The 922,746-nt window shown below is 38.4% G+C and carries 976 protein-coding genes, 2 tRNA genes, 2 other RNA genes, 11 pseudogenes, 9 riboswitches and 2 other annotated features (2 of these 1002 cut by a window edge); of the genes and pseudogenes, 540 read left to right on the top strand and 451 right to left on the bottom strand.

What is annotated here, in order from left to right:
• From L2716_RS04290 to lpdA (L2716_RS04310), 5 genes are all read left to right on the top strand, one after another.
• On the top strand, positions 1-501 hold the 3' portion of the coding sequence (locus L2716_RS04290) for a YkyA family protein (protein ID WP_236332117.1). It extends 168 nt beyond the left edge of the window; the window shows 501 of its 669 coding nt (coding positions 169-669); its start codon lies off the left edge, out of view; its stop codon occupies positions 499-501.
• A gap of 441 nt (positions 502-942) precedes the next feature.
• The gene (gene pdhA / locus L2716_RS04295) at positions 943-2,028 is read left to right on the top strand and encodes a pyruvate dehydrogenase (acetyl-transferring) E1 component subunit alpha (RefSeq protein ID WP_236332119.1); all 1,086 of its coding nucleotides are present in this window, start codon (positions 943-945) and stop codon (positions 2,026-2,028) included.
• Positions 2,029-2,031: 3 nt separating this feature from the next.
• Positions 2,032-3,009: an alpha-ketoacid dehydrogenase subunit beta gene (locus tag L2716_RS04300; protein ID WP_236332121.1), complete on the top strand. Its 978-nt coding sequence runs from the start codon at positions 2,032-2,034 to the stop codon at positions 3,007-3,009.
• 57 nt (positions 3,010-3,066) lie between these two features.
• A complete protein-coding gene (locus L2716_RS04305) occupies positions 3,067-4,395 on the top strand; it encodes a dihydrolipoamide acetyltransferase family protein (protein ID WP_236332123.1) in 1,329 nt (442 codons plus the stop codon).
• Between the two features lie 2 nt (positions 4,396-4,397).
• A complete protein-coding gene (gene lpdA / locus L2716_RS04310; RefSeq protein WP_236332125.1) occupies positions 4,398-5,810 on the top strand; it encodes a dihydrolipoyl dehydrogenase in 1,413 nt (470 codons plus the stop codon).
• Between the two features lie 125 nt (positions 5,811-5,935).
• Here lpdA (L2716_RS04310) and L2716_RS04315 read toward each other — a convergent pair whose 3' ends face one another.
• Positions 5,936-6,325 carry a thioredoxin domain-containing protein gene (locus L2716_RS04315; protein WP_236332127.1) on the bottom strand — a complete coding sequence of 130 codons (390 nt, stop codon included), beginning with the start codon at positions 6,323-6,325 and terminating at the stop codon, positions 5,936-5,938.
• A gap of 196 nt (positions 6,326-6,521) precedes the next feature.
• Here L2716_RS04315 and L2716_RS04320 point away from each other — a divergent pair, with 196 nt between their 5' ends.
• Entirely contained in the window at positions 6,522-6,755 is a 234-nt protein-coding gene (locus tag L2716_RS04320) for a hypothetical protein (RefSeq protein WP_236332129.1), read from the top strand.
• A gap of 47 nt (positions 6,756-6,802) precedes the next feature.
• Here the strand turns inward: L2716_RS04320 and L2716_RS04325 are convergent, their stop codons facing one another.
• The gene (locus L2716_RS04325; RefSeq protein WP_236332131.1) at positions 6,803-8,302 is read right to left on the bottom strand and encodes a glycine betaine uptake BCCT transporter; all 1,500 of its coding nucleotides are present in this window, start codon (positions 8,300-8,302) and stop codon (positions 6,803-6,805) included.
• A 232-nt stretch (positions 8,303-8,534) separates the two neighbouring features.
• On the opposite strand from L2716_RS04325, the gene L2716_RS04330 reads away from it, so the two are divergent.
• A complete protein-coding gene (locus L2716_RS04330; RefSeq protein ID WP_236332132.1) occupies positions 8,535-9,392 on the top strand; it encodes a polysaccharide deacetylase family protein in 858 nt (285 codons plus the stop codon).
• Positions 9,393-9,478: 86 nt separating this feature from the next.
• On the opposite strand, the gene L2716_RS04335 is transcribed toward L2716_RS04330, so the two are convergent.
• On the bottom strand, positions 9,479-9,892 hold the full coding sequence (locus L2716_RS04335; RefSeq protein WP_236332135.1) for a DUF1885 family protein: 414 nt from the start codon (positions 9,890-9,892) through the stop codon (positions 9,479-9,481).
• A gap of 216 nt (positions 9,893-10,108) precedes the next feature.
• On the opposite strand from L2716_RS04335, the gene L2716_RS04340 reads away from it, so the two are divergent.
• Together L2716_RS04340 and L2716_RS04345 are read left to right on the top strand one after the other, a co-directional pair.
• Complete coding sequence (locus L2716_RS04340) at positions 10,109-10,408, top strand: DUF3055 domain-containing protein (RefSeq protein WP_236332137.1); 300 nt, start codon at positions 10,109-10,111, stop codon at positions 10,406-10,408.
• A gap of 229 nt (positions 10,409-10,637) precedes the next feature.
• Positions 10,638-10,760 (top strand): GapA-binding peptide SR1P, encoded by a 123-nt coding sequence (locus L2716_RS04345; protein ID WP_236332138.1) that lies wholly within the window; start codon positions 10,638-10,640, stop codon positions 10,758-10,760.
• A 69-nt stretch (positions 10,761-10,829) separates the two neighbouring features.
• On the opposite strand, the gene L2716_RS04350 is transcribed toward L2716_RS04345, so the two are convergent.
• Positions 10,830-12,305 carry an aminotransferase class I/II-fold pyridoxal phosphate-dependent enzyme gene (locus tag L2716_RS04350; protein WP_236332140.1) on the bottom strand — a complete coding sequence of 492 codons (1,476 nt, stop codon included), beginning with the start codon at positions 12,303-12,305 and terminating at the stop codon, positions 10,830-10,832.
• Between the two features lie 136 nt (positions 12,306-12,441).
• Here L2716_RS04350 and L2716_RS04355 point away from each other — a divergent pair, with 136 nt between their 5' ends.
• Complete coding sequence (locus L2716_RS04355) at positions 12,442-13,431, top strand: NAD(P)H-dependent flavin oxidoreductase (RefSeq protein WP_329610126.1); 990 nt, start codon at positions 12,442-12,444, stop codon at positions 13,429-13,431.
• A gap of 204 nt (positions 13,432-13,635) precedes the next feature.
• Here the strand turns inward: L2716_RS04355 and L2716_RS04360 are convergent, their stop codons facing one another.
• Positions 13,636-14,277 (bottom strand): YktB family protein, encoded by a 642-nt coding sequence (locus L2716_RS04360; RefSeq protein WP_236332144.1) that lies wholly within the window; start codon positions 14,275-14,277, stop codon positions 13,636-13,638.
• 194 nt (positions 14,278-14,471) lie between these two features.
• Here L2716_RS04360 and L2716_RS04365 point away from each other — a divergent pair, with 194 nt between their 5' ends.
• A complete protein-coding gene (locus tag L2716_RS04365) occupies positions 14,472-14,660 on the top strand; it encodes a hypothetical protein (protein ID WP_236332146.1) in 189 nt (62 codons plus the stop codon).
• A gap of 114 nt (positions 14,661-14,774) precedes the next feature.
• Positions 14,775-15,542 carry an inositol monophosphatase family protein gene (locus L2716_RS04370; protein WP_236337791.1) on the top strand — a complete coding sequence of 256 codons (768 nt, stop codon included), beginning with the start codon at positions 14,775-14,777 and terminating at the stop codon, positions 15,540-15,542.
• Positions 15,543-15,627: 85 nt separating this feature from the next.
• On the opposite strand, the gene L2716_RS04375 is transcribed toward L2716_RS04370, so the two are convergent.
• Complete coding sequence (locus L2716_RS04375; protein WP_236332148.1) at positions 15,628-15,810, bottom strand: DUF5325 family protein; 183 nt, start codon at positions 15,808-15,810, stop codon at positions 15,628-15,630.
• Between the two features lie 149 nt (positions 15,811-15,959).
• Between L2716_RS04375 and typA the strand changes: the two genes are divergently transcribed.
• The 3 genes from typA (at position 15,960) to L2716_RS04390 (ending at position 18,536) form a co-directional block, all read left to right on the top strand.
• The gene (gene typA, locus L2716_RS04380) at positions 15,960-17,804 is read left to right on the top strand and encodes a translational GTPase TypA (RefSeq protein ID WP_236332150.1); all 1,845 of its coding nucleotides are present in this window, start codon (positions 15,960-15,962) and stop codon (positions 17,802-17,804) included.
• A gap of 22 nt (positions 17,805-17,826) precedes the next feature.
• Complete coding sequence (locus tag L2716_RS04385) at positions 17,827-18,147, top strand: YlaH-like family protein (protein ID WP_236332152.1); 321 nt, start codon at positions 17,827-17,829, stop codon at positions 18,145-18,147.
• A 119-nt stretch (positions 18,148-18,266) separates the two neighbouring features.
• Entirely contained in the window at positions 18,267-18,536 is a 270-nt protein-coding gene (locus L2716_RS04390) for a hypothetical protein (RefSeq protein ID WP_236332154.1), read from the top strand.
• Between the two features lie 11 nt (positions 18,537-18,547).
• Here L2716_RS04390 and L2716_RS04395 read toward each other — a convergent pair whose 3' ends face one another.
• Positions 18,548-18,748: a YlaI family protein gene (locus L2716_RS04395; protein WP_236332156.1), complete on the bottom strand. Its 201-nt coding sequence runs from the start codon at positions 18,746-18,748 to the stop codon at positions 18,548-18,550.
• A 158-nt stretch (positions 18,749-18,906) separates the two neighbouring features.
• On the opposite strand from L2716_RS04395, the gene L2716_RS04400 reads away from it, so the two are divergent.
• The gene (locus L2716_RS04400; protein ID WP_236332157.1) at positions 18,907-19,371 is read left to right on the top strand and encodes a pyridoxamine 5'-phosphate oxidase family protein; all 465 of its coding nucleotides are present in this window, start codon (positions 18,907-18,909) and stop codon (positions 19,369-19,371) included.
• Between the two features lie 90 nt (positions 19,372-19,461).
• On the opposite strand, the gene L2716_RS04405 is transcribed toward L2716_RS04400, so the two are convergent.
• The gene (locus tag L2716_RS04405; RefSeq protein ID WP_268963938.1) at positions 19,462-20,082 is read right to left on the bottom strand and encodes a YhcN/YlaJ family sporulation lipoprotein; all 621 of its coding nucleotides are present in this window, start codon (positions 20,080-20,082) and stop codon (positions 19,462-19,464) included.
• A gap of 110 nt (positions 20,083-20,192) precedes the next feature.
• Positions 20,193-20,687 carry a peptidyl-prolyl cis-trans isomerase gene (locus L2716_RS04410; RefSeq protein ID WP_236332161.1) on the bottom strand — a complete coding sequence of 165 codons (495 nt, stop codon included), beginning with the start codon at positions 20,685-20,687 and terminating at the stop codon, positions 20,193-20,195.
• A 150-nt stretch (positions 20,688-20,837) separates the two neighbouring features.
• On the opposite strand from L2716_RS04410, the gene glsA reads away from it, so the two are divergent.
• The 5 genes from glsA to pyc all read left to right on the top strand — a co-directional run bounded on the left by glsA (position 20,838) and on the right by pyc (position 27,556).
• Positions 20,838-21,767, top strand: coding sequence for a glutaminase A (gene glsA, locus L2716_RS04415; protein WP_236332164.1), 930 nt, complete (start codon positions 20,838-20,840; stop codon positions 21,765-21,767).
• Positions 21,768-21,854: 87 nt separating this feature from the next.
• Positions 21,855-22,133: an Fpa/YlaN family protein gene (locus L2716_RS04420; protein WP_236332166.1), complete on the top strand. Its 279-nt coding sequence runs from the start codon at positions 21,855-21,857 to the stop codon at positions 22,131-22,133.
• 180 nt (positions 22,134-22,313) lie between these two features.
• Positions 22,314-22,793, top strand: coding sequence for a site-2 protease family protein (locus tag L2716_RS04425; protein ID WP_236332167.1), 480 nt, complete (start codon positions 22,314-22,316; stop codon positions 22,791-22,793).
• A gap of 109 nt (positions 22,794-22,902) precedes the next feature.
• A complete protein-coding gene (gene ftsW, locus L2716_RS04430) occupies positions 22,903-24,105 on the top strand; it encodes a putative lipid II flippase FtsW (RefSeq protein WP_236332169.1) in 1,203 nt (400 codons plus the stop codon).
• A gap of 13 nt (positions 24,106-24,118) precedes the next feature.
• Positions 24,119-27,556, top strand: a complete 3,438-nt coding sequence (gene pyc / locus L2716_RS04435) for a pyruvate carboxylase (protein WP_236332171.1) — start codon at positions 24,119-24,121, stop codon at positions 27,554-27,556.
• Positions 27,557-27,660: 104 nt separating this feature from the next.
• Here pyc and L2716_RS04440 read toward each other — a convergent pair whose 3' ends face one another.
• Positions 27,661-28,548: a COX15/CtaA family protein gene (locus L2716_RS04440; RefSeq protein WP_236332173.1), complete on the bottom strand. Its 888-nt coding sequence runs from the start codon at positions 28,546-28,548 to the stop codon at positions 27,661-27,663.
• A 332-nt stretch (positions 28,549-28,880) separates the two neighbouring features.
• On the opposite strand from L2716_RS04440, the gene cyoE reads away from it, so the two are divergent.
• From cyoE to L2716_RS04470, 6 genes are all read left to right on the top strand, one after another.
• The gene (gene cyoE, locus L2716_RS04445) at positions 28,881-29,819 is read left to right on the top strand and encodes a heme o synthase (protein WP_408005288.1); all 939 of its coding nucleotides are present in this window, start codon (positions 28,881-28,883) and stop codon (positions 29,817-29,819) included.
• 88 nt (positions 29,820-29,907) lie between these two features.
• Entirely contained in the window at positions 29,908-30,957 is a 1,050-nt protein-coding gene (coxB, locus tag L2716_RS04450) for a cytochrome c oxidase subunit II (protein ID WP_236332175.1), read from the top strand.
• 35 nt (positions 30,958-30,992) lie between these two features.
• Entirely contained in the window at positions 30,993-32,852 is a 1,860-nt protein-coding gene (ctaD, locus tag L2716_RS04455; protein ID WP_236332177.1) for a cytochrome c oxidase subunit I, read from the top strand.
• On the top strand, positions 32,852-33,472 hold the full coding sequence (locus tag L2716_RS04460) for a cytochrome (ubi)quinol oxidase subunit III (RefSeq protein WP_236332179.1): 621 nt from the start codon (positions 32,852-32,854) through the stop codon (positions 33,470-33,472). The genes ctaD and L2716_RS04460 overlap by 1 nt, the downstream gene beginning before the upstream one ends.
• Before the next feature lie 3 nt (positions 33,473-33,475).
• Positions 33,476-33,808, top strand: coding sequence for a cytochrome C oxidase subunit IV family protein (locus tag L2716_RS04465; RefSeq protein ID WP_236332181.1), 333 nt, complete (start codon positions 33,476-33,478; stop codon positions 33,806-33,808).
• A 150-nt stretch (positions 33,809-33,958) separates the two neighbouring features.
• Positions 33,959-35,155 carry a GNAT family N-acetyltransferase gene (locus L2716_RS04470; protein WP_236332183.1) on the top strand — a complete coding sequence of 399 codons (1,197 nt, stop codon included), beginning with the start codon at positions 33,959-33,961 and terminating at the stop codon, positions 35,153-35,155.
• Positions 35,156-35,268: 113 nt separating this feature from the next.
• Here the strand turns inward: L2716_RS04470 and ytvI are convergent, their stop codons facing one another.
• Both ytvI and L2716_RS04480 read right to left on the bottom strand, forming a co-directional pair.
• A complete protein-coding gene (gene ytvI / locus L2716_RS04475) occupies positions 35,269-36,330 on the bottom strand; it encodes a sporulation integral membrane protein YtvI (RefSeq protein ID WP_268963939.1) in 1,062 nt (353 codons plus the stop codon).
• A gap of 256 nt (positions 36,331-36,586) precedes the next feature.
• Positions 36,587-36,949 carry a YugN family protein gene (locus tag L2716_RS04480; RefSeq protein ID WP_236332184.1) on the bottom strand — a complete coding sequence of 121 codons (363 nt, stop codon included), beginning with the start codon at positions 36,947-36,949 and terminating at the stop codon, positions 36,587-36,589.
• 161 nt (positions 36,950-37,110) lie between these two features.
• Here L2716_RS04480 and safA point away from each other — a divergent pair, with 161 nt between their 5' ends.
• From safA to L2716_RS04495, 3 genes are all read left to right on the top strand, one after another.
• Positions 37,111-37,728: a SafA/ExsA family spore coat assembly protein gene (gene safA / locus L2716_RS04485; protein WP_236332186.1), complete on the top strand. Its 618-nt coding sequence runs from the start codon at positions 37,111-37,113 to the stop codon at positions 37,726-37,728.
• 8 nt (positions 37,729-37,736) lie between these two features.
• Positions 37,737-38,174 (top strand): CBS domain-containing protein, encoded by a 438-nt coding sequence (locus L2716_RS04490; protein ID WP_236332189.1) that lies wholly within the window; start codon positions 37,737-37,739, stop codon positions 38,172-38,174.
• Positions 38,175-38,341: 167 nt separating this feature from the next.
• A complete protein-coding gene (locus L2716_RS04495) occupies positions 38,342-39,394 on the top strand; it encodes a CAP domain-containing protein (protein ID WP_236332191.1) in 1,053 nt (350 codons plus the stop codon).
• 56 nt (positions 39,395-39,450) lie between these two features.
• Here the strand turns inward: L2716_RS04495 and L2716_RS04500 are convergent, their stop codons facing one another.
• Positions 39,451-39,954, bottom strand: a complete 504-nt coding sequence (locus L2716_RS04500; protein ID WP_236332193.1) for a PaaI family thioesterase — start codon at positions 39,952-39,954, stop codon at positions 39,451-39,453.
• Between the two features lie 148 nt (positions 39,955-40,102).
• On the opposite strand from L2716_RS04500, the gene ylbD reads away from it, so the two are divergent.
• The 4 genes from ylbD (at position 40,103) to L2716_RS04520 (ending at position 41,870) form a co-directional block, all read left to right on the top strand.
• Complete coding sequence (gene ylbD / locus L2716_RS04505) at positions 40,103-40,513, top strand: YlbD family protein (RefSeq protein ID WP_236332195.1); 411 nt, start codon at positions 40,103-40,105, stop codon at positions 40,511-40,513.
• Between the two features lie 18 nt (positions 40,514-40,531).
• Positions 40,532-40,759: a YlbE-like family protein gene (locus L2716_RS04510; protein WP_236332197.1), complete on the top strand. Its 228-nt coding sequence runs from the start codon at positions 40,532-40,534 to the stop codon at positions 40,757-40,759.
• Between the two features lie 142 nt (positions 40,760-40,901).
• Positions 40,902-41,321: a hypothetical protein gene (locus tag L2716_RS04515; RefSeq protein WP_236332198.1), complete on the top strand. Its 420-nt coding sequence runs from the start codon at positions 40,902-40,904 to the stop codon at positions 41,319-41,321.
• A 108-nt stretch (positions 41,322-41,429) separates the two neighbouring features.
• Positions 41,430-41,870, top strand: a complete 441-nt coding sequence (locus tag L2716_RS04520) for a YlbF/YmcA family competence regulator (protein ID WP_236332200.1) — start codon at positions 41,430-41,432, stop codon at positions 41,868-41,870.
• A 115-nt stretch (positions 41,871-41,985) separates the two neighbouring features.
• Here the strand turns inward: L2716_RS04520 and L2716_RS04525 are convergent, their stop codons facing one another.
• On the bottom strand, positions 41,986-42,306 hold the full coding sequence (locus L2716_RS04525) for a hypothetical protein (RefSeq protein WP_236332202.1): 321 nt from the start codon (positions 42,304-42,306) through the stop codon (positions 41,986-41,988).
• Positions 42,307-42,400: 94 nt separating this feature from the next.
• Between L2716_RS04525 and L2716_RS04530 the strand changes: the two genes are divergently transcribed.
• A complete protein-coding gene (locus tag L2716_RS04530; RefSeq protein WP_236332204.1) occupies positions 42,401-42,676 on the top strand; it encodes a YlbG family protein in 276 nt (91 codons plus the stop codon).
• A 5-nt stretch (positions 42,677-42,681) separates the two neighbouring features.
• Here the strand turns inward: L2716_RS04530 and L2716_RS04535 are convergent, their stop codons facing one another.
• Positions 42,682-43,059: a DUF7147 family protein gene (locus L2716_RS04535; RefSeq protein WP_236332206.1), complete on the bottom strand. Its 378-nt coding sequence runs from the start codon at positions 43,057-43,059 to the stop codon at positions 42,682-42,684.
• A gap of 407 nt (positions 43,060-43,466) precedes the next feature.
• Here L2716_RS04535 and rsmD point away from each other — a divergent pair, with 407 nt between their 5' ends.
• Positions 43,467-44,045 (top strand): 16S rRNA (guanine(966)-N(2))-methyltransferase RsmD, encoded by a 579-nt coding sequence (gene rsmD, locus L2716_RS04540; RefSeq protein ID WP_236332208.1) that lies wholly within the window; start codon positions 43,467-43,469, stop codon positions 44,043-44,045.
• The gene (coaD, locus tag L2716_RS04545; RefSeq protein ID WP_236332210.1) at positions 44,038-44,523 is read left to right on the top strand and encodes a pantetheine-phosphate adenylyltransferase; all 486 of its coding nucleotides are present in this window, start codon (positions 44,038-44,040) and stop codon (positions 44,521-44,523) included. The genes rsmD and coaD overlap by 8 nt, the downstream gene beginning before the upstream one ends.
• Before the next feature lie 22 nt (positions 44,524-44,545).
• Here coaD and ylbJ read toward each other — a convergent pair whose 3' ends face one another.
• Entirely contained in the window at positions 44,546-45,757 is a 1,212-nt protein-coding gene (gene ylbJ / locus L2716_RS04550; RefSeq protein WP_236332212.1) for a sporulation integral membrane protein YlbJ, read from the bottom strand.
• A 132-nt stretch (positions 45,758-45,889) separates the two neighbouring features.
• Between ylbJ and L2716_RS04555 the strand changes: the two genes are divergently transcribed.
• Both L2716_RS04555 and L2716_RS04560 read left to right on the top strand, forming a co-directional pair.
• Positions 45,890-46,684 carry a patatin-like phospholipase family protein gene (locus tag L2716_RS04555; RefSeq protein ID WP_236332214.1) on the top strand — a complete coding sequence of 265 codons (795 nt, stop codon included), beginning with the start codon at positions 45,890-45,892 and terminating at the stop codon, positions 46,682-46,684.
• A complete protein-coding gene (locus L2716_RS04560) occupies positions 46,671-47,693 on the top strand; it encodes a SepM family pheromone-processing serine protease (RefSeq protein WP_236332216.1) in 1,023 nt (340 codons plus the stop codon). Before L2716_RS04555 ends, L2716_RS04560 begins: the two co-directional genes overlap by 14 nt.
• A 50-nt stretch (positions 47,694-47,743) precedes the next feature.
• Here L2716_RS04560 and L2716_RS04565 read toward each other — a convergent pair whose 3' ends face one another.
• Complete coding sequence (locus tag L2716_RS04565; RefSeq protein WP_236332217.1) at positions 47,744-48,970, bottom strand: nucleotidyltransferase; 1,227 nt, start codon at positions 48,968-48,970, stop codon at positions 47,744-47,746.
• A gap of 195 nt (positions 48,971-49,165) precedes the next feature.
• Between L2716_RS04565 and L2716_RS04570 the strand changes: the two genes are divergently transcribed.
• The 4 genes from L2716_RS04570 (at position 49,166) to L2716_RS04585 (ending at position 51,551) form a co-directional block, all read left to right on the top strand.
• Positions 49,166-49,693 (top strand): YceD family protein, encoded by a 528-nt coding sequence (locus tag L2716_RS04570; RefSeq protein WP_236332219.1) that lies wholly within the window; start codon positions 49,166-49,168, stop codon positions 49,691-49,693.
• Positions 49,694-49,753: 60 nt separating this feature from the next.
• Positions 49,754-49,927 (top strand): 50S ribosomal protein L32, encoded by a 174-nt coding sequence (gene rpmF, locus L2716_RS04575; RefSeq protein WP_236332221.1) that lies wholly within the window; start codon positions 49,754-49,756, stop codon positions 49,925-49,927.
• Positions 49,928-50,057: 130 nt separating this feature from the next.
• On the top strand, positions 50,058-50,825 hold the full coding sequence (locus tag L2716_RS04580) for an enoyl-CoA hydratase/isomerase family protein (RefSeq protein WP_236332224.1): 768 nt from the start codon (positions 50,058-50,060) through the stop codon (positions 50,823-50,825).
• 114 nt (positions 50,826-50,939) lie between these two features.
• A complete protein-coding gene (locus L2716_RS04585; protein ID WP_236332225.1) occupies positions 50,940-51,551 on the top strand; it encodes an RsfA family transcriptional regulator in 612 nt (203 codons plus the stop codon).
• A gap of 84 nt (positions 51,552-51,635) precedes the next feature.
• Here the strand turns inward: L2716_RS04585 and L2716_RS04590 are convergent, their stop codons facing one another.
• The gene (locus tag L2716_RS04590; RefSeq protein ID WP_236332227.1) at positions 51,636-52,166 is read right to left on the bottom strand and encodes an N-acetyltransferase; all 531 of its coding nucleotides are present in this window, start codon (positions 52,164-52,166) and stop codon (positions 51,636-51,638) included.
• 168 nt (positions 52,167-52,334) lie between these two features.
• On the opposite strand from L2716_RS04590, the gene L2716_RS04595 reads away from it, so the two are divergent.
• The 47 genes from L2716_RS04595 (at position 52,335) to L2716_RS04825 (ending at position 101,672) form a co-directional block, all read left to right on the top strand.
• Positions 52,335-53,681 carry an acetyl-CoA carboxylase biotin carboxylase subunit gene (locus L2716_RS04595; protein ID WP_236332229.1) on the top strand — a complete coding sequence of 449 codons (1,347 nt, stop codon included), beginning with the start codon at positions 52,335-52,337 and terminating at the stop codon, positions 53,679-53,681.
• Positions 53,682-53,693: 12 nt separating this feature from the next.
• Positions 53,694-53,906, top strand: coding sequence for a biotin/lipoyl-containing protein (locus L2716_RS04600; RefSeq protein ID WP_236332231.1), 213 nt, complete (start codon positions 53,694-53,696; stop codon positions 53,904-53,906).
• Positions 53,907-53,953: 47 nt separating this feature from the next.
• A complete protein-coding gene (locus L2716_RS04605; protein ID WP_236332233.1) occupies positions 53,954-55,492 on the top strand; it encodes an acyl-CoA carboxylase subunit beta in 1,539 nt (512 codons plus the stop codon).
• Between the two features lie 194 nt (positions 55,493-55,686).
• Positions 55,687-56,571 carry a 2-dehydropantoate 2-reductase gene (locus L2716_RS04610; RefSeq protein ID WP_236332235.1) on the top strand — a complete coding sequence of 295 codons (885 nt, stop codon included), beginning with the start codon at positions 55,687-55,689 and terminating at the stop codon, positions 56,569-56,571.
• A 19-nt stretch (positions 56,572-56,590) separates the two neighbouring features.
• Positions 56,591-56,974 (top strand): DUF3397 domain-containing protein, encoded by a 384-nt coding sequence (locus tag L2716_RS04615; protein ID WP_236332237.1) that lies wholly within the window; start codon positions 56,591-56,593, stop codon positions 56,972-56,974.
• A gap of 88 nt (positions 56,975-57,062) precedes the next feature.
• Positions 57,063-58,682: a bacillithiol biosynthesis cysteine-adding enzyme BshC gene (gene bshC, locus L2716_RS04620; RefSeq protein WP_236332239.1), complete on the top strand. Its 1,620-nt coding sequence runs from the start codon at positions 57,063-57,065 to the stop codon at positions 58,680-58,682.
• A 283-nt stretch (positions 58,683-58,965) separates the two neighbouring features.
• Positions 58,966-59,397, top strand: a complete 432-nt coding sequence (gene mraZ / locus L2716_RS04625; RefSeq protein ID WP_236332240.1) for a division/cell wall cluster transcriptional repressor MraZ — start codon at positions 58,966-58,968, stop codon at positions 59,395-59,397.
• Positions 59,398-59,444: 47 nt separating this feature from the next.
• Positions 59,445-60,374 carry a 16S rRNA (cytosine(1402)-N(4))-methyltransferase RsmH gene (gene rsmH, locus L2716_RS04630; RefSeq protein WP_236332243.1) on the top strand — a complete coding sequence of 310 codons (930 nt, stop codon included), beginning with the start codon at positions 59,445-59,447 and terminating at the stop codon, positions 60,372-60,374.
• A 14-nt stretch (positions 60,375-60,388) separates the two neighbouring features.
• Positions 60,389-60,748, top strand: coding sequence for a cell division protein FtsL (ftsL, locus tag L2716_RS04635; RefSeq protein WP_236332245.1), 360 nt, complete (start codon positions 60,389-60,391; stop codon positions 60,746-60,748).
• A 15-nt stretch (positions 60,749-60,763) separates the two neighbouring features.
• Positions 60,764-62,947, top strand: a complete 2,184-nt coding sequence (locus L2716_RS04640) for a penicillin-binding protein (protein WP_236332247.1) — start codon at positions 60,764-60,766, stop codon at positions 62,945-62,947.
• 67 nt (positions 62,948-63,014) lie between these two features.
• Complete coding sequence (locus tag L2716_RS04645; RefSeq protein WP_236332249.1) at positions 63,015-64,946, top strand: stage V sporulation protein D; 1,932 nt, start codon at positions 63,015-63,017, stop codon at positions 64,944-64,946.
• 157 nt (positions 64,947-65,103) lie between these two features.
• Positions 65,104-66,576, top strand: coding sequence for a UDP-N-acetylmuramoyl-L-alanyl-D-glutamate--2,6-diaminopimelate ligase (locus tag L2716_RS04650; protein WP_268963940.1), 1,473 nt, complete (start codon positions 65,104-65,106; stop codon positions 66,574-66,576).
• 53 nt (positions 66,577-66,629) lie between these two features.
• Positions 66,630-67,601, top strand: coding sequence for a phospho-N-acetylmuramoyl-pentapeptide-transferase (gene mraY, locus L2716_RS04655; protein WP_236332251.1), 972 nt, complete (start codon positions 66,630-66,632; stop codon positions 67,599-67,601).
• 1 nt (position 67,602) lies between these two features.
• A complete protein-coding gene (murD, locus tag L2716_RS04660) occupies positions 67,603-68,955 on the top strand; it encodes a UDP-N-acetylmuramoyl-L-alanine--D-glutamate ligase (protein WP_236332253.1) in 1,353 nt (450 codons plus the stop codon).
• Positions 68,956-68,991: 36 nt separating this feature from the next.
• The gene (gene spoVE / locus L2716_RS04665) at positions 68,992-70,092 is read left to right on the top strand and encodes a stage V sporulation protein E (RefSeq protein WP_236332255.1); all 1,101 of its coding nucleotides are present in this window, start codon (positions 68,992-68,994) and stop codon (positions 70,090-70,092) included.
• 263 nt (positions 70,093-70,355) lie between these two features.
• The gene (gene murB / locus L2716_RS04670) at positions 70,356-71,267 is read left to right on the top strand and encodes a UDP-N-acetylmuramate dehydrogenase (RefSeq protein ID WP_236332257.1); all 912 of its coding nucleotides are present in this window, start codon (positions 70,356-70,358) and stop codon (positions 71,265-71,267) included.
• Between the two features lie 163 nt (positions 71,268-71,430).
• Complete coding sequence (locus L2716_RS04675; RefSeq protein WP_236332259.1) at positions 71,431-72,213, top strand: cell division protein FtsQ/DivIB; 783 nt, start codon at positions 71,431-71,433, stop codon at positions 72,211-72,213.
• Positions 72,203-72,898, top strand: coding sequence for a DUF881 domain-containing protein (locus tag L2716_RS04680; protein WP_236332261.1), 696 nt, complete (start codon positions 72,203-72,205; stop codon positions 72,896-72,898). The genes L2716_RS04675 and L2716_RS04680 overlap by 11 nt, the downstream gene beginning before the upstream one ends.
• A gap of 4 nt (positions 72,899-72,902) precedes the next feature.
• Entirely contained in the window at positions 72,903-73,607 is a 705-nt protein-coding gene (locus tag L2716_RS04685; protein WP_236332262.1) for a DUF881 domain-containing protein, read from the top strand.
• A 1-nt stretch (position 73,608) separates the two neighbouring features.
• Complete coding sequence (locus L2716_RS04690; RefSeq protein WP_236332264.1) at positions 73,609-73,968, top strand: small basic family protein; 360 nt, start codon at positions 73,609-73,611, stop codon at positions 73,966-73,968.
• Positions 73,969-74,132: 164 nt separating this feature from the next.
• Positions 74,133-75,416 (top strand): cell division protein FtsA, encoded by a 1,284-nt coding sequence (gene ftsA / locus L2716_RS04695; RefSeq protein WP_236332266.1) that lies wholly within the window; start codon positions 74,133-74,135, stop codon positions 75,414-75,416.
• 42 nt (positions 75,417-75,458) lie between these two features.
• Positions 75,459-76,613 carry a cell division protein FtsZ gene (gene ftsZ / locus L2716_RS04700; protein WP_236332268.1) on the top strand — a complete coding sequence of 385 codons (1,155 nt, stop codon included), beginning with the start codon at positions 75,459-75,461 and terminating at the stop codon, positions 76,611-76,613.
• Positions 76,614-76,937: 324 nt separating this feature from the next.
• Positions 76,938-77,861 carry a sigma-E processing peptidase SpoIIGA gene (gene spoIIGA / locus L2716_RS04705; RefSeq protein ID WP_236332269.1) on the top strand — a complete coding sequence of 308 codons (924 nt, stop codon included), beginning with the start codon at positions 76,938-76,940 and terminating at the stop codon, positions 77,859-77,861.
• Between the two features lie 60 nt (positions 77,862-77,921).
• Positions 77,922-78,641 carry an RNA polymerase sporulation sigma factor SigE gene (gene sigE, locus L2716_RS04710; RefSeq protein WP_236332271.1) on the top strand — a complete coding sequence of 240 codons (720 nt, stop codon included), beginning with the start codon at positions 77,922-77,924 and terminating at the stop codon, positions 78,639-78,641.
• 93 nt (positions 78,642-78,734) lie between these two features.
• A complete protein-coding gene (sigG, locus tag L2716_RS04715) occupies positions 78,735-79,517 on the top strand; it encodes an RNA polymerase sporulation sigma factor SigG (protein WP_236332274.1) in 783 nt (260 codons plus the stop codon).
• Positions 79,518-79,736: 219 nt separating this feature from the next.
• The gene (locus L2716_RS04720) at positions 79,737-80,024 is read left to right on the top strand and encodes a YlmC/YmxH family sporulation protein (RefSeq protein WP_236332275.1); all 288 of its coding nucleotides are present in this window, start codon (positions 79,737-79,739) and stop codon (positions 80,022-80,024) included.
• A 109-nt stretch (positions 80,025-80,133) separates the two neighbouring features.
• Positions 80,134-80,937 carry a peptidoglycan editing factor PgeF gene (pgeF, locus tag L2716_RS04725; RefSeq protein ID WP_236332278.1) on the top strand — a complete coding sequence of 268 codons (804 nt, stop codon included), beginning with the start codon at positions 80,134-80,136 and terminating at the stop codon, positions 80,935-80,937.
• Between the two features lie 18 nt (positions 80,938-80,955).
• Positions 80,956-81,636, top strand: coding sequence for a YggS family pyridoxal phosphate-dependent enzyme (locus L2716_RS04730; protein ID WP_236332280.1), 681 nt, complete (start codon positions 80,956-80,958; stop codon positions 81,634-81,636).
• Between the two features lie 43 nt (positions 81,637-81,679).
• A complete protein-coding gene (locus tag L2716_RS04735; protein WP_236332282.1) occupies positions 81,680-82,105 on the top strand; it encodes a cell division protein SepF in 426 nt (141 codons plus the stop codon).
• A 31-nt stretch (positions 82,106-82,136) separates the two neighbouring features.
• Positions 82,137-82,391, top strand: a complete 255-nt coding sequence (locus tag L2716_RS04740; protein WP_236332284.1) for a YggT family protein — start codon at positions 82,137-82,139, stop codon at positions 82,389-82,391.
• Between the two features lie 8 nt (positions 82,392-82,399).
• Complete coding sequence (locus tag L2716_RS04745) at positions 82,400-83,179, top strand: YlmH family RNA-binding protein (protein ID WP_236332286.1); 780 nt, start codon at positions 82,400-82,402, stop codon at positions 83,177-83,179.
• Positions 83,180-83,248: 69 nt separating this feature from the next.
• The gene (locus L2716_RS04750) at positions 83,249-83,773 is read left to right on the top strand and encodes a DivIVA domain-containing protein (RefSeq protein ID WP_236337795.1); all 525 of its coding nucleotides are present in this window, start codon (positions 83,249-83,251) and stop codon (positions 83,771-83,773) included.
• Between the two features lie 42 nt (positions 83,774-83,815).
• Positions 83,816-84,046 (top strand) — a binding site (T-box leader).
• Between the two features lie 142 nt (positions 84,047-84,188).
• Positions 84,189-86,948 (top strand): isoleucine--tRNA ligase, encoded by a 2,760-nt coding sequence (ileS, locus tag L2716_RS04755; protein WP_236332288.1) that lies wholly within the window; start codon positions 84,189-84,191, stop codon positions 86,946-86,948.
• Between the two features lie 127 nt (positions 86,949-87,075).
• Positions 87,076-87,753, top strand: coding sequence for a TraR/DksA C4-type zinc finger protein (locus tag L2716_RS04760; protein ID WP_236332290.1), 678 nt, complete (start codon positions 87,076-87,078; stop codon positions 87,751-87,753).
• 128 nt (positions 87,754-87,881) lie between these two features.
• Positions 87,882-88,346, top strand: coding sequence for a signal peptidase II (gene lspA / locus L2716_RS04765; RefSeq protein ID WP_236337796.1), 465 nt, complete (start codon positions 87,882-87,884; stop codon positions 88,344-88,346).
• A 1-nt stretch (position 88,347) separates the two neighbouring features.
• A complete protein-coding gene (locus L2716_RS04770; RefSeq protein WP_236332292.1) occupies positions 88,348-89,265 on the top strand; it encodes an RluA family pseudouridine synthase in 918 nt (305 codons plus the stop codon).
• Positions 89,266-89,454: 189 nt separating this feature from the next.
• Entirely contained in the window at positions 89,455-89,994 is a 540-nt protein-coding gene (pyrR, locus tag L2716_RS04775; protein ID WP_236332294.1) for a bifunctional pyr operon transcriptional regulator/uracil phosphoribosyltransferase PyrR, read from the top strand.
• 145 nt (positions 89,995-90,139) lie between these two features.
• Positions 90,140-91,465, top strand: a complete 1,326-nt coding sequence (locus L2716_RS04780; RefSeq protein ID WP_236332296.1) for a solute carrier family 23 protein — start codon at positions 90,140-90,142, stop codon at positions 91,463-91,465.
• 35 nt (positions 91,466-91,500) lie between these two features.
• Positions 91,501-92,415, top strand: coding sequence for an aspartate carbamoyltransferase catalytic subunit (locus L2716_RS04785; protein ID WP_236332297.1), 915 nt, complete (start codon positions 91,501-91,503; stop codon positions 92,413-92,415).
• On the top strand, positions 92,399-93,682 hold the full coding sequence (locus L2716_RS04790; protein WP_236332299.1) for a dihydroorotase: 1,284 nt from the start codon (positions 92,399-92,401) through the stop codon (positions 93,680-93,682). The genes L2716_RS04785 and L2716_RS04790 overlap by 17 nt, the downstream gene beginning before the upstream one ends.
• Positions 93,682-94,782 carry a carbamoyl phosphate synthase small subunit gene (locus L2716_RS04795; protein WP_236337797.1) on the top strand — a complete coding sequence of 367 codons (1,101 nt, stop codon included), beginning with the start codon at positions 93,682-93,684 and terminating at the stop codon, positions 94,780-94,782. Before L2716_RS04790 ends, L2716_RS04795 begins: the two co-directional genes overlap by 1 nt.
• Positions 94,767-97,976 (top strand): carbamoyl-phosphate synthase large subunit, encoded by a 3,210-nt coding sequence (gene carB, locus L2716_RS04800; RefSeq protein WP_236332301.1) that lies wholly within the window; start codon positions 94,767-94,769, stop codon positions 97,974-97,976. Before L2716_RS04795 ends, carB begins: the two co-directional genes overlap by 16 nt.
• 11 nt (positions 97,977-97,987) lie before the next feature.
• On the top strand, positions 97,988-98,749 hold the full coding sequence (locus L2716_RS04805; protein ID WP_236337798.1) for a dihydroorotate dehydrogenase electron transfer subunit: 762 nt from the start codon (positions 97,988-97,990) through the stop codon (positions 98,747-98,749).
• Positions 98,746-99,684: a dihydroorotate dehydrogenase gene (locus L2716_RS04810; RefSeq protein ID WP_236332303.1), complete on the top strand. Its 939-nt coding sequence runs from the start codon at positions 98,746-98,748 to the stop codon at positions 99,682-99,684. The genes L2716_RS04805 and L2716_RS04810 overlap by 4 nt, the downstream gene beginning before the upstream one ends.
• Positions 99,657-100,379, top strand: a complete 723-nt coding sequence (gene pyrF / locus L2716_RS04815) for an orotidine-5'-phosphate decarboxylase (RefSeq protein WP_236332305.1) — start codon at positions 99,657-99,659, stop codon at positions 100,377-100,379. Before L2716_RS04810 ends, pyrF begins: the two co-directional genes overlap by 28 nt.
• Complete coding sequence (gene pyrE, locus L2716_RS04820; protein WP_236332306.1) at positions 100,360-100,995, top strand: orotate phosphoribosyltransferase; 636 nt, start codon at positions 100,360-100,362, stop codon at positions 100,993-100,995. The genes pyrF and pyrE overlap by 20 nt, the downstream gene beginning before the upstream one ends.
• Before the next feature lie 29 nt (positions 100,996-101,024).
• Entirely contained in the window at positions 101,025-101,672 is a 648-nt protein-coding gene (locus L2716_RS04825) for a class I SAM-dependent methyltransferase (protein WP_236337799.1), read from the top strand.
• 276 nt (positions 101,673-101,948) lie between these two features.
• On the opposite strand, the gene L2716_RS04830 is transcribed toward L2716_RS04825, so the two are convergent.
• On the bottom strand, positions 101,949-103,658 hold the full coding sequence (locus tag L2716_RS04830) for an Rqc2 family fibronectin-binding protein (RefSeq protein WP_236332308.1): 1,710 nt from the start codon (positions 103,656-103,658) through the stop codon (positions 101,949-101,951).
• Positions 103,659-103,864: 206 nt separating this feature from the next.
• Here L2716_RS04830 and L2716_RS04835 point away from each other — a divergent pair, with 206 nt between their 5' ends.
• The 17 genes from L2716_RS04835 (at position 103,865) to spoVM (ending at position 121,843) form a co-directional block, all read left to right on the top strand.
• Entirely contained in the window at positions 103,865-106,561 is a 2,697-nt protein-coding gene (locus L2716_RS04835) for a calcium-translocating P-type ATPase, SERCA-type (protein ID WP_236332310.1), read from the top strand.
• A gap of 161 nt (positions 106,562-106,722) precedes the next feature.
• Entirely contained in the window at positions 106,723-107,604 is an 882-nt protein-coding gene (locus tag L2716_RS04840) for a YicC/YloC family endoribonuclease (RefSeq protein WP_236332312.1), read from the top strand.
• A 68-nt stretch (positions 107,605-107,672) separates the two neighbouring features.
• Positions 107,673-107,933: an extracellular matrix/biofilm regulator RemA gene (gene remA, locus L2716_RS04845; protein ID WP_225065642.1), complete on the top strand. Its 261-nt coding sequence runs from the start codon at positions 107,673-107,675 to the stop codon at positions 107,931-107,933.
• Between the two features lie 24 nt (positions 107,934-107,957).
• Positions 107,958-108,572, top strand: a complete 615-nt coding sequence (gene gmk / locus L2716_RS04850) for a guanylate kinase (protein WP_236332314.1) — start codon at positions 107,958-107,960, stop codon at positions 108,570-108,572.
• Positions 108,573-108,779, top strand: coding sequence for a DNA-directed RNA polymerase subunit omega (gene rpoZ, locus L2716_RS04855; protein ID WP_236332316.1), 207 nt, complete (start codon positions 108,573-108,575; stop codon positions 108,777-108,779).
• A gap of 96 nt (positions 108,780-108,875) precedes the next feature.
• Positions 108,876-110,090, top strand: coding sequence for a bifunctional phosphopantothenoylcysteine decarboxylase/phosphopantothenate--cysteine ligase CoaBC (gene coaBC, locus L2716_RS04860; RefSeq protein ID WP_236332318.1), 1,215 nt, complete (start codon positions 108,876-108,878; stop codon positions 110,088-110,090).
• Positions 110,087-112,510, top strand: coding sequence for a primosomal protein N' (priA, locus tag L2716_RS04865; RefSeq protein ID WP_236332320.1), 2,424 nt, complete (start codon positions 110,087-110,089; stop codon positions 112,508-112,510). Before coaBC ends, priA begins: the two co-directional genes overlap by 4 nt.
• Before the next feature lie 35 nt (positions 112,511-112,545).
• Entirely contained in the window at positions 112,546-113,481 is a 936-nt protein-coding gene (gene fmt, locus L2716_RS04870; RefSeq protein ID WP_236332322.1) for a methionyl-tRNA formyltransferase, read from the top strand.
• Positions 113,478-114,830 carry a 16S rRNA (cytosine(967)-C(5))-methyltransferase RsmB gene (gene rsmB / locus L2716_RS04875; protein WP_236332324.1) on the top strand — a complete coding sequence of 451 codons (1,353 nt, stop codon included), beginning with the start codon at positions 113,478-113,480 and terminating at the stop codon, positions 114,828-114,830. Before fmt ends, rsmB begins: the two co-directional genes overlap by 4 nt.
• 61 nt (positions 114,831-114,891) lie before the next feature.
• A complete protein-coding gene (rlmN, locus tag L2716_RS04880; protein ID WP_408005320.1) occupies positions 114,892-115,938 on the top strand; it encodes a dual-specificity RNA methyltransferase RlmN in 1,047 nt (348 codons plus the stop codon).
• A gap of 15 nt (positions 115,939-115,953) precedes the next feature.
• Positions 115,954-116,709 (top strand): Stp1/IreP family PP2C-type Ser/Thr phosphatase, encoded by a 756-nt coding sequence (locus L2716_RS04885; RefSeq protein WP_236332329.1) that lies wholly within the window; start codon positions 115,954-115,956, stop codon positions 116,707-116,709.
• Entirely contained in the window at positions 116,706-118,694 is a 1,989-nt protein-coding gene (gene pknB / locus L2716_RS04890) for a Stk1 family PASTA domain-containing Ser/Thr kinase (RefSeq protein ID WP_236332331.1), read from the top strand. The genes L2716_RS04885 and pknB overlap by 4 nt, the downstream gene beginning before the upstream one ends.
• An 8-nt stretch (positions 118,695-118,702) precedes the next feature.
• Positions 118,703-119,581 (top strand): ribosome small subunit-dependent GTPase A, encoded by an 879-nt coding sequence (gene rsgA / locus L2716_RS04895; protein WP_236332333.1) that lies wholly within the window; start codon positions 118,703-118,705, stop codon positions 119,579-119,581.
• 2 nt (positions 119,582-119,583) lie between these two features.
• Positions 119,584-120,231 carry a ribulose-phosphate 3-epimerase gene (gene rpe, locus L2716_RS04900; protein ID WP_236332335.1) on the top strand — a complete coding sequence of 216 codons (648 nt, stop codon included), beginning with the start codon at positions 119,584-119,586 and terminating at the stop codon, positions 120,229-120,231.
• Between the two features lie 26 nt (positions 120,232-120,257).
• Positions 120,258-120,366: riboswitch (TPP riboswitch) on the top strand.
• 92 nt (positions 120,367-120,458) lie between these two features.
• Positions 120,459-121,007, top strand: a complete 549-nt coding sequence (gene thiT / locus L2716_RS04905) for an energy-coupled thiamine transporter ThiT (RefSeq protein ID WP_236332338.1) — start codon at positions 120,459-120,461, stop codon at positions 121,005-121,007.
• A gap of 1 nt (position 121,008) precedes the next feature.
• Positions 121,009-121,650 carry a thiamine diphosphokinase gene (locus L2716_RS04910; protein ID WP_236332340.1) on the top strand — a complete coding sequence of 214 codons (642 nt, stop codon included), beginning with the start codon at positions 121,009-121,011 and terminating at the stop codon, positions 121,648-121,650.
• Positions 121,651-121,762: 112 nt separating this feature from the next.
• Positions 121,763-121,843 (top strand): stage V sporulation protein SpoVM, encoded by an 81-nt coding sequence (gene spoVM / locus L2716_RS04915; protein ID WP_007202502.1) that lies wholly within the window; start codon positions 121,763-121,765, stop codon positions 121,841-121,843.
• A 186-nt stretch (positions 121,844-122,029) separates the two neighbouring features.
• Here the strand turns inward: spoVM and rpmB are convergent, their stop codons facing one another.
• Complete coding sequence (gene rpmB, locus L2716_RS04920) at positions 122,030-122,218, bottom strand: 50S ribosomal protein L28 (protein WP_226551145.1); 189 nt, start codon at positions 122,216-122,218, stop codon at positions 122,030-122,032.
• 225 nt (positions 122,219-122,443) lie between these two features.
• Between rpmB and L2716_RS04925 the strand changes: the two genes are divergently transcribed.
• The 11 genes from L2716_RS04925 to rnc all read left to right on the top strand — a co-directional run bounded on the left by L2716_RS04925 (position 122,444) and on the right by rnc (position 133,186).
• Positions 122,444-122,806, top strand: coding sequence for an Asp23/Gls24 family envelope stress response protein (locus L2716_RS04925; protein ID WP_236332342.1), 363 nt, complete (start codon positions 122,444-122,446; stop codon positions 122,804-122,806).
• A gap of 16 nt (positions 122,807-122,822) precedes the next feature.
• On the top strand, positions 122,823-124,496 hold the full coding sequence (locus L2716_RS04930; RefSeq protein WP_236332344.1) for a DAK2 domain-containing protein: 1,674 nt from the start codon (positions 122,823-122,825) through the stop codon (positions 124,494-124,496).
• A 298-nt stretch (positions 124,497-124,794) separates the two neighbouring features.
• Positions 124,795-125,457 (top strand): L-serine ammonia-lyase, iron-sulfur-dependent subunit beta, encoded by a 663-nt coding sequence (gene sdaAB, locus L2716_RS04935; protein ID WP_236332345.1) that lies wholly within the window; start codon positions 124,795-124,797, stop codon positions 125,455-125,457.
• A gap of 45 nt (positions 125,458-125,502) precedes the next feature.
• Positions 125,503-126,390, top strand: a complete 888-nt coding sequence (gene sdaAA, locus L2716_RS04940) for an L-serine ammonia-lyase, iron-sulfur-dependent, subunit alpha (protein WP_236337800.1) — start codon at positions 125,503-125,505, stop codon at positions 126,388-126,390.
• A complete protein-coding gene (recG, locus tag L2716_RS04945) occupies positions 126,390-128,426 on the top strand; it encodes an ATP-dependent DNA helicase RecG (RefSeq protein WP_268963943.1) in 2,037 nt (678 codons plus the stop codon). The genes sdaAA and recG overlap by 1 nt, the downstream gene beginning before the upstream one ends.
• Before the next feature lie 81 nt (positions 128,427-128,507).
• Positions 128,508-129,080, top strand: coding sequence for a transcription factor FapR (gene fapR / locus L2716_RS04950; protein ID WP_236332347.1), 573 nt, complete (start codon positions 128,508-128,510; stop codon positions 129,078-129,080).
• An 8-nt stretch (positions 129,081-129,088) separates the two neighbouring features.
• Complete coding sequence (plsX, locus tag L2716_RS04955) at positions 129,089-130,087, top strand: phosphate acyltransferase PlsX (protein ID WP_236332349.1); 999 nt, start codon at positions 129,089-129,091, stop codon at positions 130,085-130,087.
• Between the two features lie 3 nt (positions 130,088-130,090).
• A complete protein-coding gene (gene fabD / locus L2716_RS04960) occupies positions 130,091-131,032 on the top strand; it encodes an ACP S-malonyltransferase (RefSeq protein ID WP_236332351.1) in 942 nt (313 codons plus the stop codon).
• Between the two features lie 4 nt (positions 131,033-131,036).
• Positions 131,037-131,777, top strand: a complete 741-nt coding sequence (gene fabG, locus L2716_RS04965) for a 3-oxoacyl-[acyl-carrier-protein] reductase (RefSeq protein WP_236332353.1) — start codon at positions 131,037-131,039, stop codon at positions 131,775-131,777.
• Positions 131,778-132,077: 300 nt separating this feature from the next.
• Positions 132,078-132,311, top strand: coding sequence for an acyl carrier protein (acpP, locus tag L2716_RS04970; protein ID WP_236332354.1), 234 nt, complete (start codon positions 132,078-132,080; stop codon positions 132,309-132,311).
• A 116-nt stretch (positions 132,312-132,427) separates the two neighbouring features.
• Complete coding sequence (gene rnc, locus L2716_RS04975; RefSeq protein ID WP_236332356.1) at positions 132,428-133,186, top strand: ribonuclease III; 759 nt, start codon at positions 132,428-132,430, stop codon at positions 133,184-133,186.
• A 55-nt stretch (positions 133,187-133,241) separates the two neighbouring features.
• On the opposite strand, the gene L2716_RS04980 is transcribed toward rnc, so the two are convergent.
• Positions 133,242-133,457: a DUF1128 domain-containing protein gene (locus L2716_RS04980; protein WP_408005289.1), complete on the bottom strand. Its 216-nt coding sequence runs from the start codon at positions 133,455-133,457 to the stop codon at positions 133,242-133,244.
• A gap of 233 nt (positions 133,458-133,690) precedes the next feature.
• Here L2716_RS04980 and smc point away from each other — a divergent pair, with 233 nt between their 5' ends.
• From smc to hfq, 119 genes are all read left to right on the top strand, one after another.
• A complete protein-coding gene (gene smc / locus L2716_RS04985) occupies positions 133,691-137,257 on the top strand; it encodes a chromosome segregation protein SMC (RefSeq protein ID WP_236332361.1) in 3,567 nt (1,188 codons plus the stop codon).
• A gap of 14 nt (positions 137,258-137,271) precedes the next feature.
• On the top strand, positions 137,272-138,267 hold the full coding sequence (ftsY, locus tag L2716_RS04990; RefSeq protein WP_236332363.1) for a signal recognition particle-docking protein FtsY: 996 nt from the start codon (positions 137,272-137,274) through the stop codon (positions 138,265-138,267).
• Positions 138,268-138,366: 99 nt separating this feature from the next.
• Positions 138,367-138,696: a putative DNA-binding protein gene (locus L2716_RS04995; RefSeq protein ID WP_236332365.1), complete on the top strand. Its 330-nt coding sequence runs from the start codon at positions 138,367-138,369 to the stop codon at positions 138,694-138,696.
• 13 nt (positions 138,697-138,709) lie between these two features.
• The gene (gene ffh, locus L2716_RS05000; RefSeq protein ID WP_236332367.1) at positions 138,710-140,062 is read left to right on the top strand and encodes a signal recognition particle protein; all 1,353 of its coding nucleotides are present in this window, start codon (positions 138,710-138,712) and stop codon (positions 140,060-140,062) included.
• A 71-nt stretch (positions 140,063-140,133) separates the two neighbouring features.
• Positions 140,134-140,406: a 30S ribosomal protein S16 gene (gene rpsP, locus L2716_RS05005; RefSeq protein WP_236332369.1), complete on the top strand. Its 273-nt coding sequence runs from the start codon at positions 140,134-140,136 to the stop codon at positions 140,404-140,406.
• A 16-nt stretch (positions 140,407-140,422) separates the two neighbouring features.
• Entirely contained in the window at positions 140,423-140,650 is a 228-nt protein-coding gene (locus L2716_RS05010) for a KH domain-containing protein (RefSeq protein ID WP_236332371.1), read from the top strand.
• Positions 140,651-140,899: 249 nt separating this feature from the next.
• The gene (gene rimM / locus L2716_RS05015; RefSeq protein ID WP_236332372.1) at positions 140,900-141,421 is read left to right on the top strand and encodes a ribosome maturation factor RimM; all 522 of its coding nucleotides are present in this window, start codon (positions 140,900-140,902) and stop codon (positions 141,419-141,421) included.
• Positions 141,418-142,152 (top strand): tRNA (guanosine(37)-N1)-methyltransferase TrmD, encoded by a 735-nt coding sequence (gene trmD, locus L2716_RS05020; protein WP_236332374.1) that lies wholly within the window; start codon positions 141,418-141,420, stop codon positions 142,150-142,152. The genes rimM and trmD overlap by 4 nt, the downstream gene beginning before the upstream one ends.
• Positions 142,153-142,308: 156 nt before the next feature.
• Complete coding sequence (rplS, locus tag L2716_RS05025) at positions 142,309-142,656, top strand: 50S ribosomal protein L19 (protein ID WP_236332376.1); 348 nt, start codon at positions 142,309-142,311, stop codon at positions 142,654-142,656.
• Positions 142,657-142,815: 159 nt separating this feature from the next.
• Entirely contained in the window at positions 142,816-143,367 is a 552-nt protein-coding gene (gene lepB, locus L2716_RS05030; protein WP_236332378.1) for a signal peptidase I, read from the top strand.
• 9 nt (positions 143,368-143,376) lie between these two features.
• Positions 143,377-144,231, top strand: coding sequence for a ribosome biogenesis GTPase YlqF (gene ylqF / locus L2716_RS05035; protein WP_236332380.1), 855 nt, complete (start codon positions 143,377-143,379; stop codon positions 144,229-144,231).
• A gap of 98 nt (positions 144,232-144,329) precedes the next feature.
• Complete coding sequence (locus L2716_RS05040) at positions 144,330-145,109, top strand: ribonuclease HII (protein WP_236332381.1); 780 nt, start codon at positions 144,330-144,332, stop codon at positions 145,107-145,109.
• A gap of 60 nt (positions 145,110-145,169) precedes the next feature.
• On the top strand, positions 145,170-146,678 hold the full coding sequence (locus L2716_RS05045) for a hypothetical protein (protein ID WP_236332383.1): 1,509 nt from the start codon (positions 145,170-145,172) through the stop codon (positions 146,676-146,678).
• Complete coding sequence (locus L2716_RS05050; RefSeq protein ID WP_236332384.1) at positions 146,675-146,950, top strand: EscU/YscU/HrcU family type III secretion system export apparatus switch protein; 276 nt, start codon at positions 146,675-146,677, stop codon at positions 146,948-146,950. The genes L2716_RS05045 and L2716_RS05050 overlap by 4 nt, the downstream gene beginning before the upstream one ends.
• 56 nt (positions 146,951-147,006) lie before the next feature.
• Positions 147,007-147,165, top strand: coding sequence for a hypothetical protein (locus L2716_RS05055; RefSeq protein ID WP_236332386.1), 159 nt, complete (start codon positions 147,007-147,009; stop codon positions 147,163-147,165).
• Positions 147,166-147,377: 212 nt separating this feature from the next.
• The gene (sucC, locus tag L2716_RS05060; protein WP_236332387.1) at positions 147,378-148,538 is read left to right on the top strand and encodes an ADP-forming succinate--CoA ligase subunit beta; all 1,161 of its coding nucleotides are present in this window, start codon (positions 147,378-147,380) and stop codon (positions 148,536-148,538) included.
• Between the two features lie 18 nt (positions 148,539-148,556).
• A complete protein-coding gene (gene sucD, locus L2716_RS05065; RefSeq protein ID WP_236332389.1) occupies positions 148,557-149,462 on the top strand; it encodes a succinate--CoA ligase subunit alpha in 906 nt (301 codons plus the stop codon).
• 202 nt (positions 149,463-149,664) lie between these two features.
• Complete coding sequence (dprA, locus tag L2716_RS05070; RefSeq protein ID WP_236332391.1) at positions 149,665-150,558, top strand: DNA-processing protein DprA; 894 nt, start codon at positions 149,665-149,667, stop codon at positions 150,556-150,558.
• A gap of 70 nt (positions 150,559-150,628) precedes the next feature.
• Complete coding sequence (topA, locus tag L2716_RS05075) at positions 150,629-152,698, top strand: type I DNA topoisomerase (RefSeq protein ID WP_236332394.1); 2,070 nt, start codon at positions 150,629-150,631, stop codon at positions 152,696-152,698.
• An 11-nt stretch (positions 152,699-152,709) separates the two neighbouring features.
• Entirely contained in the window at positions 152,710-154,017 is a 1,308-nt protein-coding gene (gene trmFO / locus L2716_RS05080) for an FADH(2)-oxidizing methylenetetrahydrofolate--tRNA-(uracil(54)-C(5))-methyltransferase TrmFO (RefSeq protein WP_236332396.1), read from the top strand.
• Positions 154,018-154,111: 94 nt separating this feature from the next.
• Positions 154,112-154,999, top strand: a complete 888-nt coding sequence (xerC, locus tag L2716_RS05085; RefSeq protein ID WP_236332398.1) for a tyrosine recombinase XerC — start codon at positions 154,112-154,114, stop codon at positions 154,997-154,999.
• 35 nt (positions 155,000-155,034) lie between these two features.
• On the top strand, positions 155,035-155,577 hold the full coding sequence (gene hslV / locus L2716_RS05090; protein ID WP_236332401.1) for an ATP-dependent protease subunit HslV: 543 nt from the start codon (positions 155,035-155,037) through the stop codon (positions 155,575-155,577).
• A 16-nt stretch (positions 155,578-155,593) separates the two neighbouring features.
• Entirely contained in the window at positions 155,594-156,994 is a 1,401-nt protein-coding gene (hslU, locus tag L2716_RS05095; RefSeq protein WP_408005291.1) for an ATP-dependent protease ATPase subunit HslU, read from the top strand.
• A 19-nt stretch (positions 156,995-157,013) separates the two neighbouring features.
• Entirely contained in the window at positions 157,014-157,793 is a 780-nt protein-coding gene (gene codY, locus L2716_RS05100; RefSeq protein WP_236332403.1) for a GTP-sensing pleiotropic transcriptional regulator CodY, read from the top strand.
• 359 nt (positions 157,794-158,152) lie between these two features.
• Complete coding sequence (gene flgB, locus L2716_RS05105) at positions 158,153-158,539, top strand: flagellar basal body rod protein FlgB (RefSeq protein WP_236332405.1); 387 nt, start codon at positions 158,153-158,155, stop codon at positions 158,537-158,539.
• Positions 158,540-158,986 carry a flagellar basal body rod protein FlgC gene (gene flgC / locus L2716_RS05110; protein ID WP_236332407.1) on the top strand — a complete coding sequence of 149 codons (447 nt, stop codon included), beginning with the start codon at positions 158,540-158,542 and terminating at the stop codon, positions 158,984-158,986.
• A 14-nt stretch (positions 158,987-159,000) separates the two neighbouring features.
• A complete protein-coding gene (gene fliE, locus L2716_RS05115; protein ID WP_236332409.1) occupies positions 159,001-159,294 on the top strand; it encodes a flagellar hook-basal body complex protein FliE in 294 nt (97 codons plus the stop codon).
• Between the two features lie 106 nt (positions 159,295-159,400).
• Positions 159,401-160,984, top strand: coding sequence for a flagellar basal-body MS-ring/collar protein FliF (gene fliF, locus L2716_RS05120; RefSeq protein ID WP_236332411.1), 1,584 nt, complete (start codon positions 159,401-159,403; stop codon positions 160,982-160,984).
• An 11-nt stretch (positions 160,985-160,995) separates the two neighbouring features.
• Entirely contained in the window at positions 160,996-162,009 is a 1,014-nt protein-coding gene (fliG, locus tag L2716_RS05125) for a flagellar motor switch protein FliG (protein WP_236332413.1), read from the top strand.
• A complete protein-coding gene (gene fliH / locus L2716_RS05130) occupies positions 162,002-162,805 on the top strand; it encodes a flagellar assembly protein FliH (RefSeq protein ID WP_236332415.1) in 804 nt (267 codons plus the stop codon). The genes fliG and fliH overlap by 8 nt, the downstream gene beginning before the upstream one ends.
• A complete protein-coding gene (gene fliI / locus L2716_RS05135; RefSeq protein ID WP_236332417.1) occupies positions 162,771-164,081 on the top strand; it encodes a flagellar protein export ATPase FliI in 1,311 nt (436 codons plus the stop codon). Before fliH ends, fliI begins: the two co-directional genes overlap by 35 nt.
• 70 nt (positions 164,082-164,151) lie before the next feature.
• The gene (fliJ, locus tag L2716_RS05140; RefSeq protein ID WP_236332419.1) at positions 164,152-164,598 is read left to right on the top strand and encodes a flagellar export protein FliJ; all 447 of its coding nucleotides are present in this window, start codon (positions 164,152-164,154) and stop codon (positions 164,596-164,598) included.
• A gap of 7 nt (positions 164,599-164,605) precedes the next feature.
• On the top strand, positions 164,606-165,166 hold the full coding sequence (locus L2716_RS05145) for a MotE family protein (RefSeq protein WP_236332424.1): 561 nt from the start codon (positions 164,606-164,608) through the stop codon (positions 165,164-165,166).
• 31 nt (positions 165,167-165,197) lie between these two features.
• Positions 165,198-166,418, top strand: coding sequence for a flagellar hook-length control protein FliK (locus L2716_RS05150; protein WP_236332426.1), 1,221 nt, complete (start codon positions 165,198-165,200; stop codon positions 166,416-166,418).
• Between the two features lie 6 nt (positions 166,419-166,424).
• On the top strand, positions 166,425-166,850 hold the full coding sequence (gene flgD / locus L2716_RS05155) for a flagellar hook assembly protein FlgD (protein WP_236332427.1): 426 nt from the start codon (positions 166,425-166,427) through the stop codon (positions 166,848-166,850).
• A 25-nt stretch (positions 166,851-166,875) separates the two neighbouring features.
• Positions 166,876-167,247, top strand: a complete 372-nt coding sequence (locus tag L2716_RS05160) for a TIGR02530 family flagellar biosynthesis protein (protein WP_236332428.1) — start codon at positions 166,876-166,878, stop codon at positions 167,245-167,247.
• An 81-nt stretch (positions 167,248-167,328) separates the two neighbouring features.
• Complete coding sequence (gene flgG / locus L2716_RS05165; protein ID WP_236332430.1) at positions 167,329-168,120, top strand: flagellar basal body rod protein FlgG; 792 nt, start codon at positions 167,329-167,331, stop codon at positions 168,118-168,120.
• A gap of 41 nt (positions 168,121-168,161) precedes the next feature.
• Complete coding sequence (locus L2716_RS05170; RefSeq protein ID WP_236332432.1) at positions 168,162-168,383, top strand: flagellar FlbD family protein; 222 nt, start codon at positions 168,162-168,164, stop codon at positions 168,381-168,383.
• Positions 168,373-168,807, top strand: coding sequence for a flagellar basal body-associated FliL family protein (locus L2716_RS05175; protein ID WP_236332433.1), 435 nt, complete (start codon positions 168,373-168,375; stop codon positions 168,805-168,807). The genes L2716_RS05170 and L2716_RS05175 overlap by 11 nt, the downstream gene beginning before the upstream one ends.
• Before the next feature lie 31 nt (positions 168,808-168,838).
• On the top strand, positions 168,839-169,837 hold the full coding sequence (gene fliM, locus L2716_RS05180; protein ID WP_236337803.1) for a flagellar motor switch protein FliM: 999 nt from the start codon (positions 168,839-168,841) through the stop codon (positions 169,835-169,837).
• Positions 169,830-170,990, top strand: a complete 1,161-nt coding sequence (gene fliY / locus L2716_RS05185) for a flagellar motor switch phosphatase FliY (protein WP_236332434.1) — start codon at positions 169,830-169,832, stop codon at positions 170,988-170,990. The genes fliM and fliY overlap by 8 nt, the downstream gene beginning before the upstream one ends.
• Positions 170,991-171,008: 18 nt before the next feature.
• Positions 171,009-171,374 (top strand): response regulator, encoded by a 366-nt coding sequence (locus L2716_RS05190; RefSeq protein ID WP_236332437.1) that lies wholly within the window; start codon positions 171,009-171,011, stop codon positions 171,372-171,374.
• 12 nt (positions 171,375-171,386) lie between these two features.
• Positions 171,387-172,049 carry a flagellar biosynthetic protein FliO gene (locus tag L2716_RS05195; RefSeq protein ID WP_236332439.1) on the top strand — a complete coding sequence of 221 codons (663 nt, stop codon included), beginning with the start codon at positions 171,387-171,389 and terminating at the stop codon, positions 172,047-172,049.
• Positions 172,042-172,716: a flagellar type III secretion system pore protein FliP gene (gene fliP / locus L2716_RS05200; protein ID WP_236332441.1), complete on the top strand. Its 675-nt coding sequence runs from the start codon at positions 172,042-172,044 to the stop codon at positions 172,714-172,716. The genes L2716_RS05195 and fliP overlap by 8 nt, the downstream gene beginning before the upstream one ends.
• 24 nt (positions 172,717-172,740) lie before the next feature.
• Positions 172,741-173,013 carry a flagellar biosynthesis protein FliQ gene (fliQ, locus tag L2716_RS05205; RefSeq protein WP_236332443.1) on the top strand — a complete coding sequence of 91 codons (273 nt, stop codon included), beginning with the start codon at positions 172,741-172,743 and terminating at the stop codon, positions 173,011-173,013.
• A 7-nt stretch (positions 173,014-173,020) separates the two neighbouring features.
• Positions 173,021-173,794 (top strand): flagellar biosynthetic protein FliR, encoded by a 774-nt coding sequence (gene fliR / locus L2716_RS05210; protein ID WP_236332445.1) that lies wholly within the window; start codon positions 173,021-173,023, stop codon positions 173,792-173,794.
• A gap of 1 nt (position 173,795) precedes the next feature.
• Complete coding sequence (gene flhB / locus L2716_RS05215; protein WP_236332447.1) at positions 173,796-174,878, top strand: flagellar biosynthesis protein FlhB; 1,083 nt, start codon at positions 173,796-173,798, stop codon at positions 174,876-174,878.
• A gap of 34 nt (positions 174,879-174,912) precedes the next feature.
• Positions 174,913-176,949, top strand: coding sequence for a flagellar biosynthesis protein FlhA (flhA, locus tag L2716_RS05220; protein WP_236332449.1), 2,037 nt, complete (start codon positions 174,913-174,915; stop codon positions 176,947-176,949).
• Positions 176,946-178,082, top strand: coding sequence for a flagellar biosynthesis GTPase FlhF (gene flhF / locus L2716_RS05225; protein ID WP_236332451.1), 1,137 nt, complete (start codon positions 176,946-176,948; stop codon positions 178,080-178,082). The genes flhA and flhF overlap by 4 nt, the downstream gene beginning before the upstream one ends.
• The gene (locus L2716_RS05230; RefSeq protein ID WP_236332453.1) at positions 178,075-178,944 is read left to right on the top strand and encodes a MinD/ParA family protein; all 870 of its coding nucleotides are present in this window, start codon (positions 178,075-178,077) and stop codon (positions 178,942-178,944) included. Before flhF ends, L2716_RS05230 begins: the two co-directional genes overlap by 8 nt.
• The gene (locus L2716_RS05235) at positions 178,941-180,011 is read left to right on the top strand and encodes a protein-glutamate methylesterase/protein-glutamine glutaminase (RefSeq protein ID WP_268963945.1); all 1,071 of its coding nucleotides are present in this window, start codon (positions 178,941-178,943) and stop codon (positions 180,009-180,011) included. Before L2716_RS05230 ends, L2716_RS05235 begins: the two co-directional genes overlap by 4 nt.
• A gap of 14 nt (positions 180,012-180,025) precedes the next feature.
• On the top strand, positions 180,026-182,014 hold the full coding sequence (locus tag L2716_RS05240) for a chemotaxis protein CheA (RefSeq protein ID WP_236332455.1): 1,989 nt from the start codon (positions 180,026-180,028) through the stop codon (positions 182,012-182,014).
• Positions 182,015-182,027: 13 nt separating this feature from the next.
• Entirely contained in the window at positions 182,028-182,513 is a 486-nt protein-coding gene (locus tag L2716_RS05245) for a chemotaxis protein CheW (protein ID WP_236332456.1), read from the top strand.
• Positions 182,510-183,148 carry a chemotaxis protein CheC gene (locus L2716_RS05250; protein ID WP_236332458.1) on the top strand — a complete coding sequence of 213 codons (639 nt, stop codon included), beginning with the start codon at positions 182,510-182,512 and terminating at the stop codon, positions 183,146-183,148. The genes L2716_RS05245 and L2716_RS05250 overlap by 4 nt, the downstream gene beginning before the upstream one ends.
• The gene (locus L2716_RS05255; RefSeq protein WP_236332460.1) at positions 183,141-183,644 is read left to right on the top strand and encodes a chemotaxis protein CheD; all 504 of its coding nucleotides are present in this window, start codon (positions 183,141-183,143) and stop codon (positions 183,642-183,644) included. The genes L2716_RS05250 and L2716_RS05255 overlap by 8 nt, the downstream gene beginning before the upstream one ends.
• Positions 183,645-183,687: 43 nt before the next feature.
• Positions 183,688-184,455 carry a FliA/WhiG family RNA polymerase sigma factor gene (locus tag L2716_RS05260; RefSeq protein ID WP_236332462.1) on the top strand — a complete coding sequence of 256 codons (768 nt, stop codon included), beginning with the start codon at positions 183,688-183,690 and terminating at the stop codon, positions 184,453-184,455.
• 180 nt (positions 184,456-184,635) lie between these two features.
• Positions 184,636-186,009 carry a flagellar assembly protein A gene (locus L2716_RS05265; RefSeq protein WP_236332464.1) on the top strand — a complete coding sequence of 458 codons (1,374 nt, stop codon included), beginning with the start codon at positions 184,636-184,638 and terminating at the stop codon, positions 186,007-186,009.
• Positions 186,010-186,051: 42 nt separating this feature from the next.
• A complete protein-coding gene (locus L2716_RS05270; RefSeq protein WP_236332466.1) occupies positions 186,052-186,540 on the top strand; it encodes a DUF6115 domain-containing protein in 489 nt (162 codons plus the stop codon).
• A gap of 181 nt (positions 186,541-186,721) precedes the next feature.
• Positions 186,722-187,450: a 30S ribosomal protein S2 gene (gene rpsB / locus L2716_RS05275; RefSeq protein WP_236332467.1), complete on the top strand. Its 729-nt coding sequence runs from the start codon at positions 186,722-186,724 to the stop codon at positions 187,448-187,450.
• A gap of 276 nt (positions 187,451-187,726) precedes the next feature.
• On the top strand, positions 187,727-188,611 hold the full coding sequence (tsf, locus tag L2716_RS05280; protein ID WP_236332469.1) for a translation elongation factor Ts: 885 nt from the start codon (positions 187,727-187,729) through the stop codon (positions 188,609-188,611).
• Between the two features lie 182 nt (positions 188,612-188,793).
• Positions 188,794-189,516, top strand: coding sequence for a UMP kinase (gene pyrH, locus L2716_RS05285; RefSeq protein WP_236332470.1), 723 nt, complete (start codon positions 188,794-188,796; stop codon positions 189,514-189,516).
• A 1-nt stretch (position 189,517) separates the two neighbouring features.
• Positions 189,518-190,075 (top strand): ribosome recycling factor, encoded by a 558-nt coding sequence (gene frr, locus L2716_RS05290; protein ID WP_236332472.1) that lies wholly within the window; start codon positions 189,518-189,520, stop codon positions 190,073-190,075.
• Between the two features lie 221 nt (positions 190,076-190,296).
• A complete protein-coding gene (gene uppS, locus L2716_RS05295) occupies positions 190,297-191,064 on the top strand; it encodes an undecaprenyl pyrophosphate synthase (RefSeq protein ID WP_236332474.1) in 768 nt (255 codons plus the stop codon).
• Between the two features lie 15 nt (positions 191,065-191,079).
• Positions 191,080-191,877 (top strand): phosphatidate cytidylyltransferase, encoded by a 798-nt coding sequence (locus L2716_RS05300; protein WP_236332476.1) that lies wholly within the window; start codon positions 191,080-191,082, stop codon positions 191,875-191,877.
• Between the two features lie 18 nt (positions 191,878-191,895).
• A complete protein-coding gene (locus tag L2716_RS05305) occupies positions 191,896-193,044 on the top strand; it encodes a 1-deoxy-D-xylulose-5-phosphate reductoisomerase (RefSeq protein WP_236332478.1) in 1,149 nt (382 codons plus the stop codon).
• A gap of 14 nt (positions 193,045-193,058) precedes the next feature.
• The gene (rseP, locus tag L2716_RS05310) at positions 193,059-194,318 is read left to right on the top strand and encodes an RIP metalloprotease RseP (RefSeq protein WP_236332479.1); all 1,260 of its coding nucleotides are present in this window, start codon (positions 193,059-193,061) and stop codon (positions 194,316-194,318) included.
• A gap of 442 nt (positions 194,319-194,760) precedes the next feature.
• On the top strand, positions 194,761-196,470 hold the full coding sequence (locus tag L2716_RS05315; protein WP_236332481.1) for a proline--tRNA ligase: 1,710 nt from the start codon (positions 194,761-194,763) through the stop codon (positions 196,468-196,470).
• Positions 196,471-196,573: 103 nt separating this feature from the next.
• On the top strand, positions 196,574-200,869 hold the full coding sequence (locus tag L2716_RS05320; RefSeq protein WP_236332484.1) for a PolC-type DNA polymerase III: 4,296 nt from the start codon (positions 196,574-196,576) through the stop codon (positions 200,867-200,869).
• A 212-nt stretch (positions 200,870-201,081) separates the two neighbouring features.
• Positions 201,082-201,552, top strand: a complete 471-nt coding sequence (gene rimP / locus L2716_RS05325; protein ID WP_236332486.1) for a ribosome maturation factor RimP — start codon at positions 201,082-201,084, stop codon at positions 201,550-201,552.
• 17 nt (positions 201,553-201,569) lie between these two features.
• On the top strand, positions 201,570-202,670 hold the full coding sequence (gene nusA, locus L2716_RS05330; RefSeq protein ID WP_236332488.1) for a transcription termination factor NusA: 1,101 nt from the start codon (positions 201,570-201,572) through the stop codon (positions 202,668-202,670).
• 15 nt (positions 202,671-202,685) lie between these two features.
• Entirely contained in the window at positions 202,686-202,958 is a 273-nt protein-coding gene (rnpM, locus tag L2716_RS05335) for an RNase P modulator RnpM (protein WP_236332490.1), read from the top strand.
• Entirely contained in the window at positions 202,959-203,261 is a 303-nt protein-coding gene (locus L2716_RS05340) for a YlxQ family RNA-binding protein (protein WP_236332492.1), read from the top strand.
• A 16-nt stretch (positions 203,262-203,277) separates the two neighbouring features.
• A complete protein-coding gene (gene infB, locus L2716_RS05345) occupies positions 203,278-205,476 on the top strand; it encodes a translation initiation factor IF-2 (protein ID WP_236332494.1) in 2,199 nt (732 codons plus the stop codon).
• A complete protein-coding gene (locus tag L2716_RS05350; RefSeq protein WP_236332497.1) occupies positions 205,473-205,751 on the top strand; it encodes a DUF503 domain-containing protein in 279 nt (92 codons plus the stop codon). Before infB ends, L2716_RS05350 begins: the two co-directional genes overlap by 4 nt.
• Before the next feature lie 79 nt (positions 205,752-205,830).
• Complete coding sequence (gene rbfA / locus L2716_RS05355) at positions 205,831-206,181, top strand: 30S ribosome-binding factor RbfA (RefSeq protein ID WP_236332499.1); 351 nt, start codon at positions 205,831-205,833, stop codon at positions 206,179-206,181.
• Between the two features lie 69 nt (positions 206,182-206,250).
• Positions 206,251-207,165 carry a tRNA pseudouridine(55) synthase TruB gene (gene truB / locus L2716_RS05360; RefSeq protein WP_236332502.1) on the top strand — a complete coding sequence of 305 codons (915 nt, stop codon included), beginning with the start codon at positions 206,251-206,253 and terminating at the stop codon, positions 207,163-207,165.
• Positions 207,166-207,183: 18 nt separating this feature from the next.
• Positions 207,184-208,128 (top strand): bifunctional riboflavin kinase/FAD synthetase, encoded by a 945-nt coding sequence (gene ribF / locus L2716_RS05365; protein ID WP_268963946.1) that lies wholly within the window; start codon positions 207,184-207,186, stop codon positions 208,126-208,128.
• A gap of 134 nt (positions 208,129-208,262) precedes the next feature.
• Positions 208,263-208,532, top strand: coding sequence for a 30S ribosomal protein S15 (gene rpsO, locus L2716_RS05370; RefSeq protein WP_236332504.1), 270 nt, complete (start codon positions 208,263-208,265; stop codon positions 208,530-208,532).
• Positions 208,533-208,789: 257 nt separating this feature from the next.
• Complete coding sequence (gene pnp, locus L2716_RS05375) at positions 208,790-210,895, top strand: polyribonucleotide nucleotidyltransferase (RefSeq protein ID WP_236332506.1); 2,106 nt, start codon at positions 208,790-208,792, stop codon at positions 210,893-210,895.
• A 321-nt stretch (positions 210,896-211,216) separates the two neighbouring features.
• On the top strand, positions 211,217-212,209 hold the full coding sequence (locus L2716_RS05380) for a polysaccharide deacetylase family protein (protein WP_236332508.1): 993 nt from the start codon (positions 211,217-211,219) through the stop codon (positions 212,207-212,209).
• A gap of 93 nt (positions 212,210-212,302) precedes the next feature.
• On the top strand, positions 212,303-213,547 hold the full coding sequence (locus tag L2716_RS05385) for a M16 family metallopeptidase (protein ID WP_236332510.1): 1,245 nt from the start codon (positions 212,303-212,305) through the stop codon (positions 213,545-213,547).
• Between the two features lie 178 nt (positions 213,548-213,725).
• Complete coding sequence (locus tag L2716_RS05390; RefSeq protein WP_236332513.1) at positions 213,726-213,983, top strand: YlmC/YmxH family sporulation protein; 258 nt, start codon at positions 213,726-213,728, stop codon at positions 213,981-213,983.
• A gap of 101 nt (positions 213,984-214,084) precedes the next feature.
• Positions 214,085-214,978 carry a dipicolinic acid synthetase subunit A gene (gene dpaA, locus L2716_RS05395; protein WP_236332514.1) on the top strand — a complete coding sequence of 298 codons (894 nt, stop codon included), beginning with the start codon at positions 214,085-214,087 and terminating at the stop codon, positions 214,976-214,978.
• 6 nt (positions 214,979-214,984) lie between these two features.
• Positions 214,985-215,566 carry a dipicolinate synthase subunit B gene (gene dpaB, locus L2716_RS05400; RefSeq protein ID WP_236332516.1) on the top strand — a complete coding sequence of 194 codons (582 nt, stop codon included), beginning with the start codon at positions 214,985-214,987 and terminating at the stop codon, positions 215,564-215,566.
• Positions 215,567-215,739: 173 nt separating this feature from the next.
• Positions 215,740-216,789 (top strand): aspartate-semialdehyde dehydrogenase, encoded by a 1,050-nt coding sequence (asd, locus tag L2716_RS05405; protein WP_268963947.1) that lies wholly within the window; start codon positions 215,740-215,742, stop codon positions 216,787-216,789.
• Between the two features lie 13 nt (positions 216,790-216,802).
• Complete coding sequence (gene dapG, locus L2716_RS05410) at positions 216,803-218,029, top strand: aspartate kinase (protein ID WP_236332518.1); 1,227 nt, start codon at positions 216,803-216,805, stop codon at positions 218,027-218,029.
• A gap of 273 nt (positions 218,030-218,302) precedes the next feature.
• A complete protein-coding gene (dapA, locus tag L2716_RS05415; protein ID WP_236332520.1) occupies positions 218,303-219,184 on the top strand; it encodes a 4-hydroxy-tetrahydrodipicolinate synthase in 882 nt (293 codons plus the stop codon).
• 170 nt (positions 219,185-219,354) lie between these two features.
• Positions 219,355-220,125, top strand: coding sequence for a ClpP family protease (locus L2716_RS05420; protein ID WP_236332522.1), 771 nt, complete (start codon positions 219,355-219,357; stop codon positions 220,123-220,125).
• Positions 220,122-220,358 (top strand): YlzJ-like family protein, encoded by a 237-nt coding sequence (locus tag L2716_RS05425; protein ID WP_236332524.1) that lies wholly within the window; start codon positions 220,122-220,124, stop codon positions 220,356-220,358. Before L2716_RS05420 ends, L2716_RS05425 begins: the two co-directional genes overlap by 4 nt.
• Positions 220,359-220,601: 243 nt before the next feature.
• Positions 220,602-222,983, top strand: coding sequence for a DNA translocase FtsK (locus tag L2716_RS05430; protein ID WP_236332526.1), 2,382 nt, complete (start codon positions 220,602-220,604; stop codon positions 222,981-222,983).
• A gap of 331 nt (positions 222,984-223,314) precedes the next feature.
• A complete protein-coding gene (locus L2716_RS05435; RefSeq protein WP_236332528.1) occupies positions 223,315-224,043 on the top strand; it encodes a GntR family transcriptional regulator in 729 nt (242 codons plus the stop codon).
• Between the two features lie 101 nt (positions 224,044-224,144).
• Positions 224,145-225,221, top strand: a complete 1,077-nt coding sequence (locus L2716_RS05440; RefSeq protein WP_236332531.1) for a BMP family lipoprotein — start codon at positions 224,145-224,147, stop codon at positions 225,219-225,221.
• 241 nt (positions 225,222-225,462) lie between these two features.
• Entirely contained in the window at positions 225,463-226,989 is a 1,527-nt protein-coding gene (locus L2716_RS05445; protein ID WP_236332533.1) for an ABC transporter ATP-binding protein, read from the top strand.
• 6 nt (positions 226,990-226,995) lie between these two features.
• Positions 226,996-228,045 carry an ABC transporter permease gene (locus L2716_RS05450; RefSeq protein WP_329610127.1) on the top strand — a complete coding sequence of 350 codons (1,050 nt, stop codon included), beginning with the start codon at positions 226,996-226,998 and terminating at the stop codon, positions 228,043-228,045.
• Positions 228,046-229,008 carry an ABC transporter permease gene (locus tag L2716_RS05455; protein WP_236332535.1) on the top strand — a complete coding sequence of 321 codons (963 nt, stop codon included), beginning with the start codon at positions 228,046-228,048 and terminating at the stop codon, positions 229,006-229,008.
• 164 nt (positions 229,009-229,172) lie between these two features.
• Complete coding sequence (gene yfmF / locus L2716_RS05460; protein WP_236332537.1) at positions 229,173-230,456, top strand: EF-P 5-aminopentanol modification-associated protein YfmF; 1,284 nt, start codon at positions 229,173-229,175, stop codon at positions 230,454-230,456.
• Positions 230,456-231,745, top strand: coding sequence for an EF-P 5-aminopentanol modification-associated protein YfmH (yfmH, locus tag L2716_RS05465; protein ID WP_236337808.1), 1,290 nt, complete (start codon positions 230,456-230,458; stop codon positions 231,743-231,745). Before yfmF ends, yfmH begins: the two co-directional genes overlap by 1 nt.
• Positions 231,746-231,815: 70 nt before the next feature.
• On the top strand, positions 231,816-232,538 hold the full coding sequence (ymfI, locus tag L2716_RS05470; protein WP_236332539.1) for an elongation factor P 5-aminopentanone reductase: 723 nt from the start codon (positions 231,816-231,818) through the stop codon (positions 232,536-232,538).
• Between the two features lie 77 nt (positions 232,539-232,615).
• Positions 232,616-232,879: a DUF3243 domain-containing protein gene (locus L2716_RS05475; protein WP_236332541.1), complete on the top strand. Its 264-nt coding sequence runs from the start codon at positions 232,616-232,618 to the stop codon at positions 232,877-232,879.
• A gap of 264 nt (positions 232,880-233,143) precedes the next feature.
• Positions 233,144-233,917 carry a DUF3388 domain-containing protein gene (locus L2716_RS05480; RefSeq protein WP_236332542.1) on the top strand — a complete coding sequence of 258 codons (774 nt, stop codon included), beginning with the start codon at positions 233,144-233,146 and terminating at the stop codon, positions 233,915-233,917.
• A 14-nt stretch (positions 233,918-233,931) separates the two neighbouring features.
• Positions 233,932-234,831 carry a helix-turn-helix domain-containing protein gene (locus tag L2716_RS05485; protein WP_236332544.1) on the top strand — a complete coding sequence of 300 codons (900 nt, stop codon included), beginning with the start codon at positions 233,932-233,934 and terminating at the stop codon, positions 234,829-234,831.
• A 130-nt stretch (positions 234,832-234,961) separates the two neighbouring features.
• Complete coding sequence (gene pgsA, locus L2716_RS05490; protein WP_236332546.1) at positions 234,962-235,540, top strand: CDP-diacylglycerol--glycerol-3-phosphate 3-phosphatidyltransferase; 579 nt, start codon at positions 234,962-234,964, stop codon at positions 235,538-235,540.
• Positions 235,541-235,632: 92 nt separating this feature from the next.
• Positions 235,633-236,880, top strand: a complete 1,248-nt coding sequence (locus L2716_RS05495) for a competence/damage-inducible protein A (protein ID WP_236332548.1) — start codon at positions 235,633-235,635, stop codon at positions 236,878-236,880.
• Positions 236,881-236,972: 92 nt separating this feature from the next.
• Positions 236,973-238,022 (top strand): recombinase RecA, encoded by a 1,050-nt coding sequence (gene recA / locus L2716_RS05500; RefSeq protein ID WP_236332550.1) that lies wholly within the window; start codon positions 236,973-236,975, stop codon positions 238,020-238,022.
• A gap of 778 nt (positions 238,023-238,800) precedes the next feature.
• Positions 238,801-240,369 carry a ribonuclease Y gene (gene rny / locus L2716_RS05505; protein ID WP_236332552.1) on the top strand — a complete coding sequence of 523 codons (1,569 nt, stop codon included), beginning with the start codon at positions 238,801-238,803 and terminating at the stop codon, positions 240,367-240,369.
• A 150-nt stretch (positions 240,370-240,519) separates the two neighbouring features.
• Positions 240,520-241,314 carry a TIGR00282 family metallophosphoesterase gene (locus L2716_RS05510; RefSeq protein ID WP_236332554.1) on the top strand — a complete coding sequence of 265 codons (795 nt, stop codon included), beginning with the start codon at positions 240,520-240,522 and terminating at the stop codon, positions 241,312-241,314.
• 241 nt (positions 241,315-241,555) lie between these two features.
• The gene (gene spoVS, locus L2716_RS05515; RefSeq protein ID WP_236332556.1) at positions 241,556-241,816 is read left to right on the top strand and encodes a stage V sporulation protein SpoVS; all 261 of its coding nucleotides are present in this window, start codon (positions 241,556-241,558) and stop codon (positions 241,814-241,816) included.
• 255 nt (positions 241,817-242,071) lie between these two features.
• On the top strand, positions 242,072-242,992 hold the full coding sequence (locus L2716_RS05520; RefSeq protein ID WP_236337809.1) for a dipeptidase: 921 nt from the start codon (positions 242,072-242,074) through the stop codon (positions 242,990-242,992).
• Positions 242,993-243,200: 208 nt separating this feature from the next.
• Complete coding sequence (locus L2716_RS05525; protein WP_236332558.1) at positions 243,201-244,937, top strand: 2-oxoacid:acceptor oxidoreductase subunit alpha; 1,737 nt, start codon at positions 243,201-243,203, stop codon at positions 244,935-244,937.
• A gap of 1 nt (position 244,938) precedes the next feature.
• Positions 244,939-245,805 (top strand): 2-oxoacid:ferredoxin oxidoreductase subunit beta, encoded by an 867-nt coding sequence (locus L2716_RS05530; protein WP_236332560.1) that lies wholly within the window; start codon positions 244,939-244,941, stop codon positions 245,803-245,805.
• 330 nt (positions 245,806-246,135) lie between these two features.
• Complete coding sequence (gene tdh, locus L2716_RS05535; RefSeq protein WP_236332563.1) at positions 246,136-247,176, top strand: L-threonine 3-dehydrogenase; 1,041 nt, start codon at positions 246,136-246,138, stop codon at positions 247,174-247,176.
• A 97-nt stretch (positions 247,177-247,273) separates the two neighbouring features.
• On the top strand, positions 247,274-248,452 hold the full coding sequence (locus tag L2716_RS05540; protein ID WP_236332565.1) for a glycine C-acetyltransferase: 1,179 nt from the start codon (positions 247,274-247,276) through the stop codon (positions 248,450-248,452).
• A 199-nt stretch (positions 248,453-248,651) separates the two neighbouring features.
• Entirely contained in the window at positions 248,652-250,172 is a 1,521-nt protein-coding gene (gene miaB, locus L2716_RS05545) for a tRNA (N6-isopentenyl adenosine(37)-C2)-methylthiotransferase MiaB (RefSeq protein ID WP_236332567.1), read from the top strand.
• Entirely contained in the window at positions 250,172-250,591 is a 420-nt protein-coding gene (locus L2716_RS05550; RefSeq protein WP_236332569.1) for a YlbF/YmcA family competence regulator, read from the top strand. Before miaB ends, L2716_RS05550 begins: the two co-directional genes overlap by 1 nt.
• 556 nt (positions 250,592-251,147) lie before the next feature.
• On the top strand, positions 251,148-251,714 hold the full coding sequence (locus tag L2716_RS05555) for an outer spore coat protein CotE (RefSeq protein WP_236332571.1): 567 nt from the start codon (positions 251,148-251,150) through the stop codon (positions 251,712-251,714).
• Between the two features lie 193 nt (positions 251,715-251,907).
• A complete protein-coding gene (mutS, locus tag L2716_RS05560; RefSeq protein WP_236332572.1) occupies positions 251,908-254,523 on the top strand; it encodes a DNA mismatch repair protein MutS in 2,616 nt (871 codons plus the stop codon).
• A complete protein-coding gene (mutL, locus tag L2716_RS05565) occupies positions 254,502-256,379 on the top strand; it encodes a DNA mismatch repair endonuclease MutL (protein ID WP_236332574.1) in 1,878 nt (625 codons plus the stop codon). The genes mutS and mutL overlap by 22 nt, the downstream gene beginning before the upstream one ends.
• A gap of 19 nt (positions 256,380-256,398) precedes the next feature.
• On the top strand, positions 256,399-257,340 hold the full coding sequence (miaA, locus tag L2716_RS05570; protein WP_236332576.1) for a tRNA (adenosine(37)-N6)-dimethylallyltransferase MiaA: 942 nt from the start codon (positions 256,399-256,401) through the stop codon (positions 257,338-257,340).
• A 33-nt stretch (positions 257,341-257,373) separates the two neighbouring features.
• The gene (gene hfq, locus L2716_RS05575; RefSeq protein WP_236332578.1) at positions 257,374-257,610 is read left to right on the top strand and encodes an RNA chaperone Hfq; all 237 of its coding nucleotides are present in this window, start codon (positions 257,374-257,376) and stop codon (positions 257,608-257,610) included.
• Positions 257,611-257,704: 94 nt separating this feature from the next.
• On the opposite strand, the gene L2716_RS05580 is transcribed toward hfq, so the two are convergent.
• Positions 257,705-258,676 carry a tyrosine-type recombinase/integrase gene (locus L2716_RS05580; RefSeq protein ID WP_236332580.1) on the bottom strand — a complete coding sequence of 324 codons (972 nt, stop codon included), beginning with the start codon at positions 258,674-258,676 and terminating at the stop codon, positions 257,705-257,707.
• A 109-nt stretch (positions 258,677-258,785) separates the two neighbouring features.
• Between L2716_RS05580 and L2716_RS05585 the strand changes: the two genes are divergently transcribed.
• From L2716_RS05585 to L2716_RS05630, 10 genes are all read left to right on the top strand, one after another.
• Positions 258,786-259,349: a YhcN/YlaJ family sporulation lipoprotein gene (locus tag L2716_RS05585; protein WP_236332582.1), complete on the top strand. Its 564-nt coding sequence runs from the start codon at positions 258,786-258,788 to the stop codon at positions 259,347-259,349.
• A gap of 184 nt (positions 259,350-259,533) precedes the next feature.
• Positions 259,534-260,943 carry a PTS system trehalose-specific EIIBC component gene (gene treP / locus L2716_RS05590; RefSeq protein WP_236332584.1) on the top strand — a complete coding sequence of 470 codons (1,410 nt, stop codon included), beginning with the start codon at positions 259,534-259,536 and terminating at the stop codon, positions 260,941-260,943.
• Between the two features lie 96 nt (positions 260,944-261,039).
• A complete protein-coding gene (gene treC, locus L2716_RS05595) occupies positions 261,040-262,719 on the top strand; it encodes an alpha,alpha-phosphotrehalase (RefSeq protein WP_236332587.1) in 1,680 nt (559 codons plus the stop codon).
• Between the two features lie 29 nt (positions 262,720-262,748).
• Positions 262,749-263,468 (top strand): trehalose operon repressor, encoded by a 720-nt coding sequence (gene treR, locus L2716_RS05600; protein ID WP_236332589.1) that lies wholly within the window; start codon positions 262,749-262,751, stop codon positions 263,466-263,468.
• A 411-nt stretch (positions 263,469-263,879) separates the two neighbouring features.
• A complete protein-coding gene (spoVK, locus tag L2716_RS05605) occupies positions 263,880-264,818 on the top strand; it encodes a stage V sporulation protein K (protein ID WP_236332591.1) in 939 nt (312 codons plus the stop codon).
• A 98-nt stretch (positions 264,819-264,916) separates the two neighbouring features.
• Positions 264,917-266,191: a GTPase HflX gene (gene hflX / locus L2716_RS05610; protein ID WP_236332593.1), complete on the top strand. Its 1,275-nt coding sequence runs from the start codon at positions 264,917-264,919 to the stop codon at positions 266,189-266,191.
• On the top strand, positions 266,188-267,456 hold the full coding sequence (locus tag L2716_RS05615; RefSeq protein WP_236332595.1) for a methionine gamma-lyase family protein: 1,269 nt from the start codon (positions 266,188-266,190) through the stop codon (positions 267,454-267,456). Before hflX ends, L2716_RS05615 begins: the two co-directional genes overlap by 4 nt.
• Before the next feature lie 143 nt (positions 267,457-267,599).
• Positions 267,600-267,989, top strand: coding sequence for a MerR family transcriptional regulator (locus L2716_RS05620; RefSeq protein WP_236332597.1), 390 nt, complete (start codon positions 267,600-267,602; stop codon positions 267,987-267,989).
• Between the two features lie 60 nt (positions 267,990-268,049).
• On the top strand, positions 268,050-269,387 hold the full coding sequence (glnA, locus tag L2716_RS05625) for a type I glutamate--ammonia ligase (protein ID WP_236332599.1): 1,338 nt from the start codon (positions 268,050-268,052) through the stop codon (positions 269,385-269,387).
• A 224-nt stretch (positions 269,388-269,611) separates the two neighbouring features.
• A complete protein-coding gene (locus L2716_RS05630) occupies positions 269,612-270,958 on the top strand; it encodes a murein hydrolase activator EnvC family protein (RefSeq protein WP_236332601.1) in 1,347 nt (448 codons plus the stop codon).
• Positions 270,959-271,169: 211 nt separating this feature from the next.
• Here the strand turns inward: L2716_RS05630 and lexA are convergent, their stop codons facing one another.
• Entirely contained in the window at positions 271,170-271,787 is a 618-nt protein-coding gene (lexA, locus tag L2716_RS05635; RefSeq protein ID WP_236332603.1) for a transcriptional repressor LexA, read from the bottom strand.
• Positions 271,788-271,945: 158 nt separating this feature from the next.
• Between lexA and yneA the strand changes: the two genes are divergently transcribed.
• The 13 genes from yneA to L2716_RS05700 all read left to right on the top strand — a co-directional run bounded on the left by yneA (position 271,946) and on the right by L2716_RS05700 (position 281,286).
• Complete coding sequence (gene yneA / locus L2716_RS05640) at positions 271,946-272,254, top strand: cell division suppressor protein YneA (RefSeq protein WP_236332605.1); 309 nt, start codon at positions 271,946-271,948, stop codon at positions 272,252-272,254.
• Positions 272,255-272,284: 30 nt separating this feature from the next.
• Positions 272,285-272,938, top strand: a complete 654-nt coding sequence (locus tag L2716_RS05645) for a YneB family resolvase-like protein (RefSeq protein ID WP_236332607.1) — start codon at positions 272,285-272,287, stop codon at positions 272,936-272,938.
• A 60-nt stretch (positions 272,939-272,998) separates the two neighbouring features.
• On the top strand, positions 272,999-273,226 hold the full coding sequence (locus L2716_RS05650; RefSeq protein WP_236332608.1) for a DUF896 domain-containing protein: 228 nt from the start codon (positions 272,999-273,001) through the stop codon (positions 273,224-273,226).
• A 107-nt stretch (positions 273,227-273,333) separates the two neighbouring features.
• Positions 273,334-273,615 carry a HesB/YadR/YfhF family protein gene (locus tag L2716_RS05655; protein ID WP_236332610.1) on the top strand — a complete coding sequence of 94 codons (282 nt, stop codon included), beginning with the start codon at positions 273,334-273,336 and terminating at the stop codon, positions 273,613-273,615.
• Between the two features lie 180 nt (positions 273,616-273,795).
• A complete protein-coding gene (tkt, locus tag L2716_RS05660; protein WP_268963948.1) occupies positions 273,796-275,802 on the top strand; it encodes a transketolase in 2,007 nt (668 codons plus the stop codon).
• Between the two features lie 170 nt (positions 275,803-275,972).
• Positions 275,973-276,413 (top strand): sporulation inhibitor of replication protein SirA, encoded by a 441-nt coding sequence (sirA, locus tag L2716_RS05665; RefSeq protein WP_268963949.1) that lies wholly within the window; start codon positions 275,973-275,975, stop codon positions 276,411-276,413.
• Between the two features lie 115 nt (positions 276,414-276,528).
• Positions 276,529-276,744, top strand: coding sequence for a YneF family protein (locus L2716_RS05670; protein WP_236332614.1), 216 nt, complete (start codon positions 276,529-276,531; stop codon positions 276,742-276,744).
• 178 nt (positions 276,745-276,922) lie between these two features.
• The gene (gene mnmH, locus L2716_RS05675; RefSeq protein ID WP_236332616.1) at positions 276,923-277,960 is read left to right on the top strand and encodes a tRNA 2-selenouridine(34) synthase MnmH; all 1,038 of its coding nucleotides are present in this window, start codon (positions 276,923-276,925) and stop codon (positions 277,958-277,960) included.
• 91 nt (positions 277,961-278,051) lie between these two features.
• On the top strand, positions 278,052-278,606 hold the full coding sequence (locus L2716_RS05680) for a TVP38/TMEM64 family protein (protein WP_236332618.1): 555 nt from the start codon (positions 278,052-278,054) through the stop codon (positions 278,604-278,606).
• A gap of 18 nt (positions 278,607-278,624) precedes the next feature.
• Positions 278,625-279,491, top strand: a complete 867-nt coding sequence (locus L2716_RS05685; protein WP_236332620.1) for a M15 family metallopeptidase — start codon at positions 278,625-278,627, stop codon at positions 279,489-279,491.
• Between the two features lie 40 nt (positions 279,492-279,531).
• A complete protein-coding gene (locus tag L2716_RS05690) occupies positions 279,532-280,245 on the top strand; it encodes a cytochrome c biogenesis CcdA family protein (protein ID WP_236332622.1) in 714 nt (237 codons plus the stop codon).
• Positions 280,246-280,370: 125 nt separating this feature from the next.
• Positions 280,371-280,820 (top strand): Na(+)/H(+) antiporter subunit B, encoded by a 450-nt coding sequence (locus L2716_RS05695; RefSeq protein ID WP_236332625.1) that lies wholly within the window; start codon positions 280,371-280,373, stop codon positions 280,818-280,820.
• A gap of 1 nt (position 280,821) precedes the next feature.
• Entirely contained in the window at positions 280,822-281,286 is a 465-nt protein-coding gene (locus L2716_RS05700; RefSeq protein ID WP_236332627.1) for a CcdC family protein, read from the top strand.
• Between the two features lie 70 nt (positions 281,287-281,356).
• Here the strand turns inward: L2716_RS05700 and L2716_RS05705 are convergent, their stop codons facing one another.
• Together L2716_RS05705 and cudC are read right to left on the bottom strand one after the other, a co-directional pair.
• Positions 281,357-281,785 (bottom strand): DUF2621 domain-containing protein, encoded by a 429-nt coding sequence (locus L2716_RS05705; protein WP_236332628.1) that lies wholly within the window; start codon positions 281,783-281,785, stop codon positions 281,357-281,359.
• 242 nt (positions 281,786-282,027) lie between these two features.
• Positions 282,028-282,582 (bottom strand): choline uptake/conversion transcriptional regulator CudC, encoded by a 555-nt coding sequence (gene cudC / locus L2716_RS05710; RefSeq protein WP_236332630.1) that lies wholly within the window; start codon positions 282,580-282,582, stop codon positions 282,028-282,030.
• A 274-nt stretch (positions 282,583-282,856) separates the two neighbouring features.
• Here cudC and betB point away from each other — a divergent pair, with 274 nt between their 5' ends.
• From betB to L2716_RS05730, 4 genes are all read left to right on the top strand, one after another.
• On the top strand, positions 282,857-284,332 hold the full coding sequence (gene betB / locus L2716_RS05715; RefSeq protein ID WP_236332632.1) for a betaine-aldehyde dehydrogenase: 1,476 nt from the start codon (positions 282,857-282,859) through the stop codon (positions 284,330-284,332).
• Positions 284,333-284,381: 49 nt separating this feature from the next.
• Entirely contained in the window at positions 284,382-285,590 is a 1,209-nt protein-coding gene (gbsB, locus tag L2716_RS05720) for a choline dehydrogenase (RefSeq protein WP_236332634.1), read from the top strand.
• Positions 285,591-285,734: 144 nt separating this feature from the next.
• Positions 285,735-286,067 (top strand): hypothetical protein, encoded by a 333-nt coding sequence (locus L2716_RS05725; protein ID WP_236332636.1) that lies wholly within the window; start codon positions 285,735-285,737, stop codon positions 286,065-286,067.
• A gap of 130 nt (positions 286,068-286,197) precedes the next feature.
• A complete protein-coding gene (locus L2716_RS05730) occupies positions 286,198-286,629 on the top strand; it encodes an SRPBCC family protein (protein WP_236332637.1) in 432 nt (143 codons plus the stop codon).
• A gap of 50 nt (positions 286,630-286,679) precedes the next feature.
• On the opposite strand, the gene L2716_RS05735 is transcribed toward L2716_RS05730, so the two are convergent.
• Positions 286,680-286,776: transfer RNA gene (locus L2716_RS05735), tRNA-Sec, on the bottom strand.
• Positions 286,777-287,576: 800 nt separating this feature from the next.
• Here L2716_RS05735 and L2716_RS05740 point away from each other — a divergent pair.
• The 6 genes from L2716_RS05740 to phnC all read left to right on the top strand — a co-directional run bounded on the left by L2716_RS05740 (position 287,577) and on the right by phnC (position 293,593).
• Positions 287,577-288,158 carry a recombinase family protein gene (locus L2716_RS05740; RefSeq protein WP_236332640.1) on the top strand — a complete coding sequence of 194 codons (582 nt, stop codon included), beginning with the start codon at positions 287,577-287,579 and terminating at the stop codon, positions 288,156-288,158.
• An 81-nt stretch (positions 288,159-288,239) separates the two neighbouring features.
• Positions 288,240-290,171: a selenocysteine-specific translation elongation factor gene (gene selB / locus L2716_RS05745; protein ID WP_236332641.1), complete on the top strand. Its 1,932-nt coding sequence runs from the start codon at positions 288,240-288,242 to the stop codon at positions 290,169-290,171.
• The gene (locus L2716_RS05750; RefSeq protein WP_236332643.1) at positions 290,146-291,174 is read left to right on the top strand and encodes a glycosyltransferase; all 1,029 of its coding nucleotides are present in this window, start codon (positions 290,146-290,148) and stop codon (positions 291,172-291,174) included. The genes selB and L2716_RS05750 overlap by 26 nt, the downstream gene beginning before the upstream one ends.
• Before the next feature lie 5 nt (positions 291,175-291,179).
• Complete coding sequence (gene phnD, locus L2716_RS05755; RefSeq protein ID WP_236332645.1) at positions 291,180-292,076, top strand: phosphate/phosphite/phosphonate ABC transporter substrate-binding protein; 897 nt, start codon at positions 291,180-291,182, stop codon at positions 292,074-292,076.
• Between the two features lie 6 nt (positions 292,077-292,082).
• Positions 292,083-292,841 carry a phosphonate ABC transporter, permease protein PhnE gene (phnE, locus tag L2716_RS05760; RefSeq protein ID WP_236332647.1) on the top strand — a complete coding sequence of 253 codons (759 nt, stop codon included), beginning with the start codon at positions 292,083-292,085 and terminating at the stop codon, positions 292,839-292,841.
• Positions 292,841-293,593, top strand: a complete 753-nt coding sequence (phnC, locus tag L2716_RS05765) for a phosphonate ABC transporter ATP-binding protein (RefSeq protein WP_268963950.1) — start codon at positions 292,841-292,843, stop codon at positions 293,591-293,593. The genes phnE and phnC overlap by 1 nt, the downstream gene beginning before the upstream one ends.
• Before the next feature lie 34 nt (positions 293,594-293,627).
• Here the strand turns inward: phnC and selD are convergent, their stop codons facing one another.
• Positions 293,628-294,680, bottom strand: coding sequence for a selenide, water dikinase SelD (selD, locus tag L2716_RS05770; RefSeq protein WP_268963951.1), 1,053 nt, complete (start codon positions 294,678-294,680; stop codon positions 293,628-293,630).
• Positions 294,681-294,871: 191 nt separating this feature from the next.
• On the opposite strand from selD, the pseudogene L2716_RS05775 reads away from it, so the two are divergent.
• A pseudogene (locus L2716_RS05775) lies at positions 294,872-295,063 on the top strand (Rdx family protein); the annotation flags it as partial.
• Positions 295,064-295,141: 78 nt separating this feature from the next.
• Positions 295,142-296,539 carry an L-seryl-tRNA(Sec) selenium transferase gene (gene selA, locus L2716_RS05780; RefSeq protein ID WP_236332652.1) on the top strand — a complete coding sequence of 466 codons (1,398 nt, stop codon included), beginning with the start codon at positions 295,142-295,144 and terminating at the stop codon, positions 296,537-296,539.
• Between the two features lie 79 nt (positions 296,540-296,618).
• Here the strand turns inward: selA and L2716_RS05785 are convergent, their stop codons facing one another.
• Complete coding sequence (locus tag L2716_RS05785; protein ID WP_236332655.1) at positions 296,619-296,759, bottom strand: small acid-soluble spore protein P; 141 nt, start codon at positions 296,757-296,759, stop codon at positions 296,619-296,621.
• 126 nt (positions 296,760-296,885) lie between these two features.
• On the opposite strand from L2716_RS05785, the gene L2716_RS05790 reads away from it, so the two are divergent.
• Positions 296,886-297,143 carry a hypothetical protein gene (locus tag L2716_RS05790; protein ID WP_236332657.1) on the top strand — a complete coding sequence of 86 codons (258 nt, stop codon included), beginning with the start codon at positions 296,886-296,888 and terminating at the stop codon, positions 297,141-297,143.
• A gap of 45 nt (positions 297,144-297,188) precedes the next feature.
• Here the strand turns inward: L2716_RS05790 and sspO are convergent, their stop codons facing one another.
• A complete protein-coding gene (gene sspO, locus L2716_RS05795) occupies positions 297,189-297,338 on the bottom strand; it encodes a small acid-soluble spore protein SspO (protein ID WP_236332659.1) in 150 nt (49 codons plus the stop codon).
• 229 nt (positions 297,339-297,567) lie between these two features.
• Here sspO and acnA point away from each other — a divergent pair, with 229 nt between their 5' ends.
• The 4 genes from acnA to L2716_RS05815 all read left to right on the top strand — a co-directional run bounded on the left by acnA (position 297,568) and on the right by L2716_RS05815 (position 302,668).
• On the top strand, positions 297,568-300,279 hold the full coding sequence (gene acnA / locus L2716_RS05800; protein ID WP_236332661.1) for an aconitate hydratase AcnA: 2,712 nt from the start codon (positions 297,568-297,570) through the stop codon (positions 300,277-300,279).
• A gap of 66 nt (positions 300,280-300,345) precedes the next feature.
• Positions 300,346-301,047, top strand: a complete 702-nt coding sequence (locus L2716_RS05805; RefSeq protein ID WP_236332663.1) for a thermonuclease family protein — start codon at positions 300,346-300,348, stop codon at positions 301,045-301,047.
• A 154-nt stretch (positions 301,048-301,201) separates the two neighbouring features.
• Entirely contained in the window at positions 301,202-301,810 is a 609-nt protein-coding gene (locus tag L2716_RS05810) for an IMEF encapsulin system ferritin-like cargo protein (RefSeq protein WP_236332665.1), read from the top strand.
• A 6-nt stretch (positions 301,811-301,816) separates the two neighbouring features.
• Positions 301,817-302,668 (top strand): family 1 encapsulin nanocompartment shell protein, encoded by an 852-nt coding sequence (locus L2716_RS05815; protein ID WP_236332668.1) that lies wholly within the window; start codon positions 301,817-301,819, stop codon positions 302,666-302,668.
• A 31-nt stretch (positions 302,669-302,699) separates the two neighbouring features.
• Here L2716_RS05815 and L2716_RS05820 read toward each other — a convergent pair whose 3' ends face one another.
• On the bottom strand, positions 302,700-303,170 hold the full coding sequence (locus tag L2716_RS05820; protein WP_236332670.1) for a hypothetical protein: 471 nt from the start codon (positions 303,168-303,170) through the stop codon (positions 302,700-302,702).
• A gap of 128 nt (positions 303,171-303,298) precedes the next feature.
• On the opposite strand from L2716_RS05820, the gene L2716_RS05825 reads away from it, so the two are divergent.
• From L2716_RS05825 to L2716_RS05855, 7 genes are all read left to right on the top strand, one after another.
• Entirely contained in the window at positions 303,299-303,694 is a 396-nt protein-coding gene (locus L2716_RS05825; protein WP_236332671.1) for a 2Fe-2S iron-sulfur cluster-binding protein, read from the top strand.
• 287 nt (positions 303,695-303,981) lie between these two features.
• Positions 303,982-304,110 (top strand): FbpB family small basic protein, encoded by a 129-nt coding sequence (locus tag L2716_RS05830; RefSeq protein WP_236332673.1) that lies wholly within the window; start codon positions 303,982-303,984, stop codon positions 304,108-304,110.
• 82 nt (positions 304,111-304,192) lie between these two features.
• On the top strand, positions 304,193-304,333 hold the full coding sequence (locus L2716_RS05835; RefSeq protein WP_236332676.1) for an acid-soluble spore protein N: 141 nt from the start codon (positions 304,193-304,195) through the stop codon (positions 304,331-304,333).
• A gap of 341 nt (positions 304,334-304,674) precedes the next feature.
• The gene (locus L2716_RS05840) at positions 304,675-305,184 is read left to right on the top strand and encodes a hypothetical protein (protein ID WP_236332678.1); all 510 of its coding nucleotides are present in this window, start codon (positions 304,675-304,677) and stop codon (positions 305,182-305,184) included.
• 133 nt (positions 305,185-305,317) lie between these two features.
• Positions 305,318-307,657 carry an AAA family ATPase gene (locus tag L2716_RS05845; RefSeq protein WP_236332680.1) on the top strand — a complete coding sequence of 780 codons (2,340 nt, stop codon included), beginning with the start codon at positions 305,318-305,320 and terminating at the stop codon, positions 307,655-307,657.
• Positions 307,658-307,668: 11 nt separating this feature from the next.
• Positions 307,669-308,091, top strand: coding sequence for an acyl-CoA thioesterase (locus L2716_RS05850; protein WP_236332682.1), 423 nt, complete (start codon positions 307,669-307,671; stop codon positions 308,089-308,091).
• Between the two features lie 11 nt (positions 308,092-308,102).
• On the top strand, positions 308,103-308,405 hold the full coding sequence (locus L2716_RS05855) for a hypothetical protein (RefSeq protein ID WP_236332684.1): 303 nt from the start codon (positions 308,103-308,105) through the stop codon (positions 308,403-308,405).
• Between the two features lie 58 nt (positions 308,406-308,463).
• Here L2716_RS05855 and L2716_RS05860 read toward each other — a convergent pair whose 3' ends face one another.
• Complete coding sequence (locus tag L2716_RS05860; RefSeq protein WP_236332687.1) at positions 308,464-308,760, bottom strand: HesB/YadR/YfhF family protein; 297 nt, start codon at positions 308,758-308,760, stop codon at positions 308,464-308,466.
• A gap of 139 nt (positions 308,761-308,899) precedes the next feature.
• Here L2716_RS05860 and L2716_RS05865 point away from each other — a divergent pair, with 139 nt between their 5' ends.
• The gene (locus tag L2716_RS05865; RefSeq protein WP_236332689.1) at positions 308,900-309,772 is read left to right on the top strand and encodes a GDSL-type esterase/lipase family protein; all 873 of its coding nucleotides are present in this window, start codon (positions 308,900-308,902) and stop codon (positions 309,770-309,772) included.
• A gap of 10 nt (positions 309,773-309,782) precedes the next feature.
• Here the strand turns inward: L2716_RS05865 and L2716_RS05870 are convergent, their stop codons facing one another.
• Positions 309,783-311,186, bottom strand: a complete 1,404-nt coding sequence (locus L2716_RS05870; protein WP_236332691.1) for a Na+/H+ antiporter NhaC family protein — start codon at positions 311,184-311,186, stop codon at positions 309,783-309,785.
• A 136-nt stretch (positions 311,187-311,322) separates the two neighbouring features.
• Here L2716_RS05870 and dat point away from each other — a divergent pair, with 136 nt between their 5' ends.
• Together dat and cshA are read left to right on the top strand one after the other, a co-directional pair.
• The gene (gene dat, locus L2716_RS05875) at positions 311,323-312,171 is read left to right on the top strand and encodes a D-amino-acid transaminase (protein ID WP_236332693.1); all 849 of its coding nucleotides are present in this window, start codon (positions 311,323-311,325) and stop codon (positions 312,169-312,171) included.
• A 350-nt stretch (positions 312,172-312,521) separates the two neighbouring features.
• Complete coding sequence (gene cshA, locus L2716_RS05880; protein ID WP_236332696.1) at positions 312,522-314,036, top strand: degradosome RNA helicase CshA; 1,515 nt, start codon at positions 312,522-312,524, stop codon at positions 314,034-314,036.
• Between the two features lie 195 nt (positions 314,037-314,231).
• On the opposite strand, the gene L2716_RS05885 is transcribed toward cshA, so the two are convergent.
• Positions 314,232-315,833, bottom strand: a complete 1,602-nt coding sequence (locus L2716_RS05885; protein ID WP_236332698.1) for a Na+/H+ antiporter — start codon at positions 315,831-315,833, stop codon at positions 314,232-314,234.
• 180 nt (positions 315,834-316,013) lie between these two features.
• Between L2716_RS05885 and L2716_RS05890 the strand changes: the two genes are divergently transcribed.
• From L2716_RS05890 to L2716_RS05910, 4 genes are all read left to right on the top strand, one after another.
• Positions 316,014-319,631 carry a dynamin family protein gene (locus L2716_RS05890; RefSeq protein WP_236332700.1) on the top strand — a complete coding sequence of 1,206 codons (3,618 nt, stop codon included), beginning with the start codon at positions 316,014-316,016 and terminating at the stop codon, positions 319,629-319,631.
• Between the two features lie 190 nt (positions 319,632-319,821).
• A complete protein-coding gene (locus tag L2716_RS05900) occupies positions 319,822-320,079 on the top strand; it encodes a DUF2533 family protein (RefSeq protein ID WP_236332704.1) in 258 nt (85 codons plus the stop codon).
• Between the two features lie 97 nt (positions 320,080-320,176).
• Complete coding sequence (locus L2716_RS05905; protein ID WP_236332706.1) at positions 320,177-320,509, top strand: thioredoxin family protein; 333 nt, start codon at positions 320,177-320,179, stop codon at positions 320,507-320,509.
• Positions 320,510-320,585: 76 nt separating this feature from the next.
• The gene (locus tag L2716_RS05910) at positions 320,586-321,035 is read left to right on the top strand and encodes a CBO0543 family protein (RefSeq protein ID WP_236332708.1); all 450 of its coding nucleotides are present in this window, start codon (positions 320,586-320,588) and stop codon (positions 321,033-321,035) included.
• 96 nt (positions 321,036-321,131) lie between these two features.
• On the opposite strand, the gene L2716_RS05915 is transcribed toward L2716_RS05910, so the two are convergent.
• Positions 321,132-322,298: an aminotransferase A gene (locus L2716_RS05915; protein ID WP_236332710.1), complete on the bottom strand. Its 1,167-nt coding sequence runs from the start codon at positions 322,296-322,298 to the stop codon at positions 321,132-321,134.
• A gap of 159 nt (positions 322,299-322,457) precedes the next feature.
• Here L2716_RS05915 and L2716_RS05920 point away from each other — a divergent pair, with 159 nt between their 5' ends.
• The 12 genes from L2716_RS05920 to L2716_RS05975 all read left to right on the top strand — a co-directional run bounded on the left by L2716_RS05920 (position 322,458) and on the right by L2716_RS05975 (position 335,588).
• Positions 322,458-323,294, top strand: a complete 837-nt coding sequence (locus L2716_RS05920; RefSeq protein WP_236332712.1) for a sulfurtransferase — start codon at positions 322,458-322,460, stop codon at positions 323,292-323,294.
• Positions 323,295-323,445: 151 nt separating this feature from the next.
• Positions 323,446-324,051 carry a trimeric intracellular cation channel family protein gene (locus L2716_RS05925; protein WP_236332714.1) on the top strand — a complete coding sequence of 202 codons (606 nt, stop codon included), beginning with the start codon at positions 323,446-323,448 and terminating at the stop codon, positions 324,049-324,051.
• A 172-nt stretch (positions 324,052-324,223) separates the two neighbouring features.
• Positions 324,224-325,084, top strand: coding sequence for a putative beta-lysine N-acetyltransferase (gene ablB / locus L2716_RS05930; RefSeq protein WP_236332716.1), 861 nt, complete (start codon positions 324,224-324,226; stop codon positions 325,082-325,084).
• A gap of 71 nt (positions 325,085-325,155) precedes the next feature.
• Entirely contained in the window at positions 325,156-326,571 is a 1,416-nt protein-coding gene (locus L2716_RS05935) for a sigma-54 interaction domain-containing protein (protein ID WP_236332718.1), read from the top strand.
• 180 nt (positions 326,572-326,751) lie between these two features.
• Positions 326,752-328,143 carry a lysine 2,3-aminomutase gene (kamA, locus tag L2716_RS05940; RefSeq protein WP_236332720.1) on the top strand — a complete coding sequence of 464 codons (1,392 nt, stop codon included), beginning with the start codon at positions 326,752-326,754 and terminating at the stop codon, positions 328,141-328,143.
• An 11-nt stretch (positions 328,144-328,154) separates the two neighbouring features.
• Positions 328,155-328,427, top strand: coding sequence for a YokU family protein (locus L2716_RS05945; protein ID WP_236332722.1), 273 nt, complete (start codon positions 328,155-328,157; stop codon positions 328,425-328,427).
• Between the two features lie 88 nt (positions 328,428-328,515).
• A complete protein-coding gene (locus L2716_RS05950) occupies positions 328,516-329,886 on the top strand; it encodes an aspartate aminotransferase family protein (protein ID WP_236332724.1) in 1,371 nt (456 codons plus the stop codon).
• A gap of 48 nt (positions 329,887-329,934) precedes the next feature.
• Positions 329,935-330,648 (top strand): CoA transferase subunit A, encoded by a 714-nt coding sequence (locus L2716_RS05955; protein ID WP_236337812.1) that lies wholly within the window; start codon positions 329,935-329,937, stop codon positions 330,646-330,648.
• Entirely contained in the window at positions 330,579-331,241 is a 663-nt protein-coding gene (locus L2716_RS05960) for a 3-oxoacid CoA-transferase subunit B (protein WP_236332725.1), read from the top strand. Before L2716_RS05955 ends, L2716_RS05960 begins: the two co-directional genes overlap by 70 nt.
• 38 nt (positions 331,242-331,279) lie before the next feature.
• Positions 331,280-332,536 (top strand): peptidase, encoded by a 1,257-nt coding sequence (locus L2716_RS05965; protein ID WP_236332727.1) that lies wholly within the window; start codon positions 331,280-331,282, stop codon positions 332,534-332,536.
• A 126-nt stretch (positions 332,537-332,662) separates the two neighbouring features.
• Positions 332,663-334,072, top strand: coding sequence for a hypothetical protein (locus L2716_RS05970; RefSeq protein ID WP_236332729.1), 1,410 nt, complete (start codon positions 332,663-332,665; stop codon positions 334,070-334,072).
• Between the two features lie 19 nt (positions 334,073-334,091).
• Positions 334,092-335,588 (top strand): hypothetical protein, encoded by a 1,497-nt coding sequence (locus L2716_RS05975; RefSeq protein WP_236332731.1) that lies wholly within the window; start codon positions 334,092-334,094, stop codon positions 335,586-335,588.
• Between the two features lie 107 nt (positions 335,589-335,695).
• Here L2716_RS05975 and L2716_RS05980 read toward each other — a convergent pair whose 3' ends face one another.
• The gene (locus L2716_RS05980; RefSeq protein ID WP_236332733.1) at positions 335,696-335,956 is read right to left on the bottom strand and encodes a DNA alkylation repair protein; all 261 of its coding nucleotides are present in this window, start codon (positions 335,954-335,956) and stop codon (positions 335,696-335,698) included.
• Between the two features lie 90 nt (positions 335,957-336,046).
• Between L2716_RS05980 and L2716_RS18290 the strand changes: the two genes are divergently transcribed.
• Positions 336,047-336,178, top strand: coding sequence for a hypothetical protein (locus L2716_RS18290; RefSeq protein WP_268963952.1), 132 nt, complete (start codon positions 336,047-336,049; stop codon positions 336,176-336,178).
• A 137-nt stretch (positions 336,179-336,315) separates the two neighbouring features.
• On the opposite strand, the gene L2716_RS18295 is transcribed toward L2716_RS18290, so the two are convergent.
• From L2716_RS18295 to L2716_RS05995, 3 genes are all read right to left on the bottom strand, one after another.
• Positions 336,316-336,717 carry a DUF192 domain-containing protein gene (locus L2716_RS18295; RefSeq protein WP_268963953.1) on the bottom strand — a complete coding sequence of 134 codons (402 nt, stop codon included), beginning with the start codon at positions 336,715-336,717 and terminating at the stop codon, positions 336,316-336,318.
• On the bottom strand, positions 336,659-336,823 hold the full coding sequence (locus L2716_RS05990) for a hypothetical protein (RefSeq protein WP_236332737.1): 165 nt from the start codon (positions 336,821-336,823) through the stop codon (positions 336,659-336,661). Before L2716_RS05990 ends, L2716_RS18295 begins: the two co-directional genes overlap by 59 nt.
• A gap of 403 nt (positions 336,824-337,226) precedes the next feature.
• The gene (locus L2716_RS05995; RefSeq protein WP_236332738.1) at positions 337,227-337,568 is read right to left on the bottom strand and encodes a helix-turn-helix domain-containing protein; all 342 of its coding nucleotides are present in this window, start codon (positions 337,566-337,568) and stop codon (positions 337,227-337,229) included.
• Positions 337,569-337,830: 262 nt separating this feature from the next.
• On the opposite strand from L2716_RS05995, the gene L2716_RS06000 reads away from it, so the two are divergent.
• The 15 genes from L2716_RS06000 (at position 337,831) to L2716_RS06070 (ending at position 348,666) form a co-directional block, all read left to right on the top strand.
• Entirely contained in the window at positions 337,831-338,022 is a 192-nt protein-coding gene (locus tag L2716_RS06000) for a Flp family type IVb pilin (protein ID WP_236332740.1), read from the top strand.
• Between the two features lie 60 nt (positions 338,023-338,082).
• Positions 338,083-338,511: an A24 family peptidase gene (locus L2716_RS06005; protein WP_236332742.1), complete on the top strand. Its 429-nt coding sequence runs from the start codon at positions 338,083-338,085 to the stop codon at positions 338,509-338,511.
• Between the two features lies 1 nt (position 338,512).
• Positions 338,513-338,890, top strand: coding sequence for a TadE/TadG family type IV pilus assembly protein (locus L2716_RS06010; RefSeq protein ID WP_236332744.1), 378 nt, complete (start codon positions 338,513-338,515; stop codon positions 338,888-338,890).
• Positions 338,891-339,799 (top strand): pilus assembly protein TadG-related protein, encoded by a 909-nt coding sequence (locus tag L2716_RS06015; protein WP_236332746.1) that lies wholly within the window; start codon positions 338,891-338,893, stop codon positions 339,797-339,799.
• 23 nt (positions 339,800-339,822) lie between these two features.
• A complete protein-coding gene (cpaB, locus tag L2716_RS06020) occupies positions 339,823-340,386 on the top strand; it encodes a Flp pilus assembly protein CpaB (protein ID WP_236332747.1) in 564 nt (187 codons plus the stop codon).
• Between the two features lie 15 nt (positions 340,387-340,401).
• Positions 340,402-341,604, top strand: a complete 1,203-nt coding sequence (locus L2716_RS06025; protein WP_236332749.1) for a CpaE/TadZ family protein — start codon at positions 340,402-340,404, stop codon at positions 341,602-341,604.
• Positions 341,601-342,950: a TadA family conjugal transfer-associated ATPase gene (locus L2716_RS06030; RefSeq protein ID WP_236332751.1), complete on the top strand. Its 1,350-nt coding sequence runs from the start codon at positions 341,601-341,603 to the stop codon at positions 342,948-342,950. The genes L2716_RS06025 and L2716_RS06030 overlap by 4 nt, the downstream gene beginning before the upstream one ends.
• Before the next feature lie 138 nt (positions 342,951-343,088).
• Positions 343,089-343,925, top strand: coding sequence for a type II secretion system F family protein (locus L2716_RS18390; protein ID WP_236332753.1), 837 nt, complete (start codon positions 343,089-343,091; stop codon positions 343,923-343,925).
• 3 nt (positions 343,926-343,928) lie between these two features.
• Positions 343,929-344,849 (top strand): type II secretion system F family protein, encoded by a 921-nt coding sequence (locus L2716_RS06040; protein WP_236332755.1) that lies wholly within the window; start codon positions 343,929-343,931, stop codon positions 344,847-344,849.
• 31 nt (positions 344,850-344,880) lie between these two features.
• Positions 344,881-345,132 (top strand): hypothetical protein, encoded by a 252-nt coding sequence (locus tag L2716_RS06045; protein ID WP_236332757.1) that lies wholly within the window; start codon positions 344,881-344,883, stop codon positions 345,130-345,132.
• Positions 345,119-345,352: a helix-turn-helix domain-containing protein gene (locus L2716_RS06050; protein ID WP_236332759.1), complete on the top strand. Its 234-nt coding sequence runs from the start codon at positions 345,119-345,121 to the stop codon at positions 345,350-345,352. The genes L2716_RS06045 and L2716_RS06050 overlap by 14 nt, the downstream gene beginning before the upstream one ends.
• A 94-nt stretch (positions 345,353-345,446) precedes the next feature.
• A non-coding RNA gene (ssrS, locus tag L2716_RS06055) (6S RNA) lies at positions 345,447-345,634 on the top strand.
• A 108-nt stretch (positions 345,635-345,742) separates the two neighbouring features.
• Positions 345,743-346,618, top strand: coding sequence for a 5'-3' exonuclease (locus L2716_RS06060; RefSeq protein ID WP_236332761.1), 876 nt, complete (start codon positions 345,743-345,745; stop codon positions 346,616-346,618).
• Between the two features lie 76 nt (positions 346,619-346,694).
• Positions 346,695-347,660, top strand: a complete 966-nt coding sequence (locus L2716_RS06065) for an ABC transporter permease subunit (protein ID WP_236332762.1) — start codon at positions 346,695-346,697, stop codon at positions 347,658-347,660.
• Positions 347,650-348,666 carry a hypothetical protein gene (locus L2716_RS06070; protein ID WP_236332764.1) on the top strand — a complete coding sequence of 339 codons (1,017 nt, stop codon included), beginning with the start codon at positions 347,650-347,652 and terminating at the stop codon, positions 348,664-348,666. The genes L2716_RS06065 and L2716_RS06070 overlap by 11 nt, the downstream gene beginning before the upstream one ends.
• On the opposite strand, the gene L2716_RS06075 is transcribed toward L2716_RS06070, so the two are convergent.
• Complete coding sequence (locus tag L2716_RS06075; protein WP_236332766.1) at positions 348,663-349,055, bottom strand: reverse transcriptase-like protein; 393 nt, start codon at positions 349,053-349,055, stop codon at positions 348,663-348,665. The two genes, L2716_RS06070 and L2716_RS06075, sit on opposite strands and share 4 nt — an antisense overlap.
• A gap of 154 nt (positions 349,056-349,209) precedes the next feature.
• Between L2716_RS06075 and L2716_RS06080 the strand changes: the two genes are divergently transcribed.
• From L2716_RS06080 to L2716_RS06095, 4 genes are all read left to right on the top strand, one after another.
• Positions 349,210-349,743 carry a type 1 glutamine amidotransferase domain-containing protein gene (locus tag L2716_RS06080; protein ID WP_236332767.1) on the top strand — a complete coding sequence of 178 codons (534 nt, stop codon included), beginning with the start codon at positions 349,210-349,212 and terminating at the stop codon, positions 349,741-349,743.
• Positions 349,744-349,852: 109 nt separating this feature from the next.
• Entirely contained in the window at positions 349,853-350,047 is a 195-nt protein-coding gene (locus L2716_RS06085; protein ID WP_236332769.1) for a zinc-finger domain-containing protein, read from the top strand.
• Positions 350,048-350,135: 88 nt separating this feature from the next.
• The gene (locus tag L2716_RS06090; RefSeq protein WP_268963954.1) at positions 350,136-350,414 is read left to right on the top strand and encodes a DUF6123 family protein; all 279 of its coding nucleotides are present in this window, start codon (positions 350,136-350,138) and stop codon (positions 350,412-350,414) included.
• Between the two features lie 60 nt (positions 350,415-350,474).
• The gene (locus L2716_RS06095) at positions 350,475-351,119 is read left to right on the top strand and encodes an HD domain-containing protein (protein WP_236332774.1); all 645 of its coding nucleotides are present in this window, start codon (positions 350,475-350,477) and stop codon (positions 351,117-351,119) included.
• A 67-nt stretch (positions 351,120-351,186) separates the two neighbouring features.
• On the opposite strand, the gene L2716_RS06100 is transcribed toward L2716_RS06095, so the two are convergent.
• Positions 351,187-351,507, bottom strand: coding sequence for a 2Fe-2S iron-sulfur cluster-binding protein (locus L2716_RS06100; protein ID WP_236332776.1), 321 nt, complete (start codon positions 351,505-351,507; stop codon positions 351,187-351,189).
• Between the two features lie 94 nt (positions 351,508-351,601).
• On the opposite strand from L2716_RS06100, the gene L2716_RS06105 reads away from it, so the two are divergent.
• The 5 genes from L2716_RS06105 to L2716_RS06125 all read left to right on the top strand — a co-directional run bounded on the left by L2716_RS06105 (position 351,602) and on the right by L2716_RS06125 (position 356,009).
• Complete coding sequence (locus L2716_RS06105; protein ID WP_236332778.1) at positions 351,602-352,015, top strand: VOC family protein; 414 nt, start codon at positions 351,602-351,604, stop codon at positions 352,013-352,015.
• A 56-nt stretch (positions 352,016-352,071) separates the two neighbouring features.
• On the top strand, positions 352,072-352,932 hold the full coding sequence (locus L2716_RS06110) for a CvfB family protein (RefSeq protein ID WP_236332780.1): 861 nt from the start codon (positions 352,072-352,074) through the stop codon (positions 352,930-352,932).
• Positions 352,933-353,318: 386 nt separating this feature from the next.
• Entirely contained in the window at positions 353,319-355,007 is a 1,689-nt protein-coding gene (locus L2716_RS06115; protein ID WP_236332782.1) for a formate--tetrahydrofolate ligase, read from the top strand.
• A gap of 134 nt (positions 355,008-355,141) precedes the next feature.
• On the top strand, positions 355,142-355,708 hold the full coding sequence (locus L2716_RS06120) for a cysteine hydrolase family protein (protein ID WP_236332784.1): 567 nt from the start codon (positions 355,142-355,144) through the stop codon (positions 355,706-355,708).
• Positions 355,695-356,009, top strand: a complete 315-nt coding sequence (locus L2716_RS06125; RefSeq protein WP_236332786.1) for a DUF4085 domain-containing protein — start codon at positions 355,695-355,697, stop codon at positions 356,007-356,009. The genes L2716_RS06120 and L2716_RS06125 overlap by 14 nt, the downstream gene beginning before the upstream one ends.
• A 32-nt stretch (positions 356,010-356,041) precedes the next feature.
• Here the strand turns inward: L2716_RS06125 and L2716_RS06130 are convergent, their stop codons facing one another.
• On the bottom strand, positions 356,042-356,536 hold the full coding sequence (locus L2716_RS06130; protein WP_236332788.1) for a GNAT family N-acetyltransferase: 495 nt from the start codon (positions 356,534-356,536) through the stop codon (positions 356,042-356,044).
• A gap of 105 nt (positions 356,537-356,641) precedes the next feature.
• On the opposite strand from L2716_RS06130, the gene L2716_RS06135 reads away from it, so the two are divergent.
• The 3 genes from L2716_RS06135 (at position 356,642) to L2716_RS06145 (ending at position 361,054) form a co-directional block, all read left to right on the top strand.
• Positions 356,642-357,253: an RsiV family protein gene (locus L2716_RS06135; protein ID WP_236332790.1), complete on the top strand. Its 612-nt coding sequence runs from the start codon at positions 356,642-356,644 to the stop codon at positions 357,251-357,253.
• A 235-nt stretch (positions 357,254-357,488) separates the two neighbouring features.
• On the top strand, positions 357,489-360,515 hold the full coding sequence (locus L2716_RS06140) for a DEAD/DEAH box helicase (RefSeq protein WP_236332792.1): 3,027 nt from the start codon (positions 357,489-357,491) through the stop codon (positions 360,513-360,515).
• Positions 360,512-361,054: a hypothetical protein gene (locus L2716_RS06145; RefSeq protein ID WP_236332794.1), complete on the top strand. Its 543-nt coding sequence runs from the start codon at positions 360,512-360,514 to the stop codon at positions 361,052-361,054. The genes L2716_RS06140 and L2716_RS06145 overlap by 4 nt, the downstream gene beginning before the upstream one ends.
• A gap of 360 nt (positions 361,055-361,414) precedes the next feature.
• On the opposite strand, the gene L2716_RS06150 is transcribed toward L2716_RS06145, so the two are convergent.
• Positions 361,415-361,555 carry a hypothetical protein gene (locus L2716_RS06150; protein WP_236332796.1) on the bottom strand — a complete coding sequence of 47 codons (141 nt, stop codon included), beginning with the start codon at positions 361,553-361,555 and terminating at the stop codon, positions 361,415-361,417.
• A 207-nt stretch (positions 361,556-361,762) separates the two neighbouring features.
• On the opposite strand from L2716_RS06150, the gene L2716_RS06155 reads away from it, so the two are divergent.
• Entirely contained in the window at positions 361,763-362,896 is a 1,134-nt protein-coding gene (locus L2716_RS06155) for a conserved virulence factor C family protein (protein WP_236332798.1), read from the top strand.
• 69 nt (positions 362,897-362,965) lie between these two features.
• Entirely contained in the window at positions 362,966-363,400 is a 435-nt protein-coding gene (locus L2716_RS06160) for a BrxA/BrxB family bacilliredoxin (RefSeq protein WP_236332800.1), read from the top strand.
• Between the two features lie 103 nt (positions 363,401-363,503).
• Here the strand turns inward: L2716_RS06160 and L2716_RS06165 are convergent, their stop codons facing one another.
• On the bottom strand, positions 363,504-365,645 hold the full coding sequence (locus L2716_RS06165) for an MMPL family transporter (RefSeq protein WP_236332802.1): 2,142 nt from the start codon (positions 365,643-365,645) through the stop codon (positions 363,504-363,506).
• A 226-nt stretch (positions 365,646-365,871) separates the two neighbouring features.
• Entirely contained in the window at positions 365,872-366,012 is a 141-nt protein-coding gene (locus L2716_RS06170) for a YjcZ family sporulation protein (protein ID WP_236337813.1), read from the bottom strand.
• Between the two features lie 222 nt (positions 366,013-366,234).
• On the opposite strand from L2716_RS06170, the gene L2716_RS06175 reads away from it, so the two are divergent.
• From L2716_RS06175 to sleB (L2716_RS06215), 9 genes are all read left to right on the top strand, one after another.
• Positions 366,235-367,008 (top strand): class I SAM-dependent methyltransferase, encoded by a 774-nt coding sequence (locus tag L2716_RS06175; protein WP_236332804.1) that lies wholly within the window; start codon positions 366,235-366,237, stop codon positions 367,006-367,008.
• A 264-nt stretch (positions 367,009-367,272) separates the two neighbouring features.
• Complete coding sequence (locus L2716_RS06180; RefSeq protein WP_236337814.1) at positions 367,273-368,583, top strand: MDR family MFS transporter; 1,311 nt, start codon at positions 367,273-367,275, stop codon at positions 368,581-368,583.
• A 96-nt stretch (positions 368,584-368,679) separates the two neighbouring features.
• On the top strand, positions 368,680-369,699 hold the full coding sequence (locus L2716_RS06185) for a threonine aldolase family protein (RefSeq protein WP_236332806.1): 1,020 nt from the start codon (positions 368,680-368,682) through the stop codon (positions 369,697-369,699).
• A 170-nt stretch (positions 369,700-369,869) separates the two neighbouring features.
• Positions 369,870-370,787, top strand: a complete 918-nt coding sequence (trhO, locus tag L2716_RS06190) for an oxygen-dependent tRNA uridine(34) hydroxylase TrhO (RefSeq protein ID WP_236332808.1) — start codon at positions 369,870-369,872, stop codon at positions 370,785-370,787.
• 172 nt (positions 370,788-370,959) lie between these two features.
• Positions 370,960-371,160, top strand: a complete 201-nt coding sequence (locus L2716_RS06195; protein ID WP_236332810.1) for a PLD nuclease N-terminal domain-containing protein — start codon at positions 370,960-370,962, stop codon at positions 371,158-371,160.
• A 2-nt stretch (positions 371,161-371,162) separates the two neighbouring features.
• Entirely contained in the window at positions 371,163-372,071 is a 909-nt protein-coding gene (locus L2716_RS06200; protein ID WP_236332812.1) for an ABC transporter ATP-binding protein, read from the top strand.
• Complete coding sequence (locus L2716_RS06205; protein WP_236332813.1) at positions 372,068-372,844, top strand: ABC transporter permease; 777 nt, start codon at positions 372,068-372,070, stop codon at positions 372,842-372,844. The genes L2716_RS06200 and L2716_RS06205 overlap by 4 nt, the downstream gene beginning before the upstream one ends.
• Positions 372,845-372,963: 119 nt before the next feature.
• Positions 372,964-373,152: a glutaredoxin family protein gene (locus L2716_RS06210; RefSeq protein ID WP_236332815.1), complete on the top strand. Its 189-nt coding sequence runs from the start codon at positions 372,964-372,966 to the stop codon at positions 373,150-373,152.
• A gap of 165 nt (positions 373,153-373,317) precedes the next feature.
• Positions 373,318-373,971, top strand: a complete 654-nt coding sequence (gene sleB, locus L2716_RS06215; RefSeq protein WP_236332817.1) for a spore cortex-lytic enzyme — start codon at positions 373,318-373,320, stop codon at positions 373,969-373,971.
• Positions 373,972-373,988: 17 nt separating this feature from the next.
• On the opposite strand, the gene L2716_RS06220 is transcribed toward sleB (L2716_RS06215), so the two are convergent.
• Positions 373,989-374,507, bottom strand: coding sequence for a D-glycero-alpha-D-manno-heptose-1,7-bisphosphate 7-phosphatase (locus L2716_RS06220; RefSeq protein ID WP_236332819.1), 519 nt, complete (start codon positions 374,505-374,507; stop codon positions 373,989-373,991).
• Between the two features lie 115 nt (positions 374,508-374,622).
• Here L2716_RS06220 and trhO (L2716_RS06225) point away from each other — a divergent pair, with 115 nt between their 5' ends.
• The 9 genes and pseudogenes from trhO (L2716_RS06225) (at position 374,623) to L2716_RS06265 (ending at position 381,314) form a co-directional block, all read left to right on the top strand.
• Positions 374,623-375,519: an oxygen-dependent tRNA uridine(34) hydroxylase TrhO gene (gene trhO, locus L2716_RS06225; RefSeq protein WP_236332821.1), complete on the top strand. Its 897-nt coding sequence runs from the start codon at positions 374,623-374,625 to the stop codon at positions 375,517-375,519.
• A 12-nt stretch (positions 375,520-375,531) separates the two neighbouring features.
• A complete protein-coding gene (gene kapB, locus L2716_RS06230; protein ID WP_236332822.1) occupies positions 375,532-375,915 on the top strand; it encodes a kinase-associated lipoprotein KapB in 384 nt (127 codons plus the stop codon).
• 143 nt (positions 375,916-376,058) lie between these two features.
• On the top strand, positions 376,059-377,240 hold the full coding sequence (spoIIP, locus tag L2716_RS06235) for a stage II sporulation protein P (RefSeq protein ID WP_236332824.1): 1,182 nt from the start codon (positions 376,059-376,061) through the stop codon (positions 377,238-377,240).
• A gap of 116 nt (positions 377,241-377,356) precedes the next feature.
• Positions 377,357-378,004, top strand: a complete 648-nt coding sequence (locus tag L2716_RS06240) for a YpjP family protein (protein WP_236332825.1) — start codon at positions 377,357-377,359, stop codon at positions 378,002-378,004.
• A 117-nt stretch (positions 378,005-378,121) separates the two neighbouring features.
• Positions 378,122-378,619 (top strand): annotated as a pseudogene (gene thyA, locus L2716_RS06245) (thymidylate synthase); the annotation flags it as partial.
• A gap of 269 nt (positions 378,620-378,888) precedes the next feature.
• Positions 378,889-379,185, top strand: a pseudogene (gene thyA / locus L2716_RS06250) (thymidylate synthase); the annotation flags it as partial.
• Positions 379,182-379,667, top strand: coding sequence for a dihydrofolate reductase (locus L2716_RS06255; protein ID WP_236332826.1), 486 nt, complete (start codon positions 379,182-379,184; stop codon positions 379,665-379,667). The pseudogene thyA (L2716_RS06250) and the gene L2716_RS06255, both read left to right, overlap by 4 nt.
• An 80-nt stretch (positions 379,668-379,747) precedes the next feature.
• Positions 379,748-380,722 carry an HD domain-containing protein gene (locus L2716_RS06260; RefSeq protein WP_236332828.1) on the top strand — a complete coding sequence of 325 codons (975 nt, stop codon included), beginning with the start codon at positions 379,748-379,750 and terminating at the stop codon, positions 380,720-380,722.
• A 79-nt stretch (positions 380,723-380,801) separates the two neighbouring features.
• Positions 380,802-381,314 (top strand): 2'-5' RNA ligase family protein, encoded by a 513-nt coding sequence (locus L2716_RS06265; protein ID WP_236332829.1) that lies wholly within the window; start codon positions 380,802-380,804, stop codon positions 381,312-381,314.
• A gap of 30 nt (positions 381,315-381,344) precedes the next feature.
• Here L2716_RS06265 and L2716_RS06270 read toward each other — a convergent pair whose 3' ends face one another.
• Positions 381,345-381,794 (bottom strand): hypothetical protein, encoded by a 450-nt coding sequence (locus tag L2716_RS06270; protein ID WP_236332831.1) that lies wholly within the window; start codon positions 381,792-381,794, stop codon positions 381,345-381,347.
• Positions 381,795-381,850: 56 nt separating this feature from the next.
• On the opposite strand from L2716_RS06270, the gene L2716_RS06275 reads away from it, so the two are divergent.
• The 4 genes from L2716_RS06275 (at position 381,851) to L2716_RS06290 (ending at position 384,469) form a co-directional block, all read left to right on the top strand.
• Positions 381,851-382,174, top strand: coding sequence for a hypothetical protein (locus L2716_RS06275; RefSeq protein WP_236332833.1), 324 nt, complete (start codon positions 381,851-381,853; stop codon positions 382,172-382,174).
• Between the two features lie 2 nt (positions 382,175-382,176).
• Positions 382,177-383,439: a glutathionylspermidine synthase family protein gene (locus L2716_RS06280; RefSeq protein ID WP_236332834.1), complete on the top strand. Its 1,263-nt coding sequence runs from the start codon at positions 382,177-382,179 to the stop codon at positions 383,437-383,439.
• Positions 383,440-383,466: 27 nt separating this feature from the next.
• Entirely contained in the window at positions 383,467-383,853 is a 387-nt protein-coding gene (locus L2716_RS06285; RefSeq protein ID WP_236337815.1) for a DUF350 domain-containing protein, read from the top strand.
• Between the two features lie 91 nt (positions 383,854-383,944).
• Positions 383,945-384,469 (top strand): acyl-CoA thioesterase, encoded by a 525-nt coding sequence (locus L2716_RS06290; protein ID WP_236332836.1) that lies wholly within the window; start codon positions 383,945-383,947, stop codon positions 384,467-384,469.
• 76 nt (positions 384,470-384,545) lie between these two features.
• Here L2716_RS06290 and L2716_RS06295 read toward each other — a convergent pair whose 3' ends face one another.
• Entirely contained in the window at positions 384,546-384,890 is a 345-nt protein-coding gene (locus L2716_RS06295; protein WP_236332837.1) for a hypothetical protein, read from the bottom strand.
• A 205-nt stretch (positions 384,891-385,095) separates the two neighbouring features.
• Here L2716_RS06295 and L2716_RS06300 point away from each other — a divergent pair, with 205 nt between their 5' ends.
• Both L2716_RS06300 and L2716_RS06305 read left to right on the top strand, forming a co-directional pair.
• Entirely contained in the window at positions 385,096-386,931 is a 1,836-nt protein-coding gene (locus L2716_RS06300; protein WP_236332839.1) for a PAS domain S-box protein, read from the top strand.
• A 15-nt stretch (positions 386,932-386,946) separates the two neighbouring features.
• Entirely contained in the window at positions 386,947-387,576 is a 630-nt protein-coding gene (locus L2716_RS06305) for an NUDIX hydrolase (protein ID WP_236332841.1), read from the top strand.
• Positions 387,577-387,606: 30 nt separating this feature from the next.
• Here the strand turns inward: L2716_RS06305 and L2716_RS06310 are convergent, their stop codons facing one another.
• Positions 387,607-388,662 (bottom strand): M20/M25/M40 family metallo-hydrolase, encoded by a 1,056-nt coding sequence (locus L2716_RS06310; protein ID WP_236332843.1) that lies wholly within the window; start codon positions 388,660-388,662, stop codon positions 387,607-387,609.
• A gap of 168 nt (positions 388,663-388,830) precedes the next feature.
• Between L2716_RS06310 and L2716_RS06315 the strand changes: the two genes are divergently transcribed.
• Positions 388,831-389,517: a GDSL-type esterase/lipase family protein gene (locus tag L2716_RS06315; RefSeq protein ID WP_236332844.1), complete on the top strand. Its 687-nt coding sequence runs from the start codon at positions 388,831-388,833 to the stop codon at positions 389,515-389,517.
• 42 nt (positions 389,518-389,559) lie between these two features.
• On the opposite strand, the gene L2716_RS06320 is transcribed toward L2716_RS06315, so the two are convergent.
• Together L2716_RS06320 and L2716_RS06325 are read right to left on the bottom strand one after the other, a co-directional pair.
• On the bottom strand, positions 389,560-390,411 hold the full coding sequence (locus L2716_RS06320) for a metallophosphoesterase (protein WP_236337816.1): 852 nt from the start codon (positions 390,409-390,411) through the stop codon (positions 389,560-389,562).
• 56 nt (positions 390,412-390,467) lie between these two features.
• Entirely contained in the window at positions 390,468-391,043 is a 576-nt protein-coding gene (locus L2716_RS06325) for a YkoP family protein (RefSeq protein WP_236332846.1), read from the bottom strand.
• Positions 391,044-391,219: 176 nt separating this feature from the next.
• On the opposite strand from L2716_RS06325, the gene L2716_RS06330 reads away from it, so the two are divergent.
• Positions 391,220-391,663 carry a YhcN/YlaJ family sporulation lipoprotein gene (locus L2716_RS06330; protein WP_236332848.1) on the top strand — a complete coding sequence of 148 codons (444 nt, stop codon included), beginning with the start codon at positions 391,220-391,222 and terminating at the stop codon, positions 391,661-391,663.
• A 141-nt stretch (positions 391,664-391,804) separates the two neighbouring features.
• Positions 391,805-392,407, top strand: coding sequence for a TVP38/TMEM64 family protein (locus tag L2716_RS06335; RefSeq protein ID WP_236332851.1), 603 nt, complete (start codon positions 391,805-391,807; stop codon positions 392,405-392,407).
• Here the strand turns inward: L2716_RS06335 and L2716_RS06340 are convergent.
• Positions 392,404-392,655: a hypothetical protein gene (locus L2716_RS06340; RefSeq protein WP_236332853.1), complete on the bottom strand. Its 252-nt coding sequence runs from the start codon at positions 392,653-392,655 to the stop codon at positions 392,404-392,406. The genes L2716_RS06335 and L2716_RS06340 overlap by 4 nt on opposite strands.
• 88 nt (positions 392,656-392,743) lie before the next feature.
• On the opposite strand from L2716_RS06340, the gene L2716_RS06345 reads away from it, so the two are divergent.
• Positions 392,744-393,397 carry a ribonuclease H family protein gene (locus L2716_RS06345; RefSeq protein WP_236332855.1) on the top strand — a complete coding sequence of 218 codons (654 nt, stop codon included), beginning with the start codon at positions 392,744-392,746 and terminating at the stop codon, positions 393,395-393,397.
• A 220-nt stretch (positions 393,398-393,617) separates the two neighbouring features.
• Here the strand turns inward: L2716_RS06345 and gltC are convergent, their stop codons facing one another.
• A complete protein-coding gene (gltC, locus tag L2716_RS06350; RefSeq protein WP_236332857.1) occupies positions 393,618-394,523 on the bottom strand; it encodes a glutamate biosynthesis transcriptional regulator GltC in 906 nt (301 codons plus the stop codon).
• A 179-nt stretch (positions 394,524-394,702) separates the two neighbouring features.
• On the opposite strand from gltC, the gene gltB reads away from it, so the two are divergent.
• The 9 genes from gltB (at position 394,703) to L2716_RS06395 (ending at position 406,738) form a co-directional block, all read left to right on the top strand.
• Positions 394,703-399,232, top strand: a complete 4,530-nt coding sequence (gene gltB, locus L2716_RS06355; RefSeq protein WP_236332859.1) for a glutamate synthase large subunit — start codon at positions 394,703-394,705, stop codon at positions 399,230-399,232.
• 14 nt (positions 399,233-399,246) lie between these two features.
• Positions 399,247-400,728 (top strand): glutamate synthase subunit beta, encoded by a 1,482-nt coding sequence (locus L2716_RS06360; protein WP_236332861.1) that lies wholly within the window; start codon positions 399,247-399,249, stop codon positions 400,726-400,728.
• A 110-nt stretch (positions 400,729-400,838) separates the two neighbouring features.
• Positions 400,839-400,982: a hypothetical protein gene (locus L2716_RS06365; RefSeq protein WP_236332863.1), complete on the top strand. Its 144-nt coding sequence runs from the start codon at positions 400,839-400,841 to the stop codon at positions 400,980-400,982.
• Between the two features lie 205 nt (positions 400,983-401,187).
• A complete protein-coding gene (egtB, locus tag L2716_RS06370) occupies positions 401,188-402,447 on the top strand; it encodes an ergothioneine biosynthesis protein EgtB (RefSeq protein ID WP_236337817.1) in 1,260 nt (419 codons plus the stop codon).
• 154 nt (positions 402,448-402,601) lie between these two features.
• Positions 402,602-403,549 (top strand): S8 family peptidase, encoded by a 948-nt coding sequence (locus tag L2716_RS06375; protein WP_236332865.1) that lies wholly within the window; start codon positions 402,602-402,604, stop codon positions 403,547-403,549.
• A 168-nt stretch (positions 403,550-403,717) separates the two neighbouring features.
• The gene (locus tag L2716_RS06380; protein ID WP_329610100.1) at positions 403,718-404,371 is read left to right on the top strand and encodes a nucleotidyltransferase domain-containing protein; all 654 of its coding nucleotides are present in this window, start codon (positions 403,718-403,720) and stop codon (positions 404,369-404,371) included.
• An 80-nt stretch (positions 404,372-404,451) separates the two neighbouring features.
• Positions 404,452-405,306: a chemotaxis protein gene (locus L2716_RS06385; protein ID WP_236332867.1), complete on the top strand. Its 855-nt coding sequence runs from the start codon at positions 404,452-404,454 to the stop codon at positions 405,304-405,306.
• Between the two features lie 83 nt (positions 405,307-405,389).
• Positions 405,390-406,217 (top strand): aldo/keto reductase, encoded by an 828-nt coding sequence (locus tag L2716_RS06390; protein WP_329610128.1) that lies wholly within the window; start codon positions 405,390-405,392, stop codon positions 406,215-406,217.
• Positions 406,218-406,264: 47 nt separating this feature from the next.
• Positions 406,265-406,738 carry a glycine/sarcosine/betaine reductase selenoprotein B family protein gene (locus L2716_RS06395; RefSeq protein ID WP_236332871.1) on the top strand — a complete coding sequence of 158 codons (474 nt, stop codon included), beginning with the start codon at positions 406,265-406,267 and terminating at the stop codon, positions 406,736-406,738.
• 8 nt (positions 406,739-406,746) lie between these two features.
• Here L2716_RS06395 and L2716_RS06400 read toward each other — a convergent pair whose 3' ends face one another.
• The gene (locus L2716_RS06400) at positions 406,747-406,989 is read right to left on the bottom strand and encodes a hypothetical protein (protein ID WP_236332873.1); all 243 of its coding nucleotides are present in this window, start codon (positions 406,987-406,989) and stop codon (positions 406,747-406,749) included.
• Between the two features lie 115 nt (positions 406,990-407,104).
• Between L2716_RS06400 and L2716_RS06405 the strand changes: the two genes are divergently transcribed.
• The 3 genes from L2716_RS06405 (at position 407,105) to L2716_RS06415 (ending at position 408,627) form a co-directional block, all read left to right on the top strand.
• Positions 407,105-407,713: a DUF502 domain-containing protein gene (locus L2716_RS06405; protein ID WP_236332875.1), complete on the top strand. Its 609-nt coding sequence runs from the start codon at positions 407,105-407,107 to the stop codon at positions 407,711-407,713.
• Positions 407,706-408,227 carry a G/U mismatch-specific DNA glycosylase gene (gene mug, locus L2716_RS06410; protein WP_236332877.1) on the top strand — a complete coding sequence of 174 codons (522 nt, stop codon included), beginning with the start codon at positions 407,706-407,708 and terminating at the stop codon, positions 408,225-408,227. Before L2716_RS06405 ends, mug begins: the two co-directional genes overlap by 8 nt.
• Positions 408,228-408,297: 70 nt before the next feature.
• Positions 408,298-408,627 carry a four-helix bundle copper-binding protein gene (locus L2716_RS06415; RefSeq protein ID WP_236332879.1) on the top strand — a complete coding sequence of 110 codons (330 nt, stop codon included), beginning with the start codon at positions 408,298-408,300 and terminating at the stop codon, positions 408,625-408,627.
• A gap of 103 nt (positions 408,628-408,730) precedes the next feature.
• Here the strand turns inward: L2716_RS06415 and L2716_RS06420 are convergent, their stop codons facing one another.
• Positions 408,731-408,916, bottom strand: coding sequence for a hypothetical protein (locus tag L2716_RS06420; protein WP_236332881.1), 186 nt, complete (start codon positions 408,914-408,916; stop codon positions 408,731-408,733).
• Positions 408,917-408,969: 53 nt separating this feature from the next.
• Positions 408,970-410,337: an MATE family efflux transporter gene (locus L2716_RS06425; protein WP_236332883.1), complete on the bottom strand. Its 1,368-nt coding sequence runs from the start codon at positions 410,335-410,337 to the stop codon at positions 408,970-408,972.
• A gap of 144 nt (positions 410,338-410,481) precedes the next feature.
• Between L2716_RS06425 and L2716_RS06430 the strand changes: the two genes are divergently transcribed.
• The 3 genes from L2716_RS06430 (at position 410,482) to L2716_RS06440 (ending at position 413,179) form a co-directional block, all read left to right on the top strand.
• Positions 410,482-411,495: an NADP-dependent oxidoreductase gene (locus L2716_RS06430; RefSeq protein ID WP_236332885.1), complete on the top strand. Its 1,014-nt coding sequence runs from the start codon at positions 410,482-410,484 to the stop codon at positions 411,493-411,495.
• A gap of 149 nt (positions 411,496-411,644) precedes the next feature.
• A complete protein-coding gene (locus L2716_RS06435; RefSeq protein WP_236332887.1) occupies positions 411,645-412,265 on the top strand; it encodes a LysE family translocator in 621 nt (206 codons plus the stop codon).
• A gap of 194 nt (positions 412,266-412,459) precedes the next feature.
• A complete protein-coding gene (locus tag L2716_RS06440) occupies positions 412,460-413,179 on the top strand; it encodes a class I SAM-dependent methyltransferase (protein WP_236332889.1) in 720 nt (239 codons plus the stop codon).
• 40 nt (positions 413,180-413,219) lie between these two features.
• Here the strand turns inward: L2716_RS06440 and L2716_RS06445 are convergent, their stop codons facing one another.
• Positions 413,220-413,999, bottom strand: coding sequence for a DeoR/GlpR family DNA-binding transcription regulator (locus tag L2716_RS06445; protein WP_236332891.1), 780 nt, complete (start codon positions 413,997-413,999; stop codon positions 413,220-413,222).
• Positions 414,000-414,298: 299 nt separating this feature from the next.
• Here L2716_RS06445 and L2716_RS06450 point away from each other — a divergent pair, with 299 nt between their 5' ends.
• From L2716_RS06450 to L2716_RS06460, 3 genes and pseudogenes are all read left to right on the top strand, one after another.
• Positions 414,299-415,162, top strand: a complete 864-nt coding sequence (locus tag L2716_RS06450; protein WP_236332893.1) for a GNAT family N-acetyltransferase — start codon at positions 414,299-414,301, stop codon at positions 415,160-415,162.
• A 112-nt stretch (positions 415,163-415,274) separates the two neighbouring features.
• Positions 415,275-415,589: pseudogene (locus tag L2716_RS06455) on the top strand (thioredoxin family protein).
• Positions 415,590-415,823: 234 nt separating this feature from the next.
• Positions 415,824-416,048: a hypothetical protein gene (locus L2716_RS06460; RefSeq protein WP_236332895.1), complete on the top strand. Its 225-nt coding sequence runs from the start codon at positions 415,824-415,826 to the stop codon at positions 416,046-416,048.
• 52 nt (positions 416,049-416,100) lie between these two features.
• On the opposite strand, the gene L2716_RS06465 is transcribed toward L2716_RS06460, so the two are convergent.
• Entirely contained in the window at positions 416,101-417,465 is a 1,365-nt protein-coding gene (locus tag L2716_RS06465) for a YjiH family protein (protein WP_236332897.1), read from the bottom strand.
• 354 nt (positions 417,466-417,819) lie between these two features.
• Here L2716_RS06465 and L2716_RS06470 point away from each other — a divergent pair, with 354 nt between their 5' ends.
• Both L2716_RS06470 and L2716_RS06475 read left to right on the top strand, forming a co-directional pair.
• Complete coding sequence (locus L2716_RS06470; protein ID WP_236332899.1) at positions 417,820-417,918, top strand: YjcZ family sporulation protein; 99 nt, start codon at positions 417,820-417,822, stop codon at positions 417,916-417,918.
• Positions 417,919-418,076: 158 nt separating this feature from the next.
• Entirely contained in the window at positions 418,077-418,298 is a 222-nt protein-coding gene (locus tag L2716_RS06475) for a spore germination protein (RefSeq protein ID WP_236332901.1), read from the top strand.
• Positions 418,299-418,376: 78 nt separating this feature from the next.
• Here L2716_RS06475 and L2716_RS06480 read toward each other — a convergent pair whose 3' ends face one another.
• The 6 genes from L2716_RS06480 to L2716_RS06505 all read right to left on the bottom strand — a co-directional run bounded on the left by L2716_RS06480 (position 418,377) and on the right by L2716_RS06505 (position 420,583).
• Complete coding sequence (locus L2716_RS06480) at positions 418,377-418,805, bottom strand: Hsp20/alpha crystallin family protein (RefSeq protein ID WP_236332903.1); 429 nt, start codon at positions 418,803-418,805, stop codon at positions 418,377-418,379.
• A 21-nt stretch (positions 418,806-418,826) separates the two neighbouring features.
• Positions 418,827-419,060 carry a spore germination protein GerPB gene (locus L2716_RS06485; RefSeq protein WP_236332905.1) on the bottom strand — a complete coding sequence of 78 codons (234 nt, stop codon included), beginning with the start codon at positions 419,058-419,060 and terminating at the stop codon, positions 418,827-418,829.
• 11 nt (positions 419,061-419,071) lie between these two features.
• Positions 419,072-419,446, bottom strand: a complete 375-nt coding sequence (locus L2716_RS06490; RefSeq protein WP_236332907.1) for a spore germination protein GerPE — start codon at positions 419,444-419,446, stop codon at positions 419,072-419,074.
• Between the two features lie 4 nt (positions 419,447-419,450).
• The gene (locus tag L2716_RS06495) at positions 419,451-419,630 is read right to left on the bottom strand and encodes a spore gernimation protein GerPD (protein WP_236332909.1); all 180 of its coding nucleotides are present in this window, start codon (positions 419,628-419,630) and stop codon (positions 419,451-419,453) included.
• A complete protein-coding gene (gene gerPC / locus L2716_RS06500; RefSeq protein ID WP_236332911.1) occupies positions 419,620-420,255 on the bottom strand; it encodes a spore germination protein GerPC in 636 nt (211 codons plus the stop codon). The genes L2716_RS06495 and gerPC overlap by 11 nt, the downstream gene beginning before the upstream one ends.
• Before the next feature lie 103 nt (positions 420,256-420,358).
• On the bottom strand, positions 420,359-420,583 hold the full coding sequence (locus L2716_RS06505) for a spore germination protein (RefSeq protein ID WP_236332913.1): 225 nt from the start codon (positions 420,581-420,583) through the stop codon (positions 420,359-420,361).
• Positions 420,584-420,725: 142 nt separating this feature from the next.
• On the opposite strand from L2716_RS06505, the gene L2716_RS06510 reads away from it, so the two are divergent.
• Together L2716_RS06510 and L2716_RS06515 are read left to right on the top strand one after the other, a co-directional pair.
• A complete protein-coding gene (locus tag L2716_RS06510) occupies positions 420,726-420,950 on the top strand; it encodes a spore germination protein (RefSeq protein WP_236332914.1) in 225 nt (74 codons plus the stop codon).
• Between the two features lie 28 nt (positions 420,951-420,978).
• Positions 420,979-421,443: an Hsp20/alpha crystallin family protein gene (locus L2716_RS06515; protein ID WP_236332916.1), complete on the top strand. Its 465-nt coding sequence runs from the start codon at positions 420,979-420,981 to the stop codon at positions 421,441-421,443.
• A gap of 59 nt (positions 421,444-421,502) precedes the next feature.
• Here the strand turns inward: L2716_RS06515 and L2716_RS06520 are convergent, their stop codons facing one another.
• Positions 421,503-422,894, bottom strand: a complete 1,392-nt coding sequence (locus L2716_RS06520) for a S8 family peptidase (RefSeq protein ID WP_236332918.1) — start codon at positions 422,892-422,894, stop codon at positions 421,503-421,505.
• A gap of 308 nt (positions 422,895-423,202) precedes the next feature.
• Between L2716_RS06520 and gvpA (L2716_RS06525) the strand changes: the two genes are divergently transcribed.
• The 14 genes from gvpA (L2716_RS06525) to gvpU are packed head-to-tail and all read left to right on the top strand — an operon-like array spanning position 423,203 to position 429,771.
• Positions 423,203-423,460, top strand: a complete 258-nt coding sequence (gene gvpA, locus L2716_RS06525) for a gas vesicle structural protein GvpA (protein WP_236332920.1) — start codon at positions 423,203-423,205, stop codon at positions 423,458-423,460.
• A 50-nt stretch (positions 423,461-423,510) separates the two neighbouring features.
• Complete coding sequence (locus tag L2716_RS06530; protein WP_236332922.1) at positions 423,511-423,900, top strand: hypothetical protein; 390 nt, start codon at positions 423,511-423,513, stop codon at positions 423,898-423,900.
• Positions 423,901-423,936: 36 nt separating this feature from the next.
• Positions 423,937-424,380: a gas vesicle protein GvpQ gene (gvpQ, locus tag L2716_RS06535; RefSeq protein WP_236332923.1), complete on the top strand. Its 444-nt coding sequence runs from the start codon at positions 423,937-423,939 to the stop codon at positions 424,378-424,380.
• A 25-nt stretch (positions 424,381-424,405) separates the two neighbouring features.
• Positions 424,406-424,666, top strand: a complete 261-nt coding sequence (gene gvpA, locus L2716_RS06540; RefSeq protein WP_236332925.1) for a gas vesicle structural protein GvpA — start codon at positions 424,406-424,408, stop codon at positions 424,664-424,666.
• 52 nt (positions 424,667-424,718) lie between these two features.
• Entirely contained in the window at positions 424,719-424,985 is a 267-nt protein-coding gene (gene gvpO, locus L2716_RS06545; protein ID WP_236332927.1) for a gas vesicle protein GvpO, read from the top strand.
• 23 nt (positions 424,986-425,008) lie between these two features.
• On the top strand, positions 425,009-425,923 hold the full coding sequence (gene gvpN / locus L2716_RS06550) for a gas vesicle protein GvpN (RefSeq protein WP_236332929.1): 915 nt from the start codon (positions 425,009-425,011) through the stop codon (positions 425,921-425,923).
• Positions 425,924-425,945: 22 nt separating this feature from the next.
• The gene (locus tag L2716_RS06555; RefSeq protein WP_236332931.1) at positions 425,946-426,716 is read left to right on the top strand and encodes a GvpL/GvpF family gas vesicle protein; all 771 of its coding nucleotides are present in this window, start codon (positions 425,946-425,948) and stop codon (positions 426,714-426,716) included.
• Positions 426,713-426,970 carry a gas vesicle protein GvpG gene (locus tag L2716_RS06560; RefSeq protein WP_236332933.1) on the top strand — a complete coding sequence of 86 codons (258 nt, stop codon included), beginning with the start codon at positions 426,713-426,715 and terminating at the stop codon, positions 426,968-426,970. The genes L2716_RS06555 and L2716_RS06560 overlap by 4 nt, the downstream gene beginning before the upstream one ends.
• Entirely contained in the window at positions 426,940-427,782 is an 843-nt protein-coding gene (locus L2716_RS06565; RefSeq protein WP_236332935.1) for a GvpL/GvpF family gas vesicle protein, read from the top strand. The genes L2716_RS06560 and L2716_RS06565 overlap by 31 nt, the downstream gene beginning before the upstream one ends.
• A 17-nt stretch (positions 427,783-427,799) precedes the next feature.
• Complete coding sequence (locus L2716_RS06570; RefSeq protein ID WP_236332937.1) at positions 427,800-428,048, top strand: gas vesicle protein; 249 nt, start codon at positions 427,800-427,802, stop codon at positions 428,046-428,048.
• The gene (locus L2716_RS06575) at positions 428,035-428,319 is read left to right on the top strand and encodes a gas vesicle protein K (protein ID WP_236332940.1); all 285 of its coding nucleotides are present in this window, start codon (positions 428,035-428,037) and stop codon (positions 428,317-428,319) included. The genes L2716_RS06570 and L2716_RS06575 overlap by 14 nt, the downstream gene beginning before the upstream one ends.
• 52 nt (positions 428,320-428,371) lie before the next feature.
• Positions 428,372-428,701, top strand: coding sequence for a gas vesicle protein (locus tag L2716_RS06580; RefSeq protein WP_236332942.1), 330 nt, complete (start codon positions 428,372-428,374; stop codon positions 428,699-428,701).
• 17 nt (positions 428,702-428,718) lie between these two features.
• Positions 428,719-429,321 (top strand): GvpT/GvpP family gas vesicle accessory protein, encoded by a 603-nt coding sequence (gvpT, locus tag L2716_RS06585; RefSeq protein WP_236332944.1) that lies wholly within the window; start codon positions 428,719-428,721, stop codon positions 429,319-429,321.
• A 33-nt stretch (positions 429,322-429,354) separates the two neighbouring features.
• Entirely contained in the window at positions 429,355-429,771 is a 417-nt protein-coding gene (gene gvpU, locus L2716_RS06590) for a gas vesicle accessory protein GvpU (protein WP_236332946.1), read from the top strand.
• Between the two features lie 378 nt (positions 429,772-430,149).
• On the opposite strand, the gene L2716_RS06595 is transcribed toward gvpU, so the two are convergent.
• Together L2716_RS06595 and L2716_RS06600 are read right to left on the bottom strand one after the other, a co-directional pair.
• A complete protein-coding gene (locus L2716_RS06595; protein ID WP_236332948.1) occupies positions 430,150-430,428 on the bottom strand; it encodes a hypothetical protein in 279 nt (92 codons plus the stop codon).
• Between the two features lie 333 nt (positions 430,429-430,761).
• The gene (locus L2716_RS06600; RefSeq protein ID WP_236337818.1) at positions 430,762-432,381 is read right to left on the bottom strand and encodes an ABC-F family ATP-binding cassette domain-containing protein; all 1,620 of its coding nucleotides are present in this window, start codon (positions 432,379-432,381) and stop codon (positions 430,762-430,764) included.
• A gap of 292 nt (positions 432,382-432,673) precedes the next feature.
• On the opposite strand from L2716_RS06600, the gene L2716_RS06605 reads away from it, so the two are divergent.
• Both L2716_RS06605 and L2716_RS06610 read left to right on the top strand, forming a co-directional pair.
• Positions 432,674-433,369, top strand: coding sequence for a SatD family protein (locus L2716_RS06605; protein WP_236332950.1), 696 nt, complete (start codon positions 432,674-432,676; stop codon positions 433,367-433,369).
• A 2-nt stretch (positions 433,370-433,371) separates the two neighbouring features.
• Entirely contained in the window at positions 433,372-434,262 is an 891-nt protein-coding gene (locus L2716_RS06610; protein ID WP_236332952.1) for a DUF3307 domain-containing protein, read from the top strand.
• 60 nt (positions 434,263-434,322) lie between these two features.
• On the opposite strand, the gene L2716_RS06615 is transcribed toward L2716_RS06610, so the two are convergent.
• On the bottom strand, positions 434,323-434,820 hold the full coding sequence (locus L2716_RS06615) for a DoxX family protein (RefSeq protein ID WP_236332955.1): 498 nt from the start codon (positions 434,818-434,820) through the stop codon (positions 434,323-434,325).
• 217 nt (positions 434,821-435,037) lie between these two features.
• Here L2716_RS06615 and L2716_RS06620 point away from each other — a divergent pair, with 217 nt between their 5' ends.
• A complete protein-coding gene (locus tag L2716_RS06620; protein WP_236332957.1) occupies positions 435,038-435,226 on the top strand; it encodes a hypothetical protein in 189 nt (62 codons plus the stop codon).
• 58 nt (positions 435,227-435,284) lie between these two features.
• Here the strand turns inward: L2716_RS06620 and L2716_RS06625 are convergent, their stop codons facing one another.
• Both L2716_RS06625 and proC read right to left on the bottom strand, forming a co-directional pair.
• A complete protein-coding gene (locus L2716_RS06625; protein ID WP_236332959.1) occupies positions 435,285-435,662 on the bottom strand; it encodes a PH domain-containing protein in 378 nt (125 codons plus the stop codon).
• A 14-nt stretch (positions 435,663-435,676) separates the two neighbouring features.
• On the bottom strand, positions 435,677-436,480 hold the full coding sequence (proC, locus tag L2716_RS06630; protein WP_236332961.1) for a pyrroline-5-carboxylate reductase: 804 nt from the start codon (positions 436,478-436,480) through the stop codon (positions 435,677-435,679).
• A gap of 144 nt (positions 436,481-436,624) precedes the next feature.
• Here proC and L2716_RS06635 point away from each other — a divergent pair, with 144 nt between their 5' ends.
• The 8 genes from L2716_RS06635 to L2716_RS06670 all read left to right on the top strand — a co-directional run bounded on the left by L2716_RS06635 (position 436,625) and on the right by L2716_RS06670 (position 444,538).
• Positions 436,625-438,799, top strand: a complete 2,175-nt coding sequence (locus tag L2716_RS06635) for a beta-propeller domain-containing protein (protein ID WP_236332963.1) — start codon at positions 436,625-436,627, stop codon at positions 438,797-438,799.
• Between the two features lie 91 nt (positions 438,800-438,890).
• On the top strand, positions 438,891-439,310 hold the full coding sequence (locus tag L2716_RS06640) for a DUF4395 domain-containing protein (protein ID WP_236332965.1): 420 nt from the start codon (positions 438,891-438,893) through the stop codon (positions 439,308-439,310).
• A gap of 108 nt (positions 439,311-439,418) precedes the next feature.
• Positions 439,419-439,937: a DinB family protein gene (locus L2716_RS06645; protein ID WP_236332967.1), complete on the top strand. Its 519-nt coding sequence runs from the start codon at positions 439,419-439,421 to the stop codon at positions 439,935-439,937.
• A gap of 501 nt (positions 439,938-440,438) precedes the next feature.
• Positions 440,439-441,854, top strand: a complete 1,416-nt coding sequence (locus tag L2716_RS06650; protein ID WP_236332969.1) for an alanine/glycine:cation symporter family protein — start codon at positions 440,439-440,441, stop codon at positions 441,852-441,854.
• A gap of 266 nt (positions 441,855-442,120) precedes the next feature.
• Positions 442,121-442,276, top strand: coding sequence for a hypothetical protein (locus tag L2716_RS06655; protein ID WP_236332970.1), 156 nt, complete (start codon positions 442,121-442,123; stop codon positions 442,274-442,276).
• Between the two features lie 118 nt (positions 442,277-442,394).
• Positions 442,395-442,595, top strand: coding sequence for a hypothetical protein (locus tag L2716_RS06660; protein ID WP_236332972.1), 201 nt, complete (start codon positions 442,395-442,397; stop codon positions 442,593-442,595).
• A gap of 111 nt (positions 442,596-442,706) precedes the next feature.
• Positions 442,707-443,873 carry an acyl-CoA dehydrogenase family protein gene (locus L2716_RS06665; RefSeq protein ID WP_236332974.1) on the top strand — a complete coding sequence of 389 codons (1,167 nt, stop codon included), beginning with the start codon at positions 442,707-442,709 and terminating at the stop codon, positions 443,871-443,873.
• A gap of 158 nt (positions 443,874-444,031) precedes the next feature.
• Positions 444,032-444,538, top strand: coding sequence for an N-acetyltransferase (locus tag L2716_RS06670; RefSeq protein WP_236332976.1), 507 nt, complete (start codon positions 444,032-444,034; stop codon positions 444,536-444,538).
• A gap of 74 nt (positions 444,539-444,612) precedes the next feature.
• On the opposite strand, the gene L2716_RS06675 is transcribed toward L2716_RS06670, so the two are convergent.
• On the bottom strand, positions 444,613-445,530 hold the full coding sequence (locus tag L2716_RS06675) for an IS3 family transposase (RefSeq protein WP_329610129.1): 918 nt from the start codon (positions 445,528-445,530) through the stop codon (positions 444,613-444,615).
• On the bottom strand, positions 445,461-445,793 hold the full coding sequence (locus L2716_RS06680; RefSeq protein WP_236332978.1) for a transposase: 333 nt from the start codon (positions 445,791-445,793) through the stop codon (positions 445,461-445,463). Before L2716_RS06680 ends, L2716_RS06675 begins: the two co-directional genes overlap by 70 nt.
• A gap of 206 nt (positions 445,794-445,999) precedes the next feature.
• Here L2716_RS06680 and L2716_RS06685 point away from each other — a divergent pair, with 206 nt between their 5' ends.
• Positions 446,000-446,548, top strand: coding sequence for a sigma-70 family RNA polymerase sigma factor (locus L2716_RS06685; RefSeq protein WP_236332980.1), 549 nt, complete (start codon positions 446,000-446,002; stop codon positions 446,546-446,548).
• Positions 446,545-447,246, top strand: coding sequence for a hypothetical protein (locus L2716_RS06690; RefSeq protein WP_236332981.1), 702 nt, complete (start codon positions 446,545-446,547; stop codon positions 447,244-447,246). The genes L2716_RS06685 and L2716_RS06690 overlap by 4 nt, the downstream gene beginning before the upstream one ends.
• 66 nt (positions 447,247-447,312) lie before the next feature.
• On the opposite strand, the gene L2716_RS06695 is transcribed toward L2716_RS06690, so the two are convergent.
• The gene (locus tag L2716_RS06695) at positions 447,313-448,797 is read right to left on the bottom strand and encodes a flavin monoamine oxidase family protein (RefSeq protein ID WP_236332983.1); all 1,485 of its coding nucleotides are present in this window, start codon (positions 448,795-448,797) and stop codon (positions 447,313-447,315) included.
• A 151-nt stretch (positions 448,798-448,948) separates the two neighbouring features.
• Here L2716_RS06695 and L2716_RS06700 point away from each other — a divergent pair, with 151 nt between their 5' ends.
• The gene (locus L2716_RS06700) at positions 448,949-449,776 is read left to right on the top strand and encodes an Nmad3 family putative nucleotide modification protein (protein WP_236332985.1); all 828 of its coding nucleotides are present in this window, start codon (positions 448,949-448,951) and stop codon (positions 449,774-449,776) included.
• On the opposite strand, the gene L2716_RS06705 is transcribed toward L2716_RS06700, so the two are convergent.
• Positions 449,773-450,216, bottom strand: a complete 444-nt coding sequence (locus tag L2716_RS06705) for an OsmC family protein (RefSeq protein WP_236332987.1) — start codon at positions 450,214-450,216, stop codon at positions 449,773-449,775. The genes L2716_RS06700 and L2716_RS06705 overlap by 4 nt on opposite strands.
• A 195-nt stretch (positions 450,217-450,411) precedes the next feature.
• Here L2716_RS06705 and L2716_RS06710 point away from each other — a divergent pair, with 195 nt between their 5' ends.
• The 3 genes from L2716_RS06710 to L2716_RS18480 all read left to right on the top strand — a co-directional run bounded on the left by L2716_RS06710 (position 450,412) and on the right by L2716_RS18480 (position 451,506).
• Positions 450,412-450,945, top strand: coding sequence for a zinc dependent phospholipase C family protein (locus L2716_RS06710; RefSeq protein ID WP_236332989.1), 534 nt, complete (start codon positions 450,412-450,414; stop codon positions 450,943-450,945).
• 36 nt (positions 450,946-450,981) lie between these two features.
• A complete protein-coding gene (locus L2716_RS18475; protein WP_236332991.1) occupies positions 450,982-451,221 on the top strand; it encodes a carboxymuconolactone decarboxylase family protein in 240 nt (79 codons plus the stop codon).
• 129 nt (positions 451,222-451,350) lie between these two features.
• On the top strand, positions 451,351-451,506 hold the full coding sequence (locus tag L2716_RS18480; protein WP_236332993.1) for a carboxymuconolactone decarboxylase family protein: 156 nt from the start codon (positions 451,351-451,353) through the stop codon (positions 451,504-451,506).
• Positions 451,507-451,607: 101 nt separating this feature from the next.
• Here L2716_RS18480 and L2716_RS06725 read toward each other — a convergent pair whose 3' ends face one another.
• Entirely contained in the window at positions 451,608-452,189 is a 582-nt protein-coding gene (locus tag L2716_RS06725) for a CDP-alcohol phosphatidyltransferase family protein (protein WP_236332994.1), read from the bottom strand.
• A gap of 195 nt (positions 452,190-452,384) precedes the next feature.
• On the opposite strand from L2716_RS06725, the gene L2716_RS06730 reads away from it, so the two are divergent.
• Genes L2716_RS06730 through L2716_RS18400 form a run of 6 tightly spaced genes read left to right on the top strand, consistent with a single transcriptional unit; the run spans position 452,385 to position 458,332 of the window.
• Positions 452,385-453,611 (top strand): ABC transporter substrate-binding protein, encoded by a 1,227-nt coding sequence (locus tag L2716_RS06730; protein ID WP_236332996.1) that lies wholly within the window; start codon positions 452,385-452,387, stop codon positions 453,609-453,611.
• Entirely contained in the window at positions 453,592-454,458 is an 867-nt protein-coding gene (locus L2716_RS06735) for an ABC transporter permease (RefSeq protein ID WP_236332998.1), read from the top strand. The genes L2716_RS06730 and L2716_RS06735 overlap by 20 nt, the downstream gene beginning before the upstream one ends.
• Positions 454,459-454,461: 3 nt before the next feature.
• On the top strand, positions 454,462-455,256 hold the full coding sequence (locus tag L2716_RS06740; protein ID WP_236333000.1) for an ABC transporter permease: 795 nt from the start codon (positions 454,462-454,464) through the stop codon (positions 455,254-455,256).
• 18 nt (positions 455,257-455,274) lie between these two features.
• Positions 455,275-456,228, top strand: coding sequence for an ABC transporter ATP-binding protein (locus L2716_RS06745; RefSeq protein WP_236333002.1), 954 nt, complete (start codon positions 455,275-455,277; stop codon positions 456,226-456,228).
• 12 nt (positions 456,229-456,240) lie between these two features.
• The gene (locus L2716_RS06750) at positions 456,241-456,915 is read left to right on the top strand and encodes a TVP38/TMEM64 family protein (protein ID WP_236333004.1); all 675 of its coding nucleotides are present in this window, start codon (positions 456,241-456,243) and stop codon (positions 456,913-456,915) included.
• The gene (locus L2716_RS18400; RefSeq protein ID WP_329610102.1) at positions 456,902-458,332 is read left to right on the top strand and encodes a dihydrolipoyl dehydrogenase family protein; all 1,431 of its coding nucleotides are present in this window, start codon (positions 456,902-456,904) and stop codon (positions 458,330-458,332) included. The genes L2716_RS06750 and L2716_RS18400 overlap by 14 nt, the downstream gene beginning before the upstream one ends.
• An 86-nt stretch (positions 458,333-458,418) precedes the next feature.
• Here L2716_RS18400 and L2716_RS06765 read toward each other — a convergent pair whose 3' ends face one another.
• A complete protein-coding gene (locus L2716_RS06765) occupies positions 458,419-459,096 on the bottom strand; it encodes a Crp/Fnr family transcriptional regulator (protein ID WP_236333006.1) in 678 nt (225 codons plus the stop codon).
• Between the two features lie 122 nt (positions 459,097-459,218).
• Here L2716_RS06765 and L2716_RS06770 point away from each other — a divergent pair, with 122 nt between their 5' ends.
• Positions 459,219-459,467, top strand: coding sequence for a glutaredoxin family protein (locus L2716_RS06770; RefSeq protein ID WP_236333008.1), 249 nt, complete (start codon positions 459,219-459,221; stop codon positions 459,465-459,467).
• Between the two features lie 92 nt (positions 459,468-459,559).
• On the opposite strand, the gene L2716_RS06775 is transcribed toward L2716_RS06770, so the two are convergent.
• Positions 459,560-460,228: a TVP38/TMEM64 family protein gene (locus tag L2716_RS06775; protein ID WP_236333010.1), complete on the bottom strand. Its 669-nt coding sequence runs from the start codon at positions 460,226-460,228 to the stop codon at positions 459,560-459,562.
• 71 nt (positions 460,229-460,299) lie between these two features.
• Positions 460,300-460,821, bottom strand: a complete 522-nt coding sequence (locus L2716_RS06780) for a hypothetical protein (RefSeq protein WP_236333012.1) — start codon at positions 460,819-460,821, stop codon at positions 460,300-460,302.
• A 244-nt stretch (positions 460,822-461,065) separates the two neighbouring features.
• On the opposite strand from L2716_RS06780, the gene L2716_RS06785 reads away from it, so the two are divergent.
• Positions 461,066-461,500, top strand: a complete 435-nt coding sequence (locus L2716_RS06785) for a hypothetical protein (protein ID WP_236333014.1) — start codon at positions 461,066-461,068, stop codon at positions 461,498-461,500.
• Positions 461,501-461,567: 67 nt separating this feature from the next.
• Here L2716_RS06785 and L2716_RS06790 read toward each other — a convergent pair whose 3' ends face one another.
• The 3 genes from L2716_RS06790 to L2716_RS06800 form a co-directional block, all read right to left on the bottom strand.
• The gene (locus L2716_RS06790; RefSeq protein WP_236333016.1) at positions 461,568-461,852 is read right to left on the bottom strand and encodes a DUF3817 domain-containing protein; all 285 of its coding nucleotides are present in this window, start codon (positions 461,850-461,852) and stop codon (positions 461,568-461,570) included.
• Positions 461,853-461,958: 106 nt separating this feature from the next.
• Positions 461,959-462,441, bottom strand: coding sequence for a DUF4489 domain-containing protein (locus tag L2716_RS06795; RefSeq protein ID WP_236333018.1), 483 nt, complete (start codon positions 462,439-462,441; stop codon positions 461,959-461,961).
• The gene (locus L2716_RS06800) at positions 462,434-463,456 is read right to left on the bottom strand and encodes a DUF4489 domain-containing protein (RefSeq protein ID WP_236333020.1); all 1,023 of its coding nucleotides are present in this window, start codon (positions 463,454-463,456) and stop codon (positions 462,434-462,436) included. Before L2716_RS06800 ends, L2716_RS06795 begins: the two co-directional genes overlap by 8 nt.
• 420 nt (positions 463,457-463,876) lie before the next feature.
• On the opposite strand from L2716_RS06800, the gene trpD reads away from it, so the two are divergent.
• The 18 genes from trpD to L2716_RS06890 all read left to right on the top strand — a co-directional run bounded on the left by trpD (position 463,877) and on the right by L2716_RS06890 (position 480,865).
• Positions 463,877-464,899: an anthranilate phosphoribosyltransferase gene (trpD, locus tag L2716_RS06805; protein WP_236333022.1), complete on the top strand. Its 1,023-nt coding sequence runs from the start codon at positions 463,877-463,879 to the stop codon at positions 464,897-464,899.
• Entirely contained in the window at positions 464,892-465,653 is a 762-nt protein-coding gene (gene trpC, locus L2716_RS06810; RefSeq protein ID WP_236333024.1) for an indole-3-glycerol phosphate synthase TrpC, read from the top strand. Before trpD ends, trpC begins: the two co-directional genes overlap by 8 nt.
• Positions 465,650-466,297, top strand: a complete 648-nt coding sequence (locus L2716_RS06815; RefSeq protein WP_236333026.1) for a phosphoribosylanthranilate isomerase — start codon at positions 465,650-465,652, stop codon at positions 466,295-466,297. The genes trpC and L2716_RS06815 overlap by 4 nt, the downstream gene beginning before the upstream one ends.
• Complete coding sequence (trpB, locus tag L2716_RS06820) at positions 466,278-467,480, top strand: tryptophan synthase subunit beta (protein ID WP_236333028.1); 1,203 nt, start codon at positions 466,278-466,280, stop codon at positions 467,478-467,480. Before L2716_RS06815 ends, trpB begins: the two co-directional genes overlap by 20 nt.
• Positions 467,473-468,273 (top strand): tryptophan synthase subunit alpha, encoded by an 801-nt coding sequence (trpA, locus tag L2716_RS06825; protein WP_236333030.1) that lies wholly within the window; start codon positions 467,473-467,475, stop codon positions 468,271-468,273. Before trpB ends, trpA begins: the two co-directional genes overlap by 8 nt.
• Positions 468,191-469,222 (top strand): aldolase catalytic domain-containing protein, encoded by a 1,032-nt coding sequence (locus L2716_RS06830; RefSeq protein ID WP_236333032.1) that lies wholly within the window; start codon positions 468,191-468,193, stop codon positions 469,220-469,222. Before trpA ends, L2716_RS06830 begins: the two co-directional genes overlap by 83 nt.
• An 80-nt stretch (positions 469,223-469,302) precedes the next feature.
• Positions 469,303-471,480, top strand: a complete 2,178-nt coding sequence (locus L2716_RS06835) for an anthranilate synthase component I (protein WP_236333034.1) — start codon at positions 469,303-469,305, stop codon at positions 471,478-471,480.
• A gap of 153 nt (positions 471,481-471,633) precedes the next feature.
• Positions 471,634-471,879, top strand: a complete 246-nt coding sequence (locus L2716_RS06840) for a hypothetical protein (RefSeq protein ID WP_236333036.1) — start codon at positions 471,634-471,636, stop codon at positions 471,877-471,879.
• A gap of 28 nt (positions 471,880-471,907) precedes the next feature.
• Positions 471,908-473,041: an amidohydrolase family protein gene (locus L2716_RS06845; RefSeq protein ID WP_236333038.1), complete on the top strand. Its 1,134-nt coding sequence runs from the start codon at positions 471,908-471,910 to the stop codon at positions 473,039-473,041.
• A gap of 111 nt (positions 473,042-473,152) precedes the next feature.
• Complete coding sequence (locus L2716_RS06850; RefSeq protein ID WP_236333040.1) at positions 473,153-473,488, top strand: MGMT family protein; 336 nt, start codon at positions 473,153-473,155, stop codon at positions 473,486-473,488.
• 118 nt (positions 473,489-473,606) lie between these two features.
• Complete coding sequence (locus L2716_RS06855) at positions 473,607-474,218, top strand: superoxide dismutase family protein (RefSeq protein ID WP_236333042.1); 612 nt, start codon at positions 473,607-473,609, stop codon at positions 474,216-474,218.
• A 134-nt stretch (positions 474,219-474,352) separates the two neighbouring features.
• On the top strand, positions 474,353-474,541 hold the full coding sequence (locus L2716_RS06860; RefSeq protein WP_236333044.1) for a hypothetical protein: 189 nt from the start codon (positions 474,353-474,355) through the stop codon (positions 474,539-474,541).
• Positions 474,542-474,731: 190 nt separating this feature from the next.
• Positions 474,732-475,493: an NRDE family protein gene (locus L2716_RS06865; protein ID WP_236333046.1), complete on the top strand. Its 762-nt coding sequence runs from the start codon at positions 474,732-474,734 to the stop codon at positions 475,491-475,493.
• Positions 475,494-475,571: 78 nt separating this feature from the next.
• The gene (locus L2716_RS06870) at positions 475,572-477,155 is read left to right on the top strand and encodes a multicopper oxidase family protein (protein ID WP_236333048.1); all 1,584 of its coding nucleotides are present in this window, start codon (positions 475,572-475,574) and stop codon (positions 477,153-477,155) included.
• Positions 477,156-477,428: 273 nt separating this feature from the next.
• Positions 477,429-478,259, top strand: a complete 831-nt coding sequence (locus tag L2716_RS06875) for an electron transfer flavoprotein subunit beta/FixA family protein (RefSeq protein ID WP_236333049.1) — start codon at positions 477,429-477,431, stop codon at positions 478,257-478,259.
• Positions 478,256-479,290 carry an electron transfer flavoprotein subunit alpha/FixB family protein gene (locus tag L2716_RS06880; RefSeq protein ID WP_236333051.1) on the top strand — a complete coding sequence of 345 codons (1,035 nt, stop codon included), beginning with the start codon at positions 478,256-478,258 and terminating at the stop codon, positions 479,288-479,290. Before L2716_RS06875 ends, L2716_RS06880 begins: the two co-directional genes overlap by 4 nt.
• The gene (locus L2716_RS06885; protein ID WP_236333053.1) at positions 479,274-480,569 is read left to right on the top strand and encodes an FAD-dependent oxidoreductase; all 1,296 of its coding nucleotides are present in this window, start codon (positions 479,274-479,276) and stop codon (positions 480,567-480,569) included. The genes L2716_RS06880 and L2716_RS06885 overlap by 17 nt, the downstream gene beginning before the upstream one ends.
• Positions 480,569-480,865 carry a ferredoxin family protein gene (locus L2716_RS06890; protein WP_236333055.1) on the top strand — a complete coding sequence of 99 codons (297 nt, stop codon included), beginning with the start codon at positions 480,569-480,571 and terminating at the stop codon, positions 480,863-480,865. Before L2716_RS06885 ends, L2716_RS06890 begins: the two co-directional genes overlap by 1 nt.
• 182 nt (positions 480,866-481,047) lie before the next feature.
• Here the strand turns inward: L2716_RS06890 and L2716_RS06895 are convergent, their stop codons facing one another.
• Together L2716_RS06895 and L2716_RS06900 are read right to left on the bottom strand one after the other, a co-directional pair.
• Positions 481,048-481,374, bottom strand: a complete 327-nt coding sequence (locus tag L2716_RS06895) for a hypothetical protein (RefSeq protein ID WP_236333057.1) — start codon at positions 481,372-481,374, stop codon at positions 481,048-481,050.
• Between the two features lie 146 nt (positions 481,375-481,520).
• Positions 481,521-481,664 (bottom strand): YjcZ family sporulation protein, encoded by a 144-nt coding sequence (locus L2716_RS06900; RefSeq protein ID WP_236333059.1) that lies wholly within the window; start codon positions 481,662-481,664, stop codon positions 481,521-481,523.
• Positions 481,665-481,805: 141 nt separating this feature from the next.
• Between L2716_RS06900 and L2716_RS18435 the strand changes: the two genes are divergently transcribed.
• From L2716_RS18435 to L2716_RS06915, 4 genes and pseudogenes are all read left to right on the top strand, one after another.
• Complete coding sequence (locus tag L2716_RS18435) at positions 481,806-481,919, top strand: TlpA family protein disulfide reductase (RefSeq protein WP_408005292.1); 114 nt, start codon at positions 481,806-481,808, stop codon at positions 481,917-481,919.
• Positions 481,920-482,207: 288 nt separating this feature from the next.
• The gene (locus L2716_RS06905; RefSeq protein WP_236333061.1) at positions 482,208-482,567 is read left to right on the top strand and encodes a tetratricopeptide repeat protein; all 360 of its coding nucleotides are present in this window, start codon (positions 482,208-482,210) and stop codon (positions 482,565-482,567) included.
• A 31-nt stretch (positions 482,568-482,598) separates the two neighbouring features.
• The gene (locus L2716_RS06910; protein ID WP_236333063.1) at positions 482,599-482,841 is read left to right on the top strand and encodes a DUF3179 domain-containing (seleno)protein; all 243 of its coding nucleotides are present in this window, start codon (positions 482,599-482,601) and stop codon (positions 482,839-482,841) included.
• 18 nt (positions 482,842-482,859) lie between these two features.
• A pseudogene (locus tag L2716_RS06915) lies at positions 482,860-483,456 on the top strand (DUF3179 domain-containing (seleno)protein); the annotation flags it as partial.
• A gap of 48 nt (positions 483,457-483,504) precedes the next feature.
• Here L2716_RS06915 and L2716_RS06920 read toward each other — a convergent pair.
• Complete coding sequence (locus L2716_RS06920; RefSeq protein WP_236333067.1) at positions 483,505-483,774, bottom strand: phospholipase; 270 nt, start codon at positions 483,772-483,774, stop codon at positions 483,505-483,507.
• Positions 483,775-484,001: 227 nt separating this feature from the next.
• Between L2716_RS06920 and L2716_RS06925 the strand changes: the two genes are divergently transcribed.
• A complete protein-coding gene (locus L2716_RS06925; RefSeq protein WP_236333069.1) occupies positions 484,002-484,094 on the top strand; it encodes a YjcZ family sporulation protein in 93 nt (30 codons plus the stop codon).
• Positions 484,095-484,263: 169 nt separating this feature from the next.
• On the opposite strand, the gene L2716_RS06930 is transcribed toward L2716_RS06925, so the two are convergent.
• Both L2716_RS06930 and L2716_RS06935 read right to left on the bottom strand, forming a co-directional pair.
• Positions 484,264-484,407 carry a YjcZ family sporulation protein gene (locus tag L2716_RS06930; protein WP_236333071.1) on the bottom strand — a complete coding sequence of 48 codons (144 nt, stop codon included), beginning with the start codon at positions 484,405-484,407 and terminating at the stop codon, positions 484,264-484,266.
• 168 nt (positions 484,408-484,575) lie between these two features.
• The gene (locus L2716_RS06935; protein WP_236333074.1) at positions 484,576-486,336 is read right to left on the bottom strand and encodes a Rieske (2Fe-2S) protein; all 1,761 of its coding nucleotides are present in this window, start codon (positions 486,334-486,336) and stop codon (positions 484,576-484,578) included.
• A 175-nt stretch (positions 486,337-486,511) separates the two neighbouring features.
• Between L2716_RS06935 and L2716_RS06940 the strand changes: the two genes are divergently transcribed.
• Genes L2716_RS06940 through L2716_RS06955 form a run of 4 tightly spaced genes read left to right on the top strand, consistent with a single transcriptional unit; the run spans position 486,512 to position 490,597 of the window.
• The gene (locus L2716_RS06940; protein WP_236333076.1) at positions 486,512-488,032 is read left to right on the top strand and encodes a spore germination protein; all 1,521 of its coding nucleotides are present in this window, start codon (positions 486,512-486,514) and stop codon (positions 488,030-488,032) included.
• A gap of 12 nt (positions 488,033-488,044) precedes the next feature.
• Positions 488,045-489,244, top strand: coding sequence for a Ger(x)C family spore germination protein (locus L2716_RS06945; RefSeq protein ID WP_236333077.1), 1,200 nt, complete (start codon positions 488,045-488,047; stop codon positions 489,242-489,244).
• Between the two features lie 6 nt (positions 489,245-489,250).
• Positions 489,251-489,484, top strand: coding sequence for a hypothetical protein (locus tag L2716_RS06950; RefSeq protein ID WP_236333080.1), 234 nt, complete (start codon positions 489,251-489,253; stop codon positions 489,482-489,484).
• A gap of 15 nt (positions 489,485-489,499) precedes the next feature.
• Complete coding sequence (locus L2716_RS06955) at positions 489,500-490,597, top strand: GerAB/ArcD/ProY family transporter (protein WP_236333082.1); 1,098 nt, start codon at positions 489,500-489,502, stop codon at positions 490,595-490,597.
• A gap of 8 nt (positions 490,598-490,605) precedes the next feature.
• Here the strand turns inward: L2716_RS06955 and L2716_RS06960 are convergent, their stop codons facing one another.
• Complete coding sequence (locus L2716_RS06960; protein ID WP_236333084.1) at positions 490,606-491,670, bottom strand: DUF2515 family protein; 1,065 nt, start codon at positions 491,668-491,670, stop codon at positions 490,606-490,608.
• Between the two features lie 73 nt (positions 491,671-491,743).
• Between L2716_RS06960 and shc the strand changes: the two genes are divergently transcribed.
• Positions 491,744-493,624: a squalene--hopene cyclase gene (shc, locus tag L2716_RS06965; RefSeq protein ID WP_236333086.1), complete on the top strand. Its 1,881-nt coding sequence runs from the start codon at positions 491,744-491,746 to the stop codon at positions 493,622-493,624.
• Here the strand turns inward: shc and L2716_RS06970 are convergent.
• On the bottom strand, positions 493,617-494,216 hold the full coding sequence (locus L2716_RS06970; RefSeq protein WP_236333088.1) for a hypothetical protein: 600 nt from the start codon (positions 494,214-494,216) through the stop codon (positions 493,617-493,619). The two genes, shc and L2716_RS06970, sit on opposite strands and share 8 nt — an antisense overlap.
• Positions 494,217-494,357: 141 nt before the next feature.
• Positions 494,358-494,543: riboswitch (cobalamin riboswitch) on the top strand.
• Between the two features lie 150 nt (positions 494,544-494,693).
• Between L2716_RS06970 and L2716_RS06975 the strand changes: the two genes are divergently transcribed.
• The 14 genes from L2716_RS06975 to L2716_RS07040 all read left to right on the top strand — a co-directional run bounded on the left by L2716_RS06975 (position 494,694) and on the right by L2716_RS07040 (position 506,270).
• Complete coding sequence (locus L2716_RS06975) at positions 494,694-495,665, top strand: ABC transporter substrate-binding protein (RefSeq protein WP_236333090.1); 972 nt, start codon at positions 494,694-494,696, stop codon at positions 495,663-495,665.
• Positions 495,628-496,689: a FecCD family ABC transporter permease gene (locus L2716_RS06980; RefSeq protein ID WP_236333092.1), complete on the top strand. Its 1,062-nt coding sequence runs from the start codon at positions 495,628-495,630 to the stop codon at positions 496,687-496,689. The genes L2716_RS06975 and L2716_RS06980 overlap by 38 nt, the downstream gene beginning before the upstream one ends.
• 2 nt (positions 496,690-496,691) lie before the next feature.
• Positions 496,692-498,167 (top strand): adenosylcobinamide amidohydrolase, encoded by a 1,476-nt coding sequence (locus L2716_RS06985; protein WP_236333094.1) that lies wholly within the window; start codon positions 496,692-496,694, stop codon positions 498,165-498,167.
• Between the two features lie 59 nt (positions 498,168-498,226).
• Positions 498,227-498,787 carry a bifunctional adenosylcobinamide kinase/adenosylcobinamide-phosphate guanylyltransferase gene (locus tag L2716_RS06990; RefSeq protein WP_236333096.1) on the top strand — a complete coding sequence of 187 codons (561 nt, stop codon included), beginning with the start codon at positions 498,227-498,229 and terminating at the stop codon, positions 498,785-498,787.
• Positions 498,784-500,277, top strand: a complete 1,494-nt coding sequence (locus tag L2716_RS06995) for a cobyric acid synthase (protein WP_236333097.1) — start codon at positions 498,784-498,786, stop codon at positions 500,275-500,277. Before L2716_RS06990 ends, L2716_RS06995 begins: the two co-directional genes overlap by 4 nt.
• A 3-nt stretch (positions 500,278-500,280) precedes the next feature.
• Entirely contained in the window at positions 500,281-501,072 is a 792-nt protein-coding gene (gene cobS, locus L2716_RS07000; protein WP_236333099.1) for an adenosylcobinamide-GDP ribazoletransferase, read from the top strand.
• Positions 501,030-501,659 (top strand): histidine phosphatase family protein, encoded by a 630-nt coding sequence (locus L2716_RS07005; RefSeq protein WP_236333101.1) that lies wholly within the window; start codon positions 501,030-501,032, stop codon positions 501,657-501,659. The genes cobS and L2716_RS07005 overlap by 43 nt, the downstream gene beginning before the upstream one ends.
• Positions 501,590-502,021: a bifunctional adenosylcobinamide kinase/adenosylcobinamide-phosphate guanylyltransferase gene (locus L2716_RS07010; RefSeq protein WP_236333103.1), complete on the top strand. Its 432-nt coding sequence runs from the start codon at positions 501,590-501,592 to the stop codon at positions 502,019-502,021. The genes L2716_RS07005 and L2716_RS07010 overlap by 70 nt, the downstream gene beginning before the upstream one ends.
• Before the next feature lie 12 nt (positions 502,022-502,033).
• A complete protein-coding gene (locus tag L2716_RS07015) occupies positions 502,034-502,621 on the top strand; it encodes a cob(I)yrinic acid a,c-diamide adenosyltransferase (RefSeq protein ID WP_236333105.1) in 588 nt (195 codons plus the stop codon).
• Positions 502,614-503,105, top strand: coding sequence for an ECF transporter S component (locus L2716_RS07020; protein ID WP_236333107.1), 492 nt, complete (start codon positions 502,614-502,616; stop codon positions 503,103-503,105). Before L2716_RS07015 ends, L2716_RS07020 begins: the two co-directional genes overlap by 8 nt.
• Entirely contained in the window at positions 503,102-503,806 is a 705-nt protein-coding gene (locus L2716_RS07025) for an ATP-binding protein (protein WP_236333109.1), read from the top strand. Before L2716_RS07020 ends, L2716_RS07025 begins: the two co-directional genes overlap by 4 nt.
• Before the next feature lie 239 nt (positions 503,807-504,045).
• Complete coding sequence (locus tag L2716_RS07030; protein ID WP_236333111.1) at positions 504,046-504,591, top strand: ribonuclease H-like YkuK family protein; 546 nt, start codon at positions 504,046-504,048, stop codon at positions 504,589-504,591.
• A gap of 83 nt (positions 504,592-504,674) precedes the next feature.
• Entirely contained in the window at positions 504,675-505,130 is a 456-nt protein-coding gene (locus L2716_RS07035) for a PCYCGC motif-containing (lipo)protein (protein ID WP_408005293.1), read from the top strand.
• Positions 505,131-505,250: 120 nt separating this feature from the next.
• Positions 505,251-506,270, top strand: coding sequence for a serine hydrolase domain-containing protein (locus tag L2716_RS07040; protein ID WP_236333113.1), 1,020 nt, complete (start codon positions 505,251-505,253; stop codon positions 506,268-506,270).
• Between the two features lie 82 nt (positions 506,271-506,352).
• On the opposite strand, the gene L2716_RS07045 is transcribed toward L2716_RS07040, so the two are convergent.
• Positions 506,353-506,661 (bottom strand): hypothetical protein, encoded by a 309-nt coding sequence (locus tag L2716_RS07045; RefSeq protein ID WP_236333115.1) that lies wholly within the window; start codon positions 506,659-506,661, stop codon positions 506,353-506,355.
• Positions 506,662-506,821: 160 nt separating this feature from the next.
• On the opposite strand from L2716_RS07045, the gene L2716_RS07050 reads away from it, so the two are divergent.
• Entirely contained in the window at positions 506,822-508,027 is a 1,206-nt protein-coding gene (locus L2716_RS07050) for an MFS transporter (protein ID WP_236333117.1), read from the top strand.
• Positions 508,028-508,035: 8 nt separating this feature from the next.
• Here the strand turns inward: L2716_RS07050 and L2716_RS07055 are convergent, their stop codons facing one another.
• Positions 508,036-508,467, bottom strand: a complete 432-nt coding sequence (locus tag L2716_RS07055; protein WP_236333119.1) for a hypothetical protein — start codon at positions 508,465-508,467, stop codon at positions 508,036-508,038.
• Between the two features lie 360 nt (positions 508,468-508,827).
• On the opposite strand from L2716_RS07055, the gene L2716_RS07060 reads away from it, so the two are divergent.
• The 11 genes and pseudogenes from L2716_RS07060 to L2716_RS07110 all read left to right on the top strand — a co-directional run bounded on the left by L2716_RS07060 (position 508,828) and on the right by L2716_RS07110 (position 533,895).
• Positions 508,828-509,946, top strand: coding sequence for an MBL fold metallo-hydrolase (locus L2716_RS07060; RefSeq protein WP_236333121.1), 1,119 nt, complete (start codon positions 508,828-508,830; stop codon positions 509,944-509,946).
• 328 nt (positions 509,947-510,274) lie between these two features.
• Positions 510,275-513,145 carry a 2-oxoglutarate dehydrogenase E1 component gene (locus L2716_RS07065; RefSeq protein ID WP_236333123.1) on the top strand — a complete coding sequence of 957 codons (2,871 nt, stop codon included), beginning with the start codon at positions 510,275-510,277 and terminating at the stop codon, positions 513,143-513,145.
• Complete coding sequence (gene odhB / locus L2716_RS07070) at positions 513,142-514,428, top strand: 2-oxoglutarate dehydrogenase complex dihydrolipoyllysine-residue succinyltransferase (protein WP_236333125.1); 1,287 nt, start codon at positions 513,142-513,144, stop codon at positions 514,426-514,428. Before L2716_RS07065 ends, odhB begins: the two co-directional genes overlap by 4 nt.
• Positions 514,429-514,831: 403 nt before the next feature.
• A complete protein-coding gene (locus L2716_RS07075) occupies positions 514,832-515,767 on the top strand; it encodes an NADP-dependent oxidoreductase (RefSeq protein WP_236333127.1) in 936 nt (311 codons plus the stop codon).
• Between the two features lie 240 nt (positions 515,768-516,007).
• Positions 516,008-518,452 carry a M4 family metallopeptidase gene (locus L2716_RS07080; RefSeq protein WP_236333129.1) on the top strand — a complete coding sequence of 815 codons (2,445 nt, stop codon included), beginning with the start codon at positions 516,008-516,010 and terminating at the stop codon, positions 518,450-518,452.
• Between the two features lie 132 nt (positions 518,453-518,584).
• Positions 518,585-518,911 carry a VOC family protein gene (locus tag L2716_RS07085; protein WP_236333131.1) on the top strand — a complete coding sequence of 109 codons (327 nt, stop codon included), beginning with the start codon at positions 518,585-518,587 and terminating at the stop codon, positions 518,909-518,911.
• A gap of 18 nt (positions 518,912-518,929) precedes the next feature.
• Positions 518,930-519,355: a DUF1801 domain-containing protein gene (locus L2716_RS07090; protein WP_236333132.1), complete on the top strand. Its 426-nt coding sequence runs from the start codon at positions 518,930-518,932 to the stop codon at positions 519,353-519,355.
• Positions 519,356-519,367: 12 nt separating this feature from the next.
• A pseudogene (locus L2716_RS07095) lies at positions 519,368-519,613 on the top strand (alpha/beta fold hydrolase); the annotation flags it as partial.
• 318 nt (positions 519,614-519,931) lie between these two features.
• The gene (locus L2716_RS07100; RefSeq protein ID WP_236333135.1) at positions 519,932-530,227 is read left to right on the top strand and encodes a carboxypeptidase regulatory-like domain-containing protein; all 10,296 of its coding nucleotides are present in this window, start codon (positions 519,932-519,934) and stop codon (positions 530,225-530,227) included.
• A 120-nt stretch (positions 530,228-530,347) separates the two neighbouring features.
• The gene (locus tag L2716_RS07105; protein ID WP_236333136.1) at positions 530,348-533,029 is read left to right on the top strand and encodes a UvrD-helicase domain-containing protein; all 2,682 of its coding nucleotides are present in this window, start codon (positions 530,348-530,350) and stop codon (positions 533,027-533,029) included.
• A gap of 98 nt (positions 533,030-533,127) precedes the next feature.
• Entirely contained in the window at positions 533,128-533,895 is a 768-nt protein-coding gene (locus L2716_RS07110) for a nucleotidyltransferase domain-containing protein (RefSeq protein ID WP_236333139.1), read from the top strand.
• Between the two features lie 209 nt (positions 533,896-534,104).
• Here L2716_RS07110 and L2716_RS07115 read toward each other — a convergent pair whose 3' ends face one another.
• The 6 genes from L2716_RS07115 to L2716_RS07140 all read right to left on the bottom strand — a co-directional run bounded on the left by L2716_RS07115 (position 534,105) and on the right by L2716_RS07140 (position 537,344).
• Entirely contained in the window at positions 534,105-534,473 is a 369-nt protein-coding gene (locus L2716_RS07115) for a hypothetical protein (RefSeq protein ID WP_236333140.1), read from the bottom strand.
• 286 nt (positions 534,474-534,759) lie between these two features.
• Positions 534,760-535,002 (bottom strand): hypothetical protein, encoded by a 243-nt coding sequence (locus L2716_RS07120; protein ID WP_236333142.1) that lies wholly within the window; start codon positions 535,000-535,002, stop codon positions 534,760-534,762.
• Positions 535,003-535,021: 19 nt separating this feature from the next.
• Positions 535,022-536,092, bottom strand: coding sequence for a homocysteine S-methyltransferase family protein (locus tag L2716_RS07125; protein WP_236333145.1), 1,071 nt, complete (start codon positions 536,090-536,092; stop codon positions 535,022-535,024).
• Positions 536,093-536,314: 222 nt separating this feature from the next.
• Positions 536,315-536,422, bottom strand: a riboswitch (SAM riboswitch).
• 59 nt (positions 536,423-536,481) lie between these two features.
• A complete protein-coding gene (locus L2716_RS07130) occupies positions 536,482-536,760 on the bottom strand; it encodes a hypothetical protein (protein ID WP_236333147.1) in 279 nt (92 codons plus the stop codon).
• A gap of 111 nt (positions 536,761-536,871) precedes the next feature.
• Positions 536,872-537,141, bottom strand: a complete 270-nt coding sequence (locus L2716_RS07135; protein WP_236333149.1) for an SRPBCC family protein — start codon at positions 537,139-537,141, stop codon at positions 536,872-536,874.
• Positions 537,132-537,344, bottom strand: a complete 213-nt coding sequence (locus L2716_RS07140) for a hypothetical protein (RefSeq protein WP_236333151.1) — start codon at positions 537,342-537,344, stop codon at positions 537,132-537,134. Before L2716_RS07140 ends, L2716_RS07135 begins: the two co-directional genes overlap by 10 nt.
• A 336-nt stretch (positions 537,345-537,680) precedes the next feature.
• Here L2716_RS07140 and L2716_RS07145 point away from each other — a divergent pair, with 336 nt between their 5' ends.
• Positions 537,681-537,869 carry a hypothetical protein gene (locus L2716_RS07145; RefSeq protein WP_236333153.1) on the top strand — a complete coding sequence of 63 codons (189 nt, stop codon included), beginning with the start codon at positions 537,681-537,683 and terminating at the stop codon, positions 537,867-537,869.
• Between the two features lie 38 nt (positions 537,870-537,907).
• On the opposite strand, the gene L2716_RS07150 is transcribed toward L2716_RS07145, so the two are convergent.
• From L2716_RS07150 to L2716_RS07160, 3 genes are all read right to left on the bottom strand, one after another.
• Entirely contained in the window at positions 537,908-538,543 is a 636-nt protein-coding gene (locus tag L2716_RS07150) for an FMN-dependent NADH-azoreductase (protein ID WP_236333155.1), read from the bottom strand.
• A gap of 130 nt (positions 538,544-538,673) precedes the next feature.
• Positions 538,674-538,901 (bottom strand): DUF3892 domain-containing protein, encoded by a 228-nt coding sequence (locus L2716_RS07155; protein WP_236333157.1) that lies wholly within the window; start codon positions 538,899-538,901, stop codon positions 538,674-538,676.
• Between the two features lie 137 nt (positions 538,902-539,038).
• The gene (locus L2716_RS07160; RefSeq protein WP_236333159.1) at positions 539,039-539,419 is read right to left on the bottom strand and encodes a VOC family protein; all 381 of its coding nucleotides are present in this window, start codon (positions 539,417-539,419) and stop codon (positions 539,039-539,041) included.
• Between the two features lie 250 nt (positions 539,420-539,669).
• On the opposite strand from L2716_RS07160, the gene L2716_RS07165 reads away from it, so the two are divergent.
• A complete protein-coding gene (locus tag L2716_RS07165) occupies positions 539,670-541,040 on the top strand; it encodes an LVIVD repeat-containing protein (protein ID WP_236333161.1) in 1,371 nt (456 codons plus the stop codon).
• 59 nt (positions 541,041-541,099) lie between these two features.
• On the opposite strand, the gene L2716_RS07170 is transcribed toward L2716_RS07165, so the two are convergent.
• The 7 genes from L2716_RS07170 to L2716_RS07200 all read right to left on the bottom strand — a co-directional run bounded on the left by L2716_RS07170 (position 541,100) and on the right by L2716_RS07200 (position 548,547).
• Positions 541,100-541,396 (bottom strand): hypothetical protein, encoded by a 297-nt coding sequence (locus L2716_RS07170; protein ID WP_236333163.1) that lies wholly within the window; start codon positions 541,394-541,396, stop codon positions 541,100-541,102.
• A gap of 12 nt (positions 541,397-541,408) precedes the next feature.
• Positions 541,409-541,945: an HAD-IIIA family hydrolase gene (locus L2716_RS07175; RefSeq protein WP_236333165.1), complete on the bottom strand. Its 537-nt coding sequence runs from the start codon at positions 541,943-541,945 to the stop codon at positions 541,409-541,411.
• A 23-nt stretch (positions 541,946-541,968) separates the two neighbouring features.
• The gene (locus L2716_RS07180; RefSeq protein ID WP_236333167.1) at positions 541,969-542,850 is read right to left on the bottom strand and encodes an alpha/beta fold hydrolase; all 882 of its coding nucleotides are present in this window, start codon (positions 542,848-542,850) and stop codon (positions 541,969-541,971) included.
• Positions 542,851-542,985: 135 nt separating this feature from the next.
• The gene (locus L2716_RS07185; RefSeq protein WP_236333169.1) at positions 542,986-543,258 is read right to left on the bottom strand and encodes a hypothetical protein; all 273 of its coding nucleotides are present in this window, start codon (positions 543,256-543,258) and stop codon (positions 542,986-542,988) included.
• A 164-nt stretch (positions 543,259-543,422) separates the two neighbouring features.
• Positions 543,423-545,858 carry a DNA topoisomerase IV subunit A gene (gene parC / locus L2716_RS07190; protein ID WP_236333171.1) on the bottom strand — a complete coding sequence of 812 codons (2,436 nt, stop codon included), beginning with the start codon at positions 545,856-545,858 and terminating at the stop codon, positions 543,423-543,425.
• Between the two features lie 3 nt (positions 545,859-545,861).
• Positions 545,862-547,835 (bottom strand): DNA topoisomerase IV subunit B, encoded by a 1,974-nt coding sequence (gene parE, locus L2716_RS07195; RefSeq protein ID WP_236333174.1) that lies wholly within the window; start codon positions 547,833-547,835, stop codon positions 545,862-545,864.
• A gap of 301 nt (positions 547,836-548,136) precedes the next feature.
• Complete coding sequence (locus L2716_RS07200; RefSeq protein WP_236333175.1) at positions 548,137-548,547, bottom strand: CoA-binding protein; 411 nt, start codon at positions 548,545-548,547, stop codon at positions 548,137-548,139.
• A 196-nt stretch (positions 548,548-548,743) separates the two neighbouring features.
• Here L2716_RS07200 and L2716_RS18305 point away from each other — a divergent pair, with 196 nt between their 5' ends.
• Positions 548,744-548,869 carry a hypothetical protein gene (locus tag L2716_RS18305; protein WP_268963958.1) on the top strand — a complete coding sequence of 42 codons (126 nt, stop codon included), beginning with the start codon at positions 548,744-548,746 and terminating at the stop codon, positions 548,867-548,869.
• Positions 548,870-548,894: 25 nt separating this feature from the next.
• On the opposite strand, the gene L2716_RS07205 is transcribed toward L2716_RS18305, so the two are convergent.
• From L2716_RS07205 to L2716_RS07285, 17 genes are all read right to left on the bottom strand, one after another.
• On the bottom strand, positions 548,895-550,418 hold the full coding sequence (locus L2716_RS07205) for a carboxypeptidase M32 (RefSeq protein ID WP_236333178.1): 1,524 nt from the start codon (positions 550,416-550,418) through the stop codon (positions 548,895-548,897).
• A gap of 183 nt (positions 550,419-550,601) precedes the next feature.
• A complete protein-coding gene (locus L2716_RS07210; protein WP_236333180.1) occupies positions 550,602-550,793 on the bottom strand; it encodes a hypothetical protein in 192 nt (63 codons plus the stop codon).
• Positions 550,794-550,846: 53 nt separating this feature from the next.
• Positions 550,847-551,998, bottom strand: coding sequence for a THUMP domain-containing class I SAM-dependent RNA methyltransferase (locus L2716_RS07215; protein WP_236333182.1), 1,152 nt, complete (start codon positions 551,996-551,998; stop codon positions 550,847-550,849).
• Positions 551,999-552,148: 150 nt separating this feature from the next.
• Positions 552,149-552,542, bottom strand: an RNA gene (rnpB, locus tag L2716_RS07220) — RNase P RNA component class B.
• A 69-nt stretch (positions 552,543-552,611) separates the two neighbouring features.
• Positions 552,612-552,917, bottom strand: coding sequence for a cell division regulator GpsB (gene gpsB / locus L2716_RS07225; protein ID WP_236333185.1), 306 nt, complete (start codon positions 552,915-552,917; stop codon positions 552,612-552,614).
• 102 nt (positions 552,918-553,019) lie between these two features.
• Entirely contained in the window at positions 553,020-553,589 is a 570-nt protein-coding gene (locus L2716_RS07230) for an SLOG family protein (RefSeq protein WP_268963959.1), read from the bottom strand.
• A 155-nt stretch (positions 553,590-553,744) separates the two neighbouring features.
• Positions 553,745-554,044: a CotD family spore coat protein gene (locus L2716_RS07235; protein ID WP_236333187.1), complete on the bottom strand. Its 300-nt coding sequence runs from the start codon at positions 554,042-554,044 to the stop codon at positions 553,745-553,747.
• Positions 554,045-554,408: 364 nt separating this feature from the next.
• Positions 554,409-555,650, bottom strand: a complete 1,242-nt coding sequence (locus L2716_RS07240; RefSeq protein WP_236333189.1) for a ribonuclease H-like domain-containing protein — start codon at positions 555,648-555,650, stop codon at positions 554,409-554,411.
• Positions 555,634-557,928, bottom strand: a complete 2,295-nt coding sequence (locus tag L2716_RS07245; protein WP_236333191.1) for a DEAD/DEAH box helicase — start codon at positions 557,926-557,928, stop codon at positions 555,634-555,636. The genes L2716_RS07240 and L2716_RS07245 overlap by 17 nt, the downstream gene beginning before the upstream one ends.
• A 139-nt stretch (positions 557,929-558,067) precedes the next feature.
• Positions 558,068-558,919 (bottom strand): enoyl-CoA hydratase/isomerase family protein, encoded by an 852-nt coding sequence (locus L2716_RS07250; protein ID WP_236333193.1) that lies wholly within the window; start codon positions 558,917-558,919, stop codon positions 558,068-558,070.
• A gap of 18 nt (positions 558,920-558,937) precedes the next feature.
• A complete protein-coding gene (locus L2716_RS07255) occupies positions 558,938-560,434 on the bottom strand; it encodes a sodium:solute symporter family protein (RefSeq protein ID WP_236333195.1) in 1,497 nt (498 codons plus the stop codon).
• A gap of 100 nt (positions 560,435-560,534) precedes the next feature.
• Positions 560,535-562,514 (bottom strand): AMP-binding protein, encoded by a 1,980-nt coding sequence (locus L2716_RS07260; RefSeq protein ID WP_236333197.1) that lies wholly within the window; start codon positions 562,512-562,514, stop codon positions 560,535-560,537.
• A 110-nt stretch (positions 562,515-562,624) separates the two neighbouring features.
• Positions 562,625-562,771, bottom strand: coding sequence for a YezD family protein (locus L2716_RS07265; protein WP_236333199.1), 147 nt, complete (start codon positions 562,769-562,771; stop codon positions 562,625-562,627).
• A 116-nt stretch (positions 562,772-562,887) separates the two neighbouring features.
• A riboswitch (SAM riboswitch) is annotated at positions 562,888-562,992 on the bottom strand.
• A gap of 89 nt (positions 562,993-563,081) precedes the next feature.
• Positions 563,082-564,422 (bottom strand): aspartate aminotransferase family protein, encoded by a 1,341-nt coding sequence (locus tag L2716_RS07270; protein WP_236333201.1) that lies wholly within the window; start codon positions 564,420-564,422, stop codon positions 563,082-563,084.
• Positions 564,423-564,545: 123 nt separating this feature from the next.
• Positions 564,546-565,952 (bottom strand): YjiH family protein, encoded by a 1,407-nt coding sequence (locus L2716_RS07275; RefSeq protein WP_236333204.1) that lies wholly within the window; start codon positions 565,950-565,952, stop codon positions 564,546-564,548.
• Positions 565,953-566,067: 115 nt separating this feature from the next.
• Positions 566,068-567,435, bottom strand: a complete 1,368-nt coding sequence (locus L2716_RS07280; protein ID WP_408005294.1) for a sigma-54 interaction domain-containing protein — start codon at positions 567,433-567,435, stop codon at positions 566,068-566,070.
• Between the two features lie 833 nt (positions 567,436-568,268).
• Positions 568,269-568,469: a cold-shock protein gene (locus tag L2716_RS07285; RefSeq protein ID WP_236333207.1), complete on the bottom strand. Its 201-nt coding sequence runs from the start codon at positions 568,467-568,469 to the stop codon at positions 568,269-568,271.
• Positions 568,470-568,762: 293 nt separating this feature from the next.
• Here L2716_RS07285 and L2716_RS07290 point away from each other — a divergent pair, with 293 nt between their 5' ends.
• Both L2716_RS07290 and L2716_RS07295 read left to right on the top strand, forming a co-directional pair.
• Positions 568,763-569,398: an SIMPL domain-containing protein gene (locus L2716_RS07290; RefSeq protein ID WP_236333209.1), complete on the top strand. Its 636-nt coding sequence runs from the start codon at positions 568,763-568,765 to the stop codon at positions 569,396-569,398.
• A 117-nt stretch (positions 569,399-569,515) separates the two neighbouring features.
• Positions 569,516-569,755 carry a helix-turn-helix domain-containing protein gene (locus tag L2716_RS07295; protein ID WP_236333211.1) on the top strand — a complete coding sequence of 80 codons (240 nt, stop codon included), beginning with the start codon at positions 569,516-569,518 and terminating at the stop codon, positions 569,753-569,755.
• Positions 569,756-569,771: 16 nt separating this feature from the next.
• Here the strand turns inward: L2716_RS07295 and L2716_RS07300 are convergent, their stop codons facing one another.
• Positions 569,772-570,113 (bottom strand): Mpo1-like protein, encoded by a 342-nt coding sequence (locus L2716_RS07300; RefSeq protein WP_236333213.1) that lies wholly within the window; start codon positions 570,111-570,113, stop codon positions 569,772-569,774.
• A gap of 27 nt (positions 570,114-570,140) precedes the next feature.
• A complete protein-coding gene (locus tag L2716_RS07305; protein WP_236333214.1) occupies positions 570,141-570,434 on the bottom strand; it encodes a YciI family protein in 294 nt (97 codons plus the stop codon).
• Positions 570,435-570,666: 232 nt separating this feature from the next.
• Between L2716_RS07305 and L2716_RS07310 the strand changes: the two genes are divergently transcribed.
• Positions 570,667-571,998 carry a cytochrome ubiquinol oxidase subunit I gene (locus L2716_RS07310; RefSeq protein WP_236333216.1) on the top strand — a complete coding sequence of 444 codons (1,332 nt, stop codon included), beginning with the start codon at positions 570,667-570,669 and terminating at the stop codon, positions 571,996-571,998.
• Positions 571,999-572,009: 11 nt separating this feature from the next.
• The gene (locus tag L2716_RS07315) at positions 572,010-573,026 is read left to right on the top strand and encodes a cytochrome d ubiquinol oxidase subunit II (protein ID WP_236333219.1); all 1,017 of its coding nucleotides are present in this window, start codon (positions 572,010-572,012) and stop codon (positions 573,024-573,026) included.
• An 80-nt stretch (positions 573,027-573,106) separates the two neighbouring features.
• On the opposite strand, the gene L2716_RS07320 is transcribed toward L2716_RS07315, so the two are convergent.
• From L2716_RS07320 to L2716_RS07335, 4 genes are all read right to left on the bottom strand, one after another.
• Complete coding sequence (locus tag L2716_RS07320; protein ID WP_236333221.1) at positions 573,107-573,313, bottom strand: hypothetical protein; 207 nt, start codon at positions 573,311-573,313, stop codon at positions 573,107-573,109.
• Between the two features lie 132 nt (positions 573,314-573,445).
• Complete coding sequence (locus L2716_RS07325; protein WP_236333223.1) at positions 573,446-573,808, bottom strand: YppE family protein; 363 nt, start codon at positions 573,806-573,808, stop codon at positions 573,446-573,448.
• 63 nt (positions 573,809-573,871) lie between these two features.
• Positions 573,872-574,408 (bottom strand): MerR family transcriptional regulator, encoded by a 537-nt coding sequence (locus L2716_RS07330; protein WP_236333224.1) that lies wholly within the window; start codon positions 574,406-574,408, stop codon positions 573,872-573,874.
• 399 nt (positions 574,409-574,807) lie between these two features.
• Positions 574,808-575,803, bottom strand: coding sequence for a DUF2515 family protein (locus tag L2716_RS07335; protein WP_236333226.1), 996 nt, complete (start codon positions 575,801-575,803; stop codon positions 574,808-574,810).
• A gap of 195 nt (positions 575,804-575,998) precedes the next feature.
• On the opposite strand from L2716_RS07335, the gene recU reads away from it, so the two are divergent.
• Positions 575,999-576,625, top strand: a complete 627-nt coding sequence (gene recU, locus L2716_RS07340; RefSeq protein ID WP_268963960.1) for a Holliday junction resolvase RecU — start codon at positions 575,999-576,001, stop codon at positions 576,623-576,625.
• A gap of 70 nt (positions 576,626-576,695) precedes the next feature.
• Positions 576,696-579,335: a penicillin-binding protein 1A gene (locus L2716_RS07345; protein WP_236333227.1), complete on the top strand. Its 2,640-nt coding sequence runs from the start codon at positions 576,696-576,698 to the stop codon at positions 579,333-579,335.
• A 48-nt stretch (positions 579,336-579,383) separates the two neighbouring features.
• Here L2716_RS07345 and L2716_RS07350 read toward each other — a convergent pair whose 3' ends face one another.
• The 20 genes from L2716_RS07350 to L2716_RS07445 all read right to left on the bottom strand — a co-directional run bounded on the left by L2716_RS07350 (position 579,384) and on the right by L2716_RS07445 (position 598,656).
• Positions 579,384-580,655, bottom strand: coding sequence for a glycoside hydrolase family 18 protein (locus tag L2716_RS07350; protein WP_236333229.1), 1,272 nt, complete (start codon positions 580,653-580,655; stop codon positions 579,384-579,386).
• Between the two features lie 45 nt (positions 580,656-580,700).
• The gene (locus tag L2716_RS07355; protein ID WP_236333231.1) at positions 580,701-581,087 is read right to left on the bottom strand and encodes a YpoC family protein; all 387 of its coding nucleotides are present in this window, start codon (positions 581,085-581,087) and stop codon (positions 580,701-580,703) included.
• A gap of 130 nt (positions 581,088-581,217) precedes the next feature.
• The gene (gene nth / locus L2716_RS07360) at positions 581,218-581,877 is read right to left on the bottom strand and encodes an endonuclease III (RefSeq protein ID WP_236333233.1); all 660 of its coding nucleotides are present in this window, start codon (positions 581,875-581,877) and stop codon (positions 581,218-581,220) included.
• 18 nt (positions 581,878-581,895) lie between these two features.
• On the bottom strand, positions 581,896-582,615 hold the full coding sequence (locus L2716_RS07365; RefSeq protein WP_236333235.1) for a DnaD domain-containing protein: 720 nt from the start codon (positions 582,613-582,615) through the stop codon (positions 581,896-581,898).
• Between the two features lie 158 nt (positions 582,616-582,773).
• Positions 582,774-584,066: an asparagine--tRNA ligase gene (gene asnS / locus L2716_RS07370; RefSeq protein ID WP_236333237.1), complete on the bottom strand. Its 1,293-nt coding sequence runs from the start codon at positions 584,064-584,066 to the stop codon at positions 582,774-582,776.
• Positions 584,067-584,159: 93 nt separating this feature from the next.
• Positions 584,160-585,344 carry a pyridoxal phosphate-dependent aminotransferase gene (locus tag L2716_RS07375; RefSeq protein WP_236333239.1) on the bottom strand — a complete coding sequence of 395 codons (1,185 nt, stop codon included), beginning with the start codon at positions 585,342-585,344 and terminating at the stop codon, positions 584,160-584,162.
• Between the two features lie 27 nt (positions 585,345-585,371).
• The gene (locus L2716_RS07380; RefSeq protein ID WP_236333241.1) at positions 585,372-585,872 is read right to left on the bottom strand and encodes a hypothetical protein; all 501 of its coding nucleotides are present in this window, start codon (positions 585,870-585,872) and stop codon (positions 585,372-585,374) included.
• An 8-nt stretch (positions 585,873-585,880) separates the two neighbouring features.
• Complete coding sequence (locus L2716_RS07385; protein WP_236333243.1) at positions 585,881-586,051, bottom strand: YpmA family protein; 171 nt, start codon at positions 586,049-586,051, stop codon at positions 585,881-585,883.
• A gap of 260 nt (positions 586,052-586,311) precedes the next feature.
• Complete coding sequence (locus tag L2716_RS07390) at positions 586,312-587,220, bottom strand: ComEC/Rec2 family competence protein (protein WP_236333244.1); 909 nt, start codon at positions 587,218-587,220, stop codon at positions 586,312-586,314.
• Between the two features lie 58 nt (positions 587,221-587,278).
• On the bottom strand, positions 587,279-590,077 hold the full coding sequence (gene dinG / locus L2716_RS07395) for an ATP-dependent DNA helicase DinG (RefSeq protein ID WP_236333246.1): 2,799 nt from the start codon (positions 590,075-590,077) through the stop codon (positions 587,279-587,281).
• A 676-nt stretch (positions 590,078-590,753) separates the two neighbouring features.
• Positions 590,754-591,137: an aspartate 1-decarboxylase gene (gene panD, locus L2716_RS07400; protein ID WP_236333248.1), complete on the bottom strand. Its 384-nt coding sequence runs from the start codon at positions 591,135-591,137 to the stop codon at positions 590,754-590,756.
• Between the two features lie 17 nt (positions 591,138-591,154).
• Positions 591,155-592,003: a pantoate--beta-alanine ligase gene (panC, locus tag L2716_RS07405; RefSeq protein ID WP_236333250.1), complete on the bottom strand. Its 849-nt coding sequence runs from the start codon at positions 592,001-592,003 to the stop codon at positions 591,155-591,157.
• Positions 592,000-592,836: a 3-methyl-2-oxobutanoate hydroxymethyltransferase gene (gene panB, locus L2716_RS07410; RefSeq protein WP_236333252.1), complete on the bottom strand. Its 837-nt coding sequence runs from the start codon at positions 592,834-592,836 to the stop codon at positions 592,000-592,002. The genes panC and panB overlap by 4 nt, the downstream gene beginning before the upstream one ends.
• 234 nt (positions 592,837-593,070) lie before the next feature.
• The gene (locus L2716_RS07415; RefSeq protein WP_236337823.1) at positions 593,071-594,057 is read right to left on the bottom strand and encodes a biotin--[acetyl-CoA-carboxylase] ligase; all 987 of its coding nucleotides are present in this window, start codon (positions 594,055-594,057) and stop codon (positions 593,071-593,073) included.
• Positions 594,030-595,223: a CCA tRNA nucleotidyltransferase gene (locus L2716_RS07420; RefSeq protein ID WP_236333254.1), complete on the bottom strand. Its 1,194-nt coding sequence runs from the start codon at positions 595,221-595,223 to the stop codon at positions 594,030-594,032. Before L2716_RS07420 ends, L2716_RS07415 begins: the two co-directional genes overlap by 28 nt.
• A gap of 14 nt (positions 595,224-595,237) precedes the next feature.
• Positions 595,238-596,383 carry an N-acetyl-alpha-D-glucosaminyl L-malate synthase BshA gene (gene bshA / locus L2716_RS07425; RefSeq protein ID WP_236333256.1) on the bottom strand — a complete coding sequence of 382 codons (1,146 nt, stop codon included), beginning with the start codon at positions 596,381-596,383 and terminating at the stop codon, positions 595,238-595,240.
• A gap of 2 nt (positions 596,384-596,385) precedes the next feature.
• Positions 596,386-597,090: a bacillithiol biosynthesis deacetylase BshB1 gene (gene bshB1, locus L2716_RS07430; RefSeq protein ID WP_236333258.1), complete on the bottom strand. Its 705-nt coding sequence runs from the start codon at positions 597,088-597,090 to the stop codon at positions 596,386-596,388.
• Complete coding sequence (mgsA, locus tag L2716_RS07435; RefSeq protein ID WP_236333260.1) at positions 597,087-597,503, bottom strand: methylglyoxal synthase; 417 nt, start codon at positions 597,501-597,503, stop codon at positions 597,087-597,089. Before mgsA ends, bshB1 begins: the two co-directional genes overlap by 4 nt.
• A 9-nt stretch (positions 597,504-597,512) precedes the next feature.
• Positions 597,513-598,319: a 4-hydroxy-tetrahydrodipicolinate reductase gene (gene dapB / locus L2716_RS07440; RefSeq protein ID WP_236333262.1), complete on the bottom strand. Its 807-nt coding sequence runs from the start codon at positions 598,317-598,319 to the stop codon at positions 597,513-597,515.
• Positions 598,312-598,656 (bottom strand): nucleotide pyrophosphohydrolase, encoded by a 345-nt coding sequence (locus tag L2716_RS07445; RefSeq protein WP_236333264.1) that lies wholly within the window; start codon positions 598,654-598,656, stop codon positions 598,312-598,314. The genes dapB and L2716_RS07445 overlap by 8 nt, the downstream gene beginning before the upstream one ends.
• A 204-nt stretch (positions 598,657-598,860) precedes the next feature.
• On the opposite strand from L2716_RS07445, the gene L2716_RS07450 reads away from it, so the two are divergent.
• A complete protein-coding gene (locus L2716_RS07450) occupies positions 598,861-599,733 on the top strand; it encodes a YitT family protein (RefSeq protein ID WP_408005295.1) in 873 nt (290 codons plus the stop codon).
• Positions 599,734-600,334: 601 nt separating this feature from the next.
• Here the strand turns inward: L2716_RS07450 and L2716_RS07455 are convergent.
• The 30 genes from L2716_RS07455 to L2716_RS07600 form a co-directional block, all read right to left on the bottom strand.
• The gene (locus L2716_RS07455) at positions 600,335-601,009 is read right to left on the bottom strand and encodes a zinc metallopeptidase (RefSeq protein ID WP_236333266.1); all 675 of its coding nucleotides are present in this window, start codon (positions 601,007-601,009) and stop codon (positions 600,335-600,337) included.
• Positions 601,010-601,032: 23 nt separating this feature from the next.
• Positions 601,033-601,845: a sporulation protein YpjB gene (gene ypjB, locus L2716_RS07460; protein ID WP_236333268.1), complete on the bottom strand. Its 813-nt coding sequence runs from the start codon at positions 601,843-601,845 to the stop codon at positions 601,033-601,035.
• A 98-nt stretch (positions 601,846-601,943) separates the two neighbouring features.
• Positions 601,944-602,537 (bottom strand): lipoprotein heptaprenylglyceryl N-acetyltransferase LhaT, encoded by a 594-nt coding sequence (gene lhaT, locus L2716_RS07465; RefSeq protein WP_236333271.1) that lies wholly within the window; start codon positions 602,535-602,537, stop codon positions 601,944-601,946.
• A gap of 72 nt (positions 602,538-602,609) precedes the next feature.
• Complete coding sequence (locus L2716_RS07470) at positions 602,610-603,368, bottom strand: menaquinol-cytochrome c reductase cytochrome b/c subunit (RefSeq protein ID WP_236333273.1); 759 nt, start codon at positions 603,366-603,368, stop codon at positions 602,610-602,612.
• Positions 603,369-603,398: 30 nt separating this feature from the next.
• Positions 603,399-604,073, bottom strand: a complete 675-nt coding sequence (gene qcrB / locus L2716_RS07475) for a menaquinol-cytochrome c reductase cytochrome b subunit (RefSeq protein ID WP_226549444.1) — start codon at positions 604,071-604,073, stop codon at positions 603,399-603,401.
• Positions 604,074-604,088: 15 nt separating this feature from the next.
• Positions 604,089-604,586: a ubiquinol-cytochrome c reductase iron-sulfur subunit gene (locus tag L2716_RS07480; RefSeq protein ID WP_236333275.1), complete on the bottom strand. Its 498-nt coding sequence runs from the start codon at positions 604,584-604,586 to the stop codon at positions 604,089-604,091.
• 127 nt (positions 604,587-604,713) lie between these two features.
• Positions 604,714-605,202 carry a YpiF family protein gene (locus L2716_RS07485; RefSeq protein WP_236333277.1) on the bottom strand — a complete coding sequence of 163 codons (489 nt, stop codon included), beginning with the start codon at positions 605,200-605,202 and terminating at the stop codon, positions 604,714-604,716.
• A 212-nt stretch (positions 605,203-605,414) separates the two neighbouring features.
• Positions 605,415-605,951, bottom strand: coding sequence for a ReoY family proteolytic degradation factor (locus L2716_RS07490; RefSeq protein ID WP_236333278.1), 537 nt, complete (start codon positions 605,949-605,951; stop codon positions 605,415-605,417).
• 162 nt (positions 605,952-606,113) lie between these two features.
• The gene (locus tag L2716_RS07495) at positions 606,114-607,376 is read right to left on the bottom strand and encodes a tetratricopeptide repeat protein (protein WP_236333279.1); all 1,263 of its coding nucleotides are present in this window, start codon (positions 607,374-607,376) and stop codon (positions 606,114-606,116) included.
• Positions 607,377-607,394: 18 nt separating this feature from the next.
• Entirely contained in the window at positions 607,395-608,303 is a 909-nt protein-coding gene (locus L2716_RS07500; protein ID WP_236333280.1) for a hypothetical protein, read from the bottom strand.
• 236 nt (positions 608,304-608,539) lie between these two features.
• Positions 608,540-609,829 carry a 3-phosphoshikimate 1-carboxyvinyltransferase gene (gene aroA, locus L2716_RS07505; RefSeq protein WP_236333281.1) on the bottom strand — a complete coding sequence of 430 codons (1,290 nt, stop codon included), beginning with the start codon at positions 609,827-609,829 and terminating at the stop codon, positions 608,540-608,542.
• A gap of 140 nt (positions 609,830-609,969) precedes the next feature.
• The gene (gene hisC, locus L2716_RS07510; RefSeq protein ID WP_236333282.1) at positions 609,970-611,100 is read right to left on the bottom strand and encodes a histidinol-phosphate transaminase; all 1,131 of its coding nucleotides are present in this window, start codon (positions 611,098-611,100) and stop codon (positions 609,970-609,972) included.
• A 13-nt stretch (positions 611,101-611,113) separates the two neighbouring features.
• Entirely contained in the window at positions 611,114-612,217 is a 1,104-nt protein-coding gene (aroB, locus tag L2716_RS07515; protein WP_236333283.1) for a 3-dehydroquinate synthase, read from the bottom strand.
• Position 612,218: 1 nt separating this feature from the next.
• Positions 612,219-613,391, bottom strand: a complete 1,173-nt coding sequence (gene aroC / locus L2716_RS07520) for a chorismate synthase (protein ID WP_236333284.1) — start codon at positions 613,389-613,391, stop codon at positions 612,219-612,221.
• Between the two features lie 26 nt (positions 613,392-613,417).
• Positions 613,418-614,191, bottom strand: a complete 774-nt coding sequence (locus L2716_RS07525; RefSeq protein WP_236333285.1) for a CheR family methyltransferase — start codon at positions 614,189-614,191, stop codon at positions 613,418-613,420.
• Between the two features lie 262 nt (positions 614,192-614,453).
• Positions 614,454-614,897: a nucleoside-diphosphate kinase gene (ndk, locus tag L2716_RS07530; protein WP_236333286.1), complete on the bottom strand. Its 444-nt coding sequence runs from the start codon at positions 614,895-614,897 to the stop codon at positions 614,454-614,456.
• A gap of 87 nt (positions 614,898-614,984) precedes the next feature.
• Positions 614,985-615,953, bottom strand: a complete 969-nt coding sequence (gene hepT / locus L2716_RS07535) for a heptaprenyl diphosphate synthase component II (RefSeq protein ID WP_236333287.1) — start codon at positions 615,951-615,953, stop codon at positions 614,985-614,987.
• 27 nt (positions 615,954-615,980) lie between these two features.
• Positions 615,981-616,694, bottom strand: coding sequence for a demethylmenaquinone methyltransferase (locus tag L2716_RS07540; RefSeq protein WP_236333288.1), 714 nt, complete (start codon positions 616,692-616,694; stop codon positions 615,981-615,983).
• Between the two features lie 4 nt (positions 616,695-616,698).
• On the bottom strand, positions 616,699-617,517 hold the full coding sequence (locus L2716_RS07545; protein ID WP_236333289.1) for a heptaprenyl diphosphate synthase component 1: 819 nt from the start codon (positions 617,515-617,517) through the stop codon (positions 616,699-616,701).
• Positions 617,518-618,141: 624 nt separating this feature from the next.
• Positions 618,142-618,369 carry a trp RNA-binding attenuation protein MtrB gene (gene mtrB / locus L2716_RS07550; protein WP_236333290.1) on the bottom strand — a complete coding sequence of 76 codons (228 nt, stop codon included), beginning with the start codon at positions 618,367-618,369 and terminating at the stop codon, positions 618,142-618,144.
• Between the two features lie 15 nt (positions 618,370-618,384).
• Positions 618,385-618,942: a GTP cyclohydrolase I FolE gene (folE, locus tag L2716_RS07555; RefSeq protein ID WP_236333291.1), complete on the bottom strand. Its 558-nt coding sequence runs from the start codon at positions 618,940-618,942 to the stop codon at positions 618,385-618,387.
• Positions 618,943-619,055: 113 nt separating this feature from the next.
• A complete protein-coding gene (locus L2716_RS07560; protein WP_236333292.1) occupies positions 619,056-619,328 on the bottom strand; it encodes an HU family DNA-binding protein in 273 nt (90 codons plus the stop codon).
• Between the two features lie 462 nt (positions 619,329-619,790).
• Positions 619,791-621,269 carry a stage IV sporulation protein A gene (spoIVA, locus tag L2716_RS07565; RefSeq protein WP_236333293.1) on the bottom strand — a complete coding sequence of 493 codons (1,479 nt, stop codon included), beginning with the start codon at positions 621,267-621,269 and terminating at the stop codon, positions 619,791-619,793.
• A gap of 258 nt (positions 621,270-621,527) precedes the next feature.
• Positions 621,528-622,250, bottom strand: coding sequence for a hypothetical protein (locus L2716_RS07570; protein WP_236333294.1), 723 nt, complete (start codon positions 622,248-622,250; stop codon positions 621,528-621,530).
• A 40-nt stretch (positions 622,251-622,290) separates the two neighbouring features.
• Complete coding sequence (locus tag L2716_RS07575; protein WP_236333295.1) at positions 622,291-622,491, bottom strand: DUF2768 domain-containing protein; 201 nt, start codon at positions 622,489-622,491, stop codon at positions 622,291-622,293.
• A 300-nt stretch (positions 622,492-622,791) separates the two neighbouring features.
• Entirely contained in the window at positions 622,792-623,049 is a 258-nt protein-coding gene (locus L2716_RS07580) for a stage VI sporulation protein F (RefSeq protein ID WP_236333296.1), read from the bottom strand.
• Positions 623,050-623,111: 62 nt separating this feature from the next.
• A complete protein-coding gene (locus tag L2716_RS07585; RefSeq protein WP_236337825.1) occupies positions 623,112-624,170 on the bottom strand; it encodes an NAD(P)H-dependent glycerol-3-phosphate dehydrogenase in 1,059 nt (352 codons plus the stop codon).
• A complete protein-coding gene (plsY, locus tag L2716_RS07590) occupies positions 624,170-624,775 on the bottom strand; it encodes a glycerol-3-phosphate 1-O-acyltransferase PlsY (protein ID WP_236333298.1) in 606 nt (201 codons plus the stop codon). The genes L2716_RS07585 and plsY overlap by 1 nt, the downstream gene beginning before the upstream one ends.
• 9 nt (positions 624,776-624,784) lie before the next feature.
• Positions 624,785-626,098 carry a ribosome biogenesis GTPase Der gene (der, locus tag L2716_RS07595; RefSeq protein ID WP_236333300.1) on the bottom strand — a complete coding sequence of 438 codons (1,314 nt, stop codon included), beginning with the start codon at positions 626,096-626,098 and terminating at the stop codon, positions 624,785-624,787.
• Positions 626,099-626,290: 192 nt separating this feature from the next.
• A complete protein-coding gene (locus L2716_RS07600; protein ID WP_236333302.1) occupies positions 626,291-626,893 on the bottom strand; it encodes a YphA family membrane protein in 603 nt (200 codons plus the stop codon).
• A gap of 163 nt (positions 626,894-627,056) precedes the next feature.
• On the opposite strand from L2716_RS07600, the gene L2716_RS07605 reads away from it, so the two are divergent.
• Entirely contained in the window at positions 627,057-627,191 is a 135-nt protein-coding gene (locus L2716_RS07605; protein ID WP_236333304.1) for a YpzI family protein, read from the top strand.
• Between the two features lie 197 nt (positions 627,192-627,388).
• On the opposite strand, the gene rpsA is transcribed toward L2716_RS07605, so the two are convergent.
• From rpsA to prsW, 8 genes are all read right to left on the bottom strand, one after another.
• The gene (gene rpsA / locus L2716_RS07610) at positions 627,389-628,543 is read right to left on the bottom strand and encodes a 30S ribosomal protein S1 (protein WP_236333305.1); all 1,155 of its coding nucleotides are present in this window, start codon (positions 628,541-628,543) and stop codon (positions 627,389-627,391) included.
• Positions 628,544-628,718: 175 nt separating this feature from the next.
• The gene (locus tag L2716_RS07615) at positions 628,719-629,309 is read right to left on the bottom strand and encodes a lysophospholipid acyltransferase family protein (protein WP_236333307.1); all 591 of its coding nucleotides are present in this window, start codon (positions 629,307-629,309) and stop codon (positions 628,719-628,721) included.
• A gap of 6 nt (positions 629,310-629,315) precedes the next feature.
• A complete protein-coding gene (gene cmk / locus L2716_RS07620; RefSeq protein ID WP_236333309.1) occupies positions 629,316-629,993 on the bottom strand; it encodes a (d)CMP kinase in 678 nt (225 codons plus the stop codon).
• A gap of 204 nt (positions 629,994-630,197) precedes the next feature.
• Entirely contained in the window at positions 630,198-630,410 is a 213-nt protein-coding gene (locus L2716_RS07625) for a YpfB family protein (protein WP_236333311.1), read from the bottom strand.
• Between the two features lie 63 nt (positions 630,411-630,473).
• Positions 630,474-631,133: a flagellar brake protein gene (locus tag L2716_RS07630; RefSeq protein WP_329610104.1), complete on the bottom strand. Its 660-nt coding sequence runs from the start codon at positions 631,131-631,133 to the stop codon at positions 630,474-630,476.
• Between the two features lie 108 nt (positions 631,134-631,241).
• Positions 631,242-632,591 carry a germination protein YpeB gene (gene ypeB, locus L2716_RS07635; protein ID WP_236333315.1) on the bottom strand — a complete coding sequence of 450 codons (1,350 nt, stop codon included), beginning with the start codon at positions 632,589-632,591 and terminating at the stop codon, positions 631,242-631,244.
• A gap of 15 nt (positions 632,592-632,606) precedes the next feature.
• Positions 632,607-633,467 carry a spore cortex-lytic enzyme gene (gene sleB, locus L2716_RS07640; RefSeq protein ID WP_236333317.1) on the bottom strand — a complete coding sequence of 287 codons (861 nt, stop codon included), beginning with the start codon at positions 633,465-633,467 and terminating at the stop codon, positions 632,607-632,609.
• A gap of 159 nt (positions 633,468-633,626) precedes the next feature.
• Complete coding sequence (gene prsW / locus L2716_RS07645; protein WP_236337826.1) at positions 633,627-634,322, bottom strand: glutamic-type intramembrane protease PrsW; 696 nt, start codon at positions 634,320-634,322, stop codon at positions 633,627-633,629.
• A gap of 156 nt (positions 634,323-634,478) precedes the next feature.
• Between prsW and L2716_RS07650 the strand changes: the two genes are divergently transcribed.
• A complete protein-coding gene (locus L2716_RS07650) occupies positions 634,479-635,453 on the top strand; it encodes an asparaginase (protein WP_236333319.1) in 975 nt (324 codons plus the stop codon).
• A 35-nt stretch (positions 635,454-635,488) separates the two neighbouring features.
• Here L2716_RS07650 and L2716_RS07655 read toward each other — a convergent pair whose 3' ends face one another.
• The 6 genes from L2716_RS07655 to L2716_RS07680 form a co-directional block, all read right to left on the bottom strand.
• A complete protein-coding gene (locus L2716_RS07655) occupies positions 635,489-636,475 on the bottom strand; it encodes a YpdA family putative bacillithiol disulfide reductase (RefSeq protein WP_236333321.1) in 987 nt (328 codons plus the stop codon).
• A 128-nt stretch (positions 636,476-636,603) separates the two neighbouring features.
• Positions 636,604-637,869 (bottom strand): Glu/Leu/Phe/Val family dehydrogenase, encoded by a 1,266-nt coding sequence (locus tag L2716_RS07660; protein WP_236333323.1) that lies wholly within the window; start codon positions 637,867-637,869, stop codon positions 636,604-636,606.
• 549 nt (positions 637,870-638,418) lie between these two features.
• Positions 638,419-639,018, bottom strand: a complete 600-nt coding sequence (locus L2716_RS07665; protein ID WP_236333325.1) for a genetic competence negative regulator — start codon at positions 639,016-639,018, stop codon at positions 638,419-638,421.
• Positions 639,019-639,139: 121 nt separating this feature from the next.
• Complete coding sequence (locus L2716_RS07670; RefSeq protein ID WP_236333326.1) at positions 639,140-639,904, bottom strand: metallophosphoesterase; 765 nt, start codon at positions 639,902-639,904, stop codon at positions 639,140-639,142.
• A complete protein-coding gene (locus L2716_RS07675; RefSeq protein ID WP_236333328.1) occupies positions 639,901-640,296 on the bottom strand; it encodes a hypothetical protein in 396 nt (131 codons plus the stop codon). Before L2716_RS07675 ends, L2716_RS07670 begins: the two co-directional genes overlap by 4 nt.
• A 49-nt stretch (positions 640,297-640,345) precedes the next feature.
• Positions 640,346-640,978 (bottom strand): CBS domain-containing protein, encoded by a 633-nt coding sequence (locus L2716_RS07680; protein ID WP_236333331.1) that lies wholly within the window; start codon positions 640,976-640,978, stop codon positions 640,346-640,348.
• 217 nt (positions 640,979-641,195) lie between these two features.
• On the opposite strand from L2716_RS07680, the gene L2716_RS07685 reads away from it, so the two are divergent.
• A complete protein-coding gene (locus L2716_RS07685) occupies positions 641,196-641,414 on the top strand; it encodes a hypothetical protein (RefSeq protein WP_236333332.1) in 219 nt (72 codons plus the stop codon).
• 8 nt (positions 641,415-641,422) lie between these two features.
• On the opposite strand, the gene L2716_RS07690 is transcribed toward L2716_RS07685, so the two are convergent.
• From L2716_RS07690 to L2716_RS07710, 5 genes are all read right to left on the bottom strand, one after another.
• Complete coding sequence (locus tag L2716_RS07690) at positions 641,423-641,890, bottom strand: DUF2663 family protein (protein ID WP_236333334.1); 468 nt, start codon at positions 641,888-641,890, stop codon at positions 641,423-641,425.
• 67 nt (positions 641,891-641,957) lie between these two features.
• Complete coding sequence (locus tag L2716_RS07695; RefSeq protein ID WP_236333336.1) at positions 641,958-642,245, bottom strand: hypothetical protein; 288 nt, start codon at positions 642,243-642,245, stop codon at positions 641,958-641,960.
• Between the two features lie 30 nt (positions 642,246-642,275).
• Positions 642,276-642,884, bottom strand: a complete 609-nt coding sequence (locus tag L2716_RS07700) for a CPBP family intramembrane glutamic endopeptidase (protein ID WP_236333338.1) — start codon at positions 642,882-642,884, stop codon at positions 642,276-642,278.
• Positions 642,884-644,380, bottom strand: coding sequence for a RecQ family ATP-dependent DNA helicase (locus L2716_RS07705; RefSeq protein ID WP_236333340.1), 1,497 nt, complete (start codon positions 644,378-644,380; stop codon positions 642,884-642,886). Before L2716_RS07705 ends, L2716_RS07700 begins: the two co-directional genes overlap by 1 nt.
• Positions 644,370-645,458, bottom strand: a complete 1,089-nt coding sequence (locus L2716_RS07710; RefSeq protein WP_236333343.1) for a YpbB family protein — start codon at positions 645,456-645,458, stop codon at positions 644,370-644,372. The genes L2716_RS07705 and L2716_RS07710 overlap by 11 nt, the downstream gene beginning before the upstream one ends.
• Positions 645,459-645,750: 292 nt before the next feature.
• On the opposite strand from L2716_RS07710, the gene L2716_RS07715 reads away from it, so the two are divergent.
• On the top strand, positions 645,751-645,999 hold the full coding sequence (locus L2716_RS07715; RefSeq protein ID WP_236333345.1) for a ferredoxin: 249 nt from the start codon (positions 645,751-645,753) through the stop codon (positions 645,997-645,999).
• 59 nt (positions 646,000-646,058) lie between these two features.
• Here L2716_RS07715 and L2716_RS07720 read toward each other — a convergent pair whose 3' ends face one another.
• Positions 646,059-648,440 (bottom strand): immune inhibitor A domain-containing protein, encoded by a 2,382-nt coding sequence (locus L2716_RS07720; protein WP_236333348.1) that lies wholly within the window; start codon positions 648,438-648,440, stop codon positions 646,059-646,061.
• A gap of 274 nt (positions 648,441-648,714) precedes the next feature.
• Between L2716_RS07720 and L2716_RS07725 the strand changes: the two genes are divergently transcribed.
• On the top strand, positions 648,715-649,200 hold the full coding sequence (locus L2716_RS07725) for an inorganic diphosphatase (RefSeq protein WP_236333350.1): 486 nt from the start codon (positions 648,715-648,717) through the stop codon (positions 649,198-649,200).
• A gap of 116 nt (positions 649,201-649,316) precedes the next feature.
• Positions 649,317-650,891: a phosphoglycerate dehydrogenase gene (serA, locus tag L2716_RS07730; protein WP_236333352.1), complete on the top strand. Its 1,575-nt coding sequence runs from the start codon at positions 649,317-649,319 to the stop codon at positions 650,889-650,891.
• A gap of 65 nt (positions 650,892-650,956) precedes the next feature.
• Here serA and L2716_RS07735 read toward each other — a convergent pair whose 3' ends face one another.
• The 13 genes from L2716_RS07735 to L2716_RS07795 form a co-directional block, all read right to left on the bottom strand.
• A complete protein-coding gene (locus L2716_RS07735) occupies positions 650,957-651,769 on the bottom strand; it encodes a histidinol-phosphatase (protein ID WP_236333354.1) in 813 nt (270 codons plus the stop codon).
• 42 nt (positions 651,770-651,811) lie between these two features.
• Positions 651,812-652,501, bottom strand: a complete 690-nt coding sequence (locus tag L2716_RS07740; protein WP_236333357.1) for a peptidoglycan DD-metalloendopeptidase family protein — start codon at positions 652,499-652,501, stop codon at positions 651,812-651,814.
• A 156-nt stretch (positions 652,502-652,657) separates the two neighbouring features.
• Positions 652,658-654,457 (bottom strand): ATP-binding protein, encoded by a 1,800-nt coding sequence (locus tag L2716_RS07745; protein WP_236333358.1) that lies wholly within the window; start codon positions 654,455-654,457, stop codon positions 652,658-652,660.
• The gene (locus L2716_RS07750; protein WP_236333360.1) at positions 654,454-655,173 is read right to left on the bottom strand and encodes a response regulator transcription factor; all 720 of its coding nucleotides are present in this window, start codon (positions 655,171-655,173) and stop codon (positions 654,454-654,456) included. The genes L2716_RS07745 and L2716_RS07750 overlap by 4 nt, the downstream gene beginning before the upstream one ends.
• Before the next feature lie 86 nt (positions 655,174-655,259).
• Positions 655,260-656,447 (bottom strand): c-type cytochrome biogenesis protein CcsB, encoded by a 1,188-nt coding sequence (gene ccsB, locus L2716_RS07755; protein ID WP_236333362.1) that lies wholly within the window; start codon positions 656,445-656,447, stop codon positions 655,260-655,262.
• A gap of 22 nt (positions 656,448-656,469) precedes the next feature.
• Positions 656,470-658,092: a cytochrome c biogenesis protein ResB gene (resB, locus tag L2716_RS07760; protein ID WP_236333363.1), complete on the bottom strand. Its 1,623-nt coding sequence runs from the start codon at positions 658,090-658,092 to the stop codon at positions 656,470-656,472.
• Between the two features lie 12 nt (positions 658,093-658,104).
• On the bottom strand, positions 658,105-658,632 hold the full coding sequence (gene resA, locus L2716_RS07765) for a thiol-disulfide oxidoreductase ResA (protein WP_236333364.1): 528 nt from the start codon (positions 658,630-658,632) through the stop codon (positions 658,105-658,107).
• Positions 658,633-658,714: 82 nt separating this feature from the next.
• The gene (locus L2716_RS07770; RefSeq protein WP_236333366.1) at positions 658,715-659,434 is read right to left on the bottom strand and encodes a pseudouridine synthase; all 720 of its coding nucleotides are present in this window, start codon (positions 659,432-659,434) and stop codon (positions 658,715-658,717) included.
• Positions 659,435-659,792: 358 nt separating this feature from the next.
• The gene (locus L2716_RS07775; protein WP_236333369.1) at positions 659,793-660,323 is read right to left on the bottom strand and encodes a spore maturation protein; all 531 of its coding nucleotides are present in this window, start codon (positions 660,321-660,323) and stop codon (positions 659,793-659,795) included.
• Positions 660,324-660,325: 2 nt separating this feature from the next.
• Positions 660,326-660,919, bottom strand: coding sequence for a nucleoside recognition domain-containing protein (locus L2716_RS07780; RefSeq protein WP_236333371.1), 594 nt, complete (start codon positions 660,917-660,919; stop codon positions 660,326-660,328).
• Positions 660,912-662,072 (bottom strand): D-alanyl-D-alanine carboxypeptidase family protein, encoded by a 1,161-nt coding sequence (locus L2716_RS07785; RefSeq protein ID WP_236333372.1) that lies wholly within the window; start codon positions 662,070-662,072, stop codon positions 660,912-660,914. The genes L2716_RS07780 and L2716_RS07785 overlap by 8 nt, the downstream gene beginning before the upstream one ends.
• A 94-nt stretch (positions 662,073-662,166) precedes the next feature.
• Positions 662,167-662,772 (bottom strand): isoprenylcysteine carboxyl methyltransferase family protein, encoded by a 606-nt coding sequence (locus L2716_RS07790; protein WP_236333374.1) that lies wholly within the window; start codon positions 662,770-662,772, stop codon positions 662,167-662,169.
• Positions 662,760-663,839, bottom strand: coding sequence for a type III polyketide synthase (locus L2716_RS07795; protein WP_236333376.1), 1,080 nt, complete (start codon positions 663,837-663,839; stop codon positions 662,760-662,762). The genes L2716_RS07790 and L2716_RS07795 overlap by 13 nt, the downstream gene beginning before the upstream one ends.
• A gap of 146 nt (positions 663,840-663,985) precedes the next feature.
• Between L2716_RS07795 and L2716_RS07800 the strand changes: the two genes are divergently transcribed.
• Positions 663,986-664,084 (top strand): YjcZ family sporulation protein, encoded by a 99-nt coding sequence (locus tag L2716_RS07800; protein ID WP_236333378.1) that lies wholly within the window; start codon positions 663,986-663,988, stop codon positions 664,082-664,084.
• Between the two features lie 98 nt (positions 664,085-664,182).
• Here the strand turns inward: L2716_RS07800 and L2716_RS07805 are convergent, their stop codons facing one another.
• The 3 genes from L2716_RS07805 to L2716_RS07815 are packed head-to-tail and all read right to left on the bottom strand — an operon-like array spanning position 664,183 to position 665,936.
• Complete coding sequence (locus L2716_RS07805; RefSeq protein ID WP_236333380.1) at positions 664,183-664,569, bottom strand: hypothetical protein; 387 nt, start codon at positions 664,567-664,569, stop codon at positions 664,183-664,185.
• 3 nt (positions 664,570-664,572) lie between these two features.
• On the bottom strand, positions 664,573-665,175 hold the full coding sequence (gene scpB / locus L2716_RS07810) for an SMC-Scp complex subunit ScpB (RefSeq protein WP_236333382.1): 603 nt from the start codon (positions 665,173-665,175) through the stop codon (positions 664,573-664,575).
• Complete coding sequence (locus L2716_RS07815) at positions 665,172-665,936, bottom strand: segregation/condensation protein A (RefSeq protein WP_236333384.1); 765 nt, start codon at positions 665,934-665,936, stop codon at positions 665,172-665,174. Before L2716_RS07815 ends, scpB begins: the two co-directional genes overlap by 4 nt.
• A 153-nt stretch (positions 665,937-666,089) precedes the next feature.
• On the opposite strand from L2716_RS07815, the gene L2716_RS07820 reads away from it, so the two are divergent.
• Complete coding sequence (locus tag L2716_RS07820; RefSeq protein ID WP_236333385.1) at positions 666,090-666,617, top strand: DUF309 domain-containing protein; 528 nt, start codon at positions 666,090-666,092, stop codon at positions 666,615-666,617.
• 13 nt (positions 666,618-666,630) lie between these two features.
• Here the strand turns inward: L2716_RS07820 and L2716_RS07825 are convergent, their stop codons facing one another.
• The 28 genes from L2716_RS07825 to L2716_RS07960 all read right to left on the bottom strand — a co-directional run bounded on the left by L2716_RS07825 (position 666,631) and on the right by L2716_RS07960 (position 690,822).
• Positions 666,631-667,005: a GNAT family N-acetyltransferase gene (locus L2716_RS07825; protein WP_236333387.1), complete on the bottom strand. Its 375-nt coding sequence runs from the start codon at positions 667,003-667,005 to the stop codon at positions 666,631-666,633.
• A gap of 249 nt (positions 667,006-667,254) precedes the next feature.
• A complete protein-coding gene (ribH, locus tag L2716_RS07830) occupies positions 667,255-667,725 on the bottom strand; it encodes a 6,7-dimethyl-8-ribityllumazine synthase (protein ID WP_236333389.1) in 471 nt (156 codons plus the stop codon).
• A gap of 84 nt (positions 667,726-667,809) precedes the next feature.
• Positions 667,810-669,003 carry a bifunctional 3,4-dihydroxy-2-butanone-4-phosphate synthase/GTP cyclohydrolase II gene (locus tag L2716_RS07835; RefSeq protein WP_236333391.1) on the bottom strand — a complete coding sequence of 398 codons (1,194 nt, stop codon included), beginning with the start codon at positions 669,001-669,003 and terminating at the stop codon, positions 667,810-667,812.
• A 64-nt stretch (positions 669,004-669,067) separates the two neighbouring features.
• Positions 669,068-669,715: a riboflavin synthase gene (ribE, locus tag L2716_RS07840; RefSeq protein ID WP_236333393.1), complete on the bottom strand. Its 648-nt coding sequence runs from the start codon at positions 669,713-669,715 to the stop codon at positions 669,068-669,070.
• Between the two features lie 3 nt (positions 669,716-669,718).
• Positions 669,719-670,810, bottom strand: a complete 1,092-nt coding sequence (ribD, locus tag L2716_RS07845) for a bifunctional diaminohydroxyphosphoribosylaminopyrimidine deaminase/5-amino-6-(5-phosphoribosylamino)uracil reductase RibD (protein WP_268963963.1) — start codon at positions 670,808-670,810, stop codon at positions 669,719-669,721.
• Between the two features lie 188 nt (positions 670,811-670,998).
• Positions 670,999-671,146: riboswitch (FMN riboswitch) on the bottom strand.
• A 145-nt stretch (positions 671,147-671,291) separates the two neighbouring features.
• Positions 671,292-671,726 carry a peptidylprolyl isomerase gene (locus L2716_RS07850; protein WP_236333395.1) on the bottom strand — a complete coding sequence of 145 codons (435 nt, stop codon included), beginning with the start codon at positions 671,724-671,726 and terminating at the stop codon, positions 671,292-671,294.
• Between the two features lie 81 nt (positions 671,727-671,807).
• Positions 671,808-673,133: a diaminopimelate decarboxylase gene (gene lysA, locus L2716_RS07855; protein WP_236333397.1), complete on the bottom strand. Its 1,326-nt coding sequence runs from the start codon at positions 673,131-673,133 to the stop codon at positions 671,808-671,810.
• Between the two features lie 109 nt (positions 673,134-673,242).
• Positions 673,243-673,415, bottom strand: a riboswitch (Lysine riboswitch).
• A gap of 63 nt (positions 673,416-673,478) precedes the next feature.
• A complete protein-coding gene (locus tag L2716_RS07860; protein WP_236333399.1) occupies positions 673,479-674,951 on the bottom strand; it encodes a spore germination protein in 1,473 nt (490 codons plus the stop codon).
• Positions 674,920-675,507, bottom strand: a complete 588-nt coding sequence (gene spoVAEA / locus L2716_RS07865; RefSeq protein WP_236333401.1) for a stage V sporulation protein SpoVABEA — start codon at positions 675,505-675,507, stop codon at positions 674,920-674,922. The genes L2716_RS07860 and spoVAEA overlap by 32 nt, the downstream gene beginning before the upstream one ends.
• A 6-nt stretch (positions 675,508-675,513) precedes the next feature.
• A complete protein-coding gene (gene spoVAE, locus L2716_RS07870) occupies positions 675,514-675,864 on the bottom strand; it encodes a stage V sporulation protein AE (RefSeq protein WP_236333404.1) in 351 nt (116 codons plus the stop codon).
• On the bottom strand, positions 675,864-676,886 hold the full coding sequence (gene spoVAD, locus L2716_RS07875) for a stage V sporulation protein AD (protein ID WP_236333406.1): 1,023 nt from the start codon (positions 676,884-676,886) through the stop codon (positions 675,864-675,866). The genes spoVAE and spoVAD overlap by 1 nt, the downstream gene beginning before the upstream one ends.
• Positions 676,887-676,907: 21 nt before the next feature.
• On the bottom strand, positions 676,908-677,357 hold the full coding sequence (gene spoVAC, locus L2716_RS07880) for a stage V sporulation protein AC (protein WP_236337828.1): 450 nt from the start codon (positions 677,355-677,357) through the stop codon (positions 676,908-676,910).
• Between the two features lie 42 nt (positions 677,358-677,399).
• Positions 677,400-677,822, bottom strand: a complete 423-nt coding sequence (locus L2716_RS07885; RefSeq protein WP_236333408.1) for a stage V sporulation protein AB — start codon at positions 677,820-677,822, stop codon at positions 677,400-677,402.
• Positions 677,803-678,435, bottom strand: coding sequence for a stage V sporulation protein AA (locus L2716_RS07890; RefSeq protein WP_329610105.1), 633 nt, complete (start codon positions 678,433-678,435; stop codon positions 677,803-677,805). The genes L2716_RS07885 and L2716_RS07890 overlap by 20 nt, the downstream gene beginning before the upstream one ends.
• 212 nt (positions 678,436-678,647) lie before the next feature.
• A complete protein-coding gene (sigF, locus tag L2716_RS07895; protein WP_236333410.1) occupies positions 678,648-679,406 on the bottom strand; it encodes an RNA polymerase sporulation sigma factor SigF in 759 nt (252 codons plus the stop codon).
• Positions 679,407-679,419: 13 nt separating this feature from the next.
• A complete protein-coding gene (gene spoIIAB / locus L2716_RS07900) occupies positions 679,420-679,860 on the bottom strand; it encodes an anti-sigma F factor (RefSeq protein ID WP_236333413.1) in 441 nt (146 codons plus the stop codon).
• The gene (spoIIAA, locus tag L2716_RS07905) at positions 679,860-680,210 is read right to left on the bottom strand and encodes an anti-sigma F factor antagonist (protein ID WP_236333415.1); all 351 of its coding nucleotides are present in this window, start codon (positions 680,208-680,210) and stop codon (positions 679,860-679,862) included. The genes spoIIAB and spoIIAA overlap by 1 nt, the downstream gene beginning before the upstream one ends.
• 164 nt (positions 680,211-680,374) lie before the next feature.
• Positions 680,375-681,547, bottom strand: a complete 1,173-nt coding sequence (locus tag L2716_RS07910; protein ID WP_236333417.1) for a D-alanyl-D-alanine carboxypeptidase family protein — start codon at positions 681,545-681,547, stop codon at positions 680,375-680,377.
• Positions 681,548-681,903: 356 nt separating this feature from the next.
• Entirely contained in the window at positions 681,904-683,205 is a 1,302-nt protein-coding gene (locus tag L2716_RS07915; protein WP_236333419.1) for a pyrimidine-nucleoside phosphorylase, read from the bottom strand.
• A gap of 18 nt (positions 683,206-683,223) precedes the next feature.
• Positions 683,224-684,045, bottom strand: a complete 822-nt coding sequence (locus tag L2716_RS07920; protein ID WP_236333421.1) for a purine-nucleoside phosphorylase — start codon at positions 684,043-684,045, stop codon at positions 683,224-683,226.
• Between the two features lie 15 nt (positions 684,046-684,060).
• Entirely contained in the window at positions 684,061-684,879 is an 819-nt protein-coding gene (locus tag L2716_RS07925; RefSeq protein WP_236333423.1) for a purine-nucleoside phosphorylase, read from the bottom strand.
• 10 nt (positions 684,880-684,889) lie between these two features.
• Positions 684,890-686,074, bottom strand: coding sequence for a phosphopentomutase (deoB, locus tag L2716_RS07930; protein ID WP_236333424.1), 1,185 nt, complete (start codon positions 686,072-686,074; stop codon positions 684,890-684,892).
• 212 nt (positions 686,075-686,286) lie between these two features.
• Positions 686,287-687,177: a site-specific tyrosine recombinase XerD gene (gene xerD, locus L2716_RS07935; protein WP_236333427.1), complete on the bottom strand. Its 891-nt coding sequence runs from the start codon at positions 687,175-687,177 to the stop codon at positions 686,287-686,289.
• A 14-nt stretch (positions 687,178-687,191) separates the two neighbouring features.
• Positions 687,192-687,422, bottom strand: coding sequence for a YqzK family protein (locus tag L2716_RS07940; RefSeq protein ID WP_236333429.1), 231 nt, complete (start codon positions 687,420-687,422; stop codon positions 687,192-687,194).
• A gap of 365 nt (positions 687,423-687,787) precedes the next feature.
• Positions 687,788-688,264 carry a ferric iron uptake transcriptional regulator gene (fur, locus tag L2716_RS07945; protein ID WP_236333431.1) on the bottom strand — a complete coding sequence of 159 codons (477 nt, stop codon included), beginning with the start codon at positions 688,262-688,264 and terminating at the stop codon, positions 687,788-687,790.
• 114 nt (positions 688,265-688,378) lie between these two features.
• A complete protein-coding gene (gene spoIIM / locus L2716_RS07950; RefSeq protein WP_236333433.1) occupies positions 688,379-689,029 on the bottom strand; it encodes a stage II sporulation protein M in 651 nt (216 codons plus the stop codon).
• A gap of 82 nt (positions 689,030-689,111) precedes the next feature.
• A complete protein-coding gene (locus L2716_RS07955; RefSeq protein ID WP_236333435.1) occupies positions 689,112-690,278 on the bottom strand; it encodes an endonuclease Q family protein in 1,167 nt (388 codons plus the stop codon).
• 1 nt (position 690,279) lies between these two features.
• Positions 690,280-690,822: an NUDIX domain-containing protein gene (locus tag L2716_RS07960; protein WP_236333437.1), complete on the bottom strand. Its 543-nt coding sequence runs from the start codon at positions 690,820-690,822 to the stop codon at positions 690,280-690,282.
• A 101-nt stretch (positions 690,823-690,923) separates the two neighbouring features.
• Between L2716_RS07960 and mciZ the strand changes: the two genes are divergently transcribed.
• Entirely contained in the window at positions 690,924-691,061 is a 138-nt protein-coding gene (gene mciZ, locus L2716_RS07965) for a Z-ring formation inhibitor MciZ (RefSeq protein WP_236333438.1), read from the top strand.
• A 118-nt stretch (positions 691,062-691,179) separates the two neighbouring features.
• Positions 691,180-692,088 (top strand): aldo/keto reductase, encoded by a 909-nt coding sequence (locus tag L2716_RS07970; protein WP_236333440.1) that lies wholly within the window; start codon positions 691,180-691,182, stop codon positions 692,086-692,088.
• Between the two features lie 72 nt (positions 692,089-692,160).
• Here L2716_RS07970 and L2716_RS07975 read toward each other — a convergent pair whose 3' ends face one another.
• The 5 genes from L2716_RS07975 to L2716_RS07995 all read right to left on the bottom strand — a co-directional run bounded on the left by L2716_RS07975 (position 692,161) and on the right by L2716_RS07995 (position 697,358).
• Positions 692,161-693,345 (bottom strand): thiolase family protein, encoded by a 1,185-nt coding sequence (locus L2716_RS07975; RefSeq protein ID WP_236333442.1) that lies wholly within the window; start codon positions 693,343-693,345, stop codon positions 692,161-692,163.
• A 102-nt stretch (positions 693,346-693,447) separates the two neighbouring features.
• A complete protein-coding gene (locus L2716_RS07980) occupies positions 693,448-694,764 on the bottom strand; it encodes a short-chain fatty acid transporter (RefSeq protein WP_236333443.1) in 1,317 nt (438 codons plus the stop codon).
• 17 nt (positions 694,765-694,781) lie between these two features.
• On the bottom strand, positions 694,782-695,456 hold the full coding sequence (locus tag L2716_RS07985; RefSeq protein ID WP_236333445.1) for a 3-oxoacid CoA-transferase subunit B: 675 nt from the start codon (positions 695,454-695,456) through the stop codon (positions 694,782-694,784).
• 13 nt (positions 695,457-695,469) lie between these two features.
• Complete coding sequence (locus L2716_RS07990) at positions 695,470-696,159, bottom strand: CoA transferase subunit A (protein ID WP_236333447.1); 690 nt, start codon at positions 696,157-696,159, stop codon at positions 695,470-695,472.
• A gap of 20 nt (positions 696,160-696,179) precedes the next feature.
• The gene (locus tag L2716_RS07995) at positions 696,180-697,358 is read right to left on the bottom strand and encodes an acetyl-CoA C-acetyltransferase (RefSeq protein WP_236333449.1); all 1,179 of its coding nucleotides are present in this window, start codon (positions 697,356-697,358) and stop codon (positions 696,180-696,182) included.
• A gap of 198 nt (positions 697,359-697,556) precedes the next feature.
• Here L2716_RS07995 and L2716_RS08000 point away from each other — a divergent pair, with 198 nt between their 5' ends.
• The 5 genes from L2716_RS08000 to L2716_RS08020 all read left to right on the top strand — a co-directional run bounded on the left by L2716_RS08000 (position 697,557) and on the right by L2716_RS08020 (position 702,723).
• Complete coding sequence (locus L2716_RS08000; protein ID WP_236333451.1) at positions 697,557-698,465, top strand: hydroxymethylglutaryl-CoA lyase; 909 nt, start codon at positions 697,557-697,559, stop codon at positions 698,463-698,465.
• 127 nt (positions 698,466-698,592) lie between these two features.
• On the top strand, positions 698,593-700,164 hold the full coding sequence (locus tag L2716_RS08005; RefSeq protein ID WP_236333453.1) for a spore germination protein: 1,572 nt from the start codon (positions 698,593-698,595) through the stop codon (positions 700,162-700,164).
• Between the two features lie 14 nt (positions 700,165-700,178).
• A complete protein-coding gene (locus L2716_RS08010) occupies positions 700,179-701,381 on the top strand; it encodes a Ger(x)C family spore germination protein (protein ID WP_236333455.1) in 1,203 nt (400 codons plus the stop codon).
• A gap of 1 nt (position 701,382) precedes the next feature.
• Positions 701,383-701,616: a hypothetical protein gene (locus L2716_RS08015; RefSeq protein ID WP_236333457.1), complete on the top strand. Its 234-nt coding sequence runs from the start codon at positions 701,383-701,385 to the stop codon at positions 701,614-701,616.
• Positions 701,617-701,628: 12 nt separating this feature from the next.
• A complete protein-coding gene (locus tag L2716_RS08020) occupies positions 701,629-702,723 on the top strand; it encodes a GerAB/ArcD/ProY family transporter (protein ID WP_236333459.1) in 1,095 nt (364 codons plus the stop codon).
• Between the two features lie 7 nt (positions 702,724-702,730).
• Here the strand turns inward: L2716_RS08020 and L2716_RS08025 are convergent, their stop codons facing one another.
• Entirely contained in the window at positions 702,731-703,273 is a 543-nt protein-coding gene (locus L2716_RS08025; RefSeq protein ID WP_236333461.1) for a PadR family transcriptional regulator, read from the bottom strand.
• A 169-nt stretch (positions 703,274-703,442) separates the two neighbouring features.
• Here L2716_RS08025 and L2716_RS08030 point away from each other — a divergent pair, with 169 nt between their 5' ends.
• The gene (locus tag L2716_RS08030) at positions 703,443-706,532 is read left to right on the top strand and encodes an efflux RND transporter permease subunit (protein WP_236333463.1); all 3,090 of its coding nucleotides are present in this window, start codon (positions 703,443-703,445) and stop codon (positions 706,530-706,532) included.
• A gap of 199 nt (positions 706,533-706,731) precedes the next feature.
• On the opposite strand, the gene L2716_RS08035 is transcribed toward L2716_RS08030, so the two are convergent.
• The 7 genes from L2716_RS08035 to L2716_RS08065 all read right to left on the bottom strand — a co-directional run bounded on the left by L2716_RS08035 (position 706,732) and on the right by L2716_RS08065 (position 713,636).
• Positions 706,732-707,820 carry an FAD-dependent oxidoreductase gene (locus L2716_RS08035; protein ID WP_236333465.1) on the bottom strand — a complete coding sequence of 363 codons (1,089 nt, stop codon included), beginning with the start codon at positions 707,818-707,820 and terminating at the stop codon, positions 706,732-706,734.
• Positions 707,821-707,843: 23 nt separating this feature from the next.
• A complete protein-coding gene (locus L2716_RS08040) occupies positions 707,844-708,506 on the bottom strand; it encodes a haloacid dehalogenase type II (RefSeq protein WP_236333467.1) in 663 nt (220 codons plus the stop codon).
• Between the two features lie 24 nt (positions 708,507-708,530).
• On the bottom strand, positions 708,531-709,193 hold the full coding sequence (locus tag L2716_RS08045) for a TVP38/TMEM64 family protein (protein ID WP_236333469.1): 663 nt from the start codon (positions 709,191-709,193) through the stop codon (positions 708,531-708,533).
• Positions 709,194-709,746: 553 nt separating this feature from the next.
• Positions 709,747-710,277 (bottom strand): RNA polymerase sigma factor, encoded by a 531-nt coding sequence (locus L2716_RS08050; RefSeq protein ID WP_236333470.1) that lies wholly within the window; start codon positions 710,275-710,277, stop codon positions 709,747-709,749.
• A 15-nt stretch (positions 710,278-710,292) separates the two neighbouring features.
• Complete coding sequence (locus tag L2716_RS08055; protein WP_236333472.1) at positions 710,293-712,281, bottom strand: DUF6449 domain-containing protein; 1,989 nt, start codon at positions 712,279-712,281, stop codon at positions 710,293-710,295.
• Entirely contained in the window at positions 712,256-713,155 is a 900-nt protein-coding gene (locus tag L2716_RS08060) for an ABC transporter ATP-binding protein (protein WP_236333475.1), read from the bottom strand. The genes L2716_RS08055 and L2716_RS08060 overlap by 26 nt, the downstream gene beginning before the upstream one ends.
• A 1-nt stretch (position 713,156) precedes the next feature.
• Positions 713,157-713,636, bottom strand: a complete 480-nt coding sequence (locus tag L2716_RS08065; protein WP_329610106.1) for a GntR family transcriptional regulator — start codon at positions 713,634-713,636, stop codon at positions 713,157-713,159.
• 173 nt (positions 713,637-713,809) lie between these two features.
• Here L2716_RS08065 and L2716_RS08070 point away from each other — a divergent pair, with 173 nt between their 5' ends.
• Positions 713,810-714,226, top strand: a complete 417-nt coding sequence (locus tag L2716_RS08070; protein WP_236333479.1) for a DUF1284 domain-containing protein — start codon at positions 713,810-713,812, stop codon at positions 714,224-714,226.
• A 104-nt stretch (positions 714,227-714,330) separates the two neighbouring features.
• Here L2716_RS08070 and lepB (L2716_RS08075) read toward each other — a convergent pair whose 3' ends face one another.
• From lepB (L2716_RS08075) to L2716_RS08105, 8 genes are all read right to left on the bottom strand, one after another.
• The gene (lepB, locus tag L2716_RS08075) at positions 714,331-714,876 is read right to left on the bottom strand and encodes a signal peptidase I (protein WP_236333480.1); all 546 of its coding nucleotides are present in this window, start codon (positions 714,874-714,876) and stop codon (positions 714,331-714,333) included.
• 445 nt (positions 714,877-715,321) lie between these two features.
• A complete protein-coding gene (locus tag L2716_RS08080; protein WP_236337830.1) occupies positions 715,322-715,765 on the bottom strand; it encodes a GNAT family N-acetyltransferase in 444 nt (147 codons plus the stop codon).
• Between the two features lie 210 nt (positions 715,766-715,975).
• A complete protein-coding gene (locus tag L2716_RS18310; RefSeq protein ID WP_268963965.1) occupies positions 715,976-716,110 on the bottom strand; it encodes a hypothetical protein in 135 nt (44 codons plus the stop codon).
• Positions 716,111-716,147: 37 nt separating this feature from the next.
• Positions 716,148-716,822: an HAD family hydrolase gene (locus L2716_RS08085; protein WP_236333483.1), complete on the bottom strand. Its 675-nt coding sequence runs from the start codon at positions 716,820-716,822 to the stop codon at positions 716,148-716,150.
• Between the two features lie 64 nt (positions 716,823-716,886).
• A complete protein-coding gene (locus L2716_RS08090) occupies positions 716,887-717,774 on the bottom strand; it encodes a GNAT family N-acetyltransferase (RefSeq protein ID WP_236333484.1) in 888 nt (295 codons plus the stop codon).
• Positions 717,775-718,211: 437 nt separating this feature from the next.
• Positions 718,212-719,141: a VanW family protein gene (locus tag L2716_RS08095; RefSeq protein ID WP_236337831.1), complete on the bottom strand. Its 930-nt coding sequence runs from the start codon at positions 719,139-719,141 to the stop codon at positions 718,212-718,214.
• A gap of 81 nt (positions 719,142-719,222) precedes the next feature.
• On the bottom strand, positions 719,223-719,555 hold the full coding sequence (locus L2716_RS08100) for a YolD-like family protein (RefSeq protein ID WP_236333486.1): 333 nt from the start codon (positions 719,553-719,555) through the stop codon (positions 719,223-719,225).
• A gap of 17 nt (positions 719,556-719,572) precedes the next feature.
• Positions 719,573-720,835 (bottom strand): Y-family DNA polymerase, encoded by a 1,263-nt coding sequence (locus L2716_RS08105; RefSeq protein WP_236333488.1) that lies wholly within the window; start codon positions 720,833-720,835, stop codon positions 719,573-719,575.
• A 353-nt stretch (positions 720,836-721,188) separates the two neighbouring features.
• Between L2716_RS08105 and L2716_RS08110 the strand changes: the two genes are divergently transcribed.
• Both L2716_RS08110 and L2716_RS08115 read left to right on the top strand, forming a co-directional pair.
• Positions 721,189-722,667 (top strand): flavin monoamine oxidase family protein, encoded by a 1,479-nt coding sequence (locus tag L2716_RS08110; RefSeq protein WP_236337832.1) that lies wholly within the window; start codon positions 721,189-721,191, stop codon positions 722,665-722,667.
• Positions 722,668-722,843: 176 nt separating this feature from the next.
• Positions 722,844-723,278, top strand: coding sequence for an SRPBCC family protein (locus L2716_RS08115; protein WP_236333490.1), 435 nt, complete (start codon positions 722,844-722,846; stop codon positions 723,276-723,278).
• 80 nt (positions 723,279-723,358) lie between these two features.
• On the opposite strand, the gene L2716_RS08120 is transcribed toward L2716_RS08115, so the two are convergent.
• From L2716_RS08120 to L2716_RS08130, 3 genes are all read right to left on the bottom strand, one after another.
• Positions 723,359-723,625, bottom strand: coding sequence for a hypothetical protein (locus tag L2716_RS08120; protein WP_236333492.1), 267 nt, complete (start codon positions 723,623-723,625; stop codon positions 723,359-723,361).
• Between the two features lie 38 nt (positions 723,626-723,663).
• The gene (locus tag L2716_RS08125) at positions 723,664-724,179 is read right to left on the bottom strand and encodes an NUDIX hydrolase (protein WP_329610108.1); all 516 of its coding nucleotides are present in this window, start codon (positions 724,177-724,179) and stop codon (positions 723,664-723,666) included.
• A gap of 91 nt (positions 724,180-724,270) precedes the next feature.
• A complete protein-coding gene (locus L2716_RS08130; protein WP_236333494.1) occupies positions 724,271-724,834 on the bottom strand; it encodes a GNAT family N-acetyltransferase in 564 nt (187 codons plus the stop codon).
• A gap of 368 nt (positions 724,835-725,202) precedes the next feature.
• Here L2716_RS08130 and L2716_RS08140 point away from each other — a divergent pair, with 368 nt between their 5' ends.
• Both L2716_RS08140 and L2716_RS08145 read left to right on the top strand, forming a co-directional pair.
• On the top strand, positions 725,203-725,637 hold the full coding sequence (locus tag L2716_RS08140; RefSeq protein WP_329610130.1) for a peroxiredoxin-like family protein: 435 nt from the start codon (positions 725,203-725,205) through the stop codon (positions 725,635-725,637).
• 325 nt (positions 725,638-725,962) lie between these two features.
• The gene (locus tag L2716_RS08145; protein WP_236333498.1) at positions 725,963-726,826 is read left to right on the top strand and encodes a hypothetical protein; all 864 of its coding nucleotides are present in this window, start codon (positions 725,963-725,965) and stop codon (positions 726,824-726,826) included.
• A gap of 33 nt (positions 726,827-726,859) precedes the next feature.
• Here the strand turns inward: L2716_RS08145 and L2716_RS08150 are convergent, their stop codons facing one another.
• Positions 726,860-728,911 carry a bifunctional 2',3'-cyclic-nucleotide 2'-phosphodiesterase/3'-nucleotidase gene (locus tag L2716_RS08150; protein WP_236333500.1) on the bottom strand — a complete coding sequence of 684 codons (2,052 nt, stop codon included), beginning with the start codon at positions 728,909-728,911 and terminating at the stop codon, positions 726,860-726,862.
• Positions 728,912-729,317: 406 nt separating this feature from the next.
• Between L2716_RS08150 and L2716_RS08155 the strand changes: the two genes are divergently transcribed.
• Positions 729,318-731,420: a lamin tail domain-containing protein gene (locus L2716_RS08155; RefSeq protein ID WP_236333502.1), complete on the top strand. Its 2,103-nt coding sequence runs from the start codon at positions 729,318-729,320 to the stop codon at positions 731,418-731,420.
• Between the two features lie 165 nt (positions 731,421-731,585).
• On the opposite strand, the gene L2716_RS08160 is transcribed toward L2716_RS08155, so the two are convergent.
• From L2716_RS08160 to L2716_RS08180, 5 genes are all read right to left on the bottom strand, one after another.
• Complete coding sequence (locus L2716_RS08160; RefSeq protein ID WP_236333504.1) at positions 731,586-732,548, bottom strand: NAD(P)-dependent alcohol dehydrogenase; 963 nt, start codon at positions 732,546-732,548, stop codon at positions 731,586-731,588.
• 182 nt (positions 732,549-732,730) lie between these two features.
• The gene (locus tag L2716_RS08165) at positions 732,731-733,624 is read right to left on the bottom strand and encodes a 5'-methylthioadenosine/S-adenosylhomocysteine nucleosidase (protein WP_236333506.1); all 894 of its coding nucleotides are present in this window, start codon (positions 733,622-733,624) and stop codon (positions 732,731-732,733) included.
• Positions 733,625-733,799: 175 nt separating this feature from the next.
• Positions 733,800-733,904: riboswitch (purine riboswitch) on the bottom strand.
• Between the two features lie 75 nt (positions 733,905-733,979).
• Positions 733,980-734,540 carry a GNAT family N-acetyltransferase gene (locus tag L2716_RS08170; RefSeq protein ID WP_236337834.1) on the bottom strand — a complete coding sequence of 187 codons (561 nt, stop codon included), beginning with the start codon at positions 734,538-734,540 and terminating at the stop codon, positions 733,980-733,982.
• 53 nt (positions 734,541-734,593) lie between these two features.
• Entirely contained in the window at positions 734,594-735,811 is a 1,218-nt protein-coding gene (locus L2716_RS08175) for a SpoIIE family protein phosphatase (RefSeq protein WP_236333508.1), read from the bottom strand.
• Positions 735,811-736,656, bottom strand: a complete 846-nt coding sequence (locus L2716_RS08180; protein WP_236333510.1) for an alpha/beta fold hydrolase — start codon at positions 736,654-736,656, stop codon at positions 735,811-735,813. The genes L2716_RS08175 and L2716_RS08180 overlap by 1 nt, the downstream gene beginning before the upstream one ends.
• 331 nt (positions 736,657-736,987) lie before the next feature.
• Here L2716_RS08180 and L2716_RS08185 point away from each other — a divergent pair, with 331 nt between their 5' ends.
• Positions 736,988-737,254, top strand: coding sequence for a hypothetical protein (locus L2716_RS08185; protein ID WP_236333511.1), 267 nt, complete (start codon positions 736,988-736,990; stop codon positions 737,252-737,254).
• A gap of 68 nt (positions 737,255-737,322) precedes the next feature.
• On the opposite strand, the gene L2716_RS08190 is transcribed toward L2716_RS08185, so the two are convergent.
• The 3 genes from L2716_RS08190 to L2716_RS08200 form a co-directional block, all read right to left on the bottom strand.
• Positions 737,323-737,844 carry a GNAT family N-acetyltransferase gene (locus L2716_RS08190; RefSeq protein WP_236333514.1) on the bottom strand — a complete coding sequence of 174 codons (522 nt, stop codon included), beginning with the start codon at positions 737,842-737,844 and terminating at the stop codon, positions 737,323-737,325.
• 39 nt (positions 737,845-737,883) lie between these two features.
• Entirely contained in the window at positions 737,884-738,336 is a 453-nt protein-coding gene (locus L2716_RS08195; protein ID WP_236333515.1) for a GNAT family N-acetyltransferase, read from the bottom strand.
• A gap of 422 nt (positions 738,337-738,758) precedes the next feature.
• On the bottom strand, positions 738,759-738,995 hold the full coding sequence (locus tag L2716_RS08200) for a hypothetical protein (protein WP_236333517.1): 237 nt from the start codon (positions 738,993-738,995) through the stop codon (positions 738,759-738,761).
• Between the two features lie 112 nt (positions 738,996-739,107).
• Between L2716_RS08200 and L2716_RS08205 the strand changes: the two genes are divergently transcribed.
• The gene (locus L2716_RS08205; RefSeq protein ID WP_236333518.1) at positions 739,108-739,398 is read left to right on the top strand and encodes a DUF6958 family protein; all 291 of its coding nucleotides are present in this window, start codon (positions 739,108-739,110) and stop codon (positions 739,396-739,398) included.
• A 115-nt stretch (positions 739,399-739,513) separates the two neighbouring features.
• Here the strand turns inward: L2716_RS08205 and L2716_RS08210 are convergent, their stop codons facing one another.
• Positions 739,514-740,272, bottom strand: a complete 759-nt coding sequence (locus L2716_RS08210; protein WP_236333520.1) for a class I SAM-dependent methyltransferase — start codon at positions 740,270-740,272, stop codon at positions 739,514-739,516.
• Between the two features lie 946 nt (positions 740,273-741,218).
• Here L2716_RS08210 and L2716_RS08215 point away from each other — a divergent pair.
• Positions 741,219-741,713, top strand: coding sequence for a GNAT family N-acetyltransferase (locus L2716_RS08215; RefSeq protein ID WP_236333522.1), 495 nt, complete (start codon positions 741,219-741,221; stop codon positions 741,711-741,713).
• A 349-nt stretch (positions 741,714-742,062) separates the two neighbouring features.
• Here the strand turns inward: L2716_RS08215 and L2716_RS08220 are convergent, their stop codons facing one another.
• The 7 genes from L2716_RS08220 to L2716_RS08250 all read right to left on the bottom strand — a co-directional run bounded on the left by L2716_RS08220 (position 742,063) and on the right by L2716_RS08250 (position 749,230).
• On the bottom strand, positions 742,063-742,944 hold the full coding sequence (locus L2716_RS08220) for an aminoglycoside phosphotransferase family protein (RefSeq protein ID WP_236333524.1): 882 nt from the start codon (positions 742,942-742,944) through the stop codon (positions 742,063-742,065).
• A gap of 248 nt (positions 742,945-743,192) precedes the next feature.
• Complete coding sequence (locus L2716_RS08225) at positions 743,193-743,744, bottom strand: GNAT family N-acetyltransferase (RefSeq protein ID WP_236333526.1); 552 nt, start codon at positions 743,742-743,744, stop codon at positions 743,193-743,195.
• A 126-nt stretch (positions 743,745-743,870) separates the two neighbouring features.
• Positions 743,871-744,767 (bottom strand): GNAT family N-acetyltransferase, encoded by an 897-nt coding sequence (locus L2716_RS08230; protein ID WP_236333528.1) that lies wholly within the window; start codon positions 744,765-744,767, stop codon positions 743,871-743,873.
• Positions 744,768-745,237: 470 nt separating this feature from the next.
• Positions 745,238-746,374, bottom strand: a complete 1,137-nt coding sequence (locus L2716_RS08235) for a restriction endonuclease (protein WP_236333530.1) — start codon at positions 746,372-746,374, stop codon at positions 745,238-745,240.
• A gap of 584 nt (positions 746,375-746,958) precedes the next feature.
• Positions 746,959-747,480: a GrpB family protein gene (locus tag L2716_RS08240; RefSeq protein ID WP_236333531.1), complete on the bottom strand. Its 522-nt coding sequence runs from the start codon at positions 747,478-747,480 to the stop codon at positions 746,959-746,961.
• A gap of 92 nt (positions 747,481-747,572) precedes the next feature.
• Positions 747,573-748,334, bottom strand: a complete 762-nt coding sequence (locus L2716_RS08245) for a GNAT family N-acetyltransferase (protein ID WP_236333533.1) — start codon at positions 748,332-748,334, stop codon at positions 747,573-747,575.
• Between the two features lie 431 nt (positions 748,335-748,765).
• Complete coding sequence (locus tag L2716_RS08250; protein WP_236333535.1) at positions 748,766-749,230, bottom strand: GNAT family N-acetyltransferase; 465 nt, start codon at positions 749,228-749,230, stop codon at positions 748,766-748,768.
• A 339-nt stretch (positions 749,231-749,569) separates the two neighbouring features.
• On the opposite strand from L2716_RS08250, the gene L2716_RS08255 reads away from it, so the two are divergent.
• Entirely contained in the window at positions 749,570-750,769 is a 1,200-nt protein-coding gene (locus L2716_RS08255) for an IS110 family RNA-guided transposase (protein ID WP_236333537.1), read from the top strand.
• A 55-nt stretch (positions 750,770-750,824) separates the two neighbouring features.
• On the opposite strand, the gene L2716_RS08260 is transcribed toward L2716_RS08255, so the two are convergent.
• The 6 genes from L2716_RS08260 to L2716_RS08285 form a co-directional block, all read right to left on the bottom strand.
• Entirely contained in the window at positions 750,825-751,163 is a 339-nt protein-coding gene (locus L2716_RS08260) for a hypothetical protein (protein ID WP_236333539.1), read from the bottom strand.
• A gap of 94 nt (positions 751,164-751,257) precedes the next feature.
• Complete coding sequence (locus tag L2716_RS08265; protein ID WP_236333541.1) at positions 751,258-751,566, bottom strand: DUF7668 domain-containing protein; 309 nt, start codon at positions 751,564-751,566, stop codon at positions 751,258-751,260.
• A 253-nt stretch (positions 751,567-751,819) separates the two neighbouring features.
• Positions 751,820-752,395 carry a DUF2812 domain-containing protein gene (locus L2716_RS08270; RefSeq protein ID WP_236333543.1) on the bottom strand — a complete coding sequence of 192 codons (576 nt, stop codon included), beginning with the start codon at positions 752,393-752,395 and terminating at the stop codon, positions 751,820-751,822.
• Positions 752,382-752,699, bottom strand: a complete 318-nt coding sequence (locus L2716_RS08275) for a PadR family transcriptional regulator (RefSeq protein ID WP_236333545.1) — start codon at positions 752,697-752,699, stop codon at positions 752,382-752,384. Before L2716_RS08275 ends, L2716_RS08270 begins: the two co-directional genes overlap by 14 nt.
• Before the next feature lie 313 nt (positions 752,700-753,012).
• The gene (locus tag L2716_RS08280) at positions 753,013-753,855 is read right to left on the bottom strand and encodes a nucleotidyltransferase domain-containing protein (RefSeq protein WP_236333547.1); all 843 of its coding nucleotides are present in this window, start codon (positions 753,853-753,855) and stop codon (positions 753,013-753,015) included.
• Positions 753,856-754,227: 372 nt separating this feature from the next.
• Positions 754,228-754,524 carry a DUF5516 domain-containing protein gene (locus tag L2716_RS08285; protein ID WP_236333549.1) on the bottom strand — a complete coding sequence of 99 codons (297 nt, stop codon included), beginning with the start codon at positions 754,522-754,524 and terminating at the stop codon, positions 754,228-754,230.
• Between the two features lie 310 nt (positions 754,525-754,834).
• On the opposite strand from L2716_RS08285, the gene L2716_RS08290 reads away from it, so the two are divergent.
• A complete protein-coding gene (locus tag L2716_RS08290; RefSeq protein WP_236333551.1) occupies positions 754,835-755,539 on the top strand; it encodes a hypothetical protein in 705 nt (234 codons plus the stop codon).
• A complete protein-coding gene (locus L2716_RS08295) occupies positions 755,539-756,147 on the top strand; it encodes a hypothetical protein (RefSeq protein ID WP_236333552.1) in 609 nt (202 codons plus the stop codon). Before L2716_RS08290 ends, L2716_RS08295 begins: the two co-directional genes overlap by 1 nt.
• Before the next feature lie 297 nt (positions 756,148-756,444).
• Here the strand turns inward: L2716_RS08295 and map are convergent, their stop codons facing one another.
• Both map and L2716_RS08305 read right to left on the bottom strand, forming a co-directional pair.
• A complete protein-coding gene (gene map / locus L2716_RS08300; RefSeq protein WP_236333554.1) occupies positions 756,445-757,191 on the bottom strand; it encodes a type I methionyl aminopeptidase in 747 nt (248 codons plus the stop codon).
• A gap of 371 nt (positions 757,192-757,562) precedes the next feature.
• Entirely contained in the window at positions 757,563-758,540 is a 978-nt protein-coding gene (locus tag L2716_RS08305) for an NAD(P)H-dependent flavin oxidoreductase (protein ID WP_236333556.1), read from the bottom strand.
• A gap of 117 nt (positions 758,541-758,657) precedes the next feature.
• Between L2716_RS08305 and L2716_RS08310 the strand changes: the two genes are divergently transcribed.
• Entirely contained in the window at positions 758,658-759,596 is a 939-nt protein-coding gene (locus tag L2716_RS08310; RefSeq protein ID WP_236333559.1) for an AEC family transporter, read from the top strand.
• On the opposite strand, the gene L2716_RS08315 is transcribed toward L2716_RS08310, so the two are convergent.
• The 9 genes from L2716_RS08315 to murQ form a co-directional block, all read right to left on the bottom strand.
• The gene (locus tag L2716_RS08315; RefSeq protein WP_236333561.1) at positions 759,585-760,658 is read right to left on the bottom strand and encodes a serine hydrolase domain-containing protein; all 1,074 of its coding nucleotides are present in this window, start codon (positions 760,656-760,658) and stop codon (positions 759,585-759,587) included. The two genes, L2716_RS08310 and L2716_RS08315, sit on opposite strands and share 12 nt — an antisense overlap.
• A gap of 1 nt (position 760,659) precedes the next feature.
• Positions 760,660-762,378, bottom strand: coding sequence for a beta-N-acetylhexosaminidase (gene nagZ / locus L2716_RS08320; protein WP_236333563.1), 1,719 nt, complete (start codon positions 762,376-762,378; stop codon positions 760,660-760,662).
• Positions 762,379-762,398: 20 nt separating this feature from the next.
• Entirely contained in the window at positions 762,399-763,571 is a 1,173-nt protein-coding gene (locus L2716_RS08325) for an anhydro-N-acetylmuramic acid kinase (RefSeq protein WP_236333564.1), read from the bottom strand.
• A 9-nt stretch (positions 763,572-763,580) separates the two neighbouring features.
• Entirely contained in the window at positions 763,581-764,420 is an 840-nt protein-coding gene (locus tag L2716_RS08330) for a MurR/RpiR family transcriptional regulator (protein WP_236333566.1), read from the bottom strand.
• Between the two features lie 49 nt (positions 764,421-764,469).
• Complete coding sequence (gene nagZ, locus L2716_RS08335) at positions 764,470-766,053, bottom strand: beta-N-acetylhexosaminidase (RefSeq protein ID WP_236333568.1); 1,584 nt, start codon at positions 766,051-766,053, stop codon at positions 764,470-764,472.
• The gene (locus L2716_RS08340; RefSeq protein WP_236333570.1) at positions 766,053-767,018 is read right to left on the bottom strand and encodes a carbohydrate ABC transporter permease; all 966 of its coding nucleotides are present in this window, start codon (positions 767,016-767,018) and stop codon (positions 766,053-766,055) included. The genes nagZ (L2716_RS08335) and L2716_RS08340 overlap by 1 nt, the downstream gene beginning before the upstream one ends.
• Positions 767,019-767,030: 12 nt before the next feature.
• Positions 767,031-767,966 (bottom strand): carbohydrate ABC transporter permease, encoded by a 936-nt coding sequence (locus L2716_RS08345; protein WP_236333572.1) that lies wholly within the window; start codon positions 767,964-767,966, stop codon positions 767,031-767,033.
• Between the two features lie 121 nt (positions 767,967-768,087).
• Positions 768,088-769,404: a sugar ABC transporter substrate-binding protein gene (locus tag L2716_RS08350; RefSeq protein ID WP_236337835.1), complete on the bottom strand. Its 1,317-nt coding sequence runs from the start codon at positions 769,402-769,404 to the stop codon at positions 768,088-768,090.
• 18 nt (positions 769,405-769,422) lie between these two features.
• Positions 769,423-770,337, bottom strand: a complete 915-nt coding sequence (murQ, locus tag L2716_RS08355) for an N-acetylmuramic acid 6-phosphate etherase (protein ID WP_236333574.1) — start codon at positions 770,335-770,337, stop codon at positions 769,423-769,425.
• Between the two features lie 240 nt (positions 770,338-770,577).
• On the opposite strand from murQ, the gene L2716_RS08360 reads away from it, so the two are divergent.
• Positions 770,578-772,140 carry a SpoIID/LytB domain-containing protein gene (locus L2716_RS08360; RefSeq protein ID WP_236333576.1) on the top strand — a complete coding sequence of 521 codons (1,563 nt, stop codon included), beginning with the start codon at positions 770,578-770,580 and terminating at the stop codon, positions 772,138-772,140.
• Positions 772,141-772,205: 65 nt separating this feature from the next.
• On the opposite strand, the gene L2716_RS08365 is transcribed toward L2716_RS08360, so the two are convergent.
• The 25 genes and pseudogenes from L2716_RS08365 to L2716_RS08485 form a co-directional block, all read right to left on the bottom strand.
• Complete coding sequence (locus tag L2716_RS08365; protein ID WP_236333578.1) at positions 772,206-773,018, bottom strand: GNAT family N-acetyltransferase; 813 nt, start codon at positions 773,016-773,018, stop codon at positions 772,206-772,208.
• 13 nt (positions 773,019-773,031) lie between these two features.
• Positions 773,032-773,577 (bottom strand): GNAT family N-acetyltransferase, encoded by a 546-nt coding sequence (locus L2716_RS08370; RefSeq protein ID WP_236333580.1) that lies wholly within the window; start codon positions 773,575-773,577, stop codon positions 773,032-773,034.
• Positions 773,578-773,613: 36 nt separating this feature from the next.
• Positions 773,614-773,880 carry a DUF4190 domain-containing protein gene (locus tag L2716_RS08375; RefSeq protein WP_236333582.1) on the bottom strand — a complete coding sequence of 89 codons (267 nt, stop codon included), beginning with the start codon at positions 773,878-773,880 and terminating at the stop codon, positions 773,614-773,616.
• 165 nt (positions 773,881-774,045) lie between these two features.
• Positions 774,046-774,237, bottom strand: a complete 192-nt coding sequence (locus tag L2716_RS08380) for a hypothetical protein (protein ID WP_236333584.1) — start codon at positions 774,235-774,237, stop codon at positions 774,046-774,048.
• Complete coding sequence (locus L2716_RS08385) at positions 774,222-774,731, bottom strand: GNAT family N-acetyltransferase (RefSeq protein WP_236333585.1); 510 nt, start codon at positions 774,729-774,731, stop codon at positions 774,222-774,224. Before L2716_RS08385 ends, L2716_RS08380 begins: the two co-directional genes overlap by 16 nt.
• 191 nt (positions 774,732-774,922) lie before the next feature.
• Positions 774,923-775,450, bottom strand: coding sequence for a P-loop nucleotide/nucleoside kinase family protein (locus tag L2716_RS08390; RefSeq protein ID WP_236333588.1), 528 nt, complete (start codon positions 775,448-775,450; stop codon positions 774,923-774,925).
• A gap of 118 nt (positions 775,451-775,568) precedes the next feature.
• Positions 775,569-776,036 carry an NUDIX hydrolase gene (locus L2716_RS08395; protein ID WP_236333590.1) on the bottom strand — a complete coding sequence of 156 codons (468 nt, stop codon included), beginning with the start codon at positions 776,034-776,036 and terminating at the stop codon, positions 775,569-775,571.
• A gap of 721 nt (positions 776,037-776,757) precedes the next feature.
• Positions 776,758-777,198, bottom strand: a pseudogene (locus tag L2716_RS18405) (SMI1/KNR4 family protein); the annotation flags it as partial.
• Positions 777,199-777,338: 140 nt separating this feature from the next.
• Complete coding sequence (locus tag L2716_RS08405; protein ID WP_236333594.1) at positions 777,339-777,572, bottom strand: hypothetical protein; 234 nt, start codon at positions 777,570-777,572, stop codon at positions 777,339-777,341.
• 153 nt (positions 777,573-777,725) lie between these two features.
• On the bottom strand, positions 777,726-777,911 hold the full coding sequence (locus L2716_RS08410) for a hypothetical protein (protein WP_236333596.1): 186 nt from the start codon (positions 777,909-777,911) through the stop codon (positions 777,726-777,728).
• A gap of 238 nt (positions 777,912-778,149) precedes the next feature.
• A complete protein-coding gene (locus L2716_RS08415; RefSeq protein ID WP_236333598.1) occupies positions 778,150-778,608 on the bottom strand; it encodes a 2-thiouracil desulfurase family protein in 459 nt (152 codons plus the stop codon).
• Positions 778,609-778,701: 93 nt separating this feature from the next.
• Positions 778,702-779,022 (bottom strand): hypothetical protein, encoded by a 321-nt coding sequence (locus tag L2716_RS08420; protein ID WP_236333600.1) that lies wholly within the window; start codon positions 779,020-779,022, stop codon positions 778,702-778,704.
• A 73-nt stretch (positions 779,023-779,095) separates the two neighbouring features.
• On the bottom strand, positions 779,096-779,857 hold the full coding sequence (locus L2716_RS08425) for a class I SAM-dependent methyltransferase (protein ID WP_236333602.1): 762 nt from the start codon (positions 779,855-779,857) through the stop codon (positions 779,096-779,098).
• 92 nt (positions 779,858-779,949) lie between these two features.
• Positions 779,950-780,123 carry a hypothetical protein gene (locus L2716_RS08430; RefSeq protein ID WP_236333604.1) on the bottom strand — a complete coding sequence of 58 codons (174 nt, stop codon included), beginning with the start codon at positions 780,121-780,123 and terminating at the stop codon, positions 779,950-779,952.
• A gap of 380 nt (positions 780,124-780,503) precedes the next feature.
• A complete protein-coding gene (locus L2716_RS08435; RefSeq protein WP_236333607.1) occupies positions 780,504-780,962 on the bottom strand; it encodes a GNAT family N-acetyltransferase in 459 nt (152 codons plus the stop codon).
• 358 nt (positions 780,963-781,320) lie between these two features.
• Positions 781,321-781,576, bottom strand: a binding site (T-box leader).
• 148 nt (positions 781,577-781,724) lie between these two features.
• Positions 781,725-782,267 (bottom strand): annotated as a pseudogene (locus L2716_RS08440) (nucleoside/nucleotide kinase family protein).
• A gap of 73 nt (positions 782,268-782,340) precedes the next feature.
• The gene (locus tag L2716_RS08445; RefSeq protein ID WP_236333609.1) at positions 782,341-783,141 is read right to left on the bottom strand and encodes an alpha/beta fold hydrolase; all 801 of its coding nucleotides are present in this window, start codon (positions 783,139-783,141) and stop codon (positions 782,341-782,343) included.
• 185 nt (positions 783,142-783,326) lie between these two features.
• Positions 783,327-783,734: an NUDIX hydrolase gene (locus tag L2716_RS08450; RefSeq protein ID WP_236333611.1), complete on the bottom strand. Its 408-nt coding sequence runs from the start codon at positions 783,732-783,734 to the stop codon at positions 783,327-783,329.
• A 49-nt stretch (positions 783,735-783,783) separates the two neighbouring features.
• Positions 783,784-784,188, bottom strand: coding sequence for a hypothetical protein (locus tag L2716_RS08455; RefSeq protein WP_236333613.1), 405 nt, complete (start codon positions 784,186-784,188; stop codon positions 783,784-783,786).
• Positions 784,189-784,317: 129 nt separating this feature from the next.
• Positions 784,318-784,944: a histidine phosphatase family protein gene (locus L2716_RS08460; protein ID WP_236333615.1), complete on the bottom strand. Its 627-nt coding sequence runs from the start codon at positions 784,942-784,944 to the stop codon at positions 784,318-784,320.
• A gap of 149 nt (positions 784,945-785,093) precedes the next feature.
• Positions 785,094-785,567 (bottom strand): Imm26 family immunity protein, encoded by a 474-nt coding sequence (locus tag L2716_RS08465; protein WP_236333617.1) that lies wholly within the window; start codon positions 785,565-785,567, stop codon positions 785,094-785,096.
• Between the two features lie 147 nt (positions 785,568-785,714).
• The gene (locus L2716_RS08470) at positions 785,715-786,161 is read right to left on the bottom strand and encodes a GNAT family N-acetyltransferase (RefSeq protein WP_236333619.1); all 447 of its coding nucleotides are present in this window, start codon (positions 786,159-786,161) and stop codon (positions 785,715-785,717) included.
• A gap of 363 nt (positions 786,162-786,524) precedes the next feature.
• Positions 786,525-787,067 (bottom strand): DJ-1/PfpI family protein, encoded by a 543-nt coding sequence (locus L2716_RS08475; RefSeq protein ID WP_236333621.1) that lies wholly within the window; start codon positions 787,065-787,067, stop codon positions 786,525-786,527.
• Positions 787,068-787,174: 107 nt separating this feature from the next.
• Positions 787,175-787,744 (bottom strand): nucleotidyltransferase domain-containing protein, encoded by a 570-nt coding sequence (locus L2716_RS08480; protein ID WP_329610131.1) that lies wholly within the window; start codon positions 787,742-787,744, stop codon positions 787,175-787,177.
• 75 nt (positions 787,745-787,819) lie between these two features.
• On the bottom strand, positions 787,820-789,043 hold the full coding sequence (locus tag L2716_RS08485) for an MFS transporter (protein ID WP_236333625.1): 1,224 nt from the start codon (positions 789,041-789,043) through the stop codon (positions 787,820-787,822).
• Between the two features lie 478 nt (positions 789,044-789,521).
• Here L2716_RS08485 and L2716_RS08490 point away from each other — a divergent pair, with 478 nt between their 5' ends.
• Both L2716_RS08490 and L2716_RS08495 read left to right on the top strand, forming a co-directional pair.
• On the top strand, positions 789,522-790,679 hold the full coding sequence (locus L2716_RS08490; RefSeq protein ID WP_236333627.1) for a processed acidic surface protein: 1,158 nt from the start codon (positions 789,522-789,524) through the stop codon (positions 790,677-790,679).
• A gap of 81 nt (positions 790,680-790,760) precedes the next feature.
• Complete coding sequence (locus tag L2716_RS08495) at positions 790,761-791,315, top strand: class D sortase (RefSeq protein WP_408005296.1); 555 nt, start codon at positions 790,761-790,763, stop codon at positions 791,313-791,315.
• Positions 791,316-791,353: 38 nt separating this feature from the next.
• Here L2716_RS08495 and L2716_RS08500 read toward each other — a convergent pair whose 3' ends face one another.
• From L2716_RS08500 to nagA, 6 genes are read right to left on the bottom strand one after another with little or no spacing between them, the layout of a single operon-like run.
• Positions 791,354-792,304: a GNAT family N-acetyltransferase gene (locus tag L2716_RS08500; protein WP_236333631.1), complete on the bottom strand. Its 951-nt coding sequence runs from the start codon at positions 792,302-792,304 to the stop codon at positions 791,354-791,356.
• A gap of 14 nt (positions 792,305-792,318) precedes the next feature.
• Positions 792,319-793,467: an exo-beta-N-acetylmuramidase NamZ family protein gene (locus L2716_RS08505; protein WP_236333633.1), complete on the bottom strand. Its 1,149-nt coding sequence runs from the start codon at positions 793,465-793,467 to the stop codon at positions 792,319-792,321.
• Position 793,468: 1 nt separating this feature from the next.
• Positions 793,469-794,434, bottom strand: coding sequence for an N-acetylglucosamine kinase (locus tag L2716_RS08510; RefSeq protein WP_236333635.1), 966 nt, complete (start codon positions 794,432-794,434; stop codon positions 793,469-793,471).
• Positions 794,415-795,173, bottom strand: coding sequence for a GntR family transcriptional regulator (locus L2716_RS08515; protein WP_236333636.1), 759 nt, complete (start codon positions 795,171-795,173; stop codon positions 794,415-794,417). The genes L2716_RS08510 and L2716_RS08515 overlap by 20 nt, the downstream gene beginning before the upstream one ends.
• On the bottom strand, positions 795,166-795,921 hold the full coding sequence (nagB, locus tag L2716_RS08520; protein WP_236333638.1) for a glucosamine-6-phosphate deaminase: 756 nt from the start codon (positions 795,919-795,921) through the stop codon (positions 795,166-795,168). Before nagB ends, L2716_RS08515 begins: the two co-directional genes overlap by 8 nt.
• Positions 795,905-797,071 carry an N-acetylglucosamine-6-phosphate deacetylase gene (nagA, locus tag L2716_RS08525; RefSeq protein WP_236333641.1) on the bottom strand — a complete coding sequence of 389 codons (1,167 nt, stop codon included), beginning with the start codon at positions 797,069-797,071 and terminating at the stop codon, positions 795,905-795,907. Before nagA ends, nagB begins: the two co-directional genes overlap by 17 nt.
• A gap of 187 nt (positions 797,072-797,258) precedes the next feature.
• On the opposite strand from nagA, the gene L2716_RS08530 reads away from it, so the two are divergent.
• Positions 797,259-798,782, top strand: a complete 1,524-nt coding sequence (locus tag L2716_RS08530; protein WP_236333643.1) for a glycine betaine uptake BCCT transporter — start codon at positions 797,259-797,261, stop codon at positions 798,780-798,782.
• Between the two features lie 49 nt (positions 798,783-798,831).
• Here the strand turns inward: L2716_RS08530 and L2716_RS08535 are convergent, their stop codons facing one another.
• The 11 genes from L2716_RS08535 to L2716_RS08585 form a co-directional block, all read right to left on the bottom strand.
• Positions 798,832-799,554 carry an alpha/beta fold hydrolase gene (locus L2716_RS08535; protein ID WP_236333645.1) on the bottom strand — a complete coding sequence of 241 codons (723 nt, stop codon included), beginning with the start codon at positions 799,552-799,554 and terminating at the stop codon, positions 798,832-798,834.
• A gap of 97 nt (positions 799,555-799,651) precedes the next feature.
• Positions 799,652-800,122: a tetratricopeptide repeat protein gene (locus L2716_RS08540; protein ID WP_236333648.1), complete on the bottom strand. Its 471-nt coding sequence runs from the start codon at positions 800,120-800,122 to the stop codon at positions 799,652-799,654.
• A gap of 62 nt (positions 800,123-800,184) precedes the next feature.
• The gene (locus L2716_RS08545; RefSeq protein WP_236333650.1) at positions 800,185-800,520 is read right to left on the bottom strand and encodes a hypothetical protein; all 336 of its coding nucleotides are present in this window, start codon (positions 800,518-800,520) and stop codon (positions 800,185-800,187) included.
• On the bottom strand, positions 800,513-800,710 hold the full coding sequence (locus tag L2716_RS08550) for a hypothetical protein (RefSeq protein ID WP_236333652.1): 198 nt from the start codon (positions 800,708-800,710) through the stop codon (positions 800,513-800,515). The genes L2716_RS08545 and L2716_RS08550 overlap by 8 nt, the downstream gene beginning before the upstream one ends.
• A gap of 67 nt (positions 800,711-800,777) precedes the next feature.
• The gene (locus L2716_RS08555) at positions 800,778-801,122 is read right to left on the bottom strand and encodes a hypothetical protein (protein WP_236333654.1); all 345 of its coding nucleotides are present in this window, start codon (positions 801,120-801,122) and stop codon (positions 800,778-800,780) included.
• Positions 801,123-801,169: 47 nt separating this feature from the next.
• Positions 801,170-801,826 (bottom strand): zinc dependent phospholipase C family protein, encoded by a 657-nt coding sequence (locus L2716_RS08560; RefSeq protein ID WP_236333656.1) that lies wholly within the window; start codon positions 801,824-801,826, stop codon positions 801,170-801,172.
• A 48-nt stretch (positions 801,827-801,874) separates the two neighbouring features.
• Positions 801,875-802,345 carry a GNAT family N-acetyltransferase gene (locus L2716_RS08565; RefSeq protein ID WP_236333658.1) on the bottom strand — a complete coding sequence of 157 codons (471 nt, stop codon included), beginning with the start codon at positions 802,343-802,345 and terminating at the stop codon, positions 801,875-801,877.
• A 192-nt stretch (positions 802,346-802,537) separates the two neighbouring features.
• Entirely contained in the window at positions 802,538-803,794 is a 1,257-nt protein-coding gene (locus L2716_RS08570; protein ID WP_236333660.1) for an MFS transporter, read from the bottom strand.
• Between the two features lie 103 nt (positions 803,795-803,897).
• Positions 803,898-804,500 carry a TetR/AcrR family transcriptional regulator gene (locus L2716_RS08575; protein ID WP_236333662.1) on the bottom strand — a complete coding sequence of 201 codons (603 nt, stop codon included), beginning with the start codon at positions 804,498-804,500 and terminating at the stop codon, positions 803,898-803,900.
• Complete coding sequence (locus L2716_RS08580; RefSeq protein ID WP_236333664.1) at positions 804,475-805,386, bottom strand: GNAT family N-acetyltransferase; 912 nt, start codon at positions 805,384-805,386, stop codon at positions 804,475-804,477. Before L2716_RS08580 ends, L2716_RS08575 begins: the two co-directional genes overlap by 26 nt.
• Before the next feature lie 92 nt (positions 805,387-805,478).
• Positions 805,479-805,655, bottom strand: a complete 177-nt coding sequence (locus L2716_RS08585; RefSeq protein WP_236333666.1) for a hypothetical protein — start codon at positions 805,653-805,655, stop codon at positions 805,479-805,481.
• A gap of 113 nt (positions 805,656-805,768) precedes the next feature.
• Here L2716_RS08585 and L2716_RS08590 point away from each other — a divergent pair, with 113 nt between their 5' ends.
• Positions 805,769-805,993 carry a YqzH family protein gene (locus L2716_RS08590; RefSeq protein WP_236333668.1) on the top strand — a complete coding sequence of 75 codons (225 nt, stop codon included), beginning with the start codon at positions 805,769-805,771 and terminating at the stop codon, positions 805,991-805,993.
• 273 nt (positions 805,994-806,266) lie between these two features.
• Here the strand turns inward: L2716_RS08590 and L2716_RS08595 are convergent, their stop codons facing one another.
• From L2716_RS08595 to L2716_RS08605, 3 genes are read right to left on the bottom strand one after another with little or no spacing between them, the layout of a single operon-like run.
• On the bottom strand, positions 806,267-807,052 hold the full coding sequence (locus L2716_RS08595) for an SDR family NAD(P)-dependent oxidoreductase (RefSeq protein ID WP_236333670.1): 786 nt from the start codon (positions 807,050-807,052) through the stop codon (positions 806,267-806,269).
• Positions 807,039-808,022, bottom strand: a complete 984-nt coding sequence (locus L2716_RS08600; RefSeq protein ID WP_236333673.1) for an MBL fold metallo-hydrolase — start codon at positions 808,020-808,022, stop codon at positions 807,039-807,041. The genes L2716_RS08595 and L2716_RS08600 overlap by 14 nt, the downstream gene beginning before the upstream one ends.
• A gap of 16 nt (positions 808,023-808,038) precedes the next feature.
• The gene (locus tag L2716_RS08605) at positions 808,039-809,655 is read right to left on the bottom strand and encodes a M20/M25/M40 family metallo-hydrolase (RefSeq protein WP_236333675.1); all 1,617 of its coding nucleotides are present in this window, start codon (positions 809,653-809,655) and stop codon (positions 808,039-808,041) included.
• Positions 809,656-809,903: 248 nt separating this feature from the next.
• Here L2716_RS08605 and L2716_RS08610 point away from each other — a divergent pair, with 248 nt between their 5' ends.
• A complete protein-coding gene (locus tag L2716_RS08610; RefSeq protein ID WP_236333677.1) occupies positions 809,904-810,695 on the top strand; it encodes a glycerophosphodiester phosphodiesterase in 792 nt (263 codons plus the stop codon).
• Positions 810,696-810,979: 284 nt separating this feature from the next.
• Here the strand turns inward: L2716_RS08610 and L2716_RS08615 are convergent, their stop codons facing one another.
• The 4 genes from L2716_RS08615 to L2716_RS08630 all read right to left on the bottom strand — a co-directional run bounded on the left by L2716_RS08615 (position 810,980) and on the right by L2716_RS08630 (position 814,376).
• Entirely contained in the window at positions 810,980-812,212 is a 1,233-nt protein-coding gene (locus tag L2716_RS08615) for an aspartate kinase (protein ID WP_236333679.1), read from the bottom strand.
• Positions 812,213-812,386: 174 nt separating this feature from the next.
• Positions 812,387-812,578, bottom strand: a riboswitch (Lysine riboswitch).
• A gap of 141 nt (positions 812,579-812,719) precedes the next feature.
• A complete protein-coding gene (locus L2716_RS08620; RefSeq protein ID WP_236333681.1) occupies positions 812,720-813,274 on the bottom strand; it encodes a histidine phosphatase family protein in 555 nt (184 codons plus the stop codon).
• Positions 813,275-813,296: 22 nt separating this feature from the next.
• Positions 813,297-813,932: a pyridoxamine 5'-phosphate oxidase family protein gene (locus tag L2716_RS08625; protein ID WP_236333683.1), complete on the bottom strand. Its 636-nt coding sequence runs from the start codon at positions 813,930-813,932 to the stop codon at positions 813,297-813,299.
• 21 nt (positions 813,933-813,953) lie between these two features.
• A complete protein-coding gene (locus L2716_RS08630) occupies positions 813,954-814,376 on the bottom strand; it encodes an SRPBCC family protein (protein ID WP_236333685.1) in 423 nt (140 codons plus the stop codon).
• Between the two features lie 145 nt (positions 814,377-814,521).
• Here L2716_RS08630 and namA point away from each other — a divergent pair, with 145 nt between their 5' ends.
• On the top strand, positions 814,522-815,538 hold the full coding sequence (gene namA / locus L2716_RS08635; protein WP_236333687.1) for an NADPH dehydrogenase NamA: 1,017 nt from the start codon (positions 814,522-814,524) through the stop codon (positions 815,536-815,538).
• Between the two features lie 23 nt (positions 815,539-815,561).
• Here the strand turns inward: namA and L2716_RS08640 are convergent, their stop codons facing one another.
• Genes L2716_RS08640 through L2716_RS08655 form a run of 4 tightly spaced genes read right to left on the bottom strand, consistent with a single transcriptional unit; the run spans position 815,562 to position 820,165 of the window.
• Positions 815,562-816,815 carry a hypothetical protein gene (locus tag L2716_RS08640; RefSeq protein WP_236333688.1) on the bottom strand — a complete coding sequence of 418 codons (1,254 nt, stop codon included), beginning with the start codon at positions 816,813-816,815 and terminating at the stop codon, positions 815,562-815,564.
• Complete coding sequence (locus tag L2716_RS08645) at positions 816,812-818,020, bottom strand: DUF58 domain-containing protein (RefSeq protein ID WP_236333690.1); 1,209 nt, start codon at positions 818,018-818,020, stop codon at positions 816,812-816,814. Before L2716_RS08645 ends, L2716_RS08640 begins: the two co-directional genes overlap by 4 nt.
• A complete protein-coding gene (locus tag L2716_RS08650; protein ID WP_408005297.1) occupies positions 818,017-818,967 on the bottom strand; it encodes an AAA family ATPase in 951 nt (316 codons plus the stop codon). The genes L2716_RS08645 and L2716_RS08650 overlap by 4 nt, the downstream gene beginning before the upstream one ends.
• A complete protein-coding gene (locus L2716_RS08655) occupies positions 818,942-820,165 on the bottom strand; it encodes a DNA polymerase IV (protein ID WP_236333692.1) in 1,224 nt (407 codons plus the stop codon). The genes L2716_RS08650 and L2716_RS08655 overlap by 26 nt, the downstream gene beginning before the upstream one ends.
• 109 nt (positions 820,166-820,274) lie before the next feature.
• Between L2716_RS08655 and L2716_RS08660 the strand changes: the two genes are divergently transcribed.
• Positions 820,275-820,499: a hypothetical protein gene (locus L2716_RS08660; RefSeq protein ID WP_236333695.1), complete on the top strand. Its 225-nt coding sequence runs from the start codon at positions 820,275-820,277 to the stop codon at positions 820,497-820,499.
• Here the strand turns inward: L2716_RS08660 and L2716_RS08665 are convergent.
• From L2716_RS08665 to L2716_RS08685, 5 genes are all read right to left on the bottom strand, one after another.
• A complete protein-coding gene (locus tag L2716_RS08665; protein WP_236333697.1) occupies positions 820,496-820,987 on the bottom strand; it encodes a MarR family transcriptional regulator in 492 nt (163 codons plus the stop codon). The genes L2716_RS08660 and L2716_RS08665 overlap by 4 nt on opposite strands.
• Positions 820,988-821,258: 271 nt before the next feature.
• Entirely contained in the window at positions 821,259-822,383 is a 1,125-nt protein-coding gene (locus tag L2716_RS08670) for a M20/M25/M40 family metallo-hydrolase (protein ID WP_236333700.1), read from the bottom strand.
• A 24-nt stretch (positions 822,384-822,407) separates the two neighbouring features.
• Complete coding sequence (locus L2716_RS08675) at positions 822,408-823,955, bottom strand: acyl-CoA carboxylase subunit beta (RefSeq protein WP_236333702.1); 1,548 nt, start codon at positions 823,953-823,955, stop codon at positions 822,408-822,410.
• 2 nt (positions 823,956-823,957) lie between these two features.
• Positions 823,958-824,800, bottom strand: coding sequence for a methylmalonyl-CoA epimerase (mce, locus tag L2716_RS08680; RefSeq protein WP_236333704.1), 843 nt, complete (start codon positions 824,798-824,800; stop codon positions 823,958-823,960).
• Between the two features lie 39 nt (positions 824,801-824,839).
• Positions 824,840-826,495 carry an acyl-CoA mutase large subunit family protein gene (locus L2716_RS08685; protein WP_236333706.1) on the bottom strand — a complete coding sequence of 552 codons (1,656 nt, stop codon included), beginning with the start codon at positions 826,493-826,495 and terminating at the stop codon, positions 824,840-824,842.
• Between the two features lie 237 nt (positions 826,496-826,732).
• On the opposite strand from L2716_RS08685, the gene prli42 reads away from it, so the two are divergent.
• Positions 826,733-826,822: a stressosome-associated protein Prli42 gene (prli42, locus tag L2716_RS08690; protein WP_236333708.1), complete on the top strand. Its 90-nt coding sequence runs from the start codon at positions 826,733-826,735 to the stop codon at positions 826,820-826,822.
• Positions 826,823-827,064: 242 nt separating this feature from the next.
• Here prli42 and L2716_RS08695 read toward each other — a convergent pair whose 3' ends face one another.
• Together L2716_RS08695 and L2716_RS08700 are read right to left on the bottom strand one after the other, a co-directional pair.
• Positions 827,065-827,577 (bottom strand): L,D-transpeptidase, encoded by a 513-nt coding sequence (locus L2716_RS08695; protein ID WP_236333710.1) that lies wholly within the window; start codon positions 827,575-827,577, stop codon positions 827,065-827,067.
• A 64-nt stretch (positions 827,578-827,641) separates the two neighbouring features.
• Positions 827,642-828,598, bottom strand: coding sequence for an aromatic acid exporter family protein (locus tag L2716_RS08700; RefSeq protein ID WP_236333713.1), 957 nt, complete (start codon positions 828,596-828,598; stop codon positions 827,642-827,644).
• 187 nt (positions 828,599-828,785) lie between these two features.
• Here L2716_RS08700 and L2716_RS08705 point away from each other — a divergent pair, with 187 nt between their 5' ends.
• Positions 828,786-830,141, top strand: coding sequence for an arsenic transporter (locus tag L2716_RS08705; protein WP_236333715.1), 1,356 nt, complete (start codon positions 828,786-828,788; stop codon positions 830,139-830,141).
• 49 nt (positions 830,142-830,190) lie between these two features.
• On the opposite strand, the gene L2716_RS08710 is transcribed toward L2716_RS08705, so the two are convergent.
• The 4 genes from L2716_RS08710 to L2716_RS08725 all read right to left on the bottom strand — a co-directional run bounded on the left by L2716_RS08710 (position 830,191) and on the right by L2716_RS08725 (position 832,647).
• A tRNA-Arg gene (locus L2716_RS08710) sits at positions 830,191-830,265 on the bottom strand.
• Positions 830,266-830,380: 115 nt separating this feature from the next.
• Positions 830,381-830,812 (bottom strand): BrxA/BrxB family bacilliredoxin, encoded by a 432-nt coding sequence (locus L2716_RS08715; protein ID WP_236333717.1) that lies wholly within the window; start codon positions 830,810-830,812, stop codon positions 830,381-830,383.
• A gap of 257 nt (positions 830,813-831,069) precedes the next feature.
• Positions 831,070-832,002, bottom strand: coding sequence for a metal ABC transporter solute-binding protein, Zn/Mn family (locus L2716_RS08720; protein ID WP_236333720.1), 933 nt, complete (start codon positions 832,000-832,002; stop codon positions 831,070-831,072).
• Positions 832,003-832,152: 150 nt separating this feature from the next.
• Positions 832,153-832,647 (bottom strand): lactoylglutathione lyase family protein, encoded by a 495-nt coding sequence (locus L2716_RS08725; RefSeq protein ID WP_236333722.1) that lies wholly within the window; start codon positions 832,645-832,647, stop codon positions 832,153-832,155.
• A 121-nt stretch (positions 832,648-832,768) separates the two neighbouring features.
• Between L2716_RS08725 and L2716_RS08730 the strand changes: the two genes are divergently transcribed.
• Positions 832,769-833,110 (top strand): winged helix-turn-helix transcriptional regulator, encoded by a 342-nt coding sequence (locus L2716_RS08730; RefSeq protein ID WP_236333724.1) that lies wholly within the window; start codon positions 832,769-832,771, stop codon positions 833,108-833,110.
• Between the two features lie 151 nt (positions 833,111-833,261).
• Here L2716_RS08730 and L2716_RS08735 read toward each other — a convergent pair whose 3' ends face one another.
• The 9 genes from L2716_RS08735 to L2716_RS08775 all read right to left on the bottom strand — a co-directional run bounded on the left by L2716_RS08735 (position 833,262) and on the right by L2716_RS08775 (position 840,620).
• On the bottom strand, positions 833,262-833,897 hold the full coding sequence (locus L2716_RS08735) for a nucleoside/nucleotide kinase family protein (protein WP_236333726.1): 636 nt from the start codon (positions 833,895-833,897) through the stop codon (positions 833,262-833,264).
• A gap of 32 nt (positions 833,898-833,929) precedes the next feature.
• Positions 833,930-834,730: a class I SAM-dependent methyltransferase gene (locus tag L2716_RS08740; protein WP_236333727.1), complete on the bottom strand. Its 801-nt coding sequence runs from the start codon at positions 834,728-834,730 to the stop codon at positions 833,930-833,932.
• Positions 834,727-835,212: an HIT family protein gene (locus tag L2716_RS08745; protein WP_236333729.1), complete on the bottom strand. Its 486-nt coding sequence runs from the start codon at positions 835,210-835,212 to the stop codon at positions 834,727-834,729. Before L2716_RS08745 ends, L2716_RS08740 begins: the two co-directional genes overlap by 4 nt.
• Entirely contained in the window at positions 835,212-835,562 is a 351-nt protein-coding gene (locus tag L2716_RS08750; RefSeq protein WP_236333731.1) for a hypothetical protein, read from the bottom strand. The genes L2716_RS08745 and L2716_RS08750 overlap by 1 nt, the downstream gene beginning before the upstream one ends.
• A 159-nt stretch (positions 835,563-835,721) precedes the next feature.
• Positions 835,722-837,920, bottom strand: coding sequence for a YhgE/Pip domain-containing protein (locus L2716_RS08755; protein ID WP_236333733.1), 2,199 nt, complete (start codon positions 837,918-837,920; stop codon positions 835,722-835,724).
• Between the two features lie 104 nt (positions 837,921-838,024).
• Positions 838,025-838,600, bottom strand: a complete 576-nt coding sequence (locus tag L2716_RS08760; RefSeq protein WP_236333735.1) for a TetR/AcrR family transcriptional regulator — start codon at positions 838,598-838,600, stop codon at positions 838,025-838,027.
• 152 nt (positions 838,601-838,752) lie between these two features.
• The gene (locus L2716_RS08765; protein ID WP_236333737.1) at positions 838,753-839,754 is read right to left on the bottom strand and encodes a phosphotransferase; all 1,002 of its coding nucleotides are present in this window, start codon (positions 839,752-839,754) and stop codon (positions 838,753-838,755) included.
• An 84-nt stretch (positions 839,755-839,838) separates the two neighbouring features.
• Complete coding sequence (locus tag L2716_RS08770; protein ID WP_236333739.1) at positions 839,839-840,111, bottom strand: hypothetical protein; 273 nt, start codon at positions 840,109-840,111, stop codon at positions 839,839-839,841.
• A gap of 38 nt (positions 840,112-840,149) precedes the next feature.
• The gene (locus tag L2716_RS08775) at positions 840,150-840,620 is read right to left on the bottom strand and encodes a non-canonical purine NTP pyrophosphatase (protein ID WP_236333741.1); all 471 of its coding nucleotides are present in this window, start codon (positions 840,618-840,620) and stop codon (positions 840,150-840,152) included.
• 525 nt (positions 840,621-841,145) lie between these two features.
• Between L2716_RS08775 and L2716_RS08780 the strand changes: the two genes are divergently transcribed.
• Both L2716_RS08780 and L2716_RS08785 read left to right on the top strand, forming a co-directional pair.
• Positions 841,146-841,340 carry a helix-turn-helix transcriptional regulator gene (locus L2716_RS08780; RefSeq protein ID WP_236333742.1) on the top strand — a complete coding sequence of 65 codons (195 nt, stop codon included), beginning with the start codon at positions 841,146-841,148 and terminating at the stop codon, positions 841,338-841,340.
• 2 nt (positions 841,341-841,342) lie between these two features.
• Entirely contained in the window at positions 841,343-841,777 is a 435-nt protein-coding gene (locus L2716_RS08785) for a hypothetical protein (protein ID WP_236333744.1), read from the top strand.
• 90 nt (positions 841,778-841,867) lie between these two features.
• Here L2716_RS08785 and L2716_RS08790 read toward each other — a convergent pair whose 3' ends face one another.
• Both L2716_RS08790 and L2716_RS08795 read right to left on the bottom strand, forming a co-directional pair.
• Positions 841,868-842,515, bottom strand: a complete 648-nt coding sequence (locus tag L2716_RS08790; protein ID WP_236333746.1) for a DUF1801 domain-containing protein — start codon at positions 842,513-842,515, stop codon at positions 841,868-841,870.
• A gap of 97 nt (positions 842,516-842,612) precedes the next feature.
• Positions 842,613-842,849 carry a DUF3977 family protein gene (locus L2716_RS08795; protein WP_236333748.1) on the bottom strand — a complete coding sequence of 79 codons (237 nt, stop codon included), beginning with the start codon at positions 842,847-842,849 and terminating at the stop codon, positions 842,613-842,615.
• Positions 842,850-842,983: 134 nt separating this feature from the next.
• Here L2716_RS08795 and L2716_RS08800 point away from each other — a divergent pair, with 134 nt between their 5' ends.
• Entirely contained in the window at positions 842,984-843,307 is a 324-nt protein-coding gene (locus L2716_RS08800) for a hypothetical protein (RefSeq protein WP_236333750.1), read from the top strand.
• 54 nt (positions 843,308-843,361) lie between these two features.
• Here L2716_RS08800 and L2716_RS08805 read toward each other — a convergent pair whose 3' ends face one another.
• The 10 genes from L2716_RS08805 to L2716_RS08850 form a co-directional block, all read right to left on the bottom strand.
• Positions 843,362-844,123, bottom strand: a complete 762-nt coding sequence (locus L2716_RS08805; protein ID WP_236333752.1) for a class I SAM-dependent methyltransferase — start codon at positions 844,121-844,123, stop codon at positions 843,362-843,364.
• Positions 844,124-844,136: 13 nt separating this feature from the next.
• Positions 844,137-844,679, bottom strand: a complete 543-nt coding sequence (locus L2716_RS08810; protein ID WP_236337837.1) for a cysteine hydrolase family protein — start codon at positions 844,677-844,679, stop codon at positions 844,137-844,139.
• A gap of 289 nt (positions 844,680-844,968) precedes the next feature.
• Entirely contained in the window at positions 844,969-846,309 is a 1,341-nt protein-coding gene (locus L2716_RS08815; RefSeq protein ID WP_236333754.1) for a dihydrolipoamide acetyltransferase family protein, read from the bottom strand.
• A gap of 20 nt (positions 846,310-846,329) precedes the next feature.
• Positions 846,330-847,313 (bottom strand): alpha-ketoacid dehydrogenase subunit beta, encoded by a 984-nt coding sequence (locus L2716_RS08820; RefSeq protein ID WP_236333756.1) that lies wholly within the window; start codon positions 847,311-847,313, stop codon positions 846,330-846,332.
• Between the two features lie 12 nt (positions 847,314-847,325).
• On the bottom strand, positions 847,326-848,318 hold the full coding sequence (locus L2716_RS08825; RefSeq protein ID WP_236333758.1) for a thiamine pyrophosphate-dependent dehydrogenase E1 component subunit alpha: 993 nt from the start codon (positions 848,316-848,318) through the stop codon (positions 847,326-847,328).
• Between the two features lie 26 nt (positions 848,319-848,344).
• Positions 848,345-849,766, bottom strand: a complete 1,422-nt coding sequence (gene lpdA / locus L2716_RS08830; protein ID WP_236333760.1) for a dihydrolipoyl dehydrogenase — start codon at positions 849,764-849,766, stop codon at positions 848,345-848,347.
• A 17-nt stretch (positions 849,767-849,783) separates the two neighbouring features.
• Complete coding sequence (buk, locus tag L2716_RS08835; protein ID WP_408005299.1) at positions 849,784-850,902, bottom strand: butyrate kinase; 1,119 nt, start codon at positions 850,900-850,902, stop codon at positions 849,784-849,786.
• 102 nt (positions 850,903-851,004) lie between these two features.
• On the bottom strand, positions 851,005-852,108 hold the full coding sequence (gene bcd, locus L2716_RS08840; protein ID WP_236333764.1) for a Leu/Phe/Val dehydrogenase: 1,104 nt from the start codon (positions 852,106-852,108) through the stop codon (positions 851,005-851,007).
• Positions 852,109-852,167: 59 nt separating this feature from the next.
• Positions 852,168-853,061 (bottom strand): phosphate butyryltransferase, encoded by an 894-nt coding sequence (gene yqiS, locus L2716_RS08845; protein ID WP_236333767.1) that lies wholly within the window; start codon positions 853,059-853,061, stop codon positions 852,168-852,170.
• 151 nt (positions 853,062-853,212) lie between these two features.
• On the bottom strand, positions 853,213-855,261 hold the full coding sequence (locus L2716_RS08850; RefSeq protein WP_236333769.1) for a sigma 54-interacting transcriptional regulator: 2,049 nt from the start codon (positions 855,259-855,261) through the stop codon (positions 853,213-853,215).
• 135 nt (positions 855,262-855,396) lie between these two features.
• Between L2716_RS08850 and L2716_RS08855 the strand changes: the two genes are divergently transcribed.
• Positions 855,397-855,645 (top strand): DUF2627 domain-containing protein, encoded by a 249-nt coding sequence (locus L2716_RS08855; protein ID WP_236333771.1) that lies wholly within the window; start codon positions 855,397-855,399, stop codon positions 855,643-855,645.
• Positions 855,645-855,848, top strand: a complete 204-nt coding sequence (yvfG, locus tag L2716_RS08860) for a protein YvfG (RefSeq protein ID WP_236333773.1) — start codon at positions 855,645-855,647, stop codon at positions 855,846-855,848. Before L2716_RS08855 ends, yvfG begins: the two co-directional genes overlap by 1 nt.
• A gap of 442 nt (positions 855,849-856,290) precedes the next feature.
• On the opposite strand, the gene spo0A is transcribed toward yvfG, so the two are convergent.
• The 28 genes from spo0A to L2716_RS09000 form a co-directional block, all read right to left on the bottom strand.
• Complete coding sequence (gene spo0A, locus L2716_RS08865; protein ID WP_236333774.1) at positions 856,291-857,088, bottom strand: sporulation transcription factor Spo0A; 798 nt, start codon at positions 857,086-857,088, stop codon at positions 856,291-856,293.
• A 518-nt stretch (positions 857,089-857,606) separates the two neighbouring features.
• Positions 857,607-858,920, bottom strand: a complete 1,314-nt coding sequence (spoIVB, locus tag L2716_RS08870) for a SpoIVB peptidase (RefSeq protein ID WP_236333776.1) — start codon at positions 858,918-858,920, stop codon at positions 857,607-857,609.
• Positions 858,921-859,042: 122 nt separating this feature from the next.
• Positions 859,043-860,770 (bottom strand): DNA repair protein RecN, encoded by a 1,728-nt coding sequence (gene recN / locus L2716_RS08875; protein ID WP_236333777.1) that lies wholly within the window; start codon positions 860,768-860,770, stop codon positions 859,043-859,045.
• A 17-nt stretch (positions 860,771-860,787) separates the two neighbouring features.
• A complete protein-coding gene (gene ahrC / locus L2716_RS08880) occupies positions 860,788-861,237 on the bottom strand; it encodes a transcriptional regulator AhrC/ArgR (RefSeq protein WP_236337838.1) in 450 nt (149 codons plus the stop codon).
• 160 nt (positions 861,238-861,397) lie between these two features.
• Complete coding sequence (locus tag L2716_RS08885; protein WP_236333779.1) at positions 861,398-862,228, bottom strand: TlyA family RNA methyltransferase; 831 nt, start codon at positions 862,226-862,228, stop codon at positions 861,398-861,400.
• A gap of 1 nt (position 862,229) precedes the next feature.
• Positions 862,230-864,122 (bottom strand): 1-deoxy-D-xylulose-5-phosphate synthase, encoded by a 1,893-nt coding sequence (gene dxs / locus L2716_RS08890; protein WP_236333781.1) that lies wholly within the window; start codon positions 864,120-864,122, stop codon positions 862,230-862,232.
• Between the two features lie 9 nt (positions 864,123-864,131).
• Complete coding sequence (locus tag L2716_RS08895) at positions 864,132-864,746, bottom strand: hypothetical protein (RefSeq protein ID WP_236333783.1); 615 nt, start codon at positions 864,744-864,746, stop codon at positions 864,132-864,134.
• A 785-nt stretch (positions 864,747-865,531) separates the two neighbouring features.
• A complete protein-coding gene (locus L2716_RS08900; protein WP_329610109.1) occupies positions 865,532-866,419 on the bottom strand; it encodes a polyprenyl synthetase family protein in 888 nt (295 codons plus the stop codon).
• 2 nt (positions 866,420-866,421) lie between these two features.
• Complete coding sequence (locus L2716_RS08905) at positions 866,422-866,655, bottom strand: exodeoxyribonuclease VII small subunit (protein ID WP_236333785.1); 234 nt, start codon at positions 866,653-866,655, stop codon at positions 866,422-866,424.
• Positions 866,642-868,000: an exodeoxyribonuclease VII large subunit gene (xseA, locus tag L2716_RS08910; protein WP_236333787.1), complete on the bottom strand. Its 1,359-nt coding sequence runs from the start codon at positions 867,998-868,000 to the stop codon at positions 866,642-866,644. Before xseA ends, L2716_RS08905 begins: the two co-directional genes overlap by 14 nt.
• The gene (gene folD, locus L2716_RS08915; protein ID WP_236333789.1) at positions 868,001-868,867 is read right to left on the bottom strand and encodes a bifunctional methylenetetrahydrofolate dehydrogenase/methenyltetrahydrofolate cyclohydrolase FolD; all 867 of its coding nucleotides are present in this window, start codon (positions 868,865-868,867) and stop codon (positions 868,001-868,003) included.
• A 14-nt stretch (positions 868,868-868,881) separates the two neighbouring features.
• Entirely contained in the window at positions 868,882-869,274 is a 393-nt protein-coding gene (gene nusB / locus L2716_RS08920; protein ID WP_236333791.1) for a transcription antitermination factor NusB, read from the bottom strand.
• 188 nt (positions 869,275-869,462) lie between these two features.
• Positions 869,463-869,870, bottom strand: a complete 408-nt coding sequence (locus L2716_RS08925; protein ID WP_236333794.1) for an Asp23/Gls24 family envelope stress response protein — start codon at positions 869,868-869,870, stop codon at positions 869,463-869,465.
• Position 869,871: 1 nt separating this feature from the next.
• Positions 869,872-871,245, bottom strand: coding sequence for an acetyl-CoA carboxylase biotin carboxylase subunit (gene accC, locus L2716_RS08930; protein ID WP_236333796.1), 1,374 nt, complete (start codon positions 871,243-871,245; stop codon positions 869,872-869,874).
• A 10-nt stretch (positions 871,246-871,255) separates the two neighbouring features.
• On the bottom strand, positions 871,256-871,756 hold the full coding sequence (accB, locus tag L2716_RS08935; protein WP_236333798.1) for an acetyl-CoA carboxylase biotin carboxyl carrier protein: 501 nt from the start codon (positions 871,754-871,756) through the stop codon (positions 871,256-871,258).
• Positions 871,757-872,032: 276 nt separating this feature from the next.
• Positions 872,033-872,575 carry a SpoIIIAH-like family protein gene (locus L2716_RS08940; protein ID WP_236333800.1) on the bottom strand — a complete coding sequence of 181 codons (543 nt, stop codon included), beginning with the start codon at positions 872,573-872,575 and terminating at the stop codon, positions 872,033-872,035.
• Between the two features lie 2 nt (positions 872,576-872,577).
• Entirely contained in the window at positions 872,578-873,234 is a 657-nt protein-coding gene (gene spoIIIAG, locus L2716_RS08945; RefSeq protein WP_236333802.1) for a stage III sporulation protein AG, read from the bottom strand.
• 6 nt (positions 873,235-873,240) lie between these two features.
• The gene (gene spoIIIAF, locus L2716_RS08950; protein WP_236333805.1) at positions 873,241-873,849 is read right to left on the bottom strand and encodes a stage III sporulation protein AF; all 609 of its coding nucleotides are present in this window, start codon (positions 873,847-873,849) and stop codon (positions 873,241-873,243) included.
• Between the two features lie 15 nt (positions 873,850-873,864).
• Positions 873,865-875,064, bottom strand: a complete 1,200-nt coding sequence (gene spoIIIAE / locus L2716_RS08955; RefSeq protein WP_408005300.1) for a stage III sporulation protein AE — start codon at positions 875,062-875,064, stop codon at positions 873,865-873,867.
• A gap of 9 nt (positions 875,065-875,073) precedes the next feature.
• Positions 875,074-875,463, bottom strand: a complete 390-nt coding sequence (gene spoIIIAD, locus L2716_RS08960; protein ID WP_236337840.1) for a stage III sporulation protein AD — start codon at positions 875,461-875,463, stop codon at positions 875,074-875,076.
• A gap of 13 nt (positions 875,464-875,476) precedes the next feature.
• Positions 875,477-875,683, bottom strand: coding sequence for a stage III sporulation protein AC (spoIIIAC, locus tag L2716_RS08965; RefSeq protein ID WP_236333808.1), 207 nt, complete (start codon positions 875,681-875,683; stop codon positions 875,477-875,479).
• A 20-nt stretch (positions 875,684-875,703) separates the two neighbouring features.
• Complete coding sequence (gene spoIIIAB, locus L2716_RS08970; protein WP_236333811.1) at positions 875,704-876,216, bottom strand: stage III sporulation protein SpoIIIAB; 513 nt, start codon at positions 876,214-876,216, stop codon at positions 875,704-875,706.
• A complete protein-coding gene (spoIIIAA, locus tag L2716_RS08975) occupies positions 876,213-877,160 on the bottom strand; it encodes a stage III sporulation protein AA (protein WP_268963966.1) in 948 nt (315 codons plus the stop codon). Before spoIIIAA ends, spoIIIAB begins: the two co-directional genes overlap by 4 nt.
• 75 nt (positions 877,161-877,235) lie before the next feature.
• Positions 877,236-877,517 carry a YqhV family protein gene (locus L2716_RS08980; protein WP_236333812.1) on the bottom strand — a complete coding sequence of 94 codons (282 nt, stop codon included), beginning with the start codon at positions 877,515-877,517 and terminating at the stop codon, positions 877,236-877,238.
• A gap of 146 nt (positions 877,518-877,663) precedes the next feature.
• Positions 877,664-878,221, bottom strand: a complete 558-nt coding sequence (gene efp / locus L2716_RS08985; protein ID WP_236333815.1) for an elongation factor P — start codon at positions 878,219-878,221, stop codon at positions 877,664-877,666.
• An 18-nt stretch (positions 878,222-878,239) separates the two neighbouring features.
• Positions 878,240-879,307, bottom strand: a complete 1,068-nt coding sequence (locus tag L2716_RS08990; protein WP_236333818.1) for a M24 family metallopeptidase — start codon at positions 879,305-879,307, stop codon at positions 878,240-878,242.
• The gene (aroQ, locus tag L2716_RS08995) at positions 879,304-879,750 is read right to left on the bottom strand and encodes a type II 3-dehydroquinate dehydratase (RefSeq protein ID WP_236337841.1); all 447 of its coding nucleotides are present in this window, start codon (positions 879,748-879,750) and stop codon (positions 879,304-879,306) included. The genes L2716_RS08990 and aroQ overlap by 4 nt, the downstream gene beginning before the upstream one ends.
• A 270-nt stretch (positions 879,751-880,020) precedes the next feature.
• The gene (locus tag L2716_RS09000; RefSeq protein ID WP_236333820.1) at positions 880,021-880,539 is read right to left on the bottom strand and encodes a YqhR family membrane protein; all 519 of its coding nucleotides are present in this window, start codon (positions 880,537-880,539) and stop codon (positions 880,021-880,023) included.
• Between the two features lie 237 nt (positions 880,540-880,776).
• Here L2716_RS09000 and L2716_RS09005 point away from each other — a divergent pair, with 237 nt between their 5' ends.
• Both L2716_RS09005 and L2716_RS09010 read left to right on the top strand, forming a co-directional pair.
• Complete coding sequence (locus L2716_RS09005) at positions 880,777-881,736, top strand: DUF1385 domain-containing protein (protein WP_236333822.1); 960 nt, start codon at positions 880,777-880,779, stop codon at positions 881,734-881,736.
• A gap of 22 nt (positions 881,737-881,758) precedes the next feature.
• Positions 881,759-882,151, top strand: a complete 393-nt coding sequence (locus L2716_RS09010; protein ID WP_236333824.1) for an SA1362 family protein — start codon at positions 881,759-881,761, stop codon at positions 882,149-882,151.
• On the opposite strand, the gene L2716_RS09015 is transcribed toward L2716_RS09010, so the two are convergent.
• From L2716_RS09015 to L2716_RS09050, 8 genes and pseudogenes are all read right to left on the bottom strand, one after another.
• Positions 882,146-883,087 carry a patatin-like phospholipase family protein gene (locus L2716_RS09015; protein ID WP_236333826.1) on the bottom strand — a complete coding sequence of 314 codons (942 nt, stop codon included), beginning with the start codon at positions 883,085-883,087 and terminating at the stop codon, positions 882,146-882,148. The two genes, L2716_RS09010 and L2716_RS09015, sit on opposite strands and share 6 nt — an antisense overlap.
• Before the next feature lie 148 nt (positions 883,088-883,235).
• Positions 883,236-883,670: a transcriptional regulator MntR gene (gene mntR, locus L2716_RS09020; protein WP_236333828.1), complete on the bottom strand. Its 435-nt coding sequence runs from the start codon at positions 883,668-883,670 to the stop codon at positions 883,236-883,238.
• A 102-nt stretch (positions 883,671-883,772) separates the two neighbouring features.
• Complete coding sequence (gene splB, locus L2716_RS09025; RefSeq protein ID WP_236333830.1) at positions 883,773-884,801, bottom strand: spore photoproduct lyase; 1,029 nt, start codon at positions 884,799-884,801, stop codon at positions 883,773-883,775.
• A gap of 121 nt (positions 884,802-884,922) precedes the next feature.
• Positions 884,923-886,041: pseudogene (locus tag L2716_RS09030) on the bottom strand (vitamin B12-dependent ribonucleotide reductase); the annotation flags it as partial.
• Between the two features lie 60 nt (positions 886,042-886,101).
• The gene (locus L2716_RS09035) at positions 886,102-887,037 is read right to left on the bottom strand and encodes a PDDEXK family nuclease (RefSeq protein WP_236333832.1); all 936 of its coding nucleotides are present in this window, start codon (positions 887,035-887,037) and stop codon (positions 886,102-886,104) included.
• A gap of 217 nt (positions 887,038-887,254) precedes the next feature.
• Positions 887,255-887,875 (bottom strand): annotated as a pseudogene (locus tag L2716_RS09040) (vitamin B12-dependent ribonucleotide reductase); the annotation flags it as partial.
• Between the two features lie 763 nt (positions 887,876-888,638).
• A pseudogene (locus L2716_RS09045) lies at positions 888,639-889,430 on the bottom strand (ribonucleotide reductase N-terminal alpha domain-containing protein); the annotation flags it as partial.
• Between the two features lie 371 nt (positions 889,431-889,801).
• Positions 889,802-890,635 carry a lipoate--protein ligase family protein gene (locus L2716_RS09050; RefSeq protein WP_236333834.1) on the bottom strand — a complete coding sequence of 278 codons (834 nt, stop codon included), beginning with the start codon at positions 890,633-890,635 and terminating at the stop codon, positions 889,802-889,804.
• Positions 890,636-890,856: 221 nt separating this feature from the next.
• On the opposite strand from L2716_RS09050, the gene L2716_RS09055 reads away from it, so the two are divergent.
• On the top strand, positions 890,857-891,189 hold the full coding sequence (locus L2716_RS09055) for a rhodanese-like domain-containing protein (RefSeq protein ID WP_408005321.1): 333 nt from the start codon (positions 890,857-890,859) through the stop codon (positions 891,187-891,189).
• 74 nt (positions 891,190-891,263) lie between these two features.
• Here L2716_RS09055 and L2716_RS09060 read toward each other — a convergent pair whose 3' ends face one another.
• The 4 genes from L2716_RS09060 to gcvT all read right to left on the bottom strand — a co-directional run bounded on the left by L2716_RS09060 (position 891,264) and on the right by gcvT (position 895,926).
• Positions 891,264-891,701 (bottom strand): cell wall hydrolase, encoded by a 438-nt coding sequence (locus L2716_RS09060; protein ID WP_236333837.1) that lies wholly within the window; start codon positions 891,699-891,701, stop codon positions 891,264-891,266.
• 307 nt (positions 891,702-892,008) lie between these two features.
• Positions 892,009-893,472 carry an aminomethyl-transferring glycine dehydrogenase subunit GcvPB gene (gene gcvPB, locus L2716_RS09065; protein ID WP_236333839.1) on the bottom strand — a complete coding sequence of 488 codons (1,464 nt, stop codon included), beginning with the start codon at positions 893,470-893,472 and terminating at the stop codon, positions 892,009-892,011.
• Complete coding sequence (gcvPA, locus tag L2716_RS09070) at positions 893,469-894,812, bottom strand: aminomethyl-transferring glycine dehydrogenase subunit GcvPA (protein WP_236333841.1); 1,344 nt, start codon at positions 894,810-894,812, stop codon at positions 893,469-893,471. The genes gcvPB and gcvPA overlap by 4 nt, the downstream gene beginning before the upstream one ends.
• Positions 894,813-894,831: 19 nt before the next feature.
• Complete coding sequence (gene gcvT, locus L2716_RS09075; protein WP_236333843.1) at positions 894,832-895,926, bottom strand: glycine cleavage system aminomethyltransferase GcvT; 1,095 nt, start codon at positions 895,924-895,926, stop codon at positions 894,832-894,834.
• A gap of 194 nt (positions 895,927-896,120) precedes the next feature.
• Positions 896,121-896,209, bottom strand: a riboswitch (glycine riboswitch).
• Between the two features lie 250 nt (positions 896,210-896,459).
• Between gcvT and L2716_RS09080 the strand changes: the two genes are divergently transcribed.
• Positions 896,460-898,139, top strand: a complete 1,680-nt coding sequence (locus tag L2716_RS09080; RefSeq protein WP_236333845.1) for a DEAD/DEAH box helicase — start codon at positions 896,460-896,462, stop codon at positions 898,137-898,139.
• Positions 898,117-898,920 carry a YqhG family protein gene (locus tag L2716_RS09085; RefSeq protein WP_236333847.1) on the top strand — a complete coding sequence of 268 codons (804 nt, stop codon included), beginning with the start codon at positions 898,117-898,119 and terminating at the stop codon, positions 898,918-898,920. Before L2716_RS09080 ends, L2716_RS09085 begins: the two co-directional genes overlap by 23 nt.
• Before the next feature lie 82 nt (positions 898,921-899,002).
• On the opposite strand, the gene L2716_RS09090 is transcribed toward L2716_RS09085, so the two are convergent.
• From L2716_RS09090 to comGA, 9 genes are read right to left on the bottom strand one after another with little or no spacing between them, the layout of a single operon-like run.
• Positions 899,003-899,179: a YqzE family protein gene (locus tag L2716_RS09090; protein ID WP_236333850.1), complete on the bottom strand. Its 177-nt coding sequence runs from the start codon at positions 899,177-899,179 to the stop codon at positions 899,003-899,005.
• Between the two features lie 27 nt (positions 899,180-899,206).
• Positions 899,207-899,713: a shikimate kinase gene (locus tag L2716_RS09095; protein WP_236333852.1), complete on the bottom strand. Its 507-nt coding sequence runs from the start codon at positions 899,711-899,713 to the stop codon at positions 899,207-899,209.
• Positions 899,713-900,090, bottom strand: coding sequence for a competence type IV pilus minor pilin ComGG (comGG, locus tag L2716_RS09100; RefSeq protein ID WP_236333854.1), 378 nt, complete (start codon positions 900,088-900,090; stop codon positions 899,713-899,715). Before comGG ends, L2716_RS09095 begins: the two co-directional genes overlap by 1 nt.
• A complete protein-coding gene (gene comGF, locus L2716_RS09105; RefSeq protein ID WP_236333856.1) occupies positions 900,087-900,539 on the bottom strand; it encodes a competence type IV pilus minor pilin ComGF in 453 nt (150 codons plus the stop codon). Before comGF ends, comGG begins: the two co-directional genes overlap by 4 nt.
• Positions 900,502-900,816, bottom strand: a complete 315-nt coding sequence (locus tag L2716_RS09110) for a hypothetical protein (RefSeq protein ID WP_236333857.1) — start codon at positions 900,814-900,816, stop codon at positions 900,502-900,504. Before L2716_RS09110 ends, comGF begins: the two co-directional genes overlap by 38 nt.
• A gap of 4 nt (positions 900,817-900,820) precedes the next feature.
• Entirely contained in the window at positions 900,821-901,267 is a 447-nt protein-coding gene (comGD, locus tag L2716_RS09115; RefSeq protein ID WP_236333859.1) for a competence type IV pilus minor pilin ComGD, read from the bottom strand.
• Entirely contained in the window at positions 901,245-901,565 is a 321-nt protein-coding gene (gene comGC, locus L2716_RS09120) for a competence type IV pilus major pilin ComGC (protein WP_236333861.1), read from the bottom strand. Before comGC ends, comGD begins: the two co-directional genes overlap by 23 nt.
• A 20-nt stretch (positions 901,566-901,585) precedes the next feature.
• Complete coding sequence (gene comGB / locus L2716_RS09125) at positions 901,586-902,617, bottom strand: competence type IV pilus assembly protein ComGB (RefSeq protein ID WP_236333863.1); 1,032 nt, start codon at positions 902,615-902,617, stop codon at positions 901,586-901,588.
• Positions 902,604-903,713 (bottom strand): competence type IV pilus ATPase ComGA, encoded by a 1,110-nt coding sequence (gene comGA / locus L2716_RS09130; RefSeq protein WP_329610132.1) that lies wholly within the window; start codon positions 903,711-903,713, stop codon positions 902,604-902,606. The genes comGB and comGA overlap by 14 nt, the downstream gene beginning before the upstream one ends.
• Before the next feature lie 245 nt (positions 903,714-903,958).
• Between comGA and L2716_RS09135 the strand changes: the two genes are divergently transcribed.
• The gene (locus L2716_RS09135; protein WP_236333865.1) at positions 903,959-904,204 is read left to right on the top strand and encodes a DUF2626 domain-containing protein; all 246 of its coding nucleotides are present in this window, start codon (positions 903,959-903,961) and stop codon (positions 904,202-904,204) included.
• A gap of 48 nt (positions 904,205-904,252) precedes the next feature.
• Here the strand turns inward: L2716_RS09135 and L2716_RS09140 are convergent, their stop codons facing one another.
• Together L2716_RS09140 and L2716_RS09145 are read right to left on the bottom strand one after the other, a co-directional pair.
• Positions 904,253-905,281 carry a class I SAM-dependent methyltransferase gene (locus L2716_RS09140; protein ID WP_236333867.1) on the bottom strand — a complete coding sequence of 343 codons (1,029 nt, stop codon included), beginning with the start codon at positions 905,279-905,281 and terminating at the stop codon, positions 904,253-904,255.
• Between the two features lie 89 nt (positions 905,282-905,370).
• A complete protein-coding gene (locus L2716_RS09145; RefSeq protein WP_236333870.1) occupies positions 905,371-906,006 on the bottom strand; it encodes an MBL fold metallo-hydrolase in 636 nt (211 codons plus the stop codon).
• Positions 906,007-906,135: 129 nt separating this feature from the next.
• Here L2716_RS09145 and L2716_RS09150 point away from each other — a divergent pair, with 129 nt between their 5' ends.
• Positions 906,136-906,609, top strand: coding sequence for a hypothetical protein (locus tag L2716_RS09150; protein ID WP_236333872.1), 474 nt, complete (start codon positions 906,136-906,138; stop codon positions 906,607-906,609).
• A 137-nt stretch (positions 906,610-906,746) separates the two neighbouring features.
• Positions 906,747-906,932 carry a DUF2759 domain-containing protein gene (locus L2716_RS09155; protein WP_236333874.1) on the top strand — a complete coding sequence of 62 codons (186 nt, stop codon included), beginning with the start codon at positions 906,747-906,749 and terminating at the stop codon, positions 906,930-906,932.
• A 108-nt stretch (positions 906,933-907,040) separates the two neighbouring features.
• Here the strand turns inward: L2716_RS09155 and L2716_RS09160 are convergent, their stop codons facing one another.
• The 10 genes from L2716_RS09160 to L2716_RS09205 all read right to left on the bottom strand — a co-directional run bounded on the left by L2716_RS09160 (position 907,041) and on the right by L2716_RS09205 (position 917,098).
• Complete coding sequence (locus L2716_RS09160) at positions 907,041-907,349, bottom strand: MTH1187 family thiamine-binding protein (protein WP_236333877.1); 309 nt, start codon at positions 907,347-907,349, stop codon at positions 907,041-907,043.
• A gap of 15 nt (positions 907,350-907,364) precedes the next feature.
• The gene (locus tag L2716_RS09165) at positions 907,365-908,135 is read right to left on the bottom strand and encodes an ABC transporter permease (RefSeq protein ID WP_236333879.1); all 771 of its coding nucleotides are present in this window, start codon (positions 908,133-908,135) and stop codon (positions 907,365-907,367) included.
• 2 nt (positions 908,136-908,137) lie between these two features.
• Positions 908,138-908,839: an ABC transporter ATP-binding protein gene (locus L2716_RS09170; RefSeq protein ID WP_236333881.1), complete on the bottom strand. Its 702-nt coding sequence runs from the start codon at positions 908,837-908,839 to the stop codon at positions 908,138-908,140.
• 142 nt (positions 908,840-908,981) lie between these two features.
• Positions 908,982-909,311, bottom strand: coding sequence for an HIT domain-containing protein (locus tag L2716_RS09175; RefSeq protein WP_236333883.1), 330 nt, complete (start codon positions 909,309-909,311; stop codon positions 908,982-908,984).
• 83 nt (positions 909,312-909,394) lie between these two features.
• The gene (locus tag L2716_RS09180) at positions 909,395-910,585 is read right to left on the bottom strand and encodes a M14 family metallopeptidase (RefSeq protein WP_236333886.1); all 1,191 of its coding nucleotides are present in this window, start codon (positions 910,583-910,585) and stop codon (positions 909,395-909,397) included.
• A 128-nt stretch (positions 910,586-910,713) separates the two neighbouring features.
• On the bottom strand, positions 910,714-912,591 hold the full coding sequence (locus L2716_RS09185) for an LTA synthase family protein (protein ID WP_236333888.1): 1,878 nt from the start codon (positions 912,589-912,591) through the stop codon (positions 910,714-910,716).
• A 458-nt stretch (positions 912,592-913,049) separates the two neighbouring features.
• Positions 913,050-914,021 carry an ROK family glucokinase gene (locus tag L2716_RS09190; protein ID WP_236333891.1) on the bottom strand — a complete coding sequence of 324 codons (972 nt, stop codon included), beginning with the start codon at positions 914,019-914,021 and terminating at the stop codon, positions 913,050-913,052.
• A 12-nt stretch (positions 914,022-914,033) separates the two neighbouring features.
• Positions 914,034-914,234, bottom strand: coding sequence for a YqgQ family protein (locus tag L2716_RS09195; RefSeq protein ID WP_236333893.1), 201 nt, complete (start codon positions 914,232-914,234; stop codon positions 914,034-914,036).
• A 200-nt stretch (positions 914,235-914,434) separates the two neighbouring features.
• Positions 914,435-915,895, bottom strand: a complete 1,461-nt coding sequence (locus L2716_RS09200) for a spore germination protein (RefSeq protein WP_236333895.1) — start codon at positions 915,893-915,895, stop codon at positions 914,435-914,437.
• A gap of 150 nt (positions 915,896-916,045) precedes the next feature.
• Positions 916,046-917,098, bottom strand: a complete 1,053-nt coding sequence (locus tag L2716_RS09205; RefSeq protein ID WP_236333897.1) for a M42 family metallopeptidase — start codon at positions 917,096-917,098, stop codon at positions 916,046-916,048.
• Between the two features lie 93 nt (positions 917,099-917,191).
• Here L2716_RS09205 and L2716_RS09210 point away from each other — a divergent pair, with 93 nt between their 5' ends.
• The gene (locus tag L2716_RS09210) at positions 917,192-918,067 is read left to right on the top strand and encodes a hypothetical protein (RefSeq protein WP_236333899.1); all 876 of its coding nucleotides are present in this window, start codon (positions 917,192-917,194) and stop codon (positions 918,065-918,067) included.
• A gap of 10 nt (positions 918,068-918,077) precedes the next feature.
• On the opposite strand, the gene L2716_RS09215 is transcribed toward L2716_RS09210, so the two are convergent.
• The 5 genes from L2716_RS09215 to nhaC form a co-directional block, all read right to left on the bottom strand.
• On the bottom strand, positions 918,078-918,254 hold the full coding sequence (locus tag L2716_RS09215; RefSeq protein WP_236333901.1) for a hypothetical protein: 177 nt from the start codon (positions 918,252-918,254) through the stop codon (positions 918,078-918,080).
• 125 nt (positions 918,255-918,379) lie between these two features.
• Positions 918,380-919,483, bottom strand: coding sequence for a M24 family metallopeptidase (locus L2716_RS09220; RefSeq protein ID WP_236333903.1), 1,104 nt, complete (start codon positions 919,481-919,483; stop codon positions 918,380-918,382).
• Positions 919,484-919,523: 40 nt separating this feature from the next.
• The gene (locus tag L2716_RS09225) at positions 919,524-920,918 is read right to left on the bottom strand and encodes a sodium:solute symporter family protein (RefSeq protein WP_236333905.1); all 1,395 of its coding nucleotides are present in this window, start codon (positions 920,916-920,918) and stop codon (positions 919,524-919,526) included.
• A gap of 532 nt (positions 920,919-921,450) precedes the next feature.
• A complete protein-coding gene (locus tag L2716_RS09230) occupies positions 921,451-921,651 on the bottom strand; it encodes a hypothetical protein (RefSeq protein WP_236333907.1) in 201 nt (66 codons plus the stop codon).
• Positions 921,652-921,748: 97 nt separating this feature from the next.
• Positions 921,749-922,746, bottom strand: the 3' portion of a protein-coding gene (gene nhaC, locus L2716_RS09235) for a Na+/H+ antiporter NhaC (RefSeq protein ID WP_236333909.1). It continues 391 nt past the right edge of the window; the window shows 998 of its 1,389 coding nt (coding positions 392-1,389); its start codon lies beyond the right edge, outside the window; the stop codon is at positions 921,749-921,751.

Below are 922,746 nucleotides of genomic sequence, written 5' to 3' on the forward strand. Positions count from 1 at the left end.
CAGAAAGAGCAGAAATTATTTAACGAGATCCTAGCATTAAGCATGAAGGATATTGATCAGATTACAAAACTTGCGGATCAAGCCATTGTATCAGCCGAGACACGTCAAAAACATATTAAACAAGAAAAGGAAAGTATACAGAGTGCATATAACAATTTCAAAACCGTCAAGGAATTGTCTAAAGAAATCGAAGATGAAAAAGTTCAAACAGCTGCAGATCATCTAATTGAGACGATGGACCAACGATTTGAAAGCTATCAGGGTTTACATAAAGCATATGTTAAAGCACTGGAAAAGGATTTAGAGTTATATGAATTGCTAAAGAAAGAAGACTTGTCTTTAGATGAATTAAAGAAGCATACAGAAACTTTGAATAAACATTATGAGGAAGTATTAACAAAACAAGATAAGTTTAATTCCTTAACAGATCAATATAATGAGAAGAAGAAATCCTTCTACAAACAAGCTGGATTATCAACAGGAAAAATCAAGGACTCCTAATTAAAAATGAAATGTGCAAAGCCGGTCCAAGTGGATCGGTTTTTTTCGTTTGTGTAGTAGTACAGACTGTTGTTCTATATTAGTACAGTTCGACTTATTCTTGTGTTGATTTGCGATATGTTGGATAAGGTGAAATTATGTACATATTATAATTGACGTTTCAATTTCTATTGGTGTACACTTGTGAAGGAAAGAGGTTGTACTAGTTATTAGCATGTTATTAACTAGTACAGTTGTCGTATTCTACATGAATGATGTGGAATAGATGACGATTATTTAATTTAGAAAAAGGGTAAAACATGATGTAGTTGACTTATTGTGCAGTTCAGTCATGCTTTACATGAAAAATGGACAATCTAAATACTGTGTATATATTGTCTGGGATGATTAAAGTAGACACATCATGAAACTTTTTAAATAGGAAAGGAAGAGGTGACCTTCATGGGTACAAAAACCCTATCACAAATTGAAGAGGAATTTGAAACATTCCAAATTCTGAATGAAGAAGGCGAAATCGTAAACAAGGATGCAATGCCGGATTTATCTGATGAAGATTTGCAAGAACTAATGACACGTATGGTCTATACAAGAATATGGGACCAACGTGCGATTTCCCTAAACAGACAAGGACGTCTTGGATTCTATGCTCCAGTAGCAGGACAAGAGGCTTCTATGCTTGGGAGTCAATATGCCTTAGATAAGGAAGACTTTATCCTTCCAGGATACCGTGATGTTCCACAAATTGTTTATCATGGACTTCCTTTATATCAAGCGTTTTTATTCTCTCGTGGGCACTTCCAAGGTAATCAAGTACCCGAAGGCGTAAATGTGATTGCCCCACAAATTATCATCGGTGCACAGATCACTCAAACTGCTGGTGTTGCATTAGGATTGAAGAAACGCGGAAAGAAAAATGTAGCGATTACTTACACAGGAGACGGCGGAGCTTCACAAGGTGACTTTTATGAAGGTATTAACTTTGCGGGAGCATTTAACGCGCCAGCATTGTTCGTTGTTCAAAATAATCGTTTTGCCATTTCTGTACCTGTAGAGAAACAATCAGCAGCAAAAACAATAGCTCAAAAAGCTGTTGCTGCCGGTATTCATGGCGTTCAAGTTGACGGGATGGATGTACTAGCTGTTTATGCTGTTACAAAACAAGCTCGTGAGCGCGCGCTTAATGAAGAAGGACCATCTTTAATTGAAACACTCACATATAGATATGGACCTCACACGATGGCTGGAGATGATCCAACACGTTATCGTACTGAAGATATGGATAATGAATGGGAAAAGAAAGATCCTCTTGTTCGTTTCCGAAAGTTCTTGGAAGGAAAAGATCTTTGGTCTGAAGACAAAGAAAATGAAGTCGTTGAAAAGGCGAAAGAAGATATTAAAGCTGCAATCAAAAAAGCCGACGATGCTCCTAAGCAAAAAGTAACTGATTTAATTGACATCATGTACGAAGAGCTTCCTAAAAATTTACAGGAGCAAATGGAAGAATATAAAGAAAAGGAGTCGAAGTAAGCCATGGCCCAAATGACGATGATTCAAGCGATTACTGATGCGATGCGCATTGAATTAAAAAATGATGAAAACGTTTTGATCTTTGGGGAAGACGTAGGTCAAAATGGAGGCGTATTCCGTGCGACAGAAGGTCTTCAAAAAGAGTACGGAGAAGATCGCGTTTTTGATACTCCGCTTGCAGAGTCTGGTATAGGTGGTCTTGCAATTGGTCTAGCATTGCAAGGATACCGCCCTGTTCCTGAAATTCAATTCTTCGGTTTCGTATATGAAGTAATGGATGCAATTTCTGGGCAAATGGCTCGCTTGCGTTACCGTTCTGGCGGACGTTACAACGCTCCAATTACGGTTCGTTCTCCATTTGGAGGGGGAGTTAAAACGCCTGAACTGCATGCGGATAGCCTTGAAGGATTGATGGCTCAACAACCTGGACTTAAAGTGGTAATACCTTCAACGCCTTATGATGCAAAAGGTCTTCTGCTTGCATCCATCAGAGACAACGATCCTGTTATTTTTCTTGAACATATGAAGCTTTATCGCTCATTTAGAGGAGAAGTTCCAGAAGAAGAATATACAGTTGAAATTGGTAAAGCTGATGTGAAGCGAGAAGGAAAAGACATCACAATTATCTCTTATGGTGCAATGGTTCATTCTTCTCTAAAAGCTGCTGAAGAACTGGAAAAGGAAGATATTCAAGCTGAAGTTATCGACTTGATGACAGTCAGTCCTTTAGATATTGACACTATTATTGAGTCCGTAAATAAAACAGGTCGAGCAATTGTCGTACAGGAAGCTCAAAAACAAGCGGGTATTGCAGCGAACGTTGTAGCGGAAATTAACGATCGTGCAATTCTTTCATTAGAAGCACCTGTATTACGCGTTACTGCTCCTGATACAGTATTCCCATTCTCTGCTGCAGAGGATGTTTGGCTACCTGATTATAAAGACATTGTTACAAAGGCAAAGCAAGTTATCGAATTTTAATTAATTATGAAATGAACACTCCAATCTGAGTATATACAAAATAAGGAGGCGAACCCTGTGGCGTTTAAATTTAAACTGCCTGATATCGGTGAAGGTATCCATGAAGGTGAAATCGTAAAATGGTTTGTCAAGAAAGGCGACGAAATCAAAGAAGACGATATACTTCTTGAAGTTCAAAACGATAAAGCTGTCGTTGAAATTCCATCACCATACGATGGCACTGTTACAGATATTAAAGTAGAAGAAGGCACAGTAGCGGTTGTAGGCGATGTTCTTCTAGAAATTGATGCTGAAGGTTATGAAGGCGAAGAGGAAGAGGAAGAAGAAGAGGAAAACTCTGAGCAACCTGAACAAAAGGAAGAAAAGAAGGAAGAATCGAAGAAGGAAACAGAAGCTGATCAGAGCTCAAAACAAGAAGATTCTGAATCTGAACAAGAAGAACAAGATCCTACAAATCGTGTTAAAGCGATGCCTTCTGTACGGAAGTATGCAAGGGAAAAGGAAATTGATATCAAGAAAGTTCAAGGATCAGGAAAGAATGGTCGCATCTTGAAAGAAGATATCGACGCTTATCTTGATGGTGGACAAGATTCAACATCTCAAGAAGAATCAGCTGCTCCTTCATCCGAAGAGAAACAACCTTCATCTTCTGATCAAAGTAAGCCTGCTGCTGCTCAACAGCAACAACTTGAAACACGCGAGAAGTTGAAAGGCATGAGAAAAGCCATCGCTAATGCAATGGTTAACTCGAAGCATACAGCACCACATGTCACGCACATGGATGAAGTTGTAGTAACAGATTTAGTTGCGCATCGTAAGAAGTTCAAACAAGTTGCGGCAGATAAAGGAATTAAACTTACTTATCTACCATATGTAGCAAAAGCTTTAGTTTCTGCATTGCGTGAATATCCGATTTTAAATGCTTCTATTGATGATCAGAACGAAGAGATCGTCCACAAGCATTATTACAACATCGGTATTGCAGCAGATACGGATGCCGGATTAGTTGTTCCAGTCATTAAGGATGCTGATCGTAAATCGATCTTTAACCTATCGAATGAAATCAATGAATTGGCAAAGAAAGCCCGAGATGGTAAGCTTACAACGGATGAAATGAAAGGAAGCACTTGCACGATTTCAAACTTAGGTTCTGCAGGTGGACAATGGTTCACTCCTATCATCAACCATCCTGATGCTGCAATTCTTGGTGTTGGACGCATCCAAGAAAAGCCTGTTGTTGAAAATGGAGAGATTGTCGCAGCTCCAGTATTGGCAATTTCAATCAGCTATGACCACCGTCTAGTTGACGGAGTAACAGCACAGAATGCATTGAATCATGTGAAGCGTCTGTTGAACGACCCACAACTATTGATAATGGAGGCATAAAAATGGTAGTTGGAGATTTTGCAGAAGAAATTGATACACTTGTCGTAGGTTCAGGTCCCGGAGGATATGTAGCGGCAATTCGTGCTGCGCAAATGGGACAAAAAGTGACAATCGTTGAAAAAGGAGAAATCGGTGGTGTTTGTTTAAACGTTGGATGTATTCCATCAAAAGCAGTGATTAATGCAAGTCACCGATTCGAACATGCTCAACATTCTGATGACATGGGAATTACCGCTGAAAATGTAAAAGTTGACATGAGTAAGGTCCAAGAATGGAAAGCTGGTATCGTGAAAAAATTGACTGGCGGAGTTGAAGGACTTCTAAAAGGCAATAAGGTCGATATCGTTAAAGGAGAAGCTTATTTCTCTGATACGAACACTGTACGTGTAACAAAGGATGAATACACTTCTCAAACGTATAAGTTCAAAAATTGTATCCTAGCAACTGGTTCAAGTCCAATCGAGCTTCCATCTTTCAAATGGAGTGATCGTGTGATTTCTTCAACGGGTGCTCTTGCTTTAACTGAGGTTCCTAAGAAAATGGTAGTGATCGGTGGAGGCTATATCGGTATTGAGCTTGGTACTGCTTATGCTAACTTAGGTACAGAAGTAACAATTCTTGAAGGCGGAAAGCAAATTCTTCCTGGATTTGAAAAGCAAATGAGCACGCTCGTATCTCGTCGACTTAAGAAAAAAGGTGTAGAAATCATCACGGATGCTATGGCTAAAGGCGTAGATGAATCTAAAGATGGTGTGAAAGTTACGGCTGAAGTAAAAGGCGAAGAGAAGTCATTTGATGCGGATTACGTACTCGTTACCGTTGGACGTAAACCTAACACCGAGGAACTTGGTCTTGAGCAAATTGGTGTGAAGATGACAGATCGTGGCTTGATTGAAATTGACAAAAAGGCTCAAACGTCTGTTGAAGGTCTTTATGCAATTGGAGATATTGTTGAAGGTCCAGCACTTGCTCATAAGGCCTCTTATGAAGGTAAGATAGCTGCAGAGGCAATTTCAGGCGAAGCGGCTGAAATTGACTACCTTGCAATCCCAGCAGTCGTATTTAGTGATCCAGAACTAGCGAGTGTTGGATATTCTGAAGCAGAAGCTAAGGAAGCTGGATTCGACGTAGTAGCATCTAAATTCCCATTCGGTGCAAATGGTCGCGCGCTGTCATTAAACGACGCAGAAGGCTTTATGAAGCTTATTACACGTAAAGAAGATGGTTTAGTGATCGGTGCACAAATCGCAGGTCCTAATGCATCTGACATGATTGCAGAGCTAGGTCTTGCAATAGAAGCAGGAATGACTGCTGAAGATATTGCAATGACTATACATGCCCACCCAACTCTTGGTGAAATTACAATGGAAGCAGCTGAAGTGGCAATCGGCCTACCCGTTCACATTGTAAAGTAACATAACATCAAAAATCCCCATCGGATAATCTTCCGATGGGGATTTTTTGATGTACTAGTCAAGGTCGGAAAATAACCCCAAAAAAAAGACTCGTCTCTTATGACGGTCTTCTTCAATGCATGCTTTTAATTCGAATACGCTTTTTCCAGATGTTTTTGTATGACCGAAACCTTCCTCTTACCTTCAAGGCGAGCAATTTCTTCCTTCCCATTCAAAACAATAATAGTAGGAAATATGCTGACTTTATAACGTCTTATTAAATGATCGTTGCTTTTCTGGATCACTTTAATTGAATCAAGTTTATTAGGATATTTCTTTTGCAAAGCTAAGAGTGCATCGTAATAAATACGTTCATCATCTTGTTTATTTTTTGAAGAGAAAACAAATGTATGTATTTCCTCAGTGTCCAGATTTGCTGGTGAGTTCTCATCTGCCGATTGTAGTTGACAACTACTCAAAATACTAAGTATTGAAATAAGAGTAATAGAAAGAATTCCAATTGACCTGAATTTCATGGAAGTTCACTTCTTTCATTTGGTGTGTGACATGTACTAAAAGAGTTTAACATGAAATTCGGAGTATTCTTTGTTCGTTGTTGATTCGTAAATAAAATGTTACAGGATTGAAACGAAAAAGGGGAATTATTGTGGTCGTAACAACTTTGTAATGAACATATAAATAGGTAGTGAAGGTTAGGGAAAGGAGAGGAATATGTATATCGCGTTGATTTTATCGTCTGTTCAACTGATTATTTGGAGCTTTTATGCTTTGGTTACTTATTTATCTCATCGTGATCCTTCTATATTCGAATATATTTTATTAGGTGTTTTCTGCTATTTTGGATATCTTTTCGGCGTGTTTTTGAAAAGTCCAAAAGTTCATTCTGGGATTTCTAGCTTCCTAGGGGCTGGTAGTTATCTTGTATTCCATCATTTTATACAATAAGCCAAATAAAAAAGAAGAGGCGCATGGCCTCTCCTCTTCATTCATATCTATTTCTTATATGATTTATAATCCGCCTTTAGCGCCTTCATGATGGCAAAGACAATGAAGATCATAATAAAGGTGAACGGGAATGCGGCTATAATAGAAGCTGTCTGTAAGGCTTGCAATCCGCCTGAATAAAGAAGAATTGCAGCAGATGCAGCTACGACACCACCCCAGATAAATTTAATATAATTTGAAGGGTTTAAACTACCGTTCGTTGTTTGCATACCTAATACGAATGTTGCGGAATCTGCTGAAGTAATAAAGAATGTACTGATCAACAGAATTGCGATTACAGACATAATAGAACCTAGAGGGAATTGTTCTAGTAATGAGAACAATGCTACCTCAGTTCCTTGGTCGGTCATGAGTGAGTATAAAGCAGTTCCTTCCATACGCTCTTTAAAGATAGCTGAACCACCAAATACAGAGAACCAAAGACCGCCGAAAATAGTAGGAACGAGTAGAACACCTAATACGAATTCTCTTATCGTACGTCCTTTAGAAACACGGGCAATGAACATACCAACGAATGGAGCCCATGCAATCCACCAAGCCCAATAGAAAACTGTCCAAGATTGAATCCATCCTTGTTTCGTCTCACTATATGGTCCAAGCGTAAAACTCATACTAGGAAGGTTTTGAATGTAAGAACCTAACGTTTGTGTAAACACGTCCATAATGAAATTCGTAGGACCAGCAAATAGGAGGAAGAACATCAGTCCTATCGCTAGTACGATATTTACGTTACTTAAGTATTTAATACCTTTGTTTAATCCTGTTGAAGCAGATATCGTAAATAGTACGGTAACTGTTGCGATTATGATCAGTTGCGTCATTTTTGTGTTCTCAATACCAGTGAATACATAGGATAATCCACCACTAATTTGAGCTGCTCCAAAACCTAGTGACGTTGCGACACCAAATACTGTAGCGAATACCGCAATTACATCAATCATAATTCCTATAGGTCCGTTAACTCGGTCACCTAATAATGGTCTGAAAATCGCGCTAATTAAACCAGGTGCACCTTTGCGGAATTTGAAATATGCTAATGCTAGACCAATAACCGTATAAATGCCCCAAGGGTGTAATCCCCAGTGGAAAAATGCATAACGTATCGATGCACGAGCAGATTCGACAGTTTCTCCATTACCTGAAGGTGGGTCATAATAATGGAATAGAGGTTCAGCGACACCCCAGAACACAAGTCCAATACCCATACCTGCACTAAATAACATTGCAAACCAGGTAATCAAATTGTAGTCTGGCTCATCGTCATCTTTACCAAGTTTAATTTTCCCATATCTACTGAAAATGAGGTAGATGGAGAAAATCAAGAATGCTGTAGCAGACAGAAGGTAGAACCAACCAAATTTCTTTTGAAGGAATCCTTGTATCGCTCCAGTCTTTTCCTGTAATCCTTCTGGAGAAATAACGCCCCAGGCTATGAAGATTACTGAAATAATAAACGATATAATGAATACTGTAGTAAACTTCTTCATTAATCTTCTCCTTTCAATTTTTATTAATTTTTAAACACGTTTTCCATTGTACTGAAAAGTACTATGAACTTTCAAGGATTTTGATAGTCTAATTATACTAATGCAATTTAGGTTTACCCTATTTTGTACCTATGTAACCAATTTATACTTATTTTTAGGCGTTTCGCCTCTTTAAATACATTTATAGTCAATTTACACTAAATAAAGACAATTAGATAAAAGGGGAGTCACCATGAAAAAAATACTATTACTTTTGTTGGTCGTCTTAATTGCAGGGTGTGGCCCACAGACCACAGATCAATCTAAAGAGAAAAAGAAAGAGCAATCAGAAAATACAGATACGGTTCATTCCGAAAAGGAATCACCTGAGGAAGATGAAAATGATGAAGGTTCAGGGAGTCATGACGAAGAAAAAGACAGCGAAGAAGACCCTGCTGCTGAAGATCAAACTGTCCAATATACTGTACACCCTGCAAATTGGACTTTAAAAACAGAAATGGAGACAGATTCTGAAAAGAAAACAGTATTATTAACGATTGATGATGCACCTGATCAGCACGCACTTGAAATGGCCAAAAAGCTGAAAGACTTGAATGTGCCAGCCATTTTCTTTGTGAATGGACACTTTATGGACACTGAAAAAGAGAAAGAAGTTGTAAAGGAAATATATGATTTAGGCTTTGAAATTGGTAACCATACAATGAGTCATTCAAACCTCTCAAAATTATCAGAAGAAAAACAAAGGGTTGAGATCGTCCAACTTTCAGAAGAGATAGAATCCGTAACTGGAGAAGCACCTGCTTTCTTCAGAGCGCCATTTGGAGTTAATACGGATTTCTCAAAAGAATTAATGAAAGAACAGGAAATGATTTTTATGAACTGGACTTATGGATATGACTGGGAAAAGGAATATCAGACGAGTAGTAGTATTGCAGATATTATGGTTAATACCCCTTTACTGACGGATGGAGCCATCCTATTAATGCATGACCGCACATGGACAAATGAAGCATTAGTTGAGATAGTTAAAGGCCTACGTGCAAAAGGGTATTCCTTCGTAAACCCTGATCAAATTATTACTGGTAAATAATTAGAGGAAATCAATAAAGGGCTGGTAGCTAGTCAATATCATTGACCTTTTACCAGCCCTACTTTTTATCTTTCAAATTAGCTATATCAACGTTTGTAATAATACATGATTCTCCCATTAAATAAATGGAGTTCACCACTTAACTGCTTAGCAAGAAACTTACAAAATTCATTTGCTTTACCTTTATCTCCATGGGTAGATCCTTCAGGGAGAACGATTTGTATCTGTTCATCGTTGTCTTTTCCTCGTGCATTAGAAAGTCCAACAATTATGTATTGATAATCTGCTTCTATTCCTTTTAATAGATAAAACTTTTGTGAATCCTTTTCATGATACTCGACCTTGTAAGGGAACGCTGCAGCTCCGTATTCCCAACTTAATTGATCCCCAGTTTTGGTTGTGATTTCTTGATAATACTCAATTAATTTCTCAACCTCTTCAAGTGTAATCGCTTGCTGTTTTGATTTTTCTACAAGCTTCACATACGCACTTCTAGACAAGTCGGTTCACTCCAGTCACCTAAATGTTTAATTATATTCAATATATCATTTGGATGAAGAAATTGACAGAATTGTACTAAGATTTAATTTGTAGTTTATGTTTGCAAAATATGTCATAGAAATGAAAACGATTATTTTGTCGAATACGTTGTTAAATCTCAACGAACTGAGTATAATTAATTATAATATTCTAAAAATTCAGAAGGAGGGCGTGGTATGGACCTTTTTGACAAACTATATGATGAAGATGAGACGGTTAAAGTTAGGTTTGTTGGATTTACAACTGAACACGTTCGTTATGATTTCGGTATTGTTTTTACGAACATGTTCTTTGGGAAACCGCTCGTCGTATGCATGCAAACCGGGCGCTCCGCATTATTGGATGCAACCGATTTGAAGAACACAGACAGTATTCAAAAAGCGTTTAATATTCAATCAAAGAAGGAGGCAGAAGAACTGTCGTCTTTCTTTGAAGAATCAATTCCGTTCTCTCCAATTGCTGAACAATATGATTGATCCTAAATGTAGCAAACTCAGATAATTCTAATCACTCCCAAGAGCATTTACTAAAATGTATTAGGAGTTGTAACAGAGTTGGGTTTGCTACTTTTTTGTATTACTGATAAAAACCTAATAATCATAATTATGACATACAAATTAACCTTGACAATTTAAATGTGACATCATATTATGGTGTTAACAATAATAATAGCGCTTACATTTTAAGCGGGAGAGAGGGATAGAAATGGGAACGTTAATCTGTCAAACATGTGATACGACTATTGAACACTTTGAAGTCAATAAGGTAACGACTCTATATGCAAACTGTCCGGAATGTAAACGTAAAAGGAAAAATCTAAAAAAATAAGTATAACCTAAATGCAAAAAGACCGTTCCGATGAAGGGACGGTCTTTTTGGTGAATTCATTTGATCAAGTTAAAGAATAGGTTTGTGCTCTTTAATGACCTGAATCATTTGTAAAGTTTCATCTTCAGGTCCTTGTACTGGTAAACCTGCGTTAATATTTTCGAAAATATAGTCAATATTTTCTTGTGTAATAATTTCCCCTGGGATAAAGATCGGGATTCCTGGAGGGTAAACCATAACAAACTCTGCTATAATACGACCGACTGACTCTTCAAAAGGAATACTCTCAGTGTCGGCGTAAAACGCATCTCTCGGTGATAATGACAGGACAGGAATACTCGGAACGCTAACTGGTATTGCTTTCTCAGAGCTTTCGATAGGTTGCTTGTGTAATTTGGAAAGCTGATCTAAAGCCTTTATTAATAAGAGTACTTCTTCTTCACAATCTCCAGCTGTTATAATGCACAGAATGTTATATAGGTCAGAAAGCTCAACTTCAATATTATGTTGTTCTCTTAACCACAACTCAACATCATACCCTGTAATATTCAATTCTTTCACTGAAATGATTAATTTAGTCGGATCATAATCATAGGTCGCTTGAGTACCTAAGATTTCTTGTCCGATACAATGAATGTTAGGTATTTCATTGATTTGCCTTCTTGCAAATTCGGCTAAATGAATGGACTGTTCTGCTAATTCGTACCCTTGGGTTGCTAATCTCCTTCTTGCTACGTCAAGTGAAGCAAGTAAGATGTAAGAGGTTGAAGTAGTTGTCATCATACTTAGAATAGATTGAACTCGTTCAGGTGAAACAAGAGAACCTCTAACGTTTAATATTGAACTTTGTGTCAACGAACCTCCAAGTTTATGCACACTTGTGGCTGCCATATCTGCTCCTGCTTGCATAGCAGATAAAGGTAGTCGATCATGGAAATGGATGTGTACCCCATGAGCTTCATCAACAAGAACAGGAATATGATAAGTATGTGCTAAGCTCACAATTTCTTTTAAATCAGCACTGATGCCAAAGTATGTCGGGTTGATCACAAGCAATCCTTTCGCATCAGGGTGCTGTTCAAGTGCTTTCGACACAGATTGAGTTGTAATACCATGTGATATACCAAGATAAGGATCGATATCCGGGTGAATGAAAACAGGAACTGCCCCTGAAAAAATAATGGCTGACATCACAGATTTATGAACATTTCTAGGGACAAGGATTTTTTCGCCAGGTTTGCAGACCGCAAGAATCATCGTCATAATGGCTCCACTTGTGCCTTGTACTGAAAAATATGTGTAATCAGCCCCGAAAGCTTCTGCTGCAAGCTGCTGTGCCTCTTTAATCATGCCATGTGGATGATGTAGATCATCTAATGGACCGATATTTATTAAATCGATAGATAAGGCGTTATCCCCAATGAAGTCTCTAAATTCGGGGTCCATACCTCTTCCTTTTTTATGCCCTGGTATATGAAATTGAATTGGATTTCTTTTTGCATGATTCAATAGACCAGTAAATAATGGTGTTTCATTTTGAGACAATAGGTACACCTCATTTAATTAAAATAATCGTTATGACATCGATATGATAGAATGATAAAACAAAACAAAGTATATCAAATTTATGGATGGTTGCAAGTGATTTTTTTTGAAACTTTCCTATGTACCTGCATTGTACATAAAATCTTTAAGCGTTTGGAGTGAGAGTATGAATTGGGAAACACGTCTTACGTCATTATTAGAAATTGAATATCCAATTATTCAAGGTGGGTTGGCTTACTTAGCTTATTCTGAATTAGCAGCAGCTGTATCAAATGCAGGGGGTCTTGGACAAATTACAGCGATGTCCTTACCCTCTCCAGAATCATTAAGAGAAGAAATACGAGCAGTCAAGAAGTTGACAAACAAACCTTTTGGAGTAAATTATGCAATCGGTCAGCATGGTCGACCATTTGAAGATATGTTACAAGTTGCAATTGATGAGAAGGTACCAGTCATTTCTATGACGGGTGGGAACCCTACACCAGTATTCGAACAACTTAAAGGCACAGCTATTAAGAAGCTTGTCCTTGTCGCTTCTAAAAGGCAAGCTATTAAGGCTGAACAATTAGGTGCAGATGCAGTCATGGTAGTAGGTCAAGAGGGCGGAGGACATATTGGCAAAGACGACGTAAGCACAATGGTCTTGACACCTCAAGTTGTTGATCATATCTCTATACCTGTAGTCGCCTCTGGGGGAATAGGAGATGGAAGAGGTCTAATGGCAGCTTTAGCTCTAGGAGCGGAAGGGATTGAAATGGGGACGCGTTTCATTGCGACCAAAGAATGTACACATGCACACCCATCTTATCAACAAGCATTAGTCAAAGGGAATGAAACGGATACGATGCTGATAAAAAAATCGATAGGTGCACCAGGTAGAGTGGTTCAAAATGAATGGGCAGAGCAAATTGTGAAAATTGAAAATGTAACACCTACCTATGAAGCAATCAAAACTTATATTTCTGGAACGGCGAACCAAGCCTTTGCGAACAAAGGGATGATTAATGAAGGGTTTGGCTGGGCAGGTCAAGTGATGGGACGGATTAATGATGTGCCATCTGTTCAGGAGTTATTCGATCGAATATTTTCTGAAGGAAATCGAATAAGAAGTAAATGGAGCTTGTAAAGGGTAAGTTTGAAAGATAGACGATAATTGAAATGAACGAAAGTAAATATAATGAAAAGAGCTACCATTTCCATATATGGCAGCTCTTTTCATTAACTTTAAAGATTATAAGATAGGTTGGATTGAAGAATTATTTCAAATGTGATGATAAATACCTATACGTATGATTCATTACGTTAATATAATACATTAACTTTAAATGGATCAGCTTGAAGCGTAAGCATTTTGCGCATATCGATATAAAGGTAAAAGTGTGTTGAAAGTCTGATCTATTACTGAAAGTAATGCTTCTCCGTCTTTTAGTCTTTGGTCATTTTTCGGAATGTGAATGCCACAAAGTAGTTCAGCTTTCTTAATGTTTTTCAAGCGAGTAGTCATTTCAGAAAATCTTTCTTTATCAACTTTCTCATGTGGAATGGATTCAGGCTTTGTATGATCAATGGACCAAACAAAATGTTTAGGAATTTCATTTAAAATGTCACTCTGGTGTTTCTGCAATTCTTCAGCAAAGTCCTGTTTAATTGGAGATTCATAAATGACCGCAAACCATACGAACAGGTGACTCTCAAATAACCCGATTTGAAAGTGGGGATGTTTCTTATACCCACGATTACTCGTCGAGAAAGCAACCCAAGTATCATCAGGAGGATTTACTGTTCTCCGAGCATGCTTCGCCGTGTGGTAAAACATTTCTTCTCCAGTGGCTGCTGAAAGAGATGGAGTAAAGTACTCACCAAGTTGTTCTAGTTTAGGTCGTATATGATCTTGAATGCCTTCCATCCTTGCATCTAAGCCTTGTATGTTGAATACATTAAAATCTTTTTTTGAAAAGCCATTGAAATTCATGCGTTTCACCTCAATCAAAAGTTAAGTAGAGTTTACCACAGCGAAGTATGATATCAAAATTCATTTCGATCTAGACCAAACGTGACTAGAACACCGTAATAAGAAATAATGATGGAATATTTAATTAAATATTCTGAATAGTATGATAATACAAGCGTGAAGCAAGCAAAAAAAGAAAAGGAGTGTGAGTTACCATGAAACAAGTGATTCAAACGCTAAAAAATACAGAGGCGGAGCGACGAATCCCAGTTCTTCGATTAGAGATTGATTATGAATTGGCAACTCTACACGATGCACTCGTAGAAAAAAACCCAGAACAAATCAAAAGGTCAAAGAAAAAATTAGAACGTCTAAGACAAGAAATGTTACAATTAGAGACATAATAGTATAAATTGGATAGAACGAACCTACACTTTGAGGGGTTCGTTTTTTGTGACTAAAATACATAAGGGAGTGACACGGTGTCTAATAATTGGGAAATCATATGCGATCAAGCGATGGATTGGGCATATCAAGCCGGGTCGATTATTCGAGAGTCGTTTAAAAAGCAATTAACGATCGAAACAAAATCTAATGCTGATGATTTAGTTACGAACATGGATAAAGATGTGGAAAGATATTTCATAGATAATATTAGAAAACATCATCCAGATCACCAAATACTAGGTGAAGAAGGAAGTGGAGATGATGTCAATTCTTTAGAAGGTACGGTTTGGATCATTGATCCAATTGATGGAACAATGAACTTTGTTCATCAACAAACAAACTTTGCGATCTCAATTGGTGTTTATCATGAAGGGGTCGGAAAAGTTGGAATTATTTACAGCGTGGTAAATGATGAAATGTTTCATGCAATAGCGGGTAGTGGTGCATTCTTAAATGATTATCCATTATCCAAACTTTCCGAAGTTGAACTCGAAAAGTCTCTTATTGCAATTAACGCGACTTGGATTACTAAGAATAAACTAATGAATCCATCAAAGCTAATTCCTATTGTAGATGGATGTAGAGGAACAAGATCGTATGGATCAGCTGCAATAGAGCTTGCATTTGTTGCCGCTGGTAGGCTGGATGCTTATATTACAATGCGACTATCGCCTTGGGATTTTGCAGCAGGAAAAATATTAATTGAAGAAGTTGGTGGAACGATTTCTACATTAGATGGAACGCCTTTAAATCTACTTGGCCAAAATTCCATTTTCGCAGGATCTACTAGTCTCCATCATCACATTTTAAAAGATTACCTGCATGACAGTAAATCCTGATAAAAAACAGAACAGGTCGATTCATCCACAATAAATGAATCGACCTGTTTTCATGTTTGAATAAGCATATTTGTATCTAGTCTTCCTATTGGTTATTTTCTCTAAATTTTTTCTTTAACGTGAAACCTAAGCCCATTAGGATAAATACACCAACTAGAGCAAGAATAGCTAAAGTAAGGCTTTGTTCGCCAATGGCAACACCGATTAATGCAATACATAAAGTGACAGATATAGATATTAAAATAAAGATTAATGATTTCATGTTCATAGACTTACCTCCTATATGTAGTGTATCGAAAAATGAAAGAAAGAAAAAGATTTCATTTTGTGTTATAATAGAAAAGTTGAAATTTGATATGTGATAACCATCATGAGGTTCAAATTTAATTTGGACTCACATTTTAAGGAGAGATTTAATTGAATCTTCGAGAAGAGATCAGAAACATAGCCATTATTGCCCACGTAGACCACGGAAAAACAACATTGGTGGACCAAATGTTACATCAATCCGGAACGTTCCGTGATAACGAACAAGTCAGTGAACGTGCTATGGATTCTAACGACTTAGAAAAAGAACGCGGAATTACGATTCTCGCTAAGAACACAGCGATTAACTATAACGATAAACGTATTAACATCATGGATACACCTGGACATGCTGACTTCGGTGGAGAAGTAGAACGAATCATGAAAATGGTTGATGGTGTTCTTTTGCTTGTAGATGCATATGAAGGCTGTATGCCTCAAACAAGATTCGTACTTAAGAAAGCACTAGAACAAAAGCTTACTCCAATCGTTGTGGTTAATAAGATAGACCGTCCGTTTGCTCGTCCTTCAGAAGTTGTTGATGAGGTCCTCGATTTATTTATCGAGCTAGGCGCAGACGACGATCAATTGGAATTTCCTGTCGTATATGCATCCGCCCTCAATGGAACGGCAAGTGAAGATCCTGAGCCAGACAATCAAGATGAAGATATGACGGCAATCTTCAATTCAATTCTAGAACACATCCCTGCACCTGTAGATACAAGCGAAGAACCTTTACAATTTCAAGTAGCGTTGCTTGACTATAACGATTATTTAGGGCGAATTGGGATCGGTCGAGTATTTAGAGGAAAGATTAAAGTAGGACAAAGTGTAGCGCTTATGAAGTTGGACGGTAGTGTGAAGAATTTCCGTGTAACTAAATTGTTTGGATTCCTAGGTCTTAAACGAGTTGAGATCAATGAAGCAGTTTCTGGAGATTTGATTGCTGTTTCAGGAATGGAAGAAATTAATGTAGGGGAAACAGTATGTCCTGAAAATCACCAAGATCCCCTTCCAATCTTACGTATTGATGAGCCTACTATTCAAATGACATTCCTAGTGAACAACAGTCCGTTTGCAGGCCGAGAAGGTAAGTACGTAACTAGTCGTAAGATTGAAGAGCGTTTGAGAGCGCAATTAGAGACAGATGTTAGTTTACGCGTTGATAATACGGATTCACCGGATGTTTGGACAGTTTCAGGTAGAGGTGAATTACACTTATCAATCCTCATAGAAAATATGAGAAGAGAAGGGTTCGAGCTACAGGTTTCTAAACCTATCGTAATCATCCGTGAAATTGATGGGCAAAAATGTGAACCTGTAGAGCGCGTTCAAATTGACGTACCTGAAGACCATACTGGAGCGATTATGGAGTCACTAGGCGAGCGAAAAGGTGAAATGGTTAACATGGTCAATCATGGTAATGGCCAAGTTCGTCTTGAATTCTTAGTGCCAGCACGTGGTCTAATTGGATATACGACAGAATTCCTTACCTTAACAAGAGGTTATGGTATTTTAAATCATACATTTGATAGCTATCAGCCAGTCATTCAATCCAAAATTGGTGGTCGTAGAGCGGGCGTACTCGTTTCTATGGAATCAGGTAAATCTTCACAATACGGAATTATCAACGTAGAAGATCGTGGAACGATTTTCGTTGAACCGGGTACTGAGATTTATGAAGGCATGATTGTTGGAGAACACAATCGTGAAAATGACATAACGGTAAACTTGACGAAAGTGAAACAACTGACAAACATGCGTTCGTCTGGAAAAGATAACACCGTATCAATGAAGAAGGCTCGTGTAATGACTCTTGAAGAAGCACTTGAGTATTTGAATGATGACGAGTACTGTGAGGTTACTCCAGAATCAATTCGATTGCGCAAAAAGATACTAAACAAAAGTGATCGTGAGCGCATTGAGAAGAAAAACAAGTTAGAACAAAATTCATAAATGAGAAAAGGAGACGGTACTTTTGAGTGTCGATGTAAATGAACGTCTTCAATTCTTTGCTAAGCTATATAATGTCACAGGTGAAAATGGACAAATCGGAATGTGGTATTTGTATTTCACAATCCTCCTCTTATCGATTGTCGTTTTCAAGCTAGGTTTCTCAAGGAAGCTCCCTTTACTAAAGGCAGCTGTTGTTTATTTGTTCTTAGCACTTGGATGTACGATTTTAACCTTTTTCGCTGTTTTTCTTCCGGTAGCAGAAGGATTAATGGTGGCATCAGCCATCTTAATCATATATAAAATTAGGTTATATCAATCGAAGAAAGAACAAAGCGAATCATAAAGAACATGACAAAAAAACAGCTCAGTTGCGACTGAGCTGTTTTGCTATTAGAGTAGTTAAATGAAGACCATTTATAACCAAAAGTGTACAAATTCAAAGGATAAATGGGGGTATTCAACGTGAATTTGCAAGATACTCTGTATAATTGGTTAAGTATCCGAAAGGTATCACAAGAAAGGGCTGACGACAAAGCTGCTATAGAAACTTTTGAATTTTTCGATTTGATGTTAAGAGAAGATCATCACGTTAGCGATATTGATATTGTAATCGATCCTCCCATGTACATCGTTCATTACACGATCGAAGGGGAGAAGCAAAAAACACAGTTTCCGATCGAACTCATTGACTCATTATTTGAATCCATTCATGCTGAACCTAAATACAATTGATATAGTGAACCTTACCAAGTATCATCAATAGATGAATCTCTATAAGTCACAAAATTTCCAGAAGCTTTGCGTTCTTCTGTTCTATCTTTAATTCGGGAATTGCACGCTTCACACATATACGTATGAATGGGTCTGTTACGTAGTTTCTTTGCTAACGGACTTTCATCTTTAATTTTTTCTATTTTATCGCATAGTACACACTTTACTCGCATAGGATTCACCTCTTTCTAGGGCTAGTATACCATGAAAGTCCTTTGCTGTATAAAACAGTACTGTGCAGGGATAAAATGATATTTGTCGAATGTATTTTTATCTAAGTTCGTAATCTTACAAGATTTCGATGAAATTCAATACGTGATAGGAGTTGATTATGGTGGCGACCAAAAGTGTATCATCATTGAATGAATTACAGTATCAATTATTGCAAAAGGAATGTTATGTGGTGGTCAATTCCGTTGATCCAGTCGCACATACACCATACGTGAATGCAATATCTTGGGTGTATGCTCCAGATGTTGAAACCATTGTGTTCGCTGTGGACAACCGTTCGAAGGCTGTAAAAAATATTGAAGAAAATGAACATATCTCAATAACGTTGATTGAGGATGAAACCACTTCTGTCATTAACGGAACTGCAGAAATCATTGACAGACAAATTGATTCTGTCCCAATTAAACTTGCTTTAATTAAGGTTCATATTAATGAAATTAGAGACGCGATGTTCTATGGAGCGAAGATTGCTCAACCCCCTAAATATGAGAAGACATACGATCCTCAGGCTGCAGCCAGGTTAGATAAGCAAGTCATGGATGCTCTTAAAAGAGCCAGTTCTTAAAGTAGGCTATGCAATAAAAAAAGGATGACCGATAAGGCTTGTTACCTTGTTGGTCATTCCTTTTTTGTATTACTTGAGTAATTTGAAATCTTATTGTTCTTTAACTTTGTCAGGATCGCTAGGTTTACTCTTTCCTTGTTTTTCTTGTTGGTCTTGTAACTTATCCTCTTCTTCTTGAGGCAAATTTTTATCATTCTTACGTATCGGATCAGGTTCTTTTTTATTAATTTTCCCCGGTATTTCTGGTATGAGTCGACCTGTAATGGCAGCAAGTTCTTCTAAAATGCCAGATAAAGGTTTTCCTTCTCCTATTTGTTTACCCATCTCTTTCAAGCGAGAAAATATGTCGGGGTCTGCAGTAATTGCGGCATTCGCGCCATATGGATCATGCTGTAATGCTTCAGCAACACTATACTTGATTGACCCAACCCTAGACCGATCAAGATTATCATCCACGTCGATTCCCACGATTGCATATTTCCCGATTACGACTGCAGTTGCATCCTTAACATCAGGAACTTTTGTTGCTAGATCCACTAGTCTCTTAGAAATTTGTCTTGAACTCTTTCGCTCTTGCTTATTGTATTCCACACTTTGCTTAACTTCAATTGGTTTAGTGTCATCAGCAATGCTTTCATCATGTTCGTTATTTTGACATGCAATTAGAATCATGAAGAAAGACAAAATTAATAAACGAGGAATAATCCGCAAATTTGTTCATCCTTTCGTCTAAATCAAGTTACGGTTATTCTTCGTTTAAACGTCTATCTTTATTCAGAAGTTCATACATATAAACGTATTCACTAGCGTTTTTCGTATTGTTATTTTACAACCATTCTTACGATATTTCGGAAAGGTTGTTGACGGTTTGATCCATCAGCATAATAGAAATGAACTGGACCGTCACTTAATGGTTTTCCATTTTTGGAAAACCCGAGTATCCCTGCCTTAGCTTCATCAAGGCTCATGATTAATGATTCATCAGTTGAAGTTTGAAATTCAACTTTAGAAGCACTTTCATTTGGGCTGGCATTTTCTAAAAATGGTAAGAAAGGAATCCCATACGACTTAGAAAATAATTCTTCTTTATCATATTGAATTTTGTTTTGATTTGTATTTACAGGACCTTTAGCACCTTCTTTTCGTTCACGCTCCCAATGTTCAGCTACACGTTTGGCATAATGGTCTTCCACCTTTAACGGTTGTTCATCAAAATATGTGTCTAAATCAACTTTTCGGTCATCAAAGATCCATACACCAGGATCTAATGTGATTGTATAATTTACATTCCCTTTAATAAATACGATAGATTCCAAAAGTCTCACTCCTTAAAAAATTCCGTAATAAGTATATCGTTCCATCTTCATTTTGTCACATTAGGGTATAGTACTACAAAGGAAGATGTGCAAAAGTGGCATATTTATTTGCGCATCGGTAAAATGTGACCAATGGAGGTGGATCGAACAATGTATTGTGAAACAGACGATGAACTATTAGAACTAGTGGAACGCGCACGTAAGTATACTGAAAAAGGAAAAGTAGCTAGTTATATTCCAGCACTTGAAAGAGCGAATCAAAATGATTTATCAATAGCCTTGTACTATGATGATGGCAGATGTGTGAGGGCAGGTGATGTTGAGAAGAAATTCACACTGCAAAGTGTTTCCAAAGTATTAACACTTGCACTTGCGATTATGGATCGCGGTGAAGAAGAAGTTTTCAGCCGTGTTGGGATGGAACCGACAGGTGACCCTTTTAATTCAATTGCCAAATTAGAAACACAAATACCTGCAAAGCCATTAAACCCAATGATTAACGCTGGTGCACTCGTTGTTACAAATATGATTGCAGGTGACTCAGTTCATCAGAAACTTGGGCGACTTTTATCGCTCATTCATGACATGACGAATAATACGGATATTGATATTGAGCATGAGGTGGCACAATCAGAATATGACACAGCAAATTTAAATAGATCTCTTTGCTTTTTCATGAAGCAACATGGCATTATTCAAGGTGATGTAGAAGAACTCATCGATCTATATACGAAACAATGTGCAATTCAAGTTACCTGCTATGACTTAGCTCGTATAGGTGTAGTGTTAGCAAATAAAGGTTTAGACCCCCAATCGAATAGAAGGATTTTACCAGAGAGAATTGCAACAATCGTTAAGACCTTCATGGTGACATGTGGCATGTACAATGCTTCAGGCGAATTTGCAATCCAAGTTGGAGTTCCTTCGAAGAGTGGTGTATCTGGTGCAATCCTTGCGCTCGTCCCACCCTCAATTGGTGTAGGCGTGTATGGTCCAGCTTTAAATGAAAAGGGGAACAGCATTGGAGGTGTAAAGCTTTTAGAAATGCTTTCTCAACGTTATGATTTAAGCATCTTTTAAGCGCACAAGTCTTATTTATGTTGCAATTTCAAGTATGAAACGGTACTATAAGAATAGAGAGAGGCACTTGGAACGGAGGGATTCGATTTGTCGACAGAGATGGTTACGGGTCATCGTGAAAAAGCGTTTGCGTTGTTAAAAGCAGATGCTGAAAAAATCCTAAAGTTGATCGAGGTTCAGATGGAAAATTTAACAATGCCGCAATGCCCTCTCTATGAGGAAGTACTCGATACACAAATGTTCGGACTTTCTAGAGAGATTGATTTTGCAGTACGGTTAGATTTAATTGAAGCTGAACAAGGTAAGGCTTTGTTGGAATCATTAGAACGTCAGCTGACGTCTTTATACGATGCCTGGTCTAAATAAATCTCAATGATAGAGGACATACACTTCAAATATAAAACTCAAGCTGAGAATGATTCAGCTTGAGTTTTTTCATTACATACCACATTTAACGGAAAGAACGGTTACTAATAATCATTAAATATTCACGAATATTCAACTAGGTGTATGATACGATATTAAATAGTGTAGGGGGGAATAGCGATGCTACTTATGTTGATTATTGTTTTCGTTTTGTTTCCAATCGCAACACTCCTACATGAATTAGGACACTATATAACCGCTCGCTTAACCGGGATAAAAATAATTCAGATTAAAATGGGTATTGGGAACACGATATTAAAATTAAATGATGGACCTCTCCGTCTAGAAGTTAGAGTGTTGTTCTTTATTGGAGGTAGTACAAGCTGGGAATGTACCACTCAATCAAGACCTATCCAAAGAATGTTCATAGCTTTAAATGGTCCGATAGCGAATCTCCTGCTTGCATTCCTTGCATTTCATTATATGCATTACGTTGGGCTCCCTCTCATGGAGCAAACGTTACATATGTTCATGCTAGTAAACTTTTGGATCGCAATTGGTAACTTGATCCCTTATAAACTTAATAACAGAACATCTGATGGTTGGTTAGTGGTTCAAAATTTATCTGCACTTATGAATCGCAGTTCGAGTCACCATTAGCGGTCTATTCAAACGATTAATTTTCAAGAAACAAATACTGTGAAGGAAGGAAAAAGGTTGTTTTTCTCGAATAGTTTTAATAATTACAATTTATGTGGGGTTGACCAACATGTTTAAAAAAATGTTTAAGAATTATGATTATACAATGATTGTAATTGTGTTGTTATTATGTGCGATGGGTCTAGTTATGGTCTACAGCGCGAGTATGATTGAAGCAGTGGTTGAATATGGAAGGGAAAGTGATCATTTCTTCAACAATCAACTCATATGGATTTTTCTTGGCATTATTGTGTTCGTTGTGTTCATGATTCTTCCATACAAGGTGTATCAAAAATTCATCGTACCCATCACATTGCTCATGTTGTTGTCCTTAGGCTCAGTATTGTTATTTGGTAAAGAAGTGAACTATGCAAAATCATGGTTTTCCATTGCAGGATTCAGAATTCAACCTGCAGAATATGCAAAATTAGGTATTATTCTTTATTTATCATCTGTCTTTTCTAAGAAACAGAGCTACATATCAAATTTTAGGACAGGTATTGTTCCTCCGCTCATTGTACTATCATTAGTTTGTTTTTTGATCTTCGTTCAACCTGACTTAGGGAGTATGATGATCATTGCAATGACGGCAGGAGTCATTTTATTTTGCTCAGGGATGAAGTGGACACATTTAACGATAATGAGTTCAGTCTTATTATTCCTAGCCTTCATTGGCTTTAAATTTTTTCTGAGTAACGAGCAATTGTCCAGGTTTGCAGCAGCCTATCATCCATTTGAGGATCCGGTAGATAGTGGATTTCAATTGATAAATGGCTATTTAGCATTAGGTACAGGAGGCATGTTTGGAAAAGGACTAGGCCAAAGTGTCCAAAAATATGGCTTTCTTCCTGAACCTCATACAGATTTTATCATTACAATCATTGCAGAAGAGCTTGGTTTTGTCGGTGTCTTTGTCATTATCGCGATGCTCATGTATATTGTTTTCAAAGGAATGTATACAGGTCTACATTGTAAGGATGCCTTTGGAAGCTTGCTTGCAATTGGGATATCGGGAATGATAGGGATTCAAACTATTGTTAATTTAGGTGCGGCTTCTGGCATACTACCTGTAACGGGTGTTACGTTACCATTCATTAGCTATGGTGGTTCTTCACTCATCTTATTAATGATGAGTGTAGGGATTCTAGTCAATATCTCTATGTTTGTAAAATACCGAAAGCAGCAAACGCCTCCGGCAGACCAATCATCAGACCACTCATCAAAGCAAAAAACAAAGCTTAAAGTTGTATCACAGCATCGTGTATCTCAATAAGGAGGAATCAGAAATGCAAAAGATCAACAAAGTACTTGTAGCAAATCGAGGGGAAATAGCAATACGTATTTTCAGAGCTTGTACAGAATTGAATATCCGAACTGTAGCGGTATATTCTAAAGAAGATTCTGGATCGTTTCACCGTTACAAAGCGGATGAAGCTTACCTGATTGGTGAAGGGAAAAAGCCGATCGATGCATATCTTGATATTGAAGGGATTATCGAAGTGGCAAAACGTTATGGCGTGGATGCCATTCATCCCGGTTATGGTTTTCTTTCTGAAAATATTCACTTCGCAAAAAGGTGTAGAGAAGAAGGAATCACTTTTGTAGGTCCTGAAACTGAACACCTGCTCATGTTTGGAGATAAAGTTAGAGCAAGAGAACAAGCAATTAAAGCAGACATTCCAGTTATTCCGGGTACTAATGGTCCCGTTGAAACAGTTGATGAAGTAAAAAGATTCGCGAACGAAAATGGGTTTCCAGTGATCATTAAAGCTACCCTTGGTGGTGGCGGTCGAGGGATGAGAATTGTTAGGAATATGGCTTCTCTTGAGGACGCATACGACCGTGCAAAATCTGAAGCTAGAGCCGCTTTCGGTAAAGATGAAATCTATGTAGAAAAGTTTGTAGAAGACCCAAAACATATTGAAGTACAAATCATAGCGGATAGCTATGGTAATGTTGTCCATTTACATGATCGAGATTGCTCTGTACAAAGACGGCACCAAAAGGTTGTCGAAGTTGCTCCTAGTGTTTCATTAACGGAGGAGAAAAGGGAAGAAATATGTGAAGCAGCTGTTAAATTAATGAACAAAATTCAGTATGTGAATGCGGGTACCGTTGAGTTTCTTGTATCACCGGATGGTTCATACTATTTCATTGAAGTAAATCCCCGTGTGCAAGTAGAGCACACCATTACAGAAATGGTCACCGGTATTGATATCGTTCAGACTCAAATAATGATTGCTCAAGGCTATCAATTACATCAGGCGCCTATTTCTATACCTGCACAAGATCAGATTGCATGTCACGGTGTGGCCATACAGTGTCGTGTTACTACTGAAGATCCAGCTAACAATTTCATGCCAGATACCGGTAAGATTATGGCCTATCGTACAGGTGGTGGATTTGGTGTTCGCCTGGATGCAGGAAATGGGTTCCAAGGTGCTGTTATTACGCCACATTATGATTCTCTACTCGTTAAATTATCAACCTGGGCGCTTACGTTTGAACAAGCAGCGTCGAAAATGGTCCGTAACCTTAAGGAGTTTAGAATCCGCGGAATTAAGACGAATATTGCATTTCTTGAAAATGTGATCAAACATGAACAGTTCGTTTCTGGTGAATACAATACGTCATTTATTGACACGACTCCTGAACTCTTTGTATTCCCTAAGCGTAAAGACCGTGGTACGAAAATGCTATCATACATCGCAAATGTTACAGTTAACGGTTTCCCTGGTCTAGGAATTCAAAGTAAACCGACAGCTAATAAACCTAGAATACCTTATGTAGACTTTACAAAAGCTCCTCCAGAAGGCTCTAAACAAATCTTGGACCGAGAAGGGGTACAAGGTTTAACGAATTGGATTAAATCGAGAGAAGAAGTTTTATTAACAGATACTACTTTCAGAGATGCGCATCAGTCGTTATTAGCTACACGTGTACGAACACATGACTTATTGCAGATTGCTGAACCGACGGCAAAACACCTACCTGAACTCTTTTCAATGGAAATGTGGGGTGGCGCAACGTTCGATGTTGCGTATAGGTTCCTAAATGAGGACCCATGGGAGAGGTTGATTCAGCTAAGGAAGAAATCGCCTAACGTTTTATTCCAAATGTTATTAAGAGCTTCAAATGCAGTTGGATATAAAAACTATCCTGATAATGTCATTAAGGAATTTGTAAATAAGTCTGCATCAGCTGGAATTGATGTCTTTCGAATTTTCGATAGTTTAAATTGGATTGATGGCATGAAGGTTGCAATCGAGGCGGTTCGTGATACCGGTAAAGTAGCTGAGGCAGCAATTTGTTATACAGGTGATATACTAGATTCTTCTAGAAGTAAATACGACCTTAACTACTATTTGTCAATGGCGAAAGAACTTGAACAAGCAGGGGCACATATTCTTGCCATTAAAGATATGGCAGGACTCCTTAAGCCTCAAGCGGCGTATGAACTGATTTCGGCGTTGAAACAAGAGATTAATATTCCAATACACCTTCATACTCACGATACGAGTGGAAACGGAATCATGACTTATGCTAAAGCTGTTGATGCTGGTGTAGACATTGTAGATGTTGCAATCAGCTCTATGTCAGGATTAACTTCACAGCCAAGTGCTAATTCCTTGTATTACGCACTAGAAGGTAGCGGAAGACAACCGAATGTTTCTATCCCTAAATTAGAAGAATTATCTCACTATTGGGAAGATGTTCGTAAATATTATAAAGGTTTTGAAAGTGGAATGAACTCACCACATACTGAAATATATGAGCATGAAATGCCTGGAGGACAATACAGTAACCTACAACAACAAGCGAAGGCGGTAGGGCTTGGTCACCGTTGGGATGAAGTGAAGAAAATGTATCGTAGAGTGAACGACCTCTTTGGTGATATTGTGAAAGTAACACCTTCTTCAAAAGTAGTTGGAGATATGGCCTTATATATGGTCCAAAATGATTTAACTGAAGATGATATTTATGAAAAAGGGGAAACACTTGATTTTCCTGATTCAGTCGTTGAAATGTTCCAAGGATATTTAGGACAACCATACCAAGGGTTTCCAAAAGATTTACAGAAAATCATCTTAAAAGGAAGAAAGCCTTTATCAGCTAGACCAGGGGAACTACTTGAACCGGTAGATTTCCAAGAGATGAAAGAGATGTTATACCATAAATTAGATAGACCTGTTACAAGCCACGATTTAATTTCATACGCTCTTTACCCTAAGGTGTATATGGATCGTGAAAAAATGAATGAACAGTTCGGTAATATTAGTGTGTTAGACACACCTACGTTCTTCTATGGAATGAGATTAGGTGAAGAAATTGAAGTTGAAATTGAACAAGGAAAGACTTTAATCGTTAAATTAGTTTCAATAGGAGAACCACAAAATGATGGTACGAGGACTGTATATTTCGAGTTGAATGGACAACCTCGTGAAGTTGTCGTTAAAGATGAAAATGTTAAAACAAATGTGGTTGCAAAGCCTAAAGCCGATAAAGCAAATGAAAAACATATCGGAGCTTCAATGCCGGGGACAGTCATCAAAGTCCTTGTAGCAAAAGGTGAAAAAGTCAAAAAAGGTGACCATTTGATGATTACAGAAGCGATGAAAATGGAAACAACCATTCAAGCACCTTATGACTCAGAAATTAAAGATATCCACGTTGAGAATGGTACTACTTTACAACCAGGTGATTTGTTAATTGAATTAAATTAATTAATGATTTCATAGAAAAAGCTATCCGGAACTTGAGTTCCGGATAGCTTTTTTGCTGGGCGTGTAAAATTATTTGGTTTGTTTTGTTCATAGCCTATTAATAATCATGACTTTCGTAGGAGTAACATAATTACGTAGCTTAACGTTGCAAATAAGATTGAAATAAACAAACCATGCATTAATCCAATGAATAGATTTAATTGAGTAAATATCATCAATGCACCAGATGTTACTTGCAGGGAAACTAGTATAAGTAGGATGATGAATGATATATAGATCGGTTTGAGGTGCTTATAATACTTATGAATTTGGATGAAACTCAATAAAATCCATAGGAAGAACAATCCTGCCAAAAATCTGTGCGTATAGTGAATCAATTCCAATTCATTTGTTGGAGGTAAGAACTCCCCATTACATAGAGGCCAACCTGAACATGCCAAGCTTGCTTTTGTGTGTCGCACGAGAGCTCCTGTGTATACGAGTGTGTAAAGATAGATAAATAATAGATATACATTCCATTTAAAGCCTCTGTCTAAATTTAAGACAATTCGTTGTTTGCTACTTTCAAAAATTACCACCGCCAACAATACGACACTCGCAAACGAAATGAGAGAAAACCCAAAATGGAGTGCGAGTACAAATGACGATTGTCCCCACACGACCGCTGCAGCACCTAGAAGGCCTTGAAACAAAATGAAGAACACAGATAAGAAGGAAAGAATCTTTACTTCTTTCGATTTTCGGAATGTTAACCAAGCCCAGACTGCGAGAATGGTAACCATTAAGCCTAAAGTCGCAGAAACAATTCGATGACTATATTCAATTATAGTTTCTAATTCTGGTTGAGAGGGAAGAACTTCACCATAGCATAATGGCCAAGAATTTCCGCAACCCTCACCAGACCCTGTTGTCGTAACAATTGCCCCCATGAGTAAGACGAGTAGCATACCTAAACTGGTCAGAACACTGTACAATTTTAATAAACGAGTCATATGTGACACCTTCTCTTTACGGTTTACAAAAGTAATTATTCCCTATTGAAGCATATATTTCAATGCTGTAGAGAAACTAAACTTATGTCGAATCAAGTCTAGTGTAAGTATACAAAATAATTGAATTCGTTTATAATGTTAAAGGACATTTCAATCGTGAATATCGTAACATATGTCTATGAAGCAATTCATTATAAATGTGAACAACCATAGACAATTTACGAAAACTGTTTTCACGAAGCCTATTTACTGATAAATTAGAATAGGTGTTTTCCTATCGCTTATGATTGATGTAAGATATGGAAATAGAGTTTTATAAAGGAGGTGGAAGCATGAGCAAAACGAATACAACAACTTATGAAGCATCAAGCAGAGTTATGGAGCCAGGTCCTTTATCTGAAGCTAATCCGACTGGAACATGGAAAGACTTTCTGACGCTTGCGAAAATGGGAATTGTCATGTCGAATCTCATTACAACTTTTGCAGGTTTTTGGATTGCTTTGCAAGTTACAGACGCTAACCTGATTGCGCACATCCCAACAGCAATATTGACCCTACTTGGATCAGCGCTTGTCATTGCCGGAGGTTGTAGTTTAAATAACTATATTGATCGGGATATCGATCACTTAATGGAACGTACACATGAACGTCCGACGGTTACTGGTAAGATCGATGCCAATCAAGTACTATGGGTCGGGATTACACTATCAGCAATCGGTACACTTCTATTAATGTTCGCCTCCTTGATGGCTGCACTACTTGGTGTGATTGGACTCTTTGTGTATGTCATCGTTTACACGATGTGGCTGAAGCGTACTCACTCAATTAATACAGTAGTGGGTGGAATTTCTGGGGCGATCCCACCGTTAATTGGTTGGGCCGCGGTAGATCCAAATCTTCATATGACGGCATGGCATTTATTCTTGATTATGTTTTTATGGCAGCCGCCTCACTTCTTGGCATTAGCTATGAAAAGGTGTGAAGAATACCGCAAAGCCGGAATTCCTATGCTTCCTGTTGTTTCAGGTTTTAAAATGACGAAGCGACAAATGGTAGTTTATGTAGCAGCGTTGCTTCCGGTAAGTTTATACCTGTATCATTTTGGTACAATTTATGTAATTGTTGCATCAGTTCTTGGAGTAGGTTGGTTAGCTCTTGGTATATCAGGATTCTTTATGAAGAACGATATTAAGTGGGCTAGACTGATGTTTGTCTATTCCTTGAATTATTTAACCATTATGTTTGTGGTTATGATTCTCGTCAATCACTAAGGGCGAATATTGTTTGCCCTTAGCGATTACATAAAGTTTGAAAAATCGTTCTTAAAGTACAACAGAGAAAGCGGGGTTTAATTTAGTAATGAAACGATGGCTACGTCTAGGGCGCATAGTTCCACTATTAGGAATCATGATGCTCGGCTTAATGGGTTGCGGTAACGAACAAATATCCGCACTTCAACCACAAGGTAAGGGAGCAAGTGCAGTATTTGATTTAATGATCTTGAGTCTTGCTATCATGGTTGTCGTACTTGTAATCGTATTTATTCTATTTGGATATGTTTTGGTGAAATTTAGAGAACGAAAAGGTGACGATTCAATTCCAGAACAGGTTGAAGGTAATCACCTGCTAGAAGTACTTTGGACAGCAATTCCAATTGTATTGTTAGTTGTTCTTGCAGTACCAACCGTCACAGCGACATTTGATTTATCTGTCAGTGAGAAGAGTGCAGAGCAATCTGCAGACGGTGCTGAAGAAGATAAGGGTCCTATGACGATTAATGTAACCGCTCACCAATATTGGTGGGAGTTTGAGTATCCTGATCAAGAAATTGTAACGGCTCAGGAACTTTACTTGCCGGTTGACGAAAGAGTAAATGTTAATCTCTCCTCTGCAGATGTCATTCATTCTTTCTGGATTCCAACAATCTCAGGGAAAATGGATACAAATCCAGGAGACAAGTTGGAGAACAAAATGTGGTTACATCCTGAAAAAGTAGGTACATACCAAGGTGCATGTGCTGAGCTTTGTGGTGACTCGCATGCTTTAATGTACTTCAAAGTCAAAGTTCTTGAAAAAGACGACTTTAATGCTTGGGTGAAGAGCATGAAAGAAACGAAATACGATGATGCTCCATCACAAGTAGCACAAGGACAAAAGATCTTTGAAAGTAACTGCTTACAATGTCACGCAGTTGGTGACAAAGGTGGTAATGTTGGACCGTCTTTAACAGGTTTTTCTGATAATGAAAAGGTTGCAGGAATTCTTGAGCATAACAAAGACAATATTAAAAAGTGGATTAATGATCCACAAGATGTTAAACCTGGTAACAACATGCCAGACTTCGACTTTAATGAAAAACAGTTAGATGCACTAGCAGACTATTTATTGGAACTTAAAACCGCTGAGTAAGCGTAGTTTCAATCGCTTAATAAGGAGGTACTAACGTGAGTAACGCACATGCAGCGAATAAAAGCGTGCTATGGGATTGGCTGACAACAGTCGACCATAAGAAAATTGGAATACTTTACCTCATATCCGGCGGATTCTTCTTCTTAGTCGGTGGTTTAGAGGCAGTATTGATTCGTATTCAACTCATGAGCCCCGAAATGGCTTTCTTAACAGGGGACATGTATAACCAAGTATTGACGATGCACGGTACAACCATGATTTTCTTGGCGGCCATGCCGGTGATTTTTGCATTTATGAACGCCGTTGTCCCCTTACAAATAGGGGCTCGAGATGTTGCCTTTCCTTTTGTTAACTCATTAGGATTTTGGTTATTCTTCTTCGGAGGGGTTCTTTTAAACTTAAGTTGGTTCTTAGGTGGCGCACCCGATGCGGGTTGGACCGCCTACGCCCCATTATCCACTCAATCAAGTGGTCATGGTGTCGATTTCTATGTATTAGGATTACAGATTGCAGGTGCGGGTACATTAATGGGGGGGATTAACTTCCTCGTAACCATTATTAACATGAGAGCACCTGGGATGACGTTTATGCGCATGCCATTGTTTACATGGACAGCATTCGTAACGTCTGGACTCATCCTATTTGCATTCCCTGCATTAACAATCGGATTCTTCTTATTGATGTTTGATCGTGTATTCGAAGCAAATTTCTTCGATGCAAACATGGGTGGTAACGCCGTTATTTGGGAACACATCTTCTGGATTTTCGGACATCCTGAAGTGTACATCTTAATCTTACCAGCATTCGGAATCATTTCTGAAGTCGTTGCTACATTCTCGAAGAAGCGTTTGTTCGGATACAGTGCAATGGTATTTGCAACTGTATTAATCGGTTTCTTAGGATTCATGGTTTGGGCTCACCATATGTTCACAGTTGGACTTGGTGCAGTTGCGAACTCAATTTTTGCTGTCGCTACAATGGCGATTGCGATTCCTACAGGTGTTAAGATCTTTAACTGGGTCTTCACAATGTGGGGCGGTAGAATAAAGTTCAACACAGCGAACTTATTTTCCGTCGGATTTATTCCAACGTTTGTAATGGGTGGAGTAACTGGTGTTATGCTTGCAGTAGCACCTGCTGACTATCAATACCACGACAGTTATTTCGTTGTCGCTCACTTCCATTATGTTATTGTTGGTGGTCTTGTTCTAGGTTTATTCTCTGGACTTTATTATTGGTATCCTAGAATGTTTGGACTAATGCTTAATGAAGCATTAGGGAAATGGAATTTCTGGACGTTCTTTATTGGTTTCCACTTGACGTTCTTCCCTCAACATTTCTTAGGTTTGATGGGAATGCCACGCCGTTACTTTACTTATCCAGCTGAATTTGAGCTAGGATCACTAAATATGATTAGTACTGTCGGTGCAGGATTGATGTCAATTGGTACAATTATTTTCTTAATTAACATCGTAGTTACACATGTGAAAGGTGAGAAGGTTAGTGGAGATCCTTGGGATGGACGTACGCTTGAATGGGCTATTCCAAACCCAACTCCTCATTACAACTTCTTGCAAACACCACTTGTACGAGGACTAGACGCACTATGGATTGAAAAGATGGCTGGTAATAAGAAAATGACGCCTGCAGAACCAGTTGGCGACATTCATATGCCAAACAATTCAATATTGCCGTTTGTCATGTCTCTTGGTTTCTTTATTGCAGGATTTGGCTTCATTTACTTCAATACAGCTGGTACACCAGCACTTATTGCGGTCATTGTAGGGTTAGGAATCGGTCTTGCTTGTATGTTCTTGAGATCATGGATTGATGACCATGGACATCATCTGCATAAAGAGGATTTATTGAAAGAGGATAAGGGGGTAGACGTATAATGAATGTAGGCGAACGCTTAACAGATGAAAACTTCCCTGAATCCCCTGAAAAAGCTACCCTGGAAGGTAAAAATAAATTTTTAGGATTCTGGTTGTTTTTAGGTGGAGAAACCGTACTATTTGCAACATTGTTCGGAACGTACCTAGGATTACGTAATTCATTCGGTAAAGGCCCAGAAGCATCTGAGATTTTCCAATTGCCGATTGTTTTCATTGCTACCATGATTCTACTTACTAGTAGTTTGACAAGTGTGTATGCTGTGCTCGCTCTGAAACAAAATAATGTTAAGGCCATGAGAGCTTGGTTCTATGTTACGTTGTTACTCGGAGTTGCGTTCCTTGGGCTTGAAATTTATGAATTTGTACATTATGTACATGAAGGGCATACGTTCACATCAGGCGCATTCGGTTCAGCTTTCTATACGTTGGTTGGATTCCATGGTGGTCACGTACTTTTCGGAGTCCTTTGGATTGCATCATTGCTAGTACGTAACAGCGGTCGTGGATTAACATTGTACAACGCACCTAAATATTATCTCTTTGCCCTCTATTGGCACTTTGTAGACGTTGTTTGGGTGTTTATCTTCACAGTCGTTTATCTTATGGGAAAGGTGGGGTAATTGATGGCTAGTAATGAGCAAACAAATTCAGTCCATCACCACTCGTCCTTACAAAAGAAAATTAAGTTGAAACAAGAGCGTCGTCAACACAACGTTTCATTCGTTATGATGATTTTGTTAACAATTGTTGCATTTGCTGCAATTACAAGTGACGCTGTTTCAGACAAACTTGCTATTCTTTTCATTCTTGTACTCGCAGGTGTACAGGTATTCTTCCAACTTTACGTTTGGATGCACCTAGGTCATAAAGGACATGAATTCCCAATGTGGGGAATTGCAAGTGGCCTGATGATCGCAGTTATTACTGTAGGTACTTTGATGGGACTTATTTGGTAAGATGGATGAAAGGTTGGCCCGATACGGGTCAACCTTTTTTATATGTAGAATGTTGGATATCTGCATGGTGTTTAATGATCCTTTAAAGGAATTTGTCTATTTAAGGATAAATAGTAATGAGAGGCAGATTTTGATCAAGGGGGTATAGATATGGAGATTAGAACAATTGAAGAAAGTGAATTCAGGGATTTCTTAAAGATGGGGGAATTTGCTTTTCAATATAAACTATCTGAAGAAGCGATAAGTAAACGCAAGACTTTTATGCGTTTAAATGATTGCTGGGCACTTTTTGAAAATGGAGAAATGGCATCTAAACTTACTATTCATCCGATGGAGATTTGGCTTGGTGGGAAAGTAATGCCAATGGGAGGAATAGCAGGTGTGGCTACCTGGCCTGAACAACGACGAAAAGGCTTTGTAAAAGCTCTTATGAAAAAAGCACTGGAGCAAATGAAAATTAAAGGTCAATATGTTTCTATGCTTCATCCGTTTTCTTTTTCATTTTATAGGAAATATGGGTGGGAAATGACCCATACAACTATCAAGTATGAGATTAAGACTGATCAATTACCAAGATTGTCGTCTCAGTCTAATGGATCTATCGAAAGAATTAAAAAAGAAAGTGATCGTCTTGATCAAATATACAACCGAATGGCGTGCAAGTATTCTGGAATGTTGAAAAGAACTGACGATTGGTGGCATTACTCTATATTGGATAATGAATCCGATATGATAGCCGTCTATAAGGATGGAGACGGCGTGGACCAAGGGTATATGATATACAAGGTGAAAGAAAATCATATGGTGATTGATGAATGGGTATCGCTAACAAATGAGGCTAAGCTAAACATGTTGGATTTTGTAAGTAAGCATGATTCTATGATGAATAAAATCACTATCCACGCTCCAGTGGATGAATCGTTTGCTTTCCTCATGGCAGATCCCAAGATTAATCAAGAAGTAAATTCATATTTCATGAGTCGTATTGTAGATGTAAAGAGTTTTTTAGAGGAGTATCCATTTAAAGTTGAAAAGCTAAATCAACCGATCATCTTACAAGTTGTTGATTCATTTGCTGAATGGAATAATGGAATTTTTATTATTAGAATAGATGAGGGTGGTGGACATAAAGTGGACTACCACCCACTTAAAGAGCATGCTACATGTTCACATGAGCCGAGTAACGTCATCCAATGCGATATCAATACATTGAGTACGATGTTCTTTAATTATATGCGTCCATCAGATTTAGCCTTACAAGGTAACCTTTCAGGTAGCAAAACAAAAATTGAGCAAATTGAGATAGTGTTGGGAAATGCTAAGCCGTTTCTTTATGACTTCTTTTAAATGTACTCTAGTTAGCAAAGCATCACTAGGTGTATTCGCATTCCACAAACTACAATAAGAAAAATCCGGTAGACGATAACGTCTGTTAAACGTTGTCTACCGGATTTTTACGTTCAAATTTTGAAATTCGTCTTAACGATTCCTGCTTCCCTCGCAGAGTTAAAGAGAATGATGAGAAGAGGTCCAACGATAAACCCAATTGGTCCAAGAATTTTCAAGCCTAAGTACATTGCAATTAACGTTGAGAGTGCAGATAATCCTATATGGTGGCCCATTACTTTCGGTTCTACAGTTCTACGTATAATGAGCAGAATGACTGCCAGGACTGCGAGCTTAGTTCCTAATACAATATTACCGATTAATAAGTAATAGATTGCCCAGGGCCCGAGTATGATAATTGATCCAATGATAGGTATAAAATCAATGATCCAAATGATAAAAGCCATTAAAAGTGCTACTTCTGGAACAATAATATACAAGCCAATTAAGGCTGCAACAAAGATCACAATGCTTAAAAGAAATTGTGCTTTCATAAATCCAAAAATGACATAGGAGAGTCGAGTCGTCATGAAATGGACTTTCTCCGCAGACTTTTCAGTTAAATGAGCATAGAATCTTCGATGCAATCGTGGAAATTCTAGAAGGAAGAGAAATAAGGTAATTAAATATACTAGGATACTGACCAAATAACTTGGAATCAATGAGACAACTGAGGTGAGGGACTCGACATAATTTTTTTCTAGTATTTTCCCTCTAATGGATTCAAGAAACTGGTCGACTTGACTGTTAATTTCACTCACAAACTCTTCTGGAAGGTCTTGTGCAGCATTTTCGAAATTTTGCTGTATATCCTCCCATACATTGTTCATTTCAGTTATATAGGCAGGTGAATTTTCCACAAAGTTTATAGCTGATGTAACAACTTTTGTTACCAAAACATAACTGCCTAACCCCATCAAAACGACAAATAATGTGAAAACTATGAATACAGATAAGTTACGTTTGATAGGGAACCTTTTTTGAAACATTCTAACAGTAGGTTCTAAGATAAATGCTGTTATAAGGGCAAATACTATCGGTAAAGATATTGGTAATATCCATATGAATGCTGCAATTACAATTAGTGAGATCAATCCATATATAATCCAACGTTTTCGTGCTGAAAATGGTTTCAATATTGTCCCCCTTCCCTAAATAATCCTTACTTATATTATATGTGCAATGTGAAATAATGAACAGGTATCTGTAACAAAAAAATTCTCTAATCATTAAATGACTGCTTCATGATTAACATAGGACTCTGTGTACTCAAAAATTCTAAAAAAAAGGTCTGACGTAAGTAGCCAGACCTTTTTCATACGTAGAAAAGTATTTAAATTCTTATAAGTTGTCACACATTATTCACGACTACCTTAAGTTATGGGTAGCTTATTAGTTCGTATGGTGCTTGTCGATCTCTTCTTTTAATTCATTGAGTAGTTTCTTACAAGCGTTCACAATTTGTTTCGGAAAGTCTTCATCATACTCTACACCATGAGGGTAATAATGCTTCCCTAAGTATGGCTCCATCACTTTAATCATAGCATGAGAAGTTTCAACTTCACCTTCCACTGCATAACAAGGAACGCGTAAATAGAATACTTCACCATTGTCCATATTTTCAAACTTATAATCGTATGTAATTCGTTCGTAGTCCCACTGTCCTGCACGAACAAATCCTACTTCATTCATCAAATGCTCAAGCATTTCGAAATCCAGCATTTTACCGGCTAAGCCGATTTCTTCAAATTTCATGAGATATCCTCCACATCCTTCGATATGTTCTTTCCTTCATAATAATAGTACGAAACTGATAAAGATGCAATCTTTCCAGGCAGTATTTGAAATAAATTGTAATGAAATTTGAAAAGAAAATGAAAAATTGGTCAAACTAACGATGAAATGGAGGAGATGATATGAAAAAATGGTGGATAATATTATTAGCATTACTCGTCAGCTTGTCACTTTATTCGCCTACACAAGCTCAGAGTCAATCCGTTCACATCGTTAAGTCTGGTGATACACTATGGAAAATTTCAAAGTGGTTTCAAATAGGTTTATCTGAAATCATTAATGCTAACCCGCAAATTAAGAATCCAGATTTGATTTATCCTGGTGATAAAGTGGTTGTACCTCGGAAACAACAGATTAAGCAGGTTGAATATGAGGTAATCAAACTAACGAATCAAAAACGGGCAGAAAATGGGTTAGGACCATTAAAAGCTGATTGGCAATTATCACGTGTAGCGAGATATAAATCCAATGATATGAAAAATAATGGATACTTCTCTCACCAATCCCCAACGTATGGAAGTCCATTTGAGATGATGCGAGAATTTAATGTAAATTATTCATCAGCAGGAGAAAATATTGCAATGGGACAAACTTCTGCACAAGCCGTTGTTGATGCTTGGATGAAAAGTCCAGGTCATCGGAAGAATATCCTGAGCTCTAACTATACTTATATTGGCGTTGGGTATGCAAAGGGTGGCTCCGGGAGGTATTACTGGACACAAATGTTCATTAGAAAGTAGGAGTGAAAGTGAAACAACTAAGTGAAATAATGACGACTAAGGTTGATTACTGTACAACTTTGGATAATGTTTATGAAGCCGCTGTCAAAATGAAGAATGATCATGTTGGTGCGATTCCTGTTTGTGAAAATGAAAAGTTAGTAGGTATGATTACTGATAGAGATATTGTAATCAGAGGCGTAGCCGAAAAAAGACCTAACGCATCTAAAATCACAGACGTAATGAGTGACCAAATAATTACGGGGACCCCAGACATGTCGATTGAAGAAGCTATGCAATTAATGATGGAGCATGATATACGTAGGTTACCTGTTGTTGAGCAAAGTCAATTAGTAGGTATTGTATCGTTAGGTGATTTGGCTACCCATCAAGAAAGTAATCAACAAGCTGGAATTGCACTTAGCGATATTTCAAGCGCAGAACCCGATCAACATAGTCACCATTAAACTAAGGTTAACTCTTCCTCTTTAGGAGAGTTAACCTTTTTGTATGTAAACGTGCGTTGCTGAATAGAATGTATAACAAGCTTACTCAGCTTCAATGGATAGACATATGAATTGCTTTCATGTAATGTTTAAGTAACTATACTTATGTACGTAATGGGGAGGATAATATGAGGAGCATTGGCTTGATTATCGTTATAGCAGTGATCATGTTCGGTATTAGTATCGTTTACGATGATCTAAAATATCTCCCAGAAATATCGGAATCATATGAACAGGAAAGACAAAATAAAAGCAAACAAAATGTAGAAGATGAGAAGAATATAGATCTCCCCAAAGAGGGTATGGTTCAGTTCATGTCTATGAATCAAGACGAGCTCATTACCAAAATTGGTGAACCCGATCAAATCGATCCAACAAGATATGGCTATCAATGGTGGACTTATCAAACCGAAAGCTCTGATCAATACATCCAATTCGGAATGGATAAGGGAGTGATTGTATCGATATTTGTACTAGGTAATGGTGTAGATATTTCACCATTGAAAATCGGTCAAAAAGTGTCAGAGATCAAAAAGTTTGTAAATATTGATAATCAAGTTTCAATGAATGTTGACGGAAATCATCTTCGATTTGATTTAACAAAGGAAGAGGTTCGTTCTAGACCTTTGGTTGAATTTGACGGCGTATGGGCGCAGCTATACATTGATACGTTCAAAAATTCTTTAGTCGGTGTAAGATACATGAATCCGAACGTACTGGCGGTGCAAAGACCTTATTCGCTTGAATATAGAGGAGAATTAATAGAGAGTCCTAAATTAACGGATGAAGACATAGTGAAAGTGCAAAATGCGGAAAAGAAGCAAGTGTTTAATATAACGAACATCATTCGAAAACAATATGGAGTATCACCATTAAAGTGGCATGAACAGGTTGCTAAAGTTGCCTTTGGACATAGTAAGGAAATGAATATAGAACAATACTTTTCACATGAGTCTCCTATATCGGGGACATTATCTGACCGATTAGAAAAAGGAGATGTGAAATATGTTCAGGCAGGTGAGAACATAGCCGCAAATTATATTGATGGGATTGCGGCTGTGTATGGTTGGTTGAATAGTGAAGGTCACAGGAAAGCAATGTTAAGTGAGGACTTTACCCATTTAGGAGTAGGAGTATATGAGAAACATTATACTCAAAACTTCATCGTGCCCTTTGAATAAACAAATGACAATCATAAAGATCAATGAAGGAAAGATTGACCTATTATTTGAAATGGTTAATCTTTCTTTTTTGTTCTAGGAATTAAATAGAAGCTTCCAGACGCTGCAACTATAAGTGTCCCTTTATCATTATATATTTTAGCTTCTGTTACAGACGTTTTTGAACCTAGGTGAAGAATTTTTGCTTCACATCTTAGTTCATTCCCTACTCCGGGAGCTATGTAATTCAATTTCATTTCAGACGTCACAGCAACCACTTCATGCGATATTTTACGATTGACGAGGGTACCCATAGCTGTATCAGCTAATGTAGCTGTGAATCCCCCATGAACGATGTCCACTGAATTATGAAGAAATGGAGAAATCGGAATGCTCATAATTAGAACATCGTTTCTTATCTCCATGCTGGTTTTCATGAAGCTGGTAATGTAAGTTGTGTAAAGGCCTTCATTCTTGTCATGAATGCCTTCTAATATTTGATAAATAACACCTTTATCTTCATCTGAAGCATGAGTAAGTAGTCCATTCATTTTCTTTATAATTTTATTATCCATTCCCATATCATTTCCTCTTTTCTATACATACACATAAGGATAGTGTATCAATGAAAAAATAACTTCCGCAACTATAAAATAGGCGAACATATTACGGTCTATCAATGTACTATATACTGTAGGCTTGAGTTGAACGTAATGGGGAGGCATTATGGTGAGTAAGCAAGCGAACAATAATGAAAAGGTCGAACAATTCAAGATGTTTGTACGCTCACACCCTGGATTAATCGATCATGTTAAGAACGGTGACCAGTCATGGCAAGATGTTTTTACTGAATGGAACCTATTAGGTGAAGACCATGAACAATGGGGGAAATATATTGAGCGTAAGATTGGCGTAGCAAGCAAGAAAGCCAAGAAAAAAACAAATAGTGTCAATGATTTATCTGTCGGTGAATTACTAAACATGTTCAAAAACCTTGATATTGAAGAGGTTAGAGACTATGTTTCTCAATTTAGTTCCGCGGTTACTGGCATTCAAGATGTGCTATCACAATTCCAATCCAAAGGACCGACAAGGCCACCAATGAACAGTCATCCATTTAATCAATATTTTAAAGATTAAGGTAAGGGAGCCTGAAACATGCGTAGGGAAATCATTGATTACTTAGATCAACGTCCAGATTTGAAATATATGATAAGGGAACAACCTGACTGGTATAGGAAGTTGTCGAGAAATCCAGCATCAATACAAGAACTTGATGAAGAAGCGAAAACGTTCTATGGTCAAACCTTTGGTCAGAGAATTGACAAATTAAGTGGACAAATCGAATCCATTTCTCGTCTTGTACAGTTATTCGGCAAACAATAATCAAGGTTGACTCAAAGTAAAGTGTTTAATACCTAGTTGGTATTTAGCACTTGTGAGTCAACCTTTTTGCTGTTGTACAAGCTATATGGATATTTTACTATCATCTCGTGAAAAATACCGGGTGAGGAGGTGTCACCCGTTCATGGTTAAACGTTTATTTGCGAGTTGTATATGTTTAGGGCTGTTAGTAGGATGCCAATTAGGCAATCAAGAAAAGTTGCAAGTGGTAAATGTGAATGGTAATCCAGACTCATTTCAAGCATTGGCGGTTACAAATTCAAAAGTATCGATGACACTACGACATATGATTACGGACAATGATCTCTTTGTAGAGTGTTATATTCCTGACTTTAAGTTTACGGATCATAGTAATGACCAATCTGAAGGTGCAGGGTATCTCAAAGTGTCAGTTGACCATCAAAAAGCCTTTTCCGTTAATAAAGCAGCATTCATTGTAAAGGACTTATCGAAAGGGAATCATCATATTAGTGTTATGTTGGTTAATGCCAATGGAAAGAAAATTAAAGGTATGGAGAAACAATTTTTTGTAAACATACCATAAACCCTTGGGCGTTGTTCGGGCAACAAATTTAGTCAGAAACATGGAAATGTATACCTTAAGTATGGCATAATGAAAGCAGACCCAAAGATAAGGGTGGAGGTGTACGTAATGCTTGCAACAATTGAAGGAATTGAAATATTAGATGGAGCAGATGAATTAGCATCCATTGTCGTTCAATCAGATACTGCAAAAAAATATAAAGAAGCGAAGAAAAATCTTCTCCAAGATAAAGAAGCACAGAGGTTGATCTACGAATTTAGTAAGATGAAAGAGAAGTATGAAGAAGTACAACGATTCGGTAAATATCATCCTGAGTATAAAACAGTTTCAACAGACATTAGAGTGTTGAAACGTGACATTGATTTGATTCACACTGTGTCAGATTTCAAGAAGGCTGAGAAGGAATTAGAGAAGCTCCTAAATGAAATTAGTGGCATTTTAGCTGGACAAGTATCTAAGAACATTAAAGTACCAACAGGGAATCCGTTCTTTGATAATATGTCCTGTGGCGGAGGCTGTGGCTCCGGTGGTTCTTGCGGGTGTGGTTAATCCAATATGAAAGAAAGAGGAAGGGCTACCAAGCACCTTCCTCTTTCTTATTGTGGTTTAGTTATAGGCATTGTCGACTTTTCTACAAGACTTCAACAGTATTCTTTACCGGGGCTTAATTTCTAAATCGAATACAATCATGGCAGAAGTTTCCACAACAAAACATTTTTTCTTGTGGAACAAAGAACCTACATCGGTAAACATGGCTATGCTGATCTTTTCGTACAAATATTGCTTCAAAATGCAATCTCTTACCTTTCATTGATTGAACAGCAGCTGTCTCAATGATCTTCTTCATCTCTTTATTTTCAATTTCGTCGGATACACTTAAATATAAGAATGGCGTACCAGCCATATGTGTTTTTTTCACATCATCAATAGGTTGTGCTTGATTTAAGTGATCAATAAATGTTGCCCAAACCTGATCTAGAACCATTACACCACTCACCTTGAAAAATCTAAATATAAATTGCCTATACATTGAATTTCGTGCTAGACTGAATGAAAAAAGTAATAAAGGAGTTTGGGGTATGCTAACGAATCGAACTGGATTAGCAATATGGCTTCACTCATTAAAATATATTAAACAACTTCGTAAATTTGGAAATATTCATTATGTTTCCAAGCGAATGAAGTATGCCATACTTTATTGTGACACTTCACAAAAAGAGCGGATTATTGAAAAGATTGAAAAGCTACACTTTGTTAAGAAAGTTGAACCTTCTCATAAAGCCTATATTAAAACCGAGTATCAGAATGCTATGCCTGATAAAGCGAAAGAATACGATTATAAAATCGGTCTTTAAAAGACTTATTGCCATTTTGGTATGATATTTTGTAATCTAAGTATTCCGGTAAGGTATTGATAATAAAGTTCTATTTCATTGAAGCCATTTGACGGTCTTACTTCTAAAGTATGGACTTCTTTACCGAGTTGTTCAGCACATTGGAGAAACAAATCCCATCTTTTTGATTGCTCCCGAATTCCTTCTCTACAAATATAAATGGGTTGGAAATTGGAATCCCCAGCCGGCTGAAGAACAATTGAGAATGAGCAGACGGTATGGTCTTTTTTATTTGTTTTCAAGATAACCATCTTGCTCAGTCGATTCGCATTTGTTTTGGCTAATTCGATTAGCTCGTACAGGTCTGAGTAACCTTCACCTAATTCGATAAAACGTTGTATCATATGTATTTCCCCTTTCATTACATACTTTAGCATGAATGAAACAAAATGTGCACTTACTGTCCTTCAAGCGTGTACTGTAAGGCGAAGACCCTTGAGACTTTTATAGAATCAACAGTATTAAAAAAATGCCCGCAGGTAGGAATGCCTGCGGGCTGTTCCATATCCTTAACATGCTAGAAACATCATTGTAATGTTTTTTTGCCGAAGGAATAGAACAATGGGAGAGGAGAAACCGGAGTTAAGCCTATGGGGAAATAAGCTTACTCCGTGGTTCAACTAACAACATCACAAGGATGTTGTTGTTTCTATTATTGGACAGAACAAATGCAGATATACACGTGATTTAAGATTTATGCAGGTTTGTGGTAGGATAGTGGAGGAAAATAAAACGATGTGAGGTATAAATAATGAGAATCATTTCTGGTGATTTAAAAGGCAGGAAGATTAAGGCTGTCCCCGGAACTGGGACAAGACCAACATCAGATAAAATACGTGAATCTATTTTCAATATGATAGGACCATTCTTTAATGGGGGGCAATCCCTTGATTTATACGGTGGAAGTGGAGCACTTACAATTGAAGGGGTAAGTAGAGGAATTGAGCAATCAATCATCATTGATGTTGATTCGAAAGCGATTGATACGATTAAAGAAAATGTAAAGTCATTAAATCTAGATCAGCAAATTGATATTTTCAAAAACGACTCGTACAGAGCGTTGAAAGCGCTTAGAAAAAGAGAGATGAAATTCAAGTATGTATTCTTAGATCCACCTTATAAGAAGCAGAAAATACAAAAGGAAATAGAGTATTTAGCAGAACATCATTTACTTGAACCACAAGCTTTAATTGTGACAGAACATGATGCTAAACTCATTTTACCTGAACAAATATCAACCTTGAAAATCATGAAACATGAAAAATATAATAGTACAACAGCGGTTACAATATATGTGAATGAGAACGAAGGGACGGAAATTGATGAATAAGAAACAGGCAATATGCCCAGGAAGCTTTGACCCGATTACATATGGACATTTAGATATTATTTCTAGAGGAGCAAGTGTATTTGATGAAGTGATTGTTGTCGTTGCGAATAATCAAAGCAAAAGCTCTCTATTTTCAGTGGAAGAACGGATGAATCTCATTAAAGAAACAACGAAAGATATTCCGAATATTAAAGTAGATACGTGCAACGGACTACTGATGGACTATATCCGGACTACAGACGCAAGAGTTATTTTAAGAGGATTACGTGCAGTTTCAGATTTTGAATATGAAATGCAAATTACGTCCATAAATAGAAAGCTTGATGATTCTGTAGAAACATTTTTCATGATGACGAACAATCAGTACTCATTCTTAAGTTCGAGTATCGTTAAAGAGGTTGCTAAATACCATTCTCCGGTTTCCGACCTAGTACCGAAGATTGTTGAAGAAGCATTAAAGGAGAAATATGCAAAGTAACCATTCACAAATACATAAATGTTTAATTCATAATTGTTCTCCATTTGAGGACGATATAGATGAGCAGGCTTAAAAAAGTAATAAGTGTTCCAATAGACAGTAAATGATCCCAAGCATGATAAATCCACGATATCGATGGATGTGAAGCGAAGGTTTCAACTACTGTAGGGGTTGTGCGATCATTTACATACAAAGGTCTCCATAGCAAAATAGTCAATAAGGATGCAATAAATCCATGTAAAATCCTTGCGATAAAGAAGGGCTTAAAGCGAATGTCAGTTTCAGCTAAGATGCTCGCAACTTGAGCCTGGACTGAAAAGCCATTGAAGGCAAGAATGAAACTGACGATGATGGCTTGGTGTAGTAGGTTTGAACTTGAAATATCGCTTATGAGCTTACTACCGAGTGTAATCTCAAACAGTCCAGAGATAAATGGGGAAATTATATCTGTTGAAAACCCAATTACACTTGTAAACGTAGCGAGAAATGTGGCTAAAATACTCGTAATGTTGAACTCTGTAAGCATTCGATTTAGTACAGAGAATAACAATATGAACCCGCCAATCATTAATAACGTTTGTATGGAATGTTTAACAGCATCCCCTAATTGTTTACCAATTGGTCGAGGATCTTGTTGTTGTACTTGATTCATTCGTTTTATTGCATAGACCACCAATGAACCTTTTCTATGTTTCTGTCTAATCGGTTGATTGGATTGATTAGTACCGTGAAAACGCATAATTAAACCTACCACGATATTCCCTAAATAATGTGCCGCAGCGAGCAAGATACCCAGCTCAGCATTATGGAAAAAACCGACTGACACTGCACCGAGAATAAAGAGGGGATTAGAACAATTCGTGAAAGATACGAGACGTTCTGCTTCTTCGCGGGTGATTTCATGATCAATTCTTAAGCGTGCAGTAAGCTTCGCTCCAGCAGGAAATCCAGAAGCTAACCCCATCGCCCATACGAAGCCTCCAGAACCAGGCACCCTAAATAATGGTCTCATAATGGGTTCCATAATTACACCAATAAAGCGAACAACTCCAAAACAAATTAATAATTCGCTTATAATAAAGAAGGGCAGTAATGACGGAAAAACAATTCCCCACCACATTTCCAATCCTGTTAAAGAGGATTCGAAGGCCGCTTTTGGGTATATCATAATAGAGAAGGCAAAAAGGGTAGTTGAAATTGCAATAATTAGATTTTTTGTTTGTGAAAGGTACAATCGAAAGCCTCCTCTTGAATAGTCTAAGATAAGAGTAAATATATGAAGGTTGTCCTTATCATTTATACGTATACACGATCAGATTAGACCAGGATGCAAATGAATCGTTTGATTTCTTAAGGAGGTCTGACTGTGAAAAACCCCAAGGTAGGCTTAGCTCTTGGTTCTGGAGGAGCTAGAGGGTTTGCCCATATAGGTGTATTGAAATCGTTACACCGAGCAGGTATTCCAATTGATATGATTGCAGGAAGTAGTATGGGGGCACTTGTAGGTGCATTTTATTGTACGGGGCATGAACCAGATACGATGGTGAAAATGGCACGGATGTTCCGTAGAAGGTATTATATGGACTACACCGTTCCCAAGATGGGTTTTGTATCGGGCAATAAAGTTGAACAACTCATGTACGTATTAACCCAAAATAAGAAAATAGAGGATTTAGAAATCCCGTTTTCAGTCATTGCGACAGATTTGCTTAAATCAGAGAAAGTGATTATTCGAGAAGGTTTAATATCAGAAGCCGTTCGAGCGAGCATAGCAGTTCCAGGGATATTCGTTCCCTTCAAAAAGGACGGAAGATTGCTTGTTGATGGAAGCGTGATCGATCGAGTACCCGTTTCAGTTGTAAGAGAAATGGGAGCGGATGTCACGATTGCAGTTGATATTTCACACATTAAGCAAAATCCTGAGATCAATACGATATTTGATGTTATTATGCAAAGTATTGATATTATGCAACGCGAACTCGTAAAAACGCATGAACTTGTAACCGATGTGCTGATTCGACCACACGTAGAGAACTTCAGTGCCTCTGCTTTCAAAGATATTGAAGAAATCATTGAAATTGGAGAGAAAGAGACAAATAAGCGAATCGATGATATTGAAGCAGCAATTCAAAACTGGAGGAAAGAGAATGAAAAGACTTAGAACGCAGTGGCCATGGGCGGTATTGTTATTAGTGATTTTAATCGCGTTTTTACCAATTCCATACTACTTTACCCAACCGGGAGATGCTAAAGTTCTTTCACCTATAATTAAGGTGGAAGAAGGGAATAAATCAGAGGGTTCATTTATGTTGACAACAGTATTAATTGGTAAAGCGAACGCGGCTGAATATTTATGGGCACAGGTCAGTGATTATCGTGAAGTGATCCCAGAAGACCATGTGCGTGGATCTGATGAAACAGAAGAGGAATACCAATCTAGACAGCTTCAGTTAATGCAGAGCTCTCAACATGCTGCAACAATTGTCGCTTATAAAGAAGCGAATAAAGGAATAGAAATTACGAATAAAGGTGTCCTGATTACAGGTGTCATTTCAGGAATGCCCGCAGCAGACCTACTTAAGATAGGAGACTTAATTACAGAACTGAATGGTTCGCAGATCAAAACAGCAGAACAATTAGTTGATCAATTGAAGAAATTTAAGGCTAATGATGAAGTTGAATTAACGGTTTCAAGAGATTCGAAGGAAAAGAAAGTGACCATCGCTTTGAAACCCTTTCCTGAGAAAGTAGTTAATAAGGATGGAGAAGAACGTGCGGGTATTGGCATTACTTATCCAGTTACTTTTACTGAAATAGAAACAAACCCTGAAATAAAAATTGAAACGAATCAGATAGGCGGCCCGTCAGCAGGACTGATGTTTACGCTTGAAATCTATAATCAATTAACGAAGACGGACTGGACGAAAGGCCGTCAAATTGCCGGCACAGGTACGATGAACGAAGCAGGAGAAGTAGGTCCAATTGGAGGCATTAAGCAAAAAGTGGTTGCAGCAGACAATGCTGATGCAGTAGTATTTTTCGCTCCTGTAGCAGCTGATAATTATAAACATGCAAAGGAAGCGGCCGAAGATATTAACACTGACATGGAAATCGTCCCTGTCAAAACATTTACTGATGCATTGGAATATTTAAAAAAAGAAAAGAATTAAGCATATGGGGACTGCTCAGAATGAAAACGAATCTTCTAGCAGTCCTTTTACTATTTTTGGTGTAAACGAATCGGGGTGTTCGAATATTCTTGTTTATATAGCACCTTTTGAGCTTTATATGGGAATCCTAGAATATAAGTGTTGGTCGATTGCTTGTCTAATTCAAAGAATGGGTCTTTGTATTTAGAAAGCGTACTGACAAGTGGCAGATTGAGGTCTTTTTTGATCCCACTTAAGTAGTGTTGGCCGGTTTCAGTCATCCCAAGTAACCTAATGTATGTAGGGGGTTCTGTTAAGGCTCTTTCCATTGTATTTTTCTTCGCATTTGTTAAGATGTGGGTGCAAAGTCTTTGTATACGTGTCCATGTATAACGCTTCGTCTTAACGGATTGCATGAAAGAGGTGAAGTCTTCCGCTTGAGTGATATATTCCTTCAAACGATTTTCCAAGCCTTCTTCGCAATCATAAATATCTCTTAGTTCCTCGGGTGTTGAAGTAATGAGTCTGTGCTTCAATAATAAGAAGAATCTGTCCCAGTTGAGAAAGTGTCCAAATGAGTTGAAATGATCCTGTAGTCTATTTAACGTTGATTTAGGAACATAGCTTGTTATTGCTGAAAGATCGCTACCATGCTCAAAAAGCATTTTACGTATACCTGTGGCACTTGCGATATTGTTTACGCCAACTCCCTCATCATGATAACCTGCGCCAGTACGTTGAATAGTGTTGGCTTTCATGTTTGAATGGATTTGTCGAATTGATTGTACATAATGATAGCCGAGGATATTATTTGGTTTAGATAAATCAATTGTTTCTTGAGGTCGATTGGATAGTTGTTTGAAAGCTTCAGAAGTTGCTGATGGATAACTTACACCTGACTTAACTTTTTCTTGAATGAGGAGATTGTATTCTTCTTCATTCTTGTTTAAGAAATCAACCGTTTCGTTAAAAGGACGTATATTTCCAGATTCACTGCCGAAAATAACTTCATCTGTCTTTAACGCGTTTAATATTGTAATCGCACCATATGCAAAACGATCAGCTCTTTGGGTCGCAAAAGCATAAGGAAGCTCTACAACAAGGTCAACGCCGGCTTCTAATGCCATTCGCGTCCTAGTCCACTTAGATACGAGTGCTGGTTCGCCTCTCTGTAGGAAATTACCACTCATGACCGCAACCGTAACATCTGCATTTGAAGTTTTCTTAGCTTGTTGCAAATGGAACAAGTGTCCATTATGAAAAGGATTGTATTCAACCACAAGACCTAATGATTTCATATTTTGACTCCTTAATATTTTGTAGTAAAAATAGGTTTGAGTTAAACTAGTAATACGTTCTTTAAAATGAAGATCTTTGTTGAGTTCTATTGTACCAAATTCTACTGAAAGATTAAAAACGACTGTAAAGAAAAAATGTTGACAATTTTTTTGTGGAAAGCTATAATTACTACTGTTGCCTTGAGGTGATGACAAATGAAATGGTCTATACAACAACTGAGAAGTTTTCAACGTAAAGGACTTGAAATTGATGAAACGATAGTGTTGGAATCAATACACGATTTTGAGCCTGAAATACGTGAAATAACACCGGTTCATGTAACTGGAAGTGCTGAAATCAATCAAAATCGTGCTGTATTTCACTTGAAGATGTCAGGAGAGATGACGTTACCTTGTTCAGTAACATTACAAGACGTCCGCTATCCATTTGTTCTTCATTCTACAGAAATTTTCATGTTTGATCCAGATCATGGAATGGATGCAAATGAAGAAGACATTCATCTCGTCGAAGGAAATACAGTTGACCTGAAACCTTATATTCAGGAAAACATTTTGTTGGAAAAGCCGTTGAAGGTTATCAGCTCTGAACCGACAGACAACCCACCTGCTCCTCCATCGGGAAATGGATGGGAAGTCGTAGAAGAAGACCCTGATCAACAAGACAAAGTTGATCCTAGGATGGCCGGATTGGCCAAATTATTGAACGACAATGAAAAAAAGTAAAGAAGCGTCAATAAATTGACCTTCTCTAACTGAACAATTCCTTCAAGGAGGTGGAAAACCATGGCAGTACCTTTTAGAAGAACCTCTACTACTCGTAAGAACAAGCGTCGTACTCACTATAAGTTGAAAGTACCTGGAATGGTAAAATGCCCTAACTGTGGCGAATACAAGCTATCTCACCGAGTATGTGGCGAATGTGGCCAGTACAAAGGAAAAGAAGTAGTTGAAAAGTAAGCTTTACTCAAACAAGGAGGTAACTAACCTCCTTGTTTTTTTGTATTTTACGAGAATCGGAAGTATAAGGGAATAATCCCAACATATTTAGATGAAATCGGGAAAATAAGTTGTGAAAATGGAGGAGAGCATGGTGAAAAAGGCAGTACATATTGAAATTCGAGATGAAATCGGTTGGGTCATTCTGAATCAACCCAATCGGTATAACGCAATAAATTTTGAGATGATTGATTTATTAGAAGAAGGAATTGCGAGATTGAAAAATGATGAATCTGTAAAGGCTCTCGTCATAACCGGAGCTGGAGAGAAAGCATTTTGTTCAGGTGGTGACCTTTCTGCATTCCATCAATTACATTCAGAACAAGAAGCCTATTCGATGCTCTCTAGAATGGGCAAGGTATTACTGGACCTGTTTCAGTTTCCTAAACCTACTGTTGCGTTATTAAATGGTGTTGCGGTAGGGGGAGGATGTGAAATTGCTACAGCTTGTGATATCCGTATAGCGAGCGACCATGTGAAATTCGGTTTTATCCAAGGGAGTTTAGGCATTACAACAGGTTGGGGTGGGACGACGTTTCTGATGGAGCGAGTCCCAAAGGATGCAGCTTTTGAGTTATTAATCCGTGCAAACAAAATACCTGTCACAACAGGTTTGCAAATCGGTTTTATTCAACAGGTTTTTGCAAAAGAAACGATCCAAGAAGATTTTCAAAATTGGATTCGTCCTATGTTGAAAAATACAAGAGGCGTACTTGAAGCATATAAGCAGAGACGTCTTGACCAAATCGATTACAAAACGATCAAGAAACGAATGAATCAAGAAATCAGTGAATGTTCTCGGTTGTGGGCATCAGACGAGCATCATCAAGCAGTGGCTGCATTTCTAAAACGTCAATAAGAATCTAAAGTATAAGAAAACCAAAGAAAACCAATCAACTAGTAGAACGAGAGTCTATCTTATCTATCAACTGCATATGTTGTAAATAAAGTAGTCATGTATGGAGGGATGTTGATGGGCTCTACACGGCAAGATGCTTGGAATCATGATGAAGATCTATTGTTAGCAGAAGTTGTATTGCGTCATATTAGAGAAGGTGGGACTCAATTAGCAGCATTTGAGGAAGTAGGGAGAAAGCTATCCCGTACGTCTGCCGCATGTGGATTTAGATGGAATTCATTATTACGGAAGAGGTACGATGCAGCAATAGCGATCGCAAAAAAACAAAGAAAGACTATGAATCAAACTAGTAAACCGAAGAAAGCGAACGAGAAACAAAGGGATCAAGTCAAAGTTATGAGTAACAATGCAGTAGAATTGAGTTTGGATGAAGTCATTCAATACTTACAAACACTTCAAGAAACTGAGGCGCATTCACAAGCCATATTAAGTGAGTATCATCAACTCCAGGATGAGAATGCAAATCTAATTAAACAAAATAAGGCACTTTCCATTCAATACGATCAATTACAAAATGAGTATGAGAAAATACATGAGGATCACAAAGTCTTATTGAATTTCATGGATCGCGCAAGGAAGATGGCGATCAGTGATGACGAATCAGCTGCTACTCAAGTCAAATTCCAAATGGACTACAATGGTAATCTCGAAAAGATAGAAAAGTAAGCAAGGAAAAAGTGGTCGATCATTCAGTGATCGACCACTTTCCGTATTGGAATAAATTTAATTTGTTATTTTACTTCTTATACTCTAAGACTCAATGCTTTCAGACGACAGGTCAGTTTCCTTAATTAAGCTATTATCTGTGGTAGGATCCTGTTGTTCATGAACGCCATCTGGATACCATACATATGGATTTTCTCCTCTGTCACGATTTGGATTGTACGTTACAGAAGAAAAGTTCATTTTTTCCCAAAATTCACTAGAACGTTGTCTTGCGTTCGTCTTAACTGGAAGATTATATGATTTCGCATACTGAACAAGCGCACTACCGAATCCTTTTCCGTGATAATCAGGCAATACTTCTAGCTTCCATAGCTCAAGGTAATCTTGTGGCGGATCGAAATATCGATCATAATGGCCATCGATTCGATATAGACTCATTCGAGCTACTAGCTTATTACCATAATAAATACCATAGAATGGTGATTCACTATCATTTTCAATGATATTTTCCTGAAGGTCTTCTAACATAGATAGCTCTTGAACCCCGTATTCCTTGAACTTTTTAAATTCCTCAAGGGTTTTATAGTTTACGAGAAGTTTTTGCACTTTATACATATATAAGCATCCCCCTTCAATTACTCTCCCTTTCTATCTCATTTTATTATATAATAAAATTACGAAAAATTCTGCAAAAGTGAAAAATTTCTGCAAATTTCTACAGGAATCTTGATTATTCATGTTGAAACTAGTAGATTGTAGCCCATGTAGTTAGGAGGAGATTATTTGAAAAAGTTACTTATTGCCAACAGAGGAGAAATTGCAGCAAGAATTGTAAGGACATGTGAAAAACTAGGTATAGAGCCTGTTATTGTGTATTCACAAGCTGATAAGGATCTACCCTACGTGAAGAATGCTAAGATTGCACATGAAATTGGAGAACCTCCAGTTGCGAAGTCATACCTAAATAGTGATAAAATATTAGAGGTTGCTCGTACTGAACAAGTAGATGCAATCCATCCAGGTTATGGTTTTCTATCCGAAAATGCAGATTTTGTTCGCAATGTTGAAAACGCTAACATGATCTTTATCGGACCAACAGCAAATGTTGTTGAAGCCATGGGAGATAAAGTGAAAGCGAGAAAGACCATGCAAGAAGCGAATGTCCCGGTTGTTCCAGGTAGTGATGGGGCTTTAAAGGATGTTGAAGAAGCTGTTCAGTTAGCAGGTGAAATCGGATATCCGGTTATGATTAAAGCTAGTGCTGGTGGCGGCGGGATCGGTATGCAAAAGTGTGAAGATGAAAAAACATTGAGAACAGCATTTGTTTCAAGCCAAAACCGAGCAAAGGCGTACTTTGGAAATGATGAAATGTTCATGGAGAAATTTATAACGAACAGTCGTCACATCGAAGTGCAAATTTTTGGAGATGAGCACGGGAATGTCGTCCATTTATTTGAGCGGGATTGCTCGATCCAACGTCGACATCAAAAAGTAATTGAAGAAACCCCGTCTCCTTTCTTAAGTGAGGAAGTACGCACTGAAATTTGTAATGCGGCTGTACAAGCTGGTAAACATGTAAAGTATACGAATGCAGGAACAGTTGAATTTATCGTTGATGAAGAAGAGAACTTCTATTTCTTAGAAATGAATACTCGTCTTCAAGTGGAACATCCTGTAACAGAAATGGTGACAGGGTTGGATTTAGTAGAATGGCAAATTGAAATTGCGCAATCTAAACCTCTACCAAAAAGTCAAGAAGAATTAACTAAGAAGGGTCACAGTTTTGAGTTTAGAATTTATGCGGAAGACCCAACAACATTTTTACCATCACCTGGTAAGATCGATACATTCGAGTATCCCACTAGAGAAGGTGTACGTGTTGACACAGGGTTTGCATCACAAACTCAAGTGACACCATTTTATGATCCTATGATTGCCAAAGTCATTATTTATGGTACAAACAGACAAGAAGCGATTACGAAATCGATTCAATTCTTTGACGAGTGGAAATTGGATGGAATCAAGCATAATGGTCCTTTGTTCACGACTGTACTTAACGAAGAATCGTTTCAAAAAGGAAATTACACTACACTTTATTTAAATCAACTAAATACAAAAGTAAAAAACTAGGAGTGGTCCAACATGAAGGAAATTACAGCATCAATGGCAGGAACGGTATTAAACGTATTAGTATCTGAAGGTGAAAGTGTCACTTCAGGTCAATCTGTGTTAACGCTTGAATCAATGAAAATGGAAATCCCAATTGAGACAACTGAAGCAGGGGAAGTAAGCTCAGTAAATGTAAACGTTGGAGATTTCGTTAATGAAGGTGACGTATTAGTCGTTATGAAGTAAATATGAATGAGCGCTCGTTCTCTCATAAGCAATGAAGGAGGATTTAGATGTTGAAAACAATTAATGAGACATTGCAAGAGACGAAAGCAAGAGTTGAAGCTGGTGGTGCCGAAAAGTACCACGAGAAATTGAAAACTCAAAATAAGTTGTTTGCTAGAAAACGTCTCGAACTATTATTTGATGACGGTACTTATACAATTGAAGATGGTAAGTTTGCGAACAACCAAGCAGAAGGTTTACCTGCAGATGGTGTCGTAACCGCTATTGGTAAAGTAAACGGTCAAAAGGTTTGTGTAATGGCGAATGATTCAACTGTTAAAGCGGGCTCATGGGGAGCGCGAACAGTTGAAAAAATCATCAGAATTCAAGAAACAGCAATGCGTTTGAAACTGCCAATGTTTTATTTGGTGGATTCTGCAGGTGCAAGAATCACTGACCAAATAGAAATGTTCCCGAATCGTAGAGGGGCTGGGAAAATATTCTATAATCAAGTGAAAATGTCTGGTATGGTTCCTCAAGTTTGTGTTTTATTCGGACCTTCGGCAGCAGGTGGAGCTTATATACCTGCCTTTTGTGACACAGTAATTATGGTCGATCAAAATGCGTCTATGTATTTGGGATCACCACGTATGGCTGAAAAGGTCATAGGAGAAAAGGTGACACTAGAAGAAATGGGCGGAGCAAGAATGCATTGTAGCATAAGTGGATGTGGAGATGTACTTGCACATGATGAGGAGGAAGCGATCGCTTCAGCTAGAGATTATATATCTTACTTCCCATCAAACTATAGAAACAAACCTGAGAAGCTGGAAGGCGTATCTCCTGTAAAAGGTAGAGCGCTATCTGATATTGTTCCAGAGAACCAAAATGTCCCATTTGATATGTATGAGTTCATCGATGGTCTAGTTGATGAAGGTAGCTTCTACGAAATGAAAAAGCTCTTTGCACCTGAGATGATAACAGGATTTGCAAGAATGGATGGGAAGGTCGTAGGAATTGTTGCGAACCAACCGAAGGTTAAAGGTGGAGTCTTGTTTGTAGATTCAGCAGATAAAGCAGCGAAATTCATTACATTATGTGATGCCTTCTCGATTCCGTTGCTATTCCTTGCTGACGTTCCAGGATTTATGATCGGAACGAAGGTTGAGAGAGCTGGTATCATTCGTCACGGTGCGAAATTGATTGCGGCTATGAGTGATGTGACAGTTCCTAAGATCTCAGTTGTTGTTCGTAAAGCCTATGGTGCAGGACTTTATGCTATGGCAGGACCTGCTTTCGAACCGGATTGTTGTATAGCTTTACCGACAGCTCAAATTGCAGTTATGGGTCCTGAGGCAGCTGTAAATGCTGTATACTCTAATAAGATTAATGAGATTGAGGATCCGAAGGAACGTATGAAGTATGTTCAAGAGAAACATCAAGAATATAAGGAGCATATCGATATTTATAAACTTGCTTCTGAAATGATTGTGGATCAAATCGTATCTGCAGATGACCTACGTGAAGAATTGATGGATCGTTTCGAAGTATATGAGTCGAAAGAAATGATATTCAGTGAACGTAAACATCCTGTTTATCCGGTGTAAATCAAATGAATTCATATCAACCAAAGGATTAATCCCAGTTTAGTTTGGGATTAATCCTTTTTTTAAAGCGCATATTGAATACAGAACAATCACCTACCTGAGCAGGAGATGGTTTGCTTGCGAAAACGATGACATAAACATGCGAGTTATGTGCTACTATTAAATAAAATTAGGAAGAAAGTAGGGGGTAGCTCATGAAGGCTTCTATTATAGGAGGTGGCTCGATTGGACTTCTTTTCGCAGCCTATTTACTTCGAAGTGGAATGGATGTTTCTTTGATTGTGAGACGAAAGGAACAGAAGGGCGCTATCCAAAATGACGGACTGAAGTTAAAATCGAGAAATGGTCAATTTACATATAAACCTGATGTTCATATTTTAAGTGAAGTAGAGTCTATTGAGGCTGATATATTGATTGTAGCTGTAAAATCTTATCAAGTTGCCGATATTAAATCAGAAATCTTAACTAAATTTGAACAAACTAAATCCATTTTATTTGTACAAAATGGGATGCATCATATTAAATTTTTGCCAGACCTAAAGAACCATTCCGTCTACTTAGGAATTGTGGAACATGGGTCTCTTAAGGAATCCGATACATGTATCCGCCATACAGGGGTAGGACAAACGAAAATTGCTCCTTACATTGATGGTCATTCCGGAATCAATTGGGAACAATACTCCACTGACTCCTTTTCTTTTGTTCATCATCATGATTGGTATGAAATGTTGAGTAAGAAGCTTCATATCAACTCAGTAATAAATCCTTTAACGGCTATTTTAGGTGTCGAGAATGGTAGGTTGTTAGATCATCCTGACTGGATAGATTTAATGAAGAAGCTAAGTGCTGAATCTTGTCGAGTACTTCATATAAATGAAAACGATGCATGGGAGGATTTATTAACGGTCTGCAAGAATACATCTTTAAACAAATCATCTATGTTAAGAGATATAGAAAGTCGTCGAAAAACAGAAATAGAGGCGATTAATGGGTACTTGGTTGAATTGGCTAGTCAGGACCAGATTGAGTTATCGAATCACGAATTTGTTTACAAAATGATAAAGGGTATGGAAATGTAAAGGGGAAGAGGGGGAAGCAATGTTAGGTGTCTTGCTTGGTTCGATTGCAACATTTGTTACTGTTCCGTTTTTAGTTTGGGGTGTCGTATATGTTGTGACAAGAAAAATCTCAAGAAAGAAGAAGTTTTCATTCATGTTAGCTACAGATGTGACGACATTCTTTCTTATTATTTCGGTATTGGTGACGATGTACACGATTTGGAGTAGGCCCTTCATCTGGCCAGTGATCATTTTATTGTTATTGATTGTTATAGGTATTACCTTTCTATTTTGGAAACAAGATAAGGACGTTGGTATATCTCATATTATCAAAACATCCTGGCGCTTTAATTTCCTATTGTTTTCATCCGGTTATTTATTTCTTTGCGTTTATGGGTTAGTACAAAGAACATTGGAGTTGTAATCTCAAGCAGAATTGTTTAAGAGTACCCCATAAATTTGCTATACTCATATTCGCAAAGTGACGGTGTGACTTAGAAAGGAAGAACGTTATGAATGTGCATGATTTACCATATACGAAAAAAGATGACCTATATACCGCTTACCTTTCTGGGGATGAAAGTGTACGGAGTTTGTTTCACTATGACCCAATGGATGAGGAAAGCTATTTTCAACGTTGGAAAGCTCTAAAAGAAAGAAAATTCCAAAGAGAAGCATTACATAATCACCTTAAGGCTTTCCATCTTCATCTACCAGCTTCTGAGAAAACATTTGATAATATTGACCGTTTGAAAAATCCCGATACAACGGTTGTCGTTACCGGACAACAAGCAGGACTTTTAACAGGTCCTCTCTATTCAATACATAAATGTATGTCTGCGATCCTGTTTGCTAAAGAAAAAGAAAAGCAACTTGGTGCACCAGTAGTTCCAGTCTTCTGGATTGCTGGAGAAGATCATGATTTTGATGAAGTGAATCATATCAATGTTATTCAGAAAAATGACATCATCAAGAAGAAAATATTAATGAATGAAGGTAAGAGGTCGGTTTCTAACATACGACTTGAGAAAGACAGACTGCGTCAATGGGTCGATGAAGTCATTCGTTCATTCGGGGAGAAGAAACATACGCAAGACTTGAAACAATTGATGGAAGATGCAGTTGATCATTCAACTTCGATGACAGATTTTTTCGCTTACCTTATGTTAAAACTGTTTGAAGATCAAGGTCTTGTCATGATGGACGCTCACCATCCAGAAATAAGAAAACTTGAGTCTGCAACATTCCAAGCAATGATTGCAAATACTGAAGAAATTGATGGGGCATTTCAGAAAGGTAGTGAGCAATTACATTCACTAGGATATCCCTCATTAATTGAGTCTGAAGAGAACAATTCGCACTTATTCATTGAAGAACAAGATGCGAGAGTATTGCTCATTAGAGAAGATGGTCACTTTCGTGGTAAGAATAATGAATGTCTATATTCGAAGGAAGAGTTGTTAAACATTGCAAAAGAGACGCCTCACCGACTAAGTAACAATGTGGTTACTCGTCCTTTAATGCAAGAGTTGATTCTCCCTACACTTGCGTTCGTTGCGGGACCGGGTGAAGTTTCTTACTGGAGTATGCTTAAATCAGTCTTTGAAGTTCATAATGTTACGATGCCTCCAATTGTACCTAGGTTATCACTAGCGCTAGTAGACAGAACCACTCAAAAAATGTTAGATGAAACAAAACTTGATTTGAAGAGTGTGTTGAAAACGGGTACCCAAAAAGAGAAAGAAAAATGGTTGTCGGATCAAGTATCTTTTGATCTAGATGCTCAAATAACGAAGTCATTACAGATATTTAAAGAAGAGCATGATCAGTTGAAGCATTCTGCTTTATCCTTGGACAAAGGATTACAACAAGTAACTGAGAAGAATTGGACCATTATAGAGAACCAGATTAACTATCTCAAAAAAAGTATGGAGCGTTCTATTCATAGACAACACGAGGTGGAGCTAAGAAAATATGATTATATACAAGCGCATTTACTGCCAAATGGTCAGCCTCAAGAACGCATTTTGAATATATTTTATTATATTAACGAATATGGTATGGAAATGATCCAAGAATTGATTGCACAACGGTATAAATGGAACGGCAATCTACAAATTGTTTGTATTTAATCGGTACATGATTCTTCAAAAAAATTCATTTGTATATTTCAAAAAGTGGTATTTCGGTCAATTCCACCAAGAAGTAGAAAATGTGCTGAAGTTTTATCGTTCAATTCGTATGTATATGTCAGAAAAAAGTTGCCGATTGTGTAGTAAATAATCGATGAAAACTTTTCAAAATCCTGCTGGGAACAGCAGGATTTTTTTATGTTCAAACGAATACTAAAACAAGTGGTGAAAAGTGGGGAGTTGTGGTAGACTTAGGGATGAAAGTGGGGAGGGGGATCCGTCTATGTTCATGGGAGAGCATTTACATACCATTGACGATAAGGGAAGAATGATTATCCCCTCGAAATTCCGTGATGATTTAGGATCCACTTTTGTACTAACGAGAGGATTAGACCAATGTATTTTTGGATACCCTCTTGAGGAATGGAAGCAGCTTGAAGAGAAATTAAAAGCTCTCCCATTTACGAAAAAGGATGCACGTGCATTTACACGATTTTTCTTCTCTGGTGCAGCAGAATGCCAGTTAGATAAACAAGGTCGTGTGAACATTGCATCTACACTACGACAATATGCAAAGTTGGATAAGGACTGTGTCGTCATAGGTGTAAGTAATCGAATTGAGATTTGGAACAAGCAAGTTTGGGAAGAATACTTTGCCAAGTCTGAAGACTCATTTGGTGAGATTGCTGAAAGTCTTATGGATTTTGACCTTTAGAACAGGACACAACAGCTTTGCTTACATGTAGAAATTGAGGGAACACAATGTTTGAACATGAAACCGTATTAAAAGAAGAAGCAATTAAAGGACTAAACATTAAAGAAAATGGCATTTATGTGGACTGTACTTTAGGAGGAGCAGGTCATACAGAGGAAATTGCGAAGCGCCTCACTACAGGCCATGTATATGCATTCGACCAAGATATCACAGCAATTAACCATGCGAAAGAAAGACTTTCTCAATTCGAAGGTAAATTCAGTATCATCCAGTCTAACTTCAGGCATTTGAAACAAGAACTTATGGAACAAGGGATTAGTGGTGTTGACGGAATATTGTTCGATTTAGGTGTTTCTTCACCTCAATTAGACGAAGCGGACCGTGGATTCAGCTACCACCAGAACGCACCCTTAGATATGAGAATGGATCAATCAAGCGAATTAACGGCTTATCGAGTTGTGAATGAATGGCCTTATGAACAAATTGTCTCTATATTATTTAAATATGGAGAAGAGAAATTCGCGAAATCCATTGCAAGGAAAATTGAATCTTACCGAGAACGTCAACCAATTGAAACCACGGGAGAATTAGTTGATATCATTAAAGAAGCGATTCCGGCAAGAGCGCGTAGAAAAGGTGGTCATCCTGCCAAGAGAACCTTCCAAGCCATTCGGATCGCGGTTAATGATGAAATGAATGCATTTGAAGAGGCACTCAGGGATGGAATTGAACTGCTCAATCAGAACGGTAGAATTTGTGTCATTACGTTCCATTCGTTAGAAGATCGGTTGTGTAAAAGAGTCCTAAAAGAAGAGAGTAGTGTACCAGATCTACCACGTGGAATGCCTGCTATTCCAGACGAGTACCAACCCAACATGAATTTGATTACTCGTAAACCAATAACACCTGAAACAGAAGAAACAGAGAAAAATAGAAGAGCGAGATCATCAAAATTGAGAATCGCTGAGAAAAGATAGAAAGGGGAGAGGGTATGAGTAATTTAGCCCATCAAGTACAGAGAAATACAGAAAGTGTTCAAAACCCACAACCGAAAACACATGTTAAACGTAAACTTTCGAGGTTTACAAAAGGTGAAAAGGTACTTTGGTCAATAGCGGGGATCCTTATGCTTGTCACGTCTATTTTCATCATTTCTAACTATGCTGAAATGTACACTGTAAACAAAGATATTCAAGTTATTGAACAGAAGATTGATCAACAAAACAAAAAAGTGAATGACCTGACACTTGAAAAATCCGAATTAAGTGAGCCGTTAAGAATCATGAATTATGCCGAGGATAAACTTGGCATGAAATTTGACGATAAGAACGTTAAAGTAGTCAATAATTGATTAGGTGTGATTCGGATGATTGAAAAGAAGAATTCAAATATTAACAAAGGAGCAGTGATATTATCTTTGATATTTGTCCTGCTCTTTTTCTTATTAATCGGTCGTTATTTCTATTTAGGTTGGACAGGAAAAGCTGAAGGTGTGGATTTAGAAAAGTGGGCTGAGAAAAAGTGGACAAAAAGTGACCGTCTTGATGCAAATCGAGGGACAATTTATGATCGGAACGGTAAAGCAATTGCAGAAGATATTCCTTCCTATACGGTCATCGCGATTTTAAATGAAGACTACTCGAATCACATTGAGGACCCAGCTGAAGCAGCTAGCAAACTTGCTCCAATCTTGAACATGTCAGAATCAAGACTCAGAGATTTAATGAGTCGAGATGCTTTCCAGGTTGAATTAGGTCCGGGTGGTAATAAGATTAGTCACTCAAAGATGGAAGAAATTAAGGCACTTGAAATTAAAGGGATAGACTTCAATAGGGAGACGAAGCGTCATTATCCAAATCAAGATTTTGCTTCTCATATCATCGGTTTTGCTACGAACGATGAGGATGGCAATCGCAAAGGCGCGATGGGTCTCGAGAAAGCATTAGATAAATATTTACAAGAACAAGACGGCATGTTGAAGTATCAAAGTGATGGAGAGGGTTTAAAGCTACCAGACCCGAAAGAAGTCATTAAAGAGCCTAAGCATGGCGCTAGTGTTTATTTAACAATCGACGAGAAAATTCAACTATTTCTTGAAAAAGCAATGAATAATGTAGATGAGGAATATCACCCAAAACGGATGATTGGAATCGTGGCGGATCCGAAAACAGGACAAATTCTCGCCATGTCCAATCGCCCAAGCTTCAACCCAAACGTACGTGACATTACAAACTATACGAACTATGCAGTGAGCTCAGCATTTGAGCCTGGTTCTACGATGAAGATATTCACCTTAGCTACCGCTATTGAGGAAGGCGTTTATAATGGAAACGCCGAGTATCAATCAGGGGTTTATAAAACTAAATATGAAAAGTATAGGGATCATAACAGCGGAAGAGGTTGGGGGAAAATCTCATATAATGAGGGAGTACGGAAATCATCTAACGTTGCATTTGCAAAAATAGCGAAAGAGCAATTAGGATTTGAAAAGCTCTACGAATATATCAATGAGCGTTGGGAATTTGATGAGAAAACAGGTATTAACATTCCTGGAGAAGGAAAGCCGATTATCCAAGACCGTTATGAATCTGATAAAATTACTACTGCATTTGGACAAGGTAGTGCCATCACTCCAATTCAACAAATTCAAGCAGCTACTGCCATTGCGAACGGTGGGAAGATGATGAAACCATATGTAATTGAAAAGATGGTAGACCCTAGCACGAAGAAAGCCATTCAAAACGCAAAACCTACTGTCGTTGGTGAACCGATATCATCTGATACAGCAAAAGAAGTCAGGGATCTTTTAAGGACTGTAGTAACAGAAGGAACAGGAAAAAATTATGACATTGATGGATATGACGTTGCTGGTAAAACAGGTACTGCTCAATTGTGGGCAAAAGAAGATGGTGTGAGTAGTTGGGATAATTACATGTTCTCGTTCCTCGGCATGGCACCTGCTGACGATCCTAAGCTTCTCGTATACGTTGCGATTGATCGTCCAGATTTAGAAGATGGAAGAGAGTCCGGCTCTGTCCCTGTTTCAAAAGTGTTCAACCCTGTTATGAAGGGGGGGCTTCAATACTTGAACATTAATCCTGAAGAAAGCTCTGAAAAATCAGAGGCGTCTATTAAAGGCGTTGAGGTTGCGGATCTAGTCGGGGAGTCATCGATTTCGACTAAACGGGATTTAGAAGAAAAGGGATTGAATGTTCATGTATTTGGTCAAGGTGATCAAATTATTAGTCAAGCACCGTATGCCGGAACAAAACTATTAAAAGGCGAAAGAGTTTTCCTTAAAACAAAAGGTAAGGTGAAAATGCCTGACCTCACTGGGATGAGTCGATCAGAAGTGCTAAGGCTTGCGAAAGCATTAGATTTGAAAACACCAGAATTTACCGGGAACGGTTATGTAAGTTTACAAAGTCTTGCAAAAGGGGCGACCGTAAAAGAAGGCGCTCCACTCGTTGTCGAATTGAAATCTCCTCAAGAACTAAAAGAAATGGAGGACGTACCTCAGTCGGATAAGAAAGAGAAGAAGAATAACTGATATGTTCTAGCTGTCTCTGTACAAGCATATATTTGGAACGAGCTTAACAGCCAAGGAGGTTGGTTTTGTGCGCGTTTCAAATGTAACAGTGCGGAGGCGGCTTATTTTTATATTTGTAGCCGGTCTCATCTTTCTATTTATCATACTAGGTCGTTTAGCTTATGTTCAGTTCGTAAAAGGAGACTGGCTAACAGGGCTAGCATTAGATTCTTGGAGCAGAAATGTTCCGTTTGAACCGAAAAGGGGAGAGATCTTAGATCGCAATGGCGTCCCGATTGCGATGAATGTAAGCGCACCAACGGTTTTTGTCGTGCCAAAACAAGTTAAGGATCATGCATCCACCGCTAGGAAGCTAGCAGCGGCCCTTAATTTAAGCGAGATGAAAGTGTACAAGACAATTACCCAAAAAGAATCCATTGTTAATATTAAAGGTGCTAAGAAGATTAGCAATGAGAAAGCGAACGAAATTCGAGGGTTCGATCTCCCAGGTGTTTTTATCGGTGAAGATAGTAAGCGTCATTACCCAAATGGCAGTTATTTATCACATGTCCTCGGCTTCGTAGGAATTGATAACCAAGGATTAACAGGTCTTGAACTTCAATATGATAAATACTTAAAAGGCGAGAAGGGGCATGTTTCTTTTTATACAGATGTAAGAGGGAATAGAATGCCTTCACTTTCAGATGAATACGAGGCTCCTAAGGATGGTATGGATTTAAAATTAACTATTGATTCTAAAGTACAGTCCATCATAGAACGAGAATTAGATATTGCGGTTGCGACGTATAACCCGGACGGAGTCGTCGCCATTGCAATGGATCCAAACACGGGAGAAATTCTAGGGATGTCGAGTAGACCGGATTACAATCCAGAAGAATTCAGAGATGTTCCCCAAGAGATCTATAATCGAAATAAGCCTGTATGGAGTACGTACGAGCCTGGATCTACATTTAAGATCATTACCTTAGCAGCCGCTCTTGAAGAAAATAAAGTAGACCTACAAAAAGATACGATCCACGATCCTGGATCCATCGAAGTAGCAGGTAGAAAGCTAAGATGTTGGAAAAAGGGCGGACACGGAAGTGAAACGTATCTAGAAGTGGTTCAGAATTCATGTAACCCTGGGTTTGTTGTATTAGGGCAGCGGTTAGGAAAAGAGAAATTATTTTCTTATATAAAAGATTTTGGTTTTGGAACGAAAACTGGAATCGATCTACAAGGTGAAAGTACAGGGATCTTGTTTAATTTAGATAATGTAGGTCCTCTAGAACTTGCGACAACTGCTTTTGGTCAAGGGGTATCTGTGACGCCTATTCAACAAGTAGCAGCTGTAGCAGCTGCAGTAAACGGAGGATATTTGTATACACCATACGTTGCAAAAGAATGGCTTAATCCTCTAACTGGAGAAACGGTAATGAAATCTGCACCTGAAATGAAGCGTAGAGTCATTTCAGAGGAAACTTCTAAGGAAGTCAGAGCAGCTCTTGAAAGTGTAGTTGCTAAAGGTACAGGGAAAGGGGCCTTCGTAGACGGTTACCGTGTAGGAGGCAAGACAGGGACGGCTCAGAAAGCAGTAAATGGAAAATATTTGGAGAACAATCATATTGTTTCATTCATCGGCTTCGCACCTGCTGACAATCCTCAAATTGTCGTTTATATTGCGGTTGATAATCCGAAAGGTACAGTTCAATTTGGAGGTGTAGTGGCGGCTCCAATTGTAGGGAATATCATTGAAGACAGTCTGACAGCTATGGAAGTACCCAGAAGGAAAGAGCAAATAGAAAAAGAACTGACTTGGCTAGATCAACCTTTAATTGAAATTCCGGATTTAAAAGGAAAATCAAGGCAAGATATTCATAAAGCTTTTTATGAGCTTAAAATTATTACTGTTGGAGAAGGGGATACGGTTATTGACCAAGCTCCTGAACCTGGCATTAAGATGGCAGTAGGTTCAACGATACAGCTCTATATGGGTGACAAATCCCCTACAGAAGATTAAAATGTTATCTATGATAATCAATTAAGCGAAATAGTGTCTGACATTCTTTCATTTCAACAATCTCTGCAGTATACTTCAGAAAGAGACTGTTGTAGGAGTGTTCGACACTTCTTTTTGCATAGGAAATCAAGATTTGAAAAGGAAGGATATTTAATTGATGAAGAAATTAAGCGCAATATTAAAGAAATTAATGGTTTATGAATTACACAACGAAAGTGATCCTGAAATCACGAATATTGAAATGGATTCAAGGAAAGTAGAAAAGGGAAACCTGTTTATATGCATTAGCGGTGAGAACTTTGATGGACACAACTATGTTGGAGATGTTGTAGCGAAAGGCGCAACTGCCATTGTTGCAGAAAGAATGGTTGATACAACAGTACCTGTTATTTTAGTATCTGATAGTAGACATGCGATGGCGATTTTGTCTGATGAGTTCTATGATCAACCGACTCATAAGCTCCAGTTGATTGGGGTAACAGGGACAAACGGTAAGACAACAGTCACACATATTATGGATACTTTGTTCCAAAACCAAGAGAAAAGGACAGGGGTAATTGGTACAATTGAGATGAGAATTAATAATCAAAAGTACCCTGTTGCAAACACCACACCTGAGGCACCATTCCTTCAAAAATCATTTGCGAAAATGGTTGATGAACAAGTGGACAGTGCTTTCATGGAAGTTTCGTCCCATGCATTGGAGATGGGGAGAGTAAGAGGTTGTGATTATGATATTGCGGTCTTTACTAATTTGTCTCAAGATCACCTTGACTATCATGAAACGATGGAGAAATATTTACATGCAAAAGGGCTTCTGTTTTCTCAACTAGGTAATACATATGATAAAAAGAAACAAAAGCTAGCCATATTAAATGCTGATGATTCTGCTACTACTGAATTGAAAAAGATGACAGCTGCACAAGTGATGACCTACGGGATACAGAATGTTAGTGATATTATGGCAAAAGATATTAAGATATCCGGTAAAGGAACAGAATTTAAGCTTAAGACACTTAAGGGTATGTATGATGTCAAAATGAAATTAGTTGGAAAGTTTAGTGTGTATAACATTCTTGCTTCGTTTTCAGCTGGAATTGCAGCAGGACTTGATGAACATAAAATGGTAGAAACAATCGAACATTTGGATGGTGTTCCTGGCAGATTTGAAGTTATTGACGAAGGACAACCATTTACAGTAATCGTTGACTATGCACATACACCAGACAGTTTAGAAAATGTTCTTACTACAATTGGTGAGTTCTCTGAAGGGGATGTGCAAGTCATTGTAGGTTGCGGTGGAAATCGCGATCGTACGAAGCGGCCGATCATGGCCCAAATTGCGGTTGCCAACTCTGATTATGCCATATTCACATCAGATAATCCTAGAACTGAATCACCAGAACAAATTTTAGCCGATATGGAATCAGGGGTAGAGGATCAATCATTCACATCCATTACCGATCGAAAACAAGCAATTGAGACTGCTATTCGTAAAGCCAAAGCAAATGATATCATTCTCATTGCTGGGAAAGGTCATGAAACCTATCAAATTATAGGTGACAAAACGTTTGATTTTGATGACCGAGAGGTTGCTCGCCAAGCGATTCTTCAACAAAATCATCGCTAAGTGGTATAAGGAAAACAACTTTATTCAATAAATATATGGAGGGGTTAAAAGAAATGGATACAGCACTAATTGTTACCCTTCTGGCTTCGTTTGTTGTAGCTGTCGTTCTTTCTCCGATTTTCATACCGTTCTTGAAACGTTTGAAGTTCGGGCAAAGCATTCGTGAAGAAGGACCTAAATCGCATCAAAAAAAGTCAGGGACACCTACTATGGGTGGAATTGTTATTATCGTATCATTATTATTATCTACATTATTAATCTCATGGTTCTTCGGTTTATTATCAGTCGAAATCATGATCTTGCTATTCGTTACATTTGGTTACGGTCTTATCGGATTTATCGATGATTATATTAAAGTGGTCAAGAAAAGAAATTTAGGCTTAACCTCTAAGCAAAAGTTGCTTGGTCAGCTTGTCATTGCAATCATCTTTTATTTTGGTATGAAACAGGCAGGTATTTCAACGACTCTTTCTGTTCCTGGTACAGACTTGTCTATTGAATTTGGATGGTTCTACTTCATCTTAATCATTGTCATGCTTGTTGGCGCATCTAATGCGGTTAATTTAACAGACGGACTTGATGGTTTACTAGCTGGTACTGCAGCCATTGCTTTTGGTGCGTTTGCAGTGATTGCGTCTAGCCAATTAGATCTTGATGTTGCTTTATTCTGTCTAGCTGTAGTTGGTTCATTGTTAGGTTTCCTCGTATTCAATGCCCACCCAGCAAAGGTATTTATGGGTGACACAGGCTCTCTCGCATTAGGTGGTGCGATTGCAGCAGTTGCAATTTTAACGAAAACCGAACTTCTGCTTGTCTTAATTGGTGGAGTATTTGTTATGGAGACACTATCAGTCATGATACAAGTCGTTTCATTCAAAACAACTGGGAAGCGAGTCTTTAAGATGAGTCCTCTTCATCATCACTATGAGCTGAATGGTTGGAGTGAGTGGCGAATTGTTGTCACATTTTGGGCTGCAGGGCTGTTGTTAGCTAGTCTTGGAATCTATATCGAGGTGTTGATGTAAATTGAGCCGATCGCATGAATTACAAAATAAGAGCGTATTAGTTGTAGGACTGGCGAAAAGTGGTTCTGCAGCAGCTAAGCTATTAAACAAGCACGGGGCCAAGGTCATAGTAAATGACAAGAAAGAATTTGAACAAAATGAAGAAGCTAAGGCATTACATGCAAGAGGGATAGAAGTCCATTGTGGTGGTCATCCATTACATTTGTTAGACAGACAACTCGATTTCATTGTAAAAAACCCTGGTATCCCATACAGTAATCCACTTATTCATACTGCCCTCGAAATGAACATACCAGTCTATACAGAAGTTGAACTCGCATCCTATTTAACTGATGCATTAATGATTGGCATCACAGGTTCTAATGGTAAGACGACAACAACTACTCTAGTGGGGAAAATGCTAGAAGGTGGGACAAGACCTACACATATTGCGGGAAATATCGGTACAGTATTGAGTGAAGTTGCGGATAAAACGAACGCAGATGAAACCATCGTTGCAGAGCTTTCTAGTTTCCAACTGATGGGGATTGATACTTTCAAGCCGCATATCGGTATTTTGTTAAACTTGTTTGAGGCACATTTAGACTATCATGGGACGCTTGAGGATTATGGCAAAGCGAAGGCACGTTTGTTCAAGAATCAAACCCCTGACGATTATTGTATTTATAATGCCGAGGATGAGTATGTAGAAGCACTTGTCCAAGATGTTAAAGGGACAAAGGTTCCATTTAGTACAAAGCGTGTATTAGATCATGGTGCATATGTAAAAGATGGACAGATTTTCTTTAATAATGAGTTAATTATTTCATTAGAAGATGTAGCGTTACCCGGAGAACACAATTTAGAGAATGTATTGTCAGCTGTAGCTGCAGCTAAATTAGCTGGTGGAATAAATGAACAAATTATCAAAGCTTTGAAAACATTTGGTGGAGTGAAGCACCGGCTACAGTTCGTTACTACTCATAACAGCGTGAAATATTATAATGACTCTAAAGCAACCAATATACTTGCAACTCAGAAGGCGCTTGCCGCTTTCAAAAACCCGGTTATACTCTTAGCAGGTGGTTTAGATCGTGGAAATGACTTTGACGGTCTTATCCCTTATTTAAAGAATGTTAAAGCGGTGATTACTTTTGGAGAGACCGCCCCTAAATTAGTGAAAACTGCAACAGCTGCAGGAATAAAGGTCGTCCAACATGTTGATAATGTTGAGAAAGCCGTTCCTGTTGCAGATGAAATAGCTGAATCTGACGATATTGTATTATTATCTCCAGCTTGTGCGAGTTGGGATCAATATCCTTCTTTCGAGCAAAGAGGGGACATGTTTATCAGTGCAGTGCATAAACTTAGGTAATAGGACGGATAAACCTTTAGATTCGAGGTGTCTTGATTGCCTAAGGCTAAGAAAACACCAGATTTTGTGCTAGTAAGTGTGACGTTGACACTTCTAGCGATTGGAATTATTACTGTGTATAGTGCAAGTGCTCAGTGGGCTGAAATTCGATTTGATGATGCATTCTTCTTTGCTAAGCGTCAACTTTTGTTTGCTGGTCTAGGTATATTTGCAATGTTTTTAATTATGCAAGTGGATTACTGGAACTGGTCCAATTGGTCAAAGTTACTTCTATTAGGTTGTTTTATTCTATTGGTTGCTGTCCTTATTCCTGGCATCGGATTGGTGCGAGGTGGTGCAAGAAGCTGGATCGGTGTGGGAGCTTTCTCAATCCAGCCCTCAGAATTCACCAAACTAGCGATGATTGCATTTCTTGCACGGTATTTAGCCATGAATCAGAAGAAAATCACTTCATTTAAGAAAGGGTTAGTACCTTCTCTTGGAGTAGTCATGCTTGCATTCGGCATGATCATGCTCCAACCGGATCTTGGTACTGGTGCAGTACTTGTTGCCACTTGTGTTGTTATGATTTATGTTGCTGGAGCGCGTGTGAGTCACTTTGTTTGGCTAGGTTTCATAGGTCTAATTGGCTTTGTGGCTCTTATTATTTCTGCACCATACAGAATCAAGAGAATTACGTCTTTCCTAGACCCATGGAGCGACCCTCTCGGTAGTGGTTTTCAAATTATTCAATCCTTATATGCAATTGGTCCAGGTGGATTATTAGGCCTTGGACTCGGACAAAGTCGCCAGAAATTCGGATATTTACCAGAACCACAAACCGATTTTATTTTTGCAATTTTAACCGAAGAATTAGGCTTTATAGGTGGATCACTCGTATTGTTGCTGTTTGGGCTTCTCCTGTGGCGTGGGATCAGAATTGCCCTTGGTGCGCCTGATCTATTTGGTAGCCTTTTATCGATAGGAATCATTGGTATGATTGCCATTCAAGTGATGATTAATATCGGGGTGGTTACAGGTTTGATGCCAGTTACCGGCATTACACTTCCCTTTTTAAGTTATGGAGGTTCGTCGTTGACACTTATGCTCATGGCATTAGGCGTACTTTTGAACGTAAGTCGATATGCTCGGTACTGACATTGGACATCAACCTACCATTCAATTAAAATTGAGAAGTACGTATGCTCGAAGAACGATTAGCTTGGCTCATGCCAAGTTTCTTTTTTTGTACGTATGGAAAGCTATCTTTAGGGGTATAGAAAAGGGTTGTCTCATTTCAAATGATTCAGTGCCTTTTCTTGGTTTATAGCGATTGCGGATTTCTTTTCTATACCATGTTTAGCTATGTACATGTTTAGTGCATATCATATTATAGAGATATTTAAGGTGGTGTCGGTGAAATGAAGGATATTATAAAGAAATTAAATGATGAAAATATAGGTAAAGTGACTGAGAATGAACCACTTGCCAAGCATACGACGATGAAAATTGGTGGTCCAGCAGACCTACTAATTGAACCTAACACAATTCAAGATTTGGAAAAGGCAATTCGTATCATTAAAGAAAACCATTTACAATGGACAGCAATTGGCAGGGGATCTAACCTTCTCGTATCAGATGGTGGTATTGAGGGTGTTGTCATTAAGCTTGGTAAGGGGCTTGACCACTTAGAGGAAAATGGCGAAGAAATCACCGTCGGTGGTGGATATTCATTAGTTAAACTTTCTACGATAATGAGTAGAAAAGGGTTATCAGGATTAGAATTTGCAAGTGGTATTCCTGGTTCACTTGGGGGAGCAGTGTTTATGAATGCTGGTGCTCACGGCTCTGACATGTCCGAAATACTTGTTAAAGCACATATCCTTTTTGAGGATGGGACTATGGAGTGGCTTTCTAATGAGGAGATGGAATTTTCTTATCGGACATCAATCCTTCAGAGAAAACCCGGAATATGCTTGGAAGCTGTCTTAAGTCTTAAAGAAGGGAACCGGGAACAAATCACAGCAATCATGCAAAAGAATAAGGACTATCGTAAAGAGACACAACCGTGGAATTATCCATGTTGCGGTAGTGTTTTCCGTAATCCCCTTCCTGAACATGCAGGTCATTTAATTGAAAGTTCTGGTTTAAAGGGGCATTCGATCGGAGGGGCTCAAATCTCTGATTTGCACGCTAACTTTATTGTGAATACAGGTGATGCAACAGCAAAAGATGTTTTAGACCTCATCGATTTAGTGAAAAACACTATTAAGGACAAGTATGACATTCATATGGAGACAGAGGTCGAAATGATTGGTCGAGAAAAAGAATAAAAAGGAAAAATGAAGCAGAAAGATGGATTAATGTTCCATTTTAATATGCTATAATACTAATGAATAGATGTATATTATAATAGTGGACATGTATGTAAGAACGGCATAAAAGCGTTATGCCGTTTTCAATCTTTCTAAGTCCTCGATTAATGGAGGAGACCTTATGGAAAATAAGAAGGTTACGACACTTGAAGATCGAATTCCCAAACTGAAGGAACAACGTAAACAGAAGGCTAATCGTAGAATGATATTCTATGTTTCTTTTTTCTTTTTGCTCATCTTGGTTATTGTTTATTTCCAATCTCCTTTAAGCAATGTGAAAACGATTGAAATTAAGGGGAATGAGGTTATTCCTGAAGAAAAAATCATGTCCCAAATAACCCTATCAACAAATACAAATTACTGGTCAGTCAATGAAAAAGCTGTTGAAGCTGAAGTGAAAAAATTTGTTCAAGTTGAGTCTGTGAACGTTGATAAAATCTTTCCAAACAAGGTCAAAATTCAGGTGACAGAATTTGAAAAGGTAGCCTTTGCCGTGAATGAGGGGAGTTATTACCCTCTATTACAGAACGGGAAAACATTGCCGAAGGTCTCAGAGTCAACTGTACCTACCAATGCACCTATATTGATTGGATGGGGAGACAACGAATTGACAGAAAGAATGGCTGCTGAACTTTCGGACTTATCAGCTAGTATTCGAATTCGAATTTCAGAAATTCATCATTCTCCAACGGAAAACGATAGTCAGCGGATTACGTTATATATGAACGATGGATACGAAGTGCAGTCGAGAATTCATAATTTTGCGGAATATATGCAGTACTACCCATCCATAGTAGACAAGCTTGAAGGTAGCAAAGAAGGCATCATATATATGTCAGAATCACCTAGATTTGAGCCTTTTGAAAAGGAAGACGGGAAGGAAGAAAGTACGGATGAAGGTTAGAGGTAAGTATGTAATCTACTCCCTAGTACTGCTCGTCACAGGGTTTATGATCTCTTTTTCCTATCAAATTGCAAACGAAGAGGATCAACGTCCAACGAATGATCAATGGCGTAGAGAAGATCAATTAAGGACATCGATTCTATCCTTACAAAGGGAAAACCGCAAATTGCAAGACGAGCTTGAAGGTACTCTAAAGTCAGTGAATAAAATGGAAAGCCAATTAGCCAATCAAGAAAAGAAGTCTTTTAATATGGTAGAAGAAGCGAAGAAACTAAGAAAGGTTGTCGGGGAAGTTCCTGTTCAAGGACAAGGTATACGTGTATCCCTTGAAGACAGCTCCTATATTCCTGCAAGTGAGAACCCAAATGATTATATCGTACACGAAGAACATATTCGTATGGTCATACATGAGTTATACGTAACAGGTGCAGAAGCAATTGCTATTAATGGACAGCGCATTTCTCATACGAGTAATATCAATTGTGTGGGTCCTGTGGTGAATGTGGATGGCGTTAAACATCCTGCGCCATTTGTCATTACAGCGATTGGTGATTCAGATGTTTTCTGGAGTTCTTTAAATTTATCAGGAAGTATTACGGACCAGCTCGTTGACGATGGCGTCGAGGTTCGAATGGAAAAGGAAGCTGATGTCGAGATTCCTCCGCACATTGCCCGGGAAGGATGACCATATGATGCGCAGAAATCTGATTTTGGCCTTAACAACAATGACAATCGGATTCATGGTAGCTGTCTTATTTCATACTACCAGCGAACCAGTCGTTCGAGACACAAGGGATATATGGGAATTGAGACAAGATCTAGAACAGCAAAAGAAGGTTCAACAAGAGTTATACAATGAAATTATTAAAAATGAAAAGCTAATTGATCAATATTCAGGTGAAAGTAAGGAAGACCAAATAAAAGCACTTGAAAATACTTTAGCAGAATTAAAAAAAGATGCAGGTTTAACTGAAGTTAGCGGTCACGGAATTGTTTTGACAATCGAACCATTATTAGACGATGAAAATTTACTTGGAACAAGCACTGGAACTGTTCACCCTGAGCTCATACGTAGATTGATCAATGAACTTAATACGTATGGAGCACAAGAAATATCTATCGACGGTGAACGGATTGTTAATACTACGCCAATACGCGAAGTAAATGAAAAAACTTATATTAATGAAGAGCCTTTATCTCCATTTCCAGTTAAGGTCAAAGTTTTATCCAAAAACTCTAACAAGCTCCATACTGAAATGCAGACATCTCAATCAGGTGAAGATTTTGCAAGAGAGAATCTTCTCTTAACTTCTAAACTTGTAGATAACGTAACGATTCCGCCTTATGATCATCAGATCCGTGTTAAATATATGAAAGAGAAGGGGGATTCCTAAAATGTGGTTACCAATTTTGGGTTTAATGATTGGCCTCCTTCTAGGCTTCATGTCAGACCTACGCATACCAGATGAATACTCTAGTTATTTATCTATTGCGGTGCTCGCAGCACTTGACACGTTGTTCGGTGGCATTCGTGCACAGTTACAAAAAACATTCGATGATCGTGTGTTTGTGTCAGGCTTTTTCTTTAACATATTGCTAGCAGCAGGTTTAGCTTTTCTAGGTGTCCATCTTGGTGTAGACTTGTACTTAGCGGCAATTTTTGCTTTTGGGGTGAGATTATTCAACAACATTGCTGTCATCCGTAGATTAATTCTATCTAATTGGAAGAAAACAGAAGCAAAAGAGAGAAATTAATACGAAAAACTTATAAAAAATAAAGGGAATACTTGCTTGGTGTTGAATACATTCCTTAAATAGGCTTTTTTCCTAGAAATATGACTTTAAATAATGCATTATAAGGATATTCAATCTAGTAGTGGACTAAGCAAGAATCGATATTTTGAGGGAGGTGCCAAAGAATGAACAGCAGCGAAGTTATGATTAGCTTAGACATCGGTACATCCAATATTAAAGTAATCATTGGAGAAATGTCTGATGAATCCTTTAATGTAATTGGAGTAGGGAATGAGAAATCAGAAGGAATCAAAAAAGGTTCCATTGTTGATATTGATGAAACTGTTCGTTCAATAAAGAAAGCGGTTGAACAAGCTGAAAGAATGGTAGGGGTTAAAGCGAACTCTGTCATTGTAGGAATTACAGGGAATCATGTTCAACTACAACCTTGTCATGGAGTAGTTGCAGTATCTAGTGAAGACCGTGAAATTAGAGATGAAGATATTACAAGAGTCATAGATGCTGCACAAGTTATGTCTATTCCTCCTGAACGAGAAATTATAGATGTCATTCCAAGAGAATTTGTCGTTGATGGTTTAGGTGAAATCAATGATCCTAGAGGAATGATTGGTGTAAGACTTGAGATGGAAGGCATTCTAATAACTGGATCAAAAACGATTTTACATAATGTACTCAGGTGTGTAGAACGTGCTGGCTTAGAAGTAGCGGATATTTGTCTACAGCCTTTGGCAGCAGGAACAGTATCTCTTAATAAGGATGAACGTAACCTAGGTGTTGCTTTAGTAGATATGGGGGCAGGATCTACGACTTTAACAGTCTTTGATCAAGGGTCCATTCAATTTACGAAAGTATTACCAATCGGGGGAGACTTTGTTACTAAAGATATTTCGATTGGTCTACGAACGACCACAGAAGATGCAGAACGTGTTAAGGTAAAGCATGGACATGCTTTTATTGACCATGCATCTGATGAAGAAACTTTCGAAGTGGCTCGTATTGGTTCCTCTAATGAACAGCAGTTCTCTCAATATGAACTGTCACATATTATTGAACCGAGATTAGAAGAGATTTTCGGCTTAATTCTTGAAGAATTAAATCGAAATGGTTATCAAGATCTACCTGGCGGATTTGTCCTAACAGGTGGGGTTGTTGCCATGCCAGGAGTTCTCGAGTTGGCAAGGGAAGTTCTTGACCAAAACGTACGAGTATCGATGCCAGATTACATTGGTGTACGCGAAGCTCAATATACAACTGGTGTCGGTTTAATTCAATTCACGTTTAAAAATGTTAAGGTTCAAGGGAAAGAAGTTGCTGCTTCAATCTCGAATGAGCACGAAGAAGAACAACCGGTCAAGAAGCGTCGTAATACTGAACAACAGAGAGTAGAAAAGGACAAGCCGGGTGTGAAGAATAGAATGAAGGACTGGTTTGGAACATTCTTCGAATAATCCCGAAAATGACAAAAACCAGAAGATTAGGAGGATCGCAAAATGCTAGAGTTTGATATGAATATGGATGGCCTTGCAAAGATTAAGGTAATCGGTGTTGGCGGCGGCGGAAGTAATGCTGTCAATCGTATGATAGAAAATAACGTTCAAGGTGTAGAATTTATTGCAGTAAACACAGATGCTCAAGCTTTAAACTTATCTAGAGCACAAGTGAAAATGCAAATTGGATCAAAGTTAACAAGAGGTTTAGGTGCTGGAGCTAATCCTGATATTGGGAAGAAAGCTGCAGAAGAGAGTAAAGAACAGATCGAAGAAGCACTAGAAGGTGCAGATATGGTCTTTGTAACCGCAGGAATGGGTGGCGGTACAGGTACTGGAGCTGCTCCAGTCATTGCCGAAATTGCAAAGGAAATCGGTGCGTTAACAGTAGGTGTCGTTACACGACCATTTACATTTGAAGGACGAAAACGTTCTACTCACGCGGTCGGTGGAATTGAGACACTAAAAGAAAAAGTAGATACGCTAATCGTCATTCCTAATGATCGGCTTCTTGAAATTGTTGATAAAAATACCCCTATGCTGGAAGCGTTCCGTGAAGCAGATAACGTGCTAAGACAAGGTGTACAAGGTATTTCAGATCTAATCGCAGTTCCTGGACTCATTAACTTAGACTTTGCTGATGTGAAAACAATCATGACTTCTAAAGGATCTGCTCTTATGGGAATAGGTGTAGCTGCTGGTGAAAACCGTGCAACGGATGCTGCTAAGAAAGCGATCTCCAGTCCGTTACTTGAAACATCTATTGATGGAGCTAAAGGTGTGTTAATGAATATCACTGGCGGCTCTAACTTAAGTCTTTATGAAGTGAATGAAGCTGCTGATATCGTTTCATCCGCATCAGATGAAGATGTGAATATGATTTTCGGATCTGTTATTAATGAAGATCTTAAAGATGAAATTTTAGTTACAGTCATTGCGACTGGTTTTGATGAAGTGCAAGGTGGTCAACCTAAAGCACAACCACGTCCAAAGCAAAACGTGAATAATCAGAATCAACAACCAGCTCAAAAGAGCAGGGAAGAACAACCGCAAAGACAACAAGAAAGTCAGCGTACAACGAACTCTTCTCCTCAATCGGATATCAACGATACGCTTGATATACCAGCATTCTTGAGAAACCGTAATCGTCGTCGCTAATTTATATGTAAATTTAACAGTCCTCCAATCGGAATGTATTCCGACTGGAGGACTGTTTTGTATTATAAGATTTTATTCGTACATCTTTTGACTAGCTGGAATGGAGTCTCTAGCGTGTCTTCAAATTTAGATTTCAGGGTGCGCAAGTCTCACTTCTGAGTGATGACGTGTAATAAAGAGGGAATAATTGCAAATCCTCCTCACCGACAAAACCTCTAGTAATCCTCCAAAATAAATGGGTTGTACTCCTCATAAACCGACAGACAATTTCCTAATATCTGAGCTATACTTATTTCACAGTTCTACCTTAGAAAGGAGCAGCCAATGACGATATACCTCGATGTCATTTGGTTACTAAATTTCTCAATTGATTTCATGCTGTTATGGCTGACATCGGTTATTTTGAAAAGGAAAATCACTTTCGTAAGGTTAATGATCGGAGCTTTTTTTGGTTCTTTGTACGTACTTATGCTTTTCTTAGAATCAAGCCTCGTATACCATCCTATTGTAAAATTTATTTACTCAGTCTTTATCATTTATTGTACTTTTGGCTACAAACGTTTCGGTTCTTTTGTACAAGGTTTATTTATGTTTTACTTTGCATCGTTTATCACTGGAGGAGGGATATTCGGGATACATTTCTTTCTTCAAACTGAAGCTGAAATTATGAATGGAGTTTTGACCACCCAATCTACTGGGATGGGGGATCCTGTAAGTTGGCTATTCGTTATATTGATGGTGCCAGTAATGCTCTATTTCACCAAACGAAGAGTAGGCGATATTGAAATCCGAAAACTTCGTTACGACCAAATCATGAATTTCGAATTAAGGATTGAGACAACTATTCTTAAAGGACAAGGGCTGTTAGATAGTGGTAATCAGCTACACGAGCCTATTTCGAAAACGCCTGTAATGATACTAGACCTGACTGTGTTTAAAAACGATCTTCCTGAAGAAGTAATCAGCCATGCCACTAGCCTTGAAAATATAGGGGAAGTAGTGGATGAAGAAAACCCATGGATTGATCGTATGAAAATTATTCCGTATCGTGCAGTAGGTAGTAACCATCAATTCTTAATGGGCGTTAAAGCAGATCATATGGCTATTTGGTCAGAAGGTGTGAAATATGAAACAAAAAATGTAATTGTTGGCCTCTCTTTTACGAATGTTTCAGGAGAAGGAGATTACCAAGCTATTTTGCATCCTAAAATGTTGTCCCATGCTAGTGTGACTTCATCTGCATCTTAATCTATTTGATATTTTAAATGTGAAAAATAAAAATCCATCAGAATTTGAGGGGGATAAGGAATGGGCAAGTTAAAACTAAGAATTACTTTATTCTGGTACAAACTGCTAATCAAACTTGGGGTGAAGACAGAGGAGATATACTACATAGGCGGAAACGAAGCGCTTCCATCACCCCTCTCGAAAGATGAAGAAGCTTTACTTCTTAAGAAGCTACCAAAAGGAGATAAAGCTGCAAGAGCGGTGTTAATTGAACGAAATTTAAGGTTGGTTGTGTACATCGCTAGAAAATTTGAAAATACCGGTATTAATATTGAAGATCTTATCAGTATTGGAACAATTGGGTTGATTAAAGCAGTTAATACTTTTAATCCGGAAAAGAAAATAAAACTTGCAACTTATGCTTCTAGATGTATTGAAAATGAAATTCTCATGTACTTACGAAGGAATAATAAAACACGTTCAGAGGTATCTTTTGATGAGCCACTTAATGTTGACTGGGATGGCAATGAATTGCTTCTCTCAGATGTATTGGGTACTGATGAAGACATCATAACGAAAGGGATTGAAGCGAATGTAGATCGAAAGCTCCTGACGAAAGCATTATTTTCGTTATCACCACGAGAAAAACAAATTATGGAGCTCCGATTTGGACTTGCTGGTGGAGAGGAGAAGACACAAAAGGATGTAGCTGATTTACTTGGGATTTCCCAGTCCTACATTTCAAGACTTGAAAAACGCATTATTAAGCGATTACAAAAGGAATTTAATAAAATGATGTAACCTTTGAATTTCTACATTTTCATAGCTTGTGCATAAAATTCCCTCCTGAGGAGATACTTACTTTTACAGTTACTCCCAATTGGAGGGGAAGATATGACCCGTAATAAAGTTGAGATTTGTGGTGTGGATACATCTAAGCTTCCAGTTTTGAAAAACACAGAAATGAGAATTCTGTTTAAAGAAATGCAGAATGGAGATTTAACAGCAAGAGAAAAGTTAGTAAACGGTAACTTAAGACTTGTTTTAAGCGTCATACAGCGATTCAATAATCGCGGAGAATATGTTGATGATCTATTCCAAGTTGGATGTATTGGTCTAATGAAATCAATTGATAACTTCGATCTAGGTCAGAATGTAAAGTTTTCAACTTACGCGGTACCTATGATCATTGGAGAAATCAGAAGATACTTAAGGGATAATAATCCTATTAGAGTGTCTAGATCACTTAGAGATATCGCCTATAAGGCACTTCAAGTACGGGATAAGATTGTCAGCAAAGAATCAAGGGAACCTAACCCTACAGAAATTGCTCGTGAGTTAGATGTTACGAAAGAAGAGGTTGTATTTGCATTAGATGCGATTCAAGATCCCGTTTCATTGTTTGAGCCTATCTATAACGACGGCGGTGAGCCGATTTTTGTGATGGATCAAATTAGTGATGATAAACAGAAGGATTATCAGTGGATTGAGGAAATTGCGTTACGTGAAGCAATGACTAGATTAAACGAACGAGAAAAGTTGATTCTTACGATGCGCTTCTTTCAAGGTAAGACACAAATGGAAGTTGCTGATGAAATCGGAATCTCCCAAGCACAAGTTTCACGTTTAGAAAAGGCAGCAATTAATCAAATGAACAAAAGTATACAAAGTGGTTAAGAACGATTGACAAATACCTAGAAAATAAAGCACTTGCTATCTTCTGCCTGACATAGGCACAAGGGAGTTGGGTGCTTTATTTTTGTTTCAACACTGTGTTCCTTACAAATACTTGTGTTTTTTCTGTTTATTTTTTGTTCATATAAAATTCTATGCTCATATATTTAATAGAGAGTCTTGTTTAAATGATGACTATCATGAAAGGTGGGGGAATCTCTAGTGATAAAAATATCTGAATTTCAAGTGAAAGATGTAGTGAATGTATCTAATGGTAGGAAGCTTGGGCATATTGCAGATCTAGAAATCAACCTAGGAACTGGAAAAATAGAAGCGATTGTCATCCCTGGGGCAGGTAGAATGATGGGATTTATGAGAAAAGAAAATGATATCATCATCCCGTGGAGAGATATTGTGAAAATCGGGAAAGATGTTATACTTGTTCGGTTTGAGGACCATGCCGAGAACCAACTTTCACCGCAGGGGTTCCATAATTCATCGAAAAGTTAAATAGCTGAGTTCTCCAACAATTCAACAACTTGTGATAAAATAAGTCTATCGCAACAAAATGCGACACTAAGATTTGATTTGAGGGTTGAATTTGGTAGAACCATTTCATATGAAACATGAATGCTATTATACGATAAATGAAATGTTACGATCTAACCGGAATGTCGTTGCAGGCATATCAACAAGACATGGAGGGGTTAGTCATCAACCTTTTCACGCATTAAATCTAGGGCTTCATGTTCATGACCAATCATCTGATGTGATTGAAAATCGAAACCGTTTGGCAAATGCATTAAATACAAAATTGAATCAATGGGTTTTTGCTGACCAAGTCCATGGGAAACAAATTTCAGAAGTGAAACGTGTAGACGCAGGGAAGGGTTCAAATCTCTACCACACGGGAATAATAGGTACGGATGGGTTGTATACCAAAGATTCCAATATTGTTCTTGCTTTGGCATACGCTGATTGTGTACCCATATATTTTTCAGCCAAGAATCTTAACATAGTGGGAATTGTACACGCTGGTTGGAAAGGGACTGTTTCTAGAATTGCCCAAGAAATGATTCACACTTGGAGTAAGGAAGAAAACATACCTTCTGATGAGATAGAGGTTTGGATCGGTCCTTCTATACAACAGTGTTGTTATGAAGTAGATCAACATGTGATTGACCATGTAGACGACATAATGGAAGATAAGGTTAAGCCTTATACCACAACGACAGTTACAGGGAAGTATATGCTCAATCTGCAAGAATTGAATAGACAACTTCTTATTAAGGCTGGTGTTCCATCAACTCAAATCCATGTAACCACTTTGTGTACAAGTTGTTCCGTTAATCATTTTTTTTCACATCGTAAAGAGAATGGACAAACAGGTAGAATGCTTGGTTTTATCATGTTTAACGAATAGGAGGTGTAACCTGTAATATTGAGAATTTCAGACAACTTACAGAGCATCAATCAACAGATTTCAAAGGCTTGTGAACGATCTAATCGAAATCCAGAGAATGTATCCATTATTGCTGTAACTAAATATGTTAGTGTTGAAACAACCCAAGAAGCTGTCGATTCGGGTATTGTTCATTTAGGAGAAAATCGAGATGAAGGCTTTATACATAAATATGAACAGGTTACCGGTCATGTTAAATGGCACTTTATTGGAACTCTCCAATCTAGAAAAGTGAAGTCCATTATTGATAAGGTTGACTACATACACTCTCTTGACCGACTTTCTTTAGCAAAGGAAATTCACAAGAGAACGAATCGAAAAGTGAAGTGCTTTGTTCAGGTCAATGTATCAGAAGAAAAATCCAAACATGGTGTTTCAGCTGATGAATTGATTGAATTTGTTCAACAACTTGAGAAATATGATTCAATTGAAATCATCGGCTTAATGACAATGGCTCCCCATATTAAAGATGAAAAAGTATTAAGGCGCATTTTCCAGAAAACGCGCCATTTACAACAGAAAGTGCAGCACTTGAACCTATCCAATGCACCTTGTACTGAGCTATCTATGGGCATGTCGAATGATTATTCAATTGCAGTAGAAGAAGGAGCAACTTTTGTTCGAATCGGTACTTCATTAGTAGGAAACGAACGTAAATAAGTGAGACGTACTTTATTCTAAGTTCATGTTAAGGAGGCTCAACATGGGAATTAAATCAAAATTAAAGAATTTCTTTGCTTTTGATGATGATATGTATGAAGAAGAACTTTATGAATCTGAACAAGAGCGTGATGAGGAAATCGAACCGATGAGTCGATCTCGTCGAGACCAGAAGAGTCAAAACATTGTTAGTCTTCAAAGCGTGCAGCAACAAGTAAAAGTCGTTCTCGTAGAACCTAGGACCTACTCAGAGGCGCAGGAGATTGCTGATCAATTAACGAATCGAAGAGCTGTTGTGATGAACTTGCAACGGATTCCTCTCGACCAAGCAAAACGTATAGTAGATTTTTTGAGTGGTACTGTATATGCTATTGGAGGAGATATACAAAAGCTAGGCCCCAATACATTTATGTGTACGCCAGATAATGTAGACGTCTCCGGTGCCATATCTGAAATGACCGGAGAATAGAATAATAGTAGAACAAAGGGTGGTTTATAGAATGTTAGAAGATATCCTTATATTTGCAATCGGGGCTTACAGGTGGCTCATAATTATTTACATTTTCATGTCATGGGTTCCAAATGCAAGGGAATCGTCGTTTGGACAATTTTTAGGCTCTATTACTGAACCGTTTCTAGCGCAGTTTAGGAAGATCATTCCGCCGCTAGGGATGATTGATTTGTCACCGATTGCTGCATTATTTGCGTTATATTTTGCGCAAATTGGTGTAAGTTCGTTATTTAGCTACTTGTAGGTGGTTGTATGTCAATTTATGATCATTTTAGAACCGAAGAACAACCATTCATAGATCAAGTTCTAGAATGGAGAAAAACAGTGATCGATCAATACAGAATGAAGGCGACTGACTTTCTAGATCCAAGAGAGCAATTTATCCTACGTTCATTGATTGGCACAAGTGATGAATTACAACTAGATTTCTGGCAGGGGTACGAGGGGGCAGAAAGAACGAGAGCCTTAATGTACCCCGTTTATTATGAACCAAATGATTCGGATTTTGCCGTAAAATGTTTAGAACTCGAGTACCCAGTTAAATTTGTTACATTGAAACATTCAGATATTCTGGGTGCCTTGATGAGTTTAGGCGTGAAGAGAAAGAAGTTTGGTGATATCCTAATGGGTGATGGTATATGTCATCTTGTTGTAGCAGAGGAAATTGCGGACTATGTCCGATTGAACCTGACTTCAATAGGGAAATCTACTGTGAAGATTAAGGAGTTACAACCAGAGCATTTAATAAGACCGACCGATCAGTGGTCTAATGAACAAAGTACAGTATCTTCTTTACGCCTAGATGTCATTCTTTCAGAAGCATTTCGGTTATCAAGGTCAAAAGTGACACCCTTTATTACGAATAAAAAGGTAAAGCTCAATTGGAAAACTGTTGAGCAGCCATCCAGCCTATTACAGGAAGGCGATCAAATTTCTGTCAGAGGGTTAGGTCGTGCTAAACTAATAACTGTGGATGGACAAAGTAAAAAAGGAAAGTGGAAAATTACATACGGAACAAAAAAATCGAAATAAGAGCAGGAATTGTTAGGTAAAATGTCGAAAAAAACAAGTAGTAAAGACATCGATACGGGGGGTGGCGTCATGCCTTTAACACCATTGGATATTCATAATAAAGAGTTCAATCGTGGTTTTCGAGGATATGATGAGGATGAAGTTAATGAATTTTTGGATCAAGTGATTAAAGATTATGAGACCGTGATCCGAGAAAAGAAAGATCTGCAAGAAAACTTAGCGAAGATGGAAGAGAAATTAGCGTACTTCACCAATATTGAAGAGACGTTGAACAAGTCGATTGTTGTCGCCCAAGAAACTGGCGAAGAAGTGAAGAGAAATGCGAATAAAGAAGCTCGACTAATTGTGAAAGAAGCAGAAAAGAATGCTGATCGAATCATTAACGAATCACTTGCAAAATCACGAAAAGTGATGTTGGATATTGAAGAACTGAAGAAGCAATCTTCTGTTTACCGAACTCGTTTCCGGATGTTGATTGAAGCTCAATTAGAGATGTTGAAAACCGAAGACTGGGATCACCTCATGCCTCCAGAAGATGAGGAATCAGAATATGAGCTGAACGAGTCCAAAACAGAAAACGTGAACGTCACTTGACGAACTGATCTCATATCTTATATAATTTTAAAACAGTTATAAACGTAAACTAAGATGGGGAGAGTACGTTTCAGTTTCTTTCATAGCGAGTTAGGGTTGGTGTGAGCCTGACATAGAACTGATACGGAAAATCACCCTTGAGTTCTAAGCTGAACGATCAGTAAGCTATAGCGAATCATTCTCGTTACGAATGCTTGAGTGGGTTATATAATCTTAGGATAAGGATTATATGCCTATTAGGGTGGTACCGCGAGCAACCTTCTCGTCCCTATTGGGATGAGGAGGTTTTTTTATTTTTCTGGCTTTTTCAACCTGAAGTAGCTGGATACTTAATTAGATTAGATATTGGCATGAAACTGAACAATCGCTCAAAACGATTTTTTTGAAAAAGAAAATGAGAAAGGTGGAAAATTTAATGAATTATAAAGATACACTCTTAATGCCGAAAACAGATTTTCCTATGCGGGGTGGACTTCCAAATAAGGAGCCAAATATCCAAGAGAAATGGGAAAGCGATCAAATTTATCAGAAGGTACTTGAAAAGAACAAGGATCTACCTAAATTCATCTTGCATGATGGACCTCCATATGCAAACGGAGATATTCACCTAGGTCACGCAGAAAACAAGATTCTCAAAGATATCATCGTCCGTTACAAATCGATGAACGGTTTCAATGCACCGTACATCCCAGGTTGGGATACACACGGTTTGCCGATTGAAACAGCGTTAGCGAAGAAGAAAAAAGTCAACCGTAAAGAACATAGTATTGCTGAATTTCGTAAAATGTGTGCAGAGTATGCGCTAGAACAAGTTAAACTACAAAAAGAACAATTTAAGCGTCTCGGAGTACGTGGAGATTGGGACAATCCATATATTACATTGAACAAGGTATATGAGGCAGAACAGATCAAGGTGTTCGGTGAAATGGCAAATCGAGGTCTGATCTATAAAGGGAAAAAGCCAGTATACTGGTCACCATCTTCTGAGTCTGCATTTGCTGAAGCGGAAATCGAGTACCAAGATAAGCGCTCACCGTCCATTTATGTTGCATTTCCTGTGAAAGATGGTAAAGGTGTGTTGGAACAAGATGTTTCGGTTGTCATTTGGACGACGACACCTTGGACGCTCCCTGCAAACCTGGGTATTTCTGTACATCCTGTATACACTTATGTTGTTGTTGAGGCGGATGGCCGTAAGTTTGTAGTCGTTGAAGATTTACTTGAACATTTAACGACTTCACTTGAATGGGAAAACACAAAAGTGTTGAAGAAAATGAAAGGTGCAGAGCTTGAACATGTTGTCACAACAAACCCATTGTATGACCGTGATTCACTTGTCGTTTTAAGTGATCACGTAACAACAGAATCTGGGACAGGTTGTGTGCATACAGCTCCTGGTCATGGTGAAGATGACTTTAAAGTTGGAAAAAGATATAATCTTGGAATTCTTTGTCCAGTAGATGGAAAAGGTGTTATGACTGACGAGGCACCTGGTTATGAAGGCATGTTCTATGATACTGCGAACAAACCGATTACGGAGAAACTAAAAGAAGTTAATGCGTTATTGAAGCTCGAATTCATCACGCACTCTTATCCGCACGACTGGAGAACGAAGAAACCAATCATTTTCCGTGTTACAGACCAATGGTTTGCATCTATTGAAAAAATTAAAGATCAAATACTATCAGAAATCAAAGATGTGAAATGGTATCCTAGCTGGGGCGAAACTCGCCTTCACAACATGGTAAAAGATCGTGATGACTGGTGTATTTCTCGTCAAAGAGTATGGGGCGTACCGATTCCTGTCTTTTACGGTGAAGATGGAGAACCGATTATCACGCCTGAAACGATTGATCATATCTCAAATCTTTTCCGAGAACATGGTTCTAATATTTGGTTTGAGTGGGAAGCAACGGAACTTCTGCCAGAAGGATTTACTTCGGAACATAGTCCGAACGGCACATTTACGAAAGAAACAGATATTATGGATGTTTGGTTTGATTCAGGATCATCTCACCAAAGTGTATTGAATGAACGCCCTGAACTTGACCGTCCAGCAGACGTCTATTTAGAAGGAACAGACCAATACCGAGGATGGTTCAACTCTTCTCTTACTACAAGCGTTGCTGTGACAGGGAAAGCACCATACAAAACGATCATCACGCACGGATTCACATTAGATGGTGAAGGCAAGAAGATGAGTAAATCTCTCGGAAATGTCATCGATCCAATGAAGGTCATGAAACAACTCGGAGCGGACATCATCCGTCTTTGGGTCTCGTCAGTCGATTACCAGTCTGACGTTCGGGTATCAGATGATATCTTGAAGCAAGTTTCTGAAGTCTATCGTAAAATCCGTAACACGCTTCGATTCATGCTTGGAAACTTAAACGGATTTGATCCTACACAACACCGTGTAGCATATGAAGATATGAATGAATTAGATCAATATATGGCCGTAAAAGTGAATAAGCTCGTAGAACGTGTTAAAGATGCATACGATGATTATCAATTCTTGTCAGTCTATAATGCAGTCCATAATTTCTGTACCATCGAATTAAGTTCATTTTATCTGGACTTGGCTAAGGATACGTTATACATTGAGGGTGAAAACGATCATAAGCGTCGTTCAATGCAAACGGTACTATACGATAGCGTCGTATCTTTAACGCAGCTTGTTGCACCAATTTTAGCTCATACTGCTGATGAAGTTTGGGCTTACATTCCAGGCGTGAAAGAAGAAAGTGTTCAGTTATCCAACATGCCTGAAGTAAAGCAATATGACAATGCTGAAGCTCTTATTGAGAAATGGGATGGCATGCTTGAAATCCGTGATGAAGTTCTCAAGGCTTTAGAAAATGCAAGGAATGAAAAAGTAATTGGAAAATCCCTGGCAGCATCTATTGAACTTTATCCTTCAACTGAAGCAAAAGAACTATTGAACGGTGTAGCAGAACTTGATAAATTCTTTATCGTTTCAAAAGCTTCAATTGCTGGGGATAAGGATCATGCTCCAGAAGAAGCACATGTTTATGATCAAGTGGGGATTGTCGTTAAAGCCGCAGATGGTGAAACATGTGACCGCTGTTGGACTGTGACAACTACAGTCGGAACGGATGCTGATCACCCAACGTTATGTGAACGCTGTGCGACTGTCGTAAAAAATAATTATTAATATTAATTGGTAAGTACTGAAACTGGTCTGATTATAGGCCAGTTTCTTTTTATGCACAAAATAATGGTGTAAAAAGAGATGCTCTGGTCAAACTATAATGAGGATTGTATAGGAAGGGGAGTGTGACATGAATTTTGATCACTTAAAGAAGCAACTAGAAGCAAGGAAACAAGAAATTGTACATGAATTTGAGCAAAATGACCATTACGGTTTAAATAGAGGCTTTGGAAGTGATAATGCTTCTGGTGAGTTATCACAATACGACAACCATCCGGCTGACTCTGGGACAGAACTGTTTGAACGTGAGAAGGACATGGCGCTAAATGAACATTTAAAAGAAGAGCTTTCAGATATTGAATATTCTCTTAATCAAATTGAACTAGGAACGTATGGCACATGTGAAGTTACTGGTCAGGCGATACCGATTGAAAGACTAGAGGCTCTGCCGACGGCAAGAACGATAAAGTCTGTATCTCCTAATCAGCAAATATCTACCGATCGTCCAATAGAAGAAGAGGTTATCACTTCAATGGAAGAGCATTATTCTGAAGAAAGGGATAATGATATCCAAGATCCAAATGCATATGATGAAGTTGCTTCCTTCAACGAAAATAGTATGACCTATGAAGACACTTCTTTAATTGATAATAAAGATAAAACGGGGTATGTAGAAGACTATGAACAGTTTGTTTCAACAGATATTGAAGGTTATACTGGACCAGATGACGTCCATATAGAGCGGAATGTTCAATATGATGAATATATGAACGAACAATCAAACATCGATGAAGGAGAACAGTCATGAGGTTGGCTGTTCTTTTTTTGTCAAAAGACGCTACTTTAGCCTTCAATATAGTCCTCTGATTGATTGTGAAAGAACCTTTATTATGCTAAAATCAAACGGATAGAAATAAAGGTGGGGGACAAATGAAGATTGTTAGATATTACCTTTTAGCTTTATTCGTTTTAATTACAGACCAACTAACTAAATGGCTAATTGTACGGAATATGGAATTGGGCGAGCAAGTCACGATTATTGAGAATTTATTTTACATACAATCTCACCGCAATAGGGGTGCAGCATTCGGTATTCTCCAAGGACAAATGTGGTTATTTATTATTGTAACGATTGTAGTGATGATCGCTGTCATTTATTATTTACATACAGAAGCAATTGGGAACGATTTGCTGAGTACGTCATTAGCACTCATCCTTGGAGGAGCAGTTGGGAATTTCATCGACCGTTTATTTAGAGGAGAGGTTGTTGATTTTCTAGACTTTTATATTATTAATTATGATTTTCCAATTTTTAATATCGCTGACTCAGCATTAGTGATTGGTGTTGGACTTATTGCAATTGCTTTTCTATTAGAAGGAAGAACATCGAAGGAGAATTAGTATGGAACAAGTATATATTAAAGTAACTGGATTAGAAGGTCGAGATCGACTTGATAAAGTCATTTCTAATGAGCAGGGGGATACGTCACGCTCTCAAGTTCAACAATGGATTAAAGAACAACGGGTGAAGGTGAATGGAAACATTGTTAAAGCGAATTACAAATGTACTGATGGTGATGAAATTATAATTGAAATTCCAGAGCCAGAACCACTTGAGGTCATCGCTGAATCAATGGTATTAGATATCATTTATGAGGACGAGGATCTCCTTGTCGTTAACAAACCAAGAGGAATGGTCGTTCATCCGGCTCCAGGTCATATGACAGGGACATTAGTAAATGGATTAATGGCGCATTGCCAGGATCTTTCAGGCATTAATGGTGTATTGCGTCCGGGCATTGTGCACAGGATTGATAAGGATACGACTGGTTTGCTCGTCGTTGCTAAGAACGATCATGCACATCAACACTTAGGTCAGCAAATGAAAGATAAATCGACGACAAGAAAGTATGAAGCGATTGTTCACGGTGTCATTCCACATAATAAAGGAACGGTTGATGCACCGATTGGAAGGGATGCTCAAGATCGTCAGAAAATGGCTGTAACTGATAAAAATAGTAAAGATGCGGTTACGCATTTTAATGTTCTTGAACGATTTAACGCATATACCTTTGTGGAATGTATTTTGGAAACAGGTAGAACACATCAAATACGTGTCCATATGAATTACATTGAGTATCCTGTTGCAGGTGACCCGAAGTATGGTCCAAAGAAAACGTTGCCGATTTCAGGACAAGCTCTTCATGCAAAAACATTAGGATTCATCCACCCTAGAACTGAAGAAGAAATGGAGTTTACTTCTGATCTTCCTGAAGATATGACGACGCTTTTAGACGATTTACGTCGAAATGAGGCTTGACAGTATTCAAAGCGTTTGAGATAATCATTTCAACAATTACAAAGACCTTTAAGATCAGTCCCGTGAGGCTGAGAAGGTATCGGTTCTTAACACAAGGCATTGCAGTATGCTTGTGTATTCATTAGGAGACGTATAACCTCTCGCCGTAAGGGTGAGAGGTTTTTATATTACAAAAGGGGGTGAAGGGCTGTGGAACAGACCGTATTACTGGACGAGCAAGCAATTAAACGAGCACTTACAAGGATCGCTCATGAAATACTAGAGAGAAATAAAGGCACTGAAAATTTAGTCCTTGTTGGGATTAAAACGAGAGGTGTTTATCTGGCTGAACGATTGAGCAAACGGATCGAGCAGATTGAAGGTGAGAAAGTCATTAAAGGTGAAGTTGATATTACACTTTACAGAGACGATCTTTCCAAAAAGACAGATAATGAAGAACCGATGCTTAAAGGAACAGATATACCCGTTGATATAACAAATAAAACCGTCGTTTTAGTTGATGATGTCCTTTACACCGGAAGAACAGTCAGAGCTGCCATGGATGCTGTGATGGATCTTGGTAGACCAGAACAAATCCAGCTTGCAGTACTGATTGATAGAGGACATCGGGAGCTTCCGATACGACCAGATTTCATAGGTAAAAATGTACCGACTTCCCGAGAGGAAATCGTAAGTGTTGACCTAAGAGAAGTTGATCATCAAGAGCAAGTGTTAATACAAAAAAACTAATATGGCCCTTTTTAAGTCAGTCCCGTGAGGCTGGCAAAGGGGAATGAATTTGGCGAAGCATATACACAATTCGTCTAGTTCATCCAACCTCTTTGCATGCCTGCAAAGAGGTTTTTTTTGGGCCTCAATCTGAGGAGGAAACATAATGAATCAAAAAGAAGTTGGCATTAGAGAAATACCTAGTAAAGGAAAGTGGCTTGTACTAAGCTTTCAACATTTGTTTGCGATGTTCGGTGCGACCATCCTCGTGCCATTCCTAGTTGGATTAAACCCAGCAGTCGCACTCGTTTCAAGTGGATTAGGGACACTAGCATACTTGTTAATCACTAAAGGTCAAATCCCGGCTTATCTCGGTTCATCGTTTGCATTTATTGCACCGATTATTCTTGCCAAGTCATTAGGTGGAATGGAAGCAGTGATGGTCGGTAGCTTCTTAGCAGGACTCGTATACGGTGGCGTAGCTGTTCTCATTAAAACGCTAGGGATTAAATGGTTGCTTCAAATATTACCACCAGTCGTTGTAGGTCCTGTAATCATCGTAATTGGTCTAGGCCTAGCAACAACAGCGATCGACATGGCGATGTATATTCCAGGATCGGATCCAAAGGTATATAGCCTACCACATTTTTCAGCAGCATTAGTTACATTAGGAATCACTATTATTGCTGCAGTATTTCTTAAAGGTTTTCTGAACCTGATACCTGTCTTAGTAGGTATTATTGGAGGTTACCTTTATGCATACTCGATAGGGTTAATTGACTTCACGCCGGTCCAAGAAGCGAGTTGGCTTCAAGTTCCAGACTTGATGATACCGTTTGTGTCTTACAGTCCGACCTTCTCATGGCAAATCGCTCTGATAATGGTTCCGATAGCAGTCGTCACGATTACTGAGCATATAGGGGATCAAATGGTATTAAGTAAAGTTGTCGGTAAAAATTTCATCGCAAAACCAGGACTTCATAGATCAATATTAGGTGATGGCGTTGCAACGATTATCGCTTCATGCCTAGGAGGACCTCCAAATACGACATATGGTGAAAACATTGGTGTTCTCGCGATTACGAGAGTATTTAGTGTATTCGTAGTCGGAGGAGCAGCACTACTCGCAATTGCTTTTGGTTTCGTCGGTAAAATCACTGCACTGATCAGTACAATTCCAACCCCAGTTATGGGTGGCGTATCCATTCTGTTGTTCGGAATTATTGCCTCATCTGGCTTAAGAATGTTGATTGATAACAAAGTAGATTTAGGAAAAAAACGCAACTTAGTCATATCATCAGTCATCTTAGTTCTTGGAGTAGGTGGGGCCACACTCCAAATTACTGACGAGTTTCAAGTAGCGAGTATGGCACTTGCAACCATAACCGGAATCTTGTTAAACCTCCTCATACCTGGGAGAGATAAAGATGTTCAAAATACATCCATCTTCAAGGAAGACAGTCAAAATCAATCAAAAGAACCCGCTGCTTAAAATAGCGATAAAAATCTTGTTTAAGGAGGGTCATAATGAACCATTTACTGACGATCGATACACTTGAGCCTGAACTCGTCGATCACCTATTACAACGCGCGCAACATGTTATCGATGACAACTTCAACTTTCCAGTACCGAAAGAGAAACGTTTCGTAGCCAACCTTTTCTACGAACCGAGTACGAGAACGAAATTTAGCTTTGAGATTGCAGAAAAACGACTTGGACTACACGTTCTAAATTTCGAAGCAGAAGGGTCCAGTGTACAAAAAGGCGAGAGTTTGTACGACACCGTTAGAACACTTGAGGCAATAGGAGCAAATGTAGTTGTCATCCGACATAATCAAGATCAGTATTTCAACGAATTAAAGGGGATTGGCATTCCAATTCTAAATGCAGGAGATGGATGTGGAAATCACCCAACCCAGTCACTGTTAGACCTTCTTACGATTAGACAAGAATTTATTGTCCTCCAAGGTTTAACTGTAGCAATCATAGGTGACGTTCGTCATAGTCGTGTTGCTAGATCAAACGCAAGTTTACTTAGGAAAATGGGTGCAAATGTTTTGTTTTCAGGCCCGGAGCAGTGGATGGATGATGAAATGGAAAACGGTTATTATGTCCCAATAGATACAGCTGTTAAAGAAGCGGATGTCGTTATGATGCTTCGTATACAACATGAAAGACACCGTAATGGGATGGACCTAATGAAAGAGGAATATCATCAGCGATATGGTCTAACCGTAGAACGGGAAAAGATGATGAAATCTCAGAGCATTATCCTTCACCCCGCTCCCGTTAATCGAGGAGTTGAAATTGCTTCTGAACTAGTTGAAAGTGATCGATCTAGGATTTTTAAACAAATGAACAATGGTGTCGCAGTCCGAATGGCGGTTCTAAATTGGTCGCTACAATTTGAGGAGGTAGGTAGCAATGGGATTATTACTTAAGAATGCTCAATTATGTAATCAAATGGAAGGACCTTTGAAAGATGTATTGATTCAAGATTCGAGAATTGCTGAGATTGGATCCAACATCGATATGAAAGATTATGAAGTGATTGACTTGGAAGGTAATCTATTAGCACCAGGCTTTGTTGATTTACATGTCCACTTAAGAGAACCAGGTGGCGAGCATAAAGAAACCATTGAAACTGGTACCCAAGCCGCAGCCAAAGGTGGTTTTACAACAATTGCTGCAATGCCAAACACCCGACCAGTTCCCGACGATGTCGACACTATGCGGAATTTACAAAAACGAATTAAAGAGTCGGCTTGCACGAGAGTATTACCATATGCCGCAATTACGACAAGACAAATTGGTGAAGAGCTTGTAGACATGAAAGGGTTGAAAGAGGAAGGGGCTTTTGCATTTACGGATGATGGCGTCGGTGTCCAAAATGCAGATACGATGTTAAAGGCGATGCAAAAGGCTGCATGTTTAGACATGGCGATTGTCGCGCATTGTGAGGAGAATACACTTATTCATAAGGGATGTGTCCATGAAGGTGCTTATTCAAAGGCACAAGGCTTAAGCGGTATACCTTCAGTTTGTGAGAGTGTTCAGATCGCTAGAGATGTTTTACTAGCTGAAGCGACTGGTGTACATTATCATGTCTGTCATATTAGTACAAAGGAATCTGTAAGAGTTGTGCGTGATGCGAAGAAAGCGGGCATACATGTTACCGCCGAAGTAACTCCGCATCATTTATTATTATGTGAAGATGACATCATTGATCGATCGTCTAATTTCAAAATGAACCCACCACTTAGAAGTAAAGATGACCGAGTTGCACTCATTGAAGGGCTGATAGATGGAACCATCGATTTTATAGCGACAGATCACGCCCCTCATACAGAAGAGGAAAAAGGGGTTGGCATTGAAAGAGCTCCTTTCGGAATTGTTGGGTTAGAGACTGCTTTTCCACTTTTATATACGTACCTCGTCAAACCCGGTATATGTGAGCTGACTTTCCTTATAGACCGCATGACCTCAAGGCCATCTGAATGCTTTAATCTACCGTACGGAAAAATTGAAAAAGGCGCACCAGCAGACCTTGTCGTGATAGACCTTGAACATGAGAAGCCGGTCCAACCAAAGCATTTTATGTCTAAAGGACGCAATACACCTTTTGAAGATCGTATTTGCAACGGCTGGCCCACGTTAACACTTGTTGCAGGAAAAGTAGCCTATAAGAATGGGAGTGTATTTGCATGATGAAAAGACAGCTGATTCTAGAGGACGGAAGTATATTTGAGGGAACTGCAATCGGTAGTATGCGTGATACCAGAGGGGAAGTTGTTTTTACAACAGGGATGACTGGATACCAAGAGACATTATCTGACCCATCATACTGTGATCAAATTATTACATTCACTTATCCGCTAATAGGTAATTATGGGATTAACCACGAAGACTTTGAATCTATTGAACCAGCTTTAGCAGGTATTATCGTCAGTGAGGCGACAAGTGAACCGAGCCACTGGCAATCTAATAGTACGATTGACGAATTGTTGCGTGTAAAAGACATCCCTGGATTATCAGGTATAGATACGAGAGCCCTTACTAGGAAGATCAGAACACATGGAACGTTGAAAGGGATGATGTGTTCCCTGGATGTAAATATAGACGAAGTCATTGAAGAATTAAATCGCACTTCGCTACCTACTAATCAAGTGCACAAGGTTTCTACCACGACTCCATACACACTACCAGGGAGAGGAAAACGTGTTGTACTCGTAGATTTTGGTGCGAAACGAGGAATTCTAAGAGAACTCATTGAGAGAGGGTGTAACGTTACAGTTGTACCTTATCATATTAGCTCGGAAGAAATCCTCCGTTTACAACCTGATGGAGTTATGTTGAGCAATGGACCTGGAGACCCTACTGATGTTCCAGAAGCGATTCATATGGTTGAAGATATTCTTGGGAAAGTACCGATCTTCGGGATCTGCCTAGGTCATCAGTTGCTTGGTCTAGCATGTGGGGCAAGTACCGTTAAAATGAAATTCGGACATAGAGGTGTCAATCATCCGGTAAAGGATTTAGAAACAGAGAAAGTGATGATTACTTCACAAAATCACGGTTATACGGTTGAACCAAATGGACTTGAAGCGCTCGGGTTGAAAGTAACTCATACAGCCATTAATGATGGAACCATAGAAGGATACCGCCATAAAGAATATCCTGCATTTAGTGTTCAATTTCACCCGGAAGCTTCACCTGGACCAACTGATTCCAACGATTTGTTTGAACAATTCATGATGCTCATGTCTACTTCTAAGAAAGCGGGGAATGTGTTATGCCAAAACGTTTAGATATCCATAAAATACTAGTTATCGGGTCTGGTCCGATTGTCATTGGGCAAGCTGCTGAGTTTGATTATGCAGGAACACAAGCCTGTCAAGCATTGAAAGAGGAAGGATATGAGGTCATACTCGTCAATTCTAACCCTGCAACCATCATGACGGACACAACAATGGCTGATAAAGTATACATTGAACCATTGACGGTAGAGTTCGTTAGTCGAATCATCCGTAAAGAAAAACCAGATGGCGTTCTTGCCACTTTAGGTGGACAGACTGGTTTGAATTTGGCAGTGGAATTGTCTGAAGCGGGTGTTCTAGAAGAACATGGAGTTGAGCTCTTAGGTACCAATTTAAATTCTATACAAAAAGCCGAAGATAGAGACTTATTTAGAACATTAATGAATGAGTTGAATGAACCTATACCTGAAAGTGAAATCATAAGGTCACAGGGTGAAGCCAATGAATTTGTAAAGAAAATAGGTTTTCCAGTTATTATAAGACCTGCGTACACACTTGGCGGTACAGGTGGGGGCATTGCTCATAATCAAACAGAACTGAAGGAATACATTTCAAGCGGTTTAAAATACAGTCCTGTATCTCAAGTTTTGTTAGAAAAAAGCATCGCGGGTTATAAAGAAATTGAATATGAAGTGATGAGAGATGGTAAAGACGGGGCAATCGTCGTTTGTAACATGGAAAATATTGATCCTGTAGGTGTTCATACAGGAGATTCATTTGTTGTCGCGCCAAGTCAAACGCTCTCAGACCGGGAATATCAACTACTTAGAAATGCAAGTTTGAAAATTATTCGTGCGTTGGAGATTGAGGGTGGATGTAATGTTCAACTTGCTATTGACCCGGAAAGTTCCAATTACTATATCATTGAAGTCAACCCAAGAGTAAGTCGTTCTTCAGCACTTGCTTCTAAAGCAACTGGGTACCCTATTGCGAAGTTAGCTGCGAAAATTTCAGTTGGCTACACGTTAGATGAACTGAAAAATCCGGTTACAGGTAGAACATATGCATCATTTGAACCTGCACTCGACTATGTCGTCACGAAAATACCTAGATGGCCATTTGATAAATTTGAGGCAGCGAACCGAACGCTTGGTACTCAAATGAAAGCGACTGGCGAAGTTATGGCGATTGGGCGTAACTTTGAGGAGTCATTACTAAAGGCCGTTCGCTCCCTTGAAACCGATCTCTCTCATTTACAATGCACTGAAGAGGTAAAGAAAGGAGATAACTGGGAGTCTACACTGAAAACAACCGATGACCAACGCTTATTCAATGTAACAGAAGCTATAAGGTCAGGCGTTCCAATCTCTGACATATATGAATGGACGAAAATTGACCACTTCTTTTTAAATAAATTGAAGTATATTACGGAGGTTGAACAGAAACTTGTTTCAAAACCGTTTGACCTAGACATCTTAAAAGAAGCTAAAGTCCGTGGTTTCTCTGACACTGTAATTGCTGAATTATGGAACGTGAAAGAGATAGAAGTTTACCAATATCGAGAACAACAAAACATTTTCCCGGTCTATAAAATGGTAGACACATGTGCAGCGGAATTTGATTCTGAAACACCATATTATTACGGCACATATGGACAAGAAAATGAAGTTGTGGATAGTAAGAAAGAAAGTGTACTTGTACTTGGATCAGGTCCAATAAGAATTGGACAAGGGATTGAATTTGATTATGCAACGGTTCATACTGTCTGGGCGATTCAAGAAGCAGGGTATGAAGCGATTATTATTAACAATAACCCTGAAACGGTATCTACCGACTTCAGCACATCAGACAAATTATACTTCGAACCATTAACGATCGAGGATGTCATGCACGTTGTTCGCCAAGAAAATCCAATGGGGGTTGTCGTTCAATTCGGAGGGCAAACAGCAATCAACTTAGCATCTGAATTAAGTGCTAGAGGTGTGAAGATTCTCGGAACAAGTTTAGAGGATATGGATCGTGCGGAGGATCGTGATAAATTTGAACAAACATTACACACGCTCGGCATTCCTCAACCACCAGGGAAAACCGCTACTTCAGTAGAGGGAGCCATTAAAATAGCGAACGAAATTGGCTATCCTGTCTTAGTACGACCCTCTTATGTACTTGGTGGTCGAGCGATGGAAATTGTCTATCAAGAACAAGAATTGCTTCAATATATGAAGAATGCTGTGAAAATCAATCCGGAGCATCCCGTTTTAATTGACCAGTATTTATTTGGAAAAGAAATCGAAGTGGATGCAATATCAGACGGTGAAACAGTATATATCCCAGGTATCATGGAGCATATCGAAAGAGCAGGGGTACATTCTGGTGATTCCATTGCTGTATATCCACCTCAATCCATTACTGAGCATATGAAAAATCAAATTATTGATTGCACGACAAAGTTAGCAAAAGGATTGAAAATAGTAGGCTTACTTAATATCCAATATGTGATTTGTAAAGATGAATTGTATGTTTTGGAAGTGAATCCTAGATCAAGTAGAACCGTTCCATTCCTAAGTAAAATTACTGGCGTCCCAATGGCAAACATTGCAACAAAAGTGATTTTAGGTGAAGGGTTAAAGAACCTAGGATATGATTCAGGATACCACCCAGAACCACAAGATGTGTTCGTAAAAGTCCCTGTCTTCTCGTTTGCAAAATTACGTCGTGTGGACATTACACTAGGTCCTGAAATGAAATCTACAGGTGAAGTTATGGGAAGAGATCGGACGTTAGAGAAAGCACTTTATAAAGGGTTGATTGCTTCAGGAATGAAAATTCCTACCTTCGGCTCAGTATTATTTACGATTGCAGACAAGGATAAAGAGGAAGGCTTGACTTTAGTACAAAGATTCTATGACATTGGTTATCAAATTCTAGCAACAGAAGGGACAGCAAAATTCATTGCTGAAAACAATATACCAGTAACTGTAGTAAACAAAATTCAAGAAGGCAGCCCTAGCCTATTAGATCGAATTCAACAAGGTGAGGTGCAATTTGTAGTCAATACATTGACGAAAGGAAAGCAGCCTGCAAGAGATGGATTCAGAATTCGTAGAGAAGCGGTAGAGAATGGAGCCGTGTGCTTGACTTCATTCGATACGGTCAAAGCTTTGTTGAATGTAATCGAATCAATGACATTCTCTGCTAACGAAATGCCTTCTTTTGAAAAGAAGAAGGTAGGTGTCCTTACTTGAAGAAAGAACGGATGACTATTGTCCACAATAGACAGATTGCTAATCAAATTTTTGAGATGACATTCACAGGAGAATTGGTTTCGAAGATGACAGAACCAGGGCAATTTCTCCATATTCGGGTAGGGGATCAGGTTATCCCCCTCCTTAGGAGACCAATAAGTATATGTGATGTGGACCTTGAAGAGAAAAGATGTACAATACTCTACCGAGCTGAAGGGGAAGGTACAAAGCTATTATCAAACAAAAGGGTTGGTGACAGCCTGGATGTACTCGGCCCTCTAGGCAATGGTTTTCCATTACATTCGGTAGTAGAAGGGGAAACTGCGATATTAATAGGGGGTGGCATAGGGATCCCCCCTCTCTATTATCTTTCCAAACAACTTGTTCAGCGAAATGTTCGTGTGAAACATATACTCGGGTTCGCTACTCGTAAAGATGCATTCTATGTCAATAAATTTGAACAACTTGGTGAAACAGCAGTAACGACCATTGATGGTTCATTAGGTTATCAAGGCTTTGTTACTGATTACGTTAATCATGAAAATCCAGCTTTTGATGTACTATTTACTTGTGGTCCGACACAGATGATGAAAGCAATTGAAGAACAAATGAATCCAAACCGTGGTTATTACTCATTTGAAGAACGAATGGGTTGTGGGATCGGCGCATGTTTCGCTTGTGTCTGTCCGGTTAAGAATGATTCCACTGGTCATGAATACAGGAAAGTGTGTTCAGATGGACCAGTATTTCCACAAGGGGTGATTCAGCTATGAGTAAACTAGCCATCCAGTTACCTGGACTATCCATGAAAAATCCAATCATGCCTGCTTCGGGATGTTTTGGGTTTGGTAGAGAATTTGCCGATTTATACAACCTTAACCAGTTAGGGGCAATTGCTATAAAAGCTACAACCGAGGAAATGAGATTTGGGAACCCGACTCCACGTGTCGCTGAAACACCAGGAGGTATGCTAAATGCAATTGGACTACAAAACCCTGGCTTAGAAAATGTTATTAATAAAGAATTACCCTTTCTATCAGAATATGATGTGCCGATCTTAGCAAATATTGCGGGGACAAAGACTGAAGATTATGTAAGAGTAGCAGAACAAGTATCTAAAGCTCCAAATGTGACTGCCATCGAGTTGAATATATCTTGTCCAAATGTAAAAGAAGGCGGTATTTCATTTGGCACGGATCCAAACATTGCTGCTGCCTTAACAAAAGCTGTTAAAGAAGCCTCTGAAGTCCCTGTTTATGTCAAACTATCACCGAATGTATCAGATATCACTGAGATAGCTGTAGCAGTGGAGCAAGCAGGTGCAGATGGATTATCGATGATCAATACTTTGTTAGGGATGAGAATTGACTTAAAGTCGGAAAAACCGGTAATTGCCAACCGTACTGGTGGTTTGTCAGGACCTGCAATTAAACCTGTAGCGATTCGCATGATTTATGAAGTAAGTCAGCGCGTATCTATACCGATTATTGGAATGGGTGGGATCCATTCCGCAGAAGATGTGCTGGAATATTTCTTAGCTGGTGCTAGTGCAGTTGCAGTAGGCACCGCTAATTTTGTTAATCCATACGTTTGTCCAGAGATCATTGAGGAGCTACATGAAATCATGTCTGAGAAACGGATCGATCACATTAGCGATTTGATCGGAAGGAGCTGGAAATCTTGCTACAGCCCATCATTATCGCGCTAGATTTTTCATCTAAAGAGGAAGTGAACCGGTTCCTTTCTTCTTTTCGTGGCGAGGAATTGTTCGTTAAAGTTGGAATGGAATTATTCTATCAAGAAGGTCCCGATCTCCTTCGAATGCTTAAAGATCATGGACATCATATATTTTTGGATCTGAAGCTTCATGATATACCGACAACCGTTTATAAAGCGATGAAAGGCTTAGCTAAATTAGAAGTAGATTTAGTTAATGTTCATGCGATGGGTGGGGTAGAGATGATGAAGCGTTCAATAGAAGGTCTTGAAGAAGGATCACTTCACAATCGCCCCAAATGTATCGCTGTGACGCAATTAACGAGTAGCACGACTGCGTTCATCAACAGTGAGCTATCTATTCAAGGAACTGTTGAACAATCTGTGACTAAACTAGCATCTCAAGCAGAAATAGCTAGATTGGACGGAGTCGTTTGTTCGCCTCTTGAAGTACCACTCGTAAGAAGGAATTGTCGCGAATCATTCTTGACGATTACACCAGGAATACGTACGGAGAGAGATCGGTTAGATGATCAGAAGCGGGTAACCACACCTTTAGAAGCAAAAAAACTAGGGAGCAATTTCATTGTTGTAGGTAGATCGATAACAAAAGCAAAAGATCCATTTCAAACCTACCAATTCATAAAAGAGGAATGGGGGACTTCTTATGAAACGACAAGTCGCTAAATATTTACTTGATATTGAAGCGGTGACATTAAATCCTGATGCACCGTTCACGTGGTCATCAGGCTTGAGATCACCTATATATTGTGATAATCGTTTGATTATCTCACACCCTGAGATCAGATCCAGAATTGCAGACTACTTTGTTCAGATAATCCGCTCTAATTATGCGGAAGTGGATGTCATTGCAGGTACAGCTACTGCAGGGATTCCTCATGCAGCACTTGTCGCAGAACGGATGAACCTACCTATGGTCTATGTTCGCTCAAAACCTAAAAGCCACGGAACAGGGTCTCAGATTGAAGGGAAAATAAACAAAGGGGACAAGGTAGTCATCATTGAAGATTTGATTTCTACAGCAGGAAGCGCTCTAACGGCTATGAAAGCTTTAAATGAAGCTGAAGCTAGTGTGCTAGGATGTGCTGCAATTTTCACTTATGAATTGCAAAAAGGTAAAGAAGCAATCAAAAATGCTCAAATGGACGTGCAAACCATTACAGATTTTAGTACATTAATACATGTAGCCGTCAATGAAAAGAAAGTTTCTGAAGAATCAGTAGAGCATTTGCATGTTTGGTGTAATGATCCAGAATCTTGGTCGAGAGCGGTTGCGAAATAAAGTTTCTGGAGTGAATAGACTTGAGAAAAATGAACGGAGAAGAATTTGATCAGCTTGTATCCTTTTTTGATAGCATGGCTAGAACGAGCTGGTTAACTTCAATCCATAATCGTTTGAAGGAACAATCTGGTAGCTGGAAAGGTGCACAAGTACTTGATATTGGGTGTGGTACGGGCCGTTTACTGCTTAAAGGAGTAGAAGAGGCGGAGCATTTGACTGGCGTAGACCTGTCATCAGAAATGATCAAAGCGAGCAAACAGAACTTCTTTCTACATAATCGAGCTAATAAATCTAGCTTTCTATTAGCAGATGCATATGATTTACCGTTTAAAGATGCGAGCTTCGATGTAAGCTTATCAACATGTGTCATGTTTTTATTACCAGAACCTGAGATCGGATTAAAGGAAATGGTTCGTGTAACAAAGACTGGTGGCACGATTACGATGTTAAACCCTAGTGTGAACATGAATCAACAGAATGCTTTTATGTACAGTAAAGAGCATGATATCAAAGGATTTGAGCAAACTGCACTTCTGAAATGGTCAAATGTCTCCACTAGAAGACATCGTTATTCTAAAGAACAATTAACAGATATATTAAAGGGTTTAGGTGCAAGTAGTGTTTCTCATGAAGAGGTTCTAGGTGGCCTAGCTATGATAACGACAGCAGTCATCTAAATGAAAAAGGATGATCGTCTACCAGTAGATTAGGTAACGATCATCCTCTTTTATTTTTAGAAGTTATTGATTATAACATGTTTACAATAAAGCTAATAACAACAATTGCTCCAATAATCATTAAGATGGTACGAATCATAATAAAACTTCCTTTCTGAGATCGGGTTTTGAATTTCACTTATCGTTTATCTTAAAAGTATAATTCACTTAATAGCGGAAATTTAAACCTATTCGTCAATGATTTCCTTCCACGATATCAGTCAAGGTGAAAAAGTATTACTTATGACGCAGGTTATAGACTAGATTCTCATCGGGTGTAATATGGACGGTTTTCTGATTGTCATACGTTACAAAACCAGGTTTCGCACCACTTGGCTTTTTAACATGTTTGACATGTGTGTAGTCCACAGGAACAGAACTCGAATGCTTAGCCTTACTGAAGTAGGCTGCTATATTCGCTGCTTCCATAATGGTCGTTTCATCTGGTTCACTATTTCTGATGACGACATGTGATCCTGGAATATCTTTCGTATGAAGCCATATGTCATACGCATTTGCGAATTTGTTTGTTAAGTAATCATTTTGTTTGTTATTTTTCCCTACCCAGATCTCTACATTGGAAGAAGAAAGATATTTTTCAATGGATGGTTTGTCATTCTTCTTTCGCTTACGTACGTTTTTGCGTTTCTTCAAATAATGTCCTTCTTCAAGTTCTTCTCTTATTTCTTCTACATCACTTGCTGATGCTGATTCTAGTTGTTGTAGTAGAGATTCAAGGTATCGAATTTCATCATCGGTCTCTTTCAACTGTTGTTGAATATATTGAATTGAATTCTTAAGTTTGTTGTACTTCTTGAAGTAATGCTGTGCATTTTCAGAAGGCGTTTTTTGAGTATCCAATGGTACGGTAATTAAAGGTGCTTCTTCCTCATAAAAGTTTTGAACCTCAGCCTTATTCATTCCCCTGTCTAATTGATAAATATTTGCAGTAATCAATTCTCCGTAAAGCTTGAATTGATCAGCTTTTTCCGAATTTGATAATGTTGATCTCAGCTTCGGAATCTTATGTTGGTTCTTCTTCAATTCATTTCGTAAAAACTTTTCTAGATCTGATGCTCTTTGCTTCACCCTATCTCTTTCGGCTTTTCCAAAATAAAAACGATCTAACATTGTGCTGACACTTGTAAACTCTGATCTTTCACCTTTAATGTGAGTGAGCTCCACAACCGAAAAATATTCTTTCGTTTCAGTTAAGATCATTTGAGGCTTATAAACATGCTCATTCACGTTATTCATTAGTTCTACAAAAGATCGTGACAAGGACTGGCGATCACCAAGTTTTGTTCGAGCGATGATTTCGTTTGCGACAAGCGGTGCAATCCCTTCAAACTGTTGAACAATTTGTTTATCGATCTTTCCAGAATTGAAATCTAGCTTTCTAATAAACGTTTCTTCATCTGTTTCAAGTGGATTTAGTTTATCCTGTTCAGGTGGAAACATATATGTGCTACCAGGCAGCATTGTACGGTAGCGATTTTGGGATGGTGGAATATGTTTGACACAATCAAGTATTTGATTTGTGTCTGCGTCAATAACAGTAATATTACTATGTCTTCCCATAATTTCGATAATAAGGCGCTTATGAGTAATATCGCCAATTTCGTTTCGTGCAGCAACATGGAAGATAATCATCCGTTCCATGCCGGGTTGTTCAATTTGGTCAATAACGCCTCCTTCTAGATGCTTCCTTAACAGCATGCAAAACATAGGCGGGACTTTTGGATTTTCATATTGTTGTTCGGTCAAATGTACCCTCGGATAACTGGCGTTCGCTGAGAGCAGGATTTTGTGGCTCTTTCCTTTAGAACGAACTACAAGGATGAGTTCAGTAGGGAAGGGTTGATAAATTTTTGTGATTTTTCCTTGAGCGACCTGCTCTTTTAATTCGTGTGTGATCGCTCTTGTCATAATTCCGTCAAAAGACATATTAGGTTCACTCCAATGGTTGATTTATAGAGCTAAGATTGCGCATTATCGTGCAAAACTCTAATTTTATCGTGCAAAGCCAATATTATATCAAACATCCTAGTTTGTAAGTGGTGAATCATAAATATCCGTTCCATTATAGCATTTTTTGGGACAATCCTGAATATAGATGGCTTGTATAAGAAGGTTTAAAACGGGGTGGAAGGATGAAATGGTACACTTTCTCGGCAAACGAGTTGGAGAATGAGCTTCAGACAAATTTAAGTACGGGTCTAACAGAAAAGCAGGCTAAGAAGCGATTGAACGATTATGGTCCCAATGAACTTCAGCAAGAAGAACGGTTGTCACCGATCATCGTTTTCTTATCCCAGTTTAAAGATTTCATGGTGCTCGTGTTATTAGTGGCTACATTAATTTCAGGTATTCTTGGGGAGTACATGGATGCCATTGCGATTATGCTTATCGTATTTGTGAATGGTATTTTGGGGTATGTCCAAGAACGAAAAGCAGAGCGATCCTTGCATGCATTGAAACAATTATCCAGTCCAAAAGTACAGGTCTTGCGGCAAGGTGAATGGAACACCATACTTTCTAAAGAGGTTGTACCTGGCGATATGATCAGATTTTCAGCTGGTGACCGGATCGGAGCAGATATCCGTCTTATTGAATCGAAGTCGCTATCTGTAGAGGAATCAGCATTAACCGGAGAATCCATTCCTTCACAAAAAAATGCACACACCTCATTACAAGGTGATCAATCATTAGGTGACCAGGAAAACATGTGCTTCATGGGGACGATGGTGACGAGTGGTCGAGGTGTTGGTATTGTTGTGTCGACTGGTATGAACACCGAAATGGGTAAGATCGCTCATCTGCTAACGAGTGAAGAAGGACTACAAACCCCTTTACAAAAAAGACTCGAACAACTTGGTAAAATTTTAATACTCGTTGCGTTAGCATTGACTGCACTCGTCGTCGTGGTGGGGGTTCTACAAGGACAAGACTTATATACAATGTTTCTAGCTGGAGTCTCACTTGCAGTAGCGGCGATTCCAGAAGGGTTACCAGCCATCGTTACCATTGCACTTGCACTCGGTGTACAGAAGATGATTAGAAGAAGAGCGATTGTAAGAAAGCTTCCTTCCGTGGAAACATTAGGCTGTGCCACCGTCATATGCTCAGACAAAACGGGCACGCTTACACAGAATAAAATGACGGTTACTGAAATGTGGAGTGGAGGGAAGTCTTGGAAGGTTTCGGGGACTGGTTTCGATCTAACAGGTGACTTCACAACGAATAACCAATTGATTGATGTTGAACAATCTCCTGCACTTAAACAACTACTCACATTTGGAGTACTTTGTAATAATGCGTCTATTAGCAGGTCTACAAACGACATTCAGGGTGACCCTACCGAAGTTGCCTTGTTGATAGCAGGTTTGAAAGCAGGTCTTAGTAAAGAAAGTTTAACTCAAACTTATGAGATCATTGAAGAATTTCCCTTTGACTCGGAAAGAAAAATGATGAGTGTATTGGTGAAAACGAGTGATCATCAAAGATACATTGTTACGAAAGGTGCACCTGATGTTATTCTATCGAGAAGTGAACGGATCTTATGGAACGACAGAAGTTCTATTATGGATGACCATCGGAAGAGGGATGTCCATCATACAATTGAAAATATGGGAAATAAAGCGCTTCGGACAATTGCAGTCGGTTACCGTGCTTTAAAGAATGGAGAACAAGTATCAACGGCATTTGAAGCAGAAACAAATCTGACACTTATAGGCTTACAAGGTATGATTGATCCACCGAGACCTGAGGCAATTGAATCCATTCAGGATTGCCAACAGGCAGGCATTAAGACTGTAATGATTACAGGAGATCATATTGTAACTGCCAGAGCGATTGCGCAACAATTAAACATGTTACCTGATCATGGGAAGGTCTTAGAGGGTAATGAACTTGCTGCGATGTCTGTAGAAGAGCTTGAAAGCGTTGTGGATGAGGTATATGTGTTTGCGAGAGTTTCTCCAGAGCATAAATTGAAAATTGTTAAAGCGTTGCAGAACAATGGTCACATTGTTGCTATGACCGGTGATGGGGTAAATGATGCACCCGCAATCAAGGCTGCAAATATTGGGATTTCAATGGGGAAATCAGGGACAGATGTTGCAAGGGAAGCGTCTTCATTAATATTGTCAGATGATAACTTTGCTACAATTCGTTCAGCGATTGAGGAAGGAAGAAACATTTACGAAAATATCCGGAAATTTATTCGATATCTCCTTGCATCTAATGTTGGGGAGATACTGGTTATGTTATTTGCGATGCTGATGTCATTACCATTACCACTAGTCCCAATACAAATTCTTTGGGTTAATTTGGTGACAGATGGTTTACCAGCAATGGCTCTTGGCATCGACAGTGCCGAAGAAGATGTGATGAAACGCTCTCCTAGGGGGACGACCGAAGGTGTTTTTTCAAGAGGTTTAGGATGGAAAATCATTAGTAGAGGTTTTCTAATAGGCGTTGTTACCATAATTGCATTTGCAATTGCTTATTACGAAAATCCTGAAAACCTTGTTCGCGCACAAACGATTGCATTCTCAACTTTGGTTATGGCACAACTTATCCATGTATTTGATTGTAGGAGCGAGAAATCAGTATTTCACAGGAATCCATTTGGCAACATTTATCTCGTGTTAGCTGTATTGTCATCAATTGCGTTATTAATCGTTGTCATTTATTATCCGCCGTTACAGCCTATCTTCCACACAATTAGTTTGAATGTACGAGAATGGATGCTCGTTATTGGTATGGCAGGTCTACCAACCTTTGCCTTAGCTGGTTCACATATATTCAATCAAACGAAACAAGCTAAGTATAAGTTTACAAAGTAAATAAAGTGTCTCGTGGTCGGCCAATCCCCAAAGTATTAATTGTGGGGATTGGTCTTTTTGTTGGAGGAATTATCTTCATTTTGTATTCTCTTTCTCTATTTCTTTCATATTCTTGTTCACTGATGTAAAATTGTATAGAATAGTACAATGGAAGTGATAACGTGATAAAGAGCATGACGGGATTTGGAAGAGCAGTTAATGAAAATGAGCACTATTCGATCACAACAGAGATTAGGTCAGTTAATCACAGATTTTCTGAGGTGCATGTCCGCCTACCAAGGCAACTTTCAATTATTGAAGATAAAGTAAAACGATGTGTGAATGAATACATAAATCGTGGTAAAGTAGATGTTTGGATTAGTGTCGATGGTGAAAGAGGGATCGAAAGGGAACTAAGAGTAGACTGGAACTTGTTAGATCAATACATATCTGCCCAGGGGAAATTACACAATCGGTATGGTGTGAAAGAGTCTATCCCTTATAATCAAATGCTAACTTTACCAGATATCGTCACTATTCAAGAGAAAGATCATGTTTCCGATTCATTCGCTAAACAAGTTTTGGATTGTGTTACTCAAGCGACAAACAAACTCTGTCAGATGAGAGAAGAGGAAGGGAAGCATCTCCATGCTGACCTCCAGAATAAACTGAAATTTGTAGCGGAAATTCTAGATGATATTGAAAACCATGCACCAGAAGTTCAAAACGTATATAAAGAACGCCTTTATAAACGTATGAAAGAAATGACCGATGCCTACGTGGATGTTGATGAATCCCGTATATTATCTGAAATTGCTTTGTTTGCTGACAAAAGTAATATTGAAGAAGAATTGATTAGATTAAAAAGCCATGTGAATCAGTTTCATGATATATTGAGGGAGAATGGTACAGTTGGTAGGAAGTTGGATTTTCTTGTACAGGAGATGAATCGAGAAAGCAACACAATTGGTTCGAAAGCGAATGACTATTCAATAAGTAAGAATGTTGTACAATTAAAGAGTGAGATAGAGAAGCTTAAGGAACAAGTACAAAACATTGAATAACAACACTACTTAATGATTGTAAGCTTTGAAACTTGGATACGCTAGATATAGATAGCCAGGAGGTAACCATGAATATTAAGTTAATCAATATCGGATTTGGGAATATCGTGTCGGCCAATCGAATCATTTCAATTGTTAGTCCTGAGTCTGCGCCTATTAAAAGAATTATTACAGACTCTAGAACACAGCATAAATTAATCGATGCAACGTATGGAAGAAGAACACGTGCAGTGATTATTACAGATAGTGATCATGTCATATTATCAGCTGTCCAGCCTGAGACTGTGGCACAACGTTTATTGAATAAGGAAGATCTGACTGAAGAATAGAGATTGACAGAGGTGTAGGGAGAAATGAAAAAAGAAAGAGGCATTTTATTTGTATTATCAGGACCTTCCGGAGTAGGAAAGGGTACTGTTAATCGTTCTTTACGTAAACAATGGGACGGGTTAGAATTTTCAATATCTGTTACAACTCGTAAGCCTAGGGAAGGCGAAGAAGATGGGGTAGATTACTTCTTTAAATCCCGTGATGAGTTTGAAAAGATGATTGAGCAAAATGAATTGTTAGAACATGCTGAATATGTAGGGAACTATTATGGAACGCCACTTCAATATGTAGAGAAAACATTAGCGGATGGTAAAGATGTATTACTTGAAATTGAGGTGCAAGGTGCACTGCAAGTTCGAAAGCTTGTCCCAGAAGGGGTATTTATCTTCTTAGCTCCACCTAGTTTAGACGAATTACGCAATCGAATTGTCGGTCGTGGAACTGAAACAGAAGAATTAATTGACAACCGTATGAAGGTTGCTAAGGAAGAATTAGAAATGATGGATCACTACGACTATGTCGTTGAAAATGATGAAATCCAAGCTGCTTGTGACCGTATCAAAGCGATATCGATTGCTGAACATTGTAAGAAAGATCGAATTAAACAACAATATTTAAGAATACTGGAGGTAAAATAAATGTTATATCCATCAATTGATTCTCTAATGGAGAAGTTGAATTCAAAGTATACATTAGTAACGTTATCAGCAAAGCGTGCACGTATCATTCAACAATCACCAGAAACAAGTATAGTCCAGTCTCAATCCAATAAACCTGTAGGGAAGGCATTAGAAGAGGTTATAGAAGGAACATTAACCTGCGATTTCACTACTGATGATGATTGATCAACAACCTATTTTATAGGTTGTTCTTTTTTTCACAAAACGTTTAAGGAACGGTAATAATATTATGTATACAAAAGATACCGGGGGATGGTTGCATTGACTGATCAGAAGAAACTATTGTTATGTGTAACAGGTGGTATTGCTGTGTTTAAAGCGGCAGCGTTAACAAGCCAAATGAGACAAGCAGGATATGAAGTGAAGGTAATGATGACAAGTTCAGCTATGAAATTTGTAACGCCTTTAACATTCCAAACGCTTTCTCGAAATCCTGTACATTATGATACTTTTGATGAAAAGGACCCATCAGGTGTTGCACATATTGATTTGGCTGATTGGGCTGATCTTGTTGTCATGGCACCAGCAACAGCCAATAGTATTGGAAAACTAGCAAATGGGATTGCTGATGATATGATCTCGACAACCTTGCTTGCGACGACAGCTCCAATAATGATTGCGCCAGCCATGAATGTACATATGTATGAGCATCCAGCTGTATTTTCCAATATGGAGCGTTTAGCTGACTTTGGGTATCGCTTTATTGAACCTGGAGAGGGTTTGCTTGCATGTGGTTATGTAGGAAAAGGAAGATTAGCAGAGCCTGATGAAATTCTTAACGCCATACATCAATTCTTTCAAGAAGAAGATCATCAACCTTTGAAAGGAAAAAAGGTGCTTATAACGGCAGGGCCAACTCGTGAATTTGTTGATCCTGTAAGATTTTTCACGAATCGATCTACTGGAAAAATGGGATATGCCCTAGCCGAGTCTGCTGTGGAACTTGGAGCAGACGTTACGTTAGTTAGTGGACCATCCAATTTAAAGCCCCCATACGGTGTTCAATTCATTTCCGTCCAAAGTGCTGAAGAGATGTATGAGTCTGTCTTGAGTCATTTTGACAATGTAGATCTTGTTATAAAATCTGCGGCTGTTGCTGATTACAGACCACGAGAGAGACATCAAACTAAAATGAAGAAGAGTGACCAAGATCTATCGATAGAAATGGACCGCACAAAAGATATTCTAAAAGAATTAGGCAATCGTAAGTCCAAACAGATTTTAGTCGGATTTGCGGCAGAAACAACGAACGTGAAACATTATGCCCAACAAAAGCTGGAAAAGAAAAATCTAGATTTGATTGTTGCGAACGATATATCACAACAAGGATCAGGGTTCGAAGGAGACACAAACCAAGTTTATATCTTTGACCGTTACGGTAAAGAAATAGAAAGTACTCTACTATCTAAAAAGCAAGTTGCTGATATGATTCTGAATGAAAGCTGTCGACTCCTAGAAGGATTGAATAACGAATGATTGCTGGTGTAATAGTCGATGTACCGGCATTTGGTACAGACAAGACATTTGACTATCGTATTCCAGAACATCTAGAAGAAACAATAGAAGTTGGAATGAGGGTTGTTGTACCATTCGGGCCTAGGAAGTTGACAGGTTTTGTCATTGGTTTGAAAGAAACTTCCGATCTTAAACGCTTGAAAAAGATTGAAGATATCGTCGATCCTTCACCTGTCCTCAACCAAGAATTAATAGGGCTTGGGAAGTGGATTGCTAATTCTACGCTTTGCTTTCTTCATTCTGCTTACCAATCGATGTTGCCAGCTGCCATGAAAATGAATTACTCCAAGAGGATCTATTCGATCAACGAGGCAATTGAACTACCAGATCTCCCAGAGCAAATTCGTATTCAATTAGATTCAGATAAAGGGTTAGACTGGGCAGAAGCTCAAAAGAGTGGGAAACATATTGTGCGATCTATTCAATCTGCAATTCATAACGGTAATCTTGAAGTGAAGTATGAAATTCGTTCCAAAGGGAAAAAGAAACGTCATAAAGTCGTTATGGTGAATATTCCCACCATGGAATTAAATGCTATTTATGATGACATTTCAAGGAAAGCGCCCAAACAAGCGGAAGTAATCCGGTACTTCATTGGAAACAACGAAACGAAAATCCCTACACAAAAACTAATGGATGAAACGGAAAGTTCTAGAGCGACGATAAAAAGTCTAATCGATAAACAAATTCTCTTGGAAACTGAAGAAGAAATTTATCGCGATCCATATAAAGATAGACAATTTGAAAGAACAGTTTCGTTAACATTAACCGAAGAGCAGAAAGAGTCGATTAAACCGATACTGTCGGATATCGAAAATAATCAACATGAAACCTTTCTTATTCACGGAGTAACAGGAAGTGGAAAGACAGAAATATATCTTCAATCGATTGAAGCAGTCATACAAAAAGGGAAAGAAGCGATCATGCTGGTACCCGAAATCTCTCTAACTCCACAAATGGTCCATCGCTTCAAGGGACGATTTGGGTCCGAAGTTGCGGTACTTCATAGTGGGTTGTCCGTCGGAGAGAAGTATGATGAATGGCGTAAAATTCAACGGAAAGAAGCTAAAGTCGTTGTTGGTGCGAGATCGGCGATTTTTGCACCGTTCCAAAATATAGGGATTATCATTATTGATGAAGAGCATGAGTCAAGTTATAAGCAAGAGGAAAACCCACGATATCATGCTCGAGATATTGCGATTGAGCGAGGACGATTCCACCAATGTCCAGTCGTCTTAGGTAGCGCAACTCCTACTTTGGAATCTTATGCACGTGCGAAGAAGGGCGTATATACTTTATGTACTTTGCATGAACGTGTAAATCAAAAAGCCCTACCGACAGCTGAAGTGGTGGATATGAGGGAAGAGTTGCGTTCAGGTAATCGTTCCTTGTTTTCAACTGCTTTATTTGATCGATTAAAAGACCGGGTTGATAAAGGTGAACAAAGTGTTTTGTTGTTAAACCGCAGAGGGTATTCAACTTTTGTGAATTGTAGAGATTGTGGTTATGTCGCGCAATGTCCTCATTGTGACATTTCACTTACGTATCATAAACGGTCAAATCAATTGAAGTGTCATTATTGTGGATTTGAAGATAAACAGCCGACAGAGTGCCCTGAATGTACATCAGAACATATTAGGTTTTTTGGTACAGGTACTCAAAAAGTAGAAGAAGAACTGAACAAATTAATGCCTGAAGCAAGCGTAATTCGAATGGACGTGGATACGACGAGTAGAAAAGGGATGCATGAGAAGCTTCTCAATGCCTTTGCAGAACAGAAAGCAGATATTCTACTAGGTACCCAAATGATTGCGAAAGGGCTCGACTTTCCGAATGTCACACTTGTCGGGGTGTTAGCAGCAGATTCGATGCTACACTTACCTGATTTCCGTTCAGCTGAACGTACTTTTCAATTACTAACACAGGTCGGTGGTCGAGCGGGGCGCCATATTTTATCAGGGGAAGTAGTCATTCAAACGTATACACCTGAACATTATAGTATACAGCTCGCCCAACAACATGACTTTCTCACTTTTTATGATAAAGAGATGCTAATGCGAAAGCTTCATCAATACCCACCGTTTTATTTTCTAACACTCGTAACGATTTCTCACGAAGAATTAATGTACGTTGTGGATGTTTGCGAAAAGATCACGGAAGTCCTAAAAGAGGGACTTAGTGAACAAGCCGTTATTCTTGGGCCTGTGGCTTCACCCATACCTCGTGTGAAAGATAGATATCGCTATCAATGCGTGATAAAATACAAAAATGAACCAACCTTAAAAAACATATTGAATGAAATTCTTGCGCATTATCAAAAACGGATGCAACAGGATCAATTGACGATTAACATTGATATGCATCCACAAACCATTTTATAATGATAGATTCGGATTCTAACAAGATAGGTGATAATATGAAAATCGTATTTATGGGTACACCTGATTTCTCGGTACCCGTACTGCAGAAATTAATACAAGATGGTTATGAAGTAGTGGCTGTCGTTACGCAACCTGATAAACCAGTAGGGAGGAAGAAAGTCATCACTCCACCACCGGTTAAGCGGGAAGCCTTAAGACATGAAATACCAGTTCTTCAGCCGAAGAAAGTACGTCATGAGTATAAGGAGATCTTAGATTATAAACCTGATTTGATTGTTACAGCAGCATATGGTCAAATCTTGCCAAGTGAGCTATTGGAAGGACCAAAGCTAGGATGTATTAACGTACATGCATCTTTACTTCCTGAATATCGTGGAGGTGCACCTATCCATAAAGCAATCATTGATGGGAAGAAAGAATCCGGCATCACGATTATGTATATGGTCAATCAATTGGATGCAGGCGATATATTGACACAAGTTCGTGTACCGATTGATGAAGATGATCATGTAGGTTCATTACATGATAAGTTAAGCATCGCTGGCGCTAAGTTATTAAGTGAAACAATACCTAAGCTTATCGCAAATGAAATTGAGCCAAAAAAGCAAGAGGAATCGCTTGTGACATATGCACCTAATATCTCAAGAGAGATGGAGGAAATCAATTGGGAGTTAGATGGGGAAACAATCTATAACCAAATTAGAGGTTTACATCCTTGGCCAGTTGCTTATACTACGTTGAATGGTAAACCGTTAAAAGTATGGTGGGGACATAAAGTTAACGCACCGAAAAAAGGATTACCGGGTCAGTTGGTACATTTTGATCGAGAAGGAATAGTTGTTGCAACTGGGAACGAAACAGCGATAAGAATTTCAGAACTACAACCAGCTGGGAAGAAACGTATGCAAGCGTCTCAGTTCGTAGCTGGCGCACAGCTAAGTACAGATATGAAGCTGGGTGAAAAAGAATGAGTAATGTAAGAGAAGTAGCCATGGATTTATTATTGAAGATTGAGCGTTCACAAGCATACAGTAATCTTTTACTCAATCAAGCCATCCAAAAACATAATTTCTCCCAAAAAGATTCGGGATTGTTAACAGAAATCGTTTATGGGACTGTCCAGCGAAAGAACACACTAGATTATTATTTGAATTTCTTTATTAGTAAACCATTGTCTAAAATTGATGATTGGGTAGTCGTTCTCCTTAGGTTATCTGTTTATCAAATGGCTTATTTAGATCGTGTTCCTGACCATGCAATTCTTAATGAAGCTGTTACCATTGCTAAGAAGAAAGGTCATAAGGGCATTTCTGGTTTCGTAAACGGTGTATTGAGGAATGTCCAGAGGAAAGGTCTTCCATCCCTTGCATCTGTAGAGGGAAAAGCGTTACAATTAGCGCTTGAGTGTAGTCATCCTCAGTGGTTACTAGAACGGTGGATTAATCAATTAGGTGTACAAAACACAACAGACATGTGTACCATCAATAATACACCACCCTCAGTAACAGCAAGAGTCAATTCACTTAAAATGACTTCGGTTAATGAAGTGATTCAACAACTTGAAGAAGAAGCTGTATATGCTGAACCTAGTTCTGTTACACCTGTAGGCATAAAGATGCGAACAGGAAATCTTCCGAGGACAAACCTATACAAGTCAGGTTCTTTGACAATTCAAGATGAAAGTTCAATGTTGGTTGGTTATGCAGTTGATCCTCAACCTGGTGAGAAAGTGTTAGATGCATGCGCTGCTCCAGGTGGAAAGACAACACATTTATCTGAAAGGATGAAGAACGAAGGAGAAATTACTGCAATTGATTTGCATGAACACAAAGTAAACTTGATCGAAGAGCAAATTGAGCGTTTAGACTTAGCAAACATTAATACGATTACAATGGACACCCGGAAGGCTGCAAACTTATTTCAAGAAGGCTCTTTTGATAGAGTGTTGTTAGATGCACCTTGTACTGGATTCGGTGTCATTCGAAGAAAACCCGATATTAAATGGTCTAAACAACCTTCTGATATCGAGCGAATCCAAAAGGTACAATACGAACTTCTTGAGTCTGTTGCTCGTGTAATCAAACCAGGTGGATTATTAGTGTATAGTACCTGTACAATAGAAGCAGAGGAAAACGGAAATCAAATAGAGCGGTTTCTACAAGAGCACCCAGAATTTGAATGGGATGTTTCATTTTATGATCGAATGCCTACATCCGTACAGCCTTATATATCAAGTACAAAAGGAGAACTCCAAGTACTCCCACAGTATTTTGATAGCGACGGGTTTTACATTGCATCATTAAGAAAAAAATCAAACTAACAGAAAAGGCGGTGATGGACCATTGTTAAAACCGTTAACAGATAAACAAACGAATCCTGACATTAAATCGTCCATTTTTTCATTAGGATATGAGGATTTGAAGAATTGGTTGAAACAAGAAGGTGAACCTTCATTTCGTGCAAAACAAATATATGAGTGGCTCTATCAGAAACGTGTAACAAATTTTGCGGAGATGTCGAATCTCTCGAAGGAATTACGCGAGAAGTTGGAGAATGAGTATGTTATTACACCACTTAAGCAAGTGGTCAGACAAGAGTCAAAAGATGGAACAATTAAATTTTTGTTTGAATTAGAAGATGGTTATTCCATCGAAACTGTACTGATGAGACATGAATACGGAAATAGCGTCTGTGTTACAACACAAGTAGGCTGTAGGCTAGGTTGTACGTTTTGTGCATCAACTTTAGGTGGATTGAAACGTAATCTGAAAGCTGGAGAAATTGTAGCGCAAGTATTAGAAGTTCAACGCGCAATGGATGAAACAGATGAGCGAGTTAGCTCTGTTGTCGTTATGGGAATTGGAGAACCATTTGATAACTATGAAGGATTGATGTCATTTCTACGGATCATCAACCATGATGAAGGACTGAACATTGGTGCTCGTCACATAACGATTTCAACGAGTGGAGTCGTTCCGAAGATTTATGACTTTGCTGATGAAGGTATGCAAATTAATTTTGCTATTTCCCTTCACGCTGCCTCAACTGAAATTAGGAGCCGGTTAATGCCTGTCAACCGTATGTATCCATTAGATGACTTGATGGATTCTATTAGGTATTATATTCGAAAAACCGGTCGTCGCGTTACATTTGAATATGGACTATTCGGTGGCGTAAACGACCAAGTTGAACATGCAGAACAATTGGCTGATCTAATTAGTGACATCAAATGTCATGTCAATTTAATTCCTGTAAACCATGTGCCAGAGAGAGATTACGTCCGTACGCCTAAGAATCAAATATTTAAGTTTGAGCGTACCCTACGCGAACGCGGCGTCAATGTTACGATCCGTCGAGAACAAGGGCACGATATTGATGCAGCTTGTGGTCAGCTGCGTGCAAAAGAGCGTAGTGACGAAACGACGTAAACGAGGTGAAGAAGGTTGTTAAAGGCATTCTTTCAGACAGATCAAGGTAAAGTAAGAGCACACAATGAAGACAACGGGGCAGTGATTCATATCTCTGCCTCGGATGTTTTTGCTGTTGTCGCAGATGGAATGGGTGGACATAATGCTGGTGATGTTGCCAGTCAAATGGCAGTCAATTATATGAACGATCATCTCCATACATATATGAACGATCATGATGATACGAAAAGCACGATTCATTCATTAATTGAAGGCGCTAACAATAATATTTATAGCTATGCAGAGAAAAACCCAGAATGTCGAGGCATGGGGACGACAATAGTCATCGTTCGTGCAAATCAAAGTGAATTACATATTGGACATGTAGGAGATAGTAGGTGCTATAAGATAGAGGGCAGTACGATTACTCAGTTGACAGATGATCACACGTTAGTAAATGAACTTGTGAAATCGGGTCAAATCACACATGAAGAGGCGGAGTATCACCCAAGAAGACATGTTGTTCTCCGGGCACTAGGTACCGATCCATCAGTTGATATTGATGATTTACATTATGAATGGCAAAGTGGGGACTATCTACTACTTTGTTCTGATGGATTGTCGAACAAAGTGTCGAATCAATCTATTGTCGATGTCGTAACGAGTTCAGCATCACTTGAGGACAAAGGGAATCAATTAGTGTCAATGGCAAATGAAGCCGGTGGGGAAGACAACATAACCCTTATTTTGCTTTATAATGATGACAATTCTGAAGAGGGTGCATCACAATGATAGGCAGAAGAATCAGTGATCGTTATAAGATTTTAGAGATCATTGGTGATGGCGGTATGGCTGTAGTCTATAAAGCTGAAGATTTAATATTAGACCGCTTTGTAGCTGTTAAAGTACTCCGATCAGAATATTCAACAGACGATGATTTCATACGTAGGTTTCGTAGAGAAGCTGAATCAGCGACAAGCCTAAACCATCCTAACGTCGTTAATATACTAGATGTAGGTGAAGAAGATCTAACGCACTTCATTGTTATGGAGTATGTCGAAGGTCGGACGTTGAAGCAAATTATTAGAGAAGAAGGTCCACTTTCATCTGAACGAACTGTAGAAATTATGAAGCAAATTTCTTCAGCGATTGCTCATGCGCATGAACATCACATCGTTCATAGAGATATTAAACCACATAATATATTAATAGATAAGAGAGGAAATGCCAAAGTAACAGATTTTGGGATTGCATTAGCCGCTACTTCTGCAACAATTACCCATACGAATTCGGTACTTGGAAGCGTGCATTATTTTTCGCCTGAACAAGCAAGAGGCGGCATAGCAAACAACAAATCTGATATTTATTCTCTAGGAGTCGTTTTGTACGAAATGACGACTGGGAGGCTTCCTTTTTCTGGTGAGTCGGCGGTTTCAGTTGCTTTAAAGCATTTACAGGATCAATTTCCGGAACCTAAACTAATTAATCCAGACATTCCACAAAGTATTGAAAACATTATTATGAAAGCGATGGCGAAGGATCCAAATAAGCGATTTGATAGTGTACAAGAATTTGAAGAACAGCTGATTACAGTTTTTGACCGTTTTGATGAGCCTAAGTTGTATATAGAAGAAGATGAAGAAGCGACAAAGGTACTGACTCCTATTGGAGGATCTATGGAGCAGGTTCAAACAACAAAGATCCCACCCAATGAAAATCATGATGAAAAATCGAACAAGGATAAGAAGAAAAAGAAGAAGAAGAATTGGATTGCAATTCTATTTACTATTCTATTATTTCTTGGTATTGCTGGAGTTGCTGCATTAACAATATGGCCTGAAATTTTGCAAACTGATGATGTGCCTGTACCAGATGTCATCAATATGCCTTATATAGAAGCCTATGAAAAACTGAAAGATGCAGGACTCAATCCGGAGAAGGAAGAACAGCCGAGTGCTGAAGTGAAAGAAGGAAATGTCATTAGACAATCGCCTTCAGCAGGTACGAATGTTAAAGAAAATCACACAATAAAGTTAATTGTCAGTACAGGTCCTGAAAAGTTTGAAGTGGAGAATTATATAGGTAAAGAAGAAGATGATGTAAAACGTACGAAGGTTCAAGACTTGTATAAAAGTGTAGAAACATCTAGACGTATTAGTGAAGAATATGATGAAGGTGTCATTATTGATCAATTTCCGGAAGCGGGAGAATCAGTTATACCAGGACAAGAGGTGCTCATCTTGTATGTAAGCAGCGGACCACCTCCATTCGATCTCGCTGATCTTGAAGGGAAAACCCTAGATGAAGCGAAAGCATATGGTGATCAAAACGGGATAACGATTAAAGAGGCAAGTGAACGTGAAATATCAGACTCTGTAAAAGAAGGAAGTATTATCAGATCAGACCCAGCAGCCGGAGAATCTGTCAGAGCTGGAGATGAGATTACCGTTACGTTATCAAAAGGTGTACCTGATCCAATTACAATTAAGGATAATGTGGAAATCGAAATTGATAATGAGAAACCTGGTAATGGTAATGATAAAGATAAGGAAAAAGACAAGAAGAAGCAATCGAAGAAAGTTAGAATCGTAACAAAGGATGCGAATGGTGAACAAACGATCATTGAAGAAGAAATATCTGAAACGAAAATGTACGATATTCCATTGACTGTTGCTTATGACGGTACAGGAAGCTATACAGTTTTTGTAGATGATCAGGAATTTACTAGCAACTCTTTTACATTTGAAGAAGCGAAAAACTTTCAGAATGGAGAGTAGAGAATTGCATGGCAAAAGGAACAATTATTAAAGCGTTGAGCGGTTTTTACTATGTAAAAAGTGAAGGTGAGATTTATCAATGTCGTGGGAGAGGGAATTTTCGGAAACGGAAATTAACCCCTCTTGTTGGTGATGATGTTGTATTTGAGTCCAGCAATAAGACGGATGGTTATGTTCTAGAATTAATGGATCGAAAAAATGAACTAGTCAGACCGCCTATTGCAAATGTGGATCAAGCGCTGATAATATTCTCTGCTCTCGAACCTACCTTTAGTACACTTCTTTTGGATCGGTTTCTTGTCCATATAGAAGCTAATGAGATTCTCCCTGTTATTTGTCTAAGTAAACTGGATTTACTGAAAGAAAATGAAAACGTTAATAAAGAGTTAAGTGTTTATCGTGACATCGGTTATAACGTACTTGAAACATCTTCCATAGAAGAAAAGGGATTAGAGGATGTTAGAAGTATATTCGAAGATAAAGTTACTGTCATTGCAGGGCAGTCTGGTGTAGGCAAGTCAACCTTGTTAAATGCATTGAATCCGGAACTCAACTTAGAAACGAATGCAATTTCCAATCATCTTGGTAGAGGGAAACATACAACGAGACATGTTGAACTGATACCTTTTGGTGAAGGTCTTGTAGCAGACACCCCTGGATTCAGCTCTCTAGATTTTGTGAATATGGAACCTGAAGACTTATCGATTTATTTTCCAGAGATGCGCGACTTACGACCAAATTGTAAATTTAGAGGTTGTACCCATACTTCTGAGCCTAAATGTGCGGTGAAAGATGGATTATCAAACGGAGAAGTTTCGCAATTCCGTTATGACCACTACGTACAATTCTTAGAGGAGATTAAAGACCAAAAACAACGGAGGTACTAGACATGACGAAAATAGCACCGTCGATTCTATCAGCTGATTTCTCCCGATTAGGAGAAGAAATTAAAGATGTCGAGCAGGGAGGAGCGGATTATATCCATGTTGATGTCATGGATGGTCATTTCGTTCCAAACATAACGATAGGACCACTGATTGTGGATGCAATCCGTCCCATTACTGAATTGCCTTTGGATGTACACCTGATGATCGAGAATCCAGATCAATATATCCCTCAATTTGCTAAAGCGGGTGCAGATATTATCTCAGTTCACGTAGAAGCTTGTCCTCACCTACATAGGACCATTCATTTGATTAAGGAAAATGGCGCTAAAGCAGGTGTCGTGTTAAATCCACATACGCCTGTAAGTACGATTGAAAACATCATTGGAGATGTTGATCTTGTCTTGCTAATGACTGTCAACCCAGGCTTTGGAGGTCAATCGTTTATTGAACAAGTACTACCGAAAATAAAATCGGTCTCTGATCTATGTAAAGAAAAAGGGTTAGATATTGATATTGAGATCGATGGTGGTGTAAATCCTGAAACAGCGAAATTATGTGTAGAGCATGGTGCGAATGTGTTGGTAGCAGGTTCAGCGATTTATAAGAAGAAAAACAGAAAAGATGCAATTGACGCCATTCGTGGTGTATAATTAACGTTAGAAATTAAATATTGTAAAGAAACCACTAGGGGAATCTCCTTAAGAGATTGAGAGTGAAGTGTATGCTTCTGACCCTGATAACCTGAACAGGATCAAACCTGCGGAGGGAAGTTGGCTTTCAACGACTTCAAGATATACGAAAGCGACTGTACTCTATGCAGTTGCTTTTTTTGTTTTACTCTAGATACTATAGAAATAAGAGGGAGAGATTAATGGTCATGAAGAATAGAACATTGATGATGGCTGAAGTAGCTATTATGGCTGCATTAGGTATCATACTAGGTTTCATCAAAATAGGTGGACCATGGGCATTTGGGGGCTCAGTGTCATTAGAAATGGTTCCGATTTTCATTATGGCTTTTAGAAGAGGATTGGGTGCTGGTATTTTAACTGGCCTAATGATTGGATTGTTACAATTATTGATTAATCCATATATATACTATTTCTTGCAAGTCCTATTAGACTATCCGTTAGCGTTTATGGGTGTTGGATTAGCAGCGCTAGCTAGACCTGATTGGAATCATACTTTTGTGAAAAGGGTTATATTCATAATAATAGGGACATTTATTGGAAGTCTAATGCGATTAACAAGCCATGTGATTTCTGGAATGGCATTTTTTGCTGATCAAGCACCAGAAGGAACACCTGTATTCATTTACTCATTTTCTTATAACATTTCATACATTGCTCCAACCTTTATACTAACCGTCATATTACTAGTCCTATTATCCAAAACGGCACCTAAACTGATCCATGGAGGCTCATAATATGAATGCCATTTGTCTTGTCGCTGGTGGTCCACGTCATCTGCTCCCTGACACATTGGAGCAGGGAGATGACCGCAATTACGTAGGAGTTGATGAAGGCGTCATCTACCTTTTGAATCGTGGCATTACACCAAGTGCTGCTTTTGGAGATTTTGACTCCATTTCTAAACAAGACTTGAACATGTTGTCGAGTAAGAATATTGATATTCATTCATTTGAAAGTGAAAAGGATATGACGGATTTAGAGTTGGCGATACACTGGGCGTTGGACCAAAACCCAAGCGAGATCTTATTGTTCGGGGGGACTGGTGGTCGTCTTGATCATGAACTGATTAACATCCAATTGTTGAAGCTAGGACTTGACAGGAACGTGGAAATGAAAATAGTGGATCGGAATAATCAGATATTCTTGAAGAAACCAGGAGCTTATACAGTAGCGGAAAATCAACAATATCCATATCTCTCTTTCCTACCTACCACTCAAGTTGTCAACGGGATTACATTGACTGGATTCAAATATCCATTAACAAATACAACGTTGCACTGGGGTTCAACTTTATGTATTTCAAATGAGCTTGTAACAAAAAAAGGTACTTATTCATTTGATGACGGCATAATTATGGTGGTAAGAAGCAAAGACTGAAATTGAAATTAAAACTCCGGGTACTATTTCTAAGTAGACGAATATACTTAAATAGAATGTTATTTTTCCGGTAAGGTTACTTACGGAAACTAACGTTGGAGGAGGCGGAATTATGAAATTTTATACTATTAAGCTGCCAAAATTTTTAGGGGGATTCGTTCGAGCGGTCCTAGGGTCATTCAAGAAAGGATAAACAAAAAAGCACCAACAGAGGTGCTTTTTTGTTTGTATTATTTTAATCGTTGTATGAAAAGTATTATACAAACTAACTCTGTTAAAAATATAATTGATTTTCGAAGATATCACCAATAACTTTCAATAAAACGATACAAATAAAAAAAGAACCCTTCAGTGGGTTCTTTTTCGCGTATTATAGAAATTAAACGCGTTCTACTTTACCTGATTTCAAGGCACGAGCAGAAACGTATACTCGCTTCGGTTTACCGTCAACTAGGATACGAACCTTTTGTACGTTCGCTCCCCATTTACGTTTTGTAGTGTTCAACGCGTGAGAACGTTTGTTTCCAAAGCTTGTCTTTTTTCCTGTAACAACACATTTTCTAGCCATTGTGAATGAACCTCCTTTATTGCAAATAAAAGAATTAATGCAGTTTATCGTTTATTCGAAAACACTACACTATATTAGCATGAGAAATATAAGATTGCAACAAGGTTTATCAAGTTTATTTACTTGACATGATAATAGGAAAAGATGATATATTCTTTCAAAATGTAAGATATTATAGTAAAATGACACTAGTCATAGGTCATTAAATCCAAGGGAGGATTCTACATGTCTATAGAAATGAAAACAAAGTATGGAGAAATTGATATTTCAAACGATGTGATCGCTACAATTGCAGGTGGAGCCGCGATTGATTGTTATGGTATTATCGGAATGGCATCTCAAAAGCAAATTAAGGATGGCATAACTGAGCTTCTAAAGCGGGACAACTTCAGTAGAGGAATTGTTGTTCGTCAGGAAGAGGATGAAGTTCACATAGACATGTACATCATTGTAAGCTATGGAACGAAGATATCTGAAGTAGCTCACAACGTTCAAACAAAAGTGAAATATACACTTGATCAAATGCTCGGATTGTCAGTAGATTCGGTAAACATTTTTGTTCAAGGTGTAAGGGTGACAAACCCGTAACGAGGAGGAAGAATTCGTGACTGTAAAGAAGTTAGGCGGGAAACAACTTTCCCAGATGTTTATTTTCGGGGCTGAAAACCTGAACAAAAATGTAAAAATGGTGGACGCCCTAAATGTTTTCCCTGTTCCAGATGGTGATACAGGAACAAATATGAATTTAACCATTACTTCTGGAGTGAAAGAAGTAAAAGGATTGGATACAGACGATGCTAATCAAGTAGCATCCTTGTTTTCGAAAGGTCTATTAATGGGGGCAAGAGGTAATTCAGGCGTTATTCTTTCCCAGTTGTTTAGAGGCTTTTCAAAAGCGATAGCAGGTAAATCCTCCATTGATACAAAGCTGTTTGCAGAAGCGCTTGAATCAGGTGTTGAGACTGCCTATAAGGCTGTAATGAAACCGGTAGAGGGAACGATTCTCACAGTTGCAAAAGACTCTGCTAAGAAAGCAACAAAAGCTGCTCGGAAATCAGACGATTTAATTGATGTGATGGAACAAACGTTACTAGAAGCGAAAGCTTCATTAGATCGGACCCCTGATCTTCTACCTGTGTTAAAAGAAGTAGGCGTTGTCGACTCTGGTGGACAAGGACTCGTTACAATTTATGAGGGCTTCTTAGCGGTACTTGAAGGAAAAGAATTACCTGAAGAGAGTATTTCTGGTCCGTCTATGAATGAATTAGTCAACGCAGAGCACCATAAAGCACAAATGCATATGAAAACTGAAGATATTCACTACGGATATTGCACAGAGTTCATGGTTAAATTTAAAGAAGAAAAGACGAGGAATGCACCATTCTCTGAAGAGGATTTCCGTAACAAATTAAATGAACATGGTGATTCACTGCTTGTCGTATCTGATGAGGAGTTAGTTAAAGTTCATATACATACCGAAGAGCCGGGTGATATGCTAACTCTTGCACAAACGTATGGCGATTTGATTAATATTAAGATTGAAAATATGCGGGAGCAACATTCTGCGATATTGGAAAGTGACCATCAACCTGCAGAAAAGGTTAAGGTTCAGGCGAAAAAGAAGCCATTCGGAATCATTACCGTTTCTATGGGAACTGGAATTGAAGAGTTATTCAAGAGTCTTGGTGCAACAGTTGTTATAGCTGGTGGTCAGACGATGAATCCAAGTACTGAAGATATTGTTAAAGCGATAGAAGAAGCCCATGCAGAAAAGCTGATCGTACTTCCAAATAACGGGAATATCGTTATGGCGGCAGAACAAGCTGCTTCAGTTGTTGATGAAGATGTAGCTGTCGTTAAGACGAAAACAGTACCTCAAGGAATTTCTGCATTGCTTGCTTTTAATCCAAGCTCTTCTCTTGAGGATAATCAAACAACCATGTCTGAGGCTGCTGGACATGTTAAGTCAGGTCAAATTACATTTGCAGTTCGTGATACATCTATTGATGGTGTAGAGATTAATAAAGATGATTTCATGGGGATCTTTGATGGCAAGATTGTTACCTCTAAGAAAACCCAAAAAGAAGCCGTAGAATCTCTTCTAAATGAAATGATGAGTGACGATGATGAAATCGTAACGATAATTTATGGTGAAGATGCTAACGAAGAAGAAGCTAATGAACTTGAAGCATGGATTGGCGAAGCTTATCCAGATGCTGAAGTTGAGATCCACCCTGGAAAACAACCGATTTACTCGTATATCATATCTGTCGAATAGTAAGTGTTATTTAATATTCCTATCATGATCAAACCATAATCAATTGATCAGATAGGAATATTCTTTATACTTTGGCTTTGTTGCATTCGATTGTAGATCTTCATTTAAATGATTGAAGCTAAAGGGGTGCGAGACTCCTGCGGAAAAGCGGGTCAGGGGAGGCTCAGAAGGGTCAAAACAAGCGCTTCCTAAACAATTGAGGCTCCCGAACCGTCCGCGGAAAGCGAGTATCCCTGTGGCGAAAATCAGCTATACATTTAAGAGGCAATCCATTTACGCTTGAATGGAGGAATTGAAAATGAAATTTAAAAGTGTCTTTGAGATCATTGGCCCAATTATGATTGGACCTTCAAGCTCGCATACTGCTGGTGCAGCTAGAATAGGACGGGTAGCTCGTTCTCTTTTCGCTAGGAAACCCGAATGGGTACATATTTCATTTTACGGGTCTTTTGCAAAGACTTACCGAGGACATGGCACTGATGTGGCAATTGTTGGTGGTGTTTTAGATTTTGATACATTTGATGAGCGAATTAGTGATTCGTTGAACATTGCAAAGAAAGAACGTATCAAAGTAAAAATGACCGAGGAAGATGCATTGACCGATCATCCGAATACAGCCCGAATTCGACTTGGCGACAAAGATGGTGAACTTGAAGTTGTAGGTATTTCAATAGGGGGAGGAAAAATTGAAATTATTGAATTGAATGGTTTCGAACTTCGCTTATCAGGGAACCACCCCGCTCTCCTTGTCGTTCATAACGATCGGTTTGGTGCTATTGCCGCTGTTGCAAATTTACTAGCCAAGCTTGAAATTAATATAGGACATATGGAAGTAAGTAGGAAAGAAGTAGGAAGTGAGGCTCTTATGACGATTGAAGTCGATCAAAATTTAGAAGACGCCGTTATTCAAGAAATTGAGAAACTTCCTCACGTTACAAGAGCAACAAGAATTAACGATTAATCACAATTATAAGGGTAATCACAATTATAAGGGGTGGTATGTATGATGTTCCGTAATGTCAGTGAATTAGTTGAACGAGCGGTTTCACAAGATATACCTATTTCAGAAGTGATGATTCAACAAGAGATGGAAGTAACCGGACGCACCCGAGATACTGTTATTGAATTAATGGAGAAAAACCTTAATGTAATGGAACAAGCTGTTGAAAAAGGGATTAAGGAAGGTGTCAAATCCCACTCTGGATTAACAGGTGGTGACGCTGTCCTGCTACAAAAATATATTGAAAGCGGAAAGAGTTTAGCTGGCAAAACTGTATTGGATGCAGTAAGTAAAGCGGTTGCAACGAACGAAGTAAATGCTGCAATGGGAACGATCTGTGCTACGCCAACTGCTGGGTCTGCAGGGGTTGTACCTGGAACGTTATTTGCGCTAAGAGATAAGTTAAATCCGAGTCGAGAAGATATGGTACGTTACCTATTCACTTCAGGCGCATTTGGTTTTGTAGTTGCGAACAATGCATCCATCTCTGGTGCTGCAGGTGGTTGTCAAGCTGAGGTTGGATCAGCGACAGGTATGGCGGCGGCAGCAATTGTAGAACTGGCAGGTGGGTCTCCAGAACAATCGGCTCAAGCGATGGCGATTGCGTTGAAAAATATGCTCGGGCTCGTTTGTGATCCTGTTGCAGGACTTGTGGAAGTCCCATGTGTGAAAAGAAATGCAATTGGTGCAAGTATTGCAATTACTGCGGCTGACATGTCTCTTGCAGGCATTACAAGCAGAATTCCATGTGATGAAGTCATTGACGCAATGTATAAGATCGGTGAATCAATGCCGACAGCACTAAAGGAAACAGCACAAGGAGGATTGGCGGCTACTCCAACTGGTAGAGAATTAGAAGCAAAAATTTATGGAGTGCCGTTAAATAAAAAATAATGGATTTGAAACAACCTGTCGTACAAGTAAAAGGAATCGGTAAGGCAAGAGCAGAGGAGTTAACCGACCTGAAAATTTACACTGTGGAAGATCTCCTCATGTATTTTCCTTATCGGTATGAAGATTTTCAGGTCAAAGAAATAACAGATTTGAAACATGATGAGAGAGCGACATTAGAAGGGAAGGTTCATAGTGAACCTTCTTTACGTTATTTCGGAAGAAAGAAGTCCAGATTGACTGTAAAAGTCCTAGTAGGAAAATATCTTGTGAATGCAGTGTTTTTTAACCGTGCATTTCTTAAAAAACAATTTTCTATTGGACAACCTGTTACCATTACAGGCAAATGGGATCAACACCGACTAACAGTTACAGGACAGCATGTCACTTTTGGTCTCCAAGAAAGCACAGATAAAATTGAACCGATCTATTCCATTAAAGGAGACTGGACTGTAAAGCGAGTCAGAAATGTAGTGCATCAGACGGTTCAGCAATACAGTCAATATGTTAAGGAAGTTCTGCCGAGTGATTTGAAAGTACAATATAAGTTAATTGACAGAAACAAAGCATTACAGTGGATTCATATGCCTGAAACTCATGATCACCTGAAACAAGCAAGAAGATATTTTGTTTATGAAGAACTCCTTTTATTCCAATTACGGATGCAGTGGTGGAGAAAGCAAGAAAAAGAGAAGACGGATGGTAAGGCTAGACATTTAAACGAAACGCAAGTCCAAGAGTTTATTCAATCATTACCATTTCCGTTAACTGGCGCACAACAACGGGTTACAAATGAAATTCTCAATGACATTCAATCTAAGTTCAGAATGAACCGCTTGCTCCAAGGGGATGTAGGGTCTGGAAAAACGATTGTAGCAGCAATCAGTATGTATGCATTAGTAACGGCACGTATGCAGTCAGCATTAATGGTTCCTACTGAGATATTAGCTGAACAGCATTATGAATCTTTGAAGCAATTATTTGACGACATGGATATAGAAGTAGAGATCCTAACAAGCTCTGTCAAAGGAAAAAGAAGGGCGTTAGTTCTAGAACGTGTTGCGGACGGGTCTATCGATCTACTTGTAGGGACGCATGCACTCATACAGGACGATGTTCAATTCGATAATCTTGGCTTAGTGATTACAGATGAACAACATCGCTTCGGGGTTAACCAACGGAAAGTTTTTCGGCAAAAGGGAATCACACCTGATGTACTATTTATGACAGCTACACCGATTCCGAGAACATTGGCAATTAGTGCTTTTGGAGATATGGATGTATCAACAATTGATGAAATGCCTGCTGGTAGAAAACCTATTGAAACTTATTGGGCGAAGCATGGCATGCTAGAACGTGTACTTTCTTTTATCTTAAAAGAATTAGAAAATGGCAGACAAGCGTATGTAATTTGTCCGCTTATTGAAGAATCGGATAAAATGGATTTTCAAAATGCAGTAGATGTTCATTCACAATTACAGCTTTATTTTACCGACTACAATGTCGGTTTAATGCATGGAAGGTTGCATGTAGAAGAAAAGGAAGAGATGATGACCAAATTCAGCAGAAATGAAGTTCAAATTCTCGTTTCCACTACTGTTGTAGAGGTAGGTGTGAACGTACCTAATGCAACAATTATGGTTGTTTATGATGCTGAAAGATTTGGATTATCTCAGCTCCACCAACTTCGAGGACGTGTAGGAAGAGGGGACGCACAGTCTTATTGCATACTGATTGCTGATCCAAAAACGGACGTTGGGAAAGAAAGAATGCAGATCATGACGGAAACAAATGACGGATTTGAACTTTCTCAAAGAGATTTAGAGCTTAGGGGACCAGGAGACTTCTTTGGGAAGAAACAAAGTGGTTTGCCTGTGTTTAAGGTTGCTGACCTTGTTCATGACTACCGTGCATTAGAAGTAGCTCGTCAGGATGCCTCCGCGATGGTGAACTCTACAGCGTTCTGGGAAGATCAAAAATACGAACCACTACGATCTTGGCTTTTGGAACAAATTGAGCATTGGGAGGAACTGGATTAACCGACTAATCCTTGAAAATAAGTATTTAAAACTATATACTACTTTTAGTACCTACTCATAAGAGTAAGAGATGGTGAAGCAATGAAGCGAAATAAAAAGGAAAGACAGCAGTTGCTGAAAGAGACAATTTTGATAAACCCATTCATCACAGATGAGGATTTGGCTAATCAATTTCAAGTTAGTGTGCAAACGATTCGACTAGATCGTTTGGAGTTATCGATTCCAGAGCTTAGAGAACGAATAAAGAGTGTAGCTCAACAACAGCTTGATGAGGTAAAGGCACTTTCAATTGAAGATGTCATTGGTGAGATTGTTGATTTGCAACTTGATGAATCAGCCATTTCCATTCTGGATATAAAAAAGGAACACGTTTTCTCAAGACATGATATTGCAAGAGGCCATCACTTGTTTGCACAAGCCAACTCCTTGGCTGTTGCAATCATCAATGATGAACTTGCGTTAACGAATAAAACCGAAATTCGTTTTACAAGACAAGTGAAAGTTGGAGAACGAGTTGTTGCAAAAGCGTCCGTTAAGGAACATAAATCTGATCGGACGATTGTTGAAGTGAAGAGCTATGTTGAACAAGAGCTTGTATTTGAAGGTATCTTTACAATGTTCCGCTCCAACAAAAGCAACATAGAAAGGACGTAAGAAGACTGATGAAAATTGCAATAGATGCTATGGGCGGTGACCATGCACCTGAAAAGATTGTCCTAGGTGCTTTAGAAGCCGTTCAACAGTATAAAGACTTAGAAATCGTTCTTGTTGGTGATGAAACTGAAATCAACAAACATATGGATAGTACCGACCGTATTACGATCATACATACATCAGAAAAAATAACCAGTGATGATGAACCTGTTAGAGCTGTTAGGCGAAAGAAAGATGCTTCAATGGTTCTTGCAGCACAGGAAGTGAAACAAGGCAGAGCAGATGCATGCATTTCTGCAGGTAATACAGGTGCATTAATGACAACGGGTCTATTGAATGTCGGTCGAATTAAAGGGATTGATCGGCCAGCACTTTCACCAACTCTCCCAACTTTGGATGGGAAAGGGTTCGTATTGCTAGATGTTGGATCAAATATGGATGCGAAACCTGAGCATTTGCTTCAATATGCATTAATGGGCACAGTTTACAGCCAACAAGTGAGAAATATTGATCGCCCTAGAGTCGGTTTGTTGAATGTAGGAACTGAGGAAGGAAAAGGGAATGAACTTTCGAAGAGAGCCTACGAAATGTTACAACAGTCCGAACAAATACATTTTGTCGGCAATGTCGAAGCGCGTGACTTACTAGATGGTATTGCAGATGTTGTCGTATGCGATGGGTTTTCAGGAAATTTAGTATTAAAAACAATTGAGGGTACTGCGATGTCAATCTTTGCGATGTTGAAGGAACAACTTATGAGTTCCGTAAAAAGCAAACTAGCGGCAGCAGTGCTTAAGCCTCAATTCAAAGCACTTAAAAGTAAATTAGATTATAGTGAATATGGCGGAGCTGCATTGTTCGGTTTAAAAGCACCTGTAATTAAGGCACACGGATCTTCAGATGAAACAGCCGTTTTGAATGCAATACGTCAAGCTCGTCATATGGTTGAACACGACATGGTGTCTATTATTAGAGAAAAAGCAACGCAACATGAAGGAGATGAATAGAAAATGGGGAAAATAGCATTTCTATTTCCTGGACAAGGCTCACAACAGGTAGGGATGGGACAAGATTTGGCGAACGAAAACGAACGTTCTGAAGCCGTCTTTAAAATTGCCGATCAACGTCTTGATTATGATTTATCAGATATCATTAAGAATGGTCCTGAGGAAACATTGAAACGTACAGAAAATACACAACCTGCATTGTTGACGACAAGTATTGCGATTCTAAGGGCACTAGAACAATATGACATCAAGCCTGATTATACAGCTGGACATAGCTTGGGTGAGTATACAGCTCTTGTTGCTTCAGGTGCGCTCTCATTTGAAGATGGTGTGTATGCGGTGCGAAAGCGCGGTATGTTTATGGAAGAAGCCGTTCCAGCGGGCAAAGGTGCTATGGCTGCCATTCTTGGCATGGACTCTGATACACTTCAAAGCATTACAGATCAAGTAACAGAACAAGGAAATTCAGTACAATTAGCGAACTTAAATTGCCCGGGTCAAATCGTTATATCTGGCACGAAGAAAGGCGTTGAACAAGCTTCTGAGATCGCAAAAGAACAAGGTGCTAAACGAATTATCCCACTACAAGTAAGTGGACCGTTCCACTCAGAGCTCATGAAGCCAGCTGCAGATAAAATGAGTGAAGTACTTGATGAATTAACGATTACGGATGCTAACATACCCGTTATTGCAAATGTTTCTGCTAAAGCAGTTACGGAGGCAACCGAGATTAAAACAAGATTAATTGAACAAATATATTCACCCGTTCGCTGGGAAGAAACCGTCCAGTACTTGTTAGATGAAGGGGTAGATACATTTGTTGAAATAGGGCCAGGTAAAGTTTTATCCGGTCTCGTAAAGAAAGTACACAGACGTGCAACGACAATTGCCATTTCTGATTCTGAATCATTAGAAGCGGCAGTGGAAAAACTGAAGGAGGTATGATTCAATGCTTAGTGGAAAAACGGCCTTAGTAACAGGGGCATCAAGAGGGATTGGTAGAGCAATCGCGATAGATCTTGCTCGACAAGGTGTTTCAGTAGCTGTAAACTACTCTGGAAGTGAAGAGAGAGCAAGGCAAGTCGTTGAGGAAATACAAGAGCAAGGCGGAAAGGCTTTCGCTATCCAATCAGATGTAGCGAGTGTAGATTCTGTCACATCCATGATCAAAGAGGTTGTTTCCACATTCGGATCACTCGACATTCTCGTAAACAATGCAGGCATCACACGTGATAATCTAATAATGAGAATGAAAGAAGAAGAATGGGATGCAGTAATTAATACAAACCTAAAAGGTGTATTCAATTGTACGAAAGCAGTAACGCGTCAAATGATGAAACAACGTTCAGGAAGAATCATCAATATTGCTTCCATTGTAGGTGTCTCAGGTAATCCAGGACAAGCCAACTATGTCGCTGCTAAAGCAGGTGTCATCGGTCTAACCAAAACCACCGCCAAAGAATTATCTAGCCGTGGGATCACAGTAAACGCCGTAGCACCAGGATTTATAGAAACAGACATGACAGAAGCACTCGAAACCAATGTGAAAGACGAAATGATGAAGCAAATCCCACTATCACGCCTAGGACGTCCAGAAGACATCGCATCAGCTGTAAGGTTCTTAGCAGGGGATGAGGCGAGTTATATTACGGGGCAGACTCTTCACGTCGATGGCGGCATGGTGATGTAACTAAAAATTTCCGGGAAACAGCTCTCTCGAACTACCGACGCACAGGACGTGCTAGTACTGCCGTTGTCACAGGACGTGACGATTTTAGGCAGTGAGCGTCACGTCGCTACTCCGGTCCTCCGACGTACAGGATGTACTAGTACCGGCGTTGTCACAGGACGTGACGTAATTAGCGGTTACATTACTAGGCTCTCGTAGCTCCCTGTTCGCTTGCGGAATAAATTTTAGCTATTATTGTTTTTAGATGATTTACGAGGACGTGTACTTCTCGTATAATAACTTGAGAGGAGGTGAACGGACATGGCAGACATTCAAGATCGTATCACGAAAATTATCGTTGACCGTTTAGGGGTTGATGAGGAAGAAGTGAAGATTGAATCTTCTTTTAAAGAAGACCTAGGAGCAGATTCTCTAGATGTTGTTGAACTTGTTATGGAACTAGAAGATGAGTTCGATATGGAGATTTCTGATGAAGATGCTGAAAAGATTGCTACTGTTGGCGATGTAGTAACATACATAAACAGCCATCAATAGTTTTTTATCAGGGTTGATCCGTGGATTGGATCAGCCCTTCATCTTATTTTTGCACTATTTATACTACACGTTATAATAATATATTATGATCATGCGAAAGGATTATGGAGGTCACAATGTCCAACCGTACACCATCAAAGAAATTTTCACGAGCGAAACGAAGACCTTTTACCAAAGAAGAGTTATCAACTCGATTTAGTGCATTTCAAAAAGGATTGGATATTCAATTTCAGAATGAGAAATTGTTATATCAAGCATTTACTCATTCATCCTATGTGAATGAGCATCGTAAACGTCCAAGTGACGATAACGAACGCCTCGAATTTTTAGGAGATGCTGTTCTCGAATTGACGATTTCACAATACTTGTATAAGAAATATCAGAATATGTCCGAAGGTGAATTAACGAAGTTACGTGCTGCTATTGTGTGTGAACCATCACTTGTTATTTTTGCCCACCATTTGGATTTTGGTGAACTTGTCCTATTAGGGAAAGGTGAAGAGAACACAGGTGGACGAACAAGACCAGCGCTTTTAGCGGATGTGTTTGAAGCCTTTATCGGAGCGCTTTACCTTGATCAAGGGCTAGAAGTTGTAGAGCGTTTCTTAACCAAGTACGTGTATCCTAAAATTAATGAAGGTGCTTTTTCCCATGTGATGGATTTCAAAAGCCAACTACAAGAATTTATACAGCGTGAGAATCATGGTACGCTTGATTACCGCATTGTCCAAGAGACAGGCCCCGCTCATAACAGGGAATTTACTTCGGAAGTGTACCTGAGAGATGATCGTCTTGGCGTTGGTCATGGACGTTCCAAGAAAGAAGCTGAACAACAGGCTGCTAGAGAAGCACTAAAGCACCTGAATTCAAAATAAGACAAAGTAAAGGGTTGCCGACTTCGATACTACTGAAGACGACAACCCTTTTCAATTATTTACTTTTGCGTAATTCGCTTAACTCCTCAATAATTCCTTCTGTTTCGTTAACGCTGAAGTGACTCTTTTTCATCACAAAATCATACAAATCCTTCAAGTCCTCATATTGTTCAAGATTAAAGTCATCAGACCGCATTACCCCTGTGTTGACAACTTGCAATTGTTTTTTGATTTGATCTAGCATATATGCCATATTTTCATGGCTCTTCACACTTAAATTCACCGAATCATCCTTTCTACAATTAATTTTCCAACTCCCATTGTAGCATGAATTAAACACACTTGCGGAATTTGAACACGGTTCTTCTTCAGTGTTCATCTTTATGATAAAATAACTAAGTATGTATTCAGGCTTGGTGTTACTGAGTTTTCGTGATTTGATAACGTAATTTACGAATTTATATATATGACTAAATTATTGAATAAAATGAAGGGGGATTTAAGATGTTCCTCAAACGCTTGGATGTCATTGGGTTTAAATCATTTGCTGAACGAATTGGAATAGAGTTTGTTCCTGGTGTGACAGCTGTTGTCGGACCTAACGGTAGTGGGAAAAGTAACATCTCAGATGCGGTACGTTGGGTTCTTGGTGAACAATCTGCTAAATCATTAAGAGGGGCGAAAATGGAAGATATTATTTTCGCAGGTAGCGATTCCAGGAAGCCACTTAATTTAGCGGAGGTCACGCTGACACTCGATAATGAAGACCAACATATCCCGATTGAATATAATGAAATAAGTATTACGAGAAGAGTTTATCGATCTGGGGATAGTGAATATTTAATTAATAAACAACCATGTAGATTAAAAGACATTATAGATTTATTCATGGACTCAGGGTTAGGGAAAGAAGCTTATTCCATTATTGGACAAGGTAAAGTGGAAGAAATTTTAAGTAGCAAACCAGAGGATCGGCGTAGAATCTTTGAAGAAGCTGCAGGTGTGTTGAAATATAAAACACGTAAAGTGAAAGCAGAACAAAAGCTACGTGAAACAGAAGAGAATCTTAATAGAGTTGAAGATATCCTCTATGAACTAGAAGACCAAGTGGAACCATTAAAGATACAAGCATCAATCGCAAATGATTTTCTAGAGAAGAAAAGTGATCTTGAAGTCATAGAGTCTGCCTTAATTGTATATGAAATTGAAGACCTACATATAAGATGGAATGAGAAATCAATAGAAATTGAACAACTTAAGGAAAAAGAAACGGCATTAAATGACAAAATCCAATCGAAAGAACAAACGATAGATACGATCAGGGAAGAACTCTCTGCTTTAGACGAATCAATAGATGAACTTCAGGACGTATTATTAAATGTTAGTGAAGAGCTTGAAAAGCATGAGGGCAAAAGAGATGTCTTGCGTGAACGGAAAAAGAATTATCATCAAAATAAAGAACAGCTGACAATGAAAATTAAGCAAGAAAAAGATAAGAAACAAGACATTGAAAAGACATTGGCTGAAGAGACGCAACTATTAGAAACGCATCACACAAAGATGAAAACTCTACAAAAAAAGCTCAAGGAAGAACAAGGTCAACTTGACTTAATGGACAAAAACATTGAGCAAGAACTTGAAAATTTAAAGAGTGAGTATTTTGATCGATTAAACGAACAAGCTTCGATGAAAAATGAAATAAGGTACTTAACTGAACAGCTTGAACAGCAATCTAACAAAACTTCTCAGTTAGATGAGCGTCATAGTCAATATATCAAAGAGCGGGAAACGATTAGTCAACGAAAGAAAGAGTTGACTCAAAGGTTAGCAGAGATTCAAAAAGAGCTTGAAAGTAAAATGGATGGTTTCAAGACGTTGAAAAACCAAATTGAAAAGGATGAATCTAGTTTATCTGATCAAGAGTCGAAATTATATAAAGCTTATCATTTTATCCAGCAGTTCAAATCTAAGAAGGAAATGCTTGAAGAGATGCAAGATGACTACAGTGGATTTTTCCATGGGGTTAGAGGCATCCTTAAAGAGCGCGGAAGACGGTTAAATGGGATTGAAGGTGCAGTCGCTGAGCTTGTAAATGTAGATAAAGAGCAAGAAACTGCAATAGAAACGGCACTAGGCGCAGCTACACAAAATATAGTCGTTCATACAGAAGAAGATGCAAGAGCTGCTATTTCATTTTTAAAACAAAATCGACTTGGAAGGGCTACTTTCTTGCCAATGTCGGTTATCAAAAGTAGGAAATTACCCCAAAATGAAGAAGATAAGATCAAGAGTCATCGGTCATTCGTAGGTATGGCTTCAAATCTTGTCGGGTACGAAGAACGTCATCGTAATATTATAGAAAATTTATTAGGTAATGTCGTGATTGCTATTGATTTAGAAGGTGCCAATGAGCTAGCAAGCATATTAAATCACCGGTACAGAATCGTTACATTAGATGGTGATGTCGTTAACCCAGGTGGTTCAATGTCCGGTGGGAGTCAAAAGCAGAAGAATAACTCTCTATTGTCGAGGCAACGCGAGCTAGAAACAGTTGTAGAGAAATTATCAACAATGGAAACGCAGACAGAGAAGCTTGAAATTGCCGTTAAGAATGGCAAGGAACAATTGCGTGAAGATAAGTTGAAAATGGAAACATTGCGTGAACAAGGAGAACAAATTCGTCTTAAAGAACAAGAGATGAAGGGTGAATTAAGGGAAATTGAATTAGAACATCGAAATGTTGATGAACACTTGTCTTTATACGACCGAGAAAAGGGTGCTTTCACGTCTCAACGTGATACTACCAAAAAGCGAGTGTCCACCTTGAAAAAGGACTTGGACAAATCAGAAAAACAAGCGATTGAACTCGAAAAAGAAGTCAATCGTTTAACGCATCAGAAGGAAAATGTACAAACCACCAAAGATGATCTTAAAGAGTCTATTACATCTCTAAAAGTAAATTTAGCGCAATGTGAACAACAGTACACGAATTCAAAAAACACTGTGTCGCGATTAAAGAACGATTTGGAAGAAACGAACAAATCGTTAAATAAAGCAGAAGAGGAATTTTGGTTGTTAGAGGAAGCGGTTAATACAAGTGCTTCAGATGAAGAAAGCTTAGATGACTTGATCATACAACACCGTAAAGACAAAGATGCGACGATTCAGTTGATTGGTGACCGTCGTAAAGAACGTTCTCAAAGACAAGAAACGACTGAAAAGCATGAGCTAGAACTCAAAGAGTCGAAACGAATATTCAAACAAATGACGGATGGCATTCACCATGAAGAACTGCGGTTGAATAGATTGGACGTCGAACTAGAGAATCGTTTAACTCATTTGAGTGAAGAATACCACCTTTCATATGAGCGAGCAAAAGAGAAATATAAACTCGAAATGGACCCAGACGAAGCGCGGACAAAAGTAAAACTAATTAAACGTGCGATTGAAGAGTTAGGTACGGTGAATCTCGGTGCGATCGATGAATATGAAAGAGTGTCTGAGCGGTATCATTTCCTTACAGATCAGCGAGACGACTTAAATGAAGCGAAAGCAACACTTTATGGCGTTATCGTTGAAATGGACGAAGAAATGACGAAACGCTTTAAAGAGTCATTCTTTGAAATTCAAGGGCATTTCAGATCGATATTCAGTGAATTGTTTGGTGGTGGACAAGCCGACCTTGTCCTTACAGATCCTGATGATTTATTGAATACTGGTGTAAACATAATGGCACAGCCACCAGGGAAGAAACTTCAGCATCTTGCATTATTGTCAGGTGGAGAGAGAGCATTAACAGCAATTGCTCTCCTATTCGGTATATTGAAAGTGCGACCAGTACCTTTCTGTATTTTAGATGAAGTTGAAGCGGCGTTAGATGAAGCAAACGTTAGTCGATTTGCAAGGTTCCTAAGGGCGTTTAGTGAGGAAACTCAATTCATAGTTGTTACGCACAGAAAAGGAACGATGGAAGAAGCAGATGTATTGTACGGTGTAACGATGCAGGAATCAGGCGTTTCTAATCTTGTCTCAGTTAAAATGGAAGAAACGAAAGAACTAGTGTCAACATAAATGAGGGGGATCATATGAGTTTATTCAAACGAATGAAAGAAAAGTTCACGACTCAAAGTGAGTCTGTTACAGAGAAATTTAAAGACGGATTATCGAAAACGAGAGATTCATTTTCAAACCGCGTCAATGAATTAGTGAAAGACTACAGAAAAGTGGATGAAGACTTCTTTGAAGAATTAGAAGAAATCTTAATTGAAGCTGATGTAGGCGTGGCAACCGTTATGGATTTGATCGATGAGCTTAAGGATGAAGCGCGAAGACAGAACATTAAAGATTCTGAAAAACTCCAGTACGTCATATCTGAAAAGCTTGCCGAGTTTTTACAAAAAGAAGATGATGATACTGCTTTAAACATGCAAGATGGAGAGTTAACTGTATTTCTCTTCGTAGGTGTTAATGGTGTCGGTAAAACGACTTCAATCGGAAAGTTAGCACATAAATTGAAACAAGAAGGTAAGTCAGTCATGATGGCGGCAGGAGACACGTTCCGAGCAGGGGCTATTGATCAACTCCAAGTATGGGGAGACCGTGTTGGGGTTGATGTCGTAAAACATAGCGAAGGCTCTGACCCGGCTGCGGTCATATTTGATGCTGTTAAGTCTGCTAAATCTAAAGGAGTAGATGTCTTGCTATGTGATACGGCTGGCCGTTTGCAAAATAAAGTCAATCTAATGAACGAGCTAGAAAAAATCAAGCGCGTAATAGGTAAAGAAATTCCGAATGCTCCCCATGAAGTATTACTTGTAGTGGATGCGACGACCGGGCAAAACGCGATGAGCCAGGCAAAAACGTTCAGTAAGTCTACAGAGGTTAGTGGAATAGTATTAACGAAATTGGATGGAACTGCAAAAGGAGGAATCGTACTAGCGATTCGCCACGAATTAGAAATACCTGTAAAGTTAGTAGGGTTAGGAGAAAAAGTAGAAGATCTGTATGAGTTTGACCCGGATCAATTCGTTTATGGATTATTTTCAGACCTTCTATTAGAAGAAGAACATAACAACAAATAAGGTCGAAAACTGATGTTAAGAAAAAAACTTGACAAAGGTTTCTATGGGGTGTAGTATGATTATTCGTAAAGGGATTTCGCTTAACAAGGGGTGGAAAGAGTGCTAGAAAAAACAACACGCGTCAACTTATTGTTTGATTTCTATCATGCGCTTTTAACTCCAAAACAGCGAAATTACATGGCGCTTTATTTCCTCGATGATTTGTCCCTTGGAGAAATCGCTGAGCAGTATAATGTAAGCCGTCAAGCGATATACGACAACATTAAACGAACAGAGTTAATGCTCGAAGAATACGAGGAAAAGCTTGAACTTCTCGATAAATATCAAAGACGCGAGCAACTAATGAAGAAGTTACGTCAACAGGTTGCTGAAGAGAAGGATCAGAAAAAATTGCTTGATACGATTGAAAGTATCGAGGATTTGGATTAGGAGGCGGCACTTTATGGCATTTGAAGGTTTAGCCGACCGACTTCAACAGACACTTCAAAAAGTCCGCGGAAAAGGTAAGGTTACTGAAGCGGATGTAAAAGTCATGATGCGAGAGGTTCGACTAGCGTTATTAGAAGCTGACGTTAACTTTAAAGTTGTAAAGCAATTCATTGCCAAGGTTAAGGAACGAGCGATTGGTCAAGAAGTGCTTGAAAGTTTGACACCTGGTCAACAAGTTGTCAAAGTCGTCAATGAAGAGTTGACTGCTTTAATGGGTGGAGAACAAAGCAAGATTGCAGTGGCAAACAAGCCACCGACCGTCATTATGATGGTAGGATTACAGGGTGCAGGTAAGACAACCTCTACAGGAAAGCTTGCCAATCACCTTCGGAAAAAGCACAATCGAATGCCTTTGCTTGTGGCCGCCGATGTTTATCGACCTGCAGCGATTAATCAGCTACAAACCCTTGGTAAACAGCTTGGAATGCCTGTTTTCGATCTTGGTACAGATACAAGTCCGGTTGAAATTGCGAAGCGTGGTATTGAGAAGGCGAAAGAAGAGCACCATGATTATGTCATTATCGATACTGCCGGACGATTGCATATTGATGAGGGATTAATGGATGAATTAGCTCAAATTAAAGAAATAACGAATCCAGATGAAATTCTTCTTGTAGTCGATGCAATGACTGGACAAGATGCAGTGAATGTCGCACAAAGTTTTCATGACCAATTAGGACTTTCAGGAGTCGTTTTAACTAAGCTGGATGGAGACACACGCGGTGGTGCTGCACTTTCCATTAAATCTGTAACCAATACCCCGGTGAAATTTATCGGTATGGGTGAAAAGCTGGATGCACTCGAGCCATTCCATCCTGAACGGATGGCCTCTCGAATTCTCGGAATGGGGGATGTATTATCCCTTATTGAAAAAGCTCAAACAAATGTTGATGAAAAGAAAGCAAAAGAGCTTGAAGAGAAAATGCGTACAATGAGCTTTACCTTTGAAGACTTCCTTGAGCAGTTGACTCAAGTCCGCAGTATGGGACCACTCGATGAAATACTAGGGATGTTACCCGGTGCTGGACAGATGAAACAACTGAAAAATCTTAAGGTAGATGACAAACAGCTAAATCATGTTGAAGCGATTATCAAGTCCATGACAAAAGGTGAGAAGCTTCAACCAGAAACGATTAACGCAAGTCGAAAGAAACGTATCGCAAAAGGAAGCGGTCGTTCCGTTCAAGAAGTCAATCGACTATTGAAGCAATTTGAGGACATGAAGAAAATGATGAAACAAATGTCCAATATGCAAAAAGGCAAGAAAAAAGGCGGAATGGGTGGCATGAAATTCCCATTCATGTAACTAAAAGTATGGCCCGGTATTTCATACCGAGAAAATAACCATAATTAAAAATATTAGGAGGAATTATAGATATGGCAGTAAAAATTCGTTTAAAGCGCATGGGAGCAAAAAAATCTCCATTTTATCGTTTGGTAGTAGCAGATTCTCGTTCACCTCGTGATGGACGTTTCATCGAGGAAATTGGATACTACAACCCAATTTCTCAACCAATCGACGTTAAGATTGACGAAGAAAAAGCACTTGAGTGGATGCTAAAAGGTGCAAAGCCATCTGACACAGTTCGTACTCTTTTCTCAAACGCTGGTCTTATGGAAAAGCTTCACAACGCAAAAAACCAAAAATAAGTAAGGTGTGACGATAATGGAAGAGTTAATCGAAACCATCGTTAAGGCTCTTGTCGATCACCCAGAAGAAGTACGCATAGAAGAGGTTAAGACTGATCACGCCATTACCTATCAACTCAGTGTTCATAGCGAAGACATGGGTAAGGTAATCGGAAAACAAGGACGAATTGCCAAGGCAATACGTACAGTCATTAACGCAGCAGGAACAAACGAAAGTAAGAAGATTAATTTAGAGATTGTGTAGAGAGGTGGGGGCAACCCCGCCTTTTCTTTCATCTTTGACTAATAATGAACTACGGATTTCCGACGCACAGGACGTGACTGCACTTAGTCGAAGATCGTTTCTCGATATTTTCAATCATCGGTCCTAATTCTTTAATGTCAGTTGTTCAAGTAGTTTTGGGGTGCTGATTGGATCTTATGCTTAGATGTATAGGTTATTCTTATTTTCATCAAGATAGTATCATTACAAACTTTAAATGGGGGAAGACGAATGAGTGAATGGTTGAACGTTGGTAAAATTGTGAATACGCACGGTATAAAGGGAGAGGTCAGGGTTATTACGCGTTCAGATTTTCCGGATGAGCGATATCAAGTAGGCTCCGAGCTTTTTTTGTTTCTCCCAAATCAAAAGGATCCGGTTTCTTTGACTGTGCGGACCCATCGTAAACATAAACAATTCGACTTAGTTTCATTTGAGGGTTATCCTAATATTAACGATGTTGAATCATTTCGAGACGGTTTGTTAAAAGTGCAGAAAGATAAGCTTGAAGATTTGCCGGAAGGCGAGTTTTATTATTATGAAATTATTGGTTGTGAAGTATTTACGGATCAGGATGTTCTCCTCGGTTCTGTTAAGGAGATTTTATCACCTGGTGCAAATGATGTATGGGTGATCCAGTCTAAGGAAACGAAGAAGGAGATTCTTATTCCGTATATAGACTCTGTCGTAAAAGACGTTGATATTGACAATCAGAAAATCACAATTACACCAATAGAAGGTCTTTTGGAATGAAGATAGATATTTTAACCCTTTTTCCCCAAATGTTTGATGGTGTGCTTAATAGTTCGATATTAAAAAAAGCACAGGATAAAGGCGCAGTTGAATATGGAGTTACGGATTTTCGAAACTATGCAGCTAATAAGCATTACAAAGTGGATGATTATCCTTATGGCGGTGGAGCGGGTATGGTTCTTGCAGCACAGCCGTTGTTTGACGCTGTGGAAGCTTTAACAGAAGAAGCTGAGACAACTAACCCTCGAATCATACTCATGTGCCCGCAAGGAGAACGCTTAACGCAAAGGAAATTAGAAGAGCTTGCTGAAGAGGATCATTTAATTTTTGTTTGTGGTCATTATGAAGGATATGACGAACGTATTAGAGAGTATCTCGTTACAGATGAAATCTCAATAGGTGACTATGTACTAACTGGAGGCGAGCTCGCTTCCATGGTTGTGATTGATGGCGTGACTCGATTACTGCCAGAAGTTTTAGGAAACCAAGAATCTGCGTTAAAGGACTCACATTCATCTGGTATGCTTGAGCATCCACATTATACGAGGCCAGCTGATTTCCGAGGTATGCAAGTGCCTGATATTCTATTATCTGGACATCATGAGAAAATAGAGCGTTGGCGTTATTTACAATCTTTGAAACGAACATATGAGCGTAGACCTGATTTAATTGACTTTGAATCCTTGTCAGAAGAAGAGCAGCAGTATTTGAAAGACAGCTCTGGAAAATGATAAATAATCTAAAGAAATCTTCATAGAAATATTGCCTCTTTTAGGACGATATGCTATGATAATCTTTGTGGCTTGTGCCACTTGATTACGATGTTCCGCTGTTATGATGGTAAAAAGGCATAAACAAGAACATTTGTAAGGAAGGAGGAATACCCGATGCAACAACTACTTAATGATATTACTAAAGAGCAGTTGAAAACTGATTTACCTGAGTTCCGTGCTGGAGACACAGTACGTATCGACGTAAAGGTTGTCGAAGGAACTCGTGAGCGTATCCAGGTATTCGAAGGTGTTGTCATTAAACGCCGTGGATCTGGCATCAGTGAAACATTTACTGTACGTAAAATTTCTTACGGAGTTGGAGTTGAACGTGCTTTCCCAGTACACTCTCCAAAAGTCGCTAAGATTGAAGTAGTACGTCACGGTAAAGTACGTCGTGCTAAGCTTTACTATCTACGTGCACTACGTGGAAAAGCTGCACGAATCAAAGAGATTCGCAGATAAGAGAATTAAACACAAGAAGGAGCTTGGAAACAAGCTCCTTTTTTCATACATTAAGATATCGTTTTCAAATACATATACAAATGAATGGATTAGAAAGTTATAATGATAATAATTATAGGAAAATGAAAGATTTTGCAATGAGTAAAACGAGGTGGAGAAATGGCAAAGGGAAAAAGTGAATCCTGGGAATGGATGAAAGCGTTAGTTATTGCGCTACTGATTGCAGCCGGCATTCGATACTTTTTATTTGCTCCGATCGTAGTAGATGGTGAATCTATGATGCCAACCCTACAAAACGGTGATCGGATGATCGTTAATAAGGTCAGCTATGATATTGGGGAGCCGAAGCGCTTCGATATCGTCGTATTTAATGCACCTGAAGGGAAAGACTACATAAAAAGGATCATCGGTCTGCCAGGGGATGAAATTGAGTATAAAGATGACACTTTATATGTGAACGGAAAAAAGGTCCCCGAACCTTATTTAAAGGCTTACAAGGAATCTAATCAAAACGGTAACCTTACTTATGATTTTCAATTGAGCGAACAAATCGGTACACAAACTGTTCCAAAAGGACATATTTTCGTTATGGGGGACAATAGACAACATAGTAAAGATAGCCGAAACATCGGTGCTGTACAAATGGATGCAATAATAGGCAAAGCGAACGTGGTTTTCTGGCCCGTTGCGCACTTTAATGTATTAGAGTAGGTGAAAAGTATGAAGCAAATTCAATGGTTTCCAGGTCATATGGCAAAAGCAAGAAGAGAAATCACTGAAAGATTGAAGATGATTGATGTTGTATTTGAACTTGTAGATGCAAGAATCCCATTGTCTTCAAGGAATCCGATGATTGATGATATCGTTGGGAATAAACCGAGGTTAATTCTATTGAATAAAGCAGATATGGCTGATCCTGCTATTACAAAACAGTGGGAAGCATACTTTGAAGAACGAAACGTGCGTACTGTAACTGTAAATTCAAAATCAGGACAAGGGTTAAATCGTATACCTGAAATAGCAAAGGATCTAATGAAAGACAAAATAAATAAAATGATTGAAAAAGGGGTCAAGCCAAGGGCTGTTCGTGCATTGATTCTCGGAATTCCAAATGTCGGGAAATCGACACTTATTAATAGACTAGCAAATAAGAAAATGGCTAAAACAGGCGACCGACCTGGTATCACACAACGTCAGCAGTGGATCAAAGTTGGCAAAGAGTTAGAGCTCCTAGATACACCTGGAATTTTATGGCCGAAATTCGAAGATCAAACAACGGGCTTTAGATTAGCCGTAACGGGTGCTATAAAGGATGAAATTCTTGATTTTGGAGATGTTGCTTTCTTTGCAGTACAATATTTAAAAGAAGTTTATGGGGATCAATTAAGAGAGAGATACAAGCTTGAAGATTTGACTGCTCCACCTATTGAAGTTTTTGAAGAAATCGGAAGGAAACGCGGTTGCCTACTAAAAGGCGGGGAAATTGATTATGATAAAGCTGCTGAAATTATCCTTCGAGACATTCGTTCCGAAAAACTAGGGGCGTTGTCATTTGAAAGACCCTCTGATTTCTAATTTATATGGGTTCTGAAAGATTATATAAAACATTTAAATAACAATTTAGTGACCTTGTTGAATCATTTGACAAGGTCACTTTTGTAAAGGGGATAACGATGAAAGATCAATCAATTGATGAGATCAAAAAGCTTCTAAATACATACGAAGGAGATCTTCCTTCACAAATGATTGAACAAATAGAGAGTGATAGCCGAAAAGGCGTGCAAAAGCTCTGGAATCAGTATTGTAAGCGAAAAAGTAAAGAACAGAGCCGCTTGAAGATGTACATAGAAATGTCTCAGTTCGAGGAGAAACTTGAGAAAGAAGGATACCGTAGGATTGCAGGAGTTGATGAAGTAGGAAGGGGACCATTAGCAGGACCGGTAGTAGCTAGTGCTGTGATCCTTAATAAGGATACGAAGATCATCGGGTTGAATGACTCTAAGAAATTATCAGAGCGAGTTAGAGAGCAATTGTACGAAGAAATTATTGAGCAGTCGATTGCAATAGGTGTAGGGATCGTTTCTGCTGAAGAGATTGATCAAATCAACATTTATCAGGCTAGTAAATTAGCGATGAAGAAAGCGATTGAAGATCTGCCTATTGATCCTGATTATTTGTTAATTGACGCAATGAATTTAGATGTGGACTTGCCACAAGATAGTATTATTAAAGGGGATGCAAAAAGCGTTTCGATAGCAGCAGCCTCTATCATCGCCAAAGTAACGAGAGATCGCTACATGAAGAAAATGGAAGATATTTACCCTCACTACTCGTTTGGTAATAATGTAGGGTATGGTACCGCTGAGCATCTGCAAGCATTAAGTCATTACGGGATCACTCCTGAACACCGTAAATCATTTGCACCGGTTGCTGAATTAATACCAAACAAATGATAAAAACGGACGATATTATGTATAAGTAGATTTTGAAACGAGGCGGAAATCGTGAAAGCAATGCCAGTTGAATCAGTCATGAGTAGAATAGGGAAATTTAATACAACGATAGAACTGAAACCTGGTCAAATATTCTCTGGTAAAGTATTAGCGCTCTATCCAAATGATTTTGCGAAAATCCAATTAGCTGGGCGTAAGGTAAATGCACAATTGTTGACTGGGTTAACCTTAGGGGGGAAATATTGGTTTCAAGTAAAACCAAACTCGCATGGAACACTCCCTCTACTTTCCGTAGTGGAAAATAATAGAGTGCATCAGCCTCCATTACAGTCTTTGGGGATTGGGAAATTGCATCCGAACCTATCTAAATTAGTGCAGTCATTAGCCAATGAACAACTGCCAATGACGAAAGATTTGATGGCGAAAGCTGATCAATGGATGAATCAAGTGTCTTCAGTGAGTAAAGGTATACAAGCGATTAAGACAATGGTTTATCAAAATTTACCTCAAACTGATGCTGTATTTAAAGCTTTGTACCACGTTCAAGATGACCAACCATTACATGCTCAATTGAATACACTAAAGCAATTGTTACATGGTCATAGTAAGACAAATAAGGGGTTTTCAAATGTCGAGCAAATCATTAGTCGGATCTTAACAAGTTCACACCAAACAAGCGGGATTGATACGCTTAAACAATTGGTACACATACATAATAGAACAGACATTGACCCATCGACACAAAGTCAGTTGAAAGAAATCTTTCGTTCACTCGATCTTAACCTACCTGCAGTAAATAAAGGCTCTAATACCATACAATCGGATGCACAATTCCTTAAAGCACTGAACTTACCGATGAATAAAGCAACTGCAGAATTACAAATTCAACATAAATTAAGTCAGATGAGTGACGCATTACAAAAGACGGTTCAGTCTCTTACAGATAATGAAGTGGCAAAGCCTCAGCTAAAGTTAATTGAGACAATGAAAAGCCTAGGACTTACCCTTGAAAGGGATATGATTCATAATCAACTAAACGTACGAGATCAATTTACACAATTAAAGCCTAGTCTAGTGAATCTGTTATCGGAAGAAGTCTCATTACAGGTACGAGAAAAGGCTGAAACGCTTTTACATCGTATAACCGGTCAACAACTGGTTCATTCGAATGAAAATCATTCATTAACCTCACTGTTCTATCAAATACCGATTCATTTCAAGGAATGGAAAAGTGATCTATTGATGAAGTGGGATATGAAAAAAGACCAATCCGGAAAAATAGATGAAGATTTCAGTCGTATTTTATTTTACCTCGATCTACAGAATATGAAAGAAACAGTGATCGATATGAATGTTCAAAATCGTATCGTATCAATCAAGATTGTGAATGATCATGATCTAGCTAATCAATTAATTCCAGCATTTAAAGACATACTGAGTGATCGCCTCGGAGAAATCGGATATCAATTATCGAGTGTGAAAGTTGAACTTACTGAAAACCAAGGGGATGCTTTGTTTCGACATAAGTCTATTGATCAGACGAGGCAAGGAGTGGACTTTACCATATGAGTCAAGAATATAGAAAGTCAGCCGTTGCACTAAAATATGAACAAAATGGCTCTACCGCACCAAAAGTAATAGCAAAAGGAAAAGGAGATACAGCTGAGGAAATATTAAAGCGAGCGATGGATCATGGTATTCCAGTACAAGAGGACGCCTCACTTGTTCATTTATTGTCTCAATTGGAGATTAACAAGGAGATCCCACCCAACCTATATCAAGCGGTTGCAGAAGTATTTGCGTTCATCTACCAATTAGATAAATCCTTAAAGCCAAAATGAACATAAGGTAAAGGAGTTTTCCACATACTATTGAAAAATAGTGAGGTGAAACGTAAATGAAAAGGAATGCATTAGACGTCCAAGGCTGTGATCAAGCTGTAAAAGGTTTTCGTGAGGAGTTTGCTGAAGAGTTCGGGATATATCGCCCGGCAGCAGAGCGGGAATCCATTACAAAAAAAATAGTAGACGAAAACCAAAAAGAGAAAGATTGTTAATTTTGAAAGGGCTGACCTGGATTTAATCGTCAGCCTTTTTACAATTCCATAATTATCAGTATTATTCCAACATTTGTGTCATAATTGATGAGAATGTCGGGAGAATTCTTGTTTTTCTGAGGATTTACAACACAACGGTAGACATAAGAGCGGTTTATTTATACAATAATAACGGTGTTGCATAGATTAGACACATGATAGGAGGATGGAGAATGAATATCCACGAGTATCAAGGAAAAGAACTCTTGAGAAAGTACGGGGTATCAGTTCCAAATGGAAAGGTTGCATATACGCCCAAAGAAGCGGTAGATGCAGCAAAAGAACTCGGTACTGAAATCAATGTAGTTAAAGCTCAAATTCACGCAGGCGGACGAGGGAAAGCCGGCGGTGTAAAAGTTGCTAAAAATCTTGATGAAGTGCGTACATATGCTGAAGAGATTTTAGGCAAAACTCTAGTTACCCATCAAACAGGTCCTGAAGGTAAGGAAGTAAAGCGCTTACTTATCGAGGAAGGCTGTGACATCAAGCAAGAATATTATGTTGGTCTAGTAATGGACCGTGCTACTTCACGTGTCGTCATGATGGCTTCAGAAGAAGGCGGAACAGAAATTGAAGAAGTAGCAGAAAAGACACCAGAAAAAATCTTTAAAGAAGTGATCGATCCTGTTGTCGGCCTTAGTGCATATCAGGCTCGTCGTCTTGCTTTTAACATTAATATGCCTAAAGAACTTGTCAACAAAACTGTTAAGTTCATGATGGGCTTATACACTGCATTTGTTGAAAAGGATTGTTCAATTGCTGAAATCAATCCTCTCGTTACAACTGGAGATGGCAACGTCATGGCACTAGATGCGAAATTGAACTTCGATCCAAATGCGTTGTTCCGTCATAAAGATATTGTCGAGTTCCGTGATTTAGATGAAGAAGATTCGAAAGAGATTGAAGCTTCTAAATATGACCTTAGCTATATCTCTCTAGATGGAAATATCGGTTGTATGGTTAACGGTGCAGGTCTTGCTATGTCCACAATGGATATCATCAAGCATTACGGCGGAGATCCCGCGAACTTCCTTGACGTTGGGGGCGGTGCAACTGCTGAAAAGGTAACTGAAGCATTCAAAATCATTCTTTCTGATAAGAATGTTAAAGGAATCTTTGTCAACATTTTCGGTGGAATCATGAAATGTGATGTCATCGCTGAAGGTGTTATCGAAGCAACAAAACAAGTTGGTCTCGAGCTTCCACTAGTTGTCCGTTTGGAAGGAACGAACGTTGACCTTGGGAAGAAATTGTTGAGCGAGTCCGGATTGAATATTACCGCAGCTGAGTCAATGGCTGACGGTGCAGAAAAAATCGTTTCACTAGTGAAGTAGAAAGGTGGGGAAAACTCGATGAGCGTTTTTATTAATAAAGATACGAAAGTTATCGTTCAAGGGATTACTGGTTCTACAGCCCTTTTTCATACAAAACAAATGCTTGAGTACGGTACTAAAATCGTAGGTGGAGTAACACCTGGTAAAGGTGGAACTGAGGTAGAAGGAGTACCTGTTTTCAATACTGTTGAAGATGCAGTTAAAGAAACAGGTGCAAATGCTTCTGTAATCTATGTACCAGCACCATTTGCAGCAGATGCGATTTTGGAAGCTGTAGATGCGGAGCTAGATTTGGCAATCTGTATTACTGAACATATCCCTGTGTTGGATATGGTTAAAGTTAAGCGTTATATGGAAGGTAAGAAAACACGCTTGGTTGGGCCGAACTGCCCAGGTGTTATTACGCCAGATGAGTGCAAGATTGGAATCATGCCTGGATACATCCATACAAAAGGACATGTCGGGGTTGTTTCACGTTCTGGTACATTAACATATGAAGCTGTTCATCAGCTTTCTGAGGCAGGCATTGGACAATCCACAGCAGTTGGTATTGGTGGAGATCCAGTCAATGGAACAGACTTCATCGACTCTCTAAAAGCCTTTAATGAAGATGATGACACATATGCAGTTATCATGATCGGTGAAATTGGCGGTACTGCTGAGGAAGAAGCTGCGGAATGGGTGAAAGCAAACATGACCAAGCCTGTTGTAGGCTTTATCGGTGGTCAAACTGCACCTCCAGGAAAACGAATGGGACATGCAGGTGCTATCATTTCTGGTGGTAAAGGTACAGCTGAAGAGAAAATCAAGACGATGAACGCTTGTGGCATTAAAGTGGCTGAAACGCCATCTGTTATGGGTGAAACACTTATTTCAGTTTTGAAAGAAAAAGGACTACTTGAAAGTTGTATGACTGTTAAATAATACATCTTCAAAATATGAAATTGGGGCTGACTCTTAGGGTCAGTCCCATTTCCTTTCATTTGTTTATTTAAACAAATCTGTGTAACAAAAAAAGGATTTAAGGACATACATATCGAACGAAAGGTGAAGGTGTATTTGTCACCTTTGTCTTAACAGCGTACATAAACCTTAACATGCTAGTTTATTGAAAAAGGAGAATGGATTGTTAGAAAATCGTGAAGTACGGTTCATGTATTTATCTAATCACAAAGGTATTGGCAAAAAACTGTTATATCAATTATTGGACGAAGATCCTTCTTTAGAGATGATTTTTAAACTTAGCCCAATGCAATTAATGAAGAAAATTCATATCAATTCAAGTGTTGCGGAAAAGATCTTAAACGGTAGGAATCAAGAAAAATTTTTGAAACAGCTAGAATCATATGAAGAAGAAGGCATTCAAGTCATATCCATTTTGAACAACGTTTACCCTTCTCTATTGAAAGAAATTTATGATCCACCAATGGTGTTTTATGCAAAAGGCGATGTTCAATTATTGAATCATCAATCATTACTCAGTGTAGTAGGTACGAGATACCCATCGAAAAATGGACAAGAAAGCTTGAAGAAGATCATCAATCCTTTAATCAATAACGGCTGGACCATCGTCAGTGGTTTAGCATACGGAATCGATATATTATCACATCAACAAGCTGTTCTACTATCAGGGAAGACGATTGCGGTGTTAGGAAGTGGATTTCATCATATTTATCCTAAAGAGCATATTGAAATTGCTAATGCGTTAGCCTCTCATCATCTCATTATTTCCGAATATCCACCTGACTGGAAACCTGCTAAATGGCAATTTCCTGCACGCAATCGGATTATAAGTGGTCTTTCTAGGGGAACATTGATAATAGAGGCTCGGGAAAGAAGTGGATCGCTCATTACAGGTGATCAAGCTTTAAACCAAGGCAGAGAAGTTTTCGCAGTACCAGGATCGATAATAGAGCCAAGGTCTGCTGGCACCAATCGCTTGATACAACAAGGGGCGAAGCTGACAACCTGTGCACAAGATATTTTAGATGAACTAGATCAGGTTACGACTTACGTTTGACAAACCAACTCTGTTTATACAATAATAGGGAAGATTTTAAAATAAGAGAAAAGGGGGAGACATAAAAAATATGGCAGATTATTTAGTAATAGTAGAATCTCCCGCTAAAGCAAAAACGATTGAAAAATACTTAGGGAAAAAATATATCGTCAAAGCTTCAATGGGACATGTACGAGACTTACCTAAAAGCCAAATGGGTGTTGATGTAGAGGCGGATTTTGAACCTCGTTATATTACGATTCGCGGTAAAGGACCAGTTCTCAAAGAATTGAAAACGGCCGCAAAGAAAGTAAAGAAAATCTATCTAGCAGCTGACCCGGATCGCGAAGGGGAAGCGATTGCTTGGCATCTCGCTCATAGTTTAGACATGAAAGACCATTCGAATTGTCGAGTTGTATTTAATGAAATTACAAAGCAAGCAATCAAAGATTCATTTAAAAAGCCAAGAGCTATTAATATGAATCTTGTTGATGCCCAACAAGCGAGACGTGTGTTGGATAGACTGGTAGGGTATAACATAAGTCCGTTATTATGGAAGAAAGTTAAAAAAGGTTTAAGTGCAGGCCGCGTTCAAACCGTTGCCCTTCGTATGATTGTTGACAGAGAAAAGGAAATTCAAAACTTCAAGCCAGAAGAATACTGGAAAATTAAAGGGATATTTGATAAGGGTAGTGAGGAATTTGATGCTTCCTTCTTCGAACTAAATGGTAAGAAAGTAGACCTTTCTACAGAAGAAGATGTGAAAGGTGTCTTAAAACATATTAAAGGCAAGGATTTCGATGTGAAATCGGTTCAGAAAAAAGAACGAAAACGAAATCCCGCAGCTCCTTTTACAACTTCATCCCTCCAACAGGAAGCAGCAAGGAAGTTGAACTTCCGAGCAAAGAAAACGATGATGATCGCTCAACAGTTATATGAAGGGATTGCTATTGGAAAACAAGGAACGGTCGGTTTGATTACATATATGAGAACTGACTCTACTCGTGTGTCTGACGTTGCAAAAGACGAGGCAAAACAGTATATTCAAGATACTTATGGATCTAAATTTTCTGCAAATCGCACGACTAGTAAAAAGTCCGGCAATACGCAGGATGCTCACGAAGCTGTTAGACCGACGTCAACATTAAGAGATCCAAAAGTTGTAAAGCAATTCTTGAGTCGCGATCAGCACCGATTATATAAGCTAATTTGGGAACGATTTGTAGCAAGTCAAATGGCTCCAGCGATTATGGATACTATGGCTGTAAATCTGGAAAATAACGGTGTGATGTTCAGAGCGAACGGCTCAAAAGTTAAGTTCCCGGGATTTATGAAAGTGTATGTTGAAGGAAATGATGATAACAAAAAAGATGAAGACAAAATCCTTCCTGACCTTAGGGAAGGAGATAAAGTTAAATCGAAAGAAATAGAACCTAGCCAACACTTTACACAGCCACCACCAAGATATTCAGAAGCACGATTGGTCAAAACTATGGAAGAACTAGGTATAGGTCGACCATCCACCTATGCGCCGACTCTAGACACCATTCAACGACGAGGTTATGTGGCGCTTGATGCACGGAAATTTGTTCCAACTGAATTAGGAGAAATTGTTTTAGACCTTATTCTTGAATTTTTCCCAGAAGTCATTAATGTTGAATTTACAGCAGAAATGGAAACGAGTCTTGACCATGTCGAAGAAGGTACAGAAGAATGGAAGAGAGTTATAGAAGCCTTCTATAAAGAATTTGAAAAGAAATTAAAAATTGCAGAAGAAGAAATGAAAGAAGTTGAGATTCAAGATGAACCTGCTGGGGAAGATTGTGAAAAATGTGGCAGTGAAATGGTTTACAAAATGGGTCGATATGGAAAATTCATGGCTTGTTCTAATTTTCCTGATTGTAGGAATACAAAACCGATTGTCAAAGACATAGGTGTGAAGTGTCCGACGTGTAAAGAAGGGAACATCGTCGAGCGTAAGAGCAAGAAGAAACGCATATTCTATGGGTGCGATCGATATCCTACATGTGATTTTGTATCATGGGATAAACCGATCAATAGACCTTGTCCGAAATGTGACAGCTTACTTGTCGAGAAGAAAGCGAAGAAGAGTACGACAATTCAATGTACAAATTGTGACTATAAAGAGAAACAAAATTAGGGTGATTGAAATTGACAGTTAAAGAAGTAAATGTTGTCGGTGCTGGATTGGCTGGCAGCGAAGCAGCTTGGCAATTAGCCAAAAGAGGAATACATGTTCATCTATATGAAATGAGACCGAAGAAACAAACCCCAGCTCATCATACAGATAAGTTTGCTGAATTGGTTTGTAGTAACTCATTGAGATCCAATGCACTTACAAATGCAGTAGGTGTCCTTAAAGAAGAAATGAGACAATTAGACTCAGTTATTATACAAAGTGCAGATGAATGTTCGGTCCCGGCCGGTGGTGCACTTGCTGTTGATCGACATGAATTTGCAGCAAGGGTCACTGAAAGAGTGAAAGGTCATCCGAATGTCACTGTGCACGATGAAGAAATAACTGAAATACCAAATAGTCCTACGATTATTGCGACGGGCCCTCTAACCTCTAAAGACCTATCTAATTCATTGAAAGCATTGACGGGTGAGGAGTATCTATACTTTTACGATGCGGCAGCACCAATCATTGAAGTGGACAGCATCGATCGTGACAAAGTATACTTGAAGTCTCGTTATGATAAAGGCGAGGCAGCGTATTTGAATTGTCCGATGACTGAAGAAGAATTCGATCGTTTCTATGAAGCGCTCATCAGTGCAGAAACTGTACCGCTGAAAGAATTTGAGAAAGAGGTCTTCTTCGAAGGATGTATGCCAGTCGAAGTCATGGCATCACGAGGTAGAAAGACATTATTATTCGGACCGATGAAGCCAGTAGGATTAGAAGATCCTAAGACTGGAAAAACACCATTTGCTGTTGTACAGCTACGCCAAGATAATAAATCTGGAACGCTTTATAATATTGTTGGTTTTCAAACGCATATGAAGTGGGGACCTCAAAAAGATGTGATCCGCTTAATTCCAGGGCTTGAAAATGCTGATATTGTTCGTTATGGTGTTATGCACAGAAATACATTTATTAATTCTCCTAATCTGTTAAAGCCGACATATCAATATAAAGACAGAGACGATTTGTTCTTTGCTGGACAAATGACTGGTGTCGAAGGGTATGTAGAAAGTGCAGCATCAGGGCTGATTGCTGGTCTAAACGCAGCACGATTTATGAGTGATGAAGAGCCAGTTGTATTCCCATCGGAAACAGCATTGGGGAGCATGGCTGAATATATTACAACAGCAAATCCGAAGAACTTTCAACCGATTAATTCTAATTTCGGTCTATTCCCTCCGTTAGAGAAGAGGATTAAAAATAAGAAAGAACGAAATGAAAAGATTGCTTCCAGAGCATTGGAAACAATTCAGAATTTTTTAACAAAGATGTGAATATATATTGTCAAGGCCTCTATGTTGTGATACTATGTAGGGGTCTTTATGCTAATTGTAATACTATTCAGAAAAATAGGAAGTTGATTGGAATATGGAAGATGAGATTCGACTGTTTATCGAATATTTACAAATTGAGAAAAACAGTTCTTCACATACCGTCATTAATTACCAAAAAGACATCGGAGATTTTGTCGTATTCATGAAGCAGCAAGGCTTGGACCAATTTGCTGCTGTTTCTTATGTTCACGTACGTCATTATTTAACCATTCTCCATGAAAAGAAATTTGCAAGGAATTCTGTGGCAAGAAAGATCTCATCATTAAGAAGCCTCTATCGATTTTTACTTAGAGAAGATTTGGTGCCTCAGAACCCATTTCAAATGACTTCTTTACCGAGAAAAACAGAGCGACTCCCCAAATTCTTTTATCAGGAAGAAGTTGAGGAGTTGTTTAAGGTTTCAGACCTTCATACACCTCTCGGCCAGAGAAACCAAACCTTACTTGAGTTTTTATACGGTACAGGTATCCGTGTCAGTGAATGTTGTGATTTAAACGTTCAAGATATAGATACGACAATTGAAACCATTTTGGTCCGTGGTAAAGGTAGGAAGGAACGTTATGTACCAATAGGTGTATATGCTTTGGAGGCATTAGACCGTTACTTGAAAGATGGAAGGCAAGCCTTAATGAAATCCCAAACACACAATAAGCTATTTGTGAATTATAAAGGAGACCCACTCACGACAAGAGGGGTTCGTAAAGTATTGCAAAAGATCATCAAGTCAACCTCTTTAACAATGAAAATAACACCTCATATGATGCGTCACACATTCGCGACTCATTTATTAAATGAAGGAGCTGACTTAAGGGCTGTCCAAGAGCTGTTAGGCCATGCGCAATTATCTTCAACGCAGGTTTATACACATGTTACAAAAGACCGGTTGCAACAGCTTTACCGATCTTATCATCCAAGAGCCTAGCAATAGAAAGACAATGTGAGGAGGTTGTTAGTGATATGAATACATTTCACGCTACTACAATATTTGCAGTGCAGCATAACGGGGGATTCGCAATGGCGGGAGACGGCCAAGTGACCTTCGGCAATGCGGTGGTCATGAAACATACTGCACGAAAAGTCCGTAAACTTTATGATGGAAAAGTACTAGCAGGATTTGCAGGTTCTGTTGCAGATGCATTTACATTGTTTGAGAAATTTGAAGCGAAATTGGAAGAGTACAATGGTAATCTTCAACGTTCTGCTGTTGAACTTGCGAAAGAATGGCGAGGAGATAAAATCCTCAGAAGGCTTGAAGCGATGTTAATTGTAATGAACCAAGAGACGATGTTACTTGTATCTGGTACAGGTGAAGTAATTGAACCAGACGATGGCATTCTTTCGATTGGTTCAGGGGGAAATTATGCACTTGCTGCTGGAAGAGCTTTGAAAAAGCACGGAGAGCACTTAACGGCTAAAGACATCGCCAAGAGCGCTTTAGAAATTGCTGCTGATATTTGTGTATATACGAATGATCAAATCATTGTTGAACAATTAACTTGAAACGGGGGAGTTTGGCATGATGAACATGAATTATACACCTAGACAAATTGTCGAACGATTAGATCAGTTCATTGTCGGACAACACAGTGCGAAGAAAGCTGTCGCGATCGCCTTAAGAAACCGATATCGTAGAAATCTAATTGATGAATCGATAAGAGAAGAAGTCGTTCCGAAGAATATCTTAATGATTGGTCCAACAGGCGTAGGGAAAACTGAAATAGCTAGAAGGTTGGCTAAAGTTGTAGGAGCACCTTTTATTAAGGTGGAAGCAACTAAATTTACTGAGGTTGGTTATGTAGGTCGTGATGTTGAATCAATGGTACGTGATTTAGTTGAAACATCAATTCGGATCGTAAAAGAAGAAAAAATGGTCGGTGTTAAAGAGAGAGCAGAAGAAAATGCGAATAAGCGCATAGTTGAGTTACTCGTCCCATCCAAGAAGCCTGACCAAAATGCATACAAAAATCCACTTGAGATGTTGTTTGGAAATCAACAACAGACGAACACGTCAACAGAAGCAGATGTCGAAAAAGATCAAATTGCAACACGTAGGAAACAAATTGCTCATCAGCTTGCATTAGGTGAGCTTGAAGACCGATATATCACGGTTGAGGTTGAAGAACAAAATCAGAATATGATGGATATGTTTCAAGGTTCAGGTTTAGAACAAATGGGTATGAATATGCAAGATATGCTAGGCAACTTAATGCCGAAGAAAAAGAAGAAAAGAAAACTTACCGTAAGGGAAGCGAGAAAAGTCTTGACCCATGAGGAAGCTCAAAAATTAATAGATATGGATGAAGTTAGTCAAGAAGCAGTTATAAGAGCAGAACAAACGGGTATGATTTTTATAGATGAGATTGATAAAATCGCAGGAAAGGGTAATCAATCAGCAGATGTGTCTCGTGAAGGCGTTCAAAGGGATATACTACCGATTGTAGAAGGGTCTACCGTTGTCACAAAATATGGTCCTGTAAAGACAGACCACGTGCTTTTTGTTGCTGCTGGAGCTTTCCATACTGCGAAACCATCTGATCTTATCCCTGAGTTACAAGGGAGATTTCCAATCCGAGTGGAGTTAAATAGTTTGACAATCGATGATTTCGTCTCTATTCTGATAGAGCCTGATAATGCACTCACAAAGCAATATGAAGCCCTTTTGAAAACAGAAGGTATAAACATAGAATTTTCTGACGATGCTATTCGTAGAATTGCTACTATCGCAACAGAAGTGAATCAACATACTGATAATATCGGAGCAAGACGTTTACACACCATTTTGGAAAAGCTACTAGAAGATCTATCGTTTGAAGCGCCTGATATATCACTCGAAACGGTTACCATCACACAAAAATATGTTGATGAAAAGCTAGGAGCCATAGCAAAAGACCGAGATTTAAGCCAGTACATTTTATAATCATAGGAGGAGTTACAAAATGAATTTATTAGAGAAAACACGTAAAATTAATGCCTTATTACAAGAGTCTGGTGGTAAACCAGTTAACTTTAAAGAAATGGCCGGTACACTTCGGGATGTCATTGAAGCGAACATTTTCGTCGTAAGTCGCCGTGGTAAGCTATTAGGTTATTCTCTCAATCAAGAAATTGAAAATGAGAGAATGAAAAAGATGCTCGTTGAACGTCAATTTCCAACTGACTATACAAAAAACTTGTTCAATATAACTGAAACATCGTCTAACCTAGATATCCACAGTGACTATACAGCTTTCCCTGTTGAAAATAAAGAGCTATTCAACCGCGGATTAACGACGATTGTTCCGATTGTTGGGGCTGGTGACCGCTTAGGAACGTTAATTTTGTCAAGATTAAATGATTCATTCCAAGATGATGATCTGATTTTAGCTGAATATGGAGCTACTGTTGTTGGTACAGAGATTTTACGTGAGAAAACCGAAGAAATAGAAGAAGAGGCTCGTAACAAAGCTGTTGTTCAAATGGCGATTAGTTCTTTATCTTATAGTGAACTTGAAGCAATTGAACATATCTTTGAAGAGTTAGACGGAAACGAAGGATTACTTGTTGCAAGTAAAATTGCTGACCGAGTTGGAATTACCCGCTCAGTCATTGTCAATGCGCTACGTAAACTAGAGAGCGCTGGTGTAATTGAATCTCGTTCGCTCGGAATGAAAGGTACTTACATTAAAGTCTTAAACGACAAGTTCTTACACGAATTATCTAAACTTAAAGCAATGTAACTTTCTAAATATAACAAGGGGCTGTCCAGAAATCAGTGATAACTGATTCTCTGACAGCCCCTTGTTTTTTGTTTTTCACATTTTGATAAGATGACAGGAATGACAGGAAATGAATTTTTTGTCGAAATATCAGATTTATTGGCAGGAATTCGCCTGAATAACGAGGAATTAATAGTAATAGATTACTACAAAAATGCTATGAGTATAAAGTACTGTATAAATAATGGGGCTTTATATCGAAAAAAATCGAAATATCGTAAATAACATAGACAGTACGGTTAATATTCTATAAAATACATCTGAAAGCAGATAAGTAAATTGTTGGTTTTTAAGGAAATTTTACTATTAGGAGGATGGATATGCTAAATTCAAGTACAATACAAAAACTTGAACATGCATTAAACTATCGTTCTTTAAATCATAAGACGATCGCAAATAATATAGCTAATGCAGATACGCCTAACTATAAAGCGCAATCTGTTCAGTTCAAGGATGCATTAAATACCTCAATGAAAGCATATCGTACGGACGCTCAGCACATCCCATTCTCATCTGAAACTACAGTTAATCGCCCTTTTAACGTTAAGACTAATGCGAACACGTCATACTCCCACAATGGAAATAACGTTGATACGGATAAGGAAATGGCAAAAATGGCAGAGAACCAACTTTACTATCAAGCTCTTATCCAACGCATGAATGGGAAATTGAGTTCTATGAAAATGGTGATAGGAGGAGGAAGGTAGATGGGCATGTTTAATTCAATCAATATTTCAGCTTCTGCACTTACAGCGCAGCGATTAAGAATGGATGTTGCCTCTTCAAATATCGCCAATGCTGATACGACAAGAGGAAAATTAGTGAATGGTGAGTGGGAGCCCTACAAACGGAAAATGGTCGTATTTCAACCGAAATCCGAAGGCTTCCAGTCGATGCTCTCAAAAGCCCAAAATCATTCAAAAACCAATGGTGTTCAGGCAACTGAAATGAGAGATGACAAGCAACCCTTTAAATTGGCCTATCAACCAGATCACCCTGATGCAGATGCGCAAGGTTATGTAAAATTGCCGAATGTCGATCCTCTTAAGGAAATGGTAGATTTAATGAGTTCAACACGATCCTATGAAGCGAATGTAACAGTAATGAATGCGGCTAAAGGTATGTATATGAAGGCGCTCGAAATAGGGAGATAGAGGTGGTTTAGAAGATGAATTCAATACAAATGAATAAGATTATGCCTACAACGACACAGATAAAGCCAGTCACGCCTGACCAAGCACGATCAGAAATGGCAACTTCTTTTAAAGAGATGTTACAACAAGTAAATGATGCACAGTTAAAATCGGATGCTGAAACAGAAAAACTCGTTTCAGGTAAATCTGACAATTTACATAATGTAATGATCACAGCAGAAAAAGCTAGTATTACATTGCAAACCGCTGTTGAAGTAAGAAATAAAGCAGTTGAGGCATATCAAGAAATTATGAGGATGCAAGTGTAAATTTGTGCTATAAAAATATTATTTTCGTACATAACTTTCGAAAAGTGAAAATGTTTTTTGTCCATTGAAATGAAACTTTTTCAATGACTGACGACCGGGGGATAAAATGAACGAGAAGATCACGTCATATAAGACACACATCACACAATACTGGAAAGAACGTACCACGAAACAAAAAACGTTGATCATAGGTTCTATTATTGGATTATTCGCCTTCGTCACAATACTTACGGTCATCATTTCAAATGATCAATATGTACCTTTATATACCGGACTATCTCCTGAAGAGACTGGGCAAGTGAAAAGCAGTCTTGAAGCAAAAGGAGTCAATTATGAAATCTCAAGTAATGGAACAGTAATCAGTGTTCCTAGTCAACGAGTTGATGCGCTGAAAGTGGAGCTTGCTGCAGAAGGAACGCCCAAAAGCGGAGCAATCAATTATGAGTTTTTTGGAGAGAATAATGGGTTTGGTATGACAGATAAAGAATTCGGTGTTCTTGAGCGTGCTGCGATGCAGAATGAACTCCAAGGACTGATCGGAAGTATTGATGGCGTTCAAAATTCAAAAGTGATGATTAATCTACCTAAGGAAAACGTTTGGGTTACAGATGCCGAACAATCCGCTTCAGCATCTGTAGTTCTGGACTTGAAACCAGGATATACAATGAAACAACCTCAAGTAAATGCTTTGTATCATTTAGTTTCAAAAAGTGTTCCTTCATTGCCTATAGATAATATCGTCATTATGGATCAATTTTTTAATTATTTTGATTTGAAGAATTCAGATCAACAAACGACAACATTAACTGCATATGAACAACAGAAAACGATTAAGGAAGATATTGAGAAAGACTTACAAAGGAATATTCAAAGAATGCTAGCAACGATGATGGGTCCTGAAAAGGTTGTTGTATCTGTTACGACAGATATTGATTTTACAAAGGAAAAACGGAAAGAAGAGTTAGTTGAACCTGTTGATCCCGAGAAAATGGAAGGCATTCAAATGAGCGTTGAAAGGATTAGAGAAACTTACACTGGAAATGGTTCACCTCCGGGTGGTGTACCAGGAACTGGTGAAGATGACATTCCATCCTATCAAGGTGAAGATGGTCAATCGGGAGATTATCAACGAATAGAAGAACGAATAAACAATGAGGTTAACCGTATCCATAAAGAAGTTGAGGAAGCGCCTTATGAAATTAGAGATATCGGTATCCAAGTTATGGTTGAGCCTCCAACACCAGATGACGCGAATTCATTACCAGCAGATCGAATTAATGATATCGAGCAAGTGTTAAGTAGTGTTGTTCGAACGACCATATCCAAATCTCAAATAGACCAGATCACGGACGAAGAAATCGAACAAAAAGTTTTCGTTTCAGCTCAGCCGTTCAAAGGTAAGGTAGAAATGCCAGAACCGAAAGCTTCGATTCCACAATGGACCTATATTGTAGGAGGCATCCTATTAGTCTTTATCATCATTCTAGTCTTTATGTTATTAAGAAATAGGAAGCAAAAATCGGTAGAAGATGAGGATTATGTCCCCCTTCAATACCAAGTAGAAGAGGTACCAGATATACAGCCTCAACGATCGGAAGAATCAACTCGAAAGCAACAACTAGAGAAACTGGCTAAGGATAAACCAGACGAGTTTGCAAAATTACTTCGTTCTTGGCTTTCTGATGATTAGGAGGTGGCTACGTGGCAAGAACACTACAGAAATTATCCAGTAAACAAAAAGCTGCGGTCCTTTTAATCTCATTAGGACCGGATGTCTCTGCTGAAATATATAAACACTTGAGTGAAGAAGAAATTGAGCGGCTTACACTCGAAATATCTAATGTACGTAAAGTTGAAACAGTTGTTAAGGAAGAAATTATTGATGAATTTCATCAAATAGCTCTAGCGCAGGAATATATTACACAAGGTGGTATTGGATACGCGAAAACGGTTCTTGAAAAAGCTTTAGGGGCTAATGAAGCTTCTAGTATTATTTCTCGACTGACATCGACCTTGCAAGTAAGGCCATTTGATTTTGCAAGAAAAGCAGACCCAGGACAAATATTAAACTTCATCCAAAGTGAGCATCCGCAAACGATTGCTCTTGTCCTATCGTATCTTGAGTCAACTCAATCTGCACAAATACTTTCAGAGCTTCCTCAAGAGGTTCAAGCCGATGTGGCAAAACGCATTGCTCTGATGGACCGGACATCACCTGAAGTGATTTCTGAAATTGAACAAATACTTGAACAAAAACTATCAACAACGGTTACTCAAGACTTTACCCAAGCCGGGGGTATAGAGGCAGTGGTTGAAGTGTTAAATGGAGTGGACCGAAGTACAGAACGAACAATTTTGGATGCATTGGAAATTCAAGACCCTGATTTAGCAGAAGAAATTAAAAAGAGAATGTTCGTGTTTGAAGATATCGTTACACTAGATAATCGTTCGATTCAACGTGTAATACGTGAATTACCAAATGAAGATTTACTGCTTTCTCTCAAGGCTGCAAGTGAAGAAGTGAAAGAAATTGTATTCCAAAACATGTCGAAACGAATGGTAGAAAACTTCCAAGAAGAAATGGAGTATATGGGTCCTGTTAGATTGAAAGATGTTGAAGAAGCACAATCAAGAATTGTATCCATCATTCGTAGATTGGAAGAGGCTGGGGAAGTAGTGATTGCCCGAGGTGGAGGAGACGATATCATTGTCTAAAGTTATTAAGTTCTCGTCCTCCTTACAACCTGAAGGGAAACCAGTTGAAATAAAGAAATTAAACACGTTCCCTAGCTTCAGTAAGGACCTAGATGATGATCAACCAACTGTGAGTCCGGTGGATAAGGTCGAGCAAGAAGCGGAAACCACATTAATGAATGCGAAAAAAGAAGCGGAACAAATTCTAGCTGATGCCCATAGAGAAGTGCAATTAAAGTATGAAGAATTAGAACGGAAAGAAGCTGAAATAGAGCAAGTTGTCAATAAAGCACAACAACAAGGCGCACAAGATGGATTTGAAAAAGGTTATAAACAAGGGTTACAACAAAGTGAAGAAGAGTATCGAGGTAAGTTAGATGAAGCGACAAAAGTGATCTCTGTAGCACAGTCCCATTATCATAGGAAACTTACTGAAGCTGAACCTCAAATGATTGAACTCAGTGTAAAAATTGCTAGTAAAATTATCGGACAGGCACTTCAAATGGACGATAACTGGAGAGTGTTCGTTACAGAAGCGCTTAACCAAGTAAAGAAAGAGGAGGACCTAAAGGTTTTCGTTCCTCCAATACATTACGAAACAACAGCTGAGTTAGCTCATCACTTATCAAAAGTGTTCAACTGTGAAATTACTGTCTATCCTGACAGCACAGCGACAGAGAACAGTTGCATAATCGAAACCCCATATGGGCGAATTGATGCAACAATAGATAGTCAATTACTTGAATTGAAAAATAAATTAATAGAGCTTGTAGGTGAGGGTTTTGAACATCAAGGGGATCCTAGAAGAAATCGATAGAATTGACACATATAAACGATTTGGAAAGGTCAATCGTGTAATTGGTTTGATGATCGAGTCGATAGGACCAAAAACCTCTATTGGTGATGTTTGCTACATCTATCCTAGCGATACCTTGGAAAAGCGTATACCGGCTGAAGTCGTTGGCTTCCGAGAACAGCATGTACTGCTAATGCCGCTAACAACCATTCAAGAAATTGCTCCAAATAGTTTAGTAGAAGCAACAGGTAAACCGTTACAAATTAAAGCAGGAGATGCTTTAGTAGGTCAAGTTCTTGATGGTCTTGGTAAACCGCTCAACGGTCAATCCTTACCCCTTGGGTTACATTCTCGACCAACTGAGGCAGCGCCACCAAATCCAATGAATAGGCCACGTATTCAAGAGCAAATAAGCTGTGGTGTAAGAGCAATTGATAGTTTCCTCTCTATCGGCATTGGTCAAAGAGTAGGGATATTTGCAGGAAGTGGCGTTGGTAAAAGTACGCTTCTTGGCATGATTGCGAGACAGTCAAGTGCAGATATCAATATCATAGCCCTAATTGGAGAACGTGGACGAGAAGTAAGAGAGTTTGTTGAACATGACCTCGGAGAAGAAGGGCTTAAGAAAACCATCGTCGTAGCAGCTACATCTGATCAACCAGCTTTACTTAGAATTAAAGGTGCTTTAACTGCTACAACACTTGCTGAATATTTCCGAGACAAAGGTATGAAAGTGATGTTAATGATGGACTCAGTAACAAGGGTTGCAATGGCGCAAAGGGAAGTTGGGCTAGCGGTTGGTGAACCTCCTGCAACAAAAGGATACACGCCTTCTGTCTTTGCACAGTTACCTAAGTTACTTGAACGATCTGGGACAAGTGAAAATGGAAGTATTACTGCATTTTATACGGTACTTGTTGATGGAGATGACATGAATGAACCAATTGCTGATACAGTAAGGGGGATTTTGGACGGACATATTGTTTTGGATAGAAACTTGGCAAATAAAGGGCACTTTCCTTCCATAAACGTTTTGAAGAGCGTGAGTCGAGTAATGAACAATATTTCGAATCAGAATCACTTAGAACTTACATCTAAGGCGAGAGAATTACTTTCTTCTTATCAAGAATCAGAAGATTTAATTTCAATCGGAGCATATAAGCAGGGCACTTCTAAGAAGGTAGACGATGCGATTTCTTTCTATCCAAAAATTATGGATTACCTGCGTCAAGCGACATATGAAGATGTAACAGCTGATCAAGCAGTAAATGAATTATCCCAAATATTCAATGAATAATGATGCGTGAACTGTCCGGCGAGTCCATTTTAGAGAATTGGTAAGAACATTTTATTGGGAGTGTTGGATAATGACTTTTCAATTTCGGATGGATCAAGTCTTAGACTTTAAACAACATGAGCAAGAGCTTACACAAAAAGAGTTTAATGACCATCAAACACAATTTGAGGAAATCGGCTATGAGTTATACGGGATATTAAAGAAGAAAGAGCTATTGCAAGAAGAGCAGAATCAAAGAATTCAAACAGGCGAACAGATTAAATCCATTCAACAAATTAATATTTATATCGATCAGTTAGACCAGAGACTAAAAGTCTTGCAAGTGAAGTTAAATCACGCGAGAGAGACAATGAATACTACACACGAACGTCTTATTACTCAAACGATCGATGTTAAGAAGTATGAAAAGTTGAAAGAGAAACAGTTTAACCGATATCAACAACATTTGTATCAAGAGGAAATCAAACATACAGATGAAATTGCAGTTCTTAGGCATTCTAGAAATGAAATCAGGTGAGTTGCTTTTGGAAAAGAAAACAAATAAAGCTTTATGGTTCTTACTTGTCATAGTCGTTCCACTATTATTTGCCGCTTCATTAGTTGTTATCATATTTTCGCTCAACGGTGTAAATGTGATCGATAAAGGTAAGCATTATGCCGCTCAAATTCCTATTGTTTCAAACTGGGTATCCACAGACAATGTGCAAGAAAGATCTACGGAAGAAATGATTTTGTCACTTGAACGACAAGTTCAATCGTTAAAGAAGAAAAATGAACAAGCCCAAGCTGAAGTCGTTCAAAAAGAAGAGACGATTACTCAACAACAGTCTGACCTTGTTCGTTTGAAAGATCAGCTCCAAAAAAAAGAAGTTGAAGCCGAGAAAAAAGATGATGCACTAAATAATATCACTGAAGTTTATGGGACGATGTCACCAGGCAGTGCAGCAAAAATCTTTGAAACGATGGAGACTTCTGAGTCAGCACTTATACTTACGAATTTGGATACAGAAATACAAGCGGAAATTCTGGCTGAAATGGAGCCTTCTCTCGCTGCAGATTTAACAAAATTATTAGCTGAAGGTTGATCAAATAAAAACATTGAAAGGGGGTGAAACAATGAATACGACAACCATCATGATGAACCCAGTTAAGTTTCAAGGACAAATTAAGGCACAAAGCGGGAATGGTACGGAGAGCAAAGGCGCTTTTCAAAGTATGATATCCGAGCAACTATCTAATTTAACAAGCATTGAATCATCTGTAGAAGGATTAAATCTTGAGCAAATGATGAATATGCTTGAAGAATTTAGACTTGTTTATAATCAAGAAACTGGAGAGAACTTAAGTTTAGATCAATTAATTCAACAAATAAAAAAAGAGTTGGGTCAAGCTGATCTAAGTTCTACTACGTCATTACCTGATGTTAGTATACTCATACAACAAATGGGAATTTCTAAATCTTTAATCAGTAAAGAAACTACAATGAGTTCTGTGACAAGAGAAGAAAAATTAATATCTAAAATGCAGTTAGCAGCCAATAATCAGAGTACAGCAAACAATGGGGTTCTCCACGAGTTGATGAAATTTATGAAGAATACGAGTATCGATCGTCCACTTCCTATTCTACAAAATATCAAACAACTGTTATCTCAGATACAAGAAAAGCCGAATCAATCTCCTCAATCTATGAACCGTATTAGGCAAACAGCTATTTCAAATGCGAATCAACCGTCGTTATACATACATACAAAGAATCAGCAACTCATTCAGAATACGAATTCACAGATGAATAACAACGGGACTCTACTATCCAATGAACCCACATTAACTCAAGGGGTCTTGACATCGACAACACCTTCTTTAATGAGCAAAGTGGAACAACTAGTCATACATGCTCCTCAAGATGGTGATTCACACGCTCGATTTACGAATGAAATTGCAAAGGTCATGAATAGGGGAAGACTGTTGACTCTACCGAATGGGAGTACGCAAATTTCCATTAAACTATTTCCTGAAAACTTAGGTGCACTTGACGTGCAAATTGTGCAACGTAATGGTGAAATTGCTGCAAAGATTATTGCTTCTACTGCACAAGCTAAAGAACTTATTGAGACGAACTTAAATCAACTTAGACATGTCCTGCAAGGTCAGAATGTAACAGTCAACCAAATTGAAGTGAGTAGTCAGACGCCTGATTGGATGAATGATAGTAGAGAAAAGGGTGAACAACACGCTTCGTCAAATAAAGACCGAGATGAAAGTCGGGATGAAGAAGAAAATGAACCCCAATCCTTCCAGCAATGGTTGGATGAAATGGAGATCGAAGTGGAGGTTTAATCCAAAATGGATAATAAGATTGATCAAAGCCTTTTTTTGCCAGAAACACAAATTCGAAAGACTGGTAGCTCTAATCTAGGAAAAGATGATTTCCTAAAAATACTTGTAGCACAGCTAGCTAACCAAGATCCATTAAAACCGATGGAAGATAAAGAATTCATTTCACAGATGGCTAATTTTTCAAGTCTTGAGCAAATGGTGAATATGAATCAAACATTAAATAGTTGGGTCGCTCATCAGAATAATGGACAACTCCTACAGTATAGCGAGTTGATCGGCAAGCAAGTGACATGGTCTGAATCGACTGATGATGGTACCGTCACACATACTGGCACAGTTGCTAAAATCCATTTTGAACAAGGTGAAACAACAATCGAATTAGATGATGGAACAAAAGTAACGCCTGCTCAAGTAACTACACTTTCTGCCTGAAAAGCAAACGTAATGAGGTGATCCAATGCAACGAATTTATCAATCGCCGATCACTTCAAGCATACAACCAAATAGTAAAGTGGTCGCAAGTAATAAACGAGATACTTCTACATTTAAAGATTATTTGCATGGTCAAGTTAAAGAATTAAAAGTTTCAAAACATGCAGGGACAAGATTAGCTGAAAGAAATATCAATATTGATCAACCAACTTGGGACAGAATTAGTATAAAGTTATCAGAAGCAAACGATAAAGGGATAAAAGACTCCTTAGTTCTCGTAGGTGAAGCCGCACTTGTCGTAAACACAGACAATAATACAGTCATCACTGCAATGAACCGTAAAGAAGCTTCTGATCATATATTTTCAAACATAAATGGTGCGATCGTCTTAAATTAAGAGCTGGACCTTTTAAGGAAGCTCTATTACTACTGACCGACTGAAGTAGTAATTCTTTGAAATTCGAAAGGGGAAAAAAACATGCTTCGATCAATGTATTCAGGAATTAGTGGAATGAAAAATTTCCAATCAAAGTTGGATGTTCTAGGAAACAACATTGCAAATGTAAACACATATGGTTTTAAAAAAGGAAGAACGACATTTAAGGATCTTGTATCTCAACAAATTTCAGGTGCTAGTGCACCAAATGCAAACCGTGGTGGAGTGAATCCAAAGCAAGTAGGGCTAGGTTCACAACTATCAACAATCGATACCATCCACACGCAAGGAAGTTTACAAACAACAGGACGTCCCCTTGATCTTTCAATTTCAGGTGACGGATACTTTATTGTTTCTGATGGTACAAACGAATTCTACACGAGAGCTGGAAATTTTTATTTAGATGAACAAGGAACCCTTGTAAACTCTGATGGACTAAAATTACAAGATTCTAACCGAGCCAACATCACGATCCCGACTGATGCAGAAAGCTTCAGTATTGGTAGCGATGGAAGTGTCACTTATATTCAAAATGGAACACTTAACGCAAATCCACAACAAATCGCCATCTCTAAATTTGCGAACAATGGTGGACTAGAAAAGGCAGGTAGTAACCTTTACCAACAAACAACAAACTCAGGAGCATCAACAATTACTACACCAGGGCAAAATGGCTCAGGGGAAATCGTAGCTGGGACACTAGAAATGTCTAATGTAGATCTATCGGAAGAATTTACTGAAATGATCGTTGCCCAACGTGGATTCCAAGCTAATACGAGAATCATAACGACATCTGATGAAATATTACAAGAGCTCGTCAATTTAAAGAGATAAGTGAGGTGAATAGGGCTGGTGGGAGCTAGCCCAATAATCTTATGATTGAACTCACAAAATTAAACGGACAGAGATTTACACTCAACGCCATTTATTTTGAACAAATACAAGCCTTTCCAGATACGACAATTACATTAACAAATGGAAGGAAGTTTGTGGTAAGAGATTCCGTTGAAGAAGTCCAGGAGGCAGTGAAAGAATTTTACCAACATATTTCTATAATTGGTTGGCCTGCCCAAAAGGAGAAAGATGATGAAAGGTAGTTTAGTAAAAACGATGGTGGTTATGCTATCAGCTATTACGATCTTAGCTATTGCTGGTTTCGTTATTTACATAACCTTATTCTCAACAGATAAAGAAAAAGCGACAGATAAAATGACTGCATCAGAAGTTGTAGACTTATCGATAAACACTGATGAAATTATGACGAATTTGGCAGACGAAGGGTTTGCAAAGGTTACATTCCGTATTCAAGTTGACAATAAGAAAGCAAAGGAAGAACTAGAGACACGCATGTTTCAAGTTCGGAACTCAATCATTTATCAATTGTCAGCGACAAATAGCAGTGACCTTCAAGGTCCAAAAGGGATAGAAGCACTTGAAAATAATTTACAAACAACGATCAACGGCTACTTGGAGAGTGGAAAGGTCGTTCGTGTTTTCACAACAGAGAAAATTGTACAATAACTCCACGAATTAATGCAGAAAAGGGGTGAGGCTGATGGCTGAAGTACTCTCACAAAATGAAATTGATGCACTATTATCAGCATTGTCTACTGGAGAAATGGATGCAGAAGAGCTAAAAAAAGAAGAAGCAGAAAAGAAAGTCAAAGTTTATGACTTCAAACGCGCCTTGCGATTCTCCAAAGATCAGGTAAGAAGTTTAACTCGAATACATGAAAATTATGCGAGACTTCTAACCACCTTCTTCTCAGCCCAGTTACGTACATATGTACAAATTTCTGTTGCATCTGTCGATCAAATACCATACGAAGAATTTATTCGTTCTATACCAAAAATGACGATTCTGAATTTGTTTGAAGCACCTCCACTAGAAGGTCGTTTACTTATTGAAGTCAATCCAAACATCGCTTACGCAATGCTTGATCGGGTACTTGGTGGACAAGGCAATGGAATGAATAAGATTGATAGTTTAACAGAAATTGAAACAAAGATTATGAATCAGTTGTTTGAAAAGGCATTAGACAGCTTTGGTGAAGCATGGGGGACAATTCAAGAGGTGGAACCTGAAATGGTGGACTTTGAAGTGAATCCACAATTTCTACAAATGGTCTCACCTAATGAAACGGTAGTGGTCATCTCTTTCACAACTACAATTGGGGAAACGAGTGGAATGATTAATATTTGTTTACCTCATGTTGTGTTAGAACCTATCATACCTAAACTTTCGGTTCATCATTGGATGCAAAAGAAGCAAAGAGAAAGATTGCCCGAAGAAGTTGAGAAACTGGAGAGTCGTGTCAAGAATGCGGTGCTACCACTTACCGCGGAGTTAGGCAAATGCGACATATCGGTACAAGAATTCCTTTCCCTTGCTAAACATGATGTGTTAGAACTTGACCAAAAGATTTCTAATCCGTTGACGATTAGCGTACAAGGTAAAAACAAGTTTATAGGTCAGCCAGGAAAGGTGAGGAATCAAATGGCGGTTCAAGTGATAGACGTTTACGAAAAGGAGGAGTTATTCAATGAGTAATGACATGCTCTCCCAAGAAGAAATAGATGCATTATTGAATGGTGGGAACAAAGATTCCCAATCAGACGTTGAAGAACTTTTGACTAGTATTGAAAAAGATGCAATCGGTGAAGTCGGTAATATATCATTTGGTAGTGCGGCTACTGCATTATCGACATTATTGAATCAAAAAGTTGAAATAACAACACCAACAGTCGAGGTTGTTAAGAAGGAGGATCTACAGAATGAGTTCCCGAAACCGCATGTTGCGGTAAATGTAAGCTATACGGAGGGCTTTGATGGATCCAACCTACTGGTAATCAAAACAACTGATGCACAAATCATTGCAGACCTTATGCTAGGTGGTGATGGTACCAATCCCCACGGAGAACTTGGTGAACTACATTTAAGCGCAGTGCAAGAGGCGATGAATCAAATGATGGGTTCAGCTTCTACGTCAATGTCAACTGTCTTCAATAAAAGAGTGGACATATCTCCACCAAGTATCGATTTAATGGATATCCATACTGATGATGGGACAGATCTTATACCTGATGTAGATATGTTAGTGAAGGTTGCGTTCAAGTTGAAGGTTGGAGATCTAATAGATTCGCAAATTATGCAGCTTGTACCACTAGAATTTGGTAAGGATTTAGTTGATCAACTTATGAATCCAGAACAAAATACAGAAGCTGCAGTTGAAGTGAATCAAGTGGAACGACAAGAAGAGAAACAGCAACCAGCAACACCTGCCGCATCGCCACACAGAGAGGCACAACCACAAGTGAATAGCCAACCACCTGCCAGAAGAGAGGAACACCGAGAGCAGCCTACTTATCAAAATACTAGAAATGAGAATGTTCACCCAGCTGCTTTTTCAGACTTTTCATCACATGAGCCTGTATCTGTTGATCAAAGAAACTTGGATATGCTATTGGATATTCCGTTGCAGGTTACAGTTGAACTAGGTCGCACAAAACGATCAGTAAAAGACATATTGGAATTATCTCAAGGTTCTATCATCGAGCTTGATAAATTAGCGGGTGAACCAGTAGATATACTTGTGAATCAAAAGTTAATTGCAAAAGGTGAAGTAGTGGTCATTGATGAAAACTTCGGTGTCAGAGTCACAGAAATCATGAGTCAGAGAGACCGCTTAGAAAAACTACAATAACATTAGGGGGAAAATGTAATGGCAAATCGTATTTTAATAGTTGATGATGCAGCATTTATGAGAATGATGATCAAGGATATCTTAAGCAAAAATGGATTTGAAATTGTAGGTGAAGCAAGTGACGGAGCGCAAGCCGTTGAATTATATAAAGAACACACACCCGACCTCGTTACAATGGATATCACAATGCCAGAAATGGATGGTATTACTGCATTAAAGGAAATTCGTGGTATGAATCCAGATGCTAAAGTGATCATGTGTTCTGCAATGGGGCAGCAAGCGATGGTTATCGATGCGATTCAAGCAGGTGCAAAAGACTTCATCGTAAAACCATTCCAAGCGGATCGTGTTATCGAAGCAATTAAGAAAACTCTTGAAGCATAAGTAGGTGCTATTTTGAGTTGTAAAATATGGACGAGTGTTCTCCTGGTAATTGCCGTATTATCAGGGGGACCAACATACATCTATGCAAATACAAACGATGCTCCAGAGGATTGTAAGACAGTCGCAGAATGTGTACCTAAGGAAACAAAAGATGACTCATCTAAGGAACATCAAGAACAACAAGAACAACCGCAACTTAAACAGAGCTCTGATGTGTCTACGGTCGGAACAACTCTAAAAGTATTGTTCGCGCTTGCCTTTGTAGTGGCTTTACTCATTATTATCTTGAAATTATTGCATAAACGTACCCAAGTTATACAACAGGGTAAAGGCATTCAAACGTTGGGTGGTGCGATGCTTGGCAACCAGCGATCGGTTCAATTAGTGAAGATTGGTAAACGAATTCTTGTAGTCGGGGTTGGGGATAATGTCGAGTTAATTAAAGAAATAGAGGACCCGGATGAAATTGCAACATTCATGCAAATGAATGAAGGAATATCTAACAGAGCAGTGGAAAGTGAAGGCTTGTCTAGCTGGATTAATAAATTATTAACGAAACAAGATGGGTCACGAAATTCTGATTTCAAACAGATTCTGAACAAACAATTAGCAGATTCCAAGAAAAATCGGAAATCGATACTCGAATCGTTGAGGAAAGGTCAAGACAATGATTGAACTTCCTGGCATTAGTAATGAACTGTTTAATAGTAGTCCTGAGAGCGTAGCAACGACTGTTCGCTTACTTGTCTTGTTAACAGTGCTTTCACTAGCTCCAGCATTTCTAGTATTAATGACCTCATTTACAAGAATTATAGTCGTTCTATCATTCGTAAGGAATGGGCTTGCTACTCAGCAAATGCCACCTAACCAAGTACTAATCGGCTTAGCACTTTTTCTTTCATTCTTTATAATGGGTCCTGTCCTATCTGATGTGAACGATCAAGCTTTGACACCTTTTCTTGAAGGGGAGATTTCTCAAGAGGAGGCAATGGAAAATGCAAGTGTGCCGATGAAAGAATTTATGGCCCAGCATACGAGACAGAAAGATTTAGCGTTATTTATGAACTATACAGGTGAAGAGCGACCTGAAACGATTGAAGATATTCCGTTAACGACTCTGGTTCCTGCTTTTGCCATAAGCGAGCTGAAAACGGCATTTCAAATGGGCTTTATGATTTTTGTTCCATTTTTGGTCATTGACATGATTGTAGCTAGTGTTCTGATGGCTATGGGAATGATGATGCTACCACCTGTAATGATTTCATTACCCTTTAAAATATTGTTATTCGTACTTGTGGATGGCTGGTATCTAATTGTTCGGTCATTACTCGAGAGTTATTAGATTACGTGAAGAGGTGCTACATCATTGGATACACAATTTGTTATTTCACTTGCTGAAAAAGGTGTTTACACCATACTACTCATAAGTGGACCGCTTCTCATCTTGGCTCTTGCAGTAGGACTGTTAGTCAGTATTTTCCAAGCGACAACACAAATTCAAGAGCAAACGTTAGCGTTCATACCAAAGATTGCAGCTGTCCTCGTATCATTAATATTCTTTGGTCCATGGATGCTTTCACAAATGATTTCATTTACACATGATCTTTATAGTAATTTAAATCAATATATTGGGTTGTAGGTAGACGATGGAATTTGTAAATAGTATACCTGTCTTCTTATTAATCTTAGTTAGAGTTACTGGATTCATGGCTACTGTACCGATATTTTCGTACCGAAACATTCCTGTCATTCATAAGATCGGATTATCAATTATTCTCTCATTTTTTATTTTGACAACATTACAATCTCCACTTGTTGCCTTAAACGGAGAATATTTTCTATTAATTATTAAAGAGATGATGATCGGATTAAGTATAGGATTCATTGCATCTATTATTTTATATGCACTTCAAGTTGCCGGAGGGTTCATAGATTTACAAATGGGATTTGCCATAGCCAACGTCTTCGATCCACAGACGGGTATACAATCCCCATTAATCGGAAGGTATCTTTATATCTTTGCTATTTTATTTCTACTAAGTATTGATGCACACCATATGATTTTAAATGGCATATATGAAAGCTATCAATTTGCCCCAATCGATGAATTCGCATTCATGTTTGCAGATGGCAATGTAGCTCGTCTCGTATCAGATACAGTAGTCACGATGTTTTATATCGCTTTTCAAATGGCAATACCAGTTGTCGGTTGTTTATTTTTAGTCGACCTTGCGTTAGGAATTGTGTCTAGGACAGTACCCCAAGTTAACGTTTTTATTGTAGGTTTACCTTTGAAAATATTTGTCAGTTTCTTCGTTCTATTGCTTGTCTTACCCATCATGTTTCAAATGATTGAGGGTTTAGCAATCGATATGCTTGAAGTAATGAGAAAAATGACGAAACTATTAGGTGGTCAATAAAATGAATAAACGGTTCCTTGACCTACAATATTTCTCACAAGAAAAGACAGAACAAGCTACACCTAAGAAACGACAAGATAGTCGCAAAAAGGGTCAAGTTGCTAAATCTAGCGATGTAAATACAGCAATTATTCTCTTGATCGTCTTTTTGTTTCTTTGGCTCATTGCACCATTTATGTTGAATTCATTACTTGGCATTTATCAGACGAGTTTCCGGGAGTTTATCCATTTTGATTTTACGACGGAAAATATTCAACAAGTTATGGCGTCTTTATCTTTTGAAGCAGCCAAAGTTGTAGCTCCCATCTTACTTATCGCAATGGTTGCTGGGGTTGCTGCCAATTACCTTCAGGTAGGTGTATTGTTTTCTACGGATCCTTTGAAAGCAAAGTTTGAACGGATAAATCCATTGAAAGGTTTCAAACGTATTTACTCAATGCGCGCGATTGTAGAATTGCTTAAGTCAATATTAAAGATATCCTTAATCGGATTCGTCACTTTTGCAATTCTTTGGTTAAAGCGTGATGAAGTGCTTACTCTTTCAAAAGGTACTGCTGAACATTCCTTAATGGTAATTGGTGAATTAACCATACAGATGGGGTTAGCCGCCTCGATACTATTGATTCTTCTTGCTGTGTTGGACTATACATATCAGAAGTTCGATTTTGAAAAGAGCATCAAGATGAGTAAACAGGATGTAAAGGATGAACATAAGAAATCTGAAGGAGATCCTTTGATAAAGTCCAAGATTAAGGAAAAACAAAGACAAATGGCGATGCAGAGAATGATGCAAGAAGTACCTCAAGCAGATGTTGTCATTACAAATCCGACACACTATGCGATTGCTTTAAAATATGACGAAGATAAGATGAATGCACCGGTGATCGTTGCTAAAGGTGTCGATTATGTCGCGTTAAAGATTAAAGAAGTTGCAAAACACAACAAAATTGAAACAGTAGAAAACCGGTTATTAGCAAGAAGCCTATACGCACAAGCTGAAATCGGAGATGCCGTTCCTGAGACGTTATTTAAAGCTGTGGCAGAAGTACTAGCGTACGTATACCGATTAAAGAAATTAGTCTAAGCAATACTTTGAACTATAGAAGGAGAGTACAACGATGAAGGCTAGAGATCTGACAGTCCTGCTTAGTGTCATACTGATCATCACGATGTTGATCATCCCGCTACCTACTTGGATGCTCGACTTTCTCATCATTACGAATATTTCATTAGGACTGTTGATCATTCTTATTGCTATGAACACGAATGAGCCTTTGCAGTTTTCGATATTTCCGTCTTTATTGCTCCTTGTAACATTATTTAGGCTTGGATTGAATGTATCCACAACAAGGTCAATCCTTAGTCAAGCTAAAGCAGGGAATGTGATTGATACTTTTGGCTCGTTCGTTGTTGCGGGGAATGTACTCGTAGGATTTGTCGTATTCGTCATTCTCATCATCATACAGTTTGTCGTTATTACGAAAGGGTCAGAGCGTGTTTCTGAAGTCGCTGCAAGATTTACTTTGGATGCGATGCCAGGTAAACAAATGAGTATCGATGCTGATTTAAATGCAGGTTTAATATCTGAACAACAAGCGAGAGAAAGAAGACAAAAGATTGAACAGGAAGCAGATTTTTACGGGGCAATGGACGGAGCGAGTAAATTTGTTAAAGGGGATGCCATTGCTGGGGTAATTATCGTAATCATTAATATGATATTCGGTATTATTATCGGAATGGTACAACAAGGTATGCCTCTTGGAGAAGCAAGTGAGACCTATACATTATTAACAGTAGGTGACGGTCTAGTCAGTCAAATACCTGCTTTAATCATATCAACCGCAACAGGAATCATTGTGACCCGTGCAGCATCAGATGGTAACTTAGGTCAAGATATAAGTAAACAATTACTTGCCTACCCTACAATGCTATATGTTGCTTCTGCGACCATTTTTTTATTGGGCGTTTTTACACCAATTCAAGATATATTTACCCTACCGATTGCTTTATTGCTAGCATTTGGTGCCTTTCAATTAAGTAGAGTTGAAAAGCAAAGAATCGTATCAGAAGAAGAAGTGGAAGAAGATATACAAACAGAAGAATTCAAAAGCCCTGAAAGTGTTGTAAGTTTGCTTCAAGTGGATCCGATTGAATTTGAGTTTGGATATAGTTTGATTCCATTAGCTGACACAAGTCAGGGCGGAGACTTATTAGATCGTATTGTTATGATTCGAAGACAATTGGCGCTCGAGTTGGGTTTGGTTGTCCCTGTTGTTCGGATTCGAGATAATATCCAGCTCCAACCAAATGAATACCGGATCAAAATTAAAGGGAATGAAATTACGAGAGGTGAGTTGTTGTTAGATCATTACCTTGCCATGTCACCTGGTGTAGAGGATCCAGAAATTGTAGGGATCGACACAGTTGAACCAGCATTTGGATTACCTGCTTTATGGATTCCTGATGATTTAAAGGAGCGTGCTGAATTATCTGGGTATACAGTAGTGGACCCTCCCTCAGTAGTCTCCACTCACTTAACTGAGATTATAAAGAAACACGCACACGAATTGTTAGGTCGTCAAGAAATTAAACAGTTAATAGAGCATTTGAAGGAATCACACGCTGCATTAGTAGAAGATGTTACACCTGATCCTTTATCGGTCGGTGAGATTCAAAAAGTATTATCAAAACTATTAAAAGAAAATATCTCAATACGAAATCTCCCGACGATATTCGAAACGCTTGCTGATTATGGACAAATGACAAAAGATACGGATTTACTGACTGAGTATGTTCGGCAGTCATTATCTAGACAAATATCAAAACAATTTGGAGACGATCAGTCCACGCTAAAAGTGATAACACTATCTGGTAGTGTTGAGAAGAGGATTGCTGAGTCTGTTCAGCAAACTGAGCACGGAAACTATTTAGCAATGGATCCAAATGATTCACAAGCCATATTTGACTCAATTACAACCGAAATAAAACGTGTAAATGAAGTGAGTCCGATGAATGTCTTGTTATGCTCACCAGCAGTGAGGATGTATGTGAGACAATTGATCGAAAGATATTTGCCTGATGTAGCAGTACTATCCTATAACGAATTAGAACCAGAACTAGAAGTACAAAGCATTGGGGTGGTGAATGTGTCATGAAAATAAAAAAATATATAGCACCAACGATGCCAGAAGCGATGAGAAAGATTAGAAATGACCTCGGCAGTAATGCTGTCATATTGAATAGTAAAGAAATTCGAACCGGCGGCATATTAGGTTTCTTTACGAAACCTTCCCTTGAAGTTGTAGCAGCATTAGACCCTGAACCTGTTCAAAAAATGCAACATAAGGAAGAAGATCGTACATTTGTCCGGGACCAAACATGGCGTAAAAGTGAACCAAACAATAGTGAAATAAAGAACAAATCAATTGGTGTTGAAATGGAGCATTTGATTAAAATGCTATCCAATCAAAATGTAGAAGCAAATCACCTACCGAAAGAAATTGTACGTGTTGAGTCAATACTTGAGGAACGTGGTATAAACCGAGAAATAAGGGCTGATGTATCGAAGAAGCTTCTTAGAATGTGGTACAAGCAGGATTCCGAACAAGTAGCGAGCCGTTCAATAAACAAATGGCTTAAAGAAATCTTGCTTGAGTTATTGCCTAATGAAGAATTTGGTGGATTTAAATATGATAAGAAATTTCTAAATTTAATAGGGCCAACAGGCGTAGGAAAGACAACGACAATAGCAAAAATAGCTGCAGATGCAGTTCTGAACAAACAAAAGAAAGCAGCAATGATTACTACTGATACGTACCGAATAGCTGCAATAGACCAATTGAAAACATATGCAGAGCTCTTAAATGTTCCTCTAGAAGTTGCGTATAACAGAGATGATTTCAAAAAAGCTCAAGAGCAATTCAAAGATTATGACGTCATACTCGTTGACTCTGCAGGTCGGAACTTTAAGAATGCCCAGTATGTGACAGACCTTGAAAATGTCTATCAGTTTGATGAGGATATGGAAAATTACCTTGTGCTTTCTTTAACTTCTAAGTACTCGGATATGGCTGAAATTGTTAAACAATTCGAACATGTACCCATAAGTAAACTGCTTTTTACAAAGAAGGATGAAACAGACTCATTTGGTGATATGTTAAATATCACTTATGAAACAGGGTTACCGATCGCATATATAACAATTGGTCAAAATGTACCAGATGATATTAATGAAGTTACACCACAGCAAATTGTGGACCTATTGATCGGAGATGGTCCACTTGCGTGATCAGGCTGAAATGCTTAGGCAAAGGTTGAACAATGAATCAAGAACTGCCAAAGTGTGTGCTGTTGTCAGTGGGAAAGGTGGAGTTGGTAAATCCAATTTCACCGTGAATCTCGCTCTTTCACTCATTCAATCTGGCTCGAAAGTCTTATTATTGGATTTGGATATTGGAATGGCCAACTTAGATATCTTGATGGGTGTTCATTCTAAATATACGATCGTTGATATGGTTGAGGAAGAAAGACCGATTATAGAAATGATCGAAACAGGACCTGGAGGGCTTGAATTTATTGCTGGGGGAAATGGACTGAATCATCTCTTTCAACTCAATGACCGTCAATTCAACCATTTTTGCGAACAGATCAACAACATTCAAGATTCCTATGATTATATATTCTTAGATATGGCGGCAGGGGCTTCAAAAGATGGATTGCAATTCATCACAGCAGCTGATCAAATTTTGCTCATCACGACACCAGAGCCTACTGCAATCACTGATGCGTATGCAATGCTTAAATTCGTTCATAAACAAGACCCAAATGTAAATGTGTCCATCACTGTAAATAGAGCTGAAAACCACGCCGAAGGAATAGATATTGCGGATCGCGTACAATATGCATCCCGCCAATTTCTTCAAAAGGAACTTTCTTTACTGGGCGTGTTGCCCGAAGATCCTTCAGTGTTTAAGGCGGTAAAAGTTCAACAGCCTTATCTCTTATATGATCCAAACACTAAAATTTCGAAAGCTATGTTACAGATGACGACCACGTTCAAAAATGGTTCTGAGTATAATCGAACTGCAAAGGATGACGGGTTTATCCAAAAGCTTACGAGATACTTTAAAAGAAAGCAGGGGGTCAAATGAACATAATTAACGTATTAATTGTAGATGATTCAGCATTCATGCGGAAAGTCTTATCTGACCTCCTCTCAAGTGATCCATCCATTAAAGTTGTAGGAACGGCTCGGAATGGAGCAGATGCTCTCGATAAAGTACCGAAACTGAAACCAGACGTCATAACTTTAGATGTGGAAATGCCAATTATGGATGGTCTTCAAACATTGAAAGTTATTGTCGATCAATACGCTATACCTGTCATTATGGTGAGTAGTGTTACAAAGGCAGGAACAACACAAACGATTGAAGCGATGCAAAGCGGTGCAATTGACTTTATTTCTAAGCCATCTGGATCCATCTCGTTAGACATACATAAAGTGCAAGACGAACTTATTCAAAAGGTAAAAGTTGCTTCAAAAGTTAAAATACCAAAAGAATTTAAAGAATTGCCGCCTACAAGCCCAAAGCCTCTTGTAGCAAAGTACTTACTTGACGATAAGAAAAAAGGGGAGTCAATTAGAAAAAAAATTATCACGATTGGCACATCAACGGGTGGACCAAAGGCTTTAGTAGAGGTTATTTCCAAACTTCCTAAAGACCTTAATGCACCTGTAGTAGTTGTACAACACATGCCAAAGGGTTTCACAAAATCATTAGCAGAACGATTGAATAAATTATCAGAATTGAATGTGAAAGAAGCTGTACATGGAGAGATCATACACGATGGCTGGGTATATGTAGCGCCAGGCGGATCTCATTTAAAGATCGAACAACAAAAGGAAGAGCTCATTGTTTCCTTAGACGATGATACACCACCAACAAGGGGACATCGACCTTCAGTTGATGAAATGTATTTCAGTCTTTCCAAACTGAAAGAAGTTGAAAAAATTGCCGTAATTATGACGGGGATGGGCACAGATGGTACGAATGGACTTCTTTCCTTAAAGAACGATTCAAGAACAATAGCGATAGCTGAATCGGAAGCTTCATGTATCGTTTATGGTATGCCAAGATCTGCTATTGCTACAAGACAAGTAGATGATATCGTTCCAGTTAAAGAAATTGCGAGTCGAATCGTACATCACTTAAAGTAGGAGGGTCAATCAATATGGATATGAATCAATATTTAGATGTGTTTGTCGAAGAAAGTAGAGAACATTTGCAAGCAATAAATGAACATATGATGAAGCTTGAAAATTCTCCTACAGATCTTTCAATAATTAATGATATCTTTCGCTCAGCGCATACATTAAAAGGCATGTCTGCCACGATGGGATACGAAGATTTGGCAAGCCTTACCCATCAAATGGAAAATGTACTTGATGCAATCAGACAAGAGAAAATCACTGTTAAAGACATGACGGTAGATGCACTATTTGAATCTGTGGATCACTTAGAAGCTATGGTGGAATCAATCATTGCTGGTGGAGACGGGAAACGGGATGTAAGTGAAATCGTTGGAAATCTTAACCATATTGAAACGGGCAAAGCGGATACGACCATTGACAATCACCAACCCTCACAAATGGGTGGAGAGTTAGACGAATTTCAAAGGTCTATTCTTCAACAATCTGTTGAACAAGGACTTCAACCCTTCTCTGTTACTGTTGAGCTCGAAAAGAGCTGTATGTTAAAAGCAGTAAGAGTTTATATGATTTTTGAAGTCATTGAACAAATTTCTGAAGTCATTCAATCTACCCCATCGGTCAGCGACCTTGAAGAAGAGAAGTTTGAACAATCATTTACGGTCACACTCATATCTGAGTCAAAGGCAAATGAAATTAAAGATAAGATTAGCAACGTCTCTGAAGTGGACAATGTATCTGTAACACCAATAGAGGTTGGTCAATTGAGCAATGTTGAATCGGCTGCTGCTATTGAAGTAGAGCAACCTGAAATGAAGAAGAAAGAAACAGATGCACCTAAAGAGAACACAAATAAACCTGTTAATAACAAAACAATGCGGGTTAATATTAGTAGACTCGATGCTTTAATGAATTTATTTGAAGAACTTGTCATTGATCGAGGGCGGTTAGAAGCATTAGCGAAAGATATTGACAATAGTAGTTTGACAGACACTGTTGAACACATTACTCGTTTAACCGGAGATTTACAAGATTCATTGCTAACGATGCGAATGGTTCCGATAGATCAAGTATTTAATCGTTTCCCACGCATGATTAGAAGCTTATCAAAAGAGCTTGGAAAGAAAATTAATTTCACAATTACAGGTGGAGAAACAGAACTGGATCGTACTGTTATTGATGAAATTGGAGACCCTCTTGTACATTTACTTCGGAATTCGGTTGATCATGGTATTGAAATGCCTGAAAAGCGAGTAAAAGCAGAGAAACCTGAGGAGGGTACCATTTCTTTAACTGCTTATCATAGTGGTAACCACATTTATATCGAGATAGAAGATGATGGTGGAGGTATTAATAGAGAGAAAGTACTCGAGAAAGCAATCGAAAATAATATCGTTAAAGAATCTATGGCAGACGGAATGGAAGATCATGAAGTTTATCAGTTGTTGTTCGCTTCAGGGTTCAGCACTGCTGATACAGTTTCTGATATATCCGGGAGAGGTGTAGGACTCGATGTCGTTAAAAGTAAGATAGAGTCTCTCGGTGGATCTATATCTGTAACCTCTAAAACAGGTGAAGGGTCTAAATTTGCAATTGAACTACCTCTTACATTATCTATTTTGTCCGTTATGTTGATTACGACAGGATCAGAAACATATGCCATACCATTATCGAACATTGTAGAAAGTATTATGATCCCTAAGAGTGAGGTATTGAAGGCACATAATCAACTCGTCATTGATTTTCGTGGCAGAGTGGTTCCTCTCCTCTCCCTTAAAGAAGTGTTAGGTGTAGAAGGTACTTCTAAGGAGAAAGATCAATATTCAATCGTAGTCGTAAGAAAAGGTGATCAGATGGCTGCATTAATCGTTGATGATTTTATTAGTCAGCAGGAGGTTGTGCTTAAGCCATTAGGTGATTATTTAGCGAATGTATTTGCAATTTCTGGCGCAACAATTCTTGGCGATGGAAAGGTGTCATTAATTCTAGATTGTAATGATTTGATCAAATAAGGGAGGATTTATTATGTCAGAATTGAAAACAGTAGAAACAGAGATGAAAGCAATTGTATTCCAATTGATGGATGAGGAATATGGCGTTGATGTCCATCAAGTACGCTCAATTGAACGTATGCAAGAAATAACCAGAGTTCCAAGAACGCCCTCCTTTGTGAAAGGAGTCATTAATCTCCGAGGTATCGTAACACCTGTCATTGATTTAAGAAGTCGCTTTGATTTAGAAGAATCTGAACATACGGAAGAAACCAGAATCATCATTGTCAATGCAAATGATATTGAAGTCGGAATGATCGTTGACGCCGCAAATGATGTCATTGATGTTCCTGTGAATGCCGTTGAACAAGCCCCTAAAGTCGTTGGAGGCGTTGATGCAGAATACTTGGACGGAGTAGCTAAACTTGAAAAAAGACTCCTTATACTATTAAATCTTGAAAAGGTACTGAACCCTGAAGAAATGGATTCGTTAAGGAATTTTAAGGAGCAAAGTGAATGATCACGCCGGAACGATTATCTGACTTGCACAAAGATATTCTAAAAGAAATTGGGAATATCGGAGCAGGTCATGCTGCAACAGCATTATCCGGTTTAGTTAATAAAGCAATAGATATGCATGTCCCTTCAGTTAAATTAGCTCGCTTCCATGAAGTGACAGATTTGGTGGGTGGTGAAGAAACAGTAGTTGCAGCCACCTTCCTTAGAGTAACTGGTGATGCACCAGGGAATATGTTTTTTATTTTGACAATTGACGAAGCAGTTTCCTACTTGAAAGATTTAACGGGAGATAACCGGATCGATGAAGAAAGTATTCTTGCTTGTGATATGACTAGGTCAGCATTACAAGAAACTGGGAATATATTAGCGGGATCATATCTATCATCATTTTCCGACTTTACAGGCTTACATTTATCTCCATCAGTACCTCATTTAACTGTGGACATGGCGGGGGCGATTTTATCCGCAGGACTCGTAGAAATGTCACAGGTGAGTGATTATGCAATCATCATTGATACACAATTAAAGGAATCAGAGGGTGAACGGACAGGAATTGATGGACATTTTCTGTTACTCCCTGATCCGGACTCATTCGAAAAAATCTTCTACTCACTTGGAGTCCCGTTAGATGAATAAAACAAAGACTGAAACCATTCAGGTGAAAATTTCAGATTATCAGCTTGCTCAACCGTCTCAAATACTGAAAACAACTGGATTAGGATCTTGCATTGGCGTAGTAATTTATCATCCATCTAAACAAGTAGCAGGCATGGCACATGTGATGCTTCCGAGTTCAAAGCTATCAAAAGGCAGTACGTTTAATTTAGCAAAATACGCAGATACAGCAATACCAGAAATGGTCAATGAAATGAAACAAACCTTTAAGGTGAGTCCAACGCAATTAATTGCCAAAATGGCTGGTGGCGCTCAAATGTTTCAATTTACTGGGAAGAGTGAAGCATTACGAGTGGGACCTAGAAATGCTGAAGCAGTTAAGGAAGCGTTGGAAATATTGAAGATACCACTCGTTGCTGAAGATGTTGGTGGACAGAACGGCAGAACAATTGAATTCAACACAGATGACAATATGCTTTCTATAAGGACAATCCATAAAGGGATCACAACCATATAGAAGTATCCATGGATGGAAGAGTATGATGACAAGGAGGGATAGGATGCGTAAGGGGGCGACTTCTGAAGCGAATACACATTGGGAAAACTGGGCAAAGTTTCGTGATAAAGATTCGTGTGAGGCATTATTGGAATTACATTTACCTCTAGTTCAGTATCACGTACAACGTATCGCAGTCGGATTACCAAGGAATGTCAACAAGGATGAATTACGTAGCCATGGTCTTTTAGGGTTGTATGATGCCTTGAAGAAATTCGATCCAACAAGGGATTTGAAGTTCGACACATATGCTTCATTCCGTATAAGAGGTGCAATCTTAGATGGTCTGCGAAGAGAAGATTGGCTGCCACGTTCATTGAGGGAAAAGACAAAGAAAATCGAATCTGCGATTGAGAGAATGGAACAGGAGAGAATGCGATCTGTCAGTGCTGCAGAAGTTGCTGAGGAAATCAACTTTTCTGAGGAAGAAGTACTGACGATTATGTCAGAGAGTTTCTTAGCGAATGTCCTTTCAATTGATGAAGAGAACAAAGATAGTGACACAAGTGAAAAAGTAGGATATACAATAGAAGATAAGAAAGTAGAAACACCTGAAAACCTTATGTTAACAGGTGAATTACATACTCACCTTGCGGAAGTGATCAAAGAATTGAATGAGAAAGAGCAACTCGTTGTGAGTTTGTTCTATTATGAAGAATTAACACTAACAGAAATTGGACACGTACTAGGCTTGTCAACTTCTCGTATTTCACAAATCCATTCGAAATCACTTTTTAAACTTAAAGGTGTACTTAAGAAGTATTTGAATTAAAGACGAACAGAATGTCGCTTTTAGTTGATCATTTCATAGAACAAAACATCCTTATAGGAAAAGTCATGAGGCTGGGTGTAACTACATTGTCAACTACATGATTGTTGAAGGGCTGAACCAAAGAAAGTTTTGGTAAGCCCTCTTTCAGTATCTGCATCTCATTTATTAGGGGGGAATATTGTGGGGATTGATCTCATTTCAGAAAGTGTTCAGTTGAAAGTTAAAGAGAATGGCATGAGTGCCATTCTTGTTCCAACTTCGTCCGTTAAGGAAGCGGTTACATTAGATGCTCTTCTTGATTTCCTAACGGATAACCAAATTATTTATGGAATTAATCTGGATGTCTTGGAGTCAATTGTAGTTGACTTAGATAACTGGAACGAGCCGATTAAGATTGCAGAAGGTATGAAACCAGTAGACGGTGAGCCTGGATACATTAGTCCCGTCTTAAATGAAACCGAATCTACGAATTTAGAAGCACGTTTTGTTGATTTGAGATCTCCCACACGTATTCAATCAGTCAAAAAAGGTGATCTGATCGCTAAGATTGTTCCACATACACTCGGTACGGATGGAATGAATGTTATGGGAGAAAAAGTTGTAGCAAAGCCTGGTAAGCCACTCCAAGTAAAGGAAACAAAACATACCAAGGTAGATTTTACTACTAACAAAATTATTGCACGCTCAGATGGACAAGTAAGCTACCAAAAGCGATCTGTTCACGTATTCCCTGTATATGAAGTAAATAGCGACTTAGACTTAAACACAGGGAATTTGTCGTTTACAGGAAATATTCATATACATGGAGATGTCCCCTCTGGCTATACGATAAGCGCAGATGGTGACGTGAGGATCGCGGGTTCTGTTGAGGCATCAGATATTCAAGCAGGTGGATCTATATTCATACGTGATGGAATTTCTGGACAAGGAAAAGGAACGATCAGTGCTGGTTGCGATGTTAGAACAGGGTATATTAATCAAGGCTCTGTTACGGCCGGCGGTGATCTACACACAGGTCTGATTAACCATAGTTATGTTCAAGTAGACGGATCAGTTTTTTGTGAAAAGGATAAAGGAATCATTCATGGAGGGAGCATCTCTGCTGGAGTAAATGTTCATGTTAAGCAGGCTGGGAACGAACTTATGTCGAAAACACAGTTTTATTTTGGTGTTCCCCAACATGTTATTCGTCAAAGTGATCATTTATCGTCTAAGGTAAAAGAAGAAGAGGAGAACTTGAAAAAGTTACTCAAGCTACAATCAAGAATAGAGCAAAAGAATGAAGATGATCGAACCACCCAAGAAAGAGTCCTCCTTCTTAAAATCAAAAACACATTTAATCAGTCAGAAAATCTAGTAAAACAACTTCAATCTGAGCTGGACATCGTTCGGGAGGATTTTGTAGAGGTCACTAACCATTCTTTGTTTGTTCGTGGAGTTGTATTTCCAGGAGTTGAAACAACCTTCGGTAAATATAAGAGAGTATTAAAATCTGAATATAAGGCAGTAGAAATGAAACTCGTATCGGGCGAGGTCATCATCAAGCACTTGTAATGTTTGCAAATGGAATTTATGTATTCCGGATTGGAGGGAAAGATGACGGGATTTATACTCGGAATCAGCTTTGTCATTCACATCATAACACTTCTCTCATTAATTGTTTTATGGAAGAGATACCAAGCCAATGACCACCAAGAAATCCAAAGGGCAAAGAAAGAAATGGAAGACATATTAGTCGCTTATACGACTGAAATGAAAGAAGAGAATGATGCATTCCTACTAGAATTACGTCAAGTAGCAAACCAGTCACCTAAACCACATGACGGCCAGACAGATATAACCCTTAATAAGCAAAATGAAAATGAAGAACAAGTAAATGATAAACCAGCAGCAGCGCAAACTGAAGATACAATTGATTACGCCCCACCGATCAATTATGAAGAAGAGACATACGGACCATCCCTAATTTCACAAGTACTTTCCTTACAAGGTAGAGGTTTATCACTAGACGAAATCGCTAAATCTTTGAACAAGGGCAAAGGTGAAATAGAGTTAATGATAAAATTTCATCAAGATGGACAATAGATACTTGCTAGATTCATCTGGTATATGTTATATTTATTCTCGGTGTTTAGTTAGTTGAAATAATTTATATTAACCACACTACACACGTTCGTGGATTTTAGTGCGGGTGCTATTATGGTCAACATTATAGTCGTACTTGATGTGAAGCGGACGGAGGAAAAAACCACAGGAGGTGCCTATCATGGCAGTAATTTCAATGAAGCAATTGCTAGAAGCTGGTGTTCACTTCGGTCATCAAACACGCCGTTGGAACCCAAAGATGGCACGTTACATCTTCACGGAGCGTAACGGCATCTACATTATCGACCTTCAAAAGACAGTTAAGAAGGTTGAAGAAGCGTATAACTATATGCGCGATATCGCAGCTGACGGAGGAAAAATCCTTTTCGTTGGAACTAAAAAACAAGCTCAAGAGTCTGTTAAAGACGAAGCTATCCGAGCTGGTCAATACTACATCAACCAACGTTGGTTGGGTGGTACTTTAACAAACTTTGACACGATCCGTAAGCGTATTAGACGTTTGAAGGATCTTGAGAAAATGCAAGAAGATGGAACGTTCGATGTCCTTCCTAAGAAAGAAGTAATCCTTCTTAAAAAGGAAATGGACCGTCTTGAGAAATTCCTAGGCGGAATTAAAGATATGAACGGTATTCCTGATGTTCTTTTCGTAATTGATCCTCGTAAAGAGCGAATTGCAATTGCAGAAGCACGTAAGTTGAACATCCCAATCGTTGCGATCGTCGACACAAACTGTGACCCAGATGAAATCGATGTAGTTATTCCAGGTAACGATGATGCAATCCGTGCTGTTAAACTCTTGACTTCTAAAATGGCTGATGCAGTTGTAGAAGCTAATCAAGGAAATGCTGAAGAGGCTGCTTCTACTGAAGAGGAAGAAGTAAAAGCTTAAATGAATGCTCATTAAGGGTGATAGAGGGGAACTTACCCTTTATCACCTTTTTTAAGAGAGAAAGTTCAATTTCGTTAAGATGATACTTAATTGAATCTACTATTAGTGGATCAAAGTTAACATTTAAGCAATTGTACTTTAATTTAAGACTATTTTGATGACTTTTGGCAGAGTTAGATTGAAGTGAAATTCACGACACTCCTGCGGATTGCCCGAGGAAAGGGAATGGATTTCGTGAAATCAACAAAGCTACATATTCTAAAGGAGGAATTACGAATGGCAGTTACAGCTCAAATGGTAAAAGAACTTCGTGAAAAAACTGGCGCAGGTATGATGGATTGTAAGAAAGCACTTACTGAAAATGATGGAGATATGGACAAAGCAATTGATTGGCTACGCGAAAAAGGAATTTCTAAAGCAGCAAAGAAAGCAGACCGTATTGCTGCTGAAGGTCTTACTCACATAGAAACAAAAGGAAACGAAGCTGTAATCGTTGAAGTTAACTCTGAGACAGACTTTGTTGCAAAGAATGATTCATTCAAGAACTTGATTGCAGAAATTGCAAAACATCTTCTTGAAACAAAGCCAGCTTCAGCTGAAGATGCACTTAAACAAACGATGACAGGACAAAGCATTCCTGTAGAAGAATATATTAACAATGCGATCGCTAAGATTGGAGAGAAGATTTCTCTTCGTCGTTTCTCAATCCTAGAAAAAGAAGACCAAGATGCATTTGGTGCTTACCTTCATATGGGTGGACGAATTGGCGTGCTTTCTGTAATTGGCGGATCTACAGATGAGGAACTAGCTAAGGATGTTTCTATGCACGTTGCTGCCGTTAACCCTAGATATATCAACCGTGATCAAGTGTCAGAAGAAGAAGTAGCTCGTGAGAAAGAAGTATTGACTCAACAAGCTCTTAACGAAGGTAAACCGGAGAAGATTGTTGAAAAAATGGTAACTGGACGTATCAATAAATATTTTGAAGAAATTTGCTTAGTAGATCAAGGATTCGTAAAGGATCCAGATCAAAAAGTAGGTAAGTATGTTGAAAGCAAAGGCGGAACAGTTAAAGGATTTGTCCGCTATGAAGTCGGCGAAGGCATGGAAAAGCGCGAAGAAAACTTTGCGGATGAAGTAATGTCACAAGTTAAGAAATAATTCATTATTTCTTTCGTACATCTACTGTAAAAAGGGGACACAAGTATGTGTTCCCTCTTTTCAAAAAGTAAGAAGTGGAAATTATTTTCATTTGTAATGTTAAGCTTCAACGTCCAAAGATGGAGGGGCGCTGTCGCTTTTTATGGCACACCTAATCGAGGAATCGCTGACGGAGGGAAAAAATGACTACGCCTAAATATAATAGAGTTGTGTTAAAACTGAGCGGAGAAGCACTATCAGGAAGTATCGGATACGGGATTGACCCGGCGATCATTCAATCCATTGCAAAGCAAGTGAAAGAACTAGTTGAAATGGATGTTGAGGTAGCAGTTGTCGTCGGTGGAGGTAATATTTGGAGAGGTAAAGCTGGAAGTGAAATGGGGATGGACAGAGCTACTGCAGACTATATGGGTATGCTAGCTACTGTTATGAATTCACTTGCTCTTCAAGATAGTTTAGAAAATATTGAAGTTCAGTCACGTGTCCAAACTTCTATTGAAATGCGTCAAGTTGCTGAACCATACATTCGTAGGAAAGCAATTAGACATCTAGAGAAAAAGCGCGTTGTCATATTTGCAGCTGGAACAGGAAATCCTTACTTTTCAACAGACACTACTGCAGCATTACGTGCAGCAGAGATCGAAGCTGAAGTCATCTTGATGGCGAAGAATAATGTAGACGGAGTCTATACAGCAGACCCTAAAACGGATGAAACAGCCAAGAAATATAATAGTCTATCTTATCTAGAAGTATTAAAAGAAGGATTAGCTGTTATGGATTCAACTGCATCATCCTTATGTATGGATAATGACATTCCGCTAATTGTGTTCTCTATCATGGAAGAAGGAAATATTAAACGCGTCATTCAAGGTGAAAATATCGGAACATTAGTGAGGGGGAAATAACATGCCAAAAACAATCATTCAACAAGCAGAAGAAAAAATGACGAAAGCAGTTAGTGCTTACAAAAGAGAGCTAGGGACGCTTAGGGCTGGTAGAGCTAATCCATCTTTATTAGATCGAGTAACAGTTGATTATTATGGTGCACCTACTCCGTTGAATCAAATGGCTGGCATCTCTGTACCCGAAGCAAGATTATTGTTAATCCAACCTTATGATAAATCGATCATTGGAGATATTGAAAAGGCTATTCAAAAAGCTGAGCTTGGTTTAACACCTTCTAATGATGGTGATGTCATCCGTATTTCTATTCCGGCTTTGACAGAAGAGCGTCGTAAAGAGCTTGTCAAACTCGTTAAGAAATATACAGAAGAAGGAAAAGTGGCTGTGAGAAATATTCGCAGAGATGCAAATGATGATTTAAAGAAGCTCGAAAAGAATGGCGAAATGACAGAAGATGAATTACGTCGTTATAATGACGAAGTTCAAAAGCTAACAGATCGCTTTGTTGGAGAAATTGATTCAATCGCTGCAGACAAAGAAAAAGAAATCATGGAAGTATAACGAGATTCAAGTTAAAATAAGATAAGAAAAAGACCCTCTTTTTCATAGAGGGTTTTTTTCGCACATAAGGGTTAGCTATGTAGGTTATTATTTACATATGGATCACATTGATTGGCTCATTTCAAGGTTCGTTTACATACGAAATATCATTGTATATATATAGGTAATAAATTGGACAAATCTATTTATAGGTTTGACTCATTCTCTCTGGGGGAGACTATATGCTGAATAAGCTTACGAATTTAACAAAATTGAATAAAAACTCAACTGAAGAAGTTCAATTAGACTTGAGCCGTGTCCCTAATCATGTAGCGGTGATTATGGATGGTAACGGTAGGTGGGCAAAGAAGAGAGGATTACCACGGATTGCAGGACATCGAGAAGGTATGAAAGTCGTTCGTAAGGTTGTCAAACGAGCAAACCAAATAGGGGTTAAGGCTTTAACGATGTATGCATTTTCAACAGAGAATTGGAAACGACCTAAACCTGAAGTTGAATTTATTATGAAGTTACCTGAGCAATTTTTATTAACTTATTTACCAGAATTAATTGAAGAAAACGTTCAGGTGCGCATTATGGGTGAGAAAGAAGGGATTCCTTCCTACACACTGAAAGCTGTTCACGAAGCGGTAGAGAGAACGAAGATGAACAATGGTTTAATATTAAATTTTGCATTAAATTATGGAAGTAGATATGAAATTACACAAGCGGTCAAACGACTGTCCTCAGACATTGAACAAGGTAAGTTTACTTCAGAGGAAGTAGATGAACAAAAGCTAGGCTCTTATATGATGTCAAATGAAATAGGTGACCCTGAATTATTGATTCGTACGAGTGGTGAACTTCGCTTAAGCAATTTTATGCTATGGCAGCTTGCTTACACGGAATTGTGGTTCACAGACATTTACTGGCCAGATTTTAAGGAAACTGATCTTGATCAAGCGATATACGATTATCAAAATAGAGGCAGAAGGTTTGGTGGGGTGTAACCCTAGGAGGCTCATATGAAAGTTCGTATTATTACTGGAGTCCTTGCAGCACTAATATTCTTACCGATTGTTTTCATTGGTGGGGTATGGTTCTATAGTATTATGGCATTGTTAGCTGCAATCGGATTGAAAGAGTTACTTAGAATGAAGGACATCCATATCAAGCAAGTTCCGGGATTAATTTCACTAGCTATGGTGATTGTTCTTGTAATTCCGAAGGATTTTTTTGATCTTTCATTTGATCTAAGTACAATTAAGATTAACACAATTATTATAGGGCTATTTGCATTGCTCACATGGACTGTCATTACAAAGAATCAATTTACGTTTGAGGATACGAGTTTTGTAATATTATCAAGTCTATACGTAGGAATTGGATTTCTCTATTTTAATGAAACGAGAGCACTTGAAAACGGCGTGAGTAGTTTGTTTTTCGTTTTATTTATCGTATGGGCAACGGACTCAGGAGCGTATTTCTTTGGAAAATCGTTTGGCAAGCGTAAATTGTGGCCAGTGATCAGCCCAAATAAAACTATAGAAGGCTCTATCGGTGGTTTGGTGTCAGGAATCTTACTAGCCGTTATATTTCAAAGCTTCTTTCCGATATACTCAACTTTCATTATTGCTGTTGTAGCAGCAATTGTTATTGGTATATTCGGTCAAATTGGTGATTTAGTGGAATCTGCCTTCAAAAGACATTATGAAGTAAAAGATTCTGGCACGATTTTACCTGGTCATGGTGGGATTTTGGATCGTTTTGATAGTATTTTGTTTGTACTACCGATCTTGCATCTCGTTCAATTGTTGGCATAGCGTCGTTGGGAGGAGAATATGAAGTATATTAGTGTGCTCGGTGCGACTGGTTCGATTGGAACACAAACATTTGAAGTGGTCCGTTCACATCCAGAGGAATTTAGAATCACTTCTTTTTCTTTCGGTTCAAACATCCGAATTGGGAAAGAATTAATAGAAGAGTTTCAACCAAAATTTGTATCTGTTGCTACAAAGGAAACTGCAGAAGAATTAAAAAGGACTATCCAACACCCATGTCTCGTATACTATGGGGAAGAAGGGTTACTAGAGGTCGCCTCAGACCCTGACTCCACTATTCTCGTCAATGCAGTGATGGGTAGCATCGGACTGATTCCTACATTAGCCGCAATTGATGAAGGGAAAACAATTGCACTCGCAAATAAAGAAACGTTAGTTACCGCGGGTCACATCGTTATGGACCGTGCACGACGTAATCAAGTGGATATCCTACCTGTAGACAGCGAACATTCTGCAATTTACCAATGTCTCAACGGTGAGAAGAAAGAAGAAATGTCGAAAATGATCTTAACTGCTTCAGGGGGCAGTTTCCGTGATAAAAGTAGACAAGACTTACAGGGGGTAACGGTAAAAGAGGCATTAAATCATCCTAATTGGTCTATGGGATCTAAAATTACGATAGACTCAGCAACAATGATGAATAAAGGGCTTGAGGTCATTGAGGCTCATTGGTTCTTTGACACTCCTTATGATGATATTGAGGTCGTTCTCCATCGAGAAAGTGTGATACATTCAATGGTAGAATTTTTGGATGGGAGTATAATCGCTCATTTAGGCACACCTGATATGAAGGTACCTATTCAATATGCTTTGACTCATCCTGAACGTCTTGATGTTCAAGGTGGGAAAAGGTTAAACTTAGTAGATATTGGTACTTTGCACTTTGAAAAAATGGATACAAAAAGGTTCCCGTGCCTTGCGTATGCTTTTGAAGCAGGGAGAACCGGTGGTACAATGCCGACTGTATTAAATGCTGCCAATGAGGCAGCTGTAGATGCATTCTTAAAGGGAATGATTTCATTCCTTGAAATTGAAAAGTGTATAGAGAGCGCTATGAATCGTCATGAAGTGATTAGAAAGCCTTCACTTGATGAGATTTATGAAGTAGATCGAACAACACGTCATTTTGTACAAACACTTAATGTGTAAAGGTGGTCACGTAAATGAACACAATTATTTCAATTATTATCATCTTCGGAGCGTTAGTATTTTTCCATGAACTTGGACATTTACTACTTGCTAAACGCGCAGGTATCCTCTGTCGCGAATTTGCAATTGGCTTCGGTCCGAAAATTTTCTCATCTAAGAAAGGTGAGACGCTGTATACGATTCGTCTTTTACCATTAGGTGGATTTGTTCGCATGGCAGGTGAAGATCCAGAAGGTATTGAATTAAAGCCAGGTGCGCAAGTTGGATTGCTCTTTAATGAAGAGGGTAAAGTCACGCGCATTATCGCAAATCAACTCTCTAGATATCCTGATGCTAAAGTTGTTACGGTTGAGAAAGCGGACTTAGAACGTGATTTAGTTATTAAGGGACATGTTAATGATGAGTTGACTGAATCCTTTTCAATTCATCCAGAAGCTGAATATGTTCAAGATGGAATGCCAATGCAGATTGCACCATACAACCGACAGTTTGGTTCTAAATCTCTTTGGGACAGATTCTTAGCGATCTTTGCAGGACCATTTATGAATTTCTTACTCGCATTTGTATTGTTGACTGTTTATGCTCTAACACAGGGTATTCCGGTCGATCAAGCTGAGTTAGGTAAGCTTGATCCAAAAGGAGCAGCACAACAAGCTGGCTTGGAAGAAGGAGACCAAGTACTCTCAGTTGACGGTGAAGCGGTCAACACTTGGAGAGAACTTGTTACAGTCATTCAAAAAAATCCTAATGAAGAGCTGCAATTTACAATACAACGAGAAGGAAGTACACAGAACGTAACGGTAAAACCTGAAGAAAGAGAAGGTCAGGATGGAAAAGCAGAAGGATTTATTGGTGTGTATATGCCGACTGAAGTCTCTGTCCTAGGTTCTCTTGGTTATGGAGTTGAAAAGACTGGCGATCTCACGATGGCCATCATTCAAGCGCTAGGACAGCTTGTTACAGGTCAGATTGCATTCGATAACTTATCTGGTCCAGTAGGTATTTATAATTATACGGGGCAAGTTGCGGATGAGGGTGTATTCGTACTGTTACAATGGGCTGCATTCTTAAGTATTAACTTAGGGATCTTCAATTTATTGCCTTTACCAGCGTTGGATGGTGGACGATTAACTTTCTTAGCAATCGAAGGGATTCGAGGAAAGCCTCTTGACCCGCAAAAAGAAGGATTGGTTCACTTTATTGGATTTGCATTGTTAATGCTGTTAATGATTGTTGTAACATGGAATGATATTCACAAGTTCTTCATTAATTGACTCGATCCTCAAAAGGGCTGCCAGATTAGTTAATACCAAGAGAAATGGAAAACGTTACCCCATCAAAAATTGTTGTTGATTTCAACGAAATTCACGACACTCCTGCGGGAATAGCGAGCCAGGCGAGACCCCGCAGCAAACATTAACTTCTGGTATCTGCTGTGAGCGAGGAGGCTTGCGGTTCGCCCGTGGAAAGGGAGTGAATTTCGAAGAAATCAATATCTTTATTTAATAAAGGGCTGCCAGAAGTTCAGTTTTCACTGGACTTTCTGGACAGCCCTTTTTGATGATAGATTTTGGTAAACATTCTTTTCTGCACAAAACGGTTGATTTTTCCTCGTTCTACCTTTTAAATTAAAGAGAGCAGTGTTTGGATTTAGAAAAGATACATATTTAGAGTACGTGCTTAACAATTAGATTTCTATATGAAGAAGGTGCCATAATGAGACAAAGTAATTTATATATTCCTACATTAAGAGAAGTTCCAGCTGATGCTGAAGCAAAAAGTCATCAATTACTAGTAAGAGCAGGTTTTATTCGTCAAAGTGTATCAGGTGTTTATTCGTTTCTACCATTAGGACGTAAAGTATTAAAGAAAGTTGAGTCTATTATCCGTGAAGAGATGGACGAGATTGGTTCACAAGAAGTGCTAATGCCTGCTCTTCAACCATCTGAATTATGGGAAGAGTCAGGTAGATGGCAAACCTATGGCCCAGAGTTGATGAGACTGAATGATCGTCATGACCGGACATTTGCTCTTGGAGCAACCCATGAAGAACTAATAACAAGCCTTGTTCGAGATGAAGTAAAATCATATAAACGACTTCCGATGGTTATGTATCAAATCCAAGCGAAATTCAGAGATGAAAAGAGACCTAGATTCGGTTTGTTGAGAGGTAGAGAATTCATCATGAAGGACGCATACACCTTTGATATGGATTATGAAGGATTAGATGAAAATTATGATAAAATTTTCAACGCTTACAAAAAAATCTTTGAACGCTGCAACTTGAATTTCAGAGCGGTCATTGCGGATTCTGGAGCAATGGGTGGAAAGGATACGCATGAGTTTATGGTCCTTGCTGATATCGGAGAAGATACAATAGCGTATTCTAACGAATCAGATTTTGCGGCTAATATTGAAATGGCTCCTGTCAACATCCGGTATAATAAGAAAGAAGAAGCATCTCGTGATCTCAAAAAAGTTGAGACGGTTGATCAGAAAACGATACAAGATGTTTCAGATTACCTAAACGTTTCAACATCAGATTGTATAAAGGCTATCCTATGGATGGTAGACGAAAAGCCAGTACTCGTATTAGCTCGTGGTGATCATGAAATTAATGACATTAAGGTGAAAAACGTTTTGGATGCAGAAGTTGTTGAGCTTGCTTCTGAAGAGCAAACAAAACATTACCTCGGTTGTGAAACAGGTTATCTCGGTCCGATCGGTATATCATCTGATGTTCAGATCATTGCAGATCACGCAGTAGCATCAATTGTAAATGGTGTTTGTGGTGCAAACGAACGAGATACACATTATCAATATGTTAATCCTGAAAGGGATTTTGAAGTCGATCTGTACGAAGATCTACGGTTCATCCAAGAAGGAGATCCATCTCCAGATGGCAAAGGCACGATTACATTCGCAAAAGGTATCGAGGTTGGTCATGTCTTTAAACTCGGAACGAAATATAGTGAGTCATTAGGTGCGAACATTCTTGATCAGAACGGAAAGTCAACACCAATAATTATGGGTTCTTACGGAATTGGGGTTTCTCGAACGATGGCTGCTGTTGTCGAGCAGATGCATGACGATAACGGAATTGTTTGGCCAACTTCACTTTCGCCATTTGATGCTCATGTCATTTGTGTCAATCCGAAGAATGATGCGCAGTCTGAACTAGGTGAACGACTATATAAAAAGTTGAAAGAGAAACGTTTCGATGTTTTATATGATGACCGCAAAGAAAGAGCGGGCGTAAAGTTTACAGACGCAGATTTGATCGGTGTCCCTGTTCAAATAATCATTGGTAAACGTGCTGATGAAGGCATAGTTGAAGTAAAAGACCGTAGAACGAGTGAGAAACAGGAAATGGCTATTTCTGAAATAGAAGCTTATATCGAACAATATTATTCGAATGAACGATAAACACTTTACTGGGACTGACCACGAGAACTAATGAGTCAGTCCCTTGAGTTTGATTAGAAGCCCACTCGGTCACTTGAACAGTTTGAAAGGAGTACTGCACAAAATGGATGATATTGAAGTACGGAAACAACGGCTTTCTTTATTGCTTGATCAAGTTGGCTTCCCAGAAGAGAAAAAGTCCCTCTTTGATGAGGGCTATCTTCAGAAGCTATCGATCAAAAAAGAACAAAAACGTTGGTTATTCCATATTAACTTAAAGAAACCCCTACCTTATAATGAATATCAGCTCTTTATCACAATGCTAAAAAAAGCTTTTCATGCGATTGCGGATGCGCAGTGTATCATACACTGTGAACAAAAAGACGTCTCTGGTGATCTCTTTAATGATTACTGGGGATTATGTATAGAGGAAATGCAGGCTCAATCTCTGCCTGTTCTTGATATATTAAGTGCGAAGAAACCTGAAATTAACGGAAACAAGGTGACTGTAAAGGTATCCAATGATGCGCAGGCCATGCTCTTCACTCGGAAAATTGCACCATCTTTAGGCATCGCCTTTGAGAAGTATGGCTTTCCTCCTTTCCTGTTTGAAGCAAAGGTCGAACAAAATGAAGAGGATTATCAAAGGTTTCTAGAACAAAGGGAACAAGAAGATAAAACAAAAGTAATGGCTGCTTTAATGGAAAAGGAAAAAGCAGAGAAAAAGCTCGAAAACGGGGTTCGTGATGAGAAGCTCAAAATTGGATACGGCATTAAGGATGAGCCCGTCCAAATACAGTCAATCATTGATGAAGAAAGAAAAATTACGCTACAGGGTTATGTGTTTGATGCAGAAACGAGGGAGCTGAGAAGTGGAAGAACACTCCTTACCTTCAAAATTACAGACTATACAGATTCAATCCTTATCAAGATGTTTTCACGTGATAAAGAAGATGTTCCTAAGTTACAGGCTTTAAAGAAAGGCATGTGGGTTAAAGTTCGTGGTGGCATACAAAATGATACGTTTGTACGTGACCTTGTCATGATCGCAAATGATGTAGAAGAGCTGCAACCACAATTACGAACAGATGATGCTCCTGAAGATGAGAAGAGAGTAGAGCTGCACCTCCACACACCTATGAGTCAAATGGATGCAGTTTCTTCAACAGGTTCACTCGTAGAACAAGCTGCAAAGTGGGGACATCCTGCAGTTGCAATTACCGACCATGGAGTTGTTCAGTCCTATCCTGAAGCCTATTCTGCAGGTAAGAAACATGGGATTAAAATACTTTACGGCATTGAAGCTAATTTGGTCGATGATGGTGTTCCAATTGCTTATAACGATCAAGACCGGCTTTTAGAGGATGAAACATATATCGTTTTTGACGTAGAGACTACAGGATTATCTGCTGTCTATAACAAAATAATCGAACTCGCTGCGGTCAAAATAAAAGGCGGGGAGATCATTGACCGGTTCGAAGCCTTTGCAAACCCGCATCATCCATTATCTGCTACCACAATTGATTTGACTGGGATCACAGATGATATGGTGGAGAATGCTCCTGAAATTGAAGACGTCTTAAAAGACTTTAACTCTTTTATTGGTGATGGCATCCTAGTTGCACATAATGCCAGTTTTGACATGGGCTTTCTAAACGTTGGATTTCGAAAGGCTGGAATTGGTGAGGCCGTTAATCCAGTAATTGACACACTTGAATTGGGTCGTTTTTTATATCCAGAATTCAAAAATCACCGACTTAACACTTTGTGTAAGAAATTTGATATTGATTTAACTCAGCATCATAGAGCGATTTATGATGCCGAGGCAACAGGATATTTGTTATTAAAAATGCTTAAAGATAGTTTAGAAAAAGGGATCACCAACCATAACGAATTTAATGATCATATGGGTGAAACTGGATTTGAACGAACGAGACCTTCACACTGTATCTTATTGGCACAAAATCAAGCAGGGTTAAAAAACATTTATAAACTTGTTACAGAGTCACATTTGAATTACTTCTATCGAACGCCGCGAATACCACGGTCTAAATTGAAAAAGCATCGAGATGGTATATTGATTGGTTCTGGTTGTGACAAAGGAGAAGTTTTTGAAGGTATGATGCAAAAATCTCCTGAAGAAGTAGAAGAAATCGCCAAGTTTTACGACTATCTAGAAGTACAACCTCTTGGAAACTATGCACATTTAATTGAAAGAGAACTCGTACAAAATGAGCTCGCATTGAAAGAGATCGTAACGAACATTGTGAAGCTAGGAGAAAAGTTAGATAAACCAGTAGTTGCAACTGGTAATGTTCATTATTTGAATGAAACGGATAAGATCTATCGGAAAATTCTTATAGGTAGCCAAGGTAATGCGAATCCCTTAAACCGTCAAAAGCATCCCAATGTACATTTCAGAACGACAAATGAAATGCTAGCCGAGTTCGACTTCCTGGGAGAAGACGTTGCGAAGCAAATCGTAGTAAAATCTCCTCAACAAATAGCAAATCAAATTGAGGTAGTAAAGCCTATTCCTGATGATTTATATACACCTAAAATTGAAGGTGCTGATGATGAAGTTAGGAATATGAGTTATGATATGGCGCGCAGTATATATGGTGATGATCTTCCACAGTTAGTTGAAGATCGACTTGAAAAAGAATTGAAGAGTATTATCGGGCATGGATTTGCGGTCATTTATCTCATCTCTCATAAACTTGTAAAGAAATCTCTTAATGACGGTTACTTAGTAGGTTCACGTGGATCAGTAGGATCTTCTTTCGTAGCCACAATGACAGAAATTACAGAAGTAAATCCATTGCCACCACACTATGTTTGTCCAACATGTAAAGAATCGATCTTTTTTGATGATGGGTCAGTAGGTTCTGGGTTTGATCTGCCTGATAAAGAATGCGAGAAGTGTGGGGTAGAATATACGAAAGATGGACATGATATCCCGTTTGAGACTTTCCTAGGTTTTAAGGGTGATAAAGTACCCGATATAGATTTGAACTTCTCAGGGGAATATCAACCACGTGCGCATAACTATACGAAAGAACTGTTTGGAGAAGATTACGTATATAGAGCGGGGACTATCGGGACGGTAGCAGAAAAAACGGCCTATGGGTTCGTAAAAGGATATGCTTCGGATTACGACCTGCATTATCGTTCTGCAGAAATCGACCGACTTGTCAGCGGTTGTACGGGAGTTAAACGAACGACAGGACAACATCCAGGTGGAATTATCGTTGTACCAGATTACATGGACATCTTTGACTTTTGTCCGATCCAGTTCCCAGCAGATGATAAGAAATCAGAGTGGAAAACGACTCACTTTGATTTCCATTCAATACATGACAATCTATTAAAGTTGGATATTCTAGGACACGATGACCCTACTGTAATTAGAATGCTACAAGATTTGAGTGGCATCGATCCCAAAACGATCCCAACGGACGATACAGAAGTGATGAAGTTGTTTAGTGGGACCGAGTCCTTAGGTGTTTCTGAAGAGCAAATCCTTTGCAAAACAGGGACATATGGAATACCGGAATTTGGTACCCGATTCGTGAGACAGATGCTTGAGGATACGAAGCCGAGTACATTTTCTGAGTTAGTGCAAATATCAGGTCTATCACATGGTACGGACGTTTGGCTAAACAACGCGAATGAATTAATTGCAAATGGTACATGCGTCCTGAAAGATGTAATTGGTTGTCGTGATGATATTATGGTGTATTTAATCTACAAAGGTCTTGAACCCTCTCTTGCGTTTAAAATCATGGAGTTCGTTCGTAAAGGTAAAGGTTTACAAGACGAGTGGATCGACGAAATGAAGAAGCACAACGTTCCGGATTGGTATATAGAATCGTGTAAGAAGATTAAATATATGTTCCCTAAAGCCCATGCTGCAGCCTATGTATTAATGGCAGTACGCATCGCCTATTTCAAAGTACATCACCCGATTTTGTTTTACGCAGCATACTTTACCGTAAGGGCTGATGATTTCGATCTTGAAAGTATGGTCAGAGGATCAACATCCATTAAAAACCGCATTGATGAAATCAATCAAAAAGGACTAGACGCTTCACCTAAAGAGAAAAGTTTAATGACGGTGTTAGAATTAGCCCTTGAAATGTGTGAGCGAGGATTCGGATTTAATAAAGTAGATTTATACCGCTCCTCTGCTTCTGAATTCATTGTTGATGGTGATCAATTGATCCCGCCATTTAATGCAATCCCGGGATTAGGAACAAATGCGGCTATTAACATAGTCAAAGCTCGAGAAAATGGTGAGTTCCTATCTAAAGAAGATCTTCAGCAAAGAAGTAAAATCTCAAAGACGGTTCTACAATACCTGGATGACCAAGGATGCTTAGAAGGTCTGCCAGATGCAAACCAACTCTCTCTGTTCTAGAACGAGGGTCAGTTGCAATGGTAATCATGTTTATGGTATATTGAAATTGGAAATACTAGTGAATAGGTCGTCGCGGAAGGAGTGGGTGCCAACCCACTCTTTCGTTTATGTTTGATTACTTTTTACTAGCGGCCGTCAACGATGTCGTTATCATTATGCATTTCAAACGATTGAGTCGTACTACATAGCAATGAGATGAAGGAGGACCATTCATGAGCCAAAAGGTGACAGAAATCACTGAAGAACTTGTTACACCTATCCTAGACTCCATGGACCTTGAACTAGTAGATGTTGAATTTGTTAAGGAAGGTAAGAACTGGTTTCTCAGGGTATATATCGACAGTGACGAAGGTGTCGATATTGAAGAATGCGGGAAAGTTAGTGAACAACTTAGTGAAGAGTTAGATCGAATCGATCCTATTTCACAAGCATACTTCCTTGAAGTGTCTTCACCAGGAGTGGAACGACCTTTAAAGAAAGAAGCAGACTTTCATAAAGCAATCGAGAAAAATGTATTTGTCAAAACGTATGAACAAATTGAAGGTCAAAAGGAATTTGAAGGTACACTTAAGTCCTTTAATGGTTCTGAATTGACAATTGAGACTAAGGTTAAAACTAGAGCAAAATTAATTGAAATACCGTATGAAAAGGTAGCAAGTGCTCGCATAGCGGTATCATTTTAACTAAGGGGGAGAGACGAATGAGCGATTTAATGGATGCGTTAACAGTCCTTGAGAAAGAAAAAGGAATTAGTAAGGAAGTCATCGTAGAAGCGATTGAAGCCGCACTTATTTCCGCATATAAACGGAATTTTCATCAGGCTCAAAACGTCCGTGTGGATTTTAATCAGGATACTGGAAACGTTAAAGTATTTGCAAGGAAAAATGTTGTCGACGATATAGAAGACAGCCGCCTAGAGATTTCTGTAGATCAGGCTAAAGAACTTAGCCCACAATATGAAGCGGGAGATGTCGTTGAATTAGAAGTTACACCTAGGGATTTTGGGCGTATAGCAGCTCAAACGGCTAAACAAGTCGTTACGCAAAGAGTCCGTGAAGCAGAGCGAGGGATTATTTACTCTGAATTCATTGACCGTGAAGAAGATATTATAACTGGTGTCGTCCAAAGACAAGATCACCGGTTTATTTATGTGGACCTTGGAAGAGTAGAAGCTTTACTACCTACTACAGAACAAATACAATCCGAAACTTATAAAACAAATGATCGTATTAAAGTTTTCATTACTAAAGTAGAGAAGACGACTAAAGGTCCACAAATAATGGTGTCTAGAACTCACCCTGGATTGTTGAAAAGATTATTTGAATTAGAAGTTCCTGAAATTTACGATGGAACAGTTGAAATCAAATCTATTTCTCGTGAAGCAGGAGATCGTTCGAAAATATCCGTTCATGCTGAAGATCCAGAAGTAGATCCAGTTGGTTCATGTGTTGGACCTCGAGGACAAAGGGTTCAAACAATTGTGAATGAACTTCATGGTGAGAAGATTGACATTGTCAGATGGTCAAACGACCCTGTAGAATATGTTGCCAATTCTTTAAGTCCTTCCAAAGTACTTGAAGTTCAAGTAAATGAAGAAGAAAAGATGACACGTGTTATTGTCCCAGATTATCAGTTGTCTCTTGCTATAGGTAAACGCGGTCAAAATGCTAGATTAGCTGCTAAATTGACTGGTTGGAAAATTGACATTAAAAGTGAATCAGAAGCGACTGAACAAGGATTGTATGATCCAAATGGGCAATCCGATGAGGCTGATGCTTTTGAGGATGAACTGGAAGATTAAAAGGAGAGAGAAACAATGAAGAAGCGGAAAATACCGATGCGAAAATGTATAGCTTGTCAGGAAAACAAGCCGAAGAAAGAACTGATTCGTGTCGTCCGTACTCCAGATGGAGAAGTTTCAATCGACCTTACTGGTAAAAAATCTGGTAGAGGAGCATATATTTGCGACCAAATCTCTTGCTTTGAATTAGCTCAGAAGAAGAAAGCTTTACAAAATCAATTGAGCACACAAATTTCAGAGACTGTATATGAAACTTTGCAAAGTCAAGTTAAAGGAAAGAGTGAGTGAATGCAATCACCTTGGTTTTCCTTAATCGGATTAGCGAATCGCGCGGGAAAATGTGTTTCAGGAGAAGAACTCGTTCTGAAGGAAATTAGAAGCCAGCGTGCTAAAGCGATTTTGCTTGCAGATGATGCATCCGCCAATACTAGAAAGAAGCTAATCGATAAGAGTACTTATTATAAGATACCTTACTATATCGTTCCTGACAGAGTAGAGTTAGGAAATGCAATTGGGAAAGAACAACGGGTGACCGTTGCTGTGATCGATAATGGATTTGCCAAAAAATTAAAAACCTATTTCGATCAATAATTTTGGGGGTGACCAAATGAGTAAGATGCGCGTATACGAATATGCAAAAAAACATAACGTACAAAGCAAAGATGTAATTCAAAAATTAAAAACAATGAATGTAGAGGTATCCAATCACATGTCAACAATCGAAGATTCCACAGTGAACCAATTGGATGCTGCATTCCAACCTAAGCAAGCACAAAACAACCAAAAGCCATCAAGTACATCTAATAATCAACAAGATCGTCCAAAAGGAACTAAGCCGACTAACCAATCTAATAAGCAGAATTCGAACAATCAGAACAAAGGTCCTAACAATAATCAAAGTAAAGGCCCTAACAACAATCAAGGAAAGAATTTCGGTAATCGAAGAAACAACCAAGGAAATCGTGGTAACAATCGACCTCAACGTGGTAAAGGAAAGAACAACCAAGCTACGCAGCAACAACCACCACGTCGTGAGCAGCCAAAACCGAAGATGCCAGAGAAAATTACTTTTGAAGGTTCACTGACAGTAGGTGAAATGGCTAAGAAGTTGCATATAGAAGGTTCAGAGATCATTAAAAAGTTAATGGGTCTTGGAATTATGGCAACGATTAATCAAGAGTTGGATAAAGAGGCAATTGAACTCGTTGCAGCTGATTTCAATGTGGAAGTTGAAGAAGAAATAGTAATTGACGAAACAAACTTTGAAGAAAATGAGATTGAAGAAGACGAGTCTAAACTTGCCATTCGTCCTCCAGTTGTAACGATCATGGGTCACGTAGACCATGGTAAAACAACCTTACTTGATTCAATCAGGAAGACAAAAGTAGCAGCTGGCGAAGCTGGTGGGATTACACAACATATTGGTGCATATCAAATTAAAGAAAATAACAAGCCGATTACGTTCTTAGATACACCAGGTCACGCGGCTTTCACAACGATGCGTGCCCGTGGTGCTCAAGTAACTGACATCACAATTTTGGTTGTTGCAGCAGATGACGGAGTTATGCCTCAGACTGTTGAAGCAATCAACCATGCAAAGGCTGCTGGTGTCCCGATAATTGTTGCAGTAAACAAGATTGATAAAGAAGGTGCAAACCCAGATCGTGTCATGCAAGAACTAACTGAACACGAACTTATTCCAGAAGACTGGGGCGGGGAAACAATCTTTGTTAAACTTTCTGCGATCAGTGGAGAAGGAATTGATGAACTGCTTGAAATGATCCTTCTTGTTGCAGAGATGGAAGAACATAAATCAAATCCAGATCGTTTTGCAAATGGTACGGTTATTGAAGCTGAACTTGATAAAGGCCGTGGACCAGTAGCAACTCTCCTTGTACAAGGAGGAACACTTGAAGTAAGTGACCCGATCGTTGTTGGTAATACTTACGGTCGTGTGCGTGCAATGGTGAATGATTTAGGTCGTCGAGTGAAAGTAGCTGGACCTTCAACACCAGTTGAAATTACTGGTTTGAATGATGTTCCGAAAGCTGGAGATCAGTTCAGAGTTTATAAGGATGAAAAGAAAGCACGTTCTATTGGTGAAGCACGTGCTAAGCGTCAAATTGAACAACAGCGAAAAGAATCTTCAAAACTTAACTTGGACGATCTATTCGATCAAATTAAGGAAGGTGACATTAAGGAAATCAATGTCATCTTGAAAGCGGACGTGCAAGGATCTCTTGAAGCGCTTGCTGGTTCATTGAAAAAAATTGAAGTAGCCGGTGTTAAGGTTAAAATCATTCATACGGGTGTAGGTGCAATTGCAGAATCTGATATCATCTTAGCTTCTGCTTCAAATGCAATTATCATCGGATTTAATGTACGTCCAGATAGTAATGCGAAACGCACAGCTGAAGCTGAAAAGGTAGACATTCGTCTTCACAGAATTATTTATAACGTAATTGATGAAATCGAATCAGCAATGAAAGGAATGCTTGATCCCGTTTATCAAGAGAAAGTCATTGGTCAAGTTGAGGTTCGAACTACATTTAAAGTATCTAAAGTTGGAACAATTGCTGGTTGTTACGTTACTGAAGGGAAAATCACACGCGACTCTGGCGTTCGATTAATTCGTGACGGAATCGTAATCTTTGAAGGTCAAGTAGATACGCTTAAACGCTTCAAGGACGACGTGAAAGAGGTTGCGACTAACTACGAATGTGGTATTACACTTGAAAAGTATAACGACATTAAAGAAGGCGACATCATCGAATCATATGTTATGGAAGAAGTTGCGCCGAAATGATTGGGAGTTTAAAGTGTGAGTGTCATATTTATGACACTCACTCTTTAAAAGAAAAAAGGTCGGTTGTCAAGAAGGTGATTCAAAGACTGAAACAACGATTTAACGTTGCAGTTGCAGAAACAGATCACCATGACTTGTGGCAACGATTTGAAATTGGTATTGTTACAATATCAAAGGATAAGCAAATGGTGGAAAAAGAGTTACAAAAAGTATTAGAATCCTTTGATCAGTATGAAGAATTTCAAGTAACTTCTTACCAAATGGAAATACTGTAATATAAGTCGGAGATAAATTAAATTACACCTAAGGACCAACGTATTTTCTTGGTCTTCATAAAGAAATGAGGTGCTTTGTATGAGTAATGTACGTGCAAATCGCGTAGCAGAGCAAATGAAAAAGGAACTAGGGGAAATCATTGGACAAAAGATCAAAGATCCAAGAGTAGGTTTCGTAACGGTAACCGCTGTTGAAGTAACAGGTGACTTACAGCAAGCTACCATTTTTATATCAGTCTTTGGAGACGATGATGAGAAAGCAAACACACTAGCTGGATTAGCAAAAGCTACAGGATTTATTCGTTCAGAAATTGGCAAACGAATTCGCCTGAGAAAAACACCTGAAATTTTGTTCCAATTTGATCACTCGATTGAATACGGGAACAGAATTGAAACCCTACTCGGTGAAATAAACGACAATAGGGAATAATCGAAAAGGGAAAGGGGGCAACCCTTTCCCTTTTACTACTTAAATGTTTTGTTTGAGGATGTGTGTAAGATGAAAGAAGATGGAATCCTTCCATTACATAAGCCTAGAGGCATGACCTCTCATGACTGTGTTGCGAAACTGAGAAAATTACTCCGTACGAAACGTGTAGGACATACTGGCACACTTGACCCAGCGGTCACTGGCGTGTTACCTATTTGTGTGAATCGTGCTACTAAAGTTGCCGAATATATGAGTGCGTACAATAAGACATACGAAGCAACCATTTCGATTGGTACCTCAACTACTACTGAGGATCAGACGGGTGAAGTGGTTGAACAGCAAAACCCTGGTAACATTGCGCTCGCTGATGTCCAGAAAGTTCTAGAATCATTTGTCGGTGAAATTGAACAAACACCACCTATGTTTTCAGCAGTAAAAGTAAAAGGTAAGAGACTATATGAATATGCTCGTGAAGGAATAACGATAGAACGACCATCAAGGAAAGTTATGATTCATTCTATAGAACTTTTATCTGATCCTGAGTACAATTCTACGAATCATGTAGATTTCTCTATTCGGGTAACTTGTAGCAAAGGTACTTATATTCGAACTTTAGCAGTTGATATAGGAAAATCACTTGGAAAGCCGGCACACATGTCAAACTTAACGAGGACAAAATCCGGTCCTTTTTCACTTGAAGATTCCTTCACGTTTGAAGAAATTGAGCAACATCTCAATGATGAAAAACCCGCTGAGGAATTATTTCTGCCGATTGAGCAGGCGTTATCTATATTCCCAGCAGTAACAGTCACATCAGAAGTAGAACAAAAGATACTAAATGGTGCTGTAATAGAAGAGACGAAAGAACTTTCCAATCCCAGGTCTGCAGTTTATAATGAACGTGGAGAGTGTCTAGCTATTTACGTTCGACATCCGAATCGCCCAGGGTGGGTCAAACCTGAAAAGGTGATTAAAATTCATTAAAGAACTTAGGTGGTAAATTTGAAAATATATAGGATTGACCACACACAAATATATAACAATAAGTCTGTTCATCCGGCTGCTATGGCAATCGGTTACTTTGATGGTATTCATATGGGACATAAGAAGGTTATTTGTACTGCAAAAAGCATTGCTGACGAACAGGGATTAGAATCTGCTGTGATGACATTTGATCCTCATCCATCTGTTGTTCTTGGAAGAGAGCGGGTAGAGAAAGCACATATCACACCTATGGAAGACAAGGTTCAAGTCATTGAATCGTTGGGAATAGATCGACTGTACATTGTAACTTTTAATAAAGGATTTGCCTCATTAACACCTCAACAATTTGTTGATCAGTTCATCATCGGTTTTAATATTAAACACGTTGTAGCTGGGTTTGATTTTTCATTTGGGAAAAAAGGTGAAGGCACAATGGAAACACTCCCTTTCCATTCCAGAGGCCAATTTAAACATACAGTGATCAACAAAGTATCGATAGAAGGTCAAAAAGTTAGCTCTACATTAATCAGGACACTTATTGAAAATGGACAGGTCCAGGATATTCCAACATTCTTAGGCAGACATTATCAAGTAGGCGGACGTGTTATTCACGGAGATAATCGAGGACATACAATCGGTTTTCCTACTGCAAACATTCATCTTGAAAATACATACATGATTCCACAAGTAGGCGTGTATGCAGTTAAAATGAATGTTAACGGCGAATGGTACGATGGTGTATGTAACGTTGGATACAAACCTACATTTAAAGATGACAAGCCAGATCAGCCTGGTATTGAAGTCCATCTGTTTGAATTTGATGCTGAAATTTATGGTGAGTATGTCTTTGTGAAATGGTGTAATCGTATTAGGGGTGAGAAAAAATTCTCCTCCATAGAAGAACTGAAAGCACAAATAGCTGAAGATGTTTCCACAGCTAAACAGATTCTACAACATTCATAGAAACTATGAGTTGCATTTCGTATCGAAAAGCTGTATTCTATTAATTGTACTAAAAGTACACAACCGCTTCTTGGCACAACGACTCACCGACGTTTGCTAGGGAGAAGGGGATTAAAGAAAAGGAGGTGAATAGGATGGCTATTTCACAAGAGCGTAAAAACGGACTAATTGAAGAGTATAAGACTCATGATAACGATACAGGGTCTCCAGAAGTACAGATTGCTATCCTTACTGAGCAAATTAACGAATTGAACGATCATTTACGAACTCATAAGAAGGATCACCACTCACGTCGTGGTCTATTGAAAATGGTTGGTAAGCGTCGTAATTTGTTAACGTACTTACGTAAGAAAGACGTAACTCGATATCGTACACTAATCAACAAACTTGGTTTACGTCGATAGTTACCAGAAAAGCGGGATTAATCCCCGCTTTTTTGTTAGCTTTAAAACCTGATCACACATGTTCCTAAAATAGGAATGAGGATCGTAGGTGACTCTGAGATTGTATACATAAATAGGCTACTGACATTTGAGCCATTGGTAGATCAATTAAGCAGTCGTAATTCTTAGTGTTCTCGACTTTTTGAACACCTGAATTTGGGTTATAATAGAACAGTGTAAACATAATTTTATGAAGTTTGAGAGGAGTTCTCATTAAAATGGAGCAAAACAAACATGTTTATTCCATTGATTGGGCAGGTCGTAAGCTGACCCTTGAAATTGGAAATTTAGCTAAACAGGCAAATGGGGCAGTTATGGTTCGTTACGGTGATACAGCAGTACTATCAACGGCTACAGCGTCTAAGGAACCGAAAAACCTTAGTTTTTTCCCATTGACAGTTAATTACGAAGAACGTTTATATGCAGTAGGAAAGATTCCTGGTGGATTTATTAAGCGTGAAGGTCGTCCAAGCGAAAAAGCTGTATTAGCTTCTCGTTTAATCGATCGACCTATTCGACCATTATTTGCTGATGGATTTCGTAATGAAGTACAAGTTGTAAGTACGGTAATGAGTGTAGATCAGGATTGTTCATCTGAGATGGCTGCAATGTTTGGATCTTCTTTAGCACTTTCGATTTCTGATATTCCCTTTGAAGGACCGATTGCGGGTGTAACAGTTGGAAGAATTGATGGAGAATTTATCATTAATCCAACACCGGAACAAAAGGAATCTAGTGATATCAACCTGATCGTAGCAGGAACGAAAGACGCGATTAACATGGTTGAAGCTGGGGCGAAAGAAGTACCTGAAGAAGTCATGCTTGAAGCCATCATGTTTGGTCATGATGAAATTAAGCGATTGATTGCATTCCAAGAGGAAATCGCAGCGAAAATTGGAAAAGAAAAGATGGAAGTAAAGCTTCATACACTTGATGAAGGGCTAACAGAAGAGGTTTCTGGTTTGTTCATTAATGAAGTGAAAGAAGCGGTTAAAGTCTTAGAAAAACATGCTAGACAAGCTGCGCTGGATGAAGTTGCAGTGAAGGTTGCTGCTCATTATGAGGATGATGAAGAGAAAGCAGCTGAAGCGAAAGAAATCTTACATACTCTTGTGAAGAAAGAGGTAAGAAGACTTATTTTGAAAGATAAACTTCGACCAGATGGTCGTAAAGTTGATGAAATTAGACCTCTTTCATCTGATGTAGGGTTATTACCGCGTACGCATGGTTCAGGTCTATTCACACGTGGACAAACTCAAGCATTGAGTATTTGTACACTTGGAGCACTTGGAGATGTACAAGTCCTTGATGGATTGGATACGGAAGAGTCCAAACGCTTTATGCACCACTATAATTTCCCTCCGTTCAGTGTTGGAGAAACAGGATTTATGCGTGGACCTGGTCGACGTGAAATCGGACACGGCGCTTTAGGAGAACGTGCTTTAGAAGTCGTTATACCTTCTGAAGAAGAGTTTCCATATACGATCCGTCTAGTAAGTGAAGTTCTCGAATCAAACGGCTCTTCGTCACAAGCAAGTATCTGTGCGAGTACGCTTGCAATGATGGACGCTGGTATACCTATTAAGGCACCAGTTGCAGGTATTGCAATGGGTCTAATCAGCGACGGTGAAGACGTTACTGTGTTAACTGATATTCAAGGTATGGAAGACCATCTTGGAGATATGGACTTTAAAGTAGCTGGAACTCCTTCTGGTGTTACTGCGCTTCAAATGGATATAAAGATCTCTGGAATCAGCCGTGAAGTTTTGAAGGAAGCTATGTTCCAAGCAAGAAATGGACGTAGTGAAATATTAGATTCCATGCTCAGTACGTTAGCAGCATCTCGTACTCAGCTTTCAGAATATGCACCGAAGATCCTGACAATGAAAATTAAGCCAGATAAGATTCGAGATGTTATTGGACCGAGTGGAAAGATTATCAATAAGATTATTGAAGAAACTGGTGTGAAAATTGACATTGAACAGGATGGCACGATTTTCATTGCCTCTACGAATGAAGCCATGAACACAAAAGCTAAAGAGACGATTGAAGATATCGTTCGTGAAGTAGAAGTTGGAGAAATGTACCTCGGTAAAGTTAAGCGAATTGAGAAGTTTGGAGCATTCGTCGAACTGTTCAGTGGTAAGGACGGACTCGTTCATATTTCAGAGCTTGCAGAAGAGCGAATCGGTAAAGTCGAAGATGTCGTTAAGCTAGGGGACGAATTACTTGTAAAAGTAACGGAAATAGATAACCAAGGACGAGTAAACCTCTCGCGTAAAGCAGTCCTTAAAGAACAGAAAAAAGAACAAGAACAAAGCTAAGAGACGGATATTGATTCCGCCTCTTTTTTTTAGATAAAAAAGTATAAATTATTGGTCACATAGATGTAATGTCTAGCTTTAGCACCCAGTCACTTGGATCACTTCAGTCCTCCTGCGGCGGTCGACACATTGATTCAGATCAATAAATCAATAAGATAGAACCCACGCAGAGCCGAACTTTGTTTGGCTCGAGCCTCCTCGTTGGATTTCCAGTGACCTTCGTGACTAAGTAGGGTGCTTGCGCTTTTCTTTTTTGCGATGAACGATGTTCTATCCTGTCTGATGCAAACATAGTTTTACAATAGAAAGGGGTGGACAGGGTTGAAGAGAAAAGCACCTTTCTTCGCGCTTATGCTCATCGTTTTGATTACGTATGCAAGTGTACAAAATCCCTGGACGAATCAATATATTAGTAAATTGAAGGATGAGGCTACAACCGTAACAGCTACAATGAAAGATCATGATGAACTAAGAGCACAAATTAAACAATTCAGCGAGACGAACACAATTCCACCTATTAATGCACGTTTGGATCCTGTATGGAAAGCGATTCCAGGCTACAATGGATTGTCAGTAGATCAAGAAGCCTCCCTTAATCGAATGAAGAAGAATAAACAATTCAATGAAGCTTTAATCGTTTACAAACAGACAAAACCAGAAGTTTCATTAGAAGACTTGCCGGCTTCTCCAATTTATAAAGGCAATCCCGAAAAGCCTATGGTCACATTTCTTGTCAATGTTGCATGGGGGAATGAATATCTAACTGAAATACTTGAAACAATGAAGAAACATAAAATACATTCGACTTTTTTTCTTGATGGTTCTTGGGTAAAGAAGAATCAAGATTTGTCTAAAATTATCCATGAAGAAGGGCATGAAATTGGTAATCATGCGTATTCTCACCCTGATATGAAGAGATTAACGAATCCGAGAATTAAGGAAGAAATTCAAAAGACAAATGAAATTATTGAGAGTACAGTTCATGTTGCTCCTCAATGGTTCGCGCCACCAAGTGGTAGTTTTAGAGATGACGTTGTTCAAATCGCTCATACGTTAAATATGAAAACAATCCTTTGGTCAGTAGACACAGTGGATTGGCGCAATCCAGACCCGAACCAAATGTCTAAAAGAGTTTTATCTAAAGTTCACCCTGGTGCGATGATTCTTATGCATCCGACAAAATCTTCCGCAAGTGCTTTAGAACAAATGATTATAGGAATACAGGCGAAAGGCTATACGATCGGAACGGTCACACAATTGATGAGTGAAAAACGAATCGTGAAGTCTAAGAAAAAACCTGAACCTTCCAATTAATTGTCGAATGAAGTCTTAAATGGTATAGTGGTTCTAAGTAAGAGAATCAAAATACCTACATAACTTTCCTGTTTTGATTTAGGAGGAGTAAGATTGATAACGAAACATACTTGCAAAAATGGTGTACGCATTATTACTGAAAACATACCTAGTGTTCGTTCTGTTGCAATTGGAATATGGATTGGAACAGGATCGCGGTTTGAAGACACGAGCAACAATGGTATTTCTCACTTCTTGGAACATATGTTTTTCAAAGGGACGAAAACACGTAATGCAAGAGAAATTGCTGAGTCTTTTGATTCAATCGGAGGTCAAGTGAACGCGTTTACTTCAAAAGAGTATACGTGCTATTATGCTAAAGTTTTAGACAATCATGCTTCTCGTGCTTTAGATACGTTAGCTGATATGTTTTTCAACTCTAACTTTGATGAAGATGAATTAATGAAAGAAAAGAATGTCGTATTAGAAGAAATTAAGATGTATGAAGATACACCAGATGATATTGTTCATGATTTATTAAGTGAAGCGACCTATCATCATCATCCATTGGCATATCCAATCCTTGGAACTGAGGAGACTTTGAATTCATTCAATGGTCAATCTTTACGAGATTACATGGATCACTTTTATACGCCAGATAATATCGTAATCTCTGTTGCTGGTAATGTAGATGATTCCTTCATTAAAGAAGTTGAATCTCTCTTTGGAAGTTACACTTCAACAAACAGTAAGCCAGAGGTAACGAAACCAGCATTTTGTACCGAAAAGAAAGCAAGAAAGAAAGAGACTGAACAAGCACATTTATGTATAGGTTATGAAGGACTTTCAGTTGGAGATCAACATATCTTTGACCTAATTGTTCTCAACAATATTTTTGGTGGAAGTATGAGTAGTCGTTTGTTTCAAGAAGTAAGAGAACAGAAGGGACTTGCATATTCCGTCTTTTCATATCACTCTGCACACTTAGATACAGGTGTCTTCAATATTTATGCTGGTACGGCACCGAACCAACTAGATGAAGTTTATGAAACGGTATCCTCTATCGTTGATACTATGAAAGACAAAGGGGTAACCGAAAAGGAAGTCTCCAACAGTAAAGAGCAAATTAAAGGGAGTCTCATGTTGAGTTTAGAAAGTACGAATAGCCGAATGAGCCGCAATGGAAGACATGAGCTTTTATTAAAGAAGCAACGTTCTTTAGATGAAATTTTACAGAGTATTGATCATGTTTCTAAACAAAATGTTGATCAATTGATTCATCAAATCTTTACAAGTGATTTCTCTAGTTCACTTATCAGTCCAGATGGAAAATTCCCAAAAAGCTTTCCTTCGAATTAATATTTTCTATGGAGTGTCTGACCAACTAATTGGTCTGGCACTTTTTCTTTTTCATGAGCTCTTATAGACAGTATATTGATTTCACTTGTAGAAAAGTTGAAAGCCTTGCAATTAAATACTTCATCCCTACATATAATGGAGAAGACGAGGTTAAACAAACCGATAAGGGGGAAGTGTAATGAGGCTGAGTGAAATATTGGGTAAAGAAATCATTGATCATACTAAAGGGGAGAAACTGGGTGTACTTTCCTACGCTGAGTTTATTATAGATGAACAGGGTGGTTATATACATACTTTAGAAATTCCTCTTACAGAGTGGAATGGCTTACGCAAACGCAAAACGACGATACAATTTCGCTGGAATAAGATATATAGAGTGGGAGAAGAGACAATCTTAGTCGATCCCTCTCAAGCTGATATTCAATCTAAATATTAATAATCACCTTGGAAGTGCATTCTTCATATGATGTTGAAGAATCAGCACTTAAGTATATTATTCCTCCGTATGAAAAAGACGAATGAGAAAGGGGAGGAACGATGTTAACAGGAATAAATGCAGCCATTATCGGTGGAGATGCTCGTCAGCTCGAAGTGATAAGAAAGTTGACAGAATTAGATGCTCATCTTTATCTAGTTGGATTTGATCAACTTGATCACGGATTTACTGGAGCTACGAAGATGGATTTGGATGATTTACCTCTAGAGGAAATAGATGCATTGATATTACCAGTGAGTGGTAGTGGTCCTAAAGGTGAAATCGATACGATTTTTTCTAATCAAAAAATACAAATCACAGAAGAAATGATGAGTAAGTTGAAAGAAGATTGTACAGTATTCTCAGGTATTACAAATGATTATTTAACAGCCTGCACATCTTCTGCAGGAAAGAAACATATTAAATTATTCGAACGTGATGATGTTGCCATTTATAATGCAATTCCTACAGTAGAAGGAACCATAATGATGGTTATACAACATACTGATTTCACGATACATCAATCCAATATTATGGTGTTAGGGTTCGGTAGAGTTGGATTTACTGTAGCAAGGACGTTTGCTAATTTAGGAGCGAATGTTTCTGTAGGTGCAAGGAGATCTGAACATATTGCTCGAATTACAGAGCTTGGATTTAAGCCATTTCATCTTCAAGATTTGGAGAATGAGGTATCATCGATCGATGTATGTATAAATACAATTCCCGCACAAATCATCACATCTAATGTAATTTCAAAAATACCATCTCATACCCTTATTATCGACCTTGCCTCCAAACCAGGAGGTACGGATTTTCGTTTTGCAGAGAAACGAGGCATAAAAGCACTACTAGCTCCTGGATTACCTGGTATTGTTGCGCCTAAAACTGCAGGAAAGATTATTGCGAATGTCTTAACACAATTATTAATTGAAGAAAGGAATAAGGGGAAGGGGTAGGGATAAATGAATTTTGAGGGGAAGCATATTGGATTTGGATTGACCGGATCACATTGCACATACGAAGCTGTAATTCCGCAAATCCAAAATTTAATTGATAAGGGTGCAAAGGTAACACCATTTGCAACTTATACCGTCCAAAATACAGCGACTCGGTTTGGTGAAGGTGAAGACTGGATTAAGAAAATAGAAGAAATGACAGGAAATGAAGTCGTCAACTCAATTGTGAAAGCAGAACCATTTGGTCCAAAAACACCTTTGGATTGCATGGTCATCGCCCCATTGACTGGGAATTCTATTAGTAAATTTGCAAATGCCATGACAGACTCTCCTGTATTGATGGCTGCAAAAGCGACAATGAGAAATTTGAATCCCGTCGTATTAGGCATTTCGACTAATGATGGGCTAGGACTCAATGGCGTGAATATAATGAGACTAATGGCTACAAAAAATATTTATTTCATTCCATACGGCCAAGATGATCCTCATAATAAGCCGAATTCTTTAGTTGCACATATGAATTTCTTATTAGAGACTGTTGAATCAGCATTAAAGGGTCAACAATTCCAACCTGTTTTACGAATATAATAAAGGGAACAATTATGGTGTAACTAAAATCATACCTATGTACTCAATGATATGGTAAAATGAATGACAATATGACCATGTAATTCAGGAGAAACGAACTTGTTTCTCCTTCTATCGTTATTCAAATTTACACTGAATCACATTGTTAAAGAAATAATGAGGAGGGACATACATTGGAATTACGTAATGAATATAACGTTGCAGTAGTTGGTGCTACAGGTGCAGTAGGCCAACAAATGCTCAAAACATTGGAGCAAAGGAATTTCCCGATCGCTTCTCTTAAATTATTAGCTAGTAAACGATCTGCAGGAAAGAAAGTGACTTTCAAAGGAAAAGAATACACGATTGAAGAAGCGACACCTCATGCGTTCGAAGGTGTCCATATTGCGTTGTTTTCTGCTGGGGGTGCAATTTCTAAAGAACTTGCGCCAGAAGCGGCAAAACGAGGTGCTATTGTTGTAGATAACACGAGTGCATTCAGAATGGATCCTGACACTCCACTAGTCGTTCCTGAAGTGAATGAACACGAGTTGAACAATCATAAAGGCATTATTGCCAATCCGAATTGTTCAACGATTCAGATGGTCGTTGCTTTAGAACCTATACGAAAGAAATATGGCTTAAGTAAAGTCATCGTTTCAACTTATCAAGCTGTTTCCGGTGCAGGTGCGAAAGCGATTAATGAAATGAATGAACAGACTCGTTCCATACTAGATGGAGAGACATTTACTCCTGAAGTATTACCAGTATCAGGTGATGAAAAGCATTATCAAATTGCATTCAATGCAGTGCCGCAAATCGATAAGTTTCAAGATAATGGTTACACGTTCGAAGAGATGAAAATGATTAATGAGACGAAGAAAATTATGGGTATGCAACATCTAGAAGTTGCAGCAACTTGTGTTCGTCTGCCTGTTGAAACCGGACATTCAGAATCTGTTTACATTGAAATTGACAAAGAAAATATTACAGTAGATGAGATGAAATCAATATTATCGGAAGCCCCTGGTGTTACCTTACAAGATGACCCATCTGAACAATTGTATCCGATGCCAGCAAACTGTGTTGGGAAAGATGATGTATTCGTAGGACGTATACGGAAGGACTTAGACCGTTCAAATGGTTTCCACTTATGGGTTGTATCAGATAATCTTATTAAAGGCGCAGCATTAAATTCTGTTCAAATTGCTGAAAGCTTAGTAAATTTAAATTTATTGAAATGAAGAAGGTGCAAAGATGAATATCGTCATCCAAAAATTCGGTGGCACATCACTGAAAACTGAAGACGGTCGAAATCGAGCTGTAGAACATGTTGCGAATGCTGTAAACAGTGGAAAAAAGGTCGTTGTCGTCGTTTCTGCTATGGGCAGAAATGGTGATCCATATGCCACAGATACACTCCTAAGTTTAGTTACTGGCACACCAACGTCCATTAGTCCAAAGGAAACGGACTTATTAATGTCTTGTGGAGAAGTAATTTCTTCAGTTGTTTTTTCCAATTTACTAAAGCAGAATAACATCCAATCATTAGCATTCACAGGGGCTCAAGCCGGGTTCAAAACGAACAGTGATCATACAAATGCAAAGATTCTTGAAATGGATTGTAGCAAAATCACGCAATCCCTAGAAAGTAACGATGTAGTTGTTGTTGCAGGATTTCAAGGACAATCCAGTGAAGGTGATGTTACCACACTAGGACGTGGAGGTAGTGACACTTCTGCTGCAGCATTAGGAGCAGCTTTAAAGGCCGAAGTTATTGATATATTCACTGATGTTGAAGGTGTTATGACAGCAGATCCAAGAATTGTTCAAGATGCAAGACCACTTGATGTCGTAACGTATAATGAAATATGCAATATGGCTTACCAGGGTGCTAAGGTCATTCATCCTAGAGCCGTAGAAATTGCTATGCAATCAAAAGTACCTATTCGAATTCGTTCTACTTATAGTGACCACCCGGGTACGTTAGTTACATCATCCACAAGTGGCGGGGCAGGCAGGGATATTGAAGATCGCTTAATCACAGGAATTGCGAACGTAGCAGGTGTGACACAGATTAAAGTGCAAGCTCCCGATGGCGATTATGATTTCCAATCTAAAATATTTAAAGCTATGGCTTCAAAACAGATTAGTGTTGATTTTATTAACATAAGTCCTCGAGGCGTTATCTATACAATTAATGGTGCTTTAACCGATGAAGCCATATCATTGTTAAATGAACTTGGATATGAGGCAGAAATACAAACAAATTGTGCTAAAGTATCCGCGGTAGGTGCAGGTATCGCAGGTGTCCCAGGGGTGACTGCGCGAATCGTAGAAGCCTTGTCCAAACAAGGCATCAACATTTTACAGTCAGCAGACTCACATACAACGATTTGGGTACTCGTTCAAGAAAAGGATATGATCAATGCAGTTAACGCTTTACATCAAGTATTCTCTCTTGAAAAAGGCGACTTTATCTAAAGATAAGCTCTTTTCTAAATGATTGATACTTTAAAGTGATCATTTCATGAAAGGAGTTGTTGAAATACGCGAGACTCCTACGGGAACAGCGGCCAAATCGAGACCCCGCAGAGAGAGTGAAGCGATCTCGAGGAGGCTTGATGGTCGCCCGTGGAAAGCGAAGCATATTTCAACAATCTGTAACAAGAGATACAACCTATGCGAAAACAGCCTTTTTTAAACAACAATCATGTATAACAAAAGCCGATCTAAAAAGAAGGAGGAGAAATAGTAATGAATTTAGGAAACGTATTAACCGCAATGGTGACGCCATTTGATCATAAAGGGAATATCGATTTTAACAAAACGACGAAACTGATTGAATATTTGATTAAGAATGGATCAGATGGTCTAGTTATCGCAGGAACAACTGGTGAATCTCCTACATTGACTAAAGAAGAGAAAATTGCACTTTGTAAACATGTTGTCAAGGTTGTTGACAAGAGAGTGCCAGTAATTGCGGGAACTGGAAGTAATAATACGCATGCATCTATTGAGCTTACTAAACAAGCGGAGGATGCTGGTGTTGATGCAGTTATGCTTGTAGCACCTTATTATAATAAACCAAATCAGCAAGGGCTATATCTCCACTTCAAATCCATAGCTGAAGCTACATCCTTGCCGGTTATGCTTTATAATATCCCAGGAAGATCAATTGTAAATATGTCAGTTGAGACAATTGTCAGGCTGTCTGAAGTACCAAATATCATTTGTGTGAAGGAAGCAAGCGGTGACCTTGATCAAATGACAGAGATTATTACAAAGACGAATAAGGATTTCAAAGTTTATAGTGGGGATGACGGATTGACTCTACCTACTTTATCAATTGGTGGAGATGGAATTGTATCAGTTGCTTCTCACGTCATTGGTAATGAAATGCAAAGCATGGTAAAGGCATATCGAAACGGAGATGTACAACAAGCAGCCGAATTGCATAGAAAACTCTTACCGGTTATGAACGAATTATTCTCTGCACCTAGTCCAACTCCAGTGAAAACGGCATTACAAATTCTAGGGATAGATGTTGGTGGTGTTCGTTTACCACTTGTACCACTATCTGAACAAGAACGAGTGAGTCTAACTTCGTTATTGAACGATTTTGCAAAAGTTAATTAATCATACAGCCAGGTTTTACTGAGCGATTTAATAATGAGTATATCTAGGAGGCATGATCTTCTGGATATACTCTTTTTTTGCTTGAACGTTTCAAGTATATATGGATAGAAAGATTCCAAATAAGACAATACTATAAGCAACAAGAAAGTATGTCTTGAAAGGAGTCTAACATGAACGAACCTCAGAATGATCCTAAGACCGTTTCACCAGCAGATCCATCCGATACATCTAAACCGAAGAAAGAGGATAAAGAAAACTCTTCTAGTCTAATCAATAAAATTCAACAAATGGGACAGACGAATGTTCCTCAAATGGAACAATCAAATATACATTGTATGACGATTATTGGACAAATTGAGGGACACGTGCAATTACCACCTAACAATAAGACAACTAAATATGAACATATGATCCCACAACTTGTAGCGATTGAACAAAACCCGAAAATTGAGGGGCTACTAGTAATACTTAATACGGTAGGGGGGGACGTTGAAGCAGGTCTTGCGATATCAGAAATGATTGCTTCATTATCAAAGCCGAAAGTATGTCTTGTCCTAGGTGGGGGTCATTCGATTGGCGTACCTATTGCAGTCTCTGGTGATTATTCATTCATCGCTGAGACAGCAACGATGACAATTCATCCAGTACGATTAACAGGATTGGTAATCGGAGTTCCGCAGTCGTTTGAGTATATGGATAAAATGCAAGAAAGGGTCATTAGCTTCGTATTAAGACACTCCAATATTGAAGAGGATAAATTTAAGGAATTAATGCTCTCGAAAGGGAATTTGACGAGAGATATTGGAACAAATGTTATTGGAGACGATGCGGTGGAATATGGGCTAATTGATGAGGTTGGCGGTGTTGGTGCTGCTATGAAGAAATTGAATGAATTAATAGAAGCAGAACGAGCTAAAGAAGGAGAGGACCTTGTCCAATGATTCTTTATACAACCGTGCCACATGAAATAATATTCAGTGCAGTTCAAACTGATTTCGAGAAATATTCTATGATCAATATGAATGGGATACCTTTAATGGTAGAACGTTTAGAAAATCAGGATTGTCGTATTGTTCAAATGATGAGTACTGACCCTGCTCATTTCTTGGACGATCAGCTACAACCGGGTACAGTCTTAAAGATGACAATGATTCCTGAAGAAAATACGTTCTAGTTCACATGAATGCAATATGATATAATAACACTACTTACAGGGGGTTGGCCCATGAGTTTGACTTGATTACAACGCAGTCGTTCGTAACGTGTTGTTAGTCTTAAGCTCGTGATAATGGGTCAACCCTTTTCGGTTACATAACTAAAAACAAAAGCAATAACTAGCTTAAAAGGCAACGATACGAGAAATGATATATAACCTTCTACATACACAAAACAGTACAACGGTTTGAGAGGTGATATGATGGCAAAACGCAAAAAAAAGAATAAAAAGTCTTCAAGTTGGAAATCGCAGTTATCATTTGAAGTCTTTGGATTAATGTGCCTTGCATTAACACTTATAGCTGCAGCGGAATTTGGCAGAGTAGGCAGGATTTTCGCAAATTTGTTCCGTCTTCTAGGCGGAGAATGGTATGGGCTATTGTTGTTGGGTGTATTCATACTGTCTATTTATGTGATTTGGAAACGTAGTTGGCCAACATTCTTTACTCGTAGATTAACAGGTATTTATTTATTCGTTTTCGGATTGTTACTCCAAAGCCATGTGAAATTATTTGATTTACTTTCAAGGAATGGAGAATGGAAAAATCCTTCTGTCATTCAAAACACATGGGAGTTATTTATGCGTCAGCAAGGAGCGGAAACGAGTGGTGGAGACCTAGGCGGAGGAATGATCGGTGCAGTCGGGTTTGCTTTCACGTATGTGTTATTCGCTCCTGAAGGAACACAAGTTATTATCTTTTTCATATGGATTGTTGCGATTCTTCTCGTAACAGGTCTTTCAATGAGAGATATACTAGCAAAAGTTGTTGTTCCTATAAAGAATATGTTTGTTCATACATATACGGATTGGAAAGATCACTTTCTATCAAAGAAAGAAGAAAAGAAGGCTGAACGTAAGAAAGACCGAGAGAATAGAGGTAAACGTACTACGAAGAAAAAAGCCTCTGAAAGTTCTGGAATTCAGGAACAAGAGACAAAACAATCGTCTGAAGAATACACAGAGCCTATTATTCAAGAGTACAATGAAAATGCATATCAAGGTGCATTTGAATTTGAGGAATTGAAGAGTACAAATTCGGAAGCAGATCAGAATAAAGGTAAGGAAACAACAGAAGCTCCAAATATAGCCGAAACACAAGTTTCTCAGAAGAACGAAGCATCAGGTTTCTCCATTTCTGAAGTAGAAAATGAGGCCTATGAATTACCCCCTTATGATCTCTTGAGTAGACCAGTAAAAACAGGACAACATCGAGAAAGACAACATGTATCTGAGAATACGAGAAAACTAGAACGTACATTTGAAAGTTTCGGAGTTAAAGCAAAGGTCGTCAAAGTTCATTTAGGACCGGCTGTTACAAAATACGAAGTTCAACCAGCAATTGGTGTGAAAGTTAGTAAGGTCGTTAATTTAACAGATGATCTCGCGTTAGCTCTTGCGGCAAAGGAGCTTCGAATTGAAGCACCAATCCCTGGAAAGTCGGCTATTGGTATTGAAGTGCCAAATCAAGAAATTTCTATGGTTTCTTTAAGAGAAGTTGTGGATACGAAACGCAATGACCTTAATGCAAAACTAAGTATAGGACTAGGCCGTGATATCTCAGGAGAGCCAATCCTCGCTGATTTAACTAAAATGCCCCATTTACTGATTGCTGGCGCAACAGGTAGTGGGAAGAGTGTATGTGTAAATGGCATCATCACGAGCATTTTATTGAAGGCAAAACCTCATGAAGTGAAAATGATGATGATCGATCCAAAAATGGTCGAATTGAATGTGTATAACGGCATTCCTCATTTATTAGCTCCTGTAGTAACTGAACCAAAGAAAGCCGCACAAGCATTAAAGCGGGTTGTGAATGAGATGGAACGAAGGTACGAGCTATTTTCTCATAGTGGTACAAGAAACATTGAAGGATACAATAACTTAGTGAAACGCCAGAATGATAATACGGAAGAGAAACAACCTCTCTTGCCTTATATCGTCGTAATTGTGGATGAATTAGCAGACTTAATGATGGTCGCTTCTGGAGATGTTGAAGATGCGATTACACGACTTGCACAAATGGCCCGCGCTGCGGGAATCCATTTAATTATCGCAACACAACGTCCTTCAGTGGATGTCATTACAGGTGTAATTAAGGCTAATATACCTTCAAGGATTGCATTTAGTGTTTCCTCCTCGACGGATTCAAGAACGATTCTTGATATGGGGGGCGCAGATAAATTGTTAGGAAAAGGGGATATGTTGTTCTTCCCTATTGGTGCTAATAAGCCTACACGTGTCCAAGGTGCGTTCTTGTCTGACGAAGAGGTCCAGGATGTTGTTGATTTCGTCATCGGACAACAGAAGGCTAAGTACCAGCAGGAGATGATCCCTACTGATGAGCCTGAGAAAAAGGTCGAAGATGTTGAAGACGACTTATTTGATGACGCAGTAAGTTTAATCATCGACATGCAAACGGCTTCTGTTTCGATGCTCCAAAGGAGATTTCGAATTGGGTATACGCGAGCTGCTCGTCTTATTGATGCGATGGAAGCAAGAGGAATTGTAGGACCATACGAAGGTAGTAAACCAAGAGAAGTGTTGGTCTCACAACAACAAGACCAAGACGCATCCTCGAGTTAATTTTAAATGGATATAGACCATGGATGTTTAACAATCATTCGTTGAACACTGACCAAGTAGTGATCTTCATTCTGCTTGGTCTTTTTTGTATTTCCTAATTGAGATTTAAGAATAATAAATTAAATTTAACCTAACAATGATTCAGTATTTTCTGACGAGGTCACTCAATTGATGTCTAAATGTTCTACTTTCTGGGTGTCATTTGAAATATTCGTGTAACATTTTTTCGAATTCTGTAAAAATAGTATTTATTTATTCCTGTAAAAATGATATAGTATTGTCGAATATTGTTAAATTAAATAGATTAGTAGTACTTCTGAGGTGAAGGCGTGTGACCATTAAAACGGACCATCGTTTATTATATTTACAAGTAATAGATCGATTGAAACGGGATATTGAAGCAGGAATTTATGAAGAGGGTGAACGTCTCCCAAGTGAGTTCGAACTTTCGAAACAATTGGGTATCAGTAGAGCCACGCTTCGAGAAGCATTAAGAATACTTGAGGATGAAAATGTTGTTGTTAGGCGACATGGAGTTGGAACGTTCGTCCGTTCGAGAGCCGTGTTTTCATCTGGGATTGAAGAACTTTTCAGTGTGACTGAAATGATTGAACGTGGGGGCAAGAACCCCGGAACAATTTTTCTAACTTCTGAAAAGAGAGAAGTTAGGGAAGAGGATATGCAAAGATTTAACACAGATGAGGACGAACATTTAGTAGTTGTAGAGCGAGTTCGTACTGCTGATGGGAAACCAGTCGTCTATTGCTTAGATCAAATACCAGAAAAATTTATGCCAGTGAGTCAGAATACGACCGAAGAAGAATCCTTGTTCAATTTACTTGAAAAGGAATCAAACAGACGTGTTTTGTATGCGGTTACACACATTGAGCCAGTCGGTTTTCATGAGCGGATTTCAGAAATCCTTGATTGTCCACCAGAAGCATCACTCCTTGTACTGAAGCAAATGCATTACGACCAAAATGATAATCCAGTGTTGTATTCACTAAATTACTTCCGTGCAGACAAATTTGATTTCCATGTTGTCAGACGTCGGGTGTGATACATTTACGAATTTAGGGGGGTGAGATTGGCAGGGAAGCTTCATCTGTATTAAACGTGTTCGATTAATATTTGTAATATATAAAGGGGGAAAATGAATTAATGAAAAAGCGTTATGGATTTTTGATGTCAATGGTACTTGCAGCTGGAACATTACTTTCAGCATGTGGTAGTGACGATGCAGGATCAGGGGATACGGATAAGAAAGAAGATGACAAGTTCAAGGTTGCAATGGTAACTGACACTGGTGGAGTAGACGATAAGTCTTTCAACCAATCAGCTTGGGAAGGTCTTCAAGAATTCGGTAAAGAAAATGACTTGAAAGAAAAAGAAGGGTACAACTATCTTCAGTCAAATGCTCAAAGTGACTATCGTCCGAACTTGAACAACTTAGTACGTCAAGGATATGATCTTGTATTTGGAATCGGCTTCTTAATGCAAGAAGACATCCAAAAAGTTGCAGAACAACAAAAGGATGCTCAATTTGCACTTGTAGATAGTGTTGTAGAATTAGATAACGTTGCAAGTATTACTTTTAAAGAACATCAAGGATCTTTCCTAGTAGGACTTGTAGCTGGACTTCAATCAAAGACGAACAAAATCGGATTTATCGGTGGAGTAGATAGTGCTTTAATTAAGAAGTTTGAAAACGGTTTCAAGGCTGGGGTACTAACTGCAAACCCAGATGCTGAAGTATTTGTACAATATGCTGGAGACTTCAACGACGCTGCTAAAGGTACAACAATCGCTGCTACTTTCTATGGTAAAGGTGCAGACGTAATTTATCATGCTGCAGGTGGAACAGGTTCAGGTGTATTTACAGAAGCAATTAACCGTAAAAAGAACGGTGAAGATGTATGGGTTATCGGTGTTGACCGTGACCAATTTGCTGAAGGAATCTATGACAAAGCTGAAAACAAGAGTGTAACCCTAACTTCAATGGTTAAACGAGTAGACACTGCAGTTTTAGAAGTTTCTAAACAAACTAAAGAAGGTAACTTCCCAGGTGGAGAGGTTGTAGAATTCGGTCTTGAAGAAGACGGAGTTGGAATTGCTCCAACGGAAGATAACGTATCTGAAGAAGCACTTAAAATGGTAAAAGAATATAAAGAGAAAATTGTCGCTGGAGATGTAGAAGTACCAATGACAGACGATGAGTTCGCTTCATTTAATAAATAATTAGAACTTTTATAGAGCTACTAACAAAGGCTGGTAGGAATACTGGCCTTTCTTTTTGTAGCAGGTATGGTATTCCAAGTTGCTTGCGATTTCTAAGTGTAATTAGTTCTTGGGTGTAACAAGGGAAGTTTCAGACGGATATAGCTTTCCTTGCTACACTCAAGAAAAGGGGAGCAACACTCAATCAGAATCATACTTGAGGTCAAAAGGAATTGAACAACAGGTGTAGGGGTGAATACAAATGGATTATGTCATTGAAATGCGGGAAATCCGCAAAGAATTTCCAGGCATCGTAGCAAACGATAATGTTACTTTACAAGTTCAAAAAGGGGAAATCCATGCACTTTTGGGAGAAAACGGTGCTGGCAAATCCACATTAATGAATGTGCTGTTCGGACTGTATCAACCGGAAAAAGGTGAGATTAGGGTTCGGGGGGAGAAGGTTGACATTACCGATCCTAATATTGCTAACAATCTTGGGATTGGAATGGTACATCAGCATTTTATGCTCGTCGAGAATTTCACAGTAACGGAGAATATCATTCTTGGACAAGAACCGAAGAATCGTGGACAAGTTGATATTAAGAAAGCTGCAAAAAAAGTTGAAGAAATTTCTAGACAGTATGGACTTCGCGTTGATCCATACGCAAAGATAGAAGATATTTCAGTCGGAATGCAGCAACGTGTTGAAATTTTGAAGACGCTCTACCGTGGTGCAGATATTCTTATATTAGATGAACCGACTGCAGTACTTACACCACAGGAAATTAAAGAACTTATTCAAATTATGAAAAGACTCATAGCTGAAGGCAAATCAATCATTTTAATTACCCATAAATTAAAAGAGATTATGGAAGTTTGTCACCGATGCACCGTTATCCGTAGAGGAAAGGGAATCGGTACAGTTGATGTTGCGAATACAAACAGAGATGAATTGGCATCAATGATGGTTGGTCGTGATGTATCTTTTACAACTGAAAAAGAACCAGGCCATCCTAAACAAACAGTATTAGAAATTAAAGACCTTGTAGTTAAAGATGCAAGAGGTGTTAGTGCAGTAAATGATCTAAGTCTATCGGTCAGAGCAGGTGAAATCATTGGTATTGCTGGAGTCGATGGAAATGGCCAGTCTGAATTAATCGAAGCAATTACAGGATTGAGAAAGTCAACAAGTGGGTCAATTTCATTAAACGGTAAGGAAATTACCAACCATAAACCACGGAAAGTAACCGAAGCTGGCGTAGGACATATTCCACAAGATCGTCATAAACATGGACTTGTCCTCGACTTTTCGATTGGGGAAAATATGGTATTACAAACCTATTACCAAGAGCCATTCTCCAAGTTTAATCAGCTGAAAATTTCAAATATTTTTGATAAGGCTAAAGCTCTTATTGAACAATTTGATGTCCGTACACCAAGTGTTCATACAGAAGCACGTGCGCTCTCTGGAGGAAACCAACAAAAAGCGATTATTGCTAGAGAAGTTGATCGCAGTCCGGACTTGTTAATTGCAGCACAACCGACTCGAGGACTAGATGTTGGTGCAATAGAATTTATTCATTCAAAGCTTATTCAAGAACGTGATGCTAACAAAGCGGTATTGTTAATTTCATTTGAACTTGAGGAAGTCATGAACGTTAGTGATCGCATTGCTGTCATATACGAAGGAAAGATCGTTGCGATTGTTGATCCGAAAGAAGTTACAGAGCAAGAGCTCGGATTACTCATGGCAGGTTCGAAACAATCAGAGAAGGGGGAAGAATAGGTGAAACTGCAAAAGTTATTATTTAAACTCAGTGTTCCAGTCATAGCAGTTGCCCTTGGCCTTCTCGTCGGTGGGATCATCATGCTTACAAGCGGTTATGAGCCGATTAAAGCCTACACCGCACTATTTAGTGTCATTTTTACGGATTCTTACTTTATCGGTGAGACAGTCCGTCAAATGACGCCATTGATTTTATCAGGTCTTGCAGTCGCATTTGCTTTTAGAACAGGCTTATTTAACATTGGAGTAGAAGGTCAACTTCTGGTCGGATGGCTCGCGTCTGTTTATGTAGGAATTGCTGTTGAAGGTTTGCCTGCTTTCATCCATATACCACTTGCTATCTTGGCAGGTGCTTTAGCAGGTGCGTTATGGGGACTTGTTCCAGGGTATTTGAAGGCAAAATTCATGGTCCATGAGGTTATTACAACGATCATGATGAACTATGTTGCGTTACACGTAACAAACTCAATTATCCGCTCTTATTTACTTGCACCAGGTGAAAGAACGGAAGAAATTCAATCCTCTGCATCTTTATCGTCCATGTTTTTGCAGGAAATAACGGACTTTTCTCGATTACATTATGGCATTGTTGTTGCTATATTAGGTGCAATCGTCATGTGGTATTTACTATGGAAAACAACAACTGGTTATGAGCTGCGTGCTGTTGGATTTAACCAACATGCATCCAATTATGCTGGCATAAATGTATCAAAAAATATTATTTTATCTATGTGTATTTCTGGAGCATTTGCAGGTGTTGCAGGTGCGATGGAAGGGCTCGGTACCTACCAGTATATGACTATCAATGCAGCCTTTACAGGTGTTGGTTTTGATGGCATCGCTGTTGCGTTACTTGGTGCAAATAGTGCAATCGGAATTATTCTAGCTGCAGGCTTGTTCGGTGGGTTGAAGATAGGGGCATTGAATATGCAAGCCGTCGCTCAAGTTCCGCCTGAATTGATAACAATCGTTATTGCATTAATCATATTCTTCGTTGCATCAAGCTATCTTGTGCATTGGTTACGAAATCGAATTAATAGAAGGGGGAAAATTTAGATGGATCTCATGCAAATTTTAGGCATCATCATACCGACAGCCATCTTTGCGGCTGCCCCCCTTATATTAACTGCATTAGGTGGTGTGTTCAGTGAACGTTCTGGTGTCGTTAACATTGGTCTAGAAGGATTAATGATGATGGGAGCGTTCATAGGAGCTGTATTTACTTTTTATGGCGAGACGTGGGGATTCGGAAGTGCATCCCCGTGGTTCTCATTCGTCATGGCGATCTTAATTGGAGCAATTTTCTCTTTACTGCATGCAGTTGCGAGTATCACTTTTAAAGCCGACCAAGTAGTAAGTGGTGTGGCTCTAAACTTTCTTGCAGCAGGTCTAACAATCTTCTTAGTAAAGAAAATTTTCGATGCTGGACAAACACCTTACTTGAACGAAAGAATTTTCAAGTCGGATGTCCCACTTCTTTCTGATATACCGATTATTGGACCTTTATTATTCGGCAAGGCATACGTCACATCTTATGTTGCGATTGCTCTCGCATTTGTCGTTTGGTTTATCATCTTCAAGACACCATTCGGTCTCCGTCTAAGAGCTGTAGGAGAACATCCGATGGCTGCTGATACGATGGGGGTCAATGTGACTAAAATGCGTTACATTGCAGTCATGCTAAGTGGTGCTTTCGCAGGTCTAGGTGGAGCAGTTTATGCAACGTCCATTAGTGGAAACTTCACACACTCAACGATTGCTGGTCAAGGGTTCATGGCTTTAGCAGCGATGATTTTTGGGAAGTGGCATCCGTTAGGCGCACTTGGTGCTGCTTTATTCTTTGGACTTGCTCAATCCCTTAGTATTACGGGACAACAAATACCATTGCTCAAGGAAATTCCACATGTGTTCTTATTAATCTCACCATATGTTCTAACGATCCTTGCCCTTGCAGGTTTTGTTGGGCGGGCAGACGCACCAAAAGCAATCGGTAAGCCTTACGAAAAAGGAAAACGGTAACTTTTAGAGAACTTCTCTTTATGAGGGGTTCTCTTTTACTTATTCCTACAGTAAATTTATACTTACGTCACATGGAGGTAATCCCACCTCTATAACGATGAAAGTGTTCATGAATCAGCATTTAATCGGGTAAGCTAATAAAAAAAGAAGGAGAGGTCTACTATATGACGAAAACGAAAGCTCCAAGAGTCATCCCATTTGATGGATATACACTTCATCTCATTGAAACTGAAAAATATAAGACGACTACATTTTCCATACAGATCAAACGAAAGATAGAAGAAAAGGACGTTACGAAACGTGCACTTCTTTCACAAGTGTTGAAAGCTGGGACAAAATCCTATCCATCCTCGTTACATATTCACAGGTTATTAGAGGAAATGTATGGAGCAGGATTTGTTACATCTGTAGGGAAGAAAGGCGAATATCAAATTATTACAATCCGCATGGACGTTTCAAATGAGAAGTTTCTGTTAGACCAAACTCCTCTACTTGAACAGTCTTTATCTTTTTTGGCAGAAGTTCTTCTTCATCCATTGAACGATGGAAACAAATTTGAAGAGTCAAATGTAAATAAAGAAAAAAGAGTACTTAAGCAGAAAATACAGTCGATTTATGATGACAAAATGCGATTTGCAAATAAAAGACTCATTGAAGAAATGTTCAAAGGAAATCGATATGCATTGCATGCCTTCGGTAACGAAGAAGAGGTAGATTCCATTACGTCAGAAGAGCTTTTTGCGTATTATCAAGATGTCATAGAGCATGATGAAATAGACATTTACGTAGTTGGTGATATAGATGGAGACCGAGTTATGGAAACGTTTGAATCCAAATTTCCTTTATCTACGAGAAACCATGATCACAATCCGTCAGTACCACCACTGAACAGGAAAGAGAAAGAAAAAGTAATCTATGATGAGCAGGACGTTAAACAAGGTAAACTTCATATGGGGTACCGTACGTCGATTACCTTTTCTGATCCAGAGTATTTCGCTGTACAAGTGTTTAACGGTATATTTGGAGGTTTCTCTCATTCAAAGCTGTTTATTAATGTGCGAGAGAAAGCGAGCCTTGCTTACTATGCAGTTTCTAGAATCGAGAGCCATGTCGGAGCAATTTTCGTCATGTCAGGAATAGAATTCAAGAATTATGATCAAGCAGTGTCTATCATCCGAGAACAAATGGATAAAATGAAGAATGGAGATATTTCTGTTGGAGAGCTCGAGCAAACAAAGGAAATGCTCAGGAATCAAATTCTAGAATCTGTTGATAACCCAAATAGTTGGGTGGATTTATTATACAACTCTAAGATGTCAGGAGTAGAGCGATCAATAGATGATTGGCTTGAAGGAATTCAGGCTGTAACGATGGAGGATGTAATTGATGCAGCTGCAACCATTTCTTTAGATACGATCTATTTCCTGAAAGGGGAGGGTCAAGAATGATGAAAGAGATTTACTTTGATCAATTACAAGAAACACTTTACTCGGAAACGCTAGAGAATGGATTGCAAGTATATATCCTACCCAAAAAAGGGTTCAATAAGACGTATGCGACTTTTACTACAAAATACGGCTCGGTAGACAATCATTTCACTCCACTTGGAGCAAGCGAGCCGGTGAAAGTACCTGATGGAATCGCCCACTTCCTAGAGCATAAACTGTTTGAAAAGGAAGATCGAGATGTCTTCCAAGATTTCAGTAAACAAGGTGCATCAGCAAATGCCTTCACATCATTTACGCGGACTGCATATTTGTTTTCAAGTACAACAAATGTTCAACAAAACTTGGAAACGTTAATGGATTTTGTTCAAGCTCCATATTTCACTGAAGAAACAGTCGAGAAAGAGAAAGGCATCATCGGTCAAGAAATTGAGATGTATGATGATAATCCAGATTGGCGTGTATATTTCGGTGTGATTGAAAATATGTTCCACCATCACCCAGTTAAAATTGATATTGCAGGGACCGTTTCTTCAATTTCTGATATTACGAAAGATGATCTGTATACGTGTTATGAAACGTTCTACCATCCGAGCAACATGTTGCTGTTCGTTGTTGGAAATATAGACCCACCGGAAATAATGAAATTTATTAAATCTAATCAATCGGCAAAGGAATTTGAGCCCCCATCAAAGATTGAGCGGTATTTTGATAATGAACCACCTGAAGTCGCAAAGAAAAAGTCTGTGATCAAAATGACTGTACAGACACCGAAGTGTATGGTTGGCTACAAACAAGCTAGTCCAGGTCGTTTCGGAGACGAGAGATTAAAGTATGAACTGGGCATGAACCTACTTTTAGATTACCTCTTCGGCCAAAGTTCAACGAACTATGAGTCCTTGTACAGTGAAGGGTTGATTGATCAGTCATTTTCATTCGATTACACTGAAGAAACAGATTTTGGTTTCTCACTTCTAGGTGGGGATACGACTGATCCAGACTTGTTAGCCGAACGAATCACTGAAATGATTGAAGCGGAAAAGACAAAAGGAATTGACAGTAGTGCTATCGATCGTTTAAAGAAGAAGAAAATCGGTAGCTTCCTACGATCGATGAATTCACCTGAATATATCGCAAACCAATTTACACGGTTTCAATTTGGAGATATGAACTTGTTTAATGTCGTGGAAATGTATGACAAAATCACGATTAAGGACTTAGAGAATATCCTTCTGGAACACTTTAATCCAAAGGCATTCACTAGCTGTCAAGTACGACCGAAAAAGGCATGATATAAAAGAAGCTTGAGGCTGACTTAATCGTCAGTCTCTGCTTGTGTAAATTTGTTAAGGAGGGGAGCTTATGAAGCGGTATGCTTTAGTCACAGGTGCTAGCGGTGAAATCGGAGTTGCAATTGCAAGAGAATTGGCAAGCCAAGGGTTCAATCTGTATCTTCACTATTATCAAAACAAACAATCCGTAGAAAAACTACAAATGGAGCTTTCTTCTATTGTTGAATGTCAATTAGTCCAAGCAAATCTCGCTGTCCCTGAAGGACCTTCTGAATTAATTACACAACTACAAAAGCCAGTTGACGTACTCGTCTACAATTGTGGTAGCTCTCATACTGGATTAATGACGGATGTTTCTTCTAAAGAATTAGACAGTATGGTGCAATTACAATTGAAAAGCCCATTTCAATTGCTTCAACTTATCATTCCCGAAATGGTGTCACGAAAAAGTGGATCTGTCGTCTTAATCACCTCGATTTGGGGTCAGACTGGAGCATCTTGTGAGGTGCTCTATTCAATGGTTAAGGGTGGTATGAATACGATGGTAAAAGCGTTGTCCAAAGAACTCGCCCCTAGTAATATACGGGTGAATGCAGTAGCGCCTGGCATTATTGCGACAAAGATGAATGAACAATTATCTGAAGAAGAACTCGAAGCGGTTTCTGACGACATTCCAATTGGTCGTTTAGGTCTCCCTGAAGAAGTTTCTGATGCTGTTGGGTATTTAATTTCTCGCAAGTCCTCCTATATTACAGGACATATTTTACCAGTAAACGGAGCTTGGTATTGTTAGAGGAAATGCATGTATATTTTTGATGTAAAGTGACATGATAAGGCGTGAACGATTTTAATTTCTAGGAGGGACTACACATGTCTGTTCTTGATAACTGGGATGAATGGAAAGGATTTCTCGGAAGCCGTTTGCGCCATGCTGAAGAAAAAGGGATGAAAGGTGGAGCGATTACAGAAATCGCCACCGAAATCGGAGGATATCTTGCTGAGCAAGTCGAACCGAAAAATGCCGAAGAGAAAGTTCTAGCCGATCTATGGAACGTAGCATCTGAAGAAGAGCGCCACTCCATAGCAAGTATGATGGTCAAGCTAGTTGATGGCAGAGACCGAGACGAAGAATAAACGAAGGAATGCTGATCCATACGAAGACTAATTCATTAGTTGCTTCATACAGGATCAGCTTTTTCTTTTTATATACTTCTAGTGAATTTTGTCATATTTATGGGAATTAAAGTCTGGAATTTTAAATTCGATCATTCAGACTTATTTTAAGGGGTTAAAACATTACCAAGTTTTCGTTAATTTTACTTTTCTTAACGATGAAAATCATTTATGATTAGAGAAAAGGTTGTCGGAAATTGATGAACTGTTGAAAGGAGATAGGCAATGGAAGCACAGGAATGGTATTTGGAATATGAAATACATAAAAACCGACCAGGACTTCTAGGGGATATCTCCTCATTACTTGGAATGCTCGGCATTAATATTATAACGATCAATGGCGTAGATAATATGAGAAGAGGCATGCTTTTGCTCGTTCACAACCCTGAACAAGTCGAACGTCTAAAGACAATCCTTGATACGATGGATAACATTACGATTACGAAAATGAGGAAGCCTAAGCTGCGTGATCGATTGGCTGTTCGACATGGTCGCTACATACAACGGGATGCGGATGATAAGAAAACTTTTCGTTTTGTTAGAGATGAGTTAGGTCTTCTTGTCGATTTCATGGCTGAATTATTTAAGGTTGATGGGCATAAACTTATAGGAATTCGCGGGATGCCTAGAGTAGGAAAGACTGAATCCATTGTTGCTGCAAGTGTTTGTGCTAACAAACGTTGGGTGTTCGTTTCCTCCACATTATTGAGACAGACCATCCGTAATCAATTAGCTGACGATGAATATAGTAATGACCATGTTTTCTTAGTAGATGGTATCGTTTCATTGAAACGCTCCTCTGAGAAGCATTGGCAGCTTATTCGTGAAGTGATGAGACTACCTGCTACTAAGATAGTTGAGCATCCTGATATTTTTGTTAGAGAATCCGAGTATAAGATGGAAGATTTCGATTATATTATCGAGTTGCGAGATGAACCTGATCAAGAAATTACATATGATCTCGTTGAAACGAACGTTACAACCTTTGATTTTGAATAGTGGTAGGTGGTAGTATGACCGAATTGGGTCAGCGCTTAAAAGATGCGCGTATTAGTAAAGGATTATCATACGAAGAATTACAAGAGAAAACGAAAATTCAGAAACGCTATTTACAAGCAATCGAAGAAGGGGAGTATGGCGTCCTTCCAGGTGCATTTTATGCTAGAGCTTTTATTAAAAATTATGCAGAAGCGGTTGACTTAGACCCAGATGAGTTGTTTGAAGAGCATGCAAGTGACCTTCCAGCTTCTGATCAAGGGAAAACAGAGTATGCACCTCGGTCTTCACGAGCAACACGTGTACCAAAAGACAGTAAGATTTCGAGAGTGCTTCCACTCATCTTCACGGTCCTACTCCTCAGTGCGTTGTTAGTTGCTGCTTATGTGTTTGTGTCAAACAACGCTGGCAGCATTGGCTCTGAACCAAACAAGGATAATGTTGACGATTTCGACTCTGAGCAACCTGAGGAACCAGCAGATGAATCATCACCAGAGTCTAATGGAAATACTGGTACGGATTCTGAACCTGAGGAAGAAGATGGAACAGAAACGAAATCTGAAGAGGAAGAAGAACCGGTACAAGAACAAAAGCTTGAGCAGGTTTCCACGGAAGGTATCGTTACAACCTATAAACTTTCGGACACTAAGGATTTTAATGTGGAATTAAAAACGACCGATAATTCGTATATTGATGTGAAAGATTCAAATAACAAATTCGTACAGCCTGGTGGGAAAGAGTTTAAGAAGGGCGAAACATTAACGTATGATCTAGCTGATGAATCTGAAGTGACATTTAATATCGGATCGACACCTGCTGTTAGCATTACAGTCAACGGGAAGCCTTTAACCTACACATCAGATAAAGTTCACCAAAAGATTGTTATTCAATTTGAAAAAACATCCGAATCACAATAAAAGCATCAGGATTGACTTTTTTATAGGTCAGTCCTGTTCTTTTTTCGGGAAAATCTCACAGCGCATTAAGTTTCCTTTTCATGTGTTTGTGGTAAAATAAACATGTTTATGATGATAACAGGAGGAAGTTATGAATTTACCGAACAAGATTACTTTTTCACGTGTATTAATGATACCCGTCTTTATGGTGTTTCTACTCGTTCCATTTGATTGGGGTACGATCGAAGCCTTCTCAGGAGAAATACCAGTCCACCACTTTATCGCAGCAATCATTTTCATCATTGCTTCTTGTACGGACTGGATTGATGGCTATTATGCTAGAAAGCTCAACATGGTTACGAACTTAGGGAAGTTTCTTGATCCATTAGCGGACAAACTGCTCGTAACTGCAGCGTTAATTGGTTTAGTTGAACTTCAACTCGCTCCAGCTTGGATGGTCATTTTAATACTGAGTCGGGAGTTTGCTGTTACAGGTCTAAGATTAATTGCAGCAGGAGATGGCGATGTTATAGCGGCTAGTCAGCTCGGAAAGCTAAAGACTTGGATCCAAATCATTGCGATTTCAGCTTTATTATTACACAACATACCGTTTACAATGATATCGTTCCCATTTGCAGAACTCGCGTTATGGGCAGCGACGATTATCACCGTCTTTTCTGGATGGGATTATTTTATGAAAAACAAACACATTATGCTAAAGTCAAAATAAGTATCCAAACATACCGTCCTGTTTCCGAGGGCGGTTTATCATTTTTCGTTTAAAAAGTAAAAACTAGATCAGATTTAATGAGGTGAGGAAAGATGAATGCAGAAATTATTGCAATTGGGTCTGAGCTGTTATTAGGACAAATTGTTAATACAAATGGTCAGTTCATATCAAAACAATTAGCTGACGAAGGCATTAACGTTTTTTATCATACGGTTGTCGGCGATAACAAACAACGACTATTAAATAGTATTGAGAACGCAGCCTCTCGTTCCGACTTAATCATTTTTACAGGTGGATTAGGTCCAACAAAGGATGATTTAACGAAAGAAACAATTGCTGAGTATTTGGGTGTCTCTTTAGTTGAGAATAAAGAAGCAATGGATCTCATTGAAGATTATTACGAGAAAACAGGACAAACAATGTCCGAGAATAACAGAAGGCAAGCGCTCGTATTTGATGGTGCTGAAGTGCTCCCAAACAACAATGGGATGGCACCCGGCATAGCCCTTCAACAAGATGGTAAGACCTACATTCTGTTACCTGGCCCGCCTAAAGAAATGCAACCGATGTTTCTAGATTACGCAATTCCTTATTTAAAGCAATTCGGTAGTGGTGAAGAGTCATTTATCCATTCAAGAGTACTCCGCTTTTATGGAATTGGGGAATCAACACTTGAGACCAAATTGATTGATTTGATTGATCATCAAACCAATCCGACTATCGCTCCGCTTGCGGGGAATTTTGAAGTGACGCTCAGGTTGACTGCAAAGTGCCAGTCTAAAGCTGAAGGTGATGAGCTGATCAATGAGTTAGAAAATCGTATTTTCGAGCGTGTAGGAAAATACTTTTACGGTTATGACGATACAAGCCTGGCTAATGAGGTTATGAAGAAGTTACAAGCCTCTGATCTTACACTTGCATGTGCAGAAAGTTTGACAGGTGGTTATTACGGCCACGATCTTACGAAATTATCTGGCATTGGACAAGTATACTTAGGCGGGATCGTCTGTTACCAAAATGAAATCAAAAGAGACCATCTACAAATCCCGGAAAGCGTATTAGAAGAACAAGGTGCTGTTAGTGAAACGTGTGCACGGATGATGGCTGAAAATATTAAATCACTCTTCAACAGTGATATCGGCATTGGCTTTACTGGTGTTGCGGGGCCGAACGAAATGGAAGGCAAAACACCTGGTACAGTCTTTATTGGGATTGCGACCGGTGCGGGTACCAAGGTATTTCCATTGAACTTAGCAGGTAGCCGAAATGCAGTGAGAAGTAGAACAGTCAACTATGGTCATTTTTACTTATTAGACGAATTGAAACAACTGACTCAATAATTCATTGTATGCGAATAAATGTTCGTAAAAAGTATTGGCAAACTGTAAGAAAAACGGTATGATGAAACTAGTTAATGAATAGGAGTGATTTCATGAGTGATCGCAAAGCTGCATTAGATATGGCATTACGACAAATAGAAAAGCAATTTGGTAAAGGATCTGTCATGAAGCTTGGGGAACAAGCTGAAAATCGTGTTTCCACAACTTCGAGCGGATCTCTTGCACTCGATATCGCACTTGGCGTAGGTGGATATCCGCGAGGTAGAATAATCGAAGTTTACGGACCTGAATCTTCCGGTAAGACGACCGTAGCACTTCACGCAATTGCAGAATCGCAACGTAACGGTGGTCAAGCCGCATTTATCGATGCGGAGCACGCTTTAGACCCTGTTTACGCCGAAAAGTTAGGCGTTGACATCAACGAATTGTTATTGTCTCAGCCAGACACAGGTGAACAAGCACTAGAAATTGCTGAAGCATTGGTTCGAAGCGGTGCAGTCGATATTCTAGTCATCGACTCAGTCGCAGCACTTGTACCGAAAGCTGAAATTGAAGGGGAAATGGGTGACTCTCACGTCGGTCTACAAGCTCGACTCATGTCACAAGCACTCCGAAAGCTTTCAGGAGCAATCAGCAAATCGAAAACAACTGCGATCTTCATCAACCAAATTCGTGAGAAGGTCGGCGTAATGTTTGGAAATCCAGAAACAACTCCTGGAGGACGTGCATTGAAGTTCTATTCATCCGTCCGTCTTGAAGTACGCCGTGCTGAAACCTTAAAACAAGGTAACGACATGGTTGGTAACAAAACGAGAATTAAAGTTGTTAAGAACAAGGTGGCACCTCCGTTTAGAACAGCTGAGGTTGACATCATGTATGGTGAGGGAATTTCTAAACAAGGTGAAATTCTCGATATCGGATCGAATATCGAAATCGTGCAAAAGAGCGGAGCTTGGTACTCCTTTAATGGAGAACGTCTTGGTCAAGGCCGTGAGAACTCGAAGCAGTTCTTGAAGGAAAACACAGCCATAGAATCCGAGATTAACCAGCAGGTTCGTTCATACTACAAATTGAACGGTGAGGGAGCAGCGACAGAAGAAGCAGCTGCATCTGAAGAAGAAGAAAACGACTCACTCGTATAATATCAATAATGAAGATACCCGGAATCGGGTATCTTTTCGTTTTAGAAGAGCTTTTTCTAGATAACTTTTTATTTTTCTAGATCATCCATTTATTAGACCTGTACGATTAAAGTGAAGCCCCTAAAATCAAAAAAATGAAGGTTTTTAAACATAAAAACCGAATATTCACTTTAAATCTATTAAAAGGAGTGTTGAATAGATATGAAATGGATTGGAAGCGTGCTAAGTGGATTTGCTCTTCATGCCTCGCAACTTCAAAAACAGCACATCATGCAGCTATTGCCGATTATGGACTCCTCATCTCTCAAATCTGCAAAATAATGAAATAAGAAATTTCCTCAAAAATATCCCCTCATACCGCAAATTATCTGCTCAACAAATTAGAATTGAAGTTAAATGGTAGGAGATACACCCTTACGAAAACGAATCTATATGAACTATCAGACAAGGAAGAATTCGAAAAGTCCACAGTCGAACCGTTCTTAATGTAACTCTTTCATTTCCTTACTCATAAAGTATTTCTATCTTCAACTTCAAAATATGAAATTTCTCATAATATTAAACCTTCATTTGATAGAAAAACTCCCAATCTGATTGGTAATGTAAGTGCGTTCTGTCAGCTCTTGACATTGAAAATAGACAACTATACAATTAGGTTATATTGTTTGATTACTTTAACAATTGTTAAACAATGAAAACCGCTGTATGTGAATAGCTAGCTTGTTAAAACTATTCAATTTTACAACCAACAATTAGATAGCAAGAGGAGGTGATAGGTATGGATACAAATACAATTGTCCTCATCTCCAGTGTGCTTGTCTCTGCAGTTCTATTTGCAGTTGTTGGATATCTTGTTCGTAAATCCATTGCTGAAGCGAAGATTTCGAGTGCCGAGCATGCAGCGAAGCAGATTATCGAAGATGGAAAGCGTGAAGCTGAAGCTAGCAAAAAAGAAGCGTTGCTCGAAGCGAAAGATGAGATTCATAAGCAACGAGTCGACGCCGAAAATGAAATTCGTGAACGCAGATCTGAACTTCAAAAACAAGAACATCGCTTGGTACAAAAAGAAGAGGTCCTTGACCGTAAAAGTGAAACCTTAGATAAGAAAGAGGAATCATTAGAAAAAAGGGAGGATTCTCTCACCAAAAAACAACAACAAATTGAAGAGATGGAAAGCAAAGTGGAGCATGTGTTGCAGCAACAGCAACTGGAACTCGAACGGTTATCTGGAGTTTCACGCGATGAAGCGAAGCAAATGATCATGGATCAAGCGCAGTCTGAAATAGACCATGAACTTGGTGCAATGATTAAAGAGAGCGAAAATCGCGCGAAAGAAGAAGCCGACAAAAAGGCGAAAGAGATTTTATCTCTTGCCATCCAACGTTGTGCAGCTGACCACGTCGCAGAAACAACAGTATCTGTTGTAAATCTGCCGAACGATGAGATGAAAGGTAGAATCATCGGACGTGAAGGACGTAATATCCGTACTCTTGAAACGTTAACGGGGATTGACTTAATTATTGATGACACACCGGAAGCGGTCATTCTTTCTGGATTCGATCCGATTAGGAGAGAGATTGCCAGAATTGCACTTGATAAGCTCGTATCTGATGGACGCATTCACCCTGCTCGCATTGAAGAAATGGTGGATAAGTCTAGAAGAGAAGTTGACGAGTATATTCGAGAAATCGGTGAACAAACGACCTTTGAAATGGGTGTACATGGTTTACATCCTGACTTGATTAAAGTATTGGGAAGACTGAAGTACCGTACGAGTTATGGTCAGAATGTACTTAAACACTCAATGGAGGTTGCTCACCTCGCAGGATTGATGGCTGCTGAACTTGGTGAAGACGTGACAGTCGCACGAAGGGCCGGATTGCTCCATGATATCGGTAAAGCGATTGATCATGAAGTGGAAGGAAGTCACGTTGAGATTGGTGTAGAACTTGGTGTGAAATATAAGGAGCACCCAGTCGTCATTAACAGTATTGCTTCCCACCATGGTGATACGGAACCGACTTCCATCATCGCAGTCTTAGTCGCTGCTGCAGATGCACTATCTGCTGCCCGACCAGGAGCGAGAAGGGAAACGCTTGAAACGTACATCAAGCGACTTGAAAAGCTTGAAGAGATTTCTGAGTCATTTGAAGGTGTTGAGAAATCCTTTGCGATTCAAGCTGGTCGAGAAATTCGTATAATGGTTCGCCCAGATATGGTGGATGATATTGCATCCCATAGATTGGCACGGGATATAACGAAGAAGATCGAAGGTGAACTCGACTACCCTGGACATATTAAAGTAACGGTTATCCGTGAAACGAGAGCAGTCGAGTATGCGAAATAAAGTGGCGATTACGCCACTTTATTTTTTTTGAATAGCAAAAACGCCCTGTGACTAGTCGTAGTGCTTGTGCTCTTTTCACAAAAATGGACAGACTAAATCGAAGATGGCATAGTAAGTGAAGTTGAAATTTTACATAAAAGGAGTCTTAACATGAGAATTTTGTTTGTAGGAGATGTAGTTGGTTCACCAGGTCGTTCAATGGTGGAAACGTATTTATCGAAATTAAAATCTAAATACAAGCCGACTTTAACAATTGTTAATGGTGAAAATGCAGCCCATGGTAGAGGGATTACCGAAAAAATCACGCGTAATTTAAAGCAGTGGGGTGCACAAGCCATTACGATGGGAAATCATACGTGGGACAATAAAGAAATATTCGAGTTCATAGATGATGTGCCACAAATGGTTCGTCCAGCTAACTTTCCTGAAGGGACGCCTGGGCAAGGATATACGTTTGTGAAAATTAATAACGTAGAAGTTGCAATCATCAACTTACAAGGTAGGACTTTCATGCCGCCTTTAGATTGTCCGTTTCAAAAAGCAGATGAGATTATTGAAAAAGTTCGATCACGCACACCATATATTTTTGTAGATTTCCACGCTGAAGCTACAAGTGAAAAGCAAGCGATGGGTTGGTATTTGGATGGAAGAGTCTCAGCTGTAGTAGGGACCCATACCCATGTCCAAACCTCTGATAACCGTGTTCTAACAGGGGGAACGGCATACATTTCGGATGTTGGCATGACAGGTCCTTATGATGGGATCCTCGGAATGAGTAAAGAAGCAGTTCTTAAAAAATTTCTGACAAATTTACCAGTCAGGTTTGAAGTAGAAAATGGTCGGGAACAGTTAAGTGGAGTCGTAATCGATTTACATAAGGAGACCGGTCTAGCGAAATCGATTAAACGAATCCAGATTAATGAGGACCATCCATTTCACGATTAATTTTGTAGTTTTGTTCAATTAACAGAAGGGAAATGGCAAGTAACCGCTATATTCTTATCAGGTATGTCTTGCATTGTTCACTAAACATGTTAAACAGTAGCTCATATTTGTTTCTTTGTCTTTTATGAAATCAAATGTACTTCATTCAAGTATTATTGACTTTATCGGTATTTAGGAGGAATACAAGCTCATATCCTGAATATAGTAGAAGTGGTAGGATATCAATAAGGAGGTACAAATCATGGAAATATTAAAAGTTTCAGCAAAGTCCAATCCAAATTCTGTAGCTGGCGCATTAGCCGGAGTCCTCCGTGAACGTGGTAATGCCGAAATTCAGGCGATCGGTGCCGGTGCCTTGAACCAAGCAGTGAAAGCTGTAGCGATTGCACGAGGATTTGTAGCACCCAGTGGAGTTGACCTCATTTGTATCCCTGCATTTACAGATATCATGATTGAAGGCGAAGAAAGAACAGCGATTAAATTAATTGTTGAACCGCGATAATGTCACTTAACCTGTTTGTTCGGTATTGAACAAACAGGTTTTTAGTGTGCAGGGATTCAAATCGAGAAGTAGTTTACATAATAAATTACCGTGTAACAGAAGGATTATCGAACTTGGCACCTAATGTATTAGGTACCAGGTTTTCTTTTGATTTATTTTCTCGAATAATTTAGTTTAGAATGAATCCAAAATACCAATACTGTATAGCTGAAACGGAACAATTTGTTTCGATTTCTCAAGGGGATGATGACATTGATGGTGTTCGATGCACATTGTGATGCCTTATTGAAGATGTGGAGGGATCCTCAACTTACGCTTAGAAGTTCAAATGACCTACAAGTATCCTACCAAGGAATGAAATGTGTAGGATCAAAGGTACAATGCTTTGCAATTTTTGTACCTGATGATGTTGTTGGAGATGCTAGGTTTCAAGCTGCAATAGATATGATTCACATCTTTCATGAAAAGGTCGTCAAGCCCTATCCTGATTTGAAGATGGTCAGCTCGAAAGAAGATATCCTACAGTTAAGGGAACATGAAGTTGGGGTTATGCTCACCCTCGAAGGGTGTGGACCAGTAGCGAATGACTTAACGCGGTTATCAACACTCATTCAATTAGGTGTACGTTCAGTTGGGCTTACTTGGAATTACGCAAATGACTTAGCAGATGGAGTTCTTGAAGAGCGACAATCTGGTCTATCCAATCTCGGAAAACAAGCGGTACAACTTCTTCATAAGGAAAAGGTGTGGACGGATGTATCGCATTTAACAGAGGCTGGTTTTTGGGATGTACTCCAACATACAAACTATGTTATTGCATCTCATTCTAATGTTAGGGCGCTCTGTAATCATCCGAGAAATTTAAATGATCAACAAATTAAAGCGTTAATTAAAAAGAATAGTGTAATTGGTATAACATTCGTTCCTTACTTTTTGAGTGAGCGTTCTCCAGTTTATATGAATGAAGTCATCAAACATATAGATTATGTAGCATCGATGGGAGGCGTAAACAACATCGGATTTGGATCTGATTTTGATGGTATCTCGGAAACAGTAAGAGGTTTGGAATCGATATTTGGGTACGAAAGTCTCATAAATGAGTTGTTGAAGCATTTTTCAGAAGATAATGTTAGAGGATTTTGTTTTAACAATTTTTACAATCGCATCTGTTTTTAGTATATTTGAAGTAGTCAAATAGGTGGGATGATTTTCGTCAGAATACTTGCATTTTTATAGTGTTAGGTCTATTATTGAAAACGTTATAGACCATTTTTTCTTCCCAAATTTTAGAAGGTTTTACATAATACCATCTATTTGGTTGAAAGAGTATTTCGATATAGTATGAGTTTTAAAGATTGGAACAAAAGAAGGGGTGGAGTTCTACATGGTAGATCAACTTTCATGGAAAGTTGGCGGACAACAAGGTGAAGGAATTGATAGTACTGGTGAAGTATTTTCACTTGCTCAAAACCGACTAGGTTATTACCTATATACTTACCGCCACTTTTCTTCTCGAATTAAAGGTGGTCACACGAACAACAAGATTCGTGTTTCTACAAAAGATATCGGTGCAGTTTCAGACGATTTAGACATACTGGTTGCGTTTGACCAAGAAACAATTGATGTAAACTACCACGAACTACATAGTGAAGGTATTATTATAGCAGACTCCAAATTTAATCCAACAGCTCCAGAAGACTGTAAAGCTAAATTATTTGCAGTCCCATTCACAGAAATTGCGAATGACTTAGGTACATCGTTAATGAAGAATATGGTTGCTATTGGGGCAACAAGTGCCATTCTTGGCCAATCAACTGAAGAATACCGAGAAATTGTTCAAGAAGTATATGGGCGTAAAGGTGATAAAGTCGTAGAAAAGAATATGGAAGCACTTCGTCAAGGTGCTGAATATTTCAATGAACAAGCTGGTGGTCCAATTGAGAGACTTCAACTTGAAAAGGCCGACGGCAAGAAACGAATGTTCATGATTGGTAACGACGCGATTTCACTAGGATTTCTAGTAGGTGGCGTGCGTTTCATGTCTGCTTATCCAATTACACCTGCTTCTGAAATTATGGAATATATGATCAAACACTTACCAGATTACGGTGGAACAGTGATACAAACAGAGGATGAAATTGCTGCTGCAACAATGGCAATCGGTGCGAATTATGCTGGGGTACGTACTATTACTGCATCAGCAGGTCCCGGTCTTTCATTAATGATGGAAGCAATCGGACTTTCTGGTATTACAGAGACACCTCTCGTTATTGTGGATACACAACGAGGCGGTCCATCAACCGGACTTCCAACAAAGCAGGAGCAATCTGACTTAATGGCGATGATCTATGGTACACATGGAGAAATCCCTAAAGTCGTAATGGCGCCAAGTACAGCGGAAGAAGCCTTCTATGATGCTGTAGAAGCATTGAATATTGCTGAGGAATATCAATGCCCAGTTATTCTACTCTCTGATTTGCAGTTATCGTTAGGTAAACAGTCTGTTCAACCTCTAGATTATAGCAAGGTTGAAATCCGTCGCGGAAAATTACAACAAGGTGAGCTACCTGAGCTTGAAGCAAAGGAATATTTCAAGCGATACGAAGTGACAGAAGATGGTGTTTCACCACGTGTCATCCCAGGACAAAAGAGTGGTATACACCATGTTACAGGTGTTGAACACGATCAAACTGGAAAGCCTTCTGAAGTTGCATCCAATCGTCAGGCAATGATGGATAAGCGTCATCGTAAGCTGAACAACTTGAAGTTCAATCAACCTATTTTTACAAATAAAAAACATGAAGATGCGGATTTACTCGTCGTTGGTTTCAACTCTACGAGAGGGGCGATCGAAGAAATGATGCCTCGTCTAGAAGAGGATGGCATCAAGGTGAATCATGCGCACGTTCGACTCGTACATCCATTTCCTGCTGAAGAGATGAAAGAACTTGTTGACTCAGCTAAGAAGGTAGTTGTAGTAGAAAACAACTCGACTGGACAACTTGCGAATATCATGAAAATGAATATTGGAAACTTAGATAAAATTAATAATGTACTGAAATACAACGGCAACCCATTCTTGCCTTCAGAAATTTACGCAAAATGCAAGGAGCTGTTATAAGATGGCAACATTTAAAGACTTTCGTAACCAAGTAAAACCAAATTGGTGTCCAGGTTGTGGAGATTTCTCAGTACAAGCAGCAATCCAACGTGCTTCAGCAAACATCGGTCTAGAACCTGATGATTTAGCAGTTGTATCAGGTATTGGGTGTTCCGGTCGTATTTCTGGCTACATTAATTCATATGGTTTCCACGGGATTCATGGTCGTTCTCTACCAATTGCTCAAGGTGTTAAGATGGCGAACCGTGATCTTACAGTAATTGCTTCTGGTGGAGATGGTGATGGATTTGCAATTGGTATGGGGCACACGATCCACGCAATTCGCCGTAATATCAATGTTACGTATATCGTAATGGATAACCAAATTTACGGATTAACTAAAGGTCAAACTTCTCCCCGTTCAGATTTTGGCTTTAAAACAAAAAGTACACCTGAAGGTTCTGTAGAGTCGTCCATTTCTATTATGGAGACAGCGTTGACTGCAGGAGCGACTTTTGTAGCCCAAAGCTTCTCGAGTGACTTGAAAGAATTGACTTCATTAATTGAACAAGGCATTCAACATGAAGGATTCTCACTCATAAATGTATTCAGCCCTTGTGTAACATACAACAAGGTAAATACGTATGATTGGTTTAAAGAAAACCTTGTTAGTTTATCTGATATTGAGAATTATGATGCGAACAATCGAATGGTTGCCATGCAAACGTTGATGGAAAACAATGGACTTGTTAAAGGTTTGATCTATCAGAATACTGAGAAGAAGTCATATCAGGATCTTGCCCATGGATATAGTGAAACTGCACTTTCAAAGGCAGACCTAAGTATCGATGAAAAACAATTTGAAAAACTGGTCTCTGAATTTATGTAATGACTGCGTTCATGAAGCCCCTCCTTTTACGGTTAGGGGCTTTTTACTTTTTGGTCCAGATAAATGTTATTTTTAAAACTCATTACCTTTCCGACGGCATTAGAAAAACGGAAGCGACCTACTAAATCAACAACAACACTAACAGGGTTACTTTTTTAGTCCGAGATTTTCGGGTATAGTTTATTTGTTGATGCAAAGACTGATGATAGAGTCTTCATCCAGCAGTGATGTGCAGCTGTTCGCGTGAGAAGGACACGTCTTTACTCTCGAATGTTGTCATGATACAATTTTCTAGGGAACTTATTGTTTAAACTTAAAGGAGTGTTCATCTTGAACGGAAAAATGAAAGCGATTGTAAAACACCATCGTGATAAAGGCGCAAGGTTAGAGATGGTGGACATCCCTCAAATAAATGAAAACGAAGTACTTATTAAAGTGAAAGCAACATCAATTTGTGGGACAGATGTACATATTTATGCTTGGGACGAGTGGTCAGCTAGTCGTGTTAATCCTCCATATGTTTTCGGACATGAATTTGCTGGGGAAGTCGTAGAGATTGGTGAAGATGTAACAAATGTGAAGATCGGTGATTCAGTTTCTGCTGAAACGCACATCGTATGCGGAGAATGTCCGCAATGTTTGACAGGAAACGCACATATTTGTCGCAACACAAAAATTATAGGTGTAGATATTGACGGATGCTTTGCGGAGTATGTAGCATTACCTGCAAAGAACCTATGGAAAAATGACGCTGAAATGCCGATGTCAGTCGGTTCAGTTCAAGAACCTATGGGAAATGCTGTCCATACCGTGCTTGCTGGAGATGTCGCTGGAAAAACGGTATCGATCATTGGTTGCGGACCAATCGGATTAATGGCTGTAGGTGTGGCTAAAGCAGCAGGCGCATCACAAGTGATAGCCTATGATTTAAATGAATATCGGTTGGAGCTAGCAAAAGAAATGGGTGCGACGACTATCGTTAATTCTAAAGAACAAGACCCAGTGCAAGTCGCTATGGAATTGACTGATGGAAACGGTGTTGAAGTTGTCTGTGAAATGTCTGGTCATCCAGTCGCGATCGACCAAGGGTTCAAAATGCTAACAAACGGAGGTCGCATGTCGATCCTTAGCTTACCTGTCAAGCCTGTACAAGTTGATATTACAAACGATATCGTGTTTAAAGGTATTACTGTACAAGGAATTACGGGACGTAAAATGTATGAAACATGGCGCCAAGTAGCTGGATTGTTGGAATCTGGACAAGTTGATGTCAAGAAAATGATTACACATGAATTTTCACTTGAGGACTTTGAAAAAGGGTTCGACTTGATGCTAGAAGGGAAATGTGGAAAAGTCGTACTAAAACCATAATAGCTATGTTTTGCTTAATGAAATTTATATTCACCTGAAAAATTTAGCAAGAATTCATTTTTAAAAGCAATGATGATTATGATAGGAGGAATGAACAATGAAAGGTTTTGAGTATCTACAAAACGAATTGGACGAAATGAAATCCGAAGGTGTATTCCGTGAATTGATTCCTTTAGAAACAGAGCAAGGATCAAAAGTAGTCATTAAAGGGAAAGAAGTTATTCAACTCTCCTCTAATAACTATTTAGGATTAACCGATCACCCACGTATGAAGCAAGCTGCTTTAAATGCGGTTGAGAAATACGGTGTTGGTACAGGATCAGTTCGAACGATCGCTGGAACGTTAAGCATGCACGAAGAATTTGAGCGTAAACTAGCGGAGTTTAAACATACTGAAGCTTCACTTGTATTTCAATCAGGATTTACGACAAACCAAGGGGTCTTATCCTCTATATTAGGTAAAGAGGATGTTGTAATCTCAGATGAATTGAACCATGCTTCGATCATTGATGGGATCCGGTTGACGAAAGCAGCACGTAAAATTTATAAGCACGTCGACGTAGAGGACTTAGAAAGAGCACTAAAGGAATCTGCTGAATATAGAGTTCGTCTAGTTGTAACAGACGGTGTTTTCTCAATGGACGGTAATATCGCGCCATTACCTGAAATCGTTGAACTTTGCGAAAAGTATGATGCGATTCTAATGGTAGATGATGCGCATTCAAGTGGTGTATTAGGAAGAAATGGTCGCGGTTCAATTGATCACTTTGATCTCAATGGACGTGTTCATATTCAAGTGGGTACTTTAAGTAAAGCGATTGGTGTATTAGGTGGTTACGTAGCTAGTACTCAAGCGTTGAGAGATTATTTAGTCCATAAAGGACGCCCGTTCCTGTTTAGTACATCTCATCCCCCTGCAGTAACTGAAGCATGTTCTGCTGCGATTGATGTACTACTAGAAGAACCTGAACTAATTGATAAGTTATGGGACAATGCGAAATTCTTCAAGGATGGCTTACAAAAACTAGGGTTTGACACTGGTAAAAGTGAAACCCCAATTACACCAGTAATTGTTGGAGATGCGACCCTTTGTCACGAGCTTTCAGACAAGCTATTTGAATATGGCGTATTTGCACAGGGAATCGGATTCCCAACAGTAGCAAAAGGTCAAGCGAGAGTCCGTACAATCGTAACAGCCCAACATACGAAAGAAGAGCTTCAAGAAGCCTTGGATGCATTTGAAAAAGCAGGTAAAGAGCTAAATATTATTAAGTAAGCTTTTAAATAGGATGTATGAATTAGATCAAGGGTAAGTAGAATTCATTTTACTTGCCCTTGTTTTTGTCTTTTATGGAACAAATACTGCCCATTACTTAATGGTCAAGAGGTTATGAATTTGTTATAATAAACGAGTTATGTACAAAGAATGCTTTACACATGAAATATAGGTAGTAAGTAGTTAGGAGTGAGGCAGTTTGAAGAAAGAAACTCACATTATAGATTCAACGAAACAAGATACGAGTGAAAAGGATTATTCAAAATACTTTCAAACAACCTATCAACCACCTTCTCTAAAAGATGCAAAAAGAAGAGGGAAAGAAAAGGTTCAATTTCATAAAGACTTTACCATTGATGAAGACCTACAAAACATCGGCGTAGGTAAAAAGTTCATGATTCGCACTTATGGTTGTCAAATGAATGAGCACGATACCGAAGTTATGGCAGGTATCCTTTCTGATATGGGATTCGAGTCAACAACAGACACAAATGAAGCGGATGTTATTTTGTTAAATACATGTGCCATCAGAGAAAATGCTGAAAATAAAGTGTTTGGTGAGATTGGACATTTGAAACCATTGAAACTTGAAAAGCCTGGTTTGATTCTCGGTGTTTGCGGCTGTATGTCTCAAGAAGAATCTGTTGTAAATAAGATTTTACAGAAACACCAACATATTGATTTAATATTTGGAACACACAATATTCATCGTTTACCACAATTGATTAAGAATGCCATCTTTAATAAAGAGATGGTCATTGAGGTTTGGTCTAAGGAAGGGGATATCGTTGAAAACCTTCCTAGAGTACGAAAAGGAAATATTAAAGGCTGGGTCAACATTATGTACGGCTGTGATAAATTCTGTACATATTGTATTGTTCCATATACACGTGGTAAGGAACGGAGTCGACATCCAGAAGATATTATCGAGGAAGTACGTCACCTCGCTAGAAATGGATATAAAGAAATTACGTTGCTAGGTCAAAACGTAAACGCTTATGGGAAAGACTTAGAAGAAGTGGATTATGGTCTAGGCGATTTAATGGATGAAATACGAAAGATTGATATTCCGCGAGTTAGATTTACAACAAGTCACCCGAGAGATTTTGATGACCACTTGATTGATGTGTTAGCGAAGGGTGGAAACTTAGTTGAGCATATTCATCTCCCAGTTCAACATGGGAGTTCGGATGTCCTTAAATTAATGGCTAGAAAATATAGTCGTGAACATTATCTTAAGCTTGTCGACAAAATTAAAACGAAGATACCTAATGCAGTATTTACGACAGATATCATTGTTGGTTTTCCTAATGAAACAGATGAACAGTTTGAAGAAACATTGTCACTCGTGAAGGAAGTTGAGTATGACATGGCGTTCACGTTTATTTATTCACCAAGAGACGGCACCCCCGCAGCGAAGATGGAAGACAACGTTCCTATGGAAGTGAAGAAAGAACGATTACATCGTTTAAATGCTGTGATGAATGAGATTTTCTTAAAGAAAAATAAAGCGCTTGTTGGTGAAGTTGTTGAAGTACTTGTAGAAGGCGAGAGTAAAAAGAACCCAGACGTACTTTCTGGTCATACACGTACGAACAAGGTTGTGCATTTCCAAGCACCTAAGAGTATGATTGGTGAATTAGTGAATGTTAAGATTAATGATGCAAAGACATGGAGCCTAAATGGTGAGCTCGTAAAAACGGTAGAGGTGAGTCAATAATGGCAGAATACACTAGAGAAGAAGTAATTAAACAGGCAGAAGAGCTTGCTAAAATGATCTCTTCAACGGAAGAAGTAGACTTCTTTAAACGTGCAGAAGAAAAGATTAACGAAAATGATAAAGTACAAAAGTTAATTGGCAAGATAAAAATGTATCAACAAGAAGCAGTCAATCTCCAACATTATCAAAAGCATGAAGCATTGAAGAAGGTGGAAGACAAGCTTGAAGGTCTTCATAAAGAAGTAGATTCAATTCCGATTGTACAGGAATTTAAGCAATCACAAACAGATGTTAATGATTTGCTTCAACTTGTGACATCAACCATTTCGAACACAGTCACAGATGAAATTATCCGTGAAACAGAAGGGGACCAGTTGAAAGGCATGACTGGCTCAGCAGTGAAACATAAAAGATTTTAACCATTTGTAGGAAGCCGATCTCATCGACGAGATCGGCTTCTTTTTTTATTAGGAAAAAGAAACGCCATACAACGTAACAACACTTTTCCTATATATAAAAGCCATAACCCCTTCCTTAAATAATTTTCACTTACCGTACCTTTTTCCTATTGTTCTGTTAGCCTTCATTGTTGATATTTAAAGAAAATAGAAGCATAAGGCGGCGACTCTAGCGGGAAAAGCAACAGACTGAAGACCCCGCAGAGCGAGGGAACTAAGGAACTTCAACTAATTACCACCACGTCCTGTGGTGAACGTTGAAGTCACCACATCCTGTGGAAGTGAGGAGGCTGAAGCGTTGCCCGCGGAAAGCGTCCGCCTTATTCTGTTCAAAATCAACAACAGTCTTTAACTAACCCTTTCCTATAAAAAAACAAAAAATATAAAATATTTTCGTAAGATTTTCATAGACTGAATTAACGGGACATTATGAACGAGTTTATAAAAAATTTTAGCACACTAGTCATTCGCCCTGCATAGGATGAATTGAAGATTGGAAGAGGAGGGATTTAGTCACATGGCCAAAAACGATAACAGCTTCAGAGAGATCATTACGAAAGCGGTTTGCGGCAAAGGTCGAAAGTTTTCACAGGCCACCCACACGGTCACACCTGCTCACAAACCTTCCAGTATACTTGGTTGCTGGATCATTAATCACAATTATAAACCTGTAGAAAACGGCAACTCAGTAGATGTTGAAGGTAGCTATGATATTAATGTTTGGTACTCCTACAATAACAATACGAAGACAGAAGTTGTAACGGAGACGATCAAGTATAAGGATACTTGTAATCTTTCGAAACGAGATGAGAACTCTCTAGGCAAACATATTGAAGTGAGTGCAAGAGCATTACAGGAGCCAAATACATTAGAAGCGACGATTTCACCAAACGGGAACAAAATCCTTGTGCAAGTTGAGCGAGAATTCATTGCTGAAGTAATCGGTGAAACGAAAGTGTGGGTTCAAGTTAACCAAGATGGTGTAATTGAAGAATTTGAGGATGACAGTTGGGAAGATGAGGTCGATGAGCAAGAATTTGAAGACCTCGATCCGAACTTCCTACTCGGAGACCTAGAAGAATAGTTGAACAAGGAAGAAGACAACTTCTTCCTTGTTTTTTGTTATCTAGTTAGTTATGGCTCATCCAGAATGGTTGGGTCTAATTTTTGTTTCATTACGAAAACTTTCAGTTGTTCAGTCATGTTTATCGCTCTAAATATAATAAATAATTGTGCTATAATGAGGGGTGAGAATAATAGAATGACGGAGGACTGACATGGCTGAGTATACTCCAATGATCAAACAATATTTATCGATAAAGGCAGATTATCAAGATGCCTTTTTATTTTTTCGTTTAGGAGACTTTTATGAGCTTTTCTTTGATGATGCACTTAAAGCATCACAAGAACTAGAAATTACACTTACGAGTAGAGATGGTGGCAAAATTCCAATGTGTGGGGTACCCCATCATTCCTCTCCAAATTATATTGGGCAACTGATTGAAAAAGGTTATAAAGTTGCGATTTGTGAACAAGTAGAAGATCCAAAGACAGCAAAAGGTGTTGTGAAAAGAGATGTTGTACAAGTCATTACACCCGGAACAATAATGGAAGGGGCACTACTAGATGAGAAAGCAAACAATTTCATCGCTTCAGTTACACCTCTTCATAACAGCTTCGGGATTGCGACTTGTGACTTATCTACTGGACAAAATGCAGTTAAAGTTCTTCAAGAGGACTGGAAATCAGTATGTTTAGAGCTTCAGTCTTTAGGTGTTAAAGAAGTGATTGTTCCAAAAGATATGAACGAGGAACGAGTGAAGCTTCTCGAAGAGGTCTATCAGTTTACTGTTTCTAAATCGATTGAGATTGACCTTCCAGACAACCTACATACCATTATGGAAGACTTAGATTCCAATGAGGTTCAGTTAGTCGGTAAGCAACTCCTTTCCTATCTTGTCCGAACACAGAAGAGATCGCTTGATCATTTACAAAAGTTTGTTTTTATTGAAACGAACGCTTATATGAAGATTGATCCAAATTCGAAAAGAAATCTTGAACTAGTGGAGACACTTCGCCAAAAGCAGAAAAAAGGATCGTTACTTTGGTTACTTGATCAGACTGTAACAGCGATGGGAGGAAGGATGCTGAAGCAATGGATTGAACAACCGCTACTCGATTCAAAATCGATAGAAGAGCGATTAACCATTGTTGAATCATTCATGAGACAATTTTTCAATCGAGAACAGATCCGTGAACAACTTAAAGAGGTATATGATTTAGAGCGACTTGCAGGTAAGGTTGCATACGGAAATGTGAATGCGAGAGACTTGATGCAACTAAAGCGGTCATTACAAAACGTGCCGTCTTTGAAGGATCAGCTACTTGATATGGACCATCCGGGTTTAACAGACCGTTCACATAATATGAATCCTTGTGAAGAGTTAACCAATCTGTTAGATGCAGCTGTGCATGAAGATGCTCCAATCTCCATCCGAGAAGGTAATATCATTAAAAATGGGTTTAACAATCAATTGGATGAATATCGAAATGCGAGTGTGAACGGTAAAACGTGGATTGCTTCACTAGAACAATCAGAACGGGAAAAGACAGGGATTCGTTCCTTGAAAATTAGATTCAATCGTGTCTTTGGATACTATATTGAAGTAACCAAAAGTAATTTACACCTTATTGATGAACAACGTTATGAACGTAAACAAACACTTGCAAATGCTGAAAGATTCATCACACCTGAACTGAAGGAAAAAGAGGACATTATACTAGAGGCTGAAGAGAAATCAATTGAACTTGAGTATGAGTTATTTATAGAAGTTCGTGAACAAGTCAAAAAGTTCATTCCTCAATTGCAAGCTTTAGCGAAACAAATAAGTGAGATAGATGTGCTTCAAGCGTTTGCAGTTGTTAGTGAAGAAGGTCAATACTGCAAGCCGATTATTTCGAATGAAAAGGTTATCCGAATAGAGGCAGGTCGACACCCAGTTGTAGAACAAATGATGGACCGGCAAGACTATGTATCTAATGATGTTCGGATGGACCAGAACCGTGGTCTGTTGTTAATCACTGGACCGAATATGGCAGGTAAAAGTACGTATATGAGACAAGTTGCCTTATCCTCTATATTATTGCAGATTGGATGTTTTGTGCCTGCAGATTATGCAGAACTTCCTTTATTTGATCAAATTTTTACGAGGATTGGTGCTGCAGATGATCTTGCAGGAGGTCAGAGTACCTTCATGGTTGAGATGATGGAGACCCAATATGCCTTGAATCATGCGACAGACCGTAGCCTCTTACTTTTGGACGAAATTGGAAGAGGGACATCCACGTATGATGGGATGTCTTTAGCTCAGTCGATTATTGAATACATTCATGAATTTATAGGTGCAAAGACACTCTTTTCAACACATTACCATGAATTAACTGTTCTTGAAGATCAACTATCACGACTTGAGAACATTCATGTAAAAGCCATTGAAGAGGAGGGGAAAGTTGTTTTCCTTCATAAAGTTGAGGATGGGAAAGCAGATCGTAGCTATGGCATTCATGTTGCAGAACTTGCCCAACTCCCTCCGAAACTAATAGAGCGAGCTAATGCCTTGTTAAAGGATTTCGAATCAGAAAAAGGAAAGAATATAGCTCATTCAGAGGAAAAAGTGAAGGGAGATAATGGTCAACTGTCATTTTTTGAACCATCACAACAAACCAAGCCTCAAAAAATCATTCAGTCTGATCACCCTGTATTGAATCAGTTAAAGGAATTGGAGCTACTATCAATGACCCCTCTTGAAGCGATGAATACACTTTACAACCTGCAAATGTCGATCAAGCAAGGAAAACAGGAGGAAGCTAAATGGGTAAAATCAAACAATTAGACGACCTTCTTTCAAATAAAATTGCAGCAGGTGAGGTTGTTGAGCGACCTGCATCGATTGTGAAAGAGTTAGTAGAGAACTCAATTGATGCAAACAGCACCCGAATTGACATTGAAGTTGAAGAAGGTGGACTTTCTAAACTCATTATAATCGATAATGGGGACGGCATTGAAAACGAAGATCTGTTAACCGCCTTCCAACGACATGCGACGAGTAAGATTCAAAATGAAAACGATCTATTCCATATAAGAACACTTGGATTCAGAGGAGAGGCTTTACCAAGTATCGCCTCTGTCTCAAAAGTGGACTTAAAAACATCTACAGGCAGAGACGCTGGTAATCAACTCACTATTCAATTTGGAAAAGTCGTCAGTCAGAATAAGTCTGATAGTCGAAAAGGGACGACCATTGAAGTAACGAAGCTTTTTCATAATACGCCTGCACGATTGAAACATTTAAAGACGATTCATACTGAACTTGGAAACATTACCGACGTCATTAATAGACAAGCTATGGGTCACCCTGACATCGCCTTTCATTTAAAGCATAATGGCAAAACAGTTCTTAAGACGCCAGGGAATGGAGATTTGCTTCAAGTTGTCGCGAGTATATATGGCATATCTGTTGCGAAACAGATGCTTCCTGTCTCAAACGAGACGTTAGATTACCGTATAAATGGATATGCTGTAAAGCCAGAGGTGACACGTGCTTCACGGCAATACGTATCATTGTTTATTAATGGTAGATACATTAAGAATTTTAAGATTTATAAAGCAATTGAACAGGCGTATCATACCTTACTCCCGATCGGCCGCCATCCTATTGTCATCCTATCGATTGATCTTGACCCGATCCTAGTTGATGTCAACGTGCACCCAGGGAAATTAGAAGCAAGGTTCAGTAAGGAACAAGAATTAGCTTTAGCGATAGAAGAAGGGATTAAAAAGACTTTACGGCAAACAGAGCTCATTCCTAAAGTTACACAGCCGAAATCGAAAATGTCGGCACCGCGTTCTGAACAGCCAAGCTTCAGTTTTGATACTTCTGAGCGTGATATTTCACGTCGTTTAGAAGCGGTCAATAGATATGATGCTTCTGAAAGTGAGAACATACCATCTCGCCAACTGTCTACGACGAATGAGAGTTCGAATGAATCAAAAACAGAAGTAGAACCAGAAAAAAATGTTTCTAAGGAAGAATATGAAGGATACCTCTTTAATCAAGTTTCAGGACAAACAGATGAAAATTCAATCGATAATGAATCATCAACATCTCGCATCCCAGTCTTATATCCTGTTGGACAGGTTCATGGGACTTACATCATTGCTCAAAATGAACTCGGAATGTATGTGATTGATCAACATGCTGCTCAAGAAAGAATCAAATATGAGTATTTTAGAGAAAAAGTGGGCATGTATGAACATGAAGTCCAAGAATTAATCGTACCGATTACATTTGAATTTACGCATTCTGAAGCGACAATCATCCAGGAACATCAACAAGAATTGTCATCCATCGGAATCTTTCTAGAACCATTCGGTGGCAACACTTTCATCGTACGTTCTCATCCACAGTGGTTTCCAAGCGGTGAAGAGCAACAAACGATACAGGAAATTATTGATCAAGTTCTATCGGATAAGAAAACAGATATAAAAAAGCTTAGGGAAGATGCAGCTATCATGATGTCATGTAAAGGTTCGATTAAAGCAAATCGACATTTAAGGCATGATGAGATGGTTTCATTGATCCGAACATTGAGAGAAACAAAAGAGCCATTTACTTGTCCACACGGACGACCAATTCTCATACAATTTTCAAGTTATGAATTGGAAAAGATGTTCAAACGAGTGATGTGATAAAAGTGGAGGTAATGGTATGAATCCAGCATTAGTCGTCATAGTAGGACCTACAGCAGTCGGCAAAACAAAAACAAGTATTGAAGTAGCAAAAGCTTTTGATGGAGAAGTGATGAACAGTGATTCAATGCAAGTATATAAAGGGTTAGATATCGGGACAGCCAAAATCAAGGAAGATGAGAAGGAAGGAATTCCGCATCATCTCTTTGATATCAAGAGCCCTAATGAGGACTACTCAGTAGCCTCATTCCAAGAAGATGCAACAAACAAAATCAAAGAAATTCATAACCGTGACCATCTGCCAATTATGGTCGGAGGGACAGGACTCTATGTTAGGTCAGTTACGCATGGGTATACGTTTACAGATGCTACAGCTGACCCCGCGTATCGTGACGAACTTGAGAACTATGTTGAACAGTACGGTGTGGAAGCACTACACAATCGATTGAGAAGTGTTGATCCCAAACGAGCAGCAGAAGTTCACCCGAACAATGTACGTCGTGTCATTCGATCACTTGAAATTTATCATACAAAGGGTCATTTAGATCAACAAAGTAATGCAACTAGAGAAAACACCTCCCCGTATCATTTAGTGACAATCGGTTTAAAGATGAAAAGAGAACAACTGTATGATAGGATTAATCGACGTGTAGACATCATGATGCAGGAAGGTTTACTCGAAGAAGTTCAAGCGTTACATCGTGACGGAATTAGAAACACACAAGCAGTTCAAGCGATTGGTTATAAAGAGCTGTATGAATATTTTGATGGGGAATGTACATTAGATGAAGCGATATTGAAGTTGAAGAGAAACTCTAGAAGATATGCTAAACGTCAAATGACGTGGTTCAGACATCAGATGGATGTGGAATGGTTTGATGTCACAAATGAGTCCATTGAAGAAAAAATTCCATCTATTTTGCGTTATGTGGCAGGAAAGCTACATCTTGAATCGAATTAATGTTATGAACGTTTATTTAGGAGGCCTATACACATGAAGCAATCCATTAATATTCAAGATCAATTCTTAAACAGCTTAAGAAAAGAAAATGTTTTCGTCACAGTATACTTATTAAACGGTTTTCAGCTTAAAGGACTGGTGAAAGGATTCGATAATTTCACAGTGGTTCTCGAATCTGACGGAAAGCAGCAGTTGATTTACAAACATGCGATTTCAACATTTACTCCTCAACGACCTGTCGAATTCAGCTCTGAAAATCAGAATGGATAATTCATTCAGTAATCAATTGTACATTTAGTACATATGGATACGAAAAGGATTGACCTTGATGAGGTCAATCCTTTTTTGCTACCAACAACGTTTACTAATGTGAAGCGGTGGTTTGAAGGTAATCTAAGTAACGGTTTAATGTTAAAGACGTTTTCATTCCGAAGTGGTGTTGAATGTCTTCTGCATTTTGGTTCGTCTTAAGCTGGTTTAAAATTGCAGTTCTTCTAAAATGTTGCGCAGATATCCCTTTTCGTAAACCGGCACGAGCAATTTCTTGTCTAATCATTTTCTGTATTGCGATTTCTGTCAAACGCTTCGGCTTATTAGTTTCATATGACCATCTATAAGTGAGTCTTTTAAAGTCAAAGGCGACGAAAAATGGGTCCCCTGTGTGTTGAACAGGTCTAACTGCTGAAGGGATTGAAGTGTAGTAATCATATAGAAGTTCGCTATCCTCATTACTCAATGATATCGTTCTCTTTGTCAAATCGTTGTTTGTGATTACTTTCAATTCTCGATTAATGAATGATAGATGGCTCATTGAGAGTGCACTCACTTCATGAAGACTTAAGCCATAGTTGATCATTAAAGTTATTATTCCTAAATTCCGTTTAGATAAGTACGGGAAAGCTTTCAATTGATTTTCTGTTAACCCTTCTGGAGAAGAGAGGATATTTAAAAGTGTTTCTCGTTCTTGTTTTGATAAGAACATTTCTTCAGTGAATGAATCATCTAATATGTTATCAATTTCAATTCCGTTCATCGGGTTCGTCAAACATTTCCTTTGAGAATAGAGGAAAAGGTGATACTGTTTTAAAACACTATATACGCGTTTAAGGGTGCGGTAAGAATAAGAACGCTCGGTAATAAGAAAATCGAAATATGTTTGTATGAAATCTGTTGTATAAACTTGTTGATCATCATAACCGAGTTCATTTACACGAATCCATGCAAGATAATCTTCTAGATCATATTTGTACCTTTTTACAGTTGATGGTTGTTTTCCTCGAAATTCTAAATCCGTTAAAAATGCAATCGCATCCTTCGGTGTTTCATGATTCCCCATTTCGTTTTCACCATCCTAATGTATATTAATTTAATTATATCATGGCGTACTCATGTATAACTCCCAATGAATAGTCAAACGATAAGGAAAAATAAACGAGGTGGGTTGGATGTTTAAAAAGATTACTACTATCCTGATCGTGTTTCTAATTCTTGTCGCTTGTAATGGAATGAATGGAGAAGAAGGTCAACGACATTATTCAAATCCAACTGAACAAGATTTCAAAATAAACAAAAATAATATAGAAGATGCACCAATCGTCAAAAGAACATCTGCTGAATCGGCTAACGCAAAAGAACTTGTAAAATTGACAGAGCAAGTTAAAGGTGTCAAAAGTGCAAGAGCAATCGTAAGTGGTATTTATATCGTGGTTGGCGTAGAGTTAGAGCAAAATGTAGATGAAGAGAAAACCGTTAATCAAATATACCGACAATTAAGCAGTCATAGCAAAGGTGCAAATGCGCTCGTTACGACAAATGCTGAGCATCTTGCAACGATGCAAGAGTGGGGTAAGGCGATTAACAAGAATAAAATTACTGAGGAGCTCGATATTTACAATGGTTTAGGGGTTATGATCAGTAAGATAAAGCCAAATGAAAATTTGGAAATTCGCAAATCAAATCCGTCTAAAGAATATCTAGACCAACATAGACTACCTGACGTAAAGAAATAGCCCTAACTTATAGGGTTATTTTTTTGCTTTAAAAATTCCTAGTAGAGATGTTTTAAATAAGAAGCTTGACAACTTGTATATACAAGATTAGAATAATTAACAACATGTATATACAAGGTTTTGAAAGCGTTTTTTTAGGTGAAACATGAAATCGTTTTCAACCTATCAATAGGAGGAGAAATTCATGAGCGTAAATCGGGAAACGGTCCAAGAGCTTATTGATGCGCTTGGTGGAAAAGAGAACATTCATACGGCAACGCATTGTGTAACACGACTTAGGCTCGTGTTAAATGACGAAGGAAAAGTCGATAGTGATCGTCTGAATGGTATTGACCTTGTAAGAGGATCCTTCTCTACAAATGGTCAGTATCAAGTGGTTATAGGTCAAGGGACTGTAGATGAAGTATATAAAGTGATGGTGGACATTACCGGTATCGGTGAGTCCTCCAAAGAAGATGTGAAAAGTGCAGCCGAACAGAACTTAAATCCGCTCCAACGAGCAGTTAAAGTACTTGCGGATATTTTCATTCCTATTCTCCCTGCCATTGTTACAGCTGGTTTGTTAATGGGATTGAACAATGTGTTAACTGGTCCAGGAATCTTTTATGATGAAAAGTCAATCGTCGATGTTCATGCTCAATGGAAAGACTTTGCTGATATCATCAACCTAATTGCGAACACCGCCTTCGTTTTTCTACCAGCATTAATTGGTTGGTCGGCAGTTAAAAGGTTCGGTGGAAGTCCATTGCTTGGGATTGTACTCGGTCTCATGCTCGTACATCCTGGTTTACTAAATGCATGGGATTATGGTAAAGCGCTTGAGGAAGGAAACATACCAGTATGGGACTTATTTGGTCTATCGATTGAGAAAGTAGGTTATCAAGGTCAAGTACTACCCGTATTAGTTGCAGCTTACGTATTAGCTACAATTGAAAAGTACTTGAACAAAAAAATACCAGATGCTTTCAAGCTTTTAATCGTAGCACCAGTTACTTTATTGATTACTGGATTCTTAGCATTCATTGCAATTGGTCCTGTTACATTTACAATCGGTAATGTCATTACAGACGGTCTAGTTGGTATCTTTGATAACTTTGCAGCCCTAGGTGGTATCATTTATGGTGGTTTCTACTCCTTACTCGTCATCACGGGCATGCATCATACATTCCTAGCAGTTGATTTACAATTGATTTCTAGCACAGGCGGAACTTTCTTATGGCCAATGCTAGCTCTTTCAAATATCGCTCAAGGTTCAGCGGCACTTACGATGATGTGGCTAACAAATGATGAGAAGGTGAAAGGCTTGTCGATTACTTCAGCCATTTCTGCGTATCTAGGCATCACTGAGCCAGCAATGTTTGGTGTGAATATTCGATTTAAGTATCCTTTCATCGCTGCGATGATTAGTTCAGCAATCGCTGGATTAATATTAACTGTAAACAAAGTAAAGGCAACATCGATTGGTGTCGGAGGAGTTCCCGGATTTCTATCTATCCAACAAGGTTCCTGGGGAGCGTTCTTCATCGGCATGGTTATCGTTTTATTCTTACCGATTATCCTAACATTTGCATATGGGAAATTGAAAAAGCAATAACAAACAGGAGGGGGAGATCGAAGTCAATCGATCCTCCCTTCTTTATCCGAATAAGGTAATAAGTCAGTCTGTGTTTTAGAAAGGAAGTATAGATCTATGCATAAAGAATGGTGGAAAAAATCAGTCGTTTATCAAATATACCCAAAAAGCTTCAACGATACGACAAATAATGGTATGGGAGATATCGTTGGCATAATAGAGAAGCTTGATTATTTAAAGGAACTTGGAATAGACATCATATGGTTAACACCAGTCTATGATTCACCTCAGCGGGATAATGGATATGATATTCGGGATTACTATCAAATTTTTGAACAATATGGGTCGATGGCAGATTTTGAAAGTTTATTAGAAGAGGCTCATGACAGAGGAATAAAGGTTATTATGGACCTTGTCGTCAATCATACTTCTACAGAACATGAATGGTTCCAAAAAGCGCTTCAAGACCCTAACAATAAATATCGCGATTATTATATATGGAAAGACGGAGTAGAAGGAACCCCGCCAACGAATTGGAAGTCGAAGTTCGGTGGTTCAGCGTGGGCATATGATGAGAATTCGAATCAATATTATCTACATTTATTTGATGTTACTCAAGCCGATTTAAACTGGGAAAACCCCTCACTTCGTAAAGAAATATATGAGATGATGCATTATTGGTTTGAAAAGGGAATTGACGGATTTCGACTTGATGTCATTAATTTGATATCTAAGGATCAACGCTTCTTAAGTGATGATGGTACGATTGCTCCAGGCGATGGAAGGAAATATTACACTGATGGACCTCGCGTCCATGAGTTCCTGCAAGAAATGAACAACGAAGTCCTATCCAAGTACGATGTCATGACAGTTGGAGAGATGTCCTCTACAACAATTAACGATTGCATCCAATACACCAACCCAAATAGTCGTGAATTAAACATGACGTTCAATTTCCATCATTTAAAGGTGGATTATCCTCAAGGGGATAAATGGACAAAGGCGGATTTTGATTTTATTGAACTGAAGAAGATTCTTTCAAAATGGCAAGTAGAAATGCATGAAGGTAACGGTTGGAATGCACTATTTTGGTGCAATCATGATCAGCCCCGTATCGTATCCCGCTTTGGAGATGAAGGGCAGTTCCGTGAGACATCTGCCAAAATGCTCGCAACAACGATTCATATGATGCAAGGGACTCCTTATATTTATCAAGGAGAGGAAATTGGGATGACAAACCCTAACTTTAATGACATATCCTCCTATCGTGATGTGGAAACCTTAAATGCATATGAAGAGTTATTAGCGGAAGGAAAGCAGGAAGAAGAGATTATAGAGATCTTAAAGCAAAAATCTCGAGATAATGCTCGGACGCCGATGCAATGGAATGCAACAGAGAATGCTGGATTTTCACAAGTTAAGCCGTGGATTCCGGTTGCAAAGAACTATAAACAAATTAATGCAGAGCTCGCAACACAAAATGAAGATTCCATCTTTCATCACTATAAGAAATTAATCTCGTTACGGAAAGAGTATGATGTCATTACAAACGGTAGTTATGAGTTACTGTTGGAAGAACATCCTACAATATTTGCATATGTTCGTAGGAATGAAGATGAAACGTTACTTGTAATTAACAATTTCTATAATAAAGAGACAGATTTTCAATTACCGAACGGAATGAATTTAGGCGAGCTTCAATCTGAAATTTTGCTTTCCAATTATCAAGATTCAAGCCGAGAAGTTGACCAGTTTACATTAAGGCCATACGAATCCGTCGTTTATTACTTTTCTTAATCGTGCTAAACTTTAAAGTGGTGATTTAAATGAGACAGAATAAATTTGTACCGATTTATAATGACTTGCAAGATAAAATTCAAAACAATATCTATGAACCTGGTCTTAAGCTGCCATCAGAAAATGAGTTGGCACTACAATACAATACTTCTAGGGAAACGACACGCAAAGCACTTAATTTATTAGCTCAAAATGGTTTCATACAAAAAGTGCAAGGGAAAGGCTCCATAGTTCTTGATGTAAATAAAATGAATTTTCCGGTGTCAGGCTTAGTTAGCTTTAAAGAAGTGGCAAGGAATTTAGGGAAAGAAGTAAAGACGAATGTCCATGAACTCAGCTTGCAACAACTTAACGAGGGGCTTAGTCAAATGCTGCAAGCGACAATCGATGACCAAGTTTGGTGCGTAGTTCGATCGAGGGAAATCGATGGGGAGAAGGTCATCCTAGATAAAGATTACCTATTACAAAAGAAGATCCCTCGTTTAACAAGAGAAGTTTGTGAACACTCGATCTATGATTATATTGAGAATGAATTGAATTTAACGATTAGCTTTGCTAAGAAAGAAATTACGGTAGAAAATGCATCGTTACAAGATGAGGAATTGCTTGATTTAGGAGACCATAAGCATGTTGTGCTCGTAAAGAACTTCGTATATTTAGACGATGCAACTTTGTTTCAATACACTGAATCTAGACACAGATTGGATAAATTCAGATTTGTGGATTTTGCAAGACGATCCCGAGGATGAACCTATAAGTGTCAACAAAGATGATGCGACCATAAATAAATGGTACGCATCATTTTTTGTGCCTGTGACCATCGAAGCAAGTTTGTTAAAGAGGATCTTCGACTAAAAGCCGCCGCGTCCTGTGGCGAATGTCGAAGTCAGCATAAGGAATGCTACCAAGAATTTTCATCGCAGACACGAAAATGTTTCATTTTTGTGTTGAGATCCTGTGCAAGTCCGCTTTTCTGTCTAGCTCCAACACCCAGCTTCTTGGTTCACTTCAGTCCTCTTGCGGCGGCCACAGCCTCCTCATCAGACTTCCAGTGACCTTCGAAGCTAGAGTGGATGTTTCCCCTTTTCTTATAGGCATTTGTCACACTTCGATCGACTAGGCGTATAATACACAAGAATCTTAAAGCGAGGTGAAGGTTCATGGAACAAACAATCAGTCGTAACTCGAAGAGCCAAATCAATGTCGTGCTGAGTTCAAGCTCTCCTTCATCTATTACTAAAGACGACTGGCTTGCAGATACGAAAGCACGAGAAAAGCACGCGCCCCTACAAAAGATACAGCGTGAGCTGGAAGCACTTGTTGGTATGGATGAATTGAAAGAATTAATAAACGAAATCTATGCCTGGTTGTATATAAATAAGTGCCGTGAAACCGCAAATTTGAAAACGGGAAAACAAGTCTTGCATATGATGTTCAAAGGAAACCCAGGTACCGGTAAAACAACTGTAGCACGTATGATTGGCAAGCTGTTCCATGAAATGAACGTCTTATCAAAAGGGCATTTAATCGAAGCAGAGAGAGCTGACCTCGTTGGAGAGTATATTGGTCACACTGCACAAAAGACACGTGAACTGGTCAAAAAGGCACTAGGCGGTATTCTATTTGTCGATGAAGCATATTCTTTAGCGCGTGGTGGTGAAAAGGATTTTGGTAAAGAAGCCATCGATACACTCGTAAAATCTATGGAAGATCAACAAAATGATTTTATTCTAATACTTGCGGGTTACTCCAAAGAAATGGATCACTTCTTAACGCTAAATCCTGGCTTACCATCTCGGTTTCCTGTTGTCGTAAGCTTTCCTGATTACTCTGTTGATCAGTTGATGGAAATTGCTAAACGGATGATTAAAGAACGAGAATATAAGCTATCTTTGGAAGCAGAACGGAAGCTGCGCTCACACTTACAATATGTAAGGTCGAAAGAAGGTAGCACTTTTTCAAACGGTCGATACATTCGAAATCTCCTCGAGAAATCAATGAGAAAGCAATCTATGCGTCTATTGAAAGAAGGAAAAATGGATCGGGATTATTTGATGTTAATTTCTGAGAGAGACCTGCATCTAGCAGAAACCCCATGAATTTGATAAAATGTAGGCATGCATAAAGACGTAATTTGTGGATAAGAACCGAGGGGGAATCTCCGGTTCCATTCTGCGTATGAAGGCAGGGGAATAGATTGGCAGAACCATCGAAATTAAATGAACGAACATTATTAGTAGGGTGTCAATTGCAAGGCAAGGATGACACCCTTTTTGAATCTTCAATGATTGAGCTTGCTGCACTGGTGAAAACTGCACAAGGTGATCCTGTCATGGAGGTAAGTCAAAAGCGTGAACGAATTCATCCAGCAACTGTAGTAGGAAAAGGGAAAGTTGAGGAAATAGAAGCATTAATTGAAGAAATAGAGGTTGACCTCGTGATCTTTAATCATGAGTTATCTCCAAGCCAAATGAGAAACTTAAGTGAAGCACTAGACATAAAAGTAATTGATCGCACTCAGTTAATCCTTGATATATTTGCCCAACGTGCAAAATCAAGAGAAGGTAAGCTTCAAGTTGAACTCGCACAACTAGAGTATTTATTACCTCGATTGTCAGGTCAAGGTGCACAGTTGTCTAGACTTGGTGGTGGAATCGGGACAAGAGGTCCTGGTGAGACCAAACTAGAAACCGATCGTCGACATATTAGAAATCGGATTACGGATATCAAGACACAAATAAAGACTGTTGCTTCACATCGTCAGCGGTACCGTGAACGTAGAAAGACAAACCAAGCTTTCCAAATTGCCCTTGTAGGTTATACGAATGCTGGTAAATCAACATGGTTTAATGTGCTGACAGACTCAGATGCTTATCAAGAAGATCAGTTATTTGCAACACTTGATCCGATGACTCGCAAATTAAAGTTACCAAGTGGAATGGTTGCTTTATTGACTGATACAGTCGGTTTTATACAGGATCTACCGACCAGCTTGGTCGCTTCATTCCGGTCAACGCTTGAAGAAGTTACAGAAGCAGACCTTATCGTGCATATGGTTGATATTTCTGATCCAAATCGGGACAAGCATCAAGAAACCGTTATTTCTTTGTTAAAAGAACTAGGAGCGGATAAAATTCCGATGCTAACCGTTTATAATAAAAATGATCTCGATCATGAAGCATTGACACACTATCAGTCGTTATCTGTTTCAGCGATACGAAATGAAGATCCAAAGACATTGTTGAGAACGATTGAAGAAACAATTAAGTCTTCAATGGTTCCTTATAAAGTAGCAGTACCGTCTAATGAAGGGAAATTACTTAGTGAATTACAACGTCTAACGATATTAGAACATCGTTTTTGGGATGACGAATATAACGTATATGTATGCGAAGGATACGCCCATCCTACTTTACCGATTTATGATCAAATACAAACCTTGATCCGGACAGGAGACATTGATACAGAATGACAGAACATGACCTCGAGAAGGATTTAACAGAAAAGACCAAATTAATAGAAGAAAAGATAAAGCCTATTCATGATGAAATTGAGCGTATTGAATTTAAGAATCAAGAGAAGGTATTATCTGCTTTTCGTAAACACCGTGTTAGTGATTTTCATTTTACTCCATCAACTGGATATGGATATGATGATACAGGTAGAGATGTATTAGAAAATGTCTATGCTGAAGTGTTTGGTGCGGACGATGCCATTGTTCGCCCTCATATCATTTCAGGTACTCACGCGATTTCTATTGCTTTATCTGGTGTGTTACGGCCGAATGATGAACTACTTTATATTACTGGGAAACCATATGATACATTGGAAGAAATTGTAGGTATCAGAGGTGATGGGAAAGGTTCACTTAAAGAATTTGGCATTACCTATCAATCTGTAAATTTGACCGATGAAGGAAATATAAATTTTGAAGCGGTTCAAAACATGATTCATGAGAACACGAAAATGATCGGAATTCAACGTTCTAAAGGTTATGCGGATCGACGATCTTTTACAATTAACGAAATAGAAAAAGCAATAACGTTCGTTAAGAGTATTAAACCCGATGTAATTGTATTTGTAGATAACTGTTATGGTGAGTTTGTTGAAGAAATGGAACCTACTCAAATTGGCGCAGATTTAATCGCAGGATCCTTAATAAAGAATCCAGGTGGCGGTCTAGCGAAAATAGGTGGTTACATAGCTGGAAGAGAAGACTTAATAGAGTTATGCGCTTACCGATTAACTTCCCCTGGTTTAGGGAAAGAAGCGGGAGCATCTTTGGATACACTATTGGACATGTACCAAGGGTTCTTTCTTGCGCCACATGTCGTGAGTCAATCACTGAAAGGGGCAGTTTTTACAGCGGCACTTATGGAGGATTATGGCTTTGACACATCTCCAAAATGGAATGCAACTAGAACGGATCTAGTTCAATCGGTCAAATTTCACGATGCAAATTACATGATTCAATTCTGTCAGTCTATACAAAAGGCATCACCTGTAAATGCACATGTTGTACCGCATCCGAGCTATATGCCTGGATATGAAGATGATGTAATCATGGCAGCAGGCACATTTATTCAAGGTTCGAGTATAGAGCTGTCGGCTGATGGACCGATTCGCGCACCGTTTGAAGCCTATGTTCAAGGAGGGCTCACCTATGCACATGTCAAAATTGCAGTACAATCAGCTCTTCAAGAGATATTGAAAAACGGTTTAAACAACGGAAAATAGGGAAGTGTTTAAAGGAGTGTACTCAATCAGTCACTCCTTTTTTGTATGTATAAAATGCAATGTTAGGTTTTCTTACATTAACTTGACACAAAAGCTAACATTCGCATATACTGTTATTAATACATCAGAATGGAGGGACACAGATGGGAGATCAAGTGAGAAGAAATATGCCTTTGTTTCCCATAGGGATCATAAAGCAATTGACTGAACTATCTGCTAGACAAGTCCGTTACTATGAAGAAAATGGCTTGATAACTCCAGCTCGTTCTGAAGGTAACAGGAGATTGTTTTCATTTAACGACGTCGATCGATTGCTTGAGATCAAGTCCCTTCTAGAACGTGGTGTGAACCTAGCTGGTATACGTGAAATATTCGAAATGAAGGAACGAGGAATCTCTGTTCCTAACCTGCATTATAAGACAGAGCCTTCTGAGGGTGACATTCATAAGAACCTGAAGAAAGAATTGTATCAAGCGGGTCGATTCGGCAAAACTTCACTTATACAAGGAGAATTATCACGTTTCTTTAATTGAAGTCACATATTTTTGTGATAGCAAAGACATCTAATTACAAATTTAGGAGGAAAACAAAACATGGGTTCGAAATACTCTAAAGATCAAATCTTCAAAATGGTGAAAGAAGAAAATGTACGATTCATCCGATTACAGTTCACGGACTTACTTGGAACAATCAAGAATGTTGAAATTCCTACTAGCCAGTTAGAAAAAGCGTTAGACAACAAAATGATGTTTGATGGATCGTCTATTGAAGGATTCGTACGAATCGAAGAATCTGATATGTTGCTTTATCCGGATTTAGACACTTTTGTCGTCTTTCCTTGGACATCTGAAAAAGGAAAGGTAGCAAGACTGATTTGTGATATTTATAACCCGGATATGACACCATTTGAAGGGGACCCACGAGCAAACCTTAAACGTATCCTAAAAGAAATGGAAGACCTCGGGTTTACTGATTTCAACATTGGACCTGAGCCTGAATTTTTCCTATTTAAGAACGACGAAAAGGGCGAGCCAACACTAGAGTTGAATGACAAAGGCGGATATTTTGACTTAGCCCCTACTGACCTTGGGGAAAATTGCCGTCGTGATATCGTCCTTGAACTTGAAGATATGGGCTTCGAAATTGAAGCATCACATCATGAGGTTGCACCAGGACAACACGAAATTGACTTTAAATATGCAGACGCAATTACAACTTGCGATAATATACAAACATTTAAATTAGCTGTAAAGACAATCGCACGGAAGCATGGGTTGCATGCGACGTTTATGCCTAAACCTTTATTTGGTGTAAATGGTTCAGGAATGCACGCAAACATGTCATTATTCAAAGGCAAAGACAATGCTTTCTATGACGAAAACACTGACTCAAAACTAAGTGAGACGGCAATGCAGTTCCTAGCTGGTATTATTAAGCATGCTGAAGCATTTACTGCGATTACTAATCCAACAGTAAACTCATATAAGAGACTCGTACCTGGGTACGAAGCACCATGTTATGTTGCGTGGTCGATGCAAAATCGTAGTCCTCTTATTCGAATTCCTGCATCTAGAGGCGTAAGTACTCGTATCGAAGTACGAAGTGTTGACCCTGCAGCGAACCCGTATCTGGCGATGGCGGCAATGTTAGCTGCTGGATTAGACGGCATTAAGAATAAGATGGAAGCGCCTAAACCGATTGACCGTAATATTTATGCAATGGATAAACCTGAACGTGAGGAAGCGGGCATTAGAGACCTTCCTGCAACTTTGAAAGACGCTTTAGAAATATTTAAGAAAAATGAAACAATGACAAAAGCTCTAGGCGACCATGCTACAGAACACTTTATTGAATTGAAGGAAATCGAGTGGGATATGTTCCGTACACAAGTACATCCATGGGAACGAGAACAATATATTCAACTTTACTAAGAAAAAAAGCATTATATACCTCGTATAAAGCTGAAAATGAGGCCTCGGATTTCTCCGGGGTCTCTTTTTTATTCTTGTTCTAAAAATACTTTGTACTATTTAACTATTTTTTTACCACGAATTTTCTAGTATAGTATAAAAGAGACATATTAATTCAAGAATTGACATAAATCTTTAGATTTTAAAAAATAAAATGTGTGAAAGTATCGAATGGGGGAAATAGGTTGAAAAAACAAGCCATTGCTGTTGTCGCTTCTACCAGTTTATTATTAGGTAGTCTTAGCTATTTAGGAGGGTATGAAGCCCACGCTGAATCATTAAAGGATAAGATTAATGAGGTAAAAGAAAAAAGGGAAGAGAATAAATCTAAGCAACAAAAGGCAAAAGAAGAAATTGATAAAATTAGGCACAATCAAGCATTAATTGATGCTGAAATTAAAAAACTTGATCTCCAAATGGCCACAACAGAAGATCATATTGATAAGAAAGAAAAAGAAATATTAAAAACAAAAGAAGAAATTGACAAGCTCAAAGCAGAAATTGTCGTTTTAGAAAAAAGAATTGCTGAGCGGGATAAAATGTTAAAAGATCGCGTAACGTCAATGTACGAAAACGGCGGTTCTGTTCAATACATAGAAGTATTACTAGGATCTCAAAGCTTTGGAGACTTCTTGGATCGAGTGTTCGCATTAAATGAAATCGCTGAACAAGACAAAGAAATTCTTGAAGCACATAAGGATGATAAGAAAAAACTTGAAGAAACGAAATTAAAGGTTGAGAACGAGTTAGAAGTCTTAAACAAGCAGAAGAAAGAACTAGAAAGCTTGAAGGCGAGTTTGAAGCAAAAAGTAGATCGCAAAAATGCATTATTAGGCGATTTAAAAGAAGAAGAAAAGCATATGCATGAGGAGCTAGGCAAGTTAGAAGATTCAGCAGATCTGCTCCAAAAACAACAATCAGCTTTCGAAGCTGAGAAACGTCGACAAGAAGAGGCAGCACGTAGGGAAGCGGCTCGTAAAGCTGCAGAAGAAGCAGCTCGAAAGGCAGCAGCAGAAAAAGCCGCCGCTGAAGCAAAGGCTGCAAAAAAAGCTGAAGGATCTAAAAGCAGTTCTTCAAGTAGTAGCAGTAGTAATAACAATAGTAGTAGCAGTAAGCCTGTTTCATCACCTGTTGTTTCAAGTAGTATGTTCATCAAACCATCTGGCGGATATATATCATCTGGGTATGGTCCAAGATGGGGAAGTCATCACCCAGGTATAGATATCGCAAGTGGTGGGACTGTCCCGGTCGTTGCATCAGCATCTGGCACAGTAATTAAGTCTTATTACTCAAGTAGTTATGGAAATGTTATCTTTATTGCCCACTATCTCAATGGACAAACGTATACGACGGTATATGCACACTTAAGAAGTCGTAACGTTGGAAACGGTGCTACTGTTGAAAAGGGACAGCGAATTGGAATTATGGGGAATACAGGAAGATCGACTGGACAGCATTTACATTTTGAAATTCATAAAGGTCAATGGAATATCAACAAATCCAATGCGATTAATCCAAGAAAATTCTTTTAATAGAAGGCTCATCTCTAATAGCTATTGCCTTTAGTTGATCATTTCAACAACTTTGTACAAGAACAACCAAAAGAAAGCCAAATAGTAAGAACGAAAGCCGAGCACCCAAGGATCTATTTTTCCTTCGGAGCTCGGCTTTTTGTTATCAATTCATTTTTCAAAATAAAAAGCTTACCGATTACTCGATAAGCAGTAGCTTTGAAAATGATGTTTAATGGATGGTTCGGTAGACGCCTATCACTTTTCCTAGTATCGAAACATGATTGAGTATAATCGGTTCTAAAGAAGCATTTTCAGGCTGCAATCGAATAAAGTCTTTTTCTTTAAAGAATCGCTTTACAGTTGCTTCGTCCTCTTCAGTCATTGCGACGACAATATCTCCGTTGTTTGCAGATTGTTGTTGTTTAACAATAACCATGTCGCCGTCATAGATTCCAGCCTCTATCATACTATCACCCTGGACAACTAATGCGAATACATTCTCATCTCCAACCATATGATCTGGTAGAGGGAAGTATTCTTCTATGTTCTCTATTGCAGTAATAGGCTGACCAGCCGTTACTTTACCGATTACAGGTACGTTAATAGATTCGCTCTTTGGAATTGTTGCATCCATATCATCTGTAATGACTTCAATCGCTCTCGGTTTAGTAGGGTCCCTTCTAATCAGGCCTTTTTTTTCTAGACGAGATAGGTGCCCATGAACCGTTGAACTTGAAGCAAGGCCGACAGCCTCACCGATTTCACGGACAGAAGGGGGATAACCTTTATGCTTCACTTCAAACTTTATGTAATTCAATATGTCTTGCTGTCGTCGTGATAATTTCATTCTGTCCACCTCAATTCTCCTCGATTGTTGCATTAAGTATAACATGTGTTCGGCGAACATACAAACATAAGTTCGAGAAAAACAGTTGACAAGAACGAGTGTTCTTATTACAATAATATTAGCAAATGAGAACAAATATTCGTATTGGGGGAATTAAAATGAAAATGAGAAGACAAGGCGGTTGGTCTTTTGTTATCGTATTAATTATTATCGTATCAGTAATGGGAAGTTACTCATTGGTGAAGGCGAACTCTGATAGTAAGATCGAATATTTGAACGTTAAGATCGAACAAGGGGATACATTATGGGGACTTTCTACTAAATATAAAGAAAATCATACGTACACTACTGATGGGTTTGTAAAGTGGGTTGAAAGTACAAATGGTGTACAAGCCGATAGTCTACAACCTGGCGATACTGTAAAGATTCCGGTGGAACGCCAAATCATACAAGTTGCCTCTAAATAATAGAGAGAAATGAGATTGAAGGGGTAAAAAATGAACGCCGTTATATATTGTAGAGTGAGCACAGAGAAGGAAACACAAGCCTCTTCGATTGATAGACAAGAATCAGAACTGAGAGGACTTGCAGAACAATTTCATTTTAATGTTGTAGAGATTATTCGCGAAATGAGAAGCGGATATGATATTGAACGGGATGGAATACTACAAGTATTAGATCTTGCAAAGGAAAAGTCAGTTGATGTTCTTCTTGTCCAAGATGAGACCCGATTAGGGAGAGGGAGCGCAAAAATAGCAATATTGCATACGCTCAGAAAGTTTGGAGTGAAATGCTATTCTATTAGTGAAAATGGAGAAATTCAACTGACTGAAGCGGATTCCATGGTATTAGAAATTGTCAGTATAGTGGAAGATTACCAGCGGAAATTACATAATGCGAAAATCAAACGAGGCATGAGAAGAGCGGTTGACAAAGGATATCGCCCTGAAAAGAATCTAGCTAATATAAATGAAGGTGGTCGTGATCGGAAAGAAGTCCCTATCGAAGAAATCATCAGGTTAAGAGAACTTGGACTTACTTTTCGTGAAATTTCTATAACCCTTAACGGATTAAATTACGATATTTCAAAAGCTACCGTTCATCGAAGATACCAGGAATTTAAACTCCGTGAAGACGAAGCAAAACAATAGAAATATCAATAAGAATACGTTACACTATGGAAATGAATCTTGTTAAAGGAGTTTGGCGATATGCTATCACAACAAAAAATAGATCGGATTAACGAACTCGCTCGTAAAGCAAAAGGAGAGGGTTTAAATCCAAAGGAAAAAGAAGAACAGAAGAAGTTGCGATCTGAATATTTAAAAGCCTTCCGTGGTGGATTTAAGAACCAATTGAAATCGATTAAAGTTGTCGATCCTGAAGGAACTGATGTAACCCCGGAAAAATTGAAGGAAGAAAAAAGACGCAAACAATAGTGTGCAAGCCCGAAATGATATTTTTTTCATTTCGGGCTTGTCTTTGTATTGCATCAGTCGATAACTCTGCTATACTGTTGTATAACAACTATGGGGGAGTGGTTTATTTGATGTTCTCAATCACAAGTCCTGTCGTAAAACTGTATAAAGATGAGTTGGGATTAAAACAAGGCGATGGTTTGCAACTATTTTGCAGATACGCGGGGAGTGAATCCGGGCTTTGCATAGGTGTAGAAAAGGGTAAGCCTACTGAAGAGGACTATGTGCAAGAAATTGATGGTATTCATTTCTATGTTAAACCACATGAAGTATGGTTTGTTGAGAAAATGTCAATGGACTACGATGATATAGATGAACAATTTACAATTAATTTACCGAGTATAGCATAATATGAATCGCCTGTACCATAACTGGTCAGGCGATTTTCATTTGTCTCAATAAACAACCTACATCATAAGCACTTTAGGCATTGACCTAATTTTTCGACTATTTCATGTGTACCTTGTGAATTTTCACATGAGGGTATATCATGGTTATGGAATGATAGAATAAGGGTGTACAAAGAAAGGATGATCGTCGTGTCAACTTCAATTGAGCAATTATCAATAAACACAATTCGAACATTATCAATTGATAGTGTAGAGAAAGCTAATTCTGGGCATCCGGGGATGCCGATGGGTGCAGCTCCGATGGCTTATCAGCTTTGGAGTAAGCATATGAGTCATAACCCTTCCAATCCTGATTGGTTTAACCGTGACCGGTTCGTACTTTCTGCTGGGCATGGGTCCATGTTATTATACAGCCTCTTGCATCTCTTCGGGTATGATGTATCTCTTGAGGATTTACAAAATTTCCGTCAATGGGAAAGTAAAACGCCTGGACACCCAGAGTATGGTGATACTCCCGGAGTAGAAGCGACTACAGGTCCATTAGGACAAGGTGTTGCAATGTCTGTTGGAATGGCAATGGCTGAAAGACATCTTGCAGCTACATATAACCGTGACGACTATAACATTATCGATCATTATACGTACAGCATTTGTGGTGACGGTGACTTGATGGAAGGTGTTTCATCTGAAGCTGCATCATTAGCTGCTCATTTACGCCTAGGTCGTTTAATTGTCATGTATGATTCTAATGACATTTCTCTTGATGGAGATCTTCATATGTCGTTTTCTGAAGATGTACAAAAACGTTTTGAAGCATATGGATGGCAAGTCCTATATGTAGAAGACGGAACAGATTTGGATACATTAGATAAAGCAATTGCTGAGGCAAAAGCGAATACAGAACGTCCGACATTGATTGAAGTCAAAACCGTAATTGGCCACGGATCTCCTAATAAATCAGGAAAGTCAGCCTCTCACGGTGCACCACTAGGCTCTGATGAAGTTAAAATGACGAAAGAATCATATGAATGGTCATTTGAAGGAGACTTTCATGTACCAAATGAAGTGCGAGATCACTTCAACGTATTAAAAGAGGCTGGTGCAGAAAAAGAACAGAAATGGAATGACCTTTTCAAGTCATACCAAGAAGCTTACCCTGAACTAGCAACACAATTATTGAGTGCGATTAAAGGTGAATTACCTTCTGGTTGGGACCAAGCCCTTCCTCAATATAAAGCTGGAGAAGATAAGCTTGCGACACGTGCTTCATCTGGGGAAACTTTAAATGCAATCGCTAATAGTGTTCCTCAATTGTTTGGTGGATCTGCTGACTTGGCTGGATCGAACAAAACGATGTTGAAAGACAAAGGTACGTTTTCTCGTAACGACTATAGCGGTCGAAACATTTGGTTTGGTGTACGAGAATTTGCAATGGCAGCTGCATTAAACGGTATGCAGCTTCATGGAGGCTTGAAGGTTTATGGAGGAACGTTCTTCGTGTTCTCAGACTATCTTCGCCCAGCAATGCGATTATCTGCACTAATGGGATTACCGGTTACGTATGTTCTTACACACGATTCAATAGCGGTAGGTGAAGACGGACCAACCCATGAACCAGTTGAGCAACTTTCATCTTTACGTGCTATGCCTAACTTAGGGATAATGCGTCCTGCAGATGGTACGGAAACAGTAGCAGCTTGGAAAATCGCTTTGGAAAGCGAATCTAAACCAACAGCACTTGTGTTGACTCGCCAAGGGTTACCTACTCTTGAGGGAACAAGCGAAGAAGGTGTTCGTAAAGGTGCCTATGTAGTTTCTTCAGTAGATCATGGACCTGCTGATGTAATGTTACTTGCTTCAGGCTCTGAGGTTTCACTTGCCGTCAATGCAAAAGAAGAGCTTGCAAAGCAAGGTATTAACGCTTCAGTTGTTAGTATGCCTTCATGGGATCGTTTTGAGGAACAGCCTCAAGATTATAAAGAAAGCGTACTACCAAAAGCAGTCAAGAAGCGTCTTGCAATTGAAATGGGAGCTACTCACGGTTGGCACAAATACACAGGAGACGAAGGTGATGTACTAGGTATTGATCGATTTGGTGCATCAGCTCCTGGTGAAACGGTAATGAAAGAATATGGATTTACTGTTGAAAATGTCGTAGCCAACGTTAAAGCATTATTAAACAAATAAGATCGCAAAATAGGCTGACGCACACTCATATTTCAGACGAGTGTGCGTTTTCCTTTCTTGTTCGATTTATTCGACAAAAGAAGTCATCCTTAAACTACATATATTGACAGTACTTTAATAGTGTGTTCGATATACTAAATGGATAAGAATGTATATCGGAGTGAGGATGGATGCGGAAATATGATATTTATTTGTTGGAGAAAGAAGTAGCTTATCATTATTATGGAAGAGAACAAGTTTTGTATCACTTCTTTGTTGAAGCTGTGCAGCCTGTGCCGGCATTGATACATACAATTGATAAGCAGCTTCATTATATTACTCAAGTGATTCCGAAAGTAGTTTTTGAATTTGAACTGAAAAAGATTGATTCATACAGGATGAGATATAACCTAAAGAAGGAAAGTCGCAAGTTAATGCTATCATCAGAACATAGCATGGTGATTTTAGAGAAAAAAGAGAGGAAATTAACATTAATCTCAACAGGAAATTTCGAGGCAGAAACGCTTCTTTTTGAACACTTGAGAAATGTAGAGAATACATTCATCGCTATAAATATTGAAGGGAATAGTATCGGTTGGTTAAGTCCAATTAAACAAGCTCATTATATTTAGTCCAAACAGATACCGCATGTTTGACAAAAAAAGAAAAATTCTTATGGATATATTGAGTTTGAATCCAAATTTATAGTACACTAGTTCTAGACAACCAGAAGGGAGAAATATAAGCATGGATTGGATGTTAGTAATTGTGGGCTTGATCGCCTTGCTTGCTGGAGCGGCGATTGGCTTTTTTATCGCTCGCAAATATATGATGAGTTATTTAAAGAAAAATCCACCTATTAACGAAAATATGTTACGTGTAATGATGATGCAAATGGGACAAAAGCCATCACAGAAGAAAATTAATCAAATGATGAAGGCAATGCAAAATCAAATGAAATAGATGGTGGACAAGCACTCACTCAGATTGAGTGCTTTTTTTATACTTAAGGAAAGCATACCCTTTCTAATTGAACTCGATTTTTGCGTAGTTTTTTATAGTATAAGAGTTTATAAAGAGTATAATATGAAAAGCTAGTATAATGTAAGATAAATGATATGTTACAGAGGGATTTGATTACATGACAATGGTACAGGTTGTTTCAGTTGAGTCAGTGCAATTTTCGGATTATCATGTCATAGATGTACGTTCGCCAGGTGAATTTAACGAATTTCACGTAATTGGTGCTCAAAATATTCCGATCTTTAACAACGATGAAAGAGCCAAGGTGGGCACAACCTATAAACAAGTAGGAAAAGATGAAGCGAAAATGCAAGGTTTATCGATTGTTTCACCTAAACTTGTAAATATGGTTCATGAATTAAAGCAATTACAACTTCGTGAGTCTAAACCATTCCTAATCTATTGTGCTCGTGGTGGTATGAGGAGTAACAGTTTTGCAACGGTTATGTCGTTAATGGGGTTTGAATGTGCTCAACTAAATGGAGGAATTCGTTCGTATCGTCAATTGATCGTGTCCACACTAGCTTCTTTTGCAAAGAATTCAACGAAATTCGTAATTTTAGAAGGGTTAACAGGCTCTCGAAAGACAGACTTATTAGAGATCCTAGAGGAAGACGGTTATCCAGTTATAAACTTAGAAAGAATGGCTGGACATAGAGGTTCAATTTTTGGCGAAATTGGTAATCAAGGGCGTTCTCAAAAATCCTTTGATCAATCTTTGTATTTACGACTCCAAGAGATAGGCTCTACTGATTATTATATGATAGAATCGGAAAGCAAACGTATTGGAAAAGTCATCGTACCTGAATGGATCTTACAAGGGAAAGAAGAAGGAACAAGAATTTATTTACATTACCCTTTAAATAAGCGTGTTGAATCTATTTGTAACACGTATAAACCTTTACACTATCATCACCAAATTAGTGAGGCATTAATGCACTTGCGTAAGCGTCTAGCACCAGAACTTTATGAGGAAGTTACTCATGCATTAGAGAACCGTAATTACCATACGGTAGTTCGTTTACTATTAGAGTTCTATTACGATCCAAAATATGAATATACCGCAAACCAATATGAACGTGATGCTTTAGAAGTTCATTTGAGTGATTTAGATACAGGTTTATCAAATATTAAAGATATCCTTACAAGATTATAAATAAACGTGACTACAGACGACCAAAGAAGGGTACATGTACTGAAAACTTGATGCGATTACGAACCTTCTAGAATGTGAGGCTTAATAAATAATGGGAGAAGCAATTGTAGCACTATTCCGAGATTTCCCTGAATTTGCGATACTTATTAGTATTGTGGCAAATGTCATCATTGCAATTTCTGGTGTACTTCCTAGTTATTTCTTAACGGCAGCAAACATCTACTTTTTTGGATTTTTCGGTGGGACTATACTATCCATTCTAGGAGAGTCGATTGGTGCATGGTGTGCATTCATTCTATATAGGAAAGGGTTTAAGAAGCATTCTAGAAAGTGGCTTCAAAAGTATAGGTCTGTAGGGAAATTAATAAACTTACAAGGACGTATAGCTTTTCAATTCATCTTAACGCTTAGACTTTTGCCCTTCATGCCTTCAGGTGTCGTTACCTTTTTCTCAGCGATCGGTATCGTGTCAACGTGGACATTTGTTATTGCTAGTACGCTTGGTAAGATCCCCGCAATATTGCTAGAAGCGTTTGCTGTAAATCAGGTACTTCAATGGACGATAGCCGGCAAAGTATTGTTAACTGGAATAAGCCTCATATTCTTATTGAATTTAATTGTATTGATAAGAAAGAAATCGATATAAATGTAAAGGTGTGGAATCATGAAATTACATATGGCCTTAGTAGGTCTAACAAGCTTAACTTTAATACTGGGAGGATGCTCGTCCATTCCGAACCCGTTTGAAAAAGAGGATCAACAAAATACGGACGATCAATCACATGAGGACAGTCAGAATCAAAAAGATAATCAGCAACAAGACACAGAACAAACTGATTCACCAGAAGAGCCAAAGGAACCTACTAATGAAGAAGCAGACCTGCCTTCTCTTGAAGAAACGGTAACGGTTATGGGTGATGGAACGAAGGTTGTCACAAACATGAATGATACACTCGTTTTAGTGAATAAAGAGCGGAACTTGCCTTCAGATTACATACCAGAGGATCTAGTGATTCCGAATGTACCGTTCCCTTTTGAAGAAGACAGTCCTAAAAAGAAAATGCGGAAAATCGCTGCTTCTCCGCTTGAAGAAATGTTTGCACAAGCTGAAAGGGATGGGATTCCTTTATTTGCTCAATCAGGTTACAGATCATATGACCGCCAAGCAGCGATTTTTGCTTCAAATGTTCAAGAAGACGGGGAAGAAGAAGCAAATAAGTATAGTGCCCGCCCCGGACAAAGTGAACACCAGAGCGGCTTAACGATGGATGTTACTTCACCTGAAGTCAATTTTGATTTGACTCAAGCATTAGGGGACACCAAAACTGGAATATGGTTAGAAGAGAACGCCCATCAATTTGGTTTCATCATCCGATATCCCGAAGGGAAGGAAGAGATTACCGGGTATCAATATGAGCCTTGGCATTTGAGATATGTTGGGAAGAAACATGCAGAGCGAATTCATGAACAAAATATGACACTTGAGGAATACTTAGGTGTTCCAGTTGAACCAGTTAATACGAAGAAGTAAACTGATAAGAGAAAGAGTGAAGATAGGGGAGTTGTAGCATTTGGCACCAGATGTAAATTTATTACTTGCTTTCGGAGCAGGATTCTTATCATTTATCTCACCATGTTGTTTACCGCTTTATCCTGCGTTCCTATCGTATATAACGGGAATGTCTGTGCATGAATTAAAAGAGGAGAAAGGCATACTAAGAAAGAGAGCTCTTTTACACACAACATTCTTTTTGCTAGGATTTTCCGTCATCTTTATCGTACTCGGACTAAGCACGTCTTGGTTCGGCATGTTTTTTATTACGTATCAAGACTTAATTAGGGAAATAGGCGCGATATTGATCGTTGTATTTGGACTTGTATTGTTAGGCGTGTTTAAGCCAGAGTTTCTAATGAAAGAAAGAAAGTTCAAATTCCGCAAACGACCGACAGGCTATCTCGGTTCATCAGCGATTGGAATGGGGTTTGCTGCAGGGTGGACTCCGTGTACAGGACCCATTCTTGGTGCTGTTATTTACATGGGTGCAACTAATCCAGGTAAAGCGATGTTTTATATGCTAGCTTATGTAATTGGGTTTTCAATACCTTTTTTCATTATGTCCTTTTTCATTGGTCGGATGACTTGGATCAAGAAGTACAGTCGTAAAGTCATGTTAGTCGGTGGCTACCTCATGATCTTCATGGGCGTATTTCTTTACTTTGACTGGATGTCCAATTTGACCTCCTTTTTATCCAACCGTTTCTTTAACGGATTCTACGGATTTTAATAATGATATGGTCATTAGGGGAAGGCTAACAAAATACTCTTCCATAATATTTGACCTGTACTAAACATTTGTTATATCGTTTACAATGGATAACAAATACATATTGCTAGAAAGGAAACGAGACGATGCAATCTAATGACATTATTTTAAAGACGACATCAGCGATTATCGTATTCGTCATACTAGCGTTTTCTGTCAATTTATTCCTCTCTGGTCATAACGCTCCTGGTGGCGGATTCATTGGAGGGTTGATGGCGGCAGGTGCATTCATCCTATTGTACATATCGTTTGGGTTAAAGACGATGAATAAAGTATTGAAAGTTAATTTCAGGTACTTTATTGGTGTGGGATTAATGGTTGCTTTTCTGACAGGGATTGGCTCATTCTTCTTCAATCAACCCTTTCTCAGTCATACATTCGGATATTTCCACCTCCCACTATTAGGCAAGACGGAACTCGCTACTGCCATGTTTTTTGACCTAGGTGTATATTTGACGGTAATTGGTGTGACGATGACAATCATCCTTACTATTGCAGAAGATCGTGATGAGGATTTTGTAGAGGGAAGTAAATAAAGTGTGGGTGGTAGGTAGTACTATTTTGGCGATGATAATGGGTAGTATCGCTCTAATGATTAGAATGAGAGCAGCTCGAAAACCAGCGACTACTAAGAAGATCATCTTGCCCCCGATATTTATGTCAACAGGGTTTCTAATGTTCCTTTATCCTCCTACGAGAGTTGAATGGAGTGAAGCGTTAGAAGCCTTTACAGTTGGGGCCATTTTCTCTTTACTTCTCATACGCACATCCTCCTTTGAACAAAAGTCTGATGCCATTTACTTAAAAAGATCAAAAGCATTCGCCTTTATACTAATCGGTTTATTATTGTTTAGGATTGTATTGAAAATCTTCCTGGGACAACAGATTTCTATTGAAGAAACAAGTGGTTTGTTTTTCATCTTAGCATTTGGAATGATTGCGCCATGGCGTATCGCAATGTATTTTAAGTTTAAGAGATTACAGATGATACCTGAATCATAAAAAAAGGGGCTGTCCAGAAAGTCAGTAAACACTGACCTTATGACAGCCCCTTTGTTTGTACATGAAAAAATTATCCTAAAAGCTCTTCATATGGGTCCAAATCAATATTTTTTTGATTTAATTTCTTAATTAGAAATTTGTGATCCCGCTTTGGAGTAGCGATAATGTAACCTCTAATAATCAAATCTTGATCAATTGTATGTCTCTTTTCCTGTACAGCTAGTTCACCGATTTTACCTGCAATTTTATCACGGGCGACATCTCTAAACAATTCTGGAACAGGTTCCACTAGCTCTTCCAGAAGAGCAGATTGTTCTGGAGACCATAAATGCCTCGTTTCTTTTATATAATGGTCTTGCCAATCTAGTATGGACATGCCATCTTCCTTCGGCATACGTTTCAAAAATTTACGAAACATGAAAAATCCGCCAATCGCGAACATAGAAATCAAGAAGAGTGTCCATAGGACGATAAACCATCCAAACCAACCTTCCAACATAATGCCACCTCAGTCTGTCTTTTGCTTACTTACATCATTATACTAGCTGTTAAAATTGTAAATCAAGTCTGATCATGAGTCTCATTAAATTTAAAATAACCATAATTATATTATGTAAACAAATACAAGCATAATATTGTACTCTTGCATTTAAAATTAAGCTGACATCAGCATATATATACTGATGTCAGCTTAATTACAATTTACGTTAAATCTCCTATGCGCAGTCAACTCTAATACCCTCATGTTTGATCCTTTTCAGGGATAGGAACTAAATTGAAAATTTCACCTGAACGAAAAGATTGGACTAAATCTGATAACCAATGATAATACTTTTCAGAATCATGTAATAATGAAAAACTGAAGTCTATTTTTTCTTTTACTTCCTCATCTAAATCTGGTTGTGAAATAAGATCCTCAAGTTCAGAGCGAGTTCGATTAATTGCCTCGAGGTTGATCTTAACTTCTCGTTCCCACATCTTGCAAAAGTACTGAATAAAAAGATTAAAGAAGTCCTTCTCGGAGACGAATTGATCTCTCCTCGAACCTTTTTGCCAAGTCTTTTTCATTACGTCAATTTCTTGTAGTGCCTTGACTGCTGTACTCATACTTGGCTTACTCATTCCAAGTTCATCCTTCATCTCATCTAGGGACATAGAATCTTTGTGGAAATACATCGTTCCATATAACTTTCCTACTGAGGGGGTCACCCCATAAAGGTCCATCGTCTCTGCAATTGAACGTACTACATTGTTCTGTGCTTGCTCTAATGCTTCTAATTGTTTTTGTTTGTCCACTATTTGAAAACACCCTTCGTATTAAATATAGTAATTTAGTGTTAAATACGTTAAGAATAAATTTTACATACTTAATGATACATGTCTCATATTTAAAGTCAAATGATCATTACATAAACCTAGTCAACCATCCAATCGTATATGTCGTAATGAATAACGAATTCTTTATTTAAATAAAAGGATATCCGTTTGCATGAAAAAATAATCTTTGTTAGCATAAAAAATGTTCAAAACGTTAAATAAAAATTTAACAAAATTAACGAGGAGGGATTCGATGAAACGCCAACAAATGTTCATCAACGGAAAATGGATCGATTCCGTATCTGGTGAAGCAAGAGAAATCATCAATCCATTTAATCAAGATGTAATTGCAATTGTCACTGAAGGTGACAAAAGTGATGCTCATATGGCAATTGAAGCTGCGCGTAACGCGTTTGATGAAGGGGAGTGGACAAATACCCCAGCAAATGAGCGTGGGTATAAACTCTTCAAAGTTGCCGAAAAGATTCAGCAACAAAAAGATGAGCTTGCTAGATTGGAAAGTTTAGATACAGGCAAGACGCTGACTGAAAGTATTGCAGATATGGATGACATAACAGGAGTCTTCCGTTACTTTGCCGGTTTAGCTGACAAAGACGGAGGTGAAATGATTGAGTCTCCGATTCCAAACTCAACAAGTAAAGTAGTCAGAGAGCCTGTTGGTGTCTGTTCTCAAATTTCGCCATGGAATTATCCGTTACTTCAAGCTTCGTGGAAAATCGCTCCTGCCCTAGCAGCAGGAAATACAATTGTAATCAAGCCGAGTGAGATTACACCACTTACTACGATAAAAATTACTGAAATTCTTGAAGAAGTCGGTTTCCCTAACGGAGTTGTGAATCTCGTATTAGGTGCTGGTACGACAGTAGGACAAGAAATGGCTGAAAACCATGATGTTGATCTCGTATCTTTTACAGGTGGAATCGAGACGGGACGAAAGATCATGAACGCTGCAACAGGTAACATGAAGAAAATTGCATTTGAATTAGGTGGAAAAAATCCAAACATTGTATTTGCCGATGCAGACTTTGAAACGGCAGTAGATCAAGCATTAAATGCCGTTTATTTCCACGCAGGTCAAGTTTGTTCAGCAGGTTCTCGTCTATTAGTAGAAGATTCTATTCATGATCAATTCGTAGACGCACTTGTCGAACGTGCCGGAAAGATCAGATTAGGCAACGGATTCGATGAAAAAACAGAATCTGGACCTCTTATTTCAAAAGAACACAGATCTAAAGTTGAGGAATATGTCGAGATAGGTAAGGATGAAGGGGCAAAGCTTGTCATTGGGGGTAAGCGTCCTGAAGATCCGGAATTAGCAAGTGGTTTTTTCTATTTACCGACTATTTTCACTGAGTGTGAAAACGATATGAGGATTGTTCAAGAAGAAATTTTCGGACCTGTACTTACGGTCGAAAGGTTTAAGTCTGAAAATGAAGTTGTCAAACGAGCAAATAGTACAACCTATGGTCTTGCTGGAGCTGTATTTACAACAGATTCGAGAAAGGCAGAACGAGTAGCGAACAAACTTCGATTAGGAACAGTATGGATTAATGACTTCCACCCATACTTCGCTCAAGCCCCTTGGGGAGGATATAAGCAATCTGGAATCGGTCGTGAGCTAGGTAAACAAGGTCTTGAAGAATATACAGAAGTGAAACATATTTTTGAAAATCACACACCAGAGCCGGTGAACTGGTTTAAAGGGTAAGTGTGTAATACGTCATTCACTTTTTATACAATAGAGGAGGAATACAATAATGGCACTAAACATGAACATCGAACACATGAATAACTTCCACACATTCGAAATCCCGACGGTGATTAAGCACGGTATTGGCGCAATCAATCATGCAGGGCAAGAAGTCAAAAACCTAGGCGTAACGAAAGTGCTTCTCGTAACAGACCCTGGTATTTATGCGGCTGGTGTAACAAAGCCCGTAACTGACGCTCTAGAAGCTGCTGATATAGAAATCGAGGTTTTCAATAAGGTAGAACCAAACCCACCGGTGCGTGTTGTTAACGAAGGATCAAACGTATTTATTGAAGAAGGCTGTGACGGACTAGTAGCAGTTGGTGGCGGAAGCTCTATGGATACCGCAAAAGCAATCGGTGTTGAAGCAGTTCACGGTGAATCTGTACTTGAGTATGAAGCAGCGGAAGGCAAGAAACCTTTATCTAATCGAATCCCGCCGCTTACGACTATACCGACTACTGCTGGTACTGGTTCTGAAGTTACACAATGGGCAGTGATAACGGACGAGGATCGTGAATTCAAGTTCAACACGGGTGGACCTTTAATTGCAGCGCATCTAACGATCATTGATCCTGAGTTGCACATCTCAATGCCTCCGCATGTAACGGCAATGACAGGTGTAGATGCACTTTCACATGCAATCGAGTGCTATACAATGCACTTTGCGCAACCTGTTACAGATGCAGTTGCACTTCTATCTATCGAATATGTTGCATCCTATATCCGTCGAGCTTATGCAAACCCAGAAGACGTTGAAGCGCGTTATGGAATGGCTCAAGCAGCCATGCTAGCGGGTCTATCATACGGAAGTGAATCAGCTGGTGCAGCACACGCGATGGCTCAAACGCTTGGTGGTATTGAACCTGTCGCACACGGTCAATGTGTGGCAGCGATGCTTGGTCCAGTTATGGAATTCAACTGGAAAGGGAACCCTGCAAAGTTCGCACGGATCGCAAAAGCAATGGACGTTAATACGCATGGCATGACAGAAAACGAAGCAGCGAAAGCCGCAGTAAACGAAGTATATAAGCTTGTGGAAGAAATGGAGATTCCAACGCTTGAAGAACAAGGCGTTCCCGCTGACATGATCCCACGCCTCGCTAAAGAAGCGATGAAGGATCCGCAAACAATAGGGAATCCACGAAAGCTGAATGAAGAAAGCTACAAGTGGATCTACAATCGTTGTTACGACCTAACACCGAAAACCGTATAATTTCATAAAAAAGTAATTGTCCCCTAGGAAGAGACTTGTGCAATCTATTGCGCAAGTCTTTTTTGTTATGTCATGGTTTCTGTCCCTTTCAAATTAGTTTTAATTACATAATATATGAATAACAACGTATAAGGAGGAATGAGAATGAGTTTGTTAAGGGGAGATTCTTGTGATAAAGGGAAGAACAACTGCAATAACTGTGTATGTGATCAACTAAAAAAACTGGAGCCAGGTACACCAGTGTTTGTCAGGACCACTGCAGGCGGGCTTAAATCCTCAATAAAAGGAAGATTTCTCTGCTTCGATCTTGACTCGTGCTGTGTAACATTTACTGAGGAAGTTTTCGAAGAGGAAATCACTACCATCATTGATTGTCGCAATATCGTATCGTTGTCGGTGACAAATGAACAGTTCATGGACAATATGAGAGAGATTATGAGGAGGTTATATAACGGAATAAATGGATTTAACGCCTAAAAATGATTTAGAATTTAAATAGATATACAATAGCATTCCTAATCAGAAAAACTTTTTCTATTAGGAATGCCTTTTCTTCTTAGAAGACATATAATGAAACTATTAACTAGATAAGGGGTGGATTGGTGAAATGAATGAAATCTTTACGGACAGGGTTAAAATAGACGCGAAAGTTGATGAGGTTTGGGGATATTTCATTCAGCTTGAACAAAATGCACCTGTTTGGATGAACGGAATACATAAAATGGAGAAGGAAACGAAAGGGATTACGGAAGAGGGTACTGTATATTCCTTTGATGCACGAGGAAAGAAACAAACGACTACCATTACTAAATTGGACCCTATGAAGCTAGTAACATTAACATCGATTCAAGGGGGATTCCAAGCCGATTATACTTATGCATTTTCTAATGGAGATGACTTTACTGAAATGACACTTGTTGCGAAGTGTAAGGCAAACGGTTTAATGAAAATACTTTCACCTATGATAAAAATGGCAATTAAAAAATCTGATCAAGATCAATTAAAGCAATTTAAAGGTGCATTTGAAAGTAAGAAATAAGTAGGGGAGGGGAGCGTGTAGGGACAATCGATATAATAGTGTTCAAATATTGGCGGGACTGTGTGGGAATCGAACCCACCGGAGACGGCACGCGCCTCCCAAGAGGTTTTGAAGACCTAGGCGGACACCAGAACCGCAGCCAGCCCCATATTTTGAATAGAATTTAATTATAGTAACGTTTCGACAAAAATTCAACTAAAAGGTTTTTGATGTCATATTTTGTTGAGGACTATAGTCATCATTTTGCGTGTTTCGTCAAAATTCACAAAACAAAAGGGTTGTGGCTCAGCATATCTATCGGAACACAACAAGATGCTCTTGAGTATGGAATAAATCGCTGCGATGAGAATCAATACCCTTAAAAAGATAACGCCATCAAAAGGGGCACCTGTCTCTTGGAGTATAAATATTTACTCAGAATTCTATTATCTAGATGAACGTGATCTAGACGATAGAATTTTTTTGATTTTCGATTGATGAAATGGTCGATTTATAGTAAAGTGTTAGAGTATGTCGAAAATTGACGTTGTAATATAATTGAAATGATGTTATCCCCAGTTAGTAGAGTTATCCACCGTTTTGTCTGTCATCTCAATAACATAGCGAAAAGAGTCAAAAATTCAATCCAAATGGTTACTAGAATATTTATCCACAATTAGATTGACTTTTCCACGGTATTTCTCCAGTATCTAATACACAATATTTTGAGACAATCCCTAATGTTACAATCGTGATACAAAGTTATCCCCGTTCACAAGCACTTATCCACCCTTTTAAAAAATGTATCTTAATCATTTAATAAAGAGACAATAGATAGGCACAAAGACCCATAATCTAACGAACGTCTCATAAATATGTATCACACAAACGCATGAGATATAGTTTTGAAACACGTGTGTTTTAGTATATGATAGAGGTAACAAAGTGTATGGAAGGGGTCGGCTTGTTTGGCGAAACTTGGTTACGCACGAGTAGCAACTGGAAACGATGCACTTGAAGAACAGGTGACAGTTTTAAAAGATTATGGTTGTGACAAAATCTTCACTGACGATAGGTCAAGTAAAATGAATCAAAGAGAAGGTTTGAAAGCATTGCTGAATTATGCCAGAGAAGGTGATGTCGTCATTGTCATTAAATTGGATCGGTTTGCGCGTAGCATCCAGGATTTGCAACAGACTACTGAGGAATTAAGAGAGCGTGGCATCCACTTTATTTCTTTAACACAAAATATTGATACCTCTAAAGATTCGGATGATGCAGTCTTCAATTGGATTGAGATATTTTCAGAATTTGAACGTGAACTACATAGTGAGAGAATTAAGTTAGGTATAGAGAATGCGAGAGAAAAAGGAATAAAGCTAGGAAGAACTGAAGCAGATTTACAAATGAAAGAAAAAGCATTTGAAATGTATCATACAGAAGAGTTTACGATGAAAGAGATTGTACAAGAAACAGGACTCAGTAGAGCGACGATATACCGATACATTGAAAAGAGAAAAGGTAGCAAAGAGATTGAAAGGCAAAAATGATAAGTTCAAGACTGATTGCTGTTTATAAAGCTTCTAATTAGATAAAGTATAGAGAGAACGAAACAACGGTAGGTGAAACGCATGTCTGATTCATTTTTTACAATTGGTATGGCAGGACATATCGACCACGGTAAGACGACTCTAACGAAGGCTTTGACGAATATTGATACGGACCGCTTAAAAGAAGAAAGAGAACGGAAAATATCAATTGAGTTAGGGTATGCCCCATTTGATATTGGGGGTGGATATCAAGTCTCAATTATCGATGTTCCGGGACACGAAAAGTTTATTAGGCAAATGATCGCAGGGGTAGCAGGAATCGATTTTGTCATTTTAGTAGTGGCAGCTGACGAGGGAGTCATGCCGCAAACAAGAGAACATGCGCTCATCCTAAGTTACTTAGGCGTTAAGAACGCAGTAATCGCTGTTACAAAATGCAATCGGGTAGATGAGGAAATGCTGGAACTTGTGGAAAGCGACATTAGGGATGAGTTTTCCGGGACGACCTTTAGTGAAGCTCCTATGTACTTTATTGATAGTTTGTCTGGTGAAGGCATAGATACACTGAAAGAAGGAATTATAAACCGGTTACCAAATGTTAAACAAAGAGATTCCGTGCAGAAATTCAGAATGCCGATTGATCAAGCTTTTACGTTGAAAGGTAAAGGTGCGATTGTGAGAGGGACGATTTTCGAAGGAACGGTTCATTCAGGTGAAGAACTGTTTCTATTGCCAAGTAAACACTCGGTCCGTGTCCGCCAACTGCAAGTTCATAAGGAAATTGTAGATTCTGCATACGCAGGACAAAGAGCCGCCATTAACCTAGGTGGAATTTCATCAAATGAGATCCAGCGAGGGAATATACTGTCTACAAATCCTTCATTAATTCCGACTAAAACCATCGACATTGTTCTGCAGGTTAAAGGTGATTTAGGATATTTATTGAAGCAACGCTCACGAATTAAGTTTCATACTGGAACGTCTGAAATAATGGGGACAATTGTTTATTTTGACCGGAACGAGTTAAGTGAGGGAAATCTGGAAAACATATTATGTCAAATTAGACTTGATGAACCAGTAGCTGTATTAAGAGAGGACCGTTTCATCATTAGGAGACCTTCACCAGTTGAAACGATTGGTGGTGGATGGATACTTGATCCACAGGGTGAAAAGTATAAGTTTGGCAAAGGAACCATTAAAATGCTTCAGCAAAAGATGGAAGGCACGATGGAAGAGCGGATTGCGGATACAATTCGGGATGTTAAAGCTGCAACAATCCTCGAAATAAGTGGATCAATTGGGGCCTCTGAAGAAGAGACGAAAGAAACAATCGATTCCATGACTGAAACCGATAACGTTGTGTATCTTAATGCTAATACTGTTAGCTTAAAAACCGTAATTCTTGCGGCCAAAGAACAACTCGTTGCATATCTTGATAGATACCATCAGCAGAACTCAATGCGTTTAGGACCAGGTAAAGCTGAGGTGCTTCAGTCGTTGAAGCAATCTTTTCCGGTCTTATTGGTCGAACATGTGATCAGTCATTGCCTCCATGAAGAAATTGTCATGAAAATAGGTCCTTCATTAAAGCTACAGACTCACCAACCTTCTTTCCCTAAGCAATGGGAGAAACGTATGCAAAATGTTGTTTGCCACTTAAGTAAGTCTGGTATTAAACATGAAGGATTTGATGAGATGTGTAGTCAGCAAGGAATTCCTGCTGAATATAAATCTGAATTAGAAAAATACTTGATTGAAACAAACAATGCGATTACCCTAGAGGATGGAACTTTCATCCATTGGAATGTATTTAAACAAGCTCTTGAAAAATTATATGAAGAAACAAATGGCGATTTATTCAATGTTCAAGATGCGAAAGCGATATTAGATCTTTCAAGGAAATATTGCATTCTCTTTTTGGAGAAATTAGATGCACTCAGTGTAACGTCAAGAGTCAATGATCAGCGGAAGTGGGTGAATCATAAACTTGAGCAATATCTTGAAAGGGAATGATCGAATACACGTTGGATTTTGGTCTCCTTATCTAAAAAGTCAACGCGGCAACTCAACAACTGCGAAGAGAATCGTTTCTGGCTTACGTGCAGAAGGCTTTTTGGTTGAAGTTTTTGCTTATAATGAAGATGATTGGGATGAACAAGCGGAAGAAAGGATGTCTAGTTGCGATCTATATCACATTCTCCACTTTGACCGTTTTGCAAATTGGGTGGAGAAAAGCAATTTTCACATCAATCGTCCTTATCTAGTCACTTCAGGTGGAACAGATGTGAATGAAAAGATGACTCATGCAATTTCGAGGAATCTATTATTAAATGCAAACGCTATTTCGGTATTTACGAAAGAAGCGGCGCATAAAGTAATAGCAACATATCCAAGTGCATCGGATAAGATCCACATCATTCCGCAAAGCATTTATGTTCCTCAAGAGGTACGTAAACTTGAACAACCACTCCCTAAAGGCTATCCAAAGGTATTGTTACCAGCAGGTTTGAGAGAAGTGAAAGATATATTTTATGTCTTTGATGCGCTTCTCTCACTAAGAACCAAATATCCATCATTACAGTTAATGATTGTTGGTGAAGCGATCGAAAGTCATGTGGAAGATAAGGTACATAAATACAAAGGAGAGTATCCTTGGTTTCATTATGGTGGAAGTATTCCTTTAGAAGAGATGGTGGATATGTATAAGTGGGCTGACGTGGTGTTAAACACTTCTAAATCTGAAGGCCAACCAATTGCGTTAATGGAAGCGATGTATCATCAAGTACCTGTTATCGCTCGACAGAATGCTGGAAATGAGAGTCTTATCCAGCAAGGTTACAACGGCTTTTTATTCCAAGAAACAGATGCATTTGAAACTCATTTCATTGAATTGATCGAAAACAGTAGACTTAATGAAAGCATCGTTCTTAATGGACATGCAATCATTAAGCAGTGTTATTCGATCCAAACTGAAATAGAGAATTATAAACGAATATATGAAAAAATGATGAGGTGAAAAGAATGAAGAAAGTATTGTCACTTATGATCATGATGCTTGTTATACTTGCAGCATGTGGTGGACAGGAAGATTCGAAAGACAGTGGAAGCGAAGGCAAAGAAAAGAAAGAATTAACGATTGGTGTAATACCTGCACAAACTGAAGGTGAAATGCAAAGCGCAATGGAAAAGTTAGAAGGTTTACTCGAGGAGAAAATGGACCGAAAAGTAAAGATCGACACTTATCCAGATTACAACGGTGTTGTAGAAGCGATGAACTTCAAAAAAATTGATATGGCATTCTTCGGTCCCTTAACGTATGTCATTGCTAATAATAAGAGTGGAGCAGATGCAATTATTACACAACTTGTTGATGGAGAACCTTTCTATCACTCTTATATCATTACGCACAAAGACAATAAGTTTAGTTCGTTGGAAGAATTTCTAAACGACAGTCAGGAGTATAACTTTGCATTTGGTGACCCGAACTCAACATCAGGTTCATTAATACCGAGTATCGAGCTAGGAGACCGAGACGTATTTACTGATAAAGATAACCATGAATTTAAAACCGTTCGTTATACGGGCTCTCATGATGCAACTGCTTTGGCTGTTCAAAATAAGCAAGTAGATGCTGGAGCGATTGACAGTGCGATTTACGATCAACTAATAGAATCAGGAAAAATTGATGAAAGTAAATTAAAAGTGATATGGAAATCAGATAAACTCTTCCAATATCCTTGGGCTGTGAATAAAGAAATGGACAAAGATACGAAAAAGCAATTACAAGAAATTTTCGTCAACATTGAAGATCAAGATATACTTGATGCATTTGGTGCATCTGGGTTTACAAAAGCATCCAATGAAGATTACGAAAGCATTAAAAAAGCAGCGATCAAGCAAGGTGTCATTAAGGAGTAGAAGTAAATGGCATGGTTTAAACGCCGACATATCATAACAACATTATTGTTAACAGTCATTATCCTTGTCAGTATGAGGGCCATGGAATTTGACTTATCTAAATTTCGTGATTTTGGAAACATGGTTGAATTCTTATCAGGATGGTTTCCGATAAATACAGAAATACTACCGAAAATGATTCTTGAAAGTCTAGATACGATGGCAATGGCGTTTCTTGGTAGCTTTTTAGGACTTGTATTCGCTCTGCCACTTGCATTTTTCGCGGCTCGGAACACGAGCCGTTCTCCTTTTTTTTATGGCGTTTTTCGAGTCGGTTTGAGCTTTCTAAGATCCGTTCCTGAGATTGTATTTGGACTCATTTTATTAACAGCTCTTGGACTAGGACCTTTCCCAGCTGTTATTGCGATTATTCTTCATAATATAGGGGTACTAGGGAAATTAATTTCTGAATTAATTGAGGCTGCTGATGTCGGCCCCCAGGAAGCGATGAAATCTGTAGGTGCTAGACGTTGGATTGCGCACCTGTTTGCGATTTTGCCGCAAATATGGCCTAATGTTTTATCCCATTATTTTTACAGGTTTGAGGTCGCCATTCGGACATCGCTCATACTCGGTTTTATTGGAGGGGGAGGGATTGGACAACAATTGTTCAATCATTTCAAAACATTCCAATATGACTCTGTTGCTGTCGATGTATTACTAATTATGGCTATGGTTATTCTTGTAGACTTTACAGGTAGTAAAATCAGAGAAACGGTGATCTGATGGAAAATGAATCAATCGTAAAACTAGAAAATATTAGTGTGCAATACCCAGAGTCGGACCATTTTGCAATTAAAGATCTATCCTTATCGATGGCGTCAGGGGAATTTGTATGTGTCCTTGGAAAAAGTGGTGCAGGAAAATCAACGATGATTCGTTGTTTGAATGGATTACAATTACCAACAGGTGGACATGTCTATTTTGAAGGCAACGACATTACTGAATATAAGGAGAGGTCCTTAAGGGAAGTAAGGACAAAAATGGGGATGATTTTTCAGCACTTTAACTTAATTCCTCGACTAACCGTATTACAAAATGTATTAACAGGTACATTCGGAAAAAGGAACGACTGGATGAACTTGATTGGGTATTTCTCAAAGGAAGAAAGATCTGAGGCGATGCGTGCCATTGAAGCGGTTGAGCTCGGAGCACACGTTCATAAAAGAGTAGAGCACTTAAGTGGTGGGCAAAAGCAGAGAGTTGCTATAGCTCGCGCATTACTTCAGAAGCCGAAAGTCTTTCTTGGGGATGAGCCTGTAGCTAGTTTGGACCCAGGCACAGCAAATCGGATATTCCAATTGATTAAGCGTATCCACGAGAAGCATCAACTACTTACATTAATCAATGTCCATGACGTAACTTTAGCAAAGAAGTACGCGACCCGTGTAATCGCTTTGAAAGATGGAAAACTCATATTTGATGGACCACCAGATCAAGTCTCTGAAGAATGGCTATATAACATATATGAGGAATAAAAACGAACTGACTAAATTTAGTCAGTTCGTTTTATTATTTCTTCGCATATAGGTAGTAGTCTTGCTTCTCGGTTACACTTCCAATGATAGAGGTTTCTTGAACGCCCTTTTCTTTCATTCGTTTAACGTATTCTTTAGCTTCTTCGACAGGCATACTGATCAATAATCCTCCCGATGTAATGGCATCGCATAATAGCCATTGTTCAAGCTCTGAAAGGCCATCATAATAAATATCTTCTGCTATCCATCGATGGTTGGCTTTCGTACCACCAGGAACAAAACCATTTTCTGCAAGTTCCATTGTTCCTTCTAGGACAGGGACTTCATCTAAGTGAACATGCATTGAAACATTGCTTCCTTTAGCCATTTCAGACGAATGACCTAACAATCCAAAGCCAGTAACGTCAGTAACTGCATTTGGATTAAAGTCTTCCAACAACTCTGCCGCAGTCTTATTTAACGCTGCCATCACATCAGATACGCGTTGAAGTTGTTCATCTGAAAGTGCTTGTTTCTTGATTGCAGTTGTTTGAATTCCAACCCCGATTGGTTTGGTAAGGACAAGTGCATCTCCAGGCTTCGCACCTACATTTTTGAAAATCTTATCAGGGTGAACTAGGCCAGTCACAGATAAACCGAATTTCGGTTCATTGTCATCAATTGAATGACCACCAGCAATGACGGCACCTGATTCTTTCACTTTATCTGCTGCACCAACAAGAATTTCAGCCAAAATATCTGGACCTAATGACTTAATTGGAAATCCTAGAATATTCATTACAGTTGTCGGCTTTCCACCCATTGCATAAACATCACTTAAAGAGTTTGCAGCTGCAATTTGACCGAATTGATATGGGTCATCAACGATTGGTGTAAAGAAATCTACCGTCTGGATTATCGCTATATCATCAGTTAATTTATAAACACCAGCATCATCTGATGTATCAATCCCAACAAGTAAGTTTGGGTCATGTTCTCTTTCTGGTAATTGACGCAACACTTGCGCCAGGTCCTCGGGACCGATTTTGCATCCTCAGCCACCTTTTGAGGACAAAGTCGTTAATCGTATCTTTTCTTGCTTACTCAATGGAAGCACCTCCTTCCTATAGTATAAACATCTTTTTTGCGATTTGAGAAATAATATACTAGAATGAAAATAATTCAGACAACGATTTATGTACAAAAGGTGAATATCTTAAAAATCTGTAAATGAGGAGGAATTTTGATATGAGTTATAAAGTATCCGTTGAATTTTGCATGCAGTGAAACTACGCACCGAAGGCCGCGAGTTTCGCGGAAGAGCTGTTTAATCAATTTCGATCAGAAGTGACTGCGTTAGAACTTGTTCCAAGCTCAGGTGGGGCATTTGAAGTTATTGTAAATGGAACGAAACTGTTTTCTAAGCTTGAAACTGGTGCATTTCCTGATACCGACAAATTGTTTAAAGATATCGAGAGCTTAACTCGATAATTTTAACACCTCCTGTAATTTTGTCTGGAGGTGTTCTTACACCTTCAGAATATGAATGAATAGGAGTGTGAACAGTGTATGAACGAGCAGTTTCGGTTACTGCCAGCAGTACATAAAATTCAAGATGATAATCGTTTCAAAACACTAATAGATAAAAGTAATTACACACATAACGGGATGACGAAGATTGTCCAAGAGATCCTTGATGAAACAAGAGAGCGCATACTACAGGGTTTACATCAACAATGTGATACGAAAGATGAGATGATGGATCAACTTTTTCATTTATTACAAAAGCGTTTAAATAAAGATGGGTCTTATCGTCTGCGTTCGGTAATTAACGCAACTGGCGTAGTGATTCATACCAATCTTGGACGCTCAAGGTTAAGTGAAGCTGCATTGAACCAAATGATTAAAGTTGCTAAGCATTACTCGAATCTAGAGTACAATATTGAAAAGGGTGTGCGAGGATCTCGGCATGATTTAGTTGAAGATGCGGTCAAAGAACTGACTGTAGCTGAAGCGGCGATGATTGTGAATAACAATGCTGCAGCAGTCTATATCGTGTTACGTGCATTTACCCAAGGGAAAGGTGTAGTCGTTTCAAGAGGTGAGCTTGTTGAAATAGGTGGTTCCTTCAGGATCTCCTCTATTATGGAAGAGAGTGGTGCGACATTAAAGGAAGTAGGTACAACGAACAAGACCCACCTTTATGATTATGAGAATGCGATAGATGAAACGACCGGTATGCTTATGAAAGTACATACTTCCAACTTCAAAGTGGTTGGGTTTACAGATTCAGTATCCACAGAAGAACTAGTGAAATTATCTCGGCAACACGAAGGCGTCCTTACATATGAAGACCTTGGGAGTGGAGCTTTACATGATTTCCAGCATAAGGGGATTGGGGATGAACCTCTTGTGAGAAAGGTAATTGAAACTGGTGTCGATCTCGTCACATTTAGCGGTGACAAGCTACTTGGTGGACCACAGTGTGGAATTATCGCTGGTAAGGCCGCACTCATTCACCGTCTTAAAATGCATCAAATGGCTCGTGTACTACGTGTTGATAAATTTACTCTCGCTGCATTAGAAGCAACGCTTCATTCATATAAGTATGATCAGTATGAAGATATACCGACTGTTAGAGATATTTTACGTCCTTTAGAAGAAATTAAAGCTCAGAGTGTACGTTTTATTGAACGAGCTTCGAAAAGTAAACACCTTACATTTGAATTGCAGGAAGGTTACTCTAAAGTTGGCGGGGGGACAATGCCTGAAGTTGAGCTCCCAACATATAATGTCTGTGTTAAACATGAATCAATGGGGAGTGAGGAACTCTTCAATACATTACGTGCGACTGAAACACCTATTATCGGACGTATAAAAGATGAACAATTGATTCTTGACCTCAGGACCGTTACTTCAGAGGAAGAGTCGATTATTTTGAAAACTTTTGAATCCATTTGCGTTTAAAATAGGTCAATCCGGGTAAAAAAACCGTAAGAAGTTCCATGTGTATGAGCTTCTTGCGGTTTTCTTTATGTTTTTAGTTTTAGATTCTTCCGCCGTGCTTTTGTCTTGTATGATTCCTGTTTTTAACCTTTTTAGAACCATCTAGTGGCTCGGGTTGCCCTGGATTATTACCTTTTGGTGCATTTTTCCTTTGGTCTTTTGAAGTGTTTCTCTCAGTCATTTAGAACCCTCCTTTACGCTTAGTATGGGAGTCTCATTTCACTGATATTCATCATCTTCTTGGAATAAATTAGTCTTTCCTGATTCATATTAATGACAGACCATGATGAAAGGAAGAGGAATTCTCATGCCATATCATAAGGATAAACAACAAGCATTCCAAGCAGCTCAGCAAGGTTATGAGCAGGCGATTAAGTCAAATGGAGTCGCACTTGAGAGTTCAGCAGACCCTGACTTTGCCACGAAAGAACAGATGTTCAATCAGGAATTAAATGAAGCTTTGCAACAAATTGATAATGCTTTAGAAGTCGCAAGCGAACACCAACGCGCTCAACTCAGACAATACCAAGAAGATTTGTATAACTTACGAAAAGATTTACTTTAAACAACAAAGGGGCAGACATTCGACTAAAGTCAGCCCCATTTTGTATTATTGATTTTTTTTACGTTTTTTATTGTTCTGACGTTCTGCTTCCGTAAGTGGTTCATTCGCGAATTCATGGTCAAATTGAGTAGGCTGCTCAACGGCTTGACGATCTGATACTTGGTATTGGTCTTTCGATTTCTTAGGCTTAGCCATCCATCCTCACCTCCATGTTCTTAGTTTGTGACGAGTCTGATAACTCATACACACTCCGTTACATAAGAAAAACTTATGAGTATTCATAAAAATATTGAAATTTACTTATGTAGAAGACTATACTAGACTAGGAATGAAGGAAGGATAAAACAATTTAATACACAAACAGTAATCTTTCGACAGCGTTCCAGTAATTCATGTATCATGGATAGGAGAAGGAGGTTTTTGCATGAGCACTAAAGATGTATACCATGCTAAAAAAACATTTGATGCGAACGGAAAAACGTATCACTATTATGACTTGAAAGCACTTGATCAAGCCGGGGTAGGAAACACATCCCGTCTACCTTATTCGATTAAGGTATTGTTAGAATCTGTATTACGTCAGTACGACGGTAAGGTAATTGACAAAGAGCACATTGAAAACCTTGCGAAATGGGGAACGAAGGACGTTAAAGATATCGACGTACCTTTTAAACCTTCACGCGTAATTTTACAAGACTTCACTGGGGTACCAGCAGTCGTTGATTTAGCGTCCTTGCGAAAAGCAATGGCCGACATGGGTGGATCAGCAGATCAAATTAATCCAGAGATCCCAGTAGATCTCGTTATTGACCACTCCGTTCAAGTTGACAAATATGGAACAGATGATTCATTAAAATTCAACATGAAGCGTGAGTTCGAACGTAATCTAGAACGTTATAAGTTCTTACGTTGGGCACAAACTTCATTTGACAACTACCGTGCAGTACCACCTGCGACTGGTATCGTCCACCAAGTTAACCTTGAATACTTAGCATCAGTAGTCGCTTCTCATGAGGCAGATGGAGAAAATGTAGCATATCCAGATTCATTAGTCGGGACAGACTCTCATACGACAATGATCAACGGAATTGGTGTACTTGGATGGGGTGTTGGTGGAATTGAAGCCGAAGCAGGAATGCTTGGCCAACCATCTTATTTCCCAGTACCAGAAGTAATTGGTGTGAAATTAACAGGGGCAATGCCAGAAGGTACGACTGCAACTGACTTGGCACTTAAGGTTACACAAGTATTACGTAAAAAGAATGTTGTTGGTAAGTTCGTTGAATTCTTCGGACCTGGTCTCCAAGATATGACACTTGCTGACCGTGCAACGATTTCAAATATGGCACCAGAATACGGTGCAACTTGTGGTTTCTTCCCTGTAGACGATGAAACATTAAATTATCTTCGATTAACAGGACGTTCTCCTGAGCAAATTGAAGTCGTTGAAAAATATGCGAAAGCGAATAGCATGTTCTATACACCAGGAACTGAAGATCCAGACTTCACTGATGTTGTAGAACTCAATCTTTCTGAGCTTGAGCCAAACTTATCTGGACCTAAACGTCCGCAAGATTTGATTCCTCTTTCAGACATGAAGGATTCATTTAACGAAGCATTGGTTGCTCCAGCTGGTAACAGCGGTTTCGGTCTGAAAAAAGACGAAATCAACAAATCAGTTGAAATTAAGCATCCAAACGGAAAAGTTTCAAATATGAAGACTGGTGACTTAGCAATTGCTGCCATTACAAGCTGTACGAATACATCTAACCCAAGCGTTATGATCGGTGCAGGGATGATTGCGAAAAAGGCAGTTGAAAAAGGATTAGAAGTACCAGAATATGTGAAAACGAGCTTGGCTCCAGGATCAAAAGTTGTTACTGGATACCTTGAAGAAGCTGGACTTATGCCATACATGGATCAACTAGGATTTAATCTAGTTGGTTACGGATGTACGACTTGTATCGGTAACTCTGGACCTTTAGCAGAAGAAATTGAAGAAGGAATCGCGAATAGCGACCTTGTCGTTTCATCTGTACTTTCAGGTAACCGAAACTTTGAAGGACGTATCCATCCACTTGTAAAAGCAAACTACCTAGCTTCACCACCACTAGTAGTCGCATATGCGTTGGCAGGTTCTGTTAACTTTGACTTGAAGAATGATTCATTCGGAAAAGACAAAGATGGAAATGAAGTTTACTTCAAAGACCTATGGCCAACAACAGCAGAAATTAAAGAAGCGATGGAAAAAGCAGTTAAGCCGGAGCTCTTTAAGAAAGAATACGAGCGCGTATTTGATGACAACCAAGAGTGGAATGAACTTGATACGACAGAGGAAGAGCTATATAGCTGGGATGATGATTCAACTTATATTCAAAATCCTCCGTTCTTCCAAGGCTTGTCTAAAGAACCAGGTAAAATTGAAAAGCTTGGTGGCATGCGCATAGTTGGTAAGTTTGGAGATTCGGTTACGACTGACCACATCTCTCCAGCAGGTGCAATTGCGAAAGATAGTCCTGCAGGGAAATACTTGATGGATAACGGCGTTAAACCATCTGAGTTCAACTCTTATGGTTCACGACGTGGTAACCACGAAGTAATGATGCGTGGTACTTTTGCAAATATTAGAATTAAAAACCAAATCGCTCCAGGAACAGAGGGTGGCTGGACGACGTACTGGCCAACTGAAGAAGTGATGTACATCTATGATGCTTGTATGAAGTATCAGCAAGATGGTACTGGCTTAGCTGTACTTGCTGGTAAGGATTACGGTATGGGAAGCTCTCGTGACTGGGCTGCAAAAGGTACGAACCTTCTCGGCATTAAGACAGTAATCGCTGAAAGCTTTGAACGTATTCACAGAAGTAACCTTGTATTGATGGGTGTTCTACCTCTCCAATTCAAGGACGGAGATAGTGCTGAATCATTAGGATTGACAGGTAAAGAAACATTCGATGTTGATATCGATGAAAATGTTAAGCCTCGTCAAATGCTTAAAGTTACAGCTACTGATGAAGAAGGCAACAAGAAGGAATTTGAAGTAGTTGCTCGTTTCGACAGTGAAGTTGAAATTGACTACTATCGCCACGGAGGCATTCTTCAAATGGTTCTACGTAACAAACTTGAAAATGCATAAAAAGATTTGATTAAATAGCAGCTCCTTCGGGGCTGCTATTTCTATACATATAAGGAGAGAAGAGCATTGAAACAAATCAAATATGTATTGAGCGTCCTCTTCCTGAGTTTAATATTGGTAGGTTGCTCTACAAGTGAATCAGATTTAGATACATATCAAGTTACGAAAGTAATTGATGGTGATACAATCAAGGTCAATTTTGAAGGACAAGAGGAAACGGTGCGTCTCCTCCTAATCGATACACCTGAAACGGTTCATCCTAATAAACCGGTAGAACCGTTTGGAAATGAAGCTTCACAATATGTAAAGAACACCATTCTCGGAAAGAACGTTCAAATAAAACTAGGAAGTGAAAAACGAGATAAATATGGTCGTTTACTTGCGTATGTATACGTTGGTGATGAGACGATACAGGAACAACTACTCCGTAAAGGACTTGCCCGAACAGCCTATCTTTATAACGATTTAACGATGCTCGATCAATTCCATAAAGCACAAAATACGGCAAGACTAAAGAATATCGGCGTTTGGTCGATTAAAGGATATGCTCATGTGGATCATAATCATGGTTATCATTATGAACCCAAAAAAGATCGAACGAATGAAACCTCAAAAATTTTGTATGATCCGAATGGTCCAGACCGTGATTGTGGGGATTTTAATACTCAGCAAGAAGCGCAAAGATTCATGGATGCGACAGGTCCAAATGACCCCCATCGTTTAGATGGTAATGATAATGATGGATTGGCTTGTGAGCGTTTACCATAGGTACAACAGAACTAATTCAAATCAATCTTACACATGTTGTTTTCAGTAGAAAATGTTATATTAATGGATAAAGGATGTTCAAAATGTGTTTAGGATAATGGTGAAACGGTGATTATGAAGGTATGTGACTTATTTTAAAGGAGCGTGGTGATACATGTCTGAAAACTTCAAAGAGTTACAAAATATTTTTTCAAGAACAGAGGATGCTTTACAAATTTTCATGGGTATCTTAGAGCCTACAATTGAAAATGCGAAAGATGAACATGAGAGACTTTATTTTCATCATATTTATGAAGAGGAAGAGCACAGACAAGATCGATTGGAGATGTTGACCCCGAAATTAGCGTATTTCATTGAGAATCCTGAAGCATTACAATCAACAAATCATGAATTCGTGAGGTTTTTACAAGACATTAGCCTTGAAAAGTTTGGTTTACATAATTTCTTAGAACATTTGGATCTTGCTTTGTTCCAATTCAAAGATACAGAGCATGAATCGAATCTCCAAAATCTTAGAGATATGACAAACGAAGATTACCAATCGATTAAAGGGATGTTAAATGAACTAAATGACCAATTTGAAGGTGTTGCGAATACGAGTGCATCTGTACCGACAGATGAAAAAGAGAACAAAGCAAGCCATTTGAAAGTTGATAAATATACCAGTCAAGAAACCGTTCAACATGCCAATTCTAGTGATTCGAAAAGCCATAGTGTTCAGAATAAAAAAGGATTGACTGTAGGAAGCTTAAAAGGGAGGTAACCTGTTATGAATAAAGTACAGTTATTTGCAGATTCACCATTATCAGATCAAGATTGGCAACAACTAGATGCGACGATTTTCGATAGTATTAAAAGACAACTGGTAGGGCGTAGGTTCATTGATATTTATGGGCCATTAGGAGCTGGTGTACAAACCGCAACTAATGATGTGTATCAAGAAAAAGAACTCGGATCTATGGGATACCATGGCGAAAGTTTAGAGCTTACTGAACCGAGTAAGCGTGTAAACTTAACGATTCCGCTACTTTATAAAGATTTCATGTTATATTGGCGCGATATTGAACAAGCGAAAACCTTAGACCTACCTGTTGATTTTTCTGTAGCTGCAAATGCTGCCGCTCAGTCTGCTTTACTTGAGGACGATATGATTTTCAATGGGGCGAAGAAATTTAACCTTGAAGGGCTAATGAATGTGAAAGGTAGACTTACACATATTCGCGAGGATTGGATGAAATCCGGAAATGCGTTTATGGATATCGTTGAAGCAAGAAATAAACTATTGAAGATGGGGCACAGCGGACCATATGCTCTTGTTCTCTCACCTTCGTTATATGCATTAATTCATCGTGTTCATGAAGGAACACACGTGCTTGAAATCGAACACATTCGAGAACTTGTGACGGATGGGATTTATCAATCTCCCGTCATTCAGGAAGATTCGGGTGTACTCATCGCAACTGGAAGAGAAAACCTCGATCTTGCAATAGCTGAAGATTTCGATTCTGCATTTATGGATACAGAGAACATGAACTACCTATTCCGTGTTTACGAAAGTACTGTCCTTAGAATTAAGCGACCTTCTGCAATTTGTACGCTTGATTCACCTACAAAAAAGTAGAATCCATATGGATTCTACTTTTTTACCCTAGCTATGCAATTCTAAATCTGTTCTGATTCGTTTGCTTCTGAAGATGGGAAAGTTCTTTGTCATTCTTGATTACGTCTTCTCCAATATCATTAATAATTGCATGCACTTCTTCTTCGAAAATAGGTGTACTTGCTCCTTCATTAATTTCACAGAGACGCTTTAAATAATTAATCCGTTGGTCTGTTTTTACTTTTTTGTAGTGATCGTTTCTTAATTCTTGTATAGGGCAATGACGACAGGCTGCCATCATACTGATATCTTTAATGTTTACAATATATTTCTCACCATTGTCAGTAATGAATCCTAATGAATAAAATGTAGATCCTGAGTAATCAACGTTCGTAATGACCGGGTATGTAAATTCTTCACCAGTACTCAAACGTATACGACTTGCCTCAATTGCTCCACCTATTTTTCTTTCGTTTGATAAAAGCGTATACATGTCAGTGAAGCCATTCACATCGTATCCCATTTGAAGGTCCCCCTATCAATAATTATGATAATCATTCTCAATGTAGTATAATCTCATTGTATATGAGAATGATTATCAAGTCAATTGGAAATTTAAGCCCTTTACTCAATGAGGAAGGAAGGTATGTTATGTCAAAACAGTTAACCATTGGTTCTTTGAAGAAGAATATACTTGATATGAAAAGACAACAACATAATGAAATCGAAGACACTTCAGTTAATGAAAATCAAAGCATATTAAATGGGCGACAAGAATCTGATCACTCAAGTAAAATTTTTGTTAAACAAAAAAGTGTAGTCTGTGCTGTTCAACCAATGAATGAAATGACGTTGCTGGATTCAGCATTAGAGCAAAGCTGTCATTTAGAGCACAAATGCAAAAAAGGCACGTGTGGTAAATGTACCGTTCGTATTTTGAAAGGGCAATCCGTACTTTCGAATCCAAATGACTTGGAAAATGAAAAACTTGGGTCTCAATTAGGAGATGGATATCGGCTTGCCTGTCAAGCATTATTTAAGGCTTGATATGATCACTTCAGTCCTCCTGTGACGGCTTAATTCCTCATAGACTTCCACAAACCTACATAAGTAATAATGACGTTCGACTAAAAGCCACCACGTCCTGAGGTGAACGTCGAACCCAGCATAAGGAATGCTACCATGAATTCTCATCGTAGACACGGAAATAAATATTTTTGTGTTGACATCCTGTGCAAGTGATTCCGCTTTTCTTATATTTCTGATAATTGGAATAAAATGGTCTGAAATTGGAAATGATAAGAGGAAATGTGCTTGTTCAAGGAGGTTACATGATGAGAAAAAGTAAAAAAAGATCATTTAAAGAATTAGTGCTCGAGAATAAACAGGAACTTCTTAAAGATCGAGTCGCAATGGAACAGATCGAAATTAGATTAGAAAATAGACATTTGAAAAACAGTTAAGAACAGGGAGATTTATTCCCCTGTTTTTTTTCAATTTTATGTTGGAAATTGGGTATGATAAGACAGAAGGGAGGCTGATAATATGAGTAATTCAAAACGTCATCCAAAAGATTTTGTGCCTAACCATATCGGAACGCAGCAAAAGGCAGCTGGAGGTAATAAAGGCAAGCAAATGAGCAATAAGTCGGATGAACAGCCTGATTATGCACCGCCTAAAGGTTAATGAAACAAGCGATTAATATTGACTCAGAGGATATTCAAAGTCCTTCTTGGGTCTTTTTTGGATGGATAGAATCACGACTATTTTACTGAAATGTCATGATAATCCTAGGAAATGTCATGAATATACTGGGAAATGTCATGAATCCCATGGGAAATGTCGAGATAAAGCTGGGAAATGTCAAGATCATTGAGTAAACAAGTTGCTTCAATCATAGAGTCACCTTCTTTACATGCTCCCATCAATTGTAGTAGTTAAATTTGAAGAATGTCGAATTATGCCCACTAGAAAATCCGCTTTCCTTCGAATTATATTTGAGGAATGAAGGGGGAGGAGTGGAAGAAATGACGGTACAAGCAATGATTCAACCACTTGATGTAACAAACAAGGATAAACATGATCCTTTTTATAGAAAGCTCCAAATACATATGCAAAGGCTCGGACATCTCATTCCTTTCCAAGAACAATTGAACTGGGAATCTCCAATTACTTCAATTGACCTTGGTGACTTAGAAACACTGAAAAGTTTTCGTAAAAAAACGGCTAAGAATGATGGCGTTTTATTGTTATATGCTAAATTAACAAAAGGAACGATTTATCAACATATCATCTTACATCCGAACAATACGGGAATATACTTACCGTTTCGCTTTGAGGATCCTTTTTATATGACGATTAAAAACAAGAAGGTTTGGATCGGTTCATCTGTAAGGCTTCTTGAAGAACTAGGTTGGCTAGAAATGGCTATGGCAGAGGAAGAAGATCACACAGTCGTTTCTTACTGGGAGAATTTGAAGAATGCTTGTGAAACATCTGTAGAACACACAACACCCATCATGTTGCAATCATCCTAACGTTTCACAATATGAAAAGTGGCTGCCACAATGTGGTGGCTTTTTTTACTTTGGGAGTGACAAACCCTTACAGGAGAGGTTCATTTTCCATTTATGATATAATGGGAACGATATAAAAGTGTAGGTGAAAGTAATGAATCAGGAACGAAATCGAGTACAAGAAAAGGAAAATATCATACGTAGAATACACACAAAGGATCATTATCCACCTAATGCAGAAATTGAGCTTTTGAAGGAACTTCAATATGTGGAAAACCAATTTGAAGAGGACCTTCTAGAACAAAGGGCATATAAGTGTTTAATTGGTCAATTACATGCATTGATTGCAAAGGTGAGACTACGGAGATCCAAGCACGTTGATTCTTCCATGAGACAAAGACTCGATCATGCTCTTTCAATGTCGGGAAATGATCAGATTGTAAATGAAGTCGTATATGAGTCTTCACTTATTGAGCTTTACAATTGGATTACTAATATTGAGTTACCTGTTATTCGTGAAACAGATAATGTACCTGCTAAGAGAAAGGCTGCAGAAGATATTATAGATACTACAGGTCAATTAGGTGAAATACCTATTGAACAACTTGTCAGTAGAATGATTGAATCTGCTCAAATAATTAATGAAACAGAGTACATTCAACAAGCCAAACAATACGAAGAGACATTTGAGCGGGTTTTGAATGTATTTAACCAATTGCGATCTGTATCTGATCAATATCGTATGTCGCTATCAGGGTCATTTCACCCATCAGCCCTGCAGTCAGAAATGAAAGAGCTCATTAGAGAATTTCGTATAATGCAGGAGAACATACAAAACGAAGTTAACAATGAAGAACAAACGAGTAGTGCTTTACTACAGTTAAATGATTTAATCGGTATGAGCGACGTTAAGAACCGAGTTCAGAAGCTATATCAATTTTTACAATACCAGAAGAAACGCCAAGAAAAAGGCTTTAGAATGGAAGATGAGCTTAGTTTGAATATGGTTCTGACAGGTGATCCAGGAACCGGTAAGACAACAATAGCTCGTTTGCTAGCGAACCTCTTCTATGATCTTGGATTGCTTGAAAAGAGTGAAGTAACAGAAGTGGATCGATCTCAGCTCGTAGGCTCATATGTCGGTCAAACAGAAGAGAATACAATGAGCGCCGTACAAAAAGCTGTAGGCGGAGTGTTGTTTATTGATGAAGCTTACACTTTGAAACGAGATGGTGCTTCAGGTAATGATTACGGTCAAACTGCAATCGATACACTAGTATCGGCGATGACAAATAGTGAGTATGCGGGTAAGTTCGCAGTGATTCTGGCGGGATATCCAGAGGAAATGAGACAATTTCTACAAATGAACCCTGGATTGCAAAGTCGATTTCCTGAAAGTAACCATATCTATTTACCACAATACTCGAATGAAGAGCTACTCAATATTGCTGAAAAAGTTGCTTTTGAAAACGACTATACGTATACACCGGATGCACTAAAAAGAATGGAGCAAAAGATTGATCATGCTCGAATAGATGATTCGTTCGGTAATGCGAGAACGATCAAAAATCTTGTTATGGATGTAATTTTTCAAAAAGGTTCAACACTTTCTAACCAAGATGTTTCGAAGGAAGACTACACGATCATTCATTCAAATGATGTTGTGATTAATGAACCTACCAATTATGATACCGATCCAGATGATCAGTTAAATGATCTTGTTGGTTTGGACAAAATTAAGGCTGAAATGAAGTCATTAAGTTCATTTATTGAAATCCAACAAATGCGCCGTGAAGAAGGTCTACCATCAGTACCTATTCAGCTTCATTCCGTCTTTGTTGGTAATCCAGGGACCGGAAAGACAACAGTTGCTTCCATTTATGCGAACCTTTTAAAGAAAAAGGGGTTCTTAAAGCGAGGACATTTAGTTGTTGCTGGACGTTCAGATCTCGTTGCTGGCTATACTGGACAAACTGCATTAAAAACGAGGAAGAAAGTGCGCGAAGCGCTTGGTGGCGTTCTTTTCATAGATGAAGCCTACTCCTTGTATCCAGGTAAAGGTTCAGACTTTGGTAAAGAGGCGATCAATACACTTGTAGAAGAAATGACAAAGCATAACGAGAACCTTGTCGTCATATTAGCAGGGTACCCGAATGAGATTCAACAACTGATCAATAGTAACCCAGGATTGTCCTCAAGGTTTAAGAAATACTTTCAGTTTGAAGACTATTCTGTTGATCAAATCGTTGAGATTATGAGTAGACATACTGCCCATTATGGATATGAGTGGGATGAAGAATCAAGGGATTATCTTACTCAACAATTAACTTCTATTGAGCTGGATGGCAATGGGAGATTTGCAGTTGACCTTATTAACACAACGATTCAATTGCAAGCACATCGTATTATGAGTAAACAGTCCAGTCCCAGTGAGCAGGACTTGGTCGTATTAAAGAAAGAAGACTTCGAAAACGCAATGATAGAAATGAAATAGGGGATGGTACAGTGCGTGTTACACAAACCGAGGTTGAAGTAAGATATGCAGAAACAGATCAAATGGGTGTTGTCCACCATGCAAATTATCTTGTCTGGTTTGAGCTTGGTCGAACACAATTTATTAAGGCACTTGGGTTTGATTATGCTCGTATGGAGGAGGATGGGATTCTAGCCCCTGTAACAGACTTTGAAATTTCCTATAAGAAACCTTTTCGTTACGGTGAAAAAGCACGAATAGAAACTTGGTTGGACGAATACTCAGGTTTACGAGCAATTTATGGTTACGTCATTTATAATGAGCGAGATGAACGTTGTGTTACTGGACGTTCAACACATGTATTAGTAGACAAGGAAACATTTAAACCTCTTATTATGAAGAAAGTACTGCCTAATTGGCACAAAGCATATATGAATGCGCTAAACAATGATTAAGGAGCATGAGTATGGCATTTGGTATTAATCGTAGTGAGTTAACAGAATGGAAGAAGCAAGTACAACAAAATAATATTGCCTTCCTTACTCACTTTTGGTTTGATCCAAGGTTTCCTGATTGTAATACGGTGACAAAAGTAGGGTGTACGGATCTTGAGCGTCTATCAGCTTGGGGAAGAAAATACGGGTTGAAAAGGGAGTGGATCGATCAGCGATCTCATTTTCCGCATTTCGACTTATTAGGTGATCGTCAATTGTATATATTGAAAGCGGAGAAGCAATGGGAACAAATTGCTCGATTTAAATTAGAGTAATGAACCCAAACAAAAAAGCAGCCGTCATCCAAGAGGATAATCGACTACCTTTTCTTTATTACTGTTGTTCGGTATATTCATAAGAGATTTCATCATATTTTCTACTATACTTGATTTTAAGATCATGGTCTCTGAAGTACCAGGCATCTTTTTCTTCAATAAAAAAAGTGATGCCGTCTGATTCGTATGATTCAGCGGGCTCGAATGGTGTTTCTTTTGAAATTCCTATTGAATATCCTGATTGAACGGTACTACAGCCTCCTAAACGAGCGAAAAGTCTGACGTGATCGCCTTCATTAAGATCGAGTTCAGTAATAAACCATTGTACTGCAGGTTTCGTTATTGTGAATTCCATGCTCAACCCTCCTGTTTAAGTATGTTGTTAGGGTGATGCGGCTGAATCCAATGTACCAACAGGTAATTGAGTTTGCAAATAATAAGCAAAATAATAATCCCCAGACGAACATATAAGATTTAGAAATGGAGGGATGAAAATGAATAAAATTAAATGGATATTACTGATTCTCATCCCACTTGTATTCGTGGTTGGAATACTTTTGTTCATTAATAAGGAAGAACCTGATACGGATCCTGTAATAGGACCGATACTCGATGATCCACTTCCTGATAAAGAGAATGAGGAAGAACCTCCGAAAGATGAAGAGGAGAAGGAAGAAAAGAAGAAGGACGATAACAAACCCGAAGAAGTAACTGAGGATGTTATTGAAGATGTACACATAGTCGGTCTCGGGGACTCACTGACAAAGGGTTCAGGTGATAAAACCAAAGGCGGATATATCCATCCCGTCGCTCAGCATATACAGGAAAATTCAGATGAACCTGTCAGCCTGAAGAACTTTGGTATACACGGACTCCCAAGTAGTAAGCTCGTTAAAAAAGTTGAAGAAGAAAAAGTAAGAGAACATATCAAACAAGCGGACCATGTATTTATTACAATAGGTGGAAACGATATCTTGAATATTGTAGAATATAACTTTTTCAGCTTGGATATGGATGTGTTTGAAACAGGAAAACAACGGTATCGCAAAAATATGTTTGTGATTGTGCAAACGATTCGCGCTCTTAACCCCGATGCAAACATATACGTTCTCGGGATGTTCAATCCATTTCACAATTTCTTTCAAGATATTAAAGAAATCGATGGGGTTATTGATGAGTGGAATCAAACAGCTGAATTAGTTACAGACATTAATGAGAAAACCCAGTATATCCCAATAGACGATCTGTTCCTAGAAGAGGGTAGTGACCATTTGTTTTCAAATGATAAATTACACCCGAATCAAAAAGGTTATATCAAAATGGCGAATAGAGTCCAGGAATACTTGGATCTGCCCGAAAACGAGTGACATTCGTTTTTTATAATAGAAAGGTTATGCCAGTATATAAAACAGTTGAAATTCCCACAGCGATTAAGGCTGCTTTTAACTTGAAACGTGCATATTCCATGACTTGGAGATTTAGGATTCTGCTTACGGTGTTAATGTCATCACTTAAAGGTGAAGCGAATGAACCGAAAGTTCCACTTGCAAACACTGCACCAATGACTAAAGGTAATGATACATCTGCAAGGGATGCCATTGAAATACCTAAAGGCATCAAGATGCCCCATGTCCCCCAGGCAGAGCCAATGAAATAAGAAACGGTTGACCCGAACAGAAACAAAATGGGTGGAACGAGTACAGAGGGGATCCAGGATGTGTTTTCTGTAACGAATGATGAAAACCCTAGGTCTTCAGTAACAGATGCAAGCCCCCAAATGACGGACAATAGTAATATGACAGACATAAGATTATTTCCCCCAAAGACAAAGCTTTCAATAAGCAGTTTTAATTCGAATTTTTGTATCAAAAAGAAGACAACCGTTATAAATGTAGTAATTAATAGGGCGATGACCATTGCATCTAGCACATTTGCTTTTATGAATGCTTGGAAGAATCCGAACCCTTGTTCAGCGCCATCATACCATGTAAGTACAAGTGTTAAGATGATAACAACGAATAAAGGAGCTAATAAATTAAAGGGTTTTGATGGAAGGTCTAATGACACAGCTGGATCGCAATTATGCCAATCATCCTCATCCTGTTCATCTGCGGGTTCCTTCTGGTCACCATCAGATGAATGATGGAAAAAGCTTAAGTATATCCCCAAAAGGAAAATGGTAATGGCGAAAAAGTTGAAAGGTATACTTTGTATGAATAACCGGTATGGGTCTCCATCTAAATTTTGATTACTAAGACCGAGTTCGATTACAGATACCATATATCCTACAAATGCAGTTGCAATTGGGATGAGAACAATGATTGGCGTTGTTGTCGTTTCGATGACAAATCCAAGCTCCTTTTTCGTCATACTTACACGTTTCATAAGTGCTCTCATTATTGGGCCAATCGTAACAAAACGAAAGCTAGGTGCACTGAATGTTCCTAAGGTCGACACATAAGTTAAAAGTATAGCTTCTTTTTTCGTATCGACTCGTTCTGATGCAGCTTCAACAAATCCTTTAATTCCTCCAGCAATTTTGATCATGCCGACAAGTCCTGAGAATACGTAAAGAAATACGATGATTTTTATGTTATTTTTGTCAACTAATGCGGTGACTAAATAAGAGAGCATCGTTTCAATACCACCTATTAGGGATGGGTTCATCAAATAGGCTCCAGCAATTAATCCAACAAGAATGCCTGGGAGAACTTGTTTAGTAAGCATAGCGATCGGTATGACTAATAAGAACGGGATGATAGAAATCCAATTTCCAGCCAAGAAATTCACCTTCTTTAAGGGGTATGATTCAAACGATATGTAGTATCATGAATTTAGATCTTTCGATAGTAGTGAACGCTTATAGCTTGTGATTTGAAGTGAATATTATACTTTAGAAATAGCGGAGGGATTGTAAATGATTTTAGTTCAGGATCAATTAATGGATCAGTCAGAGTTACATATTGGAATGGAAGACCGAGGATACCAATTTGGTGATGGGATTTATGAAGTGATCCGAATTTATAAAGGTCATTTTTTTGGTATTGAAGAGCACCTCACTCGTCTGGAACGAAGCGCAAAAGAGCTCCAAATGTCTTTACCTTATTCCATTGATTTGTTGAAACAGCGACTAATCGAACTTGCCGAAGTCAATTCCATACATGATGGGCAAGTTTATTTGCAAATTACAAGGGGTGTTGCAGAAAGAACACACCATTTTCCTGACAATCAGAAGTCAATGCTCGTCGGTTATACGAAGGAAGCACCTCGTCCACTTCAAAAGTTACGTAACGGCATTTCAGTAATAACGACTGAAGATATTCGTTGGTTAAGATGTGATATAAAAAGCTTGAACCTGCTTGGCAATGTATTAAGTAAACAAAAAGCGAAAGACGCTGGTTGTGACGAAGCGATATTAATTCGTGAAGGGACCGTCACTGAGGGTAGTTCATCGAATGTTTTCATTGTGAAAGATGGTGTAGTGAAAACCCACCCTGCCAATAACTTTATTTTAAATGGGATAACGAGAAATGTTTTGTTACACCTTGCTCATGAAGCTGGAGTAGAGGTAGTAGAGAACACATTTGATCAAAGTGAATTGATGAATGCAGACGAAGTGTTCATCTCAAGTACGACGATGGAAATTACACCAGTCGTATCTATTAATGACAAAACCGTCAGTAATGGATTGCCTGGAGCGATCACCCAATTATTACAAGCAAAGTTCGAACAGCAAATCGAAAAAATTCAAGCCGTAGAAAATTGATTTCTTGTGTTTCTCACACAACCATGATATATTTTAATTTGAATTAAAAAACCGGTAGCTCATATTACACTTTTGTAAACATGGTGAGGCACTTCCGGCAACAGGAAGTGCTTTTGTATGTCCTTCAGGACGAATTCCACGTTTACTGCATTGAAAGCTGTGGAACTTTCAATAATATAAGCAATGGTATTAAAAAGGCATTGTTAGTTACTCTTTCAAATGATGAGTTAAGCATAGATCTGTATAAATGACAATCTCCGCTTCTGGAGAAGATTGACACAATGACGGTTGAGCCGAACGTCAACGATTAAACGCTAACGTTGCCTTACATTAAAAAGGAGTTAGATGATTTGACAAAATTTAAAGATTTAGGTATTGAAACACGTACGTTGAAAGCAATTAGTGACATGGGATTTGAAGAACCGACGCCGATTCAAAGAGACTCTATTCCAGTAGCACTTGAAGGTAGAGACCTGATTGGGCAAGCACAAACTGGTACGGGTAAGACGGCAGCATTCGGTATTCCAATCATTGAAAAGATCGACAAGGATGAATCAGGCGTTCAAGCATTGATTGTGACTCCTACTCGTGAATTGACGATCCAAGTTGCTGAAGAACTTAATAAGATTGGTAATCATAAGCGCATTCGCACTTTACCAATTTACGGTGGACAACATATTGGACTTCAAATTAAAGCATTGAAGAAGAGACCACAAATTCTCGTGGGTACACCAGGACGCTTACTGGACCACTTGAATCGAAAGACAATTCGTCTTGGGGAACTTAATACAGTTGTATTAGATGAAGCAGATGAAATGTTGAACATGGGATTCATTGATGACATTAAGTCGATCCTTAGCCAAATTCCTGAGGAACATCATACAATGTTATTCTCGGCAACAATGCCTAAGGCGATCCAATCTCTTGCGAACCAATTTATGAAAGAGGACCGTGAAATCATTCGTGTCAAGGCGAGTGAAATGACGGTTACGAAAATCGATCAACGATATGTAAAGGTTCATGAACGAGAAAAGTTTGATGTCCTTTGCCGATTGCTTGATATTCAAGCACCTGAGCTTGCTATTATCTTTGGTCGTACGAAAAAGCGAGTGGATGAAGTGACAGATGCCTTGAACAAACGAGGCTATTCTGCTGATGGTATCCATGGAGATCTAACGCAACAAAAGCGTGACCGAGTAATGAAGAAATTCCGTTCTGGTCGTGTTGATATTCTTGTTGCTACAGATGTTGCTGCTCGTGGTATCGACATTAGTGGTGTTTCACACGTATACAACTTCGACATTCCTCAAGATCCTGAAAGCTATGTTCACCGAATTGGACGTACAGGACGTGCTGGGAATACTGGAGTAGCAATTACGTTTATGACATCTCGTGAGTTCGATCACTTGAAAACAATTGAACAAATCACGAAAAAGCGTATGGAGCCAATGACAATTCCTTCTACGGATGATGCAATAGAAGGTCAACAACGTATGGCAGCAGACCAACTGATCAATGCAATTAAAAATGATGATCTTGACTCGTATCATAATGTTGCAGACGAATTACTTTCACAATACAATGCTCGTGATATAGTTGCAGCTGCATTAAAAGGTTATACGAAAGAACCTGATAAGACGCCAGTTGAAATTACACCAATTAAACCATTGGATTCAAAAAAGAGATCGTCAAAAGGCGGCGGTCGTCCATACAACAAGAACAACAAAGGAAAAGGTGGACGTCCACCAAAACGTAGCGGTGGCAAACCTAGCCAGCAAGGCAATCGCTCTTCTGGAGGATCTGGTGGTAGCGGAAACCGTCAAAACAACAGATCGCACCGTTCTTTTAAGCAACGCGTGAAATAAATCAAAAAGTCAATAAATGATGAAGACGTTCTAGAAAATGAATTCTAGAACGTCTTTTTTGTTGTATTCTCTTTTAAGCGTGGAATTTGGCGGATAGAAAGAGACCTATTCGTATTTATTTCTTATAAGGAGTACAAAAATAGGAGATGCGAATTAAAATGTTCTCATTCGCACCTCCAAAAAAGCTATGTTACATTATTCTTTCTTCTTTTCTCCAGATGAATGGAGTGCAACGTTTTCTCCCATTTCTTCTCGTTCTAATAGGTCTCTGATAAATCGTTTTTCTTCAATGGTTACTTGATCTGAGATGAGATGTCTCGTTTCTAGTTCTTCTAGAGCTTCATGTTCAGCGTAAAGCGCGTTTCTAATCGCACGTGCTGTCGTTTCCTTCCGTAATTCTGGCTCCTGCTCATAGAGCGATTCAAGCTTTTCATTTAACTCCTTCAATTCAACATCATATTGATGCACAAGTCGATTGTATACGATGGAAGATAAAGTACCCTCAGCTGCCATTTTTTCAAGTTGTTTACGCCCTGAGTGATATCGATAAATTCGGCTCTGAATACGATCATATTCTAATTGTTCCTTTTGAGTAGCTTTCTCCCCTAGGAATCCAACGAGTGGTTTGATTGTTAGGCCTTGTACGATTAATGAGAAGAACACGACGCCGAATGCAAGCATCAATATCTCTTCACGATACTCAAATTCAACGGGTAAGCTTAAGGCAAGGGCTAACGATAAGGATCCTTTCAATCCACCCCAATTAAATATGTGTTTCCAGTTCTTCGGTAGAGAGCGAACGAAACTTACGGTAGAGTAAACAGCAATACTTCTTGCGACAACGACAATGCCGATAGCGATCAGTACTTGAAGCCAGTTGACTGTGTCGATCATCCTCGTAATTTCTAATCCTACGAGTAAGAAAACCAAAGTATTGGCAACAAGTGAGGCGACGTCCCAAAACGTACGAATACTTAAACTCGTCGTCGGGCTCATGCCAACTTTTTTACCGTAATTTCCAAAAATCAGACCAGCTACCACGACAGCAATTACACCAGAAACGTGAAACGCTTCCGCAACGAAAAATGACCCATAGAACAAGAGCATGGAAAAGACAATTTCTAATGGATAATCATCGAATAATGTTGTTAATCTGGAGAAGAAATATCCAAATGCTCCCCCAACTAATAGGCCGCCTAATACGACTTTAAGAAATTCCCCTAAGGCTATGCCAATCCCAGCTGAGCCAGCAGAAAGAATCACATCATATTGATAGGCAGCAATTGTGAACAACACAACTGCTAATCCGTCATTTATTAGACTTTCACCTTCCATTACAGTAGAGATCCGATGATTGACCCCCATTGACTTAAAGATGGATAGTACACTAATTGGATCAGTTGGTGCCATTAATGCAGCAAATACTAATGCAGCTTGAATCGACAAGCCTAGGAACATTGCTGTCATCCACCCCGCAGTTACAAAGGTAATCATCGTTCCAACTACTGCGAGTAGAAGGATTGGCAACTTATTCTGCTTCAAATGAGAGTATGGCAGATTTAGCGTCGCTTCACCGAGTAAAGTCGGTAAGAATATTGAAATAATGGCGAAATGGAATATTTCATCTTCGGCAAAGGTGTGCTTAAGTTCTTCCAAGCCACTAAAAGGAAGGATTCCGATAATCACACCTATAACAACTAAGGCAATGGGGTATGGCTGCTTGAATTTCTTCGCAACAGCAGTAATCCCAGCCGCAATGGCTAATAATAATAATACAAGTTCAAATTGAGTTTCCATAATTACTCCTCTCCATGTAGATGTGCAAAGAACATCTTCAATAATCAGTTTAACCATTATGTATTTGTTAATGACTCATTCTTCCATTATAACTGAATTTGTCCAGATAAATGTTATGGAACGCACAGATTGTTGTAAATATGATAAAGTAAAAGAAAACTATTTAAACAGGTGTTAACAATGACAACTAATGAGAAAAATCAACATCATGCTATATGGATCCATCGCCTTTATCAATTAGAGAAATATCTCTCTAAACGAGAGGCTAAGAAAGAATATGTACATAAAATTCACCAGCTCGCTCTTAAAGCAAAGTCGAATGAATTAACGATTGCTTTCTGCGGGCATTTTAGTGCTGGAAAATCGAGCATGATCAATCAAATCATTGGGGACGATTTGCTTCCCTCTTCTCCAATTCCAACGAGCGCGAACATTGTCGCGCTAAAGGAGGGGAATCCTCAAGTTCTCGTTACAGACCAAAATGGGAATAAGGTTTCGTATGCAGGAGAAATCAATATAGAGCAAGTGAAAAAAGCTTCCAAAGACGGTGAGAAAATCAGGACAATTGAAATATACAAGCACCATCCTTTTTTGGAGGACGAGACGGTCTTGATGGATACACCAGGTATTGATTCAACTGATGATGCACATCGCATTTCAACAGAGTCGATGCTACACCTTGCGGATGTAATCATTTATGTAATGGATTACAACCATGTTCAATCAGAGTTGAATTTCAATTTTACGAAAGAAATGCAGGACGCTGGAAAAGAAGTATATCTTGTCATCAACCAAATTGATAAACATAACGAAGCAGAACTTCCTTTAACTGAATTCAAGGACAAGACGCTTGATGTGTTTTCACAATGGGGTGTGCAACCGAAACAAGCTTATTTCACTTCATTGAAAGAAACTAATCATACGGAAAATGATTTATCAGATTTGAAAAATGAATTAAAGCGAATCAAACAGAATAAAGATACAATCATTAATCACACTCTGGATCGCATGACGAACCAACTGAAGAATGAGTACCTTGAAAATAAATATCCAGATACGAGTGCCTCAGCAAAAGACATAGATAAAACGGAAAAGGTGATTTCGCAATTACAAAGTGAATTAGATGATCTGAACGGAAATAGTACGATTGTTGAAAAGCAATTCCACTCTGAATTGAAAAAGATCATTGAAAACGCACGAGTCATGCCTTATGAAGTGAGGGAGCTTGGAAGGTCTGTACTAGAATCGATGCAGGAGGGATTTAAAACCGGTCTTTTCTTTTCTAAGAAAAAAACCGAAGCTGAACGTCAAAGCCGTATTACTGAATACGTAAATGCAATAAACGAAAAGTTAAAGACAGAACTAGAGTGGCATTTGAAGGAAGAATTGAAGAAGCAATTTCTCAAATTACAAATACATGAACCTTCTATTGAAGAAGATATCCTAACCATGTCTCATGAGCTCGTTCAGGAAGATGTCTATCGACTTCAACAACGAGGTGCAACATTCAATGAATCTTATGTCCTTCAATATAATCGCGACGTTGAAGATGATTTGAAGAAAAGGTACCGAAGAACAGCTGTACAGCTGTTCGAACGTATGAAAGAAGGATATATTGAAAAACATATAATGCCTAAGAAAAAGAAGACTGAGATGAAGTTAAAAGATTGGAAAGCCAAGCACAAGCTAGAACAATCGATTGTTGATCAACTCAATCAGCGCACCGATGAGGAAAGTGGATTGAAACAAATTCTAAAGTCCATGGATAGAATTGAGCAAACGAAAGACTGGCTGATGGACATCGAGGAGTCAAGTTCTTTAACTGCTGTTGAAGAGAAGTGGTTGAATACAGAAGCTGAACGTAAAGACCACAGTGAACGAGACATCATCCCTCAAGAAGAAAATGATTCCATTTATAAAGGGAATGTTGATGAATCCGCTTTGCAGTTGGACCAAGCGATTGAAACTTTATCTGAATGGCCGTCGTTAAAAGATTTAACGAAACGTATGAAAGAACGGTCAAACAAAATTAAAACGAAGCAGTTTACTGTTGCACTGTTTGGTGCATTCAGTGCAGGGAAATCGTCCTTTGCAAATGCATGGCTTAAAGATCATGTTCTACCCGTTTCACCAAATCCTACGACAGCTACAATTAATAAAATCATGCCTGTAACAGATGAACATAAGCATGGGACTGTAAAAATTCAAATGAAATCTGCAGATATCATGTTAGAAGAGATCAATCATTCATTACAAAGATTCAGTGAAAAAGCTCCGACACTAGAATTCGCTATAGATTTAATCAAAAAGATTGATACGAAGGATCCTGATCCACATATTCATTTCTTGAGAGCTGTGGAGAAAGGATATCCTGTTATGAAAGAGTATTTGGGTTCAGAGCAATTAATTGATCATGATCAGTTTGCTTCTTTCGTAGCACAAGAAGACCGCGCCTGTTTTACTGAGTCAGTGGAACTTTATTATGATTGCGAATTAACTCAACAAGGTATTACGCTAGTAGATACACCCGGAGCAGATTCGATAAATGCAAGGCACACTTCGGTCGCGTTTGAATATATCAAAAACGCGGATGCGATTGTTTTCGTCACTTATTATAATCATGCTTTTTCTAAAGCGGACAGAGATTTCTTAATTCAGTTAGGACGTGTAAAGGATACGTTCTCGATGGATAAAATGTATTTTGTCATTAACGCAGCAGATTTGGCTAAAGATCAACAAGAGCGAGATGACGTCGTTGATTATGTTAGCTCTCAGTTGAATGAATACGGAATTAGACATCCTAGGATGTATGCGCTATCGAGTAAACAAGCCCTAATTGAACGAAGAGATCACCATGATCAGCAAACATCTAACTTTCAAAAATTCCTGGATTCTTTCCAAACGACCACACTAAATGAACGAGACCAAACGTTGCAACAACAAGCAGATCAACTTTTACAAACTGGACAAAAACGATTAAGTGAATGGATTTTCAATGCAAAAGCTGATAAAGAAGAGCAAGTGAGAGAAAAGGAACGGTTGAGTGATGAACAAAATGAAATTTTGAGCTACATTCAATCAAGTTCAACCGGCCCGTATTTCAAAGCGATTAAGCAAGAAACGGAAGAATTGCTTCATTATGTTGGACAGAGGTTAATGCTGACGTTGAATGATGAATTTAAGATCGCATTTAATCCTTCCGTGTTGTCTAATAAACATATTGGGAAAGAACAACTAGAGCGATGTTTAGATGAATTTTTGGATGCGATGGCTTTCCAACTTGCTCAGGAACTGAGAGCGACTACTTTAAGAATAGAGAAAAATTTAAATAAGCAACGGTACCATTTCTATGAAAAAATAACGGCTCATGTGAATGAAAAGAGTCAATATGAATTAATGGAGCTAGAAACAATTAGTGTTGAAACACCGAATGTTGAGGTTCATTGGTCTGAGAAGACGCACAAAAAATTCTTACCGTTACTAAAAGCATTCAAAAATCCGAAGCAATTCTTTGAAGGAAAGGGTAGAGATCAGCTAAGGGAAGACTTGTCCAAAATGTTTGAACCTGAACTTCAAGATATGATTAACGCATTTTCACATGAATATACGAACTTCTATGAAAGCCAACTTCAACATGAACTTGAACATCTACAAGATGAAATGACTAAGGAGATCCAGTTCTACTATCAAGGACTACTTGAAGCAATTGGATCGAAAGAACAGCTCGAACAGCTTGAACAAGCGAAAGCTAAGCTAGACGCCATCATCCATCAAGGATATGGAGTCAAGTATGAGTGAATCAAGATTCCATTGCTGTGCAACATGTACGCACTTTCAAACGAACAAAACGCAACAAGGAATGACGTACTTTTGTTCGAGACTCAGGTATGAAACGAAACCGGATTATCGATTCAACTGCTGGGAACCGAAAGAACACATTGTTAAACTAATAAAAAAGGAACAAGGAAAATGAGGGGAATGAGTTAACATGTCGGTCCATCATGATATTTCAAAGCATAGTAATGACCAACACGCTAGGGTAGAAAAGTTTAAAGAGTTAGAAGTCAGAAGAGAAAAGCTTATTGAATCTGCCTTAAATAAATGCAGAGAAAATCAAAGCTATGGAGAAATTCTAGAAAATATTAATGTAATCACTGAAGAAATCAATGATTTAGCACGTAAAGGAATCGTACCACAACGAAAAAAAGTAACAAAGCAGATGGTTGAGGAATACTGTCGTAAATAATATGTACTTTAGGGAGTGTAATGGAGACATTGCACTCTTTGTTTAGGTCTTTCTAACATTAGATTAGCAGTAACAAAAAAATTAGGAGGCACTTATATTGAAAGAGATCACTCACCTTCAATCCATCACAGCAGTTGATCAATTCATTGCTACAAATCAAATGAGCTTCATTTATGTTACAAGAACAAATTGTAGTGTATGTCATGCTTTATTACCTAGGGTTCGGGAGATGCTTAATCAATACGAAAATATCCACCTCGGTCAAGTGAATGCTGATGATGTTACCGAAATTGCAGGACACTTTTCTATATTCACTGTACCGGTTCTACTTTTGTTCGTAGAAGGAAAAGAAATGATTCGAGAAGCAAGATTTGTGCAAATAGAAGCACTTGATACACAAATCGGTAGGATTTATGAAATGAACACATAGGAAAATCTGAACTTCAGATGGGTGATGTATAAAATGAGTGAAAATTGCTCAATCCTTAAGTAAGGAGTTGAGCAAAATGTTTGTCAATATTGTGTTTGGATTACTTGTTCCTTGGTGCGCTGGGTTTTATTTACTCAAAAGAGATCTGAGGATTTTTTTGTTGATTGCGCCATTCTCTATCGTTGTCGCGTTCTTGTTCGATGTGCTTGGATTCCATTTAGGTTTCTGGAGAATAGATCCTAAATATGATATTGAGCCATATGCAGCCCTGCCTATGTACTTTGGCGTCTATCCAATATTAAGTGGATTTCTATTCTACTTCATTAAGCGTTCGACACGTAGCGACCTTCTCTGGATCATGTTTTTCACATTAATAACGACCATTGTAGAATTCATAGGTGTAGCAATAGGAATGGTTCATTATTCAAATGGGTGGACCATATTCTGGACATTCATATCTTATTTATTAGCTTACATTGTTGTTTACGGATACTATGTTCTGTTGAAAAAATATGTCGAGATATAAATAAAGGTCTTGGCTACAACAAATTAAGAAATGCTCAAAAAAGGGATGTCCATAAATATAATGGTCATCCCTTTTGTGGTCTTATTATTAGATCGCTCATTTATTTGTTTTCAGTTTTTCAATGAACCTTTCGAGACGATCGAGTCCTTCTTTTAACAAGTCTTGATGATAAGCGTAGGAGATCCGAATATATTGATCTCCGTAGTCAGAAAAGGCGATACCCGGTACTACTGCAAGTTCTTCTTCATCTAATAACTTTGATGCAAATGTCCAAGAATCCATATTGAATGGTTTAATGGATGGGAATAAGTAAAAAGCACCTTTGGGCTTGTCTGTTTGTAGTCCCATATCAATTAAACGATTATATGTGTAGTCTAAACGTTCCTTGTATACGTCACGCATAGGTTTTGCATCGTTCTTGCCAGTGGTTAAAGCTTCAATTGCAGCAGCTTGGGTAATGGAGGATACGCAAGTGACATTGTATTGATGCACCTTCAAAATGTGTTTCATCACAGACGAATCGCCTAGAAGATAACCGATTCTCCAACCTGTCATTGAATGTGATTTAGAGAGTCCGTTGATGACGATCGTTTTTTCTTTCATACCCTCATAAGACGCTATTGATTGATGGGGGACGTCATAGGTCAACTCACTATATATTTCATCAGAGAGAATAAAGACATTTCGGTCCTTCAACAATTCGACAATGTCTTCCAATTCTTCTGTTGATAGTGTCATACCTGTAGGGTTTGACGGATAGGGGAGGATGACACATTTAGTACGTTCAGTAAGATGCGCCTTAATTTTTGAAGCTGTTAACTTAAATTCCGTATCGCGGGTATCAACATGAACAGCCTTTGCCCCACACAATTGGATGACCGGTTCATATCCAGGATATACAGGTCCAGGTAATATGACTTCATCACCTTCGACTAGAATCGTTCTCAATGAAATGTCAATCGCTTCACTTGCACCACTTGTTGCAATGATTTCATCTTCTGGACGATAAATTAAATTATACGCGTCTTTTACAAACGCATGGATTGATCTTCTTAGTTCTATTGAACCGGCATTATGCGTATATGTCGTTTTGTTTTCATCGATGGCTTTTTTCCCTGCTTCTTTTACATGGTCAGGTGTTGGGAAATCGGGTAGTCCGAGTGTTAACGATATCGCGTCAGGATAAGAAGACACCCTGTTGAAAAATTGTCTAATACCCGAAATTTGTATTTGTTTGACTCTAGGGTTGATCCATTGCTCCATTGTGAATGACCTCTCTTTATTCATCGAATTTTCCTGTTGGTAATCTATATGAAGTTTAATCGTTTACTCTGTTAACGTCAATGAATGTGAAGGTATGTTTGTCAAGAAACAACTTGATTCGGTACAATGTAGAAAATGCAAAAAGAGTAGGTGGATGTAATGAAAAATATCGTATCTGTAGATTGGTTATATAACAAACTGGATGATGAGCAAGTCGTTCCGGTCGATTGTCGGTTCTACTTGCAAAATAAAGATCAAGGACAAGAAGAGTATCACGATGCACATATTCCAGGGGCTCGTTACGCAGATTTGGAGAAAAATCTATCGGGTCCAGTGCGTGATCATGGCGGTCGTCATCCTCTACCAGACTTGGATCAGTTCGTGAAATTTCTTGAGTCCATCGGAATAGATCATACGAAAACGATTGTTGCTTACGATGCACAGAATACAGCAATGGCTTCACGATTTTGGTGGATGTTAAAGTATCTAGGGCATGAGAAAGTGTATGTATTAGACGGTGGTTTTCAAGCATGGGAGAAGAAGAACTATCCCCTTACTGAGAAATTAACGGATGTGGAAAAGGTGACATTCACCCCTAAAGTCCGAAAAGAGATGGTTGCTGATTTAAAAGAAGTTCAAGAAGGAACAGTTAAAGGTCAAGTTACATTGATTGATGCAAGAGATGAGCCTCGATATCTCGGACAATCAGAACCGATTGATCCGAAACCAGGACATATCCCAAGTGCCATTAATCGCTTCTTCATGGAAAATATTGATCAAGGAAAATGGAAATCCCCAGATGAACTGAAGCAACGATTTAATGGCCAAATGGATCAACAAGTGATCAATTATTGTGGTTCAGGTGTAACAGCTTGTGTAAACATTCTAGCGCTCGATGAAATTGGAAAGACAAGCAAATTATATGTTGGTAGTTGGAGTGATTGGAGTTCATACGAAGATCATGAAATTGAGACAAAACAGGAAGAAACACAATAAATTTCACGTACCGTACTGAATAACACATTTTAACATGAAGAATTTTATTTAAATCCTCATATTTCAATTGCTAATCTTCTTTAAACGTTGTAAACTCAATTTGGCTTAATGACGAAAGACCGGGAAAAAGGAACAAAGGGGAGATTGAGGATTGACTTGGGATGTCTTAAATGTAATCGGTACGATGGCATTTGCAATTAGTGGTGCCATTATCGCAATGGAAGAGGATTATGATTTATTAGGTGTTTTGATTCTAGGCTTAGCCACTGCATTTGGTGGGGGAATCATTCGAAATATATTAATAGATGTACCGATGTCTACACTTTGGGAGCAGGATATATTGATTAAAGTTACAGTGTTGATTATTGCTTTGATCTTTTTCATTCCAGAAGGTTGGATTCATTTTACAAAAGGTTGGTTAAATTTCTTTGATGCAGTAGGTTTATCGACTTTTGCTATACAAGGGGCGCTGTATGCATATTCTGCTGGACATTCGCTAACAGCAATCATTATGGCTGCAGTAATGACGGGTACTGGTGGAGGGATTGTCCGTGACTTACTAGCTGGACGAAAGCCTACCGTCCTCAGGTACGACATATACGCAGCATGGGCGATTATTGCTGGTATATTCATAGGTACAGGTATTACAAGTAAGCCATGGGAGCTATATTTATTATGCGGGATCTTGATAACTTTAAGACTCTTCTCCGCGAAATATAGATGGAAACTTCCACACAGATATTTACAAACTTTATAACTCATAAAAGAACACAATCTTTTCAATCAGAGGGTTGTGTTCTTTTTTATTAAGCTAACCAACTTAAATAATACATACCTGTAAACTTACAACATGCAGGAGATGAAGATAGATCTATGGAATTATAAAGGAAAATCGTTACGATTATTTTTGAAAGTGGGGATGAGCAAAAATGAGAGACATAAAGGTTTACTATGAGGATCGTGTGGTTACATCAACAAATTGTACGATGAACGTCTCGTTGGATTTTTTTAATGAACGTTTGAAAATAGAAGATTATCGTGGAAACATCCATTCTGTTCATAAGCAAGTAACGAAACTCCTTGCAGAAAACCCCTTTACAAAGGTCATTATTAAATCCAGACAAGAGGACTGGAAGACATTATTATCATATGGATATCAATTTGAAGCCTTGTATTCTGGATATTTTAATGGAAGCGATGCATATTCTATGGCGCACTTTACTGAAAATGGACGGAGATCTAGCGAGTATTGGGTGTATGAAAATGAAACACTTCAACAAGTTCAAGAGTTAGAGCGTACATTAGTTGTTCCTAGTTCAAACGGCTATACAATTCGACAAGCTCAAACCAAAGATGCTGAAGAATTAGCAAAGCTCTATGAATTGGTGTTTGAAATTTATCCGACACCAATGAATGATCCCAATTATATACGGAAACTGATCACGCAAGACTCTATTTTCTATGTAGCGGAATGCAAGGGCAGCATCGTGAGTACTGCCTCAGCTGACATCAATACCACATATAACAATGCCGAATTGACTGACTGTGCAACACTTCCAGAACATCGGAAGAAGGGATTGATGAAAATTTTAATTGCAAAGCTAGAGGTTGCTTTAAAGGAAAAGCAAGTGTATTGTGCTTATTCTATTGCTCGTGCATTATCATTTGGTATGAATGCAGTATTTCATCAACGACATTATGAATACAAAGGGCGTTTCACAAAGAACTGCAACATATTCAATAAACTAGAGGATATGAACTTATGGGTGTGTGATTTATCTCGTAGATAGATCATGAATGTGCCGAAAATTCGGCATGCAAATGATTAATTTTTGGCATCTTGTTTCAGGGGGGATGGTTCATGTTGCTTGACGTGACAAATACACGGGAAATGTTGCAAGCGATCTTAAGCTCCATTGATGAAGGCATCCATGTCATTAATAACGAAGGCATCACTGTTTTTTATAATGAAATTGCTTCTAAGCATGACGGGGTACCTGTCGAAGATGTATTAGGCTATCATCTATTAGATGTCTTTCCTACTTTCTCAAAGGAAACGAGTACGTTATTGAAAGTAATACAGTCCGGCGAACCCATTTACAATCAGCATCAGCGATATCCGAATGCGAAAGGTAATTTAATTACGACAGTGAATACGACTTTACCGATCGTTGTTGGCGGACAAGTTGTAGGTGCTGTTGAGATCGCGAAAGATTTCACGAAAATACAACAGTTATCTTGGAAACTCCTTGACCTTGAAGCAAGAGTTAAAGGGGCGACCTCAAGTGACCATCCGAAGGAATATGAAAACGGTACGAATTTTAGAATGAATGACATACTTACAAAGAATGACGCGTTCCTTAAAGTAAAAGAAATGGCGGTTAAAGCCTCAAAGTCGACATCATCAATCATTGTATATGGTGAAACAGGGACTGGTAAAGAATTGCTTGTTCAAGCGATTCACAATGCATCTGATCGAATGGACCAATCTTTTATCGCGCAGAATTGTGCGGCCATTCCATCCACTTTACTTGAAAGCATTTTGTTCGGAACTGCAAAAGGAAGCTATACTGGAGCTGTAGATCGCCCTGGGTTATTTGAGCTTGCAGACGGTGGTACATTATTTTTGGATGAATTAAATTCAATGCCCCTCGATACCCAAGCAAAGTTACTCCGTGTTCTCCAAAACGGGAAGATTCGTAGAGTCGGAAGCACATCTGAAAAGAGTGTTGATGTAAGAGTGATCGTTGCTATGAATGAACACCCTAAAGTGTGTATCGAAAATGGAACATTACGTAAAGACCTCTATTACCGGTTGAATGTAATATTCCTGAATATTCCCCCGTTACGAGATCGAAAAGAAGACCTTTCATTATTAATGGACCATTTTATACAGCGATATAATTTTAAGTTTGGAAAATTGGTCATTAGAGTATCCGATGAAGTGAAAGAATTATTTAACGAATATCATTGGCCTGGTAATGTGAGGGAGTTAGAGCATGCGATAGAATCTGCGCTAAATGTCATTAATGAGGATACGTTGACACTCGAACATATTCCGATTCATTTCATTGAAGCATCTGATCCATTTCATGAAGGTGACTCAATTCCATCCTTAAGAAAAGCCATTTCCGATACGGAGGAGAAATGGATCCATAAAGCGTTAGATGCAACAGATGGAAATATACAAAGAGCTGCAAAGCTTTTGAAAATCCCCCGTCAAACACTTCAATATAAACTTTCAAAAATGAATGAGAAGCACACTGCCGAAAATTAGGCGGTGTGCTTCTTTTTAGATCTATAATAAATGGAAACATTTTCTACTGAAAAAATAGTCAATCACCCTTTTCTGCCTATCATTCATATGATGAAGAAATCGGAATGATCTGAATAGTGAGAATTGGCATGGAACTTGCATGATTAATAGGTGAGTAGAATGATACCAGGGGGGAATGACATGAAGGATTTTGTATTCAAACCGAAACGACATTGGAAAGAGGTTGAACTATGGAAAGATGTCACTGAGGAGCAATGGAACGATTGGTTGTGGCAATTAACACATACGATTCGAAATGTAGATCAATTGAAAAAAGTAGTTAATTTAACGCCAGAGGAAGAAGAAGGCGTACGGATTTCAACAAGAACGATTCCATTGAATATAACACCCTATTACGCATCCCTAATGAACCCTGATGACCATCGTTGTCCAATTCGGATGCAGTCGGTACCTATTTCGGCAGAGATTAACAAAACAAAATACGATTTGGAAGATCCGTTGCATGAAGATGAAGACTCACCAGTACCCGGTTTAACTCACAGATATCCAGATCGCGTTCTTTTCTTAGTGACGAATCAATGTTCAATGTACTGTAGATATTGCACGAGAAGACGTTTTTCTGGCCAAATTGGAATGGGTGTACCTAAAAAGCAATTAGACGCCGCTATCGAGTATATTGCAAACACACCAGTCGTTAGAGATGTGCTGATATCTGGTGGGGATGGGCTATTGATTAACGATAATATCCTTGAATACGTATTAAAGAATTTACGTGCAATCCCACATGTAGAAATTATTCGAATTGGTACTCGTGCACCGGTTGTATTTCCACAAAGAATAACAGAAAACTTATGTAACATTTTAAAGAAATACCATCCTGTGTGGCTGAATACACATTTTAATACATCAATTGAAATTACTGAAGAAGCGAAACGTGCATGTGAGATGCTTTCAGACGTGGGTGTACCTGTCGGGAACCAAGCTGTTATTTTAGCTGGTATTAATGATAGTCCTTATATTATGAAGAAATTGATGCACGATTTGGTGAAAATCCGAGTCCGCCCTTATTACATTTATCAGTGCGATTTATCCGAAGGAATCGGACATTTCCGTGCACCTGTATCTAAAGGACTTGAAATTATGGAATCACTGAGAGGACATACGTCTGGGTATGCTGTACCGACATTTGTTGTGGATGCGCCAGGTGGTGGTGGGAAAATATCCGTTCAACCTAATTACATCATTTCACAAAGTTCAGATAAGGTTGTCCTGCGCAACTTTGAAGGTGTCATCACCACATATCCAGAGCCAGAAAATTATGTACCTGGACGCGCTGAAGCTTACTTTGACGAACAATATCAAATCACCGAAAAACCCAAAACAGTCGGTATTGCAAGCTTAATGCGTGATGAAGTATTTAATCTTGTACCTGAAGGCTTACAAAGATTGAACCGAAGGAAAAATTACGAAACCAACCCCGATCATTCATCATTAAAAGATCGCCGATCAAAACGGGATGAATTAATAGAAAAGAAATGGCAATCCGAACAGAATAAGACTTCAGGAGAGTAAGGAGGAATTCGATGCAATGCATGTGGTGTGAATCTAAACAAGCGAAAAATACAACAGTTACGAGTTATTGGGAGCTACCTGACGGGACACGAGCAATTGAAATCAAGATGATTCCTTCTGTCCACTGTGTAGATTGTGGAATGGAGTATCAGGAAGAAACGTTGATTGAGGAGATCGAGGATCAGCTCATGCTAATTGATACGAAACCTCTGCCAAATTCAATGACGTATCAAGAACTTATGGATGTACCGAGGTTTTTAAAGAAGAATTATTTTAAGTTATAACCAAGCAAGATTACGAAAAATGAATAGGAGCAGCAGAATGATTTTGTTGCTTCTTTCTTAGAGAAATAGAAAAGAGGTGTTCATCGCCATGGCCAACAAATCACATCTCATCAAACCTTTACTCGGCGCAACATATCCGGAGGTTGCTTACGGGAAAGGGATCTATTTATATGATTCTGATGGAAATCGATATTTGGATGGCGCATCGGGGGCAGTCACTGCAAATATTGGGCATGGTGTTACAGAGATCATCCAAGCGATGAAGGAACAGGCTGAGAAAATTTCTTTTGTATATCGTTCTCAATTTACAAACCGGCCCGCTGAGGAACTTGCTGAAAAACTTGCCCAAATTGCACCAGGAGATCTTGATTACGTGTTCTTTGTTAATAGTGGATCTGAAGCGATGGAGACGGCTTTAAAAATTGCGATTCAATACTGGCAGGAAATTGGAAAGCCTCAAAAGAACCGAGTCATTTCACGCTGGACCAGTTACCACGGTATTACTTTAGGGGCATTGTCGATGTCAGGTCATGTCCTTAGACGGAATCGTTTCTCTTCGTTATTAGCTGATTACCCTGCTGTCTCACCACCATATTGTTATCAATGTCCTTTCTATGAGACATATCCTTCGTGTGGAATGAAATGTGCGAATGAACTTGAGACAGCTATTCAACGGATAGGACCGGAAAATGTTGCGGCGTTTATTTTTGAACCGATAATTGGTGCAGCAGGAGGTGCCATCGTACCACCTGAACCGTATTATGCAAAGATCAAAGAAATATGTGATCGATATGATGTCTTGTTAATTGCGGATGAAGTGATGACCGGTTTTGGTCGAACCGGCAAGAACTTTGCGATGGAACATTGGAATGTTGAACCTGATATTATGGCGCTAGGTAAAGGGTTGAGTGGAGGTTATACCCCAATTGGCGCGACGATGGTATCTGCGCGAATCATTGACACAATAGAACGAGGTTCAAAAGTGATTATGAGCGGTCACACACTAAGTGGAAATCCGCAATCAGCAGCGGTCGCTCTTGCGGTACTTGATTATATGAATCTACATCAACCAGGTGAGAATGCAGCAAATCTAGAATCATTTGTTGAACATGAGTTACGAACGATCGCAAGTCATTATCCGGTTGTTGGTGATATTAGGGGTAAAGGACTCCTCTGGGGCTTAGAGTTAGTTACAAATCCAGAAACGAAAGAAAGCTTCCCTATCCATACCTTTGTCACCGAGCGGACAGTTAAGAAATGTTTCGAAAAAGGACTGATTGTTTACCCTGCCGTAGGTGGTATAAATGGCACATCTGGAGATGCAATTATTATCGCTCCACCACTTACGATCAGTAAAGAAGAAATGAAAATGTTAATGAAAATTTTAGAAGAGGCGATTGCAGAAATCAGTCATGACCTTGATCATGATGGTTTGTTGCACCACCGTTCAATTAGTTAGGGAGGAGGAAATGAATTGCCAACAAATATCTCTTCTAAAGTAGTTGAAATGGAGCAAGTTATATCACATTTTAAGGACGACATGACTTTAATGTGTGGAGGATTTGGGGGAGTTGGAGCTCCCCCATCTCTTGTCAATTTAATTCTTGATCTCGGCATAAAGAACATTGAACTTATTTCTAATGATGTTGGTTTTCCTTGGATTGGTCCAGGAAAGCTTATTACAGATAAAAGAGTAAGAAAATTAATTGCTTCTCACATCGGATCAAACCCCGAAGCAGGAAAACAAATGCACGAAGGCACACTCGAAGTTGTTTTTTATCCACAAGGCACCCTAGCAGAAAAAATTAGGGCTGGGGGGATGGGGTTAGGTGGGATATTAGTAGATGTAGGACTAGGAACATTAGTAGAAAAAGGAAAACAAAAAGTAAATGTAGAAGAAAAGGAATATATGATTGAACCGGCTTTAATTGCAGATGTTTCCATCGTGTATGCAAAGCAAGCAGATGTATATGGGAATCTCACTTTTGACAAAAGTGCACGCAATACAAATCCATTAGTTGCAACCGCTGGGAATATAACGATTGTTGAAGCGGAGGATATCGTTGAAGCGGGTCAACTAGATCCTGAATGTATTGTAACGCCAGGCGCTTTTGTTGATTATGTCGTTCCGAGTAAAGGGGTGGACTGGAAATGGATTTGGGAGCTGAAACGCGCCGACGGATTGCTAAACGAGCCGCCAAAGAAATTACAAAAGGAATGATTGTCAATTTAGGGATTGGAATACCAACACTCGTCTCAGATTATTTGAAACCTGAGCTTGGTGTCATGCTCCATACGGAAAATGGCATTCTCGGAATGGGACCATCTCCTGAAGAAGGTACTGAAGATGGACATTTATCAAACGCCGGTGGATACCCTGTAACGTTACTACCAGGTGCCTCTTATTTCGATAGCGCAACGGCATTTGGCATCATACGTAAAGGATATCTAGATATGACCATTCTTGGAGCGCTTGAGGTGAGTGCTCAAGGAGACATTGCAAATTGGATCGTTCCAGGTAAAAGGGTACCTGGAATGGGGGGGGCAATCGATCTTGCCCAAAAAGCAAAACAGGTGATTGTCCTTATGAACCATACGAACAAAAACGGTGCCTCGAAAATCGTGCAGCATTGTAATCTCCCTCTTACTGTGCAAAAAGGAGCAAACATGATCATTACTGAAATGGCGGTCTTCCAAGTCCACGATGATTCACTTATACTCATAGAAATCATGCACCCTTACAAGTTAGAAGATGTTTACAATGCAACAGAGGCGACATTTAAGGTGAGTGAATCGCTCACGATCAATTCGTGAGCAACGCTACATAACCAAAGTGGAGGGGGTGTGTTGTATTGAGTACTAAAATAAGAAAGTGGCTGAATCAACATAAGGATGAAGCGACCGATTTTTTACAGAAGCTTGTCCAAGAGGGTAGCGAACAAGGGAATGAATTCGGGGTGCAACAACTCGTTAAGAAACAGCTTGAAAGACTTGGACTTGATGTGGATTATTGGATTCCTGATGGTGACGAGTTAATCAATCACCGATATTTCTGTGCAACGCGGACGGACTTTTCAAAGAGTCCGAATGTAGTAGGAACTTGGAAGGGGGATGGAGGTGGTAAATCCCTTGTTTTGAACGGTCATATTGATGTTGTTCCACCTGGAGATTTAAAGCAATGGGAACATCCGCCTTATAGTGGGTACATTGAGGACGGGAAAATGTTTGGACGCGGTGTCACAGATATGAAAGGTGGGAATCTTGCGTTATTGCTGGCAATCCAGTGCTTAAAAGAATTGAATGTCTCATTAAAAGGAGACGTCCTATTTCATAGTGTCATTGAAGAAGAAAGCGGTGGAGCTGGCACTTTAGCAGCTGTTTTACGAGGGCATACAGCAGATGCTGCTTTAGTTCCTGAGCCAACGAATATGAAAATCTTCCCTAAACAACAAGGATCGATCTGGTTTAGGTTAACTGTAAATGGTATGTCTGCTCATGGTGGAACACGGTATGAAGGTGTAAGTGCAATAGAAAAATCCGTCCACGTCATTCAGGCGATTCAGAAACTTGAATATGAAAGGAATAATCGTGTGGAAGACCCTCTTTATCAAAACACGCCTATTCCACTCCCCATCAATATTGGAAAAATTGAAGGCGGAAACTGGCCGTCATCTGTACCGGATGAAGTTTTTATAGAAGGCAGGATTGGTGTAGGACCAAATGAATCATTGGAGTCAGTAAAAGAAGAATTTGAATATGCAATGTGTAAAATTGAAGACAATTGGCTCCAGCAACATCCTGTACAAGTTGAATGGTTCGGTGCACAGTGGTTACCAGGATCCATTGATTTAGAACATGAGTTAATGGGTATCTTGCAAAAGAAATATGAAGAAGTAGTAGGAGAACCTGCTGTCATTGAAGCCTCACCATGGGGGACTGATGGCGGATTACTAACCCAAGTAGGGAATACCCCATCAATCGTATTCGGTCCAGGTGTAACCGCCTATGCCCATTATCCAAATGAATATATTGAGTTAGAAAAAGTCTTCCAAGCAGCAGAAATATTCAGTTTAATCATATACGAGTGGTGCGAAGGAGAAGGTTTATAGAAATTACGAAAGACTTCATTCAAAAGGATGGAGTCTTTTGATTTAAACTCCCAAATTATAGAACTTATGGTAGGATTAACATAAGGGGGGCTAACGATTAAAAAATTTATTATACTTGCGATTGTTGTGATCGCTTTCATCATATTAGGGAATCAATTTCAACAGAGGGTTGTACAGAGTATTGAAGTGAATGAAGATAATTTTGATGTAGTCGATTCCTACGAAAAAGTCAAATTGTATAGCAGATTAGGTCCAGCTTCTCGTGGGGATTTATTAAAAACGGCTTATGATCATAACCTCATTCATTCATTCGAAGAAAAAGAAGTAAAGGTATTGGGATCAAACCGAACTATACAAATCCATCAAGTTTGGAACCAAAGTTTAAATATCTACGTGCTTTATAGTGTGAACCTACTCCCAGAAGATGAGAAGCCAGTCGATGTCCCTTATGTTACTTTAGATCAAGTTATTCTACATAATGATTCAAATCAAGATACTCGGCTAAAAGTAGACGTAAACAAGTTGGATCCATATTTAAATCAAGGGTTCGTATTCAATAACAGATTATATAGAAGTACATGGATCAAAACTTCATTGGATGATGACTCTCATTCTTCCCGTACTAAGATTTTCAAGGATACGAAGCAAGTGTCCTTGGAAAATTTACAGTTAGTGACAAAGGAAAGTGCTGAAGCAGCAAATATCGATCGTCTTACACTTAATATGGAACTGACCGATTTAGACGAACCTCTTGAAGTTTATCCCCTAAATAAGGAAATACAATTGACGTCACAAACGACCGTAATGTTGAAGAGGGTAGAGGTTGGGTTAACGAGAAATAAGCTATACATAAGTTTAGGAGAGAATAAAGAGCAAATGAGAGAACTGGTCTATTATATTAATGACCAAGGAGAGCGTGGCAAAATTCAAACCGACGATGAAGGAGAACAATTCTTATACGTCAGGGATCATATCGTCAACCAACCAAGTATGAAGGTACAATTTACTGAAGCAACCTTGCCTATTGATGACGAACTGAAATATCATCTCAATGATGAGACCATGAAAGATTATAAACAATTCTTAAAGAATGATCAAAATTCATCCCAATATGAATTAAACGAAGAGATTGGCACAAGTAAAAATGATGAAAGTTATACTATTGAAAACCTTGACGTATCCCGTTTAGAAAATGGAAGTGAAGCAGTATCTCTTAATATGAAGGTAAGTGGGGACTCACACGTCTTATTACCGAATTGGATGATTGATTATAGTAAGTACCTTAAATTAGACCAAGATGATCCATATAAAACACTCTACCAATCTCTTGTGTTCTTAGAGGTCACAAACAGTCAAGGTGAGAAAGTAGATATTTTAAATATCAATGGATATAGAAATATGCAAGGACTTATGGGGGTTATCCAAATAGAAAAAGATGTCTTTCAACAACAGGACGAGCTTACATTTCGCTTCTTTAATTTCTCAGAGCAAATCCCACTTTATTCAGAATCTGTGGAAATAACTTTAGATAAGTAAATCTTGTAGGGGGATAAACGTGAAAGGAAAACAGACGTTAAAAAAGATTATACCGGTCTTACTAATCTTAATTGCTTTCGTATTTATTAGTGAAAAGTTTAAAGAAAAAGAACGTACGACCTTTGCAGTCAATCGTGAAAAATTTGTCGTTGTTGATACAGAAAAACAATTGAAAGAACGATTAGCAAATGAGTTACGCTATTTTGAACCACAAATGTTCGAGCTGCTCGAGAAGCATGATCTCATATCTAAAATTGAAAGTGTCAACATACCAGTGGTAGAGGCTCAGCGGGAATTCCGAATCGAGTCGTTGTATAACCGAGGATTGAGTTTAATAATTACCTATAGTTTAGATGTGTTGCCCAATGATGAAATTCCAGATGATATTCCACACTTTGAATTTGACCGGTTGAAAGTGACTGCTGATGGGGAAGAGCCCCTTGAGTTATCAATGGGATCTCAAGAGAGATATCAAGACTACCAATGGAAAAGCGAGGGAGTAGTCTATAAAAATCGTATTTATCGACGAGCTGTCTTTGAACATGACCAGAATAGAGAGATTTTAAAAACTTTATCTAAGTGGGTTAATAGCAAGGATAAAGAAAATCTCTATCATATTGATCAAGCAATCATGAAGATCTCAAACATTGAATTACAAGAGGCTTCGCTAGTGAAACAAAACTCGAGCAATGAAAAATTTCAACTCGAAAACATTGCAATTGATTACAAAATGAAAAGCCATGATCCTTTACTTGAATCGTTTTCAATTAATAAATCTGCAAATCTTGGTGATGGGAAAACGATTACCTATTCTGATATTGAATTTAGGTTGCATCAAAAACGTCTTTACTTTGAATTGAACACACCGGTTGAGTTTAATAAAGTGCATTATAAGTATGGGAAGATGCAAGGACAATCCAGTATACAACAAGACACTGATGGAAGGCGTTTTATCAGTGTCTATCAAAACCCTGTATTTGATACAGATGATACTACGATATCGCTGTTATCAGGGTCTTATCCAACAAATGAAGAAATAAAGTTCACCATTACAAAAGGTGATTTCCAAAAGTTTCGAGAAAAAATAGCACAAGATGAAAACGTTTATGAAATCAATCGAGATCTGGGTAATGTGAACAGTATGGATTTTGAGCTTGTCAAACTTGAACGCAATCCTCACGGTCCAAATCAAAACAACTACGGATTTTTCATAAAAGTTGATCCGAAACATGAATATGAGAGCCATTTGTATTTTCAACATTATAAAAGGTATACAGAAATCATAGAAGAACATCCTGAAGCTGAGATTCACATGAGAAATGAACCATTTATTGATGTCACCGATCAAGATGGAAATACTATTCAATCAGATCACAATTACTCAGATGATTCCGGTCAATTCTTCGGCATTGAACAGCATTCTTTTGAAAATATTGAAGAACTAAATATTCGCTTATTCAATCTTCCTGTGTTTGTAGAGTTTTCCGATAACCATGTATCATTAAAAACTGAATAGAGCATCAAGTACGATGGTGACAAATGAATTCAAATGTACCATTAAAATACTATGCCTGTGCTCATCATTCTCAAAAATGTTGAAAAGCCTCTTAAAAGAGGCTTTTTCTATGACAAAAATGGATTTTTTGATGAACTGGCTCGTGCTTTGAACGTTTCCTCATTTTCAATTAAACCACATGCTCCGCACTGGACTCTAAAATGTGATCCGTTATAAGGAATATGGAACGTATCTAAATTATCATTTGAGAATTCTTCAACGACTTCTCCTGATTCAGGGTCTAGCTTGACGCCTTTTGGGATTTGTTCAATCATATTGAATCGAGTACGATTTGTCTTACACCCTGGGCATAAATAAGGTCCACCCATGAGACCACCTCCTACACGTTATGATGACCCATTTAATCAGAATTATGATTATGAAATTGGTTCATAATAAGGAATAAAGGAGGGACTGGAATGGGTAAACAAAAGAAGGGCAACCCGAATGCACAAAGAAACAACAATGCTAAACAAATGGAAGCACGTGCTAAATCAGGAAAAATGGCTAACTTTGCAGAACTCGAGTCGAAGAAGATGGAAAGTGAGTAGCATGTATTAGGAAGAGTTGAATTGTAGGATAGGTGATTATATTTATTATTAATATATTCACCTTTAAATAAAAGTTCAAAATGAACAATAAATTAATTTTTAATTAAACACTAAAGTTTCCGATGTGACTAAAATGGTTAAAGAAAAAGATATTCACCATGGGCTAAATCATACTCTTGAACGGTTCCAACCGGTAATTCTATTGCTGCTGTCGCACCTTTAACAGGCCATACGATTCGCCAAGGTTTAAGGTGAGATACGGATTTAATGATACGTTGTTCATCATTAATAAAAATGACATCTATTGGAAAGAACATAAAAAACATATGAATAGAATTACATGGTTTAATAACTAAAGCTTCGTTCTCTAAAGGTTTCTTTCGAAACATCAATCCTATCAGGCGTTCAAAAAAGGACTCAGCATATACTAATCTTAAAGGGGGGAGAGGTTTAGAATGGCTTGGATCGTTCAAACGCGGTCTATTCAACGATTTTTTTGTTGTCGGTATCCTGTTCTTCGAAATATGTAACACCTTCATCCTCCTTCTTAATCTCTGATCGTGCTTTTACTCCAATGAAAATGGTTCCATCATCAAACTTCATCGTTATTCCTTCAGGTAATAATTCCGTATATATGACATTCATTTAAATAACCCCCTCTTTTCGGTAGGATACAATTTGTTTTAGTTCAGACGAAAGACTCACAGAAAGTAAAGTTTGTTAATTACTAGGTATAATTTCGTGTAATCCTATGTAATATCCTCTGAAAATCGTCCGACAAAATCAATCATAAAACATTATTGGCATGTCGTATTTTGAAAAAAGAGGACTAAAGTAATTATATATATCGAATTTCGACAAAAATACTAAGTCTTTAGGCTGTATAATGTATAAATTTGAAGATAATTATTGGAAAAAGACAATAAAAAAAGACCGATATTCCAAAGCGTCTAGACTAAAGACACAACATTTTGTATTGTTTTTCCATCTAATATCAAAATATTGTGTATGAGAAAGAATTGTGACAGCTTTGATTCGGTCCTATGGTTTAATCATTAGAATTGTTTTTAATTGTTGCAAGTGTCTCAGCGAGTACCTTTAATTCACTCAGAGAAATATTTTTGCTTTTCATCTCCTCAGAAAAGGTCACCCACTCTACACCCAGTTCTTGAATCTCTTCAGGTATTTCTTCTCTTGTTCCAAAGAAAAAGGAAACATCTTTATCAAAATATTCAGCTAAACTCTCTAATAGTTCTAGTGTAGGTTTGCGATCACCACGTTCTATTTTAGAAAGGTTACTATAATTAAAATCGATTGCATTCCCTAGCTCCTTAAGGGTCATACCTTTTTCTCTTCGTAGTTCTTTGATGCGACTACCGATCTGTTTCATTCTATTTACCACCTCAGCTATAATTGGTACCCCCCTTTAGTATAAAGTAAATAATTTTGCAAATAAACTAAAAATTTGTTGACATGTTCAAAATGAACAATTAATATAAACTTATAAATTGTTCTATGTGAACAATATTACCTGAGGAGGGGAATTGTTACAAGTAACTGTACAATCCATTAATTAAATTAGAAATGAGTAGAAAATGCAAAGGGAATTTATTCATTACATGAACATTATCTAATATAGGAGGTTGTTTAATATGGGAGAGAATTTCAAAAGGCTGATCCTAGAAGAAGAGGGCCAAGGGATGGTGGAGTACGGGTTAATTACTGGTTTAGTTGCGTTAATTGCCATAGCAGTATTTGCAAGTGATGGAGCACTTAAAGGTGCAATTGATAGTGTGTTTGCAAAAATAACTTCGGCTGTAAATGGTGGAGGAACAACTCCATAATCATCACAATTCCACGTCCTGCTCACTAAAGGCAGGACGTTTTTTTAAAGGAGGTGCAAGATGGTTTATTCCCTATTAATCGTTTTATCTAGTGTTTGCGCATTCACAGATTATAAATTTAGAAAAATTTTGAATATGATCACCTTCCCAGCCATTTTTGTCGGCCTCCTTTATTGGACAATAAATGACGGCTTGCAAGGGATGGTTACATGGGGTGCTGGATTGATCGTTGGTTTACTCTTATTAATTGTACCCTTCGTATTAGGTGGTATGGGTGCGGGGGATGTCAAAATGCTTGCAATGGTTGGTGCTTTAGCTGGAGCTAAATTTGTGTTTATGAGTTTCCTTTTCGGAGCTATTATTGCTGGATTATTTTGTTTTTATTATTTATTCGTCCTTAAAGGATCTAGAAAAGATTACATACCATATGGTGTTTTCATATCGATTGGTGTTTTCATACAAATTTATTTAGAGGTAGGTGTTTCTTAAAATGAAATGCCAGAAAGGACAAGCTACCGTCGAACTTGCATTTTCACTCATCTTTCTCTTTCTGATCTTCTTTGGAATTATTGATTTCGGGAGACTCATCCATGCACACATGGCTTTGGACCATGCAGGTAGGGAGGCTGCAAGGGTTGCAAGTGTTGGTTCGGTAGATATTGAACAAAAGGCAAGATCAGCCATCAGAGGGTTAGATGAATCATCTGTTGGTGTTTCCGTTTCATTTGATGATCCTGCTAAAAGTCGAGGGAGTAACGTGACCGTCAGATTAAGTTATCCATTCGAATTAGTAACACCACTGATTCCACAGTTCTTCTCTAGTGATTCATTTACAATTGAAAATTCAACTGTAATGAGGGTGGAATAAATGAAAAAGATTAAACAACTACCTCTCCAAAATGAGCACGGTTCAGTAATCGTGTTCATTTCATTAGGGCTTGTTATTTTATTTGGAATTGCAGCGATTGCGATTGATGGTGGCAGACTTTATTTTGAGAAAAGTAAAGTTCAAAGCGCTGTAGATGCTGCCGTTCTAGCCGGAGCTCAACAAATTCCTATTTCATCGGCTGCTGCAGTAACCACCGCCATCGAAGTTGCTTCTGACAACGGTTACTCGTTACTTCCTTCAGACATAAAGGTCGAAGGGAAGTTTATTTCTGCAACTATTACGCAAGCAGCACCAATGACATTTGCAAAAGTATTAGGTTTTCATACGGTAAATGTCCCAGCTAAGGCAAAGGCAAGAATTGGACCTCTTGAAGGCGGAACAAATATCATCCCAATCGGTATACCGGAATATGGATGCGGATTTCGGTACCTAGAAAGCTATCAATTGAATTTAAACCCGAATATCCGCGGAAATTTTGGGTATCTAGCGGTTGATGGTAGAGGGGCCTCGAATCTTAAAGACGGCATAATTAATGGTATTAAGTTATCAATTGGAGAAACGGTGTTAACAGAGCCTGGTGGTAAGGTAGGACCAGTTAGCCAAGCGATCTCAACAAGAATTGCCGCGGATAATGGAAAAGCCAAGTGTTCTGTTGCAAGTACTGCAGATAATAGTTGCAAACGTGTTGTATATGTTCCGATTGTAGATGGATTTCCAAATGTTAATGGAAGGTCAAGTGTAACGATTGTTGGGTTCGCTGCTTTTTGGTTGGAAGAGATCCAAAATAAAATCATTTACGGGAAATTTATCAAAGCGGTTGAATCAGGTGAGATTGGAGAGACGGGCACAGATGACTTTGGTTTATATGCCGTTAAACTTGTAAATTAAATGTCACTAAACAGGGAGGACTTATGAAAACAAAACAAATTTGGCTTACTGCAATCGTTTTTGGATTATTTGCAGCTGGCGTTCTCTATTTTTCTATCTTTAAAGAAGCTCAACCTGCTGCTACAACAGTAAAAGATGAACAAAAGCAAGATGAAGTTAAAGCGTCTGAAGAAAAGCCTAAAGTGAACGCAACAACGGTAACGCAACAGAAGTTAACGATTAGTGAAGGAAAGCGTGCGATCTCTGTAGATGTCAAATTCGATCAAGGTGTTTCTGGAAACATCACAGTTGGATCCTATGTTGATGTCGTATATGTATCAAGTTCCTTAGGAGAGCACCCAGACGCTGAAAATTCAAAGAAAGATGAAGCTAAACTGCTTTTACAAAATATTAAAGTACTAGCGATTGGACATGCTGCTGATTCTGAACAGGAAGCAATTCGGTATCAGACTGTTACGTTCGAAGTTACCCCACAACAAGGACTCACTCTCGGTTTTGCTACAAGAGGGGAACTACATTTAATGCTTCGTACGAAAGGTGATCAAAAGATTGAAAAAGAAAAACTCACAATTACAGAAGGCAAGTAAAAAGGGGTGAAAGTAATGGATTATAAATTTCTCGGACTGGTCAATGACTTGGAACTGGTCAAAAAGATTGATGATCAGATGCAATCTGAACAAATCAGGACCAATTGGTACACATCTATCGGGGAGTTTTGGCAATCAGTAGAAAGAGAGTCACAAGCCATCCTAATTATCACTGAAACTTCTTTCTATAACGTGTATGACTTTTGTAAAGAACTGTCGTTGAGCTTTCCGAAACATCAAATTATTTTATTAGTAGAGGAAAGTGAATACGACGTGAAACGAGCGTTGAAATCAGGCGCAAATGACATACTCTTATTCAATAAAGCAGAATCAGAAATTGTCCGTACCATCCATGAAATCAAAAGAGATCAAAGCTTGAAGGAGAAGAAAGGTACAGACACGGTAGATTCGGATGTACCTAATAAACATGCTAGGTATATTTCAGTCTCGAGTACAAAAGGTGGTATTGGAAAATCAACACTATCTGTAAACCTTGCAAGTGAATATGCAAAAAACGGTAGCCGTGTCGCATTAATTGATTTGGACTTACAATTCGGTGATGTTGCTCTTATCTTAGATGTTAAACCAAAACGTACAATTTATGACTGGGTGAAAGAAGGTTATGGCCGCTCGATCGGAGTTGAAAGATTTATGCTTGAGCATTCATCAGGCGTGAAAGTTTTGCCCTCACCTGTAAGACCTGAATTTGCTGAAGTCATCAATGAAGAGCATATCAAAGAAGTCTTAGACGAGCTGAAAACTAGTTTTGATATCGTTATTATTGATACGCCTCCAGGACTCCCAGAAACTACGTTAACTGCACTCGAAGCTTCTGACCAAGTCGTTGTCTTAACTTATATGGATTTGCCTACTCTAAAGAATACGAAGCTATTCTTAGAAACATTAGAATCTCTTGAATTGAAAGAAAGAATTAAGATTGTTTTGAATAAAGTTTCGAAAGTGAAGGGTATTAAACCTGACTCAGTAGAAAAAATTCTAGGTATGAGTGTAAATGCAAGATTACCAGAACAAAACAAGGTTGTTCTACCTTCTCTAAATATGGGCATTCCTTATGTCGTTAGTCATCCAAAGTCGATGGTGTCAAAAAGTGTGAAGAAGTTAGCCGATTTGTTAATTCCTAGAGGAATCGTAAGAAACAAATCTCCAAAATCCTTTCTTGTCAATATAGTTCCTAAAGGAAGGAGACGTGTTTCATGAGTTTGTTGAAACGATTAGGTAAAGAAGAAGGGGTTCAAACTCCGGTTAAATTACCGAAAACCCTTACACAAACAACACTGAAAATTTCTAATAAAAAATCTGCAATGGAGATAGAATTACACAATTATCTAGTTGACGAACTGAAAAAACATAAACAGGTGAAAGATGATCAGCTTGCTAGGTTAATAAGAGAGTTATCCCAAGAGTTTTTTGAATTTGAGGGTGATCGTCTCACCTTTGAGGAAAAGAATGAACTTTTGAAAGTAGTGGAAAGTGAATTAACTGGATTCGGCCCAATTACAAAGTTATTAGATGACCCAGACATAAACGAGGTTATGGTCAATAGTCCAAGTGAGGTTTTCGTCGAAAAGAATGGAAGATTATTAAGGACGGATGTATCTTTCAGAGATGATGATCATATAAAAAGGGTAATCGACCGGATTGTATCCCCACTTGGTCGTAGGATTGATGAAAGTGTACCAATGGTTGATGCAAGGTTACCTGATGGGTCTCGTGTAAATGCAGTCATTCCCCCGCTCGCCTTGAAAGGTCCAACCGTAACCATTCGGAAATTTTCGACAGTACCATTTACAGTTGAAGATCTGATAAGGATGGGTACGTTAAGTAAAGATATGGCTATGTTTCTTGAAGCGTGTGTAAACGCGAAGTTAAACATTTTCATTAGTGGTGGGACAGGCTCAGGGAAAACAAGTACGTTGAATGTCTTATCTTCATTTATACCGAATAGCGAAAGAATTGTGACGATAGAGGATGCAGCAGAATTAAAACTGTCACAAGACCATGTTGTCTCGCTTGAGTCTAGACCACCTAACATTGAGGGGGTTGGCGCAATCACGATTCGAGATTTAGTACGAAATTCTTTACGGATGAGACCCGATCGCATCATTGTCGGGGAAGTCCGAAGTGCTGAAACGCTTGATATGCTTCAAGCGATGAATACAGGACATGATGGTAGTCTCGGAACTGGACATGCCAATACACCAAGAGACATGCTGTCCAGACTTGAAACGATGGTACTCATGTCCGGCTATGATTTGCCTGTAAAAGCAATTCGCGAACAAATTTCGAGCGCGCTTGATTTAATTATACACCAAGCGAGAATGAGGGATGGAACAAGAAAAATAACCCATATCACTGAGGTGTTAGGTCTAGAAGAAAATACGATTGTTCTCCAGGATCTCTTCTTATTTAAAGAAAAGGAGTTGTCCTTAGATGGCAATGTAGAAGGAGAGTTTTCTTCAACAGGTATCCGCCCACATTTTTCTGATCAACTAGAGAAACTAGGATTTGAAATCTCCTCATCCTGGTTTGAAAGGGAGTGGTAATGAGTGGGGATCTCTCAGTTTTACCTGTTTGTTCTTTCCTTCATAACATTTACTCTCTTATCATATCTCGTTTTACTTAGAATGAGTAAAAGCAGGATAAAAACGGAGGAAAGGTTAGATAAATTCCTGCCTAATCCTGTGAACAAAAACAAGCAAATGAAAGATGAAAAACCGAAGACGATGTACAGAAAAATGTTGCACATTATTGGTAACCGTTTTGAAGGCAATTCGTACGTTAGAAAATGGTTGTCAAAACTTGAAGTGTCAGCCCTTCCCTATACCCCGGAAGAATTTTTTGCACTCAGAATATTAATGGGATTAACATTACCAATCATTCTATTCTTCCTTAACTACAATTGGTCCATCATAGTTGGCGGTGTATTGGTTGGTTACTTCATACCTGTAGTCTACTTGAATTGGAAGAAGAAGAATCGCCTCAATCGTTGTTCCGAACAGCTTTCCCAAGCATTAGGCACGATGGCGAACGCATTACGTGCTGGTTTCAGCTTTATACAAGCGATGGAGTTAGTAGCGAAAGAAATGCCAGATCCGATCGGCTCGGAATTCTCTAGAACTTTACGTGATATCAAATTTGGGATTAGTACAGATGTAGCGCTGAAGAACTTGGTGACTAGATTACCAGATAGGGACCTTGACTTAGTTGTAAACGCCTTGATCATCCAAAGATCCACTGGAGGGAACTTGGCAGCGTTACTTGAAACGATGCAAGAGACCATATTTGGTCGGTTCCGTGTAAAAGAAGAATTAAAATCATTAACAGCACAAGGTAAAATGTCCTCTTGGGTTGTTACACTATTACCTTTATCTATTGCCCTTTATTTGAACACTGTAAATCCGGACTATTTTCGTCCACTACTAGAACATCCTGTAGGTTGGGTTATGTTAGGTGCAGGTACACTTTCGTGTCTTATAGGATGGTTTCTAATCCGAAAAATTGTCCATGTTGAGGTGTAAGCGATGGAAGGTATTCTATTCTTTTTGTTCAGCTTTTTGAGTCTATCCCTGCTTATAGCGGGATTATTTGCGACTATATTCCGAAAAGAGTTAATTATATCTTCAAGGATTAAAGCGGAATTTGGATCTTTAAAAGATGTACCGAGTGAATCGAGACGCGCTGGAATACTAGGCATCCAATTTAAGAGAACATGGAATAAATATCAGCAGAAAGTTGCAGATAAAACGCCCAGGTATATAGAGAAAGAACTAGAAAAACGTTTACAGGATGCCGGGAATCCATTTAACCTACACCCGATTGCATTTAGAATGATTCAGTTCATTTTGGCCATCGTCATGTTTATCGTCGTACTCTTCATCTTTGGTCCGGGAACATCAAACCTTCTTATGATTGCTATAGCTTCAACGGCAGCTGGTTTATTAGGAATTAGATATCCAGAGTTCTATTTATCGATTAGAAAGAAAAAGCGTGTCCAAGCTATACAAAAAGACATGCCTGATTTCTTTGACATGTTGAACTTAACGATTGAAGCAGGATTAGGTATTGACGCAGCCATTTATGAAGTTAGCAATAAACTCGGAGGACCAATCTCCGAAGAATTTATTAGAACGATGGAAGACATGAAATTGGGCAAGTCAAGAAAGGAAGCATTTGACCAACTGCGTAACAGAGTGCCGTCTGAACAGTTTCAGAGTGTACTTACAGCGTTAATACAAGCAGATCAACTAGGGATTGGAATGTCTAAAGTGCTGCGTAATTTAACGGTTCGAATTAGAGAAAAAAGACGTGAAGCAGCTCGTGAACAAGCAATGAAAACACCTGTGAAAATGCTGTTTCCAATGGTATTTTTCATATTCCCTTCCATCTTTATCGTACTACTAGGTCCATTAGTTATTTATTTCATTATGAATGGTTTGAATTAGAGGTACATTAACGGGAAATGAGGTGGGTGGCTTGATCAGGTTGTTAGATGGCACGCTTGTTTCATATATTAACGGAAAGTCTATTTTACTCAAATATCTGGACAAGGACAGGGGCAGGTTATCGATTGAAGGACATGTTATAGGGGATTGCCCTTACCGATATACAAAAGAAAAGATAACCAAAATTGAACAAGAACAACGACAAACGAAACACTATTTTCCAGATGAACATTATCTATACAAAGAGCTTTATGTTGGGACAATTATTGATGCGAAAGTTTAAGGTCATTAAAGGGACGGCTTTTGAATTAGGTACAAAATTCAAAGAATCTAGGCAAGAGCAAAACATATCAGTACTTGAACTAGCTAAGAAAGCAGAAGTTACACCCTCTTTTATCGTTAACTTGGAAAATGGACGTATAAAGGAACCGTCTATAGGCAAGCTAATAAAAATTGCCCAATTGTTGAATATTGAAATACTTGAAGAGCATAAGGACCCATAGTCAAATGGGTGTAAGTAATGAACCAAACAATGTAAAGGGTAGTGTAGTTGGATGAGTTTTATTCTTTACAAACCTAACGATCCTCGATATAATAAAATTCCTGCATTGTTAGTGGCACGTTTATGTCTTAAACCGATGTCATGACATAGGGAACCTTAAATCTCAATCTAGACGTCATGCCGCCTTTCTCGGATTGCGGAAGACGAACGGATTGATGCGGGTACCCACCTGCCAATAGTGGGTTTATGAGTCATGGAGTGTCACGGCAAGTGCGGGAACTCATACATATTGAAAGAAGAGCATGTCCGTATTGGGCTGCTCTTTTTCTATTTCGATACGGGAAATATGATACAATAGACGAAGGAAAAGACGGGAAAAGGGGACAGAAAAATGAGCAACCGTTTTATTATAATAGATGGTTTCAATTTACTTAGCAGATGTTATTTTGCAACAAGCTACGGTCGCGAGGATCATGAACTAACGAAAAATAGCGATGGTCTTTACACGAATGCTTTACGGGTAAAAGTACAAAAGCTGTTAAACTTGATTGAAATGTATGACCCAACGCATCTCATGATTGCTTGGGACGTAAAGCGTGAGGAGACGTTGAGACGTCAGCGTTTTCCGGATTATAAGGATACACGAAATGAGCTACCTGAACCATTGATTCAGCAATACAACACGATCACTGAGTTATTTGATGTTGTAGGTGTCACTCAAATGGCGATCAGTCCGTATGAAGCGGATGACATCATGGGAACGTTGTCTAGAAGATGGTCGGAAGAAATGGATGGAGAGTGCCTGATCTATAGTAACGATCGTGACTTGCTACAGCTATTAACGGATAAAGTGTCACAAATTATTGCGAAGAAGAAAGAAGAGAATGCCTACACTTTGAAGCACTTCACAGATGAATATGGTATTACACCAGATAAATGGATTGATGTGAAAGCCTTACTTGGAGACAAAAGTGATAACATCCCAGGTGTCCACGGAGTCGGAGAAAAAGCAGCCCTACCGATGATTCAACAATATGGGTCAGTAGAAGCTATTTATGAACTCGAAGAATTAGATCCGGCCTTTAAGAGATATGTTAAGAAAATAGCAGCTGGTCGTGAAATGGCATTTCTAAGTAAGGAACTAGTTACTATCGATACTCAAATTCCTATATTAAATGAAACACCTTGGGACGGTTTTTCTCTTCGTCTAGACCGCGACAAGTTGAAAGAGGAAGTTGATCGTCTGGAATTGCGTGTAAGAATGTAACTTTTATGTAATTTAAAGGAAAACAATGAATTTTGTCGAACCCTACTTTATAGAAAAATAAAGTGGGGTTTTTTTTATGCGAAATTTTTTAGCAATAACCGGTATTAAAGCGTTACTTACAGTTATTGGGATTGTCTTGTTCGGTTGTCTGCCCTTTCTATTATTTAACATGGAGGCGAACAAGGAAATTCTCTATTTAATCAACCAAAAGAAAATGTCAAACGCGAGTTATTTGGTAGATGAGATCATGTTTAACTGGAAGGGGTACATGGGTCAAATTGCGACTACTCTAAGAGAGCTCAGTACGTTCTGGGAATTGACATATTCGACAAAAACAGGGCAAATCACACCCGTTTTTCCAGAGTTCCGGGAACTTTATCTGAAGTCAGCTTCCTATTTTCTAGGTGGATTAGTTGTTGCGGTATGCGTATCTACATTGTTAGTCCACATCATAATGATGACCAGTAAAAAGATGAGGAGGGCTATTAAAGCTGTACTCACGATCTTGAAATCACTTCCTGATGTGTTTTACATCATTATTGTCCAAATAGCTATTATAATGGTGTTCAGGCAAACTGGGGTGGTGTTATTTAATACTTCACATACGTTTGGTGACAGGGCCGTATTTTTTCCTATTATGATCTTATCGATACTCCCAACCGTATATTTTGTGAAATTTCTCCTTTTGGCTTTTGAAGATCAGGAAGAGTCTTTGTATGTAGAACTTGCTAGAGGGAAGGGGATTGCACGGTTTCGGATTATTAGTATCCATATTTTCCGTAATGCGGTTCCGTCTTTAAGAAACCATTTTAAAACCATTTTTTGGATCATGTTGTCCAATTGGTTAATGGTCGAAATTTTCATGAATTTTAATGGTTTGATGATGTTCTTATTAGAAAACGGACCCTTAAACCCATCCTTGTTCATCTTGGGCGTTTTGACGATTTTCGTTCCTTACTTCTTAATAAGTGTACTTCATTCACTAATCTCAATGTCTGTAAAGAATGCTACTTTAAGGAGGGGAATGGAAGATGCTGCTTAAACTCATGAGGAATCCGTGGTTTTTATTTAGTTTTATAGGATTAACGGTTCTAATTACATTAAGTTTTGGGTATGAAGCTTGGCTCAAGCATGATGAAGAGCTTGTAACTATCCTTTATGACGAGGATGGTGTCCCGTATGATAGTGCACCTTTTGAACCTTCATTACAGTATCCTTTAGGATCGGATAACCTTGGAGAGAATTATTTGTATAGGGTGATTGATGGTGCAAAGTATACAGTTGCTCTTGCTGCAATCATTAGTTTTGCACAAATGGTTTTATCATTTTTTGGAGGATTTTTATTATATCTATCGCCGAGAAAAGCACGTCTGACCGCTGATGGTTTATTTGATACACTCCATTATGCTCCATTTGCGATCTTCATCTATTTACTTGCTGGGCCTGTCCTTGATATCTTTGTGTGGAGTTATTCAGTGGAAACGAGGATCATCTTTCCTGCGATCGTAATCGTGTTATTATCCGTTCCGGTGCTCTCAAATCTAATCGCTAAGGAATTAGAGCAAATATATAAAATTGAGTTCATACAAAATGCTCCAACTTTAGGAGGAGGGGTGTTCCACGTATTTCGTAAACATGTATCCAGGTTTCTACTTCCTAAGATGGTTGTGTTGTTCTTACAGCAAATTAGTACCGTATTGATCATTTTTGTTCATTTAGGGATTTTAGAGGTGTTTATTGGTGGCAGTGAGACATACAAAATGGATGAGCGTTTAGAAAATGGTGTAACAGTTATTATTACAGAGGCTTATACATTGTCGAATGAGTGGGGGGGATTGATCGGTAAATACTGGTCTCTCTATATGGCTTACCCGTGGCTCGTTTTTGGACCAATACTAGGGTTTTCGTTTGTCATTCTAATGATGAATCTTCTCGTACACGGATTAACACAGTCACTAGAGATTGATCCATTTGTACAAAAGAAACAAAAACGGAAAAACCGTCTTCATAAGAAGACAGCTAGGCAATTTGATTTTACAAAGATTTAATTGTTTTTTTGTATAGCCTCTCGGGCAAGTTTATCGGCATTTTTATTTTGCCCACTTGGAATCCACTTAATAAAAAAGAGGTCCAGTTCATCTTTTAATATTAATATTTCCTGAAGTAACGGTTGATATAAGTTCTTTTTGACATACTCTTTTTCAACTGCTTGTTCCACAAGTTGGGAGTCTGTTCGAAACGAGACAATCTTGTACCCTTTTTTGATACAAATTTTCAAAGCATGTATTAGTGCTAGATACTCTGCTTCATGGTTAGACATATTTCCAAGCGGTATTGAAAATGAATGAGCCCCATCTGGAGCGCCTTTTATAAATATGCCAGCTCCAGATGGTCCGGGGTTACCAGAACTTGCTCCGTCTACGTAAACATCAATCATGTTTGTGCACACCTTCTTACTAATTGCTTTTATATTCTAACGTTTATTCTAGCATACAAGAAGGGTATAGGTACTACCATATCTTCAGCTATATGAAGAACGGTCTATTTCACCTTGATGACCACGAATGTATTATTAAAAGGAGGTTCACACAATGAGACTGTCGAACACAAGAGTGATTGCCTTAGTAGAGGAGGATTTTGAAGACCTCGAGCTTTGGTACCCTGTTTTGAGACTCCGTGAAGAGGGCGTAACTGTCCATATTGTTGGTGAAGAAGAGAACAAGGTTTACACAGGTAAGTATGGTGTTCCGGCTGTAGCTGATTATAGTTATCATGATGTGAACTATTATGAATATGACGGCATTCTCGTCCCTGGTGGATGGGCACCTGATAAGTTAAGACGGGACAAAAAGGTTCTTGAAATTGTACAATATATGAATGATCAAAAGCGGACGATCGGTCAAATATGTCATGCAGGATGGGTATTGATATCTGCAGGAATATTAGAAAATGTGGAAGTGACAAGTACACCTGGCATTAAAGACGACATGACTAATGCTGGAGCGATTTGGAGAGACGAAGCGGTACTTGTTGATGGGCACATTGTATCTAGTCGTCGTCCACCAGATTTACCCGATTATTCGAGAGAACTTGTCAAAGTGTTAGAGGAAAACAACCGTGACTAACCACTCCAAAGTGAGTGGTTTTTTCTTTAAGGTATATGGTTTGATTTGATCAATAAAATATAAGACATAAAGGAATACTGTAGATAAATGATTAACAGGAGTGAGACATGTGGAAAGAAAGGTTGTGACATCTGAAATTGAATGGACGTTAAAAACGTATTGTAGAGATTGTTTTGTCTGTGAAGCGTTTAAAAAGGATTATGGCAAAAACTACGCACAAAGCTTTTGTAATCGGGAGTGCTCAATTGGGCAACGCCTACAAGCGTTAGGTGAAACACTATCATCAAAGAAAGTAGAAGGTTAATGATTTTCCGTTACTTTTGTTTCACTTCGTTTCAACTATGGTAAAATAAAAGTATTCATTTTCACATAGAGAGTAGGGCAAAAGACATATGCGGCAAAAATCTACTGGGGAGTTTATTCAGTTTTTGAGTAGTAAGGGATTCCATCTTACTGATGATGATATTGCATTTATTTATTTCGGAAAGCAATATACAGGTGCTTGCGATGAGCTAGTGAACGTAGCAATCGAAACTACGCTAAAAATTCAAGTGAGGTTTGACGGCAGCTATTATATAGCACTGTTGGAAGCCTTGGAACAATCAGGTGCTCAAAACTCTTATGAAGCAAAGCGCTTTATTCAAAATAAAGAACTCGTGACAAATACATAATCGAAGCAGCATTCATTAGAGATGCTGTTTTTTTAACTTTTCTAGTGGGGGATATCTTTAATGTGGCAGAACAAGAATATTGAAAAGTTTGTATCAGAGAAATTAGATCATGAACATTCTGGTCATGATTGGGGCCATATAGACCGAGTGAGGAAGATTGCCATCCATATAGCGGCTATTGAAGGAGCAGACAGAAGAATTTGTGAGATAGCCGCATTAGTACATGATCTAATTGATGATAAATTGTTTGACGATGAAGAGATTGCATTGAATGAAGTCATCTACTTTTTAAAAAGTGAGGGTATATCTGAGTCAGACATCAACCATATTGTTGAAATTATTACGACGATGTCATTTAGTAAAAGTCAGGAGAAAAGTATGCGTACCCTTGAAGGGAAGGTTGTTCAAGATGCTGATCGCCTAGATGCGCTAGGTGCGATTGGTATTGCTCGTACATTTAAATATGCAGGTGCCAAAGGTGATGCGATGTATAATCCTGCGATAAAAGCTCGAACGGAACAAATGACAAAGGATGAATATAGAAATGGGGAAAGTACAGCGATCAATCATTTTTATGAAAAATTATTTAAATTGAAAGGTTTAATGAATACGAAAGAGGCAGTAAAAATTGCTGAAGAGAGGCATAACTTTATGGAACACTTTGTTGATCAGTTTTTAACAGAGTGGGTAGGGAAGGATTTCTGAAAAAAACAACCAAGATAATGAAAGGACTTCGGATTGTTCTTCCGAAGTCCAGCATTACATTGGTTTGTTACTCAGCAGGTCGAGGTCCAGCGTCCATATTCGCACTTTCTTCAGTCATGATCGGTTTAACACTAACATCTTCATGTACTCTTACTTGACATGAAAGACGAAGACCTTCTTCCGTTCCTTTTTTAGAGAATGCTTCTTGTTCAATATCAGTTAATGCTCCGAAATCACCTTTTTGGACTTCTACTTTACATGTTGTACATTTCGCATTTCCCCCGCAACGGTGGAGGATGTTGATTCCGTTGTCTTCAAGTGCTAGAACGAGCTTTTTACCTTCTTCTACTTCAAATGTTCCATGGTCTGGTACTGTAACCTTTGGCATGATCTTCCTCCTTTAGGTGTTCATTCCTATATAGTATACTATACCATTACCTTAAGCATACAGTGTTAAACACGGATAAAGGAGACATAGCAAAATGGAGAAAACGTTAGATCATATTGGAATTGCGGTAAGAAATATAGAAGAAGCATTGTCATTTTATGTAGACATTCTAAATGGTGAAGTGTTACATAGGTATACAAGTCATGCTAAAGGCGTTGAAGTGCATGTTGCAGCAATAAATGTCCAGGGAGATTTATTAGAACTCCTAGAGCCAACGAATCATTCATCTCCAGTTGCTCGGTTCATTCGTCAAAAAGGGAAAGGTGTTCATCATATTGCGTACCGAGTCAATGATCTTGAACAAGCGATTAATGAAAGTAAGGAAAATGGTGTGCGATTTCTCGAAGACACCTATCGGACAAATCATTTAGGTAGAAGATTGATTTACTTAAACCCAATATCCACCCAAGGGACTATTATTGAATTTTGCGACTATCCCAATCAATGATTCTGATATAATAGGTTAGAATAAATAAGACTAAGACAATAAAGGAAGTTGTATAAATGAATGCTTTAGAAGTAGGAAACATTGTAAATTTATCTGTAGCTAGAAAAACGGATCTTGGATATGTATTAATGAACGCTCAACGTGAAGAGGTTTTTCTTCACAAAACGGAAACGGAAGAAGACTTAGTTGAAAACAGTAAAGTTAAAGTCTTCCTTTATCACGATCATGAAGGTAGACTGGCAGCGACTACAACGATGCCTTTTATTGATATGAACAGCATCGCGTGGCTTGAAGTTGCCGGGGTACAAACAAGGTTAGGTGTATTCCTGAATATTGGGATTAAAAAGGATATTTTACTATCGAAGGATGACCTTCCAGATGACCGTTCCATTTGGCCGCAAGTAGGTGATAAACTTTATTGTGGATTACGTACAGATAAGAAAGGTCGTTTATTCGCAGATCGGGCATCAAATGAGGAAACTGAAACAATAGCAAAGCCAGCGCCAGAAACATTACGGAATCAATATATCGTCGGACATGTATATCGATTTAACGAGCAAGGCGCAATGCTTTTCACAGATGATCATTATATTGCATTCCTTCATCGAGATGAAGCTGATCGTGCTTTACGCTTAGGTCAACGTCTTCAAATTCGGGTTACATTCGTACGAGAAGATGGGCGATTGAACGTGTCATTGAAAGCACCGAAAGAAATTGCATATGAAGAGGATTCGCAACTTATTCTCAGTTACCTTGAAAAAAATGATGGATTCATGCCTTTCAATGATAAATCGAACCCCAATGAGATTAAACGAGAATTTGGACTTTCTAAAGCCGCTTTTAAACGTGCGATGGGAAAATTGATGAAGGAAAAGAAAGTGGAGCAATCCACCGAAGGCTCTAAATTAAAGGCATAATTTTAAAGAATTGTTGCCATTTGAGAACATTGCATGGAACAAGTTGTTGAAATACACGAGACTCCAACGGGAACAGCGGCCAAATCGAGACCCCGCAGAGCGAGGGAAGCCTAAAGGGGATCTTCGACTAAGACCCACCACGTCCTGTGGTGAACGTCGAAGCCAGCACATCCTGTGCAAGTGAGGCTTGAGGGTCGTCCGTGGAAGTGTATTCATCAAAATATACAAGAGCAAAAATGTAAACGAAAAACAGCTAAATTAAAATAAACATCATATAGCGATGAAAGTGCTTTCATTTTCAAAAGACTATTGTTATCGTTGATAATGGAAGGCACAACCGTGCTCTCGTAAAAATAGAAATCATTGAGTAGATGGAGGAACGTCAAATGGTTGAAAATACGAAAGTGAAATCTGACATTGAAATTGCCCAAGAAGCACAATTATTACCTATTCAAGATATTGCAGATCAATTACAACTTACTGAAACTGAGTGGGAACCTTATGGACGTTATAAGGCTAAGATTTCATTAGATGTAATGGATCGATTGAAAGATACAAAAGATGGAAAAGTCGTACTAGTTACATCAATCAATCCTACACCTGCGGGAGAAGGAAAATCCACGGTAACTGTTGGGCTAGGACAAGCTCTTAATAAAATCGGGAAAAAATCGGTTATAGCTTTACGTGAACCATCTCTTGGACCGAGTATGGGCATGAAGGGTGGCGCAGCTGGAGGCGGTTACTCCCAGGTAATGCCTATGGAGGAGATCAACCTTCATTTCACAGGAGACATACATGCAATTACCACTGCAAATAATGCCCTCTCAGCTTTAATAGATAACCATATCCACCAAGGGAATGAACTGAATATTGATACACGAAGAATCGTTTGGAAACGTGTCATCGATATGAACGATCGCGCTTTACGAAATGTAGTTGTCGGATTAGGCGGAGCAGTCCAAGGTGTACCTCGTGAAGATGGCTTTGATATAACGGTTGCTTCAGAAATCATGGCAATCTTCTGTTTAGCTAGGAATGTCCGTGATTTGAAAGAACGTCTATCACGTATGGTTGTCGCCTATGATATGAATAAAGAACCTGTTACGGTCAAAGATCTGGGAGTTGAAGGTGCGTTAACCCTTCTATTAAAGGACGCGATCAAACCTAATCTTGTACAAACGTTAGAAAATACACCTGCTCTTATTCATGGAGGTCCTTTTGCAAACATTGCACATGGTTGTAATAGTGTCATTGCAACTAAGATGGCATCAAAATTAGGAGATTACGTCGTAACAGAGTCTGGATTTGGTGCAGACCTAGGCGCTGAGAAGTTTCTTGATATTAAAGCTCGCTACGGGGAAATCGACCCTAGTTTAGTGGTAGTCGTTGCAACAGTAAGAGCATTGAAGATGCATGGTGGAGTACCGAAGGATCAACTGGAAAAAGAAGATCTTGGTGCTTTGGAAAAAGGTATGGTCAATCTTGAGAAACACATTGAAACCATACAATCTTTCGGCTTACCTTTTGTCGTTGCATTAAATCACTTTGTGAAGGATACTGACCAAGAAGTTGAGTATGTGAAAAAGTGGTGTGCAGAAAAAGGTATCGAAGTCGCGATTGCAAAAGTTTGGGAAGATGGCGGCAAAGGTGGAGAAGAACTGGCTCAGAAGGTCGTAGACATGATTGACAAATCAGAGAATCACTATAAACCTCTTTACACGTTGGACTTGTCGCTAGAAGAAAAGATGGAAACGATTGCTCAAAAAGTGTACGGTGCAGATGGTGTAGACTTTTCTAAGAAAGCGAAGAAGCAACTGAAAGAGTTTATCGATCTCGGCTGGGAGCAGCTGCCTGTTTGTATGGCGAAAACACAATATTCATTATCAGATGATCCTACCCTGCTTGGTCGTCCTGAAGGATTCCGTATTCAAATTCGTGAGCTAAGAGCCTCCATTGGTGCTGGTTTCATCGTAGCGATTACAGGTAATGTAATGACAATGCCAGGCTTACCGAAAAAGCCTGCAGCAATGAATATGGATGTTACTGACGAAGGAAAAGTTGAAGGATTGTTTTAAACCTATGTATAGAAGGACTGACATTAAGGTGTCGGTCCTTCTTTTTAAATGGATTTATTTATCACGTGGTAGCGGCCCAATGTCCGTTATTTGATATAATGGTGAGAGAAAGCTATTAAAGGGGGAAGCGAGACATGAAAGCTTTAGTTGTAATTGATTATACGAATGATTTTGTAGCAGAAGATGGCCGGTTGACATGTGGAGAACCAGGGCGAGCAATTGAGAGTCGTATAGTAGACTTAACAAAAATGTTTGTTAATGACGGTATCTTTGTCGTTTTTGCTGTGGATGTACATGATGAAAATGATCCACATCACCCAGAAAGTAGCTTATTCCCACCACATAACATACGCGGAACCTCAGGTCGTTACCAATACGGACAACTTGGCGAGTTATATGAACAAATTAAACATCAAGTTTATTGGATGGATAAAACTCGGTATAGTGCTTTTGCCGGAACTGACTTAGAAATTAAACTGAGAGAAAGAAATATCAATGAATTACATCTTGTCGGTGTTTGTACTGATATTTGTGTGCTACATACAGCGGTAGATGCTTACAATAAAGGGTTTGGCATTGTCATCCATGAAGATGCTGTCCAAAGCTTCAATGCAGATGGTCATGCGTGGGCATTAGATCACTTTAAAAATACGCTCGGTGCTGAGATTGTTAAAGCAGAAGGTTCAAATGATACAAAGTGATTGGAAACTAGTGAACGTTAAACTCCAAAAGACGTTAGAAGATTGGGAGAAAATGCAACGAACAACTGGAGATGAAGGAGCAGAATGGGCTGAGCGATTTGAACGACACTTCTATGAAATGATAGAAGCGGTGAAAGATTGGTACGAACATCTCAACGATCAACCCGACTCATATGAACAATTCGAGTCTATGTCTGAAATTGAAGAAATACAAAATCAGCTACCAGGACCCTTATTAATCAATTTTCTAACTGAGTTAGAAGATATTTACGATGGGATTAAGAAAAAGTCCTATGATTAAGATTGAGGAGTCTGGTCTCAAGATTCATGAGATCAGATTTCATCCCACCCATATGCTAATTCAATATGACTTGTTCCCTTCACTTCAAGTGTATCTTTGCCAACCTTCTGCCCACCCATTTTTTCATAAAAGAATTTTGATGAATTTTCTTCTAAAACCCACACGAGCATTGAGTTCCAACCTCGGCACTTGATAGTGGAGATGACACGATTGAAAAGTTCTCTCCCGATTCCTCTACCTTGATAATTTTCAAGTAAATAGAGAGCATATATCTCTCCTTCATAACGAAATTCGTTTGATCGATTCGGTCCTCCATTAATAAACCCTACAATTCGATTGTCAACTGAAGCAACATACATGAAAGTACGATCGATGGTCAAATTGTACGTCCATTGTTCAACTTTGGCTTCAATTGATAAATTATTCAAATATTCTTCTGAGATAATTCCGCTATATGTAGAATGCCAACTCGAAATATGAACGTGAGCAATTTGCTCAATATCACTGATTCTTGCCTCTCTGATCAATAAAATCCCTCCTCTTATTATTGATACGTACCAAACGTCTCGATTGAGAATAAGATATATCATCTATCATATGCGCCTAGTCCTCATTTGAAAAGAGGGAACTCAATGTACAATAAATATAAGCCCGTTAAAGTAATTACTATCAATAAGGAACAAGACTACGTTAAACTTTCTTATCCGAAGCTCGTTGGTATGAAAGATCGTAAGGTTGAAGAACAAATCAATCAACAAATCCGTTATTTGGTAGGTGAACTAGTCCAAGAGGGTAGTCAACCGAATGTTACAACCGTAGACATACGTTACAAGACGGAAGTAAATCGAAATGGCGTTTACAGTGTGAAATTTATACTTTTCTACTTCATTGAGCACGCAGCACATCCAATGGAAATACAAAAAGCACTCACGTTTTCCACCTTAACTGGACATCACTATTTATTCGGAGAACTATTTGCACCAAATAGTTACTATAAAACGAGATTGACAAAATACGTAAAGGAATTCGTAGCAAAGGAAAACATCCAATTAATTAATGAAATTCAAACGATAACGGACCAACAAGAATATTACTTAACTGATCTGGACCTTGTCTTATTTTATCAATTGTATGAATATACTCCATATGTGTATGGATTTCTAGAAATCCCGATTCCGCTATGTGAAGTACAATCCATGTCAGCTGAAGAAAGCCCAATTAAACAATTGACATCACGATCGTAAAGTAGACCTCACTATGAGTAATGAATAGTGGGGTCTTCATTTAAGAGGGAAGTTATTTAATCATTATCCCTATGAAATAGCGAACAACCCAATTGATCGTTACGATTAAGGAATGAGCAAGTCCATTTTAGAAATTTGAGTCATATGTGATAGAATAGAGGTTATGGATATAATAAGTTTGTTTATATTCATGAGCTTTAAAAAAGTGGATTTCGTTTCCAATAGGAGTTAAAAGATGCTTACATATTATCACTTGCAAATGACATTCATACCGTCCTTAGATGAAAGAGGAAAGTTTCTCATATGGGTTACTAAACCTAGCGGGGAACCCATTTCTATTCAACCTTCAAGATTGCATTGGCTCCTTGGTGAGTCTAATCTTTCACATGTTTTCACGAGTGAAAACGAAGCAACGAAAACATTGATGGTGGATTGGGATGAAGAACATTACGAAGTAGAAGGTGTTCTCGTTGATATGTGGAGAGTGTATTTATTTTTGCAGAATCCGACTGCACATTCAATGGTAGGTTCTTTCTATTTTGGTGAAAGCTTTGTATATTGGGAAACGGTTGCACGAAGCATAAAATCATTAATTCGAGCGGGACAATACTTCCCGACTATATATGAAATTTCAAAAGAAAAGCGTCACTATGCCTATGCCCAATGGATGATTAGTAGGCATTCGATTGAACAACGTACGATGTCAGATTGGCTTAAGTCAGCATCACCACTTATATTTTCATTTGAACATTTGTCTACGTTTCCGATAAGAGAGTGGCAAAATTTAATGCTTGATATATGGGCTGATCAAGTTATTAAGGTCCATATCACATCAGGCCCAGAAATTGGTTTAGACGGGATTACTGAGGAACATTCAGAAGTCATGATCAGTTGGGAAAGAGCATTAACGAACGCCAACGCGAGTTTCTTTCAAATATTTGAAAAGAAAAGTGACATTCAAAAGCTTCATGTCCTTATTCGTGAAGTACGAAAATGGCATGAACCCATCAGTACGGATCGGTACCGTTCATTGGAAAAGGGATTAGTAAACTTTAAACAGCAGTTCATTCAAACAGGTTTTTCTGTTCAGGGACTGAACATAAATTGTTTTCCTACAAATGATGAGGAAATGAGATCATGGGGATTGCAAATTTCTGTTGAGGGGGAATATGAAGAAAGTTTATTACAATTACCAATAGATGATTCAAGAATTACTCGTTCCCATATCAAGAATTGGGTAGATGATCGAATTAACTATTTGGTACAAATGGATGATACTCTTTATCAATCTCAACGGATGTTAAGACAATCCGGATCAATTGAAATATCACTTGATACATTAAGGTCACTACATGAAAACATGAGTGTGCTTAAATCAATGAATATACACTTAACGTTTCCAGAGGGATTATCATTACAATCCTTTGATCGAGAAGACGTTCAAGTCTCTTTGAAAGTCAATAACGACCATGGAGATGGAGTAGGCTTAAGTAGTTTATTAAACTTTAATTGGAAAATTGCCATTGGAGATATAGAGATGTCTGTTGAAGAATTCAAGCGACTCGTTTATCGCAGACAGTATATCATCCAGAAAGATGATGCATGGGTAATGTTACCTCAAGATAAAATTGAAGAGATTTTTCATGAAATGAATGAATTAGAGCCGATTGTTAGAAGTCGCGCATCTTTTTCTACCCTAGTTGGTGTGAGTGCTAAAAATAAAGATTTTCAGTCTGAAATCGATTTAGACATCGATCGAGAGGTAAAGGACTATTTAGACCATTTCTTAAGCCCAACGGAAGAGCAATATCATGTACCAGACAATTTTCAAGGTGAACTCAGACCATATCAGAAAAAGGGTTATCAATGGATGCGTTCACATAGAGATAAACGGATCGGGGTATGTCTCGCAGATGATATGGGACTTGGGAAAACCATTCAAGCGATCACATACTTGTTGGATGTTGAGAAACAAGCCACACCTCACTTAATCATTTGTCCAACCTCTGTATTAGGGAATTGGAAACAAGAAGTTAAGCGGTTTGCACCGTCATTAAATGTGCACTTACATCACGGTGCAGAACGGTCCAAAGATATAGATGAATTTCAAAACACCATAAAGGATAAAGACGTGGTCATAACGAGCTATGCGCTGTTGTTAAGAGACAGCCAATTATTTGCAGAGCTAAATTGGAACGCAGTCATTCTTGACGAAGCTCAAATGATAAAAAACCCTTCAACGAAACAAAGCCGACTCGTAAGGTCATTATCATCTATACACAGAATTGCGTTAACGGGGACACCAATGGAAAACCGGTTAGAGGAACTTTGGTCTATTTCTGATTTCTTAAATCCGGGCTACCTTGGGAACCGATCCACCTTTAATCAACAATTTATCCGTCCAATAGAAAAGAAAGGACAAAAAGAACGCGTAGAGGTTTTAAAAAGGTTAATCCAGCCTTTCTTATTAAGAAGATCTAAACAACAAACCTCAATTGTTGAAGAGCTGCCAGAAAAGACTGAAGCTAAGATCCATTGTCAATTGACAAAGGAACAAGCATCACTTTATCAAATGGTTGTCGATCAAATACGGGAAAAGCTACAATCTACTACAGGGATGGAGAGAAGAGGAACGATTCTTGGGGGGATCACCAAACTGAAACAAGTGTGTAATCATCCATCTTTGTTAACTTGGGATGAACCAGTAGCTTCACAATCAGGTAAGATTGCCAAGTTTCTTGAAATACTGGACACAAATATGAAGGATGGAGAAAAAGCCCTCGTATTTACCCAATATGTGAAAATGGGAGACTTACTAAAGAACTTAATGGAAAAAGAATCAAAAGATACGACTGTATTCTTTTTACATGGTGGTATTCCGTCGCAGAAGCGTGAACAAATGTTGAAGAAATTCAGAGATACACAATCGAAAAGGTGTATTTTCATTTTATCGATAAAAGCTGGTGGAGTCGGATTGAATTTGACGGAAGCGAATCATGTTATTCATATGGATCGATGGTGGAATCCTGCTGTAGAAAATCAAGCAACGGACCGAGCATTTCGAATTGGTCAAGAACAGAATGTAAGTGTATATAAAATGATTACTGTCGGTACGCTTGAAGAGGGTATTGATAAATTAATCGATCGAAAGTCTAAGCTCACTTCCCAGATTGTAAGCCATGATGATCAGTGGGTGACGGAAATGAGTGATAAGGAATTAATCGATTTGATTCAGTTACGTGAGAAGGTGTTGTACTCATGAAGAATCGAAGAAATGCTGCAGATTCTAAATTACAACAATGGTTGAACAGATTTTCGGAAAATGTAGATTACAGCCGATTTCAACATGGAATGAAGCTGTATAACGCTCAAAGCGTACATGATTTTCACGTATATCCGAACCATTTTGAATGTATTGTGGAAGGAAATCTAGATGAATATCAGGTGAAAGGTTATTATTCCTTAAGCGACGGAGCACCGCTATTAAAGGACTACGAAATAACATGTAACTGTCCTGACGATGTTGACGTATGTAAGCATAGTGTATGTGCAACGATGTATTTCATATTAAATGAACTGGATGATGAAAATAATCCATCTGATGAAAAAGTCCAACAAGCCAGAAAAGTGATGATTGAAGAACCGTTGGCAAAGTTGGAATTGGATGTGAATGCACAAAATGTTACTTTGTTAGACTTGCATAAACATAGAGGAAGCAGAGTAATTGATAACCGAGATTACATTGAGAGAGTTCATGAACGGATTATGAAAGTGATGGATGAACTTAAAGAAAGAGAATAAGAACGTGATTAAGCCGTTAAGAGGGGTGACTTGAAGGACAATGTAGTGTATGTCCTTTAAAAGTCGTCCTCTTTTCATGTTTTTGGGCCGATTTAGGAACATTTGCGTGAAAATGAGGAGTAAATCAATAAAACTTAGATGTGTCTGCACACTTTTTGAATTGAAGAGCTCAATAATTGATCGGAATGCCACCGTTATCTAGAAGAAAACGATATTATCTAGAAAAAGGCGATTTTATCTTAGAAAAAAACGATATTATCTAGAAAAATCCTGATTTATCTAGAAAAAAATCAATATTATCTAGAAAAAAGGCGTGACCTGGTAAAATTGCCCCTCCTACAAGTCACACCCCACGGTCTTTTATGCGGATTGATTCTGAAAGGTTGGAGTGACAATTTCATAGTAAGCTCTGTTATAAGTGATGATTTGTTGGCCTTGTACTGTGACAATTCTATCCTCAGTCATTCGAATAACCCTGCCTTCAACTGGGAGCTTTTTCAATTTAACCACTCTCCTTTAGAATTGTTAACGAATATGTCTTTAGTTTCTATATACCCGATTAAAGACAAAGTTGAACATTTTTAGATTAAAAATGTATGACTCACTCATCAGATATATTTAAGTGAAGAGGGCTCTTGGTACAATGAACGAGATGATGTATGTTATATTTTGATTAAAGAGATAACGAAGAGAAAGGGGTTTTCATGAATGAAACTGCGCGGAATAGAACCGACACCAAGTCCTAACACGATGAAACTAATTATTGATGAATCATTACCTAGTGGGAAAAATATGAACTTTAAATCGGATCAAAAAGAAGAAGCACCAGCTCCATTAGATGCTTTATTAAGTATTGAGGGTGTGAAAGGACTCTACTATGTGGCAGACTTTATTGCACTCGAAAGAAATGCAAAGCACGACTGGAAGGTGATTCTACCTAAAGCTAGACAAATATTTGGTGAAGAAGTTACGGAAATACACGATGATCAACCAAATAATGATGAAGATTTTGAAGAAATTAAGGTGTTTATTCAAAAGTTTCGTAGTATACCGATGCAAATAAAACTTGTGAAAGGTGAGAATGAACACCGAGTAGGGTTACCTGAGCGTTTCATGGAAACAGTAATGGAGGCTCAAAGTGCTTCAGATAACGTTGTGATGGAGCGGCAATGGATTGAGCAAAGTTCAAGGTATGGAAATGTTGAAGAAGTAGGGCATGAAATTGCAGAAGAAATTAGTGCCGCTTATGACCACGAGAGACTAAACACACTCAAAGAACAAGCTTTTGAACAAAATTCAAGTGACCGATCAAAGAAACAAACCTCATATAAAGTGACATTAGACATGATGGAACAAACTGATTGGAAGGATCGATACGCAGCACTGGAACAAATGAATCCAACGATAGATGATTTACCTGTGTTACAAAAAGCATTGTTGGATGAGAAATCGTCAATTCGCCGTTTAGCCACGGTTTACCTTGGTATGATTGAGGATAAGAAGGTTCTCCCTTATATGTCTCAAGCGCTTAAAGATAAAAGTGTTACAGTGCGGAGAACAGCCGGCGATTGCATGTCCGATCTTGGGTTTGAAGAAGCTATTCCGGTAATGATTGAATCGTTAAAAGACAAAAATAAACTCGTACGTTGGCGGGCTGCAATGTATTTATATGAAGTAGGGGATGAAACTGCTATCCCTGCACTTAAAGATGCAAAAGACGATCCAGAATTTGAAGTGGCCCTGCAAGTAAATATGGCATTAGAAAGAATTGAAGGTGGAGAACAAGCAAAAGGATCTGTATGGAAGCAGATGACGGATACGATTCAAAAAGGCAAGCAATAATAGTGAATTGATGTTTCACTACGCTCGTGATAAAGTTAAATATAGATGAAATAAATGGAGGTATGTTCCATGTCTATGGCATATGAAGAATATATGAGACAGCTTGTTCAACCAATGAGAGATGAATTAACAGAGGCAGGATTTAAAGAATTAAGAACACCTGAAGAAGTAGATGAATACATGGAAAATGCAGAAGGCACAACTTTAGTGATGATTAATTCTGTATGTGGTTGTGCAGCAGGTCTTGCACGCCCAGCAGTACGTCACGCAGTCCAGAACGAGAAAAGTCCAGACCATCTTGTAACCGTATTTGCAGGTCAAGATAAAGTAGCGACTTCAGTTATGCGTTCTTATTTATTAGATGTAGAACCATCATCACCATCTGTTGCACTCTTAAAAGGAAAAGAATTGGTACACTTTGTTCCAAGAGAAGAGATTGAAGACCATGAAGCAGAAGACATCGCTCAAAATTTAATCAATGCTTTTGAAACGCACTGTAAATAATTGTGCAAACTAAGACCCGATCATTCTAAAATGATCGGGTCTTTTTGATTTGCTACTTGTACTTGTTGATATTTTGGAGCTTAGTTATCCAGTCTTATTATGATTAGTTATGGCCAGCCTTTAACTTTCTATCTTTCGGTTTCCAGGGCATCCACCAGTTCCAATGTCCCATCAGTTTCATAAGAGAAGGCACAAGGACCATGCGCACAAGTGTTGCGTCTAGAAAGATTGCAAGAGCAATGGATACGCCCATTTGTTTGACTGGAACAACACCTGTGAAGGCAAATGCACCTGTAACGACAATCATGATTAATGCTGCTGATGTAATAATTTTGCTTGTAGAGGTTAAACCCATTAGCGTTGCATAGTCATTATCTTTAGATTCATGATAATATTCTTGTATCCTTGAAATAAGGAATACTTCATAGTCCATACTTAAACCAAAGACAATACCAAAGGTGAACACCGGAATCATCAACCCAATGCCGTTCGTAGGATCGACAAAATGTCCTTCCTGAAAAATCCAGACAATGATTCCGAATGTTGCGCTTAAACTGATGACATTCATTAAAATTGCCTTTAACGGAATAAAGAGTGAGCGAAAGGCAATCAATAAGATGAAATACGTAGAAATAAGTACAAAGCCTACCGCATAAGGGGCTTTGTTATAAATTTCATCAAAAATTTCCTGTGTGAAAGTACTATTTCCACCCAAAATTAATTCGTACCCGTTATAAGAGCCGTTCCAATCTCTTACGAAATCTTTTGCCATTTCAGAAGTTGTATCGACATTCAAATAAATTCGGAGGATTGACTTGTCTTCTTGAACGAATGCATTGAGCGCACCTTGTATTTCTTCAGGCAACGTTTCGGAATCAACCATGGATTGAATTTGTTTCGCCGATAAATTTGTTGTAGAGAACAAAGACTCGATTCGATCTACAATTTTTTCGTCCTCTAATTTAGCTTGTAACTCTTCAATGTCATTCAATTTATCCTGCTTAATTAACGCGTCATTTCCATCCACAATCATCGTCACAGGGTAGAGTTCTTGTTCACCAAAAGTATTTTTGAAGGTCTCGAATGCTTGTCTTGATTCGTATGATTCAGGTAATGCTTCAGCTTCTGGTATCGTCAAATTCAAATTTGCCAGCGGTAAGATTGCTGTAATGAGAATCAATAAAGAAAGCATTAACATTGTCATAGGCCGGTGCATCACAAACTTTGCGAAACGGTACCAGTTGCTTACTTTCTTTTCCTTTGTTTTGAGAACCATCCACTTGTTTATATTCGGTCCTATCATCCCGAGAATGGCGGGGAGAAAGGTGAGTGCACAGATGACCGAAAGAATGACCACAACCATACCGCCGATAGCCACCGTTTGAAAAATATCAATATCAATAAAAAGCATGGAAGATAGGCCAAGGAATACACATAAACCAGAAAAGGCGATCGATCTCCCAGCAGTTTGAATCGATACATTTATTGCTTGTTCAATAGAATTGCGTTTTATCTCCTCTCTGAATCTATTCACGAGGAGGAGAGCGAAATCGATTCCTAAAGCAAGTCCTATCATCGGAACAACGTTTAATAGGAAAATAGACAAATCAAGCTCCAATCCAAGGAAATACAGAATCCCGAGTGAGCTGACAACACTAATGATACCTATTAAGAGGGGGATGATTGCTGCAACAACGCCTCCAAAAGAAAAGAGTAAAATGACCAACGCGGCTGGAATACCTATTGCTTCAGCACGTTTCAAATCATTTTGACTTGCTTCATTCATGTCTTCAGAAATGACAGCACCACCCGTAAGGCTCGCTTTAAAATCGGAAGTTTGAATAAGTCGTTCTCTGATTTGTTCAATTGATCCTTTAAGATCCGTAAAGCTTTTATCGAAACCGAGAATAATATATGCAATATTATCCTTTGTCATTTTCTTATTTTGATAGGGGGATGTTGTGTTATTTAAAAAATCAACACCATCCAAACTGCCAATCAACTCTTGTACATATGCCTTGTATTCTGTTGAGTCTGCAGTGTATTTTTCGGATTCAATAATAATTGTCATGGTAGATTTCGGTTGGTTGAAGTCTTCTTTCAATATCGTTTGAGTCTCATTGAATGAACCTTCCGTTTCAAAACCACTTCCTTCTAGTATAGATGGCATTTTCCATGCAAATAAACCTAGCACGATGGCTAACGTACACCACAATACAATGACGGTTTTTCTGTACCTATACATAACAGAACTAAGTTTATGTAAATAATTGCTTTTCATCAAAACCTCCGGTAGAAACTACTTTTTCTTTTTATTATACAATGAATAAGGAGTAATATGGTTTGAATTACAAAAAGTGTCTGACTCATTCAAGTCAGACACCGTTAGGTAATGTTATTCTAATTTGTGACACACAAAAACACATTCAGAATAGGTTTTTATTTATTGTAGGCGTTGAGCGGTCTCGATATTAGTCCTTACCTTTACCTCCACCAACATAAGCAGTAGCTCCAACGATGATCAATAGAATAAATAATACGACGATGATAGCGAATCCGTAACCGTAACCGCCACCACATCCGTATCCGTGATGATCATATCCGTGGTGCATTGGATAGCAGTGATCATATCCATAATCCATTTGATGCATATCCCCCATATGCATTTCTTTCTTCTTTGGCATATATTTTTTCATTTTATCCAAGAGAATTCCCCTCCAATATTTGATATAATCTGGTCTGTCATACTAACAAAATATGTACAATTGCCTTAACTGCAACGGGGACACTAGTGGAATTTTTGTGTACAAACCCATATGAAAAGGAGTAAGGATATGATTATCACAACAGGCGGAAAAGCGAAAAGCGCATTACGTCAACGGGCTAGAAACGTAGGTGTAGAACTAGGAATTCCATATGTGGACCGTAATGATCAATCGATTGAAAAGCTATTAAATCAAGTTCATGATGGGATCTTAGTGGTGTTAAAGGATCGGTTTCTTTTTTATTGTAAAGGGTACGATGCACCGCTCTTTTTCCATCCAAACTCCTCTGTATTTCGAATGAAACGGTTGATGAGGGGAGAATATGATCCATTTATTCGCATTGCAAATCTTAGTAAAGGGAAAACCATACTTGACTGTACCTTAGGTTGGGCATCCGACAGTATTGTCGCGAGCTTTGTAGTCGGGGAATCAGGAGAGGTGGTCGGAGTTGAAGGGAGCTCTACTGTATCATTGTTAACCCGTTTAGGTCTAAGTGTTTATAAAAGTGGTGATGATGAAATGGTCAAAGCAATGCAAAGAATAAAGGTGATTGAAGATCATCATCTAGCGGTGTTAAAAAAGACAGAAACCAATCGGTTCGATGTCGTTTACTTTGATCCGATGTTTGAAGAAGCCATTGTTACTTCAGATGGCATTGCACCTTTAAAAAAGTTTGCAGTTTATGAACCTATTACAGAAGAATTGATAAAGGAAGCGAAAAGAGTTGCTAAAGAGCGCGTAGTTTTGAAGGATCACTGGAAAAGTCATCGTTTTGAACAGTTTAACTTTAAGGTCGAAAGAAGAAAGACATCGCTCTTTCACTTCGGATATATTGAGGTATAACCGTTTAGATGACAAATATCGTTTACAATTGCTAAAGGCTTCTCTATACTGAAATAGAAGTGCACAAAATTTGGAAGGAGTGGGATCCATGAAATTTGTACAATTATTGTATACGCATCAATTGAACAGAATGTCTTTATTGCATGGATGCCGCCTTGTTAAATAATACTTTATGTTTTAATTGAGTATCGTTATGATGCTGTGGGAGGATCGATCCCTCAGCTTTTTTTAATGTCTATTTACATACGGGAAGTAGGGGAAACAATGAAGGAAACGTGGAGAGCATATAAGGAAATGGACCGTAACGTTTGGATTCGCTTTATCGGTGAATCAATCAATGGGATAGCATTTATGATGCTATTACCATTTTTAGCCTTATATTTGAAAGATAAGGTGGATCATATTTGGGAAGTGGGAATCGTAATGGGGGTGTCCCCACTTGCTTCTGTCTTTGGTACGATGATAGGAGGACGCTTAGCAGACATATATGGACGTAAACCACTCATGATTGGATCCATGGCAGGTAATGCTGTCGTGATGCTCGGATTTGTTTGGTTTGATGACTTTTGGTCATTTGTTGTTTTATCGTTATTCCTAGGTTTTTTTAATTCTTTGTTTCATCCTGCTGCATCTGCCATGGTTGCAGATGTGACTGAACCTGATAAACGTACTGAAGCTTTCGGTTTATTGAGAATGGGGCATAATATTGGAGCAGCAATTGGTCCTTTGATAGGTGCATCTGTCGTATTGTTTTCAAAATCGATTATTTTCATGGTTTCTGCAATGAGTATGTTTTTCTATGCTCTGATTGTCTTGATCTGGATTAGAGAGAGTCTCCCTAAAACAAAAACGAGAGGCCAGGAAAATGATAAGACTGAAAAAGTAGAAGAAAAGCTTCCTAGCCCTTTCCAAGTCATATTTCGGGACAAGCTTTTATTTGTATTTATTATCACAGGTGTCGTCATCTCTATGTCATTTACTCAAACTGAGGGACTTTTACCGCTACATTTCGATCAAACATTACCAAACTTAAGTGATGCGCAAAATCCATACACATACATGCTCGCATTTAATGGGCTGTTAGTCGTCTTATTTCAATTCCCTATATCACGTTGGGCTGGAAATCGTGCCATCGGCAGGGTGATGTTATATGGGTGTATTTTATTTGGATTCGGACTCTTATCTGTAGGTTGGTTACCTCAGGTGTTTACTGCGTTAAGTACGTCTTACTGGGCGATCATCATCATTTTTCTAACTATTTATGGCATCTACACATTAGGTGAAATGCTCATGTCACCTGTTCAAATGACTTTTGTTGCAAACTTGGCTCCAGAACATTTGCGAGGCACTTACATGGGTGCTGCTGGGTTACAATGGATTCTAGGTGGTGTAACGGGCCCGTTATTAGGTGGATATATGTTAGATATAGGATTAGGTAATGTTTTATTTACGGTCCTTGGTATAGGATGTGTCGTTGCGGGAATCGTTTATTTATCATTGGATCGTTGGGTTGATGAGCGTTCAGAAATGGATCAAGAAAGAGTGAAAAGGGATCTTTCAGCCGTAAATCGATAAGCTATGATACTATAGATAATAAGTGAAAGCCCTTACTCCACAATGAGTAGGGGCTTCCTGTTTATGAAATACATATGGACGGAGGCGTGAAAGCAAATGATTGATTTAAGAAGTGATACGATTACAAAACCAACTGAAGACATGAGAAGAGCGATGTATGAAGCAGAAGTAGGCGATGATGTTTTCGGTGAGGATCCAACTGTCAAAAATCTTGAAACAAAAGCTGCTGACATATTAGGTAAGGAAGATGCCTTGTTCGTTACAAGCGGAACGCAAGGAAACCAGATTGCTGTCTTGACGCACTGTCAACCTGGTAATGAAATCATTTTGGAAGAGGATGCACACATCTTTTATTATGAAGGTGGAGCCATAGCGGCCTTTGCAGGTGTACAGACGCGAACGATAAAGGGAGATCGAGGAATGATTTCTCCGGCTCTTCTCAAAAAAGCAGTTCGTGGTGATGATATTCATTTTCCTGAAACCGGTTTAATTTGTATGGAAAATACGCATAACCGTGCTGGTGGTGCCATCGTACCTATAGATCATATGAGGGATGTTTATCAAGTTGCAAGTGAACATCATGTACCTTTACATTTAGATGGAGCTCGTCTATTTAACGCAGCTGCTGAATTGGAAAGACCAATTTCTGAATTTACAGAGCATACGACCACCGTTCAAATCTGCCTTTCAAAAGGTTTGGGTGCACCAGCGGGATCGATAATAGCAGGCGACCAAGCCTTTATTAAAAGAGCGCGTAAGTGGCGAAAACGACTAGGTGGAGGGCTTCGGCAAGTTGGTGTGTTAGCAGCACCTGGTTTAATTGCGATGACAGATATGGCCACACGACTTAAAGAAGATCATATTCGTGCACGCAAGCTTGCAGACGGATTAAGAACACTTAAAGATTTACAAGTTGTAAATCAAGTAGATACAAATATTGTTGTTGTTGAAACAAATAACTCTAATAAGTCTGTTGAAGTTTGGTTAAATGAGTTGAAAGATAAAGGCATTCTTGCTGTTCCATTTGGTCCTACTACAATTCGACTAACGACTCATCATCATATTACTGATTCAGATATTGAATCGACCCTTGCTGCGTTTAATCAGATCGTTTGAATGCATAGTAATGTCTAGGAGTAAACTAGATGAGAAAAGGTATGTAGGTTCAACAATAAAAAAATTCAATGATTTTCTAAAAAGAACTTGCCAAATGGCAGTTCTTTTTGCTATTATTTTACGTTGTAACTGGTGTTGTACCTGCAATACAATACTAATGGAATAGGTGATTGAACATGACAAAATCATATCGAGTATTACTTTATTACAAGTACGTTCCGATTGAGAACGCAGAACAGTTTAAAGAAGACCACTTAAATTTCTGTAAAGAACTTGGATTAAAAGGGCGTATCTTGATTGCCGATGAAGGGATCAATGGTACCGTATCCGGAACTGTGGAACAGACGGATGCTTACATGGAAGCTCTTAATAATGATGACAGATTTAAAGGCATTGAGTTTAAAATAGATGAAGAAGATGGACATGCGTTTAAGAAAATGCACGTTCGTTATCGTCCTGAACTGGTCAATTCAGGTGAACTAAAGCAAATCAATCCGAACGTAACGACAGGAAAACATTTGAAGCCTGAGGAATTCTATGAAGCGATGAAACGAGATGACGTCATCATCATTGACGCTCGTAATGATTATGAATACGACATCGGTCATTTCCGTGGCGCAATACGACCGGATATACAAACTTTCAGAGAATTACCAGAATGGATTAAAGAAAATAGAAATAAATTTGAAGGCAAGAAAATCCTAACTTATTGCACAGGTGGAATCCGTTGTGAGAAATTTTCAGGATTCTTGAAAGAAGAAGGATTTGACGACGTAAACCAGTTACACGGTGGTATTATCAATTACAGCAAAAATCCGAATACACAAGGTCAGCTTTACGATGGAAAATGCTATGTATTCGATGAACGTATTTCAGTACCAATTAATAAAGTTGAAGACAAAGTTGTTGGAAAATGCTACTACTGTGGTAAAACAGAAGATCGATACGTTAATTGTGCGAACCCAGAATGTAACCTACAACACGTAGCATGTCACGAGTGTGAAGAAGAGCATATGCGTTCATGTTCTGATGAATGCCGTGAACATCCACGAAATCGATATAAAAGTAAATTAGAGCAACAAGCCTAAAGCTAAGGTTGTATAAAAATAAAAAGCACTGTCCGGGATGGACAGTGCTTTTCCTCATTTTTGTGTTAAAGTTTATTAATATTGATCAACTATTCTAACGATAGTTGAATCTTAATCAGCATACAGTCGTATATGATAGTAAGTAGGTGACTACTTGGAAGGAGTGAGAGGGATGGAAGAAATGTTTCAAATGATGCGTTGGGACTTAATTTTACCAATCATATTAATTGAACTTGTTTTAATAATAGTGGCATTGGTTGATTTAATTAGGAATAAAGAAACAAATGGACCACGATGGTTGTGGGTCATTCTTATCCTGTTCATTCAAGTGTTTGGTCCGATCTTATACTTTTTATTCGGAAGGAAGCATTGAAAATGACTATGATAAGCGTAAATGAGCTTCATAAACGATATGATGGTAAGTATGTTGTAAATGGCATTAGCCTTCAACTTCAACCAGGCAAATGTGTCGCCTTACTAGGGCCAAATGGAGCTGGGAAAACGACCACACTCCGAATGCTTTCTGGATTAATCCGTCCCACGTCAGGTTCGATTCAATTTGATGGATTAAGTGATACCAAAGATATTCGACACCATATTGGCTATCTTCCTCAATATCCGGCTTTCCATAACTGGATGACGGGAAGGGAATTTCTTGTGTACGTCGGACAGTTAGCAAAGCTCTCAAAATCTGAAGCATCAAAAAGGGCTAATGAACTATTATCGTTAGTAGGAATTTTTGATGCTGGAGATCAAAGGGTTAAGAAATATTCTGGTGGGATGAGGCAACGACTAGGCATCGCTCAAGCATTAATACATAATCCAAAACTACTTTTGTTGGATGAACCCGTGTCAGCACTAGATCCTATTGGACGGAGAGAGGTACTGACGTTAATGGACAGTCTGAAAGAACATACAACCCTCCTCTTTTCGACTCACATTCTTAATGATGCAGAGGAAATTTGTGATGAGCTTTTTGTGATGCATCAAGGGAAAATGTTAGAGTCCGGTTCAATCAATGACCTTCGTAATAAGCACCGTTTAGATAAAATAATCATCAAATTCGAAGGTGAGCTAGACCAACATAAAACAATAATAGAGCAGCTCAATCCTGTAAAAAGAGTGGAAATAGTGAAGGAACACTTGGAAATATACGTTGATGACCTACCACGAGGTAGAACAGAGATCCTTAACTTGATTCAGGAGAAATCATGGCCATTAACAAAGTTCGAGTTTGCGCAAACGACCTTAGAAGACATGTTTATGAGGATGGTCAATAAATGATTCAGTGGTTTGCGGTCTTTAAAAGAGAAAACTTAGAGAACTGGCGCAATTTCAAATGGATTTGGGTGCCTATTATTTTCATAATTCTCGGTGTGATGGACCCGATTACGACCTATTATTTACCGAAAATTATTGATGCGGTCGGAGGTTTACCAGAAGGAGGTACGATTACGTTACCTGAGTACAGTCCGGTAGATATACTCATGGCTAGTCTTGGTCAATATAGTCAGCTCGGTGTATTAATCATCGTGTTAATGACGATGGGTGTCATTGCTCGTGAAAGAAGAAGCGGCATCGCAGAATTAATACTCGTTAAACCTGTGAAGTACAGTAGTTATGTTAGTGCGAAGTGGAGCGCAACAGCCCTTCTTGTCATCGTGTCTCTAACAGTCGGTCTTTTAATGAGTTGGTACTATACGGGCGTTTTGTTTGGAGCACTTACCGTTATACAATTGATTCAAGCTTTATTCTTTTATAGCTTATGGCTGATCCTCGTTGTATCTATTTCTATATTTATGAATACGCTTGTCAAAAACTCTGGGGTTGTTGCATTTTTGACCATCACAGCCATTATTGTAATGAGTATTCTAACTAGTATATTCAAGCATCAACTGATATGGAGCCCTAACCGAATATCTGATTACATAAGAGATACACTATATACAGGTGTCATTCCAAATGAACTTTGGGGTACTTCAATCGTAACAACATTGATGATTTTCAGTTTCATTATTGGATCAGTATTGATGCTAAGAAATAAAGAAATGTCTTAATAAGCAAAGTCTTTGATAAAATTCATATGGATTTGGTACCTTAAGAACAAAGGAGTGATGAATCAATGACACAACCAAAGGTTACCGTATATTCTCAGCCTTCCTGACCACCATGTCAAATGGTGAAAGAGTTTCTTTCACAGCATAATGTTGAGTTTGAACAGTACAACGTAGCTGAAAATGAGGAAGCACGAGAAACAATGATCGACAAATACGATTCAATGTCTACACCAACAATTATTATTGGTGATCAAGTGATTACTGGATTTGATCCAGATAAGCTAACAAGACTATTGAATTTAGCTTAGAAAGGCGGCTTTGCTGCCTTTCTATTTTTATTAAAGGACCATAATATTATTATGTAAACATATGTGTTGTTGGTAAATCATTCATCTATTTCCGGTGACCTCCTATTGTTTCAGGGAATAGGATTCTTTTACAATAAAAAGGAATTGTCTTTGGGAGGTGTAGATATGATAAGTAAAGTGACAAAGTTATTATTTGCTATGATGCTTACAGTTGGTACAGTCGTTTCTCTTCCGACCGAGAAAGCAAATGCTCATTCGAAAACCGTTCAAATCGGTGATCGATATGGTCAGGTCTGGAATTTACAACATCGACTCCAACAATTAGGGTTATATCAATCAAAAATAGATGGGATTTTCGGTCCTAAAACAAAAAGTGCGGTTAAACGTTTTCAAAGTAATATAGGGATCAAGGTAGATGGAATTGCTGGACATCAGACAATGACGAAGCTTGTAAATGCTACATTGAGCAAAAATGAAATTCAAATGATGGCTCAAATGGTACATGGTGAGGCACGAGGGGAACCGTTTAAAGGTAAAGTAGCGGTAGCTTCGGTTATCTTAAACCGTGTAGATTCATCAAAATTTCCTAATTCTGTAGACAAAGTGCTGTTTGATAGTAGAGCGTTTACAGCTGTTGCTGATGGTCAATACAACATGGAGCCTAATGATGATGCATATCGTGCTGTATACCATGCTATCAAAGGGTGGGACCCTTCAAAAGGGGCAACATTCTACTTTAATCCAAATACTGCAACATCTGATTGGATTTGGTCAAGAGAACAAATCACACAAATCGGAAAACACATTTTTGCAAAATAGTTTGTGAAAGGGATCGGCTAATGGGTCGATTCCTTTTTTAATATCCAATTAGCAGCTTTTTCAAGATTATCTGTTGTATAATCTGCATCAACGTGTTTTTCCCCCAAAAAGATTGTTTTCGTACCTGCTTTTTGACCGGCTTCAATATCTGTAATTCGGTCGCCGATCATGTAACTATTCGATAAATCGACGTTGTATTTCTTAGCAAGGTCAGTGAGCATACCTGAATCAGGCTTTCTACACGTACAGCCTTCGTGTGGCTTATGAATACAAGCCCGGATTTCATGGATGTGTGCGCCTTCTTTAGATAATTCTGTCATCATGTAATGATGGATGTTTTCTAAATCTTGGACAGATAAGTAGCCAAGACCTACGCCTCCTTGATTGGTAACGACAAACACGATATAGCCATCGTCATTGAGTCTTCGAATCGCGTCTCCAACACCAGGATATAACTTTAAATCATCTGGCTGATTAACTGGACGTTTATTATCGTTTATTACACCATCACGATCAAGAAAAACAGCTCTTTCCATATCCTCACTCCTTCTTCTCAATTACATCTTACCCTTACTGTACATTTACATGTGATTAACCAATCGATTTTTGATAAAATAAACGGTGGAAAACTAAACAAAAAAGGTGATCTAAATGACGGATAATATAGAGAACTATGAAATTTTGCTTTTTTATAAATATGTAGCGATTGAAGACCCGGAATATTTTGCGAGGAAACATTTGAAATTCTGTAAAGAGATAGGTGTATTCGGAAGGGTCATTGTTGCGCAAGAAGGGATAAACGGTACCATTTCAGGGACGAAGGAACAGACAGCATCTTATATATCTGCTCTACAGAACGACAGTCGATTTGAGGATATGGAGTTCAAGCGTGAACCTTCAGAAGGGCATGCGTTCAGTCGGATCTCAGTAAAAGCAAGAGATGAAATCGTCTCTCTCCGATTAGACGATGACCTTAATCCAAATGAGATTACAGGAAACCACCTATCACCAAAAGAGTGGCAGGAAGCTTTGGAAGATGAAGATGTGATTGTACTTGATGCCCGCAATGATTATGAATACGACATCGGCCATTTTAGAAATGCAATTCGACCAGATATTAAAGCATTCAGAGAATTACCAGAATGGATTAAACAAAATCTAGCTGACAAGAAGGACAAGAAAATACTTACTTATTGTACAGGTGGAATACGATGCGAAAAGTTCTCAGGCTTTCTTGTTCAGGAAGGATTTAAGGATGTAAATCAACTACACGGCGGCATTATTAAATACGGACAAGATCCTGAAACACGAGGAAAATACTTTGATGGGAAATGCTTCGTTTTCGATGATCGGTTAACGACAGAGATCAACAAGACAGATGATCAAAAAACGGTCGGGAAATGTTATCATTGTGGTCTACCAGCAGAACAATTTGTAAACTGTCCAATTGACGAATGCGATAAACTACACATATCATGTGACACTTGTCGAGAACAATATCAAGGTTGTTGTTCAGCACAATGTATGGACGGACTTTTGACAAAATAAAGAGGTGATGAATTGGATTTTAAAATTGGAGATTACGTTACAGCTTCCTACAAAACGGGGCGATATGTCGGGGAAATCATTGACTTCAAGCCGAAAATAGACAAGGCGGTTGTAAAGGTATTAGCAGTACTCACACATCCTAAGCAAGGAGATCTACATGCGCCAAATCAAGTCAATGTTCAATTGTTTCATGAACGAAAGGCACTCGCATACACAGAAAAAGCACTCGTACCTTTGACGAGTATGAAGGGATATGATGGTGAAATCCCAGAATATCGACATTCATTATTGGAATCTATTCAAAGACAAATGAAAGCTTTAGTCGAAGACGACAGTGAATATGCTAAAGCCTCCTATCAAAGGCTTGAAATTCTATTAAATGAATACGAAAAGTAAATCTATCAAACCGCGTCGTATCAGTGATGACGCGGTTTTGCCTATTCTATTAAAATCCATTCGGTTGTAAAATTGATACTTCTAATTTCGTTAGCTTGTACATAGGAATAGAGGTATAAAGCAACGCGAAAGGATGGGTATACATGAAACACAATCGATTGATCTATCATTTGAAGAAGTCAAAGAAAGAAACGTTGTTCAAGAGAGCAAGTATATATGCATCGATTGTGTTAATTTTGTTTGTGACTGTTTCAATTCTTGCCTCATCCTTTTTTGAAAAGCGATTCCAATCAAGTTCTTTGAAAGGAACATTAAACATCTTTTCAACGGAACAATTAGTTACTTTCATGGGAACGGTTAATCCATATTTCCAACAAGGACTTCCGAGTTCATATGAGCCACCTTCCATCCAAAGGCTATCCTTTGAACTAGCAACGAACATTAAACCAGGGGACATTCGTTCTCTACTAGGCAGAGAACTACCTGGGTTTGCGATATTCGACACTGAAATTTTAGTTGCAGGAGAAGGAACCGACTATACAACCTTACCAATTGAATCCGCACCCCCACTTGATGTGTTGTTGAAAGAACGGGAAGTTGCTGAGGAAAAATTAAAAGTTGTTGATTCAAAAGATAAGCCTAAACCAAATATGACGACAAATGGTCGCAAAGTGGTATATGTCTATCAATCTCATTCATACGAATCCTTTATACCACTTTTAAAAGGTGCAAAAGTTCCCAATGATGCGAATTCCTCAAACCCGAAAGCGAATATGATCAGGGTTGGGGAAATCCTGGCAAATGAGTTTGAACAAAGAGGGATTGGAACACTACAAGATCGAACCAATACTGGTGAAAAATTATTAAGCCGAGGTTGGCAACATGGGAATGCTTACCAATTATCGAGAGAAACAGTAAAAGCAGCCGTTTCTAATAACACAGATATTACCTTTTCATTTGATCTCCATCGAGACTCTTTAAGAAGAGAAAAGACAACAGCAAAGATTAATGGGAAAAGTTATGCTAAGTTAATGTTTGTAATTGGAGAAGCCAACCCAAACTTTGAAAAAAACGCACAACTTGCAGAAGAATTACACAAGTTGCTTAATCAAAAATTTCCTGGATTAAGCCGAGGTGTATTACTAAAAAGTAAGAGTGAAGGTAACGGGTTATACAACCAAGATCTGTCTGACCGAGCTGCACTCATGGAGGTCGGCGGTGTCGACAACAACCTCGAAGAAATTCAACGATCAATGGAAGCATTCGCCGAGGTTTTTGCTGAATATTATTGGAAAGATGAGAAAGTCAATGCAGGAAGTAACTGATTCGTAGCGAATAAAACATAAGTGGAGTTAATCTTCACATTATTCTCACATTTATCTTCTTTAGCTTATGAGATAATAAATATACGAATCTTTTAACAGACTGAGGTTGAATGAAAATGCCAAACTGGTTAAGAAAAACGCTCGTCATTTTAATTACCGTATTTACATTGGGGACCGTATCACCACCGCCTCATCTGCTAGCGGAAAGTGATGAACGATCATCAACGGAATCCACTGCTACAGTTACAAATAATGATTTCGTAGACATATCAAGTTCAACAAACGATAGTTCTGAAAGTGACCTCCCAAATAGAACATGGCAAGAGGTTGCTGCTACATATGAAGATCCAGCAGAATTACAAGATGCATTCATCACATACACATTACACCAAGCGACCGAACAGACAAAAGAAAAGTTTGGTGAGCGGATTGAAGCAAAGCGCGGTGAAGAATTTAGGACGGTTATTTTACCGAAAATTGAAGAAACGATCATCCAACTAAGTAACCAGCTGAACGTTGAAGAAATGAGGAACTTAAACATTTCTGAACAGCCTTCAAAAGGGAAAAGTGAGAAGATTTTTCATATTTCAAATGCTATGACCATGAAAGATGTTTTCAGATTGCATGTACGAAGAGAGAATCCTCCCGGCCAAGGTCATTGGTTCTCGTTCCATTATCATGAAGCAAGTGATAACTTTGAAAGCCATCATGAACTAGGAAGTATATATTGGGATCGAAATACACCTCCGAATTGGATGAGCTAAGCAACCTGAAATCAGGTTGCTTTTTGTATGTGATCTCGATTTTCATCCTGTAAGCATTAAATCCATAATGCTATAATTGGTACAGGAAAGAAAAAGAGAATAGAAGAGAGGGATATCATGGAACAATACTTAGATTTGTGCCGTCACATACTAGAAAATGGCACAAAGAAGGATGATCGAACAGGAACTGGAACAGTGAGTGTTTTCGGTTATCAAATGAGGTTCGATCTACAAAAAGGCTTCCCGATGATTACAACCAAGAAGTTGCATCTAAAATCTATCATTCATGAGTTGCTTTGGTTTCTAAATGGAGATACGAACGTGAAATATCTTCAAGATCATGGCGTCCGTATTTGGAATGAATGGGCAGATGAAAAGGGAGATTTAGGACCTGTCTACGGAAAACAATGGCGTTCTTGGTCAAAACCAGATGGCGGGACAGTTGATCAGATTACGAGAGTTGTCGAAGAAATTAAGAAGAATCCTGACTCAAGAAGACTGGTTGTCAATGCATGGAATGCAGGGGAACTAGATGAAATGGCACTCACACCTTGTCATTGCCTCTTCCAGTTCTATGTAAACGACGGTAAGTTATCGTGTCAGTTGTATCAGCGTTAACATATGAGCGCCTTTACAGAGTAATCTGTATCGAAAACTCTACTAAACGGGGAAACTCTCTATGGAGACAATCCCGTGCTAAACTTCCAGAGACAAGGAAGTAATGCCGAACGACTAGAGCTTTATGCTCGTAAGGTGTAAGCGGTTGACACCTGAAACGTAGAGCATCCTGTTATTAGGATGATGATATAGTCTAATCTGCATGGTGACATGCAGCAGTTCATAAGAGAACGGGTTATGCGTAGCGAGCATAATTGAATATCATGTCTGCTGACACATTTCTAGGAGTACCTTTCAACATCGCATCCTATGCACTTCTCACGATGATGATTGCGCAAGTTTGTGATCTTGAGCCTGGTGAGTTTGTCCATACATTTGGTGACGCACACATTTATCTAAATCACATTGAACAAGTCAACTTGCAGCTTACTAGAGACACGAGAGAGTTACCAACTATGAAAATAAATCCAGAAGTAAAATCAATCTTTGATTTCAAATTCGAGGATTTCACATTAGAAAATTACAATCCACATCCACACATTAAAGGAGCCGTATCTGTATGATTTCACTATTGTTTGCGATGGGGAGTAACCGAGTAATCGGGAAAGATAATGATCTTCCATGGCATTTACCTGAAGATTTAAAGTGGTTCAAAAAGGTCTCAACAGGACATACAATCATCATGGGACGCAAAACGTATGAATCAATCGGAAAACCTTTACCAAATCGTAAAAATGTAATTGTAACAACAGATCAATCCTACGAAGCTGAAGGCTGTGTAGTTACCCACTCAATAGAGGAAGCTTTACAACAAAGTGGGGATGAAAAAGTAGTCATTGGTGGAACTCAGATTTTTAAACAAGTATTAGATCAAACGGACCGCATCTACATGACGTATATAGATGAAGAATTTGAGGGTGATACTTTCTTCCCGGAACTTGATGATTCAAATTGGATACTCAAGTCCAAAGAAAAAGGGATTAAAGATGAAAAGAACCCATATGATTATTACTTCATGATTTATGATCGTAAATCGAACGCATAACGATATGAAATCTATTGTGTCTGACAATATGCAATTTAGTCAGACACAATTCTTTTTCTGAACTTGTAAAGGAGTCTTATATGTACATAGAAGATCGTTTATACGGAACATTTGAAGTAGAGCCCGTTTTGTCAGACTTAATTCTATCGGACGCTGTTCAACGCTTAAAGCATGTTCATCAAAATGGTGCTAGCTATTTGATGAATTCAAAATGGAACAACACAAGATACGACCATTCAATAGGTGTCATGTGTTTAATTAGAACACTAGGCGGTACTGTAGAGGAACAAATTGCCGGCCTTTTACACGATGTCTCTCACACAGCATTCTCTCATGTTGTAGATGATGCGTTAGGTGAAGTGAATGAAGATTATCATGAACAGATCAAAGAGCAAATGATCCTGAATTCGGACATCCCTTCCATTTTGAAAAACTATCAATATAACCTACACTCCGTTTTGGATGAGTCAAAATGGATGATACTTGAACAATCTGCTCCACGCTTGTGCGCGGATCGGATCGATTATACGTTGAGGGATCTCTATGGATATGGTGAAATTTCGAAATTAGAGGTAGAAAAATTTTTGAAAAGTATGGTTTTGTACAAGGGGAGAATCCATCTAAATAAACAAAGTGCAGCAGAATGGTTTGTTAAACAGTATTATCGAGAAGTGTTGGACTTCTTTTTACACCCATTAAATATTTATAGCAATCATGTAATGGCAGAGATATTGAAGCTCGCTATTCAGAAATCAGTCATAACGAAAGATGATTTTCTATTAACGGACGAACAATTACTAAGTAAAATACAAGTCTCAACAGACCATGAAATTAGAACAAATATAAAGCAACTTTCTTCACCAGTAAAAGTAATTGAAACACAGGACGATTATGATATCCAGGTGAAAAAAAAGTTGAGATTAATTGACCCAGAGGTACTCATAGATAATGAAAGCATGCATGTAAGCGAACTTTCCCAAGACGTAAAGGATATGAATGCGAAAGCGAAACAACGATCTCTAAAAGGTGTGAAAATAAAAGTCATCACGCAATAAAATTTCACGTACCGTACTAGATAGCAAAATTTCTAATACAACGTTTAATAAGAATAGGTAAGAGGAGTGGGACGTTACAATGAACAAGACGAGAGCGATTTCGATTTTCTTGAAACGAAGTAATCTTGAATGTGTTGAAATGATACGTTCCAAGTACGATGATTTGTTTCATAAAATACCGCCTCATATTACACTTGTTTTCCCTTTTCGGAGTGACCTCACCCTGGAGGCGTGTATTGAACATATGCATTCTTGTTTACAAGGTTATGAATCATTCTCCATTCGCTTGGAAGGATTAAAAGTTGCGGATGACGGTTGTTTATTCTTGCTTGTTCGAGATGGGAAGGAACAAATTGAACAATTAAATCGATCCCTTTATTCAGGACCATTGAGAACATACAAGTCCGAAGAACACACATTCATTCCTCATGTCACTATTGGACGCTTTAATCATATTGAACAGGCAAAAGCTGTGCAAAAAAAAGTTGCACAGCTCATCCCAAATTTGAGTCTACTTGTTGATCGAATTACATTAGAATCGATTGGCGTTCATGGATATTCTGAACTTGAATATGTATACCAATTGAATTAAATTGAATCTTTTTTGAAAATGAATCGTAAACTACAGTGAAGATGGTTTAACATACATGACATAAGCTCGTCGATCTTCATCTATTTCTGTAGCGACTCTTTCATATTCGGTATCTGTCAATTGTACATAGTCTGAGCTAATATATGCGAGTACTTCCTCATGATTTTGACACTCAACTGTTTGTAGAATCGGTGAATCGACATATTGTTTCCATTCACGTATTTCTAATGTTACGAATTCATAAGTAGGTGCTTCATCAAATATTTCTTCCTTTGTATCAATGGACAAGTATATGACGAACAGATTCGATTCATATGAAGTTGAAGTCTTTGTGTAAATTTGATTCTTCTTAACGTAGAAATCGCATAACCGTCTTGAGAATAGCTCTCCAAAGCTGAGGTCTTCATAATGATATAAAGCTGGGAATCCATTTCTCTCATCAAACAAACGATATTCTAACCGGTTAGTAAGAGTGCTCAATTATTACCACCACCATATTTATTAGATATAATGATTATATAAGAGGAGGGAAATTGATGAAAGGAACAAAGACAAAAAAATTAATGACAGGTGTGTTATCTACTGTTGTTGCAACTTCTATGACGGGATGCGGCAACCAGCAAAGCCTACCACCTGAACCAGACGATCCCAACTGTGATGAATGGGAATGGGAAGCTGAAGATGGTGTTTATGAGTGTGAGGATTTTGACTCTGATTACAACGGTTACTTGTTCTATGCAGGCGCTTATTATATGACAAAAAGTAAATTAAAAAAAAGCTCAGCCTATAAGAAATATAGATCTAGCAAAAGCTTCAAAGGGGGCTTTGGCTCAGGGTCTAAAGGTGGATTTGGGGGTTAATCGTGTTTGATCAACTTCAACATTCAACGAGAAGAGATAAGTTTTATAAAGAGGTTAAAGACTTTTGGCATGATTTAGATGGGGATGAATATGCACTATTCGATTGCTATTCTATGTCTGAGGAAGAAATTCACGAAATTAGGGTTGCAACAGAAATCGTAGGACAAGTTTATATCAAAACAGCGTCAATATTAAGAGAATTAAGTGATGAGATTCTCCTTCAATTGGATATACCACAAGCTGTACTTCCATATATCAGAACGAAAAGTCTAGCTGCCGAAATGCTGATTTCAAGAGTTGATTTGGTAAAAACACCCGAAGGATTAAAAGTATTGGAAGTAAATGCAGATACACCAACTTTTGAAAAAGAAGTATTCCATGTTAACGGGCAAGTTGCCAATCATTTTAATTATGATGATCCGAACGAAGGTTTTGAAAACAAGCTAGCTGAAACCATACATACAACAGTTCAGAAGAGCCTTCAATCTCTTCAAAAGCCTATGAATGCAAATATCATCTTCACATCCCATGGCGATCATGAAGAAGATCGGCTAACAACAAGATATTTAATGGAGATCAGTGGATTAAATGCAAGATATGTACCTCTAGACCAATTGCAATTATGTAAGGAAGATGGAAGAAGTATTCTCCTCGACGATCTTGGAGAACCAGTTGATGTCCTATACCGTCAGACATATCCTTTGGAACATTTGGTTAACGATAAGGACCCAGATACTGAAGAGTATGTTGGTGTTGAATTGATGAAGCTCATTCATGAAAAAAGCATCATATGTTTTAATCCTCTATCTGCATTCTTACTCCAATCTAAAGCTGTGCAAGCTGTCATTTGGGGACTGCATGAAGAAGGAAGTACTTTTTATACAAAGGAAGAACATCAATGGATTGATACCTATTTTTTACCTACTTATCTAGATGCAGAGCCCTTTCTGGAACAGTCAGTTCCTTTCGTAAAAAAGCCGAGCTTCGGTAGAGAAGGAGACACTGTTGAAGTATATGATGCCGATGGAAAGATGGTCAATGCAGATCAAAACAAAACGTACAAAGAGTCCATACCTGTATATCAAAAATATGTGAGCCTACCAACAACGACCATAAATACGTGTAAAGGGCAAGTGGATGCTCATCTTTTGATTGGGAGTTTCCTCATTAAAGGTGAAGCAAGCGCAATCGGACTACGTGCAGGAAATCAAATCACGGACAATCAAGCATACTTTTTACCCGTAGGTATGTACAATGTAAAATAGAAAGGGAGTAGAAGACAAATGGAACTAATACTAAATTTTTTAGCTTACTTTGGAGTCGGTCTTTGTTTATTAATTGTGGGGATCTTCTTATTTGAAATGACAACCAAAAATAAGGAATTCAAATTAATTGCAGAGGGGAACAAAGCCGCCGCATACGCACTAGGTGGAAAAATAATCGGCCTTTCAATCGTCCTTTATTCATCTATCGCGAATTCAATCAGTCTTTATGACATGATCGTTTGGGGTGCTGTAGCGATCATCGTGCAAATTCTTGCTTTTTATATCGTAGAGTGGATGACACCTAAATTCCACATTACACAAGCCATTGATGAAGACAATCAAGCAGTAGGTCTCTTTCTATTATTTGTTTCAATAGCTCTTGGACTAACCATTGCAGGGTCACTCACGTACTAATGAATTGCAATTACTTGCTTCCAAACCATGTATGATATATCATATCCGCGTAAATGATAATCTAAAATAGCGATATAAGGAGTAAGTAGTAATGACGGTAAAAGCAAAAAGTGTAAGAGAATCAAGGACGGTAAAGAGCAGTCATGTGCTTCCTCCAGATACAAATACGCATGGGACTTTATTTGGTGGTAAACTGATGGCTTATATTGATGATGTTGCTGCAATTGCGGCAACTCGACATGCAAGACAACATGTCGTAACCGCATCAAGTGACTCTGTTGACTTCCTACATCCGATAAAAGAAGGATATTCTGTTTGTTTAGAAGCATTTGTTTCTTGGACTCACAGGACATCGATGGAAGTGTTCGTCAAAGTAATTTCAGAAAATCTACTCACTGGAGAACGAAAATTATGCGCCTTGTCTTTTTTAACGTTTGTCGCGATTGATGATCAAGGTAAACCAGCTCCTGTTCCAAGTGTGATTGCTGAATCTGAAGAAGAGAAATGGCTGTTTGATGGTGCGCCTAAACGTGCTGAAAGAAGAAGGAAACGAAGAGATGAGAGTAAGCAACTCTCACGAAATTTTGGAACTGAAAAACCATGGGAACGATCATAATTTAAATGTATTAGTTACACAAAAAGGCAGAGCTCATTGGGCACTACTCATCCAATGGAGCTCTGCTATTATTTTCCTATTTTAATTGTGGTTTTTCGCTTAGTTTAGGAAGTATATTCATCTTCTCAATTTCCTTCTTTGTATATGAAGTACCTAGTGTGTAAATCCACTTGTAAATTTCGAGTAATTTCGTATAGGTGATGTTCCGGTCCACATCTACAGCTGCTTCATTAAAATGCGTTAAGTTCCAAAAATCTTCTTTTTCCACGTCTTCAGAAGAATTGTACGACTCTACCGCAACTTTAAATTGGTTTAATTCATCATCGGTTGCATTGATTTCAAACAATTGAAGTTGAGCATCGGCTTCCATACGAAAAATATCGCCTTTAGGTGAAACAAAATAAGTATTTCGTTGTTTCATAATCATCCCCTCTAATCATTGTAAGATTATTAGTTAAATTCCACATTCTACTTGTTCTTAAACGTAAGGGGGAACCGTATCGATATTTCGACAAAAAACATGTTATTTCGTTCAGATAGGTAATTTTTTTGCATTTGCTAGAAGGTAATGAGAAGATTTTGTCAAACTATGATACAGAGTAAATAAATTTGTGTGAGGTAAAAGTATGTATTCAAACAAAAAATATAAAGCCTCGAACAATTCTTCAATAAAGGATTTATTAAACTCAGACATGTATAAATCCTTGTTTGATTACAATTGTGACGCAATTTGGGCAATTAATTTAGATGGCATGATTCTTAAAATAAATGATGCTGCAAAATCAATGTTTAAAATGAAGGAAAATCAGTATTTACATACAGCTATCAATTTATGGATTGAGATCGATGACGAAACATTATTCTTTGATTGTCTTTCTTCTTCCAAACCACATATGTTTAAGGGGAAATTGGATACCGAAGAATTGTACATAACGCTAGAAATGACAAGCATTCCTATCATAATCGATAGCGAAATCATAGGTCGATTCATCCAAATGAAGGATAGGACGATCGAAACGCGTGAAGTGGATCATATGAGGTCTGAAAATGCTTATTGGGAATCATTTATGAATCATTCTACTGATGCGATTGGATTATTTGATTTGGATGGTAATATTATCAAATTAAATAGAGCTACGGAAGACATATTTCTTTACTCAAGAGAGGAGCTTCTCGGGAACAAAGTTATTACGATTCCTGACGAATCCTATAGAGATGAAGTTGAATTTCTTCAAAGGAAAGTAAAATCTGGGAAGTCAGTTGTAGAATATGAGACGATCCGTAAACGTAAAGATGGAAAATTAATTGATGTAGCCATTACATACTCTCCACTGTATGACTTTGAGGGGAACATGATTGCGATGGCCAATATTTTAAGGGACATTACTGAGCGGAAAAATGCTGAAAATGAATTGAGAGATCGAGAGGCGAAATACCGTTTAATCGCTGAAAATACAGCCGACCTAATTCGAGTGCTAGATTTAAATAATACCATTACATACACATCACCATCTCATACTTGGATGCTCGGCAGGGATACAGACAAGTATCAATATGGTGATGGGTTTCAGTTTGTTCATCCTTTAGATCATCACCATTTAAATGCTTTATACGAAGAGATGTTAACCACAAAACAACCACTAAATATCGAATTTCGTGAACAACATGCAAGTGGGGAGTGGATACCATTAGAAGCAAGGTGTATGCCTGTACTGGATCAAAATCATAATGTAACTTCTGTAGTGATGGTTATACGTGATTTATCTGAGAGAAAGAACACTGAAGAACTTCTGCGTAACTCTGACAAACTGGCAATTATCGGTCAGCTCGCTGCAAGTATTGCGCATGAAATTCGTAACCCATTAACCTCATTAAAAGGCTTCTTGCAATTTTTCTATTCTAATGGAGATGAGCTTTCTAGAAACTATTATGAATTAATGTTGTCTGAAGTTGAGAGAATCAATCTTATCGTCAGTGAATTTCTGCTTCTTGCTAAGCCACAATCCTCTAATTTCAAAGAAACAGAGATTAACGAACTCTTTAATCACTTATTAGCATTAGTAGATAGTCAAGCAATTATGGAAAATGTGGAGCTCTCTTTGGAAATAGATGAAGAGATTCCAAAAATCTATGGTGATAGTAACCAATTAAAACAGGTTTTCTTAAATTATATTAAGAATGCAATAGAAGCTTGTTCTACGGGAGGGCAAATTGACATATCCGTTTCTACAAAGCTTGATATGGTTGAAATAAAAATTAAGGATAATGGTAGTGGAATTAAAGAAGATCATTTAAACAAAATCGGCACACCTTTCTTTACTACTAAAGAAAAAGGAACGGGTCTAGGATTAATGATTAGCGAAAGAATTATTTCCAACCATAAAGGAACCGTACGCTTCGAAAGTAAAGAAGGCTTAGGGACGACAGTAACCATCCACATCCCTTATCAAAAGAAAGCCTAGAAAGGGGCACATTTGTTGAGTGAGTGGTTAAGCATTTATGATGAGTCACACATGCCAAAAGGGATTGCTTCTAGGTCTGAAGTTCACCGACGAGGCTTATGGCATGATACTTTCCATTATTGGTTAGTCTGCAAGGAAGAGGAACAGAATTATATATACTTTCAGATTCGAAGTGATGACAAAACGGATTATCCAGGTCTCGTCGATATCACTGCAGCCGGCCATATTCTCGAAAATGAGACTGTTGAAGATGGGATAAGAGAGATTCAAGAGGAATTAGGAATCAACGTTTGCATCCATGATCTTGAAAAACTAGGGATCGTCCGTTATCAAGTTTCGAATGGGGAATTGATTGATAAAGAGTTTGCACATACATATTTGCATAGACCAACGGAAAATATCGAGCATTTCAAGCTTCAAAAAAGTGAAGTGAAGGGGATGGTTAAGGCAGATTTCAATAGCTTCTATTCTTTCTGCTTTGATAAGTTCAGTCGTTTAGAAGTACAAGGGTTTGAAGTGAACGGAAAGGATCAATTTATTCCGGTAAACAGAAGCATAACACGTTCTGAATTTGTCGGACACAGTGATCTCTTTTTCAAAGAAATTGCTACATTAATCAATAACAAACTAAAAGAGGCAGATTAAACATAATGTTTAATCTGCCTCTTTCTATCATTATTCAACTGGTTTTAAGTTTTCAGTTCCATCAAGTGAGAGGATTAACTCTGTTATAAGCGTAATTTCATCTTCAATATCCTGTAAACTAGCAGTTTCAACAGGGGAATGCATATAGCGAAGAGGTAAGGAAACAAGTGAAACAGGAACACCTTTCCCTGTTAATCTCATTCTGTCTGCATCTGTACCTGTTACTCGTGGGGTCAATTCATATTGAATATTTATTTTATGCTTTCTAGCTGTTTCCTCGAGAAGGTTGTTAATCTTCAAATGGATAGGTGCACCCTTAGCAAGTACAGGACCTCCGTCTAAACGTATATCTCCATGCTTTGCTTTATTAACACCTGGATAATCGGTAGCAAAAGTCACATCAACCGCTAAGGCGAAATCAGGTTCAACTTGTGAGGCTGCAAAATATGCGCCACCCATGTTTGTTTCTTCATTGACCGTACTTACTGAATATACGCCAACTTTAGGATTCTTTTTGGAAACCCTACGCAGTACTTCTGCAACGATATATGCACCCGTTCGATTATCAAGTCCACGTCCACTAATTCGATTATTCATCAAGAATTCTAAATTTCTTCTATAAATGGCAAGATCACCAATTTGTACGAATTGTTCCATTTCTTCCTTACTCGTTGCACCACAATCTATGTATAGATCTTCAAAATTATATTCATCCTTAATGCCACCATGATGTTCGGCATTTACACCGACGACACCTGTAATGGTTTGCTTGTATCCTAATATTTCAACCTTCATGCCGATCGCTGGTTTATGGCTGATACCACCTAATTTAGTGAAGTGAAGAAATCCATCATCATCTATTCGAGTAATCATAAACCCGATTTCATCACAATGACCTGCGAGTAATACTTTAAATGGAGCATCTGGATTAATAACTCCATATGCGTTTCCGATATTATCTGTTTCAACCTTGTCTGCAAAGGACTGAACATAATCAATCCACTTCCTTTGAATGCCCATCTCAAAACCCGATGGGGAAGGGGTAGATAATAAATTCTTCAAAAATTGTTGAGATTCGTATTCCATGTCGTACCTCCTAAGTAAATATCCATATCTATCATAACTTTAAAATGCCGAAAACACAAAGCGCGTATACATGAACACCTATTTTCCAATTCCATACACCGTTGTCCATACCAGTAGTTGAATTTGGACATAACGTATTATGTATGAAGATGATGTGGGTGAAAAACAATGGAGAAAAAGAAATTAACATACGTTGCGATAGGTGATTCATTAACAATTGGTATCGGTACGAGTCGTCAAACGAATTTTGTTTCAATGTATACCAATTCATTAGAAGAGGATTTTGATTGTAGTGTAAATGTACATGTCTTTGCAAGAAATGGAGCTAAGACAAACCGTATATTGGATTACTTCAAAAAGAAAAAGGTTCGTCAAGCCATAAAAGATGCTGATGTTATTTCAATCACCGCTGGGGGTAATGACCTCAAGAAAATAGTGAAAAAGTACATGAGAACAAAGGACGAGGGAATCATCAGAGAAGCCGTATTGTTAAGTATGAAAAACATTTCTAGCATGATCAATGAAATTCATTCTTTAAAACAGGGTGAAAGTAAATACTTGATTAGGGTAGTTGGTCTTTATAACCCTTATTCGCACTTAAATTTTAGTCATAAATGGATACGATTGTTTAATGATAGACTGAAAAATTTTGAGAGTGATCAATTAAAGGTTGTTGAAATATATGAAGGTTTTGAAAAGGGTGGTCGTTCAGTTTTGTCCATCGACAGGCTTCACCCAAACAAAGAGGGGTATCTAATCATAACTAAAGCACTCTTAAAATGCGGATATGTTCCTTTAGTAAGAAAGAAGGCATTAAATTTCACATTCCCATACTTAACCGTAAGAAAGAGCTGAAAAAGTAGTTTTATCAACCCTTTTTCAGCTCTTAAAAAGGAGCTACGATGCTGATTCTGTTTGCGTTTTTTCTTTTGATAAAGAGAGTTTGTGGATCGTGATTTCTGGTCTTGAACCTACACGTATGTTTATACCAGTTTGACCTAAACCCTCGCTAATATAGAAAGGTTTTCCATACATATAATGTAAGCCTTGGACCATTCTCATTCTTGCTAATTTCCCCATTTTTATCAAGTGATAAGGCTTTGGCCAATGAATTTGTCCATTATGGAAGTGACCGGAAAGTAAATAATCAAAAGGATGATCCTTCATGTTCAAAATAATGTTAGGGTCATGAGTAAGGACAAGATTAAAATCAGCTTCATTCAATGCATGATAACTATCTGACAAACGACTCCTACCCGTACTATAATCATCTATGCCGATAATATTTATCATTAATCCATGCATTACAATTTGTGTATGCTCATTTCTAAACGTTCGTACACCAAATTCATTCAACGTTTTTTCTAAATGCGCAAAGTACGGCTCTTTTAAAACGTAATCATGATTACCAAAAACAGCAAAACAACCTAATGTAGGTTTCAGTTGTTTAAAGACTTCAAGATATGCGGGGAGTTTCTTTAATGTTCGTTTGCGATCTAAGTAGTCTCCAGTTAGTGCAATTAAATCAATGTCTTCATCCTTCAGTTGATCATATAACTCTTCAGGACTTATGGATATGTTTTCTAAGTGCATATCGGAAATTTGAAGTACGTTTAAGGTATTACAACATTGTTTTTTCCCGTTGTTAATCGTTATCCTTTCAAGCTGTATGTTTTTCGTGTTGTTATAGGCTTTCCATATAAATATCGAAAGTAAGATAACGAATAATGCAGTAACGAACAAACCAATCCCCTCCTATAACAATTATAGGAAATGGATTGGTGATTGTAACCGGTAAATACTGGTTACTTGTTTATATTTGATTGGTAGCGATTGAACAATTGCGTTTTTGACATCATTAAATAATGTGGTTTTAAGGTGAAGAATTGTTTCTCTTTATTGCTTGAAAGAATTGCAATAGGTATGAGTGAACTCAGCTTAAAGATCCGATACCATTTGTTTTGAATGATAAAAGGCTCAAAACCAAGCTTTTGACATCCTCTCTCTAATAGAGTAATCCCTACAATCCCCTTGATTTCATTACAATCTTTATGTTTTTCCAAATACTTTGCAACATGTGGTAATGATGTCTTTATTTTCTGAAATAGACAGACGACCTTTTTAAAATCGTTATCGATATGATGAAGATCTTTAATCAGCTTGACATTATGAAGGTGTATTTTCACGAGTAAATCATTTTTCTTAATTTCTGTTCCATCCTTTAATATGACTGTCCGACCTTTATATCGTGTTAACCTTACTCGGAAAACGCAGTCCGAAGAGTCCTCATTCATACCTAAGTATGTTAACCGTGTAAATAGATAATAAACGGGATCTAATGTATGCCAGATGGATAATGCATAACCCCTAATCATCTCCATATCCATTTCTCCTTTACAACCCTAAACCTTATACATCGTCCTTATTGTTCTCTTCCTCCATGGAATGTAATAGAGGTAATAACAGGATAGAGAACCAGAAGTATGATTTTCCATCAGTTTGAAACAATAAAGGAAAACGAGGTTGTATCGAATGAACATGAAAGGACAGATTTTATATGATACAAGTGAAGAAAATGTTTCTCGTTCCTGCGATAATAATGATCATCGTACTTGGAGGATGTAAAGAGGAACAATCATCAGATATGAAGAATACTATATCGACGAAGGAGCTTTCTGTACAAGAATCCTCATCCATTCATGAAGAAATAAAAAAGGTGAATGGTGTGGATGATGTCAAACTCATTCATTCTAAAGATCAACTATTGGTAGCGATTAAAATAACAACAATGGATCGTTTTAGAATAGAAGAGATCCAGCATAAAGTTCAAAAGAAATTGGATGCGGCATACCCGGAAATGGATGTCACAATATCACCAGACAAGAAAATTTTTATGAAAATTGGTGAACTCGAAAGTAAACAATCTGAAAAATCATTAACTGAACGAGACATCCATAAGAAAGTCAGATCTTTAATTAAGCTATCTAAGGACAAAGGGTAATCAATCATTCATAATCTTTCTAGCCTTTTCGACATTACATAACCCTAGAGAATATTTTTGTACAGTACTTTGGGAACAACACGTAATGAGAAAGGGCTGTTGTGCATGAGATGGGTATTACACACATTAAAATATAGTGCAATGGCTGCTATGATTCTATTTTTAATTTTGATTGGAAACAAGGTTAATCATGATCCAGAACAATTAAGAAACTGGTTTATATCTTTTGGCATATTTTCACCGTTAATGTATGTCGTATTTTGTTCTTTACGACCGGTGATCCTATTTCCGTTTCTCATTTTGACAGTTGCCGGAGGGTTAGCATTTGGTCCGATATTTGGCACACTTTTAACCATTATCGGTGGTTTAATTGGGGCATCTATATCGTTTTATATCTCGCGAAAATACGGTGATTTATTGAAAATCGAAAGTCGAGAACGTTTCCAAGCCTTAACACAGAAAATTGACCAAAAGGGATTCCAGTATGTACTCATATTGAGGTTAGTTCCGCTATTGAATTTTGACATTGTTAGTTACTCTTCAGGTTTGACATCCATCCGTTATAAACCTTATATCCTTGCAACCTCTGTCGGTATGATTCCAGGCACAGTCGGTCTTAATTACATTGGCAGCTCACTTGTATCTGTTAATATGAAAGAAATGATCATTGTTCTTGCTCTACTGTTCATCGTCTTTATCCTATCTATCGGTCTCAAGAGGTATATGAGTAATAGATTGGATTAATGTAAGACATTTGTTTCCCAACTGGATAAGTCATAATGTCCTACATTAATTTTTGATGCTTCATTTTGAAGGAGAGTACGTAAATGTTCAGGTAGGCTTGGGGTTAGTGGATGATCTAAATCAATTGTATCATTTGGAGAATAGATTAGAACGGAAAATAACTTACGATTGGTCATATCCATACCCGTTATTGTAATAAAATTCAGGTCTCTCGTCCGATAAGTATAGAAAATGCGGTATAACTCCATCGATATCACCTTTTTTTATCAACATTATCGCCAATAGACAGCTATTACATACTTGTATCCGTGTCCGTTATTAAATGGAGGTAAATATATGAAGGTAAGAATTGAATTAATCTATAAAACACCAAAAGGCATGAAAACATCTTTCAATTCTGAGATGATAGATGCAGAAGATGCCATTCTCATCTCAGAAGACTTAGAAAAGACCGGGCGTGTAAAGAGTATCAAGTTTGTCGACCACCGAGAGGGCACTTGGTCTGTAAAGGAACTGAAAGAATTTTTAAAGGGGATTCAAACCGAACCTCATGACATCATCGTTTACTTTGATGGAGGCTTTGACTTAGAAACTAAGCATTCTGGATTAGGTTGTAGTATTTATTACAAGCAAAACGGGAAATCATATCGATTACGAAAAAACTCGTTGATTGAAGAACTTCATACAAATAATGAAGCAGAATATGCTGCACTTTATCTTGCAATAGATGAATTAGAACAGTTGGGTGTTCATCATCTACCTGTACAATTTAATGGTGATTCACAAGTTGTCATTAATCAGATGCGAGAAGAATGGGCATGTTTTGAAGATGCTCTGAGAAGTTGGGCTGATCGAATTGAAAACAAAATGAAGAAATTAGGAATTGAACCTGAGTATTTATTGGTCTCAAGGAAAGAAAACAAAGAAGCAGACAAATTAGCGACCCAAGCATTACAAGGTATTGAAATCATCAGTACCACTGAAAAATGAAGATAAACATACTCAACATTTATAATCGTTATTCAACAGACACATCTGGAAGACTCAAGAGGCATAGAACCGCATTCGTACCGCGAAAGTGGAGAAAAGCTGAAATGGCGGATTGAAAGAGCCCTATTCGTGCCATAACTATAGGAAAAGGTTTAGAGATGTTCTTCTCTAAACCTTTTTACTGTGAAACAATTAGTCTTTGTTACCGCATTTTTTAACCTTATTGTCCGAATCGATTCAGTTTCTCATAAAACTCTTTCAAGAATTCAAAAAATATTTGCTCGGATGGTGCGAGTTCTCGATTTTGAGGTATGACAATACCGACCGTTTTTTTGACATTCGGTTCAATGACTTCAATAGCGACGGTGTCACGGTCTTGTCTTTCATGCAAACTGATTTCTGGTAGTAAGCTTACGCCAAGACCAGCGGAAACGAGCCCTTTAATCGTATCGACATCTTCACCTTCAAAAGCAATTCGTGGATTAAACCCTACCTGTTGACAAGCTCTCGTTACAAGCTCTCGTAATACATACCCTTGTCTGAACATAACAAATGGGTCCTGCTTTAATTGACCTAACCTCAAATGTAGCTCGCCAGCTAATGAATGTTGTTCAGGTAATAAAGCTAATAGTTTTTCTGTAAAGAAGATATGCCCTTTCACATCTGATTGTTTTGCTGGAACAGGAGAGACGAATGCCAGATCAATATGACCTTGGATTACAGCGGTAGTTAGTTCATGAACAGTCCCTTGACGTAATTGAAAACCGATTTGAGGATGTTCCTTCCTGAAAGCAGAAATGACAGATGGAAGCGTCTTTGCTGCAAGACTGTTAGGAAATCCGAGTCTAATTGTTCCGGTCTCTGGATTCAAATATTCATAAACTTCTTGTTTCGCCTTATCGATCTCTAATACTGCTAACTGTGCACGCTCCAGAAAAATCCTACCTACTGGAGTCAACCGGATGTTACGACCTTCTCTGAAAAAAAGCTTGACCCCAAGCTCTTCTTCAAGGTTGGCGATTTGTCGACTTACTGCAGATTGTGCGATATGTAATTCTGCAGCTGCATCACTGAAATGCTCCATTTCTGCCACTTTAATAAAATAATTAATCTGTCTTAATTCCATTCATATCAACCCTTGTAAGCGCTTAATCTCAAAATGAGATCAATTCAATCTAATTTATATATTGAAAGCATAACAGAAAACCAATAACATTAAAACTAACCTATTGTCAGAAATTTTCGAATGCTCATAGGAGAATTTATTAATTTTCTTTTCATAAATATTAACGCTGGGGTGATGAGATGATACGGACAGGACTACCAGAGAAACAAGGGTTATATGATCCTAAATATGAAAGTGATGCTTGTGGAATCGGATTTGTTGCACAAGTAGATGGTACTTCTACTCATAAAACGATTAAAGATGCATTGACCATCCTGTGCCGACTTGAACATAGAGGAGGTCAGGGAGCAGACCCTGATTCTGGAGACGGCGCAGGCATTATGATACAAATGCCAGATCGACTTTTTCGTAAGACTTGGAATGAAACCCTCCCTAAACAAGGCGATTATGCTGTAGGGATGGTTTTTTTACCTCAAAATGAGTCTTTACGTAATCAAATAGAAGAAGTGATTGAGGAAATCGTTTATAAAGAAGGTCATCAATTTATTGGATGGCGAACAGTACCTGTAGACGATACAATCATCACTTCAAATGCGAAAAAGACAATGCCGTTTATAAAACAAATGTTTATTAGAAAACCTGACCATATAAAATCTGCAGAAAAGTTTAATCAAACCTTGTACTTGATTCGTAGGCTGATTGAGAAGAAAGTAGTAACACTGAACAATATTGCAGAGGGACCGTTCTACATTGCAAGTCTCTCTCCAGATGCAATTGTTTATAAAGGGATGCTCACCTCATATCAGCTCGACCAATTTTATCTCGACTTAGCGAATCCAATTACGACATCTATGTTTGGAATGGTTCATTCTCGATATAGTACAAATACGTTTCCATCGTGGGAACGAGCTCACCCAAACAGAATGCTCATGCATAATGGAGAAATCAATACAATTACGGGTAATGTGAATTGGATGAAAACACGGGAAAGTGCAGCCGTATCAACTGTATATGGCAAACGTCACAAAGATCTCCTTCCTGTTGTATCAGAGGATGCAAGTGACTCTGGTATGCTAGATCAAACATTTGAGTACCTAGTTATGAATGGTAGATCTCTCGCACATACCGCTATGTTATTGGTACCAGAAGCTTGGGATTTCAACGATCAGATGACCGACCCTGAGCGAGCTTGCTTTGAATATATGAGTTGTATTATGGAACCTTGGGACGGCCCAACTGCTCTTGCATACACCAATGGAAAGCAAATTGGTGCTTCAATTGACAGGAACGGTTTGCGCCCTGCGAGGTATTATTTAACAGACGAGAATACCATCATCTTCTCTTCTGAGGTCGGAGTGTTGGATATTGATCAAGAAAATGTCGTCCAAAAAGGGCGTTTAGCTCCTGGAGAAATGATCCTTGTTGACCTTGAAAAGAATGAAATCCTTATTAATGATGAAATCAAGCGAAAAGTTGCCGTTCAACACCCATATCGAAAATGGTTGAACGAGTCTCTCGTTAAATTACATGCTCATATTGATGGTCCGCGGTTTGAAAAGATGATCGATAAGGAAATGTTGACTTATCAACTTGCACACGGATACACGAACGAAGAAATAATGAAAAACATTCTTCCGATGGTGAATGAAATGAAAGATCCAATTGGATCAATGGGGAACGACACGCCTTTAGCCGTTTTATCTACAAAGCCTCAATTGCTATTCAATTATTTCAAGCAACTGTTTGCGCAGGTCACGAACCCACCGATTGATGCAATTCGAGAAAAGGCAATCACATCTACCACATCCTATATAGGTGCTAAAGCAAACTTGTTGGATGAAGGACCACAACATTGTACACGAATTCGATTATATACGCCCATTTTGAAGAAAGAAGAGTTTGAAGAGATTATTCATAACGGAAGAAATGACTTCCGTTCAACAAAAATATCTACTTGTTTTTCAGGTGGCACAGCTAGTTTAGAGCCTGCATTAGATAACGTATTCGAACAGGTCGAAAGAGCAATCAGACAAGGTGTTTCATTGATCGTATTAACAGATCGAGACATGAATGACAATAATATTCCTATTCCATCCTTGTTGATGGTAAGCGGATTGCATCATTACCTTGTAAGAAAAGGCATGAGGACAAAGGCAAGCATCATTATAGAGACAGCTGAAGCGAGAGACGTGCATCAATTCTCCATGCTGATCGGATACGGAGCTGATATGGTCTATCCATATCTCACATACCGGACTATTGAAAGCTTGATAGACGATGAGCATGTAACGGATTACGACTATGTGGAAGCTGTTGATCGCTTTAGAGATGCTGCCACTTCTGGAATCGTCAAAGTCATGTCAAAAATGGGGATCTCTACAATCCAGAGTTATCGTGGGGCACAAACGTTTGAAGCAATCGGACTCTCAGAAAAGGTGATTTCAAAATATTTCAGTGGCACCTCCTCTAAATTGGGAGGAATTGACCTTCAGATGATTGCAGATGAATCGATTAAACGCCATCAAAAAGCTTATTCCACATTGAACCCATCACTAGAAGCTGGAGGAGCAATGCAATGGAGAAGCACAGGTGAGCATCATTCATTTAACCCTAAGACGATTCATACGCTTCAACATGCATGTCGGACGAATGACCCTGAATTATTCAAAAAGTTTTCTGAGCTTGTTCGTACTGAAGAAGTTACCTATTTAAGGGACCTATTTGAATTCAATACAGAAAGTACAACACCGATTCCGTTGGATGAAGTTGAACCCGTGGAATCATTATGGAAGAGATTTAAGACTGGCGCGATGTCTTATGGTTCTTTAAGTAAAGAAGCGCATGAAATTCTTGCTGTTGCAATGAACCGGATCGGAGGTAAAAGTAACAGTGGTGAAGGTGGCGAAGATCCAGATCGTTTCATTAGAGATGAGAATGGAGACAGTCGAAAAAGTGCAATCAAACAAGTCGCATCTGGAAGATTCGGAGTTAATAGCCATTATCTTGTGAGTGCTGACGAAATCCAAATCAAAATGGCTCAAGGTGCGAAGCCAGGTGAAGGAGGTCACCTTCCAGGTAAGAAGGTACATCCTTGGATTGCAGAAGTTCGCGGCTCTACGCCAGGCGTCGGTCTGATTAGTCCTCCACCACATCACGATATTTACTCCATTGAAGACCTGTCTCAACTCATCTATGATTTGAAACATGCTAATCCTAAAGCTCGAGTTAGTGTGAAGTTGGTCGCAAAAACTGGTGTTGGAACAATTGCAGCAGGTGTTGCGAAAGGAAAAGCAGATGTCATACTTATTAGTGGATACGAAGGTGGTACAGGTGCATCACCTAAAACAAGTATCCGACATGCTGGTTTACCTTGGGAACTTGGATTAGCGGAAGCCCATCAAACGCTTATCCTAAATAACCTACGTGATAAAGTTGTATTAGAGACAGATGGCAAATTAATGACTGGCGTAGATGTAGTGAAAGCCGCTTTATTTGGTGCAGAAGAATTTGGTTTCTCCACAGCACCACTCGTCGTACTCGGTTGTATCCTGATGAGAGCTTGTCAATTAGATACATGTCCAGTGGGTATTGCGACACAAAACCCTGAGCTTCGAAAGAAATTCATGGGTAAGCCCGAACATGTTGTCAACTACATGAGATTCATTGCTGAAGAAATTCGTGAGGTGATGGCACAACTTGGAGTCCGAACACTTGATGAATTGATTGGTAGGACGGATTTCTTGAAATTGAATGATCAAGCGATTCATCACCCGAAAGCAAGACATCTTGATTTTACACCGCTATTCATACAAACGGACCATAGTTGGAAGCACAAGAACAGAAATTATCGGACTGAATATAACGAAAATCATTTAGATCATGCACACATTATTCCAAAAGTTCAAAAGAGTATCATGAATGAACAACCTGTCAAACTTACTCTTCCTATTCGTAATACGGATCGAGCAGTAGGTACCCGATTAGGATATGAAATCACTGAAAAATATGGAGCTAAAGGGCTCCCAGAAGATACAATTGAACTAACTTTCAACGGCACAGCCGGACAAAGTTTCGGTGCTTTCTTACCAAAGGGTGTAACACAAAAGGTGCTTGGTGATGCAAATGACTATGTAGGGAAAGGTTTATCTGGAGGGAAAATTATTGTCGCACCTCCACGGTCCAACACTTTCCGAAAAATGGAAGAAGTCGTCATCGGCAACGTTTCGTTATTCGGAGCAACTTCAGGTCAAGTATTCATCAATGGGGCGGCAGGTGAGCGTTTTGGAGTACGGAATAGTGGCGCACATGCAGTCGTGGAAGGTGTAGGAGACAACGGATGTGAATATATGACCGGTGGCAGAGTGATCATATTAGGATCAATTGGCAAGAACTTTGCAGCAGGTATGTCCGGTGGCATTTCTTACATTTGGGCTATGAATCCAAAAACAGTTATGGACCGATGTAACCGAGAAATGGTCCTTCTGGAAGAACTTGATAATATTGAAGAAATTCAATATATAAAGGAAATGCTTCACAAGCATGTTCAATATACAGGTAGCGCAAAAGCGAAATATATTTTGAATCACTGGCGGGAAGCCGTCAAACAGTTCGTCAAAATTATTCCTGAAGAATATAAACGTAAACTACAGCAAGATGATGACAGGGACATGAAAAAAGCTTCAAGTGACCATACAACATTGACCAAATAAGGAGGGAGCTCATCATGGGTAATCCGAAAGGTTTCTTAGAATATGCTCGAAAAAGCAATGAAGAGCGAAATCCGAAAGAAAGGATCAATGATTGGAACGAATATACACTACGACAAACGGACCAAGATCTAAAGCAACAAGGTGAAAGGTGCATGGATTGCGGAACACCATTTTGTCATACGGGTATGGAATGGGACAAATCATCCATTGGATGTCCAATCAACAACTTAATACCGGAATGGAACGAATTCGTTCACCAAGGAAAATGGAAACAAGCGTTAGAACGGTTGGAATTGACTAATAATTTTCCTGAGTTCACTGGAAGAGTTTGTCCTGCACCGTGTGAAGGATCTTGTGTGTTAGGCATAAATGATGATCCAGTCACGATTAAGTCGATAGAAAACGAAATTGTAGAGCGTGGTTTTGACAATGGTTGGATTCAACCGGTTCCACCAAAAACACGGACAGGAAAGCACATCGCTATAATCGGATCTGGTCCAGCAGGGTTAACTGCTGCTGATGAACTAAATAAGGCAGGCCATTATGTTACCGTCTTTGAACGTGAGGATCGTCCTGGAGGACTCCTCATGTACGGTATACCTAATATGAAATTGGAAAAGAAAACAATTGATAGAAGAATACAAATTTTAATGGAAGAGGGTATACAATTCCAATTAAATACAGAGATAGGTGTGGATATTAGTAAAGATCAACTATTAAGTGATTATGATGCTGTTGTTCTTTGCACTGGTGCACAGCAACCGCGTGATATTCCAATTGAAGAACGTGAAAGTAAAGGGATCCACTTTGCAATGGATTATTTGACTGAATCCACGAAATCATTACACTCAAAATCAGAACCTAATATAAGTGCAGAAGGTAAGGATGTAATCGTAATTGGTGGTGGAGACACAGGTGCAGACTGTGTCGCAACCGCATTAAGACAAAAATGTAAAAGCATTGTTCAGTTTGGTAAACATCCAGAACTTCCTTTAAATCGAGGAGAAGATAATCCTTGGCCGCATACACCGATGACCTTTTCACTCGAATACGCATATGAAGAAGCACATAAACAATACAAGAAAGATCCGCGTGAGTATGAAGTGCTGACACAGGCATTCAAATCATCTGATAACGGATCTGTTCAATCATTAATAACCTCTCAAGTAAAAAAGGAAACAAAAGATGGAAAAACCATCACTGTTAATATACCTAATACCGAAAAAGAGTGGAATGCTCAGCTCGTTTTGATTGCGATTGGATTTACTGGTCCTGAACAAGAAATTCTAGAGCATTTTGATTTAAGGAAGACAGAGAGAGGTTTGGTTTGGACAGATCAATCCACTTACAAGACGAGTGTAGATGGCGTATTTACGGCAGGGGACGCTAGACGCGGTCAAAGCTTGGTCGTATGGGCAATTCGTGAGGGTAGAGAAGTAGCAAAAGAAGTCAATGAGTATGTATTGAATTCTCAAAATACAGCTTTAACAAGCTAATTCGGTTATAGACCGATAACATTGTTTTACTTCCCATTCTTTTAATATTCTCGTACCTTCCAGGACATCCTTATAGTATGAAAAAGGATAATCAAGGGAGGTATTGGAGTATGGGTAGAGGCAAAAACTTTGAGCACAAACGTCAAGGTACAATTAATCGACCACCAGAAGGGTCAAAAATTGCTCGTGAAGAATTTGCACGAGACGAACCTATTGATATTCAAAAACAAGAAGATAAAAAGAATAAACGATAAGAAATAAAAGGCTGGACCTATTCAGGTCGAGCCTTTTATCTTGGTTATAAATTGCATTTTGCTTAAGACTAACCCATTAGAACTTGGATAGAAATAGCTGTCCTGAAACGAAAATTCATTAATCGTTTGCAGGAATCATTCTAAGGGAAAAGAAAAGTATGATCTAATAAAACATGATTAAAAGGGGAGAACAAAATTGTCAGTAATGGATCAAAAATATACCTTGTTATTACAACGTTACAAGCAAATACGAGGATTCTCAAAACAAATTGTATCTCCATTAGAGGTTGAAGATTTCGTCATTCAATCCATTCCAGATGTTAGTCCTCCAAAATGGCACCTTGCCCATACTACATGGTTTTTTGAGACGTTTATCTTAATTCCATATGCGGATCATTACGATAGGTTTAATGATAAATATGATTACCTATTCAATTCCTACTACGAAACACACGGCAAACCGTATCCTAGACATGCAAGGGGATTGCTCGCAAGACCGTCAGTGAATGAAATCATAAAATACCGAGAATATGTTGATGGACACATCAGTGATTTACTTGAAGATGGCAGCGAAGAATTATGTAAGCAAATAGAACCGATCCTAGAAATTGGCTTACATCATGAACAGCAACATCAAGAATTATTGATTACTGATATAAAGTATAACTTCTTCATTAATCCACTACGGCCAGCTTATCATGACCAAAAAAATGTATCCTATCATCCAGTTCCTCGCTTTGATTGGATTCATTTTGAAGAAGGGATCGTTGAAACAGGACATTCAGCAAAAGGATTTTCATTTGATAATGAAAGACCTGTCCATAAATCATGGGTAGACGATTTTGCAATCGCGAATAGACCTGTTACAAATGGTGAGTTTATTCACTTTATCAACGAGGGTGGCTATGAAAAGCCAGAGTTCTGGCTATCTGAGGGCTGGTCTATTGTGAAAGAAGAACAGTGGAAGTCACCCCTTTATTGGGAAAAGAATGAAGGAGACTGGTATACGTTTACCCTAACAGGCATGCAGAAGGTAAACGAAAACGAACCGGTCACACATATTAGCTTCTACGAAGCGGATGCTTATGCACGGTGGGCTGGCTTCAGACTTCCAACAGAAACGGAATGGGAGCATGCTATGAAAGACGCTAGCCTACAAGGTAATATGGCTGATCGTAGTTTATTCCATCCGAATGATCAATATGAAAATAGTGATTCCAACTTCTATAAAACGTATGGAGATGTTTGGGAATGGACCTCTAGTCCATATGTACCTTATCCTAGATCTAAACCACTTGAAGGTACACTCGGTGAATATAATGCGAAATTCATGTGCAATCAAATGGTGTTGAGAGGTGGTTCTTGTGCGACTCACTCCACACATATGAGGCTTACTTATCGAAATTTCTTTCATCCAGGAAAAAGATGGCAATTTAGTGGATTACGCTTAGCTAAGGATTTATAATAAATGATGAATGGAATCAAAACTATTCGGGGCTGAATCAAACTTGATTCAGCCCCTTTTTCACGTTTTATGGACAAGACACCATACCGTTTGTCTTTCACTTGAATCTAATAGGTATAAGAGCAATGCGATTTGAGTGAAAGGGAGATTGAAGATGGCAGACCTACAATTGTTTCCGTCTCAAATGATTAATACGAATGGATTTCGACGTGAAATACCGTACGGGGTCCACATGATCAACGCAAAAAAGATGTGGGACTTAGGATTCAAAGGAAAAGGGGTAACCGTTGCGGTATTGGATACTGGATGTCAACCAGATCACCCTGACCTACGTGGCCGAATCATCGGTGGACGAAATTTTACTGCAGATCATGGTGGAGACCCCTCCAACTATTCAGATAATCATTTTCACGGAACACACGTGGCTGGAACTATTGCAGCAAATTTAAATGGCTTTGGGGTAGCAGGAGTTGCGCCAGAAGCACAGCTATTAATCCTAAAAGTCATTCATGAAAGCGGAGCTAGTTCTTACGACAGTTTAATCCGCGGGATATATTATGCAATTAATTGGAGAGGACCCAACCGAGAACGTGTACGTGTCATATCCATGTCATTAGGTGGACCTGTTGATGATCCAAGATTACACGCAGCTGTGAAAAGAGCTGTTTCGAAAAACATCCTAGTCGTTTGTGCAGCAGGAAATCTAGGAGATGGACAGGCATATTCTTTTGATCGTACCTATCCTGGATACTACCCTGAGGTCGTTTGTGTTGGAGCTATTACAGAAGACAGAAAGCCTGCAGACTTTACAAATACAAATGATGAGATAGATTTAGTCGCCCCAGGTGTGAATATTACATCGACATACTTAGGAAGTAAATATGCAAGGTCTTCTGGGACATCTATGGCTACACCGCACGTCTCCGGAGCAGCAGCCTTACTTATCCAAGGGTATGAAGCCAAACTAAAGCGAAGACTTTCAGAAAGAGAAATCTATAACCTCTTAATGAACAATACTGAAAGACTGGAATTCGATCGTTTATCTGTTGGAAGGGGACTCTTGGATCTCTCGAAAGGAATTCAAGGTAAGAGGAATAGCTAACGTAATGACCCAAGATGAAATAATTTCTCTAGGGTCATTTTAATGTTTTCGTTTATACATACATCCTTGAAGGGATAGAACACTTTATTGTCGAAGGCTTGTAGGCAATACAATAATAGATTATTTTACACTACCAAAAGACTTTTGATTTATATTGAGGGGGAGCTCATGAACCGATTGGATTCTTATATAGCTGCAAAAGATTTAATTAATGTGGAATTTCGAGATTGTCAAGGTGCAATACTAGCCGGTAGTGTCGTTCGGAAAGAAGAAACATCAACTTCTGACTTAGACATTGTAATATTTGATAATCAACTTAAATCATCTTACCGTGAGTCCTTCATTTATAAAGGATGGCCAGTTGAGATTTTTGCGCATAGCCTGTCCTCTTACCAAGCATACTTCAAAATGGATTGTGAACGAGCTATTCCCTCTTTGCCACGTATGATATTCGAGGGAAGAATTATTAAAGATGAAGGGATCCTTGCACCTATTCGAAAAGAAGCAAAATTACTTCTCGACAAAGGTCCTGTTACATGGACAAAGGCAACGATTAATACAAAGAGATACTTTATTACAGACTTAATTGATGACTTACTCGGCAGCAATAACAGGAATGAACAAATATTTATTGTAAATACACTAGCTGACCGACTTCATGAGTTTGTACTTAGAACGAATGGAAAATGGATTGGTAGCTCTAAATGGATCTATCGAGCTTTAAGATCATATGATGAGCACTTTACAAATTCTTTTATAGATGCATTGAAACCTTCTATCAAAGAGGAGAATTTTGCAAAGTCATCCACATGGCTGATTTGATTTTAGAGCCTTATGGCGGTCGTTTATTTGATCGTTTCTCGATTGGGGATGTTAATCAAATTAAGAGGAGGGGTCTGTAAATGCAGAAAATAGGTATAGCCGTTATTCACGGTGCGGGCATCCAAAAAGAAGATTTTGCTGAGATCCTCATTTGTCGCTTGAAAGAAAAAATTGAGCAAGTCGCAAAAAGTAAGGGGTTAGAGATTACAGGTGAAGAATTTGTATTCATTCCAATTTATTGGGGGGAGGTCTTCCATGATAAAGAATTGAAACTGTGGGAGGCCGTTCAAAAAGGTGGACCACTTGACTTTCTCTCACTAAGAAAATTTATGATTGAGTTTTTGGGTGATGCGATAGCCTATCAACCTACTGATACCCATTATCAAAACTATGAACGAGTACATGAGACCTATTTTAAAGCATTGGAACGTTTAAGTGAACAAGTGGGACATGATTCACCTTTAATGGTAATTGGCCATAGTCTTGGCACGGTTATTACAAGTAACTATTTCTATGATGTACAGAAGGTGAATGATACTCTTCCATATATTAAAGATTGGCTACACGGGGCTTCACCTTTATCTAAGGGAGAGACACTAGCGAGTTTTGTGTCCCTCGGATCTCCTCTCGCTCTATGGAGTTTACGTTTTTACAATTTCGACAAACCGATTCAAGTTCCTTCAAAGGACTTTAAAAATCATTACCCTAACGCTAAAGGTGGATGGTGGAATATATACGACAGAGATGATGTCCTTGGGTATCCGTTAAAAACACTTAATCATGCGTATGACCAAGCTGTTAATGAAGATATAGAAATGAATATTGGAAACTTGTTAACAAATTGGAATCCGTTATCTCACTTTCAATATGTGAAGGATGAACAAATCATCCAATTTATTGTCCAAAAGCTGATATCGTTACACAGTTCTTTGTAATTTGATCTAGGCATATTACTTATAACTGATCTTTATTTTCTACTATAATGACTGTAATCCATTAAAAGGAGTGATGAAGGATGATGAAGACGATTCAAGAAACAATCCAATTACATAATGGGGTTAAGATGCCTAGACTAGGTTTCGGTGTGTTTAAAGTGGAAGAGGGATCTGAAGTTGTAGAATCAGTGAAAACGGCATTAGAAGCAGGTTATCGCAGTATCGATACAGCAGCTATATATAGAAATGAAGAAGGCGTAGGAAAAGCGATACAAGAAGCTAATATTCCCCGTGAAGAATTGTTTATTACGACAAAAGTATGGAATAAAGATCAAGGATATGAAAGCACAATGAAGGCATTTGAAGACAGCCTCGAAAAGCTAGGTCTAGATTACGTTGACTTGTATTTGATACATTGGCCTGTTGAAGGCAAATATAAAGATACATGGAGAGCAATAGAAAATTTATATGAAAGTGGGAAAGCACGAGCGATCGGTGTTTGTAATTTCAATGTCCATCACCTAAAGGACTTGATGGAGGATGCCGATGTAAAGCCCATGGTAAACCAAATTGAACTCCATCCAAAACTGACCCAAAGAGAAGTACGGACTTTTTGCAGAGACAATAACATCGTAGTAGAAGCATGGTCTCCGTTAATGCACGGTAAGCTTCTTGAACATCCAGTATTGAAAGAAATAGGGGACAAATATAATAAAACACCTGCTCAGGTTATCTTAAAGTGGGACCTACAACATGACATTGTCACAATACCGAAATCCGTTAATCCTTCTAGAATTCGTGAAAATGCTTCATTATTTGATTTTTCGCTTACAAATGAGGATATGCAAGCGATTGACCAATTAAATGAGAATGAGCGGTTCGGACCAGATCCAGATCACTTTGATTTTTAATTATTGATTGTTAGGTACCAAACCAAATTATTGAAAGAGGTGAAAACATGATTGAAAAAGTAGAAAAAGCTGTACAAGAAAGATGGGTTCCTTCATTTAAATACGAGAGAAACGAAACGAGTGTGTTTACTCGGTTAAATAAACCTCTTGAACAATCCAAAGGAGTAATCATAACAACTGGTGGCGTTTATGTTAAAGGCCAGCCTCCGTTTCAAGATCATTACGGCTTGGGTGACCCTTCTTACCGAGAAATCAAGCACGACGTTAGCTATGATCAACTTTCTATAGCCCATGAGCATTATGATCACACGAAGGCTAATGAAGATCGAAATGTTGTTTTCCCTTTAGAGATTTTGAAGCATTTAAGTGAGGAAGGGACAATCGGTTCAATTGCAGATGTACATTATTCGTTTATGGGATATGTCCCTATCCCACATCCGTTAAAGAAGGTTACTGCAAAAGAAGTTGCAGAGAAACTACAGCTTCAACAAGTAGATTTCGCCATACTCGTTCCTTCCTGACCGATTTGTCAACAGACGGCCGGTCTGGTCGCTAGAACGATTGAAGAATACGATATTCCGACGGTTACATTAACGATGGCAAAAGAAATTGCCGAATTGGTAAAACCACCTCGTTCTTTATATTCACGATTTCCTTTCGGAAGTCCACTTGGACAACCTAAGAATATTGAACAACAAAAGAACGTTCTTAAATCGGCGATCAATCTTTTAACTGATGTTAATGAGGCAGGAACCATAGTAGATTCAAACATTTCATACAAATAAAGATCAAGCAAACTGAAACAACTCTTTTCAAAAATAATGGTATAATTGAATTGGAGTAGCTGAAATATCAGTTACTCCTATTTCATTTTTTTGGAGGTAATGATGAAAGCATTTGCCAAAAATTTTCTGAACGGGATTGTTACCGTTGTACCAATCATCCTTGTTATTTATGTCGTCATAAAAGTATTTGAGTTCTTGGATAATATATTGGGCCAAGCTTTTCGCAGTGTCATGCAAGAGGATTATGTCCCTGGTATTGGACTATTAGGCTCTATTCTCTTAATAACTCTGTTAGGCTGGTTATCCAAACAATATATAAGTGGAAAAGTGGTTGAGCTCTTAGACCGCTTGCTTGATCGTATTCCGCTTGTGAAGAGTTTATATTCGATCATTAAAGACACATTGCAGTCTTTTGCAGGTGATAAGAAATCCTTCTCAAAAGTTGCACTTGTCTATATTCCAGGTACGAATATGAAAGCAATTGGATTTGTAACATCTGAATCAGTTGACTCAATTGCTGAACCGTTAACTGAACATATCGCAGTTTATGTTCCTCAAACATTTCAAGTAGCAGGAATGACTTTTCTTGTACCTATAGAAGATGTAGAAATCTTAGATATGAAAGCAGAGGATGCAATGAAGTTTGTATTATCAGGTGGAATGAGCGTGAAGCCGAACCATTTAAAAGGTGAGGGGAAAGAAAATGCTTAACCCTGTTCCTGATTTATTAGATAAAAATTTGAGGGTAATTTTCGTAGGATTTAATCCGAGTATTCGTTCTAGTGAAACTGGACATAACTACGCGAATCCTACCAATCGATTTTGGAAAATTCTTTATCAATCTGGTTTGACAGAGAGGTTATTTAAAGCCCATGAGGGAGAGCAGTTGATGGATGAATATCGATATGGCTTTACAAATATTGTGTCTAGACCAACGAAAGAAGCTGCAGACATAACGAAGGAAGAATATGAACACGGGAAAATCCAGTTGTTACAGAAAATAGAAGCTTACAGTCCCAGTGTTGTCTGTTTTGTAGGGAAGGGAGTTTATAAGCAATTTAGCGGTAGAAGAGAGGTTCAATGGGGTTTTCAAGATCAAACGGTTAGTGATCGAGCGGAAGAATTCGTCGCTCCATCTTCTAGTGGATTAGTAAGGATGAAATTAGATGAAGTGGTTAGCATATATGAACAACTTTCAACATTGTTGCAAACCCGCTCAAAATAAATGAACAAAGAAGTTTACCAACAGTTCAGAAAGGATACAGTATAGTAACATACTGTTGGAGGCGTATACTATGGCAAGGGAATTTGATCAAGATATTATTGATATTTGCAAAGAATGTCGAGATCGTTGTGCAGAGTGGCTAGAAGTAAACAATATTCAAACATCCGAACAAGTAAAAGATGATTGTAGCAGATTGATACTTGAATGCTATGATATATGTGCATACACTGTTATAACGCTTGAAAGAGAAACGCCCTTTTCTAAAGAGATTTGTCAACTTTGCGAGTTAATTTGTGAAGCTTGTGGCAATGAATGCAATACAGGTAAAGATTCATCTATCAATAGCGTAGCTGAAATTTGTTACGAAACTGCAGAACGATGTCGCCAAAGACTTTATTAAATCAAGGACCGGTAGAGTAAAGCTGGTCCTTTTTAATTTTTAGATTAATTATCTTAATTTACTGAAACGCTCGGAGGCTATAATGAGTCTCCGAGCGTTCTTGTTACACTTTAATATCAACTTTGTGACCTGCTGTAGGGTGCTGAAGCTGTTGTTGCCCTTCTTGGAAGTCTTTTAGCATCACTGTGCTTTGTGCAGCCTGTTTAGCCAAATTACCATCCAATAAATTCATATTCAATGTGTGACGTAGTTGTGATAAGTTGTTCGCCATAATTGAAGATAACTCCATACCTTTCGTCTACACCTCCTCAACTAATTCTAGTATCGGTAAGGTTTAAACGATTATGAAGTTTCATCAACCCATCTAGAAATGTGTTTCTTTTGGAGTACACGCAATCTGAAATAAAGGGTAACCGCAGCACAAGTTAATCCTGAGCTTAAACCAACCCAGTATCCAAATGGTCCTAGATCAGTATGGATTGAAAGCATATATCCAAGAGGCAAACCTACGACCCAATAAGAGACCAACGCCATGACTAGTGTAATGTTCACATCTTTATAACCTCTCAGAGCTCCTTGTATGGGAGCAGCAATAGCATCAGAAAGCTGGAAGAATATCGCATAAATTAAGAAATGACCAGTCAGCTGAAGGACCGCTTGATCGTTCGTATATAACCCAGCGATTTGTTCATTAAACAGATAAAGTAAGATTGCGGATACTAGTGCAAATAGAACGGCAATGACAATTCCCAACTGACTATACTGTTTAGCATCTTTAGCTCGTTTAGCACCAACTTCAAATCCGACAGCTATCGTTAAAGCCATAGAGACACTCAAAGGTGCCATATATAAAAGTGAAGCAAAGTTAATTGCAGCTTGGTGAGAAGCAATTGTTACTGTATCATAACTGCTCATTAATAACGTGACCGCCGCAAATATGCTTACTTCAAAAAATATGGACAGACCAATTGGAACGCCAATTTTCATTATTTCTTTCCACTTACTAAATGAAATACGATAAAAAGTATGGAATACACGGTAAATGGAAAACGGCTGAATTCTATGAACAAAAAAGACAATAATCAAGAATATAAACCAGTAAGTAATAGCTGATGCATATCCCGCTCCAACTCCCCCAAGTTTCGGAAAACCAAATTTCCCGAAAATTAGCAAGTAGTTAAATAAAACGTTTATTGGTAACGAAAGAAGCGTGATGAACATCGTCGTTTTCGTTTCACCTAGTGCATCAATAAAACTCCGTAATGCAGTATAAACAAATAGCGGTAGGATACCAATAGACAATCCGATCAAATAATGTTTCGCCACATGAGAAACATGATCCGTCAAATTCATCCCATTTAATATGGGGTGTATGATGAATATACCAAGAATAACGACTAGAATAGAAAGGAATATTGACAAATACACGCCTTGTAAGACCGAATAGGAAACACGGTTTCCCTCTTTTGCTCCAATTAATTGCGCTACAATCGGTGTTAATGCCATCAATATTCCAGTTAAGCCTGTAAAGACTGGAACCCATAGACTTGAACCGATAGCAACACCTGCAAGATCTGATGCTCCGGCTCGTCCACTCATTACGGTATCGAAGAAATTCATAGCTAAGAGACCAACTTGAGTGATAAGAATCGGTAATAAGATGATCATGAATTGTTTCATTTTTTCTGAAATTGAATTAGTTTTATACATGATATATACCTCTATTTCTACAAATACAATCGGTAACTAAGTGATTATATCATATATAAATCTGATTAATGTGTAAGCATTCTATTTCCTTTCTTAAGATAAGAAATTTATAATGATAAACAAGTTGAAAGGTGGAATGATTATATGAATACAAAACAAATCCGCTTAAAAGAGCGTCCTGTTGGTATGCCAACTTACGAAACATTCGATTGGACTAATAATGAGGTGAGTGAGCCATCAGAAGGTGAGGTATTACTTAAATCAATTTATATTTCGGTTGATCCTTACATGAGAGGTCGTATGAACGATCAGAAATCATATGTAGAGCCTTATCGTGTAGGTGAAGTCATATCGGGTGGGGTGATCGCTGAAGTAGTAAAGTCTAATAGTGCTGAGTATGTACCTGGTGATCTTGTAATAGGTAATCTCGGATGGCAAACCTATCAAATTGCTAATGAAGATCATTTACGAAAAATTGATCCTAAACAAGCTCCTATTTCAACTCATCTGGGCGTTATTGGGATGCCAGGTATGACCGCTTATTTTGGGTTGTTAGATATCGGTAAACCTGAGTCTGGTGAAACTGTAGTTGTCTCCGGTGCAGCTGGTGCTGTCGGAACCGTTGTTGGACAAATCGCAAAAATTGCTGGAGCAAGAGTAGTAGGAATTGCCGGTACAGATGAAAAAATTAAATATTTAAAAGAAGAACTTCACTTCGATGAAGTCATTAATTATAAATCAGATCAATATTTTGAAGCATTAAGAGAAGCGTGTCCAAAAGGCGTCGACGTTTATTATGATAATGTTGGTGGGGAAGTATCTGATGCCGTTTTACGTCTAATCAATAAAGGTGCTAGAATCCCAATTTGTGGACAAATCTCATTGTACAACCTAGAAAAACCGGACTATGGCATGAGAGTACAGCCCAACTTACTTGTAAATAGTGCATTAATGAAAGGATTTATCGTTTCAGATTACGGAGCTCATTTTGAAGAAGCGATAAAGGATCTATCCAATTGGTTACAAGAAGGTAAGCTCAAATATAAAGAAACGATTGTAGAAGGCTTTGAGAACATACCTGAAGCATTTATTGGATTGTTTAAAGGTGAAAATATTGGTAAATACATCGTAAAAGTCGCAGATCCAGAGCATAATTAAAAGACACAATGAAGCCGATTTAAAGGGATTCCCTATTAAATCGGCTTATTATCTTTAAGGTTTAAACCCTAATGATTGATTACGCACATTTCAATTTATTTATTATTTGATAGAATAGATGTAGTTCAATTCAAAAAGGAGACCCAATCATGGACATCAATACGATTCTCTACTTTATTTTTGCATCGATCCTTCTCACAATTACGCCAGGACCTGATTTTATGTTTGTCTTCGCGCAAAGTGTATCTCATGGTAAGAAAGCAGGTATTGCTACTGGATTAGGATTGTGCACAGGTTTAATCGGTCATACATTCGCAGCGGCGGTTGGAATATCTGCAATCATCTATCAATCAAGTCTAGCATTTACTTTAATAAAAATCGTAGGCGCAATTTATTTACTATATTTAGCCATTCAAGCATTTCGTGAAAATTCACAACCAGAAACAAAAGAGGTAAAGCAGTACAGTTTAAGTGCATTGTATCGGAAGGGTATTTTGATGAATATATTGAATCCTAAAGTATCGATATTTTTCTTAGCCTTTCTACCACAATTTGTGAGTATGAAGCAAGGTTCCATTCCAATGCAAATGACTATTCTCGGGGTTCTTTTCATTATTCAAGCATTACTCATTTTTGTTGTGTTATCAATATCAGCAGGTTCAGTCGGAGAGAGACTTTGGGGGAATCAAACTGTAGTTAAATGGATCAACCGAATGAAAGGTTCAGTATTTGCTTTTTTCTCAATACGGTTATTATTTGAACAAAAATAATACATCATAATTGTGATTGTCTCAGGATCAAATCTACATAATCCCTAAAAGGGAACAAAATTTAAGTTACCAATAGAATATTATGTCTACTATGCTTTATTCGCCTTAATCAACCAAATGTTGACTATAGTCCGCAATGTTTTCGAGCTTGTTATGACACATGTTGAGGCAAAATGTCTACAGGAGTGTGAATGATGGACAAATCAATTTCATATGAAGCCTATCAAGAAATGGCCGATTATTATGCAAGATACATAGATCATAAACCATTTAATGCTTATTATGAACGCCCAGGAACTTTATCGTTACTGCCGGATGTTGAGAACAAGAAAGTGCTTGATGCTGGTTGTGGTGCAGGATATTATACTGAGTGGTTAATCTCGAATGGTGCTCAAGTGACAGCTGTGGATTTTAGCGAAAATATGGTACAAAGAACAAAGGCACGCGTAGGAAACAAAGCGGATGTAATTCATGCTGATTTAAATGAACCATTAAGCGCTATAAAATCTAAATCAAAGGATTTAATCGTTTCAGCATTGACGTTACATTATTTAAAAGATTGGGAACAACCTATAAAAGAATTCAACCGGATTCTAAAAAATAAAGGACGATTTGTGTTTTCTGTGCATCATCCCTTTATGGATTTTACGATGTTCAATCGAGAAAATTATTTCGCAACGGAACTATTAACAGATGAATGGGAAACGAATAATGGTAAAGTAGAGGTTCAATTTTACAGGCGACCTTTAAGCGAAGTATTTAAGCCTTTATACTTAAATGGATTTGTAATCGAGAAAGTTTTAGAACCATTGCCTACTGAGGCTTTCAGGAAAGCAGTGCCTGAGCAATACGAACGCTTAAAGAAACGGCCACAATTTCTATTTGTGCGTGCTCAAAAGACAACCAACATGTAAACAATTAGTTAAGAAAAGCGGATATCTATCTACGCTTTTCTTAACCATTGTCTTCACCTTCCTCAGCAACAAGTAACTTAATATGTGTTTGCTTAAAGAGATCTTCATACTCTTTACCGGGGTTCTTATTCGTTATTACAGTATCCACTTCAGGTAAATTAAGACTTTTAACTAAGCTTTTCTTTCCGAATGCCTCATCATCTGCAAGAACAATCACTTGTGCGCCTCTTTGGCTCATCGTTTTATGAACCATAGCGGACTCTTCGTTCGAATATGAAATCCCTTCGTTCGTGATACCTTCTGCTCCTATAAACACTTTATCAACAAAATACTGTCTTAAATGCTCATGTATAGCTGACCCAATGAGGCAGTGATTACTTTTGTCTAAAATACCTCCTAGAACACTAATCTGTATGCCTTCATGTTTAGAAAGAATAGACGCATGAGTTAAGGAGTTTGTAATTGCCTTTAATTGAAGTGAAGATATTACTTCACATAGATACCTGACTGTTATAGACTCATCTAACAGTATATAGTCATTATCTCTAATAAGGGTTTGTGCACTATTCGCTATTGCTCGCATACTTCTTGAAGGTAGTTCATGCTCTTGCTCCCTTTTACTACTAGTAACTGGGGATGACTCAAGCAGCTTAGCTCCTCCTCGCGTTCTAAGTACATCCCCTTGTTCTTCAAGCTTGACTAAATCTCTTCTAGCTGTATCTCTGGATACCTCGTATAACGCCATCAATTGTGTGACAGAAATCCTTTTGTGCTTATGTAAATATTCTTTTACTTGCAATAACCGCTCATCTTGGAACATATAAACACCACATTTACCGTTTTAATACATTGTAAGGCATATAAGTGAAAATAAGCAACTACATTATGCCTTAAGATTACTTATTAGTCGCAGTGTAATAAATACTTACTATGACTTATGATGAATTACCGAGTGTGAGTGAACTATTTGTCTCGTTGAATATGAATGATCACTAAGTGTCATCAATTTATTGTAGGATAAAGCTAAGAACTTTTGTTGTAGTAAAAATAAAGGAGTGTGCAAAATGGTTCTCGAATATTAAGTCTTACAAAAGATTTATACTAGACTGGAGGAAGGATATGAAATTTCAAAGAGTGACAAGTGCGGTAAAGTTTTATGAATTAGTATATCCTTACTTAATGATGGATGAAGCATTACATAATCTTCCTTTAGGATTTTTAAAGAGGTGTGCCGAGAAAGAGAAACACCAACAATTTATTAATCAACTAAATTATTTCTCATTAGTAACAAAGCAAGACTCAGAGATTGTTTTAATTTCATTGATGACTCCATCACATAGTATTGGAATATATGGGGATGTTTCCTCAGAAAATATTGAATCAGCGGTACAAATTACGATTGAAAACATTTTGGAAGAGGAGATCGTTGTTCCAGGAGTAATCGGCCAGAATGACCTAGCTTATTTGTTTGCGAAAGAATGGATGAAAAAGACTGGCCAGTCCTTCGAAGTTGCAATGAATCAATGTATATATAAATTATCGAAAGTAAATGAACTTATTATGAGCTCAGGAACTATGCGGTTTGCAACAATGGGTGATTTAGATTTAATTTCAAGTTGGATCCATCGGTTTTCATATGCGACTGAGGCACCTTTTACAATGGAGCAGGCTAAACAAAAAGCAGAAGATTTCATCAAAGAGGACAGTGTTGTTTTATGGATAGATGACCACCCGGTTTCAATGGCTAGAAAAGCACGAAGTACCAACAATGGCATATGTGTAAACCTCGTTTATACTCCACCAGACCATACGAGGAAAGGATATGCGACGAGCTGTGTGGCTGAGTTGAGCAAACATCTATTAAAAGAGGGTTACAAATTTTGCACTTTATATACTGACCTATCCAATGTTTCCTCAAACAGTATTTATAAGAAAATTGGTTATCGTCCAATCGGAAATTCTATCGTATACCACTTCAATTAAAAATTAATTGCAATTAGAAAACAGGGGATGGATGAGTTAAGTAAACAGATTAATTAACAAATTGTTTTTATTCTTATATAATGTAAGTAACTATTTAATTGGAGGAATTGTCATGAAACAAATAACAAGTGAAAAAGAATTCTATGAAGTCATAAATGAAGCAAACCAAACGGTTGTTAAATTTGAGACAAATTGGTGTCCAGATTGTAAAAGACTAGATATGTTCATAGAAGATATCATTGAGGAAAACAAAAATAAAGAATGGTATTAAATCGATAAGGACCAATTTCCACAACTTGCTGAAAAATATGAAGTAATGGGAATTCCTAGTTTGCTTGTATACGAAAAAGGTGATAAAAAAGGCCATTTGCACAGTGCAAATGCAAAGACACCTGAATCAGTTAGATCGTTTTTAGAAAATCAATAACAAGATGAAGAAGTGGGTCGATTTGGCTCACTTCTTATTTATTAGGTATTGAACAACAAAATTTAAGCTTCTAGATATTAAACTTAAATGAATTAAATCCTAGACAAATTTTCTCAAATCTACTACTAAAGTTGGGCGTATGTCCGTTACATAAAACACATAGTGAAATATCCTAATAAAAGATGGTGAATGATTTTAAGATATCTACTTTCCATTAAAGGAGGAGGGACTTATATGGAAAAGAAACCCAGAAAGACGAATGTTAAGAAATCAATCAAACCTAATACAGCTGAGAATGAAGAAAAGGTAATCAATCCATGGGATGCGATGTGGGGGATCGGAATAGACCGGTCAGATGAAGTAGAAGTGGAACATACAGAAGAAGACCGTCCTGGAGAAGAAAAAGATAATGATAATGAAAATGAAGATAAAGAGAGAAATTTTTGGTTTAATTGGTAACAAAAATAAGCGACTGTTGAGAATTTGTTTATTCTCGTCAGTCGCTCATTTATTAAAATAGGATATGTGCCATCAATACAATGACAGGTAGTGTAATTAATGTTCTCTCAATAAAGATCAGCACTAAGTCTTTGAAATTAACAGGTATTTTCGAACCAAGTAATAACCCACCAACCTCAGACATGTAGATTAACTGTGTTACTGAAAGACTAGCGATAATAAATCTGGTCATTTCACTTTCTATGATTTCAACACCTATAAGTGCTGGTAAGAACATGTCAGCAAACCCAACAACCATCGTTTGTGCGGCTTCAGCTGCCTCTGGTACTTGCATGATTTGAAGCAATGGAACAAATGGTGCACCTAACCATTCAAACACTGGTGTATTCTCTGCAATAATCAATGCGATAGTACCAATCGCCATTACAATCGGAATGACAGCCATCCACATTTCAATGACATTTTTGAATCCACCTTTTATAACTGCATCAAAGCTATTTGTCTTCTTCGCAGTCAGTGCAGCTGATTTAAGTCCCCAGGAGAACATTGACATCCCCTCAGGAATTTCTTCATTTTTTTGTATATCAGAATCGTTAATATACGTTTTCTTTTTGTTTGATAATGGTGGAATTCGCGGCATAATAAGAGCTGCAACTAAGCCAGCAACAACAATTGTCAAATAGTACTGAACAAAATATGCATCTAATTCCATATGTTTCAAGACAACAATACTAAATGTAATTGAAACGACGGAAAATGTAGTTCCAATCACAGCAGCTTCACGTTTTGAGTAATTGCCTTGTTCATATTGTTTACTCGTCAGTAATACACCGATCGTACCATCCCCAAGCCATGATGCAAGGCAGTCAATTGAGGATCGTCCTGGTAAGGTGAATAAAGGTCTCATTATTTTGGTTAACAATGTTCCAAATAACTCTAATAGACCAAAATTAAGTAACAATGGAAGAAATAATCCAGCAAAGAGAAATACCGAAAACAAGACTGGGATTAGATCTTGGAGAAGAAGTCCGCCCGTTCCTCCAGACCAAACGTACTCTGGACCAATTTCATATAATGTCATAATTGCGAAGATCATACCTAAGATTCTAGCAATCACCCAAATTGGTTGTACATTGAATAAAGAATTCAAAAATGGTTTGTCTTTGATCATTGCTGGTTTCATAATCGAACCAATTAAAGTGAAAATGACCGTAAGGGATATAATCACAGTCATGATCAATGGAATCTTACCATCCAATAGTTGTTGTACCCAATCGGCAAGAATTGCGACCGGAATTGTAACTTCTCCATCAACATTAATTGGAATCATAAATAAGAAAATACCGATTAAAGATGGAATAAGGAATTTAAGATAGTCTAATGGTGTTATGTTTGAGTGTTTATACTCTTTGTCCATCCGGTTGCTCACCTCTACATTGTATTTGTTTATCTTTAAACTAGTTTGTTTACTTGTGCAACGAAAATGTTTCAACATGAATATTCATGTGAAATGCATAATCATTACCATCAATTAAACAAAAATAGAGATGAACGAAGTGCATCTCTAAAAACGAAACAGCATAATTATAACATACTTAAATATTCTAAAAAAGATGAAATTTCGATCATAAACGGGATGAATTCCGAAAAAATACATGATAACTTTACAAAATATCGCCACTTGTCCCTATCAAAACATGTACTTTTACATAGTATGTATTGAAAAGAATATTCTTTCAGGATGTTCTTTTAATGACCTAACGGAAGGAGGATGTCTTTCATGGGTTACGGATATGGAGCTGGTTTTGCTTTGATCGTAGTATTGTTTATTCTCCTTATTATTGTAGGAGTTGCTTTTGTAAGCTACTAAAAGCAAGTTACTTAGGTTAGCATGAGGAGTATGAACTCCTTATGCTTCCTAATCATAAAGAGAATTATTTATAATAATCATATTTGAGGGTTGGCCTATTTATTTCAGGTGGGTCCGACTCTTTTTCTTTTGACTTCGTTAGATAAAGGAGGACAAATATGCCTTCCATAATAGTGGGTCCCATCAAAATATCTGCAGTCAATGATGGGAATGTAAACTTCGGGGATCTATTTTATAATTCACCTGTTTCGTCTTCTAAATCTGTGACAGGATCAGGTGGGGGGAACACTGGTGATTTCTCTCAAGTAAACAATTTATTCAGTATTGTTGTTGCAATTGACCCAGATGTTTCGGATAGTAACAATGTTGGCAACGTGTAATGATAAGGGGCTGCCCATAATACATCTTTCTCAATATTCATGAGAGAATTACGGCAAACATGCGGGCAAGCCCATTACTCATTCACCTTGATCTTTGATTTGTACTTTTTTCTTTGGTCGATCATCCGTCAATAAACGATATAGTCGTATATAAAGAACACCCTTATGATAGTAGGCGTCTATTGGGTCTTCTCTAACCGAGTAGGGTAAGCTTACGTCACGCTCAAATCTTCCTTGAAATATCTCATCTTGCTTAATGGACATCCCATGTGTATGCAATGAAGTATTTCCAATTAGCTTAATTGAACTTTTGTATACATATACCTCTACGTCCTCGACGTTATTTAATCCAGGTAATGAAACAAGACAGAGCAATTCGTTTTCTGATTCATAAATATTCACTTGCGGACTTTGTTTCTGTTGTTGGTTGTGGTCAGGAAAGAAGCTCTGATTCATATATTTATCTGCTACTTGTTTCCATTCCATCATCTTTGACCATGAGTCCATGTTATCTCCTCGCATTAATTGTTAATCTTTCCTTGGGCCACTTAGTGGTACAAGCGGACCTTCAAATGAAGTTTCGACAATACTACCAAATGGGTTTTCAATAGCTGGTGCGGGACCTACGAATTCTCCGGTATTTCCTAAATAAGAGACCGGTTTGATGACACCACTCGTTCCAATTTGAAGAACAGAAGAGTTGGATAATCCATCAATACGAATGGTTTGTATTGAGATGGTTTGATTGACATATACATTCATTCCAATCCCTCCTATTCGTAAGGATCAACTGTAAATTGACGAATGTGCTTAACTCTTGCTTCGGCTGATACATAATCTGTTTTACCTATATGAAAAGCTGAAGAAGCAGCAATACCAATTACTTTTATTGAGTTGACGTGAATGGCTGGAACTTCATGAACCGTGTTAACAGGAATGCATTCATGTTCGATCTTCGGAAAAGGAAATGTAAACATTGGATATTGATCAAACGTATGCTCATCAGGTTCAACATAAGTCGATTCTTGTCTCTGTACAGCAAGTGCTCTAGAAGAAGGGGTTAAAATCCGTGTATCACCAACTTCAAATATGGATGCAGATACCATTGAGATAATCTCGACATTTTGGACAATTGACGTTCGATCCATACGATTATTCCTTTGATAATGGAACGAGTGGCGTACCGATTATTAAGGATTCAGGAGGCGTATCAAACATGGATTGACAATTAATCACTTCACTATCTCCAACTAATAACATTGCGGATGTACCAATTCCAATAATACGAATATCTCCAACAGAGATGTCCTTATTGACTACGTTAAGTTCCATCCTTATGACCTCCTTGAGATTTTTTCTTTTCATTATTTATATATATTTCAATACCTGTTAAGATATCTTTTTTAATTTGAGTCATGATACGATCAACCTCTTGATTTGGATTCTTTTCCGCTTTATCTCGCTTGGTCGCCATCATATAATGTGGAAGTCTCTGACTCATTTGTTTTTTAATATCATCAATAATTAACTTTCTTTGTGATTCAGGCAGTGTATATGCTGACTTTTGTTCTACTTTTTGTATATCCTTGAAAACGTCATAGTTTAAATAATGGTCAACACCTTGATTCATCCATTGATACATTTCATCGGTAAATGGGGTAGTCGGTGATTTCTGCTGATTCACTTGAAAGTTGCCACCATTTACACCAAGATCTTCAATATTTTCGAAACCATTTCCACCAGGCGTTAAACCGATGTTTAATGTTCCTTCAAGTGTTTCTATCTTTAATTGGTCAAATTTATATTCAATGGAAGTGTTGGGCGAGGATTTTAATTGCGTTATTTCGTTTTGGAGAGTTGTGATCATGCTTTCTAAAGAATTTGTTTTTTCTTGCAATTGTCTTATGAATTCTTCAAGCTGCATAATCCTTTGGTGTAATTCATTTGGATAATTCAAGCGCCCATCACCCCCTTATACCTAACCTATGCAAATCGGATAACAATTTAACACCACTCTGCATAAATAAGTGAAACAAGTATATAGAAGGATGGGGGATCTACTACCCTGCATTACCGATGTTGCTATTATCGACAACATCAGAATCAATCGTATGCGTAACACTATATCCGTTATTGACTTGTAAGTAGTCACCTGTGTTAAATGATCCTGCCCCGGCGAAAGTTTTATTAGAGCTTTGTGGTGACATATGATAGACATCGCCTACATTGAATATTGCTGTCCCTGATATTTCATTAATCTTTATAGCTCCAACCATTGCAGGCATAAATATAACACCCTTTAACATTCTATTTACATCAACATATGCATTGACCTAGATGGGTGTTAAAAGGTACCACTTGATTTGTTGATGCATACACTATTTTAGGAAAATCAGCCTAAGGGAGTTCCTAAGGAGGGTGATACGAATGCCATCAGTAATATTAGCTCCAATAAAAATTAGTACTGTCTCAAGTAATGGGACAGTGAATTTTGGTGATACCTTATACATTTCACCTAAATCTACTTCTAAATCTGCAAGTGGTTCGGGTGGGGGGAATACAGGCGACTTTATGTTAGTCAATAACTTCTGGAACATGACAAATACATTAGATCCAGATATTAGCGATTCAAATAACTTAGCCAATCTTTAATACTTTTTTTAGGAGGGAGTAGGGTGGTATGGACTTTTGGAAAGATCAACTGAAAAACTTGTTTAATGATGAAAGACTAGATGGTCTTATTAAATCTCTTGATCAGCAGCTAGAGCATTCACTTAAGGAATTTGATCAACACTTAAACCATTTTCATTCTAACTATTTCTTTCAGGTGGAAAGTACTGAAGATGAAAATGAAATTATTATCGAAGCAACCTTACCAGTAGGAGAAGAGGATAAAGTAAAATTAGATATGGTTAATCATCAACTACGAATATTAATACAACGTTTTGAAACGGAGCAAATTCAAAATAACAATGGAGAATTACTGAAGAAAGAAAATTTCTCAAAACGTATTGAAAGATATCTACCATTGCCAGCAAATGTTGATACTGAAAGCATTAAGGCGGCCATGTCAGGTAATCGTTTGACTGTAAAAATACCTAAGATTGTGAAACAATCTCAAATTATTGACATCGATCTTGAATAGTTTTGAATGTAAAAGAAGTGAACAATTGGCTAATTCAGCTAACATTGTTCACTTCTTTTTTATTTAATATTCTTAATCCATTCTTTTACCTTCGCAAAAGGACGATCCTTCTCGTTTGCATATTTTAATGCTGCGGAAACGTTAATAATGCCGTGACCCGTATATTGATCCTTTCCTGGGTTACCTACATCGTCTGTTGTGTCTTTAATAATCTCGATGATTTCTTTGTTTGTTAATTGAGGCTGAGAAGATCGGATTAATCCAGCAAGTGCAGCTACATGAGGAGTAGCCATGGAAGTGCCTGATAAAGAAGCATATTGTCCTTTTAAATAAGTACTCGCTATATCAACCCCTGGTGCAGCTACATCTATATATTCTCCGAAATTTGAAAAATCAGCTCTTGTTAATTCAGTATTAACTGCTGCAACACCAATGACTTTATCGAATGCTGCAGGGTAACTGATTTGATTCGTGTTTTCATTTCCAGACGCAGCAACAAGAATCACATCTTTTTCAAATGCATAATCAATAGCTTCTTTCAATGCTTTAGATGATTTGTAATTCCCTAAACTCATATTAATCACGTCAGCACCGTTTTCAACAGCCCAACGAACGCCTTTTGCGACATCGAACGAAGTACCATACCCTTCAGCATTCATTGCTTTAATCGGCATAATTTGATTGTACCAAGTGATGCCAGCAACCCCAAGGCCATTATTCGTTTCAGAAGCAATAATTCCTGCCACATGTGTACCATGACCATTTTCATCATTTGGAAGTGGGCTGTCATTTAAAACATTGTATCCTTTAACAATTCGCTTAGACAAATCAGGATGTTCAAGGTCAATCCCAGTATCAATAATTGCAATCGTGACATCCTCTTTGCCTCTTGTAATTTCCCAACCTTCTTCAGTACGAATGGCTGGCAAGTTCCATTGATATCTTTTATAAAGTTCATCATCAGTTTCGTTTTGCAAATAAATATAATTCGGTTCAGCATATATCACATTGGACTTTTCAGAAAAATAATTAATCAATTTAGGCGTAGTGAACATTTCAGATTTAATAATGTATGTGGAGTCTAGCTGCTTGATAACCTTTGCGCTAATCTCATTAGCCCAAAGAGTTAGCTCTCTTTGTGTAGGCTTGGTTTTAAATTTAACGGTTACTTCATGGTTTCTGTAATGACTACTCACTTTCGTCTTGTGCTTGATCACACCAATTGACTTACTAGTATCTAATTTTCGAACTAAATTCTCCCCATACTGAATAGAGTCCATCACTACCAGTTGTTGAGATTGTTTCGTTTCCATCTGATTTGGAATAATACGTTTCTTCGTTTCGTTTTGCTGTATGAACGGGGCTTCAACTTGACCAGCAGGATAGAAAATCATTATTCCTGCAATGGCTACTAATACGACTACTGATAAAGTCCAACTATTCTTTCTCATCCCTAATACCACCTTTCTCACATTGTTAGATTGCGTATGTAGGGATGAAAATATTTACTGCAATTTTTATATAGTTATTTTTGTTATGAAATTGTTACTCACATTTCATTATCCTACATATCTCTCACCAGTAAAGGATTTGCTTATTACAAATAATCATTATTATAAAATATTATCGTAATAAACTTGGTTTCATACTTGCATAATTCCATCCGAAAAGTTTCGAGATGAATTCACATGGGGTATAACCCCTTTATAAGACCCAACAAATATTCATCACCAATATCATAAGAAAGGAGCTTGTAACTATGAGTGTTCAAAAGACAACCGACAGCTCTAGCTTGGCAGAGGTGATCGACAGAATCCTAGACAAAGGGATTGTAATTGATGCATTTGCAAGAGTTTCTCTTGTTGGGATTGAAATATTAACAGTTGAGGCAAGAGTCGTCGTAGCAAGTGTTGATACATGGTTAAGATACGCAAATGCGGTAGGATTGCTTCGAGACGATGTACAAGAAGAAGGATTTGTTGAACAAAACAACCAACAAGCGCGGTTTAGTATTTAAAACCAAGCCTATAAAATAAAAGGATTTAGTAAAGAAAGGATCAGATACGAATGAAAGAGGATAAGAATAATGGAGAAAATAGGCGACAAAAAAATACAATAAATTTTGCAATTGCAGGTGGAATTGTAGGTTCAGGAATTGGGTTACTGACTTCCTCAAATACAAGGAAACAAATAGCCAGTACGGTAGGTAATTCAGAATTAATAAAAGGTACTGGAAATGAATTGAGAAGAACCGTACAACAAATATTCATAGATCAAGCAATGTTGACCATAAAAGAAGCTGCATACAACTATAGAAATAAAAGTGATCGTACCGTAGAGACAGACAATCACATCAATGCTCAGTATCAAGAATTAAAAGATGAAAATAAAGCACTAAATGAAAATTTACAACGAATCGAAGAGAAGTTAGATGCATTGTTGCAAAGTGACGAATGACAAGTAAACACCTCTGATTTACTAAAAGGAGGTATTATGTCTAACCAACCAGTAAAAAAAGTATTCAAAAAGGCTGCGGAGAAAGCGATAGAGAAAACACCCTCATCAGTTAAGGAAAAAATAAAAGATGAAGTGCAGGAACAGGCTGCAGATCATTTAGAAGAAGAAGTTCATTCAAAAGTAAGTTCAGCAGCTGAACATCTTGCAGAAACAAAACAAAAGAATGCAGAAAATGTGCATGAAAAAGCAGAATCCGCTAAAGAGAATGTACAAGATGTCTTATTATCAGTTAAAGACAAGCTTGGAAAAGTGAAAGAAGCAGGAGAAGAGTTTCAAGAAAAGATGTCTTCAAGTAAAGATGATAAAGAAGTGAAAAGCGCACAGCAGATCAAAACTGCGAATGATATCAAGCGTTCTAAAGATATTAAAAGTTCTACCAATATAAAGTCTTCTAAAGACATCAAGACTTTAGGATCATGATGTTCATAGAAAGGAGAACGAAAACATGGCTGTTCAAAAAACAACAGATAGCTCTAGTTTGGCAGAGGTAATTGACCGAATTTTAGACAAAGGAATTGTGATTGACGCCTTCGCTCGCGTATCAGTGGTAGGTATTGAAATCCTGACAGTAGAAGCTAGGGTAGTCATTGCAAGTGTTGACACATGGCTTCGATATGCAGAGGCAGTCGGTCTGTTAAGAGATGAAGTTGAAGATGAGGGTTTACCTACCCAATCAAATGAAAGAAATAGACAATTTAGCATTTAACACGCAGGGGGGTTAGACCCCCTTTTTCTCAAGTAAACGATGGGAGGCAACTATGAAAATAAAAAAGATCATGAACAATGTCGCACAATTTTTCGAAGAACATGTAGCTCCTCCACATAAGATTACCTCTGTAGAGACAACAGAGAAAGATGGCTGGAAAGTAATGATTGAAGTGATTGAGGAAAAGGAATATATGAAGAAATATGCTAAGGATGAAATGGTCGGTACGTATGAAGTGTTAATCAATAAAGACGAAGAAGTTACGTCTTTCAAAAGACAGGATATACGGTACCGAAGTGCAATTGGTGTTGAAAGTTAGTCCAACAACAGATGGAGGCTCCAATGGCTGAATTAAATGAATCTAGCAATAAACGTTTAAATTCCTTCATATATGATCAACAAACAAAAAATCTCCACTCGCGATTGCTTCGTTATATGAAGGCAGGATATCCCATACACTTAACAGGACCTACAGGGACTGGGAAAACCTCGCTTGCCCTTTCATTGGCAAAGAAACGCAGGAGACCCGTTATGCTTATGCATGGTAATCATGAATTAGATAACCAGGATTTAATTGGAGGTTTCACAGGATATAAGAGTGAAAAAGTGATTGATCATTTTGTTCGCTCCGTTTACAAAAAAGATGAGAGCGTATCTGAAGAATGGAAAGATGGTCGGTTACTTGAGGCAGTCAAACACGGTTATACACTTATTTACGATGAATTTACCCGCTCTAAAGCAACAACTAATAATATTTTCTTATCCATTTTAGAGGAAGGTGTTCTGCCACTGTACGGATCTAAAGAGACCGAACCTTTTTATAGAGTACATCCTGAATTCTCAGTAATCTTTACGAGTAACCCCGAAGAATATGCAGGTGTATACAAAACACAAGATGCATTATTAGACCGGTTGATTACTATTTTTGTGGAGAATAAAACCACTAAACAGGAAGCTTCAATTCTTTCACATAAATTAGGATTGAATGATCGAGATGCCAACACTATCACTGAATTAATTAGCCGATTACGAAAGCATAGTTCAGGTGAGCACAGTGCACCGACGTTAAGGTCATCATTAATGATTGGAAAAATTGCTATAGAAGAGGATATCGAAATCGATGGTGAGGACAGGGAGTTCCAACAACTATGTATCGACTTATTACGTGCACCTATGAGCCGACTGCTAGAGTCTGACCATCCGATAACTACAGCAAAAGAATTAATTATTCAAGAGTGCAAAAATATAGGGAACTGAACGTAGGAAGGACGATGATAACATGAGTGAACAGAGTGAAACTGGCATTTATATTTTTTGTGGCATCCAAACGGATCAAGAAGAGATGAATGAAATAATAGAAGTAGAAGGCAAAAAGACGGATCTCTTCTTAATTCATTACAAAGATGCTGCCATGGTAGCAGCGGAAGTACCTTTGAAAATATACCAACCTAACAAAGAAAACTTAATGATGCATCAACATACAGTCTCTAAAGTTATGAAACAACATAGAACAGTGATTCCGATCAGTTTTGGAAATGTGTTCAACTCTCGAGAAGATGTGAAAGTGTTGTTAGAAAACTTGTATCCACAATTGACAAAGCTGTTTCCAGAAATACAAGACAAGATCGAATTAGGACTAAAGGTCGTCGGGAAGAAAGACTGGCTTGAAAGCATTGTGAAAGAAAGTCCTGAATTAAAACAACATGCAGAGTCTGTTAATGAGAAATCAGAGGCAGCGAGTTATTATGAACGTATTCAATTAGGTGGAATTGCACAAAAGCTAATCGCATCTATACAACAGGAAATAGAGGAAGATATTTATCATTCACTTGATGATACAGCTGTTGCCTCAAAATTAAACGATCCTCTAGGTGAAAAAATGCTCTTAAATGCATCTTTTCTAATCGACTATGATCAGGAAGAACAATTTGACGAAAAGGTAAACAAAGCCCATGAAAAGTGGAAGGATAAAGTTGATTTCAAATATACTGGACCCTGGCCAGCATATAACTTTGTGAATATTCGACTAACGGTAGATGAAAATGCATGATTCATAAACTAGTTACAACCCCTATGAACCTTGTCATTAAGGTCGGAGAGAAGGTTAAAGAGGAAGCCGACAAAGAACTTTACGACCTTCCAACCATTCAACAAAAATTGATCCAACTGCAAATGATGTATGAGCTTGGAGAAATTTCAGAAGATGCATTTAAGGAAAAAGAAGAAGAGCTCTTAATAAGGTATGAAGTTGCCAAAAAGAAAGAATTTGAACAATGGGAAGAATTGACGAAGAAGAAGGACTGATGAAGGTGAACAAGTACATTTATTTATATGCCCTAACTGAAACACACCAATTAAAAGAACAATCTTTACCAATTCTAAATGGATTTGATACCTCGGAGAAATTATACACGATAACCACCAATGAGATCACAGCTATAGTATGTGACCTAGACCCGAAAGAATTCGCAGAAGAATCTATTAATAACAAAATTGAATCCGATCAAGAATGGTTACAAACCAAGGCTTTTCATCATCATGAGACCCTTCTAAAATTATTTAGTCTCTTTCAAGTTATACCTTTAAAATTCTGCACCATTTATGAAAACGAAAAAAATCTAAAAGAAAAGATCAATTCGAACGAAGAAGATTTGAAGCAAACCTTTAAATCGCTTGAAGGTAATGAGGAGTGGAATTTAAAGATATACTGTGACGATGATCAATTGAAACGAAATGTGTTCAAACATAATGCTACTGTTGAAGCTAAAAGACAGGAAATAAGGACTCTTACACCTGGAAAGCAATATTTTGAAAAGAAAAAAATAGACAAGCTTGTTGAGGTAGAAGTTGAAAATGAGAAAGAAAAGATATGCCATTCTCTTCACGAAAATTTAAAGCAATACGCTGAAGATGCATCAATCAAAAAGAATTGGAGTCAAAATGCGACAGGGCGTAAGGAACATATGGCTTGGAATAGTGTATTCTTAATTCCAAAATCCAGAGTAAATCAATACTTGAAGGAAATAGCAAAGATCGAAGAAAACTTAACCACAAAGGGGTGGAGGATTGAAGCTACTGGACCTTGGCCACCGTATCATTATTCAAGTTTTTCATGAAGAAAGGGGTTACTATGATGCCACCAAATCATTCTATAGAAAATAAAGACGTCGCACTGATTGATATTTTAGATGTGATACTTGATAAAGGTGTAGCCATTAAGGGAGATATTATCATTTCAATTGCAGGTGTAGATTTAGTGTATTTGGATTTACGCTTATTAATTTCCTCTGTTGAAACGCTCATCCATTCAAATCCTAAGACTCAAATGTCATCTGCTGTACTTGATCGTCAAAAGGAGGAACTCACTCATGCAATCAATTAGCCATGGGGATAGTAGAATCAACATTGAGCCAGAAAAAGCAGAGCAAGGGCTGGCTCAGTTGGTATTGACCGTAATTGAATTACTGAGACAGATTGTAGAAAGGCATGCCTTAGCACGTGTTGAAGGTGGGACTCTTACAGATGAGCAAGTTGAAAGCCTTGGAATTGCCTTGATGAACCTTGAGGAAAAGATGGATGAATTAAAAGATACTTTCGGGTTAGAGGCTGAAGATTTGAACATTGATCTCGGACCGTTAGGGAATCTCTTATAGTTTAACGTGGAATTATATTGATCAAAAAAGAGCGACTAAGGAGGGATAACTGATGCCTGTAGATCATCCTGTTCAATCTAATACGATTGTTGATGTACTAGAAAAGGTGTTGGATAAAGGGGTTGTAATTGCTGGTGATATTCGAGTAGGAATAGCGGATGTTGAGCTACTTACAATAAAAATTCGGTTAATTGTAAGTTCCGTTGATAAAGCAAAAGAAATCGGTATGGATTGGTGGGAAACGGATCCATACTTGAGTTCAAAAGCAAATGAACACAAAACGAAAGCATTAGAGGAAGAAAACAAAGAACTTAAGGATCGTCTTGAAACTATTGAAGCCGAATTGAATCAACCAAATCGATTGAAAACGACAAACAAATAACGATGAGAGGTGTAAATATGAATAGTACTGATCAAAACCAAAACAGTAATAATGGAGTACCCATTAAAAGGACGCTTGCAGGCGGAATTTTAGGAGCTGCTTTCGGATACATTGCCACACCAGAAAATAGAAAGAGGCTAATAGCGAAAGTAGATAAAGATAAAATGAAAAACAATAGCATTCGATTGAGCAATAAAGCAAAAGAATTATCGAAACAATCTATACAAAATATTAAATCGAATACTGCTGATTACTTTAGAAGAAGAACAGATGAAGAAACGAATGATCATTCTGATACTGAAATTAGCGCTACGGTTGAACCAATTGAAACAGAAGAATTGCAGCAGGTAATGGAAGAGAATAAAGAATTGAAGAACAGACTGAATAAGCTAGAAAGTAAACTGGATCAATTAAGTGAAGTGACTGAAGATCGTAGAAAGAAGGAAAAAAATTCTTCGAATACACAACAAAAGAAGAATAGTACAAAGTCCAAAACAACTTCTACAGGCAATAACAAAGGATCTAATAAAAATAAGAACGATTCTAAGAAAGATAAAGATACTGGAAAAAAAGCGAAAAAAGATACTGCACTTTCAAGCAACGATGATACATCTTCTTAATTTCAAAATTATGAAAGTAAAGGAGCGATTGCATTGAGTACACAAGTTCAATCAAAGGATAGTATTTTAGAATATTTTGTACAAGCTTCTAATACACAAGATTTTTCATTAGATATCACTTTGAACGTCAATGGTTCCGTTGTATCCGGAACACTGATATCAGCGAAAGACTACTTCGAAACATTAAGTCAGAAACTTGAAGACGGTAGTGAAATTTCACAGAAATTAAGCGAACAACTTGGAGCAGCTAGTGAGACTATAGAATCTAATCCAGACGGAGAAGCTAACTTCATTCATATGAAAAATACCCGGGTATATTGTGGAGACAATAAACCTACACCTTCTAAAGGACAAATATTATGGAGAGGTAAGCTAGATGAAATCGATGGATTTTTTCTTGGAAAAATCTCCGAAACGAAAAGCAGTAGTACGAGTAAAAAGAGTTCGTAAGCTTGCGTGTGATGACGGGAAATTCCCGTCATTTTTTTATAAGAAAAAAGAATAGCTGATTCTTAATGAATCAGCTTAGTTGAAATGAAGTTAGCCGATGATATGACTTGCTAAACCGAGAAATGAGCCCGCAGAAATGCTGACGATTACCAATCGCTTACGGAACAAGGGAACACCCTCCAAACGTATTAGATTTCAAAGGAAGGAACAACAAAGGATCTTAATATGTTCATTCATTTGCCATAAATTTTAAACCTCTTCAAAATGCTGGTAAATGACAAGTTATTTATCAATATCGTAATAGTCCATAAGTTTTTCTTATAGTTCCAAGAAAAAAAAGAAGAGACGCAACAAATTACGTCTTTCAATTCCTGTCATTTATTCAACTGTTACATTTTCACAATCCTTACAGAAAATCTGATCATGTGATATGTTTTTTTCCTTAAAAAATTCTTTCACCCTATAATTTGAAAGTAATTGATTAACGATAAAACCATGTTGATCAGGGTCTTTAAGTAACTCTTGATCATATGTGTGCAAGTTCCAATGGTTTTGTTCTAGAGACCAATTCATCATCATTGTATAAAGTCTACCATTATATACAAATGCAAATCTAACTTCATCATTATGAAAAGAGCGGATGACAATAGATTCCATCGCTATACCTTCTTTCTATTTAGGATTTACATTCAATAGGGTCATACGCAGAAATGTTTTTCTAACTCAAATATTGATACGTTTTGTCGTATCAAATAAATAAAAAAACCTATATCATTACAAGATTTGATCAAATACCGGACAGTTATCTAATTTACATTATAAAGGACTTTGTATAGAAAATATATAATTCTGTCTAAAAATTACTATAATTTAAAATAAACACCCTATTATACCTATATAACATGCGTTAATCAAACCCGACGAACCATTATTTAGTAAGAAAGAGGGTGACGATCCATATGAAATGAACCGTCACCCTCTTTATGTTACTTATGAATACATTTTTTCAAGTTCTTTTTGAATGTCCTTATTTGCTAAATACTCATCATATGTCATCTGTTTATCCATCAATCCGTTATCGGTGATTTCAATAATACGATTGGCAATGGTATCAACAAATTGGTGGTCATGAGAAGCAAAAATCATAGAACCCTTGAACTTAGTTAATCCATCGTTTAATGCAGTAATCGATTCTAGATCCAAGTGATTGGTTGGTTCATCTAAAATTAATACGTTGGCATTACTAAGCATCATTTTCGATAGCATACAACGAACCTTTTCTCCTCCGGATAAGACACTAGCCTTTTTCTTAACTTCATCACCAGAGAAGAGCATCCGTCCAAGAAAACCACGCAAGAACGTGTCACTGTCATCTTCAGGTGAATACTGTCGAAGCCAATCAACAAGGTTTAAATCAGAGCCTTCGAAGTACTCCGTGTTGTCTTTTGGAAAATAAGCTTGAGAAGTTGTAACTCCCCATTTATAGCTACCACTATCTGGCTCCATCTCACCCATCAATATTTTCATTAGTGTTGTTTTTGCAATTTCATTTTTCCCAACTAATGCAATCTTATCGTCCTTATCCATAATAAAACTTACATTATCCAATACCTTTTCACCATTGATTGTCTTAGAAATGTTATCTACACGCAAGAGATCATTTCCAATTTCTCGTTCAGGCGAAAATCCAACAAATGGGTATTTACGTGAGGAAGGTTTAATGTCATCTAAGGAAATCTTATCTAACAACTTTTTACGTGAAGTTGCTTGCTTCGATTTTGATGCATTGGCACTGAATCGTGCGATAAAATTCTGAAGCTCCTTGATCTTCTCTTCCTTCTTTTTATTTTGCTCTTGTGCCATCTTCTGTGCCAATTGACTTGACTCATACCAGAAGTCATAGTTACCGACATAGATTTGAATTTTACCAAAATCAAGATCGGCAATATGTGTGCAGACTTTGTTTAAGAAATGTCTGTCATGTGAAACGACAATGACAGTATTTTCGAAGTTAATTAGGAATTCTTCTAACCATTGAGTTGCCTTGATATCCAGACCGTTCGTAGGCTCATCTAATAGAAGAATATCAGGATTTCCAAAAAGCGCTTGTGCTAAGAGCACCTTAACTTTTTGACCACCTGTTAATTCAGCCATTTTCTTCGTATGCAAGTCTTCTTTAATGCCTAAACCTTTAAGAAGGACAGCAGCATTGGATTCAGCTTCCCATCCATCATGCTCCGCAAATTCTCCTTCTAACTCTGCAGCTTTCATACCATCTTCTTCAGAAAAGTCGGGCTTAGCATAAATAGCATCTTTCTCTTGCATAATTTCATACAATCGCTCATGTCCCATAATGACTGTATTCAAAACCTCATACTCTTCATATTCAAAGTGATCCTGCTTCAAAACAGCTAAACGATGTCCTGGTGGAACGTGGACATCTCCTTTTTGAGCTTCTATTTCTCCTGATAAAATTTTTAGGAACGTTGATTTCCCAGCACCATTAGCACCAATTAATCCGTAACAATTCCCAGGAGTAAATTTTATATTGACATCTTCAAATAGTTTACGATCCGCAAACCGCAAACCAACATTTGTTACATTTATCATTTTCACACATTCCTCCATATTTCAGCTAAGAAGAGATTATATCATGTTCTGGCACATAGAGCGAGACTGTACGGTATTTAAGATAGAGATCCATATGTTAAACACTACAATGCTATAGGTCAGAAGATTATATAATCAAGACGGATGAAAATAGAGGGGGGCATTTTGAGAGTATGTCCTTCGAGACAGTCCTTCTATTGAAAAAATCCGTTTTTTTGTTATAGTTGTTATTAATGTATCAACTATAATGTTGTTGACGTTAATATATCAACTAATTGGTAGGGGTGTTTGTATGATATCTTGTATGTGTATTGCGGTAGATGTGAAAGATTCTCGTCGTTTAAATAAGGAACAATTACGCATTTCATTAATTAATTGCTGCAATGAAATCAATGCAGCATTTGAAAGAGACATCATCGTTCCATTTGATGTTCGAAATGGGGATGAATTGTTAGGAGTGATAGATCATTTAGCGGCTGGATACAACGCCTCACAAATGATTGAAGAAAAATTGTCATCTGAGAACATTTATTTATATATTGGTCTAGGAATTGGAACATTGGATACGATTGACTCTACAATCCACACAATGAATGGATCTGCTGTATTGAATGCATTTGAAGCTAGAGATCGGTTTCTGAAAAAAGTACACCCTGAAGCAAAACCATGGCTGTCAGGAGAGGAGGCAAGTACGACTTTCTTCTATATAAATGGTTACCCTTACCAATCGCTAAACGCTCTCCATTTTGCCATTTGTGAAAAGAAAGTAGGAAGAAGTGATAAACAAAAGGAAGTCCTCACTCTCATGGAAAGTCATCCAGAAGCAACCTACGAGCAAATTGGCCAGATACTTGGTTATAAATCTCCAAAGTCCACAGTTTCATATTTATTAACACGTGCTCATTACCAAACCGTACTTGCAATGGAAAATAGTCTGATTCAGTTACTCAATTATTTAGAAAATGATTGTTTGAAGGAGGATGTTTAAAAATGTTTCAACTCCTTCTTTTATTTATACTGGCTCATTTTATTGCGGATTTTGTCATACAATCAAACGCAATGATTCGAATGAAAAAGACCCATCTACATAAAGGGCTATTTTTGCATATAATAACTCATTTTATTCTAATGATTGGGGTTGCTTTAGTATTTATCATCTTTATTAAAAGGGATATCGGTCTAGTCATACCTGTCGGAGTTGCGATTATCCTCATTCTTATTCTTCATTATTTAATTGATTGGACAAAGGAAATATTGAATAAAAAGAGTGGAAAGGTTGTAGTTAGTGCTTCACTTTTTATATTTGATCAATTCGTTCATATCATATCAATACTTTTTATTTTTCAATTGCTAGGACTAACAGCGTTCCAATATTCAGAAATGGCTGATGTCATATTGAGGTTTTTGTTTGAAGGAGTGGAGCTCTCAGATCTATCTAAACTATTTGCTATTTGTATCATAATCGTTCTGGCAACAGAAGGAGCAGGTTATTTCTTAGGTATTATTCTAAGAAATCTAGGACCTAGTCAAACATTGAATAAAAATATGTACAGCATTACGGATGAAAAGACAGAAATAAAGACCTACTACAATGAGAAAGGAGAAGAAGTGAACGAAGTAACAACCTTGAGGACCGACCAATTCTATCGAGATTCTCCAAAACAAATCGGTAGATATATCGGCATGATTGAACGTGTTTTAATAATGATTTTCATTGTTCAAGGCATTCCTCATGGGATGACATTTCTAATTGCAGTCAAATCATTAACTCGGTTCAAACAATTTGAAAGCAAAGCTTTTGCTGAATATTATTTAATTGGAAGTTTATTAAGTGCAACCATCGGAATTGTACTTGGATATGCCATTTTAAGAATTATATAAGTTGTTAAAAGAATGACCCAAGCGCAGATTGCAATTGCGTTGAGTCATTTTTTTTATCTATTAAGCAAAAGGGGCGTTGGAGGATGAAGTTTCTGTTGATGAATGATGTTTCCATTTTCTCCAACGATCTAATCCAATTTTAGCAGCATTATAGCCTGCTACAAGGGTAATAAAACCTAAAATGACCATCAAAGGATTCTGACCTGCAGATCCAGAGAACATGTACGAGAAATTCATAAGTAAGCCCATGAGAATGGATAAGCTCGTAAACAAACCTAATATTAATCCAACGCCTACTAGAAATTCTCCCCAAGGTACTAAGATATTAATAATCGATACATTCGGTAAGGCAACTTGCTCTATAAAATCTGCCCACCATGGTAGTACTGCTGGGTGTTCACCTTTAGCATTCGCGAGAGCACCTTTAAGATATCCAGATGCATCGAAAGAACCCGTTATTTTCCCCCAACTTGCACTTAACCATAAGAATCCCAAATAAATGCGAATGATTGTGAGAAGGTAACTTGCGATTGTATGATTTCTTAATACAGACAACATCTTTTTACTCACCTCCACTAATTTTTCCTTAAGGAAACTTTTTGAGTTACATGCACATTGTATTAAGGAAGAATAAACATTTCAATGGATTATGAAATAAATAGTTCGAATTGATTAATGATCTGGTGGTTATTGTAAGAACATGTTTCGGGTGTATAAATTTCTGGTTTCGTAAAAACCTATTATTAATCTGGAGGCAATTAAAGGAGGAGTAACGATGAGTCACAAGCGTAATGATCGACAAGAAGCCGTTGAAAAGACTGCGAAAAACATTAAAGATGGTGCTGATACCGCATTTGATAATGTTCAAAATGCCGTTGAGGCAACTGAAAGTGCTGCAATGAATGCAGTAGATAAAACAGCTGATGCAATTAATAAACAAATCGATAAGAATAAATATCAATAGTAAAAAGAGTGCAAAAAAAAGGATTGGCAGATGATTTGTTCAACGCCAATCCTTTTTTCTATTGATTTACATATTTCGCTAATGACCTTTGTACGTCATAGATACTCTTATCTTTTCTAAATTGCTTTGATAGTGGTTGTGAGTGACCTGAAATGTAAATTTTCAACTCAGCATCCATGTCGAATGTGCCCGCTGTTTCAACACTGTAGTGTGTAACACTTCGGTAGGGAATGGAATGATACTCAACCTTTTTCCCAGTTACACCTTGTTTATCGATCAATATGAGCCTTTTATCTGTAAAAACAATTAAATCACGTATGATTTTAAATGCTTTCTCAACACGTTCTTCATCCGTAATGATTAACTCGAGATCTTTGGCAACTGCGTTTAAATCCGCTTCAGAAGCATTTCCCATTAATCCATCCAAAATTCCCATCTCAATTTCCTCCTTTAATGATTTTTTCTTGCATGATTGTTAGTCGCCACTACTGCATCTTTCAGCGTTTGCTTGAAATTCTGACCTTCTAATAAAGAGACACCAGCTGCAGTTGAACCACCAGGTGATGTCACTTGGTCCCTAAGCTCATTGGCAGGTGTACCCGTGTCCAACATGGCTGCTGATCCGCTAATCATTTTCGTCACTAGTAATTTGGCTTGTTCCTTTGAAATTCCGTAGGACGTCGCCTTTTCTTCGAGTGCCTCAGTTAATAAATATAAGAATGCCGGTGCACTACCGGTAATCGCAGTAAGATCGTGTACCTGTTCTGCGGTAAGTTCTTCGTATGAACCAATAGATTCTAGGACGTGCTTAATCAAAGTTTTGTGAAAATCACTTACATACTTTCCACATGTGAATGTTGTCATTGAACGCTGAACTAAGGCAGCAGTATTAGGCATCAACCAACAAACTGGTGTACCTTGTGGTAATCTTTCTTCCATATATGTAGTGTCAATTCCTGCTGCCACTGTCATTACAAGTTGATCAGAAATTGCAGTTGCTAATTCTTTGAGGATAGAATCATGCGCTTTAGGTGGAGCGGCTAATAATATTACATCTACTTCAGAAACTTTTGAGTACCATTCTCCAGTTACTTCAACTTGATATTCTGAAGCTAATCGTTGAAGTCGTTGTTGATCGGAGTGGTTAGAAACCGTAATTGATTTAAATAATGAAGCCTCTTGTTTCACTAAGCCCGCCAGAACAGCTTCAGCCATTCTCCCGGCACCAACTATTAATAATGAGTACTTCTCCATAACAGACTTCCTTTCGTGATTCATGGTTACTTAAACCTACCAAATCTTCGTTCAAATGGAAAGGTTCTCGAATTATTTTTGTGAACTTGTAACGTAATTCAAACCACATCCGTCTTACAGATAAAAACACGGGGGTTGTTAATATTGAAAAAGTGGTGGATGTTATGTGGGCTAATTTTAATGATTGCAGTATTCTCAATAGGTTCTCTAAAACACCAGTTTCAAGTGGTCAATAATTGGGCAAAGGCTGAAGAGGTTGTATTACAAAATAAATCATGGGAAGTTCATTTTTCAAAACCAGTTAATGAAAACCATCTTTCGGACCACATCTATGTTACAAATGCAGAAGGGGAAAAGCAGCACGTTACAGTTACCATAAATGAAGACAAACGATCCATTTTGGTTCATCCGCCAAAGGAAGGATACAGTTTAAATACAGAATATTATACTCTCCACATTAGTAACTCTTTGCAAGCAGCTGATGGACAAATTTTAGCTCAAAACAGACGGCACAAATTTGTTGTTCAAGAAACATTACCTGTGATTGGTACTGAAGAGAATCTAACACAATATTTTGAACGAGCAATGAGTCAACAAAAGAACATTACGAAAGCCACAAAAGTTGACCTTCAGGATTCCTCTCAGCCTGCAATGGAAAGTGCCAGTAAATCACAAGATTCGATTGGGTCTTTTTCAAAAACAAACACTCAAGTAAAAGGGGTTGATGAAGCGGATATCGTTAAGAATGATGGTCAGTACATTTATCAAATTCATAATAAAAACATCGTAATTACCAAAGCCGTCCCTGCCGATCGGATGAATGTGGTTTCTAAGATCTCCCTTAGAGAAAATGGTTTTACTCCAACGCAGCTATTTCTATCTGCAGATAAGCTCGTAGTCATCGGGTATGCTATCCAACCATCTCTACACAATCATTCATCTAAACAGCGTGAAATGGATACGTTAATTAGACCTAATCATCATTTTGTACATGTAAAAGTCATCAATGTACATGACCGCACTACTCCAATTATTGAAAGAGAAATGGAAATTGAAGGATCGTATATATCAGCACGGAGGATCAACCAAAAGATTTATCTCATTTCTCAATACCATCCACAACATTTTCCGATGTTGAAAATTAAAGTACCAAACCAAGAACTGCGACCTCACATTAAGGATTCGGCTGTTACCAATGAAAAAAACGTAATAGACTACAGTGATATTCAATATTTTCCTGGTTCGAATGAAACGAATTTCTTAACTGTCACAGTAATCGATATTCATGATAAAAATGAACCTGCTAAAAATTCCACCTTACTTGGTGGAGGAAATCAAATTTACATGACAAACAGCAATTTATACATTGCAGTTCATTCTTATCCAAAAGTTACTGAAACGCGAACAAGAGAAATAGCAGGACCCAGTACGCTTATATATAAATTTTCAATAAATGATGACACCATCAAATTTATTGGTTCTACTGAAGTGGAGGGTTCAATAATCAACCAGTTTTCGATGGATGAACATGATGGGAATTTTCGAATCGCAACTACTACTCGTTTTTCACGGAATGGAAGAGGACCTTCTGCAAATCATTTGTTCATATTTAATGATTCTTTAAAATTAATTGGCAGTGTGAAAGGTCTAGCAGAAGGTGAACGTATTTATTCTGCTCGTTTCATGGGTGATCGCATCTATATTGTAACGTTTAAAGAGATTGATCCATTGTTTGTCATTGACGCTAGTAATCCCCGTAATCCGGTAGTAAAAGGTGAACTCAAAATCCCTGGATTCAGTAACTACCTCCATCCATACGATGAAAATCACTTAATAGGATTCGGACAACATACTGAATTAATTGACAACAAGCATGGTGAACCTTTTGTTCAAACAAATGGAATCAAAATATCTATGTTTGATGTAACCGATATGGAAAACCCGAAAGAAAAATTCACAGAAATTATAGAAGGTAGGGGAACTTTTTCGCCTCTTAACTATGACCACAAGGCTTTATTATTTAATAAGAATAAAAACCTTTTTGCTTTTCCTGTACAGATTTATCAATCGAACAATTATGGAACAAATGAATTTGAATTCCAAGGTGCGCTTGTATATAACCTTTCATTAGAAAGAGGATTTCATTTAAAAAGAAAAATTTCCCACTCAACGAAAGATCAGGATTACCGATCATATACGGATGATGAAATCAGAAGACTTGTCTATATCAACGATACGTTATACACAGTTTCTAATCATAAAATAACAGCTCATGAAATGGGGTCATATCAAAAAATCAGTGAGATTAAAATACATTGAGGTATTGATATCTGAACCTTCACACTTCACAAAATGGAAGAATACCTTTATCATATGCTTATCATTCATATGTGAGAGGTTGGAATTAAAAATGAATCATCTCCAAACAATTCCCAGACCGCTAGTAAGAACAAATCAATGGTTCATCTTATTATCAGTTGTCGCTTCTTGGGTCTCAGGTCAAGTGTGGATATTAGTAATACCATTTATTGTTGGACTGTCAAGCTTGGTTTTTAACATAAACCCTGTGATGAAGGTGGCAAGGCTCTTTCTAACGGATCATCCTTCAAGGTACGTCCAAGAAGATAAAGACCAACAACAATTTAATCAATGGATTGCAACCATCCTATTGACCATTGCTTTAATCAGTGGATTCCTAGGTGCTATGACAATTTATTTTGTCTCTAGTATATTTGTTGCTACAGCATCATTTATTGCTATTCTTGGATTTTGTATCGGATGCTTTATCAGGTATCAATGGAATCAATATCGATTCAAAAGATCACAATAAAATTGCATAATAAAATAAATACCAAGAAGATTGGCCAAAGTGAATTTATGTCAATCTTCTTTTTTTTATGTAAAATGAAAATTGATATATATTATTGGAGGTGGTTTCATGACATTTGAAGTGAAAGAAGCAATAGAACTATTAGAACGAACCCCTAATACATTAGATGTCATGTTAAAAGGACTATCAGAACAATGGATTCATTGTAATGAGGGAGAGGAAACTTGGAGTGCTTTTGATGTGGTTGGTCATCTCATTGACGGTGAGCGAAATGATTGGATAAAGAGGGTGGAAATTATCTGTTCAAATGATGCCCTTAAAGAATTCAAACCCTTCGATCGATTTGAACACCTAGAGCGGAACCGTCATCGGTCGCTTGAGGAATTATTAGTAGAATTTAATCAATTAAGAAAAGAGAACTTGGCACAGCTTAAATCAAAGATGAGTGAATTCAATCTGGATTGGACGGGTGTTCACCCAGCATTTGGCCAAGTAACGTTGCGACAGTTACTATCAACATGGGTCGTACATGATCTGAACCATATCTCTCAGATTGCACGTGTCATGGCTCATCGGTATAAGCATGATGTTGGACCATGGCAAGCATATTTGCGTGTTTTAAAATAGAATCCAGACACAGCCGGGAATCGTAGTAAAACCCGATTTCATTACCCGCAAGACGTGTTCACACACGATACCGCTCCAGTTAAGGTCTAATCAATGGTTTATCTAGAAAACTGAGCATTTATCTAGAAAAAATCAATATTATCTAGAAAAACGTGAGTTTATCTCAAAAAAAGCCCTTATTACTCATTAAGATCCAACAATGAATGTGAGTCGTAGGTCCTGAATCATTTCTCCAAGGGCCTACAATCCATTTACCTCCTAAAACCTAACATGATCCTCAATATTTCTTGCTTTCTATCTACTTTTTTTAAAAAAATCATAATTAATCCCTTGAATAATAATGAATTAAATTGTTGTTATATTAGGATTTTTCGCGTTAAATCAACGTGCAAAATGCAATAATATGCAGAAAATTGTTGCAAAGCTGAAAAATTGTAATTATAATTATGTTTAAGTTAAAAATTCAGAAAAAACAAAAAATGGGTAAAGGGGCTAGGTATTGTGTTAGAAACCATTGTAGGATTTTTGAATCAGTATTTATGGGGGTATGTCCTCATCGCAGGATTGCTCGGAATTGGATTGTACTTTAGTTTCGCAACGAGGTTTGTCCAGTTCAGATATCTTGGTGAAATGACTAGGGTATTATTTGAAAAATCTACAATAACAGACGGAAAAAGCATCTCATCTTTTAAGTCGTTCTGTATTGGGGCAGCAACACGTATTGGTACAGGTAACTTAGCGGGGGTTGCGGTTGCAATCGGGCTTGGTGGACCTGGGGCGGTATTTTGGATGTGGATTGTTGCACTATTAGGTGGAGCAACAAGCTTTATCGAAAGTACTTTGGCTCAAGTGTACAAAATCAAAGACAAATCAGCTTTCCGTGGTGGACCTGCATATTACATTCAAAAAGGTCTAGGAAAAAGATGGTTAGGAATTATTTTTGCTGTATTAATTGCCTTAACATTCGGACTTATTTTTAATTCAGTACAAAGTAACACGATTTCAGCAGCATATGAAAATGCATTCAATCTTAATGGAACTATGATTGGAATTATCATCACTGTTCTTACAGGGCTAGTTATTTTCGGAGGGGTACACCGAATTGCAAACGTATCTGCGGTAGTTGTACCAATCATGGCCGTTCTGTATATCATCCTTGCAATTGTTGTATTAGTGCTTAATGTTGGACAAATTCCAGCAATGTTTGCACTAATCGTAAAGAGTGCATTCGGTTTTGAACAAGCAATCGGTGGTGGAATTGGTGCCGCAATTATGAATGGTGTAAAACGAGGACTCTTCTCAAACGAAGCTGGTATGGGTAGTGCCCCAAACGCTGCAGCTACAGCAAGTGTTTCCCATCCTGCTAAACAAGGATTCATTCAAACACTCGGAGTATTCTTGGATACACTAATTGTTTGTTCGGCAACAGCGTTCATCATTTTGATGTCAGGCTTATACAAAACAGGAGAAGTAGCAGGAATTCAGTTGCTACAAGATTCACTTGGTGACCATGTCGGTAATGCAGCTACAATATTTATCGCAGTTGCAATCTTCTTATTCGCATTTAGTTCAATTATCGGAAGTTACTATTATGGTGAAACGAATATTGAGTTCATTAAAGAAAGTAAACCTGCTATTTTCACATACCGTTTAGCAACAATGGCTATGGTTATGGTCGGTGCGATCTTACCATTATCATTCGTTTGGACGCTAGCAGACTTATTCATGGCGTTGATGACATTGATTAACTTAATTGCTATTGGACTTCTTGGAAAAGTTGCATTCAAAGTACTCAAAGATTATGAGATGCAGCGAAAAGAAGGAAAGGACCCAGTATTTGACCCTGAGAAACTCGGTATTGAAAATACTGAATGTTGGGGAGCTGAAACTAGAAGTAAGAAAGACATCGCCGGTTAAGAATAAATAACAATTTGAAAGCAGGATTTCCTAGCCTAAGGAAATCCTGCTTTTTTATGTGTGAAAAAATGAGAGGATTCATTCTTTTAAGAGAACCGTATGAAACTCGTTCTTTCTTAGTGTGATCACTAAACAGGTTTTCTTGTCGAATGGTAAGAAGTTTGCACGAAGGGGTTCCATAATTCCTCATCACACCTCATACTATTGAACAAGTACTCACTAATTCTTCTTGTACTGAGTTAATTCTACATACGGAGGGAGCTTACATGTTGAATAATGAACCTAAGTGTATAACGATTAGACGTTGTATCAATCATCTTGAGATTTTAGGAGTTGACCCCAAAATTCGTCAACTAGTTTCCATGTATATTGAAATGGCTTATCAAGAAGGGGTAAATGAAAAAGAAACTGCATATAAATAACCCTTAATCGCTTTGGATGAAATGTGTCCAAAGTTTTTTTGTGCTGTATTGCAGCTCATATTTCCTTATGTTTTTGGCGAAAATAGTCATAACTATAATTGTTAGGAGAGAATGCACTTTGAATTTAAAAAATGGAACAATATACGAAATTATCGACCCGAAATCACTTAATTTTAACTCTGCAGATCGTTTGAAAATTACCGCACACTTCCGTAATGTCATTTCATTTACTTTAGGTGATCAACAAGGCTACGGTTCAATGCCAGTTCAGCATTTACGTTACTTACTCAAAAGAAATTTCCTCAAAGAAATCATATAATTTATAGCCCAACTGACTTATTATTTACAGTACGCTGAGAGATATTAGTTGAATGAAATTCAATGTGTTTAGTAAGCTAATTGTAATTGAATGAGTTGGAGTGGTCTTAATATGTGGAATCCTTATTCACCATTTATTCAAACTGAGCGGCAAAGTTCTCTTTTTAATATTACAAAAGAATTATCAAATAAAGTTGGTAAACGAGCAACTCTGACAGATCACTATGGAAAGTTTCTAGACGACAACCTTAGAGATCTTAAAGACTATAACTATCAATCACTTTCTTTACCAAAAGCATTGGGTGGAGAAAATCTTTCCTTATACGAATTCGTCCTATTACAAGAAAAGCTAGCTGAGGGTGATGCTTCAGTTGCTTTATCAATTGGATGGCATTTAGGTATTGTTATGGAATTAAGAGATGAAGGTCTTTGGGATGAAGAAACATTTAATTGGATTGGTAAAGAAATTCATCATAATAAGAAAATCATTAATCGGGCAGCTACAGAACCTGCTACGGGAAGTCCAACAAGAGGAGGTATACCTGAAACTACAGCTGTCAGAGACAAAACCGGTTACATACTAAATGGCAGAAAGACTTTTACGACGATGGCAAACGTTTTAGATTATTACATCGTCTCAGCAAAAATGAATGACCTAAATGAAGTAGGGTGGTTCCTAGTCGAGAATGGACAAAATGGTGTTAAAATTGAGGAAACATGGGATTCGTTGGGAATGAGAGGAACGGCAAGCGATGACCTGATCTTATCAGATGTCCACGTTCCACATAATCGATTAGTTGAACACAAAACACCACCTAGGAAAGGTAAAGTCCCTAAGGGATGGCTATTACATATTCCAGCATGTTATTTAGGCATAGCTATTGCTGCTAGAAACGAGGCAGTGGAATTTGCAAAGAATTATCAACCTAATAGTCTAAATACTACCATTTCAGAGGTCGCTCATATTAAAGAGAAAATTGGAAAGATGGACCTTGCCATCCTCAACGCTCAATATTTTTTGTTTGGTGTCGCAGATAAGTGGGACAACAATCCTGAGAATCGAACAGATTTAGGACCTGACTTAGCTGCTGTGAAGACCATTGCAACAAACAACGCGAATGAAGTTGTTGATTTAGCAATGAGAATTGTTGGTGGAAGAAGTTTAGCTAAATCCTCTAATCTCGAGAGGCACTACAGAGATGTCCGAGCTGGGTTACATAATCCTCCGATGGATGACAGTGTCCTCCATACATTAGCAAGTAGAGCAATTAATGACTAAGATATTACCATTAAAAACCCCCTTCTTGGGGGATTTTTTGTGATTTGAAAAACGATTAAGAGTCATGTACAATGTACAACTGTGTATGAATTATATAGGTAAAATGAACGATTTCAATAGTACGGCAATTATCATTCATTCGTAGGAAGGAGATCAATATGTCATTACTTGTTAGGGAACCTTTTGCAGATGAATCTAATCGTGACTTAGAAGAAATGGAAATGCAAGTATTTAGAATGCAGGATGATATAAAAAGGATTGCTAAAAAATGGGATGTCGTTGGAATAGATCATTCGAAAGAAGATAATCTTGTCATCGTCTACAAGCATGAGGAAGAAGAACGTTGTAATATTATGATTAATGATTGTGAGTCTGCCTTCCGTGGTGTTTGGGACTTTGCCGTTCAAGCACTTTTCCCTGATCGTGATCGAATTCATATTGGAGATATAAAAGGTCCTGAAAATAAAGGGTACGGATCGATTTGCATTGATTATTTAAAGGAGTTAGCGCAAGATAAAAACATTCCATATATTACAGGTGATATTTCCGAACGAGATTGGGACCACCTAGAACGGCTTATTCATTTTTATGAAAAACACAACTTCACAGTCGACGTAGACTATGAAGAAAAATGGGGCCATATTACTTGGAAACAAGGACATTAACCATACAAGAGTTGATTTACGGAAAAAAAGCCGTAAACTGGTCTTACCCCTGTCAAGTAGACAATATAAAAAAACTACGCTGCCAACGCGTGTCGATATTCAATCGGCGCGCGTTGCTTTAATTTCTTTTGGAAACGTCTGTAGTTATAGTGGTAAATGTAATCCTCAATCGCTTGTCGAATCTCTTTTTCTGATTTACACTTTTCTATATACAACTTTTCTGTTTTGAGATGCGAAAAGAAGGATTCAATGCAGGCATTATCCAGGCAGTTTCCTTTGCGAGAGTGGCTGCCCTTAATGCCATATTCTTCTATTCGTGTGTTGTATGCCTGAGACGTATACTGAAAGCCTTGATCCGAATGGAGAACGGCTTCAGCTACGTCTTTTTTCTTTGTCCATAGAGCTACTGTATTTAAAACAAGTTCCAAATCATTCCGGTTAGAAAGCTGCCAGCCTACAATCTCATTGTTGAATAGATCTTGAATCACCGATAAGTAGTAGAATCGTTCACCATCTGACACATAAGTAATGTCGGTAACCATTTTTTGATTAGGTCCCTTTGCTTTAAAGTTTCTTTTTAGTCGGTTTGGATAGACGACAGACGGAGTATATCCATGTCTTTTTCTCTTTTTACGAATCACAGATTGAATTCCCATTTCCGTCATCAGCCGATAAACTTTTTTATGATTAATGTGGTAACCACTTTCTTTTAATAAATGTGTCATAGTAGGATAGCCTGTTTCCGGGTGAAGAAAATGTATCCCCATCATATGCTTTTTGATGTCATGATCTCGGTTGGCCCTTTCTTCTCGTTTTGCTCTACCAGCTCTCCATTTGTAAAAGCTTGATGGCTGGAGGAAGGCGATCTCCAATAACCAGGTAACAGGAGCCTCGCTCCTTAACTCTTCAATGGTTTCATACTTTATTCTTTGTGTGATTTCCCCTCCATTTCTAGATTTTGATATTGCTTTTTTAAGTAGTCCACCTGCAATTTCAGGTAATCTCTTTCTTCTTCAATTGTTTTAAAGTTTGTGCGAGGTCTGCCTTTAAGAGGGCTTGTCCCACTGCCACTTCGGGTATCAAACGAATCACCGTTCTTCCACTTTTTCACCCAGACTTTAAGCTGCGTACAATTTCGTATTCCCAATTCTTCCGCTAGTGCTTTGTAACTTTTAGATCCGTTAACGTATTTCATCACGGCGTCCTGCTTAAACTCGTTTGTATACGTCTGAAACCTCTGTCCTTTTTTAGCCATAGAAATATCCCCTCTAAGTATCATTCTTTCCTCCACAGTATCATGAAGGTTTTTTTGAATGTCTACTTAAAGGGGATAATATCAAAACTCGACTCTTTTTTTAATCCTCAAATATTTATGAAACATCATTTATGTAGAGTTTCTGAATTGTTTTTCAGAGTTCATTCGTCTAATGTATTGTAAGCGCTTAAAGGTGGTTGTTGATTTTGGATAACTTAATTAACCGGTACAAAATGGAACAATTGAATAAGGATGAGTTGCTACGTGAAGCTATGGATGAGTATGGGAATGAACTTACTCGGCTAGCGTATTCATATGTGCAGGATATTTCTACTGCAGAAGATATCACGCAAGATGTCTTCTTTAAATGTTACACGAAACTAGACGATTTTGAGGGGAAGTCAACTCTTAGAACTTGGTTGAATCGAATAACGATAAATAAATGCAAGGATCATCTAAAAAGTGGCTGGAAAAAATATATCCAATTCGATTTCCCTATTATGAAAACGCCAAAAACCCATGAAACGCCTGAGAAAAAACTGAGTAAAAAAATTGAGCATGATCAAATTACCCATTATGTCTTATTGCTACCCGTTAAATATAGGGAGATCATCATTCTCTATTATTTTCAAGAAAGATCAACTCAAGAAATTAGTCAGATATTGAAGCTTAAAGAAACTTCAGTAAGAACGAGACTAAGAAGAGCTCGGAAATTATTAGAAGAGTACTTGGATAAAAGGGATGAAGAACTATGAAAAATGACTTAAAAGATTTCCGCTCTAAATCATCAATTACTCAAATCCAATTCTCTGAGGATATGAAGAGAGAGACCTTACAAAAGGTAGTTAAGAAGGAAAAAGTAAAGCCGAAGGATACATTCATGTTCAAGAAAGTATTGAGTTTTGCTACATTATCGGTATTAATAATTATGATCGCTTTATTTGGTTATCAATCTTTAAATTCTCAAAAAGGTGCTGATCAAGAAAAGCCACAACAAATACCTGACGAGCAAAATGAAAAGGACAATGAAGAGCGAAAAGTACAAGAGAATAAACCATTAACAAACAAAAGAGCACAACAGATCCTAACTCAATTTTATCAAGACATTACACCTGATTTAAATGAAAACAACATTGAAACAAGATATGAATCTAAATCTGAAGCGGTAGAAAAAGTACAAAAAACAACGAGTGGAGAAGTGGCGAGAAAATTAGTCGATGGATTCTATCAAGAAAAGGATGGAGTGCTCAAACCGAAGACATTTCATGGTATTAAAAAATTCAATCTAGAGAAAATGGCTTTGGAAAAGGTTAATGAAAACAAATATGTAATTGAACAACTAAGATCGAATGAATTAAATGGCACGTACGTCATCCAAGCTGCGTTTGAACAAAGTGAACAAGGATGGATCATAACCAAATACGAGATCGAGTACCAAGAAAATCATAAATGAATTGTTATATTAACCCTAATAGCACGGGATAAACTTATTGTTAAGCTTACACTTGACTGGATCTATTCAATGAATGGATCCAGATTTTTTAATATGATTTACTTCAAGCGAAACCCTGATTCCTGACTCTATTGCGCCTTGTGTCCAACCGTGGGGAACTGTTGTGTGTTCTCCTGCAAAATGAACCTTTCCTTCGGGAGCTGATAAATATGGAAATAACTCACTTTCCTGCTCAGGTTTGAATAAAGTAAACGCTCCTGCTGCATATGGATCAAGTACCCAGCTTTGCGCTTTTCCTACTTCAAATGAAGATAGAATCTCTTTTCCGTGTATTGTTGAAAGGTCTTGTAATGATTGTTTTACTCGTTCTTCCTCAGATTTACTAACCCATATTAATGCGTCATCTTCCCATGTATAACTACCTAGAATAACGCCTGTTCTTTTTCCGAAATGGTGACTTGGATAATGTGCTAGCCGTATTGGCAAATCTGTCACCGTTTTACCTCCATAAATGCCTTGGTACTCCCAAAATCGATTGTTGAATTGCAGACCGACTTTCGTTGACGGTACATAATGAAGCTCTCGAATCGCCTTCCATTTATTATGAGAAAAAGAATCCCTTGGGTGAACGTCAATAAATTGTAAGACCGTAAAAGGAATCGTAATAATAGCAATGTCACCACTAATTTGTGATAATTTACCTGATTGAGTATGGGTATTCGAAAATGTTACACCATTTTGGTTTTGTTCAATTTTCTTAATCTCTTCATTGAAGTGAATATTATTTTCAAGTTGAGGTAAAAAGGCTTTAGGTAATTGATCCATACCACCACTAATTTCATAATAATGCAACTCTTTGTTAAATAAAATCATATATTCACGTAGAATTTCAACAAATGATAGTTCAGGCAAACCTTCTACAACCGAAAGGACTTTAATCATTTCAATTGCACCATCTGACAACGTCAATCCACCTGGATTATGCCTAAAAAAAGTAGATAAGGAATACCTTTCTAAATACGAGACGACAATCGGCCAATTTCTTAAAGGATTAAGGTTAATAAAATCGATGATTGGTCCCATTACCATCTGTGTTAATTCGTAATCCGTTTTACCTTTCTCACTCGGCAATACGGGATAGCCTAATCTGTCTGGATCTTTCTTATACTGTGAATAACGTAGCTTTCTACCATTCACGTAAATGATGTCATTTGCAGTTGCATTTATAAATGCATTCGTTTGAATACCAAATTTTTTTAAGTATTCTAATACTAAGAAATGAACATGAGGAATTCTCATCGCTCCTGCTTCGAAATAATTCCCATTTGTAAAAGGTTTTCTAATAGTATAGATTCGTCCACCTACACGATTTCTTGCTTCGATAATCGATACGTGATGACCTGCTTGTTTCAATAATGATCCAGCTACTAAGCCTGACATACCTGCACCAGCAATAATAATTCGCTTAGGTTTATTGGATGATGGCAAACCATTTTTTATATAATGAATGAGTTGTGAAGGTGTGTAATGGGGTGGCAAATAATTCATCATAAACCCTCACTCCTATCTACCTGATTGATGGAAGTCAAATTATCTGAACCATAGTTTCATACTATTCATGAGACGTGAAAGGAATACCCGATTTGATTTATACTAAAAGTGTATAAATATAAGAGCGATTATTCGGAAGGAGGAGGTCAACTTGAAAATCATTTTAAGTAGAAAAGGCTTTGATTCATCGTCGGGAGGCTTTCCGAGTCCGATATTACCAGATGGGACATTATTATCTATCCCTATTCCAGATGCTGATTCCAACATTTCGTATCATGACCTTACATACGGTGGAAAATCGTATCTCGAAGTAATCAATTCAATTAAAGGGAAGATAAAAGTCCAAAACAGATGGATGCATCCGCAACCAAATACAAGTTGTCATTTAGATCCGGATTTACAACAAAATACACTACCTAGAGAAAAGGGCTGGAAAGGATTATTTGGTCAAGGAGGAGCAGCACAGCGGCACCTTGATAATCAAAATGTGGATGTAGGGGACTTGTTTCTATTCTTTGGTTGGTTCAGAAAAACGGTGAGAAAAGGGAATGGGTTAACTTTCGATCCAAAGGACAAATATGGAAAACATATTATATATGGATATTTACAAGTCGGAGATGTACTTCGAGTTGACCATTCAACCACATTACCTAAATGGATGAAGAACCATCCACATACAACTCATGAAAAAAGAAATAAGAAAGGGAACACCATTTACGTTGCATGTGATTCCTTAAGTTGGGATAAAGCACGCAGTGGGTTCGGAACATTCAACCTTCAAGAGCAAAATATTTTAACAAAAAAAGGGATGAAAAAGTCATGCTGGGATCTTCCTGAATGTTTTTATGGAAAGTCAATGAGTTACCACCAACCAGCAAGCTGGAAGGAGGATTATTTCCAGTCAGTTGCAAGAGGTCAGGAATTTGTCGTTGAAACAGATGAGCATGTACTAAATTGGGCTAAAGACTTGTTTCATTAATATTCAATGATGGGTTCAACCAATATTTCTACGTTTCCTTTGACTGCTCTTGAGATCATACATGCATGTTCTGCTTTCATAACTAATTTTTCAGCTAGTTTGTACTCCTTACTATTCGTGGTTTCTTTCAAAATGAGGTGAGGCCGATGAATAATTTTCTTATATGTAATGATTTGATTCGTCACATCCACAATCCCTTCGGATGCCATTGTTAAAGTAACTTTCTCTAATTTACTTCTTTCCATCATCGCTGCTAGAGTAATGATATAACATGTTGCTGCCGCTCCTAGAAGCATTTCATCTGGATTTGTACCTATACCAGGGCCATCCATTTCAGGTGGTATAGACACTTCCGTTTTCAACTTTTCAGTTTCAATAACTCCAACGTCATTTCTCAATCCTGGCCACTCTGCTTTTAAATAGAAATGATGTTCTGCCATTCTTGTCCCTCCTAAAATTTAGTTCATCTATTATTTTAGTTAGTAGTTACTTTAAGCACAAATGTTTTGTTCCATTGTGTTGAAAAGAAGACGGACTGACTAATTGTGTCAGCCAGCTCTATTTGTAATCTATCTTACTGTATAAGTACCGTATCATTGCTTTACTATGAAGTGAGGTATATTGGAGGTGTTTATATGAACACAATTCATCATGGCTTTTGGACATACTTTATTTTCCGAAAGAAGAAACACCTAGTGAAGTATTTCGTCTTCGGTAGTATTTTACCAGATATCATTTACTACGTGATGTTCTTATTTATGGCAATTAAGAATCCTATTGAAGAGAACACTTTCGAGTTACATAGCATTGTCCACGCAATGTTTGACCATCCGATTGTCATCGTATTAAGACAACTTGGTCATTCGGTAATCGTTTGGCTTACAATAATGATCATAACCGTCTTGATTACAAAATGGACATTGTCACCTTGGAAAGCACTCTTATATGGTTGGCTAGGGCATATAGTCATCGATTTATTTACACACGTGAGAGACGCTGTGCCCATTTTTTATCCCCTGAATGATGTTATTGTTCGAGGACCGATTTCTTATTGGGATCCAAACTTTTATGGACGAGAATTTAGCATCGTTCACTCAATATTTTTCTTTAGCGCAAATATCTATTTAATTTATGAGAAAATGAAAGCCAAAAAGTCGAAGGAACAATAAAACATTGGTAGACTAACAATACAAGGGGGAATGTAGATGACTGCTAGAATACAAGTAATTGAAAGTGATCAAGCTGAGGGAAAGATGAAGGAATTGTACGATCGTTTCAATGGTCAAATGGCAAATATTTTGAAGATCCACTCCTTAAATCCAAAATCATTGGAAGCACATTTAGATTACTACCGTGTCATTATGTTTGGTAAATCTCCTCTTCCAAGACGACTTCGTGAAATGATTGCAACAGTCGTTTCCACAACGAATGAATGTTTCTACTGAATAGAACATCATGGGGCGGCGCTCCATTTACTAGTTAAAGACGAAAAGTTTGTTGAACAAATAAAACGTGACTACAAATTAGCGGAATTAAACCAAAAAGAAATATCCATACTGGACTACGCTGTTAAATTGACTAAAAAACCAAGTAGTGTAAAGGATCAAGATGTGAAAGTACTGAGAGATACTGGTTGCTCAGATCAAGAGATTCTTGATATTTGTCAAATCGCATCATATTTTAATTTTGTAAATCGAATGGCAGAAGGACTTGGTGTAGAGTTAGAGTAGAACAATGTATGTAGACATATAATAGTATCAACTTTGAAGAGGTTGACGATATTACGTCAACCTCTTCCATTCGTTATTACCTAATTCTTACATAATCACCCTTACTTTAATAACCTTTTAGCTTCTAATAAACGTTGAAATGTAGTGAATAATTCGATTGCAAAGAAAATCATAGTGATTACAGTTAAGTAATCAGTAAAGATCATCATCAGTGAAAAGAGAATAAAACCTTCTGTTCTTTCTGCTAAACCTGCTTGGTAGTAAAAAGATTTGATCCCGTTTTTTTCAGATAATGCGCCTACAGTTAAGAAAACGGTCATTGCAAAGATAATGGAAACACTTAAGAGAAGTAAAGCCCACATAGAATTCGTATATCTAAATGCAAGCCCAAGAATTACACTTATTTCAACTAATCGATCAAATGTGATGTCTAGTAGAGTACCCCATGATGACGGTTTTGTTTTTCTAGCCATTGTACCATCAACAGCATCTATGAAACCTGAAAACCATAGAATAAACACAGCAAGGAACGTATATCCAAAGTAAATGAAAATCCCTGAAGAAACGCCTATAATAAACCCTAAAACTGTGACTTGATTAGCAGAAAGCCCTAATTTCAGGAAGAAATCCGCTGTTTTTTCAATGAATGGTTGAACATATTTTCTACCATGTGTATCAAGCATTGTGTTATACCACCTAACGATAAAGAATACTTAGATATGTACTAAGTTTAACCATTTCTGGAGAAAAGAACAGTAATGCATCTTACATCGTAAGTAAGATTGTAAGATTAATTACATATATCATTTATGACTTTTACTATACTTACATTAGATAGGATACAACAGAAAATCAAATATCCTTTGGAGGTTATGTGTATGAAGAGCAAATTAACCATGATCATATTGACGCTTATGATCATCTTAGCTGCATGTGGAGATAAAGATCCTCAGTCAAAAGAATCACTTAACAAAGACTGGAATCAGATTGAGAAAGATGCGAATGGTTCTACTGTTAATTTATTTATGTGGGGTGGAGATAACGGTATTAATCGTTACATTGACGAATGGGTAACTCCGAAATTAAAGGAAAAGCATAACATTACATTAAAGCGCCATCCAATGAATACAAATGAATTCATTCAAAAGTTACAAACCGAAAAGAAAGCTGGGAAAGATCGAGGGACGATCGACATCATCTGGATTAATGGAGAGAATTTCAAAAATGCAAAAGAAAATGAATTACTCTTAGGCTCTTTCGCTTCTAAATTGCCTAATAATCAAGAATTTATTGATCAAGATAAAGCGTTTATTAAAACAGATATGGGGACAAAAATTGATGGAATGGAGGCACCTTGGGGTAATGTACAGTTTGTCATGTGGTATGACGCAAAAAAGGTACAATCACCACCTAGAAATTTTGAGGAATTAAACAGCTTTCTCAAAAAAAATCCAGGTACATTCACATACCCTAATCCAAAAGACTTCAGTGGTAACGCATTCCTTAGGCATTTATTATATGAAAAGACAGATAAAAATCCGAAATTAAACGAAACGTCCGATCCATCATGGCTAGATGAAAGAGATGAGGCGTTCTGGAGTTACTTACAAGAAATTACACCTAATTTATGGAGGAACGGAGAGACCTATCCTGAGTCATTATCTCAATTGGACCAAATGTATAGTAAAGGTGAAGTATGGTTTACATTTGGTTTCAATGAAGCTCGAGGGGAAGGGTTAATTAAAGATGGCGTATTTCCCAAATCCACAAAATCATATGTACTAGACGTTGGATCGATTGGAAACACACATTATTTAAGTATTCCATTTAACAGCCCGAATCCTGATGGAGCAATGACAGCTATTAATTTCATGGAATCTCCAGAAGCGCAATTGGCCAAAATGGACCCTTCAATGTGGGGGGAAGGTATGGTACTGGATCTAGAAAGTCTTCCTAGTGAATTTCAAGAAAAAACGGAAGCTCTTGATCGAGGAGATACCGTTCTATCGACTCAAACATTAGAAGATGCTTATTTACCAGAACTTGATTCCAATTATATTGATTGGATTAAGGAGAATTGGTTAGATGAAGTTGTTCAGAAATAAGCGAATAAAACCTTATTTATTACTATTACCAGCTTTCGTATTAACAGTAGGCTTACTAGGATATGGGACATTATATGGAATGTTACAAAGCTTTCAAAAGGACCTCGAATGGTCCTTTGATGCTTATATAGAGCTCATTCATTTAAAGGCGTTTAAAACTTCCTTGATTTATAGCCTATTCATCACATTACAATCAACACTACTTGCATTGGGAATTGGTATGGCGATCACGCATTTCCTATATCCGTATCTTCAAAAAGATAAATGGAAAGCTGTCATTTGGATCCCTATGTTATTTCCACACTTTGCTGCTGGTTACTTGATTGTAATGATCTTTTCAGATAGTGGATGGATGTCTAGCTTGTTCATGCAAATGGGTCTTATACAGCAACTAGACCAATTTCCCAACTTAGTAAACGATTCGAAGGGTGTAGGGATCATTCTAACCTACACTTGGAAAGAGATTCCTTTTGTTGTTCTTATGTTACTGCCTATCTACGCGCAAATGGATAGTCGTTTAAAAGACGTAGCTACTACATTAGGTGGAAATAAACTACAAGTTTTCTTATCTGCTCAGTGGCCATTTCTTTGGCCAACACTTGTTGAAATTGCATTAATATTATTTGCCTTTATTTTTGCAGCTTTTGAAGTGCCATATTTACTTGGTGTAACTTATCCTCAGATGACGCCAGTCTTGGCATTTGAATGGTTCTTTGATGGGAATTGGGATCAGAGACCCCTTGCATTTGCTTCTATGGTTATCGTTACACTATGGATCGTAGTATTGACATCCATCTCTTATTCGTCAATTCAAAAGTATAGGCACCGTCTGATGAGAGGGAGTTAAGATATGTTAAGGAGATTATTAACCATTTTGATACTGGTCGTCTCATTAATTGTAACGGTTGGACCTGTTTTGCTCGTACTGATCCAAAGTATCTCGTTTCAATGGAGGTGGCCAGATTTATTCCCAAATGAGTTAAGACTCGATGCTTGGTATGCAGTTTTCGCCGATCCAAGTCTCACACATGCGTTAAAATATTCCATGATTATTACTGCTTCTGTCGTGATGTTAACAATTGTCATCAGCTTGCCGGCAGCACGGGCGTTAGCGTTTGATCAGTTTAAGGGAAAGTCTTTTATAGAAACGGTACTTATGCTCCCATTACTCATCCCATTATTGTTTATAGTAATGGGAATCCATTTAAGTATGATCAGGCTTAACCTAGCAGATACACTATCTGGTGTCATACTCGTTCATTTGTTACCTACAGTACCTTATGCAATTAGGATATTAAGAACAGGATATGAAAGGATTGGCTTAAAATGGTATGAGCAGGCGACTGTCCTTGGGGCAAGCCGACTAAAACAATTCTGGACGATAACTGTTCCGCTAATAATGCCGAGTATAAGAAGTGCAATCGTATTAACGGTCGTGATTTCGTTAAGTCAATACGCATTAACAGCAATAATAGGTGGGGGTGTGGTTACTACATTGCCGATTATTTATTATCCATATTTCAGTAGTGCCAATCAATCTATTATGGCTGCTTTCACAATGCTTTTTGCATTTCTACCCATATTATTTTGGTTCTGTATTGAATTGGTCTGCAAATCTGTTACAACAATGATCAAACAACCTTGACGAAAGGAAATTAAATATATGGAGAAATTCGTTGAATTAAGAAATATAAGCAAACATTATCAAGAAGCAGTATCCGTCTTAGACCGAATTTCCTTATCCATTCAAAAAGGAGAAATATTAAGCATAGTAGGTCCTTCAGGGTGTGGCAAATCAACTTTGTTGAGATGTATTGCGGGTTTAGAAGAATACGAAGGTACGATCCAAATGAATGGAGATACATCAACTGAAAATAGAACAATTGTCCTTATGTTTCAAGAATCGTTGTTATTTCCACATCTAACAGTATTAGAAAACGTTACTTACGGTTTGAAGATGAAGAAAATTCCCAAGAAAGAAAGAATACAATCAGCTCAAACTATGTTAGATAAGGTAGAGATGACTGCACATACAACAAAATATCCATATGAACTATCGGGTGGACAACAACAAAGAGTTGCATTAGCCAGGGCTTTAGTAATGAAACCAGATCTATTGTTATTGGATGAACCGTTTAGTAGCCTAGATCAATCCTTGCGATATGATCTCCGGTTGTATGTTCGCGATTTACTCGTTTCAGAAGGCGTGACCTCACTCTTCATTACACATGATAAAGAGGAGGCATCGTTTATGGGTGATCGAATCGCTGTCATGAATAATGGGGAAATACAACAAGTTGGACATCCTGAAGAGGTAGCTCTACGTCCAAGTAATCGGTTTGTTGCCCATTTCTTTTCAGAAGGATTGTTAGTAGAAGATGGCTTTATATCTTCAAGGGATTTAGAGGTCTTTCAAAAGAATACGAAACACGAAATGATCAAAGTAGAAGGTAGAGTTGTTAATAAGAGCATGGAACACGGTGAACGTATTTATCACATTCATATTCCGACAACAAATCAAACCATTACGTTGCCATCTAAACAAAAGTTCGAAGATGGTGAACCGATTTATTTACAATATTCAAAGTCAGACATCCATTATATAAATCACAACTAAAGGGGAATCGTAATGAAAACCTTGTTTAATTATAAATGGTTAAAATGGTTACTAATATCTGTATTTGTCGTATTTGCCATGTGGTTTAGTACGACACAACTAAATTTAGACGCTAAAGAAATTCGAGATTGGATTATAGGATTTGGCATTTTTGCTCCAATTATATACATGCTGTTTTATACTGTACGACCACTCATATTCTTTCCAGCGTCAATTCTATCGATTACAGGTGGACTCGCATTCGGTCCACTCTTTGGGACAATCTACACTGTCCTTGGAGCAACAGCTGGTGCATTAGTCTCCTTCATTATCGCAAGGAAATTGGGAAAGAACGTTGCAAATAAGGAATGGAAAGGCCGAGGGAAAGCAATTCAATCACAATTAGAGAAAAATGGTTTCTTTTATGTACTTTTATTTAGATTCATTCCGTTGTTCAATTTTGACCTTATTAGTTACACTGCTGGTGTTTCAAAGGTACGGTTCCGAGACTTTTTTATAGGCACTTTAATTGGTATTATACCTGGCACTTTTGCCTACAATTTCCTTGGTAGCAGCTTAGTGAGTGGAGATCCGAAAATTATTCTTTTTGCAATCATTGTATTTGCAATCTTAACCGTAATACCGATGTGGGTGCGCAAGAAATGGCTCAACAAAAAAGAAGGAGTGCTTAAAGATGAAACCGTATGATTTGATCGTAATTGGAGGCGGTGCCGGAGGGCTAACCGTTGCTGCAGGTGCTGCAAGTTTAGGCGCAAATGTAGCTTTGATAGAGAAGAATGAACGCCTTGGTGGAGATTGTCTCCATTACGGGTGTGTACCATCGAAAGCATTGATCACAAGTGCTAAAGAAGTATATACAATCAAAATGGCCTCCGAAAAATACGGCATGACTGTAAGTGGTCAACCGGATATATCTGTAGCAATGCAACGGGTACGTGAAGCGATTGAAGAAATCCAACATCATGATAGTCATGAACGCTTTGAATCCCTCGGTGTAGACATTTTCTCAGAACGAACTGGTCGATTCATTGGTGCGAAACAGTTTGAGCTAGACAACGGGAAGATTTTGAGTGGGAAAAGATTTGTCATTGCAACAGGTTCCAGACCCTTTATTCCTCCAATTAAAGGAATTGAAGAAGTTAATTATTTGACGAATGAAACGATTTTCAACTTGAACGATCTTCCTAAAAGAATGGTCGTTATTGGTGGCGGACCGATTGGACTTGAGATGGCACAATCATTTGCCCGATTTGGTTCTGAAGTTACTGTTGTGGAAACATCAGATCGTATTTTCGGAAGAGAAGATGAAGAGCTGATTCCAATCATTAAACATGAATTAGAACAAGAACTTACATTTTCTTTTAATTCCATAGCAAAAAGTGTGCGTAATGAGAATGACCAGACAATACTCACCGTTGAGAAAGAAGGAACTGCCTTTGACATCGAAACAGATGCCATTCTTATTGCGACAGGTCGTAAGCCAAACACGGATGGCTTAGGACTAGAGGAAATTGGAGTAAAGCTTGAAAAAGGAAATGTTGTCGTTAATGAACACTTACAATCCACTGTTCCACATATATTCGCAGTTGGAGATACGAACGGAAAGTATCCTTTTACACATGCAGCTGGAATGGAAGGAAAGCTAGTCGTCCGCAATGCCTTAATCGGTATTAAAGGTAAAATTAATTATGATAACTTACCGTGGGTCACTTACACAGATCCTGAGGTATACCACCTTGGAATGACTGAAAAAGAAGCGGTGGACAAGTATGGTAAGTCAATCAAAGTGTTTAGAGTAAAAAACAAAGAAGTAGATCGATTTGCTGCTGATCGGGATGACGTTGGACTTCTCAAAGTCATTACAACTGCAAAAGGCGAGATATTAGGCGCACATGCAGTTGGTCGTAATGCTGGGGACTGGATGCAGGAAATTGTTTTCGCGAAAACAGAAGGGCACAAGATAGGAGACATTTCAAATGTCATCCATCCATATCCAACTCACGGTGCGATCTTAGAAAATGCGGCTAACCAATTTTGGAGAGAAAAATTATTTGAAGGCGTCTTACCGAAAATCACCGAAAAGTATATACGATTTTTCAGATAACCGTAAAAAAACATCTGACCATAAGCAACTAAGGGTCAGATGTTTTGATTATACATGGGTGTAAGGAATGAATCATGTTTGGTAACCTAGTCTAATTCTTTTTGTGCTTTTTCCGCATTAATTTTCAAAGATATAATGGATTTCTTAATAATTCCCTCTTTTTTCAATTGACTTATGATGGAACTAACCGTTTCTCGACTTGATCCTACCATGGTAGCAATATCGTGATGCGTGATTTTCACATCAATCGTTTGCCACTCCTTACTTCTTTTCCCAAATTTCTCACTTAATTTCAATAAGAGAGAAAGGACGCGATATCGTACATCTCTTAATGCAATTTGCTCACTGACTTCATAAATATCCTTTAGTCTAGCGGACAAAATCTCTATTAATTTAATCGCAAGCTTGGGGTTTTGCTCAATTAATTTTTCGAATTCTGTTTTACCAATTACGCATAGGTAAACGTCAGACATTGCTTCTGCATAATCTTGTTCTTCTGACAATGAAAATGTAGCAGTTTCACCAAAGATATTTCCATCACCTAAAATATCCACTGTAAATTGTTTCCCATTTTCACTCATTCTGTACAAGCGGACTTGTCCTTTTTTCAATAGATATAGTGCTTGAATATTTGTTTCTGGGGTAAAAATCGTTGTTCCCTTGTTCAAAGGTTTCATATCAGAAATTCGATCAATTTCCTCTAATTCGTTCATAGGCATTTCTTCAAATAAGTTAATTTGTGATAAATATTTAAGCTTATCCATTTTGTTTGAACCCTCCAATATCTACTCCCATTATAAGGATTAAAGGTTTAATGGAAAGTAATATATATTACATACATATCTATGTATAACTTTATAGAATAAAGGTGAATAGGGGGTGTGTCATGCATAATACGCCTGTGGTTTATACAATTAATAGTTGTTCGCGATGTCAGAAAGTGAAGAATTATTTAGAAGAATTAAATATTACTTTTAATGAAAGGAATTTATCTGAAACGCCTAGGTATCATAAAGATTTGCAAGACTCGATTGGAGAAGTTTATGTTCCGATCATTATATATGGTAACTGTATCATTAAAGGTGATCAACTGGAAGAAATTAATAAAATGATCCATTTAGAAAATGATTCTTAAGTCGAAGTAACGATAAGTATTTGTTGATGTTTTGTCAAATATATGGAACTGTACATAAAATGAACCAGGGCGTCAATCCGATTTTCTACGGATTAGCTCCCTGGCTTTTCGTTCATATATCTCTTTCTGAAGAAATATCCTAATAAGGTGACAAGTCCCAAGATCAAAACGATGACAATCATCCGTTCATTAAACGTTTCTAAGTTTCTTACATCATTACCTAGAACCGTATAGGCTATCGTTGCTGGTAACATCCCGATTCCAGTGGAAATTAAGAATGTCCTAAGCTTCATCCCCGCAAGTCCTGCTCCAAAACTAATTAAATCAAAAGAAACGATAGGGATCAATCTAGCTAATAACACAATCCAGAAGCCATATTTACCGTTCAATTGATCGATTCTATTGAGTGTGCGTGTATGTTTTACTTTCTTTTTGACGAATTCATAACCTAGTTTCTTTGCTAAATAAAAGGCAACAAGAGCTCCTAACATTGCTCCAATCCATGAAATGACAGAACCCCAAAAGATTCCAAAGAGGAGCCCGTTTGTACTCGTTACTAGAAAAGCAGGAATGGGTGCTGCGATCGCTTGAAAAACCATCAGTAAAATGCTGATTACTGGTGCAAGGATTCCCCAAGATTCTACATACCGTACAACGCGATCAATATTAGAACTTGTAAGCAAATTGATGAAATCTTCGCTTTTTAAAATGATAAATACAAGGATTAGGACAGATGTAAGTATGATGATAAATTTTTTCAATGCTAGTACTCCTAAAATATATAGTTCCTTTATTATAAGTGTTTACTGGTACTAACACGAATTTGTTGCCTTTATATTATTGCGACATCAGGATCTGCTGTATTTGTTTGTTTCGGAAAGAGTAACCTTTGAACATATGGAGAACTCTGATCACCTTGATTAAAAGCTTCTGCAGTTTGACCGTAAAATGTCCTCGCTTCTTCAACTGACCGTTTGTTCGTAACGATATCGTGTACTAAATTTAAGGTCAAAATATTCATTGGTTCATTGTGACACTTTACCGCTACCTCTCCTTTCGTTCGATCAGGATAAATACTTCCGTCAAATTCCGCTAATTCATCGTAAAATTCAATTGGGATCTTGTAACTAATGGTCTGTTGTAAGAAATCTTTATGTGGTGTTGGAAAGTCGTGTGGAACAGAGACTCTGTATAGTTTGATGTTATTCCATGGACCTCTGTGGTACCAAATAAGTGCACTTGTTGTATATTCATCTGGCATTCCGTATTTTTGAATTAATTCATAACCACTTTGACGTTGTGGCTCCGGCCAGTAACCTAACATCCTCATGACCGTATAGTAGTGCTGGTGCATCTTGGACCTCCTTGATTGGCATGTAGTTGTTGCAGTATATGAGTTGGATTTTAGAAATGTGCGAATGCCTATATAACATTTTAATACGAGAGATTTTCTAAACAGGCATCTTCGTAAATTGACCAAGGGATCATTTCACATAAATGTGGAGGGCGTTATGAGAATATTTTGTAATTTACCTTACAGTTATTTATTTTAATTCTTTTTATAATGAAAGTAACTTATGAAAAGGGGAGTGAGTTTGGTGGCAGAAGTGAAAAGTGTTAATCAGGCAAATACATTGTCGATGGGGACATCTCTAAAAGCATCTGCGATTGGTGGTGTTGTTGCTGGAATTGTTTTCGGTATCTTCATGCAAATGATGGGGAAACTGCCGATGGTAGCGATGCTTGTTGGTTCCGAAAGTGTAGCAGTTGGTTGGTTTGTACATTTAATGATTAGTGTGATTTTCGGATTAGGATTTGGCGTCATCGCATCCGGAAGAAAGAATCTCTATGGTTTAGCACTCATTTATGGAATCGTGTTGTGGGTAGTAGGACCTTTGTTACTCATGCCAACCATGCTCGGTATGGGCGTAATGATTGGGCAAGCATTCACGGGTGCTCAGCTTATGAACCTCATGACACACGTTGGCTTCGCATTAATACTTGCATTTGTATATAGCAAAACTAATAAGTAAAACAAACCATAAATATAATAAGAGTGAGTGAAAAGGCAAATCAGTCTTTTCACTCACTCTTTTTTATTTACGAATTTTGTATTAACTTTGCGTCAAATACAAATGGTCCAAAAGGGAGGACGGATGCTAATATCCCCATCGCAGCTTTTTTAATTGACCAATTATAACTGAACTTTAAATACACAACCATCATACAGTAGAGGACAAATAAACCACCATGGATGGCTCCTACTATGCTAACCGCCATAGGATACTCGAAAAAGTATTTTAAAGGCATTGCAATACCTAGTAATAACAGAAAGGATATTCCTTCAGAAAATCCGACGATACGAAATGTTTTCAGCTTATCCAAAACGCTAACCTCCTATATTCTTGGACTCATGCATATTATAACAATTCCCCAAGGAAAGGAAAGATGCGTTTTGTATACGATTTATGACACTTGATACAGTCAAATCTTACTTATGTTCACTCCCGCATATCATGATTGCACTAACTTCTTGGTTTGAAATATCGTATATAGCATTATTAGTTGTGACTTCTACAAGCTGAAATGTGTAAGTCAACAAGTCATTCGAACGAGGTACATTGCAATCACAAAAGTTCGTAACTAGAGGTTCAATCGTGTTAAGCGGTGGTGCTGGTGTTGGTATTACTTCTTTACCTTTAAAAATCCACTCTTCTAATATAATCGGTTCTTCACTTACAGGCGATGTTCGGGTCAACCGATAAGTGAGACTGATAATAGGGTTTGGTCCATTTAAGCGAAACGATATGAATTGAGAGTAGTTAAATAGAACACATGGATTTCTCAAGCTTCCAATATCAGCAGTCACTTTTGCTAACGTTATCGGAGGATCATTTTTTGTTAGCTGTTTAGGTAGGTTCGTTTTACGTACCTGTCCACAATTTGCTTTCGCATTGGATGATTTTCTATCCATTACTTCTTCTCCTTCCTTTTGAAGGGCTTTGACTTTCATATACTTGAGCAGTCATGCTTTTTTGCGTAATGTTATAAGACGATTGGTCAGACAATTCTGCTTTCACAAGCTCAACTGTGTAAGTGTATTCATCTTCACCGTTTACGATTTGATCACAGTAATTAAAGACAACGGGCTCTTTAATGTTCGTATCGTTTCCGAATTCTCTTAATAATGGCCATTCTCTTAACACCTTCGACCTATTATTTCTCAACGATTTCCTCACAAGTTGAAACACTAAGCTATTAAAGTCCTTTTGTCTTAAAATAGAAGTAACGAAACCGGAGAAATTGATGAGAATTGTTGTATTTGGTTTACTTTTAACTTTGACTTCCGTCAAAACAACCGGTTGATCTCTTTTTCGTAGACGTGGAGGTAGGACTGGGTTAAGTACTTTGCCACAAGTCACAAAAGGCAGCAGAGGAACAGAAGCATTCTTGTCATCAAAGTGATTAAATAACCACGGGTCTGGCTTCAATCGTTTTGAAGATTTATTCAATTGGAATTCGTCACGAATTGTTGTTGCAGTTATACTTTTATTAGTAATATTTAATTCTTGAACGATATTGGTCTCAATTAGTACGATTTCTAACCGATAAGTCACTTCTCCGTTTAAATAGGATTGATCACAATCGCAAAAGTTCAAGACCGTCGGCTGATTCGTTTCTAAATTGATTCCCTCTAATGTTTTTGCAGATTCGAAAAGGAACTCCCATTCCTGTAGAATTTGTGTAATTTTATTTTGTGCTTCCTTTACTAGTCTATAAATGATTTTGAGTTTAGGATTTAACCCTAAAAATGAAAACTGGATGAATTCTGAATACTTAATGAGTACACATGAATTTTTTAGATGACTAGGCTTGACACGCACTTCGGCTAATCGAATAGGCGGTTCACTTCTGTCTAACTGAGCGGGTAGATCTGGATTAAACACTTCACCACACGTTAAGAAAGAGGATTTGTGAAATTCTTTCATAAGTTTCTCCTTTTATTTTTTTGATTCATACATACTATGCAACTGGACAAACATCGTACTGGACGGTTGTAGGACTTATTCCAAATTCAAACCCTTGACAAATCATCATGGTATTTACTAGTATTAGTTTAAGTTTTTAGATAATAGTTAGATTAGTTGAGATGAGAATGAGACGAGATTGAAAGAGTTGAGGCGAGCTAAGGTACGTTACAAATGACGATTCCTTAGGCACCTATTTGCCTATGGGATTTTTTTATATTTAAAACCTTCAATAAAATTAAACCTCAGCTCTATCAGTACTCCTCAAAAGGAGCGTGATAGAGATGTCTTTCCTATGCCAATCACTTATAAAATTTATTCCACCTTGAACTTCTTTTGGTCTTCCTATGTCCTAATACAGAGATCGAAAGGAGTCTACAAATGATTAAACCCCAATTACAAAGAGCTATTGATGGTGCGACATTTTCTGAAGAAGAAGCGGAATACATCATGGATCAAATTATGACTGGAAATGTAAATGAAAGTCAGCTATCAAGCTTGCTGACCATATTAAGAATACGCGGTGAAACTGTGGATGAATTAACAGGCTTTGCGAAATCAATGAGAAGTCATGCTGTACACTTCCCTGAAAAGCTACATGATGCAGTTGATACATGCGGTACAGGTGGGGATGGTTCTAGCACATTTAATATTTCAACGGCTGCGGCTATTGTGATGTCTGCTATGGGCGTTAAAGTAGCCAAGCATGGCAATCGATCCTTTTCTTCCAAAAGTGGAAGTGCTGATGTGTTAGAACGGTTGAACATTCCAACTCAATCTGGTGTTGAAGAAGCCATGCGAGCATTAAAGTCTCATTCAATGACCTTCTTGTTTGCACCTCTTTATCATCCAGCAATGAAACACGCCATTCAACCTCGGAAGGATATTGGCTTTAGAACGGTATTCAACATCCTGGGCCCACTTAGTAATCCAGCAGGTTGCGATCGACAATTAATTGGTGTCTACAATCAAGAGCTTGCTCAGAAAATGGCTAAGGTCGTTCAGCGGCTTGGTATTGAAAAAGCACTGATCGTTTCAGGAGCAGATGGTCTAGACGAGATGACAATCACGACAACCACAAATGTTCTGATCGTAACACCGTATTCCATTCAATCATCTGAGGTAAACCCAGTTGAAGTCGGACTAGAACTTGGATCGCTAAATGACATTCAGGTGAACTCGCCGGAAAAGAGCGCACAGCTTATACAACAGGTTTTTCATAATGAAACAAACCGTTCTGCCAAAAACATTGTAATCTTGAACGCAGCGGCAGGTCTCATTGCGGCAGGACGTTCCGAATCGTTTGAGAAGGCTGTCCCTATCGTTAAAGAAGCCTTGGAAACAGGTCTTGTCCTGAATCATTACCTTAGTATGAAGGGGAAAAAGGAGAGATCTTATGCTTAACAGAATCGTTGAAACAAAGATAGAAGAGTTAAAATCTTATCCAAAATCTTTTAATACATTTGAATTCGAAGCACGCTCATTGAGCCAAGCCATCCTGCGATCAAACAATGATATTGGACTGATTTCTGAGGTGAAGAAAGCTTCTCCATCAAAAGGCGTGATCACAGAGGACTTTGACCCAACTCGTATTGCTGAAAGTTATGAAAAGGCTGGAGCAGATGCTATTTCTGTTTTAACAGACCGAGAATACTTCTTAGGGGCTCCTGATTATTTAACTCAAATTAGAAAATCAGTAGGTATTCCAATATTGAGAAAGGATTTCATCATTGATCCTATTCAAGTCATAGAAAGTCGGGCAATTGGTGCTGATGCGATCTTGTTAATCCAAGCCATTCTTGAACCAAACCAAGCCAATGAGCTGTTTTCATGTGCAAAAGAGCAAGGACTCGAGGTCTTATTAGAGGTTCACTCTTTAAAGGAATTAGAAATAGCATTACAAAATTTCACGCCTAATTTATTAGGCATTAATAATAGAGATTTAAACACGTTCAAAACAAGTGTGAGCCATACAACTGAAATTGCTAAACATGTGCCGGTAAATATCCCTTTCATCAGTGAAAGTGGGATTGTCACACGCGAGGATGTTACTGAGGTACAGTCTGCAGGAGCAAAAGGCATATTAGTTGGTGAAACGCTAATGCGTTCAAAATCAATTAAGCAAAGTATTGCCCAGTTAGTTGGTACGGAATCGTGACTCAACTCAAACTATGTGGCATACGCTCAAAACAAGACTATGACCTAGTCAGCCAGTATTCAGAAGTCGATTATATCGGATTTATATTTGCTGAAAGTAAGAGACAGGTGAAACCTGAAATCGTGAAGCAATGGATTAATGAAGATTCACCTGCTTCCCATGTCGGTATTTTTGTGAATCCGAGCATTGAAGAAGTACTTGAAACAATTGACTTTGCACCCATAGATATCATTCAGTTACATGGAAATGAGAGCACTTCTTTCTTACACGAACTTAAATCGAAAACGAACATTGAAATTTGGAAAGCTCTACCTCATACACCGGAAACGATCGGCAAGATGGACAACTATGTCGACACCGTGGATGGGTTTGTTATAGATACAAAAGTACAAGGTCAATGGGGAGGTACTGGAATTAGGTTCGACTGGGACGCAATACCAACATACGTCCGATATTCACAAAGGATGAATATAAAATGCTTAATTGCAGGTGGGATAAACCCAAGTAATGTCGAAGAATGTCTCTCCTATAAACCTATTGGCATCGACCTTTCAAGTGGTATAGAAACGAATGAAAATAAAGATAGAGAAAAAATGAACGGTTTAATAGAAAGGATGAATCAATATGAACACAGTATATCCTGATGAAAAAGGACGATTCGGTCAATTTGGTGGTCGTTACGTACCTGAAACACTTATGTTCGCACTTGAGGAATTGGAAATTGCCTTCACAGATGCGATGAATGACCCAGCCTTTCAAACAGAGCTTAACCATGAATTGAGTCATTACTCTGGACGACCTACACCGTTAACGTACGCTGAAAATACGACGAGGCGTTTCGGTGGTGCAAAGATTCACCTCAAGCGTGAGGATCTAAATCATACTGGCGCACACAAAATAAACAATGCAATCGGGCAAGTATTACTTGCGAAGAGAATGGGAAAATCAAAGGTCGTTGCTGAAACAGGAGCGGGACAACATGGTGTTGCTGTTGCCACTGCATGTGCTCGTTATGGATTGTCTTGTAAGGTTTTCATGGGAGAAGAAGATATTGAACGACAATCACTCAATGTTTTTCGAATGAAATTATTAGGAGCAGAAGTCGTTTCTGTTGAGAGTGGCAGTAAAACTTTGAAGGATGCGACGAATGAAGCCATTCGTTACTGGGCTGGAGAAGTCCAAGATACATTCTATTGTATAGGTTCAGTTGTAGGTCCTCATCCATACCCAAGAATTGTTAGGGACTTACAACGCGTAATAGGTATAGAAACGAAGAAACAACACAAAGAGATACAAGGTAAACTACCCGATGCTGCAATTGCTTGTGTGGGTGGTGGCAGCAACGCAATGGGAATGTTTCACCCGTTTCTAGAAGATGAAGTCGAATTAATTGGGGTAGAAGCAGGTGGCCTTGGAGTAGATACAGGAAAGCATGCAGCTTCAATCACTACGGGATCAGTAGGTGTCATCCATGGATCGATGACGTTCCTTAATCAAGATGACTTCGGTCAAATCATAGAGCCGTATTCTATTTCAGCTGGTCTTGATTACCCTGGAGTAGGTCCCGAACACGCATCATTAGCAGATTCCAAGAGGGTCACATACAAAACGATTACAGATGCAGAAGCACTAGAAGCCCTTAAAATCCTTTCAGAGGATGAAGGGATCCTTCCAGCAATAGAAAGTGCACACGCTCTTGCACAAGCATTTAAGGAAGCTGCCTCAAAACCTGAAAGTGAATCTATTGTTGTTTGCCTTTCTGGTCGTGGCGACAAAGATGTTTCGACCCTTATGAATGTAATTGAGGAGGGAGATCGAAATGAATAAACGATTCCAAGCCTTACAAACAGAGACAAAACCTTTATTTATACCGTTTATCATGGCAGGAGACCCAACTCCAGAAGATACAATTGAAACAGCATTAATCTTACAAGAGGAAGGCGCTAACGTCCTAGAGCTAGGTATCCCTTATTCTGATCCTCTTGCGGACGGTCCAGTTATCCAAGAGGCTGCAAAAAGAGCGAAAGGAATGAATATTAGTAAGGCAATGGAACTCGTCGGGAAAATGAGACAACAGGGTTTAGAGATACCTGTACTCATTTTCACATATATCAACCCATTCCTTAGGTTAGGGGAAGACGAGTTTTTCAATCTAGCTAAGCAACACGATGTAGACGGATTATTAATACCGGACTTACCTTTTGAAGAAAGCGAACAGATCAGGGCGCGTTGTAAGATGAGTGGAATTAGCTATATTTCATTAGTCGCACCAACAACATCCCCTAAGAGATTAGAAACAATTTCACAGGATGCTCAAGGATTTCTCTACTGTGTTTCATCCTTAGGTGTTACAGGTGAACGTTCCGATTTTCATCCGGAAACGAAGCGATTATTGAAGGAAGCTAAATCATACTCTAGTGTACCTGTGGCATTAGGCTTTGGGATCTCAACTCGTCAACAATTTATAGATGTAGGTGAAGTGTGTGATGGGGTCATTATTGGGAGCTCTCTCATTAGAAAGTCGCATGAGCTTCGAAATGAGGAACCAGAAAATTATAAGAACGCATTTAAGTCTTACTTGTCTTCACTCGTTAAAGGTGAGCAACATATCAACAGTTAAACCACAAATCATAGATTGTACAATCCGCGATGGCGGATTGGTCAATCTATGGAATTTCAGCTTAGAATTCGTAAATAAACTCTATAATGCACTAAACGAAGCTGGAGTAGAATATATGGAGATTGGATATAAAAATGCAAAAGATCTTGTAAATCATGATGATGCAGGACCTTGGCGTTTTTGTGAAGAATCAATCATCAGGTCAGCGGTACCTACGAAGAAGGAAACAAAACTATCTGTAATGGTAGATATAGGGAGATTCCGTTTAGGTGATTTCCTCAAACAAAAGGAAAGTCATATTGATATGGTTCGGGTTGCTTGTTATGAATCTCAAATGAAAGAAGCCATTGGAGCAGTTAATGAATTTCATAAATTGGGTTATGAAACTTGCTTGAATATTATGGCCATATCAACAACTAATCTGAGTCATTTAAAAGATGAGTTAAATCAAATCAATGAAAGCTATGTAGATACTGTCTATATTGTTGATTCTTTCGGGAGTTTATATATGGATGATATCAGTTTGATCAGTTCAGTTTATCAGGAGTACTTACCCACTAAACAGATCGGTATTCATGCCCACAATAATTTGCAACTTGCATTTGCCAATACTATTACTGGTCATCAGTCAGGATGTTCTCTGTTAGACAGTACTGTTAATGGGATGGGTCGTGCTGCAGGAAATTGTCCGACCGAGCTTCTAATTGGATACTTAAAGCCTGACTATAAATTAGCACCTATTTTTAAAGCCATTGAGGAACTTTTGATACCGTTAAAAGAAACAGAAGAGTGGGGCTATCAAGTTCCATATGCAATTTCGGGTCAATTGAATGAACATCCAAGAGAAGCGATTACACTTCGCAATAGTGAAAAGAAAGATCGGTATGTATCGTTTTATGAGAAAAGAACTGCAAGTAATAAAATAGAATGTCATGCAGTTAATAGTTGAGACAGAGTAGAGTAGAGACAGGTATAAGATGAGTTTAGAAAACCTCCTTATATATCCTCGTCTCCATTGAGGAGGACACGATGCAAAACCTAAACCAATTAATGAATGATCAAGTTAACACGGAGTACGTGAGTACCGGTGGAATTGAAATATATAGAACAAAGAAAATGATTGATGGAAACACTGCAACTGATCACATTCGACAGCACATTGACCATTGTAGAGGAGCACTATATTCGAGTCGGTACGAATATCCTGGTCGATATTCGAGATGGGATGTTGGTTTCATACACCCGCCATTAGTCATTCTTGCAAAAGAAAGACAGTTTACATTTGAATCATTAAACGCACGAGGTGATATTCTCATAACAGCCATTTATGATTATTTATCAGGACATCCAGATATTGATTCATTGGAACTTATTGATTCTAAAATGAACGGAGAAATCATCCAATCAAATACTGTTTTTCCTGAAGAGGAGCGAAGTCAACAACCCTCCATATTCACAGTGATTCGAGCAGTGAGAAGTTTATTTGAATCAGAAGAGGACTCTTTTTTAGGACTGTATGGTGCTTTCGGATATGATTTAATTTTACAATTCGAATCTATAGAAAAAACGCTTGAAAGAGATAATGAATCATCAGATTTAGTCTTATATTTACCAGATGAAATTGTCGTAGTCGATCATCAAGCCAATCAAGCATATCAATTATCGTATGATTTCCGATACAAACAAAAACATACGAAACCGTATGAAAGATTGACTGATGAAATGAAGAGAGATTATACCTCTCCTTCTACAATCAAAAAATACGAACCTGGTAGGTATACGAATCTCGTTCACCAAGCCCGCAATGAATTTAAAGCAGGGAATATGTTCGAAGTTGTACCATCGCAGACATTGTATGAGTCGTGTGTATCACAGCCCTCAGAGGTCTTTGATCGATTACAAGAAATTAACCCAAGTCCATATGGGTTCATTATAAATCTAGGAGATGAACATTTAGTAGGTTCTTCTCCTGAGATGTATGTGAGAGTTGAAGGTACTCGGGTTGAAACGTGTCCCATATCTGGAACAATAAAACGTGGATCTAATGCAATAGAAGATGCTGAACAAATCCGTAAACTTCTCAATTCAAAAAAAGATGAAGAAGAACTTACTATGTGTACAGATGTAGATCGAAATGATAAATCACGAATTTGTATTCCTGGATCTGTTAATGTTGTTGGAAGAAGACAGATCGAAATGTACTCCCATCTTATTCATACGGTTGATCACGTTGAGGGATATTTGAGGCCAGAGTATGATGCACTTGACGCTTTTCTGACTCATATGTGGGCTGTTACAGTGACAGGTGCTCCGAAAAAGGCTGCGATTAAATGGATTGAAGATCATGAGGACACCCCTCGGGGGTGGTACGGAGGAGCTGTAGGTTGGTACAGCTTCAATGGAGATCTAAACACTGGACTCACATTGAGAACAATCCGTTTAAAAGAAGACGTCGCAGAGGTCAGGGTTGGTGCTACGCTTCTATATGATTCAATCCCAGAAGATGAAGAAGAAGAGACATTAACGAAAGCAGCAGGTCTTCGAAAGGCAATATTAGAGACCGATGTGAAGAGTGAACAAAACACACTCAACAAAGTTGGAATAAATAAGAAAATCTTAATCGTTGATCATGAGGATTCATTCGTCCATACGCTAGGGAATTACTTTAAACAAACCGGCGCGAATGTCATCACCATGAGAGCAGAAGGAGCAAAGAAATCGTTAATAAAGGAGAGATATGACCTAGTCGTACTATCACCAGGACCGGGTAGACCTGAACAGTTTGGAATGAATCAAATTATTGAGCTAGCCCTTCGAAAAGAGATTCCTATGTTCGGTGTTTGTTTAGGCTTCCAAGGAATCGTTGAGTATTTCGACGGACAATTAGGCTTACTGGACTATCCACAACATGGTAAAACAACAGAAATTACACAAAATGAAGAGAATCAATTATTCAATGGACTCCCTGAAAAATTTAGTGCAAGCCGATACCATTCTATTTATGCTGAAACAATCCCAGATTCACTTGTCATTACAGGTATGTCTCACGATCAGATCGTCATGGCAGTTGAACATGAAGACCACCCTATATATGGCGTGCAGTTTCATCCTGAATCTATTGTAAGTTCCAAAAACAACATAGGACTACAAATCATTTTCAACGTCATGAATGCAATTGAAACCAACTCTAAAAAAATTAAAGTTTAATGTATTTGAAAGGATGGCTCAGGACTTTTAGGGTCATCCTTATTTCAATTAAAACTACAACTATGCATATAAATCAATCATATTAAGAGGATTAATGTGATCTTTATAGAATTTTTATGAAAGCGAGATGATTACCGAATAGGAGGATGAAGTATGAAGAAAGGACTCATTTCTATCATTACCGGCATCATTTTAGGAGGACTCATTTCTTATTTCATGTTAGATAACTCAGGCTGGACTTATTTATATTCTGACGGAAATGCCGGCAAAACGGTCAATGAAATAGACATAGACTTGTTGTTTGATAGCTTGCTGATCATCGGAGGTTTGTCATCGTTTATTTATGTAGTGTGGTCAATGGTTGAAAAGAGTATAGAAAGAAGGTCGATTAAATCCTAATAATCTTCTTGAATTATGGGGAGTAAGTATGAAGAGATTTCTTTTTTTTATTTTCATTGGTTTTGCTGTACTCATATACATCGTTACAATTAAAGGGAGTCATATTCAAATCCAATCAGATCTACAATATAACCCCGATTCTGAAATGATAAACAAAGTTAATGCAATGAGAGAATCTAATGATGGAAATGATCCTCTTTATGTAATCTATAATGAACTTCCAGTTATTGATATACATAATCATGATGCAAGTCTATTAGATACTACTGAAAAACGAACAAATGAACACGCTAGGTCTTTAATAGAAATTTGGGAGAAATTTGGCATTGATCGGACTGTCCTTTTCGGTAATGTTTCTGAACCAAGTGCCGTCCAAACTGACAAATTATCATGGAAATACTACGAAGAGTATCCAAACCTCATTTATCCTTCATTTGCGGGAATTCCATTGGATGAAAAACAAAACGGTGCAAAGATCGTTAAGGAAAAACTAGAACGAGGCTATATGAATATGGGTGAAATTTATGTAGCATCAACTTTCTCAAACAATACAAATCTTAGTTGGAAAGGTGAACATCCTTATTGGGGTGAATTACCTGAAATTTATGAAGTGACAGCGGAATATAAAGTACCTATTTTACTTCATATTGATCCTCCTAGGGGAAAGAACATTACTTACTTAAAAAAGGCGCTTATGAATCATCCAGATACCATTTTCATCTTCGCCCATGGAAATGTATACAACACGCCATCGAATATGAAAGCACTACTTAAACAACATGACAATGTTTATTTTGATTTTTTCCCAGGATTTACTGCTTATCATCCTAAGAGCAAACACAGTTTACTTGATTTCGTCCCATTAATAGAAGCTTATCCAGATCGATTCTTCGTTGGATCAGATTCAGGATATGAAATTGGTTTAGAAAAGTCATACCTAGCAATTTATGAATTAATAGACTTGCTAACTCCTGAAACAGCAGTGAAAGTAGCGTACCAAAATTATGAGCGATTCATTGAACAACAACCACCAACTTCGTATCAAAAAATGAAAATAAAAGAATTAACAACCCAATTGAAACTCAAAACCAAAAGTTATCGATTGAATAAAAGACGTGCAAATGAACTAATATTTAAGCTTACAAAAGAAGTAGGACATTAAACTTGTTTTGGTAAAATCACATTAAATTCACGTTTGTTACAATTGGCATAACACTCATTATAGCGTCCTTATTATATAAGAACAACAATACATAAAGGAAGGTCTCATGTTTTGAAACCATTTACAGAAAACGTTGTGAAAATCATCAGTAGTATTCCTGCTGGTCGAGTGATGACTTATGGTCAGATTGCTAAGCTTGCTGGCAGCCCTAGAGGTGCTCGTCAAGTTGTGAGAGTCCTCCATACGATGAGTCAAGCACATCAATTACCTTGGCACAGGGTCATTAATTCAAAAGGCGCAATATCTATAAAAGATGATCAACAAAATGATATTCAAAGGAAACTGTTGCAAAAAGAAGGGATCATAGTTGATACGTCTAACACAATTGACCTTAACACATATCAACATCATCCAAATGAAATAGATGATGATGTTAACCTCATATAATTAATGAGGACATATTCTTATTAGATTAGGCAATTAGACCAATTTATCTGATAGGATGTTTTAGGTTTCTTTAAATCGTGAAGAGATTTGTAACAAATTCTTTGCGAGGGGGAGACCGATGAAACGTTGGATGGTTTACACCGTTTTATTCATTGTTTTACTTGCTTTAGTTGCTTGTAGTTCAGAAGAAAGCAAAGAGTCAAAATCCGATAATGGTGAAGAAAACCCTACCTTAAGCGGTAATGAACATGAGGGAAATACGAAAGACCAAGTTGTACCACTTTCCATCACACTAAAAAATAATAAAGGCGAAAAGATAGGTACTGCTGACTTCGAACAACAATTTGAAGGCGTTAAAATTACAGTTAAGGCTTCCAATCTGACTCCAGGGGAACATGGTTTCCACATTCATGAAAAGGGTGCATGTAAGGAACCGGACTTCAAATCAGCCGGGGGTCATTTTAATCCGACAGATGCTAGTCACGGTACAGATCATGATAAAGGTCCTCATGCTGGTGACCTGCCGAACTTGAATGTTAACGATGATGGAATGGTTCAAGAGGAAGTATTAGCAGAAAAAGTTACTTTAAAAAGCGGTGAAGCAAATTCTCTCATTAATGAACAAGGAACTGCCCTTGTCATTCATGAAGGTGAGGATGATAAGACATCCCAACCTTCGGGTGATGCAGGGAAGAGGGTTTCATGTGGTGTCATAAGTGAACAACAGTAAATACGACTAACGCTCCAGGTCTGTAACATTTCTGGAGCGTTTATTTAATATCAAAGGACATATTAATGAAACTGGATACATACAATGGCATGACTCACCTTTTTTCACATTTTAATGGAAAGGGGGTTAGGAGCATGCAGGGAAATATTTTCACTTACTTTGCCGCAATGTTCGCAGGATATTTGTTAGTGCAAGTGTCTTTGGCTGATTCGTTTTTATCAAGTATTGATTCTGCAGTTGATATCATTGGTATCATAACCGTTATTGTATTTGCAGCTGTTCTAATATTTAAAGGCGTAAAACAATTGATTCACAAATCTTAACTGTAGGCGAGTGGCCCATGAGCGAGTGGGTCACTCGCCTTTTCAAATCGTAGTGAAGTCATTTATTAAGAATAAGTTTCTAAGACCCCGCCTAATCAAATAGGACCTATCATGTGTACATTCATTGTTTGACAGTTACAATAACGATATAACGAATATAATTGTCAGAAAAGAATTGAGGAGAACAAGCATGTGTGTCTTATATTTCGCTTACAAAGTACACCCTAAATATCCATTAATCTTAGCAGCTAATCGTGATGAATTCTATGAACGACCAACAGCTCCTATCCATTTTTGGGAAGATCATCCTGACATTTTAGCTGGTCGTGACTTACGGGAGAAAGGGACATGGATGGGAGTTAATACACAAGGTCGTATCGCAGCATTAACGAACTTCCGAGATCCAAATGAGTGGACTAACCATAAAATTTCAAGAGGAAAAATTGTTAGGGAATTTTTGAACAGTGAAATCGATCCATTCACCTTTCTAAAACAATTACAATCAACACGCTCTGATTACCGCGGCTTCAACATCATTGTTGGAACTACCCAAGGGCTTTATTACTATTCAAATGTCCAAAATGAAATTACAGAAATCGTCCCTGGCATTCACGGTCTCAGTAACCATTTCCTAAATACAACATGGCCAAAAGTCGAAAAGGGAAAGCATGACATGTCCTTATGTATAGCCAAAGAATCTCCGATAGATCATGAATGTTTATTCGAAATCCTTGCTAATCGTGATCGTCCTGAGATTCAGCACCTACCAAACACAGGAATTGGTCTAGAGTGGGAAGAGAAACTATCATCTATTTTTATTGATACAAATACTTATGGTACTCGTTCTTCTTCAGTATTGACTATGAGTTCAGAAGATCATGTAGATTTCGTTGAAAAAAGTATAATTGATGGTAAAGTAAATAATACTCATTTTTCATTTTCAATAAAGTAAACAAAGGATCGTACATGTATATCCCTCTATTGACATACATAAGTAAGAAAGGATTCATCGTCAGGAGGGAAATTTCTGATGAAACTAACGCCATTTATTAATGCTCTTCCCTTACCTAAAGTCCTTAAGCCATTGTTTATAAAAAATGGTATCGCATATTATGAAGTGAAAATGAAACAAGTCTATCAAAAACTCCATAAAGAATTGCCTGAAACCGTTGTTTGGGGCTATCAAGGTACCTTCCCCGGACCGACTATAGAAGTAAGAAAGAATGATGCCATCTTCGTAAAGTGGATAAACAAACTTCCACAACAATCTATATTACCCTTAGATCATACCGTTCATGGTGCAGGTTCTGACGTTCCAGATGTTCGTACAGTTGTGCATTTACACGGTGCACGAGTTCGTCCGGAAAGTGATGGATACCCAGATGCATGGTTCACTAAAGATTTCCATCAAGTAGGTCCGTTCTTCACTACAGAAACTTATGAGTATCCAAACAACATGGAAAGTACAATGCTTTGGTATCATGATCACGCGATCGGGATTACAAGATTAAATATCTATGCAGGACTAGCCGGGTTATATGTGATAAGAGACAAAAATGAGGAAAAGCTCAATATTCCAAAAGGTGAGTATGAGATTCCTTTACTCATACAGGATCGTTCATTTAATCCTGATGGGACACTGTATTATCCAGCAAAACCAGACGATGAAAAGACAACAATTTACCCTTCGGTTGTTCCAGAGTTTTTTGGCGAAACCATCCTAGTCAATGGAATGGTTTGGCCCTATTTACAAGTTGAACCCAGAAAATATCGTTTGCGATTTGTGAATGGATCTAACTCAAGGTTTTACAGGGTATCACTCAGCACCAATCAATCTTTCTATCAAATTGGCACAGACGGTGGCTTCATTGAACATCCGGTTGAAGTCAAAGATTTCTTACTTTCACCAGGTGAAAGGATAGATGTGATTGTTGACTTTTCTACCTTTAAAGACAAAACCATAATAATGGAAAATCGAGCTCCTACCCCTTTTCCGGATGGTCGCAGTCCAGACCCTAACACGACTGGTCGGATAATGGCATTCAAGGTTACAAAACGTCTGAAACAAAAAGACTTAACCATCATTCCATATCAATTAAACAAAATTAAGTTTTACAAAGAGAATCAATCATCTAGAACAAGATACTTATCGCTAATTCATACGAAAGATCAATACAGTAGACCACTAATGTTATTAGATGATTTGCGATGGGATGATCCGATTACCGAAAACCCTAAGCTAGGTTCAATTGAAATTTGGAGTTTAATCAACATTTCTGATGATACTCACCCTATACACTTGCATCTCATACAATTTCAAATCCTAGATCGTCAACCTTTTGATGTTGAACATTTCAATGAGACCGGCGAAATTAAATATTCAGGCGAGAAGAGGGGACCGGAAATCACCGAGAGTGGATGGAAGGATATTGCGAATTCTCACCCAGGCGAAGTCACACGTATTATTGGTAAATTCAAACCCTATACCGGACGTTATGTTTGGCATTGTCACATGTTAGAGCACGAAGATCAAGAAATGATGAGACCTTATGAAGTCATCCAAAGGGACCGTTTCTTCAAAAGGCTTTTCCGTAAAATTCGCAAAAAGGAGTAGAGAGTCACCAATTTACCATCATCATCTATTTCATTTACATCCAAAATTTATCAATAAATGTTTGAATTTTTCAAATTTTATAATAAAATAGAATTATAATGTTTAATAAAAAACCAGCTCTACACAAAACACTAGTGAATCAACCACTTTCTAGCCTTCTACTTTTTATCCCTATCTGAAAGTCAGCATCAGACTTTACATCCCTTAATATAGTTAAAAGTAATTAGACAAATTTAAACTTGCACGATTTTCGTAGAAAAGGAGAGGTGTCCAATGCTACATATCGTCGCTTGCATTAAGCAAGTGCCTGATACGAAAATCATCAAGATGAATCCCAAAACAAATACAATGGATCGGGCAAGTGCGCCAGCGATTTTGAACCCTTATGATGCACATGCCGTTGAAGAAGCAGTAAGAATTAAGAACCGTTATGGAGGGACTGTTTCTGTATTGACGATGGGCCCGCCACCAGCCGTAAAGGCCATCAAAAAGTGCATTGAAATTGGCGCTGATGAAGGCTATATGATTTCAGATCGAAAATTCGCAGGTGCAGATACCTTAGCCACTAGTTATGCACTGACGAAGGCGATTGATAAAATCGCGAAAATACAGCCCGTGGACCTCATCATATGTGGAAAGATGACAATAGATGGTGATACTGGTCAAGTAGGTCCGGGAATCGCTCGTCGCTTAGATATCCCGCCACTGACATCCGTTAAGAAAGTCGAAGAAGTAAATAAGGATCAAGGATATGTCGTGGTACATCGTAAAATTGAAGATGGACATGAAGTCATTCAATCTAGCTTGCCTTGTCTGATGTCTGTTGAAAAGGAAATCAATGAAGTGCCTTATTCTTCATTCCCGAATATGCTCAATGCTGCACGATATCAGCCAGTCATTTGGTCCGTTGATGATTTAGAGGACATTGACATTAAACAATTAGGTTTAAAAGGCTCACCTACAATTGTTGCAAAAGTATGGGCTCCCCCAAAACCAGAAGGCGGAACAATGTTCGAAGGAAATCCGAAAGAACAAGTCGAGCAATTACTTTCGGTCGTTCTAGAAAAGAAAGAACTCTTTCATACTAAGGGGGGATCCGAGTGAATTTTGAAGAATATAGTGGCGTTTGGGTTTTCATTGAAGAGAATGAAGGCAATATCGCACAAGTTTCTTTAGAATTGCTTGGTGCAGGTAGACGTCTTGCAGATAAACGAGGTGTAGACCTTTGTGGTGTCATAATCGGAAATGGTGTTACTTTATTATCTGAAACGGTATTCGAGTATGGTGCCGATGTTGTCTATGTTTACGATCAAGAGATCTTCACACATTATCGAACCGAGTCATTTATGAAAGCACTTCTTCATTGTAGTGAAAAGTATAAGCCTGAAATTATTTTATATGGTGCGACATCTACAGGAAAAGATTTAGCTAGTGCTGTTGCCACAGATCTTCCGACAGGTCTAACTGCAGATACGACCGAGTTAGATGTTGAAGAAGATACAGGCCTTCTACTTGCTAGTCGACCAGCCTTTGGTGGGAACATTATGGCGACTATATTATGTAAAAAATATAGACCTCAAATGGCAACGGTTAGGCCTAAAGTTATGAAAGCATTATCACCTGAACCAGGCCGTACAGGAAAGTTAGTTGAGGAAACGATTGACGTAAAAGAAGAAGATATTAGGACTAAGGTATTAGAAATCGTCAAATCAACTACAAAAAAAGTAAGGATTGATGAAGCTGATATTGTAGTGGCGGGTGGAAAAGGTTTAGGTAATGCAGATGGGTTTCAGCTCATCCATCAACTAGCTCAAGCACTTGGTGGTGCAGTTGGAGCTAGCCGAGATGTTGTAGAGGCTGGCTGGGTAGAACACCCCCATCAAGTCGGCCAAACAGGTGTAACAGTTACACCTAAAATATACTTCGCAATCGGAATATCTGGTGCGATTCAACATTTAGTTGGAATGAAAAATTCTGGCTTGATCATCGCTATCAATAAAGACCCTGATGCTGCAATTTTTGAAGCCAGTCATTATGGGATTGTTGGAGATGCATTTGAAATCGTTCCTTTACTTATACAAGAGTTCAGTAAAGCATTTGCTGAAGAGGAGGTCGATCATGTCCGAGAGGTTTGATTGTATCATTGTAGGTGCTGGTCCAGCTGGAATATCTTGTGCGTATGAACTCGGTAAAGGAGGTGCGAAAGTACTTCTCTTAGAGCGTGGGGAATATCCCGGGTCTAAAAACGTCATGGGAGGCGTACTGTACCGACAAATGATGGAGGATGTCATTCCTGACTTTTATAAAGAAGCACCACTAGAGCGTCCCATTGTTGAACAGCGTTTTATGATGATGGATAAAGAATCAGCAGTTACATTTGGCTATAAAGGGATGGAATGGGGAAAAGAGCCTTTCAACAACTTTACCGTCCTACGAGCAAAATTCGATCAATGGTTTGCTTCGAAAGCTGTAGAGCAAGGTGCAGTGCTTGTGAATGAAACAGTAGTTACCGAATGTATCGTTGAAAACGGAAAGGTCGTAGGGGTCCGAACGGACAGACCAGACGGTGATGTATACGCTGATGTTGTGGTATTAGCAGATGGTGTCAACTCACTTCTTGCAAAATCACTTGGTTTCCATAAAGAGTATCGACCTGATGAAGTTGCACTAGCAACAATGGAAATCATTAAACTTGATAAAAAAATCATTGAAGATCGTTTCAATTTAGAACCTGATCAAGGCTGTACGATCGAATTGTTCGGCGATGCAACCAAAGGTATTCTTGGGACAGGGTTCTTATATACAAACAAGGGTTCACTGAGCATAGGTGTAGGTACTCTGCTATCAGGTTTAATCAAGCACAAAATACGCCCACATGAATTGCTCGACTATGTGAAGAACCATCCAATGATTCGTCCTTACTTGCAAGGCGGAGAACAACAGGAATATCTTGCCCACCTTATTCCTGAAGGTGGATACAAATCGATGGGTAAAGTAGTTGGCAACGGGGTCATCGTTGTAGGAGATGCCGCGCAACTTGTCAATGCGATTCATCGAGAAGGTTCGAATTTAGCGATGACCTCAGGTAGGTTTGCAGCTGAAGCTGTATTAAATGCGATGGAGATGGAAGATTTTACTGAATCTACACTAGACCAGTACCGGATCAAACTAATGGATAGTTTTGTTGGCCAGGATATGAAGAAGTATAAAGATTCTACACATCACTTTGATAAATTTCCACAATATTTCGGTGATTATATTCCAATGATGAACCAAGCTGCTAGTCAAATGTTTACGGTAGACGGAAAATCAAAATGGGAAAAGCAAAAAAAGATCTGGAAAGACATCGGAACGCCACGGGAAAAAATCAAAATTGCTCGAGACATGTATCGAGCATGGAAGGTGATGAAATAATGAATGAGGGGAAGAAGCCGCAATCAATAGAAGAAAAACAATACTTAGTTCGTTTTAATGCAGATACGAAATCTCATTTACATGTAAAGAATCCTGAAATTTGTTTGACAGATTGTCCAGATAAAATTTGTACGTTATTCTGTCCTGCAGAAATTTACAAGTGGGAAGATATCCGGATGCACATTGGATATGAGGGTTGTCATGAATGTGGCAGCTGTCGGATTGGATGCCCACACGAAAACATTGATTGGGTTTATCCAAAAGGCGGGCACGGCATCCTGTTTAGATTAGGTTAATCGGCAAGAAGAGATACGAATCACATTAGGCATAATCAAGGGGCTGTGATAAAGTCAGTGAAAACTGACTTTATGACAACCCCTTGTTTTTTCATTCAATACATGAATGATATGTATCTTTGTACATTATTTCACAAATATGCACAAAAAGAGGAGAAGATATCTATACTTCTATCTCTCTTTTATTTAACAACTGTAAACAACTGATCTTCTTTTGCTTTTTTCTCTAACTCGCTCGTATAATCAATCGCCTTATGAATGGAGGTAAAGCTATCAGATACATAGTAGGGTAGTTTATAATCGAATCCACCACAATCCTTTGAAGGATAAATGATAACATTCCATTGGTATGCACCAGTGTTTTTATCCATCTCGTTACCCTCAAGCGCAATCAACCAGTGGGTACACGTATCACAATCCGATTGTTCTTTAACAGATGCACGATCTGCATCGCCTATCATTATCAAAGCTCTTTGATAAAACTCACCGTAATTTGGGGCATTTCTCATAGGCATCACTCCCTTTATTACTTAATGACATAAAAGTGTCTTATTCCAATATATGTACGACCTGATTAAATGATCATCAAAATTGTTGTAATTTCCTAATAAAAAAATGAGATTGACATACGTCAACCTCATTACAAGACAATTTTCTAATACCAGAAACCGCCGCCACAACCTCTTCTACGACGATTGTTGCCACCGTAACCAGCCGCTCCTACGATAATTAACAAAATAAACAATACTAGGATCAAGGCAAAATATTTTCCGCCTACGCCACCAATTGCTTCACTCACATTAATAACCTCCTTTCCTTTCTAATATATGTACAAGCACCATTAAAGGGACAGGCATTCGAGTAGGAAATAGGAAAATAGGCAATATGTTTTTATTCAAACGCCAAACCCCTTATAATTTTGGAAAGGAGTGATAAAAAGATGTTGCTAGAAAAATTACCTGAAGTTCAACTGCAAGATCTAAATGGAAATCCTTATTCGACTAACCAGTTAAAAGGAAAGAAAGCCTTAATTTTCATGTGGGCTTCCTGGTGAAGATGTCGTGAGCAACTGCCTGGATGGCAGGAATTTTATGAAAACGTCGCAAATGAAGATTTTGAAATTCTTTCTGTAGCGGTAGACCTTCAAGGACCCGAAGTAGTAAAACCTTATGTAGGAGAAACCTCTTTCAAAACCGTTGTAGACAGCGAAAATAAGTTAAGTAGTCTATTTAATTTCAAAATTGTACCTAACGGCATATTTGTCGATAAAGACGGAACAATAAGGTTAATTAAGCAAGGGTTTAAGGTTACTGATGAAACACATACCTCAGCGGTACAACAATTGATCAATAGTGAGGCGGATCGTATCGAGCTTGATGATCCTTATTATTCACCATCCACAGAAGTGGAGAAAGTACAAGTACAATTAGCCGAAACCAAATTCAAGCTTGGGATGCAATATTTGAATAATGCAAACAAAGACGAAGCATTGAAAGAATTAGATGAGGCGATCAAACTTGATCCAGACAATTTCCTGATTCGAAAACAAAGATGGTATATACGTTATCCTGAAAAGTTTAACGGGACCATCGATACAGATTGGCAACAAGCGCTTCTGAAGCAGGAAAAGGAAGATGAAGCCAAAGCGCGTGGTGACCTTGAATGTGGACCCGATGGTTGTGAAATACCAGGTACAAACTAAACGTCAGAGTAGCAATCTGGAGGAGAATATCTTGGAAGAGCAACAATTTGATCGAAGTAGGGCGACATTGAAGAAGAAGGATTTGTTCACCCGATTCAATGTCAAAGACCATAAACATGTAAAAGACATTGAAAAGAGTAGTTTGAAATCGGATGACGAAATATTAGTAATTGAACGATTAGGGAAAAGACTTGCGTTCTCAATGAAGCAAATGGCTTACCACCACGTTGCTCAAGGGGAACTTTCAAATGAACCATACATTGTCAATTTCTGAGTCGTTTGCCATAGTGGAACTGGGATGGTTCCTATTGTGAATGGGAAAGTACATCATTTTGGTCCAAGAGGACTATACGACGGAATGGTATTAATAAGTGACGATGAAACCAATTCCTATTGGAATCATGTTACAGGTGAGTGTGTCTACGGAGAATTAGAAGGGGAACGGTTACAAACGTTTCCGATTGAACATACAACTGTTAAAGCTGCAATGAACAAATACAAAGATCTGAAGATCGCACTATTTAATCCTTCCATCAAGATGAAGCTTCTTTCATTCGTTATGACTCGAGGTAAGAAAAAGAGTTTCTTACCTCCTGGTTTCGAGCAAACGATGGGTGTTCTGGATGATCGCCTACCTAAAATGTCAAGTGGACTAGGCGTTATTTTAGGTGAACATCAACGATTTTATCCTGTCGATACGGTAAAAAGTAAGGGTGGGACGATTTACGATTCAATACACGGTAGAACCGTTACGGTTCAGTTGAATCCCGATGCTGGAGTCCCTCAAGCGACCTTCACCGACAACCAGGTAGAAAAACCGATGCAGCTATTTACGAGATGGTATGGCTTTAGCTTAACCTATCCTAATTGCGAAGTATACGATGGATAAGACATATGTAATGAGAGGACTCTTTACCCTGAGTTCCTCTCATTCTTATTACCTTAAGAAAAACGTTTTGATCTTCATAAAGTTATATAATAACCTTGCATGTCGTGCTTCTTCAGAGTCATACTGCATTTCTTCACGTAAGCGTTCCATAAATGCTAAGTCACACTCTAAACACGGTCCATGAAAGTCATAACACTCATCATGTGCTTTACATGCTGCATCAACATCATTTATTGGAAAACCAGGACCACTACACCCGGGACCACACCACTTATAGCCTGGAAAAATGCAAAAACCTCTTTTTGTTCTTCCGCCCACGAACATTAACCTCCCTACTCAAGCATGTGTACAAGCTTTGTTGTTACTAGATTATGCTTTACCTCGTATGTAAGTTTGTTCGTATACCCAAATGAAATCAAAGAATCCAATCTAAATGAAAAATGTGCACATCACATGAATACTTGTCCAAACACATTTCTTAATGGTACATAAAATGATAGTGAGAAGTATTCCTTCTTAATCTTTTTGAGAAAGGAGTTTTTTACTTGTCATATTCAAATAATGGATCAGGGTTCATTCTAATACTAGTATTGTATATTCTACTTGTTATCGTAGGTGTCAGCTTCGTAAAGTGGTAAACCCATTAACTCTTAGATAATCGTTAACGAAGGTCACAACTGTATTTTAGTTGTGGTCTTTTCAACGATCGTCAGAAAGGAGGATTAACTATAATATTCAAATACATATAGGGAGATTCCCTCGCCAATCTTTGACGTGAAAATCTCCTTAAATATTCAGTATGACAGACTAGTATCCATATCCCCCGTGGCCATAACCGTCGTCACAGCAATATCCACTCATTGCTGTTGCTCCAATGATAATCAACAAGATAAAGAGTACAACAATTAAAGCAAATCCACCGCCATATTTATATCCTCCACCATCACTCATTTCAATTACCTCCCAAATATGAATTACCTTAGCAATATATGTACCAGGAATATAAAGTGAACAGTTTATACAAAGAATCTTGTAAATTAGGCATTTGTGCAATTTGTCCGTAAAATAGGAAAGAAGGATCTGCACGACAAAGCAGATCCTTCTTTTTTTCTGTTATCATCATTCCTCTTCGAATAACTTTTCTCCTTTATACAATCTCATCGCAATCGTTGCTAAATGTGGCATTTCCCTTGCTGTTGGTGCGTGTCCTGCAAGATAACGTGTAACCGCTACAATGATTGACTCTTGCGCTCGTTTGGCAATTTCCGAATCCTCCTGTATCCAATAATCATGTTCGATCATAGCTGCTTCATACATTTGGAAAGAATGAAATTCTGCGTCCTCTCGTAACAAAGCAAACCCTAAAGTATTAAATAAGCTAGATTTGTCACCATCATTCGCTAAGTAGGATACAACCCAATCTGCCGCATCACTTACTCGATGCTGTTGATCTAACAATTCTAGTAAATAGGAGGGAGACAAATTCTCATCCTTTATACAAGGCTTTGGTTTTCGTGCTTTTGGCATATTTAAGAATCTATCAAGGTAAACAGTCATGGCACTGTGAAAAACGGCTCTAGTCAGTTCCACTGTCGTAGATCGGAGTAATGATTGGTGAACTGCATGCGCATGTGTAAATGTATGAAGCACCGTGATCCAATCACTGAAATCATTCTGCATATGGAATTGAGAGATTCTTTCTGCAGCTGCAAGTGTCACAAGTTGGGCAAGTCGAGCAGGGGATACACCTTCTCGTAAAGCTTGATACATAACACTTACGGTTTCTTCAGGAACTCCATTTAATATTTGATTTACAAGCGCATGCTCATCTACATTCGTTCCAACTTTAGAACCTTTAATAACATCCGATAAATTTTCAAATACATTGTTTAACGGTTCTACTAGATTGACTGGGGACTGCCAACTATGAGATTCTTCACTACGAGTAACATCAGCAATTCCCGGTAAAAGTGATGTTAATACATATGGACGGACATGGTCACCAACATGATCCAAAATTTCAAAGGCTTTATTGTGGAAGTCCAATGAGTGTCCAGCATTTACATAAAAATGATCCGTGACAGCTGCTAACATCATATTTGCAAGTTCCTCATTCGACCATCCTTGTTCTATAGCAGTCAAAAGGATACGCTCTGCACCTTGCTGATCTCGAACCTCAAAGCAATGACGGTACCATTTTTGTAATTGTTCCTTTGAATGATTTTTACCTGAATCTAATTGTGGAAGAGCACCTAATAAGAAGCGTGTGCCCATTCCGGAACTTTCTCTAGCTACATGAACTAATCCTTGGTAAAGTGCGAGTATTTGTCCGGTTCTATCTAACTTGGGCAAAACATTCGTCATTGCAGTGAGAATCGTTAAACCAGAACGCCACCCACTTTGGCGATGCTTCGTACCAAACTCTACACCTACTGAGACAATTTGTTGAGGAGAGACTCCTGCTTCAATTAACCCAACTACCGCTTTACCTATGACTAAACTTAAGCTTTGCTCCAAGCCTTCACGTAGCCTTTGCTGTAATTTTTGGATCGTCGTTTTATTATGGGGGATAGGCGATACAAATACTTCATCTTTATCAATATGGACGGGATATGTAGGTACATCATCAGCCCAAGGATCTAATGTTCCACCGCTTTTGACATCAAAGCGAGCATGGTGCCAATGACAAGTTAAAATCCCATCACAAAGACTGCCCTGATGTAAAGGAAAGCCCATGTGAGGACAACGATTATCGACCGCATGGACTTCACCATCATGTGCGAACACTGCAATAGCATGGCTATCCCCTTTAACAATTTTTGCCCCTTCATTTTCCAATGATTCAAGTGTACCAACATGAATATGATTCAGCTCACTCAATTGAGATACCTCCTTTATTTTCTTACTTATAGTTTACTTTAACGGTTTGTAATCTAAATCCTTCATAAGATGAAACTTTCTCTACTTCTAAAGACTGATTCTTGCGTTTCCAATTAATGTATAACAAGGCATGATCATGGAATGCTAACAGAAACAAACCGCAGGAGCGTTTTCAATGAGCTATCGTAAAAAAGTGAAGAGAAACAATATATCGAGACAATCAGGAAATAATGAACACGCTCCATTCATTCATGAAAAATTAGCTGACAATATCGATGAGATTCATCACATACTTGGGAACAGTTCTGATTTACAAATTAAAGTTTTCCAAATTGATCCTTCAAATTCGGTTCATGCTAGTTTGGTTTATTTAAAAGGCTTATCAGAAGAACAGTCCATAGATGATTTCATTGCCACTATTGCTTTACGTAACCAAACAAATATTAAAGAACATTTAGATCAGCTTCCAATTGGTGACTTAGAGAAGAGTTCTGATTGGGGTTCAGTTATACAATCAATCTTATCTGGTGACCTTGTTTTATTAATAGATGGGATAGACAACGGGTTTATTTTAGAAACTGACAAACAAAATTTCAGAAGTGTAGAAGAATCTAAGGCTGAACCAGTAGTACGAGGACCGAAGGAATCGTTCACTGAAACACTCGAAGTAAATGTAGCCATGATACGTAGGAAACTTAAAGACCCAAATCTTCAAATTAAATCTACAAAAATTGGTCGTTCAACCAATACTGATGTTGCTGTATTACACCTTAAAGGAATCGCTAATGAAAAAATTGTCCAGGAGGTAAATGATCGGTTAGATCAAATTGATATTGATGGAATTTTCGAAAGCGGAAATATAGAGGAATTGATTGAAGACAAGACTTTTACGCCTTTCCCGACTATGTTCAATTCAGAAAAACCAGATGTAATCGCTGCGGGTCTACTAGAAGGAAAAATCGCAATTATAATAGACGGAACTCCATTTGTACTATTAGTTCCGGCATTATTCATCCAGTTCTTTCAATCAGCTGAAGATTACTACCAAAGATGGGATATTTCTAGCTTGCTTAGATTACTTAGAGTTTTCAGCTTTTTCATCTCACTATTGGGGCCAGCATTTTATATAGCACTCACGACCTTCCACCATGAGATGCTACCAACGAATTTATTAATCAGTCTGGCAGCCCAAAGAGAAGGCATACCATTTCCAGCCATATTTGAAGCAATACTGATGGAAGTGACTTTAGAAATTTTGCGAGAAGCAGGAATACGTCTCCCAGTAGCAGTAGGACAAACCATCTCAATAGTCGGTGCGCTCGTAATAGGTCAAGCTGCGGTAGAAGCTGGCTTCGTTTCACCAGCAATGGTAATCGTTGTTTCTATAACTGCTATATCTAACTTTATTATCCCGTCTTACAATTTAGCGATATCCATCCGAATTCTTAGGTTTTTGTTTATGTTGAGTGCAGCTACTTTCGGCTTATATGGAATAGCACTTGGTTTATTTGCTTTATCGCTACACTTATGTAGTCTTCGTTCATTTGGCGTTCCTTACATGTCACCACTCGCGCCTTATAATAACCAGGACCAGAAAGATTCATTAATCAGAATGCCACAAAATTATTTGTTTACACGACCGAAACTCATTCAACAAAATAATACCGTGCGCCAAAATGCAAAGTCATCTAAGTAAGGGTGATCTCATTTGAAATCTGTAACTTTACTCATCATACTCTGCACATCATGCCTACTTTTAAGTGGGTGTTGGAATAGCAGGGAATTGAATGAAATAGGAATCGCGGTTGGGTTAGGGATTGATAAAACAGATGATGGACAAATATTACTAACTGTCCAATTAGTCAATCCTTCTGAAATTTCCTCTAAACAGAGCAGTGGGACAAGGGCGCCCATTGTCACCTATCAAGAAAAGGGGGATTCCGTATTTGAAGCATTACGAAGAATGACCAAAACCGTTCCACGTAAGACCTTTTTCCCACACTTAAGGATGCTCGTCATTGGTGAAAATGTAGCGAAAGAGGGCATGGCGTCTTCCTTAGATCTTTTAGAACGTGACCAAGAATTCCGTCCGGATTTTTATGTCGTGATTGCACAGGAACATGAAGCACAAGAGATTCTTGAATTATTGGTTCCAGTAGAGAAAATAACTGCTCAGAATTTGTTTACTAAACTTGAAACATCTTCTAAAGTTTGGGCACCTACTGTTGCACTTACTTTTGGGAATTTGCTTAACGAGTTCACAAGTGAAGGCAAACATCCTGTTCTTAGCGGCGTTCACATTCTAGGAGATCAACAAAGTGGGAAGGGGGTGGAAGATTTGCAATCTGTTGACCCATCTACACGATTGAAGTATGAAAACTTAGCCGTATTTAAGGGAGATCAACTGAAAGGCTGGTTAAATGAATCCGAAAGCAAAGGTTATAATTACATTACCGGTAATGTGAAAAGTACAATTGTAAACATTCCATGTAAAGATGACAGTAGCATTTCAATAGAAATATTAAGAACAAAATCTAAAATCAAGAGTGATCTTAACAAAAATCAACCTGCGATTGATATAAAGTTAAAAGCAACAGGAAACGTGGGAGAAGTAGAATGTCCGATTGATTTACAAAAATCCGACACGATAAAAAAATTAGAAAAACAAACCGAGAAAGATATAAAAAAACAAATGCAGAATTCTCTTAAAGTTGCACAGGACACATTTCAGTTAGACATATTCGGCTTCGGCGAAGAGTTCCATCGAAAGGAACCAAAGTATTGGGCCACTGTAAAGTCAGATTGGGATCAAACGTTCACAGACTTACCTGTACGTATAGAGGTCGATGTTCAAATTCGACAAACGGGTAGGAGAAGCAATTCATACATTAATAATTTAAAGGAGTAATCTTGCATGTGGACAATACTAGGGATTTCGCTCGTGTTATTTCTAATTGTAGGAATGGATGGAATTCCACTATGGAAGAAGAAAGATAGGAAAGGACTCATTGTGTTTATTTCAGTGTTAAGTATTGGGGCTAGTCTTCTGTTATACCAAAGTGTTGGGTTCACCATCCCAACACCACTACATTGGATTAAAACGATTCTATATCCAATCACGGAATCGTTTTACCCATTATTCAAATAAGGAAGGAGTAAGGATATGATTGAGAAGGGGAAAATAAGCGTTCGTCAGTTTACGATACTAGTTCTCTTTTATACAATCGGAACAACCATTCTGGTCATTCCATCTATCCTTACTTCAAACGCAAAGCAGGATGTCTGGATTGGTGGACTAGTCGGATTATGTTTTGGAGCTTTGGTTATTCCTTTATACTTCGGTCTTGCAAAAAAATATCCAAGTAAGAATTTCGCTCAAATTCTTGAAATTACATTAGGTAAGTGGGTAGGGAAATCATGTTCTATCCTTTACTTTTTCACATTTGTATTATTACTTTGTGTATTTGTATTGAGAGATATTGGTGACTTTATGGTGACAGTCATGATGGTTGAGACACCGATACAAGCTATACATATTTCATTTCTTATCGTGGTCATTTTTTCTGTCCGCTTAGGCCTTGAAGCTTTTGCTCGAGCTGCAGAACTGTTCCTTCCTTGGGTCATTTTACTATACATCGTTTTAGTTTTTACAATTGCACCTCAAATTGATTTGCGATTTGCTCAACCGGTATTAGAGCAAGGGGTCAAGCCTGTACTGTTGGCTGGTTTCTCTTTTCTGACGTTCCCTTTTTTAGAACTCGTGATCTTCTTGATGATCATCCCCTATGTAAATATCCCTAATAAGACCGGACGTGGATTATTCATCGGAATAACATTTGGTGGAGTTAGTTTGATTATCATATCAATGCTCTCCATACTTGTGGTTGGCGTTGAAGAGACCTCTGAAAGCATTTACTCTAGTTATGACCTAGCCAAACAAATTAATATAGGCGGGATCTTCCAAAGGGTGGAAGCAATGATGGCTTTTATTTGGTTTACAACTGTGTTTATGAAGCTTACGATTTTGACATATGTCGCGTCTCTAGGACTGGCCCAAACGTTCGGAATAGATGATTACAAAATTCTCACGTTACCTTTAGGCCTACTCATGTATGTTCTATCTATTAATATATTTCCAAACGTTGCGTTCTTAATTGAATTTACTGAAACAATGCAAATTTATGTCTTACTATATGGATTTGTTCTCCCATTGTTTTTATGGTTCATATCACTCATCCGGAAAGACACTTCAGCTCTGTAAAATATTCATTACCTACGTTGGAAAAAGGCTTTATTAGTCAATACTGCCAAACTTAGTTTTTCAAGAGATTTACAATAATGATGTTCAATACTTCCGTTCACTTCTTTAGAGATTGGTTGCAGTTCATCATTTATATCCATGTCTTTAAACCAATCTTCATAGCCTGGTGCATCATGAATGATGTCTGGCCATGCATATTTTAATTGGGGACTAAATAGCTTAGATACACCTTCCTTCAAATTGCAATCTTGTATGTGAGGATTATAGATTCTTCCTGGAAACGATTCAGACACGTCATTGAATATGTGAGGCCAATAATCCTTCCGAGATCCTGTATGCCTTTGTTCCAATGCCCAGTAATAAACGTTGTTTAAATGTTTAGGTTGATGAAACAATATAGAATATAACTTCTTCCCAATCTTAATTCGCTCTTGGATTCGTTCGAAGTTGTGTACAACTTGACCATATAAATCACAATGACCATTGGAAGAGAAAATAGATGGGAATAGAATAACGTTCAAGTTAAACCATTCCTGCAAAGTAAATGCCGGTTTGTTCATAACCTTGTTCTGATAGTAATCATTTTGGATGATTCTTGATTCAATATACATTTGTTCATTAATAATTAACCCCATTGTTAGTCGTGCTGAATCACCTGCATCCCAAAATTGCATCCAAATATTCTCCATAAATTGTGATATATGTATATGCGGTAACAAGAAGAACATTGGCTGTTCTCGATGCTTGCTCAATTCATAAAGTAACAATTGTGGGTAGGCGTCTTGAAAAATCAACCAATTACCTCGCTCAAGCCACATAAACAGGTCTTTACGCTCCTTTTCTGACAATAACCTAGGCAGGAATTCCCCTTTTAAATCTGTCATGTTCCAACCAGCATTTCTTGAAACCATATGAGCTAGAAACGCCCAGTGAATTTCTCTATTATTGTTATAAAAATGCAAATAAGCCATTGTTCGCGTGACATTATTGGTGTTAAAGTGTTCGGTCTGTTCCTTTATTCTCTTAATGATTTCTACATGCTCCTTATTTAAGGTCACTTTATCCCTAGACATACATAACCACTCCTTTCCACGTCTTCAATGTAGGACTTTTGAATATGTATGTTGAGGGGAGGTTGATTCGTTTATGGAATCTGTTGATCGAGAAATACAGAGGATTGTTTCTGTGCTAATGAGGAGTCAAACATATGACGGATCGTGGAAGTACGCATTTGAGACAGGTATCATTACTGATGCGTATACCATCATATTATTAAGAATGCTTAACATAAATGACGAGCAATTCATTCAATCATTAAAGAACCGTATTTTACACAAACAAACAAATGAAGGTGTCTGGAAATTATTTAGAGACCAACCAAAAGGAGATTTATCATCTACAATTGTAGCCTACAATGCTTTATTGTTTTCAGGGTATATCTCACAAAATGACGACTGTCTTAAGAATGCACGTGCGTTTATCATTGAAGAAGGTGGCATTGATAAAGCAGAAACCTTCACGAAAATACTATTAGCCATCACTGGTCAATATGATTGGTCTGGCATTATACAAATCCCTATAGAAATTATGCTCTTTTCTCAGAAAGCCCCGTTATCGTTTTATGATTTTTCAGTATTCGGTCGTGCGAATATAGCTCCCATTCTCATCCTTCAACATATGAAATATCAAAAGAAAATGAGCATGACACCTGATTTGACGCATTTGTTTGTAGAAGATCCAAGTCCGCGGGAAGACTGTATGAAAGCAGAGTGGAGAAATGTAATATCAATTTTCCAAACCCAATTAGAGAAAATGAAAGATACACCGAAAAAGCTCAAGAGCAGAAGCTTACGAGCAGCTGAACAATATATATTGAAAAGAATTGAACCAGATGGAACGCTTTTAAGCTACTACAGTGCAACTTTTTTCATGATTGTGGCATTCCTTGCACTAGAATATCCGGTGAACCATCCATTAATCAATAAGGCGATCAAAGGGATATTTAGTATGTCTCAAATGGTTGAAGGGACAACACATATGCAGTACACAACTGCAAATGTGTGGAATACGTCACTCATTAGTGACACGATGCAATTGGCAGGTATTCCTTATTCGAATCCATCCATTGCTCATGCTAATCAGTACCTACTGTCCAAGCAACATTCCTTGTTTGGTGATTGGGTATTGAAAAACCCCACAAATATGCCTGGTGGATGGGGATTCTCAAACATTAATACAATCAATCCTGATGTAGATGATACGACAGCTAGTCTTCGCGCAATCCGTTCATTAACAGCAGATAACCCACTTTACCAAAGTGCTTGGAAGCGGGGGCTTAAGTGGGTCCTATCCATGCAAAACAAGGATGGAGGATGGCCAGCATTTGAAAGAGGCGTCAATAAAAAGTGGTTAGCACTTACTCCCGTCCAAGGTGCCGAATACTTATTGTTGGATCCTTCTACAGCTGATTTAACCGGAAGAACCCTTGAATTTTTGGGCAATTATACACATTTAAACAAGAATCATCCTTCCATGAAGAAAGGACTAAAATGGTTAGTTGAACATCAAAGAGATGATGGCTCGTGGTATGGAAGGTGGGGGATTTGTTATATATATGGGACGTGGGCAGCATTAACAGGTATGAATGCGTGTGGTAGGGGGTTAGAGGACCCTAACGTACAACGTGCAGTCCAGTGGTTACAGTCCATCCAGAACGAAGACGGGGGCTGGGGTGAATCGTGTAATAGTGATATTCAGAGAAAATACGTACCCCTTGGCGAGAGTACTTTGACACACACTGCTTGGGCTGTCGATGCGCTTGTAGCGGTTTCGGATCAACCGACTAAAGAAATCAATCGTGGAATTCAATTTCTCACTTCACAAGGTGCAAATAATGATTGGACAGAGTTGTATCCAAAAGGGCAAGGTATGGCAGCTGGATTTTATATCCATTATGAAAGCTATCGATACATTTGGCCATTGATGGCATTGAGTCATTACAAAAACAAGTATGACGATATTAAATAGACGATAACCATACACCATTTGGATCCTTTGAGTTTTGAACTTTGATACCCGTCATCCTCACATTGGTAATTGAAGGTATAGCACCTTTCTTTGACTCGAGTACATCTGGGTTTAGTGAAAAAATCTTGTAAAAAGTATCATCTAATTCCATCTCTTTTGTTTGAACTTTCATATTTTCTATAATTGTAAGGTCAGAGGCTTCTAATACGTCTGGATGTGTTTGCAGTTCTACTCTGAATCCATAAGGCGTTGAGATGAATGTTCTTCTTTCACCAATGTTAACATCCCATCCAATCGCATCAACCTTACGGCAAATTTGGTCGTGTTCCTTATCCGTCTTTATCAATCCTATATGATCGAACATGACCTTCTTCCCGTAACCAAAGGTAATATTCACATTACCTTTTCTCATTTCTATGATTCGAAATAGAATGCCTTTCTCCCTGAAATCATCCCAAGAGAGTGGTGGATCAAAAGACTGGAAATTGCCTTCGAATTTTCCTAGCCTTTGATAAACTTCAAACCCTTGGCTTTCATAATACCTTTCTGTTTCCTCTAAAAATGGCGTCCAGTAATGGTAATGAAACAGCATAGCGACCTCCTTGAATGATGTTTTAATTCCATTCTATCAAAGTTAAATTTTTACAACAAATCTAACATTCTTTCAAACTGGATTACAAAAAAGGTTGCTTTATTACCGGGAGTGTAGTGTATAATCATAACTAGGAAAAATTTCATACATACGAGAATTGGTGTCTTTATCATTAAAGACTTAATAGGGAAGTTGGTGAAAGTCCAACGCGGTCCCGCCACTGTAATTGGGAGTGATTTGCAAATAGCCACTGTACTACTTATGTACGGGAAGGCGCAGATTACAATGACCAAAAGCCAGGAGACCTGCCAGTTCTGTAAGCACTTACAAACCTACGCGGATAGGAAGGTGTGTCACGTGATTTTCGATTGTTAATTTCGGAGACTCAAGCGGCATCTTCATGTTCTATCGTGGAGATGTTTTTTATTTGCTTCAATGTATCAAACGTTTCTATTATTCAATCAGGAGGCTTTTTTGATGAAAAAATTATTATCTTTACTCTTCGCAGTTTTATTAACAATTAGTGGACTTGCCGGTTGTAGCGACCAATCAGCCAAACAGGAAGAAAACCAATCGAGCGATCAGTCAGCGCAACCAACTGATGAAAATGCTTTTCCCGTAACCATTACCGATGCTCTTGATCATGAGGTGACGATAGAAGAAACACCTAAAAGAATCGTATCTCTCATCCCAAGTAACACAGAAGTTATCTACGAACTAGGTCTAGAGAAAGAAATTGTTGGTGTATCTGATTTTGACAATTACCCAAAGGAAGTCAGCGACAAGGAAAAAGTCGGCGGTCAAGAAATTAACGTTGAGAAAATAATCTCATTAAATCCTGACCTTGTACTCGCGCACGAGTCCGGGGCTCAACTTGCATCTGAGGCACTTCAACAGTTGAGAGACTCGGGGATTGCAGTCATTGTGGTGAACGAGGCAGCTAATTTCGAAGAAGTGTATGATTCAATAACCATGATAGGGAAAGCAACCGGTAAAGCTGATAAGGCTTCTGAAACAATCAATGACATGAAAAAACAAGTTGAGGAAGTAAAAAAGAAGGTTGCTGAGGTAGACGAACAAAAGTCAGTCTTCGTCGAAGTTTCACCTGAACCTGAGATTTATACACCAGGTAAAAATACATTCATGCATGAAATGCTACAAATCATAAATGCAATAAATGCTTCAGCAGACATTGATGGATGGGCGAAAATTGATCAAGAAACGATTATTGATAAGAATCCGGATGTCATTATTACGACTTACGGGTACTACACTGAGAATCCAAAGCAACAAGTGTTAAATAGAGAAGGATGGAGCAAGGTTACAGCAGTAGAAAGTGACCAAGTACATGATGTACATTCTGACTTAGTGACTCGATCTGGTCCAAGACTAGTAGAAGGAGTAGAGCAGCTTGCGAAAGCCGTCTATCCTGAAGTATTTAGCGAATAATCGTAGTTTTGCTTATGGAATAAGTACGCTGTTTCTACTACTCAGTTTATTACTCGGCATATCGATCGGTACGGTCCAAGTGCCGTTTATGAGTACAATCCTCATTGTAGGTCATGAAATACTTCCAATTATTAATATGAATTCAGTTGACCCTATGCATACGAATATTGTTCTCAATGTTCGTTTACCAAGGGTCATCCTAGCAAGTCTCGTTGGAGCAGCTCTCGCTATTGCAGGAGCTGCTTTCCAAGGCTTATTACGTAATCCGCTAGCTGACCCTTATACGCTGGGTGTTTCATCAGGGGCTTCTGTAGGAGCTGTCATAACATTATTCTTCCAATTATCCATTCCGTTTGTCGGCTCATTCACATTGCCATTAATGAGCATACTATTTTCATTTGTAACCATCTTCATCGTACTTAATTTTGCTCGAAAGATTGAAAAGTCAATGAGAGTGGAGACGATCATTCTGACCGGGATCATTTTCAGCTCATTTCTAAGTGCAATTATTTCATTAATGATTGCGCTAACTGGTGATGAACTCAGACAAATAATTGGTTGGCTTCTCGGAAGTGTTTCGATGAGGGGTTGGGTTTATATCAAAATTATTATGCCATTCTTGCTCATTGGATCCGCGATCTTATTATTCAATGCTAAAGAACTTAACGCGATGTCATTTGGTGAAGAGAAAGCACATCACCTAGGTGTCAACGTCCACAGAAGAAAAATGCTCGTATTAACTGCAGGTTCCATATTAACAGGTTCTGCTGTTGCCGTATCAGGGACAATTGCATTTGTAGGGCTAGTGATCCCACATCTAACGCGTTTACTTTGGGGGCCAAATCATATACATTTACTCCCATTATCTATTTTGACCGGTAGTGGATTTCTTGTTCTTGCGGATCTTGTTGCGAGGACGATCATTTCACCAACCGAGCTACCTATAGGCGTCATCACTGCACTTATTGGCGCACCGATATTTGCGCTCATTCTCATGAAGAGTCGATCAGAAAGAAGTGATTAACTGTGATCAATGTACAAAACCTGACAGGTGGATATGGTAAGCTTCCAATTGTTTCTGATCTTGCATTTAAAGTAAGAAAAGGAGAATTGTACGGTATCTTAGGTCCAAATGGTAGTGGGAAAACAACTGTGCTGAAAATGATAAGCGGCATCCTGCCTTTTGAACAAGGCTCAGTCACAATAAAGGGAAGATTACTAGAAAGCTATTCAACGAAAGAGCTCGCGAAGATCATTGCAGTTCTTCCACAGCATGCTAGCCAAAGTTTCTCCTATACGGTCAAAGATACCGTTTCCCTTGGAAGGTATGCGCATCAATCTGGATGGTTTCAAACATGGTCGGAAGAAGACGAAGAAATTGTTCAGCGAGTAATGAAACAGACCGGAGTTGACTCTTTTCAAAAGAAGGATATTCAAACGCTTTCTGGTGGGGAGAAGCAAAGAGTATTTCTGGCTCAAGCACTCGCCCAAGAGCCTGAAATTCTCCTATTGGACGAACCAACAAACCATCTTGACCTTTCCTATCAGAAAGAGTTACTTGATGTGTTGAAATTATGGACAAGAGAAAATGGGTTAACCGTTATTTCTATCTTTCACGATTTGAATTTAGCGGGCTTATATTGCGATCAATTATTGCTTTTAGATAAAGGGAAAATTAACATCCAACATAAACCAAATGAAGTTCTGCGTGAAGAACGGATCCAGTCCGTATACAAAACAAAAATTAAGAAACAACCCCATCCAAATGTACCGGCTCCACAAATGATGCTGTTACCTGAAAGTAATGACAACGAAGGAAACACTGAAGTTGTTCAATCATCCTTTATGAAGATATTAGAAGATAAAATAGTGTTAGAAACGGTTTATCCGTTAAAGACATTGTCATCAGGAGTAGTAGGATCGGGAAGTGGTTGGCACAAAGTCTTTATTAATCGAAGAGTCGGTCTAGATTATGAGTGCAGTAATCACCGCGAGGAAATGCAGAATTACTTGATTCAAGAAGGGTATGAGCCATCCGATTGTGTTGGTATGATGACTGCCGTTCACCTTGAAGATGCTTCCTTCCAACATTTAAAGGATGATGAACTTTCTATTTTCGTTGTCGTTACTGCTGGTGTAGGGCATGCCATTGATGCCTCCAAAAGCCATCAACATAATTTTGACATGCAACCCGGTACGATAAATACTTGGATTTTCGTGAATGGAAATATGACGGAGGAAGCGTTCATTCAATGCATGATGACCGCTACAGAAGTAAAGTCAAAAGTGCTTCACGATCAAAATGTGAAAGATCCAGTTACAAACTCTTTTGCAACTGGAACAGCAACGGATAGTATATTAGTCGCTGCTACCCAAAGTGGCGAAGATATTGAATTTGCAGGTACGATTACACCCCTAGGAAAGTTAGTAGGGCAAGCCGTTTATCATTGTACTACAGAAGCAATTGGTCATTATCGTAGAAGAGTAGGAAAAGGACATTAACACTTCAAAGAAGGGTGTACACACTTCTTTTGCTTGTTCTAATGAAAGGGGGCTTGGTGTTGACTACACCAACACTTGTATTCATCTCGGGTGGCGTAAGAAGCGGTAAAAGTTCCTACGCTGAAAACTTGTCAATTCAAATCGCTGATGAAACCAATAGCCACCTACACTATATCGCTACAGGCGTTCCATCCGATCAGGAAATGGAGGAACGTATTAAAATGCACAAGGATCAACGATTAACACAAAATAAGAAGTGGATAACTTGGGAGAAAGCGGACGGAATTGGTGAACTGGCACCTCATTTTAATCATAGAGATGTTCTACTACTTGACTGTTTGACAACACTCGTGAACAATGAATTCTTTTTAAACACAGGCGAAACAGTTGATTGCATTGAAAATCGTATTTTTACGAGTATTGAAAGATTACAGCACAAATGCCACACATTAATTGTAGTTTCTAATGAAGTGTTCTTTGATACGACTTATGATACTAAACTCGTTTTACCCTACAAGAAATTATTAGGTAGGCTGCATCAACGTATTGTAAAGCAGGCTTCTTACGCTTTTCGTGTAGAATTTGGTACTCCTATCAAAATGAAAGGAGACTCTCTATGAAAGGCATTATGATCCAAGGAACTGCATCTGATGTTGGAAAAAGTTTAATAACAACAGCATTATGTCGTCTTTTTGTGAACGATGGGGTTAAGGTTGCACCTTTTAAGTCGCAAAATATGTCCAATAACTCGTATGTGACAAGTAGTGGTGAAGAAATCGGAAGGGCACAAGGCATCCAAGCTGAGGCTGCAAAAACCGATGCGACGGTTTGGATGAATCCCATTCTATTAAAACCTCAAGCTAATCAAAGTACGGAAATTGTCCTTCATGGTAAAGTGTTGAAAACATTACCTGGAAACATGTATCAAGAAAATTTTTATCAAAAAGGGCTTGGGGTCATAGAGAATGCATTAGATCAACTTTCACAAACTTATGATTTAACCGTGATTGAAGGTGCAGGTAGTCCTGTTGAAATGAATCTAAAGCAAAGGGACCTTGCGAATATGAAAGTTGCAGAGATTGCTAATGTTCCCGTCCTCCTCGTCGCTGATATTGATCGTGGCGGAGTATTTGCAAATATTATTGGCACGTTGGAATTGATGGACCCTTCAGAACGGAAGAGAGTGCAAGGTGTTATCATCAATAAGTTTCGTGGAAATCCTGAATGGTTTAAAGAAGGTGTACATTGGATAGAAGAAAGAACACATTTACCTGTTCTTGGCGTCATTCCATTTATAGACGATCATGGCATTGAAGAGGAGGATGCTCTGCCTATTCAGCAACACGTTAGGAAGGGTGCTCCTCTAGATATAGCCGTCATACACTTACCATACATATCTAATTACAGTGACATCCATCCATTCACTTTCGAAGAAGATGTTTCAATTCGATGGGTAAAACAGGTTTCTGAGTTTGGTAACCCGGATGCAGTCATTATTCCTGGAACGAAAAGTACAATCCATGATTTACAGCACTTAAAGAATATAAATCTTAATACTGTCATTCAACAGTATGCAGAAGAGGGTGGAGTCCTTTTTGGTATATGTGGAGGCTATCAAATGCTCGGTCAAAAAATCATAGATGCAAAAGGAACCGATACAGGTCATAAAGGAACTCAAATAGACGGGTTGAAGATCGTTCAAGGCTATACAGAATTTCACGAGAGCAAGAAAACCATTCGAGTAAAAGGTTCCCTTCATCCCAATATTCCTTATTCTCCTCTCACGTTGAATGGTTATGAAATTCATCTCGGTAAGACAATCTTACCACCTGAGATCCAAGCGTTTTTGAAAGTGACGGAAGATCAATTTGATGGCTGTTACATAGATGGTGGAAGAATCATTGGAACATATCTACATCATGTATTTCATAATGATACGTGGAGAAATGAGTGGTTAAATCAACTCAGAATGCGAAAAGGATTGCAACCTAGACGAATTGTCAATCCATCAGAAATAAAGGGTCAAAAATATGACAAGCTAGCAGAGGTTGTTAATAAGCATTTAGATTGGAAGCGTTTAAGAGAATTGGTGGAAAAGTGGGAGGGGTGAGTGATGAATTATTTAAAAGGTCTCCTGATTAATATCCAATTTTTCACAGTAATCCCACTTAAGATGGAACTACCAATGGACAGAAACCATTTAGAAAGTTCGGTCAAAACATTTCCTATTTTGGGTTTGTTGCAAGGCATCAGCTATTTATTGTTCTTAATGATACTGGTAGAGTGGTCACCCTTTTCTACGCTTGCGATTGCTTTCTTTATTTGGCTTTACACCATCATTTTTACAGGTGGCATACATTTGGACGGTTGGATGGATATGAGTGATGCTTATTTCTCTTATCAAGATGAAGAGAAACGATTAGAAATTATGAAAGATCCACGGACAGGGGCATTTGGAGTTTTATCAGTCATTATTTTGTTGTCAGCAAAGTTCTTCTTCATATATGAGCTGATCGCTTTGTCTTCGTACCAACTCTGGTTTGCTATTCTACTGATCCCATTTCTGAGTAAAAGTATGATGGGTTACTTACTTCTTTCAGTAAAACCTGCGAAAGAAGAAGGGCTTGCCTATTTGTTTCACCAAGCTATTAACGGAAACAATCTTTGGCTTTATCCTGTTTATTTTTTACTCATATCGTTGGGGCTTAATGTAATCGTTGACCATGCCTTCATTCCAATCATTACTTTAACGATCATAACAATTTTGAGCTATCATTTCTTTCGAATAAAGAGCGTTCATTGGTTTAAGGGCATGACAGGAGATGTGTTAGGAGCCTCTATTGAGGGAGTTGAATTAATACTATGGATGACACTATGGTTGTTGCATTATTTCGTCATGGGATAACAGAAGACAATAAAAGAAGAGTGTATTTAGGTTGGAGTGATTCAAGCATCTGTAAGACTGAAGAACAACGAATTTCTCCATATCCCAATCGTTTTGATCACTATTACACGAGTGATCTTCAACGATGTATCCAAACTTCACATCTATTATTTCCTCGGGTGGTTCCTACATTGGTACCAGAATTTAGAGAATTGAACTTTGGAGACTGGGAAAGATGCACATACGAAGGTTTAAAAGGGGATATGCACTACCAACGATGGTTAAATAATTTTGAAATGACTGCACCACCAAATGGTGAACATTTAGCAGATTTTCGCTCTCGCATTCAAGTAGGATGGCATAAATGTATGCAACAAAGTACAGGTAATCGAATCGCAATCATAACGCATGGTGGGGTTATTCGATCGCTATTAGCTGAATTTGCGCCTGAACCTAAGGATTTTTGGGACTGGAAAATTCCTTATGGTGCAGGTTACGAACTTCGATTTACGAAAGAGCACTTGAGGAGGGGTGAAAAATGCATTTCGTTACAGGAGGTGCCTTCAACGGAAAAAGGTCGTGGGTCACAGAAACGTATCAACTATTAAATAATAATGACTATTGCTGGATTTCTGCTTATAAGGATCATCCAATCCCTATAGATTTATATGAGCATAGTTCTTCATTAGTGATCCTAGAAGGTATTGAAATATGGATTCAAGACTTAGTTAAAAACGATGAAAATACGAAAGAGCGTTGCAATACAATGCTATTAAACTGGCTTTCCTGGGAACAGGATCGTAATAACCAGTTGATCGTCATTGGATCAGATATTACAAAAGGAATCGTACCTGTCTCATCTATTGACCGCATTTGGCGAGATAGAACTGGCTGGTTCTATCAAGACATTGCAAGTAGGGCTGACAAGATGGATATCATTTGGTACGGCATGAGACAACAAATGAAATAATGGAGGGATAATATGAAAATCTATACGAGAACAGGTGATAAAGGGCAAACAAGCTTAATTGGAGGACGAGTAGAAAAAGATGACTTGCGCGTTGAAGCATACGGAACCATTGATGAAGTTAACTGCTTTGTCGGTCAAATAATAGCAGAATTAGAGCATAGTATATTTAAAGATGTTCTAATAGACTTAGAGAAAATTCAGCATGAGTTATTTGATTGTGGTGGTGACCTTTCTAACATCAAGAAAAACAAACAAAATAAACTATCCCTTGAAGCGGTTAAATATTTAGAAGAGAAGATTGATCAATACGTCGATGAAGCCCCTGAACTAGAACGATTTATTTTACCTGGTGGATCGAAGTCAGCTGCATCTACTCACATTGCAAGAACAATTACGAGAAGAGCAGAAAGACTTGTCGTTAAATTGCGCCGAGAAGAGCCTGGAATTTCTGAAGAGGTACTGTCTTATCTCAATCGACTTTCTGATTATTTCTTCGCATTAGGAAGAGTCATTAATTTCAGATTGAAAGTGAAAGATGTTGAATACATTCGGAGTGCAAAGGTTTTCGGAAACAAAAAGGGTGATCAATCCAGTGAATAGTAAACGCCTCAGTTATTTGGCATTATTTATTGCGCTTTCTGTAATAGGCGCGTCCATAAAAATACCAGCAGTTGTTGGAAGCATTGCTTTAGATTCATTTCCAGCTTTGGTTGCTGGTGCACTCATCGGTAATATCCCAGGGGCAGTCGTCGCAGCATGTGGACATTTGTTATCTGCATTATTTGTAGGGATGCCTCTTGGTCCTATGCATATCGTCGTCGCATTAGAAATGGCGATTCTCGTCTATTTATTCAGTGTACTATACCGAAATGGAAACAAGATACTAGCGAGTGGCAGTTTCTTCTTTGGAAATGTATTTCTTGCACCACTTCCTTTCTTATTTTTGATTGGTGTTTCTTTCTATACCGCGATTGTACCATCTATACTCGTTGCAACTGCAGTTAATGTTTGTATAGCAGCACTTATAACACCAAGACTTCAATCTTATATGAGTTTTCCAATTGTAAAAGGACGTGCAGGATGAGAAATGCAATAGTCGAGCACCTATCCAATGATGACTACTTAATCATTACGAATGATAATAGTGGGGGAATCGGAGAAAAGGAGCAAGACTTCATAAACGTATCCTATGATCTCCTTAGTTATTACGCCTATCGAGTGGCAGTTGTTGAGTGTATGGCAACAAGAGGTGTACCGAAGTCTATTTTGCTCCATAATTACTGTGGTGAAGAACATTGGGACAAGCTTGTAAGTGGAGTAAAGACCGGATTATCAGAGATAGGTTTAGATTATGTTCCAATTAACGGTAGTTCAGAAAGTAACTATCACTTGAAGCAATCCGCTATAGGATTAGTTTTAATTGCAAGAAGCAAGGCACCAAACATAAGAATACCAAGTTTAGAACCTGACTATCAATTTGCCGTCATCGGTGAACCACTAGTCGGTCAAGAGGTAACTGAGTATAAAGAACAAATTGCACCTCTATCAGTGATCCAAACCATTAGTACCTTAGAAAAAGTCTACATGTGGCCAGTCGGTTCAAAAGGAATATTGACCGAACTAAACCAAATGATTGGTAGTGACGTTAAACAGATTGAGTCTAAATTGGACCTTCTTAAATCTGCCGGACCTTCAACATGTGTTATCATTGCTTACCCAAGTAGGCATACAAAAGAAATTAAGAAACTTTCTAAAGACCTTTTTTACCCATTGAATATAAGCTAATGTTGCATAGACCGTTACACGTTTTGAACCTCCAAACAAATGGGGGTTCTTTTTTTATATAAGTATTAATCTTTTATTCAAGACACTTACCTACACTAAATCGCAACTTCCTGAATATGATAATAGTGATTCATTCAAAAACAATGCATTCTATCGATTGGTACTTCATATGATTTTTATAATAAAAGTATTTATCGGGTAATTTATGGACAAGAAAAGAAAAAAGGAGATAGGGACTTATGGTGAACCATTATTTCTTTGCGGAACAACCAATGGCATTCAGAAACCTTACCTATACTCATCTTACCTTTGAAGAAGTTCGTAAACATATGCTAACGTTCATGAGGAAAGAGCCCATGGGCAATTATAAATTAATGATAGGGACCGATTCTCATGTTTATCAAAATGAAACGATCTTCATTACAGGCCTTGTCATCCAAAGAGTAGGGAAAGGCGCGTGGGCATGTTACCGAAAAATCAAATACCCCGAACCGATTCGCAATCTCCACCAGAAAATCTCCTATGAGACTTCATTAACAGAAGAGGTGGCCTCTCTTTTCGATGAGTCATTGAAAAACGAATTCATTCATATCGTTCTTCCTCATGTATATAAAGGATCTAGCTTTACAATGGAAGGACATCTTGACATAGGAAAAGGGAAACAAAACAAAACCCGTGAATTTGTTACTGAAATGGTCGCTCGAATTGAAGCACATGGCATTGAAGCAAAGATCAAGCCCGAATCCTTAGTTGCTTCAAGTTATGCAAACCGGTATACGAAATAACCCATTCACAAAACGTTAACAACAAATGACGAGGACTTATTGTATACTGAACTCATATGACAAAATCATATGAGGAGTAGATCATGAAATTTAAATTAGGAATCACATTTATGATTTCCGTATTAATTCTTGCCGCATGCAGCTCTGGAGAAGATGATCATGCATCCAAAATGACCCACGATATGAACAGTAACGATTGGTCACACTTCGAAGATATGGGTGTAGATACTTCAACGATTGAAGCGTATGACTTTGCAGTATCACATCCAGAGGTATTAGATTACATACCTTGTTATTGTGGTTGCTATGATAGTGCCGGTCACGAAGGTAATACCGATTGCTTTGTCGATCAAGTTGATGACAATGTCGCAGTTCTAGATAACATGGGTCTTGGCTGAGGTATTTGTGTAGATATAGCCCGTGAGGCTAAATACGAATACAATAAAGGGACAGACCTTAAAACAATTAGAGAAAAAATAGAAAAAAGATATGAAAAAGAGGGGCTTGAGCCGACTCCTACCCCTATACCATCAACATAATAATAACTAGAGATTGACCTTAAAAATTTGGTCAATCTTTTTTAATTCAAATAAAATTCAAATAAAGGAATTGAATGGATGATATTGAAACTACTAGGGGAAGAGGTGAGACGATTGATTATGACAAATTCAGATTTAAGTCAAATTGAAAGTGTAATGAAAGAAGAAAACTTCTCGGGGGCTGTCCTTGTAAAGAAAGGAATGGAACAGCTGTACCAAGATGAAATGGGATATTCTAATCGATCTGATTTAATCCCCATAAAGCCTGACACAAAGTTCGGAATTGCTTCAGGATGTAAATTGTTTACATCAATTTCCATTTGCCAATTAGTTGAAAATGGCGCATTGTCTTTTGAAACCAAATTAAAAGATTGCTTAGATATTGACTTACCTCATTTTCATAAAGATATTACTGTTCATCATCTATTAACACATACATCAGGTATACCTGACTATTTTGATGAGGCTGTGATGGATAATTACGAAGATTTGTGGAAGCAGCAACCGATGTACTTAATTAGGAAGACCAAAGATTTTCTTCCAATGTTTCAGCAAAAGGAGATGGTGTTTACACCGGGAGAGAAATTTCATTACAATAATGCTGCTTTTATCTTATTAGGACTAATTGTTGAAAGTAAGGCAGACATGAGTTTCACAGATTATGTTGAAAAAAATATCTTCCAACAACTACATATGAACGATTCAGGATACTTTTTGACAGATCGATTACCCCAAAATACAGCTATAGGTTATATTGATGAGAAAGATGGGTCATACAGAAGCAATATATTTTCTGTACCTATACAAGGTGGCCCTGATGGTGGTGCATTTGTTACTACTGAGGATATGGCCAAAATTTGGGAGGGTCTGGTAAGCTTCAAGCTTATGAGTCAAGACTTTACTAAATTATTGTTAACCCCTCATGTAGAGGTAAGAGAAGATTTGTCTTACGGATACGGTGTTTGGCTAAATATGAAAAAAGGGCAAATATATAAATACCATCTTATGGGATATGATCCAGGCGTGAGCTTTCATTCAGCATATTACCTGGATCAAGGCATTACACTCGTCATTCCATCTAACCATAGTAACGGCCCTTTTAAAATAATGAAAGAAATAGAAAAAGTCTTTAATTTATGATCTTTCCGAGTTGTTTTGTAATCAAAGTAGTCGTATAAAGTAAAGATCCCAAGTAATGGACTTATCCATTACTTGGGATTTTTTATGAATTCTTCTTCATTCTCTGTTCTATTTCTTCATTTACGATAAATGCCAAATCATCATTGCCGAATAAAGACAATACACCGAGCAAGGTTTGGTCTGGAATTTCTTCTGATTCTTTTTTTGGTACGGTCAATTCTATCGCTTGCATTAATGCAGGATTTGCAGCCTGATTGGGATACGCTTTTACATAAAGAGCATGTGGATCTAAGTCATGATTTACACACCACTGTGCAAATACAAGAATCATCATATGCTCATCTTTTTGATAATTATCGATTATCTTCTTTTCAAGATCTTTTGAATCCACTTTCAATTTCCCCTTTACGCCATATGTACTTATTATAAGGGAGGCAAGCCGATAATCCAATTATTGATAACGAATATTTCACAAGAGTTTGGTAAAAATCTTGGAGTACACATCTTTTCTAAATTGCCCTCAACTATACAGAACATATGGAGCGTATAATATGCAAAATAAAAACATAGCCCTGTTTGCTTTAGCTTCAATCCCTTTATTAATGACATTAGGAAACTCCATGTTCATTCCTGTCCTACCTATTATTGAAAAAGAAATAGGCATCACCTCATATCAATCCAGTCTGATCATAACCATCTATTCTGCAGTTGCCATTTTCTTAATACCTTTAGCTGGATATTTATCTGATCATTTTGGTAGAAAAAAAGTCATTATACCTAGCTTGTTTCTCGTAGGGGTTGGGGGGCTTATAAGCAGCTGGGCAGCTGTATCTTTAGCTGATCCATATATGGTGATCCTTTTGGGGCGATTTTTACAAGGTGCAGGCGCTGCTGGAGCATCACCTGTCGTACTCCCTACAGTTGGAGACCTCTTTACAACAGATAAAGAAGTTAGTTCAGGCTTAGGATTAATTGAAACATCAAATACATTCGGTAAAGTTCTAAGTCCTATATTAGGTGCAATTCTTGCTACATGGGCATGGTACATTCCTTTTTGGTCAGTCCCTATTCTCTCAATGATTTCCATTTTGTTAATCTTTTTTCTTGTTAAACCTCCAAAAGGGGAAAGTACGCCAATCCCCTTTAGAACTTTCATTAAACTCACCAGAAAAATATTTAAGTGCAATGGACGTTGGTTATTTGGTACGTTCATTATTGGAGGTATCAATACGTTCATATTGTTTGGTTTTCTCATTTATTTATCCTCTGTACTAGAGGATACGTACAAAGTGAATGGAGTTGCGAAAGGGTTATACCTAGCCATACCATTACTTATACTTTGTCTTGCTTCTTATTTTACTGGCAAGAGAATTGGAGAAGAAACCAACTTAATGAAACGTCTCATCCTTTTTGGGAATATGTTGATCACAATTTCTCTAATTACTATGGTGTTCATGGATTCTTTATCCACAATAATAATAGTCCTGTCCGCTACTGGACTTGGCATTGGTATATGCCTACCCTGCTTGGATGCCTTGATTACTGAAGGAATCGATAAAGAAGAACGGGGAACGATTACTTCAATTTATAGTAGTACAAGGTTTATTGGGGTAGCACTAGGTCCACCAGTTGTTTCTATTTTGCTAAAACAATCAGTAAACGTTGTCTTCATTACTCTCGCCATCATCTGTTTAATTTCAATCATTTTCACTATTACAACATTAAAAGGAAAGAGCAATTTGTTATTTAAAGCGTAATGAAGAAACTATAGCCAAAGCTCTTTTTCTGTAATCTGTTGAGCATCATCTTTCGAATTCTGCAAATGAATTTCCGCATAGTCTTGCCATTGTATGATCGACTCAATGAAGGTTCGATAAGAATCTGGAGCATCATCGAGCATTGTCATCAAACCTTCTCGTACTTGTTTATCTCTTTGTTCAGCATTTTTCAAACAGCCGACCAAGGTTTGAATGATAGATTGCTCTGTATCACCATTCATTAATCTAAGTGCTGAACCAGAAGCGGTCACTCGATGATAGGAGGCAGGCACAAGGTGTGTATGCATCTGTTCATTTCCTTTTAAGTTTGCTGTTTCTTGAATATAGAAGAGTTGTGTACTCATTGAGCAAACCATCAGCTCCCCGTAAAGACTCCGGTTTATTGCGGTTGCAACAGGTTCCCAGCTATTCTGTCTCACAAATACACCCCCATATCATTCATTTCACTTAGGGTATTATATGTCTACAATGCTTGTATGCTTGCAAAAAGCTTCAAACACTAATTGCTCATATGTAGAAGACAAAGCCAGCTTCTTAGCTGACTCTAAACTTTCCCGTATGTTATTGATGAAATTAAATTTCTCTATTTAAGTATTCACTCCTTATACTTTATTTTGCTATGTATCCCTAATATAAATCAATGAGATTAGTCCATCAAATATTAGTCTAATTATTCAGTCAATTAAAGAAACCGTAATTTATGTTATAAATAATACACTCTAGGGTATCACATATAATAGAGGCAAATTATTAGCTAATTTAACGGAGGGGATACGACAATGGAACCATTAACAGTCAACGAACTTGTAAAGAAAATTTTAGACAAAGAAGAAGTCTTCTTGTTAGATGTTAGAAAGCAAGAAGATTACGAAGACTGGTCTGTTGAAGGTAAATCAATTCGAAGTATGAACATTCCATTTAGTGATTTGAAAAATAAAGTAGAAGAAGTGAAACAACAACTTCCTGAAGATAAAACGATTTACGTCATGTGCGCCAAAGGTGTCTCGTCAAAACAAGCTGTGCAGTTGCTAGAAGATGCAGGAGTCGAAAATATTACTCATGTCAAAGGCGGAATGACGGCCTGGAGTGAGCATCTTGAACCTATAAAGATTGGTGAAACAAGCAAGGGGGGCAGTCTTTATCAATTTGTACGAATCGGAAAAGGATGTTTGTCTTATTTAATTGAGTCTAATGGCGATGTTGCGATCGTTGACTCCAATCGGATGGCGGATGTTTACTTGGACTTCGTCAAAAAGAATAATTGGACGATTCAAGCTGTAATCGATACTCACCTGCATGCAGACCATATTTCTGGTGGATATTCCATTTCTAAAAAATCAAATGCATCCTATTGGTTTCCACCTGAAGATGATGAGGGCCTCGAATTTGAGTACAGTGCACTTAAGGAAAATCAAACCATACAAATTGGCGATATCAAAATAGAGCCTATTTATTCACCTGGTCATACCGTTGGGAGTACCAGTTTAATCGTGGATAATCAATTCTTGCTTACTGGTGACATCTTATTTATAGAGTCAATTGGGAGACCTGACCTTGCAGGCAAAGCAGATGCTTGGGTTGACGACTTAAGAAATACATTATATGAACGGTACGAAGAACTGCCACAGGATTTGATTGTTCTGCCTTCACACTTTGGAGATATGAATGAGATGAATGAAGACGGTAGTGTTCAAGCCAAATTAAATGACCTATATAAAAAGAACGAACGATTGAATATTGATGATGCTGAAACATTCAACCATATGGTTACCGATAATCTACCACCCCAACCAAACAGTCATGAAGAGATACGCAAAACGAATATGGGGCAGAAAAATCCAGATGATGATGAAAAGCAAGAAATGGAAGTCGGACCAAACCGTTGTGCAGTTAGTTGAATGATTATTAAAAAAAGATGAATAATAAGCGATAGAAAGTTAAAAGAATAGACGAAGAATATCCATGGAGGCTGTTAAAATACTTAAACAGCCTCCAATTTTGATGTGAATTGTCGGTTTAATGCGAAAAATATCAAAAATTGAATTCTTTCTAAACCATTGTAAGCGTTGTTATGTTAATATGGTCTAGGAAGTTTAGTTTACCGTATTTAAAGGAATTCTAAGTAGTAAATTAAGCTTCGGAATTGCTGTCATTTCTACTTAATAATGTGAGAATTAAAAATGCTAAAAAAAGCGTTAAACCATATGTACTAGGAGGGTATATGAAATGGCTACAAACGGACCAAGCAACGAGAAGCCATGGCAGGGATTTTCTGGCCCCAACCTTGGCTATGCGATCGAATTGTATGAACAATACAAAACTGATCCAGATTCGGTCGAACCAAATTTAAAAGAACTATTTGATAAATGGGGACCTCCACCAACTTCTTTTGAGGATGCTCCTACTGGTGAAGTGAAACAAGATCCATCTTCAATGAAGAAAGTGGTCGCAGCTGTCAAGTTAGCTGAAAACATCCGCACATATGGTCATCTAGCAGCTGAAATTAATCCACTTGAAAAAGCACAAAAGGATACTCGTGTTCTAGATCCGAACGAATACGGACTTTCTGAAGAAGATTTACAATCGATTCCAGCAGATGTTGTATGGAGTGAAGCGCCAAGTAATATTCGAACAGGTCTGGAAGCGATAAATCGTTTAAAGGAAATTTACACAAAATCGTTAGCATACGAATTCAACCATGTCCATGAAGATGAAGAACGTAATTGGTTATTTGAGATGGTAGAGACAGATTCTATTTATCGCTCTTTATCTTCTGATGATCGTGTGAACCTGTTACAGCGTCTTACAGAAGTAGAAGGTTTTGAAAAGTTTTTACATCGCACATTTGTCGGTCAAAAACGTTTTTCTATTGAAGGACTTGACTCGATGGTCCCTATGCTTGACGACATCATTAAGTCGGGCGTGAAAGATGGTGCGCGGAACGTCATGATCGGCATGGCTCACCGTGGCCGATTAAATGTACTCGCACACGTGTTAAACAAGCCATATGAAAAGATTTTTGCAGAGTTTCATCATTCACCTAATAAGGAGTTATTCCCTTCTGAAGGGTCAATGGGGATAAACTATGGATGGACTGGGGACGTAAAATATCATCTAGGTGGAAACCGTGAGATTGAAGAGGGGACTACTGAGCCAGCATCGATTACACTTGCTAACAACCCAAGTCATCTTGAATATGTAAATCCTGTAGTAGAAGGTTACACACGTGCAGCTCAAGAAGATCGAACGAGTGCAGGATATCCAAAACAAGACGTTTCTAAATCATTTTCAATTATGATTCATGGGGATGCAGCATTCCCTGGTGAAGGAATTGTCGCTGAAACATTGAATTTAAGTCGATTACCTGGCTATCAATTAGGCGGTTCAATTCACATTATCGCCAACAACCTATTAGGTTTTACAACGAAAAGCCATGATTCACGTTCTACTCGGTACGCAAGCGATCTTGCAAAAGGATTTGAAGTACCCATTGTACACGTAAATGCAGATGATCCAGAAGCATGTCTTGCTGCCATTCACTTAGCTTACCAATATCGTATGCAATTTAAGAAAGATTTCTTGATTGATTTGATCGGTTATCGTAAGTATGGTCATAATGAAATGGATGATCCAAATGCAACAAACCCTAAGCTTTATGAAAAAGTAAACAAACACCGAACTGTTCGTGAACTTTATGCTGAAGTTTTACAAAATGATGGCGTCATTAATGGAGATCAGTCAAACAAGATGGACAAACAAGTCCAAGACATGCTCCAAGAGAAATATGAACAGGTTTCTAGTGGAGAAGACGACGGTGATATTAATGAAGCTGAAACACCAGAACAAATTGTTCATGGGTTACCAAAGGTCAATACTGCATTACCACTTGAAGAGCTAAAATCAATGAATGAAGGTTTATTGAAATGGCCTGAGAACTTCAATGTGTATCCAAAATTAGAAAAGATTTTAAATAGACGTAAAAAAGTATTTGAAGAAGAAAACGGTAAAGTTGACTGGGCAATGGGTGAAACACTCGCTTATGCTAGTATTTTGAAAGATGGAACACCAATCCGACTTACAGGTCAAGATACAGAACGTGGTACGTTTGCTCAACGTCACTTAGTATTGCATGATCCACAATCGGGAGACGTGTTCTCTCCATTGCACAAACTGCCTGAAGCAAAAGCATCATTCGGTATTCACAATAGCCCATTATCTGAGGCATCCGTTGTCGGTTATGAATACGGGTATAATGTGATTGCACCAGAGACATTGGTTCTTTGGGAAGCACAATATGGTGACTTCGCAAATGCTGCACAGGTCATTTATGATCAGTTTATTTCAGCCGGTCGTGCAAAATGGGGACAAAAATCCGGAATGGTTCTGTTATTACCGCATGGGTATGAAGGACAGGGTCCAGAACACTCGAGTGCTCGATTAGAACGCTTCTTACAATTATCTGCTGAAAATAACTGGACGGTTGCAAACTTGACGAGTGCAGCGCAATACTTCCATATTTTAAGAAAGCAAGCTGCAATTCTTGATAAAGAAGAAGTTCGTCCATTAGTGATTATGACACCGAAGAGTTTACTCCGTAATCCACGTGTAGCTTCTACACCGAAGGAATTTACGGACGGAGAGTTCAAGCCAGTCATGCGACAACCAAATCATGACACGAAAAAGGACAAAGTAAAACGACTTATCCTTTGTACTGGTAAAGTTGCGGTAGATGTCCAAACTGAGATGGAATCAAGTGATCAAAATTGGGATTGGATTGACGTATTGCGCATTGAACAGCTTTATCCGTTCCCTGAAGATGAAATTATTGAGCAACTAGAGCAATATGAAAACTTAGAAGAAATAATCTGGGTTCAAGAAGAACCTAAAAACATGGGTGCTTGGTTCTATGTCGAATCAAGAATCAAATCGATTGCATCAAACCGCGTTACGATCTCCTACATTGGTCGTCCAGACCGATCCAGTCCAGCTGGAGGGGAACCAGATGTTCACAAAAGAGAACAAGAACGCATCTTAAATCAAGCACTGAACTTAAACCAAACGAACACTGTGACAACTGAAGGAGGTAATGTATCGTGATTGAAATTAAAGTACCAGAACTTGCAGAGTCTATTTCAGAAGGAACGATATCAGAATGGTTAGTAAACAAGGGTGATAAAGTTAGCAAAGGTGACCCTGTATGTGAACTTGAAACAGACAAAGTCAACGTAGAAGTAAGCGCAGAAAACGACGGCGTCATCACAGAATTCTTAAAGGAGTCTGGTGATACAGTTGAGGTTGGTGAAGTAATCGCAAAACTTGACGAAGCTGGTGAAGGAAGCAGCGCACCATCTGACAAAGACGACAAGGAAGAGGCACCTAAACAAGAAGTGAAGGAAGAGAAATCTACTAAAGAAGAGAAGGCTCCTGCTTCACAAGAAACTGAGGAAGAAGAACAAGACGACACAGACCGTACACTTGCTTCACCTGCAACACGCAAACTAGCACGGAAGCTAGGTGTTGATTTAAACAAAGTTAAAGCAACTGATCCACTTGGAAGAGTCCGTTCTGAAGATGTGAAAGCACATGCAGAACAAGGTAACTCAGAAAAAGAATCAGCTAAGAAATCAGAATCTAAGAGTAGCAAACCAAGTTCATCTACTCCAGAACAAAATTTCGAAAAACCAGTTGAGCGGGTGAAAATGTCTCGCCGTCGCCAAACGATTGCAAAACGTTTAGTTGAAGCACAACAAACAGCTGCAATGCTTACAACATATAACGAAGTAGACTTGACTGCAGTCAATGACCTTCGTAAGCGTCGTAAGGAACAGTTCCTAGAACAAAATGATGTTAAGCTTGGCTATATGTCATTCTTTACGAAAGCTGTTGTCGCTGCATTGAAGAAGTTCCCACGTATCAACGCAGAGATTCAAGGTGATGAAATTCTTCTTAAGAAATTTTATGACATTGGTATCGCTGTTGGTGCAGAGGAAGGTCTAGTCGTACCTGTTGTCCGTGATGCTGACAAACTGAGCTTCGCTGGAATCGAACAAGAGATCAAGAACTTGTCTAAGAAGGTTAAGTCTAAGAAGTTGACAATTGAAGAGTTGCAAGGTGGAACATTTACAATCACAAACGGTGGTGTATTTGGGTCCTTGATGTCTTCACCAATCTTGAACTCACCACAAGTCGGTATCCTCGGTATGCATAAGATTCAATGGCGTCCAGTAGCAATTGATGAAGAACGCATGGAAAACCGTCCAATGATGTATATCGCACTATCATACGACCACAGAATCGTAGACGGAAGCGAAGCAGTAAGCTTCCTAGTGAAAATTAAAGAACTACTTGAAGACCCAGAATCGCTCCTTCTAGAAGGATAAAACCTTAAAAACTGTCTTGTCATCAACTTATTGTTGATGCAAGGCAGTTTTTTTGGTGAGATCAACTTAGTTTATCTTTTGGTCCGGTGCGGGTACTAAAATCTGCGGTTTCTCTATTTCAGGGTACGTGCGAACCTCTCCCTGGTACTGAAATCTGCGTTTTCCTTTTTTTAGGGTGCGTGCGAACCTCTCCCTGGTACTGAAATCTGCGTTTTCCTTTTTTCAGGGTGCGTGCGAACCTCTCCCTGGTACTGAAATCTGCGTTTTCCTTTTTTTGGGTAAACGGATAAAATAGGGCATGTTATACAGGACACCCTGTAACACGTTGAATCATGCCAAGCAGAACATTTTGATTCTTGATGTAATTGTATTATCATTTCAATCCATAAGGAGGTTTTAAGTTATGAAAGCTATTGTGATCGAACAATATGGTGGTAAAGAGACTTTAAAGGAAAAGGACGTCGAAACACCAACAATAAATGAAGATCAAGTGTTGGTCGAAATTCATGCGACCTCCATTAATCCTATAGATTGGAAGGTGAGGGAAGGTTATCTGAAAGATATGTTACCTTTCGAATTTCCACTCATACTTGGTTGGGATGCAGCAGGGGTCATCGTGCAAAAAGGAAAGAATGTAACTACATTCGATGTGGGAGACCGGGTATTCACACGACCTGCAACGACGAATCAAGGTACTTATGCAGAATTTGTACCTGTCGAAGAAAATTTACTTGCAAAGATGCCTGAGGAAATGAGCTTTGAAGAGGCTGCTTCTATTCCACTTGCTGGTTTAACCGCTTGGCAGTGTCTCGTTGACTTCGGTAAAATCAAAGAAAATGATAAAGTGCTCATTCATGCTGGTGCTGGCGGTGTTGGTAATTTCGCTATACAAATTGCAAAGAGCTTTGGAGCACATGTTGCAACAACAGCAAGTGAGTTGAACAAAGAGTTCTTACAGTCCCTTGGAGCAGATGAGATCATTGACTATAAACATGCAGATTTCTCAACCATTCTTCATGACTTCGATATTGTCTTAGATTCAATAGGTGGTGAAGTACAGTCTAAAAGCTATCAAGTCTTAAAGGAAGACGGTAAACTCGTCTCAATTGTTCAACCTCCGAATGAAGAAGAGGCAAAAAATCATAAAGTCCATGCAGGTTTTGTATGGTTAGAACCGGATGGAGAACAGCTTCAAAAGCTAGCAGAATTGTATACTGCAGGACAATTAAAGCCGATTGTTGGTGAAACGTTTGATTTCAACGAACAAAGCCTTCAAGATGCACATGCACTAAGTGAAACACACCATGCACGCGGGAAAATCGTCATCAAGATTAAATAATTCTTTCAATGAGATCAGACTACAAAAAACAGCAATACCTGACACAGGTGTTGCTGTTTTTTATTATTTTTACGCCATCTGTATTAGTGAATCCCAGACAAATCTCAACTTCCACTACGTTAATTATGCGAAAAGTCCTAATTAACTGATAATTCCGACATATTTAGTCAATTTTCCCTATTGTAAAAATATTTGGAATTCTTTACTTTTAAATAGACACTAAATTTAAGGAGTGAGCAAATGAGTAAAAGGTTATCAAAAGGGGTTAAGCAAAAAGGGGTAACGGTTAGTTTAGCATTAACGCTTGCACTAGGAAGTACAATTCTTCCTCAAAATGTTGATGCCACGTCGATTAAAAGTGAAAAGGTAGACAAGAAGCAGGACCAGTTAAAGGTGTTGCACAAGTTTGAAAAGATGAAAGGAAAGGAAGGATTAAAGGTATCCTGGGATAAAAAACGTGGCGTACCTGATTTTGTCTCTGGGAAACTTTCTGACAAAAAAGTAAAATCGAAAAGTGATGTGAAAAGTTACCTGAATGACCAAAGAGAGCTATTCAATTTAAACGCAGGTGATTTTGACATTATAGATGTAAATCAAGACGAACTTGGCATGACACACTACAAAACACAATTAAAAGTCGACGGTATACCTGTATATGGTGCGGAGCTTTCTGTACATACGAATCAGGATGGAAATGTCGTTGCCATGAATGGACAAGTTGAGCCCAAGTTAGAACAAATTCAATGGAACAAGAAAGTTAAATTATCAGAGAAAAAGGCAATAAAGAAAGCTGAAAAAATACTCGATTTTAAACCAAATAAGAACACCTACACTTCTAAACCAACAGCTGATCTTTATCTCTATGAGTCTGGTGACAATTGGATGCCGGTATATTTAGTAGAGTTACAGTTTATTGACCCTAAACCTGGCCGTGAATTTGTTTTTGTAAGCGCTACCAACGGAGAAGTCATCCATCATTACGATGCACTACACACTGCAACTGGAACGGGTGTAGATGTGAATGGTGATACGAGAACGATTAACACGCTTTATTCCGGAGGTCAATATACGTTATACGATGATACGAAAGCGATGAGTGGGGTAATCCGAACGTACACTGCTAATAATGGTACATCCCTACCTGGCTCAGACGTTACAGATTCTGATAATAACTACAATGCTAGCAATCAAGCAGCTGCGGTTAGTGCGCATTACAATGCGGGTGTAACGTACGATTATTTCTACAACACACATAATCGAAACAGCTATGATGGAAATGGCTCTGATATCATTTCCACAGTCCATTACAGTACCAATTATAATAACGCATTCTGGAATGGATCTCAGATGGTATATGGAGATGGCGATGGAAGTACATTTACGGAACTATCGGGCTCTCTAGATGTTGTTGCACATGAATTAACGCATGCCGTAACAGAAAACACAGCTAATCTCGTTTATGCAAATCAGTCAGGTGCTTTAAATGAATCATTTTCCGATGTATTTGGCGTAATTGTCGAAGCAGAAAACGGTGACTTTGATTGGTTACTTGGTGAAGATGTTTACACACCAGGTACGCCAGGAGATGCACTGAGAAGTATTTCTTCTCCATCACAATATGGACAACCTGAGCATATGAATGATTATCAAAATCTACCGAATACGGAAGAAGGCGACTGGGGTGGCGTTCATACAAACAGTGGTATTCCGAATAAAGCCTTCTATAATATAGCAACAGATATTGGTTTAGATAAATCTGGAGATATTTATTACAGAGCATTATCTTCCTATTTAACTTCACAGTCTGATTTTGATGATGCAAGAAGTGCATTGTTACAAGCGGCTACTGATCTTTACGGTTCAAGTAGTCCAGAATATCAGGCAGTTGATGATGGTTTTGCAGCAGTTGGAATTGGTGGTACTAGTTCCGGAGACACTTATGAAGCCAATGATACGCTTGCAACAGCACATGGTCCAATTGCAAGTGGCACAACGTATAACTCTTACATTTGGTCATCTTCTGACGTAGATTACTTTAAATTTGATGCAGTTGATTCAGGAAACATATCTGTAAGCTTGTCTAATTTACCAGGTGATTACGATGTTTACTTATACAATAGTGCTGGTAGTTTACTAGCACAATCAGAAAATGGCGGCACGACGAGTGAATCGATTTCATATTCAGCAACTGGTGCAGGTACCTTTTATGTGAAGGTGGTTGGATATAACGGAGCATCTAGTACATCTACCGCTTATGCCTTGAATGTTACGTACCCGACAGGCTCCCAAAGCACTGCACAATGGTATTATGAAACGGCATCAGCTGACACACCACATCCATATCCGAACAACTATAATAGTGGTCATACGTATTCAAAGCCTGGTGCACAACAGGTTGCAATCCACTTCTCAAGATTCGAAACAGAAGCTGGCTATGACTTTGTATATGTGAAAGATAAGAATGGAACAGTTATTGAACAACATGATGGTGTCAAATCTGCATTTTGGGTTATTGTTGATGGTGACGAAATCACAGTTACACTTGATTCTGATAGCTCTGTAACAGATTACGGATACCACATTGATGAAGTCGCATATTTCAACGATCAACCCCTCCTAAAAGGAACTAACAAAATCGTACAAGATGAAAAAGCTGAAACAACCTCTTCATCACCAATCGAATAATCTAGTGAGATATGGAAAAGCATTATTGATGGAATTCAATAGTGCTTTTCTTTTTGCATTTTTGATCATTCGAAAAGGATTTAATGATTATTAAACGAAGAATAGGATGTAGAAGAAGGAGGGGAATACAATTTGAAATACAAAATGTCCAATAACATAGGATTTCAAGTAAAAGATGTTAATGAAGCGAAAGAATTTTATGAAAAAGTGTTTGGATTTAAACAACCCTCTGATAGCCAAGTACAAGAAATAGAATTTAGAACGGAACATCATTCTATTTTCTTAATTGAAGGTGAAGAAAATCTCGGACCTGTATTGGAGATAATCGTAGAAGATTTAGAAGAAGCAAGAAAGCATCTCTTAGAAAACCATTTTACTATTGTAAGATGGGAAGGAAAAGGAAATGACTGTTATGTTCGTGACCCTTATGGCATGATTTACAATCTATGGGAATCTTAATAATTTGGAGGTCATCATATGTATGAATTAAAGACAAAGGAAAATAACAATGACGTGATTGAATTTATCGAAAATGTTGATAGTCCAAAGAAACGTGAGGATGCGTATAAATTACTAGATATTTTTACAGAGACGACTGGATACAAAGCGAAGATGTGGGGACCTAGTATTATTGGTTTCGGGTCTTATCATTATAGTTATGATTCTGGTCATGAAGGTGACGCTGCTTTAGTTGGTTTCTCTCCGCGCAAAGCAAAGATTAGTTTATATTTCGCAGCAGGTGATCAGAAGCGTGAAGAGCTGTTAAACGATTTCGGAAAACATACGACCGGTAAAGCATGTGTTTACATTAATAAAGTAGATGACATTGATGTTGACGTACTAAAGGATTTGATTAATCATTCGATCGATTTTTTAAAGCAAAATTATGAGGTAAGAAATTAAGGAGTTTTCGTATTGAACAGGTATTTTATTAACATTTACAATCAAGATGTACATAATACTGAGTAGGGAAATGTAAAAAGACCTGTGATCTTTTGTTTACATGGATTAGGTAGTACGAGCCTTAGTTTTCTTGAAATTGCTGAACATTTGAAAGACGATTATCGAATCATTTCCATTGATGCTCCTGGTCATGGAAAGACACCACCATTTGATGAAGAAGTTAATTACTATGAAAATGACTTTGAAGAACATGTGGAAACATAGGATGAATTTTTAGATATGGTACCAAATGATTCTCAACGGCTAACACCACACATATGCTTCATTGGGATGATCCAGATATAGTTGTTGAAGAAATACGTAAGACTTGGAAATTATATAGATGAATGTAATTTGAGAGAGAGGCAAATAAATCCTCTCTTTTTTGTTTGCAATGAATAGCAACAAGAGGTACAACTGATTCCATTTGAAGTAGAAATCCCGACATATTCCTTAAGTAAACTGTTCAATAGGTATTATATTACGTTTCCTAGCATATTGTAATTGGGATTTATTTCTTTTTGTGGAGGTGTTGGGATGCCATTTCCCAAGAATAATCAATTTACCCCAATTAGAGTGGGCGGGATACCTTATGCAGATGTAATTAAGGATATGAACCCAGCCAGTACAGATATCGTAGGGAATGGTAGTTTTCCCTCTTTTTATTTTGCGTATGACACGATCAACGTCTATTTTCGAATGCGTGTCAGGTCTGATCCTCGAAACAAGTCAAAAACATCCTTTGCCAACTTTGCTTGGGGTGTGTTGTTAAATACAACAGGTGTTGCAGGGACCTACGACTGGCTCCTAGCTGTGAATGGACGAAAGAATCGAGTCAATCTCGTTCAAAACGTAGATAAGAAGTTCAATTCCTGGAACGATAAAGCGGAAGGGACGAACGGGAAGGGAGAACCGAACTATTCTCGACAAATCATCAACTTTGACGTCGCACGTGTTGTTCAAGCTGATACAACATTCGGCAATACACAAAACTATTTTATTGATTTTCTCATTCCAGCATCTACGTTCTTTTCCTTTTTAGAAGTATCGCCTGAAGATGCGGTACAGATGATTGCTTTTACGGCTACGAACAATAACAATTACAATAAGGATTCACTAAGAAGATCAGAAGGATTCCAGTTCAAGGATGCACTATCCAATCCTGTGACGATCGACTCGGGTAATGTCAAAGCGCAATTAGAAATATCTAAGGAAATGACTTCTGGTCCGACTGAACCTATTGCAGGACAAGATTATGAGTGGTCTGGAAAGATTACATTAACGAATATCGGAAAAAGTCAGGCGACAATCGTAAACGTCGTTGATGTCGTTGCGTTAGATGTTGTATCAGGATTTACTGTTACTTCTATCTCACAAGGATCAACAGCTTTCAATCAAGGAATGAAAACACTCACTTGGACAGTTGGGGATTTGGAGGCGGGCGAAAGTGCTACGCTGAATTTTGTAGAAAATGGATCGTTCTATACGTCAGGTAATCAAGTTTTGAACGTTGCAACTGCAATCGGCTATGACTTATTCACCGGAGGAGAGTTAGTTCCAGTCAGAAAACCTATTGCAGTTGATGTCCAAGCGACAGGTGGTGTTGCTGGAAATGTACTCAATCAGGTGAACGGACTTCCTGAAGGTGAAGTCACCGTACGTTTGTTATCCGGTGCAACAGAGGTGGCTGTTACAGAAACAAACAGTGCAGGGGATTATAACTTTTCCACGGTTAATCCTGGTTCATATAACTTAGAATTTTCCAAACCGGACTTTACCACTTCTAATCGAGTCGTTGTAGTTACAGAAGATAACGTTACGATTGTTAATCAATATTTAGACCCTTTATTAGGGAACTTGGAGGGTACAGTTACTTCGAGCGGGGGCTCGGCAATCGAAAGTGCTGAAGTGTTCATGATGAATAATGTAGGCGATATTGTTTCAAAGGCAACGACTTCACCTACAGGACAATATACGTTAAACAACATACAACCAGGGCACTACGTGTTAACTGCTACAGCGGACAATTTCCAGTCCAATTCAATAGGGAAGGAGATTGTTTCTAATTCTACTACAACAGAGAACTTCGTACTTATTTCTAATCCAGGAACGGTGCAAGGTGAAATCGCAGGTAATGGAACTCCATTATCTAGTGCAACAGTTGATATAATCGGTTCGACAGGACTCATTGTTGCTTCTACTACGACAGATGGGGCAGGACAATATGTCATTAACCAATTGGCGCCAGGCTCCTATCGATTACGTTCTAGTAAATCATCTTTTCAAACATTCAACATAGGCTTTGCTGTATTGGCAGGGCAAACGGTAGAGGTGAACCTGGATTTGTTACCTAATCCTGGTTCTTTAAGTGGTACTGTAAAAGATGATGATACAGGTGATCTCTTACAAGGTTCGAGTATAAAAGTAACCAACAGTTTTGGTTTAACTTGTGCACATGCAACGACTGATTTGAATGGAGAATATTTTGTGGAAGCGTTAGCACCAGGAAATTACGCAGTTTCGTGTGCATCGCAAGGACATGGTACAGAAAATATAGGCGCATATATAAAGTCCGATCAAAACACCAACCTGAGTATCTCTTTAAAAAGATTAACAGGCGTTCTTGCAGGAACCGTATTATCTGATGGTACTCCTATAAGTGGAGCGAAAATCGATGTCGTATCTAATAATGTAGTCATTTCCAAGACAGTGTCGGATGAAAATGGTTCCTACATCATTAACGGATTGACTCCAGGTAGATATACAATCATTTTTACCGCAGAAGGCTATTCCACGACGACACTAGGAGCAATTATAGAAAACAACCAAACATTTTCACTTAATGCAGAGCTCAAGACGTTGTTTGGTTCTATCACAGGTACTGTAACGGATATTGAGGGGAACGTACTTCCTGGAGCGGTCCTCCTGATTAATAATTCTGATTCAGATGTACTCGTATCTAGACGTGTTACCAATTCTAATGGTAACTATTCAGTAGGTGAATTGAATCCTGGGAGCTATATTGTAACGGCGTCATTTAACAATTATCAATCTTTATTAGGTGGAACAATCATTACATCAGGAGATCAATCTGAATTAGATTTCTCTCTTTCTCCAGATCCTTCATCCGTTGAAGGGACGATCTACAACGAAGAAACGGATGAACCAATAATGGGTGTTTCAATTCTAATGCAACTAATTGATTCGAATGGCGTGGTACTAGCAACAACGTTTTCAAACATTGATGGTGAGTTTATTTTTGAGAATGTTCTACCGAACACATACACAGTTAATGCAAGTACTGACGGCTTTAGGAGTTCTTATGCGAGTGTGAAAACAGAGCCAGGCCAAGTCAGCACAACCCGGATAGAACTTGTTCCAATCCCTGGTTTCATTACAGGTACGTTGACGGATGAAGATACAGAGTTACCTATTGGCGGTGCAACAATCACAATTAGTAACGCACTCGGCTTTCAAGTTGATTCAATGTTAACAAGTGCAGACGGGCAATTTCTATCCATGGGCTTACCTGCAGGGATATATACACTTGCGGTTGTAGCAAAAGGATATGAAACAAACCTTGTTGGAGAGATCGTACCTTGGGGGTTCACGAAAAGTATCGATATTCAACTAAAAGCAAATCCTGGATCGATTAAAGGAACGATTACACCTGCTGCTGATAACTTAGTTGTACAATTATTCTCATTAGATAATCAACTGATCAACTCAACTGCAGCCGACCCATCAGGCGTTTACGAATTTCAAAATTTAGCACAAGGTAACTATATTTTGAAGGCGGCTGCCCTTAACTATTCAATTGCTTGTACAGGGGCTTATGTAGAAGCAGGAAATGAAACAATTGTCCCGATGACCATTAAACCAAATCCAGGAACAATAAGCGGAAACATCGTTAATGACATAGGTGAGACATTGCCGAATACAACAATCTCTCTTTTGGACGTAAACGAAACGCCAATCGCTTATGGAAACACTGATATCAATGGTAACTATTTTATAGGGAATGTTCCACCGGGTAGTTACGCGCTCATTGCAAAATTAATGATGCATACAACTACAACTGGAACCGTAACAGTTAACCCTGGGCAAGAGGTAACGGATGTTGATTTTGTCATGGACCGTAAAAGAGGCATAATCTCAGGTGGGGTTTCCGATTCGATAACAGGCAAAGTCGTGACAGGTGCATCTATTCTTCTACGAAACAGCTTAGGCATTCTCATTAAAAACGCGACAACCGATCAATTCGGAAAGTTTTTATTCTTTAATATCGGTCCCGATTCCTATACTGTCACATCCTCAGCACCGAATTATTCGACTGAAATAAATGGGGTAATCGTACAGAGTGGTGAAACTTCTGGTCTCAATGTACGATTACGTAGCTTGGTTGGGAACATATCCGGTCAAGTCGTAGATGAGAATGGAAATCCCATTGGTGGAGATAACGTTCAGGTGAAATTGATGGGTGCCAACAGGGAACTGCTTCAGGCGTTATTAGCATCACCTGATGGATCGTTTATCATTCCAAGCTTATCTGAGGGGACGTATCAAGTGAGTGCGACACTTGAAGGTTATACGTCAAATCTCGTATCCGTCATCATCACACCTGGAGAAGTAAGTAATGTGAAGGTCCAATTATCTCCGATCCTCACAACTTTACAAGGAACAGTATTTAATTCGGAGACAGGTGAGCCTATTTCTGGAACAGCTGTTACCTTATCATTAACGAAGAATACGGGTGTTTTCGTTACGAATCAGTATCCTAGTAACGAAGGTGTATTCATATTTGATTCGATCTCTCCTGGGATTTACTTGTTAAATGTGAATGCTGAAGGGTATGGAAATCAAGTGCTTACCTTAACTGTTCCAGAGGAAGGAACCACCATAGATGTTCCTTTGTTGAGAAATCCTGGTGCGATTACGGGTTATGTGACCAATCAACTCTCTAGTGAACCTTTAACCAATGCGGTTGTCACAATTGTTAATCAAGGAAAAACCTTAGAAAACAACGTTGTTAGTGATAGCTTCGGTCAATTTACCTTCCCTAACTTATCACCGGGTCGTTATCGCGCACTCGTAACAGCCGGAGGATTCTCAAGTCAAAGTGCGACATTTGATGTTCTATCTGATCAGACAACTTCACTTAGCTTTATTCTAACACCAGAACCTGGAGATTTAATCGGAACTGTAACAAGCACGGTAACAGGTGAGCCTATCGCTAGTGTAAATATTCAAGTACGATATTTGACACCTACTGGGCCTGTTTATGCGAGCACGCTTACTGACGAACAAGGTGTGTTTCGTACGCAAGGTTTGTATGCCGGAACATATACCGTTATTGCTTTTTCAGAAGAAAGGTTCGGTTCATCGAGTGCTTCAGTAGTCGTTCCTGCAAACGGAACAAGGACAATTGACTTTGCCCTTGAGCCATTCCCTTCAACTGCAGAAGGGACGATTCGCGATGAAATCACAGGTGAACCAGTGGAAAATGTATTTGTACGATTATTAGATATACATGGCAGCTCAATTCAAGTTGTGAATTCAGATAGAGATGGTTTTTACCGTTTTTCCGGATTTACGTCCAGTCAATATTTAATATCAGCGATTTCCCCTGATTATCAGCGCGTTCAAGTTTCTGTGAACCCTCAACCTGGAGAAACAGTCGTTGCAGATCTATTCTTTACACCTGAACCTGGAAGGATTTCTGGATTGATTTTAGATATAGAAACCGGTTCACCACTAGTTGGTGCTCAAGTTGAAGTTTATTCACCAGGTTCGACAGTCCCAGTAGCTAGAAGAACAGCAGGCGCAAGCGGGAACTTTTTGATTGAAGGGGTAGCGCCCGGAACGTTTACGATTAATGCGTATACGCTCAACTATAGCCAAGAAATCAAAGGAATCGTTGTTGAGCCGAACGATACGACCGACCTTGAATTTCGCCTCGCACCTGATCCAGTTTCCGTTTCAGGTACTGCAGTGGATGAGAATGGTCACCCATTAGCAAATGTCAGCGTACGTATCATTGATCGACACGAAGTCGAGATCGGAAATGGGATTTCAGATATCGATGGCAATTTCGCGATAGGTAATTTACCAAATGGTTCATATACGATTATCGCTGGTATAGATGACTATGCTGAGTTCACAACAGGTATTTCTGTTCCCCCTGGTGGAGAATTTGTAGGCCTAGAAGTTGTGATGATTCAGCTTGGAGGCACGTTCTCAGGGAAAGTAGTGAGTACAGAAACAAGTGAAGGGATTGCAGGGGTTTTGGTCTCAGTATCAACACCAGAAGGAATTCCGATTATTTCGACGAACTCCGATCCAAACGGTGATTTTGTCTCTCCATTGTTATCTCCTGGGATGTATACTGTGATCGCGAGTTCACCGTATTTTATACAGGATCAAACAGGTGTCATCATCGTATCCAATGAAACTTCAAATGTTTCATTTGCTCTTCAAGGTATTGGCGGTACGATAAAAGGCGCTGCAGTCACCGTGAACGGTGAACCAATCACAAACAATTCTGTAACCATTCGATTGCTAAACGATAACGGGGCGTTGCTTCAGACTTTACAGGCAAAATCAGATGGAACCTTCGAAATTTTAAACCTTCCACAGGGAACCTATCAAGTAAATGTGAACGCAGAAGGTTTTCAAACTGCTACTGTAGGATCTATCGTTGTAAATGGAGAAGTAACAAACCTCATTACTCCTCTTACTCTAGCTGGAGGATCAATTGAAGGGACAATTGTTGATTCTGAAACGGGATTATCTATACCAGGCAGTTTTGTAGAGGTATCCGATGTGAACGGCGTGCTTGTCACAACAATCACAAGTGATCAAAACGGAGAATTCATTTTACCAGATGTTAAAGTTGGACCGCTCAATATAAAAGGTATTGCACCTAGTTACGGGGCATCAACGATTGGTGTCATTGTTGAGCCGGGAGAAATATCTTCTATTCAACTTTCTTTGACACTAATAACGGGGTCGTTAAGTGGGGTCGTTATAGATCCGGACGGCACTCCGATCGGCAACAGTACAGTACTATTAAACGATGCTACCAATACTTCTGTATCAACAGTCATTACAGGTACTGATGGATCATATGAAATACTTCAACTTGTACCAGGTGATTATACCTTAAATGCCGACGCTAATCGTTTCGGTAGTAATATTGTGTCTGGTACGATACTCCCCGATCAAGAGAGCGTTGTTGATATTGTGTTAATACCAGATGGGGGAATCGTTCAAGGTACGATCAAGAATAAGGTCAATGATGAACCCTTAATTGGTGCCTCACTTGAACTTAGATCTGTCAGTCCATTTGGTCCAGTCATTAATACTGTGCTAACAGATAGTGATGGGAACTATAATTTTGGAACGATATCGGTTGGAACCTATACGATTGTCGTCACCATGAATAATTTTGGTAGTGAAACCGGATCTATACTTGTAGAGAATGCAGTCACACACACGCATGACTTTAACCTTTCGCCAAATCCATCAAGTGTTCAAGGTACGATTTCTACAGATGGTGTACCCATCATGAAAACGGTTGTTAAGCTCGTAAATGTTACAGGAACAAATGTCGCTGAAGTTCAAACCGATGAACAAGGTCGTTTCTTAATCCAAAACTTCAATGCAGGTACCTATTCTTTATTGGTTAGTAATCCGGACTACCAAGCCGCTACAAAAGGATTTACTGTAAAAGAAGGGGAGACTGCTACGACTGATTTTGATTTAACTGCACTCCCTGGTGTTATAAAAGGAACAATTGTTGATGAGCAAACAGGACTACCAATAGGTGGAGCGGTGATCCAGATTGTCTTTGGTGACAGTGTGCAACCTATTGACCGTGCAATCACAGACCCTTCAGGTAATTATGTAATCGATGGGTTAGCACCAGGTGGGTATACAGTATCAATGACCACTCCAAATTATAATACGTTTATGTCAGGTGCAACGGTAACGCCGAACGATACAATCCAGATTGACGGCTTGTTAGGACCAAATCCCGGAGTGGCTACAGGTACTGTTTCAGGTCCTGAAGGTCCAATAACCGGGGCAACAATTAAAGTAATTGATGTGAATGGAACTGTCATTGGATCAGCTGTATCAGACGGAAGTGGTTCCTTCTCGATTGGAAACCTACCGGTTGGAACGTTTGCGGTGACAGTGGTAGCACAGGATCACCACAGTGACACCCAGGGGATTACGATTTCACCTGGAGAAGTGGAAAGTATGGAATTCAGCTTAAACACTCAACCCGGATCCATTATTGGGAAAATTCGAGATCAAAACGGCAATCCTCTTCCAGGAACGGTTATAAATGTATTGTTGAATGGATTGATCATCTCTTCAGTCGTTACCGATGAGGATGGAGACTACACATTTGAAAACCTACAACCGAATTCATATCAAGTCTCATCCAATAAACCAGGCTATGCAGTTTCCTCTATCGGTGCGGTAGTAAACAGTAATGAGGTTGCAACGGCAAACGCAACATTGACTTCAGTATCTGGAAGCATTAATGGTACTGTTACAGATCAGGATGGAAACCCAATTCGTAATCAATCCATCTTCGTTAACCTATTTGACCAAAATAATAGCTTCATAACGTCTGTTCTTGCACAACCTGATGGCACGTATACGATCACAAATGTATTAGAAGGAAATTATATCCTTACAACAACCACAGAAGGGTATAGTCCAAACACATTTTCGATTCCAGTTGAATCTGGTGAGGTGTCTGAACTGGATCTATTATTAACACCACAAGGTGGGACACTTTCTGTGCAGGTTATAGAGAATCCCACGAGTATTCCGTTGCCAGGTGTTATTACAGATGTTTATAATGACACAGGAATTCCAATTACTTCTGGTATTACAGATCAAGATGGTTCTTTAAAAGTGGAAAATCTAGAAGAAGGTCTCGTAGTGATTTCCGCAGCCGCTCCAAACTACACGAACGCTACACAATCAGCAATCATTGAGAACGGCGCAATAGCAGAAGCACTACTTGCAATATCACCAGAAACAAGCAATCTTGTTGGCGTCATAACAGACCCTAATGGTAATCCAATCGCTGGCGCAACAATACAAATTATGGATTCGAAGAGATCCGTGGTTACAACTGTATTGACTCAAAGCGATGGTGGGTACGCAGTATTTGATTTAGCCTTAGGCATTTATACGATGCTCATCAATAGTCCTGGTTATGAACAGCAATCACTCAGTGCAGATATTAAGTCAGGGGAGTCTACAGTTACGAATCTAAACTTAGCGTTTTCACCAGGGAACGTAGAAGGGGTCGTCACGGATGCTGAAACAGGTTCGTTCTTAGCAAGGACAAATGTAGAATTACGATTGATTAGTACGTCTGGGCCAGTGGTGGCGTCGACAATCACAGATGCACAAGGGAATTATCGTTTTACAGATGTAACAAGTGGCAACTATACAATTGTCGCAACGCATCGTGTGTACGGTAATGATTCAACTACGATTGCAGTAGAACCAAACATGACGACATTTGCTGATCTTCAATTAATAAGAAAGACTGCAAGTGTAGCTTGTACAGTACGGAATAGCGAAAGTGATGAGCCACTTCCGAACACACTTTTAAGAATTGCTTCTCAAAACGGTACGGTAGTTGCTGAAATGCAAACCGATTTAAAAGGTGAAATTCTATATGAGGGACTTCAACCCGGAAAATACAGTATGGCTGCAATTAATCGTGATTATAGAAGTGAGATCACCAGCTTCACCGCTGACCCTGGTGAGCCTACCCGATTAATTTACAATTTAGTTGCTTTACCAAGCCAGTTTACAGGTATTGTTACGGATGCAAGTACTGGTATACCAATTGTAGGCGCAATAGTAGAGGCGTATGATCTTTTGGATCGACCCGTTGCTGTAGCTTTAACCAATATCGAAGGCGCGTATACAATACCAGCGTTAAGTGATGGAACATACACGTTGAGGGCTACTGCACAAGGGTATGGAGCTGCGGCTAGATTATCAACATTAATTGTAAACGATACAAATATTGAGAATTTTGCATTGTTACCGAATCCTGCAACTGTTTCAGGTACAGTTATCAGTTCAGGCAACGGTCCGCTAAAAGATGCAGCCGTTTCTGTATTTAATGTAGATGGGACTGTAGTTGGAAACACGAGCACAAATACTGACGGAACCTATTTCATCGGCAATTTAAATGCTGGTCAATATTCGGTATCCGCTGATGCTGACGGTTATTTAGAAGAAAATATCAAATTATCACTTACAAATGGTGAAGAAAAGACTGGCGTTGATTTTAATTTGAAGCCAGGAGCCAATGGAGACATCGTGGGTCAAGTATCAGACAGCACAACTGGCCTTCCCCTTTCAGACGTGTTCATTCAACTCTTGACAAGGAATGATGAGCTAATCGACGAAGTTACAACAAATGCAGAAGGTGTATTTTCATTCCTAGGTACACCTGCTGGTTCATATGAATTACGTGCTACAATATCCGGATATGATCCTTATTCCACTCTAGTTGAATTACGTGATGAAGAGGAGCTACTCTTATTGATATCACTGGTGGCTTTAAAACGCGAGCCATCCTACCCGGGTGCACAACAATTCTACATCGTCAGTGGAGGAAAGGTCATCAGTTTAAATAATGGCACATTACCAACCATATTCACTTTAGTTGAAAAGAACGATGACGAAACTTGTGCAACATTCTCTTACGTAGAAGCAGTAGGAGGGGTCAATACGAAAAGATTCATCTTATTTGATCTCACTCAGATTACACTAATTAGAGTTTAGGGAAATGAATGACTAAAGAAGGATCTAATACCAGCTCGAGAAATAGGGCTGGTATTTTTTCTGTTATAAATTTAAAAAATGAACGTTACCTAAGGGTGTCTTTACTAAAAACATGATAGAATGATGAAAAATGCAAAATGGGGAATGATGATGGACTTCTCATCGATGTCTCCTTTCGAATTAGGAGAAACAAATGACAAAAACGCTATTCCTTATCTATTAGAATATTTAAAAGAAGGTAAGGATCAAGATAAAAGATTGGCAGCATCTGCAATCAGAAAACTTTCACGGTCGTATAATCAAGCAAGTGCTACGGCTTATAAATCTTTAATACATAATTTAAGAAGTGAAAAAGCTCAAGTACGTCAATATTCATTAAAAGCAATAAGTAGTCTATCCTTTAAAAACATTCAGGTATCACCAACTCATTATTCATTAGTTAAAGATATTGCGGATAACGATGATCAAGAATATAACCGTTCAATGGCTCAAAAAATGATTGAACAGTGGGCTGAAGTACTTCGTGATCCTAAACGAGAGATAGAAGATACCGATGTCTCAGAAGCTCACTTTCCCACAGGCGCAACTCGAAAGGTCATTGAAAAAGCTGAGTTAGCAAGTACTGAAACGACTATTGAATTGGTGAGGGAAGAGGAAGAAGATGCTTATTATTTTCGTGCGCTCGAAAATACTGGTATTAAGCTAAATAAACCACAACTGGAAGCCACAAGACATTTTGAACGCGCTGCACTCGTTTTAGCTGGAGCAGGGAGTGGTAAGACAAGGGTATTAACCTCACGCGCCGGCTATTTGCTTTCTTTATACGGTGTGAATCCAAAGCAAATCTTATTGTTAACATTCACAAAGAAAGCAGCTAATGAAATGAAAGAAAGACTAGCTAAACTGCCAGGTATAACGAATAAGATTACCAGAGACTTAACGATGGGCACCTATCATTCTATTTTTCTCAGAATGTTAAGAAACCAAGGGGAACAGAGAAGAATCTTAAGTAATGACAAACAAAAGCATATATATATCAAAGTAATTATGAGAGATATGGGTTTAAAGGATGATTATGAACCTGAATCTCTATTAGCGATATTGTCTGATTACAAAAACAATATGATGACAGTGGGGGACTTGCCAGAAAAAACGCCTATTGAAAAAGAAGTGAAAGAAATCTTAAAGAGATATGAAACAAGAAAAAGAGAAGGCCAATGGATGGACTTTGATGATATCTTGCTTGATTCTTATTTTCTTCTAAAGGATCATGATTCTCTATTAGATAGGGTTCAAAATCAATTTTCTTATGTCCTTTGTGATGAATGGCAAGATACGAATCCAATTCAATATGAACTAATTAAAATGATTGCAAAGCCTCAAAACAATTTATTTGTTGTAGGTGACGACGATCAAACAATCTATGAGTTCAATGGGGCAGATTCATCGATTATCCTTAATTTTGGTGATGATTTTCCAGGAACAACAGTTTATCATCTAGACATTAATTATCGTTCAACTTCTGCTATTGTTGGATTGGCCAATAAACTAATATCGGTTAACCAAAAGCGGTATAAAAAGACCTTACAAGTTGCCGAAGAGAATGGACTTCCACCGTTTTTTATTAGGCCTGATGATGTAAATAGTGAAGCGATCAATATCGTTGAAAGGATAATGAAAGAGGCGGAGCAGGGCGTTCGTTCATATAGGGACTATGCAGTATTATTTCGGTCACACAGTAATAGTCGCGCGATTTTCGATCAATTGGTATTAAAAGACGTTCCCTTTGTGACGTTCGGAGATTCAAACACGTTCTACGAGCAATCAATTGTAAAGCCCGTTTTAGATTATTTAAGATTGATCGTAAATCCGAAAGACATAGAAGCGGTTAGAGGAGTATTGCCAACGCTTTATTTAAATCGAGAGAAAGCAACGGACTTTATTATGACAAGGGAATTTGCTGATCCCTCCGATCATCTCCTCTCGCACGTAATGGATTTACCTAATCTAAAAGGGTACCAGAAAAAACAAATTAACGAACGAATTCGAGCTATACAAAGTCTTAAAGGAAAAGATCCTTTACAAGCGGTAAAAAAGATAAGAACATTCTATGATAAATATTTAGAAGCGGATGAACGAAAGCATCTCACCATGCAGAAAGAAATGATATTAGATACTTTATCGGAAATTGAGTCAGCAGCTAAACCATTTAAGAGTATTGTTGATTTCCTCCAATTTGTAAATGAAATCATTATGAAAAATAAAGAAATGGAACAACTGCGTAAGGATCCGAATGCAGATGTCCTGAAATTAATGACGATTCATAAATCAAAAGGTTTAGAGTTTCCTGTCGTATACTTAATCGGTGCTTCAGAAAACATACTTCCTCATCGATCGTCGTTAGATGCCGACACTCGAAAGGATATGGTGGTAAAGAAAGATACACAAATTTTGAAAACAGCTATAGAGAGCGAGCGTAGGCTTGCTTATGTAGCCATCACAAGAGCCGAAGAGGAAATATGTATTAGCTCACCGAAAATGTACCGGGAGCAAACTACACGCGTTTCCCGATTCATTATGGACGTATTTAAGGATCCAACAAAGCAACCAACTCATTCTCAGAACAAAAGGATAACCAATAAGAAAGCTAAAACCAAAGAATCGTTATTGGTATGGGATTGTACACAGGACACTTGTAATGCCTGGAAGAGATTAAATCCAGAAGAAAAACAAATAGATACAAAAGAATGCCCATTGTGCAAAGGAACAATGGAACGGAGAGTTCGAGAAGTAAGTTATTAAACAGTAACGAATGATTTAGAAAATCCACTTAATTTCCTAGTTGGTACAAATGGTTCCAGGTTATTAAATAAAACATTGTTGAAAAGAGTGGTAAAAATATGGTTTTGGAGAAGGTTATAAAGGAGATCAATATTCAGAGTGAGTACAAGAGTTTTGTAGAGGAGTATACAGCTTGCTTGCTTTCAGAGTTCAGTGGGAAGGTTCACAGTATTTATATGTGTGGCTCAATTCCTAAAGGTACTGCTAAGCCATTTAAGTCTGATGCAGATTTTACAATAGTATGCGAAAGACCAGAAGATATAGATTATGATAGAGTATCATGTCTGAAGGACCAGATTTTACAAAAATATCGATTAGTAACTAAGGTTGATACGGTTATTTGTTCACTTGATGATGTAAGAAGTAAGCCCAATGAATGGGGATTTTGGATCAAGATAATCTGTGTTTGTATACATGGTACTGATATTGGCGAAGAAGTACCGCCTATTCTTATTTCACCTGAGTTCATATTAGACTTGAATTCAGACACTCAAGAGGCAGTGGATCGCGTGCGCGGTTTTCTATCTAATGCCAATGATGAGACACTGAAATCTAGATATATCAAAGGTTACTCAAAAAGATTAATTCGTGCATTATACACTTTGGTTTTAGAAGATACAGGGGTTTGGCAAGATGACATTACTAAGATGAAGAGTGCCATATCAGATTATTGCAATATTGATTCAGCTTTAGTTGACTATCTGTATGCGTGTTACTTGGATAGTAATGTAGATGTTGAAGAGTTTCTTGGGATTGCAGAAGAAGTATATAGTTATATTGAAAAGGCTTTAACTGCATTGATGGAAGAAAGCTCTGTTATTAAATAATGGTTATTAAATAATGTTGGCAAAGTATTGTCATTAATGTAGGTAATTTAATGTCGACGGACAATAGGGGCTGCAATTTGTTTGTAGCCCCTACCTTTATTACTAAAAGTTAGTAGACATAATATCTATTATAGGAATCAATGTGTATGAAACAAATATTCGTCTCACTACCAAAGTATACTCCCGATAGTGAGACAGAATTGAATTTTTTAGAGTTTTAAATAATTCATGTTCGCAATTACATTTTGATTAGATTGATCATTATCTATAAGATCCTCTTCATCATCGATTTCAGCATTACCGACAATACCTTTGTTCGTTTTCATTTTAGACTGAATCACACCTGATTGTTTATCATTACTATTAATGACACCAAAATTATGAATGTCCTTAATTTTATTATAAAGTTCTTTTGGTTCAACATTACTTGCCAGATCTAAAACTCCATTATTTATAATCGTGATACTTTCATTAGCAAATTCAACTTCTGTTGACGTTAATTTATATTCTCCATCAATGACAATGAGTTTGCCCTCATAACATATAAATGGAATATTTGCCTCTTTACTTTTGTTCACTAACGTGTGAATGAGTTCATTCTTGCAAATTATTTTCTTAGCAAAATGGATCTTTCCAAGTCCTCTGCCTCCTTTTCATTTGCAGCTAATGATTTTCCAAATTTCGTTAGTTCCATCTTGTGTTTTTTGTAAAGTTCTTCAATCAACTGTAAAACCTCACTCCATAAATAGAAGTACACTGTTCAAATGCCATTCGTATGTATAACGTTTTAAATGTATAAAGTGTTGGAATTTTTTTAATTTAATTAAAATTTTATCAAATGTGCGATGAAGAATTCACTTAATTCTATTTGATTGTGGTTGTATTAGTAATAAAAGAATTGCCTACTGGAACCCCAATAGACCTTAAAAGTTCAGGTACAGCCACGCGCAAGAACGTTCGTTCGTCTCTCAGTTGATTGGATACAAAAAACCGCTTCTCTAAGAGAAGTAACGCTCTGAGTATCACCTCCATCCATTTATACAAAATGAAGACCAAGTAGATTGAACATGCTACTTGGTCTTCATTGATATAGCCACCGGATTTCACGTTTAGTGATACTCCCCTCCTATGCCTTCGTTCTATATTCAAGGTTATGCTGCTTTAACGTTTCATCCTGACCGAATAAGAAATGTTTTTCCATGTTAGGTGAATATTTAGAATTTGGTGCTACTTTACCAACTGCTTCTGATACTTCTCGAATCATTGCTGGTGAAGCGCCACAACACAATCCAATGAATTGCACACCTGTTTCAAAATGAGCTTTCCTCGCCCATTCAGCAAGTTCATATCGATTATGGTATAACGGATCTAATGAGGTTGGAAATGTGGTTTCAGTTGGTATAGAACATGTACATCCTTGATCAGGTAGGTTAAAGAATGTCGGATTTTCCTCTGTTGTTCGGTACGGCAATGGTAGTGCAGCGATATGACCACTTACACTCGAACGAATCTTTTCAACATAAGGATGCATGGTATGTATGCCTCTAAAGCAATTCATACCGACTACGAGCGCTCCTTGCTCTTTTAAAATTCTACATGAGTCCTCAACAGTATACCCATCACGTAGAACGCCTTCAGCCATGAGACCATGCGTAATCACAGCCTCTAGACCACCTTTAATGATTTCTTCAAGAGCAATCAATGCTTCTTCATGGTAGTAGAACGTTTCGCCAATGATGAAGTCCACACCTTCATCTACACACCACTCTACCATTTCTGCAAACATTGCCCGTACTTCAATTTTCGATTGCGCGTCTTCAGGGTCAAATATGTTCGTATTTGAAATATTACCCGCTACGAGCGCATCTTCTTCAGGGTGCTCGATTGCTACTTTTTTTGCCGATCGGATGGCTTGTCTGCTTAGCTTTTCAACAAGATTTTCCTTACCAATGATCCTCATTTTTTCTCTATGGGCATTGTACGTAAATGCGACGATGACATCCGATCCAGCATTCATGAAGTCTCTGTACGCTTGCTCTAACGCTTGTGTGTTTTCTAAAGCGACTTCCGGTACAAACGAACCTGCTTGTAAGTAGCCTCGCCGCTCTAGTTCAAATAAGTAGCCTTCACCGCATACTACCGGACCTTCTGCTAATCGATTAGATAAACTACGTTTTTGTTGGTTGTGTACACTCATTACTCCTATTCCTCCATTCGTTTGTTAAGGATTGTTCGCACTTTTCAATTATTGAATTACTTATTGAGGAAGTAAAAAAGAGACGATTTCAACTCTCTGTATTACATTGAGTTGAAAATCGCCTCTAGTGTGTCTAGTCAGCAATATTCATCCTATACACTTAGACACAAAATAAAAAAGCCTTCCCCAATTTGGAAGACGTTTAGGCAAAATCATATCATCACCTTATCTACCAAAATGGATACCCATTTTGCTGGAGTTAGCACCTTACATAACATGCAGGTTGCTGGACATCGCAGGGCCAGTTCCCTCCGTCGCTCTGGATAAGTTTTAATTGTTTTACATTTTATACAGTGTAGTTTTCATTGTCAACAATTTTTTGAATTTTATTATAACCAGCGTCTCATTCGTTTAATATACCGCTTAGAGCGAAAGAGAAGCTCGGTTTTTATATATTTGGGTGCATCTATCGAGTTAATCATTTTCACGGATGGATAAACACCATCCTGGTTGTATTTCACCTCAAAGCTCCCTTTGCAAATCGTGTTTCCTGTTTGTTTATCGATTACTTCAGCATCTACTGTCGCAACTTTATTTATGAATTGCTGATCATCGGACTCTTTTTCCAATGTTTCTAGATCCGTAACTTCAAATAAAAATTGAGGCACCGCTAATCACCCTAATCGTAAATTTATTTAATCATAACACGTTCCTTGATAGGATAAAGAAAAAGATACTGCAATTATTGCAGTATCTCCTTTGATGACCTAAACGTAGCGTTAACGAATGATATTGTCCTCAGAATTATCAGTATATGGTTCACCTTCTTGATCCACTGCGTAATCCTTTAAGCTATTTAAGTAATGAATCCACCCGTTATTACAAGCATCAAAACATTCAAGAGCTTGTGTTAAACCTTTGTGTGTAAAGTGTAATTTACATTCACCCTCAATTAAAGGTTCTATATGAAACTGTATGGTAGTGCCGACCCAATCCTCAAGATTGTCAAACCCACTTGACTCGGGATGCTTGGATGCAATTACATCCAATTCAACAACCTCGTTTTGTTTAAGTTTCTCGTTACAACATAGAAACCAGCCTTTGGAAAATTAAATTCTGAAATTCCTCCGACTTCATCACTGATGTTTGCAAAATTAGTCCACCAATTCCTTACGCCATTTTGTGTATGAATGGAATTATATAATTTCCCTGCAGATACCGGAATACTCATTTCTACCGTAAAATCTTTCATAAATTAATCTCCTCCATATTATGAATGTGACCAATAGGTAACATGTGACTATAAGGTAACGTATAGTGTTGACTATTACAACATTCCAATTTAAATATGCTGAGAGTGGTAGTAATAAAGTACTGAGTTCCCCAAGAGAGAGCCGAAGTTCCCCGAGTCATCGTAAAAGTTCCACAAGTGAGAGCGGAAGTTCCCCGAGAGGAAGCGAAAGTTCCACAAGAGAACGCAACAGTAGAATAAATTATATATAATCTCCATAATTTATAAAGGGAAGTGGGCTTTTTGCGTTGAATATTAACAGGTATTCCCATTATTCATTTGGAGGAGATAGAACAAATGTATAACCATAAGGAAGGCATTCCATATAGCCAAGATCCAACATTTGAAAATGTAAAAAATGAAGATAAATTAAACGATTCGGTTATGGATTATCAAAATGGATCCGTGTCGTCTAAGCGGTCAAATTATGATTATTCTATGGTGATTCCATTAGACCAAGTACCATACAGACCACATGATGAATAACAAAAGGTTAAGCCAGATGGGCTTAACCTTTTGTTCATTTAAAATTGACTTGCGTAAGATTTCGCTTTTTCTAAAGCCGCACCTTTGATTTCTTCAAGTTTGTCAGGCATAAATGCGTGTCCTTCAATAATGATGGAATCAGTGTCAGTAACCCCTAGGAATCCCATAACTGCTTTAATATAGCGATCTCCCATTTCTAGATCTGCTGCTGGTCCTTCTGAATAAATGCCTCCACGTGCTTGAATGTGCAAGGCTTTCTTACCTTCTAATAACCCAACAGGTCCATTTTCTGTATATTTGAATGTTGATCCTGCAATAGAAACCGTATCAATGTATGCCTTCATCTTCGGAGGTACGCTAAAATTCCAAAGCGGAGTTACAAACACATATTTATCTGCGTTCTTGAACTGTTCAGTAAGGACATTGATTCTTCTTACTTTATCTTGTTCGTCTGGGCTTAATAAATCAAACTCTTGACCTTGTTGAAGCTTTCCCCAACCGTTAAATACATCTGTATCAATATACGGGATGTCATAGTCATATAAGTCTAATCGGATGATCTCATCCTCAGGGTTTTCCTCTCTATATGCTTGAATAAATTCCTCTCCAACTGCTAAACCAAGGGACTCTTCAACCGATTTAGGATTTGCTGTAATGTATAGTACTTCTGCCATGATCTTCCTCCTAAAAATTATTTTGTTACTTTTTTATAGTAACTTTATTTTTATAGTATCATAAATTATCTTGAATTCAAAATAAAATACTCGATTTATTAAAAAAGAATAAGAGCCGGTTCAACAGCTCTTAAAAGATCGGTAATCCATCTAAGTTGTTATCTTTACGGTTATCTGGATTAGATCGGATATAGGTTTCGCCATCTTTCTCCCGGACAACGCTTACGTTCTCAATTCTTTCCTCATCTACTTCCTGTATGGCTTCTTCATATGATAATTCTCTACCAGAGCTTGTTTGGAACATTTGAATCTTTCCATTTTCATCTTTCCTTACCGCTGAAAACTGTTCTTTCTCCATCAACAAAACCTCCTTTACACTTCCTAGTTTTTTCGAGATTTACGTTTATATTCACCGAACAGCGTAACTTTCATAAGTGCACACAAAAAAAACAGCAACTGACCGTAACAAGACGGTACAATTACTGTAAGTAGAAATTATTCTTCATTTGATATTAAGGCTAGAACTGCACCAGCCGGGTCCTTGATCACACAGAAGCGGCTCGCTCCCATCATTCTTGGACCATCTAAAATCTTACCGCCCAAATTCACACACTTTTGAGCACTAGCTTCAACATTTTCAACATTTACATACATGAGCCATTGTGCAGGGATATCTGAATTTGACCCTTTAGCATGACAAATGCCTGTCACGACTTCATCATCATCTTCTGGTGATTTAATATTAAAATCATGGTAATCGCCCATATCATGATTTTCTGCTTTCCACCCGACGACTTCAGAATAAAAGTCCTTTATTTCTTCAGCATTTTTTACAGTTAGGTCTCTCCATACAATTTCACCTATCTTAGCTTTCATTTGCCACCTCCAGATTGATTTTTCTTTAATTAAATATTCGTAATCCTACATACATGAACCTGCTAAAATCTAATAAATAAATTTAGTTCTATATGCATATAGAACTTTAATGTCATTTTTCATATTAGTTAATATGCCTTATTCACTTTTACATAAGATTGTACTATTCGATGTGTTTAACTAATATTTGATGTAATTTTCAAATAATTGTGTTATTTTGTTGTAAATATTTTGTATTGGAGGAATTATATTGAATAGGAGAATCGTCACGCGTTTATCTTTAGCTGGAATTATGAGTCTCTCTTTATACGCACCTTCCATCTCCGCTCATGACAACCTTGATGATGTTGCAATAGAGAAAGGCGCTCAAGAGGGTGAACTGACAAACATATCGATGCTTGAAGGGAATAAAAACCTAGAAAATTGGTACGAAGCTGCTGCTGTTCAAATTAAAGAAAATGACGGAATACAGAATTCAACTGCTGATGTTTACGCACATAAAGGATTTGCGTATCTAGGTACACATACTGCTGGAGGAGGCAACGGGGGTGTTCGTGTATTTGATCTTAAAGATCCATCTAGTCCTATAGAAATTTCAAAGTTTGCTGATGATATTCCTGGTACTTGGCAGGAAAAAGTTATTGTCAAAACCGTAAATACACCCTATTTCAAAGGTGACCTTGCTGTCGTAAGCGTTCAACAGCTTGATCGTGGTAACGCTCTCTCAAAGGGTGGTTTCCTTTTGTATGATGTGAACGACCCGTATAATCCAAAAAAATTGGGATTTTGGGAATTAGATAAACGGGTCAGAGGTACACACGAATTGTATTTAACTGTCCAAGGGAATAAGCCAGTTGTCCTCACAGCGAATCCATACGCAGATTATTATACTCATGGAGAACAAAAAGACTTTGCATTAGTGGATGTCACAAATCCAGCCAATCCACAAACCATATATGAGTTTGATCCTAGAATGCTAAATGAAGTGCCGGAGGATTTCAACGGTTATCATTGGAATTCTCCTGACGGAAAAACTCGACCTGTTTTCAACCATAGTACGATGACAGATAATACCGGGAAAACAGCATTTCTCTCATTTTGGGATTTAGGAACGATCATGCTGGATATTTCAAACCCTTATGATGTCGAATATTTAGGGAGAACTGATTTCGCACCAGATGTTCAAGGTGCTGCTCACTCATCAGCGTTAGCAAAGGGTGGAACGGTTCTGATTGAAACGCGTGAAGTATACCATCCAACTCGAGAGGGGTACGAAAGATCGTATGGCTATACACGCATTTTTGATATTAAGGATAGAACAAATCCTAAACTACTAAGTACATTCAAAACGGATTTAGTAGACCATGTTGAAGATGGTGTTACTTTTGCAAATACGGTACATGATCCTAAAGTACGTGGTAATACATTATACCTTTCACATTATGCTGGTGGAGTGAGAGCGGTAGATATTACTGACCCATCAAATCCAGAACAGATTGGGAAATATGTGCCTGAACAAGCATTCTTCTGGGGTGTTTTCATTGACCAGAATTATATTCTTGCATCAGATATGGGGCAAGGTCTTAAAGTATTACTCAAAAATAATAGTAAAAACAAATAATCATGCTTGAATCTGGAAAAGCGGCCTCTTCCTCTGAAGGAGTAAAGAGACCGCTTTTATTAACGTGAGAATAAGAATTCATATTGCACCAGTACTGTAATAATCGTTGTGATGATAAATGGGAAACCGAATGCCGCAATGGTTAAACCGATCTTACGGTTCCACCTTTCTTCGTTGGGGTCGAGGTCTTGTATGTATTGTGACCGTTTCACGAACGAGCCTAAAAAAACACCTGATAAACCGAATGTTGCAGCACTAATAATTGCAATTACTTTTAAAAAAAGTAAAGGATCGAATAACCCGAGTACTGCAAGAATCACAAGTATAACTATTCCACTCAATAAAGATATCTTCAAAGAAACATCCTTTCAACTTTCGTGTAATATCCAATGGATCGCTTCATTCAAGTCATGAGCAATGAAATCTGTTGTTACCTGATTCCAACGTCCAAAATACTCCTTATTGTGAAATTTTCGAAGAGATTCCTTCCCTGAACCAGTCTGGACAAGTATCTTAAATGATCCCGCTTCCTCAGCGGCCAACATATCCGTCCATCGATCACCAATGACGATACACTTTGAAAGATCTAAATTGTATTTGTTTGAAGCTTCAAGTAACATACCGGTTCTGGGCTTTCTACACGCACATTTTTTTCCTGGATCATGAGGACAAATATAAACGTCATCAAATCCGAACTCTTTTAGTTCTTCATCGAACTCTTCTTTTGTTGCCAATCCATTAGATATACCAGGTTGGTTTGTAAATGATAGAATCTTTATTCCATTGTCTTTCAATTGTTTGAGTGAATGTTGAACATTAGGATAAAGCTTAAAATCACCTGGATAAACGATCTCATTACCGCCACCTAATGTACCATCTCTATCTATGAATACAGCTTGTACCATCAATTGTCCTCCATTATTCTCATTCAGTAATGGTCGTGTAAAAAACGTTTAATTTTTTCATTGATTTCAACTAGATTTTCCTCAGATGGATAATGTCCCATCTCCATTGATGTAAATGCTATCAAATTATTAATGATATCCTCCGATTTCACTTTCAATTTGTGTTCCGGGAAAAACAGATCTGATTTACCTGAAATGATGAATGTGGGAGCATTGTAACTAGTTAGCTCACTTTTTTCAGTTAATTTAGGCATCTCTTGTTCAAGTTTAATGTGCTTGAAAATATCACCTATGATAGTTCTGTCACGATTTTTCATTGTGTTGGCAGACATCCTGTCAGTAATCCTTTTAAGATGCTTTTCTGCTGTATTCATACGAAATAACATTAAAGGAATAAGAACCTTCTTTACCATTTCAAACTTAGAGCCCAGACTGATTCCTGCAGGAGATACTAATACTGCACATTTGATTTTTTCTGGCATATACGAAGCAACTCTCAATATGATTCCAGCTCCGTACGATGGTCCCACAAAGGCAGATTGTTTAATATGAAAATGTTCCATAATATCAGATATCCAAATCGCAAACGATTCATCTGTTGCTGAAATGCGTCGCTCATCACTGTAACCTGGATGACCAATGGTATCTGGAGCATAGATTCGATAGGTATCCATTAAAGGTGTGAACCATGATAATGTCATGGGATTGATACAATTCCCACCCTGCAATATAATAAGCGGCTTACCGTCGATCGGTCCTGTGATTAACACATTTGTTCTTCCGTATGATGTATCAACATATTCTTTATGAATTTCATAAGGGAACAAGCTTAAATATTTGTCATAATGGTTAGTTATTATTTTTCTACCCATTTCATTTTTATAAATAGAACCGGATTTACTCATTAATACCCTCCCATCCATTAAATCGTTACCTAATACTAGATTAACAAATAAATACAAAAAGGAGGGGATTTAATTAATATTGAAAATCAAAAACCTGTCTTGTGAAAATGGACAGGTTTATTGTTTCTTTAATGTTTAGTATGCATATAAATAACTAGGACTTGCGTGTGGAAAGTAGGGTTGTTTACATTTGTGACAATAACCATGCCATGGTCTTGGTGCAGGTCTTTGCATGGGTCTACTAAATGCATATTGATATTGGGGCATAAAGTGGCTAGGCGAGTAAACAGGTCCAGACAATTTCTTCTTATCAGGATGTGATGGATATTTGTAATTCATCTGATGTAATTGTTCAACTTTCTTATAATAATCGTCTAAATTCTCATGAAGATTGTATTGTTCGAGCATGCAACGTTGTCCCTCCCTCATTGTAGATGGGTTCCTACTATATATATTCGAAGGTACAAGTTTCGAGCTTATCCCATCTACATTTAGGTGTCTGAAAATTTGGGTAAGAAAAAAGCTGAGCTCATAAGAATAAAGATCCTTCGAGTCAGCTTGGTTATCTGTTGTTATTCGTTCTCTTCCTTCTTTGTGGTCCAGACGCTAGTGACTTGTCCTGCCTGAGTTTCATCAATCATAAAGGAACCGTTACTATACCGGTCTGCCGGTCTTAATTGAGAGGGATCGATCATTTCTTCTAATCCCTTTTCAGACTGTATCTTTACGATTTCATTTTCTTTCACGTGCACGACCTTTACAATTCTATGCGGATTCGATTTCAATTCTCTTAACATGACGACACCCCTTTTAGCACGAGATGTTTTTTCAAATTCATTTTCGAGACGCATTTTCTTAACCGCTCCTCGATTAGTTATGAGAACCATTTGCGCCTTCACTTCTTTTTCTTTAACAAATCCACTGACGACGTAATCTCCATCTTTCAAGTTGATGGCTTTCACCCCTGCAGCTCTTTGTCCTACAACACTGATTTCTTCTTCTTCATACCAAAGACCGTAACCATTTCGGGTAGCGATAAATACATCTTTCTGACAATCCGTGATATAAACATCAACAAGTTCGTCATCCTTCTTCAGCTTTAATGCCATAAGCGGTTTGGAATATCGCTGTGCTTTGTAATTCTCGAGCTCTGTACGTTTAACCATACCATTCTTAGTGAAGAATACGATAAATTCGTTCGTTTTAAATTCATCTATGACCATTGAATCTACGATAAATTCATCACGATCGATGGAAACGATATTCGTTACGTGTTGACCAGCATCTTTCCATCGGATATCTGGCAACTCATGGACAGGGATATGAAGATAATTCCCTTTATTTGTGAAGACGAGTAACGTATTGGTCGTATTGGCTTGGAATGTTCTCAGCACCCGGTCTGTTTCCTTCATCCCTGGTGGTTCACCATTAGATGCGGCATAAGACCTTGGACTAGTTCGTTTCACATAACCTTCCTTCGTAACAGATACGACAACATCTTCTGAAGGTATCATGACTTCAAGGTTAATTTTTATTTCAGATATCTCAGCTTCGATCACAGAACGGCGATCATCTGCATACGTCTTTTTTACACGAGCCAATTCTTTTTTAATGACCGAAAATAATTTACGGTCACTGTTTAGAATAGATAGTAGCTCCTGAATACTCTTCTCTAATTCTTCGGATTCTTTTTGTAATGAATGTACATCTGTATTCGTTAAACGATAAAGTTGTAGCGTAACGATGGCTTCTGCTTGAGGCTCGGTAAAATCAAACTGTTGTATTAAGTTTTGCTTTGCATCCTTCTTATCTTTCGATGAGCGTATTGTTGCGATCACTTCATCAAGTACGGATATTGCTTTAATTAAACCTTCAACGACATGCTGACGATCTTGAGCTTTCTTCAGCTCGTATTTGGAGCGGTTTGTTACCACTTCTCTTTGGTGTTGAACGTATGCATCTATTAAAGATTTCAATCCCATTAATTGAGGCGTTCGGTTATGAATCGCTACCATATTAAAGTTGTAGGAAATCTGTAAGTCCGTATTCTTAAATAAGAAGTTTAATACACCCTCAGAATCTGCCTCTTTCTTGAGTTCTATGACGACTCTAAGGCCAGTACGGTCTGTCTCATCGCGCACTTCCGAGATTCCATCGACCTTTTTATCAATTCGTAGCTCGTCCATACGTTTTACTAGGTTCGCTTTGTTCACTTCATATGGAATTTCAGTAATGACGATTTGTTGTCTGCCACCACGGAGTTCTTCAATATCCGTCTTTGCACGTACAACAATTTTTCCCTTACCAGTTTGGTAAGCTTGTTTAATGCCTTCTAATCCTTGGATAATTCCACCTGTTGGGAAGTCAGGACCTTTAATCACGGTCATTAATTCATCAACTGAGCACTCAGGATGATCGATTTGCATCGTAACTGCATCAATTACCTCTCCTAAGTGGTGAGGAGGGATTTCAGTCGCATATCCAGCTGAAATTCCTGTTGAACCATTCACTAATAGTCCAGGGAAAAGTGCTGGTAGGACGACAGGCTCTTCTTGGGTATCATCAAAGTTCGGTGTGAAATCGACCGTATTTTTATCAATATCCTTCAAAAGCTCTGAAGCAATGGGAGAGAGCCTTGCTTCTGTATAACGCATTGCAGCAGGTGGATCTCCATCAACGCTCCCATTATTTCCATGCATTTCTACCAATACATTACGCACTTTCCAGTCTTGACTTAGCCTAACCATCGCATCATATACGGATGTATCCCCGTGTGGGTGATAATTACCGATTACATTACCAACGGTTTTGGCAGACTTTCGAAATGGTTTATCAGCTACGTTTCCTTCATGATGCATTGCATAAAGGATTCTCCGTTGTACTGGCTTTAAGCCATCGCGTGCATCAGGTAAAGCACGTTCTTGAATAATATATTTACTATACCGGCCGAAACGATCACCGATAATATCTTCTAATGGTAAATCTAAATATTTCTCTGCATTCGCCAAAGCTTATTCCTCCTCAACTACAGCCAAGTTCTCGTTTTCTAAGATGTTTGTTTCTTCGTCTAATCCGAAAGCAACATTCGATTCAATCCATTTACGTCTAGGTTCAACTTTATCACCCATGAGGACAGATACCCGACGTTCAGCCCTTGCAATATCTTCTATCTTTACTCGAATTAACGTTCGGGTTTCGGGATTCATAGTTGTCTCCCACAACTGGTCAGCGTTCATCTCACCAAGACCTTTATAGCGCTGAATCGTATATCCTTTTCCTACTTTTTTCATGGCTTGTTTGAGGCCTTCTTCATCCCAAGCGTATTCAATAACTTCTTTCTTTCCTTTGCCTTTACTTATTTTATATAGCGGTGGTAAGGCAATATACACTTTCCCAGCTTCAATCATCGGTTTCATGTAACGGTAAAAGAAAGTAAGTAATAGGACTTGAATGTGTGATCCATCCGTATCAGCATCCGTCATAATGACCACTTTGTCGTAATTCGCATCTTTTATTGTAAAGTCAGCACCTACACCAGCACCTATCGCATTGATCACTGTTCTAATTTCTTCGTTTTTAAAAATATCTGCAAGCTTCGCCTTCTCCGTATTGATTACTTTTCCTCGAAGCGGAAGAATTGCTTGGAACTTCCTGTCTCGACCCTGCTTTGCAGATCCACCCGCTGAGTCACCCTCTACAAGGTATAATTCATTTTTACTAGGATTACGAGAAGATGCTGGTGTCAATTTACCACTCAACATTGAATCTTTCCTGTTCTTCTTTTTGCCATTTCGCGCATCCTCACGTGCTTTACGTGCAGCTTCACGCGCTTGTGCAGCCTTAACGGACTTTCGAATAAGCATTTCACTTACTTTTGGATTTTCCTCTAAGAAGTAATTGAGTTGCTCTGATACGACAGCATCAACAGAAGAGCGCGCATCGCTAGTCCCTAATTTACTTTTCGTCTGTCCTTCAAACTGGAGCTTTTCTTCTGGAATTCTTACTGAAACGATCGCAGTTAGACCTTCGCGGATGTCCGATCCGTCTAAGTTCTTCTCTTTTTCTTTAAGCAGTCCAGTCTTTCGAGCATACTCATTAAAGATACGTGTCATGGCAGTCTTTGATCCTGACTCATGTGTACCGCCATCCTTGGTTCGGACATTGTTCACAAATGACAGCATATTTTCCGAATAACCATCGTTGAATTGGAAAGCAAACTCTACTTCAATGGCATTTTGAAAACCTTGAAATGAAACCACTTGATGCAAGGTGTCCTTTTCTTCGTTTAAATAATCAACAAATGCCTCGATACCTGTATCAAATTGAAAAACGACCGTTTCGTTATCATTCTTCCGTAGATCAGATAATTCGATTTTCATTCCTTTTAGTAGAAAAGCAGCTTCTCGGAGTCGCTCGCTTAACGTTTCATAATTGTAATTAGTCGTTGAAAAAATGGTTGGGTCAGGTTTGAAGTGGATGATTGTACCTGTTTTTCTCGTAGAACCAATCTTTTCTAACGTCGTTGCAGGCTTTCCTCCATTTTCAAAACGTTGTTTATATGTGACACCATCACGATGAATGGTTACTTCAAGCCATTCTGACAATGCGTTTACAACGGATGCACCTACACCGTGAAGTCCACCACTTGTTTTGTAACCACCTTGACCAAACTTTCCACCTGCGTGGAGCACAGTCAAAATGACTTCTGGAGTTGGTTTGCCTGTTTTATGCATACCAGTCGGCATACCTCTTCCTTCATCTGTTACGCTAATGCTATTATCATTATGTATTTTCACATTGATGGCATTACCGAATCCTGCTAATGCTTCATCAACTGCGTTATCAACAATTTCATATACAAGATGGTGTAGACCGCGGCTGTCTGTACTCCCAATATACATACCAGGTCGTTTACGGACAGCTTCAAGACCTTCCAACACCTGTATGGCATCATCATTATATGTAAGGTGTTCTTTAGTAGCCATAACCCTCGTGCCCCTTTCAAAACTCAAACAAATCATTTTTTATTTGTATCGTACCAGAACATTTGTTCACATACAACGTAAATATCTGTCATGTTGTACACCTATTCTATCGGTTGTACGTACATTTATCTTTATTTCCGCCCACAATAACCCATTATATCATACGGTTTTTTACGCTCTATCTTTATATTATCATTCGTTTTGCCCAATTGAGTGGTTTTCATTCAAAATCTTGATCTTTAAAGCAATTTTGTGAGCAAAATATAAATGAACCACCCTTATCCGAGTGGTTCACATTACTCTACATGGAAGCATGCTCAACTTTTATACATCGATCCATCACTATAGTCGTGTTACTATCTTTTAGGATATTTGGAACATCCTCATTCAAGATTCCTAACTGAGCCCAAAACACACTCGGTTCAATCTCCTTAACTTCTTCAGCTATTGCAGGTAATTCTTCACTACGTCGGAATACATTCACGATATCTATTGGTCCATCAATATCCTTTAGGGATGCATATGCCTTCAATCCCATCGATTCTTCAATCGTCGGATTGACAGGGATGATTTCATAGCCTTGATCCTTCATATAGCGTGCAACCTGATAAGAAGTTCGTTCAGGTTTGTTTGAAAGTCCTACAACCGCAATTCGTTTCTTCGATTGTAAGATATCTTTAATTGTGGCTTGATCTGGATTTTGAAAAGTCATGATTACCACTCCCAAGTTAAGTATATACATCTAACTTTCACTAAATTGATAAATTAAAACACATATATAAATAAATTCGGTTAAATATCTACGTATCCTGCTTATCTCAACAATATTCTGTTGCATTTTTCATTAACGAACATATATTGTAATCAAGAAAGGATTTTGCACACACGCAAAAAAGGAGGTATTCACAATGTCTAATCATTTAAAGAAAAAGCTTTCCTACTATACTTGGTTACTCAGTTTTCTTTCAATTATCGATGAGAAAGAAAAGGAGGAGATCTTACAAAAGATCCAAGGAAGAAGCCCCCATTTCTAAATAGAAATAAGGACTTTTAAAATGATTACTTAATTTTATATACGTCTCGGTATTTGTCGGACAAATACTTAATTAAATGTTCCGCATTTAGTCCTTCCCCAGTAACATCATTAATAATCTCAATCGGTTTCTTCATCTTTCCGTGTTGGTGTACATTTTTCGTCAGCCATTCTTTGATTGGTAGTAAATTACCTTCTCTTAGCTTTTGATCGAAATCAGGTAAGTCCTTTAACATCGCATTCTTTAATTGAGCTGCGTAAATGTAGCCTAATGCATAGGAAGGGAAGTAGCCAAAATCTCCGCCAGACCAGTGAATATCTTGTAGCACACCTTCAGCATCATTCTTCGGTTGAACACCTAAATATTCCTTCATTTTCTCATTCCATATTTCAGGTAAATCCTTGACTTCCATTTGGTTGCTAAACAACCCTTTCTCAATCTCATAACGGATGATGATATGAAGCGGATACGTCATTTCATCTGCCTCTATACGAATTAACGATGGCCCTGCTACATTAATCGCTCTATAGAAGTCATCCATTTTGATTTGATCAAATTGTCCGTTTGAAAAGGATTTGAAGCTGTCGTAATTATGCTCCCAGAAAGAATAGTTTCGACCGACAAAGTTTTCCCAAAATAAGGATTGTGATTCATGGATCCCCATCGAGGTTCCACTACACAAAAGAGTTCCGATTAACTCATCACTAATGTTCTGTTCATATAAGGCATGCCCGCCCTCGTGAATCGTACCAAATACAGCCGTTCTGAAATCAGACTCATCGTACTTTGTTGTAACTCGAACATCTCCTGGATTCAACCCAATAGCAAATGGATGATTCGTTTCATCAAGACGTCCCGCTTTAAAATCATATCCCATTTGTTTGAGGACATGCATGCTGAAATCTTGTTGCTTGGAGGCTGGGAATGACTCAAATAAGAACTTTGTATGAGGCTGATGCTTAGAATCAACTACATCCTTAACGAGCGGAACAATCGCTTCTCTTAATTGATTAAACACGCGATCAATGGTATCCACATTCACACCAGGTTCATACAAATCCAATAATGTATTATAAGGATGGTCTTTATATCCCCAATAATTTACGAAATTCTTCTTAAATCCTACAAGTTTCTCTAGGTAAGGTTGTAACATGGAGAAATCGGAATTTGCCTTTGCTTCTTCCCAAATATTTTCAGCCTTAGATTGCGTAATGATATATTCCTTATATTCATCTTCAGGAATCTTCTTATTTCGTTCGAATTCCTGTTTCGCCTCTTCAACAGCTTTTTTTGTAATGGGTGTAAGGTCGGAATGGAGTGAAGGATCTGATAATGAATCTAAACACTCTTTCATCTCTTTTGAAGTAGAAAGCTTAAATACCTCCGAAGATAACATACCAATGACTTCTGAGCGCTGCTCTACACCTTTTTTGGGTGCCCCTGTTCGCAGGTCCCACACCATTAATCCAATTGCTTCATTATAACTTGTGATTCGTTGAGTTAAATCTCTGAATTTCTCTTCTGTTTTATGTACCGTTGTATTCGCCATTCAATTCAACCCCCATTTTTATTGATTATGATTAAAATAGTCCATCCTACATATTAGACGTAGAACGATTAAACCCTTTTAAATAATATGAATTGTATTAAATTTAATAAATAAGTACGGTACGGTACGTGAAAATTATTATAAAAATAGCCAACTCCAATAAAAGAGGAGTTTGGCTGTTTTCTAGTACTTATTTTGAACGTTTGCATATTTGCTCATGTTCAATTGGTACCCTGATTCGAATGATATTGCTTCATGTAATTGAGATTGAATATCGGTACAAGCTGTGGAATAGCATGGATCCTTCCCGTTGATATCCTCTAAGGTTTTCATGGCCTTACAAACTTTTTCGATATCTGAATATCGTTCATACATATATGAACCACCCTACCTTTCTTCCCTAATAGTATGGGTGGTTCTTTGTTCAATTAAACCTCTACATGCTTGCGAGGAGGCTTTCTACCGAAGTATTGATAGTAGTGCGTTTTCAAATCGCCATTATAGAGCTTTCGCTTCTTAGAAGCTTTCTTTCCGTATAATTGTTCAAAGCCTTCATGAGAAGTTAGAATGTACAATGACCAAGTATCTAACGCTCCAAATACTTGTCCTAACTCGCGATACAATTTCTCAACATAATCTCTTTCGTTCAAACGTTCCCCATAAGGTGGATTGCCGATTACATACCCGTAGTCAGATTTAGCTCTGAAATCTTTCATCTGCATCTGTTTGAATTTAAGTTCACCTTCAAATCCAGCTTCAGCAGCGTTATTTTCAGATAGCTCGATCATTTTATGATCAATGTCACACCCCATAATATCAACTGGGAGATCAAAATCAGCGATATCATGTGCTTCCTCTACGGCTTGATACCAAAGCTTCTTATCAAGCCATGACCAATTTTCTGCAGCAAACTCACGATTAAGGCCAGGTGCAATCTTCTTAGCAATCATTGCAGCTTCAATCGGAATCGTACCTGAGCCACAAAATGGGTCTAAGAAAGGTCGATCCGCTCGCCAGTTTGTAAGTTGTATTAATGCGGCAGCAAGTGTTTCCTTAAGTGGCGCTTCATTATGAAGGTATCGGTATCCACGTTTATGTAGACCCGTGCCACTCGTGTCGATCGTTAATGTGGCGATATCTTTATGAAGGGCTACTTCCACCCGATAAAAGGCTCCATTCTCAGAAAGCCACCCATCTATACCATACGTTTCCTTCATCTTTTCTACGATTGCTTTCTTAACAATTGCCTGACAGTCAGATACACTGAAAAGTTTCGACTTAACAGAGCGTCCTATGACTGGGAATTCTGCGTTTTCCGGCAAAAAATCTCCCCATGGAAGTGCTTTCGTCTGTTCAAATAACTCTTCAAATGATAAAGCTTTAAATGAGCCAATTTTCAACTTAATCCTATCTGCAGTTCTTAACCATAAGTTCAACCTAGGAATTGCCCTCTCGTCCGCTTCAACAATAATTTTCCCATTTTCTACTTGTACCTTCTCATATCCAAGCGATTTCACTTCATTCGCTACAATTGATTCTAAACCCATTGCTGCTGTTGCGATCAACGTTATCGGTTTCATCTATTAAGACCCCATTCTTTATGTAAGCTTGTTTTTTCATTATACCCGAATCGAGAAAATTGCTTCAATGAGCAACTCATGACCCTATACAGATTGTTAAATATTTTAGTAAAATAAAAAAGCCCTCAAAAGTGGGCTTTCGGTCTACCGTTTTGTAAGCCATGTTCTGTTCCCTGTACTCAGTCAGAGCAATGCTCCTCGTACGAGGGTGGTAATCATCTATCTTCAGATGTTCTCCAACATCTGCCCTTCTCTTCGTTTAATTCCTCCAAGAAGGCTCCCCTACCATAATTTGGGTTTCTCGCTCGTGGGGTTTACCTCGTTCCACTCCCGCAGTTTCCTGAAGGACTTCGTCACTGTGGCACTTTCAAAGTATTCACACCATATCAAAGACTTAGGTGTTTTCCCTGCCGTTACTCCAGTCGGAACCAGAGTACCCTAACTTATGATTTCATTAGGCACGAACATTACAATCATCTCAGACTGTGCGAGCATGGACTTTCCTCTATACTCCCTTAAAGAAGTACAGCGATTACCCAAACGGTATGACCGCAAGAGTCAGACTTCATTATACATGACACCTATTTCGTTTTCAATGTAAATTAAACCCAAATCAATCGTAAAGCTTACTTCCAAATACGTGTTTCTCCAAATTGGACAGTCGTTTTAAGATATCATAATTCGTAATTCCCGCACCATTTCCTTGTTGTTTCGGTTGTTCACCTGCACGCTGAACTTCTTTTCTCAGCTTCATATTTTCTTCGTTCAGACGATCAATTTCTTTTTGATACTGTTCATAATCCTTTATTATGACGTCTAGGAACTGATCTACTTCGTCCTGGTCATACCCACGGAATCCGGTTTTGAAATCCTTCTCTAAAATTTCTTTAGAAGACAATTGCACTCGTTTATTTTCCATTTTTACAGTCACCCCATTATCAATCATTCTTTATTTGTTCATTCGCAATTTTTCATTTCTATCCATCATTATACCAATTTAAACAAAATATTCATCTATTGATTATGTTGCCCAATCATTCATATTTGATTTCTGCTCATCAATATAGTCATTAATATCAAAAAAAGAAATGGATAGTATAGGATATTCGTTGCCATCCTCCTGATATTTGTGCGCCGTTTTCAAATAATATTCAGGGTATCCTGGCTGATCCGTGTCATACAGTACGATAAGTGCATCCGTTTTTTGGATGATAAACTGGTTACAAGCCTGTAGCTGCCCTGGATTCTCATAAGGTCGTTTCGACACACTATCGACGAAATCAGCTTGTGAAAGAATTTGATGATAATATTCTTGTGAGGGTTCCTTCCACTTCTGTTCTTGGTCTTCAAATGGTGTAAGAACTGCTAAATTTAATTCTGGGTAGTCTTCCTTCAATTCGAGCACAACTTCACCCGTCCAAAGCTCAACCCCTTGTTGACCAGTAATAACAACCCATTCTAAGCCCTCATCAACTAACTGAATGATTCTTTTTTTCATGACACCTTTTATGTAGGGAATCGCTTCATGTTTAGGTGTGAAAATACCAAGTTCATGGGCTTTATATCCCGTTATAGCAACAACTTTAATCATACAATAAATAACTCCTAACACGAAAAGCATAGTGCTCTTTTACAGTGTATCACATGTGTATATACAAAATTTGTTGAAATACAGCTAGTTTATCAAAAAAATTCATAAGAAAAAAGAAAACACGAACCGAATAAGCTCGGTTCGTGTATACTAAATTACCATCCGAAACCTGGACGTGGACCATAGCCTCCACCTGGACCACCGGGGCCTCCACCATAGCCTCCACCTTGTTGACAACCGCATTTAGGTGGTACCATACAGTGTTTGTGGTGAGTTTTACAGCATGACTTCGTACAGTGTTTCTCCATATGCTTATGCTCATAAATATTGTGATGGACATGTTCTTCTATTACCGGATGGATATGAGGCACGACTTTGTAATGACAAAAATGCTTGACACACTTCTTTGGTGGATGAACCACCGGACACATCATTTGAGGTTTTTTACATTGCATCCCATACATTCTCCTTTAAAAGTATTTGTTACGTTTGAGATATTGTATGAGAATGACAAGAGACTTGTCTGAGTAAATCGCCTTCTTTCTTCATTATCTGGTAAAAATGGTCAAGCACCTACGCTCATCAAGTATACAGTCATGCCGATCATTAGAAAGAATAAAGGAACAACCATCCTTCTCAATGTCGGATTCCCCCTACTCATGTAAAGTTTCATCCTCGATAATGGATGTTTTCGACAATATTTTCAATATCCCCGAAATAAATGACTCATAATGTAAAAAAAATCCCGGTATATCACGAAAATAATCGTATTTTGCGCTTACCCGGGGAATATCGACCTGTTTTTATTTCCCCATATTTTTACCCTAATTTCCCTTTTAGTCTTTTGATTCTTTTTTGAAAAGCAAGTCGAACCTTCTCATCATTATTTCTAACGATTCTATTTGTGTTTTTCCAAGTACGATAGGCATTTTCAGCAAAAGATAAAGCCATATCATAATCTTTGTATTTATGTTCATAAATTTTTGAGAGCTCCACGAAAGATTCAGAATCTTCTTTCTCTTTTAATGATTCTTTCCAATATACCTCCGCATAAATCTCATTTTTCTTCTTTTTGTAGAGTGCTGCAAGCGCTTTTTTTGATTGAAATGAATGGGTTGTATCTAAGAGTCTTTTATATCTGATTTCTGCTTCAGCTAAATCACCGACAGCTTCAAACCATTTTGCAATCTCGTATTGCTCTGTCACATTTAATGAAGGATGGTTTCCATCTAGAACAACTTTAGACAAGTGGGTATATAATGCAATCAATGTTATTACATCCAATTCATTATGCTCGAATACACCTTTTAAGATAGTTGGATCGTTTGATCGTAAGAATTCGAAATAAAGCATAGGCGCTAAGTAACCAGGTGTATCTTCCTTTCTTTCTATGTTTAATAGCTCCTGCTCAACTACAGAAAGACGGAGTGACTCATACGTTTTTTTCCAAACCCTTCTAGATGCATGTAACAAATCGAAATGGCCGAAGGCTGGGAGTTGTGGAACCACGTCTCTTACTAAGGTGTGTCGCGTTTTCACTTGTGGCCAGTCAAATGCTTTTCCGTTGTATGTGACTAAATTACTCATCTCCTCCACATCAGACAGAAAGTGATGGTATAAGGCTACCTCGTTTCCTGGTCCAGGCAAGAAATATTGCCGAACTTGTATGGCTTGATCAACAATTCGAGCAATACCTAGCAAAAAAATTGTATTGCCAGCACCCGTTCCTAAACCGGTCGTTTCCGTATCAAAGAACAAGAGATCTTCGACTTTTCTCCCATTTGCAGAGAGCGGATGATGTTGTGGTCGTTCGTTCCATCGTTGAACCGTATCGTATAGATCTTTTACTTGATAAGGTCCTATACGATCGTTTTGATCATACAGTCGTTCACGCACGATACAATGTTGGTCATCAAATGTCGCCTTCTCGCCTAAAAATCCATCCCATTCTTGCATCGTTTCTGAGACGCTTTCATTGCTAGCTTGCTTCTGGACCGTTTGCTCACTTCCAACATGGGTCAATTCTTTTTTAAAACGATTCAACTTATTTTGTAATGACATCTCTCGAATCGTTCCTTCCTTCCATTAAAAATCGTAATGCTAGGTCTTTCATATCGTTGTATTGCATTTCGTTTCCTACACATGAAGGACAACCTTTCTCACATGGGCACTTATTAATAAGTCGTTCTGCTTCAATGATAATATCCGATAAGTGTTCATACACATACTCACTAAGTCCGATCCCTCCTGGGTACCGATCGTAGAAGAAGATCGTCGGTTTTTGAGAATGTGACGCCTTCACTTGTGGAACGACATGTAAATCACTAACATCACACATGACGAATAGTGGAGCGACATGGCGAAGCACGTTTGAAATGCCTACTAACCCTTCTTCAAGCTCTTGTTCCGATAAACCTTTCACCAATTCATCTGAAAAGCTCACCCAAGTAGAAGAAGTATGAAGTTCTTCTTCAGGTAGTGTGATGGGTCCGGATCCGATATTTTCATGAGTCCCAAACTTAATTTTCTTAAAGATCGTTGCCATCGCATTCACGGTGACATCCCCATAACCGATATGAGCATTTGGGTAAGATTTATTCTTATCTTCTTCTAATACTTTAAGGGATACTGCTAAATTTGCATCAGTGTAGTAATCAACATCAACTTCACGAATAAAAGCCTTCTTTTCTTCGTAATCAAGCTTTTCTACTTGATATTGAACACCTTGATGAAGATAGATCGCTTCCTCGTGTAGAAGTGTCATCGAACTGAAACGATCCATCTCTCCAATGACTTGAACGTTTGCCACATTTGATTGATCAATGATGACTACGTTCTCTTGTGATGCAGAGCGTAAACTAATGTTGTGTGCAGGGAAAGAGTCATTCATCCAATACCAGCGGTCCCCTTGCTCATGGAGTACGCCTTCTTCAGTCAGAAAGTACATAATTTCATCAATTTCTACGCCATCAAATGTTTCATTATGCTGAAATGGAAGCTCGTATGCTGCACATTTCAAATGGTCAACGAGTATCAATAAGTTGTCAGGATTAATTCTTGCTGTTTCAGGGTTTCGATTAAAGAAATAATCTGGATTTTGAATAATGTATTGATCTAGTGGCGAAGAGCTAGCAACCAGCACAACCACTGACTCGTCCTGCCTTCTACCTGCACGGCCCCCTTGTTGCCAAGTACTCGCAATCGTACCAGGGTAACCGTTCATAATGCATACTTGAAGTTGACCAATATCAACGCCTAACTCAAGGGCATTCGTACTCACAACACCTATGATTTCTCCATTTCTGAGCCCCCGCTCAATTTCCCGCCGCTGCTTCGGCAGATAGCCGCCGCGATAGCCTCGAATTGATTTGTTACCAATCTTTCTTTGAATCAATTCTTGTAGGTAAGTAAGAAGTATTTCAACTCGAACACGGCTTCTGGCAAAAACAATCGTTTGCACTTCATTCTCCAAGAATAATGAAGCGAGTTTCTTGGATTCTAAAGTGGCACTACGTCGAATATTAAGTGATTTATTGACTATTGGAGGATTGTAGAAGACAAAATGCTTCCTTCCAACTGGCGCACCGTTATTATCAATCAACCGAACTTGTTCTCCGGTCAGCTTTTCGGCCAATTCCTTAGGATTCGCAATCGTTGCAGATGTACAAATAAAAGTAGGCTGGCTACCATAATATGCGCATATCCGTTTCAACCTGCGAATTACATTTGCAACATGACTCCCAAATACACCTCTATATGTATGGAGTTCATCGATGACAATATATTTTAAATTCTCAAACAGAGATACCCATTTCGTATGGTGAGGTAAGATTGCTGAATGCAACATATCCGGATTTGTCATGACGACGTGTCCGGCTTTTCGGATGACTTGTCTAATGTTAGATGGGGTATCTCCGTCGTACGTATAACTTTTGATTTCTATGTCGATTTCGTCTATGAGTTCGTTCATTTCACTTTTCTGATCTTGAGCAAGCGCTTTTGTTGGAAAAAGGTAAAGTGCGCGACTGCTTTCATTTTCCGCCACCTCTTGCAAAACAGGAAGATTGTAGCAAAGTGTTTTTCCGGATGCAGTAGGTGTAACAGCCACGAAGCTTTCCTGATTACGAGCAGCTTCAACAGCAGAATATTGGTGAGTGTATAATCCATTAACCCCTCTATTCATTAACGCTTGACGAATTTTGGGATGGATATATTCAGGAATGTCAACTGAGCTCCCAGCCTTTTCAGGAATCGTTTTCCAATGTGCTATGTTTGAAGCAATTGAGTCCTCTTGGTTCATCACTTTTAGAATTTCATTCAAGTGTTTTCTCATTTTCATACCGTTCACTCCATTCTATTTTCTATTTTATCGAATAAACGTTCGTAGGAAAAGAGTTTGTGGCTAGAATGGTAATATTAGGCCCTGTTTTAAATAAAGAAAAGAGCTTCGGGTCAACGAAGCTCCTTCTCATTACACTTTAATTATCCACTTGTTTACTTACCTCATCTAGAAACCCTTTCAAACCTTCGTTTTTAATTAATGAACCGATGCCTTCGATTTCAGTTTCTGTATTGAGGAAAAACATGGAAATTGCTACTTCTACGTTATAATCTAGTGCATCCCGCAGGCCTTGTATTTCATACGTTTTGTTGACCGATCTCTTGGTCAGTTTTACTGCTGATGAGGGGAGTTTGGATATACGCCTAGCAAGTCCTGTTACCTCTGTTTCAAGTTGTTCCTTTTCGACCACCTTATTAAAAATACCAGCTTCTTTTGCTTCATAAGCATCTAGTATATCACCTGTAAGCAAAAGTTCCTTCGCTTTGCGAATGCCTACAACCCAAGGCATCATCAATGTTGGTGGTGCTGCTCCGAATCGGATTTCAGGTTCACCGAACTTTGCCTCATTTGATGCAATTGCTAAATCTGTACTCAAGACCCAGTCAGCAGCTCCCCCTAGAGCATGACCACTAACCGCTGCTATTGTAAGTTTTTTCAATGACCATAGCTTGATACTGACCCGTAACAACGATTCAAGATGCGCTCTCCATACTTCAGATGGTTGCTCGCCAATCGGTGATGGATAATTGAACGCCTCCTTCAAATCGACACCAGCAGAGAAATGTTCCCCCGCTCCTTTAATGATGACAACCTTTACTTCTTGATCTTTTTCAAGTAAATCTAGTGCTCTTTCGACCTCATGTGCTAATGAGTCTTTTATTGAGTTTAATCGATCAGGGCGGTTAAGGGTAATGGTTCCGATACCATCTTCAATTTGAGATAAAATGTATTTAAAATCCTCTGTTCTTGTTAAAGTTGACGATGTCATTTAAATTCACTCCTTCTATTATTTGAAAGTATGGGTAACGTAACTGATTTGAGAACGCGACATCGATGTCACATAACTAACAACAATCATAGTTACAATACCGATCACAGAACATATAAATAACGCAATGTAAATGTTCTCAATGAGTTGAAATCCAGTAAACCAAATATACGATCCTGAGCCTGTGATAACAGATGAGATTGCCCCATATCCATTTCCTTTCTCCCAGTAATATCCGAGAATAATCGAACCGAAGGTCCCGCTAATAATTGCTGAAAAACTAAACTGGATTAACAATGCAAGCGAGTCTGGTGGGTTGATTGATAAATAAAGTGACAGCAAGCCTACTAAGAAAAGTGACCATTTAGCTCCTAATACAGCTTTTTGGTCAATGCCATCCGTAGACAGCGAAGAATACTTAGCGAGAAGTGGTTTAATTAAATCATTTCCAATGCTAGATGTGACCGTCACATACAAACCATCTGTACTAGATAATATGGCAGAGAGTAAACCAATCATTAATAATCCGACCACAATAGGAGGAAAAGATTCCATGAGATATACAGGAATTGCTTGATCCATTCTACTGAGGTTTGGGGATATCACTCTCGCTGCTAGTCCACCAAAGACCATTAATGACGTTATGAAAAAAAGGTGAACCCCTGCTGATAGCGTAAAAGGTCTCAAATCCTCTTCCTTCTCAAGCGTTAAAAACTTATTTGCTAATTGAGGTGTTAAGACAAAACCAATCATTAAAAATTGGATGGTTAATAGAGCCATTACACTCCCATAAGGTCCTCCTTGTGAAAAAGCATTTGTTAAGTTTGGATCAATCGCGGCTAGTTTGTTTTCCAGTCTGTTGAACATTGAGAGCCCACCACCAATCGTCCAAAACAAGGAGGCAAATACAATGACGCCTGTCAAAGACATTAATATCCCTTGAATACCGTCCGTAATCACTTGAGCGAACATGCCCCCAAGGCGGATATAGAAAACTGTGATCACAACACCGATCACAATCCCCCATAAATACGGAATCCCGGTAATGATTTCAAAAATGGTTGCCATCCCTACATTTTGTCCGACAATATAGTAAATGTTGAATAACAATAGAATCGAAACGATCATCTGTAGCGATTTGCTATTGTATCTTTTTCCAAGCCATTCAGGGAGCGTTGCAACACCTCCTGCCTTCTTATGTTGACGCCAAAAGTTTTTCGCGAGGAAAAGTAGAGCGATCCAAGCTACGCCAAATGCTCCGAGAATGTACCAAAACACCGAGAGACCATATTGGTAAGCTAGCCCAGGAACACCTAAATATAAATTTGCACTAGCAAATGTTGCTGAGAAACTTGCCCCAACGATCCATGGGGCAAGCTTACCTTCCGCCGTTGCAAAACCCTTCATCGTTCTACTGTGTTTCTTTCCTTTATTTCCAATCCAAGAAAGAACACCTATATAAATGAGGAAGAGTACACCAACAATGACTAAAACATAGCTCGGTAAAGTACCCATTCTTACAACCCTCCTTTATCTTGTTTCGGATATAATTTATTCCATAGCCATAAGCCGATCACCCAAAATATGATAAGTCCAGTTAGGTAGAATGTAAGCATCAGGTCACTCCTTTATCTAATAGTTTGTCAGATGTGAATTCGACTAAAATATTTGGATTAGCAATTGTAGAAATATCACCTATTTGTTCATTTAAGAACACATTTTTGATCACTCTTCGAACGATCTTCCGGCTTTGGGTGCGGGGAAAATCTTTAACAAAGAAGATAAACGTTGGTTTAAGTGGTTTACCTAGTTTTTCAGCAACTGTGTTCACTAATTCATTTCTAATGAGCCCTTTATCAAGCTGTTCACCCTCATTTTCTAAGGTCACAAATCCGATGATGGATTGGCCTTTTATATCATCAGGTATGCCGATAACTGCGGCTTCCTTAGCTCGGTCATGATTGGTTAACACTTCTTCAATTTCAGTTGGACCAATTCGCTTTCCAGCTACCTTGATCGTATCGTCCGCTCTGCCCTTGATATACCAGTAACCTAAGTCATCTATAGACACGAGATCTCCGTGGACCCAAACGCCTGGCCACTTATTCCAATACGTATTTAAGTACCGGTCATCATCTTGCCAAAAAGATTTGGTCATTCCAACAAATGGTTGTTGGACAATCAGTTCTCCAGTTTTATTTCTGACGGGTTGCTGATCTTGATCAACCACTTCCGGATCAATGCCAGGTAATGGTCCATGAAATGAGGAAGCTTTTAAAGGCATCGTTGGATAGCAGCCAATAATGCCTCCACCAGCTTCCGTACCTCCTGAATAATTTATGATCGGACAACGGCTTTCCCCAACTTGTTCAATTAACCATGTCCATGATGCTTGATCGATTGCCTCTCCAGTTGAACCTATAATTTTCAATGACGAAGTATCATAGGATGGCAGTGTTTGGTCACTATGAGTCTTTCTCAAGGTTCGAACAACCGTTGGCGCCATCCCAATATGAGTTAAGCGATGGTCCTCAATAAGCTGTAAAATTCGCCCATTTTGAGGATAATTAACATCTCCTTCATAAAGGACTGCTGTACAATGAAATAAATTTGCACCAATTAATAACCATGGCCCCATAATCCAACCGATATCCGTCATCCAAAATAGCTTGGCGTCCTCTTTAACATCGAAGCAGAAGTACATATCAATGGCGGTTTTAATGATGAAACTACTATGTGTATGGACAGTTCCTTTTGGTTTCCCTGTTGTCCCAGACGTATAAATGATTAAGTAAGGATCCGATGCCTTTGTTTCATGTGTGATTAATGTTGCTCCTTTTGACGCTAGAACATTTTCGTAATGTCGATCTAATCGGCGTTTCGTAAAGTTTGTATGGGTATGATTAACGACAACTACATGTTCAACCGAAGGGGATAGATCTACAGCTCGATCGGCAATTTCTTTCATCGGACTTACTTTTCCTTTTCTAATAGAACCATCGGCAGTGATCAATACTTTACATTCACTATCGTTCAGACGAGTTGTAACAGCATCTGCCCCGTACCCTGAAAACATCGGTACAGCGATAGCACCTAACTTCGCACATGCATATAACGCAATTGCAGATTCAATAATCGGAGGTAAGAAAATACCTATTCGATCCCCATAACCTACTCCTAATCGTTGTAGGCCTAAAGCGAAGCGACTGACATGTTCATCTAATTCCTGATAAGTTAGTCCCTGTTTGCTACCGTCTTCACCTTCCCAAACGATCGCATTTTTCGTATTGCATTTTGTTAGATGTTTCTCTACACAATTTTTATAAATGTTTATATATCCGCCTTTAAACCATTCAGTGAAAGGTGCACCATTTGATGATTCAGATATTCTGTCAAAAGGTCTGTCCCATTGAAAATGAAACGTCTCATTGATCGCATTGTAGAACCAATCCTGATCTTCAGCAGCCTTCTTTATGAGTGCTTGGTAATCTGAAACCCCATAACGATTTGTGAATGCCGTTAAGTTCGCTTCATCTATCTGATTCTGATTCGGACGCCAAATTACTTGATCTGATCCGTAAAGTTCCAAACTCATATTGATTTCACCCTTTCCAATTCATTCATACAAAAAAGCAACCTTGTGCAAATCCCACCTAGGATTTAATGCTCAAGGTTGCCTCTAGTTTGTCTAGTCAGCACATATTCTTATTTCAATCTTACCTTTTCATTCTTTTCAATTTGAATGACTTTTCCGTCTTGTACAACTAATGTTACGGAACCGAAATCCATTGATTCTAACATCTTATTCAAGCGAGGTACGATCGCTTGTAACGCTTCTACTTCTTTAGCCACTTTGTTCTTCTCCTTTCATTTTCTAATTCGCGAGAAGATAAGGACAATTGCATATGAGAAAACAAAAAAGTCTCTCAAGATGAGAGACTTTGTAATCTGTACATGACCATGTATGTACCTTATCTCTCAAAATGGAATGCCATTTTGCTGGAATTGGCACCTTGCTGTTAGCAGGTTGCCGGGCTTCGTAGGGCCAGTCCCTCAGCCACTCTGGATAAGCGGTTTAACTTATTTTTTTGAATTTTACATGAATGGAAGTCTCGAAGTCAACAAGTTTGTGAAAACTAGGTGTTTTGGCTTAGATCTAATATTAAACGCCTGCCATTAATTTACTACGTTCTTGTAAATATTGCTCAATGGCTTCTTCAAGCATGTTCAGCCCAGCATCAATTTGATCTTTTGTCACGATGAGCGGTGGTACCATACGAATGACGTTTCCTTCGTTTCCACACAAATAAAATAGTACACCTTTCTCCAATGCAAGATCTAGTATTCTGAGTAGCGCGTCGCCACTCGGCTTTTGGGTATCCGGATCGACAATCTCAATTCCAATCATCAATCCAATTCCTCTTACGCTTCTAATGACATGATCATACTTTAATCGTAAGTTTTCTAATTGATTCATGGCATAATGACCTATTTCATATGCATTCTCAATTAACTTTTCTTCCTTCAACACATCTAATGTCGCAAGAGCTGCAGAGCACGCGATTGGATTCCCACCGAAGGTTGTTCCATGACTCCCAAGTGGCCACTTTTGCATTAATTCAGCAGATGCAACAGTTGCGCTCAACGGAATGCCAGATGCGATTCCTTTGGCAATCGCCATAATATCAGGAGTCACACCAAATGTTTGTGCTGCAAACCAGTCACCCGTACGACCAAACCCTGTTTGTACTTCATCAAAGATCAATAAAATATCATGCTGGTCACAAATTTCTCGAATCTTTTGTAACCATTCTTTTGGCGGTATAATATACCCACCTTCACCAAGAACTGGCTCTAAAATAACGCAAGCAACTTCGTCTGGTTGAACTTGGTGTTGAAATAATTTATGGAAATCCTTCTCTAGCTTTTTAACAGAAAACGCAATACAGTCATCTGTACCTTGAGGGCATTCGTCTTCATCAAAGTATGGAATTTGATAACTTCCACTTGGATTTAGAAACTTTCGATATTTACTTTTCGAAGTCGTCACATTCAGTGCCCCTAATGATCGACCATGGAAACACCCTGTAAATGAAACGACGTAAGGACGTTCCGTTACGTGTTTAGCAAGCTTAATGCCACCTTCAATAGCCTCTGTTCCACTATTTGCAAAGAAAAAACAATCTAAGCCCGTCGGCAATACAGTTTGTAATTGGTCTGCAAGCTTCAAAATCGAATCATACATAATGACACCAGACGGACCGTGTAGTAATGAATCTGCAGCATCTTTTATGGCCTGTACGACTTTCGGGTGCCTATGCCCTGTGTTCGTAACCGCGATGCCTGATGTGAAATCTAAGTACTTCTTACCATCTACACCATAATAGTAACAGCCTTCTTCCTTAACAACAGGCAAATTGGGGTGATCCTTAGCCATAGAAGGGGCTAGTAGTTCAGGCATCCGTTCAAATAAAGGTTTCCAGTCATAATCTTGAGTAGACATATGCATTCCTCCAAATACGAATCTAGGTTGCGCGTTTTAATAAATAGCTCTGTTAGAGAATATTATTGATTTCTGGTAGTACAAGTGAATTTCAAAGAAATCAACGATAACAATTAACAAAACCTAAAAAATAAATAAGTGTGCAATGAGGACGATAATCGGTAATGTGATTAATGTTCGTTGGATAAATATAATTACAAGCTCTAAGAACGAAATTGGAATCTTGGATTTGATCAGCAATATACCGATTTCAGACATATAGATTAATTGCGTTAGAGATATTCCGGCAATTACAAACCTCGTCAATTCACTTTCAATACCACTACCTAGTACTGCTGGTAAAAACATATCTGCAAATCCAACAATCATAGCAGGTGCTGCTTCAGCCGCTTCAGGAATTTGCATCCATTCAAGTAACGGGACTAAAGGATAAGCAAGATAAGAAAATATAGGTGTAAACTCTGCAATGACTAGTGATATCGTACCAAGAGCCATCACAAGGGGTATCAAACTGAACCAAATATCAAGTACATTCTCAATTCCCTTTCTAACTACAATTGTTAGATCTTTGACTTGTGCTGCTTTCCTAACACCACTTTTGATACTCCATTTTACACGCGATGCTTCTGTTGGAACTGATTCTTCTATTTGCTTCCCTACAGGTTCATAATAAGTATCTTTTTTCCTTGATAAGGGTGGAATTCTAGGACAAACAACAGCTGCGACGATACCTGCGATCACGACTGTAATATAAAACGGTACAAACAAATGGTCTAACCCAATAAAGCTAATCACAACTAAACTAAATGCAATGGATGTGATAGAGAATGTCGTAGCGACTACGGCAGCTTCACGTTTTGTATAATAGCCTTCTTCATACTGTTTGGTCGTGATCAATACACCGACTGTGCCACTACCCATCCATGATGCAACTGCATCGATTGAAGATCTTCCGGGCAACCGAAACAATGGCTTCATAACTTTTTGCACCATCGTACCAATAAACTCCATAAGTCCGAATTCAAGGAGTAGTGGCATTAATAATCCAGCAAATAAAAACCAAGTTGCAAGAACGGGGACGAGAGCATAAAGGACCGTTCCCCCAGTAGTCTCTGACCAAATCCATTCTGGTCCCCATTTCATCAAGGTCATGATCGCAAAAATTGATCCGACAACTCTCATAGAGAGCCAAAATGGATTAATATCGAATAAATCTTTTAGAAAGGAGTTTGTTTCCAACCAGAGTGGCTTTACTGTTTTCGCATAAATGACTAGAAACACGGATAAACAGAAAACAGTGGTCATTACATGCGGAATGTAATCCCCAAACCAACCATTAACTGATTCAGCAAGGATGCCTACACCAATTGTTAATTTCCCTTGATAGGTTACAGGTACAAGAAAGAGAAAAATCCCCAACAAAGAAGGAAGAATGAATTTCAAATAAGCTCCGATCGTTAAGGATTGTGGATCGGTTTGCGTTTCTAATGTACTCTCCTGCAAATTGACCTTTCGCTTCTCAGCTTCCATATGTACTACTCACTCCTTTTCAATTTGAATACAGCTATACACTAAATGCTAAAATGGCCTCCTTTGTGTTTATTTTGTATGTACAACAATTAATGCAAGTTTCATGCCAAAACATTCATTTTATTTGGTATTTAGAGAGTTTTCTGACAACTGTAGGCTGACTAATCCCTAACATTTCTGCCATTTTTGTAGTCGTTTGATAACGTTCCCTTGCCTCTCTCAATAATTTCTCTTCCACATTGCTTAAAATGTCATTTAAGTTTACTTCTCCTGAAATAGTATATTCTTCCTTCGGCTCGAGTAGCGACTCAGGCAAATATTCAGCTGTGATCACTGTTGAATGACTAATGACAACCATTCTTTCAATAACATTCATCAGTTCTCTAACATTCCCATCCCAATCAGCATTCAGCATGATTTGCATAGCATTGTCTTCAATCGTTCGTTGACGGTTATACTTTTCTGTAAATCGTTTCATAAATAATTCGATAAGCGGTACAATATCTTCCCTACGCTCTTTTAATTTAGGGATTGTAATCGGTACAACGTTTAATCTAAAATAAAGATCTTTACGAAAACGTTTTTCATTTACAGCTTGCAGTAGATCCTTATTCGTTGCAGCAACCAATCTGAAGTCTACTTTTCGCGGCTTCGTCCCTCCTACCCGATAAAACTGCTTCTCTTGGATAAGCTTCAACACTTTTACTTGTTGCTCCAACGGGAGTTCTCCGACTTCGTCTAAAAATAACGTTCCTCCTTCTGCAAGCTCAACGAGTCCTGCTTTTCCGTTGCGATTTGCTCCTGTAAATGCACCACCTTCATAACCAAATACTTCAGCTTCAAATAGCTGTTCGGGAATAGATCCACAATTCACTTCAATAAATGGTCCCGTTTTTCGACTGCTTTTTTGGTGTATGAAATTGGCTAGCATTGATTTACCGACTCCAGAATCACCGAGCAGGAGTATATTTGCATCTACTTGAGCAATTTGCAAAGACAGCTTTATCACATGTTCCATCTTGACACTTCTGGCAATGATGCCGTGGGTAGATGAAAAGCGATTGCGCAATAATTCAAGCTCACTTTTTACACGTTCCATTTCATCTTCTAAATTTTCAAGGTAACTTTTCATCTCCATTAATTCAGTGATATCATGCGAATAACTGACAACTTTATATATATCATTCTGCTCATTAAATACGGGTACTCCAGTAACGAGCAACCTTTTATTACCCTTCGTTGTTTGCACGAAAGTTACTTTCTTCTTTTTTTCTAACACGAGTGGAGTCGCTAATGGTGTGAACAAACCTTCAGATTCAAGGTCATATACCGACTTGCCTATAAGATCATCAGATTTCACACCATAGATTGAGCCTGTTAAATCACTAACTTTTACAATCGTCCCTTTCTGATCTGTAACGACGATATCATCCTGTAGAGAATCTAATATCGCTCCAGCTTCATTCCACTTTTTCGAATCCAAACGAATCCCTCCAATTGAATTATTCATTATTGAATAACCTTTCATCCATAACAAGTCAAAACTTGTCCTATATTCAAGTTTAACAATTATTCAATAACGAATAGTTTATTCAAATATGAATATCTTTCTCATCATCATACAAATGTTTAAGCAAAATAGATAGTCCCATTCATTTATTCGATCACGACAAAAAGAACATTTCACAATATCAAACGCGAAATGTAAAGTTCAATTAAATTATGTATACGATAGGGAAGTTATAGGGATTGAAATAGATTTTATATATTGTGTAAAGGGTCTATCGGTGAGGTTTGGTTAGGTATTGATCCATTATGAGGATAGAGAAATATTTATGTGTAACAACATATGAAGAAATGAATCAGTGGTGCCAATCAAATCGGACAAAATAATATGTAATACTGGTCAAGTCATACTGTGAGATGGATACAACTCTAACCAGTTTATTCATGCTCCTAGGTTCGGTGGATTAGTCTATACAACCCTAGTTCATTTAAAAGACTAATAACTCATACAACGAAAGCCCTACCTCTCTTTCGTCCTTACGACTCCTAGGTCGTGCCAGTGCGAATCAGTTATATTGTAGCTCTTACCTATCTCCTTTCTACTCAAATTTTTTATCTTGTTAGGAATAATAAATTATGGAGAACAAATAGATGGGGTTGTGTATGCTAAGTGAGCATACGTTAAGAACGGAGCATGCGTTTCTTTGAGAAACCTCCAGTTAACGGGGGACTGATACCTTTCCAATTTACGCTTTTAAACGCAAAAAGGGTGATGTACAAACGTACATCACCCGTTAAAGTTAAGTTTAATTAAACTTTTTGTACGTTAGACGCTTGAGGTCCACGGTCGCCTTCAACGATTTCAAAAGAAACGTTTTGACCTTCTTCTAGAGTTTTGAAACCTTCACCTTGGATTGCAGAAAAGTGAACGAAAACGTCGTTACCTTCTGAAATTTCGATGAAACCAAAACCTTTTTCTGCGTTAAACCATTTTACTGTACCAGTATTCATATACTGTACCTCCTGTATATCTTACAAAATTCACTTAAAGTTAACCGTTATACTTTTACCTGTATTAAAAAATACGTACCTACGTTGTTATTAGACAATTTCATCGTCCACAACAATTTGTAGCTACGACTTTAATCTATCCACCGTTCATATAACTAACTTTATAGCGTTAACCCAACTATAAGGGATATTGAGTCAGATGTCAAATCAAATTTGAAAAATCTTTTTCGTCTACAATCTAACTTCCCTCATATTCATGATGTAATAAAGAATGTATGTGGTGAGGTGGTTGAATGAATCAAGGTTTTATTCCTAATCATACAATTGAAACAGTCGGTGAAGGTGAGCTTTTCATAGACCCGGATCTAATTGAACTAACGCTCGGAGTAATTACAGAAAATGAAAACGTAGAACTAGCGACTTCTGAAAATGCGGCAAGAGCTACGCGAGTATTAAACTCTCTATATCAATTAAACATTCCTCAAAATCAAATAGAAACAATCAATTTCATAATACAGCCCGTATATGATTACAAAGATGGAACATCCAAACTAAAAGGATTTAAGGTTGAGAATTCATTTCGGGTTCAATTACAGGATGTTGAACTGGCTGGGAACGTTTATGACACTGCAATCAATAATGGTGCAAACATAGCAAGTGCACTCACCTACGATGTATCCAATAAAAACAAATACGAACAATCTGTTTTACAAATGGCTTATCAAAATGCTTTTAATAAAGCTCTTTCGATTTCACAATCTATGGGAGTCAATGTGAACCTCATACCCATTCGTGTTCAAGAAATGAACATTTATAATAACCATGTTATGTATAAGGCTGAATTACTACAAACAGCGCAAACACCAATTCGACCCAAAAAAGTATCCATACGAGCACGAATTCATGCTTGGTTTTGTTACTATTATTAACTTTGCGTTCACTAGAGTAATCACTTAAATATTGTACACCTGCGAATCCTGTATTAAAATGAAAAATGTTGACTATAGTCCGCTGTAATTTTATAGGGGATCTTGGAGGATAAATTGATGAAGCTTGAACAAGCGATTGGATTAGTAATCCGTAAACATAGGACTGTTGAAAAGATCTCCCAGTTCAAACTTGCTGAACAGACCGGTTTTGATCGATCTTTCATCAGTCTTTTAGAACGTGGGAGAAGAGTTCCAACTGTAAAAACGATTTTTATTATCGCTAAGCATTTGCAAATCCCACCTGCTCAGTTGATTGAAGAAGTACATCAACTAGTCGAAAGTGACATTATGGAATAAAGTGGAACTGGATTTATTAGGAAGCTGATTTATTATTGGACAAATGTTTGTCTAATTCCTTATGAATCCCCCCTGTTAACGTACTCCCGAACATTCTAAAATCAGCTCGTAATGCCCAAAGCGGATGCCCGAACGTGGCTGGCTTATTCCCCTCTATAAAATAATGACTAATCCATGCGCAAGCATAAGCCAATATAGGTGCTAATAGAATGAACCAGTAGTTCATGGTCAATAATGCTACACCTAGGCAAACGAACACTAAACTCGTTCCTACAAAGTGCCAAGCACGAGTGGCTCGTTTAGCATGCTGCTGTAAGTAGAATGGCCAAAATTCTTCAAAGCTACTAAAATTCTTCATTTAACCTTTCCCTCCTTTTTATTTTCATTATTCAGATTGCATTAACGATACACGGTAAGGGTGCAATGAAGCGCTCATAACCCCTTTTACAACACTCGGATCCTCATTCATAAGTGATTCTGCACGTTCAAATGATTGAGTTCTTAAGATAACAATACCTAATGATCCATCTAAGCAAGGACCTGCGAGCACCAACTCCTTCGTCTCAAGTAATTGCTCCAAATATGAATAGTGCTCACTTAATATTTGATTTTCTTCAGCGGTAATCGTATCTATAAAATCCTTACGATACGGGATCAATTTGTACAAGTACTCTCCCATCTTGACCCTCCTCTCTCTTCTCTACCAAATTCTCTGTTTGCGTAGTATTTCCTCTATTCAATACGGTACGTGAAAATTCCTGTTTTAAATACCACCACCAAATGGGCTGACTAGTATGCTGGTGAAAGCTGACCATTAGGACAACTCCTTTTTCTATGCGCATAATAAACACTTTTATGTTCATGATAATAAAGTCTCTCCCATTAACTATTACGTTGAAAGGACTTTACACATGGACGATTTATTAATTGCAAGGTCTTTATTCGGCACCACGATGGGTGTACATATCATTTATGCGACACTGGGTGTTGGCATCCCACTTATGATCTTGATTGCAGAAATTATGTATCAGAAAACTAAGGATAGAGATTATGCTATCATGGCAAATCGATGGACAAAGGGGTTTGCAGTTCTGCTTGGCGTTGCTATACCAACAGGTACGATAGCGGGAGTTCAGCTATCCCTATTATGGCCAGGCTTTATGGAGGTAGTAGGACGAGTCATCGCACTACCTTTTCAAATTGAAATCTATGCTTTTTTCCTTGAAGCTCTCTTTATGTCTATTTATGTGTATGCTGCAGACCGTTTGACACCAACCATGAGAATATTAAGTGTCTTCCTCGTATTTGTTGGTGCAGCTGCATCGGGAATACTAATTACCAATGTCCATGCCTTTGAAGGAACACCCGCCGGATTCAGAATTGAGAATGGACAATTTGTAGATATTGATCCTTGGGCTGCATTTTTTAATCCAAGCTTTTTTGTGACAGGTGGCCACGTAGCTGTATCTGCATTTATGACAGGTGCTTTCGTAATTGCGTCCATCGCTGCCTTCAAAATGTGGAAAGAACGAAAACAAAATCGAACTTATAAGTATCATCAAAAAGCTTTAATGCTTGGACTTGTTATCGGCGGAATATTCTCTTTGTTAACAGCAATTAACGGTCATGAAAGCGCACAACTTCTTCATAAGTATCAACCAGAAAAGCTTGCGGCAGCAGAAGGGTTGTTCGAAACACAGCGATATGCGCCACTTGCAGTTGGTGGCTTTACAGATAGAGAAACACAAGAAGTTAAATGGGGTATAGAAATTCCTTGGGCACTTAGCTTTCTTGCAGGAGATCGATTTGATACAGAAGTGAAAGGTTTAAACGACTATCCAGAAGAATTATGGCCCCCTTTATTTGTACATACATTATTCAATGCAATGGTGGGCATAGGTACGATGTTGATCTTCCTTTCAATTGTTGGATTCACCTACCGTCATATTTTCAAGAAAGACAGGTTTCCAAAGTGGCTAATGACACTATTCATATCTGCGGGTCCACTTGCCATGCTAGCTATAGAGTTTGGATGGATTTTCGCATGTACTGGGAGACAGCCTTGGGTCATTTATAGAATTCTCAAAACGGAAGATGTCGTAACGACCGCTACCAATCTAGGTACTTTATTCATTTTATTTATCATCATCTATATTATCCTGATGGTTGCTACAGTACTTGTATTAAGATACTACTTCAGGCGCCATCCAATAGAACAAGAACTCGCACGTATTAAAGAATAGGAGGATTCGTTTTGACAGATTCTTTACTGGCTATTTCATTACTTTGGATTTTTGTCTTCATCTATGCAGTTGCGGCCACCATTGACTTTGGTGCAGGTTTTTGGTCTATGATTTATTTAGGTAAACGACAAATGCGTGCCACTCGAATAGCGAACAAGTATCTATCCCCTTCTTGGGAAGTAACCAATGTGTTTATCGTACTTATCGTTGTTGCATTGGTCAGTTTCTTTCCGGGAGCAACCTACACTTTAGGAACTGTCATGTTAATCCCAGGTAGTCTTGTTATATTATTACTTGCACTAAGGAGTGCCTTTCTCGTCTTTTCCCACACTGCGAAAGAATATGAGAAATTTCTAACGTATGTATCAGGTATTTCTGGTTTTCTGATCCCAGGATTACTCATTCTAATATTACCGATTTCCCATGGTGGTTATATTAAAACAACTGGAGGTATTGAAAGTCTAAGTTTTGTTGCTTTGTTAGAAAATTGGAGTACATACGCTTTCTTTGGATTCGCTATTTCAAGTACCCTTTTCTTGTCCTCTCTCCTACTATCAGATTATTCCAATGTTGCAGGAGATGACGAAGCATTTATCATTTACAGAAGAGATGCTCAAATTCTTGGCCCAATCGTTTTGCTATTTGCATTATTAATTATGTTAGCTATTAAGGTTGAAGCAAATTGGCTGTATGAGAACATGATGAATCAATTGGCTTGGTTAGTTGCTTCTATTGTTGTTTTCGCACTAAGTTACGGAGTCTTATGGATCAAAAAACGTATTCCTCGGATTGCCGTTATCGGTATCGTCATCCAATATTTATTAGCAAGTTATGCCTATGGCGTCAGTCATCTGCCATATATCGTTTACCCGATTGTTACAATTGAATCAGGCTTTACAGACCCTAACATGTTTAGAGCACTCTTCGTATCTTATATCGTTGGTTTTGCTATTCTAATTCCTGGATTCATATACTTTTGGCGTCTGTTCATGAAAGATCGTCGTTATATTAAATCAGGTGATTCTTAAAATAAGTTGATTAGTACGGTACGTGAAATTTTAACATCGTTTTTAAATAAAAGGCTGCCTATTTCAGTCAGCCCTTGCCATTATTGATTTTCTTGAGAATCATTCTTCTTTGTATTCTCATCAACGTTATGATTTTGATGCTCTTGTTCAAATTTCGTCAATTCTTTTGCAGAATGCTTACGGATAAGTATAGTTGCTATGATCGCCGCTGCCATAAATATGATTAACATAGTGACAGAGGGAATATATTCTGTCTTATCTTCAGGAAAATAAAGAAACTCCATCATACGCGCCACGCCCTCTCTTGTATTGCTGTACCAATTATAACAGACCTATAAGAGGTCATGTCCGAAAAACGGTATTACAATTTAATGATATAAAAAGCCTGAATGAAAATATTTCTTCCATCCAAGCTTCCTTTACACTTGTTCCTCGATAGATTCGAGGATATATTCTATTGATTTCGTCATCGCAATAAAGCGTTTTTCCTTTGTATCCTTTTGAAATGCTTGGACAGCAGCAATCGTCATGTTTTCATGAGTATCTTTAATTTGTATTGGATACACATATTTAGGTTTCTCAGCTAATGCCCATTTTGTTGCTAAGGGCTTCCATTCATCTGCTAAAGTCTGGACTTTGTCAGCGAAAGGCTTTACTTGCCCATAAAAGTCAACTTCATAGTCTTCACGTAATGTATCTTCCGTAAATTGAACATAAGCTTGATTGTTTAAGTCTCTTAGTTCTTTGGTCAATGTTTTTAGTCTTTGTTGATCTATAGTCATTCTTTCACCCCACACCTTACATCGTATCAAATGAGGTCTAAGATCGCTATCCTTTATGTTTATTTATTGCATTGTAAATAAACTGACGAGCCAGTTGCGCTTTCTTGTCTTCATAGTAGGATTAAATTCTGTTCGAATTTCATTGGTAGCAGTTACTTGTAGTAATAATTGTTCCTCTAAGACAAGCATTTTCTCTTCAAGCTCCGTTAGACGAGTGGCCATCTGATCCATATCTTTTCTATGTTGCATCACTTGGTAAGAAAGAACCTCATCCGCTTTCTGAGATACTTTGGACTCCAATCCATTCAACTGTTCTTGCATTTGATGGAAATACGCATCCATTTCTTTCAAACCATCGCCCTTTTTATTTTGAGGCTTAACATCAGCCACCTCTTGCTGTTTAATATCACTCATTTGTAACCCTTGTTGCAACAGTACTTGTATTTCTTCTAACCGTTCAATGTCAACTTGTCGGAATAAATAGTGTCCGTGATCGTTCTTCGGGCAAGGAATATCAAAATACTTCACCCAGCGCTGGATGGTCGTCGGATTCACATTAAGTCTTTTTGATACCACTTTTGTTTTCACCAATTTATCCATAGTACGGACCTCCCGATTTAATAGTATGTTACCTATTCTAGGGGATTTTACCTTTTCCCTTTAGGCATGACAAAACTAGTATCCGTTCGGCAAAGAAAGTGGAATTATCAAAAATACGCTTGAATTCGACAGAGATAAAGGACTGTATAGTCAATCATTTGAATACCATACTAATCCTTAGGAGGTGATTCATTTGACGAAACGACGTGGACCTAATAAAGGTGATCAAAAGCACACACAACAAGAAAAACAGACGGGTTATGGTGATAAGAAGCTAGAGGGACCTAATCGGCCTGCCACATAAATCGAGTGTCCGGCGCATGTTTGATCCTTCCTGCAATTTTACGAGACCAAGTAGCGTTTTCTACTGGGTCTTGTTTGCTTTTTTCGAAATTTTCCTTAAAGTGTTGTTAACTTACTAAGCATATATAACTCCAATCTTTTATGTTCATACCAATCGTTCAGCTTGATCTTTTTGGGTAGTTCCACATCTTTAAAATATTGTTTAGTCGGCGGACGATCTATTGACCAATCTTCAGATGGTCTCCTATGATGGTTGATAATCGGATACATCACTCTTAAAGGAAGGCGGTGTCCTCTCCTCACTCGTTGCAAATACTGTTCATAATCCACTCTTGCACCAGTAGGTTCAGTACGTTGTGCGAATAAACAAATTGCCTGCCTTAGATCGTGTTCCGACAAAATCTTCAACAACCTCTTCCCTAATGCAATGCGGTTCTTTAACTTCTTGAAACCATGAACCGATAACCCGTACAGTTCACCTTGTATTGTAGGGAATAGAACAGTACTAAAATGAAATCTGTCCTGTAACCAAAATGGGACTGTGGATAGCACTTTTTGATCTAATTCGTCATTTTCTATAACCGGTAATTGTATGACGTTCTGTTCATTAATAATCAGTGCTTGATCAATCCTTTTCTGATCTCGATCAAGCCAATAAGTCTCCCACTCTTTTTTCATGAACGATGAAACGTTAAATTCATCTAACAAATGAAAAAGTGGTTCTCCTATTTGTTTAGATACTTCATATAACAATAGCTGCGGATAAGCGTCCGAGAAGATGAGCCAATTTGCGCGTTCATATGTTTGAAATATGGAATATCTCTTTTCAGGTGATAAAATTTGACGAAATTCATATATTTGTAAGTCTGTCATATTCCAGCCTGCATTTCGCGAAACCATACTCGCAAGAAACGGCCAAAGAATTTCCTTATTATGACGATAAAAAGACTGATAGGCGAGTGTTCGTGAGATGTTATCTACGTTCCACTTTTTTGTTTGACGGTTGATATACTCAATAAGGATCGATTCAATGCTAAGTTGATCTGTCTGGAAACGACGGTTTGCTTCTGACATAAACGAGCTTCTTTTCATAAATGTCCCCTTCCAACAAACATAAGTTCGTAAACCCTACTCGCTTTACTCGACATTCACCGTAAATGTGGTATATTTTTATACATGTGTTTCGTAAGATTAAAATTATTGATTAGATGAAACCATTTCTATTTCCAATCGTCTAGAATGATAGATGATTGACTTAATTATGATGTTGGAAGGGCGGTGAACCATTTGAATTTCCGTTATCCGAATCGAAAATCAACCGAATCCATCCAGCGGCCTGTTACATCTTCATCATCAAAACTAGAAACGAAAGATGAAAGGTCTTACGCTAACCGCGGGATGACATTTGAAGAGGATATCAACCATTCCAATTCCTATTATTTGCAGTCTGGCAAGTCAGTTATTCACAAAAAACCTACTCCTGTACAAATCGTTTCAGTGGATTATCCGAAAAGAAGTGCTGCGGTCATTAAAGAAGCCTATTTCAAACAACCTTCAACAACGGATTATAACGGTGTATATAGGGGAAAATATATAGACTTCGAGGCAAAGGAAACAAGAAACAAAACATCCTTTCCGTTAACTAACTTCCACCAGCATCAAATTGATCACATGAAACGGGTGATTAAACAGGATGGTATTTCATTTATTTTAGTTCATTTTAAAAGCACTCAAGACATTTATTTTTTAGATGCGAAGCATTTATTCGATTTTTGGGATGGCCAACAAAACGGGGGTCGGAAATCAATTCCTAAATCTTACTTCGAGAACTTTGGAAGCCCGATCCAATTGGGATTCAACCCACGAATTGATTATTTAAAAATCATTGACGAATTGTTTTTCCCAGATGTTTAAGGGGTAATAAACAGTGAGTTTCATTCGAATGTTATGACGGTATGTATCGTTTAGAAAGGTAGGAACAACGATGAGTGATAATTACAATTCTCGACAACAAAGACGAAAGCAATCGTCTTCTACGAAAAACAAAAAAGGACCGAATAAGCCGGACAAAAGTATGATGAAAAGGATTATATCGATCCTGATTGTCCTCGGACTAATTGGCGTCACAGCTGGTGCAATTGCTGTTTTCGCTGTGATTAGCCAGGCACCAGAACTCGATCCTAAAGAGCTTGAAACACCTGTTTCTTCAAAGATATTTGATAAGGATGGAAACGAGTTCGGAATGCTCAATAATGATGAAAAACGAATAAGAGCTAATTTCGATGAAATTCCACAAGTCATGAAAGACGCTGTCATTGCTACAGAAGATGTCAGATTCTATGACCACTTTGGAATAGATATCCGTCGAATAGGTGGCGCAGCAGTTGCGAACGTGACTGGTGGATTTGGTTCTCAAGGTGGTAGTACGATCACCCAACAAGTTATCAAAAATACATTATTAACGCACGATAAGAAATTAACTCGAAAGATTAAGGAAGCATATCTTGCCATTAAGCTTGAACAACGCTTCTCTAAAGATCAAATATTCGAAATCTATTTGAACAAAATCTTTTATGGTCAACGTGCGAATGGTGTGGCTACTGCTGCAAAGACTTATTTTGATAAAGATATTCAAGACTTAGAACTACATGAAGCTGCTTTATTAGCTGGACTGCCAAAAGCACCTTCTACTTATAATCCTTTAGAAAATCCTGAGAAAGCTGAAAAACGCAGAAATGTAGTACTCTCTCAAATGGAGAAATACGGATATATTACGAAGGAAGAAATGAATAAAGCGAAAGCCATTAAAGTCGCAGATTATGTGAGTAAGAACGAAGTTGAATCTGAAAAAGATTCATTTGAGACATTTAAAGCTCAAGTCGTTAAAGATGCAGCAAAAATGGCTGGATTTGAAGATACTGGAGAAGTTTACACATCTGGTTTAGAAATTCATACTACATTAGATCCAAATGCTCAAAGAGCTGTACAAGAAGCGCTTTATACAAACAACATTATTAAAGAGGAAAACTTACAAGGTGGACTCGTGGTTACTGATACAAAAACAGGTGCAGTTCGCGCGATTGGTAGTGGTAGAAAGAGTACTTCAAGTGCCTTTTACGCAACCCAAATGGATACGCGTCAACCAGGTTCAACGATCAAGCCTATCCTAGACTATGGACCAGCGATAGAATTCTTAAAATGGCCAACGTTCAAGGAAGTCAGTGATGATAAACTTGTTGTCGATGGACATGAGTTTCACAACTACGACGATAAGCATCATGGCGATATGTCGATACGTAAAGCCTTGTATGAATCATACAATCTACCTGCTATTCGTACATGGCAAGAGGTAGATCCGGATCAGTCCAAGGAATTTGCAAGAAACCTCGGGATCGAAATTGAAGACAAACATTATAGCCCTGCTTATGCCATCGGTGGTTTCAGAAAGAGCCCGTCACCTATGGATCTGGCAGCTGCATATGCTGCATTCGGTAATGAAGGGGTCTACAACAAACCTTACACGGTGACTAAAATCAAATTCCCTGATGGTCGAGAAATTAAGCATGAAGCAGATCCTAACCCTGTTATGGAGGACTACACAGCATACATGGTTACGGATATGTTGAAGGATGTTATCACGAAAGGAACAGCAAAAGATCACGTGAATTTGAAGTTCCCGGTTGCCGGTAAAACAGGTACAACAAACTTTAGTAAAGATGAAGGACCTGAATTCGAAGGACAGACGAAAGATGCTTGGTTTGCTGGATACTCAACTGAACTTTCCATGGCGGTTTGGACAGGGTACAACGGTAAAACAGATGAAGAAGGTAATCCACTATACTTAACGAGAGACACGGATGACTATTCCAAGCTGATCTTCGATTATGTGATGGAGAAAGCAAGTGCAGATTTGAAAAATTCTGACTGGAAACGTCCGAAGTCAGTAGTCGAAGTAAACATTGAAAAAGGGACTGGCAAACGAGCTAGCGAATTTACGCCTAAAGATAAAATTATTCGCGAGCTAGCGGTTAAAGGCACTAGCCTACCTGATGTTTCAGAAGAATTCTTTAAACTAGAGTCACCTCAAGGTTTACAAGCTGATTATGATGAAAAGAAACAGGAAGCTAAACTCAAATGGAAGTATCCAAAAGAAATGATTGAGAAAGGTATTACATTTAAGATTATGTATTCGATCGATGGAAGTGGATTCCAAGAATTAACGAAGCAAAAGGAGACTGAACTCGTTGTCGAAAACCTATCTCCTGGCGCAACGATTACCTTTGCAGTTGTTGCTGTAGATGAAAAGAATAGCAAGGAAAGTGAACCTGCAACGGTTGAGGTAACGACGACTGATCAACAAGATGAAAAAGAGAAAGACAAAAAGGATAAAAAAGATAAGAAAGATAAGAAAGATGAAGACGCTAACGATGAAGAGGGAGATACAGGCTCCGGTGACGAAGGAACACCTGGTGAAAACGGTGGAGATACCGGTGAGCCGGGTAACGAACCTGGAGAAGGTAACGATGGTTCAGGAGATTCCGGAGATGGAGACTCAGGAGACGAAGACGATTCGGGTCCATTAGGTATAAGCCTACCCCCTACTAACTCAAGAGAAGCAGCGTAATAGCTGTAAAGAAAGGACTGACAATTGTCAGTCCTTCTTTATGTTATTTTACTTTTTTACATTAAACCGGTCTTTAATTAATGACCAAATTGGTGTATATGGAAAAGCAAGATTCCAAAATGACATCCCAGCAATTCCAAGCTTTTTTATCAATTCAAATTTCGCAGCCATACTTCTCAGATCCTCAAACCATACAATATGCTCTTTCCCTTCTTTATCATAATACGTATAGAAGGGTGCGTGTGAATCTTGATCGTACTGAATTTCTGTTTTCATTGTATAGGCTAGCCTTGTCGCCTGGGGTACGCTTAGCGCTTTTGCAAATTTACCACCTTCAACATAAGGTAATGTCCAATCATACCCATACAAATTGACACCCATCACTACTTTTTCTTTTGGAATTTCTGTAAGTGCATATTTGAGAACTTTTTCAACTTCAGGTAATGGACTCACAGGCATTGGAGGACCTCCGCTCCATCCCCACTCATATGTCATGATGACCACATAATCGACGATTTCACCATGTGCCTTATAATCATGACCTTCGTATAAGACACCTTTTTGGTCTGCTTTTACCTTAGGTGCAACAGCTGTAGAAACGACATACCCTTGTGGTTTCATTTTTTTCACTAGTTTTCTTAAGAAATTATTATAGCGTTCTTTATTTTCTTTCCCTAAAAACTCAAGGTCCACATTTACCCCTTTATAACCTTTCGCTTTCATTTCTTTATCGATATTGGATATGAGTGTATTTTGAACTTGATCGCTACTTAAGATGGTTGTGGCGAGCTCAGTGTCAAATTCAGCACCTTCTTTAATATTCGTTATGGTCATAACAGGCTTAACATTGTTTGCTTTTGCTACGTCTATTAAAGATTGATCATTATCGAGTGGGTTTAGATTACCTTTTGCATCAACATGATAACTGAATACAGATAACCAACTTAGTGTATCTCCTGCTGTTTTCGCATTATTTACCGATTTCTCATAGGGCTCTGCATAAGCATTTACAAGTGTCGTTGTCTTAGGTTTAGCTGGGACTGTTAAAACTTGACCGGGATAAAGAACAGAACCTTCTATTTGAGCATTCGCCTTTTTGAGCTCCGTAACTGAGACGCCAGTCTTTTGTGAAATACTAAAATAAGAATCTCCTGGTTGTACTGTATACTTATTTCGAGTTGGAATGAGTAGCGTCTGACCTATTGCTAGTTGATCGGTATTTTCGAGCCCATTTAATTCAACGATATTTTGCCACGGTATACCATACAGCTGAGAAATCCCCCATAATGATTGACCTTGTCTAACAACATGGATTTGCATGAACAACCCCTCCCGCCGGCGTAGTCATGCTATTATCCTATGTGTTCATTTCTTGTCTATATGCTGTTTTTTTCGAATCGCAATGTACCATTGCTTCTCTAATTCTTCATAAAGCTCAGATAGTTGGATGAATGCATGGAATTGATCGGGGAATTGAAAAATATAGGAAAGACGTTCTTTAGCGTTCACTGGTTTTAGTAGTAAATGGGCAGCGTCATCAGTAATCTCGGTTAATCTAGTCAGCAATTGATCATTCGTCCAGAACATTAAATTAACAAACCAACCGATCCCCTCTATCATCAAAGGTTTAGCTGACTTTCGATCACGTGCTTTAAAGTGTTTTGATATTTCAACTTTCTGGACTTTCCAAAGTTTAAAGACGTGTTGAACCAGTTTGTTAAAGTCAACTTCATCCTTATTGCGTTTGTCCATCATAACCAATATGTCTACTAAGAAAGGAGTTTCCGCTAGTTCTAGTAAGTTCTTATCACTGCAGTAGCATAAATGATCGCATGGAAAAAAGAATGTATTTTGAAATGAGCTAGGGATACCTATACATTTCTCAGACATTCTCTTTTACTTTCTTCATACGTTTTTGTCCTTCACGGCATAAATACAACAACGGACAAACCGTACATTGTGGTCTTTGTGCCTTACAATGATACCGGCCGAAAAAGATTAGGCGATGATGTGTCTCTGACCATTCCTCTTCTGGTATTTTTCTCATCAAAGTTTTTTCAACCTCTAATACGCTATCTTTCCATCTGCAAAGACCTAATCGTTTAGAAACGCGTTCAACATGGGTATCTACAGCAATGGCAGGTACACCAAAAGCAACCGAAACAATGACATTTGCTGTTTTGCGCCCTACTCCTGGCAGTTCAACTAGCTGATCACGATCTTTAGGGATCTCTCCACCGTGTTTGTGGATAACAATCTCAGATAATTTTCTAATATTCTTCGCCTTATTCCGATATAAACCGATTGATCGGATATCTTGCTGTAATTCTTCAAGAGGAACGGCTAAGAAATCTTCTGGTGATTTGTATTTTTGAAACAAACCAGGCGTCACTTTATTTACGAGAGCATCTGTACATTGTGCAGACAACAGCACAGCAATCGCTAGCTCAAATGGATTAGAGTGAGTCAACTCACAATGCGCTTCGGGAAACATGTTCCCCATTTCATCTAGTACTTCTCGAATTTGTTTTTTAGTTAACATGATCTATCTCATCCTTTATTAGGATTGTTCCAACCAATTATAGTAAGGGAAATCTTTGTTTTCTGAGTCATTATTGCTCGTATTATTTGTGTTAGGCCGCTTATAGCGCTGTTGTCTAAATTTCTCACCATATTGTTTGGCTTGATCTACTGTTCGGACACCATTCTTTTTCCATTCAAATAAAATTCGATCAATATATCTGAAATTTAACTTTCCTGAAAGAACAGCTTCCTTAAGTGCAGCAACAATAATTGACGGTTCATGACCGTCTTGGTCTAACCACATTGATAACGTTTCACATTCTATTGGGGAAAGTGGACGACCGAACTCCTTTTCCATTAATGTGTAGATTTGCATCTCTTCGTGTTGCTGTTTCTCTTGTTGTTGCTCCACATTTTCTTCGTCCAACAGGCGAATCATTTTTTCCCAAAGAGGACGGAGTGTATACGTTTCCGAATAAATCCTTTGAACGGTGTCTTCCTGTTCTTCAATCTTCAGCATGCCTTTTTGTATGCATGTTCTAAGCACTTGCATACATTGTTGTGCAGATATCGTCATTCTTGCCGAAAGCTGGCCAGGAGTCGGAAAGAAATTTCCGGATTCGATGAAAGAATGCATATGTACCAACACCATCATTTCCTGTTCATCTAGACCCAAGCGGGTATAATTCATTAACAATGCATTAGGGATTGAAATATTACCCATATCCATCCAATTGATAAAACTCTCTTTTTTCATTTCTTACACCTCCCATACATTATAACAAATCAAAATGGTCAACAGCGGTATTTTAGCCGTATTCACAACTTATTCTATCTTTCTACTCGAGATATGTTGGGATTAAGCCTTTATCTCCATAAAAAAGAAAAGCCTCCAATTACGGAGGCGGATTCTCTTTATGGATATAAGCGATTTAACAAACGTGGGAATGGTATTGCCTCCCGGATGTGTTCGATGCCTGAAAGCCAGGCGACTGTTCGTTCAAGTCCGAGTCCGAATCCTGAATGTGGTACACTGCCATATTTACGCAACTGCAAATACCACTCATATGCTTCTGGAGATAGGTCATGCTCTTCATAACGTTTCTTCATCAATTCTAAATCATCGATTCGCTGGCTACCACCAATGATTTCACCATAACCTTCAGGAGCAATCAAATCCGCACAGAGAACAACATCTTCACGCTCAGGGTCTGGCTTCATGTAAAATGCCTTTATATCTTTCGGATAATTCGTAATGAATACAGGCATATCAAAGCTTTCAGCAATAGCCGTTTCATGCGGAGCTCCGAAATCCTCTCCCCACTCAATATCGTCAAACCCTTTTTCTTTAAGGAGTTTAATCGCATCATCATAAGAGATACGTGGGAAAGGTGCTTGAATTTTTTCTAACATGGAAAGATCTCGACCTAATGTATTCAATTCAATTTTACAATTTTCTAGTACCGATTTTGCCAAGTAAGAAACATATTGTTCTTGTATTTCAAGGCTCTCATCGTGTTCAACAAATGCCATCTCCGGCTCAATCATCCAAAACTCTATTAAGTGACGACGTGTTTTAGATTTCTCAGCACGGAATGTAGGACCAAATGAAAATACTCTACCAAATGCCATCGCTGCTGCTTCCATGTAAAGTTGTCCACTCTGAGATAAATATGCGTCTTCATCAAAATAGCGTGTGTGGAACAACGTAGTCGTGCCTTCAGCAGAACTCCCTGTGAGAATCGGTGGGTCTATTTTTGAGAATCCTTCTTTATTAAAGAATTCATATGTAGCACGAATGATTTCATTTCGTATTCGCATAATCGCATGCTGCTTCTTAGATCGTAGCCATAAATGGCGGTTGTCCATCAAGAATTCAGTGCCATGCTCTTTTGGCGTTATCGGATAGTCTACCGCTTCATGGATGACTTCAATTTTCGAAACGACTAGCTCAACTCCTGTTGGAGAGCGATCATCTTTTTGTACGGTACCTGTCACATAAAGGCTTGATTCTTGCGTGACTGATTTTGCGTCATTCCAAACACTTTCTTCTACTTCACTTTTCACAACTACGCCTTGAACGAATCCTGTTCCATCTCGTAATTGTAGAAAAGCGATTTTTCCGCTTGAGCGTTTGTTTGCTAGCCATGCGCCAATTTTCACTTCTTCGTCGATATGATTTTTTAACAATTGTACTGTGGTTTTCACACTATTCCCTCCACCCAATAAGAACCTATATTAATGATCTTCTGTTCAGCTTTTTATATTGTACATAATCGAGAGGCGATACACAACCGACTCCTATTTTTGGTGCTTCTCCATGAAGCTTCTAATACGATCCAATGCTTCTTCAAGCACCTCTAGTGATGTTGCATATGATAAACGGACATTATCTGGTGATCCGAAGCCACTTCCTGGTACGAGTGCTACTTTTTCATATTCTAGGATAGCCTCTACCCATTTGTCGACAGATTCAAATCTTGTTAACCTAACTGCTTCTGTTACATTAGGGAAAAGGTAAAATGCTCCTTTTGGTTTTTCACATTTAAACCCTGGTATTTGCACAAGCTCGTCGTATACTTTGTTCAAACGTCCTTCAAATGCTTCTTTCATCTCTTGTAAAGGTTCTTGCGGACCGTCGTAGGCAGCAATCGCTCCATACTGTGCAATTGAAGTTGGGTTGGATGTGCTATGACTTGCTAAGTTCGTCATTGCTTGGATAATATCACGATCCCCAACTGCATACCCGATTCTCCATCCCGTCATTGAATGAGATTTAGATACGCCATTAATGATCATCGTGCGTTTTTTGATCTCTTCAGACAATTGCGCGATTGATGTATGTTTCTCACCGAAATAAGTGAGCTTTTCATAAATTTCATCAGAAACAATTAAAATGTCGTGCTCCACACATACTTTACCTAGTGCTTCTAGCTCTTCTTCTGAATAAATTGCACCCGTTGGATTAGATGGTGAATTAATAATCATTGCTTTCGTGTTTTCACTAATTGATTTTTCAAGCTGATCAGGTGTGATTTTGAAGCCATTTTCTTCTTTTCCTTCTACGAGTACAGGTTTTCCACCAGCTAATTTGACTTGCTCAGGATAACTTACCCAATAAGGTGTAGGGACAATTACTTCATCCCCTTCGTCAAGCAACACTTGGAATAATGAATATAGAGCATGCTTTGCACCAGTCGTTACAATTACTTCACTTGGATCATATTCAAGCTGTTGATCTTGTTGAAGTTTTCGAACGATACTATTCTTTAGCTGGAGAAGACCGCCTGCAGGCGTATATTTCGTTCCTCCTTCTCGCATTGCTTTTTCTGCATGTTCAATAATGTGGATCGGCGTGTTGAAATCAGGTTCCCCTGCTCCAAGCGCAATTACGTCATGACCTTCTGCTTTTAATGCGTTCGCCTTTGCTGTGATTGCTAATGTACTTGATGGTGTCAATGCTTTTACTCGCTTTGCTAAATTCATTTTACGACCTCCACGAATTAGAATGGTTCACGATTGTTTCATTTTATATGTTTTGAAGAACGTTCCATCATCAAATCGAATGTAGTGGAACGTATATTGATTCCCTTTGTTCTTATAAACAATTTCCCATACAGGCGTAAAAGAAGATGTTTCTTTATACTTCTCCAACCCTAAATTAATTGAAATGAGATGATCGGGTTGTAACTCCTGTTGGACGTATTGGCTTACCTTTTGTTTACTCCATCCATCTTCAGCATTAATGCTGACACTTTCACCTTTTTTGTCCAATGGTACGAATATAAATGTTTTCTTCCCATTGACCGTAGAAGATATGACATCGAAAGCCCCATATGATCCATAGTAATGATTGGCTTCAATTACATCACTTATTTCGTAGTTGTTTTTCGCATATGCAATACTTTTATTCTGCTCATCTCCGTGTTCATTCCACACATAATAATAATAAGAAATGCCAAGGATAAAGGTCCCTAATACAAAGATTCCTGAAAGCCATAATATTCTCTTCATTTTATCACCTATGTACGATAGATGGTAAATACCATTTTATCGTGATCTTCTGGATCTAGCGCTAACCCAAACATCATATCGTCGTGTTTCAATGTTCGATTTAACGCATCAACTATTTTATACAAGTCCGCAGAAAACTGAACTTTCACTGTTGATACAATTTCTATTTTGCTTTCCATTACTTGATCACCCCATTATTTCTTCTTATTTACAACTCATAAGCAATTTTGTTTATGGGTAGAATATAGATATCAAACGAAAAGCAGTCATTGTTTGGCTGTATTTTTTCCTTCCCTACACTTTTTAAGGGTGACCCATTTAGATTCATCGGGGCACCCCTTTTTTTATAGTTTTTTTGTAAATTTCAATCATAACCAAACAATAGCACTAGTCTAATCCTAGTTGTTATTTTCAACTATATCATAATGTATTTCAACACCTATTTCAAAACAGACGCCATTTCAGGTGTCGATAACGGAACTTGTGTAATTTCATACGCCTGATCATTCCACTTAACCATGACAATACCTTGATCATATGGCTTCAAAATTTCCACCCAATGATTATCCAATCTGTTCAATACTTCGTCACTAGGTGTATATTCGCTTTTTTTGAAGATAACCGCAACCTGTGGGTTGATATGTTGGATCAATTCTTCGCTTGTGCCAAAGTAATGACCGAATCCACCAACCTTAAGTAAAGAAATATTTAAACGTCCACTCTTAATAAGCGCATGATCTGCCTTCGCATTCGAAACACCCATAAACAAAAATGTATGTTCCCCATATTTCAACGAGATCGTTAGCCCCCCAAGATCATAATCTTTCCTTGACTCTATATAGGGTACAGTGAGGCTAATTTTGTTGAATATTTTCATCCTCAATCCAACTGTGAGTGCGTTTACTTTTACATCTTTCAAATCGAACATGCCATGAATATTATCTATCATCGTTTCAGATACATAGACCTCTTTCACTTTATTCTCTTTCAAAAGCCATTCAAGGTTCCCGGTATATTGACTCTCCATATTCGTTAGAAAAACAGCATCCAGTTGATTGACGTTGAATATTTTCATTTGTTGCTTGAATTTGTCAATAGATTGTTTACCACCAGTATTAATTAAGATGCTTCGCCCATTACTATCTTGTAAAAGGGTTGCCTCACCACTCTCGAGTTCAAGAAATGAGACTGCGATATCTTTTTTACTCAAATTCAAGTCTAAGTCTTTAATGGCATTGCCTTCCGTTTCCGTCGCCATAAAAAGAACCGGTTCATTCTCAACCGGAATTGTACTGATGACTAACATAAATAAAAATAAGCAAAACACCATCAATGTCTTTGCATACACGAGCGATCCCTCCGATTGTACGGTGTTCTTAATGCTAGTGTATGCTGTAAGACATTTCTTAATCGATAAAGTATTTTAGGTCATCTAATAATTCATCAACGGTCCCTTGTTGGACAGGGACGTCAGGTAGTGATCGTAGAAATAAATTACCATATTTTGTTGTCACGATCCTACGGTCAAACACAAATACTGCTCCTTTATCAGTAGAAGATCGGACTAACCGACCAAAACCCTGCTTAAACCGAATGATTGCTTGTGGGAGAGAGAGCTCCATAAAAGGGCTTTTCCCTTGCTTTCGTAGCTGTTCACTTCTTGCTTCGATCACAGGATTATCTGGCGGGTTAAATGGTAGACGAACAATGATTAAGCAGGTTAAGTCGTTTCCTGGTATATCGACACCTTCCCAGAAGCTGCTCGTGCCAAACAACACAGCACGATCTAACTGCTTGAAATTTTTCGTAAGTCTTGCTCTACTCCCGCTATCAATCCCTTGACCAATCAGTGAAAAGTCTTCAGGTTCAGCGTATTCCTTAAAGGCAAAGTACGTTTTCTTTAACATGTCATAGCTTGTAAATAGCACGAGCATTCGGCCATCCGTTATATGTGCAATCCGATTAATTGAGGCTGCAATGGTGGAAGCATATGAATCCGTTGATACATCCTTAATCATTGGTAAATCAGTAGGGATCATAATTTTCGAATGGTTCTTATAGTCGAATGGTGACGGAAGTTGGATTGTAAGCGTGTCTTCGTCCATTCCAAGCCGCTTCCTTACAAAAGTAAAACGATCACGAATCGTTAACGTTGCTGATGTAAGAATAATACTATTTTTCTTTGCAAAGAAATCAGAAGATAACCGGTCTGAAATATCAATTGGCTGATTGAAAATAGAGATCGCATTTTTGGCTCCACCAGAGTCTGTTTCGATCCAACAAACATCCTCTTCATTGTTGGATAAGAGCATATGGGCTAATGTATTTCGCTCTTCATCTATTCGGTTAATCAAACCTGTGTAATCAACAAGTATTCCCTTTTGCTGAACATTCAAATGCTCTTCTTTTTTTTGTGCTTTCTTTATCAAGTCTCTTAGATCTTTGAGTAAATCATTGATCATTAACTGGCATCTTGCGAAAACCTCTTTTAATTCTTGATACCAACTAGGATCTATTTGATCAATCGTGAAGCGGAAATTGATTTTACCTACCTCAGATTTTTTTTGACCTTTAGACGTGACATAGGATTTCATCATACTAAAGAGTTGGTCGATTTCCATCTTCAAATTTCTGAGATTTTCAATAAAAGGTCCCTTATTAAACGCTACGTCTGCTGTTTTTAAAACCCCTTCTAGCTTAAGCAACATGTTCACGTTTAGATCTTCAGATGTACCTAACCTTTCAACTAACCGATGGAAAGAAAAATAGTCTGTTTGAAGACCAAAATGATCACTTGCCACATCATCTAAATGATGGGCCTCATCAATAATTGCTTCTTGGTAAGCCGGAATTAAAGCGTGGTCATTCACTAAGTCTGTAAATAAAAGGGCATGATTCGTAATAATAATATCTGCATCGTGAGCTTCTCGCTTCGAACGGTGATAGAAGCACCTCGAAAACCAAGGACATTTATGGTTAAGACAAGAATTTGCATCACTCTTTACTTGATGCCAAAATAGCTGTCCACCTGAAGGGAGATTCAATTCTTCAATATCGCCTTCCTCGGTCGTTGTCAGCCAAACGAGTAGCTGTGCTTTAGCTAGCAACACATCATAATTATTGTCATATATCTCATCAAGCTGCTGTTCAAACTTGCGTAAACATAAGTAGTGATTACGCCCCTTTAACACAGTCGCTTTAAACTCAAAAGGAACCATTTTCTGGAGTAATGGAATATCTCTGTCAAGCAGCTGTTCTTGAAGCTGAATCGTATGCGTACTTACAACAAGTGGTCTACCCGTTTTTCTAGCATTGATTAAACCAGGAATCAAATACCCTAATGACTTTCCAATGCCTGTACCTGCTTCAATAAGTGCATGCTGGCCATCCGTCAAAGATTGTTCAACTACGTCCATCATTTTGACCTGGCCCGCTCGTTTTTCATAATTCGGAAATGACTTTTCAAGCTGTTCCTCTATCGAATGATGTGAAATAGAATCATCTATCAATTCTTGGTCTAGTCCATTCTCATTCATCTTTTTTAGGACAAGCTGCCGAAACGTTTCTAAGAGAGGCTCCTCATCTTCAAGCTGTACGAGCTTCTGATCAATTTGATCTTGAACAAGTTCAGCCACATCACTATGCATCCCCTTCACAAGTGGTAATAAACGTTGCAAAGTGAGCAATGGGAGTTCGTTAAGCTTGTTTATTAATTGCGTAAGCAGGTGTCCGGTTGCTTCGGCATCACTATCCGCTTGATGTGGGTTCTCGTGCGCTAAGGACAACGATTCAGATAGTTGCGAGAGCTTATAAGAATCAAGGTTTGGCATGAGCATTCTAGTGAGCTCAACTGTATCTAACATCATGCCTCTCCATTCAAAATAACCTGCTTTCTCAAGTTCAGCATTTAAGAACCCAAGATCAAATTTTATATTATGCGCCACTAACCACGCACCGTCTAAAATCTTTAATAATCTTGGTGCAACATCTTCAAAAAGTGGTGCATCGTCAACCATTTCACCATTAATGCCAGTCAATGAAGTGATAAATGTTGGAATGGGTATGCCTGGGTTTATATATGAGGAGAACCGATCAACAATTTCATTTTCTTCTATGACAACGAGACCAATTTGAATAATTCGGTCTTTATTTTTAGGAGAGTGTCCAGTAGTTTCTAAATCTAACACGACATAGCGGTTATTCATTGTTCCTTCACCTCATAAAGCAAACTTGGCAAAGCGTAGCTAAGCCTTAGTTGCACTTATACTGATTTCTTACACTTTTCCACTACGTCGAACTTACACCTTTGGGAAAAGTTATCCTATTCACGTATATAGAAAACTAGGCTCAGCCAAGCCTTGCGAAGGCTGAGCCTTAGTTGCACTTATACTGATTTCTTACACTTTTCCACTACGTCGATCTTACACCTTTGGGAAAAGTTATCCAATTCACGTATAAAGAAAACTAGGTTCAGCCAAGCCTTGCGAAGGCTGATCCTTAGTTGCACTTATACTGATTTCCTAAACTTTTCCACTACGTCGATCTTACACCTTTGGGAAAAGTTATCCTATTCACGTATAAAGCAAACTTGGCAAAGCGTAGCTGAGCCTTAGTTCCTCGAAAAAGTATACTTTTCCTTCGTGCGATGCCAATTCTTCCGTAGTAACAAGCTTGTGCACTTATACTGATTTCTTACACTTTTCCACTACGTCGATTCTACGCCCTAGGGATAAAGTTATCCTAAATCACTTCTTCTTATTTTACGCTTCCATTCGGGTTTCTGCAATGGAGACTCCAATGAAACCTATAATCGATCCTACAAATTCCGGCTATCGTTCGCAAATGAAAAAGATCAATCCAATGTTGGATCGATCTTTTATTTTACAAGATTGTCGAAGCAGGTTCGGCTGATATTTTCTCAATAATTCGGTTGTTCTCATCCATAATGGCCACAACAGGCTGATGCTCTCTTGCTGCTTCCTCGGTCATCATCGTATAGTTCAGTATGATGATTACATCGCCTTCTTGTACAAGCCTTGCAGCTGCACCATTTAAACAAATCGTCCCACTCCCGCGTTCACCAGGAATGATATATGTCTCAAGGCGTGCGCCATTATTGTTATTTACGATTTGAACCTTTTCATTTGGAAGCATATCTACTTCATCAAGAATATCCTCATCAATCGTAATACTCCCTACATAGTTCAAATTTGCTTCAGTAACTCTTGCTCTATGAATTTTCGCTTTCATCATTGTGCGAAACATGGTTGTGCATTCCCCTTTCAATGCTGTTCATCAACAATTATATTATCAATCAATCGTACATTTTCGAATTTGTAAGCTAATGCAATGATTGTTTTTTGATGAAACGTTTTGATAGGTTCAAGGTCAGGGTACGATAGAATTTGGACATAATCCACATGACCATATCGTACTTCCTTCAAACCTTTCAATAAATCACCTTCAACAACCTTAGGATCGGCACCATTAACAGCTTGTTCTTTCGCATGTAGAAGTAGCTGATACAACTTCGGTGCCTCCTCACGTTCACTTTCACTTAGGTTTACATTCCTTGAACTCTTTGCAAGTCCATCCTCTTCTCGAACGGTTGGACATCCTATGAGCTCGATAGGGAAAAAGTACGAATGTATTAAATCGTCAACAATCGCAACCTGCTGGGCATCCTTTAAGCCGAAAAAAGCACGATCAGGTTGAATGATATGAAAAAGCTTTGTTAAAACGGTCACGACCCCATCAAAGTGTCCAGGACGCTTTTCTCCACATAGCACATCTGTCCTAGCGTGAACTTTTAACATTACGCCATCATTCTTTGGATACATCTCTTCAATAGAAGGATAGAAAAGAAGATCCGTTCCATGCTCTCTTGCAAGTTGTTCATCACGCTCAAAATCCCTTGGGTATTGATCAAAATCTTCATTCGGACCAAATTGTAACGGATTTACAAATATACTTGTGACAACGAAATCACTTTGTTCTTTCGCATAATCCATTAATGACAAATGACCTTCATGAAGATAGCCCATAGTCGGCACAAACCCAACGGTGTCACCTTGTTGCTTTCTTTTCCTCATGTATTGTTGCATCTCGTTGACAGTACGTATTACTTTCATACTTTCCCTCCATATAAGGAGGCGAGTTGCTCCTCTTTCATCGTAAAGCTATGTTTATCCTCTGGAAACTTTTGCTCCTTAACATCTTCCACATAAGATCGTATGGAAGCTTCAATTTGATCAGAAACTCTGGTATATTGTTTAACAAATTTAGGAACTCTATGAAATCCATAACCGACTAAATCATGATATACCAACACTTGGCCATCTGTTTCTCGACCAGCTCCAATTCCGATGGTCGGAATCGAAAGTTTTTCACTAATAGCTTCAGCTAATTGTTTTGGAACACATTCAAGAACAAGGGCAAAAGCACCCGCCTGTTCAACCGCCAATGCATCATCTATTAATTTTTGAGCGGCTTTGGCATCTTTACCTTGAACTTTATAACCGCCTAATACTGCAACTGATTGCGGGGTAAGACCTAAATGCCCTACGACAGGTACGCCAGCTTGAGTTAGCTTGTCAATCACTTGAACGACTTCACCAGCTCCTTCAAGCTTCACAGCATCCGCTTCAGCCTCTTGCATGAGCTTACTAGCGTTTAACATGGCATCACTAATTGATGCATGGTAACTCATAAACGGCATATCTACGACGACGAATGTATCGCGGGCTCCCCTTTTTACAGCCTTTGTATGATGAATCATATCAGCCATTGTTACTGGAATCGTCGAGTCATAACCTAATACAACCATTCCAAGAGAATCACCAACAAGGATCATATCCACCCCTGACTTTTCAGCCATGACCGCACTAGGATAATCATAGCTTGTGAGCATAACGATGGATTCATTATTTTCTTTCATTTTTTTAAAATCAACTGTCTGTTTCAAACGATCTCCTCCTTTGTTTTCAGAGGAAGATGAAAGTTGTTTCTCCACACAAAAAACCTTCTTTCAGACATACAGAAAGAAGGAGATTAAACGCTTACATACTTTCATCCCTCTGTCCATGTCCATGGCTTGGATCAAGGCAGAACTTTATAAACCTTTTAAATGTTACGATGGTCATCAAATGAGTGCAGTTCGTCATTGCGATACCGCCTACAGGACCATTATAGCAGATTTTTACGATTTTTGGGGAAGTTCTATATCTGCTGAATAAACACGGTGTACGGTACCTTCATCGTCCTCAACAAGGAGCACTCCTTCTTCCGTAATACCTTGCGCTTTTCCGTACAACTCTCCTGTTATCGTCCGTACACGTACTCTTTTCCCTAAGCTAGCTGCTGAACTTTCCCACATTAGCTTAATTGGAGCAAACCCATGCTCTAGATAAATATGATAAAGCTTCTCCATCTTCTCCATGATTGCACGGACGAGATATGCTCGTTCAATCTCTTCTCCTTTTTCCACTTTTAGAGAAGTTGCAATCGTTTCAATATCTTTAGGAAAAGCTTCCTTCGGTGTATTCACGTTGATTCCGATACCGATAATGACAGAGTTGACTCGATCCGCTTCAGCTTGAAGCTCAGTAAGGATTCCAACAACTTTCTTGCCATCAATCAAAATATCGTTTGGCCATTTGATTTGTGCGGATAAACCTGTCACTTCTTCAATCCCTTGAACAACACTAACTGCTGCTAGAAGAGTGAGCTGTGGCGCTTTTTGAGGTGGTATGTTCGGACGTAGAATAATACTCATCCAAACCCCACTTCCTTTAGGGGAGTGCCAGGCTCTACCAAGACGTCCTCGGCCGACGGTTTGTTCATCCGCAATGATGATTGTTCCTTCTTCAGCACCGTTAAGTGCATGCTTATGAGCGATTTCTTGGGTAGACGTAACCGTATTTTCAAAATGGACCACTTGTCCAATTTTTTCTGTGTTTAGATGATTTTTTATTTCACCAGGGTGTAAATTATTCGGACGTACCGTTATTCTATACCCTCTTTTTTGAACCGCTTCAACGACATAGCCTTCCTTTCGAAGCTCTTCGATGTGTTTCCATACTGCCGTTCGTGAACATCCAATAATTTCACTCAGCTTTTGTCCAGATATATAGTCATCTGAGTCTGAAAGTAGGCTAATCAATCGCTCTCTAGTGGTCGTTTGCATTCGTTTATCCACTCCTTAATATCCGGAAAGGTGTTCTTAACCTCTCCCTTAACAACCCTTTGTTCAATTTCTTCTAAAATTTCAGCTATCCATGGTCCTGGTGTACGTTTGACCATATCCATAAGATCATTACCGTCTATCGCTAATTGAGACCTATCTTTCAGTGAAAGCTGATCGTATCGATTTAAAATATGTTTTTCAGAAACTCCAGGGTCTTCGTTCATGAATCGTTTAACGTTCGAAGCAGAAACCATCTGTTCTACCCCGTAATGATATAAAGTTAAATCACAAGAGAAGTCCGGTTCTGCACGAATAATTTGTACTAATTCGGATATTCGCTTCCGTAGTATAGTAGGAAGTTTCCATTCATTTAACCAATCATAAGGGCGTTCGACACCTATTCTAATCAAGAGGCCAGCCCATCTTTCTACCGCTGTCTCAAGATGGTTCCAATCGTACTTCGTTACTTGGTTGAAAGTCAGTGCAAAGGGACCAGAAGGTAGAAATGGATCTAAACGCATTTCTTTAATACACTTAAGAGCTTGTTCACAATGTCGTCCTAATAAGAGCTTTGTGAATTCTTCTCGTATTCTTTCGACTGAAACTTTCTTTAATAATGGTCCACATGAGATCAAAGCTAATCGAGTATCTTGGTGGAGATGAAATCCTAATGTTGATATAAACCTTAATGCACGCATCATTCTTAATGGGTCTTCTTGAAACCGGTCCTCTGCGTTTCCTACTGCACGAATAAGTTTATTGGCCAAGTCTTCTTTTCCGCTGTATGGATCAATAATTTTTCCGTCAGAGGATAGTGCCATTGCATTTACTGTGAAGTCTCGCCTTGAGAGATCCTTTTCGATTGAATCATGGAATACAACCTCGGATGGATGTCGGAAATCCTCATATTCACCTTCTTTTCGAAAAGTCGTCACTTCAAACGACTCGCCCTCCATTCGGACGATAACCGTACCGTGCTCAATTCCAACAGGTATGGTTTTCTCGAAAATGCGTTGTACCATCTCAGGAATTGCGGATGTGGCAATATCGATGTCACCTAATGGTCTTCCTAGAAGCTGATCTCTTACGACACCACCGACAATATAAGCTTCATGACCGTTCTTATGCAGTTGTCGGATAATCTCTTTCGCTTTCTTAAGTGACATCGAGCGCATCGCTCCTATACTTTCACAGATTTTATTCCTAGCGTTTTATGATAAACAGTTAAGTATTCTTCAACAATTTTACTTGAATTGAATTGTCTATGGACATGATGAATAGCTTCTTTCGACATTTTCGCGTGTAATTCATCATCTTGGAGAATAGACAAAGCTTTTGTTGTTATATCATCTAGATTGCCAACCTCACAAATATACCCTGTTCTTCCTTCATCAATGACTTCAGGAATACCACCGATGTTTGTTCCGATTACAGGTACACCACAAGCCATCGCCTCAAGGAGTACTAGACCGAAGCTTTCTTTCTCAGACAATAACAATTTCAAATCACTTATCGAAAATAATTCAGCGATATTATCTTGCTTCCCTAGAAATAATACGTCATCCTCGATACCTAATTCCTTTGTTAAACGACAGGCAACTGTCAATTCTGGTCCGTCTCCGACGAGTAATAATTTTGACGGCATTTGTTCCCTAACGCGGTGGAATGTTCGAACGACGTCAGGTACTCGCTTAACACTTCGATAATTAGAAACATGTATGATGACTTTATCTTCACGACTTATTCCATACTCTTTTCTGAGATCACAGGTAGATTTTCGTTGGTATACGTCTTCATCAATAAAGTTATAAACACAATCAATTTCCTTATCTGTATCTAACAAGTCCTTCGTTTGTTCAATGAGACTATTTGAGACAGCTGTAACTGAGTCGGATTGTTCAATCCCAAACTTAATTAATTCACTCAAGCTAGGGTCGTATCCGAGTACAGTAATATCTGTTCCATGTAATGTCGTCACAATTTTCAAATGCTCTCCAACCATTTGTTTGGCTAAGTATGCACAAATTGCATGTGGGACCGCATAATGAACATGAAGTAAATCTAAATCTTCACGTTTCGCAATCTCAGCCATTTTACTTGCTAGCGTAAGATCATATGGCGGGTACCGAAACACCGAGTATTGATTCACTTCAACTTCATGAAAATGTATATTCGAATAAAACTTTTCTAATCGAAATGGAATACTTGAAGTTATAAAATGTATCTCATGGCCTTCTTTAGCTAACATTTTTCCTAATTCAGTTGCAACTACTCCTGATCCACCTACTGTAGGGTAGCAGGTAATCCCTATTTTCAATTTCCTCATGTTCATTCTCCTATCCAATTCTCCATTAATAACGGCCCTTTCATATAAAAGCCCTCTGCATAACGGACACCGGCTTCCTTACCAAACAAAGCATCTCTCGCTTCAACCGTTTCTAAGTATCCATTGTTCAGAGGTGTATCAACTCCGCCTTCTAGCGACATGAACTGACTTTTATATGCACTTAGACTTTTCATCTTACGTTCTTTAACTGGCGTTATATCTGAGACAATTGGTGGGTGGTCATATCCGTTGATGAAATAATAATACACTTTATTTACACGATGTGAGGGTAAGTCTCCAGGAACAGTATATTTTCTTATCCCAGCAGAAAATATCGCTTCTTCAACTAAGCGAGTACAATTACCGTGATCAGGATGTCGATCTTTCGGATAGGGTATGAAAACAACTTTAGGTTTATATTGACGAATGACAGTCGCAATTTGTTGTATATACTCTTCGGTCATCATCAATCCGCGATCAGGTAATTGCAAATTCATTCTCTCTGTTAGATTTAGAACCTCGGTTGCCTCTTTAGCTTCAGCTTGTCGTAATTCTACATTTCCATTTGATGATAGCTCAGCTAATGTCAAATCACATATTCCTGTTTTCAATCCTTTGTCGGCTTGTTGGATAAGTGTCCCTGCCATTCCAATCTCTACGTCATCTGGGTGAGCACCAAAGGCGAGAATATCTAATCGTTGTGTCATACTTCATGTTCACCCCTGTTTCGAATAACCTTTCTCCAATCAAAGTCTCCTCGCTCTAAAGCATGGATAAATATTTCTGCACCTGCTATGTTTGAAGCAAGTGGAATCTGATATACATCACATAAACGAATGAGCGCTGCAATATCTGGTTCATGAGGCTGTGCTGTTAACGGATCCTTGAAGAATATGACGAGGTCCATCTTATTTTCAGCGATCATCGAGCCAATTTGCTGGTCACCACCGAGAGGACCAGATTTAAATCTATATACATCCAAACCGGTCGCTTCAGCAATTTTAAGCCCTGTCGTACCAGTGGCATATAATCTATGTTTCTTTAACACAGGGGTATAGGCTACAGCAAAATTAATAATATCTTGTTTCTTTTCATCATGTGCAATTAAAGCGATGTTCATAGTGCGCACCTACTCCATTAAGTTTTCAAGTCCATAAACAAGTGTATCCAACTTCATAACCGTTTCAACGGCCATTTTCACGCCAGGCATGAACGCACTACGGTCGATTGTATCGTGTTTGATTGACAACGTCTGTCCAGTTGTCCCCAATAGCACTTCCTGATGTGCAACCCGACCTGGTAATCTGACACTGTGTATACGAATTCCGTCATACTCACCGCCACGTGCTCCTTGGAGATCCTCTGTCTCATCAGGGTGACCTTGGCGTTTGTTGGAGCGTACTTCTTTAATCATGTGTGCGGTTTTCATTGCTGTTCCAGATGGAGCATCCAATTTTTGATCATGGTGTTGTTCAATAATTTCAATATCTGGCATATATTTAGCCGCCATTTGTGAGAATTTCATCATTAAAATTGCACCAATCGCGAAGTTCGGAGCGATAACAGCACCGATTTCTTTTTCTTCTGCTGTACGACTATAGTCTGCAATTTCTTGATCAGTAAACCCTGTCGTTCCAATTACAGGTCTAAGCCCATATTCTAGAGCAATTTGAAGGTGTTTCTTGCCTGAATCTGGTTTCGTTAAGTCGATTAGAACATCTGCCTCAACCTCAGATACACATGCGACCATATCATCATAAACCGGTATATCTAAGTTGGGTTGGTCCTCAAGATCACTTAATTTCTTGCCAGCGTTCTTTGTATCTACTACAGCCTGTAATGAAAAGTGTTCTGTGCTTGTCACCATCTTTATGGCTTCTTTCCCCATCTTGCCACGTGGTCCTGCGATAATAATTCGGATCGTTTGTTCACTCATCCTCATTCGCCTCCTCTTTTCTTGTCCATCTGTCTTTATCTCTCGTGTTGAACTTCTTCATGACGATCTTTAAAGCCTCGTCCAAATCTATATGTAAGGAGTTTGCAAAACAAATGATGACGAACAAAAGATCACCTAACTCTTCTTCCATTGCTCGTTCATCTTCATTTGATTTCTTCGGTTTCTCCCCGTAATGATGGTTCACTTCTCTAGATAATTCGCCTAGCTCTTCGGTCATTCTTGCGAGCATAGCAAGTGGACTGAAATATCCTTCTTTAAATTGTCCAATATAACGGTCTACCGCTTTTTGCATCTCTTTCATCGTACGTTCTTCCATAAAGACCACCTCATTTTATACTACTCTTTATGTTAGCTAAATCGAAACCGTTTGACAAATGATTGAGACATGGATAGATTGATTAGGTAGTCTTGATTTGTACGATTCATATAATTCCCTTCAACATGTAGTATGACCTATCATCGTTCAATCAACAGTATTTAGAATAACCAAATATATTATGAAACAAAGGGGGCTAACCTGATGCTTAAGATTAAACTGAAAAACATATTTTTCATCCTTCTTGGCTCAGCAATTTTTAGTTTCGGCATTATCCATTTCAATATCGAAAACAACCTAGCAGAAGGTGGTTTCACGGGTATTACGTTAATTCTTTACAACCTCTTTAAAATCGATCCTGCTATTTCAAACCTAGTATTAAACATTCCTTTGTTCTTAATTGGATGGAAACTACTAGGAAGAAATTCTTTTATTTATACGATTATAGGGACCGTTGCTGTATCTCTTTTCCTCTGGATCTTTCAGCATTACGTACGTTTCTCTATACCTCTTCATGAAGACCTTACACTTGCAGCATTATTTGCAGGCGTATTTATCGGAATTGGTTTAGGCATAATCTTCCGATACGGAGGAACGACCGGAGGCGTCGATATCATTGCACGACTCGTAAACAAATATGTTGGCTGGAGCTTTGGCAAAACGATGTTTCTCTTTGACGCATTCGTAATCTTGTCCGCTACTGTTACTTATTTAAATTATAAAGAAGCGATGTATACACTCGTTGCTGTTTTCGTTGGTGCGAGAGTAATCGACTTTATCCAAGAAGGTGCATACGCTGCAAAAGCTGCTATGATCATTTCTGAAAATAATGCAGAAATAGCAAATCGAATCATTAAGGAATTAGATCGTGGGGCGACAATTTTGAACGGACGGGGCACTTTCACCGGTTCCCAAAAGGAAGTGTTGTATTGCGTAATTGCACGCAACGAAATCTTCCGTCTACGAAATTTGATCCAACAAATAGATCCCCACGCTTTTGTCGCCGTTAATGACGTTCATGACGTACTTGGCGAAGGATTTACATTAGATGAAAACAAAAATCCTTTACATGATTGATGTGAGAGTGAGCTGCATTCGGCTCACTTCTTTTTTGTGTTTTTTTAGGATGGATCAGTGACCCTTAAACCCGTTCTTTCTCTAGAGAGCACTCATTGCTCCTCTTTGGGTGCTCCGTAGACCGGTTCCTTCGCTGCCGAGCACTCATTGCACCTCTTTGGGTGCTCCGTAGACGGGTTTTCTCGCTACCGAGCACTCATAACTCCTCTTTGGGTGCTCCGTAGAACGGTTTGCTCGCTACCGAGCACTCATAACTCCTCTTTGGGTGCTCCGTAGAACGGTTTTCTCGCTGCCGAGCACTCATAGCTCCTCTTTGGGTGCTCCGTAGAACGGTTTTCTCGCTACCAAGCACTCATAGCTCCTCTTTGGGTGCTCCGTAGAACGGTTTTCTCGCTACCGAGCACTCATAGCTCCTCTTTGGGTGCTCCGTAGACCAGCTCCTTCTCTACCGTGCACTCATGATTACCTTTATCTTCAGATTCATCCTTTTCTTACTTAGTTATCCTTCATCACTACTATAAAAAGGCCAAAACAAAAAGCTGACTCTACTTGGACTTTCAATCGTCCTTAGAGTCAGCTATCCGCTTTTTTATTTAATTGATTAATCTGATTGATTCATACCTACAAAGATTAATACAAAGCGACCAAGTTCTAACAATGCTACCAATGCAGATGCAACATAGGTTAATGCGGCTGCATTCAACACTTTCTTTGCTTTACGTTCTTCATCGTTTCTAATCAATCCTAGTTGTACAATTTGATCCATCGCTCGGTTGCTTGCATTAAACTCAACAGGCAACGTTACGAGTTGGAACAAGACCGCACCAGCCATTAACACAATTCCCGGCAAAATTAGATTTGCTGCACCTAGTAGAATCCCAATAATGATCAAGAGGTAAGATAAATTTGAACCAATTGAAGCAACTGGCACGAGCGCGTGTCTAACCTTTAATGGTCCATATTGTTCAGCGTGTTGAATTGCGTGACCGACCTCATGTGCTGCAACAGCTGTACCTGCAATCGAGTGACCATAATAATGATCCTCCGACAAACGAATCACTCTACTTCGTGGGTCATAATGATCTGCTAATTTACCTCTAATCGGTTGGATATCCACATTATGAATACCATTATCAGACAATATCCTTTGAGCAACTTCAGCTCCAGACATCCCAAGGTCAGAAGGTACCTTTGCATATTTGCTATAAACTTTTTTGACTCTAAATTGTGCCCAGAGCGGTATTGCTAACAATAGCAGAAAATAGATCAGAAACATTCATGCTCCTCCATTTCCATCAACTAGCGGAAACGTTTATATTCTTTTTGTTTTGTAAACGTTTCTAGTCCTTTCTTCTCTCCCGAATATTTTCTCCAACCTACATAAAATAATGTAGAAATAATCCCTCCACCTACTGTAAAGATGAGCCAAAGAATAGATGGATCCGCACTGTCTTGTGCACGCTCATCAAAGGCATCTTTCATTGCAGCCTCAATAAATTGAATTTGTTGGATTTGATGATCAGTCGTTACGATAATGGACCGGTTTTCATCAAGGTAAGTAATATAGGAGTCAATTCGATTAATGAGATCAGGAGGAATATCAATGCTCATGGCAGGGTGTATCCGGTCATATTTAGATAGGAACTGATTGAAGTAAATATAGAAGTGTTGAAGCTCTTGGTTGGTAGCTGCCTCTTTCATCTTATCGATTGTTTTCATAATTTCTGACTCAGTTGCTTTCCATAGAGGCTGGTGGGTTGAGTATACGGCGTCTATCAGTAAATGTAACCCAACTAATGAATTGACCCTTTCCTCATGAGAAATTGCAGTGTTAGCCAATGCTTTTAAAGATTCCTCATATCTCGTTGTGAAAATTCTAAGATTATGAATGGATAGTTGCTTATGTTCATCGGGTAATTGCTGAAATTCCTCTTCCATAAATACAAGTATGTCTTTAGCTTCTGCATACCGTTCTTCCTTAGTAAGTTGTAGCGCTTTAAATGATAAATCATTCAACGTCTTCCACGGGTCCCCTTTTGCATGATCAGCAAAAACCGTCGTTGGAACCAATAGAAGACATCCAATCATGATTGTCAGAAAGATCCCTCTCATAAAACTTGTCCCTCCCATAAGAAACTCATCTCATACGTCCGATTCGTACAAGTTATAGTTCATCTTATGAAGGATGGGACAAGAGTAGAACGTTGATTCTATTGATTTAAGTTTGGAGTGCTAGATTGTCGTTGGGTCAATAAGTAAACGATCGTTATCGAAAGCACACTTAACCAGAATGTAAAATATCCAATCTCCGTATAGTACCTATTCAATACGTGATAGGTTGGCATCATATCAAATAGATAATCGATCATCTCATTATGGATCACCCATATACTAGCGACCATTAGATGCCATCGTTTTATTTTATAAAAAGGAGCATATAAAAGGCCTTGAACGGCCATACCAAAATGAGAAAAAATCAGCATATAATTTACAAAGGTAAGCGAGCCACTCACATATCCACCGAATAAATTCATAAAGACTGCCCAAATTCCGTATTTAAATAAAGTGATTGCAGCTAGAGCCTCAAGCAGCGGCCAATTTCGTCCAAGCAAAAAAGCGATCAAAACGAATACAAAGAATAAGCTCGCTGTCGGACTATCTGGGACAAACGGCATAAAATACCAAGGCGTTTGTTCTAATTGATTCGCGTACCATATGTAACCATATATTGTACCTAGGATATTGATGATTAATAGCATCCACAAAAATGATCGGCTTTTCAATGCCATCAAAACTGTATACATCTTCAGGCTCCTTTGATCGATAGATAGATAAAAAGCTGACTTGGAATGAATCAAGTCAGCTTTAAAATCGTATTACTCTTCGAGTTCTGCAATGAACTCAGATAATTGTTTTAATTCCTCATCGGAACCTTTAAATATATCAGCAGGCATGCTTCCTACACCGTTCTTCGCAATGTTTGCGATTTCTTCAGGGGGTAACCCTGTTCCGATTAGGGAAGGTCCGCTACCTCCAGATAAATTGTTTCCGTGACAACCAATACAACCTTGTTCCTGATAAACCTTATAGCCAGGGGCAGATTCATCAATTTCAACTTCAACAATCTTACCTTGTTGTTCAGCCTTTTCCCAATTGTGATTGACAACAGACTCCCAAGTCAAGAATACAATTGAAATAAGGGCTAATAACATCATACCTACAGCTACCGGTCGTTTATTCGGGCGTCGCTCAGGTCCACGGTCTAACCATGGAGCTAATAGAAGAGCACCGAATGCCAAGCCAGGCATTATTACTGTACCGATCAGCGTATAATCTCCAGCGGCATATTTATACTTCAATAATTGGTATAAAAATAAGAAATACCAGTCAGGTAATGGAATATAACTTGCATCAGTAGGATCCGCTTTACGTTCAAGCGGTGATTCGTGAACGACTGTTAAAATCAAGTAGCCGATCAAGAATACAGATCCAACCATCCATTCTTTTAAAAGGAAGTTTGGCCAGAACGCTTCCGTTTTCCCTGGATACTCGGAGTAATCTTTTGGGATGTTCGGCTTTCGTTCTGCTGGGATACGAGAATCCCCAACAAACTTCATACCTTTGCCACGATGCATCTTTCTCCCTCCTTTATCCTATCGCATTTTTTAAAGTGGTCCAGAAATTCCTTGCTTTCGAATCATGATAAAGTGCGCTCCCATGAGCCCGAGAAGAGCACCAGGCAAGAAGAATACATGGATTGCAAAGAATCGAGTCAATGTTTGTGCACCGATAATCGTAGCGTCACCCGCTAATAATGTTTTCAAAGCTGGTCCTATTACAGGGACCGTAACAGCAATTTCAAGTCCTACTTTTGTTGCAAATAGCGCTTTCATGTCCCAAGGCAATAAGTACCCTGTGAATCCGAGACCAAGCATAACACCGAAAATCAATACTCCGACTACCCAGTTCAATTCACGAGGTTTCTTGTAAGCACCCTGGAAGAAAACTCGTAAAGTATGTAGAAACATCATTACGATGACTAGACTTGCACCCCAGTGGTGCATACCACGTACAATGACACCGAACGCGACTTCATTTTGCAAATAATAAACAGATTCATAAGCATTAATGATATCTGGAACATAATACATTGTTAAGAACATTCCAGATAAGATTTGGATGACAGTTATGAAGAATGTCAATCCACCGAAACAGTAAACGAACGCCGAGAAATGGTGAGCAGGGTTAACGTGCTCAGGTACTTCATGGTCTGCGATATCTCGCCACATAGGCGTAATATCGAGTCGTTCATCTACCCAATCATACATTTTCTGTAACATTGATTACGCCCCTTTCTACTGTGGCATTGCTTGACCTAAGTATAGTTTGCCGTCTTTTACCTCTTTCTTATATACATCAAGTGGCGCTAGCGGCGGTGTGCCTTTAACATTCGTTCCATCTTTCGTATAACGCCCTGCATGACAAGGACAGAAGAACTGGTTCGGATAAGCTGGGTTCGTTGCCCAGTCTACTGTACAGCCAAGGTGCTTACAAATCGGCGACAATGCTAGAATCTCACCGTTTTTATCTTTAAACACCCATGCAGCTTGTGTAACTTCAGATTCATACCAGCCATCTTTTTGTTTTACTTTAAATGTGAAACGTTGTGGTTCTTGTGTTAGTTTACTCTCTTCGACAACAGCTACCATATCTTGACCGGCACCTTCTTTAAGTACAGGATCGATCGCAAAACGTACCATCGGTAAGAGCATGCCTGCAGCCATGAATCCACCGACACCTGTTAAGGTATAGTTCAAAAATTGTCGTCTGGAGACTTCATCTTTGTTGGCCATTGGTTTCCCCCCTTACGCAGTAGACTTCCTCTAACATTACACATATATTACTAGGACATTAACATGATAGCGTAACTTATAAGCATCGTCAATAATATCATTGTCTAATTCAATCAATCTATTCGTTCTAAAACGAGTTTTGCCACTTTTTTGTGACAATTTGTAGAAGATGCTTGACTTGTTCGGAAATTACCTCTCGCTGATACTCCTCTTCCATATGCTCGAGTGGCACTGGTGGTATCGTGACAATATGCTCTTGTAACCCAGGTGAACCGCTCCACCTTACGTCTGAAGTTATGAAAACAGGGTAAGGCATGTCTGATTCTTTGAGCTCTTCAAACAGGACTTCCATCCTGTTTAATATTTCTTCGTCCTTCTCACTTTCTAAATATGTAATGGGTGGAAACAGGACGACTCTACCTTTTAATTGTCGTTCCAATTCATCCGAAACTAATTGAGGAAACTCCCCTTTAAGCACGATGTTCTTCTTATTCTGTCCCCATGAAATTGGTATAAGAGGAACAACAGCAGTATCAACATATTCTGATGCTTGATTGTATACGTCGATATCTTTTGAACGCCACTTCATTATTTTCACTTCCTTATATGTATCCATTTAATCTCTTCAATAGTGTATCACTCAACTCAATGGTAGAAAAGGCAAAAACAATTCAGGCATTTGAAAAAATGCTACAAGTAACTTATAAATAAAAAAATGCCTACTCTCCTTCAGACATCATCAAATAGGATGACAAAAGGAGGTTAGGCATCTTTAGGTTTTTAGACCTATATTCTACACGATCCATTTCTAACGTCTTAACTTGAAAATTAAAGCTTATTGTATTCGTTGCTCAATCGTTCAAAAGTCTTAAAATCCTTTTGATCTAAAGCTTCGTCGATTTGTGTTTGAAGAGATTTCTTACGAAAATGACTGAAAGACTGATCCAAAATCATTTCCGCCCACAACCCATACTTCTTATCAGGCACCATATTTTCAGGAATGTGTGGATTCTCTTCTAATACTGCTGCATACTGAGGGGTGCGATATGCCCCTTTAAATTTAAGCTCAATATAGACATCTTCATCCTGATTCAGTCGAATGTCATGAAATGACTTTTCAGCATCGGTCGTCAATATATTTTGCTTATAGAATCTAAAAGGTACACCATCTACGCAATTTGTAGACATGATGATCGCCTTTGGACAGTATTCTGCATTTTCAACGAAATGGACATTCTCCATTAACGTCTCATCACTAACAAGGTAATTTAACAACCATACACATTCTCGCTTTTTCAGTTGGTAATGGTTTAAAAACCATTTGAGAAAATCCTTCTTTTCTAAGACGGTTACGGTGCTGCTCATTGCAATCCCTCCATCATTCACTGTCGTTTGAGATCTTACAATATCTTACAGCTAAACAATAAGCCATAGTTCTCGATAATTACTTACTATGTTCTATGTTCAAGCATCCAATTCCTTCTTATTTCAAATATTTTTGGTCAATCTCGTTATTGCTTAGTGTCATTATCGCTCTTCGAGTCTAATCAATTCTTCCTCTAAATGAATTCGTTGTGGATCGTTTGCCAAAGCTTTTTGTAATAAATCTTTTGCTTTGTCCCTCTGTCCAATTTCAATCATGTACCATCCGTAATCTTCTAGAAATTCGGCTTGGTCTTTTAAATCATTATATGCGATTTCATATCTTTTTAATGCATTCTCATCATTTTCAAGTTCCCGGTATGCCGAGGCTGTCTTCCACATAGCATCAGGAGCTAAATCTCCATAACGTTCAACTTCAAGCGCTAAATCAATCACTTTTTCATATTGCTCTGCTGTAACATATTGGTCAATTAATATGGAGGTCGCCTTCATATTCGATGGATCAAGCCCTAACGCATGTTGTAGTAGTTCAACAGCTCGATCGTTATCCTTCAATTGAAAAGCCAGCTCTCCTGCTTGGAGGTACAACTCTTCATTGAATTCGTCTAATCTCATACCCTCAAGGTAGACTTCCATCGCTTCCTCTAAAGCACCTTCCTCAACATACGCTCGAGCCAATACAGGGTAAAGAGTTGTGTATTGAGGATCTAAGTCTTTCAAATGGTTGAGGGCATGTATTGTCTTTTGGTGTTCGCCAATTCGATCAGTAGTAAGTGCAAAACCGAACCACTCGTCCGGGCTTGAATCATCGTTAAGACCTTGTTCATAATATTCAATCGCTTGTTCGAACTTACCAGAACCTGTGAGTGCTTCAGCTAGTCTCAATAGGATTGGTGTGTGATTAAATGTCTCATGACCCGATTTAATCAATTCTTCGAAATAAACGATACTTCTGTTAAAATTCCCTTGGTGTAAATAAAATTCACCTAATCCAAAGGTAATTACCGGTTCATTAGGTGCCTGTCGTTTAGCGGTTAACAATTTCTGTTCAGCTACTTCTGATAATCCTTGTCTTTCATAAAGGTCCGCAGACAATAGTAATGATTCTAAATATTGATCCCCTTCAGGTGAAATAGAAGACAGTAGCTGTAATGCTTCTTCTTCACGTTCCATTTCCATATATAGCTCTGCTCCAAAAATTTTCAATTCATCCACTTCCGGATAAAAAGCCATGAGTTCTTCTGTGACATCAATCGCTTCGTCAATGAATCCTAGTTCTTGGTAAACTTGAGCTATTTCTAGTAGAGTATCATGATCACTGGTTTCCCGAAGGGTCTTTAATTGTGCTAACCCCTCTTCGATTTCGCCACGGTCAATCTTCTCAATGGCTTTTTCAACATTCGGCATGGTGGACATCCTTTCTTTCTATAACAAATCGTTGGACATGACGCGGAAAATGCCTGGTCGGATAATCTTCATTTCCTTACCTGCTCCTTGCATTAACCTTAAATCATCTCTAACTTTTATAACTGTTCCATTTTGTACGACGATAACTGGATTTTTATTTTTATCATACTTGACTATCTCTTCACCATCAACCGATACGATTCGTTCAAATACTAAGTAATCTACATCACTACCTGTAATCCATGAACCTTTTTTAGGATATAACCCAATGCATTGAAGTTGATGTTTCGTCAATCTCTCCTTATCATTTGGGAATTCTTCTATCGTTATGATTGATTTTTCTTTACATAGACGAACCCATTTTTCTTGGATTTGCTGGAGTCTTTTTTCGTGTAAAGGTAATTGTGACCAATCTGCAATAATCGGAACAGTGTATGGAAAGTTCACATTACGAATCCATTCCCAAATCACTGTATCCAAATCTTCTTCTTGTTCAACAACCGCATTTATGAATGGGATCTTTGCTTTTTGACATGTTCTTATAAGGGAAGGTGAGATTCTACTCATTGGCACTTGAACGCCGATAACATAATCTAGAGGCATCGTAGCAAGCTTAGTTCTCAAGTCTGAAATTTTCCGGTCATATTCTTTAGGGAATGTAAGTGGCACTATTGTAACAACAGAGGTACAACCATTCTTAACTAAATCCTCACAGCAATTTTGAATCGAAGTTTCATCCATGTCTGCTATAGAAAAATCTCTACATACGTACCCAGGAATGACATCAAAACCAGAAGAGTTAACGGTGAAACATTTCATCTTCAACGGTCGTTCAGAAACATATCGAATCACATTATCTTTGACATATACGTGCTTTTGTTTCGGATTCCGGTCTGTAGTCCATACGTTCTCTAATATATATTCCATTGACCTGTCCCCCTAATCATACACTGGTATTATAGACAGGCTATGAACAAAAGGAAGAAAACAGAACTATTCAGACAACAAAAAAAGACCTAGCTAACAATGTAAAAGCTACATGTCAACCAGGACAATTGTCCATATTTAATATGGATAGGAGTGGAGAGAAACCATACTAACATCATTATAACAAGCTATACTGAAAAATCAATACATTTTTTAGAAAATTTATATAATTGTATTTATTCTGATAAATAGTTTAGATCCCTCACAAAGTTTGGATAGGATATGTTAACCGCCGACATTTGATTGATCGATATTGGATTCTCTGAAATACATGAAGCTACTGCAAGCATCATACCAATTCGATGATCCCCTAAACTGCTAGCTACACCACCTGTCACAGTTTGTGAACCTTTTACAATCATGCCATCTTCGGTAGGTTCAACGGTAATACCAATATTATTTAATTGTTCAGCAACTGCAGCAATTCGGTCCGTTTCTTTAAAACGCAACTCAGATGCATCCTTAATCGTTGTGAGACCTTCAGATTGACTGGCGAGTAATGCAATGACTGGTAACTCATCGATTAATCTTGGAATGATATCTCCACTTATTTCGATCCCTTGCATACGAGAATAACTTACCTCAATATCTCCGACTGGTTCCTCGTTCAGCATTCTTTCATTGGTAATTGAGAATGTTGCTCCCATTCGTTTAAGGACATCAATGATTCCTGTTCGTGTAGGATTGAGTCCGACATTCAATAATTTGATAGAACTATTAGGTGTAATTGCTGCAGCTACCATGAAAAATGCAGCGGAAGAAATATCGGCAGGAATTTGTATCTTTGTTCCTACAAGCTTTTGGCCTCCTTGTATTTCCACTCGAGTACCTTCTCGAATCACTTCAGCACCAAAAGACTTTAACATCCGTTCGGTATGATCTCTTGATATATGAGGTTCATTAACGACAGTTTTGCCTTCACTATTTAATCCGCATAATAATAGCGCTGATTTTACTTGAGCACTGGCAATAGGGCTATTATAATAAATTCCTTTCGTATTACCCCCTATAATAGATATCGGAGCGAGACGACCATCCTCTCTTCCTTTAATCGTTGCCCCCATTTCCCTCAAAGGATTGACTACTCGACTCATTGGTCTACGATGAATCGATTCATCTCCTGCTAATACCGAATAAATAGGAAATCCTGCTAGAATACCTGATAACAAACGGGCAGTTGTCCCTGAATTACCAACATCCAATACATTCACAGGTTCTGTTAATCCAGAGGCACCAACACCCTTTATGGTTAATTGCCCTTCTTGTTCATTAATTTGGACACCGAGTTGTTCCATGCAACTCATTGTACTTCGGCAATCTTCACTGTCTAAGAAATCTACTACCGTCGTCTCACCTTCTGCTAAACCACCAAACATCACAGAGCGGTGTGTGATTGATTTATCTCCAGGTACTTTTATTGTTCCATTTAAGCCAGATTTTCGTTTATGTAGAATACATTCCTCCATGAATGACACCTCTCCTATTGAATAGATCTTCTCTGAATGGTTTTCAACATTTCGTACAGATAAAAAATAATGTGCCCAACAACTCTCACACATCACATCAATCTATTACGATGCGGAGAGAGTCCGACACGATTTTCAAATTATTCGTTTATTGATGTAGCAACATTTTTCGTAACACCTTTTTGAACGAGCCATTCAGAAAGACAGTTAATGATTGAATCGTTTTGATCTTGACTTCCTACAGTAATTCGAACCGAAGTAAGGTACCCTAACGCATTTCCAGAGCGGACAATAAATCCTTTGCGCAAAAGATAATCAAAAATTTCATCTCCTTGAATCGTTTTGAAATCAATTAAGATGAAATTACCTTGTGAAGGGAAATAATCTAAGTTAAATTGCTTACAAAAAGACTCATAAGATGCCATACCTTCGCGATTTTTCACACGACAAGTTTCTATGAACTCTAAATGCTCTAATGCTGTAATTGCAGCTCTTTGGGCTACTCTAGACGTATTAAATGGCTCCCTCACCGGATCAACTACTCCCATCAAATCTTCGTGAGCTACGCCATATCCGATTCGAAGCGATGCTAAACCGAATGCTTTTGAGAAAGTTCGGAATATAATCAAATTCGTATACTCCTTTTGTAATTCGACCGTATCCGGATAATCCTCAGCAACGACATACTCACGGTAGGCTTCATCACATGCAACAATGATATCAGAAGGTACTTTCTTTAGAAATGAAACGAGCTCTTTCTCAGTAATATAAGTACCCGTAGGATTGTTTGGTGAACAGAGCCAAATGATTTTCGTATGATCGTCGATGGCCTGATACATCTGATCTAAGTCATGTTTCCCGTTATCTAACAACGGTACTTCGATAATTTCTGCACCTTCAATAATTGAATTATGCTTATATTGAGGAAATGTTGGTGTAGCCATGATCGTATTGCTCTCTGGGCTAAGATAAGTTCTACAAAACATTTCGATTACCTCATCAGATCCGTTACCAAACAAAATCTGACCTGGTTTAACACCAAGATATTCCGAAAGTTTTGTGCGAATTTCAGCAGCATAACCATCAGGATATATTGAAACTCGTTCAAGCTCATCCATTACTGCATCCTTCACAGCGTCTGCACACCCAAAGGGATTTTCATTCGATGCTAATTTTGTAATCGTTTCTAATCCCAATTCTTTTTTCACTTCTTCTATTGGTTTTCCAGGTTTATATGCCTTTAATGATTTAATTTGTTCTTTCGCCTTCATCTCAACACCTCTTTTAAATGAAATGTTTTTCATTTACCTTCAACCATTCCTTAAATGTGGAAAGTTGATCGATCAGCAATTGATTTTCTACCGCACTAACAGTAGCACTTCCGCACTCTTTTAGGAGGACCATACGGATCTTATCCTTCTTATTTTTCTTATCCTTCTTCATTGTTTCTAGTAACAAATTGCTTTTATTTAATGTGGCATGCCAGTTCGCGTAGCCTAATTGATGAATCCATGCCAAAAACCCTTTTGGAATGATGGGTTGATGAGAATGTACTTCACTTAACCTCAGTGCAAAGATCATTCCAATCATCACTGCCTCACCATGTGTGATCGATTGGTATCTACTTTCTGCCTCAATAGCATGACCTAAAGTATGTCCAAAATTTAAATACGCTCGGATCCCTGCTTCTTTTTCATCCTCACTTACAATAGCAGCTTTCATTTCAATTGCCCTTTTGACAATTGTGATAAGAATTTCTTTATTGACGGGTAAAGAACGGACTTTTTCAAAGAGAAAATCATAAAAGGTTGCATCTCGGATGAAAGCTAACTTTACAACTTCAGCAAATCCAGATCTCCATTCTTTCGCAGGCAGTGTATTCAAAAACTGGACATCATAAATGACCGCTTCTGGTTGATGGAATGCACCAATCAGATTTTTCCCATATGTATGATTAACCCCAACTTTCCCACCTACACTACTATCATGTGCGAGAAGCGTAGTTGGAATTTGCAAGAAACGGATCCCCCTTAAATAGGTTGCCGCGATGAATCCTGCTAAGTCTCCAACAACGCCCCCACCGAGAGCAATGATCAATGCATGACGATCCAGTTCACATCTAAGAGCATACGTTATCCCTTTTTCTAATTCCCTCATAGACTTGCTTGTCTCACCAGCAGGTACCACCCATTCATTCACGGAAAAACCATCTAATAAGCCTTTAACCTTATTTAAATAAAGGGGCGCAACGTTGCTGTCTGTAATGATCAGGATCTTTCCACAATCCGGTACTTGAGATTGAATGACTTCAGGCAATTGATCGACAATTCCATCACCAATATAAACCGAATATTTCTTAGCTTCCGTGTTTACATGTACCTTCTCCACTTTAAAACTCCTTCGAATATGAAACATATTGATGATAATTTGATAACATTCGATCCATCGACTCGTTACCAAACTTCTCAGTAAATGCATTCGCTAATTCCCATGCGACTACTGCTTCAGCAACGACACTTGCGGAAGGCACAGCACAACTATCTGAACGCTCAATGCTCGCTTCAAAGGTTTCTTTCGTATCAATATCAACGCTTTGCAGTGGTTTGTACAATGTTGGAATTGGTTTCATGACCCCACGCACAATGACAGGCATGCCGTTCGTCATACCACCTTCAAAACCTCCGAGATTATTCGTTTTACGATAGTACCCACTCTCATGATTCCAAAGGATTTCATCATGCACTTCGCTACCTGGCCTTTGAGCCGCTTCGAATCCAATACCGAATTCAACACCCTTGAATGCATTTATACTCATTATTGCTCCAGCAATTTTTGCATCCAATTTACGATCATAATGGACGTGGCTACCAAGTCCGACTGGCAAACCTTCCACAATAACCTCGACAATTCCTCCTATTGAATCTCCATTTTTTTTCGCTTCATCAATAGCTTCTTTCATTTTCTCTGAAGCATCAGCATCATAACAACGAACAGGCGATTGTTCTGTTACATCTTGGAGGTCTTCAATTGAATCGAAAGATGTTTTGGCAGATTTGATACCACCTATTGAAATGACATGACCAGCAACCTTAACACCAAATTGAGACAATAACGATTTTGCCACTGCTCCAGCTGCAACTCGTACGGTCGTTTCACGTGCAGATGACCGCTCAAGAACATTTCGCATATCTCTATGGTTGTACTTTATTGCCCCATTTAAATCAGCATGGCCAGGACGAGGCTTTGTAATCACACGTTTCATTTCATCCTGCTCACCTTCAGAGATTGGCTCTGAACCCATGATTTTCTGCCAATGCTTCCAATCTTTGTTTTCAACAGTCATCGCTATTGGTGCGCCTGTTGTCTTCCCATGTCTAACCCCTCCAACGAGTTGGACAGAATCTGACTCGATTTGCATTCTTCTGCCTCTACCGTAACCTTTCTGACGTCTCTTCAATTCCGTATCAATCGCAGATTGCTCAAGAGTCATATTGGCGGGCATTCCTTCAATAATAGTCGTTAATTGTGGTCCATGAGATTCTCCTGCTGTTAAATAGCGCATCTACTTGTTCCTTTCTTCACATTTCTTTACTTTTTCACATAAAAAAATGTTGCAGCCGATTCAAGTCCGTATTGTTTAGGGTTAAAAATTTGTTCTGTACTCCCAACAAATAAGATTCCACCAGGTCTCAATGCATCACTGAACTTTTGATAAAGTTGAGCTTTTGCATCCTCAGTAAAATAGATCATAACATTTCTACATACAATCAGGTCGAAATCCTTTTTGAAGGGGGCTGCAAGCATATTATGTTTTTCGAATGTAATCTTTTCTTTCAATACATCATCTACTTTAAACCCAATTCCCTCTTTCTTAAAGTACTTTTCCTTCAAGTCATCCGGAACATCCTTTAAACTTCTCTCAAGATAATATCCTAGTTTAGCACGTTTTATTGCAAGTTCGTCAAGGTCTGTCGCCAAAATTGAATGATCAATAGATGTAACAACTTTCTTTAGTATCATTGAGAGTGTGTATGGTTCCTCTCCAGTTGAGCAAGCAGCACTCCAGACTTTCAACTTTTTTCGATCCTTAATTAATTCTGGAATAATTTCCTTTTCAAGGACTTCCCACCTTGAAGGATTCCGATAAAACTCAGACACGTTAATCGTCATTCTATCAAGGAATTCCTCAAGTAATGTATTGTTCTGTTTCATTGCTTCATAAAAAACTGAAAAAGTTTCAAATCCCTTTTTCTCTCTCAACGCAATTAACCTACGCTTCATTTGTGCTTCTTTATATAAGGTGAGGTCAATCCCTGTATGTTTTTTAATGTGATTTGAAAAAACGATGTAGTCTTGGTCCATTTTTCGTTCTCCTCTATTATGGTCTACTAATAATATCGGCAAATTAACGAGAATTTCCTTATCTATTTACATGCTTTTTACAATAAGTATAGGGCGTACTTCACAGATAGCTTTCTGGTTTGTGATATCAAATTCCGATCGTATGTACATTCTCTAATTCGTTACAATTTCTAACCTAATTGAGTAACGAAGTAATTTGACTATATATCAATCTAAAAAAAATCATCCAGAGGTTAAGAAACTCTCTGGATGATTCGTTCATTTAGATCCACTTTGAAATTGTTTTCTCATAGCTTACAAGTTCTTCTTCGTTAAAGAACAAAGCAATTTCTCGTTCTGCACTCTCAGGAGAATCTGACCCATGAATGATATTCTGACCAACTTGGACAGCGTAGTCTCCACGAATGGTACCTGATGCTGCATCTGCAGGGTTTGTTTTCCCCATCATGTTTCTAGCCGTTGCGATTACGTTCTCGCCTTCCCAAACCATTGCAAAAACAGGTCCAGAAGTAATAAAGTCTACTAGTTCACCGAAAAATGGACGCTCTTTATGCTCACCATAGTGATTTTGAGCTAACTCATCAGAGATTTGCATCAATTTAGCACCTGCTAATGAAAATCCTTTTTTCTCAAAGCGTGTTACAATTTCTCCAATTAAATTACGTTGAACGCCGTCAGGCTTAACCATCAAGAAAGTTTTCTCCATGTTCACGCACTCCTATCTTATGTATGATTTGGACGTGCTACATTGTCCGTTGTTGATTTTATCAAATTTTAAGCGTTTTCACAACATTTAATAATTTCGTCGACCGATATATTCCGCAATTTGCCGCAACGACTTTTTCGCGCGATTATCTGGAAGCTGGTCTAGTGCAATGAACGCCTTTTGCAAGTAACGATCTGCAATCTCTTTTGAACGGTTAATTGCGTCAGTTTCTTTAATTGCATGAAGCAACTTCTCAATATCCAATCTTGAAATAGGTTGATTTTCGAACAGAGCGTGTAATTGTGTATTAATTTCTTCATCTTCTCTAGCAAAGAAAACGGGCAATGTAATATTACCTTGTTGTAAATCGCCCCCGGCTGGCTTTCCTAATTGCTTCTCTGTGGATGTGAAATCTAGGATATCATCAGTGATTTGGAATGCCATACCAACATAATAACCGAAACGTTTCAATTGTAATTGAGTGTCAGAGTCTGCATCACCTGCAATTGCCCCTAACTCGCAACTGACAGAAATCAACAGCGCTGTCTTTCTTTTAATTCTACGGAAGTAGTCTCGTAAATTTTGACTAAGATCGTACTGTTCTCGAATTTGTTCAATCTCACCTAGGCACATTTCCACAATTGCATGAGATAAGACGTTGTGGGCTTCAACTTTATTAAGGTGCGTTATATATTCCAAAGATCTCGCAAAGATATAATCTCCAGTGTACATTGCCACTCTGTTATCCCATTGGGCTTTAATCGTCGATTTCCCTCTCCTTAATGATGCATCATCAATTACATCATCATGGACAAGTGAGGCCATGTGAATCAGTTCTAGCGCGACTGCAGCCCTCTTAACTCGATCGACATCATAGGTTCCGAATTGTGCAGATAGCAGTACAAAAACAGGGCGAATTCGTTTTCCCCCTGCTTTCAACAATTGGGTAGAAGCATCCTGCAAAATGGCATGTTGCGCTTCTATTGTCTTTTCTAAATCCTTTTCAATTGTAGAAAGGTCACTACGTAAATGTGAATAAATTGTCGTCAGTTTCATTATTTCACCTATTTTTTATCCAGAATGTTACTCGGAAGGTTTGTTCCCGATATGTGTTGCTGCTACACCACCCGAATAGGGAATAGCAATGACGTTTTCAAAGCCTGCCCTTTCAAACCGTTCAGATAACGCTTTCCGTCCTGGGAATTCTTTAGCAGATTCTTGTAACCAAGAGTACTCTTGGTAGCTTTTCGCAAACAATCTACCCATTACAGGCATGATGAATCGAAAATATCCATAGTACATTTGCTTAAAAACAGGCATAGTTGGTTGTGACGTTTCTAAACAAACGACCATACCACCTTTTTTAAGGACACGATGCATTTCCTTCAACACCTGATTCAAGTCAGGTACATTTCGTAATCCAAATCCGATTGTTACGTAATCAAACGTACCATCTTCAAATGGTAACTCCATTGCATTACCATGAAGAAGTGTGATGTTGGAGTATCCTTCCCTTTTAACTTTTTCTTTGCCTACTTCTAGCATATTTTTGCTAAAGTCTAAGCCATATGCTTGCCCTTTATCGCCAATTGCTTCTGCCATCGCAATCGTCCAATCGGCTGTACCACAGCACACATCAAGTGTTGTTGATCCTTCTTGGACATTCATACGTTTCATCGTATCACGACGCCAAGCAACATGACGTTGAAAGCTGATAATAGAATTCATCTTGTCATAGTTTTTAGAAATCGATTCGAATACCTGATGGACTCGTTGTTCTTTAGTTTCCTGTTGCATGAACTTACCCTTCTTCCGCATATTTCTTCATCCGAAAACCGGAATGTTTAATATATTGTTCAAGTCGCCGCTCAAGTACTGTATGCATGACTGGCTCTTGGGACCATAGTTTTTCTAATCGACCTTTAGAATGCAAAATATAAGAATCTATGATATCCAGGATTTGATTTTTTAAGGATAGCCAGTTGCCCTTCGACCTGTTTAAGTGATGCATGATTTTGGCCGTTAATGGGGTATACGTATTATTGATGACATGGGAACGTTCATGAAGCATCCTTTTCATAAAGAAAAACTCATCTGCAATCCCTTTCCATAATGGTAAATGGAAATAGTCCGCTGTCTTCAACAATAGTGTAGACTCAATCCGATGTAAATTCTCCATAGAATTCTCTATTGATTGGTTGTCATTCATATAGAATTGCATTTTGTTCTCGTTGATTTCTTGTATGGCTTGAGCGAGTGCTCGAATCATCGATAAATCTTTCAACTCTGACAATAAAAAGTAATATAGACTACTGTAATAGTCACCTGCTAAGACCGTTAATTGACGATTCTTTCTACCTTCATCACTTGATAAATCCTGCGAAGTAATCCGTTCATGAGTGTCTAATGCTACTTGAACTAGCATTGTAGACATCGCATAATTATCAAGTTCCTCTTCAGATAACCCTTTTTCATTCAATATAATATAGGTGAGTAGAAGTTTATCTTCATCAATTATAGGCTTTTCGATATAACGCATTAAATATGGATGTTGTAACCGCTTATTTATTTTAATGAGTAAATCTGAAATTTTCGCTTCAATTTCTTGATTTTGCATCATGCCCTAAGCCCCCACTGATTCCTTAATATAATAAAATCAGAATCGTCGTGTTTAATCATATGTATACATCATTTAATAGTAATGTCTATTATATCATAAAACCCCTTCTATCATACGGTAGTAATCCTAACCAGACGAAAGGGGTTCACATTGGTGTTAAGACGCCTCTTAAATAAAGGCATTGTTATCTGTAATTGTTGATTTCTTCGAAATTCACTCGCTTTCCGCGGGCTAATGAAAAGCGTAATCGCCTTGATCAGGTGCGATGTGCGCTGGAGGTTCCTCGCGATAACACGAATTTAGTGTTGTAAGAGGAATCGAAGCGACCTCGAGCACCTAGGCGATGAAGCTAGACACGATCCGCAAGCCTCCCTTCCACAGGAAGTGGTCGTTGTTAGTCGAAGAATCATTTTCAAAAAGTGAGTTGCGGGGTCTCGCCTGGCTCGCTTATCCCGCAGGACAAGTAACGCTTCGGAAGCATTACATCGCACGAAGAAAATGCGATTTTCATTTTCGAGGAGTCTCGTGAATTTCCCTTCATCAACTGTTCTACAACAAATCCACGACATTCTCTAATAGAGTTTAAAATAAAAAGAAGAGAGAATTGTTACAGTCCTTTGATGATTAAGAGTCAGTATCTGTATGCATTTCTCCATGTTTCGTTTGGATAACTGCCTTCCCTCTCACCTTTACAGCGGATGTATGATCCGTAAACTGAGCAATCATGACTTCATCTTTATCTAATTTCTCAGAGTGATGGAATCTTGTATCAGACCCACGAGTTAACCCGATGACATTTACGCCGTTTTCTTTTGCCTTAATAACAAAAAATTCGTTTTCAGAAGTAGCCATGTTCTTCCCTCCAATTTAAGCTTTAATTAAACTCATTACTTCCGATCGAGCTGCTTGATCTTCTTCAAAGATCCCTCTTACTGCAGATGTGATGGTTTGTGAACCTGGCTTCTTAACCCCGCGCATTGTCATACACATATGCTCTGCTTCAATAATAACCATTACACCATGAGGTTGGAGGGAACGTAGTAAAGAGTCTGCAATCGTTGAGGTTATACGCTCTTGAAGTTGAGGACGCTTCGTTACTGCCTCTACAGCACGTGCTAGCTTGCTTAATCCAGTTACTTTCCCACCTTTAGGAATGTATGCGACATGTGCTTTCCCGAAGAATGGAACAAGATGGTGCTCACACATTGAATAGAATGGAATATCTTTAACAAGTACTAATTCTTCATGATCTTCACCAAATACTGTTTTAAAGTGCTCCGATGGATCTTGATTCAATCCTTGAAATACTTCTTCATACATTCTTGCAACCCGTTTTGGTGTATCTAAAAGTCCTTCTCGTTCAGGATCTTCTCCAATTGCTTCAAGTATCATTTTCACTGCTGTTTCAATTTTACTATGGTCCATTTTCCATACCCCTTCGTTTATACAGTATCAAACAGATAATAGCACAACAGCATCTTTTAACGCAAAAAAGAAGAGCCGATAATCGACTCTTCTTATCCGCCCCTATGTACAAATTACTTAACAGCGTCTTTAAGGGCTTTACCAGGTTTAAATGCTGGTACCTTACTCGCAGGGATTTCGATTTCCTCACCTGTTTGTGGGTTACGACCTTTACGTGCAGCTCTCTCACGTACTTCGAAGTTACCGAAACCGATGAGTTGAACTTTGTCCCCATCTTTTAACGATCCTTCGATCGCTTCAAATACAGCATCAACTGTTTTAGAAACGTCTTTCTTTGATAGTTGAGTTTGCTCAGATACGGAATTTACTAGATCTGTCTTGTTCACACGACTCACCTCCTCTCAATAGGTTATTTTTCTTGTAGCATTTATAACCGATTATTCAAGAACTAATAGCGTGAATACGTTGACATGCCTTATATTAAACGATATTGAATTGAAATTCAATCATTTTTGAGGATATTTGATTAAATGAAAGTAAATTTCAGACAATTCCCGCTGATTCGTATGATATCAACGGTTCGTTTAAACATCATAACATCGATATAGCCTAATAAGCAAAAGTTAAAACATGCAATTGAAAACTCCCATCAACATGCACGTCTCGTAATTAATTACGAGCTGCTTTAATTCCACCCCTGAAGATCGTTTTAAAGGCAATGGACTTGGCCGCTGTTACCGTAGGATGCCAAAAATGATTTAAGACAACTATGTATAGGAAAATAGACTTTGTGTATTGGAAATGAGCAAAAAAAAAGAAAAGACTCCACTTGATTGGAGTCTTAGGATTTATAGGATAATCGCGATCAGGCCACCAGAACCTTCGTTAATAATTCTTTCTAATGTTTCCTTCAATTTATATCGTGCATTTTCCGGCATCAACGAGATTTTCGCTTGTATCCCTTCTCGAACAATTGAGTTGAGTGATCGACCGAATATATCAGAATTCCAAATCGATAATGGGTCATCCTCGAAATCCTGCATTAAGTATCTGACCAACTCTTCACTCTGTTTTTCTGTCCCAATAATTGGTGCAAATTCTGATTCTACATCAACCTTAATCATGTGAATCGATGGAGCAACCGCCTTTAATCGAACTCCGAATCTTGACCCTTGTCGTATAATCTCGGGTTCATCGAGACTCATATCAGATAGCGCTGGAGCGGCTATACCATATCCTGTTTGTTTCACCATTTTCAGAGCATCAGCAATCTGATCATATTCAGATTTGGCATGGGCAAAGTCTTGCATAAGCTGTAAGAGATGATCCTTACCTCTTATTTCAACCCCCACAACATCTTTAAGGATTTGATCATAGAGGTCATCTGGAGCGTATAGGTCAATTTCAGCGATCCCTTGACCCATTTCTATGCCTGCAAGCCTTGCTTCATCAATAAACTCGTAATCTGTAAAGTTACCAACAACACGGTCCACATCCCGGAGTCGTTTGATATCCTTTACTGTCTCCCGTACAGACTCTTCATAACTACTTCTTAGCCAATGTTCGTTATTGAGTACCATCACCCAACTAGGTAAGTTTACATTGACTTCTAAGACTGGGAATTCGTAGAGAACTTCTCTTAGAACATTGTTAATGTCATGTTCTGTCATGCTCTCTACACTAACTGATAGACAAGGTATATCATACTTTTCACAAAGATCTCGTCTCAGCTTTTCTGTTTCTGGATGGTGCGGGTGAACGGAATTGATTACCATGATGAATGGTTTTCCTACTTCCTTCAATTCATCTACAATTCGTTCTTCTGACTCCACGTAATCATATCTTGGAATTTCACCAATCGTTCCATCCGTAGTAACGACCACTCCTAAAGTAGAGTGTTCTTGGATGACTTTCCTCGTACCAATCTCAGCAGCCTCATGGAATGGGATCGGTTCTTCATACCATGGCGTATGAATCATTCTTGGACCATTTTCATCCTCGTACCCTTTTGCACTCGGTACAGCATAACCAACACTATCCACTAAACGAATGTTTACCTCTAAACCATCATCCACTTCGATCTTGACAGCATTATTTGGAACGAATTTCGGTTCAGTTGTCATGATCGTTTTGCCTGCCGCACTTTGTGGTAGTTCATCCTGAGCCCTCATCTTTTCTGACTCGCTTTCGATATTCGGCAAAACAACAAGTTCCATGAACTTCTTGATGAAAGTAGATTTACCGGTTCGCACAGCCCCCACTACACCTAAATATATATCGCCACCAGTCCGTTCTGCGATATCTTTGAAGATATCAACTTTTTCCATTAGTTCCCCTCCCAATTCCTGAGTAGTGTTTGGGTAGTTATAGACAATATATGTCTATGATGTTGTCCAAAGAATATGACTGTTATGGTGATAAAACTTAAAATATATATTGTGTCTTATCACATCTTCTTAGATGGATATATCGTCTAAAAATAGAAAAATCCCTCCCTTACTACACTTTATTGGCAGAAGGGAGGGAACATACCTAAATCTAAAAGAAAACTTGTTCAATTGTTAAATTTTTTTGTATGAAGTTTATTACTTTGTATCTTCAAATAAGAAAACTGGCTCGCCGTCCTTCACTGTATAAGGCACAGAATAAGCTGGAACGAACGGGGAATCTTCCATTAATATATCTCTTATATCATCACCATTTTCATATTGATGATCTTTGTTTTGTAAGGCCTGATACAAATCCATAGAATAATCGATATACACTTCATTCTTTCCATCTACTATTAATGGAAGGTTATTTCCAGAGAATCGACTTTTGACAACAGGCTGCTCCTTATAACCTAATTCTTTATATTTCAAAGTATAACGCCCATTTCCAAGAACATCCTTGTACGGAGGATATTTATGTTTTTGTCTATATAACCTTAGTTTCATCCGATAATCTTTCACTTGTTCAACTGCCTCAAGATCTACCAATTTAACTTCTGGTTCTTTTTCAACATTAACGAGAACATATTGGTAAACCCCGCCATTTTCAAACGAGTTACCAGGTGCCTCTGATAAGTACCTCGGTACAAGTTTTCCAAATTCAATAGGATACTTTATATACTTCTTTGTATCTTGGTCTCTATTTTGGATCGGTAAAACCCCATTGTCGACTCGATATTGATTAACAGCATCTTGTACTGCATTTAATTGTTGTTTATACGGTACGCGATTTTGGGTCAACTTATCTTCTGGATATAAACACCCTGTCAAGAGAGCAAATGATAAACTTAATGTTATGACCATCATTATGCGCTTCATTCTATCACCTAATTCAATATTCTATGTATTATATACACGTTTATTCGGGTACAGGACCACTTAATACAACGAAAACGATAAGGATTCCCGCTATAATCATACATACATAAGCAAACAGTGTAATGACATGCTTTATAATTCCTTTTAATTTCATACGGCTTACTGAAATAGACATTACTGCAATGAACATTAAACCAATTGCTGATAATGCTACCCACATCTTAATTAACCCATCAGACATGCTCATTCCTCCTTAATACCGGGTTTATTATAGCATATATTCTCATCCGAAAATATGACCGAAGACATACAATTTGTCTTAGAATGATCAAATCATATCTTTTGACACACTTTAGCCAGAAAATGTCTGTTTATGAAAAAGACATAAAAAAAGCTGTCCTCATAAGAATATGTATATATCCTTTGAGTCAGCTTCTTTTTGACTAAATAGCTTTTTCCACTACAGCTCAAAATGTCCATTCCATGCTAGTTTATGCAAATTTATGGATACTGTTTCGCTCAATCGCCTATTTTACATCGATTATTTCTTGTTGAACATTTTCGCGATCGAGGCCATGTCCAGAGGGATATTATTATTTATGATCGCCTTTACTATCTGATCTTCTTTCTCCTTAGAAACTGGTACCCCAGCCATACGAGAAACTTGTGATATTAACTGGCGAATCGTTTTTTCATCTCGCAAATTAGCACTTTGTACCGAATCCGCAAGTTTAAAAATGTCTTCTTTCTTTACACCTGTTTTCTTCTCAATGTCATCCATGAAATTGTTTCTGTCCATCGAAGTCCTCCTCACACGTAACATTCATAATATCCTATGCTGAGGAGGGTACTTCGTGAGCTTTATTCTGGATTTTTTTCGTCTAGTGTATATCTATTGGATATGAGCGAACTCAAATCTTCAACTTCGTGAGTTTTACTTCTTCTCATCAAGGAGTCTACCGCTTCTTTTGGATGTTTAGAGTTGAATAACACATCATAAAGTTCATTTGTGATTGGCATTTCAACACCTTCTTTTTTGGCAAGCTGAAATGCGGCTTTGGTAGTTCGAACACCTTCAACTACCATTCCCATATTTTCTAAAACTTCCTCAAGTGAATTACCTTTACCTAGCAAGTTACCCGCTCTCCAGTTCCGGCTATGAACACTCGTACAAGTCACAACGAGGTCTCCGATTCCAGAGAGTCCTGCAAATGTTAGCGTTTGTGCCCCCATCGTAGTCCCTAAACGTGCGATTTCTGCGAGACCTCGCGTCAATAATGCAGCTTTAGCATTATCCCCATAGCCAAGTCCATCTGAGAGCCCTGCACCTAACGCGATAATATTCTTTAATGAACCCCCTAATTCAACACCAACGATATCAGGGTTTGTATAAACTCTGAAGTTCGGATTAATGAATAGGTCTTGAACTTGTTCAGCAACATTATGATTCTTAGATGATACGGTGACTGTAGTAGGTTGTCGTAAACTCACTTCTTCTGCGTGACTTGGACCGGAAAGTACAACTACAGCTTTACGTAGTTCTTCAGGGATTTCATCTTCAATTACTTCAGATACCCTGAATAAAGTATCTGGTTCAATACCCTTACTTGCATGAACGATCGTTACCGGCTTTTCAATTTCTGACTTTAATTGTTTCAAAATTTCTCTAAGCGCACTCGTAGGTGTAACGAGAACGATCGTATCCGTATTTGAAATCGCTTCAGTCAAATCGTTTGTTGCGACAATATTTGTCGGAAGATTAATTTCAGGCAAATACTTCTTATTTGTATGGTGCTCATTAATTTCATCTACTTGTTCAGACCTTCTCGCCCACAAACGTACATCATGGTTATTATCAGCAAGAACGAGGGCTAATGCTGTACCCCAACTACCTGCTCCGATTACGGCAATCTTCTTCATCAACTCGTCACTTCCTTTTTTTGACCAATCTTGCTTTCAGTTCCTTTAATCAAACGATGTACATTCGCTCTATGACGCCACAACGAAAGAACACCAATAAGGGTAGCAAGAATGATGTAAATTGTACTATAATCACCCATTACTATTGTTAATATCGGCGTAAGTGCCATGAATATCAGGGATCCTAAAGATACATACCTCGTCAAAACAATCGTTAAAATCGCAACGCCCCCTGCAATGAGAGCAGGTATAAAGACGAGAATAGCAAAAACACCAATTGTCGTCGCTACACCTTTACCACCACGGAATCCATAATAAATCGGCCAATTATGACCGATTATAGCTGCTAGACCTGCTAAAAAGGCAATCCAGCTATCGACACCTACCCAATTACTGATAAGGACTGCTGCAATTCCTTTCGTAGCATCTAACAATAAAATTGTAATGGCTGGTCCCCATCCAAGCACTCTTAATGCATTAGTTGCACCTGCATTCCCACTACCTTGGGTCCTAATATCCACTTTCTTTATTTTCTTGGCGATCAAATAACTAAAACTGATTGAACCAATCAAATAACCGATTATTATTGCAAAGATAATGTTCATGAGTTCCTCCTATTCACTTTTACTTCTTGCGACGATCCTAATCGGTGTGCCTTTGAAACCAAATGCATCACGGATCCGGTTTTCAAGAAATCGTTTATAAGAAAAATGGAGCAGCTCTGGGTCATTAACGAATAACACAAATGTAGGTGGTTTGATTGCCACCTGCGTTACATAGTTAATTTTGAGTCGTCTTCCTTTATCAGTTGGCGTTGGATTCATCATAACTGCATCCATGATGACATCGTTCAATACATTCGTTTTCACGCGCATTGTATGGTTCTCGGCAACTTGATCAATCACTGGAAGAAGTGTATGAAGACGCTGTTTCGTCAACGCGGACACGAAAACAATTGGAGCATAATCAAGGAATAAGAAATGATCTCGAATTTTTTGTTCAAATTCTCGTAATGTTTTGTCATCTTTTTCGATCGCATCCCATTTATTCACAACAATTACAACAGCTCGTCCTGCTTCATGAGCATATCCGGCAATTTTCTTATCCTGTTCGATGATCCCCTCTTCTGCATTTAGGACGACGAGAACAACATCAGAACGATCGATCGCCTTTAATGCTCTCAATACGCTATATTTTTCAGTTGTTTCGTACACTTTCCCTTTCTTTCTCATACCAGCAGTGTCGATAATGACATATTCTTGGTCATCTCTTGTGAATTTTGCGTCTATTGCATCGCGAGTCGTTCCAGCAATGTCACTTACAATAACACGCTCCTTACCAACAATAGAATTTACTAATGAAGATTTACCAACATTAGGACGACCAATTAATGAGAACTTTATCGTTGAATCATCGTAATCTTCACCAAGCTCTTCAGGGAAATGTTTAACGACTGCATCCAACAAGTCACCTAAACCAAGTCCGTGAGAACCTGAAATCCCAATCGGCTCTCCAAAACCGAGTGAATAAAATTCATATACATCATTCATTCGTTCTGGATTATCAATTTTGTTGACAGCGAGTACGATTGGTTTCTTAGAACGGAACAAGATTTGTGATACTTCTTCATCCGCTGATGTAATTCCTTCACGTCCATTCACCATAAAGATGATCACGTCCGCTTCATCTATCGCGATTTCAGCCTGTTGTCTCATTTGTTTAAGAAAAGGCTCATCTCCTAAATCTATTCCACCTGTATCAATTACATTAAATTCAGTATTCAACCATTCCGCAGAACTATAAATTCGATCACGGGTTACACCTGGCTTGTCTTCAACGATCGCAAGACGATCCCCAATAATTCTGTTAAATATCGTTGACTTTCCAACGTTCGGTCGACCGACTACTGCTACAACCGGTTTACGCATAACATCACTTCCTTCTCTTTAGGCACTTATCATTATGGTTGATCAAAATCACCTATAAAGTGCATTCCAATTCGATCTCATATGTACTCCACATGTTCATACCCAATCAAGAATTGAGCTAAACAATACAATCAGAACTTATTTATTTTAGCAAAAAAACGGTTTCCTCACAACAAGAGATCAAGGAATTCGTTAGTGGATACCTTCTTTAACATGCTTAGTTGGCTTATCTACCCGTAATTTGACTTTATTAATAAAACCTACATATGCTGTCCAGGCAAATACAATTGCAATTGCCATACTGACATAATCCAAAAAAGCGACTGAGCCAGTTATATAGGATGTATTCGTGTTTTGAAATAAATACGTATAAGCGATTTCACCATGAATGTACGCTGCAATCAAAATCGGTAACTGTAGTTCCTTCAGTAGTATTAATGATAATATTGCAACAGGTACCGCCATAAATACCTCAAGACCAAACATAACCCATACAGGATCAGTCAACACGATAATATGTAAGCCTATATAAACTACAGATAAGATCATGCTGACAATGATTGAATAAGTTAGTCTTTTTAAACTCAGCATGCCAATGTAAGCATAACTGATTATTGCAAGCAAGAAAAGGGCAGCATTAACAGAATATTGACCTATGTGGAAGGTAAAGTTTGTTGAATAGATCAGTATGAGTAGAAAGCCTGACAAACAGAGTCTCTCCTTTGTTTTTGGCATGAAAAATGTGGTCCCTGTCCAACTAATCCATGCAAACCAATAAAATAATATCCCTTCCATAGTTAACCTCCCAAGTACTTCTACTGTATTACAAAGTATGGAAGGAGCAAAGCAATTCTAAACATAATAAATGTGATTAAAACTTACATTTCACAAGTTCTCATACATTATGGAGTATAAGAATACTCAGTTGATTTAGAATAAGCTTAAAGGAGTGATTAACGTGAGTAAAGATCGTCAGGAAAAGAAATTGAAACAATCACGCAGAGTAGAGTCAGATCGAGATCGTGGATTACGTTATGAAGGCGCAACAAAAATGGACACACCAGAGGAAGCAAGAAGAGACAATAGACCTTAATTGATTTTGACTTTTTAACTGCAGAGTAGAAAGATTGCACATAAAAAAATCGTCCCTACTGAAATGTTGGTCTGATAACTTTCATTTACAGGATAGGACGATTTTTTAGTGCTTTTTTTTGGAGAAATCAATATCTTTAACAAAGGGCTGCCAGAAAATCAGATTTCACTGACTTTCTGGACAGCCCCATGCTCTTACTATTCTTTATATTTCTTAAGTTGATCGCCAATCATGTCACCTAGTGAGAAACCTGAGTTACCGTCTGTTTCTTTACTGTATTCAGGATCGATTTTAGAAGGGCGGTTTTCTTCTTCTAAAGTTGCACGAATGCTTAATGAGATGCGTTTATCGTCAGTATTGATATCGAGTACTTTGACTTTGACAACATCGCCTTCACTTAACACTTCACCTGGTGTACCAATGTGTCGATTTGCAATCTCAGAAATATGCACAAGTCCTTCAACACCAGATGCAACCTCTACGAAAGCTCCGAAAGACACGAGTCGCTTAACGGTACCTTCAACAACTTTCCCTTTTGAGAGGACATCTGACACGCTGTCCCATGGTCCTGGCAGTGTATCTTTAATAGATAATGAAATACGTTCGTTATCTCGATCAACAGAAAGAACCTTGACTTTAACAGCATCTCCTTCACTTACCACTTCACTTGGTGCTTCTACTCGGTGGTGAGCAAGTTGAGAAATGTGCACAAGTCCATCGATGCCTCCGATATCAACAAATGCTCCGAAATCGGTAAGTCGTTGAACAGTTCCTTCTAAAACCTGACCTGCTTCTAGAGATTGAAGGATCTCTTGCTTTTTAGTTTCTTCCTTTGCTTCAAGTACTGCGCGGTGAGAAAGGATTAATTTATTGTTTTCTTCATCTAACTCAACAATTTTAACGTCTAATGACTTTCCTTTATAAGATGAGAAGTCCTCGACGAAATGTCTTTCAACTAAAGAAGCTGGAATGAAACCACGTACACCAAGATCGACCACTAGGCCACCTTTTACAACATCCGCAATTTCAACTTCCATTGTTTCGTTGTTTTCATACGATTCTTTCAATTCAGACCAAGCTTTTTCAGCAGAAATTGCACGCTTAGAGAGTACAAGTTCTTCTTCAGTCAGTTTAATCACTTTAAGTGTTAATGTATCTCCTTCAGATAAAACATCACTAACTTTTTCAACATGCAGGCTTGATAGCTCACTAATCGGCAGAATTCCATCCATCTTATACCCTGCGTCAATTAAAGCATGTTTTTCTTCGACCTTTGTAACGGTACCATCTACTACTTCTCCCATTTCCAAAGGTTTCATTTCTGAAAGTTCTTGATTCATTTCATCAGTCATTGGCTTTACCTCCTTAAGTGTCTAAACGAAGAGAAAACTATATGAGACCCTTCACAATATTTTGTGAAAGAGTATGTATAAGTGAGCCCTCAATGAATTGAACACCCTTCATAAGGTCACTTTCCCTTTTCTCTAACTTCTTATAAAAATCGACATTTGTCAAGTAACTAAACTTCTATCTAATTGACTTATTTTCCTCATATAATTTACGTATTTCACTCATGATTTTTTCCGTTGCTTCTTTTGCGGAGCCTTTCCGATCCTTTAATTCAGTAAAGTCAATTTCACGCCCGTAAACGATTTTGACAGAACGGAATAGCTTGAATGGTCCTATAATCGCACATGGTATAACTTTCGCATCGGTTTTCATTGCAAAGAATCCTGCGCCAGCTAAACCAGAACCAATTTCACCGTTTTTACTACGCGTTCCTTCAGGAAAAAGACCTACCGCTTCGCCATTTCTAAGTAATTCCAACCCTTTACGTAGTGCTTGTTTATCACTCATTCCTCTTCTGACAGGAAATGCATAAACCTTTGGAAGGATTTTTTTCAAAACTGGCATTTCAAACAGCTCTGCTTTGGCCATGAAATGAACCGTCCTATTGGAGGAGCAACCTACTAATGGAGGATCCAAATAGCTAATATGATTGGAACAAATCAAAACACCATCATCTTTCGGCACATTTTCTAAGCCTTCTACCTTTAACTTATAACCAGAAGAAAAAATACCATTAAACAGATTTTTCCCTAACGTATAAAGCCTCACAGACCATCAAACCCTTTCATATTCTCGAACAATCGTCAAAATGGATTCAACGACCTCTTCTATAGACATGGTTGTTGTATCAAGTTCAATCGCATCATCAGCTTTTTTCAATGGAGATGCTTCACGTTCAGAATCCAACAAATCTCGCAGCTCAATATCTTTCTTAATTTGCTCTAAATCAGATGCCATCCCTTTGTTTAGGTTTTCTTCATGTCTTCTTTTCGCTCTTTCATCTACAGATGCAATCAAAAAGATCTTAATTTGCGCATCAGGTATGACATGCGTACCGATATCTCGTCCATCCATTACAACTGAATGTTCTCGGCTCACTTCTTGTTGCCGTTTCACCATTTCTTTTCGCACATTTACATGCTTAGCGACTTCGGAAACGTTCCTTGTCACTATTGAAGAACGGATTTCTTCTGTGACATCCTCATCATCTAATAATACGATTTGACAATCTGACTTTTTTTCCAAATCGATCTTTGTCATTTGTAAGAGAGATTGTAATTCATCCTCTTGTGTTACATCCACTCCATTTCGAAGTGCTTTTAAAGTGATAGATCGGTACATAGCTCCTGTATCGATATAAACATAAGATAGAAGATCTGCAACTCTTTTCGCGACTGTACTTTTTCCAGCTCCTGCTGGACCATCTATTGCTATTTTCATTAAATTACCCATAGTTCCTCCTGCTCAAAAACGATTCTATTTAAAAAATGAGAAAACGCTTAGCTAGACATCATGACCAAAAGTATTTGTGATGTGTCTATGCGCTTCAACTCTGATCATAAAATACATAATGTACATAGAGAAAACTTGGCTAAGTTAGTAGTAAACGTCATGTCACTACGCCAAGTTCCTCTCTTTATTATGTTATCAGTTTGGTTACTTTTTCACACTTTCATCATACCATAGGTCACTAGAGCGGTCTATCGTTTCAACGGTTTCACCTACTTGCCCTTTGTGAATACCTTCATATTGATATACTCTATTCAAATATGTTTTAAGATCTGTATCAAACAATATCCACTGGGCTATGATCATAAATATGAACTGACAAATGATCAATTTGATCATCAATCGCTCGACTCTTTTCATTGTCCATCATCCTCAATTTGGGTCAATACTTATAGGTTTACCAAATTGAAGGATTCTTTTACATTACAATAAACCGTTCTTCTTGAATTTTAATTGTTCTTCAAAACAATACCTGAGAATATTTTGCTGATCCATTTCGGATATATCCATAAATTTTAAAGGTGCGCGATCTCGCATTCCTTTTTCACCCTTAATGACCCTAATAACAGTGGCAACTTGCTTTATGTATCGAATTTGTTCTTTAAGTGGTAAGACAAGCCAACATGTCACTTTCATATCCGCTTCTATATTGTGATTTTCAGGAAGGGTAATCGCGCAGCCTCCTGCACTGATATCTGTTGTGACTGTATTAAATGGAGATAGGGTACCAGTTGGGTGCTGAACGGCGATATCAATCGCTGAATCGACACGAACGTATTCTCTTCTCTGTATTTTCTTCAAACCTTCTACACCAGGAAATGATAAGACCAATACGGGTATGCGTTGTTTCATACGATCTACCAGCTCAGTCTCAAATGCATAGGTGCTCTTGTCTTTTGTCGTGAAACTCGCGTGAAATTTCGTTCCTACCATAAAAAATTCCGACTTATTCGTGCGTAAATTTGATGGGTATGTAACAAATAATTGATGTTGATCGATCTCTTCAATTTTACACTTATACTTCACTTTAGTTTGATTTGGCTTCAAAACGTCTAAATAAAGAGTCTCACCTATCTGCATCATTATAATCCCCTCGCAATTTTATCCCGATGATACAATTAGGTCTATTATCTCATTTTAATGCAGAAAGGAAAAGCAAATTTTGCTTTTCCTTTCATTTCAACTGTATCCTTACATACTGTTTACTGGGGTATTTGGATCATCCAGCTTTTTAACTTTTTCTTCAAAACCGTTATCTGAGTTGATAAATATTCTGAACGTTTCATTTTTCAAAGTAGCCAAGAATTCATAACATTGAACTTCCTCACCAAGATCATTAATGATGAGGGCTTGATGCGTCTCCATGATCTTCAGCTTAGGATTCATTTTTGCTTTTGCTTCATCTTCTGATAATTGAGGAGATTTTATTTTCCGGTCTTTTTCACCAATCAGATAGTTCATTCCTTCGTAACCGATTATATCACCATTATCTAATGCTACCTTAATCGTAATGGTTTGTGGATAGATCCTTACATCATCTTGCATTTTCACGAACGTATAGATCCCTATATTGTCGTATTGGTCACTTAGTGACATTTCCATTTTATCCATTGCATGATCCTTCAAGAATTTCAACGCTTTTTCGCTGCCCTTATATAAACTAAGCTTAGCTTGTTTCACATCACGGTCTTGTAGTATCCAAACAGGGTGACCGCCTTTCTTTGTAAGTTCCATATAAATGTTAGACTTGCTCTTAGGTTCATTGATCGAAATTCGATAAGCTTCATATGGGCTTCCTTTACCATTCGCCTCTACAATCACCTTGCTACCCTTTTTCAATTTCAAGAATTTAAAGGCAAGATCCTTCGCTTCGTCTTTACTAACTTCTTTTCCTGTTAAGTTCTTATATTTGTTATCCTTAAACTCACTGATTTTTGTCATTTCCGGTCCCCAGTTCACCTCTGAGTACCCTTCAACTGATTTATCAACTGTTTTCAGACCATCTATAATCGTATTATCTTTCGGGTCCGCTTCAGTTGCTAAAGCAAGTTCTACATCCATCCACCTTAAATTTTCTTTCATCACGAGTGATTGTACTTTGCGAAGTTCATTTTTAATTTCTGTTGCGTTATTATGCAACTTCTCCAAAGTTTGATATTCTTGATCAGATAGAGGATTTTTGTTCAAATCTCTAATCGCAATTCGATAACTAAATTCACCGATATTCGTAAGGAACTCTTCGGTTTTGTTAAATGGAATTAACGCGAGCGGCAATTGACCAACATCGTTATGAGCTTCAGATGTTAACCGCCAGACTTCAGCTAATGCAGGAGAAAGTTGTTGTCTTGAGTTCATTGCCAAAGTTGTACTAATTTTCTCTTCTAATGCATCTACATGAAAGTTTAAATCATGGAACGCTCGTTGGTAGTTGTTTTCAGCATTGATCAGTACCGCATTCTTCTCTTGATGCTCTTTATAGCCCCAATACCCAGTCCCAACCACAGCAAGTGCTAATATAGTCATTAAAATGATTCTAACCATTCCGATTCACCTCCATTATTTCGCAAATATATGCTTACCAATTTGTGTGACTTGATTTCGTGTCCATATCCAACCAGATGTTGCAGTATTCGGATTAAAATAATAGATACTACCATCTGTCGGGTCCCATCCATTCAATGCATCCTGAACGGCTTTCTTCGCTTTCTCATTTGGCGTTAGCCAGATCTGGCCATCTGCAACAGCCGTAAATGCACCCGGCTCAAAAATAACGCCTGAAATCGTATTCGGGAAAGATGTACTTTCAATTCTGTTAATGATGACTGCAGCAACTGCAACTTGGCCAACATAAGGTTCGCCCCGCGCTTCTCCATAAACCGCGTTTGCCATTAACTGTATATCATTTTCAGAATAACCACTCGGTACATTCTTTCCTTTTTTCGTATTTTGTTGCTGTTGTTTTTTCGGTGCTGATTTCCCTTGGTCAGCAGGGGCTTGCGATTTCCCCTTTTTACTTTCCTCAGTTTGTTTGTCTAAAGGTTGCCCGCCGTAATGAGTGAAATCTTTTCCTTTACGAATCTGTTTCTTCACGTAGCTTTCATTGTATTTAGAAGCGTCTGCTAGTTTCTTTTTCGTTGTAAAACCAGCTAAACCATCTACCTCCAAACCAAATTCATATTGAAAATTTCTTAGCGCCCAATACGTGCCCCAGCCAAAAACGCCATCAATATTTCCGTTGTAGAAACCTAAGTATTGCAATCTGGATTGTAGTTCAACAACATCCTCACCTGTCGCCCCATGCTGGATTATTTGAGGGCTAAATCCTCTTGCTTCTTCAATCGTCATTGCGCCTAACAATGGAATGACTAATAGAATGATGCTCATGCTGATTTTCAAGCACATAAATCGACTTTTCATCGTTACAGCCTCCTGTTGAATCCTGTTAGCTTTTCAATGTTCGTAGTTTTTGTTACTCATAGAATTTTATACAATTACATTTATACATGCTCATTTACACAAAAAAAGTCTGACCGTACCTATTCTTAGGTATCAATCAGACTAACTTGTTCCATTCACTTATACTGAAGGGTGTGAATGATTTCCTTGTTCTCTATAATTTTGTTCTGAGACTACTTGAGCATACTTGATCTTCCTTAAACCTAACCACCAAAGGAATACCATGAATGGTAGAATGAAAAGAATCCACCTCTTTTGGATAAAAGAGAAAATAATATAGTCATAAAAACCATGGAACAAAATCGGGATAAACAATGACCCTATGATGAACCATCTTTTCGAATGCGCATGTATAGCTGATTTTCCTCTCGAAAGATAATACCCCATAATCACACCAAACAAGGCATGACTAGATACAGGGAACATCGCTCTAAACATAGCTGTTTCAACACCATTTGAAAATAGGTGTAAAACATTTTCTGCTGTAGCAAATCCTAAAGATATAGAAACGCCATAAATGATTCCATCATATGGGTCATTAAAATCTATATGCTGATATGCTGCGAAGTACAGTAAAAACCATTTGAAAAACTCTTCAAGCATCCCTGAGACGAGAAATGCGTCTACCCAAGGAGCAACAAACAATTCTTCATGAATGCCAAATTGGAGAACCATTACTGGAAACACCAACAGAACCCCAATAATAAAGGTTCTCATAACCATAATAATTGGCTCAGGCTTGTATTTTTCTTTTAAGTAAAAAAAGGATAGCAGCGCAACGCCCGGTGCTATACCTGCCGAAAAAATCGTAATCATAGTATCGTCTCGTTTCAATCGATTTTCTTCTATCGTATCATGAACGTGGCACCTATGGCTTGAAATATTTTGCAGTAGCGTACATTTTAGACGAGACGAGTTGAACATGGTATCTTAATTCTTGGAGAACACTAAAAAACTGAGGTGAGCGATGAAATGAAAAAGATTCTAGTCATTCATACAGGCGGTACAATTGCAATGAGTGAAGACAAAGATACAGGTAAAGTCATCCCAGGTGACGTTAATCCATTACATGAAACCTATGCGCTACTATCTCAAATCGCTGAGGTGACAATGGATGATTTTCTGAACCTTCCATCCCCACATATAACAACGAAACATATGATGTCTTTATCTAACTATATTAAAGCAGAATTAATCGAAAATAAGTATGATGGGATTGTCGTCACCCATGGTACCGACACCCTCGAAGAAACAGCTTACCTGCTTGATTTATTAAATGATGATCAAGTACCAATTATCGTAACTGGTGCAATGCGATCTAGTAATGAACTAGGTGCAGACGGTCCACACAACTTAATTTCTTCCGTAAGAGTTGCAGCTAGTGAGGAAGCGAAAGGGAAGGGCGTACTTGTTGTATTCAACGATGAAATCCATACTGCAAAGAACGTTACCAAAACGCATACGAGTAATATCGCTACCTTCCAAAGTCCCCAATATGGTCCAATCGGGATTGTTACAAAGCGCGGTATTCACTTCCACCATCATTTAGTCAATCAGGAACACTATGACATATCTAGCCTCACCAAAAATGTGATTTTACTAAAAGCATACGCTGGTATGCCGAGTGAACTCATTCATTCTGTTCGAAACATGGATATTGATGGACTTGTCATAGAAGCGCTTGGTCAAGGGAATCTGCCCCCCGCATTAGTCGACGAAATCTCAGCACTTTTACAAATGGGCATACCTATAGTACTCGTATCAAGATGTTTCAACGGTATTGTTCAAGATATTTATAGCTATGATGGTGGTGGCAAACAGTTAAAAGAATTAGGTGTCATATTCACGAACGGACTGAATGGTCAGAAAGCGAGAATTAAGTTGATGGTGACATTAAATAAAGGGTTCAGCATGGAAGAAATTAAGGAAGCATTTCGTACGAATTAATACAAATAAAGAGGATTGACCGTCACAGTAATCGGTCAATCCTCTTTCATACGAGAAAAAATTTCTTTAGCAATTCGTTCCCCATGAAAACGTCCATTTTCAATGAAGATCTCATTTGCATTGTTTCCTGCAGCAATGACCCCTGAAATAAAAATGTTATCTACATTCGTTTCCATTGTTTCGGGGTTATGCATCGGGCGTCCTGATTCACCTTCAATCTCAACTCCCATTTTCGTTAAGAAAGAATGATCTGGGTGATAACCTGTCATTGCAAATACAAAATCATTTGAGATTTCCTTTCGGTTACCTTCAACTTCGTAAATAACCGAATCATGGGTTATCTCTTTAACTTCTGCGTTAAATTCCATATTTATTTTATTGTGCCTAACGAGCGCATCAAATTCAGGTAATATCCATGGCTTCACACTCTTCGAATATTCTGATCCACGATAAAGACATGTGACACGCGCACCGACTTTTTCAAGCTCTAATGCTGCATCAACGGCAGAATTCTTTCCCCCAATTACGACGACATCTGTATCAAAGTAAGGATGCGCTTCCTTAAAATAGTGGAAGACTTTCTCTAAGTCCTCTCCAGGAACATCCATATAATTGGGATGATCATAATAACCTGTCGCAATGACAACGTAGGGAGTTTCGTATACGTATTCAGATTCATCTTGTTTATTTGAATGAACGATGAACGTGCCATCCTTTATTTGTTCGACTTTCGTCACTGTTTCGAACGTATGCACATTAATTTTCTTTCGTTTGACGACTTCCCTGTAATAGGACAAAGCTTGGTTTCTCTTCGGTTTACGTTGTTCAATGACAAAAGGCATATTACCGATTTCTAACTTTTCACTCGTACTAAAGAATTGCTGATGTGTTGGATAATTATATATGGAATTGACGATGTTCCCCTTTTCAATAATAACCGGTCTCAATCCGATTTCTTCTAGTGCAATAGCTGTTGAAAGGCCACAAGGACCACCGCCTACAATAATTGCGTCTACATGCATTGTTTCTCTTCACTCCTAAGAACTACTTCTCTTTATCTTTTACAACATTTATTTATAAAACCATAAAAAATCCCCTACCATACATATAGATGATAGGGGATTTCAATTTGTGTTTCAACTGAATAGACTTAAATCCACCCTCTGAAACGAGAAGCTTCTGCCATTTTACGTACGCCGACCATATAAGCCGCAAGTCTCATGTTTACTTTTCGGTTTGTAGCCGTCGTTAATATGTTATTAAACGCTTTAACCATAACGTGCTCCAATTTTGTCTCAACTTCTTCTTCCGTCCAATAATACCCTTGATTGTTTTGAACCCACTCGAAGTAAGAAACAGTAACGCCGCCAGCACTTGCAAGAACATCAGGAACTAGGAGAATATCTCTTTCAGTAAGGATGTTCGTCGCTTCAATAGTCGTCGGACCATTTGCTGCTTCAACTACTATGGAAGCTTTAATATCATGTGCATTATGCTTGGTAATTTGATTTTCAATCGCTGCCGGAACAAGAATGTCACAATCCAATTCCAGTAGATCTTGATTCGTAATGGTATCTTTGAACAATTTCGTTACAGTACCAAAACTATCGCGGCGATCCAATAAATAGTCAATGTCTAAACCATCGGGATCATGTAATCCACCGTAAGCATCGGAAATTCCAATTACTTTCGCACCAGCATCGTACATGAATTTCGCTAAGAAGCTACCTGCATTTCCAAATCCTTGAATGACTACACGAGCTCCTTCAATATTAATCCCTTTTTTCTTAGCAGCCTCACGAATACAGATCGTAACCCCTTTTGCAGTCGCCGATTCACGACCATGCGAACCGCCTAGTACTAGTGGTTTACCTGTAATAAATCCTGGTGAATCAAATTCGCGAATACGGCTGTATTCATCCATCATCCAAGCCATAATTTGAGAATTTGTAAATACATCAGGAGCTGGAATATCTTTAGTTGGTCCTACAATTTGACTAATTGCGCGTACATATCCTCTGCTCAATCTTTCTAGCTCCCGGAAACTCATATCACGTGGGTCACAAATGATACCGCCTTTTCCTCCACCGTATGGTAGATCAACAATTCCCGCTTTCAAACTCATCCAAATTGAGAGTGCCTTCACTTCTGTTTCTGTTACATTCGGGTGAAACCTTACGCCACCTTTTGTTGGTCCTACTGCATCATTATGTTGTGCTCTATAACCAGTAAAGATTTTAATTGCACCATCATCCATCCTTACCGGAATTCGAACAGTCATCAATCTAACAGGTTCTTTCAATAACTCGAATACCTCTTCTGGATATCCCAGCTTATCTAAAGCATCATTAATTACTGTTTGTGTTGAAAATAATACGTTGTCTTGTCCATTGTTTTCTTGTTCATTGGCAGACATGGTTTACCTCCCGTGAAAATCCATAAATATAAGTATAATTTCAATTTCTCAATGCATAGTATACACCCTAGCAGCCATTATGAGAAGTAATATAGATAAGTTTTCAAGATTAATCTGGAAACGCTTTCTTAGGGTGTTATTATCCGACTTTTTCTATACTAAAATGCAAGGTTGTTTGTAAAATATGTTCAATTCAATCCATTTGTTCAACAAACAATTATGAAGTGTAACATAATTTAAAAAAAGCGCAAGACCCAAAAGAAAAGCGGACTTGCACAGGACGTGCTGACTTCGACGTTCACCACAGGACGTGGTGGCTATTAGTCGAAGGTCCTTGAATGAGACGCGATGGTCACTGGAAATCCACTGAGGAGGCTGTTGCCGCCACATGGGGATTGAAGTGATCCAAGAAGCTGTGCGATGTAGCTAGACATCGAGAAAGCTGCACCTCGAATTTTTAGATTGAGATCTAACAATCGGGGTGCAGCTCGCAACTAAGTCTTGTTTTATTTTGGGACTGTTCAAGAATCCTTTTCCTTTTATAATTTATTACTTTTCTTTATTTAAGAAAAAGTGATTGATTCGGTCAATTGATGCTTCATCGAAGATGGTCTTACCATATTCTCTAACTCGCCACTTCGTAATCGTAGACGGATTCCCAAACTCTGAAAGTAAGGCCACAAACATATCAACGTCAATCTGTTCATAATCCTCTTCTTCAAATGAAGCATAATAGTGTCCATTGTAGAAGTATACTTCTCCACCCGTAACGCCTAAAGGAAATATTCTTGAAGTTAAAGAGATTATGTCATCAAAAAGTTGAAATTCATAAAAGACATCATCACTTATATCCATCGTCACTTGTAACTCCAGAAACTCATCATCATACTCATCATCTTCATTCGTAGATTGACCTTTCGTAACGATTACAACCATACCTTGTGCGGGTAGTGAAAAGACCTCAACAGCTATCGGACCATCCGCTTTGAAGCCAAGCTCATCATCTGCCTCTAGCATCATATCTCTGAACAATTCGTGCACTTTCGGTAGATCTTGCCACATCTCTTCTTTAGAAATACCGCGTTCGTCAAGGTCATCCAACGTTAAGAACACTTTTATTTTATTATATGTTAAACGCTCCAGTCGCATAAATGGTCCTCCTTAACAGCAATACTTCACCCTTTCTACACTATATGATGATGAAAGAATAAGGTTCATAAAGGTCATGTTGTTCTTATCAGTATTTCCAAAATAATGTTTGTTTCTTTATTTATGAATTATAAATCGTTAAAATATGTGTTTGAGCGGGTGCACAAAGTCGAAGTGGAAGTTGAGTATATCCATACCCATTACTAATGAAAAGCTTTGTATAATCACAACTTTTCAAACCACCTTGTTCTGCAATGCCCCATTTAAAAAATCTAATTTGTCCCCCGTGGGTATGGCCCGCTAACACCAATCCAATATCATGATTTTCTTCTATCTGATTCGTTATAATTGGATTATGACTAATAAGAATCCTAAATCCCGTTTGATTTGCATCTTGTAATGTAAGTGGTAATGAATCCCTGTCCAATGTAGCGTCATCAACACCTAGAAGTAGAAGGCTTTCGCCATCCTTCTCAAGTTGAGCGCATGTATTGTCAAGAACCGTCACACCTTTATCACGTAAGAGAACATCTAATTTGCGATAATCAACTTCATAATCATTGTTACCCCATACAAAGTAAATGGGTGCGAGCTTGTTCAGCACATCAATATTTTTTGAAACTCTGTCAAAAAGTACTTTTCTCTCAACTAAATCTCCACCAATAATAACGAGATCAATATGTTCATCAATTTTATCAATTAATTGTTCATCTAACGTTCTCGTATGAATATCGGAAATAAAAAAAACCTTTAAGCCATTGAAGCTTTCAGGAAAATGTTCGAGATGAATGTCCTTTTTCTCTACAGAAATCCTATGTGCCTCTAACCACATATGTAAGACGAGTAGAAATCCGCAACTGAGTATAAACACGAATAAATAAATCATTCAACACCATCCTGTCTTCTTGCGAAATTCCTTTGTTGAGATATCGAAATAATACCATAAAAGACAGCACATAGTAAGGCTGACGCCATGACAATTATATTCATTAAAAAAAGGAAGTATAAACTAACCAGACATAAAATTAACACTGACATGTTTTCGATCCACTTTCTCTTCCCTCTTCCCTTTATATCATTATACAGCCACTTAATCAGTAAACCGTAAGCAACGATTCCAGTCATGCCTAAAATGGATACAGATACGAACACAAAAGGTTCAAATATTAATGAAATCACCCATCTGCGAAACTCTGGAAATGAACTTGAAGGAATTTCATTTGCCACTACATAAATTGAAAAATAACCAATCATTAATGTCATTAAGCGTGTATACAAAAAAATCCCTCCCCCAATACACCGTATGATGAGGGGGAGGGATTCATGTTTAGTCTTCTTTAATGTCTAGGACACGAAAACCAGAAGCTTCTAGCTTTTGAACAAATTTATCAATGTTCTGTTGCTTTTCAACCTTCATCACAATTCTCCGAATAAACTTATCTGTCTCATCAAAGGTTGTGAGAGAAATAATGTTTTCATGGAATTGTTTTGAGATTTCTGCAAGCCTTGCTATTCTACCTTCCGCTTCAGAAGATGAAAATGAAATACGGACCCCTTTTCGTTTCATTCCAAATGCACTTTGGAATTGCTCCAAAACATCGTATCTTGTAACGACACCCTTTAACTCACCAGTTTGATTCACAACAGCTACAATTGGACGATCTTTAACAGTAAGCAAAGTGTTTTCAAAGATCTCTTCTTCATCGATATAGTCGTCTCGGTATGCTGCAAGGTCACCTGCAACGGTTGTAGACAAATAATCATCACGTAATAAACTGGATTCAAAGAAACCTTTATAAATATTATTTAACAGTATTAAACCTACGTATTGGTTGCCTTTAACGACTGGCACACCATCCACTTTGTACTTCTCTAACTTATGTAGGACATCTTTTAAACTTTCTGAAGACTCGACTACATACGCTTTCTCTCTTGGTATCATGACACTTTTGACAAACATAGAATCCCTCCTGATAAATTCGTACTAAATACATTTCGTCATCTTTATAGATATTTCCTACCACAAACTCCAACATATTTTTATTTTATCAGAATATTTGAACAATAACGGTTGAAAATTATGTAAATTTACATTAATATATGAATAAGTCATAACGAATTTGAATGTTATTAAAAGGCTCAGCCTATAAAAATTAAAGGTTAGGAGAGGACACACCATGACCATATCCAAGTTTACGAATAAGTCACTCGTTCTCGATCAGGATTTGGAATACAGCCAGAAAATAGGACTCCCAGTTGAGGTTTATTGTATGAAGCAATATGAAACCGTTGCATTTGGTCAAATTCAGCTTTTTACACATCAATACGTACAGATTAACGATCGTCTTTTTTGCAGAGATGGAAACGCTTTCTTCGGATGTCCTTGTCCGATGTAGAAAAAGGGTTATTTATGATATAAATTTACGTCATATTCCACTTTTAGCCACTCAAATACTTCATGTCGATGTTGCCATGGTAAAGGTTTTTCCCATAGCTCTTCCCCTCGTTCGATGGTTGCAATTCTTAATTCTTCATATTCAGATTCTGATTTTGTATGTTTCTTTTTATAAAGAATCATTTGTACAAAACTAAGAATACCCACAATAAGTAGAACAGCTAAGATTCTATCCTGTAATAAATACGCGCTGAATGATTGAGTACTCACATATAAATTTTCAACCGCTGGTAATTTGTAGAAATATATATATAATAATGCAAAGAACAAAATAACAAATAACGTCAAAGCCCACTTTAAGACTAATTGTTCAAAACGTTGTTCCTTTTGCCTTTTTTCTACCAGACTTTTGATTACCTCAATCGTTACTTCTGAAACTTGCAATTGCTTGAATTTCCATATCTTCATACCGTCCATAAACTCCCCTCCTAATTCAACCTATGCTAGGAGGGAAAAAGGTATACGTGCTAGGTACGGCCTAGCATCACCTGTCAATATCGATTAATTGATCGGTCTCTTTCGGCATGTTCACATTAATACTTATTACATTTGTAAAGTAAAGAATCGTAAAGACAAGTAAACCGAGAAAAGCAAGGACGATACTTCGGGTAATCCATATGTGGAGCTTACTGGATTGAATCGTCTCTTTTTGGTTTGATTTGTTTTTCACACCATGCTTCTCACTTCGAGGTGGTAACTCCATGACATCTGGTCCATAACTAGTACTCTTCACCTTTTCCCGCAATCTTGTCGCTTGATCTTGCTGGGTCATTATTATTTACCCCCTTCTGTCCGCAGTCAATCAAGAATGTTCTTGAGAAGACCGAATTGAAAAGAAATCAAACCGTATGATGAGTCCTAATACGAAATCAATCAATATATGGATAACGATAGGTATTAATAAAGTTTCGGTCAGAATAAACACCCAACCTAGTAGAAAACTTAAAGCAGTCACAAATATAAAAAGGACCGGTTTTGAAAGATACCTTACATGCATAAAAGCAAACAAAAGACTAGATGCAACGTACCCAATATTTTCTTGCAGTAGGCCCCTAAATAATAATTCTTCTGAAAGACCGATGACAATTGAAACAATGAGAAGATGAGGAACTGATATCCTCGCAAAAATCCGGTTGTTGATTCCTCCATCATCTATCCACTTTTTTGGAACTTTAAGCCAAAGCCACACATCAATAAAGACTACAAATAACGCTACTGGAACACTCCAAAATAAAAGGGTAATCCAATCCAACTGAAACAAATCTCTCCACTCAGCAAAAGTTTGTCCGAACAAAATAGAAAGGATGACCGTTAATATCAGAAAGATACCTTGTGTTAAATACAAATTTAAATATAATTCTCTTTGAGAGAGTGATTGAATAAGTTCTTGTTGTTTCATTTGGTTAAACATTAATGATCTCCTAAAGGAAAGAATAACTTTAATTCTTCTTCCCAGTTAAATTCATGTATTCCTGACGGTGACGGGATGTTTGAAGGAATGACATAGTCCTTGTACTCAATACCACAAAATGTGCAGCAATTTTCTGGTTTTTCTTGAAGGTCTTCTCCGAATTCTTTCAACATCAACGCTCTTTTACATTGATTTGATTCTATCCATCGTTTCATATATTCAATACGTTGCATTTTTTCTTGAATCCTTTGTTCACATATCCTTAAGAGACAAGTTTCCCAATCTTGGATTTGCAATTTAGAGTCGTCTAGAAACCTTTCAAAATGGTAACGCATGAATCTTTCTCCGGTTTCCGATAGATCTAAATGTTTGAACACATCTGTCAACCGACTTTTGTCATTTAAATTACCTTTCATCAAACTTATGAAAAGCTTTACTTGGTGCTCACTTGGAAGCTCTGACATGATTAATCGTTCAGGTATATAATCATCGCCCTCTTGATAAAGTAAAAGAGCAATACTGGGTTTCCCATCCCGACCAGCCCGTCCGATTTCTTGTAAATAGGCTTCCATGTTGCTAGGAAAATGATAATGCATGACAAAGCGAATATTGGCTTTATTGATGCCCATTCCAAACGCATTCGTACAACAAATGACATCTAATTCGTCGTATATGAACTGTTTCTGAATCAGTAACCGATCATCATTATCCATTCCACCATGGTAAAAAGCCACTTTACTTATACCGTTTTTCTTTAGTGTTTCACTTAACATTTCAGCGATCATTCGGCTCGATGTATAGATAATGCCAGGTCCAGACAACTCTTTGACATATTTGATCAACCTTTCTAACTTTTCATGTTGATCCTCTACTTCCTCTACTTGCAGTGCGATATTAGGACGATCAATCGAGTAAATATGCTCAATCGGGTTCTTGAGTTTTAACTGATGAATTACATCTAGTCTCACCTTGTATGTTGCCGTAGCTGTCAAGGCTAGTATAGGTGGTCTTCCGAATTGTTCACAAACCTCACCTAATTTTAAATAGTCCGTCCTGAACTCATGACCCCATTGAGAAATACAGTGTGCCTCATCTACAACAAAGAGTGAAATTTTACACTTTTTCAAAGCGACTATTAACAGATCACTTTGCAAGGTCTCAGGTGATAAATAGATGAATTTATACTGATGGAAGTTTCGGAGAATACTCTTCCTTTCCTCAAACGAAAGTCCACTATGGAACGTACATACCCTACGCTCACCATTTCTCCTTAATTGTTCTACTTGATCCTCCATTAATGAAATGAGAGGTGAAACTACAATTATGCAACCTTCCAACAAATAAGCAGGTAATTGATAACAAATCGACTTACCCGTTCCAGTAGGAAGCATCGCAAACACGTCTCTTCCTTGCAATACATCTTCTATGATTTCTTTTTGGCCTATTCGAAATTTGGAGTGACCGAATCTTTGGGATAATATTTGTTCAATCGACAATCACATCGGCCCCTTTATTCATATCATTTTGATCTGATTGCTTAGCGAGTGTCAACCGGATTTGAAAGTAACTGGTAGCATCATTTAAAGCCGTTTTAATGTCCTTTAACTTTCTAGTTTGCAATTGAGTTGAGATATCAATAATCCGTCTCTGATCTTGTAAATTGATGTAAGGCGTTATTTGAAAGCCTTTAACATGTATAGAAAGTTCAACAATGTGGTCTTCAATCGTACTTGCTTTTAAATTGCGGACCTTAGCTACTTCTTCTATTGTATAACCTGAACTTATGAGATCAAATGTTTTTCTAGTTGACTCAGTTAACGTATTGTCTTGATAAATATCTGCAATAAATCGATACAAATAGCTTTGTTTATCTTTTATGAGTTCGTTCATCATTTGATGAATCGCTGCTTGATAATGAAACTGACATTCTACTGAGTCCATTTCATACATTTCTGCAATCTGTTGAATCGTCTTTCCAACACGCTGGTATCGACTTAAACTGAGAACAATCATGTCAGATTCCTTATTTGTAAACTCTAAACGTTTAAGGAGTGATGACAATTCAGTATGTATTTGTTTTGCGATAATGTAACGGGCACGCGGTGTCTTTGGAAAATGCTTTCGGACCCACATGAGTACCTCTGGCTCGTTTTGAATGGGATAGAAACCTTTGTCACCCGCTAGTAGATGCGAAAGCGTTTGAATAAATAATGTGAAACGCCTCCAAAAAATCGTGCTTATATCTCCGTATCGCCATCCATCTATCCCAACTGGAATTGGTGTCATCTCCATTTTATCTTTTAGTAAATCGAAACCGACCGGTGTCAACTTTGCGTATTGATGATCTTCTATATTAACCCATGATTTTTGCTCATATTGAAGAATTTTTTCATTGAATGAAGCATATTTATAACCTTGAAAAGTACCAAATAAATGAGAAAGGTGAAACAGTTTACCGTCCTGCACTGTTTGTGATGATTTCTTACCACTTAATAAATGAAAGAGGCCAGAAATGGTTCGTTCACCGTTTATTTGTTTAATACCATACAGAAAAATCATATCTCGATAATCCAACTCTGTCGCCCCTTCCACTTATTCGTTACTCTTATTGTATCAGAGGTTGTTTAGAATGGGGATGGTTTGGGTAAATTGCATATGTAGATTAAAAACCTTATAACCCCTTATTTGATAAGGATTCTCAATGAATTTAACTGTTGAAATCTCCTATCAACAGTTTTACAATAGAATTAGGATATATGATATGAATTCATTTGAGAAAGAAACTGTTTTTGAATGGATAACAAGTAGATTAAAAATGGAATAGTGAAGAAATTTTTCATTAATTTTCTAGGAGGGTAATTTCGATATGCCAAAGTATACGATTGTTGACAAAGAAACTTGCATTGCTTGTGGAGCATGCGGAGCAGCAGCACCTGATATTTATGATTATGATGACGAAGGAATTGCATTTGTAACGTTAGATGATAACCAAGGAATTGTAGAAGTTCCTGACATCTTACATGAAGATATGACAGATGCTTTTGAAGGTTGCCCAACTGATTCAATTAAGATTGCTGACGAGTCATTTGATGGAGACGCATTGAAGTTCGAATAAGCTAATATAGAAAAACGCCCTGAATTTAGGGCGTTTTTTGTTTCTCTATATATCATTAATCATTTAACTTTAAAGATCCCAATTAAAGCTGTTGATTGATCGTTGGATTGAGTGAATACAATAAAGTTAAGACCGTAGCCCGGTATGTTTCGCCCAGCATCAGGTAACCCTGTGTTCATGTAATTATCGATATCTGTAAACATACGGTCACCTTTAAGTCCATTAGAAGTGAGTGTAATTCCTAACGTTTCTCGATAATCCAAAAATTCGTCATTAGGTTGACTAATACCAAAAGCTGCATCATTTACTTGATATTTTGTTGAAGCAATTGAACCATCACTCCATCTCAAAGTCGATTGATGCGCATCCACAACGCCAAGAAAGCCATCCCCTGGGTGATCACCTGTCCAGTTGTCTGTATATGAATAATCAACATACCACACAACAAGCCCCTCATCATACTCCATTAATGAATCTCCTCTAAGGATATGTTTTAATCCGATATCTACACCTTGATGATTTCTCCATTCAAGTAAATAATAATGAATGGAATGATATGTCCCTTCATCTTTCACAAAACCATCCAACTTGAAGAGGACGTTCCCTTCTGCATCATCAAAAACTGTTTGTTTCCCATCTATATGGATAGATAAATCATCTAGGTAAAACCCTTTTTCTACTGCTGCAACATCCGTCCAATAATTTAATCGTAATTCAATTGTTTTACCGCTATATTGAGACAAGTCAAATTGACCTTCAACCCACCCGTCTGAAAAACCGGTTATTCCGTTACCTGGATTTTGGTTGTTCGGGTCTTCTGTTGTTGTCAAATTCCCTTCAACTGTTTCCCATTCAGTAGCACCAATTTCTTTTACTTGAACAGATGCATAGTCCCAGCCTTCTTCAATTTCATACCATGTTTTAAATGTCAGCATAGCCTGATTAGCTTGGGACAAGTCAATTGTCTTGGACATTGAATGATCAATGCTATTTCCTCTTCCACTATGGTACTCATACATCCCACTGTATGGTTCATTGACAACGTTAACCTTATCCGGCAGTTTAACTTTGACAGCATCGTTCCATATCCCTTTCCCACTAGCTTGATCCAATATGACTAATTTCCCTTGAAAGGAGGGATCGGTACTGTCTATCGTTAAACCTGTCAACCAGTTTCCTCCAACGAATGTTTGGAGAAACTCCTTTGACCACGCACTGAAACCTGTAGGCTCTGTTCCTGGAATTTTTCCTGCCCAGCTTCCACTACTCATCAGTGACCAGTAGGCAACCGGCTCTCCTTCACCGGTGTATTGGGTATCATATTCATCAGGGAGACCGAGGTCATGGGCATATTCATGTGCAAATACACCTGTAGCACCGTCTTCAGGTTCCATCGTATAGTCAAAAACACCCAATGCTCCGTTCCAATAAGGTACCTCGGCTTCTGTTCCAGGAATAGCAAATACCCCACCTAAATTCCATCGATGTGACCAGATTGCTGCTTCTCCTAAGGAACCCCCTCCAGCTTCTTCACCTGAACCTGCATGGATAATCATCAAATGATCAATTAATCCATCAGGCTCCCGGTAGTTCCCGTCACCATCCAAATCATAACGGTCTTCGATGTCATAATCATTTAAATTTACTTTCGGATCTTCCGCTGCCAATGTGATGGCTTCAGCAACGAGTGATCGTGGACGAGCATCGTTACCTTCTGAATCAGGTACATTCTGACCGTAATATGCGGCTGGCTTCGAAGCTGTATACCAACCTGCAACTTGACCAGTAACCGTATAGCTCTTACCTGATTGTAATTCATAATATTGCTTCATCGATATGAGGTTTTCTCCATTCGGACCCGTATAACCCTCTTCACCGAAAATCATTTTTCTATAGTGTTCAATTGGATATTGATCATAATACATATCTGTATCGTCAGGAGTAATCTTCCCCGTTGAGTAATCAGGAAAATCAATCGCAATCACTAGAACCCGGTCGCTCCTAGTGCTTCCAGTCCATTTCTCTTTGTATAATGAAGGGATTTTTTGATAGTTGGATAGTGTTTCATTTTTGAGTAGTTGAGTTTTCATTCCGTTGCGAAGCAAATCACGAGAGGATTTAAACGTATCATAATTATGTGCGCCTAGTTTTCCACCGGTTTTAATTGTTTTCCATTGTTCACTTGCTCGTTTTTCTAAATAGTCTTTAAGTGCTTTTTCTTTTCCTTTTGCACTTAATACAATAGATATTTCACCTCGATTGATCAGCGACTGTATTAAACGCTCATCATTTATGATTCCTAAATCAATTGGTCCTGGCTTATTTAAGTCTGGTAGTTGCATTTCGTGATTAATAGCTGCTGAAGCGGACGGAGAAAATGTTCCAAGAAAGAGTCCTAAGCCTATGATGAAAACACCTATTGTGCTTTTCCAAGTCTTCATTTCTGTAATTTCCTCCTATTTGGAAAGTCAGAGAATTAGTAACAACCTGTAGTAGCTTGCTAAGGTTCGGTAGGGCCTATTAGATTGATACATTATATGTGACATTCACCTAAACGCCCGTAATCCTTAGGATTCTATCGCCTATTTTTGCGTAATAATTGTAATAATCCGCAAATGGAAATAGGTGACAACATCCTCAAGTTTTCAAATGTCGTTCGAATTGCTATAATAGGTTATTGTAAGTTGTACATAGCTAAAGGAGGCAAAATAAACGATGGAAAATAAAATTGTAGACGCATTTATTGAAATACCTACAGGTAGCCAGAACAAGTACGAGTATGATAAAGAACAAGGTGTCTTTAAACTAGACCGAGTATTGTTCTCTCCAATGTTCTACCCTGCAGAATACGGGTATCTTGAAAACACACTAGCTCTAGATGGCGATCCATTGGATATCTTAGTTCTTGTGACAAACCCTACTTTCCCTGGTTGTGTCATCGAATCACGTGTCATTGGTGTATTGAACATGATCGATTCTGGTGAAGAAGATGCAAAATTACTTGCAGTACCAGTTGAAGACCCACGTTTCGACCATATTAAAACATTAGACGATGTTTCAGCACATACACTAAAAGAAATTACTCATTTCTTCGAGCGTTACAAAGATCTTCAAGGTAAGAAAACAGAAATCGGCGCTTGGGAAGGTCCCGAAAAGGCAGCTCAACTTGTTGTAGAGTGCCAAGAACGTTATAAAGGCTAATCAGAAAAGGAAGACCCACGGATATTCATCCGTGGGTCTTATTTTTTTCGGTTGACATACATTCAGAATAGTAGGACAATCAACAATTAATACGTAAAGGATGAGGTGAAGCAATCATGTACAACATTGTCATCAGTGACCCCATTAGTAGAACTGGATTAGAGCCATTATTGAACACGTCAGGGATACACCTTATCGAGAAGAATATACATGACGTCGATCATAAAAATGATATTGATGCAATTATCGTTCGAAGTGGGACAAAAATTACAGAAGACCTTATTAATGACATGTCACGGTTAAAAATAATCGCTCGAGCAGGTGTTGGAGTGGATAATATCGATGTGGACGCGGCCACAGAACGTGGCATTATAGTCGTTAATGCACCTAATGGAAATACGATTTCGACTGCAGAGCATACGTTTGCGATGATGCTATCACTCATGCGAAATATTCCTCAAGCAAACCGTTCAATTAGAAATCTTGAATGGAAAAGGTCGAAATTCACTGGTCATGAACTACACGGTAAGACCCTAGGTATTATCGGAATGGGTAAAATCGGAACTGAGCTTGCGAAACGAGCTTTGGCTTTTGAAATGAACATTCATGTATATGACCCATACTTAACGCAAGAACGTGCAAAAAAGCTACAAGTTAGCACTTTACCTTTACAAAGTGTCCTAGAAAATGCGGATATCATAACGGTCCATACACCCTTAAATGACGATACAAGAAGTCTAATCAATAAAGAAACCATTGAATTGATGAAGAAAGGTGTCTATCTCATCAATTGTGCACGTGGCGGAATTATAGATGAAGAAGATTTGCTTCAATCACTTGATTCGGGACATGTTGCTGGGGCAGCATTAGACGTCTTTACTGAAGAACCTTGCCAAAATAAAGCGTTACTTCAGCATGAGCATGTCATTGCCACACCTCATATCGCAGCATCCACAACGGAAGCGCAATTTCATGTAGCAAAACAAGTAAGTGAAGATGTGAGGAACGTTTTACTCGGTGAGCCATCTCTAAATTCACTTAATTACCCGACCATTTCGAAGGATTTACATGAATTTATTTATCCTTATATTGATTTAGCGAGTCGCCTAGGGGCATTCCTATCTGAATGTATTAAGACGCCTGTAAATGAAATTCAATTAAGTTATTCTGGAGACCTTTCTGATCATGAAACGCTTCCTATTACGAGAAGTCTGTTGGCTGGTTTCTTGAACCCGAGAGTCGACCAAAATGTGAATATAATTAACGCCAGTGTCGTTGCAAAACAACGTGGGATTAGTTATGGGGAAACAAAAGCATCCCAAACATATGGTTATTCCAATTTAATCGAGGTAACTGTACTGGGAGAACATCATTCCGTTTCGATAAAAGGAACGCTCATTCCGGGCTTAGGTGGGCGTGTCGTCAACTTAAACGGATTTGACATTGATTTCACCCCAAAGGGTAATCTTGTTTTTATCACACACAATGATCAACCAGGTGTAATTGGAAAAGTAGGAAACGTGCTTGGAAAATACGATGTGAATATAGCAACCATGCAAGTAGGAAGAAAGGAAGTCGGTGGCGGGGCAGCAATGGTTCTTTCTTTTGATCAACCCCTAACAGGAACGATGCTTGAAGAACTGCAAGAAACAAATAATATAGCCTCTGTAACAGCGATGTCAATGGATTAATATAGACACAAAACGGCTCATTTGTAAGGAGTAGACCTCTTTTACAAATGAGCCATTTTATTTGTTTACCCTAGAGACACTTCCCTGCGTTCCCCTTTATTAAATGTCATCAATTTGGTATATCCCACTTTTCGTGCCAATTCTACTGCTTGATCATAGGCAAATCCAACATGCTCTGGAAAATGAGCATCGGAGGATAGGACAATCGGAATCCCTTTTTTATAGCACATAGCTAATAGTTCTTCATGTGGATAGATTTCTTGTGTTGGTTTTCTCAATCCAGCCGTACTTATTTCAACACAAGTCTTTGATTCCTTCAGGGCATCTGTTGCTCGATCATATTGTTCTAACAAGAAATCCTTTTGATGTGGGACATAGTTGAAAATTTTCACTAAATCAAAATGACCTAATATATCAAAAAGGTTCGATTGAGCCAGTGTAACGACTTGATCGAAGTAAGCTCTGTACACATCGTACACATCTCTTCTTTCCCATTCACTCTTATATTCTGACAGATCTATACCGAAATCATCAACCCAATGAATTGAACCAATCACATAATCAAAATTGTACTGGTTGATAAACGTCTCCATTTCTTGGTGTTTACCAGGTGTATAATCCATTTCAATCGACATTTTTACATCAACATGTTCATTCCACGCTTGCTCAAATAAGGAAACATAATCCGCCATATCATAATATCTGCGCTTCTCTACCCAGTCATTCGATAGAATATTGGCTGTTTGATAGAAGTGATACGCGTGCTCTGAAATACCGAAGTGCGAAATTCCTTTCTCAGTCGCTTTATGGATAAATTTCTTCAAATAATCCAAGGTTAACGTCCCATTCTCTAGATGGTTATGGTAGTCTGTTAGCACAAATATCATCCCTTCCAATGTGTTAACAAACATTATACGTTGTTACGACTTTTCTTTAAACACGATAAGTGAATTTCCAGCAATGATTAAATTAGAATCAAGGTTATTCCATTGTTTAAGTTCTTCTACAGTCACGTTGAATACTTGAGAAATAGACCATAATGTATCTCCCGCATTAATGTCCACTCTTTCCTCGTGGCTCTTATCTAACTTATTTACTTCCAAGACATCTTCTTGTTTTCCACCTTCATTCAGGAAGACTAACGGGTCTACTGCATTGCTTTTCTCATAATTCCATTTTTCTTTATGCACTTCAAAATGAAGATGATTGCCATACGATCGTCCTGTACTTCCAACGGTTCCGATGATGTCTCCTTTTTGAACCTTGTCTCGTTCTCTTACATTTCGTTTGTTTAAATGCGCATATACCGTTTCGATACCACTAGAGTGTTGAACAAATATAACATGTCCGTATGTTGTAGAATAATAGGATTTTCTCACAGTACCGTTTTCAACACTTTTGACCGGTGTCCCTTTCTCAGCAGCAATATCAATACCGAAATGTGAACCACCTCTTGTACCAAATTCATCTGTCATCATTCCCATTACAGGCCATTCCCAATTCCTGTCACTCTTATGACGATTTTCAACTGCGTTTACAACTTGATTGTCGACATTTAAATAAATCATCGACAAAACCATAGTAAGTACGACGAGCGTTCTTTTTAACATTAAAATAACCTCCATACAAAGCTTGATCATATGTACAAACACATGACCATATCGTATGGAGGTTAGACAATTTTTATAACAAGAAATAACATTTATTTTTTTTGTTACTCGGAACAAGACTCATCATCATAGTTTCTTATGGAACAAGATTAATCGTCAAGTTCTACTTTCATTCTTACTATTTCGTGGAATGAAAAATGAGAAGGTTGTACCTTCGTTCACTTTACTATGGACAGAAATCTTTCCGTCATGTGCATCTACAATATTCTTCACGATAGCTAGACCTAAACCTGTTCCAGAGCGACCACGTGTACGGGCTTTATCTGCTTTATAGAAACGTTCAAATACAAATGGCAAATCTTCCTTCGGTATTCCCGAACCTGTATCCGTCACCTCTACAAGCATTCCACCTGATTGGTCCACTACATTAACGTATACTTTACCGCCCTTGTCGGTGTGCCTTATCGCATTGTCAACGAGGTTCGTCATGACTTGTTCCAAACGATCAGGATCTGCAAAAACGCTAAATGGACGGGCAGGTGTTGATAACTGCAGATCTATTTCCCGATCTTTAGATAATCCTTGGAACTTTCGAACAATACGAGTGAAGAAATCGTCAATTTCAATTTCCATCTCCTCTAAAGAAACATGACCTGCTTCCATTCTTGCCAGGTCTAATAGCTCATTTACTAATCTACCCATCCTTAGTGACTCATCATAAATAATTTGGGCAATCTCTTTCTTCTCTTCTTCGGTCCCGGCGATATCATCTATAATCGCTTCACTATATCCTTGTAGCATAGAAATAGGCGTTCTAAGTTCATGTGAGACATTCGCAATAAAGTCTTTACGGAGTTTATCGTGCTGGCGTTCATCCGTCATATCACGGAATACAGCCACAGCCCCCCGAAAGTTCGCTTGATTATATAACGGGGTCATAACAACTACCCAACTTCGACCTTGTAATTCTATTTCGGTCATCTGCTCTCGTTCTAAATTAACGACCCGGCGAAATAGTTCATTCATTTGTTCTGGAAGTTCTTCTCCTTCTCGCTCAATCATTCCTTGCTCATAATACCAAGCTTGGATAAATCGCTCTGAAGGTGGATTCGTTACAAGAATTTTCCCTTTACGATCGAGAGTAATTACACCATCTGCCATACTACTTAGAATACTCGACAACTGCTCTTTTTCTTGACTAAGTGCATTGATGTTGTTCTTTAATTTACGTCCCATTCTGTTGAAGGTTAATGCAAGCTCTCCAATTTCGTCATGTGTTAAAATCGGAACTTTTGTATCGAAATTCCCTTGTGCCACTTCAAGGGCTGCTTCCCTCATTTTTCTTAATGGTGCTGTAATTCTAGTTGAAAGGAAGAAAGCAAAGATCGTCATTAATACGATTGCAATTCCGGCTGATAGATAGATAATTTGTTTCGCCTTCTGATTGGTTTCGTGTATGAGATCCAAGGATTGATAAATAAAAACGGCTCCTTGTTCATTTTCAGAAAGTTGAACAGGCTTTCCAACAATCAGAATCTCATTATGCTCTGGCTCATTTCCATTCATGACTGGAAAGTCTCCTTGGACACTAACCTCTTCTTTTTGAGTCAGAACTTTTGAAAGTTCCTTATTCTCTCGAAACATATCATACGGTAAACGCGACAAGTTTGCTTGATTGGAAGCATGTGAGTACCGCGTACTGTCACCTACGATGACAATATTACTTGTGTGGGCGTCAATTAATGCTGAAATAGTCTCCTCAGAGTTTTCAAAACCTCTTTCGTCTTCAATCATTTGAACGACTGAGCCAGTAAGCTGAGAAATTTGCACTTTAGCGTTGTCAACGATTAAATTCTCAAAGAATTGAAGGAGTAGAACCGTTAAGATAAATAGTACAACTGAAACAAGCAGGAGAATCGTCCCCCAAAGCTTTCCAACGACACTCCTCCAAATCATTCTTTTTCTTCCACCTCAAACTTATAACCGACTCCCCATACAGTTGAAATCATAGTAGCCGCCTCGGGTGATACCCGGTTCAACTTTTCTCGAAGTCGTTTAACATGTGTATCCACTGTCCTTAGGTCACCAAAGAACTCATAATTCCAAACGTCTTTTAGAAGTTGTTCCCGAGAATAAACTTTATCAGGGGTCTTAGCTAAGTAAAGGAGTAGTTCATATTCTTTTGGCGTTAAGTTGATTTCTTTACTGTCCGCCGTCACTCTGTGTGCATCATTGTCGATCGTCAAATATGGGAACACAAGGAGATCCTTACTTCCCGTATCTGTATGTAAATACTTCGTTGCGGTTGATCGTCTTAATAATGCTTTCACTCGTAATATAACTTCTCTAGGACTAAATGGTTTAACAACATAGTCATCTGCACCTGCTTCAAATCCGTGAACACGATTGGATTCTTCACCTTTTGCAGTGAGCATTATGATAGGAGTCGCTTTCTCCTTACGCAATTCTTCACAAACCTCTATTCCATCCATTTCAGGCAACATTAAATCTAACAGGATAATATCAAACTCGGATGCCATTGCTTCTTCTAAGGCTGTCTCGCCATCTTCGGCTTCAACAACTTCGAAATTTTCACGTTCTAGGTACATACGAAGTAATTTACGAATTCGTTCCTCATCATCTACAACTAATACTCTTAGATCGTTTTCCATTGTACACAAACCCTCCTACTTCCTATATCCATTTATTATCCTTTCCAATTGGAAAGAAAACCTCCACAATACGTGAAGGTTTTTGGTTAAGCATAAGAATGTAACCCAGCAATAACAAGGTTTACAGCTATTAAATTGAACATGATGATGACAAACCCGAGGACACATAACCATGCAGATCTTTCACCATGCCAATCTCTTGTCAAACGTAAATGCAGATATGCTGCGTAAAATAAGAACGTAATAAGTGCCCATACTTCTTTCGGATCCCATCCCCAAAATCTTGTCCAAGCTTCTTGTGCCCAGATCATTGCGAATATTAAAGCACCTAATGTAAAGACAGGAAATCCAATTGCAACTGCTCGATAACTAATCTCGTCTACTAATTGGGTGTTTATATTCGATAGCTTGGGCTTTAAAGCGGCACCGATTCTCTTTCTCAGGACGAGTCTCAACAAAGCATAAAGGATGAGGCCAGATAACATAGACCATATAAATGTGTTCAATTTCTTTGGTGCATCGATTCCTTCCATCCACGCAGGCGCTTCAAATAAAGGTCCGAACTTTTCACCAGAAATAATCTCTCCATCATGAGGACCTGAAATGGCAGGCATTTCGTAAACTAGTTCTGCTTGATTGTCACTTTCGTTAATCCATTGGAAAGTGGTTTCGTAATCTGCTAATCCAAATGAAACCGAGACGAGTATGAATCCTAGTGTACTTAAAAGCGAATAAAGCACAAACTCTAACCAGCCAGTCTTTTTCGACCCTTTTGATTGATCAATTGTTGCAATTAAATAAATGAGTCCAGCCACAAAACTAATGGCAAGAATCCCTTCACCTAAAGCTGCAGTTGTAACGTGAATCTTCAACCAGTTACTTTGAAGCGCTGGAATTAAAGGCTCTATTTCTCTTGGAAACATGCTTGCATAAGCAATGATGAGTAGTGCAATCGGCATTGCAAAAACACCTAACACATTCAGCCGATAAATAGCATAAATGACAATAAATCCAAATACCATCATCATGCCAAAGAAGGTTGTAAATTCAAAGAGATTACTTACTGGAGCATGTCCTGAAGCAATCCACCTTGTAATAAAGTAACCTAGTTGTGAAGCAAACCCTGTGATAGAAAGTATATAACCCCACTTTCCCCATTTATTAATTGTCTTGCCATCTTTGTTCTTGATTGTTAAAGCTGCTCCAAAAAATGCTGTAGCAATAAAGTAAATGATAAAAGCGGCATACAATAAACTACTACTTAATTCAGCCATCTAAAATTCCTCCTTTCTTCCGTTATTTCTTTTCTTCCTGTTGATCTACTAATGGATTTACATGCAATTTGTCTGTGATGTCTTGTAATTCTCTTTTGATGCCATGCCAATTCTTATTCGTATGAGCGGCAATCCATAGCTCGTCCTTATTTAACTTAAACCAAACACGTCGATGGTTCCAATATAACCCTTGAATGACGCCAATCATAAAGATAATGCCACCGATGAATATAATCGGTAGTGTATAATCTCTTGATACGGTAAGACCTGTAATGAAATCAGTGTCAATTCCATCAAATGCAATTTTATACTGATTTTCACCCGACGGTTCTAGGTTTTGCCTAATTCCAATGAATGCAATTTCCCCTTCTGGCGTTTCAGGTGTAATCATCTTGAAAATAAAAGCTGGATTATTAGGTACATTCGTTTTGGTTGAAGGTTTGTTCGTTTCAGAATCGAAATAAAAATCAGGATAATAGTTATTTAATACCACTTTGTTTCCATTACCTAAATCATATTCGTTCTTTGGATCATTTAAATCAACTGAAAATTTCCCAATCGACTTCTCAGTTTCTTTATTTTGAAATTCGAAACTCATTTCACTCATTTCGTTTCTATAGTCCACTTGGTATACAGAATATCCATCAAATTGTAGTGGTTTGTTCACTTGTATCGGATATTCTTTTACTTTTGTTAATTCTGGCTTTGCACCAGGGAGCTTTTCTTCAGCTTTATATAGAACGACATCACTTTGATAGTTCTTAACGACTGATCCACCAACACGGTTAATCGCATCAGAGAAACGTTCTTCATTAGGATCATACTCTTCATACGTGAATTTTTCATGCTTAAGGTAGTACTGCTGATCCGTCCCCTTTATTGCTTTCGTTTCACCTTCCCGTACCCACATGTCTGTGTCTAAGTATAACCCTGGAACGACACGAAGCATGGATCCGATTAGGAATATGATGAGACCTACGTGGTTGACATAAGGACCCCATCTGGAAAAGCGACCTTTCTCTGCTAAAATGTTCCCTTTTTCTCTACGCACACGATAGCGTTTTTCCTTCAAACGGAAAATCACTTCTTCAATAAATTGGTCAACATCTTCAGGTCGTTTCGTCGTTGTAAACAAGCGTTGTTTTTTTAGAAAGTTATCATGCTTCGTCACTCTTTGATTTTTCAACGTTCGATATAAAGGGATACCTCTATCGATACTTGCAACGGTAATTGAAACACCAATCAGGCCTAATAACAGTACAAACCACCAAGAGCTATATAGATTGTGAAACCCTAAGACGTAATAAATCTCACCCAGAATGCCATATTCTTCTTCGTAATATGCAGCCGGATTCGTCTGGGCTTGAGTCGGTATATACATTTTTTGAGGGAAGATCGTGCCTACTGCTGACGCAATCAAGGTGATGACGATCAACCAAACACCAACCTTAACGCTTGAGAAGAAATTCCATATCTTGTCGATAACATTCGCGTTATAGGTTTGAGAACGTCTAGCTGTCCCCTCATATCTCATATTAACGAGCTGTTTCTTAGATGAATCCTCTTGAATCGGATTCCCACAGGATTCACAAAGAACCGTACCGTAGGGATTCAGATGGCCGCATTCGCACTTAATTTTCTCCATTTGAACACCCCGTTATGGTTTAATTTGTTCCATGTAATTTCGAACACGTGTATCATTTAATTCTCCCGTTATCTTATCTATGACCTTACCTTCTGGACTAATCAGATACGTTGCTGGTAGATTTCCCACACCGTACACATCTACAACTTCTCTTTGTTGGTCTAAAACGACTGGGAATGTAAGGTTCTTTTCATCAACGAATTTTTTTACTGTTAATTTAGTTTCAGCGATATCAACAGCAAGAACTACTACGCCTTGATCTTTATACTTTTCGTATTGGCGTTGAATTGCCGGCATTTCTTTTTCACAAGGTGGACAATATGTACCCCAAAAATTCAAGAAAACGCCTTTCCCTTTGTAATCTTCAAGTTCTACTTCTTTTCCGTCTAAGTTTTTTAATGCAAAGTTCGGCGCAGTGTCTCCAACTGCTACCGGCTCTTTTTTGTCACTAAATACAGTTTGAAAAAGTGTATAACCTAGGGCAAGGGCAATTACAACCAATATGACAGAACGCATCACTAACCGCTTTCGTTTATTCATAATGGTAATCGCTCCAATCTAATCTTCTACCCTTCCTACTATACCTCTAAATTGTCCAGTATTCATGGGATTTTTTTGACTTTTATGTGACAGCAAGATTGCGAATTTGTTTAACTTCATGTGGTGTCAACTCACGTGCTTCTCCAGGATTCAGGCCGTTAAGATTTAGATAGCCATACCCTTCCCTTTTCAGCTTTTGGACTGGATAACCAATCGCTTCAAACATTCTACGTACTTGACGGTTTCTACCTTCATGAATAGTCATTTCAATGATGGCTGTATTTTTCCGACGATCCATGCTCTTAAGCTTCACTTTAGCTGGAGCGGTATATCCGTCTTCCAAGCGAATACCATTCGATAGTTTTCGAAGTTCTTCTTTCGATGGAATACCTCTGACCTTTGCAACGTAATGTTTATCTACATGGAATTTAGGATGCATAAGCGTATTTGCAAAATCCCCATCATTAGTTAGTAGAAGCAAGCCTGATGTATCATAATCCAATCGACCAACTGGAAAGATTCGTTGCTCGATCTCTGCAAAATAATCGGTCACGACTTTTCTGCCTTTCTCATCTTTCACACTCGAAATGACTCCTGATGGCTTATAGAATAGAAAATATACCGGTTCTTCTTTATCGATCGGCACCCCGTCAACTTCTATTTCATCGGAAGGTGATACTTTCGTGCCAAGTTCCTTCACGGTTTTTCCATTCACTTTCACTTGACCATCTTCAATTAATTTTTCAGCTTTTCTTCGGGAAGTAATCCCTGCTTGCGCGATAACTTTCTGTAATCGTTCCATACTTTCACCTCATTCTCAATCATACTCTTCGGTGTTTGAATTCTCAAGTATTGCCGGCAGATGTCACTTAATGTTGGAAAAGTGAGTTTATTTCGATTGTTCTCGATTATTGAAAAAATAGGCTGACGGCAACAAAAAAAGGAGCTGACCCAAAAGGATTAAGATGTCCTTAATGGGAAGCTCCTATTTTTTGAGTTTAACTCGTTATGCACGATAATCTCAATATATGCACGATAATCTCGATATATGCACGATAATCTCGATATATGCACATTAACCCTATTTAAACTAAAATAGGATGCCCCATACAACTTCTTTCAAAGATGTTTTGGGACACCCCCCTACAATTCCTATTTTATTAACCAAAAACAATCGTCACAAATACGATCGCACTAATAATTCCGACAAAATCGGCCAAAAGCCCAACTTTCAATGCATCTCCCATTTTTCTAATCCCAACTGCCCCAAAGTAAACCGTCAAAATGTATAATGTCGTATCTGTACTCCCTTGCATAGTGGAGGCGAGACGACCAATAAAAGAGTCTGGTCCATGGGTTGCAATCAAATCTGACGTCATAGCAAGCGCACCTGTACCAGATATTGGACGAATTAAAGCTAAAGGAACGATGTCTGAAGGGACTCCAACTATAGCAAGAAACGGTTGAAAGGAGGAGATAAGAAAATCCAATGCGCCAGAAGCTCTAAAGACCGTGATCGCCACAAGCATGCCTACTAAATATGGAATGATAGAAACAGCAATGGAAAAACCCTCTTTACCCCCTTCAACAAATGCCTCATAAGTGGAAACTTTCTTAAATGTCCCATATACGAGCACAAATCCAATTAAACAAGGCATGATCCATATGGAGATTGTGGAAACTGCACCCATGTTCATTGCCTCCTTTTCATAACTCGCCGTCTATGAAAATACCGGTCAATTAATATCGCTGCTAAAGTAGAACAAGTGGTAGCCATTAACGTCGTTGCTACAATATCAGTAGGCGAGACAGAACCGTAATTCATCCGGATCGCAATAACTGTCGTGGGTATAATCGTTAAACTTGAAGTGTTAATGGCTAGAAACGTGATCATTGACCGACTCACATCATCTCGATCATCATTTAACCTTTTCATTTGCTCCATAGCTTTAATACCCATCGGTGTTGCTGCATTACCTAGACCAAAAAGATTGGCAACCATATTTGAAAGAATATAACCCATTGCAGGGTGATCGGGTGGAATCTCAGGAAACAATCTCCGAACAAACGGTTTGAATAAGGATGTTAATTTATGGAGTAAACCTGCTTGTTTGGCAATGTTCATCAAACCTAACCAGAATACGAGTATACTAATTAAGCCTAGACTAATTGTTACTGCCTCTTGAGCACTTGTAAACAATACTTTGTTCACTTCTTCCATCGTCCCATTTATCGCTGCATAAATGATGCCAAATACAAACATGAAAACCCAGATTAGGTTAACCATAAGGCACCGTAATCATGAAGAATTTCGTAACAACATCCTTTACGGTGTTCCAGAAAGTTTCCTCTTCCAACTCCTCATAGGTACCTTTCATATATAAAGGCAAAACACCTATTTGTTGATTGTTTAAATATACTTTTAATGTCCCTACACGACTAGGTGGATTTTTCCACTTCCCTTTATCAGGTGGTTGTATTAAAGTAATCTCATTTTTGACAAGCGATCGTTCTTCCTCCGTCAGTGGGTATGAAAAGGTCCGAGCAGCTTCAACTTTTCCTTTATAATGTTTATTTTCAAGACCCGATATTTTACCCTTCTGCACGATAGAAACGAAATCATAATGGCTGAATGCCCAATTAAATAAATTCATATGGTCATTCCAATCATTTCCGTCATTTAACGTTACTGCAACTAACTCCAAACCATCTTTAGCAGCGGTCGAAACAAGCGTTCTTTTCGCTAGGGATGTAAATCCAGTCTTGCCACCCGTCGAATATTTGTACATTCTTAGTAACTTGTTCTTATTTGTCCAAATTCGGTCCCATTTCTCACCATCTTGCGGAGCACGATATTTACTTGTGCCTGCAATTTTCCTATATTCTGAATTGGACATCGCATACCGAGTTAAGAGCGCCATATCATAAGCAGTTGAATAATGATGTTCACTATCATCAAGACCGTGCGGATTAGAGAAATACGAATTCTTCATGCCAATTTCTTCAGCTTTTGCATTCATCAAATAAACGAATCCTTCTAAGCTTCCACCTACATGTTCAGCAATCGCAACTGCAGAATCATTCCCAGAGCGGAGCATTAATCCATAAACTAAGTGCTCTAGTTTTATTTTTTCATTTTTCTTCAAATAAATAGAGGATCCTTCTGCTAAAGTTGCTCTTTCAGTTACTTTAGCTGTCTCATCCATTTTTCCTGATTCTATCGCTAGTATTGCGGTCATGATCTTCGTTATGCTCGCAATTCTCATCTTCTCATGCTCTCTTTTTCCGTACAAAACTCTACCTGAATCTTGCTCCATCAAAATGGCACCTTGGGCATGAACGCCAGGAGAAGAAGCAGCAATATTTTGAGTCGGTAGGATAAATAGTAATAAGATCACTAAACCGAGTTGGATTGTTAATTTAATCGGAGCTTCTACCATAACATCCCGTCCCTTAGCACGTTTTGTACAAGTTTATGCTAGAAAGGACGAGATATGAAAAATATATTTATTTACATAATAATATTACCGAACACTAATTTTTGTTTGGTTTAGGATTTGATGGCATAAATCGATGTGTCTGACTGAACGCAGATTGGTAGTTCGCGTTTTGAATGAGCGCTTTTTCCTCTGCAGGAATTCTCACAAATCTAATCAGTATGGCATTGAAAAGAGAAAATACAAACGCTGTAAAGAAGGCATTAAACATGAGGGGAATTACGAATAGTTCCATCGCAACAATGACGTAATTAGGATGTCTTAAATATTGAAACGGACCTTTCTTAATCACATTCGCACCAGGTAGAATGATAATCTTCGTATTCCAGAAGTATCCTAATGAACGTATCGTCCATACTCTTAAAACTTGGAGTAAAAGGAACATAATGAACAGGATCGGAAAATACAGAGAAAGGTCAAATTCACGGTAATAAACTTCTATCCACAGAGAAATCAGAAAGCCAGTATGTAATATAACGATTAACTTGTAGTGCTTTGATCCATATTCCTTCGCACCCTTTTCTTTCATGATTGTTTCATTTCGTCTCGCAACGAGCAGTTCGACTAGCCTTTGGATGATCAAAAATATGAAGATGAATGCAAATACCAAACCGTTCACCTCTCCATTGTTTAATTCGTCCATTCTAATAGCAATATTTCAGAACTAAAACCAGGTCCTAATGCCATAAGTAATCCTAAATCCCCAACATTAATATCTTTTTGTAAAAATCGTTGGAGAACATAAAGAACTGTAACGGATGACATGTTTCCATAACGCTTCAAAATGTATAAAGCATCCTCAATCTTTTCATCATCTATAGATAGAGCACTTTTATACGCTTCAAGAACTTTAATACCTCCTGGATGCGCCACTAAATGTTTAATTTGTTCCATTTCGAGCTTTTGATCTATTAAAAATTGGTGGATCGTCGGATTCATCCATTGATCCACAATCGTCGGAATATCCTTTGAAAATACAACATTGAGGCCATTATCCTTAACATCCCACCCCATGACCTCTTCAGAGTCAGGCTTGAGTGTAGACTGTGTCGCTACTGTCCTTACATAGGTGGTTTCATCATACTTGAACTCATTTTGCTTAACGTCCTCTCCAATTACTAATACAGCTGCTACACCATCTGCGAATAATGAGGTACCAATCAAATTACTTTTGGAGTAATCGTCGTGCTGAAAGGTTAAACTGCAGAGCTCCACACATACTAGCAACACTTTAGAATCAGGATACGCTTTACAATAATCGTGTGCTCTAGAAAGTCCTGAAGCTCCCCCAGCACACCCCAGTCCCCATATAGGGATTCTCTTCGTATTACTAGAAAAAGGCATCTTATTCATAATCCTTGCCTCAATACTCGGAGTCGAAAAGCCTGTAGATGAAACAAAAATGATGGCATCGATTTCGTGATAAGGAACACCAATCGAATCCAGACAATTTTCAATAGCTTTTATACTATATTCAATCGATTTGTTTATGTATAAGTCATTTTTGACTTTTAATGAGTGTGGTTCCTTGTACCAATCCACATCTTTCACAAAATACCGAGATTGGACTTGTCCATTATCAAATACCTTCAATAATCGATCGATATTAGAGAAATGATCCTTAAACATTTCATAAGCAAACGATACCGTTTCAGTTTGACTGACTTTATGTTCAGCATTACATGTACCGACTGATAGAATGTATGGCATCATACCACCTCTAATTCATTAAGAATGTTATAAGTTTGTACCAATTTACATGATTTATGTAAAATTGGTGCATTCGTCTAGTCCGCCTACTAGACATATACATATATTATGGGTGAATGACTGTTTAGGAAGAGGGGGAACATCTCATGTCAGATGGATTCGGAAAAGGTTTCATACTACTTGTCGTGTTATTTGTCCTACTGGTGATTATCGGTGTCACCGTATACTCAGGGTCACTCGGATAACCCTTACCTATATCATTGGAAGCAAAAAGGATTGTACTTAACCGTGTGGCTTCAAATAACAACCTGTACGGAATAGTTCAATCCTTTTTGATATAGACTTAAATCTCTAAATAGCCATGTTCATGTATTTGCTTTACCATTTCTTCTAGGGCGCTTTGTTCAACACTTTCAAAGAGGGATAGAAATTGATCCTCTTCATTTATGTAAACTCTGTATCGTTTTCGGTATTCAGGGTTTTTCTTCAAAGCAAGTAAGGCTACCAAATCTCGAATGTACATCCCTTTCCCATTCACTTCAAAGACTGGGTTTGATTGTATGCTGGTTTGTTCCAATAATTGCTCATCGAAGTATCGAACATACAAGACGGAAAGGGTCTTATGCTTACCTTCATCTTCAAAAGTAACATCTGAACGACTGAAAAACTCTTCCGGTGAATTTGATTTAGACTTCTCTAACTCTTCACTAGCAATAGCCGTTACCTTCATCAATTATTCCTCCTCATTATTAGGACCAATCGCATTTTGGAAGTTTTCGAAGAATAAATCTGCTTCCGTTTCAATCGAATCATCTTCAACATGGTCTGGTAAATGCGGTAGGTCTTCAATTGTCTTCAAACCAAAATACTCTAGAAAATCACGTGTTGTTCCATATAAAATGGCGCGTCCAGTCCCTTCAGCTCTTCCTACTTCTTTCACCAATTCTTTCGAGGCAAGTGTTTGAAGGGGTTTCTCTGTTTTGACTCCTCGTATATCTTCAATTTCTGCTCTTGTAATCGGTTGTTTATATGCAATGATTGCTAAAGTTTCTAAAGCCGCTTGTGACAGTGAACCGGTCGTAGGTGATTCCACAAATTTTTCGTAATAGTTGATATGCTTTGCCTTCGTGGAAAATTGATATCCACCCGCGATTTCAACAATTTCTATCCCTCGTTCATCCGATTGATAATCTTGCTTCATCTCTTGGATGATACTTTCAGCTTGTGATTGTTCAATTTGGAGGATATCAGCAGCCTGCTTACTTTCTAATCCTTCATCACCTACAACGAAGAGTAATCCTTCTATAATTGCTTTTTGTTCTATTCTTGTTGTCAACTCTGATCCTCCTCTACTAAATGAATCATAATATCTTGGAAATTCTTCTGTTGTTCACATCGTATTTGTCGTGTCTTCATTAATTCCAGTATCGCCAAGAATGTCACAACCATATGATCCCGACTAGGGTAAGGAAATAGACTCTGAAAAGATTGTTTTCCTGTCCGTCCGCTTAGCTCTATGACTATCTCATTCATACGAGTATCAATTGGTATATCTTGTCGATCGATTTTTGTCGTGGGTGTTTTCCGATTCTTTTTTTGTTTTTTATCAAATATAGATTGAAAAGCACCAACTAGATCGTAGATGGTCATATTTGAAACCGGATTGACAGGTGCTGATGTTGTTTCTATATGATCTAAATTGGAAGGTGGTTTCGAGAAGGTTAGACTTCTTTTCCCCTCATTTTCTCTTAAATAAGAAGAAGCCTCCTTGAATTTTCGATACTCAATTAAGCGACGAACGAGATCCTCTCGAGGATCATCTTCCATTTCCATTTCAATTTGCTGATCCAATTGTCCTTCATCATGTTTTGGAAGTAGCGTTTTACTTTTTATAGCTAGTAACGAAGCTGCCATCACTAAGTATTCACTAGCAACATCCAACTGTAACTCTTTCATCGTATGTATATATTCTAAGTATTGCTCTGTAATTTGTGAAACTGGAATGTCATAAATATCGATCTCATACCGATTGATTAAATGTAGTAATAAATCAAGCGGACCTTCAAATGCATCCAGTCTAACATTATATTGCGTCATGAAATGTTCCCCATTTTCATATTCTATTATTTATATAGACTTAAAAATATGTCGATATTATAGCACACAGGATACCCCTTCACAATTTGCTTCTTTTCAAGAAGGGAAGTAATTATGATAAACTAATACGTAAAGAATGGAGGGATCCATTAGATGTACCCGAAAGCATATATCGATTACTTAGTTCATTTTCATGGTTTAAGAGATTACTTTGAATGCCATGAAATTTTAGAAGAATACTGGAAGTCTGTCCCAAAAGAGCAAGAAAAACATCATTGGGTAGGACTGATCCAGATTGCAGTAGCTTTGTACCACCAAAGAAGAAATAATTTCTCAGGTGCAAAGAGAATGATGAAAAGTGCGTTGAACATCGTGGAAACAAACCAATCGAAATTGATCTCACTCGGTATAGATGTAAATGTATTAATGTCCGAACTCCGCACACGCCTAAATGAAATAACCAATCAACAACCCTATCATAGCTTTAACTTCCCCTTATTAGATAAGGACCTCCGTGCACTATGTGAACAGAAATGTCAGGAAATTGAGTGTACGTATGGCATGCCAAGCGACTTGGATAATGACTATTTGATTCATAAACATACGCTAAGAGATCGAAAGCCTGTTATTAAAGAACGACTTGAACAACACGCCATTAGAAAAAAGAAACGGGAAGGATAATCCTTTCCGTTTCTTATTGGTCATTCTCCAGCTTAATTTCACCATCTTCACAACGCTCGAAGAATGAGTGGGTTTCTTCATTTGCAGATAAAGTATATTCATCCTTCAGTACTTTCTTAAGTGCATCGACCATTTTCTTGCCGATTCCTTGGTGTCGATGGGATGGATTTACACTGACATGTTGTAATTCTGCAACCCCGTCTTTCATATTTAAGCCTACAATGCCAATGATATCTTCGCCTTCTTTCCAAAGAAACAATTGGTATTCGGACTCTGTTTCATATTGCTTGACGGTTTGTTGCAGCTTCTTGAGATCTTTTTCGTTCGGCATGAACGATAGAAGTCCCATTGCAATTTTTTCATAGTTACGCTTATAACGGATTAACATAAGTTCTCCCTCATTATCGAAATAACTTCCCTACGAGTGACAATAGTAAGAGGAATGCAACGATTATTACTACAATGAATAGTATTCGTTCTTGCTTTTTATTGTTCATACAGTTCCAACCTCTTAAGAATACTACTGATAAAGTTCAATATAGTCACATTCATTATAGCGAAACTTCTTTAAAGTTGCTAATTTTAGTCTATATAAGTATAACATTCTATAGATCTTGGTAAACACCTTTTTACAAGCCTATTTATTGAACGACCTGCAAAGATTACCCATTTCAATAGCTGAAACAGCAGCTTCCCAACCTTTGTTTCCAGCTTTCGTTCCCGCTCTTTCTACCGCTTGTTCGATAGAATCTGTTGTTAGCACACCGAATATGACAGGTACACCAGAATTGATTGCAAGACTAGAAACCCCTTTCGAAACCTCGCTACATACATAATCGAAGTGTGGAGTAGAACCTCGAATGACAGTTCCTAATGTAATTACCGCGTCATACTTATTCGAATCTACCATCTTCTTTGCAATCAATGGAATTTCAAATGCACCTGGAACCCATGCGATATCAACGTCCTCTTCATTTACACCATGGCGTTTCAATGCATCCTCAGCACCTGACAATAATTTCCCAGTTATGAATTCATTAAATCGACCTACAACAATCCCTACTTTTAAATTCGTTCCTACTAAATGTCCCTCAAATGTTGTACCCATAATATTATTCCTCCTAATTTGTATATTCCTCTTAATTCACCACTTATTTCTGTGTTGTCACCTATATATGTTGCGATTCACTTTTTAAAAGTGAAGCATGTGACCTAACTTGCTGTGTTTTGTTCTTAAATACTTTTCATTCTCATCCCTATGTGGTAGTTGGATCGGCACTCGATCGAGCACTTCTAAACCATACCCACTTAAGCCTTTGATCTTCCTCGGGTTATTTGTAAGGAGGTTCATTTTAGAGATACCTAGATCTCTTAAAATTTGTGCTCCGATACCATAATCACGCAGATCAGGTGCAAAACCAAGCTTTTCATTAGCTTCAACTGTGTCATAGCCCTCTTCCTGTAGCTTGTAAGCCTTCATTTTATTTAAAAGACCGATCCCTCTGCCTTCTTGTCTCATATAGAGGAGTACACCATTTCCTTCTTGTTCAATCTGGGACAAGGCTGCGTGTAATTGGGGACCACAATCACATCTGAACGAACCAAATGCATCCCCTGTCAAACATTCAGAATGAACACGAACTAATGTAGGTTCATCAGGGATAATTTCTCCTTTTATAAGTGCGATGTGTTCCTTTTGATCAAGGATATTTGAATAACCGATGGCACGGAACTCCCCGAACGCCGTTGGTAGAGTAATTTCAATTTCCTTTTGAACAAGCTTATCTTTTCGGTTTCGGTATTGGATGAGATCCTTGATTGTGATCATCTTCAAATCGTATTCATCTGCAATCTTTCGTAAGTCAGGCACCCTTGCCATCGTGCCATCTTCATTCATGATTTCACAAATAACTCCCGCTGGCTCTGCTCCAGAAAGTCGTGCCAAGTCTACAGCTGCTTCAGTGTGACCTGCTCTTCTCAAAACGCCGCCTTGCTTAGCGATTAAAGGAAAGACGTGGCCTGGTCTTTTAAAGTCTGAAGGTACTGACTTCGGATTTAATAACTGTTGAATTGTAGTTGCCCTTTCCTGTGCAGAAATGCCAGTAGTTGACGATTTGTGGTCGATACTTACCGTAAATGCCGTCCCGTGTGGATCTGTATTGTGATTTACCATTGGATTGAGTTCTAATTTGCTTGCAAGGTCTTCAGTAATCGGAGTACATACAAGACCACGACCATGGGTCACCATAAAATTGATCACTTCAGGTGTTACTCGATCAGCGAGTGAGATGAAGTCCCCCTCATTTTCCCGATCCTCATCATCACATACAATGACCACATTACCTTGCATCAATTCATAAATTGCTTCCTCTATACGGTCAAACATATTGAGGTCACCACCCTTTCAAATATCTCCTTACTTATCATTCCGATCATCCGTAACGAACACTTTAAAATCCGTTATCCGTTAAAAACTCCATCGTCAACTTCCCTTTGGACGTTTGCTCTGCTTTTCTTTCAAGTAAATGATCCACATATTTTGCTAGCATATCTGCCTCTATATTAACTTGATCGCCTTCATTCTTATGACCAAGAACGGACTCTTGTACCGTATGCGGGATAAGTGATAACGTAAACGTTCGGTCTGTGACGCCAAATATCGTAAGGCTCGTTCCATCCACTGCAACAGATCCTTTGTTCATGAAATAGGACTGCAAATCATCAGGAGCCTCTATCTCATAGTAAATCGCATTATGCTTTGTCGTTTTCTTCACTATTTTACCTACTCCATCAATGTGCCCGGAAACGAAATGACCTCCAAAACGTCCACCTGCTGCCATTGCTCGTTCAAGATTAACCGGATCACCGGAGCCAATACGTTTTAAATTCGTAGATTTCAGTGTTTCAGGCATGACATCGACAGTGAATGAAGTTTGCCCGAAAGAGGTTACCGTCAAACAAATACCATTTACTGAGATACTATCTCCTAGCTGAACATCCTCAAGAACTTTCTTTGCTTGTATTGTCACAACGTACCCTTCACTTGACTCTTTTACAGAATGGATCGTGCCAATCTCTTCAATAATACCTGTGAACATGACTTATCCCTCCTTTAGAACAGAGACAATTTTCAAATCATCTCCGATTTGTTCAAATGAAATGGTTTGTAAATCAACTGCCTCGTCCATATATTTGATACCTGCTCCACCTATTATCGAAGGGCTTGTAAAACCACCAATAATCTTAGGAGCTAAGTAAGTAATCAATTGTTGGAAACACCGTTCTTTCACAAAGCTTGCGTGTACAGTTGCCCCGCCCTCAACATAAATAGAGGTGATGCCTATAGTAGCCATCCGTTCTAATAGGGACCTGATTTGAATGCTCTCTGCCTCCAGTTTGATCACTTGGACGTACTCAGATTGAATTTCTTCTATTTGATCCATAGCCACTTGGCTCCCTGTAATGATAAGGGTTTGCGCTTCTCGATCATTTAATACCTTAGCTGATCGAGGAATACGTAGATGAGTATCCAGAATAATCCTGGTTGGATTTTTACCTCCGAACGGTAGTCTCGTTGTAAGCTGAGGATCATCTTCAATAATCGTTTGGACACCGACTAAGATTGCATCATGCTCTTGACGCGAATGGTGGACGTCTCTCCTTGCCTCTTCACCCGTTATCCATTTACTTTCCCCAGTAGTAGTGGCAGTCTTTCCATCTAAGCTAGAAGCAGCTTTCAGCGTTACATAAGGTAAGCTCGTTTTCATAAAATGGTTAAAAAACGGATTAAGCTCAGTCGCTTCTTCTTCTAATAAACCAATATGAACATCGATTCCTGCTTGCTTGAGTCGTTCCACTCCTCTACCTGCTACTACAGGGTTTGGATCGAGGGTAGCAACATAAATACGCGAAATCCCTCTGTCTATTACGAGGTTGGCACATGGAGGCGTTTTCCCAAAATGACTACAAGGTTCTAATGTAACGAACATCGTAGCACCATTCGCTTTGTCGCCAGCCATGTTGAGTGCATGGACTTCCGCATGATCTTCTCCGGCCTTCATATGTGCGCCTATACCTACAATTTCACCATCGCGAACGACAACAGCGCCGACTTTCGGATTCGGAGACGTTTGCCCAACCATTTGTTTCGCCATATCTATAGCAAGTTTCATATAACGAACTTCTTGTTCCATAATGTTAACCACCTTATTTAAACATCAAAAAACCCCGAAAATGCTAGACGCATCTTCGGGGTATGAGAGCATAAGAAATAAACCTCTGCAACTTCGAACTGAACGAATGCTCAGATAGTAGGCATGAGTAAAGATAGAGAGCTGTGGCATGTGTAACTGATCCATACTCTCTTCCTAGGTTCTTCTTATATATCCTTCTCCCATCCAGACTATACTGTCGGCTTCGGATTTGCACCGAATCCACCGCTACAACGAATTGCACCGGGTCACGGACTAAGAAGCAACGCTCGCTTCATCACCGCCGGTTGGGATTTTCACCCGACCCCGAAGGATAATTTACTTGTATGTATTTTATGTTACTCTTTCTCAAACGTATTAGCAAGGAGAATGTGTTTAAGTCATATATAACGACCTTTTTCCTTTAAAGAAAAAACTGACTCGAAATCCAATAATATGGATTTCTGAGTCAGTTTCTCATTTATTACTCTTCCCAAACTTTAACTTCTTTCATTACGTCGCCGTTTTGAGTACGTAATGCTGAGTCCAAGCCTTCTGTAACTTGACCGAAAACGGTATGTACACCGTCTAAATGTGGTTGGCTGTCATGAACGATGAAGAATTGGCTTCCTCCAGTGTTTTTACCTGCATGAGCCATTGATAATGAACCAGGCTTATGTTTATGTGGGTTACCTTCTGTTTCACAGTCAATTGTGTAACCAGGGCCACCGGTACCTGTTCCTGTTGGACATCCACCTTGGGATACAAATCCTGGTATGACACGGTGGAACGTTAATCCGTTGTAAAATCCTTCGTTCGCTAATTTTTCAAAGTTTGCTACTGTATTCGGTGCTTCTTCTGGGAAAAATTCAATCAGTACTTTTTCGCCGTTTTCAAATTCAATACTTCCTTTTTTCATGATAAAACCCTCCTCTACTGCAAGTAGTTTCATTGTATGTTTTTTTGAAAGAGAAGTAAAGAAATGCACATTCGATATCCCTTAAAAACTTGTTACTACAGTCTTTTTCAATGGACGGTCGAGGTGAACAAGATCGCGATATGTTTCTCGCTCCACGACAAGTTGAGCTTCACCTTCTTCTACGAACACAACTGCAGGACGCGGGAGACGATTATAATTGTTCGCCATAGAGTATCCATACGCACCAGTACAGAACATCGCTAAAATATCACCTTGGGAGGTTTTCGGTAATGATACCTCTTGGATGAGCATATCCCCTGATTCACAACACTTCCCCGCTATAGATACAGTCTGTGTGTTCTTTTGAGATAGACGATTTGCAATCACCGCTTCATATTTCGCCTGATACAAAGCTGGTCTCAGGTTATCCGTCATACCTCCGTCTACTGCAAGGTAATTTCTCACTCCAGGAATTCTTTTTTCTGACCCAACCGTATAGAGCGTAGTTCCTGCTTCGCCAACGATCGATCGACCTGGTTCAATCCATATTTCAGGCATGGCCAAGCTCTTTTCTGCTACTTGATCTTGGACTTCATCTACAACAACGTTCATCATTTCTTCTATTGAAATCTTCTTGTCATTTGTCGTGTAGGCAATTCCGAATCCTCCACCTAGATTGACAACTCGCGCTTCATAACCAAATGATTCAGACCAATCTTCCAGTAAGTCAAATATTTTACGAATCGCCATCACAAATCCATCTGATTCAAAAATTTGTGATCCAATGTGACAATGGATACCCATCATATCAATGTATGACGAGGATAGAGCCTCATGCAAAGCCTGATCCGCCTGTTTACTAATAAGATCAAAGCCGAATTTAGAATCCTCTTGACCGGTCAGGATGTACTCATGTGTATGAGCCTCTATGCCAGGTGTAATGCGTAACTGGATCGGAATGACACGGTTCAGGCTTTCACCAATCGACTTAAGACAATCCAATTCGTAAAAGTTGTCCACAACGATACTTCCTACACCTTCTTCAACTGCTGCAGTTAATTCCTCAATACTCTTATTGTTACCATGAAAATGTATGTGCGTTGCAGGAAACCCTGCTTGTAGCGCAGTAAATAACTCTCCCCCTGATACGACATCCAGGTGGAGTCCTTCCTGTTGCATTAATTGCACCATCGCAATGCAAGAAAAAGCTTTACTGGCATATGCAACCTTTGCTGTCACATTTCTCTTCTTAAAAGTTGAAAGATAAGCTGTTGCTTGTTCACGAATTTTCGCTACGTCATAGACGTACAAAGGTGTACCAAACTCCTTCGCTAAATCAACCGTATCAACGTCACCAATTTCTAAATGCCCTTCACTATTCATATTGCCAGATCCTAAAAATACCATGTTCATTTCTCCTCTCTCTATATCGGAGAGAGCTCATTAACTGATGGATAGACAAAAAACCAGTCCATGTATTTTAGGTACATAAACTGGTTTAGTCCGTACCCTCATCAGTTGGAATAGCTCTCCACTACATGTGTAGTGACAGTCCGTTGCTTATTCAGCAACGACCCAGCAAACAATTTCGGGCTTTCTTGTTTGCTTCGGCAAATTGACCTTTCATCGTCCGTCTTCGCACCCCTGCTCATGACGATTACTCTTTCGCTTCGCGCCTCTACCCCATTACATTGAATGAGGCAATTATTAAATTAAGCATTACTTTAGCATAATATCCGGGTAGAATCAACCTTAATTTGATTGTTTCTTATGGTTTTGTGGCCTGACGATACTTGGTCTCACTTTAGAAAGTGGAACGGATACTCTAATTAACACTTGCATCAAAGCTTGAGGATTGAAAGGGATGAACGGCCACAAATATGGTGTATTCAAGTTTTTGATACTGCATAAGAAAACGATAACGAGCGTGAACCCGACCATAAAGCCTGGCACCCCAAAGATCAACACAAGAGTGATCATAATCAACCGGACGATTTTGTTCGCTACACTCAACTCATAACTCGGAGTGGAAAAGGATCCAATCGCCGCAAGCGCTACGTATAATATTACCTCTGATACAAATAAGCCGACATCAATGGCGATCTGTCCGATTAATACCGCTGCGATGAGCCCCATTGCAGTTGATAAGGCGGATGGGGTGTGAATGGCTGCCATCCTCAATACATCAATCCCTAATTCAGCAAATAAAATTTGTAAATAGATAGGGATGTTGGACTCTTTATTTGGACCGATGAAATCAATATGCTCAGGTAACAATTCCGTGTTCAACACGAACAAAAGCCATAATGGTAGGAGGAATACAGAAGTAATCATGCCCCCAAATCGGACCCACCTTAGAAATGCACCGATCATCGGTGTTTGGCGGTATTCCTCTGCATGTTGAACATGATGGAAAAACGTTGTAGGTGTAATGATTACACTTGGTGATGTATCGACAAAAACAAGGACATGCCCCTCTAACAAGTGAGTTGCAGCAACGTCTGGACGCTCTGTGTAACGGACTAAAGGATAAGGATTCCAACCTTGCTTGACTATGAACTCTTCTACTGTCTTATCAGCCATCGGAATGCCATCAATCCGGATTTTATCGAGCTCTTGTTTAATTGTTTTAATTAATCCTGGATCGGCAACATCTTCTAAGTAGGAAATACATACGTCGGTTTTTGAACGGTCACCAATTTGTACGATTTCATTTCGTAATCTTTCATCTCGTAGACGTCTTCTAGTTAATGCTGTATTTTCCACGATGTTTTCCGTGTAACCATCTCGGGCACCACGTACGACCTTTTCAACATCTGGTTCTGAAGGGGTTCGCCCAGGATAGCTCCTGACATCTACTATGAACCCTTCATCTTGACCGTCAATCAAAACAGCAATTAACCCTGATAATACACGATCGATAATTTCATCCAAGTTTTTTGCAGTGGAAACTTGTTGATGTGCAAGATGATTTTTTATGACATCTTTCGTTTTTGAACTCGTTCTGTATTCATTGTCCATCAACAAAAGTTCTTTTAGGAGCATGATAATGAATTCACTGTCACAGAGACCTGTACAATAATAGATATGAACTTCTTTGTTTAAAATGTTCATCTTACGAACACCTACATCGAAGCTCTTTCCAATCCCCATTTTTTCTTTTAGCAGTTCTTCATTCTCTGCAATCTTTTTGTTAATCGGTGTCTGTTCTTTTTTCGGATGCATATTTCCCACTCCTTTCTAAGATGAGTTGAATCGCTTGTTTTGTAATTGGAGAGCCTCGTTTCGCTTCATCAATTCCTGCCATCTTTCCGATATCCCCTACACCTACAATGAACGGGATATTTAGTTCATCTAAAATGTAAACCGTATCACCATCAATTCTTCCGAATTCGGTATCAGGTAACCCACTTTTATCCACACCGTAAGCGGAAAGTTCTCCGAAACGGTCTAAACTGACGTCTACGCGCGTCCACTCGGCGAGGTGTGTTTTAGAAGCAACAGCAATTGCACCGATCACATCAATTTCGTGGTGATTATTGACCGCTCTCATCGCCCTCTCACCTGGTCCTTCACCTTGAAATCCACAATCATCAAACATGACAAGCACTGGGTCATAAGGTGTCGATAAGATCATGTCGACAAGCTCTTCTCCTGATAACTTGGATGGATTCCCCCACGACTGGGAAATACACCGACCACCGATTTCCTTTGCTACACATTCGACGGCTTTTAACGCATATAGATCTCCATCAGTAATTATGATGACTCGTTTTGTCATGTCTCATCATCCTTTAGGTTTAAAGAGCACTGCTACAATAAATCCAAAAAGTATGGCAGAAGAGATACCAGCAGAGGTTAATTGGAAAATTCCCATCGCGATACCAATAAAACCATGTTCTTCAGCCTCTGCCATGGCCCCGTGTAAGAGTGAATGGCCAAAGCTTGTGATTGGAACTGTAGCTCCAGCACCAGCAAATTGAATTAATCGATCATAAAGTCCAAATCCATCTAAACACGCTCCTGCAACGACAAAACCAGAAGTAAGGTGAGCGGGTGTGATGGTGAAGAAGTCTAATAGTAATTGTCCGATTAAACAAATTAATCCGCCTACAACGAAAGCAATCAAGTACTCCATTAGTGAGTCCCTCCTACATTTGAAGCTTCAAAAACAACCCCATGCGCAATAGTCGGAATCGATTCTTTTTGTTGAATCATAATCGGATTCATTAAAGCCCCCGTCGCTACGACAAAGATCCTTTTCAAATTGCCTGCTTGGAGTTCTTTGATTAAATGTCCGTATGTTACGACTGCTGAACACGCGCACCCACTACCGCCTGCAAAAACAGGTTGATCAGGGCGGTATACTAATAATCCACAGTCCTGATGATTAGCGGTTAAATCGAAATTCTCTTCCCTTAAAAGCTCCAGTAAAATCGGTGAGCCTACCGCTGAAAGATCTCCAGTTACAATTAAATCGTAATAATCCGGACTTCTACCGGTGTCTTTTAGATGTGTGGCGATCGTGTCTGCTGCTGCAGGAGCCATAGCCGAGCCCATATCGAATGGGTCTTTAATGCCAAGATCCATAACGCGGCCAATTGTTGCTGATGTAATTTTAATTTGAGAAGGTGTTGTTCCTACGATTGAAGCACCTGCGCCTGTAACCGTGTACGTGGCTGAGTCTGGCTTTTGCCCACCGTATTCTGTCGGGTATCGAAATTGGCGTTCAGCTGTTGCGTTATGGCTACTTACTGCCGTTAATACGTTATTTGCAAATTCTCCATCCACCAACGCAGAAGCAACAGCCAGTGTTTCCATAGACGTAGAACAAGCACCAAACATCCCGAGAAATGGAATTTGATTTTTTCTTGCCGTATAGTTCGAAATGACCGTCTGGTTTATTAAATCCCCCGAAAGGAATAAATCAATATCACCTGGTTGCTTGTCTGCTTTTTGAAGACAAATGTCAATCGCTTGTTCCATTAAGTGCATTTCTGCTAACTCCCAATTATCTTGACCACAATGAAGTTCATCAAATGTTAGATCAAATTTTTCACCTAGAGGTCCAGAAGCCTCATCCGGCCCGACTACAGCAGAAGAAGCACTCATATAGATAGGTTTTGAGAAAGTCCAAGTTTGTTTTCCTGTAAGCTTCATAATCGCCAATCCTCCTGAGACTTAGATAAATAATTTGATTAAATAACGAATCATCCCGATAACATAAGCTGATACGGCCCCAAATACGATGACAGCGCCTGCTAATTTAAATAAGTTAGTCGCGATGCCAAGCACGATTCCTTCACTCTTATGCTCCAATGCGGCACTCGTTACCGCATTTGCAAATCCTGTTACAGGTACTATTGAACCCGCACCACCGAATTGACCGATTTTGTCGTACACACCAAATCCGGTTAGTAGAGATGCAATCAAGATGAGGGTTGCGACTGTCGGATTACCCGCAGTCTGTTCGGTGAAATTGAAAAATGTAATGTAAAAGTTGGTGATTCCTTGACCGATTAAGCAGATGAAACCACCAACCATAAAAGCTTTAAAAGCATTTAATACATATGGGGTTTTCGGTTGTAACGGCTTGATTTTTTCTAAGTATGCCTTCTGTTCAGGTGTCATGTTGTTCTTTTTTGCCAATTCCTTTCCACTCCTTGATGTAGTCTATAAATGAACAAAGAATATCCAATGGAATAATGACCCCAGTACTTTACCAAACAAGATGGCCATTAGTAGTCCTAACACTTGCTCCTTAAAACCTACTCGTTTCATAAGGATTGGAAGAACATTCAATACCTCAGTAAGTGCAGCTGCTAGCATCCCAATAAATGTCCCGCTTGCTATACCAATAGGGATGAGAATCCATGCATTCATATGAATGGTCATATCTCTCAGTCCATACCAACTAGAAAATAGAACCCCTAGAATTACACTCATTTCATAGCTTCTTATGCGCGAATAGGTTTTTGAAATTTGCATGAGCCTTGGTAGAATCCCAAAGACTGTGAGGAGCGCCACAAACCCAGCACCAACAGCGAGTCCCCCTCCTAATCCAATAATCATGATACTAATGATTTGGATCGTCATTCTTCTTCTTCTCATTTTCACTATTTTCATTCATGATGACGTACTGGTCGAGATCTTGTTGGTAGTTGAACATCTCAACATCTAGTGGGCTAGGCTCTTCATTAAATCGTTTCTTGAAAATATGATTAAAGAACAAGACCATTCCAAATCCTAACCCTAATGAATATGGAATTTGGAGTAACAACGGATAATCGTTTTGCTGACCTGTCACTATGAAATAAATCTTCTGGTGAACTTCTTGCATGCTGACATCTTCGTGAAAGTTCATAATCGCAAGCCCTGCTCCGATAAATAGTAATATCCAGACGATTATGAAATAAGCACCTGTCATTTTCGGTCGATTGTAGATAACTTCAATAATCGTTTGAGAAGTGCCAATGGGCTGGATATCAAGCTTGGGATATTCATTCCTTATCGCCTTTAGTACTTTCATCAGGTCAATTACGACGATAGTTTTATCATGAATTGAAATTTGGTGGATGATCATCTTACTTATTTCATTAATAATATGATCCGGGCCTACAAGCTGGGCTACGTCTTTAATGAGTACAGTTTGCATGGGAGAAACGTGTAGTTTATGACGCATTCGTAAATACACTGCTTCTGTATCCAAAGAAAGGCCCCCTTTTTTGCCAATTCGTTTATGTGTAGTATGTTTCTTCCAAACGTGTCTCATTCCGTCCGCAATATCTATCCAATAATTCCCTGTTATTGATTCAATAAGTTGAAGCATCGTCAAGTCAAAAATAGATGTTATGTGGCGCAAATGATTACTGGTGAAAAATTATATAAGCAGTCCGCACTAAAAAACCCAGATCGACGAATTTACTCGTCCATCTGGGTCTTCATTTCCTTCAATATTTTCTTTTCAAGTCTTGATACTTGCACTTGCGATATACCAAGTCTTGTTGCGACTTCCGATTGGGTTTGATCTTTAAAGTATCTGAGGTAAACAATTAACCTTTCCCGTTCGTTTAATGTTTTAATGGCTTCTCGCAATGCAATTTGATCGAACCATTTTGATTCATCACGATCAGAAATTTGATCAAGTAAGGTAATTGGATCCCCGTCATTTTCATAAACCGTTTCATGGATGGAGGATGGTGCCCTAACTGCTTCTTGAGCCATTACTACTTCTTCTGGACTTATCTCAAGTTTCTCTGCGATTTCATTTACAGTGGGATTCCGGCCAAAGTTCTTAGATAGCTCATCCTTTACTTTTCGGACTTTGTTACCAAGCTCCTTCAGTGACCTACTTACTTTCACAGTCCCATCATCGCGTATAAACCGTTGTATCTCTCCGATAATCATCGGAACCGCGTATGTTGAAAATTTTACGTCATAACTAAGATCGAATTTATCTACTGATTTGAGTAGACCGATACTCCCGATTTGGAAGAGATCGTCCGGTTCGTACCCTCTATTCAAAAATCGTTGTACAACTGACCATACGAGTCGCATGTTCTTTTCAACAATGGTATCACGAGCTTTCGGATCACCATCTTGACTACGTTGAATCAACTCTTTCATTTCCTTGTCACTCAGGTACGGTGGCTTTTTATCTTGTTTGACGTCCAAATCCATAGGCTATGCTCCCTTAATTACAAAGCGCTTTATGATTTGATAAATACTTTTTCAAGCGGATCGTGGTGCCGAATGACTTTTCTGTTTCAATCTCAATCTGATCCATGAAGTTCTCCATGATGGTGAATCCCATACCTGAACGTTCCAATTCAGGCTTAGTCGTGTACAATGGTTGGCGTGCTTCATCTAAATTATCGATTCCAATTCCTTCATCCCTAATGAGGACTTCAACAAATCCATCCTCTAGTCGGCACTCAATGTGAACCATGCCGTTATCGTTATTTTCATAACCGTGAATAATCGAATTCGTCACGGCTTCAGATACAACCGTTTTAATTTCAGTTAACTCATCAACAGTTGGATCGAGCTGTGCAATAAATGCTGCAACCGTAACCCTTGCAAACGATTCATTTTCACTTCGAGCAGAGAACTCCATTTTCATCACATTCTTCATTATGCCACCCCCAGCGTGTTCAGAGCTTTTTGTTCGCTATCCTCTAGACGGATAATTTTGAACATGCCTGACATTTCAAACAGTCGTTTTACAGAAGGGGAGATCGAGCATACAACCATTTCTCCACCTTGACTTTTGATCAATTTGTATCGACCGAGGATCACTCCTAAACCAGAGCTATCCATAAAAGACAAGGCTTCCAAATTCAAGATAATATCATGGATTTGATTCTCTTCAATGGTTTGATCGACTTCTGAACGTAACTGTGCTGCTGTATGGTGGTCTAAATCACCTGATAATCGGATACAAAGAACACGGTCTTTCACTTCGAGTTTAACGTTTAGACTCACTTACCTCTCCTCCTTCTTCTAGTAGTGAGTCAATTCTATACCGTTCACTTCGAATCCTTCTCGGTGACAAAACTAGTGTCAAATCGATGTTTAATCTAATAATTTGCAAAGCGCTCTGTCGATTTTTAACCCAAAAATAATTAGAAATTATACTAGACTAGGATTTAAGGTGTTTGTGAAAATTTCCCTACCGTTCGCTTAAAGAGTGCCCACCAGTTCGCTGATTGCACATTTTCTGAAGCAACGAGAGGAGATTCAGTTACTTTCTTCCCATTATTTTTTACGATGATCGTACCAAGGCGATCGCCTTTCTCAATAGGCATTTTCACGTTTTTCTTGATTTTGATTTCTGTTTTCAGCTTTAGCTTTTTCTCACCTTTTTTCATTAAGACAGAAATCGGCTCAGAAGTAGCCATTTGTACTGTTTTCGAGATTCCTTTTTGTACTTCTACATCATCAATCATTTGGTGTCTTTCGTACAATTTCTGCGTCTCGTAATTTGCAAAAGCGTAATCGAGCATTTGTGTTACTTGAGCATTCCGTTCTTTCGTTGTAGGTGCACCCATAACAACTGCGATGACACGCATATCATTCTTTTTCGCAGTTGCTGTCAAACAATATTTCGCCTCATGGGTATAGCCCGTTTTCAAACCATCTACACCAGGGTAAAATTTCACAAGTTTATTTGTATTTACAAGCCAGAACTTTTTATCCGTGTTCTGACGTAAATAATCTTCATATTTGCCTGTGTATTTAGTAATTTGCTCGTACTTTAACAGCTCTTTGGCCATCAGGGCCATATCTCTTGCCGTACTGTAGTGTTCCTTTCCAGGTAGTCCGGTTGCGTTTTCAAAATTCGTGTTTTTCAATCCAAGTTCTTTTGCTTTATCATTCATTAGTTTAACGAAAGCATCGTTCGTACCCGCAATAAATTCTCCGAGCGCAACAGATGCATCATTTCCAGAAGCAAGTGCGATACCCTTCAACATCTCTTCGACTGACATTTCTTCTCCAGCCTCTAAGAAAATTTGAGAGCCTCCCATCGAAGCTGCGTACTCACTCGTTCTCACTTTATCCTTCATGTTGATTTTGCCTTTATGTAAAGCTTCCATCACGAGAATCATGGTCATAATTTTCGTCATACTTGCCGGAGGAAGCTTTTCGTCAGCATTTTTATCAAATAGAACTGTACCTGTATCTCTTTCAATCAAAATTGCAGAAGACGCTTTATTTGCAAGAGAATTAGCAGTAACATGATCCTCGTTTGCAAAAGCAGCTGGAGATACGACCGTGAAGGCCATCACAACTACAAGAATACTAGTAAAAAAACGTTTCATTGCATAATCCCTCCATTCTTATTATTCTTATTTTTACCAATTTTGGTTGGTTTATACTTATATTGGTAATTTGGATTAAGTGGAGGGAAGAGGTTTTTGTTGCGGGAATCACGGTATGCACGATAAAACTTGAGTTTTGCACGATAAATTCCGAGTTTTGCACGATAAATTCCGAGTTTTGCACGATAAATTCCGAGTTTTGCACGATAAAACCTAATTTGTGCACAATAACCAGTTTTGAAACTTTGCTAAGTCATAGTTGCGCGTATGTATACTTTTTTCACATAAAAAAAGGCTGCCCCGTACACCTACTCTCATAGGTGTTTTGGGACAACCTGATTTTCATCATAGTCAGTTTACATAATTTCTTTATAGACAAGTGGTGGCGCATCGACTTTTTCAGATGAAATCGTATATGCATCACGTAATTTCTTCAATACGTCATCAACATTTTCTTGATTGCTGTGTAGAGTTGCGATTGCGTCGCCTTCTTTCACTTCATCTCCAACCTTCTTATGAAGGACGATTCCTACTGCTAAATCAATGACTGATTCCTTTGTCGCACGGCCGGCACCTAATAGCATTGCTGCAGTTCCTACTTCATTCGCAGTAATTTCTGATACGAATCCGGCTTTGTCTGCTACGAATGGAATTTGATGTTTTGCCTGTGGCATTTTGCTTGGATCGTCAATAACTGTTTCGTCGCCACCTTGTGCTTTTAAGAATGTCTTGAATGCTTCGATCGCTTTGCCATTCTTCATCACATCAATTAGCATTTGGCGAGCTTCTTCTACTGTTTCAGCTTTTTTAGCTAGAACAACCATAAACGAACCAAGCGTCAGGCACAATTCTTCAAGGTCTTTAGGACCATTACCTCGTAACGTGTCCGCTGCCTCTTTTACCTCAAGCGCATTACCAATCGCAAATCCTAAAGGCTGGCTCATGTCGGAGATGACTGCCATTGTGTTTCGGCCCACATTGTTTCCGATTTTCACCATTGCGTTAGCAAGTTCTTCTGCTTGCTCAACTTCTGTCATGAATGCCCCGGCTCCTGTTTTCACATCAAGTACAATCGCGTCAGCACCAGCTGCAATCTTCTTACTCATAATCGAGCTAGCAATTAGCGGTATTGAGTTAACTGTACCTGTAACATCACGAAGTCCGTACAATTTCTTATCAGCAGGCGTTAAGTTACCACTCTGTCCGATAACGGCAATTTTGTTTTTATTAACAAGATCAATAAATTCGTTATTATCGATTTCAACATGGAATCCCGGAACCGCTTCAAGCTTATCAATCGTTCCACCAGTGTGTCCTAGACCACGGCCTGACATCTTCGCTACAGGTACATCTACCGCTGCAACTAGAGGCGCTAAAACAAGTGTAGTCGTATCACCAACTCCACCAGTAGAGTGCTTATCAACTTTAATTCCTTCTATTGCAGATAGGTCAATTTTATCCCCTGAATCAACCATCGCCATCGTAAAGTTAGCGCGTTCTTCCTCTGTCATGTCTGTAAAATAAATAGCCATTGCGAGTGCAGACATTTGATAATCAGGAATCTCGTTATTTGTGTAGCCCTCTATGATGAAAGTGATCTCTTCTTTAGAGAGTTCCTTACCGTTACGTTTCTTTTCAATTAAATCTACCATTCTCATCCGATATCATTCCTTGTCTTAAACTTTTTCAATCACTGAGCGCAGCAATTGTTTAAAGGTCGGTTTCGTTCGGTTTGCTACCTCCACGACCTGTTCGTGTGTGAGTGGTTCAAGTTCCTCCGCAATCGCCATATCCGTTATACAAGAAATGCCGATCGTTTTCATATCCATATGACGAGCCACAATCACTTCCGGAACCGTCGACATGCCGACTGTGTCCGCACCTACTGTTCGAAGCATTTTCAGTTCAGCACGAGTCATGTATGTCGGACCGCTGATTGAGGCATAAACCCCTTGTTGTAATGAAATGCCTTGTTCCTTACCAACTGATTTAACAAGTTCGATCAGTTCAGGTGTATACGCGGTACTCATGTCAGGGAAACGTGGTCCAAGCTCTTTATCATTCGGTCCGATTAATGGGTTTGCACCAGTCATATTTAAATGATCTTCAATAATCATTAAGTCTCCTGCTTGGAAATCCGGGTTCATTCCACCACAAGCATTCGTTACGATGATCTGTTCAACACCGAGACCCTTCATGACGCGTACTGGGAAGGTGACTTCCTGCATTGTATATCCTTCGTAAAAGTGAAAGCGGCCTTGCATGGCAACTACAGTTTTACCGCTTAATTCCCCTATAACTAACTTACCTGCGTGACCTTCAACAGTCGATACAGGAAAATGTGGAATTTCAGTGTAGTCAATGTAAGTAGCGTGATTGATTTCATCAGCAAAATCTCCAAGACCTGATCCAAGAATTAGTCCAATCGTAGGCTGTTGCGCGGATTTCTGATGAATCGCTTCAACAGACTCTTGTACTTCCTTCAATAGCTTAGACACGTATACCCCTTCTTCCTACATACTTTTTACAACTTGTTGGACAAGGTCCATGAAGTTGGTTTTAACTTTTTCCGTCGTCTCAATTACTTCATCATGCGTAAGTGGTTGGTCAAGAATACCCGCAGCCAAATTAGAAATACATGAAATACCGAGCACTTCCATTCCACTATGCTTCGCAATGATCACTTCTGGTACCGTTGACATCCCAACAGCATCTCCACCAATGATTCGTAGCATTCTTACTTCTGCTGGTGTTTCATAGGAAGGTCCAGAATTGGCGATGTACACACCTTCTTGTAAGTTCATGCCAAGGTCGGAGGCAACGTCTTTTGCAATGCCTTGCAGACGATTTGAATAGGCAGAAGACATATCTGGGAAACGAGCACCAAGATTGTTATCGTTTGGCCCGATCAGTGGGTTATCACCTGTATTGTTAATATGATCAGTGATTAGCATAAGATCACCAGCGGAATAGTTTTCATTTATACCACCCGCTGCATTCGTAACAATCAACTGTTCAACACCAATTTCTTTCATCACACGAACCGGGAAGGTTACTTTTTGCATGGAGTATCCTTCGTAATAATGGAAGCGACCTTTCATTGCAACGACTGTTTTCCCTTGGATCGTCCCAATGACAAGTTCTCCCGCATGTCCTTCTACTGTTGAAACAGGAAAGTTAGGGATGTCTCCGTAAGGGAAAGATACTGGATTTTCAATTTTATCTGCAAGCACTCCGAGTCCTGAGCCTAAGATCAGACCAACAGTAGGCTTTTCTTCTATCTTTTCCGTAATATATTGTGCTGCTTGTTTTATGGTTTCAAGTTGTGTCATTGTTAGCCTCCTAGGACAATTTCTCTAAAATGCTTTTGCCATACTCTGGCGCTTGTACGCTGAAATTATCTGAAATGGTAGCACCGATATCAGCAAATGTTTTGCTCGTTGGAAGTTCCTTACCGACAGCAAAATTTTTGTTATACGCAAGAAGGGGTACATATTCACGAGTATGATCTGTCCCATGGTGAATCGGATCGTTACCATGGTCAGCAGTAATAAGAAGTAGGTCATCTTCCCCTAGCTTCTCAAGTAGTTCAGGAAGACGAGCATCATACTCTTCTAATGCTTCCCCATATCCAATTGGATCGCGACGGTGACCGAATTTCGCATCGAAATCAACAAGGTTCAAAAAGCTGATACCTGTAAAATCACGATCTGCCGTTTCAATAATGCGGTCCATTCCATCCATATTGGACGTCGTACGTATAGCATCCGTAACACCTTCACCATCATAAATATCGGATATCTTACCAATTGCAATAACGTCATATTCTGCATCTTTTAACTCATTCATCACAGTCCGACCGAATGGTTTTAATGCATAGTCATGTCGATTTGAAGTACGTTCGAACGCACCTGGTTCACCTACAAAAGGTCTTGCAATTATGCGACCAACCATATATTTTTCATCAAGCGTTAATTCACGTGCCATTTTACATATTTCATATTGTTCTTCGATTGGAACAATCTCTTCATGTGCGGCGATTTGAAGCACAGAGTCAGCAGATGTATACACAATAAGCGCACCTGTTTTCATATGTTCTTCACCGAGCTCGTCAAGAATTTCCGTACCAGAAGCTGGCTTATTTCCGATGATTTTACGGCCACTCTTTTCTTCTAGTTCTTGAATCAATTCATCAGGGAATCCATCAGGAAATGTTTTGAATGGGTTTTCAATAAAAAGTCCCATAATTTCCCAGTGACCTGTCATCGTATCCTTTCCATTAGAAGCTTCTTGCATTTTGCCATAATGCGCTAACGGTTTCTCCGCTTTTTCAATTCCTTGAATTTCACGGATGTTACTCAAACCTAGTTGTCCCATGTTAGGCATGTTTAATCCGTTCATTTTCTCAGCAATATGTCCAAGTGTATCTGCACCAAGATCATTGAATTGTTCAGCATCAGGTGCCTCTCCAATCCCAACAGAATCCATGACAATCAGAAACACACGTTTGAATTTAGGTTCACTCATTAATAAGTCTCCTCCCTAATTTGCACACTATTTAATACCATTTCCAGTGAAACGGTCTATCAAACAACAGTCTGAAAAGGTCAGAAGTCTGACCTCTATCTTATTGAATTAGAAGTGCCCTACTTCAAGGGCACTTTTTTGAGTGTATCATGTTTTTTATCAGTTCGCACGTACTTTTATCCTGTGCTAAATGACTTATTTTTTAATGTACTTTACGCTCTTGGATGATAGGTAGAATATACATCCTTTAAGCGAGTTTTCGTCACATGCGTATAGATTTGCGTAGTCGATATATCGACATGTCCGAGCAGTTCTTGGACCGCCCTTAGGTCTGCACCATTTTCGAGCAAATGTGTTGCAAAAGAATGCCTAAGAGTATGAGGTGTTAATTCCTTCTCAATTCTCGCATTCACAGTCAACTTTTTTAAAATCTTCCAAAACCCTTGTCTCGTTAATCGGTTACCATGATGATTTAAGAACAACGCATCGGTCGTTTTCTTTTTCAGCATTTTTGGTCGAGCTTCTTCTATATAATTGGTTAATGCTTTACTTGCCATTCTTCCGACTGGAATAATCCGTTCTTTATTCCCTTTTCCGAGACATCGGATGAACCCCATCGTCAAATGCGCATCAGACAAATCCAATTGAATCATTTCAGATACACGTATACCAGTCGCATACAGAAGTTCAATCATCGCTTTATCTCTTAAACCGTATGATGTCCCACCTTCTGGCGCATCCATTAAGCGGTCTACTTCCTCTGTTGAGAGGATTTTAGGTAGACGTCGCTCTGTTTTCGGCGTTTCAATATGTACAGATGGATCTTGGTCGGAAGCCTTTTCTCTTAACAAGAATTGATGGAAGGAACGAATGGATGCAATTGTTCTAGCAATTGTAGTTGCAGCTCTACCGGAATCTTTCAAGTGATAGAGATACTTCATAATATCGTTTCTCGTGATTGTATTATATGTTGAATGGTTGAGTTCTTTTTGCAAATATAGAACGTACTTTCTCAAGTCCCGTTCATAGGATTGCAATGTGTTGTCAGCAAGACCTCTCTCCACTGTCAAGAAATGCATGTAATCCTTCACTTCGTCTAACATGAAGCAACCGCTCCTTATTCCCCAGTATCATAAAACAATTGTAAACGGTCGACCCAATTTATATATTCTTTCTCATGATAAGCTTCAAATACTTTAACTGCACGACCCTCAGGTTCATCGTATCGATGGAAATCCTGATACTCTTCATTTAACCATAAAAGCCCATAATAAAACAGGAGTGTGCAGAAGATAAACGCCAAAAATACCTTCGTCGTATTAAACAGTAACCGAATGAACGAAATCATTGGAAGTCCTCCTAGTTTGTCCTTTGTACAGGATATGCCCGTCAATCATAAGAATATACTAGAAAAAGATGAAAGCTTAGGAAGTCGTTGATTAGACGTTTAGGGGTGCGAAATTGTTCGTTCGTGTGGTTTTTAAATGTAAAAACGCCTTAAAAGAGGAGGAAAATCTCTATTTTATTGAAAAGCAGAGTTGAACGTGTATGAAAGACCCAACAAATTGGTGCTTATCTAGAAAAAATGAAAATTATCTAGAAAAAAACGATATTATCCAGAAAAATCCACATTTATCTAGAATTTCCCTCAATTCGATCATCCATTAAAAAAGGATTGACCATAGTAGTCAACCCTTCCATTACTCATTCAGCTTATTTTGTCGTAACCTCTTGTTCCATTGAAGTTTCAACCTTATCGTGACATCGATAGCAAATGCCGTGGAACGTCAATCGATGGTCCTTTACTTTAAAATTCCAGTCTTTTTCAACGATTTGTTCAACATCACCTAGTAAATCTTCTTGTATTTCATCAACAGCACCACATTCAATACATACTAAATGATGATGGAAGTGATCGGCACCTTCTTTGCGAAGATCATACCGTGAAACCCCATCGCCAAAATTGATTTTATCAACAATCTTCAATTCTGTTAGCAATTCTAATGTACGGTAAACCGTGGCGAGCCCAATTTCTGGAGCCTTATCTTTCACAAGAAGATAAACATCTTCTGCACTAAGATGATCTTCCTCTCTTTCTAACAAAACTCGAACGGTCGCTTCGCGCTGGGGGGTTAATTTATAGCTTTGAGAATGAAGCTGTTTCTTTATGCTTTCAATACGATTTTCCAATTCGAACCCTCCCACACATTATGTATAATATCATTATAAGCGTGGGTGAAAATAGTGTCAAATTGTAATTATTTTAATCTGTTCTTTATATTAAATATTATCTAATCCTTATTATCAACTGAATAAATGGATCGTTGATTTGATCAAAGATGGTGATAGGAAAGCTTCTATAAACGATGCGCTTGCAACCAAAATCATGATTACGATCACGGTCATCGTATACTTAAACAGCAATGGCATTAGCGGGGTTTTCATTCTATTTGAGAATTGAGCTTTAATCATCGTCAATGAAATCGCCACAGCAGCGGTTGTTACTAGCACGAATGCTGGAATCAAAATGAGGTTCTGAGGTAAGACAGAAACGAAAGATAAAAGAAATCCTTGCCACCCCATTTGGTTAACGAGAAATCCAACGGTGAAACCAACAACCATTCCTTTAAGAAATAATAAAACTAGAATAACTGGCAATCCGATGATTGATAAGCCGAGCAACCAAATTAACCCCATATACTTTAAATAGTGTAGGAAGCTTTGGGTAAACATGGCGGAAGCACTCGCCACTTCTCCTTCAGAAACTTGTCCGAAGAATCGGCTTAAATAATGAAACAGATCTTCCTTCTGCATTAAGCTCAAGCTATTAACGATTACAGCTCCAAACACAATGCCCATCATTAATAAAACGACAGTAAACGTATATAAAGATGAGTGTTCTTGTATATGTTGTGAGAATGATCGTTTCATGTTTATGGTAAGCCGGTGCTCCATTTTATTGCCTCCCTCTTCATCTCTTAATTCATCATATGAGAGATTTCATAGAGTATGACAACTAGGCAACCACATTCTCATTCTACGACATTAACTTACCATATTGACCAGCACCTCCTGGCTTAATCTTCATCTCACCACTTCTTGCTTGAATGATCCGCTCTACTAATTCATCTGAGAGTACTGTTTTCAGTTGCTCCTGATCTGTCAAATGAATGATTTCCATATCTGTTCCAAATCGTGTTCTTAGTTTTTTGAGTGTCATTTTTCCTAATCCAGGAATGAACTCAAGTGGAGTGTGGTGTATATAGCTCGGTCTTTCAGGCATCGATCCTTTACCACCATCCGCTAATTCTTGAACTCGATTTGAAACCCCTTTTACGATTCTACCTTTACAAAGAGCACAACGATTAGTAGTTTCTACGTTAGTAGTCGATCCACATTTAGAGCAACATGTTTGATAGTACTTACCTAATTGTGGATGCAGTCCATAGTTTTGATGAATCAATCGCCCACCTCTAGACTTCAAGGCATACTCTAACTCTTTAAAAGAAAGGTCATCTACTCGAATTCGTTGGTATTCTCGCCCAATCTTCTCTAATGAATGAGCGTCTGAATTCGTAAGGAAAGGAAATACTGCTAGCTCTCTTATTTGGTCAGCCATACGAGTATCTGCGCTTAAGCCTAATTCGATACCGTCTATTAATGAAGAATTGAATACTTCTGTCAGGCTACTAGAAACACCTTTCCCATATAAACTTTTAAAAGGAGTAAATGCGTGAGCGATGATGAACATCCCTCCTAATTGTTTCACTTTCTCTTGCAGCTCAATGGCCGAGCCATAATAACGCTGTGAGGATAGATTTAAATTGGTCATTCGTTCTTTCAACCATCCGCTGAATTGCCTCATCTGCTCAATATAAGGAAAATAAGCAAGTATATGGATCGGACCAGAACAACTTTCATCATAGACCTCAATTTCTGAACCCATTATGATACAAGCTTCATTAGCAATGAGTCCTCCATCTTCATGTTCAGTAAGTTGCTTTAGTTTCACCATATCCTCAATTTCATCAAGCACTGCTGGAACTTGGCAATCAATAATGCCTATCATTTGAATCCCTTTCACATTCAATGAATAATCGAGAATCCGTTTGAGTGTTAGTTGTTTAGAAGCTGAAATTTTCACAGGAGCACCTTCACGGGTGGATCCTAAATGAATATGGAGATCTGCAAAAACGTCAATCATTTTACTTCTGTGCCTCTTTCAATTGTAGGAACTGAATCGCGAATGCCGTTTTCGCATCATAAATTTGTTGATTTTGTACCATTTCAATCGCTTCATCTAATGTCACTTCCATCGTTTCTACAAACTCATCCTCATCTGGTTGTTCATTCCCAACTTCTAATTGGTCCGTATAGTAAATATGGATGATTTCATCTGCAAATCCTGGAGATGTATAGAAAGATTGCAAGAACTCTAATTTCTCAGTGCGGTATCCTGTCTCCTCTTCTAATTCCCTCATCGCACATAATTCCGGTGATTCGTTCGGTTCAAGTTTTCCAGCAGGAATTTCAATGATTTCTCTATTTAAAGGTTTGCGGTATTGCCTAACGAGAACAATTTTATTTTCCGGTGTTACTGCAAGAACCGCTACTGCACCAGGATGTTTAACGACTTCTCTTTGTGAAGTATTTCCATCAGGTAGTTCGACCTTCTCAAGATGGAGGTCAATAATTTTTCCATTATAAATCACTTTCGTATCAAGTGTCTTCTCCTCTAATTGCTTCATCACAAATACACTCCTTGTACTATTTCTTATCGCTCGTACATAAAGTCTACCATACGCGCTCATGCTAAACCCACAATCAATAGATCGAAGGGAGTTCATTTATGAAAGTCTATGTTCAACCGAAAAGCGTCACCTTAGTCGGTAAAGCTTGGGAAGTGAAATATATGCTGAAAAAATACATGAAGGAATACAGTACAGTGCAAGACTGGATCGACGGTAAACCGAGAAAATTGAGTTAAAAGCACCCTTAACGATGGGTGCTTTTTTGCATATTAGACTTGTTAAAGTTGTTCACCATCCACCTGAATGTTATTCTCCCTTCAATACGTGGTAATGTATGAATAGGAGGTGCTAACATTGCAACGAAACAAACTAGGTTCTTCAGAACTATATGTATCAGAAATTGGACTCGGGTGTATGTCACTCGGGAAAGATGAAAACGAATCAATAAACATCATACACAAAGCACTTGATGAGGGTGTAACTTTCATTGATACTGCCGACTTGTACGGATTCGGTGAAAATGAAGAAATTGTTGGTAAAGCTCTAAAAGGAAAACGGGATCAAGCGGTTCTAGCAACTAAGGTAGGAAACCGCTGGGATCATGTAAATGAAGGTTGGGAATGGGCACCTAGTAAGGATTACATAACCACTGCGGTAAAAAAATCCTTACACCGACTAGGAACCGATTACCTTGACTTGTATCAATTACATGGTGGTACCTTGGATGATCCGATAGATGAAATTATTGAAGCTTTTGAATCGTTGAAACAAGAGGGACTGATTCGCGAGTACGGTATTTCTTCCATCCGTCCAAATGTTATCGAAGAATATCTTAAACGTTCGAATATTGTGAGCATCATGATGCAATATAGCATGTTGGATCGTCGACCAGAGGAGTTACTAGATGAAATACATGAGAATAACGTTTCAGTTATCGCACGAGGACCGCTAGCAAAGGGTAATCTGACGGATCGGATTTTTACTGATAAAGCTTCTGAAAAAGGATTCATGGACTATTCAGCAAGTGAAATTCATGACTTAATGCGTAAGGTCGATGAGGTTTCTAATGGGAGAGAGCTTTCCCATATGTCACTCCGGTATCCGTTGGACCACCCTGCTGTTGCAACCGTAATTCCCGGAGCTAGTACTGTTTCACAACTTGAAAATAACGTAAAGGCTTCGCATATACAACTTTCTCCTAACGAAATTAACTTAATGAAGCAATGGTCGAAAATGAATTATTACGATCAACACCGCTCATAATTTAACATTTTCAATATCAAAGGGGGCTGACTCAAAATGAGTCAGCCCTCTTCATGTCGAATCTTATGTGCTTCAATTCACTCTTTCAATCACCATTGCTATTCCTTGGCCACCGCCGATACAGAGACTCGCAACGCCAAATTGCTTGTCTTGTTCTTGTAGCTCGTAAGCGAGAGATAATAAGAGCCGCGAACCACTTGCCCCAACCGGGTGTCCAAGTGCGACCGCTCCACCGTTGACGTTTGTTTTATTCCGATCAAGCTTTAGTTCCTTCTCTACAGATAAATATTGAGCAGCAAATGCTTCATTGATTTCGAATAAATCGATATCTCCAGTCGTCAGTCCAGCTCGACTTAATGCCATTTGAATGGCTGGAACGGGACCAATTCCCATCACAGTAGGGTCTACACCACATATGCCCCAAGATTTTATTTTCGCAATGGGTTTGAGACTTCTCTTAGCTACAAACGATTCTGCAGCAACGATGAGTGAGGCCGCACCATCATTAATTCCGCTCGAATTGCCTGCTGTCACAGAACCATCCTTTTTGAACGTTGGCTTAAGGTTGGATAAACCTTCAACAGTCGTCGACGGACGAACATGTTCATCTGTATCGATACGTTTTGTACCTTTCCGTTCTTTCACTTCAACAGGAACGATCTCTCGTTTAAATCGACCTGACTCAATAGCTTTCGATGCCCTTTCATGGCTTAGCTTTGAAAATTCATCCTGCTCTTCTCGTGTAATTCCGTATTGATCAGCTAGATTTTCAGCGGTAATCCCCATGCCATTACCGATTGCTTCATCTCTTAATGTCAACAAGAGCATATCTTGGAATTCAACTCCACCAAGCTTTGGATGACCGAATCGGTTCGAGAATGACACATGAGGACTCATTGACATATTGTCGACGCCACCTACAAGCGCAACTTCGCCTTCATTTAACATTATGGATTGCGCACCTGAAACGACTGACTGCAGACCAGATCCACAAAGTCTGTTTACAAGCATTGCCGGCACTTCAACTGGCACTTCCGATTGCGTTGCAATATGACGAGCGACATATGGCGCATTGCCACTACTATGAATGACGTTCCCATAAATCACCTGTTCTATTTCACTCGGAGATACGCCAGAACGTTTCATCGCTTCCTTAGCTGTTGCAATTCCTAACTCTGTTGGCCCAACCTTGGTAAAAGAACCTCCAAATGACGTAAACGCCGTACGAGCCCCATCCAAAATATATACATCGTTCATACGAATCCTCCTATGAATGCATAATAAAATCGTTTGTTATGATTATCCAACACTTCTCCAACCTTCTTCTGGATTGCGAGCGCTTCACACAAAAGGTACATCTTAAATAAAAACAAGCCCTATCGAAATGAAGAAACCGCTTACAATCATTGCGATTACACAGAAGCCCATAATGTCCTTAGCGGATAATCCTGCAATTGCAAGTGCTGGCAACGCCCAGAACGGTTGAATCATATTCGTCCAAGCGTCTCCCCAGGCTACAGCCATCGCTGTCTTCGCTGCATCGATACCGAGCTCTTCACCCGCTAGGAGCATGATCGGAGCTTGTACAGCCCACTGACCTCCACCTGAAGGCACGAAGAAATTGACAATCCCTGCACTTAGAAAAGCAAAGAACGGGAATGTGAGATCATTAGAAATGCTGACGAACCATTTTGACATTTCAGCTGCAAGACCTGAAGCTACCATCATACCCATAATTCCAGCGTAAAATGGAAACTGTATGATGATGCCCCCAGCACCCTTCACTGCCTCAGAAACACTGTTGATAAAATTTCTAGGCGTGCCATGCAATAGAATCCCAAAGAATAAGAAGATGAAGTTAACGATGTTAAGATTCAAGCTGAAGCCGTTGGTCTTAAAGTAGTATACGATGAAGACCAGTCCTAACAAACCAATAAGGAGTGAAATGAGTTTGCTATTTTCCATTTTCTCTGCCGGTGTATTGGATTCGACAGCTGCAGCTTGAACGTTTGAATCATTTAGAATAGATGGATCAATATAGTATGGATTGTCCTTTGCGTTCATCATCAATCGGTTCACAACAGGTAGGACGATGAAAAGTGATAGGACGATAAATAGATTGAACGGTGCAAAAATCGTTTCCGATGTTGGGACGACACCAATTAAATCTGTTGTAAAATGATCAGGTGTTGCAATCGTTAACGGTATGGAACCTGAAAATCCCCCGTGCCATACGAGAAATCCACTATATGCGCTAGCGATTAGAAGTCTATAATCTACCTTCTCCACTTTTTTTGCGAGTTCCTTAGCAAATAAAGCTCCAATAACGAGACCAAATCCCCAGTTCACCCAGCTTGCTAGAAGTGAAACGAGCGTAACAAATACAATCGCTTGCCCTGGTTTTGAGACAAGTGATGCCATCCCCTTTAAAATCCTCTTGAAGAATGGACTGCTAGCGAGTACAAATCCTGTAACAAGAATGAGAACCATTTGCATGGAGAAGGACAAAAGATTCCAGAATCCATCTCCCCAGTAGGACACCATATCAACTGGCGTGCTTTTCATAATAAGCATGCCAAGTAAAAATACAACAATTGTCAATAAGACGACAAAAAGGAAGGGATCAGGCAGATATCTCTGCATGATCCGATTTGATAGTGATGTTATTCTTTTCACAAAAATCCCCCTATCATTTAGAAGCCGTTCGTACGTACATCATCCCCAATGATGAGCGATGGCTCAGTCACTTCTTGGATGTCTTCAGGTGTGAAACCTTCTGCAACCTCGACAAGTTTCAGCCCGTCTGAGGTGACATCGATAACTGCACGATCCGTTATGATCCGATTTACTACCCCTTTACCTGTGAGAGGAAGAGAGCATTCATTTAGGATTTTCGGCTCACCTTTTTTGTTGACATGATCCATGATGACAATAATCCGTTGTGCACCATGTACAAGGTCCATTGCGCCACCCATACCTTTGATCATCTTTCCAGGAATCATCCAGTTTGCGAGGTCTCCTTTACCAGACACCTCCATACCGCCGAGGATTGCGATATCAATATGCCCTCCGCGTATCATCGCAAACGATTCAGAGCTATCGAAATAAGATGCCCCTTTCGTTGCTGTAACGGTTTCTTTACCAGCATTAATCAAATCTGGATCTACTTCGTCTTCTGTCGGATAACGACCTATTCCAAGTAAACCATTTTCGGATTGAAGTACAACTTCTTTATTGTCAGAAATGTAATTCGCAACAAGAGTAGGCATACCGATCCCTAAATTGACGTAAAATCCGTCTTGGATTTCCTTTTCTGCTCTTCTAGCTATACGTTCACGTACTGCTGCTTTATCTACTTTCGTCATCATAATTCCTCCTCTACTACTTCGTTACTGTTAGACGTTCAATTTTCTTTTGCTGTTCTCCAACGATTAGCTTTTGTACATATATGCTCGGTGTATGGATTTGATCTGGATCGAAAGCCCCAGTTTCATGAAGTTCTTCCACTTCTGCAATCGTCACTTTACCTGCTGCTGCAATCATTGGATTGAAGTTACGCGCTGTTTTATTGTAGATAAGATTTCCCATCTTATCTGCCTTCTTAGCCCTAACAAGACTGACATCTGCCTTCATTCCAAACTCTAGTAAATAATCTTTACCGTCGAAGTTGCGGACTTCACGCCCTTCAGCTAATGGTGTACCTACTCCAGCTGGTGTATAAAAAGCTGGAATTCCAGCTCCACCTGCACGGATGCGTTCAGCAAGTGTACCTTGTGGAATAAGTTCTACTTCTAGCTCACCAGCAAGTACTTGTCGTTCAAACTCTTTGTTTTCACCAACATAAGAGCCAACCATCTTTTTGATTTGTTTATTTTTCAAAAGGAGACCTAATCCCCATTCGTCTACTCCACAGTTGTTTGAGATCACGGTTAAATCTTTCACACCTGTTTCCACAAGGGCTAGGATCAGGTTTTCTGGGATACCGACTAAACCAAAACCACCAACCATAATCGTGGATCCATCTTTTACTTCTTTTACTGCATCTAGAAATGATGTTTCAATTGGTTTCATAACTTGTTCATCTCCTCTTCTTAAGCTTCATTCTCTATAATTGTTGCAACGCCTTGACCGCCACCAATACATAGAGTAGCAAGTCCATATTGCTCTTTACGACGTTTCAATTCATGGATCAAAGTAACAAGTACTCGTGTACCACTTGCGCCGATTGGATGACCGAGTGCGATCGCTCCTCCATTGACGTTCAAAATATCCTTATTAATGTTCAAGTCTTTCCCTACAGCCAATGACTGTGCAGCGAAGGCCTCATTCGCCTCGATTAAGTTGATGGAATCCATCGTTAAATTCGCTTTCTCTAGCGCTTTGCGAGTTGCAGGTACAGGTCCGATGCCCATCACACTTGGGTCTACACCAGCTGAAGCATTTGAGCGTATTACAGCCAATGGCTTTAAGCCAAGCTCGTCAGCTTTTTGACGACTCATTACAATAACAGCTGCTGCCCCGTCATTAATACCTGATGCATTTCCAGCAGTAACCATGCCATCCTTTTTGAATGCCGGTCGAAGCTTCCCTAATTTATCAGCTGTGGATTTTTTCGGATGTTCATCCGTATCAAATACAACCGGGTCTCCTTTACGTTGAGGGATGGAGACGGGTACGATTTCATCTTGGAAACGACCACTTTCGATTGCACTTGCTGCTTTTTCTTGACTCCAAGCCGCGAATTCGTCAAGCTCTTCCCGCTTTAGTTCATGTGATGTACAAAGGTTTTCTGCGGTAATCCCCATATGGTAATCATTGAATGCGCACCATAACCCGTCATGGACCATTGAATCCACAACTTTTTGATCACCCATTTTATATCCATCTCGAGCACCTTGTAATAGGTATGGTGCTTGACTCATATTTTCCATTCCACCTGCTAAAACGATATCCGCATCTCCGAGTAATATCGATTGAGCAGCTAAGTGTACACTCTTTAATCCTGATCCACATACTTTATTGATCGTCATGGACGAAATGGTTTCAGATAAGCCTGCTTTCATAGCAGCTTGTCTTGCAGGGTTCTGACCAAGACCAGCTTGAAGCACGTTCCCCATAATCACTTCATCAACTTCTTTAATACCCGCTTTTTGAAGCGCTTCTTTAATGACAATACCACCTAGTTCAATGGCAGGAATTGATTTTAGACTACCGCCGAACGTACCAATTGGTGTTCGTACTGCACTTACAATTACAGCTTCTCTCTCCATCTCTTTGTTGCCTCCTTGAAATATGTAGTTCTTTGTCCTACTTTGTCTATTTCTAAACCATTTCCGTAATATCCTCCCTATCTCACAATATTTCTTCAAATCATTGAAAATTCTTGCTTATCATAAAATTTTCGCGTTACAATTGAATTTAGAGTCCATTAAAACGCTTTCAAATTTTTGTTGTACACGGAGGTCATGATGAATATTCCTGAAAAAGTGACAATTATTGAAGTTGGACCACGAGACGGTCTACAAAATGAAAAGAAACAAGTACCAACAGATGCCAAAATATCGTTTATAAAAAGACTTAAGAATGCTGGATTAAAGGAAATGGAGCTGACGTCATTTGTGTCTCCTAAATGGGTGCCACAAATGGGGGATGCGAAGGAAGTCATCGAAGCTTGCTTAGATAATGAGCGTAACTTTGTGCTTGCTCCGAATCGAAAAGGGATCGACAGAGTGTATGAAACGGATGTAAAGCATGTTGCAGTTTTCGTTGGTGTAAGTTCTTCCTTTAATAAAAAGAACATTAACAAAACGACCGAAGAAAGTATGGAAGAGTTAAAGCCGATCATCACTGAACTCAAACAGAAAGGTTACTTCGTCCGTGCATGTATCTCCACATCGTTTTACTGTCCATACGATGGCAAAATTGATCCTGAAAATGTGGTTGCCCTCTGTACGCAGTTTGCTGATTACGGTGTAGACGAATTAAGTGTTGCAGATACGATTGGTATGGCAAACCCACTTGAAAGCTACGAATTATTTAAGAAACTAAATGACGTTTTAGGAGATCGTTTACTTTTAACTGCTCACTTCCATGATACACGTGGTATGGCACTAGCCAACGTCTTTGCCAGTCTACAGGCAGGTATCTCAAGGTTCGATACATCAGCTGGAGGACTTGGTGGATGTCCATTTGCCCCTGGCGCAACAGGAAATGTTGCCACGGAAGACGTCGTCTATATGCTCGAGCAGATGGGCATTGAAACTGGAGTTGATTTACCCGAACTCCATAAGGCAATACAAGGGATTTCAACTCATGTTTCTCGGAAGATCGAAAGCAAATATTATAACTTGAATGACAAAACCCATTCACTTTCATAAAAGAAGAATCACAAAAGATGGTCCGGATTTCAATCTGGACCATCTTTTTTGTGTATTCATAATTTCTTAGTAAACGAAGATACTAAGAAGAAAATTTCGTATTTAGAAGGGAAGTTGTGGGCTCGTTATGGGTTTCTTTCGGAAACGTTTTGATCGACAGAACAAACCAAATACACCAACTAAGTTACCTACTTCCCCAATTGAGCAAGTCTCTCGTTCACTTAAAGAAAATATTGATGCCGTCCGGACGAGTCTTGGAAATAGTGATGACATCATCATTCGACAATTTCAAATTAATCATCGCGTAGATGCAGCTATCGTATTTGTCGATGGGTTAGCGGATCGACAGTCTTTACAAGAGTTCATATTAAAAGTAATGATGTACGACCAAGAACCTAGTGAAGTCAAGTTTGATAAGAAACATTACCTTAATGACTTGAAGAAACAAGCAATTTCCGTGGGTGAAGTCCATGACGAGACGGATTTCAAAAAAACTTTAAATGATATCTTGTCTGGTGAAACCGCTATTTTCGTAGATGGATATCAAACCGCCATTATCGCATCAACTCGAGGATGGGAGCACCGTGAAGTAGCAGAACCAACCACTCAAAATGTCATTCGTGGTCCGAAGGAAGCTTTCACTGAAAACATCCGTACAAATACGTCTTTAATTCGAAGAAAGATTAAAGACCCAGACTTAAGAATAGAAACACAAGTACTTGGAAAACACACTCATACAGAAGTCTCCATCATTTCGATTGATTCTATAACAAACCCGAAAGTTCTTGAAGAAGTACGGGAGAGAATTAAACAGATCGATATCGATGGCATTTTAGAAAGTGCATATGTAGAGGAGTTGATTGAAGATAAAACGTCTTCACCCTTTCCTACTGTATTTAACAGCGAACGACCTGATGTTGTTGCTGCTGCATTATTGGAAGGGCGAGTCGCTATCATTGTGGATGGAACTCCGTTCGTATTAATTGCACCGGCATTATTTATACACTTCTTTCAATCACCTGAAGATTACTATGAACGGTCTTTTTTTGGGATCATAAGAATTTTAAGATTTCTAGCATTCTTTGCAGCCCTACTCGTTCCATCCCTATATATCGCCTTGACAACATTTCATCAAGAGATGATCCCTACCCAGCTCCTTATTGATTTAGCAGCGCAACGGGACGGAATTCCTTTTCCAGCATTGATTGAAGCCTTAATCATGGAAGTCACTTTTGAAATCCTAAGAGAAGCTGGAATAAGAATGCCACGAGCAGTGGGTCAGGCTATATCAATCGTAGGTGCTTTAGTTCTAGGTCAAGCCGCTGTTCAAGCGGGTCTCGTATCGCCAACAATGGTAATCGTTGTATCCATAACTGCAATATCGAACTTTGTCTTTCCGTCCTATGATATGGCTATCTCGGTACGAATTTTAAGATTTGGATTTATGATTTTTGCTGCAACCTTCGGACTGTTCGGTATTGCGGTTGGCCTATTTATCTTACTGCTTCACTTATGTAGTTTGCGATCGTTCGGTATGCCTTACATGTCACCGATGGCCCCACTAAGCCTAATTGATCAAAAGGATGCTGTATTCAGATTCCCAAGAAAAATGCTCATTACTAGACCACGACTCATTAGCCAGATGAACACAACAAAACAGACAGATCATCATTCCGCACTAGGAAGGAGCAAAAAATAAAGGAGTGAATCAATATGAAAATGTTTAGGTGGTCTATCATCATAATAATATTCATTACTCCAATCCTTTCAGGTTGTTGGAACAGTCGAGAATTAAACGAACTCTCGATCACTACAGGGCTCGGAATCGATAAAGTGGATGATCAATACTTGTTTACAACTCAAATCATCAATCCAGGTGAAGTATCAAAAGAAAGTAATGATGAACGTACAACTGTGACCACTACACAAGAAACCGGTGATACATTGTTTGAAGCATGGCGAAAGTTAACGAAAACGACATCTTCCAAGCTGTATTTTTCTCACGTTCGGGTCCTCGTCATCGGCGAAGAACTTGCTGAGGAAGGGGTAAGTAAAATTCTTGATGTCATGCTACGAGATCATGAATACCGGTCCGACTTCTTTGTACTCATTGCAAAAGATAACAAAGCGAATGATATATTATCGATACTGACGACAATGGATCAAATACCTGGAGACAAACTATTCCAATCGTTAAGAAGTTCAAGTACTGCATATGGAACCACCACCGAAGTACAATTGGACAAATTTATTACTGATTTAGTAAGTACAGGGAAAAACCTTGTTGTATCAGGTGTATTTATTGTAGGTGATAAAGAAGAAGGTAAATATGAATCCAAATATAAAGTGATTAATCCAGAGGTCTACTTGAAATACGGACCATTAGCTGTATTTAAACAGGATAAACTTGTTGAATGGATGGATGACAAAGAAAGTCGTGGTTATAACTTCTCTCAAGGAAACATACAAAGCACTTTAGTCAATGTTCCTTGTATAGATGGTGATGGAATGGTAGGGGTTGAAATCATTAACACCAAAGCAAAAATATCTGCTGAAGAATTGAACAAACAAATGCAAGGCTCGGTCAATGTGAAGGTCAATGGCAATATAATGGATTCAGAGTGCAAGAATCCACAAGCATTGAATGATCCGAAGTATATGAATCAATTCCAAGAAAAGATGAACGACACAATTGAAAAGGAAATCAGTGCTTCAATTAAAAAAGCTCAAGAATCTTACAAATCAGATGTTTTCGGGTTCGGTAGTGCATTACACCGACAACACCCAAAGGTTTGGAAAGAAGTAGAACTAAAATGGCAAGACGTCTTTCCAGACATGATGGTGAATGTAAAAGTTGATTCAGCCATTCATAATACTGGATCAATTTCACAATCTCCTGAAGTTGGAGGGGGGTAATATGCTGTTTTCTGCAAGTATCATACTTCTTGCCATATTATTCATCGCTGTTGAATTACCGCCATTGATTCGGGAAAAACGGATCTATCCTAGCATCATCTATATAGTCGTACTTTTGACAGGTAGTACTTTATTAGTTCTTTACGGTTTTGATATCAAACTACCTAATCCTTTAGATATAGTCGTTTATATATTCAAGCCTGTTAGTACAAGTATTTTTACCTTTTTTAAGTAAGGAGGGATGAAGGTGTTGAAAGATGAGAGAATTAGTCCAAGTCAATTTACATTACTTACGACTCTTTTCACAATCGGGAGTTCCATCATTATCATTCCCGCAAGTCTTGTACTCGTTGCTAAACAAGATGGTTGGATTTCTGCTATTGTTGCAACCTTATTCGGTTTATTGCTCATCTATTTCTACTCTTCATTTCCAAACAAATATCCCGGAAAAGGATTACCCGAGATTATTGAGCTTGTATTTGGATCGTACTTAGGAAAATTGATCATTGCACTTTATTTTTTCTTCAGTTTCACTTTAGCTGCTCTTGTATTACGTAATTTTGGAGACTTTTTGAAAACGAAGATCATACTCGAAACACCTCTAGAGGCGATTCATATCATGTTTCTCATACCTGTCATTTACGCTGTTAAATTAGGAATAGAAACATACAGTCGAGTTGCAGAACTCACTTTCCCTTTCGTCATCCTTATGTTTATCATCCTCATAACACTGACTTCTCCTCAGGCTGAATTTACCAATATTCAACCCATTTTCGGTGAAGAGGCAAAAACAATTGTTGGTGGATCTCTTTCCATGGTCGGAGTTCCTTTCTTAGAACTAATCTTGTTAACGACTCTCTACTCTTCCATCAATAATCCTAAAAAAACGAGGAAAAGCTTTCTCGTTGGCGTTCTTATGGGCGCTTCTTTTTTGGTCGTGACGACAATTTATACGATACTTGTCCTTGGTGTTGAACTGACTTCTCTGAAAGTCTATCCGACATATGTATGGGCGAAGAAAATCAGTATAGCTGATTTTCTGGAGCGGGTTGAAGTGACTATTGCAGCATTGTGGGGAATCACTTTATTCTTTAAATTAGTTATCGCTTATCATGTTTCACTTATATTAGTTAGTAAATTATTCAAAATGAAAGACTATCGTATATTAGCAATACCTATGGCATTTATCCTTTACGTATATTCGCTGATTGCTTACCCGAATAGCGCTTATTTCATGGACTTCGCAACCAAAACGTGGTTTGCTTATGCGCTATTATTCGGACTCGTATTCCCTGTTCTCCTATGGGGTGTCGGTCTATTCAAAAAGGACCAGAAAACCTAAACGGTTTCTAGTCCTTTAATCTTTGTAATACATCAATGGCCCAGTCACACCACTCAATCCAGGTTTCCATGTAGCGTTTACCGAATTCTGAGGTGAAATATTCTCCTAGTGCCGCCTTTATATCTTTATCAGATCGATATTCATGTTCCTGCCATATATACATATGTTGGAGCCCTATCTTATGGTGTTCCTTGCTTTGTTGTAAAAAACGTATCGCATCATCCGAATCAATAAGGTGAAACATTGAAACACGTAATAGCTGCTGATCTTTCAGCTTTGGAGGTTCTACTTTGTAATTCAATAGCCACTTTAATAGCTCTTCTCTTCCATCATCTTTAATTTCATAGACCTTTTTATCAGGAGAATCTACCTGAGGGTAAACAATTGAACTTACCCAGCCCTCTTCTTCCAGCTTAATTAACTCACGATAAATTTGAGTATGGTGGGCGTTCCAATAATGAATCATCGTTTCTTTAAACTTTTGATTCAGCTCGTATCCAGTTGATGGTTTCTTCGTTAACAAACCTAATAAAGCGTATCGTAAAGCCATTTCCATCCATCCTTCATTCTAACTTCATACATCTTATCACAAATAATTCATTAAGACAGGTTCAAAAATGTTGCACCTTTAAGTTATTCATTTATACTTGAATTATATATGTGATTTTTCACATATATAATTAAAAATCGTATTACATAACTTAAGGGGGACGAAACATTTGAGTTTCTTAACGAGATTCAGTTTGAAAAATCCATTCGCAGTCATCATCATCGGTGCATTATTGGTGGTCGGCGGTATTTATTCATTTACTAATCTGAAGGTAGACCTACTTCCAGATATCGAATTCCCACAGATGTCTGTGCAAGTTGTCTATCCTGGTGCATCTACCCAAGACGTCAACGAGAAAGTAACAGATCCACTTGAGGAACAGCTTAAATCATTGAACGATGTTAAGAAAGTGCAAAGCCAATCGTTTGAAAGCATCTCGGTCATCAATCTTGAATTCCCTTTTTCAACGAACCTAGATGATATCGAACGAGAAATAGAAAGTATGATTGAAGATGCAGATCTTCCTGAAAATGCAAAACCAGAAGTAAATCGGTTCTCTTTCGGTACATTTCCTATTTATAATATCTCACTCTTCCCATCTGGGGATGAAGAGAATTTTAAAGCATTTGTAGAAAATGAGCTTGTACCTGAAATGAATAAGATTTCAGGAGTCAATAACATTTCTGTAGGCGGACTTGAAGACGAATCCATTGTCATAACTGTTGATAAAGATAAAGCAAAGCAGTCGGGATTAAATCTAAATCAAATCAAGGAAGTGATTAACCAGCATTACATGTCTTTCCCTGCTGGATCGATTGAGCAAGATACGTTATCTATCCCAGTTAGAGTAGAAGAAAAGATTGAAACGATCGAACAGTTAAAAGCTCTTCAGCTAGATAGTAATCAAGGGTCACAACAACAAGGACCTTTATCAACTGAAGAATCGGCACCAACGAACACGTCACAATCTACTACGTTAGGCGATATCGCAAAAGTTGAAGCTGCCGCGGACAGTGATGAAATTACCCGTTACAACATGAATGAAGCATTATCTGCTGCGATTACAAAAAAGCAAGGCGCAAATACTGTTGAAGTTTCTGAAAAAGTCATCTCAACACTTGAGAAATATGATGACAAAATTGATTATGCCATCGGCTTCGACCAAGCCTCAGGTATTGAGCAGTCTGTAGAAAAGTTGGTCAAAGAAGGCCTATTTGGTGCCTTGTTCGCATCACTTGCGGTTTTACTGTTCTTAAGAAATATCCGTGCAACGATCATTGCGATCATATCTATTCCACTCTCTCTGTTGATCGGTGCTATTTTCTTAGCCCAGCTAGGTATCACACTTAATATTATGACACTCGGTGGAATGGCAGTTGCTGTCGGTCGTGTTGTCGATGATAGCATTGTTGTCATCGAAAACATTTCCAGACGATTACGGAAAAGTGATGGGACAGAAGATAAAAACAAATTAATCTTAAGCTCAACGAAAGAAATTTTAAAAGCCATCGTCTCCTCAACATTGACAACGGTCGTCGTGTTTTTACCACTTGGTTTTGTCGGAGGAGTAACAGGAGAATTCTTCTTGCCATTTGCATTAACAATCGTGTTTGCATTACTTGCATCACTCATTGTTGCAGTAACAATCGTACCTATCCTTGCGAAGGTCTCCTTCAAAAAGGTAAACAGTGAAGAGAAAGTGACATGGCTCCAGAAGGTATATGTCAACTTGATTAAGAAATCCTTGAATCACAAGGCTGTCGTCATCATCCTCTCGTTCGTATTGTTGGGTGGATCGTTCTTCCTGACTTCACAACTTGGGTTCGTATTTCTACCAAATGAACAACAAAAAACATTGATCGCATCGGTTGAGATGCCTTCCTCAACAACCCTTGAAAATACGAATGAAGTTTCATTAGAGGTTGAGGAATTCTTTGACGGACAAGATGACATTAAAGATGTAACCGCTGCTGTAGGAAGTCGAGACTTCCAAAGTGGTTTAAAAAGAGAAAATGTCGCCAACTATTTCATTAACTTAAAAGAAGATGCAGATGTTACAGCAGTCATTGATACACTAGAAAATGAAATGAAAGCAATCGTTACTGCAGAAAGCGATGAAGCCGTTGTCAGCGTGCAAGAACTACAATCTGGTGGACCGCCAACTAATAATGCAGTCAATATTGATTTATACAGTAATGATCTAGAGAAACTACAAGAAGCAGCTTCTGAAGTTGAAGCTTACATGAAAAAGAACGATGAGTTAGATTATGTCAGTAACAACTTTTCAGAAAAGCAGCCTCAATGGAAAGTAAATATTGACCCTGAAGTTGCGTCTGAATACGGCGTATCTGGTTATATGATTCTAGGGATCATCAGTGAACAAACAAAGCCTGTTAATATAGGGAATTTACCGATTAACGGTGAAGATTCATCTGTAACTGTTCAGTATGATAAGAAATTAAAATCACTTAATGAGCTTGAAGATCTCCAAATCTTCACGAATAAAGGGCCTGTCGCTCTAAGTGACATTGCAGAAGTGAAACGTGTAGAAGATGTGTCATCCATACAAAAATTGGATGGAAAAATATTTGCTCGTGTTTCTGCACAAATTTTAGGACAAAACATACAGAAAGTATCAAGTGATGTTATTAATGGTGTTAAATCAGATGTTGACCTTCCTGAAGGTGTCTCTCTTGAAGGTGGTGGCGGAAGTGATGAAACGACTGAAACATTCCAACAACTTGGTCTTGCCATGCTTGTTGCGATTGGTCTTGTGTACTTAACCATGTTAATTACATTCGGTAAAGCTCGCATTCCGTTTATCATTCTTTCATCACTCATCTTCGTTCCGATTGGGTCTATTGGAGGACTATGGTTGGCGGATGAACCTTTATCCATTAGTGCAATGATTGGTGTACTCATGTTGATTGGTATTGTCACAACAAATGCCATCGTACTCGTTGATCGTATTGGTCAGAACCGATTCGAAAAAGGTATGATGATCCGAGAAGCGTTATTGGAAGCTGGTAAAACTAGATTGAGACCAATCTTGATGACCGCTTTCGCGACAATAGCAGCGCTCTTACCTTTAGCATTTACGACTTCCACTGGAACATTGATCTCTAAAGGACTCGCAATTGTCGTAATCGGTGGTTTGACGACTTCCACATTCCTGACATTGATCATCGTGCCAGTCATCTATGAGCTCTTCTTCTTCAAACAAGCACGGAAAGAACGAAAACAAGAATTGAACGCATAATAATACAGGCTGATCCACCGCTTCGAGCGGAGATCAGCCTTGTTTGTATTCATTAATTCCGTGATATTGATTGATGAATATAAAGATACCGAACCTTTATATTCGTTCCGCGAAATCCCGTATTCCGTTTTTTGGCGGTACAATTGATAATCTTGTACATAAGAAAGGAGTGCACACAATCGGCACTCCTCATTTTTGTTCATTTAAACGTAGCCATAAATTTCTTGTCAATCTTGTTTTTCAGTTTCCACGCTAACTTACCGGAAGTACAAAAGGATCCATATCGTAAATAAGCACGTCTTTCGCCAGTTGATAAGATTGTCAGGTAACGTTTTTGTGGTTGGAAATGGTACCCTTCGCCCGATTGGAGGAATCCTTTCAGGTTGTCCCAAAGCACACCACCTTGACGTACAGCCATCACACCATTTCGCGGTAGATCCGGATGGTTTTGGATCGTTACACCATTACCCGATCCGAATATGAAAGGGTATTGTTTCACTTGTAACGTATCCTCCACGAGTAAATAACCTTCTTTATCAATTGGAAGCTTTGAACTCTTATATAACTTAGGTGCTTCTGAACCCGTCATCCATAACAGTGAATCGTACGAAACCGATTCTCCATTCATATGAACCTTGCTTTCTTTTATCCGTTCAACACGTTCATTTTCGTGTAGACGAATTCCAGCTTGTATGATCTTTGCTTTTAATGTTTTTTTGCAACGATCATCACTCGATTCCCCGTACAAAGCTGAGGAACTAATCAACCTCACCGTTCCATCATCATTATTTTTCTTTTTCCATGATTGGATTGAGAAACTCAGCTCAATACCTGCTGCTCCTCCTCCAACAATGACAACGTCTCCTCGTTTACTTGCTTCATCACCGAGTTCTTTAATCTGTTCTTTTCTGTTCAAGTGAAATATTTGATCGGAATCTGGTAATTCCGATACGCCTTTTCTTTTTGTACCAATATCAAACGATAGGACGTCAAAGTTTAATATATCTCCTTTTTCAGTTAGAACCATTTTCTGTTTCGCATCGACACTCAGAGCCGTCCCTTCAACAAATTGAATACCGGCTTTCTCACAGAGTGTTTGTAAATCAATTTCTAATTCATCCAATTGATATATGCCTTCCACATATCCTGAAAACATACCAGAGTAATAATAAGTTCGAGTAGGGTTAAGTAAAGTGACTTCACAGTCTGCAAATTGGTCTTGTTTAAATTTCTTCAATAAAGAAAGGTGGGCATGGCCACCTCCGATAAGCAATAATTTCTTTGTCATACGATCTCCTCAAATCTCATCACCTAGTCAAATAGCTCTGTCAAATCGCTTACGACATGATCAGGGGTGACGCCAAGTTCGTCCATTATACCACCGGAACGGTTCACCCATGCAACCTGGAAACCGAACGTCTTTGCACCAGCGATGTCCCATGTGTTTGAAGATAAGAATAACACTTCTTCACGCTCTACGCCAAGTTGCTCTAGTGCGTGCAAGTAGGATGAAGGATGAGGTTTGAATTGTTTAATGCCATTCACTGAAATCAACTGATTGAAATAACCTTGAAAATGGTGATGCTCGATCAACGGATGCAGCATCTCCTCTGATCCATTTGAGAAAACGGCTAATTGATACCCTTCTAACTGCGAAAGAATACCTTCCACTTCCTTATACGGTTCTAACTTCAAATAAGCATCCAGCAGTTTCTCTTCTTTTGTTTCAGTCAATTCAACATCTTCTACCATACATGCATAGGTCAAAGCATCCTTAGTAATTTCCCAAAACGGCCGATAGTTTCCCATAAGCCCTCTTAAGAAAGAATACTCTAACTGCTTCTTTCTCCAGATTTCACTAATTTTCTGCCCTCGTTCAGGAAACTGTCTTTCGCACTCTTTTATTACGGAATGTACATCAAAGAGTGTCCCGTAAACGTCAAACACGATTGCTTTAATATTTTGATCGGACATCAATTAATCACTCACTTTTTTCCATTATTGTTCATCCGTTCGAATTGAAAACATTGCAAAGAGCTTTTTCCTAAATAGAATCGGTAACGAGGTAAGAACGATTAGACTGACGATTGACAAAATGAGAAGTTCATTACCGCCTGAGTACGAACTGCTTCCTAGACCACAATAAATGAATGCACCCGGTATAACACCTAGTACCGTTGCAAAAAGATAATCACGCATTCGAATATTAGATACAGCACTTAAGTACGTCACTAGTTCGAAATGTAAAAACGGGATCAACCGTAAAATGAGCAAAATGATAAATCCTTTATCCTCAATTTCTTTGCGAAGTTCGGCATACTTCTCAGACGATGAAATTTTTCCTAATGAAAAACCAAGATTTCGAACAGCCAAGTATGATAATAACGCCCCAAGAGTTGTTCCAATTATCGTCAACAAGAATCCGTACCAAAATCCGAATGCGAGTCCACCAACCAATGCTAATAAGGAAGATGGAAATAGAATAAACGGTCTTAAAGCGAAAACCACTAAGTATACCCCTGGTGCAACCCACCCGAAACTCATCACCCAATTCCGAATCTCTTCTGGCGGGATTTTAAAGAAAGTCTGGTTCAACCAAATGAAAGCAACTATGATTACGATGATGATTCCAATCTTCTTAACCCATTTTCTTTTGTCCATTTATCTACCTCGTTTTTGAATTCTATTGATTGAACGACAAGACTTTAATAGTAATCTTCCCTTTACACGCTTGAAGCTAAACGTTCAAGACCTTGCTGTTAAACGAAAAAGACCGCCGAACTCCTCAAAGTTAGGCGGTCACTTCATACGATGTTTCCTTCTACCTTAAGTATAACCCTTAAAATCTCTAAATAACAGACTGTTTTTTACACAATTTACCTCTTAAGATTAATACTACATGAAGGGGGAATGCCTTTGTTTATTGAAGTCTGGAAAAATACGAATTTACGAGTATATTTTGTAGGACGGTTCCATTGAGCGAGGTTTATTGTATATTGGAATAATTACGCTCATACCATTCCTATTATCTACTTTTCGTTTTCCTGATCGAACACATCAACGTGTTGAAGAAAAATTTTCAGGACACCCCCACATGTAACGCCAAATACCCGAAACCTATTAGCACAACCCCCTTAAAAGTTATTATTAGAAAGGACACTTTTGATGTAGCATCCCCTGCATCTCAAGTGTCCTTTTTCTGTACTTATAAAGTTTATGTGCTCAATTCAAGTTTTACTTCATTCCGTATTTGTTGTCTTGCTCTGTACAATCTTGATTTGACTGTACCAATTGGTAATTTCAAATGTTGGGCTATGCTCTCTTCTTTCATTCCATCCTTATACTTCAATAAAAATACTGTTTTAAGCGCTGGTTTGAGTTGAAGAATTTCTTGTACAATCTCCTCTTTCAACCAAATCTTCTCAACTTCGGTCTCGACATTGTTCTGTCCTTTTGAGTTATCTGAGAAAAGAAGATCATCAACTAAAATCATTCCGATTCGCTTCTCTTTTCTGATGAGGTCAATAGCCGTTCTTGATGCGATGGTTGATAACCAGGCACCCATTTTTTCTATATCTAGAATGGAGTCAATCTTACTTAACGCTTTAATGAATGTTTCTTGCACGATATCTTCTGCCAAGTAAGCATCCTTCGTAATCTTAATCGCGACCTTGAACACCTTCTCAGCGAACGCCTCATATAGGTCATTGAAATCTACTCCTTGCACATTCAGTTGTACAGCCACTTTTCTCACCTCAACCTATTCAAAATGTTTCTTCACGAAGTCAGGGACATCACTTGGATAAAAACTTCTTATATCGCGATTACCATTCTTATAATGGAATAAAATTACATATGGATTTGCACCAAGGTGTCCGGCTGAATTTTCAAGGCTTTCTTCAATTTCATCCTCTGAAGTTACCTTTAGTGCATTATTCATCTTCTGAAATTCTTCACCTGAATATTGATAAATATCCTGCGAACCATCAATTTGATCATGGTTTACGACGACTGCATAATCCACATCGTTTGCATTTATGCGAGCATCTTCAAGCTTCCCTTCTTTTTCTAACCATTTCTCAAATTGAACATAAGATGGTTTAAATTCTCCGAAGTAATCCCTGCCACTTCCAGCAATATCAAACAGTAGAATTGATGTGACCCCTCGGTTTTGTTTGCGACTATCGAACGTCTCGTTTTTAACGTCTTCTTTTAATACCTCTATCGCTTCTTTAATTTTTTCTGGTGAACTGATCGTAACTCTCTTTGATGAAGGGCCTTCGCTATCAATGGTAATTCTAGTAACGTCCTCTGGATTTACTACTAAGATTTTTTCGAAGTTCATTTTATATTCCATAGACTCATAGATCGGCTTCAAATACTTATCATACTCACCGTTATCTGGAATCTGGTATTCTCTAATTACTTTTTTATCATTTTTCATTTCATATACGATAAATACATTGCGCAGGTCTTGATGTCCTGGATACTCCTGATTTAGGGTACTCTTATTTTCAATAATTTCTTCATGTAATTTCATGACTGCACTAATATTACTCGCATCTTGTAAAAACGGTTTTGGATAAGTATTATTTTCAGGACGATATTTATCTGCATATTCATAATAATGGTTTCCGAAGTAGATCCTCTCAATATTTTCTGCTTCAGGTACTTTCTTCTCAAAACCTGTTACATCAAACTGCAAGATGAAAATTCCCAATGCTAGGATGATCGCAAATCCAAAATAACCTTTTAGGTGTGTAAACACACGCCACGTTTTATGGAGGATCATTTCAGCAACGAAGTAGCCAATAATAGACCCAATTAGATAACCAACTACTAACCATGTTAAGCTGTTTTGCGTTTCTCCGAAATAAACCCCTCCAACTAGCATGGTACAGAAGGTAACCCCATATTTGAATACTGGTTTTAACGGATTAAATACGAGTGCCTGTGAAACCCCTTCAAGCTTTCTCCTCTTATAGATGAATAGTCCAAAAAGGAAAAAGAGAATGGCTATAACAAGGTAAATCATCCCTTGTAAAATTGAAAACTCTGAACTTGTATTTTGCAGCATCGGTGCTGCTATGATAGGTGAATAGTATTCTAATTTCTTATTAAAATAGTAATCTGCATTAAACCCAAACAAATAATGCTTTGCATTCATTAAGAGGAGCGCTGTAATTCCAGCAGGAAATAACAACAAGATGTAGGTCAGAACACCTTGAACGGCTGTCAATCCTGTCATTGTCCCGATGAATACTGTTGCTGCGAAGACAAGTATAAGATTAGCGAACGTAATGCCAATCCATTGCGCTACCTCAGACAGTGTATAATAGTGTTCAAGGCCTAGTGCTGCATGTAAAATCATTAATATTATGGCTGTAATTAAAATGGGAACGGCTAAGTAAATGATCCCAATACTAAAGTACTGCGTATACATTTTCGTTCTCTTAATTGGTAAGCTGTGCATAAAATCCGATGCACTTTTCACTTGTAAATAGCGATACAAGAACATGCCGAGTAATACCGGAATTGCAAACATTAACAATAATTGCAATTCAAAGTTAATAGAAAATACATTTTTAAAATATCTATACTGTTGGTTTTCCTCATTACTCCATATCATCAGTACTTGTAAAGGCATAATCAACAATAATCCGACTAAATATATGATGCTCACCCAACCGACGCTGCGGAAGCTTTGGACTATCATTTCTTTATTAATCCAGGACGCTTTGGATTGCATATCCCACATCCCCCATCTCATAAATGAATATTTCTTCTAACGTTAGTGACAACATATCGAAAATCACTGGATTGTACATTGCAAAGTGTTCTTTAATTTCTTCTGTTTGTCCTTTAACGATGCAAAGAAGGACACTCCCTCGTTCTTCTTTGTAGAGCACTCTTGTATTTTCGAATACGTTCGCAGGTATGCCATCTTTAAAAGCGACCTGGATTTTATGGATATCAGATTTGAGATCATCGAGTTCTCTTTCTAATAATAATTTTCCTTTATGTAGGATCCCGATGTGATCGCAAATGTCCTCAATCTCTCTTAAATTATGGGAAGAAATAAGTACTGTCATTTCACGCTCAGCAACATCTTGTAAAATTAAGTTCTTCACTTTCTTACGCATAACCGGATCGAGTCCATCAATCGGTTCGTCTAGTATAAGAATATCTGGCATTGTCGATAGCGAGATCCAAAACGCGACTTGACGCTGCATCCCCTTCGAGAACTTATGAATTTTCTTTTTCACATCAATTTCAAATACTTCATTAAGCTTTTGAAACCGCTCTTCATTCCAGCTCTTATACATGTTTTTGTAAAAGTTCGCCATTTGACGGACCGTGTACTGCGAAAAGAAATAAAGCGTATCGGGTATGAAAATCATTCGTTCTTTCAAATCTGTATTTTCAAATACGGGTTGCTCATCTACCTTTATGTCTCCACTTTCTTCTCTTAATACACCCGCTACAATTCTAAGTAACGTCGTCTTTCCGGCTCCGTTAGAACCGAGCAGTCCATAGATCGATCCTTTTTTGATCGTAAACGAAACGTCAGTAAGAGCTTCAGTGTCATCCAACATTTTTGAAACACTATTCACTTCAATCATGTCATTCCCCTCCCCCTATTGATCTCTCTAAATCTTCTATTAATGCTCGTAAATCTTCTGTACTCATCCCCAAATACAGCGCTTCTAAAATCAGTTTGGATAGTTCTTTTTGAACATATTCTAATTTCTCTGTGTTGACAGCATCTGTCGTTTCACTAACAAAACTACCTTTACCTTTAATTGAATAAATATATCCTTGCATCTCGAGTTCACGATACGCTTTCTGAATCGTATTTGGATTAATCGTCAATTGCTGTGCCAACACTCTTACAGAAGGGAGTTTCTCATCTTGTTTCATCACATCACTGATGATCAACTCTTTAAACCGTTCCACTAACTGTTCATAGATCGGTTTCCTACTCCTGACATCTAAATCAAACATATACTCCCTCCAATCTGCATCCACTGTATTATCTGTATCATCCGTACTAACTGTATTATTATTATTAATACAGTTATGATTATATACCAGTAATTTCATTTTGGGAAGGATAATTTTCCAATTTGATAAAAATAAATCAAATACGTTTTTCGAGATAAAAATAGTAAATATTCAATCCGAGTATGTAGGATATGTTAAGATAAATGAGGTATTGTTAACAAAGGTGTCATTTAAGTTGACAATTATTCAATTCGCTTAATTGGTGGGATATTATGTATACACTGCGAGGTCATCATCTTTTTTGCCTTCTTGGATATCGAGGTATGGGTTATTCTCAAGAATACGTTGAAAATATGACACGGTTACACCGGTCCTTGAGGGACAACCCGAAGACGTGGATTTTACTTGTAAAGGGACCAGATAACCTATGCGAGAAATACCCAAACTCAGGTGAATATCACTGCCTCGACAAACACATTTATGAAAGAGATGCAGCGATCTTAGAGAAGTTAGGGCTTAGAATTGGTCAAATTTTGAAATGGGAGGATATTGAATCACGGATACGAAAGAATGTCGTACCATCCGATATTCAAAGCATTTGTGAATCATGCTCCTGGCGTACATATGGCGTTTGTGAACAAGGCGTACAAGACATTCTTGACTCAAAGGGATTAAGAGAAGTAAAATAAGTCCTTCTCATTTTTCAAAATTGATCGGATTATAATTAAAAGGAGGCTTCTTTTAGAAAAAGATCCGCCTCCTTAACGTACATAATTGTTTATCAACGTTTTTATTATTTTATATCTCTAATTTTCGAAAGTGGATAAAAGACAAACTCACTTTCTCCAATAATATAGTCTTTATGTATAAATCCTAATCCATTCCGACTATCCATACTGTTTAATCGATTGTCTCCCATCACATAGTAATGATTTTCTGGTACAATTATGGGTCCAATATCTCCTGTTAAGTTAACCCCTAACTCTTCAGCCTTATTTCGATTAGCTGTAAGATAAGACTCATCCACTTGTTCTTTATTTACATATAACTTGTCTTCTTTCATTTCGATTCTTTCACCCGGAAACCCAATAATCCGCTTCACATAATTTGTATCTTCTTTCGTGTCTTTAATAATTACAATGTCACCTCTGCTCAATCCATCTGTAATGGCACCCAGCTTATTGACCAGGATTTTTTCGTGATTATGTAATGTAGGCTCCATAGAAGATCCTTTAACGATATAAGGCGCAAACAAGAAAGTCTTTACAAGCATCACGATACCAAAGGCAATGATAATAGATTTAATCCAACTAAATAACTCATTTTTTGTTTTTGACATGTGTATATAACATCTCCTTCAAAAACGAATGACGAAATCACATCGTTAATAATGATAACTGCAGGCCTTAATGGAACACCGAGGTCATAAACTGCACCCGCTAGGTCATTAAGAAGCCCCACGACTTATCCTCCTTTGCAAAAAATTACAGAATAAACACGAAGAAACCAATAATTGAGGTAACAAAATAGCTTATTAACCCTATTCTTCTATACCTTTTATTTATGTTCGCTCGCGTTTCTAACTTTTTTATATAATCATATAAAATAAAAAGACTTATGATAAGAATGGCTCCAAATAAATTACGTTCATTAATCATTACTAAAGCTAAAGTTGTCAAAATACCAAAGGTAACATTGCTTACTATTGTCCCGATATTAACCCTCCTATTGCTTGCCTTTAAATATTTGCACCATAGCCGATAATCCATGTTCATCACCACTTGCTAAATTGTATACTTGAATATGAGTTCTCCGTTCGGGTCTCGTTCATTTATGAATTCAAATCCCATACTCTGGTATAAACGATCGGCTATTCTATTTTCCTCTATGATGCTTAAATAAATAACGTTAACTCCATATTCTTTCGAAACGATTTTGATAAGTTTCCTCATAGCTATTCTTCCTAAACCTTTGCCTTGGTATTGTTTATCGATCATGATCCGATCAATCCAAGTATCTTTATTTCTTCCAAAAGAACCATACATAGCAAATCCAATGATGTTATCATCATTATAAATAGCTACGGGACGCCAAGCAGAGTATGTATTAGCTTCCTCTAGACATTCATCTACACTTTCAATAAATTGATCTTGTCCAGGTTTTAACTTAAGGTTTCTTACTAAGTATTCGTTCGTGTAATCAATATCTTTGAAATGTACATTCATTATCAAGACCTCACAAATGCATTTTCTTTATTGTAGGAACAACAAATGATACGGAGAAAAAAGAAACGCTTTTTCCAATTCAAAATCTGTGATTGAAATTTGGTGAATAACCTCTATTCATAACATATTTCAGCGCTTTCTCTTAAATATGTTGTGATTAGCCTCTAATCCGTTCAATCCAGACAAACTGGTTTTAAACAATGTTTAACTTACTCACTTTTTCTTTATTAATATGAACAACAGTGCTGCCAAGAAAATAGCTATTATTCCTAGTATTACATTCGTTACTACTAAGGTTCCGTTTAAGCTATATAATTCAGTTACTATTGCTTGTATTCTTTGTTCCATAATTTCCTCCTAAAAAAATAACGTTTTCTCAATTAAACTATGTAATATAAGTTAGTAATCTATCAAGAGAATTTATCTCCGCATATGGTTTTACTTGAGTATCATTTTTAACCTTACGAGGATTGAACCATATGCCGTCTATATTTACATTCTGGCAACCTCCAATATCCTTTTCTAAATCATCACCAACGAATAATGCTTCTTCTGGTTGTACATTAAGCTTGTTTAATGCTAACTCAAATATACGTTTGTCTGGTTTACTATAGCCTACTTTTTCAGAAATGATTATTTGGTCAAAATAACGACTTAACTTCGTGTTCATTATTTTTGCTTTTTGTCTCTGAGTTGTGCCATTGGTAACTATCGCCACTTTTACTTCCCTTTTTATCGTATTTACGATATTTATTGTGTCTTGGTTTATAGAAAAGCATTGAGGGAAATTGTGATTCCAAAACTCTTGAATGTTATGGTGGGGAAATCTAAATTTGGGTGGAAATTTATCGAAAAATGATTCCAAAACTTGTGTTTTATTACTAATGCCATAGCTTCTTTTGTCATACTCTTTGAATTTTTGCATCATCGTATTTTTTTCTGGATGTTTAACATCTCCATAACACTGCTTTAAAATAATTAAAAACAATTTTTCTACTGCCATATCCCTATCCAGCAAGGTATCATCTAAATCAAATAGCACTGCTTTATAACCACTCAATTTGACCCATCCTCCTTAAAATTACACTTTCATACTAGTGCTTTAAATACTGCAAATGAATATATCATTTATCCTTCATATGCTTCTTCTGAAAAAATACTAGATCATGCAGTTGTTTAAAACCAACCTTCTTGTATAAACAGATAGCATTTTTATTATTTGAGTTTACACAAAGTGTAATAGAAGTCATTTCCTCATATGTAAAGAGCCATTTTAGAGCAACACTTATCAATTTCGTGCCTAACCCTTTTCCTTGCTCCGATTCCTTAACTGCTATAAATTCTATACTTGCTTCGCCAAACTCAGGTTCAGCTTCAATATAAATATATCCACTTATATGAATTGAGTCTTTAATAATAAATACTTTTCTATCCTTATTAAGACGATCAATAATTTGTTGGCCGTTATAATACGTATTTGGAAATACTTGATCATGCAATTGTTTCATCTCTGAGAAATATTCTTCAGTTAAATCCACAATAGGTGCATCTCTTAATTTCGTTCTATCATCTCGAGAAAACGTTAGAATGGTTTGCTCACTTTGTTGTGTAAAACCCAACTCCTTAGCGAACCTTTGTAGACGTAAATTATTCTTATTAGGGAACATACCGATTGTATCGATATCGGAAGGTAGTAATATAAGCATTTCATCCCACAATCGAAATACATCATCCCATTTATTTTCTTTCATAAATGGTCCCCATATTTCTACACTATTGTTTTCGAAGTAAGCATCAAATCCTAAAACGCCAACCAATTCACCTTTCTCATAGGCTACTACAAAACTGTCAGTATACTTAATATCTGTTATTTCCTTTATAAATGAGTTGGCTATTTCATGCATATCTTTTCCACAATAACCAATGTGCGATTCTTCATTGTTATTAAGCTCTGAAATGAGCATAGAGACTGGATCAATATCATCTTTGTGCATTGTTCTAATTTGTACCATGTCACTCTCTCCCTTAATACCAATTATTTCAAATGTACATATCTAACTCAATCTTTAATTTCAATATGTGGAGGGGGTTTATATTCGTCTGCCCTCCTCTTTGCATAAAATTCACACTACACTCCAGCATTTACAGCAGTTATAAAAACAAATACTGCAAAGATAATAAGTGAAAAGGCAATCACTGAAAAGATAATATTCATTATCCTAACCGAAAGTGAGAGTCACAAGGATGATCGGTAGTAAATATATAAACAAATCAACCCTCCCCCATTTTTGATGATGTTATAGGTTCATTTCTAAATAACCACTCAAACAAACAATACCATAAATAGTAAATGATTTATTCGTTTTACTTCTATTAAATCCTTATCCTCTCTCCTTGAAAACTATAAAAAATGCCGCTTCCTTTTGTATTGAAGCGGCATAACACTATCTCACTCTCCTTGTCTTGGGTTGTTTATTTCTTGATCTAATTTGATTTCTTCTGGCAGGTTCGTTGATGCTTTAGGAACTTTTCTTGGTTCGTAATTGATGACATCAGAAGAGTACAGTTTGACGACCATACTGCCCCCATAACGTTTAGCTCGAATCAAGATGGGTTGGTTATATCGATTTTGAAAACGCAAATCTGGTCCATACCAACTAACTGTTGCATCACGACCAGGTGGTACATAGGGTACATGCTTACTATGGGAATACCGCTCAACAATTTTGAGTCCTGCCTTGTCCACCGCATTAAACAATGTCGATGATACCTGACAAATTCCCCCTCCAATTCCTTCGCTCAATTCACCCTTAACGATAATAGGAGCGCGCATATAACCATCTTTTTCTGTTCTCTTTCCTACAACTTTATTAAATGAGAATGTCTCACCCGGGAAAATGACGTAATTATCAATTGCCTCTGCAGCGAGTGATATATTATTAGAGCGACTTTCGTTTTTGGAATTAAAATACGTCACATACTGCCCAATTTGCTGTATGCGTATATTGGCGATTAGTTCACTATCCACTTTCGGATAGAGATCCATCTCAGGCACTTTGATTTCTAAGGATCCTTCACCAAAGAAATAGGTGTAAAACTGCCTTCGAAACATCTGTCGATTGAGTCGACTCCCTACCTTACCCGGGACAATGTTTCCTTGATCATCAATTCTTGCATTTATTGGGCGACGATAAACCTTTTGATCCATTTTCTCGATGAACTGATTAAATTTGGCCTCTTCAAGTAATCTTGTACTAGGGATTTCTAATGAAAAATCTTCCCGATCAACTACAGTGATCGTTTCATCTTGCTGCTTGATGGTCAAGCTGTCTGAATGATCCGCGACTTGAGCCACCAACAACACCCCAGCCATCCACATATGTAATAACAAAGGTATCACCTCCTTCAATAGTATGAGCGAGAGAAATACCTTTGATGTAACCATTAAATTGATTTCCTTTTATAAATAACGGATATCGAGAATGTTTTGAAGCTTCAAATCAAGACGGTCACCGAACTCATCAACGATGCGTAGTTCCTTGCGAAAGGAATCGGCATAGTGAATATTCCCGATTAAAATTTTGTAGTCATAATCCTCAAAATAGACGAAGGAAAGCGTTTGGTTGTGAGCCATTGCCTCATTAATGATTTCATTCATTTCCTCAAGCTTCTGTTCGTCAAGTTCGGGTCTGTTCCAGATTCGTTCTTCTTCCTTCCAGTCCCTAAGTAGCTTCACGTGTTCAGGGAGCATCATCGACGTCCATTTAATATTTCCACGATCACGAATACTCAATGGTTCCACGCTCCTTTCTACGCTTTATGTCCACCGACAAGACGACTGCGATGTCTTGCGGTTCCAGCAGGTGTATAGGATACGGCGCGCAGGAGGGCGTCTCCCCCGTATTTTTCTCGAATTTGGTCCATTGTATAGCCGAGCACCCGCTTTTTCGGACGATCGAGTTCAAACAGAGATAGCTGCATTTCATCGTCTGAACAAACATTCGATAAAGTGATTGAAAGCTTTCGAACCGTTTGGCCACCGTAAAATTCATCAAACAGTTCGAGACAAACTCGGTATAAGTCCATCGTAATGTTCGTCGGATCTGCAATCGTTCGGGACCGATGGAATCCACCGCCTCCTTCATCCTTACTATATCCGACACCTAGGCTAATCGTACGCCCCGCTTTCTGAGCCGTTCGCGCACGACGCCCCACCTCCTCACACATTTCCAAAATGACGTGCTGGACTTCTTTGCGGTCTTTATAATCTCGGAGTAAAATTTGGCCCTTCCCGTAGCTGATTTGTCCTTGCATAATCGGCGCACCGATTTCTGAGAGGTCCACACCCCAAGCGTGGTAGTACAGTTGATTGCCCATCACACCGAACTTCTTCTCAATCAGCTTCAATGGATAATTAGCTAGTTGACCGACAGACATGATGCCCATACGATTCAATGTCTTTTCAAGTCTCGGACCGATTCCCCACATATTACTAAGTGGTGAAACCTTCCACAACTTCCGCTGCACATCTTCATACGTCCATTCAGCAATCCCTTTCTTCTTCGCTTCAAGGTCGAGACAAATTTTCGAAAGCAACATGTTCGGACCGATTCCAATTGCGCTTGGCAGGCCATACTTTCCCCATATTTCTTCTTTAATCCGGCGCGCGATTTCCCAACGATCACCCCAAAGTCGTTCAGTCCCATCCACTTGAAGAAAGCTTTCATCCACGCTATACGTGTGAATCGAATCCTTTGGTACATACCGGTTAAAAAGACGGGTCAAATCCGTCGAACGCCGCAAATACAGCCGCATCTGAGCATTGACCACATGGATACGCGGGTCGTCAGGCACTTCGAACAGCCGGCTACCAGTTCGGATGCCAAACTCCTTTTTCATCATCGGAGAGGCGGCAAGCACAACACTCCCTTGCCGTTCGCTATCCCCAACGACCACCAGATAGCATGTTAACGGGTCTAGTCCTAGCTCCACTGCACTACAGCTTGCAAAGAAACTTTTCATATCAATACATAGAATGGTTCGTTTTTCAAAGGCTGAATAATCAATCTCCATCACTCTGTCACTCCCAATAAGAACGTTTGTTCTATATCTTATGTCTTATTGTAAGCGAATATACGTTCGGTTTCCACTGGAAATTTTCACCTAGGTGTATTTTCTTGTCAAAAGAGTCTCATTCCTCTTCAATCCATCCCGATCATTCAATATTTATGTGCGAATAAAGATAAACCATGATACGTAAAATCATTTTTTCTAAGGACTAATGAACTAGAAAACACCGTGAGGAATCATTATGGGGGACCGCTAGGAATTGTACGCAAAGTAGATCACTTAGGCCGCATCGTAAGCCAGCATACTTCCCCTCACCAGTCATACATTATATGGAAAGGGGGAGGATCGTTTTGAAAATGAAGCCTGAGGTTCATGAATATGGCACACTTACTTATCCAAATGACATGTTATCGATTATTAAAAATGGGTTTCCAAAAACGACCGACCCAAAGGAAGTAATCATCATTGGAGCAGGGATGTCGGGTTTAGTTTCGGCATCACTCTTGAAGGAAGCAGGCCATCAAGTGACTCTTTTAGAAGGGAATAACCGGATTGGAGGACGAGTTTACACCGTTAGAGAGCCATTCTCTAAAGGGAATTACATAGATATGGGTGCAATGAGGTTTCCGAGTACACACGAGCTAGTATTTGAGTATGTACGTAAATTCAAGTTACCAACAAATAAATTTTTGAATGTGACAGATCAAGATGTACTTTACGTTAATGGCGTCCTCACTACACAATCGCTATATAAGGAAAACCCTCAAGTCTTAAAGTATCCACTGCCACCTAGTGAACAGGGCAAGACTGCTAGCGAGTTGCTATTATCCGCTGTCGAACCTTTCTTATCCCTATATAATACGCAATCTCCAGAAAAGCAAAAGCTGTTAAGAAAGAATTTTGACAGTTATTCGTTCGAGGAATTTCTTAGAGAAAATCTAATCGGAGACAAAATTTCACCAAATGCAATTCGAATGATCAAAGTCATCTTAGGCATTGAAGGATTCCCTGAATTTTCGTTTGTTGATATCATATTGGATATTGTGAGTACGGTATTTAATGAGGACTTGAAATTCTATGAAATTACTGGTGGTAACGACCAATTGCCTTACTCTTTCATTCCAATGCTTTATGAGAACATGCTATTGAGTCAAAAAGTGGAAAGGATAGAACAAAATCACCGAGGCGTAGTTGTAACTTCTAGGGATTTATCAACGAACCAATACCATTCTTTTAATGGAGATTATCTCATATCCACTGTACCCTATTCGGTGTTTCAATTAATCGATATTTTCCCATACGATTCTTTTTCATTTCAAAAATGGAAGGCGATCCGTGAGCTGAACTATGTAGATGCTGTAAAGATTGGTTTGGAATTCAGGCGACCATTCTGGGAACAATCCGGTATCGGGAACATCATTACGGACTTTCCGACTCGATTTAGCTATATCCCAAGTCATAAAGTCGAACAAGGAAAATCTGGTGTCATGCTAGGTAGTTACAGCTGGGGGCAAAATGCCAGCCTCTGGAGCAGCCAGCCTGAACAAGAAAGAATTTTAGAGGCACTCCGTGGGCTAGCTAGGATTTATGGCAACGTCGTGTATGAAGAATATTTGCACGGATCCTCCTATAGCTGGAGCCAAAATCGTTTCTCGGCGGGTGGATTCACCTTGTTTGCTCCTTATCAAGAACAAGATCTATCAGATGCAGTTTACGTACCTGAAGGAAGAGTTCACTTTGCTGGTGAACACACCTCTCGCTTTCACGGCTGGGTTGAAGGTGCGATTGAATCAGGAATTCGTGCAGCATACGAGGTCCACTATAGATTGAAATAACAACCACTAAGCGATTGGCTCCCTCTTCCTATCAAGTATGGCCGCATAAATACCAGAACATTCCAGGTTATTAATGTGACATAAAAGTAACATAACTGTTGACGAGGTTGATGTATGGTGTTAAGTTATAAATGTGACCAATAAGTAACATATAAAAATAAAGGAAAGAGGGATAAATGATGTATAACATGCCACATCAAATTATGATCAATGCATCTCCAGAGAAAGTATACGAAGCAATCACGACAACAGAAGGGTTTCAAGGTTGGTGGACAACAGATGCGAAAGCGGAAGCTCAAGTAGGTAGTATTGCAGAATTCGGTTTTTACAATCGTCAAGCGGTATTCCAAATGAGAATTGATGAGCTCGAATCCAACAAATCTGTAGAATGGACAGCACTTCATGAAATGCCAGGTTGGAAAGGTACGAAAATCCGTTTTGACTTAAGTGTCAATGAAAACGGAGCGACAGTTGTCAACTTCAATCATTCTGGTTGGGACTCAATGGAAGGTCCATATGCAATGATTAATACGACTTGGGGTACGCTCATGTATCTATTGAAACAATATGTCGAGGGGAAAAACCCTGGCGCATGGTACCAAGATAAATAAGAAAATTTTCAAAATAGGAGGCACTTATGAAAACTCAAAACAATGTAGCATTTAATGGGCAGTGTGCATTTGCAGTAAGCTTAGGTAAAAAAGATGTAAAATCCACAGGAAACCACTACGTCATGTCGCCAGCGGTTCCGTTTAAATTCAATCGGCGTTACTTCCCTCTTTTTAAATTGCTCGATGATCGGTTTAGGAACATTCAACTTTATGTTTGTAAAGGCTACTGGATCAATTGCTTTCGTTACCGAATGCATGCCAAGCGTTTTAATCAATCCTTCTTGGTACCAATCCGAACATAGAAGCGTTTCATCCAAATCGAATAACACTAAAGTATATTTACTCAATTTTTTACTCCATTTCTTATCATAAGATGAGTTTCACCTTATAAAATATGCTTGTATAATAACAAGTCTTGAAACATCTGCCTTTGGATAGGGAAAAGATTTTGAGGTAATGCAGCTAAAGGAAAAAAGCATGCATTTAGAGATTCTTCATTTAACTTGAGCACACCTGAAAAGTCTCCACAAGTAAATATGGCAATTACACCAGACAGCTCATCTCCATTATCTAACACTTGATCCCAATGGGGACCAGAATATATTTTAAATAACCTTAGATGACGTAAAGTGATTCCAGTTTCCTCAAAAACCTCTCGTCTTGCGGTATCCTCAATCGATTCTCCTAATTCCATAAAACCACCAGGAATCCCCCAGTATCCGTTATCAGATCGTTGATGAAGTAATACCCTGTCATATTGATCAAAAACAAAGACGCCAGCAGAGACTAAGATTACTTTACTTGTGCCAACCATATTTCTTAAGTATTTAATATAATCCATAACTACTTCCCTTCTGTTCGCTTTGTTTATGAATACAAAAGCTTGAATTAACGCACTCATAAATCAGTTTATGCACCCCCCACGATCTGTTTCCAAAACAAAAACTCCCTAAGAAGTAAGGAGTTTTATTAAATGCTGTTTCATTTTTCAACTATTTGCTAATAGATACACTACGATTCAAAACTTGTTTAGACGATCGTAAAGTTGTTATGAATCCATCTAACACTTCATTACTGTATGCAAAGCCTTTTCTTTTATAAAACTCGAGCGCTTGAGCATTACCATTGGAGACGAAGACGAAGTAATCCTCAACTTCAGGAAAATCCTTCAACCAATTTAATGACTTATTAAACAAAACTGTTCCAATACCTCTGTCTCGATAACCCTCTTCTATGTAAAAATTACTTAAACAACCTACGTACTCATTTTTCACAGAGGATACATCGAAAAACGTGGCAAAATCATTGTCATAGTTTTCTTTAGCAGATACATTCGAATAAACATATGCGACTGGTTGATCACCATCTTTTGCTACTACCGTATAATTGTGTTTTGCGTTCTTAACCGAAGGAACCATACGCGTATCAAAATTCATAGTGTCAAAAAGTTCAGGCCGATAATGAGCTTTAGACTGTTGGAATTTCATCAGGTTGTTACATAATTCCCTGCAGCATTCAATATCTTCATCCTTCACAATTTCATAAGTAATCGACAATGCCCGTCACTCCTTATTGTGAAATGGTTTTATAACACTATTATATATGAAGTGCGTGATATGTGTTTAAAATTAGCCTAGCTAGGTTTAAGCTTTAACATGGTACCAAAATACTGGGAAGCTGTACTAAAACAAATTAAAGCACATAATTCACTTATTTCTTCGTCGTTCATTAGTGATAAGTAAACCACAACTGAAACGATTCCTTATAATAGACAGTTATACGGATGCAGGCTATTGTTTACTGAGGAGGGATTTTAATGAATGTTCAATTTGAAACAAAAGAAATGAAGTCGATTACGTTGGATGAAATGATAGATGGACAGTCGAAAACGATGGTGGTGTTTGTTCGTCACCTCGGCTGACCGATTTGTCGTGAATACCTTACGCAGTTGCGTGAGCGCATAGAAGAATTTAATGAACAAAACGTTAAGATTTATGTGATTGCACCTTCAAATGCTCAATTTATTAGTCAGTTTCTTGATGCATTCGGTCCATTTCCATTCCCTATCGTTGGGGATCCAGAACGAGCAGCATATTACGAGATGGGCCACCATACATCCCCTAAGTGGAAATTGTTATCTAAAGCAGCACTTGGTTTGATATTTGGTAAACTGAAGAATTTCATACCGAAGGATGAACATCAAAAAGAGGTTGTTTTAAAATCAATGAAAACAGCGGATGTATACATTCAAGGAGGGACCTACCTCTATTCAGAAAATGGGGATTTGTTTTGGCAGCATACCGATTCGTCCCCTGAGGACCACGCTAAAATCGACACAGTCTTAGAAAAGCTAACGTAAGTTAATTAGAGTGCTGACTCAAGGACGGCTAGATGTCCTTGAGTCAGCTTAATTTATGTGAGATTGATCTTACATGTTCAGGACTATATTACTAAAATGAGCGAATTAATTGATGAAATGAGCAGATTAATCACCGAAATGAGCAGATTAATCACCGAAATGAGCGGATTAATCACCGAAATGAGCAGATTGTTGCCTGAAAAGGTTGGACTAACCTCTTTTACGTCACTCTCATTTCTGAATTCCAATCACTCCCCGCGTCCCATATCAATAATATGGTGTTGGGAGGGATAAAGATGGAGTTATTGATCATGGGCGCATCTTATTGCACAAAAAACAGAACCATGGATGTCGTATCGTATCTAGTACAAAACAAGCCTACGTCAACCAAAAGTTCTTCCGCCCATCCTGCAACCAAGCGTTAAATGTCCGATTTAATTATTCCTTCTTCGATCCCTATTATAAAAAAGAACCAACAGAAATTGTATTACCCCAATATTTGATGGCGACTCCAGATGATGCGATTATCAATTATTTCAGTGTGTTAAGAGAGGCTGCTCAATTTTCAGGTGAGAAGTCAGGCGGATGTGGTACGATTGGTGAAGCTACTGTCCCCTACCCCATCGCGTACAACTTTCACACTAAAAATTACAAGAAGAGAATCGATTTTAAGACATATTATGATTCTTTTCAAAACATAGGTCACATCAATTTGATCAAAGTAAGGCAAACGCCAAGTCCCCCTGAAAATACAGATCAAATACGTTATTTTGTTGAGTTAGAAACAATTGAAGGATCAGATAAAGGCATTACGTACTTTGGTTATTACTATGGGTTCATTCTACTAAAAAAAGAAAATGATCGTTTCATGATTTTTGACTTTACGTTAGAAGGAGAAGACTTCTTATGCGCTCCCTATCATGGATGGAATCACGATGCTGAAGCAATTGTCGGAGTGAAATACGGAAATTGGTGCAAACTCGTGAGCAAACGATACCCGATGCATCAACAAGGATATCTAAAACAAGTCTGTTTTGATGGAACAGACGGTTATAGATATTTGATTGTTTTTATTGAAATAACGAATGGGTATGACATAGAAATCGCTCAATACCGAATAAATGAAAATGGCTCTTGGGAACCTATCTTTTTTGACCCATTAGATTGTGTTAATAAAATAAAAGGTTGACTCACTCGGAGTCAACCTTCTTCATACTACCGTTTAATGATTGTGATGCTGATGACCTTTTCCGTGTTGATGTTTATGCTTCTTATGTCCTTTGTGTTGCTTTTTTTGTTTTGAAAAGTCGAGTTGATACGTTGCAAATCCACTGTCTTCCTCACGTACGAAGTCGACCTTTTCCATATCCTCAGCATACGTTTTTGCTTGCAGCGAAGTCTGGAATGTGACATTCAAGTGCTTTTTCTTAATGTCATCAAAAGACCAATTTTGGTCTGCAGTTGGATTGATCGTTTGTTTTTCTAAAATATAATCAATCAAAATCTGACGGTTTTCATCTGGTGAATCTATGACAATATTTGAGCCGTCTAGATGAGGGAAGTTTCCTCCTCCTGTCGCACGGTAATTGTTCGTCGCAATCACAAACGTCATGTCTTTCGTTACTTCTTCCCCGTTATATTTCAACCGTTCGATTCGACTAGAATCCGGGTTGATTAAATTCCCTTTCGTATCATATTTTGCTGGCTTTGTTACATCTATTTTATACGTAACACCATCAATGACATCAAAGTTGTAAGAAGGAAATTCATTATTAATTAAGGTCTGCTCTGCTCGGTCTTTCTTATCGATTTGATTGAATTGACCAGCGGACATTTCGAGCCAATCTTTCAATTCTTCACCGTTCATCTTTACTGCTTTTAACGTATTCGGATAGACGTATAGGTCCGCAACATTCTTAATTGCGATGTCTCCAGCTGGAATGTCGGTATAATAACTTGCGCCACCTCGTCCACCTGCTTTAAATGGTGCGCCAGCTGAGAGAACTGGAATTCCCTCATATTCCGTACCTTGTAAATGTTTTTCCACATACCATTTTTGTGCGTTTGTAACGATTTGAATGGAAGGATCATCATTCACAAGCGCAAAATAGCTGTTGATCGGTGCTGTCGTTGTACCAACTGCCGTTCGTACGTAGTCTATCGTTGCCTCATGATCATCTTTAACCGCATTCACGATACTCATGTCGGTTTCTACAAGGGAAGTACCTGTCGACTTGTCGTAGATCGGTCTTGCGTCTGATTGAGAGTCTTTCACCGTCCATGTACCATTTTCTTCAGTCAATGTAAGGTCGATAACGCCGAGGTGGTCACCCCAATAGCCAGGCATGACAGAAGCCACTCCGTTGATCGTCCCTTTTGTAGTATCCACGCCTTGAACGCCCTCAAAGCTACTATCCCCTGGGAAAATTTTATGCGCATGCCCGAACAAAATGGCATCGATTCCTTCTACTTCACTTAAATAGTAGACCGCATTTTCATCATTGCCTTGTGATGCTGCTTTTTCAAATCCAGAGTGAGGGATCGCAACGATAACATCCGCACCTTTTGCCTTCATTTCAGGAATGAACTTTTCAGCCGTTTTCACAATATCCTTAGCAATGACTTTACCTTCAAGGTTCGCTTTATCCCATTGCATGATTTGTGGTGGGACGAAACCGATCACCCCTACTTTTAAGTCGTGTTCTTGACCACTTTCATCCATAACTGTCTTGTCCAACATTAAATACGGCGTGAAATAATTTTCATCATTCGTTGGATCGTTATCCTGGTCATCTATATACACATTTGCATTTACATACGGGAAATTCGCTCCGCTCAGGCTTGTGTCGAGAAAGTCTAGACCAAAATTGAATTCGTGATTTCCTATATTCCCAGCGTCATAACCTAATTGATTCATTGCTTCATAAACAGGGTGAATCTCCCCTGACTGGAGAGGATCAATTTTCGCTACATAGTCTCCAAGAGGATTACCTTGAATTAAGTCGCCGTTATCAAACAACATGCTGTTCTTTACTTCATCCCGTGCTTGATGGATGAGGGTCGCTGTTTTCGCTAGACCAAAAGCATCTGTTTCTTGATCTTTATAATAATCATAGTTGACGACGTTTGCATGAATGTCCGTCGTTTCCATAATCCGAAGCTTAACCTCAGAATTCGCTGCATCCGCTTGTCCGGAAAGACTGCTGAATGGGAAAGCCAATAGTCCGAGGCTGAGCGTTGCAGCAGCAAACACCTTTTTACTACCTTTGAACATAACAATTCCTCCTATGTAATCTTCGAAAGTTTTACAATATACGACTCTATTGTAACGGTAAAACTTGTTTGAAAATCTTAGATTATGTAAAAATTTCGTAAAACAGGAAAAACAATTCCTATGGACTAAATAGTAATGAGGAAGTTCTTACCATGAATATTCGTCACTTTTAAAAAGATTGATAGATGAAAGGTCCAAGTCGTCCTCAATTAACAAATTGCCCCGGTTGGCGATAAGTACTCATCCCCTAAAATAAATATCTCTACTCATGAAAATCCACTTATATCATCCATTTGAACTATCGAATTCCATAAAATTCAAATTGACAAAATGGGACTTCATACTTCTTTAACAAATCCTTGGTAAGGTTTAGAAGAAATCGAAATTAAAGGAGCTGTTGTAAGTTATGTACCAAAAGAAGTGGAATATGTTTTCTTTACTTAGTGTGTTCATACTCAGTATGGCATCCATTTTCTCTCCAATCAGTATGGTGGATGCAGAAGGTCCATCCGATCCCGCTCCATTCATCTCTCCTGTTGGAACGGATAGCGGGAAGAAAATTCTTTTTGATAACACGCATGGACAAACCGCTGGTGCTGCTGATTGGGTAATCGATGGAGCTTTCTCTGATTTTGCAAACGCAATTGCAAATGAAGGTCATTATGTAAAAGAATTAAGAAAGAGTACACCTATAACACTAGATGATTTAAGTACATATGATGTGTTCGTTGTAGGTGAAGCAAATATCCCTTATAAAACCTCTGAACAAGCTGCGATGCTACAATACGTTCAAAATGGTGGCAGTATCTTCTTTATCGCAGACCACTACAATGCAGACCGAAATAAAAATCGATTTGATTCTTCGGAAATATTTAACGGCTATCGAAGAGGTGCATGGTCTAATCCTACTAAAGGAATGAGTTCTGAAGAAGCTTCTTCATCACAAATGCAGGACGTAACAGGCTCAGATTGGTTATCCGATAATTTTGGCGTTAGATTTCGTTACAATGCACTTGGGAATGTTACGGCAAATGATATTGTTGCGCCTGATCAAGCTTTCGGAATCACAACCGGCGTTTCAACAGTAGCGATGCATGCTGGTTCAACCCTTGCGGTTACAGATCCAAACAAAGCAAAAGGAATCGTGTATCTACCTCAAACATCTGCTAAATGGACCCATGCAGTAGACCAAGGGGTTTACAACGGTGGAGGTAGAGAAGAAGGCCCTTACGTTGCGGTTTCCAAAGTCGGACAAGGTAAGGCTGCATTTATTGGGGACTCATCTCCTGTTGAGGATGCCACTCCAAAATATCAAAGGGAAGAAACAGGATCATCCAAAACAACTTACGATGGTTTTACAGAACAGGACGACGCAACACTTTTAACCAACTTGATTGATTGGCTTTCCGTCCAAGAAAACTATACAAACCTCACACAAGTCAGCGGTCTTCAATTGGATCAACCAACTACGCTATTAGCAATGGAAGATCCACAGTCTTCTACTGAACCAGAAGCTGAGCCTTGGGCAAGTCCTGACCCTGGTTACAAATGGTATGATTCAACAACATTTAAGGCTGGTTCGTATGGGTATGCGAGTTCACCAGGTGGTGGCGGAACAACCGAAGAAGAAGTGTACGTTTCTGAATATGTAGAGGGCTCGGGTTACAATAAAGCTCTTGAAATCTTTAATGGATCTACAACATCCATTGATTTATCCTCTTATTCTATTGAACTTTCTAATATCACTGGATCGATTCCGCTTTCAGGAACCCTAGCGAGTGGAGATGTATATGTGATTGCGAATCCGAATGCAAGTCCATCTATTTTAGCGGTTGCAGATGCTCAAAACTCTTCTGTATCCTTTAATGGCGATGATGCGGTCTCCTTAAAGCATAATGGCGTACTGATTGATCAAGTGGGTACGGCAGGCGTGACGTATGGTCAAGATGTAACGTTAGTTCGAGATTCAGCTGTAACTACTGGATCCTCCACATACGCTTCAAGCCAGTGGTCTAGCTACTCTACTGACACCTTCACTTACCTAGGTAGTCATAATGGAGCTGTCTCATCAACACCCGTTATTAGCGAGGATTTTGAATCAGGCTCAAAAGGAAGTTATACAACCGGAACCGTAGCAACATCCAGCGGAACTTGGACATTCACAAATGCGTTACTAGGAAATTTATCGAGTGATAAGAAGTACGGAACTCAATCTGCAAGAATAAAATCAGCTGGATCCATCTCAATGGAATTTGATGTGTCATCAGCAAAAGAAGTGGTGTTCTCTCACGCAAACTTTAACAACGATTCAGGCGCAACGTGGAAGTTACAGAAATCCACTAACCAAGGTGCCACATGGATAGACGTCACTTCATACACCACAAGCGGAAGTACGCTCACTGAGGAAACCATTCCAGTGAATGTAAGCTCAACAGTAAGATTCAGGATTATGGTATCAGGAACGAGTGGCGAAAGAATTAATATTGATGATTTTAAAGTGCTTGATTAAAATAGGGTGAAAGGTACCTCATATGCAGGTTACACGGGGGGATCTTGCTGTCCCTCAAATCGGAAGTGCTCTTTTTTCAGGGTGAGCGGCACGGTATTTTTTACGACAACACAAAAAGGTCTTAGTCCTAAAGATAGGGGCTAAGGCCTTTTACCGTTGTTTTTCTCAATATGTGATGACGACATTCCCTTTTTTATGCCCTTTGTCGACGTAGTCATGGGCTTCGGCAATTTGTTCCATTGGGTAGCTTCGATCAATGACTGTTTTTACCGTACCAGCTTCTATTAAATCCTTAAGGAACATTAAATCCTCCGTACTACTGCCTGATAAGCCGCTTATGATCTTTTTGCTTCCAATTTTTGAAGTCCACAATATTTGAAAAACTTCTCGGTAATTCATGACTGCTGTTACAAAGATACCATTTTGTTTTAACGATTTTCTAGAATGGGAAAACGCAATCTTTCCTACTGTGTCAAAAATCAGATCATACTCCATTTCGTTTGCTGTGAAATCCTCGTGCGTATAATCAATGACTTGATCTGCACCAAGTGATCTCACCAGCTCTACATTCGAAGTACTACAAACACCCGTTACGTTAGCACCAAAATACTTAGCAAGCTGGATCGCATACGTACCTAAACTACCTGATGCTCCGTAAATCAATACGTTTTGACCGCTTTCAATCTTCCCTTTTCTGAGAAAAGCAAGTGCAGAAAGTGCACCAAACGGAACAGAAGCTGCTTCCTCAAAGCTCATATTGTCTGGCTTAATTGCGACGGGACCATTCTCACGCATGCTAATGTATTCTGCATAAGTACCTCCGTAAGACCCGTAAACTTGGTCACCTTTTTGAAATAATGTCACATGACTTCCTACCGCTTCAATTTCTCCAGCAAAATCCATACCTAAAGTGGTTCTCTTAGGTTTTCTGAGTCCTATTGCGATTTTAGAAATTGGCCACAGAGGAAGTGACTTTCTGTTGCCATTTCTCATTCTCGAGTCACCTGAAGATACCGTTGTCGCATAAACTTTAATGAGAATTTCATTTTCGTTTACCGTAGGTTGATCAACCTCTTCTAGCTGAAGCACATCTGGCGAACCGTATTTCGTATACGTGATTACTTTCATAAATGCATACACCCCTAGATTTTTCTTCGTATTCATTTCAGCTCCACTAATATATGCTACAGATGTCCAGCTATATCACTTTATAAATTATTTAATTCCACAATGTTGATTCCAAACCCTTTATCTCTTAAACACAAAAGCTGACCCAATCAAAGGTGATTAGAGTCAGCTGTTTTAGAGATCTATTTTGTTTTAGTAAGGTTCGTTATATGTTCTTTCACTACTTCAAATACATATTCTTGATTAGCGGCGGCTGTATCTGGATTGTATTTGCCACCATTTGTTTTGTTGTTGGACAAGATTCGAATTCCTAGGAAAGGTACGTCATAAGCTTTTGCAATTTGCGCGCCAGCAGCACCTTCCATTTCTTCGACAGATGTTCCAAACTTAGAATGGAACCATTGAATACGGTCCACTTCGTTATTCCAAAAATCTCCTGAGCCAATTGTACCTTCTACCACTTTACCTTTTTTGTGTTGATCTTTCACAGCTTTTGCGGCTTGGATCAAATCAGGATCGCCCTTGTAATACCGAATTTTCTCAGCATTAGGATCTTCCCCAGCACTTCCTTCAGAAGCCATCAAGTCCATCGGTATCCATGTTTTCGGTGCGATGCCCTCGCCTTCCTTTTTATCTGGTGTTTTTAATGAAGCGATGTTAACTGTTCGTTCACCAATCACGATATCGAATACGTTTAAGTTAGGATCATGCCCACCAGACGTACCTTGATTGATGATTGCGACTGGATCATACTTTTCAATTGCTAATGCGGTTGCTGCTGCTGTGTTTTCCATACCTTTACCTGTTTTCGTGACAATCACTGGATAACCGTCTAATTTACCTTTATAGAAGACAAATGTCCCTGATTTCTCTTCTTCAACGTCGTCTAACCGCTCTGAAAATTCTTCAGCTTCTATTGGCATTGGACCTTGAACAATAATTGGCCGTTGTTTCTTTTCTTGATCATTCTTTTGAGCGTTTCCTGATTGAGTCGGACTACATCCCGCAACAACCATTAACGCTAGTAAAGTGAAGAATGCGAAAAATTTCCTTGTTGTAAACTTTTGATTTCCCATAGATCTCTCTCCTTTTTGTAAGTAGTGTTGCCTTATACTCATTATTCAACAATAAAAAAAGGTCTAGAAACGTAGAATGCATTCTACCCTCTAGACCGACAGAGCCAAAGTATAAAAAATAAAGCAAAACAAAAAACGTTGCTTCATAAATGTAGCAGTGACTAAAAAAGCCGAAAGCTTACATACTTCAACTCGTAGTCCAGTTCTTTCAAATGGGAACCGGGTAGAGACACTCAGACCATATTACCGAGAATATACGAGTATTATTGATGTTTTTTGAGAACTTCACTGTGCAAATATAGCAAACCAAACAAAAATAATCAACCAAAACTGAACATTTAACCAAAAAAATCTACTATCGTTCGTGTTTAAGTGCGTCGAAATCCTGTTTTAAGATGGAATACATGTATAAATCATCAAATTTACCACAGGTGTATTCATAATGCCTTAGTAAACCTTCCCTCATAAACCCTTGCTTCTCTACAAGCTTTTGAGATGGGATATTCGTCGGTTCAATTAAAGCCTCGATTCGCTCGAGTTGGAGCTGCTTGTAGCCATACTCTACAACCGCAGACAATGCTTCACTTGCAATCCCCTTCCCCCAATATGGTTTACTCAATTCGAATCCAACTTCAGACCGCTTATGCTTGGTGGTCATATTAAGAAAACCACATGAACCAATCACTTCACCTTGCTCTTTTAAGGTAATCCCCCACCTAATGCCTGAAGACTCTCTAAATATAGATTCATACCACTCTATTTCATCTAACGCATCGTTAATCGTTTCAAATGGATCTAATCCCATGTGTTTTACCACTAATGGGTCAGATAAATACGTCAGCATATCCTGAGCATCCTCTGCTGTCACTTTTCTTAAAAGTAAACGTTCAGTTTCAATCGTTGGAAAGTCTTTCAACATATATGATGCCTCCATAAATTTCAGTAAATGAACAAGGACGTTTATCTGCTTTAAGATAAACGCCCTATTAGATCAATTAGTATAAAGCATTTGTCGTCATTTTTGTGATAGCCGTTCTCTTCGTCTTTAATTAATTGCAAAAGTTTACCTTTGAATAATGAAAATTCATCAAACGGATGTTTCTTAAATAATGAGGAAAGCTTATGGGATTCAAAAGGGTCCATAACCCCATCTGTATATAGGAGTAGCCTTCCTCCTTTGTTATAAGAAAACCTTTCAGCCTTATACGTTTGCCCTGAAAATGATCCGAGGGGTGGGTTTGTATATGGTAGTTCAAATTGAACACCTTCGTGATCTTGCCAAATACCTGGTGGATGTCCTGCGTTAATATATTCTACTGTTTGTTGATTTGTATCGACAAACAAATAAATAGCCGTGCAGTAGTGCCACGTTTCCTCATTACTTTGAAACAATCCCTGTAGATGATGGTCTAATTCCTCAAAAATTTCTGCAGGCTTATTCCCCTTTAAAATCAATCGTTGAAACAAAGATTGTAATGACATGGTGATTAAAGCTGATGAAATACCATGACCCATCACATCTAATATCATAATGCCGTATTTCTCAGGACTAATTTGATAGAAACCGTACATATCTCCAGATAACTCGCTAGATGCCTTGTAGTACGCATCTATTACGATTTCATTTTGTACAATAGGCTCCGTTAACGAAGTTTCTTGTATGTTTCTCGCTAAACGTAATTCTTTTTCAGTATCTATTTTAAACTTCATATTCTCTTCATTTAAATCGATTAATTCTGCTTGTTTAACTTCTAGTTCATCGAGTGTATCTTCAAGGTCTTGATTGGCTTTTCTTTTTGCAGCTAATGCTGACTCTGTTCTTTTCTTTGCAATCAATAATTCATTTTCAAATTCGCTTCTTTTTTGAATGGGAACGATAATGCAATCGATTGAATCATGATTTGATCTATATACCGCATTAATTAGTACTGGTATTTCCTCACTGTTATGCGCTTCTAAAGAGATGTACATTTCTTCAACTGGTCTTTCAGCTTTAATTAACGGAACAAAATAAAGCTGATAAAACATGCGAGCAGGAACGGTGAGTATAAGATTAATATTTTCACCTATTAATTGATTTGTTTCATACCCTAGCAAATTCAATAATGTTTGATTCATGGAAAGGATTTTTCCTTGCATTGATAATGTCAAAAATCCACATGGTGCATGATCTAATTGCTCATCCATTATGTCGCATTACCAGTCTTTAGATGTCTAGGCTTATCGATTCTTTCTTGCAAATACTCACGAATTAATTCAGTGGTCTCTTCAGGAAAACTCATATGCGGACAATGCCCCGTAGCATTCATCTGTCTATATGTGCTCAGAGGTAAATGTTGGTGAAGGTATTTCCCAACATTTTCTGGAGCGATCACATCTTCAGAGCATTGTAAAATAAGAGATGGGATGGATACATTCGGTAAATCCTCACGATTGTCAGCAAAGAACGCTGTTTTTGCAAATTGAAGAGCAATAACCGGATCTGTTGAACAGAATCGATCTTCTAACTCGTTAGCAAGCTCAGGGCGTTCGGCATTTCCCATTACTGTCGATGCGAACACATTCGCCCAGCCAATATAATTTTTCTCCATTAAATCTATTAAACCTAGAAGTTCTTCTTTTTCAAAGCCACCAAAGTAATTCGGTGGAACATTTAAATAACAAGGTGAAGGTCCAATCATAATCAGGTTTGAAAATGTTTCAGGTTTTTTTAAAGATGCTAACATTCCGATTGTACAACCGACAGAATGACCAACGAACACAGCATCTTTAATGTCTAAGGCTTCACATACGTCAAGAACGTCTTGAGCATAGCCTTCCAAGGAGCTATATCTCTCTTCGTCATATGCATTTACATCAGATTCCCCTAAACCAACATAATCAAATAAGATGACTTGATAGTCTTCAAGGAAAGAATCTGTTACATACTTCCAAACGTTTTGATCGCACCCAAATCCCGGTGCAAAAATCATAGGAATTTCACCTTTACCTTTAATTTTCACATTGTTTCGTTTCATTATAGTCTTGTCCATAACCTAGCTCCTTTCACTATAAATAATATTTCTTCTTATATAGCTTAGTAGAGAATGGTAAATTCAAATCATCATCAATGCTGTGTCAATATGTTGAAGAAACATTGGTCTTAGCGAAAACACGGGATATGAACTTCCATGTCAATCATATCAAACTTTCCTCTAAAAAAGTATTCCATCCCCCAATGAGATATCCCTTCCTTTCTAAGAAAAATGATGAATAAATCCTGATCAAGCACTGTTTTATGTTCTTTCACAAATGTTTCTGTCAAATAACGATTCCTTTCATAACATATAAGAGAGACTTCATAATTATTGGGGAGGTAATCATTTGAAGGAGTTTATGGCTCAACACTGTATGCAACATATTGAAAAGCCTGTGGTTATTACTACTTATAGCAAGGAAGTTTATCATGGAATAATTAAAGGTGTAGATTCTGAGAAGGTATATCTACAACCACTTGAAGAAAGTGACGGGAGATTTTTCCCACTATTAGGTGCAGGGCTTATAGGGCTAGGCCTTGGGACGATTGCAGGCGTAACGCTTTTTCGTCCCTATCCATACTACCCACCTTATGGATACGGTTATGGTTGGTAAACGTTTCAACCAGTAAATTGAATACGAAACAAAATGTCTCATTACCATAAACATAATGAGACATTTTGTTATACATACTTTTCCATACGGATGTCGTACCACATTTGATCCTGCCAATACGTAAAATCTTTAATCCTAGCAATCTCTTTGTACCCTAATTTCCGGTACAGATGTTGTGCTTGATCATTAAATTCAAACACACCCAATTCAATTCGATTTAAACCGGCTTGCTTGATCTGCTTTTCTAAAAATTGAATCGCTTGATAGCCGATCCCTTTACCACGACCTTCTGGTTCTCCTATCGTAATACCAATCCATGCGGTTCCCTTTACTTGTTTGTATAGATGGGCCGGATCAACCATATAATTCATTTCACCAATCAACTTGTCATCCAAATAGATAAGAAAAATTATTTGATGTTCGAGCCGTTGTTTCATCTCATCAACCGTAGTTTGTACTTGTTGTTCAAGCGCTTCTTTATTTGGGTTTGGACGAATTAATGGAACTAAAGAGGTATCATTTTCCCATCTATTGAAAACCTCCATATGATTGAAATCTGGCTCAGTCAGTCTCCTGAAGTGGACTTTCATAATGTACTCCTTTCAATGAAAAAATGTACTAGGGATAAACTAACGATCTGCCACTACCATCAGCATATCGACATGTGGAATCCCGTCTTCCAAGTACACATCTGTTACTTCTTTAAACCCAAACGAACCATAAAAGTTGCGAAGGTGTTCCTGGCCATGGAGCGCTATCGTTTTCACACCATATTCCTGCACGAGTACGTCAATAGCAACATTCATCATTTCACGGGCTATTCCCCGTCCACGGTGTGGCTTCGCAATTAGTACCCTGCCAATTGAATAGTCATCATCGCCTTCAAGTGGCGGAACAATACGGCAGTAAGCTGCCATCTCACCGTTAATTTCTGACCAAATATGTAAGCACTCCTCATCTCGCCCATCCACTTCTGGATAAGGACATTCTTGTTCTACGACAAATATTTCTACCCGCTTTTGCAAAATCGTATATAATTCCCCTTTCGTCAACTCTTGAAAGGTTTTCTTCACCCATTCCATAGCCATCTTCCTTTCTAATGCTACTAGTACTATAACGAAAGGGAATTCATTTGAAAAGCGTCAAACTAGGAGTCATGTCCCCGCACTTGATCTAAGATCGTAATTCACTAATGAATCCGCCCTTTTCTTTGATTCATCTCTATTGATTAGACCTTAACGGGTAAATCGCTCATAAGATATACAAACTTTGAAAGGGGATAGAAAATGAACTTTCCATTTAACGGGGGACTTAACGGTTATGTTTGGCCAATAATCGGTTTCAGCTTTTTATTTGCGATTATCATCATTATTTTCACGTGGATATTCGTGTTCAAATCCTTCAAATTTTTTTATTAAGCCCTATACTATGAAGTGGCGTATCCTCCTCAAGGAGAACGCCACTTTTTAAAGGGATATATTAAAGCTCCCTACAATGCAAGAAGCTATTTCTTCTTAATACTGTATATGATTAGTGCCAACCCGGTAAAAAAGAAAAGAGGTACAAATAAGTTGCTGAAGAAACCACTTGCCTCAACCTCAGGGACTTCACCTGTCATCCTCCCTGAGAAAAAACCCGCCTTTATCAAACTCGATGAAATCAAGGAAACTCCTCGCTCAAGTGTATAAATAAGACCAGACATTATTGCAAGTAAAAGCCCGGTTATTTTATAAAAATTCATCAGTAATCACTCTCCTAATCCCACAAAATTAACATTGTATTAATACAAATAAGGGTAAATATAGTATCATAAAGTTAGTAAACTTCACCAACTACCAAAGGGGGAAAATTCAATGGAAGAACGAGTACAGTTACTGCATCCAGATTCCAAGGAAATGCCATCTATAAATAAAGAAAAGTATAATTTGGTAAAAAAAACGATCATAGATATCATTAGAGAAAACAACATTATTACCTTTAAAAACCTTTCTAATGAAAGTTCTCATCGTTTAAATGAAATACTAGATGGGTCACCTAGCTGGTATGTCACTAGCGTCAAACTTGACCTTGAAGCGCGAGGTATCATAGAACGCTTAGCTAAAACTAGCCCTCAACAACTCCAGTTAGTTAAGGATGAGGATTGAAAACTTTTCTTCATACAACAAGTAATGACAACAAGTTACTTCCTAAGAATTTATCTACCATTACTTTTACGTTTGGTTACTTTTGCAACAATCGCTCCCTTTTCAGGAAGGATACCTATATTTTTTTAGAGATAATAAAAAGTTCTGCAAAATCATTAGTGATTTCCTTAAGAGGATCCAATCGTAAATCCTTTTCCATTTTCTCCAAACCATTCTCATAGTCTGTTTCACTGATTAAAGTTAGAACAGAAATATCTCTGTTTTGAGCATATTGTATGTAATCATCGACTAATATGTCTTCCTTACGATATTCAATTCTTTTACGAACTGTAAATCCTCTCTTCAAAAGTTGCTGGTAGATTAACTCATCATCCCAAAACCTTTTTAAATCTTCTTCATAGGCTGATGGAAAATACTTATAAACCCACCATTCAGGCATTTTATGGATAGCAATATTATGTAATTTATATACTCCATCATTCTTCAAAACACGAGCAATTTCATCCAACGCACTGTCTTTGTTTTCGTAATGATGGAATGCATAGTTGTTTGATATGTAGTCCAAAGTGTTAGTTTCAAATGGTATATTTTCAGCATAACCATGTACTAAATTCACATTATTAACTTTCTCACTAGCCTTCTTTATATCCTTTGAAGCATCTAAGCCGTTCCAAACGATATTTACATTTGAAAACAGCGGCACTTGTTTTGCAAGGTATAAACCAGTGCCACATGATAGATCGAGTACATTATATGAGCCATTATTATGTTGATTTATATATTCTTCTAAGTCGTAATCCTTCTTTACTTCTTGTATTCTATATTGATTTTTATCATACTTATCCGCAATTATAGAGTAATCTGTCTCTTTCATGCCAAACCTCCCTCAAATCAAAATTTATGTTATAGGTTTCACTGTTAGCTTTTTAAAGAAATGCCCCCTTTTATGGAGTAAAGACCTAATTTTTTAAAGACCTAATATTATTTTTTTATCCCATTGTAAAAGAGAAAAACAAAGAAAAGGAAAGTGCAACAATTACATCGTGTTGTATTGTTGTTTTTATAGTTGGAATCCATTTAATATAACTTGAAAGACTTACAATCCTAGCTATAATGAAAAGGATTATAAAGTAACTTAAGATTGTTAGTCTCATATGTTATCTCCTCGTTATGTTTATATGGGGCTTAACTATGAAAGAACTGTCCCCTTTTCTTAAATAGAAAAATATATATTTTATATAATATTTATAGCAAACAAATGAATTGCTACTACAGTACCAAATGAAACAAATCCAGTAATTTTTAACGGGTGAGTAAATTTATATTCATTAAATGGAGTAACTCGTTTAACAATTTCCCAGAATAAAATACTACCTATCAAGATAATAAATCCTCCCGCAAGAAATACTTGATCAAGTAAATTTACAACTCCAATAATGTGATCAATGAAAAGAACCCATAAGTAACCTAAAAATGCATTTAATAGGATAACCTAAAAGAACTCTTTAAATTTCATTGAAACTCCTCCCTTTTTCATTATTTTAGACAGCACGTTCTTAGTGTAAGAATATCTTCATAAGCTTTCCGATCTAGTTAGGATTTTAGCTTTATAGATGGATTTATTATTGTTTTCATACTATATTAAATACTCCTCTAATTGTTATATTTCTTAAGTCGGTCTTTTCTCTTTATTAGATCAACGCCTCCGACGGCTCATTACTGGATTTTTTACTTATTAACCTAATTACTGAAGTTGTTTGTAACTTGAGATCGACTAGATTATACTCAAATTATATTACAAATAATGGAGGAGTAAATTATTGAAATCAACCACTACAAATTCTACGGTCCAACTTATTAAATACAATCATAATTATGATAGAGATCTTTCTAACTTTCACCTCCCAAATGAGCAATTAATGTTCACAGCTTTACCCTTACAGAAAATTAATGATCCTAACCTTTCAGACCAAACCATACATATTCTAATTCTAAAAGATGATAAGGCAGTAGGTTATTTTGCTCTAGAACAAGGTTCTAAATTACACAAATACTCTAGTAATGAAAATGCAAGATTATTAACCGCATTTTCAATTAATAAAGAAAGCCAAGGCAATGGTTTAGCAAAGTCAGGTCTTAAAATGCTTCCAAGTTTCATAAGCAAAAACTTCCCTAACATAAACGAAGTTGTCCTTGGAGTTAATCAAAAAAATTCAGCAGCAATTAGTCTCTATCTGAAAACTGGATTTGTGGACAATAATGAAATATTTAACGGTCCTAAAGGACCACAACATATCTTGCACCTGAGTATTTAATTATGATAAAGGACGCTTTCCTTGTTCAAGTTAGGCGTCCTTTCATTTAAAATTGTTCTACTTTGAACTGCTCATTTCTTACAGAAATGCCCCCTTTTCAATATTTTACCATAAGAAGGTTAATTATTTATTTTTTCCCATTCAAAAACCGGAAGATTAAAAAATCTTCCGGTTTTGCCTTCTTTTCTTAAAAACTTGAAACTGAGATACCTCCAATGATATAAAGGGCCACAATTTACTATAATAAAAAATAAATAGGAGAAGGATAAGACCAATTATCCCTCCTATAATTTATACAAACACTTTATATGAACATTGACTATTTCATTCATGTAATAGTCAGTTTGAGTTATTGATTTAGTTCATAATCCTCCTGAATGATATTAATGATATTATATGATTCTTCTGCGATTACTTTGTTAGATCTTCTGTTCCAATTGTAAGTAATTAGAGCTTTCCATAATGCCCATCCTCGTGCCCTGTTCCATGTTTCTTCGTCCGTATTTAATGTACGTTTAAATTCCTTTCTGCTTTCGTCATCGAAAAAGGTCCATGCCATGACATAATCACAAGAAGGATCACCTACTCCTAAAATCCCAAAATCTATAACAGCAGAGAGCTTACCATTTCTAGTGAGAATATTACCTGTAGCCATATCACCATGAACCCAAACAGGGTGACCGAAAAATTTAGAGCTCAAAGCAAGATTCCAGATTTCATCTAGTAATGAGGTGTTTAATGTATCTGTGTTCGCGTCAAGAGCATCTCTAGTCTCTTGATCGTATATTGCAAGATCGCCACCTCTATAAAAATTGTGTTTCCCTGCTAAAGGACCTCCATTAGCATTTACAGATTGAAACTCATTTAAAAATGCTCCCAAGTCTCTTGCAAATTGGTTAAAATCACGAATATTTTTAGGAGTTAACGTTTCCCCCTCTAACCACTTGAAGATTGACCACGGAAACGGGTATTCCTGATTAGGATCCCCTTTTGCTATCGGTGTCGAAATTGGTAAAGATAATTCTCTAGCTAATATTGGTAACCACTTTTGTTCTTTCTCAACTTGAGGAACATAATTTTTAGAACTCGGTAACCTTACACTCATATAATCACCTAAGTGGAAAGTTCTATTATCATTTCCACCATTTCTCACAGGTGTAATATCTAATTCTGACCATTTAGGGAATTGTTCGTTTATTAACCTTCTAACTAAATCAACATTAATTTCCATTTAATACTCCTTTACCAGTTAAGTTTTCATCACCTTGTTTTCTTTTACTTCAGCCTCCCATTTAGTTATATATAAGTTCATTAGAATTACCTCCCTGATATAAATTACCATCATTGTAGCAATAACATAGCTAAGGTTTAAGATTCTAAACCCAAAGATATCTCGAAGGAGTCTTCCAGAAAAATGCCCAATCCTTATGTATTGGGAGCAGCTGTTTTATGTAATAAGTGCCCCCTTTTCTTGAAGACTCAATATTTAGATAACACTTGCTGATTCTTATATATAGAATACCTGAGATAATTATTTGTATTATCTTCTTTTGGACTCTCTAATTTGAGGCCAATTTTCTTTGCAACTTTTTTAGATCCTTGATTTAAGTAATGTATATCAGCTACTATCTTTTCCAGTTCAACGTTATTAAGAGCATGTTGTAATATTACTCTTGCAGCTTCCGTAGCATAACCTTTACCCCAATATTTTTGTTTTAGTCTCCAGCCAATTTCAATATCAGGGCCGATATTATCAATGGGAATTAATAAGATCCAACCAATAAATTTTTTATCATTATCTTTTGATTCAACTGTCCAGTACCCTAATCCCTTAGGATAGATTGTTTCAATTCTTTTTCTAATAAAATCCTTATGCTTTATCTGATTAGAACTTGGTCCATTTATTAGCTCTACTATCTCAGGTATATACTTAACTACCTCCAGATCACGATCCATTTCTACACAGTTTTCCATGTCTTCCAAGGTCCGTTCACGTAAAATTAATCTATCTGTTTCGAAAGTCTGTAACATTATGATTTCTCCTATAAAATATTGCTTTTATTTAGCTCTCAATTATTTATAATTAAACAACAAGAGACGTAATTCTTTGATTGCTGAAGACCACTTAATAATAGTTTATTATTTTGAGTGATTAATTTATTTCTTTGTTAGTTTAAAATAATCCATTGTAGAAGTCTCTTTGAAACCACAAGATTGGTAAAGGTTTAAAGCATTCATGTTCTTTACTGCAACTTGTAGCATAATTTGTTGAACTTGTTTTTCTTTTAATTTCTCTATAGCTTTCATCAGTATATCTCTGCCAAAACCTTTTCCTCGATATTCTGGAAGTACGCCTAATCCATAAATTCCACCTACACCACTTTGTACTTCCATATGAACTTTACCTATAACCGATTGGTTTAGTTCAGCCAGAAAAGTATCCATTCCGTGCTTTGATTCTTCTTCAGTAAGTGTTAATTCTTCCTCCAAAGAATTCACTTGAAAGTATATAGCATTTTGTCGTGCAATTTCTTTTGCATCTTGATTAAGAGCCTTTCTTAGTTTTAAGTTTTTCATAACTGTGGCTCCTCTTGCTTCACCTCCCCAAAACATCTCATATTCTGAGTTTTCGTATTGAGCTCCCGTATTCTTAATAAAATTAATTCCAGGTGTAGAAGTGCGATCACATAACAAAAGCATATGTTGCGATTTCCTCTTATTCCACTCATCTTGAACTAATGAAAACAAACGTTTGAAGACTCCCATTCTCCTAAAATCAGGATGAACCATCCCATTTACTTCTATTGTTTCGGAACCAAATTGACAGATCCCCATATAGCCTATAAGTTTTCCACCATCATAAAACATAAACTCGTTGATTTTATCCTTACCTATACTCTCGTTAAAAGATTTATTTAATTTGTAATCAAGTTCTAGTTTTAGTGTTACATGTTCTTTTTCAAGGCAGTATTCTCTTAATGTAAGTATATCTTCGTAATCTTCTCGATCTAATGAAGATTTTAGTTTTATAGATGGATTTATTATTGTTTTCATTCTATGTTAATTTCTCCCTTTTTATTTTTCTTACGTCGTCATTTCCTGTTTATTGGAGAAATGCCCTCTTTAGTTGAGGAAGTTTCTCTGAAAAGTTACTTATCAGAACTGTAGGTTACTAAATAGGGTAATAACAATGAAATTAAAAGAGCTACAAAAATCATTGATACTAAACTAATAGCAAAATAAAATTCGAGTTATCCTGATAAATTATATTCCTTGTTAGCATCATTGGTATTATTACTAATAAAGTGAGTCTTCCAAGGTTAGTTGACTTAAGCTCGGTCTCACATTCATCACAGTGTAGTTCCCTACTTTTAAAAAGTGATATGTAGGTTTTATTCCAGCCGAATTGATAGTTGCACACATTACATTTTGGTAGCATCATTAGATCCTCCTTGATTCGCAAAAGCCCATTTAATGGAATATGAAAATCTAGAATGGTTTTACTATTCAATGCAGTTCTAATACTACTCACCTTCAAAATAGGAAAAATCCACTTCTTTAACTACCAATTTCTTTTTAATACTGACACCAATATTATTTTCAATCATTAATTTTGCTAACTTTCGACCATCAATTAAAATGATTTTTTTACTTTCTAGCCGATCAGTGTATTCTTCAGCCCCTTTAGAAAAGCTAGAAGTAGTAATAAAGATGCCCTTCCTTGCTCCCTTTGCATCAAGTGCTCCTGAAAAACTCATTACATCAGGTCTGGTTACTGTATTTTCCCAACGTTTAGCTTGTAAATAAATATTATCAAGCCCTAATTTATCTTCCTTAATAATTCCATCAAGACCTCCATCATTAGTTTTTTCAGTAACTTCACCATCTCCATATCCCATAGAAGTTAAAAGTTCAACTACTATTGTTTCCAACCTTCTCCAATGGGCTTGTTTCAAATGCTCTATTAAATCATTTATTAAATCAGTTTCGATCTCCTGAACTTTATCAAGTATAATTTCAAATGGATCAACTACATTTTCTAACTCCTCTATTTCATCCACAATATCGTCAAAACTATCGTTTAATAGCTGTAAACCATCTTGTGTAATTTGATATGTAAATTTACTAACCTCTTCTATATACTCTTGCTTTTTTAACGAATATCTAGCCGATCTCATTCTTGTCGTAAAAATACTATCTCTGCTATTGGAATAAGTGATATTTCTTTGACTTTCGTTTAAGTTAAATACAGTTTCTACCTCATCGTTTATCATGGATGTGGTGTATGGTTTGCCATCTCTTAAAGCCGTTAAAATAGGAAGTACTAATTCTTTTTGTGAAGGTAAAGTCTCAGCTACGTCTCTATTAAAACTTATTTCTAGAGATTTGTGATTATTTAACATCTCATTAAAGGCTTTATCATTCCCTGGAACACCGTTACTACTAAAAACTTCATGGATTTGATTAGCGCTCAATCCGTTCTCATTTAATTGTTTTATGTAGGTTAAAATTCTCACAGATTCTTCATTATAGAGTTTATTCCTTCCTTCCTTACTCATTGGTATATATTCTTTGAATTTTTTTATCCAACCGCGTCCAGTACTCTCAACCCATCCTACAGATTCTGATAGAGCCTTTTGATTAATATATTGATTACTCATAAACACCCCTCCAATCCATATTATGTATTATATTACCATTAGGTATAGCTAATGATAATATTTCATCTAATAAACTGCGTATTAAAAAGGAAAATTTCCAAGCTCCTACAATCCTGCCCTAAATCTATAAAGAGCGCTCACCTTATATTCAGCAAGCGCCCCCTATAACGGAATATTTGGTTTAAAGAACTAAGATTCCAATAACAATAAGGATACCTCCAAATAAAATACGAAATCCTTCACTTGACATAGGATTGGAAATTAAATCAACTGTGATAAATAAAACCCTTTTCCAAATACTACTTTTCGATTCACCCTCTTCTATCAACATCAAAATTCCAGAGATACTCAAATATATACCAATTGAAAAGCAAATTAATGCTACCAATATCACATCGTTCACATCCTCTAAAACACTAAATTCTTAAAGTATTCTTTTCGAATAAATCCCCTAAGTTAAAAATCTTCCATAGATTCCTATACCAATTATTTCAAATTATTAGATTTAACTCAATCACTGATTTCATAAAGAAAAAGACATATCCTTATTTCGGATATGCCCCCGATTCTTGAGTAAACTTATGTTATTGTTTATTTGATCGGTACCAACTTAAAGCTTTTTTCTCAATCTCAGATACCATTTGCTCTTTACCCTTTATGTAAGATGCAATATCATAAGGGAATTGTTTTGATAACTCTTCTTTCAACTTTCCATATTTGTTCTTTAGTTCATTATTACTTCTCAAGTAATCTCTAAAAGCTATGTGGCGTTCAATCCCTACGTCACCTTGTTGGTATATATGAATATGATGAGTTCTTGCATTACCGCCTTTTTGAAAATACCTTCGACCGGGTATTCCATTTTCACCTCTTGGTTCATATCCATTTGCTTTCATTTGATCATCAAATTTATCTATTTCGTTAATATCTTTTACTACTGACAGTATGTCAATTATCGGTTTTGCATTTAGCCCTTTTATTGATGTGCTACCGATGTGATGAATAGTAACTATTTGGGATCCGTATATGCATTGTAATTTAATCATCTCCTGATGAAACATCTTGGGCCATTCCTCATTATAAGGACAAACTTCTACTCTTCTCACTTTATTACACCTACCTTAAAAAAGGCTTTTCTATTCCGACAAAGCCCCTTTATCATGAATAAATCAAAATTATTTAAACTACATTTTTGACACTAAAAATATTTATAAAGAGATTCAGTACGAGCTGTAATTGAACAACCATTTTTGGAGAAAACTCTTTTCATTTTTAGGTTATTTTCATGTGTACTTCCTATGTAATATTTTGCTCCTAGCTCTTTCAAAATATATAATGATTGATGATGAAGTCTAACACTATGACCTTTCCCTCTAGCATCAGGCATAATCCCAAAATAAAATAGTCTACCCTCATCTAAAGTACCTGGTTCAATATGAGGTATGGACATTCCTATAAGATTATCGTTTAAATATACTACCCGACATGCATTCTTCCAATTATCACCTAGCTCTACCTTTACTGAATTTAAATGTTCTTCCATTGTGATTGTAGTTGGTGCATTATCGGAATTCGACATACATTGTTTCCAACATTCTTTGAATTCTTGTTGTGATAAATTTGAGTCCTCTAAAGAACGCCAGTTGAACAAATTGAATTCGTTTTTAATATCATCTAGTGATCGGTAAACTTCAACTTTCGAAGCATAGGGTTCAAATCCTTTAGAAGTAAATATTTCTGAAAGGCTTGAATAGTGAATAGATGTCCTATTAATCAACCCTGATAACCGTTTAATACCTAATTCCTTACCAGAAGAAATAACCTTCTCGATATGTTCTGATAACTTTTGTGCATCATACTTAATATTTTCTTTTTCTTCTAACGCAATGTAATCTGGTAGTCCATTTAACAGTTTAAAAGTATCCTTGAGGTCCTTCTCTAATTCACTAAGATATGTCACAGTCAACCTCCTTTAATCTGATACTACTAAAAGGATTTATTCCGTTAATTTCCTAATGTGTATTTATTAAACAATTAGAGGCGTTACCCTTCTTAAATCAACGCCCCGATAATTGAACAATGCACATTTATTAATTCATTATGTATGAGATTTCTATTATGATAATTAGAAATACAAAGTGTAGGACCACTTTAGTTAATAGTGAAACATAGTGATTGATGTTCTTAGGAAATTTAAGCAATGTAAGAATACTTATAATCGAAAGTGTTAAAAGAAAATAAAAACCCGTTTTCGATATATCTGAATACGCTCCGATTTGAATCCAAAATAATAGACTAAGAACCAAATTAATTATGAATGCTAAAACATTTGAAACACGAATTTGAACTCCTCCCCTCTTTCTTCGGTCAACACCCACTTTTCTGGAAAACTTATATAAGATTTTTAGTCATTTTAATAAAAACAACAGGATGACCACAAAAGTCGCCTTCTGTTTCTTTCACTATTTTAAATCCTTCCTTTTCGTAAAAGGAAATGTTCAAATTTCCTTTATAGACTGTAAGAGAAATAGATGTAGGATTGTGATATCTCTCAATACCAGAAACATAAAGTTTCTTTCCTATACCTTTTCCTTGGTGACTTGGATGAACGTATAAAGATTCTAAGAAAATCTCTTTACTCTCGGATCCGGAGGAAAAGAATGCATAACCTTTAATCTGTTCATCTTCTTCAGCTACTAGCATCATAGACGTCTTAAACCGTTTATCCATAGTTTCATTTGAATATGCTTCACTTAACGTTTTTTCTTGAATTTCTATAGGTATAAATGAGCTATATGTATCCTTCCAAGTATTCGCAGCTATATTTTTTACACTTTTGATATCTGTATCTGTCATATTCCTAATCTTCAAGTAGTTTCTCCCCCTTTTGCTTTACCCATATTCTATTTCCATAAAAATAGCACTTCTCCTTCTTGAAGAAGTGCCCCCTATCGTATTATAAGGTCAGCCAGTCATTTCTGGTTGACCTATTTTAGGTTATTCTTTAGGTAGCCGGGGTAGGACGTTCGCCCCCGTGGGACTTGATCCCGTCCGCAATACGGTCCACCCCCTACTTGTAGAAACATGTTTGAGGCTGGTTGGGGCACTGAACCCGCATAACAAGCGAAGCTATGACACTGCAAGATTGGTTAGGGGTTTCCGGCGAATAACAAAATAAAGGAGACGTGATAACCTATGGATCCAGTGATTGGCCTGGATGTCGCAAAAGGAAAAAGCCAAGTTCAAGCCTTTTTACAAAAGAAGAACCCTTACAAGAAAAGCTTTGTCTTCGAGCACAATGTTTTAGGATTGCAGGATTTCTATCAGTTTTTTAAAGAAGTTGAAGAAGCTGCAGGACTACCTCCGGCAGTCGTTTTTGAATCGACAGGTCATTACCATGAACCAGTGCTACAGTTCTTGGAGGAACGTGGTATTGTTTATTATTTGATTAATCCAGTTATTTCTCATGAAGCAAAGAAAATGAGTTTAAGAAAGGTAAAGACGGATGCCATCGACGCATTTCGGCTGGGAGAACTTTATTATCTATATGATGATCTTCAGCCCTTTCAGAAGAAGACAATTGAGCATATGAATTTACGTAATTTAACACGTCAACATGACGCTCTCACGGAAAGCTATGTAAAAATCAAACTTCAATTCCAGACGATTTTAGATCAAGTTTTCCCGGAGTTTAAAACCGTATTCGGAGCTTTGTATTCTCGGACTTCACTAACGACCTTACTCAACTATCAAACACCTCAAGGTGTTATGGGTGAGAGCGTTGAACAAATCGCTGAAGTTATTTTCAACCAGGGAGCTAAGCGCTCTTACAAATGGTCTTTAGAGAAAGCATATAAGCTTAAGGAAGCAGCCGAGAGAGATCCATTTAAGCGTAATCTTTATACAAGTCATATCGTTACTCTTACAATGTACATTCAAATGCTTCTTCAACACCAAAGGCACCTATCAAAACTACTTCAGGAGATAGATGCCTTGGCTGATAAATTTGAAGATTATAAGATTATCCAATCAATTCCCGGTATAGGTGGAAAGATTGCGGCAACAATCATTTCCGAAATTGGGGAGATTGATCAGTTTACCCACGCGAAAAAGTTGGTAGCCTACGCTGGAGTCGACCCTAGTGTCCACGAATCCGGTAAGTTTAAAGCTACCATCAACCGGATTACAAAAAGAGGATCTTCTCGACTTAGACAAACACTTTATACAGCTGTACAGTGTGGTATAACAAAGAATCGAAATCCAAAGCTTAGATCTTACTATGATCAAAAGCGTGAAGAAGGTAAACCACATAAAGTAGCGATTATTGCTTGTGTAAACAAGCTAATTCATTGGATTTACGCAATTTTAAAACGTAAAGAGGCTTTTAAAGTCTAGTAATCTCCAACAAAATACATATATTACAATAACTTCAATAAATAATACTTGAAGCTTATTTGGTATGTTCAATTTTATTGTAACATGACTTATTTAGCTTTTTTAGTCCAACCTCTTGACCTTCTATTAGCTGGTATTGTGGAGTACCATTTTGTTTAGTTACAGGTTTTAAAGAATATATAGATATCACAATACTGAACATTAAAAGTACGTAATATATGAAGATTAAACTCTTCTCATTTCCCCAAAAACCAAGGAATCCGATATATTGATGATTTATTAATAATACAAACAATAAAATTAAAAGTGGGTATTTTCGATGTGAGATTAATAAGATTAATGCAATTATATTTATGAAAACACCACCCATTCCAATTATCATATGGAAATTCATAACACCCCTCCCATTCTAGAAGATTTTTAATAACCGTGTAACCGTGTGGTTGTTCTAATTCACCAAATGCCCCCTTTTCTTGAATATCGCCATTTTATAAAGTGTGTAAATTTTCAATAGTAAAAGATAAAACGTTATTGTTTTTATCTATGATTGCTTCACAAGCCAACGTTAAGTCGCTTTCTTCATCATCAATCCAAAGTTCAAACTCCAAAGCAAAACCAGAACCATCTTCATACTCATAAAACTCTACATTTTCAAAAGCTCTTTCAGGGGGAATGGTTAAAGAATCCCAATAGCTTAATTCCTCTTTAATGTCATCCAGTTGTATGTCTTTTCCTAATCTTTCTTTTATACTTTCAAAGTCATTATTTGCTAAGTCTATAACTATATTTTTTAGCAACTCCAGTAATTGTTTTTTTTATATCCATATCTTCGCCACTTTCTTTAATTAACTTTTACTACTTTTACTCCAGAATCCTGCCCATCAGTAAGATATTAAACAAAAAGATCGTTAATCCTTTATTAGATCAACGCCCCCTTAAACAAAACTACGGGCTAATTCAATTCTTTTTAAATGCTACCGATTGGGGTAGATACATTATTCTTAATCATTTCTTTGGAGTTTTAAAGTTCATACTAAACTCCCCAGCTTATTATTTTTCATTTAACATTGAAAACTTTCGATATGCTTTATAGAAACTGCTACCAAAAAAAACAACCATAAATGCGGGAAACAACTTTAAAAGAACAAATGGAGTTTCAAATAAAAATGCTTTCCAGAATAATGTGCCATTCATACTCCAAAGACCTTCAAAATATAATCCCGAAAATCCATGATCCTTGTAAAGCATATAAGAAAAAGACAAACACAACATACCCAACACAAATGAATAACTCATTAATCTTTTATAATAATTACTCTTTGATTGGCGGTCCGAGAAGATTTCATTTTGATCATCATCTTCTTTTTGCCAATACCGTATTCCCCCCAGCCAGTGCCCCTTTATATAACTCCAACCAAAATCTTCATATATCCCTTTGTATTCCTCGAACTTGTCCTTTGGTAAATAATCTTGATAATCAAGTCGCATAACATATCTTTTTTCAGTTTTTTTGAAAGTGTAAATTCCTAATCCACTAATATTTGTACAGTGATAGCCTTTTTGTAATTGCTCGTTCAGCCATTGCTCTTCTTTTTCAATATTGAAAAACATGTTAAACTTCTTCATTTGATTCACTTCCTTCATACAATGATAAGATATGAGATAGCCTTTCCTGTTCCATTTTCAAAATGGCGCTTCCTTCTGTAGTTATCAAATAAATTTTTCTCCGACCCGAATTTCCAACAGGTTCAATCCAACCATGTTTACTTAGATTTTCAACTGCACCATATAATGTACCAGCTGCTAAAACAACAGTCCCATTACTCATTTCTTCTATCTTTTGCATTACGGCATAGCCGTGGAGTGGCTCACGTAGGGCTAATAAAATATAATGCATGGTTTCAGACAATGGCAATAATTTATGTTTCATACTCTCACCCCCCTTTATTAAGTTCAACTATACAGTTTAACTTTATAACAATTTAATACAGTTCAACTGAATAGTCAACAGCAATTTACATTCATCGAAGGAACTTTTTAAGCAAAACCTTGATAATTAGGAAAAAATTTAATCACAAAAAGCCGATTTCCTTTACGTTTGGAATTCGGCTTTTTGTGTAATATTTTTCAATTAAATGGCCCCTACATGGAAAACTGACACTTACTTCTTCAATAAGTGCCCCCTTAAGCGGAAGACTCGATATCAAGATAACTTTAGAGAAATAAACATATTGGTTAATCATTTAGAGGGGTAAATGCTTTATGTTTTGAGGGTTATTAACTTTCAGCCATTCCTCAGATTCTTGAATCATCCAATCGCCAAAACTATTCAGGTATGATAATAATTCCTCATTATTTAACGATGGATTAATTGCATAATTTAATGCAATTTTCATTTCTTCTTGTTTAGTAGGATAGTGTTTAGAGAATAACTTGTAAGCTGGATAGAGATCTCTAGTGTATGTGTTTTCTTTCATAATAACGAAAGCTAAACCACACCTAACTATAATTTTCATAATCCATGTGCAGCAATCTTGTATATCTTCTTGATCGTCATTTCCAATTAAATCATCTTTAGCCTGAAGAATTTGGGATCTTAAATTCACTATATGTTCATTTGCTAATTTATCGTCAGGTTTATAGTTTGGTAACACTAAACCTAAATTTTCTCCATAAAGACATACGCTGTATGTCTTTATCATAAACGAAACTATGCTAAAACTGTTGGTATCAGACACTTCTTCTAAAGAGTAAACTCCCGTTTCTACTCCATTAATAAAAGAAAAATTTTGTTCTGCTTGCTCTTCAATTACCTTGAGATTGTGACGTTCTTGTTTCTCTAAAGTGGACAGCGTTATAACAAGAATGTCTATATCAGAAACACCTTCAATACCTAGTCCCCTCGGTAAAGAACCTCTTAAGTATACACTGTGAATTTTTGTTGAAAGGCATGCCAATAACGATTCTAATATCGAGTTAACGGCATCTCTAAAATTTGAACCTATTTTGTTCAAGTTCGATTCATTCACAATTATTCCTTGTTCATTGGTGATACAAGTAAAACCAATATCTTTAATCTGAGTCATTTACTCCCTCGTTTCTTTAAAGTGATTATCAGGGAACTAAGGATTGATGGTATTTATCTTCCATCTTCGCCCCCTTATCTTTAATATGTAGCCGTATTATTCTCGATTGCCATCATCTTTCAATAAGCTAATAATTTCTTGGTTTTGTTCTATTTGTTTATCAGAATTTATCTTTATAAGACGAATCCAGCGAATTGTAAAAATCATTAATACAATAAAAAGAACACTAAAAAATTCCACGGACATTACCCCCATTTATATTGAATCCAAGCTTGCCTAAATATATTTTAAATGATTTATATAGTATTGAAATTACTTACATTAAAGCTCCCGTTTGTTGAACAGGTGAAAAGATCTCTGGTCTAAAATAGGCTAGAGATCTTCTTCTTTTCTTTTATCAAATTTACTTTTTACAAATTTTCCAACATTCCATGTTACTAAGCCAACGCCTAAAGCTCCAACCCCTAAAATTCCAAAACTTTTCGCTTCTTTAGAAGTAAAAGTATATCGTAAGCCCTCTGCTAAATGTGGTGTAGTATACCCAGACCTTTTTAAGTCATTTACCTTGTCGGGTGACATCAAAATATCTTCGACATATTGATAACCTTTAGAAATGAGCTCTCGCCTTTCTTCATCTGTTATTAGTTTGCCGTTTTCTAACCTAGCCATATTTTCACCTCTTTTCGAGCAGATATTTATTAAATACGATACTTATCCGATTTAGTTTCAAAATACCTAATATCTCGAAACTGAGTCTTCCCCAAACCTGCCCAGTTGTTGTATAAAGGAAAAGCTGGAGATCACCATATCGATTTTCAGCTCTCGCCTCCCTTTAATTGAATAAAATATTATAAGTGATTTAATCAAATGAATATATAACTTTACTCTTTTAATAATGACTTCAAAATAACTCCATTTATTCCTCAAACTATTGTAAAATGGATAGTAATAACATTCATAAAGAAAATAGGTGTGAACTATGATTGAAGATCGCGATTTAAGAACCTTTTCAATTTTTAAATCACAATTAAAAGCATTTTCACAAATTAAAGGTTTCATTGATAAACAACCTGTGAATTCTGATGGGAAAATGATATTTCACAGAATTCACAGCATTGACGACGAGTATCTTGATATAGAACTTTACTGGGAAACAACTAAGGACGTATTGACAGAAAAACTTGACGATTTTGGAGAAATTGAAATTGAAACTCAGACTGTGAGAACAGTTGTTAAAATTTCAGTTTTTGTATTCGCCAATTCACCATTCTTATTTATTTTTTTTAAACCTTACAGTTTATCTAGACAAGTACTCGCTATATTAGAGGATATATTTGCAGTGGATATTGAACCTATACGATTAAATAACGATTTCTTTTATCAACTTTTGCTACAAAATAACTTTGGGGAAATCACACAAATTTCTTATCAATCTGATAGCCAGTCCCGCAAATATACTATCTCTGGTGTAATTAATAATACATTCGATTTTGATCAAATAAATCTGAGCAAAAATCGCATTACTAATATTACAATAGCTCTAAACAGCCAAGCTAAAGCAAAGATCTCTAGCAATGGTAGAATAGCTCTGTATAATTCACCATACTATCAAGATATAAAAGAAGTTTTAAAGATTTTCATAAAGCTGATTAACAATTACAAGGGTTATGGAGGTATTTATTAATGAAAGGAGGCTTTTTCCATAACTTTGCAGAAAGTAAAGCATTGATTGTTATTTCTAGCATAGCTTCTATAATTTCCCTAGTAATATCAATCATCAATGAATCATTTTTTTTATGGATTATTTTAACTATTAGTCTAACTACTTTGCTTTTCCTGATAAGACTTGTTTTTATTAATTCTATCTTTATTAGTGAATTAGATACTGTCAATCTATATGTATTTGACTCAGCAATCGAGTTAGAAGCTACCGAAACTGATGATTACATTTCAAATAACGACCTAATCATTGCTATACAAGCAAATATAGCACCAAAAACTTTCAATCAACAGCCACAAGGTGAAATGAAGATAAGTTTTCCATCTCAAATAAAAACAGATTTCTATTGGAGATCTGATATAATTAAGAAAACAAATGAAACGAATGATAGCTGTACCTTTTCCATCTCACTAAAATCAGGAATAACTTTTATTTCAATGAGATCATTTCTGGTCAGGGAAGAACAATTCCAAGAGTTTCTTTCATCACGAAAATGTGTGGAAGTTCAATTTCAAACCGATATAAATTCAACTTCTAAGAAAGAAACAATATTTATATCTACAGTAGGTTAAGGATATAGAAAAAAGAGTCAATTACATCAAATGTATTTGAACTCTTTTTCTACACTTTATTATAAAATATACAACTTTTTATTAACCTACTTTAACATCCTTTCAAAAGTTTTAATCACTATCTTCTTCTTGTTCCAGAATCTGGCCCTATTATGGATTAATTTTAGGAACCCCTTATTCAACAATCCTGCCCAGTTCTTGAATAAAGAGAAAGCTGGAGATCACCTATCGATCTTCAGCTCTTGCCCCCTTTAATTGAATAACGGACTCATTTTAAAAATTCGGAAACCTGTATTTTTATTGTTCTGTCAGTATTTCAGGTCCATTCTTAGTTATCGCCAAAGTATGCTCGTACTGTGCAGACAATCTTTTATCAACCGTTCTTGCAGTCCATCCATTTGAATCCATTTTGCTATGCCATGTCCCCTCATTTAACATGGGCTCTATTGTAATAACCATGCCTTCTTTTAATGCTCTTCCCTTACCCTGAACACCGAAATGAGGAATTTGTGGGTTTTCATGTAAAGTCGGTCCGATGCCGTGTCCTGTGAAATCTCGGACTACTGAAAAGCCTTCATTTTCAGCATATGATTGAATTGCATAACCAATATCTCCAATTCTGTTTCCTGCAAATGCTTTTCCAATACCTTTATATAAGGAATTTTTAGTTACTTCTAATAGACGATTAGCCGATTCGGATATATTTCCTACACCATATGTCCAAGCAGAATCAGCCAATCCCCCCTTTAGGTTAACTACCATATCAATAGTTACTATATCCCCATCTTTGAGAATAGATTTCCGAGGGAAACCATGACAAATTTCATCGTTAATTGATGCACATGTAGCAAACTTATAACCCTGGTATCCCTTTTGTTCTGGAGTTGCTCCATATTTTTTTAAATATTCTTCTACAAAGTTATCTATTTCTAGGGTAGTAATACCTGGTTTAATAATTTCGGCAATTTCTTGATGGCAAGATGCCAACAACTTTCCTGCTTCCTTCATTAAATTTATTTCTCTTTCTGTTTTTAAAGTTACCAATGGAGACTCTCCTTGTTATTTGATTTATTTCTAACTTAATACTAATATATTTTTATTGATATTCACCATAGCAACGGAACCAAAAGCATCCAATATCCTTACCTTTTTTAATAATAAAAGATGATTTCTCACCTTATTCTTCTTTTTTGAAAAAATATGCCTTATTCCGTTAAACTGCCCTTTTGTTGAGTAACGATAATCAATATTTCACGCCTATATTTTAACATATTTTTCTATTGCCTTTGGCTTTTTTTGGTAATATGGATTTCTTAAACAACGTACCTCCATTTCATTTTTTTAAAATCTTATGCGGCATTATTTATATTCTCATGAAAAAAGCATTACCTCCTTTCAGAAGCAATGCTTTGCTCTTATTTTTGAGTAGTAGGTGTGGATAGTCCTTCTTTCGCTCGTTCGTATTCCTCTTGGATCTCGTCAACGATTTCTGATACAGTCTGGACGGCTTGAATTTGGTCTACGCCTTGTCCAGCTGACCATAGGTCTTTCCATGCCTTTGAACCGGATTCATTCAGTGAGGATAGATCAACCTTTTCTTTGCTTTTGAGTTGTTCAATATCAATGCCTGCATTGGTGATGCTGTTTTTCAAGTAGTTTGCTTTTACACCGGTAAATGCATCTGTGTAAATGAGATCATCTAATGCGGAGTCAATGAGCATTCCCTTATATTCATCAGATGCGAAGCTTTCTTTTGCCGAAATGAATCTCGTCCCCATGTAGGCCATGTCTGTTCCTAATACTTGTGAAGCGAGCACATCTCTTCCACTCGAAATACATCCTGCTAAAATCGTGATCCCATCCCAAAATTCTCTAACTGCCCCAGCAAAGGCGAAGCTGTTGATTGTGCCAGCATGTCCTCCTGCTCCCGAACAAACGAGAATGAGTCCATCTACCCCTGTTGCAGCAGCCTTTCGGGCATGCGGAACGTTAGAGACATCAGAGAAAACCAATCCACCGTAGGAATGGACAGTCTGGATTACATCCGATGGATTCCCTAAAGAAGTAATGACGATTGGTGGCTCGTATTTTTTCACTATCTCCAGGTCTTTCTCGTAACGTTTGTTGGACTTATGTACAATCAGGTTAACTGCCCATGGCGCTACTTTTCTATCAGGCTCACTTTCTTTCACAGCTCTCAACTCATAGCATATGCGTTCCATCCATTCTTCTAGTATCGTTTCGGACCGAGCGTTCAATGATGGAAACGAACCTACGATACCCGCTTTACAGCTTTCAATGACCAGTTCAGGGCTCGATACGAGAAACATAGGCGCAGATATGACTGGTAACTTCAACTCTTTAGAAATACGATCTGGTAGTTTAGTTGTCAAAGGGAAAAACTCCTTCCAATAATTCATGTTCATTATAGTACTAATACGCGATTGAAATCGGTGTTACCTGCACCTATGCCTAAATTTCCTCATACCTTGCAGAAGGAGGGGGATTGTATGGGAGCAATGTATGCGTTGTTCGGAGAGATGATTATGCTATACGGGATTGCGGTGATCGGTTATGTCGCGCGGAGAGCCCGTATCCTACCTGACTCTTCGGATTACATCTTAACCCAGCTCGTCCTATATATCACGTTACCAGCACTCATTTTATATTCCATGGATTTCCCGTACGAGGCCGATTATCTTCACGAATTTGGATGGCTCTTACTCTTATCCACCACAGCCATCCTGATCGCCTGTGGTATCGGACGTATGTTACGAAAAAATGCAAACCTCTCAGAAGATCGAAAAGGGGTCTATGAAGGCCTTATTGTATTCGGGAATCAAGGGTTTATTGGTTATGCGATCATCTACATATTGCTTGGTGAGATCGGTATCCTTTATACAGCTGTCTTCAACTTCTTATATATCGTGTTGATTTGGACATACGGCATCTATGTCGTCGGTCGGAGCAATGCATCCTTCTCATGGAGATGGCTCATATTCAATCCAGGGGTGATTGCGACAATAGTTGGGTTCATCGTTTATCTCCTACCGTATCAGTGGCCTCAAACTTTTCACAGCTTGTTTGAAACGGTGGGGCTTCCAACCGTGCCTCTGTCCATGTTGATTATCGGGATTCTGCTTGCAAACTTAAACAAAAAAGAGGTATGGAGCTATATTCGAAGCCCACACCTCTGGTCTGCTGCATTTATGCGATTGTTAGGTATCCCGCTCTGCCTACTCCCGTTTATCTTCATTTTAGATAACAAAATTCTCTTGCTTGTCGCCGTGCTCGTTGCTGCAACTCCTTCTGCCCCGACAATCGCGTTGTATGCTAGGAAATATGGAGGAGATCCATACTTCGCTTCAGTCGGGTCTGCAGTTACAACAATCCTTTCAATGTTTACAATCACATTCTTATACGGTCTATTGAAATGGCTAGGCGTATGACAAGACAGCTTCATGTATGGTGCGGCGCAGGTTATTGATATTTGGAGGATGATTTTGGTGCAGCCGGTTCGTCAATAAAATGACAACAAGATTCCGGTTTGGATGAACGTAAAGCGACGTTCCGGTAAAACCCGTATGTCCAAATCCTTCAGGAAAAATGGAGGACTTTTCAAACCCTATACTTCTCGTACCAACCGACGTATTATTCACCTCTTGAATCAATTGTTTTTTAATCCCTACCTTTTCAGCAAATGATGGTTGCGTATAAATTCTTCCAATGTCACAAACATCCTCCATATTTGAAAAGAGTCCTGCATGTCCGGAGACTCCATTGAAAAAATAATATGTGTTTCCGTCGTTAACTTCACCGCAAATTGGGATTTCCGTACTTCGCCAACGATCAAAAGCGAGCGCACGACTTTCGCACATCTTCATTTCAATCGGGTTTCCGAACTCGGTTGCAGCCACATTCCCCTGTTCAATCGGTCCATACCGCATGGAGGTGAATTCGAGCGGAACCTTGATAAGTTCGTGAAATGCATCGCCTAACTTCAACCGTGTAATTTTTTCAATTACTTTTCCAAGTAAGATGAAATTCAGATCACTATAAACTACTTTGTCCTTTCCCATATGAAAAAGATCTGCACCTAAATGCTCGAGTTGCTTGAAAAAGTCTGCATTTCCCGTATAAAACGGATACCAGGCCACTAAACCTGAAGAATGTGTTAGGAGTTCAAAAATGGTTATTTCTCTGATCCGGTTTTTCAACTCAGGACTTTGTATATCTAAAAGATTTACAAGTTTCGTATCTATTCTGAACTTCCCATCGCTGATCAACTTGAGAACCATCGTAGTCGTAATGATTTTCGTAAGCGATGCAATATCAAAAACCGTTCCTAACGTTACCGGCTGTACACTCGGAAATGTTTGACGATGTCCTGCAGCTTTTTCATAAAGAGTCACTCCGTCACTCATCACTTTCAAGACACACCCTGGAACTACTTTCGGTACCGTTTTATCAATGATACCATCCAATTCTAACCTCAATTCCATTCCACTCATCTCACTTTTCGTTTAGACGTTTTACAGGAAGCTCACCATTCGCTTTGATCTTTCCGAAAATAAGGTCTGCCGTCGCCTGGAATGAAGGGTGATAATCAGAGTATTGAGCGATGGCGGCATCAACACCTAATAACCTGTCATAATCATACGGATTTCTCACCATGACAAGGATGGATTGTTTAGATTTTCTAACTACTTCTGTTAGAACGGTTTCCTCCCAGCTGGTGTCTCCCTCACCTACTATGGTCGATGAGTCAGTAATTAGGACTGTGAGATCTCCGTCCTCAATCAGCTTCAACTGATCTTTCGACAATGACCCATTTTTATTTTTCAGTGCCTCTAACTTCACAATATGAAATTTCTTGTGGTACTTCCACAATGCATTTTTCATCGATTCGAGATTCCGACCATCACTCGCGACCAATGTGATCTCACCGGAAAACGGTTCTTGCAATGGAAGCAATTCCTCTTGGTCGCTTAATAAGGTCACGGATTGTTTTGCTATTTTTTTCTCTAATTGAACCGCTTGATATGGCGGCTTCTCTTTTAAATCTGGATCAACCCAATCCATTTTCGCTTTTAAAATACGTCGAACCGAAGTATCCAGCCTCTTTTCAGATATTCGTTCGTCCTCCACCGCTTCAATTAAAGCATCGTAAGCTACTTTCAAATGATCCGGCATGACGATGACATCGACACCAGCTAAAACAGCCTGGACCGCGGCTTCACCAGGTCCGAAGTGATCAGCAATCGCCTTCATTTCCATTGAATCGGTAAAAATCAGACCTTCAAATCCCATCTCTTTTCTAAGCAACTCATTCATGATTTTGGGTGATAAAGTGGCAGGAACTTTGATAGGAAGACCGTCTTTACGCGAAGTGAATTCAGATGAATCGATGTTCGGGAAGGTGATATGAGCGGTCATGATTCCAGGAACGCTTTGCTCAATCATTGACTGGAAAGGGACTAATTCAGTCTGTTTCAACTCATCCAGGGATTGTTCACTTACAGGCAATACGTAGTGGGAGTCCATATTTACACTTCCGTGGCCTGGAAAATGCTTGGCGACTGCCATAACACCTTCATCGTGAAGACCGTTCATGAACGCTGCTCCCATTTCACTTACTAAACGCGGATCATCACCAAAAGACCGAACACCAATGACCGGATTATTCGGGTTATTATTTACATCAACTGAAGGTGCAAAATTAATATGGATTCCAACCTGCTTCAGTTCAGCTCCAATCACTTGTCCAGTTTCACGAGCAAGTTCTGAATTCCGTGTGGCTGCAAGTGCCATATTCCCAGATAACTTGGGGAAATAGGGTAAACGCGTCACTAAACCGCCTTCCTGATCGATAGATATGAGTAGAGGTAGCTCGCTTTCTTTTTGTAAAGATTTGTTTAACTGTTTAAGTTGTTGACGAGAATCAACATTTTCACGGAAAAGAATGATGCCTCCTGGTTTGAATGTCTGAATCAATTTTTTCAGATCACCGCTCATTTCTGTGACCGGCTCTCCATCCATCTCACGAATCGCGGGCATCAATAGCTGTCCGACTTTTTCTTCTAATGTCATTTGATCAAGATATCTATTAATAGAATCAGCTGATTGCACGTCATCCCAAGCTATCGATCTTTCGGAGTATAGGTACATGGATGATAGTGTTATGAATACCAAAAGAATCGTAAGAATCATCCAACTAGTCGGTCGCTTCATACGAACACCTCAAATTCTAATTAAGATGGGAGTGCGAGCTTACCCATGATGACCGATTGTGACGCGCCTGTGGCAGATGGTAAGTTGTTCGTTTCACCGTGAAGAAACTGATTGCCGAGAATGGTGAACGCAATCGCCTCTTTCGCGTCTCCATTGAATGATATGTCATCCATTTTGGAAACCTTGTAGGGAAGAGAATTGCGCAAGCCGTCCATAATCGCTTCGTTGTATGCTCCTCCTCCAGAAACGATCAGCTGATCAATTGTATGTTCTTTATGTATATAGAGCGATAAGCTTTGAACGATCATTTCCACAGTGTAGGCAGTAATCGTAGCGATTGTATCTTCCATTGATAGGTTTAATGTCTTTGCTTTCATGAGAATCTGTCCCAGGCGATCTTCTGTATAAAGCTCTCTCCCCGTGCTTTTAGGTGGTTTGATCTGTAAAAATTGATCTTCTTCAATCAATGATTCTAGCAACTTATCGTGTATCGTCCCTTTTTTCGCTAAATCTCCATTTTCATCAAAAGTTTTCCCTGTTAACCGGCGTACAGCACCATCAATGAGGACATTGCCTGGTCCGATATCAAACGCACTGACTTCCCTGTTTATTTCTGAAATGGCTGGTACAACAGACAAATTGCTAATTCCACCAATGTTCAATAAGATGCGGTTCTTGGTTTCATGGGAAAACAACAACCTATCCACAAATGGAACCAACGGAGCTCCTTGACCATCATATGCCATGTCATTTGGCCGAAAATCACCAACCGTTAAAATACCCGTTTTTGCTGCGATATTAGCTAACTCACCAATTTGTAAGGTCGATCGTTCCTCTGGCCAATGGTAAATCGTCTGACCGTGCGAACTGATGAACTGAATATCTTTGGGGAGATACCCTGTTTTCTTAATAACGTTCAATGCAGCCTCACCAAAGAGATCTCCAAGTACAACATTCATTTTGCAAATTTTTTCAACCGTTGATTTCTTAGGATCACACAGTTCTATCAATTGTTCACGCTCTTCTACAGAATAAGGAGTAGTATCGAATGCTAGGAGTTTTACTTCAGTACCTGGACCGAAGCCTTTAATTTCCACTAAGGCTGCATCTACGCCATCGAGTGAGGTACCTGACATCAAACCGACGGCAAGTTTCCTGTTACTTTCTACAATAGCAGTAAGTTTCTTTAACATACTAGCCCCCTATTTCCTGCGCTTTTGTTGAATATACTCGATTGCGTTCCGGCTTTCGTCGAGGTATTGGATGGATGCATCATATTGGGTGGAGGCGACACACATGAATAATATATCCAGCACATGAAGCTGGGCGATTCTTGAAGAAGTTGCGCCACTTCTAAACGTCGCTTCCTTAGATGCTGACGTATAAAGTTTAATTTTCGCCTGTTCTGAGACCTTAGACGATCCGTACTTCGTCAGGCTGATTGTTGTAGCTCCCTTTTGGTTCGCGAGCTCGAGAATTTGCGCTACCTCAGCTGTTTCACCAGAAAATGAAATTCCTACAACAACATCCTCCGGCTTCACATTTCCAACGAGCATCGCAACCATATGAAGATCGGAAAATGCGGTTACATTCTTATGAATTCTGAGAAATTTCTGCTGTGCATCTTGCGCGATGATTGCAGAGGCACCAACACCGAAGAAATGGATAGTCCCTGCATTTTCCAAGGCTTCAACAGATCTGGAAAGCTCACTTAAATGCAACATTTCACCCGTTTCTTTCAACGACTGGATGCTGTTGTTCGTCATTTTCTCCAAAACCGAAGCGTGAGACTCATTCGGTTGGATGTCTCGATAGCCTTCGTGAACACTTTTCTGAAGGTCACCGACCACTTTCATCTTCAATTCTTGAAATCCTTTCAACCCGAGCGATTTACATAATCGGATGACTGCAGCACTACTCGTTTGGCTTAATTGTGCCAATTCACTCGTCGTACTTGAAATAGCTGCCCTAGGATCCTGTAAAATAAACGATGCAATCTTCTTCTCAGATGGGGGTAACTTATCATGCATTTCTTTCAGCATGACAAGTCCCCCTGTAGTATTTGTCATCTAGATCACCTGCTTTTCACAATCAATTTGTATTTGGAATGGTTACTGGAAACGATCCTTCAACCTTTTCTAATCCGAATAAGCTACGAACGGCTAACCGCAATGCTGGGGTTGTGAATTCATAAGTGGCAATGGATACATCCACCTTTGGAAAGAGTCCGATATCATAAGGACTTCTCATTGCAATATGGATAATTGGTTTACCAAGACTCATCATATCTTGCATGAGACGTTGTTGTCCTTCAGACCGGGTTGCAGATAACGTGCCCACCAAAATGATATCTGCACTATTCCCTAGCACTTTCATAAAATCAATTTCACTTTGTTCTGGTTGCTGTGAGACTGTAACGACTTTCGCTCCTGGATTTAACTCTTTTAGTAGTTCTCCGAGCGCATGTGAAGAAAAACGTTCATCTTCCACTTCTGTTAGATATCCGTTCTCTGGATATATGACCAATATTCGCTCATGCTGATTTCTCGTTAATGGCAGCAAGCCGCTTTTTCGTTCAAGCAGTGTGATCCCTTTTCGCATCACGTCTTCTGCTAATGTTTGATGATGTTCAGGTTTCTTGAATGGCGTAAGGTTATCATTCCATTTCAATGAACTTGATTTCAACTTCATTACACGAGCATACGCTTCGTCGATCGTTTTTTCTTCAATTTCACCATTCGTCACGGCTTGATAGATTTTTTCCAATACGTCATGTTGTAACTCTGGTAAGTGAGAAACCATAATTAAGTCCACTCCTGCTTTAATCGCCTCAACAGCACCGTGTGACGTACCGATTCCATCAGCAATCGCCTTCATCTCCATGCAATCTGTCGTGATGACACCTTCAAACCCAAGGTCTTCTCGCAACAATCCTGTCATGACCGGTTTAGACATCGTTGCCGGACGATTCACTTCAGGCTCGATGGAAGGAAAATAGACATGGGAGGACATAACGGTTTCTGCACCATTTTCTATCCCCTCTTTAAAAGAAACTAATTCAACTTCATGAAGTCGCTGAAGTGCATGTGGTATGACAGGTAAAGAAAGATGTGAGTCGACAGCTGTATCCCCGTGTCCCGGAAAATGCTTCAATGTCGTAATGACGCCTGAGGCTTGCATACCCTTCATGAGTTGCGTACCGAATTGAGCAACATTGTTGGGATTTTCTCCAAATGAACGTACATCGATTACGGGATTATTCGGATTATTGTTGACATCTACTACGGGAGCGAGATTCCAATTGATTCCTAAATCCATCAACTCTTGACCTGAAGCTTTTCCTACCTCATATGCCAGTTTTTCATCCCCAGTTGCCCCGAGCAGCATCGCACCAGGAAACACCGTTGTGCCTTCTCCAAGCCGACGGACGACGCCGTTTTCTTGATCAATACAAATGAACAAAGGATGATTGTGTCCCGCATTTTTTGCAGTCGATTGTAACGTTGAAGTGAGTTGTTGAATTTCTTCAGTCGTTCCAATATTTCGTCCGAATAGTATGATTCCGCCGACATGGTGGTTTTCAATCAGGTCCTTAATTTCGTCAGACATCTTTTCAGGATGATCTGCTTTAAACCCGAACACCATGAGTTGACCGATTTTTTCACGTAAATCCATTATTGTTTCACCCCACCCATCGATAATCCTTTAACAAAGTAGCGTTGGAATAATAGGAAGAATACAATCATTGGGATTGCAGCTACCGTTGCACCTGTCATCAGTAATTTAAAGCTCGCGAGGTTTGCATCCTGTAATGTTTTCAATCCAGCTGGCAACGTAAGTAAGTTTTCATCATTTAAAACGATGATTGGCCATAGGAATGAGTTCCACATTAAAACGAAGGTGAAAATACTTAGTACTGCCATCGCTGGTTTTGCAAGTGGCACGATGACTGTCCAGAAGATTTTCCATTCTGAAGCCCCGTCGATTTTCGCTGCTTCAATTAGTTCATCAGGAATGGCGAGTAAGAATTGTCGCATCAAGAACACACCAAAGGCAAGCGCTAGACTTGGAAAAATCAATGCCCAGTGCGTGTCGAAAAGTTGCAGTTTCTGCACCATCATAAACGTCGGCACAAGGGTCACTTGTTCTGGAATCATCATAGTAGAGATAATTGCCCAGAAGATGATCATCTTACCTGGAAACTTCTTTTTGGCAAGTACATATCCTGACATCGTGTCGATCAGGACAATTGCGACAGTAGTGACAATGGATATATATAAGCTGTTGAGCAGCCACTTCATGATCTTTGTCCGTTCAAACAGAATAACGAATCCTTCGAACGTCTTCGTTACCACTTCATCCATTTTTTGATCGTGATAAACTGCTTGAGCTTCGTTACCTGCATCCTCTGCAGCTTCGCGCATTTTCCATTGATGGAAGTATTCATTCACACCTACTGGATAGAGCTTAGGTGGCGTAGATTCCACATAATTGATCGGCTCCTCCATTGTTTCATTTTGATAGCTTGGCAGTTGGAGTGAAGTTGCAAATACCCAATAGAGAGGGAGCAACGAAACGACCGCCATGAATATGAGTGTTACATAAATAAGAAATTTACCTAGCTTTTGATTTTGTTTCATATTCCCACCTCCCTAGTGGTGATCTCGTAGTGTTCGATATTGAAAGATTGCAAATATCATAATGATAAAGAACAGGATGACAGATTGAGCAGAAGCTAAACCAAACTTGAAATCACGGAAAGCCGTCTTATAAATGACATGCACAATCGTTTCCGTCGCATTTCCAGGTCCCCCGCCTGTCATCATAATGATTTGAGTAAAGACTTGAAATGAACCAATTGTACTTAGAATGACCAAATACAACGTGGTCGGCTTCAGCATTGGTATTGTAATCTTCAACCAACGTTGGAATGCACTTGCGCCATCAATCCGCGCTGCTTCATACAAAGATTGATCGATATCATTCATTGCCGCTAAGTAAATGATGATACCTGCTCCAGGCGGAATGAGAATCGACATAATCATAAGTGCTGGTAATGCTGAATCACTTTGACCAAGCCAGTTAACAGGTTCAAACCCAAACCAACCGATGATATAGTTGAAAATCCCAAATCGATAGTTATACATCCATCTCCAGACCATTGCGATAATGACCATTGAAGTTACAGTAGGTAAATAAAAAGCCGCTCTGAAAAATGATTGAGACATCTTACCTAGTGGTTGCACGAGTGAGGCTATGACGAGTGCCGTTATGACAAATGCAGGTACTGTGACCACTGTGTAAATGAAAGTGTTCCATAAAGAGACTTTAAACACTTTGCTTTGGAAAGCCGTTATGTAATTATCAAATCCGACCCATGTTGAACCCATGATATTGAATTCTTGGAACGATAAGATGAAAGCCCAAACGATTGGAACGAGCATGAATAATACGAAAAACAATAACTTCGGCAATAAAAAAAGATAGGCGACTCTGTTTTTGTAAATCTCTTTCCAGAGTGATTTTGTTTTCGTATTTCGGGTCGTTGATTGATTAACTTTACGTGTAGTACTTGTGTTCGTTTCCAAGGTTGTTCACATCCCTTCGATGAACCTATCATTAAAATTGTAGGGATTGACTCGTCCAATCAACACCCCCAGCTTTTGGAGAGGTGTATTTGATCAGTTGAGCCAACCCCTTTTTAACTTTCTACTCGTTTATAATTCCGTCAACCGCTTCACCTGCATCTTTCAAGGCTTCTGCTGGTTTCTTTTCACCGTTAAGGGCTAGTTGTAATTCCTTTTGAATGGCTTCATCAATTCGAGCCCAGTTTTCATGGCGTGGAACTGGTACTGCATGCTTCGCAAGCTCTTGCGCTCTTGCCATTTGAGGGTTGTCAGCAAATGGCTCTTGGTCAGCAGCAGACTTACGTGCTGGGAATGTACCGTAATTCTTTGCTGTTACAACTTGTTCATCTGTACTCGTAATGTATTTCATGAACTCAGCTGTCATCCGTTTCTTTGCTTCATCCTTAGAGTTGAACATGACATAACCACCAACTCCTCCGATGGTGACAGGTTCACCAGTCTCTCCAGTCGGATATTCCGCTACCATAAAGTTTGTTTTGAATTTTTCTCCTTGTGCTGCAGCAATTGCCCAAGTCGCCCACGGCTCAACTGCAACTGTTCTTTGATCTGCTGCCGCCCAAGCTTTCCACGTTCCACCAACGTCTTGGCCACCCATGCTTTCAGGCGTAACTTTATGTTTGTACTTTAGATCCACGAGTTTTTGCAAACCACTAACGGCTTCCTCAGAGTCAAACGTATATTCAGTCATATCTTCATTTAATGGATATCCGCCATCCATTAACAAAAATGGCCAAGCTTCATAATAACTCGGAAGGATATACGTTGAAAATCCGTCTACACCGTCGCCTGTCAGCGCTTTCATCTTCTCTACAAATTCATCATACGTCCATTTACCATCCTTAGGAGGTTCTACACCTTTTTCTTCAAAAATATCAAGGTTCAAGAGCATGGCATGTACGCTGATCGACGTTGGAATGCCATAAAGCTTCCCATCTGTCGTATACGCATCAATTGCATTATCATAAAAGTCACTTTTCTCTTCTTTAGATAAGTACGAATCAAGTTCAGCAATTACACCTTGTTTGATGTGATTCTGATTCACTGATCCTCCACTAATATCGACAGGAGCGATGTCAGGCCAAGCACGACCTGCGATTGCTACACTAAGCTTGTCGTTCATTTCAGCCCAAGGTGTTTTGACAAGCTTGATTTTCACATTCGGATATTCTTTCTGGAATTCAGACATCTTCTCTTCAATCCAGTGGTATTTGTTCTCATCTTTATCTGCCCAACGTGGACCGTCCCACATCGTTATCGTACCTTCCCAATCCTTCCATTCATCCTCACTCATATCCTTTGAGGCATCATCGTTCGAACATCCTGCAAAGATACCGAACACTAGCATTAGTGAAACGATTCCCAATAACCATTTCTTCATTCTCAAAGTAAATCCCCCTTACAAATTTGTTTTGGCGATTTCAATTGCTTTCTTTACAAAACCATCAGCCTTCTTGATGCTTTCCTTCGCAATAACGAAGGATACACCTGCCTTTTCCATGACAATAGCCGTTTTCACTTCAAAACCTGTTTGCGTGAGAAGCGCTGTTGCTCTCTCATATGAAACACCTGTGATCGTCATTAAGATGCCTTTAGCTCTTTCCACTAACTTGTTGTTCGTTGCATTCACATCAACCATCAAATTTTCATAAACCTTACCCATTTTGATCATCGATGCTGTTGTAAGCATGTTCAAAACCATCTTCTGAGCCGTAGCGGCTTTCATGCGGGTGGATCCTGTTAATATCTCAGGTCCGACAACCACTTCAATAGATTGGTCAACAAGCTTAGACACAACTGAATTCGCATTACAGCTTAAACTGATTGTCTTCAAGCCTTTTTCTTTGGCAGCCTCTATTGCACCGATTACATAAGGCGTTCTCCCACTTGCAGTGATACCGACCACAATGTCCTTCTCCAAAATTTGACGAGAGAGCAAGTCCATTCTTCCCTGGTTCTCATCATCTTCTGCACCTTCAATCGCCTCGAACATCGCTTCAGCACCACCTGCTATGATCGCTTGTACAAGGTCTGCTTTTGTACTGAAAGTCGGAGGACATTCTGCTGCATCAATGACACCTAGTCTCCCGCTCGTTCCTGCACCAATGTAAAATAATCTTCCATTCTTTTTGAACGCTTCATAAATTAAATCGACCGCCGAGGAAATTTGCGGTAAAACCTTCTTCACAGCAAGAGAAACACTTTCGTCCTCTCGATTGATCGTCTGCAAAATATCCTGAGTACTGAGTGTGTCGATGCTGTATGTATGCATGTTGCGTTGTTCTGTCGTTAATGACGTCAAATCTAACTCCATGTGACACCTCTATTTTGAAAGATTTATCATGACCCCTTCCATCCACCCTCCCTTTTGTGTATAAGTTCATTTCAACATTCATTACAATCTCTTAAAATATTATTTCGGTCTTTGTTCGAAAATCCCTTCTAACATGAAATATTTTTTTAGTAATTATATTAATTTTTTAAAAGGATATTTCAATACTTGCTCGAAAAGTATCTATTGTAGATCAACATAAAAAAATGAGGAGGTTTTTTAGTGTTCATACGGCGTATCTTCATTGCATTGTTGTGTATTTTTGTAAGCGCTTTCTCTTTCTCGGGTTTTCAAAGTGTTGAAGCGAGCGAAGAACAGTCGATTAGAATTGGAGTCGTACCAAGTGCCGAATCAATTACACTCGGAAGTGATCATTCTTTCTCGATTACGGACAAAGAGACGGGTGAAATTTTAGCCCAAGGAACAAATAATTCAGCAGAGGTTTCGCTCATGAGTTCAGGTTCTGTTGATACCTCTTACCGGTTACAAGTAGCTTGGTCAACGAATACCGCCTATATAGATGATTGGCTTCATCGGGCTGAAATAGGTGGATATGAAACGTATCTAGAAGAACACAATGGTGGGTATCGACTGTTGATTGGAAAGTTTCCTGTAGAAGGAAGCTGGAGTGCCCGGGTTGCTTTTAAAAATGAAATGATCACGAACGGACTCGCGGCTAGTGATGCATTCTGGCAAATAAAAACGATTACGACCGGGACCGCCTCATTGAAGGTTCGCTTTGCTGGTGAGGAGCGATTAACTGAAAATCCTGTACAAATTCACTCAACTGATGGAATCATTGAAATCGGTGGAAAGAAATACCGTGGTATCGGTGAGGTTGGATATAACAGCAGTGGATCGCTCGCCGGCATAAATGAACTACCAATTGAACAATATTTGTACGGTGTTGTACCGAGAGAATTACCTCCTGTTCCTTACGGAGAAATAGAAGCGCAGAAAGCCCAAGCAGTAGCAGCACGTACGTATACTTTAGCGAATCTCGGAAAACGTAGCGCAGATGGATATGACTTACTCCCGACACCATCCGATCAAGTATACGGTGGGTATGATGCAGAACATCCTGTTTCCACTCAAGCTGTTCAAGAGACGGAAGGAATGGTTGCTACACATAATGGAAAATTGATTACAGCAGTCTACCATTCAACGAGTGGAGGATTTACTGCAAATAATGAAGACATCTGGAGTTCTGACTCTGTAGCATATTTAAGAGGTGTGCCAGATGCTGAACGTGGTAATTCGATGGAAAACGTCCCATCTCTAGATGTATTTAAAAATCATGCGAACGCAAAGTCGTTACGAAATTCTAAAAACGGTGATTACGAGTCAGATTGGTCTAAGTATCATCGATGGGAATATGAATGGACGAATGAGGAAATCTCAGAAGTATTGAGTGAATATTTCGCGACAGAAGTAGGTAACGTTCAAGAAATTAATGTTGTGAATCGCTCTGATTCTGGTCGTGTTTTAGAAATCGAGTTCGTTACTGACAATGGAACGTTTTATGAATATAAAGATAAAATCCGCTGGTCACTCAAGTACTTCAACGCTTCCGGAGGTAAAAGTGTACTACTTAGCACCCTATTCTTTATTGAACCTATGAAATCAAAAGGAGAGTTCACAGGATTTAAAGCTTACGGAGGTGGATGGGGTCACGGTGTAGGACTTTCTCAAACGGGTGCGGTTGGAATGGCTACAAAAGGAGACTCCTATGAAACAATCTTGAAGCATTATTACCAAGACATTGCACTCGAAAAGAAATATTGAACTAAACGATAAAAGAGCTTGAGATTCTTCAAGCTCTTTTACTTTTACAACCAATCCTAATATATCTACTTCTTAATAGGTGGTGATTGACAACCATAAGAATAAGCCAAGCATTGAAAGCCAGACTTTTCTAGTATGGGTTTACTCATCGGACTTGCGTCAACAGTGAGGTATGGATGCCCTATTTGAAATGCTTTCTTAGCACGTTCAGCTAATAGCGCTGTATAATACCCTTTTTTACGATGATCAGCGAGAGTCGAACCTCCCCATAAGCTGCAAAAGGACGAGTTCATCTCAACATACATCCAAGCTCCACTTACTAGCAATTCATCATCATATATACCATATAGAAAAAGATCATCTGGATGATCCTGTTTATCCCTCCAAAGTCTCTCTCCCAACTCAGCATGCAAAACATTCCAAACAGTGTCCTCTAATTGGATAATGTCTTGAATACCTTGTTCATCGGTTATTTCCTTTAGGAGAGGGTGTCGATCAGTCCGAATCAAAGGATGCCTTTCATCAATTTCCATGACCATCAAGGCTTCCGGGTCATCGATTGTGAACCCCTCTTGTACAAGAATATCCTTCAAATTGTCTGGACGATCGTAGCTATATACTTTAAACTCAAAATCTTGATTATGTTTTGCAAAATAATCTATTTCTTCGTTGATGATTTTTCGAGCATTCTCTTTGTTCAAATTTGATGCAGAAACAAAACCTTTTTCGCCGAACTTAGATACGTGGCGAACGGTATGTGGTGTTTCCACTTTTGTGTAACCAGGTATCTCCGCCTCTTGACGCAGTTCTTTATGGAATAATGCTAGTATTTCGTTTTGTCCCATGTCTGATTCCTCACAAACTCGTTTTTTAGTCATATAATGTTGCTCATTAATCTTTGAATCTACCCATTAAAATCGTGTTATAGAATTGGCCGTCAGATAATATCTTATCTTTCTTTAAAAGGCCTTCCACCTCGAAGCCATAATTTCTATAAAGCTCTATAGCTTTTACATTGGTTTCAAGTACATTGAGGGTAATCTTTTTAATATCATTTACATCTGCCCATTGAACTGATTTTTCAAGAAGTCTTTTTCCAATACCATATCCCCAGTATTCTTTTAGCACACATACACCAAATTCTACTTTATGTGAGAACCTTTTTAATCCGTGCCCTTCACATCTAGAAAACCCAACAATCCTTCCATCAACTTCAGCAACTAGGAATAAATTTCTCTCATTTTCTGTATCGTTACTAATGATCTGTTGAAACCCTACTTCATCTATGTAAGCTTCGCCTTTTTCACGATCTAAATTTTCTGTTTCTCCGTCTACCTGTAACCTAACTTGAGACAGCTCATTCGCATCGCTCTCTATTGCTGTTCTTATGACATAGGTCATGTTTCGAATATTGAAAGCTTTTTGATCAAATACCATAATAAATCTCCTCATGCTTAGTAAAAGCCCTTTTTCTTAACCAACTGTAGTTGAAGAGAAGAAAGTAACAACTCCCATTACTGAAAATATCTGAATGACAATTCCAACGATGCTACAAATTAAACCAGAGGTTGCTAAACCGCTTCCACCTTCATTTGTTTTTACAATTTGATTTGTTGCAATCCTCGAAACGATTACCCCTATCACACCTAGCACCAATCCAATCACAGGAATTATTATTGAGAGAATGCCTAGTGTTAAAGAAATGATTGAATTGTTGTTCGTTTGTTTATTTGCCCCCACATAAATCTTCCTCTCATCACGTCCGAATTCAATACTGAAATTCACAGCTCATTTTAATATCTATGTTCAATTATTCCAAACTTTGTAATTTAACTCAATCGTTTATTTCAAAAAAAGGAAGCTTACAGTTTTCTTTGTAAGCTTCCTTTACATCACTTGAGTCCTTTATTTGTTTAAAGGGAACTGAATAGTTTCACCCACTTGAAGAGTAACGTCATTCAGATCAATTACAGGAGCAAAAATCATGATATATTCGTCCTTTTCTCCTTCAACTTCTCCATTACTGAAAATTGGTTCAACTAGTTCTCCCCTCGATTTCAAAAATGAATTATGTCCCTTAATTAGTTGTTCGTCCAAGCATAATAAACAAACTGTAGCATTTGGCCATTCATTTCAAAATAATCTTCATCATTTCCCACATACTCAAAACCATTTTTCTCTAATATTCTTCTAGATGCTATGTTATTAGTCGTTGTTTGTGCATTCACTTGCTTAATTTCTAAATCAATTAAGTCCTCTAATAATAATTTCAATGCTTGAGTAACAATCCCTTTACCAGTATGTATTTGACCAACTCTATAACCTAGATCACCTATACTATGAGATTCATCCATAACTAAATTTATTCTTCCAAGAATTGAGCCAGTTTCATTTTTAATTAAATAGAATCTAGAACCTTTTTGTGTTTGTTCTTCAATTAACTTTTTATGTCTCGCTTTAAATATCTCCGGTTTATAATAATCGTCTCCACGAGAAGGTACAGATCTTTCGAAAAAATCTCTATTTTCAAGTTCGAACTGATATAGATCTTCTGCATCAGACACATTAATTCTCTCAATGAATACTTCCATATTTAAATCACCATTTTCTGTTTTCAAATTTGTTCTTTATTTTAAGGAGAGACTACTGGTGGTTTCTTCGTATTATTTTTTTGAATAGGACCAAAACCAATTTCAGGAGGGACTACTAAATAGGAAATCCGCTGCTTTTTCAGGTTCTTGGCTATTCTCTTTCTTTTTTAAAAAAATCAATCTATGTCTTTCTATTCATTTATATAATCAATAGCCTCTTGAATGTAACTTTGTAATGGTTGTCTAGTATCTATAACAAGGTACTTGCTGTCAGAAGGGTGTTTACTATTTTGAATAGCAGATTTGAAAACTTCTTCTGATTTCACCTTTTGTATTTGACTTATCTTATTTTTCCGTTTGCTTAACCTATCATTTATTTCATTAATGTCATCTAAGAAGCACTCAATATATTTATATTTCACATTATGCTTCTTCGATATATTCAATCCCTTTTCTAGTCCTTCAACATAGAAACACGGACTATCTAGTATTACACTGGTTTCACCCTGAAATAAGTGGAAATCAATTAAAGCCCATTCGATATTGTATGATATTATTCCGGCATTTATTGTATCAATTGTATTTGCTTCAGGTGTCTCCATTAAAGCAGATTTTACTATGTCATGATCAATTATGATTGCTCCAGTATTCTTAGCTAATTCCCTAGCAAGTGTAGATTTTCCTGAACCTGGAAAACCTGCCATTTGAACGAAAAACATACCCTTACCTCAATTCATTATCTAGTAATCAATTTCTTTACCTTCCTAGCCCCTTACTACTAAACAGACAGGAAAAAGAGTTGAACTTAAAAAGTATTACTGATCATTACGCACATAATCAACCTATAATTGGTGTTATCCTTTCAGATAATAGATTATCAATTATTACTCTATGTTCAGAGAAAATGTTTTCAGGTATATCATCTAATGAAAAGAACTGATTTTGAAGTGACTCATGATTTTCTTCAACTAATATTCCATCAAAATGATGACATTTAAAACAAACTTGTACTAAAGCAACTTGATCTCCATTTGGAAATGTTTTGTCTTTATCTGGTCCTGAATAAATTCCAAACAAATCCATGTGACCCAGTTTTAAGCCTGTTTCCTCATACACCTCTCTTTTTGCAGTGTCTTGGACAGACTCATTTAAATCCATAAATCCACCGGGTATACCCCATTCTTCATTGTCTGATCTTAATTGAAGTAATAATCGGCCTTTTTGATCAAATACTAACGCACCAGCAACTACCATTATTACCTTTTCATTACCTACCATTGAACGCAAATGCTCTATATAATCCATAAAAACACCCCATAACACTGTACTATCATTTTTAAGTTTAGTTCTACTTAACGACTTTAGTTCAATAAAAAAGATCATTTCTCCTTAAGCTATCGGTAATCATTGTGAATAGGGTCAAACAAATCATCCTTCGTCTTTCTAACAACAGAAAAATGATCTACATTATGACAATAAACTTCTTCAAGATGTGCTTTACAACAAGGCTGCTCCGTTAGTTAAAAAAGTTTGTGTAATGATTTAGCCCTTTTTTATGGAACTAAACTGCCTTATCTTAGCGAATGAAAAATACTAATAATATGCAATAATTGCCTCGGATTGTATAATAACCGAATATTATTTTTTCAGTCTGCTCTCCAATTGCTCCAACGAATACAAAGCATAGTCTTTAACGTTCTTATTTTTACTTTTAGAAAAGTTATGTAAGACATCTAATAGGTAATTAATCATCTTTTAAGATGCCCTTATTCTCCCCTTCAGCACAGCACGATAGATAAAGGAGTAAATTAAAATGAACTTGTGAATTTTTATGATGCCTCATTTTTTCTACCATATATCGTGTTAGTTCGCTATTCGTTGAAAGGATTTTTGTAAATAAACTATCAATTTCTTTCGGTGTACTCGTTCGTATTGCATCATCTATTTGAACGCAGTAATTATTAATTTCTTGTTCAGAAAGGACACTATTTTGTACGTTACTTTTCTCTTCTTCAATGTTAATAAAAAGTCCTTGGATAAACTCTTCAAAATTACTAGCTAATTTTAATTCTTGGTGGAGTTCGACATCAATAAAAATCACGGATGGATCCGTTTTACTATACCTATAATCAAGTGCAAACCAGGAATGTCCAGCTCCAGATATTAATACAAGGTTCCTGGGTAAATCCCATTCTTGAATTAAATAATCACTATCTAAGATTCCTTTTTCCTTATCTAAACCTATCCCGAAGAAGTGATCAATATTTATATGGTCCTCAGCCCAATCTGTCGGTACATCTGTTGGGAAAGCATTAAATTTAATACTACCACCATTTTGTTGTTTCAAGATATTTATGTATAAATTGGGCAACTTAATTTTCAATTGACCTTCCGCTCTCTTAACTGCCTCTTCTGTTAAGGGCTCCAATTTGCAATAATCATTATCTTCTTGCCAAATATTTTTCATAACAATATCCTCCACATTTAATGAAGCACCTTAAATACTTTTTCATACAACTATTTCATTCAAACTTACTGCCTCAATTTGCATAATGTACTTAATTATTCATCAAGTGCCCCCGTTTGTTAGGTAAACTTAATTTTGTATTAAATTACCCAAGTTCCTAATGCGATAATTGATGTGCCAATAAGAATAACAATGGTTTTTATTAAATTGTACGGGAACTTATTAAAATGTTTAAATAGGAATTCCCACTCTATATATCCTGTAGCCCCTATTGGTGCATCGTTTTCAAAAGCTTCCTTATTCATTCTAAATATTGAAGAATACAATACAAGGCAACCCCACAGAATTAAGAGTCCACCAATAACAATGTTCAATATTCCCATCCTCCTAAGACTAATCAATAAGTTTTTACTCCAGATAACTGCCCATCAGTTAGATATATTAAACAAAAAGAGCGTTAATCCTTTATTAGATCAACGCCCCCGTATGTTTAATATAAGGAAAAATAAATCAGTATCATCTTATTTTCATTGGTATTTTTCGTCAAAATATACCCATCCCCAAAATAAACTGATCGCAAATATAGGAATAAAAAGCGCTATTTCTTGCAACTCTTTAGACCTATTAATTACCATTACAACAGTTATAATTCCTAAGGGTAAGAAGACAATATAATATTTTTTCAATCGTTTTTTAATTTTTATATTATCCATTGTTGCCCCCTTATTATGGAATAAAGCATAGAAGTTATTTTTCTTGGTCACTCTTCTCTTCGGTGTCATCCCATTTGTAACCTGACTTTCCCCAATAATATAAAAATCCAGCTGAAGATAAGATAGTAAGTAATGCTATTATTAAACCCATACAATAATCACAACCTTAATAGTCTACTAAAGTAAAGCCTCCTTCTCATGAAGATAGATACTAGATTAATCATCGTTTAATTAAACGTTAGTATGAGCCGTTAGCAAATTGCTTTTCTGAAATGACTCTTAGTCCATTTCTTTTTAATAACGCTGTAGTAACACCATTACCCAAAACCTTTTTACCGATGAATTCCCCATTATAGATCATAGAACTTCCACAAGATGGACTATTCTCCTTAAGAACTACAATTGTTGCACCTATTTCTATTGCTTTATCTAAGGTAGTATAAGCTCCTTTAATGTATAGTTGGGTTACATCTCTTCCTGATCTATCAATGACTCTCGCCTTCCCGTTTAAGACGTCTTCTCCGTCCCCGCCTACTATTTCAGCAGGTTCTCTTGGGGTTGAAAATCCACAGAGCAATTCAGGACAGATAGTTACGGCTTTGTTCTCGTCAACTAATTTTCTAACATTTCTATCTAAACTATGGTGACCGTCATACCTTACCTCTAACCCAGCTAAACAGGAACTCACTAATATCAAAAGTCGCACCTCTTTTAAATACTCTATATTCGTAATGAAATGGATAATGTATTTCCTTTACTTTAAGTACACACACAGAAAAAGGTTGATAACCTACTTTAGAGTTAAGCCACGATATACATTTATAGTTATTGCATTTAATACAATAGTAACGATGAGAAGAGCTGCTGAAGCAGCCGCTACAGCATACATCGTGTCCATCAGAGCGCCCCAATCCTCAACTAATACCTTGTGGAAAGTATAAAAAATTTGAAAGCATAGCGATATACCACAAGCGCTGAAGCTTATAATAGACATAACAACCCAATCCATATTTTTTTGTTTATTATCACGCATTAGATTAACGATAGGAATTATCCAAGCAATTAATCCAAGCACGAGGCTGCCAATATTAAGCCAACCAAAATCAATCATATTTAATCCTCCTTTGCTGTTTTATCCCATAAGTGCCCCCTTTTCAGGAATTAAACTAATTAAGTAAGGATACCTATATTTTTTTAGAGATAATAAAAAGTTCTGCAAAATCATTAGTGATTTCCTTAAGAGGATCTAATCGTAAATCCTCTTCCATTTTCTCCAAACCATACTCATAGTCTGTATCACTGATTAAAGTTAGAACAGAAATATCTCTGTTTTGAGCATATTGTATGTAATCAGCGACTAATATCTCTTCCTTACGATATTCAATTCTTTTACTAACTTTAAATCCTCTCTTCAAAAGTTCCTGGTAGATAAATTCATCATCCCAAAACCTTTTTAAATCTTCTTCATAGGCTGACGGAAAATACTTATAAACCCACCATTCAGGCATTTTTTGGATAGCAATATTATGTAATTTATATACTCCATCATTCTTCAAAACACGAGCTATTTCATCTAACGCACTGTCTTTGTTTTCGTAATGATGGAATGCATAGTTGTTTGATATGTAGTCCAAAGTGTTAGTTTCAAATGGTATATTTTCAGCATAACCATGTACTAAATTCACATTATTAACTTTCTCACTAGCCTTTTTTAGCATGTCCTTTGAAGCATCTAAGCCGTTCCAAACGATATTTACATTTGAAAACAGCGGCACTTGTTTTGCAAGGTATAAACCAGTTCCACATGATAGATCGAGTACATTATATGAGCCATTATTATGTTGATTTATATATTCTTCTAAGTCGTAATCCTTCTTTACTTCTTGATTTCTATATTGATTTTTATCATACTTATCCGCAATTATAGAGTAATTTGTCTCTTTCATGCCAAACCTCCCTCAAATCAAACTCTATGTTATAGGTTTTACTGTTAGCTTTTTAAAAGAAATGCTCCCATTACTTGAAGAAAAGGTAATTGTTAATAATTATTTTTAACTTTCTTTTCCATGAAGTTTTCTTCACTTATCTCCTGCTTCTCACTAACTAATAATGATTTAAATGCTTCAAAAAGATGTTGTATCTCTTCCACTTTGTTAATTAAGTCAATACTCTTTTGATATTCTTCCTCATCCTTATATTTTGAAATCTCCATCCATTTTGTACTATCATCCTTCCTTTTTAGATAAATAGTATTAAAATCGATATACCTCTATAAATCTCTGAAGCTTTTTCTTGAATGCTTAAATACTCGTCCACTTTATCACTTTGAATATGATATTGATAAACCTTTACAAACATTTTCACCCTCCAATTAATAACAACTTACTTATATATTAAGCAAAAGGAGGCGTAATCCTTTTTAGATATACGCCCCCTTTTCTTGAACAAAGGGCGGCTGCTTGTTCAGCAAACGCCCCAATAAATAAAAGAAGTGCCTCAGACATAAACTATCGCCGCTTGTTGAAGAAGGGTATTAGTCCCTTCACCTCAAATAAATAACTCTTTTTTTCCTAATAGAACATTTTACGAAGGTTACTGTCTAACTTTTATAAGTAAAATAGCTTCTCTTTCCTCTAACAACTCGCCTGTGTTTATGAAGCCAAGTGACTCATAGAATCGAAGTGCCGAATAATTATCTGGCTCTGTTGAAAGGCCAATATAATGACAGTCATCATTCTTTTTGAACATATCTATGACTTGTTGCATGGCCCCTTTCCCGTATCCCTTTCTTTGATAAGAGACATCAATCATAAATCTAGGAATCCAATACTTCCTCTCTTCAATCTCGGTTGGATCAAATTCCGTCATTACAAAACCTATAACTTCATCATCCAAATGTATTGCGTACGGTGTAAAATTGGAATTTACCTTGGACTCTGCAATAGAGTATACATTTGGAGCGATTCGATCAACTTGATCCTCCGCTAACTTTAGGTTTAGACATTTATACATATTTTCCACATTTAATTCCTGAATTGATATTTGAGCCATAAACATTCTCCTTTAGATAAGATTTACTACTAAATTCTCCGAATAAATAAACATACGGAATACCTTAACGGTTTAATTATTGACACTATTTGATAAACTAAGAACTTCTTTTGCAAAAGCACCTTCTAATGATTCAACAGCAGTAATAACAAAAACTAAGCTAAACAAAAAGTACTATTAAGTGCAATTAATAAAACCTATGCACCTAAATTTGATACTCCTTTACCTAGTAATAAAATAGAAGTATATTTCCAGGGTTCTTTCAAGTGTTGCAAATTCATCAAACTTACTCCTAAAATCTCTTTTTATTGCTTTTTTAAAAAAAACAAATAAATAATCTCGTCCCCAAGACATCTGTCTTGGGGACGAGATTATTATCGCGGTGCCACCCCATTTTATTAATATGTCACCATATTAACCTTATTAGGTACGGTAATATAACATTTGCTTATACCCTTCCTCTATAACGGGAGTACCCGTCACACTATACCTTAGAAAAGTTCCAATGTGATGCTCCGAGGCTTGCTTCAGTAAATAAATCCTTACTCCTTTTCACCAACCGGAGCTCTCTGAGAATGATTACCATTACCTACTCTTCTCTTCATCGCATATAAATATTATTTAACATTATCCAATATTCAATCAATTATGTAAATGGTTAATTTAAAATTATTAAAAGACAAATACAATTTATAATTAACTGCCAAGTCAATAAATATCGTTCCTGATACAATTAAAGCGCCCCTATAATGGAATACCATTTTATAAAACTCTAACTTTTTGTTCGATCGTATTTACTATTTCATTAATGGGTAATGTTCCATCAATTATGAGGTCCGAGTTTGGTTTTATTGTATTTTCCATCTTTAAATAAGCAGCTCTACCATGGTTCATATAAAAATTTAAATCATTTTGGATGTTCAATGTTGAGCTATTAGTGCGATCCCTTATAAGTCGCCTAGCCATAGCAATGTCTAATGGTGTGTCTATGTAAATGGATAAATCAATATAGTTCTTTAGGCTATTGTTTTTATAAGCGAATGGATAATCCAGTAATATAAATGGAACGAACTCATCAGCGAATAATAAGGACTCTAAATCTGATATAAGCGGTTTTAAATTCCACTAGTCGTAATCTGTTCCTTCTTCTACCCATTTAATTAAATCATCTGGCGCACCTTCAAAATCATACAAATCAAAGAATAGTGCTCTAGAGTATTTTAGCTTCTCACTTAATTTCGTTGTTACAGTAGTTTTTCCTCCACCTGAAACTGCTGCGATGGAAATCACCTTTGGTTTTACCATTTATTAAAGCCTCCATCTTATCGCTCACTATTAATAAAAGAATTAATCCCATTTGCGTAAAAGAATAAATCGATTATACTAACCAATCTTTAATTAGTTGTTGTACAATATTGCGTTTTTCAATAGTAAGCATATGTCCAGCTTTATCTAAGATAACAAAAGTTGAATTAGGAAACTTGTTGAGAAGAAAATCATAATCTTCATACCCGCAGATATTATCTTGTTTACCAAGAATAACTAGTGCTGGTTGCTGAAATTCCGAAACATCTAGAAACGGTTCTTCAGTGAAAAAGTACCCCTTTTCTTTCCAATTTGATGTTAAAAACTCTCTATTAGCTAATAATCGTCCAGGTTGAATTTCTTTTAAAAAACAGTCGAGGTTTTCTTTAGTTTGGTAAACAAACAGAGTTTCGAAAGCACTTTTTATATCCGATTCCAATGTACTAAATATATCTTCATCCTTTTCTAAGATTACTTTGTTAGGTAAAGTTCTCTCATTTAGATGAAGTGCGGTAGCTAGCATACATATACTCTTTACTTGTTTTTGTCTAAAATGTAATATCCCTTGAGCTAAATACCCACCATAAGAAAAACCTATTAAAGAAAAGTTCTCATTAGGAAATACTTTATCTATAAAATCTAATATATTCAAAAGAATATCATCTGTTGAACTAAGTTTTTCATCAACAAGACTATTTCCGTGTGCAGGAATATCAATGTAAATTCTTCGGTACCCATTAATATTTTTGAAAATAGGTTCTATCCAAGCCTTCATAGCGCGGTGATCTGTTCCCAGAGAATGAAGGATTAATAATGGAGTACCTTCGCCCCTATCTTCATAATAAATACTTCCCATCCTAACTTTACAATTCATAATAGTCTTCTCCAATCTATATACGCAATAAAACAATTAAATATTTCAATCTTTTCTTCCACAAATGCTGCCTAGTTTTCGATTAAAAAAAATCCAGAGATCACCTTTCGATCTTCAACACTTGCCCCCTTTACTTGAAAACTCGAATTCGAGGTAATTACAATTTACAACAAATTGTTTGTAGCCTAAAACCAATGTGTAGATTCAAACTTGAAATTAGATTCTTCAAAAATGTATTTAACGCTTTCCAATAACTCTTCTGGAAATTCAACTTCCTCATAGTCCTTTATGAATCGAATTCCCATTATTTTATCCATCTCATTCAAGGAAGGTATCCCACTCACAGAATTAGCAATAAAGAAATGGCCGGTCCATTTAATTCCAGAAAACCAGTATGTTCCTTGGTGTATTTCATAAAGTTTGTTTACTTGGACACCAATCTCTTCTTTAACTTCCCGTTTTGCACATTGTAGTAGTGTTTCATCTGCTTCTCTTTTCCCGCTAGGAAAATTCCATAAGTTATCCCTGTCTTGAACTACTAAGATATTCCCCTCACTATCTTTGATCAACACACGTGAAAATGATTTGTTCATTAAAAAACTCCTTCATTGAAATCCTTATTGCAGATTAGCCCCCGTTTGCTTAATATGAAAGTAATTCAACCGCTGGATAGTTTTCGTCTAAAAGTTGATAACAAACTTTTCCACTCTTAATTGAATTATTGAATATTTGTCTGTTTGAATATCTATCTATTACCAAGTTTTCATCTGTATGTGGTTCTCCGTAAGGATATCTAATAAAATCCACACACGAAGATTCTTTAATGACCAACTTGTTGTAATTAAAAACTATTTTGTTTGGGTTCCATATTTTCAATTGTTCACCGGCATCAAATATGAATTGTAATATTCCATCATTGAAACTACATTCTATTACCTTATGGTAATTATCATAAGGTCTCCCAAACCACTTTCCATAGAAGCGTAATGTTCCTCCAGGTTTTACATCAAGATTAGTAATTGTATTACATAACTTCTCTGCCTTCAAAATAACACCCTCTAACCAAAATACTCTTATTTAACTAACCTGCACAGTTCTAGGATTAATAGAAAGCTAGAGATAACCTATCGATCCTCAGCTCTCGCCCCCTAATGTGGAAAACAATAAAGTTTCATTCTACACATTAACATTAGTGGTTTCTCTATGAGATAAATCCCCTTCTAATACAATTCTATATTTGTCTTGATTAAGTTCTACAATCGTTAAACTTGTATCGTGTATATTAGGAGGATCCCACAAATTTTCAATTGATGTGTTCTTGAAAATGGAAAACAAACATTTGATTACTACAGAATGTGTAACGACTAAAATATTTCCTGATTTATACTTCTTTTTAATATACTCTAGAAACTTAATTGCTCTCTTTCGTGTTTGTTCAAAGGTTTCTCCTCCAACAGGACTATATAGATGTGGTGTATTCCAGAAAGCATCTAACTCTAAGGGATACATTTCTTTAATTGATGAAAGTGTTTTACCTTCCCATTCTCCCATATTAATTTCCTTAAGACTCTCATCATAATATACAGGAATATCTCTTACTCCTTGTATCAATTCAGTTGTCCTCTTTGTCCTATTACTAGGACTTGTATATATCGCTGTTAATTCTACTTCATCAAGTCTCTTTCCTAAGCTTAGTGCATTTCTTTTTCTAATTTCGGTGAGATCAGAATCCAACCATCCTTGCATTCTTTTTTCAGTGTTCCAAACTGTTTCCCCATGCCTGGTAATATAGAGAGTTACCACAAGACTTCCCCCCGTATTAAATCTTTTCCTGTAAGAATTCTGGAAACTGGTTAGATTTCCTTCTTAAACTGAGTTCTCTTACCTCAAGAAAAGCGATTACCAATTTAGTAATCGCCCCCTATAATGGAATAATACTGTCTTGCAGGTTATTATCGCCTATATAAAAGATTGTTTAAGTAAGGATACCATTCTGCTTTCCCAAACTTAGCTTGCACAGCGTCTTCCACAATAATTGGTGCAACAGATTTCAATGTTGATAGATTCTTTATATCGGTTTCTGTTGCTTTTCTAATTATTCTCCCTCCAGAATCCATTACTGCATATCCCCCAATGGTTTCTGTAAGATAATTAGGTAATGTTAGCGTCTTCGGCAATTCTGCATTCCCTATTATTTCCCATTCACCATCTTCAAGTTTTATATTAACTGTATTAACCATTAATAAGATTGGATGATTTGAAAATTTTGAAATTGAATCGCCTTGTTTATATATGTAATCAAAAATAATATACACATCAGAAGTACAACCTTTCAAAGCAACTTGTCCAACACACATTAATTCTTGACTAACAGGTATTGTAAACAAATCACCAAGAGAAACTTTGAATTTCTTTTTTCGCCCCATTTACTTTTCCCCTTATAAAAAAAGAGCTTATTGCAGAATCCTGCCCAGTAGTTAGATATTAAATAAGAAGAGGCGTAATCCTTCTTAGATCAACGCCCCCTTTTCTTGAACAAGGAATAATTAAAATTCCGGATGATAATCTTCCTTTTACGATTCGTATATTCTCGACTTACTTCCCCAAGGATGATATCCATCGCCAATATATGTAAATCCATATTTCTCATAGTATCCAATGTGGTCAGTACAAAGATAGATCTTATTGTAGCCAATTTTTTTGGCATCAGCTTGAGCACGTAATAGCAGCTCTATACCTAGCGATTTACCACGTGAACTTTCTTCAATATAAAGAGCACATACCCAAGGCATTAAATCCATACGACTAATAAAATCATTGGTGATAAGACCTACGCAGCCAATAATCTTACCGGAGTCTATCATTAAATACCAAATAGGAAGAGGACTATCGGTATTTATACTGTTGGAAATACTGTCCTCATATACTTTTACACTATTTTCATTTGCCCACTTATTTTGAAAATATTTGATTGCTTTTTCTTTATACTCTGGATTTTCTCTTACACTAATAATTTGCATAATGACTTCACCAGTTTTCCTATATTGTTAATCCTAATTAAAGGATTACCCCCCCTTAACCTGAATAAATGTGGGGTATTATTGTTTATCCTTATTAATCTTTTTTCTTCTCTTAAATGAAAAAATAACAATAATTAATACAGGTAATAAAGCTGAAAACGTAAACAGCATTGCATCTATATCCAATTATTTCACCTCCATATATTTCTGGTTTTAAAAAATAGGTAAATTATTTCTTCCACAATGCTGCCCTCTTGCTTAATACCAATTATTTCAAATTAATGGATCTAACACAATCATTAATTTGATAAAAAAAGACATATCCTTACTTCGGACATGCCCCTTTTCTTGAAGATTCACGAGTTAATTTTTGTACCAATCTTTTTCAAATTTAAGATTCAATGATTCACCGAACTTGTATGCAAATTCAATAAATGCAGATCCCCGAGCAGTTATAACGTGTCCATCCTTTACAACTGGAGAATTTATATAGTTCTCTTCTATGAAAGTACCTAAAAACTTTCTTTGACCAGATGTTAAACCTGTTGTGTATTTTTTGTCATCTAATACGCCACTCATTGATAAAATGTATGGGGCACTAGAAATCGCACCTATTATTCTATTCTGATCATCAATCTTCTGTAAAAAGGAAGTAAGTTCACTGTGATTAACTAGATGCTCAAAATCATCGACTCCAGGAAGTACAACACTGTCAATTAATTCAATATTAACATTATTAATTGTTGCTTCGGGTAGACAGGGTAATCCTGCTTCCCCATTTACAACCTGTTTATCTAAGCCTATGTAAATAGTTCGTTTCCCACCTTGGTGTAAAACTGATAAAAGTACTGAAAGTTCATACTCACTAAATCTAGGGTAGAGCAATATCCCTGTATATTTCTCCATCTTCTCACCCAATCATTTACAACTTTTTCGAAAATCTGTTTCAATGAAAATATTTAAGGGCGTTATCTTTCTTAGATCAACGCCCCCTATAATGCAATTAAGATTTATTATATTTTATTCAAATAGTTGAGTAATTGCTCGATCTCTTTCTGATTTACATCTTTTACTAAAGCATTATTGAAGAGGTCATATGCTAACTTATCATTCTCCTTAAGCCAACTAAATGCTTTTCTGGGACCTAAATACCATAATCCTTTGAGTTCAAAATAGATTTCTAAGCTGTCCTTAAGCAACCAAAAAAACCTATAATTACCTTCAATATCACCTTTATTAGACCTTTTATACATCTTTTTAAGCCAACCCTTTAAGAATACCTTTTCATCTTCAGAGAGTTTTCTTGGACCGTTATTAAACACATTCTCGATCTCTAAAATGAAGTTTTCAGCAACTCTTTTATCATTTAATAGTATCTTACCCTTATTAACTCGTATAAATTGGTCTGTATTCTTCATTTCGCAAGTGTTATAAACCCATACATCTAATTGCTTTCCTTCAAACAACTCCACATCGTTTCTGCGGTCTATTTTATCTGAAAAACAAATAAGATCTACATCACTTTCTTGTGTATAATTCCCTGTATTGTAAGAACCATATAAAATAATTGTATGACAAATTATACTTCTCTTTTAAGTGTTTCTTCACCTTCTCCAAAAACATTTGTACTTTCATACCCCTCCCCAAAATTAACTTTTTCACTCATAGAAACTTAATGAAGCAATGGACCTCTTCAAATGTAGTTGAGCAAATGAAATTCCACTATTAATCAACAATAAACCTGAACAAAACAGTAAACCAAGGAATGGATTAAACCATTCGGATATCAAACCCGCATATCCATTAGCAAGAATCACAACAATACCAGTTAAAAGGATTCCTCCACTACTTATCCTAGCTAAGAAATGATCAGTTGTAACAGTTTGTCTTGCTGCACCGTTTACCACAAAAGCCATTGAAAGAGCTCCATCAAATAAAAGCATCCCTACAAATGCTCCCCAAATATTAGAAGAAATAGCTATAAGCAACACTCCGATTCCAGAGCAAAGCATAATTGAACCATATAGTTTATTCCAATGAACATCTTTCAAATGAGCCATCACAAATATAGCGATTAAGTTACCAATTCCAGCTCCTGAAAGTAAAATGCCTGTTTGAATAGCTGATAAGCCTAATTCCTGATTCGCTGTTATAACTACGAGAAGTGTTACCGCGTGAGTAGAAAAATTTAGAACAGAATGGTTGAATGAAATAAAGCGTTGTATTTTCGAAGAAAATAGAAGCTTTACTCCATCTAAACCCTCTCTTAGTGATTGTTTTTTGTCAATTCTATGTTCTTTGCTTCTAGAGAAGGATTTTTCACCTATTTTCAATAAGCATATACTAAAAAAAGAAAGTAGGAATGTAAAAGCATCAATTCCTAGCGTTGCAGCAACACCAATAGCTGATAGTAAAAATCCTGCTAGTATAGGTCCTATTAATGTACTGACAGCATCAGCAGCTTCTAAATAATTGTGTGCTTCAACAAGACGTTTCCTACCTGTTATCCCTGGCAATAAAGAATTTAGTGAAATTCTAAAAAATAATCCAGCTATACTAGTTACAAATAGAATAGAGCAGATGACTAGGATATTGAAGTGGTCAAAAAGAATAACCACAACAAGCAAGGTCATCGTTGTTGTACGGATGAGTTCTGCTGCAATTGCTATCCTCTTTTTAGGTCTGTTCTCTATCCATACACCTGCTGGTATTGAAAACAATAATGGGGCAATTTGAGTACTAATTGCTACCACAGCCGCTTTCATCGGTGAATCAGTAACTTGTAGAACAACCCACGGAATAACTAGATCACTAAACCTACCTCCTAAAATTGAAACAAGTTGACCCAACCATAATATAAGAAAGTTTCTTTCTCTGTACATTTGAAACACCTCTTACGAAGATTAACGCTTAACTTTTATGAAGTTACTTAAAACAACAAATTATATTACATCGCTTTACCTTCCTTGATCATTTTTTTATGGTTAGGTTACATATAAAAGAAATTTTAAAATTATAGGATTGATGTCCTGTTGTCTAATATCAATTTTCTTTAAATTGGTCATTCGCACAATCTCTCACTCCAGAATATGACACTTATTTATAAGAAATTCAAAATCTGCTTGCTCCATTAAACTGCCCTTTAACGGAATAAGATTCCTAAAAATTTATTGATTTCTCCTTTTAAATTTTAACATATTTTTCTAGTTCGTTTTAGTCTTTCTCTAATAGTCACTTCCTTCTAGAACCCCTTTCTTGAGCGATTTCTGCGATATATTTTTAGTAAAATATTCCTGTATCCTTTTTATTAATATATCTATATAATTATCTTGTTTTGATAAACTTTAAGGGGGACACATCATGAAGCATGTGTTGGCTATCTTATTTTCTATTAGTATATTATTTATTCCGATGACAGCGTTTGCAGCCATTGGACAATCTGACCTTGATGCATATCTAGCATCGATTGGTTGGACGCAAGAAGAGTTGGAAGAAGAACTATCATATGAAGGTATGACGTTAGAAGACTTTGAAACGATCCAAGAACTTCAAGACTTCATTGGTAAACCGCTAACTGAAGAGAATTTACAAGAGCTTTTAGATGCATATGAGATCACTCGTGAAGACCTGAACAGTCTACTAGTTGAATCAGGTGAATTAGAAGTCGGTCAGGACGTTCTTGAGGTCTATTCGATTTATGAATATCTTGAGGAAAATCTTGAGTTCTATTTGTTCGAAGGAACACCAATAACGGATGAATCGTTGCAAGACCTTTTGGACACATTTGAAATGACGTATGAAGAGCTTGTGGCGCTTTTTGAAGAAAATGGAGATTCCATTGACGATTATGAATTTGTTGAAGATGTAGAAGTAGCACTTATCGAATATATGTATGGAGATGAACTGCCTGGGTTTGAGGATTTGTTCACTGAATTAGGAATTACAGAAGCAGAGCTTGAGGCTCTAATGAACCATTTGATGAATCTTGATCTGGAAGATCCGATTTTCGAACAGAAAATGGACGAACTCTCGAATCGCATGATCGCTTTAGGAGATTTTGAAAGTGCAGAAGACTTAACGAAAGAACAAATCGTTGAAATGGCAGACATCATGACAGAGATGTTTAACCTCTTCCAGTTGGATGCGAAGTTTTACCTTTCGAGTAATGGAAAAACAGAACCTGTTACATTAAGCCAGCTTCTGTCCATGAGTGAAAAAGAAGCATCGGGTTATGATTTGCTTATTGAGTTATACGATCACAATGGTGTATTCATTCTCGACATGCTACTTACTGCGGATATGGTCAATTCTGATTTAATCGAAGAGACGGCTAAAGATTTAAACATGGCTGAAACTACTGCAAATAAGGTTATTCACAAACCGGTTACGAAAACGGAAAAAGGTGCAAAAATGCCGAAGACAGCAGGTAATTATATGGAAAGTTCTTTGTACGGAATCGGATTCATCCTAATTGGTTGGATGGTAATTCGTCGTTTACGAATGAAGAGCGTCGCATAAAATATAATGAAACATACCCGAACGTCCTACACTAGAGTCACTTTATGGATTTTGGGCATCTCCTTGATCATTTTTGGCGTTGTGGTATCAAGTAAAAGTTTCTATCAACTTTTTAACGGGACAGGTCATTCCTATAGCACGGCAGAAATGAAACCAGTGGTAAAGAATGCTACAGTGCCGGAGAATTTGAAAAAGAGCACCTCTAAACCTCTATATACTTCTCGACCTGAAAAAGGTGAAAACATCGGTACTTTATTCATTCCGAAATTGAATGAAAAGCTCCCGATCATTCATGGGACAGATGAAGATGAGTTAAGTAAAGGTGTCGGTCATTTTGCGGGTAGTGTACTCCCTGGTGAAGAAGATAATGCTGTGTTATCTGGGCACCGCGATACGGTTTTCCGGCGTCTTGGTGAGGTAAAAGAAGGAGACGAGCTGATCGTCACCACCTCCGCTGGTACGTTCACATATAAAATCCGTAAAGTCAGGATCGTTGATGCGGATGACCGGACCGTTATCGTTCCGAAACCTCGAGCGACACTCACCGTTACGACGTGTTATCCGTTTACGTTCATAGGGGCATCACCTGAACGATACGTTTTAGTAGCTGATATGATTGATAGTAAGCGAATCTAAAAGCAAAAGAGCAGACTCATCCGAGTTTGCTCTTTTGTTTATAGTTGTTTCTCATACCCAACATACGTCTTCCATTTCTTGAATCCGAATGATTCATAAAATGTGGTCAACTCGGTCCAGTCTATGATGATGTTCATGCAATTCCGTTCATAAGCCGTATATATGGCGTGCTCGACGATTGCTCTCCCATAGCCTTTTTTACGATGTGCACGGTCAATACCTAGTGGTCCTATACCACCTGTTTTTTCGGTAAATGCCTCAGCCCAATACACATTCGGTCCGATGACGGGAGCGTCTGAGTCGTTAATACGAACAAATCCGATGATATCCTGATTCTCTCGCGCGATAATGAAATGCTTTCCTTCACCACCGGAGCGAAAGTAATCCCAAGCTTCGTAATGCCAACGTCCTGGAAAACACCTGCTTAAAAATGCGAGGAACTCATTTTCTTCTTCTTTTTTCAGTACGGTAAATGAAATTTTATCAATGTGCTCGGGTTGTTTCGGTTGGTTTTCATAGGTTTGGATAAAGTCGTAATCTGTTCCTGCTTCTTCATATCCATTTCGTTCAAACCATTTCATCGTAGTTGTCAGAGTGTTCGGAATGCCTGGGAAGTAATGATGGACATCCCTTCCTATGCTGATTTTTGTTATTGGTGTCGACTGAAGTGCAAGTTCCGCTTTCTCCAACAACGCTTTTCCAATCCCTTTATTACGATGTTCTGGAGCAACGAGCAGCGCTTGAATCCATCCGACTCCTTCAGGCAATAAGTCAACTCGTTCACGTGTCACTTTGGTAACGACAAATCCGATCACTTGATTTCCCTCTGTTACATACCAGCTTCCTTCAGGAAATATATGTGGGCATTCCACACTGTTCTGCGTAAACAATCGCTCCGTTAAAGGAAATTCGTCACCGAGTGTACGATTCCATAATTGACAGATTTCCTCAACTGGAACTATTCTTTCGTCCCACCTTACGAGATTCATCGTATACACCTGCCTTAATAGATTAAGTAGTTTTTTCGTATATCCTTAAACACTTCCAATCTCTCTTCTTGGACATCCAGCCATTCCAAAATTGGCTTTTGTTGGTCTAGGGTTTCTCTAAATTTATCTGTCCCGAAAATCAGATCAATCATAAACCTAGAATCTCTCAGTTCGATCCATTGAAATTCATCAGGGTGGATCATCTTCAAGCTTTCCAACATGGCACATGCCGTTTTTACAGGTTGAAAAAGATTTCGATCCGTGATGTGTACTTGTAGACCTGAACAGGTTTCTCCTTCAAACTTTGAGGTTGTCGGGTTAAAAACGACTTCTCTGAATAGAACGCCCTTTAGCTCATACGTGTCCAGCTGCTTTTTCCATTCATAAGCATTAATCCACGGCGCTCCAACCCATTCAAAAGGTTTGGCTGTTCCTCTTCCTTCCGATACGTTCGTGCCTTCAAAAAGACAAGTTCCTGGGTAGACGGTTGCCATCTCGAGTGACGGTGCATTAGGAGATGGCGGCACCCATGGAATCAACGTGTCATCATACCACATCTCTCTCGTCCATTTGTTCATTTTAATGACGGATAGTAATGCATTGAAGTCATATTCTTCATTAAAATAGAATGCTAGCTCACCGACGGTCATACCATGCCGCACTGGGAGTTGATAGTTTCCGATAAAGGATGAAAAACGCAAATCAAGGACATTGCCCTCCACCTTCGTACCCGTAATCGGATTTGGTCGATCAAGGACAACCATTTCTATCCCGAGTTTTCCAGCCACCTTTAAGCAGTTCGCAAGTGTGTAAATATATGTATAAAAGCGGACACCGAGATCCTGTATGTCGAACAACAATACATCAATGTTCTTCAACCATTCTTCTGGTGGCACTTTATTTTTTCCATAAAGACTGTAAATGAGTAGACCTGTTCTTTCGTCAACTTGATTATCAATATGCTGTCCTTCTTTCACCTGTCCTCTCAGTCCATGTTCAGGTGAAAATAAGGCAACGATATTAAAACCGTTCTCAAGCAATACATCGACACTTAGGCTTAATGTTGAAGTGACTGATGTCTGGTTGATGATCATACCCATTCTTTTGTCTTTATACGTCTGTCCGTACTTCGATATGAATTCAGAAAGACCTGTCTCGATCATCTTACACCTCCGTGGCAAGTGATTGATGGAGATTGTTTGTGAAAGTGTTAGGACATGGACCGTTCACCATTTGATAACTCTGGATGATCGCCCCTGCTATTGGTGGAGATGGTGGAAGTATGAAATCTACTTCTTGTGGCAAATGCTTTCTCATTATAGGTAGCATCACATCACTACTCTTAAACACACTTCCCGCAAGTACAACCTTAATCTCATTCTTTTTGTTAAAATAACGTGTAATCAAATTGCGAATGGATAAGGAAATATCAGATGCCGCAGTTTCTATGATTTGTGTAGATAACCTATCACCCTTTCTCATGAGCTGAAAAACATCCTCACAAACGGATGCAATCTTCATCCTACTGTCTGGATGACCATATATGAATGGAATTAACTCGGGTGGACTTCCCACACAAAAACGGCTAAGCACCCGGTCCGTCAACTCCGTTTTCCCGATAAGCCCATCATAAGAATCGAATACTTTATGGATCGCCGCTTTTCCGATACCATAACCACTCCCAGAATGCTCTAATAAGTAACCCCAGCCTCCTGTCCGAACGACTTTACGTTCGTCCGTCACTCCGAACGTTATCGATCCAGTTCCGGCAATGTTCACAATACCCGGTTGTCCATTCGTACCTGAATACAACGCTGTGATCGCGTCATTACAGAGTTCAACTTGCGTATTTTGATGAAATTTGGAAGAGAGGAATGTTTCGAGCTCACCTTTCAATTGGCTGCTTTCCATCCCGGCAAAACCAGCACAAATCCCTTTTATTTCTGAAAAATTAACGCCTTGGTTTTTTACCTTTTCGAAAAGTCCATCCAACATTTCATTTATCGTTTCGATATGAACGGATGTAGGATTACTCGGTCCACCAACATGATAAGCGATCAGATTTCCGGATTCGTTAACGACGGCGAGACACGTTTTGGATCCACCACCATCAATTCCTAGGTAATACATCTTCATCCTCCGATCCATGCTCCATTTCTATGGAGAACGTATATTGATCACCTCGAAAAACGGTTTGGACAGTCTCGAATGGCTCACCTGTATGTAAATAGGTCGTACGATTGACGATGAGAACAGGACTTCCTGTTTGTATGTCTAATAAAGAGCTGTCATGCTCACCAGCAATGGATGCTTCAATCTGTTGACTAGCCCTGTGAATGTTTTTCTTTAATGTTTGCCTCACGTACGTATAAATGGAACCACTCGCCTCCCACTCTGTTAAACTTGAAAACATTTCGTATGGTAAATAAGCGGTTTCGACTGCTACGGGCTTTTCATTCGCAAGTCGAATTCGCTTCAATTGAACCACTTTGGCATTACGATCACACTGCAAATTTCCCAAAATATGGTTCGGGGCATTTGAAACCGTCGTTAAACTGATGACTTTCGTTGAAGGCTTAAGGCCTTTACGTTCCATATCTTCGGTAAAACTGAAGATACCTTTTAAAGGATAAGTGAGTTTTGGTGCAGCGACGAAAGTGCCTTTCCCTCTCTCTCTGTATAGTTCACCGTTATGGACCATGTTGTTAATGGCCTGGCGAACCGTCATCCGGCTGATCTGAAATTTCTCTGAAAGCTCACGTTCTGAAGGAACAAAATCACCGGTATGGTACCCACCGCTCTTGATTTCTTCTTTTAAAAATTGTTCAACCTGTGTGTACAGTGGTAATGTTGATTGTTTGTTAAGCATTTGGCTCCTCCGTTTCTATAGCGTCTTTCGTTACGATTAAAGTGACATCGTCATGTTGATTAAGAATCGTTACAGGCCATTCAGGGCTTACCTCTCCTTTCAGCAAAGTAGAAACAGCTGTCGCTTTTTCGTTTCCAGATGCTAAAAGGATGATTGAGCGGCTTTTCATAATCGTAGAAATCCCTACTGTAATCGCTTTAGTTGGGACATCTTGTTGATTTTGAAAGAACCTTGCATTTGCGATTCTCGTGCTTTCCGTTAATTCTACAACATGGGTATTAGAGTCAAAAGAGGTGCCAGGTTCATTAAAACCAATGTGTCCATTTACGCCCACACCGAGCATTTGGAGATCAATCCCTCCTAAGCGTTCAATCTTTCGTTCGTATTGAATACATTCTTCATCTAAATTAGCACTCATGCCATCAGGAACAAGTCCTTGATCTATAGATAATTCCAAAGGGGCATACAAGTGCTGGATCATATATTGCCAATAGCTTTCCTCGTGTTCACGAGGTAGTCCTACATATTCATCTAGATTGACGGTCTTTAGCTTAGAAAGGTCTATAGGATCTTGTTTTATCTTTTCAACCAATCGTTCGTATGTTTGCTCAGGTGTACTTCCGGTAGCGACACCAAGTACAAGATTAGGATTACGATGTATCGCTTCATATATGAATTCAGATGCGATCTTGCTCATGTGTTTATGATGATCCACAGTGATGATGTTCACATTAACACCTCTTCTCATAAGCTATTTCCCCGCGACAGATGGTCATTTTCAATTCGTAATTAGAATCGAGTATGATGAGGTCTGCATCTTTCCCAATGTTAATTGAACCTTTTCTGTTATAGACGCCATATTGTTTGGCTGGATTGATTGAGTTCATGAAAACTAGATCGTCAATATTTGCGTTCGTGTAATTCATCATATTCCAGCAAGCGTCTTGCATCGTAAGAATACTCCCTGCCAGAGTCCCGTCCTTTAACGTTGCTTTCCCTTCTTGCACGTACACTTCTAGTCCACCTAGTTCATATGTTCCGTTCCCTAAGCATTTTGCTCTCATTGCATCCGTAATCAACATCAACCCTTGCTTTCCTTTGATATCAAAGGCTAGTTTGACCATTTCCGGCGCACAATGTAAACCGTCGACAATTAATTCTGCAAGAGCGTCTTGATTGAGAAAAGCACCGCCGACAACACCTGGCTCACGGTGATGTAAGGGACGCATTGCATTATACAAATGCGTGAATTGAGAAGCGCCTGCCGATAAAGCAGCCTTAACTTGAGCATAAGTTGCATTACTATGACCGATAGATACAACGACCCCGTTTTTTGTGAGATGTTTGATAAAAGACGTCGCCCCTTTTATCTCAGGTGCTAAAGTGACGACTTTAATGTTCGAGCCTGAGATTTGATACCACTTTTGAAAAAGTTCAAAATTTGGCATTTGTATGTACTTTGGGTTTTGCGCTCCGATCTTGTTTGTAGAGATGAAAGGACCCTCAAGGTGAATACCGATCACTTCCGCTTTTTCTCTATTATTATGAAATTGTTGGTAGTCATTTATAGTTTGTAAAGCGTTCTCAATTTTTTCTTGTCCAGCCGTCATTGTAGTGGGAAGGAAGCTTGTCGTCCCTTCTTTTACAAGTGCAGAAGCAATTCCTTCGATCGCTTCAATTGTCGCATCCATCACATCAAAACCAGCTGCACCATGGATATGACCATCTATGCGACCAGGTAGTACAATGTCATCATCGTCCAATTTGATGGTTGATGAATTGTCACGAAAGTCATTTGTTAAATCTGTGATCTGTTCACCTTCAATATGTATGTTCAACTGTTGAAAACCTGATTCCCCAACAAACACTCTTCCTCCAACGATTGAATGTGTAGACAATTGCATCACCTCTTACTTAAAGTATACGAGCATACATGTATAGTTGTCTATACCACTATGCTAAAGACTTAAATGTAACTGACTTTGAAAAACTTTTATTTTAATGACATAATTGTTTATTGTTTGAGACTCGGGGTATTTATCATGGTAGACGACAAATTTCGCACATTACCGAAAGGAGAATGGTATGAAGAAAATTACACCTGTATTTTGGATTACTTTAGCGATTACAATCTTTGCTTCCATTTGGGGTTCATTAGCTCCAAAAAACTTAGAAAGAATTACCGGTACCATTCAAACGTACATTTCTGTTCATTTTGGATGGTATTATTTATTGATCGTTTCATTGTTTGTCATTTTCTGTTTATATATGATTTTCAGTCCATATGGCAAAATCAAACTTGGCAAACCTGATGATCAACCTGATTACAGTTACTCAACTTGGTTTGCGATGCTATTCAGTGCTGGTATGGGAATTGGACTTGTATTCTACGGTGCAGCTGCACCCATCTCCCAATATATTAAAACGCCACCTGTAGCAGAGCCAGGCACAGCCGAAGCGCTTCGAGATGCGATGAGAATCACTTTTTTCCATTACGGTATTCACGCGTGGGCCATTTATGCTGTCGTTGCACTTGTACTCGCCTACTTCAAATTCCGTCACAATAAACCTGGATTGATCAGTGCGACCTTGGAACCTTTATTTGGAGATAAGATGAAAGGTCCATGGGGAACATTGGTAGACGTCATCGCAGTATTTGCAACGATTGTCGGAGTGGCTACAACCCTCGGATTTGGTGCGGCACAAATCAATGGAGGGTTTACCTACTTACTAGGAATTGAGAAACAATTCTGGATTCAATTGGTCATCATTTTCGTTGTCACAGTGTTATTTATGATTTCAGCATATACCGGTCTAAGTAAAGGGATTAAATACTTAAGTAACGCCAATATGGGATTAGCAACGATTTTATTCATCGCTATGCTTATCATTGGACCAACACTATATATCATGAACACATTTACAGATACCCTTGGAGCTTATATTCAAAGTATTGCCGCAGAAAGCTTCCGTTTATCACCCGAAAATCCTGATAAACAAAAATGGGTCATGAACTGGACTGTATTCTTTTGGGCATGGTGGATTGCATGGTCTCCATTTGTCGGCATTTTCATAGCACGTGTTTCAAAAGGCCGATCCATCCGTGAATTCTTATCTGGCGTTTTAATCGTACCGTCGATCGTTAGTTTCTTATGGATGGCCGTATTCGGAATGTCGGCCATTGAGTCTGAGAAAAACGGTGCAGACATTGCCAGTTTACCTGATGAACAAATGTTATTTGGCGTATTTGATCAATTTCCATTCAGTATCGCATTATCCGTACTCGCAATGATGTTGATCGGTACATTTTTCATTACATCAGCAGACTCTGCTACGTTCGTCTTAGGTATGCAAACGACTAACGGGTCATTGAACCCACCAAAGGCCGTCAAGTTTGCTTGGGGTATTGCACAATCTACTATTGCATCTGTATTACTCTATACAGGAGGACTCCAAGCATTACAAAACGCATTGATTTCAGCAGCCTTTCCATTCTCGCTTATCATGTTGATGATGGTTTACTCACTCTACAAAGCATTGAGGAAAGATAAAGCTGAGTTAGACATGTTAAATAAACAAGAAAATAAATATAAAAATAAAGCATCGTAAAAAAGGCGTGGCACAAATCTTGTGCCACGCCTTCTTTGTGTGTATTTTCTCAATTTATGACGACAGTATAATGGTTGATAAATTGCTGCAATGTAGTAACAAACTGTCGAGGTTGCTGGGAATGCACCAGATGGGAGGCGAAAGGAATTACCGAGACGTGAACGTCCTCTTTCATCGTTTGATACTGAGATGCTGTTTTCACTTCAGCTTTATTGCCTTCTCCTACAATAAAAAGCATCGGCACTTTCACATCAGATATGTCATTAGTTAATGCAAGAGGATACCAGTTTTCATCTCTTGCCATATGCAGAAACTGCTTCCAATCCGAGTCGTGGAGTTGATTGAAATATTCAACTGTAGCATGATCTTCAAGTAACATTGTTTGTTTTATCGTGTCTTCTTTATGGAGCTGCGGCCAATTACTTGGCAATTCAGACATAACACCAGAAATAGTCAGACTTTTAAGGTGGTTGGGGTACTTTTTCGCATAACCAAGTGCTACAAATGCACCGAGTGAACAACCTACGATATGAGCGTCTTCAATCTTTAATGATTGAAATGTTTCATTTATGTCTTCAATCGAATCCACCAGAAAGTCATCTAGTTTATCACTAAATGATTTTCCATGTCCTCTCAGGTCTAGTAAGATGACCTGATGCGCTCCTTCAAGTTGTTCCTTAATTTCCGAGAAATCAGACTCTCCAGTTTGTAACCCTGTATGGAGAAATACGATTGGATCACCAGTTCCAAACACTTTAGAATGTAAAATCAATACACACAACTCCTCTATCTATTGATAATAAAATTGGTCGCCTTTTACGAATTAGAAATTTTCTCATAGGCTTCATCCCTATTCTTTTTCTAACATTTTACCAAGTCTGATCCAGTTTATCGGAATAGAACTCCAGTGCTTTACTATACTTTGCTATCCAAGGATCAGAAGTGGTAGAAACTAAGATTGATAATAAGCTAGTCATTGACTCTTCATTTTCATTCAAGTTATACATCACCATAGAATGGAAAACTTTCATTGCTAAATTATGGGGATATTCCATCATTCCTTCTTCCAATATGTTTCTACACTTTTGATATTCACCAACACATCTATAGCTGCTACCCAACTGTACATATGTACGTTCTCTGAGCGGTCCATTAATTTCACTAGTAAGAGCTGCTTTATAGAATTGTATTGCTTTCCTTTCCATCCCTAAAGCATCGTAAGTTACAGCACAATAAAAGTTAATGACCGGGTCGTTTGGAGATTCTTCCACTAGCTTTAATAGCAAAACATTTGCTTCTCGAAACTTTTGATCATTGATGAGTTGTATGTAGTCCTGCAATATTCTCCCTCCTTTAATTAGATTTAAATAACCATGAGCCTACCTGGATCAACGCATCTTGTTTAATCACCAGTAGCCTTTTTAAATATTTCGATTTGATCATCGTGTTTGACCAATATCACTGATTTATCTTCATTCGAACGATACAATACAGTACCTTTTTCCAAATAATTTGACCACAAGTTATGAGTAGGCATTTCCTTAGGTTTTACTTTCTTTGACACAATTCCAATTTCTTTACCAATTGTATATTTATTTTCTTCTACATAACCTCTAGAGTTGAATTCTTCGTTATTATAAATAAGAATCGCTGAATAAGAACCATTTGAGATTGTGTTACATCCAGAAATTATGGATACGAAAACAAGTATACAAAGATAAGGTGAAACTTTAAGCACTATTTTTCTCTTTTTTCATTTGATTATAAGTTATCATCAAACCTGTAAAACCTGCAGCAAAGGAAGGTGGTAAACTCCAAGCAAGATAACCCCATTTACCTGTTGATATTGATATGATGAGAAAAAGAATTGGAATACCTACTAATACGATTATAGAAACTAATAGAGCAACTTTGTTGTTATTTTTCATACTTTGCAAACCTCCTTCCAGCACGCGTCCTAGTTACTTCCATGCTGCACCAAATTTATTTGTGGCATTATTTTCGGTTCTCATATCCTTTTCCAATAACTGTCTCTTTGTCGTTACTAACATAAACGATTAGTCTCCCGTTGGTATCGTCTTCTGTGTTGTTGAAGGTTACAGAATATATGGTTTTGCCAATAAATTTATCACCTATTTGTTTCCCAAGATCTTCACTTACAATCACTTCATTAACGACAGAATCCTTTGGAGAGACTGGGATTTTATTTACCTCTTCCTTTGTTAAACTGTTAAATGCCACCATCTCTATGGGGATATTATTGCTTTGATATAAATTACAACCACCCATAAGAAATATGGAACCTATCAATATGAAAGAAATATTTGATTTTAATCTCAAATCACCGCTCCTCTTCATAAATCATTATATAATGGCTCGTTTAGAAGTTAATAAGCTAATGACTTAATCTTATCTTTTAATAATATCTTGATCTTTTGTACCGTATTATCTACAAACTCATCGACTTCATATGAGGCGAGATATATAAACTTGTGGTCAGTGGAAACCTTATTACTTTGATAGAATTCAGTAATATTTCTAATTTGTTTAAGCGTTTGACCCTTCGGAAAGAAACTTAAATACTCTGGAAAGTCAGTTATGTGCTGAAATTCAGTCCAGAAAATATTCTCTTTGTGATCTTTAAGATATAGAAAATCTAATCCGTACCAATCTCTTTTAACAAGGTTTGCGTATTCAGGAGTATTTAATATTGCTTGGTACACTTCTTCCTTTTTCTTATGTTTCAAGAGTTTAATCCACTCTTCATCCGTAACCAAATGTATGTAATATCCTAAATAATAAGAAAACTCACTGGACAAATCTTCATTCCAATTTCTGAGATATTGATCGTAAAAATAATCAGAGTTTATTTTTCCATCAATCTTGAAATGAGTAATTTCTTTAGGAGGGTTAGGTTTACCATTTTCTCCCTTTAGCCCGCAATCCGGACCAATATTACCTACCAAAAAGTCAATTGTTGAAACTGGAAATACCTCTTTAAGTAATTCTTCAGTAATTCTAAAATGAGTAACCCAAGTAGCCACAATGCTCTCTCCTTTTAATTCATGTTACATTAGCCATTTAGACTGATATTATAAATTTATTTCCATCCGTCTCATTTTTGTCTCTAAATTCATTGATTCATAAAATTTGATTGCACTTTCGTTAAATTCATACACACCTAATTCTAGTGAATCCGCTTCTATGTTTTTAGCGAACTCCAATATTTTTCTAAAAAATATTTTCCCCAACCCATTTCGTCTGAACTTCATATCGACGCCAAAATCGTTCATATAGACAACTTTCTTCGGAATAAGTATGGGTCTTTCCTCGGTATGATTAATAGTAAGGATGGTATAAGCGATGGGTTTGTCTTCTTCTAATATGAATACCTTCGTGTTTTCTCCTTCTATCAAGTTGTTGAAATACTCTTTGTCTAACGTGATTTCTGCCATCTTATAATGGTCTGGTCTTTCCTTTGTATGTAATTCATGAACTTGTCTTTGTATTTGATGAACCCCTTCAAAGTCAGTCTTTTTGGCTTCTCTTATCTGTATATCCAAATTACTTCCCCCTTTTTTGAAACACTAGGTCTAGTGTCCGCCCCTAGCTTTATAATCGTTTCCCCATCCTTATTTTACCATAAAATAAATAGATCAATAGAAAGATCTATTATTCGATAGAGGTACGTCAGAAATAAAAAAGGGGCTGTCAGAAGATCAGTGGACAGCCCCATTCATGTTGATTGTTATCACTTAGTCAAAGTCTCTTAAGCCTGGTACTTTAGCGTAGATGAGAATGGCTAATATGACGACGAGCGCTCCACCCGATAGCATAATGGTTGTAATATCCACCCCTAATGATAGGACCATTGAGGTAATTGCAAAGGACACCGGTACTAAGCCGAGAGAAGCCATGGACAACAGGCTCATCACTCTTCCCATCATTTCTTCCTTCACAATCGTTTGAATGGCTGCGATAATTGGGATGTTAATGACTGAGAAAGTCGTTCCGAGTAGTGCGATTAGTGCTAGGCTTTGCCATAATTCACTCGTGAAGCTAAATAAAGTAAATACAAGTCCGTTGAAGCCGACCGCTATGATGACCAATAAACCTCTTCGTTTTTGTACATTTAGAACCCCAATGATAATGGACCCGATCAACATGCCGCCTGCAAGTGTTCCTTCAAGGTAACTGAAATCAAGAGAAGTCCCACCTAACACATTCTTGACGAACAAAGGTAAACCCATTTGCAATGGTCCCACGAGAAAAAGATTGATAAATACTGCAAAGAGAATCAGGGCTAACAGAAAAGAAGACGTTTTTACATAAGAAATTCCTTCTTTAATAGACTTGAGTAATTGTGATCCATGGTTTTCTTGATCTGTCGTTTCTGTCTTCTTTTTTGATGTGCGGATTAAGAGGATTGCAATGCTCGCAATAATCAATAATGCAGCTGTTGCCGAGAATGCTATCACATAACTTCCCAATGCAATGACAGCACCCGCAAGCATTGGTCCAACTATAAAGGAAGATTGGCTCGTCATCTGAATGACAGAATTTGCTCTTGTAAGCTGCTCTTTACTCACTAGAGCAGGTAACAAACCACCATTAGCCGGCCAGAAAAATGCATCTAAAATTCCGAATATGAGCGCAAAAGTTACAAATGACCATATCGATACGTCACCAAACAATAGCCACATAACGAGTGCGATTGCTACTCCAGCACGCAATATATCCGATAAAAACATAATGACGCTTTTGCTGAAACGATCAGCCACCGCGCCGCCGATCATCATAAATAAAACACGAGGAATGCTTGATGCAATAAATACGAGTCCTAGTGATGCTTCAAGACCCATCACTTCTACAACATACCATGCCTCTGAGAACATAAAGATGGACAAACCAAAACTTGAACAAAGCCCCGCTATCCATAGAAATAAGAAGTTCCGATTTTTCCATATGGCAGGAGATTGCTTCTCCCGCTGTTGTTCAACTACTGCTTCCATATCCATTCGCCTCCACTCAATAACCTTAAATCCATTTTCTACTAATTCAAACAGCGTTCATACTGTCTCAAGTACGTTATTGTTCTCAGTCTGTAGTCTGAGTTTAGTTTTGTAAGTACTTGAAAATCATCTGTTCATAAAGGCGAAGCATTGATCGGTGCTCAGTAATATCCTTATGGAACAACAGGTGGAGGACAATTCCATCTAAAGTCGACCAAAATAATCTTGAGAACTCTTTAACTTGCACATCTTCTCGAAATTCACCAGATTCAATGCCTTCTTCAATAATTTCCGTAATAAAAGTAGTAAATCGTTCTACCCGATCATCAAATACTTGCTGTCTTCCCGCTTTAGTTGCGTAAATCCAAAATTCGAACTGAACGGCTATATGGTTTAATGTATTGTCATCCATCTTGCCACTAATGAAATACTGAAATAAGTAATCTATTTTGGCCGTAGCATTTTTAAATTCACTGAGTTGCTCTTTAATTTCAAAATACTTCTCCGTTCTACGATCGTTCAGTTTATGAAAAATTTCTTCTTTACTCTTAAAATATAAATAAATGGAGCCTTTACTCGTTTTCGAAGCTTTCGCAATATCATCTACTGTCGTTTCACTAAACCCTTTCTCAGCAAAGCATTGAGCAGCTGAATCAAGAATAGCTTCACGCTTCTCTTCCTTATAATTCTCTGATACGCGTGGCATTTGGTTTAATCGACTCCTTTATTCCCATATTCATGCAGACTTGTTCAACCATCGTTGAGAATCCTAGTCGACGAATGGCTTCGAATGTTTCCCGTTTTTGATTAGAGAGATTGATCACGAGACGTTTGCATGAGGCGGTAGGTTCGAAAATTTTGTGCAGAAGCGTATCGATCAACGCTTCTCGCTTTTCGGTACTTGAGTTGACCTCTATTTGATGCAGCACAATAGTGGATAGCATGCCGTAGGGATCATACACCTTTCGGTAAAGCCCATATCCAATGTCACGTCCATTTTCAGAAACGACAAGAGCATCACCGTTACCCACACTTTGCCATTGTGTTTGCCAAGGTCCACTACAATCGTAAAAATCAAGATGCTGAACAAAGTGAGGAGCTTTCGTTTCAAATGCCCATAATGGGTCAAGTTTCTTCGGTTGTACACGTATTGGACCTTGTTGTTGCAGGAAAAAGACCCGGTCCGACGTTGAATATCCGAGGGATTCATATAATTTGATTGCAGCATGATTATCGTGAATGGCTTCAAGATGAGCTTCATCTACTCCCTTTTGCTTATAGAGATCGATTACCGCTTCCATCATCCTTTTGCCAACACCCATTCGTCGAAATTCTGGCGCAACAGCGGTACCTCCGTTGTAGCCAATGAGCTTTCCTTCAACATTACGAAATCCATTTAGTACGATTCCTGCTGGAACTCGATTAACAAATGCGACAATAGAATCGTCTGCGGAAAAACCTTCTTGAACCATACGTTGAAGAAAACGGTCAATTGTCATCGTCATATCTGTATAGTAGCCTTTAAATCCATTGTTCCAAGCGTCAAGGACATCCGTTAGCGAACAGTTTGATAAACGTTCAATCACAATCATTGAACATATCCTCCTTATATAAAACTGACTGGTTAGTTTTTATAATTCCATGGTAATCCATTAATCTTACATTTTCAAGAAAAAAATGGTATTTAATCTAGAATTTCATACGAAGAAATGTGTGAAGGATTGATGTATAAAGAAGGATGGATCTCAATAAGTTCATCTCGAACAGATTCATCCTGTGTCAAAACGAGGCTTTGAAAATCATTTTGTTCCATTTGAAGCACATACTCTTTTCCGCTATTCATCACCACTTTTATACGCATGAATCATTCCCCCTTTATTCTTGTATAACTATATTCGGAATGGAGTTAAACTTTTCCTTCTTCAACAAATAACAATGAATTTGTTGACGATAAGCTTTCTCTCCACTATCGTTATGAAAGGAAAGGTTGTGCGTATTGTGGAAGCACTTTTTATTAAGAAGATGATTGATCGTTGTTTAATAGAATATTTTGGAGATCTAGAATTATCCCCCTTCACAAATGAAGATTATGACGTATTAGTTGAAGAAATTGGTACAAAGATAGAACAACAACAAGAAGAACCAACTTATGTCGTCGTACATGACCAAGTTTATCAATACTTGGCAACACAGCAATAACTACAGAAAAAGGGCTGACCGAAAAGGATTATGAGTCCTTAATGGGAAGCTCCTATTTTTTTGTTTAACCCGTTATGCACGATAATCTCGATATATGCACGATAATTTCGATATATGCACGATAATTTCGATATATGCACGATAATCTCGATATATGCACGATAATTTCAATATATGCACGATAATTTCAATATATGCACGATAACCTTCTTTTCAACTAAAATAGGATGCCCCATACAACTACTTTCATAGATGTTTTGGGACACCCCTTTCTTATTTCTGGCTAAATGCTTTCTTTCCTAGCTTTTCAACAAGCGCAGGAGCGAGTTGATAAAGTTTACTCCCTACTTCCATCCAACCTGGTAAATTGACTTCACGTACGGGTTTTTCTATCGTCGAGATCACTTTTCGTGAAACGAGTTCAGCTGGGAGTAACCACTTTTCAATATTTTTTTCATATTGCCCACTCTTATCGGCTACTTTAAAGAAGTTGGTTCGTATGGGACCAGGATTTACTGTCGTCACATGAATACCGTAATCTTTGACTTCCATCCGTAAGCTGTTTGTAAAACCAAGAACGGCGTGCTTCGTCGCAGCATAGCCACTACCTTTGGTCGTTGCGAGCTTAGCAGCTTGCGAAGCGATGTTGATAATGTGACCGCTCCTTCGCTCAACCATTTCTGGTAAAACAACTTTCGTACAAGCCATCAATCCGATCACATTCGTATCAAACATTCCTTTAACGTCTTCCATCTTCGCATCTAAAAAATAATCAAAAATACCATAACCCGCGTTGTTAATTAAAACATCAATCGAACCGACCTCTTTTTCGATCCGGTTGAAAACCTGTTCGATTTGGGGCAGGTCTTGTACATCCAGCTGATAAGAATACGCCTTCACTTTGAAGTCATTTTGGATTTCATTACGAAGGTACTCCAGCTTTTCAATTGAGCGTGCCATCAAAACAGGCGTCCAGCCTTTTGCCGCGATCATCTTTGCCATTTCTGCTCCGATACCACTTGATGCGCCTGTGATCACGACAACTTTAGCGACACTCATGCTTAGCGACCTCTTTTGCCTGAAAATATAATACGCCTTCCTTTTCTACAACCTTCAATCGATCGTCCCTCTTTAATAAATCCAAGTGACCAAGTGTTTCTGACATCGTCAGCCCTAGCTCTTTCAAAAAGATTGTTGGAAAGAGCTTCTGGCAAATTTCAAAGCCCGTTAACGCTTCTTGACTTATCATTTTTAAAATATCGTCAGCACGTTCTTCTTGCTTTAATAGACGCAAGTGCACAAGCTCTTTCGGATGTTCTACCGGTTTTCCATGTCCTGCATACACTTTTATCACGTTTCTGTCGATCACCTTCATAAGAGAATCTCGGTATTGTAATAACGTCTTTGGTCGTTCTGTTTCACCAATTGGTGGCGGTTCAATTAATGCGTTTGAAGAGATATGCTTAATGAGATGATCTCCGCCGATCATCACACCATCAGTGTCTCTTAATAACGACAGATGTCCTTGGGCATGACCTAATGTTTCAACAACGGTCCACCCAGGTAAGCCGTCAATCGCATCCCCTTCTTCAACTACAACATCCACATCGATCGTGCAGGAATAATCTAGATACCCTCTGACGGTTTCCATTGCTTTTTTATGAAATTTTTCAATGCCCATTTCTCTATAAACGGTTAAGTAAAATGCATCATGGTGCTCAAAGAAGGCTGGGTCTTTTTTCAACCATGGTAAGTTGTAAGCCATGGTGATGAATCGGACGCTGTGTTCTGTAAAATAATCAGAAAGCCCGACGTGATCTGGGTGGTGGTGAGTGAGTACGACTTGCTCGATATCGGATACTTGAAATCCAAGTGCATCGATCTGACGCTTCAATGACGCCCATGCCTCATCTGTTTTCGGGCCCGTATCCACTAAAGTTAACTTTTCGCTTTCAATTAGATAGACGTTCACATCTCCAACTGCGAAAGGAGTAGGTAAACTAATGCAATGTATGCGTTCTGAATTCAAAATCTTAACGCCTCCGTTATTTTAGCAATTTGGATATAGCAACTGGTAACATTTCATGAAACGCACCAAACGAGTAATCCACATTTAATCGCTCTGTCCATTTATGTGCATCTCGTCCCAGTGGTCCAAAGTTCATCACAGGAATCTTAAGCTGTTGAAGTTCATCTAGTGGGAACTGGTACCCATTTTGAAATAACGGCATATTTCCAAACAATGGTTTCAGTGCTTCAACAGGCTGTGATAAGCTCGTGAAGCTTAAATCTGACAGTCCTGCAAAATAGTGCTGTTCTTTAATAGTTATATTATACTTCTTCTCAGCGAGGTCGATTAATTCTCCAACGACGTTCTGGATTTTCGAGTTGTTTCTGGACGATACAGCTGGATAAAAGGGTGGACTGTAAAATAGGACGATCATTGGTCCTTCGTCTTTACAAAGTCCTGCAAGATCGGATACTAAGCGAGTGGATAAATCTCTGTCCCCTAGCACCTTAAAGTTCGCTGCAATGTAAGCTTGTCGACGAACAATCTCCGCTTCTCCGTACTGTTCTATCGCTTTTTCAAGTAACTGTTCATAGGTGAACACGGATATCTTGTGATCCATCGGTTGAAACGATTCCCATTGTGTAAAGGTCATCGCTCGATCGTACAAATGCTTTTCAATTTGCCTTGCGACTTTATTCGCTAATGTAAGCATATCATTGTTGATGTCAGAAACGGATCTTTCCATCACCATCAAATTGTACAAGGCTACAGCTACATGAGGAATTTGCACAGAATATTCTTCTTTAAGATCTTTCTGCATTAAATTCGTTGGTGGAGGTGTGACCTCTCCGTCAATGGCTTCACAAAAATCAGTATTTAATTCTAGGGCTCTTGAAAGCTCAGATGCCATATAGTTTGCATTAATTCCTGAAAAGGGTTCTCCGACATGCGTTTCCATTCCATAGCATAAAAACCCTGGAAGTAATTTTCCGATTGATCCTGTGTATACATATTGGTTCGTATCACCAGGATAACGTGTGAAAACAGGCTCTGAGTTCAGGCATGCTGTATACTCAAGCTGGTGCGTTTGAGACATATCAAGTAAAACCTCCACAGCTTCCATCATACCTGTAGAGTTCGCTTCTTCGTCTGGAACGGTTAGGAGTAATAGATTACCATCGAATTCCCCGTTACAAGCTTTTTCAATCATGGACATTTGCAGTGCGAGCCCTGCCTTCATATCCATGGAACCTCTACCAAATAACCATTCACCGTTATTTAAATCCTCCTGTACAGCTTGAGGTAGCTCATTGAAATTGGCACGGAATTCTTGAGTAAGCTCCTTAGGGCGAAAGGCTAGGTTCTTCCATTCTCCGTAATCCTCTATATCAACTACATCAAAGTGGCTAATGAGTACGACTGTTTTCGGCTGATTACTATTCCGCACAAATGCTGTTACAAACTTACGTCCATCTCGTGTTGGGTGTATTTGTAAGTCTTCAGGGTTTTCGTTAAAATAGTCTAGCTCATTAAGCTTCATATAAATGAATTCACTAATTGCAAGTTCTGCATCAGATCCTGTAATACTAGGAAATTCTATCAGATGACAAAGTAGCTCTTTCAGACTTTCTTGATCCTGCCACTTATTCATTACACTCACTCCATTTACTGAATGATGTCGAATTTTGTATGCGTTTCTTTAAAGCTCGTCGGATTTAACCGTATTCCTTTCTATACTGGAAAAACTTTAACTCAGTTAAAAGTTAGGTTGTAAGAAATGTTTACCTCATGAAGTTTATTTGAGTATACTATATAGAACATGCTAAATTACACCTAAGTGTTTATATTTAATTAATATGTATGCTGCAGCATTTCAAAGACATTTGAGGAGAGATTGATTTGACTTTAATTTTCGCCCATCGCGGGTCAAGTAAATATGCACCTGAAAATACGATGGCTGCCTTTCGAAAAGCACTTGAACAACATGCTGATGGTATTGAACTCGATGTTCAACTGACGAAAGATAAAATTCCAGTCATCATTCATGATGAATCTCTAAAACGTACAACAGGCGTAAAAGGGCTTGTTGGTGAATACACCTATGATGAAATACGCTGTCTCGATGCTGGCAAATGGTTTTCTGCAAAGTTTAAATATGAAAGAATTCCTTCGCTTGAGGAGTTCTTAATTTGGATGAAACCAACCACATTGAAATTGAATATTGAATTTAAAAACAACATACTCCCGTACTATGGTATGGAAAAAATCGTTTATGATCTCGTTCAAGAACATGGATTAGAGGACCGGCTCATTTACTCTTCCTTTAATCACTATAGCTTGAAGGAAATGAAGAAGTTTGATCCTAACATAGATATCGCACCGCTCTATTCTTCTGGTTTGTATGAACCATGGAACTATGTGAAGAGCCTTCCTGCTGAAAGTGCACACCCACATTGGCGGACGCTCAATCAATTCATGTTAAACGGATTTAAGGAACACGAAATTCGCGTTAGACCATACACCATCAATGATCCTAAACGAATGAAATGGTTATTTGAGAATAAAATCGATGCCATTATTACGGACGTTCCAGATATCGCCTTTGATGTCCGATCAGGGCTCCATGCTCCAAAATCAAACAAAGTCATGACCGCACTGCAAAAAATGAACCCAAAAAGCTTTTTAAAATAGGATGTAGCTCCCATATGAGGTCGTCGTAGCCGGATCACGGTGTTACCGCGACCTCATTCTACATTTATGAGTGCTCCGTTTCACGTTTTGCTCGCTACCGAGCACCCATTCGACCTCTATGAGTGCTCCGTATCACGTTTTACTCGCTACCGAGCACCCATTCGACCTCTATGAGAGCTCCGTATCACGTTTTACTCGCTACCGAGCACCCAATTTACCTCTATGAGTGCTCCGTATCACGTTTTGCTCGCTTCCGAGCACTCAATTAGTGTTCGATGATCCGTTTATACTGTAACAGCTTGTCTTGCATCTAATTCGAAGGCTTCATGCAAGCACTCAATCGCAGAGATCATTTCCCCACTATCAACGATTGTCGATACTTTTATCTCAGAAGTGCTGACCATTTTGACTTTAATTTGACCTTCTGCCAGAACATCGAACATTTTTGCAGCCACACCTGGATTCGATATCATTCCTGAGCCCACAATGGAAACTTTCGAAAGTCCTTCCTCGTATGCAATATGCTCATATCTTAACTCAGATTTAAACTTACTTAGCACATCCATTGTGTATTGAAGAATATCTGAATCTACAGAGAATGAGATGTCGGTGGTTTGATTTCCGTTTGTATTTTGAATGATGATATCGACGTTAATTTGATTATCAGAGAGTGTTGTAAACAACTTAGAAAGTGTTGACATTTCATCTGGCAACCCATACACGGTAACCTTTGTTACATTATCCTCAAACGCAATTCCTCTCACCATCAAGTTACCTTCCATTGCTACTTCCTCCTCTATTCTTGTTCCAGATTCTTTTTCAATACTCGAGCGCACCTCAAGTGTTACATTATAGTTTTTCGCAAACTCTACCGATCGTGGGTGGAGTACACCAGCACCTAGGTTTGCGAGTTCAAGCATTTCATCATAAGAAATTGCTTCAAGCTTTCGCGCGTCCTTAACGACACGCGGATCTGTTGTAAAAACGCCCGTAACGTCTGTATATATTTCGCACTTGTCGGCGTTTAACGATGCAGCAATTGCTACTGCTGTCGTATCTGAGCCGCCTCTGCCAAGTGTTGCAATCTCCTCATTTTCAGTAATCCCTTGAAACCCTGCTACAATGACAATTTTACCAGTTGCCAAATGCCCGTTGATCCGTCGTGAATCAATATCCAAAATTCTTGCATTACCGTGGACAGATTCTGTTTTAATACCAGCTTGCCATCCCGTAAGTGATACTGATTCATAGCCTTTTTGTTGTAGCGCCATTGCTAACAGCGACATCGAAACTTGTTCACCTGTAGAAACGAGCATATCTAACTCTCTTTTTGAAGGTTGTTCGGATATATCATTTGCCATTTGAATTAATTGGTCTGTACTTTTCCCCATCGCAGATACGACAACGACCACTTCTTTACCCTGCTTGTAAGTTTCTATTACACGTTCCGCTACATTTTGAATTCTTTCAATAGAACCTACAGAAGTACCACCATATTTTTGAACGATTAAAGCCATGCTTCCATTCCTTTCATCAGCTAAAATTACAATATAAAAAGGATTGACTCAATGTAAGTGTGACGGACTTTTCAAACAACCATAGCAAAAAACTCGTTTTGCAATATGATTGAATTGAAACAAATCGTCAGACTTGAGAGTCAATCCTCAAACGTCTGCCACACTTATTCCCTTGCGTGAGATAGTCCTCCATACGACATCAGGGATTTGTGTCGTATGACAGCTCTGTATTTATTCAATACAGATCCAGCCAAATGATGTTTGAGACAATCATTCAGCTTCGGCGAATTCCCCTTTCCTATGCACTCATAAGAGCTCAACCTCTTCATGCATCATACTATTGGTTTTCGCGCCTCTACCATCACTTCACTTAATGCTTGAAGTGTGGCCTGAAAATTTAATTGTTTGTATTCTATCAAAAACTTGACTATGAGACAAGTTTTTCTTTTTCATAACTTATTTACTGTGTTTGATTAAGATATGTTGCGATTACGTCGTTTTCATCATTTATGAGATTGGATTCGTACTAGTCTTCCTGTTGAGTGGATACGTTTTGTACGCTCCATTATCCGATGATAGCCTTAAAATGTTTCGGTCCTCAGGAATCCCTTCAAAATAGGCACCGATACTTCCGGTTGTACATTTGTGCCCCGAAATTAAGATGTTAACATCCTTTCCACCATACTTAAGTTCTATTTCATTCATAAAATCAAACACTCTTTCGATGTATGTATGAATATCTTCAACCCCTTGATAAACATTTGGATCAGGTACGGCACCAGCTAGTTTAACTTCATGTTTTAACAAACGATCTGCTTCTCCCAAATCAAACACATCAAGACGCTTATCTATTATAGGTTCATTGCCTGTTGCGATCTTTCCAGTTTGTATCGCTCGCTCTTGTGGGGAAGAAAATACAAAATCAAATTCAACCTCCACAAAATCTTCTCTTAAACGCTCGGCTTGCTTCACCCCTTCTTCATTTAAAGGTAGTCCTAATCTCCCTTGCAGCCTACCTTCTTTATTTAAATCGGTTTGCCCGTGTCTGACAACATAGATCATACAATCCCCTCCTCATGTAAAATTAGTACAGTCTGTTTCGATAGCTTTCTTGTAATTCAGCTGCAATTTTCTCTTCAGATAAGCCGGGTAAGTTAACATGCGCATGCAACATTTTTGCTGGATTAGGGCGCTCTGCTTGATCGAGCCAAGTTTTAGAATCCCAAAGCTTGGATCGTTTAAAGGCTTTCGCACAATGTATAAAGCACTCATCCACTTTGACAATCGTTCCTAATATAGGCGCTTTTCCGTTCACCTGCATTTCATTTAGAATTTGCTCATCCTCTGTAATCACTGCTTGCCCGTTAACGCGTAAAGTCTCTTCTAACCCTGGAATAACAAATAGGAGTCCGATATGAGGATTAGATAAAATGTTAAGCAATGAATCGACTCGCTTATTTCCTGGTCGTTCTGGAATGACTAAATGGTAATCATCTATTACATGCACGAATCCAGGTGCGTCACCTCTTGGCGAACTATCGCACCTGCCATTCTCATCTGAAGTAGCCATCACGAGAAAAGGAGACTTCTCAATAAACTGTCTGCAGTGATGGTCTAAGCAATCCATTACTTTTTTCTTCGCTTTTTCACTAGGACTTCCTACTAAAAGCTTAAGCTCTTCTTGACTAGTCACGCATTTCTTGAATCTGTCCTTGTCCATCGCTAATCTCCTCGAAAAATACTATTTTACTAAACTCGCTCTCAACTGAGTTACGCCAAACTCCAAATATCCTTTTAAACAAGTTAGCATATATACCCAGCCTTCTTTGTTATCAATTAAGAGGTTGGTTAGTTCTTCACCTGTAGCGTTGAATCCTTCTTCGGTAACTTCAATTACTGTGGAGTGATTATCCATTTCTTCAAGAGAGAGGGTTACGACATTCTCACCCCACTGATAAACGATCTTTCTGTCTCGCTCCATTTCTAATACGACGATATCAACTTGTGCACCGTACTCTTCATATTTTAGTGTGATCGTTTTCCCTTGCTCCCATCTTTCAGAGCTTGATGAAAACCAAAAGTGCCCAATTTTAGAGGGATCAACAAAAGCTTCAAAAACTTCTGATGTTGGCTTAAATATCTTCATTTTCGTTACGTTCATCATGTATACCCATCCTTTATAAATCATTAATAAATGTACTAATTCAATACTGCTCTATACAAGTCCTTCCTTCTTGCCATTAATGAGCATGTTTTCAGATTAATCTCGATCGATGTGATACACTTACAAAAAATAAGGAGTTGAGAACTTGAGTGCTAAGCTTTTTGAACCCATTACTTTTAAAAATATGACGTTAAAAAATCGGATTGTCATGTCGCCGATGTGTATGTATTCTTGTCAAGCTGAAAACGGGAAGGTGACGACTTGGCACAAGACCCATTACACGAGCCGCGCTGTCGGGCAAGTAGGACTCATCATGCTGGAGGCGTCCGCTGTACATACGCAAGGCAGAATATCGATGCAAGATTTAGGCATATGGGAAGATGGACAAATCGAAGGTCTGCGTGAGCTTGTAAGCCTTATCCATGAGCAAGATGCGAAAGTCGGAATACAGCTTGCACATGCTGGACGAAAAGCAATTGTGGATGGACCTATTTATTCGTCCTCACCTTTACCTTACAACGATAAAATGGAAGTACCAGAAGAGATGACGATTGATCAAATTAAAGATACTGTTGAAGATTTTCGAAAAGCAGCAATAAGAAGTAAAGAAGCCGGATTTGATGTGATTGAAATCCATGGGGCACATGGCTACTTAATTAGTCAATTTTTATCCCCGCTAACCAACCATCGTACAGATCAATATGGCGGGACGAAAGAAAAGAGATTCAACTTCCTTCGTGAAATCATAACTGCTGTCAAATCGGTTTGGGATGGGGCACTATTTATTCGTATTTCTGCAAATGACTATCATGAGGATGGATATGATGTAGAGGATTACGTGGAATATGCCGAATGGATGAAAGACCTAGGTGTGGATTTGATTGATTGCAGTTCGGGTGGCGTTGTACCGGCGAAAATCAATCCATATCCGGGATATCAGGTTCAGTATGCTGACCATTTAAAAAGTAAAGCAGCGATTGCAACAGGTGCTGTAGGTATGATCACCTCTCCTTTTCATGCTGAGGAAATCCTACAAAATAACCGTGCAGACCTTATCTTTCTGGCGAGAGAACTATTAAGAGATCCGTACTGGCCAAGAAGAGCGGCAGAGGAATTAAATACAGAACTGACCCCACCTCAACAATATGAACGAGGCTGGTAACAATGAATCAGAAAAGGGGAGACTCATCTATCGAGTCTTCCCTTCCTCTTTTGTTCTTTCGTTATGATTTTGTGCTGCTCTTTCCCCCAAGATATTAACTGTTTCATAGTTTCTATATACTGCTCTTCCTCTTCCGCTGATATTTCCTTTATCCCATACCTGACTCTTTCATATATGTGATTCACATTATTGCTTTTATCAGAAGGTAATCCAATTCGGTCGAACCATTCAAGCACGGATTCCTGCGGGTATCTCCCTAACTTGTAGCCGGCCATTTTCTTTTCAAGTCGATACAATTGCTTACGAATTTTATTAGCAGGTGGTGTACGATCCCTTACAATATTTCGCTCACCAAAATCCTCGCCTAGGTTCATGCTATTTTCTTGAAATCCGTTGTATAAACTTGCATTCGTGAAGGAAAGTTTTCTTTTGTACAATCGAATGCCATACCAAATGACAGCAAGCGCAATCAATGCAATCAGCACATAAGTAAACCATTCACTTTGATTGGAATCATTCACCATTTCTCTGAGAATTTCTTCGTTTGTTTTCAAATCTGCATCCTCTACGTTATCTTGGACACGTTCGATGTTGCCTTCTTTAATAAAACTTGCGAATAATGTAACGACAAAGCTAATTGGATAATATAAAACTGTTGCAATGATTGTGCCGAGTCCCTTTAATATCGACATAGTGATAGATTGAATCAAAGGAAACAAAAGAACGATACTGGCAGTTGCGACCGCCAAAACAAGTGTAACTTTTCCTACCCAACGGTGCACAGCTTGATCCGTGTTTTGATTGGTCAGAACTGCCCGATTCACCCGAACGATCGCAAACAAAATGGTTTGTAATAATAGTAACCAAAGAGCAAACGATACATAGTCATTTGTTGAGAAGAAGAAATAGAAAATGATCGTTGAAGCGAGTGAGAGTAACAAAATATGTACTTCTTGTCCTAAGTCCTCATCAAAATATTGACTCGTAAACCGCCATCCTATAAGAATAGTTAACAACATTAATACAAGCACATCTATACCTAATATCCAACCAATCCCAAACAAGACGGGTAATGTGAAAACTATTTTTCCAACGGTAGCTTTTATTCTTGGTAACAAGACTTCGTACATCAAACCCCCAATTACCATTAATGAAAAAATAGCGAGATAAGGATTTTCATGGACTGGAGCAAATACCCAAACGGATAAAAGAAGAGCAAAGACGATATCCATACTGTACTGCAACCATCTCGTTCGCAGTCTTAGGAAGTTACTCATGAAATCGCCCTCCTTCTTCCAAGTCTCATGACCCTAGCTGTTTGTTCATGCATTTGAAGGTGGAAGACACCAACGCCTTTACTGAGCCAGCTTTCATATTGAGGGAGGTCCGTCGTCATGTCCCCGATTACAATAACAGATGTTGAATTTGACCCCCAGCTTTCATACAAAGCGATCAAACGATACATCGGAACTCGTACACTATTATAGTTAAGGCGGGATAGTAGTTCCATCGCCTTCAAAAGCTGTTGTTTTCCTTCGCCCTTCTCAAGATGTAAATAAGGGACTCTGCCTTTTGTTTTGATGTTGACATACATATCGAACGGTATATGATGTTCTGTTGCATATTGACACATATAGGCTGCAAAACTGATTTGATTTTCCGAGACATTCATTTCGCCATATTTGGAGATCAGTTCAGATTGAATATTTACATTAATAAAAATCGTCCATGATTGGGTCAATGTTTTCTCGTATACCTTCGTTTGCAACTCATTCATTCTAGCTGAGGCTTTCCAGTGGATTCTTTGGAAAGGATCACCTGATTCGTAATTTCTTGTCCCAATAACTTGAGTCTGATCCTCATATAAGGATTGGGGATAAGCTCGATCGCCTTGAATTAACTCATTCAGTTGATTCATATCTTTTACAGGTAAGGGTGTCGGATATACGATAAACTCTGTTCTAAAAATACGATCGTTCACTAATTTGATCTCTTGTAAGCTTAAAGGATCACTCAGCTGCACTTCTAATTTAGGAAATTTAGCAACCCCTCTTCTTAATGCTCTTATAGGTATAGAAAGCGTTTTCTTTTCTTTAGGTTGGAACATCGTCGACAGATTGTAAGTGTTATAGCCCTTATGTTCCGTAACTGGTTCCATTCCTTTAACATTGACATTGGAGTGGAGGATGAACTCGATCTTATTTTGAAAAATTGGGACACGGCTATCATTTACTAAAGTAAGCTGCCAAGTTTCTTCATCGTCAGGAAACATGCGATACGTTTGCTTTTCATTAGAGAGATAAAGGCTTCCAGCAATTAGATTCAAATATTTCGTTGATATAAATAACGTGATCGCCATTAGTATTCCAACAGTAAACAACACATTTGAGCCACCGTATAAGGATACGATCATCAATACAAATGAAAAAAAATAAAGGAACATTTGTGTTCTACCTGTATGCAAAATCTTACGCCAAATCATTCCCTAACCGCTCCAGCTTCGACTGGTACCTCAATTTCATCTAGAATCATATGAATAATTTGTTGTACGGTCTTTCTCAGTTCCCCGTCTAGAGACAATACGATCCGGTGAGCCAGTACAGGCTGGGCTAATTTCTTTACATCCCCTGGATTGACATAGTCTCTATTTTGTAACCAAGCATACGCTTGTAAGGCTTTCATGAATGCGATTGTACCTCTCGGACTAACACCAACATCAATAAACTTAGATTGACGAGTTTCATGAATGATAGAAAGAATATATTGCTCTATGTCATCACTTAAGTGAACTTTCTTAATTTCATTTTGCATATGTATGATCTCGTCTGTTGTGAACACAGGGATCAATTGATCAATTGGCTCTTGTTCTCGATATGCTCTCATGATCATTTGCTCTTCCCGCATCGAAGGATATCCGACGTTGATCTTTAGCAAAAATCGATCTAGTTGTGCCTCAGGTAAAGGAAACGTCCCTTGAGATTCAATCGGATTTTGGGTTGCTAATACGATAAATGGAGCAGGTAATGATTTCGTAATCCCATCTATTGTAACTTGCCTCTCTTCCATCAATTCGAGTAGGCTGGATTGTGTCCGTGGAGTAGCTCGGTTAATTTCATCAGCAAGGAGGACATTCGTCATGACTGGACCATATCGCAGCTCAAATTCTCTTGTCTTCGGATTTAAATATTGTATCCCTGTTACATCGGATGGGAGAACGTCTGGTGTGAACTGTACACGTTTGTAACTTCCTTCAATGGACTTTGCTATACTTTTGGCAAGCATCGTTTTTCCCGTACCAGGCACATCCTCCATTAATACATGTCCCTTCGCAAGAAGTGCCACCATTATATATTCAACACTCTCTTCTTTCCCAATTAATACGTTACCAATTGACGCTTGTAGCCTATTCAATTTCACCTTCATTTCCATGCTTTTTATCCCCCTTTTTCTCTATACCTTTTCTAATTGAACGATTCCCGTAACGTTTATGTATATCGTTCAAAGTGTCGAAAAGTCTTTCATCTTTTCTATGCTCTTTATATGAGAACAAATCCAATTGAAGCGTGGCATTCTCTTTTTCTATAACCTGCGTCGCTGCAATCCCCAACAACCGGACAGGCTCTTCATTCCAGTGATCTTTGAACAATTGATGAGCAACCGTTAGAATGTCTTCTTTTTTGTAAACTGGATTCATAAGGGTATGGCTTCTCGTGATGGTTTTGCGATCAGCATATCGAATCGTCAACTGGATGGTATAACCCATTACATTTTTCCGTTTTAACCTTTGCTCTAATGATTCGGAAAGATCTCGCAACACATTTGAAGCTTGTTCGATTCGAAGTAAGTTTTGAGGTAAGGTTGTGGAAGTCCCAACAGATTTAAATTCACTAGCTGCATCAGGGTCTACGTCCCGATCATCAATGCCACGGGACCGTTGCCATAGCTTTTCTCCATTCCTACCTAAGTGTAGTTTTACAACCTTTTCATCTTTCTCTGCTAGATCACCGATTGTGTACACCTTAATCTGATGAAATTTCTGCATCGTTTTCTTGCCGACTCCGTGCATTTCTTCTATCGGTAATGGCCACAATTTTTCAGGTAGTTCCCTTTTTCTTAATATCGTTATCCCAAGTGGTTTCTTCATATCTGAAGCCATTTTTGCTAGGAATTTATTTGGAGCAATTCCGATACTGCAAGGTAAGTGCTGCTCTTTGTGAAGTCGTTGTTGAATTTCTTTCGCAATTTGAACGGGGGATGACTTCATCCCAATATCAGTAATATCCATAAATCCTTCGTCAATTGAAATGGGTTCAACTAAGTCTGTATATTCAAATAACAAATCGAACATTTCCTGAGATGCTTTCCGATACTTATCAAAAGATGGAGGCATGACAATAAGTTCAGGGCAATATTTCTTTGCTTCCCAAACTGGCATCGTCGTCTTTACTCCCTTCGCCCTTGCTTCATAACTACTCGTTACGACAATGCCTCTGCGTTCCTCTACATTTCCGGCAATCGCAAGAGGCTTTCCTCTTAACTCAGGATTAAGGGCACTTTCAACAGATGCGTAGAAACTGTTCATATCGATATGTAAAATAATTCTTGCTGTTGATGTCTTTTTCAACATGAACCGTGTCACCTCGTAAAAATTCGCCAAATTATTATTGTGAGAATATTTTGAAAATTATAGGGAATCATGCTAGAATAGAAGCATAATAAGAGGGAGGACTGTTCTTATGTTTAACAACCTTCGACGCTTTTCTCAAACCCCGTATCCAAGGCTACAATTGGAAATATCCACAGCAGTTAAACAAGTGAAAATTGAACAAGACCGCTCCCCCACAGTTCAAGAGTTATCACTTCAAATTGGAGCACCCATTGAAAGGATTCTTGAGGCGATGGAATACAACTTGAACGCAAATCACCAACATGTTGCACCTAAACATTATTCAGTGCATTAACCTTCTTTGTGCAACGTTTTCGAAGTCCTTTCAGTCCAATCAATGAAATCAGACCCGTGGAAGTATTGGTTCAGGTCTTTATGGAATTCCATTAACTGTTTAAGAAACTGAAGGTTATCATCCGATTGCTTACTATAGTCCTCAAGATAATCATACAACTTATAGGAGAACTGATACGATTCTTGAATTTTCTGTTCGCCAAGCTCGGTTAGTAAAGCATATGATACTCGACGATCTGCAACCTTTTTCGTTAACGTTATGAAACCTTTTTGCTTGAGACGAGTAATGACTTGCATAACCGTTGAAACATCCCACAAACCGATGGATGCGATCTTTGTAATTGTCGCTTCCTTTTCAAGATGAACAATCCAGAGCACATGCTGTTCTGCTTGTGTCAATCCTATGCTTCTTGCTGACTTTTGCCATTCTTCCTCTAATACTTTGTAAGCCCCTCTTAAATAATTCATCATCATATGCATGTTTGCCATATTCATTACCAACGCCTCGCTTTCTCTATTCTATTCTAATAGGCATTTAAAGGTATTTTTATGTTAACATATTTTGTAAAAACGAACACCCTTCAATGCTTATTTTACAAAATTCGCTTTGATATCCCTAGTTTTGAGTAGACCCTTGGAAGGATATTTCCACTTCTCAACTAAAACGAAAAAAAGAGGTTAATCTGTAGGATGGGCTTCAATTACCGATAAAGATAATAAAAGTCCCACGTACACAGATCAACCTAATCGTGTTGGGTTATTATTTTCCTACTTCTTTAATGATATTGACGACTAGTTCTGAAGTTTTGATCAACTCTTCTATTGGCATCTTTTCATTCTTCGTATGAATTTCTTCATAGCCAACAGCAAGGTTTACAGTCGGTATGCCAAATCCTGCGATGATGTTGGCGTCACTACCTCCACCACTCTGTTGAAGCTCTGGTTTTCTGCCCGTTTGTTCAACGGCTTGTTTTGCTACCTCAACGACATGATCGCCGTGATCAAACTTGAATCCAGGGTACATCACTTTTACATTCACATTTGCTTTTCCACCATATTCTTCAGCAGTACTTTCAAATGCGTCTTTCATTTTTTTTACTTGAGCTTCCATTTTTTCTGGAATAAGTGATCTTGCTTCAGCTAAAATTTCTACATGATCGATGACGATGTTCGTATTCGTACCTGCTCCACCTTCAAACCGACCAATATTAGCTGTCGTTTCTTTATCAATTCGGCCAAGTGGCATTTTCGAAATCGCTTTTGCTGCAATCGTTATCGCTGATACCCCTTTTTCAGGAGCAACACCAGCATGGGCAGTCTTCCCTTCGATCACTGCGTTAATCTTCGCTTGCGTTGGTGCAGCTACAATAATGTTCCCTACTTTTCCATCTGAGTCTAGTGCAAAGCCAAACTTTGCATCTACTAGAGATGAATCAAGCTCTTTTGCTCCAACTAGTCCAGATTCCTCACCAACGGTAATGACGAATTGAATCTTTCCGTGCTGAATATCCTGTTCTTTCAAGACTTTAATGGCTTCAAGCATTGCTGCTAGTCCCGCTTTATCGTCTGCCCCTAGAATTGTCGTTCCATCCGTCACGATATATCCGTCTTTAATGGAAGGTTTCACACCTTTTCCTGGTAGAACTGTGTCCATGTGGGAGGTGAAATAAATTGGATCTGCTGCTTCATTTGAGGCAGCAAGTGTGCAAACTAAGTTACCTGCACCATGACCGGTCCGTTCTTTGGAATCATCCTCAACGACATCCAGACCTAATTCAGTAAACTTTTTTATTAATACTTTAGATATCTCTGCTTCTTCTTTCGTTTCAGAATCTATTTGAACGAGTTCAAGAAACTCCTCTAAGATTCGATCTTGGTTGATCATATGATATAATCTCCTTCCTTTACTCTACAATGGGATATTCCCATGTTTTTTATAAGGGCGATGTACTTTCTTATTTCGGAGCATATGTAATGCTTTCGATAGTTTAATACGCGTTTCTCTAGGATCGATGACATCATCCACCATTCCTCTAGCGGCAGCTACATATGGATTAGCGAACTTCTCGCGGTATTCCTCAATCTTTTCTTTTCTCGTTTGTTCTGGGTTGTCACTATTATTGATTTCTTTCGCGAAAATGATATTCGCCGCACCTTCAGGGCCCATTACCGCAATCTCCGCATTTGGCCATGCAAATACTAGGTCCGCCCCAATTGACTTACTATTAAGCGCAACATAGGCCCCGCCATAGGCTTTGCGGGTTATGACCGTTATCTTCGGAACCGTTGCCTCAGAGTATGCATAAAGAATTTTAGCTCCGTGTCTTATGATACCGCCATGCTCCTGCTTAATGCCAGGGAAAAAGCCTGTTACGTCTTCAAAAGTAATTAATGGGATATTAAAGCTATCACAAAAACGGATAAAACGCGCCACTTTATCTGATGAATCGATATCAAGTCCGCCAGCCATCACTTTAGGCTGATTACAGATCAGACCAACCGATTCGCCGTTGATGCGTCCAAATCCGACCACAATGTTTTTCGCGAAGTCCTTATGTACTTCCATAAATGAATCTTCATCGACCACTTCTACAATAACATTTCTTACATCGTAAGGGCGAATCGTTTCAAATGGGACGACATCTGCAAGATTTTCTCGATAATCTGACTCGTCTTCAACTTGCTTCGGCTCTGGGCGTTCTTCACTATTTTGTGGTAAATACTCTAATAGCTTTCTGACATCTCTTAGCACTTCTTCTTCAGTCTGTGCTGTAAAGTGTGCATTTCCACTCTTTGAACTATGGACCTTCGCACCACCAAGGTCTTCTGAACTTATATTTTCTCCCGTTACTGTCTCAATTACTTTCGGTCCTGTAATAAACATCTGACTTGTCTTTTCAACCATGAAAACGAAGTCAGTGATCGCAGGGGAATATACAGCTCCACCTGCACATGGACCTAGTATGACCGAGATTTGTGGAATCACACCCGAATAAATGGAGTTTCGATAGAAGATCTGACCATAACCATCTAATGAAACAACACCTTCTTGTATACGCGCTCCACCTGAATCATTTAATCCGATGAAAGGTGCCCCGTTTTCAGCAGCAAGGTCCATCACTTTAGCAATTTTCTGAGCATGCATTTCACCGAGTGCGCCACCGAAAACGGTAAAATCTTGTGCAAACAAATAAATAGAGCGTCCGTGGATGGTTCCGTATCCAGTGACAACCCCTTCACCAGGCGCATGATTTTTGTCCATTCCAAAATCAGAAGTTCTATGCTCGATAAATGGATTGATTTCAACAAAGCTACCTTTATCTAATAAAAGGTCAATCCGCTCTCTCGCTGTCAACTTCCCCTTCTCATGCTGCTTATTAATTCGTTCATCACCACCACCCATTTCAACTTCTCTTCGGCGGTCATAAAGTTCATTAATCTTGTCATAGATGTCCATGATTACAAACGCTCCTTCGATTGTTTCTCGCATAATTCGTATAGCACGCCATTAGATGACTTAGGGTGTACAAATGCAATGGATGCTCCACCCGCACCAGGTTTCGGTGCATCATGTATCATTTGTACGCCTTTTTTCTTCAATTCATCAATGCGCATTTGGATATCTTTAACGCCTAAAGCTACATGGTGAATGCCGGGACCTTTTTTATCTAAAAAGCCTTGAATTGCGCTAGAAGATGAGGTTGGTTCTAATAACTCTAATTTGACGTTACCCGCATTCACAAATGCAACCTTTACGTTTTCCGATGTCACTTCTTCAATACCTTCTAGCTTTAATTGAAGTGTATCCAAATAATAAGGAAGTGACTCATCAAGAGACTTGACGGCAATTCCTATGTGATCAATTTTCTCAACTGGTGCATGTTCCACTTCTACTTCAATTCCATCTCGTTGAAAAACGGCTTGTTCAATAAATTTGGCTGTTTCAATAGAAGGTGTTCCTGGTGTGAAGATTTTCTTGATTCCTTGCTCTTCAAGATAAGGGATGTCTTCCCACGGAATGACACCTCCACCAATTACTATAATGTCATCTGCGCCCTGCTTTTTCAAACCTTGGACGATTTCAGGAAATAAATCATTATGCGCACCTGACAAGCATGATAACCCAATTGCATCTACATCTTCTTGAATGGCAGACGCTACGATTTGTTCTGGTGTTTGTCTTAAACCTGTATAGATGACTTCCATACCATAATCCCTCAGTGCTTGAGAAATGATTAATGCACCTCGATCGTGCCCATCCAAGCCAGGTTTTGCGATTAATACTCTTATTTTCTTTTTCATATGATTGACCTCCGTCTTCCATCATTTTTGTCGGAAGGATTAAACACCCGTATATTCTCCGAATTCTTCACGCAATACGCCACAAATTTCTCCGATTGTACAATAGGATCTCACACATTCTACGATTAATGGCATTAGGTTGTCTGTACCACGAGCAGCATGGCGGAGTGCTTCTAACTGAGCGCTCGCTCGCTGATTGTCCCGCGTTTCCCGAATAGAACGTAACTGCTTCACTTGGTTCGCTGCTAGTTCTGGATCTAATCGATGCAATTCTGGTCTAGGTTCGTCGTCAAGTTGATACGCATTCATTCCAACGACGATCTGCTCGCCTTTTTCAATCGCTTTTTGTGTTTCATAAGACGTGTGATGGATTTCGCGTTGCATGTATCCTTGTTCAACGGCAGAAACTGCTCCACCAAGTTCTTCGATTTTATCTAAATAAACGTTTGCTTCTTTCTCTAGTTCATCAGTCAAAGACTCCACATAATAGGAACCTGCTAATGGATCAACTGTATCCGCTACGCCACTTTCATTTGCTAAAATCTGTTGCGTTCTTAGTGCTATTCTAGCAGAATCTTCAGTTGGAAGCGCTAATGCTTCATCTCGTGAATTGGTATGCAAACTTTGCGTGCCACCTAACACCGCAGATAACGCTTGTACTGTAACACGTACAATATTATTATCAGGTTGCTGCGCTGTTAAAGTTGATCCACCTGTTTGAGTGTGGAAGCGTAACTGCCAGCTCTTAGGTTTCTTAGCTTTATACTTTTCCTTCATAATTTTAGCCCAAATTCTGCGAGCCGCTCTGAATTTCGCAACTTCTTCAAAGAATTCGTTATGTGCATTGAAGAAGAACGCTAGACGAGGCGCAAACTGGTCGATGTCGAGCCCAGCTTCAAGTGCAGCTTCAACGTAAGCTTTCCCATTCGCAATCGTAAATGCGAGCTCTTGAGCAGCAGTTGCCCCAGCTTCTCGGATATGATAGCCGGAAATACTGATCGTATTCCATCTCGGTACTTCTTCTGTACAATAAGCAAAAATATCGGTAATTAAACGCATAGATGGTTTAGGCGGGAATATATACGTCCCTCTTGCAATGTATTCTTTTAATATATCGTTTTGAATCGTTCCAGAAATTTTTTCAGGAGATACACCTTGTTTCTCTGCGACAACGATATACATCGCTAATAAAACAGCAGCCGGTGCGTTAATTGTCATCGACGTACTGACCTTATCTAAAGGAATATCCTTAAGTAAAGCTTCCATATCTTCAATAGAATCAATGGCAACACCAACTTTACCGACTTCTCCTTTAGACATCGCATGGTCGGAATCATAACCGATCTGTGTAGGTAGGTCGAACGCTACTGAAAGACCCGTTTGCCCTTGGTCTAATAAATAGCGAAATCGATTGTTCGTTTCTTGCGCGGATCCGAAGCCTGCATACTGCCGCATCGTCCAATGTCTTGCACGATACATTGTAGGCTGGATACCTCGAGTAAACGGGTATTGTCCAGGCAAGCCTAATTGATCCATATATTGTCCATCTAAATGTTCAGGTAGATATAACCGCTCAATATCAATATTAGATGTCGTTTGGAACGCTTCTTTTCGCTCCGGAAACTTATCCATTAATTTCTTAGTTGTTTCTTGCCACTCTTTATATAGTTGATTAAAGTCCTTTTCCTGTTCCATTCATGAAGCCTCCTCATTTCAAACGTATATACCACCTAACCCTCTTCTCTATGTAAGCGGTTTATTCCTGCTAAATTTCGAAAAAACTCGACATCCTTTGCACTTGTCCCTGTGGAGAAAAGTTTGTACAATAAGAAAAGTACACTTATACCAAGGATAACGAACGTATTCTATACTCATTTCAAAGTAATGGATAGACACTTTTCAATTTGAAAAGGTATGTAGGAGGTTAAATTCATGCGTAAAAAATGGATGAAAGTGATGATTTACATCATGATCATTGCCATGTTCGTTTCGCTACTAGCAAATGTCGTGTTCATGTTCTAATATATCAGTTTATAAAGAAAAGCGAGAAGATCGTCCACAAACTGGATCGATCCTCTCGCTTTTTATGTTTTGGCTAAGCTTGTAATAGATGAGATGTCCGATAAAATCCGAGTTTTGCACGATAAATTTTGTGATTTGATCGATAAATCTTGAGTTTTGCACGATAAAATCCGAGTTTTGATCGATAAATCCCAAGGTTTGCACGATAAAGCCTAAATCATCCCATGCGCTACCTTCAAAAACTACAATAAACCACGAGACTGAGCGATTTCCTCAAAAGAGTGCTGACTTCTAACAACGATCACCTTCATTCCTAATGGAACATGATCATAAAGCCACTGGATTTCTTTTTCCTGAAAACGTACACAACCAGCCGTGATAAAATGTCCAATGACATCAGGGTTATTTGTACCATGCAAACCATAAATTCGTCCGTCTGTACCTTTCGCATCAAAACCAATCCACCTTGACCCTAAAGGATTATCTGGATCTCCACCTGGGATATCCTTTTTGCGATAATATGGATTTTCGGCTTTCACAATCACGGTGAACTCCCCTTCTGGTGTCAGTGTCAACCGCTTACCCGTAGCAACGCTACCTTCTCTCTCTATATTCCCGCCACTAAAGTAGGCATAAGTGTTATCTGATTTGTTTACGATCAAAAATGGGTCCCCAGGTAAAGGGTTGTTACCTAATGGCCAAATGGGAGAGACAACTAGAAGAAAAGAAGCTAGAAACAATGATAAATGCCCCACTAAACAAATAACCTCCTACTGTTTCTGTCTTTAAGGTTATTTTGCCTAGAAAAGTAAATGTTTATCACTCATCCCTAGCTTTGAAATATCTTTTAAGAATTAAGTATTGCTCCATTTCGGTTAAGAAATAATGAAGCGCAGATCTTGTCTCAAATTCTGATCGATCCTTCGGAAGATCCATATGTTTAAATGCTTGTCTCATTTGTTCTAGCTCATCTAAGTATTTTTGTGCAGTGTTCCCTGGATGAACCGCTTCTGCTAAATCGTCCATAAAATCGGCAATTCTGAAGTTTTGAGCGTAAGTCCTATCAATCGAAGTAATGATCGGCATCACACGCCCCAAAATTTCATACTGCTTTTCTCTCATTTTAAAGTAGTTATAATATTGATCTTCATGTCGCGTTAAATGATTTTCGATATCTTTGAAAGCCATACTCTTCGCTTTCTGTATGAGATGATCGACCTCAACAATTTCAGCACCATCCCAGAGACTTTCACCCTCACGCAGAAACCATGCAAACTCTCTTAATATTTTCTGAAACTTGGATTCTAAATCTCTTTGAAGAGCCCTCAGTTCAGTTTCCATACTCGGCATATATAAGTTCATGATAAGAGCCATCCCGATTCCAATGACAATAATACCAAGTTCATTCATTACAATTGCAAACGAGAAATCCTTCAACACTAAAAAATGTAAGACAATAACTGAGCTTGTGATGACCCCTTCCTTCAACTTCAGTGCCACCATTGTAGGTATAAAAATAATGAGAAGTAATCCGAGAACGAGTGGGTGATATGATATTCCTTCAAAAAATACAAATGCAAATACGATACCGATCAAACAAGCTGCAAATCGTTCCCAAGAGCTGACAACTGACTTCTTTTTCGTCACTTTAATACATAAGATCGCTAAAATACCAGCTGATACATAAAATTCTAACTGAAATGCCTGAGCTATTAGTATTGCAATTGGAGCTGCAATTGCGGTCTTTATCGTGCGGTACCCGATTTGGAACTTCATCCCGTTCTCCTTTCTTAAGTGAAGGATGTTTCTTGTTGTGATGTGCCTATTTTACCGATAAAGTCTTCATATCTCCATATTTTGTTCGAGGACTAGTCTAACATAATAAACCAATCTATATGAAGGTGCATATAATATCGGACAAGCAAAGCTCGTACTATTCGAATAAATGGAGGACAATTCTACCATGAGCATCGATATCATGATTTCCATTTCGGTATTTCTCATCACCACAATATTCATCTTTTGGAGACCAAACGGATTAAACGAAGCATGGCCAGCAGCTATTGGTGCATCGATCATATTAATGACCGGGGTCGTGACGACAGCCAATACTTTCGATATACTTAATAAAATTGGCGGTGCTTCCGTTACGATTATCGCAACAATCGTTATGGCCGTTGTACTCGAGAGCTTTGGGTTTTTCCATTGGGCTGCTTCAAGATTAGCATCATTGTCGAAAGGCTCAGGCTATAGGCTCTATTGGTACATCCAACTTTTATGTTTCCTCATGACCATACTTTTTAACAATGATGGAAGTATCCTTATTACAACCCCCATTTTAATTTTACTTCTGAAAAACCTCAATCTTAAAACCCATCAGCAAATTCCATACTTATTATCAGGTGCTCTCATCGCTACTGCATCAAGTACGCCAATTGGTGTTAGTAATATCGTAAATTTAATTGCCCTGAAAATTGTTCATATGACGTTGTATATGCATACAGCTATGATGTTTATCCCATCAATGGCAGGTTTATTGTTCATGTCTTGGTTCATGTATATATTGGTCAAAAAAAAGCTACCTCGAAAGTTACCTGCTGTTAAATATGATATGGAGCATATGTTTTTCACGAAGAATTTCCATCCACTAAAAGGGAAAATTACAATAGAAACAAAGCGTCAACGGACAAGATTTATGTTAAAGATTCTGATGTTTGTTTTCGTCTTAAGATGTTCACTCTTTGTGGCGTCTTACTTCTCGATTCCTATTGAACTTGTTGCGGTCAACGGATCACTCGTTCTATTAGGCTGGAGATGGTATCATCTACGCATATCACCTGTAGACATTTTGAAAAAAGCACCTTGGCAAATCTTCGTATTCGCCTTTTCTATGTATGTCATCATATATGGATTGAACAATTCTGGATTGACTGACCTTCTTGTACAATTCAGTGAACCGATCGTCAACCGTGGACTTTTTGAAGCAAGCCTACTTATGGGTATTTTAGTTTCCGTTCTTTCAAACTTATTCAATAACCACCCAGCATTACTAGTAGGAACCATTACTTTAACTGAGCTTCACTTAGATCCAATCACATTAAAAACGATGTATTTAGCGAGCATTGTAGGAAGCGACATCGGATCCTTACTACTGCCTATCGGGACACTCGCCTCCTTAATCTGGATGCACATCCTAAGGCAAAATAAAATTAAGATTACTTGGAAAGATTATTTGAGCGTTTCATTAATTGTCATCCCCATTACTTTATTCGTTACGTTATTCCTACTCTACTACTGGATTCAACTCGTTTTTGTATAAACAAAAAAACTCTGCTTACACTTAAGCAGAGTTAAAATTATGTATGAAATGGCGCGCCCACCAGGATTCGAACCCAGAATACGAGAGCCGAAATCTCGTGTGATATCCATTTCACTATGGACGCAATATGTGATGACAGGATTTTAGTTTAAAGTATCTATACTTAATTGTCAATATGAAATCATTAGATTGATAGAACGCCATCTCAACATATTTTTAAGATGACGTTCTCATTAATATTAACAGTATTGATTAAATGCTTCTTGCAGTTTTTGCACGACTTCTATCGGTTCTGATCCTTCAATTTCATGACGTTCAATCATCGTCAATAATTCTCCATCTTTAAGTAATGCAAATGACGGTGAGGATGGAGGATAGCCTGTAAAGTATGATCTCGCCTTTTCTGTAGCCTCTTTATCTTGACCAGCGAAAACCGTTACAACATGATTGGGTTTTGTTTCTGACTTATTCAATGCATATGCAGCTGCCGGTCTTGCAATCCCACCTGCACAACCACAAACCGAATTGACTAATACGAGTGTTGTACCTTCCTTATTCATTGCAGCATCCACGTCTTCTGTCGTCGTAAGCTCATCAAATCCTGCATCCTTTGCTTCCTTACGTGCAGTTGCTACGACATCATTCATAAAGAAATTAAAATTCATATTCAAAATGCGCACACCCTTTCCTTATCCCTCTTAAGTTCTATTTTATTCTTAATGGACCCCGCTTCGCAAATATTGAGATTGAAAAGGAGCAACAAAAGGGATACTGACCTCTGACATGTCAAAATATGTTCCTTAAAAAATAGCAAAAAAAAAAGCAAGCACTTGGCTCGCTTTAGAAAGGGGTTAGGGGGTATAGAGGTGTTCTAGTTGTTATATACCCCATTGTAAAATTTTAAAACTATTTTCCATAATTTTTTTATTTAATTTAATGCTTTTTTCATCGTTCGAATGTTTTCCCTCATAATACTTAGGTAATCTTCCTCGTTTTCAAGTTGTTCTAGCGTTAAAGATTCAAGATTACTTAAATACAATTTCTCCGCATTTACCTCATTCTTAATCATCTCAGCAATTTCGGAGGTGAAATTCTTTTCAAAAATGATGTAAGGCACATCATTCGTTCGCGCGTAATCGATAATCGCTTGGGCTTGTTTTTGAGAAGGTTCATGTGAAGGAGATAAACCGGAAATTGAAATCTGCTTAATGCCATATCTTTCTTCCCATTTGCCATAAGCACTATGCGCAACGATAAACTCTTTTCTTTTCGCATTCTTCACAACATTTTCGAACTGTTGATCTAGTTCGTTAAGATCTTTCTTCAATGATTCGAAATTAGCCTCGAACTCATCTTCCAATTCAGGATGTTGTTTAATCATTTCTTTTTTTATCGTTTCTGACATTTGAATAGACTGAATAGGATCCAACCAGAAGTGTGGATCTACATCACCATGCTCGTGTTCACTATGTTCATCTTCACTTTCATTTTCGTGTGACTCTGCTTCACTATGAATATCTTTTGAAGCATTCAAGAAAACAACACCCTGTTTACCAAGAGATTGCTTCGCTTTGTCAATAAACCCTTCAAAACCTGCACCATTATAGATCAACAGGTCAGATTCAGCTATGTCGATCAATTCTTTTGTAGTTGGTTCATACGTGTGACCATCTGCTCCTGGCGGTATGATAGATTCAGCATGGACATGTTCCCCACCAATCCGATTTGCAAAATATTGTAGCGGATAAATCGATGTATAAATCTTTAATTGAGATTCTCGTTGTTCGGATGAGCCTGAACCATCTGATCCACAACCCGCTATCACCACCGAGAGCGTCAATATCATTAATAATAATCTCAACGGGATGTTCCCCTTTCATATCGTAACCATTACTATTTGTCTTTAGAGCATTCTCTATTATATCGTAATCGTTCCGATTTTCAAGCGGAAAACACACATTTTATTTTAATTCTATAAGAAAAGGACCACAAAAATTGTGGTCCTTTCTCTTTAATAAGCCCCTTGAGAATAAGTTAGCTCATAACTATGCGTATATATTTCAAATATATTGCCAAATGGATCTTCAACATACACCATCTTATATGGCTTTTCTCCTGGATAGTATTCACGAATCGGCATACGCTGTTTACCGCCGTATTCTTTGATTTTCTCAACCATACCTTCAATATCAGGGTCCTGGATACAGAAATGGAACAATCCAGTTTTCCAGTATTCGAAGTTGTTTTCTGGATTCTCATTATGTGGAAACTCGAATAGCTCCACACCGATTTTATCTCCAGTCGCTAAGTGGGCAATTCGGAATTTTTCCCAATCATTCCCGAATACGTCTCGGCACATTTGTCCGACCGGCGTATCATCGTTATAGACCTCAGATGGTTCCATAATGACATACCACCCAAAGACTTCCGTGTAGAATTTAACTGCAGCTTCAACGTCTGGTACGGATAGTCCAATATGCGAAAAAGTTCTTGGATATGGATGCATGATTAATTCCCTCCTGTTTTTCTTTTGACAATGGTTATTATAAATCAGTAAGATGCATTTATGTAAGAATGCACTTTTTTGTGAGAAACTAACCTAAAGGTAAGTAAGGAGTGGAACAGCTTTGAAGGATACCATTCAAGTTGATGATAGCGGTAAGCTGAAATGTGCGATTGAGTTCACGTTGAACAAAATCGGAGGCAAATGGAAAACAGTCATTCTTTGGCATCTTGGTGTTGAAGGGACATTCCGATACAATGAATTACGCAGGCTCCTCCCTGGTGTGACCCATAAGGTCTTAACGCAACAATTAAAAGAGATGGAGCAAGATGGTTTAATTTCGAGAAAGCAATACGATGAAATACCACCGAGAGTCGAATATTCGATGACTGAAAAAGGGATGACCCTTATGCCAATATTAAATGAAATGCATAAATGGGGAACCGAAAACGGAGAATTTTGCTAAAATGAAGAAAGCAGCCTTACATAGAGGCTGCTTTAGGTTTGGATATACTTTCTTTCAATCATAATCCATGTGAAATAAATCAGTGCTGTGACGCCTATTACAATGAGGAGCCTTTTTCATATAGGTCCCCTTTCAAGTCGCATATAGTCCATTACGCTCTATGGTTTTCTGAAACCACGGATTGAATGTTTGTTAATAGATCCATTGAATTGACATGTGCAGTATTGGCTGGAAAAGTCTTTATTATCTTATCCACATTATCCTGAACCGTCTTTGCCTCTATTAACTGAACATATCCATCTTCAAATTGATTCAAAGATTCGTAATACTGTTTATATTGTTCGGCAATTTTTACGTGTTTTTCAAAATTTCTTCGCTTCCTCGTTAAATCATTCTCTTTCCTGTATTTTAAATTCAGATTATTGGTATGTAGGAAATAATATTGATCAGGGAATTCAATTTCCTTTGCTTCGATTGCCTCTTTAAAAAACGCATAGATTAAGTCTAAGTTTTGATCAAAAATCTTAAAGTCAAAACACCAATTGTAACTAAAAGGGTGGAACAGATCACCGTCAAAAATGATATGGTCGAACCTTTTCAACTGCTTTTGTGCAAGTTTCCACCGATCGATCTGACGTTCAAAATACCAGGTTTTTGATGCTCTTATAGGTCGTTCAAATAACTGATTAACCTCTGGCACAACATATGCATTTATTTGTTTTGCAACTTCATTGGAAGTTGTTGTTTTTCCTACCGCACTAGCTCCTTCTAAAGACACAATTGACATAATATCTCCAACTTTATTAATTATTTCTTCATCTAATCTTTAGTTGCAAGAACCGTGAATAATCCTGGTAATCTTTCTTCTATTTTTTCTGGTGAATCTTTTGGAAAAGCCCATCTGATATTAGCTTCTTCTTCAAGAGAGCGAATTGTTAATTCAGCTTCAACCATGGATGTCACAACTTCTCCTAATGTCCATCGTCGTATTTTATTTTTCTTTAAACTGTGCTGTTCATTCTTTTCTAATAATTCACCATAAGCTACATTCACTTCTACAAGGCTCGTATCAAAGTAATCCCCATTAGCGATCATTTGCCGATCCGAAACTGAAAGTAGTTTCGAAACAATTGGATGAAAATCTCTTAAAATCAATTTCCCCCCAGGCCTTAGAGATTCGTAAATCACTTTAAATAAAGGCTTTAAGTCCACAAAATAATGTAGTACACCGAGTTCTAAAATGACATAATCAAAATCTAATAGTCGTTTCTCTTTAGGAATGTTCAATACGTCCGAAACAATATAGTCAATGCAAACGTCAGCGGCCTGAGCTAATTCCATTGCGTATTTTCTATTTTCATGAGAAATATCTACAACAGTAACGTCAGCATCTAACAAAGCGAAGGATACTGCTTTATTTCCTTTTGATCCTAGTAAATTAGCAATTCTTTTACCCTTAACCTCGCCCATATACTTTAAGTAATGAGCGACAGACCTTTCACGATCTGCAATTAAAACTTTTGCATATTCACTTGGATTACCATGGCGTTTTACCCAAGCTTGGTAGGCTGACTGATTCCAAGCCTCACCGTTGATTTTACTTACAGAAATTTGATTCACCTAGTATTACACCCTCTTATCGATGTTACCTTATAAATCTCTTGTTTCATTTTTCTTTGTGCATCCGTTAATTTAGTTTCATCAACTAATGTACATTCACTTTCGTCTTCTATATAAAAGTCTGCGAAATTTTGACCTTCGTACCTCGGAACAATGTGCATATGAAAATGCGTAAGCTCATCGAATTGCCCACCGTTTTGACAGATCGTTATTCCGTCAGGCTCATACAAATTCCTTATAGCGCTTGAAATAATTTTGGCCGCTTTTACTATAGAAAATGCTGAATGATCATCAAGCTCATCAAAGTAACAATAATGATTTTTAGATAAGATCAGTATATGACCTTCGTTAAACGGATTGTGATCTAAAAAACAACAGACAAATTCGTCTTCATATACGACGTAAACGGGTGCGTTTTGATTTGCTAAATGACAACCTAAACAATTCATTTCTAATATCCTACCTACCTCACCATGTCCCATTATGGTTTATTGCTTTTCAAAAACGCGATTAGCTCTTCCTCACTATATGTTGTTAGTACGATTTCTTTTGTCGTGAAGACTACAAAGGCTGGCGTTTTTTCTAACTCTAGAAATTTATATTGATTATTAATATCTGTTAATGATTTTCTGCCGTGTATAGTACCTATGCTTCTAATTTTATTTTCATCTGTCCACTCATGCCAGGCGAATGTCTCATACTTCCCTGTGTCATCAACGACCAAAAGAGAATACTTAGACTTGTCATCTGAAAATAAAGGATGTGTTGCAACTTTTTCGGATTCCAGAACATCCGAGCATCCACCTATAAAGACGATGACTATACCTAACATAGTTAAAAGTCTTTTCAATACACATGACCTCCTCATCTCTTATGGTTTTAAACAAATAAACAACTCTCCTAATACCAATTATTTCAAATTTATGGTGGATTCTCAATATATATTTCATCAAAAAAAACGACAAGTGCTTTCACACCTGCCGTTCAATTATTATGCTTCAACTGTCTTTATATATTGTTTCTTAAATAGCCCGACCAAAAAGACTGAGGTCATTGCGATAAATACGATGAGATACCCCAATAGGATCAGTACATTTTGCCACATAAAATCAAAGTCTCCACTTGAGATGACCGCTTTAAATGCGGAAACGGAATAAGTCATTGGAAGCATTGCAGAAATTGGCTGCAAGACTGTCGGGATTAATTCTAATGGGAATGTCCCAGCACTTGTTGTCAGTTGTAAAATTAAAATAATAATGGCAACGAATCGTCCCGGATCCCCCATTAATGTTACGAGCATTTGAATTAATGCCAGGAATGTAAGACTTGTGACAATAGTCGTCAGGATAAATAATGGAACACTTTCTACTTCAAGACCTAATCCAAACAATAAAATTCCTACAGCAATTAATGATTGAATAATCCCTACTGTTGTAAGAACTGCGAATTTACCTAAGAACCAACTTAGTCCACTTGACGGACGACTAGCTGGATCTTTAAGTGGAAAGACAATTGAAATTAATAGTGCCCCGACGAATAATCCGAGTGATAAAAAGTAAGGCGCAAAACCAGTACCATAGTTTGGAACATGGTTGATTTTCTCATTTTTCACATCGACTGGCGCGGCCATCATATCATATGTGTCATCATTCGCTTTAACACTGTTCGCTTCTTCAGCAGCACTCTTAAGTTTAGATTCGTATTCAGTTGTCCCATTGGAAAGTTTCGTTGAACCCTCAGCCAGTTCTTGTGATCCTTCTGCTAGCTTCTTAGATCCATCGGTTAACTGGGTCGAACCATCATATACTTTGTTAATACCTGCATTTAACTCACTTGCACCTGAAGCAACGCTAACGGTTCCCTCATACACTTCATTTAGCTTACCGTTTAACAAGGCAACGTTTTTCACAATTTCATTTTGGCCTGCTTGAAGTTGTTCAGAGCCTTGATCAAGTTGGATTGAACCATCTACCAGTTGATCAACACCACCTTGGAGTTGCTTTTGACCATCATTTAGCGCACCGATACTTCCAGCAAGCTTATTCGCCCCACCTTGGAGTTCTGAAGCACCCGTACTGAGTGCATCCGTACCTTTTTCAAGACCAGTTGCTCCATTCTTGATCTGATTAATAGCGGATTGAATTTGTTTCTGCTTTTCTTCAGGAAGACTCTCCATCAGAGGAGCTAATTCATTTTCAAGTTCTGCTGCACCAGACCCTATTGTTTGAGCACCTGATTTTGCGCTTTCCGCTCCCCCTTTGAGAGCACCGATCTTTTCTGCAAGTTGTTTAGAGCCAGCATGTAATTCAGATGTATTTTCAATAGCACTGGTTAGGCCCGTATCAACTTGTTCAAGACCTGACTTACTTTGGTCAATTCCTGCTGCAAGGGAGTCAATCCCTGCCTGGACATCCTTTGTACCTTTATATAGTCGTTGCGTTTTCCCTGTCATAACGCCGACACCATCAGATAATTCCTTTGAGCCCTTAGCCAAATCAGTAGCACCTGATTGTACTTGAGCTACGCCACCTGTCAGCTCAACATTTTTTTCAGCTAATACAGCTAAATTATCCTTTAATTTATCCGCCCCTTGGGACAGGTCAATCGCGCCATTATTGATTTCACCAGCTTTGTCGCTAGCTGTTTGGAATCCATCTCCCATAACTTGAATCTTCTCAAACATCGTTTCTGCATAAGTTTGAGATACCGATTTAGAAAGACTCGCCTTAATCTCTTTCATCGCCGTATCACCGATTTGAGCAGATAGGAAGTTAAAGCTTTCATTTGGTACATATTTAAGCGAAAGCTTTTGTGGCCGATCCTCTAACAAAGTTGTTCCATTTTCCGAAAAATCTTCTGGAATCTCAACCAGCATGTAGTACTCTTGCTTCTCAAGGTTCTTATACCCTTCCTCTTTATCAACGAAATGAAATTCGAATTCTGAGCTATCCTTTAGTTTGTCTACAAGGTCATCTCCGATATGGAGGTCCTTTCCGTCAAACTCTGCTCCATCGTCACTGTTGACTACCGCAACTGGCAGATCCGACAGTTGTTCATATGGATCCCAAAACGACCATAGAAACATACCCGCATATAAAACTGGGATAAAGAGCACAGCTATGATTGGAATTAACAACTTTTTATTACGAAAAATGGCTTTAAATTCTGAACGAACAATTGATTTTTTCATGTTTACCTCCTGCTTTATGAATGTATGACCATATTATTCATTTGGTCACTTTAGTCCAAAAAATAAATGACTATCAAAAATTAGTCATTATTTCTCCAGAAACTTTACCTTCTGGATAATCCACTAATTAAATATTGTTCAAACAAATTGGCGATTTCATCTTTATTGAGTGGGGTATGATTTCTTTCCCAATCAAAGATAAGAGAGACATACAACTTCATCATTACAAAAGCCGTCATTTCAGGATCACATGGCTTAATAGCTTCAGATTGGATCGCCTTTTCAATTTGTTGACTAACGAAATCAACGACCTCTTTTTCCATCCGGTTGACCACATCGGATACTGCAGGTGTACCTATTTCCACTGCTTCTTGATGAAGCTTAATGGTCAGTTGATGCTCTTTTCGGAATTCCAACAAACGAAATAATGCATGATGAACATTTTCTGAAAAAGAGGCTTGAGGATCAAGCACCTCTTCTGCTTCACGCTTCATTTCATTCAATAATGAGCTTACAATCTCGTCAAATAATTCTTCCTTGTTTTTAAAAAACGTGTAAATCGTCCCTTTTCCTACATTCGCTAATTTCGCCACTTGATCCATCGTTGTAGCTTTATAACCGAAAAGGGAAAACGAATTCGTCGCAGCTTCCAAAATCTGCTTTCTACGATCAATTGCCACGAAAACACCTCCTATAACACCGACTGACCATTTTTGAAATCCGGTCAATTCCTGACTTTAAAAAGTCTATCACACTAATTAAAAATTTACTAGTGATTTCATTACGAAATCATTGAGGATATGTCATTGAAGAACTGTTCACAAACAGAATGTTATTTTAACCATTGTTTTATTTTAGGAATTGTTTCCGCATATCTGTTCAAGTCATCTAGTGTCTCAATTACTTGACTACTACCTACCTTTTGTTCAGATTCATTAGTACATTCAATCCATAAGGATCGTTTCAAATTATATTCAAGCCAGCCTAATTTGCTTAGAAAACCCATAGCCAATACTACATTCCAATTTGCATTTAACATTCCGAACCTTTTCTTATATCCATTTATAAATACAAAGAATTTTGCTTTATCGATGTTTCCATTACCACTTTTAGTCCAATACATGGCTGTCTCCATTAAATCATGCATCGGATTTATATAACCAGCTGACTCCCAATCAATGAGGACGGGGGCACCATGGTTCCAAATCACATTTTTCGAATCTAAATCTCTATGACTTATAACCATTTTTGATGATAGCAATTTGGCTGCCTCAATCGCCATGGCATTCCATTCAAAGAGCCGATCGCTGTTTTCTTTTAGTAAGGTAAACCAATCCGCGTGATTTTCGCGTCCTTTTTGCAAGTAAATATTCCAGTCGGTTAGGTGTTCATTTTCTAATATTCTCTCTTGTTTAATGCCTAACTCTGAAAAATCTGTTTGATGAATATCTGCAACAATCTCTCCGATCTTCTCACAATGATCCTTGCTAATTTCATTTGGCTTTAGACAATTTCCTTCTATCCAATCGAAAACGAGGTAACAATGATTGTCTAATTCTTGTACGAACGTACCATTAAGCTTTTTAGCTGGTAGAGCAGGTATGCGAGTAGACGCAATTTCTGCAATTTGTTCTGAATGGATATAATTTTTCAATGCAGTTGGTCTACGCATGATTTGAGGATTTAATATTTTAACTGCATATTTCCCTTTAGCTGTATCAACAGCATACATTTGGTGTAACAATCCGCCCAGAATCTTTTTAGGTGCCTCATTCAACTCTCCAAGTTGGGCATTTTCACACATCTTTTTAATTATAGATTGCAGATCACTCATGTTACCTCCATTTGTACCTTGTTTAATTTCATTGTCAGTAAGTTTTGTTATCGCTACCTGGATAAGGACCTTCTTTCAATTCCATCACTTGTTTAAGCCTTTAGTATGCAGCTGGTAATAACATAATGTAACCATCATAATTCCAGCTACAAGAAATATCGTCCCGCTGATTAAGAAACTATTAATATAGCTTTGTATAACAATGTGGTAAAGCGCTGTATCCGCTCCACCTTTACTGATTAACCAAAATTCAGCAATAGATGTTCCGAAATCAACACTAAAAAATAGAAATACGAATCCACATACGATTAGTGAAAAACCTACAAAATTAAAATGCTTAAAATTTTCTTTCGACATATGGGTCCCCCAAACTAATCTCTTCACAGTTTTTAAACTTAATAAAGACTGTTGTACCATTCTCCAAATTTAATCATACATGAATCTTCTTTTTGGTCGCGATATTCAGTAAAGTCTTTATCGTTGAATTCAGCTAATGTTTTATCATAATTCTTTGGGATAAATATGTACCATAAGTCTGACCATTTCTTATCATTTTCTGTTCCTCTCATTTCGTCCGATATCATACCAGGAGAACTACTTTCAAAGAACTTCATTATTTCACCATCATAGAATGCTAAACACGATCTAAATTCACTAAACCTATTCTCCACATTGATCAATAATTTCAGTACACCATCGATACCGATGGTTTCCAACATATGATTTACGTATGCTCTTGGAAATCCGTTCAATTCAGATATGAAGAATCCAGAGTCTAGGGCAATACATGGACGTTTTACAATTGCATACGCTTGTAACACCTTTTGTTTTGCAATTTCTTTGATATCGTCACTTTCGGGGTTCAATTAAGTCTGCTGCAATAGGTATTACTTGAATATCATTCAAATCCATTTGAGCTGACGCAATCTTTCCTGTATTAGTGGTAACAAAAACGATCTCTTTCATAGCTTTACTATTCCTTTCTAGAACAATTCGATAGTCTTTAAGTCTTCCTGTGAGATAGTTTCGTGAAAATGAACATAAAAAACAGATAAATTATGGTTGATTTCCATAAAAAGCGAATAGATTTCTCTCTTTTTTCGTGTGTGAACTGTTGTTTGGACCTAAATATCATCTGATTTAGTTCACTTTTGCCTAATTTAGGTCGTTATCTACAAATTCACAAGATTATATAGAAAAACGAGCATTTATCTAAAAAAGTTGAATTCCGTATCCCCAACATCATTCCTCTAATACCAATTATTTCAAAATATTTGGGTTAACTCAATCAATTTTTATTCATAAACATCCATAAAATAGAATTATGTAAATTATAATTGACATTTTGTAATATATATCATAAAGTAAGTATGGAAGGAGATGGATTTTTTTTGAAAAACAAAAAGATGAAGATCGCCCGACTTGAAGCCGACTTATCCCAAGAACAATTGGCAGTGATTGTTGGAGTCACAAGGCAAACCATTCATTTAATTGAAGCAGGAAACTACAACCCTAGTCTTAAATTATGTATTGCAATAAGTAAAGCTCTAAATAAAACATTAAATGATTTATTCTGGGAGGAATGAGTGTGGAAAAGTTAGTTAAAGAAACTAAATTAACCATTATTGTTTCGCTGCTTGTTAGCTTTGCTCTATTTGTTACTTGGATTATTTTAGAATTAACCGGTACTCCCTTCACAGACAACAAAGCTTTCTTAGCTTTATCCCTTATTCCCTTTAGTGTGGCATTGGCTTCATTCCTCAAACTTATGAAAATACAGAAATCTCCGAATGCGATTATATCTGAAACAGATGAGAGAATTGTTGCCCAAAAAAATGAAGCAGACGCAAAAACATTGAAGGTACTCCAAGGGATTTTGTTCCTACTTTATTTAGCGTATACATTTATCGTACCTGAGGATGTTTTCAAATCGATCGTTTGGTGGGGAGCGTTAGGCATTCTATTTTTCTCTCTATTCGCTCCATTCATGTTTCGATATATGATTAAAAAAGAGACCTACTAAAATAGGCCTCTTCACGATCTTTAAAATGGGCGTGTTTTAGTTAAAGACACGCTCTTAATTGTGCATTTTTTTCTTTGGAAGATTAAGTCTTTATTGAATGTACTTGTGTGAGCCGTCACAATTGGGCTGCTTTTTCGAAAGTCCACATGTGCAATCATTTAATCCTTTTCCATTGAGAATACGTTGCTTATATTTTTCGATCCTCGACTCTCGGGTTTTAGCTTGTTTAGCTTTAGAAAAATAAAGAATGTAAGCTCTTTGTCGTCCAGGCGTCAATGCTTCAAATGCAGCTTGAAAATCTGGCATTTCATCGAATTTCATTTCAAGTTCTTCTGGAATTGAAAATTCATTTTTTCTTTTTACCTCTAAACCCGCTTTTTCCACTTCAATCGCTTCGAAAATATAGTCTTTCAAAATAGATTCCTTTTCAAGTATTTCGTCTACATTTGTGAATCGAATCTGACGAGCAGATTGGACATTCTCCGTTTGTTGAACTAAAATCCCAAGAGTATCTTTTAACAAGGCACCTTTGTGAAACAGTACCGCACAATATTCCTTAAAACCATGTATTAACACGATATTTTTATTCTCAAATGTATAACATGGATGCATCCATTTAAATCCTTCGGTCAACTCACAGTCAAGAGCGATCGTTCTCAGCTTCTCAAATTCTGCCTTCCACTTTTTAGTTTCACTTAAAAACTCATCTACCTTCGGATCCAGTTTACTAGTTGTCATCGAACATCACCTCACTTCAAGTTTCTGATACTTGAATATTCATCAATGTCAGGAATTATCCTGCAAGTATTTTCCTTTAGTCTATATGGTCGTTGCGCTACTGACTTACTACTCCAATGATGAATTTGAATCCTTTGCGATTTTTCTTCAAAAATTTTAATCCCTCTTTTGTATCGACTATAACTACATAGGTTCTTATCCAAACTCTTATGTACAATGAAAGACATTTAATAGGACCAACTATCCCTTTTACTTCATATTCGCTTCCATCTGATAATTCTGTTTCGGTTCTAACAAACCACTTATTCCCTACCCCAAGCTCAATGTATTTCAAAAAGCTCACCTTCTCAACTTTTAAACTGATTTACATTGGAGATTCAATTAATGAATACAAAATCCCTTCCTTATCTCCATAATTTGGTTGTTTTTTGATATATTTAATGTATCAAGATTAAAGGGGGATTGAGTGTGGCAAATTCGACTTTTGCGATTGCGATGTACAAGCCTAAAGCAGGTAAAGAGGAACAATTACTCGCTATCATAGAAAAGCATACTCCGTTATTGAAAACGGAAGGACTTATTACTGATTTTCAGCCGCTACTTCTTCGTAGTGAAAATGGTACATATTTAGAGCTGTTTGATTGGAAGTCTGTTGAAGCTAAGGATCGTGCACATAGCAATGATTCGGTTATGAAGCTATGGGAAGAGATGATGGAGGTAGCTGATATGAAGGAACTTTCATCATTAGCAGAAGCAGGTCAATTGTTCCCGAATTTTGAGCGAATAAAATAACGATCTAAAAAAGAGACTCCCCGATTATCAAATCATAGGGAGTCTTTTTAACATTTACAAATGGTATGCAGTTGCCTCAAAAGTAATGATTTCATCAAGTGTATCAGGATATTTTCCATATTCGTATCCCGATGAAATAACGATATTATTAAAGCCAATCGATTCTAAAATCATTTTAAACTCATCTACTCCATACCATCGTAATGGAAAACGCTCTAGTTCAGTTTGAACCAGCGATCCATTTCTCCATTTTTCGTAACGGTTGTGAGAAATTTTATATTGATTGATGTAGTCTACTTCAACCGTTTTATCTTCTAAAGTGATAACATCACCGTTGTCCAAATTCCATGTTCTTGTTGAGCTTGTGCCTATTGAAATATTTTGTTGTAAAAAGATATCAACAATCAACTTTCCGCCGTTTGACAAGTGTTGATGAAAATTCGTAAGCGCAGCAATTGATTGTTCCCTATCATGCAAGAGCAAAAATGTTCCCGTAGGCACGATAATCGCATCGTACTTTACATCACGCGAAAAGGACTCCATTTTTCCATTAAATAAATTCGGGTGCAATCCTCTTTCTTTACAATTCATTCGGCAGATTTCTAGCATGTCTTCTGAAAGATCGAATCCATCTACGTTCATACCCTTTTCGAGCAACGGTATGAGTAAACGCCCGGTACCAGTTGCCGGCTCCAATATTGGACCTTTTACGGTTGATAGACGATCGATATAATACTCAATATCTCCAAATGAATGTCCTATGGGCTTATCCAAATCATAAACTTCCGCAGATAATCGGCTATAGTAACCTAACATACTTTGATCCCCTTTATTGCGTAAAATTCTCTAAATATTGCTTCGTGGTCAATACGGTTGCGAATTCATCGTGTAGAGTTGCAAGTGAAATGTGATGTACAGTTTCTGCATCCACCTTGTTTCCATTATGGTCGTTCAGTTCAAATGCTGCTGTAGCATCTGAAAGTAAATATGTATCATACCCTAAATTTCCGCTCATTCTTGTTGTTGTTGAAACACAGTGTGGCGTCGTTAATCCAGTAACTACGACATGGCTTGTACCGATATTTTTCAAATAGTCATTGAGATCGGTTCCGATAAACGCACTAATGACTGTTTTTGTTATTATTTTTTCGTTATCAAGTGGAGCAACGATCTCTTTAATCGCAAAACCTTCACCATTTTCATAAAAAACTGAGCTTGGATGATCCGACTTGTGTTGAACATGAATGACTTCCCAACGGTTTTGCCGCCATACGTCCAACACTGTCTTGATGTTATTTTCTGCATTCAAATTGTTGCGCTCTCCCCACTTCTGGTCAAAAAATGCATCTTGGACGTCAACAATGAGAAGCATTTTCTTAATATCCAAATAATCTCCCCCCTAATTGCACATCAAATCCTACCACTAACCAACATTCTACATAAAATACCGCTTTCCTTTTTGTTACCCGTTAATCTATTCATCATAGGAGTACATCAGGAGGTCAAAAACCCAATATATGCACGATAATTTTGATAATTGCACGATAATCGAATTATATGCACGATAATTTGGTTTTTTGCACGATAATTGAATTTCCCGCCTTAATCAAATAAAAAAACGTGTACCAGTCGAGACTGATACACGCTTTCCATGATTCATTTTAGTAAATTGAAGTATTTTCTTTAGAAGTGTTCTCAACGATTTCCTTCACGCGAGTTAGGAATCGTCCGCATACTAATCCGTCTAAGACACGGTGGTCGAGTGACATACATAGGTTCACCATGTCACGGACAGCAATCATGCCGTTGTCCATTACGACTGGACGTTTAACGATCGATTCTACGGAAAGGATCGCAGCTTGAGGGTAATTGATGATTGGTGTTGATTGAATTGAACCGAATGAACCAGTGTTATTCACTGTGAACGTTCCGCCTTTCATGTCTTCACCAGAAAGTTTACCGCTTCGGACCTTACCTGCAAGGTCATTCACGTCTTTCGCAATACCTTTCAAGCTCTTCTCGTCAGCATTTTTGATAACCGGAACATATAGAGAATCTTCCGTAGCAACTGCAATCGAGATATTGATGTCTTTCTTCTGAACGATCTTATCGCCAGCCCACATTGAGTTGATCATAGGGAATTCTTTCAATGCTTCAACGACTGCTTTGATAAAGAATGGAAGGAATGTAATGTTGTATCCTTCTTTCTTCTTGAAGTCGCCTTTCACACCGTTTCGATATTCCACAAGATTGGTCACGTCTACTTCCATCATCATCCATGCGTGAGGAGCTTCGTGCTTACTGCGGACCATGTTGTCTGCAATTGCGCGGCGTACTCCACTTACAGGGATTTCAACATCGCCTGGTTCAACAGGAATGTTCATCGGCTTAGAAGCAGGTTTAGATGGTGCCGCTGCTGCTGCAGGTGCTTCTGCCTTAGGTGCATCAGCTTTCTCTGCTGCTGGAGCTGCATCCGCCTTCGGTTGATCACCTGCTTTCGGAATGTTACCAGACTCGATGATCTTCTGAAGATCTTTACGAGTAATACGGCCTTCCCGTCCAGATCCTTCTACTTGCTGAAGATCTATGTCATGCTCTTGAGCGAGTGTAAGTACTGCTGGAGAGTAGCGTACTTTACCGTTCTTCGGTTGTTTAGGCTTTTCTTTCTTAGGTGCTTCAGTAGATTTTTCAGATGCTGAGGAATCTTCTACAGGATCCACTTCAGTTGGAGCATCTTCTTTCGCTTCCGCTCCTGCTCCACCTTCTGTTTCGATGTAACAAACGAGTTCACCGACTTCAAGTGTATCTCCTTCACCAGCAACAAGTTCTTTAATTGTCCCAGTATATGAAGAAGGAATTTCTGCGTTTACTTTGTCTGTCATAACCTCTGCGATTGGGTCATACTTTTTTACTTGATCGCCAACTTGGATGAGCCACTTACTAATCGTACCTTCAGTTACACTCTCACCAAGCTGGGGCATCGTAATTTTTTCTGTTGCCATTTCGTTTCCCTCCTTGGAGATTAAAATTCTGCTAGATCACGCATTGCTTTTTCGACTTTATCAGGGTTGATCATAAAGTGCTTTTCCATTGTTGGTGCATATGGCATTGATGGTACATCAGGTCCTGCAAGACGTTGAATTGGTGCATCAAGGTCAAATAGGCAATGCTCACCAATGATCGCTGAAACTTCACTTATGATACTTCCTTCTTTGTTGTCCTCTGTAACTAATAGAACTTTACCTGTTTTCTTAGCTGCTTCTATAATAGCCTCTTTATCAAGTGGATAAACCGTACGTAAGTCAAGTACGTGAGCAGAATAGCCGTCTTTTTCAAGCTTCTCAGCAGCTTGAAGCGCAAAGTGAACTGCCAATCCGTAAGTGATGACCGTAATGTCCTCACCTTCACGTTTAACGTCTGCTTTCCCGATTGGAAGTGTGTAATCATCTTCAGGTACTTCACCTTTAATTAAACGGTAAGCACGCTTATGTTCAAAGAAAAGTACTGGATCTTCATCTCGGATTGCCGCTTTCAATAAACCTTTCACGTCATATGGAGTAGAAGGCATTACAATCTTAAGACCTGGTACGTTTGCAAATAGAGCTTCAACGGATTGTGAGTGATACAATGCGCCGTGAACGCCACCGCCGTAAGGTGCACGGATTGTAATTGGGCAAGACCAGTCATTGTTTGAACGATAGCGAATCTTAGCTGCTTCAGAAACAATTTGGTTAACAGCAGGCATGATGAAATCTGCAAATTGCATCTCAGCTACAGGGCGCATACCGTACATTGCTGCACCAATCCCTACTCCTGCAATTGCGGACTCAGCTAGAGGTGTATCAATGACACGGTCCTCTCCGAATTGGTCGTAAAGACCGTCTGTTGCACGGAATACGCCTCCGCGTACCCCAACGTCTTCTCCAAGAACAAATACTTTATTATCTCGTTCCATTTCTTCACGTAAAGCTTGTTTCACAGCATCTATATATGAAATTACTGGCATATTTTCGTCCCCCTATTCCGCGTAAACGTATTTGAGCGCACTTTCAGCTTCAGCGTACGCAGCATTTTCAGCGTAGTCTGTTGCTTCATCAACTTCTTGGTCAATGCGATCAGTGATTTCTTTTACTTTTTCTTCAGTCAAGAGTCCTAAATCTTCAAGATACTTCTTGAATGTTATAAGCGCATCCTTTTGTTTCGCTTCTTCCACTTCTTCACGCTCACGGTACGCACGATCGTCATCATCACTTGAGTGAGGAGTCAATCGGTAAGATACTGTCTCAACTAGTGTCGGACCTTCACCGCGACGCCCACGATCAGCCGCTTCTTTTACCGCTTCATATACAGCTAATGGATCGTTTCCATCTACAGTTACACCTGGCATACCGTAACCGATTGCACGGTCAGATACCTTTTCACATGCAAGCTGTTTAGATACAGGTACAGAAATCGCGTATTTATTGTTTTCACACATGAAGATAACTGGAAGCTTATGTACTCCAGCAAAGTTAGCTGATTCATGGAAATCACCTTGGTTTGAAGAACCTTCACCAAATGTAGTGAATGTAACAAGGTCTTTACCTTCCATCTTACCTGCTAAAGCAATACCTACTGCATGTCCAACTTGAGTCGTTACTGGAGAAGAACCTGTAACGATATTGTTCTTCTTTTGCCCAAAGTGTCCTGGCATTTGGCGACCACCTGAGTTTGGATCTTCTGCTTTCGCGAATCCAGAAAGCATCAGGTCACGTGCAGTCATACCGAACCATAGGACAACTCCCATATCACGATAGTAAGGCAGGACGTAATCCTTCCCCTTTTCGAGTGCCATAGCCGCACCGACTTGTGCAGCTTCTTGACCTTGACAAGAGATAACGAAAGGAATCTTACCCGCACGGTTCAAGAGCCACATTCTCTCATCAATCTTTCTTGCCATTAACATCGTTTCATACATGTTCAAAACTTGCTCATCAGATAAACCTAGTCTTTCATGACGATTTTCAGCCATCACATTACCCTCCTTAAGATCTTCAATTAGTTATGAATTGCTTTGCCATCTACAGCTAATGCTGCTTCACCAATAACCTCAGATAAGGTTGGGTGAGGATGTACAGAATGTGCAACTTCCCACGGTGTAGCATCAAGGACTTTCGCAAGACCTGCTTCAGAAATCATGTCTGTTACGTGAGGTCCGATCATATGAACACCGAGAATATCGTTTGTTTCTTTGTCAGCAATCAGCTTTACAAAGCCATCTGATTGACCGTAAACGAGTGCTTTTCCAATACCTTTGAAAGAGAACTTACCAATCTTCACATCGTATCCTTGCTCTTTCGCTTCATCTTCTGTCAAACCTACACTTGCCATCTCTGGGCTAGAATAGATACATTTAGAGATCATCGTATAGTCAAGTGGATGTGGATTTTCATTTGCCATATGTTCAACAGCGACAATTCCTTCATGAGAAGCAACATGTGCTAATTGCAAACCACCGATTACATCACCAATTGCATAGATATGATTGTCTTTCGTTTGGTAAAATTCGTTCGTTTGAATTGCACCTTTTTCAACTTGAATTTCAGTGTTTTGTAGGCCAATGTCTTCAACATTCGGTTGACGCCCAACAGAAACAAGCAGTTTTTCAGCAGAGAAGGATTTCTCTTCTCCTTTATGTTCTGCTTTAATCGTAACTCCTTCACCTTTTTCAAGTGTTTCAGGAAGTACTTTTGCACCGGTAACAATTTTCACGCCTTTTTTCTTCAGAATGCGCGTCGCTTCCTTAGAAACTTCTTTATCTTCTGTCGGAACGATACGATCTGCATACTCAAGAACGGTTACTTCTAATCCGAAGTCAATGAACATGGATGCCCATTCGATACCGATAACACCACCACCAACGATGATAATCGATGAAGGCAATTCTTCTAGATCTAACGCTTCGTCAGATGTCATAACTAGGTCACCATCAATATCTAAACCTGGTAATGTTCTAGGACGAGAGCCTGTAGATACGAGTAGATTTTTCGGTACAAGAATGACATTTTCCTCTCCATTATTGTACTCAACTGATATTGCACCAGGCATTGGAGAAAAGATTGAAGGTCCTAAAATACGACCGTGTCCTTCGTAAACATCAATTTTACCTTTGTTCATTAAGTGTTTCACACCGCCGTGAAGTTGATCGATGATCGCTTGCTTACGTTGTTGTACTTTCTCAAAGTTCAATGCAACGTCCTTTGCAATGACACCAAATTCTTCACCTTTCTTTGCAGTTGCAAATACTTCAGCACTACGTAGTAATGCTTTACTTGGGATACAACCTTTATGAAGGCATGTCCCACCTAGTTTTCCTTTTTCAACAATCGCTACAGTTAATCCAAGTTGTGATGCTCGGATTGCTGCTACATAACCGCCAGTTCCTCCACCGAGGATGACGAGGTCATAATTCTCAGCCATGATTCATTCCCCTTTCGTTAAATGCTTTGTTTAACTGGTTGGTTCGGGTATTCCTTGGCATCTTCCTCACCCCGAAGTACACGCAATCCACCTTCTGCAAGAGCTTGCAATTCATTTTCCCCAGGTTGTACGATTACATCGCTGATCCATGCAATACGTTCTGTAATCTGGTTAATGAAGTCTTTTCCGTAAGCAAGTCCGCCTGTCAAAACAATCGCATCGACTTTGCCGTTTAGTACAGCACTTGCTGCACCAATCTCTTTAGCTACTTGGTAAGCCATCGCATCATAGACGAGCTTTGCTTTTTCATCGCCTTCTTCAATGCGCTTTTCTACTTCTACTGCATCATTCGTGCCTAAGTAGCCAACAAATCCAGCGTTACCGACTAGTTTCTTCATAATTTCGTCTGCATAATATTCACCTGAGAAACACATGGAAACTAAGTCTCCGACAGGTACGGTACCAGCACGTTCAGGAGAAAAAGGACCTTCTCCATGTAATCCATTGTTTACATCAATAACTTTCCCTTGCTCATGAACACCTACTGTTATTCCGCCACCCATATGAGTAACAATTAAGCGAAGATCTTCATAAGGGCGTCCTAATTGCTTAGCGACTCTACGTGCAACCGCCTTTTGGTTAAGTGCATGGAATATACTTTTGCGTTCCATTTCAGGCACTCCAGATACACGTGCTAATGGCGCAAGTTCATCTACCACAACAGGATCGACAATGTAAGATGGGATGTTCAAACCTTGTGCGATTTCAAATGCAATGATCCCGCCTAAGTTAGAAGCATGTTCACCAGAGTAACCTTTACGAAGGTCCTCTAGCATGATGTCATTTACATTATACGTTCCACCTTCAATAGGACGAAGGAGACCCCCACGTCCTACGACGGCACTTAATTTAGAAACATTGATTCCTTCATGGTCAAGCGTTTCTAGGATCACATTTTTACGAAATTCATATTGATCGATGATATGTTCAAAAGTATTGATTTTTTCAATGTCATGTCTAATCGTCTTTTCAAACACAGAACGTTCATCATCAAATATTCCGATCTTTGTTGATGTAGACCCAGGATTAATTACGAGTAAACGATATTCTCTTTGTTGCAAAACGGAACCCTCCATTGATGACAGTAAGATATTAATTTTTTATAGTACTTCTATGCTCCCCCTTGTTAAGGAATTTTAAAGATGAAGCATAGAAGCTTGTTTATTTTATAGAATGAATTATTGACCGATTCTATCAGAAAGGATGTGTCGATCGTTTAACAAGAACTGGCTTCGAGAGTTTTTGTTACGCTCAATTCGTTCTTCAGCTAAACGGTCAGCTGCTACGTATGTTGGGATGCTATCTCGTTTAGAGATTTCACATACGCGAGCGATGTTGTCATAAATCAATTCGACTTTCTTCATAGCACGGTCATGGTTGTATCCATTTAATTCATCAGCTACATTGATGACGCCACCTGCATTAATTACATAATCCGGTGCGTACACAATACCCATTTCGTGAATGATGTCTCCGTGCTTCACGTCTTTAAGTTGGTTGTTAGCCGCTCCAGCAATTACTTTAGCTTTCAATTGAGGGATTGTTTCGTCATTGATTGTCGCTCCAAGTGCACATGGTGCATAGATGTCACAATCAACAGAGTAGATTTCCTCAGTGTCTACAGCTTTTGCTCCGAATTCTTCGACAGCGCGTTGTACAGCCTCTTTGTTGATATCGGTAACGATCAATTGTGCACCTTCTTCGTGTAGGTGCTTACACATGTTGTAAGCAACGTTACCAACACCTTGGACAGCGATGACTTTACCTTCAAGAGAATCCGTACCGAAAGCTTCCTTAGCTGCAGCTTTCATACCACGGTATACGCCGTATGCTGTTACTGGTGATGGGTTTCCTGAAGAACCGAATGCAGGAGAAACGCCAGTTACAAATTCAGTTTCTTGACGGATTAGATCCATGTCTGCAACAGTCGTACCTACATCCTCTGCAGTTATGTAACGGCCATTCAACCCTTGAATGTAGCGACCGAACGCACGGAACATTTCTTCATTCTTGTCTTTTCGTGGATCACCGATAATAACGGTCTTCCCTCCACCAAGGTTCAATCCAGCTGCAGCATTCTTGTACGTCATACCTTTCGCTAGACGAAGTGCATCTTCAATTGCTGCATCTTCGTTTTCGTACGTCCACATTCTAGTTCCACCAAGTGCAGGCCCTAATGTCGTATCGTGAATACAAATGATTGCTTTAAGTCCTGATTGCTTGTCCTGGCAAATCACCAGCTGTTCGTAATCGTAAGTCTCCATATACTTGAAAATTTCCATTTTAATTTTCCTCCTTGAGATTCATCTATATATTTTAAAATGTTTATCAGTTAATCAACTTAGACAGATCTTACTGCAAGTGCAATTGAGTGAAGTTTACTTTCAGATGTATCAGCTCTAGATGTGAGCACAATCGGCGCTTTTGCCCCCGATATCACCGCTCCTACTTTTGCTTTTGCAAAATATATCAATGATTTATACAATGCGTTTCCGGTTTCGATATTAGGAACGAGCAAAATATCAGCTTGTCCAGCAACATCACCAGAGACGCCTTTATGTGAAGCCGCTTCCATCGAAACTGCATTGTCAAGTGCTAGTGGTCCGTCAACTACACAGCCTTTAATTTGACCTCTACTATTCATTTGACTCAATGCCGCCGCATCGAGTGTAGCTTCCATCGCTGGATTGACAACTTCAACAGCTGCAATCGGAGCAACTTTAGGAAGGTTAACACCTAACTTCGTTGCTACATCTACTGCATTTTGAATAATGTCAGCCTTTTGTTTCAAATCAGGTGCAATATTCATTGCTGCATCTGTCACGAAAATCAAACGATCAAACCCTGATACTTCAAAAGCAGCTACGTGAGAAAGAACTTTACCCGTTCTTAACCCGTATTCTTTATTTAATACTGCTTTCAGGATCGTTGATGTAGAAACCATTCCTTTCATAAGGACATCTGCTTCACCACTACTTACTGCCTGTACAGCTTTAGCGGCTGACTCTGATGACGAGTTACAGTGGACAACCTTAAGTTGTTCAGAACTGTCTAGATTTTGTTCATGAAGCAAGGTTTGTATCTTATCCTTTTCACCAAACAACAAGAAGGAGGCGAGCCCTTTGTCGATTGCCATCTTGACTGCATGGATGACCTCGTGATCTTCTGCGGCTGCAACTGCAACTGTTTTGTTAGGTAATTGGGTTGCTTCTTGGATGATTTGTTCTAATTGCATGATCTGGAATTCAACCCCTTTTCATTAATCTGTATCCACTACAATAATATTGCAAGTTTCATGCCAACTTTTGAATCGTTGCCATAATCACGTTTCATCTAAATCGACGTGTGCAAAAATTATCATACTATGAAATATCTTGCATGCAACATCATTCAATACCGTACTTATCTATTTTATAATATAGATTGCGTAATGATAATTTAAGTTCTTTAGCTGTTTTCGTTTTGTTTCCATTACATCGCGTTAATGTATCTTCAATTAACCCTTTCTCGAATCGCTCGACCTGATCTTGGAGAGACCCTTGCGTTGTCGCCGCCTTCACCTCAAAACCCTGTTGTTGATGATTGGAGGCTAACGACGGGATCGATTGGACATCGATCCAAGATTCATGAAAGGAAAGGTGAATAATCGCACGTCCCAGAATATTTTCGAGCTCTCGGACATTGCCAGGCCAGTCATACGTTTCAAAAAATTTAATCGCCTTTTCAGTAATGCCTTCGATATTTCGCCCGTAATCTTGGTTAAGCTTCTGTATGAGGTGATGACATAAGCGTCCTAGATCTTCCTTCCTCTCTCTTAGTGGCGGGATGAAAATTGGAAGTCGATTAATACGATAGTATAAATCTTCCCTGAAGGAGCCATCAATTATTCTTTTCTCAAGGTTTACGTTAGTAGCTGCAATGACTCTGACATTGATTGAAATAGCTTTCGTTCCACCAACACGAATAATTTCATTCTCTTGAAGCACCCTTAATAGCTTGGCTTGTGTGTCACTAGATAATTCTCCAATTTCATCTAAAAAGATGCTTCCACCGTTCGCTTCTTCAAAAAGGCCTCGCTTACCACCTTTCTTCGCTCCAGAAAAAGCCCCTTCTTCATAACCAAACAATTCACTTTCAAGTAAAGACTCTGATATTGCGGCACAGTTTACTCTAACAAACTTGTTGTATTTTAACTTGCTACTGTTATGTATCGCGTGAGCAAATAGTTCTTTCCCTGTTCCAGACTCGCCTCGCAATAGTACGGTAGCAGGGGTGGTTGCCCCTAACTTAGCCTGATCAATGGCAAATTGCATTTCTTTCGATTGACCAATAATATCAGAGAAGGAGTATTTCGCCTCCAACGTACGGATGATTTGGCGAGCTCTTTGAAGTTCTGCAGTTAAGGATTGAATCTCAGACATGTCATGAATGACTCCAACACTGCCTTTTAACTTGCCATCAACAATGACTGGGGCAACATTTACTACAACATCACGTCGACTAGGTCCAACCTTCAACCGTACGCCTCTAACAGGTTTTCGAGTACGCAAAACCCGCATGTGCATACTTTCTCCCTCAGATATATCTGTAGTAGCAGGCTTACCGTATATGTCCTCAGACCTCAATCCAGTCAGTCTAGTATAAGCTGGATTAACGATTAGACCTTTTCCTTCTTCATCAACGACAGATATCGCTTCTTCGGATGAATGAATAATCGCTTCAAGCATTGTTTGTACACTTTTCAAGCTCGTTACTTCTTCAGCCATTTCCACAACTTCAGTAATATCCTTGAAAACCGCAAATGCACCAATAGTATTTCCAGTATCATCAATCATCGGAGTCCTTGTTGTAATAATCTTCCTACCATTATCAAGAACTTGTTCTTTGTTGATTTCTGTTTTTCCATGATCCAATACTTTAGGAAGTTCAGAGTTTGGAATGAGCGTTGTGATTTCTTCTCCTATAACAGGGTAATCTTGTAGCCCCGTCATAATTCGTGCACTTTTGTTCATAATTGTAATCCGTCGCTGCTGATCGATCGCAACCATTCCATCATGAGAAGAGCTTAAGACTAAATCTTGCTGTCTAGATTGACTAGATAGTTGTTGGATAAGGCTTTCTTGCTCTTCCATTAACCCTGAAATCAAGACAGCAACCGATGACGGTATGATCACCCATTGCCTGTTCTTAATTTCTTTCAAAGAATTGAATGTTTCTTCAACTCCGGTCGTTTCAATAACGACATCTATTGGCGTATCAATAATTGTCTTCCAGCTAGACGCCGTTCTAATCCCTTTATCACGCGCAATTGTAATAGCTGGCGCATTTTCATCGGGATCGATGACCGCTACTAATTTAAGCGCATTTGACTTTTCTATCATTTTTACAAGTGCAGTACCTACCTTGTCGGCACCAATTATGATTACATTTTTCATTTTTTTACACCCTATTTTTTACCATGCAATATTTTTCACACTTATTATTTTACCTTTAGTCGACGAAGTTCGCAAACTTATGGACAGAAGATTCGATTATAGGTACAATGAGAACCGAAGAAAAGGATGGTAAAGATGATAAGAATAATAGCACTACTAATATTAGTAATTCCCGGAATGGGTGGAGTATTAGGCATAAAATTAATTAGAGATGCTCTTTTTGGAGTTGTCCATCCGTTATTCCCTAACTTTGTAGTGGAATTAATTGCCGGCATCCTCTTATTCCTTATTGGATTTGGTTTCGTAGGCGGTTTCATTTTCTACCGCGATCGAAAACGAAATAATGTGCAACCAAGGTTTCGTAAAAAGGGAGGGAACTCTTGATGGAACAATTTAGCGTAGCTTTTTTCGAAGAGAATTTTCACACTTACGCCGAGCAGAACGAAGATGTGTTTTCTAAGCATCAAGCAATGAACAGTTATTATGTTTCAATGGTTTCTACGTTAGTAAATGATAATATTAATAAGAATTCCGAAATTGTAAAACGAATTAGAAATTTGAATACAGCTTATCAGAACGCACGATAAACGAACCAAAAAGGGGCTGTCCAGAAAATCAGTGTATACTGACCTTTTGGACAGCCCCATTGTTAAATAACGATATTGATTTCTTAGAAATTCACTCCCTTTCCGCGGGCGAACCGCGAGCCTCCTCACTCACAGCAGATACCAGTAGTTTATGTTTGCTGCGGGTATCGCCTGGCTCGCTATTCCCGCAGGACAAGGAAAGCTTCGGCAGCTTTACATCGCACGAAGAAAATACGAATTTCATTTTCGAGGAGTGTCGTGAATTCGTTGAAATCAACAACAATGTTTGATGAAGGTGGCATTTTCCATTCTTCTTAATCCTGTTTGATTTTAAGGACTTATCAGACAGCCACTTTTTTTCCTTTGTAAAAATAAAAAGCATCACCTTTTGCCCAGCTTTACAAAAGGTGATGCCTTTTAATTAATATTATTGATGGACCTTTCAGCCAGCTTTATGTTCGATTCTGAGTTTATCAGCAACCATCGCAATAAATTCAGAGTTTGTCGGCTTTGCTTTCGACATGCTAACCGTATACCCAAAGAGGTTTGAGATTGAATCGATATTCCCTCTACTCCAAGCTACTTCAATCGCATGACGAATTGCTCTTTCTACACGGGATGCTGTCGTATTAAATTTCTTAGCGATATCTGGGTAAAGCACTTTTGTAATTGATCCTAATAATTCTATATCATTGTATACCATCGTAATGGCTTCGCGTAAGTACATATAGCCTTTAATATGTGCAGGTACCCCAATTTCATGAATGATACTCGTAATACTTGCGTCCAAATTCTTCGGTTTGAATTCTTTAGTGAACGATCGTGAAGATGAATGATGAGAAGAATTTTTGATGAATGACTTCTTCGTACCGCTAATCTGACGAATCTGATTCGTTAAATTCTCCATATCAAATGGTTTAAGAATAAAATATGAAGCCCCTAATTCAACTGCCTTCGACGTAACATCCTCTTGACCAAATGCAGTCAACATAATCACATTCGGCTTTGAACTCAAATTCAGTTCATGCATATTCTCAAGAACAGCCAACCCATCCAAATGCGGCATGATTATATCCAATACTAGGACATCAGGTGTTTCCTCTTCTAGTAACTCTAGACATTCCTTACCATTGTACGCAACACCAACAACATCCATATCATCTTGACTGGAAATATACTCATCCAATAGGCCAACAAGCTCTCTGTTATCATCAGCTAAACACACTTTAATATTTTGCAATTTGATGTTCCTCCTCACGTCTTTTCTAACTCATATGTATCAATTCCACAAAGTTTTTACAATTCCTTTTAATTTTCAATTTTTTTATCAAAAAATATCCAATTCTTTTTCTAGCTTCAATTTACTCTATTTTTCGACCCAATTTAAGGTTTGACACCTCGTATTTTAGTGTTCCATGTCGAATTTTCTTTATATTTAATATTATATCAAATGTTCCCATCCGTTTCTTTAAAAATTTTAGCTTGTTTGAGAATACTGTTGAATCCTTTAAAAAAAGTTGATGAAGAAAAATTCACGCGACTCCTCGAAAATGAAATTCGCATTTTCTTCGTGCGATGTAACACTACCGAAGCGTCCCTTGTCCTGCGGGATCAGCAAGCCTCGCATCTAACTTTTTAAAAAGGGGGTTCTTCGACTAACATCCACCATTTACTGTGGAAGGGAGGCTTGCGGAAAGCGAGTGAATGTAGAAGAAATCAACTATAACAGTTAACAAAAACCAAAAAAGCGAGCCTATTTCAGCTCGCTACTTTATCGCCATCTCTATTCCGTTCATAAATATTAATGCCAGCTTCACTTAACATCCATTCAATATGGACACCATACCCACTCGTAGGATCATTTACAAAAACATGGGTTACAGCTCCTATCACTTTTCCATCCTGGATAATCGGACTACCGCTCATCCCTTGTACAATTCCACCTGTTGCATCTAGGAGTTCAGGATCAGTAATCTTTACGACTAATCCTTTCGTTGCAGGAAACTTCTGTGGAACAGAGCTGACTATTTCAACATCATATTTTTTAACCTCTTCACCCTTTACAACAGTAAGGATTTCAGCATGTCCTTCTTTTACTTCGTGAGAAAGTTTAATGGGCATCGCCTTGTCCATAATCCCATTTCTCATTGGTGTGTTCATTTTCCCGAAAATCCCATATTGGGAATTTTTGAAAATGCTTCCGAGAACTTTTTCTCCGTCATTGAAACGTGCTAATTTCTCACCCGGTCTACCATGTGTCCCTTTTTCAATTGAAGTTACTGTAGATTCGATGATTTGACCATCATATACTTTAATTGGCTTTTTCGTATCCATGTCTGAAATAACATGTCCTAGTGCTCCATACTTACCAGAATCGGGGTGATAAAATGTCATCGTCCCCACACCTGCTGCTGAATCTCTAATGTACAATCCGATTCTAAATCTGGCGTCTGAAGCATCCTTTACAGGCGTTAGCTTCTTCATCAAAGTCTTTTTGTTACGTATGATTTTCAAATCAAGTGGTTGGTCAGATTCTCCACTCCTTTTTACGAAAGGACCCACTTCACTCAACTTCTGTATCGGTTTACCATTGATTTCTGTAATGATATCACCAATTTGAATGCCTGCCTTTTCACCGGGGGAAACCTCTCCCTTTGAAGTTCCGATTAAATGATGTCCTACGACCAAGACTCCAATCGTATTCAAGCGGACACCAATGTTTTGACCTCCAGGGATGATTTTGAACTCCGGAAGTACTTTTACATTCATTTTCTTAACGAGTAAATTGGATACTTGCATGTTAACTTCTGCTTGACCATCTTGAATTGCTTCTATTGAAAAGGACTGAGGATTGTTTTCAATATTGCCAAGTGACAAAATTGATTCTTCTTCATCTGAAGATTGTACGGTTGCATTAGGGTGTTTTTGATCTATCGTTAACCTTTCTCCCTGGAAAACCGTTATATCAGTTGGGATACTGAGATAGTCCTGTATAGGCTTAATGAAACCTAAGCTTATGAGGAATCCAAGGAGAAGAATGCCGACTAATTGTCTGTAATTGACTCTTTTCATTCAGTCACTCTCCTCATTCCTTACCCTACAACTTTTTTTGGTTGCCTTTATAATTTTACCTTTAGAGTGTGTTTCTATAACCATAACCAAAAAGAAAAAGCTACCCTCAATTGGATAGCTTTTCAAGAAGTAATTTTCACTTCATCTGCGAACTGTATCATTTCCTTTGCGTGACGCTTAGTCAGGTCTGTTATTTCAACTCCGGAAATCATCCGGGCAATTTCTTTAACCTTTTCATCAAACGGTAATGGTTTCACTATCGTCAGCGTCCGATCACCTTTAATCTTTTTCTGAATATAAAGATGTCGATCCGCCATAGCAGCTACTTGTGGTAAGTGTGTAATACATAGTACTTGCGATCCTGCAGATAGCTTTTGAATTTTCTCAGCTATCGCTTGAGCAACTCGTCCACTTACGCCTGTATCAACTTCATCAAAGATAATAGAGGCAACTTCTTGCTGGTTAGAGAAAATCGCTTTTAATGCAAGAATGATTCTTGATAGCTCTCCACCTGATGCAATCTTAGCAAGCGGTTTCAACGGCTCTCCTGGGTTTGTTGAAATAAGGAACTCCACTTCATCCATCCCATGTTTACCGAATTGCACTTCATGTCCATCGATTTCCATTCTAATATTGGAGGCGTGATTTGCTGGATGAAATGCAACTTGGAAAGTTGTTTTCTCCATATATAGGTCTTTAAGTTGACGAAGTATTTTCTTTTCAAGCTTTCCAGCAGCTTGCTTCCTTAAGTTACTCAATTGTTTCGCTTCTAGGTATAAGTCTTTACCTATTTCTTTTCGTTTATCATTTAATGATTGGATACGATCGTCTTTGTTTGTAAATGTATCTAGCTCTTCTTCAATGCGAGAGCTGTATTCTAATATTTCTTCAACTGAATTACCGTATTTTCTTTTCAATGTATTAATTTCATGTATACGCTCTTCAATGACCGTTAATCTTTCAGGATCAAATTCCATCGTTTCTACATAATCCCTTAGTTGATGAGAAACATCTTCTAGAGCGTAATAAGCATTTGTAACGGTCTCTTGAACTGGCTTTAGAGCAGGATCTATATCCGCCACATCTTCTAGATGTCCCATTGAAAGACCAAGGATATCAACACCCTTTTGCTCACCATATAAGGCTTGATAGGCATCTTGGACAGATTGATATAACTTTTCGAAATTGCTTAACTTTTGCTTTTCCTCCATTAACTCTTCATCTTCATTAGGTTGGAGATTCGCTTTTTCAATTTCATCAAGTTGATATTGTATTAGATCGATGCGATGCGCCATTTCTTGTTCATTTTCAGTCAGTTGTTTCAACTGTCTATCCGTTTCGACATAGCGTTTGTACAGTTGACGATATTCTTCCTTTGTACGTTTCAAATCTGCCGCTAAGTATTGATCTAATAAACTAAGGTGCTTATCGCTTTGCATTAGAAATTGATGTTCGTGCTGACCATGGATATCGATCAATGATTGACCAATTTCACGAAGAATTGCCAATGTCACAAGTTTGCCGTTAATGCGACAAATACTTTTCCCTGAATTCGTTATGTCTCTCTTTAATACGATCATTCCGTCTGTTACTTCAATACCCTGCCCTTGAGTTTTCTCAATAACAGGGTGTTTTTCATTTATGTAAAATAAACCTTCAATTTCAGCTCGATCGGAACCATGTCGCACATACTCTGACGAACCTCTACCACCAATCAACAAACCTATTGCATCAATAATGATGGATTTTCCTGCACCAGTTTCTCCAGTTAATACCGTTAACCCTTCTTCAAAAGGTACAGTAACTTCTTCAATAATTGCAAAATGTCGTATCGATAATTCCGCTAGCATACTTATCCTCCTAGGTTCTAAAGCATATCTAAGAATTGTCGAGTAATCGTTGGACTGTCATGAGATGACCGACAAATAATAAGAATCGTATCGTCTCCACAAATTGTTCCCATAATTTCTTCCCAATCCAAATTATCGATCAATGCACCAACTGCGTTTGCATTGCCAGGTAACGTTTTCATTACTATAAGGTGATCTGTATGGTCTATGTTAATAAAACTGTCTGTTAGTGTTCTTTTCAGCTTTTGCAATGGGTTAAAACGTTGATCTGCAGGCAAACTATATTTGTATCTTCCATCCTGCATCGGTACTTTCACAAGATGCAATTCTTTAATATCTCGGGAGACAGTAGCCTGTGTTACATTAAATCCCGCACTCTTCAATCGATCAACAAGTTCATCCTGAGTATCGATATCGAAATTCGTTATTATTTCTCTAATCTTAATATGGCGTTGGCCTTTATTCATCATAATAGTATCACTCCACAATGCTGCATTCTCACAATATATGCTTATCATAAACGAATTACTGAAAATTGTACACGGATGTGTTGAACTTGCTCAGGGCGTCAACACAAAAACGCTAAGTAGTCCTTTAAATCAAAAAAATAACGGGAATACTTACCCGTTATTTTTCTTCTTTTTTGTATGATTCATGCGCTTTTGCAACAATTGCTTTTGCATCGCCGCTCCATTTCATTTCCGCGGCTTCATCATGTTGTGGTTTCTCAAGGTGCAATAAGAACTCTATATTCCCTTCTCCTCCACGAATGGGTGAGTGCGTACAATCAATGACGTGGTAGCCCGTTTCATGACTAAATTGAGTGATTTTCTCGATAACTGCTTGATGTACTTTCTTATCTCGTATGATCCCTTTCTTTCCTACCTCTTCCTTCCCTGCTTCGAATTGTGGTTTAACAAGGGCCACAACCCGTCCACCAGTAAGAAGAATTTCTTTTAAGACAGGTAGGATGAGTTTTAATGAAATGAAAGAAACATCTATAGTAGCTACATGAGGCAATCCTTTTGAAAAATCTTCTGGCTTTGAGTACCTGAAGTTTGTTCGTTCCATTACTTGAACGCGTGGATCATTCCTTAACTTCCAAGCAAGTTGGTTATAACCAACATCGACCGCATATACGAATTTTGCCCCGTTTTGTAGTGCACAATCTGTAAATCCTCCAGTGGAAGAGCCAATGTCTATCATAATCTTGTCGTTTAAATCAAAATTAAATGAGTGGAGTGCCTTTTCTAATTTCAGACCCCCTCTACTCACATAAGGAATTGGATTTCCTTTCAACTCAATTGGAACTTCCACATCCACTTTCTGACCAGGTTTATCTAGACGCTCTTGTTCTGAAAATACAAGGCCAGCCATGATCGCCCTTTTGGCTTTCTCCCTTGTTTCAATCAATCCACGTTCAACGAGGAGAATGTCTAGCCTTTCTTTCTTTTTCATACTAATAAGCCCTCTGTTGTTTCTTAGGAATCATTTCAAACACACGCTCAATAACACCTTCTGGGGTTAAGTTGATTTCTTCAAGCAGTTTAGAAACACTTCCATGCTCTATGAATCGATCAGGAATTCCCATTCGATCAATTACAGCATCATGCATACCAAGGTCATGTACGAATTCTAGCACGGCGCTACCGAATCCACCTTGGATGATGCCTTCTTCCATGGTTAAAATCGGTATTTGCTTCGTAACAAGTTCAGTAATCATGCCATGATCTAGCGGCTTTATTGATCTCGCGTTAATAATGATTGGAGAAACACCTTGTTTAATAAGTTGTTCGGCAGCCTTCATCGCTACAGGAATCATCGTCCCAACGGCAAGAATAGCTACATCCTTACCTTCTTTCAAGACTTCCCATGTACCGATTTCAATTTTCTGAAGCTCCTCATCCATAGGAACGCCAATTCCACTACCTCTCGGGAATCTTACCGCAATCGGTCCTTCATTATATTCAGTCGCCGTATAGACCATATGTTGTAATTCATTTTCATCCTTTGGATTAAGGACAACCATATTCGGTAAATGTCTCAAAAAGGCAATATCAAATACACCTTGGTGTGTTTCACCATCAGATCCTACTAATCCAGATCGATCAACCGCAAATACAACATTTAAATTTTGTCTACATACATCGTGTACTAATTGATCGTATGCACGTTGTAAGAAGGTTGAATATATAGACAGCACTGGCTTCATTTCTTGAGTCGCAAGACCTGCTGCCATAGTTGTTGCATGCTGCTCAGCAATCCCCACATCATAAAGTCGATCTGGAAATTCCTCTCCAAAACCTTCTAGCTTTGATCCGACAGTCATAGCAGGCGTTAAAACAACGAGTCGTTCGTCTTTACGAGCAACAGTACGTAACGTTTCACTAACGACTTTACTGTAACTTGGCCCAGACGCTGCAGGCTTAATAAAGTCACCTGACTCAATTTTGTATGGACCCGGACCATGCCACGTTCCAATTGCATCGGTTTCAGCAGGCTTATACCCTTTCCCTTTTTGAGTTAATACGTGTACGAGGACTGGTCCTTTCGTCTTACGTGCATATTTAATATTCTCGGTTAGATCCTCAATACTGTGGCCATCGACTGGACCAAGGTAAGTAAACCCTAACTCTTCAAAGAAAATGCCAGAAACGAGCATGTATTTTAGACAGTCCTTTAGTCTTTCAGCAGTAGAGGCAAGGCGTCCACCTGCAGGTACTTTCTTTATGAGTGATTCAAACTCTTCTTTCACTCGCTTATATTTCCCTGCAGTTCTTAATCGACCTAGGACGTTATGCAATGCACCAACATTAGGAGCGATTGACATTTCGTTATCATTCAAAATAACGATTAAGTCCTTTTGTTCATGTCCGATATGGTTTAATGCTTCCAGAGCCATACCACCAGTTAAAGCACCATCTCCAATAATCGCGACAATCTCTTCATCAGTCTTTTTTAAATCTCTCGCTGTTGCCATACCCATAGCTGCAGAGAGAGAAGTAGAACTATGCCCTGTCTCCCAGACATCATGCTCACTTTCTGAGCGTTTTGGGAAACCACATAATCCTTGGTATTGTTTCAACGTATCAAATTTATCTGCTCTTCCAGTTAAGATCTTGTGTACATATGCTTGATGTCCTACATCCCAAATGAATTTATCTTTTGGACTTTCAAATAATTTATGTAGAACCAAGGTTAATTCCACTACACCTAAATTGGGACCTAAATGTCCGCCAGTCTTAGAAATTTTTTCAATTAAAAAAGTACGGATGGATTCAGCAAGTTCTTCTAGCTGCTCACCCTCTAATTCTTTTAGAAATTTAGGATCCTCGATTGATTCCAAATTCATGGAACATCCTCACTTTCCTTTCGTATTGCGTTTATACTTGCTTGAAGCGGGCTGTGGCATCAATTTCTTTAACTTTAACTTCTCCTCAAAAAAGTAGATTACTCTTCCAACCTGAAAAATAATGGAAGTTGAGAAGTGGATGGCAAATGATTTACCTAATGCTTTCCCGCCAACAGTAAGTGCAGCTATTACACTCGTGAACACAATCGAAACGGTATATTGAAAAGCGGATGCATCATCTCCGCCAAACGTTCGTGCTAGTTGTACAATGACTGCAGCTGAAGCTGTTCCGCTAATTATACCAGAAATATCGCCAATTACGTCGTTACAAAAACTCGCAACTCGGTCTGCATTACGACAAATCTTTATCGCTTGTCGAGATCCATTGACTCTTTCAGAGGCCATCGCATGGAAGGGAACTTCATCCACTGCTGTAGCTGCAACCCCTATAATATCAAATACAATCCCAATAAGCACGATTAAAAATACAATGAGGACACCGACCGCCCACGCGACCCCTTCAATCATTAATGTTGATACAATTGAAAAAATAGCCGCTAACACTAGCGTGATAACGGCGATTCCGGTACTCCATTTCAATGATTTATTTAAAACCTTATTCATGAATTCTCCTTATGAATCAGACGAAGTCCGTATATTAAAATAAAGGTTCAAAGCATCACGAACCTCGAACTACAAGTCCGGTTTGGACTATCCATTCGTTTAACTTTGAACATGTTAATTATGTAATTGTGGAGTGGTCATTCAAAGAGTAAACACTGCGGCTTAGGTCCAGTAGGTTTTCCCAGAAGGGTACCAGAGCGTTGCCACACTGGAGGTTTCCCTTTAATCCCTTCTTGACGTTGTCACCAATCGTCAGACTAGATTACCACTTAGTCCGCACTATAATCCTCTCCGAATGTCACATGGAACAGTCTAGGAGTTTTCCTCTACAGTCTTTACCATTCCCTAGCCTCTTTCGCAGAATTGATTTCATATGGTATGGAATACTTTTCAGCGGCCAACCGAAAATTTTTCCTCTTCCATAATCCCCTCAGATTCCACTCAAGGCAGGCTACGCTGCACACCAGTAGTTTCTAGCGACCGAAAAAACCGGTGAAACAGGTTTATAACCCTAGTTCGCAATAAGGTATTAGCACGCAAATCGCAAAGTTAAGGTCCTCCGCGGCAAAAGGGTCAACGCCCACATGCCTTTGTGGATCGCCCTTCAGCCTTAACTCCCAGTGTAGACCCAAAGCTGGGCGCCTCGAGCCTATACAAGGAACTTCATCGATGTGCCCTTTGGCGGATTTTTAGGCCCGCCCTCAGAAATGGGAGACTGACTAGAATACTGCACCACTCCTCATGTAATTATAATATACCACATAAGTGTATATGCCTCAATGTTTCTAGTGATCCCTACTTATCATATAATCAGTAAAATGTTCTAACCATTCATGATTAACATTTGCTTTATATAGGTGAGACTTAGCTTCTTTTACAACTTTCAAGAGCTGTTCTTTAGCACCATCCATTGTCAACAAATGAGGGTAAGTGCTTTTATTATTTTGCACATCACTACCTATAGGTTTACCTATTTTCGTTTCGTCACCTTCAATATCCAAAATATCATCTTGGATTTGAAACGCTAAGCCAAGTAGCTTAGCAAATTGAGCAAGATGATTCATTTGCTCTTTCGTTCCTCCAGCAATTTTCGCTCCAGCATAAATAGAAAAACTAAGTAGTGCTCCCGTCTTCTTCTTATGGATGTTTTCAAGCGCTTCAATTGTGAGACTTTTACCTTCACCTTCAAGATCTGCCACTTGCCCCCCAACCATCCCTTCAGGACCAGAAGCTTTGGCAAGTTGGGAAATCAAATCAACCTTCGAATGACTATCAAGGCATTCAGATTTTGAAATCACTTCAAAGGCATGTGTAAGTAAGCCATCTCCTGCAAGTATAGCAAGTGCTTCACCATAGATTTTGTGGTTGGTCAGACTACCTCTTCTGAAATCATCATCATCCATAGAAGGTAGGTCGTCATGAATTAATGAATATGTGTGAATCATTTCAACAGCACACGCAACATCAATACCTAGCTTACTGTCCTGATCAAAAGCATCAATTGTCATGAGCAATAATGTAGGACGTAATCGTTTACCACCTGCTAAAATGGAGTAAAGCATAGATTCTTTTAAGCTTGATGGACTGTCCATATTTTCAACTTTTTGAGGCAGGATATCGTCGATGAAGCTCTTTTTTTCTTGAAGGAGTTCTAAGAAAGTATCACGTTCCAACTCTATTCGTCCTCCTGTATCGTGAAGGGTTCAGTTTCTCCATTATCCTTTAATAGCTCATCCATTTGCTTTTCAACATGCTGCAATTTATCATGACATTGTTTAGAAAGCTTCATCCCATCTTGAAACAATCGAATCGATTCTTCAAGAGGCACATCGCCCTCTTCTAATTTTGATACAATCTCTTCAAGTTCTTCCATGGATTCTTCAAAGGTTTGTTCTTTATTCTCTTCCATTATTCTCACTCTCCTCAAGTCCCCATACTTGGCAATCTAACTTTCCGTCCTTTAAACGAACAGAGATTGGATTCCCGGGCTGTACTTGTTTGACACTTTTGACGAGTTCACCTTCATGATAGGCTAAACTGTATCCCCTCTCCATAATACTTAGTGGACTGAGGGCATTTAATTGACCAATATTTTTCTGGAATCTCGCCTTAAACTGTTCAAGACGGTTTTGCATTTCCTTTTGTAACATACGCTCATATGTTTTGTGCCTTTGTTTCGATAGCTCATGTAATTTTACAGGGTGATTTCTTTGTAATCGGTTGTGTACTTGCTTTAAATGATCCTGCTTTGTCATAACCGTCCTACTGCTACTTTTTTGCAGATGATCAAGCAGTCGGTCTAGCTCTTGCTCCTTCTGCTTCACAAGCTGCATCGGGTACTTAAATGCGTACGAGCGTTTAAGACGATTCAGTTCATTTCGAGAACCTTTCACATGGTCTGATATAGCTCTTGTCAGACGTAACTGTCGTTGGGTGATTCGTTCCTGCAATTCAACTATATGAGGCACAGCTAGTTCAGCAGCTGCTGTTGGAGTAGCCGCTCGAACATCTGCAACAAAATCAGCAATCGTGAAGTCTGTTTCGTGCCCAACAGCTGAGATAATCGGAATTTGTGACTGATCAATACTTCTCGCAACTATTTCTTCATTAAAAGCCCAGAGTTCTTCAATCGATCCACCACCGCGTCCAACAATCAAAACATCCCAGAGACCTAATTCACTCGCGCGGTCAATCGCCTTCGAGATGCTCGGAGCTGCGTGTGGCCCTTGTACAAGCACCGGCATTACCGTAACCTTTGCGATAGGAAAACGACGCTTTATCGTAGTTAAAATATCCCTTACTGCAGCACCAGTTGGAGAGGTAATTACACCAATTTTCTTTGGAATTGTAGGTATGGACTGCTTTCTCTCAGTTGCAAATAACCCTTCAAATTCGAGCTTTTTCTTTAACTCTTCATAAGCAAGATATAAGTTTCCGATCCCATCAGGCTGCATTTCCTTCACATAAAGTTGGTATTGTCCATGAGGTTCATATACGGAAACTTCTCCGCGTATGAGTACCTTCATACCTTCTTCAGGTCGAAATTTAAGAAATCGATTATTCCCTGCAAACATGACTGAATTAATGCGACTATTTTGGTCTTTCACTGTAAAATACATGTGACCTCTGCTATGGAATTTCACATTTGAAAGTTCTCCACGAAGCCATATGTCTTGTAAAGTCTGGTCCCGCTCAAACTTCCTCTTAATATAACGTGTTAAGTCTGTGATACTGATATAACGATCTTGTTGCATTTAATGAACACCTTCTATTTGATGACTCCATTTCGCTGATAATATTGTGTTTTGTAAGAGCATTGTAATGGTCATCGGTCCTACACCCTTAGGTACTGGAGTAAGGTAAGATGCTATTTCTTCAGCTTCTTCAAATACCACATCACCAGTGAGTTTCCCATCTTCCTTTCGGTTGATGCCAACATCAATTACGACAGCACCTGGCTTGATGTAGTCTTTACCGATGAATTCCTTCTTCCCTACGGCAACAATCAATATATCAGCTTGTCTTGTGATTTCTTTCATATTTGGCGTTCTCGAGTGGCAATATGTAACGGTTGCATTTTCATTCAAGAATAACTGACCAACTGGTTTTCCTACAATATTGCTTCTTCCAATAACGACAACATGCTTTCCTTCTATCTGAATGTTCTTTGCTTTCACCATCTCAACAATTCCAAATGGTGTGCAAGGTAAAAATGCACGCTGACCTGTCATCATTCTTCCAATATTAATTGGGTGGAATCCGTCAACATCTTTCTCAGGTGAAATAGCTTCAATGACTGATGTGTCAGAGATATGTTTTGGTAAAGGTAATTGGACGAGTATACCATGGCATGCCTCATCGTTGTTATATTGCTCAATTATAGCAAGAAGCTTTTCTTCTGTTGTCTCTTCAGCTAGCTCAATAAGCTTACCATCAATGCCAACTTGCTTGCATGCTTTTGTTTTTCCTCTAACATATGATAAAGAAGCAGGATCCTCCCCGACAATGATGACAACTAAACCGGGCACGATCCCTCCTTCTTTTAACTTTCTGACTTCCTCTTTCATCTCGTTCCTTTTCGCTTGTGCAATTTCATTCCCCTTGATCAGCTCGGCAACCACTCATATCCCCTCCGCTATTGGATTGTTTTGCTTATTTTTGAAAGGACCGCATTAACAAATCGGCCAGATTCATCTCCGCCGAAAATTTTCGCAAGATCAATTGCTTCGTTAAACGTGACGTTAATTGGTATTTCCTCTAAGTATTTCATTTCATAAACAGCAATACGAAGAACTGAACGGTCTATGTTACCGATTCGATCGAAGCTCCAATTCTCTAGATGCTCCCTAATGATTGAATCTATGTCTTCTAAATGTTCGATCGTCCCTTCAACCAATTGAATGAGAAACGAATCTCGCTCTTCTCCTTCTTCTAAAACATGACCAATGGCTTCATCACGTTCCAATTGACTTACATCTATTTGGAATAAAGACTGTAACGCCTTTTCCCTCGCTATCCTTCTTTTCATTATGAATACTTCCTTTCATTTCTTCTCTATCTGATGATAGCATAGAGCCTCTAACCTTAACAGCATACACCTTATTTTATCTTCATAATCCATCAAACCTATCAAGAACGCAAAAAACTGACTCGAACGAAGGAGCCAAAGTTACCCCAGTACGGGGAGACGAGGCTTGACATTCGAGTCAGCACATTTTAAAATTCTTCGATTTCTTCTGGTTGGTTCAGCTTATCTTCAAATTGAACGCCGACAACGTGCACATCTACACGGTTCGGCTCTAATGCCGTCATTGTGTATAATGTATGGCGGATATTCTCTTGAATCTTTTCAGCTGTATCTGGAATAGACACACCAAAATTCATCGTTACAAACACATCAATGTTAATGCCATCTTCTGATAGTTCAACTTTAACACCTTTACCTAGAGACTTTTTCCCGAATCTCTCAACTACTCCTGATGCAAAGTTACCACGCATTGATGAAACACCTTCGACTTCAGTTGCAGCTAAGCTTGAAATGACCTCAATAACCTCAGGCGAGATTTCAACCTTCCCAAGATTTGAATCCTTCTCTTCCATTTCAAATGTTTGATATTCGTTCATTCTACTCACCTCCGCTAGAAGCTGATTTTGATGTTAAGTCATGAATTTCCAAAAACTTTGTGTTGAAATCACCACTAATGAAACTTTCATGGTCTAACAGTCGTAGATGGAACGGAATCGTTGTATCTACTCCTTCGATGACGAATTCACTTAGTGCACGTTTCATTCGGCGGATCGCTTCGTCTCGAGTGTTTCCATACGTAATGACTTTTGCAATCATTGAATCGTAATAGGGAGGTATGAAATAGCCTGGATAAGCAGCTGAATCAACACGAACGCCTAATCCACCTGGTGGTAAATACATTTCTATTCTACCAGCTGATGGCATGAAATTCTTGTCAGGGTTCTCAGCATTGATTCGGCACTCGATCGACCAACCATTGAAGGTGATATCTTCTTGTGAAAAACTTAGACGTTCGCCACTGGCAACTCGTATCTGTTCCTTGATCAAGTCGATACCCGTTACCATTTCAGTTACTGGATGTTCAACTTGGATGCGTGTATTCATTTCCATGAAATAGAAATTACCAGAATGCGCCTCATAAATAAATTCTACTGTACCAGCGCCAGAATAGTCCACCGCTTTAGCGGCACGAACCGCAGCTTCTCCCATTTCTTCACGCTTTGTAGGGTCAAGTGCTGGAGAAGGCGTCTCTTCTAATAGCTTTTGGAGACGACGTTGAATGGAACAGTCCCGCTCTCCTAAATGAATGGCATTACCATAGTTATCTCCAAGAACCTGTATTTCAACGTGACGGAAATCTTCGATGTACTTCTCTATATATACTCCAGGATTTCCAAACGCTGAAGCAGCTTCTTGTTGTGTCATCTTGATGCCTTTCACTAAATCTTGCTCAGTGCGGGCAACTCGGATACCTTTACCACCGCCGCCAGCTGTTGCCTTAATGATGACTGGATAGCCCATATCTTCAGCAAGTTTAATGGCTTCTTCAGGTGATTCAATAATGCCTTTAGAACCAGGTACAATCGGAACGCCAGCTTCTTCCATTGTCGTTCGTGCTACGTCCTTAGTCCCCATTCTGTTTATTGCTTCAGGACTTGGTCCGATGAAAATGATGTTACACTCTGCACAAATTTCAGCAAAGTCAGCATTCTCTGCCAAGAACCCATACCCTGGGTGTATTGCATCTGCACCAGTCAAGGTTGCAACACTCATGATATTTGTAAAGTTTAAGTAGCTATCTTTTGATAAAATTGGTCCTATGCAATAGGCTTCATCCGCCATTCTTACGTGAAGGGATTCTTTGTCACCTTCTGAATAAACAGCAATGGTTTCAATATTCATTTCTTTACATGCACGGATTATACGGACTGCAATTTCTCCTCTGTTTGCGATCAGTACTTTTTTTATCATTTGCATCACCCTATTGTTTCTTTACAAGGAATAATGGTTGTCCATACTCAACAAGTTGACCATTTTCAACGAGAACTTCTACAATTTCTCCGTTGACCTCTGCTTCAATTTCGTTGAATAATTTCATAGCTTCAATAATACAAACAATGGAATCATTAGATACTTTATCGCCTGTGTTAACATATACATCTTCATCAGGAGATGGAGAAGCATAGAAAGTTCCTACCATCGGTGACTCAATCTTATGTAATGTTTCATCCATTTCTTTCACAGGTTCACTGTTTCCAGAGTTTGCTTCTTGTTTTGACTCACTTGGTTGTGATGGTTGGGCTTGAACTTGGGGAGCTGGAGCTGCCTGTTCAACACGTGGCTGAACTGTTTGTTGAACAACTTGTTCTCCTCCACCTTTTTTCAATGTAATCTTCGCATCTTCCAATTCATAATTGAATTCATTGATAGAAGACTGATCAATTAGTTTAATTAATTCTCGAATTTCTTGGATCTTGAGCATTTGTTCCACTCCTTAAAATTGTCTACGATTAGAATTATTATATCATAAATGATCACACCTAAAACGCTTCCAATATTATTACCTATTTATGGGAGCTGGTGCTAATCCGTATATATCATATCATATCCAGCTTAATGAGGACAGTTATACTAACATGATATCAAAAACATAGTGATGATAAAATAAAAATAAGACCAAGTAGCAATTTGCTTCTACTTGACCTTATTTCATACGATGGACACAGTCAGTCCAACATTTCGTTATCGTTTTGGGGTATTAATTCTTTGCTGTATGGAATTGTACAGCTACTTGTTTGTCACCTAGTTGTTCTTTCGCTTTTCGCATGATTGCATTCGCTTCTTCACCGGAAAGCTTTTCCTCAACTCTGACGATGATCGTTACTTCCTTACCCATCGTGTTTACGAGCACATCCTCGTACCCCATACTTTTAATTAACGTTTCAAGTGTGCTTTCTTTCATACCTAGTTCTTGAAGTGCCGTTAGTTTGTCTAATGCTTCCGACTGAACTTCAGCTGCTACACTCGTATTTGCAATCACTTGATCATACTGGTGCGCTAGCTTTGAACGCTGCTCATCCATTTTCATTCGAAGTTCCATAAATAGTTCGTCACTGTCAATCTGAGTAACAGATGGACCCTCTACACCATCTTGAGCACCATTCTTACTGGCTTCCTGTCCTTCCTGTTGTTTAGCAAGATCTGTTGGTGATTGCTCTGGGCTCGTAATGTAATAAACAGACAGCACAATGATCAAACTCAACATCGTTAACAACCATACCGTTTGCTTCTTTAATAACATTCTTATTCCCCCTTTTGCTTTTTCGCGGTAACACTAACTTTATGGCTCGGCATATCAAACACTTTCGAAACAGCTTCTATGATCCAATTTTTCACCTGCAAGCTATCGGCTCCCTCCGCTACAATAAGAACACCAGTTACTTTGGGCTTTTCGATACTGCGTATAATGGGTTCCTTACCATTTTTCCCATCGATGATGATGACCTTTTCACTTGTCTGATCGGTACTTGATTTGCGCTTACCCCCATTTTTGTCTGTCTCATCCGTTGTCGATATTTGCTTGTTAATTTCCTTCTCAATTACTTTGCGATAAGTAGAGTCTACAACCACCATGACTTCTGCATTTTGTACACCAATCATTTCATCCAACAATTCCTTTAACTGATTTTCATAGTGTTCTTCTAGCTCTCGGATTAAAGAGGAAGGGTCGTCTGACTTGCCCATTGAGAATGTTGGCTTAGACTCTTGAGTTCCATCTGCCATATTCATAACAGAAGCTGGCTCAGTTGCACTCATTAAATTTTGTACGAGCATCATGGCAATCCCGAAGCCTAAAATCAATAATATATATTGCGATTTTCGGTTAAGCTTCTTGCCATCCTTAGTAGGTTTCAATAGCGACGTAAGCCATTCATTCTTCTTTTTGTTATGATCGGACATATTTCATTACGATCCTCCTTCCCCTTGTATGACAATCTGGTCTACCGGAAGCTCCCAATGCTTTGCAAGAAACTGTTCAATTTCATTTAAGTGAACAGAGTCCTCTTCTAATCTCTCAGAATCTGAGGTGTCAATTGTCACTTCTTTAACGACTGAAATTGAATGATCACTCTCAGTTGATTCCAATGTTACGTAGACAACCCAATGACTTTCATCTGAACCGACTTTGGATTGATCCTCCACCACCACATCCTTTAAACGTTTCTCAAATTGTTCCTCAAACTGTACTTCTACTTTTTGTTTCAATAGGACAGCCATTTGTTCTAAACTATATGCATCAATTGAGGCTTGTATTTCACTTTTCTTGTTTTCGAGCAAACTTTTTACTTGATCATCGCCTATTAACGACGATTCTACTTGAAACGAAGCTAAGCGATCATTCAAATCAACTGAAAACAATTTAATGAGCGGATTCAGTATGGCAATGATCAGAAGTAGACCTATTACGACTTTGACATATTTCTGAAATCCTGAAGAAGGCAGTATGAGTTCAAGAATAGTAGCGAGCAAAATGATGAGAATAATGTTCGTAATCCATTCATATAGAAAAGACATTTTCCACAGTCCTCCTCATCTCATCATTAAGGTGAGATTCCCTGCAGCAATCATCATGGTAACTGCTAAGAAAAACATGAAACAGACGATAGATAGTGCCGCAAAAATGAACATCACATTCTTCCCGATAATGGAGAGACATTCTATAATCGGTCCACCACCTAATGGTTGCAATACTGCAGCTGCAATTTGATAGATTAGGACGAGTGATAGGATTTTCAATGCCGGAAAAGCACACAAAAGGATTAATATGACGACCCCAGCAATGCCGACTGTATTCTTTAATAATAAAGAAGCGCTTAATACCGTGTCAGTCGCTTCCGTAAACATCCGACCTATGACAGGGATGAAGTTACCGGTTATAAATTTTGCTGTTCGAATTGCAACGCCATCAGCTACTGCAGCTGTTGCACCCTGTACACTTATGACACCTAAGAATACAGTGAAGAAAACAAGCATAACCCCGATGGCAACATTTCTTAATAAATTGGCTAGTTGAGTAACTTTATAATGTTCGGTAAGTGTACTTACAATGCTAAGAAGAGCAGATAAGAAGAGAAGTGGTAATACGACATGTTGTATAAGTAGACCACTTGTATTAACTAATAAAATGATGAAGGGATGAAAGAAGGCAACAGACACTAGACTACCCGAGGTTGCCATTAGAGCAAGTAATAAAGGTATAAGTGCAATAATAAATGCATTCATATTTTGAATGGCTTCTGTCGTATATGACACAGCAACATGAAAACTATTTAATGCGATAATGATGAGGACCATGTATACCATTCCATATGCGACCCGACTGACTGCTTGGTTCTCAAAAGCATTCTGCATTGTTTGTAGAAGCATACTGAATAAGGTCAGCATAATTAACATACCTAGTAATTTTCCATTACTTAAGATTTCATGAAATAAGTATCTAAGTAGAGCAATAGCCCATTCTTTAAAAGAAAAATCTTTATCGCTTTGTATAAATTCAAGAATGCTCCCTTTTTGGCTTTCTGGCAGGAAGCCTCCATATTGATTTCTAATTTCGTTCCAATACTCTCTAACAGTATCTAAATGTTCATCCTCTATTTGTAAACTATCTTTCAGCGATCCCTTATCTGTAGCTTCTGCATAAGCAACCTTTACTGGTTGTCCAAGAAACAAACTGAAAACGACTGCTACCAGGAGAAATATAAGAACTTTCGAGGTTATACCACTCAACATCACTTCCCCCTAACTTGGCAGCAAATCTATAATGGTTTCAATAAGAACAGTAAGGATCGGTATAGCCATCACCAAGATGAGAACTTTCCCAGCTAGTTCAATTTTGGCTGCAATCGAACCTTGTCCAGCATCTCTTGTGATTTGAGCACCAAACTCTGCAATGTACGCAATACCAATGATCTTCAAGATTGTCTCAACATAAACCATGTTCAAATTCGCATTCGTCGCCAATCGCTCTAACATATCAATTACGGTTTGGATTTTACCAATCAAGAATAGAAAAACAGCTGCACCAGCAAAAAGGATGATGAGAAAAGAAAATGCAGGTTTTTGATCTTTAATTATAATGGTTAGAAAGGTCGCAATTAGACAAAACCCTACAATTTGGATGATCTCGATTTCTAACCCCTCCTCAACCCTGGAAGAGAAACACACCTCTAATTTGTTGGAACAGATCATCAAGCAAACTAATGACGATAAAGAGTACTAACACAAACCCGATCAAAGTAATCCAATGAGCAATGTCCTCTTTACCCATCTGCTTCAACACGGTATGTAGCATTGCGATAACAATACCAATTCCAGCAATCTGAAAAATCGTGTTCACATCATATGGCATCTCTTCTTTCTCCTCTCTAGCTAAATGAGCAATATAACGATTAACAATCCCGTAAGAAGCCCGAGGCTCTTCACCATGTTTTCATATTTATGTTGGATTTCAACCGCTTCCTTTTCCTCACGCTCTAAATGCACGATGGTAAGTCGAATTTGCTTTTGTTGATGCTCTCTATCATGTCTACCTAATGTGGCTCCAAATTGCTTCAATACTTCAATTTCACCTTTCTGAAAAGAGGTGTGTTTTTCAATTACTTGGAGGCTTTCTTCCCAAGCGATTTGTACTGTAGAATGACCCGTGTACAATCGTTTTGCTACCTGTTCAAAAAAGAGAGATAGCGGCTCTTTCAATTGTTTGGATAGATGGGTACAAGCTTCATATAACGGTGTCATTCCATATACGATCTCAGCTTCTAATGATTGGAGTGCTACTTTAAGTTGACGCAATTGCCTTGGACGATCTTGCATCCGTTTCGCCCATTCAAAACCAGCCCATGTCGTCGCCAATATGATACAAAGTGCACCGATAATATTCATCTCAGCATCTGTTCCTTTATGATTTCATTTATTGGGTTTAAGTTTGAATCTAATATTCTTTTAATGCGATGATGACCTTTAGAGCGGTCCATGACTACGTACCGTTCAAATAAATCAACCTCTACTAGCTGACGAAGCGAAGGCCTTTTCAACACATTTTCAATATCGTATCCATGTGCTGTCATTATCATTTGAACACCGGCATTTAATGCCTCGAGGATCGCAGCAGAATCCTCAGTTCTCCCAATTTCATCTACAAAGATAATTTCCGGACTCAAACTCCGTATCATCATCATAATCCCTTCAGCTTTAGGACAGGAATCTAGTACATCAACACGAGGGCCTAAGCTATGCTGCGGAACTCCTTTTATACAACCTGCAATCTCAGAACGTTCATCCACAATCCCCACTTTTGAGCTATTAATGCTTTTGTTAGACAACCCACAGCTTGCAACTCGAGCTAAATCTCTAAGTAAAGTTGTCTTCCCGGCTTGTGGGGGACCGATGATTAAAGTGTTCAACCATTTTTTGTTATATAATATGGGCGCGATCGGTTCTGAAATGCCTATTTTCTGTCTTGCAATCCTTATATTGAACGAACTGACATCTCGAATGACTTTAACTTGTCCCTTTTCCGTAATGACTTTTCCGGCAAGTCCAACACGATGTCCACCTTTAATCGTAATATACCCCCGCCTCATCTCCTCTTCAAAGGCGTATAAAGAGTATTGACTGAGTTTATTCATTAATTGAATACCATCCTCCGCTGTAACCATGTATCTATGGTTTACTGAAGATGGAGCGATCGGTCTGCCTCCACTTACAATTTCCAAAGGTTGGTTGATTCGAATTCTAATCTCCTCAATTCGCTCAACCACTTCTCCTTCAATAGATGCCACAACATGTTTAATTGAATCTGGTAATATGTGTAGAATTTCATTCATTTGTTCCCACTACTTTCTCTTATGGGCTTGTTTTCAATGTATGCGACATCAACTGTTTTATGACCAGTGCATCAGTCATTTCAATACGCCAAATAAAATAAATGCTACACCAATCGCAATGAAAACCAGCTTCTGAAATGAGATGTCCTCAACAATCCCCATGAGCCCTAACGACATCGTAAAAATAAAAATGATTGGCCCGACTAGAGCTAACGAACCATTGATAACGATTGCTTTCTGTATTGAATTGAAATACAACATCAAGATTACCGCCGTTATTTCGAACGAAGCAGATAGCAATCGAAGCCCAGCCATATTTAGTACGGTTGAATCAAATGTCTCCAAGATTTGCTTCATAGATTCTCACCACTTTTTTGTACAACCTATGAGTGAAAGCTTGAAAAAAGAAGGGTAATTACTACATTTACTTCAATGCAATAAAAAAAGCCGATTCCAAATTATTTGGAATCGGCTTTCCTAATTCATATATTCGTCTCATTCACTTATGCTCTTGAGACGTAATCTCCAGTACGTGTATCAATAATCAGTACGTCCCCTTCATTTACGAAGAAAGGTACTTGCACTGATAAACCTGTTTGTAGAATAGCAGGCTTTGTTCCACCAGAAGCTGTATCTCCTTTAATACCAGGTTCAGTTTCTGTCACTTCAAGTTCAACCGTATTCGGCAACTCTACACCTAGAATTTCCGATTCATACATTTGAACTTGGACATTCATATTTTCTAAAAGATACTTCAATTCAGTCTCAATTTGTGCTGTTTGAAGTTCTAACTGCTCATATGTCTCTGTGTCCATGAATGTGTGCACATCACCAGATGAATATAAGTATTGCATACGACGATTGTCGATATGCGCTTTCGCAACTTTCTCTCCACCACGGAATGTCTTTTCTTGGATGGCACCTGTACGTAGATTACGTAGTTTCGAGCGAACAAACGCGGCACCTTTACCTGGTTTCACATGTTGGAAATCCAGTACAGTCCAAATACCATTATCCACTTCAATTGTTAAGCCTGTCTTAAAATCGTTTACTGAAATCATTCATGTTCCTCCTGTTCTTTACTCTCCAATAATAAATAATTCTTTAGAAGATGTCGACAACTTTTCACAGCCGGTCTCAGTGATTACTACATCATCTTCTATACGGACACCACCTAAACCTGATACATAAATGCCAGGTTCGACGGTTACAACCATACCTGGTTCGAGCACAGTGTCAACTTTAAAGGAAAGGCCAGGACCTTCGTGAACATCTAAACCAATTCCGTGCCCTGTTGAATGTCCAAAGTTTTCACCATATCCATGTTCTTTAATGTAATCTCTTGTCAGTGCATCAGCTTCTTTACCTGTCAAACCAGGCTTCAATCCTTCTAACCCTTTTAACTGAGCATCAAGGACAATTTGATGAATCTCTTTCATTTTATCGCTTGGTTCGCCAACTGCAATTGTTCGCGTGATATCTGAACAATATCCTTTATACAGCGCTCCAAAATCTAGCGTAATCATATCCCCTTTTTCAATGACCTTTTCAGAAGCTACACCATGTGGTAATGAAGAACGAATACCAGATGCAACAATGATATCGAAGGAAGAAGATGTTGCTCCATTCTTTCTCATGAAGAATTCTAGTTCATTTGAAACATCGATCTCTCTCATGCCAGGTTGAATAAACGTTAAGATATGTTCAAAGGTTTTGTCTGCAAGCTCTGCAGCTTCTTTTAATACTTTAAGTTCATCCTTATCCTTTACAAGACGTAACTTCTCAATAACGCCAGATATAGGAACGAGCTCAACATCCACCTTATTTTGATAAGATTGATGTCCTGCATACGTCATATAGTCTTGTTCAAAGCCTAACTTCTGTATGCCCATTTCTTTTGTTTGTTTAGCAACCTCTTCAGAAATCAAACCAGTATGTTTAACGATTTCATAGCCTGTTGCTTGTTCATTTGCTTGATCAATATAACGGAAATCCGTAATGAGCTTAGCTTCTTTACTAGAGATCAGTACAACACCTGAAGAGCCCGTAAACGTACTCATGTACCTTCGGTTACTCGCACTTGTAATCAGCATTCCATCAATTCCGTTTTCACTAAATAATGATCTTAAGCGTTCGATTCGATTCATCTGTTTTTCCCCCTTAAAAAGTGTATGAGTCCTCTTACCGCAAGTTCATAACCAATCGGTCCAAAGCCAGAAATTTGTCCAATGACAACTTCTGAAAGAACAGAGGTATGTCTAAATGATTCCCTAGCATATATATTAGATAGGTGGACTTCAATTGTTGGTGACGAAATACTAGCTATTGCGTCTCTTATCGCGTAGCTGTAATGCGTAAATGCACCAGCATTAAGAATAATACCATCATAACGATCATCAGCTTGGTGGATCCAATCAATTAGTTCTCCCTCATGATTAGATTGTTTGTGTGCAATTTCCACCTCTAATAATTTTGCTTGTTGATCTAAATCATTCATAATTTGTTCTAAAGTCTCATTGCCATAAATCGTTGGCTCACGCTTGCCTAAGCGATTTAAATTAGGTCCGTTCAATACTAATACTTTCATTATGTACTTCTCTCCCTCAAGTTTAAGAAACCCTGATCTTTGGGACTTTCTCAAAGTGAAAAGTTATATACATTGGCTGTTTTTGAATACATTGTTGCTCTTGTACCAAATTGTTGAAATAAACTTCGTTTTCCACGTCGGAGTCTCGTATATTTCAACCTGTTGTTCAATTCAATTATCACCTAAGAGCAATAATCTTTTGAACTGAGCCATTGCAAAAAAAAACAGAATGTTCCATTGAACATTCTATCATAGGTACATTCGTTTGAATAGTTAGCGCCCTTGCTTTTGAGCCTTTTGAAGCTCGTCATAATCAAATGAGATTGAGAACCCTACAAACAATCCATACAGGACGTAAAGGCATAATGTCGTAATTAATGTATTAATCCCAAGTTCTTGGATTGGTTTCAATGTCGGAAACATCGGGTTAAAGAGAAAGAATACAATTCCCCATAACACGATACCAAAAATAATACCGGTAACCATATGTTTAAATTTAGAAAATAGCACTTTATAGACTATAGCAACTAGCATAGATAATAACCCAATTACGAGAATTCCGATCCAATCACCTAAGGCTTTATCCTTCCAATCACCAACAGCCCATGGTGATAGTACTAAGGATGGTCTGATCCTTGTAAAGTTCAACATATATACGGCATAGCCGATTAGACTCCAAAACAATCCACCGACAAATCCAATCGTTAATACTCTTCCTGTATACGAGTACTGCTTTTCACCTTTATTTTGTTCTAATTGTTCATTCTCATCTTGTTTGTGATCATTAGCCATCAACGAACACCTCCAAAATTAGTATATCCGTTGAATGAATTTCTATTTTCAATTCTAGACAAATTTTCAAATATTATATGTGTTAGATCACCTAATTTAGGGAAATTAATTTCCAAAGGTACACTACCTATTTTATTAGAAAATTAAATGACAAGAAGTCCACACATATAGCGATATGACATACTATCATGATAGAATAAGGGTATATTGTAAACGTAAAGATAGGTTGGTGGATGAATGTCAAAGCAAAAAGCTCCAGCGTATGGCGGTCAGGCTGTAATGGAAGGTGTCATGTTTGCTGGGAAACACACATACGTAACAGCCATTAGGAGAAACGATGATTCATTAGACTACTTCGAGGTCAAAAAGACACATCGTCCTGTACTCCATACTTTGAAAAAGATACCCTTTGTCAGAGGTTTTGTTGCGATTATCGAGGCAAGTGGTAACGGTGTAAAGCATTTAAATTTCTCAACTGAAAGATATGATGTTGCACCTGAAGATGATGAGAAAATTCTAGAGGAAAATAAACCTTCTAAACTGTCATTGATTCTAGGTACTGCTGCACTTGGTGTCTTATCTTTTCTATTCGGGAAGTTCCTGTTCACCTTATTACCAGCAATAGCAGCAGAAGCATTTCGACCAATCCCTATATTTTCGGGTCACATTGGGCAAAATGTTATTGAAGGTATATTAAAGTTAGTTCTATTGCTCTCTTATTTATATTTTATATCGATGACACCCATGATTAAAAGGGTCTTCCAGTATCATGGTGCAGAACACAAAGTCATTAACGCATATGAAAGTAATCTTCCTTTAACAGTAGAAAATGTGCAAGCCCAATCAAGATTGCACTATCGTTGTGGAAGTAGTTTCATACTTTTCACTGTAATAATTGGTTTCATTATCTATTTATTTGTTCCATCCGATCAATTATGGTTACGTCTTCTCTCAAGAGTTGCACTGATTCCAGTTGTGCTCGGCGTATCCTATGAGGTATTACAAGCAACAAATAAATTAAGGAACATACCTATCCTTCGCTATCTTGGTTATCCAGGATTATCGCTACAACTACTAACGACGAAAGAACCGAAAGATCCACAAGTTGAAGTGGCCATTGCTTCGTTTAATGAAATGCTCAAAAGAGATAAAGAATACGAGAAGGAAGCGATTGAAACAAGCGCGAAAGTGGTTTAATCCTAAAAGGAGGTGAGTCTTGTTGTTTCTACGTAAATTCAACTGGATCGTATTGTTAATATTGGGGCTAGCTGCATTCGGATTTGTGATGACGTTGATTACTAACCCGATGTACCTCGTAAAAATGGCACTGATCTTTGTCGCAGTTGGTGGATTATTCTACTTCTTGTATAAGCGATTTATCGCGGGTAGATTGGGTGGTCAGGTTTCAGGTCAATATAAGCAAGCAGCTCGCTACTCTGCAAAGAAATATCAAAGCAACAATACGGGTCCGTTAAAATCGAAGCAAGTTAAGCCTAGCCCTAAACAGAAGGCAAATCCCTCCTTTTCAAAAGCAACTAAGAAGCGTAAAAACAATCACAACCTTAAAGTAATTGAAGGAAAAAAAGGAAAGAAAAAAAATCGAGCGCTATAAGATGCTCGATTTTTTTAGTGTAATTTTCGCTCTTGTATTATGGTTAGGATAATGGCGCCAAGTCCTAAGAAATTTCTCCGTACTTTCTTTCCCAAAATCCGTCAACTGATCAATCACTTGATGTGATAAGGCGAAATTAATCATTGAGATTTGTTGTACAGGTATAAACACGATGTCAGCACTATGCGCTTGAGAAATATGTCTTGCATCGTGTGCGTCCATCATCGTATCAAATAACCCGTGGAATAATGTGATGGCATTTGTTATGTTATTAGGTCTTTGATCTAATTGGGAAGGTTGTAATTGAAACCCGATGACAGGTCTTTCCTGAGGCGTCTTTTCATCTTGAAACAACCAGATTGGGAAATTACTCAACACGCCTCCATCAACGAAGATATTTTTCTTGCCAGTAGAATCATAAATTTTGATCGGATCAAAAAAATATGGAATACTCGCACTCATTCTAACCGCCTTTGCAATCTTAAAACGTTCTGGCAAGATGCCATAACGTTCTAAATCATCAGGCAGAACGATTAACCTCCCATTCGTAATATCAGATGCAATGATTTTGATAGAACCTTCTTCTAAATCCGCAAATGTTCGTACCCCTTTTTCTGCTAGCTTCTCTTCAACCCATTGCTCAAGTTTCTTTCCTTTGTATAACCCAAGCTTCCAATAAAGCGTTAACCATTTCATGAACGGAAAGGCGATTGAAATTGTTCTCGGGTCCAAGAACTCTCTCAAATCAATCTCATGCAGAAGCTCTTTTATTTCATCAGAAGTGTATCCGGCAGCAACGAATGCTGCGATGATTGCACCAGCACTTGTACCAGCAGTTCGTTTAAAGGAGATCCCCTTCTCTTCAGCAACCTTCAACGCACCGATAAATGCTATCGCTCTAACCCCTCCACCTGAAAACACACCATCAACATCCATCCATCTCACCCCTCTCCTTTTATATATGTACGCTTGAGACGACGAATTCATATTTCCATAGTGAAGAACACACACTAGAAGTTAAAAATGGTTTGGGGCGAACCTTGGATATAGTGAATTTCACATAAAAAAACAACCATAACGAAAGTCATGATTGCTCTTGTTCTTCTTCATTTTTCTTTTGTACTTTTCGAAGTCCATCGACTCGTTCAGTGTTTTCATCAAAATACTGTACGAGATCTCCAATGCGGTCAATCGCATTCCAACTTAAGTGATGTTCGATCCCTTCAACATCTTCATAAATGTTCTCTGGATCCACTCCGATGACTTTTAAGAATTCTTCCAAAAGCTCATGTCGGTAAACAAGACGTTTACCAAGCTTCTTTCCATTAGGAGTAAGTACAAAACCACGATATTTTTCGTAAACGACATATTTTCCTTTGTCGAGCTTTTGCACCATTTTCGTTACAGATGATGGATGAACCTCCAATGCCTCTGCAATATCTGAAACTCTAGCGTATCCCTTTTCATTAATGAGCTGGTAAATACGTTCAATATAATCCTCCATACTTGGAGTTGGCATGCTTTCCCCTCCAATACCGCAGATCCTGTACCTGTGTATTAATCAATTCAAAACATAATAAAAGGATACAATAATAATGCTAAAGTGACAAGGGCAGATCCTTTAAGTAAAGTATTCAACCTTTGCTTCTGGGAAGTATGCTTCAATATAATTCTCTATCGTTTCTCTCAACTCTTGTGCTTCATCCTTTTGATATACATACTTTCCAATTCCATATCTGCCCCATTTATATTTCCGTTTTTCTTCATCCATCTCTAGTTTGCTTTTAGGATACCTTTTTTCAATGACTTTTTTAGCTGGCTTTGTGAACCTGTGTTGGATCAGTTCAAAGGTAATATTAGAGAAGTAATCGGCCGGGATTGTTTCACTCATGATCTCGAACAACTCTTTATAACCACCTTGCCAATCATCATGTAAGTATAAGGGGGCAACAACAAAACCAAGAGGGTAGCCCGCTTCAACAACTTTCTTAGCAGCGGTTAATCGATCTTCGAGTGAAGAGGTTGCCATTTCAAAATTTTTAATAACCCATTTGCTATTCACACTAAACCGAAACCTCGTCTTGCCATTATGTTTGGCATCTAGAAGATGATCGACATGATGATATTTTGTGGTGAATCGAAGACGTCCCAATTCTGTTTGTCCAATATATTCAATGGTTCTTTTTAAAGAATGAGTCAAATGGTCGATTCCCACAATATCAGATGTACACGATGCTTCAAAACGTGTAATTTCTGGGGCACGTTCATCCATGTATTTTTGGGCTTGTGCGAAAATTTCATCCAAGTTGACATACGTTCGGATATAAGGTTTTGAACCAAGGGTTGTTTGTAAATAACAATAGTGGCAATGGCCCATACAGCCTGTTGCTAAAGGTATAGCATATTCTGCAGACGGTTTTGACGTATCAAATTTAAGTGTTTTCCTAATTCCGATTACAAGTGTTGATTTCGCGTTACGGTATTTTTGGAGTTCATTATCCCCAGGGAGATCACGTACTTGGTTATGTGAAGTTGTTTCACGAATTTCTAAACCCATATCTTCAAATTTCTTCTTTAATTCACGTGCTAAAGGATATTTCTCAAGCGCTTTAGGCTCAATATATACTAATTGTGGAACAAACGGTTTCATTTACATTCACCTCAAGATTAGTATGAGCGAGGTGATGTAAAATAGTCTAAATGCACAATGGAAGATTTAAGAAGATTAAAAAACCTACCCGTTGATAAAACAGGTAGGTTCCATTCAAATATTAAATTCCACACTTCAACTGAGCATTACAGTTTGTACATGTGTTACAACCACCAATTTCTTTCACTTGTCCTTTTCTACATACTGGGCAAGTGTTGCCTACTTCATTTCCAATCGTGACGTCTGTTGAGCGAAGGTCTGCGATCGTATCGACGAGAACAACTTTTTGACGTTCTTCTTTTTGCGTTGCCTCAGTTTCATCAAATGTATTTTCTTCTGCACTAAGCGTTAACACTTGAGAGTCGCGACTTCCATCCACATAAACGGTACCACCTTTAGCACCACCGTTATATAAGCGTTCATAAACACCTTGAACTTGTTCCACTGTATATCCTTTTGGAGCATTTACCGTCTTACTGATTGAACTATCGATCCATTTTTGAATAACACATTGTGTATCAGCATGAGCTTCTGGAGACAGTTCCATAGCAGAAACGAACCATTCCGGTAGGTTTTCAGCGTCAGCATTTTCGTTTCTAGATACGTAATCGTTCACAATATCTGCTTTCACTTCAATAAACTTACCAAGTCGTCCACTTCTAAAGTAAGAGAACGAGAAGTAAGGCTCAAGCCCAGTACTCACGCCAACCATAGTTCCAGTTGATCCTGTGGGAGCTACAGTCAACAAGTGAGAGTTACGAATACCGTGTTGAAGGATACCTTCTCGAATATCTTCAGGCATCTTTTTCATGTATCCTGTATTGATAAACGCTTCACGGAGTTCTCTTGTTTCTTTTTCCGTTTTTCCTTCTAAAAATGGAAAGCTTCCTTTTTCTTTCGCTAATTCAATCGACTCACGATAGGCAGTTGTCGCCATCGTTTCGAAGATCTCATCAACCAATTTGTTACCTTCCTCAGATCCATATTTCGTCTCACAGTAAATGAGTAAGTCATGAAGACCCATAACACCTAATCCGACACGTCGTTCTCCAAGAGCTTGAACTCGATTATCTTCTAGGAAATATGGCGTAGCATCTATAACGTTATCCTGCATTCTAACACCAGTGCGAACGGTTTGTTTCAGCTTATCGAAGTCTACCTGTTTCGTTTCTTTGTCAGCAACATTGGCTAGGTTGACGGCAGCTAAGTTACAAACAGAATAAGGTGCGAGCGGTTGTTCCAATTTTGTTATCCTACCGGCTTTTTATCCGATAGTTCTTACAGTTGTATTCCTGTAAGTTCAGCATACCTTTTCATCACAAACACTTTTCATAAACTTCAGAAGTTCTTTTCTACCTTTATCTTCTCCAAAAACAGCTTTTGAGATTATCCTATAGTCCTTTACTCCATATTGTTTTTGGATAGTATCTGTTAACGGTTTAATAGTGGAATTGATTTTGTTTAACGGTGTTCCTAGAATTAAGTCTTTATTATCCTTAGACCACTGAATAACGTATTGTTTAATTCGATAGTGCACTTGTTTTCGTTTATTAACGTATGTTTCTGTAGCAAGTTTTATAGCTACATTTCCAGAACAAGTACGACTGCAAAATTTATTTTGAGCGGTTACGATAACATTAAAAGGTCTTTTACAAAGTTGACAGATTCTCGTTTCCCTAGGCTTTTTTAATTTACCTTTCTGTACCAACCCTGTTTTTCTTAAACCTTCTATCATCTTTTGTTTAGCGATACTATCAGAAGCCCACAATTTTTTAGTATGGTTACCAATTTCTCTTTTTGTCTTTTCATTATGCTTTAAATTGTAGTGACCATTCAACTTACCAACAGCAACTTTATTAACCGTGGTATCTTTGGAGTTTATCCATTCGGTTATTACTGAATTTAATGAAATTGGCATTACTTTGTATAATTGTAGAAGCTCTTCATATGATATTAATTCCCACTCTAAAGAGTTTAGCAGTCCTATGGTTCTTAAAGCTTTTCTTGCTCTTTTCTTTTCTTCTTCGTTTCTTGATTTAATCTCCACTATTTTATTTAATACACCGTTTTTATTATAGAAAAAAAAGTCTGGTTTATAAATGCGGTAACCAATGTCATATACATCGTCTTCATAACTCCATTGAATAGAATGGTGATCAAGATATTTGGCATATGCGTATTCGTAGGAACTTCTTAAATAGTATCCTTTGTAAAAGCCCGCATACCCTCTATTCATGAACACCCACCTCTAATTCAATTTGTTAAAAAGACCTTTAAATCGTATTTGGTTTGTGATGTTGCGGTCTCGTGGGCAGGTTATATTCTCTTTCGAGGTTCACTGCCTATGCGTTGCCCCTGACTAAGGCTTTACCCTTAGCCTTCGGTTCGGATTCCCATCTCAGGGTTCCCGCTTTATCCCGCAATTTTTTACGTGAGGCAAATCAAGCTGCTCTACCACACGGATTCGTTGCTACTACTTTCTGTCCATATGCTTTTGCGTTTGTCATTTCGTTTGCATTATCGATAAAGAAAATGCCTGGTTCTGCTGAGTATGTTGCACAAATGTTGATCAGGTTCCATAGTTCACGTGCTTTCACACGCTTGTAAACACGGATCCCATACCCTTTCGCTTCCCATTCACGAACGTCACCACATTCTTGCCACTTGTTGTTATACTCAAGCATCTCTTCAAACGTGTAGTTTTCTACATCAGGGAAACGAAGTTCATACTCTTCGTCGTTCTCGACTGCTTCCATGAATTCTTTGGTCACACATACCGAAATATTTGCCCCAGTTAAAAATTCTGGATTATGAACACTATATGTTCCACCTACACGAAGTTTTTCTTCTGCTTCTTTAATTGCCTTGTCAGTAAATCCACCTTGACCTGGGATACTCTTATAATTGACGATACCTTGATACATCGTTTGTTCCGTCTCAGTAAGAGGAGTAAATTTCAATTTATCAAGAGCTAATTGTTTAATTCGATCGTCCGTAGTCGTTTCAACTAAGAATCTAAGAATTCTCGGATTTTGCATTTTTGAAATGATGAATTCAATAATGTCTGGATGCCACGTTTATACCGTCCTTTTCAGGATACTTAAACTCTGCTAAAAGCAGACGGTCTAGACTATATCATCACCCTCAGCATGACCTGTTAGGGGCCGGGCGCTTCGAGGATCTAACTCCCCTACTCTACTCGCTTACAATCTTGTAAGTTTTCGATAGTCGTTGAACCTTCACCTGATTAGGTGCTTGGCTGCTGATTGTCCAATCCGATCAATTTTTAAAGCATTCACGCTCACCGTTCCCAGTCACGTTGTAGCTTGATCGTCTCTAAGGATTTTTCAGCAATTCACCCGATTTTCTAGTCATTCATTGTCTGAATGACGCGGACTAGAATTAATCCGCCAGCATAATCATTTGAGCTCCACGCTGTTTGTTACGCACTCCATATTGAGTGGGTGTGGTCATTTCTGCCACACTCTCATGCTTTCACATGAGATCAGACTATATCATCAAAGAAGAAAATTCATATTAATTCGCTATTTTCTACTTTGTCTCGTGCCTCATAACCACGTTGCCGCTTGTTATGATTTACTTCTTCCTTAATTTCCATTTACATTCCTCCATGTTTTAGGAAACCTTAGGAAGTTTTAATAGTCGTTGAACGTTTATCTCAGTTTCCTAAGATACTTCGCTGCTGATTGCCCATTGTTTTATCCTTGAAATTTTTGAGCATTCACGTTCGCCGTTTCCGGCCGCGTTGTAGCTTTCAAGGCTTTAGGGTGTTCCAGCAATTCACGAGATTTTATTCCCGCCGATTGGAGCCATTTAACGGGATCCACCTTGTTCTACAAGGTGCGTTAACTTCGCAATGTCATCTAGCCATGATACAGACCCTGATGATTTTCCGTTCACGCCTTTTGCAAGTGTGTTCCTTGGTCGTAATGTTGATCCGTTCGTCCCAACACCACCACCGCGACTCATGATTTCCATCACTTGCTTCCGGTGGTCTGAGATACCTTCTCTAGAATCTTGAACGAAAGGCATTACATAACAATTGAAGTAGGTGACCTCAGTACCTGCACCGGCACCGTATAATACTCGTCCAGCTGGAACGAAGTTTAAATTAACTAGCTCATGGTAGAATTTTTCGAAGGATTCTTGCTTTCTTTCCTCAGTTTCTTCCACTTCCGCAAGACCTGTCGCATTCCGTTTAGCAATTTGCTCATAATATATTTCTAATGGCTTATCAATCGTATCAAGAGGTCGTTTAACTATTCCTGTCTTCACTTCCTCTGGTTTATCAAGTACACCTCGATAATCCTCGTCTACTTTCACTTCCGCCATCTTCTTTTCTTGATCAATGGAAACGATGAATCCGACACCTCTAGCTGGAAACTTCGGGTCGTCTTTGACCGTCAGTACAACAAAGTCTCCTACCTTTAAAGTCCTTTTCTCAGTATCCTTGAAAGAATACCGATCCAACATGACCAATCTCGATACACCTTTGTGTGTCGTATGCATGTCCGATGTGATCGGATGCACCTGTTCAAATTTCGCAATATCGTCATTCAACTGGTCTATGTTGATATGATGTCGTTGCTCCCCTGTTACAATCGCCATCCAGGATCCTCCTTTATTATTTTTTCATTTTTTATGTTAATTTCATTTGCATATGAGTTACTAAGATAATAGCATATCTAGGGCTCGTTTATCAATATATAGTGTACATTATATTTAAATAATACAATATATTGTGTGTTTTAGAACGAATATATTTAATCTTGTCAAAATCACAATCATATAAAATAAGTAGAATGTTAAAGGAAATTGTATATTTCTCGCTTCTAAATCCCCCATATAAGAAATTCATCCATTTGCATCAAGTAACATTTTTTGAGCTTCGCATGTGGCTTACACTCATTTAAAAACCTATAACCTATTTCGAAAAAAAAATAAAAACTACGACAGCATTTGTCGCAGCTTTTCATATCTTAACGTCTGTACGTCCATTCATCGTTCGCATATCGTCTATCAACGATTTGATCTACATATTGTTTTTGCTCTTCCGTTAATTCAAGTGGTATAAATTCAACATCAAGTCCTTCAGCAAAACTACGTTTGAATGCTATCTTTGATTCTTCAATCGTAACTCTTTCTGCACGTAACTCATTAATCGCAACCGCTTTTTTACTAAATGCCTTTTGCATCCGATCGCGGACTCTGTCATTTGAGAATTTAAAGCAATCAAATAGTTTGTCTTCATCGATATCAAGCAATATTGAACCGTGTTGGAGAATCACACCCTTTTGTCTCGTTTGTGCACTCCCTGCAACCTTACGTCCTTCAACAACCAATTCATACCAGGATGGAGCATCAAAGCAAACGGCTGATCGCGGATTTTTAAGACCTGCTTTTTCTTCGTCTGTTCTAGGAACAGCAAAGTACGCATCCAAACCTAAGTTTCTAAATCCACCTAGTATGCCTTCTGATATAACGCGGTATGCTTCAGTAACAGATTGTGGCATCTTTGGATGCTCTTCCGAAACGATCACACTATACGTCAATTCTTGATCGTGCAATACCGCTCTTCCTCCAGTTGGGCGTCTAACAAACCCGTATCCGTGCTTTTCCACGGCATCCAAATTGATCTCTTTCTCTACTTTTTGGAAGTATCCAACTGATAGCGTTGCTGGATTCCACTCATAAAACCGTACAACTGGTTTTATCTCGCCTTTACTATGCCATTCCAATAGCGCTTCATCAAGCGCCATATTATAAGCTGGTGAACAAGCACCAGAATCAATAAAATACCATTGCTCTTTCATACGACTTGTACGCCTCTTTCCTTACAATCATCTGTATGTAACGTTCATAGTTTAACAGATTTCAACTTAGGCGTACAACGTATCGAATTTTGAAAACTTTATTTTGCGAATACCTCTAATCCTGTATATAATGGACATGGAATATTTTTTTTAGAAAGAAATAGGGGGAAATCGAAATGGATTGGATTCTATGGGCTTTACCAGTAGGCCTATTGCTATATATGTTGATTGCTGGTCTATATCAACGTCGAAATTTGAAGACGTTGACTGAAGAAGAATTCCGCAGTGGTTATAGAAAGGCTCAGTTAATTGATGTCCGTGAAACGAAAGAATATGAAAATGGACATATTTTAGGAGCAAGAAACATCCCATTGTCTCAGCTTCGCATGCGTCATAAAGAAATTCGTCAGGATCAACCCGTTTACCTATATTGTGAAAGTGGCATGCGAACAGTAAGAGCTGCTGCCGTGTTAAGAAAGAAAGGCGTTAAAGACCTTTATAACCTTAAAGGCGGATTTAAAAAATGGGGCGGAAAAATTAAGAAAGCTAAATAAACCAATATAAAGAGTGTGATCAGTTTATACTGATTACACTCTTTTTTAATGCTGAGTTCCATTTTAGTACCCACTCAATAATAAACACTTGCACATGTTCCAGCTGCTGGTTCATAAAAACAATGTTTTTTGTATTGACCAGCAAATGGTTGGCCGAACCATGTTTGAGGACAGGGAGCGTATGGGTTGAAATACCAAAGACCATATTTCGCTGGATGCTCCCTCCAATAATCCAAGTTCTTTTTTGCTAACTTTTTCTCTGCAGCTCTCGCTCTGTTATAAAATACATTTCCCTTTTGAACAGCTTCAAAAGAATAGTTTCCTCCTTGTACTTGATAAATGACTTGTGGAATTGTCCTTATGTTTTTGAAGTCTAAACAATCTGCATTAGCACGATTAACAATTATATTACCGACATATAACATGCCTTGTTTTCCCTCACCTACGGCTTCTGCTCTCATCATTCTAGCCATTAAATCAATGTCTGAATTTGTGTATTTTATTCTTGGCATATTTCTCACCTCTACAATATTGTATGAGAAGAGCCTATTCACATTTCATGATAATTCACATTGTTCTAGCCATAGTACTAGAAAGGTTATGACATGTCTTTAGTAGGATCATTTTACTAAAATGGCGAGAAAATGCGATCAAATGTCAGGATTAACCGTTAGAATGTCGAGATTAATTCAGGAAATGTCTAGATAAATACGGGAAATGTCTAGATTATATGTTGAAATGTCGAAATCATTGGAGAAGAAGGTTAGATTTTGATCTAAAAAAGATGCCCAAGAATTTCTAGGGCATCTTCTTCTAATATTATTGTTTTTGGTAACGTAGAATCGGTTTACGTGCAGCTGTTGTTTCATCCATACGTTTAATGACTGTCGTGTGTGGTGCTTGTTGGACCACTTCTGGTGATTCTTCAGCTTCTTTCGCGATTTGTATCATAGCTTCTATAAACTCATCCAGTGTTTCTTTCGATTCCGTTTCCGTTGGCTCGATCATCATACCTTCCTCGACGTTTAGTGGGAAGTAGATGGTCGGTGGATGGTAACCGAAATCAAGCAAGCGCTTTGCCATATCTAATGTGCGGACGCCTAACTTCTTCTGACGCTTACCTGAAATGACAAACTCATGCTTACAATGCTGTGCATACGGTAGCTCGAAGTGAGGCGCTAATTTACGCATCATGTAATTCGCATTTAATACAGCATAGTCACTGACCTTCTTCAAGCCATGTCTACCCATCGTCAAAATGTACGTATACGCACGGACATTTATACCGAAGTTTCCGTAGAACGGTTTAACACGTCCAATCGAATCAGGGCGGTTGTAGTCAAACACATAGCCTTCTTCTGTCTTTGCAAGAATTGGCTTAGGTAAATATGGAAGTAATTCTTTCTTAACTCCAACTGGTCCTGATCCTGGTCCACCGCCTCCATGAGGTCCTGTGAACGTCTTATGCAAGTTCAAGTGAACAACGTCAAAGCCCATATCTCCAGGACGTGTACGGCCCATGATTGCATTCATGTTTGCTCCGTCATAATAAAGCTTTCCGCCTGCTTCATGGACAATTCTCGCCATATCTAGAATATGCTCTTCAAAAAGTCCAAGCGTATTCGGATTCGTCAGCATGAGGGCTGCAGTATCTTCACCGACTACACGCTTCAAATCTTCGAGATCGACAAGACCATTGTCATCTGATTTTACAGTGACGGCTTCAAAGCCTGCAACGGTTGCAGATGCTGGGTTTGTTCCATGAGCAGAGTCAGGGACGATCACTTTTGTACGCTTGTGGTCGCCATTCTTTTCATGGAATGCACGGATCATCATCAAACCTGTCCACTCACCGTGAGCACCAGCAGCTGGTTGAAGTGTAACCTCATCCATACCTGTGATCTGTTCCAGAGTTGTTTGAAGGTCGTAAAGCATTTCCATTGCACCTTGCACAGTTTCTTCATCTTGGTATGGGTGAATATGTGCAAATCCAGGAATACGTGCAACATCTTCATTGATCTTCGGATTGTATTTCATCGTACAAGAACCTAAAGGATAGAATCCTGAGTCGACTCCATGGTTACGTTTCGATAATGCTGTATAATGACGCATGATTTGCAGTTCAGAAACCTCTGGAAGTTCAGGTTCTACTTCTCGAATATAATCAGCATCAATCATTTCTTCAATGGGAGTTTCAGGAACATCTAATTTCGATAGGCTATATCCTTCTCGTCCAGGTTTAGAGATTTCAAATATGAGTGCTTGATCTTTTTCGTGACTCATTGGACTCCCCCCAATTCTTTTGCGAATGTATCGATTTCTTCTTTTGTACGTTGCTCAGTTACCGCAACCAACATATGATTGCTCAATTCAGGGTAGTATTGACCGAGGTCATATCCCCCGATAAATCCTTTTTGAAGGAGTGCTTTGTTGATGTCTTTAACAGGCTTCGTCACTTTAACGACTAACTCATTAAAGAACTTTCCTTGGAATTCAACTTCAAGTCCATTTGCTTCTAGCTGCTTTTTGGCATAATGTGCTTTTTGTAGATTTTGAATTGCAATCTCTTTGATTCCTTTTTTACCAAGTGCTGTCATCGCAACAGATGCTGCTAAAGCGTTCAATGCTTGGTTTGAACAGATGTTGGAAGTCGCTTTATCTCGACGGATATGCTGTTCACGAGCCTGCAATGTCAGTACGAATCCACGTTGTCCTTCTTCATCTGTCGTTTGACCAACTAATCGGCCCGGAACTTTACGCATCAATTTCTTCGTCGTTGCAAAATATCCACAATGTGGACCACCAAATGCAGCTGGAATACCGAATGGTTGTGCATCACCAATGACGATATCTGCACCGAACTGTCCAGGTGGCTTAAGTGCACCTAACGAAAGTGGGTTACTGGATACAACGAACATCGCTTTTTCTTGATGAACAATCTCTTCAATCTCTTTCAATGGCTCTATTTGACCATAAAAGTTAGGATATTGAACGATAACACAAGCTGTGTCGCCATCAACCGCTTCTCGTAATGCATTTAAATCGGTTGTTCCATTAGAAGTGTCAATTTCAACGACTTCAAGGTTCGGACCCTTCGCATACGTATGAAGTACACTTAACGCTTCAGGATGAACACTCTTTGAAACGACAACCTTTTTCTTTTTCGTATGAGCACCACTTAAGAAAGCGGCTTCGCCGAGGGCTGTTTGGCCATCGTACATAGAGGAGTTCGCTACTTCCATTCCTGTCAGTTCACAGATCATTGTCTGGAATTCAAAGATCGCTTGAAGCTCCCCTTGAGAAATTTCAGGCTGATAAGGCGTATAAGCAGTATAAAACTCTGAACGAGAGATAACGTGATTTACGATCGAAGGTATATAGTGATCATATACACCTGCACCTAAAAACGATGCGTAATCCTTCGTATTCACATTTTGTGCAGCGAGCTTCGTCATCTTCTTCATAAGATCTGGCTCAGGGATGGCTTCGGTAATATTCAAGTCCCCTTTAAAACGTACATTTTCAGGGATATCCTCAAATAATTCGTCTATGCTGTCAATGCCGATCTCGGCCAACATATCCTTTTCATCTTGCTCTGTCATTGGTAAGTAACGAAATTGCACTCTACATTCCTCCTTATAATTAGCGTTTATAGAAAGGCGTTTTCACGACTTCTGCTTTTAAGCGTCTTTTACGAACTTGTACTTCTACTTCTGTACCTAATTCTGTGTATTGGGTATCGATGATGGCAAGACCTAAGTTTCTCCCTAATGTTGGGGATTGCGTTCCAGTCGTAACCTCACCAATCTTCTCATCATTTTTGAAAACCTCGTAATGCGTTCTTGGAATCCCCTTGTCAATCATTTCGATTCCGACGAGCTTGCGCTTTAGACCTTCTTCCTTTTGCTTCACTAAAGCTTCTTTACCTATGAAGTCAGATTCCTTCTTCAATTTAACTGCGAATCCGATTCCAGCTTCTAATGGTGAAATGTCTGCAGTGAGCTCTTGTCCGTATAGAGCAAGACGAGCTTCAAAGCGCAGTGTATCTCTTGCACCCAACCCAATTGGTAATACTCCATCTTCTTGACCAGCTTCCAAAATCTTCTTCCAAAGCGTTGGTGCATCTTTACTTTCAATATAAATTTCAAAACCGTCTTCACCTGTATATCCTGTACGAGAAACAAGCGCTTTCGTGCCTGCAATTTCTACATCTTCAGCAAATTTGAAGAAACCAATTCCACTGAGATCGTAGTCTGTCAGTTTCTGAAGTACGGATTCTGCAACTGGACCTTGCAATGCTAATTGAGCAATATCTTCAGAAATGTTCTTAATTTCTACATTTCCTTTTTCATTTTTCAGGAGCCACTCGAAGTCTTTCTCAATGTTAGCTGCATTGACAACGAGTAGATAATCCTCATCTCCGCGCTTATAAACGAGTAGATCATCTACTGTACCACCCGTTTCATAACACATCGCTGTGTATTGTGCGCCGCCATCCTTCAACTTGGAAACGTCATTTGTCATGACATACTGAAGGTAACTTTCTGCATCTGGGCCTTTGACCGTAATTTCTCCCATATGTGATACGTCAAATAAACCTGCTTTCGTACGTACTGCTTCATGCTCTTCTTTAATACTTGAGAACTGGACTGGAAGCTCCCAGCCACCGAAATCAATTACCTTCGCTCCATATTCTTTGTACACTTCAAATAATGGTGTTCGTTGTAAAGTTGACATGAGCATCTCTCCTTCTATTAAAAAAATTCGTCAATCAGCTGCTAGATTTGTCTTTATAAACAAATAAAAAAATAAAGGACAAAGAAGACTATAAATGTCTTCTCTGTCCTTGTACCTGAAAGTTTATCGTAGTAAATCAATATACTACGAATGTCCCCGTTGGTGGCCCATTAAATGGACACTCTCCAGAGCTGCGTCTAACAAGAGTCCATTTGCCTGAGAGATTCGTATACACTTGCTCCTTCGGCGCTACTATCGAAGTAGACTCTCCCCTTGTTATCACTCGCCTCTATGTAATTAAAAGAACTATTAAGCGTGTCTTCTAAGATCAAATCAATCGCAACTATTATATTTCTATGTTTGCTTGTTCATACTAAGTATGAAACTAGTTCTATATTATCATCGAACGACGTAAATTGACAATTATCTTTTCAATGAAAGCGTTATATTCATCACATTTAACGAACAATGCCCAATCTCTTATTTCAATTGTTCGTCATTCATACTATTTTTCTCTAGAAAGGGTTTTCGATATGACGTATACGATCCATCATGATCAAAACTGGACAAATGATTTCTTGAAACGGTTAGACGAGGATGGTCCGTGGTCTAATTGGGAATTGTATAAGCTTGCATTAGAAGCTGAGAAAAGCATCATCATCCCAGAATTTCTTGGTTTACAAGCACCTAGGCACATCCCTCATGTGCAAATCCTCCCCCATCAATTAGAGGTTGCACGAAAAGTCATTGAAGATATGAACGGAAAAGGGATTCTAGCAGACGAAGTAGGACTTGGGAAAACAATTGAAGCCGGTCTCATCATGAAGGAATATATGATTAGAGGACTGGCAAAGAAGATTCTTATTCTAGTACCTGCCTCACTTGTCCTTCAGTGGACCCATGAATTAAATACAAAATTTTTAATTCCAGCGATTCCACAAAAGAAGTCGTATGTTTGGGAACAGTGTGATGTTGTCGTCTCTTCTATCGATACTGCCAAACGTAACCCTCATCGTGATATAGTCTTAAATCAAGACTATGATTTAATTGTCATCGATGAGGCACATAAATTAAAAAACAAGAAAACGAAAAACTATGAATTTGTCCAACATTTGAAGAAGAAGTATTGTTTATTGTTGACCGCAACGCCTATTCAAAATCGAGTTGAAGAGGTATTTAATCTTGTTTCACTTTTGAAACCAGGACATCTTGGAAATGAAGAAAACTTTGATGAATCGTATCGCTCGGGTAAATATAACGTCCAAAACGAAGAAGTGCTGAAACAGCTCATTAACAAGGTCATGGTGCGAAACCGCCGCGAAGATACTGGACTTAAGTGGCCGAAGCGAATCGTAAATACGGTACCGATTACGCTTTCTCCGTCTGAACGTAAATTGTATGAATCTATTACAAATACACGAAAGAACCCTACCATTTCTCAGCAACACGCATTTTCGACGATAACTCTTCAAAGAGAAGTGTGTAGCAGTCGCGAAGCTGTATTCTTAACACTCAAGGGTATGTCTGAAAAAGAGGGTATATCTGAAGAAGCTAGAAATGCAGCATATTCACTCATGCAGGAAATTGAAAATGTCGATCGAAATTCGAAAGCTGAAAAAGCACTAGAAATCATTCAGTCTATTGATGATAAGGTGATCATTTTCACTGAATACCGAGCAACACAGTTGTATTTACAATGGTATCTCAAACAACACGGCATCAGTTCAGTCCCTTTCCGAGGTGGTTTCAAAAGAAACAAGAAGGATTGGATGACCCACCTGTTTAAAAATCATGCGAAGGTATTGATTGCAACAGAAGCGGGTGGTGAGGGGATTAATCTACAATTTTGTCAGCACATCATCAATTATGACTTACCTTGGAATCCAATGAGAATTGAACAAAGAATTGGACGGGTTCATAGAATTGGTCAAGAACACGATGTACACATTTACAATTTCGCTACCCAAGATACGATTGAGGAACATATTCTCCGACTATTATACGAAAAGATAAATTTATTCGAAAACGTAATTGGAGACCTGGATGAAATCCTTTCACGAGTAGGTATGAAAAATATAGAACAGCATATTCGTGACATATTCTATGACTCTGATACAGATGGGGAAATCCGGATTAAAATGGACAATTTAACATCATTAATACAGTACCCAGATGAAGGAGGAAATTCGATTGCTTCAGAAGGACATTCATAATTTTCTTGACCGATATTTTGCAGCAAATGATTGTGAGTTACTAGAACGGCATGAACATTTATTACACGTGCAATTGACGATAGAACTGGATAAACACCTTATGAATCGCCCATTTTATTGGCATTATCAAGAAATGACAGGCGCTGAACCTAATCCTATGAAATTGATGTTAAGAACTGAACAATCAGAGGAGGGCAATAACGAGGGTGAATTTATTCATTTCGGCTCTCCTAGGCTCCACCAAATATTTCAATCTACACAGCAACTAGGGGCATATATTCGACTATATGAAGATGTTGTCCAAAACAACCAATCCTACGTGCCATTAGTACCTTGGCTTGCCTTAAATATTAAAGTGTCTTACCAATGTGACCGCAAAAAAGATTTCCTTCACTCAATCGGGTTAAACCTCATAAATGGGATGATGATTAGTGAATTCCAGTCTATGCTTGAGTCTAAATCATTGACACGGAAAATACCTGATTACTGCTATACGATGAGCTCATTGATCAAACCAGTAAGCGGCATCAAGAGAATTGAGTCATATATTGAGCAAACTATACATTCCGATGACCCACAATGGTCGATAGACGCTCGGAAAAGATGGCAAGAAGATGAAGCGTTGCTTGATCACTTTTACCAAGATGCTGAAGTATTACCAGAAAGCTATCATGTTGAAAAACAAGCATTAAAAGACCTATATGAACCTAAAGTTGTCATGAAAATCGTAAATGGTGGCATGTTCTTCCTAGCCAATGATACAGGCTCACATTTACAATGATGCCACATCATAAAACAAACCCAAGTAGGACTCTCTACTTGGGTTTGCGTTTGTCTTATTATTGAGACCATCCAGTCACTAGCTACTTTCGCTTGATGAGCATGGTGATCGCCATCGGAACGAGTCCGAACCATTTTACTGATAGAGGTGATTTTTCTTCTTTCCGTGCCTTCTTCTTTCTCTTCCGGTCTTCCTTTGGCTGATCAACATAACTTACAAATTGTTGCGTGATATATTTTACTAGGTCGTTCAACGACATTCAGATCACCTGTTTTTATTACTCATTTTAGGCAATCTCAACTGATTTTATCCATGTGGAAATTTCTTCGACGATTTCTTCTATAGATTTTTTGTCCGTTTCTATTGAAGCATGTGCATCTAAATACATAGGTTTCCTCTCATCAACCATTTGAGCAATCTCTCGTTTAGATTTCCCGTTCGCAAGAGGTCGCCCACCCTCTGACAATCGATCAAAAATCGTATCCACGGTAGCCTCTAAATGAATGACAATTCCATTTGCTTTCATATGTGAACGGTTTACTTCACGCAGAACGACGCCACCACCTGTTGTAATAACAAGATCTGATGTCGGTAGTTCTTGTAATGCAAGCTGCTCTTGGTCCCGAAAATACGCTTCCCCTTTTTTTTGGAAAATAGAAGGGATGTCAGCTGAAAGCTTTTCTTCAATATAATCATCCAAGTCAATGACATTCAAATTCAAATTGTCAGCTAATGCTTTTCCAACCGTTGTTTTCCCGACTCCCATGAAGCCAGTTAAGTATATTGCTTTCACTACACCACCACCCACTGAATGACTTCTTGGTTTGCATAATCATAATATAATAAACTTGTACCTTTTCCGTTTCTTTTTCCTACGGCTTCAAAACGTATTCTAAATACACCTTGTTGTTCTTCAGTAATATAATAAGAAACCTTACCGTTCGAATAGGTGAAAATGCCTTCATCACCAGATTGTAACGTATTCGCTCTTAGTTGGTCCATCAGTTCTTCTCGAGCCAATTGTATCATAATGTTTGTTTGAAACCAGCTCATTCTAGTCTCAATCAGCGCTCTTTCACTATTTAATATTCGAATGTTCGCAACTAATACTGAAACGAGGATAAACGAGAGCATGACTGAGAGTGCGGTCATATAGCCAGCTTGTTTCATTGGTTGGCATAAGGCTGATAAAGAATCGATTGATGTGTGAAGGACTGTTCTCCTATTTGTACGGTGATCGATACTGTCGTGTTTGTACTTGTGAATGTAACACTCTGCACGTGCTGAAGAATGACCTCAAACCCCTTTCCATCAACTTTTCTGATGATTCGATTGCCATTGGTTTCATAAGAAATAATTGTTCCATTCTGTTGTTCTAAGTAAAGCTTATCCGACTGAACCACTGCGGATATTGAACCCTGAAGCTCCTTATCGGCTTGCTCGAAAAATATGCCGACTTCTTGTGCATATAGGACTTGTTCATCGGTTGAAAAGAGTACAAAGTAAAAGTGAGGTACGATAGAAACAATTGCTAAGAGAATGATTAAAGATAGCATCGTTTCTAGAAGTGTATGCCCTCTTTCATTTTGCTTCCCCGCATATTGATTGTGACCTCCCATTTGCACCCGTCCAATCTAGACATAGTTCCACAGTCGACGATTCGCGTGATGACCACCTGACATGATATTTCGTTCCGTTTGGTCCTGTTAAAGTAGTAGAATCCATGTTGTTATGGGATAAAATCCAGTTTTGTAGCATGTAATGACACGTATCAATTGCAAAAGACTTTTCTTGAACGGCGATTCGCTCATTGTATACAGTACTAAGCTGCGGCACCATATACGTAATTGCAAGCATTAGAATACTTATGCCTAGCATAGCATCAAGCAACGTCATGCCTTTACAGCTTTTCAACATAGAATCGTCCCTTTCCCAATAGAAAGACAAATTTGTACGATTCTCGTTTCGTTCGGAGTATAATCGTTCCGCCCTTTTTAATTGTTCCGTTTCCGTTATATTCGATTACCAAGCCTGTGGAAACTTCTTGGAAATGAACACCCTCTAAATAGTTGACAGATTTAATCTTTCGAAGTGGTCCGGATTGAATTGTATACTGCTCACTTGCATTGTTAAATTTAAATTGAACTTGAGCTCTTTCCGTCAGTGCATATTGTTGGGCGTAGTGTAAATCCGAAGTGAGTAGCTGAATAAATTGTTGTATTTGTCTCGATTCTTGTACTGGTTTCACATTCACGACAACTATGCCCATCATGGTCACCAATATAAACAAGACCATCATCATTTCTATGAGTGTATATCCACCATCAAGAACCCGTCGTTGCTTCACTAGCACGCATGACTTTTCCGTTTTCTAACACAAGTGCTTCTCCATCAGCACATGTGATCGTATCTACGTAATCTGTCAGATCACTCATATCTGTAGGTGGAGTCCCTTTTTCCACTTCGTAAACCGCAACCTGACTTTGAATGAGTTCTATCGTCGCCTCACAGCTTTTATCCTTTACGACGGCTGTGTTTTTTGACATGTTAGGCACTGCAATTAATAACAAAATCGATATGATCAAGATCACGATCAACATCTCAATTAAAGTAAATCCCTTTTCATTTTTTAAAATTTTAGACATGACATACCCCTTTCTATTAATCAAACCGATTGGAATAGATGAAAAACAGGAAGCATGACTGACAAAAATAATGTGAGTACAATTAAAGCAATGAATCCAAACATGATAGGCTGAATCAAGGCCAAATATTTCTCTAGCTTGCCTTCCGTTCTTTCAAATAGCATTTCACTATACAAAACGAGCTCTTCTCCAAGCTTGCCGTTCGATTGACCGAATTGGACAATTTGAGATAGCTCAGGTAAGTAGAAAGAACGATTGAATAAAGTTTCACTTAATGGCTCTCCATTCCTTAATGATGCATTTAAGGCGGAAGCTTCTACCTGGAAGAATGATAAATACCCTTGCTCTTCAAACAATTGTAATGCAAGCCCGATCGATAAGCCTCCCGATAGGAGCTGTCCAAATTGAAAAGCGAAATAATGGGTCAAGAAGGTTTGAATCCCGCCTTTCAAAAACGGAAATCTTACGAGGTAGGTCAAAATCTCATGAGATGAACGATGTCTAAAACGAAAATAGAGAAAAATAAATAAAAATAGATGCAAAACAACGATGATGTAAAAGATGGTAGGAAAATACGAGAGGAGGGTCATCATAACTTGGGTTAACAAAGGTAGCGGGAGGTCAACGGAGTTGAATAAAGCACTGAATTGTGGAAAAAGGAATTGCAGCAAGAAAAACAACATTAAACTAAGAATACCTAATAAAACAATCGGATAACGAAGTTGCTTTAAAAAGGCTTTCTTTAATTGTTCACGTTTTCTAAGCATGTCACCTCCTTCCATTAAACCTATGGCTAGACTTCCATTTTCTGTGGCGAAATACAAATACCCTAATACATCAGCGGGTAAACGGTAACGACCTAACACTTCAGTTAACGTTAGACCTTGCTGCAAGGAGGTTTTGATTGCTTTAACAGGAATTTGGGTGTCAGATCGATATTGTAATTCCAATAATGTTAAAGATTGCGAGATGGAATAACCCTTCTCTAATAAAACACCTAACCCCCTCAGAAATGCAGCTTGCTCAAGTGTTGTCCATCTACGCCTTTTCATATGGAAAACCCTTGTATGAGGTTGTCTGGCTCAATGGAATATACCCCATAGCCATTGCTCGTTTCAGATAATCATTCATTTTCGGAAAATACACATCTTCACCACTATTATTTAATATGGTTTTCATTACATCATTTAATTGAGAACCACACAATGTTTCGTATACGCCAGTTCGTCGCTGTTTTCTTCTCACTAAGCATTGGATTGAACATTCTGATCCGCAGTAAGGACAGACTAAATCACAAAGCTGTTGAGACACGACACCTAAGAGCGTTTGATGCATTTCCTCAAACTTCACACCAAATTCTAACAATCGGTAGAGACAGCTAATCGTATCCTTCGCATGAAGGGTCGATAGAACAAGGTGACCAGTGAGGGCAGCGCGGATCGCGAGATGTGCGGTAGATTCATCTCGGATTTCACCAATCATGATTACGTCCGGATCATGGCGTAAGATCGATTTAAAGCCATCCAGGTACGTAACCCCAGCAGGCTCATTAATCTCAATCTGCAAAAAATGGTCGACTCTTTTTTCAATCGGATCTTCTAATGTGATAATCTGCCTTTTGGACTGGATTTGTGCTTGTTTCAGAAGGGAGTATAGTAGGGTTGTTTTACCTGAACCTGTCGGACCAACAAATAGTAATAGTCCTTGTTGTTTGTTCAGTAATTCATAAATTTTCTTAAGTGGTTTCGGGAAAATCGTGAGGTGTTCATATTGATTGGAGGTTTCTTGAGGTAAAATACGGATCGCTAAAGCTTCGTTATAAGCTGAGGGGAGTGTGGACAGTCTTAAATGAACATTACCACTTGAGGCTAAATAATGGTGAATCGACCCATTTTGTGGCCTTCGTTTTTCTCCGATATCCATTCCAGCCAAAAATTTAAAATGTGAAATCAATCTTGTACTTTGTGAAAGAGGGATCTCTTCGAGGGTGAACAAACGTTGATCGATTCTCGCTTGAATCGTAGTCGTATTGAGTCTTGGTATGACGTGGAGGTCCGTTGCTTTTAATGTTAATGCCTTGGTAATCAGCTTTTCACTCTTGCTTTCGACATTTATCTCTATAGAATCACCTTCTTTCGGGAAGTATATGTACTATTCGACTTTCATGAAACATATCCTTCTTTCTCAAATAAATACTTGTATATTTTTTTCACTAGCCTTTATACTATGAGTAGTATACTATGCGACACAAAATTGACATAGCAATAGTAATTTACTTTTATTGTTCATTTGATTTATAATACTAAAAGAGTCCATTTTTTAGTATGAGTGGAATACGCTCAGATTTAGCACTTATTTATCCGTATGATCATTGCTGCAAAGGAGGAATACATATGGCAAGAATGTATCGCATGATGGGATTCTGGACAGCTGTCATTGCTATTATGGCTTATGTAGGTGGCATGGAAGCGTTCGCCCTATTGTTTGTTGGTCAAACAGTCATGTTCGTTGCACTTGGCTACTTAAACTTATCTGAAAGATTGTATATTTATATTTTCGGTGCATACTTAACAGTCTTCTTCATCGGCTTTACGTATTGGACCACTTTCATGATGACCCCTGGATCAGGCGGACATTAAAAAAATGTATGCAAAAAAAGCTGTCCGTAGTCGGACAGCTTTTTTAGTTCATTTTATATTGCCGGTATTCTTTTGCTGAATAAGGACACGAAATGCATCACTTATCCCTCCTGGTGTTGCAAAAGAACGGATCGCCCGGTTTAACTTACTTTCCTTTGAAAATGGATCGGGTTGCTGATGATCGATTAGGTGGTTAAATAAACCGTGATCAACAAGAAAATCCCTTTGTCTTTGTAAGGTGACATATTCAAGACCGACTTCGTTTCCTTTCTGAATGAGCGCATCAAACGGAATATGTACAGTCAAGTCCATCTCCCCTGCATGGTGCAATGGATCAGTGACCATTTGATGCTTATAATACCCTCTTAACGTACCATTCTTTAGTGCAGGGTCTTGGAACTCTTCCTTCGTATAGCCATAATCTACTGTCACCAATGCCCCTTCACAAAGTAGGTTGGACATTTGCTTGAGCCAACTATCCATTATGAGTGGAACTTCAATACGATGCCCTTCAGGTATATCGACTTTGTAGTCATGAATCCAGACTCGAACCTGTTCGTTATGCAAGGGTTCGGTGATTTCTTTTAACTGATCATGGTCATCAACTGTGATCATGACCTCAAATAATTGGCCGTTATTTTTCATAACGACATGGACAGGAAATGCATCTAACAATTCATTTGAAAAGATCACACCTTTAAAATTCGCATCCATTCTTTCAAAGTCCTCGATTGACTCAAAATAGGAAACATTTTCGTGCTCCCTTAGCGTGCTTTTGGCTACTTCAATATGATCTTTACTGACGTCAACAAACATATACTTCAAACGCTTATAACGGTCAGGGCTCGTTTCACGTAAGTAATCGAGCACCTGTTTAGCAAAATCACCTTTCCCTCCACCTAGCTCACAAATATGGAGGGGTACATCATTACTTTCACAATAAGCTACAAAGTAGTCTGCAAATACCCATGCAAAGACAGGATGAACAGAACTCGACGTATAGAAGTCGCCTTCTTTTCCAATTTTCATTCTCTTACGCTGATAATAACCTTGTTGGTGGTATAAAGCGTTTTCCATAAAAGTAACATAATCGATACGCCTATACTCAGATGACATTATCCTCTGCTTTATTACCTCTATAATCGCTAATTGTTGTTTGGTCATAATCAAAAGCCGTTTAGGAACGGGTTCGTATTCATCTCTTCACCAATCGTCGTTGAAGGACCATGTCCTGAAAGGACTTCAGTTTCTTCATCTAGAGTTAGGAGTTGTTCATGAATACTCTCAATTAATTGTTCATGATTCCCCCCTGGAAGGTCTGTACGACCAATACTTCCCATAAACAATGCATCACCACTCACGACAAGTCCGCTCTCTTCAAAAGAAAAAGATACACTACCAGGTGAGTGACCAGGGGTATGTAGGACTTTACATGTAAATGTTCCTATTCTTAAGTCCTCCCCTGGATTTAATTTATGATCCGCTTTCTTTACAGACACAGCATCAATCATTGGAAAGAAGCTTGAACCGTTCAGATCCGGATTTTCAAGCCAATCAAATTCTTCTTGATGTAAATAGACGGGTAATGACCAATTCTCCCGCACCACATCAAGTGCACCAATATGATCAAAATGCGCATGGGTTAACAATATCGCAATTGGTGTGAAGCCCTCTGCTTCAACCTCCTTTATGATACGTTCACCCTCACTCCCAGGATCGATGATTAACCCTTCTTTATCTTCGTTCCATAGTAAATAACAATTTGCTTGTACAGGTCCAACTGATATTCGTTTCCATTCCATTTTTGTATCCCTCCATTGCCACACAGCATCATTTAATCTACACTAATAGTAATTCATTTCAATTGAGAACATCAACATCAATACTCTTACAATATCAAATTCTATGGTGGTTTTGAAAGCGAGGGTGCTATGCAAATTGTATTTGGTGTAGAACATTGTGAATTACGCGATCAAGGATCGAATTATTTAAATGAATTCCTTCAAAAGATCACGAGTACAGCCAATGTCGTTGATCGGGATGATCGACTCTGTATTGTTCAGACAGAATCTGACTTTCAAGCACTTAAAGAACTCTTTCAATCAGAAAAAAGACTTGAGGAAACCTATGAACTATACCCATTGCAGTCTCCATCCACAAAATTCAATACTGATTACGGATTTGTCTCATCTTCTAAACATGCATACTTATTTAAGGAAATGACAATCCCGTTTCGTTTGAACGAAGAAAATGAACGTGCAAAAATGGCGATGCTGCAGATGGAAGAACACCTTGTCGCTACAGATGATTCTACAAGTCCACTTCTTTATTTTGCAGATAGACAGCAAAGGGAACTCATCGAGCAAATCGCTTCTGCTTATCAAGTTACCGTCACATTTTTGTAAGGAATGGATTCTCGACACAGAGCAAAAAAACAGGTACAATAGGATAGGCAATCATTCTCTTACATAGATTGTTTTGTTCATAACAGGATATAGTAATACTAACTAGAAATTTTCCAATACTAAGGGGGGGAAATCTTATGGCATTGGCTATTATGTTTGGCCTTGTAACCCTTTTTGCACTATGGGCTTTATTTAGAGAAATGAAAAAGAAGAATTTATTTGCAGTGGGCTTTGCATTCTTGACACTCGCAGTGTTTGGATGGTTTACGGTGATGACAGTCATCGATCTATTCCACTCTGGCGGTTGGGGTGCTGGACACTAATAACGACCAACTAAAAAGAACCCGGCAATGTTTGCTGGGTTCTTTTTAGTCCATTCATTTCTTTATTTCTATTCACAAATATCTAGTATTGAAGGACTTGCCGTCCAATTATCTTCTCAATTTCGCTTGGATCGTATTTACTTTGTCAGTCATTCGTACCTTCTTATCTCTTCGATCATCTATACGAATATTCGTAGCCACACGTTCAATCCCATGGTTAAAAGGAACTTCGTGGACTTGCTTGATCACATGTAGTAAGTCGTCCATCTCTCCTTCAATTAATGTACTCATAGGGGTAAGTTCATAATTGATTTTATCTTTGTTTTCCTCAAGTACTTTTTGAACTTCAACAACGTAGTCACTTACACTCGGACTTTTTGTTCCAATCGGTATCACTGTAATATCAACAATTGCCATTTATATAACCTCCAACTATGTATTTAACTCCATCAACTGCATTTTATCATTGTAGAATGCTTGGTATAAAATAATGGTTACGAACATCGCACTAACCGCAACCGAAACAAAAATACTTAACGAAATGACAATTTGATAACGGACGGCATCCATCGGTGATACGCCTCCCAATATCAAACCTGTCATCATACCAGGTAATTGTACCAACCCTATCGTTTTCAGTCCATCAATATTCGGTATCATCGCTGCTCTCAATGTTTTTCTAATAATATGAATAGAAGCTTGTCTAGGCGTTGCCCCTAAAGATAATGCAGCAAGTATCCTGCCCTTCTCCTCACGAAATTGACTGAGAAGTCTTTCTAATGCAAGTCCGATGGCAACCATACTATTTCCAATAATCATACCGCTGACTGGTATTACTTTTTCCACCGTAAATGGTATGTATCCGAACAATAACCATAGAGAAATAATTGAAACTTCAATGAGTGCGATTACAACAAATACAATCAACCTAACTCTCGGAATGCCTTTTGCCTTCCTAGAAGCATTTAACGTTGCAACTAAAATCATAACGGATACCCATAATCCGATTCCTTGCCAGTTAGGTAAATTAAATAGAAACGTTAGCACATAACCGATGAGAAAAAGTTGCGCTACACCTCTCACAGATGACCATATTACCGTTTTCGAAAGGTTGAGTGAAAATAAGTACGATAGCGAAACAGGGACCATTACAAATACAATAATAAATAGTAAAGATAAATTTGATATTTCTGTAGACTGCATGCTTAATCCTCCAAAAATTGCTTGAGTTCAACCGTTTGGGGCTTGTGAAACAGTTGTGTAGAAGGCCCTTTTTCAACGAGTCTCCCATTTTGTATGAAGAAGGTTTGATCGCTTATCTTTTTTGCTTGCTTGAGGTTATGAGTAACCATCAAGATCGCCATTGATTTTTCATCTCTCAATTTGGCTAAAACGGATTCAATATGATCTGCCGTTTTGATGTCTAAAGCACTTGTCGCTTCATCAAGTAAGAGGAGGGACGGTTTATTTGCCAGCGTCCTCGCAATTGCAACCCTTTGCTGTTCTCCCCCTGATAGAGAGTTCACATTTCTTGTAAGAAATGACTGAGGCAGTTCAACCAGATCTAACAATTGTTTCGTTTCAGATGGATCCCATTTCCCATGCAATTGTGGTCCATACTCAATATTCTCTTCCGTTGTCCCGTCAAATAGGTGAGCAGACTGAAATACCATTCCGATTTCGCGTCTAAGCTTTGTAATTGGTAGGCCCATTATATTTTGACCTTTGAAATGAATCGTCCCGCTAGACGGTTCCTTTAATCGATTCAGAAGTAACAATAGGCTACTTTTACCAGCACCAGATGGCCCAATAATGGTCGTGATTTGTTTATCCTTTAATTCAAATGTGAGCTCAGAGAGTATATCTGAAGTAACCCGTTCAGATTTTAAAACTGTTTTTGTATCCATGATTAGGTCTCCATAGTCGTTTTGTATTTAATATTGTTTACCTCATCCTGTACATTTACTTAGCCGATATTGTTTTGCTGATTCAAACTATATCAAAAAACCTCCGCAAAGTGTTAAGCGAAGGCAAAGACAAAATATAATCTCATATCAACTTCTTTCCTGAAACGATATGAAAGTGCAAGTGCTTAGAATCTTGGTAACGCCCTAAATTCGTTATCACACGACATGCCCCATGCTTTTCCTCAACCTGCTTCGCAACGATTTGTACAGTGTCCATTAATTCAGCAAAATCCCTTTGATCTTGTTTCTCAATCTGAGTCAATGATGGAATATGTTTTTTTGGGATTGCCACAATATGTACTTCATAAGATGGTTTAGTGTGGTAATAAGCTAGTGTGTGTTCAGTTTCGTATACTTGCTCAATTTCTGTCTTTCCATTCAGTACTTCATTGCAATAAAAATCGCTCGTCAAATCCAATTCCCCTCCTTTATTTTGGTTCAAATTAAATTTATCATAACATAAAAAAACCAAATCCAAACTCGATTTGGTTTTCCTTACATATACAAACTGGCCAGCATGATACCCAAGCTTTCTTCATAAATCTCATCATATTGTTCAATCGGTAATGGATTGACGCCTTCACCTAGTTCTACGGTGTACCCTGGCCTTTTCCATTCCTGGATAAACCAGTCTTTGTATCCCGCATAACTATCAATGTATTGTATGGGTTTATAACCGCTCACTCTTTCATATTCTTGTACGATCGTTTCAGCATATGATGGCTCAAGTCCTTCATATCCCCAATAAATTTCTTCCCCTTGGGTATGAAAGGCAATCACTCGATCAAAATTTTCTTTTCTCGTTAAGTCAGCCATTGCAATCGCTTCTGGTTCACTTAATGGTTTTGTACCTGGATAATCCCGTGGAGCAGGTTCTTTTGGTTTTCTCTCCTTTTCTATCTCCCACTTCGCAGGGTACTGATTGTTTAAATCAACCCCTCGTATGTTAGCTTTCCAACTGGAGAAATCCTTGCTACCATTATTCAAATCAAGCACATATTCATCATAATATTCATGATCTGGCGGGCCGTTTAACACTAGATCCACACCATCAGGATTTACCATAGGTACAATGGATAATGTTACGCCATCGTAGAAAGGTGACATGTTCAATCCACGTATGGTCCATTGATTCGTTAAAGATAACAAATAGTCATTTATGAAATTCATCAACACAGAGGTCGTGATCCATTCTTGCGCATGGAACGCTCCATTAAAATGTACTTTTTTACGTCCATTACCTATTTGAATTTCTGGAATGGATTGACCTAATACGGACCGACCTATTGTTTTCATTTTAATAAAGGGGTAGATTTCGTTCAACCTTTTCAATTGGTGCATCATCAACGCATAATCATAATTCTCCTTTGGCGTTACAACTTCTCTTAATACTCTTACAGGTAATTCAATCACCTGACCAATTTGCAAATTACTTGGTGATACATTTTGGTTAAGTATAGTTAAAGCTTCTAGAGGTAGTTTTCTACGTTGTGCAATTTTATAAAATGTATCCCCTTTTTGGATTGTATATTTCCCTATTACATATCCAGGAATATTGACTTGCTGTCCGACTTGTAATTGTGATGGGTCTACCGACCGGTTCGAGTCGATCACCAATCTCAATGGTATATTAAACACTTTTGCAAAATACCAAAGGCTATCTCCTGATCGTATCCTTACCCTCATAGCAACAAACCTCCAAAAAACATTCTCCTATAAAATGTATGGACATTAGAAGTGGGTTATGATTAGCATAACGAATTTGAATATAAAAAACCGTGCCAACAATAGTGTTGACACGGTTCTTTTGAGGATTATTTATCTGTTTTAATTTGGCCTGTTTTAGGATCAAAGAATCGTAACAAATCTCCATAGATGATTCGATCGGAGTAATCCAATTCTTTTTCAGCTTTCTCTTTAAATGATTCACAAGAAGACTTTTCAGTCGGCTCGCCCGTCTCTTTGTCATAACATGTGTTATCTGTATAAACATGATCTTTAGTGATAAAGCTACCATCACGTAATACCGCAAAGTCTTGACGTTCTTTAGAGAACAAGTCTGATCCGAATTGAATAGAATTCTTAGTCTCAATACCTAACAAGTGCATAATCGTCGGTCTAAGGTCTACTTGACCACCAACTGTATCCATTACTTTCCCGTTACCATCACCTGGAATGTGGATATACAATGGAACTTGTTGTAATTGAGTTGATTCGAATGGCGTAATCTCTTTACCGAGATATTCTCCCATTGCTTTATTATGGTTCTCAGAAATACCATAGTGATCACCATAAAGTACAAACATCGTGTCCTCATACATACCTTCATTCTTCAAACTATCGAAGAACATTTTTACAGATTCATCCATGTAACGAACTGTAGTGAAATAACGGTTAACAGTACCATCATTCGAGTTCCACTCAGGAATAAATTCATCTTCTTTTTCAAGACTGAATGGGAAATGGTTCGTTAATGTAATGAACTTCGTGTAATAAGGTTCAGGCATTTCCTTCATATGATCAACAGATTGCTGGAAGAAGAATTCATCTTTCAATCCCCAACCAATAGATTGTTCTGGTGTAACTTCATAATCAGCTAATGAATAAAACTTCTCATAACCAAGAGAATTATACATGATGTCACGGTTCCAGAAACTCTTATTGTTAGCGTGTAAATTTGCTGTAAAGTATCCTTTTTCCTTTAGTGTTTCAGGTGAAGCTTGGTATTCATTTTGTGAATGAGTGAAGAATACTGCCCCACTCGGTAATGGATACATTGAGTTCGCTAATAAGAATTCTGAATCAGAAGTTTTCCCTTGTCCTGTCTGATGGTAGAAGTTAGGGAAGTAATACGTATCCTTATCCTCTTTCAGTTGGTTTAAGAACGGTGTAATCTCATTGCCTTCTACGTCATTGTCAAGCACAAAATTCTGGATCGACTCCATAGAAACCATTACAACGTTTTTACCTTCCGCAGCACCAAACATTTCAGGGTCTGGCTTCTTATAGTCTGCTTTCACATAGTTCTCGATATCTGCAATTTCACTACCATCAGCAAGCGCTCGTTGTGCCTTCGCTTTTGACTGAATAATTGCATCGTATGCATGGTAGTTGTACGCCCCAATATTTTTGATTAACATTTCACGGTCGAATGAACGAGTCAACAACTGTGGACGTTCCGTCTCCGCAATCCCAACGTTTACGATAAAAATAATTAAACTAGATGCAAACACAATTCCAATTTTCTTAGATGAAACTTTCGGTGCTTCTAATTTGCGCATTTTCATAAATACTGCAAAGAAAATTAAATCAGCGAATAAGAGCAAGTCATATGGGTAAATTAATGATGTAATACTGCTTCCTAAGTCGCCCATATTACTAGTCTGGAATAATACCGGAATGGTAATAAAGTCATTAAAGAATCGGTAGTATACCATATTCGCAAACAGTACAAATGACGCTACTAAATTCAATATTAAAGTGGCAATATTACGTGCACGCCCGGAGAAAAACAAGGCAAATGCCATAATGAATACCACTGAGCTTAATGGGTTTATTAGTAAAATAAGTTCCTGAACTGCATTTTCAATTTTTAAATCAAATGATATTTTGTAAACAAGATACGATTTAATCCATAGTAAAACACCTGTTAAGATGATGATTTGGTATTTTGTAAGGGTGTTTTTCAACATCGTATTGTTACCTCCTCGACAATGATGTCCTTTTTTATAGTTCGTTAATTTTATTCAAAAATAAAACAATTATAAAATCACAATTTTTTCTTCACTCGTTTTTCACATGATGATTATATTACTCCCTTTCACACATAATTTCAAGTGAAAATCTAACTTTTTCAAAATAATGTAAAATAGCCTGTCACACAATATCTATTATTACCCTTAAATAAATAATCCTTAAACCTATAGACGAATGAATAAGAAAAAAGTTTTGTTTTTATGTGTTTTCTTGGTAATGGTAAATTCACACTTTATTCACACTTACCGTGCTTAACCAAGGACTAGCTTACTATGAACTCTTGTCCTCCACTCAACTTTATTACTAAGAAATAAAGAAAAAGGATCTTAACAGACCCTTCTTCATGAGTTGGTATACTATTCGCATAAACTTCTCAGTATAAGAGGATAATCCATTACCTTTCAAAAGACTGAATCTCGATGAGTCGTGCAGCTCCAATCACGCCTGCATCATTTCCTAAACTAGCTACAGCGAATTCGGCACCTTGAGAAACTCTAGGTAATGCAAACCTTGAAAAGACTTCCTTAAGAGGGGTCATCAGTTGATCACCTGCTCTTGAAACGCCACCACCAATGACGATTCTCGACGGATTCAGCACATTCGACATATTCGCAATCGCTATCCCTAAATGCTTAGAAATATATCGAATGACCTCGTTTGCCCACTCGTCACCTTGATTGGTTGCAGTAAAAACATCCTCTGAGGTAATTTGCCCGTTTTCTTTCAGAACTTTTGATAACGCGCTATCTGGGTTACAATCGATTCCTTCTGCCGCTATCCTAGAAATTCCGGTTGCTGAAGCGATCGTTTCTAAACAACCTGTCTTCCCACAATTACAAGGTGCACCATTTTCCATAATAGAAGTGATGTGACCAATTTCTCCTGCCATCCCGTTCACACCATGCAATATTTGTCCATTTAATATGATTCCGCCACCTATTCCAGTGCCTAATGTGATGCAGATTAAATTGGAAACTTGATTACCAGCACCTTTCCACATTTCCCCTAGTGCCGCTAAGTTTGCATCATTATCGATCATGACCGGGTATCCTGATCTTGCTTCCAAATCATCTTTTAAAGGATAGTTTTCCCACCCGATATTAATTGCCCCGTATATAAATCCGCTTTCGATATTAATAAACCCTGGAACCCCAATTCCAATCCCTTCAATATCTGAAGGACTCATATTCAATTGGTTTATGGTTTCAGTTATTGTCGCATTTATGTCCGAAGAGATGTTTCTACCCTTCTCGCTCGTATCCGTTCGTATGTTCCATTTATGAACGATATTACCTCTAGAATCAACAACGGCTAATTTTATCGAAGTACCACCTATATCTACACCTATAGACAACCGCTCTTTCATGTGACTCATCCTTTAATGTATATTCTTATATTTTGATTGCTCTCTTCTAATAATTAAGATAGCTTGACGATATTCGTCGCTTTGTATCAAGCCACCCTCATAAAGCTCCTGCAGTTCCCCGCGCATCAAATCTAAATCGGCACTACGATCACCAGTATAAATAAATGTACCAAAACGTTTTAAAAGATTTTGTATGTCGAATAAAGTTTTCATATACGATTTCACCCATAGATATTATATCATTTCACATATATATAGGAAGACATTCGGTTAAGAAAAAAAGGGAAGGGTGTCTGTAAAGCGATCGTAAGCAGACATTGCGACAATATTTTCGATTATTTAAGCCTATAAAAAACCAGACCAAGTAGAGCGCTACGAGGTCTAGTTTTGAGGAGGAACTATTCAGAAAGCTTCTATCTATCTGGATCTTTAGGATGTAGTACAGTGGGTCGTCGATTTTTCAGTGGTATTGGTGTACGGATCAAAACATCTCTGAATCCTTTGTATGAGAATGGAATGAAGGGCCATAAGTAAGGAATGTGAAATGATTTCAACCTTACAAGCATTATCAACCATAACGTAGCTCCTAACACATACCCTAATACCCCAAGGAGAGCGGTTACGATTAAGAGCACTAACCTAACAAGTCGATTGGCTAAACTTAATTCATAGGTTGGTGTTGCAAATGACCCAAGAGCAGCAATGGCGATATATAGGATAACCTCATTTATAAACAGGCCGACCTCAACTGCAACTTGACCGATTAATATCGCTGCTACTAACCCTAAAGCCGTTGCAAGCGAGGATGGTATATGAACTGTCGCCATCCTTAAAATGTCTAGACCTATTTCAATTATAATAAACTGGAAGATTAACGGCACATCCCCAACCTCATTAGGTCCAATAAAAGCTAACGGATCAGGCATAAGGGACGGATTTGTCGCAAATAAGTACCATAGAGGTAGTGAAAAGATTGATAAGAAAACAGCAAGAAATCGAACGAGTCTCAAATACGCTCCAACTACCGGCTTTTGACGATATTCCTCCATATGTTGAAGGTGATGCCAAAATGTAGCCGGTGTAATCAGTACACTTGGTGAACCGTCGACAAATATCAGCACATGTCCTTCATATAAATGGACAGCTGCTGTATCTGGTCTCTCTGTATAACGAACTAAAGGATACGGGTTCCAATGTTGTCCACAAACAAACTCTTCAATTGTTTTCTCAGCCATTGGGAGCCCATCAGTATCAATTTTTGAAATTGAGTCTTTAATTTTATTAACGATCTTGGGATCAGCAATATCTTCAATGTAGGATACACAAACGTCAGTTTGAGATCGTCTTCCTACTTTCAAATATTCCATTCTAAGTGAACGGTCTCGTACTCTTCTTCGCGTTAAGGCTATGTTAAATATTATCGTCTCTACAAATCCGTCCCTTGAGCCACGTACAACTCTTTCAAGGTCCGGCTCTGAGGGTCCTCGGACTGGGTAAGTACGAGCATCTATAACAATGACTGTATCAATACCTTCTACTATTAGTAAGGTTGGTCCACCCAATGAAAAATCAATGGCTTTATCGAGATCTGGTTCCTGATCAATTTCAACATATGGAAGGTAAGTTTTCATTAATTTAATTAAAGGGTCCGGCTCTAATTGACTAGGTTCCAATTCAGATAAAAACTTCATTAAGTAGTGCATTATATCATCTTTCACAAATCCATCAATCATAAAGAAACTCATCTTTCTACCGGCGTATTCCATATCAAGATGAATTTGATCGAAACTAATGCCAATCCCTAATTGTTCTTTACAATAGGAAACGGTTGCATCATAATCTTTTATTTTAGGTACATTGTTATCGTTTGACATATCTTCCCGCCCTTTCAATTACCATCATTAACCATTTGTAGGTGATACATACTTTGAAAGGAGCTTTAAATATTTGATCGTGCAAAAAAGGACTACCTACAATGAAGACGTCTCGTCTCCCATAGGTAATCCTTATAAGCTACTGTAATCTTAGTTTTTCATATCAGATTTCAAATAATGATAAATTAATTGACCTGTATGATAGAGAGAAGTTTCATGCGTACGTTCAAACGCATGAGAAGCATCGATTCCAGGTCCGATTAATCCGTGCTTTATATCAAATCCTGCACGAATGGCAGCCGAGGCATCTGAACCATAATAAGGGTAGATGTCCATTTTGTACTCAATTTCATTCTTTTTCGCCAGATTTTCTAGATGTTTTCTTAACCCTAGGTGATAAGGGCCGCTTGAGTCTTTCGCGCATATGGATACGGTATATTCATCTGTTGATTGTCCGTCACCGATCGCACCCATATCAACTGCTAAATATTCTTCAGTTTCTACTGGGATATTTGAATTTCCGCCATATCCGATTTCTTCATTATTAGAAATGAGGAAATGAGTCGTATGCGGTAAAGAAGATCCCTCTTCTTTCAACTGTTTAATGACATGCATCAATATCGCTACGCTTGCCTTATCATCTAGATGTCTGGATTTAATGAAACCACTCTTAGTTGTTTCTACACGAGGATCGAACGAAACGAAATCCCCTACTGAAATTCCAAGTTCCTTCACGTCATCAATTGAAGTTACCCGCTCGTCCAAGCGAATCTCTATATTGTTTTCATCCCTTTTCGCTTCACCAGAATCTTTATAAACATGGACGGATGTTTGATGCATTAAGATTGTGCCGCTATATTTTTTATGATCTGAAGTTTCTACTTCACAATACTCACCTTCAACGTGATTCCATCGAAATCCACCTATCATTGACAGCTTTAGTCTACCATTTGGCTTAATTTCCTTAACCATCGCTCCTAGTGTATCTACATGTGCTGTCAAAAAACGATGTTGCTCATTGTTTTGTCCTGGCAAGGTGATTAATAGACCACCTTTATGATTTCTTCGAGTCTCGATATTTAATTTTGTAAAGTATTCATCAACGTGTTGAATCACAGCGTCGGTATTACCAGATGGACTTGGAATGGATACCAACTCCCTGATTAATTCCATTATTTCTGTAGTATTGATGCTTTTCTTCATATTAAAAACTCCCCCTGTTTAGAACTATACCTTCTAAATCCATGTACATCCTCATACTTTATATTGAGAGTTGTCCATGGAGGTCTAAAAGATATGAAAAGAAAACAATACATGTTCGCCATTCTTGTCATCATAACTTCATTGTTCCTCTTCTTTTATTTTAACCATTCATCAGATGTAAAAGAAAGCATTATCTATTTTCCTATTGATCCGAAAATCTTTTTTGAAAAGACTGACACTGTTCTGAATGTCCCTAAAAAGCACGATGAGGATGAATACACCATTCAATGGGATGTGGAATCGACCCTTGGAAAAAAGGCATATTTACGACAGGATATTTCGCTACTTTTCGAGGATGGCATGTTAAAGGAGACACTTTCGAAATGGGGAGAAAATACAAATCAAATCCTACAGGAGAAAACGATTAATAATGAAGATAGCGGTCACTTTGAGGCCATTAGTTTTCACCATGCGGAATTACATTATCCGAATGACGTGATTAGAAGCGCTCAATCGATGAGCTATGATCAGTTGTATGTAATTGATTCGCCGTTAAAACCGTTAGAATCATTTAAGGATCCAGAAACGGAAGAAGATAAAATAAATAAAAAGATATTAGATCATGCTACAAACCAACAATTAAAAGTGATTTGGCATAATCTCATCAAATACTTTAATGTTCCGGTTGATAACTATTACATGATTCCATTGACGAAGATATATGATTATTCGTATATTCCTCTCCCCGGACTGACAAAAGAAAAAACCGATCAAATCATCGGCGGATTATGGGAAGGAATTTACAAGAATTATTTCTTAGGGATTAAAAATGATAAAGGAGAAATCGAACCACCTAACGGCAGCAGTTTACCACTCATATTATTGAGTAAAGATATGACACATTTACTGTTCTTAACTGAAACAAAATCCGGCTCAAATATACAACTCGTTCAGTATTTAAATCAGTAGTTCCTTAATGTTAAAACATATCTTGTACGATCTTCTCTCTCACACCTGGCATTTTGAGAAATCCTCGGATGGCAATGGTACGGAGAAGTTTCATACCTAGTATCATATTTAGAAGCTTATAACGGTTTTGGTAGATCAACATTGCTGCAATACTCAAAATCATCCATTTAATAAGTCCGTTTCTCATGTTATTTACCACCTTTCTTCTATACTATCTGATAATGTACGAAGAATTATACTGGTTTCTTAAACTTTTCGAGGTCATGATCACATAAAAATGCCCGGAAGCATACATGCTTCCGGGCTTTTTATTTAGTTCCCTACAATTTGTAGTTCCTTAGGATATTTCGTTAACGTTTCATAACCATCTTTTGTGACAAGCACGTCGTCCTCTATACGGACACCGCCGACTTCTGGCAAGTAGATACCTGGTTCAATGGTATAAGTCATTCCTGTTTTAAGGACGTGATCATTATCCTCACTCATAGAAGGATATTCGTGGACATCAATTCCAATTCCATGTCCGATTCTATGAGGGAAGAATTCACCGTACCCTGCATTTGTAATCACTTCACGCGCTTTTTTGTCGAGGTCACCAAGTCGTGTTCCTGGCTCTGATATGTCTAAAGTAAGTAGTTGTGCTTTAAGAACGATATCATAAATTTCCTTTTGCTTATCATTTACTTCTTGGAAAGCTACCGTACGTGTGATGTCAGAGCAATACCCGTCTAGGACAACACCTAGATCAAATAAGACAAGGTCGCCTTTTTTAAGTTTACGGCTTCCCGGATTACCATGAGGTTGTCCTGACTTTTCACCAAATAGAACCATTGTTGAGAAAGACATTTCGCGAATACCCTTTTTCTTTAGTTCATATTCGATTGTGGCTAGAACCTCCATCTCGGTACAACCCTCACGTAGCGCATTAACGCCCGTCTCGACTCCGAAGTCTGCTAGTTCAGCAGCTTTTCTGAGGATGGCTAGTTCTTCTTCATCTTTTATAAGTCTAAGTTCATTCAATTTATCTTCTGCGTTGTTGAACTTGACAGAAGGATATCTCTTCATCAATTGCTCTGCTCGTCCATATGATAAGGTTTCTTTCTCAATTGAAACTTGCTTTGCATCATCAATGCCACGTTTCTTCAATGCCGAATGAATGAGATCCCAAGGCTGGTCCGCATCACCGTGACCGATAATATCATACTTCCAACCCGCATCTCTTACTTGAGAAACTTCCATACCCGGACAAACAAGAAATGGATCTTGATCAGGAAATACGAAAAGTCCTAGTAAACGCTCATGAGGCTCACAATTGAAGTTTGATAAATAAAACACATTAGCTGAAGTATGAACAAAAGCAAATGTTTGCTCCGTTTCTTTCAACCAGTTTGAAAATTGTTCGAGACGTTGATTCAATTAAAACACAACCTTTTTCCAAAAATTCGATTTTACAATTTTATCGCTGAGCTGTCTTGTTTGAAGTTACTAAAGTAACAACTATGAGTACGATAACCGCGACTGGTACTGCGAAAAGAACACTGTTCAATTCAAATGGTTTCGCTAGAGGGATTTCCCATACTAAGGTCGTTACGACACCCGCTACCATTGATGATACACCACCATAGATATTCACGCGTTTCCAGAAGAAGACAGCTAGTACAGCTGGCGTGATACCTGCACCATATACGGTGTACGCATACATTTGTACAGACAGAACCGTCGGGAAGAAGCTAATGATGACATATGCAAGCACCCCAAGGATGACGATAAACCATTTCGTCATTTTCAGTAATTGTTGATCTGTAGCTTCATTTTTCATATACTTCCCAACAATATCATACGTTACGTTCGTAGCCGCTGACAACAGATATGAATTTCCTGTCGTCACGATAAAAGCGGTGGACGCTGCTAGAAGAATACCGCCTACAAAAGTAGGCATCGCTACTGTAGTAGCCATTAATGCCATTCCTGGATCGATATTCGGGAACAACGATCTTGAAGCAAAGGCAATAAATCCAATTGTAGGAGAAATTAATAGCATAGCGACAAGCCAACCGATTTGAGCTTTTTTGGATGAGTTGTTCCCTTTTGATGATGCTAGACGTTGATACATGTTTTGATCTGCCAATAATAAGAACAGTGATGGCAACAAATAGCCTAATAGTTGAATATTCGTCAAAGAACCACTGAAAGTCAGGTGTTCTGCCGGTACATTCGCCACGATACTGTCCCAGCCTCCTGCGATAACAAAGATCGTAGGTAAAGTGATACCAAGACCTGCGACCATCAAGAATGCACTGATTGCATCCGTAGGTGCCACAGAACGGAGCCCACCTATTGTAGCTAAGAATATAATGAGTGCTGCGCCGATAATCGTTCCTACTTCTACAGAGATGCCTGTCGTAAGGTTAAGAATGAATCCGAAACCTTTCATTTGATAGGATACGATACCAACGTATGCAAGGATAATAATAATTCCAGCCAGCATCCTCGCGAACGGACCGTATTTTTCTTCTAGAATCGAAGAAACTGTATATTTACCGAATGCTCTAATTCTAGGAGCAATAACATAAAGAACAAGTATTCCAATCAAAGTCGGTATCGCCATTAGTAGCGATGGAATAATTCCATAACTATAAGCCATTGAAGTTTCTCCACCAGAGATACTTCCGCTTCCTGTCCATGTCGCTAGCAATGTTCCGGTAAGTACTACTGCACCCAGACCCTTACCTGCCAGGATGAAGTCTTCACTATTTGAAACTTTCTTTGAGAAATAAACGCCTAAACCTACCATGAGAATCCCATATGCAATGACATACCATAGTAAATTTGGATTATGTGTAATTTCCATTACGTTATATTCACTTCCTTGTCTAAGTTGTCGTTTCTTGTGATGCGCACCGTTTTGTATCCTAACACAATTTGTAAGACAGCAAATTCAAGAAATCAAAAATGATTGGTATAACCTAGTAACATTTGTTATTTTCTTCATAAAAACAACCACTATCATCACCTTAATATGGGAATTAAAGTGTGATAATGGTTATATATAGCATTTCCGTAGTAAGTATATACTGAATTGTTCTTCTCATAAATGTCTAAAACGCGTTATTATTATGAATATTCTTGTTCTTCATTCATAACTTCCATTATAAACGATGTCTTCTTCTAGGAAGTATAGCTTTAATAAGTGACCGTGGTATAAATGTAACTAGTCTAAATATACGACTAATGATTCTCATATTGAAGCTCCTCCTTCATACGTGGTTACTCCCGGTTTACACGTTTTGGAGGATTTTTAAACATTAGGCTGAGTAATCATTCCATGTCACCATTACAGGTAGACATAAAGATTCGACCATTTAGATAGAGTAATCCACCTCTCATTCTTTCTCATGCTCCATTTTCGCTTCTAATTCCCGTTCAATTTCTTCATTTGATACCCGATTTAAGCTATCCTCATCAATTTCGAACTGTTTCATAAGCTTATTTAACTTATCATTCATAACGGCAAGGCTGAAGATGACATATAGAATAATTAAAATCTGGATGATGAGAAAAATAAATTCTAATACATTTTCCATCCAAACGCCTCCCTTAAGAAAATGGACTACTTAATCAAAAAAAGCTGTTTGGAACATGTTATGAACCAAACAGCTTTTTTACATCTATTTTTCATAATTACTCGTTTTCTAATGCCTTGTTTTTCTTACCAACTCCAACACCTAAGTAACCAAATAAAATCGTAAATAACGGTGACAAGAAGAGGAAAAAGACATATGGCATATAATCGAGCACACTGATTTCTAGCGTCGACGCGAAGAAAGCACCACTTACTCCCCACGGGATCAACGGATTCACTAGTGTACCTGCATCCTCTAATGTTCGTGATAGATTCCGAGGATCAATGTTCTGTTTTTCGAAATGTGGTTTAAAAGTTTGACCTGGAATGAGGATCGACAAATATTGTTCTCCAGTTAGCACATTTACACCTATAGCTGACATTGCAGTTGTTGCAATCGTGTTCCCTCTGCTACGGATCTTATTTTTCATAAGATTGACGAAGGAGTCAAGCATGCCGAGACCTCTAACAAGTCCACCAAGTGCAAGAGCAATCCAAATGAGTGAAATGGACCACATCATTGATTGAATCCCACCACGGTTAATGATTTTATCAACAGTCGCTTCTCCTGTCTCTAATTCAAATCCATTTTGCAACATATTAAAGATTGCACTAATGGAACCTTGGCCTTGTACACCCCATATTGTCAGAACACCTGTTATGACACCTATGATTAAAGCAGGAATTGTTGGAAAGCGTACAATTGCTAATCCAATCACAACGAGTGGCGATAATAGCGTCCAAAAACTGATGTTAAAGGCGCTTTGTAGTTGCGTTTGTACGGATTGAATAGAAGTAAGTGCTTGGTCTCCATTAACTCCGCTGCCCATCATCAGAAATATGAAAATCGTGATAATTAAAGCCGGAACAGTTGTCCACATCAAATGCTTTATATGACTGAAAAGCGGAACGCCAGCAACAGCGGGGGCAAAGTTTGTCGTATCCGATAGAGGAGACATCTTGTCCCCAAAACACGCTCCACTAATAATTGCTCCAGCTGCAAGCCCTGGATGCACACCTAGACTTGTTGCGAGCCCCATCAAAGCTACACCTACTG

Source organism: Pseudalkalibacillus berkeleyi (assembly GCF_021608225.1).
GTDB lineage: Bacteria > Bacillota > Bacilli > Bacillales > Fictibacillaceae > Pseudalkalibacillus > Pseudalkalibacillus berkeleyi.

Excerpts from the sequence above, each read along its gene's own strand:
- pdhA (WP_236332119.1), top strand. The coding sequence starts at position 943 with ATGGGTACAAAAACCCTATCACAAATTGAAGAGGAATTTGAAACATTC.
- L2716_RS04300 (WP_236332121.1), top strand. The coding sequence starts at position 2,032 with ATGGCCCAAATGACGATGATTCAAGCGATTACTGATGCGATGCGCATT.
- lpdA (WP_236332125.1), top strand. The coding sequence starts at position 4,398 with ATGGTAGTTGGAGATTTTGCAGAAGAAATTGATACACTTGTCGTAGGT.
- L2716_RS04315 (WP_236332127.1), bottom strand. The coding sequence starts at position 6,325 with ATGAAATTCAGGTCAATTGGAATTCTTTCTATTACTCTTATTTCAATA.
- L2716_RS04320 (WP_236332129.1), top strand. The coding sequence starts at position 6,522 with ATGTATATCGCGTTGATTTTATCGTCTGTTCAACTGATTATTTGGAGC.
- L2716_RS04325 (WP_236332131.1), bottom strand. The coding sequence starts at position 8,302 with ATGAAGAAGTTTACTACAGTATTCATTATATCGTTTATTATTTCAGTA.
- L2716_RS04330 (WP_236332132.1), top strand. The coding sequence starts at position 8,535 with ATGAAAAAAATACTATTACTTTTGTTGGTCGTCTTAATTGCAGGGTGT.
- L2716_RS04340 (WP_236332137.1), top strand. The coding sequence starts at position 10,109 with ATGGACCTTTTTGACAAACTATATGATGAAGATGAGACGGTTAAAGTT.
- L2716_RS04345 (WP_236332138.1), top strand. The coding sequence starts at position 10,638 with ATGGGAACGTTAATCTGTCAAACATGTGATACGACTATTGAACACTTT.
- L2716_RS04360 (WP_236332144.1), bottom strand. The coding sequence starts at position 14,277 with ATGAATTTCAATGGCTTTTCAAAAAAAGATTTTAATGTATTCAACATA.
- L2716_RS04365 (WP_236332146.1), top strand. The coding sequence starts at position 14,472 with ATGAAACAAGTGATTCAAACGCTAAAAAATACAGAGGCGGAGCGACGA.
- L2716_RS04370 (WP_236337791.1), top strand. The coding sequence starts at position 14,775 with ATGGATTGGGCATATCAAGCCGGGTCGATTATTCGAGAGTCGTTTAAA.
- L2716_RS04375 (WP_236332148.1), bottom strand. The coding sequence starts at position 15,810 with ATGAACATGAAATCATTAATCTTTATTTTAATATCTATATCTGTCACT.
- L2716_RS04395 (WP_236332156.1), bottom strand. The coding sequence starts at position 18,748 with ATGCGAGTAAAGTGTGTACTATGCGATAAAATAGAAAAAATTAAAGAT.
- L2716_RS04400 (WP_236332157.1), top strand. The coding sequence starts at position 18,907 with ATGGTGGCGACCAAAAGTGTATCATCATTGAATGAATTACAGTATCAA.
- glsA (WP_236332164.1), top strand. The coding sequence starts at position 20,838 with ATGTATTGTGAAACAGACGATGAACTATTAGAACTAGTGGAACGCGCA.
- L2716_RS04425 (WP_236332167.1), top strand. The coding sequence starts at position 22,314 with ATGCTACTTATGTTGATTATTGTTTTCGTTTTGTTTCCAATCGCAACA.
- ftsW (WP_236332169.1), top strand. The coding sequence starts at position 22,903 with ATGTTTAAAAAAATGTTTAAGAATTATGATTATACAATGATTGTAATT.
- pyc (WP_236332171.1), top strand. The coding sequence starts at position 24,119 with ATGCAAAAGATCAACAAAGTACTTGTAGCAAATCGAGGGGAAATAGCA.
- L2716_RS04440 (WP_236332173.1), bottom strand. The coding sequence starts at position 28,548 with ATGACTCGTTTATTAAAATTGTACAGTGTTCTGACCAGTTTAGGTATG.
- cyoE (WP_408005288.1), top strand. The coding sequence starts at position 28,881 with ATGAGCAAAACGAATACAACAACTTATGAAGCATCAAGCAGAGTTATG.
- coxB (WP_236332175.1), top strand. The coding sequence starts at position 29,908 with ATGAAACGATGGCTACGTCTAGGGCGCATAGTTCCACTATTAGGAATC.
- L2716_RS04460 (WP_236332179.1), top strand. The coding sequence starts at position 32,852 with ATGAATGTAGGCGAACGCTTAACAGATGAAAACTTCCCTGAATCCCCT.
- L2716_RS04465 (WP_236332181.1), top strand. The coding sequence starts at position 33,476 with ATGGCTAGTAATGAGCAAACAAATTCAGTCCATCACCACTCGTCCTTA.
- L2716_RS04470 (WP_236332183.1), top strand. The coding sequence starts at position 33,959 with ATGGAGATTAGAACAATTGAAGAAAGTGAATTCAGGGATTTCTTAAAG.
- L2716_RS04480 (WP_236332184.1), bottom strand. The coding sequence starts at position 36,949 with ATGAAATTTGAAGAAATCGGCTTAGCCGGTAAAATGCTGGATTTCGAA.
- safA (WP_236332186.1), top strand. The coding sequence starts at position 37,111 with ATGAAAAAATGGTGGATAATATTATTAGCATTACTCGTCAGCTTGTCA.
- L2716_RS04495 (WP_236332191.1), top strand. The coding sequence starts at position 38,342 with ATGAGGAGCATTGGCTTGATTATCGTTATAGCAGTGATCATGTTCGGT.
- L2716_RS04500 (WP_236332193.1), bottom strand. The coding sequence starts at position 39,954 with ATGGGAATGGATAATAAAATTATAAAGAAAATGAATGGACTACTTACT.
- L2716_RS04510 (WP_236332197.1), top strand. The coding sequence starts at position 40,532 with ATGCGTAGGGAAATCATTGATTACTTAGATCAACGTCCAGATTTGAAA.
- L2716_RS04515 (WP_236332198.1), top strand. The coding sequence starts at position 40,902 with ATGGTTAAACGTTTATTTGCGAGTTGTATATGTTTAGGGCTGTTAGTA.
- L2716_RS04520 (WP_236332200.1), top strand. The coding sequence starts at position 41,430 with ATGCTTGCAACAATTGAAGGAATTGAAATATTAGATGGAGCAGATGAA.
- L2716_RS04525 (WP_236332202.1), bottom strand. The coding sequence starts at position 42,306 with ATGGTTCTAGATCAGGTTTGGGCAACATTTATTGATCACTTAAATCAA.
- L2716_RS04530 (WP_236332204.1), top strand. The coding sequence starts at position 42,401 with ATGCTAACGAATCGAACTGGATTAGCAATATGGCTTCACTCATTAAAA.
- L2716_RS04535 (WP_236332206.1), bottom strand. The coding sequence starts at position 43,059 with ATGATACAACGTTTTATCGAATTAGGTGAAGGTTACTCAGACCTGTAC.
- rsmD (WP_236332208.1), top strand. The coding sequence starts at position 43,467 with ATGAGAATCATTTCTGGTGATTTAAAAGGCAGGAAGATTAAGGCTGTC.
- coaD (WP_236332210.1), top strand. The coding sequence starts at position 44,038 with ATGAATAAGAAACAGGCAATATGCCCAGGAAGCTTTGACCCGATTACA.
- L2716_RS04560 (WP_236332216.1), top strand. The coding sequence starts at position 46,671 with ATGAAAAGACTTAGAACGCAGTGGCCATGGGCGGTATTGTTATTAGTG.
- L2716_RS04565 (WP_236332217.1), bottom strand. The coding sequence starts at position 48,970 with ATGAAATCATTAGGTCTTGTGGTTGAATACAATCCTTTTCATAATGGA.
- L2716_RS04570 (WP_236332219.1), top strand. The coding sequence starts at position 49,166 with ATGAAATGGTCTATACAACAACTGAGAAGTTTTCAACGTAAAGGACTT.
- rpmF (WP_236332221.1), top strand. The coding sequence starts at position 49,754 with ATGGCAGTACCTTTTAGAAGAACCTCTACTACTCGTAAGAACAAGCGT.
- L2716_RS04580 (WP_236332224.1), top strand. The coding sequence starts at position 50,058 with ATGGTGAAAAAGGCAGTACATATTGAAATTCGAGATGAAATCGGTTGG.
- L2716_RS04585 (WP_236332225.1), top strand. The coding sequence starts at position 50,940 with ATGGGCTCTACACGGCAAGATGCTTGGAATCATGATGAAGATCTATTG.
- L2716_RS04590 (WP_236332227.1), bottom strand. The coding sequence starts at position 52,166 with ATGTATAAAGTGCAAAAACTTCTCGTAAACTATAAAACCCTTGAGGAA.
- L2716_RS04600 (WP_236332231.1), top strand. The coding sequence starts at position 53,694 with ATGAAGGAAATTACAGCATCAATGGCAGGAACGGTATTAAACGTATTA.
- L2716_RS04605 (WP_236332233.1), top strand. The coding sequence starts at position 53,954 with ATGTTGAAAACAATTAATGAGACATTGCAAGAGACGAAAGCAAGAGTT.
- L2716_RS04610 (WP_236332235.1), top strand. The coding sequence starts at position 55,687 with ATGAAGGCTTCTATTATAGGAGGTGGCTCGATTGGACTTCTTTTCGCA.
- L2716_RS04615 (WP_236332237.1), top strand. The coding sequence starts at position 56,591 with ATGTTAGGTGTCTTGCTTGGTTCGATTGCAACATTTGTTACTGTTCCG.
- bshC (WP_236332239.1), top strand. The coding sequence starts at position 57,063 with ATGAATGTGCATGATTTACCATATACGAAAAAAGATGACCTATATACC.
- mraZ (WP_236332240.1), top strand. The coding sequence starts at position 58,966 with ATGTTCATGGGAGAGCATTTACATACCATTGACGATAAGGGAAGAATG.
- rsmH (WP_236332243.1), top strand. The coding sequence starts at position 59,445 with ATGTTTGAACATGAAACCGTATTAAAAGAAGAAGCAATTAAAGGACTA.
- ftsL (WP_236332245.1), top strand. The coding sequence starts at position 60,389 with ATGAGTAATTTAGCCCATCAAGTACAGAGAAATACAGAAAGTGTTCAA.
- L2716_RS04640 (WP_236332247.1), top strand. The coding sequence starts at position 60,764 with ATGATTGAAAAGAAGAATTCAAATATTAACAAAGGAGCAGTGATATTA.
- L2716_RS04650 (WP_268963940.1), top strand. The coding sequence starts at position 65,104 with ATGAAGAAATTAAGCGCAATATTAAAGAAATTAATGGTTTATGAATTA.
- mraY (WP_236332251.1), top strand. The coding sequence starts at position 66,630 with ATGGATACAGCACTAATTGTTACCCTTCTGGCTTCGTTTGTTGTAGCT.
- murB (WP_236332257.1), top strand. The coding sequence starts at position 70,356 with ATGAAGGATATTATAAAGAAATTAAATGATGAAAATATAGGTAAAGTG.
- L2716_RS04675 (WP_236332259.1), top strand. The coding sequence starts at position 71,431 with ATGGAAAATAAGAAGGTTACGACACTTGAAGATCGAATTCCCAAACTG.
- L2716_RS04680 (WP_236332261.1), top strand. The coding sequence starts at position 72,203 with ATGAAGGTTAGAGGTAAGTATGTAATCTACTCCCTAGTACTGCTCGTC.
- L2716_RS04685 (WP_236332262.1), top strand. The coding sequence starts at position 72,903 with ATGATGCGCAGAAATCTGATTTTGGCCTTAACAACAATGACAATCGGA.
- L2716_RS04690 (WP_236332264.1), top strand. The coding sequence starts at position 73,609 with ATGTGGTTACCAATTTTGGGTTTAATGATTGGCCTCCTTCTAGGCTTC.
- ftsA (WP_236332266.1), top strand. The coding sequence starts at position 74,133 with ATGAACAGCAGCGAAGTTATGATTAGCTTAGACATCGGTACATCCAAT.
- ftsZ (WP_236332268.1), top strand. The coding sequence starts at position 75,459 with ATGCTAGAGTTTGATATGAATATGGATGGCCTTGCAAAGATTAAGGTA.
- spoIIGA (WP_236332269.1), top strand. The coding sequence starts at position 76,938 with ATGACGATATACCTCGATGTCATTTGGTTACTAAATTTCTCAATTGAT.
- sigE (WP_236332271.1), top strand. The coding sequence starts at position 77,922 with ATGGGCAAGTTAAAACTAAGAATTACTTTATTCTGGTACAAACTGCTA.
- sigG (WP_236332274.1), top strand. The coding sequence starts at position 78,735 with ATGACCCGTAATAAAGTTGAGATTTGTGGTGTGGATACATCTAAGCTT.
- pgeF (WP_236332278.1), top strand. The coding sequence starts at position 80,134 with ATGAAACATGAATGCTATTATACGATAAATGAAATGTTACGATCTAAC.
- L2716_RS04735 (WP_236332282.1), top strand. The coding sequence starts at position 81,680 with ATGGGAATTAAATCAAAATTAAAGAATTTCTTTGCTTTTGATGATGAT.
- L2716_RS04740 (WP_236332284.1), top strand. The coding sequence starts at position 82,137 with ATGTTAGAAGATATCCTTATATTTGCAATCGGGGCTTACAGGTGGCTC.
- L2716_RS04745 (WP_236332286.1), top strand. The coding sequence starts at position 82,400 with ATGTCAATTTATGATCATTTTAGAACCGAAGAACAACCATTCATAGAT.
- L2716_RS04750 (WP_236337795.1), top strand. The coding sequence starts at position 83,249 with ATGCCTTTAACACCATTGGATATTCATAATAAAGAGTTCAATCGTGGT.
- ileS (WP_236332288.1), top strand. The coding sequence starts at position 84,189 with ATGAATTATAAAGATACACTCTTAATGCCGAAAACAGATTTTCCTATG.
- L2716_RS04760 (WP_236332290.1), top strand. The coding sequence starts at position 87,076 with ATGAATTTTGATCACTTAAAGAAGCAACTAGAAGCAAGGAAACAAGAA.
- L2716_RS04770 (WP_236332292.1), top strand. The coding sequence starts at position 88,348 with ATGGAACAAGTATATATTAAAGTAACTGGATTAGAAGGTCGAGATCGA.
- L2716_RS04780 (WP_236332296.1), top strand. The coding sequence starts at position 90,140 with ATGAATCAAAAAGAAGTTGGCATTAGAGAAATACCTAGTAAAGGAAAG.
- L2716_RS04785 (WP_236332297.1), top strand. The coding sequence starts at position 91,501 with ATGAACCATTTACTGACGATCGATACACTTGAGCCTGAACTCGTCGAT.
- L2716_RS04790 (WP_236332299.1), top strand. The coding sequence starts at position 92,399 with ATGGGATTATTACTTAAGAATGCTCAATTATGTAATCAAATGGAAGGA.
- L2716_RS04795 (WP_236337797.1), top strand. The coding sequence starts at position 93,682 with ATGAAAAGACAGCTGATTCTAGAGGACGGAAGTATATTTGAGGGAACT.
- carB (WP_236332301.1), top strand. The coding sequence starts at position 94,767 with ATGCCAAAACGTTTAGATATCCATAAAATACTAGTTATCGGGTCTGGT.
- L2716_RS04805 (WP_236337798.1), top strand. The coding sequence starts at position 97,988 with ATGACTATTGTCCACAATAGACAGATTGCTAATCAAATTTTTGAGATG.
- L2716_RS04810 (WP_236332303.1), top strand. The coding sequence starts at position 98,746 with ATGAGTAAACTAGCCATCCAGTTACCTGGACTATCCATGAAAAATCCA.
- pyrE (WP_236332306.1), top strand. The coding sequence starts at position 100,360 with ATGAAACGACAAGTCGCTAAATATTTACTTGATATTGAAGCGGTGACA.
- L2716_RS04825 (WP_236337799.1), top strand. The coding sequence starts at position 101,025 with ATGAACGGAGAAGAATTTGATCAGCTTGTATCCTTTTTTGATAGCATG.
- L2716_RS04830 (WP_236332308.1), bottom strand. The coding sequence starts at position 103,658 with ATGTCTTTTGACGGAATTATGACAAGAGCGATCACACACGAATTAAAA.
- L2716_RS04835 (WP_236332310.1), top strand. The coding sequence starts at position 103,865 with ATGAAATGGTACACTTTCTCGGCAAACGAGTTGGAGAATGAGCTTCAG.
- remA (WP_225065642.1), top strand. The coding sequence starts at position 107,673 with ATGAATATTAAGTTAATCAATATCGGATTTGGGAATATCGTGTCGGCC.
- gmk (WP_236332314.1), top strand. The coding sequence starts at position 107,958 with ATGAAAAAAGAAAGAGGCATTTTATTTGTATTATCAGGACCTTCCGGA.
- rpoZ (WP_236332316.1), top strand. The coding sequence starts at position 108,573 with ATGTTATATCCATCAATTGATTCTCTAATGGAGAAGTTGAATTCAAAG.
- priA (WP_236332320.1), top strand. The coding sequence starts at position 110,087 with ATGATTGCTGGTGTAATAGTCGATGTACCGGCATTTGGTACAGACAAG.
- fmt (WP_236332322.1), top strand. The coding sequence starts at position 112,546 with ATGAAAATCGTATTTATGGGTACACCTGATTTCTCGGTACCCGTACTG.
- rsmB (WP_236332324.1), top strand. The coding sequence starts at position 113,478 with ATGAGTAATGTAAGAGAAGTAGCCATGGATTTATTATTGAAGATTGAG.
- pknB (WP_236332331.1), top strand. The coding sequence starts at position 116,706 with ATGATAGGCAGAAGAATCAGTGATCGTTATAAGATTTTAGAGATCATT.
- rsgA (WP_236332333.1), top strand. The coding sequence starts at position 118,703 with ATGGCAAAAGGAACAATTATTAAAGCGTTGAGCGGTTTTTACTATGTA.
- rpe (WP_236332335.1), top strand. The coding sequence starts at position 119,584 with ATGACGAAAATAGCACCGTCGATTCTATCAGCTGATTTCTCCCGATTA.
- thiT (WP_236332338.1), top strand. The coding sequence starts at position 120,459 with ATGAAGAATAGAACATTGATGATGGCTGAAGTAGCTATTATGGCTGCA.
- L2716_RS04910 (WP_236332340.1), top strand. The coding sequence starts at position 121,009 with ATGAATGCCATTTGTCTTGTCGCTGGTGGTCCACGTCATCTGCTCCCT.
- spoVM (WP_007202502.1), top strand. The coding sequence starts at position 121,763 with ATGAAATTTTATACTATTAAGCTGCCAAAATTTTTAGGGGGATTCGTT.
- rpmB (WP_226551145.1), bottom strand. The coding sequence starts at position 122,218 with ATGGCTAGAAAATGTGTTGTTACAGGAAAAAAGACAAGCTTTGGAAAC.
- L2716_RS04925 (WP_236332342.1), top strand. The coding sequence starts at position 122,444 with ATGTCTATAGAAATGAAAACAAAGTATGGAGAAATTGATATTTCAAAC.
- sdaAB (WP_236332345.1), top strand. The coding sequence starts at position 124,795 with ATGAAATTTAAAAGTGTCTTTGAGATCATTGGCCCAATTATGATTGGA.
- sdaAA (WP_236337800.1), top strand. The coding sequence starts at position 125,503 with ATGTTCCGTAATGTCAGTGAATTAGTTGAACGAGCGGTTTCACAAGAT.
- recG (WP_268963943.1), top strand. The coding sequence starts at position 126,390 with ATGGATTTGAAACAACCTGTCGTACAAGTAAAAGGAATCGGTAAGGCA.
- fapR (WP_236332347.1), top strand. The coding sequence starts at position 128,508 with ATGAAGCGAAATAAAAAGGAAAGACAGCAGTTGCTGAAAGAGACAATT.
- plsX (WP_236332349.1), top strand. The coding sequence starts at position 129,089 with ATGAAAATTGCAATAGATGCTATGGGCGGTGACCATGCACCTGAAAAG.
- fabD (WP_236332351.1), top strand. The coding sequence starts at position 130,091 with ATGGGGAAAATAGCATTTCTATTTCCTGGACAAGGCTCACAACAGGTA.
- fabG (WP_236332353.1), top strand. The coding sequence starts at position 131,037 with ATGCTTAGTGGAAAAACGGCCTTAGTAACAGGGGCATCAAGAGGGATT.
- acpP (WP_236332354.1), top strand. The coding sequence starts at position 132,078 with ATGGCAGACATTCAAGATCGTATCACGAAAATTATCGTTGACCGTTTA.
- rnc (WP_236332356.1), top strand. The coding sequence starts at position 132,428 with ATGTCCAACCGTACACCATCAAAGAAATTTTCACGAGCGAAACGAAGA.
- smc (WP_236332361.1), top strand. The coding sequence starts at position 133,691 with ATGTTCCTCAAACGCTTGGATGTCATTGGGTTTAAATCATTTGCTGAA.
- ftsY (WP_236332363.1), top strand. The coding sequence starts at position 137,272 with ATGAGTTTATTCAAACGAATGAAAGAAAAGTTCACGACTCAAAGTGAG.
- ffh (WP_236332367.1), top strand. The coding sequence starts at position 138,710 with ATGGCATTTGAAGGTTTAGCCGACCGACTTCAACAGACACTTCAAAAA.
- rpsP (WP_236332369.1), top strand. The coding sequence starts at position 140,134 with ATGGCAGTAAAAATTCGTTTAAAGCGCATGGGAGCAAAAAAATCTCCA.
- L2716_RS05010 (WP_236332371.1), top strand. The coding sequence starts at position 140,423 with ATGGAAGAGTTAATCGAAACCATCGTTAAGGCTCTTGTCGATCACCCA.
- rimM (WP_236332372.1), top strand. The coding sequence starts at position 140,900 with ATGAGTGAATGGTTGAACGTTGGTAAAATTGTGAATACGCACGGTATA.
- trmD (WP_236332374.1), top strand. The coding sequence starts at position 141,418 with ATGAAGATAGATATTTTAACCCTTTTTCCCCAAATGTTTGATGGTGTG.
- rplS (WP_236332376.1), top strand. The coding sequence starts at position 142,309 with ATGCAACAACTACTTAATGATATTACTAAAGAGCAGTTGAAAACTGAT.
- lepB (WP_236332378.1), top strand. The coding sequence starts at position 142,816 with ATGGCAAAGGGAAAAAGTGAATCCTGGGAATGGATGAAAGCGTTAGTT.
- ylqF (WP_236332380.1), top strand. The coding sequence starts at position 143,377 with ATGAAGCAAATTCAATGGTTTCCAGGTCATATGGCAAAAGCAAGAAGA.
- L2716_RS05040 (WP_236332381.1), top strand. The coding sequence starts at position 144,330 with ATGAAAGATCAATCAATTGATGAGATCAAAAAGCTTCTAAATACATAC.
- L2716_RS05045 (WP_236332383.1), top strand. The coding sequence starts at position 145,170 with ATGCCAGTTGAATCAGTCATGAGTAGAATAGGGAAATTTAATACAACG.
- L2716_RS05050 (WP_236332384.1), top strand. The coding sequence starts at position 146,675 with ATGAGTCAAGAATATAGAAAGTCAGCCGTTGCACTAAAATATGAACAA.
- L2716_RS05055 (WP_236332386.1), top strand. The coding sequence starts at position 147,007 with ATGAAAAGGAATGCATTAGACGTCCAAGGCTGTGATCAAGCTGTAAAA.
- sucC (WP_236332387.1), top strand. The coding sequence starts at position 147,378 with ATGAATATCCACGAGTATCAAGGAAAAGAACTCTTGAGAAAGTACGGG.
- sucD (WP_236332389.1), top strand. The coding sequence starts at position 148,557 with ATGAGCGTTTTTATTAATAAAGATACGAAAGTTATCGTTCAAGGGATT.
- topA (WP_236332394.1), top strand. The coding sequence starts at position 150,629 with ATGGCAGATTATTTAGTAATAGTAGAATCTCCCGCTAAAGCAAAAACG.
- xerC (WP_236332398.1), top strand. The coding sequence starts at position 154,112 with ATGGAAGATGAGATTCGACTGTTTATCGAATATTTACAAATTGAGAAA.
- hslV (WP_236332401.1), top strand. The coding sequence starts at position 155,035 with ATGAATACATTTCACGCTACTACAATATTTGCAGTGCAGCATAACGGG.
- hslU (WP_408005291.1), top strand. The coding sequence starts at position 155,594 with ATGATGAACATGAATTATACACCTAGACAAATTGTCGAACGATTAGAT.
- codY (WP_236332403.1), top strand. The coding sequence starts at position 157,014 with ATGAATTTATTAGAGAAAACACGTAAAATTAATGCCTTATTACAAGAG.
- flgB (WP_236332405.1), top strand. The coding sequence starts at position 158,153 with ATGCTAAATTCAAGTACAATACAAAAACTTGAACATGCATTAAACTAT.
- flgC (WP_236332407.1), top strand. The coding sequence starts at position 158,540 with ATGGGCATGTTTAATTCAATCAATATTTCAGCTTCTGCACTTACAGCG.
- fliE (WP_236332409.1), top strand. The coding sequence starts at position 159,001 with ATGAATTCAATACAAATGAATAAGATTATGCCTACAACGACACAGATA.
- fliF (WP_236332411.1), top strand. The coding sequence starts at position 159,401 with ATGAACGAGAAGATCACGTCATATAAGACACACATCACACAATACTGG.
- fliJ (WP_236332419.1), top strand. The coding sequence starts at position 164,152 with ATGACTTTTCAATTTCGGATGGATCAAGTCTTAGACTTTAAACAACAT.
- L2716_RS05150 (WP_236332426.1), top strand. The coding sequence starts at position 165,198 with ATGAATACGACAACCATCATGATGAACCCAGTTAAGTTTCAAGGACAA.
- flgD (WP_236332427.1), top strand. The coding sequence starts at position 166,425 with ATGGATAATAAGATTGATCAAAGCCTTTTTTTGCCAGAAACACAAATT.
- L2716_RS05160 (WP_236332428.1), top strand. The coding sequence starts at position 166,876 with ATGCAACGAATTTATCAATCGCCGATCACTTCAAGCATACAACCAAAT.
- flgG (WP_236332430.1), top strand. The coding sequence starts at position 167,329 with ATGCTTCGATCAATGTATTCAGGAATTAGTGGAATGAAAAATTTCCAA.
- L2716_RS05170 (WP_236332432.1), top strand. The coding sequence starts at position 168,162 with ATGATTGAACTCACAAAATTAAACGGACAGAGATTTACACTCAACGCC.
- L2716_RS05175 (WP_236332433.1), top strand. The coding sequence starts at position 168,373 with ATGAAAGGTAGTTTAGTAAAAACGATGGTGGTTATGCTATCAGCTATT.
- fliY (WP_236332434.1), top strand. The coding sequence starts at position 169,830 with ATGAGTAATGACATGCTCTCCCAAGAAGAAATAGATGCATTATTGAAT.
- L2716_RS05190 (WP_236332437.1), top strand. The coding sequence starts at position 171,009 with ATGGCAAATCGTATTTTAATAGTTGATGATGCAGCATTTATGAGAATG.
- fliP (WP_236332441.1), top strand. The coding sequence starts at position 172,042 with ATGATTGAACTTCCTGGCATTAGTAATGAACTGTTTAATAGTAGTCCT.
- fliR (WP_236332445.1), top strand. The coding sequence starts at position 173,021 with ATGGAATTTGTAAATAGTATACCTGTCTTCTTATTAATCTTAGTTAGA.
- flhB (WP_236332447.1), top strand. The coding sequence starts at position 173,796 with ATGAATAAACGGTTCCTTGACCTACAATATTTCTCACAAGAAAAGACA.
- flhA (WP_236332449.1), top strand. The coding sequence starts at position 174,913 with ATGAAGGCTAGAGATCTGACAGTCCTGCTTAGTGTCATACTGATCATC.
- flhF (WP_236332451.1), top strand. The coding sequence starts at position 176,946 with ATGAAAATAAAAAAATATATAGCACCAACGATGCCAGAAGCGATGAGA.
- L2716_RS05235 (WP_268963945.1), top strand. The coding sequence starts at position 178,941 with ATGAACATAATTAACGTATTAATTGTAGATGATTCAGCATTCATGCGG.
- L2716_RS05240 (WP_236332455.1), top strand. The coding sequence starts at position 180,026 with ATGGATATGAATCAATATTTAGATGTGTTTGTCGAAGAAAGTAGAGAA.
- L2716_RS05245 (WP_236332456.1), top strand. The coding sequence starts at position 182,028 with ATGTCAGAATTGAAAACAGTAGAAACAGAGATGAAAGCAATTGTATTC.
- L2716_RS05250 (WP_236332458.1), top strand. The coding sequence starts at position 182,510 with ATGATCACGCCGGAACGATTATCTGACTTGCACAAAGATATTCTAAAA.
- L2716_RS05255 (WP_236332460.1), top strand. The coding sequence starts at position 183,141 with ATGAATAAAACAAAGACTGAAACCATTCAGGTGAAAATTTCAGATTAT.
- L2716_RS05260 (WP_236332462.1), top strand. The coding sequence starts at position 183,688 with ATGCGTAAGGGGGCGACTTCTGAAGCGAATACACATTGGGAAAACTGG.
- L2716_RS05270 (WP_236332466.1), top strand. The coding sequence starts at position 186,052 with ATGACGGGATTTATACTCGGAATCAGCTTTGTCATTCACATCATAACA.
- rpsB (WP_236332467.1), top strand. The coding sequence starts at position 186,722 with ATGGCAGTAATTTCAATGAAGCAATTGCTAGAAGCTGGTGTTCACTTC.
- tsf (WP_236332469.1), top strand. The coding sequence starts at position 187,727 with ATGGCAGTTACAGCTCAAATGGTAAAAGAACTTCGTGAAAAAACTGGC.
- pyrH (WP_236332470.1), top strand. The coding sequence starts at position 188,794 with ATGACTACGCCTAAATATAATAGAGTTGTGTTAAAACTGAGCGGAGAA.
- frr (WP_236332472.1), top strand. The coding sequence starts at position 189,518 with ATGCCAAAAACAATCATTCAACAAGCAGAAGAAAAAATGACGAAAGCA.
- uppS (WP_236332474.1), top strand. The coding sequence starts at position 190,297 with ATGCTGAATAAGCTTACGAATTTAACAAAATTGAATAAAAACTCAACT.
- L2716_RS05300 (WP_236332476.1), top strand. The coding sequence starts at position 191,080 with ATGAAAGTTCGTATTATTACTGGAGTCCTTGCAGCACTAATATTCTTA.
- L2716_RS05305 (WP_236332478.1), top strand. The coding sequence starts at position 191,896 with ATGAAGTATATTAGTGTGCTCGGTGCGACTGGTTCGATTGGAACACAA.
- rseP (WP_236332479.1), top strand. The coding sequence starts at position 193,059 with ATGAACACAATTATTTCAATTATTATCATCTTCGGAGCGTTAGTATTT.
- L2716_RS05315 (WP_236332481.1), top strand. The coding sequence starts at position 194,761 with ATGAGACAAAGTAATTTATATATTCCTACATTAAGAGAAGTTCCAGCT.
- L2716_RS05320 (WP_236332484.1), top strand. The coding sequence starts at position 196,574 with ATGGATGATATTGAAGTACGGAAACAACGGCTTTCTTTATTGCTTGAT.
- rimP (WP_236332486.1), top strand. The coding sequence starts at position 201,082 with ATGAGCCAAAAGGTGACAGAAATCACTGAAGAACTTGTTACACCTATC.
- nusA (WP_236332488.1), top strand. The coding sequence starts at position 201,570 with ATGAGCGATTTAATGGATGCGTTAACAGTCCTTGAGAAAGAAAAAGGA.
- rnpM (WP_236332490.1), top strand. The coding sequence starts at position 202,686 with ATGAAGAAGCGGAAAATACCGATGCGAAAATGTATAGCTTGTCAGGAA.
- L2716_RS05340 (WP_236332492.1), top strand. The coding sequence starts at position 202,959 with ATGCAATCACCTTGGTTTTCCTTAATCGGATTAGCGAATCGCGCGGGA.
- infB (WP_236332494.1), top strand. The coding sequence starts at position 203,278 with ATGAGTAAGATGCGCGTATACGAATATGCAAAAAAACATAACGTACAA.
- L2716_RS05350 (WP_236332497.1), top strand. The coding sequence starts at position 205,473 with ATGATTGGGAGTTTAAAGTGTGAGTGTCATATTTATGACACTCACTCT.
- rbfA (WP_236332499.1), top strand. The coding sequence starts at position 205,831 with ATGAGTAATGTACGTGCAAATCGCGTAGCAGAGCAAATGAAAAAGGAA.
- truB (WP_236332502.1), top strand. The coding sequence starts at position 206,251 with ATGAAAGAAGATGGAATCCTTCCATTACATAAGCCTAGAGGCATGACC.
- rpsO (WP_236332504.1), top strand. The coding sequence starts at position 208,263 with ATGGCTATTTCACAAGAGCGTAAAAACGGACTAATTGAAGAGTATAAG.
- pnp (WP_236332506.1), top strand. The coding sequence starts at position 208,790 with ATGGAGCAAAACAAACATGTTTATTCCATTGATTGGGCAGGTCGTAAG.
- L2716_RS05390 (WP_236332513.1), top strand. The coding sequence starts at position 213,726 with ATGAGGCTGAGTGAAATATTGGGTAAAGAAATCATTGATCATACTAAA.
- dpaA (WP_236332514.1), top strand. The coding sequence starts at position 214,085 with ATGTTAACAGGAATAAATGCAGCCATTATCGGTGGAGATGCTCGTCAG.
- dpaB (WP_236332516.1), top strand. The coding sequence starts at position 214,985 with ATGAATTTTGAGGGGAAGCATATTGGATTTGGATTGACCGGATCACAT.
- dapG (WP_236332518.1), top strand. The coding sequence starts at position 216,803 with ATGAATATCGTCATCCAAAAATTCGGTGGCACATCACTGAAAACTGAA.
- dapA (WP_236332520.1), top strand. The coding sequence starts at position 218,303 with ATGAATTTAGGAAACGTATTAACCGCAATGGTGACGCCATTTGATCAT.
- L2716_RS05420 (WP_236332522.1), top strand. The coding sequence starts at position 219,355 with ATGAACGAACCTCAGAATGATCCTAAGACCGTTTCACCAGCAGATCCA.
- L2716_RS05425 (WP_236332524.1), top strand. The coding sequence starts at position 220,122 with ATGATTCTTTATACAACCGTGCCACATGAAATAATATTCAGTGCAGTT.
- L2716_RS05430 (WP_236332526.1), top strand. The coding sequence starts at position 220,602 with ATGGCAAAACGCAAAAAAAAGAATAAAAAGTCTTCAAGTTGGAAATCG.
- L2716_RS05440 (WP_236332531.1), top strand. The coding sequence starts at position 224,145 with ATGAAAAAGCGTTATGGATTTTTGATGTCAATGGTACTTGCAGCTGGA.
- L2716_RS05445 (WP_236332533.1), top strand. The coding sequence starts at position 225,463 with ATGGATTATGTCATTGAAATGCGGGAAATCCGCAAAGAATTTCCAGGC.
- L2716_RS05455 (WP_236332535.1), top strand. The coding sequence starts at position 228,046 with ATGGATCTCATGCAAATTTTAGGCATCATCATACCGACAGCCATCTTT.
- yfmF (WP_236332537.1), top strand. The coding sequence starts at position 229,173 with ATGACGAAAACGAAAGCTCCAAGAGTCATCCCATTTGATGGATATACA.
- yfmH (WP_236337808.1), top strand. The coding sequence starts at position 230,456 with ATGAAAGAGATTTACTTTGATCAATTACAAGAAACACTTTACTCGGAA.
- ymfI (WP_236332539.1), top strand. The coding sequence starts at position 231,816 with ATGAAGCGGTATGCTTTAGTCACAGGTGCTAGCGGTGAAATCGGAGTT.
- L2716_RS05475 (WP_236332541.1), top strand. The coding sequence starts at position 232,616 with ATGTCTGTTCTTGATAACTGGGATGAATGGAAAGGATTTCTCGGAAGC.
- L2716_RS05480 (WP_236332542.1), top strand. The coding sequence starts at position 233,144 with ATGGAAGCACAGGAATGGTATTTGGAATATGAAATACATAAAAACCGA.
- L2716_RS05485 (WP_236332544.1), top strand. The coding sequence starts at position 233,932 with ATGACCGAATTGGGTCAGCGCTTAAAAGATGCGCGTATTAGTAAAGGA.
- pgsA (WP_236332546.1), top strand. The coding sequence starts at position 234,962 with ATGAATTTACCGAACAAGATTACTTTTTCACGTGTATTAATGATACCC.
- L2716_RS05495 (WP_236332548.1), top strand. The coding sequence starts at position 235,633 with ATGAATGCAGAAATTATTGCAATTGGGTCTGAGCTGTTATTAGGACAA.
- recA (WP_236332550.1), top strand. The coding sequence starts at position 236,973 with ATGAGTGATCGCAAAGCTGCATTAGATATGGCATTACGACAAATAGAA.
- rny (WP_236332552.1), top strand. The coding sequence starts at position 238,801 with ATGGATACAAATACAATTGTCCTCATCTCCAGTGTGCTTGTCTCTGCA.
- L2716_RS05510 (WP_236332554.1), top strand. The coding sequence starts at position 240,520 with ATGAGAATTTTGTTTGTAGGAGATGTAGTTGGTTCACCAGGTCGTTCA.
- spoVS (WP_236332556.1), top strand. The coding sequence starts at position 241,556 with ATGGAAATATTAAAAGTTTCAGCAAAGTCCAATCCAAATTCTGTAGCT.
- L2716_RS05520 (WP_236337809.1), top strand. The coding sequence starts at position 242,072 with ATGGTGTTCGATGCACATTGTGATGCCTTATTGAAGATGTGGAGGGAT.
- L2716_RS05525 (WP_236332558.1), top strand. The coding sequence starts at position 243,201 with ATGGTAGATCAACTTTCATGGAAAGTTGGCGGACAACAAGGTGAAGGA.
- L2716_RS05530 (WP_236332560.1), top strand. The coding sequence starts at position 244,939 with ATGGCAACATTTAAAGACTTTCGTAACCAAGTAAAACCAAATTGGTGT.
- L2716_RS05540 (WP_236332565.1), top strand. The coding sequence starts at position 247,274 with ATGAAAGGTTTTGAGTATCTACAAAACGAATTGGACGAAATGAAATCC.
- L2716_RS05550 (WP_236332569.1), top strand. The coding sequence starts at position 250,172 with ATGGCAGAATACACTAGAGAAGAAGTAATTAAACAGGCAGAAGAGCTT.
- L2716_RS05555 (WP_236332571.1), top strand. The coding sequence starts at position 251,148 with ATGGCCAAAAACGATAACAGCTTCAGAGAGATCATTACGAAAGCGGTT.
- mutS (WP_236332572.1), top strand. The coding sequence starts at position 251,908 with ATGGCTGAGTATACTCCAATGATCAAACAATATTTATCGATAAAGGCA.
- mutL (WP_236332574.1), top strand. The coding sequence starts at position 254,502 with ATGGGTAAAATCAAACAATTAGACGACCTTCTTTCAAATAAAATTGCA.
- miaA (WP_236332576.1), top strand. The coding sequence starts at position 256,399 with ATGAATCCAGCATTAGTCGTCATAGTAGGACCTACAGCAGTCGGCAAA.
- hfq (WP_236332578.1), top strand. The coding sequence starts at position 257,374 with ATGAAGCAATCCATTAATATTCAAGATCAATTCTTAAACAGCTTAAGA.
- L2716_RS05580 (WP_236332580.1), bottom strand. The coding sequence starts at position 258,676 with ATGGGGAATCATGAAACACCGAAGGATGCGATTGCATTTTTAACGGAT.
- L2716_RS05585 (WP_236332582.1), top strand. The coding sequence starts at position 258,786 with ATGTTTAAAAAGATTACTACTATCCTGATCGTGTTTCTAATTCTTGTC.
- treP (WP_236332584.1), top strand. The coding sequence starts at position 259,534 with ATGAGCGTAAATCGGGAAACGGTCCAAGAGCTTATTGATGCGCTTGGT.
- treC (WP_236332587.1), top strand. The coding sequence starts at position 261,040 with ATGCATAAAGAATGGTGGAAAAAATCAGTCGTTTATCAAATATACCCA.
- treR (WP_236332589.1), top strand. The coding sequence starts at position 262,749 with ATGAGACAGAATAAATTTGTACCGATTTATAATGACTTGCAAGATAAA.
- spoVK (WP_236332591.1), top strand. The coding sequence starts at position 263,880 with ATGGAACAAACAATCAGTCGTAACTCGAAGAGCCAAATCAATGTCGTG.
- L2716_RS05615 (WP_236332595.1), top strand. The coding sequence starts at position 266,188 with ATGACAGAACATGACCTCGAGAAGGATTTAACAGAAAAGACCAAATTA.
- L2716_RS05620 (WP_236332597.1), top strand. The coding sequence starts at position 267,600 with ATGGGAGATCAAGTGAGAAGAAATATGCCTTTGTTTCCCATAGGGATC.
- glnA (WP_236332599.1), top strand. The coding sequence starts at position 268,050 with ATGGGTTCGAAATACTCTAAAGATCAAATCTTCAAAATGGTGAAAGAA.
- lexA (WP_236332603.1), bottom strand. The coding sequence starts at position 271,787 with ATGAAATTATCACGACGACAGCAAGACATATTGAATTACATAAAGTTT.
- yneA (WP_236332605.1), top strand. The coding sequence starts at position 271,946 with ATGAAAATGAGAAGACAAGGCGGTTGGTCTTTTGTTATCGTATTAATT.
- L2716_RS05645 (WP_236332607.1), top strand. The coding sequence starts at position 272,285 with ATGAACGCCGTTATATATTGTAGAGTGAGCACAGAGAAGGAAACACAA.
- L2716_RS05650 (WP_236332608.1), top strand. The coding sequence starts at position 272,999 with ATGCTATCACAACAAAAAATAGATCGGATTAACGAACTCGCTCGTAAA.
- tkt (WP_268963948.1), top strand. The coding sequence starts at position 273,796 with ATGATCGTCGTGTCAACTTCAATTGAGCAATTATCAATAAACACAATT.
- sirA (WP_268963949.1), top strand. The coding sequence starts at position 275,973 with ATGCGGAAATATGATATTTATTTGTTGGAGAAAGAAGTAGCTTATCAT.
- L2716_RS05670 (WP_236332614.1), top strand. The coding sequence starts at position 276,529 with ATGGATTGGATGTTAGTAATTGTGGGCTTGATCGCCTTGCTTGCTGGA.
- mnmH (WP_236332616.1), top strand. The coding sequence starts at position 276,923 with ATGACAATGGTACAGGTTGTTTCAGTTGAGTCAGTGCAATTTTCGGAT.
- L2716_RS05680 (WP_236332618.1), top strand. The coding sequence starts at position 278,052 with ATGGGAGAAGCAATTGTAGCACTATTCCGAGATTTCCCTGAATTTGCG.
- L2716_RS05685 (WP_236332620.1), top strand. The coding sequence starts at position 278,625 with ATGAAATTACATATGGCCTTAGTAGGTCTAACAAGCTTAACTTTAATA.
- L2716_RS05695 (WP_236332625.1), top strand. The coding sequence starts at position 280,371 with ATGCAATCTAATGACATTATTTTAAAGACGACATCAGCGATTATCGTA.
- L2716_RS05705 (WP_236332628.1), bottom strand. The coding sequence starts at position 281,785 with ATGTTGGAAGGTTGGTTTGGATGGTTTATCGTCCTATGGACACTCTTC.
- betB (WP_236332632.1), top strand. The coding sequence starts at position 282,857 with ATGAAACGCCAACAAATGTTCATCAACGGAAAATGGATCGATTCCGTA.
- gbsB (WP_236332634.1), top strand. The coding sequence starts at position 284,382 with ATGGCACTAAACATGAACATCGAACACATGAATAACTTCCACACATTC.
- L2716_RS05725 (WP_236332636.1), top strand. The coding sequence starts at position 285,735 with ATGAGTTTGTTAAGGGGAGATTCTTGTGATAAAGGGAAGAACAACTGC.
- L2716_RS05730 (WP_236332637.1), top strand. The coding sequence starts at position 286,198 with ATGAATGAAATCTTTACGGACAGGGTTAAAATAGACGCGAAAGTTGAT.
- selB (WP_236332641.1), top strand. The coding sequence starts at position 288,240 with ATGTCTGATTCATTTTTTACAATTGGTATGGCAGGACATATCGACCAC.
- phnD (WP_236332645.1), top strand. The coding sequence starts at position 291,180 with ATGAAGAAAGTATTGTCACTTATGATCATGATGCTTGTTATACTTGCA.
- phnE (WP_236332647.1), top strand. The coding sequence starts at position 292,083 with ATGGCATGGTTTAAACGCCGACATATCATAACAACATTATTGTTAACA.
- phnC (WP_268963950.1), top strand. The coding sequence starts at position 292,841 with ATGGAAAATGAATCAATCGTAAAACTAGAAAATATTAGTGTGCAATAC.
- selA (WP_236332652.1), top strand. The coding sequence starts at position 295,142 with ATGAACGAGCAGTTTCGGTTACTGCCAGCAGTACATAAAATTCAAGAT.
- L2716_RS05785 (WP_236332655.1), bottom strand. The coding sequence starts at position 296,759 with ATGACTGAGAGAAACACTTCAAAAGACCAAAGGAAAAATGCACCAAAA.
- L2716_RS05790 (WP_236332657.1), top strand. The coding sequence starts at position 296,886 with ATGCCATATCATAAGGATAAACAACAAGCATTCCAAGCAGCTCAGCAA.
- sspO (WP_236332659.1), bottom strand. The coding sequence starts at position 297,338 with ATGGCTAAGCCTAAGAAATCGAAAGACCAATACCAAGTATCAGATCGT.
- acnA (WP_236332661.1), top strand. The coding sequence starts at position 297,568 with ATGAGCACTAAAGATGTATACCATGCTAAAAAAACATTTGATGCGAAC.
- L2716_RS05810 (WP_236332665.1), top strand. The coding sequence starts at position 301,202 with ATGTCTGAAAACTTCAAAGAGTTACAAAATATTTTTTCAAGAACAGAG.
- L2716_RS05815 (WP_236332668.1), top strand. The coding sequence starts at position 301,817 with ATGAATAAAGTACAGTTATTTGCAGATTCACCATTATCAGATCAAGAT.
- L2716_RS05820 (WP_236332670.1), bottom strand. The coding sequence starts at position 303,170 with ATGGGATACGATGTGAATGGCTTCACTGACATGTATACGCTTTTATCA.
- L2716_RS05825 (WP_236332671.1), top strand. The coding sequence starts at position 303,299 with ATGTCAAAACAGTTAACCATTGGTTCTTTGAAGAAGAATATACTTGAT.
- L2716_RS05830 (WP_236332673.1), top strand. The coding sequence starts at position 303,982 with ATGAGAAAAAGTAAAAAAAGATCATTTAAAGAATTAGTGCTCGAGAAT.
- L2716_RS05835 (WP_236332676.1), top strand. The coding sequence starts at position 304,193 with ATGAGTAATTCAAAACGTCATCCAAAAGATTTTGTGCCTAACCATATC.
- L2716_RS05840 (WP_236332678.1), top strand. The coding sequence starts at position 304,675 with ATGACGGTACAAGCAATGATTCAACCACTTGATGTAACAAACAAGGAT.
- L2716_RS05845 (WP_236332680.1), top strand. The coding sequence starts at position 305,318 with ATGAATCAGGAACGAAATCGAGTACAAGAAAAGGAAAATATCATACGT.
- L2716_RS05855 (WP_236332684.1), top strand. The coding sequence starts at position 308,103 with ATGGCATTTGGTATTAATCGTAGTGAGTTAACAGAATGGAAGAAGCAA.
- L2716_RS05860 (WP_236332687.1), bottom strand. The coding sequence starts at position 308,760 with ATGGAATTCACAATAACGAAACCTGCAGTACAATGGTTTATTACTGAA.
- L2716_RS05865 (WP_236332689.1), top strand. The coding sequence starts at position 308,900 with ATGAATAAAATTAAATGGATATTACTGATTCTCATCCCACTTGTATTC.
- dat (WP_236332693.1), top strand. The coding sequence starts at position 311,323 with ATGATTTTAGTTCAGGATCAATTAATGGATCAGTCAGAGTTACATATT.
- L2716_RS05885 (WP_236332698.1), bottom strand. The coding sequence starts at position 315,833 with ATGGAAACTCAATTTGAACTTGTATTATTATTATTAGCCATTGCGGCT.
- L2716_RS05890 (WP_236332700.1), top strand. The coding sequence starts at position 316,014 with ATGACAACTAATGAGAAAAATCAACATCATGCTATATGGATCCATCGC.
- L2716_RS05900 (WP_236332704.1), top strand. The coding sequence starts at position 319,822 with ATGTCGGTCCATCATGATATTTCAAAGCATAGTAATGACCAACACGCT.
- L2716_RS05910 (WP_236332708.1), top strand. The coding sequence starts at position 320,586 with ATGTTTGTCAATATTGTGTTTGGATTACTTGTTCCTTGGTGCGCTGGG.
- L2716_RS05915 (WP_236332710.1), bottom strand. The coding sequence starts at position 322,298 with ATGGAGCAATGGATCAACCCTAGAGTCAAACAAATACAAATTTCGGGT.
- L2716_RS05920 (WP_236332712.1), top strand. The coding sequence starts at position 322,458 with ATGAAAAATATCGTATCTGTAGATTGGTTATATAACAAACTGGATGAT.
- ablB (WP_236332716.1), top strand. The coding sequence starts at position 324,224 with ATGAGAGACATAAAGGTTTACTATGAGGATCGTGTGGTTACATCAACA.
- L2716_RS05935 (WP_236332718.1), top strand. The coding sequence starts at position 325,156 with ATGTTGCTTGACGTGACAAATACACGGGAAATGTTGCAAGCGATCTTA.
- kamA (WP_236332720.1), top strand. The coding sequence starts at position 326,752 with ATGAAGGATTTTGTATTCAAACCGAAACGACATTGGAAAGAGGTTGAA.
- L2716_RS05945 (WP_236332722.1), top strand. The coding sequence starts at position 328,155 with ATGCAATGCATGTGGTGTGAATCTAAACAAGCGAAAAATACAACAGTT.
- L2716_RS05950 (WP_236332724.1), top strand. The coding sequence starts at position 328,516 with ATGGCCAACAAATCACATCTCATCAAACCTTTACTCGGCGCAACATAT.
- L2716_RS05955 (WP_236337812.1), top strand. The coding sequence starts at position 329,935 with ATGGAGCAAGTTATATCACATTTTAAGGACGACATGACTTTAATGTGT.
- L2716_RS05960 (WP_236332725.1), top strand. The coding sequence starts at position 330,579 with ATGGATTTGGGAGCTGAAACGCGCCGACGGATTGCTAAACGAGCCGCC.
- L2716_RS05980 (WP_236332733.1), bottom strand. The coding sequence starts at position 335,956 with ATGGGTGGACCTTATTTATGCCCAGGGTGTAAGACAAATCGTACTCGA.
- L2716_RS18290 (WP_268963952.1), top strand. The coding sequence starts at position 336,047 with ATGGGTAAACAAAAGAAGGGCAACCCGAATGCACAAAGAAACAACAAT.
- L2716_RS18295 (WP_268963953.1), bottom strand. The coding sequence starts at position 336,717 with ATGAAGGTGTTACATATTTCGAAGAACAGGATACCGACAACAAAAAAA.
- L2716_RS05990 (WP_236332737.1), bottom strand. The coding sequence starts at position 336,823 with ATGAATGTCATATATACGGAATTATTACCTGAAGGAATAACGATGAAG.
- L2716_RS05995 (WP_236332738.1), bottom strand. The coding sequence starts at position 337,568 with ATGAAACAGATCGGTAGTCGCATCAAAGAACTACGAAGAGAAAAAGGT.
- L2716_RS06000 (WP_236332740.1), top strand. The coding sequence starts at position 337,831 with ATGGGAGAGAATTTCAAAAGGCTGATCCTAGAAGAAGAGGGCCAAGGG.
- L2716_RS06005 (WP_236332742.1), top strand. The coding sequence starts at position 338,083 with ATGGTTTATTCCCTATTAATCGTTTTATCTAGTGTTTGCGCATTCACA.
- L2716_RS06010 (WP_236332744.1), top strand. The coding sequence starts at position 338,513 with ATGAAATGCCAGAAAGGACAAGCTACCGTCGAACTTGCATTTTCACTC.
- L2716_RS06015 (WP_236332746.1), top strand. The coding sequence starts at position 338,891 with ATGAAAAAGATTAAACAACTACCTCTCCAAAATGAGCACGGTTCAGTA.
- cpaB (WP_236332747.1), top strand. The coding sequence starts at position 339,823 with ATGAAAACAAAACAAATTTGGCTTACTGCAATCGTTTTTGGATTATTT.
- L2716_RS06025 (WP_236332749.1), top strand. The coding sequence starts at position 340,402 with ATGGATTATAAATTTCTCGGACTGGTCAATGACTTGGAACTGGTCAAA.
- L2716_RS06030 (WP_236332751.1), top strand. The coding sequence starts at position 341,601 with ATGAGTTTGTTGAAACGATTAGGTAAAGAAGAAGGGGTTCAAACTCCG.
- L2716_RS06040 (WP_236332755.1), top strand. The coding sequence starts at position 343,929 with ATGGAAGGTATTCTATTCTTTTTGTTCAGCTTTTTGAGTCTATCCCTG.
- L2716_RS06050 (WP_236332759.1), top strand. The coding sequence starts at position 345,119 with ATGCGAAAGTTTAAGGTCATTAAAGGGACGGCTTTTGAATTAGGTACA.
- L2716_RS06060 (WP_236332761.1), top strand. The coding sequence starts at position 345,743 with ATGAGCAACCGTTTTATTATAATAGATGGTTTCAATTTACTTAGCAGA.
- L2716_RS06065 (WP_236332762.1), top strand. The coding sequence starts at position 346,695 with ATGCGAAATTTTTTAGCAATAACCGGTATTAAAGCGTTACTTACAGTT.
- L2716_RS06070 (WP_236332764.1), top strand. The coding sequence starts at position 347,650 with ATGCTGCTTAAACTCATGAGGAATCCGTGGTTTTTATTTAGTTTTATA.
- L2716_RS06075 (WP_236332766.1), bottom strand. The coding sequence starts at position 349,055 with ATGATTGATGTTTACGTAGACGGAGCAAGTTCTGGTAACCCCGGACCA.
- L2716_RS06080 (WP_236332767.1), top strand. The coding sequence starts at position 349,210 with ATGAGACTGTCGAACACAAGAGTGATTGCCTTAGTAGAGGAGGATTTT.
- L2716_RS06090 (WP_268963954.1), top strand. The coding sequence starts at position 350,136 with ATGCGGCAAAAATCTACTGGGGAGTTTATTCAGTTTTTGAGTAGTAAG.
- L2716_RS06095 (WP_236332774.1), top strand. The coding sequence starts at position 350,475 with ATGTGGCAGAACAAGAATATTGAAAAGTTTGTATCAGAGAAATTAGAT.
- L2716_RS06100 (WP_236332776.1), bottom strand. The coding sequence starts at position 351,507 with ATGCCAAAGGTTACAGTACCAGACCATGGAACATTTGAAGTAGAAGAA.
- L2716_RS06105 (WP_236332778.1), top strand. The coding sequence starts at position 351,602 with ATGGAGAAAACGTTAGATCATATTGGAATTGCGGTAAGAAATATAGAA.
- L2716_RS06110 (WP_236332780.1), top strand. The coding sequence starts at position 352,072 with ATGAATGCTTTAGAAGTAGGAAACATTGTAAATTTATCTGTAGCTAGA.
- L2716_RS06115 (WP_236332782.1), top strand. The coding sequence starts at position 353,319 with ATGGTTGAAAATACGAAAGTGAAATCTGACATTGAAATTGCCCAAGAA.
- L2716_RS06120 (WP_236332784.1), top strand. The coding sequence starts at position 355,142 with ATGAAAGCTTTAGTTGTAATTGATTATACGAATGATTTTGTAGCAGAA.
- L2716_RS06125 (WP_236332786.1), top strand. The coding sequence starts at position 355,695 with ATGATACAAAGTGATTGGAAACTAGTGAACGTTAAACTCCAAAAGACG.
- L2716_RS06135 (WP_236332790.1), top strand. The coding sequence starts at position 356,642 with ATGTACAATAAATATAAGCCCGTTAAAGTAATTACTATCAATAAGGAA.
- L2716_RS06140 (WP_236332792.1), top strand. The coding sequence starts at position 357,489 with ATGCTTACATATTATCACTTGCAAATGACATTCATACCGTCCTTAGAT.
- L2716_RS06145 (WP_236332794.1), top strand. The coding sequence starts at position 360,512 with ATGAAGAATCGAAGAAATGCTGCAGATTCTAAATTACAACAATGGTTG.
- L2716_RS06155 (WP_236332798.1), top strand. The coding sequence starts at position 361,763 with ATGAAACTGCGCGGAATAGAACCGACACCAAGTCCTAACACGATGAAA.
- L2716_RS06160 (WP_236332800.1), top strand. The coding sequence starts at position 362,966 with ATGTCTATGGCATATGAAGAATATATGAGACAGCTTGTTCAACCAATG.
- L2716_RS06165 (WP_236332802.1), bottom strand. The coding sequence starts at position 365,645 with ATGTATAGGTACAGAAAAACCGTCATTGTATTGTGGTGTACGTTAGCC.
- L2716_RS06170 (WP_236337813.1), bottom strand. The coding sequence starts at position 366,012 with ATGCACCACGGATATGATCATCACGGATACGGATGTGGTGGCGGTTAC.
- L2716_RS06175 (WP_236332804.1), top strand. The coding sequence starts at position 366,235 with ATGATTATCACAACAGGCGGAAAAGCGAAAAGCGCATTACGTCAACGG.
- L2716_RS06180 (WP_236337814.1), top strand. The coding sequence starts at position 367,273 with ATGAAGGAAACGTGGAGAGCATATAAGGAAATGGACCGTAACGTTTGG.
- L2716_RS06185 (WP_236332806.1), top strand. The coding sequence starts at position 368,680 with ATGATTGATTTAAGAAGTGATACGATTACAAAACCAACTGAAGACATG.
- L2716_RS06195 (WP_236332810.1), top strand. The coding sequence starts at position 370,960 with ATGGAAGAAATGTTTCAAATGATGCGTTGGGACTTAATTTTACCAATC.
- L2716_RS06200 (WP_236332812.1), top strand. The coding sequence starts at position 371,163 with ATGACTATGATAAGCGTAAATGAGCTTCATAAACGATATGATGGTAAG.
- L2716_RS06205 (WP_236332813.1), top strand. The coding sequence starts at position 372,068 with ATGATTCAGTGGTTTGCGGTCTTTAAAAGAGAAAACTTAGAGAACTGG.
- L2716_RS06210 (WP_236332815.1), top strand. The coding sequence starts at position 372,964 with ATGGTGAAAGAGTTTCTTTCACAGCATAATGTTGAGTTTGAACAGTAC.
- sleB (WP_236332817.1), top strand. The coding sequence starts at position 373,318 with ATGATAAGTAAAGTGACAAAGTTATTATTTGCTATGATGCTTACAGTT.
- L2716_RS06220 (WP_236332819.1), bottom strand. The coding sequence starts at position 374,507 with ATGGAAAGAGCTGTTTTTCTTGATCGTGATGGTGTAATAAACGATAAT.
- trhO (WP_236332821.1), top strand. The coding sequence starts at position 374,623 with ATGACGGATAATATAGAGAACTATGAAATTTTGCTTTTTTATAAATAT.
- spoIIP (WP_236332824.1), top strand. The coding sequence starts at position 376,059 with ATGAAACACAATCGATTGATCTATCATTTGAAGAAGTCAAAGAAAGAA.
- L2716_RS06240 (WP_236332825.1), top strand. The coding sequence starts at position 377,357 with ATGCCAAACTGGTTAAGAAAAACGCTCGTCATTTTAATTACCGTATTT.
- L2716_RS06255 (WP_236332826.1), top strand. The coding sequence starts at position 379,182 with ATGATTTCACTATTGTTTGCGATGGGGAGTAACCGAGTAATCGGGAAA.
- L2716_RS06260 (WP_236332828.1), top strand. The coding sequence starts at position 379,748 with ATGTACATAGAAGATCGTTTATACGGAACATTTGAAGTAGAGCCCGTT.
- L2716_RS06265 (WP_236332829.1), top strand. The coding sequence starts at position 380,802 with ATGAACAAGACGAGAGCGATTTCGATTTTCTTGAAACGAAGTAATCTT.
- L2716_RS06275 (WP_236332833.1), top strand. The coding sequence starts at position 381,851 with ATGAAAGGAACAAAGACAAAAAAATTAATGACAGGTGTGTTATCTACT.
- L2716_RS06290 (WP_236332836.1), top strand. The coding sequence starts at position 383,945 with ATGACGGTAAAAGCAAAAAGTGTAAGAGAATCAAGGACGGTAAAGAGC.
- L2716_RS06295 (WP_236332837.1), bottom strand. The coding sequence starts at position 384,890 with ATGAAACAACGAAATACTTATTTTGTTTCACCTAAAGGCGATATTTTT.
- L2716_RS06300 (WP_236332839.1), top strand. The coding sequence starts at position 385,096 with ATGTATTCAAACAAAAAATATAAAGCCTCGAACAATTCTTCAATAAAG.
- L2716_RS06310 (WP_236332843.1), bottom strand. The coding sequence starts at position 388,662 with ATGGAATACGAATCTCAACAATTTTTGAAGAATTTATTATCTACCCCT.
- L2716_RS06315 (WP_236332844.1), top strand. The coding sequence starts at position 388,831 with ATGGAGAAAAAGAAATTAACATACGTTGCGATAGGTGATTCATTAACA.
- L2716_RS06325 (WP_236332846.1), bottom strand. The coding sequence starts at position 391,043 with ATGGAGATGATTAGGGGTTATGCATTATCCATCTGGCATACATTAGAT.
- L2716_RS06330 (WP_236332848.1), top strand. The coding sequence starts at position 391,220 with ATGATACAAGTGAAGAAAATGTTTCTCGTTCCTGCGATAATAATGATC.
- L2716_RS06335 (WP_236332851.1), top strand. The coding sequence starts at position 391,805 with ATGGCTGCTATGATTCTATTTTTAATTTTGATTGGAAACAAGGTTAAT.
- L2716_RS06340 (WP_236332853.1), bottom strand. The coding sequence starts at position 392,655 with ATGGAGTTATACCGCATTTTCTATACTTATCGGACGAGAGACCTGAAT.
- L2716_RS06345 (WP_236332855.1), top strand. The coding sequence starts at position 392,744 with ATGAAGGTAAGAATTGAATTAATCTATAAAACACCAAAAGGCATGAAA.
- gltC (WP_236332857.1), bottom strand. The coding sequence starts at position 394,523 with ATGGAATTAAGACAGATTAATTATTTTATTAAAGTGGCAGAAATGGAG.
- gltB (WP_236332859.1), top strand. The coding sequence starts at position 394,703 with ATGATACGGACAGGACTACCAGAGAAACAAGGGTTATATGATCCTAAA.
- L2716_RS06360 (WP_236332861.1), top strand. The coding sequence starts at position 399,247 with ATGGGTAATCCGAAAGGTTTCTTAGAATATGCTCGAAAAAGCAATGAA.
- L2716_RS06365 (WP_236332863.1), top strand. The coding sequence starts at position 400,839 with ATGGGTAGAGGCAAAAACTTTGAGCACAAACGTCAAGGTACAATTAAT.
- egtB (WP_236337817.1), top strand. The coding sequence starts at position 401,188 with ATGGATCAAAAATATACCTTGTTATTACAACGTTACAAGCAAATACGA.
- L2716_RS06375 (WP_236332865.1), top strand. The coding sequence starts at position 402,602 with ATGGCAGACCTACAATTGTTTCCGTCTCAAATGATTAATACGAATGGA.
- L2716_RS06380 (WP_329610100.1), top strand. The coding sequence starts at position 403,718 with ATGAACCGATTGGATTCTTATATAGCTGCAAAAGATTTAATTAATGTG.
- L2716_RS06385 (WP_236332867.1), top strand. The coding sequence starts at position 404,452 with ATGCAGAAAATAGGTATAGCCGTTATTCACGGTGCGGGCATCCAAAAA.
- L2716_RS06390 (WP_329610128.1), top strand. The coding sequence starts at position 405,390 with ATGAAGACGATTCAAGAAACAATCCAATTACATAATGGGGTTAAGATG.
- L2716_RS06395 (WP_236332871.1), top strand. The coding sequence starts at position 406,265 with ATGATTGAAAAAGTAGAAAAAGCTGTACAAGAAAGATGGGTTCCTTCA.
- L2716_RS06400 (WP_236332873.1), bottom strand. The coding sequence starts at position 406,989 with ATGTTTGAATCTACTATGGTTCCTGCCTCATTAACATCAGTTAAAAGA.
- L2716_RS06405 (WP_236332875.1), top strand. The coding sequence starts at position 407,105 with ATGAAAGCATTTGCCAAAAATTTTCTGAACGGGATTGTTACCGTTGTA.
- mug (WP_236332877.1), top strand. The coding sequence starts at position 407,706 with ATGCTTAACCCTGTTCCTGATTTATTAGATAAAAATTTGAGGGTAATT.
- L2716_RS06415 (WP_236332879.1), top strand. The coding sequence starts at position 408,298 with ATGGCAAGGGAATTTGATCAAGATATTATTGATATTTGCAAAGAATGT.
- L2716_RS06420 (WP_236332881.1), bottom strand. The coding sequence starts at position 408,916 with ATGGAGTTATCTTCAATTATGGCGAACAACTTATCACAACTACGTCAC.
- L2716_RS06425 (WP_236332883.1), bottom strand. The coding sequence starts at position 410,337 with ATGTATAAAACTAATTCAATTTCAGAAAAAATGAAACAATTCATGATC.
- L2716_RS06430 (WP_236332885.1), top strand. The coding sequence starts at position 410,482 with ATGAATACAAAACAAATCCGCTTAAAAGAGCGTCCTGTTGGTATGCCA.
- L2716_RS06435 (WP_236332887.1), top strand. The coding sequence starts at position 411,645 with ATGGACATCAATACGATTCTCTACTTTATTTTTGCATCGATCCTTCTC.
- L2716_RS06440 (WP_236332889.1), top strand. The coding sequence starts at position 412,460 with ATGGACAAATCAATTTCATATGAAGCCTATCAAGAAATGGCCGATTAT.
- L2716_RS06445 (WP_236332891.1), bottom strand. The coding sequence starts at position 413,999 with ATGTTCCAAGATGAGCGGTTATTGCAAGTAAAAGAATATTTACATAAG.
- L2716_RS06450 (WP_236332893.1), top strand. The coding sequence starts at position 414,299 with ATGAAATTTCAAAGAGTGACAAGTGCGGTAAAGTTTTATGAATTAGTA.
- L2716_RS06460 (WP_236332895.1), top strand. The coding sequence starts at position 415,824 with ATGGAAAAGAAACCCAGAAAGACGAATGTTAAGAAATCAATCAAACCT.
- L2716_RS06465 (WP_236332897.1), bottom strand. The coding sequence starts at position 417,465 with ATGGACAAAGAGTATAAACACTCAAACATAACACCATTAGACTATCTT.
- L2716_RS06470 (WP_236332899.1), top strand. The coding sequence starts at position 417,820 with ATGTCTTTCATGGGTTACGGATATGGAGCTGGTTTTGCTTTGATCGTA.
- L2716_RS06475 (WP_236332901.1), top strand. The coding sequence starts at position 418,077 with ATGCCTTCCATAATAGTGGGTCCCATCAAAATATCTGCAGTCAATGAT.
- L2716_RS06480 (WP_236332903.1), bottom strand. The coding sequence starts at position 418,805 with ATGGACTCATGGTCAAAGATGATGGAATGGAAACAAGTAGCAGATAAA.
- L2716_RS06485 (WP_236332905.1), bottom strand. The coding sequence starts at position 419,060 with ATGAATGTATATGTCAATCAAACCATCTCAATACAAACCATTCGTATT.
- L2716_RS06490 (WP_236332907.1), bottom strand. The coding sequence starts at position 419,446 with ATGGATCGAACGTCAATTGTCCAAAATGTCGAGATTATCTCAATGGTA.
- L2716_RS06495 (WP_236332909.1), bottom strand. The coding sequence starts at position 419,630 with ATGGAACTTAACGTAGTCAATAAGGACATCTCTGTTGGAGATATTCGT.
- L2716_RS06505 (WP_236332913.1), bottom strand. The coding sequence starts at position 420,583 with ATGCCTGCAATGGTTGGAGCTATAAAGATTAATGAAATATCAGGGACA.
- L2716_RS06510 (WP_236332914.1), top strand. The coding sequence starts at position 420,726 with ATGCCATCAGTAATATTAGCTCCAATAAAAATTAGTACTGTCTCAAGT.
- L2716_RS06515 (WP_236332916.1), top strand. The coding sequence starts at position 420,979 with ATGGACTTTTGGAAAGATCAACTGAAAAACTTGTTTAATGATGAAAGA.
- L2716_RS06520 (WP_236332918.1), bottom strand. The coding sequence starts at position 422,894 with ATGAGAAAGAATAGTTGGACTTTATCAGTAGTCGTATTAGTAGCCATT.
- gvpA (WP_236332920.1), top strand. The coding sequence starts at position 423,203 with ATGAGTGTTCAAAAGACAACCGACAGCTCTAGCTTGGCAGAGGTGATC.
- L2716_RS06530 (WP_236332922.1), top strand. The coding sequence starts at position 423,511 with ATGAAAGAGGATAAGAATAATGGAGAAAATAGGCGACAAAAAAATACA.
- gvpQ (WP_236332923.1), top strand. The coding sequence starts at position 423,937 with ATGTCTAACCAACCAGTAAAAAAAGTATTCAAAAAGGCTGCGGAGAAA.
- gvpA (WP_236332925.1), top strand. The coding sequence starts at position 424,406 with ATGGCTGTTCAAAAAACAACAGATAGCTCTAGTTTGGCAGAGGTAATT.
- gvpO (WP_236332927.1), top strand. The coding sequence starts at position 424,719 with ATGAAAATAAAAAAGATCATGAACAATGTCGCACAATTTTTCGAAGAA.
- gvpN (WP_236332929.1), top strand. The coding sequence starts at position 425,009 with ATGGCTGAATTAAATGAATCTAGCAATAAACGTTTAAATTCCTTCATA.
- L2716_RS06555 (WP_236332931.1), top strand. The coding sequence starts at position 425,946 with ATGAGTGAACAGAGTGAAACTGGCATTTATATTTTTTGTGGCATCCAA.
- L2716_RS06560 (WP_236332933.1), top strand. The coding sequence starts at position 426,713 with ATGATTCATAAACTAGTTACAACCCCTATGAACCTTGTCATTAAGGTC.
- L2716_RS06565 (WP_236332935.1), top strand. The coding sequence starts at position 426,940 with ATGGGAAGAATTGACGAAGAAGAAGGACTGATGAAGGTGAACAAGTAC.
- L2716_RS06570 (WP_236332937.1), top strand. The coding sequence starts at position 427,800 with ATGCCACCAAATCATTCTATAGAAAATAAAGACGTCGCACTGATTGAT.
- L2716_RS06575 (WP_236332940.1), top strand. The coding sequence starts at position 428,035 with ATGCAATCAATTAGCCATGGGGATAGTAGAATCAACATTGAGCCAGAA.
- L2716_RS06580 (WP_236332942.1), top strand. The coding sequence starts at position 428,372 with ATGCCTGTAGATCATCCTGTTCAATCTAATACGATTGTTGATGTACTA.
- gvpT (WP_236332944.1), top strand. The coding sequence starts at position 428,719 with ATGAATAGTACTGATCAAAACCAAAACAGTAATAATGGAGTACCCATT.
- L2716_RS06595 (WP_236332948.1), bottom strand. The coding sequence starts at position 430,428 with ATGGAATCTATTGTCATCCGCTCTTTTCATAATGATGAAGTTAGATTT.
- L2716_RS06600 (WP_236337818.1), bottom strand. The coding sequence starts at position 432,381 with ATGATAAATGTAACAAATGTTGGTTTGCGGTTTGCGGATCGTAAACTA.
- L2716_RS06605 (WP_236332950.1), top strand. The coding sequence starts at position 432,674 with ATGATATCTTGTATGTGTATTGCGGTAGATGTGAAAGATTCTCGTCGT.
- L2716_RS06610 (WP_236332952.1), top strand. The coding sequence starts at position 433,372 with ATGTTTCAACTCCTTCTTTTATTTATACTGGCTCATTTTATTGCGGAT.
- L2716_RS06615 (WP_236332955.1), bottom strand. The coding sequence starts at position 434,820 with ATGTTGTCTGTATTAAGAAATCATACAATCGCAAGTTACCTTCTCACA.
- L2716_RS06620 (WP_236332957.1), top strand. The coding sequence starts at position 435,038 with ATGAGTCACAAGCGTAATGATCGACAAGAAGCCGTTGAAAAGACTGCG.
- L2716_RS06625 (WP_236332959.1), bottom strand. The coding sequence starts at position 435,662 with ATGGGAATTTTGGATGGATTAATGGGAAATGCTTCTGAAGCGGATTTA.
- proC (WP_236332961.1), bottom strand. The coding sequence starts at position 436,480 with ATGGAGAAGTACTCATTATTAATAGTTGGTGCCGGGAGAATGGCTGAA.
- L2716_RS06640 (WP_236332965.1), top strand. The coding sequence starts at position 438,891 with ATGAATCATCTCCAAACAATTCCCAGACCGCTAGTAAGAACAAATCAA.
- L2716_RS06645 (WP_236332967.1), top strand. The coding sequence starts at position 439,419 with ATGACATTTGAAGTGAAAGAAGCAATAGAACTATTAGAACGAACCCCT.
- L2716_RS06655 (WP_236332970.1), top strand. The coding sequence starts at position 442,121 with ATGTTGAATAATGAACCTAAGTGTATAACGATTAGACGTTGTATCAAT.
- L2716_RS06665 (WP_236332974.1), top strand. The coding sequence starts at position 442,707 with ATGTGGAATCCTTATTCACCATTTATTCAAACTGAGCGGCAAAGTTCT.
- L2716_RS06670 (WP_236332976.1), top strand. The coding sequence starts at position 444,032 with ATGTCATTACTTGTTAGGGAACCTTTTGCAGATGAATCTAATCGTGAC.
- L2716_RS06680 (WP_236332978.1), bottom strand. The coding sequence starts at position 445,793 with ATGGCTAAAAAAGGACAGAGGTTTCAGACGTATACAAACGAGTTTAAG.
- L2716_RS06690 (WP_236332981.1), top strand. The coding sequence starts at position 446,545 with ATGAAAAATGACTTAAAAGATTTCCGCTCTAAATCATCAATTACTCAA.
- L2716_RS06695 (WP_236332983.1), bottom strand. The coding sequence starts at position 448,797 with ATGATGAATTATTTGCCACCCCATTACACACCTTCACAACTCATTCAT.
- L2716_RS06705 (WP_236332987.1), bottom strand. The coding sequence starts at position 450,216 with ATGGCAGAACATCATTTCTATTTAAAAGCAGAGTGGCCAGGATTGAGA.
- L2716_RS06710 (WP_236332989.1), top strand. The coding sequence starts at position 450,412 with ATGAACACAATTCATCATGGCTTTTGGACATACTTTATTTTCCGAAAG.
- L2716_RS18475 (WP_236332991.1), top strand. The coding sequence starts at position 450,982 with ATGACTGCTAGAATACAAGTAATTGAAAGTGATCAAGCTGAGGGAAAG.
- L2716_RS06725 (WP_236332994.1), bottom strand. The coding sequence starts at position 452,189 with ATGCTTGATACACATGGTAGAAAATATGTTCAACCATTCATTGAAAAA.
- L2716_RS06730 (WP_236332996.1), top strand. The coding sequence starts at position 452,385 with ATGAAGAGCAAATTAACCATGATCATATTGACGCTTATGATCATCTTA.
- L2716_RS06735 (WP_236332998.1), top strand. The coding sequence starts at position 453,592 with ATGAAGTTGTTCAGAAATAAGCGAATAAAACCTTATTTATTACTATTA.
- L2716_RS06740 (WP_236333000.1), top strand. The coding sequence starts at position 454,462 with ATGTTAAGGAGATTATTAACCATTTTGATACTGGTCGTCTCATTAATT.
- L2716_RS06745 (WP_236333002.1), top strand. The coding sequence starts at position 455,275 with ATGGAGAAATTCGTTGAATTAAGAAATATAAGCAAACATTATCAAGAA.
- L2716_RS06750 (WP_236333004.1), top strand. The coding sequence starts at position 456,241 with ATGAAAACCTTGTTTAATTATAAATGGTTAAAATGGTTACTAATATCT.
- L2716_RS18400 (WP_329610102.1), top strand. The coding sequence starts at position 456,902 with ATGAAACCGTATGATTTGATCGTAATTGGAGGCGGTGCCGGAGGGCTA.
- L2716_RS06765 (WP_236333006.1), bottom strand. The coding sequence starts at position 459,096 with ATGGATAAGCTTAAATATTTATCACAAATTAACTTATTTGAAGAAATG.
- L2716_RS06770 (WP_236333008.1), top strand. The coding sequence starts at position 459,219 with ATGCATAATACGCCTGTGGTTTATACAATTAATAGTTGTTCGCGATGT.
- L2716_RS06780 (WP_236333012.1), bottom strand. The coding sequence starts at position 460,821 with ATGCACCAGCACTACTATACGGTCATGAGGATGTTAGGTTACTGGCCG.
- L2716_RS06795 (WP_236333018.1), bottom strand. The coding sequence starts at position 462,441 with ATGGATAGAAAATCATCCAATGCGAAAGCAAATTGTGGACAGGTACGT.
- L2716_RS06800 (WP_236333020.1), bottom strand. The coding sequence starts at position 463,456 with ATGAAAGAATTTCACAAATCCTCTTTCTTAACGTGTGGTGAAGTGTTT.
- trpD (WP_236333022.1), top strand. The coding sequence starts at position 463,877 with ATGATTAAACCCCAATTACAAAGAGCTATTGATGGTGCGACATTTTCT.
- trpC (WP_236333024.1), top strand. The coding sequence starts at position 464,892 with ATGCTTAACAGAATCGTTGAAACAAAGATAGAAGAGTTAAAATCTTAT.
- trpB (WP_236333028.1), top strand. The coding sequence starts at position 466,278 with ATGAACACAGTATATCCTGATGAAAAAGGACGATTCGGTCAATTTGGT.
- trpA (WP_236333030.1), top strand. The coding sequence starts at position 467,473 with ATGAATAAACGATTCCAAGCCTTACAAACAGAGACAAAACCTTTATTT.
- L2716_RS06830 (WP_236333032.1), top strand. The coding sequence starts at position 468,191 with ATGAGGAACCAGAAAATTATAAGAACGCATTTAAGTCTTACTTGTCTT.
- L2716_RS06835 (WP_236333034.1), top strand. The coding sequence starts at position 469,303 with ATGCAAAACCTAAACCAATTAATGAATGATCAAGTTAACACGGAGTAC.
- L2716_RS06840 (WP_236333036.1), top strand. The coding sequence starts at position 471,634 with ATGAAGAAAGGACTCATTTCTATCATTACCGGCATCATTTTAGGAGGA.
- L2716_RS06845 (WP_236333038.1), top strand. The coding sequence starts at position 471,908 with ATGAAGAGATTTCTTTTTTTTATTTTCATTGGTTTTGCTGTACTCATA.
- L2716_RS06855 (WP_236333042.1), top strand. The coding sequence starts at position 473,607 with ATGAAACGTTGGATGGTTTACACCGTTTTATTCATTGTTTTACTTGCT.
- L2716_RS06860 (WP_236333044.1), top strand. The coding sequence starts at position 474,353 with ATGCAGGGAAATATTTTCACTTACTTTGCCGCAATGTTCGCAGGATAT.
- L2716_RS06865 (WP_236333046.1), top strand. The coding sequence starts at position 474,732 with ATGTGTGTCTTATATTTCGCTTACAAAGTACACCCTAAATATCCATTA.
- L2716_RS06870 (WP_236333048.1), top strand. The coding sequence starts at position 475,572 with ATGAAACTAACGCCATTTATTAATGCTCTTCCCTTACCTAAAGTCCTT.
- L2716_RS06875 (WP_236333049.1), top strand. The coding sequence starts at position 477,429 with ATGCTACATATCGTCGCTTGCATTAAGCAAGTGCCTGATACGAAAATC.
- L2716_RS06885 (WP_236333053.1), top strand. The coding sequence starts at position 479,274 with ATGTCCGAGAGGTTTGATTGTATCATTGTAGGTGCTGGTCCAGCTGGA.
- L2716_RS06890 (WP_236333055.1), top strand. The coding sequence starts at position 480,569 with ATGAATGAGGGGAAGAAGCCGCAATCAATAGAAGAAAAACAATACTTA.
- L2716_RS06895 (WP_236333057.1), bottom strand. The coding sequence starts at position 481,374 with ATGAGAAATGCCCCAAATTACGGTGAGTTTTATCAAAGAGCTTTGATA.
- L2716_RS18435 (WP_408005292.1), top strand. The coding sequence starts at position 481,806 with ATGTTGCTAGAAAAATTACCTGAAGTTCAACTGCAAGATCTAAATGGA.
- L2716_RS06930 (WP_236333071.1), bottom strand. The coding sequence starts at position 484,407 with ATGAGTGATGGTGGAGGATATAAATATGGCGGTGGATTTGCTTTAATT.
- L2716_RS06940 (WP_236333076.1), top strand. The coding sequence starts at position 486,512 with ATGAGCTATCGTAAAAAAGTGAAGAGAAACAATATATCGAGACAATCA.
- L2716_RS06950 (WP_236333080.1), top strand. The coding sequence starts at position 489,251 with ATGTGGACAATACTAGGGATTTCGCTCGTGTTATTTCTAATTGTAGGA.
- L2716_RS06955 (WP_236333082.1), top strand. The coding sequence starts at position 489,500 with ATGATTGAGAAGGGGAAAATAAGCGTTCGTCAGTTTACGATACTAGTT.
- L2716_RS06960 (WP_236333084.1), bottom strand. The coding sequence starts at position 491,670 with ATGTCTAGGGATAAAGTGACCTTAAATAAGGAGCATGTAGAAATCATT.
- shc (WP_236333086.1), top strand. The coding sequence starts at position 491,744 with ATGGAATCTGTTGATCGAGAAATACAGAGGATTGTTTCTGTGCTAATG.
- L2716_RS06970 (WP_236333088.1), bottom strand. The coding sequence starts at position 494,216 with ATGCTGTTTCATTACCATTACTGGACGCCATTTTTAGAGGAAACAGAA.
- L2716_RS06975 (WP_236333090.1), top strand. The coding sequence starts at position 494,694 with ATGAAAAAATTATTATCTTTACTCTTCGCAGTTTTATTAACAATTAGT.
- L2716_RS06995 (WP_236333097.1), top strand. The coding sequence starts at position 498,784 with ATGAAAGGCATTATGATCCAAGGAACTGCATCTGATGTTGGAAAAAGT.
- cobS (WP_236333099.1), top strand. The coding sequence starts at position 500,281 with ATGAATTATTTAAAAGGTCTCCTGATTAATATCCAATTTTTCACAGTA.
- L2716_RS07005 (WP_236333101.1), top strand. The coding sequence starts at position 501,030 with ATGGATGACACTATGGTTGTTGCATTATTTCGTCATGGGATAACAGAA.
- L2716_RS07010 (WP_236333103.1), top strand. The coding sequence starts at position 501,590 with ATGCATTTCGTTACAGGAGGTGCCTTCAACGGAAAAAGGTCGTGGGTC.
- L2716_RS07015 (WP_236333105.1), top strand. The coding sequence starts at position 502,034 with ATGAAAATCTATACGAGAACAGGTGATAAAGGGCAAACAAGCTTAATT.
- L2716_RS07025 (WP_236333109.1), top strand. The coding sequence starts at position 503,102 with ATGAGAAATGCAATAGTCGAGCACCTATCCAATGATGACTACTTAATC.
- L2716_RS07030 (WP_236333111.1), top strand. The coding sequence starts at position 504,046 with ATGGTGAACCATTATTTCTTTGCGGAACAACCAATGGCATTCAGAAAC.
- L2716_RS07040 (WP_236333113.1), top strand. The coding sequence starts at position 505,251 with ATGACAAATTCAGATTTAAGTCAAATTGAAAGTGTAATGAAAGAAGAA.
- L2716_RS07050 (WP_236333117.1), top strand. The coding sequence starts at position 506,822 with ATGCAAAATAAAAACATAGCCCTGTTTGCTTTAGCTTCAATCCCTTTA.
- L2716_RS07060 (WP_236333121.1), top strand. The coding sequence starts at position 508,828 with ATGGAACCATTAACAGTCAACGAACTTGTAAAGAAAATTTTAGACAAA.
- L2716_RS07065 (WP_236333123.1), top strand. The coding sequence starts at position 510,275 with ATGGCTACAAACGGACCAAGCAACGAGAAGCCATGGCAGGGATTTTCT.
- L2716_RS07075 (WP_236333127.1), top strand. The coding sequence starts at position 514,832 with ATGAAAGCTATTGTGATCGAACAATATGGTGGTAAAGAGACTTTAAAG.
- L2716_RS07080 (WP_236333129.1), top strand. The coding sequence starts at position 516,008 with ATGAGTAAAAGGTTATCAAAAGGGGTTAAGCAAAAAGGGGTAACGGTT.
- L2716_RS07090 (WP_236333132.1), top strand. The coding sequence starts at position 518,930 with ATGTATGAATTAAAGACAAAGGAAAATAACAATGACGTGATTGAATTT.
- L2716_RS07100 (WP_236333135.1), top strand. The coding sequence starts at position 519,932 with ATGCCATTTCCCAAGAATAATCAATTTACCCCAATTAGAGTGGGCGGG.
- L2716_RS07105 (WP_236333136.1), top strand. The coding sequence starts at position 530,348 with ATGATGAAAAATGCAAAATGGGGAATGATGATGGACTTCTCATCGATG.
- L2716_RS07110 (WP_236333139.1), top strand. The coding sequence starts at position 533,128 with ATGGTTTTGGAGAAGGTTATAAAGGAGATCAATATTCAGAGTGAGTAC.
- L2716_RS07125 (WP_236333145.1), bottom strand. The coding sequence starts at position 536,092 with ATGAGTGTACACAACCAACAAAAACGTAGTTTATCTAATCGATTAGCA.
- L2716_RS07140 (WP_236333151.1), bottom strand. The coding sequence starts at position 537,344 with ATGAAAGATTTTACGGTAGAAATGAGTATTCCGGTATCTGCAGGGAAA.
- L2716_RS07145 (WP_236333153.1), top strand. The coding sequence starts at position 537,681 with ATGTATAACCATAAGGAAGGCATTCCATATAGCCAAGATCCAACATTT.
- L2716_RS07150 (WP_236333155.1), bottom strand. The coding sequence starts at position 538,543 with ATGGCAGAAGTACTATACATTACAGCAAATCCTAAATCGGTTGAAGAG.
- L2716_RS07155 (WP_236333157.1), bottom strand. The coding sequence starts at position 538,901 with ATGGAGAAAGAACAGTTTTCAGCGGTAAGGAAAGATGAAAATGGAAAG.
- L2716_RS07160 (WP_236333159.1), bottom strand. The coding sequence starts at position 539,419 with ATGAAAGCTAAGATAGGTGAAATTGTATGGAGAGACCTAACTGTAAAA.
- L2716_RS07175 (WP_236333165.1), bottom strand. The coding sequence starts at position 541,945 with ATGGTACAAGCTGTATTCATAGATAGAGATGGTACATTAGGTGGCGGT.
- L2716_RS07180 (WP_236333167.1), bottom strand. The coding sequence starts at position 542,850 with ATGAGTAAATCCGGTTCTATTTATAAAAATGAAATGGGTAGAAAAATA.
- L2716_RS07185 (WP_236333169.1), bottom strand. The coding sequence starts at position 543,258 with ATGCTCGAACAATACAATCTTCATGAGAATTTAGACGATTATTATAAG.
- parE (WP_236333174.1), bottom strand. The coding sequence starts at position 547,835 with ATGGCTACTAAAGAACACCTTACATATAATGATGATGCCATACAGGTG.
- L2716_RS07200 (WP_236333175.1), bottom strand. The coding sequence starts at position 548,547 with ATGACTTTTCAAAATCCAGATCAAGCCACAATTAAAGATATCTTACAA.
- L2716_RS18305 (WP_268963958.1), top strand. The coding sequence starts at position 548,744 with ATGTCTAATCATTTAAAGAAAAAGCTTTCCTACTATACTTGGTTACTC.
- L2716_RS07205 (WP_236333178.1), bottom strand. The coding sequence starts at position 550,418 with ATGGCGAATACAACGGTACATAAAACAGAAGAGAAATTCAGAGATTTA.
- L2716_RS07210 (WP_236333180.1), bottom strand. The coding sequence starts at position 550,793 with ATGTATGAACGATATTCAGATATCGAAAAAGTTTGTAAGGCCATGAAA.
- L2716_RS07215 (WP_236333182.1), bottom strand. The coding sequence starts at position 551,998 with ATGAAACCGATAACGTTGATCGCAACAGCAGCAATGGGTTTAGAATCA.
- gpsB (WP_236333185.1), bottom strand. The coding sequence starts at position 552,917 with ATGGAAAATAAACGAGTGCAATTGTCTTCTAAAGAAATTTTAGAGAAG.
- L2716_RS07230 (WP_268963959.1), bottom strand. The coding sequence starts at position 553,589 with ATGATTAAAGTTGTTGCTATAACGGGATATAAAGCCCATGAACTTGGT.
- L2716_RS07235 (WP_236333187.1), bottom strand. The coding sequence starts at position 554,044 with ATGCAATGTAAAAAACCTCAAATGATGTGTCCGGTGGTTCATCCACCA.
- L2716_RS07240 (WP_236333189.1), bottom strand. The coding sequence starts at position 555,650 with ATGTCATTACAAAATAAGTTGAATCGTTTTAAAAAAGAATTGACCCAT.
- L2716_RS07245 (WP_236333191.1), bottom strand. The coding sequence starts at position 557,928 with ATGAAAATGAGAAAACACTTGAATGAAATTCTAAAAGTGATGAACCAA.
- L2716_RS07250 (WP_236333193.1), bottom strand. The coding sequence starts at position 558,919 with ATGACATCGTCAACTTTAACAAGAACAGAGGATTTTAAATACATTTTA.
- L2716_RS07255 (WP_236333195.1), bottom strand. The coding sequence starts at position 560,434 with ATGGGTACTTTACCGAGCTATGTTTTAGTCATTGTTGGTGTACTCTTC.
- L2716_RS07260 (WP_236333197.1), bottom strand. The coding sequence starts at position 562,514 with ATGAGTTTGGAACTTTACGGATCAGATCAAGTAATTTGGCGTCCGAAT.
- L2716_RS07270 (WP_236333201.1), bottom strand. The coding sequence starts at position 564,422 with ATGTCTACTCAAGATTATGACTGGAAACCTTTATTTGAACGGATGCCT.
- L2716_RS07275 (WP_236333204.1), bottom strand. The coding sequence starts at position 565,952 with ATGGAAGCTGAGAAGCGAAAGGTCAATTTGCAGGAGAGTACATTAGAA.
- L2716_RS07285 (WP_236333207.1), bottom strand. The coding sequence starts at position 568,469 with ATGAATACTGGTACAGTAAAATGGTTTAACGCAGAAAAAGGTTTTGGT.
- L2716_RS07290 (WP_236333209.1), top strand. The coding sequence starts at position 568,763 with ATGAATCAAGGTTTTATTCCTAATCATACAATTGAAACAGTCGGTGAA.
- L2716_RS07295 (WP_236333211.1), top strand. The coding sequence starts at position 569,516 with ATGAAGCTTGAACAAGCGATTGGATTAGTAATCCGTAAACATAGGACT.
- L2716_RS07300 (WP_236333213.1), bottom strand. The coding sequence starts at position 570,113 with ATGAAGAATTTTAGTAGCTTTGAAGAATTTTGGCCATTCTACTTACAG.
- L2716_RS07305 (WP_236333214.1), bottom strand. The coding sequence starts at position 570,434 with ATGGGAGAGTACTTGTACAAATTGATCCCGTATCGTAAGGATTTTATA.
- L2716_RS07310 (WP_236333216.1), top strand. The coding sequence starts at position 570,667 with ATGGACGATTTATTAATTGCAAGGTCTTTATTCGGCACCACGATGGGT.
- L2716_RS07320 (WP_236333221.1), bottom strand. The coding sequence starts at position 573,313 with ATGATGGAGTTTCTTTATTTTCCTGAAGATAAGACAGAATATATTCCC.
- L2716_RS07325 (WP_236333223.1), bottom strand. The coding sequence starts at position 573,808 with ATGACTATAGATCAACAAAGACTAAAAACATTGACCAAAGAACTAAGA.
- L2716_RS07330 (WP_236333224.1), bottom strand. The coding sequence starts at position 574,408 with ATGGATAAATTGGTGAAAACAAAAGTGGTATCAAAAAGACTTAATGTG.
- L2716_RS07335 (WP_236333226.1), bottom strand. The coding sequence starts at position 575,803 with ATGAAAAGAAGCTCGTTTATGTCAGAAGCAAACCGTCGTTTCCAGACA.
- L2716_RS07345 (WP_236333227.1), top strand. The coding sequence starts at position 576,696 with ATGAGTGATAATTACAATTCTCGACAACAAAGACGAAAGCAATCGTCT.
- L2716_RS07350 (WP_236333229.1), bottom strand. The coding sequence starts at position 580,655 with ATGCAAATCCATGTTGTTAGACAAGGTCAATCATTATGGGGGATTTCT.
- L2716_RS07355 (WP_236333231.1), bottom strand. The coding sequence starts at position 581,087 with ATGGACAAACGCAATAAGGATGAAGTTGACTTTAACAAACTGGTTCAA.
- nth (WP_236333233.1), bottom strand. The coding sequence starts at position 581,877 with ATGTTAACTAAAAAACAAATTCGAGAAGTACTAGATGAAATGGGGAAC.
- L2716_RS07365 (WP_236333235.1), bottom strand. The coding sequence starts at position 582,615 with ATGAAAAAAGAGAGTTTTATCAATTGGATGGATATGGGTAATATTTCA.
- L2716_RS07375 (WP_236333239.1), bottom strand. The coding sequence starts at position 585,344 with ATGAATTTAGCAAAGCGAGTAAAAGCATTGACACCATCAAGTACATTA.
- L2716_RS07380 (WP_236333241.1), bottom strand. The coding sequence starts at position 585,872 with ATGAAGAGAATATTATGGCTTTCAGGAATCTTTGTATTAGGGACCTTT.
- L2716_RS07385 (WP_236333243.1), bottom strand. The coding sequence starts at position 586,051 with ATGGAAAGCAAAATAGAAATTGTATCAACAGTGAAAGTTCAGTTTTCT.
- dinG (WP_236333246.1), bottom strand. The coding sequence starts at position 590,077 with ATGAATAACCGCTATGTCGTGTTAGATTTAGAAACTACTGGACACTCT.
- panD (WP_236333248.1), bottom strand. The coding sequence starts at position 591,137 with ATGTTTCGCACAATGATGAAAGCGAAAATTCATAGAGCAAGAGTTACT.
- panC (WP_236333250.1), bottom strand. The coding sequence starts at position 592,003 with ATGAAAGTAATACGTACTGTCAACGAGATGCAACAATACATGAGGAAA.
- L2716_RS07415 (WP_236337823.1), bottom strand. The coding sequence starts at position 594,057 with ATGCAAACGACCACTAGAGAGCGATTGATTAGCCTACTTTCAGACTCA.
- L2716_RS07420 (WP_236333254.1), bottom strand. The coding sequence starts at position 595,223 with ATGTCACTTAAGAAAGCGAAAGAGATTATCCGACAACTGCATAAGAAC.
- bshA (WP_236333256.1), bottom strand. The coding sequence starts at position 596,383 with ATGAGGAAATTGAAAATAGGGATTACCTGCTACCCTACAGTAGGTGGA.
- bshB1 (WP_236333258.1), bottom strand. The coding sequence starts at position 597,090 with ATGACACAACGATTAGATATTCTCGCCTTTGGTGCTCACCCAGATGAC.
- mgsA (WP_236333260.1), bottom strand. The coding sequence starts at position 597,503 with ATGAACATCGCTTTAATTGCACATGATGAAAAGAAACAAGATATTATT.
- dapB (WP_236333262.1), bottom strand. The coding sequence starts at position 598,319 with ATGAGTGAACAAACGATCCGAATTATTATCGCAGGACCACGTGGCAAG.
- L2716_RS07445 (WP_236333264.1), bottom strand. The coding sequence starts at position 598,656 with ATGGAAGAACGTACGATGAAAGAGATGCAAAAAGCGGTAGACCGTTAT.
- L2716_RS07450 (WP_408005295.1), top strand. The coding sequence starts at position 598,861 with ATGCTTAAGATTAAACTGAAAAACATATTTTTCATCCTTCTTGGCTCA.
- L2716_RS07455 (WP_236333266.1), bottom strand. The coding sequence starts at position 601,009 with ATGTTTCTGATCTATTTTCTGCTATTGTTAGCAATACCGCTCTGGGCA.
- ypjB (WP_236333268.1), bottom strand. The coding sequence starts at position 601,845 with ATGAGAGGGATCTTTCTGACAATCATGATTGGATGTCTTCTATTGGTT.
- lhaT (WP_236333271.1), bottom strand. The coding sequence starts at position 602,537 with ATGTATACAGTTTTGATGGCATTGAAAAGCCGATCATTTTTGTGGATG.
- L2716_RS07470 (WP_236333273.1), bottom strand. The coding sequence starts at position 603,368 with ATGCATCGTGGCAAAGGTATGAAGTTTGTTGGGGATTCTCGTATCCCA.
- qcrB (WP_226549444.1), bottom strand. The coding sequence starts at position 604,073 with ATGTTACAGAAAATGTATGATTGGGTAGATGAACGACTCGATATTACG.
- L2716_RS07480 (WP_236333275.1), bottom strand. The coding sequence starts at position 604,586 with ATGGCCAACAAAGATGAAGTCTCCAGACGACAATTTTTGAACTATACC.
- L2716_RS07485 (WP_236333277.1), bottom strand. The coding sequence starts at position 605,202 with ATGGATACATATAAGGAAGTGAAAATAATGAAGTGGCGTTCAAAAGAT.
- L2716_RS07490 (WP_236333278.1), bottom strand. The coding sequence starts at position 605,951 with ATGAGCAGCACCGTAACCGTCTTAGAAAAGAAGGATTTTCTCAAATGG.
- L2716_RS07495 (WP_236333279.1), bottom strand. The coding sequence starts at position 607,376 with ATGCCGAATGTTGAAAAAGCCATTGAGAAGATTGACCGTGGCGAAATC.
- L2716_RS07500 (WP_236333280.1), bottom strand. The coding sequence starts at position 608,303 with ATGGAATATATATTAGAGAACGTATGGACTACAGACCGGAATCCGAAA.
- aroA (WP_236333281.1), bottom strand. The coding sequence starts at position 609,829 with ATGGAGGAATGTATTCTACATAAACGAAAATCTGGCTTAAATGGAACA.
- hisC (WP_236333282.1), bottom strand. The coding sequence starts at position 611,100 with ATGAAGGCGAAAGAACAAATTAAATCATTAAAGGCATATAAACCTGGA.
- aroC (WP_236333284.1), bottom strand. The coding sequence starts at position 613,391 with ATGCGCTATTTAACAGCAGGAGAATCTCATGGACCACAATTAACGACT.
- L2716_RS07525 (WP_236333285.1), bottom strand. The coding sequence starts at position 614,191 with ATGGACCAAGACTACATCGTTTTTTCAAATCACATTAAAAAACATACA.
- ndk (WP_236333286.1), bottom strand. The coding sequence starts at position 614,897 with ATGGAGAAAACTTTCTTGATGGTTAAGCCTGACGGCGTTCAACGTAAT.
- hepT (WP_236333287.1), bottom strand. The coding sequence starts at position 615,953 with ATGAAACTGACGACAATTTATTCACATTTACGTAGTGACCTTTCTACA.
- L2716_RS07540 (WP_236333288.1), bottom strand. The coding sequence starts at position 616,694 with ATGCAACAGGAAACTAAAGAACAACGAGTCCATCAGGTATTCGAATCG.
- L2716_RS07545 (WP_236333289.1), bottom strand. The coding sequence starts at position 617,517 with ATGATGCAAAATCAAGAAATTGAAGCGAAAATTTCAGATTTACTCATT.
- mtrB (WP_236333290.1), bottom strand. The coding sequence starts at position 618,369 with ATGGCTACTTCTGAAAACGAATTTTTTGTTATTAAGGCAAAAGAAAAC.
- folE (WP_236333291.1), bottom strand. The coding sequence starts at position 618,942 with ATGGACCATAGTAAAATTGAAACAGCAGTGAAAATGATACTTGAAGCA.
- spoIVA (WP_236333293.1), bottom strand. The coding sequence starts at position 621,269 with ATGGAAAAAGTTGATATCTTCAAAGATATCGCAGAACGGACTGGTGGC.
- L2716_RS07570 (WP_236333294.1), bottom strand. The coding sequence starts at position 622,250 with ATGAAGCGCATAATGATGGTCATAACATTAAGTTTATCATTTGCTCTC.
- L2716_RS07575 (WP_236333295.1), bottom strand. The coding sequence starts at position 622,491 with ATGTCTGATGGGTTAATTAAGATGTGGGTAGCATTATCAGCAATTGGT.
- L2716_RS07580 (WP_236333296.1), bottom strand. The coding sequence starts at position 623,049 with ATGGACAGAAACAATTTCATGGATGACATTGAGAAGAAAACAGGTGTA.
- L2716_RS07585 (WP_236337825.1), bottom strand. The coding sequence starts at position 624,170 with ATGAAGAAGATTGCCGTAATCGGAGCAGGTAGTTGGGGTACAGCATTA.
- plsY (WP_236333298.1), bottom strand. The coding sequence starts at position 624,775 with ATGAACATTATCTTTGCAATAATAATCGGTTATTTGATTGGTTCAATC.
- der (WP_236333300.1), bottom strand. The coding sequence starts at position 626,098 with ATGCGTAAACCGGTTGTAGCAGTAGTCGGTCGACCGAACGTTGGAAAG.
- L2716_RS07600 (WP_236333302.1), bottom strand. The coding sequence starts at position 626,893 with ATGGAAGGGATATTATTTTATTGGTTTGCATGGATTAGTTGGACAGGG.
- rpsA (WP_236333305.1), bottom strand. The coding sequence starts at position 628,543 with ATGACTGATGAAATGAATCAAGAACTTTCAGAAATGAAACCTTTGGAA.
- cmk (WP_236333309.1), bottom strand. The coding sequence starts at position 629,993 with ATGGGTAATTTAATGAAAATAGCAATAGATGGTCCAGCAGGAGCTGGA.
- L2716_RS07625 (WP_236333311.1), bottom strand. The coding sequence starts at position 630,410 with ATGAAAAGAGTCGAGCGATTGATGATCAAATTGATCATTTGTCAGTTC.
- L2716_RS07630 (WP_329610104.1), bottom strand. The coding sequence starts at position 631,133 with ATGATGCAGATAGGTGAGACTCTTTATTTAGACGTTTTGAAGCCAAAT.
- ypeB (WP_236333315.1), bottom strand. The coding sequence starts at position 632,591 with ATGGTTAGAATCATTTTAATGACTATATTAGCACTTGCTGTGGTTGGG.
- sleB (WP_236333317.1), bottom strand. The coding sequence starts at position 633,467 with ATGAAAAGTCGATTTATGTGCTTGAAAATCAGCATGAGCATCATTCTA.
- prsW (WP_236337826.1), bottom strand. The coding sequence starts at position 634,322 with ATGATTACGATTTTTTCGGCAGGTATAGCACCGGGCGTTGCGCTGCTA.
- L2716_RS07650 (WP_236333319.1), top strand. The coding sequence starts at position 634,479 with ATGAAAAAGATTCTAGTCATTCATACAGGCGGTACAATTGCAATGAGT.
- L2716_RS07655 (WP_236333321.1), bottom strand. The coding sequence starts at position 636,475 with ATGCATGTAGACGCAATTATTGTAGGCGGTGGTCCTTGTGGCCTTTCA.
- L2716_RS07660 (WP_236333323.1), bottom strand. The coding sequence starts at position 637,869 with ATGTCTGCCAATGAACAAGAAAACAATGGACAAGACAACGTATTATTT.
- L2716_RS07665 (WP_236333325.1), bottom strand. The coding sequence starts at position 639,018 with ATGCGACTGGAGCGTTTAACATATAATAAAATAAAAGTGTTCTTAACG.
- L2716_RS07670 (WP_236333326.1), bottom strand. The coding sequence starts at position 639,904 with ATGATTTATTTATTCGTGTTTATACTCAGTTGCGGATTTCTACTCGTC.
- L2716_RS07680 (WP_236333331.1), bottom strand. The coding sequence starts at position 640,978 with ATGTTTGTCAAAAGTGTCATGATACCAAGAGAGAAAGCGTATGTAGTC.
- L2716_RS07685 (WP_236333332.1), top strand. The coding sequence starts at position 641,196 with ATGACCATATCCAAGTTTACGAATAAGTCACTCGTTCTCGATCAGGAT.
- L2716_RS07690 (WP_236333334.1), bottom strand. The coding sequence starts at position 641,890 with ATGGACGGTATGAAGATATGGAAATTCAAGCAATTGCAAGTTTCAGAA.
- L2716_RS07695 (WP_236333336.1), bottom strand. The coding sequence starts at position 642,245 with ATGACCCAGCAAGATCAAGCGACAAGATTGCGGGAAAAGGTGAAGAGT.
- L2716_RS07700 (WP_236333338.1), bottom strand. The coding sequence starts at position 642,884 with ATGTTTAACCAAATGAAACAACAAGAACTTATTCAATCACTCTCTCAA.
- L2716_RS07715 (WP_236333345.1), top strand. The coding sequence starts at position 645,751 with ATGCCAAAGTATACGATTGTTGACAAAGAAACTTGCATTGCTTGTGGA.
- L2716_RS07720 (WP_236333348.1), bottom strand. The coding sequence starts at position 648,440 with ATGAAGACTTGGAAAAGCACAATAGGTGTTTTCATCATAGGCTTAGGA.
- L2716_RS07725 (WP_236333350.1), top strand. The coding sequence starts at position 648,715 with ATGGAAAATAAAATTGTAGACGCATTTATTGAAATACCTACAGGTAGC.
- serA (WP_236333352.1), top strand. The coding sequence starts at position 649,317 with ATGTACAACATTGTCATCAGTGACCCCATTAGTAGAACTGGATTAGAG.
- L2716_RS07740 (WP_236333357.1), bottom strand. The coding sequence starts at position 652,501 with ATGTTAAAAAGAACGCTCGTCGTACTTACTATGGTTTTGTCGATGATT.
- L2716_RS07745 (WP_236333358.1), bottom strand. The coding sequence starts at position 654,457 with ATGATTTGGAGGAGTGTCGTTGGAAAGCTTTGGGGGACGATTCTCCTG.
- L2716_RS07750 (WP_236333360.1), bottom strand. The coding sequence starts at position 655,173 with ATGGAAAACGATCTAAGAGTATTAGTTGTAGATGATGAGGAACGAATT.
- ccsB (WP_236333362.1), bottom strand. The coding sequence starts at position 656,447 with ATGGCTGAATTAAGTAGTAGTTTATTGTATGCCGCTTTTATCATTTAC.
- resB (WP_236333363.1), bottom strand. The coding sequence starts at position 658,092 with ATGGAGAAAATTAAGTGCGAATGCGGCCATCTGAATCCCTACGGTACG.
- resA (WP_236333364.1), bottom strand. The coding sequence starts at position 658,632 with ATGAATAAACGAAAGCGGTTAGTGATGCGTTCTGTCATATTGGTTGTA.
- L2716_RS07770 (WP_236333366.1), bottom strand. The coding sequence starts at position 659,434 with ATGGAACGATTACAGAAAGTTATCGCGCAAGCAGGGATTACTTCCCGA.
- L2716_RS07775 (WP_236333369.1), bottom strand. The coding sequence starts at position 660,323 with ATGGGTGCAGTTTCCACAATCTCCATATGGATCATGCCTTGTTTAATT.
- L2716_RS07780 (WP_236333371.1), bottom strand. The coding sequence starts at position 660,919 with ATGGTTAACCTAATCTGGGTTTTCATGTTTGTATTTGGCATCATTTAT.
- L2716_RS07785 (WP_236333372.1), bottom strand. The coding sequence starts at position 662,072 with ATGGTAGAAGCTCCGATTAAATTAACAATCCAACTCGGTTTAGTGATC.
- L2716_RS07790 (WP_236333374.1), bottom strand. The coding sequence starts at position 662,772 with ATGGACGAATTAAACAATGGAGAGGTGAACGGTTTGGTATTTGCATTC.
- L2716_RS07795 (WP_236333376.1), bottom strand. The coding sequence starts at position 663,839 with ATGCCATACATTCTATCAGTCGGTACATGTAATGCTGAACATAAAGTC.
- L2716_RS07800 (WP_236333378.1), top strand. The coding sequence starts at position 663,986 with ATGTCAGATGGATTCGGAAAAGGTTTCATACTACTTGTCGTGTTATTT.
- L2716_RS07805 (WP_236333380.1), bottom strand. The coding sequence starts at position 664,569 with ATGAAGGTAACGGCTATTGCTAGTGAAGAGTTAGAGAAGTCTAAATCA.
- L2716_RS07815 (WP_236333384.1), bottom strand. The coding sequence starts at position 665,936 with ATGACGCAATATAATGTTAGACTGGATGCATTTGAAGGTCCGCTTGAT.
- L2716_RS07820 (WP_236333385.1), top strand. The coding sequence starts at position 666,090 with ATGTACCCGAAAGCATATATCGATTACTTAGTTCATTTTCATGGTTTA.
- L2716_RS07825 (WP_236333387.1), bottom strand. The coding sequence starts at position 667,005 with ATGTTAATCCGTTATAAGCGTAACTATGAAAAAATTGCAATGGGACTT.
- ribH (WP_236333389.1), bottom strand. The coding sequence starts at position 667,725 with ATGGGTACAACATTTGAGGGACATTTAGTAGGAACGAATTTAAAAGTA.
- L2716_RS07835 (WP_236333391.1), bottom strand. The coding sequence starts at position 669,003 with ATGTTTGACCGTATAGAGGAAGCAATTTATGAATTGATGCAAGGTAAT.
- ribE (WP_236333393.1), bottom strand. The coding sequence starts at position 669,715 with ATGTTCACAGGTATTATTGAAGAGATTGGCACGATCCATTCTGTAAAA.
- ribD (WP_268963963.1), bottom strand. The coding sequence starts at position 670,810 with ATGGAACAAGAAGTTCGTTATATGAAACTTGCTATAGATATGGCGAAA.
- L2716_RS07850 (WP_236333395.1), bottom strand. The coding sequence starts at position 671,726 with ATGAAAAAAGGAAGTATTGAATTTGAAAACGGCGAAAAAGTACTGATT.
- lysA (WP_236333397.1), bottom strand. The coding sequence starts at position 673,133 with ATGGTATTTTTAGGATCTGGCAATATGAATAGTGAAGGGCATTTAGAA.
- L2716_RS07860 (WP_236333399.1), bottom strand. The coding sequence starts at position 674,951 with ATGCATCCGAAAAAAGAACAGACACCGATTAACAAAAAGATTGCAGAG.
- spoVAEA (WP_236333401.1), bottom strand. The coding sequence starts at position 675,507 with ATGACAAAACGAGTCATCATAATTACTGATGGAGATCTATATGCGTTA.
- spoVAE (WP_236333404.1), bottom strand. The coding sequence starts at position 675,864 with ATGGAGTACTTGATTGCTTTCGTTGTAGGCGGATTAATTTGTTTAATC.
- spoVAD (WP_236333406.1), bottom strand. The coding sequence starts at position 676,886 with ATGAAGCTTACAGGAAAACAAACTTGGACTTTCTCAAAACCTATCTAT.
- spoVAC (WP_236337828.1), bottom strand. The coding sequence starts at position 677,357 with ATGACACCTGAACAGAAGGCATACTTAGAAAAAATCAAGCCGTTACAA.
- L2716_RS07885 (WP_236333408.1), bottom strand. The coding sequence starts at position 677,822 with ATGACGATCCAAATCATTAGTATCATGATTATTGGATTAGGAGGGGGA.
- sigF (WP_236333410.1), bottom strand. The coding sequence starts at position 679,406 with ATGGATTTGGACGTCAAACAAGATAAAAAGCCACCGTACCTGAGTGAC.
- spoIIAB (WP_236333413.1), bottom strand. The coding sequence starts at position 679,860 with ATGAAGAATGTGATGAAAATGGAGTTCTCTGCTCGAAGTGAAAATGAA.
- L2716_RS07910 (WP_236333417.1), bottom strand. The coding sequence starts at position 681,547 with ATGAAACGTTTTTTTACTAGTATTCTTGTAGTTGTGATGGCCTTCACG.
- L2716_RS07915 (WP_236333419.1), bottom strand. The coding sequence starts at position 683,205 with ATGAGAATGGTAGATTTAATTGAAAAGAAACGTAACGGTAAGGAACTC.
- L2716_RS07925 (WP_236333423.1), bottom strand. The coding sequence starts at position 684,879 with ATGACACAACTTGAAACCATAAAACAAGCAGCACAATATATTACGGAA.
- deoB (WP_236333424.1), bottom strand. The coding sequence starts at position 686,074 with ATGAGTGAACCTAAATTCAAACGTGTGTTTCTGATTGTCATGGATTCT.
- xerD (WP_236333427.1), bottom strand. The coding sequence starts at position 687,177 with ATGTTAGACGAAGTGAAGGATTACATGCATTTCTTGACAGTGGAGAGA.
- L2716_RS07940 (WP_236333429.1), bottom strand. The coding sequence starts at position 687,422 with ATGATTTCGTTCATTCGGTTACTGTTTAATACGACGAAGGTATTTTTG.
- spoIIM (WP_236333433.1), bottom strand. The coding sequence starts at position 689,029 with ATGGAGCACCGGCTTACCATAAACATGAAACGATCATTCTCACAACAT.
- L2716_RS07955 (WP_236333435.1), bottom strand. The coding sequence starts at position 690,278 with ATGATTGACGTTTTTGCAGATCTCCATATTCATTTAGGATCCACCCGT.
- L2716_RS07960 (WP_236333437.1), bottom strand. The coding sequence starts at position 690,822 with ATGAAGCAATTAGAGGAGAAGACACTTGATACGAAAGTGATTTATAAT.
- mciZ (WP_236333438.1), top strand. The coding sequence starts at position 690,924 with ATGAAAGTCTATGTTCAACCGAAAAGCGTCACCTTAGTCGGTAAAGCT.
- L2716_RS07975 (WP_236333442.1), bottom strand. The coding sequence starts at position 693,345 with ATGAACGATGTATATATTTTGGATGGGGCTCGTACGGCGTTTACGTCA.
- L2716_RS07985 (WP_236333445.1), bottom strand. The coding sequence starts at position 695,456 with ATGATGACGAAAGTAGATAAAGCAGCAGTACGTGAACGTATAGCTAGA.
- L2716_RS07990 (WP_236333447.1), bottom strand. The coding sequence starts at position 696,159 with ATGAAACCAATTGAAACATCATTTCTAGATGCAGTAAAAGAAGTAAAA.
- L2716_RS07995 (WP_236333449.1), bottom strand. The coding sequence starts at position 697,358 with ATGGAGAGAGAAGCTGTAATTGTAAGTGCAGTACGAACACCAATTGGT.
- L2716_RS08000 (WP_236333451.1), top strand. The coding sequence starts at position 697,557 with ATGAATATTCCTGAAAAAGTGACAATTATTGAAGTTGGACCACGAGAC.
- L2716_RS08005 (WP_236333453.1), top strand. The coding sequence starts at position 698,593 with ATGGGTTTCTTTCGGAAACGTTTTGATCGACAGAACAAACCAAATACA.
- L2716_RS08010 (WP_236333455.1), top strand. The coding sequence starts at position 700,179 with ATGAAAATGTTTAGGTGGTCTATCATCATAATAATATTCATTACTCCA.
- L2716_RS08015 (WP_236333457.1), top strand. The coding sequence starts at position 701,383 with ATGCTGTTTTCTGCAAGTATCATACTTCTTGCCATATTATTCATCGCT.
- L2716_RS08025 (WP_236333461.1), bottom strand. The coding sequence starts at position 703,273 with ATGGCTTTACGATACGCTTTATTAGGTTTGTTAACGAAGAAACCATCA.
- L2716_RS08035 (WP_236333465.1), bottom strand. The coding sequence starts at position 707,820 with ATGACAAAGAAATTATTGCTTATCGGAGGTGGCCATGCCCACCTTTCT.
- L2716_RS08040 (WP_236333467.1), bottom strand. The coding sequence starts at position 708,506 with ATGTCCGATCAAAATATTAAAGCAATCGTGTTTGACGTTTACGGGACA.
- L2716_RS08045 (WP_236333469.1), bottom strand. The coding sequence starts at position 709,193 with ATGGACAAAAGAAAATGGGTTAAGAAGATTGGAATCATCATCGTAATC.
- L2716_RS08055 (WP_236333472.1), bottom strand. The coding sequence starts at position 712,281 with ATGCAATCCAAAGCGTCCTGGATTAATAAAGAAATGATAGTCCAAAGC.
- L2716_RS08060 (WP_236333475.1), bottom strand. The coding sequence starts at position 713,155 with ATGATTGAAGTGAATAGTGTTTCAAAAATGTTGGATGACACTGAAGCT.
- L2716_RS08065 (WP_329610106.1), bottom strand. The coding sequence starts at position 713,636 with ATGAAATTACTGGTATATAATCATAACTGTATTAATAATAATAATACA.
- L2716_RS08070 (WP_236333479.1), top strand. The coding sequence starts at position 713,810 with ATGTATACACTGCGAGGTCATCATCTTTTTTGCCTTCTTGGATATCGA.
- lepB (WP_236333480.1), bottom strand. The coding sequence starts at position 714,876 with ATGTCAAAAACAAAAAATGAGTTATTTAGTTGGATTAAATCTATTATC.
- L2716_RS18310 (WP_268963965.1), bottom strand. The coding sequence starts at position 716,110 with ATGGAACAAAGAATACAAGCAATAGTAACTGAATTATATAGCTTAAAC.
- L2716_RS08090 (WP_236333484.1), bottom strand. The coding sequence starts at position 717,774 with ATGGTACAAATTAGAACAATGCACAAAGATGATATTGATCCAGTCTCT.
- L2716_RS08095 (WP_236337831.1), bottom strand. The coding sequence starts at position 719,141 with ATGTGGATGGCTGGGGTGTTGTTGGTGGCTCAAGTCGCGGATCATTCA.
- L2716_RS08105 (WP_236333488.1), bottom strand. The coding sequence starts at position 720,835 with ATGGAGATTGATTATTCAGCCTTTGAAAAACGAACCATTCTATGTATT.
- L2716_RS08110 (WP_236337832.1), top strand. The coding sequence starts at position 721,189 with ATGAAGCCTGAGGTTCATGAATATGGCACACTTACTTATCCAAATGAC.
- L2716_RS08115 (WP_236333490.1), top strand. The coding sequence starts at position 722,844 with ATGATGTATAACATGCCACATCAAATTATGATCAATGCATCTCCAGAG.
- L2716_RS08125 (WP_329610108.1), bottom strand. The coding sequence starts at position 724,179 with ATGAGTGCGTTAATTCAAGCTTTTGTATTCATAAACAAAGCGAACAGA.
- L2716_RS08150 (WP_236333500.1), bottom strand. The coding sequence starts at position 728,911 with ATGTTCAAAGGTAGTAAAAAGGTGTTTGCTGCTGCAACGCTCAGCCTC.
- L2716_RS08155 (WP_236333502.1), top strand. The coding sequence starts at position 729,318 with ATGTACCAAAAGAAGTGGAATATGTTTTCTTTACTTAGTGTGTTCATA.
- L2716_RS08160 (WP_236333504.1), bottom strand. The coding sequence starts at position 732,548 with ATGAAAGTAATCACGTATACGAAATACGGTTCGCCAGATGTGCTTCAG.
- L2716_RS08165 (WP_236333506.1), bottom strand. The coding sequence starts at position 733,624 with ATGGGAAATCAAAAGTTTACAACAAGGAAATTTTTCGCATTCTTCACT.
- L2716_RS08175 (WP_236333508.1), bottom strand. The coding sequence starts at position 735,811 with ATGGATGAGCAATTAGATCATGCACCATGTGGATTTTTGACATTATCA.
- L2716_RS08180 (WP_236333510.1), bottom strand. The coding sequence starts at position 736,656 with ATGGACAAGACTATAATGAAACGAAACAATGTGAAAATTAAAGGTAAA.
- L2716_RS08190 (WP_236333514.1), bottom strand. The coding sequence starts at position 737,844 with ATGAAAGTCCACTTCAGGAGACTGACTGAGCCAGATTTCAATCATATG.
- L2716_RS08195 (WP_236333515.1), bottom strand. The coding sequence starts at position 738,336 with ATGGAATGGGTGAAGAAAACCTTTCAAGAGTTGACGAAAGGGGAATTA.
- L2716_RS08200 (WP_236333517.1), bottom strand. The coding sequence starts at position 738,995 with ATGAATTTTTATAAAATAACCGGGCTTTTACTTGCAATAATGTCTGGT.
- L2716_RS08205 (WP_236333518.1), top strand. The coding sequence starts at position 739,108 with ATGGAAGAACGAGTACAGTTACTGCATCCAGATTCCAAGGAAATGCCA.
- L2716_RS08210 (WP_236333520.1), bottom strand. The coding sequence starts at position 740,272 with ATGAAAGAGACAGATTACTCTATAATTGCGGATAAGTATGATAAAAAT.
- L2716_RS08220 (WP_236333524.1), bottom strand. The coding sequence starts at position 742,944 with ATGGAAATTAATGTTGATTTAGTTAGAAGGTTAATAAACGAACAATTC.
- L2716_RS08225 (WP_236333526.1), bottom strand. The coding sequence starts at position 743,744 with ATGTTACAGACTTTCGAAACAGATAGATTAATTTTACGTGAACGGACC.
- L2716_RS08230 (WP_236333528.1), bottom strand. The coding sequence starts at position 744,767 with ATGAAAACAATAATAAATCCATCTATAAAACTAAAATCTTCATTAGAT.
- L2716_RS08235 (WP_236333530.1), bottom strand. The coding sequence starts at position 746,374 with ATGAGTAATCAATATATTAATCAAAAGGCTCTATCAGAATCTGTAGGA.
- L2716_RS08250 (WP_236333535.1), bottom strand. The coding sequence starts at position 749,230 with ATGACAGATACAGATATCAAAAGTGTAAAAAATATAGCTGCGAATACT.
- L2716_RS08255 (WP_236333537.1), top strand. The coding sequence starts at position 749,570 with ATGGATCCAGTGATTGGCCTGGATGTCGCAAAAGGAAAAAGCCAAGTT.
- L2716_RS08260 (WP_236333539.1), bottom strand. The coding sequence starts at position 751,163 with ATGAATTTCCATATGATAATTGGAATGGGTGGTGTTTTCATAAATATA.
- L2716_RS08270 (WP_236333543.1), bottom strand. The coding sequence starts at position 752,395 with ATGAAGAAGTTTAACATGTTTTTCAATATTGAAAAAGAAGAGCAATGG.
- L2716_RS08275 (WP_236333545.1), bottom strand. The coding sequence starts at position 752,699 with ATGAAACATAAATTATTGCCATTGTCTGAAACCATGCATTATATTTTA.
- L2716_RS08280 (WP_236333547.1), bottom strand. The coding sequence starts at position 753,855 with ATGACTCAGATTAAAGATATTGGTTTTACTTGTATCACCAATGAACAA.
- L2716_RS08285 (WP_236333549.1), bottom strand. The coding sequence starts at position 754,524 with ATGGCTAGGTTAGAAAACGGCAAACTAATAACAGATGAAGAAAGGCGA.
- L2716_RS08290 (WP_236333551.1), top strand. The coding sequence starts at position 754,835 with ATGATTGAAGATCGCGATTTAAGAACCTTTTCAATTTTTAAATCACAA.
- L2716_RS08295 (WP_236333552.1), top strand. The coding sequence starts at position 755,539 with ATGAAAGGAGGCTTTTTCCATAACTTTGCAGAAAGTAAAGCATTGATT.
- L2716_RS08310 (WP_236333559.1), top strand. The coding sequence starts at position 758,658 with ATGGGAGCAATGTATGCGTTGTTCGGAGAGATGATTATGCTATACGGG.
- L2716_RS08315 (WP_236333561.1), bottom strand. The coding sequence starts at position 760,658 with ATGAGTGGAATGGAATTGAGGTTAGAATTGGATGGTATCATTGATAAA.
- nagZ (WP_236333563.1), bottom strand. The coding sequence starts at position 762,378 with ATGAAGCGACCGACTAGTTGGATGATTCTTACGATTCTTTTGGTATTC.
- L2716_RS08325 (WP_236333564.1), bottom strand. The coding sequence starts at position 763,571 with ATGTTAAAGAAACTTACTGCTATTGTAGAAAGTAACAGGAAACTTGCC.
- L2716_RS08330 (WP_236333566.1), bottom strand. The coding sequence starts at position 764,420 with ATGCTGAAAGAAATGCATGATAAGTTACCCCCATCTGAGAAGAAGATT.
- nagZ (WP_236333568.1), bottom strand. The coding sequence starts at position 766,053 with ATGGATTTACGTGAAAAAATCGGTCAACTCATGGTGTTCGGGTTTAAA.
- L2716_RS08340 (WP_236333570.1), bottom strand. The coding sequence starts at position 767,018 with ATGAAACAAAATCAAAAGCTAGGTAAATTTCTTATTTATGTAACACTC.
- L2716_RS08350 (WP_236337835.1), bottom strand. The coding sequence starts at position 769,404 with ATGAAGAAATGGTTATTGGGAATCGTTTCACTAATGCTAGTGTTCGGT.
- murQ (WP_236333574.1), bottom strand. The coding sequence starts at position 770,337 with ATGGAGTTAGATTTGACGTCATTAACGACAGAACAACGCAACATGCAT.
- L2716_RS08365 (WP_236333578.1), bottom strand. The coding sequence starts at position 773,018 with ATGACTAAAAAACGAGTTTGTGAGGAATCAGACATGGGACAAAACGAA.
- L2716_RS08370 (WP_236333580.1), bottom strand. The coding sequence starts at position 773,577 with ATGGTATTTGATCAAAAAGCTTTCAATATTCGAAACATGACCTATGTC.
- L2716_RS08385 (WP_236333585.1), bottom strand. The coding sequence starts at position 774,731 with ATGGAAGTATTCATTGAGAGAATTAATGTGTCTGATGCAGAAGATCTA.
- L2716_RS08390 (WP_236333588.1), bottom strand. The coding sequence starts at position 775,450 with ATGTTTTTCGTTCAAATGGCAGGTTTTCCAGGTTCAGGAAAATCTACA.
- L2716_RS08395 (WP_236333590.1), bottom strand. The coding sequence starts at position 776,036 with ATGGATTATATAGAGCATTTGCGTTCAATGGTAGGTAATGAAAAGGTA.
- L2716_RS08410 (WP_236333596.1), bottom strand. The coding sequence starts at position 777,911 with ATGGATAATATAAAAATTAAAAAACGATTGAAAAAATATTATATTGTC.
- L2716_RS08420 (WP_236333600.1), bottom strand. The coding sequence starts at position 779,022 with ATGATTGATTTTGGTTGGCTTAATATTGGCAGCCTCGTGCTTGGATTA.
- L2716_RS08425 (WP_236333602.1), bottom strand. The coding sequence starts at position 779,857 with ATGAAAGAGACAAATTACTCTATAATTGCGGATAAGTATGATAAAAAT.
- L2716_RS08430 (WP_236333604.1), bottom strand. The coding sequence starts at position 780,123 with ATGGAGATTTCAAAATATAAGGATGAGGAAGAATATCAAAAGAGTATT.
- L2716_RS08435 (WP_236333607.1), bottom strand. The coding sequence starts at position 780,962 with ATGGCTCAAATATCAATTCAGGAATTAAATGTGGAAAATATGTATAAA.
- L2716_RS08445 (WP_236333609.1), bottom strand. The coding sequence starts at position 783,141 with ATGAATTGTAAAGTTAGGATGGGAAGTATTTATTATGAAGATAGGGGC.
- L2716_RS08450 (WP_236333611.1), bottom strand. The coding sequence starts at position 783,734 with ATGAACAAATCATTTTCACGTGTGTTGATCAAAGATAGTGAGGGGAAT.
- L2716_RS08465 (WP_236333617.1), bottom strand. The coding sequence starts at position 785,567 with ATGGGGCGAAAAAAGAAATTCAAAGTTTCTCTTGGTGATTTGTTTACA.
- L2716_RS08470 (WP_236333619.1), bottom strand. The coding sequence starts at position 786,161 with ATGCAAATTATTAGTGTAAGAGAAAATCCAGAGTATAAAGAAAAAGCA.
- L2716_RS08475 (WP_236333621.1), bottom strand. The coding sequence starts at position 787,067 with ATGGAGAAATATACAGGGATATTGCTCTACCCTAGATTTAGTGAGTAT.
- L2716_RS08485 (WP_236333625.1), bottom strand. The coding sequence starts at position 789,043 with ATGTACAGAGAAAGAAACTTTCTTATATTATGGTTGGGTCAACTTGTT.
- L2716_RS08490 (WP_236333627.1), top strand. The coding sequence starts at position 789,522 with ATGAAGCATGTGTTGGCTATCTTATTTTCTATTAGTATATTATTTATT.
- L2716_RS08500 (WP_236333631.1), bottom strand. The coding sequence starts at position 792,304 with ATGAATCTCGTAAGGTGGGACGAAAGAATAGTTCCAGTTGAGGAAATC.
- L2716_RS08505 (WP_236333633.1), bottom strand. The coding sequence starts at position 793,467 with ATGATCGAGACAGGTCTTTCTGAATTCATATCGAAGTACGGACAGACG.
- L2716_RS08510 (WP_236333635.1), bottom strand. The coding sequence starts at position 794,434 with ATGTATTACCTAGGAATTGATGGTGGTGGATCCAAAACGTGTCTCGCC.
- L2716_RS08515 (WP_236333636.1), bottom strand. The coding sequence starts at position 795,173 with ATGCTTAACAAACAATCAACATTACCACTGTACACACAGGTTGAACAA.
- nagB (WP_236333638.1), bottom strand. The coding sequence starts at position 795,921 with ATGAGAAGAGGTGTTAATGTGAACATCATCACTGTGGATCATCATAAA.
- L2716_RS08530 (WP_236333643.1), top strand. The coding sequence starts at position 797,259 with ATGAAGAAAATTACACCTGTATTTTGGATTACTTTAGCGATTACAATC.
- L2716_RS08550 (WP_236333652.1), bottom strand. The coding sequence starts at position 800,710 with ATGAAAAATAACAACAAAGTTGCTCTATTAGTTTCTATAATCGTATTA.
- L2716_RS08570 (WP_236333660.1), bottom strand. The coding sequence starts at position 803,794 with ATGGAAGCAGTAGTTGAACAACAGCGGGAGAAGCAATCTCCTGCCATA.
- L2716_RS08575 (WP_236333662.1), bottom strand. The coding sequence starts at position 804,500 with ATGCCACGCGTATCAGAGAATTATAAGGAAGAGAAGCGTGAAGCTATT.
- L2716_RS08580 (WP_236333664.1), bottom strand. The coding sequence starts at position 805,386 with ATGATTGTGATTGAACGTTTATCAAACTGTTCGCTAACGGATGTCCTT.
- L2716_RS08585 (WP_236333666.1), bottom strand. The coding sequence starts at position 805,655 with ATGCGTATAAAAGTGGTGATGAATAGCGGAAAAGAGTATGTGCTTCAA.
- L2716_RS08590 (WP_236333668.1), top strand. The coding sequence starts at position 805,769 with ATGAAAGGAAAGGTTGTGCGTATTGTGGAAGCACTTTTTATTAAGAAG.
- L2716_RS08595 (WP_236333670.1), bottom strand. The coding sequence starts at position 807,052 with ATGAGTGTCGCTAAAGTTGTCGTGATCACAGGCGCATCAAGTGGTATC.
- L2716_RS08605 (WP_236333675.1), bottom strand. The coding sequence starts at position 809,655 with ATGAATAAGTGGCAGGATCAAGAAAGTCTGAAAGAGCTACTTTGTCAT.
- L2716_RS08615 (WP_236333679.1), bottom strand. The coding sequence starts at position 812,212 with ATGGCTTTAATCGTTCAAAAATATGGTGGTACTTCTGTAGGTTCTATT.
- L2716_RS08620 (WP_236333681.1), bottom strand. The coding sequence starts at position 813,274 with ATGATCTATGTTGTCAGACACGGGCAAACCGATTTAAATAAAGAAGGT.
- L2716_RS08625 (WP_236333683.1), bottom strand. The coding sequence starts at position 813,932 with ATGGACAAGGACAGATTCAAGAAATGCGTGACTAGTCAAGAAGAGCTT.
- L2716_RS08630 (WP_236333685.1), bottom strand. The coding sequence starts at position 814,376 with ATGATGAACGTAACGAAAATGAAGATATTTAAGCCAACATCAGAAGTT.
- L2716_RS08640 (WP_236333688.1), bottom strand. The coding sequence starts at position 816,815 with ATGAGTAACTTCCTAAGACTGCGAACGAGATGGTTGCAGTACAGTATG.
- L2716_RS08645 (WP_236333690.1), bottom strand. The coding sequence starts at position 818,020 with ATGATTTGGCGTAAGATTTTGCATACAGGTAGAACACAAATGTTCCTT.
- L2716_RS08650 (WP_408005297.1), bottom strand. The coding sequence starts at position 818,967 with ATGGAAATGAAGGTGAAATTGAATAGGCTACAAGCGTCAATTGGTAAC.
- L2716_RS08655 (WP_236333692.1), bottom strand. The coding sequence starts at position 820,165 with ATGTTGAAAAAGACATCAACAGCAAGAATTATTTTACATATCGATATG.
- L2716_RS08660 (WP_236333695.1), top strand. The coding sequence starts at position 820,275 with ATGTTTAACAACCTTCGACGCTTTTCTCAAACCCCGTATCCAAGGCTA.
- L2716_RS08665 (WP_236333697.1), bottom strand. The coding sequence starts at position 820,987 with ATGGCAAACATGCATATGATGATGAATTATTTAAGAGGGGCTTACAAA.
- L2716_RS08670 (WP_236333700.1), bottom strand. The coding sequence starts at position 822,383 with ATGATCAACCAAGATCGAATCTTAGAGGAGTTTCTTGAACTCGTTCAA.
- L2716_RS08675 (WP_236333702.1), bottom strand. The coding sequence starts at position 823,955 with ATGGACATCTATGACAAGATTAATGAACTTTATGACCGCCGAAGAGAA.
- mce (WP_236333704.1), bottom strand. The coding sequence starts at position 824,800 with ATGAAAAAGAAAATAAGAGTATTAATCGCAAAACCTGGCTTGGATGGG.
- L2716_RS08685 (WP_236333706.1), bottom strand. The coding sequence starts at position 826,495 with ATGGAACAGGAAAAGGACTTTAATCAACTATATAAAGAGTGGCAAGAA.
- prli42 (WP_236333708.1), top strand. The coding sequence starts at position 826,733 with ATGCGTAAAAAATGGATGAAAGTGATGATTTACATCATGATCATTGCC.
- L2716_RS08700 (WP_236333713.1), bottom strand. The coding sequence starts at position 828,598 with ATGAAGTTCCAAATCGGGTACCGCACGATAAAGACCGCAATTGCAGCT.
- L2716_RS08705 (WP_236333715.1), top strand. The coding sequence starts at position 828,786 with ATGAGCATCGATATCATGATTTCCATTTCGGTATTTCTCATCACCACA.
- L2716_RS08725 (WP_236333722.1), bottom strand. The coding sequence starts at position 832,647 with ATGCATCCATATCCAAGAACTTTTTCGCATATTGGACTATCCGTACCA.
- L2716_RS08735 (WP_236333726.1), bottom strand. The coding sequence starts at position 833,897 with ATGTCAATTGTGTCTTTAGAAGGAGCTAGTGCGGTAGGAAAAACAACA.
- L2716_RS08745 (WP_236333729.1), bottom strand. The coding sequence starts at position 835,212 with ATGGGACATGGTGAGGTAGGTAGGATATTAGAAATGAATTGTTTAGGT.
- L2716_RS08750 (WP_236333731.1), bottom strand. The coding sequence starts at position 835,562 with ATGTTAGGTATAGTCATCGTCTTTATAGGTGGATGCTCGGATGTTCTG.
- L2716_RS08755 (WP_236333733.1), bottom strand. The coding sequence starts at position 837,920 with ATGAAAAAATCAATTGTTCGTTCAGAATTTAAAGCCATTTTTCGTAAT.
- L2716_RS08765 (WP_236333737.1), bottom strand. The coding sequence starts at position 839,754 with ATGAGTGATCTGCAATCTATAATTAAAAAGATGTGTGAAAATGCCCAA.
- L2716_RS08770 (WP_236333739.1), bottom strand. The coding sequence starts at position 840,111 with ATGTCGAAAGAAAATTTTAAGCATTTTAATTTTGTAGGTTTTTCACTA.
- L2716_RS08790 (WP_236333746.1), bottom strand. The coding sequence starts at position 842,515 with ATGACAACTAGTAAACTGGATCCGAAGGTAGATGAGTTTTTAAGTGAA.
- L2716_RS08805 (WP_236333752.1), bottom strand. The coding sequence starts at position 844,123 with ATGTTAGGTTACTATAGCCGATTATCTGCGGAAGTTTATGATTTGGAT.
- L2716_RS08810 (WP_236337837.1), bottom strand. The coding sequence starts at position 844,679 with ATGCTTCTCATTGTTGACGTCCAAGATGCATTTTTTGACCAGAAGTGG.
- L2716_RS08815 (WP_236333754.1), bottom strand. The coding sequence starts at position 846,309 with ATGGCAACAGAAAAAATTACGATGCCCCAGCTTGGTGAGAGTGTAACT.
- L2716_RS08820 (WP_236333756.1), bottom strand. The coding sequence starts at position 847,313 with ATGCCAGTAATTTCATATATAGATGCTGTGAAACAAGCTTTACGTGAA.
- L2716_RS08825 (WP_236333758.1), bottom strand. The coding sequence starts at position 848,318 with ATGGCTGAAAATCGTCATGAAAGACTAGGTTTATCTGATGAGCAAGTT.
- lpdA (WP_236333760.1), bottom strand. The coding sequence starts at position 849,766 with ATGGCTGAGAATTATGACCTCGTCATCCTCGGTGGAGGAACTGGCGGT.
- buk (WP_408005299.1), bottom strand. The coding sequence starts at position 850,902 with ATGGAGGGTTCCGTTTTGCAACAAAGAGAATATCGTTTACTCGTAATT.
- bcd (WP_236333764.1), bottom strand. The coding sequence starts at position 852,108 with ATGGAAATTTTCAAGTATATGGAGACTTACGATTACGAACAGCTGGTG.
- yqiS (WP_236333767.1), bottom strand. The coding sequence starts at position 853,061 with ATGCAATTAGAACAAATCATCCAAGAAGCAACCCAATTACCTAACAAA.
- L2716_RS08850 (WP_236333769.1), bottom strand. The coding sequence starts at position 855,261 with ATGAAAAATGTAATCATAATTGGTGCCGACAAGGTAGGTACTGCACTT.
- L2716_RS08855 (WP_236333771.1), top strand. The coding sequence starts at position 855,397 with ATGATAAGAATAATAGCACTACTAATATTAGTAATTCCCGGAATGGGT.
- yvfG (WP_236333773.1), top strand. The coding sequence starts at position 855,645 with ATGGAACAATTTAGCGTAGCTTTTTTCGAAGAGAATTTTCACACTTAC.
- spoIVB (WP_236333776.1), bottom strand. The coding sequence starts at position 858,920 with ATGAAAAGAGTCAATTACAGACAATTAGTCGGCATTCTTCTCCTTGGA.
- recN (WP_236333777.1), bottom strand. The coding sequence starts at position 860,770 with ATGCTAGCGGAATTATCGATACGACATTTTGCAATTATTGAAGAAGTT.
- ahrC (WP_236337838.1), bottom strand. The coding sequence starts at position 861,237 with ATGAATAAAGGCCAACGCCATATTAAGATTAGAGAAATAATAACGAAT.
- L2716_RS08885 (WP_236333779.1), bottom strand. The coding sequence starts at position 862,228 with ATGAAAAAGAAAGAAAGGCTAGACATTCTCCTCGTTGAACGTGGATTG.
- dxs (WP_236333781.1), bottom strand. The coding sequence starts at position 864,122 with ATGAATTTGGAATCAATCGAGGATCCTAAATTTCTAAAAGAATTAGAG.
- L2716_RS08895 (WP_236333783.1), bottom strand. The coding sequence starts at position 864,746 with ATGAATAAGGTTTTAAATAAATCATTGAAATGGAGTACCGGAATCGCC.
- L2716_RS08905 (WP_236333785.1), bottom strand. The coding sequence starts at position 866,655 with ATGGAAGAGAATAAAGAACAAACCTTTGAAGAATCCATGGAAGAACTT.
- xseA (WP_236333787.1), bottom strand. The coding sequence starts at position 868,000 with ATGCAACAAGATCGTTATATCAGTATCACAGACTTAACACGTTATATT.
- nusB (WP_236333791.1), bottom strand. The coding sequence starts at position 869,274 with ATGAAAAGAAGGATAGCGAGGGAAAAGGCGTTACAGTCTTTATTCCAA.
- L2716_RS08925 (WP_236333794.1), bottom strand. The coding sequence starts at position 869,870 with ATGAACGAATATCAAACATTTGAAATGGAAGAGAAGGATTCAAATCTT.
- accC (WP_236333796.1), bottom strand. The coding sequence starts at position 871,245 with ATGATAAAAAAAGTACTGATCGCAAACAGAGGAGAAATTGCAGTCCGT.
- accB (WP_236333798.1), bottom strand. The coding sequence starts at position 871,756 with ATGCTCAAGATCCAAGAAATTCGAGAATTAATTAAACTAATTGATCAG.
- L2716_RS08940 (WP_236333800.1), bottom strand. The coding sequence starts at position 872,575 with ATGTTATTAAAGAAGCAAACGGTATGGTTGTTAACGATGTTGAGTTTG.
- spoIIIAG (WP_236333802.1), bottom strand. The coding sequence starts at position 873,234 with ATGTCCGATCATAACAAAAAGAAGAATGAATGGCTTACGTCGCTATTG.
- spoIIIAF (WP_236333805.1), bottom strand. The coding sequence starts at position 873,849 with ATGTCTTTTCTATATGAATGGATTACGAACATTATTCTCATCATTTTG.
- spoIIIAE (WP_408005300.1), bottom strand. The coding sequence starts at position 875,064 with ATGTTGAGTGGTATAACCTCGAAAGTTCTTATATTTCTCCTGGTAGCA.
- spoIIIAC (WP_236333808.1), bottom strand. The coding sequence starts at position 875,683 with ATGCCATATGATGTGAACACGATTTTTCAGATTGCTGGAATTGGTATT.
- spoIIIAB (WP_236333811.1), bottom strand. The coding sequence starts at position 876,216 with ATGAATATTATCGGTGCACTTTGTATCATATTGGCGACGACATGGGCT.
- spoIIIAA (WP_268963966.1), bottom strand. The coding sequence starts at position 877,160 with ATGAATGAAATTCTACACATATTACCAGATTCAATTAAACATGTTGTG.
- L2716_RS08980 (WP_236333812.1), bottom strand. The coding sequence starts at position 877,517 with ATGAAGCAAATCTTGGAGACATTTGATTCAACCGTACTAAATATGGCT.
- efp (WP_236333815.1), bottom strand. The coding sequence starts at position 878,221 with ATGATTTCAGTAAACGATTTTAAGACAGGCTTAACAATTGAAGTGGAT.
- L2716_RS08990 (WP_236333818.1), bottom strand. The coding sequence starts at position 879,307 with ATGAATCGAATCGAACGCTTAAGATCATTATTTAGTGAAAACGGAATT.
- L2716_RS09000 (WP_236333820.1), bottom strand. The coding sequence starts at position 880,539 with ATGGCTAATGATCACAAACAAGATGAGAATGAACAATTAGAACAAAAT.
- L2716_RS09005 (WP_236333822.1), top strand. The coding sequence starts at position 880,777 with ATGTCAAAGCAAAAAGCTCCAGCGTATGGCGGTCAGGCTGTAATGGAA.
- L2716_RS09015 (WP_236333826.1), bottom strand. The coding sequence starts at position 883,087 with ATGGATGTTGATGGTGTGTTTTCAGGTGGAGGGGTTAGAGCGATAGCA.
- mntR (WP_236333828.1), bottom strand. The coding sequence starts at position 883,670 with ATGCCAACTCCAAGTATGGAGGATTATATTGAACGTATTTACCAGCTC.
- splB (WP_236333830.1), bottom strand. The coding sequence starts at position 884,801 with ATGAAACCGTTTGTTCCACAATTAGTATATATTGAGCCTAAAGCGCTT.
- L2716_RS09035 (WP_236333832.1), bottom strand. The coding sequence starts at position 887,037 with ATGAATAGAGGGTATGCGGGCTTTTACAAAGGATACTATTTAAGAAGT.
- L2716_RS09050 (WP_236333834.1), bottom strand. The coding sequence starts at position 890,635 with ATGAAAGAGCAATGGTATTTTATTGATTCTGGTGCTTGTTCACCAGCT.
- L2716_RS09055 (WP_408005321.1), top strand. The coding sequence starts at position 890,857 with ATGTTGATTGCTGGTCTATATCAACGTCGAAATTTGAAGACGTTGACT.
- L2716_RS09060 (WP_236333837.1), bottom strand. The coding sequence starts at position 891,701 with ATGCCAAGAATAAAATACACAAATTCAGACATTGATTTAATGGCTAGA.
- gcvPB (WP_236333839.1), bottom strand. The coding sequence starts at position 893,472 with ATGAGTCACGAAAAAGATCAAGCACTCATATTTGAAATCTCTAAACCT.
- gcvT (WP_236333843.1), bottom strand. The coding sequence starts at position 895,926 with ATGTCAACTTTACAACGAACACCATTATTTGAAGTGTACAAAGAATAT.
- L2716_RS09080 (WP_236333845.1), top strand. The coding sequence starts at position 896,460 with ATGACGTATACGATCCATCATGATCAAAACTGGACAAATGATTTCTTG.
- L2716_RS09090 (WP_236333850.1), bottom strand. The coding sequence starts at position 899,179 with ATGTCGTTGAACGACCTAGTAAAATATATCACGCAACAATTTGTAAGT.
- comGG (WP_236333854.1), bottom strand. The coding sequence starts at position 900,090 with ATGAAACAAGCTGGCTATATGACCGCACTCTCAGTCATGCTCTCGTTT.
- comGF (WP_236333856.1), bottom strand. The coding sequence starts at position 900,539 with ATGGGAGGTCACAATCAATATGCGGGGAAGCAAAATGAAAGAGGGCAT.
- L2716_RS09110 (WP_236333857.1), bottom strand. The coding sequence starts at position 900,816 with ATGACGTTGCTTGATGCTATGCTAGGCATAAGTATTCTAATGCTTGCA.
- comGC (WP_236333861.1), bottom strand. The coding sequence starts at position 901,565 with ATGTCTAAAATTTTAAAAAATGAAAAGGGATTTACTTTAATTGAGATG.
- comGB (WP_236333863.1), bottom strand. The coding sequence starts at position 902,617 with ATGAAAAGGCGTAGATGGACAACACTTGAGCAAGCTGCATTTCTGAGG.
- L2716_RS09135 (WP_236333865.1), top strand. The coding sequence starts at position 903,959 with ATGGCAAGAATGTATCGCATGATGGGATTCTGGACAGCTGTCATTGCT.
- L2716_RS09140 (WP_236333867.1), bottom strand. The coding sequence starts at position 905,281 with ATGGAAAACGCTTTATACCACCAACAAGGTTATTATCAGCGTAAGAGA.
- L2716_RS09145 (WP_236333870.1), bottom strand. The coding sequence starts at position 906,006 with ATGGAATGGAAACGAATATCAGTTGGACCTGTACAAGCAAATTGTTAT.
- L2716_RS09150 (WP_236333872.1), top strand. The coding sequence starts at position 906,136 with ATGCAAATTGTATTTGGTGTAGAACATTGTGAATTACGCGATCAAGGA.
- L2716_RS09155 (WP_236333874.1), top strand. The coding sequence starts at position 906,747 with ATGGCATTGGCTATTATGTTTGGCCTTGTAACCCTTTTTGCACTATGG.
- L2716_RS09160 (WP_236333877.1), bottom strand. The coding sequence starts at position 907,349 with ATGGCAATTGTTGATATTACAGTGATACCGATTGGAACAAAAAGTCCG.
- L2716_RS09165 (WP_236333879.1), bottom strand. The coding sequence starts at position 908,135 with ATGCAGTCTACAGAAATATCAAATTTATCTTTACTATTTATTATTGTA.
- L2716_RS09170 (WP_236333881.1), bottom strand. The coding sequence starts at position 908,839 with ATGGATACAAAAACAGTTTTAAAATCTGAACGGGTTACTTCAGATATA.
- L2716_RS09180 (WP_236333886.1), bottom strand. The coding sequence starts at position 910,585 with ATGAGGGTAAGGATACGATCAGGAGATAGCCTTTGGTATTTTGCAAAA.
- L2716_RS09185 (WP_236333888.1), bottom strand. The coding sequence starts at position 912,591 with ATGTTGAAAAACACCCTTACAAAATACCAAATCATCATCTTAACAGGT.
- L2716_RS09190 (WP_236333891.1), bottom strand. The coding sequence starts at position 914,021 with ATGAAAGAGCGGTTGTCTATAGGTGTAGATATAGGTGGTACTTCGATA.
- L2716_RS09195 (WP_236333893.1), bottom strand. The coding sequence starts at position 914,234 with ATGAAAACTTTATTCGACATACAAAATCTTTTAAAACGTTTTGGTACA.
- L2716_RS09200 (WP_236333895.1), bottom strand. The coding sequence starts at position 915,895 with ATGTCAAACGATAACAATGTACCTAAAATAAAAGATTATGATGCAACC.
- L2716_RS09205 (WP_236333897.1), bottom strand. The coding sequence starts at position 917,098 with ATGAAGAAAAGCATCAATACTACAGAAATAATGGAATTAATCAGGGAG.
- L2716_RS09210 (WP_236333899.1), top strand. The coding sequence starts at position 917,192 with ATGAAAAGAAAACAATACATGTTCGCCATTCTTGTCATCATAACTTCA.
- L2716_RS09215 (WP_236333901.1), bottom strand. The coding sequence starts at position 918,254 with ATGAGAAACGGACTTATTAAATGGATGATTTTGAGTATTGCAGCAATG.
- L2716_RS09225 (WP_236333905.1), bottom strand. The coding sequence starts at position 920,918 with ATGGAAATTACACATAATCCAAATTTACTATGGTATGTCATTGCATAT.
- L2716_RS09230 (WP_236333907.1), bottom strand. The coding sequence starts at position 921,651 with ATGGAAAATGTATTAGAATTTATTTTTCTCATCATCCAGATTTTAATT.